557 protein-coding genes, 12 tRNA genes, 6 rRNA genes, 10 pseudogenes and 5 riboswitches (1 of these 590 only partly in view) are annotated in these 647,322 nt (G+C 64.8%); of the genes and pseudogenes, 214 read left to right on the top strand and 371 right to left on the bottom strand.

Annotated features, from left to right (window positions below):
- The 3 genes from G5S35_RS11905 to G5S35_RS11915 form a co-directional block, all read left to right on the top strand.
- Positions 1-216 carry the end of a nuclear transport factor 2 family protein gene (locus G5S35_RS11905; protein ID WP_065059308.1) on the top strand. 231 nt of this gene lie to the left of the window's left edge, so 216 of the gene's 447 nt are visible here — the last part of the coding sequence; the start codon falls outside the window, past its left edge; its stop codon occupies positions 214-216.
- Positions 217-418: 202 nt separating this feature from the next.
- A complete protein-coding gene (locus G5S35_RS11910) occupies positions 419-1,492 on the top strand; it encodes a hydrolase (protein WP_074986751.1) in 1,074 nt (357 codons plus the stop codon).
- Positions 1,485-2,117 carry a DUF2946 family protein gene (locus G5S35_RS11915; protein ID WP_124260724.1) on the top strand — a complete coding sequence of 211 codons (633 nt, stop codon included), beginning with the start codon at positions 1,485-1,487 and terminating at the stop codon, positions 2,115-2,117. The genes G5S35_RS11910 and G5S35_RS11915 overlap by 8 nt, the downstream gene beginning before the upstream one ends.
- A 10-nt stretch (positions 2,118-2,127) precedes the next feature.
- Here the strand turns inward: G5S35_RS11915 and G5S35_RS11920 are convergent, their stop codons facing one another.
- Positions 2,128-4,008 (bottom strand): M48 family metalloprotease, encoded by a 1,881-nt coding sequence (locus G5S35_RS11920; protein WP_183038323.1) that lies wholly within the window; start codon positions 4,006-4,008, stop codon positions 2,128-2,130.
- Between the two features lie 298 nt (positions 4,009-4,306).
- Here G5S35_RS11920 and moaC point away from each other — a divergent pair.
- Positions 4,307-4,794, top strand: a pseudogene (moaC, locus tag G5S35_RS11925) (cyclic pyranopterin monophosphate synthase MoaC).
- Between the two features lie 64 nt (positions 4,795-4,858).
- On the opposite strand, the gene G5S35_RS11930 reads toward moaC, so the two are convergent.
- The 8 genes from G5S35_RS11930 to recA form a co-directional block, all read right to left on the bottom strand.
- Complete coding sequence (locus G5S35_RS11930) at positions 4,859-6,661, bottom strand: PglL family O-oligosaccharyltransferase (RefSeq protein WP_183038324.1); 1,803 nt, start codon at positions 6,659-6,661, stop codon at positions 4,859-4,861.
- A gap of 216 nt (positions 6,662-6,877) precedes the next feature.
- Positions 6,878-7,459: a pilin gene (locus G5S35_RS11935; protein ID WP_420874524.1), complete on the bottom strand. Its 582-nt coding sequence runs from the start codon at positions 7,457-7,459 to the stop codon at positions 6,878-6,880.
- Positions 7,460-7,740: 281 nt separating this feature from the next.
- Positions 7,741-8,451, bottom strand: coding sequence for a TerC family protein (locus G5S35_RS11940; protein WP_065059313.1), 711 nt, complete (start codon positions 8,449-8,451; stop codon positions 7,741-7,743).
- A 179-nt stretch (positions 8,452-8,630) separates the two neighbouring features.
- Positions 8,631-9,512, bottom strand: a complete 882-nt coding sequence (gene sucD, locus G5S35_RS11945; RefSeq protein WP_065059314.1) for a succinate--CoA ligase subunit alpha — start codon at positions 9,510-9,512, stop codon at positions 8,631-8,633.
- A gap of 94 nt (positions 9,513-9,606) precedes the next feature.
- On the bottom strand, positions 9,607-10,773 hold the full coding sequence (sucC, locus tag G5S35_RS11950; protein WP_065059315.1) for an ADP-forming succinate--CoA ligase subunit beta: 1,167 nt from the start codon (positions 10,771-10,773) through the stop codon (positions 9,607-9,609).
- Between the two features lie 51 nt (positions 10,774-10,824).
- Complete coding sequence (locus tag G5S35_RS11955; RefSeq protein ID WP_065059316.1) at positions 10,825-11,517, bottom strand: DUF2889 domain-containing protein; 693 nt, start codon at positions 11,515-11,517, stop codon at positions 10,825-10,827.
- 130 nt (positions 11,518-11,647) lie between these two features.
- Positions 11,648-12,511: a recombination regulator RecX gene (gene recX, locus G5S35_RS11960; protein ID WP_237181291.1), complete on the bottom strand. Its 864-nt coding sequence runs from the start codon at positions 12,509-12,511 to the stop codon at positions 11,648-11,650.
- Between the two features lie 310 nt (positions 12,512-12,821).
- Positions 12,822-13,898: a recombinase RecA gene (recA, locus tag G5S35_RS11965; protein WP_065059317.1), complete on the bottom strand. Its 1,077-nt coding sequence runs from the start codon at positions 13,896-13,898 to the stop codon at positions 12,822-12,824.
- A gap of 237 nt (positions 13,899-14,135) precedes the next feature.
- On the opposite strand from recA, the gene G5S35_RS11970 reads away from it, so the two are divergent.
- The 4 genes from G5S35_RS11970 (at position 14,136) to G5S35_RS11985 (ending at position 18,712) form a co-directional block, all read left to right on the top strand.
- Positions 14,136-14,897: a response regulator transcription factor gene (locus G5S35_RS11970; protein WP_074986755.1), complete on the top strand. Its 762-nt coding sequence runs from the start codon at positions 14,136-14,138 to the stop codon at positions 14,895-14,897.
- A 12-nt stretch (positions 14,898-14,909) separates the two neighbouring features.
- A complete protein-coding gene (locus G5S35_RS11975; protein ID WP_183038326.1) occupies positions 14,910-16,562 on the top strand; it encodes a sensor histidine kinase in 1,653 nt (550 codons plus the stop codon).
- 310 nt (positions 16,563-16,872) lie between these two features.
- A complete protein-coding gene (locus G5S35_RS11980) occupies positions 16,873-18,531 on the top strand; it encodes an MFS transporter (RefSeq protein WP_065059320.1) in 1,659 nt (552 codons plus the stop codon).
- A gap of 104 nt (positions 18,532-18,635) precedes the next feature.
- A tRNA-Met gene (locus tag G5S35_RS11985) sits at positions 18,636-18,712 on the top strand.
- Positions 18,713-18,813: 101 nt separating this feature from the next.
- Here the strand turns inward: G5S35_RS11985 and G5S35_RS11990 are convergent.
- Positions 18,814-19,824 carry a sensor domain-containing diguanylate cyclase gene (locus G5S35_RS11990; protein ID WP_237181292.1) on the bottom strand — a complete coding sequence of 337 codons (1,011 nt, stop codon included), beginning with the start codon at positions 19,822-19,824 and terminating at the stop codon, positions 18,814-18,816.
- A gap of 137 nt (positions 19,825-19,961) precedes the next feature.
- A complete protein-coding gene (locus G5S35_RS11995; RefSeq protein WP_420874525.1) occupies positions 19,962-20,675 on the bottom strand; it encodes a FadR/GntR family transcriptional regulator in 714 nt (237 codons plus the stop codon).
- A gap of 131 nt (positions 20,676-20,806) precedes the next feature.
- On the opposite strand from G5S35_RS11995, the gene dgoD reads away from it, so the two are divergent.
- Both dgoD and G5S35_RS12005 read left to right on the top strand, forming a co-directional pair.
- A complete protein-coding gene (gene dgoD, locus G5S35_RS12000; protein ID WP_065059323.1) occupies positions 20,807-21,955 on the top strand; it encodes a galactonate dehydratase in 1,149 nt (382 codons plus the stop codon).
- Between the two features lie 398 nt (positions 21,956-22,353).
- A complete protein-coding gene (locus G5S35_RS12005; protein ID WP_065059324.1) occupies positions 22,354-22,653 on the top strand; it encodes a hypothetical protein in 300 nt (99 codons plus the stop codon).
- A gap of 43 nt (positions 22,654-22,696) precedes the next feature.
- On the opposite strand, the gene G5S35_RS12010 is transcribed toward G5S35_RS12005, so the two are convergent.
- Positions 22,697-23,623: a CopD family protein gene (locus G5S35_RS12010; RefSeq protein ID WP_065059325.1), complete on the bottom strand. Its 927-nt coding sequence runs from the start codon at positions 23,621-23,623 to the stop codon at positions 22,697-22,699.
- A gap of 643 nt (positions 23,624-24,266) precedes the next feature.
- On the opposite strand from G5S35_RS12010, the gene G5S35_RS12015 reads away from it, so the two are divergent.
- The 4 genes and pseudogenes from G5S35_RS12015 (at position 24,267) to G5S35_RS12030 (ending at position 28,979) form a co-directional block, all read left to right on the top strand.
- Entirely contained in the window at positions 24,267-25,022 is a 756-nt protein-coding gene (locus G5S35_RS12015) for a c-type cytochrome (RefSeq protein ID WP_065059326.1), read from the top strand.
- 19 nt (positions 25,023-25,041) lie between these two features.
- The gene (locus tag G5S35_RS12020; protein WP_074986759.1) at positions 25,042-26,337 is read left to right on the top strand and encodes a c-type cytochrome; all 1,296 of its coding nucleotides are present in this window, start codon (positions 25,042-25,044) and stop codon (positions 26,335-26,337) included.
- Between the two features lie 200 nt (positions 26,338-26,537).
- A pseudogene (gene trhA, locus G5S35_RS12025) lies at positions 26,538-27,157 on the top strand (PAQR family membrane homeostasis protein TrhA).
- Positions 27,158-27,383: 226 nt separating this feature from the next.
- The gene (locus G5S35_RS12030; protein ID WP_065059328.1) at positions 27,384-28,979 is read left to right on the top strand and encodes a DEAD/DEAH box helicase; all 1,596 of its coding nucleotides are present in this window, start codon (positions 27,384-27,386) and stop codon (positions 28,977-28,979) included.
- Between the two features lie 107 nt (positions 28,980-29,086).
- On the opposite strand, the gene G5S35_RS12035 is transcribed toward G5S35_RS12030, so the two are convergent.
- Complete coding sequence (locus G5S35_RS12035; protein WP_065059329.1) at positions 29,087-29,920, bottom strand: ferritin-like domain-containing protein; 834 nt, start codon at positions 29,918-29,920, stop codon at positions 29,087-29,089.
- Between the two features lie 910 nt (positions 29,921-30,830).
- Here G5S35_RS12035 and G5S35_RS12040 point away from each other — a divergent pair.
- A complete protein-coding gene (locus G5S35_RS12040; RefSeq protein ID WP_065059386.1) occupies positions 30,831-31,028 on the top strand; it encodes a hypothetical protein in 198 nt (65 codons plus the stop codon).
- Between the two features lie 375 nt (positions 31,029-31,403).
- Here G5S35_RS12040 and G5S35_RS12045 read toward each other — a convergent pair whose 3' ends face one another.
- Entirely contained in the window at positions 31,404-31,781 is a 378-nt protein-coding gene (locus G5S35_RS12045; protein ID WP_065059330.1) for a hypothetical protein, read from the bottom strand.
- Positions 31,782-32,084: 303 nt separating this feature from the next.
- On the opposite strand from G5S35_RS12045, the gene G5S35_RS12050 reads away from it, so the two are divergent.
- Entirely contained in the window at positions 32,085-32,771 is a 687-nt protein-coding gene (locus G5S35_RS12050; protein ID WP_074986761.1) for an HAD family hydrolase, read from the top strand.
- 132 nt (positions 32,772-32,903) lie between these two features.
- Here the strand turns inward: G5S35_RS12050 and ribB are convergent, their stop codons facing one another.
- From ribB to G5S35_RS12070, 4 genes are all read right to left on the bottom strand, one after another.
- Positions 32,904-33,620, bottom strand: coding sequence for a 3,4-dihydroxy-2-butanone-4-phosphate synthase (ribB, locus tag G5S35_RS12055; RefSeq protein ID WP_065059332.1), 717 nt, complete (start codon positions 33,618-33,620; stop codon positions 32,904-32,906).
- Between the two features lie 174 nt (positions 33,621-33,794).
- A riboswitch (FMN riboswitch) is annotated at positions 33,795-33,980 on the bottom strand.
- Positions 33,981-34,084: 104 nt separating this feature from the next.
- Entirely contained in the window at positions 34,085-34,909 is an 825-nt protein-coding gene (locus G5S35_RS12060) for a helix-turn-helix domain-containing protein (RefSeq protein ID WP_080180646.1), read from the bottom strand.
- Positions 34,910-35,085: 176 nt separating this feature from the next.
- Positions 35,086-36,276: an MFS transporter gene (locus G5S35_RS12065; protein ID WP_065059333.1), complete on the bottom strand. Its 1,191-nt coding sequence runs from the start codon at positions 36,274-36,276 to the stop codon at positions 35,086-35,088.
- A gap of 82 nt (positions 36,277-36,358) precedes the next feature.
- Entirely contained in the window at positions 36,359-36,754 is a 396-nt protein-coding gene (locus G5S35_RS12070) for a VOC family protein (RefSeq protein ID WP_183038328.1), read from the bottom strand.
- Between the two features lie 136 nt (positions 36,755-36,890).
- Here G5S35_RS12070 and G5S35_RS12075 point away from each other — a divergent pair, with 136 nt between their 5' ends.
- The 22 genes and pseudogenes from G5S35_RS12075 to G5S35_RS12180 all read left to right on the top strand — a co-directional run bounded on the left by G5S35_RS12075 (position 36,891) and on the right by G5S35_RS12180 (position 63,532).
- Entirely contained in the window at positions 36,891-37,943 is a 1,053-nt protein-coding gene (locus G5S35_RS12075) for a LysR family transcriptional regulator (RefSeq protein ID WP_080180645.1), read from the top strand.
- A gap of 249 nt (positions 37,944-38,192) precedes the next feature.
- On the top strand, positions 38,193-39,566 hold the full coding sequence (gene miaB / locus G5S35_RS12080) for a tRNA (N6-isopentenyl adenosine(37)-C2)-methylthiotransferase MiaB (protein WP_074986763.1): 1,374 nt from the start codon (positions 38,193-38,195) through the stop codon (positions 39,564-39,566).
- Positions 39,567-39,623: 57 nt separating this feature from the next.
- Positions 39,624-40,727, top strand: a complete 1,104-nt coding sequence (locus G5S35_RS12085) for a PhoH family protein (protein ID WP_065059336.1) — start codon at positions 39,624-39,626, stop codon at positions 40,725-40,727.
- A gap of 29 nt (positions 40,728-40,756) precedes the next feature.
- The gene (ybeY, locus tag G5S35_RS12090) at positions 40,757-41,218 is read left to right on the top strand and encodes an rRNA maturation RNase YbeY (protein ID WP_065059337.1); all 462 of its coding nucleotides are present in this window, start codon (positions 40,757-40,759) and stop codon (positions 41,216-41,218) included.
- A 36-nt stretch (positions 41,219-41,254) separates the two neighbouring features.
- Positions 41,255-41,959, top strand: a complete 705-nt coding sequence (locus G5S35_RS12095) for a gamma-glutamylcyclotransferase (RefSeq protein WP_080180644.1) — start codon at positions 41,255-41,257, stop codon at positions 41,957-41,959.
- A 165-nt stretch (positions 41,960-42,124) separates the two neighbouring features.
- Complete coding sequence (locus G5S35_RS12100) at positions 42,125-43,015, top strand: HlyC/CorC family transporter (protein ID WP_065059338.1); 891 nt, start codon at positions 42,125-42,127, stop codon at positions 43,013-43,015.
- Positions 43,016-43,271: 256 nt separating this feature from the next.
- A complete protein-coding gene (gene lnt / locus G5S35_RS12105) occupies positions 43,272-45,002 on the top strand; it encodes an apolipoprotein N-acyltransferase (protein ID WP_183038329.1) in 1,731 nt (576 codons plus the stop codon).
- A 243-nt stretch (positions 45,003-45,245) separates the two neighbouring features.
- Complete coding sequence (gene glyQ / locus G5S35_RS12110) at positions 45,246-46,253, top strand: glycine--tRNA ligase subunit alpha (RefSeq protein WP_074986765.1); 1,008 nt, start codon at positions 45,246-45,248, stop codon at positions 46,251-46,253.
- Positions 46,254-46,269: 16 nt separating this feature from the next.
- Positions 46,270-48,369 carry a glycine--tRNA ligase subunit beta gene (gene glyS, locus G5S35_RS12115; RefSeq protein ID WP_183038330.1) on the top strand — a complete coding sequence of 700 codons (2,100 nt, stop codon included), beginning with the start codon at positions 46,270-46,272 and terminating at the stop codon, positions 48,367-48,369.
- Between the two features lie 43 nt (positions 48,370-48,412).
- Entirely contained in the window at positions 48,413-48,976 is a 564-nt protein-coding gene (gmhB, locus tag G5S35_RS12120) for a D-glycero-beta-D-manno-heptose 1,7-bisphosphate 7-phosphatase (protein WP_183038331.1), read from the top strand.
- Between the two features lie 147 nt (positions 48,977-49,123).
- Positions 49,124-49,885: a lysophospholipid acyltransferase family protein gene (locus G5S35_RS12125; protein ID WP_065059342.1), complete on the top strand. Its 762-nt coding sequence runs from the start codon at positions 49,124-49,126 to the stop codon at positions 49,883-49,885.
- Positions 49,886-50,111: 226 nt separating this feature from the next.
- A complete protein-coding gene (locus tag G5S35_RS12130; RefSeq protein ID WP_183038332.1) occupies positions 50,112-51,008 on the top strand; it encodes a YgjP-like metallopeptidase domain-containing protein in 897 nt (298 codons plus the stop codon).
- A 792-nt stretch (positions 51,009-51,800) separates the two neighbouring features.
- Complete coding sequence (locus G5S35_RS12135; RefSeq protein WP_074986767.1) at positions 51,801-52,868, top strand: sugar transferase; 1,068 nt, start codon at positions 51,801-51,803, stop codon at positions 52,866-52,868.
- Positions 52,869-53,281: 413 nt separating this feature from the next.
- Complete coding sequence (locus G5S35_RS12140; protein WP_390969101.1) at positions 53,282-54,178, top strand: polysaccharide biosynthesis/export family protein; 897 nt, start codon at positions 53,282-53,284, stop codon at positions 54,176-54,178.
- Positions 54,175-54,603, top strand: coding sequence for a low molecular weight protein-tyrosine-phosphatase (locus tag G5S35_RS12145; RefSeq protein ID WP_074986769.1), 429 nt, complete (start codon positions 54,175-54,177; stop codon positions 54,601-54,603). Before G5S35_RS12140 ends, G5S35_RS12145 begins: the two co-directional genes overlap by 4 nt.
- Positions 54,604-54,661: 58 nt before the next feature.
- Positions 54,662-56,889 (top strand): annotated as a pseudogene (locus G5S35_RS12150) (polysaccharide biosynthesis tyrosine autokinase).
- Between the two features lie 30 nt (positions 56,890-56,919).
- A complete protein-coding gene (locus G5S35_RS12155) occupies positions 56,920-58,173 on the top strand; it encodes a lipopolysaccharide biosynthesis protein (RefSeq protein ID WP_183038333.1) in 1,254 nt (417 codons plus the stop codon).
- Positions 58,170-59,369 carry a capsular polysaccharide export protein, LipB/KpsS family gene (locus G5S35_RS12160; RefSeq protein ID WP_074986771.1) on the top strand — a complete coding sequence of 400 codons (1,200 nt, stop codon included), beginning with the start codon at positions 58,170-58,172 and terminating at the stop codon, positions 59,367-59,369. Before G5S35_RS12155 ends, G5S35_RS12160 begins: the two co-directional genes overlap by 4 nt.
- Positions 59,370-59,428: 59 nt before the next feature.
- A complete protein-coding gene (locus G5S35_RS12165) occupies positions 59,429-60,394 on the top strand; it encodes a glycosyltransferase family protein (protein WP_074986772.1) in 966 nt (321 codons plus the stop codon).
- A 113-nt stretch (positions 60,395-60,507) separates the two neighbouring features.
- Positions 60,508-61,662, top strand: a complete 1,155-nt coding sequence (locus G5S35_RS12170) for a glycosyltransferase (RefSeq protein WP_124260711.1) — start codon at positions 60,508-60,510, stop codon at positions 61,660-61,662.
- A gap of 59 nt (positions 61,663-61,721) precedes the next feature.
- Positions 61,722-62,567: a 3-deoxy-8-phosphooctulonate synthase gene (kdsA, locus tag G5S35_RS12175; protein WP_124260710.1), complete on the top strand. Its 846-nt coding sequence runs from the start codon at positions 61,722-61,724 to the stop codon at positions 62,565-62,567.
- Positions 62,568-62,596: 29 nt separating this feature from the next.
- Positions 62,597-63,532, top strand: a complete 936-nt coding sequence (locus tag G5S35_RS12180) for a KpsF/GutQ family sugar-phosphate isomerase (RefSeq protein ID WP_074986774.1) — start codon at positions 62,597-62,599, stop codon at positions 63,530-63,532.
- A 100-nt stretch (positions 63,533-63,632) separates the two neighbouring features.
- Here G5S35_RS12180 and G5S35_RS12185 read toward each other — a convergent pair whose 3' ends face one another.
- From G5S35_RS12185 to gloA, 4 genes are all read right to left on the bottom strand, one after another.
- Positions 63,633-64,823 carry a sialidase family protein gene (locus G5S35_RS12185; RefSeq protein WP_124263252.1) on the bottom strand — a complete coding sequence of 397 codons (1,191 nt, stop codon included), beginning with the start codon at positions 64,821-64,823 and terminating at the stop codon, positions 63,633-63,635.
- Complete coding sequence (locus G5S35_RS12190) at positions 64,798-65,541, bottom strand: EpsG family protein (protein ID WP_477644651.1); 744 nt, start codon at positions 65,539-65,541, stop codon at positions 64,798-64,800. Before G5S35_RS12190 ends, G5S35_RS12185 begins: the two co-directional genes overlap by 26 nt.
- Complete coding sequence (locus G5S35_RS12195) at positions 65,439-65,894, bottom strand: hypothetical protein (RefSeq protein ID WP_183038335.1); 456 nt, start codon at positions 65,892-65,894, stop codon at positions 65,439-65,441. Before G5S35_RS12195 ends, G5S35_RS12190 begins: the two co-directional genes overlap by 103 nt.
- 467 nt (positions 65,895-66,361) lie before the next feature.
- The gene (gene gloA, locus G5S35_RS12200) at positions 66,362-66,745 is read right to left on the bottom strand and encodes a lactoylglutathione lyase (RefSeq protein ID WP_027817916.1); all 384 of its coding nucleotides are present in this window, start codon (positions 66,743-66,745) and stop codon (positions 66,362-66,364) included.
- Positions 66,746-66,958: 213 nt separating this feature from the next.
- On the opposite strand from gloA, the gene panE reads away from it, so the two are divergent.
- Positions 66,959-67,909 (top strand): 2-dehydropantoate 2-reductase, encoded by a 951-nt coding sequence (panE, locus tag G5S35_RS12205; RefSeq protein ID WP_074986776.1) that lies wholly within the window; start codon positions 66,959-66,961, stop codon positions 67,907-67,909.
- Between the two features lie 119 nt (positions 67,910-68,028).
- Here panE and rsmA read toward each other — a convergent pair whose 3' ends face one another.
- The 4 genes from rsmA to G5S35_RS12225 form a co-directional block, all read right to left on the bottom strand.
- On the bottom strand, positions 68,029-68,853 hold the full coding sequence (gene rsmA / locus G5S35_RS12210) for a 16S rRNA (adenine(1518)-N(6)/adenine(1519)-N(6))-dimethyltransferase RsmA (RefSeq protein WP_065059350.1): 825 nt from the start codon (positions 68,851-68,853) through the stop codon (positions 68,029-68,031).
- A 23-nt stretch (positions 68,854-68,876) separates the two neighbouring features.
- Positions 68,877-69,899: a 4-hydroxythreonine-4-phosphate dehydrogenase PdxA gene (pdxA, locus tag G5S35_RS12215; RefSeq protein ID WP_065059351.1), complete on the bottom strand. Its 1,023-nt coding sequence runs from the start codon at positions 69,897-69,899 to the stop codon at positions 68,877-68,879.
- A gap of 20 nt (positions 69,900-69,919) precedes the next feature.
- Positions 69,920-71,290 (bottom strand): peptidylprolyl isomerase, encoded by a 1,371-nt coding sequence (locus G5S35_RS12220; protein WP_065059352.1) that lies wholly within the window; start codon positions 71,288-71,290, stop codon positions 69,920-69,922.
- Between the two features lie 85 nt (positions 71,291-71,375).
- Complete coding sequence (locus tag G5S35_RS12225; protein WP_065059353.1) at positions 71,376-73,763, bottom strand: LPS-assembly protein LptD; 2,388 nt, start codon at positions 73,761-73,763, stop codon at positions 71,376-71,378.
- A 273-nt stretch (positions 73,764-74,036) separates the two neighbouring features.
- Between G5S35_RS12225 and G5S35_RS12230 the strand changes: the two genes are divergently transcribed.
- Together G5S35_RS12230 and murU are read left to right on the top strand one after the other, a co-directional pair.
- Positions 74,037-75,098 (top strand): aminoglycoside phosphotransferase family protein, encoded by a 1,062-nt coding sequence (locus G5S35_RS12230; protein ID WP_183038336.1) that lies wholly within the window; start codon positions 74,037-74,039, stop codon positions 75,096-75,098.
- A 72-nt stretch (positions 75,099-75,170) separates the two neighbouring features.
- On the top strand, positions 75,171-75,872 hold the full coding sequence (murU, locus tag G5S35_RS12235; protein WP_183038846.1) for an N-acetylmuramate alpha-1-phosphate uridylyltransferase MurU: 702 nt from the start codon (positions 75,171-75,173) through the stop codon (positions 75,870-75,872).
- A gap of 73 nt (positions 75,873-75,945) precedes the next feature.
- On the opposite strand, the gene G5S35_RS12240 is transcribed toward murU, so the two are convergent.
- Positions 75,946-77,859 carry an ABCB family ABC transporter ATP-binding protein/permease gene (locus G5S35_RS12240; protein ID WP_074986780.1) on the bottom strand — a complete coding sequence of 638 codons (1,914 nt, stop codon included), beginning with the start codon at positions 77,857-77,859 and terminating at the stop codon, positions 75,946-75,948.
- 304 nt (positions 77,860-78,163) lie between these two features.
- Between G5S35_RS12240 and G5S35_RS12245 the strand changes: the two genes are divergently transcribed.
- Positions 78,164-78,568: an acyl-CoA thioesterase gene (locus G5S35_RS12245; protein WP_065059357.1), complete on the top strand. Its 405-nt coding sequence runs from the start codon at positions 78,164-78,166 to the stop codon at positions 78,566-78,568.
- Between the two features lie 63 nt (positions 78,569-78,631).
- On the opposite strand, the gene G5S35_RS12250 is transcribed toward G5S35_RS12245, so the two are convergent.
- Together G5S35_RS12250 and G5S35_RS12255 are read right to left on the bottom strand one after the other, a co-directional pair.
- The gene (locus G5S35_RS12250; RefSeq protein WP_080180657.1) at positions 78,632-81,721 is read right to left on the bottom strand and encodes a sensor domain-containing protein; all 3,090 of its coding nucleotides are present in this window, start codon (positions 81,719-81,721) and stop codon (positions 78,632-78,634) included.
- A gap of 1,009 nt (positions 81,722-82,730) precedes the next feature.
- Positions 82,731-83,225: a nitrate reductase associated protein gene (locus G5S35_RS12255; RefSeq protein WP_065059358.1), complete on the bottom strand. Its 495-nt coding sequence runs from the start codon at positions 83,223-83,225 to the stop codon at positions 82,731-82,733.
- A 370-nt stretch (positions 83,226-83,595) separates the two neighbouring features.
- Between G5S35_RS12255 and fdhD the strand changes: the two genes are divergently transcribed.
- On the top strand, positions 83,596-84,402 hold the full coding sequence (gene fdhD, locus G5S35_RS12260; RefSeq protein ID WP_074986803.1) for a formate dehydrogenase accessory sulfurtransferase FdhD: 807 nt from the start codon (positions 83,596-83,598) through the stop codon (positions 84,400-84,402).
- Positions 84,403-84,414: 12 nt separating this feature from the next.
- On the opposite strand, the gene G5S35_RS12265 is transcribed toward fdhD, so the two are convergent.
- The 18 genes from G5S35_RS12265 to G5S35_RS12350 form a co-directional block, all read right to left on the bottom strand.
- Positions 84,415-85,185 carry an enoyl-CoA hydratase gene (locus G5S35_RS12265; protein ID WP_124262495.1) on the bottom strand — a complete coding sequence of 257 codons (771 nt, stop codon included), beginning with the start codon at positions 85,183-85,185 and terminating at the stop codon, positions 84,415-84,417.
- A gap of 128 nt (positions 85,186-85,313) precedes the next feature.
- Complete coding sequence (locus G5S35_RS12270) at positions 85,314-86,513, bottom strand: acetyl-CoA C-acyltransferase (RefSeq protein ID WP_065059360.1); 1,200 nt, start codon at positions 86,511-86,513, stop codon at positions 85,314-85,316.
- A gap of 38 nt (positions 86,514-86,551) precedes the next feature.
- Entirely contained in the window at positions 86,552-88,993 is a 2,442-nt protein-coding gene (locus G5S35_RS12275; protein ID WP_065059361.1) for a 3-hydroxyacyl-CoA dehydrogenase/enoyl-CoA hydratase family protein, read from the bottom strand.
- A gap of 165 nt (positions 88,994-89,158) precedes the next feature.
- The gene (locus G5S35_RS12280) at positions 89,159-90,946 is read right to left on the bottom strand and encodes an acyl-CoA dehydrogenase C-terminal domain-containing protein (protein WP_074986783.1); all 1,788 of its coding nucleotides are present in this window, start codon (positions 90,944-90,946) and stop codon (positions 89,159-89,161) included.
- Between the two features lie 72 nt (positions 90,947-91,018).
- Complete coding sequence (locus G5S35_RS12285) at positions 91,019-91,618, bottom strand: TetR/AcrR family transcriptional regulator (protein WP_065059363.1); 600 nt, start codon at positions 91,616-91,618, stop codon at positions 91,019-91,021.
- Positions 91,619-91,889: 271 nt separating this feature from the next.
- Positions 91,890-93,257 (bottom strand): phospholipase D-like domain-containing protein, encoded by a 1,368-nt coding sequence (locus tag G5S35_RS12290; RefSeq protein ID WP_183038847.1) that lies wholly within the window; start codon positions 93,255-93,257, stop codon positions 91,890-91,892.
- A gap of 101 nt (positions 93,258-93,358) precedes the next feature.
- A complete protein-coding gene (gene nudB, locus G5S35_RS12295; RefSeq protein ID WP_065059364.1) occupies positions 93,359-93,835 on the bottom strand; it encodes a dihydroneopterin triphosphate diphosphatase in 477 nt (158 codons plus the stop codon).
- Positions 93,836-94,023: 188 nt separating this feature from the next.
- Positions 94,024-95,829, bottom strand: coding sequence for an aspartate--tRNA ligase (gene aspS, locus G5S35_RS12300; protein WP_124262494.1), 1,806 nt, complete (start codon positions 95,827-95,829; stop codon positions 94,024-94,026).
- 74 nt (positions 95,830-95,903) lie between these two features.
- Complete coding sequence (locus G5S35_RS12305; protein WP_065059393.1) at positions 95,904-96,545, bottom strand: DUF502 domain-containing protein; 642 nt, start codon at positions 96,543-96,545, stop codon at positions 95,904-95,906.
- Positions 96,546-96,628: 83 nt separating this feature from the next.
- The gene (locus tag G5S35_RS12310) at positions 96,629-96,994 is read right to left on the bottom strand and encodes an FmdB family zinc ribbon protein (RefSeq protein WP_124262493.1); all 366 of its coding nucleotides are present in this window, start codon (positions 96,992-96,994) and stop codon (positions 96,629-96,631) included.
- Between the two features lie 230 nt (positions 96,995-97,224).
- Positions 97,225-97,908 (bottom strand): methyltransferase domain-containing protein, encoded by a 684-nt coding sequence (locus G5S35_RS12315; RefSeq protein WP_183038338.1) that lies wholly within the window; start codon positions 97,906-97,908, stop codon positions 97,225-97,227.
- Between the two features lie 26 nt (positions 97,909-97,934).
- The gene (gene ubiB / locus G5S35_RS12320) at positions 97,935-99,512 is read right to left on the bottom strand and encodes a ubiquinone biosynthesis regulatory protein kinase UbiB (RefSeq protein WP_183038339.1); all 1,578 of its coding nucleotides are present in this window, start codon (positions 99,510-99,512) and stop codon (positions 97,935-97,937) included.
- Positions 99,513-99,515: 3 nt separating this feature from the next.
- Positions 99,516-100,187 carry a ubiquinone biosynthesis accessory factor UbiJ gene (locus G5S35_RS12325; protein ID WP_065059368.1) on the bottom strand — a complete coding sequence of 224 codons (672 nt, stop codon included), beginning with the start codon at positions 100,185-100,187 and terminating at the stop codon, positions 99,516-99,518.
- A 172-nt stretch (positions 100,188-100,359) separates the two neighbouring features.
- Positions 100,360-101,373 carry a Tim44 domain-containing protein gene (locus G5S35_RS12330; RefSeq protein WP_065059369.1) on the bottom strand — a complete coding sequence of 338 codons (1,014 nt, stop codon included), beginning with the start codon at positions 101,371-101,373 and terminating at the stop codon, positions 100,360-100,362.
- Between the two features lie 36 nt (positions 101,374-101,409).
- The gene (ubiE, locus tag G5S35_RS12335) at positions 101,410-102,141 is read right to left on the bottom strand and encodes a bifunctional demethylmenaquinone methyltransferase/2-methoxy-6-polyprenyl-1,4-benzoquinol methylase UbiE (protein WP_065059370.1); all 732 of its coding nucleotides are present in this window, start codon (positions 102,139-102,141) and stop codon (positions 101,410-101,412) included.
- Between the two features lie 98 nt (positions 102,142-102,239).
- Positions 102,240-102,653, bottom strand: a complete 414-nt coding sequence (locus tag G5S35_RS12340) for a gamma-butyrobetaine hydroxylase family protein (protein WP_065059371.1) — start codon at positions 102,651-102,653, stop codon at positions 102,240-102,242.
- 52 nt (positions 102,654-102,705) lie between these two features.
- Positions 102,706-103,137, bottom strand: a complete 432-nt coding sequence (locus G5S35_RS12345; RefSeq protein WP_065059372.1) for an HIT family protein — start codon at positions 103,135-103,137, stop codon at positions 102,706-102,708.
- Positions 103,138-103,178: 41 nt separating this feature from the next.
- Positions 103,179-107,225, bottom strand: a complete 4,047-nt coding sequence (locus G5S35_RS12350; protein WP_183038340.1) for a DUF3683 domain-containing protein — start codon at positions 107,223-107,225, stop codon at positions 103,179-103,181.
- A 660-nt stretch (positions 107,226-107,885) separates the two neighbouring features.
- On the opposite strand from G5S35_RS12350, the gene ilvA reads away from it, so the two are divergent.
- The 3 genes from ilvA to queF are packed head-to-tail and all read left to right on the top strand — an operon-like array spanning position 107,886 to position 111,214.
- A complete protein-coding gene (gene ilvA, locus G5S35_RS12355; protein ID WP_183038341.1) occupies positions 107,886-109,412 on the top strand; it encodes a threonine ammonia-lyase, biosynthetic in 1,527 nt (508 codons plus the stop codon).
- A gap of 12 nt (positions 109,413-109,424) precedes the next feature.
- Positions 109,425-110,393, top strand: coding sequence for a 5'-nucleotidase (locus G5S35_RS12360; protein WP_183038342.1), 969 nt, complete (start codon positions 109,425-109,427; stop codon positions 110,391-110,393).
- Complete coding sequence (gene queF, locus G5S35_RS12365; protein ID WP_065060382.1) at positions 110,390-111,214, top strand: NADPH-dependent 7-cyano-7-deazaguanine reductase QueF; 825 nt, start codon at positions 110,390-110,392, stop codon at positions 111,212-111,214. Before G5S35_RS12360 ends, queF begins: the two co-directional genes overlap by 4 nt.
- Positions 111,215-111,324: 110 nt before the next feature.
- Here the strand turns inward: queF and mtgA are convergent, their stop codons facing one another.
- The 5 genes from mtgA to mpl all read right to left on the bottom strand — a co-directional run bounded on the left by mtgA (position 111,325) and on the right by mpl (position 117,254).
- Positions 111,325-112,077, bottom strand: coding sequence for a monofunctional biosynthetic peptidoglycan transglycosylase (mtgA, locus tag G5S35_RS12370; protein ID WP_065060383.1), 753 nt, complete (start codon positions 112,075-112,077; stop codon positions 111,325-111,327).
- A gap of 33 nt (positions 112,078-112,110) precedes the next feature.
- Positions 112,111-113,034, bottom strand: coding sequence for a shikimate dehydrogenase (aroE, locus tag G5S35_RS12375; RefSeq protein ID WP_183038343.1), 924 nt, complete (start codon positions 113,032-113,034; stop codon positions 112,111-112,113).
- Positions 113,031-115,178, bottom strand: a complete 2,148-nt coding sequence (locus G5S35_RS12380; RefSeq protein WP_183038344.1) for a ribonuclease catalytic domain-containing protein — start codon at positions 115,176-115,178, stop codon at positions 113,031-113,033. The genes aroE and G5S35_RS12380 overlap by 4 nt, the downstream gene beginning before the upstream one ends.
- A gap of 103 nt (positions 115,179-115,281) precedes the next feature.
- Positions 115,282-115,857, bottom strand: coding sequence for a YqiA/YcfP family alpha/beta fold hydrolase (locus G5S35_RS12385; RefSeq protein WP_074987383.1), 576 nt, complete (start codon positions 115,855-115,857; stop codon positions 115,282-115,284).
- Positions 115,854-117,254, bottom strand: a complete 1,401-nt coding sequence (gene mpl, locus G5S35_RS12390; protein WP_065060386.1) for a UDP-N-acetylmuramate:L-alanyl-gamma-D-glutamyl-meso-diaminopimelate ligase — start codon at positions 117,252-117,254, stop codon at positions 115,854-115,856. Before mpl ends, G5S35_RS12385 begins: the two co-directional genes overlap by 4 nt.
- Positions 117,255-117,511: 257 nt before the next feature.
- Between mpl and G5S35_RS12395 the strand changes: the two genes are divergently transcribed.
- From G5S35_RS12395 to G5S35_RS12440, 10 genes are all read left to right on the top strand, one after another.
- The gene (locus G5S35_RS12395) at positions 117,512-118,153 is read left to right on the top strand and encodes a UDP-N-acetylmuramate--alanine ligase (RefSeq protein WP_065060387.1); all 642 of its coding nucleotides are present in this window, start codon (positions 117,512-117,514) and stop codon (positions 118,151-118,153) included.
- 24 nt (positions 118,154-118,177) lie between these two features.
- A complete protein-coding gene (locus G5S35_RS12400) occupies positions 118,178-118,729 on the top strand; it encodes a TlpA family protein disulfide reductase (protein ID WP_065060388.1) in 552 nt (183 codons plus the stop codon).
- A 194-nt stretch (positions 118,730-118,923) separates the two neighbouring features.
- Positions 118,924-119,376 (top strand): type II 3-dehydroquinate dehydratase, encoded by a 453-nt coding sequence (aroQ, locus tag G5S35_RS12405; protein WP_065060389.1) that lies wholly within the window; start codon positions 118,924-118,926, stop codon positions 119,374-119,376.
- 103 nt (positions 119,377-119,479) lie between these two features.
- Entirely contained in the window at positions 119,480-119,944 is a 465-nt protein-coding gene (gene accB, locus G5S35_RS12410) for an acetyl-CoA carboxylase biotin carboxyl carrier protein (RefSeq protein ID WP_065060390.1), read from the top strand.
- 215 nt (positions 119,945-120,159) lie between these two features.
- Positions 120,160-121,527 (top strand): acetyl-CoA carboxylase biotin carboxylase subunit, encoded by a 1,368-nt coding sequence (accC, locus tag G5S35_RS12415; RefSeq protein WP_065060391.1) that lies wholly within the window; start codon positions 120,160-120,162, stop codon positions 121,525-121,527.
- A 3-nt stretch (positions 121,528-121,530) separates the two neighbouring features.
- On the top strand, positions 121,531-122,427 hold the full coding sequence (prmA, locus tag G5S35_RS12420; RefSeq protein WP_065060392.1) for a 50S ribosomal protein L11 methyltransferase: 897 nt from the start codon (positions 121,531-121,533) through the stop codon (positions 122,425-122,427).
- Between the two features lie 130 nt (positions 122,428-122,557).
- On the top strand, positions 122,558-124,003 hold the full coding sequence (locus G5S35_RS12425; RefSeq protein ID WP_183038345.1) for a DUF3426 domain-containing protein: 1,446 nt from the start codon (positions 122,558-122,560) through the stop codon (positions 124,001-124,003).
- A 102-nt stretch (positions 124,004-124,105) separates the two neighbouring features.
- Positions 124,106-124,606 (top strand): thiol peroxidase, encoded by a 501-nt coding sequence (tpx, locus tag G5S35_RS12430; protein WP_065060394.1) that lies wholly within the window; start codon positions 124,106-124,108, stop codon positions 124,604-124,606.
- 224 nt (positions 124,607-124,830) lie between these two features.
- Positions 124,831-125,772 (top strand): carbohydrate kinase family protein, encoded by a 942-nt coding sequence (locus tag G5S35_RS12435; protein ID WP_110329531.1) that lies wholly within the window; start codon positions 124,831-124,833, stop codon positions 125,770-125,772.
- 42 nt (positions 125,773-125,814) lie between these two features.
- Entirely contained in the window at positions 125,815-126,291 is a 477-nt protein-coding gene (locus G5S35_RS12440; RefSeq protein ID WP_065060396.1) for an outer membrane lipoprotein, read from the top strand.
- A gap of 343 nt (positions 126,292-126,634) precedes the next feature.
- On the opposite strand, the gene G5S35_RS12445 is transcribed toward G5S35_RS12440, so the two are convergent.
- The 7 genes and pseudogenes from G5S35_RS12445 to G5S35_RS12470 all read right to left on the bottom strand — a co-directional run bounded on the left by G5S35_RS12445 (position 126,635) and on the right by G5S35_RS12470 (position 135,206).
- Complete coding sequence (locus tag G5S35_RS12445; protein WP_183038346.1) at positions 126,635-127,285, bottom strand: histone H1-like DNA-binding protein; 651 nt, start codon at positions 127,283-127,285, stop codon at positions 126,635-126,637.
- Positions 127,286-127,313: 28 nt separating this feature from the next.
- Positions 127,314-127,630 (bottom strand): annotated as a pseudogene (locus tag G5S35_RS40175) (hypothetical protein).
- Between the two features lie 92 nt (positions 127,631-127,722).
- Positions 127,723-128,946 (bottom strand): ribonucleotide-diphosphate reductase subunit beta, encoded by a 1,224-nt coding sequence (locus G5S35_RS12450; protein WP_065060441.1) that lies wholly within the window; start codon positions 128,944-128,946, stop codon positions 127,723-127,725.
- Positions 128,947-129,602: 656 nt separating this feature from the next.
- Positions 129,603-132,599 (bottom strand): ribonucleoside-diphosphate reductase subunit alpha, encoded by a 2,997-nt coding sequence (locus G5S35_RS12455; protein ID WP_110329529.1) that lies wholly within the window; start codon positions 132,597-132,599, stop codon positions 129,603-129,605.
- 575 nt (positions 132,600-133,174) lie between these two features.
- Positions 133,175-133,789 carry a 1,6-anhydro-N-acetylmuramyl-L-alanine amidase AmpD gene (gene ampD, locus G5S35_RS12460; protein ID WP_065060399.1) on the bottom strand — a complete coding sequence of 205 codons (615 nt, stop codon included), beginning with the start codon at positions 133,787-133,789 and terminating at the stop codon, positions 133,175-133,177.
- Positions 133,786-134,148 (bottom strand): PP0621 family protein, encoded by a 363-nt coding sequence (locus G5S35_RS12465; RefSeq protein WP_183038347.1) that lies wholly within the window; start codon positions 134,146-134,148, stop codon positions 133,786-133,788. The genes ampD and G5S35_RS12465 overlap by 4 nt, the downstream gene beginning before the upstream one ends.
- 119 nt (positions 134,149-134,267) lie before the next feature.
- Entirely contained in the window at positions 134,268-135,206 is a 939-nt protein-coding gene (locus G5S35_RS12470; RefSeq protein WP_183038348.1) for a cytochrome C assembly family protein, read from the bottom strand.
- Positions 135,207-135,332: 126 nt separating this feature from the next.
- Between G5S35_RS12470 and ffh the strand changes: the two genes are divergently transcribed.
- Together ffh and G5S35_RS12480 are read left to right on the top strand one after the other, a co-directional pair.
- Entirely contained in the window at positions 135,333-136,700 is a 1,368-nt protein-coding gene (ffh, locus tag G5S35_RS12475; protein ID WP_065060402.1) for a signal recognition particle protein, read from the top strand.
- A 157-nt stretch (positions 136,701-136,857) separates the two neighbouring features.
- Complete coding sequence (locus G5S35_RS12480; protein WP_065060403.1) at positions 136,858-137,409, top strand: hypoxanthine-guanine phosphoribosyltransferase; 552 nt, start codon at positions 136,858-136,860, stop codon at positions 137,407-137,409.
- Positions 137,410-137,485: 76 nt separating this feature from the next.
- On the opposite strand, the gene G5S35_RS12485 is transcribed toward G5S35_RS12480, so the two are convergent.
- Complete coding sequence (locus G5S35_RS12485) at positions 137,486-138,085, bottom strand: MarC family protein (RefSeq protein ID WP_065060404.1); 600 nt, start codon at positions 138,083-138,085, stop codon at positions 137,486-137,488.
- A 41-nt stretch (positions 138,086-138,126) separates the two neighbouring features.
- Positions 138,127-139,872, bottom strand: coding sequence for a proline--tRNA ligase (locus tag G5S35_RS12490; protein ID WP_065060405.1), 1,746 nt, complete (start codon positions 139,870-139,872; stop codon positions 138,127-138,129).
- A 250-nt stretch (positions 139,873-140,122) separates the two neighbouring features.
- Here G5S35_RS12490 and G5S35_RS12495 point away from each other — a divergent pair, with 250 nt between their 5' ends.
- Positions 140,123-140,806, top strand: coding sequence for an RNA pyrophosphohydrolase (locus G5S35_RS12495; protein WP_065060406.1), 684 nt, complete (start codon positions 140,123-140,125; stop codon positions 140,804-140,806).
- A gap of 159 nt (positions 140,807-140,965) precedes the next feature.
- The gene (locus tag G5S35_RS12500; RefSeq protein ID WP_065060407.1) at positions 140,966-141,529 is read left to right on the top strand and encodes a CNP1-like family protein; all 564 of its coding nucleotides are present in this window, start codon (positions 140,966-140,968) and stop codon (positions 141,527-141,529) included.
- A gap of 90 nt (positions 141,530-141,619) precedes the next feature.
- On the opposite strand, the gene proB is transcribed toward G5S35_RS12500, so the two are convergent.
- The 4 genes from proB to rplU all read right to left on the bottom strand — a co-directional run bounded on the left by proB (position 141,620) and on the right by rplU (position 144,794).
- A complete protein-coding gene (gene proB, locus G5S35_RS12505) occupies positions 141,620-142,738 on the bottom strand; it encodes a glutamate 5-kinase (protein WP_065060408.1) in 1,119 nt (372 codons plus the stop codon).
- 111 nt (positions 142,739-142,849) lie between these two features.
- Complete coding sequence (gene cgtA, locus G5S35_RS12510) at positions 142,850-143,959, bottom strand: Obg family GTPase CgtA (protein WP_065060409.1); 1,110 nt, start codon at positions 143,957-143,959, stop codon at positions 142,850-142,852.
- A 233-nt stretch (positions 143,960-144,192) separates the two neighbouring features.
- A complete protein-coding gene (gene rpmA / locus G5S35_RS12515) occupies positions 144,193-144,456 on the bottom strand; it encodes a 50S ribosomal protein L27 (protein WP_065060410.1) in 264 nt (87 codons plus the stop codon).
- Between the two features lie 26 nt (positions 144,457-144,482).
- Positions 144,483-144,794 carry a 50S ribosomal protein L21 gene (rplU, locus tag G5S35_RS12520; RefSeq protein ID WP_065060411.1) on the bottom strand — a complete coding sequence of 104 codons (312 nt, stop codon included), beginning with the start codon at positions 144,792-144,794 and terminating at the stop codon, positions 144,483-144,485.
- Between the two features lie 317 nt (positions 144,795-145,111).
- Here rplU and G5S35_RS12525 point away from each other — a divergent pair, with 317 nt between their 5' ends.
- The 9 genes from G5S35_RS12525 (at position 145,112) to G5S35_RS12565 (ending at position 153,319) form a co-directional block, all read left to right on the top strand.
- A complete protein-coding gene (locus tag G5S35_RS12525) occupies positions 145,112-146,104 on the top strand; it encodes a polyprenyl synthetase family protein (RefSeq protein ID WP_065060412.1) in 993 nt (330 codons plus the stop codon).
- A 40-nt stretch (positions 146,105-146,144) separates the two neighbouring features.
- A tRNA-Pro gene (locus tag G5S35_RS12530) sits at positions 146,145-146,221 on the top strand.
- Positions 146,222-146,427: 206 nt separating this feature from the next.
- Positions 146,428-147,756: an HlyC/CorC family transporter gene (locus G5S35_RS12535; protein ID WP_065060413.1), complete on the top strand. Its 1,329-nt coding sequence runs from the start codon at positions 146,428-146,430 to the stop codon at positions 147,754-147,756.
- An 88-nt stretch (positions 147,757-147,844) separates the two neighbouring features.
- A complete protein-coding gene (locus tag G5S35_RS12540) occupies positions 147,845-149,170 on the top strand; it encodes a GspE/PulE family protein (RefSeq protein WP_110329525.1) in 1,326 nt (441 codons plus the stop codon).
- Positions 149,167-150,387, top strand: coding sequence for a type II secretion system F family protein (locus tag G5S35_RS12545; RefSeq protein WP_183038349.1), 1,221 nt, complete (start codon positions 149,167-149,169; stop codon positions 150,385-150,387). Before G5S35_RS12540 ends, G5S35_RS12545 begins: the two co-directional genes overlap by 4 nt.
- A 29-nt stretch (positions 150,388-150,416) precedes the next feature.
- On the top strand, positions 150,417-151,349 hold the full coding sequence (locus tag G5S35_RS12550; RefSeq protein ID WP_183038350.1) for a prepilin peptidase: 933 nt from the start codon (positions 150,417-150,419) through the stop codon (positions 151,347-151,349).
- Positions 151,350-151,370: 21 nt separating this feature from the next.
- A complete protein-coding gene (coaE, locus tag G5S35_RS12555; protein ID WP_124262243.1) occupies positions 151,371-152,036 on the top strand; it encodes a dephospho-CoA kinase in 666 nt (221 codons plus the stop codon).
- A gap of 256 nt (positions 152,037-152,292) precedes the next feature.
- Positions 152,293-153,048 (top strand): cell division protein ZapD, encoded by a 756-nt coding sequence (gene zapD / locus G5S35_RS12560; RefSeq protein ID WP_027817983.1) that lies wholly within the window; start codon positions 152,293-152,295, stop codon positions 153,046-153,048.
- A 73-nt stretch (positions 153,049-153,121) separates the two neighbouring features.
- Positions 153,122-153,319 (top strand): DNA gyrase inhibitor YacG, encoded by a 198-nt coding sequence (locus G5S35_RS12565; protein ID WP_027817984.1) that lies wholly within the window; start codon positions 153,122-153,124, stop codon positions 153,317-153,319.
- A gap of 87 nt (positions 153,320-153,406) precedes the next feature.
- Here the strand turns inward: G5S35_RS12565 and G5S35_RS12570 are convergent, their stop codons facing one another.
- From G5S35_RS12570 to secA, 4 genes are all read right to left on the bottom strand, one after another.
- Positions 153,407-153,835, bottom strand: coding sequence for an NUDIX domain-containing protein (locus G5S35_RS12570; protein ID WP_065060417.1), 429 nt, complete (start codon positions 153,833-153,835; stop codon positions 153,407-153,409).
- Positions 153,832-154,704: an ATP-binding protein gene (locus G5S35_RS12575; protein WP_074987367.1), complete on the bottom strand. Its 873-nt coding sequence runs from the start codon at positions 154,702-154,704 to the stop codon at positions 153,832-153,834. Before G5S35_RS12575 ends, G5S35_RS12570 begins: the two co-directional genes overlap by 4 nt.
- A gap of 32 nt (positions 154,705-154,736) precedes the next feature.
- The gene (gene argJ / locus G5S35_RS12580) at positions 154,737-155,978 is read right to left on the bottom strand and encodes a bifunctional glutamate N-acetyltransferase/amino-acid acetyltransferase ArgJ (protein WP_074987366.1); all 1,242 of its coding nucleotides are present in this window, start codon (positions 155,976-155,978) and stop codon (positions 154,737-154,739) included.
- A gap of 179 nt (positions 155,979-156,157) precedes the next feature.
- Positions 156,158-158,959, bottom strand: coding sequence for a preprotein translocase subunit SecA (secA, locus tag G5S35_RS12585; protein ID WP_065060443.1), 2,802 nt, complete (start codon positions 158,957-158,959; stop codon positions 156,158-156,160).
- Between the two features lie 341 nt (positions 158,960-159,300).
- On the opposite strand from secA, the gene G5S35_RS12590 reads away from it, so the two are divergent.
- On the top strand, positions 159,301-159,828 hold the full coding sequence (locus tag G5S35_RS12590) for a DciA family protein (protein ID WP_065060420.1): 528 nt from the start codon (positions 159,301-159,303) through the stop codon (positions 159,826-159,828).
- A 123-nt stretch (positions 159,829-159,951) separates the two neighbouring features.
- Here the strand turns inward: G5S35_RS12590 and lpxC are convergent, their stop codons facing one another.
- The 19 genes and pseudogenes from lpxC to G5S35_RS40265 form a co-directional block, all read right to left on the bottom strand.
- Positions 159,952-160,869 carry a UDP-3-O-acyl-N-acetylglucosamine deacetylase gene (gene lpxC / locus G5S35_RS12595; RefSeq protein ID WP_065060421.1) on the bottom strand — a complete coding sequence of 306 codons (918 nt, stop codon included), beginning with the start codon at positions 160,867-160,869 and terminating at the stop codon, positions 159,952-159,954.
- 265 nt (positions 160,870-161,134) lie between these two features.
- Positions 161,135-161,644: a peroxiredoxin gene (locus G5S35_RS12600; protein WP_065060422.1), complete on the bottom strand. Its 510-nt coding sequence runs from the start codon at positions 161,642-161,644 to the stop codon at positions 161,135-161,137.
- Positions 161,645-161,980: 336 nt separating this feature from the next.
- Complete coding sequence (gene ftsZ, locus G5S35_RS12605; protein ID WP_065060423.1) at positions 161,981-163,174, bottom strand: cell division protein FtsZ; 1,194 nt, start codon at positions 163,172-163,174, stop codon at positions 161,981-161,983.
- A 154-nt stretch (positions 163,175-163,328) separates the two neighbouring features.
- Positions 163,329-164,561, bottom strand: a complete 1,233-nt coding sequence (ftsA, locus tag G5S35_RS12610; protein ID WP_065060424.1) for a cell division protein FtsA — start codon at positions 164,559-164,561, stop codon at positions 163,329-163,331.
- Between the two features lie 27 nt (positions 164,562-164,588).
- The gene (locus tag G5S35_RS12615) at positions 164,589-165,344 is read right to left on the bottom strand and encodes a cell division protein FtsQ/DivIB (protein WP_065060425.1); all 756 of its coding nucleotides are present in this window, start codon (positions 165,342-165,344) and stop codon (positions 164,589-164,591) included.
- 60 nt (positions 165,345-165,404) lie between these two features.
- Positions 165,405-166,367, bottom strand: a complete 963-nt coding sequence (locus G5S35_RS12620) for a D-alanine--D-alanine ligase (protein WP_065060444.1) — start codon at positions 166,365-166,367, stop codon at positions 165,405-165,407.
- Positions 166,368-166,372: 5 nt separating this feature from the next.
- The gene (gene murC / locus G5S35_RS12625) at positions 166,373-167,767 is read right to left on the bottom strand and encodes a UDP-N-acetylmuramate--L-alanine ligase (RefSeq protein WP_065060426.1); all 1,395 of its coding nucleotides are present in this window, start codon (positions 167,765-167,767) and stop codon (positions 166,373-166,375) included.
- A complete protein-coding gene (gene murG / locus G5S35_RS12630) occupies positions 167,764-168,867 on the bottom strand; it encodes an undecaprenyldiphospho-muramoylpentapeptide beta-N-acetylglucosaminyltransferase (RefSeq protein WP_065060427.1) in 1,104 nt (367 codons plus the stop codon). Before murG ends, murC begins: the two co-directional genes overlap by 4 nt.
- Positions 168,864-170,147, bottom strand: a complete 1,284-nt coding sequence (ftsW, locus tag G5S35_RS12635; protein WP_074987363.1) for a putative lipid II flippase FtsW — start codon at positions 170,145-170,147, stop codon at positions 168,864-168,866. Before ftsW ends, murG begins: the two co-directional genes overlap by 4 nt.
- Positions 170,144-171,673, bottom strand: coding sequence for a UDP-N-acetylmuramoyl-L-alanine--D-glutamate ligase (murD, locus tag G5S35_RS12640; RefSeq protein ID WP_183038351.1), 1,530 nt, complete (start codon positions 171,671-171,673; stop codon positions 170,144-170,146). Before murD ends, ftsW begins: the two co-directional genes overlap by 4 nt.
- A gap of 82 nt (positions 171,674-171,755) precedes the next feature.
- On the bottom strand, positions 171,756-172,925 hold the full coding sequence (gene mraY, locus G5S35_RS12645) for a phospho-N-acetylmuramoyl-pentapeptide-transferase (RefSeq protein ID WP_065060430.1): 1,170 nt from the start codon (positions 172,923-172,925) through the stop codon (positions 171,756-171,758).
- Between the two features lie 20 nt (positions 172,926-172,945).
- Complete coding sequence (locus G5S35_RS12650) at positions 172,946-174,361, bottom strand: UDP-N-acetylmuramoyl-tripeptide--D-alanyl-D-alanine ligase (protein ID WP_065060431.1); 1,416 nt, start codon at positions 174,359-174,361, stop codon at positions 172,946-172,948.
- Positions 174,358-175,923, bottom strand: a complete 1,566-nt coding sequence (locus G5S35_RS12655) for a UDP-N-acetylmuramoyl-L-alanyl-D-glutamate--2,6-diaminopimelate ligase (RefSeq protein ID WP_183038352.1) — start codon at positions 175,921-175,923, stop codon at positions 174,358-174,360. Before G5S35_RS12655 ends, G5S35_RS12650 begins: the two co-directional genes overlap by 4 nt.
- Complete coding sequence (locus G5S35_RS12660; RefSeq protein ID WP_065060433.1) at positions 175,920-177,809, bottom strand: peptidoglycan D,D-transpeptidase FtsI family protein; 1,890 nt, start codon at positions 177,807-177,809, stop codon at positions 175,920-175,922. Before G5S35_RS12660 ends, G5S35_RS12655 begins: the two co-directional genes overlap by 4 nt.
- Positions 177,806-178,159, bottom strand: coding sequence for a cell division protein FtsL (ftsL, locus tag G5S35_RS12665; protein WP_065060434.1), 354 nt, complete (start codon positions 178,157-178,159; stop codon positions 177,806-177,808). The genes G5S35_RS12660 and ftsL overlap by 4 nt, the downstream gene beginning before the upstream one ends.
- Positions 178,156-179,109 (bottom strand): 16S rRNA (cytosine(1402)-N(4))-methyltransferase RsmH, encoded by a 954-nt coding sequence (gene rsmH, locus G5S35_RS12670; RefSeq protein WP_065060435.1) that lies wholly within the window; start codon positions 179,107-179,109, stop codon positions 178,156-178,158. The genes ftsL and rsmH overlap by 4 nt, the downstream gene beginning before the upstream one ends.
- A gap of 17 nt (positions 179,110-179,126) precedes the next feature.
- The gene (gene mraZ / locus G5S35_RS12675; RefSeq protein ID WP_027818006.1) at positions 179,127-179,555 is read right to left on the bottom strand and encodes a division/cell wall cluster transcriptional repressor MraZ; all 429 of its coding nucleotides are present in this window, start codon (positions 179,553-179,555) and stop codon (positions 179,127-179,129) included.
- Between the two features lie 389 nt (positions 179,556-179,944).
- Positions 179,945-180,472: pseudogene (coq7, locus tag G5S35_RS12680) on the bottom strand (2-polyprenyl-3-methyl-6-methoxy-1,4-benzoquinone monooxygenase); the annotation flags it as partial.
- Between the two features lie 102 nt (positions 180,473-180,574).
- Positions 180,575-180,658: pseudogene (locus tag G5S35_RS40265) on the bottom strand (2-polyprenyl-3-methyl-6-methoxy-1,4-benzoquinone monooxygenase); the annotation flags it as partial.
- Between the two features lie 395 nt (positions 180,659-181,053).
- Between G5S35_RS40265 and G5S35_RS12685 the strand changes: the two are divergent.
- Positions 181,054-182,256, top strand: coding sequence for a porin (locus tag G5S35_RS12685; protein ID WP_065060437.1), 1,203 nt, complete (start codon positions 181,054-181,056; stop codon positions 182,254-182,256).
- A 121-nt stretch (positions 182,257-182,377) separates the two neighbouring features.
- Here the strand turns inward: G5S35_RS12685 and G5S35_RS12690 are convergent, their stop codons facing one another.
- Together G5S35_RS12690 and G5S35_RS12695 are read right to left on the bottom strand one after the other, a co-directional pair.
- On the bottom strand, positions 182,378-184,057 hold the full coding sequence (locus G5S35_RS12690) for a long-chain fatty acid--CoA ligase (RefSeq protein ID WP_074987359.1): 1,680 nt from the start codon (positions 184,055-184,057) through the stop codon (positions 182,378-182,380).
- Between the two features lie 124 nt (positions 184,058-184,181).
- On the bottom strand, positions 184,182-186,260 hold the full coding sequence (locus G5S35_RS12695; protein ID WP_183038353.1) for a molybdopterin-containing oxidoreductase family protein: 2,079 nt from the start codon (positions 186,258-186,260) through the stop codon (positions 184,182-184,184).
- A gap of 169 nt (positions 186,261-186,429) precedes the next feature.
- Between G5S35_RS12695 and G5S35_RS12700 the strand changes: the two genes are divergently transcribed.
- Positions 186,430-187,623 (top strand): M20 aminoacylase family protein, encoded by a 1,194-nt coding sequence (locus G5S35_RS12700; RefSeq protein WP_183038354.1) that lies wholly within the window; start codon positions 186,430-186,432, stop codon positions 187,621-187,623.
- Positions 187,624-187,779: 156 nt separating this feature from the next.
- On the opposite strand, the gene rrf (G5S35_RS12705) is transcribed toward G5S35_RS12700, so the two are convergent.
- From rrf (G5S35_RS12705) to G5S35_RS12730, 6 genes are all read right to left on the bottom strand, one after another.
- Positions 187,780-187,893 (bottom strand): 5S ribosomal RNA (gene rrf / locus G5S35_RS12705).
- Positions 187,894-188,089: 196 nt separating this feature from the next.
- Positions 188,090-190,969 (bottom strand): 23S ribosomal RNA (locus G5S35_RS12710).
- Positions 190,970-191,275: 306 nt separating this feature from the next.
- Positions 191,276-191,351 (bottom strand) — tRNA-Ala (locus G5S35_RS12715).
- Positions 191,352-191,389: 38 nt separating this feature from the next.
- Positions 191,390-191,466, bottom strand: a tRNA-Ile gene (locus tag G5S35_RS12720).
- A gap of 65 nt (positions 191,467-191,531) precedes the next feature.
- A 16S ribosomal RNA gene (locus G5S35_RS12725) occupies positions 191,532-193,064 on the bottom strand.
- The 16S, 23S and 5S rRNA genes sit together here with 2 tRNA genes alongside, the layout of an rRNA operon.
- Before the next feature lie 537 nt (positions 193,065-193,601).
- Positions 193,602-194,378 carry an enoyl-CoA hydratase gene (locus tag G5S35_RS12730; RefSeq protein ID WP_065062593.1) on the bottom strand — a complete coding sequence of 259 codons (777 nt, stop codon included), beginning with the start codon at positions 194,376-194,378 and terminating at the stop codon, positions 193,602-193,604.
- A gap of 138 nt (positions 194,379-194,516) precedes the next feature.
- Here G5S35_RS12730 and paaN point away from each other — a divergent pair, with 138 nt between their 5' ends.
- The 5 genes from paaN (at position 194,517) to paaK (ending at position 200,247) form a co-directional block, all read left to right on the top strand.
- Positions 194,517-196,217: a phenylacetic acid degradation protein PaaN gene (gene paaN, locus G5S35_RS12735; RefSeq protein ID WP_183038355.1), complete on the top strand. Its 1,701-nt coding sequence runs from the start codon at positions 194,517-194,519 to the stop codon at positions 196,215-196,217.
- Between the two features lie 96 nt (positions 196,218-196,313).
- Positions 196,314-197,516, top strand: coding sequence for a 3-oxoadipyl-CoA thiolase (gene pcaF, locus G5S35_RS12740; protein WP_074987701.1), 1,203 nt, complete (start codon positions 196,314-196,316; stop codon positions 197,514-197,516).
- Positions 197,517-197,631: 115 nt separating this feature from the next.
- On the top strand, positions 197,632-198,423 hold the full coding sequence (paaG, locus tag G5S35_RS12745; protein ID WP_074987702.1) for a 2-(1,2-epoxy-1,2-dihydrophenyl)acetyl-CoA isomerase PaaG: 792 nt from the start codon (positions 197,632-197,634) through the stop codon (positions 198,421-198,423).
- A 1-nt stretch (position 198,424) separates the two neighbouring features.
- Positions 198,425-198,892: a hydroxyphenylacetyl-CoA thioesterase PaaI gene (gene paaI / locus G5S35_RS12750; protein ID WP_231957678.1), complete on the top strand. Its 468-nt coding sequence runs from the start codon at positions 198,425-198,427 to the stop codon at positions 198,890-198,892.
- A gap of 56 nt (positions 198,893-198,948) precedes the next feature.
- Positions 198,949-200,247 (top strand): phenylacetate--CoA ligase PaaK, encoded by a 1,299-nt coding sequence (paaK, locus tag G5S35_RS12755; protein WP_065062806.1) that lies wholly within the window; start codon positions 198,949-198,951, stop codon positions 200,245-200,247.
- A 111-nt stretch (positions 200,248-200,358) separates the two neighbouring features.
- Here paaK and mltA read toward each other — a convergent pair whose 3' ends face one another.
- Both mltA and apaG read right to left on the bottom strand, forming a co-directional pair.
- Positions 200,359-201,648 carry a murein transglycosylase A gene (mltA, locus tag G5S35_RS12760; RefSeq protein WP_074987704.1) on the bottom strand — a complete coding sequence of 430 codons (1,290 nt, stop codon included), beginning with the start codon at positions 201,646-201,648 and terminating at the stop codon, positions 200,359-200,361.
- 110 nt (positions 201,649-201,758) lie between these two features.
- Positions 201,759-202,133, bottom strand: coding sequence for a Co2+/Mg2+ efflux protein ApaG (gene apaG / locus G5S35_RS12765; RefSeq protein WP_065062601.1), 375 nt, complete (start codon positions 202,131-202,133; stop codon positions 201,759-201,761).
- A gap of 259 nt (positions 202,134-202,392) precedes the next feature.
- Here apaG and rpe point away from each other — a divergent pair, with 259 nt between their 5' ends.
- From rpe to G5S35_RS12805, 8 genes are all read left to right on the top strand, one after another.
- Positions 202,393-203,085: a ribulose-phosphate 3-epimerase gene (gene rpe, locus G5S35_RS12770; protein WP_074987705.1), complete on the top strand. Its 693-nt coding sequence runs from the start codon at positions 202,393-202,395 to the stop codon at positions 203,083-203,085.
- On the top strand, positions 203,082-203,798 hold the full coding sequence (locus G5S35_RS12775) for a phosphoglycolate phosphatase (RefSeq protein WP_065062605.1): 717 nt from the start codon (positions 203,082-203,084) through the stop codon (positions 203,796-203,798). Before rpe ends, G5S35_RS12775 begins: the two co-directional genes overlap by 4 nt.
- A 483-nt stretch (positions 203,799-204,281) precedes the next feature.
- A complete protein-coding gene (trpE, locus tag G5S35_RS12780; protein ID WP_065062607.1) occupies positions 204,282-205,775 on the top strand; it encodes an anthranilate synthase component I in 1,494 nt (497 codons plus the stop codon).
- A gap of 13 nt (positions 205,776-205,788) precedes the next feature.
- On the top strand, positions 205,789-206,364 hold the full coding sequence (locus G5S35_RS12785) for an aminodeoxychorismate/anthranilate synthase component II (protein WP_065062609.1): 576 nt from the start codon (positions 205,789-205,791) through the stop codon (positions 206,362-206,364).
- Between the two features lie 16 nt (positions 206,365-206,380).
- Complete coding sequence (gene trpD / locus G5S35_RS12790; RefSeq protein ID WP_074987707.1) at positions 206,381-207,415, top strand: anthranilate phosphoribosyltransferase; 1,035 nt, start codon at positions 206,381-206,383, stop codon at positions 207,413-207,415.
- Positions 207,416-207,472: 57 nt separating this feature from the next.
- Positions 207,473-208,258 (top strand): indole-3-glycerol phosphate synthase TrpC, encoded by a 786-nt coding sequence (gene trpC / locus G5S35_RS12795; protein WP_183038356.1) that lies wholly within the window; start codon positions 207,473-207,475, stop codon positions 208,256-208,258.
- Positions 208,259-208,270: 12 nt separating this feature from the next.
- The gene (locus G5S35_RS12800) at positions 208,271-208,906 is read left to right on the top strand and encodes a CYTH domain-containing protein (protein ID WP_065062615.1); all 636 of its coding nucleotides are present in this window, start codon (positions 208,271-208,273) and stop codon (positions 208,904-208,906) included.
- 242 nt (positions 208,907-209,148) lie between these two features.
- Positions 209,149-210,171 (top strand): uracil-DNA glycosylase, encoded by a 1,023-nt coding sequence (locus G5S35_RS12805; protein ID WP_183038357.1) that lies wholly within the window; start codon positions 209,149-209,151, stop codon positions 210,169-210,171.
- A gap of 143 nt (positions 210,172-210,314) precedes the next feature.
- Here G5S35_RS12805 and G5S35_RS12810 read toward each other — a convergent pair whose 3' ends face one another.
- From G5S35_RS12810 to G5S35_RS12825, 4 genes are all read right to left on the bottom strand, one after another.
- Positions 210,315-210,911, bottom strand: coding sequence for an FMN-dependent NADH-azoreductase (locus G5S35_RS12810; protein ID WP_065062619.1), 597 nt, complete (start codon positions 210,909-210,911; stop codon positions 210,315-210,317).
- 222 nt (positions 210,912-211,133) lie between these two features.
- Positions 211,134-212,924 carry a M61 family metallopeptidase gene (locus G5S35_RS12815; RefSeq protein WP_124261828.1) on the bottom strand — a complete coding sequence of 597 codons (1,791 nt, stop codon included), beginning with the start codon at positions 212,922-212,924 and terminating at the stop codon, positions 211,134-211,136.
- 125 nt (positions 212,925-213,049) lie between these two features.
- Entirely contained in the window at positions 213,050-213,781 is a 732-nt protein-coding gene (locus tag G5S35_RS12820; RefSeq protein WP_065062810.1) for a DsbC family protein, read from the bottom strand.
- 257 nt (positions 213,782-214,038) lie between these two features.
- On the bottom strand, positions 214,039-215,211 hold the full coding sequence (locus G5S35_RS12825; RefSeq protein WP_065062623.1) for a UbiH/UbiF family hydroxylase: 1,173 nt from the start codon (positions 215,209-215,211) through the stop codon (positions 214,039-214,041).
- A 340-nt stretch (positions 215,212-215,551) separates the two neighbouring features.
- Between G5S35_RS12825 and ychF the strand changes: the two genes are divergently transcribed.
- The 3 genes from ychF to G5S35_RS12840 all read left to right on the top strand — a co-directional run bounded on the left by ychF (position 215,552) and on the right by G5S35_RS12840 (position 219,936).
- A complete protein-coding gene (gene ychF / locus G5S35_RS12830; protein WP_065062625.1) occupies positions 215,552-216,646 on the top strand; it encodes a redox-regulated ATPase YchF in 1,095 nt (364 codons plus the stop codon).
- Between the two features lie 215 nt (positions 216,647-216,861).
- Positions 216,862-218,526 carry an energy-dependent translational throttle protein EttA gene (ettA, locus tag G5S35_RS12835; protein WP_065062627.1) on the top strand — a complete coding sequence of 555 codons (1,665 nt, stop codon included), beginning with the start codon at positions 216,862-216,864 and terminating at the stop codon, positions 218,524-218,526.
- Positions 218,527-218,745: 219 nt separating this feature from the next.
- Positions 218,746-219,936 carry a DUF748 domain-containing protein gene (locus G5S35_RS12840; RefSeq protein WP_074987126.1) on the top strand — a complete coding sequence of 397 codons (1,191 nt, stop codon included), beginning with the start codon at positions 218,746-218,748 and terminating at the stop codon, positions 219,934-219,936.
- A gap of 39 nt (positions 219,937-219,975) precedes the next feature.
- Here the strand turns inward: G5S35_RS12840 and G5S35_RS12845 are convergent, their stop codons facing one another.
- From G5S35_RS12845 to G5S35_RS12855, 3 genes are all read right to left on the bottom strand, one after another.
- Positions 219,976-220,599 (bottom strand): HAD family hydrolase, encoded by a 624-nt coding sequence (locus G5S35_RS12845; protein ID WP_074987127.1) that lies wholly within the window; start codon positions 220,597-220,599, stop codon positions 219,976-219,978.
- 57 nt (positions 220,600-220,656) lie between these two features.
- Positions 220,657-222,471, bottom strand: a complete 1,815-nt coding sequence (locus tag G5S35_RS12850; RefSeq protein ID WP_183038358.1) for an aminopeptidase P family protein — start codon at positions 222,469-222,471, stop codon at positions 220,657-220,659.
- A gap of 154 nt (positions 222,472-222,625) precedes the next feature.
- Positions 222,626-222,889, bottom strand: coding sequence for a hypothetical protein (locus G5S35_RS12855; protein ID WP_183038359.1), 264 nt, complete (start codon positions 222,887-222,889; stop codon positions 222,626-222,628).
- A 198-nt stretch (positions 222,890-223,087) separates the two neighbouring features.
- Here G5S35_RS12855 and G5S35_RS12860 point away from each other — a divergent pair, with 198 nt between their 5' ends.
- The 7 genes and pseudogenes from G5S35_RS12860 to G5S35_RS12890 all read left to right on the top strand — a co-directional run bounded on the left by G5S35_RS12860 (position 223,088) and on the right by G5S35_RS12890 (position 229,468).
- Positions 223,088-223,789 carry a response regulator transcription factor gene (locus G5S35_RS12860; protein ID WP_065062637.1) on the top strand — a complete coding sequence of 234 codons (702 nt, stop codon included), beginning with the start codon at positions 223,088-223,090 and terminating at the stop codon, positions 223,787-223,789.
- Between the two features lie 72 nt (positions 223,790-223,861).
- Positions 223,862-225,130, top strand: a pseudogene (gene hemA / locus G5S35_RS12865) (glutamyl-tRNA reductase); the annotation flags it as partial.
- A gap of 240 nt (positions 225,131-225,370) precedes the next feature.
- Entirely contained in the window at positions 225,371-226,453 is a 1,083-nt protein-coding gene (gene prfA, locus G5S35_RS12870; protein WP_065062639.1) for a peptide chain release factor 1, read from the top strand.
- Positions 226,454-226,496: 43 nt separating this feature from the next.
- Positions 226,497-227,351 carry a peptide chain release factor N(5)-glutamine methyltransferase gene (gene prmC, locus G5S35_RS12875; protein ID WP_124261830.1) on the top strand — a complete coding sequence of 285 codons (855 nt, stop codon included), beginning with the start codon at positions 226,497-226,499 and terminating at the stop codon, positions 227,349-227,351.
- A 94-nt stretch (positions 227,352-227,445) separates the two neighbouring features.
- Positions 227,446-227,757 carry a Grx4 family monothiol glutaredoxin gene (gene grxD / locus G5S35_RS12880; protein WP_028214777.1) on the top strand — a complete coding sequence of 104 codons (312 nt, stop codon included), beginning with the start codon at positions 227,446-227,448 and terminating at the stop codon, positions 227,755-227,757.
- Between the two features lie 153 nt (positions 227,758-227,910).
- Positions 227,911-228,519, top strand: coding sequence for a UbiX family flavin prenyltransferase (locus tag G5S35_RS12885; RefSeq protein ID WP_183038360.1), 609 nt, complete (start codon positions 227,911-227,913; stop codon positions 228,517-228,519).
- A gap of 151 nt (positions 228,520-228,670) precedes the next feature.
- A complete protein-coding gene (locus tag G5S35_RS12890) occupies positions 228,671-229,468 on the top strand; it encodes a DODA-type extradiol aromatic ring-opening family dioxygenase (RefSeq protein WP_074987130.1) in 798 nt (265 codons plus the stop codon).
- Positions 229,469-229,574: 106 nt separating this feature from the next.
- Here the strand turns inward: G5S35_RS12890 and G5S35_RS12895 are convergent, their stop codons facing one another.
- Positions 229,575-231,170 carry an APC family permease gene (locus G5S35_RS12895; protein ID WP_074987131.1) on the bottom strand — a complete coding sequence of 532 codons (1,596 nt, stop codon included), beginning with the start codon at positions 231,168-231,170 and terminating at the stop codon, positions 229,575-229,577.
- 433 nt (positions 231,171-231,603) lie between these two features.
- Here G5S35_RS12895 and G5S35_RS12900 point away from each other — a divergent pair, with 433 nt between their 5' ends.
- A complete protein-coding gene (locus tag G5S35_RS12900; protein WP_027797379.1) occupies positions 231,604-231,807 on the top strand; it encodes a cold-shock protein in 204 nt (67 codons plus the stop codon).
- Positions 231,808-231,949: 142 nt separating this feature from the next.
- Here the strand turns inward: G5S35_RS12900 and G5S35_RS12905 are convergent, their stop codons facing one another.
- The 3 genes from G5S35_RS12905 to G5S35_RS12915 form a co-directional block, all read right to left on the bottom strand.
- Positions 231,950-233,260 (bottom strand): Hsp70 family protein, encoded by a 1,311-nt coding sequence (locus tag G5S35_RS12905; RefSeq protein ID WP_065062812.1) that lies wholly within the window; start codon positions 233,258-233,260, stop codon positions 231,950-231,952.
- A gap of 280 nt (positions 233,261-233,540) precedes the next feature.
- Positions 233,541-234,143: a nitroreductase family protein gene (locus G5S35_RS12910; protein ID WP_065062648.1), complete on the bottom strand. Its 603-nt coding sequence runs from the start codon at positions 234,141-234,143 to the stop codon at positions 233,541-233,543.
- Between the two features lie 145 nt (positions 234,144-234,288).
- The gene (locus G5S35_RS12915) at positions 234,289-235,572 is read right to left on the bottom strand and encodes an MFS transporter (protein ID WP_183038361.1); all 1,284 of its coding nucleotides are present in this window, start codon (positions 235,570-235,572) and stop codon (positions 234,289-234,291) included.
- A 153-nt stretch (positions 235,573-235,725) separates the two neighbouring features.
- Between G5S35_RS12915 and G5S35_RS12920 the strand changes: the two genes are divergently transcribed.
- Together G5S35_RS12920 and G5S35_RS12925 are read left to right on the top strand one after the other, a co-directional pair.
- Positions 235,726-236,391, top strand: coding sequence for a TetR/AcrR family transcriptional regulator (locus G5S35_RS12920; RefSeq protein WP_183038362.1), 666 nt, complete (start codon positions 235,726-235,728; stop codon positions 236,389-236,391).
- 72 nt (positions 236,392-236,463) lie between these two features.
- The gene (locus tag G5S35_RS12925; RefSeq protein WP_183038363.1) at positions 236,464-237,072 is read left to right on the top strand and encodes a DUF1415 domain-containing protein; all 609 of its coding nucleotides are present in this window, start codon (positions 236,464-236,466) and stop codon (positions 237,070-237,072) included.
- 112 nt (positions 237,073-237,184) lie between these two features.
- Here G5S35_RS12925 and G5S35_RS12930 read toward each other — a convergent pair whose 3' ends face one another.
- Positions 237,185-238,051, bottom strand: coding sequence for a class I SAM-dependent methyltransferase (locus tag G5S35_RS12930; protein WP_124261832.1), 867 nt, complete (start codon positions 238,049-238,051; stop codon positions 237,185-237,187).
- A 14-nt stretch (positions 238,052-238,065) separates the two neighbouring features.
- Here G5S35_RS12930 and G5S35_RS12935 point away from each other — a divergent pair, with 14 nt between their 5' ends.
- Together G5S35_RS12935 and G5S35_RS12940 are read left to right on the top strand one after the other, a co-directional pair.
- The gene (locus G5S35_RS12935; RefSeq protein ID WP_124261833.1) at positions 238,066-238,437 is read left to right on the top strand and encodes a hypothetical protein; all 372 of its coding nucleotides are present in this window, start codon (positions 238,066-238,068) and stop codon (positions 238,435-238,437) included.
- Positions 238,434-238,754: a DNA-binding protein gene (locus tag G5S35_RS12940; RefSeq protein ID WP_065062658.1), complete on the top strand. Its 321-nt coding sequence runs from the start codon at positions 238,434-238,436 to the stop codon at positions 238,752-238,754. Before G5S35_RS12935 ends, G5S35_RS12940 begins: the two co-directional genes overlap by 4 nt.
- A 250-nt stretch (positions 238,755-239,004) precedes the next feature.
- Here G5S35_RS12940 and G5S35_RS12945 read toward each other — a convergent pair whose 3' ends face one another.
- Positions 239,005-240,150, bottom strand: a complete 1,146-nt coding sequence (locus G5S35_RS12945; protein WP_065062662.1) for a methyltransferase — start codon at positions 240,148-240,150, stop codon at positions 239,005-239,007.
- 265 nt (positions 240,151-240,415) lie between these two features.
- On the opposite strand from G5S35_RS12945, the gene G5S35_RS12950 reads away from it, so the two are divergent.
- Positions 240,416-243,058: a type IIG restriction enzyme/methyltransferase gene (locus G5S35_RS12950; protein ID WP_183038364.1), complete on the top strand. Its 2,643-nt coding sequence runs from the start codon at positions 240,416-240,418 to the stop codon at positions 243,056-243,058.
- 51 nt (positions 243,059-243,109) lie between these two features.
- Here the strand turns inward: G5S35_RS12950 and G5S35_RS12955 are convergent.
- From G5S35_RS12955 to G5S35_RS12985, 7 genes are all read right to left on the bottom strand, one after another.
- Positions 243,110-243,185 (bottom strand) — tRNA-Thr (locus G5S35_RS12955).
- Between the two features lie 18 nt (positions 243,186-243,203).
- Positions 243,204-243,755, bottom strand: coding sequence for a ClpXP protease specificity-enhancing factor (locus G5S35_RS12960; protein WP_110328896.1), 552 nt, complete (start codon positions 243,753-243,755; stop codon positions 243,204-243,206).
- Positions 243,756-243,827: 72 nt separating this feature from the next.
- A complete protein-coding gene (locus G5S35_RS12965; RefSeq protein ID WP_027797364.1) occupies positions 243,828-244,439 on the bottom strand; it encodes a glutathione S-transferase N-terminal domain-containing protein in 612 nt (203 codons plus the stop codon).
- Between the two features lie 113 nt (positions 244,440-244,552).
- On the bottom strand, positions 244,553-245,287 hold the full coding sequence (locus G5S35_RS12970; protein ID WP_074987173.1) for a cytochrome c1: 735 nt from the start codon (positions 245,285-245,287) through the stop codon (positions 244,553-244,555).
- Between the two features lie 126 nt (positions 245,288-245,413).
- On the bottom strand, positions 245,414-246,802 hold the full coding sequence (locus G5S35_RS12975) for a cytochrome b (protein WP_183038365.1): 1,389 nt from the start codon (positions 246,800-246,802) through the stop codon (positions 245,414-245,416).
- Positions 246,802-247,422 (bottom strand): ubiquinol-cytochrome c reductase iron-sulfur subunit, encoded by a 621-nt coding sequence (gene petA, locus G5S35_RS12980; RefSeq protein ID WP_065062668.1) that lies wholly within the window; start codon positions 247,420-247,422, stop codon positions 246,802-246,804. The genes G5S35_RS12975 and petA overlap by 1 nt, the downstream gene beginning before the upstream one ends.
- 269 nt (positions 247,423-247,691) lie before the next feature.
- Entirely contained in the window at positions 247,692-248,438 is a 747-nt protein-coding gene (locus tag G5S35_RS12985) for a Nif3-like dinuclear metal center hexameric protein (protein WP_065062670.1), read from the bottom strand.
- Between the two features lie 19 nt (positions 248,439-248,457).
- On the opposite strand from G5S35_RS12985, the gene G5S35_RS12990 reads away from it, so the two are divergent.
- Positions 248,458-249,675 (top strand): Do family serine endopeptidase, encoded by a 1,218-nt coding sequence (locus G5S35_RS12990; RefSeq protein WP_065062672.1) that lies wholly within the window; start codon positions 248,458-248,460, stop codon positions 249,673-249,675.
- Positions 249,676-249,850: 175 nt separating this feature from the next.
- Here the strand turns inward: G5S35_RS12990 and tatC are convergent, their stop codons facing one another.
- From tatC to G5S35_RS13130, 28 genes are all read right to left on the bottom strand, one after another.
- Positions 249,851-250,633, bottom strand: coding sequence for a twin-arginine translocase subunit TatC (tatC, locus tag G5S35_RS12995; RefSeq protein WP_074987152.1), 783 nt, complete (start codon positions 250,631-250,633; stop codon positions 249,851-249,853).
- Positions 250,634-250,702: 69 nt separating this feature from the next.
- The gene (gene tatB / locus G5S35_RS13000; protein ID WP_065062676.1) at positions 250,703-251,275 is read right to left on the bottom strand and encodes a Sec-independent protein translocase protein TatB; all 573 of its coding nucleotides are present in this window, start codon (positions 251,273-251,275) and stop codon (positions 250,703-250,705) included.
- Positions 251,276-251,346: 71 nt separating this feature from the next.
- A complete protein-coding gene (gene tatA / locus G5S35_RS13005) occupies positions 251,347-251,583 on the bottom strand; it encodes a Sec-independent protein translocase subunit TatA (RefSeq protein WP_065062678.1) in 237 nt (78 codons plus the stop codon).
- A gap of 205 nt (positions 251,584-251,788) precedes the next feature.
- Positions 251,789-252,157 carry a histidine triad nucleotide-binding protein gene (locus G5S35_RS13010; protein WP_065062680.1) on the bottom strand — a complete coding sequence of 123 codons (369 nt, stop codon included), beginning with the start codon at positions 252,155-252,157 and terminating at the stop codon, positions 251,789-251,791.
- Positions 252,158-252,229: 72 nt separating this feature from the next.
- The gene (locus G5S35_RS13015; RefSeq protein ID WP_065062682.1) at positions 252,230-252,625 is read right to left on the bottom strand and encodes a DUF4870 family protein; all 396 of its coding nucleotides are present in this window, start codon (positions 252,623-252,625) and stop codon (positions 252,230-252,232) included.
- A gap of 107 nt (positions 252,626-252,732) precedes the next feature.
- Positions 252,733-253,101 (bottom strand): phosphoribosyl-ATP diphosphatase, encoded by a 369-nt coding sequence (locus G5S35_RS13020; RefSeq protein WP_065062687.1) that lies wholly within the window; start codon positions 253,099-253,101, stop codon positions 252,733-252,735.
- The gene (gene hisI, locus G5S35_RS13025; RefSeq protein ID WP_065062689.1) at positions 253,098-253,514 is read right to left on the bottom strand and encodes a phosphoribosyl-AMP cyclohydrolase; all 417 of its coding nucleotides are present in this window, start codon (positions 253,512-253,514) and stop codon (positions 253,098-253,100) included. Before hisI ends, G5S35_RS13020 begins: the two co-directional genes overlap by 4 nt.
- A 3-nt stretch (positions 253,515-253,517) precedes the next feature.
- Complete coding sequence (gene hisF, locus G5S35_RS13030; RefSeq protein WP_065062691.1) at positions 253,518-254,291, bottom strand: imidazole glycerol phosphate synthase subunit HisF; 774 nt, start codon at positions 254,289-254,291, stop codon at positions 253,518-253,520.
- Positions 254,292-254,456: 165 nt separating this feature from the next.
- Positions 254,457-255,209: a 1-(5-phosphoribosyl)-5-[(5-phosphoribosylamino)methylideneamino]imidazole-4-carboxamide isomerase gene (gene hisA, locus G5S35_RS13035; RefSeq protein ID WP_065062693.1), complete on the bottom strand. Its 753-nt coding sequence runs from the start codon at positions 255,207-255,209 to the stop codon at positions 254,457-254,459.
- 192 nt (positions 255,210-255,401) lie between these two features.
- Entirely contained in the window at positions 255,402-256,043 is a 642-nt protein-coding gene (hisH, locus tag G5S35_RS13040; protein WP_065062695.1) for an imidazole glycerol phosphate synthase subunit HisH, read from the bottom strand.
- A 183-nt stretch (positions 256,044-256,226) separates the two neighbouring features.
- Complete coding sequence (gene hisB / locus G5S35_RS13045) at positions 256,227-256,814, bottom strand: imidazoleglycerol-phosphate dehydratase HisB (RefSeq protein WP_065062696.1); 588 nt, start codon at positions 256,812-256,814, stop codon at positions 256,227-256,229.
- Positions 256,815-256,895: 81 nt separating this feature from the next.
- Positions 256,896-257,972, bottom strand: coding sequence for a histidinol-phosphate transaminase (gene hisC, locus G5S35_RS13050; RefSeq protein WP_183038366.1), 1,077 nt, complete (start codon positions 257,970-257,972; stop codon positions 256,896-256,898).
- 266 nt (positions 257,973-258,238) lie between these two features.
- The gene (gene hisD / locus G5S35_RS13055; RefSeq protein ID WP_065062819.1) at positions 258,239-259,558 is read right to left on the bottom strand and encodes a histidinol dehydrogenase; all 1,320 of its coding nucleotides are present in this window, start codon (positions 259,556-259,558) and stop codon (positions 258,239-258,241) included.
- A 66-nt stretch (positions 259,559-259,624) separates the two neighbouring features.
- The gene (gene hisG / locus G5S35_RS13060) at positions 259,625-260,323 is read right to left on the bottom strand and encodes an ATP phosphoribosyltransferase (RefSeq protein WP_065062697.1); all 699 of its coding nucleotides are present in this window, start codon (positions 260,321-260,323) and stop codon (positions 259,625-259,627) included.
- Complete coding sequence (murA, locus tag G5S35_RS13065) at positions 260,320-261,582, bottom strand: UDP-N-acetylglucosamine 1-carboxyvinyltransferase (protein WP_065062698.1); 1,263 nt, start codon at positions 261,580-261,582, stop codon at positions 260,320-260,322. Before murA ends, hisG begins: the two co-directional genes overlap by 4 nt.
- Before the next feature lie 108 nt (positions 261,583-261,690).
- On the bottom strand, positions 261,691-261,930 hold the full coding sequence (locus G5S35_RS13070) for a BolA family protein (RefSeq protein ID WP_065062699.1): 240 nt from the start codon (positions 261,928-261,930) through the stop codon (positions 261,691-261,693).
- 27 nt (positions 261,931-261,957) lie between these two features.
- A complete protein-coding gene (locus G5S35_RS13075; protein WP_065062700.1) occupies positions 261,958-262,713 on the bottom strand; it encodes an ABC transporter permease in 756 nt (251 codons plus the stop codon).
- A complete protein-coding gene (locus tag G5S35_RS13080; protein WP_065062701.1) occupies positions 262,710-263,645 on the bottom strand; it encodes an ABC transporter ATP-binding protein in 936 nt (311 codons plus the stop codon). Before G5S35_RS13080 ends, G5S35_RS13075 begins: the two co-directional genes overlap by 4 nt.
- Before the next feature lie 223 nt (positions 263,646-263,868).
- Positions 263,869-264,135, bottom strand: coding sequence for an STAS domain-containing protein (locus G5S35_RS13085; protein ID WP_183038367.1), 267 nt, complete (start codon positions 264,133-264,135; stop codon positions 263,869-263,871).
- Positions 264,132-264,764 carry an MlaC/ttg2D family ABC transporter substrate-binding protein gene (locus G5S35_RS13090; protein WP_110328893.1) on the bottom strand — a complete coding sequence of 211 codons (633 nt, stop codon included), beginning with the start codon at positions 264,762-264,764 and terminating at the stop codon, positions 264,132-264,134. Before G5S35_RS13090 ends, G5S35_RS13085 begins: the two co-directional genes overlap by 4 nt.
- A 215-nt stretch (positions 264,765-264,979) precedes the next feature.
- Positions 264,980-265,972 (bottom strand): MlaA family lipoprotein, encoded by a 993-nt coding sequence (locus G5S35_RS13095; protein ID WP_065062707.1) that lies wholly within the window; start codon positions 265,970-265,972, stop codon positions 264,980-264,982.
- 11 nt (positions 265,973-265,983) lie between these two features.
- Entirely contained in the window at positions 265,984-266,562 is a 579-nt protein-coding gene (gene mlaD / locus G5S35_RS13100) for an outer membrane lipid asymmetry maintenance protein MlaD (RefSeq protein WP_065062821.1), read from the bottom strand.
- A 124-nt stretch (positions 266,563-266,686) separates the two neighbouring features.
- A complete protein-coding gene (gene mlaE, locus G5S35_RS13105) occupies positions 266,687-267,463 on the bottom strand; it encodes a lipid asymmetry maintenance ABC transporter permease subunit MlaE (RefSeq protein WP_065062709.1) in 777 nt (258 codons plus the stop codon).
- Positions 267,460-268,281, bottom strand: a complete 822-nt coding sequence (locus G5S35_RS13110) for an ABC transporter ATP-binding protein (protein WP_065062711.1) — start codon at positions 268,279-268,281, stop codon at positions 267,460-267,462. The genes mlaE and G5S35_RS13110 overlap by 4 nt, the downstream gene beginning before the upstream one ends.
- 168 nt (positions 268,282-268,449) lie before the next feature.
- Positions 268,450-269,562, bottom strand: coding sequence for a thiamine phosphate synthase (gene thiE, locus G5S35_RS13115; RefSeq protein ID WP_082992120.1), 1,113 nt, complete (start codon positions 269,560-269,562; stop codon positions 268,450-268,452).
- Positions 269,562-270,377 (bottom strand): thiazole synthase, encoded by an 816-nt coding sequence (locus tag G5S35_RS13120; protein WP_065062713.1) that lies wholly within the window; start codon positions 270,375-270,377, stop codon positions 269,562-269,564. The genes thiE and G5S35_RS13120 overlap by 1 nt, the downstream gene beginning before the upstream one ends.
- Positions 270,378-270,429: 52 nt before the next feature.
- On the bottom strand, positions 270,430-270,627 hold the full coding sequence (gene thiS / locus G5S35_RS13125; protein ID WP_065062715.1) for a sulfur carrier protein ThiS: 198 nt from the start codon (positions 270,625-270,627) through the stop codon (positions 270,430-270,432).
- Positions 270,628-270,715: 88 nt separating this feature from the next.
- The gene (locus G5S35_RS13130) at positions 270,716-271,927 is read right to left on the bottom strand and encodes an FAD-dependent oxidoreductase (RefSeq protein WP_110328913.1); all 1,212 of its coding nucleotides are present in this window, start codon (positions 271,925-271,927) and stop codon (positions 270,716-270,718) included.
- Positions 271,928-272,097: 170 nt separating this feature from the next.
- A riboswitch (TPP riboswitch) is annotated at positions 272,098-272,210 on the bottom strand.
- 500 nt (positions 272,211-272,710) lie between these two features.
- Between G5S35_RS13130 and G5S35_RS13135 the strand changes: the two genes are divergently transcribed.
- From G5S35_RS13135 to G5S35_RS13150, 4 genes are all read left to right on the top strand, one after another.
- The gene (locus tag G5S35_RS13135; RefSeq protein ID WP_074987157.1) at positions 272,711-274,468 is read left to right on the top strand and encodes an ABC transporter ATP-binding protein/permease; all 1,758 of its coding nucleotides are present in this window, start codon (positions 272,711-272,713) and stop codon (positions 274,466-274,468) included.
- The gene (locus G5S35_RS13140; RefSeq protein WP_183038368.1) at positions 274,465-275,256 is read left to right on the top strand and encodes an SDR family NAD(P)-dependent oxidoreductase; all 792 of its coding nucleotides are present in this window, start codon (positions 274,465-274,467) and stop codon (positions 275,254-275,256) included. The genes G5S35_RS13135 and G5S35_RS13140 overlap by 4 nt, the downstream gene beginning before the upstream one ends.
- 387 nt (positions 275,257-275,643) lie before the next feature.
- Entirely contained in the window at positions 275,644-276,960 is a 1,317-nt protein-coding gene (locus tag G5S35_RS13145) for an MFS transporter (RefSeq protein ID WP_082992121.1), read from the top strand.
- Positions 276,961-277,006: 46 nt separating this feature from the next.
- Entirely contained in the window at positions 277,007-278,362 is a 1,356-nt protein-coding gene (locus G5S35_RS13150) for a D-amino acid dehydrogenase (RefSeq protein ID WP_065062725.1), read from the top strand.
- Positions 278,363-278,407: 45 nt separating this feature from the next.
- Here the strand turns inward: G5S35_RS13150 and thpR are convergent, their stop codons facing one another.
- The 4 genes and pseudogenes from thpR to G5S35_RS13170 all read right to left on the bottom strand — a co-directional run.
- Positions 278,408-278,977, bottom strand: coding sequence for an RNA 2',3'-cyclic phosphodiesterase (thpR, locus tag G5S35_RS13155; protein WP_065062727.1), 570 nt, complete (start codon positions 278,975-278,977; stop codon positions 278,408-278,410).
- Positions 278,978-279,328: 351 nt separating this feature from the next.
- Positions 279,329-280,795: a glutamate synthase subunit beta gene (locus G5S35_RS13160; protein WP_065062729.1), complete on the bottom strand. Its 1,467-nt coding sequence runs from the start codon at positions 280,793-280,795 to the stop codon at positions 279,329-279,331.
- Positions 280,796-280,897: 102 nt separating this feature from the next.
- Positions 280,898-285,598, bottom strand: a complete 4,701-nt coding sequence (locus G5S35_RS13165; RefSeq protein ID WP_065062732.1) for a glutamate synthase-related protein — start codon at positions 285,596-285,598, stop codon at positions 280,898-280,900.
- 667 nt (positions 285,599-286,265) lie between these two features.
- Positions 286,266-286,961, bottom strand: a pseudogene (locus G5S35_RS13170) (transposase); the annotation flags it as partial.
- Between the two features lie 185 nt (positions 286,962-287,146).
- Here G5S35_RS13170 and G5S35_RS13175 point away from each other — a divergent pair.
- Positions 287,147-287,860 carry an OmpW/AlkL family protein gene (locus G5S35_RS13175; RefSeq protein ID WP_065062734.1) on the top strand — a complete coding sequence of 238 codons (714 nt, stop codon included), beginning with the start codon at positions 287,147-287,149 and terminating at the stop codon, positions 287,858-287,860.
- 490 nt (positions 287,861-288,350) lie between these two features.
- Positions 288,351-288,728 carry an ElaB/YgaM/YqjD family protein gene (locus tag G5S35_RS13180; RefSeq protein WP_065062735.1) on the top strand — a complete coding sequence of 126 codons (378 nt, stop codon included), beginning with the start codon at positions 288,351-288,353 and terminating at the stop codon, positions 288,726-288,728.
- A 165-nt stretch (positions 288,729-288,893) separates the two neighbouring features.
- Here the strand turns inward: G5S35_RS13180 and ugpQ are convergent, their stop codons facing one another.
- The 8 genes from ugpQ to G5S35_RS13220 all read right to left on the bottom strand — a co-directional run bounded on the left by ugpQ (position 288,894) and on the right by G5S35_RS13220 (position 297,315).
- Entirely contained in the window at positions 288,894-289,658 is a 765-nt protein-coding gene (gene ugpQ / locus G5S35_RS13185) for a glycerophosphodiester phosphodiesterase (RefSeq protein WP_420874515.1), read from the bottom strand.
- 40 nt (positions 289,659-289,698) lie between these two features.
- A complete protein-coding gene (locus tag G5S35_RS13190) occupies positions 289,699-290,883 on the bottom strand; it encodes a deoxyguanosinetriphosphate triphosphohydrolase (protein WP_065062824.1) in 1,185 nt (394 codons plus the stop codon).
- A 112-nt stretch (positions 290,884-290,995) separates the two neighbouring features.
- Positions 290,996-292,078 carry a 3-dehydroquinate synthase gene (gene aroB, locus G5S35_RS13195; RefSeq protein ID WP_074987161.1) on the bottom strand — a complete coding sequence of 361 codons (1,083 nt, stop codon included), beginning with the start codon at positions 292,076-292,078 and terminating at the stop codon, positions 290,996-290,998.
- A 63-nt stretch (positions 292,079-292,141) separates the two neighbouring features.
- Positions 292,142-292,696 carry a shikimate kinase gene (locus G5S35_RS13200; RefSeq protein WP_065062741.1) on the bottom strand — a complete coding sequence of 185 codons (555 nt, stop codon included), beginning with the start codon at positions 292,694-292,696 and terminating at the stop codon, positions 292,142-292,144.
- A 341-nt stretch (positions 292,697-293,037) separates the two neighbouring features.
- Positions 293,038-294,657 (bottom strand): type IV pilus secretin PilQ, encoded by a 1,620-nt coding sequence (locus G5S35_RS13205; protein WP_074987162.1) that lies wholly within the window; start codon positions 294,655-294,657, stop codon positions 293,038-293,040.
- The gene (locus G5S35_RS13210) at positions 294,654-295,553 is read right to left on the bottom strand and encodes a hypothetical protein (RefSeq protein WP_183038369.1); all 900 of its coding nucleotides are present in this window, start codon (positions 295,551-295,553) and stop codon (positions 294,654-294,656) included. The genes G5S35_RS13205 and G5S35_RS13210 overlap by 4 nt, the downstream gene beginning before the upstream one ends.
- Entirely contained in the window at positions 295,550-296,140 is a 591-nt protein-coding gene (locus tag G5S35_RS13215; protein ID WP_143064452.1) for a PilN domain-containing protein, read from the bottom strand. Before G5S35_RS13215 ends, G5S35_RS13210 begins: the two co-directional genes overlap by 4 nt.
- A 74-nt stretch (positions 296,141-296,214) precedes the next feature.
- The gene (locus tag G5S35_RS13220; RefSeq protein ID WP_183038370.1) at positions 296,215-297,315 is read right to left on the bottom strand and encodes a type IV pilus biogenesis protein PilM; all 1,101 of its coding nucleotides are present in this window, start codon (positions 297,313-297,315) and stop codon (positions 296,215-296,217) included.
- 315 nt (positions 297,316-297,630) lie between these two features.
- Here G5S35_RS13220 and G5S35_RS13225 point away from each other — a divergent pair, with 315 nt between their 5' ends.
- Positions 297,631-300,069 carry a penicillin-binding protein 1A gene (locus G5S35_RS13225; RefSeq protein WP_176081418.1) on the top strand — a complete coding sequence of 813 codons (2,439 nt, stop codon included), beginning with the start codon at positions 297,631-297,633 and terminating at the stop codon, positions 300,067-300,069.
- Positions 300,070-300,145: 76 nt separating this feature from the next.
- On the opposite strand, the gene cyaY is transcribed toward G5S35_RS13225, so the two are convergent.
- Positions 300,146-300,463, bottom strand: coding sequence for an iron donor protein CyaY (cyaY, locus tag G5S35_RS13230; RefSeq protein WP_065062754.1), 318 nt, complete (start codon positions 300,461-300,463; stop codon positions 300,146-300,148).
- 53 nt (positions 300,464-300,516) lie between these two features.
- Between cyaY and lptM the strand changes: the two genes are divergently transcribed.
- Entirely contained in the window at positions 300,517-300,840 is a 324-nt protein-coding gene (lptM, locus tag G5S35_RS13235) for an LPS translocon maturation chaperone LptM (protein WP_065062757.1), read from the top strand.
- A 23-nt stretch (positions 300,841-300,863) separates the two neighbouring features.
- The gene (gene lysA / locus G5S35_RS13240) at positions 300,864-302,135 is read left to right on the top strand and encodes a diaminopimelate decarboxylase (protein WP_065062759.1); all 1,272 of its coding nucleotides are present in this window, start codon (positions 300,864-300,866) and stop codon (positions 302,133-302,135) included.
- A gap of 103 nt (positions 302,136-302,238) precedes the next feature.
- Here the strand turns inward: lysA and msrQ are convergent, their stop codons facing one another.
- The 5 genes from msrQ to G5S35_RS13265 all read right to left on the bottom strand — a co-directional run bounded on the left by msrQ (position 302,239) and on the right by G5S35_RS13265 (position 308,519).
- The gene (msrQ, locus tag G5S35_RS13245; protein WP_183038371.1) at positions 302,239-302,967 is read right to left on the bottom strand and encodes a protein-methionine-sulfoxide reductase heme-binding subunit MsrQ; all 729 of its coding nucleotides are present in this window, start codon (positions 302,965-302,967) and stop codon (positions 302,239-302,241) included.
- Between the two features lie 7 nt (positions 302,968-302,974).
- Positions 302,975-303,997 (bottom strand): protein-methionine-sulfoxide reductase catalytic subunit MsrP, encoded by a 1,023-nt coding sequence (gene msrP, locus G5S35_RS13250; RefSeq protein WP_183038372.1) that lies wholly within the window; start codon positions 303,995-303,997, stop codon positions 302,975-302,977.
- A 189-nt stretch (positions 303,998-304,186) separates the two neighbouring features.
- On the bottom strand, positions 304,187-305,407 hold the full coding sequence (gene ccsB / locus G5S35_RS13255) for a c-type cytochrome biogenesis protein CcsB (protein ID WP_065062765.1): 1,221 nt from the start codon (positions 305,405-305,407) through the stop codon (positions 304,187-304,189).
- A 74-nt stretch (positions 305,408-305,481) separates the two neighbouring features.
- On the bottom strand, positions 305,482-307,728 hold the full coding sequence (locus tag G5S35_RS13260; protein WP_183038373.1) for a cytochrome c biogenesis protein ResB: 2,247 nt from the start codon (positions 307,726-307,728) through the stop codon (positions 305,482-305,484).
- A 116-nt stretch (positions 307,729-307,844) separates the two neighbouring features.
- A complete protein-coding gene (locus G5S35_RS13265; RefSeq protein WP_065062769.1) occupies positions 307,845-308,519 on the bottom strand; it encodes a c-type cytochrome in 675 nt (224 codons plus the stop codon).
- 236 nt (positions 308,520-308,755) lie between these two features.
- Between G5S35_RS13265 and yihA the strand changes: the two genes are divergently transcribed.
- Positions 308,756-309,427, top strand: coding sequence for a ribosome biogenesis GTP-binding protein YihA/YsxC (yihA, locus tag G5S35_RS13270; protein ID WP_065062770.1), 672 nt, complete (start codon positions 308,756-308,758; stop codon positions 309,425-309,427).
- 448 nt (positions 309,428-309,875) lie between these two features.
- A complete protein-coding gene (gene hemB, locus G5S35_RS13275) occupies positions 309,876-310,874 on the top strand; it encodes a porphobilinogen synthase (protein ID WP_065062772.1) in 999 nt (332 codons plus the stop codon).
- 118 nt (positions 310,875-310,992) lie between these two features.
- On the opposite strand, the gene dsbD is transcribed toward hemB, so the two are convergent.
- The 56 genes and pseudogenes from dsbD to G5S35_RS13555 all read right to left on the bottom strand — a co-directional run bounded on the left by dsbD (position 310,993) and on the right by G5S35_RS13555 (position 357,600).
- The gene (dsbD, locus tag G5S35_RS13280; RefSeq protein ID WP_183038374.1) at positions 310,993-312,996 is read right to left on the bottom strand and encodes a protein-disulfide reductase DsbD; all 2,004 of its coding nucleotides are present in this window, start codon (positions 312,994-312,996) and stop codon (positions 310,993-310,995) included.
- Complete coding sequence (gene cutA / locus G5S35_RS13285; RefSeq protein WP_065062776.1) at positions 312,989-313,321, bottom strand: divalent-cation tolerance protein CutA; 333 nt, start codon at positions 313,319-313,321, stop codon at positions 312,989-312,991. The genes dsbD and cutA overlap by 8 nt, the downstream gene beginning before the upstream one ends.
- A gap of 269 nt (positions 313,322-313,590) precedes the next feature.
- On the bottom strand, positions 313,591-313,983 hold the full coding sequence (gene rplQ, locus G5S35_RS13290; protein WP_027819334.1) for a 50S ribosomal protein L17: 393 nt from the start codon (positions 313,981-313,983) through the stop codon (positions 313,591-313,593).
- A 129-nt stretch (positions 313,984-314,112) separates the two neighbouring features.
- Positions 314,113-315,090 carry a DNA-directed RNA polymerase subunit alpha gene (locus tag G5S35_RS13295; protein ID WP_027819335.1) on the bottom strand — a complete coding sequence of 326 codons (978 nt, stop codon included), beginning with the start codon at positions 315,088-315,090 and terminating at the stop codon, positions 314,113-314,115.
- A 124-nt stretch (positions 315,091-315,214) separates the two neighbouring features.
- On the bottom strand, positions 315,215-315,838 hold the full coding sequence (gene rpsD / locus G5S35_RS13300; RefSeq protein ID WP_065062778.1) for a 30S ribosomal protein S4: 624 nt from the start codon (positions 315,836-315,838) through the stop codon (positions 315,215-315,217).
- A 165-nt stretch (positions 315,839-316,003) separates the two neighbouring features.
- Entirely contained in the window at positions 316,004-316,408 is a 405-nt protein-coding gene (gene rpsK / locus G5S35_RS13305) for a 30S ribosomal protein S11 (RefSeq protein WP_006052224.1), read from the bottom strand.
- A gap of 28 nt (positions 316,409-316,436) precedes the next feature.
- Positions 316,437-316,802, bottom strand: coding sequence for a 30S ribosomal protein S13 (gene rpsM, locus G5S35_RS13310; protein WP_065062780.1), 366 nt, complete (start codon positions 316,800-316,802; stop codon positions 316,437-316,439).
- A gap of 42 nt (positions 316,803-316,844) precedes the next feature.
- Entirely contained in the window at positions 316,845-316,961 is a 117-nt protein-coding gene (gene rpmJ / locus G5S35_RS13315; RefSeq protein WP_027797300.1) for a 50S ribosomal protein L36, read from the bottom strand.
- A 20-nt stretch (positions 316,962-316,981) separates the two neighbouring features.
- Entirely contained in the window at positions 316,982-317,200 is a 219-nt protein-coding gene (gene infA / locus G5S35_RS13320) for a translation initiation factor IF-1 (RefSeq protein ID WP_004521905.1), read from the bottom strand.
- Between the two features lie 7 nt (positions 317,201-317,207).
- Positions 317,208-318,554, bottom strand: a complete 1,347-nt coding sequence (secY, locus tag G5S35_RS13325; protein ID WP_065062782.1) for a preprotein translocase subunit SecY — start codon at positions 318,552-318,554, stop codon at positions 317,208-317,210.
- Between the two features lie 59 nt (positions 318,555-318,613).
- On the bottom strand, positions 318,614-319,048 hold the full coding sequence (gene rplO / locus G5S35_RS13330) for a 50S ribosomal protein L15 (protein ID WP_183038375.1): 435 nt from the start codon (positions 319,046-319,048) through the stop codon (positions 318,614-318,616).
- A 29-nt stretch (positions 319,049-319,077) separates the two neighbouring features.
- Positions 319,078-319,260 (bottom strand): 50S ribosomal protein L30, encoded by a 183-nt coding sequence (rpmD, locus tag G5S35_RS13335; RefSeq protein WP_010106952.1) that lies wholly within the window; start codon positions 319,258-319,260, stop codon positions 319,078-319,080.
- Positions 319,261-319,271: 11 nt separating this feature from the next.
- Positions 319,272-319,790 (bottom strand): 30S ribosomal protein S5, encoded by a 519-nt coding sequence (gene rpsE, locus G5S35_RS13340; RefSeq protein WP_027819342.1) that lies wholly within the window; start codon positions 319,788-319,790, stop codon positions 319,272-319,274.
- A gap of 14 nt (positions 319,791-319,804) precedes the next feature.
- Positions 319,805-320,170 carry a 50S ribosomal protein L18 gene (gene rplR / locus G5S35_RS13345; protein WP_027819343.1) on the bottom strand — a complete coding sequence of 122 codons (366 nt, stop codon included), beginning with the start codon at positions 320,168-320,170 and terminating at the stop codon, positions 319,805-319,807.
- A 12-nt stretch (positions 320,171-320,182) separates the two neighbouring features.
- On the bottom strand, positions 320,183-320,713 hold the full coding sequence (gene rplF / locus G5S35_RS13350) for a 50S ribosomal protein L6 (protein ID WP_065062784.1): 531 nt from the start codon (positions 320,711-320,713) through the stop codon (positions 320,183-320,185).
- An 18-nt stretch (positions 320,714-320,731) separates the two neighbouring features.
- Positions 320,732-321,127, bottom strand: coding sequence for a 30S ribosomal protein S8 (gene rpsH / locus G5S35_RS13355; RefSeq protein ID WP_027819345.1), 396 nt, complete (start codon positions 321,125-321,127; stop codon positions 320,732-320,734).
- Positions 321,128-321,141: 14 nt separating this feature from the next.
- Positions 321,142-321,447, bottom strand: coding sequence for a 30S ribosomal protein S14 (gene rpsN / locus G5S35_RS13360; RefSeq protein ID WP_027819346.1), 306 nt, complete (start codon positions 321,445-321,447; stop codon positions 321,142-321,144).
- Positions 321,448-321,454: 7 nt separating this feature from the next.
- Positions 321,455-321,994, bottom strand: coding sequence for a 50S ribosomal protein L5 (rplE, locus tag G5S35_RS13365; RefSeq protein ID WP_065062786.1), 540 nt, complete (start codon positions 321,992-321,994; stop codon positions 321,455-321,457).
- A gap of 16 nt (positions 321,995-322,010) precedes the next feature.
- On the bottom strand, positions 322,011-322,319 hold the full coding sequence (rplX, locus tag G5S35_RS13370; RefSeq protein WP_065062788.1) for a 50S ribosomal protein L24: 309 nt from the start codon (positions 322,317-322,319) through the stop codon (positions 322,011-322,013).
- 9 nt (positions 322,320-322,328) lie between these two features.
- A complete protein-coding gene (gene rplN, locus G5S35_RS13375; RefSeq protein ID WP_006998478.1) occupies positions 322,329-322,697 on the bottom strand; it encodes a 50S ribosomal protein L14 in 369 nt (122 codons plus the stop codon).
- A 358-nt stretch (positions 322,698-323,055) separates the two neighbouring features.
- On the bottom strand, positions 323,056-323,328 hold the full coding sequence (rpsQ, locus tag G5S35_RS13380; RefSeq protein WP_065062790.1) for a 30S ribosomal protein S17: 273 nt from the start codon (positions 323,326-323,328) through the stop codon (positions 323,056-323,058).
- Entirely contained in the window at positions 323,325-323,519 is a 195-nt protein-coding gene (gene rpmC, locus G5S35_RS13385) for a 50S ribosomal protein L29 (RefSeq protein ID WP_027819350.1), read from the bottom strand. Before rpmC ends, rpsQ begins: the two co-directional genes overlap by 4 nt.
- A 10-nt stretch (positions 323,520-323,529) precedes the next feature.
- Positions 323,530-323,946 carry a 50S ribosomal protein L16 gene (gene rplP / locus G5S35_RS13390; protein ID WP_027797288.1) on the bottom strand — a complete coding sequence of 139 codons (417 nt, stop codon included), beginning with the start codon at positions 323,944-323,946 and terminating at the stop codon, positions 323,530-323,532.
- A gap of 2 nt (positions 323,947-323,948) precedes the next feature.
- Entirely contained in the window at positions 323,949-324,743 is a 795-nt protein-coding gene (gene rpsC / locus G5S35_RS13395) for a 30S ribosomal protein S3 (RefSeq protein WP_028213348.1), read from the bottom strand.
- A gap of 11 nt (positions 324,744-324,754) precedes the next feature.
- Positions 324,755-325,084, bottom strand: a complete 330-nt coding sequence (gene rplV, locus G5S35_RS13400; protein WP_004199272.1) for a 50S ribosomal protein L22 — start codon at positions 325,082-325,084, stop codon at positions 324,755-324,757.
- Positions 325,085-325,096: 12 nt separating this feature from the next.
- On the bottom strand, positions 325,097-325,372 hold the full coding sequence (rpsS, locus tag G5S35_RS13405) for a 30S ribosomal protein S19 (protein WP_027797286.1): 276 nt from the start codon (positions 325,370-325,372) through the stop codon (positions 325,097-325,099).
- 10 nt (positions 325,373-325,382) lie between these two features.
- Positions 325,383-326,210 (bottom strand): 50S ribosomal protein L2, encoded by an 828-nt coding sequence (gene rplB / locus G5S35_RS13410; protein ID WP_065062792.1) that lies wholly within the window; start codon positions 326,208-326,210, stop codon positions 325,383-325,385.
- Between the two features lie 2 nt (positions 326,211-326,212).
- Complete coding sequence (rplW, locus tag G5S35_RS13415; RefSeq protein ID WP_065062794.1) at positions 326,213-326,527, bottom strand: 50S ribosomal protein L23; 315 nt, start codon at positions 326,525-326,527, stop codon at positions 326,213-326,215.
- Complete coding sequence (rplD, locus tag G5S35_RS13420; protein WP_065062797.1) at positions 326,524-327,144, bottom strand: 50S ribosomal protein L4; 621 nt, start codon at positions 327,142-327,144, stop codon at positions 326,524-326,526. Before rplD ends, rplW begins: the two co-directional genes overlap by 4 nt.
- Entirely contained in the window at positions 327,144-327,803 is a 660-nt protein-coding gene (gene rplC, locus G5S35_RS13425; RefSeq protein ID WP_065062826.1) for a 50S ribosomal protein L3, read from the bottom strand. The genes rplD and rplC overlap by 1 nt, the downstream gene beginning before the upstream one ends.
- 199 nt (positions 327,804-328,002) lie before the next feature.
- On the bottom strand, positions 328,003-328,314 hold the full coding sequence (rpsJ, locus tag G5S35_RS13430; protein WP_017777154.1) for a 30S ribosomal protein S10: 312 nt from the start codon (positions 328,312-328,314) through the stop codon (positions 328,003-328,005).
- Positions 328,315-328,451: 137 nt separating this feature from the next.
- Positions 328,452-329,642: an elongation factor Tu gene (gene tuf / locus G5S35_RS13435; RefSeq protein ID WP_011350666.1), complete on the bottom strand. Its 1,191-nt coding sequence runs from the start codon at positions 329,640-329,642 to the stop codon at positions 328,452-328,454.
- Positions 329,643-329,737: 95 nt separating this feature from the next.
- Positions 329,738-331,840 (bottom strand): elongation factor G, encoded by a 2,103-nt coding sequence (gene fusA / locus G5S35_RS13440; protein WP_065062799.1) that lies wholly within the window; start codon positions 331,838-331,840, stop codon positions 329,738-329,740.
- A 150-nt stretch (positions 331,841-331,990) separates the two neighbouring features.
- Positions 331,991-332,461 carry a 30S ribosomal protein S7 gene (gene rpsG / locus G5S35_RS13445; protein WP_006053291.1) on the bottom strand — a complete coding sequence of 157 codons (471 nt, stop codon included), beginning with the start codon at positions 332,459-332,461 and terminating at the stop codon, positions 331,991-331,993.
- A gap of 184 nt (positions 332,462-332,645) precedes the next feature.
- On the bottom strand, positions 332,646-333,026 hold the full coding sequence (rpsL, locus tag G5S35_RS13450) for a 30S ribosomal protein S12 (RefSeq protein ID WP_027821136.1): 381 nt from the start codon (positions 333,024-333,026) through the stop codon (positions 332,646-332,648).
- A gap of 462 nt (positions 333,027-333,488) precedes the next feature.
- On the bottom strand, positions 333,489-335,336 hold the full coding sequence (gene recQ, locus G5S35_RS13455; protein ID WP_065062800.1) for a DNA helicase RecQ: 1,848 nt from the start codon (positions 335,334-335,336) through the stop codon (positions 333,489-333,491).
- A gap of 329 nt (positions 335,337-335,665) precedes the next feature.
- Positions 335,666-335,989 carry a hypothetical protein gene (locus G5S35_RS13460; RefSeq protein ID WP_074987828.1) on the bottom strand — a complete coding sequence of 108 codons (324 nt, stop codon included), beginning with the start codon at positions 335,987-335,989 and terminating at the stop codon, positions 335,666-335,668.
- A gap of 340 nt (positions 335,990-336,329) precedes the next feature.
- The gene (rpoC, locus tag G5S35_RS13465; protein WP_183038376.1) at positions 336,330-340,580 is read right to left on the bottom strand and encodes a DNA-directed RNA polymerase subunit beta'; all 4,251 of its coding nucleotides are present in this window, start codon (positions 340,578-340,580) and stop codon (positions 336,330-336,332) included.
- A gap of 21 nt (positions 340,581-340,601) precedes the next feature.
- Positions 340,602-344,708, bottom strand: a complete 4,107-nt coding sequence (rpoB, locus tag G5S35_RS13470; protein WP_074987830.1) for a DNA-directed RNA polymerase subunit beta — start codon at positions 344,706-344,708, stop codon at positions 340,602-340,604.
- Positions 344,709-345,089: 381 nt separating this feature from the next.
- Positions 345,090-345,464 (bottom strand): 50S ribosomal protein L7/L12, encoded by a 375-nt coding sequence (rplL, locus tag G5S35_RS13475; protein ID WP_027821097.1) that lies wholly within the window; start codon positions 345,462-345,464, stop codon positions 345,090-345,092.
- Between the two features lie 78 nt (positions 345,465-345,542).
- Positions 345,543-346,040: a 50S ribosomal protein L10 gene (gene rplJ / locus G5S35_RS13480; protein ID WP_035534644.1), complete on the bottom strand. Its 498-nt coding sequence runs from the start codon at positions 346,038-346,040 to the stop codon at positions 345,543-345,545.
- Between the two features lie 347 nt (positions 346,041-346,387).
- Positions 346,388-347,083, bottom strand: a complete 696-nt coding sequence (rplA, locus tag G5S35_RS13485; RefSeq protein WP_074987832.1) for a 50S ribosomal protein L1 — start codon at positions 347,081-347,083, stop codon at positions 346,388-346,390.
- A complete protein-coding gene (rplK, locus tag G5S35_RS13490) occupies positions 347,084-347,515 on the bottom strand; it encodes a 50S ribosomal protein L11 (RefSeq protein WP_074987833.1) in 432 nt (143 codons plus the stop codon).
- A gap of 182 nt (positions 347,516-347,697) precedes the next feature.
- Complete coding sequence (nusG, locus tag G5S35_RS13495; protein WP_027821101.1) at positions 347,698-348,255, bottom strand: transcription termination/antitermination protein NusG; 558 nt, start codon at positions 348,253-348,255, stop codon at positions 347,698-347,700.
- 1 nt (position 348,256) lies between these two features.
- A pseudogene (secE, locus tag G5S35_RS13500) lies at positions 348,257-348,636 on the bottom strand (preprotein translocase subunit SecE).
- A gap of 37 nt (positions 348,637-348,673) precedes the next feature.
- A tRNA-Trp gene (locus G5S35_RS13505) sits at positions 348,674-348,749 on the bottom strand.
- A gap of 68 nt (positions 348,750-348,817) precedes the next feature.
- The gene (tuf, locus tag G5S35_RS13510; RefSeq protein ID WP_011350666.1) at positions 348,818-350,008 is read right to left on the bottom strand and encodes an elongation factor Tu; all 1,191 of its coding nucleotides are present in this window, start codon (positions 350,006-350,008) and stop codon (positions 348,818-348,820) included.
- A gap of 110 nt (positions 350,009-350,118) precedes the next feature.
- Positions 350,119-350,193: transfer RNA gene (locus G5S35_RS13515), tRNA-Thr, on the bottom strand.
- A 32-nt stretch (positions 350,194-350,225) separates the two neighbouring features.
- Positions 350,226-350,299, bottom strand: a tRNA-Gly gene (locus G5S35_RS13520).
- A 51-nt stretch (positions 350,300-350,350) separates the two neighbouring features.
- Positions 350,351-350,436, bottom strand: a tRNA-Tyr gene (locus G5S35_RS13525).
- 141 nt (positions 350,437-350,577) lie between these two features.
- A 5S ribosomal RNA gene (gene rrf, locus G5S35_RS13530) occupies positions 350,578-350,691 on the bottom strand.
- Between the two features lie 196 nt (positions 350,692-350,887).
- Positions 350,888-353,766 (bottom strand): 23S ribosomal RNA (locus G5S35_RS13535).
- 306 nt (positions 353,767-354,072) lie between these two features.
- Positions 354,073-354,148, bottom strand: a tRNA-Ala gene (locus tag G5S35_RS13540).
- Between the two features lie 38 nt (positions 354,149-354,186).
- Positions 354,187-354,263, bottom strand: a tRNA-Ile gene (locus G5S35_RS13545).
- A gap of 65 nt (positions 354,264-354,328) precedes the next feature.
- Positions 354,329-355,861, bottom strand: a 16S ribosomal RNA gene (locus G5S35_RS13550).
- Between the two features lie 479 nt (positions 355,862-356,340).
- Positions 356,341-357,600, bottom strand: a complete 1,260-nt coding sequence (locus G5S35_RS13555) for an SGNH/GDSL hydrolase family protein (protein ID WP_183038377.1) — start codon at positions 357,598-357,600, stop codon at positions 356,341-356,343.
- A 272-nt stretch (positions 357,601-357,872) separates the two neighbouring features.
- Here G5S35_RS13555 and paaA point away from each other — a divergent pair, with 272 nt between their 5' ends.
- The 8 genes from paaA to G5S35_RS13595 all read left to right on the top strand — a co-directional run bounded on the left by paaA (position 357,873) and on the right by G5S35_RS13595 (position 364,327).
- Positions 357,873-358,874 (top strand): 1,2-phenylacetyl-CoA epoxidase subunit PaaA, encoded by a 1,002-nt coding sequence (paaA, locus tag G5S35_RS13560; protein ID WP_074982726.1) that lies wholly within the window; start codon positions 357,873-357,875, stop codon positions 358,872-358,874.
- 14 nt (positions 358,875-358,888) lie between these two features.
- Entirely contained in the window at positions 358,889-359,206 is a 318-nt protein-coding gene (gene paaB, locus G5S35_RS13565) for a 1,2-phenylacetyl-CoA epoxidase subunit PaaB (RefSeq protein WP_373681629.1), read from the top strand.
- A gap of 10 nt (positions 359,207-359,216) precedes the next feature.
- Positions 359,217-360,023, top strand: coding sequence for a 1,2-phenylacetyl-CoA epoxidase subunit PaaC (paaC, locus tag G5S35_RS13570; RefSeq protein WP_074982728.1), 807 nt, complete (start codon positions 359,217-359,219; stop codon positions 360,021-360,023).
- Positions 360,024-360,051: 28 nt separating this feature from the next.
- The gene (gene paaD, locus G5S35_RS13575) at positions 360,052-360,582 is read left to right on the top strand and encodes a 1,2-phenylacetyl-CoA epoxidase subunit PaaD (RefSeq protein WP_231957608.1); all 531 of its coding nucleotides are present in this window, start codon (positions 360,052-360,054) and stop codon (positions 360,580-360,582) included.
- Position 360,583: 1 nt separating this feature from the next.
- A complete protein-coding gene (gene paaE, locus G5S35_RS13580) occupies positions 360,584-361,672 on the top strand; it encodes a 1,2-phenylacetyl-CoA epoxidase subunit PaaE (protein WP_183038378.1) in 1,089 nt (362 codons plus the stop codon).
- A 244-nt stretch (positions 361,673-361,916) separates the two neighbouring features.
- Positions 361,917-362,735: a DUF1835 domain-containing protein gene (locus G5S35_RS13585; protein WP_065061096.1), complete on the top strand. Its 819-nt coding sequence runs from the start codon at positions 361,917-361,919 to the stop codon at positions 362,733-362,735.
- A gap of 70 nt (positions 362,736-362,805) precedes the next feature.
- Positions 362,806-363,408 (top strand): TetR/AcrR family transcriptional regulator, encoded by a 603-nt coding sequence (locus G5S35_RS13590; RefSeq protein ID WP_065061097.1) that lies wholly within the window; start codon positions 362,806-362,808, stop codon positions 363,406-363,408.
- Positions 363,409-363,661: 253 nt separating this feature from the next.
- The gene (locus G5S35_RS13595; RefSeq protein ID WP_065061098.1) at positions 363,662-364,327 is read left to right on the top strand and encodes a GNAT family N-acetyltransferase; all 666 of its coding nucleotides are present in this window, start codon (positions 363,662-363,664) and stop codon (positions 364,325-364,327) included.
- Between the two features lie 90 nt (positions 364,328-364,417).
- Here the strand turns inward: G5S35_RS13595 and G5S35_RS13600 are convergent, their stop codons facing one another.
- Positions 364,418-364,912, bottom strand: coding sequence for an Lrp/AsnC family transcriptional regulator (locus G5S35_RS13600; RefSeq protein ID WP_065061099.1), 495 nt, complete (start codon positions 364,910-364,912; stop codon positions 364,418-364,420).
- Positions 364,913-365,053: 141 nt separating this feature from the next.
- Here G5S35_RS13600 and hppD point away from each other — a divergent pair, with 141 nt between their 5' ends.
- Positions 365,054-366,151 (top strand): 4-hydroxyphenylpyruvate dioxygenase, encoded by a 1,098-nt coding sequence (gene hppD, locus G5S35_RS13605; protein ID WP_065061100.1) that lies wholly within the window; start codon positions 365,054-365,056, stop codon positions 366,149-366,151.
- 187 nt (positions 366,152-366,338) lie between these two features.
- On the opposite strand, the gene G5S35_RS13610 is transcribed toward hppD, so the two are convergent.
- On the bottom strand, positions 366,339-366,521 hold the full coding sequence (locus tag G5S35_RS13610) for a hypothetical protein (RefSeq protein ID WP_074982736.1): 183 nt from the start codon (positions 366,519-366,521) through the stop codon (positions 366,339-366,341).
- A gap of 420 nt (positions 366,522-366,941) precedes the next feature.
- Here G5S35_RS13610 and G5S35_RS13615 point away from each other — a divergent pair, with 420 nt between their 5' ends.
- Positions 366,942-370,544 (top strand): indolepyruvate ferredoxin oxidoreductase family protein, encoded by a 3,603-nt coding sequence (locus G5S35_RS13615; RefSeq protein WP_183038379.1) that lies wholly within the window; start codon positions 366,942-366,944, stop codon positions 370,542-370,544.
- A 121-nt stretch (positions 370,545-370,665) separates the two neighbouring features.
- Here the strand turns inward: G5S35_RS13615 and G5S35_RS13620 are convergent, their stop codons facing one another.
- Together G5S35_RS13620 and G5S35_RS13625 are read right to left on the bottom strand one after the other, a co-directional pair.
- A complete protein-coding gene (locus G5S35_RS13620) occupies positions 370,666-372,939 on the bottom strand; it encodes an NADP-dependent malic enzyme (RefSeq protein WP_074982740.1) in 2,274 nt (757 codons plus the stop codon).
- A gap of 550 nt (positions 372,940-373,489) precedes the next feature.
- Entirely contained in the window at positions 373,490-374,740 is a 1,251-nt protein-coding gene (locus G5S35_RS13625; protein ID WP_237181295.1) for an MFS transporter, read from the bottom strand.
- A gap of 551 nt (positions 374,741-375,291) precedes the next feature.
- Here G5S35_RS13625 and G5S35_RS13630 point away from each other — a divergent pair.
- A complete protein-coding gene (locus G5S35_RS13630; protein WP_035534075.1) occupies positions 375,292-375,978 on the top strand; it encodes an orotate phosphoribosyltransferase in 687 nt (228 codons plus the stop codon).
- A gap of 117 nt (positions 375,979-376,095) precedes the next feature.
- On the opposite strand, the gene G5S35_RS13635 is transcribed toward G5S35_RS13630, so the two are convergent.
- Entirely contained in the window at positions 376,096-376,797 is a 702-nt protein-coding gene (locus tag G5S35_RS13635; RefSeq protein ID WP_065061105.1) for a response regulator, read from the bottom strand.
- Positions 376,798-377,104: 307 nt separating this feature from the next.
- Here G5S35_RS13635 and G5S35_RS13640 point away from each other — a divergent pair, with 307 nt between their 5' ends.
- The 3 genes from G5S35_RS13640 to argC all read left to right on the top strand — a co-directional run bounded on the left by G5S35_RS13640 (position 377,105) and on the right by argC (position 379,776).
- Positions 377,105-377,719: a YbhB/YbcL family Raf kinase inhibitor-like protein gene (locus G5S35_RS13640; protein WP_375790404.1), complete on the top strand. Its 615-nt coding sequence runs from the start codon at positions 377,105-377,107 to the stop codon at positions 377,717-377,719.
- A gap of 264 nt (positions 377,720-377,983) precedes the next feature.
- Positions 377,984-378,565, top strand: a complete 582-nt coding sequence (locus G5S35_RS13645) for a flavodoxin family protein (protein ID WP_183038381.1) — start codon at positions 377,984-377,986, stop codon at positions 378,563-378,565.
- Positions 378,566-378,828: 263 nt separating this feature from the next.
- Entirely contained in the window at positions 378,829-379,776 is a 948-nt protein-coding gene (argC, locus tag G5S35_RS13650; protein ID WP_065061108.1) for an N-acetyl-gamma-glutamyl-phosphate reductase, read from the top strand.
- A gap of 348 nt (positions 379,777-380,124) precedes the next feature.
- Here argC and G5S35_RS13655 read toward each other — a convergent pair whose 3' ends face one another.
- Both G5S35_RS13655 and G5S35_RS13660 read right to left on the bottom strand, forming a co-directional pair.
- Positions 380,125-380,544 (bottom strand): response regulator, encoded by a 420-nt coding sequence (locus tag G5S35_RS13655; RefSeq protein WP_065061109.1) that lies wholly within the window; start codon positions 380,542-380,544, stop codon positions 380,125-380,127.
- 255 nt (positions 380,545-380,799) lie between these two features.
- A complete protein-coding gene (locus tag G5S35_RS13660; protein WP_183038382.1) occupies positions 380,800-381,675 on the bottom strand; it encodes an NAD(P)-dependent oxidoreductase in 876 nt (291 codons plus the stop codon).
- An 86-nt stretch (positions 381,676-381,761) separates the two neighbouring features.
- Between G5S35_RS13660 and G5S35_RS13665 the strand changes: the two genes are divergently transcribed.
- Both G5S35_RS13665 and G5S35_RS13670 read left to right on the top strand, forming a co-directional pair.
- Complete coding sequence (locus G5S35_RS13665) at positions 381,762-382,610, top strand: Mut7-C RNAse domain-containing protein (RefSeq protein ID WP_183038383.1); 849 nt, start codon at positions 381,762-381,764, stop codon at positions 382,608-382,610.
- An 86-nt stretch (positions 382,611-382,696) separates the two neighbouring features.
- Positions 382,697-382,972 (top strand): hypothetical protein, encoded by a 276-nt coding sequence (locus G5S35_RS13670; RefSeq protein WP_065061112.1) that lies wholly within the window; start codon positions 382,697-382,699, stop codon positions 382,970-382,972.
- Between the two features lie 101 nt (positions 382,973-383,073).
- Here G5S35_RS13670 and G5S35_RS13675 read toward each other — a convergent pair whose 3' ends face one another.
- Complete coding sequence (locus G5S35_RS13675) at positions 383,074-383,295, bottom strand: hypothetical protein (RefSeq protein ID WP_065061113.1); 222 nt, start codon at positions 383,293-383,295, stop codon at positions 383,074-383,076.
- Between the two features lie 273 nt (positions 383,296-383,568).
- On the opposite strand from G5S35_RS13675, the gene G5S35_RS13680 reads away from it, so the two are divergent.
- Positions 383,569-384,657, top strand: coding sequence for a DMT family transporter (locus tag G5S35_RS13680; RefSeq protein ID WP_420874516.1), 1,089 nt, complete (start codon positions 383,569-383,571; stop codon positions 384,655-384,657).
- Positions 384,658-384,780: 123 nt separating this feature from the next.
- On the top strand, positions 384,781-385,683 hold the full coding sequence (locus G5S35_RS13685; RefSeq protein WP_183038385.1) for an aspartyl/asparaginyl beta-hydroxylase domain-containing protein: 903 nt from the start codon (positions 384,781-384,783) through the stop codon (positions 385,681-385,683).
- Between the two features lie 412 nt (positions 385,684-386,095).
- Here G5S35_RS13685 and G5S35_RS13690 read toward each other — a convergent pair whose 3' ends face one another.
- Entirely contained in the window at positions 386,096-386,623 is a 528-nt protein-coding gene (locus tag G5S35_RS13690; RefSeq protein WP_183038386.1) for a CinA family protein, read from the bottom strand.
- Between the two features lie 84 nt (positions 386,624-386,707).
- A complete protein-coding gene (locus G5S35_RS13695; protein ID WP_156773795.1) occupies positions 386,708-387,451 on the bottom strand; it encodes an SIR2 family NAD-dependent protein deacylase in 744 nt (247 codons plus the stop codon).
- 162 nt (positions 387,452-387,613) lie between these two features.
- Between G5S35_RS13695 and G5S35_RS13700 the strand changes: the two genes are divergently transcribed.
- Complete coding sequence (locus G5S35_RS13700) at positions 387,614-387,907, top strand: hypothetical protein (protein ID WP_065061126.1); 294 nt, start codon at positions 387,614-387,616, stop codon at positions 387,905-387,907.
- A 33-nt stretch (positions 387,908-387,940) separates the two neighbouring features.
- Here G5S35_RS13700 and G5S35_RS13705 read toward each other — a convergent pair whose 3' ends face one another.
- The 7 genes from G5S35_RS13705 to G5S35_RS13735 all read right to left on the bottom strand — a co-directional run bounded on the left by G5S35_RS13705 (position 387,941) and on the right by G5S35_RS13735 (position 396,502).
- Entirely contained in the window at positions 387,941-388,570 is a 630-nt protein-coding gene (locus tag G5S35_RS13705; RefSeq protein ID WP_183038387.1) for a LemA family protein, read from the bottom strand.
- Between the two features lie 90 nt (positions 388,571-388,660).
- A complete protein-coding gene (locus G5S35_RS13710; protein ID WP_183038388.1) occupies positions 388,661-390,172 on the bottom strand; it encodes a TPM domain-containing protein in 1,512 nt (503 codons plus the stop codon).
- Between the two features lie 214 nt (positions 390,173-390,386).
- Positions 390,387-392,216 (bottom strand): glutamine--fructose-6-phosphate transaminase (isomerizing), encoded by a 1,830-nt coding sequence (glmS, locus tag G5S35_RS13715; RefSeq protein ID WP_183038389.1) that lies wholly within the window; start codon positions 392,214-392,216, stop codon positions 390,387-390,389.
- A gap of 76 nt (positions 392,217-392,292) precedes the next feature.
- The gene (gene glmU / locus G5S35_RS13720; protein WP_065061119.1) at positions 392,293-393,654 is read right to left on the bottom strand and encodes a bifunctional UDP-N-acetylglucosamine diphosphorylase/glucosamine-1-phosphate N-acetyltransferase GlmU; all 1,362 of its coding nucleotides are present in this window, start codon (positions 393,652-393,654) and stop codon (positions 392,293-392,295) included.
- A gap of 261 nt (positions 393,655-393,915) precedes the next feature.
- Positions 393,916-394,965, bottom strand: coding sequence for a tRNA 2-thiocytidine(32) synthetase TtcA (gene ttcA / locus G5S35_RS13725; RefSeq protein WP_176079587.1), 1,050 nt, complete (start codon positions 394,963-394,965; stop codon positions 393,916-393,918).
- A 3-nt stretch (positions 394,966-394,968) separates the two neighbouring features.
- Positions 394,969-395,364 carry a dihydroneopterin aldolase gene (locus tag G5S35_RS13730; RefSeq protein ID WP_065061120.1) on the bottom strand — a complete coding sequence of 132 codons (396 nt, stop codon included), beginning with the start codon at positions 395,362-395,364 and terminating at the stop codon, positions 394,969-394,971.
- 274 nt (positions 395,365-395,638) lie between these two features.
- Complete coding sequence (locus G5S35_RS13735) at positions 395,639-396,502, bottom strand: SDR family oxidoreductase (protein ID WP_082992001.1); 864 nt, start codon at positions 396,500-396,502, stop codon at positions 395,639-395,641.
- Between G5S35_RS13735 and G5S35_RS13740 the strand changes: the two genes are divergently transcribed.
- A complete protein-coding gene (locus tag G5S35_RS13740) occupies positions 396,483-397,727 on the top strand; it encodes a class I SAM-dependent methyltransferase (protein WP_375790403.1) in 1,245 nt (414 codons plus the stop codon). The two genes, G5S35_RS13735 and G5S35_RS13740, sit on opposite strands and share 20 nt — an antisense overlap.
- A gap of 34 nt (positions 397,728-397,761) precedes the next feature.
- Positions 397,762-397,956 (top strand): DUF2905 domain-containing protein, encoded by a 195-nt coding sequence (locus tag G5S35_RS13745; protein WP_065061122.1) that lies wholly within the window; start codon positions 397,762-397,764, stop codon positions 397,954-397,956.
- 65 nt (positions 397,957-398,021) lie between these two features.
- On the opposite strand, the gene G5S35_RS13750 is transcribed toward G5S35_RS13745, so the two are convergent.
- The 4 genes from G5S35_RS13750 to G5S35_RS13765 all read right to left on the bottom strand — a co-directional run bounded on the left by G5S35_RS13750 (position 398,022) and on the right by G5S35_RS13765 (position 403,072).
- Complete coding sequence (locus G5S35_RS13750; RefSeq protein WP_065061123.1) at positions 398,022-399,293, bottom strand: multifunctional CCA addition/repair protein; 1,272 nt, start codon at positions 399,291-399,293, stop codon at positions 398,022-398,024.
- Complete coding sequence (locus G5S35_RS13755) at positions 399,290-399,946, bottom strand: glutathione S-transferase family protein (RefSeq protein WP_110327922.1); 657 nt, start codon at positions 399,944-399,946, stop codon at positions 399,290-399,292. Before G5S35_RS13755 ends, G5S35_RS13750 begins: the two co-directional genes overlap by 4 nt.
- Before the next feature lie 91 nt (positions 399,947-400,037).
- Positions 400,038-400,994: a complex I NDUFA9 subunit family protein gene (locus tag G5S35_RS13760; RefSeq protein WP_074982763.1), complete on the bottom strand. Its 957-nt coding sequence runs from the start codon at positions 400,992-400,994 to the stop codon at positions 400,038-400,040.
- Between the two features lie 104 nt (positions 400,995-401,098).
- The gene (locus G5S35_RS13765; protein ID WP_065061696.1) at positions 401,099-403,072 is read right to left on the bottom strand and encodes a lytic transglycosylase domain-containing protein; all 1,974 of its coding nucleotides are present in this window, start codon (positions 403,070-403,072) and stop codon (positions 401,099-401,101) included.
- Positions 403,073-403,092: 20 nt separating this feature from the next.
- Between G5S35_RS13765 and G5S35_RS13770 the strand changes: the two genes are divergently transcribed.
- Positions 403,093-403,701, top strand: coding sequence for a 5-formyltetrahydrofolate cyclo-ligase (locus G5S35_RS13770; RefSeq protein WP_124262556.1), 609 nt, complete (start codon positions 403,093-403,095; stop codon positions 403,699-403,701).
- 47 nt (positions 403,702-403,748) lie between these two features.
- On the opposite strand, the gene G5S35_RS13775 is transcribed toward G5S35_RS13770, so the two are convergent.
- Positions 403,749-404,261 (bottom strand): winged helix DNA-binding protein, encoded by a 513-nt coding sequence (locus tag G5S35_RS13775; protein ID WP_110327893.1) that lies wholly within the window; start codon positions 404,259-404,261, stop codon positions 403,749-403,751.
- Between the two features lie 214 nt (positions 404,262-404,475).
- On the opposite strand from G5S35_RS13775, the gene pxpB reads away from it, so the two are divergent.
- The 4 genes from pxpB to G5S35_RS13795 all read left to right on the top strand — a co-directional run bounded on the left by pxpB (position 404,476) and on the right by G5S35_RS13795 (position 409,242).
- Complete coding sequence (gene pxpB / locus G5S35_RS13780; RefSeq protein ID WP_124263376.1) at positions 404,476-405,144, top strand: 5-oxoprolinase subunit PxpB; 669 nt, start codon at positions 404,476-404,478, stop codon at positions 405,142-405,144.
- Entirely contained in the window at positions 405,141-406,211 is a 1,071-nt protein-coding gene (locus tag G5S35_RS13785; protein WP_110327892.1) for a 5-oxoprolinase subunit C family protein, read from the top strand. The genes pxpB and G5S35_RS13785 overlap by 4 nt, the downstream gene beginning before the upstream one ends.
- Before the next feature lie 148 nt (positions 406,212-406,359).
- Positions 406,360-407,112, top strand: a complete 753-nt coding sequence (gene pxpA / locus G5S35_RS13790; protein ID WP_065065656.1) for a 5-oxoprolinase subunit PxpA — start codon at positions 406,360-406,362, stop codon at positions 407,110-407,112.
- 234 nt (positions 407,113-407,346) lie between these two features.
- Positions 407,347-409,242, top strand: coding sequence for a tetratricopeptide repeat protein (locus G5S35_RS13795; protein WP_183038390.1), 1,896 nt, complete (start codon positions 407,347-407,349; stop codon positions 409,240-409,242).
- A 262-nt stretch (positions 409,243-409,504) separates the two neighbouring features.
- Here the strand turns inward: G5S35_RS13795 and G5S35_RS13800 are convergent, their stop codons facing one another.
- From G5S35_RS13800 to G5S35_RS13860, 13 genes are all read right to left on the bottom strand, one after another.
- Complete coding sequence (locus G5S35_RS13800) at positions 409,505-410,716, bottom strand: TraB/GumN family protein (protein ID WP_373681626.1); 1,212 nt, start codon at positions 410,714-410,716, stop codon at positions 409,505-409,507.
- A 52-nt stretch (positions 410,717-410,768) separates the two neighbouring features.
- Complete coding sequence (locus G5S35_RS13805) at positions 410,769-411,788, bottom strand: peptide ABC transporter ATP-binding protein (protein WP_065065654.1); 1,020 nt, start codon at positions 411,786-411,788, stop codon at positions 410,769-410,771.
- Entirely contained in the window at positions 411,785-412,804 is a 1,020-nt protein-coding gene (locus G5S35_RS13810) for an ABC transporter ATP-binding protein (RefSeq protein WP_074982775.1), read from the bottom strand. Before G5S35_RS13810 ends, G5S35_RS13805 begins: the two co-directional genes overlap by 4 nt.
- An 84-nt stretch (positions 412,805-412,888) precedes the next feature.
- Positions 412,889-413,806 (bottom strand): ABC transporter permease subunit, encoded by a 918-nt coding sequence (locus G5S35_RS13815; protein WP_074982776.1) that lies wholly within the window; start codon positions 413,804-413,806, stop codon positions 412,889-412,891.
- Positions 413,807-413,857: 51 nt separating this feature from the next.
- Positions 413,858-414,871, bottom strand: a complete 1,014-nt coding sequence (locus tag G5S35_RS13820; protein ID WP_065065651.1) for an ABC transporter permease subunit — start codon at positions 414,869-414,871, stop codon at positions 413,858-413,860.
- A gap of 146 nt (positions 414,872-415,017) precedes the next feature.
- Positions 415,018-416,652 (bottom strand): ABC transporter substrate-binding protein, encoded by a 1,635-nt coding sequence (locus G5S35_RS13825; RefSeq protein ID WP_074982778.1) that lies wholly within the window; start codon positions 416,650-416,652, stop codon positions 415,018-415,020.
- A gap of 299 nt (positions 416,653-416,951) precedes the next feature.
- A complete protein-coding gene (locus G5S35_RS13830; RefSeq protein WP_183038391.1) occupies positions 416,952-420,863 on the bottom strand; it encodes an O-linked N-acetylglucosamine transferase family protein in 3,912 nt (1,303 codons plus the stop codon).
- A 254-nt stretch (positions 420,864-421,117) separates the two neighbouring features.
- Complete coding sequence (gene metF, locus G5S35_RS13835) at positions 421,118-421,948, bottom strand: methylenetetrahydrofolate reductase [NAD(P)H] (RefSeq protein ID WP_065065648.1); 831 nt, start codon at positions 421,946-421,948, stop codon at positions 421,118-421,120.
- A 96-nt stretch (positions 421,949-422,044) separates the two neighbouring features.
- Positions 422,045-422,398 (bottom strand): phage holin family protein, encoded by a 354-nt coding sequence (locus G5S35_RS13840; protein ID WP_065065647.1) that lies wholly within the window; start codon positions 422,396-422,398, stop codon positions 422,045-422,047.
- Positions 422,399-422,580: 182 nt separating this feature from the next.
- Positions 422,581-423,999: an adenosylhomocysteinase gene (gene ahcY / locus G5S35_RS13845; RefSeq protein WP_183038392.1), complete on the bottom strand. Its 1,419-nt coding sequence runs from the start codon at positions 423,997-423,999 to the stop codon at positions 422,581-422,583.
- A 33-nt stretch (positions 424,000-424,032) separates the two neighbouring features.
- A riboswitch (S-adenosyl-L-homocysteine riboswitch) is annotated at positions 424,033-424,152 on the bottom strand.
- Positions 424,153-424,219: 67 nt separating this feature from the next.
- Positions 424,220-425,005, bottom strand: a complete 786-nt coding sequence (locus G5S35_RS13850) for a glycosyltransferase family 2 protein (RefSeq protein WP_183038393.1) — start codon at positions 425,003-425,005, stop codon at positions 424,220-424,222.
- Positions 425,006-425,168: 163 nt separating this feature from the next.
- Complete coding sequence (locus G5S35_RS13855; protein WP_065065645.1) at positions 425,169-425,891, bottom strand: LrgB family protein; 723 nt, start codon at positions 425,889-425,891, stop codon at positions 425,169-425,171.
- 58 nt (positions 425,892-425,949) lie between these two features.
- Entirely contained in the window at positions 425,950-426,411 is a 462-nt protein-coding gene (locus G5S35_RS13860; protein ID WP_065065644.1) for a CidA/LrgA family protein, read from the bottom strand.
- A 153-nt stretch (positions 426,412-426,564) separates the two neighbouring features.
- Between G5S35_RS13860 and G5S35_RS13865 the strand changes: the two genes are divergently transcribed.
- Positions 426,565-427,509: a LysR family transcriptional regulator gene (locus G5S35_RS13865; RefSeq protein ID WP_074982785.1), complete on the top strand. Its 945-nt coding sequence runs from the start codon at positions 426,565-426,567 to the stop codon at positions 427,507-427,509.
- A 92-nt stretch (positions 427,510-427,601) separates the two neighbouring features.
- Here G5S35_RS13865 and G5S35_RS13870 read toward each other — a convergent pair whose 3' ends face one another.
- Positions 427,602-429,317: an OmpA family protein gene (locus G5S35_RS13870; protein WP_183038394.1), complete on the bottom strand. Its 1,716-nt coding sequence runs from the start codon at positions 429,315-429,317 to the stop codon at positions 427,602-427,604.
- A gap of 263 nt (positions 429,318-429,580) precedes the next feature.
- On the bottom strand, positions 429,581-431,212 hold the full coding sequence (locus G5S35_RS13875; RefSeq protein ID WP_183038395.1) for a GMC family oxidoreductase: 1,632 nt from the start codon (positions 431,210-431,212) through the stop codon (positions 429,581-429,583).
- Positions 431,213-431,752: 540 nt separating this feature from the next.
- Here G5S35_RS13875 and G5S35_RS13880 point away from each other — a divergent pair.
- Together G5S35_RS13880 and G5S35_RS13885 are read left to right on the top strand one after the other, a co-directional pair.
- On the top strand, positions 431,753-433,528 hold the full coding sequence (locus G5S35_RS13880; RefSeq protein WP_183038396.1) for an isovaleryl-CoA dehydrogenase: 1,776 nt from the start codon (positions 431,753-431,755) through the stop codon (positions 433,526-433,528).
- Between the two features lie 55 nt (positions 433,529-433,583).
- The gene (locus tag G5S35_RS13885; protein ID WP_183038397.1) at positions 433,584-435,056 is read left to right on the top strand and encodes a coniferyl aldehyde dehydrogenase; all 1,473 of its coding nucleotides are present in this window, start codon (positions 433,584-433,586) and stop codon (positions 435,054-435,056) included.
- Positions 435,057-435,081: 25 nt separating this feature from the next.
- Here the strand turns inward: G5S35_RS13885 and G5S35_RS13890 are convergent, their stop codons facing one another.
- The 5 genes from G5S35_RS13890 to fliE all read right to left on the bottom strand — a co-directional run bounded on the left by G5S35_RS13890 (position 435,082) and on the right by fliE (position 438,424).
- Positions 435,082-435,486, bottom strand: coding sequence for an EscU/YscU/HrcU family type III secretion system export apparatus switch protein (locus G5S35_RS13890; protein WP_183038398.1), 405 nt, complete (start codon positions 435,484-435,486; stop codon positions 435,082-435,084).
- Positions 435,483-437,018, bottom strand: coding sequence for a flagellar hook-length control protein FliK (locus G5S35_RS13895; protein ID WP_183038399.1), 1,536 nt, complete (start codon positions 437,016-437,018; stop codon positions 435,483-435,485). The genes G5S35_RS13890 and G5S35_RS13895 overlap by 4 nt, the downstream gene beginning before the upstream one ends.
- Before the next feature lie 136 nt (positions 437,019-437,154).
- Entirely contained in the window at positions 437,155-437,487 is a 333-nt protein-coding gene (locus G5S35_RS13900) for a flagellar protein FliT (RefSeq protein ID WP_065065639.1), read from the bottom strand.
- Complete coding sequence (fliS, locus tag G5S35_RS13905; RefSeq protein ID WP_074982791.1) at positions 437,484-437,936, bottom strand: flagellar export chaperone FliS; 453 nt, start codon at positions 437,934-437,936, stop codon at positions 437,484-437,486. The genes G5S35_RS13900 and fliS overlap by 4 nt, the downstream gene beginning before the upstream one ends.
- 152 nt (positions 437,937-438,088) lie before the next feature.
- Positions 438,089-438,424 (bottom strand): flagellar hook-basal body complex protein FliE, encoded by a 336-nt coding sequence (fliE, locus tag G5S35_RS13910; protein ID WP_065065637.1) that lies wholly within the window; start codon positions 438,422-438,424, stop codon positions 438,089-438,091.
- A 281-nt stretch (positions 438,425-438,705) separates the two neighbouring features.
- On the opposite strand from fliE, the gene fliF reads away from it, so the two are divergent.
- From fliF to fliR, 13 genes are all read left to right on the top strand, one after another.
- Positions 438,706-440,499, top strand: a complete 1,794-nt coding sequence (gene fliF / locus G5S35_RS13915) for a flagellar basal-body MS-ring/collar protein FliF (RefSeq protein WP_074982792.1) — start codon at positions 438,706-438,708, stop codon at positions 440,497-440,499.
- The gene (gene fliG / locus G5S35_RS13920) at positions 440,489-441,484 is read left to right on the top strand and encodes a flagellar motor switch protein FliG (RefSeq protein ID WP_065065635.1); all 996 of its coding nucleotides are present in this window, start codon (positions 440,489-440,491) and stop codon (positions 441,482-441,484) included. Before fliF ends, fliG begins: the two co-directional genes overlap by 11 nt.
- Complete coding sequence (gene fliH / locus G5S35_RS13925) at positions 441,477-442,160, top strand: flagellar assembly protein FliH (RefSeq protein ID WP_065065634.1); 684 nt, start codon at positions 441,477-441,479, stop codon at positions 442,158-442,160. The genes fliG and fliH overlap by 8 nt, the downstream gene beginning before the upstream one ends.
- A complete protein-coding gene (gene fliI, locus G5S35_RS13930) occupies positions 442,154-443,869 on the top strand; it encodes a flagellar protein export ATPase FliI (protein ID WP_065065633.1) in 1,716 nt (571 codons plus the stop codon). The genes fliH and fliI overlap by 7 nt, the downstream gene beginning before the upstream one ends.
- The gene (gene fliJ, locus G5S35_RS13935) at positions 443,869-444,324 is read left to right on the top strand and encodes a flagellar export protein FliJ (protein WP_065065665.1); all 456 of its coding nucleotides are present in this window, start codon (positions 443,869-443,871) and stop codon (positions 444,322-444,324) included. Before fliI ends, fliJ begins: the two co-directional genes overlap by 1 nt.
- A gap of 100 nt (positions 444,325-444,424) precedes the next feature.
- Positions 444,425-445,927: a flagellar hook-length control protein FliK gene (locus G5S35_RS13940; RefSeq protein WP_183038400.1), complete on the top strand. Its 1,503-nt coding sequence runs from the start codon at positions 444,425-444,427 to the stop codon at positions 445,925-445,927.
- Positions 445,928-446,347: 420 nt separating this feature from the next.
- On the top strand, positions 446,348-446,848 hold the full coding sequence (fliL, locus tag G5S35_RS13945) for a flagellar basal body-associated protein FliL (RefSeq protein WP_065065631.1): 501 nt from the start codon (positions 446,348-446,350) through the stop codon (positions 446,846-446,848).
- 45 nt (positions 446,849-446,893) lie between these two features.
- Positions 446,894-447,895: a flagellar motor switch protein FliM gene (gene fliM / locus G5S35_RS13950; protein ID WP_065065630.1), complete on the top strand. Its 1,002-nt coding sequence runs from the start codon at positions 446,894-446,896 to the stop codon at positions 447,893-447,895.
- The gene (fliN, locus tag G5S35_RS13955) at positions 447,888-448,358 is read left to right on the top strand and encodes a flagellar motor switch protein FliN (RefSeq protein ID WP_065065629.1); all 471 of its coding nucleotides are present in this window, start codon (positions 447,888-447,890) and stop codon (positions 448,356-448,358) included. The genes fliM and fliN overlap by 8 nt, the downstream gene beginning before the upstream one ends.
- Positions 448,355-448,966: a flagellar biosynthetic protein FliO gene (gene fliO, locus G5S35_RS13960; protein ID WP_080180614.1), complete on the top strand. Its 612-nt coding sequence runs from the start codon at positions 448,355-448,357 to the stop codon at positions 448,964-448,966. The genes fliN and fliO overlap by 4 nt, the downstream gene beginning before the upstream one ends.
- On the top strand, positions 448,967-449,821 hold the full coding sequence (fliP, locus tag G5S35_RS13965; RefSeq protein WP_065065628.1) for a flagellar type III secretion system pore protein FliP: 855 nt from the start codon (positions 448,967-448,969) through the stop codon (positions 449,819-449,821).
- A 10-nt stretch (positions 449,822-449,831) separates the two neighbouring features.
- Positions 449,832-450,101 carry a flagellar biosynthesis protein FliQ gene (fliQ, locus tag G5S35_RS13970; protein WP_065065627.1) on the top strand — a complete coding sequence of 90 codons (270 nt, stop codon included), beginning with the start codon at positions 449,832-449,834 and terminating at the stop codon, positions 450,099-450,101.
- 37 nt (positions 450,102-450,138) lie between these two features.
- Positions 450,139-450,930, top strand: a complete 792-nt coding sequence (gene fliR / locus G5S35_RS13975) for a flagellar biosynthetic protein FliR (protein WP_065065626.1) — start codon at positions 450,139-450,141, stop codon at positions 450,928-450,930.
- A 98-nt stretch (positions 450,931-451,028) separates the two neighbouring features.
- Here fliR and flgL read toward each other — a convergent pair whose 3' ends face one another.
- The 12 genes from flgL to G5S35_RS14035 form a co-directional block, all read right to left on the bottom strand.
- Entirely contained in the window at positions 451,029-452,270 is a 1,242-nt protein-coding gene (gene flgL, locus G5S35_RS13980; RefSeq protein WP_065065625.1) for a flagellar hook-associated protein FlgL, read from the bottom strand.
- Between the two features lie 11 nt (positions 452,271-452,281).
- Positions 452,282-454,279 (bottom strand): flagellar hook-associated protein FlgK, encoded by a 1,998-nt coding sequence (gene flgK, locus G5S35_RS13985; RefSeq protein ID WP_074982798.1) that lies wholly within the window; start codon positions 454,277-454,279, stop codon positions 452,282-452,284.
- Positions 454,280-454,702: 423 nt separating this feature from the next.
- Positions 454,703-455,458, bottom strand: a complete 756-nt coding sequence (locus G5S35_RS13990) for a flagellar brake protein (RefSeq protein ID WP_065065622.1) — start codon at positions 455,456-455,458, stop codon at positions 454,703-454,705.
- Positions 455,459-455,880: 422 nt separating this feature from the next.
- On the bottom strand, positions 455,881-456,897 hold the full coding sequence (gene flgJ, locus G5S35_RS13995) for a flagellar assembly peptidoglycan hydrolase FlgJ (protein ID WP_065065621.1): 1,017 nt from the start codon (positions 456,895-456,897) through the stop codon (positions 455,881-455,883).
- Between the two features lie 11 nt (positions 456,898-456,908).
- Entirely contained in the window at positions 456,909-458,108 is a 1,200-nt protein-coding gene (locus G5S35_RS14000) for a flagellar basal body P-ring protein FlgI (RefSeq protein ID WP_065065620.1), read from the bottom strand.
- Positions 458,102-458,815, bottom strand: coding sequence for a flagellar basal body L-ring protein FlgH (flgH, locus tag G5S35_RS14005; protein ID WP_080180613.1), 714 nt, complete (start codon positions 458,813-458,815; stop codon positions 458,102-458,104). The genes G5S35_RS14000 and flgH overlap by 7 nt, the downstream gene beginning before the upstream one ends.
- Before the next feature lie 65 nt (positions 458,816-458,880).
- Positions 458,881-459,669 carry a flagellar basal-body rod protein FlgG gene (gene flgG / locus G5S35_RS14010; RefSeq protein ID WP_065065619.1) on the bottom strand — a complete coding sequence of 263 codons (789 nt, stop codon included), beginning with the start codon at positions 459,667-459,669 and terminating at the stop codon, positions 458,881-458,883.
- A gap of 54 nt (positions 459,670-459,723) precedes the next feature.
- Complete coding sequence (flgF, locus tag G5S35_RS14015; RefSeq protein ID WP_065065618.1) at positions 459,724-460,482, bottom strand: flagellar basal-body rod protein FlgF; 759 nt, start codon at positions 460,480-460,482, stop codon at positions 459,724-459,726.
- Positions 460,483-460,514: 32 nt separating this feature from the next.
- Positions 460,515-461,750, bottom strand: coding sequence for a flagellar hook protein FlgE (gene flgE / locus G5S35_RS14020; protein WP_065065617.1), 1,236 nt, complete (start codon positions 461,748-461,750; stop codon positions 460,515-460,517).
- 23 nt (positions 461,751-461,773) lie between these two features.
- Positions 461,774-462,430, bottom strand: coding sequence for a flagellar hook assembly protein FlgD (locus G5S35_RS14025; RefSeq protein WP_080180625.1), 657 nt, complete (start codon positions 462,428-462,430; stop codon positions 461,774-461,776).
- A 196-nt stretch (positions 462,431-462,626) separates the two neighbouring features.
- Positions 462,627-463,052 carry a flagellar basal body rod protein FlgC gene (flgC, locus tag G5S35_RS14030; protein ID WP_065065615.1) on the bottom strand — a complete coding sequence of 142 codons (426 nt, stop codon included), beginning with the start codon at positions 463,050-463,052 and terminating at the stop codon, positions 462,627-462,629.
- Between the two features lie 59 nt (positions 463,053-463,111).
- A complete protein-coding gene (locus G5S35_RS14035; RefSeq protein WP_065065614.1) occupies positions 463,112-463,615 on the bottom strand; it encodes a flagellar basal body protein in 504 nt (167 codons plus the stop codon).
- Positions 463,616-463,842: 227 nt separating this feature from the next.
- On the opposite strand from G5S35_RS14035, the gene flgA reads away from it, so the two are divergent.
- From flgA to G5S35_RS14050, 3 genes are all read left to right on the top strand, one after another.
- The gene (gene flgA, locus G5S35_RS14040; protein WP_237181296.1) at positions 463,843-465,150 is read left to right on the top strand and encodes a flagellar basal body P-ring formation chaperone FlgA; all 1,308 of its coding nucleotides are present in this window, start codon (positions 463,843-463,845) and stop codon (positions 465,148-465,150) included.
- A gap of 148 nt (positions 465,151-465,298) precedes the next feature.
- A complete protein-coding gene (gene flgM, locus G5S35_RS14045; protein ID WP_065065612.1) occupies positions 465,299-465,658 on the top strand; it encodes a flagellar biosynthesis anti-sigma factor FlgM in 360 nt (119 codons plus the stop codon).
- 42 nt (positions 465,659-465,700) lie between these two features.
- Entirely contained in the window at positions 465,701-466,147 is a 447-nt protein-coding gene (locus tag G5S35_RS14050; RefSeq protein WP_065065611.1) for a flagella synthesis protein FlgN, read from the top strand.
- 232 nt (positions 466,148-466,379) lie between these two features.
- On the opposite strand, the gene G5S35_RS14055 is transcribed toward G5S35_RS14050, so the two are convergent.
- The 3 genes and pseudogenes from G5S35_RS14055 to flhF all read right to left on the bottom strand — a co-directional run bounded on the left by G5S35_RS14055 (position 466,380) and on the right by flhF (position 470,337).
- Complete coding sequence (locus G5S35_RS14055; RefSeq protein WP_065065662.1) at positions 466,380-467,111, bottom strand: RNA polymerase sigma factor FliA; 732 nt, start codon at positions 467,109-467,111, stop codon at positions 466,380-466,382.
- A gap of 390 nt (positions 467,112-467,501) precedes the next feature.
- Positions 467,502-468,284 (bottom strand): annotated as a pseudogene (locus tag G5S35_RS14060) (MinD/ParA family ATP-binding protein); the annotation flags it as partial.
- Positions 468,277-470,337: a flagellar biosynthesis GTPase FlhF gene (gene flhF, locus G5S35_RS14065; RefSeq protein WP_065065610.1), complete on the bottom strand. Its 2,061-nt coding sequence runs from the start codon at positions 470,335-470,337 to the stop codon at positions 468,277-468,279. The gene flhF and the pseudogene G5S35_RS14060, both read right to left, overlap by 8 nt.
- Positions 470,338-470,746: 409 nt before the next feature.
- Between flhF and G5S35_RS14070 the strand changes: the two genes are divergently transcribed.
- Both G5S35_RS14070 and G5S35_RS14075 read left to right on the top strand, forming a co-directional pair.
- A complete protein-coding gene (locus G5S35_RS14070) occupies positions 470,747-470,989 on the top strand; it encodes a type II toxin-antitoxin system Phd/YefM family antitoxin (RefSeq protein ID WP_074982803.1) in 243 nt (80 codons plus the stop codon).
- Positions 470,976-471,266 (top strand): type II toxin-antitoxin system RelE family toxin, encoded by a 291-nt coding sequence (locus G5S35_RS14075; protein WP_065065608.1) that lies wholly within the window; start codon positions 470,976-470,978, stop codon positions 471,264-471,266. Before G5S35_RS14070 ends, G5S35_RS14075 begins: the two co-directional genes overlap by 14 nt.
- A gap of 75 nt (positions 471,267-471,341) precedes the next feature.
- On the opposite strand, the gene flhA is transcribed toward G5S35_RS14075, so the two are convergent.
- The 17 genes from flhA to flhD all read right to left on the bottom strand — a co-directional run bounded on the left by flhA (position 471,342) and on the right by flhD (position 491,067).
- On the bottom strand, positions 471,342-473,441 hold the full coding sequence (flhA, locus tag G5S35_RS14080) for a flagellar biosynthesis protein FlhA (protein ID WP_065065607.1): 2,100 nt from the start codon (positions 473,439-473,441) through the stop codon (positions 471,342-471,344).
- Positions 473,438-474,724 (bottom strand): flagellar biosynthesis protein FlhB, encoded by a 1,287-nt coding sequence (gene flhB, locus G5S35_RS14085; RefSeq protein WP_065065661.1) that lies wholly within the window; start codon positions 474,722-474,724, stop codon positions 473,438-473,440. The genes flhA and flhB overlap by 4 nt, the downstream gene beginning before the upstream one ends.
- A 315-nt stretch (positions 474,725-475,039) precedes the next feature.
- A complete protein-coding gene (locus tag G5S35_RS14090) occupies positions 475,040-476,359 on the bottom strand; it encodes a DUF3443 domain-containing protein (protein WP_237181297.1) in 1,320 nt (439 codons plus the stop codon).
- Between the two features lie 17 nt (positions 476,360-476,376).
- Positions 476,377-476,895, bottom strand: coding sequence for a DUF2844 domain-containing protein (locus G5S35_RS14095; RefSeq protein ID WP_124262288.1), 519 nt, complete (start codon positions 476,893-476,895; stop codon positions 476,377-476,379).
- 573 nt (positions 476,896-477,468) lie between these two features.
- Positions 477,469-478,179, bottom strand: a complete 711-nt coding sequence (gene cheZ / locus G5S35_RS14100) for a protein phosphatase CheZ (RefSeq protein WP_065065605.1) — start codon at positions 478,177-478,179, stop codon at positions 477,469-477,471.
- Between the two features lies 1 nt (position 478,180).
- Positions 478,181-478,576 (bottom strand): chemotaxis response regulator CheY, encoded by a 396-nt coding sequence (gene cheY, locus G5S35_RS14105; RefSeq protein WP_065065604.1) that lies wholly within the window; start codon positions 478,574-478,576, stop codon positions 478,181-478,183.
- A gap of 148 nt (positions 478,577-478,724) precedes the next feature.
- Positions 478,725-479,843: a protein-glutamate methylesterase/protein-glutamine glutaminase gene (locus G5S35_RS14110; protein WP_183038852.1), complete on the bottom strand. Its 1,119-nt coding sequence runs from the start codon at positions 479,841-479,843 to the stop codon at positions 478,725-478,727.
- 5 nt (positions 479,844-479,848) lie between these two features.
- Entirely contained in the window at positions 479,849-480,652 is an 804-nt protein-coding gene (cheD, locus tag G5S35_RS14115) for a chemoreceptor glutamine deamidase CheD (RefSeq protein WP_065065603.1), read from the bottom strand.
- The gene (locus tag G5S35_RS14120; protein ID WP_074982805.1) at positions 480,649-481,671 is read right to left on the bottom strand and encodes a CheR family methyltransferase; all 1,023 of its coding nucleotides are present in this window, start codon (positions 481,669-481,671) and stop codon (positions 480,649-480,651) included. Before G5S35_RS14120 ends, cheD begins: the two co-directional genes overlap by 4 nt.
- 270 nt (positions 481,672-481,941) lie before the next feature.
- Positions 481,942-483,828 (bottom strand): methyl-accepting chemotaxis protein, encoded by a 1,887-nt coding sequence (locus G5S35_RS14125; RefSeq protein WP_183038401.1) that lies wholly within the window; start codon positions 483,826-483,828, stop codon positions 481,942-481,944.
- 269 nt (positions 483,829-484,097) lie between these two features.
- On the bottom strand, positions 484,098-484,637 hold the full coding sequence (locus G5S35_RS14130; RefSeq protein ID WP_176079568.1) for a chemotaxis protein CheW: 540 nt from the start codon (positions 484,635-484,637) through the stop codon (positions 484,098-484,100).
- Between the two features lie 75 nt (positions 484,638-484,712).
- Positions 484,713-487,058: a chemotaxis protein CheA gene (cheA, locus tag G5S35_RS14135; protein WP_074982809.1), complete on the bottom strand. Its 2,346-nt coding sequence runs from the start codon at positions 487,056-487,058 to the stop codon at positions 484,713-484,715.
- An 83-nt stretch (positions 487,059-487,141) separates the two neighbouring features.
- On the bottom strand, positions 487,142-487,516 hold the full coding sequence (locus G5S35_RS14140; RefSeq protein WP_065065597.1) for a response regulator: 375 nt from the start codon (positions 487,514-487,516) through the stop codon (positions 487,142-487,144).
- A 58-nt stretch (positions 487,517-487,574) separates the two neighbouring features.
- Positions 487,575-488,735 (bottom strand): flagellar motor protein MotB, encoded by a 1,161-nt coding sequence (motB, locus tag G5S35_RS14145; RefSeq protein WP_183038402.1) that lies wholly within the window; start codon positions 488,733-488,735, stop codon positions 487,575-487,577.
- 13 nt (positions 488,736-488,748) lie between these two features.
- Positions 488,749-489,609 carry a flagellar motor stator protein MotA gene (gene motA, locus G5S35_RS14150; protein WP_074982811.1) on the bottom strand — a complete coding sequence of 287 codons (861 nt, stop codon included), beginning with the start codon at positions 489,607-489,609 and terminating at the stop codon, positions 488,749-488,751.
- Positions 489,610-489,926: 317 nt separating this feature from the next.
- Positions 489,927-490,412, bottom strand: coding sequence for a flagellar transcriptional regulator FlhC (gene flhC / locus G5S35_RS14155; protein ID WP_065065301.1), 486 nt, complete (start codon positions 490,410-490,412; stop codon positions 489,927-489,929).
- Between the two features lie 337 nt (positions 490,413-490,749).
- Positions 490,750-491,067, bottom strand: coding sequence for a flagellar transcriptional regulator FlhD (gene flhD / locus G5S35_RS14160; protein WP_065065249.1), 318 nt, complete (start codon positions 491,065-491,067; stop codon positions 490,750-490,752).
- A gap of 597 nt (positions 491,068-491,664) precedes the next feature.
- Between flhD and G5S35_RS14165 the strand changes: the two genes are divergently transcribed.
- On the top strand, positions 491,665-492,732 hold the full coding sequence (locus G5S35_RS14165; RefSeq protein ID WP_183038403.1) for a glycosyltransferase family 4 protein: 1,068 nt from the start codon (positions 491,665-491,667) through the stop codon (positions 492,730-492,732).
- Positions 492,733-492,968: 236 nt separating this feature from the next.
- Here G5S35_RS14165 and G5S35_RS14170 read toward each other — a convergent pair whose 3' ends face one another.
- Entirely contained in the window at positions 492,969-493,265 is a 297-nt protein-coding gene (locus G5S35_RS14170) for an H-NS histone family protein (protein WP_065065251.1), read from the bottom strand.
- A 285-nt stretch (positions 493,266-493,550) separates the two neighbouring features.
- On the opposite strand from G5S35_RS14170, the gene aqpZ reads away from it, so the two are divergent.
- Together aqpZ and G5S35_RS14180 are read left to right on the top strand one after the other, a co-directional pair.
- The gene (gene aqpZ / locus G5S35_RS14175) at positions 493,551-494,267 is read left to right on the top strand and encodes an aquaporin Z (protein WP_074982813.1); all 717 of its coding nucleotides are present in this window, start codon (positions 493,551-493,553) and stop codon (positions 494,265-494,267) included.
- A 125-nt stretch (positions 494,268-494,392) separates the two neighbouring features.
- A complete protein-coding gene (locus G5S35_RS14180) occupies positions 494,393-495,067 on the top strand; it encodes a histidine phosphatase family protein (protein WP_234774505.1) in 675 nt (224 codons plus the stop codon).
- Positions 495,068-495,180: 113 nt separating this feature from the next.
- On the opposite strand, the gene G5S35_RS14185 is transcribed toward G5S35_RS14180, so the two are convergent.
- Positions 495,181-496,005, bottom strand: a complete 825-nt coding sequence (locus tag G5S35_RS14185; protein ID WP_065065253.1) for a Cof-type HAD-IIB family hydrolase — start codon at positions 496,003-496,005, stop codon at positions 495,181-495,183.
- A 153-nt stretch (positions 496,006-496,158) separates the two neighbouring features.
- Positions 496,159-497,043: a glucosamine kinase nucleotide-binding domain-containing protein gene (locus G5S35_RS14190; RefSeq protein ID WP_065065254.1), complete on the bottom strand. Its 885-nt coding sequence runs from the start codon at positions 497,041-497,043 to the stop codon at positions 496,159-496,161.
- 211 nt (positions 497,044-497,254) lie between these two features.
- Here G5S35_RS14190 and G5S35_RS14195 point away from each other — a divergent pair, with 211 nt between their 5' ends.
- On the top strand, positions 497,255-497,893 hold the full coding sequence (locus G5S35_RS14195) for a DNA-3-methyladenine glycosylase I (protein ID WP_065065255.1): 639 nt from the start codon (positions 497,255-497,257) through the stop codon (positions 497,891-497,893).
- Positions 497,894-498,042: 149 nt separating this feature from the next.
- Here G5S35_RS14195 and rpsU read toward each other — a convergent pair whose 3' ends face one another.
- From rpsU to G5S35_RS14230, 7 genes are all read right to left on the bottom strand, one after another.
- On the bottom strand, positions 498,043-498,255 hold the full coding sequence (gene rpsU, locus G5S35_RS14200) for a 30S ribosomal protein S21 (protein WP_006401410.1): 213 nt from the start codon (positions 498,253-498,255) through the stop codon (positions 498,043-498,045).
- A gap of 427 nt (positions 498,256-498,682) precedes the next feature.
- On the bottom strand, positions 498,683-499,624 hold the full coding sequence (locus G5S35_RS14205) for an aldo/keto reductase (protein WP_074982817.1): 942 nt from the start codon (positions 499,622-499,624) through the stop codon (positions 498,683-498,685).
- Positions 499,625-499,852: 228 nt separating this feature from the next.
- A complete protein-coding gene (gene glf, locus G5S35_RS14210) occupies positions 499,853-500,953 on the bottom strand; it encodes a UDP-galactopyranose mutase (RefSeq protein WP_110327870.1) in 1,101 nt (366 codons plus the stop codon).
- A 13-nt stretch (positions 500,954-500,966) separates the two neighbouring features.
- Complete coding sequence (locus G5S35_RS14215; protein ID WP_237181298.1) at positions 500,967-504,524, bottom strand: tetratricopeptide repeat protein; 3,558 nt, start codon at positions 504,522-504,524, stop codon at positions 500,967-500,969.
- 346 nt (positions 504,525-504,870) lie between these two features.
- A complete protein-coding gene (gene fliT / locus G5S35_RS14220; protein ID WP_065065259.1) occupies positions 504,871-505,170 on the bottom strand; it encodes a flagellar protein FliT in 300 nt (99 codons plus the stop codon).
- A gap of 20 nt (positions 505,171-505,190) precedes the next feature.
- Complete coding sequence (gene fliD, locus G5S35_RS14225; protein ID WP_065065260.1) at positions 505,191-506,777, bottom strand: flagellar filament capping protein FliD; 1,587 nt, start codon at positions 506,775-506,777, stop codon at positions 505,191-505,193.
- A gap of 157 nt (positions 506,778-506,934) precedes the next feature.
- Positions 506,935-508,164 carry a flagellin gene (locus G5S35_RS14230; protein WP_065065261.1) on the bottom strand — a complete coding sequence of 410 codons (1,230 nt, stop codon included), beginning with the start codon at positions 508,162-508,164 and terminating at the stop codon, positions 506,935-506,937.
- On the opposite strand from G5S35_RS14230, the gene G5S35_RS14235 reads away from it, so the two are divergent.
- Entirely contained in the window at positions 508,163-508,414 is a 252-nt protein-coding gene (locus G5S35_RS14235) for a hypothetical protein (RefSeq protein ID WP_124262279.1), read from the top strand. The genes G5S35_RS14230 and G5S35_RS14235 overlap by 2 nt on opposite strands.
- A 190-nt stretch (positions 508,415-508,604) precedes the next feature.
- Positions 508,605-510,743 (top strand): tetratricopeptide repeat protein, encoded by a 2,139-nt coding sequence (locus tag G5S35_RS14240; RefSeq protein WP_183038404.1) that lies wholly within the window; start codon positions 508,605-508,607, stop codon positions 510,741-510,743.
- 602 nt (positions 510,744-511,345) lie between these two features.
- On the opposite strand, the gene G5S35_RS14245 is transcribed toward G5S35_RS14240, so the two are convergent.
- A complete protein-coding gene (locus G5S35_RS14245) occupies positions 511,346-511,618 on the bottom strand; it encodes a helix-turn-helix domain-containing protein (RefSeq protein ID WP_183038405.1) in 273 nt (90 codons plus the stop codon).
- Between the two features lie 94 nt (positions 511,619-511,712).
- Between G5S35_RS14245 and G5S35_RS14250 the strand changes: the two genes are divergently transcribed.
- The 6 genes from G5S35_RS14250 to G5S35_RS14275 all read left to right on the top strand — a co-directional run bounded on the left by G5S35_RS14250 (position 511,713) and on the right by G5S35_RS14275 (position 520,096).
- A complete protein-coding gene (locus tag G5S35_RS14250) occupies positions 511,713-512,720 on the top strand; it encodes an AAA family ATPase (RefSeq protein ID WP_183038406.1) in 1,008 nt (335 codons plus the stop codon).
- Between the two features lie 60 nt (positions 512,721-512,780).
- Positions 512,781-515,333: a S8 family peptidase gene (locus G5S35_RS14255; protein WP_183038407.1), complete on the top strand. Its 2,553-nt coding sequence runs from the start codon at positions 512,781-512,783 to the stop codon at positions 515,331-515,333.
- Positions 515,334-515,501: 168 nt separating this feature from the next.
- Positions 515,502-516,002 carry a TIR domain-containing protein gene (locus G5S35_RS14260; protein ID WP_183038408.1) on the top strand — a complete coding sequence of 167 codons (501 nt, stop codon included), beginning with the start codon at positions 515,502-515,504 and terminating at the stop codon, positions 516,000-516,002.
- Between the two features lie 114 nt (positions 516,003-516,116).
- Positions 516,117-517,556: an SIR2 family protein gene (locus tag G5S35_RS14265; protein ID WP_183038409.1), complete on the top strand. Its 1,440-nt coding sequence runs from the start codon at positions 516,117-516,119 to the stop codon at positions 517,554-517,556.
- A gap of 80 nt (positions 517,557-517,636) precedes the next feature.
- Positions 517,637-518,410 carry a toll/interleukin-1 receptor domain-containing protein gene (locus G5S35_RS14270; RefSeq protein ID WP_183038410.1) on the top strand — a complete coding sequence of 258 codons (774 nt, stop codon included), beginning with the start codon at positions 517,637-517,639 and terminating at the stop codon, positions 518,408-518,410.
- Positions 518,411-518,893: 483 nt separating this feature from the next.
- Complete coding sequence (locus G5S35_RS14275) at positions 518,894-520,096, top strand: hypothetical protein (protein ID WP_183038411.1); 1,203 nt, start codon at positions 518,894-518,896, stop codon at positions 520,094-520,096.
- Positions 520,097-520,170: 74 nt separating this feature from the next.
- Here the strand turns inward: G5S35_RS14275 and G5S35_RS14280 are convergent, their stop codons facing one another.
- From G5S35_RS14280 to G5S35_RS14295, 4 genes are all read right to left on the bottom strand, one after another.
- Positions 520,171-520,794 carry an HAD domain-containing protein gene (locus G5S35_RS14280; RefSeq protein WP_183038412.1) on the bottom strand — a complete coding sequence of 208 codons (624 nt, stop codon included), beginning with the start codon at positions 520,792-520,794 and terminating at the stop codon, positions 520,171-520,173.
- Between the two features lie 30 nt (positions 520,795-520,824).
- A complete protein-coding gene (locus G5S35_RS14285) occupies positions 520,825-521,157 on the bottom strand; it encodes a hypothetical protein (RefSeq protein WP_183038413.1) in 333 nt (110 codons plus the stop codon).
- Positions 521,141-521,476, bottom strand: a complete 336-nt coding sequence (locus tag G5S35_RS14290) for a hypothetical protein (protein ID WP_183038414.1) — start codon at positions 521,474-521,476, stop codon at positions 521,141-521,143. The genes G5S35_RS14285 and G5S35_RS14290 overlap by 17 nt, the downstream gene beginning before the upstream one ends.
- Before the next feature lie 374 nt (positions 521,477-521,850).
- Positions 521,851-522,372 (bottom strand): DUF6471 domain-containing protein, encoded by a 522-nt coding sequence (locus G5S35_RS14295; protein ID WP_237181299.1) that lies wholly within the window; start codon positions 522,370-522,372, stop codon positions 521,851-521,853.
- Positions 522,373-523,188: 816 nt separating this feature from the next.
- On the opposite strand from G5S35_RS14295, the gene G5S35_RS14300 reads away from it, so the two are divergent.
- The 5 genes from G5S35_RS14300 to G5S35_RS14320 all read left to right on the top strand — a co-directional run bounded on the left by G5S35_RS14300 (position 523,189) and on the right by G5S35_RS14320 (position 530,819).
- Entirely contained in the window at positions 523,189-523,737 is a 549-nt protein-coding gene (locus G5S35_RS14300) for an HAD domain-containing protein (protein ID WP_183038416.1), read from the top strand.
- A gap of 837 nt (positions 523,738-524,574) precedes the next feature.
- Positions 524,575-525,393, top strand: a complete 819-nt coding sequence (locus tag G5S35_RS14305) for a hypothetical protein (RefSeq protein ID WP_183038417.1) — start codon at positions 524,575-524,577, stop codon at positions 525,391-525,393.
- A gap of 13 nt (positions 525,394-525,406) precedes the next feature.
- Positions 525,407-528,289: a DDE-type integrase/transposase/recombinase gene (locus G5S35_RS14310; protein ID WP_237181300.1), complete on the top strand. Its 2,883-nt coding sequence runs from the start codon at positions 525,407-525,409 to the stop codon at positions 528,287-528,289.
- A gap of 14 nt (positions 528,290-528,303) precedes the next feature.
- The gene (locus tag G5S35_RS14315; protein ID WP_183038419.1) at positions 528,304-529,398 is read left to right on the top strand and encodes an ATP-binding protein; all 1,095 of its coding nucleotides are present in this window, start codon (positions 528,304-528,306) and stop codon (positions 529,396-529,398) included.
- Positions 529,399-529,553: 155 nt separating this feature from the next.
- Positions 529,554-530,819 carry a TniQ family protein gene (locus G5S35_RS14320; RefSeq protein WP_237181301.1) on the top strand — a complete coding sequence of 422 codons (1,266 nt, stop codon included), beginning with the start codon at positions 529,554-529,556 and terminating at the stop codon, positions 530,817-530,819.
- 84 nt (positions 530,820-530,903) lie between these two features.
- Here the strand turns inward: G5S35_RS14320 and G5S35_RS14325 are convergent.
- Positions 530,904-530,979: transfer RNA gene (locus tag G5S35_RS14325), tRNA-Arg, on the bottom strand.
- A gap of 481 nt (positions 530,980-531,460) precedes the next feature.
- Between G5S35_RS14325 and G5S35_RS14330 the strand changes: the two genes are divergently transcribed.
- Complete coding sequence (locus G5S35_RS14330; protein ID WP_124262733.1) at positions 531,461-532,366, top strand: c-type cytochrome; 906 nt, start codon at positions 531,461-531,463, stop codon at positions 532,364-532,366.
- A gap of 99 nt (positions 532,367-532,465) precedes the next feature.
- Here the strand turns inward: G5S35_RS14330 and G5S35_RS14335 are convergent, their stop codons facing one another.
- Positions 532,466-534,556, bottom strand: a complete 2,091-nt coding sequence (locus G5S35_RS14335; protein WP_065061737.1) for a UvrD-helicase domain-containing protein — start codon at positions 534,554-534,556, stop codon at positions 532,466-532,468.
- Positions 534,557-534,917: 361 nt separating this feature from the next.
- Here G5S35_RS14335 and G5S35_RS14340 point away from each other — a divergent pair, with 361 nt between their 5' ends.
- From G5S35_RS14340 to G5S35_RS14375, 8 genes are all read left to right on the top strand, one after another.
- On the top strand, positions 534,918-535,979 hold the full coding sequence (locus tag G5S35_RS14340; RefSeq protein WP_183038421.1) for an oxidoreductase: 1,062 nt from the start codon (positions 534,918-534,920) through the stop codon (positions 535,977-535,979).
- 272 nt (positions 535,980-536,251) lie between these two features.
- Complete coding sequence (locus G5S35_RS14345; RefSeq protein ID WP_065061739.1) at positions 536,252-536,599, top strand: hypothetical protein; 348 nt, start codon at positions 536,252-536,254, stop codon at positions 536,597-536,599.
- A 247-nt stretch (positions 536,600-536,846) separates the two neighbouring features.
- Positions 536,847-536,957, top strand: a riboswitch (glycine riboswitch).
- 56 nt (positions 536,958-537,013) lie between these two features.
- A riboswitch (glycine riboswitch) is annotated at positions 537,014-537,139 on the top strand.
- Between the two features lie 124 nt (positions 537,140-537,263).
- Entirely contained in the window at positions 537,264-538,382 is a 1,119-nt protein-coding gene (gcvT, locus tag G5S35_RS14350) for a glycine cleavage system aminomethyltransferase GcvT (protein ID WP_183038422.1), read from the top strand.
- A gap of 70 nt (positions 538,383-538,452) precedes the next feature.
- On the top strand, positions 538,453-538,833 hold the full coding sequence (gene gcvH / locus G5S35_RS14355) for a glycine cleavage system protein GcvH (protein ID WP_065061741.1): 381 nt from the start codon (positions 538,453-538,455) through the stop codon (positions 538,831-538,833).
- A 97-nt stretch (positions 538,834-538,930) separates the two neighbouring features.
- Complete coding sequence (gcvP, locus tag G5S35_RS14360) at positions 538,931-541,909, top strand: aminomethyl-transferring glycine dehydrogenase (protein ID WP_074982829.1); 2,979 nt, start codon at positions 538,931-538,933, stop codon at positions 541,907-541,909.
- Between the two features lie 366 nt (positions 541,910-542,275).
- Entirely contained in the window at positions 542,276-543,277 is a 1,002-nt protein-coding gene (locus G5S35_RS14365; RefSeq protein WP_231957661.1) for an alginate lyase family protein, read from the top strand.
- A 101-nt stretch (positions 543,278-543,378) separates the two neighbouring features.
- Positions 543,379-544,767, top strand: a complete 1,389-nt coding sequence (locus tag G5S35_RS14370; protein WP_074982832.1) for an L-serine ammonia-lyase — start codon at positions 543,379-543,381, stop codon at positions 544,765-544,767.
- 88 nt (positions 544,768-544,855) lie between these two features.
- Complete coding sequence (locus G5S35_RS14375) at positions 544,856-546,586, top strand: thiamine pyrophosphate-binding protein (protein ID WP_183038423.1); 1,731 nt, start codon at positions 544,856-544,858, stop codon at positions 546,584-546,586.
- 141 nt (positions 546,587-546,727) lie between these two features.
- Here G5S35_RS14375 and G5S35_RS14380 read toward each other — a convergent pair whose 3' ends face one another.
- Together G5S35_RS14380 and putA are read right to left on the bottom strand one after the other, a co-directional pair.
- Entirely contained in the window at positions 546,728-547,876 is a 1,149-nt protein-coding gene (locus G5S35_RS14380; protein ID WP_065061745.1) for a branched-chain amino acid ABC transporter substrate-binding protein, read from the bottom strand.
- 92 nt (positions 547,877-547,968) lie between these two features.
- A complete protein-coding gene (gene putA, locus G5S35_RS14385) occupies positions 547,969-551,910 on the bottom strand; it encodes a trifunctional transcriptional regulator/proline dehydrogenase/L-glutamate gamma-semialdehyde dehydrogenase (protein ID WP_065062242.1) in 3,942 nt (1,313 codons plus the stop codon).
- 288 nt (positions 551,911-552,198) lie between these two features.
- Here putA and G5S35_RS14390 point away from each other — a divergent pair, with 288 nt between their 5' ends.
- Entirely contained in the window at positions 552,199-552,348 is a 150-nt protein-coding gene (locus G5S35_RS14390) for a hypothetical protein (protein WP_167371403.1), read from the top strand.
- A 46-nt stretch (positions 552,349-552,394) separates the two neighbouring features.
- Here the strand turns inward: G5S35_RS14390 and G5S35_RS14395 are convergent, their stop codons facing one another.
- On the bottom strand, positions 552,395-554,752 hold the full coding sequence (locus G5S35_RS14395; protein ID WP_124262025.1) for a primosomal protein N': 2,358 nt from the start codon (positions 554,750-554,752) through the stop codon (positions 552,395-552,397).
- Between the two features lie 438 nt (positions 554,753-555,190).
- Positions 555,191-556,282 (bottom strand): uroporphyrinogen decarboxylase, encoded by a 1,092-nt coding sequence (hemE, locus tag G5S35_RS14400; protein WP_065061747.1) that lies wholly within the window; start codon positions 556,280-556,282, stop codon positions 555,191-555,193.
- Between the two features lie 309 nt (positions 556,283-556,591).
- On the opposite strand from hemE, the gene G5S35_RS14405 reads away from it, so the two are divergent.
- Entirely contained in the window at positions 556,592-557,425 is an 834-nt protein-coding gene (locus G5S35_RS14405; RefSeq protein ID WP_110327861.1) for a transporter substrate-binding domain-containing protein, read from the top strand.
- A gap of 892 nt (positions 557,426-558,317) precedes the next feature.
- Here the strand turns inward: G5S35_RS14405 and G5S35_RS14410 are convergent.
- Positions 558,318-560,069 carry an AMP-binding protein gene (locus G5S35_RS14410; RefSeq protein ID WP_074982838.1) on the bottom strand — a complete coding sequence of 584 codons (1,752 nt, stop codon included), beginning with the start codon at positions 560,067-560,069 and terminating at the stop codon, positions 558,318-558,320.
- A gap of 465 nt (positions 560,070-560,534) precedes the next feature.
- Here G5S35_RS14410 and G5S35_RS14415 point away from each other — a divergent pair, with 465 nt between their 5' ends.
- Positions 560,535-562,451 carry a hypothetical protein gene (locus G5S35_RS14415; RefSeq protein WP_183038424.1) on the top strand — a complete coding sequence of 639 codons (1,917 nt, stop codon included), beginning with the start codon at positions 560,535-560,537 and terminating at the stop codon, positions 562,449-562,451.
- A 99-nt stretch (positions 562,452-562,550) separates the two neighbouring features.
- Here the strand turns inward: G5S35_RS14415 and G5S35_RS14420 are convergent, their stop codons facing one another.
- From G5S35_RS14420 to G5S35_RS14545, 26 genes are all read right to left on the bottom strand, one after another.
- A complete protein-coding gene (locus tag G5S35_RS14420) occupies positions 562,551-562,976 on the bottom strand; it encodes a F0F1 ATP synthase subunit epsilon (RefSeq protein WP_065061750.1) in 426 nt (141 codons plus the stop codon).
- Between the two features lie 101 nt (positions 562,977-563,077).
- Positions 563,078-564,472 (bottom strand): F0F1 ATP synthase subunit beta, encoded by a 1,395-nt coding sequence (gene atpD, locus G5S35_RS14425; RefSeq protein ID WP_065061751.1) that lies wholly within the window; start codon positions 564,470-564,472, stop codon positions 563,078-563,080.
- Between the two features lie 86 nt (positions 564,473-564,558).
- On the bottom strand, positions 564,559-565,443 hold the full coding sequence (gene atpG, locus G5S35_RS14430; RefSeq protein WP_065061752.1) for a F0F1 ATP synthase subunit gamma: 885 nt from the start codon (positions 565,441-565,443) through the stop codon (positions 564,559-564,561).
- 82 nt (positions 565,444-565,525) lie between these two features.
- The gene (gene atpA / locus G5S35_RS14435; RefSeq protein WP_065061753.1) at positions 565,526-567,067 is read right to left on the bottom strand and encodes a F0F1 ATP synthase subunit alpha; all 1,542 of its coding nucleotides are present in this window, start codon (positions 567,065-567,067) and stop codon (positions 565,526-565,528) included.
- A gap of 66 nt (positions 567,068-567,133) precedes the next feature.
- Positions 567,134-567,673, bottom strand: a complete 540-nt coding sequence (locus tag G5S35_RS14440; RefSeq protein ID WP_065061754.1) for a F0F1 ATP synthase subunit delta — start codon at positions 567,671-567,673, stop codon at positions 567,134-567,136.
- A gap of 2 nt (positions 567,674-567,675) precedes the next feature.
- Positions 567,676-568,146, bottom strand: coding sequence for a F0F1 ATP synthase subunit B (locus G5S35_RS14445; protein WP_065061755.1), 471 nt, complete (start codon positions 568,144-568,146; stop codon positions 567,676-567,678).
- 139 nt (positions 568,147-568,285) lie between these two features.
- Positions 568,286-568,555 carry a F0F1 ATP synthase subunit C gene (gene atpE, locus G5S35_RS14450; protein ID WP_028203308.1) on the bottom strand — a complete coding sequence of 90 codons (270 nt, stop codon included), beginning with the start codon at positions 568,553-568,555 and terminating at the stop codon, positions 568,286-568,288.
- 73 nt (positions 568,556-568,628) lie between these two features.
- Positions 568,629-569,480 (bottom strand): F0F1 ATP synthase subunit A, encoded by an 852-nt coding sequence (gene atpB / locus G5S35_RS14455; protein ID WP_065061756.1) that lies wholly within the window; start codon positions 569,478-569,480, stop codon positions 568,629-568,631.
- Between the two features lie 166 nt (positions 569,481-569,646).
- A complete protein-coding gene (locus tag G5S35_RS14460) occupies positions 569,647-570,255 on the bottom strand; it encodes an ATP synthase subunit I (RefSeq protein ID WP_080180607.1) in 609 nt (202 codons plus the stop codon).
- 296 nt (positions 570,256-570,551) lie between these two features.
- Positions 570,552-571,667: an SLC13 family permease gene (locus G5S35_RS14465; RefSeq protein ID WP_074983003.1), complete on the bottom strand. Its 1,116-nt coding sequence runs from the start codon at positions 571,665-571,667 to the stop codon at positions 570,552-570,554.
- Positions 571,668-571,718: 51 nt separating this feature from the next.
- Positions 571,719-572,606: a ParB/RepB/Spo0J family partition protein gene (locus G5S35_RS14470; RefSeq protein WP_065061757.1), complete on the bottom strand. Its 888-nt coding sequence runs from the start codon at positions 572,604-572,606 to the stop codon at positions 571,719-571,721.
- Positions 572,607-572,625: 19 nt separating this feature from the next.
- Positions 572,626-573,396 (bottom strand): ParA family protein, encoded by a 771-nt coding sequence (locus tag G5S35_RS14475; protein WP_065061758.1) that lies wholly within the window; start codon positions 573,394-573,396, stop codon positions 572,626-572,628.
- A gap of 106 nt (positions 573,397-573,502) precedes the next feature.
- On the bottom strand, positions 573,503-574,201 hold the full coding sequence (rsmG, locus tag G5S35_RS14480; RefSeq protein WP_074982845.1) for a 16S rRNA (guanine(527)-N(7))-methyltransferase RsmG: 699 nt from the start codon (positions 574,199-574,201) through the stop codon (positions 573,503-573,505).
- The gene (gene mnmG / locus G5S35_RS14485; RefSeq protein ID WP_074982847.1) at positions 574,198-576,156 is read right to left on the bottom strand and encodes a tRNA uridine-5-carboxymethylaminomethyl(34) synthesis enzyme MnmG; all 1,959 of its coding nucleotides are present in this window, start codon (positions 576,154-576,156) and stop codon (positions 574,198-574,200) included. Before mnmG ends, rsmG begins: the two co-directional genes overlap by 4 nt.
- A 182-nt stretch (positions 576,157-576,338) precedes the next feature.
- Positions 576,339-577,088, bottom strand: coding sequence for an ABC transporter ATP-binding protein (locus tag G5S35_RS14490; protein WP_124263246.1), 750 nt, complete (start codon positions 577,086-577,088; stop codon positions 576,339-576,341).
- Positions 577,085-578,872 carry a branched-chain amino acid ABC transporter ATP-binding protein/permease gene (locus G5S35_RS14495; RefSeq protein ID WP_176079536.1) on the bottom strand — a complete coding sequence of 596 codons (1,788 nt, stop codon included), beginning with the start codon at positions 578,870-578,872 and terminating at the stop codon, positions 577,085-577,087. Before G5S35_RS14495 ends, G5S35_RS14490 begins: the two co-directional genes overlap by 4 nt.
- Positions 578,873-578,876: 4 nt before the next feature.
- Positions 578,877-579,932: a branched-chain amino acid ABC transporter permease gene (locus tag G5S35_RS14500; protein ID WP_065061763.1), complete on the bottom strand. Its 1,056-nt coding sequence runs from the start codon at positions 579,930-579,932 to the stop codon at positions 578,877-578,879.
- 296 nt (positions 579,933-580,228) lie between these two features.
- Positions 580,229-581,392, bottom strand: coding sequence for an ABC transporter substrate-binding protein (locus G5S35_RS14505; protein WP_183038854.1), 1,164 nt, complete (start codon positions 581,390-581,392; stop codon positions 580,229-580,231).
- 321 nt (positions 581,393-581,713) lie between these two features.
- Complete coding sequence (locus G5S35_RS14510; RefSeq protein ID WP_183038425.1) at positions 581,714-582,880, bottom strand: ABC transporter substrate-binding protein; 1,167 nt, start codon at positions 582,878-582,880, stop codon at positions 581,714-581,716.
- Between the two features lie 777 nt (positions 582,881-583,657).
- On the bottom strand, positions 583,658-584,629 hold the full coding sequence (locus G5S35_RS14515) for a branched-chain amino acid ABC transporter permease (RefSeq protein WP_065062256.1): 972 nt from the start codon (positions 584,627-584,629) through the stop codon (positions 583,658-583,660).
- The gene (locus G5S35_RS14520; RefSeq protein WP_065062254.1) at positions 584,629-585,513 is read right to left on the bottom strand and encodes a branched-chain amino acid ABC transporter permease; all 885 of its coding nucleotides are present in this window, start codon (positions 585,511-585,513) and stop codon (positions 584,629-584,631) included. The genes G5S35_RS14515 and G5S35_RS14520 overlap by 1 nt, the downstream gene beginning before the upstream one ends.
- Before the next feature lie 106 nt (positions 585,514-585,619).
- Entirely contained in the window at positions 585,620-586,837 is a 1,218-nt protein-coding gene (locus tag G5S35_RS14525) for an ABC transporter substrate-binding protein (protein ID WP_065061764.1), read from the bottom strand.
- 113 nt (positions 586,838-586,950) lie between these two features.
- Positions 586,951-587,733, bottom strand: coding sequence for an ABC transporter ATP-binding protein (locus G5S35_RS14530; protein WP_074982855.1), 783 nt, complete (start codon positions 587,731-587,733; stop codon positions 586,951-586,953).
- Positions 587,730-588,509: an ABC transporter ATP-binding protein gene (locus tag G5S35_RS14535; RefSeq protein WP_065061766.1), complete on the bottom strand. Its 780-nt coding sequence runs from the start codon at positions 588,507-588,509 to the stop codon at positions 587,730-587,732. The genes G5S35_RS14530 and G5S35_RS14535 overlap by 4 nt, the downstream gene beginning before the upstream one ends.
- Before the next feature lie 426 nt (positions 588,510-588,935).
- Positions 588,936-590,651 carry a GMC family oxidoreductase gene (locus G5S35_RS14540; RefSeq protein WP_124262019.1) on the bottom strand — a complete coding sequence of 572 codons (1,716 nt, stop codon included), beginning with the start codon at positions 590,649-590,651 and terminating at the stop codon, positions 588,936-588,938.
- Between the two features lie 7 nt (positions 590,652-590,658).
- Positions 590,659-592,191 (bottom strand): CoA-acylating methylmalonate-semialdehyde dehydrogenase, encoded by a 1,533-nt coding sequence (locus G5S35_RS14545; protein ID WP_065061768.1) that lies wholly within the window; start codon positions 592,189-592,191, stop codon positions 590,659-590,661.
- Positions 592,192-592,343: 152 nt separating this feature from the next.
- On the opposite strand from G5S35_RS14545, the gene G5S35_RS14550 reads away from it, so the two are divergent.
- Together G5S35_RS14550 and G5S35_RS14555 are read left to right on the top strand one after the other, a co-directional pair.
- On the top strand, positions 592,344-593,255 hold the full coding sequence (locus G5S35_RS14550) for a LysR family transcriptional regulator (RefSeq protein ID WP_074982860.1): 912 nt from the start codon (positions 592,344-592,346) through the stop codon (positions 593,253-593,255).
- Between the two features lie 234 nt (positions 593,256-593,489).
- Entirely contained in the window at positions 593,490-594,017 is a 528-nt protein-coding gene (locus tag G5S35_RS14555; RefSeq protein ID WP_065061770.1) for a class IV adenylate cyclase, read from the top strand.
- A gap of 33 nt (positions 594,018-594,050) precedes the next feature.
- On the opposite strand, the gene G5S35_RS14560 is transcribed toward G5S35_RS14555, so the two are convergent.
- Complete coding sequence (locus tag G5S35_RS14560; RefSeq protein WP_065062258.1) at positions 594,051-594,542, bottom strand: Lrp/AsnC family transcriptional regulator; 492 nt, start codon at positions 594,540-594,542, stop codon at positions 594,051-594,053.
- A 141-nt stretch (positions 594,543-594,683) separates the two neighbouring features.
- On the opposite strand from G5S35_RS14560, the gene phhA reads away from it, so the two are divergent.
- On the top strand, positions 594,684-595,580 hold the full coding sequence (phhA, locus tag G5S35_RS14565) for a phenylalanine 4-monooxygenase (protein ID WP_183038426.1): 897 nt from the start codon (positions 594,684-594,686) through the stop codon (positions 595,578-595,580).
- Between the two features lie 161 nt (positions 595,581-595,741).
- Positions 595,742-596,047, top strand: coding sequence for a 4a-hydroxytetrahydrobiopterin dehydratase (locus G5S35_RS14570; RefSeq protein ID WP_065061772.1), 306 nt, complete (start codon positions 595,742-595,744; stop codon positions 596,045-596,047).
- 212 nt (positions 596,048-596,259) lie between these two features.
- Here the strand turns inward: G5S35_RS14570 and G5S35_RS14575 are convergent, their stop codons facing one another.
- A complete protein-coding gene (locus G5S35_RS14575) occupies positions 596,260-596,490 on the bottom strand; it encodes a DUF3717 domain-containing protein (protein ID WP_183038427.1) in 231 nt (76 codons plus the stop codon).
- A 119-nt stretch (positions 596,491-596,609) separates the two neighbouring features.
- Between G5S35_RS14575 and G5S35_RS14580 the strand changes: the two genes are divergently transcribed.
- Together G5S35_RS14580 and G5S35_RS14585 are read left to right on the top strand one after the other, a co-directional pair.
- Complete coding sequence (locus G5S35_RS14580; RefSeq protein ID WP_027815974.1) at positions 596,610-597,296, top strand: response regulator transcription factor; 687 nt, start codon at positions 596,610-596,612, stop codon at positions 597,294-597,296.
- Positions 597,297-597,586: 290 nt separating this feature from the next.
- The gene (locus G5S35_RS14585) at positions 597,587-599,158 is read left to right on the top strand and encodes a sensor histidine kinase (RefSeq protein ID WP_065061774.1); all 1,572 of its coding nucleotides are present in this window, start codon (positions 597,587-597,589) and stop codon (positions 599,156-599,158) included.
- Between the two features lie 124 nt (positions 599,159-599,282).
- On the opposite strand, the gene G5S35_RS14590 is transcribed toward G5S35_RS14585, so the two are convergent.
- The 7 genes from G5S35_RS14590 to mnmC form a co-directional block, all read right to left on the bottom strand.
- Complete coding sequence (locus G5S35_RS14590; protein ID WP_065061775.1) at positions 599,283-599,774, bottom strand: SET domain-containing protein; 492 nt, start codon at positions 599,772-599,774, stop codon at positions 599,283-599,285.
- Positions 599,775-600,055: 281 nt separating this feature from the next.
- Complete coding sequence (locus G5S35_RS14595; RefSeq protein WP_183038428.1) at positions 600,056-601,168, bottom strand: NADH:flavin oxidoreductase/NADH oxidase; 1,113 nt, start codon at positions 601,166-601,168, stop codon at positions 600,056-600,058.
- A 225-nt stretch (positions 601,169-601,393) separates the two neighbouring features.
- On the bottom strand, positions 601,394-602,122 hold the full coding sequence (locus G5S35_RS14600; protein ID WP_065061777.1) for a glutamine amidotransferase: 729 nt from the start codon (positions 602,120-602,122) through the stop codon (positions 601,394-601,396).
- Positions 602,123-602,390: 268 nt separating this feature from the next.
- Positions 602,391-603,029, bottom strand: coding sequence for a MarR family winged helix-turn-helix transcriptional regulator (locus G5S35_RS14605; RefSeq protein WP_065061778.1), 639 nt, complete (start codon positions 603,027-603,029; stop codon positions 602,391-602,393).
- A 780-nt stretch (positions 603,030-603,809) separates the two neighbouring features.
- Positions 603,810-604,925, bottom strand: a complete 1,116-nt coding sequence (locus tag G5S35_RS14610; protein WP_065061779.1) for a YbdK family carboxylate-amine ligase — start codon at positions 604,923-604,925, stop codon at positions 603,810-603,812.
- A gap of 147 nt (positions 604,926-605,072) precedes the next feature.
- Positions 605,073-606,278, bottom strand: coding sequence for a cation:proton antiporter (locus G5S35_RS14615; protein WP_065061780.1), 1,206 nt, complete (start codon positions 606,276-606,278; stop codon positions 605,073-605,075).
- A gap of 970 nt (positions 606,279-607,248) precedes the next feature.
- Complete coding sequence (gene mnmC, locus G5S35_RS14620) at positions 607,249-609,264, bottom strand: bifunctional tRNA (5-methylaminomethyl-2-thiouridine)(34)-methyltransferase MnmC2/FAD-dependent 5-carboxymethylaminomethyl-2-thiouridine(34) oxidoreductase MnmC1 (RefSeq protein WP_124262014.1); 2,016 nt, start codon at positions 609,262-609,264, stop codon at positions 607,249-607,251.
- A gap of 490 nt (positions 609,265-609,754) precedes the next feature.
- Between mnmC and G5S35_RS14625 the strand changes: the two genes are divergently transcribed.
- Positions 609,755-610,033: an HU family DNA-binding protein gene (locus G5S35_RS14625; protein ID WP_027815965.1), complete on the top strand. Its 279-nt coding sequence runs from the start codon at positions 609,755-609,757 to the stop codon at positions 610,031-610,033.
- Between the two features lie 142 nt (positions 610,034-610,175).
- Here G5S35_RS14625 and G5S35_RS14630 read toward each other — a convergent pair whose 3' ends face one another.
- Both G5S35_RS14630 and G5S35_RS14635 read right to left on the bottom strand, forming a co-directional pair.
- Positions 610,176-611,528: a GTP-binding protein gene (locus G5S35_RS14630; RefSeq protein WP_183038429.1), complete on the bottom strand. Its 1,353-nt coding sequence runs from the start codon at positions 611,526-611,528 to the stop codon at positions 610,176-610,178.
- A gap of 180 nt (positions 611,529-611,708) precedes the next feature.
- Positions 611,709-612,152: a lytic transglycosylase domain-containing protein gene (locus G5S35_RS14635; protein WP_065061783.1), complete on the bottom strand. Its 444-nt coding sequence runs from the start codon at positions 612,150-612,152 to the stop codon at positions 611,709-611,711.
- 531 nt (positions 612,153-612,683) lie between these two features.
- Between G5S35_RS14635 and gspD the strand changes: the two genes are divergently transcribed.
- The 3 genes from gspD to gspF are packed head-to-tail and all read left to right on the top strand — an operon-like array spanning position 612,684 to position 617,758.
- Positions 612,684-615,023: a type II secretion system secretin GspD gene (gspD, locus tag G5S35_RS14640; protein WP_183038431.1), complete on the top strand. Its 2,340-nt coding sequence runs from the start codon at positions 612,684-612,686 to the stop codon at positions 615,021-615,023.
- A gap of 2 nt (positions 615,024-615,025) precedes the next feature.
- Positions 615,026-616,522 (top strand): type II secretion system ATPase GspE, encoded by a 1,497-nt coding sequence (gene gspE / locus G5S35_RS14645; RefSeq protein WP_065061785.1) that lies wholly within the window; start codon positions 615,026-615,028, stop codon positions 616,520-616,522.
- An 18-nt stretch (positions 616,523-616,540) separates the two neighbouring features.
- Positions 616,541-617,758 (top strand): type II secretion system inner membrane protein GspF, encoded by a 1,218-nt coding sequence (gene gspF / locus G5S35_RS14650; protein WP_065061786.1) that lies wholly within the window; start codon positions 616,541-616,543, stop codon positions 617,756-617,758.
- Between the two features lie 67 nt (positions 617,759-617,825).
- Here gspF and G5S35_RS14655 read toward each other — a convergent pair whose 3' ends face one another.
- Positions 617,826-618,239 carry a general secretion pathway protein GspC gene (locus G5S35_RS14655; RefSeq protein ID WP_065062261.1) on the bottom strand — a complete coding sequence of 138 codons (414 nt, stop codon included), beginning with the start codon at positions 618,237-618,239 and terminating at the stop codon, positions 617,826-617,828.
- A 284-nt stretch (positions 618,240-618,523) separates the two neighbouring features.
- Between G5S35_RS14655 and gspG the strand changes: the two genes are divergently transcribed.
- The 8 genes from gspG (at position 618,524) to G5S35_RS14695 (ending at position 624,623) form a co-directional block, all read left to right on the top strand.
- Entirely contained in the window at positions 618,524-618,970 is a 447-nt protein-coding gene (gene gspG, locus G5S35_RS14660) for a type II secretion system major pseudopilin GspG (RefSeq protein ID WP_124262028.1), read from the top strand.
- Positions 618,971-619,143: 173 nt separating this feature from the next.
- Positions 619,144-619,626 (top strand): GspH/FimT family pseudopilin, encoded by a 483-nt coding sequence (locus G5S35_RS14665; RefSeq protein ID WP_390969565.1) that lies wholly within the window; start codon positions 619,144-619,146, stop codon positions 619,624-619,626.
- A gap of 1 nt (position 619,627) precedes the next feature.
- The gene (gspI, locus tag G5S35_RS14670; RefSeq protein WP_176079527.1) at positions 619,628-620,053 is read left to right on the top strand and encodes a type II secretion system minor pseudopilin GspI; all 426 of its coding nucleotides are present in this window, start codon (positions 619,628-619,630) and stop codon (positions 620,051-620,053) included.
- Positions 620,031-620,708, top strand: a complete 678-nt coding sequence (locus tag G5S35_RS14675) for a PulJ/GspJ family protein (protein WP_183038432.1) — start codon at positions 620,031-620,033, stop codon at positions 620,706-620,708. The genes gspI and G5S35_RS14675 overlap by 23 nt, the downstream gene beginning before the upstream one ends.
- On the top strand, positions 620,705-621,847 hold the full coding sequence (gene gspK, locus G5S35_RS14680; RefSeq protein WP_082992064.1) for a type II secretion system minor pseudopilin GspK: 1,143 nt from the start codon (positions 620,705-620,707) through the stop codon (positions 621,845-621,847). The genes G5S35_RS14675 and gspK overlap by 4 nt, the downstream gene beginning before the upstream one ends.
- 34 nt (positions 621,848-621,881) lie before the next feature.
- Positions 621,882-623,294, top strand: coding sequence for a type II secretion system protein GspL (gene gspL / locus G5S35_RS14685; protein ID WP_183038433.1), 1,413 nt, complete (start codon positions 621,882-621,884; stop codon positions 623,292-623,294).
- A gap of 32 nt (positions 623,295-623,326) precedes the next feature.
- Positions 623,327-623,821, top strand: coding sequence for a type II secretion system protein M (locus tag G5S35_RS14690; protein WP_065061793.1), 495 nt, complete (start codon positions 623,327-623,329; stop codon positions 623,819-623,821).
- A gap of 22 nt (positions 623,822-623,843) precedes the next feature.
- On the top strand, positions 623,844-624,623 hold the full coding sequence (locus G5S35_RS14695; RefSeq protein ID WP_065061794.1) for a type II secretion system protein N: 780 nt from the start codon (positions 623,844-623,846) through the stop codon (positions 624,621-624,623).
- 65 nt (positions 624,624-624,688) lie between these two features.
- Here the strand turns inward: G5S35_RS14695 and G5S35_RS14700 are convergent, their stop codons facing one another.
- Both G5S35_RS14700 and G5S35_RS14705 read right to left on the bottom strand, forming a co-directional pair.
- Complete coding sequence (locus tag G5S35_RS14700) at positions 624,689-626,341, bottom strand: efflux transporter outer membrane subunit (RefSeq protein WP_183038434.1); 1,653 nt, start codon at positions 626,339-626,341, stop codon at positions 624,689-624,691.
- 233 nt (positions 626,342-626,574) lie between these two features.
- On the bottom strand, positions 626,575-626,883 hold the full coding sequence (locus G5S35_RS14705) for a hypothetical protein (RefSeq protein ID WP_124262006.1): 309 nt from the start codon (positions 626,881-626,883) through the stop codon (positions 626,575-626,577).
- Positions 626,884-627,152: 269 nt separating this feature from the next.
- Here G5S35_RS14705 and G5S35_RS14710 point away from each other — a divergent pair, with 269 nt between their 5' ends.
- Positions 627,153-627,698 carry a MarR family winged helix-turn-helix transcriptional regulator gene (locus G5S35_RS14710; RefSeq protein WP_074982879.1) on the top strand — a complete coding sequence of 182 codons (546 nt, stop codon included), beginning with the start codon at positions 627,153-627,155 and terminating at the stop codon, positions 627,696-627,698.
- A gap of 201 nt (positions 627,699-627,899) precedes the next feature.
- Positions 627,900-629,465: a DHA2 family efflux MFS transporter permease subunit gene (locus G5S35_RS14715; RefSeq protein WP_074982881.1), complete on the top strand. Its 1,566-nt coding sequence runs from the start codon at positions 627,900-627,902 to the stop codon at positions 629,463-629,465.
- A gap of 33 nt (positions 629,466-629,498) precedes the next feature.
- Here G5S35_RS14715 and G5S35_RS14720 read toward each other — a convergent pair whose 3' ends face one another.
- From G5S35_RS14720 to ada, 5 genes are all read right to left on the bottom strand, one after another.
- Positions 629,499-630,224 carry an OmpA family protein gene (locus G5S35_RS14720; protein ID WP_080180602.1) on the bottom strand — a complete coding sequence of 242 codons (726 nt, stop codon included), beginning with the start codon at positions 630,222-630,224 and terminating at the stop codon, positions 629,499-629,501.
- 212 nt (positions 630,225-630,436) lie between these two features.
- Positions 630,437-630,925, bottom strand: a complete 489-nt coding sequence (locus G5S35_RS14725; RefSeq protein WP_183038435.1) for a hypothetical protein — start codon at positions 630,923-630,925, stop codon at positions 630,437-630,439.
- A 239-nt stretch (positions 630,926-631,164) separates the two neighbouring features.
- Entirely contained in the window at positions 631,165-632,787 is a 1,623-nt protein-coding gene (gshA, locus tag G5S35_RS14730) for a glutamate--cysteine ligase (protein ID WP_183038436.1), read from the bottom strand.
- 303 nt (positions 632,788-633,090) lie between these two features.
- Positions 633,091-634,038 carry a DNA-3-methyladenine glycosylase family protein gene (locus tag G5S35_RS14735; protein WP_183038855.1) on the bottom strand — a complete coding sequence of 316 codons (948 nt, stop codon included), beginning with the start codon at positions 634,036-634,038 and terminating at the stop codon, positions 633,091-633,093.
- Positions 634,039-634,097: 59 nt separating this feature from the next.
- Positions 634,098-635,291, bottom strand: a complete 1,194-nt coding sequence (gene ada / locus G5S35_RS14740; protein ID WP_183038437.1) for a bifunctional DNA-binding transcriptional regulator/O6-methylguanine-DNA methyltransferase Ada — start codon at positions 635,289-635,291, stop codon at positions 634,098-634,100.
- A gap of 453 nt (positions 635,292-635,744) precedes the next feature.
- On the opposite strand from ada, the gene G5S35_RS14745 reads away from it, so the two are divergent.
- On the top strand, positions 635,745-636,167 hold the full coding sequence (locus G5S35_RS14745; RefSeq protein ID WP_074982889.1) for a VOC family protein: 423 nt from the start codon (positions 635,745-635,747) through the stop codon (positions 636,165-636,167).
- A gap of 34 nt (positions 636,168-636,201) precedes the next feature.
- On the opposite strand, the gene G5S35_RS14750 is transcribed toward G5S35_RS14745, so the two are convergent.
- On the bottom strand, positions 636,202-636,756 hold the full coding sequence (locus G5S35_RS14750) for a YaeQ family protein (RefSeq protein WP_065061802.1): 555 nt from the start codon (positions 636,754-636,756) through the stop codon (positions 636,202-636,204).
- Positions 636,757-637,040: 284 nt separating this feature from the next.
- Positions 637,041-637,409 (bottom strand): surface attachment protein Sap1, encoded by a 369-nt coding sequence (sap1, locus tag G5S35_RS14755; RefSeq protein ID WP_065061803.1) that lies wholly within the window; start codon positions 637,407-637,409, stop codon positions 637,041-637,043.
- A gap of 370 nt (positions 637,410-637,779) precedes the next feature.
- Between sap1 and G5S35_RS14760 the strand changes: the two genes are divergently transcribed.
- From G5S35_RS14760 to G5S35_RS14770, 3 genes are all read left to right on the top strand, one after another.
- The gene (locus G5S35_RS14760) at positions 637,780-638,406 is read left to right on the top strand and encodes a LysE family translocator (RefSeq protein ID WP_065061804.1); all 627 of its coding nucleotides are present in this window, start codon (positions 637,780-637,782) and stop codon (positions 638,404-638,406) included.
- Positions 638,407-638,613: 207 nt separating this feature from the next.
- Positions 638,614-638,775 carry a hypothetical protein gene (locus G5S35_RS14765; RefSeq protein ID WP_167371405.1) on the top strand — a complete coding sequence of 54 codons (162 nt, stop codon included), beginning with the start codon at positions 638,614-638,616 and terminating at the stop codon, positions 638,773-638,775.
- Positions 638,776-639,006: 231 nt separating this feature from the next.
- Entirely contained in the window at positions 639,007-639,363 is a 357-nt protein-coding gene (locus G5S35_RS14770) for a hypothetical protein (protein ID WP_065061805.1), read from the top strand.
- Between the two features lie 104 nt (positions 639,364-639,467).
- Here the strand turns inward: G5S35_RS14770 and G5S35_RS14775 are convergent, their stop codons facing one another.
- From G5S35_RS14775 to mnmE, 4 genes are all read right to left on the bottom strand, one after another.
- On the bottom strand, positions 639,468-640,490 hold the full coding sequence (locus G5S35_RS14775; protein ID WP_065061806.1) for a S1C family serine protease: 1,023 nt from the start codon (positions 640,488-640,490) through the stop codon (positions 639,468-639,470).
- A gap of 459 nt (positions 640,491-640,949) precedes the next feature.
- On the bottom strand, positions 640,950-641,162 hold the full coding sequence (locus tag G5S35_RS14780) for a hypothetical protein (RefSeq protein ID WP_231957654.1): 213 nt from the start codon (positions 641,160-641,162) through the stop codon (positions 640,950-640,952).
- 261 nt (positions 641,163-641,423) lie between these two features.
- Entirely contained in the window at positions 641,424-641,624 is a 201-nt protein-coding gene (locus tag G5S35_RS14785; RefSeq protein WP_065062270.1) for a hypothetical protein, read from the bottom strand.
- Between the two features lie 187 nt (positions 641,625-641,811).
- Positions 641,812-643,212 (bottom strand): tRNA uridine-5-carboxymethylaminomethyl(34) synthesis GTPase MnmE, encoded by a 1,401-nt coding sequence (gene mnmE, locus G5S35_RS14790; protein ID WP_065061807.1) that lies wholly within the window; start codon positions 643,210-643,212, stop codon positions 641,812-641,814.
- 365 nt (positions 643,213-643,577) lie between these two features.
- Here mnmE and G5S35_RS14795 point away from each other — a divergent pair, with 365 nt between their 5' ends.
- Entirely contained in the window at positions 643,578-644,003 is a 426-nt protein-coding gene (locus tag G5S35_RS14795) for a transcriptional regulator (protein ID WP_065061808.1), read from the top strand.
- 139 nt (positions 644,004-644,142) lie between these two features.
- Here the strand turns inward: G5S35_RS14795 and yidC are convergent, their stop codons facing one another.
- The 4 genes from yidC to rpmH all read right to left on the bottom strand — a co-directional run bounded on the left by yidC (position 644,143) and on the right by rpmH (position 646,855).
- Positions 644,143-645,816, bottom strand: a complete 1,674-nt coding sequence (gene yidC / locus G5S35_RS14800) for a membrane protein insertase YidC (RefSeq protein WP_065061809.1) — start codon at positions 645,814-645,816, stop codon at positions 644,143-644,145.
- 29 nt (positions 645,817-645,845) lie between these two features.
- Positions 645,846-646,076 carry a membrane protein insertion efficiency factor YidD gene (gene yidD / locus G5S35_RS14805; protein ID WP_183038438.1) on the bottom strand — a complete coding sequence of 77 codons (231 nt, stop codon included), beginning with the start codon at positions 646,074-646,076 and terminating at the stop codon, positions 645,846-645,848.
- Between the two features lie 98 nt (positions 646,077-646,174).
- A complete protein-coding gene (gene rnpA, locus G5S35_RS14810) occupies positions 646,175-646,645 on the bottom strand; it encodes a ribonuclease P protein component (RefSeq protein ID WP_065061810.1) in 471 nt (156 codons plus the stop codon).
- 75 nt (positions 646,646-646,720) lie between these two features.
- Positions 646,721-646,855, bottom strand: a complete 135-nt coding sequence (rpmH, locus tag G5S35_RS14815) for a 50S ribosomal protein L34 (protein ID WP_004198824.1) — start codon at positions 646,853-646,855, stop codon at positions 646,721-646,723.
- Between the last annotated feature and the right edge of the window lie 467 nt (positions 646,856-647,322).

A 647,322-nucleotide genomic window follows, 5' to 3' on the forward strand; every position in this document is an offset into this window, starting at 1 on the left:
GTCTACGACAGCCTCGGCACCGTGGTCTACGCGATCGTGGAAGCGCATCGTCCGGTCGATCCGAACGCGATCCCGGCGATGGTGTTCACGACCTATGTGATGGTGCATGAACGCGGCGAGTGGCGCATCGCGCACATTCACGCGAGCCGGATGCCCGACGACGCCGCGAGCCAGTTCTCCGCGAAACTGCGCCACGGTCAGGGCGCACTGCACTGAGCCGATCCGGCGAGGCCGGGTCGCGCGGGTGCCGTGAAACGGGCGAGCAGCATGCAGTCTCGCGCGAGTTCGGGCGCGCTCGAACGACAACCGGCGTCGACCGGCATTGAGGCCAGACAAGCGGCCCCGATAAGCGAAAAAGAGCGAAAAAGAGCGGACAAAAGCGGCAAAAGAAAGCAGCAGTCGAAAGAAGGGGAAGGCCATGAGCACCACCGGCGATGAAGCGGCGAACTACGACGCGGCCAGCAATGCGGCCGTCACGGCCCTGAACGGCATGCTCCCCTCGAGTTACCGCGCGCCGTTCTGGCTTGCGGGCCCCCATATCGAAACCATCGTTCCCGCGCTGTTCTCGCGCCTGCCCACGCCGGCCTACCGGCGAGAGCGCTGGGATACGCCCGACGGCGACTTCATCGAACTCGACTGGGTCGATGCCCCCGCCAGCGCCGGCGCGCACGCCCCCCTTTTCGTCCTGTTCCACGGCCTCGAAGGCGGCTCCGGCTCGCACTACGCGCGCGCGCTCGCGGCCGAGGCACACGCGCACGGCTGGCACGCCGTGATTCCGCACTTTCGCAGCTGCAGCGGGCCGATGAACCTGCTGCCGCGCTTCTACCATCTCGCCGACGCCGCCGAAGTCGACTGGGTGCTGCGCCGCCTCGCCGCGCGCCACGCCGGACCGCTCGTCGCGGCGGGCGTCTCGCTCGGCGGCAACGTGCTGTTGCACTGGCTCGCGCAACAGCGCGAGGACGCGCGCATCGTCCGCGCGGCCGCCGCGATTTCCGCGCCGCTCGACGTGCATGCGGGCGGCAAGATGCTCGCGAGCGGCTTCGGCATGATCTACACGCGCAGCTTCCTCAAGACGCTCAAGGTGAAGGCGCTCCAGAAGCTCGACCAGTTTCCGGGCCTGTTCGACGCCGACGCCCTGCTCGCCTGCCGCAACATGTACGAATTCGACGGCGTGGTCACCGCGCCGCTGCACGGCTTTCGCGACGCGCACGACTACTGGACCCAGGCGACGGTGCGTCCGAAGCTCGGCGAAATCACCGTGCCGACGCTCCTGCTGAACGCGCGCAACGACCCGTTCCTGCCCGGCCACGTGCTGCCCGCGCGCCACGAAGTCAGCGACGCCGTCGAGCTCGACCAGCCCGAACGCGGCGGCCATGTCGGCTTCATGACGGGCCCGTTTCCGGGCCGCAGCCAGTGGCTCGCGCAACGCGTGACCGGTTATCTTTCACCGTATCTGCCGGCGTCGCGCGCGGCGTCCCACGCTCATGGATGACATCGTCAAACAGGCGCTCGCGCGCTGGCCCAACGTTCCCAGTTGCACCGGCTGGCTGCGCCTCGATGCGCGCGGCCACTGGCGCCTGCGCGACGAGGCCGACCAGGCCGCCGGCGCGCCCGGCACGCCGATCCGCCACGAAGCGCTGATTGCCTTCATCAACCGCAATTACGAGCGCGACGACCAGGGCCAGTGGTTCTTCCAGAACGGCCCGCAATGCGTCTACGTCGAGCTGGAATACGCGCCGTGGGTCGTGCGTCTCGCGAGCGTTCCCGACTCGGCCGTTCCCGATGCGAACGGCACGCTCGCGCTCACCGACCACACCGGTCACGCGTTCACGCCCGTGGCGGCGTTCATCGACGAAAACGGCAGCGTGCTGTTCGCCGATGCCGCCGATGCGAACCTCCACGGCGGCGTGGCACGCGTGGCGCTGCTACACGATCACGATCTCGGCCTGTTCGCCGAGCACGCCACGCTCGCCGACGACGGCCAGAGCGGCACCTTCCACTGGCGCGCCGACGCCGCGCTGCCGCTGCAAGCCATCGCGCGCGTAGACGTGCCGTCGCGTTTCGCCTTCGTCCCAAGTCCCGAGCACGCGGAACAAGCCGCCCGCGCCGCCCAATAGGCGCGCGCGTTCAGATCTTGCTGTCCTTCTCCTCCGCGCGCTCCTCCTTGTAGCGCGCCTCGAAGTCGTGCAGGCGCGCGTCGATCGTCGACAGATCGTAGAAGCCGACCGACTTCATGTCGCGCGCCTCCTTCAACTGCCGGATCGCCGACGGCCACGCGCCGTCCAGCGCGAACTTCTCGGCCAGCGCGCGCCGTTGAGTCAACGCGTCGCCGCTGCCCGCGCTCGCCTGCGCGAGGTACTGCCACCAGGCGGCCTGATGCGGCTCGCTCTGCGTCTCGGCGCGCGCGAGCGTCTGCGCGTCCTGGAAGCGCCGAGACGCGATCAGCGCCTGCAGCAAGCCGTCGGTCGCCGCGTGTGACGCGGGCCACGCCGCGTGCGCGGCCTGCGCGAGGCGGATGGCCTCGTCGGTGCGGCCCGCGCGGCGCGCGATCTCGGCGGCGAGCACGTCGAGACTCGGCGAGCTGCGCGGCTTGCCGCGATCGTTGCCCTCGGCGGCCTCGAAGCGCACGAACGCCGCGCGCGCCGTGGCAAGCGACTGCGCCGCATCGTCGTAACTTTCGAGCAGCGTCTGCGCGACGGCGATCCCGTACCAGTTCGCGGCCACGTTGAGCGCCGTGCGGTCGTCGATTTCGGCACGCAGACGCGCGATCTCATCGAGATATTCGTGACGCGAGCGGTCCTGCAACACCCGCACGCGCGCCCGCACGAAACCGTACTCGGGCGCCTGACGCGGCTGCCGGTAAGGCGCGCGGCGCGCGCGGTCCTCCATGTCGGCGATGCGCTCGCCAGTCAGCGGATGCGTACGCGCATAGGCGGGCACGCCCGCCTCGCTCATCGACGCGCGTTCGAGCCGCTCGAAGAACGCCACCATGCCCCACGTGTCGTAGCCCGCGCCGCCGAGCAACTGGAAGCCGACGCGGTCCGCCTCGTGCTCGGCTGCGCGCGAGAAGCGCAACTGGCTGTCGACGGCATAGGCTTCGCCGCCGAGCGCGATCGCGCTGCCGAGGTCGCCGCTATGCGCGAGCACGCCCGCGAGAATGCCGAGCAGCACGCCCGCGAGCGCCGCGTAACCGCTGTGCTCGCTCTGCGTGAGCATGCGCGCGATGTGCCGCTGCAGCACGTGGCCCATCTCGTGACCGAGCACCGAGGCCAGCTCGGATTCGGTCTGCGTCGCGATGATCAAGCCCGAGTTCACGCCGATGAAACCGCCCGGCAGTGAAAACGCGTTGATCTGGTAATCGCGCATCGCGAAGATCTCGAAGTCGGGCCGATAACCGCCGATGAATTGCGCCGACGCCGATGCCGCAAGCCGCTCCGCCACCGCGTTCAGATAATCGAGCACGAGCCAGTCGCCGATGTAGTCGGGATCGCGACGGATGTCGCGCATGACGCGCACGCCCACGCGCCGTTCGGCTTGCGGCGTGAGCGCGCCGCCCGAACCATCGCCGAGATCGGGCAGTTGCGGGACCCAGGCGGGCGGGCGCACACTCGAACTGCCGTAGACGCCGGGGCCCGACGGATGCGTCGAGCCGACTTCGCCGAAACGCGACTGCGCGCCGCCGTAGGTGCCGAAGACGCCCTGTGCAATCGAAGCGGGTAAGGCGACGTCGCCCGCGTCGTCGAGCGGGCCGCTGACGAGCGCCGGCGCGTTGGGCGCGAGCGTCAGGTTGGTCGTGGGGCGTGCGGCGGAGGTGGCGCTGGAAGCGGATGCGGATGCCGGCGCGGTGGTGGACACTGTGGAGCGCGCGATGTCGGCGGCGCGCAGATCGAGCACCGCGGCGGGCGGCGAGCCGCCTGTCGACGACGCTTGCGCGCCCGACGCCGACGCCTGCGGCGGAACCGCGAGCGAGACGCACAGCCAGACAGCCAGGAGCCGTTTCAGGGGCATCGATCTGAAGGTCGCAAAGCAGGGTCGCAAAGCAGGCGTGCAAAGCGGACGCTGGCGTGACAGTCAGCCAGCCACGCGCCGATTGTAGCCCGGCCCGGCACGCGATTCCGCCCTCGCGGCCGCGATGACGCGGGCACCTCCACGCGCATCAAAGCACGGCATGGCGCATCGTGCCGCGCCCGCGCTGCTAAGATAAGCGCCCTTCTTCATCGCACGTTTTGCGCGCCGGTCTTGCGCGCACGTTATTGGCCAGCCGCGCCGGCACGCGTCGCCGGCGTCATGCAGCCAGGAGCCCACCATGTCCGAACTCACGCATTTCGACGCCGCAGGCGACGCCCACATGGTCGACGTCGGCAGCAAAGCCGAGACCCAACGCATCGCCGTGGCGAGCGGCACGATCCGCATGCTGCCCGCGACGTTCGCGCTCGTGCGCGACGGCAACGCCAAAAAAGGCGACGTGATCGGCGTCGCGCGCATCGCCGCGATCCAGGGCGCGAAGCGCACCGCCGATCTGATCCCGCTGTGCCATCCGCTCGCGATCACGCGCGTCAAGGTCGACTTCGCGCTTGATGAATCGCTGCCTGGCGTGCACTGCACGGCGCAGGTCGAAACCTTCGGCCGCACCGGAGTCGAGATGGAAGCGCTGACCGCCGTGCAGGTCGGGCTGCTGACGGTTTATGACATGTGCAAGGCGGTCGACCGCGGCATGACGATCACCGATGTGCGCGTGCTCGAAAAGCATGGGGGAAGTCGGGGGATTGGGTCGCTCAGCCGCTCGCCCGCTGATCGACGAAAAAAAAGCGGCGAACCCAAGTCCGCCGCTTTTCTCTTCCACTACCGGACGAATCGCTTAATCGTCCGAATCGTCGTCGTCCTCTGTCGCGGACGCCGGCGGCTTGCCGTACTTCTTCAGCAGCGCCGCCTTGAAACCGTCGAGCGTGGGCTCGTTCTCGCAGAGACTGTAGAGCGCGGCCAGTTGCGTCGGCCAGTCGTGCAGTTCCTGCGCGAAAATCTTCAGCCGCTCCACCGTGTCGAACGCACCTTCCGTATTGCCGTCGAGCGCCTGCAACACCGCATAGCGGCGCAGCACCGTCTCGCCCGGCAGCAGCGCGATCGCACGCTGATGCGCCGCGAGCTTCGCGGGCAGATCGGCGGCGTTCATCGGCATGAGCGTGGCCATGCCGTAATCGCCCCACGCGCTGAACAGGTGCGACGGTTCATCGGCGTATTGCTTCGCCGGGTGCGAGCCGTAGTAAAGCACTTCGGAGCGGTTGTAATCGCGCATCACCGGCCACAGCGACGCAATGCCGCCGAACACGATCACCGAATACACACCCATCACGACCGGCGGCGGCACGGCACGCAGCCGCTTCGTTTCGAACAGACCGAACACGAACATCGCGGGCAGCAGGAAGAACATGTACTGCTGCGGATATTCGACGAGCGCATGCATGACGAGCGCGCCGATCAGCATGAAGCCGAAAATGCGCTCGGGCGTATGCGGCGCGAGCAGCGAGCGCACGAACCACGCCAGCAGCCCGATCACGACGATCCCGCAGCCGACCACGCCGGTCTTCGCAAGCAGGTCAATGAAGATGTCGTGCGAGTTATTGGCGATCTCGACGCCGCCCAGCGTGCGGGCGAGTTCGAACTGGTGGATCGGGAAATCGCCCCAGCCCACGCCCAGCAGCGGATGCGCCTTGAACATCGCGAGGCCGTAGTGCCACAGCGCGAGACGCGGCGCGATCTGGCTCGCGTCCTTCATGCGGTCGGCGGCCGACTGGTCGAGTTGCAGCTGATAGTGCACGTTGGCCCAGCGCACGAACGCGTTCATGCCGACGAAGATCACCGCCAGCACGACCGGCACGAGCCACGCGCGCGCGCCGCCCTTCAGGCTCGCCGAGCCGTCTTCGCCACGCACGCCGCGCGACGCCGACAGCGCCATCCAGAGCCCCGCCACCACGATCACCGCCATCTGCAGCCACGGTCCGCGCGACACGGTGAGCGCGAGACCGCCTGCGTAGATCGCCGAGAGCACGCCCCACAGCAGCACGTTCAGACGACGCGTCTGCACGAGATAGAGCGCCGCGGCCATCGCGAAGGAAATATAGGTGGCGAGGTGATTGGCCTGCGCCATGTTGCCGAACGGCCGACGCTGGAACTGCACGTTATAGGCGACGACAAGCGGCGTGACCTTGGTTTCCAGATGCAGCAACTGGATGACCTGGCAGAACACCGAGAACAGGCCGCCGATCACGAGCGCCCAGGAACCCCACACCACCGCCGTGCGCGCAAGGCCGACGCGCGTGATGCTGTAGCCCGCGAGCGTGGCCATGAAGGCCGCGAGCAGATAGCCGACGCCGAGCCAGTTCATCGACGGTTGCGCGAGGTGCAGCACCGCGGTCTGCACGGCGAGCAGCAAGCCGAAGCCGAGCGGCACCAGCGCCACCATGGGCACGGCGAAGTCGACGGCCGGCCGCGCGGAGCGCACCAGCAGCCAGACGCCCGCGCCTACCAGCAGGTAGAGCGCCAGCGCGGTGAATTCGGCATAGAACGTCGGGATCGGATAGGTGTGGTTGACGACCGCATAAGGCAGCGTCAACGCGAGAGCCAGCAAGACGAACGTAAGGTAGCGCGCAAATGGAGAAGGCATGGGGATCGGGGGCGTCAGCAACCGGCGCACTATACAAAACTTTTCCCTCCCTGTGCGGGCGGCGTCGAAGCAAATGCCGCCCGCGTGCGTGCGGGTTCGCACGCGGAGTCACAAGTAAAGTTGCAAGCAAAGTCGCAGGCAAGGTCGATTCATGCCCGCAGGCACGGTTGCCCGCTCACGTTTTTCGCTCGCACCGGCGCCTCACCGGCGCAAGTCTCATGCGCGGCATTCGGGCGGTGCGAGCTTGCCTGGCAGCGTGGCCGCTTCAGACGGCGCCGGCCCCGCGCCCGGCTCACCGAGCGACGAAACCGTCTTGCCGCCCGCGAAACATTCCCACGTGAGCGTGCCGCCCTGCACGGTGCCTTGCGCGAGCGCCACGCGCGCCGTGGGCGCTTCCGCGTTGTCGGGCACCGAAGGCACGAGCACGAGCGTGTTGCTGCCGTCGGGCGCGATGCGCGTGGTGAAGCTCACGGTGATCTGCCCGGTTGCGTCGTCCACCAGCACCGAAGTCACGTTGCGCGTGCCCGGCGGCGCCGTATAACCGGCGTCGAAGGCGTTGCCGCTCGCGGCGTTCTCCGCCACCGCGAGGCGCGCTGCGGCCGCGAGCGCGAGGCCCTCGCCCACGCGGCTGCGCGCGAGATAGTCCTGATAGGCGGGAATCGCATACGCCGCGATCACGCCGACGATCGCGAGCACGATCATCAGCTCGATGAGTGTGAAACCGCGCGCAGCGCAGGTGCGTACGAGGCGGATGAGGCGCGCGAGCCGCGTGATGGGCGTGATGGGCGTGATCGGCATGAATGGCGCGAATGGGCGGGTGGCCAGCGCGTTGCGCGCGAAGGCCGTCGAGGCAAGCAGGGAAACGATCATCGTCAGGGCTCCTGAAACGGGAAACGCCCGCCACCAGAGGGTGAACAGGCGTTTCGATCGTATCGGCGAGACCTCGCGCGGGGCAGTCGGCCAGATGGCTTAGGCGCGGCGCTGTCGGTGCGCGCTGTCAGCGAGTGATGTCAGCGCTGAATGTCAGCGGCGGTTGCCAGCATCAGCCGACGGACGCAGCGCACGCCTTCGCCCCATTCTCAATGCGAGCCCTGCGCGCGCCGCGCGTTGCGACGCCTGAGCACATGGCCGAGCACCACCACGAACACCGCGCCCGCCACGCACATGCCGTATTCGGCGAGCGGCGTATCGAGCAGCGGCCAGCGGTCGCCGGCCGGATCGTTGACGATCAGCCCGCCCGCGATCCAGCCGAGCAGCGCCGCGCCCAGCGTGACGATCACCGGATAGCGGTCGAGCAGTTTGAGCACGAGCTGGCTGCCCCAGACGATCAGCGGAATGCTGACCATCAGCCCGAACACCACTAGCGCGATGCGATGACGCGGATCGGCGGCTTCGGCCGCGCCCGCGATGGCCACGACGTTGTCGAGGCTCATCACCGCATCGGCGACGATGATGGTCTTGATCGCGCCGAGCAGCTTGTCGGAGGGCTTCACGTCGGCATGTTCGAGATGCGACGGCGCGAGCAGGCGCACGCCGATCCACAGCAGCAGCAGGCCGCCCGTAAACTTGAGCAGCGGCACGTTGAGCAGCACGACCGCGAAGGCGATCAGCACGACGCGCAGCGCGATCGCGCCGACGGTGCCCCAAAGAATGCCGCGCAGACGCTGCTGCGCGGGCAGATCGCGGCACGCCAGCGCGATCACGACGGCGTTGTCGCCACCGAGCAGAATGTCGATGACGATGATCTGGATGACAGCGCCCCAGTGGAGCGTCGTGAAGAACTCGAGCATGAATGCGGGAAGTTAAGCTGCGCGCGCCGCAAAGACGCACGCCAAATAAAAAAGCGAGGCAGCCATGACTGGCTCCCTCGCTTCTGTTCGGAAACCTCGTGAAAGGATTCCGCAAGCATAGCAAAAAACGCCAGCGCCCCGCGCATACGTGATGCGCCCGACGCCGCGTTATCTGCAAATTACAGCACCGACTTCAGCAGACGGCCCATTTCCGACGGGTTGCGCGTGACCTTGATGCCGCACGCGTCCATGATTTCCAGCTTCGCTTCGGCCGTATCCGCACCGCCCGAGATCAGCGCGCCGGCGTGGCCCATGCGCTTGCCCGGGGGCGCCGTGACGCCCGCGATGAAGCCGACGACCGGCTTCTTCATGTTGCCCTTGATCCACTCGGCTGCCGTGGCTTCGTCCGGACCGCCGATTTCGCCGATCATGATCACGGCGTCCGTATCCGGATCGTCGTTGAACATCTTCATGACGTCGATGTGCTTCAGACCGTTGATCGGGTCGCCGCCAATACCGACTGCCGACGACTGGCCGAGGCCGAGTGCCGTCAGCTGCGCAACCGCTTCGTACGTCAGCGTGCCCGAACGCGACACGACGCCGATGCGGCCCTTGCGGTGGATGTGACCCGGCATGATGCCGATCTTCAGCTCGTCCGGCGTGATCGTGCCGGGGCAGTTCGGGCCGAGGAGCAGCGTCTTGCGGCCTTCGCGGCGCATACGGTCCTTCACTTCGATCATGTCGCGCACGGGAATGCCTTCCGTGATGCAGATCGCGAGATCGAGGTCGGCCTCGACGGCTTCCCAGATCGCTGCGGCTGCGCCCGCGGGCGGCACGTAAATGACCGACACGGTCGCGCCCGTGGCTTCCTTCGCATCGCGCACGTTCGCGTAGATGGGAATGCCTTCGAAGTCTTCGCCGGCCTTCTTCGGGTTCACGCCCGCGACGAATGCTTCGCGGCCGTTGGCGTATTCACGGCAGGCACGGGTGTGGAACTGACCGGTCTTGCCGGTGATGCCCTGCGTGATGACCTTGGTGTCTTTGTTAATCAGAATCGACATGTATTGACCTCTGTTCGCTTGGCGCGATGCGTCGCGTCTTCCGCACGGATGCGGAATTCGCGCCGGCACGCACGCCATTCGTATCCGGTGAAAATTACTTGCCTTCGGCAGCCGCGACAACCTTCTGCGCGGCCTCTTCCATGCTGTCCGCCGAGATGATCGGCAGGCCCGAGTCGGCCAGCATCTTCTTGCCGAGGTCCTCGTTCGTGCCCTTCATGCGCACGACGAGCGGCACCTTCAGGTCAACGGCCTTCGATGCAGCGATCACGCCTTCCGCGATCACGTCGCAGCGCATGATGCCGCCGAAGATGTTCACGAGGATCGCCTTCAGGCCCGGATTCGTCAGCATGAGCTTGAACGCTTCCGTGACCTTCTCGGTCGTCGCGCCGCCGCCCACGTCGAGGAAGTTCGCCGGTTCGCCGCCGAACAGCTTGATCGTGTCCATCGTGGCCATCGCGAGGCCCGCGCCGTTCACCAGACAGCCGATGTTGCCGTCGAGCGAGATGTACGCGAGGTCGAACTTCGACGCTTCGATTTCAGCCGGATCTTCTTCGTCCAGGTCGCGGTAAGCGACGATTTCCGGATGACGGAAGAGCGCGTTCGAATCGAAGTTGAACTTGGCGTCGAGTGCGGTGACCGTGCCGTTGCTCGACACGTTCAGCGGGTTGATTTCGGCCAGCGACGCATCGGTTTCCCAGAATGCCTTGTACAGGCCTTGCAGGATCACGCGAGCTTGCGGAATCGACGCAGCCGGCACGCCGATCTTCGCGGCGAGGTCGTCGGCTTGTGCATCGAGCAGGCCCGTGTTCGGATCGACGATGACCTTGTGGATGAGCTCCGGATGCTTCTCGGCCACTTCCTCGATGTCCATGCCGCCTTCGCTCGAACCCATCAGCACGATCTTCTGCGAGACGCGATCGACGACGAGGCTGACATACAGTTCCTGCTTGATGTCGGCGCCTTCTTCGATCAGCAGACGGTTGACCTTCTGGCCTTCCGGACCGGTCTGGTGCGTGACCAGTTGCATGCCGAGGATCTGGCTCGCGTATTCGCGCACTTGATCCAGCGTCTTGGCAACCTTCACGCCGCCGCCCTTGCCGCGGCCGCCCGCGTGAATCTGGGCCTTGACGACCCACACCGGACCGCCCAGCTCTTCAGCGGCCTTGACCGCGTCATCCACCGAGAAAACCGGCGTGCCGCGCGGTACCGCGACGCCGAACTTCCGGAGGATTTCCTTACCCTGGTACTCGTGAATCTTCATGCGTGATTCCCTTCAGTCTGAGAGTTGGAGTGAACTTCGTTTCCGCTGTTGTTATTCATGCGCGACGGCGTCGGCCTTGCCCTCTCGGCCCGGGCCCAGGTCTTCGCGCACGCTGGCGACATCCGCGCCGCGCTCTTTCGAACGCGGCACGTGTCCATACCAGCGCGGATAAAACTGCTTGACCGCTTCACCGTCGAACCGCAGCGCGTGGCAGCGGCCGAGCTGGAAAGGCGGTTGTTCGCCGGCGGCTTCGCCGTCGGCGGTCTTGCCGAATTCCGGTCCGGACGCTTCGCCCGGAGAACCGTTAGAAGAATCCCACACTGCTCCGACAAACGCCTGGATAGCGGCCGTCGGCAACACGCCCAACATTTCGGTGAGATGCGTGCAGCCAGCCGTGCCGGCGAGGAGCCGGCCCGCTTCGCGGCGGAAGTTCTGGAGGAGATTGAGCCCGATAAGGGCCCGATAGGCGGGATTGGCGTTCTGGCACTGACCGTCGTAAGGCACCCAGTCGGACGACGCGTGAGCGTCGACGACATTGAGCTTGCGATCGATCGTGATGCGGAGCCAGAGTTCATGGATCGGCAAACCGTTGGGCCGGACACCGGATGCAAGCGGCACGTCGCGTGACTTATGATCCGTCAGACACGCGTCGATGTCCCACAGACCGTCCTCGCGCTCATAGGCGACCGCCCTGATCGCGCGCTGATGACGCAACTGACGGGGCGCTGGCGGGGGAAGCGGCATGCGTTGGTAAGACCGGATTGGAAAACTTCTCGAGTTTAGCATACCGGGTATTTGAGACAGCAGCGATCTCGCCCGCCCCATGCGCCCCGGATATCAAGCTATTTTTGAGCCAGGCGGTTCAATTTTCCGGCTAATCGCCGTCGAAGCCGTCCTCGAAGCTGTCTTCAATGCCTTTGAGAATTTTGCCGATGATCGACATCGAAAAACCGCGCGCGGCGAGAAAACGCGCCTGACGCGCGCGCTCGGCGGGCGTCTCGGGCAACTGGCCGTACTTCTTCTTCCAGACGGCGCGGGCGCGCACAAGTTCCGTCTCGCGCAACTGCGTGCTCACTTCCTCGATGAGTTCCTCGCCCACCGCATGACGTTTGAGTTCGCTGACGATGCGTCCCGCGCCGACCCGCGAGGCCCGGCGATAAACGACGCTTTCGGCGAAGCGCGCGTCGGAGAGCCAGCCGTCGCGTTCGAGCGTGTCGAGGAGTGCCTCTAGTTCATCGGCGTTGTCGGTGTACGCCATGAGCTTGCGCGAGAGTTCCGCCCGGCTGTACTCGCGACGCGAAAGGTAGCCGAGCGCGCGGCCCTTGAGCGAGCGCTCGGGACGCTGGCGACTGTTGGCGGCGGCGTTGGCCTTGCGTGCGGCGCGCATCGTGGACGTGCGCTCGTAGCCGTCACCGCTGTCTTCGAGCGCTTTTTCTACCGCGCGCGCCCTGTCGTGCGCGTCGAACGATTCGCGCTCGTCGACTTCGTCGCGGCGGACGGCGGGACGAGCGAACGACTGCCTGGCCGCGCGCGGCGCGCGGCGCGGTTCGGAATCCAATAGGGAGTCAGATGCGGATTCGGGTGCGGAGGCGCGGCGCACAGCGGTCGGTTCAGACGATGGCGACGAGGAAGCGTTAGCGCTGCCGGCATCGACGGGCGCATCGAAAAATGCCTCGAACGGCACTTCGAACACCGCGCCGCCTTCGTCGTCGAGATCGGGCGTGGAAGAATGGGACAAAAGCTGAGGCTCGGAATGCACAAAGCCGCGATCGCCCGAATGGGCGTCGCGGCTTTGCGAGGTAGTACCAGATGAAACGCGGGCGGACTCGCCGGAATGATCAGGGGCGGATCCGGACGCAGATCCAGAAGCAGACCCGGACGCGGAAAGGGAGCGCCGATTCGCGCCCCGCGCACCACCGCTGGCTTCACGCAGATGCTCCGCCTCGCTCGAAGTCGAGGACGAAGCCTTCGCGGCCTCAGACGGCGCCGAGGCGAACCCGCGCTTGCGCATCACAGTCGTGCCACCCTTCGCGGGCCCGATTCAGAACTTATTCTTCGTCTGCGATTTCGACTTCGCCGGTGTCGGCAACACCGTCCGGCATGGCGTTCACGCCAAGCGATTCGCGGATGCGGTTTTCGATCTCGCGAGCGATGTCTGCGTTTTCGCGCAGGAATTCGCGTGCGTTGTCCTTGCCCTGACCAATGCGTTCGCCGTTATAGCTGTACCACGCACCTGCCTTGTCGACGATCTTGGCCTGAACGCCCAGGTCGATGATTTCGCCCTGACGCGAGATGCCTTCGCCGTAGAGAATGTCGAACACGGCTTCGCGGAACGGCGGCGAGACCTTGTTCTTGACGACCTTCACGCGCGTTTCGCTGCCAATGACTTCGTCGTTCTTCTTGATCGAACCGATACGGCGAATGTCCAGACGCACCGACGAGTAGAACTTCAGCGCGTTACCACCGGTGGTGGTTTCCGGATTGCCGAACATCACGCCGATCTTCATACGAATCTGGTTAATGAAGATCACCATGCAGTTCGTCTTCTTGATCGTGCCGGTGAGCTTGCGCAGCGCCTGCGACATCAGACGTGCCTGCAGACCCGGCAGCGAGTCGCCCATTTCGCCTTCGATTTCAGCCTTCGGCACAAGTGCCGCGACCGAGTCGATGACGATCATGTCGATCGAGCCCGAGCGCACCAGCGCGTCGGTGATTTCGAGCGCCTGTTCGCCCGTGTCCGGCTGCGAGATGAGCAGTTCCGGCACGTTCACGCCGAGCTTCGCGGCGTACTGAACGTCGAGCGCGTGTTCCGCGTCGATGAACGCCGCCGTGCCGCCGAGCTTTTGCAGCTCTGCGATCACCTGCAGCGTGAGCGTGGTCTTACCCGACGATTCCGGACCGTAGATTTCGACCACACGGCCGCGCGGCAGGCCGCCGACGCCGAGCGCGATGTCGAGACCGAGCGAGCCGGTGGACACCACCTGAATGTTTTCGACCGCATCGCCGTCGCCGAGTCGCATGATCGACCCTTTGCCGAACTGCTTTTCGATCTGCGCGAGCGCGGCGGCCAGCGCCTTGCCCTTTTCAGCAGTCAGCCCAGCCGAGCCTTTCTTGCTATCTTCCATGAATCGTCCTTTGCTATGATGAACGGCGTCTCGTGACGATGCGGGCGTGCTTTTGCACACACACGCATGAACGCAGACACTGTATAAAAAAACAGTGGTTTTGGCAAGCGCGTTTTCGCACGCTTTTTCGTACGCGCCCGCCTGAACCGCAAATTGACCAGGAGACCGCCGCGCGCCGCCCGCCCCTCGTGCGAGATGGCACAGGCGCGGCGATGCCTGACTCGACGCAGGCGCATCATGCGAATTCTCATTGCCGAAGACGACAGCATACTCGCGGATGGTCTGGTCCGATCACTCCGCCAATCGGGCTATGCCGTCGATCACGTGCCGACCGGCGTGGACGCCGATACGGCCTTGTCGATGCAGTCGTTCGACCTGCTGATCCTCGACCTCGGCCTGCCCAGAATGACGGGCCTCGAAGTGCTGCGCCGTTTGCGCGCGCGCAATTCCAACCTCCCCGTCCTGATCCTCACGGCCGCCGACAGCGTCGATGAACGCGTCAAAGGACTCGACCTCGGCGCCGACGACTACATGGCCAAGCCCTTCGCGCTCAACGAGCTCGAAGCGCGCGTGCGCGCGCTCACGCGGCGCGGCGCGGGCGGCGGCCCGACCGTCGTGCGCCACGGCGCGCTCGCCTTCGATCAGGTCGGGCGCGTCGCGCGCATCAACGAGCAGGTGCTCGATCTGTCGGCGCGCGAACTCGGCGTGCTCGAAGTGCTGCTGCAACGGCTCGGGCGGCTCGTCTCGAAGGAACAGCTCGTCGATCACCTGTGCGAATGGGGCGAGGAAGTGAGCAACAACGCGATCGAGGTCTACGTGCACCGCCTGCGCAAGAAGCTCGAAGCGGGCGGCGTGCGCATAGTGACGGTGCGCGGCCTCGGCTACTGCCTCGAGAAAGAAGCGAACGGCGCGAAGGACGCGGGCGCGGCGAACGCAGCCAGTACGGCCGGCGCATCGACGGCGGCGCCCGCGATGCCCGCCAGCCACTACTACAAGTAAGCGGGCGCCATCATGGCCGGGCCCGCGCGCTCCGCGTCCACCGACGGCACGCCGCCGGACGCCTCGCCACGCTCGACGGCCGCCGCCAACGACGACACGCTCGACGACGCCGCGCGCGACGCCCGCTACGCCAATCCGTTCGCCCCGCCCGACGAAGCCGAAGCCGCCGACGCCGTCGACAAGCGTCCGCGCTCCCTGTTCGGCGAGATTCTCGACTGGATGCTCGCGCCGCTGCTGCTGCTCTGGCCGATGAGCATCGCGGTGACGTATCTGGTCGCGAAATCGATCGCCAACGGGCCGTTCGACCGCGCGCTCGAAACCGACGCCTACGTGCTTGCGCGCCAGATCCATCCGGTCAACGGCGTCGCCGAACTCTCGCTGCCCGACTCCACGCGCGACTTCCTGCGCGCCGATAACGTCGACAGCGTCTATTACCAGGTGCTCGGCACGCGCGGCGAACTCGTCGCCGGCGACCGCGAGATGCCGCTGCCGCACGACGACGACCGGCCGCCGCCCGGCCTCGTCGAGTTCCGCGACGACACGCTGCACGGCATCGACATCCGCGTCGCCTATACGACGGTCGAACCCGCGCATCTGAGCGGCGGGCAGCCCGTGCTGGTTCAGGTCGCCGAAACGCTCGACAAGCGCCGGGCGCTCGCCAACGACATCATCAAGGGCGTGATCCTGCCGCAGTTCGTGATTCTGCCGCTCGCGATCCTGCTGGTCTGGTTCGGGCTCTCGCGCGGCCTCGCGCCGCTGCACGCGCTGCAGTCGAACATGCGCACGCGCCGTCCCGACGATCTTTCGCCGCTCGAAGCACGCCGCGCGCCGCCCGAAATCGAGCCGCTCGTGACCTCGTTCAACGACCTGCTCACGCGCCTCGAACAGAACATGCAGCTGCAAAAGCGCTTTATCGCCGACGCCGCGCATCAGATGAAAACGCCGCTCGCGGGCCTGCGCACGCAAGCCGAACTCGCGCTGCGCCACGAGGCGCCCGCCGAGGTGCATCGCTCGCTCGAACAGATCGCGACGAGTTCGGAGCACGCCGCGCGGCTCGTCACGCAGCTGCTCGCGCTCGCGCGCGCCGAAAACCGCATGACGGGGCAGATTTTCCAGCCCGTCGATATCGCCGAGGCGGCGCGGCTCGCGGTGCGCGACTGGGTGCAGCCCGCGCTCGCCAAGCGCATGGATCTGGGCTACGAAGGCCCTGACAATCCCGGCGCGGATGAGCGCGAAACGGACCCCGGCACACAGGACAGCGAAGCGGACATCGCCGCGGATCAAGCACCCGTGCTCGTCGACGGCAATCCGGTGATGCTGCGCGAAATGCTCTCGAACCTGATCGACAACGCGATCCGCTACACGCCCGCGGGCGGGCGCATCACCGTGCGCGTGCGGCCCGAACCGGCGGCGCGCGCCGTGCATCTGGAGGTGGAGGACACCGGCATCGGCATTCCGGCGGCCGAGCGCGAGCGCGTACTCGAGCGCTTCTATCGCATCCTCGGGCGCGACGGCGACGGCAGCGGCCTCGGCCTCGCGATCGTGCGTGAAATCGTGACGATGCACGGCGGCGCGCTCACTATCGGCGACAACGTCTATCAGGACTCGCCGCGCCTCGCGGGGACGCTCGTGCGTGTGACGCTCGCGATGCGCGGCGCGGCCTGAACGTCGATTACGACGCCGAAACTGACGGCATCAGGTGAAATCCTGGGCGTCAGGCTGGCTGGGACTTTCCCTTAGCGGCACGCGGCGAGAGCACGCATGGAAAATCGATTTGACGAATTTAACGTTACGTTGAATCAAAATTGAACGATCTTGGGCGACGTTATCACACCACACCCACCAGATCAGCCCACTCGCGCAGCCCGCTCCCTCGTCAGAACCCCGTAAGTTTCCGTTCGAATAATGCATCGCAGGACCACCGCGCCCGCGTCTGCGGGGCGGCCCCACACGCATATCAATACTGGAGACATCTATGGCAACCGTTGGCGGACAAGTCTCGCACGCGCCGATGACCAAGGACGAAAAACGCGTGATCTTCGCGTCGTCCCTCGGCACCGTGTTCGAGTGGTACGACTTCTATCTGGCCGGCTCGCTCGCGGCCTTCATCAGCAAAAGCTTCTTCTCGGGCGTGAACCCCACGGCGGGCTTCATCTTCACGCTGCTCGGCTTCGCGGCGGGCTTCGCCGTGCGTCCGTTCGGCGCGATCGTCTTCGGGCGTCTGGGCGACCTCGTCGGCCGCAAGCACACGTTCCTCGTCACCATCGTCATCATGGGTCTGTCGACTTTCGTGGTCGGCTTCCTGCCAGGCTATGCGTCGATCGGCATTGCGGCGCCGGTGATCTTCATCCTCATGCGTCTGTTGCAGGGCCTCGCGCTCGGCGGCGAGTACGGCGGCGCGGCGACCTACGTCGCCGAACACGCGCCGCCCGGACGCCGCGGCTTCTACACTGCCTGGATCCAGACGACCGCCACGCTCGGCCTGTTCCTCTCGCTGCTCGTGATCCTCGGCGTGCGTACCGCCGTGGGCGAGGAAGCGTTCGGCGCCTGGGCCTGGCGCGTGCCGTTCGTCGCGTCGATCCTGCTGCTCGCGGTCTCGGTCTGGATCCGTCTGCAACTCGACGAATCGCCGGCGTTCAAGCGCATCAAGGCCGAAGGCAAGATCTCGAAGGCGCCGCTCTCGGAAGCGTTCGGCCAGTGGAAGAACCTCAAGGTCGTGATCCTCGCGCTGATCGGCGTGACGGCGGGCCAGGCCGTGGTCTGGTACACGGGCCAGTTCTACGCGCTGTTCTTCCTCACGCAGACGCTCAAGGTCGACGGCGCGAGCGCCAACATCCTGATCGCGCTGGCGCTGCTGATCGGCACGCCGTTCTTCCTGTTCTTCGGCTCGCTGTCGGACAAGATCGGCCGCAAGCCGATCATCATGGCCGGCTGCCTGATCGCCGCGCTGACCTATTTCCCGCTCTTCAAGGCGCTCACGCACTACGCGAACCCCGCGCTCGAAGCGGCCACGGCGCGCGCGCCGATCGTCGTGATCGCGAACCCCGACGAGTGCTCGTTCCAGTTCAACCCGGTCGGCACCTCGAAGTTCACGAGTTCGTGTGACATCGCCAAGAGCGCGCTCTCGAAGGCCGGCCTGAACTACTCGAACGTGGCCGCTCCGGCGGGCACGCTCGCGCAGATCAAGGTGGGCGACACGACCATCGACACTTTCGACGGCAAGGCGCCAGGCGCGAAGGAGGCCGGCGCGGCGTTCGACAAGACGCTCTCGGGCGCATTGAAGAGTGCGGGCTATCCGCTCAAGGCCGACCCGGCGCAACTCAACTGGCCGATGAGCGTGGTGATCCTGACCATCCTCGTGATCTTCGTGACGATGGTGTACGGGCCGATTGCGGCGATGCTGGTGGAGATGTTCCCGACGCGCATCCGCTATACGTCGATGTCGCTGCCCTATCACATCGGCAATGGCTGGTTCGGCGGCTTCCTGCCCGCAACGGCGTTCGCGATCGTGGCGGCGCGAGGCGATATCTACTCGGGCCTCTGGTATCCGATCATCATCGCGCTGGCGACCTTCGTGATCGGCATGCTGTTCGTGAAGGAGACGAAGGATTCGGATATCTACTCGCAGGATTGATTCTGTGTTGATCCGGTCGATTTAGCCCCGGCCCGGCGGTCTCGAAAAAAGTTGAAGATAGTGCTTGACAGACCTCAGGGCCGCCCGCATAATCTTTCTTCTTAGGCGAATTAGCTCAGCCGGTTAGAGCGACGGAATCATAATCCGCAGGTCCGGGGTTCGAATCCCTGATTCGCCACCAAATGCGAAAGCCGCTGACCCACAAGGTCAGCGGCTTTTTCTATTTGCGCGCCGCGTTTACAGACTTCGCGCCGCAACTTCCTCAGCGCGAAGCCCAGTCCCTCACTCCGCGCCCTTCCCCCGCTTCGCCACGTACATCGCCTGATCCGCACGATCGAGCAGCCGTGTCATTTCCACGCCGTCTTCCGGCAGCACCGCCACGCCCACGCTCACGCCCAGTTCGATCGTCTGCCCTTCGAATTCGAACGGCTCGCCGACCTTCTCGCGAATCCGCCGCGAATACACTTCCGCGTCGCTGCGGCCATCGATGCCCGGCAGGATCATCGCGAATTCGTCGCCGCCCACGCGCGCGGCCGTATCCACGCGGCGGCTGTTGCTCGCGATGCGCGCCGCCGTTTCCCTGATCGCCGCGTCGCCCGCGCGATGGCCGTAGCGGTCGTTGATCGGCTTGAGGCCGTCCATGTCGAGATTGAGCACGCCCAGTCCGCCCTCCGATCGCACCGCGAGATCGACCGACTGACGCAGACGGTCGTAGAACAGCGCGCGGTTCGGCAGGCCGGTGAGCGCGTCGTGCGTCGCACGCTGATAGAGTTCGCTCGTTTCGTGGCGCGCGGCGTGGAACATCGCGGCCGCGATCAGGCCGGACATCAGCGAGAGCGTTTCGATGTCGTCGTCGTCGAAGGCGCCGACTTCGGGCGCCACCACCTTCAGCACGCCCACGGTCGCATCGAGATGCTTGAGCGGCGTGACGATCATCGAGCGCAGGCCGACGCGGCGACACGCTTCGCGGTCCACGCGCGGATCGGCTTCGGAGTCGTCGCAGCGCAGGATTTCGCCGCTGCTCACGCACAGCCCGGAGAGGCTCGATTCGCGCGCGAGGCGCAAGCCGAGCATGCCGGCCACGCTGCCCGACGCCGCGCGATAGACCATCTCGCCGCCTTCGGCGAGTTCGACGGCCGCGCCCTGCGCGCCGGTCAGATGTTCGGTGCGTTCGGCGACGAAGGCCATCACGCCGCCGAGGTCGAGGCCGAGTCTCGCGATGTCGGATTGCGCGCGGATGATTTCGAGAAGCGTGGCGTTGTCGAGCCGAGGGCCGCCGAGGTCGTTTTTCATGGCGTCAAACGTTTGCGTAAGAGCCCTTTTCGCGCAGATCGGCGCGCCACGGGCGGGACGCGCAAGCATAGCAAACTCGCGTCCCTGCTTTCAGCGTTGTCTTTTTACACGCCGTTTCGGGCCCGACGCCGCGCGTCTCAACCCTCGATCCGCTCGCGCGTCACACGCAGCAGCGCGGCCATCGCTTCGCGCGCCGTGCTGGCGTCGCGCCGCGCGATCGCGTCGAACACTTTCGTGTGGTCCGGCAGCGCCGCGTTGAACACATCGGCGCGCTTGGCGTTCACGCGCAATTGCCCTTCGAGCGTGCGCTCGATCAGCGTGCCGAGCGGCACCAGCAGTTCGTTGCGGCAGGCGGCGAGCACGGCCAGGTGAAAGCGCAGATCGGCGCGCACCCATTCGTCGACGTTGCGCGCGCCGGTCATCGCGGCGTGGGCGTCGGCGAGATCGGCGAACGAGACGTCGTCGTGCGCGCCCGCCGCGAGCTGCGCGGCGTAAGGCTCGATCATCTCGCGCATTTCCTGCAGCTTGAGCGCGAACGCGAGCGGCGGCGCGACGCGTGCGTACCAGTCGAGCACGTCGGCGTCGAGCAGGTTCCACGCTTCGCGCGAGCGCACGCGCGTGCCAACCTTCGGCCGCGATTCCACGAGTCCTTTCGAGGTGAGCGTGCGCAGCGCTTCGCGCAGCACCGTGCGGCTCACGTCGAAGCGCTCCATCAGGTCCGCTTCGCGCGGCAGCGTCGTGCCGGGCGCGTAGTCGCCGCGCAGGATCGCGCTGCCGAGTTCGAAGGCGACGGTGCCGTGCAGATCGCGCTGAATGACGTTCTCCTTGTATTCGAGGGGATGATCGCCCAGATACTGGGAACCGATGCAAAATAATACTATTAATAGCACTTAAACGCGAATTTTGCAGTAGCATGTGCTCCGAGACGCGCCGGGCCCGCCGCTCGCGCCGTGCGCCCATCGAACCGCTCTGGAGACACCGCATGAAAATCACCAAGCTCGAAACCTTCGTCGTGCCGCCCCGCTGGCTCTTCCTCAAGATCGAAACGGACGAAGGCATCATCGGCTGGGGCGAGCCCGTCGTCGAAGGCCGCGCGCACACGGTTGCCGCCGCCGTCGAAGAACTGTCCGACTATCTGATCGGCAAGGACCCGCTGCTGATCGAAGACCACTGGCAGGTGATGTATCGCGCGGGCTTCTACCGCGGCGGCCCGATCACGATGAGCGCGATCGCGGGCGTCGACCAGGCGCTCTGGGACATCAAGGGCAAGCATCATGGCGTGCCGGTGCACGCGCTGCTCGGCGGCCAGGTGCGCGACAAGATCAAGGTCTATTCGTGGATCGGCGGCGACCGTCCGAGCGACGTCGCGAACAACGCGCGCGCCGTGGTCGATCGCGGCTTCAAGGCCGTGAAGATGAACGGCTCGGAAGAACTGCAGATCATCGACACCTTCGACAAGGTGCAAGGCGTGATCAACAACGTCGCGGCCGTGCGCGAGGCCGTAGGCCCGAACGTCGGCATCGGCGTGGACTTCCACGGCCGCGTGCACAAGCCGATGGCGAAGGTGCTCGCGAAGGAACTCGATCCGTTCAAGCTGATGTTCATCGAAGAGCCCGTGCTCTCGGAGAACGTCGAGGCGCTGCGCGACATCGTCAACCAGACGAGCACGCCGATCGCGCTCGGCGAGCGTCTCTACTCGCGCTGGGATTTCAAGCACATTCTCGCGGGCGGTTACGTCGACATCATTCAGCCCGACGCTTCGCACGCGGGCGGGATCACCGAATGCCGCAAGATCGCGTCGATGGCGGAAGCCTATGACGTGGCGCTCGCGCTGCACTGCCCGCTCGGTCCGATCGCGCTCGCCACCTGTCTGCAGATCGACGCGGTGAGCTACAACGCGTTCATCCAGGAACAGAGCCTCGGCATTCACTACAACCAGGGCAACGACCTGCTCGACTACATCAAGAATCCGGAAGTCTTCAAGTACGAAGACGGCTTCGTGTCGATTCCGCAAGGTCCGGGTCTGGGCATCGAAGTGAACGAGGAGAAGGTGCGCGAGATGGCGAAGGTCGGTCATCGCTGGCGCAATCCGGTGTGGCGTCACGAGGATGGCAGCGTCGCCGAGTGGTGATGTGTGCTGGCGCACAGATCGCGGCGCGATCATGTCGGCAATCGAGGCTGATCGTCGATGAGTGCGCGTATCGCGGAGCTTGCATCCGCGATACGCACAGCGCGCGTCACCTGCGTTACGTGACGTGTTTCGCGCACCACGTTTCAGCGCCGTAACGTTTCAGCCCGGTTTGGGCCCGCAACGCCGCGTCTCGCCTTCGGGCGGTCGCGGCGTTCGTCGTTTTCGCACATAGCGCGCGTGTTCGCGTATGTAGCTAAAGCCTTGGCGCGCAAGGCAAAAACATCGTATCGCCGGCATCGCGTTCGCGGCGCGCGGCGCACCAGGCGCAATACTGACTCGCATTGGCCTGCTCCTTGCTGAATCCCCTGTACGACAAATCGAACGATACGGGGATACACATGGACGCGATGCTGCCCGACTACCTGATCCGAGAGCAGGCCGCCGTAGGCGCGCTCGTCACTTTCGGCCTGACGCGCGTGATCGCCGCCGCCGTCGCCTGCACGCGCGGCTGGCGCATTCTCATGGTCGAGCAGAGCTTTATCGGGCTGGCGGTGCTCTGGTGCGCGCCGCAACTGTTCGATCTGATCGCGCATCCGTCATCGGTGCTCGCGCTCGCGGAACTCGAAGGCAAGGCAATCGGTTGCGCGATCGCCCTGTTCTTCTCGCCGATTCTCAGTCATCGGCTCGGTTACGAATAAGGGTTACGAATCAGCGCGATCACGCGCGCAAGCGCGGCGTGTTTCAGCCCTGCAACACGTAGCCCGGCACGCTATGACCGAGAACGGCCGCGATCACGAGGATGGCCATCATCACCAGCGCTTCGAGATGCAGCACATTGACGAAGCGGCGCGCCGCGCCCGTCGACGCCGCGCGGCGCAGTTCCGGCATCACCATCACGCGGTTGACGGCGCCGAGCGCGAGTGCGAGCGCGACCAGCGCGAGCTTGGCCAATAGCACGCGGCCCCACTCGCTGCCCGTGAGCGCATCGAGCGAGCCGCCGGTGCCGCGCAGCGTGTTGAACACGCCAGTCGCGAGCACGAGTCCCACCGCGAACAGCGCGACGTTCGAGAGCTGGCCCGCCGTGCGGATCAGCACGCCGCGCGCCGTCGACGCACCCAGCGCCGGCAACACCGCGAGACCGCCCGCCATCACGATGCCGCTCCATGCGCTCGCGCTCAGCACGTGCAGCGTGTTCAGGCCGAGCGCGGCCGAGGCGAAGCCCGCATCGGCCGCGTGACCGAGACCCGCGCGGCCCGCGGCGACGGCGATCAGCGCGAGCCACAGCACGCCGTCGCGCAGCGGGCTCGCGCCCGCGAACGCGGCGAGCAGCACGACGAGCGCGCCGCCGAACGCCACCGACCACGCATGGCCCACGTGCGTCTGCGAAAGCACCGTGGGCACCACGCCGAACGACGCGGGCAAGGTCGCGCCGCTGATCGACGCGCTCTCGTAGAGCAGCCACATGACGAGCGCGATCACGAGCACCAGCGAGCCCGCGCGCAACGAACGCTGCGCGCGCAGCCACGCGGGCCTTGCGGGCGCGATCGCGCTGCGGGCGTCCTTCTCCAGCCACGCGCCGTAGAGCGTCGAGCCGAGCGCGAAGGCGTAGGCGAGATTCACCAGGGCGGCCATCGCGACCTGCCCGATCCAGAGCCAGTCAGCTTTCATCGGCGCGCGCCCTCCAGACAGTCGGAAGTTCCGGCACGCGGGGACGGGGACGGCGGTTGCATCGGCGGGGTAAGTGCAATTGGAGTCATCGAGACGAGTGGCAAGGAAACAACAACAAAACGGCAGCAAAACAGCGACGAAACTACGAAGCCGCGGTGAGCGTTCGAAACAGGATTGAAACCGGCGGTGGCGACGTTTGCGCGCCCCGGACAAGCGCGCACGCGATGCGGCGCGACTTTCCGGAAAGGAGCCTGCTTCGATAGCCGCGACGCCGTTCGGTTCAATACCGGATCGTGCACGCGGCGCGCAGCCACTCCCTGCGCTTCGTCAAATCGCCATGCGGATGGCATGGAAGCGAGGTCAAGCAGGGTCAATCCCGAGTCACGAATCGGCTAACGGGTGCAGAATCATAACCGGCGACGCCGCGACCTTCGGCCGCAATCCTGGAGATCGGATACGGGCCGGGTCACTGTGCGTCTCCGGGCAAGCCCGCGTTGGCGGCCCGGAGCGCATGTGGCAAAAAGTCACTGTCGAGGCGATGCTAGAATCGGCTGCGTCGCCGCAGCGCGCACGGGTCGTCTGCTTTTATCGCGCGCAACCTGGAAGCCGGGTCGCTCGAAGCCTGGCAGGTCCACGATAAAGAATGGAGTCACGCGTGTCCCCAAGACGTCTCGTCCGACCGCTCATTCCGCTCGCCGCGCCGCTCCTGGCTGCATTGCTGTTCGGCACGTCCGGAATCTTCAGCGCCGCTTCCGCCCAGACCCCGCAACCCAAAGCCCCCGACACGATCGAATCGCGCGTGCAGGGCTGCACGGCGTGCCACGGCTCGCACGGTCAGGGCACCGACAACGACTACTTCCCGCGTCTCGCCGGCAAACCGGCCGAGTACCTCTACAACCAGTTGATGAATTTTCGCGAGGGTCGCCGCAAGTACCCTCCGATGAATTATCTGGTCACCTATCTCTCCGACGATTACCTGCACGAGATCGCCACGTACTTCTCGCAGCAGCGGCCGCCCTACCCGCCGCCCGCGAAAGCCACGGTCAGCGACAGCACGCTCGCGCGCGGCCAGGCGATCGTCCTGCGGGGCGACCCGGCGCGCCAGGTGCCCGCCTGCGCGGCCTGCCACGGTGCGAAGCTGACCGGCATGGAGCCGGCCATTCCCGGCCTCGTCGGGCTGCATGCGGACTACATCAGCGCGCAGATCGGCGCCTGGCGTTCGGGCTCGCGTCACGCCAAGGCGCCCGACTGCATGCACGAGATCGCCACGCGTCTCACCGACGACGACGTGAACGCCGTCGCGGCCTGGCTTGCCACGCAGAACGCGCCGCAAAATCCCGTGCCGGCCGCGGCTGGCTCGTTGAAGACGCCGCTCGCATGCGGCAGCGAACCGCAATAAGGCGCCGGGAGACAGCCCTATGAACCGCAAGTCCCTGTTCGCTCTGTCCGCAGTCATGCTCGCCGCCGTCGCGGCGCTGGTACCCGTGCTGTGGACCGGCAACACCTATCTGCACAGCGCTTCGGCGCAGGCGGCCACGCCCGCCGACCAGTCCGAGCTCATCAAGAAAGGCGAGTATCTGTCCCGCGCCGGCGACTGCGTCGCCTGTCACACGGTGCGCGGCGGCAAGACCTTCGCGGGCGGCCTGCCGATGGCCACGCCCTTCGGCACGCTCTACACACCGAACATCACGCCCGACGACCAGTACGGCATCGGCAAGTGGAGCAGCGACGACTTCTACCGCGCCATGCACACGGGCCGCTCGAAAGACGGCAGCCTGCTCTACCCGGCCTTCCCGTTCACGAGCTACACCAAGGTCACGCGCGCGGATTCGGACGCGATCTACGCCTATCTGCGCTCGGTGCCGCCGGTACACGTGCCGAGCCGTCCGCATGAGCTGAAATTCCCGTTCAACAACCGCAACCTGCTGATCGGCTGGCGCACGCTGTTCTTCCGCGAGGGCGAATACAAGCCCGATCCGACCAAATCGGTCGAATGGAATCGCGGCGCGTATCTGGTCGAAGGACTCGGCCACTGCGGCATGTGCCACACGTCGATCAACATGATGGGCGCGCCGGTCAATTCGTCGGCGTTCGCGGGCGGGCTGATTCCGCTGCAGAACTGGTACGCGCCCTCGCTCACGTCGAGCGAAGGCGGTCTCGGCGACTGGGAGATCAAGGACATCGCCAGTCTGCTGAAAACCGGCGTCTCGGAGCGCGGCGCCGTGTTCGGGCCGATGGCGGACGTGATCCACAACAGCCTGCAATACGTCTCCGACGACGACATCAAGGCGATGGCGACCTATCTGAAGACCATCCCGCAGCGCAAGGAAGCGCCCGAGACCATGCAGATGGAAACCTCCGAAGCGTTCGGCGGCGAACTCTTGCAGCAAGGTCAGAAGATCTACCATGACCAGTGTGCGAAGTGCCATGCGGAGAACGGCCTCGGCATGCCGCCGAACTTCCCGCCGCTCGCGAACAACCAGTCGATCCAGATGAAATCGGCGGTGAATCCGATCCGGATGGTGCTCAACGGCGGCTATCCGCCCAGCACGCAGGGCAATCCGCGCCCGTACGGCATGCCGCCGTTCGCCCAGGCGCTGTCCAACCAGGAAGTGGCGGCGGTCGTGACCTTCATCCGCATGTCGTGGGGGAACAAGGGCACGCCGGTCTCGCCGCAACAGGTGTCGGATCTGCGCTCCGCACCGCTCGACTGAGCCACGTTTGTTATAGTGGCGTTTGCCTGACAAGGGCGCAGCCGGCAAAACGCCGCCGGCTGCGCCCTTCGCTATTTGGCCGCGCGCCGCGCGTTGATTGCGGCGCGAGCCGCACGCTGTCGAATTCGCTGTCGAACTGATGGTTTTGAAGCTGGTTTTGAAGCAAACACGCAGGGCAAGAAGAACAAGGAGTGGTCGTCATGCACGCTGGTGAGCGTTTGAACAGCATTACTCACCTGGTGGGCGCGATGTTGTCGATTGCGGGGCTGGTATCGCTCGTAACGCTCGGGGCGCTCGATCACGACGCATACAAGGTCGTGAGTTTCGCCGTGTACGGCGCGATGTTGTGCGCGCTCTACACGATCTCCACGCTGTATCACGGCGTGCGCGGACCGCGCCTGAAAGCCGTGCTGCAAAAGTGCGACCACGCCGCGATCTATCTGCTGATCGCGGGCAGCTATACTCCGTTCACGCTTGTCACGCTGCGCGGGCCGTGGGGCTGGTCGCTCTTTGGCGTAAGCTGGGGGCTCGCCGCGTTCGGCATCGTGCAGGAGCTCACGCTCGGGCGCCGCACCCGCATGCTGTCGATGGTGCTGTACGTGGTGATGGGCTGGCTCGCGCTGGTCGCGGTCAAGCCGCTCCTCGGCGCGCTGCCCGCCGCGGGCACCGCCTGGCTGCTGGCCGGCGGCATCATCTACAGCGTCGGCATCTATTTTTCATCAACGACGAGCGCATCCGGCACGGACATGGAATCTGGCATCTGTTCGTGCTCGCCGGGAGCGTCTGTCAATTCGTGAGCGTCGCGGGCTACGTCGCCTGACGCATCCCACCGGGAATCTCCACGAAATCGTCGCGCGGCGGCCGCAGTGTCCGCTGCCGTGCGATGCAACTTTATGCCAGCCGACGGGTCTGCATGAACCGTCGACAAGCGGCGCGCGCACTGGCGTGCCGTCCGAATACACGCGAGCACCCGCGCTCAGCCTTGCGCGGCGCGCCGTCACCGGCAGCGCCCCTCCGCTCGCGATACTGCAATACAACAGGTATTTATGTCTTTCGATTCTCTCGGCTTGTCCGAACCGCTGGTCCGCGCTGTCAACGAACTGGGCTACACCACGCCCACGCCCATCCAGTCGCAAGCGATCCCCGCCGTGCTCGGCGGCGGCGACCTGCTCGCGGGTGCGCAGACCGGCACGGGCAAGACCGCCGGCTTCACGCTGCCGATCCTGCAACGCCTGACCGACATGCCGGCCGCCGCGGGCGGCAAGCGCGTCGTGCGCGCGCTGATCCTCACGCCCACGCGCGAACTCGCGGCGCAGGTGGAAGAAAGCGTGCGCGCCTACGGCAAGTATCTGAAGCTCAAGTCGACCGTGATGTTCGGCGGCGTGGGCATCAATCCGCAGATCGACGCGCTCAAGCGTGGCGTCGATATCGTGGTCGCGACGCCTGGCCGTCTGCTCGATCACATGCAGCAGAAGACCATCGACCTCTCGCAGCTCGAGATTCTCGTGCTCGACGAAGCCGACCGCATGCTCGACATGGGCTTCATCCACGACATCAAGCGCGTGCTCGCGAAGCTGCCGCCGAAGCGCCAGAACCTGCTCTTTTCGGCCACTTTCGCCGACGAAATCAAGGCGCTCGCGGACAGCCTGCTCGACTCGCCCGCGCTGATCGAAGTCGCGCGCCGCAACACCACGGCGGAAACGGTCGCGCAGAAGGTGTATCCGGTCGATCGCGACCGCAAGCGCGACCTGCTCACGCACCTGATCCGCCAGCACAACTGGTTCCAGGTGCTCGTGTTCACGCGCACCAAGCACGGCGCGAACCGCCTCGCGGAACAGCTCACGAAGGACGGCATCAGCGCGCTCGCGATCCACGGCAACAAGAGCCAGTCGGCCCGCACGCGCGCGCTCTCCGAATTCAAGGACGGCACGCTGCAGGTGCTCGTGGCCACCGACATCGCGGCGCGCGGCATCGACATCGATCAGCTGCCGCACGTGGTCAACTACGATCTGCCGAACGTGCCCGAGGATTACGTGCACCGTATCGGCCGCACGGGCCGCGCGGGCGCGACGGGCGAAGCGGTGTCGCTCGTCTGCGTCGACGAACACCAGCTGCTCAAGGACATCGAGAAGCTCATCAAGCGCGCGGTGCCGCAGGAAGTCATTCCGGGCTTCGAGCCGGATCCGAATGCCAAGCCCGAGCCGATCCAGCGCCGTGGCCAGCAGCAAGGCCGTGGCCAGCGTCAGGGGCAAGGTCAGAGCCAGCAAGGTCAGGGACGCGGTGCGTCGAACGGCGGTGCGCCGCGCGGCGGCCAGCGTGACGGCGGTAATCGCGGTGAAGGCCGCGGTGAAGGCCGTGCGAACGCTGGTGGAAACAACGGCGGCAACCGCGGCGAACAACGCCCGGCCAAGCCCGCGCAGAACGGCATCCGCACGGCCAAGCCGGTGAAGCAGCAAGCGGCGACGAATCACGGCGCACAAGGCGCGCGCGGCGAACATACGCGTCGCGAAAGCCAGCGCGGCGTGTCGCATGAAAGCGCGCTCGGCCGTACGCAGCGCAAGCCGCAATCGAATCCAGGCGCCCTGCTCGGCGGCCGTCCGGGTGGCAGCTCGCGTCGCGACGGCCAGCGCGGCGACCGCTAAGCCGGTCCGCCAGCCCGCGGCGCCTCGCCGCGCGGCGCGGCGCTACGCCATGAAAAAGGCCCGCTTTGCAGCGGGCCTTTTCTTTTGTGCGGCTCGACCGCCGGCGCTTAGCGGAAGAACACGTGCTGGGTGATCTTCGCGAGCGGATACAGCACGCTTGGCTGGATCTTCGCGGGAATGTCGAGCGGCTTGAGCAGCATCTTCACGCACATGTCGGCGGACAGATTGTGGCGCACGAGCTTGTTCACGCGCGCCGTGAGTTCACGGTTGTACGCCGAATCCTTCACGCGATCAGGATAGCGAATCGCGAACACGTGACGCAGCGCGATCTCCGAGTCCTCGTTCTTGATCTCCATCACGCGACGCATGAGCGCGCCGAGCACCGCGAGGCGGCCATGCCCCTCGACCTGGTTGTACTTCTTGAAGTAGCGGAAAAAGTGCTTGTAGTGGCGCACTTCGTCCGAACGGATGTTGTCGGTGATTTCCTTGAGCACGGGCTCGGTCGAACATTCGCCGATCGCGCGATACAAGGTGGCCGTGCCCGTTTCGACGACGCAGCGCGCGACCATTTCGAGCGCACGCGTCTTTTCGAATTCCTCGAACGAGCAGGTCTTCGAGTATTCCTCGAAGAAGTTGTTGAACGCCGTGTCCCAGTCGAATTCGGGCCAGACGTAATTGATGTAGGTCTTCAGCGCGCGGCCGTGCTGAAGCTCCTCGTGTTCCCATTCGTTGTTGAGCCACGCGGACACTTCCGGGTCGCCATTGAAAAACACGCTCAGATTGCTCGTGTAGAGGTCCGAGCCGCTCTCGATGAACGATGCCGCACACAGCAGCAGCAGCAGATCTTCGTTGGCAGCCGCGAGCTTGCGGTCGATCCGCGTGAGATCGATGTCTTCGATGCGCCAGGGCATCACGTGGCCAGGCTCACTGTCGTTACGCATTGTGTCGTACTCCGAAAGCGGTATCTGCTCGCGCGGCGCTTCGCGCCCGGTCCCGGCGCGACTGCACGCCGGTGCCCTGGATTGGCGCTTTCGCCGCGTGGTGAAAGGTACCAGCCATATCTAATTCATATTAGCCGTTGTTTCTGGAAGCTGCAGTCTGAGAGCACAGACCGGTCCCGCAAGCGCCAGTTCCGGGAAGAGTCGACTTGTAAGCCTGTCGTAGCGCAGATTTTGTTACGCAGCAATACTCCGTGCCGCCAGCCAAACGCCGGGCGCACGCTACGCACTGCGCTGCCTCGATAGCCCGAAGGCGCAAGCCACGGGCCTGACAGCGGTACGCGACAGGACCACAAATAATTGCAAGCTTCGCGAAGTGAAGGCTTACACGCGGCACCTGACGCAAACCGAAGAAATCCTCCAGGTCGTCACATTGACGGCGCGCAAGTCGTGCGTGAATGAGAAAGATGCGCAAGCGATGCGCGGTGAATCGGTGAACGGGCTCGAAGGTAAATCGACCCCGACTTGCCCTGTGAGTCACCACGCATTGCGCGACGCGCCATGAACTTCAAGTGATTTCGCGGATTCCCGGGCGCGGCTCGACCGCCGCCGCAGACAGCGAATGTCAAAGGGAATATTTTCGGCATGTGGTTTGTACAACGCAAAGGCGTTGACTACACTCCAGTTCCCCGGCGCCGCGTCCGGGCTGGATGCTGTTTGAGTTGCCTGGGCGACGTCTCCCGACGTTCGCGAACACTGTTTCCAGGCAGACGCGAACGGACCGCCAACCGTCCAGCCGATCACCGACCGCACCGCCGCAGGCTTTCGCTCACGCCCACCGCATGACTGTCGCCGCGCTGCCCAACGAGGGGCCGCGAACGTCGACCTCTGATGCGGCAACATGGAGAGAACGATGCTGAGTCCGCATGAATTCGCCACTCTGCTGCTAGTGAAGGACGCCCCCAACCAGCTCGATATGGAACGCGAAGAACTGGACGCCCTGCTCGAACGACAGCTCGTCCAGCTGGAACGCCTGGCCTCCGGCCTCCAGCGGTGGCGACTCACCGAAATCGGCGACTCGGCGTTACGCGCCATCAAACGGTTTTCGTGAACCAGAAGTTTTCGTGAACCGGACGCCGCGCGGCTTGCGCGCGGCAACGGCCTGACACGCCGGCGCGCGCAACCACGCTCTCAGACACGCGCCACACGACCACGACCGACCTTTTCTCGACCTGCGCGGACGCCGGGATCGTCCGCCAGAACGTGGTGTCGAGCCCATCCCCGATGCAGGCGCACGGCTGTAGACGTTCGCGCCTGCAGTGCATGGTCACGCGGACCCGCGCGCTTCATGCCCGCGTGACCATTTTTTTCGCGCTTCGCCTGGGCGCTTCGCCTTGGCGCTTCGCCTCGTCATTAGGCCTCGTCCCTACGCCTGGCCACTACGCTGCACCAGGCCCCACCCCGCCTACGGACGAACCGCGCGCGCTCAACCGCCGCGCAAAGTCGGGTCGGCCGAGGCGCGCCAGTTCAGCGCCTGTGCGCGCTGGTCGTTGAGATACGCCACCCACTGATTGCGCGACTGCATGTCGCCGCTTGCGCCATGCGCCGTGTACTGCTGCGCGAGCCCCGCCTGGAAGCTGCAGAAGCGCTCCTGCGGCAGCTTGCCGTGACGGTTGGCGACATAGGCGTCGTAGACCGCCGAATAGACGGCCTGGGTGTCCGCGCCGTAGTCGGGCGCCTGGCCGCCGCACATCTGCTGAAGCGTGGCGAAGGGCGGCGGACTGCTCCACGCGCCGACGAGGCCCGACGAATTGGCACATCCCGCGACGAGCATCGCCGCACCGATCATCGCAAGTCCACGCATTGCGTTCTCCCCGTGTTCGACTGAGTGTTCCAGCGCGCATTGTCGCATCGCGCGGCGCGCCTCACACCCTGGCCGTACGGCCAACGTCGCATCGACGCGTGAAAGCCGGCGCAGTCGGGACGGCATCGCAGCGGCAAGCGGCACGCGAAACCCCGGCCGCGCACGCAAAAGCACGTATCATGAGGCTTTCAACGTCCTGCCTTGCCGGTTTGCGCGCGTGGCGTCCGTCTTCCGCGCGACCGTGCGCCGCCCTGTGTTTTCGTCCGCCCATACAGCCTTCATGGCTGCTTTTTCGTCTTACGCATGATCGACCATCTCATCTGCGACTGCGACGGCGTGCTCGTCGACAGCGAAGTCATCGCCGACCACGTGCTCTTCGATACGCTCAGCCGCACCTTCCCCGGCGTGGATTTCCGCGCCGCCGTGGCCTCCGCCTTCGGCCAGCAGACCTCGCGCTTTCTCGCCGACGTCGCCGAGCGCTTCAACCTCACGCTGCCCGAGCATTTTCTCGAGACGATCGACCACAACTGCGAAGTCGCGATCGCCGATTCGGTGAGCCCGATCAACGGCGTGCGCGACGCGCTGCGCCAGATCGCGCTGCCCGCCGCCGTGGTGTCGAACAGCCGCCTCACGCGCGTGCACGCCTCGGTGCGCCGCGCCGGGCTCGCCACGATCTTCGGCGAGCGCATCTTCAGCGCCGAGATGGTCGCGCGGCCCAAGCCTTATCCGGATGTCTATCTGCATGCGGCCAAAACGCTCGGCGTGGAGCCGGCGCGCTGCCTCGTGGTCGAGGACAGCCTCTCGGGCCTGAACGCCGCGCGCGCGGCGGGCATGAAGACCATCGCGTTCGTGGGCGCGAGCCATATCCCGTCGGGCTATGCCGACGTGCTGCGCGAGCTGGGCATCACGCGCATCATGGAACACATGGACGAGTTGCCCGCGCTCGTGGCAGCGGGCGTGCGCGGCGAGTTCGGCGACGTGCAGTCGTAAGCCAACCTGGCGCACTGCCGCTCGCTTCGTCGATAAAAAAACGGCGCGTGAACCACAAGGCTCACGCGCCGTTTTTCATTGCGGGCCGCGCGGGAAAGGCGGCCTGCGGCACCTTCACGTTTCGAACGCGCCTTACACCAGTTCGGCGCTGCGTTCGCGCACCTCGGCGAGCGAGGCGCGGAATGCCGCCAGCTCGGCGATCGTCAGCATCGGCAAATTGTGCAGCTTCGCGAAGTCGTCGACCTGCTGGCCGCGCGCCATCGTGCCGTCCGGATTCATCAGTTCGCACAGCACGCCGGCGGGCTCCAGACCGGCGAGCGCCGCCAGGTCGACGGTGCCTTCGGTATGGCCGCGGCGCGCGAGCACGCCGCCCGGCTGCGCGCGCAGCGGGAACACGTGGCCGGGGCTCACGATGTCGGCGGGCTTCGCGCCGGCCGCGATGGCCGCGCGGATCGTCGTCACGCGGTCGGCGGCCGACACGCCCGTGCTCACGCCCTCGCGCGCCTCAATCGAGACGGTGAAGGCCGTGCGGTTGCGGCTCTCGTTGCGCGCGACCATCGGCGGCAGTTCGAGCGCGCGCACTTTCTCGTCGGAGAGGCACAGGCAGACGATGCCGCTGCATTCGCGGATGAACAGCGCCATCGTTTCGTTAGTCAGGTTCTCGGCGGCGCAGACGAGATCGGCTTCGTCCTCGCGGTCGTGATCGTCCTGAAGGACGACGGGACGGCCTTCGCGCATGGCCTGCAGCGCGGCGGCGATGCGCGGGGGCACCGGCTCGGTGTCGAGCAAGGGAAGATCGGCGATGGCGTCGAGCGGCTGCTCGACCGGGAGATTGCGGGTAAAGGACATGTGAAACGCTCCTCGCAAGAGTTGGGCGAAAAACGTTTCAGGGCATTGCAAACAGACAGGAATCCCCGGCACGCGGCATCTCGCGAGCGCCGCGCGCGGCACCCGGCTCAAGGCCGGACGACGCCACGCGCACGCAGACGCAACGCCGCGGCGGATGGGCAAACATGACCATCTGCACATCTTCTCTCATCCGGACTATGACCGTCGGCTCTGGCTTCGCACCAGATCTGCTGACCCTGCGCGCGAGACGAAAACAGCTTGCAGCGACTCACGCACAGGCGCTCGCGGGCTCACCGGCTGGCCTTTCGGCCCGGCCGGCATACCGCCGGTGGGGAATTGCACCCCGCCCTGAAGACGCACTGATTACCGGTTGAACCGGCGGAAGAAGCATACCGCGTCGCGCCCGATCGTGCAGCGCGGCAAAGACCCACTGGACAAATGCGCGCACCGGGCGCGCACCGATCTCAGAGCGTCTGCGGCGCGGCTTGCGGCACGTCCCAGCGCGGCGGCGTCTCGGCGTTGCGCGTCACGCGGAACACGCGCGCCTCGGTGTCGCCCGGATTGCGCAGGCTGTGCGGCTGGTCGGCGTCGAACACGATGGCGTCGCCGGTCGCGAGCAACTGGCGGCGATCGTGCACGCTCACTTCGAGCGTGCCTTCGCTGACCACGAGGTTGACGGTCGTGCCCGGCGCGCGGCGCGTGCCCGGCTCGGTGTGCAGCGGCGCGATGCGCAGTTCGTGAAACTCGGCGGCGGCGGGCTCGTCCTCGGGATAGAGCGCGCGAGCCGAATAACGGCCGTCGGCGCTTACGCGGCGCGGCGCGCGTTCGGCGGGCAGATGCTCGAAGCCGTTCACCGCATGACGGCGCAGGAACGCCGACACCGATACCTTAAGCGCCGCCGCGACCTTGCAGAGCACCTTGATCGACGGCACGCTGCGCGCCGACTCCACCTGGGCGAGCATCGCGCGCGACACGCCCGAGGCACGCGCCAGCGCATCGAGCGAGAGTTGACGCTCGGCGCGCAGCCGCGCGAGGTTCACGCCGACGAGATGTTCGAGTGCATCGAACGCGTTGGCGGCGCTGTCGTGCGCCTCGGTTTGTGCTGTCGCTTGTGCAAGCGGCGCAACGGCGAATGCAGAGCGTTCGTCGACGCCGCGAACAATCGCTTCGTGATCCGAAACAGTGTCGATGTCGACGGCGAGATCGTCGTCGCGGCGATGCGTCGTACCGCGATGTGCGGCCGGACGATCGGCCTGCGCGTGGCTCACGAGCGCGAGCGGTGAATGCATGGCAGCCTCCCAGACGCGCCGCGAACCGGCGCAATTGCTTGAATGGAGGCAAGACTAGCATCGCGTCCCGCCGCGCCCAACGAAGTTATCTTCACACTGATATCAGCATTGCAGAGCGCGTTTTCGGGAATGCTTGTGCGCGTATGCGATATGCCCGGACTGTGCGCCACGCGGGTTCAGCAGGCGTCCTGACTCACCGCCACGCGCGCCGCCGCGCCGCCGGTTTCGCGCGCGTCGAGCCGCGCCGCCAGCCAGGTCAGCGCGAGCGCCGCGATCGAGACGGCGGCGGCCACCCACGGCAGCGCATCGAGCGCGAGGCCACGCGTGATGACGAGACCGCCGAGCCACGCGCCCATCGCGTTGCCCACGTTGAACGCGCCGATGTTCAGCGTCGAGGCCAGATTCGGCGCGGCGGCGGCCTTCGCCACCACGCGCATTTGCAGCGGCGGCACGGTCGCGAACGCCGCGATGCCCCAGACGAACACCGTGATCGCCGCCGGAATCGCCGCGTGGCTCGTCTTCGTGAAGATCGCCATGACCACGGCGAGCGCGATCAGGATGCCCATCAGCGACGGCATCAGCGCACGGTCCGCGAGCTTGCCGCCGAGCATGTTGCCGAGCGTGAGCCCCACGCCGAACAGCACGAGCATCAGCGTCACGCCGCGCGGCGAGAAACCGCTCACCTGCTCCAGAATCGGCGCGATGTAGGTGAACACGACGAACACGCCGCCGAAGCCCAGCACCGTCATGCCGAGCGCGATCCACACCTGCGGATCGCGCAGCACGCGCACTTCGTGGCCGAGTCCGGCGGGCGCGTGATCGTGCAGATTCGGCACCAGCGCGGTCACGCCGAGCAGCGAAATCACGCCGAAGCCGCTGACGATCCAGAACGCCACGCGCCAGCCGAACTGCTGGCCGATCGCGGTGCCGAACGGCACGCCGAGCACGGTCGCGAGCGTGAGGCCCGTGAACATCATCGCGATGGCGCTGGCGCGCTTTTCCTGCGGCACGAGCGAGGCCGCGACCACGGCGCCGATGCCGAAGAACGAGCCGTGCGCGAACGAGGCCACGACGCGCGCGACCATCAGCAGCGAGTAGTTGCCGGCGACCGCGCACATCACGTTGCCGACGATGAACACGCCCATCAGCAATTGCAGCGCGAGCTTGCGCGGCATGCGGCTGGTGAGCACGGCGAGCAGCGGCGCGCCCACCGCGACGCCGAGCGCGTAGCCGGTGACGAGCAGGCCCGCGGCGGGAATCGTCACGCCGAGATCGCGCGCGACGTCGGGCAACAGGCCCATGATGAGGAACTCGGTGGTGCCGATGGCAAAAGCGCTGATCGCCAGCGCGAGCAAGGGAATAGGCATCGAAATCTCCAGAGGACAGCCAGGGTGTTGCGTTGTGTTGGTGCGCGTTTCAGGGCAGAGGTCGGAGTGCGAAGGTCGGCGATCAGGCCGCGTCGTCCGCCGACGTCACGAACTCGACCACCACGCCCGGCGCGAGCGCGACGAACGCCTGACGCTCGCCGCTCAGCGGCACGTCGGCGAGTTGGTACGGCACGCCATGCGAGCGCAGCCGCGCGAGCAGCGCGCGCCATTCGTCGCCGGGCGCGACGCGCAGCGCGAAATGATCGAGACGCGGCGCCGTGCGCGTAGCCGCCAACGCGCGCGTCGCAGGCACGGTCGCCTCGACGAGATGGATCACCGCGCGGCCTTGCGCATAGAGCCAGTGGCCGCCGACAGAAAACGGCGGACGCGGCCCGTCCTCCAGCCCCGCGATCTCGCAGAAAAAACGGCGCGTGCCGTCCAGATCGGGCGTGACGAGCGTGACGTGATCGAGTTGCATGGCGGCGTCCTTGCGTGGTTCCCTGCGTGGCGAATCCTGAAAACACGCGCATTGTCCAGCTTCGGCGCAGACTTGATAATTGGCGTAGCATTTGAAGGATTTTCAAACGCTGTCTAATAATCTTCCCGGTATCGACATGGACAATCTCGGCGACGTGCGCCTTTTCGTGGAAGCCGCGCGGCTCGGCAGCCTGTCGGCGGCGGGCCGCAAGCTGGGCCTCACGCCGGCGGCGGCCAGCGCCCGGCTCGCGCGGCTCGAAGCGGAGCTGCGTGCGCGCCTGTTCGACCGCACCACGCGTCAGTTGCGCCTGACCGACGAAGGCCGCGCCTATCTCAATTGCAGCGAAAGCGCGCTGCGCTCGCTCGACGACGCCAAGGCCGCGTTGCAGGAGGGCCAGAACGCAGTGCGCGGCAAGGTGCGCATCTCGGCGACGTCCGACTTCGGCCGCAATCTGCTGATGTCGTGGCTCGACGAATTCCGCTCGCACTATCCCGAAGTGCGTTTCGCGCTCACGCTGACCGATTCGATCTCGAATCTCGTGCTCGAGGACATCGATCTGGCGATCCGCTTCGGCACGCCGCAGGACAGTTCGCTGATCGCGCGGCGGCTCGCACCGAACCCGCGCGTGCTGTGCGCCGCGCCCGATTACATCGCCCGCCACGGCGAGCCGCACGAGCCCGCCGATCTCGCGCGCTTCGATTGCATCGTCATCGGCTCGCCGGCGGGCCCCGTCAACGAGTGGCGCTTCACGCGCGGGAACGCGTCGCAGACCTACGTCGTGCCGCTGGAGAACGCGCTCGAAAGCTCGGACGGCGAGGCCGTGCGCCAGTGGACGCTGTGCGGCTACGGTTTATCGGTGAAATCGATCTGGGACGTGGCCGACGACCTGCGCGCCGGGCGGCTGCGGATCGTCATGCCGGACTGGCGTTACGCCGAGCAGCCCGTGCACGCGCTCTACCATCGCAACCGCTATCTCGCGCCGCGCGTGCGCGTGCTGCTGGATTTCCTGTCCGAGCGTTTCGCCCAGGCGGCGCACGAGTTGAGCGCGCTTGTGCCCTGGGCGGAAGACCCGAAACACGCGAAACAGGCGGAACACGCGCAAGGCGCGAACGGCGTGGAAGTCGTGTCGGGCACGGCGGCCGGCGCCGCGCCGGCCCGCTCGCGGGGCCGCAAGGCCGTCAGCGCATAAGGCTATAATGTCGGATTAAGCTGAACGATGGTTCGCGTAGTCATCCGGCGGCATCAGAAGCCAATGCGCACGCAAAAAACGCGCGCCAGGGCACCAGACAAACCCGCCAGCGAACCGCCCCACTGTGCGCCACAGCCTTCGCAGGCCGGCCACCCGCTTCAGCCCCAATTTTCACCGTAGTCCCGACGTGCATTTCGTGCATCAACCGGACGACGCCCCCAGGTGAACCACTGCGAACGGCGAACCCCGATGACCAAGAAAGTTTATGTAAAGACGTTTGGCTGCCAGATGAACGAGTACGACTCCGACAAGATGGTCGACGTACTCGGCGCCGCTGAAGGCCTCGTGAAAACCGACACGCCCGAAGACGCGGACGTGATCCTGTTCAACACCTGCTCGGTGCGCGAAAAGGCCCAGGAAAAAGTCTTTTCCGACCTCGGCCGCGTGCGCGAACTGAAGGAAGCGAACCCGAATCTGTTGATCGGCGTGGGCGGTTGCGTGGCGAGCCAGGAAGGCGCGGCCATCGTCCAGCGCGCGCCGTATGTCGATCTGGTGTTCGGTCCGCAAACGCTGCACCGCCTGCCGCAGATGATCGACGCGCGCCGCGCCTCGGGCCGCGCGCAGGTCGACATCACCTTCCCCGAAATCGAGAAGTTCGACCATCTGCCGCCCGCGCGCGTGGAAGGCCCGAGCGCATTCGTCTCGATCATGGAAGGCTGCTCGAAATATTGCAGCTACTGCGTCGTGCCCTACACGCGCGGCGACGAAGTCTCGCGTCCGCTCGACGACGTGCTCACCGAAGTCGCCGGTCTCGCCGACCAGGGCGTGCGCGAAGTCACGCTGCTCGGCCAGAACGTCAACGCCTATCGCGGCCAGCTCACGCAAGGCGCGAGCGAAATCGCCGACTTCGCCACGCTGATCGAATACGTCGCCGACATCCCGGGCATCGAGCGCATTCGCTACACGACCTCGCATCCGAAGGAATTCACGCAGCGCCTGATCGACACCTACGCGAAGGTGCCGAAGCTCGTGAACCACCTGCATCTGCCCGTGCAGCACGGCTCCGACCGCGTGCTGATGGCGATGAAGCGCGGCTACACCGTGCTCGAATACAAGTCGGTGATCCGCAAGCTGCGCGCGATCCGCCCCGACCTCTCGCTCTCGACCGACATCATCGTCGGCTTCCCGGGCGAGACCGAGGAAGATTTCGAAAAGACCATGAAGCTCGTCGAAGAGATGAGCTACGACACGAGCTTCTCGTTCATCTACAGTCCGCGTCCGGGCACGCCCGCCGCGAACCTGGAAGACGACACGCCGCGCGAAGTGAAGCTCAAGCGTCTGCAACATCTGCAGGCGACGATCGAAGAAAACGTGCAGCGCATCAGCCAGTCGATGGTCGGACGCGTCGAGCGCATTCTGGTCGAAGGTCCGTCGCGCAAGGATCCGAGCGAACTGTCGGGCCGCACGGAAAACAACCGTGTGGTGAACTTCCCGGCGCCGCTCGCTTCGCACGCACGCCTGATCGGCCAGATGATCGACGTGAAGATCAACCACGCGTACCCGCACTCGCTGCGCGGCGAGCTGGTGCTCGCGCACGAGGGCAATTCGGCGCTGTCGCACTAAATCGCCATCCGGCACCTGCAGCGCGCCACTCACGGAACACGGGAGTTCAGAGACACCTTGAAGCCGAATCAGCAGCATCTGGAATTCACCGCGCCGCACGACGACAACGCGCGGCTCGCCAACCTCTGCGGCCCGCTCGACGAAAATCTGCGGCAGATCGAGCAGGCGCTCGACGTGACGCTCGCACGGCGCGGCCATCGGATTTCGATTCGCGGCCGCGGCGCGAAGCTCGCGCTCACCGCGCTCGAAAACTTCTACAACAAGGCACGCGATCCGCTTTCCGTCGACGACATCCAGCTCGCGCTGGTCGAGGCGCGCCATCTGGCGAGCCGCGCGAATGCGCGCGCGAACGGTAACGGCGGGAATGGCGGCAACGGCAAGTCCGACGACGGCGCGGAACTCGATCCGCGTTTTCGCGGCGATCCCGACCATCCGTTCGACGAACCGGCGCGCGACGATATCGACGTCGAAGAGCAAGGTCCGAAGCTCTACACGCGTCGCGCCGACCTGCGCGGCCGCACGCCAGCGCAGCGCGAGTACCTGAAGCAGATCATCTCGCACGACGTGACCTTCGGCATCGGGCCGGCGGGCACGGGCAAGACCTATCTCGCGGTGGCCTGCGCGGTCGACGCGCTCGAACGCGATCAGGTCAAGCGCATCGTGCTGACGCGCCCGGCCGTCGAAGCGGGCGAGCGCCTGGGCTTCCTGCCCGGCGATCTCGCGCAGAAGGTCGATCCGTATCTGCGCCCGCTCTACGACGCGCTCTACGATCTGCTCGGCTTCGACAAGACGGCGAAGATGTTCGAGCGCCAGATGATCGAAATCGCGCCGCTCGCGTACATGCGCGGCCGCACGCTCAATCACGCGTTCATCATCCTCGACGAGGCGCAGAACACCACGCCCGAGCAGATGAAGATGTTCCTCACGCGTATCGGCTTCGGCTCGAAGGCGGTCGTGACCGGCGACACCACCCAGGTGGACTTGCCGCGCGGCCACAAGAGCGGGCTGATCGAGGCGCAGCATGTGCTCGCGAACGTGCGCGGCATCGCCGTCACGCACTTCACGAGCGCGGACGTGGTGCGTCATCCGCTCGTCGCGCGTATCGTCGAGGCTTACGACGCGCATTCGAAGAAGGACGACAGCGGCGCCGACGCACGCTGATCAGTGCTGAATCCGATCGACAGCTCAACATGTCCCGCGCACCGAAACTCAAACTGAACCTTCAGTTCCCCGCCGCGAAGGCGTTTCCCGAGCACAAGGCCGCGCTGCCGCGCGCGACCGTGGCGGCCTGGGTGAAGGCGGCGCTGTTCGCCGACGCGGAGCTGACCGTGCGCTTCGTCGACGCCGAGGAAGGCCGCACGCTCAACCGCAGCTATCGCGGCAAGGACTACGCGACCAACGTCCTCACCTTCGCCTACGCGGAGAGCGAGGACGACCCGGTCACGGGCGACCTGATCCTCTGCTGCCCGGTGGTGGAAAAGGAAGCCGCCGAGCAGAACAAGCCGCTCGCCGCGCACTACGCGCATCTGCTGGTGCACGGCGCGCTGCATGCGCAAGGCTACGATCACGAGGACGACGCCGAAGCCGAAGAGATGGAAGGCATCGAGACCGAAGTCCTCAACTCGCTCGGTTTTCCCGATCCGTACAAATAAGGACCTCCACGCGCCGCGCACCGCGCGCCCTCCGCCATGAACGACAAGAGCACGCCCGCCTTCGACGCCCCCTCCGCGCAACCTCAGTCGGAGGGCGTCCCCGGCGCGCGTGATGCCGGCGTTGCGGCCTGCCCCGGCTATCCGCCCGCGCTCGGCGATCCGCGCCTGCTCACCGAAGACGATCTGCGCGCCTCGCTCGACTGCACGCTGCGCGACTGGGACCGCGAAAGCGACCTCTGGCTGTTCGGCTATGGCTCGCTGATCTGGAACCCCGGCCTGCCGACCGTCGAGAACGTGCGCTCGCGCGTGCATGGCTACCATCGCGGCCTGTATCTGTGGTCGCGCGTGAATCGCGGCACGCCCGAGCAGCCGGGCCTCGTGCTCGCGCTCGACCGCGGCGGTTCGTGCGCGGGTGTGGCGTTCCGCCTCGCGGCCGAAGGCGTGATGCCGCATCTGGAAGCGCTCTGGCGACGCGAAATGCCGATGGGCTCGTACCGGCCCGCGTGGCTGCCGTGCGCGCTCGAAGACGGTCGGCGCGTCACCGCGCTCTCGTTCGTGATGCGCCGCGACGTACCCACCTACACCGGCAAACTCGACGAAAACACCGTGCGCACCGTGTTCGGCTGCGCCACGGGCCGCTACGGCACGACGCTCGACTACGTGCGCCGCACCGTCGACGCCCTGCGCGAGACGGGCATGCCCGACCGCGCGCTGGAGCGGCTGCTCGCGCGCTGCGCGTGAGCCCCGTCCCCGAATCCTGAATTTCGTCCGACGCGCGATGGTGCCGCATCTGCGTTAGGATGGATGCGAAGGCGCGCCGCTTACACGGTGACGCCACGCGCATGTTGTATCCTTTCCCTTCCGCAACAGCGCGCCCGCCCTCCGAGGGCAGACGGGCGCACCACCATGAACGACTCTTATCCCAGTCGAAGACAAGCCGACAAACCGCAGGAAAAGCGCTCGCTCCTCGAGCGTCTGACCGACTTCATCTCGCCCGAGCCCGACTCGCGCAGCGAGCTTCTCGAAATTCTCCAGGACGCGCACGCGCGTAATCTGATCGACGCCGATTCGCTTTCGATGATCGAAGGCGTGTTCCAGGTGTCCGAGCTGTGCGCGCGCGACATCATGGTGCCGCGCGCCCAGATGGACGCGATCAACATCGCCGAGAGCCCGGACGAATTCATCCCGTACGTGCTGGACAAGGCGCACTCGCGCTATCCGGTCTACGAAGGCAATCGCGACAACGTGATCGGCGTGCTGCTCGCGAAGGATCTGCTGCGCTATTACGCCGAGGAGGAATTCGACGTGCGCGGCATGCTGCGCCCGGCCGTGTTCATCCCCGAGTCGAAGCGCCTGAACGTGCTGCTGCACGACTTCCGGCAGAACCGCAATCACATCGCCATCGTCGTGGACGAATACGGCGGCGTGGCCGGCCTGATCACGATCGAGGACGTGCTGGAGCAGATCGTCGGCGACATCGAGGACGAATACGACTTCGACGAGGAAAGCGGCAACATCATCGCTTCGCCCGACGGCCGCTTCCGCGTGCGCGCGCTCACCGAACTCGTGCAGTTCAACGAGGCGTTCGGCACCCATTTCCCCGATGAAGAAGTGGACACAATCGGCGGTTACGTGACGAATCATTTCGGCCACGTGCCGCATCGCGGCGAGAAGGTGCGTCTCGGCGACCTGATTTTCGAGGTGCTGCGCGCCGACGCCCGCCAGGTGCACATGCTGCTGGTGCGCCGCGACCCGCTCGCGGGCCAGCGCGAAGCCGCGCTGCAACCGCCGGCCTGAGCCAGCGGCGTCACGCCACACGCGTGACGCGCCGCGCCCGACCAGAACGCCGGCCTTCGCGCCGGCGTTTTGCTTGATCGTCGCCGAATTCGATCGCGCCCGAAATCCGGCGAAAGCTGCCGAAACCCGCGCACCCCGAAACCGACGCGCGAAAATGCTATCGTTGCGCACGCTGCACGCACGCCGTGCCAGCGAACGTTTCCGGAACCCGCGCCTCGCGCGCCGCCCCAGCCGCACGGCTGACTCCCGCATATTCATGGCTGAACCGATCGACTCCCGCTCGCGCAACGGCGCACCCGCCGCCGCCGCCGGCAAAGACAGCGCCGCACGCCGCGCGCTGCCCGCCTGGCACTACCTCGCCGCCGCCGCGCTGGGCGCGCTCAACACGCTGTCGTTCGCGCCGACGCCGCACGGCGGCTGGCTCGAAATCGCGATCTTCGCGGGCTTCTACTTCTGGCTCACGCGCACCACCGGCTGGAAAAGCGCGCTGTTCACGGGCTGGGCGTTCGGCTTCGGCAATTTCGTGACGGGCGTCTGGTGGCTCTACGTGAGCATGCATTTCTACGGCGGCATGCCCGCCGTGCTCGCGGGCGCGGCGCTCGTGCTGTTCTCGCTCTATCTGGGGCTGTATCCGGCGCTCGCGTCGCTCGTCTGGTCGTTCTGCGCCGGACATGCGCGCAATGGACGCAGCAGCGGACGCAGCGGCGATCTGCCGTTCTCGCCCACGTGGCACGGCGCCTTTGCGTTCGCCAGCGCGTGGGCGCTCGGCGAATGGGCGCGCGGCTACGTTTTCACGGGCTTCCCGTGGCTCTCCAGCGGCTACGCGCAGGTGGACGGCCCGCTCGCGGGCTTCGCACCGATCGTCGGCGTGTACGGCGTGGGCTGGGTGCTGGCGCTCGTCGCGGCGCTGGTCGTGCAGACGCTCGTGCGCGCGGTCGGGCGTCGGCAGGCGCCGAAGCATGATGTCGCGGATGCAAGCGGCAACGCGCATGCGGCATCGAAGTCAGCATCGACGTCGGCGTTCGCGGTGCCTGCGGTGGCCGCTGTCGCCGTCATCGTCGCGGGTCTGCTGCTGCCGCTCGTGCCATGGACGCATCCGGCCAACGCGCCGCTCAACGTGCGCCTGCTGCAAGGCAACGTGAAGCAGGAAATGAAGTTTTCCGAGTCCGGCATGATGGACGCGCTCAACGAGTTCCAGAAACTCATCACCGAAAAGCCCGCCGATCTCGTCGTCACGCCCGAAACGGCGGTGCCGCTGCTGGTGCAGCAGGTACCGGAGAAGTTCGGCCGCGACATCCGCGCGTTCGCGGACACGACCGGCACGGCGATCCTGTTCGGCGCCGTGGGCGCGACCATCACGCCCGACGGCCGCGTAACCGACTACACCAACAGCCTGTTCGGCATCACGCCGGGCCAGAACGGTCTGTACCGCTACGACAAGCATCACCTCGTGCCGTTCGGCGAGTTCGTGCCGTGGGGCTTCCGCTGGTTCGTCAACCTGATGAACATCCCGCTCGGCGACTTCGCGCGCGGCGCGCCCGTGCAGCCGCCGTTCCTCGTGCACAACCAGCCGGTCGCCGTCGATATCTGCTACGAGGATATTTTCGGCGAGGAAATCGCGCGCACCGTGCGCGAGAACCCGGTTTCGCCGGGCATTCTCATCAACTCGACGAATCTCGCGTGGTTCGGCGACACCATCGCGCTCGACCAGCATCTGCAGATCGCGCGCATGCGCTCGCTCGAAACCGGCCGCCCGATGCTGCGCGCGACCAATACCGGCGCGACCGCCGCGATCGACGCGCACGGCAAGGTGATCGCGCGCCTGCCCACCTTCACGGCGGGTTCGCTCGACGTGCGCGTGGAAGGCACGAGCGGTTTCACGCCCTACGTGACGAGCGGCAACAACACGGTGATCGCGCTTTCGCTGCTGTTGCTGGCGTTCGGATTCGCGTTCGGACCGGGACGGCCGGGGCGCAAGAAGGCGTGACGGCGCATCGCTGAACAGGCCCGATCGCCATGCCGAAGCGGGTCCAGGTCTCAACGCCCCGGCAATCCGGTAAAATTCAGCGTTTTAGCACCAGGTTTTAGCACAAGGCGCCTCCAGGCCGGGGCCGCAACCCGCGAAGGGCGAGCGGCGGCGCATGTCGCCGCGCACCGCCCGCCGCGGGCTCGCCAGGCCGCCAACCGCCGGAGCCCGCGCCTCCCGCCCTAAAAGACACTGCAGGCACACATGCTCACGTTTCAGCAAATCATCCTGACGCTCCAGTCTTACTGGGACAAGCAGGGCTGCGCGCTGCTCCAGCCGATCGACATGGAAGTCGGCGCCGGCACCTCGCACGTCCACACCTTCCTGCGCGCGATCGGCCCCGAGCCGTGGCGCGCGGCCTACGTGCAGCCGTCGCGCCGCCCGAAGGACGGCCGCTACGGCGAGAACCCGAACCGCCTGCAGCACTACTATCAGTATCAAGTGGTGCTCAAGCCCGCGCCGGAAAACATCCTCGACCTGTACCTCGGCTCGCTCGAAGCGCTCGGCTTCGACCTGAAGCAGAACGACGTGCGCTTCGTGGAAGACGACTGGGAGAACCCCACGCTCGGCGCCTGGGGACTCGGCTGGGAAGTCTGGCTCAACGGCATGGAAGTCACGCAGTTCACCTACTTCCAGCAGGTGGGCGGCATCGACTGCAAGCCGGTGCTCGGCGAAATCACCTACGGTCTCGAACGCCTCGCGATGTATCTGCAGAAGGTCGAGAACGTCTACGACCTCGTCTGGACCGAGTGGGAAGAACAAGGCCCGAACGGCCCCGAGATCCGCCGCCTCACGTATGGCGACGTCTATCACCAGAACGAGGTCGAGCAATCGACCTATAACTTCGAGCACGCGAACGTCGACCTGCTGTTCACGTTCTTCAACGCGTACGAAAGCGAAGCGAAGCGCATGATGGAACATCAGCTCGCGCTGCCCGCCTACGAACTCGTGCTCAAGGCCGGCCACACCTTCAACCTGCTCGACGCGCGCGGCGCGATCTCCGTGACGGAGCGCGCGGCGTACATCGGCCGCATTCGCGCGCTGTCGCGCAACGTGGCGCAGTCGTACTACGAATCGCGCGAAAAGCTCGGCTTCCCGATGCTCGGCAATCCGGTGCACGGCGTGCCCGGCCTGACCACCGACGAACAGGACGCCGCGATGCCCGCCTGGGCGCCGCCGCTGAAGGTCGAACGCAAGTTCGCCGAGGAATGACCGGATCTCCAGAACAATGACCCAAGCTCATCACGCCACTCTCCTCGTCGAACTGCTGACCGAGGAACTGCCGCCGAAGGCCCTCGCGCGTCTCGGCGACGCTTTCGCCGAAGGCATCGCGCAACGCCTCGCCGCGCGCGACCTGATCGAAGGCGATCTGTCGTTCGAACGCTTCGCCACGCCGCGCCGTCTCGCCGTGACGATCAAGAACGTGCGCAGCGTCGCGCCCGAAAAACAGGTGCGCGAGAAAGTGCTGCCGGTGTCGGTCGCACTCGACGCCAACGGCCAGCCCACCGCGCCGCTCGCGAAGAAACTCGCGGCGCTCGGCTTCCCCGACTTCCCGGTCAGCGACCTCGAACGCGCGAGCGACGGCAAGAACGAAGCGTTCTTCCTGCGCTACGCCGCGCCGGGCGTCACGCTCGCCGACGGCCTGCAGGCCGTGCTCGACGAAGCGCTCGCCAAGCTGCCGATTCCGAAGGTCATGAAGTACCAGCGCCCGGACGGCAGCGACGTGCAGTTCGTGCGCCCGGTGCATCGCCTCACGGTGCTGCACGCCGACCAGATCGTGCCGGTGAGCGCATTCGGCATCGACGCCGGCGACACCACGCGCGGCCATCGCTTCCTCTCGGAAGGCCCGATCGCCATCACCCAGGCCGACGACTACGCGCACACGCTCCAGCACAAGGGCCGCGTGATCGCGAGCTACAGCGAGCGCCGCGAATCGATCCGCGCGCAACTGGTCGAAACCGCCGGCGACGACAAGGTGGTCATGCCCGACTCGCTGCTCGACGAAGTGAATTCGCTCGTCGAATGGCCGGTCGTGTACGCGTGCCAGTTCGAGGAAGAATTCCTGCAGGTGCCGCAGGAATGCCTGATCCTCACGATGCAGACGAACCAGAAGTACTTCGCGCTGACCGACGACGAAGGCCGCCTGCGCTCGCGCTTCCTGATCGTCTCGAACATCGAGACGGCCACGCCGGTCGAGATCGTCGAAGGCAACGAGCGCGTCGTGCGCCCGCGTCTGGCCGACGCCAAGTTCTTCTTCGAGCAGGACAAGAAGAAGCCGCTGGCCGACCGCGTGCCGCTGCTCGCCAACGTGGTCTATCACAACAAGCTCGGCTCGACGCTGCAACGCGTGGAGCGCCTCGAAGCACTCGCGGGCGCCATCGCGCTGATGTGCGGCGCGAACATCGCGCTCGCCGAACGCGGCGCGCGTCTGGCCAAGGCCGACCTGCTGACCGACATGGTCGGCGAATTCCCCGAGCTGCAAGGCACGATGGGCACCTACTACGCGCGCCACGACGGCGAAGCGGAAGAAGTGGCGATCGCCTGCTCCGAGCACTATCAGCCGCGCTTCTCCGGCGACGAGCTGCCGACCACCGCCACGGGCACGATCGTCGCGCTCGCGGACAAGCTCGAAACGCTGGTCGGCATCTGGGGCATCGGCCTCGCGCCCACCGGCGAAAAGGATCCGTTCGCACTGCGCCGCCACGCGCTGGGCGTGCTGCGCATCCTGGTCGAGAAGCAACTGCCGCTCGACCTCGTTGAACTGCTGCGCACGACGTACTCGCAGTTCGCGGGCGTCGAAGCCGTCGCGGAATCGACCCAGGCGATCTACGAATTCTGCATGGACCGTCTGCGCGGCCAGCTGCGCGAACGCGGCTACGCGGCGCAGGAAGTGGATGCGGTGCTCGCGCTGAACCCCACGCGCTTCGACGACGTGATCGCGCGTCTGGACGCCGTGCGCGAATTCGCGGCGCTCAACGAAGCGGCCTCGCTCGCGGCGGCCAACAAGCGCATCTCGAACATCCTCAAGAAGTCCGAGGGCACCGAAGATGCGGGCGTGCAGATCGCGCTGTTCACGGAGAACGCCGAAAAGGCGCTCTACGCGCAGCTCGAACAGGTCGCGCCGCGCGTGGAATCGCAACTGGCCGCGCGCGATTACACGGGTGCGCTCACGGCGCTCGCGGCGCTGCGCGAAACCGTCGACACGTTCTTCAACGACGTGATGGTCAATGCCGAAGATCCGGCGCTGCGGGCCAACCGCCTCGCGCTGCTCAAGGCGCTGCATCGCCAGATGAACAGCGTGGCCGACATTTCGCGCCTCGCGGCGTGATCGCCGGCACGGACATCCGCCAGACCCAACCAGACGCGACGCCATGCCGACCAGCACCAGCCGCAAGATCGTGATCCTCGACCGCGACGGCGTGATCAACGTCGATTCCGACGCCTTCATCAAGTCGCCGGACGAATGGGTCGCGCTGCCCGGCAGCCTCGAAGCGATCGCTCGCCTGAATCAGGCGGGCTATCGCGTCGCCGTCGCGACGAACCAGTCCGGCATCGGACGCGGTTTGTTCGACACGACGGCGCTCAACGCCATGCACGCGAAGATGCACCGCCAGGCCACGGCCGTGGGCGCGCGCATCGACGCCGTGTTCTTCTGCCCGCACACCTCGCAGGACCACTGCGACTGCCGCAAGCCCAAGCCCGGCATGCTGAAGATGATCGCCGACCGCTTCGAGATCGATCCCGCCGATACGCCCGTGGTGGGCGATTCGCTGCGCGACCTCGAAGCCGGCGCGGCGCTCGGCTTCGCGATGCATCTCGTGCTCACGGGCAAAGGCAAGAAGACGCTGGCCGCGGGCGGTCTGCCCGAAGGCACGAAGGTGCACGACGACCTGCGTGCCTTCGCGCTCGACTTCCTCGCGAACGACAACGCCTGACCCCGGCGAGCGCACGCATGAACGGCGTACGCTCGACCGAATCCGCATCGCCCGGCGCAAGCCGGTGCCGATGCCTGCTCCCCACCGCGCGGCGGCGCGTCTGACGACGCCCGCCCTGCCGCGCACGCTTCACGAACGGTCCAACCGATGCGCTTCATCCGCTCCCTGCTGTTGTTCGTCTACCTGATCGTCTACACGATGCCGTACGCGACCGCGTGCTTCATCGCGTTTCCGTTCCTGAACGCCACGCGGCGTTACTGGATGGCGGTCGGCTGGTGCCGCTCGACGCTGTTCGTCGCGCGCTACCTCAACGGTATTCGCTACCGCATCGAGGGCATGGAGAACCTGCCCAACGGCCCCGCCGTGCTGCTCTCGAAGCATCAATCCGCGTGGGAGACGTTCGCGTTTCCCGCGCTGATGCCGCGCCCGCTGTGCTACGTCTTCAAGCGCGAACTGCTGTACGTGCCGTTCTTCGGCTGGGCGCTCGGCATGCTGAAGATGGTTCACATCAACCGCAAGGAAGGCAAGAACGCGTTCACCTCGGTGATCCGCCAGGGCAAGCAGCGCATGGCCGAAGGTGCATGGGTGATCATGTTCCCCGAAGGCACGCGCATTCCCGTGGGCAAGACCGGCAAGTACAAGACCGGCGGCCCGCGCTTCGCCATCGAAACGGGCGCGCCCGTGGTGCCCATCGCGCACAATGCGGGACACGTCTGGCCCCGAAACTCGTTTATTAAATATCCGGGTATAGTCACGGTGTCGATCGGCAAGCCGATCGAGACGACCGGGCTCTCGCCCGACGAAGTGAATACCCGCGTGGAAAACTGGATCGAAGCCGAAATGCGCCGGATCGATCCGGATGCGTATCGCGAAACGGATGGCGCCAAGGCAAACGCAGCGAAAGCCTGACGCGCGGCGCGAGCGCCGCAAGCGTCACGTTGCGCAGACAGCCATCGCGGCGGTGCTGCGTGCGCTGTCTGTCCTGTTCGCGGTGCTGCGGGCCGTATTGCGTGCGGTGTTTGTTCCGCACGATTCGCACGATTCGCATGTTCTGCCGCAGCGCGATTCGGCACGCGGTTCGCCGGCACGCACACGCGCTCCTCGCCGCACACGCAATCCCGCTCCAGGCCTGACGATGCAGAAGCCCCCTACGCAGCGCCCTTCCGCGGCGCTCGACAACCGGCAACTCGATCTGCCGCTCTTTGCCGAGCCGGCGCCTGCTGCCACACCGACGGCCGATTCACCTTCGCCGTCGGCCCAGTTTGCACCGCCCACTTCCAGCGCGCCGCCCAAGGCGCCGCTCGCGCCCGACGGCACGAAGCTGCGCACGCTCGTGCTCGGCTCGCGGACCCTGTATTACCGGCTCAAACGATCGTCGCGCAAGTCGATCGGCTTTGCCATCGACGGATCGGGGCTCACGATCACCGCGCCGCGCTGGGTCACGATCGCCGATATCGAAACCGCTATCGCCGAGAAGCAGCGCTGGATCTTTGCGAAGCTCACGGAGTGGCAGACGCGTGTGGAACAGCGCGCGCTGCCGCGCGTGGAATGGCGCGATGGCGCGGAGCTGCCGTATCTCGGGAAGCCGATGCGTGTGGCGCTCGGTGCGTCGATGCTGGCTTTCGATGAGGAAACGCGCGTGCTCGCGTTGCCGCTGCCGATGAACGCCGACGCGCAGCAGATCAAGGATCGCGTGACGGGCTGGTTGCAAAGCGAGGCTACGCGGATTTTTGGCGAGCGGCTGGCTGTGTATGCGGAGAAATTGGGGGTGGGCTTTCGCTCGTATGCGCTTTCGTCGGCGATGACGCGTTGGGGCAGTTGTTCAAGCGAAGAACGGATTCGGCTCAACTGGCGGTTGATTCATTTTCCGCTTTCCATCGTGGACTATGTGGTGGCGCATGAGCTCGCGCACTTGCGCGAGATGAATCATAGTCCGCGGTTCTGGCAGACGGTCGAGTCGATCTTTCCGGAGTTTCGCGAGGCGAGGAAGCAGTTGAAGCAGCATCCGCCGGAGATGGTGCCGGGGATTTGAGGGGGGCACAGAGCCGCAGACACCCCGATTGTTAGCGCAGCTAGCCCTCTTTGTGCGACCAGCAGCTAGCAGGTCAGTCTCTCCTTTCGACACTCCTCCAAACTGCCGGCGGCCCTCCCGCTGGGTAGCAAGCATCATGCAGAAAGTGCCGCACCGTGGTACCTCATTCGGCTCACGATTCGCGTAACGCGCATGCGCGCCCTCTCGGCCTTTTCGCAAACCGCTCGCAAACGAACGTGCGCGCCCCACACCGACCACTTAAGCAACGCGCCACCGCTTCAAACAGCAGGCGATTCATGCGACCCGATCTCTCCTACACAAAGCACAGAAAAATCCGTCATTAAAATAAAAACTGACATCAACAATAATTAACAACGACAAATATTTTATATATCAAAAAATACAAACAATAATTTAGGAAAAGTCCGATATCAGAATACTCCGATGACATCATAAAATTTGCTCCCTCGACAGGCTTCCGCGACATCTTTAAGCGATTTCTGATTCAGTTATCAGTGAAATAAATGGATGCTCAGGAATGGTGAACATGAATGAGTTGACTCCAAGATCGATAATCACGCTCAATGGCAGGATTTTCTGGCCTCTTTCGTGATCACGCAGCTCGCTTTCGCAATATACGTCGATCAAAGGTTTCCGACATCCGGAGAAACCTTTCGTCTTATTGCGCATCTCCAGCCAATGCGTCATTGACAACTGAAACTCAAGGCGCACGCATCAGATCAACACCACGGCATTAATGGATTTTCAGGCGCACTAATCGGGAGTTTTTCCATGTCAAGGATTTTACCGCGCACGATTGACGTAATGCTTGTCATCTTGGGCGCCCTATTACCGGTATGGATCAATACCTCGAACGGTAGTCGCCATGACACATTCGATGGATTGCTCGTCGCATTTGCCGCCGCATTTGCTCTCTCAGTCTTTCCAGCTTGCGGAATCTACCGTGCGCTCCAACGCAGTTCGGTCGTCCGCCTCATAGCCAAGACGTTGCTCGGCTGGATCCTGGTCCAGTGTGGCAGCCTCTTGCTATTGCAGTTGCTTCGTCGCCCCGACGTCCTTTCTGGCCAGTGGTTCTACCACTGGACCATCGCTAGCGCCTGTTGCCTCGTTGCGTGGCACACGCTCACCTTCGTTGCACTGCGCGTCACCGCCAAGAGACCCGTTACCGGCCCGCACGCTTCCGCAACGGGTCAGTCGGCGACCGGCGCGCTACCTGTATACGGGAACAACGTCGGCCGCAGCCTCAAGCGCGTGTTCGATATCGTCGTCGCCTCGCTTTTACTGTTCCTGCTCTCGCCCATCCTCGTCGTCCTTGCCGTGCTCGTCCGACGTGATGGCGCCCCCGCAATCTTCGGACACCTGCGAGTTGGATACGACGGCACGCCCTTCCGTTGCTTCAAATTTCGCTCCATGGTGCCCAACGCTGAAGCCGTCTTGCAGGAGCTTCTAGCCAACGATACCGAAGCGCGGATCGAATGGGACCGTGAGCACAAGCTCAAAAACGATGTACGAATCACCACGGTCGGAAAATTTCTGCGGCGTACGAGCCTCGACGAGCTTCCGCAATTGCTCAATGTCTTGCGCGGCGACATGAGCCTCGTTGGCCCTCGCCCAATCGTGGTTGCGGAACTCCCCCGCTATGGACGAGACGCCGAGTACTACCTGTCCGTGAAGCCCGGTATGACGGGCCTCTGGCAAGTCAGTGGACGCAACAACACGGACTACCCGACGCGCGTCCGCCTTGATGTTTCCTATATCCGAAACTGGTCGTTCTTCAGGGATTTGCACATTTTGCTGAAGACGTTCGATGTCGTCTTGCACGGCCGCGGCGCCTACTGACCGGCACCGGCCTTCTTTTGAATCTGCGCTCCTTGCTCCTGACGGAGCAAGGAGCGCGTACGAAGTTGAAGATGATGTTTTCAAAGACTGCCCCGATGGTATCGGTTCGCGCAGGACGGCAAGCTGCAGTACGTCCTGTCCAGTTGCGCATCCGCCATTTTTCTCCCCGTGCGACTGCTCGCGTAGCCGTGATGCTCGCGCTATGTACGACACTCAGTGCGTGCGCGATCGTGCCAGGGATGCGAATGGAGACTTCAGCGCATCGCGCCGGGGACGAAGTGAGCAGTGGCGCGGCGGCACAAGCAGATGCTTCTTCGGCTGCGTTACCTCCGATCCCCATCAGGGAGGTCACACCGGCACTCGTGCAGGAGCTAATCGCCTCGGAATCCGTCGGGTCGAGTAGGCCTACGCGCATGGAATCGGGACCACGCGCCTACACGCTTGGACCGGGTGATGTTCTGCAAATCACAGTCTGGGATCACCCTGAATTTGCGGCCGCGGCTGGACCACAAACTGGCGCTGTCGCCCGCCCGTCCGACGCACCTGCCGGCTTTGTCGTCGATCAGAACGGCAAATTGCAATTCCCGTACGTTGGGCAAATGCCTGTCGAAGGATTACGCCTGGATCAAGTGCAACTCCAGCTCACGCGCGCGCTAAGCAAGCTCTTTCAGTCTCCGCAGGTCACTGTCCGTGTCGCATCGTATCGTTCCAAGCAAATCTATATAGAAGGCGAAGTCCGCAACCCTGGCACGCAGCAGGTCAACGACGTCCCCATGACGCTTTATGAGGCTGTCAGCCGTGCCGGTGGCTTCCTGGATAGCGCGGATCAAAGCCGCGTCACGCTGGTGCGCGACGGAATTACCGAGTCGTTCAATCTGGCGGATTCACGGGCGCAGAATAGCCTCGGCGGCGGCATCATCCTCAAGTCGGGAGATCGCGTACACATAGGCGCGCGCGATGACAGCGCCGTATTTGTCATGGGTGAAGTCAACAAGCCGACAACGGCGCTCCCGCGACGCAACGGTACGCTCACCCTCAGCGAGGCACTCGCCCAGGCCGGCAGCATCAACAACGGCACTGCGGATGCAGCGCAGCTCTATGTGATCAGGGGTGCACGAGAAAGTGAGCCGGAGGTTTTCCATCTCGACGCGCGCTCGCCGGTCGCCATGTTGCTCGCCAACCAGTTCCCCCTGCGGGCGAATGACGTTGTCTACGTCGACGGCAATGGCCTTGTTCGCTTCAGCCGCGTGCTCAATCTGCTTCTTCCGGTCATTAACGCCAGTGTCGCTGCAGCAGTGGTGGCGAAATGATCGGTCAAATCCTCGTCGTCTGTGAAGGCAATATCTGCCGCAGTCCGATGGGCGAAGCGATGTTTCGCAAACACGGGTATCGCGCCGCGTCGGCAGGGCTCAGCGCCCTTGTCGGTCACGGCGCCGCCGAACACGCCTGTGACGTGATGAGCGCTCGTGGCATCGATATCAGCGCGCACCGCAGCCAGCAGATTACCGAAAAATTGTGCTCGGAATCCGACCTCATTCTGGTTATGGACCTCGCACAACGCCGGCGGCTCGAATCGCGCTACCCAACGGCGCGCGGCAAGGTTTTCCGCCTTGGCGAACATGTAAACGTCGACATCGTCGACCCATATCGGCTTCCCCGTCCGGCATTCGCCGAATGCGAAAGCGTCATCGCTTCTAGCGTGGATAGCTGGCTCGCCAAGCTCGCTGCGCTCTGAACGCCATTCACCTCGACAGAACACGTTTTACGCCGGAAACGGCGACATGAGCGATTCCATGCATTGGCCCACCGAAAATCCGAAAAGCAACGCCGAGTCCGCTAGCAACAACGACTTTGTCGCCACGCTCGACATGCTGTTCGACAGTCGTTGGCTCATCGCGATCACTGCAATGTGTTTCCTGTTGCTGGGCGGCGCCTATGCGTTTATTGCCCAGCCGATATACCGTGCCAATATTCTCGTTCAGGTGCAGGACTCGCCTGACTCAAACGCAACGCGAGGTTTGCTCGGCGACGTTTCCTCGCTGTTCAACGTCAAATCTTCCGCAGCCGCAGAAACACAGATCCTTGCGTCCAGGCTCGTCATTTCGCGCACGGTAGATAACCTCAACCTTCAGATAACCGCGGAACCGCACTGGCTTCCAGTGTTGGGGCAATGGATCTCGCGGCACAACCAGAAGCTATCATCCCCGGTCTCTTAGGCTTCGGCGGCTATACATGGGGTAACGAATCGATTGCGGTCTCCCGCTTCGACGTTCCGGTGAAATTCCAGGGCGACAAATTCTGGGTAACGATGCTGGGACCAAACCACTATCAGTTGTCCGGCGCAGACCTTGATCGAGCGTTCGAAGGCAAGACTGGCAGGCTCGAAACCTTCATGACCGCCGATGGTCCGATCCTGCTGTCCATCGATTCGCTCTTCGCTCGCAGCGGCGCAAAATTCAAGCTCATCCGTCAATCTCGCCTGGAAACGATCGAGGACATTCAGAAGGCACTCGATGTTCAGGAGCGCGTCAAACAATCCGACGTCATGGTCGCCAGCCTTGAAGACACTGACCCGCAACGTGTCGCAGACACGCTTAACGAAATTGGCAGCCAATATTTGCGGCAGAACGTCGAACGCAAGTCTGCGGAGGCCGCGCAATCCATTCGCTTCCTCAATGAGCAGATCCCCCATCTGCGCGATCAGCTCACGGCTGCGGAAGACAGCCTTACGTCTTTTAACATTGAACACGGTGCAGTCGATCTCACAGAACAAGCGAAACTGACACTCGCCAAATCGGCGGATGCAAGCGCACGCCTGCTCGAACTGCAGCAGAAACGTCAGGAACTGCTGAGCCGCTATACGGCTCAACATCCCGCTGTAGTTGCGCTTGACGAGCAGATCAGCACTCTCAACGCGTATAACGGCGAAGCAACCCGCGAGATCCGTGATCTGCCCCAGCTTCAGCAGGAATCCGTACGCAGAATGCTCGACGTAAAGGTCAATACCGACCTCTACACCGCGCTCCTGAATAATGTCGCGCAACTCCAGCTGATCCGCGCAGGAAAGGTCGGTGACGTCCGCCTCGTCGACCGCGCGGTAGTTCCAGAAAAGCGGGTTAAGCCGAAACGTCTGCTGATTTGCGTCGCTGCGCTCATGCTCGGCGTGCTGGCCGGATGTTGCCTCGCGATCATTCGCTCCATGCTCTTTCGCGGCATCACCGATCCGCACGAAGTCGAACAATTTCTCTCGATTCCTGTTTGCGCAACCGTACCGCGCAGTGTCGTGCTGAAAAATCTGATGAAAATGCGCGGCCCCGGTGTACTACTCGCGAGCGCAGTGCCCGACGATCCGGCCGTCGAGAGTCTGCGCAGCCTTCGAACCTCGATCCTCATTGGCATTCAGAGCGCAAAAAACAATGTGCTCCTCGTGACGGGACCGACGCCGGGTATCGGCAAATCGTTTATATCGGCCAACTTGGCCAACGTAATCGCACAGGCAGGTAAGCGCGTCATTCTCGTCGACGCGGACCTCCGCAAAGGCCATCTCCACAAAACACTCGGCATCGAACGAGGCGTCGGTCTGTCCGAGCTCGTACTGGGCAGCGCCAGCGAAGCTAGCGCGATTCATAGGCAGGTTTGCGACCGACTCGATTTCATCTCGACCGGCGCACGGCCATCCAACCCAGCAGAAATGCTCGCAAGCAAGCGCATTGCGCAACTGATTGCGCGACTGTCCAGCGAGTATGACATCGTGCTGATCGATTCGCCGCCTGTTCTCGCCGTATCCGATACGGAGGCACTCGCGATCAATGCCGGCACGACGTTAATCGTTGCCCACTCCGGCATCACTCGACTTGGCGAAATCGCGGAAACCGTCAAACGCCTGACGACAAGTGACATCCGTGTGAGCGGGATTGTTTTCAACGGTGTCAACCCGCGCTCGCCACTCTCGCTCTATGGCTCGAAGCATGGTGCTTACCGTTACGTCGCGTACAAGTACGACACGGATGGCGATGAATAACGCATCGCCATCAGCAGTTGGAACGGTCACATGATTCGCGCAAGGGACTCCATCGTCTCGCTAGCTGGCGTTCTGGGTGGTCAACTCGTCTTCTTTCTATGCGTGGCATTGATCGGACGAGAAGGTGGCCCGGACGTTCTCGGCAAATTCAATACATCGGTCGCTGTCGGCATGTTCGCCGGCACGCTGCTCGCGCTGCGCTTCGAACTCGCGTGCGTCGATGACGACCCAGTTCGCGCATTCGGCAGTTACCTCCATGTCCTCGCGCTCGGCTTCTCGATGTTTGTCGTACTCGAGGTGATGACGGTTCTGTGCGGTTACGCGACCTATCTGTCGCTCGGTTTCTTCGCGCTGGGCTACTTTATCCAGCAGGCATCGAATTTCTATCTCAACAGCCTGCGCCGCTATGGCTTGATCAGTCTCTACCGCATAGCGGTCAATCTGGCTTTTCTGCTCCTGCTGCTCGCACATTTCCAGCTTGGCTTCCTCAATGACACTTCACCGTTCACGATCTATACAGCGATTAATCTTGTCGCGGCAATCGCGACGGCTGCGATGATCGCCGCGCAAGGCAACCGGCAAAGCCGCTCGTTCGCCTTCTCACCCCTTTTCTTCGTTACGAATCGACGATTTGCGAAGTTCATTCTGCCGTCGACGCTATGCGGATCAGTGCTCACCTATTCACTCACGATCGTCTTCCCGCTCTGGTTTGGTGCAACCAATGCTGGATACTTTGCCGCTGCCTATCGCTTCGGCTTTTTTCCCGTCTCGCTCATCGGACAAAGCCTCGGCGGCGTATTCAGACGCGATTCGCTCAGTGCGGCCACGCACCGTGACGCCACCGCTTCGCTCAAAAGCGTGTACGTAACGTACGCGCGTGCGCTCGCTGCACTGTCGCTTATCTATGTTGCAGGCTCGTTACTGCTGTTCCCTTTCTTCGTCGACATTCTGTTCGGGCGCCAATGGTCAATAACGGCGACTTTCTTCCGTTGTCTCGTACCACTTTTTGCCCTGCAAATCCTCTACATCCCGCTATCCCAGATCTTCCTCGTGCTGAAAGTACAGCGCACGGATTTCCTCTTTCAACTCCTGACTGCGGTTGTCCTGCTGGTTGCGCTTGCTACAGCGAAGACTGCGGCACTTTCGGCTCAACAGAGCGTTCTCACATTCGCGCTCGCTGGAAGCGGCGTGATGTTGATCGGCATCGCACTCACAGTGCGCGCGGTCCGTAACCAGTCACCAGCAATCTCCCGAACCGGTCAACCAGATTTATCGCAAACATGATTGTTATTGTCATCGACTCGCTTGAGCGCGCGCGATTCTTTCTGCGCGTTGCTGCAGCGGCGCGAAATCGTGCCGCGTTGCTCTTCCTGACTAGCGAACCCCTTGCCTTTCTGATGACCAGAGCATCAGGCTATCAATCAATTTATCTACATCGACCGGCTCTGAGTTCGGAGCTCAACCACGAGGCGATCGACGCTTCGCTCTATGGGACAGCGATTGAAGTTCTCAACGGCGACCTGCCGATCGAACGCGCCCAACGCGACGCTTCGGCAATGCTAGCCCGCGTCACTTCTGAGTTTGCCCGCTTCGAGGTTGAGCGCTGTCTGATCTGGAATGGCCAACAATTGGTCGGACGCGTTGTCGCCAGCGTCTGCCGCTCGCACTCGATTCCCGTACGTTTTCTCGAAATCTCGAATCTGCCGGACAAGCTCTTCGTAGATCCACTCGGCGTGAACGCACAGTCGAGCATTGCAAATGACACGTCGATCATCGATCGCTTTCCCGCAGTAGATCGCGCGGAACACGATGCCTGGCTCGCGCATTACGAGTCCTACAAGGCTCGCCCCTTACCCCAAGCTCGCCGTCTGACAACGCATCGTATTGCATCGACCGTGAACTACGCCATCAAGTCGATCACATCCGGCGTCGTGCTTAGACAGCGTGTCTCGCGCGGCATGGGATTGGTGTCGGGATTCGCTGACGCACAGAGAATTGCGTTACAAGAATTGCTGACGCGCAATTACGTCTTTCTGCCACTACAAGTTTCGGGCGATACGCAAATACAACTGAACTCTGACGTCGACAATCTCCAGGCAATCGAGCTGGCACAGACAATCGCACGCCAGGAAAGCAGGGAACTGCTCGTCAAACTCCATCCTGCCGAACGCAATCGCCAAAGTATTGCCGATGTGATCGCCAAACGCGACGCACTCGGATTCCAACTCGTCGACAACCCAACGATCGAACTGCTCAAACATGCGGCGCGGGTGGTGACCATCAACTCGACTGTGGGTCTCGAAGCGCTCCTGTACAGCAAGCCAGTCACGTGCCTCGGACGAGCCGTCTATCGTGACTTTGACGAAGCACGTCTCCTCAAATACATCCACCGCTTTCTCGTGGACGGTATTGATTACTTTGGCCACGGTCCGATCCCGCCTGCTGCTGCCGTCGCGCTACTCGGATTACCTACCGATTAAGCCAATTTGTAACCGCGAAGGTATTTCCTTTCCGGACACCCAAGAAAGCACGAGGCTACATGAACGCCAAAGAACAATATCCGAATCCAATCTTCATCGTCCATCCGGGAAAGGCTAATTACCCTGAGCTCGCTGCGTACACGAGTTTCTTTTCTGCGCGAGGACACCAAGTCCTGACAGGAACGATCGAGCAATATTTGAAGCGCCCGCTCGGTGAGCGCCGTGAAACGATACTGTGGTGCATTATGGGCTTTTATTGGCGTAGTGCCGTGGCGCGCTGCGTCATTCACGACTATCGCTCACTATCGGTCGGCAAGCATGTCGTACTCAAGGACATCATCAAACGCCGGCTCCAGTCTCGCCCGGACATCTGCATTTACCAGACGCCGGAGATGATGGAGTTGATGCAACCAGGCGACGAGGACACACTGATCCTGCCAATGGGCGTTCCCGACTGGATCTTCTCGCTCAATGACGATCCAATTGACGAGAGCGTGCCTGCAGCGACTTATTGCTATATCGGTGAAATTACGCAGGAGCGCCGAATCGATCGCATGTTGTCGGATTTCTCCGCATCCCGTTTTGCAGACGAATCGATCGTTCTGGTGGGCGATGTCGAGAGAGATATTGCGAGTGCATTCGGTTCATCTCCCTGGATTACGTTCACAGGGAAACTCTCTCAACGCGAAGCATTGTCTTTTGTCAGGAGAAGCACATTCGCTGTCTCGACGATACCGTACTCACGGCCTTATAACGTTCAAGCGCCTACGAAGCTGCTCGAATACGCCGCACTCGGAAAACGCATCGTCTGTAACGACTCACCGTCGAACATCACGACCGCCCGCGCGCTTGGCATCTCATGCCATGTCACGGGTCCTTACGTTTTCCGCAATCTCGATCGCGACGCACTGAAGCGGCTTGCGCCCAACGACTCGCGCGTAATGGAGAGTTTTCGCTGGGATCGAATCATTGAGCGATCGGGAATTGAAGCACGAATTGTCGCCGCACTCGCCTGTGCACGCTAACGCGTCTCAGCGTAGAACTTATATATTTAGCGATATTGAATCTACATTTTTATGTTCTTTACTATTCGTTATGCTTATTTATTTTATTGAATTTTTCTCTCCCGATATCATCAATGGACCACCTACCGCGTGGATTGGTGGTCTCGGTGTTAGCTGGTAGCAGCATGGAAGTACGCCCGCTCAAGGTTGTGCACGTTGTCGAATCGACGGCAACCGGCACCCTGTCAATGGTGTGCCTTATCGCAAACCGGCTCGCTCGCGAAGGCCATGTCGTCCATATCATCTACTCAATTCGAGAAGACACGCCGAAGAACTTGCGAGAACTGTTTGATTCACGCATCACGTTGACGCGCATCCAGATGAACGGTTCCAGATCGTTCAAATCGATTATGGAGCTACGCGCGTACTTCTCCCGTCTCGATCCGGATATCGTGCATCTCCATTCGTCGTTTGCCGGATTCATTGGCAGGATGGCGCTACTTGGGATGCGCTCGCGTTCTACCTGTTTCTATAGTCCCCACTGCATCTCGTTCATGCGTCGCGACATTTCGCCCATGAAGAAGTTTGCCTACGTAATGCTGGAGCGCATCGGATGCCTGAAACGTGCAACGTATATCGCTTGCTCGGAAAGCGAACGTGACGAGATTTGGAGAAGCCTGCGTCAGCGAGCCACGGTCGTCGAAAACGCTGTCGATGTTGCGGCGCTCTCTCAACCGGAAGCCAAAGAGAATATTCAGGCAAATCGCCGCGTCGTCGTGACAGTTGGCGGCATTCGCACGCAGAAGAATCCACGCCTCTTTGCCGATATCGCGCGCAGACTGATTGGGCGCGGGTTGCAATTTCTGTGGATCGGCGAAGGTGACGCGATCTTCGAGAAAGAATTGCGTGAAGCTGGCGTGGAAGTCACCGGATGGATGAGCAGACAGAGCGTCTTTGAGCGCGTGCGCCGAAGTGGAATCTATCTGTCGACTTCGTCGTGGGAAGGCATGCCTGTATCGGTTATCGAAGCCATGGTCGTCGGGACGCCGCCAATCGTCTCAAGCTGCGCGGGCAATGTCGATGTCGTGCAGCACATGCACGACGGAGCCATCTATACCGACGCAAGTGAAGCAGCGATCCTCATTACGCGGATCCTCGACGACAGAAAACTCTACGCTGACATGGCCTCGCATGCCAGTTCAGTTGCGCGCAGGCGCTTTTCCGAGGACCGATTTTTCGCCGATCTTCTGACGACCTATGCCACGGCCTTTGCGCGCCGCCCTGTCTGAACGACGCGCAATCGCGCCGAAGCACACCATCCCCGTCGCCCAATAATTTAGGTGAAAACTTGAGAACACGCATTAACGCACATATCGAAGTAGCCAACGATCTTCCCTTCGTGCTCTTTGGCGGCTTAAACGTACTTGCCGATCGCGAACAGGCGTTCGAAGTATGTAGCCATTTTCAGGAGGTGACGCACGCACTCGGCATCCCTTATGTGTTCAAAGCATCGTTTGATAAAGCCAACCGCTCTTCGATGGACTCGTTTCGGGGTCTCGGTCTCGAAAAAGGCCTGCAGTTGCTGGCCGATATCAAGTCGCGATTCGACGTTCCGATCATTACGGACATTCACGAGCCGCTGCAGGCTGATGTGGTCTCGCAAGTTGCCGATGTGCTGCAAATTCCTGCTTTTCTTGCACGCCAGACCGACCTGGTTGTCGCTGCAGCGCGTACGGGAAGCGCAATCAATTTCAAGAAGCCGCAGTTCATGAGCCCGCCGCAGGTGAAACATCTTGTTGGCAAATGTCGTGAAGCCGGTAACGACCGAGTCATGATCTGCGAACGCGGTGCTTCGTTCGGCTACGACAATCTGGTCGTCGACATGCTGGGATTCCGGCAAATGGATGAGGTGACTGGCGGCGCGCCGGTGATTTTCGATGTGACACATAGTCTTCAATGCCGAAATCCGCTTGACGACGCGTCCGGTGGCCGGCGAAGGCAAATCGTCGAGTTAGCGCGTGCGGGTATGGCGGCTGGAATTGGTGGCCTTTTCCTGGAGGCGCACCCCGATCCCGACAACGCTTTGTGCGATGGTCCCAGCGCGCTTCCGCTGCACAACTTGCAGGCGTTCCTGGAGCAAATGAAGCAGATCGACGACGTGGTCAAGCGACTACCGAAAATCGACATCAAATGAATAAACAAGCAGCGGCAAGGACCTCAAGCATGTCAAAGCTCGACTACACATCAATTGCGCGGGAGGTGCTTTCACTCGAAGCAGAAGCAATCGAGGCGTTGCGCCAGAGACTCGGCACTGAATTTGAAGTCTCTGTTGACGCGATTCTTCGATCGTCTGGTCGCGTTATCGTGTGTGGAATGGGGAAATCCGGGATTATTGGACGCAAGATCGCAGCAACGCTTGCTAGCACAGGCACGCCTGCATTTTTCATGCATCCTGGCGAGGCTTACCATGGCGACCTGGGCATGGTAACGCCCACCGATATCTTTCTTGCGATATCGAATTCCGGAGAAACCAAAGAAGTTGTGAAGTTACTTGCCTTTCTCAGAAGCAACGGCAATTATCTGATCGCAATGACCGGGAATGCAGAGTCAACACTCGCTCGCGCCGCGCGCTCGCATCTGGATGTTGGCGTCGAACGTGAAGCTTGCCCTTTTCAGCTTGCGCCAACATCGTCGACAACAGCATCTCTCGCTTTGGGCGATGCTCTAGCAATCACGCTAATGCGAGCGCGAGACTTTCGACCCGAGCATTTCGCTCGCTTCCATCCGGGTGGATCGCTCGGTCGTCGCCTGCTCGCGACAGTCGATGACGAGATGGTCACGGAAAATCTTCCGTTCGTCGACGAGAACACAAAAGCGATCGAGGTCTTTCGCGCGATGACTCAAGGTCGGCTCGGGTTAGCGATTGTCAGACGCGGGAACAGTTGGGGAATCATCACCGACGGAGACATTCGCCGCGCCATTGAACGCTTCGGCGATCAGCTGTTTGCGCGTCGAGCTGCCGACATTATGTCCATCGATCCAGTAATGATTCCGCGCGGGACTCGTGTCGAAGACGCACTGGATCTGATGCAGAGACACAGTATCGGGGCGCTGCTGGTTTCTCAGGATGGAGGGATTGTTGGGGTGTTCAGGAAATAGTTCGAAGCATTGCAGGCGAAGACATCGGCGATGCCATAGATCACATTCGCTAGCTTCCTCCGCGCCCTGCCGAAATCCTCAGCCGGAGCACAACACGTTGTCACCGGCACGGTGCAGATCGAAACTCGGACACGCGCAAAAAGGTAATGTAGTTCGAATCATGCGACGAGTGTGCGCCCCCAGTGTCATCATCAAATGCGGTGCGAACGGCGGCGACGATATCGTCCCCGTCGACAACCCAATCGGCGTATTGAAATCCGTGTTTCTTTTCGTCGTCGCTATGCAGGACGATACGACAAACGGTCCACGCACGGAGGTCACGTGACGATACGAGCGCAAGCGTATTCCGCGCGCGTTCGAAGTTCGTTCCACTGTAACTTGAATCTGTTACCGCATTCGTTAGCGACCAATAGCTTCGAGAAGTGGCATCGTAGCGAACTGTGAACTTCTTCCCTCCTCCAGGCATATCTATAAAGCCGCCATCGGAATCAAATACCAGTGCCTTGCCGTTGCTATCGATTGAAATAATTGCAGCCTTTTCTGGAAGTGCATTGTAGTAAACCCGCAAGAGATCGATCAATTTGCCTGAAGGGTCTACGACAACGTTACCCTCCAGCCAGCCGTGAAAATCTCCACCCAGCCAGTTTGGATCTGGACCGAGTCCTTCGCTAAAAGTCCAACTGCTCGCCTTCATCAAATCACTATTTACACTCGCCGACATCACGCCTGCCCAAACACCGTTGGAACGGATCGTTTCCATTGGGTGCCAGATGCGATTGTTCGCGACTACAACCGGAACTGCAGCTGAGAAAAATTTGCCCCCACTTGCGAGAAGACCGTGGTCTGCGTCGACCGGATTCGACCACGTCCGTCCACCATCCATCGAGCGCCGAATCACGGGGACCCCTTCGTAACGGCTAAGCCCTACGATATAGGGGATACCGTGGCTCAAAAAAAGGGACGAATAATATTGATCGTGCAATTGCGCGACCTTACTCCAGCTCTTGCCTCTGTCTAGGGATTTATAAATCGCAACACCGTTACGCTCTGAAATGGGGCCAAAACTATCATGTGACACAAGATAATCCCCTTTCTCTAATACGAGAATTGCGGGCGTACCAAGATAAATCCCAGTACGAGCTTCGCTATGTGCAATAGGAACGCCGGGGAAATCGACTGGCACCAGAAATCGCTGAGCCGCACTTACGAACTCAGGAAAAATCCATAAAAAAATGATTAACAACTTAAACAAAGAAGATCTTGCTTCAAAAAACGAATTCATATATTTCAATCAAATTTCCGGTAACATATTTATCCGTCTGCCCGCCGTACAACAAGTCTTGAGCCAGAAGATTTTTTGATATTCCGAATGCCGAGTACGCGACGATTGCCAGACATGCCACGAATTTCCACATGTCGCTGCGAATTTTAGGGATCGCGACCGACAGATAAAATATAGAAATAACGAAGAAATATATATATACGCGCTCAACCACCTTTGACAGGCTCAACGTTGCAAATATCGGGAATAGGCAAAAATTAGAAAAACAAAGAAGTTGATAAACAAGCCCCCTCCCAATGCTTTCGTCATCAAATTTATGACTTCCTAAAACTCTCTTCCAAACTATATTATTAACCAAGGCAATCGCCAGGGTCATAATCACAACGCCGATGACGCTGAACGAATTCCAGTTAGTATATATTTCCGCTTTTTTTGACAGATAGCCGCCTCCGTCTCCTCCAAGTACGGACAATCCTTGCACAAAGAATTTTGAAAAAATAAATATGATTCCCGATAAAACCCCAATCGGCCATATCACCAAACGCCCGAAAAATCGGTACAGAACATATGGCATTGTGACCATCAGACTCGGTATATGTGCAATTGTCGCTAGGAACGCGAACATCAACATGTATTTCCTTTTTTCTCCTGAGCCAGAAGGAAAATAAATGGAAATGCCATCGCTTGACGAATTACGTTTCCGTAAGACGAGTAAAAAGCTGATGATGCCAGAGTAATTATAAGGAATAGTGGAACTGCACGATAATCGGCTCGCCATACTGCTAACAGCGCAAGCAAAAAAAACACCACGAACAGTAGAAAGAATGCCACATCCGTGGGCCCTGCTATTTTCCACGCCAAAAATATTGCAGAGAATGAAAGTAGCTCTGGCTGGACTTTCAAAAACTCCCGAACGCCAGACGCGCCCATTATATTCATGAAACTGAGATATTGAGCCTTGTCATTTCCCAATCTATCCAATGGCAATTTGGTCGCTATTAACGGCGCAAGAACAACAGCCGAAAGAAGACAAAAAGATAGATTCGCAACCCTGCCCGATTCATACTTGGCCGATAACAAGACCAATATCGATAAAATCAGGCAAAGCGTCAAGAATGGAAAAGTCAAAAAAACCGACAAGATGGATATCAAAAAACACCACCTTATAGATTGACGACTCCAAGCACAATCGATTAGTCGATAGTCCAACATCGCATTTTTAAAATTCTAATTTTGTTAAAAAAGATCACATCAACTTAGGCATCGCCAAGAGAGAAATTTTATTCAAGAAGCCACCTTGAAATTTGACTGGAAATTATAAACGCCGAACAAATCTCATAAAACACGTTAAGAATCGAGGAAAAATCGAGATACTGACGGTGGAACTCCGAAGACAACGCTTGCTCTCTACGCCAGACCTGACTTGCATAGCAGCCTTCTTGCGTACCGCACGCTTTAGCGGGAGGCAATCGACACAATCAATTTAATTAGGATCTCGAATCATATGGATCACAAAAAAGGAGGCAATCGCCTCCTCCCGAGCACCCTCATTTCTTCTGAATAAACTCGATCTTGTACCCATCCGGGTCGGTAACGAACGCGATGACCGTCGTGCCGTGCTTCATCGGGCCGGCTTCGCGCACCACGGTGCCGCCCTGCTCCTTGATCTTCGCGCACGCGGCATAGGCATCTTCGACTTCAACGGCCAGATGGCCGAAACCCGTGCCGAGGTCGTACGACGGCGTGTCCCAGTTGTGCGTCAGTTCGATGACGGTGCCGTCGCGCTCATCGGTGTAACCGACGAACGCCAGCGTGAACTTGCCATCGGGATAGTCTTCGCGGCGCAGCAGTTTCATGCCGAGCAATTCGGTGTAGAACTTGATCGAGCGGTCGAGGTCGCCGACCCGGATCATCGTGTGCAGCAGGCGCATTGTGGTGGACTCCGTTTTTTGCCAACGTCAGAACCCGGACTGTACCAAAATCCCGCCGCCCCTGCCGACGCCGCCCCACCCGCTCCCCCCGCTCCACCGCGCCAGGCAAGCCTGTCCGATTTGCTCTAGCATGTTCGCCATCCCGATTTCACCGGACGCCGCAGGAGTGCGGCGTCCGGTCTGGCTTGCGTTCAACGAGAGAAAGGAGTCGATATGCGGATTCTGGTGGTAGGTGCGGGGGCGACTGGGGGCTATTTCGGCGGGCGGCTCGCCGCGGCCGGGCGCGACGTGACGTTTCTCGTGCGCGACGCGCGCGCGGCGCAGATGCGCGAGCACGGTCTCGTGATCCGCAGCCCGCACGCGGGCGATCTCACGCTGCGCGACCCGAAGACGGTCACGCGCGAGGCGCTCGAAGCGCCCGGCACGCAGCCGTTCGACCTCGTGCTGCTCAGTTGCAAGGCCTACGATCTCGACAGCGCGATCGACTCGTTCGCCGCCGCCGTCGGTCCCGAGACCGCCATCCTGCCGCTGCTCAACGGCATGCGTCATCTCGACGTGCTGCAGGCGCGCTTCGGCACCCAGGCCGTGCTCGGCGGCGTCTGCCTGATCGCGTCCACGCTCAACGAGCAGCGCGAAATCGTGCATCTGAACGACTCGCAGGCGATCACGTTCGGCGAGCTGGGCGGCGGCATCTCGGCGCGTGCGCAGGCCATCGCCGATACCTTCGGCAACGCCGGCTTCATCATCAAGGCGAGCGAGCGCATCCTTCAGGAAATGTGGGAAAAGTGGGTATTTCTCGCGTCGCTCGCGGGCAGCACTTGCCTCTTTCGCGCGCCCATCGGCGCAATCGTCGCGACGCCCGACGGCGCGGCGACCATCGAGCGCATCTTCGCCGAGTGCCGCGCGATCGCGGCCGAGCACGGTCACGCGGTGCGCGACAGCTTCCTCGAACGCTCGCGCGGCATGCTGTTCGCCACCGGCTCGTCGCTCACGGCGTCGATGCTGCGCGACGTGCAGAACGGCTCACGCATCGAAGCCGATCACATCCTCGGCGACCTGATCCGCCGCGGCGGCGCGGCGCAGCGCGCGTCGAGCGAGCTGTCGGTGCTGCGCATCGTCTATAGCCAGCTCAAGGCCTACGAGGCGCTGCGCGGCGAAGGCTGAGCCTCGGCCCGCACTGCGCGCAAAAACGTCACACCAGGACTGCGTGGCAAAACGCGTGGCAAAACAAAAGGCGCGGTGGCCAGAGCCATCGCGCCTTTTTTATCGGGACCGCGGCTGGGTCAGGCTTGCGCGTTGCCGAGCGCCTGCGCCACGCGCACGTATTCGTCCACCGGCACGTCTTCGGCACGGCGTTGCAGGTCGAAACCGAGCGCGTCGAAATCCACGCGATCGCGATAGTCCGACAGCGTATTGCGCAACATCTTGCGACGCTGTGAGAAGGCGGCCGTCACCATTTCGCCGAGCAGCGCGGCGTCGACCTTCGGCAGTTCGTGCGGCGCGAACGGAATCATGCGCACGATCGCCGAGTCCACCTTCGGGGGCGGCTGGAACGACTCGGGCGGCACGTCGAGCATTTTGTCCATCACGTAGCGGTACTGCAGCATCACCGTGAGGCGGCTGAACGCCTTGGTGCCCGGCTCCGCGACCATGCGCTCGACCACCTCGTTCTGCAGCATGAAATGCTGGTCGATCACGCGCTCGGCGAACGTGGCGAGGTGAAACAGCAGCGGGCTCGAAATGTTGTACGGCAGATTGCCGACGATGCGCAGCGTCGGCTTCTCGCCCGGCGCGGCAAGCGAGCCGAAGTCGAAGGCGAGCGCGTCGCCCGCATGCAGTTCGAGCAGCGGCCCGAACTTCTTCGTGAGCCGTCCGATCAGGTCGCGGTCGAGTTCGACCGCGTGCAGCGGCGCTTCGGGCGTGGCGAGGCGTTCGATGAGCGGCGCGGTGAGCGCGCCGAGGCCCGGCCCGATCTCGACCATGCGTTCGCCACGCTGCGGGCGAATGACGTCGACGATCGAGTCGATCACGCCCGTGTCGACGAGGAAGTTCTGGCCGAAGCGCTTGCGCGCGAAGTGGCCCTGGTGCTTGCTGCTGCTATTGGACATCTTCGTGAAATCAGTGACGGCGGTCAGACGGTGCGCCGGTGGCGCGCCATCGAAACCGCCGTGTCGATGGCGGCGATCAGGCTGCCCGCGTCCGCGCGGCCCGTGCCGGCGAGGTCGAGCGCGGTGCCATGATCGACCGAAGTGCGCACGATCGGCAGGCCCAGCGTCACGTTGATGCCCTCCCCGAACGTCGCGTATTTCAGGACCGGCAGGCCCTGATCGTGGAACATCGCCAGCACGCAGTCGGCGTCTTTCAGATAGCGCGGCTGGAACAGCGTGTCGGCGGGATACGGACCGCGTGCATCGATACCCTCTGCCGCAGCCTTGGCCAGCGCGGGCGAAATGGTGTCGATTTCCTCGCGGCCCAGATAACCGTTCTCGCCCGCGTGCGGATTCAGCCCGGTGACGAGAATGCGCGGCGCGGGCACGCCGAAATGGTGGCGCAGGTCGTGGTCGATGATGCGCAGCGTTTCGACGAGACCGTCGATCGTCAGCGCCGCCGAGACGTCCTTGAGCGGCAGATGCGTGGTCGCGAGCGCCACGCGCAGCGGCCGCGCGCCGGTGCCCGCGAGCATCATCACCACGCGCGGCGTGTGCGTGCGTTCGGCGAGATATTCGGTGTGGCCGGTGAACGGCACGCCCGCGTCGTTGATCGTGCTCTTTTGCAGCGGCGCGGTGACGATGGCGTCGTAATTCTGTGCCACGGCGCCGTCGATGGCGCGGTCGAGCAAGGCGAGCACATAGGGACCGTTGGCGGCGTCGAGCTTGCCGGCCGGCGCGGGCGCGGCGAGCGCCACGTGTTCCACGCTGACCTTGCCGCCCGCCAGCACGGCTGCCCAGTCGACGCCCACCGCGGCGGCGCGCGCCGCCATGAGGGTTTGATCGCCCAGCACCACGAATTCGGCGCCGGGCCAGTGCGCCGAGGCGCCCGCGAGGGCGGCGGCGGTGAGTTCGGGACCGACGCCGGCGGGCTCGCCGGTCGTAATGGCGATGCGGAGCGGCCGCGGCCCCCGCGGAGCTGAAGTCGAAGAAGCGGGGGCGTTCACGGCGTGCGTCCTTGGATCGATCAGTGTTGCTGCGGCGGCGTCATGCCGCTGATCTTGTAGTCGACGTAGGCGCTGTCGCGCAGCTGGCGCAGCCAGTCGGCGTAGGCCTGTTCCGCCTTGCGCTGGCCAATGGCCTGACGCGCGAGGTCCATCTGCTGCGCAACCGAGCCTTCGGCTTCGCGGCGGCCCAGCACCTGGATCAGGTGATAACCGTATTCGGTGCGCACCGGCTCGCTGATCTGGCCGTCCTGCAGCGTGTTCATGGCGCGCTCGAATTCCGGCACGGTCTCGCCCGGGCTGATCCAGCCGAGGTCGCCGCCCTGCGAAGCCGAGCCATCCTGTGAGTAGGTCCGCGCGAACTTGGCGAAGTCGCCGCCCGCCGCCACTTCACGGCGGATTTCCAGCAGCTTCTGGCGCGCTTCCGGTTCCGACATGCCGTCGCCCACGCGCAGCAGGATGTGGCGCACGTGCGTCTGCACCAGTTGCGGCGCGGATGCGCTCGTGCCCTGGCCCTGACGGCGCTCGACGAGGCGAACGATTTCAAAGCCGTCGTTGGTGCGGATCACCGAAGGGTTGATCTCGCCCGGACGCAGCGTGGACGCCGCGGTCACGAATTCCTGCGGCAGCTTCGACGGTGCGAGGAAGCCCATGTCGCCGCCCTTGCTGGCGTCCGGCGCCTGCGAGTTCGACTTCGCGAGGCTCGAGAACTTGCTGCCCGACTGCGCTTCCTTCAGGAGCGCGTCTGCCTTCTTCTGCGCGGCTTCGATGTCGGTTTCCGACGCGTTCAGCGGCGCCTTGATGAAGATGTGCTCGAAGTGCAGGTCGCTTTGCTGGCCCGCGTTCGGTCCGCGCTGGCTGGCGATGTAGTTCGCGACTTCGGCGTCCGACACCGAGATCTTGCTGTCCACTTCCTTCTCGCGCAGCTTCGAGAGCGTGAGTTCGGTGCGCGCGTCGCGCGTGAACGTCGACCAGGGCACGCCGGCGGCTTCGATGCGCGCGCGATAGGTTGCGAGATCCATGCCGTTGGCCTGGGCAAGGCGCTCGAGCGTGCGGTTCACGGAGGCGTCGTCGATGGAAATGCCGTCTTCCTTCGCCTTTTGCAGCTGGATGCGTTCGAGCACCATCTGGTTCAGGACCTGCGCGCGCAGCTGGTCGGTGGGCGGCACCGGCGCGTTCTGCTGGGTCAGGCGGCGCGTGATGAGCGCGGCGCGCTCGTCGAGTTCGCGTTGCGTGATCACGCCATCGTTGACGATCGCGGCAATCGTGTCGACAGTCTGGCCGCCCGGGGCCGACAGTTGCTGTGCTTGCGCCGGCGCGGCCGGCAACAGTCCTGCGACGGCGAAGAGGCTCGCAGCGTACGCTGCCAGTCGAAGCTTTTTCATGATTCCCACAGATACTCCAAAGTTGGCGGGCAGCTTCGCCCGTCTCTAAGCAACCCACTGCGCGCCGTGCCGGTCCATCGGACCGGATGGCGCGTCATTGATAGTCCGTGAAGCGCGACGGCAACGGCGGCTGGCCAGGCAGCGCCGTGTAACCCGGCACGCTGGCCTTGAACGCCGCCACCAGCCCGTTGTCGACGTTCGACAGCCCCTTGAGCGTGAGCTGTGCGAGAAAACGCGTGGCCGAATTGTTGCCGCCCGTCGTGTTGACCCCGTTCGCGTAGCGCTGGATACCCACGCCCAGCGCCCAGCAATCTGCGTCGTACTGCAAACCCAGCAGACCGTCGACGATCTTGTGACCGTTCAGATCGTAGTTGAAGCGGCCCACCGCGTACACCCGGTGCGAAAACGGCCATTGGGCCGAGATCAGGATCTGGTTGATCGGCTGGTTGTCGAGCGTGGTGTTGTTCTCGCGCGTGTACCGATACGCAACGTTGAGCACGCGGCTCGGACCCGGGCTGTAGCCAAAACCGACGCTCGCCTTCTCCAGACGATTATCGTCGGCATTATATTGGAACGCAGTTTCCGACGCGAAACCGCCCCCGACCTTCAGCGACATACCTGCGATCAGGTCGGAATGCGCCGCGCCCGTGGTCGTCTGATCCTGCGTGAGCGTGACGCGCTGGTCGCTGAAATAGTACTGCTGCGCGAGCACGAAACGCGCGCGCTCGTCGCCCGTGGCCGGGTCGAGGAAACGCGTGGTGATCGCGGCCGTCAGGCGGTTCGCGTCGGCGATGCGGTCGTTGCCGACGAAGGTGTTCGGCGTGAAGATCTCCGCGAGCCCGAAGTCGGCCTCGGCGGTATCGAAAAGGGGCGCGAACTCCTGGTTGCGGTAAGGCGTGTACACATAGTACAGGCGCGGCTCGAGGGTCTGGATGTAGTCCTGGCCGAACAGATGCACCGAGCGGTCGAACACGAGACCCGTGTCGAAGCTGAAGGTGGGAACCGATTCGGTGAAGCTCTTGGGCGTGCCGACCGGCGAGCCGAACGTCGTGCCCGGCGTGCCGATGTTGCTCAGGTTGTACGACGCGAAGTGCCACTGCACCTTCGGCGTGACGAAGTAACCCGGCCCCATCAGCGAATACGACAGGTACGGATTGAAGACGACGCGGTCGCCTTCGGTCGCGTCGTCCTCGGTGATGCGGAAGCGCGAGTAGTCGGCTTCCATGCCGTAGTCGAAGCCGCCGACGTTGTACTTCGCGTACTTCACGTTCAGCTCGGGCTCGCGGCCATACGGCGCGACCGACGGATACAGCGTCTGCCAGTGCTGGTAGCGGCCGAGCACGGACCACGGTCCGTTGTTGTAGGTGACGCCGGCTTCCTGCTGGTACAGCAGCTGGGTGCCGTTCAGGAACTGGTTGGCCGGCGACGCCAGGTCTTCCGGATAAGTGTTGTCCGAGACCTTGTTGTAGTAGATGTAACCGCCGAACCCGTTGCCGAAGTTCTGGTTGTGCTGGATGAACAGCGCGTAGCGGTTGGTCTTCGTGATCGCGTCGTCGGGCAGGAACGTGCCGGTGATCGAGCCCGAGTAATTGGCCGACAGATACCGGTAGTTGCCCTGCAGGAACACGCCGCGCTTCGTGATGAGCTCGGGCGTGAACGTGAAGTCGCGGTTCGGCGCGATGTTGAAGTAGTACGGCAGCGCGATTTCATAGCCGTTCGTCGAACTGAGCGAGAACGTCGGCGGCAAGAGGCCGCTGCGGCGGTCGCCCGAGAGCGGGAACGAAATCCACGGGCTCGCGAAGATCGGCACGTTCTGGAAGAACAGCACGCTGTTATGCGCGACGCCTTCGTCGGCGCCCGTGTCGAAGTCGAACTCCGTGCCCTTGATGTACCAGGCGGGATTCGTCGAACACTGGCAGGCCGTGTAGGTGCCGTTCGTGAGCACCGAGCGCTCGTTGTCGAGCAGGTCGGCGCGCTCCGCGCTGCCGGAGCCGCCCGTCATCGAAAAATGGTACTTCGGCGTCGGCATGAAGCCTTCGCTCGCGCCGATCTGCAGATGCGCTTCAGGGCCGGTGAAGCTGGTGCCGTTCTCCACGACGGTGACATTGCCATATGCGTTGGCCATGTCGGTGTCGACGTCGTAATGCAGCGCGTCGCCCTTGACGATGTTGCCGCCCTGGCGCAGCTCGGCCGCGCCCTTGACGGCCGCGTCGGTGCCCGAGGTGCCAGTGGTCGAGTCGCCGAGGATGAACGTGGCGGGACGATGGCCGGGAACGGCCGGAACGTCCTCGAGCTGCGGCGCGAGGCGCAGACTCCACGCGCCGTCCAGCGGCACGGCCTGCGCGGCGTCGCCCGCGAGCTGGGCGTGCGCGAGCACAGGCACGAGACCCGGCATGGCCACGAGCGCCGCGATGAGCCGCCGCTTGCCCGGCACGCCGTCGTCACTGTTGGAGATCGTCTGGAAAAACTGTCTGGGCGGCATGTATGGTTTTGGCGTATCGGCCCGGCCGCCTGCCCGCTGTCCCGGCCGCCGCCTCTCGCGCCCCGGCGCCGCTCCGGGCGAGAAACCGGACCGGCGGCAAACGAGGCGTACAAGGCAACTGCACGCACCAATATTCACAATTCATCGGACGATGGACTGGGCATCAGTGCGGCGGGGGCGAACCGTCATGCGGGCTTTGGCGCAAGTCGCGTCAAAAAAGTCGTGGGGTATTATATGGCAAGACGTTGTTCCACTGATTTTGCTTCCGGTTACATGACCTTCCCTGCTCCGCCAAACGCCGCGCCGTTGTCCCCAGACGGCCGCCGCGACCTGCTCGCCGCCTGGCTGTCCGGCCATGCGCAACAGTACGCCCTCGACCTGTCCACGCTCGCGCCCGCCTCCGCCGACGCGAGCTTTCGCCGCTACTTCCGCCTCGCCAGCGCGGGTGCGCACGGCGCGACGCTGATCGCCGTCGACGCCCCGCCGCCCGAAAAATGCCGCGAATTCGTCCAGGTCGCGCAACTGCTCGAACAGGCCGGCGTGCACGTGCCGCGCGTGCTGGAGGTCGATTACGACGCCGGGCTGATGCTGGTGACCGATCTCGGCACCGCGTCCTATCTCGCCGCGCTGACCGAAGCCGGTCCCGGCCCGCGCTCGCGCGCGCTGATGCACGACGCGCTCGACGCGCTGATCCGCTTCCAGCTCGAAACCAAACCGGGCGTGCTGCCCGTCTTCGACGAAGCCTTCCTGCGCCGCGAGATGGAGCTGCTGCCGGAGTGGTTCCTGGAGCGCCATCTGGGCCGCAAGGTCGACGACGCCACGCGCGCCATGCTCGACCGCACCTTCGCGCTGCTGATCGCGAGCGCGCGCGCCCAGCCGCAGGTGTTCATGCTGCGCGATTTCATGCCGCGCAACCTGATGATCGCCACGCCGAACCCCGGCGTGCTCGACTTCCAGGACGCCGTGGAAGGGCCGATCACCTACGACGTCGCCTCGCTGCTGCGCGACGCGTTCCTGGGCTGGGACGAGGAGTTCGAACTCGACTGCTTCGCGCACTACTGGGAGCGCGCAAAAAAGGCCGGCCTGCCCGTCGATCCCGACTTCGGCGAGCTCTACCGCCAGCTCGAATGGATGGGCCTGCAACGCCACATCAAGGTGCTGGGTCTGTTCTGCCGCATCAACTATCGCGACGGCAAGCCGCATTACATGGCCGACCTGCCGCGCTTTCTCGATTACGCGAGCAAGGTCGCGCACCGCTACCGTCCGCTCGTGCCGTTCGCGCGCTTCATCGACGAGCTGCGCGGCACGGCGGTCGAAACCGGCTATACGTTCTGAGCCTGCCCCTCTTCATTGCAACTTCATGACAAGGCCGATTCCATGACGCGCGCCCGTTTCGAGCGTACGGCGATGATCTTCGCCGCCGGACGCGGCGAGCGCATGCGCCCGCTCACCGACACCTGTCCGAAACCGCTGCTCGCAGCCGGCGGCAAGCCGCTGATCGTGTGGCAGATCGAGCGCCTCGCGGCGGCGGGCTACACGCGCATCGTCATCAATCATGCGTGGCTCGGCGAGCGGCTCGAAGCGGCGCTCGGCGACGGCGCGCGCTTCGGCGTGCGTCTGCTCTACTCGCCCGAGCACCAGGCGCTGGAAACCGCGGGCGGTATCGCGCAGGCGCTGCCGCTGCTCGAAAACGGCGCCGAGCCGTGCGTGTTTCTGGGCGTGGCCGGCGATATCTACAGCGATTTCGATGTCGCGCGACTCGATGCGCCCGCCCAAACGCTCGCGGCGGCCGCGCAGCCCGGCATGCATCTGGTGATGGTGCCGAACCCGCCGTTCCACGCGAACGGCGATTTCGCACTGGGCGCCGACGGCGTGCTCGCGCTCGACGGCGCGCCGCGCTACACGTTCGGTAGCATCGGGCTTTACGACACGCGCATGTTCCGCGACCTGCCGCGCGGTGCGAAGCGCGCGCTCACGCCGTACTACCGCGAAACCATCGCGGCGCGGCGCGCGAGCGGCGAGCTGTTCGAAGGCCGCTGGGAAAACGTCGGCACGCCCGCGCAACTCGCGGCGCTCGACGAGGAATTGCGCGCAAGAACGCCGCGCTGATTCTTCATTGGCATCAACACGCGCGCGGGACGTGCCGAGGCACGAACGGCGCGCGCTGCCGCTTCATCCCGCTTCAATGCGCCCCGTTCGCGGGCGCCGCCACGCGTGGATCGACCTGATCAGCCTGATCGCCTTGCACAGGCTCGCTGGCCTTCTGCTGCTGCAACGCCCACATCTGCGCGTAATGCCCTTGCGTGCGCAACAGTTCGTCGTGCGTGCCGCGTTCGACGATACGTCCGTGATCCATCACGATGATCTGCTCGGCGTGCACGACGGTCGACAGGCGGTGCGCGATCACGAGCGTCGTGCGGTCGCGCGCGATCGAATCGAGTTCATGCTGAATCGCGCGCTCCGAACGCGAATCGAGCGCCGACGTCGCCTCGTCGAACAACAGGATCGGCGGATTCTTGAGCAGCGTGCGCGCGATCGCCACGCGCTGCTTCTCGCCGCCCGAAAGCTTCAGGCCGCGCTCGCCCACGGGCGTGTCATAGCCCTTCGGCAAGCTCTCGATGAACGCGTGAATATGCGCCGCGCGCGCCGCCGCGATCACCTCCTCGCGGCTCGCCGACGGCCGCCCGTAGGCGATGTTGTAGTAGATCGAATCGTTGAACAGCACGGTGTCCTGCGGCACGATGCCGATCGACGCGCGCAGCGAATCCTGCGTCACGTCGCGGATATCCTGGCCGTCGATCGTGATCGTGCCGCCCGCGGCGCGATCGAGATCGTAGAAGCGGAACAGCAGGCGCGCGAGCGTCGACTTGCCCGAGCCGCTGTGGCCCACCACCGCCGTCGTCGTGCCCGCGGCAATCGTGAAGCTCACGTCGTGCAGGATCTGGCGCGACGGCTCATAGGCGAAGTCCACGTGCGTGAAGCGCACCTCGCCGCCGCGCACCGCGAGCGCGGGCGCGTTGGGCACGTCGGGCACTTCGCGCGCGACCGTGAGCAGCGTGAACATGCGGTCCATGTCGGTGAGGCTCTGCTTCAGTTCGCGATACACCACGCCGAGAAAATTCAGCGGAATGTAGAGCTGCAGCATGAAGGTGTTGATGAGCACGAGGTCGCCGAGCGTGAGCTTGCCCGCCATCACGCCCTGGGTCGCGCGCCAGAGAATGAACACGAGCCCCGTGCCGATGATTGCCTGCTGCCCGAAGTTCAGCGCCGACAGCGAATGCTGCGACTTGATCGCCGCCGCGCGATAGCGGTGCAGGTTCTCGTCGTAACGCTTCGTCTCCCACTCTTCGTTGCCGAAGTATTTCACCGTCTCGTAGTTGATCAGCGAATCGATCGCACGCGAGTTCGCGCGCGAATCGAGTTCGTTCATCGTGCGGCGAAAATGCGTGCGCCACTCGGTCACCTTCACGGTGAAGACGATGTACGCGGCCAGCGCGCACAGCGTGACGATCGCGTAATACGCCTCGTATTTCACGGTGAAAAAGATCAGCACGAGGCCCACTTCCACGAGCGTCGGCAAGATGCTGTAGAGCGAATACGAAATGAGCTGCGTGATGCCGCGCGTGCCGCGTTCGATGTCGCGCGACATGCCGCCCGTCTGCCGCTCCAGATGAAAGCGCAACGAGAGCGCGTGCAGATGGCGGAACACCTTGAGCGCGAGCTGGCGCACGGCGCTCTCGGTGACCTTCGAGAAAAGGATTTCGCGCAGCTCGGTGAACAGCGAAGTCGACAGACGCACCGCCGCATACGCCACCACCAGCAGCCCGATGCCGCCCATCAGCACGATGCCCGGCGCGTGCTCGGCGCGGCCGAGCGCGGTCAGATGCTGCACGGGCGCGAGACCGTCGACGATATGCTTCATCACGACGGGCACGCCCAGATTGGCCACCTTCGCGCCGATCAGGCAGGTGAGCGCGAACGCCACGCGCCACTTGTAGGCGGTGAGATAGGGCAGCAGCGAGACGATGGTCTGCCAGTCGTTGCGCGGCCCGGTGGCGAGCGGCGCGGGTTCGTTGGAAGCGGAAAAACGGCGCATGGGCGAACGGCGATGAGCGTGCGGCGCGACGCAGGACAGCAGGTCGAGGCGCGGCGCACGGCGAGATTGGGGGACGCGTTTGATCGCGTGAACGACGGGTTCGGCATTGGCCTCCAGCGGGGCCGATTCGGGGCCGACGCGCCTTTCTGGCCGCCCGCCCCACCTGCTGCTTTCCCGTACAATTCCTGATCACCGTATTGTCGCAGAAGGCGGCACGCGCCGCTGAGGGCACCCGGTCTGCACGGGCCGTCGATCCATCGGCCACGCCGTTCCTTCCCCGCTTTTATTCTTTGACGGACACCCGATGACCGATTCCTTCCCGCTCCCCCAGAAGTCGCCCGCGCTGCGCGTCGTGCCGCAACCTTCGGACGCCAACGTGCATGGCGACGTGTTCGGCGGCTGGATCATGTCGCAGGTCGACATCGCCGGCTCGATCCCGGCAAGCCGCCGCGCCAACGGCCGCGTGGCAACCGTCGCCGTCAACTCGTTCGTATTCAAGCAGCCGGTGTTCGTCGGCGATCTGCTGAGTTTTTACGCGGATATCGTCAAGACCGGCAACACCTCGGTGACCGTCGAGGTCGAGGTGTACGCCCAGCGCATGCGGCTCGCGGAAGAAGTCGTCAAGGTGACCGAAGCGACGCTCACCTACGTGGCGACCGGCACCGATCGCCGTCCGCGCGCGCTGCCGCCCGTCGAACCCGCGGCCTGACGTCGCGCGCGCAAGCCTCGCACGACGCCGGGCTTGCGCTGCACCCGCTTCAAGAGCCCCGCGTTACTGCGTCCACGCGAGCGCCGCACCTTCCTCGTACGACGCGCTCGCACCCAGCAGCGCGGCCACTTCGGGTCCCGGCAACGGCGGCGCGAAGAAGAATCCCTGCAACTCGTCGCACGCGCGCTCGCGCAGGAACGCGAACTGTTGCGACGTCTCCACGCCTTCCGCGATCACCTGCAGCCGCAACTCGTGCGCGAGCGCGATGATGGCCGCCGTGATGGTCTCGTCGTCGCCGCTCGTGCCGATATCGGACACGAACGAGCGGTCGATCTTGAGCCGGTCCACCGGCAGGCGCTTCAGATAGCTCAGGCTCGAATAGCCGGTGCCGAAGTCGTCGATCGCAATCCCCACGCCCTGCTCGTGCAGCGCGTTGAGCATCGACACCGCCTCTTCCGCATTGCGCATCAGCGTGCTTTCCGTGAGTTCGAGTTCGAGCCAGCACGGTTCGAGCCCCGTCTCGTCGAGCACGCCCTTCACGAGTTCGGCGATGTCGCGCTGATGGAAGGTCTTCGCCGACAGATTCACCGACACTCGCACGTTCGGCAGCCCGGCGTCCTGCCACGCGCGATTCTGGCGGCACGCCTCGCGCAGCACCCAGTCGGACAGCGGACCGATCAGCCCGCTTTCCTCGGCGATCGGAATGAACTTCGCCGGCGAAATCAGCCCGGCTTCCGGATCGAGCCAGCGCACCAGCGCCTCCATGCCGACGATGCGCCCGCTGCCGATATCCACCTGCGGCTGATAGTGCAGCAGGAACTCGCCGTCACGCAGCGCGCGGCGCAGACGCCGTTCGAGATCCATCCGCGCGCCCGCGGCCGCGTTCATCTCCGGCTGATAGAACTGGAACGTGTTGCGGCCCAGTTCCTTGGCGCGGTACATGGCGACGTCGGCCTTCTTGAGCAGCGCCTCGGCGTCGTTGCCGTCCTGCGGGAACACGCTCGCGCCCAGGCTGCACCCGACGTAAAGCTCGGTGCCGTCGATCAGCACCGGCTCCGAGATCATCGAGCGCGCGCGCTCCATCCAGTTGATCAGCGATTTTTCGTCGATGGTGTCGGTCAGCACGATCACGAATTCGTCGCCGCCGTGGCGCGCGACCGTGTCGCTCGTACGCGTGCAGCGCGTGAGCCGTTCGGCGACCACGCCGAGCAGCCGGTCGCCGACGCTGTGGCCGAGACTGTCGTTGACGTTCTTGAAGCCGTCGAGGTCGATGAACACCACCGCCACGCCGCGCTCGTGCCGTTGCGCCGACACCAGCGCCTGCTGCAGGCGGTCGCGCAGCAGATTGCGGTTGGGCAGCAGCGTGAGGCTGTCGTAATTCGCCTGATATTCGAGCTGCTCCTGATAGCGGATCAGCTCGGTCACATCGTTGATGATGCCGATGTGATGCGTGATGCGCCCGTCGAGATCGGGCACCGGCGCGATCAGCAGCTGATTCCAGAACAGCGCGCCGTCCTTTCGGTAATTGCGCAGCACGGCGCTCACCTCGCGGTTCGACATCAGCGCCTGGCGGATCGCCACGAGGCCGTCCTGATCGCGGTCGTCGCGTTGCAGCAGACGGCTGTCCTGACCGACCACTTCGGCGGGATCGTAGCCCGTGATGCGGCGAAACGCCGGATTCGCGTACTCGATCAGATTGCTGCCGCCCGGCCCCGGCCCGGTGATCAGAATCGCGTTCACGCAGGCGTCGAGCGCGCGGCTTTGCAGACGCAGCGCAAGATCGGCGCGCTTGCTTTCGGTCGTATCGGAATAGGTGCCGAGCACGCCCATCACGCGGCCGTCGCCGTCGAGCAGCGGCAGCTTGCTCGTGATCGTCGTGCGATGCAGACCGTCGATCGTGAGGTCCTCTTCGAAGTTCAGGCGCGGCAGGCCCGCGACGATCACCTCGCGGTCCTGCGCGCGCATCGACTCGGCGTAGGCTCGCCACGGCAGTTCGTCGTCGGTCTTGCCGACGATCTGCTCGGGATACGCGAGGCCCGCGTCGCGCGCGAACGTCATGTTGCAACCCAGATAGCGCGACTCGGCGTCCTTCCAGAAGATGCGCTGCGGAATGTTGTCGATCACCGTCTCGAGCATCTGGTTCGAGCGCTGCGCCTCGACTTCGGCCTTGATCTGCTCGGTCACGTCGTCGGCGAGCACGAACACGGCCGCGCGGCCCTGAAACGTCAGCGAGTGATGCGAGATGTCGGCGCTGATGAGCGTGCCGTCGCGACGCACGTGATGCCAGATGCCGGCCATCGTGCGGATGTGCTGCGTGAGCGTGTCCGAGCGCGCGAGATGCTGTTCGAGCCGCGTGACGTCGTCTTGCGGACGGATGTCGCGAATCGTCATCGCGAGGAATTCCTCCTCGCTGAAACCGTACTGCTGGATCGCCGCCGTGTTGACGGCGAGAAAACGCAGCGTCTCGCGATCGAACACGTACATCGGCACCGGATGCGCGTCGAACAGGCCCTGAAAGCGCTCGTTGCGCTGACGCAGCCCGGCAAGCGCGCGCAGCTTTTCGCGCGCCGCGTTCTCGCGCACGCCGAACGTGTAGATGAGCAGCGTCGCGCCCGCGAGCATCGTCACGATCAGCAGGATCGAGGCGCGGCTGCCCGCGCGCGCGGATTCCGCCAGCGTGCCCGCCAGCGCGAGATCCTGCTCGCCCTGCAGCGCGGACAGCTTCGCGTCGATGCGGTCGGCGCGGCCGTCGAGGCGGATGTACTCGCTCGCGATCCACGCAGCCGTGGACGCGAAAGCCGGCGTGGCGGCGAGCGGCTGCGCGACGACCTGCGCTGAATTGGGCGCGGCGGCGAGTTGTGTGGCGGAGGCGCTGGTTTGTGTGCTTGTTGACGCGTTCGTTGCCGCGTTCGTTGCCGCGGCATAAGGCTCGGCAAGATTCGACGGACGGGGCGACGACGCAGCCGCATACGGTTCGGCCAGGCTCGCGGCGCGCGCGGAAGACGCGCCCGCTGCGGCATACGGCGACGTCAGCGTGCGCGCCGGCGTAATCGTGCCCGACGTCGCATACGGCGCGGCGAGGTTCGCGGCGCCCGCCACCTCGCCGGACGCGTAAGGCGAAGCAAGACTCTGCGCAGACGCGGCGACGCGCATCGCGACGACGCCTGGCGTCGACACGAACGCCGAGGCCGGATCGTCCTCGCTCAACGTCGCGGCAATCGGGCGGATGTGGCCCGAACCCGGCGCGCGGGCGTGCGGCTTGTTCGCATTCGTAGCACGTCGATGAACGTTGGCCGCAGCCGGAGCACGCGGCGTGTGCGCCACGACCGGTGCCGGAGTCGGCGCGGCGGCAAGCAGCGCCGCGCTGGCCGCAGCCGCAGAAGCCGCAGAAGCCGCGACGGCCACCGCAGAACCGGCAATCGCCGCCGCCGCCCCACCGCCGTCTTGCGGCTCCAGCGCCGCCGCGCTCACCTGCACGCGCGCATCGGCGAGACGCTGTTCGGCGCGCGCGAGGGTTTCGTCGATTTCGCGGGCGAGCGCTGCCGCGTCGGTCGAGAGCGCGTCGAAACGGCTCGCGAGCGGCGCATTGTCGGCCAGTTCGGCGCGCAGCGAGCGGGCGGTATCGTCGAGTTCGTCGGCGCGGGCGTCGCGTGCGGCGGGCGATTCGACCACACCATCGGTCTGCAGACGGCCGAGCGCCACGAGACCGCCGCCGAGCGCGCTCCGATAGCGATCCAGATCGTGGCGCACGCGCGCGGCCTGCGCGGCCCGCTGGTCGATTTCACGCTGCGCGCCGATCTGCGTCCAGGCCACGAAAGCGTTTGCGCCCACGGCTGCCGCGACGACCGCCAGATTGATGAGGTGCCGCTTCGAAAAATGAAGATTCATTGAAAGCCGAACGTCGTTCGTCCCCGCGCGGAGGCACGGGCTGTCCGATTACGACCTGCGCGCGACAGGCTGGCGCGCGAAGCGCCATTCCGGATAACGGCAGACGTCGGCAAGGCTTGAGGGGCAATCGCGCGTGAATTCGCTCGAATCGGCGCAAACCGAGGAAACGCTCAAAAGCCGCGTCCCGCCTGGGGTTGCGCGCAAACGTTTCACTCGCCAAAGGGCGGAAAAATCGCCCGGAAAACCCAAAAACGCGGCGCGGAGAACCGTGCGCTCAGCGCGCCGCGTTGCGCGGCACCGCGAGACCGAATTCGCGCATCGCCGGAACGAAATCGTGATTCGCCTCGGGCTTGCGCGCGAGCTTGGCGAGCACGTAGCGCTGGAACGGCGCGAGTTGCGCCCAGTCTTCGATATCGGGCGTGCGCAGATCGGCGAGCCCCGCCTGGTTGGCGACGCCGCCCGGCACCGCGCTGACGTTGCGCCACGCGGGCGCTTCTTCGGGCGCGAACCATTCGGGTTCGACGTTCGCGTGCGTGCGCAGCATTTCGAAGAGCGCGTGATCGAAGTTCGGCTCGATCTCGGTGTCGTCGTCCACGGGAAAGCGCGCGAGCAGGCGGCGATCCTCGTAAGGCAGCAGTTGCCACTGCGCGAGCGAAATACGCAGCCCGAAACGATCCAGATTGAAACGCACGCACATGGGGATGAAGGTGAGGTCCTCCGACGATACGACCTCGAATTCAAACAGCAGCGGAGTTTCAGTCAATGCCATGGCGTTATCCTCGCGAAACGGACGGCGGCAAACGGCGCCCGCTTGAGGTATTTTAGAACCTTATGTGCGCCGCGCAGCGCGTCCGCGTGTCTGCCGCGCGTGCGCCGATACTGAATATCGGCGCGCGGCGCGGACCGCCGCCAACGCACCGGCGCGGATAATGGCCGTTGCGGCGTGTGTCGATTGTGTCGATTGCGTCGTTCCGCCCCCGATACCGCGCGCCTCTGCCTCGTTGATGGAGTCCCTTCGTTTGAATCCCGCGTCCCCTTTGCATCCCGTCGCTGTCGCCGATACCGCCCAGCCCGCCCAGCCCGCCCATCCCGCCGAGCCCCACGCGCACGACACCGGCGAGCAGCCCGGCGCCGTCGAATTGCGCGTGCACCGCCATCGCGGCGAGAGCGTGGAAACGCGCACCGATCACGTCGGTCAGGAATGGCCCGTCGCGCTGGTCTTCAACGGCATCTCCCACGCGGTCATGATGTGCACGCCGCGCGACCTCGAAGCATTCGCGGTGGGCTTTGCGATTTCGGAAGGCATCGTCGGGCGCAACGCCGACATTCAGGACATCGAGGTCCACTGGCACGCCGAGGCCGAGATGCCGCACGCCGAAGTGCATCTCACGGTCGTGCAGCAGGCGTTCGTCGAGCTGAAGGAAAAGCGCCGCGCGCTCGCGGGTCGCAGCGGCTGCGGCGTGTGCGGCATCGAGAGCATCGACCTGCTCGATCTCGAACCGGAAATCGTGCCCGATACCGGCTTTCTCGCGCGTCTCGCGCCCGACGCGATCGCGCGCGCCGCCCGCGAATTGCCGCAGCACCAGGCGCTCACGAAACTCACGGGCGGTCTGCATGCAGCCGCGTGGTGCGATGCCGACGGCCAGATCCTGCGCGCCTTCGAGGACGTGGGCCGTCACAACGCGCTCGACAAACTGATCGGCCAACTGGTGCTCGATCGCGCCGACACGCAGCAAGGCTTCGTGTTCCTCTCCAGCCGCGCGAGCTACGAGCTGGTGCGCAAGGCCGCGCGCGTCGGCATGCCGATGGTCGCGACGATCTCGGCGCCCTCCTCGCTCGCGATCACCATCGCGAAGCGCGCCGGACTGCGGCTCGTGAGCTTCTGCCGCGAGACCGGCTACGTCGATTACGACACGGCGGCGAGTACGACGACAAACGCAGCCTGAACGCGCTAGCGCTCAGTCGAACTGCCGGAAGTCCGGCTTGCGCTTTTGCAGGAAGGCCGTGAACGCCTCGCGCGCTTCAGGCGCGAGCAGCATCTTGCCGAAATGCACCGACTCCTCGCTCATCTGCGTCTTGATCTCGTGTTCGCTCGCGCGCTTCATGAGCGTCTTGGTCGCGCGCAGCGACGACGCGGGCAGCGCGACCAGCTTCGCAAGTTGCGCGCTCACGAAGGCATCGAGTTCGGCGGCGGGCAGCACGCGGTTCACGAAGCCGATGCGATGCGCCTCGGCGGCGTCGAAGGTCTCGCCGAGCAGCAGCTTTTCGGCCGCGCCCTGATAACCGGCCACGCGCGGCAGCAGCAGCGACGAAGCCGCTTCCGGGCACAGACCGAGCTGCGCGAACGGCATCGCGAACCGCGCCGTATCGGCGGCATACACCATGTCGCAATGCAGCAGCATGGTCGTGCCGACGCCGATTGCCGCGCCCTGCACCGCCGCGACAAGCGGCTTCTCGAAGGTCGCGATCGTGGCGAGAAAGCGCATCACGGGCGAATCGCCGCCGGTGGGCGGATTCTTCAGGAAGTCCTCGATGTCGTTGCCCGCGGTGAAAATCTCGGCATGGCCGCGCAGCAGCACGGCGCGCACCGCCTTGTCGTCCTGCGCCGCTGCCAGCGCGTCGCTCATCGCCTGATACATCGCGGGCGTGAGCGCGTTCTTGCGCTCGAGCCGGTTGATGGTGATCGTCAGCACGCCGTTCTCGCGTGCGGTCAGAATGTCGTTGCTCACTGTACTGTCTCCTCAGTGCGAGGCCGGCGCGCCTCGTTCACCTGCCGAATAGTAAAAACGGTTCGCAGACCGCGAAGTCTGCGAACCGTGTCGATCACGCATGGCATCTGCGTGCGCCAAAGAAGCGCTTACAGGCGCTCGATGATGCCCGCCGCGCCCATGCCGGTGCCGACGCACATCGTCACCATGCCGTACTTCAGGTTGCGGCGGCGCAGACCGTGCACGACCGTCGAGGCGCGGATCGCGCCCGTTGCGCCGAGCGGATGGCCCAGCGCGATCGCGCCGCCGAGCGGGTTGATCTTCGACGGATCGAGACCGAGATCCTGAATCACCGCCAGCGACTGCGCGGCGAACGCCTCGTTCAGCTCGATCCAGTCGAGGTCGTCCTGCTTGAGACCGGCGGCCTTGAGCGCGGCCGGAATCGCTTCCTTCGGACCGATGCCCATGATTTCCGGCGGCACGCCACGCACCGCGAAGCTCACGAAACGCGCGAGCGGCGTGAGGTTGAACTGCTTGAGCATCTTCTCGGAGACGACGATCAGCGCGCCCGCGCCGTCCGACGTCTGCGAGCTGTTGCCCGCCGTCACCGAACCCTTGTTCGCGAACACCGCGCGCAGTTTCGCGAGGCCTTCGAGCGTGGTGTCGGCGCGCGGGCCTTCGTCCAGCTCGATCAGACGTTCCTTCACCTTCACTTCGCCGCTGGCGAGATCGGGGAAACGCTCGACAATCGTGTACGGCGCGATTTCGTCCTTGAACTCGCCCGACTGCTGCGCGGCCAGCGCGCGGCGATGCGACTCGACCGAGAACGCGTCCTGCGCCTCGCGGCTCACCTTCCAGCGTTCCGCGACCTTCTCCGCCGTCAGGCCCATGCCGTACGCGATGCCCACGTCTTCATTGCGATCGAAGATGTGCGGCGAGAGCGACGGCTTGTTGCCCATCATCGGCACCATGCTCATCGATTCGCAGCCGCCCGCGATCATCGCGTCGGCTTCGCCGACACGGATGCGGTCCGCCGCCATCGCCAGCGCCGTGAGGCCCGAGGCGCAGAAGCGGTTGACGGTCACGCCGCCGACGCTTTGCGGCAGACCCGCGAGCAGCGCGCCGATACGCGCCACGTTCAGGCCCTGCTCGGCCTCGGGAATCGCGCAGCCGATGATGGCGTCTTCGATCACGCTCGGGTCGAGGCCGGGCACCTGCGCCACGGCCGACTTGATCGCGTGAACGAGCAGCTCGTCGGGGCGGGTGTTCTTGAACACGCCGCGCGGCGCCTTGCCGATGGGCGTGCGGCTCGCGGCGACGATGTATGCGTCCTGCAACTGTTTGCTCATCTGTAACTCCAGTCCGTTATGTGCGTACGCCGTGCCGCTTAGTTGCGCACCGGCTTGCCGGTTTGCAGCATGCCCATGATGCGTTCCTGCGTCTTCTGCGTGCCGAGCAGATCGACGAACGCGCGGCGTTCGAGCGTGAGCAGCCATTCTTCGTCGACGAGGCTGCCCGCTTCGACGTCGCCGCCGCAGACGGCTTCCGCGATACGTCCCGCGATCAGGTAATCGTGATCGCTGATGAAGCGGCCGTCGCGCATGTTGACGAGCGATGCCTTGATGGTCGAGATCGCCGAGCGGCCCGCGACCGGAATCTGCTTCGCGCGCAGCGGCGGACGGTAGCCCGACGCGCTCAGCGCGCGCGCTTCCTTCTTCGCCGTGTCGAGCAGCTCGAACACGTTGAAGACGATCGTGTCCGTCGGCTTCAGATAACCCATCGTGCGCGCTTCGAGCGCCGAGCCGGAGACCTTCGCCATCGCCGCGTTCTCGAACGACTTCTGCAGGAAGCGCAGCAGATCGCTCGGCACGGCGCCGATCGCCGCCGCGCCTTCGGCCGCGCGAATCGCCGCTTCCTTCAGGCCGCCGCCCGCGGGCACGAGACCCACGCCCACCTCAACGAGACCGACATAGCTCTCGATATGCGCGACGCGCTTCGCGCTGTGCAGCATGATTTCGCAGCCGCCGCCGAGCGCGATGCCCGACACCGCCGCCACGACCGGCACGTTCGCGTACTTCACGCGCAGCATCGTGTCCTGGAACTTCTTCACGAACGGCTCGATGCCCTTCGCGCCGCCCATCATGAAAGCGGGCATGGCTTCTTCGAGGTTCGCGCCCGCCGAGAACGGGCCGCCCGGCGCGCCGAGTTTCAGCGACGTCGGTTGCCAGATCACGACGCCCTTGTAGCCGTCTTCGGCGATCTCGATGGCCTTCACGAGCGAGTCGAGCACGCCCGGGCCCATCGTGTTCATCTTGCTCTTGTACGAGACGATCACGACATCATCTTCGCCCGCGCGATCGTCGACCCACGCACGCAGATGCTCGTTCTCGAACAGCGTCTTGCCGAAACTCTTCGGATCGCGTGCGTTCGACTCGCCGAACAGCGCCGCGCGGAACACCTGGCGCTCGTAGACCGGCAGATCCGGACGCGGCACGAAGCGCGACTCAGCCGGCGACCACGAACCGTCCGCGCCATGCACGCCGCCGTTGTTCGCGACCGCGCCCTCGAACACCCAGGCGGGCAGCGGCGCGTTCGACAGCGTCTTGCCCGCGTCGATGTCTTCCTTCACCCATTCGGCGACCTGCTTCCAGCCCGCGGCCTGCCAGCCTTCGAACGGACCTTCGTTCCAGCCGAAGCCCCAGCGGATCGCGAGGTCGACATCGCGCGCGTTGTCGGCGATCGATTGCAGATGCACGCCGATGTAATGGAACACGTCGCGGAAGATCGACCACAGGAACTGCGCCTGCGGATGCTCCGATTCGCGCAGCAGCTTCAGACGCTCGGCGGGCGGGCGCTTGAGGATGCGGCCCACCAGTTCGTCGGCCTTCGCGCCGCCGTCCACGTACTCGCCGGTGTTGCCGTCGAGCACCTTGATCGCCTTGCCTTCCTTGCGATAGAAACCGCCGCCGGTCTTCTGGCCGAGCGCGCCCTTCGCGACCAGACCCGCCAGCACGGCCGGCGTCTCGTAGACCGGGAAGAACGGATCGTCCTTGAGGTTGTCCTGCATCGTCTTGATGACGTGCGCCATCGTGTCCAGACCCACCACGTCGGCGGTGCGGAACGTGGCCGACTTCGCGCGGCCCAGACGGCTGCCCGTGAGATCGTCGACTTCGTCGAAACGCAGGCCGAACTTCTTCGCTTCGGCGATCACCGCGAGAATCGAGAAGATGCCGACGCGGTTCGCGATGAAGTTCGGCGTATCCTTCGCGCGCACCACGCCCTTGCCCACGACGCTCGTGAGGAACGATTCGAGCTGGTCGAGAATTTCCGGCTGCGTGTGCACGGTCGGGATCAGCTCGACCAGGTGCATGTAGCGCGGCGGATTGAAGAAGTGCACGCCGCAGAAGCGCGCCTTGAGGTTGTCGTCAAAACCTTGCGACAGTTCCGTGATCGACAGACCCGAGGTGTTCGTCGCGAAGATGGCCTTCGGGCCGATGTGCGGCGCGACCTTCTTGTAGAGGTCGTGCTTCCAGTCCATGCGCTCGGCAATCGCTTCGATCACCACGTCGCATTCCGCGAGCTTCGCGATGTCGTCTTCGTAGTTCGCGGGCGTGATGTACTGCGCGTCGTCCTTCACGCCGAACGGCGCGGGCGAGAGCTTCTTCAGCGTCTCGATGGCTTTCAGCGCGATGGCGTTCTTCGGACCTTCTTTCGCGGGCAGATCGAACAGCAGCACGGGCACGCGGGCGTTGATCAGGTGCGCGGCGATCTGCGCGCCCATCACGCCGGCGCCGAGCACGGCCACCTTGCGAATATTAAGATTGCTCACGTTGTTCCTCCAGCGGATATGCAATGTCGAGCGGATAGGAGATGTCTCGCGGCGCGCACCGGTGTGTCGTCGGGGTGGCGTTATTCTGGCCGGTGCGCCGCTTGAAGATTGTGTTGATGCAGTGGCGATGCGCTCGCGTCAGCACGCGGCGCATCGCGCAAGCGCTTAGAACAGCGCTTCGTCGACTTCCATCAGCGTCTTCGAACCCGCGCGCGCCTGGCGGATCGAGGTCGCCGTTTCGGGCAGCAGCTTGGCGAAGTAGAAACGCGCCGTGGCCAGCTTCGACTTGTAGAACGGATCGCCCGAGCTTTCCTTGTCGAGCGCGATGCGCGCCATGCGCGCCCAGAAGTACGCGAACACCAGATGGCCCGCCGTGCGCAGATACGGCACCGCGGCCGCGCCCACTTCGTCCGGGTTCTGCATGGCCTTCATGCCGATTTCCATCGTGAGCTTCTGCATCTTGTCGCCGATGTCGGCGAGCGGATTCACGAACTCCTGCATCTCCGTCTTGATGCCTTCGGCTTCGACGAATTCCGTCACGAGCTTGCCGAACTTCTTGAGCTTCGCGCCCATGTCGCCGAGCACCTTGCGGCCCAGCAGATCGAGCGATTGAATGGTGTTCGTGCCTTCGTAGATCTGGTTGATCCGCGCGTCGCGCACGTACTGCTCCATGCCCCACTCGGAGATGAAGCCGTGGCCGCCGTACACCTGCATGCCGAGGTTGGTGCTCTCGAATGCGTTGTCGGTCAGGAAGGCCTTGATGATCGGCGTGAGGAGCGCGACGAGGTCGGCGGCTTCCTTGCGCTCGGTTTCGTCGCCGTGCGAGAGTTCCTTGTCGATCTGCAGCGCCGACCAGTACGTGAAGGCGCGCGCGCCTTCGGCCCAGGCCTTCTGCGTGAGCAGCATGCGGCGCACGTCCGGATGCACGATGATCGGATCGGCGGCCTTTTCCGGCGCCTTCGGGCCCGTGAGCGAGCGCATCTGGAGGCGCTCCTTCGCGTACACGAGCGAGTTCTGGTACGCGACTTCCGTGAGACCCAGACCTTGCATGCCGACGCCGAGGCGCGCCGCGTTCATCATCACGAACATGGCGTTCAAGCCCTTGTTCGGTTCGCCGACGAGCCAGCCCGTCGCGCCGTCGAGATTCATGACGCAGGTGGCGTTGCCGTGGATGCCCATCTTGTGTTCGATCGAGCCGCACTTGATGCCGTTGCGCTCGCCCACGTCGCCCGAGGCCGTGGGGATGAACTTCGGCACGACGAAGAGCGAGATGCCCTTGGTGCCTTGCGGTGCGTCCGGCAGGCGCGCGAGCACGAGGTGGATGATGTTCTCCGCCATGTCGTGCTCACCGCTCGAGATGAAGATCTTCGTGCCGGTGATCGCGTAGGAGCCGTCGCTGTTCGGTTCGGCCCTGGTGCGCAGGATGCCGAGGTCGGTGCCGCAGTGCGGCTCGGTCAGACACATCGTGCCGGTCCACACGCCTTCGACGAGCTTCGGCAGATAGGCCTGCTGGAGTTCGGGCGTGCCGTGCGCGTGCAGACATTCGTAGGCGCCGTGCGACAGACCCGGATACATGGTCCACGCCTGGTTCGCCGAGTTGAGCATTTCGTAGAGCGCGTTGTTCACGAACGCGGGCAGGCCCTGGCCGCCGTATTCGGGATCGCAGCCCAGCGCGGGCCAGCCGGCCTCCACGTATTGCCTGTACGCTTCCTTGAAGCCAGTGGGCGTGGTGACGACGCCGTCGCCGGCATACGTGCAGCCTTCGCGGTCGCCGACCTGGTTCAGCGGAAACAGCACCTCCGAGCAGAACTTGCCCGCTTCTTCGAGCACCTGGTTGATGGTGTCGGCATCGAGGTCGGCGTGCTTCGGCATCTGCTTGACTTCGCCTTCCACGTTCAGCAGCTCGTGCAGCACGAATTGCATGTCACGCAGCGGCGCGGTGTACTGTCCCATGTTTTTCTCCCTTGATAGAGCCTTAGAGTGTCGGGCCTTCGCGTACCGCCGCGGCGCTGTGCGCGGCGTGGGCTACTGGCTCACGCTCTGATACGAAACAATCAGTTTTTCGAACGCGGCCCACGTATGGTCGACTGCGTCCGGCAAGTGCAGGAAACGGCCGTCATGATGCAGACCCAACGTTACGCTATACAGTTCGAACAACATCAGCGCGGGATCGGTGTCCCCTCGCAGATGCCCTTCCTCGATCGCCTGCGAAATGGCGCGCAGCAAGGCCGCCCGCCACATCGTCACGCTCGCCACCAGCTGCTCGCGCACCTGGCTGTCCGCGCGGTCGTCGTACTCCACCGCACCGCTGATGTAAATGCAGCCGGTCGTGACCTCGTGGATGCGCTTCTCGAACCATCGTGACAGCATCGCACGCAGACGGGGCAAACCACGCGGTTCGCGCAAGCTCGGAAAGAAGACTTCTTCCTCGAATCTGCGGTGGTACTCGCGCACGACTTCGACCTGGAGATCTTCGCGCGAACCGAAGTGCGCGAAAACACCGCTCTTGCTCATCTGCATGCGCTCGGCCAGCAAGCCGATCGTCAGCCCTTCCAGGCCGTCGCGGCTCGCGAGGTCGAGTGCTGCATCCAGAATGGCGGCGCGGGTCTGTTCGCCTTTTCGCATAGCTTTATTTACCGTAACGATGTGGCCGCGATGTTGGCTTTAACTGCTGGCATCTGGGCCTGAATGAAATCGAACGGCCGTACTATTGTTGAGGACAGCCGTTCGCGAAACAAGGACTTTATTAGAAACCGATTTCTAACCGGTACTCTAATTTTCAGCCTTGGCGCGTCGCGCACAAGGGAACATTTCTCGATTGCACGCGAGGCGATTCGTGTGGCAGGCAAACGCCGTGCGCAGCGGCGTTGCGCGCGCCCGGAAGCGGCTGCGGCGCCTAGTCATAGCCGCCCACGGTGAGCATCTTCATGACCACGCGATATGAGTTCCACGCGAGCCAGTTCACCGCGCGCACGTGCCACGGACGCGCCTCGTAGCGCGCCCGATCGATCATCGGCGACTCGTCGAAGGCGCTCAGGATCGCGCCGCGCAGCTCGCCGATCTGCGGATGCAGCACCAGCAGCACGTTCGCCTCGTTGTTGAGCACGAGGCTCAGCGCGTCGAGATTCGACGACCCCACCGTGCCCCAGCTCAAATCGACCACGGCCACCTTGCCGTGCAGCATGGTCTTTTCGTATTCGGCGATCTGCACGCCCGCGCTCAGCAACTGGTGATAGAGAAACGGCGTGCCGTAATCGAGCACCTTGAACTCTTTTCGTCCGATCAACAGCTTGACCGTCACGCCGCGCGTGGCGGCTTCCAGGAGCGCACGGCGCAGCCGCCGCCCCGGCATGAAATACGGATTGGCGAGCAGCACTTCCTTGCGCGCCTCGCCGATGGCGTCGAGATAGGCCTTTTCGATCGCGCGCCGGTTCACGACGTTGTCGCGCGCGACGAAGGCCACGCACGGCACGCGCGCCGTGCGCGGATCGGGCACGCCCGCGCGCAGACGCTCGCGCAGCCGCGCGATGATGCGCTGCGCGCGACTCGTGCGCACCACGGGCGCGAGTTCGCGCAGCACCTCGTTGACCGCCTTGGCGGGCTGCATGACCGTGTGGCCGGTGGGATGCGGCGCCATGAAACCGGCGCTCGCGGGCACGCCCGGCGACAGCGGCAGTGGTCCGCCCGGCAGCGCCGGCGCGCCGAGCGGTGGACGATGGCCGAGCCGGATGCGCCGCCATTGCATCTCGATGGCCTCGCGCACGTCCACGACCACGGGACCGGCCAGCTCGACCGCGAAATCCCAACGCGCGAACGGCAGCGGCTTGCCGTCGTTTTCCATGTCGTCGACGATATTGATGCCGCCGCAAAACGCGTAGCGGTCGTCGATCACCGCGAGCTTGCGGTGCGTGCGCGAAAAGCCGAAGCGTCCAAAGATATGCGGGTTGTAGACGCGATGCTCGATGCCCGCCGCGGGCCACGCGTCGAACAGCGCCAGATGCGGCGAGCCGATGCCGTCGGTGATCACGCGCACGCGCACGCCGCGGCGCGCCGCGCGCATCAGCGCCTCGGACACCGCCTGACCGGTGCCGTCGCTGCAAAAAATATAGGTTTCGAGCGCGACGTCGCGCTGAGCCGCGTCGATGCGCTCGATCATCGCGCCGAACAGGCCTTCGCCCGAATGGAACAGGCGCACGTCGTTGCCGCTCGTGAAGCGGTAGCGAGAGCGATAACGCTTGCCGAGCAGCGCCTCGCGCAGCCGCATGACGCGGCGCGGTTCGATCCCCGAATCCAGCTCGGCCGGATCAGCGCCGGGATGTTCGCCGGGTTGATCGCGGTGGCCGGGGTCGGCGCGTCGGGTGTCGCTCACGGTTGCGCTCCGGCCAGACGCGCGGGCAATTGCAGAATGGCCTCGCGATTCGACGACGAAAAGCACTTCGCCGCCGCCTCTTCATACGGCAGCCACAGATACGCCGTGTGCTCGCGCGGCGACAGCGTGACCGGCGTGCCGTCGGGCACCTGAAGGCTGAACCAGTGCTCGGTGTTGCGCGTCACGCCCTCGGCGTAACGGTGGCGCCAGACCGGATAGATTTCGTACTCGATCCGATGCCGCCAGTCGAGCAGCGCCGCCGCCGACACGCCGTCCGCGCCCACGATGATGCCGGTTTCCTCGCCCACCTCGCGCACGGCGGTTTCGGCGAGCGGCTCGTCGAGACGGTCCTTCGAGCCGGTCACCGACTGCCAGAAGCCGGGCCGGTCGGCGCGCTCGATGATCAGCACGTCGAGCCGGGGCGTATGGATGACGACCAGGACGGATTCGGGAATCTTCGGCGGCTTCTGCATGATGGGGAACGCGAGTCGTGGTGCGCGGCCTGCGGCACTGCCATTACCGCTGAGCAGTGTGCGGCGCTCTTGTGAAGGAATTTAACGCAAAAAGCAAAAAAGGCGCACGATGCGCCTTTTTTGTTGCGTTGCAGGACGACGCGCCGGGGCGCGCCGTCTGCACGATGCTGCTCGATACCGACTGCCGCTTACTGCGCCGGCTTCTGCTCGGGCTGACGCAGACGGATGTGCAGTTCCTTGAGCTGACGCTCGTCGACCGGGCTCGGCGCCTGCGTGAGCAGACACTGCGCGCGTTGCGTCTTCGGGAACGCGATCACGTCGCGGATCGAGTCGGCGCCGGCCATCATCGTGACGATGCGGTCCAGACCGAACGCGATACCGCCGTGCGGCGGCGCGCCGTACTGCAGCGCGTCCAGCAGGAAGCCGAACTTCGCACGCGCTTCTTCCGCACCGATCTTCAGCGCGCGGAACACCTTGCTCTGCACGTCTTCCTGATAGATACGGACCGAACCGCCGCCGATTTCCCAGCCATTCAGCACCATGTCGTAAGCCTTCGCGAGGCAGCGGCCCGGGTCCGTTTCCAGATATTCCAGGTGCTCGTCCTTCGGGCTCGTGAACGGGTGATGCGCGGCCACGTAGCGGTTTTCTTCCTCGTCGTACTCGAACATCGGGAAGTCGATCACCCACAGCGGCTTCCAGCCCTTCTCGACCAGACCGTTGGCCTTGCCGAATTCCGAATGGCCGACCTTCAGACGCAGCGCGCCCAGGCTGTCGTTCACGACCTTCGCGCGGTCTGCTGCGAAGAAGATGATGTCGCCGTCTTGTGCGCCGGTGCGCTCCAGGATGGCGGCGATCGACGCGTCGTGCAGGTTCTTGACGATCGGGCTTTGCAGACCGTCACGGCCCTTCGCGACTTCGTTGACCTTGATCCAGGCCAGACCCTTCGCGCCGTAGATGCGCACGAATTCCGTGTAGCCGTCGATGTCGCCACGCGAAAGTTCAGCGCCCTTCGGCACGCGCAGTGCGGCCACGCGGCCGTCCTTGCTGTTGGCCGGCGTGCTGAACACCTTGAAGTCCACGTCCTTCATGGCGTCCGTCAGTTCCGTGAATTCGAGCTTCACGCGCAGGTCGGGCTTGTCCGAACCGAAGCGGCTCATGGCTTCCGAGTACGGCATGATCGGGAACTTCGCGTCGAGTTCGACGCCGATCGTTTCCTTGAACACGTGACGCGCCATATCTTCGAACAGGTCACGGATTTCCTGCTCGCCGAGGAACGACGTTTCGCAGTCGATCTGCGTGAATTCCGGCTGACGGTCTGCGCGCAGATCTTCGTCGCGGAAGCACTTGACGATCTGGTAGTAGCGATCGAAGTTCGCGACCATCAGCATCTGCTTGAAGAGCTGCGGCGACTGCGGCAGCGCGAAGAACTGACCCGCGTTCACGCGCGACGGCACGAGGTAGTCGCGCGCGCCTTCCGGCGTGCTCTTCGTGAGCATCGGCGTTTCGATGTCGATGAAGCCGAGCGCGTCGAGATACTTGCGCACGGCCATCGTCACGCGGTAACGCAGGCGCAGGTTGTGCTGCATCTGCGGACGGCGCAGGTCGAGCACGCGATGCGTGAGGCGCGTGGTTTCCGAGAGGTTGTCGTCGTCGAGCTGGAACGGCGGCGTGACCGACGGGTTCAGCACCACGATTTCGTGGCACAGCACTTCGATCTTGCCGCTCGTGAGGTTGGCGTTGACCGTGCCTTCCGGACGATTGCGGACCAGACCCCTGACCTGCACGCAGAACTCGTTGCGCACGCCTTCGGCGATCTTGAACATCTCTGCGCGATCCGGGTCGCAGACGACCTGAACGAGGCCTTCGCGGTCGCGCAGGTCGATGAAGATAACGCCGCCGTGGTCGCGGCGGCGCTGCACCCATCCGCACAGCGAAACAGTTTGGCCCAGCAGCTGTTCGGTCACCAGACCGCAGTATTCAGATCTCATCGACATGATGTTCGTCTTTCGTTATGCGTGAATTAAACGGGAAGCGCGCGCACGGTTGCGGCCGAAGCGGCGTCCGGTATTTAAAGCGGGGGATCGATGGGGCGGCGTGCATTCGCGGCCGGCGCGACGACGCCCATCGAAACAATATACTTGAGCGCGGCATCGACCGTCATGTCGAGTTCGATGACTTCGCTCTTCGGCACCATCAGGAAAAAGCCCGATGTGGGATTGGGCGTGGTCGGCACATACACGCTCACGTGATCTTCCTGAAGATGGTTGACCACGTCGCCGCCGGGAATGCCGGTCAGGAACGCGATCGTCCACGAGCCCTTGCGCGGATATTCGATCAGGAGTGCCTTGCGAAAGGCATTGCCGTTGCTCGAAAGCAGTGTATCGGAAACCTGCTGGATGCTGCTGTACAGCGGCCCCACGATCGGAATGCGGCGCACCAGCGCGTTCCACCACTCCACCAGTTTCTGGCCGATGAAGTTGTGCGTGAGCACGCCCACGACAAAGATGAACGCCAGCGTGAGCACCGCGCCCAGACCCGGCAGGCGCATGTGGAACAGGCGCTCGGGCCGCCACGATTCGGGCAGCAGCAACAGCGTCTGATCCATCGTGCCGATGACGAGATTCAGCACCCACAGCGTGATGGCCAGCGGCACCAGCACCAGAAGGCCGGTCAGGAACACCGATTTGAAGGTCGCTTTCTTGATCTTCATGTACACGCCATCCAGGCCGCGCGCGGGCGCGGCGCTTGCGCGGCCCGGCTTCACTCAGGAGGTCTGCCGGACCACAGGGTTTGTCAGGTCGAGCCCGAAGTGCCCGACGCCGCAGGCGCCGCGCTGGTCGTTGCCGCGGCGGCCGGTGAGGCCGGGCTTGCGCTCTCGGACTTGCCGCCTTCCGACGACGACGCAGCGTCGCCGCTCTTTGCGTCCTTCGCGCCCGTGGCGGCAGCGCTCGTGCCGCTGTTATTGCCATTACTGTTGCCGCCACGGAAGTCCGTGACGTACCAGCCCGAGCCTTTCAGCTGGAAGCCGGCTGCGGTGACCTGTTTGCGATACGCGTCCGCGCCGCAGCTCGGGCACTGCGTCAGGGGCGCATCGCTGATCTTTTGCAGCACGTCTTTGGCGAAGCCGCACGATTCGCAGCGATAAGCGTAGATCGGCATGATCTCTTTCCTGATGAAACGGATGAAATTCCGGTAAATGCTTGCAAAGCCTTGAATTATAGCCGCAAACGCTCCCCTGGCCTGGTAATTGCCAGGCCGGGTCGTGTGACCGGGGCTACGCAGCAGTTTGGGGCGGATTGCGCGCGATCAAGGGCGTGATCGGCGAGACCGTGCGCGCGCGCGGGTTGAGCGCGTATCAGGCGGCTGTCAAACGCCTGTCGCGCGCCGATTCAGGCCGGCGCCGACGCGTTGCGACGCCAAGTGAGCCAGCGCTCGCGGCCCGCGAAAACCGGCAGCGATGCGCTCACCTCGTGCTCGTCGAGCAGCGTGAAATACGGCGTGAGCAGCACGTCCAACTCGGCGCGTTCGATGCCGAACGGCGGCCCCTTGGGCGTGTCGGCGAAGAAGAAAAAGCCCGCCAGCAGCGCGCCCGGCGCGAGCAATTCGGCCATGCGGCGCGCGTAGGCGCGCCGCTGCGCCTTGGGCAGCGCGCACAGGAATGCACGCTCGAAGATCCAGTCCGGCGCGAACGGCGGACGGTAGGCGTAAAAGTCGGCTTCCTCGACGACATCGGCGTAATGGCCCAGCGCGGTGCGCGCGTGGGCGACGGCAGCAGGCGAAAAGTCGATCGCCCGCACGGTGCGGCCGTGCTCGGCGAGCCAGCGCGCTTCCCATGCGTTGCCGCAGCCCGGAATCAGCACGCTGGCTGCGGCGTGCGCCGTGGCGAAGGCTTCGAAGTCCGGCTGCACGCCCGCCTGATCCCACGGGGTGAAGCCGCGCTCGAATCGCTCGTCCCAGAATGCGGGCGCCGAGGGGTCGCGCGTGGCGAAGTCCGCGGCCGCGCCAGTTTCCGGCGATGGCGTGGATGGTGCGGCTTGATCCGGTTGATCCGCTTGATCCGGTTTTGTCGTCATGTCTCGCTCCTTGTCTGCCGCCCCGCTCAGCCGCCGTAGGCGAACGCCAGCCACATGCGCGCGGCGAGCATGCCGACGCCCACCGCCACGCCGAACACCACGAGCCCCTGCAACAGGCGGTTGGTGCGGCGCTGCTCGGCGAGAATCTGACGCAGCGCGTCGTCGCTGCCGAGGTGAGTGGGATCCTGGCGATGCAGCAGCGCCTGATGCACGAGGCGCGGCAATTGCGGCAGCGTCTTGCTCCATTGCGGCGCCTCGATCTTGAGGCGCTCGAACCAGCCGCGCAAGCCGATCTGCTCGGTCATCCAGCGTTCGAGATACGGCTTCGCGGTCTTCCAGAGATCGAGTTCCGGGTCGAGCGAGCGCCCGAGCCCTTCCACGTTCAGCATGGTCTTTTGCAGCAGCACGAGTTGCGGCTGGATTTCCACGTTGAAGCGGCGCGAGGTCTGGAACAGGCGCAGCAGCACCTGACCGAGCGAAATATCCTTGAGCGCGCGGTCGAAATACGGCTCGCACACCGCGCGGATCGCGCTTTCGAGTTCCTCGACGCGCGTCGTGGGCGGCACCCAGCCCGACTCGATGTGCAGCGTCGCCACGCGATGATAGTCGCGCTTGAAGAACGCGAGAAAGTTCTGCGCGAGGTAGTTTTTATCGAAGTCCGACAGCGCGCCGACGATACCGAAATCGAGCGCGATATAACGCCCGAAATGCGCCGGATCGAGGCTCACCTGGATGTTGCCGGGGTGCATGTCGGCGTGGAAAAAGCCGTCGCGGAACACCTGCGTGAAGAAGATCTCCACGCCTTCGCGCGCGAGCTTCGGAATGTCCACGCCCGCCGCGCGCAGCTTGTCGACCTGGCTGATCGGCACGCCGACCATGCGCTCCATCACCAGCACGTTGGGCGTGCTGAATTCCCAGTACATCTCGGGCACGAGCAGCAGGTCGAGGCCCGCGAAATTGCGGCGCAGCTGGCTGCCGTTGGCGGCCTCGCGCATCAGATCGAGTTCGTCGTGCAGGTATTTGTCGAATTCGGCCACGACCTCGCGCGGCTTCAGGCGCTTGCCGTCGGCCCACAGCCGCTCGGCCCACACGGCGATGTCGCGCAGCAACAGCAGATCGGAATCGATCACGGGCCGCATGTTCGGGCGCAGCACCTTCACCGCCACGGCCTTGCCCGCGTGCTGCCCCGACCTCACCTTCGCGAAGTGCACCTGCGCGATCGAGGCGCTCGCCACCGGCACGCGCTCGAAGTCGTCGAACAGTTCGTCGACGGGCGCGCCCAGCGACTTCTCGATGATGTCGATGGCCACCTTCGAATCGAACGGCGGCACCTGATCCTGTAGCTTGGCGAGTTCGTTGGCGATGTCGTGCGGCAGCAGATCGCGGCGCGTGGAGAGCACCTGGCCGAACTTCACGAAGATCGGGCCGAGGCTTTCGAGCGCGAGACGCAGCCGCACGCCGGGCGGTTGATCGAACTTGCGTCCGATCGTGGTGATGCGCAGCAACAGCCTGACGCGCCGGTCATTGATCCGGCTCAACATCATTTCGTCGAGACCGAAGCGGATGACCGTAAAGAAAATCTTCAGGAAACGCAGAAAACGCATGTCTTAGTTGCCTTGTAGCGGGCCGGTTGTCTGGCTCGGCGCGCGCGGCGCCGCGCTCGAAGGCGTCGATCCCGCGCTGCGCGCTTGTGATTTTTGTTCAAGGCGCTCGATGCGCTTTTCCACGCGCGCAAGTGCATCGCGCGCGCGTGACAGCTCCGTGTTGAAGCCGTCCAGCTCGGCGTGCCGCACGAGTTGCGGATTTTCGTCGAGCAGATATTCGGTGACGGAGCCGAGCACATTGCGCCCGGTGCGAAGGGCCTGCTGGTGCGCGGCGCGCGCGAATGCGGCGACGCGAAACGCACTGGCGTCACCGATCAGCTTCGCGAGATCCTCTTCGGGCTCCCAGCGCAGATGTTCGGCGAGCTTGCCGATGATCTGCGCAAACTCGGCGTCGCCCTCGATCTTCACGTGCTTCATGACGGCCGACTGACCGCCCTGCACGTACGAGGAGAGCGCGCCCGCAGGCACGGAAAGCGCGACGTCGGCATGTTGCGCCTCGTGCTCTTCGACGGCGGCGATATAGCCGTCGGGCTGCACGAGCAGCGTGAGCACGACAGGCGGACACGACAGACGGGCCGTCTTGCCGGCGTAAGGAGCGAGGCGGTCGCGGGCCCACGATTCGCGGGCGAGCAGGTGATTGACAGCGGCGGCGAAGGGCTTGGCGGCGAGAGTCATCGGCGTGGAATCAAAAAAACCCGCGCGGGCATCGAGCTCGCGCGGGTTCCTATTGTAGCGTTCGCGCCGCCGGATCGCCCCGCGCCGCGGCTGGCCGGCAGGCCAGATTCGCCTGCACGCGCGCAGCATCAACCACGCGCGCGTTTTGCTCAGCGCGGCGCGATGCCGCGCATCAGTGCGATTCGACCTGCTGGATACCGGCCAGCAGCCAGCCCTCGCCCGAGCTGCGCGACTTCGAGAGATTCCAGATCTCGACGAACGGCGCGGCCGCCGCGCCCGCTTCCTCGCGGATCAGGCCGGAGAAACGCACGCTCGCGAGGTACTCGTTGCCGCGCTCTTCCACGGCGAGCAGGTCGGCGTTGAGCTGCACGACGTCGGTCTGGTTCGGCTGCGCGCCGCGGCCCGCGAGGTCCACGCGGATCTCGGCGAACATCTCGGGCGTGGTGAATTCGCGGATGTCGTCGATATTGCCCGCATCCCAGGCCGCTTGCAGGCGCACGAAGTAGACCTTGGCGTTGCGCAGGAACGCTTCGCTGTCGAAACCCGCCGGAATGGCGGGCGGCGTGTCGATCTGCGGCGTGCTCAGCGCATTCGCTTCGGGCGCGAGGTACTGGCCCGTGGGCGGCGCCGTGTAGCGCGGCTCCTGCGGGTTGTAGCCGCCCATCTGGCTCAGGTTAGTGTTCAGATTCGCACCGCCCGTTTGATACGCGGGCTCAGCCGGACGGCGGCGGTTCATGAACTTGCGGATCAGCCAGATCGCCACGAACGCGATCAGCGCGATCACGATCATGTTGGCCATGGCGCCCGCGAACGCCTCACCGAGGCCGAAGTGCGAGAGCAGCGCCGCGATGCCCAGACCGGCCGCGAGACCGGCGATAGGACCGAGCCAGCGATTGCGCGCCGGAGCGGCGGCGGGCGTGGGCGCCGGCGAGCCAGGTGCGCGCTGCGCGCCGGCCTGCTGGGCGGGATTCGTGGGGCTGGGCTGCGCGGGCGGCGGCGTGGTGCTGCGCTGCGACGCGACCGAGGACTGCTTGCCGAAGCTGCGGCCGCCACCCATGCGACGGGCTTCAGCGTCGAACGATGCGAAGCTGCCCGCCACCAGCGCGCCGATCACTGCCAAGGTGCCAATCCGCCTCGCCCAAGACATTGAAAGCTTACTGGAAGCATTGTTACGGGTCTCAGGCATGGCGGTATTTCCTTTAAAGACAGATAGTTAGGAACACTAGTACTTTGTCCCGACGTGTAAGGCTACCACGCCAGCTGACAAATTGTAATATTTGACGGCATCGAGGCCGATTTGTTCCATCATCGTCTTCAGGGTTTCCTGGTCCGGATGCATGCGGATCGACTCCGCCAGGTACTGGTAACTGTCCGCATCCTGGGCGAAACGCTTGCCGAGCCACGGCAGCACCTTGAAGGAGTACACGTCGTACGCCTTCTTGAGCGGCTCCCAGACCTTCGAGAATTCGAGCACCATCACGCGGCCGCCCGGCTTGATCACCCGGCGCATTTCCGCGAGCGCGGCGTCCTTGTGCGTCATGTTGCGCAGCCCGAAAGCCACGGTCACGAGGTCGAAGTAGTTGTCCGGAAAGGGAATTTTCTCGGCGTCGCAGAGCAGCGCGGGCGTGATCACGCCTTTGTCGATCAGACGGTCGCGGCCCACGCGCAGCATCGACTCGTTGATGTCGGTGTGCCAGACCTCGCCCGTCGGACCGGCCTTCTTCGCGAACGCCATCGACAGATCGCCGGTGCCGCCCGCGATGTCGAGCACCTTCGCGCCCGGACGGATATTGGCCTGGGCGATCGTGAACGCCTTCCACGCGCGGTGCAGCCCGCCCGACATCAGGTCGTTCATCAGGTCGTAGTTCGAGGCGACCGAGTGGAACACGCCGGCCACCTTCTTCGCCTTGTCCTGTTCGTCGACTGTCTGATAGCCGAAGTGGGTTTTGCTCATCGCGCTCGTCCTTTCGCGGTCTTGTCCGGCTCGCAGCCGGACTTTTTGAATGAAATTCGCCGCGTCGTGGCGCGGCGGCAGGATCGTAACAGGAAGCGTCAGTGGCAGTGGCCGTGCGCGGCAGCGGGCGGCGCCATCGGCGCGTCGCGCTCGACGCCCGCGGCCTTGAGCTTCGCGAAATAGTCGGCCCAGAGCGTGTCCTGCTGCGTGGCCAGTTCGTAGAGCTGGTCCCACGAATAGATGCCGGTATTGTGGCCGTCGGAGAAGGTGGGCTGCAGCGCGTAGTTGCCGACGCCTTCGAGCGCCGTGATGGTCACTTCGCGCTTGCCGGTCTGCAGCGTTTCCTGGCCGGGCCCGTGGCCGCGCACTTCCGCCGAGGGCGAATAAACGCGCATCAGCTCGAACGGGATGCGATAGCTCTGTCCGTTCGCATACTGCAGTTCAAGCACGCGCGACAGCGCATGCACCACGACGCCGGTCGGCACCGGCGTATCGGATTTGAGTCCGCTCATGTTCTTTCCTGTTCGCCCGTCAAGTCCGGCAAGGCTGCCCCGCCGGTCCGGCTCACGCCAGCGCCTGTTCCATTTCCTGCCGCACCGCCTCGCGCAGCAGCGTGGCCTGGGCGCGGCGTTGACCGAGCATCGCTTCCGACACCGTGCGCTGCCGCGGCGCCCACACGGGCAGCGGGAAATGCGCGTCGTTGCTGAAGCGCGGGATCACGTGCCAGTGCACGTGCGGCACCTGGTTGCCGAGACTCGCGAGATTCACCTTCGACGGCTGCATGACGCGGCGCTGCGCCCGCTCGACCGCATACACCGCGCGCATCAGATGTTCCCGGTCGGCGTGCTCGAGATCCGAGAACTCGGCGACGTGCGTATTCCAGATCACCCGGCAAAAGCCCGGATAGTCGATTTCAGCGCTCGCGAGCACGACGCGCAGACGCTCGTCCTCCCACAGCACCTCGCCGCCTTCCTCATTGCAGAATACGCATGCCATCGTCGTCCTCGAACCGTATTACGGAAAAATTAGCCGTGCCATTAAACCAGCACGCGCTCGATTCCGCCATTGTTCGCCTTCTGCACGTAGTCCGCCATCCAGTTCTCGCCGAGCACGTGACGGGCGATCTCCACCACGATGTAGTCGGCTTCGATGTTGGCGTCCTCGTTGTAGCGCGACAGGCCCTGCAGGCACGACGGGCAGCTCGTCAGAATCTTGACGTCCTGCGTCGTGCCCTGCCCGCCCGCTTCCTGCTGCGTGGCCGGCTGCACGCCGTTCGCGCCGTTGCCGACGACCGGAATGTCGCGCAGCTTCGCCGCGCCCTTGCGGATTTCCTCTTCCTTGCGGAAGCGCACCTGCGTCGAAACGTCCGGACGCGTGACCGCGAGCGTGCCCGATTCGCCGCAGCAACGATCGTTCTTCTCGATCTTGTAGCCGTCCTTTTCCGAACCCATGAGTTCGTTGACGAGCTTGACCGGGTCGATCGTCTTGATCGGCGTGTGGCACGGGTCGTGATACATGTAGCGCGTGCCGCTCACGCCATCGAGCTTGATGCCCTTCTCGAGCAGGAACTCGTGAATGTCGATGATGCGGCAACCCGGGAAGATCTTGTCGAATTCATAACCGGCGAGCTGGTCGTAACACGTGCCGCACGACACCACGACGGTCTTGATGTCGAGGTAGTTGAGCGTGTTCGCGACGCGGTGGAACAGCACGCGGTTGTCGGTGACGATCTGCTCGGCCTTGTCGAACTGGCCCGAGCCGCGCTGCGGATAGCCGCAGCACAGATAGCCCGGCGGCAGCACGGTCTGCACGCCGGCTTCCCACAACATCGCCTGGGTGGCAAGCCCGACCTGCGAGAACAGACGCTCCGAGCCGCAGCCCGGGAAGTAGAACACCGCTTCCGAATCGACGCTCGTCGCCTTCGGATTGCGGATGATCGGCACGATCTTGTTGTCTTCGATGTCGAGCAGCGCGCGCGCCGTCTTCTTCGGCAGGTTGCCCGGCATCTTCTTGTTGACGAAGTGGATCACCTGCTCGACCACCGGCGATTTGCCCGTGGATGCGGGCGGATGCGCCGTCTGCTTCTTGACGAACTTCTTCAGCACGTCGTTGCCGAGGCGCTGCGCCTTGTAGCCCACGCCCATCATCGCGGTACGCGCGAGGTTGATGGTCTGCGGATTGGTGGCGTTGAGGAAGAACATGCCCGCCGCGTTGCCCGCGTTGAACTTCTTCTTGCCCATCTTGCGCAGCAGGTTGCGCATGTTCATCGTCACGTCGCCGAAGTCGATCTTGACCGGGCACGGCGTCACGCACTTGTGGCAGACCGTGCAGTGGTCGGCCACGTCGTTGAACTCGTCCCAGTGCTTGATCGACACACCGCGGCGCGTCTGCTCTTCGTACAGGAAGGCCTCGACCAGCAGCGAGGTCGCGAGAATCTTGTTGCGCGGGCTGTACAGCAGGTTCGCGCGCGGCACGTGCGTGGCGCACACCGGCTTGCACTTGCCGCAGCGCAGGCAGTCCTTGACCGACTCGGCGATCGCGCCGATGTCGGATTGCTGCATGATCAGCGACTCGTAGCCCATCAGGCCGAACGACGGCGTGTAGGCGTTGCGCAGGTCGGCGCCTTCGAGCAGCTTGCCCGCGTTGAAGCGGCCATGCGGATCGACGCGCTGCTTGTAGGCGCGGAAGTCGGCGATCTCGTCCTCGGTGAGGAATTCGAGCTTGGTGATGCCGATGCCGTGCTCGCCCGAGATCACGCCGTCGAGCGAACGCGCGAGCTTCATGATGCGCGCGACCGCGACGTGCGCGTCCTGCAGCATCTCGTAGTTGTCCGAGTTCACCGGCAGGTTGGTGTGCACGTTGCCGTCGCCGGCGTGCATGTGCAGCGCCACGAACACGCGGCCGCGCAGCACCTTCTTGTGGATCGCCTGGGCTTCGTCGAGAATCGGCTTGAATTCGCCGCCGTTGAAGATCTTGCGCAGTTCGGCGCGGATCTCCTGCTTCCACGAGATGCGCACCGTGCGGTCCTGCGTCACATGGAAAACGTTGACGTCGGGCTGCGTGTCGCAGCGGTCGGCGAACTTCTCCGCCAGCGCTTCGTAGCCCAGTTGCACGAGATAGTGCTGCGCCTCGCGCAGCGGCATGTCGAGCTTGTCGCCGACGAAGGTCCAGCGCTCGCGCACGCGCTTGAGCAGATCGAGCGCCTGCTGCACGCGGTCTTCGAGCAGTTCCGCGCTGGGGATTTCGTTGGCGTCGTCGCTCTTGCCGAGCGGCAGCTTGCCGCCCTTGAAGAACGCTTCGAGCGCGTCGACCAGTTGCAGCTTGTTCTTGATCGACAGTTCGATGTTGATGCGCTCGATGCCGTCCGTGTACTCGCCCATGCGGTTGAGCGGAATCACGACGTCTTCGTTGATCTTGAACGCGTTGGTGTGCCTGGCGATCGCGGCCGTGCGGCTGCGGTCGAGCCAGAAGCGCTTGCGGGCCTCGGCGGAGACGGCCACGAAGCCTTCGCCGCTCTTGCCGTTGGCCATGCGGATCACTTCCGAGGTGGCGGCGGCCACGGCATCGGCGTCGTCGCCGACGATGTCGCCGATCAGCACCATCTTCGGAAACGCGTTGCGCTTGCTCTTGGTCGCGTAGCCCACGGCGCGCAGATAGCGCTCGTCCAGATGCTCCAGACCCGCGAGAATCGCACCGCCCTGCTTCGACGTTTCGAACAGGTAATCCTTGATTTCGACGATGCTCGGGATCGCCTCGCGCGCCTGGCCGAAGAACTCCAGACAGACCGTGCGCGTGTGCGCGGGCATCTTGTGCAGCACCCAGCGCGCCGACGTGATGAGACCGTCGCAACCTTCCTTCTGGATGCCTGGCAGGCCCGCGAGGAATTTATCGGTCACGTCCTTGCCGAGACCTTCCTTGCGGAACACGCGGCCCGCGATGTCGAGCGACTCCGTGCGCAGCAGCTTTTCGCCCGGCGCGTACTCGCCGTCGAACCACTTCAATTCGAAGCGCGCGACTTCGATGTCGTGGATCTTGCCCATGTTGTGGTCGAGGCGCGTGACTTCGAGCCAGTTGCCCTCGGGGTCGACCATGCGCCACCAGGCGAGGTTGTCGAGCGCCGTGCCCCACAGCACGGCCTTCTTGCCGCCCGCGTTCATGGCGACGTTGCCGCCGATGCACGACGCGTCGAGCGAGGTCGGATCGACCGCGAACACGAAGCCCGCCGCGTCCGCCGCTTCGGTCACGCGGCGCGTGACCACGCCCGCGCCCGAGAAAATCGTCGCGACCTTGCGGTTCACGCCCGGCAGATCGGTCATTTCGACCGGTCCGAGCTGTTCGAGCTTTTCGGTGTTGATGACGGCCGAGAACGGCGTGAGCGGCACCGCGCCGCCTGTGTAGCCCGTGCCGCCTCCGCGCGGGATCACCGTGAGGCCCAGTTCGAAGCAGGCCTTGATAAGGCCCGCGATCTCGGCTTCGGTGTCCGGCGTGAGGACCACGAACGGATATTCCACGCGCCAGTCGGTTGCGTCGGTCACGTGCGAGACGCGCGCAATGCCGTCGAAGCGGATGTTGTCCTTCTGCGTGCGCTTGCCGAGCACCTTGGTGGCGCGGCGGCGCAGATCGGCCATCTTGTCGAATTCGGCGGCGAAGTCCTCGATCGCGCGGCGAGCCGCGCCGATCAGCGTTTCCACGCGCGCGGCGCGCACGACGCCGTCCTGATCGCTATGTTCGACGAGGTCGGCGCGGCGGCGCTTCTCGATTTCGGCGATACGGTGATTCAGCGCATCGATCAGCATCGCGCGACGCTTCGGGTTGTCGAGCAGATCGTCCTGCAGATACGGATTGCGGCGCACGACCCAGATGTCGCCGAGCACTTCGTACAGCATGCGCGCCGAGCGGCCCGTGCGGCGTTCGCCGCGCAGTTCGGCGAGCGCGTTCCACGCCTCTTCGCCGAGCAGGCGAATGACGATTTCGCGGTCCGAAAAGGACGTGTAGTTGTACGGAATCTCGCGCAGGCGCGGTTCGATGTCGGCGGCCACGGCTGCGGCGGCGCCGTGAGGATCGAAAACTTGAGGTGCGTTCATGGTTGGACGACTCTTTGAGCCAGATCCGCGCGCGGCTTACGGAGCCGATCGGACGGATGCTGACGGGGCGCGTGGGGCGCTATTCTGAAATCGTGTCCGCCGGGGGCACGCTCGTGGCGCGGATGGCTGGGCGGACGAAGGGGTGGGGAAGCATGGCGGCAGCGCTCACGCCGATGGTTCCCCGGCGCTCGGACTTAGCGACACGATCGTGCGTGGCGGGCGTGCCGCTGCGCCGCGGGGCGGGTTTCGCGCCGTGCGGGCATCAAATGGGCTGTCCGAGGTTGCCAGTGCATCTTCCGATCCTTGTTTCAAAAAGCGATTTTAACGCATGATCCGCGCGTGCGCTGACCCTCGGTGGGAAGCCCGCTGACGCGTAAGGTTGAATTTCACCCGCCGGCGGGCACGCCTGCGCTCTGCCCTGTGACAGGGCGTCGCGGCGCGGATTAACCGTCCGGGTAGTCGGGAAATGGCGCCGATCAACCTTACCGCTCCTTCGTCGCTTCTGCGTCGCTTCTGCGTCGCCTCTGCGTCACTTCTGCGTCGCCGCTTCGCCACGCCTTCGTCACCCGTTCGCCGCCCTGCCCGGCCCGCCAGCGCTGGAGCGGTTGGCGCTATCATCTACGTTTTCCCGTCCCGACCCGCGCCCCGCGCGCTCCCCGCATGGCTTCCCACGACGATTACCTGAAGAAAGTCCTCACCGCGCGCGTGTACGACGTCGCCCGCGAAACCGAGCTCGAACCCGCGCCGAACCTCTCCGCGCGCATCGGCAACACGGTGCTGCTCAAGCGCGAGGACAACCAGCCGGTCTTCTCGTTCAAGCTGCGCGGCGCGTACAACAAGATGGCGCATCTTTCGCCCGAGCAGCGCGAGCGCGGTGTGATTACCGCGTCGGCGGGCAATCACGCGCAGGGCGTGGCGCTGTCGGCGGCGCGGCTCGGCGTGAAGGCGGTGATCTGCGTGCCGGAAACCACGCCGCAGGTGAAAGTCGACGCCGTGCGCGCGCACGGCGGGCAGACCGTCGAAGTCGTGCAGGCGGGCGAATCCTACAGCGACGCCTACGCCCACGCCGTGCGTCTGCAGGAAGAGCGCGGCCTGACCTTCGTGCATCCCTTCGACGATCCGCACGTGATCGCCGGCCAGGGCACCGTCGCGATGGAAGTGCTCAGCAAGCATCAGGCCCCGATTCACGCGATCTTCGTGCCGATCGGCGGCGGCGGTCTGGCCGCAGGCGTGGCCGCGTACGTGAAGGCCGTGCGCCCGGAGATCCGCGTGATCGGCGTGCAGACCGACGACTCGTGCGCGATGGCGCAGTCGCTGAAGGCAGGCAAACGCGTCGAGTTGAGCGAAGTCGGCCTGTTCGCGGACGGCACGGCCGTGAAACTCGTCGGCGAGGAAACCTTCCGGCTGTGCCAGCAGTATCTCGATGAAGTCGTGACCGTCGATACGGACGCGCTCTGCGCCGCGATCAAGGACGTGTTCCAGGACACGCGCAGCGTGCTCGAACCGGCGGGCGCGCTGGCCGTGGCGGGCGCGAAGAAGTACGCCGAGCGCGAAGGCATCGCGGGCCAGACGCTGATCGCGATCACGTCGGGCGCAAACATCAACTTCGACCGCATGCGTTTCGTGGCCGAGCGCGCCGAAGTGGGCGAGGCGCGCGAAGCCGTGTTTGCCGTGACGATCCCCGAAGAACGCGGCAGTTTCAAGCGTTTTTGCGAACTCGTCGGCACGCGCAGCGTGACCGAATTCAACTACCGTATCGACGACGCCGAGCGCGCGCATATCTTCGTTGGCGTGCAGATCCGCAATCGCGGCGAATCGCGGCAGATCGCGCAGACCTTCGTCGAGCACGGTTTTCCGTGCGTCGATCTCACCGGCGACGAACTCTCGAAGCAGCACATCCGCTACATGGTCGGCGGACGTTCGCCGCTCGCGCACGACGAGCGGCTGTTCCGCTTCGAGTTTCCGGAGCGTCCGGGCGCGCTGATGCGCTTCCTCTCGTCGATGGCGCCGAACTGGAACATCAGCCTGTTCCACTACCGCAATCAGGGCGCGGATTACAGCTCGATTCTGGTCGGGATTCAGGTGCCGGCGGCGGAAGACGCGGAGTTCCGCCGCTTCCTCGCCACGCTCGGCTATCCGCATTACGAAGAGACGCAGAATCCGGCGTATCGGTTGTTTCTCTCGTAAAGGCCGACGATCATGGCCGTTTCGCTCACTGACAAGCTGGTCGTCGCGATCTCGTCACGCGCATTGTTCGATTTCGAGGAAGAGAACGGCGTGTACGAAGCCGGCGACCTGCATGCCTACGAGACGCTGCAGCGCGAGCGCCTGCACGTGCCCGCGCGGCCCGGCGTGGCGTTCGCGCTGATCCGCAAGCTGCTCGCGCTGAACAACGGCGCGCATCACGTGGAAGTCGTGATCCTCTCGCGCAGCGATCCAATCAGCGGGCTGCGCACCTTCAACTCGTGCCGCGAGCACGGCCTCGACATTCAGCGCGGCGTGTTCACGCGCGGCCGCGAGCCCTGGCATTACCTCAAGCCGCTGAACGCGTCGCTGTTTCTCTCCGCGAATCCCGACGACGTGCGCGGCGCGCTCGACGCGGGCTTTCCGGCCGCGCGCGTGTTCCCACCGACCGGCGCAAATTCGGCGACAATGGCGGAACGCAACGCGCAGGAAATACGCGTCGCGTTCGACGGCGATGCGGTGCTGTTTTCCGACGAAGCCGAGCGGATCTTCCAGCGCGACGGCCTGGGCGCGTTCGTGAGCCACGAACGGGACAATCGCGAGCTGCCGCTTGCGCAAGGTCCGCTCAAGCCGCTGCTCGAAGCGCTGCACCGGCTGCAGAATCTCGCCGACGCGAACGCGAAAATGCGCATCCGCACCGCGCTCGTCACGGCGCGATCGGCGCCCGCGCACGAACGCGCGATCCGCACACTGATGGCCTGGAACATCGAAATCGACGAAGCGATGTTCCTCGGCGGACTCGACAAAGGCCCGTTCCTGCGCGAGTTCGAACCTGATTTTTTCTTCGACGACCAGATCCGCCATTGCGAATCGGCCCGTTCGGTCACGGCGACCGGACATGTGGCGAGCGGCGTGGCGAATCCCGCCGGCGCGGCGTCCCTCAAGGGCGCGCCCGGCGTCATTACCGAAACCAGCGCATCATGACTCCCGAACAATCGCCGCTCGGCAAGGCTTCCAGCTACACCGAGCAATACGACGCCAAGCTGCTGTTCCCGATCCCGCGTGTGGGCGCGCGTGAACAGATCGGCATCGGCGCGCAACTGCCCTTCTTCGGCACCGATATCTGGAACGCGTACGAGCTGTCGTGGCTCAATGCGCGCGGCAAGCCGCAGATCGCGATCGCCACCTTCTTCATTCCGGCCGATTCGCCGAACATCGTCGAATCGAAGTCGTTCAAGCTCTATCTGGGCTCGTTCGCGCAGACCAAATTCGAATCCGCCGACGACGTGCGCGACGTGCTCAAGCGCGACGTATCGGCGGCGTGCGGCGCATCGGTGTCGGTGAAGCTCGATCAGCCGGGCGCGTTCGGCAAGATTCCGTTCGAGGAATTCGACGGTCTCTCGATCGACCGCCTCGACCTGGACGCCGAGATCTATCACCCGGACGCCACCCTGCTGAAGGCCGCGCTCGACGAGTCGCCGGTTGAGGAAACGCTGGTCTCCAATCTGCTGAAGTCGAACTGCCCGGTGACCGGCCAGCCCGACTGGGGCAGCGTGCAGATTCACTACGTCGGGCCGCAGATCGATCAGGCCGGGCTGCTGCGCTACATCATCTCGTTCCGCAATCACACGGGCTTCCACGAGCAATGCGCCGAGCGCATCTTCATGGACATCCTGCGCGAGTGCAAACCGGATCGTCTCGCGGTCTACGCGCGCTACACGCGACGCGGCGGACTCGACATCAATCCGTTTCGCACCAACTTCAACATGCCGATGCCGGACAACGCGCGACTGGCGCGTCAATAAATGCGGTTTGCGCGCAGTTCGCACGCAGTTAGCACGTCATGGAAAGCACAAAGCGCCGGCAAGACCGGCGCTTTGTTTTTATCCGCGAGGATCGGTGAACGAAGCGATCGCTATTGCTGCGACGGCGGCAACTCCGCCGCGCCCATGCGCCGCGCGATCACGCCCGCGCGCTGCGAAAGATAAGCCGAATTGCGATGTTCGTCGAAATACTTGGGACGCGGCAGCATGACCGCGAGCCGCGCCGACTGCCACGGCGTGAGCTTCGCCGCCGTCGTGCGGTAGTAGTAGCGCGCCGCCGCCTGCGCGCCGTAGACGCCGTTGCCCCACTCCACCGAATTCAGATAGATCTCGAAGATGCGCTCCTTGTCGAGCAGCGTCTCCAGCATCCACGTGATGATGAGTTCCTGGCCCTTGCGGATATAACTTTTCTCGCGCGACAGAAAGAGGTTGCGCGCGAGTTGCTGCGTGATTGTCGATCCGCCGCGCACGATGTGGCCGCGCTTCTTGTTGCGCTCCCACGCCTGCAGGATGGCGTCGGTTTCGTAGCCGTTGTTATTGACGAAGTTGGCGTCCTCGGACGCGATGATCGCGCGCTTGAGGTTGCGCGAGATCTGATCGTACGGCACCCACTGATGCTGGATATCGAGGTTCGGACGATCGGCGGCGAGGCCGGCCGCATCGGTGCGCATGAACGCCGTCGACTGCGGATCGACGACATTCCACGCGGCGATCTGCGCGAAATAGTAGAACTGCAGCGCGATCCACGCGACGCCGAACACCAGCGCCGCATAGACGATCCAGCGCAGCGCGCCGACTCGGTCTGGCGCGCGCTGCACCCGCCGGTTTGCCGCCGCTGTGCGCATGGATCGCGTCTCCCGTGACCGCTGCCGCGGGTGTCAGGCCTGCGCGGCCTGAGCCGCTTGTGCCGCTTGTGCCACTTGCGCCGCGATCTGCGCACGCAGTGCGGCGAGCACCGGCGCGCCCGTGGGACGCACGCCGCGCCACACGAAGAACGATTCGGCGGCCTGTTCGACCAGCATGCCCAGACCGTCCGAGGCACGCGCGCCGAGCGATTCGGCGTGACGCATGAAGACCGTCGGCTGGGCGCCGTACATCATGTCGTACGCGAGCGTCGCCGTGCCGAACGCACGATCGTCGCATTCGGGCAGCGCGGCGTCGAGACTGCCCGCCGTCGCGTTCACGATTACGTCGTAGGGTTTCGGATCGACCGCATGCGGACCGCCGCCGTTGATCAGGCAGCCGAACGTCTGCGCCGAGCCCGCGAACTGCTCGATCAGCGCATGCGCCTTGTGCGCCGTGCGATTGACGATGGTGATCTCGCGCGGCAGGCATTCGAGCATCGGCAGCACGACGCCGCGCGCCGCGCCGCCCGCGCCGAGCAGCAGCACGCGCGCGCCCTTGAGCGACACGCCCAGATTCACCTCGATGTCGCGAACGAGACCGAAACCATCGGTGTTGTCGCCGAAAATGCCGTCTTCGTCGAAGCGCAGCGTATTCACCGCGCCCGCCGCCGCCGCACGCGGCGACAGACGATGCGCGAGCGCGTGCGCTTCGAGCTTGAACGGCACGGTCACATTCAGACCGCGCCCGCCCGCTGCGCGAAACGCCTGCACATGCTCGACGAAACCGTCGAGCGGCGCGAGCAGCCGGTCGTAGTCGACGGCTTCACCGGTCTCCTGCGCGAATTGCGCGTGGATCGCGGGCGATTTGCTGTGCGCCACCGGATTGCCGACGACCGCATAGCGGTCGCGATGCTGCGTCGGCGTTTGCGATTGCGATTGCGTCTGATCGGCGCTCATGCGCGCGGCTCCGTCTCGTGCTGTTCTGCCTGCTGTTCTGCTTGCTGCTCGCCCGCGTCTTCCTGCGCATCGGTTGCGGCGTCGCTCGCGCCTTCCTCTGCGTCGGACTCGGCGAGCGCTTCCGCTTCGCTCTGCGCGGAATCGTCGGCGGCTTCGATCAGCTCTTCGTCGTCGCCCGACTCTTCCTCGGGCTGCTCGCCGCTCGTCACGACCGGTGCGTCGAGCACGCGCAGCATGCGCACGGACGCCTCGATGGTCAGCTCGTCGATCGACATCACTTCCATCATCAGACGCGTGCCGCGCGCGTGCACGCCGAGCGCGGGCACGTGCATCAGCAGCGGCACTTCCTCGAAGCGCACGAGGTCGTCCTTGACGACCGTCGCCGGGAATTCGCGACGCGGCTCGACGCCGCCGTCACCGCGCATTTCCTGCTGGAGCCAGCGCAGGCACCAGAAGTACTCCATGCGGCGCTGGTGATCGGCATAGGCCGTGTAGGTTTCGTCGAAGCCCTGCACGACGGCGAACAGGTCGGCGTCCTTGGGCTTGAACGGCGCGACCAGCTTGGCGGCCACGCCGTGCTCCACGCACGCGAGCAACTGCCACTGGTTCACGAGGTCGACGTAACGGCGCAGCGGCGACGTGCTCCACGCGTACTGTGCGACGCCGAGGCCTTCGTGCGGCGCGGCGTTGGTCTGCATGCGCGTGCGCTTCGGCCCCGTGGGCGCGCCGAACGCGCGCTGCGTGCGGTAGATGCCCGGCACGCCGTGATCGTTGAGGAACGCGCCCCACGTGGAGTTGGCGAGAATCGCCAGTTCCGCGACGATCATGTCGAGCGGCGAGCCGCGGCGGCGCGGCGTAATGTTGACGTGCTCGCCTTCCACGTAGAAGTTGTAGTCGGTGTTGCGCTGCACTTCGCGGCGCAGGCCGTAACCGGCGCGCGCGGCCTGGCGCTTCTCGAACAGCGCCTGCGCGAACGGCCACAGCACGGCGATGTCGTCCTTGTGCGGATATTCGCCCGTGCCCGCCGCGAGCGTTTCTTCCGTCACCACTTCGTCGAGCGTGTTGTGACGCAGGTTGCTCTTCACGAACACGCGCTCGGCGCGCGTTTCGGTCGCCACGATTTCCTGCGTCTCGCGGTTCACGAGGCAGTAGAGCGACAGCGCCGGGCGCATGCCGCCTTCCTTGAGCGTGAAGGCGTCGACGAAATCGTCGGGCAGCATGGTGATCTTGTCGCCGGGCATGTAGACCGTCGACAGACGCGTGCGCGCGATGGCGTCCGCCGTGTCGCCACGCGCGATGCCGAGCGCCGGCGCCGCGATGTGTATACCGATGCGCACGCGGCCGTCGGCCAGATGCTCGATGGAGAACGCGTCGTCGATTTCGGTCGTGGTGACGTCGTCGATCGAGAAGGCCTGCACCTGCTCGACCGCGTCCGGCAGCCAGTCGGGCAGCGCGCCGACCGCGACCGGCGGGAAACCGGTGCCGTGCGGGAAGAATTCAGCGAGGAAACGCGCTTCGTGCAGCGCACGCGGCGAGGCGATGCCGCCGCATTCGAGCATCAGGCGCGGCATGGAAATGCCACGCGCGGCGGCCGCCGCTTCGAGCGCCTTGTACTCGATGGTGTTCTTGTCGGGCTTCGTGAGCAGGCCGAGCGCCTTGTCCTTGAGCGCCTCGGGCAGACGGCCCGCCTTCAGTTCGTCTTCGTAGCCGGCCTGCACGAGCGCCTGCTGACGCTTGCGTTCGAGCGACGCGAGCGCCATTTTGAGCTGCTCCTCGGGCGCGCGCTGATACTGGCCGCGGCCCTTGCGGCGGAAGTACACGGGCGAGCCGTGCAGACGCAGCACGAGCGCAGCGCGCTCGACCGGGCCGTAGGTTTCGCCGAAGTACTCGCTCGCGAGCGTGGTGTAGGTGAATTCCTCGGCCGGCGCGCATTCCCACAGGAAATCGAGGTCGATTTCCTGCGCGGCGGCGTCCGCCTGCTCCAACAGATCCGCGGCTGCGGGCTTCTCGAACTCGATCAGCACGTCCTTGGCGCGCACCTTCGCGCGGCGTCCGCCCGGCAACTCGACCTGAAACGCATCGCCCTGCTTCGACAGCACGCTGCCGGCCTTGAAACTGCCCGATTCCTCAAAGAAAACGTTCACTCAACACTCTCGTCTGACTTGCTTCGACCGCGGGCGCGGCGCGCCCAGACGGTGCTGTATACATATAGGCGTTCGCGCGCGCGGCGCGAACGAAAGACGACGCTCAAGGCGCGTCGCAGAAACGGATCACTTCGTCGACGTAATCGGCGAATTCGCTGATCCCGTGATCGCTGCCCTCGATCAGATGCGTCTGCACACCCGGATAGTGCGCGAGCATCTCGCGGTAATCGAGCACTTCGTCGCCGGTCGCGGCGATCAGATAGTAACGCTCGGGCCGGGTGATGTGCGCAACCGCCAGGGCGCGCAGTTCCTGCAGATGGCGCGGCTCGACGACGATGCTGCCGCCGCCGTGCCACAACGGCTGTTCGCCGAGATACTTCGACAGATCGCGATCCGGCACCACGGCCGGATTCAGCAGCACGGCGCGCCAGCCGTGCTTTTCGGCAAGCTGCGTGGCGAAAAAACCGCCCAGCGAGCTGCCGAGCAGCGTGATGCGCTCGCCCGGCCGGGCGTTCTGCGCGATCTCGCGTTCAACCAGTTCGATCGTTTCGTCCGGCGAGACCGGCAGCGTCGGGCACAGCCATTCGTCCGCGCGGCCCAGTTCGGCGAGACGCGCCGCCAGCAGGCGCGCCTTGAACGATTGCGGCGACGAGCGAAAGCCGTGCAGATAGACGATCACGCCGCGCTCCGGCCGGCTTTCGCCGAAAGCGCGTCGAGCAGCTTTTGATGCACGCCGCCGAAGCCGCCGTTGCTCATCACCAATACCTGGTCGCCGGGGCGCGCCGCCGCCACGACCGCCTTCACCAGCGCGTCGAGGTCGTGGAACGCTTGCGCCTTCTCGCCGAGCGGCGCGAGCGCGCCCGCGAGATCCCAGCCGAGCGCGTCCTTGCCGGCGGGCGCGCCGTAACCGAACACGAGGTCGGCGTCGGCGAGACTGCCCGGCAATTGCGCCTTCATCACGCCGAGCTTCATGGTGTTCGAGCGCGGCTCGAGCACCGCGAGGATGCGCGTGTTGTCGCGGCCCACGCGCGTGCGCAGACCGGCGACGGTCGTTTCGATCGCCGTGGGATGGTGCGCGAAGTCGTCATAGACGGTCACGCCGTCGACGCTGCCGCGCACTTCCATGCGGCGCTTCACGTTGCGGAACGACGACAGCGACTGGGCGGCCTGCGCGGGCGGCACGCCGACGCTGCGCGCGGCGGCGATCGCCGCAAGTGCGTTCTGGCGATTGTGCTCGCCCTGGATCTGCCAGTCGACCACGCCCACGCGTTCGCTGTGGTGATAGACGGCGAAGCGCTCGTCGACCGTCACGCCTTCTTCGGCCGGCAGCGCCTGCCAGCCGCCGTCGACGCCGAAACGCTCCACGTCGCTCCAGACGCCGCGCGCGAGCACGCGGTCTAGCGCCTCGCTGCGGCCGTTCGAGACCACGCGGCCCACGCCCGGAATCGTGCGCACGAGATGGTGGAACTGCGTCTCGATGGCGGCGAGATCGGGGAAGATATCGGCGTGATCGAATTCGAGATTGTTCAGCACCGCGGTGCGCGGGCGGTAATGGACGAACTTCGAGCGCTTGTCGAAGAAGGCCGTGTCGTATTCGTCGGCTTCGATCACGAAGAAGCTCGAATCGGTCAGACGCGCCGAGATGCCGAAATTCAGCGGCACGCCGCCGATCAGGAAGCCGGGATTCAGGCCCGAGTCTTCGAGCAGCCACGCGAGCATCGAACTCGTGGTGGTCTTGCCGTGCGTGCCCGCCACCGCGAGCACCCACTTGTCGCGCAGCACGTGCTCGCCGAGCCACTGCGGGCCGGACGTGTACGGCAGGCCGCGATTGAGGATCTCCTCCATCAGCGGATTGCCGCGCGAGACTACGTTGCCGATCACGTACAGGTCGGGATTGAGCTCGGTCTGGCTCGCGTCATAACCCTCGATCAGGCGGATACCCTGCGCTTCGAGCTGCGTGCTCATCGGCGGGTACACACCCGCGTCGCAGCCGGTGACCGTATGACCCGCGCTGCGCGCGAGCACGGCGAGACCGCCCATGAACGTGCCGCAGATGCCGAGGATATGGATGTGCATAAGCCTGTCGCGCCGCGTGGGCGTCGTGAAAGGGTTACAGGGATGGGGAAAGCAGGACGGCGGCGCCTGGCCGCCGGAGCAAAGAACGCTATTGTACCCGAGCGCCTGCGGCTTTTTCGCCGGGGCGGGCGTACCGGCGCGGGCTTACCGGCGCGGCTGTACCGGCATGTGCATAGCGGCGCCGGGTCCTGCTGCACCGCCGCATCGCCGCGCGGCCGCCGCCGGGAGCGCGCGACGTTCTCTAGTATGATGGGCGCATGGTTCGCAGATCACATTTCGATCCCCAGCGCGTGCGCGAGGAAATCGCCATCGCGGCAGCACGGATGATCGCCGAAGATGGCCTCGATTACGCCACCGCCAAGCGCAAGGCCGCTCGGCAGGTGGCGGGGGACGCGCGCATCGAAGGCGCCTGGCTTCCCGACAACGATCAGATCGAGGAAGAAATCCGCGAATATCAGGCCCTTTTCATGGGAGAAAGCCAGCCGGCGGTGCTGCGGCGGCTGCGCGAGATCGCGCTCGACTGGATGCTGCGGCTCGCGCGCTTCAATCCATTCCTGACCGGCGCGGTGCTGAACGGCACGGCGGGCGAGCACTCCGACATCCATTTGCAGATCTTTTGCGACAACGCGAAAGATGTCGCGATCTGGCTCCTGAACGCGAACGTGCAATACGACGTTTCGGAAACGCGCCACTTCGCCGCACGCGGCTATGTGGAGACGCTGAGCTTCCTCTGGAAGCCATCGCGCGATGAGGAACCGGTCGGCATTCATCTCGCGCTCTACAATACCGACGACCTGCGTGGCGCCGTGCGCGCCGATCCGCGCGGGCGTCTGCCGCGCGCGGACGCGCGGGCACTCCAGGCGCTGATCGACGAGAGCGGCGCGACCTCCACCACCTGATTCATAGTGAGCTTGAGCGCAGCAATGAACACGAAACGGATTCTGGCCGGCGTCGCAGTCGCGGCGGTGGCAGCCGGGGGCGGCATTCTGGCGGGGCATTATGCGAGCGGCGGCAACGCCGGAGTCGCCGACGCGGCGTCGATCACGGGCAAGCAGAACGCGGTCGACCAGCTCTGGTCGGCGGCCGTGACCACGCCCGACGGCAAGCCGCAGTCGCTCTCCATCTATAAGGGCCACCCGATCGTGGTCAACTTCTGGGCGTCGTGGTGCGGTCCGTGCGTCGAGGAGATGCCGGAGCTGTCGGCGCTGCACCGCGAGTACGCGAAGAAGGGCATTCAGTTCGTCGGCCTCGGCGTCGATTCGGCGGCGAACATCAAGACTTTCCTCAAGAAAGTGCCGGTGGCCTACCCGATTTACATCGCCGGATTCGGCGGCGCGGACGTGGCGCGCGCGTTCGGCAACAACGCCGGCGGCCTTCCTTACACGGTGGTAATCGACGCCAACGGCGCCGTTCGTGCGACAAAATTAGGCCAAATCAAACCGGACGAACTTCGGCGCACGCTCGACGCACTTTGACGCGCGCGAAGAATTGACCTGAGCTTAACGGCCGTACGGCACAATTTGCCGGGAAAATTGGCGTATTTAGCCGAAGTTCAACCCTCACGCCGGCAATTCAGCGAACAGAGGGGCATATCAGCCGTTTGGAAAACTAGACAAATTTCTCTAATCGGCGCTAAAGTTCGCGCAATTCCACGGAAAAAGAAGCGACCATGACGCGACTGCTGGTTCTGCACGGCCCCAACCTCAATCTTCTCGGCACCCGGGAACCGGAGGTCTATGGGCGCGTGACGCTGCCACAGATCGATCAGGCGCTCGCCGACCGTGCCGCCGACGCCGGCGTGGAGCTGGCCACGTTCCAGAGCAACCACGAAGGCGCGCTGGTGGACCGCATTCAGGCCGCCCGCACGGAACAAACGGATTTCATCCTGATCAACCCGGCTGCGTACACGCACACCAGCGTGGCCATCCGGGATGCGCTGGCAGGCGTCGCCATCCCGTTCGTCGAGATTCATCTGTCGAACGTGCATCGCCGCGAAGCCTTCCGGCATCACTCGTATTTTTCCGACCAGGCCGAAGGCGTGATCTGCGGCCTCGGCTGGAAGGGTTATCTCTACGCGCTCGAGTACGCGCTGGACCGGCTCGCTGCCAGGCCCGCGGCCTGATTCCTGCGCCGGATGACCGACGCACTCTGAAAGACAACACCAATCCCGTGCCGGGACGCTTGCGCCCCGGCACCTCACGTATTCAAAGCAAAGGGGCTGCACCATGGATCTACGTAAGCTGAAGACTCTGATCGACCTCGTCTCCGAATCGGGCATCTCGGAGCTCGAAGTGACCGAGGGCGAAGGCAAGGTGCGCATCGTCAAGAACGCGCCGCCGGTTTACGTGCAGCCGACCGCGCAATTCGCAGCGCCGGCCATGGGCGCGCCCGCCGCGCCGGCCCACGTCGGTGAAGCCGCTGCGCCCGCCGCCGCTGCCGCGCCGGTCGTGCCGCAAGGCCACGTGGTGACGTCGCCGATGGTCGGCACGTTCTACCGCGCGCCGTCGCCGGGCGCCGATCCGTTCGTGCAGGTTGGCGACACGGTCAAGGAAGGCCAGACGCTGTGCATCATCGAAGCGATGAAGCTGCTCAACGAGATCGAGTCGGACGTCGCCGGCGTGGTCAAGGAAATCCTCGTCGAGAACGGCCAGGCAGTCGAATACGGCCAGCCGCTCTTCGTGGTCGCATAAGCGCGTCCAACGCAAGAACGGCCGGCGCGCCGCGCGGCATCGGGTCGACAAAGACCACATCCGCCGCGCGAGCGCCCTTCCGCCAGCGCCGCCGCCGCGCGTTCGCTGCCAGGCAGGCAGACAGAACGCCGCCACGCGGCGCCAGCGCGACCGATACTCGAAGGCAGCCCGCTCGCTTCGTCCTGCGGCGCCCATTGATGAGTCGAATACCCACCATGTTTGAAAAAATCCTCATTGCCAATCGTGGCGAAATCGCGCTCCGCATCCAGCGCGCGTGCCGCGAACTCGGCGTCAAGACGGTCGTCGTCTATTCGGAAGCCGACAAGGAAGCCAAGTACGTGAAGCTCGCCGACGAGGCGGTCTGCATCGGCCCGGCGCCTTCGAACCTGAGCTATCTGAACATGCCGGCGCTCATCAGCGCGGCCGAAGTCACCGACGCCGAAGCGATCCACCCCGGCTACGGCTTCCTCTCGGAAAACGCCGACTTCGCCGAGCGCGTCGAGCAATCGGGCTTCACCTTCATCGGTCCGCGTCCGGAAACCATCCGCATGATGGGCGACAAGGTCACGGCGAAGCAGACCATGATCAAGACTGGCGTGCCGTGCGTGCCGGGCTCGGAAGGCGCGCTGCCGGACGATCCGAAAGAAATCGTGAAGATCGCGCGCACGATCGGCTACCCGGTCATCATCAAGGCTTCGGGCGGCGGCGGCGGTCGCGGCATGCGCGTCGTGCACACGGAAGCGGCGCTCGTGAACGCGGTCAACATGACGCGCGAAGAAGCGGGCCGCGCCTTCGGCAACCCGCAGGTCTACATGGAGAAGTACCTCGAGAATCCGCGTCACATCGAGATTCAGGTGCTCTCCGATTCGTTCAAGAACGCCGTGTGGCTCGGCGAGCGCGACTGCTCGATGCAGCGCCGCCACCAGAAGGTGATCGAGGAAGCGCCGGCGCCGGGCATCGCGCGCCGCCTGCTCGACCGCATCGGCGACCGTTGCGCCGACGCCTGCAAGAAGATGGGCTACCTCGGCGCGGGCACGTTCGAATTCCTGTACGAAAACGGCGAGTTCTACTTCATCGAAATGAACACGCGCGTGCAGGTCGAGCACCCGGTCACCGAGCAGATCACCGGCATCGACATCGTGCAGGAACAGATCCGCATCGCCGCCGGAGAGAAGCTCGCGTTCCGCCAGCGCGACATCCAGTTGAAGGGCCACTCGATCGAGTGCCGTATCAACGCGGAAGATCCGTTCAAGTTCACGCCGTCGCCGGGCCGTCTGACCTCGTGGCACATGCCGGGCGGACCTGGCGTGCGCGTCGATTCGCATGCCTACAATGGCTATTTCGTGCCGCCGAACTATGATTCGATGATCGGCAAGCTGATCACCTACGGCGCGACGCGCGAGCAGGCGATCCAGCGTATGCGTATCGCGCTGTCGGAAATGGTCGTGGAAGGCATCTCGACCAACATTCCGCTGCACCGCGAGCTGATGCTCGACGCCAAGTTCGTCGAAGGCGGCACGAGCATTCACTACCTCGAAAGCCGCCTGGCCGAGCGTCAGTCGGTGAAGAAGGACGAAGCGTAATTCATGAGCTACCGGGAACTGATCGTCGAGCTTGAGCGCGACCGCGCGGAGGAACTCTCCGACGCGCTGCTCGAGCTTGGCGCCCTCTCGGTGTCGGTGGAAGACGCCGACGCCGACACGCCCGACGAGCAGCCGCTCTTCGGCGAGCCGGGTCTCACGCCCGAGCGCACCGCGTGGCAGCATTCGCGCGTGATCGCGCTGATCGGCGACGATCAGGATCCCGCGGTGCTGCTCGCGGCCGCGTCGAACGAGCTGGGTCTGGCCGCGCTGCCGAAGTTCGCGCTGCGCGAAGTCGAGGAACAGGATTGGGTGCGGCTCACGCAGTCGCAGTTCGATCCGATCCAGATCGGCCAGCGCATCTGGGTCGTGCCGTCGTGGCACGACGCGCCCGATCCGGACGCGCTCGTGCTCGAACTCGATCCGGGCCTCGCGTTCGGCACCGGCAGCCACCCCACCACGCGTCTGTGCATGGAGTGGCTGGAGCAGCACGTGCAGCCGGGCAACTCGCTGCTCGATTACGGCTGCGGCTCGGGCATTCTCGCAATCCTCGCGCAGAAGTGCGGCGCGAATCCGGTGATCGGCATCGACATCGATCCGCAAGCGGTCGAGTCGGCGCGCCATAACAGCGAACGCAATCGCGCGGACGTGACCTATGGCCTGCCCGACGACCTGAAGGCGGGCGAGTTCGACATCGTCGTGGCCAACATCCTTTCGAATCCGCTCAAGCTGATGGCGTCGATGCTCTCGTCGCGCGTGAAGCCGGGCGGCCGTCTCGCGCTCTCGGGCATCCTCGCGCGTCAAGCCGAGGAAGTCGCGCAGGTGTACGAGCGCTGGATCGACATCTCGGTCTGGCGCGAGCACGAAGGCTGGGTGTGTCTCGCCGGCACGCGCCGCGCATGACGCACCGATCGGGGCGGGTCCGGGCGCATCGCGCCTGATCGTGCCCCAGGCGCATCGCCAGGAGTCGTAGGGCTCCGTGGATTGCCAGTAGAATGGCGGGTATCGCCAACCTTCCGGTTCCACGGCACTCATGCTCCTGGCAACGCGCTGTCCCTTCTGCGAAACCGTCTTCCGAATCCAGCCCGCACACCTCGCCGCGCGTCGCGGCCTCGTGCGCTGCGGCCATTGCCAGGAAGCGTTCGACGCATCGGGCAGCCTTTACGAGGTGCCTGAAAACGGCGATTTCTCGCAGGCCGTTCCCGTTGCCGCCGATATCGCCGCGAGTCTGGCTTCGCCGGGTTCGGCGCAGGCTGCGGCTGCGGTTGCTGCGGCGGGTTCGCAAACCGCTTCACAGCCGACCTCACCGGCCGCCTCGCAATCCGCTCATCAAGCCCCAGCGCCCGTGAGCGAACCGGCGCCGCACGTTCAGCACGATCAACCGCATCCGCAGGAATGGACGCAAACAGACGCGTCTGCCGCGAACTTCGCCGCGCGAGACGCCGCTGCGCAGCCCGCGCCCGACTTCGCCAATCCGGGCTGGAATCCGTGGGCGCCGCGCCCCGATAGCCGCATCGATCCGAATCTTCAGTACACCGCGCAGAATCTGCCGCGTCCCGGCATTGCGCCCGGCGCGACGCTCGGCGTCACGCCCGGTGTCGAACTGAAGCACGCGAGCGAAAGCAGCGAGCCGTCTCTGGCGCGCGAGTTCGCGCCCGAGCAACCGGCTCAGCCTGCTTCAACTTCTGCTCCTACGCCCGCTCCCACGCCGGACACTGCCGAACCGTTCCCGCCAGCCACGCGCTGGACGCGCGTCGAACCCGGACTGGCCGCGTCCGCTCCGGCCGCAGCGGCGGCGACAGGCGAGCCTGTCGAGCCTTCGCTTGCATCCCGCACCCCGGCAGCCGCCGCGCCGTTCGCCGCCGATCCCGAACCGTCGCTGTCCGCGCGCGCCGAACCGGCCGGCGCCGCTGCCGCGCCCGCCTTCTCCGCGCTCGAACCGCGCGACGGCAGCGAGCCGTTCGCCGTCACGCGCGAAGCGCCCGCGCATCCGCCGCGCCGCATCGGCTGGCGCATCGTCGGCGCACTGGTCGCGCTCCTGCTGCTCGTCGGGCTCGCCGCGCAATTGCTCTGGTGGCAGCGCGAAAGCGTGATGGTGTACTTCCCCGCTTCGCAGCCGCTCTATCAGCAGGCCTGTGCGCAGCTCGGCTGCCGCATCAGCCCGCCGCGCGACATCGACGGCCTCGAAGTGCAGCAGTCCGATCTGCGTCAGGTGGACGACCCGCATCATCTCGAACTGAAGGTTCCGCTGCGCAACCGCTTCGGGATTGCGCTCGCCTACCCCGCGCTCGAACTCACGCTGCTCGATCGCCAGAACAACGTCGTCTTGCGGCGCGTGCTGTGGCCGCAGGATTATGCCGCGCCGGGTACGCGCATCGAAGCCGGTCTGCCCGCGCACAGCACGCAGACCATGATCGTGCGGCTCGATACCGGCAATGTCGTCGCATCGAATTTCCGCATCGAAATTTTCTACCCGTAATTCACGCGTCAGCGCCTGCCCTTCGCGCGGGCGCGCGCACCTTGCGTCCGGTCCAGCCGGACGCGCCACTCACCACTACAGTCAAAATCCGGAGAGCACATCATGAGTCAAGTCACGCTAGGCGGTAACCCGATCGACGTCGCCGGCACGTTCCCGGCGCCCGGCCAGAAGGCCCCGGCGTTCTCGCTCGTCGGCAAGGATCTGAAGCCCGTCTCGCTCGCCGACTTCGCCGGCAAGCGCAAGGTGCTGAACATCGTCCCGAGCCTCGACACGCCGACCTGCGCCACCTCCACGCGCAAGTTCAACGAAGCCGCCGCGAAGCTCGACAACACCGCAGTGCTCGTGATCTCGGGCGACCTGCCGTTCGCCGCCACGCGCTTCTGCACGACCGAAGGCATCGAAAACGTCGTCACGGCGTCGACGTTCCGCGGCCACGAATTCGCGCAAGCCTACGGCGTGGACGTCACGAGCGGCCCGCTGACCGGCCTCACGGCGCGCGCCGTGGTCGTGCTCGACGCGAACGACAATGTCGTCTACGCCGAGCGCGTCAGCGAAATCAAGAACGAGCCGAACTACGACGCCGCGCTCGCCGCACTGAAGTAACCCCGGCGGCGGCGCGCCCGTGACGGGCCTGCCGCGAGCCTGAGCGCGCCGTGCGCGCAGCGCGATCCCGATGTGTCGGGACGCTGCGCGCGCCGGCCGCGAAGTCCGGGCCGCGGCGCGACGTCAGGCAAGCACGCGCCTTAACGTGCGATGACGTCCGATGACGTGCAATCACCTGCAAGCGCGCCGCCCCTTCCACACCACGCACTACAGGAATTCCCGCCTTGGCTACGCTGATCTGCGGCTCGCTCGCCTACGACAACATCATGACCTTCGAAGGTCGCTTCCGGGAGCACATCCTGCCCGAGCAGGTGCATATCCTGAACGTGAGCTTCCTCGTGCCGACGATGCGGCGCGAATTCGGCGGCTGCGCGGGCAACATCGCCTACTCGCTGCACCTGCTGGGCGGCGACGCGCGCATCATGGCGACGCTCGGCGGCGCCGACGCGCAACCGTATATCGACCGCCTCGACACGCTCGGCCTGAACAAGGCGCACGTGCGCGTGCTGCCCGACACGTGGTCGGCGCAGGCGATGATCACCACCGACCTCGAGAACAACCAGATCACCGCGTTCCACCCGGGCGCGATGATGCAATCGCATTTGAACCGCGCCGACGAGGCGCCGGGCGTCAAGCTCGGCATCGTCGCGCCGGACGGCTTCGACGGCATGGTCCAGCACGTCGAGCAATTCGCACAGGCTGGCATCCCGTTTGTCTTTGATCCGGGCCAGGGCCTGCCGCTGTTCGATGGTGCGTCGCTGCGTCGCGCGATTGAACTTGCAACCTATGTTGCGGTCAACGACTACGAAGCCAACCTTGTGAGTCATCGCACCGGCTGGTCGTTCGAAGAGATCGCCAGCAAGGTCGACGCGCTGATCGTCACGCGCGGCGAACACGGCTCGCAGATCTACCACGGCGGCAGCATCGAAGAAATTCCTCCGGTGCAGGCGCAGCAGGTACTCGATCCGACCGGTTGCGGCGACGCGTTCCGCGGCGGCCTCCTCTACGGCATCGAGAACAAGCTCGGCTGGGCGACCACCGGACGTCTCGCGAGCCTGATGGGCGCGCTCAAGATCGAACACCAGGGGCCGCAGAACTACGCGCCCACGCGGGCGCAGATCAACGAACGTTTCAAGGCAGCATTCGGCTACGAACTGCCGCAATGAAGTCGGGCGCCGCGAGGGCGGCGCTCATTGGAGCTACGGGAAATGAGAACAACAAGTCGTCTGATTGTGGCCGCCATGGTCGCGGGTTCGCTCGCCATGACGGGTTGTGCGTATAACAGCAGTTCCGCCGACGTCTACACTGCCTCGCAGGCGCAGCGCGAATCCACGGTGCGCATGGCCACGGTGGAAAGCGTACGCGCCGTGAAGATCAGCTCGAACAATGGCCAGCCCAGCGGTCTGGGCGCAGTCGGCGGCGGCGCGCTTGGCGCCGTGGCCGGCAGCGCGATCGGCGGCGGTCGTGGCTCGATCGTCACGGGCATCATTGGCGGCATCGCGGGCGCGGTGGCCGGCAATGCGGTCGAAAACGGCGTGGCCATGCACAATGGCCTCGAGATCACCGTCCGTCTGGATAACGGCGACTATCGCGCCATCACGCAGTCGGCCACGGGCGAGATCTTCCAGGCCGGCGACCGTGTGCGCCTGCTCTCGAGCGGCGGCGTGACGCGCGTGACGCACTAAGGCTTCAGTTGTTCGGCGCGCACCGCGCGCCAGTCCGAACACGGACTGATTGACCGGTTTCCCCTGTACCGCACGATGCCTTGTGCTCGTTGCGGAACCTCAGGCGCATGTGCTCCCCTGTGCATGCGCCTTTTTTCATGCGCGTGCGAAACGCAGCACCGCGACGCCATCCGCAAAAAACGCGGACGAAAAAAATCCCGTCGCGAATGTTCCGTCGACGGGATCGGGATCGAGTCTTGCTCGCCGCCGGCGATCGTGCAAAACGCACGAACTACACGGCGGCGCTCGATCAACGAAGCGCGCGTTCTTGCTGACCCGCGCGCGCTTCGACTCGTACTACTGCTTACGGACGGCTGCCCGTCGGGAACGGCCAGGCCGCTGCCGGGTTCAGTGCCGTCTTCACGGTTGCAGCGGGCGCAGCCGGTTGCGCAGCAGGCGCAGCAGCGGCAGCCTTCGCAGGCGCCTTCTTGGCAGCCTTCTTCGCGGCAGCCTTCTTCGCAGGCGCAGCCTTCTTGGCAGCAGCCTTCTTCGCAGGCGCAGCCTTCTTGGCAGCGGCCTTCTTCGCCGGCGCCTTCTTGGCAACAGCCTTCTTCGCTGCGACCTTCTTCACCGCGACTTTCTTGGCTGCAACCTTCTTCGCTGCGGCCTTCTTCGCCGGTGCTGCCTTCTTCGCAGCAACCTTCTTCACGGCGACTTTCTTGGCTGCAACCTTCTTCGTTGCGACCTTCTTCGCTGCGGCCTTCTTCGCCGGCGCTGCCTTCTTCGCAGCAACCTTCTTCACAGCGACCTTCTTGGCTGCAACCTTCTTCGCTGCGGCCTTCTTCGCCGGTGCTGCCTTCTTCGCAGCAACCTTCTTCACGGCGACTTTCTTGGCTGCAACCTTCTTGACCGCAACCTTCTTCACTGCGGCCTTCTTCGCCGGTGCTGCCTTCTTGGCTGCAACCTTCTTCACTGCGGCTTTCTTGGCCGCCGGCTTCTTCTTGGCAGTTGCCATTTTTTTCTCCTTCAGGTTCAGATGAGAGTCAGTTCAAACTACACCCTTCGTCAAAACCCGCTTCCCGCGAACGCTTCTCAGGGCGCACGCTTCGAAGCGGGCTATTCATCGGCGTACGCTGATCCCGCGCGCTTACGCTAATGAATGCGGTAAGGCGCACCGTGCTGAAAAACACAGTGCGCCAAGTCTTTCCGGCGTCGGCTACCGACACCGGGCAACGTTCGTTGAAGGCGCCGGCCACATGGCCCACGCCGTTTTCCGGGGGAAGTTTGCCCATCCCTCTGAAGGGTTCGCAAAGTGCCTTGCACGTAGTTGAGCCGCCAGGGCTCCGGGCACGCTTTGCATCAGGCGTTCCTGCTCCTAATCATCATGCCGGTCGAGGCCTCGCACGAGGCCTCCGGCCACCCCAATAGACTGACTGCCGCAGTGCGCCCGGATTACTCCCAGGACAACGCACCACCCGTCTGATATTCGATCACGCGCGTCTCGAAGAAGTTGCGTTCCTTCTTCAAATCGATCATTTCGCTCATCCACGGGAACGGGTTCTCTTCGTTCGGGAAAAGCGCGTCCAGACCGATCTGCTGGCAACGGCGATTGCAGATGAAGCGCAGATAGCTCTTGAACATGGATGCGTTCAGGCCCAGCACGCCGCGCGGCATGGTGTCTTCTGCGTAGCGGTATTCGAGTTCGACTGCCTGCTTGAACAGTTCAGTGATCTCCGCGCGGAACGCCGGCGTCCACAGCTGCGGGTTCTCGAGCTTGATCTGGTTGATCAGGTCGATGCCGAAGTTGCAGTGCATCGACTCGTCGCGCAGGATGTACTGATATTGCTCGGCGGCGCCGGTCATCTTGTTCTGACGGCCGAGCGCGAGAATCTGCGTGAAGCCCACATAGAAGAACAGACCTTCCATGATGCAGGCGAACACGATCAGCGACTTGAGCAGCGTCTGGTCGGATTCGAGCGTACCCGTCGTGAACGCGGGATCCGTCAGCGTGGTGATGAACGGGATCAGGAACTCGTCCTTGTCGCGGATCGACTTGACCTCGTGGTACGCATTGAAGATCTCGCCTTCGTCCAGACCGAGCGATTCGACGATGTACTGGTACGCGTGCGTGTGGATTGCCTCTTCGAACGCCTGGCGCAGCAGGAACTGGCGGCATTCGGGCGCCGTGATGTGCCGGTAGGTACCGAGCACGATGTTGTTGGCGGCGAGGGAGTCGGCAGTCACGAAGAAGCCGAGGTTGCGCTTCACGATGCGGCGCTCGTCCTCGGTCAGACCATTCGGGTCTTTCCACAGGGCGATGTCGCGCGACATGTTCACTTCCTGCGGCATCCAGTGATTCGCACAACCGGCCAGGTACTTTTCCCAAGCCCACTTGTACTTGAACGGGACCAACTGATTCACGTCGGTCTGACCGTTGATGATGCGCTTGTCGGCGACATTCACGCGGGCTTCGGTCGAGACCGGCGCCTGCGGCGGCGGTGCGACTGCGAAGTCGGCGGAGAAGATGTTGGTCGCCGAAGAAGACTGAGGAGTGAAGTGCAGTGCGGACTGCGCTTCAGGAACAGAGACAGCCAGGCCAGCGGGGTTGCGCATTGCGTTCTGCTGCGCACCGCTCGACGGAGTTACGGCCGTGTTCTCGTCATCCCAGTTGAGCATAAATGTCACCATCAATTTAGAACGGTTTGTACCATCTTTTCATGCGCGATAAAAGGGTTCGCACACGAAAAATCCTGTTTTCGATTCGCGTTGCGACCTCGATACAACACTTTGTCATCGCATCGTGTCGATCGCGGCGTGTGAGCGGTGCGGATGCATCGCGTATTCGTCGCTCGAACATCGCACGCGCGATTGGCTTCGAGGGTCTTCGCGACATCGAGAGCGTGTGTGAAAACGTGGTTCGCCGCGCGCGCTTCGCATCGTGTTCACGATGCTTTCGACTGCGTGCTGCGAACGTGCTTCACGACTCGCTCGCTGCTGCTTCGACAGACCTGCAACTGCGCTGCGGGCATCGCTGCCTGCGTGGATCTGTCGTTCGCTGCGCCGCGCGCTGCGTTCTGGCTCGCGCGACCTGTTTCGCGTTCAGGCGAAACCCCAGGGAATCCTGAAGCCTTTTTTCCACCGCCTGAACCTGGCGACGCGCATTGCGCGCGCCGCGTCTGCATCTTCTATCTGTATCGACTTGCATCGACGACGGCATCGACTACTGTTTACTGTCTGTACTCGCTGCACGCCGCCGACTCATTCCGTCGATGCACTGCGTGTGACGCGTGACGCGTGGCAGCACCGTTGCGCTGCCGCCACGCACATCGCGATTACTGGCAAGCCTCGCACTCTTCGAAGCCCGCATCGCCCGGACGCATCATGCACACCGGACCTTCTGCTTCGGGCGCCGCTTCGACAGCGGCTTCAGGCGCTGCCGCCTGCATCACCGTCGAACCGCCGTTGCCGCCGGCCGCGCCGAAACCCGCACCGCCGTTCGCGCCGCCTGCTGCACCGCCGCCGTTCGAACCGCCCGTCGGCACTGCGTTCAGCGCGCCGTGCGCAACCGTCGACTTCTCGACGTGCGTCGCCGCCATCGTGCGCAGGTAGTACGTCGTCTTCAGGCCGCGCACCCATGCGAGCTTGTAGATCTCGTCGAGCTTCTTGCCCGATGCGCCCGCCATGAAGATGTTCAGCGACTGCGCCTGGTCGATCCACTTCTGACGACGCGACGCCGCTTCGACGAGCCACGTCGGATCGACTTCGAACGCCGTCGCGTAGACCGCGCGCAGGTCGGCCGGCACACGGTCGATGCGCGAGAGCATGCCGTCGAAGTACTTCAGGTCGGCGACCATGACTTCGTCCCACAGGCCGCGCGACTTCAGGTCACGCACGAGGTAGTCGTTCACCACCGTGAATTCGCCCGAGAGGTTCGACTTCACGTAGAGGTTCTGGAACGTCGGCTCGATACACGGCGACACGCCGATGATGTTCGAGATCGTCGCGGTCGGCGCGATCGCGATGCAGTTCGAATTGCGCATGCCGTGCGTCGCGATGCGCTCGCGCAGCGACGTCCAGTCCATCGATTCGCTCGTGTCGACTTCGACGTAACCGCCGCGTGCTTCCTCGAGCAGCTTGAGCGTGTCTTGCGGGAGGATGCCGCGATCCCACAGCGAGCCGCGGTAGGTCGAGTAGCGGCCGCGCTCGGCTGCCAGCTCCGTCGACGCCCAGTACGCGTAGTAGCAGACGGCTTCCATCGAGCGGTCGGCGAACTCCACGGCTTCCTGGGAAGCAAACGGCGTGCGCAGAACGTGCAGGCAGTCCTGGAAGCCCATGATGCCCATGCCCACCGGACGGTGCTTCAGGTTCGAGTTGCGCGCCTTCGACACCGCGTAGTAGTTGATGTCGATGACGTTGTCGAGCATGCGCATTGCGACGCTGATGGTGCGCTTGAGCTTCTCGTGGTCGAGCGCGAACGTGCCGTCGGCCTGTTCGATCATGTGCGCGACGAGGTTCACCGAGCCCAGGTTACAGACGGCGATTTCGCTGTCGCTGGTGTTCAGCGTGATTTCCGTGCACAGGTTCGACGAGTGGACGACGCCCACGTGCTGCTGCGGCGAGCGGACGTTGCACGGATCCTTGAACGTGATCCACGGGTGGCCCGTTTCAAACAGCATGCCCAGCATCTTGCGCCACAGTTGCGCAGCCGGCAGCTTCTTGAACAGCTTGATCTCGCCGCGTGCGGCCTTCTCTTCGTAAGCGACGTAAGCCTTTTCGAATTCCGCGCCGAACAGGTCGTGCAGATCCGGGCAGGTCGACGGCGAGAACAGCGTCCAGTCACCGCCTTCCATCACGCGCTTCATGAACAGATCGGGAATCCAGTTCGCCGTGTTCATGTCGTGGGTGCGGCGGCGATCGTCGCCGGTGTTCTTGCGCAGCTCGAGGAATTCTTCGATGTCCAGGTGCCACGATTCCAGGTACGCGCAGACCGCGCCCTTGCGCTTGCCGCCCTGGTTCACCGCGACGGCCGTGTCGTTCACGACCTTCAGGAACGGGACCACGCCTTGCGACTTGCCGTTCGTGCCCTTGATGTGCGAGCCGAGTGCACGCACGCGCGTCCAGTCGTTGCCCAGACCGCCCGCGAACTTCGAGAGCAGCGCGTTGTCCTTCAGCGCTTCGTAGATGCCGTCGAGGTCGTCGGCGACCGTCGTCAGGTAGCACGACGAGAGCTGCGAGCGGTGCGTGCCCGAGTTGAACAGCGTCGGCGTCGACGACATGAAGTCGAACGACGAGAGCACGTTGTAGAACTCGATCGCGCGCGCTTCACGGTCGATCTCGTTGAGCGACAGGCCCATCGCGACGCGCATGAAGAATGCCTGCGGCATTTCGATGCGCGTGCCGTGCACGTGCAGGAAGTAGCGGTCGTACAGCGTCTGCAGGCCGAGGTAGCCGAACTGCAGATCGCGGTTCGCGTTCAGCGCGTTGCCCAGACGCTTGAGGTCGAACTGCTGGAGCTTGTCGTCGAGCAGGCCGGCTTCGACGCCGCGCTTGATGAACTGCGGGAAGTAGTCGGCGTAACGCACGGCCATTTCGGCTTGCGTGACTTCTTCTTCCAGAATTTCGCGACGGATCGTGTGCAGCAGAATGCGCGACGTGACCTGGCTGTACGCCGGGTCCTTTTCGATCATCGTGCGTGCGGCCAGGATGGCGGAGTCGTAGACCTGCGTCATCGGCACGCCGTCGTACAGGTTCTTCACCGTTTCCGCGACGATCGGGTCGGCGTTCACGGCGTCGCCCAGACCTTCGCAGGACGAGACGATCAGCGCGCGCAGTGCGTGCATGTCGAGCGGACGCGTCACGCCGTTGTCGGTGACGTTGATGCCAGGCGCTGCGGGCGCTGCCGTTTCCGGCGCGTGCGCGCGTTCCTGGTTGCGCTTCTCGCGATACAGCACGTAGGCGCGCGCGACGTTGTGCTCGCCGCCGCGCATCAGCGCGAGTTCGACCTGATCCTGAATGTCTTCGATGTGGAACGTGCCGCCGTTCGGGCGGCTGCGCACCAGCGCGCGCACCACGTTCTGCGTGAGCTGTTCGACGAGTTCGCGAACGCGCGCCGACGCCGCGCCCTGCCCGCCATTGACGGCCAGGAACGCCTTGGTCATCGCGATGGCGATCTTCGACGGCTCGAAGCCCACGACACTGCCGTTACGGCGAATGATCTTGTGGTCGGCGAACTGCGTCGCGCTGACCTGGCCGTCCTGCGGCTGACCACCCAGCGTGTGCGCGGCGGGCGCGCCTTCATACCGGGTCGAGACGTTATCGGTCGTTTGCATGTGCAAAGCTCCTGGTCCTGGAAATATGCGAAGGATTTCGCGAATTAATACGGGCGCCGCGCCCCCGTGTGCGCGGACGAATGGGCGGAGACAAAAAGCCAGCCTGGCGAGGCTGCCGGATGCGGCAATGCTGATGAACCACACAGCGTGACGGTCTTCATCGTGGATGCCGCGATCATTGGCTGTACCTTTTCTCTCGATTACAGCCGGTGCGCCGGTTCTCGCCCGACTGCACCGCACAAAGTTCTTTTCCTATGCCGCTAATGCGTGCGGCGCCGTGCTCGGAGAGCGGGGCGCCGCGGAACAACACAACATATGGTGTAAAGCCGTGCTTCGGGTACGAAGTATAGTGGAACTTGCCGGACGTGCAACGGCTAAATTTCACGGCGGGTGTATTGACAAAGGAGGCTCTGGCGCGAAGCCCAGACGGCGCGGGCATTCGGGCCAAACGCAAGTTTCTCCGCGCCAGAAAGTCCGTACGCGACGCAGCGGTTAGCGCATCGCCGGCACTTCCTGGTTAGTTGCGCTTTGGTGCGTCAAGACGACGCTGCGATGCCCGTGACGCCGGTAACACGTCAGGTCCGCGCGTGCAGATAGGGAAAGAACGCGTCGCCCAGTTGCGTCTCGCGCTGCAAACGCGCCCAGTCGAAATGCGGACCGGGGTCGGTCTTGCGGCCCGGCGCGATGTCCGAGTGCCCGGCGAGCGCGTCGATCGGATAGCGCGCCGCGATCGCGCGCACGAGCGGCGCGAGCGTGGCGTATTGCGCGGGTTCGAACGGCTGCGTATCGCTGCCTTCGAGTTCGATGCCGATCGAGAAGTCGTTGCAACGCTCGCGGCCGAAGAAGCTGGAGAGGCCCGCGTGCCACGCGCGCTCGTCGCACGAAACGAATTGCTCGAGCGTGCCGTTACGATGAATCACGAAATGCGCCGAGACCCGCACGCCGCGCAGATACGTATCGAAGTACGGATGCGCATCGCAATCGAGGCGATTGAGGAACAGGTCGGCGATCTCGGGGCCACCGAACGTGTCGGGCGGCAGACTGATGTTGTGCACGACGATGAGCGTCGGCGTCGCGCCGTCCGGACGCGCTTCGAAATTCGGCGACGCCAGGCGCTGCGCGCCATCGGCCCAACCTTGCGCATCGATCGAGAACACAGACGAAGCCGCAGACTGCGCGTGACGACTCATCGCGCCGCGCGGTCCTGGCCGGACTTGCGCGCGTCGTAGACACGCGCGTGTTCGGCGCTGCAGAACGACTGCGCGCCGACGTTCACCGACTCGCTGCGCGGCGCGTGCACGCCGCACTCGGCGCAACGCACCATCGGCTCGGGCAACGCACCCTGGCCGTTCGCACGCCTGGCACCCGCGGCGCCAGCGGCACCGTTCGAACCTTGCGCGCCGTTCGTGCCTTGCGTGCCGAACGGACCCGCCTGACGCGGATCGGCGCCCGTGCGTGACTGCGGCGATTGCGTCTGCGCACGGCGCAGCGCCTTGACGAACCACTGCCCGACGACGAACAGCAGAATCAGAAGAAAAATCTGTCTCATGGAATCAGTCTGGTTTCAGTGCGCCGCTCCGTGCACGACTCGCGTGCAAATCGCGTGCAATAACGGACAGGCGCGGCAACGAAAACACAACGGAACACATCGAAGCGCAGCGCTCGCGATCAAACGACCGGCCGATGCAGCAGCACCTCGAACACAAAACGGCTGCCCACATACGCGAGCAACAGCGCGACGAACGACGCGATCACCCAGCGCAGCGCCGAGCGTCCGCGCCAGCCGGAAATCTTGCGCGCGGTGAGCAGCGCGCCGAACATCAGCCACGACAGGAACGCGAACACCGTCTTGTGATCGAGCGACAGCGGACGGTCGATCAACTGCTCGCTGAACACGATGCCCGAAACGAGCGTGGCCGTGAGCAGCACGAAGCCCGCGCCGATCAGACGGAACAGCAGCTTCTCCATTGTGAGCAGCGGCGGCAGCGTCTCGATCCAGTTCGACAGCCAGCCGCCGCCTTTGTTGCCGGCGTTGCGCTGGAAGCCCGCGCCCTTGAGCGCGTGCAGACGACGCTCGACGGCGAGCATCAGCACGGCGTGCAGCGCGGCGATCGCGAACAGCCCGTAAGCGACGTTGGCGATGACGAAATGCAGCTTGAACATCGGCGCCGCGGCGTAAGGCAGCACGCGCACGCCGCCGAACACGAGCGGCAGGATGGCGGCGACGGCCGCGAGCGGCAGCAGCAACAGACGCAGGCCGTCGAGCGCGAAGAAAAAGCTCTCGATCCAGTAGATCACCGCGCCGAGCCAGAACATCGCCGACAACGCGAACGCGAAGCCGAAGATCATCTCGTGGGCGGGGAAGATCGTCATGTGCAGCAGCACGCCGTGCGCCGCGAGCGCGACGAACAGCAGCGAGCGCGACAGCGCGCCGAAGCTGCGCGGGCGCGAGCCCGGTTCGCCGGCGTCGCGTGGGCCGAGCGCGACCGGAACCGGCGGCACGCTGCCGAGGAGCGGCGGCGCGCCGGCGCGCCGCAGTGCATGCCAGTCGGCGGCACACAATCCGCCGTACAGGAGCACGGTGAGGGCATACAGTACAATATCCATGTTCGAAGTTTACTATAGGCCCCCTTTCCACGACGCAGCGTAACAAAGCGGCGACGGAACCCGGCAATTTGCCGCATTCCCGTGCCACGCGCGACGTTCGGGAGCCGCACTGCTCACCGCCTCCCCATGCTCGACAATCTTACTCAACGGATGGCGCGCGTCGTCAAGACGCTGCGCGGCGAAGCCCGGCTGACCGAAGCCAATACGCAGGACATGCTGCGCGAGGTGCGTCTCGCGCTGCTGGAAGCGGACGTGGCGCTGCCCGTCGTGCGCGAATTCATCGCCAAGGTGAAGGAAAAGGCGCTCGGCGAGGAAGTGATCAGCAGCCTGTCGCCGGGCCAGGCGCTCGTCGGCGTGGTGCAGCGCGAGCTGACCGCCGTGATCGGCGGCGACTACGAAGGCAAGGCCGCCGAGCTGAACCTGAACGTCACGCCGCCCGCCGTCATCCTCATGGCCGGCTTGCAGGGCGCGGGTAAAACCACCACGACCGGCAAGCTCGCCAAGCTGCTGCGCGAGAAGTACAAAAAGAAGGTCCTGACCGTTTCGTGCGACGTTTACCGCCCCGCTGCTATCGCGCAGCTGAAGACGGTGACGGAACAGGTCGGCGCCGACTTCTTCCCCTCGCAGCCGGATCAGAAGCCCGTCGAGATCGCTGCTGCCGCGGTCGACTGGGCCAAGCGCCATTATCACGACGTGCTGCTCGTCGACACGGCCGGCCGCCTCGGTATCGACGAGGCGATGATGAACGAGATCAGCGCGCTGCACAGCTCGCTCAAGCCCGCTGAAACGCTGTTCGTCGTCGACGCCATGCTCGGTCAGGACGCGGTCAACACCGCGAAGGCGTTCAACGACGCCCTGCCGCTCACCGGCGTCGTGCTCACCAAGCTCGACGGCGACTCGCGCGGCGGCGCGGCGCTTTCCGTGCGCCACATCACCGGCAAGCCGATCAAGTTCGTCGGCGTCGCGGAAAAGCTCGACGGTCTGGAAGTGTTCCACCCCGACCGCATGGCCAACCGTATTCTCGGCATGGGCGACATTCTCGCCCTCGTCGAGGAAGCGCAGCGCGGCGTGGACGTGCAAGCCGCGCAGAAGCTCGCCGACAAGGTCAAGAAGGGCGGCGACTTCGACCTGAACGATTTCCGTGCGCAGCTCTCGCAGATGAAGAAGATGGGCGGCCTGTCGTCGCTCATGGACAAGCTGCCCGCGCAATTCCAGCAGGCCGCGTCGGGCGCCGACATGGGCGTCGCCGAAAAGCAGATGCGCCGCATGGAAGGCATCATCAATTCGATGACCGCGCAGGAACGCGCCAAGCCGGATCTGATCAAGGCCACGCGCAAGCGCCGCATCGCTGCGGGCGCGGGCGTGCAGGTTCAGGAAGTCAATCGCCTGCTGAACCAGTACGACCAGATGCGCACCATGATGAAGAAGTTGAAGGGCGGCAATCTGCAGAAGATGATGCGCGGCATGAAGGGCATGATGCCCGGCATGCGCTGATCGAATCGACCTGATTGGCGGGCCGCGCGGCGCATTGCGCGTGCGGCCCAACACGACGCGGCGCGCGAGCTGGACATGGTAGCGCGGGTTTTTGCTGTAGCGCGCGCCGTCGTTATTTTCCACACTGAATAGCTACAGCCACTGCCCCGCCAGAGTCATGAATCGCGAAGAAGCCCTCCATATTTTCCGCCACTCCGAAGAGATCGTTTCGGAGAGCGATGTCAATGCGTCGATCGGCCGGATGGCCGAAGCCATTCGCGCCGATATCAGCGAGGACTTCCCGCTCGTGCTGTCGGTGATGGGCGGCGCGGCCGTGTTCACCGGCATGCTGCTGCCGCACCTCGACTTCCCGCTCGAATTCGACTACATCCACCTCACGCGCTACCGCAACGCCATCAAGGGCAGCGCGGAAATGCAGTGGCGCGTGGCGCCGCGCGAGTCGGTGAAGGACCGCGTCGTGATCGTGCTCGACGACATCCTCGATGAAGGCGAGACCATGGCCGCGATCCGCGACCGCATCATGGACATGGGCGCGAAGCGTTTCCTCTCGGCCGTGCTGTGCGAGAAGATCATTCCGAAGGCCAAGCCGCTGCATCCGGACTACTGCGGCTTTTCGGTGCCGGACCGCTACGTGTTCGGCTGCGGCATGGACGCCAAGGGTTACTGGCGCAATCTGCCGACGATTCGCGCGCTGACCGAAGGCGCGTAAGTCAGGCACGAGCCGATAAAAAAAGCCGCTTCGAACGAAGCGGCTTTTTTGTTTGCGTCGACGCCTGCGCGCGGCGTCAGAGGTGATGCACGAACGCGGCGATGCCCGCGAGGATCATCTCCACCGAAATCGCCACGAGCACGAGGCCCATCAGGCGCTCGAAGGCCGTCACCACGCGCTCGCCGAGCAGTTGCTGGATGCGCTCGGCGAGCACCAGCACGATCGCGCAGATCGCCATCGTCACGATCAGCGCGCCGATCCACTCGAACAGTTTGCCCGGCGCCTGCGACGTGAGCAGCATGACCGTGGCGAGCGCCGACGGTCCCGCGAGCGCGGGAATCGCAAGCGGCACGATGAGCGGCTCGCCGCCCTTGTCGCCCGCGCCGAACGGACCGCCCGGATGCGGAAAGATCATGCGCAGCGCGATCAGGAACAGCACGATGCCGCCGCCGATGCGCAGCGACGTGTCCGTGAGCCCCATCATGCGCAGGAAGCCGTTGCCGGCCACCATGAACACAAGCAGGATCACGAACGCGATCGCGACTTCGCGCAGGATCACGATCGCCCGGCGCTCCCGCGCCACACCGCGCAGACAGCCGATGAAGAGCGGAATGTTGCCGAGCGGATCGGTGATCAGCAGCAGCAGGACCGTCGCGGACAGGAAACTGTATTCCACGCTCGCGGCGCTCCTTTAGCCGAGACGAGAAACGGCGCGCATCACACTGCCAGCGCGGCGGCGATCTTCTGCGCCACCGTCTGCGCGGCTTCTTCGGCCGGCAGCAGCGTCGCTTCGGTGTCGCGGCGGCCTTGATACTCGATCTTGCCGTCCTTCAGACCACGATCGCCGATCACGAGACGATGCGGCACGCCGATCAGTTCCCAGTCGGCGAACATCACGCCCGGACGCTCGCCGCGGTCGTCGAGAATCACGTCCACGCCAGCCGCGACCAGCTCGTTGTAGACGCGCTCGGCGTGCTCGCGCACGAGTTCGCTGCGGTCCAGGCCCATCGGGCACACGACCACCTGGAACGGAGCGATCGATTCCGGCCAGATGATGCCCTTGTCGTCGAAGTTCTGCTCGATCGCGGCGCCCAGGATACGCGTGATGCCGATGCCGTAGCAGCCCATCTGCATCGGCGCGGGCTTGCCGTTTTCGGCAAGGTATGTGGCGCTCATCGCTTCCGAATACTTGGTGCCGAGCTGGAACACGTGGCCCACTTCGATGCCGCGGCAGATGTCGAGCACGCCCTTGCCGTCCGGCGACGGATCGCCCTTCTGCACATTGCGGATGTCGGCGACGACCGGCTCCGGCAGATCGCGGCCCCAGTTCACGCCCGTGGTGTGGAAGTCCACTTCGTTCGAACCCACGACGAAGTCGCTCATGTTCGCGACCGTCGAATCGGCGACCACCTTCACGGGCTTCTTCGTGTTGAGCGGACCGAGGTAGCCCGGCGGCGTGCCGAACCACTCGACGATCTCGGCTTCGGTCGCGAAGCGGAAACCCTTCAGGCCTTCGAGCTTGCCGACCTTGATCTCGTTGAGCGAGTGGTCGCCGCGCAGCATCAGCAGCCAGATGGTGGGTTCGGTGGGTTCGGCGCCTTCGTTGTCCGTGGCCAGCACGATCGACTTGATGGTGCGTTCGAGCGGGATGCCGAGCAGTTCGGCCACGGCCTCGCACTTCGCCGCGCCGGGCGTCGAGGTCTTCGTGAGCGCTTCGCTTGCCGCGCCGCGCGTGGCGATCAGCGGCAGCGCGTCGGTGGCTTCGACGTTCGCGGCGAATTCCGAGCTCGGGCAGTAGGCGATGTCGTCTTCGCCGGTTTCCGCGATCACGTGGAATTCGTGCGAGCCGCTGCCGCCGATCGAGCCGTTGTCGGCCACGACCGCGCGGAAATCGAGACCGAGGCGCGTGAAGATGCGCACGTAGGCGTCGTACATCTTCTGGTACGAGAGCTTCAGGCCGTCGACGTCCTTATCGAACGAGTACGCGTCCTTCATGATGAATTCGCGGCCGCGCATCACGCCGAAACGGGGACGGATTTCGTCGCGGAACTTCGTCTGCACCTGGTAGAAGTTCACCGGCAGCTGACGATAGCTCTTGATCTGATTGCGCGCGATGTCGGTGACGACTTCCTCGTGCGTCGGCCCCATCACGAAATCGCTCTGCTTGCGATCCTTGAAGCGCAGCAGTTCTGGCCCGTATTGTTCCCAGCGACCCGATTCCTGCCACAGCTCGGCCGGCTGCACCGCCGGCATCAGCAGTTCGATGGCGCCCGCGCGGTTCATTTCCTCGCGCACGATCTGCTCGACCTTGCGGATCGAGCGCAGACCGATCGGCAGATAGTTGTAGATGCCGCCCGCGACGCGACGGATCATGCCCGCGCGGACCATCAACTTGTGGCTGACGATTTCGGCGTCAGCCGGCGCTTCCTTCAGGGTGCCGATAAAGAAACGGGAGGCTTTCATTCAGATTTTCCAAAAGCGGCGGCCAGTGCGGACCGCCCGAAGAGAGACCAACGGTGGAGTTCAGGAAACCGCCATTATGACAACACGCCGTGCGCCGCACCGATGACGCCCGCCAGGTCCGGCGCCGATCGCGCCGCCGGGCGCTTTTGCGCATACGCGGCAAATCGGTCCGATATTCTGGCCGTCGGGTGCGTGAGGACCGTTATCTGTTTATAATCAAAGCAATTTTAAAGGATTCGAAGGTGGTTGTATGCTGGATCGTGAGGGGTTTCGCCCGAACGTCGGCATCATCCTCTTGAACGCGCGAAACGAGGTGTTTTGGGGCAAGCGGGTTCGCGAACATTCCTGGCAGTTTCCGCAAGGGGGCATCAAGTATGGTGAAACCCCCATGCAGGCAATGTTTCGGGAGTTGCACGAAGAAACCGGTTTGCATCCGGAGCACGTCAAGATCGTCGGTCGCACGCGCGACTGGTTGCGTTATGAGGTGCCGGACAAGTTCATCAAGCGCGAAGTGCGCGGCCATTATCGCGGTCAGAAACAGATCTGGTTTCTGCTGCGCATGGTCGGGCGCGACTGCGATATCTGCCTGCGGGCAACGGAGCATCCCGAGTTCGATGCGTGGCGCTGGAACGAGTACTGGGTGCCGCTCGAAGCGGTCATCGAGTTCAAGCGCGACGTCTATCAACTGGCGCTGACCGAGCTTTCGCGTTTTCTGCGGCGGCCTGCGGCGCCGCGTGTGGAACGCAGCGCCGGCTCGCACGGGCATGGGCACGAGGTGCGCTATCCGCGCATCGTGACGTCGGCGCACGCCCAGGCGGTGCAGATCGAACCCGCGTTCATCGAGGGCGAGGTGGTCGAAGTGCGCACGGTGCTGGAAAGCGACTGCGGTACGGCGGGGAGTATGATCGAGCCTGCGCCGGACGAGCACGAGTAACACGAGTCAGCCAGGTTACGTCTCGTGGCGGCGCACTGAACGCCCGGAGCGGCCTCGTCCGCGCTGCGTATGCGAATACGCGGCGCGACCTCGGCCGGTCCGCATTCGCGGCGCCGCGCATTCGTGCGCCCAGCGCCGGAGCATCGAAGGAAAACCAATTTGAAACGAATTGCTCTTGCCGCAGCGTGCGCTGCGGCCGCAAGTAGCGTCCTGCTGGCCGGTTGCGGCAGTTCCGCCCCCACCAACAAGGACGACAGCGCGTTCACGTATCTGCTCGACCGCAAAGGCACCTGGCAGGAGAACAAGGTCGAAAGCCTGCCGGCGCTGCCGCAGGCAGGCACGCAGTTGCTGCCGTTCGACGTGTCGAACAACACGCAGCTCAAATTCGCCGTCGATCCGGCCTCGCTCAGCGTGGGCAGCGACGGCGTGGTGCGCTACGCCATCGTCATCACGAGCCCGGGCGGCGCGCGCAACATCAACTACGAAGGCATTCGCTGCGACACTTACGAGTGGCGCCTCTACGCGAGCCTGAACGCCGACCACAACGGCTGGGATCAGACCGTTGCGAACGACTGGTCGCGCATCGAGAATGGCACGCTCAACGCGTATCACTCGGCGCTATATCAGGACTACTTCTGCGCGAACAAGATGCCGATCGGCAAGGCCTCGACCATCATCGAGAACATCCGCTTCGGCCGCACGCAGTCGACGCTCGTGCGCTGATCGCGCGCCTCGTCAAACGGCGGCACAAAGAAAAAGCCGCAACGGTCGACGACCGCTGCGGCTTTTTTGCGTCCTGACGTAGCCCGGCGCTCAGACCAGCACGAGATTGTCGCGATGGATCAGTTCGGGTTCGAGCATGTAGCCCAGCACGCTTTCGATCTCGGTGCTCGCATGGCGCTGGATGAGCTTGGTCTCAGCGCTGCTGTAGTTCGTGAGCCCGCGTGCGACCTCGCGGCCTTCGCCGTTCAGACACGCGATGACCTCGCCGCGCGCGAACGCACCTTGCACATCGGTCACGCCGATGGGCAGCAGGCTCTTGCCGTCGGCAGTGAGCTTCTGCGTCGCGCCGTCGTCGATCACCACATGGCCGCGCACCTGCAGGTGGTCGGCCATCCATTGCTTGCGTGCGGCCATGCGCGCAGTACGTGCGATGAGTTGCGTGCCGATCGCCTCGCCCGCGGCGAGCCGCACCAGCACCTGTTCCTCGCGACCGCTCGCGATCACCGTGTTCGCGCCGCTGTGCGCCGCGCGCTTGGCCGCCAGGATCTTGGTGAGCATGCCGCCTCGGCCGATGCTCGACCCCGCGCCGCCCGCCATCGCTTCGAGTTCGGGCTTGCCTGCGTCGGCTTCCTGCACGAGCGTGGCAGTCGGGTCCTTGCGCGGATCGGCCGTATAGAGACCGCTCTGATCGGTGAGGATGACGAGGGCGTCGCCTTCGATCAGGTTCGCCACGAGCGCGCCCAGCGTGTCGTTGTCGCCGAACTTGATTTCGTCGGTGACCACGGTGTCGTTCTCGTTGATGATCGGCACCACGCCCAGACGCAGCAGCGTGAGCAGCGTGGAACGCGCGTTCAGATAGCGCTCGCGGTCGGCGAGGTCGGCGTGCGTGAGCAGGATCTGCGCCGTGCGGATGTCGTGTTCGGAGAAACGGCTTTCGTAGACCTGCGCGAGCCCCATCTGCCCGACCGCCGCCGCTGCCTGCAGTTCGTCGATCTCACGCGGTCGCTTGCTCCAGCCGAGGCGTTGCATGCCCTCGGCAATCGCGCCCGAACTGACGAGCACGACTTCCTTGCCCTGCGCGCGCAGGGCCGCGATCTGCGCGGCCCAACGGCCGATGGCCGCATGATCGAGCCCACGGCCGTCGTTGGTGACGAGGCTCGAACCGACTTTCACTACCAGACGCCGGGAATCGGCGATGACGGAACGCATGCTGCGCGGTCTCCCAATTGACTTGATGACGCGTGAAGCAGCCGGCACGGGTTGCGCGCCGGCGTGAACTGCGATGCTGCTGATACTGCAAATATTGCGAACGACCGCGAATTACTCCTGCGGCTGCCCGGCTTCGGGCGCTCCGCCCTCGCCGCCGCGGAAGCGCACGTCGGAGGCGAGATCTTCCGCTTCCTCGGCGCGACGCGCATCCGAATGCTCGGAGACGTAGTCGTAGATCGCGTAGCAAAGATTCTCGCAGCCCTGACCCGTGAGTGCCGAAATCTCGTACACCGGGCCCTTCCACTCGAAACGCTCCACGAAGTCGGCGATGCGCGCGGCGCGCTCGTCTTCCGGCACCATGTCGAGCTTGTTGAGCACGAGCCAGCGCGGCTTGTCGTACAGCGTTTCGTCGTACTTGCGCAGTTCCTCGACGATGGCCTTCGCTTCCGCGACCGGGTCGACGCTCTCGTCGAACGGCGCCATGTCGACAAGATGCAGCAGCAGGTTCGTGCGCTGCAGATGGCGCAGGAACTGGTGACCGAGGCCCGCGCCTTCCGCCGCGCCTTCGATCAGGCCCGGAATGTCGGCAATCACGAAGCTCTTGCTCGGACCCACGCGCACCACGCCGAGGTTCGGCGCGAGCGTGGTGAAGGGGTAGTCGGCGATCTTCGGCTTCGCATTCGAGACCGAGGAAATGAACGTGGACTTGCCCGCGTTCGGCATGCCGAGCAGGCCGACGTCGGCCAGCACCTTCAGCTCGAGCTTGAGCATGCGGCGCTCGCCGGGCTTGCCGTCGGTCTTCTGACGCGGCGCGCGGTTCGTGGACGACTTGAAATGCAGGTTGCCGAGGCCGCCCGCGCCGCCCTTCGCGACCATGACGCGCTGGTCGTGCTCGGTGAGGTCGGCGATCAGCTCGCCCGTGTCCATGTCGCTGATCACCGTCCCGACCGGCATGCGCAGCGTGATGTCGTCGCCGCCCTTGCCGTAGCAGTCGGCGCCGCGGCCGTTTTCGCCGTTGCGCGCGAGGTGCTTCTTCGTATAGCGGTAGTCGATCAGCGTATTGATATTGCGGTCGCCGACGGCGTAGACGCTGCCGCCTCGCCCGCCGTCGCCGCCGTCCGGCCCGCCGAACGGGACGAACTTCTCGCGCCGCATCGACGCGCTGCCATCGCCCCCATCGCCGGCGATGACTTCGATCTTCGCTTCGTCAATGAACTTCATGCGTTACTCCGTCCCGTACTCGGTGAGTGTCGTTATTTTGCCAACGTATTGTGCGCGCCGTCGCCGTACTTGCCCACCTGGCCGAATGGCCAGTGCAAACCGACAGGCGCCGGTCACGTCCGCCATGGGCGGATTGGCGATCTGGATCGGAACCCAGATAAATCAACAGATAAACAAAAGGCCCCGCAAACTTCGCGGGGCCTTCCTTGCGTCGATTGCGAGCGGACTAGAACTTAGGCCGCTGCCGGAACGACGTTGACCGTGTGCTTGTTCGCAGCGCCCTTGGTCGTGAACGCGACGTGGCCGTCGACCAGCGCGAAGAGCGTGTGGTCCTTGCCAATGCCGACGTTCAGGCCCGGGTGCATACGCGTACCGCGCTGGCGAACGATGATGCCGCCTGCGAGGATAGCCTGGCCGCCGAACACCTTAACACCAAGTCGTTTCGACTCTGAGTCGCGGCCGTTACGTGACGACCCGCCTGCCTTTTTGTGTGCCATTTATTTGCTCCTTAACCGTCGTGCGCTTACGCGTTGATCGCGTCGATGCGCAGTTCGGTGTAGTTCTGGCGGTGGCCGCCATGCTTCTGGTAGTGCTTACGGCGACGCATCTTGAAGATGGTCACTTTTGCGTGACGACCTTGCGACACGACGGTGGCCTTGACGACAGCCCCACTGACCAGCGGCGTACCGAACTTAATCGATTCGCCTTCGCCCACTGCGAGAACCTGGTCGAGCGTGATTTCTGCGTCAATGTCAGCCGGTATCTGTTCTACTTTAAGTTTTTCGCCAACAGCAACCTTGTACTGCTTGCCGCCGGTTTTTATGACCGCGTACATTGAGAACCTCACTCTAAAATATCTTTTCAGACGCACTGCGCGCCCGAAACCCTAGATTATACATAGAGTTAGCTGCACGGTCAAAAGGTTTGACGCACGCATTGACAGGCCGCCGGAAACCCGCGTGAGCCGCTCCAGCCTTGTCTGAGCGCCGTTTGCGACAGCCGCCGGCCTGGCCCGGGCGTGCCGCCGCGCGCGGACCGAATAGAGGGAAGCATCGACGAAAGCGCGGTCAAATCCCTGGCCGGACGGCAGGGGAGCGTCCGGCATCTTGCCGATTCGCCTTATAATCCGCGGCACTACCCCTATTTGCCATCATGTCGTCCACTGCCACCCCCTCCCCCAGCGCAGCCACCCTGCTTGCCCCCATTGCCAGCGACATGGAGCAGGTAAACCGTGTCATCCGGCAGAGTCTGGCGTCCGAGGTGATGCTGATCAACCAGATCTCCGAGTACATCATCAGTGCGGGCGGCAAGCGGCTGCGTCCGGCGCTGCTGCTGCTCGTGGCCGGCGCGCTCGGCGACCGCGGTCCGCAGCGGCATACGCTCGCGGCAGTGGTCGAGTTCATCCACACGGCCACGCTGCTGCACGACGATGTAGTCGACGAATCGGACCTGCGACGCGGCCGCCAGACGGCCAATGCGCTGTTCGGCAACGCGGCGAGCGTGCTGGTTGGCGACTATCTGTATTCGCGCTCGTTCGAGATGATGGTGGGCGTGGGCAAGATGCGCGTGATGGAAATCCTCTCGCAGGCCACCACGATCATTTCCGAAGGGGAAGTACTGCAACTCCTGAACATGCATGATGCCGACGTGGACACCACGCGCTACATGCAGGTGATCCGCTACAAGACGGCGAAGCTGTTCGAAGCGGCGGCGCAACTGGGCGCGGTGCTCTCGGGCGCCGACGCGCGCACGGAAGAAGCGGCAGCGGAATATGGTCGGCGCATCGGCACGGCCTTCCAGATCATGGACGACTGGCTCGACTACACGGGCACGCCCGAATCGATGGGCAAGAACGCCGGCGACGACTTGCGCGAAGGCAAACCCACCCTGCCGCTGATCTGGCTGATCGAACACGGCACCGCGGCGGAAGCGGCACTCGCGCGCGAAGCCATCGAGCAAGGCGGCACCACGCGCTTCGACGAAATCTTCGCGGCCATCACGCGCTCGGGCGCGCTCGACCACACGCTGCAATGCGCGAAAGCAGAGGCTCAAGCAGCCGCAGATGCAATTTCGTCATTTCCCTCTTCCAATTACAAAGATAGCCTGCTAGAATTATGTTCTTACTCGACGACGCGCCAGTCTTGAACAAGACAAAGCAGCTCAGAGAGTTCTGGCAGTAAAAATTCGGGGTGTAGCTTAGCCTGGTAGAGCGCTACGTTCGGGACGTAGAGGCCGGAGGTTCGAATCCTCTCACCCCGACCAGAATTTCAAAAAAACCGCACACAACGTTGTGCGGTTTTTTTTCGTCCATACATCGTGCATGGTCGCATCGCGCCTGACTGCCGCGTCCAGCGCGGGCCGTCTTATCCCGATGGCCAACGTGGCATCCAGCGCCCGCCCCGTGCGAATTTGGCGCGCGCACCCTCTGTTATAGTTTCCCTCATCCGCTCCCCTCACTGTCTCCAAGCGTGGACCACCTTCCCTTATGGGCGCAGATTTGCGCCGTTTTCGTCCTGCTCATCTGCTCCAGCTTCTTCTCCATCTCCGAAACGGCGATGATGGCGCTCAACCGCCATCGGCTCAAATACCTCGCGAACCACGGCGCACTCGGCGCGAAGACCACCCAGAAGCTGCTCGCGCGCACTGACCTGCTGCTCTCGGTCATCCTGATCGGCAACAATCTGTTCAACACGATCATTCCGGTGCTCACCACCTCGATCGCGCTGCACACGTTCGGCCACGACAATCTGGTGCTCTCGGTGGCGACCGGCATGGTCGCGTTTCTCATCATCGTGTTCGCGGAAATCACGCCGAAGATCGTCGGCGCCACCTTTCCCGAGAAGATCGCGCTGCCCGCGAGCCTGCTGATTGCACCGCTCATGCGCGTGACCAAGCCGCTGATCTGGTTCGTGAACGGCTTCGCGAACACCATCCTGCGCGTGCTGCACATCAACACGCACAAAGCGCGCGACCAGCGTCTCTCGACCGAGGAACTGCGCACCATCGTGCTCGAGTCAGGCAGTTTCATGCCGACCAAACACCGCAGCATCCTGCTGAATCTGTTCGATCTCGAAAACATCACCGTCGACGACGTGATGATTCCGCGCCGGCGCATCGAAGCGCTCGACTACGACGCGCCGCTCGAAGACATCCTGCATCAGCTCGAAACCTGCTATCACAACAAGCTGATCGTCTATCAAGGCGACATCGATCGCGTGCTCGGCGTGCTGCACGTGCGCAAGACGCTCGCCGCGCTACATAACCAGGATTTCGAGCGCGAGACGCTGCGCGAACTGCTCACCGAACCGTACTTCGTGCCCACCGGCACCGCCGTGTTCCAGCAACTTCAGTACTTCCAGGAAAGCCGTCATCGCATCGCGCTAGTCGTAAACGAGTACGGCGAACTCGAAGGACTCGTCACGCCGGAAGACATCATCGAGGAGCTGATCGGCGAGTTCACCACGACCATGCCGCGCAGCGGCACCGGACGCGGCGGCTGGAACGACGAAGGCGAGTGCATCGTGCCGGGCAGCATGCCGCTGCGCGAACTCAACCGCTGGCTGCAGATCAAGCTGCCGACGGACGGCCCGAAGACGCTCAACGGCCTGATCCTCGAAATGCTCGAGGAGATTCCCGACGGCGACGTGTGCCTGCAGATCGGCGACATCAAACTCGAAGTGCTGCGCAGCGACGACCAGTCGGTGCGCACCGTCAAGCTCTTCAAGCCCGGCGCCAAATCCGGCAAGGGCCTCGCGAGCACGCTCGGCAAGGCGAAGAAGCTCCTGCCCGGCCACTAGACGTTAGCCGTTTGGCCGAGTGGCGCGCGCAGCCGCGCCAGCCGATCATGAAGCCGTCACGCTCACGGCGGCTTCGGGCCGGCTCTCGATGTTTTCCATTCCTCATCGTTCGCGCAGTTCTAACGGTTCGCACGCACTGGCCGCCGAGGGCCTATCCAACGGCGGCGGTGGCAGCGGCAACGCGCGCGCGTCGCTGAACACGCCGTCGCCGGCCGCCTCGCTCGACGACGCCCCAGCCGTACGTCTGCTCGCCGACACGCTGCGCGAAGCCGCGCGGCGCAACGCCTCCGACCTGCATGTCGAGCCGCTCGAACAGGGCTGGCGCATTCGCGTACGCATCGACGGCGTGCTGCACGAGATCGCCAGACCGCCCGTGCATCTGCGCGACGCGTTCGTCACGCGGGTGAAAGTGCTCGCGCGCATGGACATCGCCGAGCGGCGCATTCCCCAGGATGGCAGGCTGCGGCTCGCTCCGCTTGCGCAACACGCGTCGGCCGAAGACTATCGCGTGAATTCGCTGCCCACGCTGCACGGTGAAAAACTCGTGCTGCGGCGGCTCGAAGCGCTGCCCGCCGATCTCTCGCTCGCCGCGCTCGGCCTCGACGACACACAGCAGCACACGCTCGGCGCGGCCATCGCCGCACCGCACGGGCTCGTGCTGGTCACGGGTCCCACAGGCAGCGGGAAAACGCTGTCGCTCTACTGCTTCCTGCAACGGCTGAACGACGCTTCGCGCAATCTCTGCTCGGTGGAAGATCCCGCCGAAATTCAGCTCGCGGGCATCAATCAGGTCAACGTGCGCGAGAAAGCCGGGCTCACGTTCGCACTCGCGTTGCGCGCGTTGCTGCGTCAGGACCCGGACGTCATCATGATCGGCGAGATTCGCGACGAGGAGACCGCCAGCGTCGCCGTGAAAGCAGCACAAACCGGCCACCTCGTGCTGTCCACGCTGCACACGAACGACGCGCCCGCCGCGGTCGCACGACTGATCGACATCGGCGTGGAACCGTACAACCTCGCCGCCGCGCTGCGCCTCGTCACCGCGCAGCGACTCGTGCGGCGGCTGTGTCCGCAATGCCGCGTGCCGTCGAACGAGTCCGAGGCGGTGTTGCGCGCGGCCGGTCTCGAAGTCGATGCGCGCGCATCGAGTTTGTCATCGCCTTCATCCGTATTCGCGGCGCGCGGTTGCGAGGCGTGCCACGGCATCGGTTATCGCGGGCGAGTGGGCATACACGAAGTCATGCCGGTGAGCGCGTCCATGCGCGAGATGATTGTGGGGAAGCGCAGCGCGCACGAGATCGCCCATCAGGCGCGCGCAGAAAGCGTCGCCACCTTGCGCGACGCCGCGCTCGCACGCGTGCGCGACGGCACCACGAGTCTCGCCGAAGCGCTGGCCGCCACGGATACGCCATGAACGCCCGCCACGCCGTGTCGTCAGCAACGGATTCGCGCTTCGCCTGGCGCGGACTCGATGCAAACGGATCGCCCCGGCGCGGCGCGTTGATCGCGTTCGACGCACCCGCCGTGCGTCTCAAGCTCAAGCACGACCGCATCACCGCGACCGCCATTGTGCGGCGCGGCCCCGCGCCGCAGCCGCGCGCGAATCATGCCGACGTCACGCGCTTCACGCGTCAGCTCGCGAGTCTGCTGCGCGCGGGCTTGCCGCTCGCGGGCGCGCTCGACTTGCTCGCCCAATCACCGGGGCCGCACGGCATGCCGCGCATCGCCGCCGCGCTCGCGCGCGACATTCTCGCGGGCACGCGTTTCGCCGATTCGCTTGCGCGGCATCCGGCGCGTTTCGGCCAACTGTATTGCCAGCTCGTCGCCGTGGGCGAAGCGTCGGGAGCGCTCGCGGCCGTGCTCGCGCGCATCGCCGACGACCGCGAACGCGGCGCGGCGCAACGCGCGAAAGTGCGCGCGGCGCTCACCTATCCCGTCGCCGTGCTGCTGTTCGCCATCGCCATCACCGCCGCGCTGCTGATCTGGGTCGTGCCGACGTTCAAGCAGATCTTCGACGGTTTCGGCGCCGCGCTGCCCGCACCCACGCAGTTCGTGCTGATGCTTTCGGCCGCCGCCGCGCGCTGGAGCTTACCGGCTGCGGCGTGTGCCTGCGCAGGCGTATTCGGCGCACATGTGCTGCTGCGGCGCTCCGAAGCCGCGCGTCTCGCGTTCGGTCGCGTCGCGCTCGCGGTGCCGTTCGTCGGCGCGCTGCTCACTACGTTGTGCGCGGCGCGCTGGAGCCGCGCGCTCGGCACCCTGCTCGCCGCCGGCACGCCGCTCGCCGACGCCTTCGACTCCCTCACGCACGCAAGCGGCAATGCCTTCTTCGACCACGCGAGCGCCGGCATCAGCGCGCGGCTGCGTCAAGGCGAACGGCTCGCCGCCGCGATGCGCGCGGCGGGCTGCTTTCCGCTCGACGTGATCCAGCCGGTCGCGGTCGCCGAAGAGTCGGGCGCGCTCGACGCCATGCTGCTCGACGTCGCCGCGCTCGCCGACCGTCAGGTGGACGAAAGAATCGCGCTCGTCGCGAGCCTGTGCGAACCGCTCGTGATCGTCGTGCTCGGCGCGCTGGTCGGCGGCCTCGTCGTCGCGATGTATCTTCCCATCATTCAACTGGGCAACGTGGTGTAGCATCGCTGCCAGATTACGATTCCCCGCTCATGCCCGTTTCCCTTGCTTCCGCCGATGCAGCGTCGTCCGCGCTGCCCTTCACCGCCGCCCTCGCGCTATTGCCGCCAGGCGTGCTGATGGGCTTCGCAATCGTCATCGGCCTCGTTGTCGGCAGTTTCCTGAATGTCGTGATCCACCGTTTGCCGATCATGCTCGAGCGCGCCTGGCGCGCCGACGCGGCCGACGCACTCGGCCATGCCGAAACCTCGGGCGAGCTGTTCGCCGACGACGGCCTGCCCGCGCGCTACAACCTCTGGCTGCCGCGCAGCGCGTGCCCGCATTGCGGCCACGTCCTGCGCGCATGGGAAAACATTCCGCTCGTCAGTTGGCTCGCGTTGCGTGGGCGCTGTTCGCATTGTCACGCGCGTGTGAGCGCTCGCTATCCGGCCATCGAGATCGCCAGCGCCGCGTGTGCCGCCGCGGCGCTGCTCGCCTTCGGGCCCTCGGGCAAGGCGCTTGCGGCGTTCGTGCTGTGCGCGTCGCTGATCGCCATGAGCGCCATCGACCTGGAACATCAGTTGCTGCCCGACGCGCTCACGCTGCCGCTCGTCTGGGCCGGACTGCTCGTCAATCTCGCGGAGACCTTCACCGATCTGCACGCCGCCGTGATCGGCGCGGTCGCCGGTTATCTCGCGCTCTGGTGCGTCTACTGGCTGTTCCGGCTGCTGCGCGGCGTCGAAGGCATGGGGCACGGCGACTTTAAACTGCTCGCGGCGCTCGGCGCATGGCTCGGCTGGAGCGCGCTGCCGCAGATCGTCGTGATCGCGGCGGTGGCCGGCGCGATCGTCGGCCTCGTCGCCACGGCGAGCGGGCGTATGCGTTTCGAGGAACCGCTGCCGTTCGGCCCTTATCTCGCGGCGGGCGCGCTCGTCACGTTGTTCGCGGGCACGCCGCTGTACGCCGCTTTCGCCTGGGGGATCTGATCGATGACCATAACGGGCGCAATGACTGGCACAACATCGGGCGCAACGCGCGAGCCTTTCACGCTCGGACTGACGGGCGGCATCGGCAGCGGCAAGTCCACGGTCGCCGACCTGTTTGCGGCGCGCGGCGTGCCGCTCGTCGATACCGACGTGATCGCGCATCGCATCACCGCGCCGGGCGGTCTCGCCATGGCGCCGATCGCCGCGCAATTCGGCCCCGAATTCGTCGCCGCCGATGGCTCGATGGATCGCGCACGCATGCGCGCTCTCGTATTCAGCGACGAAACCGCGCGCAAGCGCCTCGAAGCCATCACGCATCCGCTGATCCGCGCGGAAACGGAGCGCGAGACGCGCGAGGCGAACGGACCGTATGTGATCGTGGTCGTGCCGCTCCTCGTCGAATCGGGCGCGTGGAAATCGCGCGTCGCGCGCGTGCTCGTCGTGGATTGCAGCGTGGAAACGCAAATCGGGCGCGTGATGCGCCGCAACGGCTTCAGCCGCGAACAGGTGCAGGCGATCATCGCGCGCCAGGCCACGCGCGAAGCGCGCCTCGCGGCCGCCGACGATGTGATCGTCAACGACGGCGCCAAGCTCGAGGCGCTCGCGCAGGATGTCGAAATACTGCATCAGCGCTATCTCGCGCTTGCGCGTGCGAAAACGCCGCGCGATAGCAGACACGCCGATTAAAAGCGCGCCGCAACAAAGCGCAAGAGTGCTTCTGGCGCGCTCGAATGCGCTCGAATGCGTTTAAATGCGTTTGAGCGTGCGTGAATAGCGGCTCGAATACAGTTCAAGCGCAGTTCAAACACCGCGCGACACATCCCTGGCACGCAGCCGGAATAGCGTGTGAAGCAATCGCGGGCCGCATGCGATTGCGACAGCAGTCCCACGGCATTAGAATGTCCTGCAAATCCTTCACCGACCACGCCCGAGGCGAGCGCGCTTGATTCTTTACGAGTATCCCTTCAACGAGCGAATCCGGACGCTGCTGCGCCTTGAGGACCTGTTCGAGCGCTTCACGTTTTTCCTGACGCAGGAAGACCCGAGGGAACATCACGTCGCGCTCACGACGCTGTTCGAAATCGCGGAAGTCGCAGGCCGCGCCGACCTCAAATCGGACCTGATGAAGGAACTCGAGCGACAGCGTCAAACGCTCGCTCCGTTCCGCGGCAATCCCGGCATCGAACAGAACGCGCTCGAATCCGTCCTCGGCGAAATCGAGCAGACGCTCGCGGGCCTCACGCAGATGCAGGGCAAGACCGGCCAGCATCTCGCGGACAACGAATGGCTCACGAGCATTCGCAGCCGCGCGATCATTCCGGGCGGCACCTGCAAATTCGACCTGCCGTCGTACTACGCGTGGCAACAACTGCACGCCGACCAGCGCCGCCAGGACATCGCCAAATGGGTCACGCCGCTGCTGCCGCTGCGCGACGCGGCGAGCATCGTGCTGCGTCTCGCGCGCGAATCGGGCCAGGCGTCGAAGGTCATGGCCATGCAGGGCAGCTATCAGCAGATGCTCTCGGGCCGCACGTATCAACTGATGCAGGTGCGCGTGGCGCCGGATTTGCGCGTGATCCCCGAAGCGAGCGCCAACAAATATATGCTGTGGGTGCGCTTCACGGTGCAGGACGGCGATCTGCGTCCGCGCGCCGTCGATCAGGACGTGCCGTTCCAGCTCACGCTCTGCAGCCTGTAAAGCGCGGCCAGGGCCAGCCACTTGCCAACCGCGCCGCCCGACGGCGGCGCACAGCTACTGAACGTTCGACCGAATGACCACTGTCGTGAAATGTCCGACCTGCGGCAAAGATGTCCGCTGGGTGCCGGAAAACCGCTTCCGCCCTTTCTGCTCCGAACGCTGCAAGCAGATGGATCTGGGCGCGTGGGCCGCCGAAAAGTACCGGATCGGCGGCAATGAAGAAGACACGCCGCCGGACGACGAAGCGCCGCCCACGGATACGCGTCAATAAGCGCGCCCCGTCCGGTCCCGCCCGAATGAAAAAAAGCCGCAGTGCTCGTCGCACAGCGGCTTTTGTCTTTACGGCGTCGCGCTCAGCTTACTCCGCCGCGAGCCACTCCAGCACCGGAATGGTGGCGGGCAGCAGCGGCTCGACGCTGGCCGGCAGCGACTGCCAGACGAACGCCTGACCTTCGCGGCCATGCGGCTCGCCGGTCCACTCGGTGACCTTGCAGAAGTAGAGCCGCACGTAGGCATGCGGATAATCGTGTTCGAGCGTATGCCAGCGATGGCACGCCTTCACGTCGATACCCAGTTCCTCGTGCAGTTCGCGCGCCAGCGCGGCTTCGACCGACTCGCCCTTTTCCAGCTTGCCGCCCGGGAATTCCCAGTAGCCCGCATAAGGCTTGCCCTCGGGACGCTGCGCCAGCAGATAGCGCCCGTCCGGCTGCACCAGCACGCCCACGGCCACCTCGGTGACAGGGCGCGCCGGCGGATTCTGCGCGCCGTCCTTGCCTTGCTCGCTCATGCCTCTTGCGCCTTCTTGCCCGACCAGTCGCGCGCGAATTGCCACGCCACGCGGCCCGAGCGCGAACCGCGCTCCAGCGCCCAGACGAGCGCGTCGCCGCGCGCCGATTCCACTTCTGCATCGCTGCATTCGAAGTGACGCAGCCAGTGGCCGACGATCGTCAGATAGTCGTCCTGCTTGAACGGATAGAAGCTGACCCACAGCCCGAAACGCTCCGACAGCGAAATTTTCTCCTCCACCACTTCACCCGGATGAATCTCACCGTCGGGCATGTGCTTGTAGGTCTCGTTGTCGCTCATGTACTCGGGCAGCAGATGGCGGCGGTTCGAGGTCGCGTAGATCAGCACGTTGTCCGACTGCGCGGCGACCGAACCGTCGAGCGCCACCTTGAGCGCCTTGTAGCCCGATTCGCCGTCTTCGAACGAGAGATCGTCGCAGAACACGATGAAGCGCTCGGGACGCGTCGAGATCAGATCGACGATATCGCCGAGGTCGTGCAGGTCGTCCTTGTCGACTTCGATCAGGCGCAGGCCGTCCTGCGCGTAGGCGTTCAGGCAGGCCTTGATCAGCGACGACTTGCCGGTGCCGCGCGCGCCCGTCAGCAGCACGTTGTTCGCGGGTTTCTTCTGCACGAACTGGCGCGTGTTGCGGTCGATGAGGTCCTTCTGGCGGTCGATGTTCTGCAGGTCGTCGAGCGCGATCGTCGAGATCGCCGGCACGGGCTGCAGAAAGCCGCGGCCCTGGCGCTTGCGCCAGCGGAACGCCACCGCCGAGTTCCAGTCGACTTCGGGCGTCGCCGGCGGCAGCACGGCTTCGAGGCGGCCGAGCAGCGCTTCGGCGCGGGTCAGAAACTGTTCGAGCTTGTCCATTGCGTGGTGCGTAAAGTGATCGGAAACGGTGATCAGGAACGGTAGTCGGCGTTGATGCTCACGTAGTCGTGCGAGAGGTCGCAGGTCCAGACCGTGGCTTCGGCGTTACCGCGGCCGAGCACCACGCGGATCAGAATTTCGCTCTTCTTCATGACGCGCTGGCCGTCTTCTTCCTGGTAGTCCGGATTGCGGCCGCCCGCCTTCGCGACGAGCACGTCGTCGAGATAGAGGTCGATCTTGCCGACGTCGAGATCCGTCACGCCCGCGTAGCCGATCGCGGCCAGGATGCGGCCGAGGTTGGGGTCCGAGGCGTAGAACGCCGTCTTCACGAGCGGCGAGTGGCCGATTGCGTAGGCGATCTGGCGGCATTCGGCGACGTCCTTGCCGCCTTCCACCTGGATCGTCATGAACTTGGTCGCGCCTTCGCCGTCGCGCACGATCAGTTGCGAGAGCGTCTGCGAGACTTCCGTGACGGCGTCGCGCAGCGCGGCGTACGCGGGCGAATCCGTCGACGTGATCGCAGGCAGGCTCGATTGGCCCGAGGCGATCAGGATGAACGAGTCGTTGGTCGAGGTGTCGCCGTCGATCGTGACGCAGTTGAACGAGCGGTCGGCCACGTACTTCACGAGTTCGTCGAGCACCGGCTGCGCGACGTTCGCGTCGAACGCGAGGAAGCCGAGCATGGTCGCCATGTTCGGCTTGATCATGCCCGCGCCCTTGCTGATGCCCGTGAAGGTGATCGTGTGGCCGTCGACGTCGATCTGGCGCGACACGGCCTTCGGCAGCGTGTCGGTCGTCATGATCGCCTGGGCGGCGTCGTACCAGTTGTCGGCCTTGCGGTTCGCGAGCGCGGCGGGCAGACCGGCCACGAGGCGGTCGATCGGCAGCGGTTCGAGAATCACACCGGTCGAGAACGGCAGCACTTGCGACGGTTCGATGCCCGCCAGCTTCGCGAGCGCGTCGCAGGTTGCGCGCGTGTTCGCCATGCCCGGCTCGCCCGTGCCCGCGTTCGCGTTGCCCGTGTTGATCACGAGCGCGCGGATCCCCTTGCCGCCCGCGCGCACGTTCGCGAGATGCTCGCGGCACACCGTGACCGGCGCGGCGCAGAAGCGGTTGAGCGTGAACACGCCCGACACGCTCGCGCTTTCATCGACGGAAATCACCAGCAAGTCCTTGCGGTTGGGCTTGCGGATATGCGCTTCGGCCCAGCCGAGCGTCACGCCGGCGACCGGATGAAGTTGGGCAGGATCGATCGAGGGGAAATTGACAGCCATGAGGGCGACCTGTCGAAAAGGCAATGCCGGCCGCGGCGCCTGAAGGCCGGGCCGGCATCGGGAATTCATAACGCAAGGCCCGCCTTGGCGAGCGGGCCACCGGAATCAACGCGCAAGCACGTCATGAAGCAGGCGGCGCGCCCGTCGTGCAACTCGCGCGACGGGTGCGCCACGCCGCATCACGCGATCTTGCCGTGGCACTGCTTGTACTTCTTGCCGCTGCCGCACGGGCACGGGTCGTTGCGGCCGACCTTCGGCACGCCGTCCGCGCCGAGTAGCGCTTCGTGGCTCATGGCCGCGCCGACCATCGCCGCGGCGGCGTCCGCCGCGACCGGAGCGGCTGCCGGCACGCCTTCGCCCGCTTCCGCGAATTCGGCATGACGGAACTCGACGTTCTCCAGATGGCCGCCCTGCTCTTCCATCTGCTCGGCGGCGTCTTCGAGTTGCTCCTGCGACTGGATCTGCACGTTCATCACGATGCGCGTGACTTCCGTCTTCACGGCGTCGAGCATCGCGGCGAACAGTTCGAACGCTTCGCGCTTGTATTCCTGCTTCGGGTTCTTCTGCGCATAGCCGCGCAGATGGATGCCCTGACGCAGATGGTCGAGCGCCGCGAGGTGCTCGCGCCAGCTGCGGTCGAGCGTCTGCAGCATGACCGAGCGCTCGAACCCGCTGAACGATTCACGGCCCACGAGCGCGACCTTCTGCTCGTACGCCTCGTCGGCGGCAGCGAGCACGGCTTCGAGAATCTCGTCCGCATCGATCGACGACGACTCGTTGATCATTTCCTGGATCGCGAGGTCGAGCTGCCATTCGTTGCGCAGCACTTCCTCGAGCTCGGGCACGTCCCACTGCTCTTCGATGCTGCCCGCCGGCACGAACTGACGCACGATCTCGGTGATCACGCCATGTCGCATCGCGCCGATGGTTTCGGTGATGTCGTGCGCTTCGAGCAGTTCGTTGCGCTGCTGGTAGATCACCTTGCGCTGGTCGTTCGAGACGTCGTCGTATTCGAGCAGCTGCTTGCGGATGTCGAAGTTGCGCGCTTCGACCTTGCGCTGCGCCGACTCGATCGAGCGCGTGACGATGCCTGCCTCAATCGCCTCGCCTTCCGGCATCTTCAGGCGGTCCATGATCGCGCGCACGCGGTCGCCCGCGAAAATGCGCAGCAGCGGATCTTCGAGCGAGAGATAGAAGCGCGACGAACCCGGATCGCCCTGACGGCCCGCACGGCCGCGCAGCTGGTTGTCGATACGGCGCGACTCGTGACGCTCGGTGCCGATGATGTGCAGACCGCCCGCGGCCTTCACCTGATCGTGCAGCGTCTGCCATTCGTCGTGCAGCTGCTGGATGCGGCGCGCCTTTTCGTCGGCCGGAATCGCCTCGTCGGCCTCGATGAACGCTGCCTGCTTCTCGGCATTGCCGCCCAGCACGATGTCGGTGCCGCGGCCTGCCATGTTGGTGGCGATGGTGATGCGCTTCGGACGGCCGGCTTCGGCGACGATCGCGGCTTCACGGCCGTGCTGCTTGGCGTTGAGCACGTCGTGCGGCAGACCCGCCTGCGTGAGCAGATGCGAGAGCAGTTCCGAGTTTTCGATCGAGGTCGTGCCGACCAGCACCGGCTGGCCACGCTCGTAGCATTCGCGGATGTCGCGAATCACGGCGTCGTAGCGCTCCTTGGCCGTCTTGTAGATCTGATCCTGCTTGTCGATCCGCTTCGGCACGCGGTTGGTCGGCACCACGACCGTTTCGAGACCGTAGATCTCGTTGAATTCGTACGCTTCGGTGTCCGCCGTACCCGTCATGCCCGAGAGCTTGGCGTACATGCGGAAGTAGTTCTGGAACGTGATCGACGCGAGCGTCTGGTTCTCGCTCTGGATCTTGACGTGTTCCTTCGCTTCGACGGCCTGATGCAGCCCGTCCGACCAGCGGCGGCCGGCCATCAGACGGCCCGTGAATTCGTCGACGATCACGACTTCGCCGTTCTGCACGACGTAGTGCTGATCCTTGAAGAACAGCGTGTGCGCGCGCAGCGCGGCGTACACGTGGTGCATCAGCGTGATGTTCTGCGGCGCATAGAGGCTTTCGCCCTCGCCGATCAGGCCCCACTCGGCGAGCATGCGCTCGGCCTTTTCGTGGCCCGATTCCGTGAGGAACACCTGGCGCGCCTTTTCGTCGAGCGTGTAGTCGCCCGGCTTTTCGACGCCCGTGCCGTCGGCCTTCTCTTCGCCGATCTGGCGTTCGAGCAGCGGCGGCAGCGCGTTCATGCGCACGTAGAGTTCGGTGTGATCTTCGGCCTGACCCGAGATGATCAGTGGCGTACGCGCTTCGTCGATCAGGATCGAGTCCACTTCGTCGACCACGGCGAAATTCAGCGCACGCTGCACGCGCGCTTCGGTCTCGTAGACCATGTTGTCGCGCAGGTAGTCGAAACCGAACTCGTTGTTCGTACCGTAGGTGATGTCGGCGTTATAGGCTTCCTGCTTCATGCCGTGATCCATCTGCGACAGGTTGATGCCGACAGAAAGACCGAGGAAGTTATAGAGACGCGCCATCCACTCGGCGTCGCGCTGCGCGAGGTAGTCGTTCACCGTGACGACGTGCACGCCGCGGCCCGAGAGCGCATTGAGGTACACCGGCAGCGTGGCGACGAGCGTCTTGCCCTCGCCCGTGCGCATTTCGGCGATCTTGCCGTAGTGCAGTACCATGCCGCCGATCAGCTGCACGTCGAAGTGACGCATCTTCAGCACGCGCTTGCTGGCCTCACGGCAGACGGCGAACGCTTCGGGCAGGAGTTCGTCGAGCGACGTGCCCTTGGCGACGCGCTCCCGGAATTCGGTGGTCTTGGCGCGCAGTTGCTCGTCGGTGTACTGCTCGATCGTCGGTTCGAGCGCGTTGATCGCCGCGACCGTCTTCTGATATTGCTTGATCAGGCGCTGATTGCGGCTGCCAAAGATTTTCTGTAAGAAACCGGTGGTCATCGGATCGGTGTCTGCGTCGCGGCTTCGGCCGGGATTCCTGCGCGGCTCGTGTGCGCCCGGATTGCGCCAGGTTTGCATACGACTCGCGCCACGCACCCGGATCGGAAAGACCTCGGCGGCTTAAGCCCAAATTGGTGGATTCGAATCGGGCATTTTAGCACGCACCCTTGACACCGCCTGTGTCGGCTCAGTGACCGGTGCAGCCGCCCTGCCCGCGCTGACGCGCCCCCGCAGCGGCGCGCGACGCGTGGCGGCCACTCCACGAGACGCGTGGAGGGAAAGCGCGCAAGCTACAATCACGACATTGCCGCGCAACCCGCGCGCGCTCCCATTCCTGCCACATGAGCCGTTTCTCGCCGATTTCAAGGCCTGGCGCCCCGCGCGCGACCGGCGCTGCACGCAGCCCCGGCGGATCGCGCAAGTCCGGCGCGCCGCGTGCGCCGCAGCTGCTCACCGAAGTGCTGAGCCGCACCGACGCGTTCGCGCCGCTGCGTGCGGGCGTCGAGCAGATCGCGGCGATCCAGCGCGATCTGGGCGCGCTGCTGCCCGATTACCTCGCGACGAGCATCGAACCCGGCTTTATCAAGGACGGCAAGCTCGCGCTGTTCGCCGCGCATAACGCGCTCGCGGCGCGCCTGCGCCATCTGGAGCCGCGACTCGTCGCCGACCTGCAGGCGCGCGGCTGGCCGATCGACGGCGTGCGCATCCGCGTGCGTCCGCAAGCGGTGAAGGAGCCGCCGCAGCCGAAGCAGGCGCGCATGACGCCGGTCGGCGCCGCCGCGCTCGCCACGCTCAGCGAGACGCTGCCGCCCTCGCCGCTGCAGGAAGCGCTCGCGAAGATGGCGGCGCGGCATCTCCGGCGGCGCTAGACGCCAGGCGCTCCGCGACGCGTCGCCGCAGGCACGCAATATCGGCGTGAAAAACAAAAAGGGTGGCATATCGCCACCCTTTTTCATATCTGCACAGTCTGCGCCGAATATCAGCGCCGAAATTCAGGCAAACGCCGTCTGCGCCTCGTAACCGAAGCCGCGCGGCGCCTTCTGCGTGTCGTCGAACGTGACGATCTCGTAGGCGTCTTCGTGTGCCAGCAGTTCGCGCAGCAGCGCGTTGTTCAGGCCGTGACCCGACTTGTACGCGTCGTACGCCGCCAGCAGCGGATGACCGACCACGTACAGATCGCCGATCGCGTCGAGCATCTTGTGCTTCACGAATTCGTCGTCGTAGCGCAGGCCGTCGTTGTTCAGGATGCGGTATTCGTCGAGCACGATCGCATTGTCCATGCTGCCGCCGCGCGCGAGGCCCAGCTCACGCATCATTTCGACTTCGTGCGCGAAGCCGAACGTGCGTGCACGCGCGATTTCACGCACGTACGAAGTGTTCGCGAAGTCGACTTCGAGCGCCTGACCGGTCTTGTCGACGGCCGGGTGGCGGAAGTCGATGGTGAACTTGAGCTTGAAGCCGAAGAACGGGTCGAGACGCGCGAACTTGTCGCCGTCGCGCACTTCCACGGTCTTCTTCACCTTGATGAACTTCTTCGGTGCGTTCTGCTCTTCGATGCCCGCCGACTGGATCAGGAACACGAACGACGAAGCGCTGCCGTCCATGATCGGAATCTCTTCAGCCGTGACGTCGACGTAGAGATTGTCGATCCCAAGACCCGCGCAGGCCGACATCAGATGCTCGACCGTCGAAACGCGCGCGCCGTCTTTCTGCAGCACGGAGGCAAGGCGCGTGTCGCCGATCGACATCGCCGAAGCGGGGATGTCCACGGGGGTCGGCAAATCCACGCGCGAAAACACGATGCCCGTGTCCGGCGCCGCCGGGCGGAGCGTCAGGTCGACCTTGCGGCCCGAATGAAGGCCGATGCCGACCGTCTTCACGATCGATTTGATGGTTCGCTGCTTCAACATAGTGTTCTACTCATTGAAAATCCCAATCGGGATTTTTTAACTCATAGCCCGAATTATACTCCAAGTATGCAGAACCCGTCGTCGTCCCGGGCGTGACAATCTGTTTCCCGTTGTTACTCTGACGGGAGCTGTCGGGATGGACGACGGGCCGATGACCGGAACGGAGGCGTTCCCGGCCATCGGCCCGCACGGCTTGAGGTAATCGCCCGTCACATTTACGGTGCCGGCCCGTTGCGCAAGGGCAACGCTGGGACGGCGAACGCGTTCATGCGGGGCTCAGCGCAGCCAGGATGCTTGCGGCATCGCTGACTTCGAATTTGCCGGGCGCTTCGACGTTCAGCGTCTTGACCACGCCGTCGTCGATCACCATGGCGTAGCGCTGGGACCGAATGCCCATGCCACGCGCCGACAAATCCTGCTCCAGACCGAGCGCACGGGTGAACGCCGCGCTGCCGTCGGCCATCATGCGTACCTTGCCCGAGGTCCGCTGATCGCGCCCCCACGCGCCCATCACGAACGCGTCGTTGACGGACACACACCAGATTTCGTCGACGCCCGCCGCGCGCAGCGCGTCGAACTGTTCGACATAACCCGGTACGTGCTTCGCCGAGCAGGTGGGCGTGAAAGCGCCGGGCAATCCGAAGATCACCACGCGCTTGCCCGCCGTCTGCTCGCGCACGCCGAAGCTGTTAGGCCCCAGCGTGCAGCCCGCGCGCTCGTCTTCGATGAACTCGAAGAGGGTCGCATCGGGCAGCGTTTCACCCTGTTTGATCATGACTCGTCCTTCACATCGATGCGCAAGGCACGTCGGCACGCTGCATCGGGCCATCATACGCCCGGTCGCGATGGACCGAAAAAACCGCCGGCGCCCGCTTCGCGCATGTGAAATGCGTGCTGGCGACGCGCCTGGCAACGTCGGCCGGAATCCGGGCAACTTCGCACGGTGCGTCCAAACGCAGCGGGCAAGCGTCCCAGCCGGGCATCCACAGGGATGCGGCGTTGCGCGTTCTTTCCCGTCTTCTCACGACATGCAGCCTGCCTGACCGTCCGCGGGCGGGGCGCAACCCAATGCGCCACGCCGCAGCCGGATCTGAGCAGTGCGCAGTCCGCCTTAGTCCGCCTGCTTGCGCAGGAACGCCGGGATGTCGTACGTGTCGACGCCCTTTTCCTGCAGCGCCTGCACGTGCGAAGCCGCGGTGTCGCGCGACGTGCGCCACACAGCCGGCGTGTCGAGCGCGCCGTAGTCGGCGGTGTTGGGCGGCGGTGCGTACGAATGCGGCGCGGCGGCAACCGGATGGTTGTCCGTGCCCGTGCGCAGCAGCGTCATCGGTGCGGCTTGCTGCTTCGATGCGGCAGCGCGGCCGAGGCCCGTTGCCACCACCGTCACGCGCAGCGCGTCGCCCATCGCGTCGTCGTACACGGCACCGAAGATCACCGTGGCGTCTTCCGCCGCGTAGCTCTTGATGGTGTTCATGACTTCACGCGTTTCCGACAGACGCAGCGAACGGCTCGACGTGATGTTGACCAGCACGCCACGCGCGCCCGACAGATCGACGCCTTCGAGCAGCGGGCTTGCGACCGCCTGTTCCGCGGCCAGACGCGCGCGATCGACGCCGGCCACCGTGGCCGTGCCCATCATCGCCTTGCCCTGCTCGCCCATCACCGTCTTCACGTCTTCAAAGTCGACGTTCACCAGACCGTCGACGTTGATGATTTCGGCGATGCCTGCGACTGCGTTGTTCAGAACGTCGTCCGCGCACTGGAAGCACTTGTCCATCTCGGCGTCATCGCCCATCACGTCGAACAGCTTGTCGTTCAGGACGACGATCAGCGAGTCGACGTGATCCTCCAGTTGCTGCGAGCCGGCTTCCGCCACGCGCATGCGCTTGCCACCTTCGAATTCAAACGGCTTGCTCACGACACCGACCGTGAGAATGCCCATTTCCTTGGCGATCTGCGCGACCACGGGCGCTGCACCCGTACCCGTGCCGCCGCCCATGCCGGCGGTGATGAACACCATGTGCGCGCCGCGCAGTGCGTCGGCGATGCGCTCGCGTGCTTCTTCAGCGGCGGCGCGGCCCATTTCCGGCTTCGCACCCGCGCCCAGACCCGTGCTGCCCAGCTGGATCACGGCCGGCGCGCGCGAACGCGAGAGCGCCTGGGCGTCCGTGTTCATCACGATGAAATCGACGCCTTGCACGCCGCGGTTGATCATGTGCTGAACGGCATTGCCGCCAGCGCCACCGACGCCCACCACCTTGATGATGGTGCCGTTGGTTTCCGTTTCCAGCATCTGGAATTCCATGTTGCCTCCGTCAAGAAAAAGATTCCGCTCCTCGGCAGTTATTCAGGGAGAGTCGGGCAACCCTCCACTGCGCGCCAGCCGCCGTCACCAGCGCTATCGGTCTCTGCTTTAACCCTTGTTGCTGCGTTAGCTGCTTCAACCTGTCGGCGCGGTATCAGAAGTTGCCGAGGAACCAGTCCTTCATACGCGTGAAGACCTGGCCCATCGATCCCGACTGCACCGCTACCTTGCGGCCGCGCATACGCTGCGCGCGGCCTTCCGCCAGCAGTCCCATCGCCGTCGAATAGCGCGGATTGCGCACGACGTCGGCGAGACCGCCCGCGTACTCCGGCACGCCAATGCGCACCGGCTTCAAAAAGATGTCTTCGCCCAGCTCGACCATGCCCGGCATCATCGCCGCGCCGCCCGTGAGGACGACGCCCGAGCTCAGCAGTTCTTCGTAACCCGACTCGCGCACGACCTGCTGCACGAGCGAGAACAGTTCTTCGACGCGCGGCTCGATCACGGCCGCCAGCGCCTGGCGCGACAGCGTGCGCGGACCGCGCTCGCCCAGACCCGGCACTTCGATCATCTCGTCCGGATCGGCGAGCGCCTGCTTCGCGATGCCGTAGCTCACCTTGATGTCTTCCGCATCCGGCGTGGGTGTGCGCAGCGCCATCGCGATGTCGCTCGTCACCTGGTCGCCGGCGATCGGAATCACCGCCGTGTGACGGATCGCGCCTTCGCTGAAGATCGCGATGTCCGTCGTGCCGCCGCCCACGTCCACCAGCACCACGCCGAGTTCCTTCTCGTCGTCGGTGAGCACCGCCAGCGACGACGCCAGCGGCTGCAGGATCAGGTCGTTCACTTCGAGGCCGCAGCGGCGCACGCACTTCACGATGTTCTGCGCCGCGCTCACCGCGCCCGTGACGATATGCACCTTCACTTCGAGGCGGATGCCGCTCATGCCGATCGGCTCGCGCACATCTTCCTGACCGTCGATGATGAATTCCTGCGTGAGGATATGCAGCACCTGCTGATCGGTCGGGATGTTGATCGCCTTCGCGGTTTCGATCACGCGCGCCACATCGGTCTGCGTGACTTCCTTCTCCTTGATGGCGACCATGCCGCTCGAGTTGAAGCTGCGGATATGGCTGCCTGCGATGCCGGTGAACACATTAGTGATCTTGCAGTCGGCCATGAGTTCCGCTTCTTCGAGCGCACGCTGGATAGACTGCACCGTGGCCTCGATGTTCACCACCACGCCCTTCTTGAGACCTTTCGATTCGCTCTGGCCGAGGCCGATCACCTCGTAGTGGCCTTCGCCCTTCAATTCGGCGACGACGGCCACCACCTTCGACGTCCCGATGTCGAGGCTGACCAGCAGATCCTTATAGTCTTTACTCATATCGTGCTCGTTGCGTGTGATGTGCTGTTACTTCTTGCCGGGGCCCGGCGTGTCGTTGATGAACCGCATGCCGGCGGCCCGAATCGCGAAACCGTTCGGATAGCGCAAGTCCGCATACTCGATGTCTTTCCCCCAGCGTTGCGTGACCGCCGACCACGCGGCGATGAGGCGATGCGCGCGCTCGCCGAGCGTGTCGGCGTTGCGCTCGCGGCCCAGCTCCACTTCCATGCCGTTCGACAGCTTCACTGTCCACGCGTAGCGCGACGACAGCGTGACTTCGTCGGGCTCGATGCCAAGCGGCGCGAACCACTTCTGCAGATCGCGATAGCGCGCGACCACTTCGGGCGCGGTGCCGTCGGGACCGTCGAACGCGGGCAGATCTTCGTCGAGCTCGCCCTGGTTCGCGGTGAACAGTTCGCCGTCGGTGCTCACGAGCTGATCGCTGCCCCACGTGCCGAGCGGCTTGTACTCCTCGAGCGACACCGCCAGCGCATTCGGCCAGACGCGGCGCACGCTCGCATGGCGCACCCACGGCATCTGCTCGAACGCGGCGCGCGCGGTATCGAGATCGACGGTGAAGAAGTTGCCCTTGAGCCGGCCGACCACGCTCGCGCGCACCGTCGGCGCGTTGATGTGCTCGGTGTCGCCCTCGATGCGGATCTCGCGCAGCGCGAAGTTCGGACGCTGCACGAGCCAGTAGCAGCCAGCCGCCAGAAGCGCGAGCGCGAGCAGCGCGTGCAACGCGTTGGCGGCAAGGTTGAGCTGGCGTACGTTATTCCACATGTCGAGATTGTCGATTCAATGCACGGACTGCAATTCGTCGGTCAGAGATTAATTAAGGGTTCAATCTTTCAGCGTGAGTGCCAGCACGCGCACCACGAGCTCCGGATACTCGATGCCCACCGAACGCGCGGCCTTCGGCGGCAGCGAGTGATCGGTCATGCCGGGCGCCGTGTTCACTTCGAGGAAATACGGGTTGCCTGCGCGGTCCATCATGAAGTCGGCGCGGCCCCAGTCGGTGCAGCCGAGCACGTCGAACGCGCGGCGCGCGAGCTTCTTCAGTTCCGCTTCCTTCTCCGGCGCGACGCCGCACGGGATCAGATACTGCGTCGTGTCGAGGATGTACTTCGCGTCGTAGTCGTAGAACTCGCCGGCCGGCACGATCTTGATGATCGGCAGATCGAGGTCGCCCGCGATGCACGCGGTGTACTCGCCGCCGCCTTCGATGCTCTTTTCCACCAGCACGATCTTGTCGTGCTTCGCGGCTTCCTCGAGCGCCGGCACGAGTTCGGCGGCCTGCTTCACCTTGATGACGGCCACGCTCGACCCTTCGCTCGCGGGCTTCACGAACAGCGGCAGACCGAGCTTCGCGACGATCTGCGGCGCGCGCGCCGCGAAGTCGTCGCCGCGCAGCACGGCTTCGAACGCCGGCGTGGGAATGCCCAGTTGCTGCCACACGAGCTTGCTGCGGAATTTGTCGAGACCGAGCGCCGAACCGAGCACGCCCGTGCCCGTATAACGAATGCCGTAGAAGTCGAGCGCGCCCTGGATCTGGCCGTTCTCGCCGTAGCCGCCATGCAGCGCGTTGAACGCGCGCACGAAGCCTTCTTCCTTGAGTGCCGACAGCGGACGCTCGGACGGATCGAACGCATGCGCGTCGATGCCGGCGCTTTGCAGCGCCTGCAGCACGAGCGAGCCCGACTTGAGCGACACCTCGCGCTCGGCGGACACGCCGCCGAGCAGCACGGCCACCTTGCCAAACTGCTTCGGGTCGATCTTCTCGTATTGGGTATCGATACTGCTCATGTCGCTCACGCCTTTTGTTCCTGTTGCGCGATCCGGCCCGGCACGCCGCCGATCGAACCCGCGCCCATCGTAATCACCACATCGCCGTCGCGGACCACTGCGGCCAGCGCGTCCGGCATCTCATCCACCGTTTCGATAAACACCGGCTCGACCTTGCCCGCCACGCGGATCGCGCGCGCGAGCGCCCGGCCGTCGGCCGCGACGATCGGCGCTTCGCCGGCCGCGTAGACGTCGGTGAGCACGAGCGCGTCGGTCGTCGACAGCACGCGCACGAAGTCTTCGAAGCAATCGCGCGTACGCGTGTAGCGGTGCGGCTGGAACGCCAGCACGAGACGGCGGCCCGGAAACGCGCCGCGCGCGGCCGCAATTGTCGCCGCCATTTCGACCGGATGGTGGCCGTAGTCGTCGATCAACGTGTAAGTACCGCCGCCGTTGACCGGAATTTCGCCGTAGCGCTGAAAACGACGGCCCACGCCGTTGAATTCGGCCAGCGCGCTCTGGATGTACTCATCCTTCACTTCGAGCTCGGTCGCGATCGCAATGGCCGCGAGCGCGTTTTGCACGTTGTGATCGCCCGGCAGGTTCAGCACGATGTCGAGCGACGGCGCATCTTCGCGCATCGCCGTGAAATACATCTTGCCGTCGCGCGGCACCACGTTCACCGCGCGCACCTGGGCGTCCGGCGCGAAGCCGTAACGGATGATCGGCTTCGAGACGAACGGCAGAATTTCCTTCACGCTCGGGTCGTCGACGCACAGCACCGCGATGCCGTAGAACGGCAGGCGATGCGTGAATTCGATGAACGCCTGCTTCAGGCGCGCGAAGTCGTGCCCGTAGGTGTCCATGTGATCGGCGTCGATGTTCGTGATGACTTCGATCACCGGGAAGAGATTCAGGAACGAGGCGTCCGACTCGTCGGCTTCCGCGACGATGAAGTCGCCCGTGCCCAGACGCGCATTCGCGCCCGCGCTGTTCAGACGGCCGCCGATCACGAAGGTCGGGTCGAGCCCGCCCGCCGCCAGCACGCTCGCGACGAGCGAGGTGGTCGTGGTCTTGCCGTGCGTGCCCGCGATCGCGATGCCCTGCTTGAGGCGCATGAGTTCCGCGAGCATCACGGCGCGCGGCACGATGGGAATGCGGCGATGGCGCGCGGCCAGCACTTCGGGGTTGTCGCTGCGCACGGCCGTGGAGACGACCACGGCGTTGGCGCCTTCGATGTTCTCTGCGTCGTGGCCGATCGCGATGCGCGCGCCGAGCGCGGCGAGGCGGTCGGTGACCGCGTTCTTCGCGAGGTCCGAGCCGCTCACGTGATAGCCGAGGTTGACGAGCACTTCGGCGATGCCGCTCATGCCCGCGCCGCCGATGCCGACGAAATGGATGTGTTTGACGATGTGTTTCATTGCTTTCCTCCCGCGCTTACGCCCGCCACGGCCGCGCAGATGCGCGCGACCTGATCGGCGGCGTCGGGTTTCGCGAGCGCGCGAGCGCGCTCTGCCATTTCCGCCAGCGATTCTCTGGTTTGTTGCTTGAGCCAATCCGCGAGCGCCTCTGCCGAGAGCTCGCGCTGCTGCACCACGCGCGCCGCGCCCTGCTCCGCGAGGAACGCCGCGTTGGTGGTCTGGTGGTCGTCGACCGCGTAGGGGAACGGCACGAACAGCGCCGCCACGCCCACCGCCGCGATCTCGGCCACGGTCATCGCGCCCGAACGGCAGATCACGAGATCCGCGCGCTCATAGGCGCTGGCCATGTCGTCGATGAACGGCACGAGTTGCGCCGCTTCGCCCGGCTCGATACCGGCGTCGAGATAGTTCTGGCGCAGCGCGTCGATATGCTTCGCGCCCGCCTGATGCACGACCTGCGGACGCTCGCCCGGCGCGAGCATCGACAGCGCGCGCGGCACGACTTCGTTGAGCGCCGCCGCGCCGAGACTGCCGCCCACGACGAGCACGCGCAGCGGACCGCTGCGCTGCGCGTAACGGTCCTTCGGCTGCACGACGTGTTCGAGTTCCTCGCGGATCGGATTGCCGGTCCACTCGGCGTGCGGCAGCGCGCCGGGGAACGCCACGAGCACGCGCTTCGCGAGTTTCGCGAGCACCTTGTTCGCGAGGCCCGCGATGGAGTTCTGTTCGTGCAGCACGAGCGGACGGCCCGAGAGCGCGCTCATCACGCCCGCCGGGAACGTGATGTAGCCGCCCATGCCGAGCACGACGTCGGGCTTCACACGGCGCAGCGCCGCGAGACTTTGCGTGCAGGCGCGCAGCAGGTTCAGCGGCAGCATCAGCTTGGTCTTGATGCCCTTGCCGCGCACGCCGCCGAAACGCACGTATTCCATCGTGATGCCGTGCTTCGGCACGAGCGTCGCTTCCATGCCCGCGGGGTTGCCGAGCCACACCACGCGCCAGCCCCACTGCTCCATGCGATGCGCGACGGCGAGCCCCGGGAACACGTGTCCCCCGGTGCCGCCGGCCATCACCATGAGCGTGCGCGTTGCTGCGGTCATACCTTGCCTCCGCGCATCAATACCCGGTTCTCGTAATCGACGCGCAGCAGCAGCGCCACCGCGATGCAGTTCAGCAAAATGCCCGAGCCGCCGTAGCTCACGAGCGGCAGCGTGAGACCCTTGGTCGGCAGCAAGCCGAGGTTCACGCCCATGTTGATGAAGGCCTGCGCGCCGAACCACACGCCGAGCCCCTTCGCGACCAGACCGGCGAAGGTGCGGTCGAGCGCGAGCGCCTGGCGGCCGATCTCGAACGAGCGCCGCACGATCCAGTAGAACAGCAGGATCACGACCAGCACGCCGACGAAACCGAGTTCCTCGCCGATCACGGCGAGAATGAAGTCGGTGTGCGCTTCGGGCAGATAGTTGAGCTTTTCGACGCTGCCGCCGAGGCCCACGCCGAACCATTCGCCGCGGCCGAACGCGATCAGCGAGTGCGTGAGCTGATACGCCTTGCCCTGCGCGTAACGGTCGTCCCACGGATCGAGGTACGCGAAGATCCGCTCGCGACGCCACGGCGACGCCCACACGAGCAGCGTGAAGGTGCCGACCGCCGTGGCCACGAGGCCGCCGAACAGCTTGCCGTTCACGCCGCCGAGGAACAGCACGCCCATCGCGATCGCCGCGATCACCATGAACGCGCCCATGTCCGGCTCGAGCAGCAGCAACGCGCCCACCACGCCCACGGCGAACGCCATCGGCAAGAAGCCCTTGGCGAAACTGTGCATGTATTCCTGCTTGCGCACCGTGTAGTTCGCGGCGTAGATCGTCACCGCGAGCTTCATGATTTCCGACGGCTGCATGTTGGTGATGCCGAGCGGAATCCAGCGGCGCGCGCCGTTCACGCCCTTGCCGATGTGCGGAATCAGCACCACGACGAGCATGCCCAGCGCGATCAGAAAGAGCTTGGGCGCGTAACGCTCCCAGACGGAAACCGGAATGCGGAACGCGATCAGCGCCGCGACCGTGGCGACCACGAGCGACACGATGTGACGCGCGAGAAACGCCCAGTCGCGGTACGACGCGTACTTCGGCGAATCAGGCATGGCGATCGAGGCCGAATAGACCATCACCACGCCGAGACCGAGCAGCGCGATCACGGCCCACAGCAGCGAGTGGTCGTAGTCGAGCATGCGCGAGCGCGCCGGACGCACGCCGTTGACGACGCTCGAAATGCCGCTCGTGCGCGCGCCGTTGGCGCCGCCTGCGCCGCGCGCGCCGTCCGTTGCACCGCCGCTCGCTTCGCGCGACAGCCGCCCGCCGAATCGTTCGGACCAGCTCATATCATCGTCCCCCGTTCAGCGGCAATGGCTTCCACGGTGTCGTGGAACACGGCCGCGCGATGCGCGTAGCCCTTGAACATGTCGAAGCTCGCGCACGCCGGCGACAGCAGCACGACGTCGCCCGGTTCGGCGAGCGTCGTGGCCGCGCGCGTGGCCTCTTCGAGCGTGGCGTGGTCGCTGAGCGCGACGCCGGTGTTTTCCAGCGCGGCGCGAATCTTGGGCGCGTCGCGGCCGATCAGCATGACCGCGCGGCACCAGCGCTCCACGGGCGCGGCCAGCGGGTCGAAGTCCTGGCCCTTGCCGTCGCCGCCCGCGATCAGCACCGCGCGTTGCGCGAGGCCGTCGAGCGCCGCGACCGTCGCGCCGACGTTGGTGCCCTTGCTGTCGTCGACGAAATCGATGCCGTCGATCGAGGCGATCAGTTCGACGCGATGCGGCTCGCCGCGATATTCACGCAGGCCGTGCAGCAGACGCGCGGGCGCGAGGTCGATCGCACGGGCAAGCGCGAAGGCCGCGAGCGCATTCGCCGCGTTGTGCAGACCGCGGATGCGCAGCGCGTCGGCGGGCATCAGGCGCTTCATCGCGAGATTCACGGGCGCCGCTTCCTGCTGCTTGCGGCGGCGCGGCGAAACCGGTTCGTCGCTCGCGTCGAGATCGTGCGCCTGGACGAGCCAGAGCATGCCGTTCTCGCGCTGCACGCCGAGGTCGCCCGCGCGTTGCGGTTCGTTCACGCCGAAGGTCACGACCTTCGCTTCGCCGACCTGCTCCGCGTTCGCGAGCGACATCACGCGCGCGTCCTCGCGGTTCAGCACGCGCGTGGTCTGCGCGCCGAAGATGCGGCCCTTCGCAGCCGCGTAGGCGTCGAGCCCGCCGTGCCAGTCGAGGTGGTCCTGCGTGATGTTGAGGATCGCGGCCGCGTCGGGCGCAAACGTATGCGCCGTTTCCAGCTGGAAGCTCGAAAGTTCGAGCACCCACACATCCGGCAGCGCGGTGTTGTCGATTGCCTCGGTGAGCTTGTCGAGCATCGCCGGGCTGATGTTGCCCGCCACCGCGACCGTCTTGCCCGCGCGTTCGCACAGCAGGCCGGTGAGGCTCGTGGTGGTGGTCTTGCCGTTCGTGCCGGTGATCGCCAGCACCTTCGGGTGATAGCCGCTTTCGCCGAGATGGCGCAGCGCCTGCGCGAACAGTTCGAGTTCGCCCCACACATCGATACCGCGTTCGCGCGCGGCGGCGATCAGCGGCACGAGGTCTTCCGCCAGCGGCGACAGGCCCGGGCTGATGGCGACCAGCTCCACGCCGTCGAGCAGCGCGGGCGTGAACGGTCCGCCGACGAAGTCGGTCTCGAGATTGCGCGCGGCGAGTTCGGGCGCGAGCGTGGCGAGTCCCGGCGGCGTTTCACGCGTGTCGGCAAGACGCAGGCGGCAACCATGCCGCACGCACCAGCGCGCCATCGCGAGACCCGATTCGCCAAGTCCCAGCACGAGCACCATCGGCTTTTGCCGATCCCGAAACTTCTCGCCAAACATTGCTTGCTTTCCTAAGTGACCTAAAGGACCAACCCGAGGACCAACCCGATGACCAAAGACTGTTGCTTCGCGCGGCTGCGGATCAGCGCAGCTTGAGCGTCGACAGACCGATCAGACACAGCATCAGCGTAATGACCCAGAAGCGCACGACCACTTGCGTCTCTTTCCAGCCGGACAGCTCGAAATGGTGATGCAGCGGCGCCATCTTGAAGATGCGGCGGCCTTCGCCATAACGCTTCTTCGTGTACTTGAACCAGGTGACCTGCAACATCACGGAGAGCGTTTCCGCGACGAAAATGCCGCCCATGATGAAGAGCACGATTTCCTGACGCACGATCACCGCCACCGTGCCGAGCGCGCCGCCGAGCGCGAGCGCGCCCACATCGCCCATGAACACCTGCGCGGGATACGTGTTGAACCAGAGGAACGCGAGCCCTGCCCCGCCCATCGCCGAGCAGAAGATCAGCAGTTCGCCCGCGCCCGCGATGTGCGGGAACAGCAGGTATTTCGAGTAGACCGAGCTGCCCATCACGTAGGCGAACACGCCGAGCGACGCGCCCACGAGCACGACCGGCATGATCACGAGGCCGTCGAGGCCGTCGGTCAGATTCACGGCGTTGCTCGCGCCGACGATCACGAAATACGTGAGTGCGATGAAGCCCCACACGCCGAGCGGATAGCTGATCGACTTGAGGAACGGCAGCAACAGGTCGGCGCGCGCGGGCAAGCCCATGGAGAGGCCGCTGCGCACCCACGCCATGAAGAGGTCGAACACGCGCACGTTGCTCGCTTCGGACACGCTGAACGCGAGATACACCGCCGCGAACAGGCCGATCACCGACTGCCAGAAATACTTCTCGCGCGAGGACATGCCGCGCGGATCCTTGTAGACGACCTTGCGATAGTCGTCGACCCAGCCGATCGCGCCGAAGCCGAACGTCACCAGCATCACGATCCAGATGAAGCGGTTCGTGAGATCGCCCCACAGCAGCGTGGACACCGCAATGCCGATGAGAATCAGCACGCCGCCCATCGTGGGCGTGCCCGACTTCACGAGGTGAGTCTGCGGGCCGTCCTTGCGCACCGCCTGACCGACCTTCATGGCCGTGAGCTTGCGGATCACGTACGGTCCGAAGAACAAACCAATACCCATTGCGGTGATGGTCGCCATCACCGCACGGAACGTCAGATAACTGAACACGCGCAAGAAGCTTGCGTCATTCTGCAGCCATTGCGCCAGCGCCAGTAGCATGCCTTGTATTCCTTCGTATTTCAGTGCGCGCCGGACGCTGCGTCCGGTGCAGGGGTTTGCGGATTCGTGAGTGCGGCCACCACGCGCTCCATCTGCATGAAGCGCGAGCCTTTCACGAGGATCGTGGCGCCCGGGCCGTAGCCCGCGCCAGCGAGTGCGCTCACGAGCGCGTTCGCGTCGGCGGCGTGCAGCGCGCCTGCGCCGAATGCCGCCGTGATGTCGCGCGCCGCGTCGCCGAGCGTATAAAGCGCATCGATGCCGCGCTCTTTCGCGTAAGCGCCCACCTCGCGGTGGAACGCCGGGCCGTCGTCGCCGACTTCGCCCATGTCGCCGAGCACGAGCACGCGCGGCGCGGCCTGCGCCGCCAGTACGTCGATGGCCGCGCGCACGGAATCGGGATTCGCGTTGTAGGTGTCGTCGATCACGACGGCGCCCGCGAGTTCGCCGAGCGCCGCGCGCTTGACCTGCAGACGGCCCTTCACAGGCTCGAACGCTTCGAGGCCGCGCTGAATCGCGTCGAACGACACGCCCGCCGCGAGCGCCGCCGCCGTAGCGGCGAGTGCGTTGTGCGCGTTGTGCGTGCCGAGCACCTGCAATTCCACTTCGAGATGGCCGTCGGGCGTCGCGATCGCGAGCCGCGACGCATTCACCAGCTTGCCTGTGACCGCGGCATCGACCGCGCGTTCATCGGTATGCAGCGCGAAATCGAGAATTTTCGAGCCGGTGGCCGCCACGCGCCAGATGCCTGCGTAAGCGTCGTCGGCGGGAAACACGGCCGTGCCTTCGGGCTTGAGCGCGTGAATCACGCTCGCGTGCTCGAGCGCGACGGCTTCCACCGTCGCCATGAACTCCTGATGCTCGCGCTGCGCGTTGTTCACCACGGCGACGGTCGGCTCCGCGAATTTCGCGAGCAGCTCGGTTTCGCCCGGATGATTCATGCCCAGCTCGACTACCGCCAGCTTGTGCGAGGCGTTCAGACGCAGCAGCGTGAGCGGCACGCCGATGTCGTTGTTCAGATTGCCCGCGGTCGCGAGACGCGCTTCGGCGCCGACGGCCGCCGCGAAGATCGACGCGATCATTTCCTTGACCGTCGTCTTGCCGTTGCTGCCCGTGACCGCGACGAGCGGCAGCGTGAAGCGACGCCGCCAGCCGAGTGCGAGCGCGCCCAGCGCCGTGCGCGTATCGTCCACGCGCAGCGCCGGAATGCGCCAGTCGCCGGGGCTGCGCGACACGAGCGCCGCGCTCACGTGACGGCCAGCCACTTCGGGCAGGAAGTCGTGCGCGTCGAAGCGGTCGCCCTTGAGTGCGACGAAAAGATCGCCGGGACCGGTCGTGCGGCTGTCGGTCGAGATGCGCGCAAACGTGGCGTTCTCGTCGCCGAGAACACTCGCACCGGGAATCAGCGCTGCCGCTTCGCGCAGGGAAAGCATTGTCATTCACCGCCTCCGCGCCCATGCCGATCGGAAGTCGGTCGGGCTGCGAGCGCAAGGCGCGCGTGGTCCTGGTCGGAGAACGCGCGCTTCTTGCCCATGATTTCCTGAGTTGCCTCGTGCCCCTTGCCGGCCAGCACGATGACGTCTTCCTTCGCCGCGCCGCGCACCGCCTGCAGGATCGCGCTCGCGCGGTCCTCGATGCGGCGCGCCTTCGCGGCCTCGCGCATGCCACCGACGATCTGGTCGATGATCGCCGTGGGCGATTCGCTGCGCGGGTTGTCGCTCGTCACCACGACCTGATCGGCGAGACGCTCGGCGATCGCGCCCATCAGCGGACGCTTGGTGGCGTCGCGGTCGCCGCCGCAGCCGAACATGCAGATCAGCTGGCCGCCGCGCGCCGCGGCGATCGGGCGCAGCGCGTCGAGCGTCTTTTCGAGCGCGTCGGGCGTGTGCGCGTAGTCGATCACCACGAGCGGCTCGTCGTGATCGGTGCGGCCGCCGAGACGCTCCATGCGGCCGTTCACCGGCTGCAGCTTCGCGATTTCGTTGAGCGCCGCGAGAAGCGGCACGTTCGCCGCCAGCAGCGCGCCGAGCACGCCGAGCAGATTGCTGACGTTGAAGAGACCGAGCGTCTGCACTTCGACGTTCGCTTCGCCCCAGTCCGACGTTTCCAGATGGAACGCGGTGCCCGTGGCGGTCGCGCGCACGTTCGTGGCGCGCAGCCATGCGTCGGCGGCCGGCGCATCGGCGGCGGGCGTTTCCACGCCGTACGCGATCGTGCGCGCCGTGCCGCGCGTGGCGGCGATCAGGCGGCGGCCCGCTGCGTCGTCGGCGTTGATGACCGCCGCGCGCAGACCAGGCCACGCGAACAGACGCGCCTTCGCGGCTTCATACGCCTCGAAGGTGCGGTGATAGTCGAGATGATCCTGCGTCAGATTCGTGAACACGGCGATGTCGAAGGACGTGCCGTTCACGCGCCCCTGATGCAACGCGTGCGACGACACTTCCATCGCGACCGCCTTCGCACCCGATTGCTGCAATTGCGCGAGCGAGCGCTGCAGTTGCGGCGCGTCGGGCGTCGTGAAACCGGTGTGCACGAGCTGGCCGACAAAGCCGCTGCCGAGCGTGCCGACGATCGCGCACTTCTGGCCGATGGCCGTGAGCGCCGAAGCGATCCACTGGCTGCACGAAGTCTTGCCGTTCGTGCCGGTCACGCCGACCACGAGCATCGCGTCACTCGGATCGCCATACCAGCCGCTCGCGATCTCGCCCGCGACCACGTCGAGCTGCGGCACGGCGAGCGCGTTTTGCGCCTGCGAGAAGTCGAACGTGCCTGCATAGCCTTCCGGCTGATAGACGACCGCCGCCGCGCCGCGCGCAAGCGCGCTTTCGATGTGCGGACGGTTGTCCGCGCCTTCGACGGCGTAAGCGAGGAACACGTCGCCCGGCTGGAGCGAACGCGTGTCGGCGTGCAGATTGGCGGCGGGCGCGATGCGCGCGCGCAGCCAGGCGAGCGCGTCCGCGATCTGCCGGTGCGCGGGATGCTGATTGCGCGTGGCGCTCATCGGACGACTCCGGGACGGTTTTTCGCGTTGTCGGCGACGGTCATGTGATGCGCGCCGACAGGGGTTTTCAGGACAGGCGCCGCACTCGCGACGCGCTTCGTGGGACCGGCGGGCGCGTTCGCGGCGGCCGGCGCGGAGGCGCTATCATCCGAGACCACGAGCTGCTTGACCGGCATATCCGGCGGGACGTTGAGCGAGCGCAAGGTGTCGCCGACGATGCCCGAGAACACCGGCCCCGACACCGCGCCGCCGAAGTGGCTGCCCGCCGTCGGCTCGTCGACCGTCACCGCCACCACGATGCGCGGGTTCGGCATCGGCGCCATGCCGACGAACGACGCGCGGTACTTCGAATGGTCGTAGCCGTGCGGGCCGTGCTTGTACGCCGTGCCGGACTTTCCGCCCACGCGATAGCCAGGCACCGCCGCGTCGGGCGAGGTGCCGTCCTTCGACACCACGCTTTCGAGCATCGTGCGCACTTCGCGCGCGGTGGTGGGCGCGAACACCTGCGTGCCGACCACGGGCTGGTCGTCGCCGGGATGACGGAAGATCGACACCGGCAGAATCTGGCCGTCGTGCGCGATGGCCGTGTACGCGCGCGCAAGCTGGAACAGCGACACCGAGAGGCCATAACCGTACGACATGGTGGCCTGCTCGATGCGGCGCCAGCTTTTCCACGGACGCAGCCGGCCCGGCGCCGCGCCGGGGAACCCGACCTTCGGCGCTTGCCCGAGACCGATGCTGGTGTACATGTTCCACATTTCTTCGGGCCGGAGCGTCATCGCGATCTTGGTCGCGCCGATGTTCGACGACTTCTGGATCACGCCGCCCACCGTCAGCACGCCGAACCCGGCGTCGTCGGTGATGGTCGCGCCGTCGAGCGTGAAGTGGCCCGCACCCGTATCCACCAGTGTAGTCGGCGAGACGCGGTGCAGATCGAGGGCCAGCGACACCGTGAACGGCTTCATGATCGAGCCCGGCTCGAACACGTCGGTGAGAATGCGGTTGCGCAGCTGCTCGCCCGTGAGGTGCGAGCGGTCGTTCGGGTTGTACGTGGGGTAATTGACGAGCGCGAGCACTTCGCCCGTGCGCACGTCCACCACCATCGCCGCGCCGGCCTTGGCCTTGAACTTCTCCACCGCCGCCTTCAGGTTCGAATAGGCGATGTATTGAATCTTGCTGTCGATCGACAGTTCGACGTCCGTACCATCGTGGGGCACGACCGTTTCGTCGACGTCTTCGACGATGTGGCCCATCCGGTCCTTGATGACGTGACGAATGCCGGGCATGCCGGCAAGAATTTTCTGATCGGACAGCTCGACGCCTTCCTGCCCTTCGTCTTCCACATTGGTGAAGCCGATCAGGTGGGCCGTGACGTCGCCTTCCGGATAAAAACGTTTGTATTCGTTGCGCTGATAAATGCCGGGGATGTCGAGCGCCGTAATCTGCTGCGCGATGTCGAGCGGCACCTGGCGCTTCACATAGACGAAGGTCTTGTCTTCGGAAAGCTTCTTGCGCAGTTCCTGCTGCGTCATGCCGAGCAGTTTGCCGAGCTGCGCGAGCTTGTCGGCGCCGAGGTCGTCGGGCACGGCTTCGGGAATCGCCCAGATCGCGCGCACGGGCAGACTCGTGGCGAGCACGAGGCCGTTGCGGTCGAGAATCTTGCCGCGCGTGGCGGGCAGTTCGATGGTGCGCTGATAGCGGCTTTCGCCCTGCTTCTGATAGAAGGCGTTGCCCGGTCCCTGGATCCAGAACGCGCGCGCGGCGAGCGCGACGAACGCCATGAACAGCATGAAGACGACGAGCTTCGAGCGCCACATCGGCAGGCGCACGGAGAGAATGGGATTCGCGGTGAAGGCGACGCTCTTGCGGCTGTTGCCCTTTTTCATCGCGCGCCTCCGCGACGGTTGGCCGCCGCCGCGCCCTGCGCCGGCGCGGACGTGGGCACGGGCGCGTCCACAGCGGTGGCCGCGCCCGGTGCGAGCGTCAGGTATTGCGTGCGTCCGGTCGTCACGGGCTGCATCTTGAGCGAATCGGTAGCGATCTGTTCGACGCGCGACGTTCTGGACAGCGCGCTCTGCTGATACTGAAGTTGCGCGTAGTCCTGCTGGAGCTGACGCTCCTGCGACTGCGCGCGTTGCAACTGAATGAAGATCTGACGCTGCTGATTGGTGGCGTTGACGACCGACAACGCGCAACCCATGACGACGATCAGCAGGAAGATGTTCAGGCGGTTCATGGCGTGACGCGCTCCGCGATGCGCATCACAGCCGAGCGGGCGCGCGGATTCGCGGCGACTTCCTCGTCGCTCGCGAACACGCGGCCGAGCAGCTTCAACGGCGGGCTGGGCAGGTCGACGGCGCGGATCGGCAAGCGGCGATCGATCGCGGGCGCGGTGGCGTGCGCCTGCATGAACCGCTTCACGATTCGGTCTTCCAGCGAATGGAAGCTGATGACCACGAGCCGCCCTCCCTGCTCCAGCAACGCCAGCGCTGCTTCTAGAACGACCTGCAGCTCCGCAAGCTCTTGATTGACGTGAATCCGTATAGCTTGAAAGGTGCGGGTTGCCGGGTCCTTACCCTTCTCACGGGTTTTGACGGCGTTAGCCACGATTTGGGCAAGCTCGCCCGTGCTGTCGAGAGGCCCGAGACGGTCGGACTCTGCCCGGCGAGCAACAAGCGCCTTTGCAATCTGAAAAGCAAACCGTTCTTCCCCATAATCTCGAATCACCTCCGTCAGTTCCTGCAACGTGGCCCGCGCGAGCCAGTCAGCGGCGGACTCGCCGCGCGTCGGGTCCATCCGCATGTCGAGCGGACCATTGGCGCGGAAACTGAAACCGCGCTCCGGGTCGTCGATTTGCGGCGACGACACGCCCAGGTCCAGCAAAATCCCCGACACACGCCCTACCCCGCGCTCCGCCATCGCGTCGCGCAGTGAAGCAAAACTCTCGTGCACGATCGAGAACCGCGCGTCGCCGACCTGTTCGGCCGTGGCGATCGCCAGCGGGTCCTTGTCGAACGCGATCAGGCGCCCGGCTTCGGAAAGCCGGCCGAGAACCGCGCGACTGTGCCCGCCGCGACCGAACGTGCCGTCCACATAGACGCCGTCCGCGCGCGTCACGAGCGCATCGACCGCTTCATCGAGCAGCACCGTGCGATGCTGCAATCCTTGTCCCATCGCAGATGCCATAGCGTTTTAAACCGCGATCAGAACGTGAAATTCTTCAAGGCGTCGGGCATGCCTTGGGCCATCGCCGCCTGTTCCTTCGCGGCGTAGGTTTGCGCATCCCACAACTCAAAATGACTACCCATGCCGAGCAGCATGACTTCCTTTTCCATACCAGCTGCGAGACGTAATTCGGGAGAGACGAGCACGCGACCCGCGCTGTCGAGGTCGACGTCGGACGCATTACCGAGAAAAATGCGGCGCCACCAGTGGGCGTCCATCGGCAATGCGGCGACTTTCGCGCGGAAGACTTCCCATTCAGGGCGCGGAAATAGCAACAGGCAGCCGTCCGGGTGCTTGGTGATCGTCACCCGGCCTTCTGCCTGTTGTTGCAGCGCGTCCCGATAGCGAGACGGAATCGACATCCGTCCTTTCGCATCGAGTGTCAGCGCCGACGCCCCCTGGAACAATTTGCTCCCCCTCACGCGGCGCCGATCGCCGCCCGTCTAAATCTCAGGAAATTTACCCGAATACGTATCTGGAATCACACAAAAATACACTTTCTCACACTGTCTCCCACTTTAGAGGAAGGCCCAACGAGGGTCAAGGTGGCTGGCGCGTTTTTTGACGAAATTTATCCGCTAGAACAAGGACTTAGCGGCACTTGTTCAAGTCAGACGCAAAGCCAAAAACCGTTATGAATGAATGAGCTAACGCAGGTTGTGAAGGTGATACGTGAAATAGGCGGTGAAAATCGCGGTGGTGCGGGGCGTTGGCGGGGATTAAAGCGAAAGGCTAAATGCGCTAAAGGGGCGGTAATCGCGCGGGCGGGCGTCTCCCACCTGCCCGCGCAAAATCACTAGATGTAGTAGGCCGTGCGCGTCATGACTTTCGACGCGGCGCGCATGAGCGAGCGCATCGGCAGCGGCAATTCGATGCCGCCGAGGTCGGTGGCCGAGCGCGCGTGGGCGATCTCGTCGGTGCGCATCTGTTCGACGATGGCGCGCGATTCGAGGTCGGCGGGCGGCAAGGCGTCGAGGTGGCTGTCCAGGTGATGTTCGACCTGGCGTTCGGTTTCGGCCATGAAGCCGAGACTGACCCGGTCGCCCAGACGGCCCGCCGCGAAGCCGATCGCGAGCGCGCCCGCGTACCAGAGCGGATTGAGCAGGCTCGGACGCGAATCGAGCGCTTCCAGACGGCGCGCGGTCCAGGCGAGGTGATCCTCCTCTTCCTGCGCGGCGTGCTCGAAGGCAGCCTTCAGCGACGGCGAGCGCGTGGCGATCTTCTGCGCCTGATAAAGCGCCTGCGCGCAAACTTCGCCCACGTGATTCACGCGCATGAGGCCCGCCGCGTGCGAACGCTCGGCGGCCGTGAGCTCGCCGGGCGCGGTGCCGACCGCCGCCACGCCAGCGACTTCGGATTCGTCGCCGGCCGCGAGTGCGACGTCTTGCGCGCGCGTGCGCGCCGCGGCCGATTCGAGGGAAGGCTGAGGGATGGGCCGCGACATGCGCGACACACCAGTGATCGAGCGCAGGCCCCGATCGAATTCGGTAATCAACTCGTCAAGCGTCATCCAACCTCCCTCCTCGCGCACTGCAAACAGCACGGCAAAAGCACAGCCAAAACACGACCCCGAGCGCCGACGACCTGGCGCGAAATGCGTCTGATAAGCATCTCGCATTCGCCGACCGACCGGCCGTTAAAAAAGCACTACAGGAACTCTCGCCGCGCCGTCAATCAGGGGCAGCGCCGATACCCGGCGCATATTCTAGACCATGTTGTGTAAACGAAACAGGTACTTAGGAGCGTCCTGCCTTTTCCTTTGTCACCCCTAACCCTTTTGTTACATTACGTGCAACTTCTCGCGAAGTTAGACACGCAAGGCCACAGCACGACACATCGCACTACATAAGAATCGGCCTTGTAAAAAGACGCATAAAAGATTCGCAAAATACTGGAGATCATTCAATGAAGAAGTCGCTTCTCGCGCTTGCTGCGCTGGGCGCGTTCGCGGGCGTTGCTCACGCACAGAGCAGTGTCACGCTGTACGGCATCATCGACGAAGGTTTCAACATCAACACGAACTCGGGCGGCAAGCACCTGTACAACCTCTCGAGCGGCGTGCTGCAGGGCAGCCGTTTCGGCCTGCGCGGCGCTGAGGATCTGGGCGGCGGTCTGAAGGCGGTCTTCGTGCTCGAAAACGGTTTCGACGTGAACAACGGCAAGCTCGGTCAAGGCGGCCTGATGTTCGGTCGTCAAGCCTACGTCGGCCTGAGCAACACGCAGATCGGCACGGTCACGCTGGGTCGTCAGTACGACTCCGTCGTCGACTACGTCGGTCCGCTCGAAGCGGGCGACCAGTGGGGCGGCTACATCGCGGCTCACCCGGGCGACATCGACAACTTCAACAACGCGTACCGCACCAACAACACGATCAAGTTCACCAGCGCGAACTACGCTGGCCTGACGTTTGGCGGCACGTACAGCTTCGGCGGCACGGCGGGCGACTTCACCCACAACCAGATCTGGTCGCTGGGCGCAGGCTACAACAACGGCCCGCTGGCCCTCGGCCTCGCCTATTTGAACGCGCGCACGCCGGCAGCCTCGGGCGGCCTGTTCAACAACGGCGGCACGATCGCTGCGAACACGGGCGTCGCGGCTTCGGGCTACGCCGTGAGCTCGCCGGTCTACGCGGGCTTCGCTTCGGCCAACACGTACCAGGTGATCGGTGCGGGCGGCGCGTACACGTTCGGCGCAGCAACGTTCGGCCTGACGTATTCGAACATCCGCTTCGCGAACCTCGGCTCGTCGTACTCGAACGCAGCGATCGCCGGTTACCGCGGCCAGTCGGCGACGTTCAACAACGCCGAAGTGAACTTCAAGTACCAGCTCACGCCGGCTCTGCTGGTTGGCGCGGCGTACGACTACACGCGCGGCGCGTCGATCAACGGCGCTTCGCGTGCCCAGTACCACCAGGGCGCAGTCGGCGTCGACTATTTCCTGTCGAAGCGCACCGACGTCTACGTGATCGGCGTGTACCAGCATGCGCTGGGCGAAACGCTGAACTACGCAGGTCAGGTGGTCGACGCGACGGCTGGCATCAACGGCCTGTCGGGTTCGTCGAACCAGAACCAGTTCACGGCCCGCGTCGGCATCCGTCACAAGTTCTAAGAAGAACAGCCGTAGTAGTCTCGAAGGCGCCCGCGGGCGCCTTTTTTCTTTGATGCGGCGCATAAAAAAAGCCCGCCCTTTCGGGCAGGCTTTTTTCACGAACGCTGCGAGCGCCGCGCTGTTACGACACGCGCGTGTCCCGCAATTCGCGACGCAGGATCTTGCCGACGTTGCTCTTCGGCAGATCGTTGCGGAACTCGATGAGCTTCGGACGCTTGTAGCCCGTGAGCTGCGTCTTGCAGTAGTCGAACACGTCCTTGTCGGTGAGCGCCGGATCCTTCTTGACGATATAGAGCTTCACCGCTTCGCCCGAATGCTGATCGGGCACGCCCACGGCCGCCACTTCGAACACGCCCGGCAGCTTCGCGACCACGTCCTCGACTTCGTTCGGATAAACGTTGAAGCCCGACACCAGAATCATGTCCTTCTTGCGGTCGACGAGCTTGATATAGCCGCGCGTATTCATCACGCCGACGTCGCCCGACTTGAAGTAGCCGTCGGCGGTCATGACCTTCGCCGTTTCTTCCGGACGCTGCCAGTAACCCGCCATCACCTGCGGTCCGCGAATGCAGATCTCGCCCGCTTCGCCGATCGGCAGTTCGTTGCCGTCGTCGTCGCGAATCGAGATTTCGGTGGACGGCAGCGGCAGCCCGATCGTGCCCGTGTACTCGGTGGCCGTGGTCGGGTTGCAGGTCACGCTCGGCGATGTTTCGGACAACCCATAACCTTCGACAATCGGCGTTTGCGTGCGCTCGTACCAGCGCTTCGCAACCGCTTCCTGCACCGCCATGCCGCCGCCGTTCGCGACCAGCAGATGCGAGAAGTCGAGCTTGTCGAAATCGGGATGATTGAGAATCGCGTTATAGAGCGTGTTGACCGCCGGGAACGTCGTAATCGAATAGCCGTGCAGTTCCTTGATCATGCCCGCGATGTCGCGCGGATTCGGAATCAGGATCGCGAGGCCGCCCGTGCGCATCGTCAGCAAGCCGCAGACGGTGAGCGCGAACACGTGATAGAGCGGCAGCGCCGCGACCGTGACCGGCTGCACGCCGGCCGGCAGACGCGCGAGCGCGGGCTCGGTCCACGCCGCCGACTGCAGGACGTTGGCGATCAGATTGCGGTGCAGCAGCGTCGCGCCCTTCGATACGCCGGTCGTGCCGCCCGTGTACTGAAGGAACGCGACGTCGTCGGGCTTCTGCTCGACGGGCTTGAAGCTCTGGCGCGCGCCGGCCGCGAGCGCGGCCTTGAACGGCACGTGACCGGGCAGACTCCACGCGGGCACCATCTTCTTCACGCGGCGCACGACGAAATTGACGATGAAGCCCTTCGCCGCGCCGAGCAGATCGCCCATCGACGCGACCACGACGTGCTTCACGCGCGTTTGCGCGATCACGGCCTGGAGCGTGTTGGCGAAGTTCTCGAGGATGATGATCGCTTCGGCGCCGCTGTCCTTGAGCTGATGCTCGAGCTCGCGCGGCGTGTAAAGCGGATTGACGTTCACGACCACGTAGCCCGCGCGCAGGATCGCGGCGAGCGCGACCGGATATTGCAGCACGTTGGGCATCATGATGGCGATGCGCGCGCCGGGCGCGATGCCGCGCGACTGGAACCAGGCGGCGAGCCGCTTCGACAGCTCGTCGAGCTGTCCGTAGGTGATGGCCTTGCCCATGCAGGCGAACGCGGGCTTCGCGCGATTCGCGTTGAAACTCTCCGTGAGCAGCGCCGTGATGGACGCGTATTGGCTCGCGTCGATCTCGGCGGGCACGCCCGGCGGGTACGATTTCAGCCAGACCTTTTCCATGCGGCGTCTCCTCCTCTATATTTTCGAATGGTCGTGCTAAAAAATGGATCGTAGCACGGCGACCGTGTTTTTCTTACGGGAATCAGCGAGTTAGAAAGCGCCCTCCAACCCTTTCGGCCAGGGTTTACGCGCGTTCGACTTCGACGAGGCAGTCGTAGAACGTCGCCGAATTGCCGAGGTCGGTAAGCGCCTGGCTCGTCACCTCGTTGGCGTTGCGGCCGTCGGGCGCGAGCTTCTTCCACCAGATCGACAAGCCGACCACGAGACCTTCGCGCGCGCGTTCGGACACGCGTGCGCGCGCACGCATCGAGCCGCGATCGTTGAAGACGCGAACCTGATTGCCGTCGACGATATTGCGCAGGGCGGCGTCGGCGGGATTGAGATCGATGTGCGGTTCGCCTTCGGTGGCGCGCAGGCTCTCGACGTTCACGAAGGTGCTGTTGAGGAAGTTGCGCGCGGGCGGCGAGATCATCGCCAGCGGATAACGCGCCGCGAGTTCGGGCGCGCCGTCGGCCGACTCGTGCGGCGGCAGATAGTCGGGCAGCGGGTCGAGGCCCGCTTGCGCGAGCGCTTCGCTGTAGAACTCGCACTTGCCGGTCGGCGTGCGGAAGCCGCCGTGCGCGAACGGCGCTTCGGCAATATTCAGCTTGATCCACGCGTTCTGCTTGAGCGTGTCCCAGTTCGCGCCATCGAAGGCCGGATCGCGCCAGTCGAATGCACGCGACGCCACCTCTTCGTCACTCTCGAACAGCGCGGGCTCGGTCAGGCCCATCGCGCGCGCAATCGAGCGGAAAATTTCCGTGTTCGGACGCGCCTCGCCCACCGGCGCGATCGCGGGCAGATTCGCCATCACGTGCGTGTGGCCGTAGGACTTATGCACGTCGAGGTGTTCGAGCTGCGTGGTCGCGGGCAGCAACAGATCGGCGTAATCGGCGGTATCGGTCTGGAACTGTTCGAGCACGATCGTGAACAGGTCGTCGCGCGCGAAGCCGGCCGCCACCTTCGCGGAGTCCGGCGCGACGGCAACGGGATTCGAGTTGTAAACCACGACCGCTTCGATCTTCGGACCGAACGCGGTGTCGCCCGCATGCGTGAGCGCGTCGCCGATCTGGTTCATGTTGACGATGCGCGGCTGATGCTTCGGCCAACCCGGGATCAGGTCGGGACGCTGCAGCGCGTGAGCATCGACCGGTGCCCAACCCGACGACGACAGCAGCACGCCGCCGGAACGCTCGCGCCACGCACCGGTGAGCGCGGGCAGACAGGCGATCGCACGCACCGCGTTGCCGCCGCCGCGTACGCGTTGCAGACCGTAGTTCATGCGGATCGCGACCTTGCGCGTCGACGCATAAAGGCGCGCGAGATCGACGATGGTCTGTTCCTCGATGCCGCAAATCTGCGCGACGCGGGCGGGCGTGTAAGTCAGCGCGCGCGCTTTCAGGGGCTCGTAGCCGTGCGTGTACGCGGCGATGTAGTCGTGATCGAGCCGGTCTTCGGTGATCAACACGTGCATCATGCCGAGCGCGAGTGCGCCGTCGGTGCCGGGCTTCAGCGCGATGTGCTGATGACACTTCTCGGCGGTCAGCGAGCGATACGGGTCGATCGCGATCAGCTTCGCGCCGTTGCGCTTCGCTTCCTGCGCGCGGGTCCAGAAGTGCAGATTCGACGCGATCGGATTCGCGCCCCAGATCAGGATGACTTCGCTTTCCGCGAAGTGCTCGGTGAGCATGCCGAGGCTCGAGCCATACGTGTAGCGCAGGCCCGCCGCGCCGGCCGCCGCGCAGATCGCGCGATCGAGCCGCGACGCACCGAGCTTGTGGAAGAAGCGTTGCGCGATGCTGTCGCCTTGCACGAGCCCCATCGTGCCCGCATAGCTGTACGGCAGGATCGCCTCAGGCGCGCGCTGCGCGATCTCGCCGAGCCGCTCGGCCGCGATGGCGCAGGCCTCGTCCCAGGTAATCGGCTCGAAACGCCCCTCTCCCTTGGCGCCGACGCGCTTCATTGGCTGCGTCAGACGCTTCGGATGGTGCACGCGTTCGGCGTAGCGCGTGACCTTCGTGCAGAGCACGCCTTGCGTCGGCGCGTGATCGGGGTCGCCGCTCACCTTGATCGCCTTGCCGTTCTCGACGGTCACGCGCATCGCGCAGGTGTCGGGGCAGTCGTGGGGACAGACTGCGCGGGCAAAGTCGGCTCGGGCGTTCATGAGAGATTCCGTGGGTGCGGCAAGGTGTCAGTACTGCGATTTTATTATGCGCAGCGCACCCAACCGCCATGCGCCGGGGGCTGGAGCGCGAAAAAAAAGCTTCGGCGTAGAATGGTTCGTCTAGACCCGGCCTGATCGCCGGGCGCCCACTTTTCGAGCACTGCCCGCCATGAAACTGATCCCGGAAATCCAGGCCGCCCAAGGCGAAATCCAGGGCTTACGACGAACGATCCATGCCCATCCGGAACTGCGCTACGAAGAAAGCCAGACCGCCGATCTCGTGGCGTCGAAACTGGCCGAATGGGGTATCGAGGTGCATCGCGGTCTGGGCAAGATGGGCGTGGTCGGCGTGCTCAAACGCGGCAACGGCGCACGCTCGATCGGCCTGCGCGCCGATATGGATGCGCTGCCGATTCAGGAACTGAACACCTTCGATCATCGCTCGCGCAACGACGGCAAGATGCACGCGTGCGGCCACGACGGACATACGGCCATGCTGCTGGGCGCCGCGCAATATCTCGCCCGGCATGGCACATTCGACGGCACCATTGTCTTCATCTTTCAGCCCGCCGAGGAAGGCGGCGCGGGCGCGAAGGCGATGATCGACGATGGTCTTTTCACGCGCTTTCCCGTCGATGCCGTATTCGGCATTCATAACTGGCCTGGCATGCCCGCTGGTGTCTTCGGCGTGACCGAAGGGCCGATCATGGCGTCGAGCAACGAATTCCGAATCGAAATCAAAGGCGTGGGCTCGCATGCCGCCCTGCCGCACAACGGGCGCGATCCGGTGTTCACCGCAGTGCAGATCGCCAACGGGCTGCAAAGCATCATCACGCGCAACAAGAAGCCGCTGGATACCGCGGTGCTGTCGATCACGCAGATTCATGCGGGCGATGCCGTGAACGTGGTGCCGAATACGGCGTGGATTGCGGGCACGGTGCGCACCTTCACGACGGAAACGCTTGATCTGATCGAGTCGAGACTGCGCAAGATCGCCGAGAGCACGGCCGATGCGTACGACTGCTCGGTCGAGATCACATTCCATCGCAATTATCCGCCCACCGTGAACAGCAGCGCGGAAACGCAATTTGCCGCCGAGGTGATGCGCGAAGTGGTGGGCGCGGCTCGCGTCGACGCGAGCGTGGAGCCGACGATGGGCGCCGAAGACTTCTCGTTCATGCTGCTGGAAAAGCCGGGCTGCTATGCGTTTCTCGGTAACGGCGACGGCGGACATCGCGAGTCTGGACACGGCGCAGGTCCGTGCATGCTGCACAACGCGAGCTACGATTTCAACGACCAGTTGTTGCCGGTCGGCTCGTCGTATTGGGTGCAATTGGCGACGAAATTTCTCGCGCAGAAGTAGTTCTTCTGCGTAGTTTGCTGTGTCGTGTGGAAACAAAAAAGCCGCCCTTGAGGCGGCTTTTTTTCTGCCCAAGGCACGCGTATTCCCCACGCCCAAACGCCAGAACCCCGGCTCTCTTTCTGGAGAAGCCGGGGTTCTGGACGTACTGCATAAGAAGCCTGACGATTACCTACTTTCACACGGGCAATCCGCACTATCATCGGCGTAGAGTCGTTTCACGGTCCTGTTCGGGATGGGAAGGGGTGGGACCGACTCGCTATGGTCATCAGGCATGACGGGTTGCTGCGTCGCCTTTGGGGGCGCCACAGCCAATCTGGAAGAAGCGTAAAGAGTTTTTACTGAATTCGGGTTGTGTTGTTTATATCGGCACAACACTGATCTCTCAACCGTGCGCTTTGCCCCCTGCGGGGGTGGGATGCCCGTAAGTGCTGAAGCACTAACGATCATCGCAAAACACACCTGTTATAGGATCAAGCCTTACGGGCAATTAGTATCAGTTAGCTTAACGCATTACTGCGCTTCCACACCTGACCTATCAACGTCCTGGTCTTGAACGACCCTTCAAGGGGCTCGAAGCCCCGGGGATATCTCATCTCAAGGCGAGTTTCCCGCTTAGATGCTTTCAGCGGTTATCTCTTCCGAACATAGCTACCCGGCGATGCCACTGGCGTGACAACCGGTACACCAGAGGTTCGTCCACTCCGGTCCTCTCGTACTAGGAGCAGGTCCCTTCAAATATCCAGCGCCCACGGCAGATAGGGACCAAACTGTCTCACGACGTTTTAAACCCAGCTCACGTACCTCTTTAAATGGCGAACAGCCATACCCTTGGGACCGGCTACAGCCCCAGGATGAGATGAGCCGACATCGAGGTGCCAAACACCGCCGTCGATATGAACTCTTGGGCGGTATCAGCCTGTTATCCCCAGAGTACCTTTTATCCGTTGAGCGATGGCCCTTCCATACAGAACCACCGGATCACTATGACCTGCTTTCGCACCTGCTCGACTTGTCAGTCTCGCAGTCAAGCACGCTTATGCCATTGCACTATCAGCACGATTTCCGACCGTACCTAGCGTACCTTCGTACTCCTCCGTTACCCTTTGGGAGGAGACCGCCCCAGTCAAACTGCCTACCATGCACTGTCCCCGATCCGGATTACGGACCAAGGTTAGAACCTCAAACAGATCAGGGTGGTATTTCAAGGACGGCTCCATGCAGACTAGCGTCCACACTTCACAGCCTCCCACCTATCCTACACAAACCGGTTCAAAGTCCAATGCAAAGCTACAGTAAAGGTTCATGGGGTCTTTCCGTCTAGCCGCGGGGAGATTGCATCATCACAAACACTTCAACTTCGCTGAGTCTCGGGAGGAGACAGTGTGGCCATCGTTACGCCATTCGTGCAGGTCGGAACTTACCCGACAAGGAATTTCGCTACCTTAGGACCGTTATAGTTACGGCCGCCGTTTACCGGGACTTCAATCAAGAGCTTGCACCCCATCATTTAATCTTCCGGCACCGGGCAGGCGTCACACCCTATACGTCCACTTTCGTGTTTGCAGAGTGCTGTGTTTTTATTAAACAGTCGCAGCCACCAGTTTATTGCAACCCCTTCACCCTCCTGGCGCAGGCCAGTCAAGCTACAAGGGCGTACCTTATCCCGAAGTTACGGTACCAATTTGCCGAGTTCCTTCTCCCGAGTTCTCTCAAGCGCCTTAGAATACTCATCTCGCCCACCTGTGTCGGTTTGCGGTACGGTCACTGTTGAACTGAAGCTTAGAGGCTTTTCTTGGAACCACTTCCAGTTGCTTCTGCTCCGAAGAGCATGGCCTCGCACCCTTGAATTCCGCGCCCGGATTTGCCAAAGCGCCTTCTCCAATGCAAGGACCGGGACTTCCAACACCCGGACAACCTTCCGCGATCCGTCCCCCCATCGCATTCAACAATGGTGCAGGAATATTGACCTGCTTCCCATCAGCTACGCATTTCTGCCTCGCCTTAGGGGCCGACTCACCCTACGCCGATGAACGTTGCGTAGGAAACCTTGGGCTTACGGCGAGGGGGCCTTTCACCCCCTTTATCGCTACTCATGTCAGCATTCGCACTTCTGATACCTCCAGCACGCTTTTCAACGCACCTTCGCAGGCTTACAGAACGCTCTCCTACCATGCACATAAATGTGCATCCGCAGCTTCGGTATATGGCTTAGCCCCGTTACATCTTCCGCGCAGGACGACTCGATCAGTGAGCTATTACGCTTTCTTTAAAGGGTGGCTGCTTCTAAGCCAACCTCCTGACTGTTTTAGCCTTCCCACTTCGTTTCCCACTTAGCCATATTTGGGGACCTTAGCTGGCGGTCTGGGTTGTTTCCCTCTTGACACCGGACGTTAGCACCCGATGTCTGTCTCCCGTGATTGCACTCTTCGGTATTCGGAGTTTGCTATGGCGACGTAATCCGCAATGGACCCATCAACCATGACAGTGCTCTACCCCCGAAGGTGATACACGAGGCACTACCTAAATAGTTTTCGGAGAGAACCAGCTATTTCCAGGTTTGTTTAGCCTTTCACCCCTATCCACAGCTCATCCCCTAACTTTTCAACGTTAGTGGGTTCGGTCCTCCAGCACGTGTTACCGTGCCTTCAACCTGGCCATGGATAGATCACCTGGTTTCGGGTCTACACCCAGCGACTGAACGCCCTGTTCGGACTCGCTTTCGCTACGCCTGCCCTATTCGGTTAAGCTTGCCACTGAATGTAAGTCGCTGACCCATTATACAAAAGGTACGCCGTCACCCCTTGCGAGGCTCCGACTGTTTGTATGCATGCGGTTTCAGGATCTATTTCACTCCCCTCCCGGGGTTCTTTTCGCCTTTCCCTCACGGTACTGGTTCACTATCGGTCGATCACGAGTATTTAGCCTTGGAGGATGGTCCCCCCATCTTCAGACAGGATTTCACGTGTCCCGCCCTACTTGTCGTACACCTAGTTCTTCCTCGCTGTTTTCGCCTACGGGGCTATCACCCACTATGGCCGCACTTTCCAGAGCGTTTGGCTAACAACGAAGATAAAGAGTACAGGCTGATCCCATTTCGCTCGCCACTACTTTGGGAATCTCGGTTGATTTCTTTTCCTGCGGCTACTTAGATGTTTCAGTTCGCCGCGTTCGCTTCGCATGACCTATGTATTCAGTCATGGATACTCCATACGGAGTGGGTTTCCCCATTCGGATATCGGTGGATCAAAGCTTGTTTGCCAGCTCCCCACCGCTTTTCGCAGGCTACCGCGTCCTTCATCGCCTGTGATCGCCAAGGCATCCACCACATGCACTTGTTCGCTTGACCCTATAACGGGTGTGTCTCATGATCCCCGGAGGAACCACTCAATCCACTCGCTACAGGTTGAGTATTCGTGTTGCGCCGTATTTCAAGGCAATCTTTCGATCACTTAAAAATACATTGATACAATCACAACCCTGATTCACCTACTCGCACCCATCTCTAAGTGCTTTCAGATGAATCTCTTTACTACTTCTTCCTGATTGTTAAAGAACGACAGCCGACATGGTTTTACTCACATCGCTCTGACTGGCTCAATCGCCAATGCGTAATACCCGGTTTGTGTTTCACCGGACACTAGGCATTGAGGATTGGTGGAGGATGACGGGATCGAACCGACGACCCCCTGCTTGCAAAGCAGGTGCTCTCCCAGCTGAGCTAATCCCCCAGTCATGCATACTTCAGGGAACTGCCCGTCAGACCAGTTGGTGGGTCTGGATGGATTCGAACCATCGACCCCCGCCTTATCAAGACGGTGCTCTAACCGACTGAGCTACAGACCCCTGAGTCTGTCTTTATTACAGCCGACAAGTGTGAGCGCTTTGATACGCGAGTGCGTGAGCTCTGGAAAGGAGGTGATCCAGCCGCACCTTCCGATACGGCTACCTTGTTACGACTTCACCCCAGTCATGAATCCTGCCGTGGTGACCGTCCTCCTTGCGGTTAGACTAGCCACTTCTGGCAAAACCCACTCCCATGGTGTGACGGGCGGTGTGTACAAGACCCGGGAACGTATTCACCGCGGCATGCTGATCCGCGATTACTAGCGATTCCAGCTTCACGCAGTCGAGTTGCAGACTGCGATCCGGACTACGATCGGTTTTCTGGGATTGGCTCCACCTCGCGGCTTGGCAACCCTCTGTTCCGACCATTGTATGACGTGTGAAGCCCTACCCATAAGGGCCATGAGGACTTGACGTCATCCCCACCTTCCTCCGGTTTGTCACCGGCAGTCTCCCTGGAGTGCTCTTGCGTAGCAACTAGGGACAAGGGTTGCGCTCGTTGCGGGACTTAACCCAACATCTCACGACACGAGCTGACGACAGCCATGCAGCACCTGTGTTACGGCTCCCTTTCGGGCACTTCCACCTCTCAGCGGAATTCCGTACATGTCAAGGGTAGGTAAGGTTTTTCGCGTTGCATCGAATTAATCCACATCATCCACCGCTTGTGCGGGTCCCCGTCAATTCCTTTGAGTTTTAATCTTGCGACCGTACTCCCCAGGCGGTCAACTTCACGCGTTAGCTACGTTACCAAGTCAATGAAGACCCGACAACCAGTTGACATCGTTTAGGGCGTGGACTACCAGGGTATCTAATCCTGTTTGCTCCCCACGCTTTCGTGCATGAGCGTCAGTATTGACCCAGGGGGCTGCCTTCGCCATCGGTATTCCTCCACATCTCTACGCATTTCACTGCTACACGTGGAATTCTACCCCCCTCTGCCATACTCAAGCGATGCAGTCACCAATGCAGTTCCCAGGTTGAGCCCGGGGATTTCACATCGGTCTTACATCACCGCCTGCGCACGCTTTACGCCCAGTAATTCCGATTAACGCTTGCACCCTACGTATTACCGCGGCTGCTGGCACGTAGTTAGCCGGTGCTTATTCTTCCGGTACCGTCATCCCCCGGCCATATTAGGACCAGGGATTTCTTTCCGGACAAAAGTGCTTTACAACCCGAAGGCCTTCTTCACACACGCGGCATTGCTGGATCAGGCTTTCGCCCATTGTCCAAAATTCCCCACTGCTGCCTCCCGTAGGAGTCTGGGCCGTGTCTCAGTCCCAGTGTGGCTGGTCGTCCTCTCAGACCAGCTACGGATCGTCGCCTTGGTGAGCCTTTACCTCACCAACTAGCTAATCCGCCATCGGCCGCCCCTATAGCGCGAGGTCCGAAGATCCCCCGCTTTCATCCGTAGATCGTATGCGGTATTAATCCGGCTTTCGCCGGGCTATCCCCCACTACAGGACACGTTCCGATGTATTACTCACCCGTTCGCCACTCGCCACCAGGTGCAAGCACCCGTGCTGCCGTTCGACTTGCATGTGTAAGGCATGCCGCCAGCGTTCAATCTGAGCCAGGATCAAACTCTTCAGTTTAAACCTGTTACTGTTTTCGGTTCTCTCGAACCGGTCGCTCACTCAAAGCTGACAGGTATCTGAATTACTTCAAAAACCTGACTTACTTTAGTGTGAGACTCTTGATACTTTTGCTTCTCCTGACGTGCTCCGAAGAACCCGCCAGGTCGCATCACCTATCAAGCGCCCACACTTATCGGCTGTAAATTTTTAAAGATCGCGTCGCGCAAACTGCCCGGTTCGACTGCCGCACCGTAGTGCGCTGTTACTACCCGGCGTTTGCTGCGTTGCTGCGTCAGCAGCAGAGAAACGAGATTATGAAGTCTCTTTTTCGTTTCGTCAACATCTTTTTTTACGTCGCCGCTTAAAAGCTTGCTGATCCTGCGAACCCGCTGGTTTCGTCGCGGGCTTCGCTGCGGCGTATTGCTTGTTGCGTGCAGCGAAGGGGGCGAATCTTAGCGCCCCCTGAGGCCAGGCGCAAGGGGTGGCGGAAAATAATTCCGCCACCGGACCCAATCGGGCGCCAAACTGGGGCGCCAAACTGCTTGCCACCCACCCTTACTTGTTCTTGAACGCGGGTTTGCGCTTCTCCACGAACGCTGCCATCCCCTCCTTCTGATCTTCCGTCGCAAACAGCGAATGGAAAAGCCGACGCTCGAAGTGCACGCCTTCGGCCAACGTCGTCTCGTAAGCGCGGTTCACCGCCTCCTTGGCCATCATCACCGCGGGTAGCGAGTATTCGCAGATCGTCGTCGCAGCCGCAATCGCTTCGTTGAGCAGATCGGCCGCCGCAATCACGCGCGACACGAGTCCCGCACGCTCCGCTTCCGCCGCATCCATCATGCGCGCCGTCAGACACAGATCCATCGCTTTCGCCTTCGATACCGCGCGCGGTAGACGCTGCGTCCCGCCCGCGCCCGGAATCACGCCTAGCTTGATCTCCGGCTGACCGAACTTCGCCGTATCGGCGGCGAAAATCATGTCGCACATCATCGCCAGCTCGCAGCCGCCGCCCAGCGCGAAACCCGCCACCGCCGCAATGATCGGCTTGCGGATCGAGCGGATCGTCTCCCAGTTGCGCGTGATGTAGTCGCCCTTATAGACATCCATGAAGCTATAGGTCGCCATCATGCCGATGTCCGCGCCCGCCGCGAACGCCTTCTCGCTCCCCGTAATAACGATCGCGCCGATGTTCTCGTCCGCGTCGAACGCTTTGAGCGCCGTGCCCAGTTCGTCCATCAAGGCGTCGTTGAGCGCGTTCAGCGCTTTCGGCCGGTTCAACGTGACGAGACCGACTTTGCCGCGCGTCTCGACCAGGATGTTTTCGTACCCCATACCGCCTCCTTCTGTCATAGAAAAGTCCTCAAAAATTTCTTTTACGCCGAAGTTTGACTAATGCTAACATTTGCCAACCAACCGGTCGGTCAATTAATTGGCGCGGGCCTTATCCAACCCCTCAATTCAAGTCGAGCCATGACACATCCGTTTTTCGACAAGCACGAAGGCCTGCTGCAGAAGGCGTTGGCCGCCATCGAGACGCGCGGCTACTGGAGCCCGTTCGCCGAAATGCCGAGCCCCAAAGTGTACGGGGAAACCGCCAGCGCAGATGGCGAAGCCGCGTTCAAGGCGCACCTGAATCAGACGTTCGAACTCGACCAGCCCGCCAGCGCCGAAACCGTCGGCAACGAGGCTTCGCCGTTCGGTTTCGCCTTGGGCGCGCGCTATCCGAAGTCGACGCCCGACCAGTTGATCGACGCTGCACAGCACGCCCAGCGCGACTGGCGCGCCGCCGGCCCGAAAGCGTGGGTGGGCGTGAGCCTCGAAATTCTCGAACGCCTGAACCGCGCGAGTTTCGAGATTGCCTACGGCGTGATGCACACGACGGGTCAGGCGTTCATGATGGCGTTCCAGGCGGGCGGCCCGCATGCGCAGGACCGCGCACTCGAAGCGGTGACTTACGCGTGGGACCAGCTGCGCCGCATTCCCACCGATGCGCACTGGGAAAAGCCGCAGGGCAAGAACCCGCCGCTCGCGATGCAAAAGCGCTTCACGGTGGTGCCGCGCGGCACGGGCCTCGTGCTCGGCTGCTGCACGTTCCCGACCTGGAACGGCTATCCGGGCCTGTTCGCCGATCTGGCGACGGGCAACACGGTGATCGTCAAGCCGCATCCGGGTGCGATCCTGCCGCTCGCAATCACGGTGCGCATTGCGCGCGAAGTCCTGCGTGAAGCCGGCTTCGATCCGAATGTCGTCACGCTGCTCGCCACCGATCCCAACGACGGCGCACTCGTCCAGCAACTCGCCGTGCGCCCCGAAATCAAACTGATCGACTTCACCGGCAGCACGCAGAACGGCGACTGGCTCGAACAGCACGCGCATCAAGCCCAGGTCTACACCGAGAAGGCCGGCGTGAACCAGATCGTGATCGACTCGGTGAGCGATCTGAAGGCCGCCGCGCGCAACATCGCCTTCTCGCTCTCGCTCTACTCGGGCCAGATGTGCACGGCCCCGCAGAACATCTACGTGCCGCGCGACGGCATCGAGACCGCCGAAGGCCACATGAGCTTCGATCAGGTCGCGCAGGTGATCGCGGGCGCGGTCACGAAATTCGTGGCCGATCCGGCGCGTGCCGTCGAAGTGCTCGGCGCGATCCAGAACAACGGCGTGACCGCTCGCGTCGACGAAGCCCGCAAGCTGGGCACCGTGCTCGCCGACAGCCAGACGCTCGATCACCCGCAGTTCCCCGGCGCACGCGTGCGCACGCCGCTCGTGCTCGCACTCGATGCGGGCCGCGACGCCGCCACGATCACGCGCGAATGGTTCGGCCCGATCTCGTTCGTGATTGCGACCGACTCCACCGGCCAGTCGCTCGAACTCGCCGGCATGACCGCGCGCGATCACGGCGCGCTGACGCTCTCCGTCTACAGCACGAGCGACGCGGTGATCGAAGCCGCCCACGACGCGGCGATCACCGGTGGCGTGGCGCTGTCGATCAATCTGACCGGCGGCGTGTTCGTCAATCAGTCGGCGGCGTTCTCGGACTTCCACGGCACCGGCGCGAATCCTGCCGCGAATGCCTCGCTGGCCGACGCCGCGTTCGTGGCGAACCGCTTCCGCGTGGTTCAGAGCCGCGTTCATGTTAAACCGAAAGCGGCGCCCGTTGCAGTCGGCTGAACGGCCTAGGCCATCTGGCCGAATAGCGCACAACTGTCCGACCCTCTAGCATGCAAGGCATGGGCGCATTCCGCACCCGTGCCGCCGGAACCTGAGATGACCGAAGCCTATATCTGCGACGCGATTCGCACCCCGTTTGGCCGCTACGGCGGCGCCCTGAAGGACGTGCGCGCCGACGACCTCGCCGCCGTGCCCATCCGCGCGCTCGTCGAGCGCAATCCCGGCGTGGACTGGCGCGCGCTCGACGACATCCTGTACGGCTGCGCCAACCAGGCCGGCGAAGACAACCGCAACGTCGCGCGCATGGCCGCGCTGCTCGCGGGTCTGCCCACCGAAGCACCCGGCGGCACGCTCAACCGCCTGTGCGGCTCGGGCCTCGACGCCGTCGGCAGCGCCGCTCGCGCGATCAAGGCCGGCGAAGCGCGCCTCATGATCGCGGGCGGCGTGGAAAGCATGACGCGCGCCCCCTTCGTCATGGGCAAAGCCGCGTCCGCGTTCGCGCGCGAGGCGAACATTTACGACACCACCATCGGCTGGCGTTTCGTCAACAAGCTGATGAAGCAGCAATATGGTGTCGATTCGATGCCCGAGACGGCGGAAAACGTCGCCGAGGAATTCAGCATCAGCCGCGCCGATCAGGACGCTTTCGCGCTACGCAGCCAGCAAAAGGCCGCGCGCGCGCAGAAGGACGGCACGCTCGCGCAGGAAATCGTCGCGGTCGAAATTGCGCAGAAGAAAGGTGATCCGGTGCGCGTCGCGCTCGACGAGCATCCGCGCGAGACCTCGCTCGAATCGCTCGGCAAGCTCAAGGGCGTGGTGAAGCCGGACGGCACGGTCACCGCGGGCAACGCTTCGGGCGTCAACGACGGCGCCTGCGCGCTGCTGCTGGCCAATGAGGAAGCGGCCAACCAGTATGGTCTGCGCCGCCGCGCGCGCGTGCTCGGCATGGCAACCGCCGGCGTCGCGCCGCGCATCATGGGCATCGGCCCCGCGCCCGCCACGCAGAAACTGCTGGCGCAGCTCGGCATGACGATCGACCAGTTCGATGTGATCGAGCTCAACGAAGCGTTCGCGTCGCAAGGCCTCGCCGTGCTGCGCGCACTCGGCATCGCCGACGACGATCCGCGCGTGAACCCGAACGGCGGCGCGATCGCGCTCGGTCACCCGCTCGGCGCATCGGGCGCGCGGCTCGTGACCACGGCGCTGCATCAACTCGAACGTACGCAGGGTCGCTACGCGCTGTGCACAATGTGTATCGGCGTCGGCCAGGGCATCGCGCTGGCCATCGAGCGCGTCTGACAGCGCTCGTCATCGCCACAGCAACAGCACAGCAGTAGCGGCACAGCAACCCGCCGGGCGACACCGCGCGGCGGGGCCCAAAAGCCCCGAAAAGCAGGCATGGAGGAGACGACCGATGCCCTTTGAAGCGATCCGCGTCGAGATCGACGCAACCACGCGCGTGGCCACCGTCACGCTGAACCGCCCGGACAAGCTCAACAGCTTCACGCGCGCCATGCACCGCGAGCTCGCAGCGGCACTCGACGAAGTCGAAAGCGCCGGCGCGCGCGCGCTCGTACTCACCGGCGCGGGCCGCGGCTTCTGCGCGGGCCAGGATCTCGCCGACCTCGACTTCACGCCCGGCGCGATGACCGACCTCGGCGCGCTCATCGACGAGTACTTCAATCCGCTGATCAAACGTATTCAGGCGCTGCCGATGCCCGTGATCGCCGCCGTCAACGGCACCGCGGCGGGCGCGGGCGCGAATCTCGCGCTCGCGTGCGACCTCGTACTGGCCGGGCGCTCCGCGAGCTTCATTCAGGCCTTCGTGAAGATCGGCCTCGTGCCCGATTCGGGCGGCACGTGGTTCCTGCCGCAGCGCGTGGGCATGGCGCGCGCACTCGGTCTCGCCATGACCGGCGACAAACTGAGCGCCGACAAGGCGGAAAGCTGGGGCCTCGTCTGGCAAGTCACCGACGACGCCGAACTCGCCGCCACCGCTGCCGCGCTCGCCGCGCAACTCGCGAAGCAGCCCACGCGCGCCATCGTCGCCACGCGCGAGGCGCTGCGTGCGTCGGTCACCAACACGCTCGATCAGCAACTCGATCTCGAACGCGATCTGCAACGCGAACTGGGCGCGTCCCACGACTACGCGGAAGGCGTGCAGGCCTTCATCGAGAAACGCGCACCGCGCTTCGAGGGCCGTTGATATGACCGCGTCGATCTCCACGCACACGCCCGGCGACATGACGCCCGACGAACTGGCCCGCGCCACCGCGCAGGCCATGTACGAGGCTGACGGTTGCAGCCGCGCCCTCGGCATGGAATTGCTCGAGGTACGCGCCGGCTACGCGCGTCTGCGCATGTCCGTGCGGCCCGAATTCCTCAACGGCCATCAGATCTGCCACGGCGGCCTGATCTTCACGCTGGCCGATTCGACCTTCGCGTTCGCCTGCAACTCGTACAACATCAACACGGTCGCCTCCGGCTGTTCGATCGAATTCCTGCGCCCCGTGCAGCCCGACGACCAGCTCACCGCCGAAGCCGTCGAACAGGTGATGTCCGGCCGCAACGGCATCTACGACATCCGCGTGACGAATCGCGCCGGCGAAACCGTCGCCATGTTCAGAGGCAAATCCGCGCAGATTCGCGGCAACGTGATTCCTGTCGAGGCGTGACGCATCTCGCCAACTCGCCCGCACCGCATTCATATCTAAAGCAACTGGAGACATCGATGACTAACCCGCTGCCGCTCGAGCCTATCGAAACGGCCAGCCGCGACGAACTCGCGGCGCTTCAGCTCGAACGGCTGAAATGGTCGCTGAACCACGCGTATGAGAACTCGCCGGTCTATCGCCGCAAGTTCGACGAAGCGGGTGTTCACCCCTCCGAACTCAAGTCGCTCGCCGATCTCGCGCGCTTTCCGTTCACGACCAAGAAGGATCTGCGCGACAGCTACCCGTTCGGGATGTTCGCGGTGCCGCAGGAGCAGGTCTCGCGCATTCATGCGTCGTCGGGGACAACCGGCAAGCCGACCGTGGTCGGTTACACCGCCAAGGACATCGACACCTGGGCGAATCTGGTCGCGCGTTCGGTGCGCGCGGCGGGCGCGCGGCGCGGCGACAAGGTGCACGTGAGTTACGGCTATGGCCTGTTCACGGGCGGTCTCGGCGCGCATTACGGCGCGGAGCGCGCGGGCCTCACGGTCATTCCGTTCGGCGGCGGCCAGACCGAAAAGCAGGTGCAACTGATTCAGGACTTCCGGCCCGACATCATCATGGTCACGCCGAGCTACATGCTCGCGATCGCCGACGAAATGGAGCGCCAGGGCATGGACCCGGCCAGCTCGTCGCTGCGCATCGGCATCTTTGGCGCGGAGCCGTGGACTAACGACATGCGCGCGGCCATCGAAAAGCGCATGGGCATCAAAGCCGTCGACATCTACGGTCTGTCCGAAGTGATGGGGCCGGGCGTCGCCTCCGAGTGCGCCGAAACGCAAGATGGCCCGACCATCTGGGAAGACCATTTCTACCCCGAGATCATCGACCCGGAAACCGGCGAAGTGCTGCCCGACGGCGAATTCGGCGAACTTGTCTTCACCTCGCTCACCAAGGAAGCGCTGCCGATCGTGCGTTATCGCACGCGCGACCTCACGCGGCTGCTGCCCGGCACGGCGCGCACGATGCGCCGCATGGAAAAGATCACCGGTCGCTCCGACGACATGCTGATCATCCGCGGCGTGAACGTGTTCCCCACGCAGATCGAGGAACTGCTGCTCAAGCAGCCCGCGCTCGCCCCGCACTATCAGATCATCCTCACAAAGGAAGGCCCGATGGATGTCATGACGCTCAACTGCGAGCCGTGCCCGGAAACGGCGCCCGACTATGGCGCGCTGGATGCCGCCGCCAAGGCACTCGCGTACGACATCAAATCGCTGATCGGCGTGACGGCGAAGATCAACGTGCTCGACGTGAACGGCATCGAGCGTTCGGTCGGCAAAGCGAAGCGCGTGATCGACAAGCGGCCCAAGTGAGCGCAAATTAGCGCGAACGAGCACAGGTGAGTGCGCAAAACGATGCGCTCAGCCAATAAAAAAGCCGGCTGATTCAGCCGGCTTTTTTCATGCACTCAAGCACCGCGCCGCTTACGAGTTCGGGAACAGCAGCCACATGCGGCCGCCCTGTTTCATCTTGCCCGCGAGATCGCCGGCATCGTCGCCGAGACCCCAGAAATAGTCGGCGCGCACGCCGCCCTTGATCGCCGACCCGGTGTCCTGCGCGAACACAAGCCGGTTCAGCGGCGTATTGGTGAGCGGACGCGTGGTCGTCAGGAACACCGGCGTCCCGAGCGGGATCGACGACGGATCGACCGCGATCGAGCGCTCCGGCGTGAGCGGCACGCCGAGCGCACCGATCGGGCCGTCGGCGCCGCCCTGCGGCGAGCTTTCCCCCGACGGCATCTCGCGGAAGAACACGAAGCGCGGATTGGTGTCGAGCAGCGCGTCGACGCGCGTCGGATTCGCGCGAGCCCATGCCTTGATGCCCTGCATCGTGGCCTGCGCGGGCGTGAGTTCGCCGCGATCGAGCAACCAGCGGCCGATCGACTTGTATGGTTGATTGTTGGTGCCGCCGAAGCCCACGCGCATCACGCTGCCGTCTTCCATGACGATGCGGCCCGAGCCCTGCACCTGCAGGAAGAACGCCTCGATCGGGTCGTCGACCCAGACGAGTTCGTTGCCGTTCAGCACACCCGCGCGTTCGAGTTGCGCGCGCGGCGGCAGCGCGGCGCCCGCGCGATAGCCGGATGGCCAGCGGTACAACGCAGTCTGATAGATGCCGTGACGCGTGCGCGAGCCACGCAGCAGCGGCTCGTAGTAGCCGGTGACGAGGCCGTCGAGCGTGCCGTCGTTATTGGCGAACTGGTAGGGCGTGAAGTACGACTCGAAGAACGCGCGCGCGCCGGATGCGTCGAGGTCGTCGAGTTGCGAAGCCGCCGCGCAGGCGCGCTGCCAGCGCGGTTCGCGGGCAAGGCGCGTGCAGTTCGCGCGCAGTGCGGCCGTCGCTCCGATCAGCGAATCGTCCTGCCAGCCGGGCACCTGCTGCCACGCAACCGGAGTGAGCCGCTGCGCCGCGAGCTGCGAAGGCAGCGTGGGCGAACCCTTGGGCGGCGTGGTGCGCACGTAGCTCGGCCCGCCGCACGCGGCCAGCAGCGCCGCCAGCGATGCGGCGCCGATCAGGCCGCCGATGCGCCCGAAACCGCGTCGCACACCGTCGCGCAGCGCCGTTAATCCCAGCATCAGCGCGGAAAAGCGCGCGGAAACACGCATACAATATTTGCTCTCGATGGATGCCGCCATGTCTGATCTGCTCGACGAATACCCGATGCTCATGTTTGGTCTGGAAGCGCTGCTCGCGCTGTTCCTGCTGATTTTCATCGTCGTGTGGACCGCGTCGGGCAGGAAAAAGCAGAAGCGTGCCCCGCACGTGTCTCACGACGAACGTCAGGACTAGCAGACCGCGAAATCGGGGAACGGTTCAACGGAAGTCAGTGCAGCGTGCGCGGCATGCGCAGCACGAACTCGGCAACCGGCGCTTCGAAGCGCTCGGCGTCTTCCGCCACGCAGAAGTATGCGCCGCGCATGGTACCGACGGGCGTGGCGATCATCGCCCAGCTCGTGTATTCGAATTGCTCGCCCGGCTTGAGCAGCGGCTGATGGCCGACCACGCCCAGCCCCTTCACTTCCTGAACCTTCTCGTCGCTGTCGGTAATGATCCAGTGGCGCGCGATCAGCTGCGCGCTCACCTGGCCGGTGTTGCGGATGGTCAACGTGTACGCAAACGCATATTGCCGGCGCTCGGGATCCGACTCTTCGGGCAGGTAGCGCACCTGCGACGTCACGCTAAATTCGTACTGACTCATCCTCTTTCCAATCCCTGTTCAGGCCCGCTGTTGTCGCACGCCCGGGGTCACAAATACTTACGCGGCGCAAGGTGTTCAAGCGCCGCCGGCGCGGCGGGCCGCATGAAATTGCATTCTGCTTGATGCGGCAGCCCCCCGCAACCGCCGCAAGCCGATGCCAGCGGGTCCTGGCCGGATGGCCAACGTGCGTCCGGCCGACGTCCGCCGCCGCGCGCTAACGCTAAAATACGGTTTTTCCGTCTAATTTCCGCTTACCGCCATGACGCAATTCCGAATTGCCCCCAGTATTCTGTCCGCCGACTTCTCGCGTCTTGGCGAAGAAGTCCGCAACGTCGTCGCCGCCGGCGCCGACTGGATCCACTTCGACGTGATGGACAACCATTACGTGCCGAACCTCACCATCGGCCCGCTGGTGTGCGAGGCGATCCGCCCGCACGTGGACGTGCCCATCGACGTGCATCTGATGGTGCGCCCGGTCGACCGCATCGTGCCCGACTTCGCCAAGGCCGGCGCGAACCTCATCAGCTTCCACCCGGAAGGCTCGGACCACATCGACCGCACCCTGTCGCTCATCCGCGACCACGGCTGCAAGGCCGGCCTCGTCTTCAACCCGGCCACGCCGCTGAACTATCTCGACCACGTGATGGACAAGGTCGACCTCGTGCTGATCATGTCGGTGAATCCGGGCTTCGGCGGCCAGTCGTTCATTCCCGAGGCGCTCAACAAGCTGCGCGAGGCGCGCGCGAAGATCGACGCCTACAACGAACGCACCGGTCGCGAGATCCACCTGGAAGTGGACGGCGGCGTGAAGGTCGACAACATCGCCGAAATCGCGGCAGCGGGCGCGGACGCCTTCGTCGCCGGCTCGGCCATCTTCGGCAAGCCCGACTACAAGGCCGTGATCGACCAGATGCGCGCGCAGCTCGCCACCGTGAAGGCCGGCGCGCAATGAGCGCCCCGTTCAAGGCCGTCAAATTCACCGCGCCGCGCATCGAGGCGGCGCTGATCGACCTCGACGGCACCATGGTCGACACCGCCGACGACTTCGCGGCAGGCCTGAACGGCATGCTCGCCCAGTTCGACGCCGAGGAAACCACGCGCGAAGAAGTCATGGGCTACGTGGGCAAAGGCTCGGAGCATCTGATCAAGAGCGTGCTCGCTCCGCGCTTTGCCGCGGACGACGCCCAGGCGCGTTTCGACGAAGCGCTTGCCCTCTACCAGGACGAGTACGCGAAGATCAACGGCCGCCACACGCATCTGTACCCGGACGTGGAAGTGGGCCTCGCCGCGCTGCGCGCTCAGGGCATCAAGCTCGCGTGCGTGACGAACAAGCCGCACCGCTTCGCCGTCGAGCTGCTCCAGCAATACGGCCTCTCGCCCTATTTCGAGGTCGTGCTGGGCGGCGACAGCCTGCCGAAGAAAAAGCCCGACCCGCTGCCCATGCTCACGGCGTGCGAGCGTCTCGGCGTGAATCCGGCGTCGGCCGTGGCGATCGGCGATTCGGAGAACGATGCGATCGCGGGCCGCGCGGCCGGCATGGCCACGCTCACGGTGCCCTATGGCTACAACCACGGTCAACCTGTACAAAAAATTGAGTCGGATGGTATAGTTGCCACGCTGCTCGACGCCGCCAAGGCGGTCGCAGCGCACAATGATCTGACTTAAGTTCTCTACTGAACGTCAACTATCCTCATGTTTCTGAATAAAAAACGGAGTCTGAGCAGCATCGACCGGGGAGCCTGGCCCTGGCGTCGCTGGTCGCGCTAACCTCACTCGAGGTTCGCTGAAGCGGCGCGCTTGTCTCAAGTTCGCTCTCCCTTCAGCTCCGTTTTTTACTTCGCTGCGCTCTCGCGCGTGTCTCGTCTCTAAACTGTTGCGGTCAACCGTCGGCTGGTCTTGCCGTGGGCTGTCGCGATCCTTGCATGTCGATTCGTCGCATGCCGGGCCGCCAGCGCCTACGTCACGCACCGCCCCGATCGTCCGCACGCCGGCCCGGCAAGCGCCTTGTGCGTCCGCGGGCCGCACGAGCGAGCGCCAGCGGCCAACCCGCACTCAAAACAGACGCCTTCGCGTTCACCGCGCGCCCCTATTTGAGCCGCACTGGGCCCGCACACACGCCGCGACCGGCAGCACGAACAGGATCGGAACATGACCGAACTCGAATTCCAGTCTCTCGCCAACGAGGGCTACAACCGCATCCCGCTGATCGCCGAAGCACTCGCCGATCTGGAAACGCCGCTTTCGCTGTATCTGAAGCTCGCGCAGCCCGAGCGCGGCGGCGCCAACTCCTTTCTGCTCGAATCCGTCGTCGGCGGCGAGCGGTTCGGGCGCTACTCGTTCATCGGCCTGCCGGCGCGCTCGCTGCTGCGGGTGAAGAACGGCATCTCGGAAGTCGTGCGCGACGGCCAGGTGATCGAAACGCACGACGGCGATCCGCTCGAATTCATCGCGCAATACCAGTCGCGCTTCAAGGTCGCGCAGCGTCCCGGCCTGCCGCGCTTCTGCGGCGGCCTCGCCGGCTACTTCGGCTACGACGCGGTGCGCTACATCGAGAAGAAGCTCGCCGACACCTGCCCGCCCGACGATCTCGGCCTGCCCGACATCCAGTTGCTGCTCGCCGAGGAAGTCGCGGTCATCGACAATCTCGCGGGCAAGCTCTACCTGATCGTCTACGCCGATCCGCAAACGCCCGAGGCGTACACGAAGGCGAAGCTGCGCCTGCGCGAACTCAAGCAGCGTCTGCGCGCGACGGTGCAGCCGCCGGTCACGAGCGCGAGCGTGCGCACCGAAACGTTCCGCGAGTTCAAGAAGGACGATTACCTCGCGGCCGTGCGCAAGGCCAAGGAATATATCGCCGCGGGCGAGCTGATGCAGGTGCAGGTGGGCCAGCGTCTGACCAAGCCGTATCGCGACAATCCGCTGTCGCTCTATCGCGCGCTGCGTTCGCTGAACCCGTCGCCGTACATGTACTACTACAACTTCGGCGAATTCCACGTGGTGGGCGCGTCGCCGGAAATCCTGGTGCGTCAGGAGCAGCGCGGCGAAGACCGCATCGTGACGATCCGTCCGCTCGCGGGCACGCGACCGCGCGGCAACACGCCCGAGCGCGACGCCGAACTCGCGACCGAACTGCTCAACGACCCGAAGGAAATCGCCGAGCACGTCATGCTGATCGACCTCGCGCGCAACGACGTGGGCCGCATCGCGGAAATTGGCTCGGTGGTCGTGACCGATCAGATGATCATCGAAAAATACTCGCACGTGCAGCACATCGTGAGTTCGGTGGAAGGCAAGCTCAAGCCGGGCGTGAGCAACTTCGACGTGCTGCGCGCGACCTTCCCGGCCGGCACGCTCTCGGGTGCGCCGAAGGTGCGCGCGATGGAACTCATCGACGAACTCGAACCGGTGAAGCGCGGCCTCTACGGCGGCGCGGTCGGCTACCTCTCGTTCAACGGCGAGATGGATCTGGCGATCACGATCCGCACGGGCGTGATCCACAACGGCAATCTGTACGTGCAGGCCGCGGCCGGCGTGGTTGCCGATTCGGTGCCCGAATCCGAATGGCAAGAAACGGAAAACAAGGCGCGCGCCGTGCTGCGCGCCGCCGAGCAGGTGCAGGACGGCCTCGACAGCGACTTCTGAGCGGAGATAGACCATGTTGCTCATGATCGACAACTACGATTCGTTTACCTACAACATCGTCCAGTACTTCGGCGAACTCGGCGAAGACGTCCGCACGTATCGGAACGACGAAATCAGCATCGACGAGATCAAGGCGCTCAATCCGAAGCGCATCTGCCTCTCGCCGGGACCGAGCAATCCACAGCACGCGGGCATCACGCTCGACGTGCTGCGCGAATTCGCCGGCAAGACGCCGATTCTCGGCGTGTGCCTCGGCCATCAGGCGATCGGCGAGGCGTTCGGCGGCCGCGTCGTGCGCGCAAAAACCATCATGCACGGCAAGGTCAGCCAGATCGAAACCGACTGCAAGGGCGTGTTCGCCGATCTGCCGAAGCACTTCAACGTCACGCGCTATCACTCGCTCGCGATCGAGCGCGAGTCGCTGCCCGATTGTCTCGAAGTGTCCGCATGGACCGAGGACGGCGAAATCATGGGCGTGCGCCACCGCGAACTCGCGGTCGAAGGCGTGCAGTTCCATCCGGAATCGATCCTCTCGGAACACGGCCACGCGCTGTTCGAGAATTTCCTGAAGCAGACTCAAAGCGCTTGATACGGAGGCGAGCATCATGTCCATTACCCCGCAGGAAGCGCTGCAACGCACGATCGAGCACCGCGAGATTTTTCACGACGAGATGCTGCATCTGATGCGCATGATCATGCGCGGCGAGCTCTCGCCCGTGCTCTCGGCGGCCATCATCACCGGTCTGCGCGTGAAGAAGGAAACCATCGGCGAGATCGCGGCGGCCGCGACCGTGATGCGCGAATTCGCGAATCACGTCGAGGTGAAAGACAACTCGAATTTCATCGACATCGTCGGCACCGGCGGCGACGGCTCGCACACCTTCAATATCTCCACGGCGTCGATGTTCGTCGTCGCGGCGGCGGGCGCGAAGGTCGCGAAGCACGGCAATCGCGGCGTGTCGAGCAAGTCGGGCAGTGCGGACGTGCTCGAAGCGCTCGGCGTGAACATCGACCTGCAGCCGGATCAGGTGGCCGCGTCGATCGCCGAAACGGGCATGGGTTTCATGTTCGCGCCCAACCATCATCCGGCGATGAAGAACATCGCCGCCGTGCGCCGCGAACTGGGCGTGCGCACCATCTTCAACATCCTCGGCCCGCTCACGAATCCGGCCGGCGCGCCCAATCAGCTGATGGGCGTGTTCCATCCGGATCTCGTCGGCATTCAGGTGCGCGTGATGCAGCGCCTCGGCGCAAAGCACGTGCTCGTGGTGTACGGCAAGGACGGCATGGACGAGGTCTCGCTCGGCGCGGCCACGCTGGTCGGCGAGTTGAAGGACGGCGCGATTCGCGAGTATGAAATCCATCCGGAAGACTTCGGTCTGCAGATGGTGTCGAACCGCTCGCTGAAGGTCGAGAACGCCGACGAATCGAAGGCGATGCTGCTCGGCGCGCTCGCGAACGAGCCCGGCACGGCGCGCGAGATCGTCACGTTGAACGCGGGCACCGCGCTCTACTCGGCCAACGTCGCGAACTCGATCGCCGACGGCATCGCGCTCGCGCGCGAAACGCTCGCCAGCGGCCGCGCGCGCGCCAAAGTCGACGAACTGGTACGCTTCACGCAACAGTTCAAGCGTGCGTGATTCGCGTCGATAAGGCGCTGATCCTGCACCGTTTTTAGCCCGATTTGTGTTGAAACCATGAGCGACATCCTCGAAAAAATCATCGCCGTGAAGCGCGAAGAAGTGCGCGCGGCGGAACAGAGCGTCCCGCTCGAAGAGCTGCGTCTCGCGGCGAGCACGCGCGATCTGCGCGACTTCGTCGGCGCGCTGCGCGCGAAACACGAGAACGGCCAGGCGGCCGTGATCGCCGAAGTGAAGAAGGCCAGCCCGTCGAAAGGCGTGCTGCGCGAACACTTCGACCCCGCCGAAATCGCGCGCTCGTACGCCGGTCACGGCGCAGCGTGCCTCTCCGTGCTCACCGACGTGCAGTTCTTCCAGGGCAGCGTCGCCTATCTGCAAGCCGCGCGCGCCGCGTGCGACCTGCCGGTGCTGCGCAAGGACTTCATCGTCGATCCGTACCAGATCGTCGAAGCGCGCGCGATGGGCGCCGACGCGATCCTGCTGATCGCCGCCGCGCTCGAACCGGCTCAGATGCGCGACCTCGAAGCGCTCGCGCATTCGCTCGGTCTCGCGGTGCTCGTCGAAGTGCACGACCGCGCGGAACTCGATCACGCGCTCACGCTGAAGACGCCGCTCATCGGCATCAACAACCGCAATCTGCGCACCTTCGAAACCACGCTGCAAACCACCATCGGCATGCTCGACGACGTGCCCGAGGACCGCATCGTGGTGACGGAATCGGGCATTCTGTCGCGCGCCGATGTCGAGAAGATGCGCGCGCTGTCCGTGCATACGTTCCTCGTCGGCGAAGCGTTCATGCGCGCGGAACAACCCGGCGCGGAACTCGCGCGCATGTTCTTCTGAGCGCGTAGCGACATGGGTATCGAACGCGAAATCAAGCTCGCGCTGCCGCAGGACCAGGTCGCGGCGGCGCTGCGTTTCTTCGAAACGCGCGCGGGCGCGCCGGGTCATCCGATCCGGCTCGAAAACATCTATTTCGACACGCCGCAGCTCGCGCTCGCGCGCGCGAAAAGCGCGCTGCGCCTGCGCCGCGCGCCCGAGGGCTGGTTGCAGACGTTCAAGACGGTGGGTGTGTCGGTGAACGGTCTGCACGCGCGTCACGAGTGGGAAATGCCGGTCGCGGGCGAGGCGCTCGAAATCGACCGTCTGCTGCACGAGTGCGACGAAGCGGGCGTGTCGACGGCGCTGTCCGGCGCGGCCGCGACGCTGATTCCGCTCTTTCGCACCGATTTCACGCGCACGCTGTGGACGCTCGACATCGACGGCGCGCAGGTGGAAGCGGCGGTCGATCAGGGCGAGATCACGGCGGACGTGAACGGCGAGGCGCGCAGCACGCCGATCTGCGAAATCGAACTCGAACTGAAAGCCGCGAAGGACGACGGCGAAGCCGCACTGCACGCGCTCGCGGCCGAACTCGCGCAGGCGCTGCCGGGTCTCGCGCCCGACGACATCAGCAAGGCGCAACGCGGCTACGCGCTGCGCGAAGGCTGAACGCGAAGACCGGGCACAAAGGCTAAACGCGAAGGCTGAACACGAAAACCCGAACGCGAGAGCGGCGCGCATGCGCACGTCGCCTTCGCCTTCACTTTCTCATTCGCCTTCTCGCTCGCGCTGACTGCGCAGGCCCCGCAACGACGCTGTTAGTTGCAAGACTCGCCGCGATGTTCCTGTCCGCCGCGCCGCGCGCCGCACTGCATTGAATCCCCGCGCGATTGCTGCGACACTTGCCGCCCATGACTCCCACAAAACGCACGACGCGCCTCGCGCAGCCGGTGCAGACTTCGCTGTTCGACGACGAAGCGCCCGACGCCGCGCAGGCCACGCTCGACGAACCGGCGCAGCCCGAGGTCGATCCGCGTCAGATTACGATTTTCTCGCTGTTCGACGCCGACGAATTCCCGGCGCCCGCCTTCGCGAACCCGACGCCGCCGCACGCGGCGCAACCCGCGCACGCGTCTGTCGCCGCGCCCGACGCCGCGCCTGAGCGCCACGCATCCGACACCCAGCTCGCTATCGCCATGTCCATGGTTTCCGACACCCCGCGCCTCGAAGATCAGTTCGCCGCCCTGCCCGCCGCCTGGCGTGATCTGCTCACGCCGTTCACCGCAAGCGACACCTACGCGCCGCTGTGCCGCTTCGTCGACGACGAGCGCGCCGCCGGCAAGACCGTCTATCCCGCCGATGTGTTCCGCGCGCTGCGCCTCACCTCGCCCGACGACGTGAAAGTGGTGATCCTCGGTCAGGATCCGTATCACGGCGACGACCGCGGCACGCCGCAGGCGCACGGCCTCGCGTTTTCAGTGCCGCCGGGCGTGCGTCCGCCGCCGTCGCTGCGCAACATGTTCAAGGAAATCGCGGCGAGCCTCGGCATCGACGCGCCCGCGCACGGTTGTCTCGACGCCTGGGCGCGCCAGGGCGTGCTGCTGCTCAATACCGTGCTGACGGTCGAGCGCGCGAACGCCGCGAGCCACGCCAAACGCGGCTGGGAGCGCTGCACCGACACGCTCATCCACGAACTCGCCACGCGCCACCAGCATCTCGTCTTCATGCTGTGGGGCGCCCACGCGCAGAACAAGCGCGCGCTGCTCGGCAACGGCGAGCATTGCGTGCTGGAAGCGCCGCATCCGTCGCCGCTGTCGGCGCATCGCGGCTTTCTGGGCTGCGGCCATTTCGCGCAGGCCAACGCGTATTTGCAGGCCCACGGCCGCGCGCCGATCGACTGGCGCTTGCCCGAGGTCGGCGAAGTGCTCGCCTGAGCGCCGGATCCGCAAGACGCGCATACATCACGCGAACATCGCGCACACATCGCGCACACATCGCGCGCAGGCAATAAAAAAACGCCACGAAATCGCTTTCGTGGCGTTTTTCTTTGCAGCGCAAGCGCGTGACCGCGCGTACCTTACGCAGCCGCGATGGCTTCGCGTGCGCTCGCCAGAGCGGCACTGGCTGCGTCCGCGCCCATGTTCAGGCCTTCGGCGTAGATGAAGCTCACGTCGGTCATGCCGAGGAAGCCGAGGAACGACTTCAGGTACGGCGTCTGGCTGTCGTGCGGGGTGCCTTGATACTTGCCGCCGCGTGCCGAGACCACGAACACCTTCTTGCCCTTGACGAGACCTTCGGGGCCATTCGCCGTGTACTGGAACGTGATGCCGGCGCGGGCGATCCAGTCGAAGTACGTCTTCAGTTGCGACGAGATGCCGAAGTTGTAAAGCGGTGCGCCGATCACGACGATGTCCGCGGCCTGGAGTTCGGCGATCAGCGCTTCGCTGCGCGCGGCGATCGCTTGCTGTTCCGGCGTGCGCTGATCGGCGGGCGTGAAGAACGCGCCGAGCACGGCGTCGTCGAGGTGCGGCAGCGGATCGGCTTGCAGGTTGCGCGTGACGACCTTCGCGCCGGCGTTCGATTGTTGCAGCTTCTCCGTCAATTCGTTGACGAGCAGCGTCGACTGGGCGCCTTGCGAGCGGGCGGCGGAATTGATTTGCAGGATCGTGGTCATGGTGGCTCCTTCGGGTCGGTTTGCGCAGTGTTGCGCGAGTGAAGGCATTGTGTTTTTTTGCCGCGCCGCGAAAAAGGCCCCCGCCGATGACGGATTGTTGCAACGGTAGAACAATCCCCGGCATAAAAAAACGGCCGGATCAGATCGATCCAGCCGTTTTGGGCCGCCCACGCTGCCGACCGGGCGTTTGGCGGTGCCTGTCCTGCCGCTGTCAGACCGCCGTTAAACCGCCAGCCAGCGCTCGCGCAAGGCACGCGGCGCGGGCCGCTTGTCGGTGACGCTAAGCTTGTAGCGCGCGATCTCCGGCTGATCGAGCGTCAGGCGCGCGACGCGCAATTCATCGCGACGGAACGCGTGAAGTTCGACCTTCGCGCCGGGCTGATAACGCGAAAGCAGGCTGTCGAGATTCGAGCCGGTCACGCGCAGGCCGTCGAGCGCCACCAGCGCGTCGCCGGCCGAGAGACCGGCTTTCTGCGCCGCGCCGCCTTCGTACACGACCGCCAGCGTGGCCTCCGCGCCGCCGCGCAGACGCGCGCCCAGCGACGGCTTCGCGCCGCGCTCCGGCTCGCCTTCGAGCTTCACGCCGAACGGTTCGAGCAGCGTGGCGAGCGGCAGATCGCGCGTACCGCGCACCGCGTCGCTAAAGAGCGCGCCGAGTTCCACGCCGGTTGCCTCGGCGATCAGCGCTTCGACGTCGTCCTCGCCCACGCCCACCGGCTTGCCGCGGTAGAAGTCGCGGCCGTAGCGCTGCCACAGCAGACGCATCACGTCGTCGAGCGACTTGCGGCCGCTGGTTTCGGCGCGGATCGTCAGATCGAACGCGAGCGCCACGAGCGAGCCCTTCGTGTAGTAGCTGACGATCGCGTTGGACGCGTTTTCGTCCTGGCGGTAGTACTTCACCCACGCGTCGAACGAGCTTTCCGCGACGCTCTGCTTCAGACGCCCCGCGCCGCGCAGCACGCCGGCGACCGTCTTGCCGACGAGGCCGAAGTAATCGTCGACGGAAATCAGGCCGCTGCGCACGAGGATCAGGTCGTCGTAATACGAGGTGAAGCCTTCGAACAGCCACAGCAGCGACGTGTAGTCCTCGCGCGTGAGGTCGTACGGCACGAACGCGGCGGGCTTGATGCGCTTCACGTTCCAGGTGTGGAAATACTCGTGGCTGCACAGGCCGAGATAGGTGCGGTAACCGTCCGACATCTCCGGCTTGCCCTTCACGGGCAGGTCGGTGCGATTGCAGATCAGCGCCGTCGAGGCGCGGTGTTCGAGGCCGCCGTAGCCGTCGCTGACCGCCTGCGTCATGAACACGTAGCGCTCCATCGGCGCGCGTTTCGTGCGCGGCTCGAACAGCGCGATCTGCGCCTCGCAGATCTTCTGCAGGTCGGCGGCGAGGCGCTCCATGTCGAGCCCCACCACGCGCCCGGCGATCACGATGTCGTGCGGCACGCCGTGCGCCTTGAAGCTCGCGAGCGTGAAGTCGCCGAGCGTGACCGGATGGTCGATCAGCTCGTCGTAGTTCATGGCCGCGTACTCGCCGAAGCCGTAGCGCTTGGTGCCGCGCGCCTCCGACAGCGCCGTGGCGACGCGCCAGTGACGGAACGCGTGCCCGTCCGGACGCTGGATATCGACAACGTGCTGCGCCTCTTCATGACCGAGCGCCGCGAGAAACACGCTCGTGCCGTTGAAGAAGCCGGCCGTGTCGTCCAGATGCGCGGCGCGCACCGAGAGATCCCACGCGTAGACCTCGTAGCGCAGCGTGAGCGCGCCCTTCACGGGCGCGGCCTGCCAGGTGTGCTTGTCGGTCTTGCTCACGCGCACCTTGCGGCCCGCGTCGTTGAAGGCGCGCAACGTGACGATGTTGCGCGCGAACTCGCGCACCATGTAACTGCCCGGAATCCACACGGGCAGCATGAAGCGCTGGCCGTCCGGCGCGGGATCGTCGACGGTGAGCGTCACTTCGAACAGATGCGCGGCGGGATTTTTCGGGACGATGGTGTATCGGATCGGCTTCATCGGCGGGATCGGTGATGTTCGGTTCGGCGGACGGCGGCGGGTGTGTCAGCCGACACCATGCCGCAAAAAAACGGCGGACAAAAAAAGCACCGGCCGCAAAGGCGGCCGGCGTGTCGGGTGTCGCGTCAGCGAGCGGCGCTCAAGGCGCTTTCGAGCCGGTCCGCGCTGACCGCGCCCGGCAGACGGGTGCCGTCGGCGAGGATCACGGTGGGCGTGCCGGTCACGTTCATCTTCGCGCCGAGCTGGAGGTTGCTGTCGATCGCGGCGGTGTTGCAGGTGCCGGCGGCCGTGGGCGCCTTGCGGTCCACCATCCACGATTCCCACGCCTTCGCGCGATCCGACGAGCACCAGATCTGCTTGGCCTTCTGCGTGGAATCCGGCGAGAGCACCGGATACAGGAAGGTGTAGACCGTGACGTTGTCGACCGACTTCAGCGTGCTTTCGAGCTGATGGCAGTACGGGCAGTTCGGGTCGGAGAACACGGCGATCTTGCGCTTGCCGTCGCCTTTCACGACCTTCACGGCGTTTTCGAGCGGCAGCTTCGAGAAGTCGACCTTGTTGATCTCGGCCAGACGCGACTCGGTGAGATTGCGGTGCGCCTTGGCGTCGATGAGGTCGCCGGTCAGCACGTAGTCGCCGTTGGCGTCGCTATAGACGATCTGCGAGCCGAGGTTCACTTCGTAGAGACCCGCGACCGGCGCCTTGGTGATGCCCTTGATGTCGCCGCTGTCGATGCCGAGGCGCGACTGCAGCGCGGTCTTGATCTTGTCCGTAGTCTGGTCGGCCTGGGCCGAGCAGCCGAGCACCGAGGCGACCGCCGCGAGGACGAGCGCGGCAATGCGAATACGCTTTTGCATGTGAAGCATTCCTGATTCGGGCGCGCGGCGCGATGCGATGCGCGCGAAACGTTGCGGATGGGTTCGGTCTGCGAACTGTGCTGCGGACCCTGCGCTGAACCCGGCGGCGCGGCGACGTCACGGGACATTGCCGTCGTGCGCCGCTGACTCAACCATCCATTCTAAGCTGCCGAGCGGCGGGGTACCGGAAATGTCACCGCGAGCGCGGTTTGTGCGCGGGCTGTGCGCGGTCTGTGCCGCTTGGGCCCGGCGCGCCCTCAGCCAAGCGCCGACGCCACGAGCCAGCGCTTGACAAGCGGCTGCGCGCCCACGAAGGCCATGCCCGTGTTGCGCACGGCGCGCGCGAGCGTGCCGGGCACCGAGAACAGCCGCTGCAGACCGTCGGTGGCCACGACGAGCTTTTGAATGTCTTCGCGGCGGCCGCGTTCGTAGCGGCGCAGCAGAACGGTGTCGCCGAGATCGCGGAAGGCTTCCTTCTGCGTGACGACGTCGACGAGCGCCGCCACGTCGCGCAGACCGAGATTGACGCCCTGCCCCGCGAGCGGGTGGATCAGATGCGCGGCGTCGCCGACCAGCGCGACGCGCGGCGCGATCAGCTTGTCGACGGTTTGCAGCGAGAGCGGGAAACCGCGCGCGGGCGTGACGCATTCGAGCGCGCCGTGCTGACGCTGCGTGACGCGCTCGACTTCGGCGGCCAGCTGCTCGGGTTCGAGCTTGAGCAGTTCGTCCGCGTGCGCCGTTTGCGCCGACCACACGAGCGAAACGTGCTGATCGGGCAGCGGCAGCAGCGCGATGATCTCGCCGTCGCGGAACCATTGATACGCGCATTCGCCGTGCGGCTTTTCCGCGCGGAAATTGGCGACCACGCCGGTCTGCCGATAGTCGCGGCGTTCGACCGTCGCGCCGATCTGCGCGCGCACCCACGAGTGCGCGCCGTCCGCGCCCACGGCCAGATCGGCTTCGATCGTGCGGCCGTTCGCGAGTCCGATCACGGCGGCGGAGGGATTCACGTCGAGCGTTTGCGCGCGCGAGTCGATCCACGTGAGGTTGGGCTGGAAATGCAGCGCGGAGTCCATCGCGCGCTCGATCAGCGACGATTCGGCGATCCACGCGAGCTGCGAAACCGACGCCTGATACGCCGAGAAGTGCAGTTCCGCGGCGGCGTCGCCGAACACGCGCATGTCGTAGACGGGCGTGAGCCGCGCGGGATCCGCCGCCTGCCAGACCCGCAGCCGCTCGAACAGCGCCTGCGAGCTGCGCGAAAAGGCGTAGACGCGCGCGTCGAACACGGCGCCCGGCGGCAGCGGCGCGCAAGGCTGCGCGAGCAGCGCCACGCGCAGGCCGTTCTGGGTCAGCGCCAGCGCCGCCGCCTTGCCGACGAGCCCGCCGCCGATCACGGCGACATCAAAGGTCTGGTTGCTTGCAGTCATCCGCGCATTATAGCCGTGGGGCCTTGTCTGACAGGGCCGGATGGGCGCGATGTTGCGGTGCGGCAAGCGCGTGCGGCCGGGGGCGGGCGGCGTGTGCCTGCGGTTCATCCACGCGTCGCCCGATAGCGCCCTTTTCCGCGCCCCGGCTTTGCGGCGCACCGCTCACCAAAGCCATGCGCGGACAAGGTTACAATTACGGTTTTCGTGACGTCGCGTCACGCCCCCGACGTGCATTCCGGGCCGTCCCCGGCTCGCCTCCCGGCGAGCGCCGGCACTGCCAGGCAGCGGACGCCCGAGCCCGGCGCGCCGCACGTCGCCACCCTGACATGCAGAGATTTCCATGAGCCTCAAATGCGGCATCGTCGGCTTGCCTAACGTCGGCAAGTCCACCCTCTTCAACGCGCTGACCAAAGCGGGCATCGCCGCCGAAAACTATCCGTTCTGCACGATCGAGCCGAACGTCGGCGTGGTCGAAGTGCCGGATCCGCGCCTGAAGGCGCTCTCGGAGATCGTCAAGCCCGAGCGCGTCGTGCCGGCCGTGGTCGAGTTCGTCGACATCGCGGGTCTGGTCGCGGGCGCGAGCAAGGGTGAAGGTCTGGGCAACCAGTTCCTCGCCAACATCCGCGAAACCGATGCGATCACGCACGTCGTGCGCTGCTTCGAAGACGAAAACGTGATTCACGTCGCGGGCAAGGTCGATCCGCTCGCCGACATCGAAGTCATCAACACCGAACTCGCGCTCGCCGACCTCGCCACCGTCGAAAAGTCGCTCACGCGCTACTCGAAGGCCGCCAAGTCGGGCAACGACAAGGAAGCGGCAAAGCTGGTCGCCGTGCTGGAGCGCGTGCGCGCCCAGCTCGACCAGGCCAAGCCGGTTCGCGCGCTCGACCTGAACGAAGACGAACAGGCGCTCCTCAAGCCGTTCTGCCTGATCACCGCGAAGAAGACGATGTACGTCGCGAACGTGAAGGACGACGGCTTCGAAAACAACCCGTACCTCGACGCCGTGCGCAAGCACGCCGAAGCCGAAGGTGCGCCGGTCGTGGCCGTGTGCGCTGCGATCGAAGCCGAAATCGCCGATCTCGACGACGAAGACAAGGCCGCGTTCCTCGCCGACATGGGCATGGAAGAGCCGGGCCTCGACCGCGTGATCCGCGCGGGCTTCCGTCTGCTCGGTCTGCAAACGTACTTCACGGCCGGCGTGAAGGAAGTGCGCGCGTGGACGATCCACGTGGGCGATACGGCTCCGCAGGCTGCCGGCGCGATCCACACGGACTTCGAGCGCGGCTTCATCCGCGCGCAGACCATCGCGTTCGACGACTACATCCAGTACAAGGGCGAAACCGGCGCGAAGGAAGCCGGCAAGATGCGCGCCGAAGGCAAGGAATACGTCGTGCACGACGGCGACGTGATGAACTTCCTGTTCAACGTTTAAGCGACGTCTTCGCAAGCGCCGAAAAAGCCCGCTCGTGAGCGGGCTTTTTTACGGATGACGATGCGCCGCGCCGCTCGCGGCCCCGCATCGCTCCCCCGCCGCCCGCGCCCCGTACAATAGCGGTTTGCGCATCCCGCCCGATGGCGAACATCGCGCGGTGCAAGACAGAATTCCGCCCTTTTTTCTCCCGTTTTTCAGACTCCAAAGACACTCTCATGGCCCAATACGTCTTCACCATGAACCGGGTCGGCAAGATCGTGCCGCCCAAGCGCCAGATCCTGAAGGACATTTCGCTGTCGTTCTTCCCGGGCGCGAAGATCGGTCTGCTCGGCCTGAACGGCTCGGGCAAGTCCACGCTCATCAAGATCATGGCCGGCGTCGACAAGGACATCGAAGGCGAAGCCACGCCGATGCCCAACCTGAACATCGGCTATCTGCCGCAGGAGCCGCAGCTCGATCCGGAAAAGACCGTGCGCGAAGCCGTCGAGGAAGGTCTGGGCGACGTGTTCAACGCACAGAAGAAGCTCGACGAAATCTACGCCGCCTACGCCGAGCCGGACGCCGACTTCGACGCGCTGGCCGCCGAACAGGCCAAGTACGAAGCGATCCTCGCCACGACCGACGGCAGCGCCGAACAGCAGATCGAAATCGCCGCCGACGCCCTGCGTCTGCCGGCGTGGGACGCAAAGATCGGCAATCTCTCGGGCGGTGAAAAGCGCCGCGTCGCGCTGTGCAAGCTGCTGCTCGAAAAGCCCGACATGCTGCTGCTCGACGAACCGACCAACCACCTGGACGCCGAATCGGTCGAGTGGCTCGAACAGTTCCTCACGCGCTTCCCGGGCACCGTCGTCGCCGTGACCCACGATCGCTACTTCCTCGACAACGCCGCCGAGTGGATTCTCGAACTCGACCGCGGCCACGGCATTCCCTGGAAGGGCAACTACTCCAGCTGGCTCGACCAGAAGGAAGAGCGCCTGAAGCAGGAAGAAGCCACGGAATCGGCGCGCCAGAAGGCCATCAAGAAGGAACTGGAGTGGGTGCGCCAGAACCCGAAGGGCCGTCAGGCGAAGTCGAAGGCGCGTATCGCGCGCTTCGAGGAACTGTCGAGCACGGATTACCAGAAGCGCAACGAAACGCAGGAAATCTTCATTCCGGCGGGCGAGCGTCTGGGCAACGAAGTCATCGAGTTCAAGAACGTCAGCAAGTCGTACGGCGACCGTTTGCTGATCGACGACCTCAGCTTCAAGATTCCGGCGGGCGCGATCGTCGGCATCATCGGGCCGAACGGCGCCGGCAAGTCGACGCTGTTCCGCATGCTCACGGGCAAGGAGCAGCCGGATTCGGGCGAAATCGTGCAAGGCCCGACGGTCAAGCTCGCTTACGTCGATCAAAGCCGCGACGCGCTGGCCGCCAACAAGACCGTGTTCGAGGAAATCTCGGGCGGCGCGGACGTGCTGACGGTGGGCAAGTACGAAACGCCGTCGCGCGCGTACATCGGCCGCTTCAACTTCAAGGGCGGCGACCAGCAGAAGGTCGTCGGCAACCTGTCGGGCGGTGAACGCGGCCGTCTGCATCTGGCCAAGACGCTGATTTCGGGCGGCAACGTCCTGCTGCTGGACGAACCGTCGAACGACCTCGACGTGGAAACGCTGCGCGCGCTCGAAGACGCCCTGCTCGAATTCGCGGGCTCGGTGATGGTGATCTCGCACGATCGCTGGTTCCTCGACCGTATCGCCACGCACATCCTGGCGTTCGAAGGCGACTCGCAAGTCACGTTCTTCGACGGCAACTATCAGGAATACGAGGCCGACAAGATCAAGCGTCTGGGCGAAGAAGCCGCGCGTCCGAAGCGTCTGCGCTACAAGCCGATCTCGCGCTGATCGCGTCGAACTCCCCCATCGCGCACCGCCACTGAGCGGCGCGGCGAACGACGGCGGCCTGCGGGCCGCCGTTTTTTTTGCGTCGGCTTTTGCGTCGGCTTTTGCGCGCGGCGTCACGCACGGCATGGCGGTTGCTGGGAACGCGCTACGCTACGGCCTTTGTCACACGCCGCGCAGTCGCCACGCCGTCGATCCTTTCTTTCACGCAAGGTGCCCCGCATGTCGTCGCCGAACCGTCCGCGCCCTGTTTCCCGCATCGTCCTGATCGCGGCGATCGTCGTCGCGGTGCTCGTGCTCGGCGCGCTCATCGGTCTCTACGCGTTGCAGCGCGACGCGAAGTCGCGCATCGAGGCGCTGCTCGCGCCGATCGGCACGGCCTCGCGCATCCATGTCTCGCTCACGCTCGATTCGATCGAACTCGACGACGTGCGCCTCAAGCCGCCGCCCGACTGGCCGACCGCCGACACGCTGCGCGCGCAGCGCATCACGATCGCGCCCGATCTGCGCGGGCTGCTCGCGCATCGCGTGCACATCCGCGACATCACGGTCAGCCATTTCACGATGACGGTCCTGCGCCGCCAGAACGGCTCGATCCAGATCCTGCCGAACCTGCGCGAGGAAATGGCCGCCGCCTCGCCGACTGAATCAGGTAGTGCGGCGGGCACGGCATCATCGGACAAAACCGAGCTGTCTTCGGACAAGCTGATCGATCACATCGGCTTCGACAACGGCACGTTCGACTTTTACGACCGTTCGGTGGGCACTCCGCCGTGGCGCGTGACGGTCAGCGAGGCGCAGGCGAGTGTCGATCACGTGCATCTGCCCGCGCTCGACGAGCCCACGCAAGTCGCGGTGAGCGGCGCGCTCAAGGGGCCGCAGCACACGGGGCATGTGAATTTCGGCGGCTGGATCCGCATCGCGACCAAAGATTCGCAGACGCGCACGACGCTGCGTGGCGTCGACATCACGATGCTCGATCCGTATCTGCTGAAAAAGGCCGGGCCGAAGGCGAACATCACGGGCGGCACGCTCGACCTCGACCTGAACGCGACGGTGAGCGCCTACCGCATCCACGCGCCCGGCACGATCACGCTGCATCAACTCCAACTCGCCGAAAGCAGCGACCCGCTCGACACGTTTCTGTCGATTCCCACGCGCGCCGCGGTGGCCGCGCTCAAGACGCACAAGGGCAATATCCGGCTGCGTTTCGTGCTCGACGGCAATCTGCACGATCCGAAATTCCGTCTCGACGAAAGCCTGATGACCGAGCTGCGCGCGGGCTTCGCGCAGGCGCTCGGCGTGAGCGCGCAAGGCGTGGCGCAGGGCGCGGGGCAAACCGCGAAGGGTATCGCCGACGCGCTGCGCAGCCTGCTGCAACCGGTCGCGCCCGCCTCGTCGACATCGAAATGAACGCGGATAAAGGGTGAAATCCGCGTAAAAAAACGCGCGTCAGACCGGCAGGCCGAGCGCGCGCAACTGCGCGTCGGTCTGCGCGTTGCTCGTGTGATGCACGCCGTGCCAGCCGAGCGCGGTGGCGGCTTGCGCGTTGTGCGCGTTGTCGTCGATGAACACGAGTTCGCCTGGACGCACGCCCGGCAACTGCGCTTCGATGCGGCGAAACATCTCGTGGAAAATCGCCGGATCGGGCTTCACGAGCTTCACGCGCCCCGACACCACCACGTCGCGGCAGCGGCGCAGGATGCCGAAGCGCTCCCACGCCCACGGAAAGGTTTCGGCGGACCAGTTCGTGAGGCCGAAGATCGGCACGTTGGCCGCCTCCAGCCGCTCGAACGTCGCCACGCCGCCTTCTAGCAGGCCGCCGATCATCTCGTGCCAGCGCTCGTAGAACGCGCGGATCAGCGCTTCGTGCTCCGGAAACTTCGCGACCAGCTCCTCGGTGCCGACGGCGATGAGCTCGCCGCCGTCCTGGCGGATCACCCAATCCATCGCGCAGACGTGCGTGAGGAACCAGCGGCGTTCCTCGTCGTCGGGAATCAGCTCGCGATAGAGATACTCGGGACTCCAGTCGACCAGCACGCCGCCGAAGTCGAACACGACTGCCTTGATCGTCATGCGCCTCTACTCCGTGTCGCTACTCCGTGAATGGCCTCGCCGTTCAGCGAGCGAAATTCAGATCGGCTGCGTGCGCTTTTCCAGCCAGGCGAGCGCATCGCCGCTCACGTGCGGCGCGACGCGCACGCGCACCGTCTGGTGATACGCATTGAGCCACGCGCGCTCGTCCTCGCGCAACAGCGTCAGGTCGATGCAGCGCGTGTCGATCGGGCACAGCGTCAGCGTCTCGAACTTGAGGAAATCGCCGAATTCGGTCTTTTCCGCGGCCTGGTTCAGCACCAGATTTTCGATGCGCACGCCCCACTTGCCCGGACGATAGATGCCCGGCTCGACCGACGTGATCATGCCTTCTTCCATCGCCGTCCACGCCTCGGCGGGCGCGTAGTGCGAGATGACCTGCGGGCCTTCGTGCACGTTCAGGAAGTAGCCCACGCCGTGACCGGTGCCGTGGCCGTAATCGGCGCCCGCTTCCCAGATCGGCGCACGCGCGAGCGCGTCGAGCATCGGCGAGCGGATGCCGCGCGGAAACTGCGCGCGCGAGAGCGCCATCATGCCCTTGAGCACGAGCGTGAAATCGCGCTTCTGTTCGGCGCTCGGCGTGCCCACCGGCACGACGCGCGTGATGTCGGTCGTGCCGTCGAGGTACTGGCCGCCCGAATCGATCAGCAGCAGGCCGTCGCCTTCGATCACCGCATGCGACTCGGCGCTCGCGCGGTAGTGCGGCATCGCGCCGTTCGCGTTGAAACCGGCGATCGTGCCGAACGAGAGCGACACGAAACCCGGACGGCGCTTGCGCGCGGCCGTGAGCTTTTCGTCGATGGTGAGTTCGGTGATGGCTTCGCGGCCCTGCGCCGCCTCGAACCACGCGAAGAATTCGGCGAGCGCGGCACCGTCCTGCTCCATGGTTGCGCGCACGTGGTCGGCTTCCGCCGCCGTCTTGCGCGACTTGAAGAAGGTGCTCGGATTGACCGATTCGACGAGCTTCACCGCCTTCGCGACGGCTTGCAGCAGCCCGTATGTCACGCGGCGCGGATCGACCAGCAGCGACGCGTCGGCGGGCAGCGCAGCGAGCGCCGTCGCGGCATCGGCGTAGGGCGCGACGCGCACGTTGTCACGCGCGAGCGATTGCGCGAGGTCGGCGTTCACCTTGCCGTCGGCGACGAACAGCGTGGCGTCGTCCGGGCCGATCAGCGCGTGCGCGACGAACACCGGGTTGTAGCTCACGTCGGCGCCACGCAGGTTGAAGAGCCACGCGAGATCGTCGAGCGTCGACACGAAATGCCACTGCGCGCCCTTCTCCGCCATCGCGCGGCGCACCTGCTCCAGCTTGCCCGCGCGCGGCAGGTCGGCGTGCGGCGCGGCGTGCTCGTAGACGGCCGCGAGCGGCAGCGTCGGGCGGCCGCTCCAGACGTCGTCGAGCAGATCGAGGTCGGTGCGCAGCGTCACGCCGCGCGCCGCCAGTGCGTCGGCCAGCGCGCGCGCCGAGGCCACGCCGAGCACCGCGCCGTCGACGGCCACCGTGCCGCCCGTGCGCACGTTCTGCGCGAGCCAGTCGACGTGCGGCGCGGTCTGCTGGCCGCCCATCATCTTCATCAGCTGGATGCCGGTGCCGGCCAGTTGCTGCTCGGCCTGCACCCAGTAGCGGCTGTCGACCCACACGCCCGCGAAATCCTGCGTCACGACCAGCGTGCCGACCGACCCCGTGAAGCCCGATAGCCACTCGCGCCCCTGCCAGCGGCCCGGCAGATATTCGGACAGATGCGGATCGGCGGACGGCACGAGAGCCGCATCGACGTGCGCGCTCGCCATCGCGGCGCGCAGCGCGGCGATGCGTTGGGGGATCGTGGACGTTTCGGGAAGTCGGGCGTTCATGGTTTCACCTGCGGATGTGGGACCGGCACCTCAAGTGTGCCGAAAGATGCGAGATCGGGTGCGCCGGCGTGTGGCCGGACCGCGCAGCGGGCGTAAGAGAAAGCGGAGGCGGACGTAGGAAGGCGCAAGTCAGCGTGCCGGAAAGCGGGAGAGGTCAGCGTCGCGCGCGCAGCGCGACTGCCACCGCGACACACACGAATGCGGCAGCCGTGCAGACCGGCCATTCGAGCAGTTCGCCGTCGTAGAAGAAGCCCGTGGCGCGCCCGGCGGCCTTGGCGATCGCCGCGCCGGCCAGCGCCGCCACGACGGCGAGCGCGAGGCCGCCCGATGCGGCGCCCGAGGCACGGCGACGCGGATGGAACAGCCAGCCCGCCAGACCCACCGCGACTCCCAGCACGACGATGCCGAGCCAGCCCATTAGCGACTTGTCCTAGGGATTTTCAGAAAAGTCCGATAGGACCGTCGCTGCGCGGCGAATAGCATTTCTTTTTGTCTCATTAACAACAGTGCTTTCACTGAAAAACGGTCGGCTCGGCGCTTTCCGCGTAGCGGTTGAGTGTAGGGGGCGGGATGGCGCAAGGCAAGCGCGCCCGGCCCGCCGCGGCTGGAAACTGCTATGCGAATCGCCCTTGTCGAACCTGACGCGCGTCATGCTGAACTCGTCGAACGCCTGCTCATCGCGGGCGGTCACGCGTGCCGGCATTTTGCGCACGCCGCGCCGCTCATGGCGGCGCTCGAAGACGATACCTTCGACCTGTTGATCGCCGCGCACTGGTGCGGCGATCAGAGCGGCGACGACCTCATCCCGCACGCGCGCCGTCTGCTGCCCGGCCTGCCCGCCATCGTGCTGATGGCCTCGCCGCACGAAAGCGAGATCGTCGGCAGTCTCCAGGCGGGCGCCGACGACTGCATCAGCAAGCCCGTGCGCGGCCCCGAAATGCTCGCCCGCATCGACGCGCTGCTGCGCCGCGCCGGCGTACGCCGTCCGCGCAACCGCGCGCGCCATGGTTTCGGCGACTATCTGTTCGATTCGGCGCGCTACCAGGTGTCGTTTCGGGGCCAGACCGTCACGCTGACACCGAAGGAATTCCGCTTCGCGCTGCTGCTGTTTACGAACGCCTCGCGCCCCGTTTCGCGCGCGCGCATTCTCGAAACGGTGTGGAATCTGAACCGCGACGTAAGGTCGCGTACGCTCGACACGCACGCCTCGCGGCTGCGCAGCAAATTGCAGCTCGGGCCCGAGCATGGCTGGCGTCTGACGACGCTGTACGGCTTTGGTTATCAGCTTGAGCGGCTGCCTATAAGCCCAGCGGAATAGCCCGACATTGCGGGCGACAATGTCAGATGCGCGGAAAAGTTATAATATCCGCCTAAATCTTCGCCCCATGGTATGCAGCTTCTAACGATCGGAATCAATCACCACACCGCGCCCGTCGCCTTGCGCGAACGCGTGGCGTTTCCGCTCGAACAGATCAAGCCGGCCCTCGCGCTCTTCAAGGAAGCGTGGTCCGGCGGGCGCCGCAGCCTCAGCGCGCCCGAAGCCGCCATCCTCTCCACCTGCAACCGCACCGAGCTCTATTGCGCCACCGACGCGCAAAGCTCGCGCGATTCCGCCGTGGAATGGCTCTCGCACTACCATGGCATCCGCGCCGAAGAACTCGCGCCGCACGTCTACACGCTGCCGCAGTCCGAAGCCGTGCGTCACGCGTTCCGCGTGGCCTCGGGGCTCGACTCGATGGTGCTCGGCGAAACCCAGATCGTCGGTCAGATGAAGACCGCGGTGCGCACGGCCACCGAGGCCGGCGCGCTCGGCACCTATCTGAACCAGTTGTTCCAGCGCACCTTCGCGGTCGCGAAGGAAGTGCGCAGCACCACGGAAATCGGGGCGCAATCGGTGTCGATGGCCGCCGCCGCCGTGCGTCTCGCGCAGCGCATCTTCGACAAGATCGCCAACCAGCGCGTGCTGTTCATCGGCGCGGGCGAAATGATCGAGCTGTGCGCCGCGCACTTCGCCGCCCAGCAGCCGCGCGAACTGGTGGTCGCGAACCGCACCGCCGAGCGCGGCCGCTATGTGGCCGAGCGTTTCGGCGGCAAGTCGATTCCGCTGTCCGAACTGCCCACGCGCATGCACGAGTTCGACATCATCGTGTCGTGCACGGCGTCCACGCTGCCGATCATCGGTCTCGGCGCGGTCGAGCGCGCGGTGAAGGCGCGCCGTCACCGCCCGATTTTCATGGTCGACCTTGCGGTGCCGCGCGACATCGAAGCCGAAGTCGGCCAGCTCGAAGACGTGTTCCTCTACACCGTCGACGACCTCGGCACGATCGTGCGCGAAGGCAACGCCTCGCGCCAGGCGGCGGTCGCGCAGGCCGAAACCATCATCGAAACGCGCGTCGCGAACTTCATGCAGTGGCTCGACACGCGCAGCATCGTGCCGGTCATCCGCCACATGCACACGCAGGCCGACACGCTGCGCCGCACCGAACTCGAACGCGCGCGCAAGATGCTCGCGCGCGGCGACGATCCGTCCGCCGTGCTCGAAGCGCTTTCGCAGTCGCTGACCAACAAGCTGATCCACGGTCCGACGCAGGCGCTCAACTCGTCGAGCGGCGACCAGCGCGACTCGCTCATCGAAATGATGAGCGGTTTCTACCGTCACGGTCAGCCGGCCAAGGTCGGCAAGACCGACGAAGCCGCGCCCGAAACCTCCACGCAGGCGTCGAATCTCGACGCGGCGTCCAACGCGTCCGGCTCTTCGGACCGTTAGCGGCATTCGCCGCAGCCCATGGCGCAGACTCTGCCATGACCCGCGCGCACGCTACGTGCGCACGCATTTCCGGGCGTTCCGCCCACCGCCCTTTCCCGCAGTCCTACCCGGAGCCCGCTCCGTACCGCCCCGATGAAAACGAGCATGCAATCGAAGCTCGACCAGCTGACTACGCGTCTGGCCGAGCTGAACGACCTGTTGAGCCGTCCCGACGTGACGTCCAACCGCGACCAGTACCGCAAACTCACACGCGAGCACGCGGAAATCGGGCCGGTGGTCGAGCACTATGCGCTGTGGCGTCAGGCGAAGGACGACGAAACGGCCGCGAAGGACCTGCTCAGCGACGCGTCGATGCGCGATTTCGCCGAAGAAGAGGTGAAAGCCTCGCGCGAACGCATGGCGCAGCTCCAGCAGGAATTGCAGATGATGCTGCTGCCGAAGGACCCCAACGACGACCGCAACGTGTTCCTCGAAATCCGCGCGGGCACGGGCGGCGACGAGTCGGCGCTGTTCGCGGGCGACCTGCTGCGCATGTATCTGCGCTACGCGGAACGCAATCGCTGGCAGATCGAAATGATGTCGGCGAGCGAGTCGGATCTGGGCGGCTACAAGGAAGTGATCGTGCGCATCGCGGGCGAGGCGGCGTATTCGAAGCTCAAATTCGAGTCGGGCGGCCATCGCGTGCAGCGCGTGCCCGCCACCGAAACGCAGGGGCGCATCCACACCTCCGCGTGCACGGTCGCCGTGATGCCGGAAGCCGACGAAATCGGCGAAGTGGAGATCAATCCCGCCGATCTGCGCATCGACACGTTCCGTGCGTCGGGCGCGGGCGGTCAGCACATCAACAAGACCGATTCGGCCGTGCGCGTGACGCACCTTCCGACCGGCATCGTCGTGGAATGTCAGGACGACCGCTCGCAGCACAAGAACAAGGATCGCGCGCTCAAGGTGCTGGCCGCGCGCATCAAGGACAAGCAGTATCAGGAGCAGCACGCGAAGGAAGCGGCCACGCGCAAGAGTCTCGTCGGCTCGGGCGACCGCTCGGAACGAATTCGCACCTACAACTTCCCGCAGGGACGTCTGACGGATCACCGGATCAATCTGACGCTGTATCGGCTGGAAGCGATCATGGACGGCGATCTCGAGGAACTGATCGGCGCACTGTTGTCCGAGCATCAGGCCGAACAGCTGGCTTCGCTCGGCGACTCGGACTAAACCTCGCCGAACATCATTCATCGACCTCGCATCTGAACGCATCATGAGCGAACTCACCGCCGACGCCCTGCTGCGCGCCTCGCCGCTGCCCGCGCTCGAAGCGCGCATTCTGCTGATGCACGTGCTCGGCTGGCGTCGCACCCAGCTCATCACGCGCGGCGACGAAGCGCTCGACGCCGCGCCGGTCGCGGCTTTCCGTGCGCTCGAAGCGCGCCGCGTGGCGGGCGAACCGATCGCGCAACTCGTCGGCGCGCGCGAATTCTTCGGCCTCGATTTCGACGTCACGCCCGACGTGCTGATCCCGCGCCCCGAAACCGAACTGCTGGTCGAAACCGCGCTGGCCGCGCTCGAAGGCATCGCGCAGCCGCGCGTGCTCGATCTCGGCACCGGCAGCGGCGCGATTGCGGTGGCGATCGCTTCGGCGCGGCCCGATGCGCACGTGTGGGCGGTCGACCGCTCGGACGCCGCGCTCGCCGTGGCCGCGCGCAACGCCGCGAAGCTGCTCGACGCGCGTCGCCCGGGCGGCGCGCTCAGCTTCGTCGCGGGCAGCTGGTACGACACGCTCGACGCCGCGCTGCGCTTCGAGGTCATCGTGAGCAATCCGCCCTATATCGCGAACGGCGATCCGCATCTGGACCAGGGCGACCTGCGCTTCGAACCGCGCGGCGCGCTCACCGACGAAGCCGACGGTCTCTCGTGCCTGCGCGCGATCGTAGACGGCGCGCCCGCGCGGCTCGTCGCGGGCGGCGTGCTCTGGATGGAGCACGGCTACGATCAGGCCGCCGCGGTGCGTGCGCTGCTCGACGCGCGCGGCTTCGACGAGGTGCGCTCGGAACAGGATCTCGCGGGCATCGAACGCATCAGCGGCGGGCGCTTCGGCACCCGGCGCCCCGGCTAGCCGCGCCGAGCGCGCCCGGCTCGCGCGGGCGAAATCCGCTATCATTTCACTCTGCAATCAACGTATTCCGCATCACTCAATCCCAAGGTCAGACATGGACACCCAACAGCGCATCAAGCAGATCGTCGACGAAAACGCCGTCGTCCTTTTCATGAAGGGCAACGCGCAGTTTCCGATGTGCGGCTTCTCGGGCCGCGCGGTGCAGATCCTGAAAGCCTGCGGCGTCGATCAGTTCAAGACCGTCAACGTGCTCGAGGACGACGAAGTCCGCCAGGGCATCAAGGAATTCTCGAACTGGCCCACGATTCCGCAGCTCTACGTGAAGGGCGAATTCATCGGCGGTTCGGACATCATGATGGAGATGTATCAGAACGGCGAACTGCAGCAGCTGTTCGCGGCGGCTTAAGCCGCCGTTCTGCCGTTTTGCTCCGGAACGGCGGCGCGCCCTGCGCCTGTCGTTCCGTGCCGGTTTGAAGCCTGATTTTTCAGCGTTTCGAACCGGCGCGCCTTCCCGCATTGATCCCGCACCTATCTTCCCCAAATTCCGCCGATCTCCCACGTGAACGCCACCTCGTCCCACGCTCCACGCCGCCGTCTGATCGTCGCGATCACGGGCGCCACGGGCGCGATTTACGGCGTGCGCATTCTGGAGACGCTGCGGCGTCTGGGCGGCGTGGAATCGCATCTGCTGATCTCGGCGGCGGGCTGGCTCAACATCCAGCACGAACTGCAGCTCAGCAAAGAGGACCTGCACGCACGCGCGGATGTCGTGCATTCGGTGCGCGACGTGGGCGCCACGATTGCCTCCGGCTCGTTCGCGACCGACGGCATGATCGTCGCGCCCTGCTCGATGAAGACGCTCGCGAGCGTCGCCCACGGCCTCTCGGACAACCTGATCGCGCGCGCCGCCGACGTCACGCTCAAGGAGCGCCGCCGCCTCGTGCTGCTGGTGCGCGAAACGCCGTTCAACCTCGCGCATCTGCGCAACATGACGGCCGTGACCGAAATGGGCGGCGTGATCTTCCCGCCGCTGCCGGCCTTCTACAACCAGCCCGCGTCGATCGACGAGATGGTCGATCACACGGTCGCGCGCGTGCTCGACCTGTTCGCGCTCGGACCGGCGCTCGCGCCCGCCTGGCCGGGACTGCGCGGCAGCAACGCCGACTGACTCCCCCACGATCCGCACCCGGTTCGCGCTCCGTCGATTATCAACATCGGCGATACAATCAATTCACTTGCCGCACATTTAATTCGCGAGAGTTGGGTCTTATATTGATCGCAACGCGAACTTTTCCGGCCGCCTCGCGCGGCTCACGATCATGACCACCCGTACCCCCACGCTTTTCCTGTCGCATGGCGCGCCCACCTTGCCGATCGACCCGTCGATGCCGCGCGAAGGCTTCGTCAAGCTGGCCGAACATCTGCCGCGCCCCGAATCGATCCTGATGCTCTCGGCGCACTGGTACACGCAGCGTCCGGCGGTGAGCATCGCGACGCAGCCCGAGACCATCCACGACTTCTACGGCTTTCCGCGTGCGCTCTACGAGATCCAGTATCCGGCGCCCGGCGCGCCCGAAACCGCGCAGCGCGCGGCGGCGCTGCTGCGCGCGCAGGGCGTCGAGGTCGACGAAGAAGCGCATGGCCTCGACCACGGCGCCTGGGTGCCGATGCTGCTGATGTTCCCGGACGCCGACGTGCCCGTCGCCCAGCTCTCGATCCAGCCACGCGCCGACGCCGCGTATCACTTCGCGCTCGGCCGCGCGCTGCGCGAACTGCGCGACGAAGGCGTGATGGTGGTCGGTTCGGGCCAGATCACGCACAACCTGCGTCAGGCCGACTTCTCGGCGCGTCGCGAGGACGCCGATCCGCGCGTGGCCGAGTTCACCGACTGGTTCGAAGCGCATCTCGCGGCGCGCGACATCGACGCGCTGCTCGACTATCGGACGAAGGCGCCGCATGCGGTGCTCATGCACCCGACCGACGAGCATCTGCTGCCGGTGTTCTCCGCGCTCGGCGCCGCCGACGACGACTACACGCTCGGCGTGCAGTCGCTCGGCACCTACCAGCGCGCGCTGGCGATGACGAACTACGTGTTCGGCTCCGCCACGGCGCAGTAAAACCTCCGGACGTGAAAAAGCCCGCCTGAATCGCTTCAGGCGGGCTTTTTTTGCTGCGTTTATTCCCGGTTCAGGCTGCCGCTGCGAGCAGCGGCCGGTGCGTCACTTAGTGCGCGCCGATGCCTTCGAGCACTTCGTCGTGTTCCTTGCGCTCTTCCAGATACGGCGTGCGGTAACCCGAATTCACGCCCCAGATGTAGAAGCCGAGCGAGATCACTGCGACGACCAGCATGTCCCAGCCGTAGGGAATCAGGTCGTGACCGCCGAACTGCTTCGAGCCGATCAGCGAGAGCACGGCCATCGTCGGCAGGTAGGCGCACAGCCACCATGCGGCCTTCAGATCCTGGCCCCAGCCGCCGAAGCCCTGCTTCGCCTGGAAGTAGAAGTACACCGGCAGCGCGACAACCATCAGCAGGATGATTTCGCCCGTCAGCGGCCACTTCGCCCAGTACAGGATCATCGATGCGCAGACGAACGCGAACGGCGCGATCACCTTCATGAACGGCACCGACAGCGGGCGTTCGATGTCCGACGCGGCGCGCTTGAGCGCCATCAGGCTGATCGGGCCCGTGAGGTACGAGATCACGGTCGCGACCGAGATCACCGCCGCCAGCGAGCTCCAGCCGCGGAAGAAGAACATGAAGATGAACGACACGGCCAGGTTGAACCACATCGCGGGGCGCGGCACGCCGTAGAACGGGTGCACGTTGCCGAAGATCGACGGCATCGTGTTGTTGCGCTCCATCGCGTAGATCATGCGCGAAGTCGTCGCCATGTAGGTCGTGCCGGTGCCGCTCGGGCTCACGAATGCGTCGACGTACAGCAGGATCGCCAGCCAGTTCAGGTTCAGCGCGATCGCGAGTTCGGCGAACGGCGACTTGAAGTTGAACAGGTTCCAGCCCTTGGCCACGTCAGCCGGATTCACCGCGCCGATGTACGCCACCTGCAGCAGCACGTAGATCACCAGTGCGCAGACGATCGAGCCGATCACCGCGAACGGGATGCTCTTCGACGGATTGCGCGCTTCGCCCGCGAGGTTGATCGGGCTCTGGAAGCCGTTGAACGCGAACACGATGCCGCTCGTCGCGACCGCCGTGAACACCGCCGACCAGCCGTACGGCGCGAACGTGCTCGCTTCGCCGAAGTTTTCGTGGTGGAAGCCCGTCGTCATCAGGCCGATGATCGTCAGGCCCGGGATGATGAACTTGAAGATCGTAATGGCGCTATTGGCGCGCGCGAACAGCTTCACGCCCCAGTAGTTGAGCATGAAGTACACGATCACGAGCAGCGCCGACAGGAACAACCCCGAGTGGGTTAATGATCCGTCGACGAACAGCGCGTGGGCCCAGTCGTAGGGCCAGGTGCTCATGTATTGAATGGAAGCTTCGGCTTCGATCGGAATCACCGAGACGATGGCGATCCAGTTCGCCCAGGCGCTGATGAAGCCCACGAGCGCGCCGTGCGAGTAGCGCGCGTAGCGCACCATGCCGCCCGATTCGGGGAACATCGCACCGAGTTCGGCGTAGGTGAGCGCGATGGCCAGAATGACCACGGCACCGATCACCCAGGCGCAGATGGCTGCGGGGCCGGCAATCTTCGCGGCCTTCCATGCGCCGAACAGCCAGCCCGAACCGATAATCGACCCGAGGCCGGTGAACATCAGCGCGAACGGGCCGATGTTCCGTTGAATAGAACTTTTCACGTCTTCTCCTGTATCAAGAGCAGTTCGACACCGCGTGCCCCGTCTGTTGTGCGGGCGGGGTTCCGGCGGCGGTCGCACCTGCGCGCGGTCGATTGCACCCGAAGGCGCAACTCTTGCGCGGCGCGTAGTTTAACGGTTGCACTGCCAAAAGGCGCTAAAAAAAGTGCGAGCACTACAAAAAAAACAGCAACTTAGCAAGCTTTGTAAGGGTTTGTTTCGACCCTGCCGCAAAATTCTATGGAGTTACCCTGGGTCCCGGTTGACCTGGCAGGGAATTAGCCGTATAAAGATCGAGCAGGATTTCAAGCGGCGAGTGTGAATAGGTCTTTCGTAGTTCGCCCATCAACGGTACTCCGGCTGGTCCCATACCCCTTCCTTGATTTTCGTGCACCTCTCTGTGGCTTCGGCCTTTATTCATTTTTAGGAAAGTAATATGGAAACCGGTACCGTCAAGTGGTTCAATGACGCTAAGGGCTTTGGCTTTATCACTCCGGACGGCGGCGGCGAAGACCTGTTCGCGCACTTCTCGGAAATCAAGGTTGACGGCTTCAAGACGCTGCAAGAGAACCAAAAGGTTCAATTCGAAGTGCGCACGGGCCCGAAGGGCAAGCAAGCTGCCAACATCAAGCCGGTCTAAATACCGTCTTCGACCTTCAGGACTCTAACCTCGGTCCTGACAGGCAAGGTTACAGAAAAACCCCACGCTTCCTCCTGAAGGTGGGGTTTTTTGTCGCCTGTCGTTTTTGACGAATTCGGGCGACTGCGCAGTGCGGATGACTTCAGGCGAAGAGGCGCTGCGCGTGAATGCCCAGGCCCGTCGCCACGCTGGCGAGGCGGTCGCCGAACACCGGTTGCGCGTGCGGGAATGCCTCGGCGAGCGCCTGGGTCAGGAACAGCAAACCCGTCGAACCGCCCGTGAAATACAGCGCGTTCACGGCGCCCGGCGCCACACCCGCCGCCTGCACGGTTTCGCGCGCGGCTTCCACGATGCGGCGCGTTTCCTCACGGCCGGCTTCCACCAGTTGGGCGTCGTCGAAGGCGAGCCGCAGGTCGGTTTCCACCTGCTCCAGATCGATCATCGTCTGACCGCCCGCCGACACGCCAATCTTCGCTTCCTCCGCATGCGCCGCCAGCGCATGCCCCAGACGCCAGTCGACCACGCGCATCAGTCGATCGTGATGCGCGGCGTCACTATATAGATGGCGCATGAGCTTGAGTTCGGCCGCGCGCTTGGGCGTGTAGACCGTGTTGATCAGATGCCAGGTCGCCAGATCGAAATAGACGCGGTTCGGCACTTCGCGGCCTTCCGGATCCAGCGACTGATAGCCGAGTTCGCGCAGGATCGTCGCCAGTTCGACGCGGCGGTCGAAGTCCGTGCCGGCCACGTGCACGCCGTGATGCGCGAGCACGTCGTCCTTGCGGGCGAGGCGCGACATGCGCTGCGGCCCCACGCGCACGAGCGAAAAGTCCGACGTACCGCCGCCGATGTCGGCCACCAGCACCAGCCCCTCTTCCGTCAGGCGCGACTCGTAATCGAACGCCGCCGCGATCGGCTCGTACTGGAATTCGATCTCCTTGAAGCCCACCGAGCGCGCCGCCGCTTCGAGCTGATCCTGCGCGAGCTTGTCGGCGCGCGGATCTTCGTCGACGAAAAACACCGGGCGGCCCAGCACCGCGCGCGTGAGACTCGCGCCCGCGCAGCGTTCGGCGCTGCGTTTGAGGTGATCGAGGAAGATCGCGATGATTTCCGTGTAGCGGATCGCGCTGCCGTCGCCAAGATCGGTCGTGCTCTCCGCGAGCGGCGAGCCGAGGATGCTCTTCATCGAGCGCATCAGACGCCCGTCGAAGCCGTCGATATAGGCTGCCAGCGCCGCGCGGCCGAATTCGCGCGTGTGCTCGTCGGTGTTGAAGAACACCGAGGTCGGCAGCGTGGTCTGCGCGCCTTCGACCGGCGCGAGGCGCATCGCGTCGCCAGGTGCCGCGCCCGGCAGCGCCACGGCCGAGTTGGAGGTGCCGAAGTCGATTGCGCAGAAGGGTTGCGCGGCAGCGTTCGACGCTGAATTCGAGGCGGGATGCGGGGAGGCAGTCAAGGCGGGGCTCATGGCGGGGGTCATGGCAACGCCGCGCGGCACGTCGCACGCGGCATTACGGAAGGCTGGGAGGACCGGCTTTGTATCACGAAAGCGCGGCGCGGAGCAACCGCAAGGACGGGGTTCGGCCCCGCAAATAAAACGCGCGGCCCGTGCCGCGCTGCGTGTCACTCCGGCCGCCCTGCGTCTGCTGCGGCTGAACGCCCCGAAGTCCTGCGAGTGCCGGGAAACCGGCCAGCTTGGCCGCGCTCAAGCGTGCTCAAGCATGGCTCAGGCGCGCTCAGCCCTTGAACGGCTGCTTCCAGGCGTTCGCGTAAGCGATATCGCCCACGCTCGCGCGCGTGCGCTCGGCCTTCTCGCGGTCGCGCAGGACCGGATCGAGCTTCTCGGCGTCGCCGTAATGGCCGATCGAGATGATCGCGAGCGGCTCCACGTCGTTCGGCAGACCGAATTCCTTGCGGAACGCGTTTACGTCGAAACCGCTCATCTGGTGCGCGGCGAGGCCGAGCGCGTGCGCCTGCAGCACCAGCGACATCGCCGCCGCGCCCGCATCGTACTGCGCCGTGCGGTTCACTTCGCCCTTGGCGTTGAGCGTTTGCGCCGTCACCGCCACCAGCACGGGCGCCGGTGCGTTCCACTGCTGATTGAAGGGCACGAGCGTCGCGAAGGCGCGTTTGAACGCCGGCTCATCGGCCGTGCGGTCGAACACGATGAAGCGCCACGGTTGCAGGTTGTAGCCCGACGGCGCCCAGCGCGCGGCCTCGATGACCGCGTGCAGATGCTCGCGCGAAACCGGCTCGTTCGAATAGGCGCGCGGGCTCCAGCGGCCGGCGATCAGTTCGTGGATGGGCACGGCTGTCGGTGCGGGTTTTTGCTTCGTCATGCCTGATGTGTCCTTGTTGGCGGGCGCTCGCCCGGGGCTCACAGCATACCCGCGCCGCGTGAAACGCGCTGAAACGGCGAAGGCGGCGCACGTGCAGCCGCCTTCGCGTGATCGACGCATTATCCGCAAGCCCCGCTGCGCGGACTCAGGCCGTCTGCGCGCCCGCCGTGCGCGGCGCGCGGTTGATGCGCAGCACGAGGAACGAGGCGATCAGGCACAAGCCGCCCGAGATCATCGACGCCACCGTGTAGGTGCCGAGGCTCGAGCGCAGCAGCCCCGCGCCGAACGCCGCGAACGCCGCGCCCAGTTGATGGCCCGCGACCACCCAGCCGAAGATGATCGGCGCGCGCTCCTTGCCGAACACGTCGGTGGCGAGGCGCACGGTCGGCGGCACGGTCGCAATCCAGTCGAGTCCGTAGAACACCGCGAAGATCGGCAGACCGAAGAAGTCGATGCCGAACGCGTGCGGTAGATAGATCAGCGAGAGCCCGCGCAGACCGTAGTACCAGAACAGCAGCACGCGGCTGTTGAAGCGGTCCGAGAGCCAACCCGAGAGCGTCGTGCCGAACAGGTCGAAAATGCCCATCGTCGCGAGCAGCGACGCGCCCTGCACTTCCGTCATGCCGTAGTCGCCGCACATGGCGATCAGGTGCGTGCCGACATAGCCGTTGGTGCTCGCGCCACAAATGAAGAAGCTGAAGAACAGCAGCCAGAAGTCGCGCGTGCGGCTCGCCGACGCGAGCGCGCCGAACGCCAGCTTGATCGGATTCTGCTGCGGCGCGGGCGGCGCGACCGGCGCGTCGGGCTCTTCGCCGAACGGACGCAGCTTCAGGCTGGCCGGGCGCTCGGGCAGCAGGAACGCGACCAGCGGCAGCACCACGGCGGCGGCCGCCGCGACGACCAGCACGACGAGCTGCCAGCCGTGCTTTTCGGCGATCGCCGCGAGGAACGGCAGGAACACGAGCTGGCCCGTGGCCGAACTCGCGGTGAGTATGCCCATCGCGAGGCCGCGATGCGTCGTGAACCAGCGCGTGACGACCGTCGCCGACAGCGACAACGCCGCCACGCCGGTCGAGCCACCGACCATCACGCCCCAGATCAGGATCATCTGCCACGGATGCGTCATCAGCGCTGACAGCGCCACGCCCGCGCCCATCGTGGCGAGCGCCGCCAGCAGCGTCGGCCGCACGCCGAAGCGCTGCATCGCCGCCGCCGCAAACGGCCCCATCAGCCCGTAAAGCGCGATGTTCACCGAAATCGCCAGCGAGATCGTCGCCCGGCTCCAGCCGAACTGATGCTCGAGCGGGACCATCATCACGCTCGGCGTTGCGCGCGTGCCGGCCGCCGCCAGCAGCACCAGAAACACCACCGCCACCACGAGCCATCCATAGTGGAAACGCCCGCCGACCCATCTCGCTGCCCAGTTCATCCGTGCTCCACGTTCGTTGTTTGGCTTGAATCGTCCGCTGATCTGCGTCTTGCCGATCGACCGGATTGTTACCGCTCGGTCACAAGTGTGTTGCGATAGTAGTGACCGCTCGGTAACATGTCAAGCATGTCCCTGACGACGAGATGTCCTGCCATGTCCACGCGCCACCCCAACCCGACCGATCCCGCCATCGCCGCGCCCGCCAAGGCCGCCGCGCGCGCGGGCCGCTCGCGCACCCAGACGGCCGGGCCGCGCGCCCAGGAGCACCTGCTTGCCGCCGCGGACGAATTGTTCTACCGCGAAGGCGTGCGCGCCGTGGGCGTCGAAGCCGTGGTCGAGCGCGCGGGCGTGAACAAGATGAGTCTGTACCGGCAATTTTCGTCGAAGGACGATCTGGTGGTCGCGTATCTGAAGCGCTGCGACGTGCGCTTTTTCGAGCGCTTCGACGCGAGCGCCGCGAAGCATCCGGGCGAACCGGCGAAGCAGTTGATGCAGGCGTTCGAGGATCTGGCGGCGCGCGCGTCGGCGCCCGACTATCGCGGCTGTCCGTTCGTGAACGTGGCGGCCGAGTTTCCCGATCCGGCGCATCCGGCGCGGCACAGCGTGGCCGATAACAAGACGCGGCTGATCGCGCGCCTCACCGAACTGGCGCAGGCGGCGGGCGCGACCGACGCGGCGTCGCTCGCGAACGAACTGGCGCTGCTGGTCGAGGGCGTCTACGCCGCGAGCCAGACCTACGGACCCGGCTGCGGCCCGATTCAGGCGGCGCCGCGCATGGCGAAACTGTTGATCGAAGCGGCGTGCGCGCCGGTCGCCTGATCTCGCGCCAGCCTTCAACCCGCGCGCCCTTCGCCGCAGCGGGCGCACGAACCGCACCGGTAAAATGCCGCGATGACCGATACATCCGATACACCCGATACCGCCAACACCACGCCTGACCCGGCGCACCCCGAGCGCGCCGCCATTCTCGACGCCACGCGCCACTGGCTCACGCGCGCGGTGATCGGGCTGAATCTCTGCCCGTTCGCGAAAAGCGTGCATGTAAAGGGCCAGATCAGATACGCGATCAGCGACGCGACCGATCTGGAAGGTGTGCTAACCGATCTCGAAACCGAACTGCGCACGCTCGCGGACAGCTGCGCGGAGGACATCGACACGACGCTGCTGATCCTGCCGCACGCGCTCGCCGATTTTCTCGACTACAACGACGCGCTCCATTTCGCCGATCTGCTGCTCGGCCAGTTGCGTCTCGACGGCGAACTGCAGATTGCGAGCTTTCATCCGCAATATCAGTTCGAGGGCACGCAGCCCGACGACATCGAGAACTACACGAACCGCGCGCCCTATCCGATCCTGCACCTGCTGCGCGAGGCGAGCATCGAGCGCGCCGCCGACGCCTTCCCGGACGCCGCCGACATCTACGAACGCAATCAGGAAACGATGCGCCGCCTCGGTCTCGAAGGCTGGCGCGCGTGGATGAGCCAGCGCGACGACCAGTAAGTCGTCCTGCCGATCAGGTGACGATCCCCACGATCACCTGAAATCGCGCAGATAGCGCGGATAACGCACATAACGCACAGCGGCCCGTCAGCACGGGCCGCGCGCGCCGCGCTTACGCTTCCTCGGTCGCCTGAGCGGGCGACGCCTCGCCGTCGTCGACGAAGAAACGCTCGCGCAGCTCGGCAATCCCGAACGTGTCGAGCAGTTCGTTGAGCCGCTCCGCCGGCCGGCGCCGCGGCAGATTCTTGTACTGCGCCACGATGAGCTCGTTCTTCATCGAGTGCTCCCAGCCCACCAGTTCCGTCACGCTCACCTGATAGCCGTGCGCCTCCAGTTGCAGGCAGCGCAGCACATTGGTGATCTGGCTGCCGAACTCACGCGTATGCAACGGGTGACGCCACACTTCCGTGAGCGCCTGGCCGAGCGACTTGCCCTTGTTGCGACGCAGCACGCCCGCCACTTCGGCCTGACAGCACGGCACCACGACGATATGGCGCGCGTGCTTCTTGAGCGCGAAGCGCAGCGCGTCGTCGGTGGCGGTATCGCAGGCGTGCAGCGCCGTGACGATATCGACCGTGGACGGCAGTTGCGTCGACGTGATCGAGTCGGCCACCGAGAGATTCAGAAACGACATCCCCTTGAAGCCGAGCCGCGCCGCCAGTTCCTCCGAGCGCTGCACGAGCTCGTCGCGCGTCTCGATACCAAAGATGCGCGAGTTGTCGCACAGACCCTTGAAGAACAGGTCGTACAGAATGAATCCCAAGTAGGACTTGCCCGCACCGTGATCGACGAGCGTGACGTCGCGGCCATCCTGCTTGAGGTCGTTGAGCAGCGGCTCGATGAACTGGAACAAGTGATAGACCTGCTTCAGCTTGCGGCGGCTGTCCTGGTTCATCTTGCCGTCGCGCGTCAGGATATGGAGCTCCTTCAGGAGCTCGATCGACTGATTCGGACGGATTTCGTAGGTCTTGCTGGACATCGGGACAAAAAAAGATGAGTAGCGTCATTTACCGCGAAACGTGCGGCAACCGACAGAGCGATGCAAATAGATCTGTCATTTTACGGAAAAAGCAGCACGAGGCCGCGAACCTGATAGCGGTCCATTCGTCATATGGTTGTAGCGTCCGGCACGCTGACCCACGTCCGGATGACAGGGAGGGGTTGATTAAAAAAGACACGGTGAGCCTCGCGCCGCCGATGTCCAGAAAGGACCATTTTTGGGGCGCGACCAACCGGCAAAGTACCGGTTATGCGCGCATGGGAGGTCGCTCCGGGTCCGCCGGCAGCGATAAATCAGGTATGACGCAGATCCCCGCTGCGCGAAAACGCACGGCGCTGCGCGACCTTGCATGGGGCATGCAATGAACACGATACCCGACGGTAACGCTGAGCAAAAATTCCAGGAACTGCTTGCCAGACTCGTTGAAGTGCCCGAGTGGACGGAAAAGCAGCAACTGGAGCTCGAAATGGCGCGTGACATCTCGGTCGAGATGCTGCGTCTGGCCGAGGAGATGCGCGACGGCGCGGCAGATCTCGAGAATTGCCTGATCCTGCTGAAGTACGCCAAAGTGCTCGATTTCGTGATGTCGGCGCTCGCTGCACGGCGCGACATCAAACCCCAGACTTTACGGGTGATCTTCAAACTCGCCGGCCTTGCCGTGGACGAGGCCTATCCAGGTTAGGTGCGACACGCGGCATCGCAGGCACGGAAAGCGGGCGAATTCGCCTGCTTTCCGCGGTCCGCCTTGAACGCGGGACCGGTGAATGATCCGTGCATGGCATCGGACGCCGCGCCGATGCGCCCGCCTGCCCTATCGAGCCGTTCGCGCCACGCGACGGCTCTTCACCCGCTTTTTGCGTCGCGCAGGCGCTTATCCACTCTTTCGCTCCTCTTTCGTCTTCGAACGAGCCGGCGAACACGCGCGCCGCACGTCAGTCCTTGCGCACCTTCAAGCGCCACAGCGACGTCATCTCAGCCGCACGCGCCCGATAGAGCGGATCGGTCGGATCGCTGGCTTTCGGGTGACGCGGACGAATATCCTCGCGCCCGGCCACTTCCAGCCCCGCCTCGACGATCATTTCCACAAGCGCCTCGCGCGTACGCAGACCGAGGTGTTCGGCGAAATCGGAGAGGATCAGCCAGCCTTCGCCGCCCGGCTCCAGATGGTCCTTGAGGCCGCCGAGAAAGCCACGCAGCATGCGGCTGTCCGGATCGAACACCGCGTACTCGATAGGCGACGCCGGGCGCGCGGGCACCCAGGGCGGATTGCAGACTACCAGCGGCGCGCGGCCCGCCGGGAACAGATCCGCCTCGACCACTTCCACGCGCTCGCCGTAGCCCAGACGATCCAGATTCTCGCGCGCGCAGGCCAGCGCGCGGGCGTCCTGATCGGTCGCGACCACCTGCTTCACGCCGCGCGCGGCGAGCACCGCCGCGATTACGCCGGTCCCCGTCCCGATGTCGAACGCCTTCTCTTGCGACGGCAGCGGCACGCGCGCGATCAGATCGAGATACTCGCCGCGCACCGGCGAAAACACGCCGTAGTACGGATGAACGTGCGCCCCGCCGAGCGCGGGAATCGGCACGCCCTTCTTGCGCCATTCGTGCGCACCGATCAGGCCGAGCAGTTCGCGCAGCGACACCGCCGACGGCTCGCCCGTGGACGGGCCCCAGGCTTCCTCGCAGGCGAGCTTCGCATCAGGCGCGCGGCGCAGGGCGATTTCGTAGTCGCCTTCGATCGGCAACAGCACCATGCCGAGCGTGCGCGCGCGCTGCGCCTGCGCCTGACGATGCTGATGAAACGCTTCGAGCGGCGTGGCCGGCGGCTTGGGCGCGCCCTTCTTCGGCTTGCGTTCGGCGCGGCGCGCCATGGCCTGCAGCAGTTGCCGCGCGTTCTGGAAGTCGCCGCGCCAAAGCAGCGCGGTGCCTTCGCAGGCGAGGCGGTAGGCGGCGTCGGCCGTGGTCGTGTCGTCGGCGATCACCACGCGCTTCGGCGCGGGCACGCCCGCCTCCGAACGCCAGCGGACGGTGCGCGGGCCGTCCGTGTCGGGCCAGCTCAAGGTGGGAAAGTCGGTCATAGGATTCGAATGCTCAAAGGCGCGCCGCAACGAGGCGGCGCAAGACGCGCGCCATCATATAGCAGAGCGAGCGGCCGCGTTCCGCGCGGCGTACCGGCCATGGCGTCATGGTGGGCACCGCGCAACATGGATGCATCATCGCGCAGCGCCACGCATCCGTCGACTCGGCCGAATGGCATAGGCCGAAAGGCAGGGGACGGCCCCGCGCCCCGCCAGTACAATGAGCGCCGATCCGCGCAACGGTGCCTCGCGCCGCAACGAGAACATGTCCGAGACCGCTCCACCGCGAAGCGCCGAAAGTGCACCAGACGCATCCAGCGTATCCCGCGCGCGACGCACGAAGAATCGCCACGCCAAGCCCGGCCTCGATGCGAACTTCTACGCCGAACTGCTGCACATCGCCGGCCTGCGCGAAAGCACAGCGGCGGGCAAGACCGTGGTCGCGCGGCGCGATGGCGCGCAACGCCAGCCGGGCGCGCTGATCGAACTGGCGGTCGCGGCCATGGCGGCCATCGAAGCGCGCGAGGCAAGCGGGACGCCCGAACAGGCCGTGCTGAGAACGGCGCTGCGTCTGTGCATCGCGTGGCTCGGCCGCCTCGTGTTCCTCAAGCTGCTCGAAGCGCGCCTGCTCGCGCTGCACGACGGCGAAAGCGCGTACGCGTTTCTGCGCAGCGCGCGCATCGGCACCTTCGCGCAACTCGACGCGCTCTGTCGCGACGTGTTCGGCGACGGCGCGGGCCACACGCACCTGCCGCGTTTCGATGGCGCGATGTTCGAGTCCGCTGATCTCGCGACGCTCGCCATCGGCTTCAGCACGTTGCCGGACGACGCGCCGCTCGCGCCGTTCGAAGCGACCGTGCTCACGCCCTCGCCCGCCGCGCCTGCGCGCAACACCGTCACCTATCTGCTCGATTTCCTCGACGCGTTCGAATTCGGCTTCGATACCGGCACGCCGACGAACGCGAGTGCGCCGCGTCGGCAACGCATCGACACCGCCACGCTCGGGCTCGTCTTCGAGAAACTCAACGGCTATCGCGACGGCGCGTGGTACACGCCGGGCCGCGTCGCCATGATGCTGGCGCGCGCAGCCGTCACGGGCGCGGCGCTCGGCCGGTTCAATCAGATCGAAGGCTGGCGCTGCACGACGCTCGATCAGCTATCCGAACGAATCGAACACGACACGCGCCACGAAGCCGCGCGCACGATGCTCGCCTCGCTGCGCGTGTGCGATCCGGCGGTCGGCACGGGCCATCTGCTCGTCTCGGCGCTCGACGAACTGATCGCGCTGAAAGCCCGTCTGCGGCTGTTCGACGACATCCCCGGTCACGCGCTCGCGGGCCTGCGTGTCGACGTCGCCGACGACCGGCTGAGCGTGACGCTCGCGCACGGCGTCGCGCCCAACCGCGAGCAGCAGCGCCGTATCGACGCCGCGCTGTATCGCGAGAAACGTGCGATCGTCGAGCAAAACCTCTTCGGCGTGGATATCGACGCGGACGCGCTCGGCATGGCGCGCCGGCGTCTCGCGTTCGAACTGCTCGCGCACGCCGCGTACGACGACGCGGGCCGCTTCGCGACGCTGCCGGATCTCGCCGCTAATCTGCGTCAAGGCAATGCGGTGCTGAGCCGCGTGATCGACAGCGACGACGCGCAGAGCCCCGCGCAAGACTTCGACTGGCGCGCCGAATTTCCCGCGCTGCGCGACGCGCACGGCGCATTCGCGGGCTTCGACGCCGTACTCGCGAACCCGCCCTACGTCGACTCCGAACGCATGATCAACGAAGGCCAGCGCGCGCTGCGCGAGCAACTGGCGCGACGCTGGCCGAGCGCGCGCGGCAACTGGGATCTCTACATCGTGTTCATGGAGTTGGGCCTCGCGCTCACGGCGCCCCACGGCACGATGGCGTTTCTCACGCCCGACAAGTGGCTCGCGAAGCCGTTCGGCGCGGCGTTTCGCGCGCGCCATCTCGATGCGATCGAGCGCGTCGTCGCGCTGGGCCGTGGCGTGTTCGAGCACGCGCTCGTCGATGCGATCGTCACGGTGTTCCGGCCCGCGGGTTGCGCCAGCATCGAAACCGCGCGCCTCGATCAGGACCTGCTGACGCCGCTCGCACACGCGCCCAAACGCGACCTCGACGCACCGTGGACGCTCGATGCGCTGCTCTCGCCGCATTACGCGTTCGTGCGCCGGCTCGCGCACGCGCACGGCACGCTCGGCGAGTTGATCGCGTGCGAAAACGCCTGCGCGACCTCGGATGCGTATGCGCTCGCGCCTTGCATCGACGAAGCGCGCGGCGCGTTCGATGCGCGCCGCCACTATCGCGTCGTGAATACCGGCACGCTCGGGCGCTACGTGTCGCGTTGGGGCGTGAAGCCAATGACCTATCTCGGGCAGCGCTACGCCGAACCGGTCGTCGAGCGCGAGCGCTTCGAAGCGGCGTTCGCGAATCGCTATCGCGCGAAGGCGGCGGCGAAGAAAGTGATCGTCAAAGGGCTCACGCATCTCGATGCGACGCTTGACCTCGCGGGCGACACGATCCCCGGCAAGACCACGCTGATCCTTCGCGCTGACGACGACGCGCTGCTCAAATTCGCGGCGGCCGTGCTGAACTGCCCGCTCGCGGCTTTCGTCACGCGCGCGCGTTTCGGCGCATCGAGCTACAACGGCGGCGTAGCCTTCACGAAGGCGATGATCGATGCGATTCCCGTGCCGCGCGACGAGAGTGCGCGCGCGGACGTGGTGAGGCGCGTGGATCGCTTGCTGGCAGCGCTCGGTTCCGTCGATGACGCGCCGCGCAGCGACGCGCTCGCGCGCGAGATCGACAGCGCGCTTTACGCGGCGTATGGGCTGGAGAAAAACGAGATCGCGCTGATCGAAGGCGATAGACGAGGCATGCGCCAGCGCGCCTGAAAAAGAAAAAGGGTTACAGCGTGTGCGCTGTAACCCTTTCTCGAACTGTTTTGGTGCCGGCTGCAGGACTCGAACCCGCCACCTGATGATTACAAATCAACTGCTCTACCAGATGAGCTAAGCCGGCGTAGCCCGTGATTCTACTTCATTTCACGATCTTGAGGTGACCCTTACCGCCTTTCGCGGCACCGTCGTCGCCGGTTTCACCCTTGCCGCTCTTCGTCGAGGCGGCAGATGCATCCGACTCGTCGGTCTCGCCCGGCACGGCAGCAGGCGCCACGCTCGGCACCGCCGTCGGTCCGGCTGCCGGCGCCGTCGCGGGCGCAACCGTTTCCTCGTGCTCGTCCTGTGCGGAAGGCAGCACGTCGTTCGCGTCGCCTGCCGGCGCTTCGACCGGGAACGCCATGCCCTGGCCGTTCTCGCGCGCGTAGATCGCCAGCACGTTCGACACCGGCACTTCGATCTTGTGCGACTTGCCGGAGAAACGCGCGTGAAACTCGATCATTTCATTGCCCATCTGCAACTGGCTCGTGGCCTCGAAGCTGATGTTCAGCACGATCTCGCCGTCGCGCACGAACTGGCGCGGCACCCGCGTGCGGTTGTCGACCCGCACCGCGATATGCGGCGTGAAGCCGTTGTCCGTGCACCACTCGTACAGTGCGCGCAGCAGATACGGCTTGGTGGAAATCTCTTGCATCAACAGTCCTCTGACGAGGCGGCCCGCCCGCGAGCAGCGCGCCACCTCCGGTTTGCAACGGCGGCGGCCGGCTTAGCGGCGCATCACCTTTTCCGACGGCGTCAGCGCTTCGATGTAGGCCGGACGGCTGAAGATACGCTCGGCGTACTTCATCAGCGGCGCGGCGTTCTTCGAGAGTTCGATGCCGTAGTGATCCAGACGCCACAGCAGCGGCGCGATCGCGACGTCGAGCATCGAGAACTCTTCGCCGAGCATGTACTTGTTCTTCAGGAAGATCGGCGCGAGCTGCGTGAGGCGGTCGCGGATCGCGAGGCGTGCCTTCTCGTGATTCTTCTCGGCGGCCTTGCCCTTCTCGTTTTCGAGCGTGCTGACGTGCACGAACAGTTCCTTCTCGAAATTGAGCAGGAACAGGCGCGCGCGCGCACGCTGGACCGGATCGGCCGGCATCAGCTGCGGATGCGGGAAGCGCTCGTCGATGTACTCGTTGATGATGTTCGACTCGTACAGAATCAGGTCGCGCTCGACCAGAATCGGCACCTGACCATACGGGTTCATCACGGCGATGTCTTCCGGTTTGTTGAACAGGTCGACGTCGCGGATTTCGAAGTCCATGCCCTTTTCGAACAACACCAGCCGGCAACGCTGGGAGAACGGGCAGGTAGTGCCGGAGTACAGAACCATCATGATTTACATTTCCTCAATAAACCCAAAAGGCCGGCGGGCAAAAACACCGCCTGAGGCTTAGCAGCCGTCAGACGGTGTTTCGTGACACCGGCCCCACGTCGGTCAGAACGTGCCTATTTGATATCTTTCCAGTACGCGGCGTTCAGTCGCCACGCGAAAAAGCTCAAGACGCCGAGGAACAGCAGCACCCAGACGCCGAGCTGCTTGCGGGTTTTCTGCTCCGGTTCGGACATCCAGCCGAGGTACGCCACCAGGTCGGCCACGGCAGAATCATAATCCACCGGCGAGAGCTTACCCCGCGTGACCTGTTGGTACCCCACAAAGCGGCGGACTTTTTCCCCGGATTCTTCGTCCACCGTGTCTTCGAACTTCGCGGTGCGCACGCCCTGCAATTCCCAGAGCACGTGCGGCATGCTCACGTTCTCGAACACCATGTTGTTCCAGCCGGTCGGACGCGTGTCGTCGCGGTAGAAGCTGCGCAGATACGTGTACAGCCAGTCGCGCCCCTTCGCGCGCGCTTCGACGGAGAGGTCCGGCGGCGCCACGCCGAACCACGCCTTGGCGTCGTCCGGACGCATGGCGATGGACATCGTGTTGCCGACCTTGTCCGTCGTGAACAAGAGATTATCTTCGATCTGCTTTTGCGGAATGCCGAGATCCTGCAACCGGCTGTAGCGCATCAGACTCGCACTGTGGCAGTTCAGGCAATAGTTTACAAACAATTGCGCGCCATGTTGCAGCGAAGCAAGATTTTCGCCGTTATCGGGTGCGCGGTCGAGCGGAATGTTTTCCTGCGCCGACACTGTTCCGACCCCCAAACCCGTTCCCACCATCGCGCCGCACGCCATCGCGAGCGCCGCGACGCCCCGCCGAACCCCGCGCGACAGGCCGAACGACCGGTTGCGCGACAAGCCGCCCGCCCGCGCGAGCGTCGAAAAGAGAGATGCCATCGTCATGTCTTCCTCGCTCGCAAGTTAATGGGGCTTGAACCGCACGCGCTCGGGCGGCTGCTTGAACGTGCCAAGCGGCGTCCAGAACGGCATGCCGAGGAAGAACGCGAAGTAGATCAGCGCGCACACCTGCGCGATCAGCGTGGCCGCTGGCGACGGCGGCCGGGTGCCGAGAAAGCCCAACGTAAGGAAGGCGGCCACGAACACGCCGAGGAACACCTTGTGGAAAAACGGCCGGTAGCGGATCGACTTCACCGGCGCACGGTCCAGCCACGGCAGGAAGAACAGCGAGATCACCGCCGTGCCCATCACCACCACGCCCCAGAATTTCGACTCGGTGAAGGCCATCGCCAGAATCACGAGCACCGCCAGCACCGGCAGACCCGCGCGCCATTTGCCGCGCGCGCGCACCAGCGCGAACAGGCCGAGCAGCCCGATCACGATCATCAGCACGATCTTGAACGGGTCGGTCGTGGCGCGCAGCATCGCGTAGAACGCCGTGAAGTACCAGACCGGCGCGATTTCGGGCGGCGTCTGCAGCGGATTGGCCGGGATGAAGTTATTCGCTTCGAGGAAGTAGCCGCCCATTTCCGGCGCGAAGAAAATGATCGCCGCGAAGATCATCAGGAAGATGCACACGCCCATGAAGTCGTGCACCGAGTAGTACGGATGGAACGGGATGCCGTCGAGCGGAATGCCGTTCGCGTCCTTCTTCTCCTTGATCTCGATGCCGTCCGGGTTGTTCGAGCCCACCTCATGCAGTGCGACGATATGCGCCACCACCAGCCCGAGCAGCACGAGCGGAATCGCGATCACATGGAACGCGAAGAAGCGGTTGAGCGTGACGTCCGACACCACGTAGTCGCCGCGAATCCACAGCGAGAGATCCGGGCCGATGAACGGAATCGCCGAGAACAGGTTCACGATCACCTGCGCGCCCCAGAACGACATCTGCCCCCACGGCAGCAGATAGCCGAAGAACGCCTCCGCCATCAGGCACAGGAAGATCGCGCAGCCGAAGATCCACACCAGTTCGCGCGGCTTGCGGTACGAACCGTACAACAGCCCGCGAAACATGTGGAGATACACGACCACGAAGAACATCGACGCGCCCGTGGAGTGCATGTAGCGGATCAGCCAGCCCCACGGCACCTCGCGCATGATGTACTCGACCGAGGCGAACGCGAGCGTCGAGTCGGGTTTGTAGTTCATCGTCAGGAAGATGCCCGTGACGATCTGGTTCACCAGCACGAGCAGCGCGAGCGAGCCGAAGAAGTACCAGAAGTTGAAGTTTTTCGGCGCGTAATACTCGGAGACGTGCGCTTTCCACGTCGCGGTCATCGGAAAACGCTTGTCGATCCAGCCCGCGAGGCCCGTCGTCTCCACCACCTGTTTTTCTTGTCCCGTGGCCATCACGCTTCTCCTTTTTCGTCCTTGCCGATCACGATCTGCGTCGGTGACGTGAACATGTAGCGGGGGATGTCGAGGTTCTGCGGCGCGGGCTTGTTCTTGAACACGCGGCCGGCGAGATCGTAGGTGGAGCCGTGACACGGGCACAGGAAACCGCCCGGCCAGCTGTCGGGCAGGTTCGGCTGCGGACCTTCCTGGAAGCGCGGCGTCGGCGTGCAGCCCAGATGCGTGCACACGGCGACGGCCACGAGAATGTGCTGATGCTCGGCGCGCGAGCGGTATTCGTTCTTGCAGTAGTCCGGCATCGGGATCGAAAACGGATGCTCGGAATCGGGATCGGCCAGTTCGGGATCGGCCTTCTTGCAGTCCGCCAGCATGCGGTCGGTGCGGTTGAGAATCCAGACCGGCTTGCCGCGCCAGGCGACCGTCATGAGCGAACCGGGTTGCAGACCGCTGATGTCGACTTCGACGGGCGCGCCGGCAGCGCGTGCTTTTTCGGATGGTGCAAACGAGCCTACGAAGGGTACGACAGTGGCGACGCCTCCTATGCCACCTGCTACGGACGTCGCAATCAGCCAGGTACGGCGGCTGCCATCGACGCGGTCATTTTCTTTGTCTCGCATCACATCGCCCCACTTCTGAGTTGGATTTATCCGTCATGCCGTTGCTTTCCCGCATGCTGCCGAACGCTAGTTTGCGCGAATGGAGTTGGCATTTACAAGGGGCGATCTCGAAAAAGCGCCCGAAGTCCTTGATAAATCGGGGTTTTCCCCCAGAAATCGGGATGCATTTCTTTTCGGTTTGTAAATGCCCGGTGAATAAATCCATGCGATCTGGGACAGGCGCGCGTGAACCGCGCCATTTGCGCGGTGCGCGCAAGACGGAGAAACACTCAAACCGGATTGTCGATGTCGATAAAGAGATGATCGATATCAAAGGTTTCAGCGAGATGCGCGCCGACTGCCTGCACGCCGAAGCGCTCGGTCGCGTGATGGCCGGCCGCGAGAAACGCCACGCCGCTCTCCGCCGACGTGTGAAAAGTGGGCTCGGAGATTTCGCCGGTAAGGAACACGTCGGCGCCCGCGTCGATGGCCGCGTCGAAGAGGCTCTGCGCCGCGCCCGTGCACCATGCCACGCGGCGCAACTGCCAGTCGGGATCGCCGAGCACGAGCGGCGTGCGCCCGAGCGTCTGCTCGACCTGCGCGGAGAAGTGCGCGAGCGTGATCGGCATGGGCAGCGTGGCCATCCAGCCGAGATCCTGCTCGCCGAACCGTTGCTCGCCGATCCAGCCGAGCTTGGCGCCGAGCTGCGCGTTATTGCCGAACTCCGGGTGGCAGTCGAGCGGCAGATGGTAGGCAAACAGGTTGAGGTCGTGCGCGAGCAATGTCTTCAGGCGACGATATTTGCGCCCCGTGATCTGCGGCGCCTCGTTCTTCCAGAAGTAGCCGTGATGGACCAGCACGGCGTCGGCGCCCCACTCGAGCGCGGCTTCCAGAAAGGCCAGCGAGGCGGTCACGCCGGTCGCGATCTTCTGCACGCGCCGCCGCCCTTCCACCTGCAGCCCATTCGGGCAGTAGTCCTTGAACCGCCCGGTTTCCAGAAGATTGTTCAGATACAATTCCAGTTCGATCCGATCCATATAATCCTCTAATCTTCAAATGCTTAGACGCTTTTGGCTGTTCTTCGCCCAGGCGGTGACGGTCCTGCTGGCGTTGATGTTCATCATCGCGACGCTCAAGCCGCAGTGGCTTCAGCACCAGGGGCAACTCGGAAAACAGCTGGCCGAACCCATCGTCGCGCTGCGCGAGGTGGCGCCGGGCATCGGCGGCGGCGGCGCCCAGGGGTCCTACGCGGACGCCGCCCAGAAGGCCATGCCCGCGGTCGTCAACGTATTCTCCAGCAAGGACGGCTCACTGCCGCCCGATCCGCGCCAGAACGACCCGCTATTCCGCTACTTCTTCGGCGATCGCAATCACAACCGCAAGCAGCAGGAACAGCCCGCCGCGAATCTCGGTTCGGGCGTCATTGTCAGTCCGGACGGTTACATTCTAACGAACCAGCACGTGATCGACGGCGCGGATCAGATCGAAATCGCGCTGTCCGATGGCCGCACCACCAACGCCAAGGTGATCGGCATCGATCCGGAAACCGATCTGGCCGTGCTCAAGATCAATCTGCCGAACCTGCCCACGATCACGCTCGGCCGGATGGATCAGGCCCGCGTGGGCGATGTCGTGCTAGCCATCGGCAATCCGTTCGGCGTGGGCCAGACGGTCACGATGGGCATCATCAGCGCGTTGGGCCGCAATCACCTCGGCATCAACACGTTTGAGAATTTCATTCAGACCGATGCGCCGATCAATCCCGGCAACTCGGGCGGCGCGCTCGTCGACGTGAGCGGCAATCTGCTCGGCATCAACACGGCCATTTACTCGCGCTCGGGCGGCTCGCTCGGCATCGGCTTCGCGATTCCCGTTTCCACGGCGCGCAGCGTGCTGGAGAGCATCATCACGACCGGCTCGGTCACGCGCGGCTGGATCGGCGTGGAGCCGCAGGACCTCACGCCCGAGATCGCCGAATCGTTCGGCATCAACGAGAAGGCCGGCGCGATCGTCGCCGGCGTGCTGCAAGGCGGTCCCGCCGACAAGGCCGGCATCAAGCCGGGCGACATCCTGCTCTCCGTGAACGGCGAGGCGATCACCGACACCACGCGTCTGCTGAACGTGATCGCGCAGATCAAGCCGGGCACCGACGCGAAGGTCCATCTCGTGCGCAAGAACAAGGACATGGATCTCGACGTCATGATCGGCAAGCGCCCGCCGCCGCCGAAACAGCCGGCCAACGAAGACGGCGAAGGCGACGACGACGGCGGTTGAGGTAGGGTGGAGGTCGGCAAGGCCGCACGCGCGGCCTCGTCTCTCACTTCAGACGAACCGCAACGAGCCACATAACGCGCACCAACCCGCACCAAACACAAAGGCCGCGAACGTCACCGTTCGCGGCCTTTTGTCTTTGCCGCGCCGCAGCGTGCTGCGGCATGATCGCGGGCGGTCAGCTTGTCGCTTCGCTCTCGTCAGTGGCCTTCTTCTCGCCCGTGCCGATAAAGACGCGCGCGGCGATGATGCCCGCTTCGTAGAGGATGATCAGCGGCAGCGCCAGAATGAGCTGCGAGAACACATCCGGCGGCGTCACGACCGCGGCCACGATGAACGCGCCAACGATCACGTACGGACGGATTTCCTTGAGCTTTTTCACCGTGAGCACGTTCATGCGCACGAGCAGCACGACGATGATCGGCACTTCGAAGGTCACGCCGAACGCAATGAACATCGTGAGCACGAAGCTCAGGTAATTGTCGATATCGGTCGTCATCTCCGCGCCGAGCGGCGCGTTGTAGTGCGCCATCACGCGGAAGATCGTCGGAAACACCACGAAGTACGCGAACGCCATGCCGCACAGGAACAGCGTGTAGCTGCTCGCCACGAGCGGCGCGACGAGCTTCTTCTCGTGCTGATAGAGCCCCGGCGCGACGAACGCCCAGATCTGGTAGAGCACGACGGGCAGCGCTATCACGAAGGCGACGAGCATCGTCACTTTCATCGGCACGAAGAACGAGCCGGTCACGTCGGTGACGATCATCTTGCCGTCGCGCGGCAGGTTTTGCATGAGCGGGCGCGCGAGCAGCCGGAAGATGTCCGGCGCCCAATACACGAGCCCGACGAACACGACGATGACGGCAATGCCCGCGCGGATAATGCGGTCGCGGAGTTCGACGAGGTGCGAGATGAAGGTCTCTTCAGTGCCCTCGCCCTGGTTTTGCTGGGGGTCGCTCACACCGGCCCTCGGGGGTTGGAGATGGGGAAATTCGAATGCGGCTGCGGCATCGCGATCGGTGAATGCGCGTCAGAAGAAACGCGTGGGCCGGCGCAGGCTGGCCGGCGTGTGCTGCGCGACGCGCGCCGCGCCCGACTGCACGCGCGTGCGCCGCAGCGTCGCGCGCTTGTACCACACGGGCGCCGCCGTCTGCTTCACGCGCCAGTTCTTGCGCTTTGCGGTGGACGGGCCGGCATCGCCGGAACGCCATGCCGCCGCGGAAGAACCGTCGGAAATTCCAGCCATGCCGGACACCGCGCTTTCCGCCGTGACGGCAGCCGGGTCCGCGCCGCCCGCGATGCTGGGCGACACGCTCGTGCCCTGGTTCCAGGCGTCGTTGAGCTCGGTTTCGTGCTTGCGCAGATTCTCGTGAACGTTCTTTTCGACGTTCTGCGCGGCCTGCTCGAACTCGCCCCTCATGCGGCGCAGTTCGTCGAGTTCGATCTCGCGCGTGACTTCGGCCTTGACGTCGTTGATGTAACGCTGCGCGCGCCCGAACAGCGCGCCTGCGGTGCGCGCGACGCGCGGCAGGCGCTCCGGTCCGAGAACGACCAGCGCGACGACGCCGATCAGCGCCATCTTCGTGAGACCCAGATCAAGCATGAATGGAGCTTTCCGTCAGCCTTGGAGCGGGAAAAAGCGGAACAGACACGGCAAGCAGACGACCGCCGCGCTTAGCGGAGGTCGTTGCTCGAAGTCTTGTCCTTGGCGTCGACGTCGACCGTGCCGCCGTTCTTCGGCAGTTCGCGCTTTGCCGCGTCGGGCGCTTCTTCGCCCTCGCGCATGCCTTCCTTGAAACCCTTGACCGCACCGCCGAGGTCGCTACCGATATTGCGCAGCTTCTTCGTGCCGAAGACGAGCGCCACGATCAACAACACGATCAGCCAATGCCAGATGCTCAACGAACCCATGATCAAAACTCTCCTTAACCCCGACGCCGCGCCAGGTGCGCAGCGAGAAAACGTTGGCGCGCCAAGGCGCGCTGCGTAAAAAACGGTCCGGTCATCCATCGTGCCTGCGAGGTGTGGCGTCTGCGTGGCATGCCATCCTCTTTATGCAGGCTTTGTTGCTTTATAGGCCCATGCGCCGCGTGCGTACAGATGACGCTGCACGCCTTCATCCCATGCGCTGCCACGGACGCGGTCCGGCCAGCAAATGCGCGTGCAGGTGATACACCTCCTGACCGCCGCCGGGCCCCGTGTTCACGACCGTGCGAAAACCGGTGTCGCCGCCGGTGTACGACACGCCGAGATCCCTCGCCAGCCGCGCCACCAGCACGAACATTCTACCAAGCAGCGGAGCGTCCTTTTCACCGCAATCGGCGAGCGTCGCGATATGTTCGCGCGGGATCACCAGCACGTGCGTCTGCGCCGCGGGCCGGATGTCCCGGAAAGCGACGAATTCGTCGTCTTCGTAGACGCGCGTGCTCGGAATCGCGCCGTCGGCGATCTTGCAGAACAGACAGGTGCTGCGATCGTGGCTCATGATGCTCCCGGAATGACCGGCCCGCTTACCCTGCTGGCCCTGCTGGCCCTGCTGGCCTGACGACCTGCGGCATCAAACCCACGCGCGCGGATCGCGCAGCGGCTTGTTGTCGTGCAGATACAGCCAGCCTTTGATGATACGGTACAACGTCCAGATCGCGACAGCCCACAAAATTGGAATGCCGATCAGCACGAAAAACAGCGCAATCCCGATCAGATGCCCGGCCAGCCCGAGCCAGAAGGTGCGGATCTGCCAGGTGAAATGCTGCTCGTAGGGCGTGCCCGCCGCTTCGTCGCGCTTGAGGTAATTGATGATGATCGCCACCAGCACGGTCACGCCGCCGGTGAGCCAGTAAAACGCATACAGACCGTAGAGCACGTGCGTGAGAGTGCGCAGACTGCGCAGGCGGTCCGCGTCGAGCGGATCGCGCACGGCTGGAGGCGGATAACCGCCGGGCGTCGTGGACATGTTGCGTCTCCCCTGGTGAGCGGCGCGCGCCGCGTGGGTGGGCAAGCGCCGCCGGAGTGCCCGGCGGCATGCGCCTGTCTGCGCTCGGACCCGCGCCGGGTCCGTCGTCAGTCGCCGTTCGCCTCGCGCTCCTGGCTCTTGCGCAGCGCCTTTTCTTCGAGACCCGAGAGGCCTTCGCGGCGCTCGAGTTCCGCCAGCACGTCGGCGGGGCTCAGGTCGAAATGCGAGAGCGTGACGAGGCAATGGAACCACAGATCGGCCATTTCGCCGACCAGCGCCTTCGGCGCGCCGCCCTGGCGCACGTCCTTGGCGGCCAGCACGACTTCCGTCGCTTCTTCGCCGACCTTCTTGAGGACCGCGTCGTCGCCCTTGTGGAACAGGCGCGCGACATACGATGCGTCCGGATCGCCGCCCTTGCGGCTGTCGATCACCGCCGCGAGGCGCAGCAGGGTGTCGTTGGTGTTCAGTTGCGTCATTTGTAGATGTGCTCGGGGTCTTTCAGCACGGGATCGACGGCGACCCAGCGGCCCTCGTCGACCGTGCCTTCGAATTGCTGGAAAAAGCACGAGTGGCGGCCCGTGTGGCAGGCGATGCCCGACACCTGCTCGATCTTGAGCAGCACGACGTCTTCGTCGCAGTCGAGGCGAATCTCGTGTACGTGCTGCACGTGGCCCGATTCCTCGCCCTTGAACCACAGGCGCTGGCGCGAACGCGAGAAGTACACCGCGCGGCGCAGCTCGACGGTCTTGGCGAGCGCCTCGCGGTTCATCCACGCGAACATCAGCACGTCGCCGGTCGTGGCTTCCTGGGCGATCACCGGCACGAGGCCGTTGGCGTCCCAGTTGATCTTGTCGAGCCAGCCTGCCTGTTCAATCGATCCGGTCGTCATGGCTTACATCCTCACCGAAATGCCCTGGTCGGCCATGAAGCGCTTCGCCTCGCCGACCGTGTGCTCGCCGTAGTGGAAGATGCTCGCCGCGAGCACCGCGTCGGCGTGACCCTTGACGATGCCGTCGGCCAGATCCTGCAGGCCGCCCACGCCGCCCGAGGCGATCACGGGCACCGGCACGGCGTCCGAGACGGCGCGCGTGAGATCGAGGTCGAAGCCGCTCTTGGTGCCGTCGCGGTCCATGCTCGTGAGCAGGATTTCGCCCGCGCCGAACTCGGCCATCTTGCGCGCCCATTCGACGGCGTCGATGCCCGTGGCCTTGCGGCCGCCGTGCGTGAACACTTCCCAGCGCGGCGCTTCGCCCGGCGCCGAGGCGCGCTTGGCGTCGATCGCCACGACGATGCACTGCGAGCCGTACTTGTCGGCCGCATCGCGCACCAGTTGCGGATTCGCGACCGCCGACGAGTTCATGCCGACCTTGTCCGCGCCCGCGTTGAGCAGGCGGCGCACGTCGGTGACGGCGCGCACGCCGCCGCCGACCGTCAGCGGAATGAAGACCTGCGAGGCCACCGCTTCGATGATCGGCAGAATCAGGTCGCGCCCGTCCGAGGTGGCGGTGATGTCGAGGAACGTCAGCTCGTCGGCGCCCTGATCGTCATAGCGGCGCGCGATTTCGACGGGGTCGCCCGCGTCGCGCAGTTCGACGAAGTTGACGCCCTTGACGACCCGTCCGGCCGTCACGTCGAGACAGGGGATGATGCGTTTGGGTAGAGCCATGATCTTGCCGGTGATGCCAGGTTAGTGTCGGGTCGGGCGCAAAAGCGGACGAAAGCGGACGCGGCGGCGCCGTGTGCCGTCGCTGCGGGTCGCTTCGAGCGGCTTTGGCCCGCGAGCGGCATAAAAGCAAAAGGCCTCCGCTCGCGGAGGCCATGGGGGCGACGCTTACGCGTCGTCCGATTCGCGCAGGCTGTCCGCGCGCGATTGCGCCGCCGCGAAGTCGAGATCGCCCGAGTAGATCGCGCGGCCGCAGATCACGCCTTCGACGCCCTCGTCTTCCACTTCGCAGAGCGCGTCGATGTCGGCGAGATTCGACAGGCCGCCGCTCGCGATCACCGGAATCTTCACCGCGCGCGCGAGGCGCACCGTGGCTTCGATGTTGATGCCTTGCAGCATCCCGTCGCGGCCGATGTCGGTGTAGATGATCGACTCCGCGCCGTAGTCCTCGAACTTGCGCGCGAGATCCACGACTTCGTGGCCCGTGAGCTTGCTCCAGCCGTCGGTGGCGACCTTGCCATCCTTCGCGTCCAGGCCGACGATGATATGGCCCCCGAACGCCGTGCACGCTTCCTGGAGGAAGCCCGGGTTCTTGACCGCGGCGGTGCCGATGATCACGTAGGAGAGGCCGTCGTCGAGATAGCGCTCGATGGTGTCGAGGTCGCGGATGCCGCCGCCGAGCTGCACGGGAATCGTGTCGCCCACTTCGCGGATGATTTCGCGAATGGCATCTTCGTTCTTCGGCTTGCCGGCGAATGCGCCGTTCAGATCGACGAGGTGCAGACGGCGCGCGCCACGCTCGACCCAATGTCGGGCCATCGCCGCCGGTTCCTCGGAAAAAATCGTCGCCTGGTCCATATCGCCTTGTTTCAGGCGTACGCAGTGACCGTCTTTGAGATCGATGGCCGGAATCAGCAGCATAGCAATCGGGGAATATCTGGGAATGAGGTTGAAATCAGCCGGCTTCGGTGGATAAAAGGCCCGATCCGACGCCGTTTCGCTAGTTTAGTACAACTCTTTCGACGGCCTTGCCATCGGAGATCGGTGCGGGGCGGCCTCGTTGGCCGGCCCCGGCGCCAGTCAGCCCGCAATCAGGCAGCGCCGCATTCGAAATCAGGGGTTCCAGTGGACGAAGTTGCGATACACGCGCAGGCCTGCCGCGGCGCTCTTTTCCGGGTGGAATTGGGTCGCGAAAATGTTATCCCGCGCCACCGCCGAGGTAAAGGCCGCACCGTAAGGCGTTTCGCCGACAGTGTGCGACGCGTCGTCCGGCACCACGTAGTAGCTGTGCACGAAGTAGAAGAAGCTTTCGTCAGGCACGCCGTCCCACAGCGCATGCGCGCGTGCCTGACGTACGCGGTTCCAGCCCATCTGCGGCACCTTGAAACGCGAGCCGTCGTCCTGCAGCCGGCCCGCGAGTTCGAAGCGCACGACCTTGCCCGGCAACAGGCCGAGGCCCTTCGTGTCGCCTTCCGCGCTCCAGTCGAACAGCATCTGCTCGCCCACGCACACGCCCATCAGCGGCTTGCTGCGCGCGGCTTCGAGCACGGCGTCCTGCAGGCCCGACTCGGCGAGACTGCGCATGCAGTCGGGCATCGCGCCCTGGCCCGGCAGCACGACGCGGTCGGCTGCGCGGATCGCTTCGGGACGCTCGACGATCTGTACGTCGGCTTCCGGCGCGGCCTGCTTCAGCGCCTGGGCGACCGAACGCAGGTTGCCCATCCCATAATCCACAATCGCAATTGAAGTTTTCATCTCGATTCAGGCCGCGTGGGCCATGTTGGGCCTTGCCCGGTTTGCTTCGTGCCCCGGCTTCGCGAGCAACTTCGGAGCGCCACCGCCCAGGCGCGCCGCCGATGCTGCTCAAACCCGTCAATCTACGCCTTGCGGCTCGCGCGCGCCCTTAACTGGCGCAGCGCGGAGCCCGCCAGCACCGCTTTACAGGCTGCCCTTGGTCGACGGAATCTTGCCGGCCTGGCGTTCGTCGAACTCGGCGGCCTGACGCAGCGCGCGGCCAAAGGCCTTGAACACGGTTTCCAGCTGATGGTGGGCATTGAGCCCGCGCAGATTGTCGATATGCAGCGTCACGCCCGCGTGATTGACGAAGCCGCGGAAGAATTCGATCGACAGGTCGACGTCGAAGGTGCCGATGCGCGCGCGCGTGAACGGCACGTGGAACTCCAGACCCGGACGGCCCGAGAAGTCGACCACGACGCGCGAGAGCGCCTCGTCGAGCGGCACGTAGGCATGGCCGTAGCGGCGGATGCCCTTCTTGTCGCCGATCGCCTGAGCGACCGCCTGGCCGAGCGTGATGCCGACGTCTTCCACCGTATGGTGGTCGTCGATCTGCGTGTCGCCATGCGCCTCGACTTCGAGATCGATCAGACCGTGTCGTGCGATCTGGTCGAGCATGTGGTCGAGAAACGGCACGCCGGTCGCGAGCTTCTGCTCGCCGGTGCCGTCCAGATTGATTTTGACGCGGATTTGCGTTTCGCTGGTGTTGCGAACGACTTGCGCGACGCGCATGGCAATTTCCTTCAAACAGCCCGTACAGGAGGGATTAGAGAACGAAGCGCGCTTCGGAATACGGTGAACAGTGGGGACGATTCACTTGAGCACAAGCTTCAGGGCGGCGACCAGTTGCGCGTTCTCGTCGGGGGTCCCGACGGTCAGGCGCACGCAATTCGCCAGCAATGGGTGCATTTTACTCACGTTTTTGATCAAAACCCGCGCGGTCAACAGGGTATCGAACACGGCGTGAGCATCCGGCACGCGCACCAGCAGGAAATTTCCCGCGCTCGGGAACACTTCGGCGCCCGGCAGTTTCGCCACTTCGGCGGCCAGTTGCGCCCGTCCGGCGCGCAGTTGCGCGGCCTGCGCGTCGAGCACGTCGAGGTGATCGAGCAGGAAAGCGGCCGCCGCCTGGGTGAGCACGTTCACGTTGTACGGCGGACGCACCTTGTCGAATTCGTCGAGCCACGCGGCGCGGCCCGCGAGATACCCCAGACGAATACCCGCGAGACCCAGCTTCGACATCGTGCGCATGACGACCACGTTCGGGAACGCGCCCGCGCGCGGCAGCCAGCTCGATTGCGCGAACGGCTGATACGCCTCGTCGATCACCACGAGCGAGCCCGCGGCGTCGGCGGCCGCGATCACGCGCTCGATGTCGGCGTCGTCGAACAGCGTGCCGGTCGGATTGTTCGGATACGCGAGCCAGATCACGGCCGGCTTGTGCTCGTCGATGGCGGCGAGCATGGCTTCGAGATCGAGCGTGAAATCGGCGTTGAGCGGCACGCCGACGAAGTCGAGCTGCGCGAATTTCGCCGACATCGCGTACATCACGAAGCCCGGCACCGGCGCGAGCACCTTCGCGCCCGGCTTCGCGCACGCCATCGTGATCATGCTGATGATTTCGTCCGAGCCGTTGCCGAGCAGCACGTCGCAGTCGGCCGGCACGCGCAGCGCGGTCTTGAGCTTCGCCAGCAGCGCCTCGGGACGCGGCGCCGGATAGCGGTTCAACGCAACGCCCGCGAGATGCTCGCCCAGCTTCGCCGCCAGATCGGCGGGCAGCGGGAACGGGTTTTCCATCGCGTCGAGCTTCACGAAGCCGGATGCGTCGGGCACCGGATAGCTCGTCATTGCGAGCACATCGGAGCGGATCAGATCTTGAGGTGTCGTCATGTCGGAAGGCTGGCGCGCGAGGCGGCAAGCCGGCAGGAACGGTCGGTTCGCAGCGCCCGGCTGCATGACCGTCCAGGTGATCGTTGGTCTCGGGTTGTTATCGGTGCCTTTGGCAAGGCATTCGCGGGACCCTGGCACATTGCTGACTGCCGTGGCCCGGCTGGTTACTTCGGATTTCCAGGCATCGGGCGCGGCCTTAGCGCCGGGCGGCGCCGCGAACCGGGCTCGACGACGCCGATCGGTGCTGCTCGACCGGCGCGGCCCGATCAGCTCTGCTTCATGCGGTATTCGGCGCTGCGCGCGTGGGCTTGCAGCCCTTCGCCGTAAGCCAGTTCCGCCGCGATCTCGCCCAGCGTCTGCGCGCCTTCCGCGCTGACTTCGATCAGGCTCGAACGCTTGATGAAATCATAGACGCCCAGCGGCGACGAGAAACGTGCGGTACGAGACGTAGGCAGCACGTGATTCGGGCCGGCGCAGTAGTCGCCGAGGCTTTCGCTCGTGTAGCGGCCGAGGAAGATCGCGCCCGCGTGGCGGATTTCCGCGCCCCACTTCTGCGGCTCCAGCGCCGAGATTTCCAGATGCTCCGGCGCGATGTCGTTGGCGATCGCGCAGGCTTCGGCCATGTCGCGCACCTTCACGAGCGCGCCGCGATTCGTGAGCGACGTGGCGATCACGTCCGCGCGCGGCATGGTCGGCAGCAGCTCGTCGATGGCGGCTTCCACGCGCTTGATGAAGCTTTCGTCCGGGCACAGCAGGATCGACTGCGCGAGTTCGTCGTGTTCGGCCTGCGAAAACAGGTCCATCGCGACCCAGCGCGGATCGGTCGTGCCGTCGCAAATCACGAGGATTTCCGACGGACCGGCGATCATGTCGATGCCGACGGTGCCGAACACGCGGCGCTTGGCCGAGGCCACATAGGCGTTGCCCGGGCCGCAGATCTTGTCGACAGGCGGAATGGTCTGCGTGCCGTAGGCGAGCGCGCCCACCGCCTGCGCGCCGCCGACCGTGAACACGCGGTCGACGCCGGAGATCAGCGCGGCCGCCAGCACGAGCGGGTTCTTCACGCCGTCCGGCGTAGGCACGACCATGACGATCTCGCGCACGCCCGCGACGCGCGCGGGAATCGCGTTCATCAGCACCGACGACGGATACGCCGCCTTGCCGCCCGGCACGTACAGGCCGACGCGGTCGAGCGGCGTGACCTTCTGGCCCAGCACGGTGCCGTCCGATTCGGTGTACTGCCAGCTATGCGAGCCGCACTCGATGCGCTGTTTCTCGTGGTAGCCGCGCACGCGCGCCGCCGCCGCTTCGAGCGCCGCGCGCTGCTTCGGTTCGAGACTTTCGAGCGCCGCTTCGAGTTCGCTGAACGGCAGTTCGAGCGCCGCGACGCTCGTGGCGTTCAGGCGGTCGAAGCGGTTCGTGTACTCGAGCACGGCGGCGTCGCCGCGCGCCTTCACGTCGGCGAGGATCTGCGCGACCGAGCGCTCGATGGCTTCGTCCTCGCTCGCCTCGAAAGCGAGCACCGCGTGCAGCGCCTTCTTGAAACCTTCGGCGCTGGAATCGAGTTTGCGCATCGTGATAGCCATGCTGGTATCCATCCGTATCGGTTGTGCGCGCGGCGCCTCACACGAGGCGCGCGGCGCGCGGACTACTTATGCGGCCTGCTCGCCGCGCGACGCGCGTTCGAACGCGTCGAGGAACGGCCGCAGCGCGGCGCGCTTGAGCTTGAGCGCCGCCTGATTGACGACGAGGCGCGACGAGATCGGCATGATCTCTTCGACTTCGGCCAGATTGTTGGCGCGCAGCGTGCCGCCGGTGCTCACCAGGTCGACGATCGCGTCGGCGAGGCCGACGAGCGGCGCCAGTTCCATCGAGCCGTACAGCTTGATGAGATCGACGTGCACGCCCTTGGCCGCGAAATGCTGACGCGCGGCTTCGGTGTACTTGGTCGCCACGCGCAGACGCGCGCCCTGGCGCACCGCGTTCGCGTAGTCGAAGCCCGCCTTCACGGCCACCGACAGACGGCAGCGCGCGATGTCGAGATCGACCGGCTGGTAGAGCCCGCCGCCGCCGTGCTCGTTGAGCACGTCCTTGCCCGCCACGCCGAAGTCGGCCGCGCCGTACTCGACATAGGTGGGCACGTCCGTCGCGCGCACGATGATCACGCGCAGGTTCGGATCGGTGGTCGGCAGGATCAGCTTGCGCGAAGTTTCCGGGTCTTCGGCCACGTGCACGCCCGCGGCGGCCAGCAACGGCATCGTCTCTTCGAAGATGCGGCCTTTCGAGAGCGCGAGCGTCAGCGGCGCGCTGGAGGCGGCGGCCGGCGTGGGCCGGGATTCGACCGTGCTCATGCTTCGCTCCCCTTGATGCGTTTCACGTTCGCGCCGAGCTTCGTGAGCTTCGCTTCCATGCGGTCGTAGCCACGGTCGAGGTGATAGATGCGGTCGATCAGCGTTTCGCCTTCGGCGCACATGGCGGCGATCACGAGGCTCGCCGACGCACGCAGATCGGTCGCCATGACCTTCGCGCCCGAGAGTTTTTCCACGCCCGCGATCAGCGCGGTCTTGCCGTCGATCGTGATGTGCGCGCCCAGGCGGTTCAGTTCCTGCACGTGCATGAAGCGGTTTTCGAAGATGTTTTCGACCACTTGCGAGGTGCCGTCGGCGATCGTGTTGAGCGCCATGAACTGCGCCTGCATGTCGGTCGGGAACGCCGGGTATTCCGAGGTGCGCAGGTTCACGGCGCGCGCGCGTTCGTGCATGCGCACGCGCATCCAGTCGTCGCCCTCTTCGATCGTCACGCCGGCTTCGCGCAGCTTGTCCGTGACCGCGTCGAGAATGTGCGGACGCACGTGGCGCAGTGTGACGTCGCCGCCCGCCGCCGCGACCGCGCACAGGAACGTGCCCGCTTCGATGCGGTCGGGGATGACCGTGTGCTGCGCGCCGTGGAGCTTGTCCACGCCCTGAATCACTAGGCGGTCGGTGCCGATGCCCTCGATCTTCGCGCCCATCGCCACCAGCAGGTGCGCGAGGTCGCCCACTTCCGGTTCGCGCGCGGCGTTTTCGATCACCGTCTCGCCGTCGGCGAGCACGGCGGCCATCAGCAGGTTTTCCGTGCCGGTGACCGTGATCATGTCGGTGACGATGCGCGCGCCCTTCAGGCGCTTGGCGCGTGCTTCGATGAAGCCGTGCTCGATGCTGATCTCGGCGCCCATCGCCTGCAGGCCCTTGATGTGCTGATCGACCGGACGCGCGCCGATCGCGCAGCCGCCCGGCAGCGACACCTTCGCCTCGCCGAAGCGCGCGACGAGCGGCCCGAGCACGAGGATCGAGGCGCGCATGGTCTTGACCAGTTCATACGGCGCGACGAGGTTGTTCACGTTCGAGGCGTCGAGCTGCACGCGCGCGCCGTCCTGGCTCGTGCGCACGCCCATCTGGTTGAGCAGCTTGAGCGTCGTGCGCACGTCCTGTAGGTCGGGCACGTTGTCGAGATGAACGGGTTCCGCGCTCAGCAGACCGGCGCAGAGAATGGGCAGCGCGGCGTTCTTCGCACCGGAAACGGTGACTTCCCCTGCGAGCTTCTGCCCGCCGACGATGACGAGTTTGTCCATGCCTGAGGTTTCCTGATCGGTGCGGCCGCTGTGCGGCGCTGCGTCGAGTTGAGCGGCGCCGCTGGCTGCGGCGCCTTTATCCTGGGTAATTCGCACTGAGATTCCAGATTATGCGTTCTGCCATTCGGCGGGCGTGAGCGTCTTCATGCTGAGCGCGTGGATTTCCGCGCGCATGCGGTCGCCGAGCGCCGCATAGACGAGCTGATGGCGCTGGATCAGACGCTTGCCTTCGAAAGCCGACGAAACGACGACCGCGGAGAAGTGCGTGCCGTCGTCGCCCTCGACCTCCAGATGCTCGCACGCGAGCCCGGCCAGGATGTACTGCTTGAGCTGTTCCGAAGACAACATGGTGAGAGGCTCCTGCCTGAATTTCACTTAGTGGCGCAGCTTGTAGCCGCTTGCGAGCAGACGCATCGCGAGCGCGGCCAGCACCACGAAAAAGACGAAAACGATCGCGAGGCTCACGAGCGGGTTAATGTCGGACAAGCCGAAGAAACCGTAGCGGAAGCCGTCGATCATGTAAAAGAACGGGTTGAGCCGCGACACTTCGCGCCACACCGGCGGCAGCGTATGCGTCGAATAGAACACGCCCGACAGGAACGTGAGCGGCATGATGAGAAAGTTCTGAAACGCCGCGAGCTGGTCGAACTTCTCGGCCCAGATCCCGGCGATCAGGCCGAGCGTGCCGAGAATCGCCGAGCCGAGCACCGCGAAAGCGATGATGTAAAGCGGCGCGGCAAAGCTCATCGGAATGAACCAGATCGTCACGACGAACACGCCCGCGCCCACGGCGAGGCCGCGCACGATCGAGGCGAGCACGTAGGCGCCAAACATCTCCCAGGCGGCCAGCGGCGGCAATAAGACGAATACGAGATTGCCCGTGATCTTCGACTGGATCAGCGACGACGACGAATTCGCGAACGCATTCTGCAACACGCTCATCATCACGAGACCCGGAATCAGGAAGCTCGTGTACTCGACGCCCGGATAGACCTCCACGTGGCCGCGCAGCGCGTGACCGAAGATCGTCAGATAGAGCAGCGCGGTGATGACCGGCGCGAGCACGGTCTGGAAGGCGACCTTCCAGAAACGCAGCACTTCTTTGTAAAACAGCGTACGGAAACCGCTCATGCGAGCCCCTCGATCACTTCCGGACCGTTCATCACCTGCACGAAGACGTCTTCGAGATCGGCCTTGCGCACTTCCATTTCCTCGAGCTTGCAGCCGTTCGCGCGGCACAGCGCGAGGATGCGCTCCACGTCGTCGTAGCTGTTCAGGCGCAGCAGATGTTGATTGCCGCCGCCGTTCGGCAGATTCGAGGTATCGACTTCGAGCGCGCGCAATTCGGTCGGCAGTGCGCCTTCCGAGAAGCGCAGGAACAGTTGCGTGCCCGCGAAGCGCTGCAGCAGCGTGCTCGTGCGTTCGAGCGCCACGACTTCGCCGCGGCGCAGCATGGCGATGCGGTCGCAGAGTTCTTCCGCTTCTTCCAGATAGTGCGTGGTGAGCACGATGGTGTGCCCTTCGCGGTTCAGGCGCGCGATGAACTTCCAGAGCGTCTGGCGCAGTTCGACGTCGACGCCGGCCGTGGGCTCGTCGAGCACGATCACGGGCGGACGATGCACCAGCGCCTGCGCGACCAGCACGCGGCGCTTCATGCCGCCCGACAGCGCGCGCATGTTGACGTCGGCTTTCTCGGTGAGGTCGAGATTGGCCATGACTTCGTCGATCCACGCGTCGTTATTGCGCAGACCAAAGTAGCCGGACTGGATGCGCAGCGTCTCGCGCACCGTGAAAAACGGATCGAACACCAGTTCCTGGGGCACGACGCCGAGATTGCGGCGCGCGTTGCGGTAATCGGTGACGACGTCGTGGCCGCGGACTTCGATCGTGCCTTCGTCGGCACGCGCGAGGCCGGCAAGCGCGCTGATGAGCGTCGTCTTGCCCGCGCCGTTCGGGCCGAGCAGCCCGAAGAACTCGCCCTCTTCGACCGTGAAGCTGACGCCTTTGAGCGCCTGAAGCTCTTTGTAGCGCTTCTTGACGTTGCGGATTTCTATGGCTGGCATGACTCGGACGCCGCCCGTGGTAAACGGTGCGGCCGGTAAGTGCATCAATGCTGCGGGGAAGACCGGAATTGGGGACGGCACAGGCCGTCTGCTGCGCTACCCGATCGAGCCGGGGCAACGCCCAAAAAACATTTGATTATAGGCCAAGTCGGAAGGCCCGGCCTGGGCCTGGCGTTGACTTGAAGGAGGACGCGGCGGCTCGGCGAGCCGCCGCGCGTCAATGTCACTCGTGGAGGAGCGAATCGACGCCATAGGCGCGCGCGAGGGACGCGAGCGCGGCGGGCAGATTGACGACGTTCAGGATGGCGCCGCGTTGGCTCGCGGCACGCTGCCAGGCGAGCAGCACGGCGAGCGCGGACGAATCGAACTGCGTGAGCGGCGCGCAGTCGACGGCGGTCGCGCCCGACGCGATCTGCGCGAGCCCCGCCGAGAGCGCGGCCTTCGCGCTCTCGTGGGTCAGCGTGGCGCCGGTGGCGAAGCGCTCGCTCACGAAGCGGCCTTGCCCGAAGCCAGCTGCTGGTTACGCTGCGTGAGGAAGCTGATCAGCCCTTGCACGCCGCCCTGCTGGATCTTTTCCTGGAACTGCTGCTGGTACGCCTGGATCAGCCACGCGCCGAGCACGTTGATGTCATACACGCGCCAGCCTTGCGCCGTCTTGTACAGGCGGTAGTCGAGTTCGATCGGCTGGCCGTTGTTCACAACGGTCGAACGGACCACGACGTCGGTGTCGTCCGGGTTCGCGCGGAACGGCTTGTAGTCGATCTGCTGGTCGCGCACCTGGGCGAGCGCGCCCGAGTACGTGCGGATCAGCAGCGTCTTGAACTGTTCGATGACCTGTTGCTGCTGGTCGGGCGTTGCCGCGCGCCAGTTGCGGCCCATCGCGAGCTGCGTGGTGCGGCGGAAGTCGGTGTACGGCAGGATCTTCTCGTTGACCAGTTGCGTGATCTTGCTGATGTCGCCGGACTGGATCGACTTGTCGCCCTTGATCTGGTCCATGACCTGCTGCGTGATCGTCTTGACCATCGCGTCGGGGTTGCTGGTGTCGACGGTCTGCGCGGATGCCGTGCCGGCGAACGCGAAGAACATGGCGAAAATCGGGAACAACAAGAATTTTTTCATAGTGAGTCCTGCAAGTTGGGGAGGCGCGATTGCGGGCGATGAGCCCCGAATCGCGCCTGTTATTCGAGCCAACGATAGCACGCGAGTTCTATCGCACTGAGTCAAAGAGTGCCAGGAAATTGCGACAAGCGTTTCAGCTTGTTACGTCGGACCTGAGCGCTCCGGACGCCGGCGAACCGGCGTTCCACCCCGCGCGAACCACCCGCCGCCGCCTCTCAACGCAGACGCAGGAGGCTCGGAAAGCCGATGCGCGCGGGCGGGACGACGTCGCCGCCCGGCACCGTGGTCTGCGAGGCGGCCGAAGCCGGCTCCGCCGCTGCGCCAGCCGGACCTTCCAGCGTGGCCGGTGCAGCAACCGTGGCCGACGCGCCTTCCGGCACGGCGGGCGCCATGCTGGCCGCCGTAGGCGTAGCAGCACGTGCCGCGCCCGATGCCGGCGCCGCTGCCGCCGCGCCCTGATCGGCGTCTTCGTAGTTCGGCGGCGGCGTGTCGCCGTAGTCCGGCAGGCTGCCATCCGACGACGCGTGGCCGTCCGACAGCAGATAGCGGCGGCGCTGCAGGTAGGTGTTGCGCACGAACGAGTACTTGTCGATCGCCGCGCCTTCCAGCAGGTCGCTCGCGCCCAGCAGATTCGCGCGCGTGCTCACCACGTTCAGGCCGTAGAGGCCCCACGAGAGCGCCGCCGGATCGACATAGGTGAGCGGGTTGATGAAGTAGTTGCCGACGAGGCCCACGCCGTCACGCACCGTGCTCGGCCCGAACAGCGGCAACACGAGGTAAGGACCGGCGGGCACGCCGTAGTGGCCGAGCGTCAGGCCGAAGTCCTGATTGTGCTTGGGCAGCTTGGCGAGCGTCGCCACGTCGAACAGGCCGCCGACACCGAAGACCGTGTTGATCACGATCCGCATGATGTCTTCGACGCCGTCGGTGATCTTCAGCTGCAGCAGGTTGTTGGCCGCGTTGTAGACGTCGCCGATATTCGCGAAGAAGTTCGTCACGCTGTCACGCACCGGCTGCGGCGTGATCTTCACGTAACCCTTCGCGACCGGCTTGAGCGCGTACTGGTCGACCTTGTCGTTGAAGGTGTAGACGGTGCGGTTGAAGCCTTCCCACGGATCGTCCTTCGACGGCGTCTGCACCGTCGAGCACGCCGTGAGGGCGAGCGCCGCGACGCCGATCGAAACGGCGCGCATGCGTGTGGTCATCATCGTTTTTCTCCTTATTGCGCCGCCGCGCCCGAACCGGCTGCTGCCGGCGCGGGTGCCTGGACCGGCGCGGCGCTATCCCCGCCTGCCGGACCATTTGCGGCCCCACTTCCACTGTTACCCGATTTCGACGCGCCCGAGTCGGCAGCCTTGCTGTAGAGGAACTGGCCGATCAGGTTTTCGAGCACGATGGCCGACTGCGTCATCGAGATGGTATCGCCGGCCTTGAGCATTTCCGTGTCGCCGCCCGGCTCCAGACCGATGTACTGCTCGCCGAGCAGACCCGAGGTCAGGATCTTCGCGGACGAATCCTTCGGAAACTGATACTGCTGGTCGAGATTGATCGTGACCAGCGCCTGGTACGTGTTCGAGTCGAAGCCGATCGACGCCACGCGACCCACGGTCACGCCCGCGCTCTTCACGGGCGCACGCGGCTTGAGGCCGCCGATATTGTCGAACTTGAGCTTCACGGGGTAAGTCGCCTGGAACGACAGCGAGCTCATGTTCCCGGCCTTCAGCGCGAGAAACAGCAGGGCAATGAAGCCCAGCACCACGAACAGGCCGACCCAGAAGTCGAGAGCAGTCTTTTTCATCGTCATCCCAATGAGAATCCGTTGCGGCGGCGCGCGGCCCGAAAGCCCGTTGCGCCTGCCGCGTCGCCCCGCCGTTCGCGTTCGACCCGGTCGAAACGCGAGACGCCGGAGCGCCTGGCTTTATTTAGCTGAACATCAGTGCGGTGAGCAGGAAGTCGAGGCCGAGCACCGCGAGCGACGCGTACACCACCGTCTTGGTGGTCGCGCGCGACACGCCTTCGGGCGTGGGCTTCGCCTCGTAACCCTGATACAGCGCGGTGAACGTGACGGCGAAACCGAACACGATGCTCTTGATCACGCCGTTGCCGACATCGGCCCAGACATCGACGCCGCCTTGCATCTGCGACCAGAACGCGCCCGAATCGACGCCGATCAGCAGCACGCCCACCACATAACCGCCCAGCACGCCGACCGCGCTGAAAATGGCCGCCAGAATGGGCATGGCGATCACGCCCGCCCACATGCGCGGCGCCACCACGATGCGCACCGGGTCCACCGCCATCATTTCCATCGCCGTGAGCTGCTCGCCCGCCTTCATCAGGCCGATTTCGGCCGTGAGCGAAGTGCCCGCGCGACCCGCGAACAGCAGCGCCGTGACCACCGGACCCAGCTCGCGCACGAGCGACAGCGCGACCAGCAGACCGAGCGCCTGCTCCGAACCATAGCGGTTGAGCGTGTAATAGCCTTGGAGACCGAGCACGAAGCCGACGAACAGGCCCGAGACCGCGATGATCAGCAGCGAATAATTACCGACGAAGTGGATCTGCTTCGTGACAAGACGCGGACGGCGCAGCAGCGGGAAAAATTCCAGCACGAGGCGCACGAAAAACCGCGTGGCATGGCCCGCGCGCGCGATGGCGTCGAGCACTGCGCGGCCGACTGAACTGATGGCGCCGGTCATGAGCGGCCTCCGCCAATGCCGAAGTCCGCGCCGAGCGGCACGTTCGTCGGGTAGTGGAAACGGAACGGGCCGTCCGGCGCGCCGTCGATGAACTGGCGCACGATCGGATCGGTCGAGGCGCGCAGTTCGTCGGGCGTGCCCTGCGCCTGCACCTTGCCGTTCGCGAGGAAATACACGTAGTCGGCAATCGCGAACGACTCGGGCACGTCGTGCGTGACGAGGATCGACGTCGCGCCGAGCGCGTCGTTGAGCGTGCGGATCAGATTCGCGGTAATGCCGAGAGAAATGGGGTCGAGCCCTGCAAAGGGCTCGTCGTACATCATGAGTTCGGGGTCGAGCGCGATTGCGCGCGCAAGCGCGACGCGGCGCGCCATGCCGCCCGAGATTTCCGACGGCGCGAGGTCGCGCGCGCCGCGCAGGCCCACGGCGTTGAGCTTCATGAGCACGAGGTCGCGGACCAGTTCTTCGGGCAGGTCGGTGTGCTCGCGCAGGGCGAACGCGACGTTGTCGAACACCGACATGTCGGTGAACAGCGCGCCGAACTGGAACAGCATGCCCATCTTGCGGCGCAGCGCGTAGAGGCCTTCGCGCGTTTGCGCGCCGACGTCCTGGCCGTGAAACAGCACCTGGCCGCGCTGCGCCCGCACCAGGCCGCCGATCAGGCGCAGCACCGTGGTTTTGCCGCCGCCGGAGCCGCCCATGACCGCAATGACCTGACCGCGCCCGAAGCGCATGTTCAGTCCGGACAGGACGAGCCGATCGCCGTAACCGAAGTCGACGTCGCGCAGCTCCAGAAGGGTCTCAGAGGTTGAGGGCACGTGGCTGACAGTCCATTTACACGAAGGCGGGATTATAGGGCCATCGTGGAATTGCTGCCGTGATGCGCCCATGCCGCTTGATGCAGTCGGAAAGGCCGTGAAAGGCCCCGCTGCTCGCTCCTCGCGCCGGTCACGCAACAGGGGCGCGACCGGCGACGAGGCGGACCATTATTGCGTAAACGCGTTGCGCAGCGCAGCAACGGCGGCAGCCGGATCGGCGGCTTCCGTGACGGCGCGCACGACGGCAGCGCACGGCGCGCCGGTGGCGAGGACGGCGGGCAAGGCGGCGGCGTCGATGCCGCCGATCGCGACCATCGGCACCACGCCGTCGAGCAGCTGCACGTAGCGTGCGAGACGCTTGAGACCTTGCGGCGCGGTCGGCATCTGCTTGGTGGTGGTGGCGAACACCGCGCCGCACGCGATATAGCTCGGACGGAAGTGCAGCGCCGTCAGCATCTCGAAATAGCCGTGCGTCGACAGACCGAGGCGCGTGCCCGACGCCGCGATCGCGTTCAGATCGGCTTCGCGCAGATCTTCCTGACCCAGATGGATGCCGTAAGCGCCCGCCGCCAGGGCGGCCTGCCAGTGATCGTTGATGAACAATTGCGCGTCGTGCTTGCGGCCCGCCGCGACGCAGCGCTCGATTTCACGCGTAAGTTCCGGCGATTCAGGCTGCTTGCTGCGCAACTGCACGGTCGTCGCGCCGTAGTCGAGCACGCGCTCGACCCAGTCGGCGCTCGGCAGCACGGGATACAGGCCGAGCCGCGCCGGGCAAGGCGCGAAGGGCTGCGCGGGCGCGTCGGGAAGACCGAGCACGCGCGGGAAGCGCGCGATGTCGACCGGCCAGGCGTCGGTTTGCTGTTCGTCGCCGTCGCGCCAGGCGAGTGCGAGCACGAGCGCGTCGTGCGGATCGAAACCGCAGTCGAGGAACGCCGCCAGCGCCGGGATCCAGTCCTCGGCCAGCGCGCCTTCGAGCGCGTAGCGCTCGCCGCCCAGATGCAGCGTGACGCGCGCCTCGCGCGGATCGTCGCCGGCAGCTTCGATCACGCCCGCGCCTTGCGTCATCCAGCGCGCGATGTTCGCGAGATGCGGCGCGGCGTCGGTCACGACGATCAGATCGCCGCCGTTGGGCGCGTCGGGCGGCGTCAGGCAGATGCGCCACGGCGCCTGCGTCGCCGCCCAGTCGCCCAGTCGAGCGCGGATGCGTTCCGCCGTGGCGGTCAGCGCGTCGGCGGGCGGCCAGAACAATTCACGGCCCTGAAAATGCAACGTTTCACTCATTACTTGCCTCCATCCTGGTGCCAGAACGGCATGCCGACGACCGGCGTGCTCGCCACAGCGGCTTCGCGCTCGGCCATCGGTCCGGCGAGAAACGCGCTGCGCCCCGCCTCCACGCCCAGCGCGAACGCGCGCGCCATCGCGTCGGGATGCGTCGCCTGCGCGACCGCCGTGTTCAGCAGCACGCCGTCGAAACCCCACTCCATCACTTGCGCCGCGTGCGACGGCAGACCGAGGCCCGCATCGACGATCAGCGGCACGTCGGGCAGCCGCTCGCGCAGCACGCGCAGACCGTACGGATTGATCACGCCCTTGCCGGTGCCGATCGGCGCGCCCCACGGCATCAGCGCCTCGCAACCCGCGTCGAGCAGACGACGGCCGATCACGAGGTCCTCGGTGCAGTACGGCAGCACCTTGAAGCCGTCCTTCACGAGCCGCGCGGCGGCTTCGATCAGGCCGACCGGATCGGGCTGGAGCGTGTAGTCGTCGCCGATCAGTTCGAGCTTGATCCAGTCGGTGTCGAACACCTCGCGCGCCATGTGGGCCGTGGTGACGGCTTCGTTGACGGTGAGGCAGCCCGCCGTGTTCGGCAGCAGCGGCACGCCGTGGCGCTTGAGCAGATCGAAGAAGCCGGCTTCGGCGCCGCCCTCGTTCATCTGGCGGCGCAGCGCGACGGTGATCATGCCGGGCCGCGCGGCCGCCATCGAATCGGACAGCGATTGCAGCGACGGATAGCGCGACGTGCCAAGCAGCACGCGGCTCTGGAAAGTTTCGCCGTAGAGCGTGAGCGCGTCGGCGGTCGGTTGAAGCGTGGTCATGGCGGAAATCCTGGTCGGGTGGCGTGGGCGCGCGGATCGGCTAGCGGCCGTATCAGCCGCCGGCCACCGGGCTCACGACGTCGAGGCGGTCGCCCGCCGACAATGCGCGCGCGCCATGCTGGGCGCGCGCCACGAAATCGCCATTCACGGCGACGGCGAACGGCGGACGCGCGCCGAACGCGACCAGCGCGTCGGCGACGGTCGCGCCCTCGGGGAGCGTGAGCGGCTTCTGATTGATCTGAATGTCCATAACGATTCGTCTGACTACGTGTGTTTCATGCGGCGCAAGCGGCGCGCCGTCGTGTCCATCGTGTTCCTGTTCGCGGATAGCGACGCGCTCAGGCCGGTTCGTGCGCACGCGGCGCGGCTTCGGCGCGGCGGTCGTGCAGCATCGCCGGCCAGCGCGATTCGGCGCGCAGCGCCTCGAATCCGTCGGCGTTCTGCATGCGTCCGGCCAGCAAGGCTTCGGCCACTCGCACCGCTTCGTCGGCGACGGCGGGCGCGATCATGAAACCGTGGCGATAGAGGCCGTTCACGCGCAACGTGTTGTCGCCGTCCCAGAAGAGCGCGGGGCGATGGTCGGGCAAGGTCGGGCGGCACTGCGAATTGAGTTCGAGAATGCGCGCCTCGCCGAACGCCGGATGCACGGCGAACGCCGCGCTCAGCAGTTCGAGCGCCGAGCGCACGCTCACCGGCGAGCGGTCCTCGCCTTCGATTTCGGTCGCGCCAATCACGTAGACATCGTTCTGCTTCGGCGCGATATAGAGCGGATAACGCGGATGCAGCAGGCGCACCGGACGCGTGAGCCCGATGCCCGGCGCGTGCACGCGCGCGACTTCGCCGCGGATGCCGCGCAGCGCGGGCAGCGCGGGTTTCGCGCCGAGTCCGCGGCAATCGATCGTCACGCGCGCGGGCGGCGGATTCGCGTCGTCGACCGTGGTGTTCCAGTGTGTTTGCACGCCGCGCTGCGCGAGGCCCGCGGCGAGCGCGGCCAGCGCCTGGCGGTTGTCGAGCTGACCTTCGCCGTCGAGCAGCCAGCCGCGCGCGAAACGCCCGGCGAGCGCCGGTTCGGCGGCGTCGAGCTGAGCGCCCTGGAGCGTCGTGAAATGCGCGTCGGCGAGCGCGCGCGGCGCGTTGGCGCGCACGCGGCGCTCGAACAGCGGCGCCTCGGTGCGGTCGGCGTGATGCCAGACCACGAGCGTGCCGTTGCGCTGGAAGAAGACGGGTTCGGGCAGCTCGGCGAGAATGCGCGGCCAGGTGTCGAGCGATTCGACGCCCAGTTCGGTGATCAGCAGTTCGGCGACGGCGGCTTCCGCGAGCGGTGCGAGCATGGCCGCCGCGACCCAGGCCGCGGCTTCACCGCCCTCGGGACCGCCGCGCTCGTAAAGCGCCACGCGATGCCCGGCGCCCGCGAGTCGCCACGCGACGAGGCGTCCGCACAGGCCGCCGCCGAGCACGGCGAAATCGGGCACGACAGAGGACGCCGAAGCATCCGGCGAGGCTTCCAGAATCGGGGAGCGAACTGATTGAGGTGAAGAAGGTGCGGTCATCGGATCCTTTCCGTACGGCAACAAGCATGCGTACCCAAGGACGAAACCGGCTGGCAAAGCCGGCCGTGCAAACGATGCGCGCGAAAACTAACTGCACTGCACGCGTTGCCCGGCGGGAATCTGGACGCCACGCCCGAACCGGAGGAACGGACTCGAAAAAGCGGCGCCAGCAAGACTTTCCGGAAACTTCCCGCGCCGGTATTACCCGGATCGGGTGCGAAGGGTCTCTCTCAGCCTCACGGCGGCATGCAGGCATACCGGTGAAGCACCCCTGTTTCGTCAGCAGTCATTAGACCACAAAAGGCGCGCGCGCCGCAAACCGCCCGGCAGGCCGGTTTATAGGCTGCCGATGCTGCATTGCGGGCGTTTTCGTGGGGTTTTGTGCGGGTTTTTCTGTGTTTTCTTCACGCGCTTTCCGCTGCTTTCCGGGCTGTGCCGCTCAGTGCGCCCGGCGGCCTTTTCGTCTCCACGCGCGGGCCGCGGCGGCCCCTCAAAATGGGGGGCGCAAGCGGCGCTCTGGCACAATGCCCCGAACCCCGTATGCCGCCCGGCCGCTTTCGGGCGGTGAGAGAATGGGGCGCGCGTGGCCCAACGTGGCCGAGCGTGGCCCAACGTGGCATTAAGACTCACTTAAGCGGCTCGCGACAGAATCGCTAGCAAGTCCGCCCACCGCGTGCCGTACGCGACTCGCGCCGCGTTCGCGAAAGACGCGGCAAAGGACGGCGCAAGGCGGCATACCGGACATACACGGCAACACCATCAGGGCACAACATCAGGACGCTCATGACCAACCACACTCCCCGCGCCACGCCGGATCAGAACGAGCATCACAAGATCACGGCCTGGAGCCTCATCAAGCCCTACTGGGTGTCCGAGGAACGCTGGATCGCATGGGGCCTGCTCGTCGCGATCATCGCGATGAATCTCGCCGTTGTGTGGATCAACGTGCGTCTGAACGGCTGGAACGCGGACTTCTACAACGCCCTGCAAACCAAGGACGTCAAACAGTTCCCGCATCTGCTGATGATCTTCACGGCGCTTGCGTTCGGCTTCATCATCCTGGCGGTGTACGGGCGGTATCTTCGCCAGATGCTCGGCTTCCGCTGGCGCCAGTGGCTCACCACGCACTATCTGAACGACTGGCTTCGGCAGGGCGCGTTCTACCGCATCGAGCGCGACCGTCTCGCCGACAACCCCGACCAGCGTATCAGCGACGACCTGCAATCGTTCGCCACCAGCACGCTCTCGCTGACGCTCGACCTGCTCTCGACGGTCGTCACGCTGATCTCGTTCATCACGATCCTGTGGACCATCGCGGGCGCGCTCACCTTCTCGCTGGGCGGCACGCCCATCACGATTCCGGGCTACATGGTCTGGGCCGCCGCGCTCTACGCCGTGTTCGGGTCGCTCGTGATCCAGAAGGTCGGCCACCCGCTCGTGTCGATCAACTATCAGCAACAAAAGGTGGAAGCGGACTTCCGCTTCGGCCTGATCCGCCTGCGTGAAAACGCCGAGCAGATCGCGCTCTACGACGGCATGCAAACCGAGCGCAGCAATGCGCAGGGCCTTTTCGAGCACATCCGCGAAAACTGGTGGCGCGTGATGAAGTACACGAAGCGCCTCACCTTCGTGCTGAGCTTCTACGGCCAGATCGCCATCATCTTCCCGCTCGTCGTGGCCGCGCCGCGCTACTTTGCGGGCGCCTTCACGTTCGGCGTGCTGATGCAGATCTCGCAGGCCTTCGGCACCGTGAGCGACTGCTTCTCGTGGTTCATCAACAGTTACGCGAGCCTCGTCGAGTGGCGCGCCACCGTGAACCGTCTGCGCGAATTCGTGCGCGTGGTTCACTCGCCGCGTCTGAAGGAAAGCGTCTCGCCGGCCACCGAGCATGGCGGCATCAATCTGCATTACGTCGACGCGGAGCAACTGAGCACCGAGCACCTCAAGCTCGCGCTGCCCAATGGCCAGCCGCTTTCGGAAGTGCGTGACATCGCCATCAAGCCGGGCTCGCGCTGGCTCGTGCGCGGCCCGTCGGGCGCGGGCAAGAGCACGCTGATGCGCGCGCTCGCGGGCCTCTGGCCGTTCGGCGAAGGCTCGATCGACGCGCCCGTGGATGCGCGCATGATGTTCATCCCGCAGCAGAGCTATCTGCCGATCGGCACGCTCAAGGCCGCGCTCACCTACCCCTCGCCCGCCGACGACTACAGCGACGAAGACTGCCGCGAAGCCCTGCGCGCCTGCCGTCTCGAAGGCTACGTCGATCGTCTGGACGAATCGGCGCACTGGACGCGCGTGCTCTCGCCGGGCGAACAGCAGCGTCTCGCGGGTGCGCGCGTGCTGCTGCACAAGCCCGACTATCTGTTCCTCGACGAAGCGACCAGCGCGCTCGATCCGGACAACGAAAGCCGTCTCTACAAGCTCTTCATGGAGCGTCTGCCGAAGGCGGCGATCGTGAGCGTGGCGCATCGCGAATCGCTCGAGGCGTATCACCACGACACGCTCGAAATCGCTCGCTCGCCTGAAGAGCGCGTGGCGGCGTGAGCGCCGAAAGCCGCGCGGCGTCCGGCGAACGCGTCGTCCTGATCACGGGCGCGGGCTCCGGCATCGGCGCGGCGCTCGCGCGCAGGCTCGCCGCGCCAGGGGTGGCGTTGATGCTGCACGCACGCGGCGCCGACGCGGCCTCGCGCACCCGTCTCGCCGATGTCGCGCAAACGTGCGAAGCGCGCGGCGCGGTCTGCGCGACGGCTTGCGCCGATCTTGCCGATCTCGCCAATGAACCCGCCGCGCATCTGATCGACGCCACGCTCGAACGCTTCGGCGCGCTCGATCAGCTCGTCGCCAACGCGGGCCACGCGCAGCGCCAGACGCTGGCCGCACTCGACACCGATGTGCTCGGCGCCGCGTTCGCCGCGATGCCCGCCGCGTTCGCGTCGCTCGTTCGCAGGGCGCAACCCGCGCTGATACGCTCGGCGCGCGGACGCGTGGTGGCGGTGAGTTCGTTCGTCGCGCATCGCTATCGCGCCGACGCGCCGTTCGCGGCCACGGCCGCCGCGAAGGCCGCGCTCGAATCGCTCGCGAAAACCGCCGCCGCCGAACTCGCTCCGCACGGCGTGAGCGTGAATTGCGTCGCGCCCGGCTACACGCGCAAGGACGCCGGTCCCACGCCGGAGAACGCCCCCGCGTGGGCGCGCGCCGCCGAAGTCACGCCGCTGGGCCGCGTGGCCGATCCCGCCGATATCGCCGAACTGATCGCCTTCCTGCTTTCCGACGCCGCGCGTCACATCACCGGCCAGACCATCCACATCGACGGCGGACTGACGCTGGGCTGATTCTCCCGCGCGCATCACGCATTGGTTCGCTCGCCGGCGAATCAAACGCCACGCGCGACACCTGCGCGACACCTGCGCCACATCGCGCTCCATCAGCAAACCGCGCACGCAGCGCAAACATCGCCCACGCAAATCGCACGTGAAGCGAACACGCGTGCACCATCGCGCAAAATCGCGAGCGAAAGCGCACACAATGCCCCGCATCCTGAGGGCTTCCCTGGCCGCGACAGCCTGTCGCACCGTAAAATAGCGCCGTTCGAGCATCGGCGGCCCGCCAGCAGCGCGCGCCTCGACGCATCGCCAGCGGCCCGCGCCACCGGACGCCGCTTTCGCCACCCGTCGCCACGCCGGTCGTGGCGCGCACAACAATCCTGGGGACGACGCGCGATGGCAGCATTTCAATGGTTCAAGGAACTGAACGCACGCGAGCGCCGCACGCTCTACGCGGGCTTCGGCGGCTACGCCGTCGATGCGTTCGACTTCATGATCTACTCGTTCCTGATCCCGACGCTCATCGCCACGTGGGGCATGACGAAAAGCGAGGCGGGCATGATCGCCACCAGCTCGCTGATCTCGTCGGCGATCGGCGGCTGGCTCGCGGGCATCCTCGCCGATCGCTACGGCCGCGTGCGCGTGCTGCAATGGACCATCGCCACGTTCGCGCTCTTCACCTGTCTCTCCGGTTTCACGCACTCGTTCTGGCAACTGCTCGCGACGCGCACGCTGCAAGGCGTCGGCTTCGGCGGCGAATGGTCGGTCGTCACGATCATGATGGCCGAGACGATCCGCTCGCCGCAGCATCGCGCCAAGGCCGTGGGCACCGTGCAGAGCAGCTGGTCGTTCGGCTGGGGCGCGGCGGCGATTCTCTACTGGGCCTTCTTCGCGCTGCTGCCCGAGGAATACGCGTGGCGCGCGTGCTTCTGGATCGGCATCCTGCCCGCGCTGTGGATTCTCTACGTGCGCCGCAACGTGAGCGACCCCGAGGTGTTCCTGCAGACGCGCCGCGCGCGCGAGGCCGGCGACGTGCAAGGCCACTTCCTGCAGATCTTCGCGCCCGCGCATCTGGCGACCACGCTGCTCGGCAGCGCGCTGTGCACCGGCATGCTCGGCGGCTACTACGCGATCACCACCTGGCTGCCCACCTATCTGAAGACGGTGCGCCATCTGTCCGTATTCAACACGAGCGGCTATCTGATCGTGCTGATCGTCGGGTCGTTCACGGGCTATATCGTCGGCGCGATTCTGTGCGACAAGATCGGCCGGCGCGCGTCGTTCATCCTGTTCGCGATCGGTTCGTTCGCGCTCGGCATGGCCTACACGATGCTGCCGATCACCGATGCCGCGATGCTCGCGCTCGGCTTTCCGCTCGGCATCGTCGTGCAGGGCATTTTCGCGGGCGTCGGCGCCTATCTTTCCGAGCTTTACCCGAACGCGATCCGCGGCTCGGGACAGGGCTTCTGCTACAACCTCGGACGCGGTCTCGGCTCGTTCTTTCCGATCCTCGTCGGCACGCTCGCGCAGACCACGACGCTCGTGAAAGCGATCGGTACGGTGGCGGGCGCGGGCTATCTGCTCGTGATCGTCTCGGCGCTGTGTCTGCCGGAAACGAAGGGCAAGGTGCTGGCCGATCATGGTGCGTCAGACGTTGCCGATCAGCAAGCTCAGAAGCAAGCCCGGCCGCCTGCGGACTCCGCTGCACGATGAGCCCGAACATGCTGCAATACCTTCCGTCCCTCTCACTACGACCGGCATGAAAACGATCGTCCTCGGCGCCGGTGTGATCGGCGTCGCTACTGCGTACTATCTGAGCGAACGAGGCTGCGACGTCACGGTCATCGAGCGCGAGCCGGGCGTCGCGCTCGGCACGAGCTTCGGCAACGCGGGCGTCATCGCGCCTGGCTACGTCACGCCGTGGGCCGCGCCGGGCATGCCGGCCAAACTCCTCAAATATCTCCTCAAACCCACTTCGCCGCTGATCTTCCGCCCCGCGCTGGACGCCGCGCAGTGGCGCTGGATCGCGCGCTGGCTGCGCGAATGCGACCTCGCGCGTTTTCGCGTGAACAAGCAGCGCATGCAGCGCATCGCTTACTACAGCCGCGAATGTCTGCACGCGTTTCGCGCGCAGCATGCGTTCGAGTACGGCCGCAGCCAGGGCTATCTGCAACTCTTTCGCAGCGACTACGACGTCGAGCTCGCGCAGCCCGCGCTGAACGTGCTGCGCGACGCGGGCATCGCGTATCGCGAACTCGACGCCGATGCCTGCGCGCAGATCGAACCGGGCCTCGCGTGGTCGCGCGTGAAGCCGGTCGCAGGCATCTATCTCCCCGACGACGAAGCGGGCGACTGCGCGCGCTTCACGCGCGAGCTGCGCGCCGTGTGCGAGGCGCGCGGCGTGAAGTTCGTCTTCGATACCGAAGTGCTCGCGCTCGAATCCGCGGGCGGCAAGGTGACGGGCGTGCGCGTGCGCGCGGTGCCGGGCCGCGAGGCGCGCAACCGTCGCGAACAGCGGCGCGCGCCCGCCGAAGTGCTGCGCCCCGCCGATCTCGCCGAACCCGCCGCCGACACCTCGCCGCACACGCTGGCCGCCGATGCCGTGGTGGTCGCGCTCGGCGTGGAAAGCGCGGCGCTCGTCGCGCCGCTGGGCGTGCGCGTGCCGCTCTATCCGGTGAAGGGTTACTCGGCCACGCTGCCGGTCGTCGACGAGCACAAGGCGCCGCGCGCCGCGCTCATGGACGAGTCGCTCAAGACCGCGATCACGCGTTTCGGGCCGTATCTGCGCGTGGCGGGCACGGCGGAGCTCGGCAACCATCGCACGACGCTGCGCGAGCAGGCGCTGCAAACGCTCATGAAAGTGCTCGACGACTGGTTTCCGCACGCGGCCACGCCGTCGTCGGCGCAATTCTGGGTCGGCAGGCGGCCGATGGTGCCGGACGGCGCGCCGCTGCTGGGCGCCTCGGGCGTCGACGGCTTGTGGATGAACGTCGGCCACGGCTCGACGGGCTGGGCGATGTCGATGGGATCGGGCCGCGTGGTCGCCGATCTCGTGACGCAGCACCGGCCGGACATCGATCTCGACGGGCTGACGCTGGCGCGCTACCGGCGCTGACGCTGAACGCGCGAGGCGGGAGACGCGAGGCGCGGGCGCTCCCGCTTACAGCGCCACGCTCGCCAGCGCCTCGTATTTCGCGCCCTGCTTCGCCAGCGTGCTCGAATAGAGCACGAGCGACGTGAAGCGCAGCGGCGGCAACGCTGCGGCGCTCGGCGGCGGCGGCGCGCCGTGCGCATCGCGGGTGAAGCGCGCGAGCGTCACATGCGGACGAAACGCGCGCGCATCGAGCGACAAACCCACCTCCCCCATCGATGAACGCACGCCCCAGTCGAGCGCCGTGAACGCATCGGACATCGCGACGACGGCCACCATCAGACGCGGTTGCGCGCCGCCCGGCCAGCATTCGATTTTCGTGACGCTCGCAGGCGGCACGGGCGTCGCGTGACTGGCGAGCCGCTGCGCGAGCGCCTCGCCCTGCGCGAAGGTCATCGCGCCGATGAACGCCACCGTCATGTGCAACTGCGCGTAGGGCACGCGGCGCGCGCCGGGTGGCACGTCGAGCGCGGCGAGCGCGTCGCGCGACGGCGTATCGGGCGCGAGCGCGACGAAGCAGCGCCGCCATTGATCGGCGTCCTTGCTGGCTGCGGCGTGGGCTTCCCGGGCTTCTGACATGATCGGCAGTCCTCGAACGGTCGGACAATCGACAATCGCCACATGGTAGCGCGCCCGCGCGACGCGGTGCGCCCGTGACAACCCGCAAACACACGCGCGCCGGACGCCTCCGGACGTAAAAAAACCGGGTCACCCCGAAGGGTGCCCGGCTTCCTGGCATCTGTCTCCTGCCGTCTCCCGCGCGTCCTGTCCTGGCGACGGACGCGCTGGATTTTGCACGACTTAATGAGGTTTAACGCGGCAGCTCCGTGCTGCCCATCAGGAACGCGTCGACGGAGCGTGCGCATTGACGGCCCTCACGTGTCGACCCAAGTTAGCGCTTCAGCGCTTACTTGGGTCCCAGATCCGCTCTTAACGCGGCAGCTCCGTGCTGCCCATCAGGAACGCGTCGACGGAGCGTGCGCATTGACGGCCCTCACGGATCGCCCACACCACCAGCGACTGGCCACGGCGCATGTCGCCCGCCGTGAACACCTTGTCGACCGACGTGTAGTACGCCTTGTCGCCTTCGGTCGAGGCGCGCACGTTGCCGCGCGCATCCTTGTCCACGCCGAACGCCTCGAGCACCGGCGAAACCGGCTGCGTGAAGCCCATCGCGAGCAGCACGAGGTCGGCCTTCATTTCGAATTCCGAGCCCGGCACTTCGACCATCTTGCCGTCCTTCCACTCGACGCGCGCGGCGATCAGCTTCTCGACCTTGCCGTTCTTGCCTTCGAGACGCTTGGTCGCGACAGCCCAGTCACGCGAGCAGCCTTCCTCGTGCGACGACGAGGTGCGCAGCTTGACCGGCCAGTACGGCCACACGAGCGGCTTGTTCTCGACTTCCGGCGGCTGCGGCAGCAGTTCGAACTGCGTGACGCTCTTCGCGCCATGACGATTCGACGTGCCCACGCAGTCCGAGCCCGTATCGCCGCCGCCGATCACGACGACGTGCTTGCCCTTCGCCACCAGCTGGTCCGCCAGCTTGTCGCCCGCGTTGACCTTGTTCTGCTGCGGCAGGAACTCCATCGCGTAGTACACGCCTTCGAGTTCGCGGCCCGGCACCGGCAGATCGCGCGGCGTTTCCGAACCGCCTGCGATCACCACGGCGTCGAACTGGTCCTTCAGCTCGTCCGGCGAAATGGTTTCCTTCGCCGTGTTGCCGATGTAAGCCGGCAGCTCGCCCTTGCCGATGAACACGCTGGTGCGGAACGTCACGCCTTCGGCTTCCATCTGGCGCATGCGGCGGTCGATCAGCCACTTTTCCAGCTTGAAGTCGGGGATGCCGTAGCGCAGCAGGCCGCCGACGCGGTCGTTCTTTTCGAACACGGTTACGTCGTGACCGGCGCGCGCCAGTTGCTGCGCCGTGGCCAGACCCGCGGGGCCCGAACCGACGACAGCGACCTTCTTGCCCGTCTTGTGCTTCGCGACTTGCGGCGCTACCCAGCCTTCGGCCCAGGCCTTGTCGATGATCGCGTGCTCGATCGACTTGATGCCGACCGGGTCGTTGTTGATGCCGAGCGTACACGCCGCTTCGCAGGGCGCCGGGCAGATGCGGCCCGTGAACTCGGGGAAGTTGTTGGTCGAGTGCAGGACGTCGATCGCGCTCTTCCAGTCCTGGCGGAACACGAGGTCGTTGAAGTCCGGAATGATGTTGTTGACCGGGCAGCCGTTGTTGCAGAACGGGATGCCGCAGTCCATGCAGCGAGCGCCCTGGACCTTCGCGTCGGCGTCCGTAAGCGCCGCGACGAATTCCTTGTAGTGCTTCACACGCGTGAGCGGTGCTTCGTACGCCTCATGCTGGCGCTCGAACTCGAGAAAACCGGTTGCCTTACCCATGTGGTTCTCGTCTATCTAATCTATTCAGTGAGGGGGACCGCGCCCGCCGCCGCATCAGGTGCGCGGCGGGCGAATCATCGTCTTGGAGTCGTCTTCGCGGGATTAAGCGGCCAGTTCTTCCTGGTTCGCCTTCTTCGCGCCGATTTCGCCCAGTGCGCGCTTGTATTCCGTCGGGAACACCTTCACGAACTGGCGGCGTGCCGCGTCCCAGTTTTCCAGCAGCGCCTTTGCACGCGGCGAGCCGGTGAACTGGAAGTGACGCTCGACGAGTCCCTTGAGCAGCGCTTCGTCGGTCTGGCCGGCGTGCCACAGTGCGCGGTCGACCGTGCGTTCCTGCTCGGCCTGTTGCAGCACCGGTTCGAGCGTGACCATCGCCTTGTTGCACTTGCCGGCGAACGTGCCTTCCGGATCGAACACGTAGGCGATACCGCCCGACATGCCCGCCGCGAAGTTACGGCCCGTTTCGCCGAGCACGACCACCGTGCCGCCCGTCATGTATTCGCAGCCGTGGTCGCCCGTGCCTTCGACGATCGCCGTCGCGCCCGAGTTACGCACCGCGAAACGCTCGCCCGCCACGCCACGCAGGAAGGCTTCGCCTTCGAGCGCGCCGTACATCACCGTGTTGCCGCAGATGATGTTTTCTTCGGACTTGCCGCGGAAGTCGTTGGTCGGACGGATGATGATGCGGCCGCCCGAGAGACCCTTGCCCACGTAGTCGTTGCCGTCGCCGACGAGATCCAGCGTGATGCCGCGTGCGAGGAACGCGCCGAAGCTCTGACCCGCCGTGCCCTTGAGCTGGATGTGGATCGAGTCTTCCGGCAGGCCGTCGTGGCCATACTGCTTCGCCACCACGCCCGAGAGCATCGCGCCGACCGTACGGTTGACGTTGCGCACCGGCTGGATGAACGAGACGTGCTCGCCCTTCTCGATCGCGGCCTTCGCCTTCTCGATCAGCGTGTGATCGAGCGCGCGGTCCAGACCGTGGTCCTGCGTGTCGACGTGCTTGCGTGCCACTTCGTCGCCGACTTGCGGCTGATAGAACACGCGCGAGAAGTCGAGACCCTTCGCCTTCCAGTGTTCCACGCCACGGCGCGTGTCGAGCAGATCCGCGCGGCCAACCAGATCGTCGAACTTGCGGATGCCGAGTTGCGCCATGATTTCGCGCACTTCTTCAGCGATGAAGAAGAAGAAGTTGACGACGTGCTCGGGCTGGCCCGAGAACTTCGCGCGCAGCACCGGATCTTGCGTCGCGACGCCGACCGGGCAGGTGTTCAGATGGCACTTGCGCATCATGATGCAGCCCTGCACGACGAGCGGCGCCGTCGCGAAGCCGAATTCGTCCGCGCCGAGCAGCGCGCCGATCACCACGTCGCGGCCCGTCTTCATCTGACCGTCGGCCTGCACGCGGATACGGCCGCGCAGCTGGTTCAGCACCAGAGTTTGCTGCGTTTCCGCGAGACCGAGTTCCCACGGCGTGCCGGCGTGCTTGAGCGACGACAGCGGCGAAGCGCCCGTGCCGCCGTCGTGGCCCGCGATCACGACGTGGTCGGCCTTGGCCTTCGCCACGCCTGCCGCCACCGTGCCCACGCCCACTTCCGACACCAGCTTCACCGAAATCGACGACACCGGGTTCACGTTCTTCAGATCGTGAATCAGCTGCGCCAGATCTTCGATCGAGTAGATGTCATGGTGCGGCGGCGGCGAGATGAGGCCCACGCCCGGCACCGAGTAACGCAGCTTGCCGATGTATTCCGACACCTTGTGGCCCGGCAGCTGACCGCCTTCGCCCGGCTTCGCGCCCTGCGCCATCTTGATCTGGATCTGGTCCGCCGACGACAGGTATTCCGCCGACACGCCGAAGCGGCCCGACGCGACCTGCTTGATCTTCGAACGCAGCGAGTCGCCATCCTTCAGCGGGATGTCCTTGACGACTTCCGGCCCGATGATCGACTGCATCGTGTCGCCGTTCTTGATCGGAATGCCGCGCAGTTCGTTGCGATAACGCTTCTCGTCTTCGCCGCCTTCACCCGTGTTCGACTTGCCGCCGATGCGGTTCATCGCGACCGCCAGCGTGGCGTGCGCTTCCGTCGAGATCGAGCCGAGCGACATCGCGCCCGTGGCGAAGCGCTTGACGATTTCCTTGGCCGGCTCGACGTCGTCGATCGAGATCGCGCGCGCCGGGTCGAGGCGGAATTCGAACAGACCGCGGAAGGTCATGTGGCGCTTGGTCTGATCGTTGATCAGGTGCGCGTATTCCTTGTACGTCTGATACGAGTTGCTGCGCGCCGAGTGCTGGAGCTTGGCGATCGCGTCCGGCGTCCACATGTGGTCTTCGCCGCGCACGCGGTACGCGTACTCGCCGCCCGCGTCGAGCATGTTCGCGAGGATCGGGTTGTCGCCGAACGCGTCGCGGTGCATGCGGATCGCTTCTTCCGCGACGTCGAACAGGCCGATGCCGCCGACCTTCGAGGCCGTGCCCTTGAAGTACTTGGCGATCAGTTCGTCGGCGAGGCCGACTGCTTCGAAGATCTGCGCGCCCGTGTACGACATGTACGTGGAGATGCCCATCTTCGACATCACCTTGAGCAGGCCCTTGCCCACTGCTTTGGTGAAGTTGTAGACCGCCTTGTCCGCCGACAGGTCGCCCTTCAGGCCCTGCGCCATCTGCGCGAGCGTTTCCATCGCGAGGTACGGGTGAACGGCTTCCGCGCCGAAGCCCGCGAGCAGCGCGAAGTGGTGCGTTTCACGCGCCGAACCCGTTTCCACGACGAGACCCGTGCTCGTGCGCAGACCGTGCTGCACGAGGTGCGAGTGGATCGCCGAGGTGGCGAGCAGCGCCGGAATAGCAACGTTGTCGCGGTCCGCGCGGCGGTCCGACACGATCAGGATGTTGTAGCCCGACTTGACTGCGTCGACGGCTTCCGCGCACAGCGACGCGAGGCGCGCCTCGATGCCTTCCTTGCCCCACGACACCGGATAGCAGATGTTCAGCTCGTAGCTGCTGAACTTGCCGCCCGTGTACTGCTCGATCGCGCGGATCTTCGCGATGTCCTTGAAGTCGAGCACCGGCTGCGACACTTCGAGACGCATCGGCGGGTTGATGTTGTTGGTGTCGAGCAGGTTCGGCTTCGGGCCGATGAACGACACGAGCGACATCACCATGTTTTCGCGGATCGGGTCGATCGGCGGGTTGGTGACCTGCGCGAACAGCTGCTTGAAGTAGTTGTAGAGCGTCTTGTTCTTGTTGGACATGACCGCCAGCGGCGAGTCGTTGCCCATCGAACCGACCGCTTCTTCACCCGACATCGCCATCGGCGCCATCAGGAACTTCAGGTCTTCCTGCGTGTAGCCGAACGCCTGCTGACGGTCGAGCAGCGCGGCGGCTTCGGCGCGCGCGGTCGCGACGTCTTCCGCCTTCGGCTCGATCTCGTCGAGCTTGATGCGCACGGCGTCGATCCAGCTCTTGTACGGCTTGGCGTTGGCGAGGTTGTCCTTCAGTTCCTTGTCGTCGATGATGCGGCCGTGTTCCATGTCGATCAGGAACATCTTGCCCGGCTGCAGACGCCACTTCTTGACGATCTTCGACTCGGGGATCGGCAGCGTGCCGGCTTCCGACGCCATGATGACCAGGTCGTCGTCGGTGACGATGTAGCGCGCCGGACGCAGACCGTTACGGTCGAGCGTCGCGCCGATCTGGCGGCCGTCGGTGAAGGCGATCGCGGCGGGGCCGTCCCACGGCTCCATCATCGCTGCGTGGTATTCGTAGAACGCCTTGCGGTTCTCGTCCATCAGCGTGTGCTGTTCCCAGGCTTCCGGGATCATCATCATCATCGCGTGGACGAGCGGGTAACCGGCCATCACCAGCAGTTCGAGGCAGTTGTCGAACGATGCCGTGTCCGACTGGCCCGGATAGATCAGCGGCCAGAGCTTGGGCAGGTCGTCGCCGAGGACGTGCGAGGCGATCGCGCCGGTACGGGCGTTCAGCCAGTTCACGTTGCCCTTCACGGTGTTGATTTCACCGTTGTGGGCAATCATGCGGTACGGGTGAGCCAGTTCCCACGCCGGGAACGTGTTGGTTGAGAAGCGCTGGTGCACGAGCGCCAGTGCCGACACCACGCGCTCGTCTTGCAGGTCGCGGTAGTACACGCCGACCTGACCGGCCAGCAGCAGGCCCTTGTAGACGACCGTGCGCGCCGAGCACGACGGCACGAAGTATTCCTTGCCGTGCTTGAGCTTGAGCGCCTGGATGCGGTGGCTCGCGGTCTTGCGGATGATGTACAGCTTGCGCTCGAGCGCGTCCGTGACCATCACGTCCTTGCCGCGGCCGATGAAGATCTGGCGGATCAGCGGCTCGCTGGCCTTGACCGTGGGCGAGATCGGCATGGCGTGATCGACCGGCACGTCGCGCCAGCCGAGCACCACCTGGCCTTCGGCGCGCACCGTGCGCTCGAGTTCCTGTTCGCAGGCGAGACGCGAAGCGTGTTCCTTCGGCAGGAAGATCATGCCGACGCCATATTCGCCAGCCGGCGGCAACGTCACGCCTTGCTTGGCCATTTCCTCGCGGTAGAACGCGTCCGGAATCTGGATCAGGATGCCCGCGCCGTCGCCCATCAGCGGATCGGCGCCGACGGCGCCCCGATGGTCGAGGTTTTCGAGAATCTTCAGCCCTTGCTGAATGATTTCGTGACTTTTCTTGCCCTTGATATGGGCGACGAAGCCGACGCCGCATGCGTCGTGTTCGTTTTGCGGGTCATAGAGACCTTGCGCGGCGGGCACCGCGGCGCGCTGCTGGTGATCGTTCATGGGGACACCGTCCTAGAGGGGCCAGGGGAATGGCCGTTGATTCCGTACTTTGTTTTCCCGCCGCTTGCGTGACCGCTGTACGGCGTTGCGCGGGCGATGCTGGCTTCCCGCGTTGTGCGTCCAGGAGAGCCGAAAGGCGAATATACGCGACGAATCAAGGGCATGCAAATAAAACCGTGTGATTAGACCCCAATTATCAAGTTGGTGCATTGCACCGTAATTTTATTGGTGCCATATCAAAATCCGACAAAAGAAAACGGCGCTCGCGGACGCCGTTTTCAGAAGTAAGTCGTTGATCCGTAATGGATCGATTGCGGGTTCAGTGCGTACCGGTGCCCGGTTTGCGCTCTTCGTGCGCCGACGACGGACTGGAGACGCTACCGCTGCCCGACGCCGTCGAGGTGCCGGAATGGCCGGCAGAACTACCCGGATTTGTACCTGGCGTTGCGCCGGAACCACTGCTTCCGTGCGTGCCGCCATGGCTGCCGGCGTGGGCGGAGCCCGTCGATCCTGAATTAGGGACCGATTGATGCTCGCCCGCAGCCGAAGCCGGACCGCCGGCCTGACCACTCGCGGCAGGCGCCGACGTGGCCGCGGCGGGTGCCGCCGTCCCGGCAGCGCCGAGCGCACCCGATGCACCCGATGCAGCGCCCGCAGGCGTCGCGCCCGGCGCTTCGCGCACCTTGCGCGGCCGACCGCGCGGCAACGGCGAAACGCGCCGGTTGGCCGTACGCCCCGCCCATTCGCGATAGGTGTCGCCGCCGAGCACCCAGCCCTTGAGCGTCGCCTGCATCAGCTGATTGGTTTCGCGCTCGTCGAGCGACTGCTCGCAGAGTTCGCGATACGCGCGCTGCCGCTCGAACGGCGTGTTGCCGAGCGCCCAGTACAGCGGATGGTCGGTGATCAGACTGTCGACGGTGAGCCCGATGTGATGCCGGTAGCTCGACCAGCGGTAATCCTCCGGCGCCGCGACAAGGTGATTGCGCACCGGCGCGAGTTCGACCACGCGGCTCGCGAGCAGGAAGAAACGCTCGCCCTCGATGACGGTCGCTCGGTAGCGCCCTTCCCACAACGTGCCGCGCCGCGCGTAACGCCGGTTGAAGTGCGCGACGTAACGCCGGCCGACCGCCTGCATCGCCTTGGGAAGGCTCGATTCGTCGGAGGGAGTGACGAGCAGCTGCACCGCGCCGGGCATCAAGACCCACGCATGCACCGCCAGGTGGTGATCGCGCGCCGCTGCCTTCAGGCAGTCGATGAACAGTTCGTAGTCCTGGTCGTCGACGAAAGCGGGCTGCTGATCCAGTCCGCGCAGAATCACATGCTGCGGCTGGTCAGGAACATAAAGACGTGCAAGCCGTGCCATGCTCGATTTTCCTGGTACGTTGGTGAATACCCGCATGCCCGCCAGGCCGCGCCGGCGCTCGCTCTCGCGGGCATGCGGCTCGGGCGGAAAGCGCGCGGCGCTTAGGGAGAAACTTCTAACGACTGCATATGGTTTGTTGCAAACGTTGTGTACATAATGTGCGGGCCTTTAATGGAGGAGCACATATGAAATTAAAACAGGCGCTGGCAGCGATTTTCGCGGTCGCCGGCATGTCGGGGGCATACGCGCAATCGGCCAACACGTTCTACGTAACAACGGGGTGGTTCCGTCTCATGCCGCAAGACTCGAGCGATCCGCTCAAGATCGACAGCGTGGGCGGCACGACGGTCAACCAGGCTTTCCCGGGCACCGGCGCTAGCGTCGGCTCCGCGGACACGCTGGGCTTCTCGCTCGGTTACTTCATCACCGACAGCCTCGCGACCGAAGCCGAGCTCGGCATTCCGCCGAAGTTCGACATCTCGGGTGGCGGCAGCCTCAACCAGTTCGGCAAGGTTGGCTCTGCACGCCAGTGGAGCCCGGCGCTGCTTCTTAAGTACTACTTCAACAAACCGGACGCCAAATTCCGTCCGTATCTCGGCCTCGGCGCGACCTACGTCTGGTTCTCCGACGCGAAGATCACCAACGCCGCGTTCGAACAAAGCGTACTTGGGGGTCCGACCAGCGTTTCGACGAATCGTTCCTGGGCGCCCGTATTTAACGTCGGCTTCAACTACAACTTCACAAAGCACTGGTTCGCCGGTTTCTCGCTGTCGTACATCCCCGTCAACGTGACGGCGACGTACACGAGCACCACCGAACTCGGCACCACGCGCAAGGCGGAATCGAAGATCCACCTGAATCCGCTCGTGACGTACCTGAAGGTCGGCTACATGTTCTGAGCGCCGTTCGGTGCGACAGGCAACACCAGCAAGATCGGCAAGACAGGCGACATCGGCAACAACGCCGGCATGCGTGGAAACATCCACGGAAAAGTCAGCGGAAACATCAGCAACGTTTGCAACGTATGCAGCAGCTCTCCGTCCCGCCGTTACGGCGTCCGACGGAGAGCGGCATGCTTCAGCCGTGTCTCGCCTCCCACGCATCTCCCCTCCTACGCCAGCACCAGATGTTCCTGACAATTCGATTGGCTTTTCTTGATTCTATGCCTCTCGGAAAAAGCGTGCTGTCCCCGTAATCATTTATCTGCACCCCGCCGCAACAGGATGCCGCCGAGCCCCGCCGGACGGGCCTGTGCGTCGATTCGACCGGACACGCTCGCGCGCCGGGCACCGGATTTGCGCAATACTTCGACTCCAGCCCTCGACCGCGCAGCCCTTTTTCGTGCACGCGGCGCGAGCCTCTTACCTGTTTTCCAAGACGGAGCCATTCATGAGCGCATTTCCGAACACGCGTGACGCCCTCGGAGAATCCTGGACGCGCACGGGCCGCCACGCGCGCCGCATCGCGCGACGCGGCCGCAGCGCGGCGTCCGATATCGCAGACGAGCTGCGTGACCTGCTCGCCGAACTGGAAACCACGCTAGGCGACGGCACCCAGGCCGACGCCGCGGCGTTGCGCGCGGACGTTCGCAAACGCCTCGACGCCGCGCGCGAGCGACTCGAAGTGGCGCGCGCCGCCACGCGCGAGCGCGCCGGCCAGGCGATGGATAACGCCGACGACTACGTGCACGCCAACCCGTGGCAAGCGATTGCGATCGTGGGCGGCGTGGCGCTGGTCGCGGGCGCGATTCTCGCGCGCTGCCGCTAGGCGGGCCGGGCCGCACGAACCTGAGAGCACGGCGCCACGTGCATGACCTGCAACGCGCGCCGCGACAGACTGCGCAACGACAGCGAAATAGCTGGAATAGTTGTCGGATAAGTGCGCAGTGAACACGCCCTGACGATGCTCGCCAGGCGCCCGGCGTTTCGGGCGTCAGTCGAGCGCGTGCGGGCCGATCAGATCGATGCGGTCCGTGCAAACGGTATCGACGCCCCAGCGCACTAGGCGCTGCGCGGTGTCGAGGTCGTTCACCGTATAGGCGAGGATAAACAGGCCCGCTTCCTTGATGCGGGCCACGAGCGCTTCGTCGAGATGACGATAGCTCGCGTGCAGCGAGACACAGCCGAGCGCGGCCGTCTGCTCGCGCCAGTCGTCGGGCACACGCTCGACCAGCAAGCCGCGCGGCACATCCGGCGCGGCCTCGCGCGCCGCTATCAGGGCTTCGACCGAGAACGACGACAGCAGCGGCGGCAACGCGCCCGCCGCCATCGGCTTCGCCCACAGACGCGCGGTTTCGGCGGCGACGAGACGACCCGTTTGCGCATCGCGCCCCGGACACGGCTTGATCTCCACATTCGCCGCGAGCCCTTCCTCGCGGCAGCACTGCGCGGCTTCCGCGAGCGTGGGCATGTGCTCGTCCTCGAAACGCGCGTCGAGCCAGCTGCCCGCATCGAACGCCGCGATCTGCCGATAACGCAGTTGCGCCGCCGCGCCCTGCCCGTTCGAGGTGCGATCGAGCGTGTCGTCGTGCAGCAGGAACGTGATGTCGTCGGCGGAAAGCTTAACGTCGAACTCCGCCATCGTATGCCCGAAGGCCGCGCCGATGCACAGCCCGGCGAGCGTGTTCTCCGGCGCAAGCGCGCCGCCGCCGCGATGCGCGGCCACGCGCGGATAAGGCCAGGTTTTCATCGGTTGCATGCGTGTGCTCGGTGCGGTTTGCGCGGGGCGCGGTCGTTCGTCAGACGTCGTCGGCGACGACAAACAAACGGCGGTATTCCTTCAGCGCGTAGCGATCGGTCATGCCCGCGATGTAATGCGCGATCTGACGCGGCTGCGTGGTCTCGTCGTGCATCTGATACGCGGGCGGCAGCAGGCGCGGATCGTCGGTGAACGCGTCGAAAAGTCCCTTCACGACGCGCCGCGCCTTGTTCGCCATGCGCATCACGCGATAGTGGCGATACAGATTGCGATAGAGAAAGCGCTTGAGCGCGGCCGCCTGCGCGGCGACGCGTTCGCTGTGCGCGACGAGCGGCGGCGCGGCGCGCACCTCGTCGAGCGAGCGCGGCGCGTGCTCGGCGAGATTGCGGCTCGTCTGCCCGATCAAATCGACGATCAGCGTATTGATGATGCGCCGCACCGTCTCGTGAATCAGCCGCCGCCCGTCGATCTGCGGATACTCGGCGCGCGCGGCCTCGTAGTGGGTCTGCCAGAGTTCGACTTCGGCGAGCTGCTCGATCGTCAGGAGACCGGAACGCAGCCCGTCGTCGACGTCGTGATTGTTGTAGGCGATTTCGTCGGCGATATTCGCGATTTGCGCCTCGATGGACGGCTGGCGTCCGAGCAGGAAGCGCTCGCCCAGTTCGCCCAGACGCCGCGCGTTCTCGCGCGAGCAATGCTTGAGAATGCCCTCGCGCGTCTCGAAACAGAGATTGAGGCCGTCGAACGCGCCGTAGTGCTCCTCCAGTTCGTCGACGACCGCGAGACTTTGCAGGTTGTGCTCGAAGCCGCCGTGCTCGCCCATGCACTCGTTGAGCGCGTCCTGGCCCGCATGGCCGAACGGCGTATGACCGAGGTCGTGCGCAAGCGAAATCGCCTCGACGAGATCCTCGTTCACGCGCAGTTGCCGCGCGACCGAACGCGCGATCTGCGCGACTTCGAGGCTGTGCGTCAGCCGCGTGCGGAACAGATCGCCTTCGTGATTCACGAAGACCTGGGTCTTGTATTCGAGCCGGCGAAACGCCGTGGAATGGACGATGCGGTCGCGGTCGCGCTGGAATTCGCTGCGCGCGGCGGGCGGCGCTTCGGCGTGACGGCGGCCGCGCGACTGCGAGGCGTGTGCCGCGTAAGGGGCAAGCCCCGCGTCGGGCGAGGCGCTCAGCGCGTCGGCGAAAGGCGCGCCAGGATTGCTGCGGGTGTCGCTCAACGGTTCCTCCGCAAGGATCGCGACGCGTGCGCCGGACGACACGTCAATCGAGTCGCCAGCCGCGTCGCAGGAAAAGCCGCCACGGCGGCGCGAGCCGCGCGCGGCGACGCGCTCAGCGCGCGACGGTGGCGGCCAGCGTGGCCTGCACGGCTTCGTCGGGCGCGCGGCCGATATGCGTTTCGCCGAAGCGCTTGAGCAGGATGAACTTGATCGCGCCGCCCTCGGCCTTCTTGTCGACCTGCATCAGATCGACGTAACGCTCAGCGCCGAGCGCCGGCGCGACGACCGGCAGATGCGCGGCTTCCACCACGCGCACGAGCCGCTCGCGCGAAGCCTCGTCGAGCATGCCGACGCGCACCGACAGATCGGCCGCCATCACCATGCCGCAGCCCACGGCCTCGCCGTGCAGCCACTCACCGTAACCGAGGCCCGCTTCAATCGCGTGACCGAAGGTGTGGCCGAAATTGAGGATCGCGCGCAGACCGCCTTCGCGTTCGTCGGCGGCGACCACCGACGCCTTGATCTCGCACGAGCGTTTGACCGCGTGCGCGAGCGCCTCGGGCTCGCAGCGGTTGAGCGCTTCGACGTTCGCTTCGATCCACTCGAAGAATTCGGCGTCGGCGATCGCGCCCGTCTTGATGACTTCGGCCACGCCCGCCGCCAGCTCGCGCGGCGGCAGCGTGCGCAGCGCGCCGATGTCGGCGATCACGGCTTGCGGCTGGTAGAACGCGCCGATCATGTTCTTGCCGAGCGGATGATTGATGCCAGTCTTGCCGCCGACCGACGAATCGACCTGCGAGAGCAGCGTCGTGGGCACCTGGATGAACGGCACGCCGCGCATGTAGCAGGCCGCCGCGAAACCGGTCATGTCGCCCGTCACGCCGCCGCCGAGTGCGATCAGCGTGGTCTTGCGGTCGGCGCGCGACGTGAGCAGCGCGTCGAAGATCTGATTGAGCGTTTCCCAGTTCTTGTGCGCCTCGCCGTCGGGCAGCACGACCGTGTTGACGTCCTTGCCGAGCGGCGCGAGCGCGGCGCGCAGCGTCTCGCCGTAAAGCGGATCGACGACGGTATTGGTGACGATCGTCACCGACTTGCCGGCGATGTGCGGCGCGAACAGCGCCGTCTGGCCGATGAGGTCGGAGCCGATGTGGATGGGGTAGGCGCGGTCGCCCAGTTCGACGTTGACGGTAATCATGCCAGGCAATAGTTCAGTGATGAGGCGCTGATGGGGAACGCGGGCGACTTGCGTGACGCGCTACTACTCGCGCGCCGGCGCGCGCAGCACGCCGGCCATGTCGAGCTGCATCAGCACCATGTTGACGAGCCCGTTGACCGAAGGCCGGCCGGTCTCGATCACGAAATCGGCGACCTCGCGGTAGAGCGGATCGCGTTGCTCGTAGAGCGCTTCGAGTCGCCCTTTCGGGTCTTCGGTCTGCAGCAGCGGGCGATTCTTGTCGCGCCGCGTGCGCAGCCACAGATCGTGCGGGTGGGCGCGCAGATACACGACGAAACCGCGCTCCTTGAGCGCCGCGCGGTTTTCCGGGCGCAGCACGGCGCCGCCGCCGGTCGCGAGCACGATGCCCTCGCGCGCGCTCAGCTCGTCGATCATCTGCGCTTCGCGGTCGCGAAAGCCCGCTTCACCTTCCATTTCGAAGATCACGGGGATGCGCGCGCCGGTGCGCGCTTCGACCTCGTGATCGGAATCGAAAAACGGACGCTCAAGCCGGCGCGCGACCGCCCGGCCCACGGTCGTCTTCCCGGCGCCCATGAGCCCTACGAAAAATACATTGGCGTTAGCGTCCCGCACTTGCAGCGTTTCCTACGAAAGGTTGGTGCCGCAGCTTACTGGCAAAGCAGCGGCGTTGTCGAGCCTGCGGGCCGCACGATCCGGCCCCGAAGCGGATAAACCCGCTTTTTCGCGCGAATTTCCGCCGATTTGGGGCCGGTTCGTGCGCGATCTGCGCACGCGACACGATCCGCGTGGGGCCGCCGCAAACCGGAGGAAGGCTCAGTGCGATCACCGCGCGATCACCGCGTAGTCACCCGCGTAGTCACCCGCGTAGTCACCCGCGTGGTCACCCGCGTGGTCACCCGCGTAGTCACCCGCGTAGTCACCAGCGTGGTCACCCGCGTGGTCACCCGCGTGGTCACCCGTTAATCGCCGGTGACCACGCGCGGCGTGATGAACACCACCAGTTCGCTGCGTTTGTCCCAATGCGCGCGATGCGAAAAAAGCGCGCCCAAAAGCGGTATTTTGCCCAGGAGCGGCACGCGCGTCACATCATCGCGGTCGTCGGTCGCATCGATCCCCCCGATCGAGACCGTCCCGCCATCCTCGATTTCGACGCGCGTCTGCACATGTTTCGTGTTGATCGCGGGCCCCGCGGCGGTCTGCTCGCCCACGCTGTCCTTCGCGACGTCGAGGTCGAGAATCACGCGGCCGTCCGGCGTGATCTGCGGCTCGACCTCCAGTTTCAGGCTTGCGCGCCGAAACTGCACGCCCGATACACCTTGCCCGACCTTGGCCTGATACGGCAGCTCGGTGCCCTGCTCGACCACAGCCTTGGTGCGATCCGCCGTCACCACGCGCGGACTCGACACCACGCGCCCGCGCCCCTGCGCCTCCAGCGCGCTCAATTCGATGTCGAGCAGCCGGGTCGCGCGGGCGGCGAGCAACGTCAGGCCGAGTTGCGCGGCCGCGAAACCGTTGATCGCTCCCGCCCCCAGATCATAGAGCGTGCCGTCGGCGGCGCTGCCGCGCACGCCGCGCGCCGTGCCTTCGACCGCGTTCGGCGTCACGCCGAGCCGCACGCCCAGTTCGCGCGACAAGCCCTCGTCGCCTTCGACGATACGCGCTTCGATCAGCACCTGTCGCGCGGGCGCGTCCAGCCGCCGGATCAGGTCGGCGATCTGATCGAGCCGCCCCGCCAGATCGGTGACGAACAGCAGGTTCGTGCGCGCGTCCGCGACTGCCGCGCCGCGTTTGGACAGCGCGCGCTGCGTGCCGGAACCGCTCAACAGCCGCCGCAGATCCTCGGCGCGCGCGTAGTGCAGCTCGAACGCACGGCTCGCGAGCGGTTCGAGCTCGGCGGCGCGCGCATGCGCCTCGAAACGCAGCCGCTCGCGCGCGGCGAGATCCGCGGCGGGCGCGACCCAAAGCACGCCGCCGTGCCGCTCCATCGCGAGGCCGTTCGACTCCAGCAGCAGATCGAAGGCCGCGCGCCACGGCACGCGGTCGAGGCGTAGCGTGATCTGGCCGCGCACGCGCTCACTCGCGACGATGTTCAGCCGCGTGAACTGCGCGAAGGCATGCAGCACGGCGGTAAGTTCCGCGCGCTGGAAGTTGAGCGAGATCGGACGGTCGGGCGGCAGGCCGTCGCTCCCGGAGGCTGTGTCGGCAAGACGCGACGGCGCGGGCAGCGGCACCGGCGGCCCTTCGAGCGGCTCGGGCGCGGCGGCTGGCACTGCGGTGGGCACTGCGTCCGCGCCATTCGTGGACGGCGGCGCGGCCGGCCGCTCGTCAGCAGGATCGGCAGGCGTGTCCTGCGTCGTCGAAAATGGGTTGGCGGTCCAGCCCGCGGGCGCGTCGGCCTGCTCGCCTTCGGGCAAGGGCGGCACTTCGTGGCGCGCGATCATCTGCGCCGCCGTACGCCACGCGGGCGTCGGCAACGGTGGCGGCGCCGGCGGCAACGCGGCGTGCGCGCCCAGCGCGAACGCGAGCATCGGCCACGCAAGCGAGCGGGATAGCGGCTGAATTGAGCGAACGCGTTTCATCGGTGCGCCTCCGCCCAGTTCAGCACCTGCGTCGCGCCCTCGACGGACAGGACGACCCGCTCTGGACCGATGCCCGTCACGCGTGCGCCCGCAAGCGAAGCGCCTGGCTGAACGGCGAGCGTGCCGTCGGCGGTTTCGATCAGCGCGAGCACGCGTCCACGCTCGCTCAGCGTGCCGACGAGCCGCAGCGCGCCATCGCCCTGCACGCCCGACGCAGCGCCGCCGCCCGCTGCGAGCGCAAACCGGCTCGCGAACGGATCGCGCGCGGCATCGGTCCGTTCTTCGATTGCGGCGACTTCGGCGACGTCGGCCGCTTCGATCGCGACGGCGGGCAAACCGCCGAAAACGTGCAGCGTGGCCGCGATGGCAAGCGCGCTGCCGTTGCGCCGAACGACGATGTCCGCAGGCACCGCGAGTTCGGGCCACTCGGCGAGGCCTGCGAGAAAGGCGCGAAGCTGGGCGAAACCGCCCCGTGCCGCAAGTTTGGTCGCGCGGAACGCCTGCGCTTTCGCGCCGCCCGGCGCGGCAGGTTCCAGCGCGATCAAGACAAGTCCGGCGTCTGCCGCCAGCCGGGAAACGCTGCGGATGTCGTCGGCGCTCGTGTTCGCTTGCTCCGATTCCGCCGATCCCGTCAGTCTTGCGTCGCGCGGCCAGCCTTCGGCTTCGCGGCGCAGCGCGGGCAATCGCGCGAGCGTCCGCCGGGCGTCCGCGAGCCGCGCCTCGCCTTGGGCCAGCGCGCTTCGGGCCGCCTGCGCGCCGCCGGCATCGGTGAGAAAACACGCGATACCGCTCAGCAACGCGGCAAGCATCGCGAGCGTCGCGGCGACCAGCGCGCGCCGTCTTCGCGTCCATGTGTGTAGCGGCCGCCAGCCGCGCAACGTCGACATGGCGTTCATTTCGCCTCCTTCGCCGGCGCAGTCGAGACCGAATCCGAAGCCGGTGCAGTCGCGCCTTTCCAGACGAGCCGCGCAGCCACGCGAATCGGCTCGACGCGATGCGGGACGCTCGCGCCTGATCCACCGCGCGAACGTGCGCCGCCCGCCTCCTGCGCGCGCTTCATCTCCTGCACGCTCACGGCCTCGACCTCGGGCAGCGCGCGCAGGCGTTCGAGCCACGCCGCCGCCGCGATCTCGTCGGCGGCGTTGGCCAGCAACTCGGTGGCGTCGCCGTGCTGGGCCAGTTGTTCGAGCGCGACGCCTTCGGTGCGCGCCCGCGCCAGGCCGTCGACGAGCGCGAACAACCGCTGGAAAGGGCGCGCCCGCTCGCGCGCTTCACTCGAGGCAAGCTGCCGCGCGCGTGTCTCCCGAGCGAGCCGTTGCGCCTCGGCGAGCGGCGCGCCCAGTTGCGCGAGTTGCCGCTCCAGCGCCGCGTGCCGCGTCGCCAGGCGTGTCTGCTCGACGTGCTGCCAGCCCGCGACCGCGCAGCCGCACACGCCACCTAAAACCGCCGCCGCGAGCCATTCGAGCGCGCGACGCCGACGCACGCGCCGCACCGCCCCCGGCCGCCACGGCAGTAGATTGAAACCCTCGCGCGCGCCAGCCATCTTCGCGCGCCGCCTCATTCGCTCACCCCACGCAGTGCGAGGCCGAAGGCGACCACGCACGACGGGTCGTGCAGCAGGCCGACGTCGAGCGGTTGTTCGGTGTCGGCATCGGCGAGCGGCGCGCATTCGAACGGCAGCACCGGACTGCCGAGCACGTCGCCGATATCCGCGAGCGAAAACTGCACGCCCGCCAGCATCGAGAGATCGCCCGACACCAGCGTGCAGCCGACCTGCGCGCCGCGCGCCAGATCGCGCAACGCCTCGACGAGATCGGCGTATTCGAGCGCGGGAAAACGCATGCGGCGGGTGACGGATTCGTCGGCGACGAGCCAGCCGTGTATGCCGTCGGCGCCGACCCAGAGCGCGGCCCAGGTCTCGTGCGGCGGCAACTCGAACGCCGCCGCGTGGCGCATCGCACGCAGCGCCGCGTGCGCTTCGTCGTCCAGCGCGCAGAGCGTGATGCCCGCCATCGCCGCACACTCGATGCGCGTTTCGAGATGCGCGCGCGCCGTGGCCGCGATCGTCACGCGCGCCTCGCGCAGCACAGCCGTGCCGAGGGCCGACGCACCCGACGCACCCGACGCACCCGACGCACCCGACGAGCCAGGCGAATCGGGCGAATCGCACGAGCCGAGCGAATAGATGGACCCGAACGGACCCACCTGCCAGTCGACCGCCAGCTCATGCCGCTCGATGCCCGCCACGCGCTCGGCCTCGGCCAGCACCAGCGGTTCGAGCTCCGTATAAAGCCCCGACACGTCCGCCCGCCACGCAGGCGACCCGGCCTCCGGCACGAGCCGCGCGAGCGGCACCGTGGCCAGCAGCGTCGCGCCCGTGGGCAAGGCCATCGCACAGCGCAGACCGGCCTGGGCGCACGCCCGAGGCAGCGCGCCGAACAGCGCGCGCAACGCCGCCGCCAGCGCCGTGCGGTCGGCGATCTCCGCGCCCGACAGCACCTCGCGCCCCAGCGGCGCACGCGCCAGCCACTCGATGCGCAGCGGACCGCCGCCGAACAGCGGCTCGCTGAGCACGACCAGCGTGATGCCGCGCGCGCTCACGTCCACGCCCGCGGCATGACGGCGAGCATTCAACAACAGCGGATTGAGCAGGCTCATCGCATTTCTCCCGTGTGCTTTGCGCCGCGAACCGTTCGTGGCGCGTTGCTGGGATTGTGCGAAGCGTCCGCTCGCGCGAACACTCGGCCGGATGGCCAATCTCGCAGCGAATCCGATCGGGATGCTTCTCCGCGCCATGAGACGCGGCTAGAGTGAGCACTCTGTCGTGCGTCATCTGTCCCGCTAGCGTCCGCCCTGCACCTGCGCCATACACCGGCCGAGACGCTGCACGACCCGCCTCAAGCCGTGCGTAAGCTTTCCGAAAGCACGCGAGGCGGGCGGCTATAATCGCGGGACTGTTTTTCCGGTAACCGTATGCAAGACGTCCAGCCTCCCTCGTCCGCTCCGTCCACCCCGCCGGAGCCGCCCGCCCCGACCCGGCGCAAGCGGCCCTGGTGGGTCAAGCTGCTGATCGGTTTTGTCGTGCTGATCGCGGGCGGCGCCGCGTGCGTCGCGCTCGTGCTCGGCTACGCGCTGATCGTCGCCACGCCGAATCTGCCGTCGCTCGAGGCGCTCACCGACTACCGGCCCAAGGTGCCGCTGCGCATCTACACGCGCGACCACGTGCTGATCGGCGAATTCGGCGAGGAGCGGCGCGACATCGTCCATTTCCAGGACGTGCCGGACAATCTGAAGAAAGCCATCCTCGCCATCGAAGACGCGCGCTTCTACGAGCACGGCGGCGTCGACCTGACCGGCATCGCGCGCGCGGGCATCGTCGCCCTGACGAACGGCCATGCGTCGCAGGGCGCGAGCACGATCACCATGCAGGTGGCGCGCAACTTCTTCCTGTCGAGCGAAAAGACCTACACGCGCAAGATCTACGAGATGCTGCTCGCCTACAAGATCGAGTCGAAGCTCTCGAAGGACCAGATCCTCGAGGTCTACATGAACCAGATCTATCTGGGGCAGCGCGCCTACGGCTTCGCGAGCGCCGCGCGCGTGTACTTCGGCAAGGATCTGAAGGACCTCACGCTCGCCGAATGCGCGATGCTCGCGGGGCTGCCGAAGGCGCCGTCGGCGTATAACCCGGTCGTCAATCCGAAGCGCGCGAAGGTGCGTCAGGAATACATCCTCGAACGCATGCTGGAGTTGCATTACATCACCCAGCAGCAGTACGACGACGCCGCGGCGCAACCGCTCGTCGTGAAGGGCCAGGGCAAGGAATTCAGCGTGCACGCGGAGTACGTGGCGGAAATGGTGCGTCAGATGATGTACGCGCAGTACCACGAAGAGGCCTACACGCGTGGTCTGAACGTGGTCACGACCATCGATTCCGCCGACCAGGACGTGGCCTACCGCGCGCTGCGCAAGGGGCTGATGGATTACGAGCGGCGTCACGGCTATCGCGGCCCGGAAGCTTTCATCGACCTGCCCGCCGACGCCGACGACCGCGAACAGGCCATCGACGACGCTTTGATCGAGCATCCGGACAACGGCGAACTCGTGGCGGCCGTGGTCACCTCGGCGAGCCCGAAGGAAGTGCAGGCCACCTTCATGGACGGCAACACGGCCAGCATCACCGGCGACGGCCTGCGCTTCGCGCAGTACAACCTCTCCGCGCGCGCGCAGCCGAGCCAGAAGATCCGCCCGGGCGCGATCATCCGCGTGGCGCGCAACAACGCGGGCGAATGGTCGATTACGCAGTTGCCGCAGATCGAGGGCGCGTTCGTCTCGGTGGTGCCGCAGGACGGCGCGATCCGCGCGCTGGTGGGCGGCTTCGACTTCAACAAGAACAAGTTCAACCACGTCACGCAGGCGTGGCGCCAGCCGGGTTCGAGCTTCAAGCCGTTCATCTATTCGGCGTCGCTCGACAAGGGGCTCGGGCCGGCCACGATCATCAACGACGCGCCGCTCTTCTTCAGCGCGGCGGAAACCGGCGGCCAGGCGTGGGAGCCGAAGAACTATGGCGGCGGCTTCGACGGCCCCATGACCATGCGCACGGCGCTCATGAAGTCGAAGAACCTCGTGTCGATCCGCATCCTCAACCACATCGGCACGAAGTACGCGCAGCAGTACATCACGCACTTCGGCTTCGACGCCGAGCGTCATCCGGCCTATCTGCCGATGGCGCTGGGCGCGGGCCTCGTCACGCCGCTCCAGATGGCGGGCGGTTACGCCGTGTTCGCGAACGGCGGCTATCGCGTGAATCCGTATCTGATCGCCGAAGTCACCGATCAGCGCGGCATGGTGGTCGCGCAGGCGCAGCCGCTCGTCGCGGAGCAGAACGCGCCGCGCGCGATCGATCCGCGCAACGCCTACATCATGAACAGCCTGCTGCAGAGCGTGGCGCAGCGCGGCACGGGCGCGAAGTCGAACGTCCTCAAGCGCACCGACCTCGGCGGCAAGACCGGTACGACCAACGATTCGCGCGACGCCTGGTTCGCGGGCTACCAGCACACGCTCGCGGCCATCGCGTGGATCGGCTACGACAATCCGCGCAGCCTCGGCGACCGCGAAACCGGCGGCGGCCTTTCGCTGCCCGTGTGGATCGACTACATGCAGAAGGCGCTCAACGGCGTGCCCGAGTACAAGATGCCGATGCCCGACGGCATCGTCACGCTCGGCGACGAGCTGTATTACGCCGACGCCACGCCGGGCCATGGTTTCGTCTCCACGGTGGGCATCAGCCAGGCGGCGCTCGACGCGGCGGCGAGCGGCGAACAGGGCGCGCAGGGTTCGTCCGAGAGCGAGCCCGCGCACGTCAACGCGCAGGAGAAGGAAGACATCATGAATCTGTTCCGCAAGCACTGATTCACCGATGCTGCAAACGCAAAACGGGCACCCGAGGGGTGCCCGTTTTTCATGCTGCGGCCGCGTTAGCGGGACTTCACGGCGTGAACGTCACGGTCTCGCCGGCCTGCTCCGTCGCGTACGCGGTGAGCGCCGAGAAGAACTCGGTGCCCGTGCGCGTGTCGAGCCATTGCTCGTCGATGAAGCGGTAATGGAAACCGCCCGCTTTCGCCGCGATCCAGATCTCCTTCATCGGCGGCTGCAGATTCACGATGATCTTCGAGCGGTTCTCGAATTCGAGTGTCAGAACGTTGCCGCTGCGCTCGAGCTCGATATCGGCTCCGCTCGCGTCGACACCGCGCTCGACGGCCGCCAGCACGGCCTCCGCGCGGCTCAGGTAGTCACTATCTGCCATGCTAAACTCCACCGGTTAATCATTCAGGGACAATTATGCGTGTCAATTCCAGGATGCGCGCACTGGCATCCCGCATCTCGGCGTCCGGCGCGATTCTAACGGCTTTCGCGATCGGCGCCGCGTCACTCGCGGGTTGCGGCCAGAAAGGGCCGCTCTACATGCCCACGGTGCCGCCGCTCCCGCAGAAACCGAATTTCGAAACGCAGCCCGACGACAACGCGCAAACCCTGCCGAACGCGGCCTCGGGCGCGCAGGCCGGCTCGGTGCCCGATACCACCGGCACGCCGCTGTCGCTGTCGACCGACCCTGAACTGAATTCCGCGCCCGCGGCCGCCAGCGGCGCGCAAGCGGCCTCGGCCGCCGCGCCCGCTCAATAGCACCGACTCAACCAGACGCTCGCATGACCCAGCCCGCTTTTCATCGTGTCGACGGCACGCTTTTCGTCGAAGGCGTGTCCGCCGCCGACCTCGCCGCGCAGTACGGCACCCCGCTCTACGTCTACTCGCGCGCCGCGCTCAGCAGCGCATGGCACGCCTACGCCGACGCCTGCGCGGGCCGCCGCGCGAGCGTGCACGTCGCCGTGAAGGCCAACAGCAATCTCGCCGTGCTGAACGTATTCGCGCGCGAAGGCGCGGGCTTCGACATCGTGTCGGGCGGCGAACTGGCGCGCGTGCTGGCCGCCGGCGGCAAGGCGCAGAACACGGTGTTCTCGGGCGTGGGCAAGCATGCCGACGAAATGCGCGTGGCGCTCGAAGCGGGCGTGAAGTGCTTCAACGTCGAATCGATTCCCGAACTCGACCGCCTGAACGCCGTCGCGGGCGAACTGGGCAAGAAGGCGCCGGTCTCGCTGCGCGTGAACCCGGACGTCGACGCAAAAACGCATCCGTACATTTCCACGGGCCTGAAGTCGAACAAGTTCGGCATCGCCTTCGAAGACGCGCGCGCCACCTATCGCGCGGCCGCGGCCATGCCGAATCTGCAGGTCGTGGGCATCGACTGCCATATCGGCTCGCAGATCACCGAAGTCGCGCCGTATCTCGACGCCATCGACAAGGTGCTCGAACTCGTCGACCAGATCGAGTCGGACGGCATCGCAATTCATCACATCGACGTGGGCGGCGGTCTCGGCATCCGCTACGACGATGAAACGCCGCCGGACATCGGCGCGTTCGTGCGCACCGTGCTCGACCGCATCGAGGCGCATGGCGCGAAGACCGGCAAGTCGCGCGAAGTCTGGTTCGAGCCGGGCCGCTCGCTGGTCGGCAATGCAGGCATCCTGCTGACGACCGTCGAATTCCTCAAGCCCGGCGCGGAAAAGAACTTCGCGATCGTCGACGCGGCCATGAACGATCTGGCACGCCCCGCGATGTACGAGGCGTATCACGCGATCGAGACGGTCGCAACGCCGGCGGGCGAAGCCAAAACGTGGGACATCGTCGGTCCGGTGTGCGAGAGCGGCGACTGGCTGGGCCGCGAACGCACGCTCGCGATCGAGCCGGGCGACGTGCTGGCGATCCGCTCGGCGGGCGCGTACGGCTTCGCGATGAGCTCGAACTACAACACGCGTCCGCGTGCCGCCGAAATCATGGTCGACGGTGCTCGCACGCACGTCGCGCGCGAGCGCGAAACGGTGCCGCAACTGTTCGCGGGCGAGCATCTGCTGCCGGATTGATTGGACTGACCTGATCGTCGGGCTGTGTTGCCGACCGCATGAAACGAAAAAGCGACGCCGCGTGCGTCGCTTTTTTATTGCGCGGGCGGAGAACCCACGGCGCTCAAGCCGCGCGCGTCGGCCCGCCCGCCTTGAAGCGCGCGACTAGCCACGCGCCGATCCGCCAGCCGAGCAGCACGAGCATGATCGCGCCGTAGAGCTTCGGCAGCGCGAGATCGTGCTTACCGGCCTTCATCCACCAGAAATGCAGAATCGCGAGCACGCCGATCGCATAGATCAGCCGGTGCAGCGTCTGCCAGCGGCGGCCGAGCTTGCGCGCCATCGCGCGCGTCGAGGTGACGGCGAGCGGAATCAGCAACACGAAGGCCGCGAAACCCACCGTGATGAAGGGCCGCTTGCCGACGTCCTTGAGCATCGCGGCCACGTCGAACCATTTGTCGAACCAGATGTAGGTCGTGAAGTGCAGCGCCGCGTAGAAAAACGCGTAGAGGCCGAGCATGCGCCGCAAGCGCACGAGCGCGGTCCAGCCCGTGAGACGGCGCAGCGGCGTGACGGCCAGCGTGATGCAGAGGAACACGAGCGTCCAGAGTCCCGTCGAGCGCGTGATGAATTCGATCGGATTCGCGCCCAGCCGGTCGGTGAAGCCGAACAGCACGATACGCGCGAGCGGATACAGCGAAGCGACGAACACCGCGCCCTTCAGCAATGGCAGCCAGCGCGGACCGCTCGCGGCGCGTGCTTTCGCCTGCGCGGACGGCGCGCCGCCGACACGTCGCCCGGTCGCGTCCGTCGCTTCGTTGGCCTCGCGGGTCGAATTCACATTGTGCTCCATCGCATGCTCAGAAGTTCTTGCGCAGATCCATGCCCTGATACATCGACGCCACCAGATCGCCGTAGCCGTTGTACATCAGCGTCTTGCGCTTGGGCGTGAAAAAGCCGTCCTCGCCGATCCGCCGCTCGGTCGCCTGGCTCCAGCGCGGGTGATCGACGTTCGGATTCACGTTCGAAAAGAAGCCGTACTCGTTGGACGCGTAGGTGTTCCAGCTCGTCGGCGGCTGCTTCTCGACGAAGCGGATCTTCACCAGCGACTTCGCGCTCTTGAAGCCGTACTTCCACGGAATCACCACGCGCACCGGCGCGCCGTTCTGGTTCGGCAGCACCTGCCCGTAGAGCCCGACGGTGAGCAGCGTGAGCGGATTCATCGCTTCGTCCATGCGCAGGCCTTCGGAATACGGCCAGTCGAGAATCGGCTCGGCGAGGCCCGGCATCTGCGAGCGGTCGGCGAGCGTGATGAATTGCACGTATTTCGCGTTGCCGGTCGGCTGCGCACGCTTGACCAGCTCGGACAGCGAAATGCCGATCCACGGAATCACCATCGACCAGCCTTCCACGCAGCGGTGGCGGTACACGCGCTCCTCAAGCGGCGCGATCTTGAGGATGTCGTCGATGTCCCAGACCTTCGCGTTCTTCACCTCGCCTTCCACGCTCACCTTCCACGGACGCGGACGCAGCGTGCTGGCGTTCTGCGCCGGATCGCCCTTGTCGGTGCCGAACTCGTAGAAGTTGTTGTAGGTCGTCACGTCCTTGTACGGCGTGGCCTTGTCGGGCGCGACGAACTTCGGGTTGGTCTTCGCGGCCAGCTTGATCGCTTTCGGGTCGCCCGGCGCGTATTCCGCGAACGCCTCGCGCGCGCCCCCCAACAAGCCGAACGCGCCGACACCGCCCGTCATGCCGCCGAGCGCCACCGCGCCGGCCGCCTTCATCACTCGCCGGCGCTGTTCGAACACCTTTTGCGGCGTGATCTCGCTTGCGGCGATGTCGTCGCCGGTGAGGATGATCCTGCTGCTGCGCTTCGTCCACATGATGTTGCCCTCGTCTGCTTTCCACCGCCTGCCTGGGTGTTTCCTGACTGTCGACCGGCTCCGCACACGATGGTTCGGAGCCCTGTAACACGGCAAACGCACGCGCCGCGCAATCCTTCCCATCCGACGAAAAAAAACCGCCGGAGCGCGTGGCGTCCGGCGGTGAGTTCGTTGTGCGGCGCAGACCGGTTACAGCTTGCCGTAACTATGCAGCCCCGAGAGGAACATGTTCACGCCGAGGAACGCGAAGGTCGTGACCAGCAGGCCCGTGAGTGCCCACCAGGCAGCCACGCCGCCGCGCAGGCCCTTCATGAGGCGCATGTGCAGCCAGGCAGCGTAGTTCAGCCAGACGATCAGCGCCCAGGTTTCCTTCGGGTCCCAGCTCCAGTAGCCGCCCCATGCCTGCGCGGCCCACAGCGCGCCGAGAATCGTGGCGATGGTGAAGAACGCGAAGCCGACGGCGATCGACTTGTACATGACGTCGTCGAGCACCTCCAGCGCGGGCAGGCGGTCCGCCAGCATGCCGCGCTCCTTCATGATGTAGGCCACGCCCACCATCGCCGACAACGCGAAGCTGCCGTAGCCGATGAAGTTCGCCGGCACGTGGATCTTCATCCACCAGCTTTGCAGCGCGGGCACGAGCGGCTGGATCTGCTGCGCGTCGCGCGAGATCGAGTACCACATCAGGAAGCCCACGGCCGCGCTGATCACGAGCAGCACGAAAGCGCCGAGCGCGCGCGTGTTGTAGTGCTTTTCGTAATACAGGTAGAACAGCGCCGTGATCAGGCTGAACAGCACGAACACTTCGTAGAGGTTCGAGATGGGAATATGGCCGACGTCCGCGCCGATCAGGTAGGACTCGTACCAGCGCACCATCAGGCCCGTGAAGCCCATCAACACGGCCGCCCAGGTCAGCTTCGAGCCGATCGAGCCGCCCGAGGGCGAGCGCGAGAGCAGGCCGATCCAGTAGAACAGCGTGGCGAGCACGAACAGCGCGCTCATCCACAGAATGGCCGACTGGCTGGAGAGGAAGTACTTGAGGAAGAACGCCTGGTCGGCGCGCGCGAGGTCGCCCTGATAGATCTGGATCGCGCCGATCGACATCACGGCGATGCCCGCCATCAGCAGACGCGCCGGTTTCCAGCGCCAGCCGAGCACGACGAGCGCCGGCACCGTGCCGCACATCACGAGCTTGTCGTAGTAGTTCATGTGCGCGTGGTAGCGCGACAGCGCGAAGCCCGCGCCCGCCACCAGCACCAGCGCGAACAGCCAGTCGACCAGCGTCAGGCGGCGCAGGAAGGGGCGTTCGTCGAAGAAGTCGTCGGCGGGCAAATCGTGCGCCGCGGTCTGCACCGCGGCGCGGTCTGCGCGGCGGGCCTTTGCGGATGAGGAAACCTGAGTCAAGTCCATGGGCTTACCGGTGTTGATCGTGAATGTCCGTGAAGCGCGCGCAAAACGTGAAAAGCGCGCAAGGATCGCGAGGATCAAGGTGCACGGTCCGTCCCGCCTTCGTTTGCGTTGCGGTCCGCCTTGGCGTGAGCGTCGGCGTCGGCATCGTCTTCGGCGGCCTGCGCTTTCGCGCCGAGCGCGCGCGCGACAGCTTCGCGGGTACGGGCAAATTCCTTCTCGAAGTCGAGTGTACGGCGCGCGGTTGACATCGCCATGATGACGTTCACGCCGCCGCCTGCTTCGCCATTCCGGTCCTTCAGCCAGAACCACAGACGCCGCTCGCGCACGTAGAACATCGAGAAGATGCCGAGCACGAGCAACAGGCTGCCAAGATACACGACTTTTTTGCCCGGTGCGCGCGTCAACTGAAATACCGAAGCTTGCACCTGCTTGAATGAATCGAGCTGTAGATAGACGGGCGATCCATACAGAAAGCTGTCGGATACCGCGTTGATCGCGTCCTGAACGAAGCGCGCCGAGTCGGCGTCCGGCTTCAGATCGGGCTCGCCGGCCTGCTCGCGCGCGAGCTGCCAGAGATCCCACGTCGCGCCTTCGAGCATGCGCAGCAAGAGGCCCGCGGCCTTCTCCTGCTGGTCTTTCGGCACCGACTTGTCGATGAACGCCGCCACCGCCTGGAAGCCGCCCTGCTGCGCTTTCGGCGCGGCCTGGGTCGAATCGTCGGCGCCCGCGAACAGGGTCAGCACGCGCAGCGCGCTGTCTTCGAGATGCTGCTGAAGCTCGCGATTCGCTTCGGGGACCGAACGCAGGGCGAAGCGGTGCGCCGCCTGGGCGCGCAGCGCCGGGTCCTCGTAGGCCGCGCGCAGCATCATCCATTCCTTCATGGTGCCGCCGCTGTCGGCCGGAATGCGCAGGTAACGGAACGGATCGTCGGGGTTCTCGCGCATGCCCGCGAGGAACATGCGCTCGCCGTTCACGTCGACGGGCAGCATATAGTTGTTGTACTCGCGCGCCTGGCCGTCCTTGTCGCGCACCTTGTATTGCACCGACGGCCCGACGTTATGCAGATCGAGCGGCTTCGAACTCTTCGCGCCCGAACCGAGGCGCTCGTCGAACGCTTCCTTGAGCGTCTGGTGCGCGACGCCGCGCGCGTCGGTCTGACCGCTGCCGTTCGAGATGTTCTCGACGTTGATGGCGCGGAAATCGGCGAACTCGATGGTCTGGCCGTCCACGCCCGGCACGCTCTGGCCCGCGAGCAGTTTGAGCGGCGCCGAGTTGCCGATCGTGCCGCCGAACGGGAAACTCTTCGCGCTCGCACCGTTCATCGGCCAGGCGGTCATCTGCATCTGCGAGCCGCCGTCCTGGAAGCTCGACTGGTAGATCGACACGCCGTCGTACGTGAACGGCTCGTTCACCTCGATGCGCGCCGGAATGCGCTTGCCGGTCTGGTGATCGATCACGACGATGTCGCTCGCGAACAGCTTGGGCATGCCGGTCGAGTAGTAGTCGACGATGAACTTGTTGAGCTGGATCGAGAACGGCAGGTCCTGAATCAGCGAGCCGTCGGGCTGGTTCAGGATGGCCGTGGAAACGAACTGGCCTTCGGGCACCCACGCGTAGCCGCGGAAGGTGGGGTTCGAGGCCGAGAGGCGATGTTCGGGCGAGATGTCGTTGATGACCGCGTTGCTGCGGATCGGCGATTTGTCGAACAGCCACATCTGGAATTTGATCGGCAGGTTGCTGTCGAGCAGGCCGCCGATGCAGATCACCACGATCGCGAGGTGGGCGAAGATATAGCCGATCTTCGTGAGCGCGCCGCGCTTGGCCGCGATCAGCGTGGCGCCGTCGGTCTCGCGCGTGACGAAGCGGTAGCCGAGGCGGCCCGCCAGCTTGCTGAGCGTGGCGGCGGTGTGCTCGCGCGTCGCGCCGTCGAGCGCGAACTCGCCCTTGTGGTGGAAGGCGCGCAGGCTGCCTTCGCGCACCTTGTCCTTCCAGCTTTTCATGTCGGCGATCATCTTCGGGCCGTTGCGGATCACGCACAGCGAGATCGACACGACGAGAAAGCCGAGGATCGTCATGAACCACCACGCGCTGTAGACCGTGTAGAGGCTCAGCGAGCGGAAGATGTCGGCCCAGAACGGGCCGAACTGATTCACATAGTTGGGATAGGGGTCGTCCTGCGTGAGCACCGTGCCGATGATGCTCGCGATGGCCAGCACGACCAGCAGCGCAATGGCAAAACGCATCGAACTGAGCAGCTCGATGGCGCTTCTCACCGCCTTCTGGCGGACATTCAACTGCAGACCCTGCGTGGTGACGCTCATTCAAACTCCGCTTCGAGTGCGCACGACGTGCGCGCTTACAGCAAAAAAGGGTGCAGGACCGCCGCATGCGCGCGGTGCCCACACCCTTTTCTTGTTCTTCGACTCCGGCGAAACGGTCAATGCAGACCGGCCGCGTAATCCGCCACCGCCTTGATTTCGTCGTCCGACAGACGGTGCGAGATCGTGTGCATCGGCTCGTTGTTGTTGCGCGTGCCCTGCTGGAAAGCGGTGAGCTGCGTAACGAGATACTCCGACCACTGGCCCGACAGTCGCGGATACTGGATCGGAATGCCCTGCCCGGTCGGGCCGTGGCAGGCAGCGCAGGCGGGCACGCCTTTGTCGGCGATACCGCCGCGCCAGATCTTCTGGCCGAGCGGCACGGTCTTCGCGTCGTGGGCGAAACCGGGCTTGGGCGTCTGCGACGCGAACCAGGCGGCGACGTTGATCATATCCTGATCGGACAGCGCCGATGCGAAGCCCGCCATAATCGCATTATTTCGCACGGGGGGCTTGCCGCCGGGTTGCGGCTTGAAATCCTTGAGCTGTTTGACGAGGTAGTCGGCGTGCTGGCCGGCGAGCTTCGGATAGGCGCCGCCCGCACTGTTGCCATCGGCCGCGTGACAGGCCGCGCACACCTGCGCCGCGATCGCCTGCCCCCGCGCAAGGTCTGGTTTCGCCGGGGTTGCCGGGTCCGCCGCCATCGCTATCATCGACACCCCTGCTGCAAGACCTGCCGTTATCGTAACAATCGCAAAATTGAGTACTTTCAGGGACTTGCACAGTCGATTCATTCGCGCACCTTGTTTCGTCTTGTGGGAATCAGGTTCTGCAATGTACGACAGCGACCGATCTCGCTCGAAAGGCCCGCGCCGGCCTCACGGGTATTCAGTAAACCGTCGCATTGTACAATAGCGCGCAAGGCGCAACCGCGCCAATCGGGCCTCTCCCCGATATCTCAATATCGTTCCCGGGCGCCTCCGGGCGAGGCAGGCCAGCCGCCTCGTTATTTCATAATGTGGTCCTACAGATGGCCTTCCTGCTGCATCAAGCCCGTTTCTTCACGACGGTGAATCACCTGCGCGACCTGCCCGCCACGGCGCGGCCGGAAGTGGCGTTCGCCGGCCGCTCGAACGCGGGCAAATCGACCGCGATCAATCTGCTGTGCAACCAGAAGCGCCTCGCCTTCGCGTCGAAGACGCCTGGCCGCACGCAGCACATCAACTATTTCTCGGTGGGTCCGGCCGACGAACCGTCCGGCTATCTGGTCGACCTGCCCGGCTACGGCTATGCGGAAGTGCCGGAAGCGGCGAAGCAGCACTGGCAGCATCTGCTGTCGGTCTATCTGCAAACGCGCGCGCAACTGAGCGGTCTCGTGCTGATGATGGACGCGCGCCGCCCACTGACCGAACTGGACCGCCGCATGATCGAGTGGTTTGCGCCCACCGGTAAGCCGATTCACGCACTCCTGACGAAATGCGACAAATTGACGCGTCAGGAGAGCGTGCTCGCGCTGCGTTCGACGAACAAGGCGTTCGACGAATACCGGCAACAGGGCTATCAGGGCAAGCTGAGCGCGCAGCTCTTTTCGGCGCTCAAGCGTGTGGGGCTCGATGAGGCCCATGCCGTCATCGAAAGCTGGATCGTGCCCCCGGACAACGCGGCCGAGGCCGGCGAAACCGCCCCCAAAGCCGGCGCGTAAGCGCGTATCGGTCACTTCGTCGTTCCGGCGCAAGCCCCGCGCATCAATGCCGCGGGGCGCGCCGCCGCCATCCGGCGGCACCCTCCCGAACTTTCTTCGTGCCAACGTGCGGCAGCCCACACAAGGTCTGCCCGCAACCGCATGCGCGACGTCGAAAATATGCGCAATGCACGATTCTGGCTGCGCATAAAAAAACCCGCCGTAATTGCCGGCGGGCTAAACAGCCTTATCGAAAAACGACAGGCACCCGCTCAGGGAGGAGAAGCGGGGAGTCTGGCGCAAGGCGCCTCGCTCGATCGGTATGATATACCATTGTCCTGAAAAGTTTCCTGCGCCCAGAGGCGTGGTTCCATTTCAAGCAATTGCAGACGCTTGACCCAGGCGTTGCCACCGCGCGAGCCGCGCAATTGCCGCAGCTTTGCAGCCCCGATTCGAGATATCCGCCGACATGAGCTTCTATCCGCATCACCGTCCGCGCCGCATGCGCCGTGACGACTTCTCGCGCCGCCTGATGCGCGAAAACCTCCTCACCACCAACGATCTGATCTACCCGGTGTTCGTCATCGCGGGCGAGAACGTGCGCGAAGCCGTGCCGTCGATGCCCGGCGTCGAGCGCGTGTCGATCGATCTGCTGATGGGCGTGGCCGAGCAATGCGTCGAGCTGGGCATTCCGGTGCTTTCGCTCTTCCCCGTGGTCGACCCGTCGCTCAAGACGCCCGACGGCATCGAAGCGACCAATCCCGACGGCGTGATTCCGCGCGCCGTGCGCGAACTCAAGAAACGCTTCCCCGATCTGGGCGTGCTCTGCGACGTCGCGCTCGATCCGTACACGAGCCACGGCCAGGACGGCGTGCTCGACGAGAACGGCTACGTCATCAACGACCAGACCATCGAGATCCTCGTCGCGCAGGCGCGCGCGCAGGCCGAAGCGGGCGTCGATATCGTCGCGCCGTCGGACATGATGGACGGCCGCATCGGCGCGATCCGCGAGATGCTCGAGAGCGAGAACCACGTCCACACGAAGATCATGGCCTACTCGGCCAAGTACGCGTCGGCGTTCTACGGCCCGTTCCGCGACGCGGTGGGTTCGGCGTCGAATCTGGGCAAGAGCAACAAGATGACCTACCAGATGGACCCGTCGAACTCGGACGAAGCGCTGCGCGAAGTGCGTCTCGACATCGAGGAAGGCGCGGACATGGTGATGGTCAAGCCCGGCATGCCGTACCTCGACATCGTGCGCCGCGTGAAGGACGAGTTCCGTTTCCCGACCTACGTCTATCAGGTGAGCGGCGAATACGCGATGCTCAAGGCCGCCGCGCAAAACGGCTGGCTCGATCACGACAAGGTGATGATGGAATCGCTGCTCGCGTTCAAGCGCGCGGGCGCGGACGGCATCCTGACGTACTTCGCGCTCGACGCCGCGCGACTGTTGCGCGCGCAGAAGTAAGCGACAGAAATAAGCGACGCTCGCGCAGCGTTCAGATGCGAAAAAGCCCCGGAAAACCGGGGCTTTTTTCATATGCGCGGCGCGGTGAGCGTTGTCGATTCGACCGCTTCGAGCACGCTTAGGTACTCGCCGCCGGCACGACGCGATCGAGGCGCGCGAGGAATTTATCGGCGTTCTCGTAGCCGACCACGCGCAATACTTCGTTACCCTGAGCATCGAAGAAGATGATGCCGGGCGGCCCGAACAGACCGAAGCGCTTGAGCAGCGCCTGATCGTCGGGACTATTCGCGGTCACGTCGGCGCGCAGGAGGCCGAGTTGCGCGAGGCGTGCCTGCACGCGCGCGTCGCTGAACGTGAACTTCTCCATCTCCTTGCAGCTCACGCACCAGTCCGCGTAGAAGTCGAGCATCGCAGGCTTGCCCGCCGACTTGAGCGCCGCGTCGAGTTGCGCCGACGAACGCACGGGCGCGAACACCAGCGCATCCGCGCCGTTCGCGGGCGCGCCCGATGCCGCACCGGCGACCGCGTCACTTGCACCACCCGCGCCGCCCGTGCGCGCGGCGAGCACGGCGAGCGGACGCAGCGGATCGGCCGAGCCCGCCGCCAGACCGACCATCAAGGTCGCGGCCCAGATCGCGAACGCCGCGCCGAGACCACGGCCAAGGCGTCGCCACACGTTGGTTGCGCCCGCATTCGGGGTGAACAGGCCGAGCGCGGCCGCGGCGAGCAGCAGCCAGAGCGCGGCGAGCAGCATCTGCGCCGTCGCGCCCAGCACCGGCCAGACGATCCACAACGCGGCGGCCAGCAGCACGACGCCGAAAAACACCTTCACGCCGTCCATCCACGTGCCCGCGCGCGGCAGCAGCGTGCCCGCGCCGAGGCCGAGAATCATCAGCGGCACGCCGAGACCGATCCCCATCGCGAACAGCGCCGCGCCGCCGAGCACCGCGTTGCCCGTGTGCGCGATGAACGCGAGCACGGCGAACAGCGGCGCGGTCATGCACGCGCCCACCACGAGCGCGGACAGCGCGCCCATCACGGCGACGGCCGCGAACTTGCCGCCCGAGCGGCCCTGCGACGCGCGCGAGGCGCCGTCCTGCCAGCGCTGCGGCAGCGCGATGTCGTAGCCTGCGATCAGCATTACGGCAAAGGCGGTGAGCAGCACGGCGAACACGCCGAGCACCCACGGGTTCTGCAGCCACGCGCCCAGACTCTGGCCGACCAGCGCCGCCGCGATGCCGAGCACCGTATAGACGAGCGCCATGCCGAGCACGTAGACGAACGAAAGCGCGAAGCCGCGCGAGCGCGTCACCTGCGCGCCCTCGCCGACGATGATCGCCGAGAGGATCGGGATCATCGGATACGAACAGGGCAGCAGGCTCAGTACCATGCCCGCGACGAAGTACAAACCGATCACCGCGAAGAAGCCGCCGCCTTGCAGCAGCGACTGCGCGTAGTCGGCGCTCGTGGCGCGTTCGTACCAGGGTTCTTCGGCGCTGCCGGTGTTGGTGGATGCCACAGCGGCTGCGTTGGCGTTGGCGTTGGCGTTGGCGTTGGCGTTGGCGTTGGCGTTGGCGTTGGCGTTGGCGTTTGCAGCGGCGGTGGTCGACGCAACCGCCGTCTGCGCGGGCGCGGCATTCGCCGCTTGCAGCGCCGCACCGCTCACGTGATAGACGTGCTGCGCGGGCGGATAGCAGATGCCCGCATCGGCGCAACCCTGCGACGTCACCGTGAGATCGAACGGGCCGCTCGCCTGCTTCACCGGCACGCGGATCGTCAGTTCCTTGCGATAGGTCTCGACGTTCTTGTTGAACGTCGGATCGAATTTCACGTGGCCGGGCGGAATCTGCGCATCGCCGAGCGTGGCGCCGTTCTGCGCGTCGAACGCGAAGCGCTCGCGGTACATGTAGTAGCCGTCGGCGATCTTGAAGTGGACGTCGACCATGCCCGGCTCTTCGCTCGCACTGAACGTGAAGGCCTGATCGGGCGGCAGGAAGTCGTCGTCGGCATGCGCGGGCGCGGCGCCGAACAGCAGCGGCAGCACGCAGACCACGAACGCGAAAAAGGCCAGCAGCGAAGCGTACGGCGCGGCGCGCAGACGCCGATCGAAGCGGTTAGACATGGAGGGGACGCTGGGTTTCGGTGTTGACCCACTGCCCGTAAGCGGTCGACGCCATCGCCTGCCAGGCGAGGATTTCGGGCGTCTCGTAGGGATGTTGGGTCTGGATGAACTGTTCGAGTTCGGCCGTGCGGGCGAGACTCGTCTTGAAAAGCAGCTGGATTTCGCTGCCGGACTCGATCTTGCCCTGCCAGTGAAAGTCCGAATGCACGGCGCCGAGCCGCGTCACGCAGGCGGCCAGCCGCGCCGCGAGGACGGCGGAAGCGAGCTTGTCGGCGGTGTCCTCGTCGGGCACCGTGGTCAGCATCAGGGTCACATTGAGTGTCACGGCGAACTCCGGCTGGGTGTCCCGCACGCACCACCGCCTGCATGCGCAGGCGAAAGGTCGGGGACTCGAGGCAGGACGTTATCGTACCACCGCCGCCGTCGGCCTTCGTCCGTGCGCCCTGCGGCAACGACGCCCCACCGCAGCCGCGAGGGCGCGTTCAGGGAGCAAACGTCACGCCACGCCGTTTATTCCGCGCTCAAAACAAAAAAGCCAGGCTAGGCCTGGCTTTTTCGCGTGCCGCTCGATCCGGGGATCTCGCGACTGAAAGCTTATTCCGCTTCCTGGATGTTCTCTTCCGTGACTTCCGGACGGTCGAGCAGTTCGACCAGTGCCATCGGTGCGTTGTCGCCAACACGGAAACCGAACTTCAGGATACGCAGGTAGCCGCCCGGACGGTTCGCGAAACGCGGACCGAGCACGTCGAACAGCTTCGTGACCGAGTCACGATCGCGCAGGCGGTTGAACGCCAGACGACGGTTTGCCAGCGACGGCTTCTTGCCCAGCGTGATGAGGGGCTCGACAACCTTACGGAGTTCCTTCGCCTTCGGCAGCGTCGTCTTGATGACTTCGTGCTCGATGAGCGAGTTGGACATGTTACGGAGCATTGCCAGACGGTGGCTGCTCGTGCGGTTCAGTTTCCGCAGACCATGACGGTGACGCATTTCAATTTCCTTGAAACAAAGTTTTGGTCCAGCTCTTCTATCGCCTCACAACAACGTGAAGCACGGGCCGGTACGTGAAAAAGGCAAGACGCGGATTTTAAAGGAAAATCCGCGTCCGTGCCAGACTTCTTACTTGTCGAGACCAGCCGGCGGCCAGTTTTCGAGCTTCATGCCGAGCGTGAGACCGCGCGAAGCGAGCACTTCCTTGATCTCGTTGAGCGACTTGCGACCCAGATTCGGGGTCTTGAGCAGCTCGTTCTCGGTACGCTGGATGAGGTCGCCGATGTAGTAGATGTTCTCGGCCTTCAGGCAGTTCGCCGAGCGAACCGTGAGTTCGAGATCGTCCACCGGACGCAGCAGGATCGGATCGATCTGCGGTGCGCGCGACGGGGCTTCCGCCGCCGTTTCCGTGCCTTCCAGTGCAGCGAACACCGACAGCTGATCCACGAGGATGCGCGCCGACTGGCGGATCGCTTCCTCAGGCGAGATCACGCCGTTGGTTTCGATGTTCATCACGAGCTTGTCGAGGTCGGTACGCTGTTCGACACGCGCGCTTTCCACTGCGTAGCTCACGCGGCGAACCGGCGAGAACGAAGCGTCCAGCACGATGCGGCCGATGATCTTTGCCGACTCGTCGCCGTAACGGCGCACGTTGCCCGGCACGTAGCCGCGGCCCTTCTCGATCTTGATCTGGACGTCGAGCTTGCCGCCCTTCGTCAGATGCGCAACGACGTGTTCCGGGTTGATGACTTCGCAGTCGTGCGAGAGTTCGATGTCGCCAGCGGTGACAACGCCCTCGCCTTCCTTGCGCAGCGTAACCGTCACTTCGTCACGGTTATGCAGCTTGAAGACCACGCCCTTGAGGTTCAACAGCAGGTTGACCACATCCTCTTGCACACCATCGAGCGTCGAGTATTCGTGCACGACGCCTGCGATCGTCACTTCGGTCGGCGCGTAGCCCACCATCGACGACAGCAGCACGCGCCGAAGCGCGTTACCCAAGGTATGGCCATAACCGCGTTCGAACGGCTCCATGACCACTTTCGCGTGGTTGTCGCCGAGCGATTCCACAGCGATGATCTTGGGTTTCAACAAACTGGTTTGCATAGGTTTTCCTTTTCAATACCCTCGGCTCGTTACACCGATAAGGCTGAGATGGCCACAACCTGAAAAAAACAGCCGAGGCTTCCTCCTGCGCGAAGCACAGAGGTTACCCCGGCCGTCAATTCGATTAACGCGAATACAATTCGACGATCAGGCTTTCGTTGATGTCGCCAGCGATGTCGCTGCGCTCCGGCACGCCCTTGAACGTACCTTCGAACTTCTTCGCGTCGACTGCGACCCAACCTGCGATGCCGCCTTGCTCTGCCAGCGAGAGGGCTTCAGCGATACGCGCCTGCTTCTTCGCCTTTTCGCGAATTGCGACGACGTCGCCTGCCTTCACTTGCATCGACGGGATGTTCGCGACGACGCCGTTCAGCGTGAGAGCCTTGTGGCTCACGAGCTGACGCGCTTCAGCGCGGGTCGATGCGAAGCCCATGCGGTACACGACGTTGTCGAGACGCGATTCGAGCAGTTGCAGCAGGTTTTCGCCGGTGTTGCCCTTGATACGATCAGCTTCCGCGAAGTAGCGGCGGAACTGACGCTCGAGCACGCCGTAGATACGCTTCACTTTTTGCTTCTCGCGCAGCTGCGTGCCGTAGTCGGACGTGCGCGCACCCGAGGTGCGGCCGTGCTGACCCGGCTTGCTGTCGAGCTTGCACTTGTCGGCGAGCGAGCGGCGTGCGCTCTTCAGGAAGAGGTCGGTGCCTTCACGGCGGGACAGCTTGGCCTTCGGGCCGATATAACGTGCCACGTTGCTTTCCTTCGATAATTGATCACGCGAAGCCTGAAACGGGGAGACCCCGCGACTCGCGCTAGTCCGGCCCTTTGGACCGAACGGTGGGCTTAGTCAATTCAATAGCGCCGAGAGCCTGGGACGCCGTTACCGGCGGCTCAGGCAGTCGGCAAGCGCGACGCCTTAAATACGACGGCGCTTCGGCGGACGGCAGCCGTTGTGCGGGACCGGCGTCACGTCGGAGATCGCGGTGATCTTGATGCCAAGACCATGCAGCGCGCGCACCGCCGATTCGCGACCCGGGCCGGGGCCCTTGATACGCACTTCGAGGTTCTTGACGCCGTATTCCATTGCAACACGGCCAGCCGATTCAGCTGCGACCTGAGCTGCGAAGGGCGTCGACTTACGCGAACCCTTGAAGCCCTGACCGCCCGACGTTGCCCAGGCGAGTGCATTGCCTTGACGGTCGGTGATCGTGATGATCGTGTTGTTGAACGACGCGTGAACGTGAACCACGCCCTCGGCGACGTTCTTCTTAACCTTCTTGCGAACGCGTTGCGCCGCGGAGTTGTTCGAAGCCTTAGCCATTACGTTTTCCTGTAACTGTCAGAACCGCTTACTTCTTCAGCGACTGTGCTGCGCGGCGCGGACCCTTGCGCGTACGTGCGTTGGTGCGCGTACGCTGGCCACGCAGGGGCAGGCCCTTGCGATGGCGCACGCCGCGGTAGCAGCCGAGATCCATCAGGCGCTTGATGTTCATCGTCGTTTCACGGCGAAGATCGCCTTCGACGACAAACTTGCCCACTTCATCACGCAGCTTTTCCAGATCCGCGTCGTTCAGGTCCTTGACCTTCTTGTCAAACGGGACACCAGCAGCGACGCAGATGTTGCGCGAACGCGTGCGGCCGATACCGAAGATCGCCGTCAGGCCGATTTCCGTGTGCTGGTGGTTCGGGATGTTAACCCCTGCGATACGAGCCATTGTTTTTCCTCAAACAAAAAGCGCAAGCAAAAAGCGCGCTGATCAGCCTTGACGCTGCTTGTGGCGCGGGTCCGTGCTGCAGATCACGCGAACGACGCCGTTGCGCTTGATGATTTTGCAGTTACGGCACATGCGCTTTACCGATGCCATCACTTTCATGATATTACCCTTTTTCTAAATCACTTCGCCCGGAACACGATCCGCGCACGCGACAGATCGTAAGGCGTCAACTCAACTGTCACCTTGTCGCCAGGAAGAATACGGATGTAGTGCATCCGCATCTTCCCGGAAATATGCCCAAGGACCACATGGCCGTTTTCCAGTTTTACCCGGAAGGTGGCGTTAGGGAGGTTTTCTATGACCTCACCTTGCATCTGGATCACATCGTCTTTGGCCATATGTCCTTCAGCGCATCGGGACTCCGCCACCCTTGAAGTTCGCCTTCTTGAGCAGCGATTCGTATTGTTGCGACATGACGTACGACTGCACCTGCGCCATGAAGTCCATTGTGACGACGACAATGATCAGCAGCGACGTGCCACCAAAATAAAACGGCACATTCCAGCGCAGCACCAGAAACTCCGGCAGCAGACAGACAAACACGATATAGATCGCACCGGCCAGCGTCAGACGCGTGAGGATGCGGTCGATATAGCGAGCCGTCTGATCGCCCGGGCGGATGCCAGGAACGAACGCGCCACTCTTCTTCAGGTTGTCGGCCGTTTCCCTGCTGTTGAACACCAGTGCGGTGTAGAAGAAGCAGAAGAAGACGATCGCCAACGCATACAGCAACACGTACACCGGTTGGCCAGGCTTGAGAGCTTCAGCCACGTTGTGCAGCGTGTCTGCGAACCAGTTGGATCGCGAACCCGAGCTGAACCAATTCAGAATCGTTGCCGGGAACAGGATGATCGACGATGCGAAGATCGGCGGAATCACGCCCGACATGTTCAGCTTGAGCGGCAGGTGGGACGACTGCCCGCCGTAAATCTTGTTACCGACCTGACGCTTCGCATAGTTCACGAGGATCTTGCGCTGGCCGCGTTCGATGAACACCACCAGGTACGTCACAGCCGCGATCAGTGCCACGATGATGATCGCCGAGACGGGGCCCATCGAGCCGGTGCGAACCAGTTCAAACAGACCGCCGATTGCATTCGGGAAACCCGCTGCAATCCCGCCGAAGATGATGATCGAAATGCCGTTACCGAGACCGCGTTCCGTGATCTGCTCACCAAGCCACATCAGGAACATCGTGCCCGTCACGAGCGTTACGACCGTCGTCAGGCGAAACACCATGCCCGGATCGATCACGAGGCCAGGCTGGTTTTCCAGCGCGACCGCGATGCCGAACGCCTGAAACGTCGCCAGCACCACCGTGAAGATCCGCGTGTACTGCGTGATCTTGCGTTGCCCGGCTTGCCCTTCCTTCTTCAACGCTTCCAGCTGCGGCGAGACGATCGCCATCAGCTGCAGGATGATCGACGCCGAAATATACGGCATCACACCCAGCGCGAAGATCGTGAAGCGAGACAGCGCGCCACCCGAGAACATGTTGAACATGCCAAGGATGCCGCCCGACTGGCTTTGAAAGAGCTTCGCCAGCTGGTCAGGGTCGATACCCGGAACCGGAATGTGCGCACCGATACGATAAACGACCAGCGCCAGCAGCAAGAACATTGCACGCCGACGCAGGTCGCCGAACTTCGGAGCGCTGCGACCGGTTTTTGCGAGACTCGGGCTAGTAGCCAAGTAGCTTCTCCGATGCAGATGCTAGTGACGGCGGGCGAACCCGCACGCCCCACTCACAATCACTCGGCAAAAGAACCGCCTGCTGCTTCAATCGCAGCACGCGCGTTCTTCGTCGCACCCAGACCCTTCACGACGACCTTACGCTTGATCTCGCCAGTAGCGATGATCTTTGCGCTGCGGGTCAGTTCGCCAATGAGGCCTGCCTGCTTGAGAGCCAGCAGATCGATTTCGTCGACCGGCAGCTTCTCGATGTCGGCGAGGCGCACTTCACCGACGAATTCCTTCGTCAGCGAGGTGAAGCCACGCTTCGGCAGACGACGCTGCAGCGGCATTTGACCGCCTTCGAAGCCAACCTTGTGGAAGCCGCCCGAACGCGATTTCTGACCCTTGTGACCACGGCCAGCGGTCTTGCCGAGGCCGGAGCCGATGCCGCGACCGACGCGACGCTTTGCGTGCTTCGCGCCTTCTGCCGGCTTCAGGTTATTCAATTCCATTTTCAACTCCTGGAGTCTTGGTCGACCGCTTAGCCGATGACCTTAACGAGGTACGAGACCTTGTTGATCATGCCGCGCACAGCCGGCGTGTCCTGAAGCTCGGAGACCGAGTTCAGGCGGCGCAGGCCGAGACCGCGCACGGTGGCACGGTGCGTTTCGCGGGTCCCAATCAGGCTCTTGACGAGCTGAACCTTGACAGTTTTTTCAGACATGGTGCCCACCCTTAGCCCAGAATTTCTTCGACGGACTTGCCGCGCTTCGCCGCGATGTCGGCCGGGGTCGACTGCTTGCGCAGACCGTCCAGCGTTGCACGAACGAGGTTGTACGGGTTCGTCGAACCGTGGCTCTTGGCCACGACGTTCTGCACGCCCATCACGTCGAACACTGCGCGCATCGGGCCGCCGGCGATCACGCCCGTACCAGCCTTCGCCGGAGCGAGGAGGACGACCGATGCGCCATGCTTGCCGTGCACTTCGTGTTGCAGGGTGCCGTTCTTCAGGGGCACCTTGAACATGTTGCGACGAGCTTGTTCCATCGCCTTCTGGACAGCGACGGGCACTTCTTTCGACTTGCCCTTGCCCATACCGACGCGGCCATCACCATCGCCAACCACGGTCAGTGCGGCGAAGCCGAGAATACGGCCACCCTTCACGACCTTGGTCACGCGATTGACCGAAATCATTTTTTCACGAAGGCCGTCGTCGCGTTCGTCAGCCTGAACTTTCGCTTGCATCTTTGCCATGACGAATTCCTTCCTTAGAACTTGAGCCCGGCTTCGCGCGCAGCATCAGCCAGCGCCTTGACGCGGCCGTGATAGCGGAAACCCGAGCGGTCAAAGGCGACGGATTCGATGCCGGCGGCCTTAGCCTTTTCTGCGATACGCTTGCCGATCAGCGAGGCAGCGGCGACATTGCCACCCTTGCCCGACTGGTCAGCCAGTTGCGCACGCACTTCGGCTTCAAGCGTCGACGCGCTGGCCAGCACCTTGGTGCCGCAGGGCGAGAACACTTGCGCATAAATGTGCGTGTTCGTGCGATGCACGGCCAGGCGCGCGACTTGCAGCTCAGCGATCTTGAGACGCGTCTGACGAGCGCGGCGCAGGCGAGATTGAGTCTTATCCATGATTGCGCACCCTTACTTCTTCTTCGTTTCTTTGAGGATCACAACCTCGTCGGCGTAACGCACACCCTTGCCCTTGTAGGGCTCAGGCGGGCGATAACCGCGCACTTCGGCTGCGGTTTGGCCGACTTTTTGCTTGTCGATCCCCTTGATCACGATTTCCGTTTGCGACGGGGTTTCGGCCTTCACGCCTTCCGGCATCTGGTGCACCACCGGGTGCGAGAAACCCAGCGACAGGTTCAGCTTGTCGCCTTGCGCTTGAGCACGGTAACCGACGCCAACCAGCGTCAGCTTGCGCTCAAAACCCTTCGTCACGCCTTGCACCATGTTCGCGACGATCGCGCGCATCGTGCCAGACATCGCGTTTGCTTCGCGGCTGTCGTCGGCCGGCTCGAACTTGAGCGTGCCGTTGTCGTTCACCACCTTCACGAGGCGGTTCGCAGCTTGCGAAATCGTACCCAGCGCGCCCTTGACGGTAATCTTCTCGTCGCTGAGCGTCGCTTCTGCGCCTTGCAGCGCGACCGGGCTCTTACCTACTCGAGACATGTTTCTTCTCCTTAGGCCTTAAGCGACGTAGCAGATAACTTCGCCGCCGACGCCAGTAGCGCGCGCCTTGCGGTCCGTCATCACACCCTTGGGCGTCGACACGATCGCAACGCCGAGGCCATTCATGACCTGCGGGATGTCGTTGCGGCCGCGGTACACGCGCAGACCCGGCTTCGAGACGCGTTCGATGCGCTCGATAACGGGACGGCCAGCGTAGTACTTCAACGCGATGTTCAATTCCGACTTCGCACCTTCGGTTTTCACCGCGAAGTCATCGATATAACCTTCGTCCTTCAGAACCTGCGCAATCGCAATCTTCACTTTCGACGAGGGCATAGCAACCGAAACTTTCTCGACCATCTGCGCATTGCGGATGCGAGTCAGCATATCGGCGATAGGATCACTCATGCTCATTTATGTTTCTCCTATTACCAGCTCGCCTTGGTGATGCCAGGGATCTCACCACGGAACGCGATTTCACGAATCTTGTTACGTGCGAGACCGAATTTGCGGAACGTGCCACGCGGACGGCCCGTGATCGCGCAGCGGTTACGCTTGCGAGTCGGGTTCGAGTTGCGGGGCAGTTGTTGCAGTTCCAGGCGAGCTGCGTAGCGCTCTTCTTCCGACTTGCTTTGGTCGTCGATGATCGCCTTCAGCTCTGCGCGCTTCGGCGCAAATTTCGCTGCCAGACGAGCGCGCTTCTTTTCACGTTCGATCAGTGCCAGTTTAGCCACGGTAACCTCAGTTTCTGAACGGGAACTTGAAGCTGGCGAGCAGTGCCTTTGCTTCTTCGTCGGTCTTCGCGGTCGTCGTGATGCTGATGTTCAGCCCACGCAGCGCGTCGATCTTGTCGTAGTCAATTTCGGGGAAAATGATCTGCTCTTTCACACCGATGTTGTAGTTACCACGGCCATCGAACGCCTTGCCCGACACGCCACGGAAGTCGCGCACGCGGGGGAGCGCAACCGTCACGAAACGGTCCAGGAATTCGTACATTGCCTGGCCACGCAGCGTGACCATCGTGCCGATCGGGTAGCCTTCACGGATCTTGAAACCGGCGATTGCCTTGCGCGACTTCGTCACGACAGGCTTTTGACCGGCGATCTTCGTGAGGTCGCCCACGGCGTGCTCAAGCACTTTCTTGTCAGCAACGGCTTCACCGACACCCATGTTCAGGGTGATCTTGGTGAGGCGCGGCACTTCCATGATCGACTTGTAACCGAACTTCTCGATCAGGCCGGGAACGACCTTCTCTTTATAAAATTCTTGCAAACGTGCCATTTTTTACTCCGCAGCGTCAGGCGCTCAGAACAGCACCGGTCGTCTTAAGGAAACGAACCTTCTTGTCCCCTTCGACCTTGATGCCCACGCGCGACGGCTTGCCGTTCGCGTCGACCAATGCGACGTTCGAGATAGCCAGCGGCATTGCCTTGGCTTCAACGCCACCCGTCGTACCCTTCATGGGGTTCGGCTTAACATGCTTCTTCGCGATGTTGATGCCTTCGACGGTCACGCGGTCTGCGCCGATACCTACCACGACGCCGCGCTTGCCCTTGTCTTTGCCAGTGACGACGATAACTTCGTCACCCTTGCGAATCTTGTTCATCGCGACTCCTTACAGCACTTCCGGCGCCAGCGAAACGATCTTCATGAATCGTTCGCTACGCAGCTCACGCGTAACCGGCCCGAAAATACGGGTGCCGATCGGCTCAAGCTTGGTGTTCAAAAGCACGGCGGCGTTGCCATCGAACTTGATCAGCGAGCCGTCTTGACGGCGCACGCCCTTCGCGGTGCGAACCACAACAGCGTTGTAGATTTCGCCCTTTTTCACGCGCCCACGCGGCGTTGCTTCCTTGACGGTCACCTTGATGATGTCGCCAATGCTGGCATAACGACGCTTCGAGCCGCCGAGCACCTTGATGCACATGACTTCACGCGCACCCGTGTTGTCGGCTACTTCAAGCCGAGTTTCGGTCTGGATCATGGTTTATCTATCCCAACTTAATCCGGTCGCGCCACCATGGCACATCCGGTCAGTCTTGGTCCCGTCAGCCGCGCCGCCACTAGAACGACCGCTCAGCTGCTTGGGTATGAACAGCAGCGACGGCAAACGAAACCGGCCATCGCATTCCGGTGAATCTTGCTAACCCGGACTGGCGCCCGGATTTTGCTTCCCCTTTTACGTTTACTCGCTGCTTTGCCAACAGCGAACCCATAAAGAGGGAAGACCAAGACTATAACTCGATAATCTTGGCCTAGCAAGCGAAATCTTCTGCGATTTCAACTACTTCTACATCCCGGGGAGAGATCCCCGGGATGTTTCATCATCTGAAACGGGCGTTTTAGATGACGCGTGCTGCTTCTACAAGCTTCGACACGGTCCAGGCCTTCGTCTTCGACAGCGGACGGGTCTCCTGGATTTCAACGAGGTCACCCTCGTTGTACGTGTTCGATTCGTCGTGAGCGTGGTACTTCTTCGACTGCACGACGTACTTGCCGTAGATCGGGTGCTTGACGCGGCGCTCGACCAGGACGGTGACCGTCTTGTCCATCTTGTTGCTGACGACCTTGCCGACCAGCGTCCGCTTAAGCGAGGTTTTCACGCTTTCGTTCATTTCTGGTTCGCCTTCTGAGTCAGGACGGTCCGCACACGTGCGATGTCGCGACGAACCTTCTTCAGCTGGCTCGTGTTCGTGAGCTGCTGGGTCGCGAGTTGCATGCGCAGGCCGAATTGCGCCTTCAAGAGGTCCGACAGCTCTTGATCGAGCGCGGCCTTGTCTTTCTGAAGAAGTTCAGATGCCTTCATCATTAACTCCTTAGGCGCCGAGCTGGCGAACCATGAAGACCGTCTTCAGCGGCAGCTTCGCTGCAGCCAGACGGAACGCTTCACGAGCCAGTTCTTCGGACACACCATCCATTTCGTACAGCATCTTGCCCGGTTGAATCTCTGCGACGTAGTACTCAGGGTTACCCTTACCGTTACCCATACGCACTTCCGCCGGCTTTTGCGAGATCGGCTTGTCCGGGAAGATACGGATCCAGATGCGGCCGCCACGCTTGATGTGACGCGTCATTGCACGACGCGCCGCTTCAATCTGACGTGCGGTCAGGCGACCACGACCGATAGCCTTCAGACCGTATTCACCGAACGAAACTGCGTTGCCGCGCGTTGCGACGCCGGTGTTACGACCCTTCTGCTCTTTGCGATACTTCCTGCGTTTCGGTTGCAGCATCGTTATTCTCCACTCTTGCCGTCACCGCCGGCAGCGCCACGGCGCGGTGCGCCACGGCGTGCGCCCGGTGCACCTTCGCCATCACGGCGCGGACGACGATCGCCCGGGCGCGCGTTGCGGCGCGGACGCTTTTCTTCGGCGACTTCTTCCACCACCGGTGCGTCGTTGCGGCCGAGCGTGTCGCCCTTGTAGACCCAAACCTTCACGCCGATGATGCCGTACGTCGTCTTCGCTTCCGAGGTTGCGTAGTCGATGTCAGCACGCAGCGTGTGAAGCGGCACTCGACCTTCGCGGTACCACTCGGTACGTGCGATTTCGATACCGTTCAGACGGCCGGCGCTCATGATCTTGATGCCCTGGGCACCCAGACGCATCGCGTTCTGCATCGCGCGCTTCATTGCGCGACGGAACATGATGCGGCGCTCGAGCTGCTGCGTGATCGAGTCGGCGATCAGCTGCGCGTCGGTTTCCGGCTTGCGGATTTCTTCGATGTTCACATGAACCGGAACGCCCATGCGCTTCTGGAGTTCGGCCTTGAGGAGTTCGATGTCCTCGCCCTTCTTGCCGATCACCACACCCGGGCGCGAGCTGTAAATCGTGATGCGAGCGTTCTTAGCCGGACGCTCGATCACAACACGGCCCACCGAAGCGTTCTTCAGCTTCTTCTTCAGGTATTCACGAACACCGATGTCTTCCTTCAACATCGCCGCGAAATTGTTGTTGTTCGCGTACCAACGCGAAGCCCAATTGCGGCTGACGGCCAAACGGAAGCCAGTCGGATGAATTTTCTGTCCCATCGTATGGCTCCTTAATTCCCGACCGTCACAGTGATGTGACAGGATTGCTTCTCGATGCGGTTGCCGCGGCCCTTGGCGCGCGCGGTGAAACGCTTCAGCGAAGCCGCCTTGTCGACGTAGATGCTCTTGATCTTGAGCTCGTCGATGTCCGCGCCTTCGTTGTGTTCCGCGTTTGCGATCGCCGAGAGCACAACCTTTTTCACGATGCCAGCCGCTTTCTTCGGCGAGAACGTCAGAACGTTCAGTGCCTTGTCAACCGGCAGACCGCGGATCTGGTCAGCCACAAGACGCGTCTTCTGCGCCGAGATGCGGGCACCGCGATGAATTGCCTTCACTTCCATCTTGATTGCCCCTTATTTCTTGGCCTTCTTGTCGGCCGCGTGACCCTTGAACGTACGGGTCAGTGCGAACTCGCCAAGCTTGTGGCCGACCATGTTTTCCGTGACATACACCGGAACGTGTTGACGGCCGTTATGCACGGCGATCGTCAGGCCGATGAAGTCCGGCAGGATCGTCGAACGACGCGACCAGGTCTTGATCGGTTTCTTGTCGCGCGTAGCTGCAGCCGCCTCAACCTTCTTCAGCAAATGGGCGTCGCAGAACGGACCTTTCTTAATAGAACGTGCCATTGCCTACTCCTTAGCGCTTGTGACGGCGCTGGACGATCATGCTCGTCGTGCGCTTGTTGCTGCGGGTGCGGTAGCCCTTAGCCGGCGTGCCCCACGGGCTAACCGGATCGCGACCAGCAGCAGTCTTGCCTTCACCACCACCGTGCGGGTGGTCAACCGGGTTCATTGCAACGCCGCGGACCGTCGGGCGGATGCCGCGCCAGCGGTTCGCACCAGCCTTACCGATTTGACGGAGGCTGTGTTCTTCGTTGCCCACTTCACCGATCGTTGCGCGGCACTCAACGTGGACGCGGCGGATTTCGCCCGAACGCAGACGAACCTGCGCGTAGACGCCTTCGCGTGCCAGCAGCATTGCCGACGTACCAGCCGAACGCGCGATCTGCGCGCCCTTGCCCGGCAGCATTTCGATGCAGTGGATCGTCGTACCGACCGGGATGTTGCGGATCGGCAGAGCGTTACCCGACTTGATCGGCGCTTCCGAACCCGACATCAGCGGCTGGCCAACCACCGCGCCCTTCGGGGCGATGATGTAGCGACGCTCACCGTCTGCGTACAGAACCAGCGCGATGTTCGCGCTACGGTTCGGGTCGTATTCCAGGCGTTCGATCTTTGCCGGAATGCCGTCCTTCGTACGACGGAAGTCGATCACACGGTAGTGCTGCTTGTGACCACCACCCTTGTGACGGGTCGTGATACGACCATTGTTGTTACGGCCAGCCGTCTTGGATTGCGTGTCGAGCAGCGCCGCGAACGGCTTGCCCGTGTGCAGATCCTTGTTGACGATCTTGACCATCGCGCGGCGACCCGGCGAAGTCGGCTTAACTTTCACGATTGCCATGATTACTTGGCCTCCGCTTCAAAGTTGATTTCCTGGCCGGGCTTCAGGCAGACGTACGCCTTCTTCACGTCCTTGCGCTTGCCGTTGAAGCGGCCAAAGCGCTTGGCTTTACCCTTCTGGACCAGCACGTTGACGGAGTCGACTTCCACCTTGAACATCAGCTCGACAGCAGCCTTGACTTCCTGCTTCGTCGCATCCGGGGCGACTTCGAAGACGACTTGTTCGTTCTTCTCCGCCACCAGCGTCGCCTTTTCGGAGATCACCGGCGCGAGCAGGACCTGCATCAAACGATGATCGTTCTTGCGAATCTCGCTCATGACAGCAACTCCTCGATCTGGGCGACCGCTGCCTTCGTGATCAGGATCTTCTTGAAGTAGATCAGCGAGAGGGGGTCGGCAAAACGCGGCTCAACGACTGCCACGTGGGGCAGGTTGCGCGACGCGAGAAACAGGTTCTCGTCGACCGTGTCGGTAATGACCAGCACGGATTCGAGACCCATGGCCTTGAACTTTTCGGCCAGCAGCTTCGTCTTCGGCGCTTCGAGCGACAGCTCTTCGACGACCGAGATGCGGCCTTCACGGGCCAGCTGCGAGAAGATCGAGCAGAGGCCTGCGCGATGCATCTTCTTGTTGACCTTGTGAGCGAAGTTTTCTTCCGGCGAATTCGGGAAGATGCGACCACCGCCACGCCACAACGGGCTCGACGACATACCGGCACGAGCGCGGCCCGTACCCTTCTGACGCCACGGCTTCTTGGTGGTGTGCTTGACCTGCTCACGGTCCTTCTGCGCGCGGTTACCGCTGCGCGCGTTCGCCTGATAGGCGACAACGATCTGATGGATCAGCGCTTCGTTGTAGTCACGGCCGAACACGACGTCCGACGCGTTAACTGCTGCGCCTTCCTGACCATTAGCGTTCAGGAGCTTCAGTTCCATTATTGCGCTCCTTTCTTGACGCGTGCCTTGACAGCCGGCGTCACGAAAACCTTGCCGCCCTTTGCACCAGGAACGGCACCCTTGACCAACAGCAGGCTACGCTCTGCGTCGATACGGGCGATTTCGAGGTTTTGCACCGTCACGGTTTCGTCACCCATGTGACCGGTCATGCGCTTACCCGGGAAAACACGACCCGGATCCTGCGCCATACCGATCGAGCCCGGCACATTGTGCGAGCGCGAGTTACCGTGCGAAGCACGACCCGAAGCAAAGTTGTAACGCTTGATGGTACCGGCGTAGCCCTTACCGATCGAGGTGCCTTGCACGTCGACCTTCTGGCCTTCCGAGAAGAGATCCACACCGATCACGGCGCCATTCGACAGCTCGGCAGCCTTGGCGGCGTCGATCTGGAATTCCTTGAGGATTTCACCGGCTTGAACACCGGCTTTGGCGAGATGACCTGCGATCGGCTTCGTCACGCGCGAAGCGCGGCGCGTACCGAACGCAACCTGCACGGCCGTGTAGCCGTCGGTTTCAACAGTCTTGATCTGCGTCACGCGGTTGTCGGACACGTCCAGCACGGTCACGGGAATCGAATCCCCTTCGGCCGTGAAGATACGGGTCATGCCAACCTTGCGACCTACGAGTCCAAGGCTCATCGTTTTCTCCATTCCCGACTGCGATTGGTCGGGGCTAATTTACAAAGTACCGGCACGTTTCCGGGGTAAAGGCCCGCAAGACACACCGATTTTTTTGCGCGAATGCGCGAAAAGACGTCAAGTATAACGTCCTCTCACGATTTCCGCAAGCAATCAAAGACTTAGCGCGATCAGGTCATCCTGGCCGCGCTCGAGACTCTTACTGCAGCTTGATTTCGACGTCCACACCAGCCGGGAGGTCCAGCTTCATCAGCGCGTCGACGGTCTTGTCCGTCGGGTCGACGATGTCCATCAGGCGCAGGTGGGTACGGATTTCGAGCTGGTCGCGCGACGTCTTGTTGACGTGCGGCGAACGCAGGATGTCGAAACGCTGGATACGCGTCGGCAGCGGCACCGGACCGCGGACGATTGCGCCCGTGCGCTTCGCCGTATCGACGATTTCAGCAGCCGACTGGTCGATCAGGCGATAGTCGAATGCTTTCAGGCGGATACGGATTTTTTGGTTCTGCATGACAATTCCTTAAAAAGAGCGAGGCGGACTTGCGCCGCCAGACAATATAAAGAGCGTAGGTCCGCCCCGCGACAAGACGCCGCGGGACGGACCCAGGGTGCATCAACTACTCAAGCAAGCCGAGTATTGTACTCGAATTACTCGATGATCTTTGCGACGACGCCAGCGCCGACGGTACGGCCACCTTCGCGGATTGCGAAGCGCAGACCTTCTTCCATCGCGATCGGAGCGATCAGCTTCACCGTGATCGACACGTTGTCGCCCGGCATGACCATTTCCTTGTCCTTCGGCAGCTCGATCGAGCCCGTCACGTCCGTCGTACGGAAGTAGAACTGCGGACGGTAGTTGTTGAAGAACGGCGTGTGACGGCCGCCTTCGTCCTTGCTCAGCACGTACACTTCAGCCGTGAAGTGCGTGTGCGGCGTGATCGAACCCGGCTTGGCCAGAACCTGGCCGCGCTCGACGTCTTCACGCTTCGTGCCGCGCAGCAGGATACCGACGTTGTCGCCTGCCTGACCTTGATCGAGCAGCTTGCGGAACATTTCCACGCCCGTGCAGGTCGTCTTCACCGTCGGCTTGATACCGACGATTTCGATTTCTTCGCCGACCTTGACGATGCCGCGCTCAACGCGACCCGTCACCACCGTGCCACGACCCGAGATCGAGAACACGTCTTCCACCGGCATCAGGAACGCGCCGTCAACTGCACGCTCCGGCGTCGGGATGTACGTGTCCAGCGCGTCGGCCAGGCTCATGATCGCCACTTCACCCAGCTCGCCCGTGTCGCCTTCCAGCGCCAGCTTGGCCGAACCCTTGACGATCGGCGTGTCGTCGCCCGGGAAGTCGTACTTCGACAGAAGTTCGCGCACTTCCATTTCGACCAGCTCGAGCAGCTCGGCGTCGTCGACCATGTCGCACTTGTTCAGGAAGACGATGATGTACGGAACGCCAACCTGACGTGCCAGCAGGATGTGCTCACGCGTTTGCGGCATCGGGCCGTCAGCAGCCGAGCAAACCAGGATCGCGCCGTCCATCTGTGCCGCGCCCGTGATCATGTTCTTCACATAGTCAGCGTGGCCCGGGCAGTCGACGTGTGCGTAGTGGCGGTTAGCCGTTTCGTACTCGACGTGCGCGGTGTTGATGGTAATACCACGTGCCTTTTCTTCCGGTGCCGCGTCGATCTGGTCGTACGCCTTGGCTTCGCCACCGAACTTCTTGGTCAGAACCGTCGTGATAGCTGCCGTCAGCGTGGTCTTGCCGTGGTCAACGTGACCGATCGTGCCCACGTTCACGTGCGGCTTGGTCCGTTCGAATTTACCTTTTGCCATGTTTCTCTTCTTTCAAAAAAGTGGTGAATCGGTGACTGCGCGATGCGAACCGGACCCATGTCCGGTTCGCCGCATGGTCAACTGAATGCCGATGCTTACTTCGCCTTCGCGCTGATGATCGCGTCGGCCACGTTACGCGGTGCTTCTGCGTAGTGCTTGAATTCCATCGTGTACGTTGCGCGACCTTGCGACAGCGAGCGCAGCGACGTCGAATAGCCGAACATTTCCGACAGCGGCACTTCGGCGCGAACGATCTTGCCGCCGCCAACCATGTCTTCCATGCCCTGGACGATACCGCGACGGCCCGACAGGTCGCCCATCACGTTGCCCATGTAGTCTTCCGGCGTTTCGACTTCGACAGCCATCATCGGTTCGAGGATGACCGGCTGAGCCTTGCGCATTGCTTCCTTGAACGCCATCGAACCGGCCATGCGGAATGCATTTTCGTTCGAGTCAACGTCGTGGTACGAACCGAACGTCAGGTGAACCTTGACGTCGACGACCGGGAAGCCCGCCAGCACGCCGGCCTTGAGCGTTTCCTGGATACCCTTGTCGACCGCGGGGATGAATTCACGCGGAATCACACCACCCTTGATCTCGTCCAGGAACTCGTAGCCCTTGCCCTGCTCGTTCGGCTCAAGCGTAATGACAGCGTGACCGAACTGGCCGCGACCGCCCGACTGCTTGACGAACTTGCCTTCGACGTCCTTCGCCGTTGCGCGGATCGTTTCGCGGTATGCAACCTGCGGCTTGCCGACGGTCGCTTCCACGTTGAATTCACGCTTCATACGGTCGACCAGAATTTCGAGGTGGAGCTCGCCCATACCCGAAATGATGGTCTGGCCCGATTCCTCGTCCGTCTGGACGCGGAACGACGGGTCTTCCTGTGCCAGGCGGTTCAGGGCGAGGCCCATCTTTTCCTGGTCAGCCTTGGTCTTCGGCTCGACGGCCTGCGAAATCACCGGTTCCGGGAAAATCATGCGTTCCAGGATGATCGGGTTCGCCGGGTCGCACAGCGTGTCGCCCGTCGTTGCTTCCTTCAGGCCCACGGCTGCGGCGATGTCGCCTGCACGAACTTCCTTGATTTCTTCGCGGTTGTTCGCGTGCATCTGCAGAATACGGCCGAGGCGTTCCTTCTTGCCCTTGGTCGAGTTCAGCACCGTGTCGCCCGAGTTGACGACGCCCGAGTACGCGCGGAAGAAGATCAGCTGGCCGACGAACGGGTCGGTCATGATCTTGAACGCGAGTGCCGAGAACTTTTCGTCGTCGGCTGCACGGCGCTCTGCCTTCTCACCGTTTTCGAGTTCGCCCGTGACCGGGGGAATGTCCACCGGCGACGGCAGGAAGTCGATCACGGCGTCGAGCATACGCTGCACGCCCTTGTTCTTGAACGCGGTGCCGCACAGCATCGGCTGGATTTCGCAAGCGATGGTACGGTCGCGGATGGCCTTGACGACTTCCGCTTCGGTCAGCTCTTCGCCGCCGAGGTACTTTTCCATCAGCTCTTCGCTGGCTTCAGCAGCCGACTCGATCATCTTTTCGCGCCATTCGTTGCACGAGTCAACGAGTTCAGCGGGGATGTCGACGTAGTCGAACTTCGTGCCTTGCGACGCTTCGTCCCAAATGATCGCCTTCATCTTGATCAGGTCGACCACGCCCTGGAACGTGTCTTCTGCACCGATCGGCACCACGACCGGAACCGGGTTCGCCTTCAGACGCGTCTTCAGCTGGTCGTAGACCTTGAAGAAGTTCGCGCCCGTACGGTCCATCTTGTTGACGAACGCGAGACGGGGAACCTTGTACTTGTTCGCCTGGCGCCACACGGTTTCCGACTGGGGCTGAACGCCGCCCACTGCGCAGTAAACCATGCATGCACCGTCGAGCACGCGCATCGAGCGTTCAACTTCAATCGTGAAGTCGACGTGGCCCGGGGTGTCGATGATGTTGATGCGGTGCTCGGGGTAGTTACCGCCCATGCCCTTCCAGAACGCGGTCGTAGCAGCGGAGGTAATCGTGATGCCACGCTCCTGCTCCTGCTCCATCCAGTCCATGGTGGCAGCGCCGTCGTGAACTTCACCAATCTTGTGGTTCACGCCGGTGTAGAACAGAATGCGCTCGGTCGTCGTCGTCTTGCCGGCGTCGATGTGAGCGCTAATACCGATGTTGCGGTAGCGCTCGATAGGAGTCTTGCGAGCCACTTTGATCCTCTATAAGGAGGTGCGCGCCGAATTCGATCCCGACCGGGTCGATCCCAACGCGCCTGAACACAAACGGGCGAGGCGCTAGATAAGCGCACCCGCCCGGAATTTTTTTCCGCTCTTTGAGCAAACCCCGGTAGGGGCTTTCTCTTAGAAGCGGAAGTGCGAGAACGCCTTGTTCGCTTCTGCCATCCGGTGAACTTCGTCGCGCTTCTTCATCGCGCCGCCACGGCCTTCGGCCGCTTCGGAGAGCTCACCTGCCAGACGCAGGGCCATCGACTTCTCGCTGCGCTTCTTCGCGGCTTCACGCAGCCAACGCATCGCCAATGCCATACGACGCGAGGGGCGCACTTCGACCGGAACCTGATAGTTCGCACCACCAACGCGGCGGCTCTTCACTTCCACCACCGGCTTCACGTTGTTGAGCGCGACAGTGAACACTTCCAGCGGGTCCTTGCCACCCTTGGTCTGGATCTGTTCGAAAGCGCCGTACACGATACGCTCGGCAACCGACTTCTTGCCGGAGAGCATCAGCACGTTCATGAACTTGGCTACATCAACGTTGCCGAACTTCGGATCCGGCAACACTTCCCGCTTGGGGACTTCGCGACGACGCGGCATGTTTCTTCCTTTAACTTTTCAGTTGAAGCGTGGATGGAACCCTACGCTCCGCGGCCACCAACTAACCCGATTCATCTCACGACTTACCAGCCTGGTCGGGTGACCACTTACTCGACAGCACCGGCCAATCCGGCACCTGTCGCTTTTATCGCCAGCGCTCTGGAGCGCAGACGACACTTGACTCTTACTTCGCAGCCTTCGCGCGCTTCGCGCCGTACTTCGAGCGAGCCTGCTTACGATCCTTGACGCCCTGGGTATCCAGCGAGCCGCGAACCATGTGGTAACGCACACCCGGCAAGTCCTTCACACGGCCGCCGCGGATCAGCACAACCGAGTGTTCCTGCAGGTTGTGGCCTTCACCACCGATGTACGAAATGACTTCGAAGCCGTTCGTCAGACGAACCTTGGCAACTTTACGAAGTGCCGAGTTCGGCTTCTTCGGCGTCGTCGTGTACACACGCGTGCACACGCCGCGACGCTGAGGGCAGTCCTGCAGGGCCGGCGACTTGCTCTTCGTGACTTCCGAAGTGCGGCCTTTGCGAACCAGTTGATTGATGGTTGGCATTGTTTATTCCTGAAATTGAACAAAATCGATGCGTTTATTTCCGGGCAAAGCGGAAAACCACGCATCTAAACTCCTACGAGAATTCCGGCCCTGAAAACCGCCGCCTGCGACGCACGCACCTGGAGCGCACTCCACCGTGCTTCCACGCCGAATTAGTCAACGAATTAGTCAAACTAACTGACGTGCGCAGACAACCCAAGAACCGGAACCCAGCATGATATTCCGAAAACACCAAGCAAGTCAACGGCTTGCGGTATTTCGGAGCACGGAAGAAGTGTGTGGCGTGTTGCGGTGCGGCGAGAATAAAACGCGTGCTCACCGGTAAATTGCAGCGCTGGAGGAAGCGGAAAGGACGCATTGCCAATTACGGCGCGGCTCGGACGGCGCAGAACGTAAATACGACCGGTGCGCTCACAGTGCAAAGGCTTCGCACCAGTCGTGAGCCCGGCGCCAGCGAGCCGCTTATTCGTCGCCGACGACCTCGACGAGTTCCTCGCCAAAGCGTTCGAGTTTGCGCGCGCCGATGCCCGGAATATCACGCAGATCGTCGACCGATTCGGGACCGTTGCGGGCGATTTCCGCCAGCGTGGCGTCGTGGAAGATCACGTAGGCGGGCACGCCTTCGCTCTTGGCCGTGTCGGTGCGCCACAGGCGCAGACGCTCCCAGCGCGCACGCTGACGCGGGCTCATGCCCACGGTCGGATCGGCGCGCTCGCTGGTGCGGCTCGACGACGTACGTGTGCGCGTGGGCTTCACATAGCGGCGCATCGTGACGTGCTGCTCGCCCTTGAGCACCGCCTTGCTCGCCTCCGTCAGCACGAGCGCGCCGAAGCCCTCGTGATCGACGGTCAGATAGCCGAACGCCACCAGCTGACGGAAGATGCCGCGCCACTCGGCCTCGGACAGCGCCGCGCCAATGCCGAAGGTCGAGATCTTCTCGTGGCCGCGCTGCATGATCTTCTCGTTGCGGTTGCCGCGCAGAATGTCGATCAGGTGACCCGCGCCGAAATTGAAGCCGCTCGCGCGCTGGGCGCGGAACACACACGAAAGCGCCATTTGCGCCTCGCGCGTGGCGTCCCAGGTGGCGGGCGGCTCGATGCAGGTGTCACAGTTGCCGCAGGGCTTGCTCTCCTCGCCGAAGTAAGCGAGCAGACGCACGCGCCGGCAGGTGGCCGTTTCGCACAGGCCGAGCAGCGCGTCGAGCTTGCCCGTCTGCACGCGCTTGTGCTGCTCGTCGGCGTCGGACTCGTCGATCATCTTGCGCTGCTGCACGACGTCGCCAAGGCCATAAGCCATCCAGGCATTGGCCGCCAGCCCGTCGCGGCCCGCGCGGCCGGTTTCCTGGTAATAGCCTTCCACGCTCTTGGGCAAGTCCAGATGCGCGACGAAGCGCACGTCCGGCTTGTCGATGCCCATGCCGAACGCGATGGTCGCGCACATCACCACACCCTCTTCGCGCTGGAACAGCTCCTGATGCTTCTGGCGCACCTCGAATTCCATGCCGGCGTGATACGGCAGCGCGCGCACGCCCTGCCCCTTCAGCCACTCCGCGGTTTCCTCGACCTTGCGGCGCGACAGGCAATAGACCACGCCCGCGTCGGTCGTACCGTCGGCGCGCGTGTGCTCCGCGCGGATGAAATCGAGCAGTTGCGTGCGCGCGTTGTCCTTTTCGACGATGCGGTAGCGGATGTTCGGCCGGTCGAAGCTCGACACGAACACGCGCGCGTCGTCGAGCGCGAGGCGGTGCATGATCTCGTCGCGCGTGATCGCGTCGGCGGTGGCCGTGAGCGCGATGCGCGGCACGTTCGGGAAGCGCTCGTGCAGGACCGAAAGCTGGATGTACTCGGGGCGGAAATCGTGCCCCCATTGCGACACGCAGTGCGCCTCGTCGATCGCGAACAGGCCGATGCGCGTGCGCTCGAGCAGTTCGAGAAAGCGCGACGTCATCAGACGCTCGGGCGCCACGTAGAGCAGATCGAGGTCGCCTTCGCGCAGCGCGCGCTCGGTGGCGGCCGCCTCGGCGCCGGTGAGCGTCGAATTCAGATACGCCGCGCGCACGCCGACTTCGGTCAGCGCGGCCACCTGGTCCTGCATCAGCGCGATCAGCGGCGAGACCACGATGCCGGCGCCGAGCCCGGCCTCGTGGCGCACCAGCGCCGGAATCTGATAGCAGAGCGACTTGCCGCCGCCCGTGGGCATGAGCACCAGCGAATCGCCGCCGCCCGCGACATGCTCGACGATCTCGGCTTGTTGCCCTCTAAAGACGGGATAACCGAAGACTTCGTTGAGAATTTCGAGCGAACGGGACATGAAGGCGGCGACGTAAGGAGGAGGCGTGAAGCGGAGGCGGTGGACCGGATTTTACCAACCCGGACGCGCCTTGACCGCCGCAACCGTGAAGATTGGCCATCAGGCCAGGAATCCGTCACGAATCCAGCGGCAAAAAGCGGAGGGAAAACGGGGAAGAACTGCGCAGAACCGCGCGAAGACAACGCGAGCAATAGACGACAAATACGCGACTGAAACGCGCGTGCGCGCGGTGCGCACGCTGTCTGCGAATCAGCGAATCAACGAATCAATGAATCAGCGACGCGGCGAGCGCGGAGAACCCGCGCCCGCGGCAAGCGAAGCGCGCGGACTCAGGCGCGCTTCTGCGCGACGCGCAGCGCGCCGACGATCGTCACGATGGCCGCGACCACCGACAGCATCACGAGCGCGCCAAAGGGCAGTTGCACGAAACTGCCGACCACGAGCAGCAGCGAGCCGAGCACGAGCAGCACCGCGCCCATTTTCACCTTGCGCGCCAGCTGCATGATGTAACCGATGATCAGGAATGCCCACATCACGAGGAAAGTCGCGAAGAACATGGCGGCCTCCTGGTTTCCGACGTGATGCAGCAGATGCGAAAAGTCGGCGATGCACGCCACCAGATTCAGGATGAGACCGACACCAACGACCCACATGATTACCGCCTCCAGATTCAGAAAATTGCTGCCGGCGCGCCGCGAAAGTTCGTACGCCGACAGACTTGGCGCGCTACGTTAGCACGCGCCGCAGACACGCGCAGCGACCGCGCCAACGGTGCGGCGCGGGGTCGCACATGCGGCGGCCCGGCAATGCCTCGCCGCGTCGCGCGCAAGCCGTGCACGCAACCCGCGCATGCAATACCAGGCACTACGAACCGCTGCGCCCGCCAGCCCGAGAAAGGCCCATAAAAAAAGCCGTCTGGCGTGAACCAGACGGCTTTTTGAGGTGCGCATGGCGCACGAGCGGAGCATCAGGCGGCTTGCGCCGCCCTTCTGCTTACTCGTCCGTCGTATGCGGCTGTTCCGGCACTTCGGCAGCCGGGGTTTCCGGTGCGCCGAAGTCGAACGCTTCTTCCGCTGCGATCTGGTCGAAACGCTCGCGATCCGACGATTCCTTCGCACGGCGCGCCTTGTGGAACGCGAGACCCGTACCGGCCGGAATCAGACGGCCGACGATCACGTTTTCCTTCAGGCCACGCAGATCGTCGCGCTTGCCCATGATCGCCGCTTCGGTCAGCACGCGGGTCGTTTCCTGGAACGATGCCGCCGAGATGAACGAGTCGGTCGAGAGCGATGCCTTCGTGATACCGAGCAGCACGTTCTCGTACGTCGCCGGACGCTTGTCTTCCGCGATCATCTTGTCGTTCTCGTCGAGCATGTCCGAACGCTCGACTTGTTCGCCAGGGATGAAACGCGTATCGCCGTTGTCGGTGATCTGAACACGACGGAGCATCTGACGCACGATCACTTCGATGTGCTTGTCGTTGATCTTCACGCCCTGCAGACGGTACACGTCCTGCACTTCGTCCACGATGTAACGCGACAGCGCTTCGATACCCTGCAGACGCAGGATGTCGTGCGGATCGGCCGGGCCGTCCACGATCATTTCGCCCTTGTTGACGACCTGTGCATCGTGAACCAGAACCTGCTTTTCCTTCGCGATCAGGAACTCGTGCTGATTGCCTTCGAGGTCCGTGATAACGAGACGCTGCTTGCCCTTCGTGTCCTTACCGAACGACGTCGTACCCGTGACTTCCGCCAGGATACCTGCGTCCTTCGGCGAACGTGCTTCGAACAGTTCCGCCACACGCGGCAGACCACCGGTAATGTCACGCGTCTTCTGCGCTTCAGTCGGGATACGTGCGAGCACTTCACCGACCTGCACTTGCTGACCGTCCTTCACCGTGATCAGAGCGCCGACCTGGAAGCCGATCTGCACCGAATGCTCGGTGTTCGGGATCTTGACTTCGTCGCCGTTCGCGTCGAGCAGCTTGACCTGCGGACGCACGCTCTTCGAAGCCTGCGAACCGCGGCGCTTCACGTCGATCACGACGAGGGTCGACAGACCCGTCACATCGTCGATCTGCTTGGCAACCGTCACGCCTTCTTCGACGTTTTCGAACTTCACCGTACCACCGTACTCGGTGATGATCGGGCGCGTCAGCGGATCCCACGTGGCGAGCTGCGTGCCGGCCTTGATCGCGTCACCGTCGAGTTGCAGCAGCGTCGCGCCGTACGGCACCTTGTGACGCTCGCGCTCGCGGCCGTGATCGTCGGCGATGATGGCTTCGCCCGAGCGCGAAATGACGATCTGCTCGCCCTTCGCGTTCGTGACGTAACGCATCGTCGCCGTGAAGCGGACCGTACCGTTCGACTTGGCTTCAACCGACGAGGCCACTGCTGCACGCGATGCCGCACCACCGATGTGGAACGTACGCATCGTGAGCTGCGTGCCCGGTTCGCCGATCGACTGTGCTGCGATCACGCCGACGGCTTCGCCGACGTTCACGCGCGAGCCACGACCCAGGTCGCGGCCGTAGCACGAAGCGCACAGACCGTAACGCGTTTCGCAGGTCAGCGGCGTGCGCACGCGCACTTCGTCGATGCCGAGGCTTTCGATCGTTTCGACTGCGTCTTCGTCGAGCAGGTCGCCCGAAGCGTAGATCGTTTCCTGGGTTTCAGGATTGACGACGTCCGCCACCGCAACGCGGCCGAGAATACGGTCGCGCAGCGCTTCGACGACTTCACCGCCTTCCACGAGTGCCTTCATCGCCACGCCGTTCGACGTGCCGCAATCTTCCTCGACGACCACGAGATCCTGCGTCACGTCGACGAGACGACGCGTCAGGTAACCCGAGTTCGCGGTCTTCAGTGCCGTATCAGCCAGACCCTTACGTGCACCGTGGGTCGAGATGAAGTACTGCAACACGTTCAGACCTTCGCGGAAGTTCGCGGTAATCGGCGTTTCGATAATCGAGCCGTCCGGCTTCGCCATCAGGCCGCGCATACCCGCCAGCTGGCGAATCTGGGTTGCGGAACCCCGCGCGCCCGAGTCGGCCATCATGTAGATCGAGTTGAACGATTCCTGACGCGTTTCCTTGCCGTCACGGTCGACCACCGGTTCCGTCGCGAGCTGCTCCATCATCGCCTTGCCGACCGCTTCCGACGTGTTCGACCAGATGTCGACCACGTTGTTGTAGCGTTCCTGCGCGGTGACGAGACCCGACATGTACTGACGGTCGTATTCCTTCACCTTCTTCGCGGCTTCGCCGACGATGGTTTCCTTCTGCGGCGGCACGAGCATGTCGTCCACGCAGATCGAAATACCGGCGCGCGTTGCCAGGCGGAAACCCGACTGCATCAGCTGGTCGGCGAAGATCACCGTTTCACGCAGACCGCACTTGCGGAACGCGGTGTTGATCAGACGCGAGATTTCCTTCTTCTTCAGCGGCTTGTTCAGCACCGAGAACGGCAGACTCGGCGGCAGGATTTCCGACAGGATCGAACGGCCAACCGTCGTCGCGTACAGCGAGATCTTCGGCACGAATGCCGGTGCGCCTTCCGACTTGTCCTCGTTGTGGACCATTTCGGTAATACGCACGTTCACGCGCGACGCCAGCTCGACTTCCTTGTTCTCGTACGCGCGGAGGACTTCCGACACGCCCGTGAACGTCATGCCTTCGCCCTTGCCGTTGATCGCTTCACGCGTGGCGTAGTACAGGCCCAGCACGATATCCTGCGACGGCACGATCGACGGATCGCCGTTGGCCGGGAACAGGACGTTGTTCGACGCCAGCATCAGCGTGCGCGCTTCCATCTGCGCTTCGAGCGACAGCGGCACGTGAACAGCCATCTGGTCACCGTCGAAGTCGGCGTTGAACGCCGCGCAAACGAGCGGGTGCAGCTGGATTGCCTTACCTTCGATCAGCACCGGCTCGAAAGCCTGAATGCCAAGACGGTGAAGCGTCGGTGCACGGTTCAGCATGACCGGATGTTCGCGGATCACCTCTTCGAGGATGTCCCATACCACCGGCGTCTGGTTCTCGACTTCCTTCTTCGCAGCCTTGATGGTCGTCGCGACGCCCATCGTTTCCAGCTTGTTGAAGATGAACGGCTTGAACAGTTCGAGCGCCATCAGCTTCGGCAGACCGCACTGGTGAAGCTTGAGCGTCGGACCCACCACGATGACCGAACGGCCCGAGTAGTCGACGCGCTTACCCAGCAGGTTCTGACGGAAGCGACCGCCCTTACCCTTGATCATGTCGGCGAGCGACTTCAGCGGACGCTTGTTCGCGCCCGTCATCGCCTTGCCGCGACGGCCGTTATCGAGCAGCGAGTCAACCGCTTCCTGGAGCATCCGCTTTTCGTTGCGGACGATGATCTCCGGCGCCTTCAGCTCGAGCAGACGCTTCAGACGGTTGTTACGGTTGATGACGCGGCGATACAGGTCGTTCAGGTCCGAAGTGGCGAAGCGGCCACCGTCCAGCGGCACCAGCGGACGCAGTTCGGGCGGCAGCACCGGCAGCACTTCGAGCACCATCCATTCGGGCTTGATGCCCGAACGCTGGAAGGCCTCGAGCACCTTCAGGCGCTTCGCGTACTTCTTGATCTTCGCTTCCGAGCCGGTGTTCTTCAGCTCGGTGCGCAGCGTTTCGACCTGTTCGTCGATGTTGATCGCACGCAGCAGTTCGCGCACGCCTTCCGCACCCATCTCGGCGCGGAATTCGTCACCGTACTCTTCGACCTTATTGTAGTAATCCTCTTCGGTCATGATCTGACGCGCCTTCAGCGGCGTCATGCCCGGTTCGATCACCACATATGCTTCGAAGTACAGCACGCGTTCGATGTCGCGCAGCGTCATGTCGAGCACCATGCCCAGACGCGACGGCAGCGACTTCAGGAACCAGATGTGCGCGACCGGCGAGGCCAGTTCGATATGGCCCATGCGTTCGCGACGCACCTTCGCCAGCGTGACTTCAACGCCGCACTTCTCGCAGATCACGCCACGGTGCTTCAGGCGCTTGTACTTGCCGCACAGGCACTCGTAGTCCTTGATCGGCCCGAAGATCTTCGCGCAGAACAGACCATCGCGTTCCGGCTTGAACGTACGGTAATTGATGGTCTCCGGCTTCTTCACTTCACCGAACGACCACGAGCGGATCTTGTCCGGCGAGGCCAGACCGATCTTGATCGCGTCAAAAACTTCTTCTTGTTGGACTTGCTTGAATAGATCGAGCAGAGCTTTCATTGCCTTCTCTCCGTAGTCCGATTAGTTGCGGTCGAGGTCGATGTCGATACCGAGCGAACGGATTTCCTTCACCAGCACATTGAAGGATTCCGGCATGCCTGCATCGATCACGTGGTCGCCCTTGACGAGGTTTTCGTACACCTTCGTCCGGCCGTTCACGTCGTCCGACTTCACCGTCAACATTTCTTGCAGCACGTACGAAGCGCCATACGCTTCGAGCGCCCACACTTCCATTTCACCGAAGCGCTGGCCACCGAACTGCGCCTTACCACCCAGCGGCTGCTGCGTGACGAGCGAGTACGGACCCGTCGAACGCGCGTGCATCTTGTCGTCGACAAGGTGGTGCAGCTTCAGGTAGTGCATGTAACCCACGGTCACGGTGCGCTCGAACATCTCGCCCGTGCGGCCGTCGTACAGACGCACCTGGTTCTTCGACGGCGTCATGCCGAGGTTCGCGGCGATGTCGTCCGGGTAAGCCAGATCGAGCATCTTGCCCATTTCCTCTTCGGTCGCACCGTCGAACACCGGCGTTGCGAACGGCACGCCTTCGCGCAGGTTCTTCGCGAGTTCGAAGATTTCGTCGTCGCTGAAGCTGTCGAGGTCTTCCTTGTGGCCCGATTCGTTGTAGATCTTCGTGAGGAACTCACGCAGCTCTGCAATCTTGGTCTGACGCGCAAGCATTTCGCCAATACGCCAGCCCAGACCCTTCGCGGCCCAACCGAGGTGCACTTCGAGAACCTGACCCACGTTCATCCGCGACGGAACGCCCAGCGGGTTCAGCACGACGTCGGCCGGACGGCCATCGGCCATGTACGGCATGTCTTCGATCGGCACGATCTTCGACACGACACCCTTGTTACCGTGGCGGCCTGCCATCTTGTCGCCAGGCTGCAGACGACGCTTGACGGCGAGGTACACCTTGACCATCTTCAGCACGCCCGGCGGCAGTTCGTCGCCTTGCGTGAGCTTCTTGCGCTTCTCTTCGAACGCCAGATCGAACTGGTGACGCTTTTCTTCGATCGAGTTCTTGATCGCTTCGAGCTGCGCCGCTGCTTCTTCGTCCGCGAGGCGGATGTCGAACCAGTGGTAGTGGTCGAGGTCGCTCAGGTAAGCCTGATCGATCTTCGTACCCTTCGCGAGCTTCTTCGGACCGCCGTTCGCGACCTTGCCCTCGAGCATGCGCGCGAGACGCTGGAACGCGTCGCCTTCCACGATACGCAGCTGGTCGTTCAGGTCGAGGCGATAACGCTTCAGTTCATCGTCGATGATCTGTTGCGCGCGCTTGTCGCGCGTGATGCCTTCGCGCGTGAACACCTGCACGTCGATGACCGTGCCGCTCATGCCCGACGGCACGCGCAGCGACGTGTCCTTCACGTCCGAAGCCTTCTCGCCGAAGATCGCGCGCAGCAGCTTTTCTTCCGGCGTGAGCTGGGTTTCGCCCTTCGGCGTGACCTTGCCCACGAGCACGTCGCCCGCTTCGACTTCCGCGCCGATGTACACGATGCCCGACTCGTCGAGACGGCCAAGCTGCACTTCCGCGAGGTTCGAAATGTCGCGCGTGATTTCTTCCGGTCCGAGCTTCGTGTCGCGTGCAACGACATTCAGTTCTTCGATGTGGATCGACGTGTAACGGTCGTCCGCAACCACCTTCTCCGAGATCAGAATCGAGTCTTCGAAGTTGTAGCCGTTCCACGGCATGAACGCGATCAGCATGTTCTGACCGAGCGCGAGCTCGCCCAGATCGGTCGACGCGCCGTCAGCCAGCACGTCGCCACGCGACACCCAGTCGCCCATCTTCACGATCGGACGCTGGTTGATGTTCGTGTTCTGGTTCGAACGCGTGTACTTGATCAGGTTGTAAATGTCCACGCCGACTTCACCGGCGACGGCTTCATCGTCGTTCACGCGAATCACGATACGGCCCGCGTCGACGTAATCCACCACGCCGCCACGCAGCGCCTGAACCGTCGTACCCGAGTCGACCGCAACCGTACGCTCGATACCCGTACCGACGACCGGCTTTTCCGGACGCAGGCAAGGCACGGCCTGACGCTGCATGTTCGAACCCATCAGTGCGCGGTTCGCGTCGTCGTGCTCGAGGAACGGAATCAGCGAAGCAGCCACCGAGACGATCTGCGACGGCGCCACGTCCATGTACTGGATGCGGTCCGGCGTGACCATCAGCGTTTCGCCCGCTTCACGCGACGAGACGAGTTCGTCGGTCAGCGTGCCGTCGTCGGCCACTGCCGCGTTCGCCTGAGCGATCACGTAACGGCCTTCTTCGATTGCCGACAGGTAGTCGATCTGGTCGGTCACCTTGCTGTCCACGACCTTGCGATACGGCGTTTCGAGGAAGCCGTATTCGTTCAGGTGCGCATACAGAGCGAGCGAGTTGATCAGACCAATGTTCGGACCTTCCGGCGTCTCAATCGGACACACGCGGCCGTAGTGGGTCGGGTGCACGTCGCGGACTTCAAAGCCAGCGCGCTCGCGCGTCAGACCGCCCGGGCCAAGTGCCGACACGCGGCGCTTGTGGGTGATTTCCGACAGCGGGTTGGTCTGGTCCATGAACTGCGACAGCTGCGACGAACCGAAGAACTCGCGAATCGCCGACGAAATCGGCTTCGAGTTGATCAGGTCGTGCGGCATCAGGTTTTCGCTTTCGGCCTGGCCGAGGCGTTCCTTGACTGCACGTTCGACACGCACGAGACCGGCGCGGAACTGGTTTTCGGCCAGTTCGCCGACGCAACGCACGCGACGGTTGCCCAAGTGGTCGATGTCGTCCACTTCGCCCTTGCCGTTGCGCAGCTCGACGAGGATCTTGATCGTCGCGAGGATGTCGTCGTCCTGCAGCGTCATCGGGCCGACGATTTCGTCACGGCCCACGCGGCGGTTGAACTTCATACGACCCACCTTCGAGAGGTCGTACGCTTCTTCGCTGTAGAACAGGCGGTTGAACAGGGCCTCGACCGCTTCTTCGGTCGGCGGCTCGCCCGGACGCATCATGCGGTAGATCGCGATACGCGCGGCCGTCTTGTCGGCGGTTTCGTCGATACGCAGCGTCGACGAGATGTACGGACCCTGATCCAGATCGTTCGTGTAGAGCGTCTGGATGTCCTTGATCTTCGCTTCGCGCAGCTTGTCGAGCACACCTTCGGTGATTTCGTCGTTCGCGTTCGCGATCACTTCGCCCGTGTCGCCGTCGACGACGTTCTTCGCCAGAACGCGGCCGAGCAGATAGTCTTCGGGGACCGAAATGTAGGTGGTCTTGGCGCTTTCGAGGTCGCGAATGTGCTTCGCGTTGATGCGCTTGTCCTTCTGGACGATGACCTTGCCTTCGCGATCCGAAATGTCGAAGCGCGCGACTTCACCACGCAGACGCTCCGGCACGAACTCCATCTGCGCGCCTTCCGGCATCAGCGTGAAGTTGTCGAACACGAAGAAGTTCGCGAGGATCTGTTCCGGCGTGAGGCCGATGGCCTTCAGCAGGATCGTGACCGGCATCTTGCGGCGGCGGTCGACACGGAAGTACAGCACGTCCTTCGGGTCGAACTCGAAATCGAGCCACGAACCACGGTAAGGAATGATACGAGCGGAGAACAGCAGTTTGCCCGAGCTGTGCGTCTTGCCCTTGTCGTGTTCGAAGAACACGCCAGGCGAACGGTGCAGCTGCGAGACGATCACACGCTCGGTGCCGTTGATGACGAACGAACCGGTCGGCGTCATGAGCGGAATTTCGCCCATGTACACTTCCTGCTCCTTCACTTCCTTGACGACCGGCTTGCTCGGCGATTCCTTGTCGAGCAGAACGAGACGTACCTTGGCGCGCAGCGCCGAGCAGTACGTCAGACCGCGCTGCTGGCATTCCTTGATGTTGAATGCCGGCGGCGACAGCATGTAGCTGACGAACTCTAGACGAGCAAAGCCGTTATGGGAAACAATAGGAAAAACAGACGAAAACGCTGCTTGCAGACCTTCCGACTTGCGCTGTGCGCTCGCCGTTTCTGCTTGCAGGAACGTGCTGAATGATTCAAGCTGGGTAGCCAGCAGGAAAGGAACTTGGTGAACGATGGGGCGTTTCGCGAAACTCTTGCGAATACGCTTCTTCTCGGTGAAGGAATATTGCATACGATCTCCGAATCACGGCGGGTAGGACGACCCGAGTGTTCACCGACTGAGACCCGATGGCTTCGCGAGCCTTGGAAGCTTGGTGGTTGGCCTCTACCAACCGCTGGCTGACGGCAGCGGATTTGGGCTTGTCATAACTTACCCGCTGCCCGACCAAACTTGCCTTCTGCAGTCGCTTCAGAAGACAAAGAGAAGCGTCGTGCGTCTGGATGTCCTTCATGCCGTTCTGGCACTCACCCTGAACAAGACGTTTTTCTTTGGCTTCTGGGTCCCGCATCCCGCCTCCGACTCCTGAAAATCGAACACAAAAACGCAGTCCCCACAAAGCACAAAAAGGCCGGCGGTGTAAAAACCGCCAGCCTTCGCACAGCGCGCTGAAACTTACTTGATTTCAGCCTTCGCGCCGGCTTCTTCCAGCTTCTTCTTCGCTTCTTCAGCAGCAGCCTTGGGCACCGCTTCCTTCACGGGCTTCGGTGCACCGTCGACCAGGTCCTTCGCTTCCTTCAGGCCGAGACCCGTCAGTTCACGAACGGCCTTAATGACCGAAACCTTGTTCGCGCCTGCTTCGAGCAGGTTGACCGTGAATTCGGTCTGCTCTTCAGCAGCAGCAGCTGCGCCGCCGCCTGCCGGGCCAGCGACTGCCACAGCAGCTGCCGACACGCCAAACTTTTCTTCGAATGCCTTGACCAGTTCGTTCAGTTCGAGAACCGACATCGAGCCAACGGCTTCGAGGATGTCTTCTTTTGCGATTGCCATTTGAAATTACTCCAGATTTGAATTCGGAAACAGCTAGCGATCTTCGCTCGCTCTTGCTTGTTCGTCTGCTGCTTGAACTTAAGCAGCTTCTGCTTGCTTCTTCTCTGCCAGCGCGGCGAGTGCACGCGCGAAGCCGGAGACAGGAGCTTGCATAACGAACAGCAGCTTCGAGAGCAGTTCTTCGCGGCTCGGGATGTTGGCCAGCGCTTGCACGCCTGCCACGTCCATCACCTTGCCTTCGTAGGAACCAGCCTTGATGACCAACTTGTCATTGCTCTTTGCGAAGTCGTTCACGACCTTCGCTGCAGCAATGGCATCTTCCGAGATGCCGTAGATCAGGGGGCCAGTCATCTGCTCTGCCAGCGGAGCAAACGGGGTACCTTCGACAGCGCGACGCGCCAGCGTGTTCTTCAACACGCGCAGGTACACCTGCTGCTCACGCGCTTTCGCGCGCAGCTTGGTCAGATCGCCAACCGCGATTCCACGATACTCGGCCAGCACCATGGTCTGAGCCTTCGCGACTTGCGCGGAGACTTCAGCCACGACGGCCTGCTTACCTTCTTTGTTCAGTGGCACGGTTAACCTCCAGATTCGACACCCAACGCGATTGCGCCAGATGCCGCGTTCAACAACGGCGACCGACCAGTCCGGAGTAAATCAGTTTGCATCTTCAGGCGTTTCCACCTGGTTCAGCTCACATCAGCACTTCAAAACTTTTTCGGGTTCGCCATCTGCGTTGGCTTTGCATTAAGGAAGCACCCAACGACTGCACTTCCGCCAACGGTCTTTGACAACCGGTTGTGCCGCGCAGACTGCCGCCGCACAACCGCCCAAAGCCCTTTAAATCCGCACTGCGATCTGGGTAGCAAGCTACGTTCCAGACTTCAGCGCGGCAAAACTTGTTGCGACGCTTACCGCGGCAATCAGGCTGCCAGCGACGACTGGTCGACGCGAACGCCAACACCCATCGTGCTCGAAACAGCGATCTTGCGCAGGTACACGCCCTTGCTCGTTGCCGGCTTGGCCTTCGTCAGCGCTTCGAGGAGCGCGTCGAGGTTGCTGCGCAGCGCGGTCGGCTCGAACGAAGCACGGCCGATGGTTGCGTGGATGATACCGGCCTTGTCGACACGGAATTGCACCTGACCAGCCTTCGCGTTCTTGACCGCGGTGGCGACGTCCGGCGTAACCGTACCGACCTTCGGGTTCGGCATCAGGCCGCGCGGGCCGAGGATCTGACCCAGCGTACCGACGATACGCATCGTGTCCGGCGAAGCGATCACGATGTCGAAGTTCAGGTTGCCGCCCTTGATCTGCTCGGCGAGGTCTTCCATGCCGACGATTTCCGCGCCAGCTGCCTTAGCCTGCTCAGCCTTCTCACCTTGCGCGAACACAGCAACGCGAACCGACTTGCCGGTACCTGCGGGCAGAACGACCGAACCACGAACGACCTGGTCCGACTTCTTCGCATCGATGCCGAGCTGGACTGCGACGTCGATCGACTCGTCGAACTTCGCCGTTGCGCATTCCTTCACGAGCGACAGTGCGTCGACGATTGCGTATTGCTTCTGGCGATCGATCTTGGCGGCCAGAGCCTTTTGACGCTTCGAAATCTTAGCCATTTACACGCCCTCCACGACGATGCCCATCGAGCGGGCGCTACCAGCGATCGTGCGGACCGCTGCATCCATATCGGCTGCCGTGAGGTCCGGCATCTTGGTCTTGGCGATTTCTTCGGCTTGTGCGCGCGTGATCGTAGCGACCTTGTCGGTGTGCGGCTTGGCCGAACCCTTGTCGACCTTCGCTGCCTTCTTGATCAGAACCGTAGCCGGCGGCGTCTTCAGGACGAACGTAAAGCTCTTGTCCGCGAACGCGGTGATCACGACCGGAATCGGCAGACCCGGTTCCAGAGCTTGAGTCTGCGCGTTGAACGCCTTGCAGAACTCCATGATGTTCAGGCCGCGCTGGCCCAGTGCCGGACCGACCGGCGGCGACGGGTTGGCTTTACCTGCAGGAATCTGCAGCTTGATAAAGCCGATGATTTTCTTTGCCATGTTGAAAACCTCTTTGGAACGCGTGAGCGTTCGGGTGAGTGGTAGCGCGCTGTCACCCAATCTTCGCTGTACCAAACATCTTCTACAGCCGACTGGACTACTGGCGCTCCTCTACGGCCATGACGCGGACCGTAAGCGCGGAAAAACGGACCGCACCAAAGATGCGATCCGTCGTATTCGATTTACAGCTTTTCGACCTGGCCGAATTCGAGTTCGACTGGTGTGGCGCGGCCAAAAATGGTGACGGAGACCCGGACGCGCGATTTTTCGTAGTTGACTTCTTCGACGCTGCCGTTGAAGTCCGTGAACGGACCTTCCTTCACGCGGACCATCTCGCCGACTTCGAACAGGGTCTTGGGGCGCGGCTTCTCAACGCCTTCCTGCATCTGCGACATGATCTTTTCGACTTCGCGCGGCGAAATCGGACTCGGGCGATTACGCGCCCCGCCGACAAAACCCGTCACCTTTGCCGTGTTCTTCACGAGGTGCCACGTTTCGTCCGTCATTTCCATTTCGACCAGGACGTAGCCCGGGAAGAAACGACGTTCGGTCACTGATTTGTGACCACCCTTCACCTCGACGACTTCTTCAGTCGGGACGAGGATCTGGCCAAACTTGTCTTGCATGCCGGCACGATCGATGCGCTCTTGAAGCGCACGTTGCACGCTCTTCTCCATGCCGGAGTAGGCGTGCACCACATACCAACGTTTTCCGCTCGGGGATGCCGGTGTATCGCTCATATCATTTCCAACCCAGAATCGCCGAGAAAATCACCCATTCGATGGATTTGTCGCAAACCCACAGAAAGATGGCCATTACCAGCACAAAACCGAAGACCACCAACGTCGTTTGCGTGGCCTCTTTACGAGTCGGCCAGACGACCTTGCGAACTTCTTTGTACGAGTCTTTGGCAAACGCGATGAAGCTCTTGCCGGGCGCCGAGAGAAGACCGACTACCCCCCCGCGATCACGCCAACTGCAAGCGCTGCACCGCGGACATACCACTCCTGGCTACCGAGCCAGTAGAACCCTACGAACCCGGCCACAACCAACAATACACCTGCTGCAAGCATCAGCTTGTCGCTGGAAGTATTTACAGTTTCGACGGAAGGATTCGCCATAACACCTTAAAGAACAACGCGCCGTAGCGCGTAAAGTTGGCAGGGGCAGAGGGAATCGAACCCCCAACCTTCGGTTTTGGAGACCGACGCTCTGCCAGTTGAGCTATACCCCTAAACCATTTGGGGTGATGGTAACCACCACCCCGAAACCACTTAGTCGATCACCGAGACTGGCAAAAACTTACTCGATGATCTTTGCGACGACGCCAGCGCCGACGGTACGGCCACCTTCGCGGATTGCGAAGCGCAGACCTTCTTCCATCGCGATCGGAGCGATCAGCTTCACCGTGATCGACACGTTGTCGCCCGGCATGACCATTTCCTTGTCCTTCGGCAGCTCGATCGAGCCCGTCACGTCCGTCGTACGGAAGTAGAACTGCGGACGGTAGTTGTTGAAGAACGGCGTGTGACGGCCGCCTTCGTCCTTGCTCAGCACGTACACTTCAGCCGTGAAGTGCGTGTGCGGCGTGATCGAACCCGGCTTGGCCAGAACCTGGCCGCGCTCGACGTCTTCACGCTTCGTGCCGCGCAGCAGGATACCGACGTTGTCGCCTGCCTGACCTTGATCGAGCAGCTTGCGGAACATTTCCACGCCCGTGCAGGTCGTCTTCACCGTCGGCTTGATACCGACGATTTCGATTTCTTCGCCGACCTTGACGATGCCGCGCTCAACGCGACCCGTCACCACCGTGCCACGACCCGAGATCGAGAACACGTCTTCCACCGGCATCAGGAACGCGCCGTCAACTGCACGCTCCGGCGTCGGGATGTACGTGTCCAGCGCGTCGGCCAGGCTCATGATCGCCACTTCACCCAGCTCGCCCGTGTCGCCTTCCAGCGCCAGCTTGGCCGAACCCTTGACGATCGGCGTGTCGTCGCCCGGGAAGTCGTACTTCGACAGAAGTTCGCGCACTTCCATTTCGACCAGCTCGAGCAGCTCGGCGTCGTCGACCATGTCGCACTTGTTCAGGAAGACGATGATGTACGGAACGCCAACCTGACGTGCCAGCAGGATGTGCTCACGCGTTTGCGGCATCGGGCCGTCAGCAGCCGAGCAAACCAGGATCGCGCCGTCCATCTGTGCCGCGCCCGTGATCATGTTCTTCACATAGTCAGCGTGGCCCGGGCAGTCGACGTGTGCGTAGTGGCGGTTAGCCGTTTCGTACTCGACGTGCGCGGTGTTGATGGTAATACCACGTGCCTTTTCTTCCGGTGCCGCGTCGATCTGGTCGTACGCCTTGGCTTCGCCACCGAACTTCTTGGTCAGAACCGTCGTGATAGCTGCCGTCAGCGTGGTCTTGCCGTGGTCAACGTGACCGATCGTGCCCACGTTCACGTGCGGCTTGGTCCGCTCAAACTTACCCTTGGCCATTTTCGACTCCTAAGAGGATTTTTCCGTACGTTGCGCGGGGCGCGCAAACAATCACTGGGTTGCTGCTGCCTGCTCGATGCGAGGCCTCTGGAGGCCTGCTAGATACCGGCTGGTGCCCATGGGCAGGATCGAACTGCCGACCTCTCCCTTACCAAGGGAGTGCTCTACCACTGAGCCACATGGGCAAAAACTGCTCTGAACTGCTTTATTGCGTCGCTGGAGCGGGTGAAGGGAATCGAACCCTCGTCGTAAGCTTGGAAGGCTTCTGCTCTACCATTGAGCTACACCCGCGAAGTTTTTCCGACTACTGCCGATTCCCGACACTTAACTTCAGCTGAATTCTGGTGGAGGAGGTTGGATTCGAACCAACGTAGGCGTAAGCCAACAGATTTACAGTCTGCCCCCTTTAACCACTCGGGCACCCCTCCGTAGAGAACTGATGATTATGGGGTAAGTTCCGAATCGTGTCAAGCACTTTGTTCGGCGCCAAACCCACAACGCTCTCACTTATAGGGAGAGCGGAAAAGCAAAAACCCCGGCTTTTTAGGGCCGGGGTTTCGCAATAAGAAGCCTGACGATTACCTACTTTCACACGGGCAATCCGCACTATCATCGGCGTAGAGTCGTTTCACGGTCCTGTTCGGGATGGGAAGGGGTGGGACCGACTCGCTATGGTCATCAGGCATGACGGGTTGCTGCGTCGCCTTTGGGGGCGCCACAGCCAATCTGGAAGAAGCGTAAAGAGTTTTTACTGAATTCGGGTTGTGTTGTTTATATCGGCACAACACTGATCTCTCAACCGTGCGCTTTGCCCCCTGCGGGGGTGGGATGCCCGTAAGTGCTGAAGCACTAACGATCATCGCAAAACACACCTGTTATAGGATCAAGCCTTACGGGCAATTAGTATCAGTTAGCTTAACGCATTACTGCGCTTCCACACCTGACCTATCAACGTCCTGGTCTTGAACGACCCTTCAAGGGGCTCGAAGCCCCGGGGATATCTCATCTCAAGGCGAGTTTCCCGCTTAGATGCTTTCAGCGGTTATCTCTTCCGAACATAGCTACCCGGCGATGCCACTGGCGTGACAACCGGTACACCAGAGGTTCGTCCACTCCGGTCCTCTCGTACTAGGAGCAGGTCCCTTCAAATATCCAGCGCCCACGGCAGATAGGGACCAAACTGTCTCACGACGTTTTAAACCCAGCTCACGTACCTCTTTAAATGGCGAACAGCCATACCCTTGGGACCGGCTACAGCCCCAGGATGAGATGAGCCGACATCGAGGTGCCAAACACCGCCGTCGATATGAACTCTTGGGCGGTATCAGCCTGTTATCCCCAGAGTACCTTTTATCCGTTGAGCGATGGCCCTTCCATACAGAACCACCGGATCACTATGACCTGCTTTCGCACCTGCTCGACTTGTCAGTCTCGCAGTCAAGCACGCTTATGCCATTGCACTATCAGCACGATTTCCGACCGTACCTAGCGTACCTTCGTACTCCTCCGTTACCCTTTGGGAGGAGACCGCCCCAGTCAAACTGCCTACCATGCACTGTCCCCGATCCGGATTACGGACCAAGGTTAGAACCTCAAACAGATCAGGGTGGTATTTCAAGGACGGCTCCATGCAGACTAGCGTCCACACTTCACAGCCTCCCACCTATCCTACACAAACCGGTTCAAAGTCCAATGCAAAGCTACAGTAAAGGTTCATGGGGTCTTTCCGTCTAGCCGCGGGGAGATTGCATCATCACAAACACTTCAACTTCGCTGAGTCTCGGGAGGAGACAGTGTGGCCATCGTTACGCCATTCGTGCAGGTCGGAACTTACCCGACAAGGAATTTCGCTACCTTAGGACCGTTATAGTTACGGCCGCCGTTTACCGGGACTTCAATCAAGAGCTTGCACCCCATCATTTAATCTTCCGGCACCGGGCAGGCGTCACACCCTATACGTCCACTTTCGTGTTTGCAGAGTGCTGTGTTTTTATTAAACAGTCGCAGCCACCAGTTTATTGCAACCCCTTCACCCTCCTGGCGCAGGCCAGTCAAGCTACAAGGGCGTACCTTATCCCGAAGTTACGGTACCAATTTGCCGAGTTCCTTCTCCCGAGTTCTCTCAAGCGCCTTAGAATACTCATCTCGCCCACCTGTGTCGGTTTGCGGTACGGTCACTGTTGAACTGAAGCTTAGAGGCTTTTCTTGGAACCACTTCCAGTTGCTTCTGCTCCGAAGAGCATGGCCTCGCACCCTTGAATTCCGCGCCCGGATTTGCCAAAGCGCCTTCTCCAATGCAAGGACCGGGACTTCCAACACCCGGACAACCTTCCGCGATCCGTCCCCCCATCGCATTCAACAATGGTGCAGGAATATTGACCTGCTTCCCATCAGCTACGCATTTCTGCCTCGCCTTAGGGGCCGACTCACCCTACGCCGATGAACGTTGCGTAGGAAACCTTGGGCTTACGGCGAGGGGGCCTTTCACCCCCTTTATCGCTACTCATGTCAGCATTCGCACTTCTGATACCTCCAGCACGCTTTTCAACGCACCTTCGCAGGCTTACAGAACGCTCTCCTACCATGCACATAAATGTGCATCCGCAGCTTCGGTATATGGCTTAGCCCCGTTACATCTTCCGCGCAGGACGACTCGATCAGTGAGCTATTACGCTTTCTTTAAAGGGTGGCTGCTTCTAAGCCAACCTCCTGACTGTTTTAGCCTTCCCACTTCGTTTCCCACTTAGCCATATTTGGGGACCTTAGCTGGCGGTCTGGGTTGTTTCCCTCTTGACACCGGACGTTAGCACCCGATGTCTGTCTCCCGTGATTGCACTCTTCGGTATTCGGAGTTTGCTATGGCGACGTAATCCGCAATGGACCCATCAACCATGACAGTGCTCTACCCCGAAGGTGATACACGAGGCACTACCTAAATAGTTTTCGGAGAGAACCAGCTATTTCCAGGTTTGTTTAGCCTTTCACCCCTATCCACAGCTCATCCCCTAACTTTTCAACGTTAGTGGGTTCGGTCCTCCAGCACGTGTTACCGTGCCTTCAACCTGGCCATGGATAGATCACCTGGTTTCGGGTCTACACCCAGCGACTGAACGCCCTGTTCGGACTCGCTTTCGCTACGCCTGCCCTATTCGGTTAAGCTTGCCACTGAATGTAAGTCGCTGACCCATTATACAAAAGGTACGCCGTCACCCCTTGCGAGGCTCCGACTGTTTGTATGCATGCGGTTTCAGGATCTATTTCACTCCCCTCCCGGGGTTCTTTTCGCCTTTCCCTCACGGTACTGGTTCACTATCGGTCGATCACGAGTATTTAGCCTTGGAGGATGGTCCCCCCATCTTCAGACAGGATTTCACGTGTCCCGCCCTACTTGTCGTACACCTAGTTCTTCCTCGCTGTTTTCGCCTACGGGGCTATCACCCACTATGGCCGCACTTTCCAGAGCGTTTGGCTAACAACGAAGATAAAGAGTACAGGCTGATCCCATTTCGCTCGCCACTACTTTGGGAATCTCGGTTGATTTCTTTTCCTGCGGCTACTTAGATGTTTCAGTTCGCCGCGTTCGCTTCGCATGACCTATGTATTCAGTCATGGATACTCCATACGGAGTGGGTTTCCCCATTCGGATATCGGTGGATCAAAGCTTGTTTGCCAGCTCCCCACCGCTTTTCGCAGGCTACCGCGTCCTTCATCGCCTGTGATCGCCAAGGCATCCACCACATGCACTTGTTCGCTTGACCCTATAACGGGTGTGTCTCATGATCCCCGGAGGAACCACTCAATCCACTCGCTACAGGTTGAGTATTCGTGTTGCGCCGTATTTCAAGGCAATCTTTCGATCACTTAAAAATACATTGATACAATCACAACCCTGATTCACCTACTCGCACCCATCTCTAAGTGCTTTCAGATGAATCTCTTTACTACTTCTTCCTGATTGTTAAAGAACGACAGCCGACATGGTTTTACTCACATCGCTCTGACTGGCTCAATCGCCAATGCGTAATACCCGGTTTGTGTTTCACCGGACACTAGGCATTGAGGATTGGTGGAGGATGACGGGATCGAACCGACGACCCCCTGCTTGCAAAGCAGGTGCTCTCCCAGCTGAGCTAATCCCCCAGTCATGCATACTTCAGGGAACTGCCCGTCAGACCAGTTGGTGGGTCTGGATGGATTCGAACCATCGACCCCCGCCTTATCAAGACGGTGCTCTAACCGACTGAGCTACAGACCCCTGAGTCTGTCTTTATTACAGCCGACAAGTGTGAGCGCTTTGATACGCGAGTGCGTGAGCTCTGGAAAGGAGGTGATCCAGCCGCACCTTCCGATACGGCTACCTTGTTACGACTTCACCCCAGTCATGAATCCTGCCGTGGTGACCGTCCTCCTTGCGGTTAGACTAGCCACTTCTGGCAAAACCCACTCCCATGGTGTGACGGGCGGTGTGTACAAGACCCGGGAACGTATTCACCGCGGCATGCTGATCCGCGATTACTAGCGATTCCAGCTTCACGCAGTCGAGTTGCAGACTGCGATCCGGACTACGATCGGTTTTCTGGGATTGGCTCCACCTCGCGGCTTGGCAACCCTCTGTTCCGACCATTGTATGACGTGTGAAGCCCTACCCATAAGGGCCATGAGGACTTGACGTCATCCCCACCTTCCTCCGGTTTGTCACCGGCAGTCTCCCTGGAGTGCTCTTGCGTAGCAACTAGGGACAAGGGTTGCGCTCGTTGCGGGACTTAACCCAACATCTCACGACACGAGCTGACGACAGCCATGCAGCACCTGTGTTACGGCTCCCTTTCGGGCACTTCCACCTCTCAGCGGAATTCCGTACATGTCAAGGGTAGGTAAGGTTTTTCGCGTTGCATCGAATTAATCCACATCATCCACCGCTTGTGCGGGTCCCCGTCAATTCCTTTGAGTTTTAATCTTGCGACCGTACTCCCCAGGCGGTCAACTTCACGCGTTAGCTACGTTACCAAGTCAATGAAGACCCGACAACCAGTTGACATCGTTTAGGGCGTGGACTACCAGGGTATCTAATCCTGTTTGCTCCCCACGCTTTCGTGCATGAGCGTCAGTATTGACCCAGGGGGCTGCCTTCGCCATCGGTATTCCTCCACATCTCTACGCATTTCACTGCTACACGTGGAATTCTACCCCCCTCTGCCATACTCAAGCGATGCAGTCACCAATGCAGTTCCCAGGTTGAGCCCGGGGATTTCACATCGGTCTTACATCACCGCCTGCGCACGCTTTACGCCCAGTAATTCCGATTAACGCTTGCACCCTACGTATTACCGCGGCTGCTGGCACGTAGTTAGCCGGTGCTTATTCTTCCGGTACCGTCATCCCCCGGCCATATTAGGACCAGGGATTTCTTTCCGGACAAAAGTGCTTTACAACCCGAAGGCCTTCTTCACACACGCGGCATTGCTGGATCAGGCTTTCGCCCATTGTCCAAAATTCCCCACTGCTGCCTCCCGTAGGAGTCTGGGCCGTGTCTCAGTCCCAGTGTGGCTGGTCGTCCTCTCAGACCAGCTACGGATCGTCGCCTTGGTGAGCCTTTACCTCACCAACTAGCTAATCCGCCATCGGCCGCCCCTATAGCGCGAGGTCCGAAGATCCCCCGCTTTCATCCGTAGATCGTATGCGGTATTAATCCGGCTTTCGCCGGGCTATCCCCCACTACAGGACACGTTCCGATGTATTACTCACCCGTTCGCCACTCGCCACCAGGTGCAAGCACCCGTGCTGCCGTTCGACTTGCATGTGTAAGGCATGCCGCCAGCGTTCAATCTGAGCCAGGATCAAACTCTTCAGTTTAAACCTGTTACTGTTTTCGGTTCTTTCGAACCGGTCGCTCACTCAAAGCTGACAGGTATCTGAATTGCTTCAAAAACCTGACTTACTTTAGTGTGAGACTCTTGATACTTTTGCTTCTCCTGACCGGCTCCGAAGAACCCGCCAGGTCGCATCACCTATCAAGCGCCCACACTTATCGGCTGTAAATTTTTAAAGATCGCGTCGCGCAAACTGCCCGGTTCGACTGCCGCACCGTAGTGCGCTGTTACTACCCGGCGTTTGCTGCGTTGCTGCGTCAGCAGCAGAGAAACGAGATTATGAAGTCTCTTTTTCGTTTCGTCAACATCTTTTTTTACGTTACCGTTTAAAAGCTTGTTGATCCTGCGAACCCGCTGGTTTCGTCGCGGGCTTCGCTGCGGCGTGTTGCTTGTTGCGTGCAGCGAAGGGGGCGAATCTTAGCGCCCCCTGAGGTAAGGCGCAAGGGGTGGCGGAAAATTTCCTTACTTTCCTGCCAACGCGGCCAGCGGCACGGCATTGGCCATCACCGCGTAGCCCGCGTCGCTCGGGTGGATATGGTCGCCGCTGTCGTATTCGCGGCGCAGACGCAGCGGATCAGCCGGGTCGCGCAGCGCCGCGTCGAAGTCCACCACGCCGTCGAATGCGCCACTCGTGCGAATCCACTGATTCGCCCTGGCGCGAATCGCCTCGCGCTCCGGCGGCAGCGCCGCCGGCGTGAGCGTCGCGCCGAGAATGCGTACGCCGCGCGCATGCGCCATTGCGATCACACGCTTGTAGCCCGCGATCAGATCGTCGGCGTTCACGCGCGTGTGCGGGAAATCGCAGTCGAGACCCGAGCGCGGCGGCATCGCCTGAAAGTTGATGTCGTTAATGCCGATCAGCAAAACCGCCGTGCGCACACCCGGGCGCAGCGCATCGCGTTCGAAGCGGCGCTCGAGCGCCTCACCGTAGCAGGGCGAATCGCTCAGCAGACGATTACCGCTGATACCCATATCGATGACAGCGAGATTGCCGCGCGACTCGCGCGCGAGACGGCGCGCCAGCGCATCCGGCCAGCGACGGTTTTCGTTGAGCGACGAGCGCATGCCGTCGGTGATCGAATCGCCGATCGCCGCAACCGTCGACGCCCCCGGCGCCTCGACCGCCAGCCCCGTCACCCACAGATACTGCGTGAAACGCTGGTTGAATGCGCCGATCGACGGGTCCGTCACGTGGTTGCCCGGCCGCGAGACATAGTTCACCTGGCTCGCCACGCGGTGCCATGCAACCACGGTTTGCTGCGGCCCCATATACGAGCTGATCGCATACGGCGCGCCGCTCTTCAGCGCGATATGCGCCGGATCGCTGTCGAGCTCCCCGCCCGGTGGCACCGATACGCTCTCGCGCCCGCCGAACGTCACCCGCGCCGTTTGCGCTTCGCTGGTCGCCGATCCGCCCGCAGACGGTGCGATCGCCATCGCGCCGATCATCAGCGGCGTCGCGCCATAGAGATTGCTGATGTGGACACGCGCCACCTCGCCGCCGAGCGTCGGATACACGATCTGCCGCACGGTGCGCCCCGCCACGTCCGGTGCGCGATACAGCGGCGGCAACGCGTTACGTTGGGGAATCGACTGCAGCGTGGTCGCCCAGCTTGTCACCCAATGGCCGCTGGCCGGCTGTTCGGCAAAGGCGGGCGCCGCGGCGCCGAGCGCGACGAGAAACGCGGCGCGGGCCGCAAAGTGTGCGAGGGAAATCTTCATCCGGGGAGCGAGTGCGCTGGCAAAGCGCCCATTGTGCCGCATGCTCCGCGGCGCAACCTTCCATCCGCCTGACAAAACCGGCGGACGAAACACCGCCCATCCCGCCGCGCACCGCACGCCGATCCCGCCTGCAACTCAAGCAGCGCGACGTCGCGTCCCTCTGCTCGATCCACGCAACTTCGCGCCCTTTTATCCAGGCTCAAAATATTCATTTACCGACCGGTCGGTTGGTTTATACTGCGCACCATACCCAATACAGCGAGAGCGTCTCCATGTACACGCAATCCCTCGACATTCCCGGCAATGTCGCCCCGCTCGACGCGGGCGCCGACTCGCCCGAGCAAGTCCGGTTCGACGCCATCATGGCCGCCGACGGCAAGATCGAGCCGCAGGACTGGATGCCCGATGCCTACCGCAAGACGCTGGTGCGCCAGATCTCGCAGCACGCGCACTCGGAAGTCGTGGGCATGCTGCCGGAAGGCAACTGGATTTCGCGCGCGCCGAGTCTGAAGCGCAAGGCGATCCTGCTCGCCAAGGTGCAGGACGAGGCGGGCCACGGCCTCTATCTCTATAGCGCGGCGGAAACGCTCGGCGTCTCGCGCGACCAGCTGATCGACGCCCTGCACGCGGGCAAGGCCAAGTATTCGAGCATCTTCAACTACCCGACGCCCACCTGGGCGGACGTCGGCGTGATCGGCTGGCTGGTCGACGGCGCGGCGATCATGAACCAGATCCCGCTGTGCCGCTGCACCTACGGCCCGTATGCGCGCGCCATGATCCGCATCTGCAAGGAAGAGTCGTTTCATCAGCGCCAGGGTTTCGACGCCCTGCTCGCGATGATGCAAGGCACCGAGGCGCAGCGCGAACTCGTGCAGCAGGCCGTGAACCGCTGGTGGTGGCCGGTGCTGATGATGTTCGGCCCGAGCGACGCCGACTCGGTCCACAGCAACCAGTCGGCCAAATGGGGCATCAAGCGCATCACGAACGACGATCTGCGCCAGAAGTTCGTCGACGCCACGGTCGAGCAGGCCAAAGTGCTCGGCGTGACGTTGCCCGACGCCGACCTGAAATGGAACGAGGCGCGCGGCCACTACGACTACGGCACGATCGACTGGGAAGAATTCTGGCGCGTCGTCAACGGCGACGGCCCGTGCAACCGCGAGCGCCTCGGCACGCGCGTGAAGGCGCACAACGAAGGCGCGTGGGTGCGCGAAGCCGCCCTCGCCCATGCCGAAAAGCAGCGTCAGCGCGCCGAAAGCCGCGCCGCGGCCTGACCCGAACCCGGCGAATGAGCCAACAGAGACTCGAAGGAGACAGCAAGATGAACAAGGAATGGCCGATCTGGGAAGTGTTCGTGCGCAGCAAGCAGGGGCTCGATCACAAGCATTGCGGCAGCCTGCACGCCGCCGACGCCTCGATGGCGCTGCGCATGGCGCGCGACGTCTACACGCGCCGGCAGGAAGGCGTGAGCATCTGGGTGGTGCCGTCCGCGGCGATCACGGCGTCGGACCCGAGTGAAAAGGCCGAGCTGTTCGAACCGGCCGGCGACAAGATCTATCGCCATCCGACGTTCTACACGCTGCCCGACGAAGTCAACCACATGTAAGAGCGAGACCATGACGACGCCCACGCAAGAACACCTCGCGTACGTGCTGCGCCTCGCCGACACCGCGCTGATCCTCGGTCAGCGCAACACGGAATGGTGCGGCCACGGCCCGATCCTCGAAGAAGACATCGCGCTCGCCAACATGAGCCTCGACCTGATCGGCCAGGCGCGCCTGCTCTACACGCACGCCGCCACGCTCGACAAGGCGCTCACCGGCCGCGAGCGCACCGAGGACGACTACGCCTATTTCCGCGCCGAGCGCGAGTTCGCCAACTACACGCTCGCCGAGCTGCCGCACTTCGGGCCGCTCGCCGGCACGACGCATTCGGCCAACGACTACGCCGTGACGATCGTGCGCAACTTCCTTTATGCGTCGCTGATGGCGCATCTGTGGACCGCGCTGCTGCGTTCCGCCGATCCGCAACTGGCCGCCATCGCCGAGCGTTCGATCAAGGAAACGCGCTATCACGTGCATCACGCGCGCGAATGGCTGATCCGTTTCGGCGACGGCACCGAGGAATCGCACCGCCGCGCCCAGGCCGCGCTCGACTGGCTGATGCCGTACACGCGCGAGTTCTTCAGCACGGATGCGGTGGAAACCGCCGTGGCCGAAGCCGGCATCGCGCCGCTCACCGCGCAGTTCGAATCCGCGTGGCGCGCCGACGTGCAAGCAGCGCTCGACGAAGCCACGCTCGTCGCGCCCGCGCCGGTCAAGCACGTGAGCACCGGCAAGCTCGGCGAACACTCGGAGCACATGGGTTTCGTGCTCGCCGAGATGCAGAGCCTCGCGCGCCAGCATCCGGACGCGCGCTGGTAAGCCGCGCCCCGCTTCCAGGGAGATGACGATGCAAGCCACGGCAGACCGCGCGCTCGAACGCGCCTGGGCCGCGCTCGAAGCGGTGCCCGATCCGGAGATCCCGGTGGTGTCGATCCGCGAACTCGGCATTCTGCGCGACGTGCGACGCGCCGACGACGGCCAGCTCGAAGTGGTCATCACGCCGACCTATTCGGGCTGTCCGGCCATGTCGCAGATCGCCGAGGACGTCGCGCACGCGCTCGACGCGGCGCAGATCGCGCCGTACCGCATCGCCACGACGCTGACGCCCGCCTGGACCACCGACTGGATCACCGACGAAGCGCGCGAGAAGCTGCGCGCCTACGGCATCGCGCCGCCCACGGGCAACTGCGGCGGCGGCGCGGCGTCAGGTCCGGACGAAAAGCCGATCACTTTCATGCCGAAACTGCCCGCGCCCGTCTGCCCGCGCTGCGGCTCGAAGCACACCGAGCGCCTCGCGCAATTCGGCTCGACCGCGTGCAAGGCGCTGTACCGCTGCCTCGATTGCCGCGAACCCTTCGACTACTTCAAACCGTACTGATATGGCCACCCCGCAATTCCATTCGCTGCGCATCCGCGAAGTACGTCCCGAAACCGCGGACGCGGTCTCCGTTGCATTCGAAGTGCCGCCCGAGCTGCGCGACGCCTACCGTTTCACGCAAGGACAGTTCGTCACGCTCAAGACCCATATCGGAGGCGAGGAAACGCGCCGCTCGTACTCGATCTGCGTCGGCGTGACCGACTACGACCGCGACGGCGAACTGCGCATCGGCATCAAGCGCGTGCGCGGCGGGCGTTTCTCGAACTTCGCCTTCGATCAGCTCGCGCCGGGCCACGAAATCGATGTGATGACGCCCGACGGCCGCTTCTTCACGCACCTGAACGCCGATCACGGCAAGCATTACGTGGCGTTCTCGGGTGGCTCGGGCATCACGCCGGTGCTCGCGATCGTCAAGACGACGCTCGAAACGGAGCCGCGCAGCGCGTTCACGCTGGTCTACGGCAACCGCAGCGTCGACCAGATCATGTTCGCGGAGGAGCTTGAGGACCTGAAGAACCGCTTCATGGACCGCTTCCGCCTCTACCACGTGCTGTCGGACGATCTGCAGGACGTCGAGCTGTTCAACGGCGTGCTCGATCAGGCCAAGTGCGCGGCGTTCCTCGACACGCTGCTGCCGCCGGGCGAGATCGACGAAGCCTTCATCTGCGGCCCCGCGCCGATGATGGACGCCGCCGAAGCCGCGCTCTCGGTCGCGGGCGTGCCCAAGCCGAATGTCCACGTCGAACGTTTCGGCTCGCCGCTGCCGCAAGCGGGCGTGACGCCGGTCGAAATCACCGCGGATACGCCGGCCGCCGAGCTGGAAATCGTTATCGACGGCAAGAAGCGCAAGCTGCGTCTGCCCTATGAGGGCGTGAGCCTGCTCGACGTCGGCCTGAAAGCCGGGCTTGCGCTGCCGTATGCATGCAAGGGCGGCGTGTGCTGCACCTGCCGCGCCCGCGTGCTCGAAGGCGAAGTGAAGATGGACAAGAACTACACGCTCGAAGAGCAGGAAGTGAAGGACGGCTTCGTGCTCACCTGCCAATGCCATCCTGTCAGCGAGCGCGTGGTGGTGAGCTTCGACGAGCGTTGAACGCCGCAGTCCCGACGCACACGCCACATGAACGTGAAATTAAGGGCCCGAATGCGCAGAAACGGAAATTCGCGGTGACATATCCGCTCTAGAGCAACAGCACGCTTTCGGCCCTCAGGCGATCCGCTTACACTAGGGGCCGCCCGCGCCAGGCGCACTTCGCTGCGCCGCGCGGGCGGTCCCTTTTGTCTCTAGCGCGCTTGCTGGCGTTTATGGCGTTCATGGCGAGCGCAACGAGTTGTCGATGACCACGATCCACCTCATTCATGGCGAGCCGGCGGCGGCCGCACTGCGACAGGCTCTCGACGCGGCGGACCCGGCCGGGCGCGTGATCGCACTGAACGACGACCTCACGGTCGGCCCGCTGCGCGACATCGACGCGAGCGGCAATCCCGGCGCGGCACAACGCGCGGCGTTCTGGCAGCGCCTCGGCGACATGCCGGACGCGCTCGCGCAGCACGACTGCGCGGCGCTCGCCGCCGTCGAAGCCGACGACGCCCACGTGGTGATCTGGCACACGCACGACGCCGCCGATCAGCTCACGCTGCGCCGCGTCTGCTACCGGCTGCGCTGCGCACCGCAACGCCTGAACGAAGTGCGCCTCGCCGCCGACGACCTCGCCGGTACGCCGGAACACGCCGCCGAACGCCTGCGCGCGCGCCTGCCCGACGCGGCGCCGATCTCGGTGCTGCGCATCACGCGCCTCGCGCTCGAATGGCAGGAAGCGAAGTTCGCGAACGGCGAAACGCGCCGCTGGCGCGACAACACGTTCACCAGCGGCGCCTGGGCCGATCTCGACGCGCTGATCCTCGACACCCTGAACGCGCAGTGTCCGTCGAGCGCACCGTGGCTCGCCTGCGATACGCTCGGCGCGGCGCTCACGCGCGGCGCGGGCTTCGCGGTGGCCGAACCGATCGTGCTATGGCGTCTGCGCGAGCTGGCCGGCGCGGGCGAACTGCATCTGCGCGACGACCGCTGCGCCGCGCCCGCCGAAGGCGCCAACGCGCGCTCGACGCGCCCGGTGCTGCCGCACACCGCCGCGCACCTGTCGCTTTCTCGCTGAATCCGCCGATCTCTCGCCCCCCGCCCTCTCCAACTCCGCCGATCCTCGCCGATCTCCGCCGATCCCCAACATGGCACGCACCCGAGCGCCCGACCACGAAACCCAGCGCGACCAGATTCTCGAACTCGCCGCGGCCAAATTCGCGCAGACGAGCTATCCGAGCACGTCGATGTCCGATCTCGCGGCCGCCAGCGGCACGTCCAAAGCCCGCCTCTATCACTACTACGAGAGCAAGGAAGCGATCCTCTTCGATCTGCTCGACCGCTACACGAAGCGGCTGATGCTGATCATCGCCGAGGTGGAAGGCGCGAGCCAGCGCCGCAACCTCGACGAGCGCGAGAGCTTCGCCGAGTTGATCCGCGCGTTTCTCGTGGAGTACGAGACCTCGCACAGCCGCCATGTGGCGCTGCTCAACGACGTCAAATATCTGGTGGACGCGCAGCGCGAGATCATCCTGAACCGCCAGCGCGACGTGGTCGCCGCCTTCACGCGCCAGCTCGCGCGCGCCTATCCGGGCCGCGTGACAGCCGACAACCAGACCGCGCTCACCATGATGGTGTTCGGCATGATCAACTGGACTTTCACCTGGTTGAAGCCCGGCGGCCGCATGGGCTACCGAGATTTCGCCGAGCAGGTGATCGCCGTGGTCGATCACGGACTGCAGTCGGCCTGACCCTTAAAACGAAGCGGATAATCGGCAATATTGCTGCTGCGCAACATGATGTGTAGTCACAACAGTTGACGCGTCAACGTATTCGCCGCACATATCCCATAAAAATCAATGAGTTGGAGCGTCTATTTTCTTAATTAGGCGCAACACTCAAATCTGTAATCCGGGTTTTCCCTAGCCCCACCCCAGGGTTTCCGCTAGAATCCGTTTTGCGCCGCATCATGCGCCCGCAGTCCGATTCTAAGGAGAACCCACCATGAACAAGCTTTCGACCCAAGCCCACGCGCCGATCCTGCCGACCGGCCGCACGCTGTCGTCCGGTCATTCGCCTGTCATGGTGCGCGTGCTCACCTCGGCCGACCGCGACCGCCTGCTGAGCCACTTTCTCGCGCTCGGCACCGACGACCGCCTGCTGCGCTTCGGCCAGGCCGCGCCGGACCATGTGATCGAGAACTATGTGCGCGGTCTGGACTTCACGCGCGACACCGTGTTCGGCGTGTTCGACCATCAGCTGCAACTCGTCGGCGCGGGCCATCTGGCCTATCTGCCCGCCGACGGCAACGGCCGCACCGCCGAATTCGGCGTGTCGGTCAGCGAAAGCGCGCGCGGCCAGGGCATCGGCTCGAAGCTGTTCGAGCGCGCCGCCATCCGCAGCCGCAACACGCACGTCACCACGCTGTACATGCACTGCCTGTCGCGCAACTCCACGATGATGCACATCGCGAAGAAGTCGGGTATGAAGATCGAATACGCCTACGGCGAAGCCGACGCGTATCTCTCGCTCGAACCGGCCGACCAGAGCAGCATCATCGCGGAAATGCTCCAGGAACAGGCCGCCGTGTTCGACTACGCGCTCAAGCGCCAGGCGCGTCAGGCCTCACGTCTGATCGAAACGATCCTCCCGCAGGCCGTGGCAGCGTGACTCCTGCCCGGCTGGGTTGAATGAGCACGAAATAAAAAAGCGGCTTCGGCCGCTTTTTTTACGTCTATCGCCGCGCGCCCGATAAGGCGTTCATAGAATTGGCAGCGCGGTCGTTTCCTTGAAGGTCTGCAGGGAAAAGCTCGACTTCACGTCGATCACCGACGGATGGTGCAGCAACTGGTCCTGCACGAAGCGCGAGAAGTGCGCCATGTCCTCCACCTGCACGCGTAGCAGAAAATCCATGTCGCCCGTCATGGCGTGACACGCCACCACCTCGGGCCACGTCTGCACGGCCGCGCGAAACAGCTCGGCGTGCGTCACGCCCTCGCGCCCCGACGCCGTCGGCCCGCGCTTCTCCAGCCGCACATTCACGTAGGCCAGCAGGTCGAGCCCCAGCTTTTGCGCGTCGAGCAGCGCCACATACCCGCGGATCACCCCGCTCTCTTCGAGCCGCCGGATGCGTCGCAGACACGGACTCGGCGAGAGATTCACCCGCTCCGCGATCTCCTGATTCGAGAGCCGGCCATTATCCTGAAGAATCGCGAGAATGCGACGGTCGATTGCGTCCAATTCGATGTCAGCCATTTTCTGCCACTCGGTGAAGTATAGAAAGCATTTTATAGCCCAGATTGTGAAAACTACGACCAAGATCGCAAGTTTTCTCCCATATTGGACAGCTAGACTGCCTGCACCAATCAATGATCTTGATCAACGCAGGAGACAACCATGCAGGTCCCCACCTGGGAAAATCCCGTCGGCACCGACGGCTTCGAGTTCATCGAATACACCGCCCCCGATCCCAAGGCGCTCGGCAAGCTGTTCGAGCGCATGGGCTTCACTGCCGTCGCGCGCCACCGCCACAAGGACGTGACGCTTTATCGCCAGGGTGAGATCAACTTCATCGTCAACGGCGAGCCCGATTCGTTCGCGCAGCGCTTCGCCCGCCTGCACGGCCCGTCGATCTGCGCAATCGCGTTTCGTGTGCAGGACGCCGCCAAGGCCTACCAGCGTGCGCTCGAACTGGGCGCATGGGGCTTCGACAACAAGACCGGCCCGATGGAGCTGAACATTCCGGCCATCAAGGGCATCGGCGACTCGCTGATCTATTTCGTCGACCGCTGGCGCGGCAAGAACGGCGCGCAGCCGGGCAGCATTGGCGACATCGGCATCTATGACGTCGACTTCGTGCCGATCGAGGGCGCCGAACAGAATCCGGTCGGCCACGGCCTCACCTACATCGACCATCTCACGCACAACGTGCATCGCGGCCGCATGGCCGAGTGGGCCGAGTTCTACGAACGCCTCTTCAACTTCCGCGAAATCCGCTACTTCGACATCGAAGGCAAGGTGACGGGCGTGAAGTCGAAGGCGATGACCTCGCCGTGCGGCAAGATTCGTATTCCGATCAACGAGGAAGGCGGCGAGACGGCCGGTCAGATCCAGGAATATCTGGACGCGTATCACGGCGAAGGCATTCAGCACATCGCGCTCGGCACGAGCGACATCTACCGCACGGTGGATGGCCTGCGCGCCTCGAATATCGCGCTGCTCGACACCGTCGACACGTATTACGAACTGGTGAACCGCCGCATTCCGGGCCACACCGAGCCGCTCGACGAGCTGAAAAAGCGCAAGATCCTGATCGACGGCGCGCCCGAGGACCTGCTGCTGCAAATCTTCACGGAGAACCAGATCGGCCCGATCTTCTTCGAGATCATCCAGCGCAAGGGCAATCAGGGCTTCGGCGAAGGCAACTTCAAGGCGCTGTTCGAATCGATCGAACTCGACCAGATCCGCCGCGGCGTCGTGCAGGACAAGGCGTAAGCGTCGTCGGAATATCAAGCGGAAGAAAAGCAAAAAGGGCGGAGATCACACGATCTTCGCCCTTTTTAGCTGGTGAATCAGTCGATGAGTCCGCCGCCGCACACCCGGCCACGGTCTCGCATGAGTGGAATGCTGCGCGGATCAACGCGGCATTGCGCGCCGCTTCATGAGCGGCTGGTTGAGCGACTTAGCGCTCGGCCTTAACAGCCGGTGCGACGTTCGTGTCGACCTTCGCGCACAGCGAATACTGCGCGCACGACGTGGACGCATTCGCGCCGCCGCGGGTGCTGGCGTTCGAATGCAGCGGCGCGCTCATGGCGAAGAACGCTGCCGAGACCGTCAGGAAGGTCTGGATATGTCGATTATTCATGTGGTACTCCTTTTTTCAGACTGCCTGCCACTGCGCAAAAAAACGATCGCGCCCTGAATGTTTCGGGGCGCGGCGCGGATCGCACAGGTGAGGGAGTTAGACAGGATATTCAAGACCGGTTCCGTACAAGTGCAACTTTTACACGTTGTTACTTCACACGAAACTCGGATACATCCTTTGTTACACAGGCCTGACGAGTGCTAAGCACCATCTGATAATTTTGACAGACGGCCTAAGAACAGATGCTGCGATGCATCAGAAAACTCCGACATTCTGACGAGGAGCGGCGGGTTTATCCGAGTGCTACTATCGAAAAAAAGGAGCCAATATGGCGACCCCGGCCAACGCATTCACAAGATGCCGAGGCCCTGAAGTTCTGGCGATCCCACAACGGATTGGTTGGATGGAGGAAGACACATAATGAATGCCCCGCTAGACGCAGGTCAGCGCGCTTCGCTCGAAGCCGCACTCGCTTCCGTCACGCTCGACGATAAATACACCCTCGAACGCGGCCGCGCGTACATGAGCGGCATCCAGGCGCTGGTCCGTCTGCCGATGCTGCAACAGGAACGCGACAAGGCCGCCGGTCTCAATACCGCGGGGTTCATCTCAGGCTATCGCGGCTCGCCTCTGGGCGGTCTCGACCAGTCGCTCTGGAAGGCGAAGCAGCATCTCGCCGCACACGGCATCGTTTTTCAGCCCGGCGTCAACGAAGACCTCGCCGCGACCGCAGTCTGGGGTTCGCAGCAGGTGAACCTGTATCCGTCCGCGAAACACGACGGCGTGTTTTCGATGTGGTACGGCAAAGGCCCCGGCGTCGACCGCTGCGGCGACGTTTTCAAGCACGGCAACTCGGCCGGTTCGTCGGCGCACGGCGGCGTGCTGGTGCTCGCCGGCGACGACCACGCCGCCAAGTCCTCGACGCTCGCGCACCAGTCGGAGCACATCTTCAAGGCCTGCGGCCTGCCGGTGCTGTTCCCTTCGAACGTGCAGGAATATCTCGACTTCGGCCTGCACGGCTGGGCGATGAGCCGCTACTCCGGCCTCTGGGTCGCGATGAAATGCGTGACCGACGTGGTGGAATCGTCGGCGTCGGTGGAAATCGATCCGCACCGCACCCGCATCGTGCTGCCCGAGGATTTTCTGATGCCCGAGGGCGGCCTGAACATCCGCTGGCCCGATCCGCCGCTCGTGCAGGAAGCGCGTCTGCTCGACTACAAGTGGTACGCCGGGCTCGCCTACGTGCGCGCCAACAAGCTCGACCGCATCGAGATCGATTCGCCGCACGCGCGCTTCGGCATCATGACGGGCGGCAAGGCGTATCTCGACGTGCGCCAGGCGCTCACCGACCTCGGTCTCGACGACGAAACCTGCGCGCGCATCGGCCTGCGGCTCTACAAGGTCGGCTGCGTGTGGCCGCTCGAAGCGCAAGGCGCGCAAGCCTTCGCGCGCGGGCTCGAAGAAATTCTCGTGGTCGAGGAAAAGCGCCAGATTCTCGAATACGCGATCAAGGAAGAGCTGTACAACTGGCCCGATGCGCAGCGTCCGCGCGTCTACGGCAAGTTCGACGAGAAGGACGGCGCAGGGGGCGAATGGTCGGTGCCGATGGGCAACTGGCTGCTGCCCGCGCACTACGAACTCTCGCCCGCGATCATCGCCAAGGCCATCGCCACGCGTCTCGACAAGTTCGAGATGCCGTCCGACGTGCGCGCGCGCATCGCCGCACGCGTGGCCGTGATCGAAGCGAAGGAACGCGCGCTCGCCAAACCGCGCGTGCAGGCCGAACGCAAGCCGTGGTTCTGCTCGGGCTGCCCGCACAACACCTCGACGAACGTACCCGAAGGCTCGCGCGCGATGGCGGGCATCGGCTGCCACTACATGACCGTGTGGATGGACCGCAGCACCAGCACCTTCAGCCAGATGGGCGGCGAAGGCGTGGCGTGGGTCGGTCAGGCGCCGTTCACGAACGACAAGCACGTGTTCGCCAATCTCGGCGACGGCACCTACTTCCACTCGGGTCTGCTCGCGATCCGCGCGGCGATCGCCTCGAAGGCGAACATCACCTACAAGATTCTCTATAACGACGCGGTCGCGATGACGGGCGGCCAGCCCGTCGACGGCGTGCTCACGGTGCCGCAGATCACGCATCAGCTCGCGTCCGAAGGCGCGAAGCAGATCGTGATCGTCACCGACGATCCGCAGAAGTACGAAGGCGACATCGCCGCGAAACTCGCGCCGGGCGTGACGATCCATCACCGCGATCAGCTCGACGCGGTGCAGCGCGAATTGCGCGAGGTCTCGGGCACGACGATCCTGATCTACGACCAGACCTGCGCGACGGAAAAGCGCCGCCGCCGCAAGCGCGGCACGTATCCCGATCCGGCGAAGCGCGTGGTGATCAACGAGGCCGTCTGCGAAGGTTGCGGCGATTGCTCGGTGCAGTCGAACTGCCTCTCGGTCGAACCGCTCGACACCGAATACGGCACGAAGCGCCAGATCAACCAGTCGAGCTGCAACAAGGACTTCTCGTGCCTCAAGGGCTTCTGCCCGAGCTTCGTGACGGTCGAAGGCGGCCAGTTGCGCAAGCCGAAGGCGAGCAGCGTCGCGAACGACACGATGCCCGCCGTGCCGACGCCCGACGTGCCCGCCATCGCGCGCCCCTACGGCGTGCTCGTGACGGGCGTGGGCGGCACCGGCGTGGTGACGATCGGCGCGCTGCTCGGCATGGCCGCGCACCTCGAAGCCAAGGGCGTGACCGTGCTCGACGTGACCGGCCTCGCGCAGAAAGGCGGCGCGGTGATGAGCCACGTGCAGATCGCCAATCGTCCGGACGACATCCACGCGACGCGCATCGCGATGGGCGACGCGAAACTCGTGATCGGCTGCGATGCCATCGTGACCGCCAGCGACGACTGCGTCTCGCGCATGCACGAAGGCGACACGCATGTCGTGCTCAACAGCACGCCCACGCCGACGGCCGAGTTCATCAAGAATCCGCAGTGGCAGTTTCCGGGTTCGAACACCGAGACCGACGTGCGCAACGCGGCGGGCGCGGACAATGTGGCCACCGTCGACGCCAATCGCTACGCGCTCGCGCTGCTCGGCGACGCGATCTACACGAATCCGTTCGTGCTCGGCTACGCGTGGCAAAAGGGCTGGCTGCCGCTCACGCACGAATCGCTCACGCGCGCGATCGAGCTGAACGCCGTGCAGGTCGAGAAGAATCTCGCGGCCTTCGAATGGGGGCGGCGCGTCGCGCACGACCGCGCGGCTGTCGATCAGCTGATCCGGAAGCCGCTCGCGGAACAAGGCGTCAGCGACGCGGGCGCGAAGATCGTCTCGCTGCACACGCCCAAGGCGCTCGACACGCTGATCGAGAAGCGCGCGCAGTATCTGGCCGCGTATCAGAACGAGGCGTACGCGCAGCGTTATCGCGCGTTCGTCGATGCGGTGCGCCGCGCCGAAGCCCAGCTCGAACACGTCGACGGCCAGCAGCCGCTCACCGAAGCCGTCGCGCGCAATCTGCACAAGCTGATGGCGTACAAGGACGAGTACGAAGTCGCACGCCTCTACGCCGATCCGGCCTTCGTCGAGAAGATCAAGGCGAGCTTCGAAGGCGACTGGAAGCTCAACTTCCATCTTGCGCCGCCGTCGTTCGCGAAGCACGACGACAAGGGTCATCTGCTGAAGAAGCAGTATGGCCCGCGCATGCTGTCGGCGATGCGCGTGCTCGCGAAGCTCAAGTTCCTGCGCGGCACGGCGCTCGATCCGTTTGGCCGCACCGAGGAACGCCGCCACGAACGCGCGCTGATCGGCGAATACGAGGCGCTGATGCGCGAAGTGAGCGGCGGCCTGCGCGACGCGAATCTGCCGCTCGCGCTCGAACTCGCGAACCTGCCCGACGCGATTCGCGGCTACGGCCACGTGAAGGAGAACAACCTCAAGGCCACGCGCGCGAAGTGGGCGACGCTGCTCGCGAAGTGGCGCTCGCCGGAAAACGGCGCGGCGCGGCACGCGGCTTGATGCGTTTTTGAGGCGGTTCTGAGGCGGTTCTGAGGCGGTAAAAAACAAAGGGCGCTCCGTGTAAAACGGAGCGCCCTTTTCACATCATCATGAGGCGGTCAAGACGAAGACCGCCGCGACCTTACTTCGCCACTTTGGCGTTCGCCGAAGCGACAGCCGTCATGTTGATGATGCGTCGCACCGTCGCCGCCGGCGTGAGGATGTGCACCGGCTTCGACGCGCCCAGCAGGAACGGGCCGACCGTCACGCCTTCGCCGCCGATCATCTTCAGCAGGTTGTACGTGATGTTCGCCGCTTCCACGTTCGGCATGATCAGCAGGTTCGCTTCGCCCGCGAGCGTGGTGCCCGGGAACGACTGCTTGCGGATCATTTCCGAAAGCGCGGCGTCGCCGTGCATTTCACCGTCCACTTCGAGCTGCGGCGCGCGTTCCGAAATCAGCTGACGCGCGGCCTGCATGCGCGCCGACGTCGACGAACGCACGCTGCCGAAATTCGACGACGACAGCAGCGCGACCTTCGGCGTGATGCCGAACTTCTCGATTTCGCGCGCGGCGAGAATCGTCATGTCGGCGAGCTGCTCGGCGCTCGGCACTTCGTTCACGTAGGTGTCGCTGATGAACAGGTTGCGGCCAGGCAGCATCAGCAGGTTCATCGCCGCGTAGTTCTCGGCTTCCTGCGCCTTGCCGAACACCTGCTCGACGAACTTCAGGTGATAGTCGAAGCTGTTGAGCAGGCCGCAGATCATGCCGTCGGCGTCGCCCAGATGCACGAGGATCGCGCCGATCAGCGTGTTGAACTTGCGCATCGACGCCTTCGCCACGTCGGGCGTGACGCCCTGGCGCGCGCCCAGTTCGTGATACGCCTGCCAGCTCTTCTGGAAGCGCGGATCGTCTTCCGGATCGACGATCTCGAAGTCGGTGCCCGCGCGCAGCTTCGAGCCCATCTTCTTCAGGCGCATTTCCACGACAGCCGGGCGGCCGACGATGATCGGCCTGGCGATCTTCTCGGTCAGCACGAATTGCGCGGCGCGCAGCACGCGCTCGTCTTCACCTTCGGCGAACACGATGCGCGCGTTGCTGGCCTTCGCGGCCGCGAACACCGGACGCATCACCATGCCCGTGCGGTACACGGTTGCGCCCAGTTCTTCGCGGTACGCGTCCATGTCCTTGATCGGACGCGTGGCCACGCCCGAATCCATCGCGGCCTGCGCGACGGCCGGCGCGATCTTGATGATCAGGCGCGGATCGAACGGCTTCGGAATCAGATATTCCGGGCCGAATTCGAGCGTGTGGCCTTCATAGGCCTTCGCCACTTCGTCGCCCTGATCGGTTTCTTCCGCGAGTTCGGCGATCGCGCGCACGCACGCGAGCTTCATCTCTTCCGTGATGGTCGTCGCGCCGACGTCAAGCGCGCCGCGGAAGATGAACGGGAAGCACAGCACGTTGTTGACCTGGTTCGGATAGTCCGAACGGCCCGTGGCGATGATCGCGTCCGGGCGCACGCGCCTGGCCTCTTCCGGGCGGATTTCCGGCTCCGGATTGGCGAGCGCGAGGATCAGCGGCGTGGTGCCCATTTCCACGACCATTTCGGCCTTGAGCACGCCGGCGCTCGAGCAGCCGAGGAACACGTCCGCGCCCTTGATGGCGTCGGCGAGCGTGCGCGCGTCGGTGTTCGCCGCGTAGCGCGCCTTCGACGGATCGAGATTGCCGCGGCCTTCGTAGATCACGCCCTTCGAGTCGGTGACGAGGATGTTTTCCTTCTTCGCACCGAGCTTGACCAGCAGATCCAGACAGGCGATGGCCGCCGCGCCCGCACCCGAGCACACCAGCTTGATGCTGCCCAGATCCTTGCCCACGACCTTCAGGCCGTTGAGGATGGCCGCCGAAGCGATGATCGCCGTGCCGTGCTGGTCGTCGTGGAAGACGGGAATCTTCATGCGCTCGCGCAGCTTCTGCTCGATGTAGAAGCACTCGGGCGCCTTGATGTCTTCGAGGTTGATGCCGCCGAGCGTCGGCTCGAGCATCGCGATCGCTTCGACGAGCTTGTCCGGGTCGCTTTCGTCGAGTTCGATGTCGAATACGTCGATGCCCGCGAACTTCTTGAACAGGCAACCCTTGCCTTCCATCACCGGCTTGGCCGCGAGCGGGCCGATGTTGCCGAGGCCGAGCACGGCGGTGCCGTTGGTCACGACGCCGACGAGGTTGCCGCGCGAGGTGTACTTCTGCGCGTCGAGCGGATCGGCGTGGATCGCTTCGCACGCAGCCGCCACGCCCGGCGAATACGCGAGCGAAAGGTCGAGCTGGTTCGACAGCGGCTTGGTCGGCGTAACGGAAATCTTGCCGGGCTTCGGATTCTGGTGATAAGCGAGCGCGCTTTGCTTCAGTTGTTCATCCATTTTCAGGCCTGCCAGGACGTGAGAGACGAAAGGAGTTTTATGGTCGTATGCCGCCGGTCCGCGCGTAGGGATACGTCGGCGTCGAAAGCAGCATCGGCTGACGAAACCACCTGTGAAACAGGCACGCGAGAAATAGCGGGCGATTAGTGTACACCCCGCATCGTTTCAGGCGACTTGGGTCAAAGACTGATACCGGGAATTTGCATAACGCCTGTTAAGCGGCATTTTTGTGGCGGCGGCGCGGCGCGCGCGCGGCGATTGCAGTGCAGCAATCGGCGAATCAAAGACCGATCGGCGGCGAACGGCGACGTTGGCGAACGCGGGGCGCAAAAAGCGTGCGATTGGCGCAGGCCCGCCCCACGCGCAGGCGCCGCGTGTGGCGCAATTGTTGCGGCCACGCGGACGTTTTATTTCGCGACGCGCGGCGCAGCGCGCCTGTTCCGTGCAAACGCGTGCGGCGTTGCGCCGCAGTTTTTGCGCGCCGCGCTTGATGCACGCGCGCTCGATCTGCGCTGTGTTCGCGCGTTCGGTCAGCGTTTGGCGCCCGCGCTCAGTCGAGCGCCGCGCCTCGCCGTTCAGGAATCAGAAAGAGCGTGGCGAGGATGTCGAGCACGTAGATCGACGCGAGCATGGCGAGTGCCGTCGAGAACGAATAGCGCGCGGCCACGGCGCCCACCGCGAGCGGCCCGAAGCCGCCCACCGCGCGGCCGATGTTGAACAGCACGTTCTGCGCGGTGGCACGTGCGGCGGTCGGATACAGCTCGGAGATCAGTGCGCCGTAGCCGCCGATCATGCCGTTCACGAACACGCCCATTGCCGCGCCGCCGATCAGGAGCGCGAACGGCGTGGAAAGCTGCGCGTAGACGAACACCATCGCGACCGCGCCCGCCTGGTAGAACAGGAACGCCGGACGGCGGCCGAAGCGGTCGGCGGCCACGCCGAACAGCCAGATGCCGAGCGCCATGCCCGCGACGGTCGCCGCGGTCCAGAGCCCCGATTTCGTCAGCGAATAGCCGAATGACTTCGCGAGATACGCGGGCAGCCAGATCATCAGCCCGTAGTAGCCGAAGTTCTGCACCGAGCAGAGCACCGCCACGCCGAGACTCGCGCGCGCCGTGCGGGCGTCGGCGACCAGCAGGCACAGCGCACGCGGCTTGTGCTGCGGCGCGGCCTGCGCCACGCGCTCGCGGTGCGCGACGAACAGTTCCGGTTCCTCGACGCGTCGGCGCACGAAGAACGACGCCACCGCCGGCAGCAGCCCGACCGCGAACATGCCGCGCCAGCCGATCACGGGCAGCAGCCACGGCGTGAGCAGCGCCGCGGCCAGCACGCCGGCCTGCCAGCCGAGCCCGACATACGACGACGCCCGCGCACGCAGCCGCGCCGGCCACGCTTCGGCAACCAGCGCCATGCCGATGCCGAATTCGCCGCCGAGGCCGATGCCCGCGATGGTCCGGTAGACCAGCAGATCGGCGTAACCGCGCGAGAGCGCGCACAGGCCGGTGAAGACGGCGAACAGCAGGATCGTCCAGGTCAGCACGCGCACGCGGCCGAAGCGGTCGGACAGCAGCCCGAACACGATGCCGCCGACCACCGCGCCCACCAGCGTCCACGTGACGAGCGAGCCCGCCTGGGCGCCCGTCAGATGCAGGTCGGCGCTGATGGCGGGCAGCATGAAGCCGAGCATCAGCAGGTCGAAGCCGTCCATCGCGTAGCCCGCCACCGAGGCGATCAGCGCCCGCACGGCGTGGCCGCGCGGGGCTGTGTTCGCCGGGTCGCCCGACGGGTCGGGCGCGTTCACATGCGTGCTCGCGGCGGGCGCAAAGGCGACGTCGGCGGGGGTGGCGTCCGAGTCTTGGGGGGCTTGGGGGTTTGGGGAGACGGAAGCAGAACGTGGATCGGGCTGTGACCCGGAAGGCGAAGCAGGCGACATGGCGGACGAAATCCTGTGCTGGACGGGCGCGGGCGCGCGCGACGCGGCCCCGGCGAAAACCGGCGTGAGTTTACTGGCGTGGGTGCGCGGTCACAACTGCGATCAAAAGCCAGCGCGGTTTGCGCATCCGCACCGACGCGCACCCCGATCGCGCCCCACAAACCGATCGATCACTGTCAGACGCTGTCAGATCGACTCGGTCATACCGACTCGTCGGCGCCCGTCAAGTCGGGTAAAATACCGGCCTACGCGCGCAAGAGAAGCCGTCCGGAGCGAGCGGGCCGTCTGAAGCCAAACCTCAGACGATCGACGCCCTCCAGACCGCGCACCGCAGGTTCCGTGCACACGAACCCGCCGTGCCAGCGCCACCGGGCCGAGCGCCCACCCTCCTCCGCACTCTCACATCCAAGGATTCGCCCATGACAGGCAACGATCGCCAGACGATCTCGGACGCAACCGCGAAAATGCTGCTCGAAGTGAAGGCCGTTCACTTCAACGCGGAAAAGCCCTTCATCTTCACTTCCGGCTGGGCGAGCCCGGTCTACATCGACTGCCGCAAGCTGATCTCGTACCCGCGCGTGCGCCGCGGCCTGATGGAAATGGCCGAAGCGACGATCCTGCGCGACGTCGGCTACGAGCAGATCGACGCCGTCGCCGGTGGCGAAACCGCGGGCATCCCGTTCGCGGCCTGGCTGTCGGACCGCCTGATGGTGCCGATGCAGTACGTGCGCAAGAAGCCGAAGGGTTTCGGCCGTAACGCGCAGATCGAAGGTCTGCTGACCGAAGGCCAGCGCGTGCTGCTGGTCGAAGACCTGACCACGGACAGCCGCAGCAAGATCAACTTCATCAACGCGCTGCGTACCGCGGGCGCGCAAGTGAACCACTGCTTCGTGCTGTTCCACTACAACATCTTCAAGGAAAGCGTCTCGGTCCTGAAGGACATCGACGTCGATCTGCACGCACTTGCCACGTGGTGGGACGTGCTGCGCGTCGCCAAGGAATCGGGCTACTTCGAAACGAAGACGCTCGACGAAGTCGAGAAGTTCCTGCACGCACCGGCCGAATGGTCGGCGGCGCACGGCGGCGCGACGTCGGCACCGCAGTAAATCGCTGCAATAAATCGCTGGATCAGCGCTGATCGCTTCGCGCGATCAGACTAAAAAGGCCATCCGCTTCACGGCGGATGGCCTTTTTCATGTGCGTCCGATGAGCGGATAACGCGCTCAGGTCGCCCCGCCGCCCGGCACGCTCTCGTCCGGCACGTGCGCCGACAGATTGAGCAGCCCGTTGCTCTGTGCGTACTGAAAGAGTTCGGAGTCGCGGTCGAGTCCGAGCTTGCGCATGGCCGTGTTCTTCTGCGTGCTGATGGTCTTGATGCTGCGATTGAGCTTTTCCGAGATTTCCTTGATCGTCATGCCCGACACGAACAGCCGCACCACCTCGAGCTCGCGCTTGGAGAGGATCACCTCCTCGCTCTTGCCGCCGCTGTTCATCCGCAGCGAATCGAGCGCGATCTTCACTTGCGGGCTCATATATTCGAGATTGCGGTGAACGTGCTGCACGGCGAGGCCGATATGACTGAGGTCGTCGGACTTGTGCACGACGGCGATCACGCCGAGTTCGCCCAGACGCTTGAGCAGCGCGGCGTTCTCGAGCATGGTCAGGACGACGATGGGAATCTGGGGATAGTTGCGGCGCAGATAGCCGATGAGCGGCAGGCCGTCACCGTACTGGCCGCCTGGCATCGCGAGATCGGTCACGAGAACGTCGCAGGGCGTGGTCTGCAGCGCCTTGACCAGTTCGGTGGACTGACGGGCGCGCGCGACGACCTGAATACCGGGAAACTTGAGCAGCGCATGCTCTGCGCCGAACAAGATCACCGGATGATCGTCCGCGACTACAACCCTGATTGGCTGCTGCTGCATCACCCCTCCTGTAGGCAGTCCTGCTTTGTGCTTGACTTCTGATTGCCTGCGCGCCTACGGAACTCCCCGTTCCCGACACTCTCCGACATCCATATCGACTCTTTCCTACAGCCTTGCATTGCGTTGCAGGCCACGCAGAAAAGCTCGCGACTATAGCCGATTTCCTCCTGCGCGAAGTGCTCGCGCAAGCGAAAGACATCGCAGGAATACCGTTATATTGAACGAAATTCGATCTGGCGCACAATTCAAATGCGCACTGTCGGAAATATCTGAGATGCACGCGTTCAACATACAGGAGAACCGGCTCATGCGTAATCGGCGTGTGACTGCTGCGCCCGCATTGACTGCAATCGCGCGCGCTTCCGTGATGGCCGTCAAGGCTGCGCGCGTGGGCGTCGCGCTGCTCTTGATCTGCGCGGGCGCTCGCGTGCAGGCCGCCGAGCACTTCGCCGTGAGCAGTGCGAACTGGCACGACGGCGCTCAGGTGGCCAGCGCGCAAATCTTCAACGAAAGCGGCTGCGAAGGCCGCAACCATTCGCCGCAACTGAGCTGGCGCAATGCGCCTGCCGGCACGCGCAGCTTCGCGGTCACCGTGTTCGATCCCGATGCGCCCGGGCGCGGCTGGTGGCACTGGGCCGTCGCCAACATACCCGCTCGCGTCGCCTCGCTACCCGAGGACGCGAGCGCGTCGGGTGCGCTGAAGAAACTCGGCGCGATCGAGGCGCGCAACGATTTCGGCGGCGACGGCTACGGCGGCCCCTGCCCGCCGCCTGGCAAACCGCATCGCTATGTCGTGACCGTCTACGCACTGCGCGTCGACAGACTCGCGCTCGCCCCGGGCCGCCCCGGCACGATGTTCGAGCACGAGATCGAAGGCGCGGCGCTCGGCAGCGCAACGATCACCGTCACGTACGGCCGCTGAGGACAGCGAACCTTTGCAAACGTTCGTTGCGCGACGCCGCGCATAACGCGCATAACCCGCATTTCGCACGTTTCAGACACGCCGGTCATGACGCGACGCATGACACGCCGATTACGTCGCACGCCGAAAAACTCTCCTACCGCCCGCTACGCGCCGCGGCGCGCGACAGCGCCGCGGAACTGGTTACCATGATGCGACGCCGCACGCGCGTGCGGCCCGTCCTGATCTGCCGTTCTCCGTCGTTCAACTTCACTGGAGCCAGTCATGTCCCGGATCGTCATTGCGTATCACAGCGGCTACGGCCACACGAAGAAACTCGCCGAAGCCGTGCACGCGGGCGTGCAAGGCGCGGGCGCGCACGCGACGCTCATTGCCGTCGCCGACATCGACGATGCGGGCTGGGCCGAGCTCGACGCCGCCGACGCCATCATCTTCGGCGCGCCGACCTACATGGGCGGACCGTCCGCCGACTTCAAGAAGTTCGCCGACGCCAGCTCGAAAGCCTGGTTCACGCAGAAGTGGAAGGACAAGGTCGCGGCGGGTTTCACCAACTCGGCGACGATGAACGGCGACAAGTTCTCGACCATTCAGTACTTCGTAACGCTGTCGATGCAGCACGGCATGATCTGGACCGGCACCGGCATGCTGCCCGCCAACACGAAAGCGGCCACGCGCGACGATCTGAATTTCGTCGGCGGCTTCACGGGCCTGCTCGCGCAATCGCCCGCCGACGCCTCGCCCAACGAAGCGCCGCCTTCGGGCGATCTCGAAACCGCGAAAGCCTTCGGCACGCGCGTCGCCGCGGTAACGGAGCGCTGGCTCGCGGGGCGCGCGGCGTCAGCCTGAAGTCCCCTCCGCGCCCGATCCCGTCGCGATTGGCGGCGGTTCGGCATGCGAACGTCTGACAGACGTTCGCGCCCCCTGACCGCGAATTGCCCTACTCGCTAAGCCAGATCCTCGGGTAAAGCCTGATTTTTTTCGGCCCCGCGTCACACGTGCGGCGGCATACGGTCTTAAAATACCGTTCCCGCGCCCCATCGGTGAGCGCGCAGCGACTCGCGCTGCGCGGCAGGCGGCGCCCGCAATCCCCGCGTTTCAGAGAGAGCGAGATGAGCACGAAAGTTTTTGTCGACGGACAGGAAGGCACGACCGGCCTGAAGATTTTCGAATACCTGTCGCAGCGCGCCGACGTCGAGATCCTGCGGATCGACGAGGCCAAGCGGAAGGACGTCGAGGAACGCCGTCGTCTCATCAACGCATCGGATGTGACCTTCCTGTGCCTGCCGGACGTAGCCTCGCGCGAATCGGCTTCGCTGGTCGAGAACGACCGCACGGTGCTGATCGACGCGAGCACGGCCTTCCGCACCCACGCCGACTGGGCTTACGGCCTGCCTGAACTGACCCGCGCGCAGCGCGAGAAAGTGCGCGCGTCGAAGCGCATCGCGGTCCCCGGCTGCCACGCTTCGGCATTCGTGCTGGCGATGCGCCCGCTCGTCGAGGCCGGTCTGGTCGCGCCCGGTTTCGCGGCGCACAGCTACTCGCTGACCGGCTACAGCGGCGGCGGCAAGAAGATGATTGCGGAGTACGAAGCAGGCGGCAATCCGAAGCTGATGAGCCCGCGCCCGTACGCGCTCGGCCTTACGCACAAGCATCTGCCGGAAATGGCGTTCCACGGCGGCCTCGAGCAGCCGCCCGTGTTCACGCCGATCGTCGGCCCGTTCTACAAGGGCCTCGCGGTCACGACCTATTTTTCGCCGAAGCAGCTCACGCGCCGCGCCGCGCCGCAAGACGTGCTCGCGCTGTACAGCGAGTACTACGCGGGCGAGCGCTTCGTGCGCGTGATGCCGTTCAACGCCGATGAGAATCTCGACAGCGGCATGTTCGACGTGCAGGCGAACAACGACAGCAATCGCGTCGACCTGTTCGTGTTCGGCAACGACGAGCAGTTCGTCACGGTCGCGCGCCTCGACAATCTGGGCAAGGGCGCCTCGGGCGCGGCGATCCAGTGTATGAACCTCGCGATCGGCGCGGCCGAAGACAGCGGCCTGAACGCATAAGGCCCCGGCAGCGCGGTTTTCGCGTCGCCAACAAAAAACCGGCTTCTCGGAGCCGGTTTTTTTACGTCCGCGCTTGGTCGACGCTTGAGTCCGCGAGTCGTGCGCAAGGCCGTATGCAAAGTGCACAGGCGAAAAAAAGCCCGCCATGTTTGGCGGGCTGAATCCATATCAGAGGAGACATGGAGGAGACAAAGCGAAGTATATCGAACTACTTGGTGCGACGCAACATGTAAAGTAGTGTGGACCCTGAACGTTGCAATTTAGCAACAGAATACGCGTCCTGAATTACCCGCAGATGATCTGGATATCGGGGCAAATCGATGGATGAGTGCGTGCGCCAACGCCGGCTTATCCGCCGATCATCGAGAGGATGAAAGTGAGCTGATCGAGCCCGACCGGACGCACGAGGTGGACATCGAAACCGGCCGCGAGCGCCTCGTCGCGATGCTGAGACTCGCCCCAGCCGCTCAGCGCGATCAGCAGCGGCAAGCGCGCTGGCGCCGCTTGTGCGCCGGGCGCGCCAGGCATGGCGGGCGCGACGCGAGTGACGCACGCCTCGCGCAGCCGCTGCACCAGCACGGCGAAATCGTCGCCATCGGCCAGCGACAGCGCGACGATCGCCACGTCGGGCGCGAAACGCGACGCTGCCTCGGCCGCGTCGTCGAGCGTGCGGGCCAGCGCGGTCGCGTACTGGAGGTCGGCCAGCAAGGTGCCGAGTCCTGCCAGCGACTTTTCGTCGTTATCGGCGATCAGAATGCGCGCTTCCATCCACCCTCTCCCGCGCCATTTCTCTCGCCTTCTCCCGGACCGCTCGTTTGCATCGACCTCGCCCCGATGGTGTGGTGAGCGCGGCGCGCAATCGCAAGTGCACGGAATGCACCGGATGCCGCCGCGTTCTGTCCCACATTCTGCATATGCGTCCGGATGGGCTTTGTGCGTCAGCGCGCGGTCGTCTGATGATTTTGACCTGCGCGGCGCGTCGTCGGCTCCCGTGCTTGCGCCCCGAATGGTGCTGCGTGGCGCTCAGTCGCCCCGCCCCGCGCGCCGCGCCGACACCTTGCCGAGCACGGCGAAATCGCGCTCGCCGTCGCCGTGCGCGATCGCTTCGAGCAGACTGTCGCGCACCACGCTCGCAACCGGCAGCGGCGTCGATACCGCGTCGGCGGCCGCGAGCGCGAGGCGCACATCCTTGAGCCCGAGGCGCGCCTTGAAGAGCGCGGGCTCGTAGCGGCCCTCGGCAATCATGCCGCCGTAGCCCGCGTAGACCGGTCCCGGAAACGGCCCGCTCGTGACGACGTCGAGAAAATCGCGCATCGCGACGCCGTGTCCGCCCAGCAGCGCCGCCGCCTCGCCGAGTGTTTCCACGGCCGCGGCCAGCATGAAGTTCGCCGCCAGTTTCATCACGTTCGCCTGCGGCGCCAGCGCGCCGATGCGCCACGTTTTCTGGCCGATGGCGGCGAACAGCGGCTGCGCGCGGTCGATGGCCTCGGCCGCGCCCGCCGCGATGATCGTGAGCTTCGCCGCCGCAGCCGCGTCGGGCCGCCCGAGCACCGGCGCCGCCACGTAGTACAGACCGCGCTCGGCGTGTTCGCGCGCGAGCGTTTCGGCGAGCGCGACCGAAATCGTCGCCATGTTCACGTGCACGAGGCCGCGCGCGGCGCCGGCAAGCAGCGCGGCGTCGATCACTTCGCGCGTGGCCGCGTCGTCGGCGAGCATCGAGAGCACGGCGTCGCCCGCGAAAGCCTCGGCCGGCGTGGCGACCACGCGCGCGCCCGCCGCGGCCAGCGCGTCGGCCTTCGCCGCCGTGCGGTTCCAGACCCGCACCGTGTGTCCCGCCTTCAGCAGGTTGGCGACCATTGCGCCGCCCATTTCGCCGAGGCCGATAAAGCCGATGTCCATCTCATGCTCCTTGTAGTGGGAACCGGCAGTAGAGCACAGCGCGACGGCATCTGCAGCGCGCCGGGAGCAGTGCCATACTGGCCGGCATGACCACCGCCGTCACCGCCACCTTCCGCTTTTACGAGGAGCTGAACGACTTCCTCGCGAAACCGCTGCGCCGGCGCGACTTCCGCTGCGCGTGCGCGCGCGACGCCACGGCCAAGCACATGATCGAAGCGCTAGGCGTGCCGCATACGGAAGTCGAACTGATCCTCGTGAACGGCGAATCGGTGGGTTTCGAGCATCCGCTCGCGGACGGCGACCGCGTGGCCGTCTATCCGAAATTCGAGGCGCTCGACATCCGGCCGCTGCTGCGGGTGCGGGCGGAACCGCTGCGCGAGCCGCGCTTCATCGCCGATGCGCATCTGGGCGGCCTCGCGCAACTGCTGCGGCTCGCGGGCTTCGACACGCTCTACGACAACCATTTCGCCGACAACGCCATCGAACAACTGGCCGGCGCCGAGCATCGCATCGTCCTCACGCGCGACCGCGAACTGCTCAAGCGGCGCGGCATCACGCACGGCTGCTACGTGCGCGCGCTCAAGCCGCGTGCGCAACTCGACGAGATCGTCGAGCGCCTCGATCTGGCCGCGAGCGCGCGGCCGTTTCGCCTGTGCCTGATGTGCAACGCGCCGCTGCGGCGCATCGCGCGCGACGAAGTGAGTGCGCGCGTGCCGCCGGGCGTGTTCGAGCGCCACACGCGTTTCGTGACCTGCGACGTCTGCGAGCGCGTATTCTGGGAAGGTTCGCACTGGCGCCGCATGCGCACGCTGATCGACGATGTGACGGGCCGGCCGCCCGCGAAACCGGCCGCGCCACCGCCCTCGCCCACGGACGCCGCCGCCACGCAAGCGCCGCTCACCGATGCCGACGGCGACATCGCCTCGCCTGGCTGAGTTGGCGCCCCGCCCGATCACCGCGATGGACGCGCGCCCGGGTTTGCGTACAATGCGCGCCACCGCCCAACTCCGGAGCCGCACACATGGCCATGAAGAAGTTCGACCTTGAGAAAAACAAGGCGCTGAAATTGATGCAAAGCACCCACAAGGCCAGCCCCGACCGCTTCGGCAAGGGCTCGTCCGACGCCCCGCTCGATCGCCGCGAGCAGCGCAAGCTCGATCAGGCTGCGGGCCTCGTGCCGTTCGCCTGCAAGCTGAACGCCGATCTCGTCGCGAAGCTCAAAACGCGCGCCGAGACGCATCCCGAAGGCATGACCGGTCTGCTGACCGAACTGCTCGAAGCCGCGCTCGCGAAGTAAGCACCGCCAGGCGCAAAAAAGGGACAAAAAAAGCCAGAGCATTGCTCTGGCTTTTTTCTTTGCAGCAAGGACTGCGTCACGCGGACGAGCCGCGCAGCCGCTTAGTTCTGCGTGCCCTTGTCGCTCGTGCCGGCAGCCGAAGCCGCTTCCTCGACCTTGGCGCGCTTGCCGTGGTGCTTGAGCTTCTTGTGCTGCTTCTTGGCCTTGGCCGGTGCGCTGGCTGCCGGAGCGGCCGCGGCGGGCGCCGAAGCTTCCTGGGCGATTGCCTGAACCGAAATCAGTGCGACGGATGCTGCGATAAGCGAGGCGAGAATCTTTTTCATCTGATGTTCCCCAAACCTGACAAATATGACCGGCACGTTGTAAATGGGTACGGCATGAAGGCGATTCGCTCCGCTGGCCGATCTGGGCGGGCGTTTCGCGCGAAGCAGTATTACGCAGCGTAGGCGGTTTGTCATCCGCAAACGGGGCGGTGTATTTTCGGGGAGACAACTCGCTTTCAATTCGGATACGATCGGGATTTCGCACGTCCGTTTCATTGTGCTTTCCCGGGTTTTCCTGGCCGCGCCTACCTGCGCGCGTGCTGTCGCCTGGGCATGCCTCGCCGTGCCTCGCATCGCCCGAACCGAGATTTCCGCTTGAACTCCGCCTCCCGCCAACACCTGCGCGCCAATCTGCTGATGCTGGCCGCCGCCATGATCTGGGGCTCCGCCTTCGTCGCCCAGCGACTGAGCCTCGACGCCATCGGTCCGTTTCTTTTCACCGGCATCCGCTTTTTGCTCGGTGCGCTGGTCGTCTCCGTGTTTGTGTTCGCGCTGCGGCGCGGGCGGCGTTCCGGCAGCGATCACAACGATCAGCGCGGCGATGCCAGCGCCGCGGCTTTCATCGCTCGACGCCCGCTCTTCGACGCCGCCTTGCTGCGCGACGGCGCGATCCTCGGCCTCGTGCTCGCCGTGGCGATCTCCCTGCAGCAGATCGGCCTGCGCTACACGAAGATCGCCAACGCGGGTTTCATCAGCTCGCTTTACGTCGTGATCGTGCCGATGCTCGGCGTCCTGCTGCGCCATCACACCGGTCCGGGCACGTGGATCGGTGCGGCGCTCGCCGCCGTCGGGCTCTATCTGCTCAGCATCAACGAGCATTTCTCGATCATGTATGGGGACTGGTATCAGCTCGGCTGCGCGCTCGTGATCAGCATTCAGGTGATGCTCGTGAGCCATTACGCGCCGCGTCACGATCCGCTCGCGCTCTCGATTGCCCAGTTCGTGGCGTGCGGGCTCGTGTGCCTCGCGATCGGTCTCGCCGTCGAACCGCTGCGCCTCGCCGATCTCCTGCGCGCCGCGCCCGCGATTCTGTATGGCGGCGCGCTGTCCGTGGGCGTGGGCTACACCATCCAGGTGGTCGCGCAACGCGACGCCACGCCCGCGCACGCAGCCGTGATCTTCAGCATGGAAGGCGTGTTCGCCGCGCTCGCCGGCTGGGCCGCGCTCGGAGAAACGCTCAGCACGCGCGCGCTCATGGGCTGCGCGCTGATGCTCGCCGGTCTGCTCGCCTGCCAGTTATTACCTGCTGCGCGTAAAAACACTTTATCGGCTGCGGCAATAAAAGACGCGAATAGGCCAGTCGATAATCCCATCGATATTCCCGCTCATACACGGGACACGCGCCACGCAGAATCGGCCTGAATACGCGGCACGCATTACGCCGCGTTAGCGACACGCTTTCAAGCGCCTTGCCCGCTTGCCAGCGTATTTTAGTAACAACTCGTAAAATTATTTAAGCGTAATTTTAACTACGGGTTGATTGCAATGCGTTGGGCTGTTCTCTTTCTGTTTCTGCTGTGCGCCATCTATACGCACTGGCGCGGCAAGGCGCGCCACGGCAGTTTCTTTCGCCAGCTCGGCGACCATTCCACGTTCATGGCGCCGCTCAATGGTTTCGCGTACTTTTTCTCGAAAGTGCCGAATACGCCTTATATCGAGCCGACGCATTTTCCCGAACTTGCGTTGCTCAAATCGGAATGGCGGACGTTTCGCGCCGAAGCGCTCGCGCTTCAGGAAGCAAGCCGCATTTCCGCTTCGGACAAATACAACGACATTGGCTTTAATTCGTTTTTCCGCACCGGCTGGAAACGCTTTTATCTGAAGTGGTATGACCGGCCGCATCCGTCGGCGGCGCAATTATGTCCGCGCACGATCGAGATCCTGCAGCGGATTCCGTCCGTGAGGGCCGCGATGTTCGCGATGCTGCCCGCCAATGGCTCGCTCAATCCGCATCGCGATCCGTTTGCCGGGTCGCTGCGTTATCACCTCGGTCTGATCACGCCGAACGACGACCGTTGCGCGATCGTCGTCGACGGCATGCCTTATTCCTGGCGCGACGGCCAGGACGTGGTGTTCGACGAGACCTATCTGCATCACGCGCACAACACGACGCAGCACGACCGCATCATTCTGTTCTGCGATATCGAGCGGCCGATGAAGTATCGCTGGGCGCAATCGTTGATGAGCACCGTGGGCGGCGTTCTGATGCGCGCCGCCGCTTCGCCGAATGAAACCGGCGATCGCACCGGCGGACTCAATCGCGCATTCCGCTACGTGTATTCGGTGCGGCTTGCGGGCAAGCGCCTCAAGGCATGGAATCGCACCGTGTATTACGTGGTGAAGTGGGCGCTCTTTGGCGGCATCGCGCTGGCGATTTTCTGGCACTGAACGCACGCGCTCGAACACATGGCGCTGCCTGCGGGCAGCGCTTTTTTTATCCACGCGATTCACGCGGGGTTTCACATGGCTATCCACAACGCGTTCACGCCGGCGCAGAGTTATCCACGCCAGGCTCTGGACAAACTGGGGACGACCTGGCGAATCGTCTGTGGATCGATTCTTGATAACTTCGCTTGAGCGATCCAGGCTGAAAAAGTTATCCGCACGGTTCGGCAGGCGTCCATCGATTGTCCGCATAGCTGTCCGTCTTGCATCGGATTGAACGCAAAAAGAAATACCGCGTTATCCACAGGAAATGCCAGGGCTTGTTAACTGTTACTACGTATACATATATTTATTGATATCCCTAAGAGGATAAAGCGCCGCCAGGCCGCGAATCGCGCGACGCACGCTTGCCGCTTCAACGCGCAAGGTTCAGCGAATCGACAAAACGCGGGAGCCCGAGCAACGCGCGTCGCGCAATCGAGCGCTTGACCTCCGCACCGCGTCCCGCGAACAACACCGTCTCGCTCGCGCTCGACACACCGTCGCGATGCCTGCACGCCCACGCCAAACCGTGCGCCGCCGCCGCGCGCCCGTCCTGATCCGCGCTGAGCCAGCCCACGCTCGCGAACGCGACGCTCGCAACGCCCTCCACACCGCCCGCCCGCGCACCGAGCAGCGCTTCGGCCAACGCACGCGCGAGCGCCGCGTTCTGCGCCGTATCGCCCGGTTGCGCTTCTGCCTGGCTTACCGAGACCGCTGCGATGCCCGGCAACCGCGCCAGCGCGGCACGCGTGTGCGCGACGAGCGTGACGTCGAGACACGTCTCGGCGCCGGGCTGATCGGCAAGCATCGTCGCGATATGACCGGCCGTGCAGGTTTCGAGACTCGCGAGCACGAGTCCGCGCGACTTCAGATAGCCGACGATCTGCTTCGAAATGTTCATGATCCGATTCCGCAATAAAAAAGGCGTGCGGCCAGAAAGCCCGCACGCCCGATGGCGTATGACACGCGACGCAACGTGCGTGCGTCAGCCGCCGTTCATCATGCGCGCGACGGTGTCGTCGAGATTGCGCAGGCCCACGGTCGCAGGCTCGCTTTCGACGACGCCGAAAAACTCCGTGCGCCGCGGCGAAGGATCGACGAGAAAATTGCGCGCGTGCTGACCGTAGCGCGCAGGCGGCAGCAGACGCTCGGGCGGAATCACCTCGAACGCGGTGCCGATGGCGATGAACAGATCGTCGTCGTTCATCGACTGCTGGATGCGCCACAGCGTTTCGTACTCGGGCGCGGCTTCGTTGAAGAACACCACGCCGGGCTTCACGCCTTCGACTTCGCCGCACGACGGGCACGCCGCGCCCGCGTCGAGGCTCGCGCCGCGCGCCGGGAAGCGATAGTCGCAGTCGGTGCAGAGCAGCGAGATCATGTCGCCGTGCAGATGCGTGACGTGGCGTGCGCCCGCCTGCTCGAGCAGCCCGTCGATGTTCTGCGTGACGAGATGGACGCGCTCGGTGCCCCACGTCTGCTGCCACTGCGCGAGCAGCGTGTGCGCCTCGTTGGGACGCGCGTCCGCGCATTCGGCGATGCGCTGGTTGTAGAAGCGGAACACCGCCGCGCGATTGCGCCGCCACGTGAGGTAGTTGCAGACTTCGTCGATGCTGTGGCGCGTCCAGATGCCGTCGCCGGTGCGGAAGGTGGAGATGCCGCTTTCCGCCGACAGTCCCGCGCCGGAAAACACGAACAGGCGCGGCAGGGATGATTGCAATTCGGGCACGTACGCCTCCTTGACTCGATGGCCGCCATTATGGCGCACGCTTTACAGACAGTTACAGCAGAGACCGCCGCGTTTCACCCTTGAATGATTTCACTTTCTAGTATCGCGCCATCACGGACGCATTGCGCGTCCGATTCCTACTAGACGATGGACAAATACACCATGAAACGCGCACTGATTCTGACCGCATTGGGGTTGAGCCTCGCCGCCGCATCGGGCGCGGCGGCGGCGCATACCGATTTCAACGTGATGCTGGGCGTGCCGGTCGCGCCGGTCTACGTCGCGCCGCCGCCTCCGCCGCCGGTGGTCTACCAGGAAGCGCCCGTTGCGTACGCGGCGCCCGCGTATGGCTATGGTTATCGCGACGACGGTTGGGATCACGACGACGATCGCCGCTGGCACGATCACGGCCGTCATCGCGGCTGGGACAAGCACCACCGCGACGACGACGAGTAATGCGCGATTGACAGGCGATGGCTACGCCGCGGCTTATTGCGCGGCGCTTTGTGACGCCGCCCGGAGCGCGCCGGGCGACGAGAAATCGAGTTTCGGCGCGCTGGAAATCGCGGCCTCGTTCGCCACGCCGAAGTTCGGCCGCGGCTGATAGCCGAGCGTGCGCGCCACGATCACGCCGGGAAACTGGCGAATCTGCACGTTGTACTGCTGCACCGCGTGGATATAGCGTCCGCGCGCCACGGTAATGCGGTTCTCCGTGCCTTCCAGCTGCACCTGCAGATCCTGGAACAGCTTGTCCGCCTTGAGTTGCGGATAGTTCTCCGACACGACCATCAAGCGGCTCAGCGCATTGGTCAGGTCGCCCTGACGCGCATCGAACGCCGCGAGCGCATTCGGGTCCTTCGCCATCTCCGGCGTCATTTGCACGCTGCCGACGCTCGCGCGCGCCTGCGCGACCTGCGTCAGCACAGCCTGTTCGTGTGCGGCGTAGCCCTTCACGGCGGCGGCGAGGTTCGGCACCAGATCGGCGCGGCGCTGATACTGGTTCAAGACTTCCGACCAGGCCGCGTTGACGTCTTCGTCCGACGACTGGATCGCGTTATAGCCGCAGCCCGCGAGCGGTGCGAGGATCATACAAGCCAGCAGAATGCGCAGCCACTTCATGAGTTCGATTCCTGTCGAGAGCCCGTTGCGGGCGAGTTGAGAAAAATTCGCTTGTGCGTGTGCGTGTGCGTGTGCGTGTGAGCGCGCGTTTCACCAGTTGCCCGATGCGCCGCCGCCGCCGCTCGAACCGCCGCCACCGCCCCAGCCGGAATCGTCGTCCGAGGAGCGGGAGCTTCTGCTGAACCACGAGCCCGACGATGACGACGACGAGTTCGACGACAGATCGATGCCCATGATCTTCGCGACGATCCAGCCGATCACGACAAACCCCGCCAGCACGACGAACGCCGCGATGCCGAGCGCATCGGCGAATCCGACACCGGTGGCGCACACGAAGCCCGTCACCAGCGCGTAGATGCCCCCGCCGATCGCCGTCCATTTGCGCACGCCTGCCCAGCTGTACAGTGCCATACCGAGCGCACACGGCAGGAAGCCGACGAATGCGCCGCCAATCAGCACCGTGACGAGATCGTCGGGGCCGGGCGGCAGCCAGACGATCAGCAGCAGTATCGTGGCGACCACTCCGGTGACGAGCGGCCAGACTGGGAAGCCGAGGTCGAACTCGCGCCGCGGTCGGCGTGGCGGCTTGCTGTTGCCTGTCTCGTTAGCTATGTTGTTAGTTGCGTTTTTATCGGATTGATCGTTGCCCGCGCGCTCGGATGCCGTTGCATCGGCTTCGGCCTTCGCCCGCGCTCGCCGGTTGGTGTCGATGCGACTGCCGATCACGCCCAGCAGCAGATTCACGAAAGCCAGTCCGAGCCAGAGAAGCGGCCCGTCATAGCGGGTAGGCGGAGCGAGCATGGGCGGCGTGCGCATCGATGCGGCGGAGGCGGAATCGGCGGTATTGGCGGTATTGGCGGTATTGGCGGTATTGGCGGTATTGGCGGTATTGGCGGTATTGGCGGTATTGGCGGTATTGGCGTCCGGACTCGCCGCGCTTTCATCCGCCGTCGCATCGGGCGTGGACGCGCCTGTCTGTTCGGGGTCCGTCAAGCGTTGCGTCAGCGAATTGACGGCCGCGCTGATGCCCGCTTCGATGTTGTTCTCGCGGAACGCCGGCACGATGCGTTCGCGAATGATGCGCCCCGCGATCACGTCGGGGATCGTGCCTTCGAGCCCGTAGCCCACCTCGATGCGCACATGGTGATCGTGCAGCGCGGCCACGAGCAGGATGCCGTTGTCGGTCTTCTTCTGGCCGAGCTTCCATTGCTCGAAGATTTGCGTCGCGTACTGTTCGATGCTCACGTCGCCGGTGCTGGGCACGAGGAGCACGGCGAGCTGGTCGCCGGTCTGCTGTTCGAGCGCGGCGAGGCGGCGCGTCAGATCGGCTTTGCAAACGCTTGAGAGCGCGCCAGTGAGGTCGGTGACGCGTCCCTTGGGGTGCGGGAGCGAATCGGCGCTGAGGACCGTAGCGGCGAGCGGCGCCGTGTCGGCTTGCGTGCAGGCGTCAGCGTTTGCCTCGCTGTTCGCGACGACGCTTGCGGCGTCGCCGGATGCCGCACCGTTGTCGACGGCACTGCCCGCTCCATTGACGCCATCATTGCCGCCCGCATGCGCCGCCACGCAGATCAGCAGCGCCGCCAGCCATCCCAGTCGAATCATTCCGCCTCGTCCTCGCAATCGCGCGCTTCCCTATCTGTCAGAGGAAAGCGATTTGGCGCCAGTCTGCACCAAACCGGGCCCGCTGCAAACGATCTATGCCGATTGCATCAACGAGGCCTTTTCGCGCTGCACGAAGCGAAAAACCAATAAAAAAGCGCCGGATTTTCATCCGGCGCTTCTCAGACAGCAGAGCGCGGCCGCAGCCGCTCCCGCGTTACTCCACCGTCACCGACTTCGCGAGATTGCGCGGCTTGTCCACGTCGGTGCCGCGCGCACAGGCCGTGTGATACGCGAGCAATTGCAGCGGCACCACGTGCAGGATCGGCGAAAGCAGACCGTAGTGCTCCGGCATGCGGATCACGTGGATGCCCTCTTCGCTCGTGATGTGCGTGTCGGCGTCGGCGAACACGTAAAGCTGGCCGCCGCGCGCGCGCACTTCCTGCATGTTCGACTTGAGCTTTTCCAGCAGCGCGTCGTTCGGCGCGACCGTGACCACCGGCATCGCTTCCGTCACGAGCGCGAGCGGGCCGTGCTTGAGCTCGCCCGCCGGATACGCTTCCGCGTGGATGTACGAGATTTCCTTGAGCTTGAGCGCGCCTTCGAGCGCGATCGGGTAATGCAGCCCACGGCCGAGGAACAGCGCGTTTTCCTTGCGCGCGAACTCCTCCGACCACGCGATGATCTGCGGCTCCAGCGCGAGCACGCCATTGAGCGCGGCAGGCAGATGGCGCAGCAGCTTCAGATACGCGGCTTCCTGCTCCGCGCTCACGTGGCCGCGCAGCTTGCCGAGCGTGACCGCGAGGATGAACAGGCCGACCAGCTGCGTGGTGAACGCCTTGGTCGACGCCACGCCGATCTCGCGGCCCGCGTGCGTGAGGAACTTGAGTTCGGTGAGGCGCACCATCGCGCTCGTCGCCACGTTGCAGACGGCCAGCGTGTGCTCCATGCCGAGCGATTGCGCGTGCTTGAGCGCCGCGAGCGTGTCGGCGGTTTCGCCCGACTGCGAAATGGTGACGACCAGCGCGCGCGGATTCGGCACCGACTCGCGGTAGCGGTACTCGCTGGCGATTTCGACATCGGTGCGGATCTTCGCGACCGATTCGAGCCAGTACTTCGCCGTGAGGCCCGCGTAGTAGCTCGTGCCGCACGCGAGAATCAGGATGCTGTCGATGCCCTTGAACACCTCGGCGGCGTTCTCGCCGAACAGGTCGGCGTCGAAGGCGTCGGCGGCCGGGATCGTGTCGGAAATCGCGCGCGGCTGCTCGAAGATTTCCTTCTGCATGTAATGGCGATACGGCCCGAGTTCGACCTCGCCGCCATAGCCGCCGTAAGCCTGCACGTCGCGCGTTTCGCGCGTGACGATGTTGCCCTGACGATCGGCGATACGCACGCCTTCGAGCGTGATTTCGCAGACGTCGCCTTCTTCGAGGTAGCTCACGCGCTCGGCGCTGCCTGCGATGGCGAGCGCGTCGGAAGCGATGAAGTTTTCGCCCTTGTTGCCGTAGCCGACCACGAGCGGCGAACCCGCGCGCGCGCCCACGACCGTATGCGGCTGATCCTTGTGCACGACGCCGATCGCATACGCGCCCGCGAGCTGCTGCACGGCTTCGCGCACGGCGGCGAACAGATCGCCTTGATAGAGGCTGTGAATCAGGTGCGCGATGACTTCGGTATCGGTCTGCGAGACGAACTCGTAGCCCTTGGCCTTCAGCATCTCGCGCAGCGCTTCGTAGTTTTCGATGATGCCGTTGTGCACGATCGCCAGCGCGTTGCGCGAGAAGATCGGATGCGCGTTGTTGACGGTCGGCGCGCCGTGCGTGGCCCAGCGCGTGTGCGCGATGCCGGTGACGCCTTCGAAGTGCGCCTCGCGCACCTGTTCGTCGAGCTCGGCCACGCGCGCGACGCTGCGCACGCGCTGCGGGCCTTCGGCCGTCACGATGGCGACGCCGCACGAGTCGTAGCCGCGATATTCGAGCCGCCGCAGTCCTTCGATGAGAACGGGGACGATGTTACGTTGCGCTACTGCGCCGACGATGCCGCACATGGAATTCGATCCTTTGCAATGAGAGGCGGGGCGCTGCGCGCGCGTTCGCTGCGCGGCGCCCGAAGTGTCCTGCCGTTCAGCTTTTTTTCTTCACCGGACGAACGTAGCCGGTTTTCGCGATCTGGGTTTTCTCGTTGAGCGCCAGCGTGTCCGCCGGCACGTCCTTCCAGACCGTGGTGCCCGCCGCGATGGTCACGCCGCGGCCCACGCGCACGGGCGCGACGAGCTGCGTATCCGAGCCCACGAAGACGTGATCTTCGATGACGGTGCGATGCTTGTTCGCGCCGTCGTAGTTGCAGGTGATGGTGCCCGCGCCGATGTTCACGCCCGCGCCCACGTCGGCGTCGCCCACGTAGCTCAGGTGATTCGCCTTCGAGCCGAGCCCGATGTTCGCGTTCTTCACTTCGACGAAGTTGCCCACGTGCACTTCGTCGGCGAGCTTCGCGCCCGGACGCAGACGCGCGTAAGGACCGAGCACGGCCTTCGCGCCCACGCTGGCGCTTTCGATATGCGTGTAGGCGTCCACGCGCGTGCCCGCGCCGATTTCGGCGTCGCGGATCACGCAGTTCGGACCGATGTGCACGTTGTCGCCGATGGTGACCGTGCCTTCGAACACGCAGTTCACGTCGATGAACACGTCGCGGCCGCACGAGATCGAGCCGCGCAGATCGAAGCGCGCCGGATCGGCGAGCGTGACGCCGCCCGCGAGCAGCGTGTCGGCGGCATTGCGCTGATAGACGCGTTCGAGCACGGCCAGTTGCTGCTTGCTGTTCACGCCGAGCGTTTCCCATTCGGCGTCGGGCTGCGCGGTCACGACCGCGTGACCCGCGGCGATCGCGGATTCCACCACGTCGGTCAGGTAATACTCGCCCTGGGCGTTGTCGTTCTTGAGCGCGTCGAGCCAGCCCGCGAGCGGCGCCGTGGGCGTGACGACGATGCCCGTGTTGATCTCGTCGATCAGGCGTTCGTCGTCGTCGGCATCTTTCTGCTCGACGATGCGCACGACCTCGCCGGTCGCGCCGCGCACGATGCGGCCATAGCCGGTCGGGTCGTCGAGCGTGACGGTGAGAATGCCGTAAGCGTTTTCGCCCGCGGCGTCGGTCAGGCGCCTGAGCGTGGACGCGCGCGTGAGCGGCACGTCGCCGTAGAGCACGAGCGTCGGCACGGACGGATCGAGCAGCGGCAGCGCCTGCGCGAGCGCGTGGCCGGTGCCGAGCTGCTGTTCCTGTAGCGCGAACTGCACGTCGGGGGCGCCGACCGCGGCACGCACGGCGTCGCCGCCATGGCCGATCACCACGACGAGGCGCGTGGGCGACAGCGTGCGGGCGGTATCGATGACGTGCGAGAGAAGCGGCTTGCCAGCCAGCGGATGCAGCACTTTGGGCAGCGCGGAGTGCATGCGTTTGCCCATGCCTGCCGCGAGGATCACGATGTTCATTGCATCGGTGACTTGAGAGGGAAAGAAGCGATCGATTCTAGCATGGGGGGTATCCCCAAGACGCCTTGCGGGCAAGCCTTTGCCGCCGATTCCCCGTGTTTCGCACACACTTTTACAAGCGTGTTGCGCGCAGGCCGCATCGCATGAAAAAACGGCCCGCGTGAGAGCACGCCGGGCCGTTCGGGGTCGGAAGCGGATTGCGCAAGCCGCAGGTGCCGCGTTGTGTTGCGTTCTATCGCTTGGCACTGCGCCGTGCTGCGATCAGAGATCGTCGAACGGCGTGAACTTGAGCGTCGCGCCGTCGGTCGACGCGGGCGTGTCGGTCGAGCACGGTTCCTCGTCGAAGGCGATGTCGCCGTTCGGGTCTTCGACGCCCGTCGCGCGCAGATCCTTGAAGCCGAATAGCGAGGCGTCCATCAGATGCGAGGGCACGACGTTGCCGAGCGCGTTGAACATGTTCTCGATGCGGCCCGGGAAACGCTTGTCCCAGTCGCGGATCAGCGCCTTCATTTCCGCGCGCTTGAGGTTCGGCTGGCTGCCGCACAGATTGCACGGAATGATCGGAAATTCGCGCAGTTCCGCGTACTTTTCCAGATCGACTTCCTTCACGTAGGCGAGCGGGCGGATCACGATGTTCTTGCCGTCGTCCGACTGCAGCTTGGGCGGCATGCCCTTGAGCTTGCCGCCGTAGAACATGTTCAGCAGCAGCGTTTGCAGAATGTCGTCGCGATGGTGGCCGAGCGCGATCTTGGTCGCGCCCAGCTCGCCCGCCACGCGATACAGAATGCCGCGGCGCAGACGCGAGCACAGCGAACACGTGGTCTTGCCCTCGGGCACGAGGCGCTTGACGATGCTGTAGGTGTCCTGGTTCTCGATGTGATACGGCACGCCGATCTTGTCGAGATACGCGGGCAGGATGTGCTCCGGAAAGCCCGGCTGCTTCTGGTCGAGATTGACCGCGACGATCTCGAAGTCGATCGGCGCGCGCTCGCGCAGGCGCATCAGCACGTCGAGCATGGCGTAGCTGTCCTTGCCGCCGGACAGGCAGACCATCACCTTGTCGCCCTGCTCGATCATGTTGTAGTCGCCGATCGCCTGGCCGACCTGTCGCACGATGCGCTTGTAGAGCTTGTTGTTCTCGTAGGCTTCTTTCTGCTCGCGGCGCGTGAGCGCGCGGCGGCCGCCTTCCTCGCCGTTGTCGGCACCATCGGCACCGTCGGCGTTATCGGCTTGTTCCGGGCTTGCGATGTGCTCGGCGGCGAGCGTGGCTTCGGCGGCCTCGGCCGTGGCCAGCGTATCGGGGGCGTTCATGAATCAGTCCTCTTTGATGCGAAAGACTTCGACGCCCACCGCGTCGCAGTCCGGATAGACGTCGGGCTTTTCGGTCGAGACGCGCACGGCACGCACCTGCTCGTGCGCGAGCAGCGCGGCGGCGAGGTCGTCGACGAGCGTTTCCTGCAGATGGATATGCCCCTGGCCGATGCGGGCCGCGACCGTCGCGCGCATGTAGTCGTAATCGACGACTTCGCGCAGCTTGTCTTCGCGCGGCGTGGTCGATGCGAGCGGCACGTACAGATCGACGTTGATCACGACGCGCTGTTCGCCGCGTTTTTCGAAGTCATGCACGCCGATGTTGATGTTGACTTCGTAGTTGCGCAGAAAAAGCCGGCGGCAGTCGGCGAGCCGGGGATGCAGGAGTACGGCGGACATGTTCGTTCCAGTCGATAAAAGCGTGCGGTTCAGGCACCTGCGCAGGCGCGCTGCGCCATGCGGGTCATTCAGGGTCGCGCGGTCGTTCTGCCAGACTGCCAGGGCGCTCGGGCGAGCGGCGCGACGAGGTGGGAAGGACCGCGATAAAACGTTTCGGTCGCGCGGAATTGTCTTGCAGTTAGTTGCAATTCAATGCCGGGCAGTCATGCTGCGCCCGCGACCGGTTTTTCGCGAACGCCGGCGGGCGCGCGGAGCCTCAGACTTCTCTGGCCGCTCAAGCGCCCGTCAAAAACATCACGTCGCGCGGCAGCGGCACGAGATGCTGGCCGCCGTCGACGACGAGCGTCGTGCCGGTCACGCCGCGCGCCTGCGCGAGATACAGCGCGGCGTCGATCAGATCTTCGGGCCGCGACGCCCGGCCCAGCGGCGTCACCTTGTGCGCGGCCTCGAAGCCTTCCGGCGACTGATCGCCGGATTGCAGCGTGAGGCCGGGCGCGAGACCCGCCACGCGCACCTTCGGCGCGAGCGCCTGGGCCAGCGCGACGGTGGCGTTCGCGAGCGCCGCCTTCGTCAGCGTATACGACAGATAGTCCGGATTCATGTTGTACAGCTTCTGGTCGAGCACGTTGATGACGCACGCGCGCAGCGCTTCGTCGTCGATCGCCGCGTCGGGCGTGGCCTCCCAGAGCGTGCGCGCCAGCACGAGCGGCGCGCCCACGTTGATCGCCATGAGCTGCAGCAACTTCTCGTAGCCGACGTCGCGCGCCGTGTCCTCGCTGAAACGCGACGCGTTGTTCAGCACGCAGGACGGCCTGCCGAGCGCCGCCGTGCAATCGGGCACGAGTTGCGCCACCTGCGCCTCGCTCGCCAGATCGGCGTGCAGTGCGATCGCGCGACGGCCGAGCGCGCGGATTTCGGCGACGACCTCGTCGGCTTCCTCGCGCGAGTCGCCGTAATGCACCGCCACGTCCCAGCCGTGCGCCGCGAAACCCAGCGAGAACGCCCGGCCGATGCGCCGCGCGCCGCCCGTCACCAGCACCACGCGCGCGGACGCAGCGGGTCTGACGGGGTCGGATGCAAAATGATCCGCCTGCGCTGCGTCGCGTTCAGGCGCGCCGATGCCGGAAGTTGCGCTCATTTACAATGCCGGGATGAATCCGAAAGCTCACGAACCCGCTAGTTTACCTGTTCCCGAGCCGATCGCGCTCGCGCAGTCCGAGGCGCTCGCCGCGACCTTGCGCGCCGAACTCGCCGCAGCGGGCGGCTGGCTGCCATTCGACCGCTACATGGAGCGCGCGCTCTATGCGCCGGGCCTCGGCTATTACAGCGGCGGCGCGCGCAAATTCGGCTTGTTCGCCGACGACGGCAGCGACTTCGTAACCGCGCCCGAGATGTCGCCGCTGTTCTCGGCCACGCTCGCGCGCGCCGTCGCCGAAGCGCTGGAAAAAAGCGGCACGCGCAAGCTGATGGAGTTCGGCGCGGGCACGGGCCGGCTCGCGGCGGGCGTGATGCTCGCGCTCGAGGCGCTGAACGTGAGCTTCGATTCCTGGGATATCGTCGATCTGTCGGGCGAGCTGCGCGAGCGTCAGCGCGAGACCATCGCGAAGCTCGCGCCGCATCTGGCCGAGCGCGTGCGCTGGCTCGACGCGCTGCCCGAAACGTTCGAAGGCGTGGTAATCGGCAACGAAGTGCTCGATGCCATGCCGGTGCGCCTCTTCGCCCGCAAGGACGCCGTGTGGCACGAGCGCGGCGTGGCCGTGAACGATGCGGGCGCCTTCGTGTTTTCCGACCGCCCCGCGCACAGCGGCGAAGCGAACTGGGCGCAGAGCGAGCCGGGCAACGTACTCGCGCAGATCGAGGGCAGCGAGGATTACGTCGCGGAAACGCACGAAGCCGCGCTCGCCTTCACGCGCACGGTCTGCACCATGCTCACGCGCGGCGCGGCGTTCTTCATCGACTATGGCTTTCCGGCCGGCGAGTACTACCACCCGCAGCGCGTGCAAGGCACGCTGATGTGCCACTATCGGCACCGCGCGCACGGCGATCCGTTCCTCTACCCCGGCTTGCAGGACATCACGGCGCACGTCGAATTCAGCGGCATCGCGCAGGCGGGCGTGGAAACCGGCGCCGATCTGCTCGGCTATACCTCGCAGGCGCGCTTCCTGATGAACGCGGGCATCACCGAGGTGCTCGGCGAAATCGATCCGGGCGACGTCGTGCGTTTCATGCCCGCGGCGAACGCGGTGCAAAAGCTCGTCTCCGAAGCGGAGATGGGCGAGCTGTTCAAGGTGATCGCGTTCTCGCGCGGCATCGACTCGACCCTCGCCGCGTTCGCGCGCGGCGACCGCAGCCACACGCTCTGACCACGCTCACTTCCCCCTCTTTCACGGCCTCGACATGATCCGCTGGTTTCTGACCACCTTCATCGCCGTCGCGATTCTGTCGGGCGCGCAGCCCTGGTTGCGCAAGCTCGGCATCGGCCGTCTGCCCGGCGACGTCACGCTGCGCCTGTTCGGCCGCGAGTATCCGCTGCCGTTCATGTCGACGCTGGTGCTGTCGATGGCCTTGTCGTTTCTCGTGCGCGCGCTTTGAGTCGATGAAATAAAAAACGGCGCACACGTGCACCGTTTTCCGCTCCCACGAACATCGATCAGGTCTCAAGCCGCCGCGAGCGCGCCCTCGACCGCATCGACGCGCGCGCGATGCACGGCGTCCTTGATTTTCTCCGCCACCGACGTGCCGCTCTTGCCGTTCGCCTGACCCGCCGCCGTCACTTCGCCGGCGATCTTGCCCGCATCCACGCCGCGCGCCGCCACCAGCGCCACGCGCAGGCGCTCGGCCTGCGGATACGGCGCATTCTCCCAGTTCAGCCGTCCGCGCAGATCGGACTCGCAGGCCTGCAACGCCTCGGCGAAACGCGCGGGCTTGCGCAACGCGTCGCTGCGCTCGAACAGCCGCACGAGCGCCGCCGCGCCCATATCCATCACGCGATGCACGTTGCCATGTTCGCGCGCGACCAGCACCGCGAGATCGCGGCAATCGTTGGGCACGCGCAGACGCTCGCACAGCGGCTTGAGCAGATCGACGCTGCGTCCTTCATGGCCGATGTGACGCGGCAGCACGTCCTCGGGCGTGGTCGCCTTGCCGAGATCGTGCGTGAGCGCCGCGAAACGCACCGGCAGCGCGTAGCCCTGCGCGGCCGCGTGGTCGATCACCATCATCACGTGCACGCCGGTGTCGACTTCGGGGTGATAGTCGGCGCGCTGCGGCACGCCCCAGAGCGCATCCACTTCCGGCAGCACGCGCGCGAGCGCGCCGCATTCGCGCAGCACCTCGAACATGCGCGACGGCTTCGCTTCCATCAGTCCGCGCGAGACTTCCTGCCAGACGCGTTCGGGCACGAGCGCGTCGGCCTCGCCCGAACTCACCATCGCGCGCATCAGCGCCAGGGTTTCGGGCGCGACGGTGAAATCGGCGAAACGCGCCGCGAAGCGCGCCACGCGCAGGATGCGCACGGGATCTTCGAGGAACGCATCGCTGACATGACGGAACACGCGCGCGCGCAAATCGTTCGCGCCGCCGTACGGATCGACGATCGGACCGGTCAGCACGCCGCCCGGCTGCACCTCGCGCGCCATCGCGTTGATGGTGAGGTCGCGCCGCGCGAGATCCTCTTCGAGCGTGACGTCGGGCGCGTAGAAGAACTGGAAGCCGTGATAGCCCGCCGCCGTCTTGCGCTCGGTGCGCGCGAGCGCGTACTCCTCCTGGGTCTGCGGATGCAGAAACACCGGAAAGTCCTTGCCGACCGGACGATAACCCTGCGCGGCCATCTGCTCCGGCGTCGCGCCGACCACGACGTAATCGCGGTCGCGCACCGGCAGGCCGAGCATCTCGTCGCGGATCGCGCCGCCTACGACATAAATCTTCATGCTGCGGAATCGTCGAGTTCGTCGTGGCCGATGCGATGCGTCTCGCGGCGGGCGGCGTCGATCCACGCGGCCACGGCGGGCAGCGCCGTGACGCGTTGCGCGTAGGCGGCGGCCTGCGCGGACAGCGGCGGCTGATAGCTGTTGAAGCGCATCACCACGGGCGCGAACATCGCGTCGGCGATGCTGAATTCGCCGAACAGGAACGGGCCGCCGCTCGCGTCGAGACAGGCGCACCAGAGCGCGTCGATGCGCGCGACGTCGGCGAGCGCACCGGGCGTCGCGCCCGCGCCCGGCTTGATCGTGCGGATCGCCATCGGCATGTGCGTGCGCAGTTCGCCGAAGCCCGAATGCATTTCGGCGCTCACGCTGCGCGCCTGCGCGCGCACGTTGGCGTCGCGCGGCCACATCGCGTGTTGCGGAAAACGCTCGGCGAGCGTTTCGGCAATCGCGAGCGAATCCCACACCGCCACGGCTTCGTCGGTCACGAGGCACGGCACCTTGCCCGACGACGAGAACGCGAGAATCGCGTCCTTCGTGCCCGGCTGATCGAGTTCGATCAGCACCTCTTCGAACGGCAGGCCGAAATGCGTCATCAGCACCCAGGGGCGCATCGACCACGACGAGTAGTTTTTGTCTCCGATAACGAGCTTCATGATGACCATCGCAAAAATGTAAGGGGACGCCGCGCCGGCCAGCCTGCCTGCTTGTTGCCCGGCGGCCCTGCGCCGCGTCCGGCGCGCCGGTCTATCGTCCCGCGCTGGCGCGGAAGATGTTCAGGCGCGAGCGCAGCGAGGCGTCGGCGAGATAAAGCGGCGCGATCGTTTCGATGCTCGCGGGCTCCACGCCCAGCTCGGGCGCGAGCGGGCCGCTCAGCACGCTGTCGACTTTCATCGAATCGAGATTGTCGCGCGTGAGCACGGGTTCTCCCGGCGCCAGTTCGAACGAGAACGCCTGCAGCCGCGCGAATGCGTCGGGCAGCCGCACGATGCGCGCGTGCCGGCCGATCGCCTCGCCGCAATACTTCACGAGCTGCTCGAGCGTGTAGACGGTCGGGCCGCCGAGTTCGTAAGTGTGCCCGCTCGCGGCGTCGAGATCGAGCACATTCACGATCGCCTTCGACACGTCGCCCACATAGACCGGTTGAAATTTCGCATCCGGCATGCCCAGCGGGATCACCGGAAAGAGTTTCTGCAGCACCGCGAAACGGTTGAGAAAGTTGTCTTCGGGACCGAACACGACCGACGGACGGAAGATCGTGGTGGCCAGCGACGTGGATGCGTGCACGGCCTTCTCGCCGTCGCCCTTCGAGCGCAGATACATGCTCGGGCCGCGCGAATCGGCGCCCAGCGCGCTCAGGTGGATGAGCCGGTGCACGCCCTTGCCTTCGCAGGCCGCGACGATTTTGGTCGGCAGATCGACATGGAGCTTCGTGAAGCCCGGGCCGTAGGGCGTGCCGTGGCCGCCGTTGAGCGTGCCGACGAGATTGATGACGGCGTCCGCGCCTTCGAGAAAGCTCGCGAGCGCGACGGGATCGGTCACGTCGGTTTCGAAAACGTCGATGGGCAGCAGGGTGAGATGGCGGGCGTTCGCGCGGCGGCGGGCCGCCACGCGCACGGTCTTGCCGGCCTCGACGAGCGCATTGACGAGGTGGCTTCCGATGAATCCCGAACCGCCGATGACCGCGATGGCTTGATGTCTCATCTTCGACCTCCTCGTGCCCACGGCGGCGAGGCGTGGAGAGGTCCGCGGATGACGGCTGGCGAGGCGGCGCGGCCCGCGTGGGAGCGGAACGCGCCGCGCGGCGCTTACGGCGAAATGTAGCCGAGACGCGCCTTCAGCGATTGCGGACGGCCCTCGAACAGCGCCGCGTAGTAGACGGTGTTGGACAACACGTTTTTCACGTAATCGCGGGTTTCCTGAAACGGAATGGATTCCGCGAAGATGGCGCCTTCGACGCCGCCCTGCAAGGTGGAACGCCACTGACGCGGGCGCCCCGGTCCCGCGTTGTAGCCCGCGGTGGCGAGCACGGCGGAACCGTCGAACTGATTGTAAATCATCGACAAATAGTTCGTTCCGAGCAGGATATTGGTGTCGAGGTCGTTGAGCTGATCGCGCGACAGCGGGCCGAGGCCGATCTTCTTCGCGACCATTTGCGCCGTTGCCGGCATGATCTGCATCAGACCGCTCGCGCCCACGCCCGACTTCGCGTTGAGAATGAAGCGCGATTCCTGACGGATCAAGCCGTAGGCCCATTCGACGTCGAGCCCGTTGGTCTGCGCGTCGCGCTCCACCACGTCGCGGAACGGCGCGAGATAGCGCAGCGAGAAGTCGTGTTCGCTTTGCGTGCGGTCGGCCGTGTTCACCGTGCGGTCGAGCAATTGAATGCGCTTCGCGTATTCGGCCGCGGCGAGCAGTTGACGGTCGCTCATGCCGCGCAACGGCCAGTTCCATTCGCGATTGCCTTCGAGACGCAGGTTCAGCGCGTAGAAACGCTGCGCGAGCGCAAAGCCTGGCGTTTGACCGGCTTGCGTGACTTCGGCGTCGCTGACCGTGGTCTTGGGCGGAATCGTGATCTTCTGGCCGAGTTCTTCGGTGGCGAGCTGGCCGTAGAAGTTGTAGCCCTGCGAGATCGAGGCGAATTCCTGGCTCGCCTGGCCGGTGTCGCCCGCCTGCTTGAGCGCGCGTGCGTGCCAGTAGACCCACGACGGCTGCGCGCGCAGCGCGGCCGGCATCTGCTCGATCGACCAGCGCACCATGGTCCAGTCGCCGCCGAGCAGCGCGGCGCGCGTGCGCCATTCGTAAGCCGGGCTCGACAGCGGCGCGTTGGCCGAGAGGCGATACCAGTCGAGCGCGCCCGGCATGCGCTTGAGCGCCGCCTGATAGCCGATCGTGCCCCAGCCGATCGCCCGCTCGGGCGAGGTGAGCGAGGGCGCGACGGCCGCATAGGTGGCCGCGGTCATGGCCGGATCGTTGCGTGCCATCACCGTGACCGCGAGCAGCGCGAGCTGATGCGATTGCGGGTCGGCGCCGACGCCGCGCGCGAGCATGAGCGGCGGCGTGCTGACGGCCTGGCTGAACGCCGTGGGGTCGGGACGCTGTGCGAGCGCGTCGAGCAGCTTCGAGCCGGTGGTGGTCTGGTTCTGTTCGTAAGCGAGACGGATCTGCTGCCAGACGTCGTCGCTCGAGAACTGGCCTTTGATGGCGAGCGCCGTAATGAGGTCGACGCAACCGTCGCCGTAATAACGCGGTTCGGTGAGCAGCGCGCGTGCGTCGTCGGCGACGTTATCGCCGCGTGCCGCGCGCGACTCCAGCGCGTAGCACTTCACCTGCGTGTCGTCGTTGAGCACGAAGCGCGGATACTGCTTGTCGAAATTCGCCCAGTCGTGACGCGCGCCCAGCACGAGCAGATAGTCGTTGCGCATGCGGTCGCCGATCGCCTCGCCGTCGTGGCGCTGCAGGAACGACAGCACGGGCGCGTCGGGCGCATCCACGCGTGCGTGGCCCTGCGAGTCGAACAACTGCGGCTTGAGCTGGAAGTATTCGAGATACGACGGCGCCGGATAGTCGGGAATCATCGCCGCGAGTTGCGCGGCGCGCGCCGGGTCGTTGTTGCGCGCGGCTTCGCGAAGCTGGATGAAAGTCTGGTCGTCGGGCGTGAGGGTCGCCCCCACGGGCAGGGCGACGGGCCGCACGGCGTCGGCCGTGCTGCACGCGACGAGTGCAGCGGCGGTCAGTGCGAGACCGACCACGCGATATACTCGAACAAGGCGTTTGGACATCGTTATTTCTGGAGCGCGAGGTGAACCCAAGCATAGCACGCAACCCCCTTGCGGAATCCAAAAAGGACTGGCGTATCAAGCTGCGCGAGGCACGCCTGGCGGCGTCTTCGGACGCTGCTGTAAGCGCCGCTCTGACGGTTCATCTCGATGCGCTGATCGCGCGTGTCGCTCCGCTTTCGATTGGCTTTTATTGGCCGCTGCCTGGCGAGTTCGACGCGCGCGCGTGGATCGCTGCGTGGCTCGCCGCCGCCCCCTCGCGCCGCGCCGCGCTGCCCGCGATTCCCGAGCGTCATACGCCGCTGCATTTCTACGCGTGGACACCGGATGCGCCGATGCGCGAAGGCCATCACGGCATCCTCGAACCGGCGCAGCCGCTCGCCGTGGTGCCCGATCTGCTGCTCGTGCCGTGCGTGGGCTTCGACCGCGCGGGATACCGGCTCGGCTACGGCGGCGGCTATTACGACCGCACGCTCGCCGCGTGGCCCGGCGCGCAGCCGCCGTACACCGTGGGCATCGCTTACGAAACGTGTCGTATCGACGACGGCGTGCTCGAACCGGAAGCGCACGATCTGCCGCTCGACGCGATCGTCACCGAGACGGGAGCGCATCTCGCGCATCGCGGCGCGTAAGGAATTCGCAAACGCGCGTCCCGCGTCGCCGCCGTTTTTCGATCACTTCACAACGAAGCCGCCGCGCGCGCCGCCGTGTCATACAGTCCGGACGCGTTGCGCATCAGTTGCGCGGCATCGCCGATCTGCGCGTTGGACAAGCCGCTCTCCTTGAGCGTGGCGATCAGGCAGCTTTCGCGCACGTCGCGATATCGCAGACACAACTCGCGCCCCGCGGGCGTCACCGCGAAAAACGCCTCCTTGCCGTGCTTCTCGCTCGTCACATAGCCGCGCGCGACAAGCTTCTTCAGCGCGTAGGTGGCGACGTGCGTATCCTCGATATTGAGCACGAAACAGATATCGGCGAGCTTCTTGCGCCGGTCGCGATGACCGACGTGATGCAGCAGCGATACCTCGATCGCCGTCATGTCCTTGGCCCCGGCCGCCGACATGCAGCGCACCATCCAGCGATCGAACGCATTGCTGGCCATGATGAGCGCGTACTCGAGTTCGGAGAGTTCGGCGCTCGTCTCGGAAACGAGATGTTCGGACGATACGATCCTGGTCGGCTGGCGCGGCATGACGAAAGTCCCGGCGTGACAGTGGTGGCGCCAGTGTAGAGGCGGCCTGCTTGCGGCGCGCCTGGCACAAACGCTTGTTGAGAATTTGTCGATAATTTGTCGAGAATGTACGCTGACAGAAACGGGCTTGCCTGCAACCCGCCTGCAATCCGCTTGCGACCTGTTCGCGGCCTGTTCGCGGCCCGTTTTCCCTCCATTTCCGGACACCATGCGCATACCCGTTCCACGCATCTACTTTCTCGGCGACGAGGCGCTCGTCTGCGAAGCGCCGCCGCCCGCCACGCTGGAAGTCCAGCGCCGCATCTGGGCCGTGGCCGCGCAGGCGCGCGGTTGGGACGCCGTGCGCGAGGTCGTGCCCGGCATGAACAATCTGACGATTGCCTTCGATGCGCTCGACGCCGATGCCGCCGCGCTGGCCGCCGCGCTCGAAGCCGCGTGGCACGCCGGTGAAAGCAACGACGCAAGCCACGCGCCGCCCGAAGGCCGCGACATCGAGATTCCGGTGAGCTACGGCGGCGCGGCGGGCCCGGATCTCGCCGACGTCGCGCGCCATACGGGCCTCGCGCCCGAGGACGTGGTGCGGCGTCACGCGGCGGGCGTCTACACGGTGTTCTTCCTCGGCTTCCAGCCCGGCTTCGCGTATCTCGGCGGCCTCGACGCGTCGCTGCACACGCCGCGCCGCGCCGAGCCGCGTCTGGCCGTGCCCGCCGGTTCGGTCGGCATCGGCGGAGAGCAGACGGGCATCTATCCGGCCGCCTCGCCCGGCGGCTGGCAACTGATCGGCCGCACCGCGCTCGCGCTGTTCGATCCCGCGCGCCAGCCGCCCACGCTGCTGCTGCCGGGCGACCGCGTGCGTTTCACCATTGCGGAGATCCACGCATGATCGAAGTCCTGCGCGCGGGCCTCCTCACCACGGTCCAGGATCTGGGCCGCCCCGGCTATCGGCATCTGGGCGTCGCGACGGGCGGCGCGCTCGACACGCTCGCGCTCGAAGTGGGCAACCGGCTGGTCGGCAACCGCCCCGACGCCGCGGGGCTCGAAATCACCTTCGGCCCGGTCGCGCTGCGTTTCGCGCGCGCGACGCGCGTGGCCATCACCGGCACCGACTTCGGCGCGACGCTCGGCGACCAGCCCGTGTGGTCGTGGTGGAGCCTGCCGGTCGCGGCCGGCGAGACGCTCGTGCTGAACGGCGCGAAGCGCGGCATGCGCGCGTACGTGTGCGTCGCGGGCGGTATCGACGTGCTGCCGATGCTCGGCTCGCGCAGCACCGACCTCGCCGCCGGTTTCGGCGGGCTCGCGGGCCGCGCGCTCAAGGACGGCGACCGGCTCGCCACGGGCGCGTCGTTCGCGCCGGGCGGCGAACGCGCCTCGCTCGGTCCCGAGGCGCCGCCGTTCGGCGTGAAGGCGCCGACGCTGTGCAACTTCGTCCACGTCGACGAGCCGTATCACCGGCGCGGGCGGCATCCCGACGGCATGCTCTGGGCGCTGCCCGTGCGCGTGCTGCGCGGACCGGAATACGAGCGCTTCACGCCCGAGGCGCAGCGCGCGTTCTGGTCCGACGAATGGCAGGTGACGCCCAACAGCAACCGCATGGGCTACCGGCTCGACGGCACGCCGCTCGCGCGTGTCGCGCAGGAGACGGGCGGCGCGCTGCTCTCGCACGCCGTGCTGCCCGGCACGATTCAGGTGCCGCCGAACGGCCAGCCCATCGTGCTGATGAGCGATGCGCAGACCACCGGCGGCTATCCGAAGATCGGCGTCGTGATCCGCGCCGATTTGTGGAAGCTCGCGCAGGTGCGGCTTACGGCCGGCGTGCGCTTCGTCGAGGCGACGCCCGCCGTGGCGCGCCACGCGCTCGAAGAGGAGCGCGCGTATCTGCGCCAGATCGACGCCGCCATCGGCATGCAGGAGGAACGCTACGCGAGCCGCAAGCGCAACGCCGCAGCTTGAGGAAGCACGCGCGCCACGACGCAGCGGACAGCGACACGCGACAACACACATCGACACGCATCGACAGGCAAGGCAAAGCAGCACCCCGCACCAGGCAACGACACGCCCGCGCGCGACGCGGACGTGAGGCAACACGGAGAGAATCACCATGACGACCATCGATCTGAACGCCGATCTCGGCGAAGGCTGCGGTTCCGACGAGGCGCTGCTCGACCTCGTGAGCTCGGCCAACATCGCGTGCGGCTGGCACGCGGGCGGCGCCAACGCCATGCGCGAATGCGTGCGCTGGGCCGTGGAGAAAGGCGTGTCGATCGGCGCGCACCCGAGTTTCAACGATCCCGAGAACTTCGGCCGCAAGGAAATGGATCTGCCCGCCGGGGACATCTACGCGGGCGTGCTGTATCAGCTGGGCGCGCTGTCGGCGATCGCGCAGGCCGAAGGCGGACGCATCGCGCACGTCAAGCCGCACGGCGCGCTCTACAACCAGGCCGCGCGCGACGCGAAGATCGCCGACGCGATCGTGTCCGCCGTGCACGACTTCGATCCCTCGGTGACGGTGTTCGCGCTCGCGGGCAGCGGGCTCGTGGCGGCCGCGCGCGAAGCGGGCCTCGTGGCCGTGGAGGAAGTGTTCGCGGACCGCGGCTATCGCGCCGACGGCTCGCTCGTGCCGCGCAGCGAGCCGGGCGCGCTGCTCGACGACGAAAGCACCGTGCTCGCCCGCACGCTCGCGATGATCCGTGAGCAGCGCGTGCAGGCCGTCGACGGCGCGTGGGTGCCGCTCAACGCCCAGACTATCTGCCTGCACGGCGACGGGCCGCACGCGCTCGAATTCGCGCGGCGCATCCGCGCAGCGCTCGACGAAGCGGGCATCGGCGTGCGCGCGGCGGGTGCACAGGCCTGAGGCGCGACGACAAAGCGCGGATGGCGGCGCGGGCGTGGCGCTGCGTGGCGCGGGCATCGTCCGGGCAGGAGAAAACGAACCGTGACCCGTCACGCTTCTTGACGATTCGCCGCGCTGCTTTGGGAGTTTTCTGATCGTCGCGCAGGGCACGGGCCGCTAACTTTCACGGTTCCTCCCTTCACGATCACGGTGGGTTCACGGATTCGCGCCGCGGCCCCGCCCCCGCCCCCTTCCATGTCCCCGACGCCCCCGCCCGATCCCGACGCCCGGCAGCCCGCCAACGTCCCCGATGCTTCGCCGCCGCAGATAACCGATCCCGCCGCCAGCTTCGCCGCCGCACTCGACGCCCACCGCGCCGGCCATCTGGACGCCGCACAGTCGCGCTACATGGCGCTCGTCGCCGCAGATGCCACGCATGCGGCGGCGCTGCATTACTGGGGCGTCGCGCGCCATCAGCTCGGCGACCATCGCGGCGCGCTGCTGCTGATGGACCGCGCGCTCGCCCACGCCGGCGGCGACGCGATCTGCTGGAGCAACCGCGCGCTCGCGGCGCACGCGCTGGGCGACAGCGCCGAGGCGCTGCGCAGCCTGCGCGAGGCGCTGCGGCTCGATCCGTCGCTCGCCGAAGCGCACAGCCATCTCGCGCTCGTCCTGCGCGATCGGGGCGATCAGCGGGATCTCGCGGCCGCCGTCGAGCACGGACGCGCGGCGCTGGCGCTCGCGCCGGATTATGTCGACGCGCACGTGAATCTCGGCAGCGCGCTCGCCGCGCTCGGCCGTCACGGCGAGGCCGTCGCGAGCTATCGCGCGGCGCTCGCGCTCACGCCAGGCGACGCGGGCATCCACTTCAATCTGGCCAACGCGCTGAATGCGCTGGGCGACGAGCCCGCCGCCATCGCCGGCTATCTGCGCGCGCTCGAACTGCATCCGGCTTACGCGGCGGCGTGGGTGAACCTCGGCACGCTGCTCGGCGGCACGGGCGACTACCGCAGCGCCGAAAAGTGTTACCGCCATGCGGTGGCGCTGGAGCCGAATCCGGCCAATCTCGTCTGCCTCGGCGCCGCGCTGGGCGCGCAGGGCCGCAACGACGAAGAGGAGCCGTACTATCTGCGCGCGCTGGCGCTCGATCCCGAGCATGCCAACGCGCAACAGAACCTCGTCTGGCTCAAGCTCAAGCGCGGCCAGTATCGCGAAGGCTGGGCGGCCTATGCGCGACGCTGGCGCGCCGCCGACTACGCGCCCTTCGACGTCGACGGCATGCCCGAATGGCGCGGCGAACCCTTGGCGGGCAAGCGCGTGCTGCTGGTGCACGAACAGGGTTTCGGCGACCAGATCCAGTTCGTGCGCTACGCCGCCGAGATCGCCGCGCGCGGCGCGAGCGTGGACGTCTGCGTGCCGCGCGCGCTGCTGTGGCTCGCGCAATCGGCGCCGGGCGTGCATCGCGCGTGGAGCGGCACGCCGTCGGGCGGCTACGACTACTGGATCTACATGATGAGCGTGCCGCCCGTGGTCGGCACGACGCTCGACACGATTCCGGCCACGGTGCCGTATCTGTTCGCGCGCAAGACGGAAGTCGCGGCGTGGCGTGCGCGTGTGCAGGCGGCCATGCAGGCCGATCTTGCGCGGCGCGCGGGCAAGAGCTTGTCCACGGCTAAGGCCGGGCAGGCGGCGACAGCGCGCAAACCCGCAGGGCATCGCTGCGTCGGACTCGTGTGGGCGGGCAATCCGGGCTTCTACAACGACCGCAACCGCTCGCTGCCGCTCGCGGCGCTGCGCGACTGGTTCGCGCTCGCGCACGTCAGCTGGTTCTCGCTGCAAAAGGGCGAGGCGGCGCGCGCCCAGTTGAGCGCGCTCGCCGATCCCGCCAATGCCGCCGATTCCGCCTCGAACACCGTGATCCACGATTTCAGCGACGATCTGCACGATTTCGCCGATACCGCCGCGCTCATCATGAATCTCGATCTCGTGATCGCCGTGGATACGTCGGTCGCCCATCTGGCAGGCGCGCTCGGCAAGCCGGTCTGGGTGCTGGTGCCCGCGAACGGCGAGTGGCGCTGGCTGGAGCATCGCGCCGATTCGCCGTGGTATCCGACGGCGCGTCTGTTCCGTCAGCGCGAGGTGGGCGACTGACGCGAGGCCATCGACGAGGTCCGCGAAGCGCTCGCCGCCGCGCCGACGCGGGTACGCGCGAAGTCGCGGCCGGTCGCGCGGAAGCTGGAGACAGCGGAGAAGGAAAGCGCCGTCACGCCGCAGCCGCAGGCAGAGCGCAAGCCGGGACACAAGCCGGCACGAAAGCGGGCGCGCGTCCGCGCCGTCGCCGGTGAAAGCACCGCCAACACCGCAAGCGGCGATCTCGTCGATCAGATGGACAACCCCGCCGTACCGCCCACGCTCACCCCGGATCCACCGTAAACCCGCGCTGACGCAGCAACTGCAACACGCCCTTGCGCCCGCCCAGATGCAGCGCGCCGATCGCCACGAACAGCGGCTTGTTCGGCGCGGCGTACTGCTGCATCCGCGAGACGAAGCGCCGGTTGCGCTCGTAGACGATGCGGTTGTCCACCGAAGCCGCCACGCGCCAGTCGCGCGACAGCTTTTCGGTGCGCGCCGCATCCCACGCGGCGATGGCGTCGGCGTCGCCCACGCGCCAGAGGCGCAGCAGCGTCTGCACGTCGGCGACGTTCTGCGCGGGCGTCTGCGCGAGATCCTGCGCCAGCATCTCGCGCTGCTGCGCGAGGTTCAGGTTCGTGAACGCGCGCATCTGCTCCGACAGCGTCTCCAGCCCGACGATGCGCCGCCCCTTCAGACGCAAAAACACGTTCTGCAATTGCGCCTCGGTGCCGTATTCGGTTTGCAGCCCGGCGCTCAGCGAATCGTAGGTTTCGACCAGCAGCGAGGCGAGCCACGGTTTCATCTTGCGGATTTCCGCCAGCGCCTCGGGATTGCCGCGCATGCGCGCCGCGAGTTTCAGCCACAGCGGGTCGGGCAGCAACTGTTCGAGACAGGGCTTGCGGCAGACGCCGTACTTCGAGACGTCGTCCTGCGAGACGAGCAGATCGTCGGGGGAGAGTTCCAGCGCGAGCGTGGGCGAGGCGTTGAGCGCCGCGAGAATCGGCGCGCGAAACGGCTGGCCGGGCGGATAGTCGACCGGATCGCCCACATGGAGCGTGCCGAGCAGATAGATGGTGGTGCTGCCGCGCGTGGCGACATAGAACGGCATGCGCGCGGGCCGCGTGCGCACCGGGCCGCCGGCGGTCGTGCCCGACGCGTAGCTCGGCACGGCGGGCGGCGAATGGAAGCCGGGCAGGCCGCCGCCCGACGGCAGGCGGGAGCCGGAAATGGGCGGACGCACGTTGGGCGCGCCGGCAGTATTGGCGGCGGCGCCCGCCGCGAGCGCATCGCCCGCATACGAGCCGAGCACGACCGCCAGCGCCAGCGCCGCGCCCATTGCCGCACGCGCGAGACCCCGCCACGATGCGCGCCGCCCGTCCATCGGACCCGCACACCACCACACCGAGCGAAAAACCATCCGCAAACCCGCGCGAGCCCTCCTCGCCAGCCACTGCGCGCGCGCTTGCCGGCGCGCGCGCGTCGTCATCGACATGGCGGAGCAGCCGCCTGAAAGCGCGCGCGCCAGACGGCGCGCCACCGCTGTATCAGGCCGAACTGCTGCTCCCATCCATTTCCCCCACCTCTTCCGCACGATGGCAGGATACCTGACGCCCATCAACTTCGCGAAGTTGCGGCACTTCCTGACGGCACCGCTCGATCGCGTAAGGGCAGCGCTGATGGAACGTGCAGCCCGACGGCGGATTGAGCGGCGAAGGCAGTTCGCCCTCCAGCTTGATCTTCACGCGGCGGTCCGCCTCGAAGATCGCGGGCGTCGCCGAGAGCAGCGAGCGCGTGTACGGATGGCGCGGCCGGCCGATCACCGTGGCCTTGTCGCCGAGTTCCGCCACGCCGCCGAGGTACATCACCATCACGTCGTCGGCGATATGCTCGACCACCGCCAGATTGTGCGAGATGAACACGTAGCTGGTGCGGAACTGCTCCTGCAAATCCATGAACAGATTGAGAATCTGCGCCTGGATCGAGACGTCGAGCGCCGACACCGGCTCGTCGGCGACCACGATCTGCGGATCGAGAATCATCGCGCGCGCGATCGCGACACGCTGGCGCTGCCCGCCCGAAAACATATGCGGATAACGCTTGGCGTGCTCGGGCCGCAAGCCGACGATGCGCATCATGTGCGCGATGCGGTCCGCGCGCTCGCTGGCGGTGAGTTTCGTGTTGATCGCGAGCGGTTCGCCGAGCGTCTGCTCGACGGTCTTGCGCGGATTGAGCGAGGCGAACGGGTTCTGGAACACCATCTGCACGCGGCGGCGCAGCGCGGCGATCTTCTCGCTGTTCGCACTGGCCACGTCCTCGCCGTCGATCGTGAGCTTGCCCGAGGTGGGCGGCTCGATCATCGTGAGCTGGCGCGCGAGCGTGGACTTGCCGCAGCCCGACTCGCCCACCACCGCGAGCGTACGCCCGCGCGAGAGCGAGAACGACACGCCGTTGAGCGCCTTCACGGTGCCCGTGCCGAACATGCCGCGCTTGACGCTGTAATGCTTCTTGAGATCCTCGGCGACGAGCACCTTGTCGTCGGGCGCGGGTTTCTGGACTGCGTTCATCGCGCGCCTCCGTTCGTGTGGTTCATCGCCTGAGCGGCCGTCACGCCCTGCACGTTCAGCGGTTTGATGCAGCGCACGCGCGCGCAGCCGCTTTCATCGGCGACCTCGGCGAGCGCGGGGCGCGCCTTGTTGCAGTCGTCGATCACGTACTTGCAGCGCGGCGCGAACAGGCACCCGCTCGGGCGGTCGTCACGGCCCGGCACCATGCCCGGCAGCGCGGCCAGACGCGCCGCGCCCTGGTTGTGCTCGGGAATCGCGGCGAGCAACGCCTCCGTGTACGGATGATGCGCACGCGCGAAGATATCCGGCACGCGGTTCGTCTCGATGATCTCGCCCGCATACATCACGGCCACGCGCTGCGCGACTTCGGAGACCACGGCCAGATCGTGCGAGATCAGCACGAGCGCCATGCCCCGCTCTTTCTGCAGACGCACGAGCAGTTCCATGATCTGCGCCTGAATCGTCACGTCCAGCGCCGTGGTGGGTTCGTCGGCGATCAGCAGCTTCGGATTGCAGGCCACCGCCATCGCGATCATCACGCGCTGGTTCATGCCGCCCGACATCTGGTGCGGGAAGTTGTCGATGCGGTTCTTCGCGTCGGGAATGCCCACCTGGTCGAGCAGTTCGAGCGCACGCGCATGCAGCGCCGAGCCGCGCAGACCTTCGTGCAGCTTGAGCACTTCCTTGATCTGATAGCCGACCGTGTAGCTCGGATTCAGGCTCGTGAGCGCATCCTGGAACACCATCGCGATGTCCTTGCCGACGATGCGGCGGCGCTCCTTGCCGGTCGCGTTGAGCAGATCGCGGCCGTCGAAGGTGATCGAATCGGCCGTGACCTTGCCGGGCGCGTCGATCAGGCCCATCAGCGCCATCATCGTCACGCTTTTGCCCGAACCCGATTCGCCGACGATGCCAAGCACTTCGCCCGGCGCCACGGACAGATTCACGCGGTCGACGGCGGGCAGGCCGTTGAAATTCACGGCCAGATTGCGGATGGTAAGAAGTTCTTGGGTCATGTCAGGCCTCGCCGGGCCGCCCCAAGAGGACTGACGCCCCCTCGGGGGGCAACGACCGAAGGGAGTGTGGGGGTCGTTTTCATGTCAGGCCATCCGCTTCAGCTTGGGATCGAGTGCGTCGCGCAGCCCGTCGCCGAGCAGGTTGATTGCGAGCACCGAGATCAGAATCGAGAGGCCGGGCATCGTGACGATCCACCATGCGCTGTCGATGTAGTCGCGCGCCGAGGCGAGCATCGCGCCCCACTCCGCGGCGGGCGGCTGCACGCCGAGGCCGAGAAAGCCGAGCGCGGCCGCGTCGAGAATCGCCGAGCTGAAACCGAGCGTGGCCTGCACGATCAGCGGCGCGGTGCAGTTGGGCAGCACCTGCGAGAACATCAGCCGCAGCGTGCCCGCCCCCGCCACGCGCGAGGCGGTTACGTATTCCTTGTGCAGTTCGCCGAGCGCCGAGCCGCGCGTGAGCCGCACGTAGCCGGGCAGCGCCACGATCGCGATCGCGAGCATGGTGTTGGTGAGGCCCGGACCGATGATCGCCACCACGGCCACCGCGAGCAGCAGCGAAGGCAGCGCGAGCAGCACGTCCATGAGGCGCATGATCGGCGTGTCGGCCCATTTCTCGAAGAACGCGGCGACGAGCCCGAGCACGATGCCCGGAATCAGCGCGAGCACGACCGACACGCAGCCGATCCACAGCGACAGGCGCGCGCCGAACATCAGGCGCGAGAGAATGTCGCGGCCCGCTTCGTCGGTGCCGAGAACGAACTTCCAGTTGCCGCCGTCGAGCCAGGCGGGCGGAATCTTCACGTAGTCGCGGTATTGCTCGATCGGGCTGTGCGGCGCGATCAGCGGCGCGAAGATCGCCACGAAAACCAGCAGCAGGACGATCACGCCCGCGCCGACGGCGCCCTTGTTGCGCGAGAAGTTCGCCCAGAATTCGCGCAGCACGAGCGCGCGTCCCGAAGGCGGCGTGACCGCGCGCGGCGCGGTGTTCTGAATGTCAGCCATCACGCCTCCTCGTTTCGATTGTGTTGTGGGGTGGTCTTGTTCATGTGCGGCTTACCTCGTATGGCGAATGCGCGGATTCAGCACGCCGTACAGCAGATCGACGACCAGATTCACGAGGATCACGAGCGTCGCGATCATGAGAATGCCGCCCTGCACCACCGGATAATCGCGGCGGCTGATCGCGTCGATCAGCCATTTGCCGATTCCGGGCCAGGAGAACAGCGTTTCGGTGAGCACCGCGCCCGCGAGCAGCGTGCCGACCTGCAGGCCGATCACGGTCACGACGGGAATCAGCGCGTTGCGCAGCGCGTGCACGACGATCACGCGCATGGGCGACAGCCCCTTGGCGCGCGCGGTGCGGATGTAGTCCTCGCGCAGCACTTCGAGCATCGACGAACGCGTCATGCGCGCGACCACCGCGAGCGGAATCGTGCCGAGCACGATCGCGGGCAGGATCAGATGCGAGAGCGCGGACTTGAACGAGCCTTCGTCGGTGCCCGGCAAAAGCGAGTCGATCAGCATGAAGCCGGTCACGTGCGGAATGTCGAATTCCACCGCGATGCGCCCGGAAACCGGCGTCCAGCCGAGCTTCGACGAGAACACCATGATGAGGATGAGGCCCCACCAGAAGATCGGCATGGAGTAGCCGGTGAGCGCCGTGCCCATCACGCCGTGATCGACCACGGTGCCGCGCTTGAGCGCCGCGAACACGCCCGCCGGCAGCCCGATCACGAGCGCGAAGATCAGCGCGCAGATCGACAGTTCGACGGTGGCCGGAAAGCGCGCCAGAAACTCGCCCATCACGCTCGTGTTGGTGATGATCGAGGTGCCGAGATTGCCTTGCAGCGCGTGGCCGACGTAGTGCAGATACTGCATCGGCAGAGGCTCGTCGAGCCCGAGGCGGTGCATCGCGTCGGCGTGCATTTGAGGATCGACGCCGCGCTCGCCCATCATCACTTCGATGGGGTCGCCCGGAATCAGGTGAATGAGCGCGAACGCCAGAATCGTGATGCCGATGAAGGTCGGAATCACCATGCCGATGCGGCGCAATACGAAGCGGAACATGTGGTGTTCCCCCTAAAACTTCAATGAGCCTGAAATGAAACGCAACCGGCGACAGGGGCTCGTGACCCCGGTCGCCGGACCATTTTCCGCCTGTTTTCCCGGTGTGCGGGCGAAACGAGGAAACGGAAAGTCTTACCCGATGATCTTTACTGCATGCCCACGCCGTCGAAACGCGCGTAGCCCAGCGGCTCGATGCGCATATCGATTACCTTCTTGCTGACCGGCTGATAGACGGTCGAGTGGGCGATCGGCGAGAACGGCAGTTGCTGCGCGAAGATCTGCTGCGCCTGCGTGTAGATCTTCGTGCGCTCGGCCTGATCTGACGTCTGACGGCCCTTCTGGACCAGGTCGTCGAACGGCTTGTAGCACCACTTGCCGAAGTTATTGCCGTTCACGGCTTCGCATCCGAGCAGCGTGCCGAGCCAGTTGTCCGGATCGCCATTGTCGCCGGTCCAGCCGATCAGCATCGAATCGTCCTCGCCCGCGTGCGCGCGCTTGATGTACTCGCCCCACTCGTACGTGACGATCTTCGCCTTCACGCCGATCTTCGCCCAGTCGGCCTGGATCATTTCGGCCATCAGACGCGCGTTCGGGTTATACGGGCGCTGCACCGGCATCGCCCACAGCGTCATCTCGAAACCGTTCGGGAAACCGGCCTTCGCGAGCAGCGCCTTGGCCTTCGCCGGATCGTACGGCTGCGCCTTGAGCGACTTGTCGTAGGACCATTGCGTCGGCGGCATCGGATTGGTCGCCGCCTGGCCCGCGCCCTGATACACCGACTCGATGATCGCCTTCTTGTTGATCGCCATGTCGAGCGCCTGACGCACTTCGAGCTTGTCCATCGGCTTGCGCGTCACGGTGTACGACAGGTAGCCGAGGTTGAAGCCCGGCTGCGACGGCATGGCGATGTTCGGCTCGGCCTTCAGCGGCGCGATGTCGGCGGGACGCGGATAGCTCATCACCTGACATTCGTCGCGCTTGAGCTTCTGCACGCGCACGCTGGCGTCCGGCGTGATCGAGAAGATCAGCTTCGAGATCTTCACCGCGCCCGGCTTCCAGTAATCCGGATTGCCGTCGAAGCGGATCGTGGCGTCCTTCGTGTAGCTCTTGAAGATGAACGGGCCCGTGCCGACCGGGAACTGGTTCATGTCGGCGGCCTTGCCGGCCTTGAGCAACTGGTCGGCGTATTCGGCCGAGAGAATCGACGCGAATTCCATCGCCATGTTCTGGATGAACGGCGCGTTCGGCTCGTTCAGCGTGAACTTCACGGTGTACGGATCGACCTTTTCGACCTTGGCGATCAGCTTGTCGAGGCCCATGTCGGTGAAATACGGGAACGACACCGGGTACGCCTTGCGGAACGGCTGGTTCGGGTCGAGCATGCGCTGGAACGTGAACACGACGTCGTCGGCGTTGAACTCGCGCGTGGGCTTGAAGAACGACGTGGTCTGGAATTTCACGCCATGGCGCAGATGGAACGTGTAGGTCTTGCCGTCAGGGGAAACATCCCACGATTGCGCGAGGCCCGGTTCGACCTTGGTGCCGCCGCGTTCGAATTCGACGAGACGGTTGTAGACGGTGAACGTGTTCGCGGTGAAGTCGACGCCGGTCGTGTACTGCGCCGGGTCGAAACCGGCGGGGCTGCCTTCCGAGCAGTAGACGAGCGTCTTGTTCGGGATGCTGCCCGCGGCGTGCGCGAACGGGGCGCCTGCAATCGATGCCGCTGCGAGCGCGACGAGAGACGTCAATCGTGCAGCACGCAACAGTTTGTTTTCTTTCATGTTTCCTCCAGTTCAATGCCGGCCGGGGCCAGCGTAGCGCGATCTTACCTGCCCTTTCTACGCCGTCACAAGCGAGCCAAAAAGTCCCACGGCTCGTGGAAAACGCTCGCTTGACAGGCGCGCGCCGAAGCGCCTCGCTTAGCCTCGGGGTGGCGACGGCTCAAGCATTCCGGGCGATTTCTTGCACGCTTTTGGTCGTTTTATCATCATTCGTGGGGCTTTTTTAGTTGTTTTGCGCATTTCACGCCGCGGCTTAATGCAGACTCAACGTGAGCGAAAGACGCGTTGCGCGACCGCGATCACGGTGATGTGGACGCATCCGCTGACGGAATCGCCGCCGGGACGGCGTCGCTCGCGCACCAGTCTCGCCACATCTCGCGCCACGCGGCTTCCATGCCGCGAGCAAATCGCGCGCCGTCCATCAGCGGCGAGGCCTGCATGCGCGCACGCAGACCGGCGCGCAGCGCGGAAAGGCGCGGCAGATCGCGCGCCAGCGACACGACGATCTCCGCATATTCCGCGTCGCTATGCGCGGCCAGATCCGGCAGCCCCAGATTGCTCAGCAGCGATAACCCGGCGCGCGCATGCGCCGTGCGACCGACGCGCGTGGGCACGGGCACGCCCATCCAGAACGCATCGAGGCTCGTCGTGTGGCCGTTGTACGGGAAGGTGTCGAGCGCGATGTCGATCTGCGACCACGTGCGCAGATAGTCGATGCGCGCTTGATAGCCGACAAAGCGCACGCACGCCGGATCGATGCCCGCCGCCGCCAGCCGCGCCGCGAGACGCCGCAGCAACGAGCCTTCGCCCGCCAGCAGCACGAGGCGCGGCGGCGTCTCGCCCGCCTCGCGCAGCGCCGCGAACACGCGGCCCCAGAGCGCGAGCGTGGCGTCGGTGAGCTTGCACGGATTGTTGAGGCAGCCGAACGTGAGCGCTCCGCCGGCGAGCGCGGGCAACGGCCCGCAGGCGAGTTCGCGCGCGGCGGCGTCGAGCGGCGCGTAGCACCAGAAGGTGTCGGGCAGACGCAGCGTGCGTTCGGTGTAGCGGGCGTCGATATGCGTGTCTATATGCGCGGCGATTTGCGGCACGTCGCGCGGATCGAGCCACGGATCGCTGAGCCGCCAGTCCATCGCCGCGCTGCCCGTCGTGCCCGGATAGGCGAGCCACGCCGCCTGCACCGGCGCGGGCCGCCGCGCGAACACAAGACGCCGCGCGTGCGCCATGTGCATCGTCAGATCGACGAGGATATCGACGCCGTCGTCGCGGATGGCTTGCGCAAGTTGCGCGTCGCCGAGCGCGCGCACGTCGCGCCAATGGTCGGCGAGCGCGGCGATGCGCTGCGTGACGGCGTCGGGCTCGCGCACATCGGCGTAGCAGAAGGTTTCGACTTCGGCGCGATTCAGATGCTCGAACAACGGCAGCGTGAACAGCGACTGGCAATGATCGCGAAAATCCGGCGAGAGGAAGCCGATGCGCAAGCGCCGCGTCGCGTCGCGCGCGTTCGCGAACGGCACCGATGCCACCGCCGATGCCGCCAGATATTGCGCTTCGTGACGCGCGCCGAACGCCTCCGTCTGCGTGCGGATGACCTGCGGATCGTCGCGGCAAAAAAGCTGCGCATAGACGTAATCGCTGTGCGTGCCGAGATCGTCCGGACAGGCCGTCACGGCGCGCTCGAACGCGGCCAGCGCCGCGGCGGTTTCACCCGCCTGCAGCAGCGCGCCTGCATGCAGCGCGTGCATGTCGGCGACCGCGGGCGCGTCGGGCGGCGCGAGCGCCACCGCGCGGTCGAACGCGTCGAGCGCCTCGTCTCCGCGCCGGGTTTGCAGCATCAGATTGCCGAGATTGCGCCACGCGCCCGCGAACGCCGGATCGAGCGCGAGCGCCGTCTCGAACGCCGCCTGCGCTTCGTCGAAGCGGCCCGCCGCCGCCAGCAGCGCGCCGAGGTTGCCGTGCGCGACGGCCTCGCCGGGCGCGGCGTCGATTTCGAGGCGCAGCGCGCGCTCGCACCAGTCGCGCCAGATTTCGTGGAACGCCGCTTCCATACCGCGCGCGAATCGCGCGCCGTCCATCAGCGGCGACGCCTCCATGCGCGCGCGCAGACCGGCGCGCAACGCGGCGAGGCGCGGTAGATCGCGCGCCAGCGACACGACGATCTCCGCATATTCCGCGTTGCTCTGCGCGGCCAGTTCCGGCAGGCCCAGATTGCTCAGCAGCGACAACCCCGCGCGCGCATGCGCCGTGCGGCCCACGCGCGTGGGCACGGGCACGCCCATCCAGAATGCGTCGAGGCTCGTGGTGTGGCCGTTGTACGGAAAGGTGTCGAGCGCGATATCGATCTGCGACCACGTGCGCAGATAGTCGTCGCGCGACTGGAAGCCCACGTAGTTCACCTGCGCCGGGTCGATGCCGTGCGCCGCGAGGCGCGCGTTCAGGCGTTCGCGCGCGCTGCCCGGCGGCGCCATCAGCACGAGACGCGTGCGTTGCCCCGCCTCGCGCAGCGCGGCGAACACGCCCGACCAGAGCGCGAAGGTGGCGTCGGTGAGCTTGCACGGATTGTTGAGACAGCCAAACGTGATGAGCGACGCCGAGAGTGCTGGCAGCGCGCTCACCGCGATGCCGGGCGCCTGCGCGTCGTAGCACCAGAACGTGTCGGGCAGACGCAGCGTGCGTTCCGTGTACTGCGCGTCGAGATTCGGTACGTCGCGCGGATCGAGCCACGGATCGCTGAACCGCCAGTCCATCGCCGGACTGCCGGTCGTGCCCGGATACGCGAGCCACGCCACCTGCACCGGCGCGGGCCGCCGCGCGAACACGAGGCGGCGCGCGCCGTCCATGTGCATCGTCAGGTCGACGAGGATGTCGATCTGGTCGGCACGAATCTGCTGCGCGAGGCTTTCGTCGTCGAGCTGGCTGACGTCGCGCCAGTGATCGGCGTAACGGGCGAGGCGCGCAGTGACCTCGTCGGCCTGCGGAACGAGCGAATAGCAGACGATCTCGAACGCCGCGTGGTCGTGATGCGCGAGCAGCGGCTGCATGAACAGCGCCTGGCAATGGTTGCGGAAATCGGGCGAAACATAGCCGATACGCAGCCGCCGCGCCGGCTCCGGCGTGTTCGCATAGGCGTGCGGCTTGAGTTGCATCAGCGGCGCAGGCTGCCACGCGCGCTCGTGCGCGGCGGCAAAGCGCTCGGTTTCCGCGCGGATCGCAGGACCGTCGTCGCTCGCGAAGGTCAGCGCGTAGACCAGATTGCTGTGCGCGCCCAGACTGCCCGGTTCGCAGCGGAGCGCGTGGCGGTAGGCGGCGATGGCGTCCTCGATGCGGCCCATGCTCTTGAACACGTTGCCGAGATTGCTGTGCGCATTCGCGAAGCGCGTGTCGATGTTGATGGCGCGCAGGAAGTGCGCGAGCGCGTCGTCGAGATGCGCGAGATCGACGTGCACATTGCCGAGATTGTTCCAGGCGGCCGCATTGCCGGGATCAAGTTCGAGCGCACGCGCGAGTGCGTTGCGCGCCTCGCCGTAGCGGCCGATCGTGCGCAGCTGGCAGCCGAGATTTGTGAGCACGTCGGGCGAATCGGGCGCGAGCGTGCGCGCGTGCTCCAGCAGAGTCAGCGCGTCGCCCGTGCGACGCAACGCGATCAGCACATTGGCGAGGTTGTTCCACGCGTTCACGCTGCCCGGATCGATGGCCACCGCGCGGCGCAGCGGCGCCTCCGCACGCGCGGCCTCGCCGCTCCCCAGCAGCAGGCTGCCGTAGTTGTAGTGCGCGGCCGCGTAATCTGGAGCGAGCGTCAGCACGCGTTCGAACAGGGCCAGCGCGCGCGCCGTGTCGCCCTGCTGGGCGCACAGATTGGCGAGATTGTTCAGCGCGATCGCGAGGTCGGGCTGAAGCGCGAGCGCGCGTTCAAGCGCGGCGATCGCGTCGGCCGTCTGCGTCGCCGGATCGTAGGTGAGCGCGAGGCTCACGAGGAAATGCGGATCGTGGCGCACAGCGAGCGCGCGCTCGATCAGCGCGCGCGCCGCCAGCCGGTCGCCCGGCGTGGCGACGATGCCCGCCAGATGCAGCGCGTCGGCGTCCTGCGCGTTGGCCGCGATCAGGCGCTTGCAGCGCGCGTGGGCGTCGTCGAGCGCGCCTGCGCGCCAGGCCGCGACGGCGTCGGCGAAGGTGCCGGCGGCGGAAGCGGGATCGGTGAGATCGACGGGGTTCATGATGGACGGGCTGCCGCCGCCGGCATCAGCCGGGGCGCGCGATCTGACGGATAGGCAGAAGGTGAAGAAGGCGCGTGAAAAAGCGAATCGGCAATTATCGGCACCGTCTCGATTCAGACCACTTGACCCACATCAGCATCCCGGATTGCGCGCCCATGAAAAAACCGCGCGGCGCCTTCGAAAAGAACGCCGCGCGGTTCGCGGATACAGCTTGAATCACCGCCTGTGCGCCGCCCGGCGCGCGGTTCGGACGCTCAGACGCCCAGACGTTCGCAGATCGCCTTGCTCGCGTTGGCCGCGTTGAGCGTGTAGAAGTGCAGGCCCGGCGCACCGCCGTCGACGAGGCGGCGGCACAGGTCCGTCACCACGTCGAGGCCGAAGGCGCGGATCGCTTCGCGGTCGTCGCCGAAGCTTTCCAGACGCTTCGCGACCCAGCGCGGCACTTCCGCGCCGCACATTTCCGAGAAGCGCATGAGCTGCGAGTAGTTCGTGATCGGCATGATGCCGGGCACGATCGGCACGTCCACGCCCAGCTTGCGCGCGTCGTCGACGAAACGGAAATACGCGTCGGCGTTGAAGAAGTACTGCGTGATCGCCGAATCGGCGCCCGCTTTCACCTTTTGCGCGAACGCTTCGAGGTCGTGACGCGGCGAGCGCGCCTGCGGGTGATATTCGGGATACGCGGCCACTTCGATGTGGAACGCGTCGCCGGTTTCGGCGCGGATGAACGCGACGAGATCCGACGCATAGCGCAGCTCGCCCATCTCGCCCATGCCCGAAGGCAGATCGCCGCGCAGCGCCACAATGTGACGGATGCCGTGCGAGCGGTACTGCGCGAGGATGTCGCGCAGGCTGTCGCGCGTCGCGCCGATGCACGAGAGGTGCGGCGCCGCGTCCACGCCTTGTTTGGCGATGTCCGCGACGGTGTCGAGCGTGCCCTGTTGCGTCGAGCCGCCCGCGCCGAAGGTCACCGAAACGAACCGCGGCTTGAACGCGAGCAGCTGTTCGCGCGTGGCGCGCAGCTTCTCGACGCCGTCCGGGGTCTTCGGCGGGAAGAATTCGAATGAGAGTTCGATCGGTTTCATGATGAGTGGGCCGAGGCGGCGAGCCCCGGCCTGGTCGTCAACTACATGTCAACTCGTCGTCAACTGGGCGCCAACTACGCGCCAACTGCGCGTCGATCAGCCGAGGCTGCGGTTGCCGAAGATCAGCGCCGACAGCAGCCACGACACGATGCTGTACAGGATCGAGCCGAAGAACGCCGACCAGAAGCCCGACACCTCGAAGCCCTTGAGCAGCGACGCGGCGAGCCAGAAGCACAGCGCGTTCACCACGAGGATGAACAGGCCGAGCGTGAGGATCGTCACGGGCAGCGTGAGGACGATGAGCAGCGGGCGCAGCACGGCGTTGATCAGGCCGAGCACCAGCGCCACGATGAGCGCGGTGCCGAAGCTGCGCACGTGGATCGACGGAACCAGCCAGGTGATGATCAACAGCGCGAGCGCGTTGATCAGCCAGGTCAGCAACACGGTCATGGTGAGTCCTCTTGCGTCGTGGTTATGTGGTGCGCCCGCGCGCATCGATGAGCGCGCGCGGGCGTAGTCACAGCATCGGGCTGGTCGCTTAAAGACGTCTTAAAAATAAGGGCCGTCTCGCTGCGGTTTTGTATCGACCCGTAACAGTCAAAGCAGACAACGTCGAGTCGACGCGAATCGACTTAATAGCGATAGTGGTTCGGCTTGAACGGACCGTTCTTGTCGACGCCGATGTACGAAGCCTGGTCGTCCGACAGCACCGACAGGTTCGCGCCGATGCGCGCAAGGTGCAGACGCGCGACCTTTTCGTCGAGATGCTTCGGCAGCACGTAGACCTTGTTCTCGTACTTCTGGCCTTCGCAGAACAGTTCGATCTGCGCGAGCGTCTGGTTCGTGAACGAGTTCGACATCACGAACGACGGGTGGCCCGTGGCGCAGCCGAGGTTCACGAGGCGGCCTTCGGCCAGCAGGATCACGCGCTTGCCGTCCGGGAAAATGATGTGGTCGACTTGCGGCTTGATGTTTTCCCACGTGTACTGGCGCGTCGAGGCAACGTCGATTTCCGAGTCGAAGTGACCGATGTTGCAGACGATCGCGTTGTGGCGCATCGCCTTCATGTGGTCATGGCCGATCACGTGGAAGTTGCCGGTGGCCGTCACGAAGATGTCGGCCTTGTCGGCGGCGTATTCCATCGTCACGACGCGGTAGCCTTCCATCGCGGCTTGCAGCGCGCAGATCGGATCGATTTCCGTGACCCACACCGTGGCGCCCAGACCGCGCAGCGATTGCGCGCAGCCCTTGCCCACGTCGCCGTAACCGGCCACGACCGCGATCTTGCCCGCGATCATCACGTCGGTCGCGCGCTTGATGCCGTCGACGAGCGACTCGCGGCAGCCGTACAGGTTGTCGAACTTCGACTTCGTGACCGAGTCGTTGACGTTGATGGCCGGGAACGGCAGACGGCCTTCCTTTTCCATCTGGTACAGACGGTGCACGCCCGTGGTGGTTTCTTCCGTCACGCCCTTGATGTGCGCGAGGCGCGTCGAGTACCACGCCGGATCGATCGCGAGGTGCTTTTCGATCGACTTGTACAGCGCGACTTCTTCTTCGTTCGTCGGCTTGGCGATGACCGAGCGGTCCTTTTCAGCCTTCGAGCCGAGGATCAGCAGCAACGTGGCGTCGCCGCCGTCGTCGAGGATCATGTTGGCGAATTCGCCGTTCGGCCATTCGAAGATGCGGTGCGAGAACTCCCAGTATTCGTCGAGCGACTCGCCCTTGAATGCGAACACCGGCGTGCCGCCCGCGGCGATCGCGGCGGCGGCGTGGTCCTGCGTCGAGAAGATGTTGCACGAGGCCCAGCGCACGTCGGCGCCGAGTGCCGTCAGCGTTTCGATCAGCACGCCCGTCTGGATCGTCATGTGCAGCGAACCGGCGATGCGCGCGCCCTTCAGCGGCTGCTGCGCCTTGTATTCTTCGCGCGTTTGCACGAGGCCGGGCATTTCGGTTTCGGCGATGTCGAGTTCCTTGCGGCCCCAGGCGGCAAGCGACATGTCGGCAACGATGAAATCCTTGGCTTGATCTTGCGGAATTGCGGCGTTCATCACGCCCTCCTTTCTAAAAGTGACTAGAAATTAAAGACGTGAGCGCCGTTTTTCAGTGCGGTGCGTTCGTGGCATGAAAACCATGAGCTGGCCGTATTGAGCGCCTCCGAGCCTGGCGGATGGGTGACATCCGTCGCAACGCTCCTCGAAGACGAGGCGTGATTGTAGCAAATCGAGATGACTGCGGCGCATCGGAAAGACAGGGACGCATCCGAGCGGCTCAGCGCGTGGGCGTATCCGGTGCATCCGGCGCGATCTGCAGCGCGCGCAACTGCTGCACGCTGGCGCGCGCGTTGTCGAGCCAGGCGCGCGAGGCGCGCAACGTGGCTTCGTTGGCGACCGGATCGGCTTCGGTGAAACCCATCTGGATGTTCAAGAAGCGCTCCGCGTGGATGCCCGGGTGCCAGTGCATGCGCACGCGTTTGGCGTCGATCAGACGACGCTGGCCAAAGATTTCGCGCAGCGACCACGACAGCGCGCCGTCCTCGCCGCCGTAGCGGCGGAACAGCTCATCGGTGGGAAAACCGCCGAGCGCGAGCAGCACGTTGCGGCGGATCACGAGGCTGCTCGGCACCGTGTTGCTGAGCACGGCCGCAAATTCCGCGAATTGGGGATGCCGCGTGAGGCGCGCGGGAAAGCCCGCGTAATCGACGTCGAGCCGGATCACCGCTTCGTGCGGATGCGCGTCGAGATGCGCGCCAGCGGCGGCGAGCGCGCCGGGCAGGTATTCGTCGTCGGCGTCGAGAAAGGCGAGCAGCGGCGCGACGGTGTTCAGCGCCGCCCAGTTGCGCGCGCGGGCCGGACCGGCGTTGCCGGGCATCTGCAGCAGCCGCACGCGCGCGTCGCGCAGCGCGTAGACGCGCACGATGGACGCGGAGGCGTCGGTGGACGCATCGTCGACGACGAGAATCCGGGTGGCTTCAGGCTGCGCGAGGCAACTGTCGAGCGCGCGCGCCAGCGTGGCGGCGCCGTTGAAACAGGGAATGATGACGGAGATTTCAGACATGGAACGCAGCGCGTACTGGCCGCGGAAAACGCGGGGAATCGTGCGATGGTAGCCCCGTCTCAGAATCGCGGATCGCCGCGCGCTTGCGTCGCGGCGGTGCGGATCGTCGCAGATCAAATGCCGGTCGAAAAGGCGGTGTCGCGCGACGCCGTCGCTCCGGATCTCAGATCGGCAGAAAGCCCAGCGCGGGTGCGAGCAGCACCATCACCACGCCCGCGATCATCATCGTCAGGCTCGCGACCACGCCTTCTTCGCTGCCCAGTTCGCGCGCCTTCGCGGTGCCCACGCCATGCGCCGCCGCGCCGAACAGCGCGCCGCGCGCGAGACGCGTGCGCAGCGGCACGAGCCCGAGCACCAGCTCGCCGAACAGCATGCCGCAGAGGCCGGTGGCGATCACGAACAGCGCGGTGAGATCGCGCGGCGCGTGGATCTTGTCGGAGACCGCGAGCGCGAACGGCGTGGAGACCGAGCGCGTCATCAGGCTGCGTTGCAGTTCGGGCGAAAGATGCAGCAGCTTCGCAAGCGCGAGCGAGCCGCCCACCGCCACCATGATGCCGACCGTCACGCCCACCGCGAGCGAAATCCAGTGGCGCTTGAGCAGTGCGCGGTATTCGTAGATCGGCACCGCGAACGCCACCGTGGCGGGCCCGAGCAGCCACATCAGCCAGCGCGTGTCCTGAAAGTAGACCGGATACGGAATATGCAGCAGCAGCACGATCGCGCCCAGCACGACCGGCACCGCCAGCAGCGGCGTGAGCCACGGCGAGCGCACGCGCGCGTAGAGCGCCTTCGAGGCGAAATAGAGCGCGACGGTGAGGATGAAACAGCCCGCGGCGATCAGCCGGGAGGCGTCGTCGGCGAACAGCGAAGCGTAGAACGTGTTCATGACGGAATCATCCTTGGGAGACGGGCGGAATCAGCGAAAACGGAATGGCGGGCGGCGCTCAGGCGCGCGCCAGATGACGCGCATCGCGCACGTGGCGCACGCGGCGCAGCGCGAGACGGCGTTCGAGGCGCGCGGCCTGTTCGACGGCGAACGCCACGGCCACCATCACCATCAGCGTGCCGCCGACCACGACCAGCGCGAGGCGCCAGCCGTCGGCGCGGAACAGTCCGCCGTACTGCACGGCCGCCACGGCGGCCGGGATGAAGAACAGCAGCATGTCGGAGAGCAGCCAGTCGGCGCCTGCCTTGACCCAGCGCGGCGCCACGCCGCCGCAGAACAGCAGCACCAGCAGCAGCACGAGGCCGACCACGCCGCCCGGCACCGGCAGGTGCACGGCGCGCGCGAGTTGATCGGCAATAAACCAGACGCCGGCGAGCAGCGAGGACTGCGCCGCGATCCGGCCAACGCGGGCGAAACCGCCGGATTGCGGGGCGCGTGCGGAAGTGGTCGAGGCAGTCATGGCAAACCCTAAGTGACATCGGAATGGAAGTCAGTATAGGGTGCAGCGCAGCATAAATATAATGACTTACGATTATCCGCTGCATTCGAATTTGGAATGCACCGGATGTGTGCGCACATGCGGCGCACTTGCAGCGTATAAGGAGGCAGAACCGTGGAATTGCGCGCCCTGCGGTATTTCATCGAAGTGGTGCGGCAGCAGAGCTTCACCGCCGCCGCCGAGCAGATGCACGTCACGCAGCCGACCATCAGCAAGATGGTGAAAGCGCTCGAAGACGAAACCGGCACCCAGCTGCTGCTGCGCGACGCGCGCCAGATGGTGCTCACCGACGCCGGTCGCATCGTCTATCAGCGCGGCCAGGACGTGCTCGCGGCGCACGCGCAGTTGCAGGCCGAACTCGCCGATCTCGGTACGCTCGGGCGCGGCGAACTCACCATCGGCATTCCGCCGATGGGCGGGTCGCTGTTCACGCCCGCGATCGCGGCGTTCCGTCAACGCTATCCGAAGATCGAACTGAAGCTGTTCGAGCAGGGTTCGCGCGCGATCGAGGCGGCGCTGATTTCAGGCGAACTCGAACTGGGCGGCGTGCTGCTGCCCGTCGATCCCGAGCAGATCGATCTCCTGCCGATCTCGCACGAGGTGCTGTGGCTGGTCGCGCAGCGCGGCTCGCGCTGGGACAACAAGCTCAGCGTGCCGCTTGGCGAACTCGCCAACGAGCCGTTCGTGTTCTACGGCGAGAGTCTCGCGCTCAACGACGTCGTGCTGAGCGCCTGCCGCACGGCCGGTTTCGCGCCGCAGATCGTCGGCCGCAGCGGCCACTGGGATCTGATGGCGGCGCTCGTGCTCGCGGGCGTGGGCATCGCGCTGCTGCCCGCGCCTTATGTGCGGCGGCTCGACGCCGCGCGCTTCACCTGCCTGCCGGTGACCGAGCCGACCATCACCTGGGACATGGCGATCGGCTGGAAGCGCAACGGCTATCTCTCGCACGCGGCACGCGCGTGGCTCGCGGTGGCGCGCGAGGAGTACGGCAAGCCGTCTAATTTCCTCGACGATTTCGTCGGCCCGCCCGGCCTGGAGCAACCGGCCGCTCAAGGGTGAGACGCAACGGACGAAGCATGAAAAAAGCCGCCCGGCTCACGCCGGACGGCTTTTTGCGCTGTTGCCGATGACGCTGACCGACGCGTCGCGGCTTACTTCGCCACGAACTCGATACGGCGATTACGGAAGCGGCCGCTTTCGGTATCGTTCGCGGCGACCGGATTGGCGTCGCCGTAACCTTCGGCCTTGAGCGTGCTGCCCGCCACGCCCTGCGCGACCAGGAAGGTGCGCACGGCTTGCGCGCGCTGCTTCGAGAGCGCGAGGTTGGTCGCCGCCACGCCGACGTTATCCGAATAGCCCGCCACTTCGAGCTGCACCGGCTTGCCCTGCTTCGCGCACGCCTTCAGCGCCTTGGCCGAGTCGCGCAGATCCTGCGCGGCCGAGGCCGGAATCACCGAGCTTGCGGTCTTGAAGTTGATGACCTGCAGGTTGAGCACCTTCGCCACGTCGCTGCCCGCGCACGAGCTGTCGCTGACGAACAGGCCCTTCACCGCGTCGCGGAACGACTGCGTGGCGTCGGCCACGGCCTTCTGCACGTTGAACACGCCGATGTCGAAGCCCGAGCCGAACAGCGCCTTGAGCTTGTCGAGCCAGCCGAGCTTGGCGTCGGCGGCAGTCCCGCTCAGTTCGACGTGCGAGCCGTCGATCTTCACTTCCGCGCCGGGCAGCGCCATCAGCGGCAGCAGGCCGTCGAGGTGCGCGAGCCAGTCGGCGGGCTTCGTGGCGGCGTCGACCGTCACGTTGGCGTTGAACTTGCCGTCGCCGAACCGCTTCGTGAGCGCGTCGACGAGCTGCGCCTTCTCGGCTTCGGTGCCGACCGTGGCCGTGATCGTCGGCACGCCGTTTTTGTCGACCGCGAACGAGAGATGCGAATCCTGCGTGGGCGCGGGCGCAACAACAGCGCTGGCCGCCGATGCCGCCGACGCATCAGACGCCGCCGAGGTGATCGCGGGCGCCGACGCATTGTCGGCCGCGCTGGCTTCCGAAGCCGCGACCGCCGCGGGCGCCGAGGCCGCCTGATCGTCCTGCACCGGTTCCTCGCGATGGCACGAGCGCAGCGCGAAGAACGCCACGATCAGTGCGAGCGCGGCGAGCAGCCACCAGAGCCACGAATGCCCGCGCTTTTCGACGACGATCGGCGGCGTGCTGTCGCCGATCGTCTGCGGCGGCAGCGACGCCGACACCGGACGAGCCGGCGGCTGCGGATGATCGAGATGCGCCGACACGTCCTTCAGGCGCATGAGCACCGAGCCCGCGAACGCGCCCGCGCTGCCGAGGCCGACCGCGCTCGCGAGGCGGTCGGTGAGGCTCGCGTTGACCGACGAGAGTTGATGGCCGAGCAACGTTGGCAACTGGCCGACGAAACCCTGGGACGACGTGAAGTGCTGCTTGAGAATGCCCATCAGCGCCGCGCCGACCACGCCGGTCAGCGAGAACGCCGTGGATTGCGCCGCGCCCGTTTGCGCCGCGACTGCGTCGGCGAGTGCGCCGACGTTCACGCCCGCCGCCTTCTGCACCAGGTCGCGGCCCAGCGTTTCGAGCTGGCTCAGGCCCGCGGTGCTCGACAGCAGTTCGGGCAACTGCTTGCCGATGCTCGCGTTCACGTCGGGCGACATGATGGTGGAGAACAGGCTGCGCGCGCCGTCGGCGGTGCTGCCGCGATGCATGATCGCCGCGACGAGCGCCGGCGCGACCGCGCCGGTGACCTTGCGCGTGAGATCGGGCGAGAGGCCGAAGCGGCCGGACAGGTTGCGGACGACGTCGTCGCTCAGGACCGTTTCCAGCAGGTGAAATACGTTGATGCTCATCGAGGCGGTTCCTCCCAGTTCGCGGACGCGCCAACTGACACGCCCAAGGTGCCGCGCGATTATAGGGACTCCGAAATCTCGAAATTGCGGATACCGCGAAGTTCACACAATCTTTAACGAAAAAGACGCTTTTTAAGCAATTTTCGTCAATTGAAAAAGCCAGCGAGACGTCGAGCGTCTCGCTGGCTTCGCGTGTCTTCCGAGTGCTTTGAGATTCGTCCGAGCGAGCGCACCACCGCTCGCTTGCGAAAAGAATGCGCGTGTCAGGCCGTCATTTGCGCGCTGTGCGTGGACGCGCTTTCGCGTCGGGCCGCGACGATCAGATCCGCCGCGCGCTCGCCGATCATCACGGTCGGCGCATTGGTGTTGCCGCCGATGAGCGTCGGCATCACCGAGGCGTCGGCGATACGCAGATGCGTCGCGCCGCGCACGCGCAACTGCGGGTCGACGACCGATTGCGCGTCGCTGCCCATGCGGCAGGTCGCGACCGGGTGATAGATCGTATCGGCGTGCGTGGCGATGGTCGCGCGCAGCTCGGCGTCGCTCTGCCCCGCCTGCGTGTAGATCTCGCGCCCGCCCATGCGCAGCAGCGCGGGCGCGTCGAGAATGCGCCGCGCGATGCGCGTGCCTTCGACGAGCAGATCGAGGTCGCGCGCATCGGACAGAAAGCGTGGATCGATCACCGGCGCTTCGCGCGCATCGGCGCTCGCGAGCGTGACGGTGCCGCGGCTCGCCGGGCGCAGCACGCAGACGTGCAGCGAATAGCCGTGCCCCCAGTGCAGGCGGCGGCTGTGATCGTCGACGAGCGCGGTGCAGAAGTGCAGTTGCAGATCGGGCCGCTCCAGCTCCGGACGGCTTTTCAGAAACCCGCCCGCCTCCGCCACGTTGGTCGTGAACATGCCGCGTCGCCCGCGCAAATAACGCACGAGGCCCGGCACCATCCTGGCCGCGCCGCGCAGCGAATAACCGACGGTCTCGCTCGAATGCACGCGCTTGTTATAAGTGAAGTCGATGTGGTCGATCAGATTGCGGCCGACATCCGGCGCGTCGTGCTGCACGGCAATGCCATGTTCTCGCAGATGCGCGGCCGGCCCGATGCCCGAGCACATCAACAGTTGCGGCGTGTTGAACGCGCCTGCCGCGAGGATCACCTCGGCGCGCGCCTCGATGCGCTCGCTGCGGCCCGCGCGCACGACGTCGACGCCGGTCGCGCGCACGCCGTCGAAGCTCACGCGCAGCACGGTGGCATCGGCGATCAGATGCAGATTCGGGCGCGGCTTCCCATAGAGATACGCGCGCGCCACCGTGCAGCGCTCGCCGCCGCGCTGCGTGACCTGATAGAAGCCGACGCCTTCCTGGTGCGCGCCGTTGAAGTCGTCGTTGGCGGGGAAACCCGCTTCGAGCGCGGCCTGCACGAAGCGCTCCGCGACCGCGTTGCGCTCGCGCAGATCGGACACGCCGAGCGGGCCGCCCGCGCCGTGCCACGCATTCGCGCCGCGCGCGTTGTCCTCGGCGCGCAGGAAGTACGGCAGCACGTCGTCCCACGCCCAGCCCGTGCAGCCGAGCCGCGCCCATTCTTCGTAGTCGAGCGGATGGCCGCGCGTGTAGATCATCGCGTTGATGGCGCTGGAGCCGCCGAAGCCGCGGCCGCGCGGCTGGTAGCCGCGTCGTCCGTTCAGGCCCGGCTGCGGCACCGTCTGATAGGCGTAGTTGTTTTTGTTGCGAAACGGCACGAGCGCCGCCACGCCCATCGGCATGTTGACGAAGAGATTGCGCTCGGTGTGCGGACCGGCTTCGATCAGTGCGATGCTCGCGTCGGGACAGCGTTCGGCGAGGCGTCCCGCCAGCGATGCGCCGCCCGAACCGCCACCTACGATCACGTAGTCGTATTGCATGTCTCCTCCTGTTGGCCCGGCCCGGCGCTCGCGCGCGTGCCTTCAGCCCATGCAGCGGACGCTGCCTCTCAGTCTCGTGGATGTCTCGTGGATGTCGCGCGGACGTCGCGTTATCTCGCGTTGCAGCCGGGCGGCGCTTGAGGCACCCTAGTTGCACGCTCGTTCGATTTCACGTTTGTGGCCGATTGTAGGAAGTGTCAGGCACCGGGGTCAGCTTTTATCTCAGAGCGTTCCCTCTAATCCTGCCATTACACGATGTCTCATTGGCGACTAACATGAAGGACCGTCCGGCGCCCGGCGTCGGCGGTTACAAAAACGATTCCAGCAAGCAGCACAGGGAGCGCTGGAGCGCCCAGTAACCGGCCCGCCGCATGGGTCCAGACTGCGCATATAGTCTGGACGCGTGCGGCGCGGGCCGCCATCGGTGCGCATCACGAACGAGCATGACGGCCTCGCGCGCACGCCGCGCGTGGGCTTTTCGTCAGATCAGTCACGATGACACCGCGCGCCCGACGCGCGCCGCCGATGGAGACCGCCTCGATGAACCCAATCGCCCCGACGCACCCGGCCAGCGCACGCGACGCGACCGACGCCGCGTCGCGCCAGCATCGCCCCGGCACCACGCACGAAGTCACGAATCAGGCGCCGCCGCTCGCCGATTACAACCTTTTTTCCACCGATGCCGCGCTCGGCGAAGCGCTCGCGCGCGCCGGCGCGCAGTGGCATCGCGATGCGCTCGCGCGTCATGGCGCCAAGCTCGGCGAAGCCGAGGTGCTGGCGCTCGCCGATCTCGCCAACCGCCACGCGCCCGAACTGCACACGCACAGCGCGCGCGGCGAGCGCATCGACGCCATCGAATTTCATCCTGCGTGGCACGCGTTGCTCGCGCTGCTGCGCGCCGAAGGCCTGCACGCGCTGCCGTTCTCCGAGCCGCGTCCCGGCGCGATGGCCGCGCGCTGCGCGGGCTATTTTCTGCACGCGCAGCTCGAATCGGGCTCGCTCTGCCCGCTCACCATGACGTTCGCCAGCATTCCGGTTCTACAGCGCGAGGCGGCGCTGTTCGAGACGCTGCGCGACAAGCTCTACACGCGCGAGCACGATCCGCGCGACGTGCCGCTCGCCCACAAGCGCTCGATGATGATCGGCATGGGCATGACCGAAAAGCAGGGCGGCTCCGACGTGCGCAGCAACCGCACCGAAGCGCGTCCGGCGGGCGCGCAGAGCGGACGCGGCGCGCGCTATCTGCTGACCGGCCACAAGTGGTTCTTTTCCGCGCCGCAATGCGACGCGCACCTCGTGCTCGCGCGCACGACCGAACACGACGGCCTCTCGTGCTTCTTCGTGCCGCGCTTCCTGCCGGACGGCACGAAGAACGCCGTCAACGTGCAGCGTCTGAAAGAGAAGCTCGGCAACCGCTCGAACGCGAGCAGCGAAGTCGAATTCTTCGACGCCGAGGGCGTGATGATCGGCGACGAAGGCCGCGGTGTGCCGACCATCATCGAAATGGCGAATTTCACGCGGCTTGACTGCGTGATCGGCAGCGCGGCGCTGATGCGCGCGGCGCTCGTGCAGGCGATCCATCACGCGCGCCATCGCAACGCGTTCGGCCGTCCGCTCGCGCAGCAGCCGCTGATGCAGAACGTGCTCGCCGACCTCGCGCTCGAATCCGAAGCCGCGACGGTGCTGTTCATGCGCCTCGCGCACGCATTCGAGCAGAGCGCGCAGGCGGCGCAGCCCGGCGAGGAAAGCGCCGAAGCGCTCGAAGCGCGCGCGTGGCGGCGCATCGTCACGCCCGCCGCGAAGTTCTGGGTCTGCAAGCGCACGCTCGCGTTCACCGGCGAGGCGATGGAAGTCTGGGGCGGCAACGGCTACGTCGAGGAAGGGCCGATGGCGCGCTTCTACCGCGAGGCGCCCGTCAACTCGATCTGGGAAGGGTCGGGCAACGTGATGTGTCTCGACGTGCTGCGCGCGCTCGAACGCGAGGCCGACGCCGCCCAGGCGCTCTTTCTTGCGTGGCGTCGCGAAGCGGCCGATCATCTCGTGCTCACAGCCGCGCTCGACCGGCTCGCGGCGCTGCTCAACGGCGCGCCGGGATCGCGCGAGGCGAGCGCGCGGCGCATCGCGCAGCAGATCGTGCTGATCGCGCAGGCGATGCTGTTGCGCGCCGGACCGCCCGAGGTCGCCGACGCGTTCATCGCCACGCGGCTCGACGAACATGCCGCCGACTGCGACCGCGTGTTCGGCACGCTGCCCGCGCGCTTCGACCACGCCGCGCTGATCGAACGCGCGCTGCCCGCCGACTATCTGGTGCGATGAGCAGCGATAACAACAACACGAGCGCCCGCGCACCTCACTCCATCAAGGACCGACCATGAAGCAGGATCTGCCCGAAACGCTTGCTCCGCAGCCCGCTCCCGGCGCAAGTGCCGCGAGCACAACCGGCGAGCACACGCCGGACACGCTCGCCGCGCTGCTCGCCACGCAGCGCGAAGCCTTCCTGCGCGAGCCGTTTCCGGCGTGGAGCACGCGCGCGCGTCATCTGCGCACGCTGCGCGACGTGCTGTTCGCGAATCAGGACGCGCTCGCCGACGCGATGAACGCGGATTTCGGCCAGCGCTCGAAAGCCGAGGTCGCGCTCGCGGAATTCGTGGTGCTCAAGCAGGAAATCGACGCCGCGCTCAAGCACGGCGAGCGCTGGATGCGTCCGCAGCGCCGCCGCACGGGCAAGTGGCTCGCGCCGGGCCGCGCGAAAGTCGTGCCGCAGCCGCTCGGCGTGGCGGGTATCGTCGTGCCGTGGAACTATCCGCTGCTGCTGGGCGCGAGTCCGCTCGTCTGCGCGCTCGCGGCGGGCAACCGAGCGCTGATCAAGATGTCGGAGCTGACGCCGCGCACGTCCGCGCTGTTCGCCGATCTGATCGCGCAGGCCTTCGCGCCCGACCACGTGGCGGTCGTGAACGGCGACGCGGCCGTGGGCGCGGCCTTCAGCGCGCTGCCGTTCGACCATCTGCTGTTCACGGGCTCGACGCGCATCGGCCACGAAGTGATGCGCGCGGCGGCCAACCATCTCACGCCGGTCACGCTCGAACTGGGCGGCAAGTCGCCCGCGCTGATCGGCACGCAGGCGCGCTTCGACTACGCCGTCGACAGCCTGCTGCTCGGCAAGACGCTCAACGCCGGGCAGACCTGCATCGCGCCCGATTACGTGCTGCTGCCGCGCGGCAGCGAAGCGGCGTTCATCGCCCGCGCGCGCACGCGCTTCGAGACGCTGTATCCGCAATTCGCGACCAACCGCGATTACACCTCGATCATCTCGCCGCGCCATTTCGAGCGCCTCGAACGGCTCGCCGACGAAGCCCAGGCCGCGGGCGCGCAACTGCATCCGCTCGGTCCGCGCGACGCCGCGACGCGCCAGTTCGCGCCCGTGATCGTGACGAACGCGCCCGACTCGACGCGATTGATGCAGGAGGAAATTTTCGGGCCGCTGCTGCCGATCGTGCCCTACGACACGCTCGACGAGGCGCTGCGCTACGTGAACGCGCGTCCGCGCCCGCTCGCGCTCTATCTCTACGCCGACGACGCGCGCACGGTCGATCGCGTGACGCACGAGACCGTGGCGGGCGGCATGTCGGTGAACGAAACGCTGATGCATATCGCCGCGGAGGGGCTGCCGTTCGGCGGCGTGGGCGCGAGCGGCATGGGCGCATATCACGGCTACGAGGGATTTCAGACCTTCTCGAAGATCAAACCCGTGTTCACCCAGGCGCGCCTGAACGCGCGCGGGCTGATCGCGCCACCTTACGGCAAGCTGTTCAACACGCTGATTCGCGTGATGTTGCGGTTCTGAAGCCAGCGGCCTGGCGTCGCGTGCCTCACTCCGGCAAGGCCGGAAAGCGGAACGGATTGATCGACAGCGATTTCGGATCGGGCGTGTTGCGGCCTGCGCCCGCCGCGCCTGCGGCTGATTGCTGGCCATTCGCGGCGGCAGCGGCGGCGGCTTGCGCGTTGCCCGCGACTTCGAGCCCGTGCAGCCAGGCGAGCAGTTCCGCCACCGCCTGATAAAGCTGCGGCGGCACCTGCGAATCCAGATCGACCTGCATCAGCAGCGACACCATTTCCGGCGCCTCGTGCACATAGAGGCCGGCTTCCTTCGCGCGCTGCACGATCATCTCGGCGACAAGGCCGTAGCCCTTCGCGACCACGCGCGGCGCGGCGTCGGGCGAAGCCGCGTCGTCGTAGGCGAGCGCCGCGGCGCTCTTGCGGTTCGTGCGGCTCATCCCAGTTCCCAGTCGGTTGACGACGCCGGATGCGCATCCGACGCCGCATCGGCGGACGCGTCCGCGTAGGCGTGCGTCGCCGCAGCGGCTGCCGCCTGTTCGGCCTGCGCCGCATGGTGCGCGTAAGCGTCGGCGGCGCGCGCGGCCTGACCCGCTCCGCCTGCTCCACCTGCACCACCGGCGATGCCACCGCCGATTTCGCGGATCGACAATCCGGCCAGCGCGAGTCCGAGCGCCGCGATGCGTCCGCGCAGCACCTCGCTGTGCGCCGTCAGTTGCTGCGCGCCGCCGGGGCTGGCCTGCACGCGCACGGCGAGCGCCGATCCGGTGAGCGTGAGTTCCGCGTCGACGGTGCCGAGCGACGGCAGCGCGAGCGTCAGGCGCGTGCGCCACGGCGTGTCGTCGTCGGCGCTGCGGCGCGGGCCGCGCTGGTTGTGGACCTCGTGGGCGTCGTAGTCTTCCTGCTGGATGCTCCAGTCGAGACGCACGCCGGGCCACGCCTCGCCGGTCCAGCGGAATTCGCCGGTCGCGAGCAGATCGAGTTGCTGACGCACGATCGGCAGCAGCGCCTGATGGACGCCCGCCGCCGTGCCCGCCTGGGTGTGCAGCGCGGGCAGCAGCGTGTCGCCGAGCAAGGTGTTCGCGCGCGCGGCGTTCTGCGAGGCGGCGTTGCCCGCGTCGGCGCCCGTCGTGCCGGCGGTGTTGCGCGGCTGGGCGGACGCCGCATCGGCGGCGGCGCGCGCGGCCGTCTGCGAGGCGGACGGCACGTCGGTCCAGAACACGTCGTCGATGTCGTCGGCGGCGCTGCTCCAGTCGAGCGGCAATTGCGTGCCCGCGAGCCGGTTCTGCGGTTCGTCGGCGAGTTCGGCGGGCGAGCGCTGGCCTTGCAGCCATTGCGCGAGATGCGATTCGTAGAACAGGCCGCTCGACGCGACCGTCTGCGCGAGCGCCGCCGTCAGCGCGGCCACGGGGCCGGATTGGGCCGCGAGCGCGGCGCCCTGCGTGCCTTGTGCGTTGCCGGTGGCCTGCGCGGCGTTGCCTGGTGTGGCTTGATTCGCGGCATCGGCGGCGTTGGCCGCGCCGGTCGTTCCGGTTGCCCCAGCCGCCTCGTTCACGCCATTCGCGCCCGCTTGCGCCGTCGCCGCGAGATCCGCGAGCAAGGCGCTTTCGAGCGCGGCTTCGGCCTGCGCGAGTCCCGGCAGCGGCAAATTGGCGTTGGTGGCGGTATTGGCGGCCGCGCCCGGATCGGCGCCCGGATTGGCCCAGACGGGCGCGCTGCCGACCACGGCGGGCGTGGCGTCGCCGCCCGAGCGGATGATCGCGTCGAGCGCGAGCGCGACGGCCGACAGCTCGGTTTGCGCCGACGCCTGCGGCGAATTGACGGCCTGCGCCTCGGGCAGCGCGGTGACGCCGCCCGCCAGCGCGGACACGCCCGCCTGCGCGGTGCCGGCGCTGCCTTGCGCGCCGGTCGGGCCCAGCGCGCCTACGCGGCTCGCGATCAGCGCGGCGGCGCTCGTGTCGATTCCGTTCATGCGGAGCGTGGGGCCAGTTCAGTGGCCGGGTTCGGCTCCCGGTCCGGGGCGCCGACGTCGTCAGCCGGTTTCAGGGGACGTTCCAGAATGGGCGGTGCCCGGCGCGCTGCGCCGGCAGGTCCGCCGCGGCCTGCGGCTAGCGCGCGCCGTACAGCTCCTGCAGGACCCGCGCGGGCTGCGCCGTGCCTTGAAAGAGCGCCGACAGGCGCGCCATGCACGGACTCGCGAGGTCGCGGATCGCTGCGTCGTCGGCGAGGATCTGCCGGATCAGCTCGTACTTGCGCGCGCGCTCGGTGGTGCTGAGCCGGACGCCGAGATCGGCGTCCTTGAGCGCTTCGACGAGGTGGCGGTATTCCTCCTGGAGGCCGATCAGATCGTTCCAGTGTGCGCCGCGCGCCGCGCTGAGCATCTGCCCAGACACTGCCGCGATCGCTTCATAGTGGGCGAAGTAGTCTGCTTTCGAACTCATCTCGTCAATGAGCCGGACGAAGGCCCGGATGCCCGCTGCTGCTGGGCCATCTGTTCCACCTCCGGCGCAATCCCCAACCAGGCTTCCTCGAGCGTTGCCAGCAGGCCATCGACTTCGACCAGCATGGACTCGCTCTGTTGAATATTCGCTTCGAGCAAACGTCGCGTCATGTAGCTGTAGAGTGCATTCAGGCGCTGCGCGATTTCCCCGCCCGCCTCGACGTTCAACGCCAGCTGAAGCCCGCTTTCGACGATCCGGATGGCCTTGCCGATCGCCTCGCCACGCGGCCCCACGTTGCCCATCTGCAGATGCAGGCGGGCTTGCGCAATCGCCTTGCGCGCGCCTTCGTACAGGAGCGCGATCAGCTTGTGCGGACTGGCGCCCATAATCCCCGTTTCGACACCGACGCGTGCATAGGCGTTGGCTCCAGATTGGGCAGGGGAAAACATCGGCGCTTCTCCTTCGAACGTGCGGCTGTGGAATCGGTGCTTCCGGATCCGCGCCGCCCGTGGGCGCGCGAACCGGTTCTAGCCGTGTTATCGGAAAGTATGAGGAGAAGCTTTAATGGGCTGACAGTCGGAAGGGGTTCGCGCGTCCCGGCTTACACCTGAATCTGCATGATGTCGGTGTAGGCCGCGACGAGCTTGTTGCGCACCTGCAGGCCGAACTGGAAGCCGATATTGGCCTTCTGCATGTCGACCATGACATCGTTGAGCGAAACGTTGCTGGCCCCCAATTCGAACGCCTGCGACTCGCCGACGGCCTTCTGCTGATCGTCGCTGATCTTGTCGAGCGACGCCTTGAGCGCCGCGGCGAACTCGCCGCCGCTCGCCGCACCCGAGCCGGATTCAGCCGCCGTGGCGCTGCCCGCGGCCTGGGCGGCCATGGCCTGCATCTGCGCTAGCGCCGACGTGAGTGGGTTGACTGGCACCGTCATGTTTGCTCCACGATAAAGAGAGTTGCGCGGCGGCGGCGGCCCGCGCAACCCCGGTCCGGGTGCGCGGGGGGCGACGCCCCCGGACCCGGTCCGCGTACGCAGGGTGCCGAGTCTGCGAGAAATATAGCAGTCGGACATTTTGAGCAGCCCCGAAACTAGGGGGAAAACCCGGCTCTATTCGCGCAATCGGCTTGCCACGGCTCTCGGATAATCCCTGTCGTGAAAGTCTCTGCCGCGCGCGCGCCGCAGGGACGTGCAAGTCTCCCGGAGAAACCCGTCGCATGGATTCGTCTGCCAACTCTTTGATCAACCCCGACGCCCGCATGGGCCTCGCCACCAGCGGCGCCGCCACAGGCGCCGGTGGCGCGGCATCCGGCGCCGCGGACGACCTGGGCGGCGGCTTCGCGCAGCGCCTCGGTTCGCTCTCGTCGCTGCGCAGCGTGCGCGGCAACCCGCGTGCGCCGCTGATCGTCGCTGTCGCCGTGCTCGTCGCGGTGGTCGCGGGCCTCGTGCTGTGGTCGCGCGCGCCGGACTACAAGGTGCTCTACAGCAACCTGTCCGACCGTGACGGCGGCTCCATCATCACGGCGCTGCAAGCCGCCAACGTGCCCTACAAGCTGTCCGACGGCGGCGGCGCCATTCTGGTGCCGTCCGAGCAGGTCAACGAAATGCGCCTGCGCCTCGCCCAGCAAGGCCTGCCGAAGAACGGTTCGGTCGGCTTCGAACTGATGGACAACCAGAAGTTCGGCATCAGCCAGTTCGCCGAGCAGGTCAATTACCAGCGCGCCCTCGAAGGCGAACTCGAACAGACCATCCAGTCGATCCAGAGCGTCAAGTCGGCGCGCGTGCATCTGGCCATTCCGAAGCCCTCGGTGTTCGTGCGCGAGCGCGAAGCGCCTTCGGCGTCGGTGCTCGTCAATCTGTATCCGGGCCGCGTGCTCGACGAAGGCCAGGTGGCCGCGGTCACGCACATGATTTCGTCGGCCGTGCCCGATCTGCCGGTGCGCAACGTCACCGTGGTCGACCAGGACGGCAATCTGCTCACGCAAAGCGCCGCCAGCGCGGGCCTCGACGCCTCGCAGCTCAAGTACGTGCGCCAGATCGAGCACGACACCCAGTCGCGCATCGACGCGATCCTCGCGCCGCTGTTCGGCTCGGGCAACGCGCGCTCGCAGGTCAGCGCCGACGTGGACTTCTCGAAGCTCGAACAGACCTCGGAGAACTACGGCCCGAACGCCAATCCGCAGCAGGCCTCGATCCGCAGCCAGCAGCAGAACATCGCCACCGACATGCAGCAGTCGGGCGCGGGCGGCGTGCCGGGCGCGCTCTCGAACCAGCCGCCGCAGCCGGCCTCGGCGCCGATCAACGCGCCCGCGGGCGCGAGCGGCGCGGCCGCCTCGACGCCGATTTCGGATCACCGCGACACCACCACGAACTACGAGCTGGACAAGACGGTGCGTCACTTCCAGCAGTCGCCGGGCGACATCAAGCGCCTCTCGGTGGCCGTGATCGTGAACTATCAGCAGAAGGTGGACGCCAAGGGCCACGCCACGATGCAGCCGCTCGACGCGCAGAAGCTCGCGCAGGTCGAACAGCTCGTGAAGGACGCGATGGGCTACGACATCAAGCGCGGCGACTCGGTGAACGTGGTCAACGCCGCGTTCCAGACCGACGTCGATCCGAACGCCAACCTGCCGTGGTGGCGCCAGCCGGACATGATCGCGCTGGCCAAGCAGATCGCGACCTGGCTCGGCATCGGCGCGGTGGCCCTGTTCCTGTACTTCGTGATGGTGAAGCCGGCGCTGCGCCGCGCCTTCCCGCCGCCGGAGCCGGTTGCCGCCGCCGCCGGCCCGGCGCTCGGGGGCGACGCCGAGCCGCTCCTGCTGGACGGCCTGCCGCAAGTCGAGAAGATCGAAGGCACGGGCGGCGTGGTCGAGGGCGACAGCGATCTGCTGGCCCTCGAAAACGAGAAACAGAAGTTCGAACGCAACCTGGAATTCGCGCGCAACATCGCGCGCCAGGATCCGAAGATTGTCGCAACCGTTGTCAAGAGCTGGGTGAACGATGAGCGCTGAAGGAGCTGTCAAGAGCGCACTGCTGCTCATGTCGATCGGCGAGGAAGAGGCCTCTCAGGTCTTCAAGTTCCTCGGGCCGCGCGAAGTGCAGAAGATCGGCGCGGCGATGGCCGCGCTGAAGAACGTCAAGCGCGAAGAGATCGACGCGGTGCTGCACGAGTTCGTCAAGGAAGCCGAGCAGCACACGGCGCTGTCGCTCGACTCGAACGACTACATCCGCAGCGTGCTGACCAAGGCGCTCGGCGAGGACAAGGCCGGTGCGGTGATCGACCGCATTCTGCAAGGCGGCGACACGAGCGGTATCGAAGGCCTGAAGTGGATGGACTCGGGCTCGGTCGCGGAACTCATCAAGAACGAGCACCCGCAGATCATCGCCACGATCCTGGTTCACCTCGACCGCGATCAGGCGTCCGAAATCGCCTCGTGCTTCACGGAGCGTCTGCGTAACGACGTGCTGCTGCGTATCGCCACGCTCGACGGCATCCAGCCGCAGGCGCTGCGCGAACTCGACGACGTGCTCATGGGCCTGCTGTCGGGCAGCGACAACCTCAAGCGCAGCCCGATGGGCGGCATCCGCACGGCCGCCGAAATCCTGAACTTCATGACGAGCCAGCACGAGGAAGGCGTGATCGAAACGGTCCGCCAGTACGACGCCGAGCTTGCCCAGAAGATCATCGACCAGATGTTCGTGTTCGAGAACCTGCTGGATCTCGAAGACCGCGCGATTCAGCTGCTGCTCAAGGAAGTCGAGTCCGAATCGCTCATCATCTCGCTCAAGGGCGCCCCGCCCGCGCTGCGCCAGAAGTTCCTCGCGAACATGTCGCAGCGCGCCGCGGAACTGCTCGCCGAAGACCTGGACGCGCGCGGCCCCGTGCGCGTTTCGGAAGTCGAAGCGCAGCAGCGGCGTATCCTGCAGATCGTGCGCAACCTCGCCGAAAGCGGCCAGATCGTGATCGGCGGCAAGGCAGAAGACGCTTATGTCTGACGAAGCCTCACAACCGTTGCACCGTCAACTCTCGGCGTATCAGCGCTGGGAGATGGCGTGCTTCGATCCGCCTCCGCCTCCCCCGCCGCCGCCCACGCCGGACGAAACGGCGGCGTTCGAGGCGGAACTGCAGCGTATTCGCGACAACGCCCACCAGGCCGGCCTGACGTCCGGCCACGTGGCGGGCCAGGCGCTCGGCTACCAGGCCGGCTACGACCAGGGCCAGAAGCAGGGTTTCGAACAGGGACTCGGCGAGGCGCGCGCCGTGGCGGCGCAGTTGTCGGCGATCGCGCAACGTTTTTCCGATGCGCTGACGACCGCCGAAGCGGGCGTGGCCGAAACGCTCGTCGAGCTGGCGCTCGACATCGCCCAGCAGGTGGTCCGCCAGCATGTACAGCACGACCCGACGGCGCTGCTCGCCGCGGCGCGTGAAGTGCTCGCGCACGAGCCGCAGTTGTCCGGCTCGCCGCAACTGGTGGTGAGCCCGGCCGATCTGCCGGTGGTCGAGGCCTATCTCCTCGAAGATTTGCAGGCGCGCGGCTGGACCGTGCGCACCGACGCCTCGCTGGAACGCGGCGGCTGCCGTGCGCAGGCGGCGACCGGCGAGACGGACGCGGGCATCGGCACGCGCTGGGAGCGCGTCGCCGCAGCGCTCGGGAAGGCGCGGCCATGGTGAATTCGGCGCTGCATCAGACCGTGCATCAGGCGATCCACACGGGCGGCCTCACGCCGCTCGAACAGGAACTGGCGCTCGCCTCGTTCGGCCCCGGCGTGCACGACGCGGCCCAGACCGACGGCATGCTGGTCGACGGCGACTCCGAATTCGTGCTGCCCGACCTGCCGCACTTTCCCGCACCGAATTTTTCCGCCGACATGGGCGCGGCGGCCGAGCGTCTCGCCGGCCTGCCCGCCGCGCCGGACAGCCCGGCACCAGGCCTCGCGCCCGAACCCGTGCTTGCGCCCGCGCCGGCTCCGTACACGCCGCCCGCGAATTTCGACCCGGACAATCCGCATCACGCGAGCTGGAAGGCGCGCCTGAACAGCGTGCGCGAGCGCAACGCCCTCGCGCTGCCGCTGCGCGGCTGCGGCCGCCTCACGCGCGCCGCCGGTCTCGTGCTCGAAGCCGTGGGCCTGCGCCTCGCCGTGGGCGCGGAAGTCGTGATCGAACTCCCGCCGGGCAGCTCGCTGCCGATGGCCGAAGCCGAAGTGGTGGGCTTTTCCGGCGACAAGCTGTTCCTGATGCCGACCACCGAAGTCGCGGGCCTGCTGCCGGGCGCGCGCGTGTGGCCGCTCGAAAGCGCGCCGATCGCCGATCCGATGGCGGGCGCCAAGCGCCTGCCGGTCGGCTGGGGCATGCTGGGCCGCGTGGTCGACGCCTCGGGCAAGCCGCTCGACGGCTTCGGCCCGATCAACACGGAAGCCGACGCGCCGCTCACCGCGCCCGTCATCAACCCGCTGAACCGCGAGCCGATCCACAAGGTGCTCGACGTGGGCGTGCGCGCGATCAACGCGCTGCTCACGGTCGGGCGCGGCCAGCGCATGGGCCTGTTCGCGGGCTCGGGCGTCGGTAAATCGGTGCTGCTCGGCACGATGGCCCGCGCCACCAGCGCCGAAGTCATCGTGATCGGCCTGATCGGCGAGCGGGGCCGCGAAGTGAAGGAATTCATCGAGCAGATCCTCGGCGAGGAAGGGCTCGCGCGCTCGGTGGTGGTGGCCGCGCCGGCCGACGTCTCGCCGCTGCTGCGCATGCAGGCCGCCGCGTACACCACCTCGCTGGCCGAATATTTCCGCGATCAGGGCAAGCACGTGCTGCTGCTGATGGATTCGCTCACGCGTTACGCGATGGCGCAGCGCGAGATCGCGCTGGCGATCGGCGAGCCGCCCGCGACCAAGGGCTATCCGCCCTCGGTGTTCGCGAAGCTGCCCGCGCTCGTCGAGCGCACCGGCAACGGCCCCGAAGGCGGCGGCTCGATCACGGCGTTCTACACCGTGCTCACCGAAGGCGACGACCAGCAGGACCCGATCGCCGACTCGGCGCGCGCGATTCTGGACGGCCACATCGTGCTGTCGCGCGCGCTCGCCGAAGCCGGTCACTATCCGGCCATCGACATCGAAGCGTCGATCAGCCGCGCGATGACGGCGCTGATCGACGATCAGCATCTGAACCAGACGCGCGCGTTCAAGCAGATGCTCTCGCGCTACCAGCGCAACCGCGATCTCATCAACGTCGGCGCGTACGTGAGCGGGCGCGACGCCGTGCTCGACCGCGCCATTGCACTTTATCCGCGCATCGAGGCCTTTCTTCAGCAGGGCTTTCGCGAAAGCGCGAACTACGATCAGAGCGTCGATATGCTCGGCGCGCTCATTGGACAGGGGAATAGATGATGACCCGGCAGACCGCATTGCAGACCCTGATCGGCCTCGCGCAGGACGACGTCGACGCCGCCACGCAGAAGCTCGGCCGCGTGCAGCGCGAACGCGCGGAGATCGAGAAGCAGCTGAAGTCGCTGATCGACTACCGCGACGAGTACCATACGCGCTTCACCGAGTCGGCCCGCAAGGGCATGGCCGCGGGCAACGTGCGCAACTTCCAGGCGTTCATCGACACGCTCGACGCCGCCATCGAGCAGCAGCGCCGCTTGCTCGAGCAGGCGACGCAGCGCGTCGAGGCCACGAAGCCCGAGTGGCTGCGCACCAAGCAGAAGCTCGGCTCGTACGAGGTGCTGCAGTCGCGCCAGGACGCCGTGCAGGCGCGCGTGGAAGCCAAACGCGAGCAGCGCGATTCCGACGAATTCGCCGCCCGCGCGCTGCGCATGCGCGCGTCGCAGCATCATTCGTGAAGCAGGCCATCGAAGCCGTTAGCCGTATCCAGCCGTACCCATAACTCGCACAAAGATCCACCACGCGATCCACACCGTTACGTTATCCGGGGCAGACACCATGTCGCTTCTTTCCGCAGTCAGTTCGCTCTTCGGAGCCGTCGACCCCGCCTCCAGCGGCGCCGCCTCCGCGGGCAGCCAGGCTGATCAGGCGAGCCAGGGCTTCGCTCAGACGCTCCAGCAGAGCATCGCCGCGCAGACCGCGCTGAGCCAGCCGACGCCGCAGCAATACGCGCAGTCCAGCGCCTCGCAGGCGTACAACAACGCCAACGCGTCGAACAACGCGAACGCGTCGCAGAACGCGTCGTCCTCGCAGTCGTCGCAAGCGTCGCAATCGAGCCAGTCGTCGTCGCAATCGACTTCGGGCAGCAGCTCGTCGAGCGGCACGCACAGCACCTCGAAGACCGACCATCGCGGCGACGACGCCCGCACCAACCAGCAGCAGGCCGATGCCGCGGGCGCCCAGGCCGCCGCGCAGGCCCAGCAGGCGCAACAAGCCCAGCAGGCCGCGCAGCAGTCGGGCCAGCAGGCTCAGGACGACGGCAGCGGCGACGGCACGACGCCCGCCACCGACGCCACGCTCGCGGGTCTCGCCGCCGCCGCGGCTGGCACGGCCGCGACGGCCGCGGACGGCACCACCGCCACCGCGACCACCGATTCGAAGTCGGTCGGCGACGCGCTCACCGCCGCGCTGCAAAAGCTGCGCAGCGGCGCGGCCACGCTGTCGGCGCACGGCGGCGCGACCACGCAGGACGCGGCCACGACGGGCCAGGCGATCGCCAACGGCTTCGCGGCGCATCTGGGCGCGCAGGCGAAGGCCAAAGGCCTGAGCACCGCACTCGACGACAAGACCACCGGCGCGACCGGCGACGCCAAGGCAGCCACGGCCGTCACCGCGGACGCCGCTTCGCAGACCGCGGCCACCGCACTCACGGCGGCCGTGGCGCAGCAGGCCACGCCGGTCCAGCAAGCCGCCGCGAACGCGGCCACCGACGCGCTCGCGGCCACCCAGGCGGCCGCAGCCGCCGCGGCTCAGGCCCAGGCCACCCAGGCGGCGGCGGCGACCACCAATCCGGCGGCGTCGGCGGCGGCGTCGGCCGCGCTCGCGCCGCAGGTGGGCACGAGCGACTGGGAAGACGCGCTCAGCCAGAAGGTCGTGTTCCTCTCGAACGCGCACCAGAGCTCGGCGGAACTCACGCTCAATCCGAAGGATCTCGGCCCGCTGCAAGTCGTGCTGCAGGTCTCCGAGAACCACGCCCACGCGCTCTTCGTCTCGCAGCATCAGCAGGTGCGCGAGGCCGTCGAAGCGGCCCTGCCGAAACTGCGCGAGCAGATGCAGGAAAACGGCATCGGTCTGGGCAGCGCGAGCGTCAGCGACGGCTTCTCGCGCCAGATGAACCAGCAGGCGCAACAGGACAGCGGCAGCGGCTCGGGCAGCGGTTCGCGCTCGTCGCGTTCGGGCGGCAGCAGCCTCGCCTCCGGCAGCGGCGTCGACGACGCCATCGGCAGCACCACCACGGCGCCGACCACGCGCACCGTCGGCCTGATCGACACCTTCGCCTGATGGCAATCGCCGCCAGGAACGTCTGACGACGCCTGGCAATGGCGGGCGGCGCGCGCATCGCGCCGCCCGACCGGTCGCTCTTGCACCGCGCGCCGTCGATCGACTCAGATCGCCCCTGATCGGACCCCATCGCGCGCCCTTCTTCGGGCATCGCTCTCCAACATGACGGCAGCGCGCCGCAACGCCCGGGATGCCGCGCGCATCGGCGCTTTCCGGCGTGCGCGCCGCACCTGCAACAAAACCACGAGATAGCCGGAAATCCCCCGTCTATTCCTCCCTTCGCTGTAAGGCAAAAGCCGGAACAATGCAGGCTGCCGGGATTGATGTCGCACGCGGCGCGCAACTTGCGCGACCGGCGGGCGTTTTCCCGACGGCCCCACACTCGGCCCCAACACCGCACCACCCAGGCTTACGACCGACATGGCGACCACGACCGCAAAAGATCAAGCTGCGCCCCAGGGCGCGAAACCCGGACCGCTCAAGCGGATCCTTCTCATCGTGATCATCGCGATCCTTGCCGCGGGCGCCGCCGGCGCGGGCGTGTGGTTCTTCATGTCGCGTCATCCGGCCGCCGCCACGGCGAGCGCACCGCCGCCGCCGCCCGTGCCGGTCTACTACGCGCTCGAACCGATGACGGTGAACCTGCAGTCCGACGACGGCGACACGCACTATCTGCGCATCGGCCTCACGCTCAAGCTCGACAGCCAGGCGACCCAGGACGCGCTCGTCGCGCACATGCCGGAGATCCGCAGCCGCGTGCTGCTGGCGCTCTCGAACAAGCATCCGTCCGATCTCGCGCCGCTCGACGGCAAGCGCGCGCTCGCCACCGAGCTGGCCGCGCTGATCTCGCAGCCCTCCGACCCGCGCGGCCAGCCCGCCAAGGTCGAAGACGTGCTGTTCACCGAATTCGTCGTGCAGTAACGCCATGCACAGCGCGAAGATATCCGGGAGCCTCGCATCATGAGCATGGGTGGTCACGACGAGTTCATGTCGCAGGAGGAGGTCGATGCCCTCCTCAAGGGCGTCACCGGCGAAGTCGACAGCGACTCCAGCTCGTCCGAAAAGCAGGGCGTGCGGCCCTACAACATCGCGACGCAGGAACGCATCGTGCGCGGCCGGATGCCCGGCCTCGAAATCATCAACGAGCGTTTTGCGCGTCTGTTGCGCGTGGGCATTTTCAACTTCATGCGCCGCACGGCCGAAATTTCGGTCGGTCCCGTGCGCGTGCAGAAGTACAGCGAATTCACGCGCAACCTGCCGATTCCGACGAACCTGAACCTCGTCCACGTGAAGCCGCTGCGCGGCACCTCGCTGTTCGTGTTCGATCCGAACCTCGTGTTCTTCGTGGTCGACAACCTGTTCGGCGGCGACGGCCGCTTCCACACGCGTGTGGAAGGGCGCGACTTCACGCAGACCGAGCAGCGCATCATCGCGCGCCTGCTGAACCTCGTCTTCGAGCACTACACGACGGCGTGGAAGAGCGTGCGCCCGCTGACGTTCGAATACGTGCGCTCGGAAATGCACACGCAGTTCGCCAACGTCGCGACGCCCAACGAGATCGTGATCGTCACGCAGTTCTCGATCGAATTCGGCCCGACGGGCGGCACGCTGCACATCTGCATGCCGTACTCGATGATCGAGCCGATCCGCGACGTGCTCGCCTCGCCGCTGCAGGGCGAAGTGCTCGACGTGGACCGCCGCTGGGTGCGCGTGCTGTCCCAGCAGGTGCAGGCCGCCGAAGTGGAGCTCACCGCGGATCTCGCGCAGGTGCCCATCACGTTCGAGCAGATCCTGAACATGAAGAAGGGCGACGTCCTGCCGGTCAACATTCCCGAGCACATCGTCGCGAAGGTCGACGGCGTGCCGGTGATGGAATGCGGCTACGGAATTTTCAATGGTCAATACGCGTTGCGGGTCCAGAAGATGATCAGCGCAGCCGACACGATGAAGGAAGGTGGATATGAGTGACGTGAACAGCCCGCAAGGCGAAGAGCCCGTGCTCGAAGCGGGTCAGGAAGCCGCGGCCGAGGTGCCGGGTTCGGGCGCCGATGAGGCGTCGCTGGACGACTGGGCAGCGGCGATGGCCGAGCAGAACAGCAACGACGCGCCCGCTGCGGCGCCCGCAGCCGTGTTCCAGCCGCTCTCGAAGGTCGACCAGAACTCGACGCGCAACGACATCGACATGATTCTGGACATTCCCGTCCAGATGACCGTCGAACTCGGCCGCACCAAGATCGCCATCCGCAACCTGCTGCAACTCGCGCAAGGTTCGGTGGTGGAGCTCGACGGCCTCGCCGGCGAGCCGATGGACGTGCTCGTGAACGGCTGCCTGATCGCCCAGGGCGAAGTGGTGGTCGTGAACGACAAGTTCGGTATCCGTCTGACCGACATCATCACGCCGTCCGAACGGATCCGGAAGCTGAATCGATGACTCGCGCAGCCGGGCCCGTCACGCGTTTCGCTCACGTCGCGCTCGTCACTCACGCGCGCCAGACGCTCCAGTTCGCGCTCGCGCTGGCCCTGTCGGGCGCAGCGGGCGCGGCAGTCGCGGCGAACGCCGCCGACCTCCAGGCCGTGAACAAGGCGGCGCAGTCCGCTTCGAACGCGTCGGCGGTCGTGGCGGGCAGCGCGGTGCCGGCGCTCGGTTTCGGCGCGGTGCTGCAAACGGTGTTCGGGCTCGCGCTGGTGATCGCGGTGGTGTTCGGCTGCGCGTGGCTCGCGCGGCGTCTCGGTCTGCAGCACGGCCCGAAAAATGCGCTCGTCAAAACCGTGGGCGGCGCTTCGCTCGGCGGCAAGGAGCGCGTGGCGGTCGTCGAGATCGGCGATACCTGGCTCGTGCTCGGCGCGGCGCCCGGCAGCGTGCGCCTGCTGCACACGATGCCCGCGGGCGAACTGCCCGCCGCCGGTGTGGCCAATGCGGCCGGTGTGACGGCGAGCGGCGACCCCGCCCTGCAAGGCAGCTTCGGACAGCGCTTTCGTGACGCGCTGAAACACGAAGCCGGCAAACGTTTCAAGCGTCACGACGGCGGAGCGCAGTAAATGCACGGCAGTTCCCTTCACGACGCGCACGCGGGCGACGCAAGCCGCGCAAGCGCGTCTTCCCTCCCGACTTCGGTGAAATTCTCGCGCGCGGCGCTGCCCGTCGCGCTCGCCTTTGGCGCGGGCGCCCTGGCGCTGCTGCTGCCGCATCTGGCGCACGCGCAGGCCGCCACCGGCCCGCAAGGCCTGCCGGCCTTCACCACGAGCCCCGGCCCCGCCGGAGGAACGACCTATTCGCTGAGCGTGCAGACGATGCTGCTGCTCACGATGCTGACGTTCCTGCCCGCGATGGTGCTGATGATGACGAGCTTCACGCGCATCATCATCGTGCTCTCGCTGCTGCGTCAGGCGCTCGGCACGACCACCACGCCGCCCAACCAGGTGCTGGTGGGACTCGCGCTGTTTCTCACGCTGTTCGTGATGTCGCCCGTGATCGACAAGGCGTACAACGACGGCTACAAGCCCTTCTCCGCCGGCACGCTGCCGATGGAGGAAGCGGTCTCGCGCGGCGTCGCGCCGTTCAAGACCTTCATGCTGCGCCAGACCCGCGAGACCGATCTCGCGCTGTTCGCGCGCATCTCGCACGCGCCGCCCATGCAGGGCCCCGAAGACGTGCCGCTCACGCTGCTGGTGCCCGCATTCGTCACGAGCGAGCTGAAAACCGGCTTCCAGATCGGCTTCACGGTCTTCATTCCGTTCCTCATCATCGACATGGTGGTGGCGAGCGTGCTGATGTCGATGGGTATGATGATGGTCTCGCCCGCGACGATCTCGCTGCCCTTCAAGCTCATGCTGTTCGTGCTCGTGGACGGCTGGCAACTGTTGATCGGCTCGCTCGCGCAGAGCTTCACCTGAGGACCCCACGATGACGCCCGAAATGGTCATGACGCTCTCGCATCAGGCGATGTACGTCGCCCTGCTGCTGGCCGCGCCGCTCTTGCTCGTCTCGCTCGCCGTGGGTCTCATCGTGAGCCTGTTCCAGGCCGCCACGCAGATCAACGAAAGCACGCTCTCGTTCATTCCGAAGCTCATCGCGATCGCGGTCACGCTGGTGATCGCCGGTCCGTGGATGCTGACCACCATGCTCGACTACATGCATCAGATGTTCACGAGCATTCCGTCGCTCGCGGGCTGAGGCGCGCCCAGCCGGGCGCCGCCGCGCATTCCTCACGATGTTCACCGTCACCTACGCGCAGCTCAATGGCTGGCTCACCGCGTTTCTCTGGCCGTTCACGCGCATTCTCGCGCTGATCGCGGTCGCGCCGATCGTCGGCCACCGCTCGGTGCCGATGCGCGTGAAGATCGGCCTCGGCGCGTTCATCACGCTGATCGTCGCGCCCACGCTCGGCGCGATGCCGCAGACCACGGTGTTTTCGGCCGAAGGCGTGTGGATTCTCGTCAATCAGTTCATGATCGGCATCGCGCTCGGCTTCGTCATGCAGATGGTGTTCGCCGTCGTGACGGCTGCCGGCGACCTGATGGGTCTCGGCATGGGCCTCGGCTTCGCCTCGTTCTTCGATCCGCAGGCCAACAGCAGCACGCCCGCGCTGTCGTCGTGGCTCAACATGATGGCGATGCTCGCGTTTCTCGCCTTCGACGGCCATCTGCAGATGATCGCCGCGCTCATGCAGACCTTCACCAGCGTGCCGATCTCGGCCAACGTGCTTTCCGCGAACGGCTACCGGCTGCTCGCGAACTGGGGCGCGACGGTGTTCAACGCGGGCTTGCTGCTCTCGCTGCCCGTGGTGGTGGCGCTGCTCATCACCAATCTGTCGCTCGGCATTCTCAACCGCGCCGCGCCGCAGATCGGTATCTTCCAGATCGGCTTCGCGATCACCATGCTCGTCGGCATGCTGCTGATCATGGCGATGACGCCGAACATGATTCCTTATTTCGCGCGCCTGATCGACGGCGGGCTGGAGCAGATGGGCCGCGTGGCGGCCGCGCTCAAGCCGGTGCCGTAGCTTTCGTCGCGGCGCTTTTCCGCTGATATCGGGCATGAAAAAACGGCGGTGCGCTTCTCGCGCACCGCCGTTTTTTTGCATCGAACAACCCGAAGGTGTTACGGGTTGATGTACTGGAACAGCGAGAGATTCTGCGTGGCCGCGAAGCTCTTCTGCGAAGCCGACAGCGCGTTCGAAATCTGCTCGTACTGCGAGATCGCCGCGGTCATGTCGGTGCTCGTCAGGTCGCTGAGGTTCGACGTCGTTTGCAGCGAGTTCGTCGACGTGACGGCTTGGAGCGCCTTCACTTCCTGCTCGCGGCCGCCCACCGAAGCCTGCGTCGTGATGACGTTCGACAGCGAGTTGCCGACCGAGGTCAGCGCGGTCGTCAGCGCATTCGTGAGCGTGGCCTTCGCGGCGAGGTCGCCCGTGACCGGCGTTTGCAGCGCGGCGATGGCGGCGTCGATGCTCGCGAACATGTCGCTGTTCTGCGAGTCCGTGGCGGGCGTGATCGAGAAGTTGTCGCCGCTCGCGGGCGTGCCCGTGATCGTCACGTTCATGCCGGTGCCGAGGCTGATCGCCTGGCCGTCCGTGTAAGCCTGATTCGACGACAGCGTCGTGGCGGGCGACGTCGAATTGTCGAGCACCGAATAGGTGAGCGAGCCGCTCGCGTCGCTGAACTCGATCGACAGATCGTGGTTGTTGGTCGCCTGCGTGGTGTCCGTCACCGTCACGCCGCCGATCACGCCCGTGCCGGTGTTCGCCGGGTTGCCGCGCGGCACGGCCGACGAGCCGACCGCCGAGACGCTCTGGAACACCGACGAGCCCGTGTCGCTGATCGCGATCGTGCGCGAACCGGCCACCTGGATCGTGCGCTGGCCGCTGTCGCCGTTGTAGACCACGCCGCCGCCGCTCTTGTTCGCGAACACGGCCGTGGTGCTCTGGAAGCCCGAGAACAGGTAGTTGCCCTGACCGTCCGTGGTGTTGGCGAGCGTGAGCAACTGGTTGCGTTCGCCTTGCAGCTGCTGCGCGAGCGCCTGGCGGTCGGAGTCGTTGAGACCGCCGTTCACCGCCGACTGCAGTTGCTGGTTGATGCTTTGCAGCGTGGTCGTCACGCTCGACAGCGTGGAGTCTTCGAGCTGCAGCGACGAGAGCGCGGCGGTCTGGTTCGACGCGTACTGCGTGAGCGTCGCGCCGGTCGCCGAGAGCTGCACGGCCTGCGCCGCGCCGAGCGGATTGTCGGCCGGGTTCGCAATGGCGACGCCGGTCGAAATCTGCTGCTGCACGTTGAGCAACTGGGACTGCTGGTTCTCCATCGTCGCCACGCTGGAGCTGTAGATCTGGGAAGTCGCGATACGCATGGTTCAGCGCCTCACTGGAAAATGCCGATCAGGGTCTGGAACAGCGACGCCGCCGTCTGGATCACCTTGCTGTTGGCCTGATAGAGCTGCTGGTATTGCAGCAGGTTCGCCGCTTCTTCGTCGAGGTTCACGCCCTGCACCGACTGCTGCTGCGAGGTGAGCTGCGTGACGAGCGAGGTCTGCGAGGTGCTCGACGCCTTCAACTGGCTCGCCGTATTGCCGATCGAGTTCACGTAGTTCGAGTACGCGTTGGTGAGCGTCTGCGAATTGCTGAACGCCGTGCCCGAGGTCAGGTTCGCCATCGCCAGCGCGTTGCGGCCGTCCTGCGCCGCGCCGGAATTCTGCGCGATGGTGAAGGTGTCGCCGTTCGCGGGCGCGCCGGTGAGCGTGAAGCTCACGTTGTTCATGTCGCCCGTCGTCGCCGACGAGATCGCGATGGTCGCGCCCGTCGTCGAGTCGTACGGAATCGTGGTCGTGCCGGTCGCGTCGATCGTGTAGGTCGTCGGCGTGCTGGAGCCCGGCACCGTCACGGTGACCGTCGAGTTCGGCGAGAAGCCCGAGAGCGTGCCCAGCGTCGAATCGTAGGTGAGCGTGGTCGGCGTCGAAGCGATCGTGTAGCCCGAGGTCACCGCGCCCTGCGTCACCACGGCCGTGCCGGTGTTGGTGGTCGGCGCCGACACCAGCACGGGCGAAGCCGCTGCGATCGCCGAGGGATCGCTCGTCGCCACCGAGAAGGTGTCGAGCGCGCCCGCCGTCGGCTGGATCGAGAACGAATCGCCGTCGGCCATCGTGCCCGTGGTCGTGACCGACAGGCCGCCGCCCGTGAGCGGGCTCGTCGTGCTCGGCTGCGTGGTCGACGAACCGACGACCGTGTTGGTCGTGGTGTCGGTCAGCGTCCAGGTGCCGCTCGAATACGAGACCGCGAAGTTGTCGGTCGGCGGGCTCACGGCGTTCGTGAGCGAGGCCGCCACCGTGGCGTTGCCCGTGTTGTTCAGATTGCCCGTGACGACCGGCGCGCCGACCGTGAACAGGTCGCCGCCCGCCGTGCCGCCTTGCGTGAGGCCCAGCGCGTTCTGCGCGTTGACCTGCGCGGCGAAGCTGGTCGCGATCGCGCCAAGCTGCGCTTCGGCCGGATCGAGCGTGCCCTGCACGAACGACACGAGGCCGCCCACCGTGCCGCCTTGCAGCGCCGCGCTGGTGAGCGGCTGCGCGGCGGTGGTCGAGCCCGGCAGACCTTGCCAGGCCACCGTCATTTCGGTCGGATTGGTGCTCGACGGCTGCGTCGTCAGGTTGTAGTTCTGGCCGCTGACCACGAGCGGCTGGCCGTTGCCGAGGAACAGGCTGTAGCCGCTGCTGTTCTGTACGACCTGCACGCCCACGAGCTGCGACAGATTCGACACCGCGAGGTCGCGCTGGTCGAGGAGCTGGTTCGGCTGCTGGCCCGACGCGCTCGCCGTGGCGATCTGCGTGTTGAGCTGCGCGATCTGCTGCGTGTAGGTGTTGATCTGCGAAACGGCGTTCGAAAGCTGCGTGTTCACGCTCTGGCGCAGCGAGTCGTACTGCTGGCCGGCCGCGTTGATCTGGTCGGCGAGCGACTGCGCGTCGGACAGCGCGGTCTGGCGCGTCGCCGTGCTGGCCGGCGAATTCGACACGTCCTGCAGACCCGAGAAGAAACCCGTGATCGACGATGCGATGCCCGACGTCGGGCTGCCCACGAGGTTCGAGAGCTGGGTCGCGAGCGTGTACGACGCCGTCAGCGCGCTGTTGGTCGACTGCGCGTTGTTCAGCGACGTCGTGATGTACTGGCTATAGGCGCGCTGCACCGTGGCCGTGTTGACGCCGGCGCCGATGTAGCCGCTGCCCGAATTTTGCCCGTTCGCCTCGGTAAACACCGCGTTTTCCACGTTGTAACCCGCGGTAGACGAATTGCTGATGTTCTCGCCAGCAGTGGCGATACCGATCTGGGCCGCCTGCAAGCCGCTCAGGCCGATCGAGAAAATGTTGGACATGCATGATCCTCGTGAACGGCCGTCGAGACGTTGATCGCTCGGGCCGCGTGGGTGAACCCCTTTTATAACGGCAGCGCGAGGCGAAAATTAAGCGTAAGGATCGGGAATTTCGCGGAGAAAACGTTTGCCCGGAATAGCGGCGAAACGCGCGCGGGCAGGACGATGCGCGAGGCATGCGCAGCGGCGATCGCGGCATGCGGCAACGTGATGCAAGAAGCGGTAACGCGCAACAACGTCCGGCAGTCCGAAACGACTGGCGCGAAGCGGCTTGCCGTGGCTCGCCACGTCTTGCACTGGCGCTTTTCAGGCGCGCTTTCAGGCCTGTTCGCGGCCCGTTTCAACGGTGTATTCCGATACGGCTGCCGCAACGCTGCGGCGAGACGGACACGGCGCGCGCGAAAGCTCCGGCGCGCCGTGGACGCATCAGGCGCGCTGGAACGCGCGCCGCTTCATTTCGAGCTGCGTGATATAGCGCTGCAGGCTGTTTTCCGACGCACCGGGCAGCGCGTCGAAGCGGAAGCCCAGGTGATAGCGGCGGTCGCCGTTCGGCAGATCGATGAAGCGCAGCACGGCCAGCGCCAGATCGACGCGCAGCGTGCCGTGCGAGCGCAGATCGAGCTCCACGTCGCGGATCGTCAAGCCCATTTCGAATTCGGCCGCGCGCGGATCGGTCGTGCGCAGACCGATGCCGCCGAGCGACAGATCGTGCACTTCGAACTGGAAACGCAGGCCGTCCGCGGGCAGCGCGCCGCGGCACAGGCACGGCTCGAGCACCGGCGTATCGACGCGGAAATACTCGCGCCGCTGCACGTAGAACAGCACGTCGGGGAAACCGGCGACGAACGCCGGCCGCCCTTCGAACGTGGTCTCGCGCGGTGCGCCCGTGGAAAACTCCACGCGCACGCCGTCGGGCGAAGCGTGGAACTGACATTCCTGCGCCGCCAGCACTTCGGCGTTCTGCTCGGGCAACGCGCCCCAGTCGAACGTGAAGGTACGCTCGCGCGTGTCGACGTCGAGAATGCGCGTGACCAGTTGGCCGCCGCGATATTGCAAGGTGAGGAAATCGCCCCGGTTGGCGAGGTTGCGCAACTGCACCCCGACTTCCAGCGGATTGCGCCGGCCAAAGTCGGTGACTTCGCCCTCGGAGGCTTCCTGTTGATTCGACTGAACGGTATTCATCGGCCTGCCGGAATTTCGTGGAGATGCCGGCGCACGTCGGAGAGCCCGTCGTGCGCCGTCCGGGCGGTTCTGCCGCCCCTGAATCTTTTCGATCTCGCCTGCATTAGCGGCAGACGAACGAGGAAATTTAGGGGGCGCCCACAAAAAAACTGTGTTGCGGCGCACAGTTCGGCGCAATTGGCGCGCGGATCGTCGCTCAACGTGCGCGCATTGTGCGGTTATCGTCGGCGAGGGAACGTTTGCATGACGCTAACGCGCGTTATGCGATCGCAGCCGGACGAATGTGCGAAAAAACCGTGAAATCCGATGAAAACGGCCGCGAGAAGTGCACGGGAAACGCACAGGAAACGCGGCCGGTCAAGACAGTGCGGGCCGGTGACGCCGCCCGCGCGCGTGAGAATCGCCAGACCGTTTGCCGCCGATCAGACCATCTGCTGCATGATCGACAGCAGCTTCTTCGCGTAGTGCGGATCGGTCGCATAACCGGCGCGCTGCATGCCGTGCGCGAAGCTCTCGGCGCTGTGCGAGCCGTTGATCACCGAGGCGTAGCGCGGATTGTTCTTGAGCATGCTCGCGTAGTCGGTCATCGCCTCTTCGTACGAGTCGTAGGCGCGGAACTTCTCCGCCACGCGCTGCGGCTTGCCGTGCACGTATTCGGTCGTCATGGTCGTGACGGTCTTGCCGGTCCAGTCCTTGGTCGCCTTGATGCCGAACACGTTGTGGCTCGTGCTGCCGTCCGCCTTCATGATCTCGCGCTTGCCCCAGCCCGACTCCAGCGCCGCCTGGCCGACGATGAAGCGCGCCGGAATGCCGGTCGTCGCGCTCGCCTGCTGCGCGCCGGTGGCGAGCTTGTTGACGAAGGCGTCGACCTTGTCGTCGCCGTTGCCGCGCACGGCTGGCGTGAGCGCGCTGTTCGCGTCCCAGCCCTGGCCCTTGCCGAGCGCGCCGTTGGCGGCCGCGTTGCCGTAGGCGCGGCCGAGCGCGTTGAGCATCGCGAGGTTGCCTTCGCTGCCGCTGCCGCCCGAACCCGAAAGGCCCTGCATCGCGCTGGCGATGCCGCCCGCGCCGCTCGAACCGCTCGCGCCATCCATGCCGCCCTGGCCGCCCATGCTGCGCATGAGCTGCTTGATCATCGCGTTCGCGACGCCGACGCCCTTGTTCGACATCTGCTGCGCGAGCTGCTGATCCATCATCGACGTGAACTGCGCGCCGTCCTTGGAGTCGAGCGGACCGTCGTCGGGCGTCGCATCGCGCATGCTCTTGAGCATCATCTGCGTGAAGACGGCGTCGAACTGCTTCGCGGCGGCCTTCACGCCCTGCTGCGGCGAGGCGTTGGCGGCGGCGCGCATGGCGTCGAAGCCCTGCACGTCCAGCGCGAAGCGATTGGTCAGGTCGAGGCCGCTGTTACCGCTGCTGCCGCCGATATTCGAGTTATCCATTCTTCACGTCCTTAGATAATTTCGAGGTCGGCACGCAAAGCGCCCGCCGCCTTCATCGCCTGGAGGATCGACATCAGATCCGCCGGCGTTGCGCCAAGCGCGTTGAGCGCCTTCACGACTTCCGCGAGATTCGCGCCCGCCGTGACCAGTTTGAGCGAGCCATTATCCTGCTTGAGCTGGATCTGCGACTGCCGCGCCGCTACGGTCTGCCCGTTCGAGAGCGCACCCGGCTGGCTCACGGCCGTCTGCGTGTTGACGACCACCGAGAGATTGCCGTGCGCGACCGCGCAGCTTTCGAGCGTGACCATCTGGTTCATCACGATCGAGCCGGTCCGCGCGTTGAGAATCACCTTCGCCGCCGGTTGCGCGGGGCGCACATCGAGATTCTGGATCTGCGCGATGAAACCCACCTGCGAGGCCGGATCGCTCGGGCCGCGCACCTGGATCGTGCGGCCGTCGACGGCCGCCGCCGTACCGTCGCCGAACAGGTTGTTGACGGCCGCCACGATGCGCTGCGTCGTGTCGTAGTCCATGTCGTTGACTTCCATCTGCAGGATGCCGCCCTGCTGCGCGACCGGCGAGGGCACGGCGCGCTCGACCGTCGCGCCCGCCGAGATGCGGCCGGCCGCGAGCTGGTTCACCTGCACGCGGCTGCCGTTGGCCGACGCGCCCGCGCCGCCCACCGCCACGTTGCCCTGCGCGAGCGCGTAGACCTGGCCGTCCGCGCCCTTGAGCGGCGTGAGCAGCAGCGTGCCGCCGCGAATGCTCTTGGCGTTCGCGAGCGACGACACCGTCACGTCGATCTGCTCGCCGGGACGCGCGAACGGCGGCAGCGTCGCCGTGACGATCACCGCCGCGACGTTCTTGAGCTGCATGTTGTTCAGCGTCTGCGAGGAGCCCGACGAACTCGACGTGTTGTTGATCGAGATGCCGAGGTTCGCGAGCATGTTCGCGAGCGTCTGCGTCGTGAACGGCGCCTGCGTCGTCTGGTCGCCCGTGCCGTCGAGACCCACCACGAGGCCATAGCCGATCAGCGGGTTGTCGCGCACGCCGGCGAAGGTCACGAGGTCCTTCACGCGTTCGGCGCGCGCGGGCGTGGCGTACGCGAGCAGCGCACCGCACGCGAACACGAAACCGGCCGCGACGCCGAAGGCGGCCAGCAGGTCTTTCACGCGCGAGCGGCGCGTGCGCTGGAAACGGATCTTCACCATGGTGCGAGATTCAGGAAAAAGCGTTGCAGCCAGCCCATCGTCTCGGCTTCGTCGATCACGCCCTTCGCGGAGTATTCGATCTTCGCGTCGGCGACGTCGGTCGAGAGCACGGAGTTGTCTCCGGCAACAGTGTTCGGATTCACGACGCCCGAGAAGCGCACGTACTCGTTGCCCTGGTTGATGAGCATCTGCTTTTCGCCCGACACCACCAGGTTGCCGTTGGGCAGCACGTTCGTCACCGTCACGGTGATCACGCCCGTGAACGTGTTGGACGCGTTCGCGCCGCCCGTCGCGTCGAACTGGTTCGCGCCCGTGGCCGAGAGGTTCGCGCGCGAGAAGAAGCCCGGCGCGAAGCCCGCGGTCGGCACGTTGAAGGCCGTGCTGCCGCCGCGCTTGGTGTTGGCGCCCGAGGACTTCGTCGCGTTGATGTTTTCGGAAATGACGATGGTGAGGATGTCGCCGGTGTTGCGCGGACGCTGATCCTCGAACAACGGACGGCCCACGTAGCCCGGGTTGTAGATCGAGCCCGGCGAGCTGTTGACGGGCGGCGCCGGCGGCAATGCCGTCATCGGCTGCTGCACGATCGGCTGCCGGTTGGGGATATAGGCGCAGCCCGCCAGCGCAGCGAGCGCGGCCGCCGCCACGGCGACACGCATCGCCTGACGCCGCGCGCAGGCGCGAGAGTTGAATTGAACGGACTGGCCCATGCTCCTCACCACTTCGATTCCGAATTACTGTTGCTACCGGTTTCCTGAACGCTGTGCCGCGGTCATCAGACCTGCATCTGGCTCAGCGTCTGCAGCATCTGGTCGGACGTCGTGACCGCCTTGCTGTTGATTTCGTATGCGCGCTGCGTCTCGATCATGTTCACGAGTTCCTGCACCACGTTCACGTTCGACGATTCCACGTAGCCCTGATTGAGCGAGCCCGAGCCGTTCAGGCCCGGCGTGGTGACCGTGGGCGCGCCCGACGAAGCCGTTTCCGACGCGAGATTCTGGCCGTTCGACTGCAGGCCGGTCGGGTTGATGAACATGGCGAGTTGCAGCGAGCCGATGGTCGTCGCGTTCGCCGAGCCCGGCGTCGTGATCGTCACCACGCCGTCGCTGCCGATGGTCAGCGAGGTGGCGTTGGCCGGCACCGTGATCGCCGGGATCACCTGGTAGCCGCTCGACGTCACGAGCTGGCCCTGCGAGTTGGTCTGGAACGAACCGTCGCGCGTGTACTGCGTCGTGCCGTCGGGCATCTGCACCTGGAAGAAGCCCGCGCCGTTGATCGCCACGTCCTTCGAATTGCCGGTCTGCTGCAGGTTGCCCTGCGTGTAGAGGCGCTCGGTCGCGACCTGCTGCACGCCGGTGCCGACCTGGCTGCCCGAGGGCAGTTCGGTGGTCTGCGTGGAGTTCGCGCCCGGTTGACGCAGCGTCTGGTACATGAGGTCCTCGAACACCGCGCGCGAGCCCTTGAAGCCATTGGTGCTCACGTTCGCGAGGTTATTCGAGATCACGTCCATCTGCGCCTGCTGGGCGTTCATGCCGGTGGCGGCGATGTAGAGCGATCGGTTCACGGTGTATTTCTCCCGGCGCGGCGTCTGCGGTAGAGCCTGCGGCCTTTAAATGTCTTAGCTGAAGTTGAGCAGCTGGTTCGCCGACTGCTCGTTCTGGTCGGCGTTCTGCAAGAGCTTCGTCTGCATCTGGAACTGCCGGGCGTTGGTGATCATCGAGACCATCGCGGCCACCGGATTGACGTTGCTGCCTTCGAGCGATTCCGTCGCGACCTGGACCGACTGGTCCGCGTCGGCCGGATTGCCGTCGCCGGTGTGAAACAGGCCGTCGTCGCCGCGCGTGAGCGCGCCGGCGGGCGGGTTCACGAACTTGATCTGGTCGATCATGGCGATGGCGCTCGCCGGGCTGCCCGGGGCGATTGCCGATACCGTGCCGTCCGAGCCGATCGTGACCGCCGAACCGGGCGGCACCGCGATCGGGCCGCCGCCGCCGATCACCTGCAGGTTGTTGGCCGTGACGAGCTGGCCGTTTTCGTCGACGTGCAGGTTGCCGGCTCGCGTGTACGCCTCATTGCCGTCGGCGGTCTGCACGGCGATGAAGCCGTTGCCCTGCACCGCGATATCGAGCGGATTGCCGGTGCGCGAGATTGCACCGGGCGTCATGTCGGAGCCAGGCGTCGCCGAGAGCACGAAGGTGCGCGTGGTCGAGTCGTTGACGGTCGAGCCGTCGCCGAACGACATCGGCACGGAGCGGAAATTCGCGAGCTGCGCGCGAAAGCCCGTGGTCGAGACGTTCGCCAGGTTGTTCGCGACGACGGCTTGCTGCTCGAGCGCCTGGCTCGCGCCCGTCATCGCGGTATAGATCAGTCGGTCCATGATGTGCCCGGTGCGTTAATGGCGTGGCGCGCTTACATCTGCAGCAGCGTCTGGTCGACGGTCTGCTGCGTCTTGATGGTCTGTGCGTTCGCCTGATAGTTGCGCTGCGCCGTGATCAGGTCGACGAGCTGGTTCGTCAGGTCGACGTTCGACGACTCCACCGCGCCGCCCGTGAGCGTGCCGTGGTTGGTGCTGCCCGGCACGGAAACCTGCGCGACGCCCGACGCCGAGGTCGCGGCGAACTGGTTGCCGCCGAGGTTCTGCAGGCCGTTCGGGTTGTTGAAGTTGGCGAGCACGATCTGGCCGAGCGTCATTGTCTGGCCGTTCGAGTAGTTGCCCGTGATGGTGCCGTCGGCGCCGATCGAGAAGTTCGACAGCGTGCCGCTCGGGTAACCGTCCTGGTCCAGGTTGTTCACGCCGTTGGCGCTGCCGTACTGCGTCGAGCCGGTGACGTCGAGCGTGATCTTCTGGTTGGTCGCCGAGCCGTCGGTCGGGTTGATCGTGAGCGAGAGCTGGCCCAGCGTGGTCGCGACGCCCGCGGCGTCGGTCGTGCCCGTCAGGTTGCCCGACGAGTCGTAGGTCATCGTGCCGATTTCCGTGGCGTTGCCCGTGGTGCCCGCGTAGACGTCCCACTGGCCGCTCGTCGCGTCCTTCACGAAGTACATGTTGACCTGCTGCTTGCCGCCGAGCGAGTCGTACGCCGTGACCGAGGTCGAGTAGTTGTACGTGTTCGAGTCGGTTTCCGAGAACGGCGTCGCGGTCGGCGTGGTCGATTGCGCGTTCAGGTTGACCTGCGCCGTGATGTTGCTGGTCGTGACCGGCGCGATGTTGGTCGTCGGCACCTGGATCGGCACCGTTTGCGCGGTGTTCACGACGCCGGTGCTGTCGGCGGCGTAGCCCATCAGGTCGTTGCCGGCCGCGTCGGTGATGTAGCCGCTCTTGTTGAGCTGGAACACGCCGTTACGCGAGTACGTGACGGTGCCGTTGTTCGACATCTGGAAGAAGCCGTTGCCGTTGATGGCGACGTCGAGCGCCTGGCCGGTCGTGGTGATCGTGCCCTGCGAGAAGTTCTGCTGCACTTCGGAGAGCGCCGCGCCCAGACCGATCTGCGTGTTGACCGAGGTCGCGATGGTGTTCGCGTAGACGTCGGCGAACTGCGCCGTGCTCTGCTTGAAGCCGACGGTATTGGCGTTGGCGATGTTGTTGCCGATCACGTCGAGATCGTTCGACGAAGCGGCGAGGCCGCTCAAACCTTGCTGGTAGCCCATGAGTTTCTACTCCGCGATGTCGTTTAGAGAATGCCGGCCACGCTCGAGAGCGCGACCGTCTTGCCATTGGCGAGCGACAGGCTCGCGGTGCCATCCGTCTGCTGGATGACGGCCTGCACCTTGCTCGCGACGAGCGCGGTGGCGGTGGCCGCCTGACCGTTGATGGTGGCGCTGGCGCTGACCGTGTAATCGCCGTCCGCGACCGTGGCGCCCGAGGCGTCCGTGCCGTTCCAGGTGATCGGCACGGTGCCGGCCGACTGCGCGCCGAGGTCGAGCGTGTTGACGACCTTGCCCGCGGAGTTCGTGATCGTGAGCTTGACGTCGGACGCCGCCGACGTGAGCTGCACGCCGAGCTGCGGCGCCGAGCCGCTCGACACCGTCGCGGTCGTGCCCGAGGCCAGCACCGTCGAGCCGATCAGCAGCGCGGCCTGGGCGTTCTGGCCCGCCGACAGCTGCGTCGACAGCGACGTCAGCGAGGTGTTCAGGTTCGCGATGCCCGAGACGGTGTTGATCTGGGCGAGCTGCGAAGTCATCTGCGAGCTGTCCATCGGATCGGTCGGATCCTGGTTCTTGAGCTGCGCGACGAGCAGTTGCAGGAAAGTGTTTTGCAGATCGCTGCCGCTGGTGCCGCTCGTGCCGCTCGACGAGGACGTCGACGAGCTCGACGACGTGCCGTTCATGGTGTCGAGCAGGCTTTGCGACACGGTGGCGGAGCTGCCGCCGATGGTGGTGCTGCTGGAAGTCAACGCGTTCTCCTCGGATACGCCCGGCTAAACTGGGTAGCGTGTGGTGTGTGGTGTAGTCTCGCGCCGCTTTCGCCGCGGCGTCGGACGCCTGTTTCAGGGGTCTTCCTGCGTGCCTTTGCTGTGCGCTTCGTTACGTACCGATCGTGAGCGTCTTGAGCATCAGCGTCTTCGCGGTGTTCAGCGTCTCGATGTTCGCCTGATACGAGCGCGACGCCGAGATCATGTTCACCATCTCCTGAACCGGGTCCACGTTCGGCATGGTCACGTAGCCGTCCGCGTTGGCGGAGGGGTTGTCCGGGTCGTAGGTCTGCTTCATCGGCGTCGGGTCGTCGATCACGCCCGTCACCTTCACGCCGCCCACCTGCTGACCGGACGCGCTGCGCGCGCCGCCGAGCGGATCGACCGCGAACACAACCTGCTTGGCCTTGTAGGGCTGGCCGTCCGGGCCGGTCGTGCTGTCCGCGTTGGCGAGGTTGGACGCCGTCACGTTCAGGCGCTGCGATTCCGCCGACATGGCGGACCCGGCAACGCTGAAGATATTCATCAGGGATGGCATGGTTTCGGTGACCTCACAAAATGCTGCGGTGTGTTCTTGCGTAGCGTGCGGCGGTCGGCTTACGAGCCAGACTGGATCGCCGAGAGCATCGTCTTGATCTGGCTCGAGAGCACGGTCATGCCCGACTCGAAGTGCAGCGCGTTGTCCGCGAACTGCACGCGTTCGGTGTCGAGGTCGACCGTGTTGCCGTCGAGCGCGGGCTGCGTCGGGTTGCGGTACATCACCGGGCTCGAATACGCCTCGGTCGGGCCGCCCGTCGCGACGAGCTTCGCGTTGCCGGGCATGTGGCCGGCTTCCGTCGAGGCCATCGACATGCCGCTCGTCACGCCCGCGGGCTGCGCCATCACGAGCGGCTGGAAGTTGCCTGCCGCGCCGCCGGCCGACGAACCCGCTCCAGCGTGGCGCAGCGCGCCGGCGAGCGAGGACGAGAAGTCGACGTCGCGCGCCTGGTAGCCAGGCGTGTCGGCGTTCGCGATGTTCGACGAGATCAGCGCCTGGCGCGTCGCGCGCACATCGAGCGCTTCGCGTCCAAAGGCGAATTCGGCATCGAGTTTGTCCAGCATCGGGCGTTCTCCGTTACACGAAATGAAAGGCTGCGTTGGCGCATGCAGTGCGCATCCAACCGGTGGATCGGCCGCGCAGGCCTTTTCGCATGGAGAGGAATAGTAGGCGGGCGACGCAAGAACCAATCGGACGAATAGCCGGTAAAGCCCCCCTCTATTCGACGTTAGCGAGCGGGGGCCGACGCCTAGAATGCGATGCGTGTCAATGCAATAGAGGGAGAACGACGATGCCGCAGACTGCCAACCCGAACGCGCGACGCGCGACGGCGCACCGGCTCGCGGCCGTCACGGCGGCATGGTTCGGCGTGCTGGGCTTCGTTTCGGCGGCGCAGGCGCAAAGCGATGCGTCCGGCGCGTCCAGCCAGCAGATCTACATCGCGGGCCCCGGCGACCGCGCCGGTTCGGACGCCGCGAAAATGACCGCGATGCTCGCGCAGCCCGCGAAGGCCGCCGATCCCGCCGCCAACGCGAAGGCGTACGCCGATCGCGCGGCGCTGCTCACGCACAACAACGCAGAATCGCGCGCCGAAGCCGAAGCGCAACAGGCCGGCATGATCACGATCCCCGGCGCGGGCGAGCGCGGCAACGCCGCCGCCCAGAACGACGCGCCCAGCATCGTGACCATCGGCGCGCCCGGCGCCGCGAGCACGCCGCAACGCGCGATCGCGCCGGTGGTGGTGCAGGCCGCGCCGCGTGTCGTGCAGCCGAATGTGCCGGCGGTGGTCAATGCCGCCCGGATCAACGCCACGAATGCCAGCGCGAACGCAAACGCGAACGGCGCGATCATGCGCGCGAGCTACGCGCCGCGCGCCGCCGTCAACGCGAATGTGAGCGTGAATGCCAATGCCGCCAACGCCGCATCGATGAACGCCGCCGCGCAGGCGCAGGCCCAGGCCGCCGCGGTGCCGCCGGGTCAGGAGGACGGCGAACGCATCCGCGCCACCGCCCTCGCCTTCCTCCAGCAGCAGTCGGCGGGCTTGCCGGGCAAGGTCAGCATCACGGTCGCGCAGGTCTTCCCGCGCGGCCTCGCGGCCTGCGCCGCGCTCGAACCGTTCATGCCGCCGGGCGCGCGCATGTGGGGCCGCACGACCGTGGGCGTGCGCTGCGTGGGCGCGAAGCCGTGGACGCTCTACGTGATCGGCCGCATCGCGATCAACGTGACCTACTACGTGGCCGCGCGTCAGATCAACGCAGGCGAGGCGCTCTCCGCCGCCGACTACCTGCCGCGCGACGGCGACCTCGCGAGCCTGCCGCAGACCATCATCACCGATCCGCAACAGGCCAACGGCGCGGTCGCGCTCATGCGCATCACGCAAGGCCTGCCGCTGCGCTCCGACATGCTGCGCAGCGCTTCGTCGGTGGTCATCGGCCAGACGGTCAAGGTGGTCGCCGTGGGCCCGAATTTCACGATTTCCTCCGAAGGCAGCGTGCTCAACAATGCCGCGCCCGGACAGATGGTGCGCGTGCGCACGCCCAACGGGCAGATCATCAGCGGCGTCGTGAAGGACGCCTCGACGGTGGAGATCCAGATTTAGGGTCGAAATAACGGCCGGGACGGCGCAAAACGGGGCTGCGCGCCATGTGCGCCAGCACACGTAACAGCATGTAACGCCGGGACTTTTTCCGCTAAAGTTCGCGCCGCGCCCGCCGTTATCAAGGGCATACGGATCAGGAAGCCCCATCGTGAACATCGACACCTCCAATCGCAACGAAGCGCGCCCGCTGCAAGACAGCCTGGCGCGTACCGGCCAAGGCGATACCGCGAGCGCCATCGGCGCCGGCAGCACGGCGTCTCCCGCCGCGTCCGCCAGCACCGCGTCGACGGGCAGCACTCCCGGAGACGCCAACGTGAGCCTTTCCTCGCTTTCCTCGACGCTGCGTTCCGCGCCGTCGAGCGATAGCGCCGACATCGACATGGATCACGTCCAGTCGATCAAGGACGCTATCAAGAACGGCACGCTGCAGATCGACACCGGCAAGATCGCCGATGGGATCCTCGACACGGCGCGCGGTCTGATCAAGCAGCCGGCAACGGGCAACTGATCGCCTTCGCCGGCCCGCAATCCGCTTTGACTGGTGGTACCGATGAAAGACGACCTGCTCGCCACACTGATCGACGAACACGCCGCTGTTGAGGCTTTCGCGTCGCTGCTCGCCTTCGAAGAGAAGGCGCTCACCTCGGCCGACGGCATGGATTCGCTGCCGCAGATCGTCGAGCAGAAGTCGACGCTCACGCAGCGCCTGGCCGGGCTCGAAAAGGTGCGCGACGCGCAGCTGGCCGGTCTCGGTCTGCCGGGCGGCCGCAAGGGCATCGAACTGGCCTGCGACGGCGACACGCGTCTCACGGGTCAATGGGCGCTGCTCAAGGGTTCGACCGAGCGTGCGCGACGCCAGAACCTCACCATCGGCATGATGATCCGCACGCGCATGGAACATAACCGCCGTGCGCTGGCGATCCTGCGCGGCGAGACCAATACCGGCGCGACGATGCTGTACGGTCCCGACGGCCGTTTGCCCGCGTTCGGGTTGTAAAACGGGTTGTGAAACGGGCTGTGAGCCGGGATTAAAGCGCGCGGCACAACGCCGCGCAGCGACAAAAAAAGCCGAAGCGGATTGCTTCGGCTTTTTTGTTTTGGCGCGTGCTCCGTGCGCTTTTGTGCATCGCTTCGTGCGCGTCGCGAACGCCATCGGCGCAGTCGAGCGCCCATAAAAAAACCGGAGCGCTTGCACACTCCGGCTCTTCTCGCCCCGAACCCGCCGCCGCTTAATTCTCGGTGCCGGCCCAGGACATCTCGCGCAGACGCGTACGCAGACGCGCCACCGCCTGGCTGTGCAACTGGCACACGCGCGACTCGCTCACTTCCATCACCGCGCCGATCTCGCGCAGGTTCATGCCGCGCTCGTAGTAGAGCGACATGAGCAGCTTCTCGCGCTCGGGCAGGCGTTCGATCGCTTCGACGAGCGCGCCGCGCAGGCTGTCGTCGAGCAGCGCCGAGAGCGGATCCGAGTGATCGACGCAATAGCGGTCGAGGAACGGCTCGTCCTCGGCGGAACGGTCGAAGTCTTCGTAGTAGATCAGCTGGCTGCCATGCAGGTCCTGCAGCATCGACTGATACTCGTCGAGCGGCATGCTCAGATGGTCGGCGATCTCGGTTTCGCTCGCCGAGCGTCCGAGCCGCTGCTCCACCTGATGCACGGCGCTCTCCACCTCGCGCGAGGTGCGGCGCAGGCTGCGCGGCAGCCAGTCGTTGCTGCGCAACTCGTCGAGCATCGCCCCGCGGATGCGCTGGCTCGCGTAGGTCTCGAACTGCGCGCCCTGGTCTTCCTTGTAGCGGTTGGCCGCATCCATCAGACCGATCATGCCGGCCTGGATGAGGTCGTCCAGATCCACGCTCGCAGGCATTTTCGCCACGAGCTGCAGACCCAGACGCCTGACCAGCGGCGCGTATTTCGCGAGGACATCGGCCTGCGAAATTTTTCCTTGAGCGTTATACATCATGCTCTCCTGCTTCTCTTTTCCCTTGCTGCGCCTGTCGTCCGCCGCACGTCATGCGTGCTGCGGCGCGGGGCGCTGCACGGGCGGGTCCGCCCGCCATCCGGCGTGGGCCGGCGCGGGCGCGGATGGGACGCCTGTGACGGTCGAAACGAATGATTCGGTTTGTGCTGCATGTGCCGCGTGCGCCGAGACGGCGGCGGCGGCCACGCCGGCAGGCGCGGTCTCGACGATCGGCGCGCGCGGCACGTTGGCGTGGCTCGCGGCCGCGGCGTTCATCTGCCCGGCCGAAGCCGCTGCGGCCGCGCTCGCGCGCGCCGCCTTGACTTCGGCATCCGACGACGCCACCGCTTCGGCGAAATCCGCCGCATTGGACGAGCGCGCGGACAGCGCCGGGCGCATCGGCCAATGCGGCAGTTCGGCGGCCACATGGCGGAAATCCCGCGCGGCGGCCGTCGAAGGGAAGGCGTCGACGATGCAGCGCGACAGTTGCACCGCACGCGGCATGTGCGGGTCGGCGGCCACGCACCCGGCGTTCTCGAGCGAGACCGTCAGGTAGCGGCTGGCGACGCCCGCGAGGTTGTCGAACGCGGCGTGCGCGTCGGTCGCGCTCGCCACGTGGTTCGCGAGCACGCGGAACTGGCCAATCGCGTGCGCGAAGTGCAGCCGTTTCATGCACGCGTAGGCGTCGGTGATCGCCTGCGCGGCGACGCGCATGACGATCAGCACGTCGTGCGCGTGCATCGCGAGCGGCGACAGTGCGCCGTCGGCGTCGAGCTGGGCGTCGATGAGGACGATGTCAGCCGGGCCGGTCAGCACCTTGTTCAGTTGCGCGCTGGTGTACTGCGAGCGATGCTCGCGCGAGACGGCCAGCACGCGAAAGCCGAGCGCGTGACGCCCCGCGGCTTCGTCGAGCCCCATCTCGCCGCGCATCACCGCCGCGAAGTTGCCCGCGCCGCGAATGCCGCCGAGCAGCGCGCTCACCGAGCGCGGCCCGAGACATTCGTCGATGACGAGCACGTCCTTGCCATGGCCGGTCAGCGCCGCCGCCAGATTGATCACGGCGGTCGTGCGTCCCGGCGCGCCGGGGCCGCCTGTCACCGCGATCACGCGCGAGCCTTCTCGCGCAAGCAGACGCCGCAGGCCTTCGGCCTGATCGATCACGAACTTATCCAAACCGGACCTCGGGTGCTTGCGCGTTCGAACGATTCGACAGCGCGGAGAGCAATGCAGGAATGTCGTCCTCGTGCGGCACGAACGGCGAGCGGTCGCGCGGCACGCAGAACGCGCTGCGAATCAGGAAGCGGCGCGTGGCCACGTACAGGTTCTCGGGCACCTTCTGGCCGGTCGAGACGTAGTGCACCGGCAGCTTGTAGCGCAGGACCGTGTCGAGCGTGCTGCCGAGGTTGGTCGCCTCGTCGAGCTTGGTGAGGATGCAGCCGGTGAGCGGCGAGTTGTCCGGACCGCTCTGGTAGGCCTGCACGACTTCGTTGAGCGTGTCGCCGTGGTTGGTCGCCGAGAGCAGCAGAAGGCGCCGCACCGGACGGCCCGCGCCGCAGAGCATGGCGATCTGGTCGGCCACGGCGCGGTCGCGCTGGCTCATGCCGATCGTGTCGATCAGCACGATGTGCTTGTTCTTGAGTTCGGTGAGCGCGAGTTGCAGATCCGCGCCGTCGCGCACCGCGTGCACGGACACACCGAGGATCTTGCCGAAGATGCGCAGTTGCTCGTGGCCGCCGATCCGGTAGCTGTCGGTCGTGAGCAGCGCAACCTTGCTCGCGCCGAAGCGCATCACGCAGCGCGCGGCGAGCTTGGCCGTGGTCGTGGTCTTGCCGACGCCCGTCGGGCCCATCAGCGCGAACACGCCGCCGCGCTCCATCAGCGCTTCTTCGTCTTCCAGCACGGGAAGATTCGATTCGAGCACCGACTGGAGCCATTCCATGCCGGCTTCCTCGGTCTCCACGTCCGGCAGGCGCTCGATCATCATCTTGACGAGCTGCGCCGAAAAACCGGCCGCGAAAAGCTGTTTGGTGAGCGCGCCCTGCACCGGGCTGCGGCGCTGGCGCTCGCCCCACAGCAGACCGGCGAACTGCTCTTCCATCATGCCGCGCATGGAGGCCAGTTCGTTCATCACCGTTTCGTTGACCACCTGCTCGATGCGCGCGCGAATCGCTTCGCTGACGGTCGCCGCCGTGGCGGACGACTTCGCGCCGTCTTCGTCGGGCGCGGGACCGGCGGCGTCGGCGCTCTGGCCGATGCTGCGGGCCGCGCGGCGAGCCGCGACGTGGGCGGCCTTGAGCGCCCAGTCGGGCTGCGTGGCGTCGACGTCGGCGGGATGCACGGGATCGGCGGTCGTGCCGAAGCCGCGCGCCATCGCGGCGGCGGGCGTGAGGCCCGGCGTGCGCGTGTCCTGGCCGTTCTGCTGGCTGGCGATGCGACGCGCGTGGTCGATCAGCCAGGGATTCGTTTCGGCCATCGTGCGCGGCGCGCCCGACTCCTGGAACGACTGCGGGAACGACTGCGACACCGCCTGTTCGAGCAGCGACGCGGCGTCGCGCGCCGACGTCTGGCTCGCAGCGGGCGCGGCCTTCAGCGTGCCGAAGGGCTGCGTGGCCTGCTGCGACTGCATGGCTTGCGCGGTCGGCGGCATCGTCGATTGCTGGGCGTGCTGGCCGGCGGCCGCCCGCGACGCGGCGAACGGCTGCGCCGGGACTTCGGGCGCGTCGTTCGGAGCGGTCCTGGCTTGGATCGATTGCGCGAGCGAGACGCCTGCGTCGTCGCCGTTATCGGCGTCGGCGTGCTCGTCGGCGGCGGCTGCGGCAGCGGGGTCCGCGCCGACTTCCGGGCTCGCGCCGAACACCGACGAGAACACGTCCGGCACGCCGCTCGCGTAGGGATTGCCCGACACAGGCGTCGACGACGCAGCCGCAGGCAGCGCGAGACGCGCCGGCTTCTGCGCGAACGCGCCGCCGTTCTGCGACGGCGCACCGCCTTGCGACGACGAACCACCAAAGGGCAAACCGCCGAACGCCGCACCGAGGGCCGCTGCACCCGCCGCACCTTCCGCAGGCGCGATCGCCGCGAGGTCGCTGTCGGCGAGCGCGACGATCTCGACGCTGCCGTCGTCGAGCGTGCGGTTCGACAGCACGACGGCGTCCGCACCCAGCGCCTCGCGCACGAGGCGCAAAGCGTCGCGGCTATTGCCACCGATGAATTTGCGAATGTTCAAGCTATGCCCCTGATTGAGGTGAGCGGCCTGGCGCCGCCGGTCGATTGCACTGGATCACTGCGAGCCGCGCGTCGCGCATGCCCTTCTCCGATGTTGGAATTATTTCGAAGGTGAGCCTTCTACGATCGGTGGATCAGGACGGGGAAATGTGGGCAATTCGGGGGATGGGCCGCGGGCGCGGCGCACGGCGGGGTGCGCGGTGCATCGGACGACGGCGGTCGAGGGGGCGAGCGCGGCGTCGAGCGCGCGCCGAACGTGGCGAGAAGCTTGCCGACTCGCAGCGGGGGCGTCGCCGCACGGATGGATCGACCAAATAAGCGACTAACCATTTGACCTATAATCTGGTCGATTGATCGGCGTCACTAGGCGCCGGGAGCATTTTATTCGCCGCGCTTCAGGAGTCCGTACGATGGAAAGCATTCTGGCAAGAGCCTCGATAGGTATCAGCGAACTGAAGATGAATCCCATGGCTGCAATCGAGAAAGCCGACGGCCCCGTCGCCATCCTCAACCGCAACAAGCCGGTGGCCTACCTGATCCCCGCGAGCGAGTGGGAAGCCATCTGCGACCGGCTCGAAGACATCGAGCTGGCCGAACTCGTCCGCTCACGCAGCGGCGACGAAATCGTGAGCGTCAAGCTTGACGATCTATGACCTGAAGTTCTTCAAGTCCGCGCTCAAGGAATGGCAGCATCTCGACGCCACCGTGCGCGAGCAGTTCCGCAAGAAACTGGCGGAGCGTCTGCGCGCGCCGCACGTTGAATCGGCGCGTCTCGCCGGGCTGCCGGATTGCTACAAGATCAAGCTCGTGGCCTCGGGCTACCGGCTCGTGTATCGCGTGATAGAGGGCGAACTCGTCGTGCTCGTGATTGCCGTCGGCAGGCGTGAAGCGCGCGAGGCGTACCGCAAGGCGCATACGCGTCTGCGCTGAACCGCAGCCATGACGCAAAAAAGCCCGCCAGAAACCTCCCGGCGGGCTTTCCAGAAATTCACTGCAAACTCACCCTCAGTTCGTCCCCACCACGTTCACCACGCGCACGTTGCGCGTATCGGGCACCTCGGCATACGAGAGCACCTTGAGCTGCGGCAAGCTGCGGCGCAGGAAGCGCGAGAGCATCGGACGCAGCGCATGCTGCACCAGCAGCACCGGCGACAAGCCCATCGCCTGCTGACGCTGCATCGCCGCTTCGGTCTGCGTAAGCAGCGTGTGCGCGAGGCCCGGTTCCAGGCCCGGATTCGGGCCCGAGGTCAGCGTCTGCGAGAGCACGCGCTCCAGATTCGCATCGAGCCCCATCACCTGCATGTCGCCGCTGCCCGGGAACCACTGCTGTGTGATCGCGCGGCCCAGCGAGATGCGCACCGCCGCCGTGAGATCGTGCGCGTCGGTCAAGCGCGGCGTGTGCTCGGAAAGCGATTCCATGATCGTGCGCATGTCGCGGATTGGCACGCCTTCTTCCAGCAGGTTCTGCAGCACTTTCTGCAGCGTCGTGATCGACAGCACCTTCGGCACGAGGTCGTCCACGAGCGACGGCGTGTCCTTCTGCACGCGTTCGAGCAGCGACTGCACTTCGCGGCGGCCGAGCAGTTCGGCGGCATGCGTCACCACGAGGTGGTTCAGGTGAGTCGCCACCACGGTGCTCGAATCGACCACCGTGTAGCCGAACACCTGCGCCTGTTCGCGCATGTTCGAATCGATCCAGATGGCGGGCAGCCCGAACGCCGGATCGGTGGTCGGCATGCCCGGCAGCACCGCGCTCACCTGACCCGGATTGATCGCGAGCCACTGGCCCGGGAACGCCTCGCCGGTGCCCACTTCCACGCCCTTGAGCGCGATGCGGTAAGCGTTCGGACGCAGTTCCAGGTTGTCGCGAATATGAATGACCGGCGGCAGGAAACCGATTTCCTGCGCGAACTTCTTGCGGATGCTCTTGATGCGCTTGAGCAGTTCGCCGTCGGTGTTCTTGTCGACGAGCGGAATGATGCGATAGCCCACTTCGAGACCGAGCGTATCGATGAGCGTGACGTCGTCCCAGCTCGCCTCGGTGTTCTCGACCGGCGCGACGGCGGCCGGCGCGATATCCGCGAGCACGCTGCTCGCCTTCTTCGCCTCGGCGGCCTTCTTCATCACGCGGCCAAGCTGGATCGCGCCGCCGCCCAGCAGCAAGAACGCGAAGTGCGGCATGCCCGGAATCAGGCCCATCATCAGGATGATCGAACCCGTGATCAACAGCACGCGCGGATTCGTGAAGAGCTGGCCGGTCAGCTGCGTGCCGATGTCTTCGTTGGTCGCCACGCGCGAGACGATCACGCCGGCGGCCGTCGAGATCACGAGCGACGGGATCTGCGCGACGAGACCGTCACCGATCGTCAGCAGCGTGTAGGTCTCGCCCGCCGCCGCGAACGGCATGCCGTGCTGCACCACGCCGACGATCAGGCCGCCGATGATGTTGATCGCCATGATCAGCAGACCGGCGATCGCATCGCCGCGCACGAACTTGCTCGCACCGTCCATCGAGCCGTAGAACTCGGCTTCCTGGGCGATTTCCGTACGGCGCTTGCGGGCGGCTTCTTCGTTGATGAGACCGGCGTTCAGATCGGCGTCGATCGCCATCTGCTTGCCGGGCATCGCGTCGAGCGTGAAGCGCGCCGACACTTCCGCGATACGGCCCGCGCCCTTCGTGATCACCATGAAGTTGATCACCATCAGGATCACGAACACCACGATACCCACGGCGAAGTTGCCGCCGACGAGGAAGTGGCCGAACGACTCGATCACCTGACCGGCCGCGCCGGGGCCGGTGTGGCCTTCGAGCAGCACGACGCGCGTGGACGCCACGTTCAGCGACAGGCGCAGCAGCGTGGAGAACAGCAGCACGCTCGGGAACGCCGCGAAATCGAGCGGCTTCATGGTGTACATGCTGACGAGCAGCACCATCACCGAAAGCGCGATATTGAAGGTGAACAGCAGATCCAGCAGGAACGGCGGCAACGGCAGGATCATCATGCCGAGGATCATGCAGATCAGGATCGGCCCTGCCAGCGCGCGCAGATTCGTGCTTTGCAGCACCTCCGGGCGCCGCGACAGGAAACCGGTGCGGGCGTTCATTCTGTTGCTCCTTCATTGCCGCCGCGCGCGGTGTCGGCGCGGCCTGCGGGGTTCGATGCGGTGGTGTTGGCGTTGCGCGCGGCGTCGGCGGCTGCGCGATCCTCGGGCGAGAGCGCGTCGTCGGCCTCTTCGGCGGCGTCGTCGTCGCTCACGGCGCCCTTGTCGAGGTCGGCCGGCACGTCGAGATCGGTCGGCGCCATCGGCACGTCGCCGCCGTGTTCGCGGAAGCGTTTGAGCTGATAGACCCACGCGAGCACCTGCGCGACCGCGCCGTAGAGCGGGCCGGGAATCTCGCGGTTCAGATCGACGTTGTAATAGAGCGCGCGCGCCAGCGGCGGCGCTTCGAGCAGCGGCACATTGTGCTCGGTGGCCAGGTCGCGGATGCGCGCGGCCACGAGGTTAACGCCCTTGGCGATGACCTTCGGGGCGCGCATTTCGCCGTCGGTGTACTGGATCGCGACCGCGAAGTGCGTCGGGTTGGTCACCACCACGTCGGCCTTCGGAATCTGCGCCATCATGCGGCGGCGCGCCATCGCGCGCTGCTGCTGGCGAATGCGGCCCTTCACGTGCGGATCGCCTTCGTTCTCGCGATGCTCGCGCTTCACTTCTTCCTTCGTCATGCGCAGCTTGCGGTGATACGACCAGAGCTGATACGGCACGTCGAGGGCGGCCACCACGAACATACCCGCGACGGTCGTGCCGCAGCACACGGCGATCAGGTGAAACGCATCGGCGAACGCGCGCGGCGCGGGCTGCATCGCGAGGCCGAGAATCTCGTCGCGGCGATTCCAGACGGCCGAGCCGCCGATCGCGCCGACCATGATCGTCTTCACCATCGACATGCCGAGCTGGATCGGACCGTTGATCGAGAAGATGCGGCCGAGACCCGAAATCGGGTTCAGCCGGTCGAACTTCAATTCGAGCGACTTGGTGGAAAAGAGCCAGCCGCCGAGCGCCATCGGCGCGAGCAGCGCGGCCGCGCCCGTGAGCGCGAGCACCGGGAACAGCGCCATCAAGCCCTCGCGCGAGGCCACGCCGGCGCCCGTGAGCATGCGTTTGGTTTCGAAAGCGCTGTCGTGGTTGAACGTCAGCGCGCCGCGCAGCATCGCCTGCAAATGCTCGCCGATCGTGCCCGACAGCAGCCAGATGCCGAAGAATCCCGCCGACAGCAACGCGAACGTGGAAAGCTCCCGCGAACGCGCAACCTGCCCCTCCTCACGCGCCTTTTCGAGGCGCTTGGGAGTGGCTGATTCGGTTTTTTCGAGGTCGCTGTCCTCTGCCACGGATGCTCCGGTCGGCGCCGCGCGCGGTCCGCCACCCCAACGGTGACGGCGCACAGCCTTTTTCAGTGAGAGCGATTATTGCCGCGCGGAGCAAGCGGCGATTGGCGGAGTAAGGCGGTGAAACCGGGGTATTTCGCCGGATGGGCGGCCGGAACCGGCGCGGGAAGGCGCGCGGGCGGGTTTAGCGCGGGTTTGACGCGGGCGTGGTGGGTCGTCGCAATAATGAGGGAATGAACGAAAACGCCTCACGCCGCGTGGGGGCGGCGCGAGGCATTCGGGCATTCGGGCATTCGGGCATTCGGGCATTCAGGGCGCTCAGAACGCGAAGTAAGGCGTCTGCGTGCCGCCGGTGGCGGTCTGGTCGTATCCGTAATAGACGTAGCGGCCGTAGAAGAACGGCAGACCGAGGTCGAGGTTCGCGTTCGAGCCGAACTCGCCCGCGAGATCGTTCGCGACGAAATTGCTGCCGCTGCCGAGCAGGACCTGGGCGCTCACCACGTTGAAGTTCACGGTCGCCGACTTGTTGTTGAGATCGGTCAGCGTCGCCGAGAGCGCGAGCGGCGTGGACGGGCAATAGAAGGTGCCGAGATTGCCGCCGCACTGCGCGATCGAGCTGTCGTTGAAGAACAGGCCGTTCGAACCCGAATCGAGGAACGCCGCGAGCGAGCGCCCCTTGTAGTTGCCGACGACATCGCCCCACTGGTCGGTCGCGAAGCTCTGGCTGGCGCTCATCGTGTTGTTCGACTGCGTGCCGATGCCGAACACCAGCGTGCCGGTCGCGCTGGCCTGGCCCGTCTGCGACACGGGGGCCATCTGCAGGATCACGCCGTTGTTGTCGGTCGCGAAGTGCGCGACGGGATTGGCGACCTGCGCGCTGGTCGCGACCGCGACGGTGCTGCAATTGGTGCCGCCCGGGCAACTGTAGTAGCTGCTGCTGTTGCTGATGTTGGTCGCGCAGCGCGAGCCGCAATCCCACGGCGCCACGCCGATGCCGATCAGCCCGTTCGCGCCCAGATCCTGCGTCGAGTTCTGCGAACTGCCGTAGCTCGCGCAGGCTTGCGGCACGCTGCTCGTGCTGAGGTCGCCGATCACCTGGATCGCAATGTTGCTGGCTTTTTCGCCGCCGATCGTCACGTCGGCGTTGCGCACCGTGCCCCACGTGTAGCCGTCGGCGAACGCCGTGCACTCGGCGAGCGTGCCGCCCGAGGACGCGGTCGTGAGCGGCAGCGCGCTCGTCATCGTGTTGTTGAGCGCGGAAGCGGCGATGCGCAGCCCGTACGACGCCGTATCGACCTGAACGTTGTTGATGGTCTGGCAGGTGCTCGTGCCGGCCGCGCACACCGTCACGCTGATGGTGGGAATGTTCGGCATGTTGCCGGTGATGCCGGCATTGACCGTGACGCCCACGGTATTGGCGGCGCCGACGGCGATGGGCTGCTGCGTGGGGCCGGCGGGCAGTTGCGAGGTGTTGCCGGCGCTGCTGCTGCTCGAGTTGCTGTCCGATCCGCCGCCGCCGCCGCAGGCCGCGAGGTCCGCCGCGAGCGCGAAACACGCGGCCAGCAACGCGCCGCGGACGATGACGGGACTTTCGCGCAGGGCGCGTCCGACTGCCTTGGAGATGCCGATGGTGTACACGCGTCGTCTCCCGTTCGTCATTGAATGTCGGAGGCGCTGACGCCCGACGGCAGCGCCTGCGGCAGCCACGCCTCGCCCGAGAACGCGCCCATGTGGCCGCCCGAATGGACCACGAGCGCGCTGCTGTCGACCGCGCCCGGCCCGCGCACGCCCGCCGCGCGATTGGCCTTCACGCCGGCGACATATTGCGGAAAGTAGCTGCCGAGCAGCGAGGCGAGGTCGGGCGGCTGCGGCCCGTTCCACGCGACGCCGAACACCGTGCCCGCCGACGAAAGATACTCGCGCACGACGGTGCCGTTGGCGAGCGTGGTTTCGCGCACCGTGTAGGCCGACGTACCGGAAGTCGTCGAGGTGGTGGACGCCGCCGCGGCGCTCGCCAGCACAGCCTGCCGCTTCACGGCGGACACGGCCGTATTCGCGGCGCTGGGCGCGCCGACGGTCGCGCCGGCCGGCGTGGCCATGGGCGCGCCGCCGAGCGCGGCGCTGGCCGGCTGGGCAACACACAGCACACCCGCCGCGCAGACGAGCGCTGCCATGGCGTGTTGCAGTGTGCCAAAAACCGTTAATGCGGAATGGGAATGCGAAGCGGAAGCCGAATTCGCGGTCGGCTTGAACCCGGACTTAAGCCCGCGTTGAAAAACCGAAGAACAAACAGACAGACGCGAGCCGGACGAACCGGCACGGCGGGTCGCGGCGGATGCGACGGACGAGGCTTGCGGATACAAGGCGGCCCTCCCTTTCTCTCGGTGGCACGCTCCCGCCTGTGGCGCGACGTCCCGGCCGAAAAGTCGAGCAGTCGAACCGGGGCGACGGCAAAACGGGAAGCGGCTGGCTGCGCTGTCTGACTCCACCGCGACACGCGCCGCGGCGGGACAACAGCGTTCGTTGTCTAGTATGCCTGTCGAAGATTACACACGACAGATGGCTGTTTGGCCAGACGCAGCCATGTTGCGGCGCAGCGCGCCGACATGGTCTCGTGCATGGCGGCGGGCGTTCCCCACCTCACCGCCGCGTCCGGCTGCCTGTGTATTCCGTTCTGTTGCGCCAGCCCTGCTTTCCCGCTTGTTCCGATTTGTTCAGCCTGTACTGCCTGTCCTTCCTGCCCCGGCTTAGAAACCGAGGCTTGCGAGCAGATCGTCGACCTGCGCCTGGTCCTGCACGACGTCGGTCTTGCCTTCCGGATTGATCTGCGGGCCGTTGAGCAGGCCTTCCGGGCTGCCCGTGCTGCTAGCCTGCGCCTCCGCCAGCAGCGCGGCCGTGGCCGCGAACTGCTCGCGCCGCTCGGGCGCGATGTTCTCGACCAGCACCGTCAGCAGTTGCTGCTCGATCACATAGACCACGTCCATGATCTTCTTGATCACCTGGCCGGTCAGATCCTGGAAATCCTGCGCGAGCATGATTTCGAGCAGTTGCTGATTCGTCGCCGTGGTGACTTGCGGCACGCCGTCGAGGAACTGGCGCGTGTCGTCCATCAGCGAGCGGACTTCCTCGCGGCCGATCGGCGCGTCGTACCAGGTCGCCCAGCGCGACGACAGCACCTTGGCGTCGGCTTCGACCTGTTCCTGCATCGGTTTGGCGACCTCGATGGCCGACAACACGCGCTCGGCGGCCTGCTCCGTCATGTTGGCGACGTAGCGCAGCCGGTCCCGCGCGTCGGGCACCGCTTCGGCGGCGCGCTCCACGTGCTTGTCGAGACCGAGCTCGCGCATCGAATCGCGCAACGTGCGCGTCAGCTGGCCGATGCGCGCGAGGATGCGGTCCGTCGCGAGATCGCCCGACTCCGCAGCGCCGTCGTGCGCCGCATCAATGGGCTCGTTCACGTCAGCTCCCGGTCTTCGCCATCTTTTCGAGAATCTTGTTGAGCTTCTCGTCGAGCGTCGCAGCCGTGAACGGCTTGACGACGTAGCCGCTCGCGCCAGCCTGGGCCGCGGCGATGATGTTTTCCTTCTTCGACTCGGCCGTCACCATCAGCACCGGCAGGTGCGACAGCGAAGCGTCGGCGCGGATTTCCTTGAGCATCGCGAGGCCGTCGAGGTTCGGCATGTTCCAGTCGGAAATCACGAACTCGTAGTTGCCGCCGCGCAGGCGCGCGAGGCCCGCTGCGCCGTCTTCGGCTTCGTCGACGTTCGCATAGCCCAGTTCCTTGAGCAGGTTGCGGACGATCCGGCGCATCGTCGGAAAGTCGTCCACCACCAGAATCTTCATTCCCTTGTCCATCTCGGTTCCATTCCTCCAGGCTAAAACCTGGGCAATTATCCAGACAAGCGCGACGCCTATCCAGATAAATTAATCGTGATCGATCGTGTAAGCCTTATAAAGCCACACGATCTCTCGTAAAAGTACGCGCCCGGTGCGGGCGGGCATATTACACGCGCTGGACGCGATCGCCCATCGAAGCGAGACGCGTCATCACGCGGCGGCTCATGTCGGCGAGCGAAGCGACCTCGTCGGCGGCCCCGAGTGCGATGGCTTCGCGCGGCATGCCGAACACGATGCAGCTCGCCTCGTCCTGCGCGAGCGTGAACGCGCCGGCCTTGCGCATTTCCAGCAGACCGGCCGCGCCGTCGCGGCCCATGCCGGTCAGAATCACGCCGATCGCGTTCTTGCCCGCGTGCTGCGCGGCCGAGCGGAACAGCACGTCCACCGACGGACGATGCCGGTTCACCGGCGGGTCGTCGGACAGATGCGCGATGTAGTTCGCACCGCTACGCGCGAGCAGCAGATGCGCGTGACCCGGCGCGATGTAGGCGTGGCCGGGCAGCACGCGTTCGCCGTGCTCCGCTTCCTTCACGGTGATGCGGCACAGCCCGTTCAGGCGCTGCGCGAACGACTTCGTGAAACCGGGCGGCATGTGCTGCGCGATCAGCACCGCGGGCGCGTCGGGCGGCAGCGGTTGCAGCACTTCGCGGATCGCCTCGGTACCGCCCGTCGACGCGCCGACGATGATCAGCTTTTCGGTCGACACGAGCGGATTGTTGATCATCGGCGCGGCGGCGGCCGGGGCGTGCGCGGCGCCATGCGCGGCGACCGGATGACCGGCGGCCGGCGCGGCGTGGACACGTGCGGGCGCGGCCGGACGCACGCGGGCGCGGGCGGCGGCGCGCACCTTGTCGGCGAGCTTTTCGGCGTAGTCGAGCATGCCGTCGCGGATACCGACCTTCGGCTTGGTCACGAAATCGACCGCGCCCAGTTCCAGCGCGCGCAGCGTGATTTCATTGCCGCGCTCGGTCAGCGACGAGACCATCACGACCGGCATCGGGCGCAGGCGCATGAGCTTCTCGAGGAAGTCGAGACCATCCATGCGCGGCATTTCCACGTCGAGCGTGAGCACGTCGGGGTTGTGCTGCTTGATCAGCTCGCGCGCCACGAGCGGGTCGGGCGCGGTCGCGACGACGGTCATATCCGGCTGACTGTTGATGATCTCCGTCATCAGGCTGCGGATCAGCGCCGAATCGTCGACGCAGAGAACCTTGATTTTTTGCACAGCGTTCACGCCTCCTCTACTGTCCGGGCGTTGTCATGACCGGGAAGCCGCGTGGCCGGGGTCGAGCCCGCGCCGAACAGCTCGACGCGCGGCCGCGCCGGCTGCGGCGTGGATGTTGAAAAGTGGTTGCCGGCAGCGCCGCCCGCCGCGCCAGGCGCGCCCGGGCGCGCCGCGCCATTGAGTCCGAACAGCTCGACGCGGGCGCGCGCGCGTGCAAGACGCTCGGCGCGCGCTTCGGCCGTCTGCTGGGCGAGCGCCTGTTCGCGCTCGGCCACGCCCGTGTCCTGCGACAGACGCAGCTTCTTGACCATCACCTGACCCGTGCGCGGCAAAAACGCGACCTTGCGCGGATGCGAGCCCTGCAGATCCTCGGCGACGATGCGGATGCTTTCCGTCGCCAGATAACGGCGCACGAACGCGGCGTTGCGGTCGCCGATATTCATCGTCGTCATGCCCGCCAGCACGGCCGCGCCGCCGAACACCTTGGCTTCGAAGCGCTCGCGGCGGCCGCCTGCCTTGATCAGTTCGTTGATCAGCACTTCCATCGCGTAGGCGCCGTAGCGCATCGCGTCGGAGCCCACGGGCGCGGTGCCCGCGTCGGCGCCGTCGTCGGGGAGCATGAAGTGATTCATGCCGCCGATGCCCGCGGTGCGGTCCTGGATGCAGGCCGCCACGCACGAACCGAGCACGGTGACGAGCACCATGTCTTCGTTCGTGGTGAAGAATTCGTTCGGCAGCAGCTTCACGCCGGGGCGCTGGAAGTGCGCGTCGAAGTAGCGATTGGTCGCGATCGGCAGGCGTGTGCTCATACGCTCGCTCCTGCTTCGGACTTCGCGGGCGCTTTCGCGCTGCCGGTCGCGCTGCTTGCCGTGCTACCCGTCGCGCTTGCGGCGGACGTCGCCGCGCCGCGTCCACGCGTGAGTTCGTAGACGGTCTGGCCGCGCAGGCGGAAGGCCTGCGTCACGTAGGTGAAGTTCTCCGAATGCCCCGCGAACAGCAGGCCGTCCGGCTTCATCAGCGGCTCGAAGCGCGTGAGCACCTGCGCCTGGGTCGGCTTGTCGAAGTAGATCATCACGTTGCGGCAGAAGATCGCGTCGAAGTTCTGGCGCAGGCCGTAGTCCGCGTCGGTGAGATTGAGCTGCTCGAACTTGATCATCTGACGCAGTTCCGGGCGCACCTTCACGAGGCCCGCATGCGAGCCCGTGCCCTTCAGGAAGAAGCGCTTCAGACGTTCGGGCGTGAGGTGCTTGACCTGGTCGTAGGCGTAGACGCCCGCGTCCGCTTTCGCGAGCACCTGGGTGTCCAGATCGGTGGCCAGCACGCGCGCCTCGCGGGCGGCGCGGTCGCCGAGCGCCTCGATCAGCGTCATCGCGATCGAGTACGGTTCCTCGCCCGTCGACGCCGCCGAGCACCACACCGAAACCGGCTGCGGGCGGCGCTTCACGAAATCCGCGAGGATCGGGAAGTGATGCGCCTCGCGGAAGAACGCCGTGAGGTTGGTCGTGAGCGCGTTGGTGAACGCTTCCCACTCGCCCGCGTCGTTGCGCTTTTCGAGTTCGTCGAGATACTCGCGGAAGCTGTCGAGACCGAGCGCGCGCAGACGCCGCGCGAGTCGGCTGTAGGCCATGTCGCGCTTGTGGTCCGAGAGCGAAATGCCCGCGCGGCGATGGATCAACGAGCGGATGCGCTCGAAGTCCGCCGTCGTGAAGTCGAAGTCGCGCGCGGCGCCTTCGCCCGATGCGCCGGACGCGAGACGCGTTGCGTCGCCACGCTCGCCGCGATCGGCCTGGGTAGTGCTTCCGGTGCGGGAAAACCGCAGCGACTTCATGATCTTGCCCCTACGCGCGCTGCGCGCATTGCCGCGAGTGTCTGCGCACTTCCGAGCGCCTGCAATGCGTGCGCAAGCGCGGCGCGCGGCGCGAGCGCTGCCTTGCGGGCAGCGGCGCGGGGCGATTCTTGCCGTGATGATGCGCTCAGTTGCATTGCCGTTCTCGTCTGCGTGTGTCTACTTCTTGGTTGTTGCGTGGATGATTGCCGTGATGCGTTTTTGCTGCTCTGCTGCTTTAACCGTTGCCTCTGCCGCCGACCCTGCTCACGCTCAGAACGTTTCCCAGTCGGAATCGTCCTTCGCGGAAGCCGCCACCCTGACCGGCGCCGCCTGCGGCTCGGCGCGTACCGCCGCCTTCGCGGCCGGTGCCGCCTTCGCACCCGTCGCCGTGGCAGCGGCTGCGGGTTTGGCGGCGGCGGACGCCGTCGGCGTCACACGCTTCGCGGGCGCCGCTGCAAACTGCGCATCCGTCTTTGCAGCAACGGCAGGCGCGGCGGAAACTGAAGGCTTTGTTACGTTATGTGCGCGCGAGACGCCGTTCGACGCGCCGCGATCCGCACGATCCGCACGATCCGCACGATCCGCACGATCGCCACGATCGGCCCCGTTCGTGCGCCACGTCCCCAGCACGCCTTGCAGATTGCGCGTCTGCTCTTCGAGCGAAGCTGCTGCCGCCGCCGCTTGCTCGACCAGCGCCGCGTTCTGCTGCGTGACCGTATCCATCTGCGTGACGGCGCGATTGACCTGCTCGATGCCGCTCGACTGCTCCTCGGACGCCGCGCTGATCTCACCCATGATGTCGGTCACGCGACGCACGGCCTGAAGGATGTCGTCCATCGTCGTGCCCGCGCGGCCCACCAGTTGCGAGCCGCTCTGCACCTTCTGGGCGGAATCGTTGATGAGTTCCTTGATTTCCTTGGCCGCGCCCGCGCTGCGCTGCGCGAGCGTGCGCACTTCGCCGGCCACGACCGCGAAACCGCGGCCCTGCTCGCCCGCGCGCGCCGCTTCCACGGCCGCGTTGAGCGCCAGAATATTGGTCTGGAACGCAATGCCCTCGATCACGCTGATGATGTCGACGACCTTCGCCGAACTCGCGGCGATGTCCTGCATCGTGTGCACCACTTCGCCGACCACCTCGCCGCCGCGCGTCGCGATATCGGACGCGTTCACGGCCAGCTGGCTCGCCTGGCGCGCGTTCTCGGCGTTCTGGCGCACGGTGCCGGTGAGCTGCTCCATACTCGACGCCGTCTCCTGCAGCGATGCGGCCTGCTGCTCGGTGCGCTGCGAGAGATCGGTGTTGCCCATCGCGATTTCGCGCGCGCCCACGTCGATCGAACCCGCGCCGTTATGCACGGCGGAGACGAGCGAAACGAGGCTGTCCTGCATGCGCTTGACGCCCGCGAACAGACGGCCGATCTCGTTGTTGCTGTAGACCTCGATGCGTTCGGTGAGATCGCCCTGCGCGATGCGCTCGAAGCTCTTCACCGCGTCTTCGAGCGGCTGCACGATCAGGCCGCGCATCGCGAAGCGGATCGCCACCACGAGCACCAGCGCGACCAGAATCACCGCGCCGATCAGCGTGCGCATCAGCGAAATCTGCGAGCGCGCGCTTTCTTCGCGCGCCTGCGCGCCGTCTTGCAACTGCTGCGCGATCGGCGCCGCCGAGTTGTCGTAATCGACGAACATCGGGCTGATCTTCGTGTCGGCGATCGCGTGATACGCCGCCAGATCGTTGGCCCGCAGCGCCGTGAATTCGGGCTGCACGCCGTCGCTGAGGAGCGACGCGCGTTTGGTGTTGAGCGTGTCGAGCGTGGCGGCGTCGATGCCGGCCTTCGGCGCGGACTGGAAGACCTTCCACGCGTCGTTCGACTTGCCGAGCAGCACGTCGGCGCGGTCGATGACCTTCTTCGCCTCGTCGTTCTGCCCCGCCGCGTAGAGCGAATTCGCGCGGTCGAGCGACACGCGCGAGCGCAGCAGATACGACGACGCGTCGTTGAGCGAATGCATCGCGACGAGATCGCCGCGCGCAATCGTCGCGAGCGAATCGCCCGCGTTGCCGAGCGCGACGAGTCCGAGCGCGCCGACCAGCACGGTCAGCGCCAGGAGAATGACCCCGACGCCCGTGAGCGTCGTGCGGATCGACCATCTGTGCAACATCGTTTGCTCCTGTCCTGTGCGACGTTGGCGGGCCGTTTCGCCGTGGTGCCGCGGGCGCGTCGAAGGTCATGGCGGTGCGCCGCTCTGACCGGTCTGATGCCGGCGGCTTTCCGCTCTTCCTCTAACGCGGGCCTTGCGGCCTCACCCCCGAAGCTACCTCGCCTTGTTGCCCTGTCGTACCTGTCCGTGCCTGTATCAACCGTGCCCGCTTGCGACTGCCTGCGACTGCCTGCGACTGCCTGCGACTGCCTGCGATCGCTCGCGACCGCTTAAGCGCTGAGCGCCTCGATGAGTTCCATCTCGCGGCTCGTCATGAGCTTCTCGATGTCCATCAGGATCAGCATGCGGCCGTCCACGGTGCCGAGACCCGTGAGGTACTCGGTCGTCAGCGTCGCGCCGAACTCCGGCGCGGGCATGATCTGGTCGGCCTGCAGCGTGAGCACGTCGGACACGCCGTCCACCACCATGCCCACCACGCGATGCGCGACGTTCAGGATGATCACGACGGTCTGGTGGTCGTACTCGACACGGCCCAGGTGAAACTTGATGCGCATGTCCACGATCGGCACGATGATGCCGCGCAGATTGATCACGCCCTTGATGAAATCGGGCGCGTTGGCGATGCGCGTGACGCTCTCGTAGCCGCGGATTTCCTGGACCTTGAGAATGTCGATGCCGTACTCTTCCGCGCCCAGCGTGAAGACGAGGAACTCCTGACCGCCTGCGTCGGCCTGTTGCGCGTCGCGGCGGTGCGCGCCAGCGACTGCGCCCTGTGCGCCGCCGCCCTGGATGGAATGGACTTCTGCCACGTTAGCCCCTGAACGGTTGGGAAATGGTTGGTTGATGCGTTGTGTTTCGATCAGCTATCAATCGCACGCACGCTCTCAGGCGAATTCCTGGAACGAACCCGCGTTGGCGCCGCCCTTCATGCCCGCGCCCACGCCGTGCGACGCACGCGTTTCGCGGTTCAGCGCGGCCACGTCGACAATCAGCGCGACGCTGCCGTCGCCCAGAATGGTCGCCGCCGAAATGCCGTGCACCTTGCGGTAGTTCGTTTCGAGGTTCTTCACCACGACCTGCTGCTGGCCGACGAGTTCGTCGATCAGCATCGCGAAGCGGCGGCCTTCCGTCTCCATGATGGTGACGATGCCCTGCGTCGGATCCGTGCGCGCGCCATCGACGTTGAAGCACTGGTGCAGCGCGACGAGCGGCAGATATTCGCCGCGCACGCGCACCACGCGGTCGCCGTTGGTGACGGTGTAGATGTCTTCGTGGCGCGGTTGCAGCGACTCCATCACGAAGTTCAGCGGCAGGATGAAGATCTCGTTGCCGACCTTCACGGACATGCCGTCGAGAATCGCCAGCGTGAGCGGCAGGACGATGCGCGTCGTGCTGCCCTTGCCCGCGTGCGAGCTGATCTCCACGTGGCCGCCCATCGCCTGGATGTTTCGCTTGACCACGTCCATGCCCACGCCGCGGCCCGAGACGTCGGTGACCTGTTCGGCCGTCGAGAAGCCCGGCAGGAAGATCAGGTTCCAGACTTCCTCGTCGGTCATCGTGTCGCTGACCGTCATGCCCTGCTTGACCGCCTTGGCGAGAATCTTGTCGCGACGCAGACCCGCGCCGTCGTCGCTCACTTCGATGACGATGTTGCCGCCGTGGTGCGCGGCGGACAGCACCAGCTGGCCGGTCGCGTCCTTGCCTGCCGCGCGGCGCGCTTCCACGGTTTCGATGCCGTGGTCGAGCGAGTTGCGCACGAGGTGGGTCAGCGGATCGATGATGCGCTCGATCAGGCTCTTGTCGAGTTCGGTCGCCTGGCCGAACGTGACCAGTTCCACTTCCTTGCCCAGTTTCGCGGCGAGGTCGCGCACGAGACGCGGGAAGCGGCTGAACACGTAATCCATCGGCATCATGCGGATCGACATCACCGCTTCCTGCAGATCGCGCGCGTTGCGCTCGAGCTGCGCCATACCGTTGAAGAGGCGGTCGTGCAGCGCCGGATCGAAGGCGCTGCTGGTTTCCGCCAGCATCGCCTGGGTGATCACGAGCTCGCCGACGAGGTTGATCAACTGGTCGACCTTCTCCACGCCGACGCGGATCGAGCTGCCTTCCGCCGATGCGGCGGCGGCCGGACGCGCCTTGCGTTCGTGGTCGGCGTGCGCGGCGGCGGCCGGTGCCGCCGGAGCGGGCGCGGCGACAGGCGCAGCCGGTGCGGCCACGGGCGCAGCCGCGACTGCCGGAGCCGCCGGCGCGGCTGCGACGGGGGCGACAGGTGCGGGCGCGGCCGGCATGGCGGGCGCCGGGGGAATCTGGGCGAGCGGCGCCGGTTCGGCGGGCGCGTCGTCCTGCGGCGCGGAACCCCGGCCGATCGAGATCTGGCTTTCGTCGATCACGAAGCAGCAGACCGCGACGATGTCGTCGGACGGCACGTCGGTTTCGAGCCAGAGCGTGATGTCGTCGCCGGTCTTGAGCTGACCGACGATGCGGCCCAGGTTGCCCAGTTCTTCGGCGAGCAGTTCCTGATCCTTCGCGTCGACCTTGCGCAGCGTGATGCGCAGATGCGGGCCTTCGGCGCCGGCAGCGGCCGGTGCCGCAGGCGCTGCGGGTGCCGCGGGCGCGGTCGGCGTCGCCTGCATCGCCTCGTCGACGACGTGCTCGGGCGCGCCGCCGGCCGCGACAGCCGCGGCCGGCGCGGCGGCAGCCAGCGCCGACGGCAGGTTCGCTTCAAACGCCGCGTCGAGATCTTCTTCGCTGTCCATCGCCGGTGCGGGCGGCGGCGCGATCGGCGCGGGCGCGGCCACCACGGGCGCCGGCGCCGCCTCGGCGGCGGGCAGACCGCGGCTTTCCGCGTAGAGACGCTCGAGCTTCGCGCACACGGCCGCTGCGGCCGCCGCGTCGGGCTCGGCGCTCGCGCGGTACGCGGCGAGCTGGTCGGAAAGCACGTCCTTGGTTTCAAGGAACGTGTCGATCATGTCCTTGCGCAGGACGAGTTCGTTGTTGCGCGCGCGATCGAGCAGCGACTCCAGGATGTGGGTCGTCTCGGTGAGCGCCGTGAAGCCGAACGTCGCCGCGCCACCCTTGATCGAGTGCGCCGCGCGGAAGATCGCCGCCAGATCTTCGGGATCGGGGCGGCCGACGTTCAGGTTCAGGAGAAGCTGCTCCATCTGCGCGAGCAGCTCGTCCGCCTCGTCGAAAAACGTCTGATAGAACTGAGTGATGTCGAGAGTCATTGCTCTTTCACCGCGATTAATGCGTGGGTGGCCGCTGCGTCTGCCGTTGGCAGTGCAAACCGACCGCCGCAGCGCGCCTCATGTCATGTGTTCGGTTCGCCGAGCGCGCTCGCCAGATCGACGAGCAGCTCCGGATCCACCGGTTTTTCGATCCAGCCGGTCGCGCCTGCCTCGCGAACGGCCGCCTTGAAGCCTTCATCCGACTCCGTGGTCAAGACGAGGATCGGCGTTTCCTGGTACGACGGGTTGTCGCGCAAGCGCTTGATCAGGTCGAGCCCGCCCATGCGCGGCATGTACAGGTCGGTGAGCACGAGGTCGAAACGCTGCGCGAGCGCATGCTCGAGACCGTCCTCGCCGTCGTTGGCCACCGTGACCTCGTAACCCGCCGAGCCGAACGCCGCACGCAGGATCTCCCGCATGGACGCCGAATCGTCGATCGCCAGAATATTTCGGATCATCCGTTCCTCGTTCGCGCTTGCCACGCCGCCGTTGTCCCGTTGCTGTCGTTCCCCGGCCTCACGGCGCCTCCGACCTGGCGGGCAACGCAGGCGCCAGCTCGGGTGCGACCGCCGGTGCTACATTCGGCGCGGGCGGTGCGACGGCCGCCGCCGGCGCGAGCTTCGCCGGCGCGGCCGACAGCAGCGGCGGCAGCTTCTGCATCGCCGGCGCGCTGCTGTTTGCCGAACCGGCCGCGCCGCCAGCCGGGCCGCCCGACATCAGCGCGCCCGCAGACAGCGCCTTGCCGGAGCCCGCCGCGTCGTCGGACAGCGTGGTCGTGGTCGAGTCGTCGTGCATCAACGCCTCTTCCGACTTCTTGTTCAACACGATGATGCTGATGCGCCGGTTCTCGGGATCGAGCGGATCGGCCTTGTTCAGGTTCTGCGTCGACGCAAGACCCAGCACGCGCAGCACCTTCGCCTCGTCCATGCCGCCCGCGATCAGCTCGCGGCGCGACGCGTTCGCGCGGTCCGCCGACAGTTCCCAGTTGCTATAGCCCTTCTCGCCGCCCGCGTACGGCACGGCGTCGGTGTGGCCTTGCACGACGATGCGGTTGGGCACGTCGTTGAGCGTCTTGCCGATCGCCTGCAGGATGTCGCGCATGTACGGCTCGACCACGTCGCGCGCCGTCGCGAACATCGGCCGCTTCTGCGAGTCGACGATCTCGATGCGCAGGCCCTGCAGCGTCGAATCGATGCGGATCTGCTGCTTGAACTGGCGCAGCACCGGATTCGCCTCGATCGCCGCCATCAGCTTCACTTGCAGATCGTGCAGGCGCACCTGTTCCTGGCGCTCGAGCGAGCCTTGCTGCGTCTTCGAAGCTTCGTCGTCGTTGTGCTTGACCGTGCTGCGGTCGGTGCGCGCGGTCATGCCGTCGCTGCGGCGCGTGACGCCGTCGTCCTGCGAGGAGATGTCGCGCCCGCCGCCCTTCACGATCGACGAGTCTTCCGCGCTGCGATCGCCGCCCCACAGCGTGACCTTGAGCGGCTGGTTGAAGTAGTCGGCAATGCCCTTCAACTGCACCGTCGAGGCCGAGCTGAGCAGCCACATCAGCAGGAAGAACGCCATCATCGCGGTCATGAAGTCCGCGTAGGCCAGCTTCCATGCACCGCCGTGGTGGCCGCCCTTTTTCGGGGCGACGCGCTTCACGACAATGGCGCGGTCCTTGTTGTTGCTCATCGGGCCGCCCGCCTTATTTCGCCTTGACGCGGCGCACGTGTTCTTCCAGTTCGGAGAACGACGGGCGCTCGGTCGAGAACAGCACCTTGCGGCCGAATTCCACGGCGATCGCCGGCGCGTAGCCGTTCAGGCTCGCGAGAATCGTCACCTTGATGCACTGGAACATCTTGGTCGACTCGGTCACGCGCTGCTCGGCGAGCGAGGCGAGCGGGCCGATCAGACCGTACGAAAGCAGAATGCCGAGGAAGGTGCCGACGAGCGCCTGGGCGATCATCTCGCCGAGCACCGCGGGCGGCTTGTCGGCCGACGCCATCGTGTGCACCACGCCCATCACCGCCGCCACGATACCGAACGCCGGCATCGCGTCGCCCACCTTCGAGAGCGCGTGCGCGGGCGCTTCGCCTTCGGCGTGATGCGTTTCGATTTCCTCGTCCATGAGGCTTTCGATCTCGAAAGCATTCATGTTGCCGCCGACCATCAGACGCAGGTAATCGCTCAGGAATTCGACGATGTGCTTGTCGGCCAGGATCTTCGGGTACTGCGTGAAGATCGGGCTCTTTTGCGGATCGTCGATATCCGCTTCGAGCGTGAGCGTCCCTTCCTTGCGCGCCTTCGCGAGCAGGACATAGAGCAGCGCGAGCAGCTCCATGTAGACGTCCTTGTTGTACTTCGCGCCCTTGAAGAGCGTCGGAAGGACGCCGAGCGTGGCCTTGATGGTCTTGATGCCGTTGCCGAGAATGAACGCGCCGACGCCCGCACCGGCGATCATCAGCACTTCCACGGGCTGCATGAGCGCGCCGAGATGGCCGCCCTCCATCGCATAGCCGCCGAAGACCGACAACAACGTCACGAGTGTTCCCACGATAATCAGCACTGCCGGACCCTCACTGGAAGAATGCGCCGCGGACCGTCATTGGCCCGCGCCCTTAGTTGGGTTTACGGCACCAGTGCGAAAAACTTTGGGATTGGATCCGCACGCGACCCTCGCAGACGCAAACGTTGGAGGGCCGGATCGCCGGAGCGCGCCGCGCGGCGCGGGCGGCGAGGGGCAATCCGGCGCAAGGCGGCGGGGTGAAAGGCGCGGTGAAAAGCAGGACGCAAACCGCGACGATGCCGGACGTGGCGTACAGCGGCAATCTGTCGCCCTTTCTGGATGCGCGGGATCGGGCCGAAGCACGCGCGCACCCGCACTCAGGAAGCGTGAACCGCTTCGGCGTTGCGGCGCGTGCGCCCTGCGCGCGAAGGCGGCTGGCACAGTCCGCAGACGAAGCCGCGTTGCGGATCGTGGGCGTGCGCGACGAAACGGCCGCCGCAGCGCGAGCACGACGTCAGCTGCAACAGGCCGGAGGCGAAGTAGCGCACCAGCGTCCAGGCGCGCGTCAGGCTCAGCGCGGGCTCTTCGTCGTGCAGACGCATGTGTTCGAGATAGAGCCGGTAGCTCTTCACGATCGCGCGCACGGTGTCGCAGCGTCCCTGTCCGCTCATGAACAGAAACGTGTTGTAGAACAGCGAGGAATGCACGTTGGGCTGCCACGTCATGAACCAGTCGGTCGAGAACGGCAGCATGCCCTTGGGCGGCGATTCGCCCTTCACTTCCTTGTAAAGACGGATCAGGCGGTCGCGCGACAGCGAGGTTTCCGCTTCGAGCATCTGCAGGCGTGCACCGAGTTCGATCATTTCGATCGCCAGTGCGATTTCCTTGACCTCGAGCACGACACTGCGCGGCGCGCCGCGGCTTGCGCCCTTAGTGGTGCCCTTCGCTGCGCCCTTCGTCGCGGGTTGGGTGGACGGCTTCGCCGCGGGTGTGCCGCTGTCCTGCAGGGTGTCGCCGGTGCTGATGTTCGTATCCGCGGAACCGGCCGCGGAATCCAGCAGTGCGCAGGGCGCAGCCTGAGAGACCGCGCCTGCCGCGGCATGCGTCGCCGTTAGTGTCGCCATAGACCCCCGAATGGATCACGCGTGGATCCTGGATGGGCGCGGCGCCAGCGGGCCGCGAGGTAAGCCGGGCGGCAGGTCAGTTGACCTGCTCGACGCCCTGGCCGGCCATGAGGATGGCGGAATGCGTTTGCGCGGCTTTGCCCTTGTCGGCGAGTGCGCCAAGGATGGCGTGATCGTCGAAGCGGAAGCGGCACAGCAGTTGATTCGATGCGGCGAGGCGCACCGTCTGCGCGAAGGTGAGATTGGCCAGCACGTCGGCCAGCTGCTCCGAGATGCCCATACGGAACATGCCCGTCGGCCGGTCTTCGCGCAACAGACGTTGCGCGAGCAACAGGTACGACAGATTCACTTCCTTGATCTCGCTGAGCATGTCGCTTTGCGTCGTCGCGCTCATGGATACCCCCGAATTCGAAACGTAGCGGCTGGTCAGGCCTGGTGCGGAAACGTTTGCTCGTTCGACGCAGCGCGGACAGCGCAATGCGAGGCGAACGGCCCGTTTAGTGGTCGTCCCCGCATTGTGGCTAGGGTGGCCCCAAATGAAAATCGGAAGGATGCCGCGACGCGATGCAAGAAAAACACCGCTTAATGTGTAGGTGTTTTTCTGACAAAGAAGCAAAAGGGGCGAGAGGAAGGGCAACTAACGATGTTATTGGCATAACCGCCGCATTCCTCTGGAGATTATAAAAGCGAATTCATTGACGCGTAACAGAGATGTGCACGGTCATTCGCCTTTATTTCAGAGGGCCGGAACCTATTGATTTTTCGGGAATGCGGTTTGCTCATTCGCTGCGCCTCGCGCGTCACGCTTTGCAACGCGTCCTTACAGCCGGTGTTTCCCGCTGTAACAACATTAAGGGATTGCAAAACAACTCGTCACGCGTTCTCAAATCTTCATAATCGGACTCAGGGATAACCCCAAACCGCATGACCACCGCAGTGACCGCGTTCATCAAACGCCTTCCACGCGGTCTTTGCCAAGGAGATCAGACCTATGCGAATCGCCCAAATTGCGCCACTTTACGAAGCCGTTCCGCCGAAGCTCTACGGCGGCACCGAGCGCGTCGTGTCCTATCTGACCGAAGCGCTCGTCGACCTCGGCCACGACGTGACGCTGTTCGCCAGCGGCGATTCGGTCACCTCGGCAAAGCTGGAGGCCGCCTGGCCGCGCGCGCTGCGCCTCGACCCGACCGTGCGCGACGCGCTCGCGCCGCACATCGTGCTGCTCGAACGCGTGCGCCGCATGGCCCACGAGTTCGACGTGCTGCACTTCCACCTCGACTACCTGCCGTTCCCGCTGTTCTCGACGCTCGACACGCCGTTCGTCACCACGCTGCACGGCCGTCTCGACCTGCCCGAATTGCAGCCGGTGTTCGACTCGTTCCCGCAAGCGCCGGTGATTTCGATCTCGGACTCGCAGCGCCAGCCGCTGCACCAGGCGAACTGGCTGAACACGATCTATCACGGCCTGCCGAAGGATCTGCTCACGCCGCGCACCGACAAGAAGCCCGAGTACCTCGCGTTTCTCGGCCGCATCTGCCCGGAAAAGCGCGTGGACACGGCTATCAAGATCGCCGCGCTCTCCGGCCTGCCGCTGAAGATCGCCGCGAAGGTGGACAAGGTCGACCAGGACTACTTCAAGACGGAAATCGAGCCGCTGCTTTCGCAGGCGCACGTGGAGTTCGTCGGCGAAATCAACGAAGCGCAGAAGCCCGAGTTCCTGTCCGGCGCCAAGGCGCTGCTGTTCCCGATCGACTGGTCGGAGCCGTTCGGTCTGGTGATGATCGAAGCAATGGCGTGCGGCACGCCGGTGATCGCGTTCAACCGCGGCTCGGTGCCCGAGGTGATCGAGCCGGGCGTGACCGGTTTTATCTGCGAAGACGCGCAGGGTGCCGTGGCCGCGCTGCAAAACATCGACTCGCTCTCGCGCGAAACCATTCGCGCGGAATTCGAACGTCGTTTCACTTCGCACACCATGGCCAGTAATTATCTCGAAAGCTATTCGACGCTGATCGAAGCGGCTCGCCGTCCGATGTTGCGCCGTGTCGCCGCGGGAGGCTAATCAGGCTGCATGCCCCTTTCTGAGATAAATGCCCGGAAAGGGGAAGAAACCGCAAAGTGAATCGTTTGCGCGCAGCGTAATTGCGATTTGCATCAACGATTGCCAACGAGCATTAGCATTGCTTTGCCGTCAGTCGAAAAAAGAGCCGCATGAATCATGCGGCTCTTTTTATTGGATAAGCAAATACGCGATGCGACGAAAACGACGCGCGCGCGGGCGACCGGACGCCCTCGCGATCAAGCGATCAGATATCGCTCGCGGTTCTTGCCCGCGATCCATTTCGGCGGCTTGCCGCGCCCGCTCCAGGTGGCGCCGGACTTCGGGTCCTGATAGCGCGGCGGCAGCGGCGCCTTCTTGGGCGGGCGTCCGCGCCGGGCGGCCACGGCGAAGCCGAGGTCCTGCGCGGACAGGCCGTACTCCGCGATCTTCTCCCGGATCATGGTGATGACGTCCGAGATTTCGGTGCGCCGCGCCTCGTCTGCCTGCTCCTGCAGACGTGCGATCTGGGCTTTGAGTTCTGAATATTGCGACATTTTTCCCTCCCCCCTTCTTTGTCAATGTAACCGACTCGAACGGAGATTAGACGCAATGCGGCGAATTAGCAATCGCTATTAATACTGTTTTATAGCGATATTCGATAAATAGCCATTTGGCACTGTCGATGAAATTCGGAACGCATCTGTCGCAATAATGAGAACAATTACATCAGAATTGACAATCCTTGACACCCACACTTTACGCGACTGCCTAGAATCTGGCATTTCCTGGAGCCGGTGCAATAAGCGGCCCCATCAAATGACTTATTGAGGCGTCACACAATGCACTTATCCAAACGGCTTTTCGCCGAGATGTTCGGCACGTTCTGGCTCGTACTCGGCGGCTGCGGCAGCGCGGTGCTCGCCGCCAGCTTCGCCGGCCCGGTTCACGGTCTCGGCATCGGCTTCGTGGGCGTCGCACTCGCGTTCGGCCTCACGGTGCTCACAATGGCATTCGCCATCGGTCATATCTCGGGCTGCCACCTGAACCCGGCCGTCAGCGTCGGCCTCACGGTTGCGGGCCGCTTTCCGGTACGCGACCTCGTGCCGTACATCGTCGCACAGGTCATCGGCGCGACCATCGGTGCGGCGGTCATCGCGTGCATCGCCTCCGGCAAGCCGGGCTTCGACCTCGTCGCCAGCGGTTTCGCCACCAACGGTTACGGCGATCACTCGCCGGGTCATTACTCGCTCACCGCTGCCTTCGTCTGCGAAGTCGTGATGACCGCGTTTTTCCTGTTCGTGATTCTCGGCGCGACCGACAAGCGCGCGCCCGCCGGCTTCGCACCGATCGCGATCGGCCTGTGCCTCACGCTCATCCACCTGATTTCGATTCCCGTCACGAATACCTCGGTGAATCCGGCGCGCTCGACCGGCCCGGCGCTCTTCGTGGGCGGCGAAGCCATCTCGCAACTCTGGCTGTTCTGGATCGCACCGATCATCGGCGCGGTGATCGCGGGCGTGGTGTATCCGCTGATCGCGGGTCGCCGCGACGCCTGATCGAACGCTGTCACGCTACGTGCGAGCCTACGCCCGCACGCGACAATCACGGGCGCTGCGGCGCCCGTTTTCGTTGGCTCGGCTAGAATCGGACGACCCGATCACCCCGAAATCAAGGCGCCAGCATGACGCATTTACGATATTCGACGCTGGCGCACCGTGCGAAAAACTGCGCGATCGTCGCGGCCCTGGCTGTGACCGCGCTCTCGGGCGCGAGCAGCGCCGCGGCAAAAACCGGCCAGGACGTCGAGACGCTGATTTTCGTGCGTCACGGCGAGAAGCCCGACGCGGGGCTCGGCCAGCTCAATTGCAAAGGATTGAATCGGGCGCTCGCGCTGCCCGCGGTGATCGCCGCGAAATACGGCAAGCCCGACGCCGTGTTCGCGCCCGATCCGGGCGAGCAGAAAGACGATCGCGGCCACGCTTATTACTACGTGCGCCCGCTCGCGACCGTCGAGCCAACCGCCATCCAGTTCGGCTTGCCGATTCAAACGCCCTACGGCCATTCGCACACCGACGCGCTCGAAAAGACGCTGCTCGATCCGGCATGGAACAAACGCACCGTGCTGATCGGCTGGGAACATCGCGAGATCGAATCGCTCGTGCGCAAGATCGTGGCGGAGCACGGCGGCGAGGCGGCCGACGTGCCGAAATGGAAGAGCGCCGATTTCGACAGCATCTACGTCGTGCGTATCGACTGGAGCGGTGAGCAGCCGCGAGCGAGTTTCTCGCACGACCGCGAAGGTCTCGATGGACGCGCCGACGACTGTCCCTGCGCGATGCTGCCCGCGTCGCAATAACGGCTGTAAAGGCGCCGCATTCTTCAACGCCGCGCCTTTACCTCGGCAATGCCGACACCCGCGGAAATCGCGTAAAAAATAACGCGGAATGAACGCTGAAATGCGCGCCGGAATCAGCGCGCGATTTCGTCTTCGATTGCGAACAGCTTGCGCAGATGATGCGCCACGCCCGCTTCGAAGTTATTGCCGATGCGCGGCACCTGCGGCAGGCGCGTGATCAGATCGGGATTCGCGTTGTTCATCATGAACGGATGACCCGCCGTTTCGAGCATGTCGATGTCGTTCATGTTGTCGCCGAACGCCACACAACGCGCGGCCTGCTCATTGAGACGCTCGAGCACCACGCGCAGCGCACGGCCCTTCGACACGCCGGCCACCATCACTTCGAGACAGTCGGGCAGCGAGTAGGTGATGTAGAGCGCGTCGCCGAACTCGCGCTCGAGGCGGCTGCGCACATGCGCGAGATCGGCCGGCTCGCCGATATACAAGGCCTTCGCGATGCCCGCGCTGCCGAGCGTGGCCAGGTCGTCCGTCACGCGGTACGTGAAACCCGAGTCCTGATGGAATGCGAGCAGCTCGCGCGCGTCGCGGTCGATGAACCATTCCTTGTCGGTGTAGAGGCTCACGATCACGCGGCCATGCGCGCCGACGGTGTCCGGCGCAACGAGGCGGCGGATCATCGGTTCCGGCAGATTGCTTGCGTGAATCAGCGCGTCGTCGGGAGCGTGCACGCGCGCGCCGTTCGAGGTGATCAGGTACGCGGGCACGCCCAGCACGCCGCGAATGGCCGCGACATCGCAATAATGGCGGCCGGTCGCGATGATGAACCGGATGCCCTGGGCGTCGAGCGTTTGCAGCGTGGCAACCGTGAACGGATCGACCTGATGGTCGGCGTTGAGCAGCGTTCCGTCGAGATCGGTTGCGATGACCTTGTACATGGCGATTCTGGCGGTGAGCGGGGAAACCCTGAATGCTAGCACCTTGTGCCTGGCGGCGTGGCAGCGGCCCGGCGAGGACCGGCACGCTGCACGCGCCGCGCGCTGAACCCGGATCGAGCGGATTCGACCCGATTCAGGCGCATTCCGGCGCATTCAGGCACGCCCGAGCCGAACCGCTTCGCGCTGCGCAAGCCGCAACGCGCCGCTCGCGGAATCGGCCAGCGGCGCACGCAGACGCTCGCGCACGGCTTGCGGCACCCATTCGCGCAACGGCTGACCGAGACCGCCCGCAAGCGCGGCGGGCAGCGACGCGGCAGGATCGAGCGCACCGATCAGGCGCGCGATGGCTTCGCCGGCTTCAGCGAGCAGTTTGCGCACGAAAGGATGCTCGCGATGCGCGAGCACGACGGGCGCGAGACTCGCGTAGGCGGTCTGGTTGGCCGCGCACTGCCAGACGATCAGACTCTCGCGGTCGCGCGATTGCGTCTGCGCGAGCAGCGCCTGCGACAGCGCGTCGGGCTCGACGCGTCCGTCGAGCGACTGCTGCGCCCAGACGATCGCGCGCAGACCGAACCACGCGCCGCTCGCCTCGTCGCCCGAAGGAAAGCCGAAGCCGCCCGCGATACGGCAATCGCCGCGCGCGTCGAGCGCCGCCGCGATGCTGCCGGTGCCGAGCGCGACCACCACGCCCGGCTCGCCGCCGTGTGCGCCGAGCAGCGTGGTGTAGGCGTCGCTCTCGACAGCGAGGCCCGCAACCGGCGGCGCCGAGCCGAGAAACGCGGCGAGCCAGTCGGGATTGTTCACGCCCGCGAGGCCACAACCGAGCACGCAATGCGACCAGTCGAATGCGGCACCGGCCTGCGCAAACGCGCCGCGCGCGCCTTCCTCGATCGACTCCCACGCGCGCGCGATGCCGAGGCCCAGTCCCGACGGTCCCGCCGATGCACGCGCGACCTCCACGCCTTGTGCGTTGCCGAGCGCGACGCGCGTGCCGGTGCCGCCGCCGTCCACGCCGATCAACCAGGTATCTGTCTGCATAGTGTTTGACGCGCCGCGCGCGCCGTTGAATGTCGAATCAAGGGTGAAGCGATGGACCGCGTCGCCGCAAAATCCCGCCGTGCCGCAGAGACTAACGGCTTGGCGCGGTTCGCACAATTAGCCGGACGGCCAGGTGGCGCGGCGAGCGCGATCCGCTATGCTTGGCGCGATCGGATATCACCGCACGCGCCACCGGCCAGGAGAATTCACCGTGACACACCGCTGCAACTGGGTGACGAGCGACGCACTCGCGCAATACCACGACGAAGAGTGGGGCGTGCCCTCGCGCGACGACCAGCACCTCTACGAAATGCTCATCCTCGAAGGCGCGCAAGCCGGGCTGTCGTGGTCCACGATCCTCAACAAGCGCGAGGGCTATCGCCGTGCGTTCGCCGGATTCGATGTCGACAAGGTTGCGCGCTTCACGCCGAAGCACGTCGAAACGCTCATGCAGGACGCCTCGATCGTGCGCAATCGCGCCAAGATCGAGTCGGCCATCCTCAACGCGCGCGCCGTGCAGCAGATTCGCGCGGAGCACGGTTCGCTCGCGCAGTTCATCTGGTCATTCGTCGACGACACACCCATTCAGAACGATCTCGCGTCGTATCGCGACGCGCCCACGTCCACGGATGTTTCGGACGCGCTCAGCAAGGCGCTCAAGAAGTACGGCTGCAAGTTCATCGGCACGACCATCTGCTATGCGTTCATGCAGGCAGTGGGCATGGTAAACGACCACGAACGCGATTGCAGTTGTCGGGACGCCTGCACCGCGCTTGGCGGCGTAAAGAGCAAAGCGAAGGCCAAGAGCAAGGCCACACCCGCGAAATCGCGCGCGCAAGCCGCCACCTGAGCGAATTCCGGGCGTGACGGTACTAGCGGGGCAGATAAAGCGGCGGCGTGACAGCGCGAGAAAAACCGCGCAGAAATGCAAACGGCGGCGCAGCTTCTTGCGAAGCATGCGCCGCCGTCTGGCGGAACGCCGAAGCGTTGAAAAAGCTCTTAGTGGAGCTTCTTCGGCAGCATCTGGCTGCGCAGGCGCTTGTGCAGGCGCTTGACTGCAGCTGCCTTCTTGCGCTTACGCACGGCCGTCGGCTTTTCGTACGATTGGCGCTCACGCAGTTCAGCGATCAGGCCGTTCTTTTCGATTGCGCGGCGGAAGCGGCGGATCGCCACTTCAAACGGCTCGTTTTCCTTCAGAAGAATCGTCGTCATGTATTTCCTAACTCAAAACACTTGATATGTTCAAAGGCGCGAATGTCGAATGACGTTTCGCGCGCCGGCCCTCCGGTCGTTCGCCACGCTGGGGCGGAACGAGAGGCAAGGCGGCCACGGAGGCCGGAAAAGAGAAGTAGGGGGTTCACAGCGGAACGCGATCAGGTTGACCTTGCTGCAACACACCTGACCGCCGGTTTGCGGCCGCCAACAGTAACGAACACGGCAACAAAACAGGCAAAGATCTCAATTCACTCTCAATGATATCAGGAAAATATCCAGCAGACCACACTTTCTTGATTCTACTCAGTGACTTGCGTGGCGGGCGGCCTCGGGCGCGCCCGCCATGTCCGTTAGGACACCTGGATTAACCGGCCGGCGCGGCCGGCGCGGCGGGCGCGGCTTTCGGCTCGGCACTGGACGGCCGTCAGGCGCTCGCTTCGTTGAGCGCCTGGATATCCGCCGGATCCAGCTTCAGGCGCACGGCGGCCACGAGGCTCTCCAGTTGCTCGAGCGACGTCGCGCTGGCGATCGGCGCCGTAATGCTCGGGCGCGCGATCAGCCACGCAAGCGCCACGGCCGCGAGCGTGCTGCCGTGGCGTTCCGCCACGAAATCGAGCGCCGCGAGAATGCGGATGCCGCGATGATCCAGATACTTCTCCACGCGCGAGCCGCGCGCGCTTTTCGACAGATCCTCGCGCGACCGGTACTTGCCCGACAGAAAGCCGCTTGCGAGGCTGTAATAGGGCACGACCGCAACCTGCTGGGCCAGCGCAACGGGCTCCAGATCGGCCTCATAGGCGGCGCGGTCGTACAGGTTGTACTCCGGCTGCATGATCTGATACTTGGGCAGATTGTGTTTCTGCGCGATGGCGAGGGCTTCCTCGATGCGCGCGCCCGTGTAGTTCGACGCGCCCGCCACCCGAATCTTGCCGGCCTCGATCAGCCGCTGATACGCGCCCAGCGTTTCTTCGAGCGGCACCTTCTGGTCGTCTTCGTGCGAGAAATACACGTCGATGTAATCGGTCTGAAGGCGACGCAGCGAATCTTCAACGGCGGCTTCGATATTCGCGGCCGACAGCCCCGGATGGCGCGGCCACTTGGCAACCTTGGTGGCGATCACGACCTTGTCGCGCTTGCCGCTGCGCGCGAGCCATTTGCCGATGATCGTCTCCGACTCGCCGCCCTCGTTGCCCGGCACCCAGGCGGAGTAGACGTCGGCGGTATCGATGAAATTCAGGCCCGCGTCGGTGAACGCGTCGAGAATCGAGAACGAGGTGGCTTCGTCGGCGGTCCAGCCGAACACGTTGCCGCCGAACATGAGCGGTGCGACCTGCAAGGCGGAAGTGCCGATCCTGCGTTGTTCCATGGTGGCTCCAGATTGAGGTGGGCAAACGGCTGCGGGCCAGCCGCGCGGGCGGACCCGAGACGGCTGAGCATACGCCGCCTTGTGTCGGCTTGCAGCGAGCCGTCGCACAACGCCTGGCACCGTCGCGCGGAGGCCATGACCGTCCGCGCCCGCGTCGATGCGCGCCGCCCGTGCGCTAGCCGCGCCTTGCGTCCTCACACCTCAACACGCGCACCGCCGCGCGTCCCATCAAGCCGAAACCCGGCTGCAAAACGCCAGCGCGGCCCCGACGATCTGGTGCATGTCGTAGTAGCGATACTCCGCGAGTCGTCCGCCGAAATGGACCTTGTGACCCAGCGCGTCCGCCAGCGCACGATAGCGTTGGTAGAGCCCATCGTTCGTGTCGTTGTTCACGGGGTAGTACTCGATCTGGCCGCGCTCCCAGGCCGCAGGATATTCGCGCGTCACCAGCGTCTTGTCGGCCTTCAGGCTCAGATCGAAATGCTTGTGTTCGATGACACGCGTCCACGGCACGGACTGCTCCGTGTAGTTGATGACAGCGTTGCCCTGAAAGTCGCGCACAGGGAGAATCTCGCGCTCGAAACGCAACGAGCGATACTCGAGCGTGCCCAATCGATAGTCGAAGAACGCATCGAGTGCGCCGGTGTAGATGACCAGGTCATACGCGCGCATCCACGCGTCGCGATCGGCGTTGAAGTCGACGCCGGTTTCCACCTCGGCACGTTCGAGCATCTTTTCGATGATGGCCGTATAGCCGCCGACAGGAATGCCCTGATACCGGTCATTGAAGTAGTTGTCGTCGAACGTGAAGCGCACCGGAAGCCGCTTCACCGCGGCGGCCGGCATGTCGCGCGGATGCCGCCCCCACTGCTTTGCCGTGTAGCCTTCGATGAACAGCGTGTAGAGCGTCGGCCCGATCGCGGAAAGACAGAACTCCTCCATATTCGCAGGGTTGTCGTTCGCCACGAGCTCGGCCGCGAGGCGCTCGCGCGCCGCTTCCGGCGTACGCGTGCCGAACACCTGGTACAGCGTCAGCAGATTGATCGGAAAGCTGTACAGCGCGTCGCCATGCGCAACCTTGACGCGATTGACGTAATGATTGAAGTCCGCGAACTGACGCACGTAATTCCAGATCTTCTCGGAATTGGTGTGAAAGATGTGCGCGCCATAAACGTGCTCATGGCAATCGGCGGCTTCTTCGTATCGCGTGAAGACATTGCCGCCAATGTGCTCGCGCTTCTCGATCACCTTGCACGTATGGCCTTGCCGACCCAGCTCATACGCGCAAATCGATCCATACAGGCCGGCGCCAACGATAAGAATATTCATCTGACGAGGTGCTTCAGGTGCGTGACTGTTTTTCGAAGAAGGCCGTCTTGACCTGCAGTGCGAACTCGTCCACTTCCAGCAGGACGCGCTGTCGATACAGCCGCTGCTTCGCGAAATGCTCGGCATGGCGGGCCAGCACCGTGGTGATCTTCGCGTGCAGCAGCCCGCTTTCGATGTCCTGTTCGCGGAACAGATAGAACGAATCGAGCGGATGATCCGCATAGCAGCTCGCGGCGCCGCGTTCGTGCAGGAACACCACCGCACCTGAAACGGCCGCTTCGCGCGGCACGCGATCCTTGCCCGGATGGTGGCCGAAGTCGATATAAACGGCGCACTGCGCGAGCGTCGCGCGGACCTGCTCGCGCGACATGTTCTGGATCAGCGCAAACGGCAGATCGGGATGCTTGCCGACGAACCGCGATGCCAGCGCGCCGCCTTTGCGCGGAAAGAGCCCGATAAGTTTTCGCGGGGGCGCCGACGCGCTCAGGTCCGCGTCCAGATAGTCGCGATTGATGAAGTCGAACAGCGGAAGAATTTCGCGTGCGCCGTGGCGTTCGAGGAAGCGGCGCGCGTAATCCGACTGGTAAAGGTGGAGGATGCCCGGCTCGCTCAGCAGCTCCGCGGCATAGGCCGGGTCGGCCAGTTCAGGTATCGAGCCGATCGCGTTATCCACCGACAGCCACCAGACGGCACGCTTCGCGCCGGGGAACTTGCGCGCGCGCGCGGCCTGGACCTCGGGGAAGATGATCAGCGTGCTGGGCGTCAGCGGCGCCTGTTTCAGCGGAGTCGGCGCATAGCGCGCGTAAGCGGCCTCGAATTCGGCGTTGGGCGCATAGGCCGCGCGCAAGACGCTGCCGTCCTCGATCAGGCTCGAGCCCTGACCGTAGTACGCCATCTCCGCGTTGCCGCCGTTGGCGTTGATGACATGGGCCAACTGGTGCAGCGCTTCCGGGCCGCCCGTGGTCACGACGGGGCACAGCACCACGACCTGCTCGTAGCACGGTCGCAGCGCCGCTGGCTGGCTGGCCGGAACGGCGCCCGCCTGAGCGATGGCCGACGTCGCGGCAATCGCTTCGGCGACGGCAGCGGCCTGCACGCCCTCGGTGGACGTCGGACGCGCTTCGCGCGCGGGTGCGGGGACGGCCGTCGGCGCCGGGGCCAGTTCGGCCGGCACCGCCTCGACCACCATCGCAGCCGATGTCCGGTCGACTTGCGCCTCCACCTCGAAGTGCTCCGGCGCGAGGCCATCGCACCAGCGCTGCCACATGATGCGGAACGCCCGCGACGCGGCATGGGCGATCGCCTCCGCGTCGATCAGCACGGACTGGCGGCAATATTCGCGCAGCTCGCTGCGCACGATCGCGAGCGCGGTCGGGTCCGCGGCCAGCGCGGCGCACTTGCGCACGAAGTCGTCCTTGTCCTGCGCGACGAACGCCGCATCGAGACCGAGCAGCGACAGCCAGCCGGTGCTGCTGCGGCTCGCCATCGAGTCGCCAGGCAGCGTCATGGTAGGCACGCCCATCCACAGCGCCTGCATGGTCGTGGTCGAATTGCCGAACGGGAACGTGTCGAGACTGACGTCGATCAGATTGTGCTGCTGCAGATAGGTCGTGACACCCGCGCGCTTCAGGAAGCTGATGCGGCTCACCTCGATGCCTTCGTCGGCGAACATCTGCGTCAGTTTGATCATCTGATCCTTGGCCGCCACCGCGCCGATGATCATGCGCGAATCCGGCACTTCGCGCAGCACGCGCGCCCAGAGCGCCACGACGTCATTGCTGATCTTGACGATCCGGCTGAAGCTGCCGAACGTGATGTAGCCGTTTTTCAGGGCCGGCAGTTCATTGACGTCCGGCGCGTCAGGGTGCGGCTTGAACGGCGCGAGCGCCGGCAGGAACACGAGCTTTTCCGAGAAACAACGCTCGAACGACTCGAACGGCGTGACGAAGCGGTCCGACAGATAGTAGTCGACGGAATCCAGACCCGTCGTCGACGGATTGCCGATCCAGCTTGCCTGCACCGGTGCCGGCTTGTGCGCGAAGGCGACCAGCCGGTTGCGTCCGGTATGGCCGGACAGATCGATCAGGATATCGATGCGATCGTCGCGGATTTTTTGCGCCACTGCCTGATCGTTCATGCCGAACACTTCGGTCCACGTCTGCGCGTGGCGGCGAATCCGGTCCGTAAACGCATCCGTCATCAGGTAATTCGAGTAGATGTGCAGCGACAGGCTCGAATCGCGCGCCAGATGCTCCAGCACCGACAGGAAAAAATACGCAACGGGGTGGTTGATCAGGTCGCCCGACACGAAGCCGATCCGGAGTTGCCGCGCCGGATCGCGATCGTTGGCGTGCGGGACGCGCTTGCCGAGCAGCGGCGCTTCGTGACGCGCGGCGAATTCGCGGAACTCCGCAAACAGGCTGGCCGCGTCGAAGTCGGGCTTGTGCATCAGATAGAACAGCAGGTTGCTGTGCGTCGACGCCTGCATCGGCGCCAGTTCGAGCGCGCGGCGATAGGTGGCTTCCGCTTCGTCGAACAAGCCGTGCTTGCCCAGCGCGGTCGCGAGCGCGTCGATTTCGATGGCATTGTTCGGCGCAAGCTCGACGGCGCGCCGCAGTTCGGCGAAGCCTTCGTCGATCCGGCCCAGTTCCAGCAACGCGGAACCCAGGTTGCGATGCAGCGCCGCGTTCTCGGGATGCTTTTCGAGCACCCGCTCACAGTGCGCCGCGGCGCGGCCGTACTGACGCGCCACCACCAGCCGGTCGGCCAGCACCAGCTGCGCGGCGAGGTGATTCGGCAGCAGGCGGGCGGCGTGTTCGGCCGCCTCGACGGCCTCGCCATAGTGGCCCGTGCTCTGCAGAATGCGCCCCAGTTCGATCCAGCAATCGCCGTGCGACGGGTATTGCTGCGTCAGGCGACGTCCGGCCTTCAGCGCCGCGTCGAGCTTGCCGCTGCTGACGAGTTGCTGGAACTGGCGAATTTCCTTGGCGCTCGCGCGGCGAACGTCGAGTTTCACGCGCTTGTCCGCTTCGTCGGACTCAGGCGCGGCTTCTTCGGATGCGCTTTCGGCCACCGCCTCGGGCGCGCCCTCATCGTCGGCGCTCGCCTCGGCCTCGACGGCGGTATCCGGCGCAGGCGCAGCCGCGACCGGCGCTTCGTCTTCCCCTTCGATGCGCGCGCGCAGCGTCTGCACGGCCGGCTCGGGCAAACCGTGCTGCCGCGCGAGTTCGAGCGCCATGCGCGCCGCCTCGGTCTGCTCGCTGGCCACCAGGGCGTTGATGTAATAGACCCAGATTTGACCGTTCTTCGGCACCTGGCCGAGCGCCGCCTCGAAATGCGGCACAGCATCGGCGGGGCGCCCCGTTTGCATGAGCAGCACGCCGAGGTGATAGTGCGCGTCGGCGTAATCGCCCGCGATTTGCAGCACGGAGCGATAGAGCGCGGCGGCCGCGTCGTACTGCTGCTGGCGATGATGTTCGATCGCGCTCTGCATGGCGAGCGCCACGTCGCGATTGTGCTGCGCTTCGGCCGCAGGCGAGGCCGGGCGATCCGGAGTAAGGAAGGCGGTCATGACAAAAGGCGCACGTGCGTCGGAAAGTCGGAACCGTCAAATTATGAGGCGGGGGTTCGCGCGTCGATGGGCCGAGCTAGCGCCAAAACGGGCGCTAATTTGCCCTCCAGGCGCGTTTCGCGCGAGAAATCCGGCGAAAACACGCGGAGACCGAAGAGAATTGGGGAACGCCAGATGGCGGGCAGTCGCGACCCGCTTTTCTGCCGCGCCGGGCGCGCGTGCGGGCGGCTCCCGGACGGCACGAAAAACCCGCCCATTCACGACGGACGCAAAAAAGCCCGCGCAAGGCGGGCTCGATGACGATGCGTGCGCCGCGCAGGGCGCAGCGGGCAGCGCTTCAGTAATGTCAGTAGCGCGCCATGCTCAGATAACGCCCCGCATTGCGGCTTGCCTGCATGCTCGCCTGGTACTCGCTGCCGAGCGCGACCTGCGCGGAACGCGCGGCTTCGACGATGCGTGCGTCGATCTCGTGGATCATCCGCAGACGCGCCATGAATTCCTGCGGCGGCTGCGCACCGAGCGACATCAGCAACGGGGAGCGTTCCATCGCAAGCTGCGTTGCACGTTCCCACTCGCCGACGGCGGCCGCCTGCTCGAGGTCTTTCGTCATCGCCCAGATGCGCTCGATCGTGCTTGCGTTCTGCATGGTTCGCTCCCTGCCGGGCGTTAGCTCTTGTTGGTGGCCAGCGCACCTGCGCTGTTGGTGCCGCCGAACAATTGCGTGAGGTACTGCGAGTTGTTGTTCATCGTCGCCATCAGCGTGTCGAGCGCGGAGAACTTCTCCGTGTACATGCTGGTGAGCTGGGCCTGCCACGAGGTGAGCTGCGTCTGCTGGTTCGTGAGGCTCGTCAGATCGGAGTTGATGGCGTCCGTCCGGTTCTGGATGATACCGCCGGCCGAGGTGTAGTTCGTGATGCTGTCGTCGAGCTGCGCGGCGATGCCGGTCGTCGGATTGAACAGCGACGCCACGACCGACTGGTTGTTCTGCAGCGCGTCGCTGAGCGTCGTGTCGTCGACCGACAGCGTGCCGTCCGCCTGCAGCGTGATGCCGATCGCGGCCAGCGTCGACTTCGCCGTGCCGGTGCCCACGCCGCTGCCCACGATCTTCGCGAGCTGATTCTGGATCATGTTGACCGTCGAATCGCCGAGCAGCACGCCCTGCGAAGTCGAGGTCGACGAGTACGCCGTCAGCGAGTTCACCGTCGTGACGAGCGTGTTGTAGAGCGTGACGAAATTGTCGATCGCCGCGGATTCCGCGCTGGTGTCCTGCGCGATCGTCAGCGTCTGCGTCGTGCCGACCGCCGCCGACGTGAGATTCACCGTCACGCCGGTCAGGGCGGACTTCACGGCATTGGTGTCGCTGGTCACGCCCACGCCGCCCAGCGTGAAGTACGCGCTCTGGGCGGCCTGCGTCTGGGTCCAGCCCGAACCGGAAATGGTCGACTGGCTGGGGTTGTACGTCTTGCCGCTGCCGTCCGTCGCGGTGAGGTCGCTGGCGCTCGAAATCGTTCCGCCGGCGGTCGTCGTCACGGCGAGGTTGTTCAGCGCGTCGGCGTTGCCGCTCGAATCGGTATTGGTGTCGTTGACCTTGATGCTGATGCCGTTCGACGCGCCGGTCGAGGACGATTGCAGCACCAGGTGGGCGCCGTCCGAGCCGGTCACCACGGTGGCGATCACGCCAGGATTGTCGCTGGCCGAATTGATCGCCGACGCGATGCCCGCGATCGTGCTGTTCGAGCTGGTCAGGTTGATCGTGCTCGACTTGCCGTTGACGGAGAGCGTCATCGTCGCCGGGCCGGATGCGAGGCTCGTGGTCGCGGTGTAGCCCGCCGAGGTGAGCACCTGGGTCGTGGCGACCTGCGAAACGTTGAGCGAGTACGAACCCGCGATGGCGCCGGTGGTCGCCGAGGCGGTCACGCCGGTGCCGCTCAGCGTGGTGGAGAACGTGCCGAGCGTCGCGCCGTCGCTGAGCGGTTCGACGGCTGCCTGCAACGCGGAAAGTGCCGCGGAGAGCGTGCCGTAGGCCGAGATCAGCGTGTTGTCCTGCGTCTGCGTGGCGGCGATGGTCGCAGCCTGCCCCGCAGTCTTCGCATTGACGAGCGCGGTCACGAGCGAATTGGTGTCCATCGACGAATTGGTCGAGCCGCTGATGATCGACTGGGCGGCTGACTGCACCGTTGCGTTGGCGGCGGCTGTCGTGGTAGCGACGGCACTCGCGATCGCGCTGGTGGTGGATCCGGTTACGGTGGACATGAAAAGGCTCCGTGCGTCGGCAAGGCGGGTTAGCGCGGTTTAACGTGCGGTTTGAAAACGGTAATGCTGGAAACGACAATCGGGAGGCGAGCCTCCCGACGGGTGCACGGCCGGCGCGCATCAAACCGCGCGCCGGGTGCCTGCAGCCGGAAGCGCCTTACTGGAGGAGCTTCAGGATCTGCTGCGGCTGCGAGTTCGCTTGTGCCAGCACCGAGATACCAGCTTGTTGCAGAACCTGTGCCTTGCTCAGGTTGGCGGTTTCCTGCGCGAAGTCCGCATCCTGGATCGACGACTGTGCGCTTGCCAGGTCGGTCGACTGAGCTTGCTGCGTCGAGCCGATCGCGCTGAAGCGGTTTTGTGCCGCGCCGAGCGTTGCCTGCAGGTTGTTCAGCGTGGTCAGCGCGTTGTCGATCGATTCCATCGCCATGCTTGCGCCGCTAGCGGTGCTGATGTTGATGTCCGAAACCTTCGACGTCGTGTTGAGGTAGTCGATCTGTGCGCCGACTGCGTCGTCAGCTGCCGACGTGAAGCCGACGCTGGTGCTCGCACCCGACATGGCGGTGTCGATAGCCGAAGCGAACGTCGAACCTGCTGCACCTGCCGAAGCCGCGCTCGAATCGATGACGGCGTTGCCGTTCGCATCCGACGTGACGCCTGCGCCCGAGAACGCAGCCGAGACGTCCGCGTAGCTGACAGCCTGGTTGTTCTGGTCCGTCAGGGTGAAGCCGCCGCTGCCGTCCGACAGAACGTTGATCGTCGTGATCGTTGCCGGGCCAGCCGTCGTTGCGCCGCCAGCGTCCGAGCTCAGCGCGCCGGTCGAGTCGAGCGACAGGTTCGTGAACGAACCCAGCGTGTTGCCAGCTTGCGGAACGCCCGTGCCGAGGTTGGCCGACGACATGTCTTGCGACAGGTTCAGCGTGATCGACTGACCGACGTTTGCGCCAACCTGGAACGTGACCGTGCCCATCGAGCCGTCGAGCAGGTTCATGCCGTTGTACGTCGTTTGCGACGCAATACGGTTCACTTCCGAGATCTGCTGCGTCACTTCCTTCTGGAGTGCCGCGCGATCGTCGTCCGTCATCGAACCGTTCGCTGCTTGCGTAGCGAGCTGGCGGATACGTTGCAGGCTGCTCGTCAGCGAAGCCAGACCGCTCGATGCGGTTTGGACCATCGACGTACCGTCGTTCGAGTTCGACACGCCTTGATTCAGACCGTTGATCTGGGTCTGCATGATGTTCGAGATCGCCAGACCTGCTGCATCGTCCGCTGCGCTGTTGATGCGCTTGCCCGACGAGAGGCGCGTGATCGCCTGCGAAAGTGCGCTACCCGAGCCCGTCAGATTCTGCTGCGAGACGAGCGAGTTGATGTTGGTATTGATTCCAAGCATGGATATTCTCCAGATGGGGCCAGTCAGCCCTGGTAACGGCAGCGGTGCGATGGCCGGCCGCCTTGTTTGTGATAACGACCCTGGCCGGAAAATCTTTAGCACCTTCCTGAATCTTGCTTGCAGGGGAGCCGCGCCATCCCCGCCGATGCGCCGCGTGGCGGGCTTTCCCGGCGATCGCACCGTGCTCGACGAAGATGCGCGCCGATGGCTTCCTGATACGGTTTTATATGCGGCAATGCGAATTGCGTAATTGAAACGCCATTGCTCCGGCATTGCTCCGGCATTGCTCCGGCATTGCGACGGCATTCACCTTACAGCCTGAAAAGTGATTAATGCGCCCGCGCGATTGCCGGAATTGGGCGGTGCTCCGCGCTCAATTCCGGCCGCCGCGGCACGCGCGCTTCGCTTAATCTGGGCGTCCTGCTCCTGCCTCGACCACCGTGACCGCAACACGCACGCCCCTCCGCTCGCACGACGCCATCCTGCGCGACGCCACGACGCTCTGCGCCGGCCAGCAATTCGCCGATGCCCTGGCCCTGCTCGCCCCGATCGTCGGCGAAACGGCAAGCGCCAATGACGCCGCGCTCGCGCTCGCGCTCGCGCTCCAGCTCGCCGCCACCTGCGCGTCGGGCGCGGGCGAGCCCGAACGGGCGAAAGCGTTCTGGGTGCGTTGTAGTGAAGCGGCGCCGGATTTCGCCGAGGGCTATCGCGGGCTGGGCGCGACGCTGGCGCAACTCGGCCGGCTTGCCGAAGCGGAAGCCGCCTATGGACGCCTGACCGAGCTGCGCCCCGACGACATCGACGCTCACCATCATCGCGGCCTCGTGCTGCAGCGTCTTGGCCGCTACGCCTCGGCGGAGGCCTCGCAACGCGCGGCGCTCGCACTGGAACCGGGACACGTCGGCGCGCGCTACCACCTCGGCGCGGTGCTGCACGACCAGCGCCGGCTCGACGAGGCCGAAGCGGCGTATCGCGAAGCGCTCGCCGCCGATCCACAGTGCGCGATGGCGAGCAACAGCCTCGGCAATCTGCTGTGCGAGCGCGGGCGGTTCGACGAGGCCGAAGAAGCGTATCGTCAGGCGCTGCTCGCGCAACCACAGTTCCCCGAGGCGCTGAACAATCTGGCCGCGCTGTTCAAGGCGCGCGGCCGTCTGCCCGAAGCCGAACTGGCCTGCCGCCTCGCATTGCAGATGCGCCCCGACTTCGCCGATGCACTCAACAATCTCGGCTGCGTGCTCACCGCGCTCAAGCGTCTGCCCGAAGCGGAAACCGCCTTCCGGCAAACGCTCGCGCTGCGCCCCGACTTCGCCGACGCGCACTACAACCTCGGTTGCGTGCTGCACACGACCGAGCGCGTGGCCGAAGCGGAATCGGCCTATCGAGAAGCGCTGTGGCTCGCGCCGAACCGCGTCGAAGCGGCCAACAATCTCGGCTGCACGCTGCTCGCGCTCGGACGTCTGCATGACGCGCTCGCCGCGTTTCATCACGCGCTCACGCTGCGCGCCGACATGGCCGAAACGCACTTCAACATCGGCAGCATCATGAAGGAGCTGGGCGAGCTCGATCACGCCGAAAGCGCCTATCGCCGCGCGCTCGTGCTGCGCCCCGATTACGGCGATGCGATGTTCCGGCTCGCCACGCTGCTCATCAGCGTGGGGCGTTTCGAGGAAGGCTTTCTGCTCTACGAATGTCGCTATGGCATGCCCGGCTTCGCGCCGCACGCCACGCAGTCGATGCTGCCGTGCCCGCGCTGGCAAGGCGAGCCGCTGACCGGCAAGACGCTGCTGGTCTGGCAGGAAGACGGACTCGGCGACATGTTGCAGTTCGGCCGATATCTGCACGCGCTGAAGGCACGCGGCGCGGCGCGCGTGGCCTTTGCGTGCGTTGCGCCGCTGCATCGCCTGTTCGCGGAAGTCGAAGGCGTCGACGTCGTGCTCAGCCACGAAGCCGCGCTCGCGCGCGCGAACGAATTCGATTGCTGGATCAGTCCGCTGAGCGCGCCGCTGCGACTCGGCACCACACTCGACACGATTCCGCCGCCGCTGCGCATCGCGCAGTGTCCGTCACGCGTCGAACATTGGCGCGCGCGCCTCGCCGATCTCGGCACTGGACATCGCATCGGTCTCGTCTGGAAAGGCAATCCGAAACATCACAACGACGCGCACCGCTCGTTGCCGATGCTCAACGCACTCGCGCCGCTCTGGGGGCTGTCGGGCGTCAAGTTCGTGAGTCTGCAAAAAGGCGCGGGAGAGGACGAAGCACTGTCGTTGCCCGCCTGCTTTCCGATCCTGCCGCTCGGCGCCGATCTCGACGATTTCACCGACACGGCCGCGCTCATTTCGCAACTCGATCTCGTGATCTGCGTGGATACGTCGACGGCTCATCTCGCGGCCTCGCTCGGCAAACCGTGCTGGGTGCTGCTGCCGTCGTACGACGTCGACTGGCGCTGGATGCATGGCCGCGACGACTCGCCGTGGTATCCCGAGACGGTGCGGCTGTTCAGACGAGGACGCGAGGAGCCGTGGCCCGCGGTGGTGGAGCGCATGCGCGCGGCGTGTGCGCAGTGGCTGGGTGTGTGAGGGGAGCGCAAAAAACAAAGGCCCCAGGCTTGCGCCATAGGGCCTTGCTTGATGCGGGTCGGTGCGGCTTTGTGCAGTTTGATCTTGTGCTTTTACCCTACTGATGTCGCGAATTGCACCCAACAGCTGTCGCATTGCTCCTAGAGACGTCCCAAAAACGTCGTAAACCGGGCGTCAGGTCCTAGCTATCAGCAGCGTTTTCCCGTCTGCGAGACTCGAATTACCCACAGCTGTCGCTTTTTGCGCCCAGAGTATCTACGGGTGTCGCCCTCCCGTATGAGCCGCCGCCGGCGGGTTTCCAGGCTTCCCCGCTGGCCCAACTCAGCCCGCGCCTCCTAATTTCGGACTTCCGCCATCTACGCGCGCCCCCTGACCTACCAGGCCAAACGCGCAAGCTCACACGGACTTCGCCTGTATACATATATCGGCCCGACGATAAGTCCACTTTGGGCCTCCCGCCCTCGGCCAGCCTGATGGCAAAACCCGCCGGATGCCGCCCCCTTAACTAGCGCACAGCCCGAGCCTTTGTCTCGTTACGCGATTGCAGGTACGCCTCGCTGGCAAAAGCCAAGGATACTGTATATACATACAGCAGTCGACCGTCAACGTCCCGTGAGCCCTTCGAGGAGGAATACCGTCCGCTTCGCGTTCTCCAAAGCGCCCTCGAGAGCGGTCTCGGCACCGACCTGTTCGTTCAGCGCTTCCGCCAGTCTGGCCAAGCAGTAGTTGATGAGCGGCATCGGCGCGCCCAGTTGCTCTCTCTCATATCGGGAGAGGGCCGATTTGCTGACACCGGTCGTCGCGGCAAAGTCGGCCTGCGTATTCGTACCGCGGGCCCAGCGGAGGAGTTCGCCCTGACTTCGAGGTGGAAACATACGTAAAAATGCTGTAGTAGCAACAGGGTTGCTATAATAGCAATTTCTAGCCGGCTCGAAGTCTATACTTCGTTTCAAGACTTTTGAGGTTCAAATGGCCCGTTCAGACCAACTAAAAGCCCTATTGCGCGCCTATGCCGGTGACAACCACGAGCATTTCTACGCGGTGGCTATGCAGATGGCGGCGGACGAAGCGCATCGCGGGCACACGAAATTGGCGGCGGAACTGCGCGACCTCGTCGATGCAGCCAAGGCTGGCAAGCCTGCTCTCAAAATAGGGGCGCGCGGGAAAGCATCTGCGCGCCCTATTCCCCTCGCGCAGCCGAAAGGCGAGCTGTCCGAGTTGCTCGCGGTTCAATATCCCGATGAGCACCTGCAGCACATGGTGCTGTCCGATGGGGTGCTTCTGAAGCTCGACCGCGTTTTGCGTGAGCAACGGCATCATGAGCAGCTTCGGGCCCACGGGCTGAGCCCGCGGCGAAAGCTTCTTCTCGTGGGGCCACCCGGAACTGGCAAAACGATGACTGCGGCAGCACTGGCGGGCGAACTTCGACTACCGTTGTTCACTGCACGGTTCGACAGCCTCATAACGAAGTTCATGGGCGAAAGCGCGTCCAAGCTGCGTCTCGTGTTTGAAGCGCTAAAGTCGACTCGTGGCGTCTATTTTTTCGACGAATTCGACTCTTTAGGCTTACAGCGCGGTAGCCAGCATGACGTTGCAGAGATGCGCCGCACCCTGAACATGTTCCTGCAACTGATTGAGCAGGACACGTCCGACAGTTTGTTGATTGCGGCAACCAATCACGGGAAGGACCTTGACACGGCACTGTTCCGTCGGTTCGACGACGTCATCAAGTACGAAGCGCCAGATGTACGTCAAATTGAAGCGTTGCTGAAGAATAGTCTCGGCACGTTCGCAACGCCCGATATTGACTTTACTCAACTCGCCAGCGTTGGCCAAGGCGAATCGCATGCTGACATTGTGAAGGCGTGCGTTGATACGCTCAAGGAAGCGGTCATGGAAGGGCAGAAATTTGTCAGCTATGAAAGCGTCGCCCTGCATCTTCACGAGCGCTCGCAGGGGAATGAGTTAACCCGGTAATTTCTGGTAATTCTGCGGTAGACTCGCAAGCAATAAATACCAAATTTAGAGCTTGAGAGTATGGCAGACAAACAGTTAGGCCATCTGTTTATTGCTGGGCACGCGAAGGGAATCCCGTTCAAACCGCCTCTCGCAGTTCCCAAAAAGCATATTTACAACCGGAATGTCAGTGAACATGGCCGCCGACTTCTTAGTCAACTCGACAATCTGACTGCGGACCTCGAGGGACTAGAGCAAGTGCGCAAGGCGCTCGCTCTCCCGCTGCAGCGAGGCATGTCCATCGCGGTTGAATTCACGCCGAAAGGCAAATTCGATTGCAGCAAAGTCGAATGGTCGCGGGACGGAATTGAGCTTCTTACTGTCCAAGCTCATACAAACTCCGATATTGCTGTACTTCATATCCCCGACGGGAAGCTTGCAGCGCTCGTGCGTCGAATCCGCGATTACGTGGAAAGCGAAGGCGAGCCGCAAATTAAGCAGGCGGCGCTTGTCGACGCAATTGAAAACATAAGGCGTGCCGCCTTCGGCGAGATGTGGATGGGTCCAGGAGACCCGCCAACGGATGGCGCAGCCCACTGGTTTCAAGTCTGGCTGCGCCATACACAGGGCCAAGCAGCCGACATTGTCTCGATTTTTGACAAGCTCGCGACGAGGATGAGCATCAACATCGAGCCCGGCTACCTCACGTTCCCGGGTCGGATTGTCGTCGCAGCTTTTGGCACCAAGGCGGCGTTTGAAGACGCTGTCGAACTCCTTGACCTGATTGCCGAGATACGGTCCGTTCAACCGAACGCGGAGTTCTTTCTTAGCAAGCTTAGCCAAGCGGAACAGGCCGAATGGACGAAAAATCTGCTTGCAAGAACGACCTTCCCTGACGGCTCAGCACCGCATCTATGCTTGATGGATACCGGCGTAAATCACGGGCATCCACTTCTTGCGCCCGCGCTCGACGACACGGATATGCATACATACGACCCGGCGTGGCAAAAGGCCGACCATGCGGGTCACGGTAGTGAGATGGCGGGTATCGCAGTTTGGGGCGACCTCACCAAGCCGCTGGCATCCGACGACGAAATTGAGGTCCCTCATAGGCTCGAATCGGTAAAAATCCTTCCTCCTGTTGGGCAGACTGCGCCCAAGCTTTGGGGCAAGGTGACGGCAGAGTCGGTCTATCGTGTCGAGGTCACAGCGGCCAGTCGTTCACGAGTGTTTACAATGATGACTACCTCTGTCGGACACCTCATCGGGATGCCGTCAGAATGGTCAGCCACCATCGACCAGCTTGCTTTTGGGCGGCCAGCAATTGATGTCGCTAACATTACTATTACAAAGCAGCATGCCGTCCGTGTACCACGCTTGTTCGTGCTCTCCGCCGGAAATGTGCCTTGGGACAACTGGGACGACTACCCGGTCAGCAACCACAAGAGCCCTATTCAAAATCCTGCTCAGGCATGGAACGCGTTGACGGTCGGTGCGTCGACATCGCTGACCGACATTGATGCGAAAACGTTTCCTGGGCTCAAGCCACTCGCCGCTGCTGGTGACCTCTCCCCTTCTTCGACGACCTCGCTACTTTGGGCAAACACCCAGTGGCCATTGAAGCCCGACGTCGTTGCGGAAGGCGGAAATGCATCTCGTGACAAATACTCGGTGACCATCGGGCCTGAGGCCCTGCGAGTGCTCACCACGTCCGACACTCCGACAGCAGCCCTGTTCTCAGCAACGGGGGACACAAGCGCGGCGGCGGCGGAAGTAGGACGGCTCTGCGCCCATCTACGCGCGGAATATCCCGACTATTGGCCGGAGACGATTCGCGCGCTTGTTGTCCATGGTGCGGACCATACACCTACGATGCGAGCGTCGTTTCCCAAAGTTCTTCGACAAGACGAAAAGGACCGTATGTTGCGAACATTCGGTTACGGCCTCGTCAACCACAGCACAGCGCAGTTCTCAACGGCGCATCGCCCCACGCTTGTCGTTCAGCGCTCGTTCAATCCTTACCAACGCCAAGCAGGTGGATACATAGGCTCGGGGCCAATGCAGCTTCATGACTTGCCATGGCCGGCGGACGAACTGAAGAGGCTCAGCGAGAAGCAGGTGGAAATGCGGGTAACGCTTTCCTACTTCGTCGAACCCAATCCCAGTGCGCGCGGTTGGTTGAGCAAATTCCGCTACCAATCCTTCGCCCTGCGGTTCCTCGTCAAGGGAGCCTCCGAAGACGACAAACAGTTCTTGCTACGTGTGAATCGGCAGTTTCGCGAAGAGCTCACCGACGAGGAACTGGAAAACGAATACAACGACCCGGACGTCAAGAACTGGCGATTTGGGCCAAGGATACGCTCACGCGGGTCCATTCATTCGGATGTGTGGACTGGCACGGCGGAACAACTTTCCGTCAAGAATCAGATTGCGGTTGTACCCGTCGGCGGCTGGTGGAAATACTGGAAGACCGCAAAGCAATACGGCATGGAAGCACGCTATGCAATGGTCGTTTCACTGCGTGTCGCCGAAGACATTGCCGCAGACCTCTACACGCCGATTGCTACGACTATCAAACCGCCCGTAACGATTGACGTCAAGGCGGACGCGCCGCACCACGATGCAGACCAATAGCCGAGTAGGTCACCACCGATTGAAAGAGACGCTTCTGAAGCGCCGCCATGCCACCCTCTCAAAATCGGTTAGAGATACGGCAACGGTCGCTTGGTTCAAATAACTCAGCGTCAGAACAGCACCCACAGGGCCTAAGGCGCTGCCACGGCTTACAACAAGGAGAAACAAATGGCTCGAAAATGCTTTTTCAGTTTTCACTATAAACCGGATAGCGTTCGTGCAGCGCGAGTTCGAAACATCGGGGTAATCGAAGGCAATGAACCTGCCAAGGACAATGACTGGGAAAAGGTTGTTGGCGGCGGAGACAAGGCAATCGAGAACTGGATTAGCGACCAGATGGAGGGCAAGACGTGCCTGGTGCTGCTCGTTGGCGAGAAAACGGCGAACCGAAAGTGGATTAACCACGAGATTATCAAAGCGTGGAACGATGGTCTCGGGGTAGTCGCAATTCGCATCCATGGGCTGGTGAATTTCGACGGCGACACTGCCTTGCAGGGCGCCAATCCCCTCGAATTCATCACCCTCGCGAACGGGACGAAGAAGCTATCCGAGGTCGCCAAGTGCTACAACCCGTCGGGAGCCGATAGCAAGGCGCGATATAACTGGATTGCGGACCACATAGGGGCAATGGTGGAGGAGGCCATCACCATTCGCAAGAACTATAAGTAGTCGAGCATTTCGTCACGCCGAATCCACCGCATACGTTGGACGAGTGCGAGACTCAATGCATCGAGCCCGCACTCGGATTCCTGGAAGTCTGAGCAAAAACAAGAGATACAGTCAATGTCGACAAACGATTTGGATGCTTTCATAAATGAATATGTGAAGGAGCTTCACGAGGAAACAGCAGCGGTATTCCTCGGTGCAGGAATGTCGGCGACCGCAGGTTTTGTTGATTGGGTGAAGTTGCTGGAGCCGCTAGCGAAGCAGCTCGGTCTGGACGCCAAGATGGAAGCCGACCATTTGGTCGCCCTTGCTCAGTACCATGTCAACGACAATGGGCAGAACCGGAATGGGCTGTCTCGTAGACTCATTGAAGAGTTTCCGACACACATAAGTCCGCCGGAGAATCACAAACTGCTCGCCAGACTACCAATATCGACTTATTGGACGACGAACTACGACAGACTCATTGAGAAGGCTCTGGAGGGTGCCGGTAAGATTGTCGACGTCAAATTTCGCGTTCCGCAACTTGCCAATACGAAGCCTCGCCGGGATGCCGTCGTGTACAAGATGCATGGCGACGTTGACCATGCTGATGAGGCCGTGCTCACTAAAGATGACTACGAGCGCTATTCTCTCGACCGCGGTGCATTCGTCAATACACTGACCGGCGAGCTGGTTTCTAAGACCTTTTTGTTCTTGGGGTTTAGTTTCAAGGACCCAAATCTGGACTACATCCTTTCCAGAATCCGCATCACCTTCAGGCAGCACGGCCGTCAGCACTACTGCATCTTCAAAAAGGTAACTCCCGAGCTAGGCGACTCACAGGCAGACATTGAGTACAAGCAGCATAAGCAGCGTCACCTCATTGAAGACTTGAAACGCTTCAATGTTCGGACACTGCTTGTGGACGATTACCCGGACATCACGAACATACTGAGACGAATCGACAGAGCTTATCGACGTAAGACTATCTTCATATCTGGCAGCGCCGATGAAATCAATGGTTGGAGCGCACAAGATGTGAGTGAGTTCTTGTTTAGCCTCGGCAAGATTGTCGTGCAGAAGGGGTACCGCTTGGTCTCTGGCTTCGGCTGGGGTATCAGCAACGAGCTGCTCTCCGGCGCAATCGAACAAATCTATGCTCAACGCCTGGGCCATATTCAGGACCACCTGGTCGTACGCCCATTTCCGCGCGCAATAGCTGACCAAGGCAAGCGTGACGCTCTTTGGCATGAGTACAGAACCGACCTAATTTCACAGGCCGGAATTGCCCTCTTTCTTTTCGGAAACAAGCGGGTGGACGGCAAAATCGTCCCTGCGGATGGGGTGGAGAAGGAGTTCCGAATCGCCCAATCACTGGATTTGGTCACGTTGCCGGTGGGAGCCACCGGGTATTCCGCCAAGTCCCTGGCGGAGGAAATTGGCCCGGGCGTCGAAAGCGGCATGGAAAGAGTTGAATTTAAAGAAGCCTTCCGTCGACTGCAGGAGGATGTGGCAAAGCCTCAGGAGCTGCTCGACAAAATTTCTAACGCGCTCGATGTTCTAAGCAAACACTAAAGCCCGATGTCGGGGATGACGACAATACCGAGGCGCAAGAACGCTTCTCTCCGAAAACACAAAGAAGAAAAGACTTACTCATGTACAAAGGATTCAACCTAAAGTTCAGTGAGACGTCGGGCTTGAGCGGTCGCCTGCTGACACAGTATGGTGCTCTCTCTGAACAATTTCGAACCAGGAAGCGCAACGCGAGGAGCAGCATTTCGGGTTATCTTAAAAATGGTGCAGTTGATGCGAGACGGCTTCAGCAGGATTGGTTTGAGGCCGTGAAAGCCGATGTCTTCATCTCGCATTCCCATGCCGACGAGCCGTTGGCTATGGCAATCGGTGCAGCACTTGAACACAAGCTCGGTCTGCGATGCTTTATCGACTCTTGTGTCTGGGGAAACGCCGACGAGTTGTTAAAGGAAATCGACAACGAGTTTTGCTTGCGCCCCTCGGGAGACGTGTATGACTATGACAAGAGGAATCGGTCCACGAGTCACGTGCACATGATGCTGCAGGGTGCCCTGACGAAAATGATTGACCGTACCGAATGCGTGATTTTTCTCAATACGCCGCAATCGATGGTCACGGGCACGGCACTAACGCAAGAGTCGCAAACGGCGTCTCCCTGGATTTATGCTGAAGTGTTGGCGACCAAGGTCATCCGTCAACAAAAGCTCGAACGAAAGATTGAGGTGCGCCGCAAAGCGGTGGTGGAGAGCGAGGCAATGGTCTTTGATAGCATGCCTGCCTTCTACCATGACTTGGACCTCGAGCACCTCACACGCCTGCTCCCTCACGAGGTCGAACAGTGGTTAGCGATTGGAAAGCGTGGAGTGGAGGCGCTAGACTACTTGTATATGATGTAAGCGTCACGAGAGAGCTCAACGGGGCCACTTGATGGTCGCCCAAAACGGCCCCGTTTCAAATCATCTGTATTCCCCTCGGCGCGTCCGCGGGTGTGGGCCTCTGTTTACGCCGGGTCCGAAAAAGCCACGCGTCCGCGTACGGCAACAGGTCGGTGTACGCCGCGTCCGGTTTAAAAAGCGCGCCGCGACCTGTCCGTCAAGTGTTTCCGAGCCGCAAAAGTTGCTCGCAAAAACTGTTCAAGCTCGCGGAGTTACATCGGCGCAAATCTAAGTTATAGCTTGATTTGAGCAAGTCTTCTCGTAAATCACTAGGCATTTGGCGAAGCCGCATGTCACCGGAGAGAAAGAATCACAACTATTGACAAATACGACCACCGGGCCGGCAAAAAAGAAAAGCAAACCGCCGTCAGTTCATCAAAGACTATCCACGATGCGATGCCATCTCCCGCGCGAGAGCGGTCGGAATTGCCATTACAGACGGCCATGTCCGTCTTCAACGGTCTGCTAGACCTTGTACTCAAGATGTCAGCACTTCTGCTGGTGCTCCCGGCGCTGGCAATTCTGACATACCTTAGGACCATTCACCGCACCGACCTGTTTCTGCCTGCCGTCACCTCGGCTCCCGGCCTGTTCGCACTGCTCGAAGCGACTCTCATCCTGTGCGCCGCTATTCTCGCGAGCTTTGCCGGTCCCTCTTTGTTGGCCGCACAGATAGCCAATACCTACGGCAAGGACGAGCGCCCGAAGCTAGGGGCCGCGAGCTTCGTGTTGTTGACCGGTTCCATGTCGGGAGCATTTTTTCTCCTTCTCTGTTACCTGCTCGACAGCGCAATGCCACTTTGGCTGAAATGGACGACCGGAATCGCATGCGGGCTCCTCATTCCGGTGCTGCTATTTGTGCTCGCCTGGCGAAGCCCTCGCGGCTTCCAGATGCTGACCAGCGCCGAACGAGTGGACAGGAAGCTGCGCACCTCGCAAAGTGTCAAACGTACGCTCTGGGGATGCGCAAGCGCTATCGTCACTCTGAGCACCTTCGTCACATTCTCCTATCTCTTTCAGATGTACGGCTTATCAGGAGATGGTTGGCAAACTTGGCTGGTCGGCTTGCTTGTTTTCCCGGCAAGCCTGGTACCCGGCACCATGTATCTCGCGAGGCGCAGTTGGGGAGATTCGCGGTTCGCGGCACTCGGTGCGTCAGCGATAATGGTTGCGCTGATGATTTTTGTCCTCTTGATGACTGGAGTCTCGCCAGAGCCACTTGCACTGCTGACCATGCGCGCCATGAGCATCGCTGAGAAGGAACCCCGCACATTTGAACTGATGACTCACGATGAGCGCTCGGCCTGGCAGGCCCTTGGATTTCGGTTTATAAAGGACAGCTACTTCCTTGCAGCGACCATCCGTTTCCAGTTTGGCGACGTGAGACTGTTGTGCGTTGACTCATATGATGTTGCTAGCCCCTATCCTGGCGCACTTGGACCACTCAGTGGAAAGCCGGGGAAATCTGCCGTGCCACTGACCGGCTGCATCACCCCGCTCAAGGAAGAGGTGCGGGTTGTCGAGCCACCAACCACAGGCTTTCTCCTTTCGAAAGGCGCGCGGGAGCCTCAGCCAGCTTCATCAGATTCAGGGACACTTGCTGAAATAGACCGGTCGAAAGCAGTGCCTACCGCAAAGCACAATTGACACGCGGACAAACTGCGATAGCTGGTAATCGGCGCGCTGGCACATCAACATGATATCTGGTGTGCCGGCTAGCGCTACTCATCCTGTCGAAGCTGACTGAGCCATCGCTTCACACGCTGCTGAGCCACGGCGGCGCCCAAGCCTTGAGACGAATCGAGCAGCACGAAGTGATGTGCCAACTCACCCCGCTCGCGCCCAAACCCTTCCGCTCCGTAGACGGAGTCGTCGATAGCGAGCCATTTTGTCAGGCTCGCGCCGTATGCATAACTCGTGATGACATATGTGCGTGCCGTTCCGTTGAGCAGGTAGCTAAGCCGAGGTCTGATATCCCGCGTTGTACCCACGACTCGTCGCGCTAGCCCGCACGGAAGGAGCGCCGTCACTTCCTTCTCATCAAGTGTCATCAGCCAAGACGTTGTCAGCACGAGCGCTACCTCAGGATAGGGCTCGAGCAAGTCAGCAAGCAATGGAGCAAACTCAAACAGAGGCCTGCCCGTGTCAAGCGCAATCTCGCCACACGCGTTCATAGCGGCATGTCCAACATGAAGCGTACCGTCGAAGTCCACGAAGAGCGTCGGTGCGTAAGCTGCGGTCGCGGCAGGCGACGCGGCCGCAAGCAATTGTCGATACGTTTCCATGTGTACGATAGACGCATCCAAACAAGTACCAGAAGTAACGTTTATAGCCCTTTCAATCATGGCGTCACCTCGTCCAAGCATTTGCGCAGCTCACCATCGGAGCCGCATTCGAAGATGTCTGATAAGCCACTCGAGTTCGTCGGACGCGACCCAGTTCTTTGCCTTCACCGCTCGGCCAACGCGTTCGAGTACCTGCAGCGATGTCAGTTCTGGATGCGCAACCAAGTCCTTTCTCGCTACGTCCACGAGTTGCTCCGCTAGGTCTGCGCATAGGGCCCAGCGCTCGTAGAGCTCCTCCTCCGTCGGGTCGGCGCGATATACCTCTCCCGAGAGTCGCGCGCAGACCTTTGGACCGTGACCAGAAACGACAGCGGAAAAAGCCCCGCGCGGGAAGTCGTCCGGTATGTCATCCTGCTCGGTCATCGCCAGCACCTCCGAGAAGTTGCTTCGTCACGTCCGAGAACGAAGTCACTTCGTTGACGCGGCACCACTGCTGCCAGACATAGTCGGCGTTGTCCGCTTGCCCCGGATTACCGACAAGCCGGTAGACGCGGCCCGATTGAGTGCGACCACACAGCCGCGCGTGGTCGAACGCGACGATTGCGGAACTAACGCGACCGGTTAAGTCCAGCTCGTCTAGTCCGACGAAGTGACGGGTACCTGCGTTGATTTCGATGACTTTCCATCTTGCGATGGAAACCTCCGGCTCAGATTCGACCGGGCCGATGCTCCAAATAGCCATGATTGCCTCCATTGGGGAAGGCCAGGACGCTGACTGCGACACACCTTGCACCAGTCCGAAAGCGTTCCGTCGACTCGCACGTCTAGGTTGTCCTCGGAACTGCATGACGCCCGTAACCCTCGCGTACAGACAGGCAATCGGGAACGGCTTCCGGAGGCGGTAGCTCGTTTGACGGCAACGTCCCAGCGCGCGAGCGCGGCGTCGCCGACTATCGACTACGCCCAAAGGTGCTTTCAGGCAGATGTGCCGAGTTGAGCTTTAGCGAAGGCTTCAGGTCTTTTACTTGTTTGCTTCGCTCTCGCGTGTGTTTCCACACACGATGTCAGTGTAGATTGCCAGCGCAAATTAGCAAGAAAAATAGCTCGATGACAGGGTCACAAATCCTGACTGGCCATCAATGCGGCGTGATTCAGCGAAGAAATGTCGAGAAATCGCTTGATGCCGTCGAAACGGCAGACGGTCCCGCACTGAAGAAACAGCGAAGTCGGGAATGTCCCGCTTTCGACTTGTAGCCTCAAGACGTCGGCTGGGATTTCCGCGCCGATTTCCAGCAGTCGGCTGGAGAGCATCGTCCAGCTTAGCCATGGCTGACCAGCCATCTCCGTCAGGAAAACCATGGCCGCGCGGGCCTCCCATGAATCAGATGATGACCGCGCTTCTCCCCATTGATGCGGCCATTCCGCCTGGCAAGCGGCGAGCGCCTGCAGGAAGAACGTAAAGCGAAAAGTCCCCCGGATTACCTTAGCCTCGACCGCCCTAGGCGAGTCAGCGACGCCGAGCTTTGCAAGTTCGTCGGACAAGCCGGCGTAGCTCATGTCTTGGCGAGCGAGAATGACCCGAATCGCGCGAGAAGCCAGTCGGGTCCAGGCACCGTCCACGGGAGGGAGCGATTTCACTTGCAAACCGTAGCAATTGAACTATGTTTTCTGTGTGGAAACACACAAGGCTCTTTCATAAAAGTAAAAATTAGCAGTTCTCGAAGAGCTACTCCAACTCTCGTGCCATAAGGCTCACAGGATGCAGCCAGCACCCTTCAGCCGCAAACGGCCCCCTGAGAGACTCGACCATGGTCCAGATACTGTATTTGGGAGTCGAGGGCGTCCTCTTCGAATGCCGGTACGCCAACGCGCGACATCACCGCTGGCAGCATCAAACGCCACCCACGACACCACTGCCCCTTCTCGAGGCCATTTCCCGCCTGGTTGCAGGTCAACAAGAACTTGCAGTCGTGCTGAATTCAAGAATGGTCTCCGACTACGGCTACCGCACTATCGTCGACCTGCTTCCGGACTCGATAGCCGCACTCACCATCGGAGCGACCTCGCCCGGCAATCGCCTGCACAGGCACGGCGCAATACTGTCCCGTGTCGACCTGTTACGCGCTGACATCAGACGGCGTTGCCCTGCCCACCTGGTTATAGTCGACGCTTCGTCGTTTGCCATACCGTATGAGTATCTGGATGTGGCCGTCCACGTCGCCCCCATTCAAGCCAAGGCCCCAGCAGCTGTCGCCGACCAGATACTGCACTTGCTAATGCCCGATGCGGGAACTGAGAGCGATGGAATCGGTGCCCCGCATCGCGCGCATCTCCGCACTTAGTTTAACTTCGACGGTACCGTCCTCTCAACCGGGCGCTGCCTCGGAGGCTCATCGGCCACCCACGCGCGCAGGCACCGGCTACCGGGAACGGTCGTGGCTCAAGGAACCAACCGTGAACATCTATCTCAACTTCGATGGTGTCCTACACCCAGACCAGGTCTTCTACGAGAACGGGTGCATACCTTCGTTACTAACACCGGGCCACAGCGCTCTCGAATATGCGAAATTTCTGGCGAGCGCGCTGGACGACTACGACGACATCGCCATAGTGCTCAACACGTGGTGGACCTTCTACCTCGGCCTCGATGCCTGCAAGGACCTCCTTCCGGCGACACTCGCTTCTCGGGTTATCGGCAGCACCATTCAGCACATTGACAACTACGAGACCATGCCCTGCCGTCACGAAGCAGCCGAATGTCACATTGCCCGGAGCAGCTCGCAAGCCAGGATGATTCTTGACCACAATCACTCGCGCTATCGTCGTGACCTCCACCCCAATCTTTTACTCCTGGACCCCTCCGAAGGTCTCGGAAGTCGAGCCGCACGAAGAAGTATTGAGAGGCGATTACGCCACCTCAAATCGACCGGAAACTCAGCTTCAATAATTCAGGACTTCGAATCATATAGGAGAGAAAAAACTCTTTACGAGACCATCGCCTAGCGTTGAGAAACACGCTAATACTATGCTTGCGTTTTGCGCAAATATCCCTATACGAAAGCACTTTTCTTGTTTTTCGTTATACGTTCGAGTGGTGACGCGCGGGCTGGATTGAGTCGTGCTAACGTGCGCACAGTTCACTATGAATCCGCAAAAAATCCCTTCTCTTGCAACAGGCATCGACATACAATTTTATGTCACCCAGCAGAAGCCAAGGAGGTTCTCGACGCGAACATTGCCTAGCGAAAAATTGCCCGATGGGCGATGCGGACCGTCTTGCTTCTTTTCTGTCGCACAAAAAAGAAGAGGCCGCAAAGCCCAAGCGAACTTGAACCGCGGCCCCGGTGCACTCCCGAAGGAGTCCACGCCTTGCACTCGTGATGCTCTCACGGGGGTTACCGGGTGTCAAGGCTCCCTCACGTCTATAACATACGTGGAATCGACAGCAAATGACCCCCAACGTCAAGCATCTCCAGTCAAATCCGCCAAACTACCGCAGGCCGCAATCTTCAACGTCTTGCCGGCAGCCGCTTCGGAAGAGACTGAAATCCCGCCCCAATTCTCCGCAACCGCTTCCGCGCTGTTCTCGCAATCCCCTCCCCCCTCCGTTTGGCCCCTTCCGCACCCCTCCCTTACCACTCAATGCGCCTGGCAGACCCAGCTATCAGACCGTCTGGAGCTTTGCCGACCGCGGCCTCTAGGTAGCGCGCAATAAGCCGCACCGATTCAGACCGCCGACATCGTTTGCCGGCGAGTGCAGACGCACGTCTATCGCCACCAGCTCACAGACTGTGGCGAGGGGCCCGGCCGCTTTTTCACCTTTAACTGCTGAGGAAGGTCATGAAGATGCAAGTCAGCACATCCAGCTTCGAGCGTGACCTGTCAGCCCTCATCGCGGGGCTCGACAGCTTCCCAAAAGGCACAGCGCCGCTTTGCGACGAGACTTCACATGAGCCTCAAGCCGACACCGCCGAACGGTCACGAATCGAGAAGGCATCAGAGAGCGTTCCTGACGACAGTATTGGGGCGTGGCCGGAGCATTGCCCGCACAGTATTCGTCGGCTGTGCTCTCCGGGGCTGAACAAACCCCATACGCGGTCGATTGCGACTTCGCGTTTCGTCTCTGCGACCAAAGACTCTACCCGACGGGCACAAGCGCAGTTGTTGGTCGTGCGCGACGAAACCGTGTACGAACTGAATATAGTCGGCGTTGACGTTGTGAATCAACCCGACTGGAAACAGGATGGCGACCTTGTTGCGACTTGGGACAAAGTTTTTAAGCCTAACAGCAAATTTCGACTCGTCTCATCTCAGCAGCAATTTCAACGGATTCGGCGCCTTCTATCCTCTATGCCCCGTCGTGAGGTAAAGGAGGCCATCAACGCGTGGTTTGTGTGGTCGCTTGCGACGCTGAAAATCAGTCGACACACCGCGATGCAGATAAAGCTAGTCACCGCAATACCGGGCGACTGGCAGCAGTTGCGCGTGCATCTTCGTCCATATCAAGCCGAGGCGACTACTGACCGGTCGCCGCATGACGAACGCTTTACTCGCAATCAGGAAGCCGAAATCCGCAACACGCAGAGCTACCGAGACGCTCGAAACAAGCTGCAACAGCTCTGGTTCCCGACGCCCCCTTCATTCAGCGAGCTTGTTTAGGCAGGAGCTAACCATGCCTCTCAATATCCCCGCCACTGTCCCCATCGACTCTGAATGGAAGCGCATGGAGAGCCGCTGGGCTCTCGATAGCCCCATCGGAACGGCGCTACCGCCATATACGGACGCAGAGCTTCGGCAGGAGTTTACGCGATGGGGAACGCCTATAGAAGGACAGGCGTACATCTGGAACGCCCGCGCGAACTCTCCGTCTCGAAAGGTACAGTCCCGCGTTGGGAACGTCGTCTCGCGTTACAGCTCGCGAAAGATGCAGAGACGTTTGGCGACAGAAAGCCGTAAGCCCGAATACGGCGCCGTCGTACGCTATGACTTCGACGGGACGACCCGAGAATTTTACTGTCAGCCGCCCCAAGTTAGGTTGAGCGTCGAAACCGAGAGGAAACAGAGCGACGGCACTTTCACCGTCTATCAGGCCCCGACACCCTATACGCCCGACATTCTGCGGATAACCCCTTACGGGGCCTACGTTGACGAGTGGAAGAACGAAAAAGACCTCGAAAAGCTTGCCGAGAAGTATCCGCGGCGATTCTTCAAAGACGATGACGGAACATGGCGATGCCCCGAGCGCGAAAAATATTTCGGCAAGATGGGGCTCACGTTTTGCCTGCGGTCAGCAAGCGAGAACGGCGCCGTCTTCGTGAGCAATCTTGAATTTCTCGACGACTTCCTGAGCGACAAGTGCGCGCCGTTGAGCGATAGCGCATGGCAGTCAATTGACCGGGTCACCAACGCGTCCTGCCCCATGACCCTGGGCCTGCTTCTGACACATGCGTATCCGGAGCGGACGCCTTGGAACGAAGCGCTCCTTGTAGAGACTCCGCCGAGCGCCTTTCTCGTGGACGACGTGTACAAGGCGATTGCAGAACAGCGTCTGTTTGTCGACCTTGAATACGACGACCTCGGCGAGCCACAGGATGTCGTGCTGTGCAAGTCCCGAGCCCAACTCGACGCACTTCAGTTCAATCGGCCCGCTCCGAAAGCCGTCAGCGACAAGATTGCGTTCGATGTCGAAATAGGAACGGAGTTCATGCTCAACGGCCGCCCAGAAGTCTATGAGGTGTCGCTGGTGAGCATGAACTCCGTACATTATTTCGACCAGCAGTCGCACAACGCAGGCCTCATGCCGGTCGCGGAGTTTGAGCGCGCGACGTTCCAACGCGAAATCATCCTGCTTTCCTCGCAGGCCTCGACCGACGAACGTCTGACGCAGATTGACGGGCTGACCGACTATCAAATCATCGAGGGAAAGAACCGCTTCCTGATGGTTCGGGACCTTGAGGCTGGCAAGCAGGTGCGATGCAATCTCTCGACCAGGCAAATTCAGCGGATACGCAAGAAAGTGCGCGCGGCCGGGGAATCATTGCCCGCTCAACGAAGAGCGGCGACGCCGGAACGTCGAACGGGTGGGCGGTGCCAAGTGTCGCTGGCCCAGATAGACCTGATACGAGCAGCGACCGAATGGGGAAACAATCGGACAAATCCTGGTGGACGCGCGTCATATCGGCAATACCGGGAGCTGAGCCTCGACGCCAAGGTGGACCTTGTCTCGCGAAAAACGTTCTATGAGCGAAGAAGAAAATACATCGACACGAAGGCGCGCGAAGGTGGGAGAGTTGCATACAACCAGGAACCAGCGACTTGGTATCTCCATCTCGAGGACAAGGTAAACGGTGGCCGCCCGTTTCACCGCGTGCACATCGACCACACAAAGCTCGACGTATTCGTCGCTATTCGAGGCAAAGGCGGAAGAATTTTCCGAAAGCGGCCATGGCTCACTCTAATCATGGACGCAGAAACCCGCGCGGTACTCGGTTTTTATCTGTCGATTCATGCGCCGAGCACGGTCAGCTGCATGATGGCGATTCGCGCTATGGTGAAGATGTTCCGGCGCACCCCGTCGGTCATCGTCGTCGACAATGGAAAGGAATTTCACTCCGTCGCGTTCGACAAACTTTGCGACCTGCTGTACATCACCCTGCAATTCCGCCCGGCGCACCAGTCGAGGTTCGGTGGTGTCATGGAACGACTCTTCGGCACCACTAATACCGAACTCATCCATAACTTGGTCGGCAATACGAAGGCCCTTCGGAACGTCAGAATGGTGACACGGTCTGTTGACCCGCTTCGCGCAGAGCTACTGAGCTTCGCTGAATTGCATGCGCTGCTGGAGGAATATTTCTATCGCGATTACAACCTCCGAATTCATCCGGCGCACGACCACTCACCTGTCGAATACATGAACCTTCGCTTCGCGCTCACCGGGCGTCGTTTGGCCCGATTGACTGCCTTCGACGACTACTTTTACATCCTGACATGCATTCCGCCGTCCAAAGGCTCAACACGCATGCTGAACAAGAACATGGGGGTATGTATCTCGGGCGTGTGGTATTGGGCCGATGAGTTTGCCAGCAGAGATGTACGGCCACAAAAGCTCGAGATTCTCATCGACATGTGGGACGTCAGCATCGTGTACGCGCTCCTCGATGGCAAGTGGGTCCGGTGTCAGTCGAAGTTGCTTATGAAGTACCGCAAGCTCACGTCCGTTGAATGGGCGTATGTCATATATGAGGTGCGGCTGCGGATGCATGGTGAACCCGATGAGAACCTCGAGAGAGTGCTCTACGCGGTCATCAGTGACCACATCCTTCCTGACGCAGCGTCGCTTACCGCCGCAACTCGCCAGGTCTATGGCTCAGCGCAGCTCATCTCGGATGATTCGGCCGCTCAGCACGACGCGAGCATCGAATTGCCCATCACCACCCCCGCTGAAGCCGGACCGCCAGATGACGACAGCGTCATGCGCCTCCCCGTGTCGAAGCCCGCGCATGGACACCTCAGCATGAATTACGACTGCCTTCCCACGTCCCGTCCCGTTTAGTCCAGGAACTAGCCATGAACTCAATCAGCTTTGAGCAGGCGTTGCACGGAAGTGCCGAGGACAAAGGTTCGTACCTGAAAAGCTTGCGCTTCATGCATCGGAATCTGAAGAACGTGATAGATGAGATTAAGCGACTCATGCTCCCTTGTGCGGGCCTGTCACTCACAATCGTAGCGGGGCCATCTGGCGTAGGTAAATCCACGTTCGCTGCTTTGCAGGCTGAGGCATTGCTCAAACTCTACGAGGTCGAGATTCGCGAGAATCCAGGCGTGATTCCAGTTGTCCTGAGCGAGGTCGACGCCGCGGATGGCAAAGAGTTCAACTGGCAGTTGTTCTATCACCACCTGTCCGAAGACCTTCAGTTGCTGAGCCCGGACCGTCAGGGCGACGGCCCACACAATGCCAACGCATACAAGGTTCGGAATCTGCGGGTGCGGTTCGAGAAGGGGTTGAGCTGCCGGGGCGTCCGCCACCTGATTTTGGACGAGGCCGTGCATTTCACCGACTCCAAAACCGAGCCGCTTCAATACGGGAACCTTCTCAAGAGTCTTGCAAATCGCAGCGGGATGAACGTGCTACTGGTGGGCGCCTACGGCTCAGAAAAGCTTATTCACGCCAGCGGCCAAATCGCACGACGCAACGGCGTGGTTCACTTTCAGAGGTACCGCGACAACCAGGACGACTTCGACGCGTTCACCCAGTTCATCAAAGAGTTCGAAAAGCATATCCCCCTACCGTTCCCGGTTGACCTCAAGAAGTATGTAATGCAACTTTTCTATGCCCACCTCGGTATGCCGGGTTATGCGGCCGGCGCATTGATTGAGGCAGTCACACACTGCGCCTATGACGGCAGTCACTCGTGGAAAGATGAGTACGTCTGGAATGCTCTGCCGAGCGAAGCTGAGTACGAAACCATCGCGGCCGAAACTCTGGCCGGCGAGGACAATATCCAGCCATATTTATCAACGTCGGAGCCTATGGCTTATCCGACCGAGGCAGAAATCCGCGCCCGCCTGGGCGCCAAGAAGGTCAGCGAAAAGGCAAAATTGCGCCGCGCGGGCATGGGCAGACGCCAAACCAACCATGGCAATAATCAGGGAGCGCTATAGCGATGACATCTCCATTCCGGAGCAGATTGCCTGGCGGCTGGCCAGAGGATGCACCTTCTCGGTCGATACTTTATAGCCTTGCACCCTATGGGTGTTCAGGCGAAGACCGCGAGAGCCTCGGGAGCTACCTTACTCGTCTGTGCGAGGCTTATGAGATGACACGCTGGACGCTCACCAACACAATCGTCGGCCCGGCAGCAGAAGAACTGCTTCACGTGAGCGGTGACAGGATGAGTCGGGACGTTGGTCGCGCGGCATACCGCCTCAATGTGTCCGGCCTGACTGAACAAGTGAGTCACTGGGCTTATACCCTGAACCATTTGACCGGTCGCGACAATCTGCAGCTCTGTACCTTGTTGCCGCTGAGAAGCCTAGTGTCCGATTTTGTGCTGCAGGTTGAACGGGAGCGCTTTTGCCCTGAGTGCTTCGAAGAGGACGTGAGGCGAAAACGCGATTGCTACGGCCGTTTGCTATGGACCATTGATGCGGTAAAGGCGTGCCCGTTGCATCAGCTACAACTTGTCGGCCAACCTCAGGCGAAACAGCGGCGCGGCGTCTTCAGAAGCGAGACCGGATGCACCTCCCAGAGGTCGACGACACAGCACAAAATCGGCGAATCGCCCATCCAGCAACCCGCATCAGACTTTGACGTTGAGACGTCTCGCCTCATAGCTGAACTTCTTGACGACGTTGTCATTTTTTCCCAAGCGGGCTATTCGGCTTCAGCTCAAACCGTCTTTCTGACACATGCGATTAATCACCTATTCGAAGGCTCCCCGGCGCGCTTTTCAGCTCATCTGGGCATCAATAAGTCCCAAACTCATGGATGGGTGAAAGGTACCGTACAGATGAGCTTTACGCGGCTAGTGCAGACCGCATTTTGCTGCGGCTGTGCTATCGCTGACATTCTGCTCGGAAACAGGGTGGTGCTTTCGCTTCGTCCCATGCCGGACGAGCAACGTCGCCGTCTGACGAATCGCAGAGTGAGCGGTGCTCGGCGCGCGAACGACGTCGTGCGCGCCGAGCTTGAGGAGTTGATTCGCAGCGGAGACGCAACGAACGCAACTGGAGCTGCAACCGCAGTAGGGATTTCGTTGAAATTTTTGCGGGCAAACTTCCCCGAGCAGCACGAGCGGTTGGTCAGACTTGGTCGGGAGAGAGCTGAGTCCGTTCGCAGAGAGGCAACCGAGGCATTCAACGAGATGTATTTGAGCGAGGCAAACGCGCTTCGCGCAGCAGGCGTTTATCCGTCACGGAGGCTCGTGCTAGGGCGATTGGAAGGGAAAGTGATGGTCGGAAGATTTCGACGCATCCAGAACGCCCACCGCAACGCGTTGGCTGCTACTGGAATGAGTAACTCGGGTGGAGAACGGCGACCCGTCGCGATTTGGAACCAAAAAACCGAGCAATCTAAATTTTGACGCAGCGTGGTAGCTACAGGTGTCGTTTACGACATCTGTAGCGAAAATTCACAGATCTGCTACTCCGACGTGATACGCAAATTCTGGCGCGCCCGGCTGGGATCGAACCAGCAACCCCTGCCTTCGGAGGGCAGTACTCTATCCATTGAGCTACGGGCGCGTGACTCGCGCGAACTGGCGTGGAGGAGAAACACCCAGGCTCATTCGTGCGAAAGCGCTGCCAGCCAGACCGCAAAATACGGGGATAGCAGCGCCGTAGAGACCGAGAGGATACCCGGTTTCGATGACAACGTCCACCGCGCGCGGGCCGCCGGGACCGGGCCGGCAGCGGTGTACGCGCACCCCCAGGCAAACGCACCCACACGCGCAAACCCATGCGACGACACCCGCGCCCGATGCGCTATGATCCGACGCTTTTTAAGCAGCAGCCGCGTACCAAGGCCAACGCCCCACCGCGCCCCCCCCCGGTAAAGCAGGCAAGACAAGCGCATCGATGCGGGTAAACGCCCGCTTAAGCGCCCCCGCGCACCGCCACCGGGCGCGAAACCTTGCGTCTATAATCGTTCCTGTTTGATCATTCGCAAGGCCGTTGCCGTCCTGCTGTACCGCTCACCACAATACCAACGGGAGTCGAGACAAGCATGAGCGAAGCACCCCACGGAGCCCCGATCAAAACGCCCGGCCAGTTGATCGCCGCTGTCATCGCCGGGTTTGCCGTCCCTATCGTCATCATCGTTCTGCTCGCCTATTACGTCGACAACACGACGCGCACCGGCGCGGGCACCGACGAACTCTCCGCCCAGCAAGTCGCCTCGCGCATCGCGCCGATCGCCCAGGTGTCGATCCGCGACGCCAACGCGCCGCGCGTCTACAAGACCGGCGAGCAGGTCTACCAGGCCGTCTGTTCCGCCTGCCACGCGAGCGGCGCGGCCGGCGCGCCGAAGTTCGGCAACGCGGGCGACTGGGCGCCGCGCATCGCCCAGGGCTACGACACGCTCTGGCACACCGCGCTCTCCGGCAAGGGCGCGATGCCGCCGCGCGGCGGCACCAGCCCCGACGACTACAGCGACTACGAAATCGGCCTCGCCGTGGCCTACATGGCCAATCACGGCGGCGCGAACTTCCAGGATCCGCCCAAGCCCGCGCCGGGCGCGGCGAACGCGGCGTCGGGCGCAGCAGCGGCAGCGCCGGCCGCATCGGGCGCCGATGCGAACGCCGCCCAGGCCGCCGCGGCCGCCATCGCCGCGATCCCGCAGGCCGCTTCGGGCAACCCTGCGGCAGGCGGCGCGACGCAAAGCGCCGACGCCTCGCAGGCCGGCAAGGCGCTCTACACGCAGGTTTGCCAGGCGTGTCACGCGGCGGGCGTGCTGGGCGCGCCGAAGTTCGGCAACAAGGACGACTGGGCGCCGCGCCTCAAGGACCCGATGGACACGGTCTACAACTACGCGCTGCACGGCAAGGGCGCGATGCCGCCCAAGGGCGGCTCGAACGCTTCGGACGCCGACGTGAAGGCCGCCGTCGATTACATGGTGAGCGCCGCGAAGTAAGCCGCGCGCCGCAAACTGCGTAACAAAAACAAAGGGCCGCATCGACACTCGATGCGGCCCTTTCCCTTTCAGCCGGACGCGTGCGCGCGGGCGATCAGATCAGCCCTTCTGCAACAGCGCCTTCAAACTCGCGAGCCGGTCTTTCGGCGACATCGGCGCTTCCTCGGCGGTCGGCGGCGGCGCTTCGTCGAGTCCCATTTCGGGGATGAAGCGCGACGGCTCGCACACCACCGTCTCGCGCGCCCGCTTGCGCTTCTTGCACCAGTTCAGATGCAGGCTGCGCTGCGCGCGCGTGATCGCCACATACATCAGGCGGCGTTCTTCCTCGATGCGCGAATCGTCGACGATGTCGTCTTCCGAGCCGCCGCGATGCGGCATGATGCCTTCCTCGACGCCCACCAGGAACACGTGCGGATACTCCAGCCCCTTCGACGCGTGCACGGTCGACAGGCGCACCGCGTCCGGGTCCTCTTCCTTGCCTTCAAGCATCGACATCAGCGCGACGGTCTGGATCAGGCCCATCAGATTCTTGCCGGTGTCGGCGAGACCGTCGGTGTTGTCGTAACCCGTCGCCTCGCTGTCTTCGCCGATCTCCTGCTCGGGCTTGGTGCCCTTGCGCTTGAGCCACTCGAGGAATTCGAGCACGTTCTGCCACTTCGACTGCGCCTGGCGCTCGTCGAAGGCGTCGTAGAGATACGCCTCGTAGTGAATCGCGTCCATCAGCTCGTCGAGCACGACGGTCGCCGGATCCTTCACGGCTCGCTCGGCCAGGCGCTGCATGAAGTCGCAGAACACGCGCATCGGCTCGACCTGGCGCGCGGACAGCCGCGCCTCGATGCCGCCCATGTACACCGCTTCGAACAGCGACACCTTCGCCTGCCCCGCGAACGAGCCGAGCGCTTCGAGCGTGGTGTTGCCCACGCCGCGGCGCGGCGTCGTGATCGCGCGGATGAACGCGGGATCGTCGTCGTGATTGGCGATCAGACGCAGATACGCGCAGATGTCCTTGATTTCGGCCTTGTCGAAGAACGACTGCCCGCCCGACAGCACGTACGGAATGCGCTCGCGGCGCAGCACCTGCTCGAAGATGCGCGCCTGGAAATTGCCGCGATAAAGAATGGCGTAGTCGCGGAACTGCGCGCGGCGCTCGAACTTGTGCGCCGAGAGACGGAACACGACCGATTCGGCTTCGTGCTCCTCGTCGTTGCAGGGCGTGACGGTGATCGTGTCGCCCATGCCGTGCTCGGACCAGAGCTTCTTCTCGAACAGCTTCGGGTTATTGGCGATCACGTTGTTCGCCGCCGTGAGAATGCGCACGGTCGAGCGATAGTTCTGCTCCAGCTTGACCACGTGCAGCTTCGGATAATCCTTGCCGAGCTGCGCGAGATTTTCGATGGTCGCGCCGCGCCAGCCGTAGATCGCCTGGTCGTCGTCGCCCACGGCCGTGAACGCCGCGCGCGGGCCCGCCAGCAGCTTGAGCAGCTCGTACTGGCAAGTGTTGGTGTCCTGGTATTCGTCGACCAGCAGATAGCGCAGCTTGTTCTGCCAGCGCTCGCGCACCGGCTCGTTCTTCGCGAACAGCTCGGCGGGCAGGCGGATCAGATCGTCGAAATCGACGGCCTGATAGGCGTGCAGCGTCGCCATGTAGTTGCGGTAGACGATGGCCGCCTGATGCTCGTCCTCGTTCGACGCCGTCGCGAGCGCCTGCTCGGGCATGACGAGACCGTTCTTCCAGAGCGAGATGATCGACTGGATCTTGCGGATGAAACCCTTGTCGGTCGAGCCCACCTGCTCCTGGATCATGGCGAAGCAGTCGTCCGAATCCATGATCGAGAACTGGGGCTTGAGTCCCAGATGCTCGGCTTCCTGGCGCAGGATCTGCACGCCCAGCGAGTGGAACGTACAGACGGTCAACTGGTTCGCCGGCACCTTGCGGCCTTCCTTGCCGGGCGTCGTGAGCGTCTTGCCTTCGAGCAGTTTGCCCACGCGCTCGCGCATTTCGGCGGCGGCCTTGTTGGTGAAGGTGACGGCGGCGATATGGCGCGGCTCGAAGCCTTTCGCTTCGATCAGATGGGCGATCTTCTGCGTAATGACGCGCGTCTTGCCGCTGCCCGCGCCGGCGAGCACGAGACAGGGACCGTCGAGATAGCGCACCGCTTCGTTCTGGGCGGGATTCAGGCCTGCGGACATCGTTGCTGGATTGGAAAAACGGGTGGTACTGCCGGGTAGCGTGCGGCGCAAGACCTGCGCATGATGCAGACGATGCTCATGGCGCGGCGGCCCTTCACGCGAGAGCCGCGATGTTAACACGATGCGGTGTCGCGCCGATGCCGCCCCGCTAACGGCGCGACGCCGCATCCCGCGCGCATCAGGTCACAGCGTCGTGTCACAACGACACGCCGCGTCGACCAGCCGATCCAGCCGCACGCCGATCCGTCCCCGCAGCGCCCCGCCACGCGCGCCGTCGTGCGTGCCACAATAACGGGCTCCCGCCACCCGCGGCATCGCTACCCGCCGTGCCGCTCCCACGCTGGAAAGAGGACGCGCTTACATGACAGCACCGCTGCAAATCGGCCTGATGGGCTATGGCTTCGCCGGCCAGACCTTCCATGCACCCGTGATCGCCCATAGCGGCATGGCGAATCTGCCCGTCACGCTTGCCGCCATCGCCACGAGCCAGGCCGAGCGTGCGCAGGCCGACTATCCGGACGCCGCAATCGTCCCCGATCTCGACGCGCTGCTCTCGCTCGACGCGATCGAATGCGTCGTGATCGCCACGCCCAACGACACGCACTACGAACTCGCGCGCCGCACGCTGGAGCGCGGCAAGCACGTGCTCGTCGACAAACCGGTCACGCTCACCGCCGAGGAAGCGCGCACGCTCGCGGCCATCGCGAAGCAGCGCGGCCTCGTGTTCGCGCCGTTCCACAACCGTCGCTGGGACGGCGACTTCCTCACCGTCAAGCAGCTGATCGCGAACGGCGAGCTGGGCCGCGTCACGCATTACGAATCGCACTTCGACCGCTTCCGTCCGCAGGTGCGCCAGCGCTGGCGCGAGGACGCGACGCGCGGCGGCGGCCTGCTCTACGACCTCGGGCCGCATCTGATCGACCAGACGCTCGCGCTGTTCGGCGCGCCCGAGTCGGTCACGGCCTTCGTGCACACGCGCCGCGACCACGCCAGCGCGCCCGACTACGCGCACCTCGTGCTGCGCTACGACGGCCTCGACGCCGTGCTGCACGCGAGCGCGCTGGCCGCGTACGCGCCGCGTTTCGCGATTCACGGCACGCGCGGCAGCTACCTGAAAAACGGGCTCGATACCCAGGAGGACCAGCTGAAGGCGGGCCTGCGCCCCGGCCAGCCCGGTTTCGGCGACGGCAACGAAGCGGGCCGACTGCACGTCATGGCCGACGACGGCCAGGAGTCCGACCGCGACGTGCCCAACGCCGCGGGCAATTACGCCGACCTGTACCGCGCGCTCGCCGCCGCGATCCGCGAGGGCACGCCGTTCCCGGTGAGTCCGCAGGACGCCGTCGACGTGATGACGATCGTCGAGCTGGCGATGCGCAGCGCCGAGGAAGGCCGCACGATCGCCTTCACGCGCGCTCAGTGAGCGCGCGCTGAGCGCGCGAACCTCGCGCGAACCGACTGCCCGGCGAGGCCGCGCGGCTTGCAAACCGCCGACGCGTCTGAAAGGTCCATACAAACGGTTACAAGTCTGCGCCGCCGTGCGGTCATCGCACGGCGCGCGCGACGCGTTTGCGACGAACAACGCCAGAAACAGAGCGATAACGTTCTGCATCTTCCGGGGTGCAGGGTTCGTGGCGCGCGCCAGCCCGCCCCGGACCGACAACAAGGAGAGTCTCAATGACCCGATTGAATTGTATGAACCGTGCCATCCGCCTGAGCTGCGCCGCCGCGCTGATCTCGACGCTCGCCGCATGCGTCGTCACCCCGCCCGCGCAGCATTCCGGCTCGAATCCGCATGAACTGGCCGTCGACCGCCTGCATCAGGTCGACGCCCGCATCGACACCTTGGGCCGCCGCATCGACGCGCGCGTGAACCAGGGCTACTATCCGCCGCCGCAGGGCGCCGCGCTGCATCACCGCCTCGACACGATCCGCGGCGAGGCGCACGACATGGCTGCGCAGCACGGCGGCGGCATCTCCGGCGACGAGCAGCACGTGCTCAACCAGGAGCTCGATACGGCGGCGCGCGCCATCGGCGAATAAGCCCGCGCAAAACCACCGCGATCACATGGGCCGCCTCGCGCGGCCCGTTTCTTTTTTTGGCGCGCATGCGCGGTCGCGCGCGAGCGGTTCTTTCGGGGCCGCATGCGCGCAAGCCTTGCCGGGCGGCGTTCGGCGCATGGCCCGCCAGCACGCGCGGCCGGCTGGCGCAGGTTCCACTCCCGTTCCGCCGCCACGGTGCGCCTAATTTTTCCGCATTGACACAGCCCGCCGGCGTCCAGCACAATCGCTGCGCGCGCCGGGAGAGCGCGACGTTCGCGAGTCGAGTCAATTTCGAATCGCAACGCCGCCGCCGAAGGGGCAACCCACAAACTCTCAGGCAAAAGGACCGTGCGCGCCGGACCGCTGCTTCGCCTGTTTCGCACCCGCGTGCGAGACGCGCGAGACGGCACTCAGGTCCGCAACTCTGGAGAGCGGCAGTAGAACGGCGGAGGGATCGTAACCCTGGCGTTCAGGCTGCCCACCGAAGGGGCGCGCGTCGTTCGACGCAATCTCTCAGGTACCGAGGACAGAGGGGCCATGCAAGAACCGACCACGGGCATCGTGCCTGCGGCGAGTCCTGCATGGCCTTTTTCGTTTTCGCTCGAATTCCGGCGGGACATTCCCCCGGAGTCGCACGAAAACCCTCGCGACCGCCTGAGGCCTCATGACCGAACTCAAACGCACTCCGCTGAACGACACGCACCGCGCGCTGAACGCCCGCATGGTCGATTTCGGCGGCTGGGACATGCCCGTCAACTACGGCTCGCAGATCGACGAACATCGCGCCGTGCGCACCGACGCCGGCATGTTCGATGTCTCGCACATGTGCGTCGTCGACTTCTCGGGCGCGAAGGCGCGCGAATTCTTCGCCCGCGCGCTCGCCAACAACGTCGCCAAGCTGACGACGCCCGGCAAGGCGCTCTATTCCTGCATGCTCAACCCCGAAGGCGGCGTGATCGACGACCTGATCGTCTATTACTTCGCCGACGACGCGTTCCGCACCGTCGTCAACGCGGGCACCGCCGACAAAGACATCGCCTGGTTCGAGAAGCTCAACGCCGAAGGCGGCTTCGGCCTCACCATCACACCGCGCCGCGATCTCGCGATCGTCGCCGTGCAAGGCCCGAACGCGCGCGAGAAAGTCTGGGCCGTCGCGCCCTCCTCGCGCAGCGCCACCGAAATCCTCAAGCCCTTCAACGCCGCGAAGATCGACGCCACGCCGTTCGGCGAGCTGATGATCGCGCGTACCGGCTACACCGGTGAAGACGGCTTCGAAATCGTGCTGCCCGCCGCCGCCGTCTGCGAGTTCTGGGACGCGCTGCAACGCCAGGGCGTGAAGCCCTGCGGCCTCGGCGCGCGCGACACGCTGCGCCTCGAAGCGGGCATGAACCTCTACGGCCAGGACATGGACGAAGCGGTCTCGCCGCTCGACGCGGGCCTCGCCTGGACCGTCGACCTGAAGACGCCGCGCGAGTTCGTCGGTCGCGCCGCGCTCGAAGCGAACGGCACGCGCTCGACCTTCGTCGGCTTGATCCTGCAGAAGGAAAACGGCAAGGCCGGCGGCGTGCTGCGCGCTCACCAGAAAGTGCTGACGCCGCACGGCGACGGCGAGATCACGAGCGGCACCTTCTCGCCGACGATGCAGGAATCCATCGCCTTCGCGCGCGTGCCCGAGGGCGTGCAGCCGGGCGACGTCGTGCAGGTGCAGATCCGCGACAAAGCCCTTCCCGCAAGCGTGGTAAAACTGCCGTTCGTGCGCAACGGCAAGGTGCTGGTCGCCTGATCCGCAAGGATTCCGGCGCGCACGCCCACCCTCTTTTCAAGTCATAAACGAACCACGCACTGGAGCAACCATGAGCATCCCGGCCGATCTGAAATACACCGAATCGCACGAGTGGATCCGCACCGAAGCCGACGGCACGCTGACCGTCGGCATCACCGATCACGCGCAGGAAGCGCTCGGTGACATCGTCTTCCTCGAACTGCCCGAAGCCGGCCGCGCCGTCACGGCGGGCGACGCCATCGCCGTGATCGAATCGGTCAAGGCCGCCTCGGACATCTACGCGCCGGTCTCGGGCGAGATCGTCGAATCGAACTCGGCGCTCGTCGACGCCCCCGAAGGCGTGAACGGCGCGCCCTACGAGTCGTGGCTCTTCAAGATCAAGCCGGCCGCCGACGCCAAGCTCGACGCGCTGATCGACGCCGCCGCCTACGAGAAGGCCATCGGCGCCTAAACCCCGGGACGGCTTTCGCAGAAGGCCCGTCCCAACGCACAGGCGCGGCGGCATCGCGGCACTACGCGACGCGCCGCCCGCGCCGGCAGGAAACCTCATGAAGCTCGAACACCCGGATCGTCTGATGAACACCTCGCCCACGGCTCTCTCGCTCGCGGCGCTCGAAGCGCACGACGCCTTCGCCGCCCGCCACATCGGCCCCGACACGGCCGACCAGCAAGCGATGCTCGACGCGCTCGGCTTCGCGTCGCGCGCGGCGCTGATCGACGCGGTGATTCCGGCGAAGATCCGCCGCACCGAGACGCTGCCGCTCGGGCCGTTCTCGCAGCCGCGCTCGGAAGCCGAGGCGCTGGCCGCGCTGCGCGCGCTCGCGGACAAGAACCAGGTGTTCCGCTCGTACATCGGGCAGGGCTATTTCGACACGCACACGCCGGCCGTCATCCTGCGCAACGTGCTCGAAAATCCGGCGTGGTACACGGCCTACACGCCGTACCAGCCGGAAATCTCGCAAGGCCGTCTGGAGGCGCTGCTGAACTATCAGCAGATGATCGTCGACCTGACGGGCCTCGCCATTTCCAACGCATCGCTGCTCGACGAAGGCACCGCCGCCGCCGAAGCGATGACGCTCGTGCAGCGCGTGGGCAAGTCGAAGTCGAACGTGTTCTTCGTCGCCGACGACGTGCTGCCGCAAACGCTCGAAGTCGTGCAGACGCGCGCCAAACCGATCGGCATCGAAGTGAAGGTCGGCCCCGCCGCCGAGGCCGCGCAGGCGAACGCCTTCGGCGTGCTGCTGCAATATCCGGGCGTGAACGGCGACGTGCGCGACTACCGCGAACTCGCCCAGGCCGTGCACGCCGCGGGCGGCGCGGTGATCGCCGCCGCCGACCTGCTCGCGCTCACGCTGCTCACGCCGCCCGGCGAATGGGGCGCGGACGTGGCCGTGGGCAACTCGCAGCGCTTCGGCGTGCCGATGGGCTTCGGCGGCCCGCACGCCGCCTACCTCGCGGTGAAGGACGACTTCAAGCGCCAGATGCCGGGCCGTCTCGTCGGCGTGACCGTCGACGCGCAGGGCAACCCGGCGCTGCGCCTCGCGCTGCAAACGCGCGAACAGCATATCCGCCGCGAGAAGGCCACCTCGAACGTCTGCACGGCGCAGGCGCTGCTCGCGATCATGGCCAGCATGTACGCGGTCTATCACGGTCCGCAGGGTCTGAAGCGCATCGCGCAGCGCGTGAACCGCGTGGCCGCCATTCTGGCCGCGGGCGCGCAGAAGCTCGGCTACACGCTCGTCAACGCGTCGTTCTTCGACACCATCACGTTCGAAGCGGGCGCGCGCACCCAGGCGCTGCATGACGCGGCGCTCGCGCGCGGCATGAACCTGCGCCGCGTGAGCGAAACGCGCGTGGGCGTCTCCGTCGACGAAACCACCACGCGCGGCGATCTGGCCGATCTGCTCGCCGTGTTCGCGCAAGCCGCGTTCGCGGGCGAGACGCCGTCGGTCGACGCGCTCGACGCCGAACTCGCCGCCGCCAACGCCGCCACCTTCCCGGCCGCGCTCGCGCGCGAAAGCGCTTACCTCACGCATCCGGTCTTCAACCGTCACCATTCGGAAACGGAAATGCTGCGCTATCTGCGCAGCCTCTCGGACAAGGACCTGGCGCTCGACCGTTCGATGATTCCGCTCGGTTCGTGCACGATGAAGCTCAACGCCACCTCGGAAATGCTGCCGGTGACGTGGCCCGAGTTCGGCCAGATTCACCCGTTCGCGCCCGCCGAGCAAACCGTCGGCTACCGCGAAATGGTCGATCAGCTCGAACAGATGCTCGTGGCCGCGACCGGCTACGCCGCCGTCTCGCTGCAACCGAACGCCGGCTCGCAGGGCGAGTACGCCGGTCTGCTGATCATTCAGGCGTATCACGCCTCGCGCGGCGACGCGCACCGCAACGTCTGCCTGATTCCCGCTTCGGCGCACGGCACGAACCCGGCTTCCGCGCAGATGGCGGGCATGCAGGTCGTGGTGGTCGCGTGCGACGCGCAAGGCAACATCGATCTCGCCGACCTCAAGGCCAAGGCCGAACAGCACGCGGCGAAGCTCGCGGCGATCATGATCACCTACCCGTCCACGCACGGCGTGTTCGAGGAAAACGTGCGCGAAGTCTGCGAAATCGTGCACGCGGCAGGCGGCCAGGTCTACGTGGACGGCGCCAACATGAACGCGATGGTCGGTCTCGCGGCGCCGGGCCAGTTCGGCGGCGACGTCTCGCACCTGAACCTGCACAAGACCTTCTGCATTCCGCACGGCGGCGGCGGCCCGGGCGTCGGTCCGGTCGCGGTCGGCGCGCACCTCGCGCAGTTCCTGCCGAACCAGCTTTCGTCGGGCTACAAGCGCTCGACCGATCAGGGCCACGGCATCGGCGCGGTCAGCGCGGCGCCGTACGGCTCGGCCTCGATCCTGCCGATTTCGTGGATGTACATCGCGATGATGGGCGCGGCGAACCTCACCGCCGCGACCGAAACCGCGATCCTCAACGCGAATTACGTGGCGAACAAGCTCGCGCCGCACTTCCCGGTGCTGTACAGCGGCCCCGGCGGCCTCGTGGCGCACGAGTGCATTCTCGACCTGCGCCCCATCAAGGATGCGAGTGGCATCACCGTCGACGACGTGGCCAAGCGCCTGATGGACTACGGCTTCCACGCGCCGACCATGAGCTTCCCGGTGCCGGGCACGCTGATGGTCGAGCCGACCGAGTCGGAGTCGAAGGAGGAGCTGGACCGCTTTATCGACGCCATGATCGCGATCCGCGAGGAAATCCGCGCCGTGGAAGACGGTCGCGCCGACGCCGAGGACAACCCGCTGCGTCACGCGCCGCACACGGCCGCCGTGGTGGTCGCCGACGGCTGGGCGCACGCCTACTCGCGCGAGCAGGCGGCGTATCCGCTCGCGTCGCTGGTCGCGCGCAAGTACTGGCCGCCGGTCGGCCGCGCCGACAACGTCTACGGCGACCGCAATCTGTTCTGCTCGTGCGTGCCGATCGACGCTTACGACGATCAGGCCGACGGGACCGCCGGCGAATGAGCGTAACCGTCGGGTAACCGGCCATGACCGCCGCCATGCCGCCGCACGACCTCCGGTCGACGCGGCGGCGCCGTGCGGCCGGCCCGGCGACCCGGCGTGCGCCCCGCCCTGCGACGTTACTTTCGTTACATTTGCCGCCGCGAAACTTCGCCAAAGCTCGCCAAACCGTTAACATCACACACCTGTCAGCCTTGAACCAGGGAGTCGCGCATGGCGCGGAAGGTGGGAACGGCCTTGGCCGGAAATCCGGCGATCACGCAGGCCAAGGGCCGCTTGGCGCGCGGCGGCGCGCGCACGCTCGCGGCGGCCTGTTTCGTGAGTGCGGGCCTCGCGGCCCTGAGCGCGGCGCAACCGGCGCGCGCGGCGATGAACTTCTGCGCGGCACCGGCCCTGCAGACCAGCGAACGCACCAATTCGGACCCCGGCGTGAAAGCGCTGGTGGCCGAAGTGCAGGCGCACGTGAACGACGTGCCGCATCCGCTCGCGCGGCTGCACACGGAAGGCACGCTGCCGCACGAGGGCATCTACGACCAGAGCGTGGAGGCCGAGAAGGAACTCGACCTGATGCGCAACGCGGCGCTCGCCTGGCGCGCCACGAGCGACGACCGCTTCCTGAAGCTCGTCGACCGCTTTCTGTACGCGTGGGTCACGACCTATCAACCGAGCTTCAATCCGATCGACGAAACGCGCTTCGAAGCGCTGATCCTCGCGTACGACATGACCGCGAGCGCGCTGCCGGTGAAAACGCGCAACGCGACCATGCTGTTTCTGAACAAGTTCGCGAACGGCTACATCCAGCAGGTGGACGCGCAGCCGCGCCCGCTCAAGGGCACGTTCGCGAACAACTGGCAGAGCCATCGGGTCAAGCTCATTGCGATGACGGCGTTCACGCTCGACAACCGCAAGATGATCGCGACGGCGCAGCGTCTGTTCGTCGAGCATATCGGCGACAACGTCGCGCCCGACGGCTCCACGCTCGATTTCACCGAGCGCGACGCGCTGCACTACGTGACCTACGATCTGCAGCCGCTCGTGACGGCCGCGCTCGCCGCGCGCCGCCACAACCGCAACTGGCTGCCCGAACGCGCGGCCAACGGCGCCACGCTGGCGAGCGCGCTCGACTGGCTCACGCCGTACGCGCTCGGCGAGAAGACGCACGAGGAATTCGTGCATTCGAGCGTGCCGTTCGACGCCAAGCGCCGCGAGGCCGGTTTGCCCGGCTACACCGGCGCATGGGATCCGAAGAACGCCGCCGAACTGTTTCACCTGGCCGCGCGGCTCGATGGCCGCTATGCGCCGATCGCCCTGAAACTGGCACCCACGCCGCCCGCGTGGCTTGCCGTCTGCCTGCCGTTGCCGGCGCGCTGATCGCGCGTGACGGGTTGCAGCGGTGGCGCATGAATTCGATGTCGCGCACCACACCGCGCAGCATCCCCTGAAACCGACACGATCAAGCAGGAGCAGTACCCATGGCAGTCAGCGTTTTCGACCTTTTCAAAATCGGCATCGGGCCGTCCAGTTCGCATACGGTCGGACCGATGCGCGCGGCCCTGATGTTCGCCGAAGGACTCGAGCGCGACGGGCTGCTCGCGCCCACCGCCTCCGTGAAGGTCGAACTGTACGGCTCGCTCGGCGCGACCGGCAAAGGCCACGGCACCGACCGCGGCGTGATGCTCGGCCTGATGGGCGACGCGCCCGACACGGTCGATCCCGAGACCATCAACGCGCGTCTCGAAGCCGTGCGCGCCTCGCGCCTGCTCGCGCTGCTCGGCCATCACACGATTCCGTTCGTGATGAAGGAGCACATCGCCTTTTATCGCCAGGCGCTGCCCGAGCATCCGAACGGCATGAAGCTGCGCGCGCTCGACGCCAACGGCGAGACGCTGCGCGAAAGCACTTATCTCTCGGTCGGCGGCGGTTTCGTCGTGACGGCGGGCGCGCCGAACACCAAGGTGCTGGCCGCCGCGCAGCAGATGCCGCATGCGTTCACCTCGGGCGCCGAACTGCTCGCGCTGTGCGCCTCGACCGGCAAAAGCATCGCGCAACTGATGCTCGAAAACGAGCGCATCTGGCATAGCGACGAGGAAATCCGCACCGGCCTTCTGCGTATCTGGGACGTGATGCAGGCGTGCGTGTCGCGCGGCTGCGGCATCAACAATCCCGATGCCGACGGCACGCTGCCCGGCCCATTCCAGGTCAAGCGCCGCGCGCCGCAGCTTTATCGCGCACTGACCGCGCATCCCGAACGCGCGCTGCAAGACCCGCTCTCGATGATCGACTGGATCAACCTCTACGCGATCGCCGTGAACGAGGAAAACGCGGCGGGCGGCCGCGTCGTCACTGCGCCGACCAACGGCGCGGCCGGCATCATTCCCGCCGTGCTGCACTACTACGTGCGCTTCACGCCGGGCGCGAACGAGCAAGGCGTGATCGATTTCCTGCTCACGGCCGCCGCGATCGGCATTCTCTACAAGCTCAACGCGTCGATCTCGGGCGCGGAAGTCGGCTGCCAGGGCGAAGTGGGCGTGGCCTGCTCGATGGCGGCGGGCGCGCTCGCCGCCGTGCTCGGCGGCACGCCGCTGCAAGTGGAAAACGCCGCCGAAATCGGCATGGAACACAACCTCGGCCTCACCTGCGATCCGGTCGGCGGCATGGTGCAGATTCCCTGCATCGAGCGCAACGCGATGGCCTCGGTGAAAGCCGTGAACGCCGCGCGCATGGCGCTGCGCGGCGACGGCGCGCACTACGTCTCGCTCGATTCGGTCATCAAGACGATGCGCGAAACCGGCGCCGACATGAAGACCAAATACAAGGAAACGTCGCGCGGCGGACTCGCGGTCAACATCGTCGAATGCTGATGTGAGCGTGCGCGGCTGCTGACGTCACCCGAAGCGACTCGAAACGATCCACCTGATTCACGAAAAGAACGAAGGAGAGGGCATCGCCATGCAGCAGCCGAACGAAACGACCCGCAGCGATCACGACAACCCGGCGAGCGTGACCGGCGCGCGCCTCGTCGTCGATGCGCTCGTCGCCAATGGCGTCGAGCGCGTGTTTTGCGTGCCCGGCGAGAGCTATCTTGCCGTGCTCGACGCGCTCGCCGACGAAACCGCGCGCATCGACACGCTCGTGTGCCGTCACGAAGCCGCCGCCGCCAACATGGCCGAAGCGGTCGGCAAGCTCACGGGCAAACCGGGCGTCGCGCTCGTCACGCGCGGTCCGGGCGCGACGCATGCCTCGATCGGCGTGCACACCGCGTTTCAGGATTCGTCGCCGATGATCCTGCTGATCGGCCAGGTCGCGCGCGAGCAGATGGACCGCGAGGCGTTTCAGGAAATCGACTATCGGCGCATGTTCGGCCAGATGGCGAAGTGGGTCGCGCAGATCGACGACGCGCGGCGCGTGCCCGAATACCTGAGTCACGCCTTTCATGTGGCGATGTCGGGGCGTCCCGGTCCGGTCGTGCTCGCGCTGCCCGAGGACATGTTGAGCGACGCGATTCCCGCCGCCACGGCGCAGCCCACCGCGCCCGCCGCGCAGCGCGTGCAGGCGTCGCCCTCGCAGGCGCAGATCGAGCGCGTGCGCGAGCTGCTCGCGAACGCGAAGCAGCCGTTCGTGATCGCGGGTGGTCACGGCTGGACGCCGCAGGCGTGCGCCGATCTGCAACGCTTCGTCGAAAACTGGCAGTTGCCGGTCGGGCTCGCGTTCCGCTTTCAGGACACGCTCGACAACGATCATCCGAACTACGCGGGCGACGTGGGGCTCGGCGCGAATCCGGCGCTGAGCGCGCGCATCCGCGAAGCCGACGTGCTGCTCGCGCTCGGGCCGCGTCTGGGCGAAGCCACCACGGCGGGCTACGCGCTGCTCGACATTCCGAAGACGAAGCAGACGCTGATTCACGTGCATCAGGGCGCGGAAGAACTCGGCCGCGTCTATGCCGCCGATCTGCCGATCGTCTCCGGTCTCGCGGAATTCACCGCGCAACTGGCCGCGTTGCCCGCGCCGGATTCGGTGGCCTGGACCGGCAGCGCGACGCAGGCGCACGAGGCGTATCTCGCGTGGCGCACGCCGCGCCCGATGCCTGGCGACGTGCAGCTCGGCGAAGTGATGCAGCAACTACGCGCGCGCCTGCCCGACGACGCCATCGTCACCAATGGCGCGGGCAATTACGCGACGTGGCTGCATCGGCATTTCGCGTATCGGCATTTCCGCTCGCAGCTTGCGCCCACCAGCGGCGCGATGGGTTACGGCGTGCCCGCGGCCATCGCGGCGAAGTCGCTTTATCCGCAACGCGCCGTGGTCGCGCTCGCGGGCGACGGCTGCTTCATGATGGCGTCGTCCGAACTCGCGACCGCCATGCAATACGGGCTCAACGTGGTGTTCATCGTCGTGAACAACAGCCACTACGGCACGATCCGCATGCATCAGGAGCGCAATTATCCGAACCGCGTCCACGGCACGCAGCTCACCAATCCAGATTTCGCGGCCTTCGCGCAGTCGTTCGGCGCGCACGGCGAAACGGTCACGAGCACGGCGCAGTTCGCGGGCGCGCTCGATCGCGCGCTGAATGCGGGCAAGCCGGCGCTGATCGAGATTCGCGTGACGAAGGAAGCGAGCACGCCCGCCGCCACGCTCGAACAGGTTCGCGAACAGGGACGCAAGGCGCGTGCGCAGTAACACGCCGGGATATCGTTAGCGATCCTGAATAGCCTCACCTTTCGCGCGACGCGATTCAAATGCAAAGAAAAAGCCCCGCAGGTTTAAAGCCTGCGGGGCTTTTTTTACAGCGTCGAACCGCGCGAAGCGGTCAGGCAGCGATTACTTGCCGCCCACGCTTTGCAGCGTCGTCCACTTGCCGTCGACGACCTTGTACAGCGTGATGCCGCCGTTCTTCAGGTCGCCCTTCGCGTCGTACGCGAGGTCGGCCGAGGTCACAGCAGGCATGCTGGTCTTCGCGAGGAACGGCAGGTACTTCGCCGGATCCGTCGAGTTGGCCTTCTTCATGGCTGCGAACATGGCCATCGCGCCGTCGTAAGCGTACGGCGAGTACGTCTGGACGTCTTCACCGAAGCGCTTCTTGTACTTCTCGACGTAGTCCTTGCCGCCAGGCATTTCCTCGAGCGGCAGGCCCGCCAGCGAGGCCACGGTGCCGTTGGCTGCGTCGCCCGCGATCTTCAGGAACGTCGGCGTGTGGACCATTTCGCCGCCCATCAGCGGCGCCTTGATGCCCAGCGACTTCATCTGCTTGACCATCGGCGCGGCTTGCGAATCGGCGCCGCCGAAGTAGACGAGGTCGGGGTTCATCGCCTTGGCCTTCGTCAGGACCGACTTGAAGTCGACGGCCTTGTCGTTGGTGTATTCACGGTCGATGATGTTGCCGCCCGCCGCCTTCGCAGCCTTCGCGAATTCGTCGGCGAGACCCTGGCCGTAAGCCGTGCGGTCGTCGATCACGACGATCTTCTTCAGGCCCAGGTTCTTCACCGCGAACGCGCCGGCCACCGAGCCTTGCTGCGTGTCCGAGGTCATCATGCGGAACGTGGTCTTGAAGCCTTGCTGCGTGTACTCGGGCGCGGTCGCCATGGCGATCTGCGGGATGCCTGCGTTCGCGTAGATGCGCGAAGCCGGGATCGTCGTGCCCGAGTTGAAGTGGCCGAGCATGCCCTTGATGCCGTCGTCGACGAGCTTTTGCGCGACCGTCGTGCCCGTGCGCGGGTCGGCCTGGTCATCGGCCGAATCCAGCACGAAGTGAACCGGCTTGCCGCCGATCACCGGCTTGGTCGCATTCATTTCCTCGACGGCGAGCGTGATGCCGTTCTGGAAGTCCTTGCCGTAGTGCGCCTGCGCACCCGTCATCGGACCTGCGAAACCAATCTTGACGTCCTCCGCCTGCTGCGCCTGCGCGGTCCCCGCCAGCGACAGGGCCGCAACCAGCGCTGCGCCTGCCAGCTGCTTCATCGTGTGTTGCATAGCTTCTCCTTGGTACCAGGTATCAAATGAGCGGCTTCGGCGCGAGCCTTGCCGCTTCCTTGTCTTGAGACGACCGACAGTATGGACTGTGCTTAGCCGATCGTCATCAGATTTGCATTACCGCCTGCCGCTGCGGTATTCACGCTCACCGAGCGCTCCGTGAGCAGTCGTTCGAGCGCGTAATCTTCGTCGCCGTTGGCGAGCGCATGCGCCGCCACGCCCTGCACCGAGACGATCGGACCGCCGCGCTTCGCCACTTCCTTCACGAGGCCGAGCAGTTCGTCGCTGTCACCTTCGAACAGCACGGCGTCGAATTCGGCATCGGCCGTCTTCTTGATCGCAACGTGCGCCTTCAGCGACGCGGGCAGCGCGTTCACCAGCGCTTCACCGGCCGCGCCCTGGAACAGCGCGCGGTTGCCCGTCGCCAGCACGACCGCGAGTTGCGCGCGCGCGCCGGTCGGCGTCGAGGCCACGCACAGCACCGTGCCGCGCGCGGACAACGTGTACGTATTGCGCTCGCCCGTCGGGCCCGGCAGCACCGCCGTGGCGCCTGCGAGCACGTATTCCAGATAGCCTTCGCAACGCGCCGCGAGCGCCGGTTGACGTTCGGCGATCAGCCAATCGCGCAGCACCGCGAGATTGCCTTGCGCCGACTGCGGACGCTCGCCGTTCTCGCCTTGCGGCATGTCGACCACCAGCGCCTTCGTGAGCGATTGCGGCAGACCCGCCGGACGCTTGGCCAGCAGACGCGACAGATACAGCGCGCCACCCGCCTTCGGACCCGTGCCCGACAGACCTTCGCCGCCGAACGGCTGCACGCCGACCACCGCGCCGATCACGTTGCGGTTCACATAAATGTTGCCGACATGCGCGCGGCCCACGACGTGCGCGATCGTTTCATCGATACGCGTGTGGATGCCGAGCGTGAGGCCGTAACCGGTCGCGCGGATCTGTTCGAGCAGCTTGTCGAGCTGGCTGCGGCGATAGCGGATCACGTGCAGCACCGGGCCGAACACTTCGCGCTTGAGTTCGTCGAGGCTGTCGATTTCGATCAGCGTCGGCGGCACGAAGGTGCCCGCGCCGCAGCTGTCGGCCATCGGCATCTGCGTAACCTTGCGGCCCTTCTCGCGCATCGTCGCGACGTGCGTGTCGATGCCGCGCTTGGCTTCCACGTCGATCACCGGACCGACGTCGGCGGACAGACGATCAGGATTGCCAATCGCCAGTTCCTTCATCGCGCCCGTGAGCATTTCGAGCGTGCGCTCGGCCACGTCGTCCTGCAGACACAGCACGCGCAGCGCCGAGCAGCGCTGGCCCGCCGAGTCGAACGCGCTTTGCAGCACGTCGGCGACGACCTGTTCCGCGAGCGCCGACGAATCGACGATCATCGCGTTCTGGCCGCCCGTTTCGGCGATCAGCGGAATCGGACGGCCCTCCGAATCCAGACGCTGCGAAAGCTGCTTGTTGATGAGGCGCGCGACTTCGGTCGAGCCCGTGAACATGACGGCGCGCGTGCGGTGATCGGCGACCAGCGCCGCGCCCACGGTTTCGCCGTCGCCCGGCAGCAGTTGCACCGCGCCGGCGGGCACGCCCGCTTCGCGCAGGATGCGCACGGCTTGCGCGGCGATCAGCGGCGTTTGTTCCGCGGGCTTCGCGAGCACCGTGTTGCCGGCGGCGAGCGCGGCGGCGACCTGGCCCATGAAGATCGCCAGCGGGAAATTCCACGGGCTGATACACACGACCGGACCGAGCGGACGATGCGTGTCGTTCGAGAATTCCTCGCGGATCTGCGTCGAGTAATACCGCAGGAAATCGATCGCTTCGCGGATTTCCGCCACCGCGTTCGGCAGCGACTTGCCCGCTTCGCGCACGATCAGGCCCATCAGCGTGTGCATCTGCGCTTCGAGCAGATCGGCGGCGCGCGCGAGGCAGTCGGCGCGCGCATCGACGGGCGTCGCCTGCCAGATCGGCGCGGCGGCCACGGCGTGCGAGAGCGCGGCGCTCACGTGCTCGCTCGTCGCTTCCACCACGGTGCCGACCAGATCGCGATGATCGGCCGGATTGCGTACATCACGTGCGGTGCCTTCGGCGAGGTCGATATCGGCGAGCATCGGCGCGGCGCGCCACGGATGATGCGCGCTCGCCAGCAGCGCCGACGACAGCGACGCGAGGCGATGTTCGTTCGACAGATCGAGGCCCATCGAATTCAGACGCTCGCTGCCGAACAGTTCGCGCGGCAGCGGAATCTTCGTGTGCGGCGCGCCCGGCGGCACGACCTTCGCGGCATCGTCGACGGGGTTCGTCACGAGTTCGGCGACCGGCACGGTTTCATCGGCGATACGGTTCACGAACGAGGTGTTCGCGCCGTTTTCGAGCAGACGGCGCACGAGGTACGCGAGCAGCGTTTCGTGCGTGCCGACCGGCGCGTAGACGCGGCACGGACGGTTCAGCTTGCCTTGCGCCAGCGGGCCGGTGACTTCTTCGTACAGCGGCTCGCCCATGCCGTGCAGGCACTGGAATTCGTACTGGCCAGGATAGTAATTGTTGCCCGCGAGGTGATAGATCGCGGCCAGCGTGTACGCGTTGTGCGTGGCGAACTGCGGGTACACCGCGTCGGGCGCGCCGAGCAGCTTCTTCGCGCACGCGAGGTACGACACGTCGGTGTAGATCTTGCGCGTGTAGACCGGATAGCCTTCGAGGCCGTCCACCTGCGCGCGCTTGATTTCCGTGTCCCAGTACGCGCCCTTCACGAGGCGCACCATGATGCGGTGACGGCTGCGGCGCGCGAGATCGACGATGTAGTCGATCACGAACGGGCAGCGCTTCTGGTAAGCCTGCACCACGAAACCGATGCCGTTCCAGCCCGCGAGTTCCGAGTCGAAACAGAGCGCTTCGAGCAGGTCGAGCGAGAGTTCGAGGCGGTCGGCTTCTTCGGCGTCGATATTGAGGCCGATGTCGTAGCGGCGCGCGAGCACGGCGAGTGCACGCACGCGCGGCAGCAGCTCGTTCATCGTGCGTTCCTGCTGCGCGCGCGAGTAGCGCGGATGCAGCGCGGAGAGCTTGATCGAAATGCCGGGGCCTTCGTAGATGCCGCGTCCGCCCGCTGCCTTGCCGATTGCGTGGATCGCCTGTTCGTACGAGGCGTAGTAGCGCTGCGCGTCGGCTTCGGTCGTCGCCGCTTCGCCGAGCATGTCGTACGAATAGCGGAAGCCGCGTGCTTCGAACTTGCGGCTGTTCGCGAGCGCTTCCGAGATGTTCTCGCCGGTGACGAACTGCTCGCCCATCAGGCGCATCGCCATGTCGACGCCCTTGCGGATCAGCGGCTCGCCGCCCTTGCCGATCATGCGCGTGAGCGCCGACGACAGACCCGTTTCGCTATTCGTCGTCACCAGCTTGCCGGTGATCATGAGGCCCCAGGTCGCGGCGTTCACGAACAGCGACGGCGCGTGGCCGACGTGCGATTTCCAGTCGCCCTTGCTGATCTTGTCGCGGATCAGCGCGTCGCGCGTGGCGCGGTCGGGAATACGCAGCAGCGCTTCGGCGAGACACATCAGCGCCACGCCTTCCTGGCTCGACAGCGAAAACTCGTGGATCAGGCCTTCGACGCCGCCGCCCGTGCGCTTGGCGCGCAGCGTTTCGACGAGCTTCGTGGCGAGCTTGGTGACGTCGCCGGTGAGATTGGCGGGCAGACGCGCCTCGCCGATCAGGAACGGCACGCACTCCGGCTCCGGACGACGGTACGCCGCCGTGATCGCCGCGCGCAGCACCGACTGCGGTTGCACGTTCTGGGCGAACTCGAGGAACGGATGTGAGGCGTACTCGTCGGGGCCGTCGGTGGAACCGTCGCCCAGATCGGTAGCGCCGACGTGGCCATTCAGCTCCGGCGGCAGCTGGCCGTGCTCGATTTTTTCGAGGTAAGCGAAGATGGCCTGCTTGATGAGCCAGTGCGGGGTGCGCTCGAGGCGCGTGGCGGCATCTTTGAGCCGCGAGCGGAGGAGGTCGTCGACCTTGACGCCAAGGGTGGTGCTAGCCATGTTTCCTTCGTATGCCGGCTGACCCGCACCGGCCAAGACTAAAAAAGTTGGCGAATCGTACCCCTCCAATTAAAAAGGTGCAACCATTCAAAATGCCTGGTTGCACCCCGCGAGAAGGCCCGTGGGGCCTGGGTTTGCGCCAGATGCCCGCCAGCCGTGGCGGCGCGTCTGCACTCGGTATTTTCCCTGGCCCACACTTTCTGGGTAACCCTAATCGTTTCTGTCGCCGTGCCGTTATACAAAGAACAACGGGGAGCCGGACGTTCGAACCGGCGCGAGGACCAAAAAATGGAAAAGTGGCTGGTGGTGGCAGGTGTCTGGAGCATGTGCGCGCTGTGCGCCGTGCTGTTCATCCGTGGCGCGACGGCGCCGGAAACGCGCAAGCTGCGCGTCGTGCGCGCCAGTCAGGGCGACGCGGCGGGCGGAACGCAGCGATAAGACTTCGCGGCGTATCGACATCGCGATCGGGCGGCGGGGGTTGCCCTCAAATATCGAGCGGATCGACTTCGAGATTCCAGCGCAGCACGCCGCGTAGCGCGCGCAGCGCGGGTTGCCACGCGTGCAGCGTGGCCTGCAGGGCCGCGCGCGACTGGCTCTCGATGAGCAACTGCGCGCGGTGCACGTTCATGACCTTCACGATCGTCAGCGGCACGGCGTCGTAGGCCATCACGCGCGAGGCGGCCGGAATGGCCGTGAGCGCCGCGGCCGCTTCGGCGAGAAACGCCAGCGCCGCTTCGAGCGTGCGCCCCTCGGCGCGCAGCAAGGCCTGATAGACGAACGGCGGAAGATGCGCGTCGCGACGCTCCTTGACCTGCGAATTCGCGAAACCCACGTAATCGTGGCGCGCGAGCGCGTGATAAATCGCGTGGCGCGGATAACGCGTCTGCACCAGCACCTCGCCGGGCAGCCCGGCGCGGCCGGCGCGGCCGCTCACCTGCATCAGTTGCGCGAACAGGCGCTCGCTCGCGCGAAAATCGTGCGAGAACAGCGCGTTGTCGGCGTTCAGCACGCCCACCAGCGAGACGCGCTGGAAGTCGTGGCCCTTCGCGACCATCTGCGTGCCCACGAGGATGTCGACTTCGCCCGCGTGCACATCGGAGAAAAGCGCCTGCGCGCTGCCTTTGCGACGCGTGCTGTCGGCGTCGATGCGCAGCACGCGCGCGCCCGGCACCGCGCTCGCGAGCGCTTCCTCGATCCGCTGCGTGCCGCGTCCCATCGGCGCGATATCGACGTTGCCGCACTCCGGACACGAATGCGGAATGCGCGATTCCCAGCCGCAGTGGTGGCAGCGCAGCGCGCGTTCGGGCTTGTGCAGCACGACGTAGGCGCTGCAGCGCGGACAGCCGGCAACCCAGCCGCAGGCGTCGCAGGCGAGCGTCGGCGCATAGCCGCGCCGGTTCAGAAAAATCAGGCTCTGCTCGCCGCGCTCCAGGCGCGCCTTCATGGCCGCGATCAGCGGGCCGGACAAGCCCTCGAACGACGCGCGCCCGCGCCGCCGCTCCTCTTCCAGATCGATCAGCTTGACCGTCGGCAGCACGGCGTCGGCCATCGCGCGGCGTGACAGCGTGAGGCGCGTATAGCGGCCCTGATCGGCCTGCCACCAGCTTTCCAGCGACGGCGTGGCCGAACCCAGCACGACCGGAATCGCGAGCTGTTTGGCGCGCCACACGGCCAGATCGCGCGCCGAGTAGCGCAGCCCTTCCTGCTGCTTGTAAGCGGGATCGTGCTCCTCGTCGACGACGATCATCGCCAGATGCGGCAGCGACGCCATCACGGCCAGCCGCGTGCCCAGCACGATGCGCGCGCGGCCCGTGTGCGCGGCGAGCCAGTGGCGCGCGCGTTCGCCCTCGGCGAGACCGCTGTGCATCGTGACAATGGCGCCGTCGGGCAGCACGCCCGCGAAGCGCGTGCGGAACGCCGCCTCGAACTGCGGCGTGAGATTGATTTCGGGGACGAGCACCAGCGCCTGCGTCTCGGGCTCGCGTTCGAGCCGCGCGGCCAGCGCGCGCAGATAGACCTCGGTCTTGCCGCTGCCCGTCACGCCATGCAGCAGGAACGGCGCGAAGCCGCTCGATTCGACAATCGCCTCGACGGCCGTTTGCTGCTCGTCGCTCAGGCGGTGCAGCGCGACCGGTTCTTTCGCTCCGTTCGCGCCGTTAGCCCCGTTCGTTGCGCGGGCATCGACGTTTCCATTCGTGCCGACGGACAAATCGGCACTGTCGGCGTCGTCGGTATTTTTTACGGTCGGGATTTGCCCGGATGCGCGCGGCGCGGCGCCGAACTCGACGCACTCGTACTCGACCCAACCCGCATCGCGCCACGATTCGAGCGTCGCGGCAGCCTTCGGATGCAGCGCGCGCGCATCGGCGAGATCGAGCTCACCGGCGGCCACGAGCGCCTCGGCCAGACGGCGCAGCGCCGCCGCGCGGGCGGGCAGGGCTTCGGGCAGCGCTTCGCGGCCCGCGGGCAGCAAGCGGTAACGCTCCTCGGGCGCCAGCAAACGCGGCCAGCGCGGCGGGTCGCGCAACGCTTGCGGCAAGGCCGGCAACGCGACTTCGCCCAATCCGCGCTGGTAGTAATCGGCGGCGAACTCCACCAGCGCGAGCCATTTTTCCGACAGCGGCGGGCACGACGCGCAGACCTCGATGACGTCGCGCAGCTTGTTCGCTGGCACCTCGCTGTGAGCACTCACTTCCACGATGAGGCCCACGGACTCGCGTCGTCCGAATGGCACGCGCACCAGCATGCCCGGACGCGGCTCGGGCCAGCCGTCCGGGTAGCGGTAGTCGTAGAGCGCGTCCAGCGGGTGATCGAGCGCGACACGCGCGAAACGCGTGCTCATGCAGCGCCCCCGCTCGCGGCGGCAGCGCTACGTGTGCTGGCGCACCGACGCCCGAACTTAAAGTAAAACTTCACTTTGCGCGCTAAGTTTTGGATTCCGCAGAACAATCGCGCTCCCCGCCGTCTCGCCTGTGGATAACTTTGTTGAGAACTCGATGTCGACGCGCCGCGCCAGCCATTTTGGCGCGCCTATGTGGGAAACCGCACAAAACGCCATGGAGCGGCGAAAGCCTTATCTGTCAAGGGTCTGATTGATTCTTTCGAGACCGTTCTCGCTCGCTGCGGCAATTTTTCCCTCTTGCGCGCCGCAACGAGACAAGTGTGCATAAGTCAACGCTTGACAGACCCCGAAGGGCGTCTGGCTGGCCTCTTTAGCCCGGTCTTACCCTGATGCCCGGAGCCCAGGCCCCGCCCTGCGCGTTGCGTTGCAACAAAAACGTCACGCGGACGCGGCGTGCAGCGCGCGGCTATGACGATGCACTTCGTCGACGAGTTCGGCGACGCTTTCAGGCGGCGTGAACTGCGAAATGCCGTGGCCGAGATTGAAGACGTGACCCGGATGCGCGCCGAAACTGTCGAGCACCGCGCGCGCCTGTTCGCGGATCGCCGCCGGCGACGCGAACAGCACGGTCGGGTCCAGATTGCCTTGCAGCGCCACGCGATCGCCCACGCGCTCGCGCGCGCGGCCGAGGTTCACGGTCCAGTCGAGACCGACCGCGTCGACGCCCGTATTGGCGATCTCGTCGAGCCACAGCCCGCCGCCCTTTGTGAAGGTGATCACCGGCACGCGTTCGCCGTCGTGCTCGCGCTTGAGCTGGTCGACCACGCGCTGGATATAGGCCAGCGAGAAACGCTGATAGATGCCGTCGGCGAGCGCGCCGCCCCAGGTGTCGAAGATCATCACGGCCTGCGCGCCCGCTTCGATCTGCGCGTTCAGATACGCGGCCACGGCCTGCGCGTTGATCTCGAGAATGCGCTCCATGAGGTCCGGGCGCGCGTACAGCATCGACTTCACGGTGCGGAAATCGTCCGAGCCGCCGCCTTCGACCATATAGCACGCGAGCGTCCACGGGCTACCCGAGAAGCCGATCAGCGGCACGCGCTGACGACCCTCGCCGTCGGTGAGCGCGCGGCGGATCTCGCGCACGGCGTCGGTCACGTAGCCGAGCGTCGCGCCGATGTCGGGCACGGCGAGCTTCGCCACGTCTTCCTCGGTGCGCACCGGATGCGCGAATTTCGGACCCTCGCCCGCCTGGAACGACAGGCCGAGACCCATCGCGTCCGGAATCGTGAGGATGTCCGAAAAGAGGATCGCGGCGTCGAGCGGATAGCGCTCGAGCGGCTGCAGCGTGACTTCGGTCGCGTAATCGGGATTCTTCGCCAGGCCGAGGAAACTGCCCGCGCGGCTGCGCGTCGCGTTGTATTCCGGCAGATAACGGCCCGCCTGGCGCATCAGCCAGATCGGCGTGTACTCGGTCGGCTGACGCAGCAATGCGCGCAGGAAGGTGTCGTTCAGAAGGGTGTGGGCCACGTGCGGAGGCGCTTGCGCGCGAGATTCGGAAGCAGACCGCTATTTTACCGGACCGACGCGTACGGCATGGCGCCGATGGTCGGCATAAGTGCGACGCGAGGACTCAGGGGCGGCATCAGGGGCGGCATCGGCACCATGTTCAGCGCGACGCGGCATGCGCGCATCGGGCCGCCGCTCGCGGTTTGCCGCGCGCGATGCGGCGCGCTACCAGGTCTGTCCATGCTTAACGCGTGATGGCGAGCGGGCTATGATCGACCGGCTTTCCGGATCATGACATCGCATCCATCAAAGGACGAGGAGACACGCAGCATGAAGAACAACAAGGCGCTCGCCGCCGCCGGCGCACTCGTCGCCGCCTTGCTCGCCGCGCTCGCGGGCACGCCCTGCGCATTCGCACAATCGAACGCGAATCCGAATGTGAATCCGAACACGGCCGCCGCGCCCTCGCGTCTCGACGAGGTGCTCGCGCGCGGCACGCTGCGCGCCTGCACGACCGGCGACTACAAGCCCTATTCGTTCTACAAACCGGACGGCACCTTCGAAGGCATCGACATCGACATGACCGAGTCGCTCGCGAAGTCGCTCGGCGTGAAAGCGGAGTTCGTGAAGACCACGTGGTCCAATCTGATGACCGACTTCCTCGCGAAGTGCGACGTGGCCGTGGGCGGTGTCTCGACCACGCTCGAACGTCAGAAGCGCGCGTTCTTCACCGAGGCCTATCAGGTCGACGGCAAGACGCCCATCGTGCGTTGCGACGATGTGAACAAGTATCAGACCGTCGCGCAGATCGATCAGCCATCCACGCGTGTGATCGTGAATCCGGGCGGCACGAACGAGCGCTTCGCGAAGCAGTTCTTCCCGCACGCGAACCTCACCGTCTATCCCGACAACGTGACGATCTTCAAGCAGATCCTCGCGGGCAAGGCCGACGTGATGGTCACCGATGCTTCCGAAACGCTCCTGCAACAGAAGCTCAATCCGGGCCTGTGCTCGGTGCATCCGGACAAGCCGTTTCAATACGGCGAGAAAGCCTGGATGGTCCCGCGCGGCGACGTGGTGTTTCAACAGTACGTCGATCAATGGCTGCATCTTGCGCGTGCAAGCGGCGAGTATCAGTCGATCTCGGACAAGTGGCTGAAGTGAAACGCAAGTGATGCGCAGGTCACACGCAGATCGCGTCGCGCGCGCACGATGGATCGATGCAGCTTGCGTGATTTGCTGCATCCGCATCATTCGATGCCGCGCGCGCCGCGCGAACATTCGTTAAACGATATGACGAGTTGCAACGACACGTTGCATTTCAACATGTTCCGTCCGTGAACCGCGCATACACGGCCCTGTGCGGATGCTGCATGCATTCACGTGGCCGCGCGCGGCATTCATGTGACGAAAACGGCGTATCGCCCGCATGGCGGGACTTTCTTCATGCGATAAGAATTTTGCTTCACGCTAACGTTTGCGCGCGCGCTGACAGCACAGGAAAATGCCGGTAAAAATGACGGTCGAAAACCGCTCCGGATGGCAAAAAATCCCTCGGAGCCTTATCTGGCGGGCGTTACAACCTGAAACACTTTGTTACCGCCAAGGTTCATTAATTCGCCCACAATGCCTTCAACGGTTTCAACACGGATGTGGCTTGGTGCCAGTGTGAGCGGACACGATACACCAGCCGGTCGGCTTTATGCCGAAGCCCTCCTTAGGGGCATCCTTGCTGGAGCCGTGACCGGCGTCTCGTACGTTTCATCAGCCGGCTCCTCCTTTGGTCTCCTCGCGCTAACCCCGTAGCGTGTGGTTTTTAGCGGGCTCCAGGCCCGCTTTTTTTTCGTCCGCGTTTTTCCTTCCTCGCGTTTTTCTTCCGGTTTTCCTCGCGCTTTTTCCTGATTTTTCGCTGATCGTTCGACTATTTGCGTCGCCGCACGCGCATCGTCCGGGTTCAATTACTTCGGTATCCGGATGATTCAATCGCCCGCGGCCATGCGCCTGGCGCGCGACGGCGCGACTCGCCCTGTCGCGCACGCCCGCACGTCTTGCAGGTTCAGGCCGTCTTCTGTTCGTCGATCTTCAACTCGTCGATCATCTGCGCGCGCATCACGAACTTCTGCACCTTGCCCGTCACCGTCATCGGCAGTTCGTCGACGAAACGGATGTACTTCGGGATCTTGTAGTGCGCTATCTGCCCCTGACAGAAGGTCTGGATCTCCTCGGCCGTCGCACCTTCGCCCGGACGCAGCACGATCCACGCGCACACCTCCTCGCCATATTTCGCGTCCGGCACGCCGAACACCTGCACGGTCTGCACCTTCGGATGGCGGAACAGAAACTCCTCGATCTCGCGCGGGTAAATGTTTTCGCCGCCGCGTATCAGCATGTCCTTCAGGCGGCCCACGATGTTGCAGTAGCCTTCGGCGTCGAGCGTCGCGAGGTCGCCCGTATGCATCCAGCCGTCGATGATCGACTCCGCCGTCTTCGCTTCGTCGCCCCAGTAGCCGCACATCACCGAATAGCCGCGCGTGCACAGCTCACCCGTCTCGCCCACTGGCACGACGTTGCCGAGCGGATCGACGATCTTCACTTCGAGATGCGGCTGGATGCGGCCCACCGTGGTCGTGCGCTTGTCGAGCGGATCGGTGGTCGCGCTCTGGAACGAGACCGGACTCGTTTCCGTCATGCCGTACGCGATGGTGATCTCGGCCAGATGCATCTTCGAGACCACGCGCTTCATCGTTTCGATCGGACACGGCGAGCCCGCCATGATGCCCGTGCGCAATCGCGAGAGATCGAAGCTCGCGAAATCAGGATGATCGAGCTCGGCGATGAACATCGTCGGCACGCCATGCAGCGCCGTGCAGCCTTCCTCGGACACGGCTTCGAGCGTCGCGCGCGGATCGAAGGCCTCGCCCGGAAACACCATGTTCGCGCCGACCGACACGCACGCCAGCACCGCGAGCACCATGCCGAAGCAGTGATACAGCGGCACCGGGATGCAGAGCGAATCGTCCTCGCTCAAACGCATGGCCATCGCGATGAAGCGCCCGTTGTTGACGACGTTGCGATGCGTGAGCGTCGCGCCCTTCGGATTGCCGGTCGTGCCACTCGTGAACTGGATATTGATCGGATCGTCGGGCGAGAGCGTCGCGCCGAGCGCGTCGAGCCAGGCCGAACCGTCGCGCGCGAGCCGAACGCGGCCCATCTCGATCAGCTCGCTGAAGTTGAGCATGCCGGGCGTCGCGGTATCGCACATGCGGATCACCGTGCGCAACGCAGGCAGGCGCGCCGCATGCAGATCGCCGGGCTGCGCGCTCGCGAGTTCGGGCGCGAGCGTTTGCAGCATCTCCAGATACTGCGAGGTCTTGAAGCGCTCCGCCGCCACGATCGCCTTGCAGCCGACCTTGTTCAGTGCGTATTCGAGCTCCGCGAGCCGGTAAGCCGGATTGATGTTGACCAGCACCGCGCCGATGCGCGCCGTCGCGAACTGCGTGAGCAGCCATTCGACGCGATTGGGCGACCAGATGCCCACGCGGTCGCCCTTCTCGATGCCCAGTTCCGCGAGACCGGCCGCCATCACGTCGACTTCGGCCGCGAACTCGCGCCAGTTCCAGCGTATGCCCTGCTCGCGGAACACGACGGCGGGCCGCTCCGGAAAGCGGCTGACGGTCTCGTGCAGGAATTCACCGATGGTGGCGTCGGAGAGCGGCGTGGCGGCTGTCCCGCGCACGTAGGAAAGACCGTCCTGCGGCGCGATGAGCGCTTCGCGCGCGGCCGCCGCGCCTGCTGCGTCGATTGCCATGGTGGCTGTCTCCTGCGGGAGCCGCGCTCCCGGCTGAAATGATTTTGAAATCTATTCTCCACCGCGATGCGCAGCGGCGGCATCAAGTTTTACCCGCAGCGCACGCGGGCAGGACCGCTCGCGCCGCTCGGGGCGGCACGCTCGAAGGCATGATTTCGCATTACCTTTCCGTAAACGTCAAGTAGTTTGAACCCAGGCTTGTTTCAGACGCGAAAGGCAGCCAGACGCCGTATCGGGCCGCACCTGCCCGCGGCGGCGGCTTTATTCGCGCGCAAGGTTTGGCGCTTTTCCCGCGCCGCATCGCGACATCGCGTCGCGCACTCTCAAGCGTCTGATGGACTTCGCTGCCGATTCGTAATGCAATCGCCGCTGCCTTACCGCCGTCTAACGAAGTTTTGACTTCCGCTGATTGATTCGCAGTTCTTATTAACTTGTCGCGTAGGAAATCCCACACCCGGAGTCTCAATGAACCCCACCGCTACCTGCCGTCTGAAACTCTCGAAAAAAATCTGGGCCGGCGTGCCCGGATCCGATGCCAACGGCTATTCCGATCCCGCCGATACAATCCAGTACGCGTTCGGCGTCGTGCCCGAAGGCACGCATTTCCGCGATTTCGCCCGTGCGGACGGCTCGGTCGACACGCATCGGCTGACCGGCGGCATCCTCATGGTGACGGGCGACAACACGACCGACGTTGCGCTCGCACCGGGGCGCTACTGGCTGTACGAGTTCGTGATCGGGCGCGATGCGGATGGCGTCACGCCGCGCTATTACCAGCGCACCGGCTGGGATTTCACCGCCGTGGTGGACGGCGAACGGCGTTCGCCCGTCGACGACAACGACGGCGCCGTGCTCTTCGAAGTCGGCGCACAAACGCGCGAGATGAGCATCGTCGCCATCAACAAGGCCGTGTGCGTCGAACTCGACAAGCGCTTGAGCAGCGGCACCGGGCGCACGAACGGCGTGCTGTTCTTCGGCACGAGTGCCTATCTCGGCCTCACGCAACTGGGCTCCGCGAATTTCGACGGTAACGCGGTGGTCCGCGTCGGCATCACCGGCATGGATGGCAAGGTGCGCCTCGACGGCTTCACGTCGGGCAACAACGTCTTCATCCACGAAGTCGTGCCCAAGGCGAGCTACGACGCGGGCGTGCGGCCACAGAAGATGGACGTGTACCGGCTCGACGGAACGCTCTGGTATAGCGCCGGATTCCCCGACGCGCACGAAGTCACGCAGGACGAACTCGACGCGCTGCTGCGCAATCCCAAGTTCACCGAAGCGGGACGCGCGCTGATCCACACGAATCTGCGCGTGGGCGACTGGCTGTTCACGAACCAGAACTACTTCTACGAGCGCCAGGGACTGATGCGTGTCGAGGTGACGAACAACACCGGCAAGAAGGGCAAGCTGCGTCTGTCGAAGAAGATCTGGGCGGGCGTGCCGGGCGCCGATGCCAACGGCTATTCGAATCCCGACGACACGATTCAGTACGCGTTCGGCGTCGTGCCGGCGGGCACGCATTACGGCGACTTCGCGCTGGCCGACGGTGCGGTCGATACGAGCAAACTGATCGGCGGCGTGTTGACGGTGGTCGGCGCGAACGTCGTCGAACTGATGCTGGAGCCCGGCCAATACTGGCTCTACGAGTTCGTGATTGGCCGCAATGCCGATGGCGTCTCGCTGCGCTATTTCCAGCGCACCGGCTGGGACTTCACCGCCTTGATCGACGGCGAGCGACGCGCCCCCGTGGACGACATCGACGGCGCGGTGGCCTTCGAGATCGGCGCGCAAACGGCGCAGGTCGAGATCGTCGGCATCAACAAATCGGTGAGCGTGCAGATCGACAAGCGCTTCACGCCGGGCGCGCAGGACAAGGAGAAGGCAGGCGTGCTGTTCCTCGCCACCAGTTCGTATCTCGGCGTCTTGCCGATCGTGAGAGACGCCATCGGCGCGAGCAATAGCACGGCGATCTTGCGCCTCGGCGTGACGGGTCCGAACGGCTCGGTGCGGCTCGACGGCTTCACGTCGGGCAATAACGTCTTCATCCACGAAATCGTGCCGCAGGATGCCTACGACGCGGGCATCATGCCCGTCAGCATGAGCGTCTACGGACTCGACGGCACGCGCGTCTTCACGTCCGAATTCAAGCTTCAGGGCGCGCTGCGCGAGGGCGAGAACTGGCGCGACGACGAGCATCAGCGCCGCCTCACCCCGGCGGATCTCGACGCCCTGCTCGCCGAACCCAAGCTCACGCGTGCGGGCCGCGCACTGATCCTCGAACACGTCCGCGCCGGCGACTACCTGTTCTCGAACGTGAATTACTTCTCGGAGCGTCAGGGCGTGCTGCGCGTCGAAGTGCTGAACGACAGCGGCCGCGGCTAAGCTGCCCGCTCGCGTCGGCCCATAAAAAAAGCTCCCCGGCGCGATCGCCGGGGAGCTTTTTCGATTCGGTCACACGCGCCGCGAAGGCGCGTGCGGGAATCAATGCTGGTGTTGCTTGCGCAGACGCTGGATCGCCGCGAGTTGCGCAACGGCGTAGGCCAGTTCGGCCTGCGCGGTGGCGTACTCGAGGTTCGAGCCGGCGTTCTGCAGCGCCTCTTCGGCGCGCTTGCGCGCTTCGGCGGCCTTCGCTTCGTCGAGATCCTTGCCGCGGATCGCGGTGTCGGCGAGCACCGTCACGGCGCCCGGCTGCACTTCGAGAATGCCGCCTGCGACGAACACGAACTCTTCATTGCCGTCCGCGCCCACGATACGCACCGCACCCGGACGAATCCGCGTGATGAGCGGCGTGTGGCCCGGCAGAATGCCCAACTCGCCCGCCTCGCCCGGAAGCGCGACGAACTTCGCCTGGCCGTCATAGATGCTCTCTTCGGCGCTGACGACGTCTACCTTGATGGTTGCTGCCATATGTGTCGAACTCCTGGGGTCAAGGGGTTGCGGCGGCGAGATCCGTCAATGCCGATAAAACCAGCGCGACACATCTCGCCTCGTTGCCTGCAACGCGACCCTTACTGGATCTTCTTGGCCTTTTCGAAGGCTTCGTCGATCGTGCCGACCATGTAGAACGCCTGCTCCGGCAGGTGATCGCACTCACCTTCCACGATCATCTTGAAGCCGCGGATGGTTTCCTTCAGCGGCACGTACTTGCCCGGCGAGCCCGTGAAGACTTCCGCGACGTGGAACGGCTGCGACAGGAAACGCTGGATCTTACGTGCGCGAGCGACCGACAGCTTGTCGTCCGGCGACAGTTCGTCCATGCCCAGAATTGCGATGATGTCACGCAGTTCCTTGTAGCGCTGGAGCGTCTGTTGCACGCGGCGCGTGATCGAGTAGTGCTCTTCACCGATCACGTTCGGGTCGATCTGGCGCGAGGTCGAGTCGAGCGGGTCGACTGCCGGGTAGATACCCAGCGAGGCGATGTCACGCGACAGCACGACGGTTGCGTCCAGGTGGCCGAAGGTCGTAGCCGGCGACGGGTCGGTCAAGTCGTCCGCAGGGACGTACACGGCCTGAACCGACGTAATCGAGCCCTTCTTGGTCGACGTGATGCGCTCTTGCAGCTTGCCCATTTCTTCAGCCAGCGTCGGCTGATAGCCCACTGCCGACGGCATACGGCCGAGCAGTGCCGACACTTCCGTGCCAGCCAGCGTGAAACGGTAGATGTTGTCGACGAAGAACAGCACGTCGAGACCTTCGTCACGGAAGTGCTCGGCCATCGTCAGACCGGTCAGCGCGACGCGCAGACGGTTGCCCGGCGGCTCGTTCATCTGGCCGTAGACCAGCGCGACCTTGTCGAGAACGTTCGAGTCCTTCATTTCGTGATAGAAGTCGTTCCCTTCGCGGGTACGCTCGCCAACACCGGCGAACACGGAGAAACCACCGTGTTCCTTAGCGATGTTGTTGATCAGTTCCATCATGTTGACGGTCTTGCCCACACCGGCGCCACCGAACAGACCGACCTTGCCGCCCTTTGCGAACGGGCAGATCAGGTCGATGACCTTGATGCCGGTCTCGAGCAGTTCCGCCGACGGCGACAGCTCGTCGAACGCCGGAGCCTTCTGGTGGATCGCGCGCGTCGTTTCGCTGACGATCGGGCCGGCTTCGTCGATCGGACGGCCGAGCACGTCCATGATACGGCCGAGCGTCGGCTTGCCGACCGGCACGCTGATGGGCTTGCCCGTGTTCTTCACCACGGTGCCGCGGCGCAGGCCGTCCGACGCACCCAGACAGATGGTGCGCACGACGCCGTCACCGAGCTGCTGCTGCACTTCGAGGGTCAGTTCCGACCCGTCGAGAATGAGCGCGTCGTAGATCTTCGGCATGCTCTCGCGCGGGAATTCCACGTCGATCACCGCGCCGATGCACTGTACGATCTTGCCTTCCGGCAAAGCAGTTGTACTCATCGATTTTCCTTTAGATACCTGAATTCTTCACTCGCCTGGCGGCACACACCGGGTACGCCGGCGCGGATTCGCGTTCGCTATTCGGGTCAGACGGCTGCTGCGCCGCCCACGATTTCCGACAGTTCCTTCGTAATCGCGGCCTGGCGGCTCTTGTTGTACGAGAGCTGCAGTTCGTTGATGACCGTCTTCGCGTTGTCCGACGCCGCCTTCATCGCGACCATACGTGCCGATTGCTCCGACGCCATGTTTTCCGCGACGGCCTGATAGACCAGCGCTTCGACATAGCGGACCAGCAACTCGTCCACGACGGTTTGCGCGTCCGGCTCGTAGATGTAGTCCCACTGCGACTTCGGCGTCGCGCCATCGTCCTGACCGCCTTCGAGGCGCTCGTTCGACAGCGGCAGCAGCTGCTCGATGACCGGCTCCTGCTTCATCGTATTGACGAAGCGCGTGTATGCGAGATACACGGCCGAGAGCTTGCCTTCCGAGTACTGGTCGAGCTGCACCTTGATGGCGCCGATCAGCTTTTCCAGATGCGGCGTGTCGCCGAGTTGCACGACATTCGACACGACTTTCGCGCGCAGACGGTTCAGGAAACCGAGGCCCTTGCTGCCGATCGCCGTAGCTTCGACCGACGTGCCGGACGCTTCCAGATCCTTGAACTTCTGCAGCGTCGCGCGCAGCACGTTGGTGTTCATCCCGCCGCACAGACCCTTGTCGGTCGTGACGAGAATCACGCCGGCGACCTTCGCATCGTTGTTCTCCGTCATGAACGGATGACGATACTCGGGGTTCGCACGGCTCATGTGCGCAGCGATGTCGCGGACCTTATCGGCGTACGGGCGGGCGGCGCGCATGCGCTCCTGGGCACGGCGCATTTTCGACGCCGCAACCATTTCCATCGCCTTGGTGATCTTGCGCGTGTTTTGCACGCTCTTGATCTTGCCGCGAATTTCCTTCATTCCAGCCATTGCTTGCTCCTTTGTCGATCCGGGTCGGCGCTCGCGCCAACCCGGATCCCAGTCCGTTTATCTAGATTGATTCCCGGACGGATCAATATGCGCCGGACTTTTTGAAGTCCTTGAGAGCCGCGTGGAGCGCGTTCTCGTCGTCCTTCGACAGGTCCTTCTTGTCCTCGATGCGCGCGACGAGGTCAGCGTGCTTCGACTTCAGGTATTCGCGCAGGCCCTTTTCGAACGGCAGGACTTCGGCGACATCGATGTCGTCGAGGTAGCCGTTGTTGGCCGAGAACAGCGCCACAGCCAGTTCCCAGACTTGCAGCGGCTGGTACTGGGGCTGCTTGAGCAGTTCCGTCACGCGGCGGCCGCGCTCGAGCTGCTTGCGGGTCGCTTCGTCGAGGTCCGAGGCGAACTGGGCGAATGCCGCCAGTTCACGGTACTGCGCGAGGTCGGTACGGATACCGCCCGACAGCTTCTTCACGACCTTCGTCTGAGCCGCACCGCCAACACGCGACACCGACACGCCGGCGTTGATTGCCGGGCGGATGCCTGCGTTGAACAGGTCGGTTTCCAGGAAGATCTGGCCGTCGGTAATCGAGATCACGTTCGTCGGAACGAATGCCGTGACGTCGCCTGCCTGCGTTTCGATGATCGGCAGTGCCGTCAGCGAACCCGTCTTGCCCTTGACTTCGCCGTTCGTGAACTTCTCGACGTAGTCGGCCGACACGCGTGCAGCGCGCTCGAGCAGACGCGAGTGGAGATAGAACACGTCGCCGGGGTAAGCTTCGCGGCCCGGCGGGCGGCGCAGCAGCAGCGAGATCTGGCGGTATGCCCAAGCTTGCTTGGTCAGATCGTCATAAATGATCAGGGCGTCCTGGCCGCGGTCGCGGAAGTATTCGCCCATCGTGCAGCCGGCGTACGGTGCGAGGTACTGCAGCGCAGCCGATTCCGAAGCCGAAGCGGCCACGACGATCGTGTAGTCGATCGCGCCGGTTTCTTCGAGCTTGCGCAGCACGTTCTGGATCGACGACGCCTTCTGGCCGATGGCGACGTAGATACAGATCAGGTCCTTGCCCTTCTGGTTGATGATCGTGTCGACGGCCACCGCGGTCTTGCCGCACTGACGGTCGCCGATGATCAGCTCACGCTGGCCACGGCCGATCGGCACCATTGCGTCGATCGACTTCAGACCGGTTTGCACCGGCTGCGAGACGCCTTCACGCCAGATCACGCCCGGAGCGATCTTTTCGATCGCGTCGGTCATCTTGGCGTTGACCGGGCCCTTGCCGTCGATCGGGTTGCCGAGCGGATCGACCACGCGGCCGATCAGTTCCGGACCCACCGGCACTTCCAGAATGCGGCCCGTCGTCTTGACGACGTCGCCTTCCGAAATGTGTTCGTATTCACCCAGAATCACGGCGCCGACCGAGTCACGCTCGAGGTTCAGCGCGAGACCGAAGGTGTTGCCCGGGAATTCGAGCATTTCGCCCTGCATCACGTCCGACAGGCCGTGGATGCGCACGATGCCGTCGGTCACGGAGATCACGGTGCCCTGGTTGCGAACGTCTGCGCTCGCTTCAAGGCCCTGGATCCGGCTCTTGATCAGCTCGCTGATCTCAGAGGGATTGAGTTGCATTATTCGCTCCTGATGTTCAATTCTGTTGCGTGCCAGCCGCTGCGTTCGGTGCGTTCACCGGGACGCTCAAGCGGTCAGTGCCACCTGCATGCTGGCGAGCCGCGCGCGGACCGAGGTATCGAGCACTTCGTCGCCGACCGTGACACGCACGCCGCCGATCAGCGACTTGTCGATTTCAACGGTGGGCTTCAGCTTGCATTTGAACTTGCGTTCGAGGCTGGCGACGAGGTCGTTCAACTGGGTGCCTTCGAGCGGGAACGCGCTGACGATCAGCGCATCGGCCGCACCGGCCTTCGCGTTCTTGAGCGCTTCGAACTGTGCGTGGATTTCCGGCAGCAGTTCCAGGCGGTGATTCGCGACCAGCATCTGCACGAGGTTCTTGGCCTCAGCCGAATCCTTGAGCGGGGACTTCACCGCCGACAGCAGCAGCTCGACGACCTGGGCATGGCTCACTTTCGGGCTCGACGCGACCGACAGCACGTCGGGCATGGCCGCAACCTGTGCCAGCTCCGTAACGAGCGTGGACCAGGCGGCGGTGTCACCAGCTTCGGCCACGCCAAACAGGGCTTCTGCGTACGGGCGGGCGATGGTTGCAAGTTCGGCCATGATCAGAGCTCGGCTTTCAGTTGATTCAGCAGATCGGCATGCGCCGACTGATCGACTTCGCGCTTCAGGATCTGCTCGGCGCCTTGCACGGCGAGCGCGGCGACTTCGGCGCGCAGGACTTCGCGTGCCTTGACGACTTGCTGGTCCGCGTCAGCCTTGGCTTGCGCGATGATGCGCGCTGCTTCGGCGTGGGCCTGGGCCTTGATTTCTTCAGCGACTGCGAGAGCGCGCTTTTCCGCATCGGCGATACGGTTTTGGCCCTCGTTACGGGCCGTAGCGAGTTCCTCGCCCACGCGCTTGTGCGCGGCTTCGAGTTCCGCTTTGCCCTTTTCCGCAGCGGCGAGGCCGTCCGCGATCTTCTTCGAGCGCTCGTCGAGGGCGTTGATCAACGGCGGCCACACGAACTTCATCGTGAACCACGCGAGGATCAGGAACACGACCATTTGCGCAAACAGGGTTGCGTTGAGATTCACGGTGTTTCCTTAAACGTTGCTATTCCGGGGAATTGAAACGGCAAGGCGCTCATCGGTTGTGAAACTCGATCAGCGCCTCGTCTCCCGTTCCGCCATGCGCCCTTAACCGTTATAGGTCAGGCGCAACCTTCCAGGGAACTTAGCCCGCGAGCTTCGAGAGCAGCGGGTTAGCGAACGCGAACAGCATTGCAACACCCACGCCAATCAGGAACGCTGCATCGATCAGACCAGCCAGCAGGAACATCTTCGTCTGCAGCGGGTTCATCAGTTCAGGCTGACGTGCGCAGGCTTCGATGTACTTGCCGCCCATCAGGCCGATACCGATACAGGCGCCGATTGCACCCAGGCCGATGATGATGCCGATACCGATGGCCGTGAAACCCTGGATGTTGGCGATGAAAGCTTGCATGATCACTCCTTTGTGAGATTTTCTGGAACTGGGGATTTAAAACTTAAAACTGCAATTCTGGTCCGACCGCCGTTTAGTGGCTGTCGTGTGCCTGGCCGATGTACACCAGCGTCAGCATCATGAAAATGAACGCTTGCAGCAGAACGATCAGGATGTGGAAGATCGCCCAGACGCTGCCTGCAATCACGTGGCCGATGAAGCCAAGCACCGTCGAATCCGCGCCGAAGGTCCACAGACTGCCCAGCAGGGCGATCAGCAGGAACAGCAGTTCGCCTGCATACATGTTGCCGAACAACCGCAGGGCGAGCGAAACCGTCTTGGCGACGAACTCGATGATGTTGAGTGCAAGGTTCGGGATCCACAGCAGCGGATGCGAGCCGAACGGCGCCGACAGCAGCTCGTGGGCGAAGCCGCCGGGGCCCTTGATCTTGAGGTTGTAATAGATCATCAGCACGAACACGCCGAGCGCGATGCCGAACGTGCCGTTGAGGTCGGCGGTCGGGACGATGCGCTGATGCGGGAGTGCTTCGGACAGACCCAGCCAGCCGATCACGCGGCCCGGCAGGTCGACGGGGATGAAGTCGAGGGAGTTCATCAGCGCCACCCAGACGAACACCGTCAGGGCCAGCGGAGCGATGAATTTACGGTTGCCGTGAATGATGGACTTCGACTGGTCTTCGACCATTTCGACCAGCATTTCGATGGCGCACTGGAAGCGGCCCGGCACGCCCGACGTGGCCTTGCGTGCGGCGACGAACAGCAGCAGGATGGTGACGACACCACACAGGATCGACCAGAACAGCGTGTCGATGTTCCAGACGTGGAAATCGACGATCGACGTCTGATGCGAGGTGGAAAAATTCTGCAAGTGGTGCGCAATGTACTCGGACGGATCCAGAGCGCGCGTTCCTTCGCTGGCTGCCATATCGTTAAAACCACCCAAATTGTCGAAAATCGTTTCCGGCCGTTCCCGCGCCAACCAGATTGCGGGAACGCACCGCCGCGGATCGTGTCTTATTTGCTCCGCATGGGCCAGCTGATCTTCGCCTCCATCGCCTCTACGCCCGAAGGCGGCGCGATGTTGGCGGGATTCAGCGCCACGCGAGCGCGATCCAGTATGTCTTCAGTGCGATCAGGTACGTGATGAGCAGGGGAATCCACTGCACGTCGCGATACCAGAACGCGATGGCGACGAACATCGCAATCGTCGCCCCCATCTTGAATGCTTCACCGAGCATCCAGTTCATTACGGTGCCGGCGCCGCTCAACTGCTTGAGCCGCGCGGCGAACAACGCGCCGGGCACCCAGCAGATCGCTCCTCCCAGCAGCGCCGAGATCGGCACACTGCTCGGCGCAGCCGCACCCGGTGGCGTATAAAACAGCCACCACAACAGCGTAGCAACCAGGGACAAAACCACTTGCGCCGCCACGACACGAAACGGCGTGACGCGCGATGGGCGACTCACCTGCGCACCGAACAGCTGCTCGGCTTCAGTCCGGGTGAGCGGAACGATGTCGTTGTTATCTTGCTGATCGGCGTCCAGCTGGTCCCAGCGATCGTTGTGATCGACACGCGAACCCGCGGCTCCTGCTTTCTCCGTTCCCGCATCCTGCCCCCGGCGGGATGCTTCGATCGCGCTACGCGGACCATCGGGCCCTTCATGCGCCTGCGGCGCTTCGTCTGGCCTGTGACCCACCATCGCGTTATTCCGGATATTTGCCTTTCGCGCGCTTTATTACAACGTGCTTACGGCATCGCCAACCAAATAAATCCGGGCGATTGTAAGCGATAGTTGCAGCCAATTCAAGACTTTAGCCCGCTCAATAACCCCCGTGAAATGCTACTTCATCATGCGGAAAACGCACCATTACCCGAGGGGTAACGGAAAATGTAAGGGAGCGTTCGCCGCACGTTCTGCACTCAGGAGAGCCAGGCAAAACGGGGCGCGATTTTACCTTGTAACCACGTTTATGTCGCTGACCTGTCTCATTTCTGTCAGGAAAAATACAACACGAGACCGCCGCATATTGTCGCAGCCACCCAGAACGGGATCGCGATGAGGTGGAACTGCAGCCAGACGCCCCGCTCGCCCGACAGACGCACGGCGATCAGATTCGCCAGTGAGCCGATCGCGAGGCCGAAGCCGCCGACGCTCACACCGTACGCCAGCGCGCGCCAGTCGTGCGTGAAACCCGCGAGCACGATGGCCGCCGGCACGTTGCTGATGGCCTGAGAGAGCACGGCGCCCGCCAGATAGGCGCGTACCGGTGTCTGCAGCGCGAGGCCCTCCAGCGCGTGATGAATCCACGGCAGCGCCGCCGCGCTGCGCAGGACGATGAACATCAGCACGAAAATCAGCAGCAACAGCCAGTCGATCTTCAGCACGATGCGCGCGCGCCAGATCAGGAACCCGGCAGCCACGCCCGCGAGCGCAAGGCCGGCGCGGTGCGCATCGGCGAGCAGCACGAACGCGACAAACAGCACGGCGGCCACGCCCGCGAGCGTGCGATCGACGCCATGCGCCTCTGCGTCGCGGCTCAGATCGAGCGCGGTCGGCCGGAAAAGCAGCGCTGCGAGCGCAAACAGCATCGCCATCAGCAGCGCGCAGAGCGGCGCCAGTGCGACAACGAAGCGACCAAATGCCGCACCACTCAACTGCCAGAGAAACAGGTTTTGCGGATTGCCGAGCGGCGTCAGGATGGAACCGGCGTTCACGGCCAGCGCGATGAAAATCACGAGGCGCTTGAGCGGCAACGGCGTGAGCTTGTGCAGCGACAACACCAGCGGCACGACGACGAATAGCGCAACGTCGTTCGTCACGACCGTCGACAAGGCCGCCGCCAGACCGATCAGCAGAAACGCCAACGCGCGCTCGGAGCGAATTCGATGGACCAGCTTGTGCGCGACCCAGGTCAGGAATCCTGAATATTCGATCGCCTTCGTGAGGATGAGCAGGCCGGCCAGCGTCATCACCGTTTGCCAGTCGACGAGCCCGGGCAGCGTGCTCCACGCGCGCGGCGCGAAGATCTGCAGCAGCACGAGCGCGGCGACGAGTATCGTCAGCACCGGCTCGCCCGCCGCAAACGCGCCGATCCGGCGCAGCAGACTCAGGGGGCCGCGTTGCGCGGCATCAGATTCCTGCACCGTGTACGGAAACGTGCGTTAAACCGCAGCTTCGCCGCGCAAACGCAGCAAAATGCCGTCAAGTGCATCGAGATCACCGAAATCGACGGTGAGTTGGCCGCGGCCGCGTCGGCCGAGCTTGATCTTCACCGTCGCGGACAGCAGATCCGACAACTCTTCTTCGAGGCGGCGCGTGTCGCGCCCGCCATCGTGCGCAGCCTTCGCCTTCACCGCCGGTGCGGCCTTGGTCGTCGCCGAAACGAGCTTTTCGGTTTCACGCACCGACATACGCTTGTTGACCACCTGGTTCGCGAGCGTGATCTGCGTGGCGGCGTCAACGGCGAGCAGCGCGCGCGCGTGGCCCATATCGAGATCGCCCGCGAGCAGCATGGTCTGCACCGGCGCGGCCAGGTTCAGCAGACGCAGCAGATTCGACACCGCGCTGCGCGAGCGCCCCACCGACTCCGCCGCCTGCTCATGCGTGAAACTGAACTCGTCGAGCAGCCGCTGGATGCCCTGCGCCTCTTCGAGCGGATTCAGGTCTTCGCGCTGGATGTTCTCGATCAGCGCCATCGCGGCGGCGGCCTGATCGGGCACATCCTTCACGAGCACCGGAACCTCGGTCAGGCCGGCAATGTGCGCCGCGCGAAAACGTCGCTCGCCCGCGATGATTTCGTAGCGATTCGCGCTGACCGGACGCACGAGAATCGGCTGCATCAAACCCTGCGCGCGAATGCTCGCCGCCAGTTCCTGCAGCGCGCCTTCGTCCATGCGCGTGCGTGGCTGATACTTGCCCGCCTGCATCTGCGTGAGCGGCAGCGTGTTGGGCGCGCCCTCGATCTTCACTGCTTCGGTGATGTCCGCGCTACCGCCGAGCAGTGCTTCCAGTCCTCGACCCAGCCCCTTTTTTCGTGCTACTGCGTTCATCGTGCTTCTCCAGTCTGCGTCAGAGTGCGCGTACGCGCTCGATCATTTCCGCGCCGAATTGCACATAGGCCTGCGCGCCGCGCGAGGCGCGATCGAACACCACGCCCGGCAAACCGTAGCTGGGCGCTTCCGCAAGCCGCACATTGCGCGGGATCACGGCGTCGAACACCTTGTCGCCAAAGTGCTCCTTGAGTTGCTCCGAAACCTGCTGCTGCAACGTGATGCGCGGATCGAACATCACGCGCAGAAGGCCGATCACTTTCAGGTCGCGATTCATGTTCGCGTGCACCTGCTTGATGGTGTTCACGAGGTCTGACAGACCTTCGAGCGCGAAGTACTCGCACTGCATCGGAATCACCACGCCATGCGCCGCGCACAGGCCATTGAGCGTGAGCAGCGAGAGCGCGGGCGGGCAGTCGATCAGCACGAAGTCGTATTCATCGTCCACTTGCGCCAGTGCGTTCTTCAGACGGCGCTCGCGCTGTTCCACGGAGACCAGCTCCACTTCGGCGCCGGCGAGTTCGCGATTGGCCGGCAGCACGTCGTAGCCCACCTGCTCCGGGCTCGTACGCGCCTGCGGCACGGTAATACCGTCGACCAGCACTTCATAGACGGTGTATTCACACGCCGCCTTGTCGATGCCGCTGCCCATCGTGGCATTGCCTTGCGGGTCGAGGTCGATGAGAAGGACACGCTGTCCCTGCGATGCGAGGCTCGCGGCGAGATTGACCGTTGTCGTCGTCTTGCCGACGCCGCCCTTCTGGTTCGCAACGCAGAAGATTTTTGCCATCTTTTATGTGTCCCTTTACTGCCTTAAAAAGTTTGCATACGTTATAGCGCGAGCAACGCAGCCGCGCTATTCGACCGATCGGCCAACGATCCTGTGTGCGGCCAACTCAGGCCGCGGCAACCGGTTCGACCGTGACTTCCGTCAGGTGACGTTCCGCATCGAGCATCGGCACGGTGAGGCGAATCGTCTGGATTGCCTTCGCGCCTTCCGGCAAACGCTCGATCTCGCCTTCGGGGCGCACGCCCTTCATCGCCCAGATCGCGCCGCCGTCCGCAACGAGGTGACGGGCCAGTGTAACGAAATCGGACAGTTCCGCGAATGCCCGCGAGACGATCAAATCGAATTTTTTAGGGACTTCGACACCAGGTCGCAGCGATTCGACTCGTCCGGTCACGACCGAGAGATTCGCGAGGCCGAGTTCGGCCTTCGCTTGCGACTGAAACGCCGACTTCTTGTGCACGATGTCGTTCAGCGTGACTTGCCAGTCGGGACGCACGATCGCGAGAACGATGCCCGGCAAACCACCGCCCGACCCCACGTCGAGCACCGCCGTGTTTTCACGTGAAGGCAGATGCGGCAGGATCGAAAGCGAATCGAGGATGTGCTGGATCAGCATCTGGCGCGGATCGCGAATGGCCGTCAGGTTGTAGACGGCGTTCCACTTCGCGAGCAATGCGACGTAGTCCAGCAGTTGTTCGTGTTGACGCTCGCTCAATTCGACGGAGAGCGCCTGAGCGCCCTCCTTCAGCATCTGCGAAAGTGCGCCGCGATCGGCGATACCGGGTTGACGTGCGCGGCCGCTCATTGAGCCACCGGCGTCGTGTCGTTACCCGCGTCGGCGGGCTTCTGGCGGCGACGGCCGAGGCCGCGCTTCAGATGCACCATCAGCAGCGAGATCGCGGCGGGCGTGATGCCCGAAATGCGCGAGGCCTGACCAATGGTTTCCGGACGGAACTGATTGAGCTTCTGGCGCGCCTCGAACGACAGACCACGCACTTCCGCGTAATCGATGCCCTCGGGCAAACGCGTGTTCTCGTGCGTGCCATTGCGCTCGATCTCGTCCGCTTGACGATCGATATAGCCCTGATATTTAACACCGATCTCGATCTGCTCCTTGATCTGCGCGAGCAGGACTTCGTCGTCGGCCAGCGGCGCTTCAGGACCGCATGTACCGCCGCGCAGACCGCACACACCGTCGTAGCTGACACCCGGACGTCGCAGCAAGTCTGCGAGATTGTATTCGTGGTCGATGGGCTTGCCGAGCAGCGCAGTCGCTTCTTCCGCGCCCAATGTCTTCGGATTCACCCATGTCGACTTCAGGCGTTCGGTTTCACGTGAAACAGCGTCGCGTTTGCGGCTGAATGCATCCCAACGCACGTCATCGACAACACCGAGTTCGCGGCCGATTTCAGTCAGGCGCATATCGGCATTGTCTTCACGCAGACTCAGACGATACTCCGCACGGCTCGTGAACATACGATACGGCTCCGACACGCCGCGCGTCACCAGATCGTCGACCAGCACGCCGAGATAAGCCTGATCGCGGCGCGGGCACCATGCATCCTTGCCCTGCACTTGCAGACCGGCGTTGATACCGGCGAGCAGGCCTTGCGCAGCCGCTTCTTCATAGCCCGTGGTGCCGTTGATCTGGCCCGCAAAAAACAGCCCGTTGATGACCTTCGTTTCCAGCGACGCCTTCAGGCCGCGCGGGTCGAAATAATCGTATTCGATCGCATAGCCGGGGCGCAGGATGTGCGCGTGCTCGAGGCCGCGCATCGAGTGCACCAGTTCCAACTGCACGTCGAACGGCAGGCTCGTCGAGATTCCATTCGGGTAGAACTCGTTCGTCGTCAGGCCTTCCGGCTCCAGATAGATCTGGTGCGATTCCTTCGACGCGAAGCGATGAATCTTGTCTTCGATCGACGGGCAATAGCGCGGCCCCACCCCTTCGATCACGCCCGTGTACATCGGCGAACGGTCGAGACCGCCGCGAATGATGTCGTGCGTGCGCTCGTTGGTATGCGTGACCCAGCACGGAATCTGCCGCGGATGCTGCTCCGCGCGGCCAAGGAACGAGAACACCGGTACCGGATCGAGGTCGCCCGGCTGCTCTTCGAGCACCGAAAAATCGATCGTGCGGCCGTCGATACGCGGCGGCGTGCCCGTTTTGAGGCGGCCTTGCGGCAGCTTCAGTTCCTTCAGGCGCGCCGACAACGTCACTGCGGCGGGGTCGCCTGCGCGACCGCCCGTGTAGTTATTGAGGCCCACGTGGATCTTGCCGTCGAGGAACGTACCGGCCGTGAGCACCACCGCGCGTGCGCGGAAGCGCAGGCCGACCTGCGTCACGGCGCCGACCACGCGGTCGCCTTCGACCATCAGATCTTCCACGGCCTGCTGGAACAGCCACAGATTCGGCTGATTCTCCAGGCGATGGCGGATCGCGGCCTTGTACAGAATACGGTCAGCCTGGGCGCGCGTCGCACGCACAGCGGGGCCCTTCGACGAGTTGAGGATGCGGAACTGAATGCCGCCCTCGTCCGTCGCAGCGGCCATTGCGCCGCCGAGCGCATCGACCTCCTTAACCAGATGGCCTTTGCCAATACCGCCAATCGACGGATTGCAGCTCATCTGACCAAGCGTCTCGATGTTGTGCGTGAGCAGGAGCGTCTTCACGCCCATGCGGGCAGCGGCAAGCGCGGCCTCGGTGCCGGCGTGACCGCCGCCGACGACAATTACGTCAAACTCTGTTGGGAAAAGCATGGCGGGACCTCACGCACGGACAATTTGACCGCGTGAGCCTTCTCAGAAAAAGTGGTATGCGCGAATTATAACGGTTTCAGGTTTTGGGCCGTTCACGCCCGAATTTCGTTCCACGCTTTGTCGAAAAAAAACGGCGTGTTTCACGTGAAACACGCCGCCGAGTTCTGCAGAAACTGACGAGATCAGACGGGCTTCTTGGCCAAACCCAAATACGTTTCGATCACGCGCGGATTCTCCGCCAGCTCGCTCGCCGGCCCTTCGAGCGCGAGATCGCCAGTTTCCAGCACGTAGCCGTAATCCGAAATTTGCAGTGCCGCCCGCGCGTTCTGCTCGATCAGCAGCGTCGCAACGCCCGTCTGGCGCAGCGCGCTGATGATGTGAAAGATTTCCTTCACGATCAGCGGTGCGAGGCCCAAGCTAGGTTCGTCGAGCATCAACAGATCGGGTTTGCCCATCAGCGCCCGACCGACGGCCAGCATCTGCCGCTCGCCGCCCGACAACGTACCGGCCGCCTGCGCACGCCTTTCCTTGAGGCGCGGAAACAGCTGAAAGACATGATCGAGCTGATCGAGGAAGTTGCGCTCCCCTGCCCGCTTGCGCCGATACGCACCGAGCACGAGGTTGTCCTCAACCGTCATCGACGCGAACAACTCGCGCTTCTCCGGCACGAGACACATGCCGCGCGCGACACGGCGCTCGATAGGCAACACGCCAATTTCCTCGCCGAGGTAGGCAATGCGGCCGCTCGCGTGCCCGGTCTGCGGCAATGCACCCATGATGGCGTTCAGCAACGTCGACTTCCCGGCGCCGTTCGGGCCGATCACCGAGACGATCTGCCCCGCGCCCACCTCGATGGCGGCCTGATGCAGCGCCTCGATCTTGCCGTAGCGCACCGCGAGATTGGAGACTTCAAGTACGGGCGACGTCATCATTCCACCCCGCCCAGGTAGGCTTCGAGCACGGCCGGATCTTTCTGCACTTCTTCCGGCAAACCCTCGGCAATGCGCGTGCCGAACTCCATCACGACCAGCCGGTCGGTGAGATTCATCACGAAATCCATGTCGTGTTCGACCAGCAGCACGCTCATCCCCTCTTCTCTCAACTTGCGCAGCAAAGCGGCCAACTGCTGCTTCTCCTGATAACGCAGGCCCGCCGCCGGCTCGTCGAGCAGCAACAAGGTCGGATCGCAGCACAGCGCTCGCGCGATTTCCAGGATCCGCTGCTGGCCAAGCGCGAGACTGCCCGCCTCGTCGTACATGTGCTGCTCGAGGCCCACGCGGCGCAGTTGCTTCGCCGCCTCGCTCATCAGCCGACCTTCCTCCGACGCATTGAGCTTCACCACGCTGCGCAGCACGCCCGAGTGACCGCGCAGATGCGCGCCGATCGCGACGTTCTCCAGTACCGTCATCGTCGGCAAGAGTTTGACGTGCTGGAAAGTGCGACCGATGCCGCGCGCGACGATTTCACGTGAAGTGAGCCGGTCGATGCGCTCGCCGCGGAACGTGATCGCGCCGCTTGTCGGCTGAAGCACGCCCGTCACGAGGTTGAAGGTGGTCGATTTCCCCGCACCGTTCGGGCCGATCAAACCGATGATCTGCCCCGCTTTCACCTCGAAACTCACGTCGTTGACGGCGACCAGACCGCCGAACTGCTTGCGCGCCTTGTCGACCGTCAGCAGCATCTCGCCCGCCTCGGGCTTGCTGCGCTGCGGCAAAGGCTCGGCATGCTCAGGCACATGCGCCTGCGGCCCGCGCGGGAAAAAGCGCGCCACGAACGGCCAGACGCCACGCCGCGCGTATTGCAGCAGCAGCACCATCAGAATCCCGAACACGATGATTTCGAAATTGCCGTTCTCGCCGAGCAGCTTCGGCAACAGCGTCTGCAGCCAGTCCTGCAGCACCGTGAGAATCGCCGCGCCCAGCACCGCGCCCCAGACGTGCGCCACGCCGCCCACGACGGCCATGAACAGATACTCGATGCCGTGATTCAGGCCGAACGGCGTCGGGTTCACCGCACGCTGCAAATGGGCGTACAAGAAGCCCGAGACGGCCGCCAGAACCGCGGCATAGACGAAGATCACCACGCGCATCCAGGCCGTGTTGACGCCCATCGCCTCGGCCATCAAGCCGCCGCCGCGCAGCGCGCGTATCGCTCGCCCGGTGCGGCTGTTGAGCAGGTTCTGCACCGAGACGACCGACGCCAGCACCACCGCCCAGATCAGGTAATAGATATGTCGCCCCGACTCCAGCTCGACGCCGAACACATTGAGTACCGGAATGCCGTTGATGCCGTCGTACTTGCCGAGCATGTCGAGATTGCCGAACAGGAAGAACAGCGCGAGACCCCAGGCGATCGTCCCAAGCGGCAGGAAGTGGCCCGACAGACGCATGGTCACGAGGCCCAGCGCGAGCGCCACGAGCGCCGTGATCAGCACGCCGACGATCAAGGCGAGCCACGGCGAGACGCCGTACTGCGTCGTCAGATACGCGGTCGCATAGGCGCCGAGCCCGACGAACGCCGCCTGCCCGAAGCTCGTCATCCCGCCGATACCGGTGAGCAGCACGAGCCCGATCGCGACGATCGAATAGAGGCCGATGTAGTTGAGCAGCGTGATCCAGTATTCGGGCACGCGCACCATGCCCGGCAGCACCGGCAGCGCGAACATCACCACGAGGAACAGCCAGAAGAAGCGGTTATGCAGAACGAGTCGTTTCATCGCGTCACTCCTCTTCCTCTTCGGCGTGCGGCGTGGAAAGACTGCGCCACAGCAGCACGGGGATGATCAGCGTGAACACGATCACTTCCTTGTACGCACTCGCCCAGAACGACGAATACGACTCCAGCAGGCCCACGAGCACGGAGCCCGCAGCAGCCAGCGGATAGCTCACCAGACCGCCGATAATCGCGCCGACGAAGCCCTTGAGGCCGATCAGGAAGCCCGAGTCGTAATAGATCGTCGTGAGCGGCGCGACGAGCACGCCGCACAGCGCACCGAGCCCAGCGGCCAGCGTGAACGCGAGCCGCCCGGCCTGCGTCGTGCCGATGCCGACGAGGCGCGCGCCCAGCCGGTTCACCGACGTCGCGCGCAGCGCCTTGCCCGAGATCGTGCGGTCGAAATAGAAGTACAGCGCGACGATCAGCACCGCCGCCGTGCCGACCACCCAGAGGCTCTGCCCCGAGATCGACAGCGCGCCGAGGTTGAACGTGGCGTCGGAGAACGCGGTCGTGCGCGAGCCTTCGGCGCCGAACATCACGAGTCCGAGGCCGACCATCGCGAAGTGCACGGCCACGGCCACGATCAGCAGCAGCAGCGTGGTGGCTTCGGCGATCGGCTCATAGGCGAGACGGTAGACGAACGGCCCCATCGGCACGACGATCGCCAGCGTCAGCGCGATCTGCGCGAGCATCGGCAAGGGCTGCCCTGCCACGCCGCGCGTGAGCGCGTAGAGCGCGAGCGGAAACAGCAGATACTTGCCCGCGAGCGTGACCAGCGTGCGCGGCGCGTGCTTGCGACGCTCGGCGTGCCGCACGAGCCCCGCCGTCTCCACGACGAAGCAGGCCGCGCCCAGCGCGACCAGCAGCCAGCACGTCGCCGGAAATTTCTGCGATTGCAGCGCGGCGAGCGTGAGAGCGCCGTAGGAAACGAATTCGCCCTGCGGAATGAAGATCACGCGCGTGACGGAGAACACCAGCACCAGCGCGAGCGCGAGCAGCGCATAGATCGCCCCGGTGGTGATGCCGTCCTGCGCGAGGATTGCGGCAATCGATAAATCCATACCCTTCCAACCTCTCTTTCTGGAACGCGTGAAACTCGGAACGTCTGCGGTGGTGTCGGAAAAACGGCGATGCGGGATCGTGCGGGGCAAGCACGCGGCGCGGCCGCGAAGGCCACGCCGCGTCGAATCGGCGTGCCCGATCGACGAGAGGACGTGAGTCGGGCACGCAAGGCGAGCGACCAGCGGACATTGTCGGTGGCCGAAATGAAGCCGCGGCGGCGACACGCAACGCAACGGAACGCCCACAGCGTTTCACGTGACACCGCGCGCAGCGCGGCGTCACGCGTCGGGCGCGCTTAGTCGCCTTGCAGCTTCCACTTGCCGTTGACGACCTCCACGATCACACGTGCGCGGTCGTCGAGACCGTTGTGATCGGTGGGCGTCGTGTTCATGATGCCGTGCGAGACCGGCAGATCCTTGATGTTCTCGAGCGCGGCGCGCAGCGAAACACGGAACGCCTCGGTGCCGGGCTGTGCCGACTTGAGCGCGACCGGAATGGCGCGCTGAAGCATCTGGCCCGCGTCCCAGGCGTGACCGCCGAAGGTCGCGACCGAACCCGCGCCGTAGGCTTTCTCGTAAGCGGCCTTGTAGGCGAGCGCCGACTTCTTGACCGGATTCGAATCGGGCAATTGATCGGCGACGAGAATCGGCCCGGCGGGCAGCAACTCGCCTTCGCAGTCCTTGCCGCAGACGCGCAGGAAGTCGTTATTCGCGACACCGTGCGTCTGATAAATCTTGCCCTTGTAGCCGCGATCCTTCAGCGTGGTCGCCGGCAGTGCCGACGGCGTGCCCGAACCGGCGATCAGCACCGCGTCCGGGTTCGCCGACATCAGCTTGAGCGCCTGCCCCGTCACCGACGAATCCGTGCGGTTATAACGCTCGCTCGCGACGATCTTGACGTTGTGCTTCGCCGCCGCCGCGCTGAACTCCTTGAACCAGCTGTCGCCGTAGGCATCCGTGAAACCGATGAAGCCCACCGTTTTCACGCCGTGCTTCTCCATGTAGCCCGCGATCGCGTCAGCCATCAGGCTGTCGTTCTGCGGCGGCTTGAAGGCCCACTTGCGCTTGTCGTCCACGGGCTGCACGATCGCCGCCGATGCCGCGAGCGAAATCATCGGCGTCTTGCCCTGCGCGACGACGTCGAGCATCGCGAGCGAGTTCGGCGTGACCGACGAACCGATGATCGCGTCGACGTGATCCTCGTCGATCAGCTTGTGCGTGTTCTGCACGGCCTTGCTCGTGTCCGACGCGTCGTCGAGCACGATGTACTGCACGCTCTTGCCGCCGATCTCCTTGGGCAGCAGCGCGATCGTGTTCTTCTCGGGAATGCCGAGCGAGGCCGCCGGCCCCGTCGCCGAGAGCGTCACGCCGATCTTCACCTGCGCGACGGCCACACCCGCCACGCCCATCCATGCCGCTGCGAGTCCGGCATGGAGGGCTCTCGTGGACCACTTCTTCATCGCCAACTTCGTTTTCATTGCGCGTCTCCAAACGCTTTGTCTGCGTGTCGATTTATATTCCGGCGCCGCGCCGTGTATTCGGTTCGCTACGCCGGCCTTCGAGTGTAGTAATCGGGATCGCGCGTGTGATGCATGGTTTTCCCTTGCCCGCGCGTCCGCTTTATCCGCTGCCTGCTTCACTGCTCCCTGCCCTGCCCGGCACCACGCGCCTCTCCCACGCAACGACGCTGCGAAGCCGTTGCACCGGCAACAAAAAAGGCACGTCGATTGAACGTGCCTTGTTATGTCGATGAGCCGATATCGCGTGATTTCCCGTGGAACTCAGTCGCCGGCCAGCTTCCACTTGCCGCCGACGATCTGCACCATCACACGCGCCCGCTGATCGAGGCCCGCGTGATCGGCTGCGCTCATGTTGAAGATGCCGTGCGCGCCCGCGACGTCGTGCGAGTCTTCGAGCGCCTTGCGCAACGCGTCGCGGAACGCCTTCGTACCCGGTTGACCGGCCTTCAGCGCGACGGGAATCGCGTGTTGCAGCAACAAACCGGCGTCCCACGCGTGGCCGCCGAACGTCGAGATCGAGCCCGCGCCATAGGCCTTTTCGTACGCGCTCTTGTACGCGAGCGCCGACTGCTTGACGGGATTCGAATCGGGCAATTGATCGGCGACCAGCAACGGCCCGGCGGGCAGCCAGGTGCCGTCGCAATCCTTGCCGCAGACGCGCAGGAAGTCATTGTTGGCGACGCCATGCGTCTGGTAGTACTTGCCCGCGTAACCGCGCTCCTTGAGCGTCTTCTGCGGCAGCGCGGCCGGCGTGCCCGCGCCGGCGATCAGCACGGCGTCCGGGTGCTGCGAGATCATCTTGAGCACCTGCCCGGTAACGGACGCGTCGTTGCGCGCAAAGCGCTCGTTCGCGACGATCTTGATGCCCTGCTTCGCCGCCGCAGCGCCGAACTCCTTGTACCAGCTCTCGCCATACGCATCCGAGAAGCCGATGAAGGCGACGGTTTTCACGCCATGCGCGGCCATGTGCTGCGCGATCGCGCCGGCCATCAGCTGATCGTTCTGCGGCGTCTTGAAGACCCACGCGCGCTTCGCATCCATCGGCTCGACGATCGAGGCCGCGGCGGCCATCGAGATCATCGGCGTGCTGCTTTCCGCGGCGACGTCGATCATCGCGAGCGAGTTGGGCACGACCGTAGAACCGATCAGCGCATCGACGTGATCCTCGCTCGTGAGCTTGCGCGCGTTCTTTACGGCTTGCGTGGAATCGGTCGCGTCGTCGAGCACGAGATAGTCGACTTTCTGGCCCCCAATCTCCTTGGGCAGCAGCGCGATGGTGTTCTTTTCGGGAATGCCGAGCGAAGCCGCCGGGCCCGTGGCCGAGAGCGTCACGCCGATCTTCACATCCGCGTGCGCGACGCCGGCCGTGGCGGCGAGCACTCCGGTCGCGACGCACGCCGCGTTCATCCAACGCCAAACCAACTGCATCTCCACTCCTTCGATCATCGTTTTCTTTATTGCTCCGGATTTTCAGGCGTTTTCCGGATTCGAATGCGGTAGTGCTGCCGCCGGACCACACATAATCGGCGCTGGCCCCACGCAGGCTGCATCGGCGATTAATGCTGACCGCATGGTCGGCGAATGGCGAGTGTAACGGAGTGCCGTTTGGCGCGGCAAGCGCTTTCCATCGGCTTACAACGTCGACGCAACACGCGCAGAAATGGCCAGAAAATGCGTAACGCGCGCAGCCTTGTGGCGCGGGCTTCCGACGCATTTCGGGCGTTATTTGCGTAATTCAGTGAGGGGTGAAACAGACTTGCGCACGCCGATTAACACGCGACGCAGCACACAAAGGAGGGGGATAAAACGCGCAATGCGATGCAGGATGCAAACGCATTAACGGTGATTGATGAAAACCGAAAGTACAAATAAAAAGCGCTGTTGGATTCCCATCCAACAGCGCTTTCTTGTCCGGGCACTTTGTGCCTCAGTTGTCTCCTCGTTCTCCACCTGCAAATTCGGTGCATCAGAACTAAGTGAAACTTTAAACTTCGGCCCCCTGGCTGCCAACTAGCATTTACCCTAGTGGTGCAGTGCGGCACCGATTTGGGGCGCACTATCACAGCTTTGTCGCACGATACGCGCGTTTCAAGCGGCTTCCGGAAGCTCGGTTTCAGCATCTGAGCAAGGCTTGCAGCATACCATCGCGGCGACGCCTCGCCTACTGCATTTGACGCGTTCTTCATGCAGGATTGGCGCCGCAATTTACGCCCTGAGCGGCCGCACACGCGCCACGATCTCGCCGACGATACCGCGCCGGAACGCCAGCACGCAGGCGATGAAAATGAGCCCCGTGACGATCGTTGCGGACTCACCTAACGAGCGGAACCAGTCGACGCCCGTGACCTGCGCGAGCGCCGTGCCGATATCGCCCAGACGATCCTCGAGCGCGACGATCAGCGCAGCGCCCAGCAGCGGCCCGAACAGCGTGCCCATGCCGCCCACGAGCGTCATCAGGATCACCAGGCCGGACATGGTCCAGTAGGCGTCGCCGAGCGTCTCGAAACCGAGCACGAGCACCTTGAGCGAGCCGGCCAACCCCGCGAGTCCCGCCGAGAGCACGAACGCGAGCAGCTTGAAACGGTCGGTGTCGTAGCCGAGCGAAATCGCGCGCGGCTCGTTCTCCTTGATCGCCACCAGCACCTGGCCGAACGGCGAATGCACGATGCGCACGATCAGCGCGAACGCCAGCACCATCACCACGAGCACGACGTAGTAGAGCGTGAGGTCGGAATCGAGCGACAGCACGCCGAACAGCTTGCCGCGCGGCACGCCTTGCAGGCCGTCCTCGCCGTGCGTGAACGGCGCCTGCAGAAACACGAAGTAGACCATCTGCGCGAGCGCGAGCGTGACCATCGCGAAGTAGATGCCCTGGCGCCGGATCGCGAAGATGCCGACGATCACGCCTAGCAGCGTGGCCACCGCCGTGCCCGCCGCTACGCCGAGTTCGGGCGTGAAGCCGAGCGACTGGATCGCGTAACCGGTGGTGTAGCCCGCGCTCGCGAGGAACATCGCGTGGCCGAACGACAGCAGCCCCGTATAACCGATCAGCAGATTGAACGCGGCGGCGAACAGCGCGAAGCACAGCACCTTCATCACGAAGAGCGGATACGCGCCCGCGAACGGCGCAACGATCAACCCGATCAGCAACAGCAAATAGAGCGCTTTTCTTTGCATCATCGTTCCTTGCCGAAGAGGCCTGCGGGGCGGATCAGCAGCACAATCGCCATGATGACGAACACCACGGTCGCGGAGGCTTCCGGCCAGAACACGCGCGTGAGGCCCTCGATCACGCCAAGCAGCAGGCCCGTGAGGATCGAACCCATGATCGAGCCCATGCCGCCGATCACGACCACGGCGAACACGGTGATGATCATCGGCTGCCCCATGAGCGGCGACACCTGAATGACCGGCGCGGCCAGCACGCCCGCGAACGCCGCGAGCGCCACGCCGAAGCCATAAGTGAGCGTGATCATCAGCGGCACATTGATGCCGAACGCTTCGACGAGTTTCGGGTTTTCCGTGCCCGCACGCAGATACGCGCCCAGCCGCGTTTTCTCGATCACGAACCACGTGGCGAAGCACACCGCGAGCGACGCCACCACGACCCACGCGCGATAGTTCGGCAAATACATGAAGCCGAGATTGGTCGCGCCAGAAAGCAGATCGGGCACGTCGTAAGGCTGACCCGACGCGCCATAGATCGAGCGGAACACGCCTTCGACCACCAGCGTCAGGCCAAAAGTCAGCAGGAGTCCGTACAAATGATCGAGCCGATACAACCAGCGCAGCATCGAACGTTCGATCACCATGCCGAATAGACCCACCACGATGGGCGCAATCACGATCATCGCCCAGTACGGCAGGTTGAAATACGCGAGGCCCATCCACGTGAGCATCGCGCCCAGCATGAACAACGCGCCATGCGCGAAGTTGATCACGTTGAGCATGCCGAAAATCACCGCGAGGCCGAGACTCAGGATCGCGTAGAACGATCCGTTCACGAGTCCGAGCAGCAACTGGCTCAGCATGGCCGGCAGCGGAATGCCAAAGATCGTCATGAAAGCCGCCATCTCCTCAAGATCGCATTCATACGGCGCGCGGCGCGGCGGCCCTCACCCATCGGGGCCACCGCGCCGCCTGCCGCTCAAGCGTCGCCGCACTGACTCACTTCCAGAGCGCGCAGCGGCTTTCCTGCTTCGTCGTGTAAGCCTGTTCGCCCGGAATCGTCTGCACGATCTTGTAGTAATCCCACGGCTTCTTCGACTCGGACGGCTTCTTCACCTCGACGAGATACATGTCGTGAATCAGCACGCCGTCCTGGCGGATATAACCGCCCTTCGTGTAGAAGTCGTCGATCTTGGTCTTCTTGAGCTGCGCCATGACCTTGTCGGCATCCGTCGACCCAACCGCCTGCACCGCCTTCAGGTAGTTCGTGACGGCCGAGTAATCGGCGGCCTGAAGCTCGGACGGCATCTTCTTCGTCTGGTCGAAATAGCGCTGCGCCCACTTGCGCGTCGCGTCGTTCTGATCCCAGTACCAGCCCGTCGTGAGCACGAGGCCTTGCGTGGTGTCGAGCCCGAGGCTGTGCACGTCGGGCAGGAACATCAGCAGCGCCGCGATCTTCATCGTCTTGGTGATGCCGAATTCCTTCGATGCCTTGATCGCGTTGACCGTGTCGCCGCCCGCGTTCGCGAGACCGAGGATCTGCGCCTTCGACGCTTGCGCCTGCAACAGGAACGACGAGAAGTCCGAGGCCGAGAGCGGATGGCGCACCTCGCCGAGCACCTGGCCGCCGTTCGCCTTCACGACGTCGGCGGTGTTCTTTTCCAGCGACTTGCCGAACGCGTAGTCGGCGGTCAGGAAGAACCACGTCTTGCCGCCCTGCTTGAGCACCGCGAGGCCGGTGCCCTTGGCGAGCGCGACCGTGTCGTAGCCGTAGTGCACCGTGTACGGCGTGCACTGCTCGTTGGTGAGCGCATCGGTGCCCGCGCCGGTGTTGAAGTAGACGCGCTTCTTCTCCAGCGCGACCTGATTCATCGACAGCGCCGTGGCCGAGTTCGTGCCGCCGAGCAGCATGTCGAGCCCGTCACGGTCCATCCATTCGCGCGCCTTCGAGGCGGCGATGTCGGCCTTGTTCTGGTGATCCGCGTACATGATCTGGATCGGCTTGCCGTTGACCTTGCCGCCGAAGTCGGCGATCGCCATCTTGATCGCCGTGAGGCCGCCCTGGCCGTCATCGTCCGCATAGAGGCCCGACATGTCGGTGATGAAGCCGATCTTCACCGCGTCGTCGGCAGCGTGCGCGCTGCCTGCGCCAAGCACCGCTGCGGCCGCCGTGGCGGCAAAGAGCGCCGCGAGCCGCGCGAACGGGGTCTTCTTCATTGCAGTCTCCTTCCTGGGTTGCGTTGTTATTCAGCGCTGCGGATCAAACAAGGGACAAGGCAAACGCACCGCACGGCGCGTTCGACACGCGCGCGCGAGGCGGATTGAAACGGTCAGACTCCCAACAGGTCGTGCAGCACGGGCATCTTGCCTTCGAGCTCGGCAACGCCGAAGCGCTCGACGATGCGTCCGTGCTCCATCACGTAGAAGCGGTCCGCGAGCGGCGCCGCGAAACGGAAGTTCTGCTCCACCATCACGATGGTGTAGCCGCGCGATTTCAGCGTGACGATCATGCGCGCGAGCGTCTGCACGATCACGGGCGCGAGACCTTCGGAGATCTCGTCGAGCAACAGCAGATTCGCGCCGGTGCGCAGGATGCGCGCGACCGCGAGCATCTGCTGCTCGCCGCCCGAGAGCCGCGTGCCCTGGCTGTGACGACGTTCCGCGAGATTGGGAAACATCGTGTAGATCTCGTCGAGCGACATGCCCTGCGCGTCACTCTTTGATGAGCCGCTTTTTGCACCGATGGCGGGCGGCAACAGCAGGTTTTCCTCGCACGAAAGGCTCGCGAAGATGCCGCGTTCCTCGGGGCAATAACCGACGCCGCAATGCGCGATGCGATACGTCGGCATGTTGATGGTCTCGCGTCCGCCGATGCGAATGGAGCCCGTGCGCCGCCCCGTGAGGCCCATGATCGCGCGCAGCGTGGTCGTGCGCCCCGCGCCGTTGCGCCCGAGCAGCGTGACGACTTCGCCGCGCGCCACGTTGAGATCGACGCCATGCAGGATGTGCGATTCGCCGTACCACGTCTGCAGGCCCGCGATGTCCAGCGCGCTCTCGCCCGCCGGCGCGGCGAGGCTGGCGTCCTGGCCGCGTTGTTCGGTCACCGTGCTCATGCGTGCGCTCCCGCGAGCGCGGCATCGGCGCTGCCCATATAGGCTTCGGCAACGAGCGGATTTTTCGACACTTCCGCGTAGCTGCCCTCGGCCAGCACCTCGCCGCGCTGAAGCACGGTGATGGTGTCCGAGATGCCCGCGATCACGTTCATGTTGTGCTCGACCATCAGGATCGTGCGGCCCGCCGAGACCTTCTTGATGAGCGCCGTCACGCGGTCCACGTCTTCGTGACCCATGCCTTGCGTGGGCTCGTCGAGCAGCATCAGTTCGGGTTCCATCGCGAGCGTGGTCGCGATTTCGAGCGCGCGCTTGCGGCCGTACGCGAGTTCGACGGTGGGCACGTCGGCGAAATCGGTCAGGCCCACCTGCGTGAGCAGATCCATCGCGCGGTCGTTGAGTTCGGCGAGCGTGCGCTCGCTTTTCCAGAAGTGATACGCGCTGCCGAGCGAACGCTGCAAGCCGATGCGCACGTTCTGCAAGGCCGTCAAATGCGGAAACACCGCCGAAATCTGGAACGAACGGATGATGCCGCGCCGCGCGATCTGCGCGGGCCGCTCGTGCGTGATGTCGATGCCGTTGAAGACGATGCGCCCCGCGCTCGGCACGAGGAATTTGGTGAGCAGATTGAAGCAGGTGGTCTTGCCCGCGCCGTTCGGTCCGATCAGCGCGTGGATGGAGCCGCGGCACACGCGCAGGTTCACGCCGTTCACGGCCGTGAAGCCTTTGAACTGTTTCGTGAGGCCGCGCGTTTCCAGAATCGTGTCGCCGAGAATCATGTCCCCTTCCACGTGAAGTAAGGCGTAACACTTCAGATTGCGAGGCCCCGCACGACGTCCCGCGCGACTCGTTTTTCGCGCGCCATGTTGCGGCGCGCGCGTCGCCTGCTGTCGTTGCCCGCTGTAGTCAGTGAGCGCCATTGTCTCGCCAATGATGCAGCGCAATCATTGGGATTTGCACTTACGGGGGAATGACGATGTGCACCGATCGGACATGCGCCATTTAGCAGCCGATACGCGGCCGTTGACAGCACGATACGCGCACGTTGCGCGCACGACGCGCGTGCGCCGGACGTGCAAAAACACGCACGCCGCGAATGCGGCGCACGTCCTGGATAGTGATCCGAAACACTTTCTCATGACGTTGCGCGACACAATTAAGCACGCACTGAAGTCGGTGTTTCGAACCTTTTTACGCTAACGCTTTCACGCTGCCGCGACCGGCGCATGCACCTCCGTTCGCACCGACGAGCGCGCGCCCGCGCGACGATCCTCGCGCACCATTTCGGCGGCGCGCTCCGCGATCATCAGCGTCGGCGAATTCGTGTTGCCCGAGGTGATGAACGGCATCACCGATGCGTCGGCCACGCGCAGACCTTCGACGCCACGCACGCGCAAACGCGCGTCGACGACGGCGTCGTCATCGTCGGCGCGGCCCATTCGGCAAGTGCCCACCGGATGAAAGATCGTCGTGCCGATATTGCCCGCCGCTTCACGCAATTCGCTTTCACTCTGAAACGCGAGCCCCGGCAAGATCTCGTGCGGCTGATAGTGCGCGAGCGCCGGCGACGCCGCGATGCGCCGCGTGAGCCGCAACGCGTTCGCCGCCACGCGCAGGTCGTGTTCCGTCGAGAGATAGTTCGGCGCGATCACGGGCGCAACCGTCGGGTCCGCCGACGCCGCGTGAATGCTGCCGCGCGACGTGGGCCGCAGATTGCACACGGAAGCCGTGAACGCATTGAAGCGATGCAGCGGCTCGCCGAAGCGATCGAGCGACAAAGGTTGCACGTGATACTGCAGATCGGGCCGCGTGATGCCAGGATCGCCGGTGTCCGACTTCGCGAACACGCCGAGTTGCGAGGGCGCCATCGACATCGGCCCGCTTTGCATCAGCGCATATTCCACGCCGATCATCAGCTTGCCCCACCAGTGCGCCGATGCGGTGTTGAGCGTGCGCACGCCGTTCACGCGATACGCCATGCGCAGTTGCAGATGGTCCTGGAGATTCTCACCGACGCCGCGCAGATCCTGCACCACGTCCACGCCCAGTTGCGCGAGCCGCGCCGCCTGACCGATGCCCGAACGTTCGAGCAATTGCGGCGAATTCACCGCGCCCGAACACAGAATCACCTCGCAGCGCGCCCGCGCGCGATACGGCACGTCGCCGCGATACTCCACGCCTACGCAACGCTTGCCCTCGAAGATCACGCGCTCGGTCAGCGCGCCCGTGACCACCGTGAGGTTGGGCCGCTTCATCGCCGCACGCAGGAACGCTTTCGACGCATTCCAGCGCACGCCGCGCTTCTGGTTCACATCGAAATAACCGACGCCTTCGTTGTTGCCGCGATTGAAATCGCTCGTCGCCGGAATGCCCTGCTCTTGCGCCGCCTGCGCGAAGGTTTCGAGAATCTTCCATTTGAGGCGCTGTTTCTCGACGCGCCATTCGCCGCCCGCGCCGTGAAATGCGTTCGCGCCGCCGTGGTAATCCTCGCTGCGTTTGAAGACGGGCAGCACGGCGTCCCACGACCAGCCCGAGTCGCCGGTTTCGCGCGCCCAGCCGTCGTAATCCTCGCGCTGGCCGCGCATGTAGATCATGCCGTTGATCGACGACGATCCGCCGAGCACGCGCCCGCGCGGATACGACAGCGCGCGCCCGTTGAGCCCTTTTTCCTCGACGGTTTTGTAGAGCCAATCCGTGCGCGGATTGCCGATGCAATGCAGATAGCCGACCGGAATGTGTATCCAGTGATAGTCGTCCTTGCCGCCCGCCTCGATCAGCAACACCGAGACGTCCGCGTCCTGCGAGAGCCGGTTGGCGAGCACGCAGCCCGCCGTGCCCGCGCCGACGATCACGTAATCGAACTCGCCTTCGAGCCGGCGCGCAGTCGATGTTGCGCCCGGCGTGTCGCTCAATGCCGCCATGACCGCCTCACTTCGCCACGGGCATGGTGAATTCCGCGCCCTTCGCGATGCTGTCCGGCCAGCGCTGCATGATGCTCTTGTAGCGCGTGTAGAAGCGCACGCCCTCTTCGCCATAGGCGTGATGATCGCCGAACAGCGAACGCTTCCAGCCGCCGAACGAATGCCACGCCATCGGCACCGGAATCGGCACGTTGATGCCGACCATGCCCACCTTGATCTGCCGCGAGAACGCGCGCGCCACGCCGCCGTCCGAGGTGAAGCACGACACGCCGTTCGCGAACTCGTGCGCGTTGATCAGTTCGACCGCGCTCGCGAAATCGGGCACGCGCACCACGCTCAGCACCGGCCCGAAAATCTCCTCGCGATAGATCGACATATCGGTTTTCACGTCGTCGAACAGCGTGCCGCCGAGGAAGAAACCGCGCTCGCGCTGCTGCACGTCGTGACCGCGTCCGTCCACCACGAGCTTCGCGCCCGCGGCCACGCCCGCATCGATATAGCCCTGCACTTTCGCGCGATGCGCGGCGGTCACGAGCGGCCCCATTTCCGAGGCCTCGTTCATGCCGTCGCCGATCTTGAGCGCCTTCACGCGCGGCGTGAGACGCTCGATCAGTTCGTCGGCGATATGACCCACGGCCACCGCCACCGAAATCGCCATGCAGCGCTCGCCCGCCGAACCGTAGGCCGCGCCGATCAGCGCATCGACGGCCTGATCGAGATCGGCGTCGGGCATCACGACGAGATGATTCTTCGCGCCCCCGAGCGCCTGCACGCGCTTGCCGTGTTTCGTGCCTTCCGTGTAGATGTATTCCGCGATCGGCGTGGAGCCGACGAACGACAGCGCGGCGATGTCCGGATGCGCGAGCAGCGCGTCGACGGCCACCTTGTCGCCGTGCACGACGTTGAACACGCCCTCGGGCAAGCCCGCTTCGTGCAGCAGTTCGGCGAGCCGCAGCGACGCCGACGGATCGCGCTCCGAAGGCTTCAACACGAAGGTGTTGCCGCACGCGAGCGCGATCGGAAACATCCAGCACGGCACCATCATCGGAAAGTTGAACGGCGTGACGCCCGCGACCACGCCGAGCGGCTGGCGCAGATTCCAGTTGTCGATGCCGCCGCCGATCTGGTCGGTGAAATCGGTCTTCAGCAGGTTCGGAATGCCGCACGCGAATTCGACGATCTCGATGCCGCGCATCACCTCGCCTTTCGCATCGGAGAACACCTTGCCGTGCTCGCGCGTGATGAGTGCGGCCAGTTCGTCGTGATGCTGGTCGAGCAGATCCTTGAACTTGAAGAGAATGCGCGCGCGCTTGATGGGCGCCATCTCGCTCCACGCGGGAAACGCGGCGTGCGCGGCGGCCACGGCCGCATCGACTTCGGCCACGCTCGCAAGCGGCACGCGCGCGGCGACCTCGCCGGTGGCCGGATTGAACACGTCCGCATAACGCCCGCTGGTGGCGTCGAGCGGCTTGCCGTTCACGTAGTGCGTCAAGGTGGCGGGCGTGCTGACGCCGGCCTCGCTTCGATGTGTCTCGCCCATGTTTGCCTCTTCGGTGGAGGTTGTTGTCTGCGCGCCGTGTCGGTGTTTCGCGCACGGCGGCTGGAATGCCGGCATTTAGCGTAATCGCGCGAGGCCGCGCCGATCCAATGATTAATCCTCAACAGCGATATAAGGCGAGTTAATATCAGTGGATGGACCTGACCTTGTTGCGGGCATTCGTGACGGTCGCGCGCGAGGGCAACCTCACGCGCGCGGCCACGCATCTGCATCTCACGCAGCCCGCGGTGAGCTTGCAGATCAAGCATCTGCAGGAGACGCTCGGCGTCACGCTGTTCACGCGCACCTCGCACGGCCTCGCGCTCACGCGCGACGGTCAGGCGCTGCTGCCGCACGCGGAACGCGCGCTCAACGCGGCCGGCGACGTGCAGCGCGCCGCTGCTGCATTGCGGCATGAAGTGCGCGGGCGCTTGCGCATCGGCACCATTCTCGATCCCGCGTTCCTGCGTCTGGGCGGCTTTCTGCGGCAACTCGTGGAAACCTGGCCGCAGATCGAAACGGCGCTGCGGCATGGCATGTCGGGCTGGGTGCTCGATCAGGTGCGCGCGCGCGAACTCGACGTGGGCTATTACATCGGCCAGCCCACGCCGCAATCCACGTCGCAAGCCGGCGCCGATTCCGACACCTTCCACACGCTCACGCTGACGCATTTTCAGTATCGCGTGCTCGCGCCGGCGGGCTGGAAAGAGCGCGTGAAGGATGCGCGCGACTGGCGCGCGCTCGCCGCGTTGCCGTGGATCTGGACGCCGCCCGCATCGGCGCATAACCGGCTGCTCTCGGGCCTGTTCGAAGCCGCGCAGGCAAAGCCGGTCAAGGTCGCGGAAGTGGATCAGGAGCCGTCGATGCTCGATCTCGTGAAGTCGGGCGTGGGTCTCACGCTCGCGCGCGACGCGACCGCCATCGCCGAAGCGCACGCGCACGGGCTGACCATCGTCGAAGGCGTGACGGTGCCGACCGAACTCACCTTCATCACGCTCGCGGCGCGCCGCGACGAGCCGGTCATCGCGGCGGCGCTCAAGTCGATCGAAACGCAGTGGGGTGTGTAAGCGTGCACGACGCACGCCGCAATGCGATATGAGCCGCGCTCATGACGAGCGAGGTTTCACACAGCCGGTTCATCCGACGAATCGATCGAAGACGCATCGACGCACGCCGACTTGAGCGGATGTAACAGCGCGGTCACGCAAGTTTTGCTAGATTCGACCTTCGCCCCGCGTTTTTGCACTCGACGCGAGGCGTTCGAGCCTCGCCCATCGTTCCCTCGTTCCACAGGAGCTTGCATGGCCCGCAACATCGAAATCAAAGCCCGCGCCCGTCAGTTCGACGCCCTGCGCGAGCGCGCCGCCCAGCTCGCCACCGATGCGCCGCTGATCTTTCGCCAGCAGGACTTCTTCTACGACGTGCCGCGCGGCCGCCTGAAGCTGCGCCAGTTCGACGACGGCACGCCGCCCGAGCTGATCTTCTACCAGCGCGACGACCGCGACGGCCCCAAGGCCTCGTACTACACGCGCAGCCCCGTGACGAACGCCGAAGCCATGCACTCGCTGCTGGCCACGGCGCTGACCACGCGCGGCATCGTGTCGAAGGAGCGCCACGTCTATCTCGCGGGGCGCACGCGCATTCATCTGGACCGCGTGGACGGTCTCGGCGACTTCGTCGAGCTGGAAGTGGTGCTCGCGCCCGACGACGACGAGCAAGGCGGCGAAGCCGAAGCGCACGCCGTGTTCAAGCAACTGGGCGTGGACGAGAGCGACCTCGTGGCCGTGGCCTACGTCGATCTGCTCAATACGCCTGCGCAGGCGGCCTGACGCGCGTCGATGCACGCCGCGCGCGGACGCCCATCAAGGCGCCGCCGCACCCGGCTCCAGATGCCCGAGCGGCAACGGGCCATTGCGCTTGAACGTCGTGAGCACGATGTTCGAGCGCACGCTGTCCACACCGGGCACGCGCATCAGCTTCTTCATCACGAACGACGACAGCGCGTTCAGATCCGGCGCCACGATCCGCAGCAGATAATCGGCGTCGCCCACCACCGCGTGACATTCGAGCACTTCCGGCAGCACGTCGATCTGCTGCTGGAACTGCTCGATGATCGAATCGCCGTGGTGCTTGAGCTTCAGGCTCGTGAACGCCGTCACGCCCAGCCCGAGCTTCTCGGGCCGCAGCACGACCCGATAGCCGTCGATCACGCCCGACGCCTCCAGCCGCTGCAGACGCCGGCCGATCTGCGACGGCGACAACGGCACCTGCTCGCCCAGTTGCTGATGCGTGGCGCGGCCGAAGCGCTGCAAGACGTCGAGTAGCGCGAGATCGAAGTGATCGAGTTCCAGCATGAATGAATCCTGCATTGATTGACTGATTGATGCAGAATTATTGCATATCAAAGCGAAACAACACTGATTTTGCGCGCATGCCGCGTGTGCTTCGCTTTACACTGGTGCGTCAGCAAGCGCATTGAAAGGAGCATCACGCAGATGGCCGCCGCCGCAACCGCGAAACTGCAGGAGCAGTTCGACGCGGGCCTGGAAACCCGCCCCGATTTCACCATCGACCAGCCGCTCGAACGCTACGGCTCGGTCGATCACGCGGTGTGGGACCAGCTTTATCGGCGGCAAATGGCGCTGCTCGAGGGCCGCGCCGCCGACGCCTTCATCGAGGGCGCGCGGCGTATCGGCCTGAACGTGGCACACGTGCCGTCGTTCGCGGCCGTCAGCGAGCGCCTGATGGCGACCACGGGCTGGCGCATCGTCGCCGTGCCGGGTCTGGTGCCGGATCGCATTTTCTTCGAACATCTCGCGAACCGACGCTTTCCGGTGACGTGGTGGATGCGCCGCCCCGATCAGCTCGACTATCTGCAGGAACCGGACTGCTTTCACGATCTGTTCGGCCACGTGCCGCTGCTCACCGACCCGGTTTTCGCCGATGCGATCGAGGCCTACGGACGCGCCGCGCTCGCCGTCGACGAACGCGCGCTGCCGCTGCTCGCGCGCCTCTACTGGTACACGGTCGAATTCGGCCTGATGCGCGACGCGAGCGCGCCGCACGGCGTGAAGATCTACGGCGCGGGCATCGTCTCCAGCAAGGGCGAATCGCTCTACAGCGTGGAAAGCGTGGCGCCCAACCGGCTCGGCTTCGATCTCGACCGGGTGCTGCGCACGCGCTATCGCATCGACACGTTCCAGAAGACCTACTTCGTGATCGATTCGTTCGCGCAGTTGTTCGACGCGCTGGGCGCCGGCATTGCGGCGCGTCTGGCCGACCCGGCCGCGCTGATCGCTACCGTTCCTCACGCGGCCGGCGACGTGCTGCACAGCGACACGATCTACACGCGCGGCACACGCGAAGGCTGGCTCGACGACGGCGACGTCTGAGTGTGCGGCGCCGCATGACGCGCGGCGCGCACCGCCCCACGCTTTCTTGTCCCGGCATCCGCGCGCGCTCGCACGCTGCCGGGCTCGCTCGCACGCGCCGCGCATCCGTGGAAAAATGGATTGGCGCATTTCCGCACAACACAGCTCAAACAGGTGCCACGATGATCAACCGACTCACATCCGAAGAGCGCGCCACGCAACTCGCCGGACTGCATGGCTGGCAGGCCGTCGCGGGCCGCGACGCCATCCAGCGCCAATTTCGTTTCGCCGACTTCAACGAGGCTTTCGGCTTCATGACGCGCGTCGCGATCAAGGCGCAGGAGATGGATCACCATCCCGAATGGTTCAACGTCTATAACCGCGTGGAAATCACGCTCTCGACGCACGAGGCCGACGGCCTCACCGAACGCGACATTGCGCTCGCGCGCTTCATCGATTCGATCGCGCCGGGGCCGCTGTCGGCGTGAAGCCCGCGCGTTCGGCGCGCGCCGCTTAAGCGCGTTCGCCACCTTCGCAACGTTCGCTGCGCGCAGCGTGTGTAATCGTCCAGGGAAAGTCCCGGATACGAATCAGGTAAACGCATTGTGCGTATCGCGCGTTAGTAAGAGGTGAGCACGACGCGCACCAGGCAAAACCACTGCAATGAAAGCATAATGCAGGGTATCAGGCGTCCAAACCTTCAGCTTTGAAGGCCATTCTTGAGGGACACGTAAGACTCCCAGGTAGCACGCGCGATGGGGTCCAAACGTTCCGGTGAGAAGACGTTCTGACGCTGTACAATCAGCAGCGCATACGGCCTGGAGAGCGCGCTTGCCTCCTTGCACAACGCGAGTTCGTCGCCGCTCGAAGGCGAACGGTTGCGCCAGAAGTTGATTGCGGCTTCGAGTTCGGTGATCGAAATATCGGACATGGAGTCGTGACCGTGCAATCGTCGCACGCGGTGCCGCTCAATCGCTGTGCTTTTGAACCAAGCGGCGCTTTGCGAACTGCGTGCCTGAACGCTAAACCCATTGTACTTGAGCGAAATCCATGCGACTCCTTCTGATCGAAGACGACCGCCCCATCGCACGCGGCATCCAGTCCAGCCTCGAACAAGCCGGCTTCACGGTCGACATGGTCCACGACGGCATCTTCGCCGAACAGGCACTCACGCAGAATCGCCATGAGCTCGTGATCCTCGATCTGGGCTTGCCCGGCATCGACGGCATGACGCTGCTCTCGCGCTTCCGTCAAAGCAACCGTCACACGCCGGTGATCGTCCTCACCGCGCGCGACGAGCTGAACGACCGCGTGCAAGGCCTCAATTCGGGCGCCGACGACTACATGCTCAAGCCGTTCGAGCCCGCCGAACTCGAAGCGCGCATTCGCGCCGTGATGCGTCGCAGCGGCCCGCACGGCGACGTGCCGCGTCCTGAAGTGTCGCTCGGCGGCGTGCGCCTCTCGGGCGTCGACCGCCGCATCTTCAACGACGACAAGCCGCTCGAACTCTCGCCGCGCGAATTCGCCGTGCTCGAAATGCTGCTGCTGCGTCATGGCCGCGTCGTGAGCAAGGCGCAACTGCAGGATCACCTCACGCACTTCGGCGGCGATCTCGGCGATACCGCGATCGAAGTCTACGTGCACCGCGTGCGCAAGAAGCTCGAAAACTGCCGTGTCGAAATCGTCACGGTGCGCGGTTTCGGCTATCTGCTGCAGGAAATCCGCCAGGCCGCCTGAGGCCAGCCCCCGAAAAACGCGGCGCCGCACATCCTTGCGCACCGCGTTTTTTTACGGCCGGAATCGGCAGGTCTCCTGATTGTTTCGGTCTGCGCACCGGCCGGCGCCGCGCCTTGTGAACCTGGTGCGCCGCGACTCGCGCACGTCCCGTCAGTGCCCGCCGCATGCCCGGTAATTGGGCGCGCCGGCCCGACTCTGCCGCTTGCCGCCGCACCCGCGTAAAATGGTCCGGGTCTGCCCGGCGCGCCCCACGCGCCGCGCCTGTGAGACCCCTTTCGCCCGAACCGATCATGTCCCTTCCGGCCGCAACGAGCCTGCGGCGTACGCTGCTGCGGCGCCTCGCCGCCCCACTTTCGCTGCTCGCGTTGATGAGCGGCCTGATCGCCTATTGGCTCGCGTGGCAGTACACGCAGCACGTGGTCGACCGCTCGCTCGCCGACCTGGCCACTGCGATCTCCAAACAGATCCAGATCGCCGGTCCCGAAGCGCCCGTCACGGTGCCGCCGCTCGCGCAGGCCATGTTCTCCGATCCGGTCGAGCATCTCGTCTACCGCATCAGCAACGGCGAAACCGAAATCGCCGGCGACCACGATCTGCCGCTGCAAGGCACCAACGTGCGCCGCATGCACTACGCGTACGTGTTCGAGACCATTTATCACGGCGTGAGCGTGCGCGTCGCGCAGGTGCGCGTGCCGCAGCCCACCGGCAACCCCATCGTGGTCGAAGTCGGCCAGCCCGTGCATCATCGCTTCCGCATCGCCGCCGAGTTCCTCGTCGCGATCATGATGCCGCTGCTGCTTCTGCTGCTCGCGGGCTGGGTGATCGTGTGGCGCGTGGTGAACCAGCAGCTCAATCCGCTGACCGATCTCGCCGATTCGCTCAACCGCCAGACGCACACCTCGCTCGAACCCGTCGACGAGACCTTCGTGCCCGTCGAGATCCGTCCGCTCACGGGCGCGCTGAACGCCCTGCTCGGCCGCCTGAAAACCGCGCTCGAAGGTCAGCGCAAATTCATCGCCGACGCCGCGCATCAGTTGCGCACGCCGCTGACCGCCGTGAAGCTGCACGCCGAACAGGCCGTCAACGCACGCGAGCCGCAAAAGGTCAGCGACGCCGTGCGCGAGCTGCGCGCCGCCGCCGACCGCGCGGTGCGGCTCTCGAATCAGCTGCTCTCGCTCGCGCGCGCGGAGCCGGGCGAACAGGCGGCGCGTTTCGTCGATATCGACATGGCTGCGCTCGCGTTCGAAACGGGCGCCGAGTGGGTGCCGCGCGCGCTCGCGAGCCACGTCGACCTGGGCTTCCAGCGTCTCGACGATCCGGAGAACGACACGCCGCTGATGGTGCGCGGCAATCCCGTGCTGCTGCACGAAGTGATCGCCAATCTGCTCGACAACGCGCTCAAGTATCTGCCGCCCGCGCGCCCCGACGGCGGCCGCATCACGGTCACCGTTTCGCAGACGCTCGCCGAGGGTTTGCCGATGGCGGAAATCATCGTCGAGGACAATGGCCGCGGCGTGCCGCACGCGCAGCAAGCCGATCTGTTCAAGCGCTTCTTCCGCGGCGACGGTCAGAGCGAGAGCGGCGTCGATAGCGGCGCGGGCCTCGGCCTCGCGATCGTGCACGACATCATGGCGCTGCATCGCGGCAGCGTGCATTACGAAGATGCGCCCGAAGGCGGCGCGCGGTTCATCGTGCGCGTGCCGCTCGTGAATCGCCGCATCGTGAGTGGCGACCCCGCGCAGCGCCTGAATGCGCCGCAGCCGTCCGCACTCGCCGACGACCGCGCCGCGAACGACATCGCGAACGAGACCACGCCGACGCCCGCGAACAAACCCGCGCACGACGCGCCGGTCGATCTGTAGACGGCGGCGCAAGCGGAGCACCGCGCACATCGCGCATCGAAAATAACAAGGGCCGCATAAGCGGCCCTTGTTCATTGCGTCGTGTCGCGAAGATGCGTTGCGCGCGGCTACGCTGAATTCACGCTCACTTCTTTTTCTTGCCCTTCGACTTCTTGCCGCCCTTCTCTTCTTCGGGCGGCGCGAGCATCGTGCCGCGACATTTGCGCGCGCCGCAGCGGCATTCGTATTCGCGCTTGAGCTTCTTGGTCTGCTTCGCGTCGATCACGAGACCATAGTCGTAGAACAGCTCTTCGCCGCCGTCGATTTCGCGCAGCGCGTGAATGTACACGTGCCCGTCGATTTCCTCGGCTTCGCAGTTCGGCGCGCACGAATGATTGATCCAGCGCGCGCTGTTGCCGTTCACCTTGCCGTCGATCACGTCGCCGTCATCGAGCGCGAAATAGAAGGTGTGATTCGGCTCGTCGGGATTGTGCGGATGACGGCGCAGCGCCTCTTTCCACGAAATGCGCTCGCCCTTGTATTCGATCAGACGTTCGCCAGCCGCGATCGGACCAACCGCAAATACGCCCTTGCCGTGTACGCCCGACTGGCGCACGACGATCCTGCGTACACTCATTGATAAATCCTTGTGAAGTACTGGGGAGACGTTTCCCGCTCGCGGCATTCGCTGCCCGGCGCGTGCGTCCTGCGTTGAAGCGCGCGTGCGATTCAAGGCAATCGACATGCAACGCCAGGCAAAGCAATGTGCGCTTCAACGTGAATGCGGCGCCTTGTCGGCGCCGCGCTCGTGAACACGCTGCGTGGATCTCGAACCTCGATCCGGGTCGCCTGGCGCGTCACATCTGGAATCGTACACGTTCGCGGCGCCTTCGTTCAACCCGTACGCCGCATAGAGACTCAACGTTGACCGAGCGTCGTCTCGCCGAACAGGTGTTTCTGGTCGCGCGGCTGCGAGCGCCAGTACTGCGGCGGCGCGCTCACCGTTGCGCCGAGTTGCGCGGCGGCGTGCCACGGCCAGCGCGGATCGTAAAGCATCGCGCGCGCCATCGCGATCATGTCGGCTTCGCCATCTTCGACGATCTGGTTCGCCTGCAACGGATCGGTGATGAGACCCACGGCAATCGTATTCATGCCGGTCTCCTGCTTCACCTTGCGCGCAAACGGCACCTGATAACCGGGCTCGAGCGGGATCTTCTGCAACGGCGACACGCCGCCCGTCGACACGTCGATCCAGTCGCAGCCGCGCGCCTTGAGCGCCTGTGCGAACACGACCGTTTCTTCCGGCGTCCAGCCGCCTTCGACCCAATCGGTCGCCGACACGCGCACGCCCACCGGACGATCCTCCGGAAACACCGCGCGCACCGCGTCGAAGACTTCAAGCGGAAAGCGCATGCGGTTTTCGAGCGAGCCGCCGTATTCGTCGTTGCGCTGATTCGCGATCGGCGAGAGGAATTGATGCAGCAAATAGCCGTGCGCCGCGTGCACTTCGAGCGCGTCGATACCCAGTCGCGCGGCACGGCGCGCCGTCGCCACGAAGGCTTCCTTTACGCGCAGCAGGCCCGCGACGTCGAGCGCGAGCGGCGGCGTTTCATCGGCCTTGTGCGGCAGCGCCGAGGGCGCATGCGGCAACCATCCGCCATCGGCGACCGAAATCAGCTGGCCGCCTTCCCAGGGCACATGACTCGACGCCTTGCGGCCCGCGTGCGAGATCTGCATGGCGATGCGAATCGGCGAATGACGACGGATGGCGGCGATCACCGGTTCGAGTGCGGCTTCGGTGGCATCGTCCCAGAGTCCGAGATCGCCGGGCGTGATGCGCCCGACCGGTTCGACGGCGGTGGCTTCGATGCACAGCATGCCCGCGCCCGAGAGCGCGAGATGGCCAAGATGAATCATGTGCCAGTCGGTGGCTTCGCCGCGCTCGGCGGAGTACTGACACATCGGCGACACGACGATGCGGTTCGCGAGCGTCATGCCACGCAGCGCGAACGGTGTAAAGAGCTTGCTCATGGGGATGGCGCGCAGGAGGATGAGGAGCGATCGAGAATAGCACGCGTGTTTTTTCGGCGCTGGCTACTGCAAAACGCTTGCGCGGGGCGAACCGCTTGTCCTGCCGAAACGGATGCGCGAGCAAAAAGCGGGCGCGGCAAGCCACCGGACGCGGCGGCGCGTCAGTCAGCCCGTGCGAATCCCGCGGCCGTGACGGCCTGGATGGCGTGAATCAAGTCTTGCGGATCAGGGCTGCTTCGCGGCGGCCAGTTTGTCGACGGCGTCGAGCCACTCGTGCAGCATGCGGCTCGCTTGCGTTTCGAGCGTCGGCGCGTGCTGCGCCGTTTGCGCGCGCAGCGCATTGACGTCGACGCCCGCCGAAGCGATCTCGGCGGCATGACCGATCAACCAGGGCTCGAAGCGGTCGGCGCGCACTTCGGGGTGACATTGCAAACCCAGCACGTGATCGCCCCACGCGAACGCCTGGTTCTCGCACAGCGGCGTGGAGGCGAGACGCGTAGCGCCTTGCGGCAGGTCGAACGTGTCGCCGTGCCAGTGCAGCATCGAGGTCGCCGCGCCGTCCAGATGACGCAGCGGCGAAGCGCGGCCGGCGTCGGTCAGCGTGAGCGGCGTCCAGCCGATTTCCTGCTGACCCGAAGCGTAGACGCGCGCGCCGAGCACGCGCGCAATCAGTTGCGCGCCGAGGCAGATGCCGAGCGTCGGCAAACCGGCGGCAATGCGCCTTTCGATCAGCGCGGCAAGAGGAGCGAGGGTGGGATAGCGTGCGTCGTCGCACGCGTTGATCGGGCCGCCGAGTATCACCATCAGCGACGGCGAAACGGGATTGAGCGCGGCCACGCGGGCGAAGCCGACATCGACGTAACGCACGGGACGCCCGCGGTCGCCGAACACGCGCTCGAAGCTGCCGAGGTCTTCGAAATAGACGTGACGTACGGCCAAAACCTCGCGATTCATCGACAAATCCCTGGGTCAGCTACACAATCCGGTGCGCGGCGCGCGGCGTCTCCGCAGCGCGAACGCCGGGACACGCCAGCACCACACGCATGAACGCACAAGCGTACACACGCGGCGTGACAAGGTGAAGGGGGACAGGCAGAAAAACGCGAGGCCGAAGGCCCGGCGCCGATCGCGGACGCGCCGTGCGGCCGCCGCAATCGAGGCGGCCGGTACGGTCGAGCCCGCACCCGCCACGGGCCGCCCTCGCTCGGGCGGCCATCCGGCATCAAGCCGCGAAGATCTTCCAGTTTTTCTTCTGGGTCGTCGCGTCCGCCTGTTCGTACACCGAGCAATCGAGACGCAGATCCGTGTCCGACATGTCGATGTTCAGTGCCGTGCAGTGATGCGGCGTCTTCTTCGGGTTCTTGCTCGGCTCGAAGTGCGAGCACGAGAGGCACATGCGGTGCTGCGGCATGGTGTCCTGGGCTTCGAGCACATAGACCGTCTTCAGCAGCGTGCGGTAGAGCGCCGACTGCTCTTCGGCCTTGAGGCCGCCGACTGCCTTCGAGAGGAAATCAGGCCATTGCGCGGCCTTCTTCGCAGCCGTACGGCCACGCGAGGTCAAGCGCACTGCGAGTGCACGGCCGTCGTCGAGCGCACGGCGCTTTTCGACGAGACCCTTGGTTTCGAGCGTGCTCACCGCATCGCTGGTGGTCGCTGCGGTCAGCGCCGTTTCACGGGCGATCTCGCCGAGGCGCATCGGCCCTTTACGCTGCATCAGCAGCACGAGAATTTCGCCCTGGGTCGGCGTGAGTCCTGCCCCTTCGGCCCAGTCCCACGCCTGGCTCCGCATAGCCGTGCTAAGTCGCAGCAGGCTATGGGTCACCCGCCCGGCTGCCTGCTCTCCGTATACGCCTTCGCTCATAGTCTTTCGCTGGTTATAGGCAGCTTGCGCTGCATCGTCAGCCGTCGATCATGCCGACGGCCTTGTGGGAACTTTGCGTTCGATCCCGAGGAATCGAGCACACCATCTCAAAAATTTCCTGCTTCGCATGCGCTGGAATCAGACCAAGCCACATCGCACACAGTCATTCGTTCTCACCAATCGCTCTCCCAGGCATCCTTCGTATCCCCGGTCCAGCGCGGCAAACCGACATTCTATGCGAGAGTGGCGAATCGCACAGCTAACTTATCCAACGCGAATTGTGGATAACCCGTTGGTAACTGCGCCAATACTATGTGGGTGAATTCTTGATAACGCGCAATACCTCTGAATTCAAGGCTTGGTTCACCTGAATTTAGCGGCTGCGCGCCAGCGGAATTCGTCGCTCCCGGTCAGGTTTTCCCCGACTTTTCCCCGACTTTTCCCCGACTTTTCCTTTCCGCAGGCCGTTGAGTTTTCAGGCATTTTTCACGTTACCCACAGGCCGCACCCTCACACGTCAACTACTATCGGCCATTCAGCGGCAAAGATCAAAAAAAGTAAGAACCCCCTGGTATCTTGCAACGAGCAAAAAAATTTTTTACGGCGTCTAACGCCATGCCGATTGAGCGTTCCGAACGGTAGAAGCCGCCGCCTGCGCATTCGCCCTATATCGGCGCAATCACGCCATGTCTGACCAGAAAGCAAAAAGGGCAGCCCGTGGGCTGCCCTTTTTTTACGCTGAACACGCGGCTTACACGTCTCGCGCGAGTGCGGCGTCGCTTACGCTCGCCAGCGCAGACACTGCTGCCGCACCGCTTCGTGCAGGGACTTCTCTTCGGCGACCACACCGCGCAGCCAGGTCGCGTCGTTGGTCTGCGCCCGCGCGATGGTGCCGATTTCGGTCAGCGCGCGCATCGAGCCCAGTGCCTCGCCGTGCGGCGCGATGGTCTCCAGCGTCGCGAGGATGTCCTCGGAGATGGTGCGGCGCTCGCCCGTCTGCGGATCGACGCAGGTGCCGCCCAGACCGAAACGGCATGCCTGGAAACGGTTGAACGTGTAGACGAGGTAATCGTCCTCGAGCGGCTGGATCGGCCGGTCGGTCAGCAGATGGCGCGCGAGCGTCTGGATGTAGCAGGCAATCGCGGCCGCGCGCTCGACCGACAGCGGCGTGTCCATCACGCGCACCTCGATCGTGCCGAAACCGGGCTTCGGGCGGATGTCCCAGTAGAAGTCTTTCATGCTGTTGACGACGCCCGTGTGCACCATCTTCGAGAAGTACTCCTTGAACTCCTCCCAGCTCAGCACGAACGGCGCGCGGCCCGACAGCGGAAACGCGAACACGGAATTCAGGCGTGCCGAGTGAAATCCGGTATCGACGCCCTGCACGTACGGCGACGAAGCCGACAGCGCAATGAAATGCGGGATATAGCGCGACAGCGAATGCAGCAGGAACAGCGCGCTGTCCGCGTCCGGGCAGCCGATGTGCACGTGCTGGCCGAACACCGTGAACTGCTTCGCCAGATATCCGTAGAGCTCCGAAAGGTATTGAAAGCGCGGCGTATCGACGATGCGGCGATCGCTCCATTGCTGGAACGCGTGCGTGCCGCCGCCGCACAGGCCGACGTTCAGCCGGTCGGCGGCCGTGACGAGCACGTCGCGGATGCGGCGCAGATCGGCGACCGCCTGCTCGTGCGACGTGCAGATGCCGGTCGACAGCTCGATCATGCTTTCGGTGATTTCGGGCGTGATATTGCCCGGAATCTCCTGATCCTTGATGAGGCGCATGAGATCGCTGCCCGCCTTGGTCAGATCGTAATCGTGCGTGTTGACGATCTGCATTTCGAGTTCGATGCCGAAAGTGAACGGCTTCGAATCGACAAAAGTTTCCAGTGACATGACGTCCCCTCTTTCGGCCACGCCGCGCTGCGCGTCTCGACTGGCGAGGCGCGCGCGGCGGGCGGTGTTACGGTGCGGCGGCGAGCCGGCGCTCCGGATCGTTCAGACGTTTGAAATCCGGCGCGCGCGGCGGCCACGCCGCTCGAATCATTCTTCGCCGCGTTCGCCGACGAGCGCGAGCGCGCGATAGACGAGCCACGGCCCGACCAGTTGCAGCACGACGATTGCGCACATCATGATCGCGCGCAGACGCGGATCGAACGACGGATACAGATCGTAGGTGTCCTCGACCAGCAACAGCGCGAGCGCCGACATCGGCGTCAGCGCCACGCCGAGCGCCACCCCCTGCTTCCATTCGAGTCCGCTCGGCCGCGCAAAGATCAGCACACCGATCATTTTGCCGACGAAGCGCGCGACGATCAGCCCGGCCGCGGCCGCGCCGCCCACGAGAATGTCGTGCCACTCGAAGGTGGTCATCGTCAGCACGAACAGAATCACGGTGAGCAGCCATCCGGCCGTGCCGAAATGCTGCGGCCACAATTGCGGCCGCACTTCGAGATTCTTCACGATGATGCCGGCGGCCAGCAGGCTCAGGATCGTCGAGAGCTTGAGCAGATGCGCGACCGCGATCGCGAGCAGCACGAGGCCGAACAGCGCGACGAACGAATGCTCGTCCTGCGGACTCAGGCGTCGATAGAACAACGTGCAGGCGCGCGCGAGCACATACGCGACCACGATCGAGCCGATCAGCAGATACAGCGGCTGGATGATCGTGGCGAACACGTTGCCGTAGATCTCCTGATGCAGCCAGCTCGACGCGAGCTTTTCGACCACCACGGCGTACATGCTGTTGAGCGCAGTGAGCGTGAGCAGACGCTGCGTGACCTGGCCTTCGGCGCGCAGTTCGGTTTTCAGCTGGATCACCATTGCGGGCGACGTCGCCATGGCGATCGACGCCACCACGATCGCCACCATCGCCGGCACCGAAAGAAACAGCAGCACGACGAGCACGAGCACGAACGTGAGCGAGGCTTCGGCGAGACTCGACAGAATGATCCAGGGATTGCGGCGGATCCAGCGCAGGTCGAGACGGCTGCCGAGTTCGAACAGCAGCAGACCGAGCGCGACATCGAGCAGCGGCCGCGCGGCCATGGCCGTATCGACGTCGATGACGCCAAAACCCGCCGCGCCCGCGATCAGGCCAATGATCGCGTAGCCCGAAATGCGCGGGAGCCGCCAGGCGCGATAGCAGAGTTCGCCGAACAGCCCGGCAGCGAGCAGCGCGAGGCCTGCCCAGAAAATGCCGTCTGGCTGCAAGGGCCAGTCGGGAAAGAACGAAAACGCCGACTTCATCGTGGAGGCTTCTCCTTTGGCAGAAGACAAACCGGCTGTCCGACGTCGAGATGCATCAACGCATCCGCTCGATGCTGCACAGGGCGCGACTGCGACTGGCGCGTGCGGCCAGGCAGACAGGCAAGCCGCGTGCCGCACCTCGCATGGCCCGGCGGCAGCCATGCGCGACGCATTGCGGGCGAGCGCCGCGCCCACGCCATCATGCCCGGCGGCACCGACTCCTGCACGGGGCGCGCAGGCGCGCAACCAGACGAGGCAGCGGCCAGGGACAACGAACGGCGACGGGAAACTCAGCACCGGTGCCGCTTGCGCGGCGAACAGCCGGTACGGGCGCATTCGTGTGGAAGTCAGCGCCCGCGTTGGATGGACCGGACGCTGCGGGCCTGCCTGAACTCAGATTCAGGCGGGGCGGCATCCGTTCCGTGGAAAGCGTCGGCCGTCTTGCGCGGCGTGTAACGCGGAAATGAACGGCGATTGTGCCATAGCTTTTTTGCAATTGTCCCCGCCTGGCGGCAAAGGATCACGAAGGCGGTAATTGCGTCCGTAATCGCCGAGCTTTCACGACGATAAGGAAAAAATGACCGTCGCGGCCGGAACGGCCCAGACGGCGCGTAAGCGCCGCAGGCGTCCGGCTCGTCCGATGGCGATGGAGCTAGCCTCGGGTTTACGGTTTACCGTATGTATACGTAGTAGAAGTTAACAAAGGGGGCATTTTCCTGTGGATAACCCCTGTATACCTATGTGAATCATTGGCTTGGCGTCCGCACAACCGGATGCACAGCTTGTGCGGTGACGACCGGCAACAAAGAACAACTTTTTGGGGTCGCGAAAAAGTCGCCGAGTTACCCCGTTTACGTCCACATCGTGTCCCTGCGGAACTTACCCACAATCCGCGCGCTTATCCACAGGCTGGCGTGAATAACTGTATTGGTCGCCTAAGCAGTGAGCACGCGCGCTGTGTTGGCGTCGATCAGAGCGCGCGCTGACGCAAGGCGCGCTGAAGAAAGCGTGCCGGATCGAGGTGCTCGGCCAGTTCGCGCTCGATCGGCCAGGGTTCGCCTTCGATCTGCGACGCGATCAGTTCCGCACCGAGCGCCGCCCAGACGAGTCCGCGCGAACCGAACGCGAAGGCGCCGTAAAGCCCAGGCGTGCGCGGCAGATCGAGCGGCCAGGCGCCCGAGAGACGTTGGGCGTCGTGGCGGGCGGCGTATTCGTCGCCGAGCTGGCCGATCATCGGCAGGCGGTCGCTGGTCACGCAGCGCAGCGCGACGCGGCCGCGCCAGGCTCGATCATCCGATGCCGACGTGCCGGGTTTCGTGGCCTCGGCGGCGCGCAAGGCGTCGAGCGCGGGCAGCATCTGCGCGACGCGCTCGATGTTTTCCGTGTGGCCGTCCGCGCGCAGCGCCGTATCGGTATCGTCGACTTCGTAGGTGGCGCCGATGAGCGTCACGTCGTCGGGCAGCGGCACGGCATAACCGTCGCCGATCACGGGCACGCGCAGGGACGCGAGCGGGCTGGCGTCGAGCAGCGTGAGCTGGCCGCGCACTGGGCGCGTCGGTGCGAAGTCGAGCGCGGTGGCGCGCGAGGCGTCGTGCGCATTGGCGAACACGACGACGCCTGCCTGCGTAACGAGCGCATCGGCATCGTCGTAGATGCGCCAGAGACCCGCGTCGTTATCCCGCTCGATGCGCCCGACGGACACGCCATAACGCACGTCGATCTGCGCGCCCGGCAGCGCGCGCGCGGCGGCGATCTGCGCGCGGCACAGCGAAGCCGGATCGATTGCGCCGCCCAGCGGATAAAACCAGCCGCCCTGCGCGAGCGGCGTGCCGGCGATCGCTTCGGCTTCGGCTTGCGAAACGCCGCGCACGAATTGATCGGGATAACCAAACGATTCGAGCGCCGCGGCCACGGCTTGCGCTTCGTCGTCGGTGGCCAGATGCAGCAAGCCGGTGTGCGAGCGCGTCGGCGCATGACCCGCGGCGTCGAGCGCGGCCCAGCGTTGCAGCGCGTAGAAAAAGCCCGCGCGCGTGATGCGCGAGGCGCTGCTGTCGTCGCGCGAAATGAGCGGATGGAACACGCCGGCGGGATTGCCCGACGCCTCGCGCGCAGGTTCGGCATGCCGCTCGATCAGCGTGACGCGCCAGCCGCGCGCGGCGAGCCGTTCGACGAGCGCGCTGCCCGCGAGGCCCGCGCCGATCACCACCGCATGACGTTCGCCGACCGTGACGGGCAGCGGCGGTTCGTGTCGACGCACGCGCCAGCGCGGCGCGAAGCGGCCCGTCAGCATCGTCCATTTGCCCGCGAATCCCGCTTCCCGGCGGTATTCGAAACCGCTTTGCTCCAGCGCGCGTTTGACGTCGCCCGCGCTGCTCCAGGTGGCGATCGTGCAGTCTTCGCCCGCCACGCGCGCGAGCGCCTTGAAGATGGGCAGCGACCACAGTTCGGGATTTTTCGCGGGCGCGAAACCGTCGAGATAGATCGCGTCGGCGCGTAACCACAGTTTGGGCAGCGTTTCGAGCGCATCGCCGAACGCGAGCGTGAGCGTCACGCGGCCGCCTTCGAATTCGAGCCGATGCGTGCCGGGCATGAGCATCGGCCAGGCGTCGGTGAGTTGCCGGGCGAGCGCCGCGAGGTCCGCGCGTGCCGTGCGCTCCATCACGACGGCCAGTGCGGCGCGCAGATCGTCGCGCGAAAACGGGTGCATCTCCGTCGAAACGAAATGCAGGCGCTCGCAACGTGTGGGATCGGCGCGCCAGGCGGCCCAGGTCGCGAGGAAGTTCACGCCGAGTCCGAAGCCCGTTTCCAGTACGGTGAACACGCGCTGGCTTTGCCAGCGTTCGGGCAGCCGGTTGCCGCGTAAAAACACGTATTCGGATTGTTCGAGCGCGCCTTGCGGGCTGTGATAGACGTCGTCGAAACGCGGCGAGAACGGCGTGCCGTCGTCGCGAAAGGCGAGCGTGGCGGGAATCAGGGTGGCGGTCATGACTTACGCGAAGGCTGGCTGCGAGGGCAATCGTAACGATCGGGAGGTGTCGGCCGGGCGGCGTGGCGTATGAAGGCGCGCGACGTTGCTTGTGTCGTTGCTTTTGAAGCGGGGCAAACGCCCGCCCACGCTGGGTTTGCGGGCAAAAACCGTTGGCTCGGCGCAACGCGGTGTGCAGCAAAAACGCGTTCGCGCGGGGTGTTCGCCGTGCTGCGCGCATCAAAAGCGCACGGCGATGCGAAAAAACCCGGGCTTACCCCTCGAAATCTACGAAACCCTTGTCGTTATTGGGTTTGCGCTGCGCTATCATAGCAAGCGCCGCCCAGGGAAGCGGCAGCACGGACGTCGCGGGTCGAGCCATACGCTTGCCACCGCACGCAAATCCCCGGGGTGCTCCGGGTCCGTCGCTGCTCGACGGCGCGGCACGCGACCGTATAATCGGCGCGTTCGCGCTGTTCGTGTCAACCTAAACACAGAAAGGAACTTCTCAATGAATAAACAGGAACTGATCGACGCCGTCGCAGCACAGACGGGCGCTAGCAAGGCACAAACCGGCGAAACGCTGGACACGCTCCTCGAAGTGGTCAAGAAGGCTGTGTCGAAAGGCGACGCAGTTCAACTGATCGGCTTCGGCAGCTTCGGCTCGGGCAAGCGCGCTGCGCGCACCGGTCGTAACCCGAAGACGGGCGAAACCATCAAGATTCCGGCTGCCAAGACCGTCAAGTTCACGGCTGGCAAGGCGTTCAAGGACGCCGTCAACAAGCGCTAAGGCATTACCGCTTTAAGTTGACACCCGCCCCTGGCGGGTTTTTTTTCGCCTGAAAAAGACAACGGCGCCGCGTCGAATGGATATCGACGCGGCGCCGTTTTTTCGTCATCGACGCGGTGAATCGAGCGCTTTTACAGCGCGCTCAATGGCGATGAACGATCTCGTCTTCGTGGTCGTGATCGTGTTCGTCGTCGTCGAAATCCCATTCCGGGAACGGGTCGTCGAAGGCTTGCCAGGCGTTCGGGCCGCCCGCGTATTCCTCGTCGGTCAGCAGGCAGGCGTCGAGCTTCGTCTGCCACGTGGCGTGGTCGAGATTCACGCCGATCAGCACCAGTTCCTGGCGACGGTCGCCGATGGTCGCGTCGTTGGCGTCGCCGTACCAGTCGGCGGCGATTTCCGCTTCGAGGCCGGCGTCTTCCGGCCATTCGTCGCGCGGCAGCGCTGCCCACCACGTGCCCGCCGGGCCGTGTCGGCACACGCCGCCCGCCTGCGAAAGCGAGCCGGTGATGTCATTGCGCGTGGCGAGCCAGAAGAAGCCCTTCGAGCGCAGCACGCCCGGCCATTCCTGATTCAGCAGCGCCCACAGCCGCGCCGGATGAAACGGCCGGCGGGCGCGATACACGAAGCTGCCGATGCCGTAAGCGCCGCTCTGCTCGTGGTGCGCGTGCTGGCAGTCGGGGTCGCCGCATGCGCCGTGATCGTGGTCGTGGTCGTGAGCATGATCGTGGTCGTGCGCGTGGCGATGCTCGCGCAACGACGCCTGCCAGCCCGGCGCGCTCGCCGCGTCGTCGAAATCGAAGCGCCCCGTGTTCAGCACGATGTCGAGCGGCACGTCGCCGAAGCGGCTCACCACCTGCACGGCGCGCGGATTGATCTCCTTGAGAATCTGCTGCAGATGCGCGAGATCTTCGGCGCTCACGAGATCGGCCTTGTTCAGCACCAGCACGTCGCAGAACTCCACCTGCTCGATCAGCAGTTCGACGATCGTGCGGTCGTCGCCCTCGCCCACCGTCAGGCCGCGCTCGGCGAGCGGGTCGGCGCTCGCGTAGTCGCGCAGGAAATTGAAGGCGTCGACGACCGTGACGAGCGTGTCGAGGCGCGCGAAATCGGCCAGCGCGTGGCCTTCTTCGTCGGCGAACGCGAAGCTTTCCGCGACCGGCTGCGGTTCGGCCACGCCCGTCGATTCGATCAGGATGGCGTCGAAGCGCTGGCCCGCGCGCGCCGGATCGGCGAGACGGCGGACTTCGGTGAGCAGGTCGTCGCGCAGCGTGCAGCAGATGCAGCCGTTCGACAGCTCGACGAGCCGTTCCTCGACGTGTGCGAGCGCGGAAGCGTCGCGCACCAGTGCGGCGTCGATGTTGACGGCGGCCAGATCGTTGACGATCACGGCTACGCGCAGTCCGGCGCGGTTGGCGAGGACGTGGTTGAGCAGCGTGGTTTTGCCCGCGCCCAGAAACCCGGAGAGCACGGTGACGGGCAGTGGCGGCTGGTTCATCGCAGTGAGCAGTAAGAGAAGACGGGAAGAAGCGGGCCGCGCGCGGCGGCGCGGCGCAAGGCTCAATTGTGCACCATGCGCGCGAGGGGCGCTGCAGGCGTGGGCGCGGAGTTGAATACGGCAACGGAAGCGATGACGGGGCCGGATGAGCCGCTCAGTCCACGCCCGAACGGCGTTCCGTTACTGCATCAGCTTCCACTTGCGCAGGATGGCGGCGATCTGCTGCGCATACTGGTCGCGCAGCGTGGGCGTTTCCGAGTGGTACGCGCCCACGGCGGCCCAGGTATTGCCGTACTTGTTCATCTTCTGGCGCAGATGCCAGGCCGCGATGTAGACGTTCTTGCACGGCTCCATCAGCGTGCTCTGCGAAATGCCGTATTGCGCGAGCGCCGGCAGATGGATCGAGTTGATCTGCATGACGCCGTAATCGACCGATCCGTTCGCATTCCTGTGCAGTGCTTCGGGTGTGTTGTGCGATTCCTGCCACGCGATCGCGCGCAGGATCAGCGGATTCACCTTCTGGTAGCGCGCCGCCTCGTCGAAACAATCGGCGCGCGCGCCCGTGCTGGCGCAGGCCAGCGCGAGCGCAAGAGCGGAGATCGTAGCGGACGCAACCTTTTTCAATCTGATGCTGAGCGAGGGCCGGAGACGGCATGCTAGCCGAAGTTTCCTCGGTGGCGAGGAAAAAATCGCAGGCGAATCTGGGGAAAACCCGTGTCTTTGGCTCATTTTCGAGCTTGCGGACCGCCCGTATCATACCGGCAGTCGATGACGCGTCAAGCCAGCCGGACGGGCTATGCGTCCCGGCTCAACACGATTTGTCGACCGTGCGATTGCCCGATCCTTACAAAATCCTTCAAATCGCTGCTTCTTTAGAAGAAATCCCCGGACCGCCTTTCTTTGTGACAAATTCGACACGAAAAGCTGCTACTGTTTCTCCTTTTGGTGTGCATCGGTTGCCGGGGGGAGGAGCGTCGGCAGTTCGAGGCGGGTCGATCGAAGGGGTCTGCGGCTTTCGCGTATACGGCAAACGCCACGCGCGGGCCGGTCGCGGGCCGACCGTACGGGCACGATGCACACGTTGAGCACGATAAGCACGACTAGCCGGCGGCGTCCGCTGCCGGCTTCGATATGACATCCATGAGAAGAAATCGTATGGCTTTGCGTCGCCTCGCCACGGCGCTGCTCGTGAGCGGGCTCATTTCGGCGCAGCTCGCGCATGCCCAGGTCACGCTCAACTTCGTCAATGCCGACATCGACCAGGTCGCCAAGGCGATCGGGGCGGCCACGGGCAAAACGATCATCGTCGATCCCCGCGTGAAGGGGCAGCTCAATCTCGTGTCCGAGAACGCCGTTCCCGAGGATCAGGCGCTCAAGACGCTGCAATCGGCGCTGCGCATGCAGGGCTTCGCGCTCGTGCAGGATCATGGCGTGCTGAAGGTCGTGCCCGAAGCCGACGCCAAGCTGCAAGGCGTGCCCACCTTCGTGGGCAACACGCCCGGCGCGCGCGGCGACCAGGTCATCACGCAGGTTTTCCAGCTCCGCAACGAGTCGGCGAACAACCTGCTGCCGGTGCTGCGTCCGCTCATTTCGCCGAACAACACCATCGCGGCCTATCCGGGCAACAACGCGCTCGTCGTGACCGATTACGCGGACAACGTGCGCCGCATCGCTGCGATCATCGCCGGTGTGGACACCGCCGCCGGTCAGCAGGTGCAGGTGGTGCCGCTGCGCAACGCCAACGCCATCGACATCGCGCCCACGCTGCAAAAGATGCTCGATCCGGGCGCGATCGGCGGTTCCGATCCCACGCTCAAGGTCACGGTGCTCGCCGACGCGCGCACCAATTCGATCATGCTGCGCGCCTCGAATGCGCAGCGCCTCGCCGCGGCGAAGCAGCTCGCGCAGCAACTCGACGCGCCCACGAGCATGCCGGGCAACATGCACGTCGTCTCGCTGCGCAACGCCGACGCGGTGACGCTCGCGAAGACGCTGCGCGGCATGCTGGGCAAGGGCGGCAACGATTCGTCGTCGTCGGGCAGCGGTGCGAATTCGTTCAACCAGAACGGCAACAGCGGCGGCTCGGGCAGCAATGGCAGCGGCTCGACCGGCATGTCGGGCACGCCGCCGCTGCCGAGTTCGCTGGGCGGCGGCAACAGCGCGTCGAGCAATCCGATGTCGGGCGGTTCGTCGTCGGGCAATAACAACGACTTCCTCGGCGACAACAGCAAGGACAAGGGCGACGACAATTCGGGCGGCGGCATGATCCAGGCCGACGCCGCGACCAACTCGCTCATCATCACGGCGCCGGACGCGGTGTATCGCAACCTGCGCTCCGTGATCGACCAGCTCGACGCCCGCCGCGCGCAGGTCTATATCGAAGCGCTGATCGTCGAGCTGAACTCGAACACCAACGCCAACCTGGGCATCCAGTGGCAGATCGGCAGCGGCAACGTGCTGGCCGGCACCAATCTGGCCGCCGGCAGCACCAGCAACAGCATCATCAACCTCACGGCGGACGCCGTGACGGGCGGCGGCCTCGTGAGCTCGCTGGGTGCGCTCCAGCAAGGTCTGAACGTGGGCTGGGTGCACAACCTGTTCGGCGTGCAGGGTCTGGGCGCGCTGCTGCAGGCGCTTTCCCAGACGAGCGACGCGAACGTGCTCTCCACGCCGAATCTCATCACGCTCGACAACCAGGAAGCGAAGATCGTGGTCGGCACCAACGTGCCGATCCAGACGGGTTCGTATTCGAACCTCACGAGCGGCTCGACGAGTTCGGCGTTCAATACCTACGATCGCGTCGACGTGGGTCTCACGCTGCACATCAAGCCGCAGATCACCGAAGGCGGCATCCTGAAGCTGCAGCTTTACACGGAAGATTCGGCGATCGTGAACGGCACGACCAACGCCTCGACGAATCCGGCCGGTCCGGAATTCACGAAGCGTTCGATCCAGTCGACCGTGCTGGCCGACAACGGCGAGATCATCGTGCTCGGCGGCCTGATGCAGGACAACTACCAGGTCAGCAACAGCAAGGTGCCGCTGCTCGGCGACATTCCGTGGATCGGCCAGCTGTTCCGTTCGGAAAACAAGACGCGCGCGAAGACCAATCTGATGGTGTTCCTGCGTCCGGTGATCATCAGCGATCGCAATACGGCGCAGGCGGTCACGTCGAATCGCTACGACTACATCCAGGGCGTGACGGGCGCGTACAAGTCCGACAACAACCTGATCAAGGATAACGACGATCCGGTCGTGCCGCCGATGCCGGTGGGCCCGGCCGAAGGCGGTTCGGCGCTCAATCTGTTCGATCTCGACAAGATGCGTCGCGAACAGGCAGTGCGCACGATCCAGGGCGCGCAGCCCACGAGCGCCACGCAGATGCAGCCCGCCGTGCCGGTCCAGACGATCCCGGTTCAAACGGTGCCGGTGCAGACCGCGCCGGTGCAGCAGCAGCAACAGCCGCTCACCAGCCCGCAGCAGGTGCAGCCTTGAGCATGCCGGATACGCCTCAACCGGCTTCGGCGACCACGGCCGCGCGCGAGGCGCCCTCGCCGCTCGCCGCGCGTCTCGTGCCGTACAGCTTTGCCAGGAGCGGGCAACTGCTCGTTGCGCAGCAACGCGCGGACGGCCTCGAAGTGTGGATCAGCGAGCGCACGTCGGGCGCGGCGATCGCCGAAGTCGCGCGTAACTTCGGCGCGTTTTCGCTGGTCCGCTTGCCGGCCGACGAACTCGCGCTGGCGATCAATCAGGCGTATGCGCGCCAGGACGGCAGCGCCGCGCAGGTTGTGGGCGAAGTCGAAGGCGAAGTCGATCTTTCGCGTCTCATGCAGGACATTCCCGAAGTGGAAGACCTGCTCGAATCCGAAGACGACGCGCCGATCATCCGCATGATCAACGCGCTGCTCACCCAGGCGGCGCGCGAGCAGGCGTCCGATATTCACATCGAGCCGTTCGAAAATGCCTCGGTGGTGCGCTTTCGCGTCGACGGCACGCTGCGCGACGTCGTGCGTCCGAAAAAGGCCCTGCACGGTGCGCTGATCTCGCGTATCAAGATCATGGCGCAGCTCGACATCGCCGAAAAACGTCTGCCGCAGGACGGCCGCATCACGCTGCGCGTGGGCGGGCGTCCGGTCGACGTGCGCGTGTCGACCTTGCCCACCGGTCACGGCGAACGCGCCGTGCTGCGTCTGCTCGAAAAAGACGCGCAGCGCCTGAATCTCGAAGCGCTCGGCATGGCCGCGGACACGCTCGGCAAGTTCGACCAGTTGATCGCGAAACCGCACGGCATCGTGCTGGTCACGGGGCCGACAGGCTCCGGTAAAACGACCACGCTTTATGCGTCGATGTCGCGGCTCGAAACGGCCACGACCAACATCATGACGGTGGAAGACCCGATCGAGTACGACCTCTCGGGCATCGGTCAGACGCAGGTGAACGAGCGTATCGGCATGACGTTCGCGCGCGCGTTGCGCTCGATTCTGCGTCAGGATCCGGACATCATCATGATCGGTGAAATCCGCGATCTGGAGACCGCGCAAATTGCCGTGCAGGCTTCGCTCACGGGCCACCTCGTGCTCGCGACGCTGCACACCAACGACGCGGCATCGGCCGTGACGCGTCTGACCGACATGGGCGTCGAGCCGTATCTGCTCGCTTCGTCGCTGCTCGGCGTGCTGGCGCAGCGGCTCGTGCGTCAGCTTTGCCCGCACTGCAAGGAAGAGCGCGTCGAGGACGACGGCCGCAAGCGCTGGCATCCGGTCGGCTGCGAGCGCTGCGGACAATCGGGCTATTCCGGCCGACGCGGCGTCTACGAACTGCTGCTGATCGACGAACCGATCCGCAACCTGATTCACCGCAACGCCGCCGACGCAGAGATCTTCAGCGCGGGCCGCGAACAGGGCATGCGCACGTTGCGCGAGGACGGCGAACGCTGGCTCGATGCGGGCCGCACGTCGCTCGAAGAAGTGCTGCGCGTGACCGGCGGCGCTTAAGCGGAGGCGATCAGCAACATGCCAGCATTTCGCTTTGAAGCGATCGACGCCGCGGGCAAGGCGCAAAAAGGCGTACTCGATGCCGACAGCGCCCGCAGTGCGCGTGCGCAATTGCGCGGCCAGGGACTCACGCCGCTCGTCGTCGAACCGGCGGCCACGCGTACGCGCGGCGCGCGCCAGCAGCGTCTCGCGCTCGGACGCAAGCTCTCGCAGCGCGAGCAGGCCATTCTCACGCGGCAGCTCGCGAGCCTGCTGATTGCCGGTCTGCCGCTCGGCGAAGCGCTTGCGGTGCTCACGGAACAGGCCGAACGCGATTACATCCGCGAACTGATGGCCGCGATCCGTGCCGAAGTCCTCGGCGGCCATTCGCTCGCGAACGCGCTCACGCAGCATCCGCGCGACTTTCCGGATATCTATCGCGCGCTCGTGGCGGCGGGCGAGCACACCGGCAAACTCGGCATCGTGCTCTCGCGTCTGGCCGACTACATCGAGCAGCGCAACGCGCTCAAACAGAAGATCGTGCTGGCGTTCACGTACCCGACGATCGTGACGATCATCGCGTTCGGCATCGTCACGTTTCTGTTGAGTTATGTGGTGCCGCAAGTCGTGAACGTGTTCGCGAGCACGAAGCAGCAACTGCCGTTTCTGACCATCGTGATGATGGCGCTGTCGGGTTTCGTGCGTCAGTGGTGGTGGGCGGTGCTGATCGCGGTGCTGATCGTCGCGTGGATCGTGCGCGCCACGCTCAGGCGTCCCGGTCCGCGTCTCGCCTTCGACCGCTGGATGCTGACGGCGCCGCTCGCCGGCAAGCTCGTGCGCGGCTATAACACCGTGCGCTTCGCGAGCACGCTGGGGATTCTGAGCGCGGCGGGCGTGCCGATCCTGCGCGCGTTGCAGGCGGCGGGCGAAACGCTCTCGAACAAGGCGATGCGCAACAACATCGACGAAGCCATCGTGCGCGTGCGCGAAGGCACGTCGCTGTCACGCGCGCTCGGCAATACGAAGACGTTTCCGCCGGTGCTGGTGCATCTGATCCGCTCGGGCGAAGCGACCGGCGACGTCACGACGATGCTCGACCGCGCGGCCGAAGGCGAAGCGCGCGAACTCGAACGCCGCACGATGTTCCTGACGAGTCTGCTGGAGCCGCTGCTGATTCTGGCGATGGGCGGCGTGGTGCTGGTGATCGTGCTCGCGGTGATGCTGCCGATCATCGAGTTGAATAATCTGGTGCAGTAGCGGGCGAGACGAACGCGCGCCACATAACGAAGGCGCGACGCCGCGGCGTCCGCCTTCGGGATGCGCCTCAGCGCACGTAGATGGTGGGACCGGCGGCGTTGGCGGGCAGCGCGACTTCCGAGCGCACGCCGTGGCGGTCGATGATGATCGAGCGCGCGCGCACTTCGGCGAGCTTCGTGTCCTGGCCGATCGGACCGCCGAGCGAGACGGCCTTGGCCGGTTCGCCGCCGATGCTCAGGATGGCCGCCGCGCCCTGTTGCAGCGCGAGGATGCCGAACAGGTGAATGTCCTGCACGGCGCTGCGGTCGAGCTTGCCGCCGAACAGCGTGCCGGCCTGATCGAGCGACACCGGCGCCTGCGCCGCCGCGGCCTGCACCGGCGTGGCGCGCGTGGTGGCGATTTCGAGCGTCCACCACGCAGCCGTGGCGCAAAAAGCCGCGAAGGCGGCGAGTGACAGGAGGCGGATTTGCAGTGGGTTCATGCGCACCATTGTACGGAGTATTGTGGGCGTTTTGATGGCACCGCGAGGGCCGTCCCCGCAACCTGAGGCGCTCCTCGGTCACGCCGGGCAAGCGCGGCGCGAAAGGTGCCGAAAGGGACGCCGGAATCAGGTCGCGAAGGCGTCATCGTGTGACATTACAATGACCCGTCACAGTGGCGCGAACGTCGTGTTCGCGCGCAGGACGGAATGTGGCGCACGCTGTGCGCCGCGACGATTTTTAGCGAGGAGGGAAAGAAGTCATGTCCATGTGGGCCCAAAAACGGATGCAGCTCGGCCGTGCACAACTCGAGGGGCGCCGCCAGCGCGGTTTCACGCTGATCGAAATCATGGTCGTGATCGCGATCCTCGGCATTCTGGCCGCGCTGATCGTGCCGAAGATCATGAGCCGTCCCGACGAAGCGCGCCGTGTGGCGGCGAAGCAGGACATCGGCACGATCATGCAGGCGATGAAGCTCTATCGCCTCGACAACGGCCGCTATCCGACGCAGGACCAGGGTTTGCAATCGCTGATCCAGAAGCCCACCACCGACCCGGTGCCGAACAACTGGAAGGACGGCGGCTACCTCGAGCGCCTGCCCAACGATCCGTGGGGCAATCCGTACCAGTACCTGAATCCGGGCGTGCACGGCGAAATCGACGTGTTCAGTTACGGTGCCGACGGCAAGCCCGGCGGCGAAGGTAACGACGCCGACGTCGGCTCCTGGCAGTAAGCGTCGCCGCGCCACGCGCCCTTTTTTCAGGCATGCGTGGCGCGTCGGCGGCTCCTTCGACTACGCGAATCCTGTCTCATCCAGCCCGCTTTTTCCAGCCCGTTTTCTCCAGCCCCATGAGCTCAAGCCCTTCCCGCCGCTGTGTCCGCGCGCCGCTTCGTGCGTCGTCCGGCATGCCGTCGCGCATGTCGCCGCGTGCGCGCGCGGCGGGCTTCACGCTGCTGGAAATGCTCGTCGTGCTGATGATCGCGGGCTTGCTGATCTCGCTCGCGTCGATTTCGCTCACGCGCAATCCGCGCACCGATCTCAACGAGGAAGCGCAACGCGTCGCGCTGCTGCTCGAATCGGCGGGCGACGAGGCGCAGGTGCGCGCGCAGCCCATCGCGTGGCAGCCGCTCTCGGGCGGTTTTCGCTTCGACGTGCGCACCGAGGACGGCTGGCGTCCGCTGCGTGACGATCTGCTCGGTCCGCGCCGCTGGGAAGGCGGCGTGACGGGCGTGGCGATCAACTATCCGGGCGCCGACGACGACTCGCAGGCGAGCCGTCTCGTGTTCGGCACCGAAGCCGTCGATCAACCCGTGCAGATCACGCTGTTTTCGGCCGTGGGCCGCGCGACCATCGTCGGCACGGGCACCGGCCGCTTCGAGGTGCGCTGAGATGCGCCGCCCCACTCACTCCGGCTGTTCCTCGCCGCGCTCGCGTGCGTCGCGCGCCGCGCGCGGCTTCACGATGATCGAAGTGCTGGTCGCGCTCGCGATCGTCGCCATTGCGCTCGCGGCGTCGTTGCGCGCGGTCGGCAGCCTCGCCGCCAGCGAAGCCGATCTGCACGATCGCCTGCTGGCCGGCTGGAGCGCCGACAACGCGCTCGCGCAGCTGCATCTCGCGCATGTCTGGCCCGATGTCGGCCAGCGCAGTTTCGACTGCTCGCAGGGCAATCTGACGCTCATGTGCACGCAGCGCGTGGCGTCCACGCCCAATCCCGTATTCCGCCGCGTGGAGGTGTCGGTGACGACGCCGGGCCGCGCCGGCAATCTCGCGCAACTCGTCACGGTGATCGGCAATGAAACGAACCGGTCGCTGTGATCGCGCGCCGCGCCGCGCCGGCGGCTTCACGCTGATCGAACTGCTGGTCGCCATCGCGATCCTCGCCGTGGTCGCGATCCTCGCGTGGCGCGGGCTCGACCAGATCGTGCGCGGGCGCAACATCATCAGCCAGTCGATGGCCGAGGAGCGCGTGTTCGCGCAGACCTTCGACCAGATGCGCATCGACGTGCGCATGGCCGCCAGCGACGACGAAGCGGGCGGTCCGGCCGTCTCGGTCGACGGCGGCGCCCTGCAGATCGTGCGCGCCTTCGCGGTGCCGCCCGGCGCGGCGCCGCGTTTGCAGGTCGTGCGCTATCGCGTGTCGAACGGCCGCGTGGTGCGCTATGCGTCGCCGCCGCTGGCGACCGTGGGCGCGCTGCGGCGCGCGCAGCGCGGCGGCGAATCGGACGCGTGGAGCGCCCTGCCGATGATGCAGGGCGTCGGGTCGATCGACGCGCGCCTCTACGTGCCGAAGGTCGGCTGGACGACGAACATGGGCGACGTGCGCGGCCAGCTCAACGCGAACAACAACAACGTGAAGGTGCCGCAGCTCGGCAACGCACCCGTGCCGCGCGCGGTCACGGGGCTGCAGGTGAGCATCGGCTCGCGCTCCCTCGCGCGGCCGGTGACGCGCGTTTTCGTGATCGGAGAATGAACGTGCGCCGCTTTCGTTCTCTTCGTTCTCCTCGTTCTTCGCCTGCGTTGTCTTCGTTATCTTCGTTGCGGCTTCGCCGCAAACAGCGCGGCGCGGCGATCATCAGCGCGCTGCTCGTGGTGGCGCTGTCGGCGATCCTCGTCTCGGGCATGCTGTGGCGCCAGCAGGTGCAACTGCGGCGCATCGAGAACCAGCGGCTGCTTGCGCAGGCGCAGTGGATCTCGCGCGGCGCGCTCGACTGGACGCGCCTCGTGCTGCGCTCCGAAGCCGATACCTCGGCGGGCGTGACCTATCTCGGCGGCGCGTGGGGCATGCCGGTCGCGAAGACGCGGCTCTCCGACTTCCTCGGCCAGATCGGCGACGTGCGCTCCGAACAGGGCCAGGACACGTGGGTGTCGGGCTCGATCGAAGATGCGCAGGCGCGCTTCAATCTGCGCAACCTCGTGTCGTCGCCGGCGCCGGGCGCGCTGCAGCTCAATCTCACGCAGATTCAGGTGTTCGCGCGGCTGCTGCAACTGCTCGGCATCGACGGCCAGCTCGCCAAGAACGCCGCCGTCTATCTGCGCTCGGGCCTGAACTATTCGGTCACGCGCTTTCAGACCAGTTCGACGCCGGGCAGCACCACGTCCACGCAGCAAGTGGGTGGCGGTGGCGGCGGCAGCAATTTCACCAACAATCCCGGCCTCTCGGAATCGGACGGCAACAGCGGCAACGCGCCGATCGTGATGACGAGCGTCGACGCGCTGCAGGACGTGCCGGGCTTCACGCCCGACATCGTCGCGCGGCTGCGTCCGTTCGTGACGATCCTGCCGACCACCACGCCCGTGAACATGAACACCGCGCCCGCCGAAGTCGTGGCCGCGACTGTTCAAGGCATGAGCCTGTCGAGCGCGCAGGCCTTCGTGGCGCGCCGGCAGACCGTGTTTTTCCGCAATCTCAGCGACGTGCAGCTCGCGCTGGAGGGCTCCGGTGTCCCGCAAACAGGCATCGATACCTCGCTCTGCGACGTCAATTCGAGCTATTTTCTGGTTCATGGGCGCGTGCAGCACGAACGCGCCGTGGTGGACCGGACCACGCTCGTCTGGCGCGATACGCTGACCCATACGACGCGCATCGTGCGCGTGCGCGACGAACCATGAAACCGTACCAGTCCAACATCGAAAAGAGGTGCGTTTGAGCACGCTGATCGTCCTGATGCCGCCGCGCGATCCGGCGGTTCACTCGCAGGAATGGCAGTTGCCGGAACTGCCGTTCCTGCTGCTCGACAAGGCGGGCAACACGCAGCGCGCGGGCCGCTCGGCGCTCGGTCTGTTGCCGAAAGCGACGGCCACCGTGCTGCTGATCGCCGCGCGCGACCTGCTGACCGTCTCCGCCACCTTGCCGCCGCTCAAGGGGCCGCGGCTGCGCCAGGCGTTGCCGAACGTCGTCGAGGATCATCTGATCCAGGACGCGCAGACCTGCCATCTGGCGCTCGATCCCGCGCGTCAGCCCGACGGCCGGCAGACTGTGGCCGCGATCGATCGCGGCTGGTTCCGCTTCCTCGTCGAAGGCTTCACGGGCGCGGGCCATCGCAACGTGCGTGCGGTGCCGGTGGCGCGCTGCCTGCCCGTGGCGCAGAGCGTCGTGGCGGAAGTCGCGACGGCCGAGGCGGCTGAGACTGCTGAAAGCGTCAAGGAAGCAGCCGCTTCAGCCGCTCCCGCTCCCGCTGCCACTGCCGCTGCCGCTGCCGCGCCCGAGATCGTCCCGGTGACGGCCTGCGTATTCGGCCCGGTGATGTCCACCGCGCCTACGCTGCTGCCCGATGCGGCGCTGCCGGTGTCCGCGGCCATGGGCGCGAGCGGCCTGCTCGAACTCGCGATCGTGCGCGGCGCGGCGGCCGAGGGCTTCGCGGTGCCGGCTGGGAGCCTCGCGGCCACCGTTTCGGCGCTGGCCGGCGACGCGCCCGTGACGCGCTATGTGCTGACCGGTTTGCCCGGCGAGCCCGCGAGCGCGGCCAGCAAGGCCGCGGCGCTGGCTGTTTTCCCCGGCGCGCAGCCGCTCGCCTTCGAGACACTCGCCAAGCGCGCGCTCGCCTGCAAGTTCGATCTGTGCCAGTTCGAGTTCGCCGCGCAGCCGTGGCGTCTCGACCGCGCGACGCTGCGCCGTCTGCGCGTGCCGATCGCGCTGGCGGCGGCGGCGCTGGTGGTGGCGATCGTCGGTGCGAATGTGCAGTGGCTGATGCTCTCGCGCCAGCAGGACGCCATGAACGCGCAGATGACCGAGCTGCTGCTCAACGCGTTTCCCAAGACGACCGTGGTGCTGGACCCGGCGGGCCAGATGGCGCGTCAGCTCTCGCAACTGCGCGTGGCGGCGGGTGAGCCGTCGCCCGACGATTTCCTCGCGCTCGCCGACGGCCTCGCGCGTTCGCTCGGCCCCGTGCCGGTCAACGGCATCGCGGCGCTCGACTATCACGACCGGCGTCTCGACGTGACCTTCAAACCCGGCGTGAACATCGACGCCGATCTGAACAAACGCCTCGCGCGCAACGGTCTCTCGGGCACGCAGGACAGCAGCAGCGGCAAGTGGACCATCAGGAGCGCATCGTGAAGACATCGGCTGTGGGCGGCGCTTGGGCCGACATGCTGCAGGAGCAGTGGAGCAATTTCTGGGACGCGCGCACGGTGCGCGAGAAGACCATGCTCACATGGGGCGGCGCACTGCTGGCCGTGGCGATCGGCTATTCGGTGCTGTGGGCGCCGGCCGCCGACGGCCGCGCGAGGCTGCGCGCCAACCTGCCCGCGATGCAGCGTCAGCTTGCGCTGATGACCGCGCAGGCTGACGAAGCGCGCTCGCTCGCGGGCGCGGCGGCGAGCGTCGCGCCGGGCGGACAGGCGCTCAAGGACGCGCTGACCGCGTCGCTGTCCGATCACGGCATGCCGGGCGCGCAGGTGCAGATCATCGGTTCGTCGGTGCAGGTGCAGTTGAAGAACGCGTCGTTTCCCGCGTGGTCGGCCTGGCTCGACGACGTGCGCAAACAGTTCAAGGTGCAGGTGGTCGAGGCGCACATCACGGCGCTCAAGACCGACGGCCAGGTCGATCTGACCGCGTCGCTGCAAAGCGCGAATGCACACTGAGCACGGCCGGGAGAACCGCTTCATGTCTTACTGGATGCGACGCGCGCGCGCCGCGCTGCCCTGGCTGTTCGTCGCCCTCGTTTCGGTGGCCGTCGTGCTGCTCGTGCGCCTGCCCGCGGCGTGGATCGCGCCGCAGTTCGCGCGCGCGACTCAGGGCCATGTCAATCTCGTCGATCCGCAAGGTTCGCTGTGGCACGGTTCCGCCACGCTGATGCTCGCGGCCGGCCACGACGTGCAGGGCGCGACGCTGCTGCCCGGCCGGATCGAATGGCGCGCCTCGTTCTGGGCGCTGCTCACGGGCCGCGTGCGTCTGCAGATGCGTCAGACGGAGGCGATGCCCGACCCCGTCGACGTGGAAGCGACGCTGCGCGGCGCGAACATCACCGCGGGCGCGATCGCGGTGCCGGCGTCGCTGCTCGCCGGTCTCGGCGCGCCGTTCAACACGCTCGATCTCGACGGCAACGTGCGGCTCGCCTGGACGCCGTGGCGCGTGTTCGGCACCGACGCCTTCGGGCGGCTCACGGTCACGCTCGGCGACATGAGTTCGCGCGTCTCGCTGGTCAAGCCGCTGGGGTCGTATGAGGCGGTGTTGCAGGCGCAGGGCGCGTCGTCGACGCTCGATCTGAAGACGCAGAAAGGGCCGCTGCTGCTCGACGGCCACGGCACCTTCTCGCGCAACGCGTCGATGTTCAACGGCACCGCGAGCGCGACGCCCGATCAGCGCGAGAATCTCGCCGGTCTGCTGAATCTGCTGGGACGGCCGGTCGGGCCCGGCACGGTGGCGCTGAACTTCATGCGCTAAACCTCGCGCACAAGAAAAAACGGCGGCTCAGGCCGCCGTTTCTCGTTGTAGCGCGCTTGATGACGTTACTGCGCCCGCGTGCTCGCGGCGCCCTGCGTGGCCGCTTCGGTGGCGGTTTGCTGCGGTGAGGCGGAAGCGGAGGCAGAAGCCGCCGCCGCCGCGCCCGACGCCGGCACCGCTGCGGGCGCGCTGACGCTGCCGGTCTCGCGATCCATCTGCGTGGCGTCCCAGCCGCCGCCGAGCGCCTTCACGAGTCCCACCGACGACACCATGCGCTGCCCCGCGAGGCTCGCGAGCTTCTGCTGCGCGGTGAACGCCGTGGTCTGCGCGGTCAGCACGTTGACGTAATCGACCGTGCCCGCCTTGTACTCGTTCGTGACGATGGCCTGCGCATGCACCGCCGAATCCACCGCCTGCTGCTGCACGACGATTTCCTGCGCGAGGATGCGCTGCGAAGCGAGGTTGTCCTCGACGTCCTGGAACGCGGCCAGCACAGTTTGCCGGTAGGTGGCCACCTGCTGGTCGTAGGCGGCGCGCGCCGCTTCGGTCTGCGCGCGGCGCAGGCCGGCGTCGAACACCGTGGCCGCGAGCGACGGTCCGAGCGTCCAGAAGCGCGACGGCATTTGCAGCAGTTGCGAGAACACCGAGCTTTCGAAGCCGCCGCTCGCCGAAAGCGTGAGCGTCGGGAAAAACGCCGCGATCGCCACGCCGATCTGCTCGTTGGCCGACGCCGCCTTGCGCTCGGCCGAGGCGATGTCGGGACGCCGCTCCAGCAGCGCCGACGGCATGGTGACCGGCACGACCGGCGGCGTGGCCGTGAGCGGCGATACCGGAATCGAGAACGACGAGGCCGGCTGGCCAACCAGCACGGCGATCGCGTGCTCGTCCTGCGCGCGCGCCACGCCGTTGTCGATGGCCGACGCCTGCGCGGATTGCAGCTGCGTCTGCGCCTGGATCACGTCGGCGCGCCCCGCTACGCCCTGCGCGTACTGGTTCTGCGTGAGCTTCAGCGACTTCTCGTACGCCGCGACGGTATCGTCGAGCAGCTTTTGCTGCGCGTCGAGCGCGCGCAGCGTGAAGTACGTCTGCGCGAGCGTGGCCTGCGCGGACAGGCGTGCGTTCGCGAGGTCGGCGGCCGCGCCCTGTTGGCTCGCCTCTTCCGAGCTGACCGTGCGGCTCACCTTGCCCCAGAGGTCGGGTTCCCAGGTGGCGTCGAGGCCCAGATTGACGTTGTTCGTGATGGTGCCGCTCGGGAAGCTGCCGCTCGCGTTCGAGACGCGCGTGGGCGTGCGCGAACGCGTGCCCGCGAACGAGGCGCTCACGACTGGAAAGTATGCGGCGCGCGCCTCGCCGACCAGCGCCCGCGCCTGGCGATATGCGGCGGCGTACTGCGCGACGGTCTGGTTGTTCGCGTTGAGCTGATCCATCAGGCCGTTGAGCTGCGCGTCATCGTAGATCAGCCACCACGGGCCGCGGTCGGCGGCGTCGGCGGGTTGCGCGACCTTCCAGCCCTCCGGCGCTTCCTTGTAGGCCGCGGGCACGGCGCTGTCCGGCCGGTGATAGTCAGGCCCGACCGCGCAGCCGCTCAGGGCAAACGCGAGCGCCGCCGCCGCGCCCAGCCGCGCGAGCTTTGGCGTGCGGCGCGCACTGTGCAGATGAGCCGCGAACGTGGCGTCGCGGGCGGCATGAGAGGCGTGACGATCGATACGGCGGGACATGCAAGGAATTCCTGTCGATGCGGCTGGCGTGCAGGCGCGCGCGGCGATGAACGGTGTAATCGTTATGGCGACGTGGCCGCAGCGCGGTGGATCAGGCGGAACGGGCGCAGGCACACGGCGCGCGCGACGTTCGAGCGGTGCGGCCATGGTAGCGCACAGGCCGCGCGTCGCGCGCAATCTGTAAGGTTAAGCCGGGAACAGGGACGGATGTGTTACGGCGTGTGAGGTGCAGATTACGCGTCGTTACGGCAGCCTGCCGCGCAGAGCAGACGGCCGGTCGCCGAAGCCGGTGCGGCCTCGCTTTTCGCGCTGGCTGCGGCGGCCTTTGAAGCAGGCTTTGAAGCAGCGCCGCTGCGTGCGCGACGACGGTCGGCCCACAGCATCAGCACGACCGCGACCGAGCCGCCGGGCAGCAGGAACATGCCTGCGTAGAGCGCCGCCTTGCGCCATCGCGCCGCGCCGCCGGCCTGCGCAAAGGCAATCCGGGCAGTGCTGCTCACCGAGCGGCCGATGCCGCCGAGCGCGTGTTTGAGGTACAGCATGGCGCGACCTACGTCGAAAAAAGTGAAGTGCGTGGAGTGTAAGTGGTTGCCTGTAATAATATTGACTATGCAATCAAATCACAACATACTTTGCGGCGCATCAATCCCGTTGTTGTTTTTACGCTGCGATAGCGACGAATCAATGACGAATGCTGCGACGCACTGACCGAATTTCCTGCGTATTTCCTGCCCAGGCAGAAAATTCTCAGGCTAGAATTCACCCTGTTTTGCCCGTGTTTCGATTTGCCAGCGATGAGAGTGCTTTTCCCATGAACGACGGCTCCAACGTGTCCAGCAAGGTCGGCGTCGTGCCGAGTCTCGGCTACTTTCTGTCGACCGCCCGTAACGTGCTGGCCGCGCGCATGGACCGCGCCGTCGCGCCGCTCGGGCTGACCTCGTCGCAGATCGGCGTGATTCTGCTGCTCTGGTACGAACGCGCGCGCACGCCCAACGAAATGTCGCGCGTGCTCTCGTACGACACCGGCTCCATGACGCGTATGCTCGACCGCCTCGAGCGCAAGGGTTTCCTGTTGCGCCAGCGCAGTCAGGCGGATCGCCGCGTCGTCGAACTGGTGCTCACGCCGCTGGGGCGCGACGCAGCGCAGCAATTGCCCGCTGCGATTGCCGCGGTGATGGACGACCAGTTGCGCGGCTTCAGCGCCGAGGAAGTGACGACGCTCGTGCATCTGCTGCAGCGCTTTATCGCCAACGATGCCGAAACCGGGGCGGTTTGCACCGGCGGCGAATGCCCGGGCGGCGCGGCGGACGGCTCGTCGGGCAAGGACAGTAACGACAGCAACACTGGCAACGACTAAGGGCGAATCGACCCGGCGGCTGCCTTTCGGGCAGGCCGACCGCGCGAACTCAAGCCCGCCCTACAACCAAATACCTGTCTGGGCAGAGAATGCCGCGACACGAAATCCCCAGCCGCACGCTCCGCCAGGCTGCTTGCACGCGGCAACGGTCTGCCTAACCGAAAGCACAGAAGCACCGAAAGCACCGCAAGGACACTGAAGATGGACGCCTCCACCGCAGCGCCCGCAGCACCCGCCGACGCGCCGCCCAAACCGCTCTCGGGCGGCACGCTCGCATTGCTCACCGTGGGCCTCGCCCTCGGCACCTTCATGGAGGTGCTGGACACCTCGATCGCCAACGTCGCCGTGCCGACGATCTCGGGCAACCTCGGTGTGGCCAACAGCGAGGGTACGTGGGTCATTTCCTCGTACTCGGTGGCGTCTGCCATCGCCGTGCCGCTCACGGGCTGGCTCGCGCGCCGCGTGGGCGAAGTGCGCCTCTTCACGCTCTCGGTGCTGCTGTTCACGATCGCGTCGGCGGCCTGCGGCTTCGCTTCGAACTTCGAGACGCTGATCGCCTTCCGGCTCGTGCAGGGGCTCGTCTCCGGCCCGATGGTGCCGCTCTCGCAGACTATTCTCATGCGCTCCTATCCGCCCGAGAAACGTGGGCTCGCGCTCGGTCTCTGGGCGATGACGGTGATCGTCGCGCCGATCTTCGGCCCCGTGATGGGCGGCTATATCACCGACAACTACACGTGGCCGTGGATCTTCTACATCAACGTGCCGATCGGGATATTTTCCGGCGTGTGCGCGTTCCTGCTGCTGCGCGGCCGCGAAACGAAGACCACGAAACAGCGCATCGACGCCGTGGGTCTCGCGCTGCTGGTGATCGGCGTGTCGTGCCTGCAGATGATGCTGGACCTCGGCAAGGACCGCGACTGGTTCAGCTCGAAGTTCATCGTCGCGCTCGCGATCATTGCGGTGGTGTCGATCGCGTTCATGCTCGTGTGGGAGGCGACGGAAAAAGACCCGGTGGTCGATCTCTCGCTGTTCCGCGACCGCAACTTCGCACTCGGCGCGACCATCATCTCGTTCGGCTTCATGGCGTTTTTCGGCTCGGTCGTGATCTTCCCGCTCTGGCTGCAGACGGTGATGGGCTACACGGCCGGCATTGCCGGGCTGGCGACGGCGCCCGTCGGGCTGCTCGCGCTCGTGTTGTCGCCGCTGATCGGCCGCAACATGCACAAGCTCGATTTGCGTATGGTCGCGAGTTTTGCGTTCGTCGTGTTCGCGCTGGTGTCGATCTGGAATTCGACTTTCACGCTCGACGTGCCCTTCAATCACGTGATTTTGCCGCGCCTCGTGCAGGGGATCGGCGTGGCCTGTTTCTTCGTGCCGATGACGACGATCACGCTATCGAGTGTTTCCGACGAGCGGCTCGCGAGCGCGTCCGGTCTCTCGAACTTCCTGCGCACGCTCTCGGGCGCGATCGGCACGGCGGTGAGCACGACATTCTGGGAGGACGACGCGATCTATCACCACGCGGTGCTGTCGGAGTCGGTGAATCCGTATGCGGCGAACACGATTGCGTATCAGGACGCGCTGAAGTCGCTGGGCTACGCAGGCCAGAGCGTGACCGCGAAATTGAACGACGTGGTGACGTCGCAGGGCTACATGATGGCGACCAACGACTTCTTCCGCATTTCGTGCGCGGTGTTCGTGGTGCTGGCGCTGCTGGTGTGGGCGACGAAGCCGAGAAAAGGCGCGGGCGCGTCGATGGGCCATTGAGGTCCGGCCCCGCGCCTCGCGCGTGATGAACGGTCAGCGCGCCGTGATGCCGCTCGTTTCGATTTCGACGCGGCGGTTCTTCGCGCGGCCTTCTGCCGTGGCGTTCGACGCGACCGGCTTCGAGAAGCCATAGCCCTTCACGTCGTACTGGCCGGCGTGCAGGCCGTGCGACTGCAGATAGTTGCGCACCGCTTGCGCGCGGCGCATCGAGAGGCGGTCGTTGTAGGTTTTCGAGCCCTTCGAGTCGGTATGGCCGCTGATCACGATGGTGCCGATGTTCACGCCGTCGCTCTGCTGGATGAACTGGTCGAGCGCCTGCTTGCCGGCGGGCAGCAGGTCGGACTTGTCGAACGCGAAGTTGGCGTCGGCGTTCAGCGTGATGGTTTGCGGCTGCGTGTTGACGACCGGGGGCGGCGGAGGCGGCGGCGGAGCGGGCTGCGCGGCCGGTTGCGGCGTCTGGCAGATGAACAGGATTTCGCGCGGGTCGTTTTCGGGCAGGAAACCCGAGGCTGCACGGTCCACCGACGAGACGCGCAGCGGCTGCTTGTCGCCGCAGATCTCGTTGACCTTCTTCATACAGACCTTCGAGCTTTCGAGCAGGCCCAGACATTGGACGCGATAGGCTTGCGTGCCGTTGGCGAGCGTGACGATGTCGAGATTGTGCAGGGGCCCCGATGCCGTGGTGCAGCCGGCGGCCGCGACGAAGAGAGCGGCCAGCGGGACGGCCAGCGCACTAGCAGGCAGAAGTCGCATTTTCATTGTCGATTCGAGTGATGGAAGAGGAGTGAACTGCCCGGCGCGTGCCGAAGCAGCGCCAAGATACGAGTCCTTGGCGCTGCTGCTCCATCAGAAAGTGCTGAAATGCGTACTCGGAATGACGAGAATCGCGACAATCGATTCGGACTGCGTTCGATCTCGCGGCCTGACGGCGGGTCGATCGAACGTGGGGGCGTGAAATGTCGGCGGCGGCCTTATTGCGCCGCTGCTGCGGGCGCAGAAGCTGGCGAGGTCGCGGTGGTCTTGCCGGAGTCGTCCGTGCCGGCCGAGTCGCCGGCCTGATCGCGGACCGGCTGCTCGACGCCGGTGCGCACGTACTGCTTGAAGGCCGCGCCCGCGGCCCACGGATCGGGCTTGCAGCCGATCGAACTGTCGCAGTGTGCCGCGAAACCGATCGTGGCCGTGCCGTCGGCGTTCTTCGTCTTCGTAATCTCGTAGGCGAGCGCGCGCTTGCCGCCGCCGGGACCGGCGGTCTGGATCAGCGTGTCGGTCGCCGTCTGCACTTCATACTTCGAATGGCCGCGCACCCAGTCCTGGGCGCGTTGCCACCATGCGTCGCACTCGCTCTGATCGCCACAGGTGAGCGGCGCGGTGGCGATCTGCATCACGTCGGGATTGACCTGACCGCGCGGCGCGCAGGCCGCCGCCGTCACGCAGAGCAGGATCGGCAGGATTCGTTTCATCGCGTGGGTTCCTCGCAGAATGGGCGCGCGCCGTGCGCGCTCCGGTCGTTGTCGTTGGTGTCAGGTTCGTGTGGCAGGGCGGCGCGCTTCGATGCGAGACGAGGCGCGCGCGGCGCCAATATGACATTGGACTGCGTGTGCGCGCCAGTGTTTCGAGCAAATGCAATACCCGGCGTCTCGGGCGCCGGTACGCGGACGGCGGAGCGTCCGCGTACCGGCCGCAGCCGTCATCCGGGCGATCAAACGCTGTAGCGATTGAGCGTGTAGGCGCGATAAGCGGCGACGAAGGCGTCGAACGAGCCGATTTCCTCGCGTTCGAGCTTCGCCTGCTGGTCGAGCGACTCGCGCGCGAGCGCTTCGAACTGCGCCGTGACTTGCGCGTCGAGCGGACGCGAGAGGAAGTGCGCCGCGTGGCGCTCGCTCTGCGCAAGCGCAAATTGCAGGAAGGATTGCTGCTGCTCGCGCATCGTCTGCAACACGCGCGCGGACGGCGTGAGCGACGCATCGGCAAACTTCGCGCGCTGTGCGGCGAGCGAGCGCCCATGTTCGTCGCCACCCTTCGCCGCGTCGAGCAGCGCGGCCGCCTGCTCGATCTTCGCGAACAGTTCGGCGGCCCAGTCTTGCATCGCGACGCGCTGGCCGTCACGCGTGAGTTCGAGCCCGGGCTTGCGCCCTTCCTTCGTGATGATGCCGAAGTTCTCGTTCGCTTCCGCGTAATCGGCTTCCGGCAGCTTTGCGCTTTCGTCGAGCGCGCAGGCGAGCAGATAAGCGTCGAGAAAACGCGCCGCTTCGAGCGAGATGCCGGTCGGCTCGAACGGATCGATGTCCATGCAGCGCACCTCGACGTACTGCACGCCGCGTGCGGCGAGCGCATGCAGCGGGCGCTCGCCCGGATACGTCACGCGCTTCGGGCGGATCGTCGAGTAGAACTCGTTTTCGATCTGCAGCACGTTGGTGTTGATCTGCACCCACTCGCCATCGCGATGCGTGCCGATCGCCTCGTAGGGCGGATACGGCTGGCTCACCGCCTGCGCGAGCGCTTCGAGATAACCGGGCAGCGTGTCGTAATCGGCGTGCAGCGCGGATTGACCCGTGGTGTTCGAATAGCCGAGATCGCTCATGCGCAGGCTGGTCGCGTACGGCAGATAGAGCGTGTCAGCGTCGAAGCTGTCGAGCGTGTGCGCGCGGCCGCGCAGGAAGCGCGCGTCGAGCGCGGGCGACGCGCCGAACAGATACATCAGCAGCCAGCTCGTGCGGCGGAAGTTGCGGATCAGCGCGAGATAACGCTCCGACTGATAGTCGGTCTGCGAGGCCGTGGACTGATCGTGCGCGTGCAGCGCGCGCCACACGTCTTCGCTCAGCGAATAGTTGTAGTGGATCCCCGCGATGCACTGCATCGTGCGCCCGTAACGCAGCGCGAGACCCATCCGGTAGACGTATTTCAGACGGCCGATGTTCGAGTTGCCGTAACGCGCGATGGGAATGCCTTCGTCGCTTGCGGGCAGCAGGCCCGGCATCGATTCGTTCCACAGCATTTCGCCGTCGCGCGCGAGCACGGCGTAGACGAAGCGATGCAGTTCGTCGAGCTTGTCGAGCGTGATGGAGGCGTCGTGCTCGGCGGGCGTGATGATCTCGATCAACGCTTCCGAATAATCGGTCGTGAGCGACGGATGCGTGAGCGCAGAACCGAGCGCCGCGGCATGCGGCGTCGTGGCCAGATGGCCGTCGCGCGTCACCCGCAGGCTTTCCTTCTCGATGCCGCGCAGACCGCGCGTGAGCGCGTCGCGTTGCGGTCCGGCGCTCAGCACGGAAAGGCGCTGCGCGAGAACGTCGTTCGTGCGTGTGGAGGTCGTGTCTGGCATTGAAGGCAGGTCGGGCTCTGGCCGGCGAGACGGTGCTGCGCGCGCCGCCGACAGGGATATTTTCGGTAGCGGGCACTTTAACATCTCGCCGGAAGACCTGCTTGAGGCCGCCTCGGGCGGGGTTTTGCGGCCTGTGAGGCGGTTTCGGCGGCTGCGCCGCAGTGTGCGCTTCGGTACTGACGTAGCGCGGTTTCGATGGTGTATCGACGTCGAATTGCCGTAATCACGGCGGTTTTTATGCGGTTGCAGAGATGCGTTTGCGAGGCGTTTCGCCGCGCGTTCGATCAGGCGTTGAACGACGCTTCAACCACCGCGCGCCCCACCCGCCCGATCGGCGATTTCGTTCCACAGATGCATCGCCGCATACGCGCGCCACGGGCGCCAGGTGTCGGTGCGCGCGCGCTGTTGCGTCGCACGCTCGAGCGACGGATCGCGTGCGGCGATCGCCTGCATCAGCACGAGATCGGTCGCGGGCCAGGCGTTCGGATCGCGCCATGCGCGCATCGCCACGTATTCGACCGTCCACGGGCCGATGCCAGGCAGCGCGAGCAGCGCGGCGCGCATGGCGTCGAGTTCCGCGACGTCGCCCGCCTGGGCCGCGCCCGGCAGATCGCTGCGTTCGATCGCGACTTCGCCGCTCGCCACCGCGCGCGCGAAGCCTTGCAGCGCCGCGACGCGCTTGCCCGGCATGCCGATACCGGCGAGATCGGCGGCGCCGAGCGCGGCGGGCGTCGGAAAACGCCACGCGGTGTGGGCGTGCGGATGCCCATCGATACGCTCGCCCACGCGTTGCACCAGTCGCCCGATGATGGTCGTCGCCGCCTTCACGCTCACCTGTTGCCCGACGATCGCGCGCACCACGAGTTCGAATCCCGACCACGCGCCGGGCACGCGCAGACCCGGCACGGCTTCGACCAGCGGCGCGAGCCAGGGATCTTGCGCGAGATGCGCGCCGATCGCCGCCGTATCGGCCTGAAGATCGAACATGCGCGAGAGCGGCGCGGCGAGCGTCTGCGCGTGCGCGCTCACCGGCCCGTCGATCTGCACGACGAGGCAGCGCTTGCGCGCGTGACGGCGCACGGCGAGCGTGCCGCTCGCGCCCTGGAAGTCGATGGCGCGCAGCCACGCGCCGTCCTCGACGGCTTCGACGCCCGGCGTCGCGCGGCCGCCGAAAAAGCGCAGCACGCGCGGCCAGTCGTAGGGCGCGCGAAACGGCAGTTCGAGCGTGGCGGTTTGCGTGGCGGATTCGATGCCGGCCGCCGTTTTGGGCGGCGTCGGCGGGGCTTTTTTCGAGGTCGACTGGACGGCGCTCAAGCAGCGGTCTCCGGCGTGGCGGGGGCGCGTTTCGCGCGGGGCTTTCGATCGGCCTTTTCGGGCGATTTCGCGCTCGATTGTGCCGGATCGGCGCGCACTTCGCCCGCGCGCGCTTCCGCATCGAGCAGCGCGGCCTTGCGCGTGATCCCCCAGCGATAACCCGCGAGCGAGCCGCCCTTCTGCACGACGCGATGACACGGAATCGCCAGCGCCACCGGGTTCGACGCGCAGGCGCTCGCCACGGCACGCACCGCGCGCGGCGCGCCCAGCGCTTCGGCGATCTGCGTGTAGCTGCGCGTTTCGCCGTAGGGAATGTGCTGGAGCGCATCCCAGACGCGCTGCTGGAACGCCGTCGGCGCGACGTCGAGCGGCAGCTCGAAGCGCTCGCGTCGGCCGTGCAGATAGGCGTCGATCTGCGCGACGAAGGGCGCGAGCGCGGCGACGTCTTCCACGCAGCGTGCGTTTTCGAAGTCGGCGCGCAGGCTGGCCGTGAGCGCGTCGCCGTCGTCGCCGAATGCGATGCGGCAGATGCCTTTTTCGGTGGCCGCGATCAGCACGCGGCCGAGCGGCGTGGCCGCGTTCGCGAAGCGGATCGTCAGGCCCGCGCCCTTGCGCCGGAACGCCGACGGCTTCATGCCCAGCTCGCCCGCCACGCTCTCGTACAGCCGCGACGACGAGTTGAAGCCCGCATCGGCGCTGGCGCGTGTGACGTCGGCGCCCTGGGCCAGCGCGTCGCGCAGCACGGCGCCGCGGCGCGCGGCCTGATACTGGCGCGGCGACACGCCGAGCACGCGCTTGAACAGGCGCTGCAGGTGGAACGGGCTCAGATGCACGGCCTCGCTGAGCTGGGCGAGCGTGAGGCGCGATTGCGGATCGGCGTCGAGCGCGTCGCAGGCGCGGCGCACGATGTCCAGCTCGCGCGGCAGGCCGCCGGGACGGCAGCGCTTGCATTCGCGGTAGCCGGCGGCGCGCGCGGCGTCCGCATCGGCGAAAAATTCGACGTTCTCGCGGCGCGGCAGCCGCGACGCGCAGGACGGACGGCAGAACACGCCGGTCGTGCGCACGGCGTAGAAGAACTGGCCGTCGGCGCTCGCGTCGCGTGCTGCGACGGCGGCCCAGCGTCCGGCGTCGGCGTTCGTGTCGACAGGATCCGACGAGGCTTGGCGGTCGGCGTTCGGAATGGCGTTCATATGAGGACTCCCGCAGGGTGCGCGTGCTTGACTCGATGGCCTCACTGTAAAGGCCGCGCCGCGGTACGGCGTGCCGGATCTTGCGCTGTCGTTCGGGCCCGTGGAATCGCCCGGAACGACGGCCACGCGAGCCTGCTGCGAGCACCATTCATGCGCGCCGATGCCCTGTCAATGTGCGACTGCGACAAAATGGCACCATTGCGGGTTTTCCCTTAAAAACTTGTTGCGTCGCGTCAGACCGCTGTGTATAGTGATTCCTGTCTCCTCCATGTCTCCTCCTGATATGGATTAAGCCCGCTCACAGCAGCGGGCTTTTTTTCGTCCAGCGTTTTGGGGGCGCATTTCCGCGTCCCGGCCGCACGCCTCGCGAGATGACAAGACGTCATTCTCCGCCCAACTTCCCTCCTACACTGCAATGACTTTGTTCGCACACGCCAATCGGCGGGGACCGTCATGCAGATCCAGATTCGCGAAATCGATCATGTCGTCATTCGCGCCGCCCATCCCGCCGCGATGACGCGCTTTTACTGCGACGTGCTCGGCTGCCGCGTCGAACGCGAGGAAACGCAGCTCGGACTCGTGCAACTGCGCGCGGGCCGTTCGCTGATCGATCTGGTGTCGATGGGCGGTCCGCTCGATCGCGAGAAACCGGGCAACGGCGGCGCGACGCCGACGGGCGCGGGCCGCAACATGGATCATCTGTGTCTGCGCGTGGAGCCGTTCGACGGCGCGGCGCTCAAGGCGCATCTCGCCGCGCTGGGCGCGCGTCCCGGCGACGTGGTCGAGCGCTACGGCGCGGAAGGCTTCGGGCCGTCGCTGTATCTGTTCGATCCCGAGGGGAACATGGTGGAACTGAAAGGGCCGCCGAATGGCTAGCCCTGGGCGCGTTCAGAAAGTGCCGAACCGGCGCTCAGACGTTCTCGGGCGCCTTGAGCACGGTCCATTCGACCGCGACCGGCTCGCTCGTCGTGCTGCCGATCCACGCCGCGCCGTCCTGCACCGTGCATTGCAGGCGCATCGTCCGTTCGGCCAGCTTGCCGAGCGCCGCAGCCACGTCTTCGCCGAGCGACCAGACAGTGACGTTGCGCAGCCGTTCGACCTTGCCGCGCACGCCTTGCCACCAGATATCCGAGGTGCGGCCGCCGTAGGCGATCACGATTACCTCGTCCGCGCGCCCCGCCGCCTTGGCGATGCGGCGCTCGTCGGGCTGGCCGACTTCGATCCACGTCTGGATTGCGCCCGTGTAGTCCTTGCTCCACAGATCGGGCTCGTCGGTGTCCGACAGGCCCTTGCAGAATTCGAGACGCTCGCCCGCGAACAACGCGAAGGCGGCGATGCGCACCATCATCCGCTCATTGGTTTCCGACGGATGGCAGGCGATCGTCAGCGCATGGTCGGCATAGTAGTGCCGGTCCATGTCCGCGATCTGAAGCTCTGCCTTGAAGATGGTCGATTTAAGTGCCATGCCGATTTCCGCCCCTCGATACCCGCCGCTGTCAGTTGTGCTGTCAGTCGTGCAACGTGCTGCGTCGCGGCGTAAAAGCCGCACATGATAGCGAGTTTCCAGCACGGGCTGTGCCGGTTTCATCAGACGGCGACGCAAGTCGAGCGCCGGTCATGTCGATGATCGGAAGCGAAAATGACGACGCGATGAAGGGGGCAAAACAGGAAGCTCAAGCCGACAATCGTGACGCGCAAGCGTACGCACACACCGCGCGCCGGCGGTGAGCGCGCGTCTTGCGGCTGGGCTTATTGCTTGATGGAGCGGTCGCTGGTCCAGAGGCCCTGGTCGTCGGCGTTCGCGGCGTTCACGAACTCGACGTCGTGGCCCACCACGCGCACCACGCGATACGACTGGTTCTCGGGCGTCGAGAGGCAGCGGAAATCGGCGAAATATTCCTGCATCTGCTGATGCTCGCCCGCCTGCTCGTGCTGGGAGACGGCGTCGAGCTTGTCCCTGGAGAGGCAGCCGTAGGAGCCGGGTTTGAGCTGCACGGTCTGTTGCGGCTTGACCGAGACCGCTTGCGCCTCTTGTGCCTCCTGCGCCGATGCCACGCCAACGAGACTCGCCGAGCAGACGGCAAGAACGGCCACGGCGGTTGCGGATAGCCTTCGCATGGTTCTGCCTCCTCGGCGGGTGGGTTGTCTTCGGTTAGCTATGTATTTAACGGCCACGATCGACCCGCATTTTTCAATGTAGAAGAGCGCGAATAGAGTGCAAGAACAACTTGTGTGCGGGCGCAACAGGCGTTGTCACCGGCCTGGTCGCACGATGCTTGCGCAAGCGCCGATGCGGCGTGCGAGCATGATGCCGCGCCGCACATAAGGAAGCGTCGCGCCGCCTTCATCGCGCGCCCGACAATTCGCAGGCCGCAGAATAAAAACGATGCCAGGCATGCCGTCGCCGCCCTTTTCCAGACCGCATCAAACCGACTTGCGCGCACGCCGTCTTCGTGGATAAATCGGGCATCCCTTTTGGAGAAATTCCATGACTCTCGCTCACTGGCTGCCGTTCGCGATCGCCTCGGCCATCCTCGTCGCCATTCCCGGGCCGACCGTGCTGCTCGTCGTTTCCTACGCGCTCGGTCACGGCCGCCGCTATGCGCTGGCCACCACCGCGGGCGTCGCGCTCGGCGACTTCACGGCGATGACGGCGTCCATGCTCGGCCTCGGCGTGATTCTGGCGGCTTCCGCCACGCTGTTTTCGGCGCTCAAGTGGGTCGGCGCCGCGTACCTGATCTATCTGGGCATCAAGCTCTGGCGCGCGCCCATCGCGAACCCCGAAGCGCCCGACACCAGCGAAACCCGCACCGGGCGCATCTTCGCGCACGCGTTTGCCGTCACCGCGCTGAACCCCAAGAGCATCATTTTTTTCGTCGCGTTCGTGCCGCAGTTCATCGATCCGCATATGCGCGCGCTGCCGCAGATCGTCGTTTTCGAGGCGACGTTCCTCGTGCTCGCCACGCTCAATGCCTTCGGTTACGCGCTGCTGGCCGCCGCGGCGCGCAAGGCCGTGCGCAGCCCGCGCGTGCAGCGGGCGGTCAATCGCACGGGTGGGTCGCTGTTGATCGGCGCGGGTCTGTTCGCCGCCGTCTGGAAGAGGTCGGCGGCTTGATTAGTGGCGGATTCGGCAGCGGAATCGGCGTGCGCGCGGTCGATTTCGCTCGGTGTTTTCCCGGCTTGCGAGGGCGGGCACGCGCGCTGCTCAAGCGCTTGCGTACGGCGGATCACGTTTGTTTCTGAATAAGTAGTCGTCCGGCGTGCAAACTGTAGCGTTCCAGCTACAATGCAATTGCAACCGCTTGACAGCCAGGAGGTAATCGTGATCGAGCACGTAATACTGGGCGCGTTTCTGGTCATCCCCCTCGTCATTGTCGTTTTCCTCTTCTCGGACGAGATTCTCGAGGAGCACCGGCAGCGAGTCCTCGCCGGGGATCATCACATCGACTGGCGTCATCCGTTACGCAGCATTCTTCATCATTGACGAAGCACGCTGCCGTTCCGCCCGGGCCAAGGGTCCGGGCTTCGCGCATCCGTCTGCTGGCGGGCGCGCCGTCTCTTGCGCGGGCTCCTGCGCAGTCTCCCGGTGAGCGCGGTCACTGATCGCGTTAATTCATCATCCGCGTAATTAGTCGTTACCCTTTGCTGCACCTGTATCCGCGTATCAGGGCCACAATCGCTCGCATGTTTTCATACAGTTCTCGAGGAGAACGACATGCGTAAGATTGCTGCTGTATTGGTGCTGGCGGGTTGCGTGGTGGCGGCAGGTCCGGCCAGCGCCCATGATCGAGGTGGCGACGTGGTAGGCGCGCTCGTGGGCGGCGCGCTGATCGGCGCCGTGGTGGGTGCGGCTGTCAGCGGTCCGGCTGTCTATCAGGCGCCGCCTGTTTATGCCGAGCCGGCGCCGGTGGCCGCGCCCGTGTATGCCGAGCCCGCACCGGTTTATGCCGCCGCACCCGCGCCGGGCGGGTGCTACGACCAGTATTCGGGCCGCTACGTGCCCTGCGGCCCGCCGCAACCGGCGCCGCCCCCGCCGCCGTATGGCGCGTATGAGCAGCAGCCGGGCTGGTAAGCACGGTTTAAGCACGGTTCTGTCGATCGAAGCGGCCGCGCTCCGGTTTCCCGGAGGCGGCCGTTAGTCTTATGGGCGCGCGCTTTTGTGCGCCGCGACCACTTTCAGGACGTCTGCTCCACGGGCGTGATCTGCAGATTCAACTTCTGCGTCAAACGGATCACCGTGAATTCGACGACGCGATCGATACGCGAGGCGTCCAGCAGCCGTTGCAGCGCGTCGATGCTGTCCACGGGCAGGCCGTCGATCGCCACGATGGTGTCGTCCGCGCGCAGACCGCCTTGCGCCGCCGGACTGCCCTTCGCGCTCTCCATCACGCGCACGCCGGTCGTCGTCGCCAGTTCGAAATAACGCTGCACCTTGCGCGCGATCGGCACATTGGTCCCGGCGATGCCGACGTAGGCGCGGCGCACGCGTCCGTGCATGAACAGTTGCGTGATGACCCACTTCGCCGTATCGATCGCCGTCGAAAAACAGATCGCCTGCGCGCCCGGAATGATCGCGGTGTTCACGCCGATCACCTGGCCCGCCGAATTGACGAGCGGGCCGCCCGAGTTGCCCGGATTGAGCGCCGCGTCGGTCTGGATGACGTCGTAGATCATGCGTCCGGAGGCCGAGCGCAGCGAACGTCCGAGCGCCGACACCACGCCCGTCGTAACCGTCTGCGCGAGTCCGAGCGGACTGCCGACGGCAATCGCGATCTGTCCGACGCGCAGTTTCGCCGATTCGCCGAGCGTGGCGTGCGGCAAGGCCTCGGACGCGCCGATACGCAGCACGGCGAGGTCGGTGCTCGGGTCGTCGCCGATCAGGTCGGCGTCGTGCGTCGAACCGTCGGCGAGCGTGACGCGCAGCGCGTTCGCGCCGTGCACGACGTGGCTGTTGGTGAGCAGATAACCGTCGGGCGTGAACAGAAAGCCCGAGCCGGTGCCGCCGCGCGCGGCAGCCTGGCCGCTCGGGCGATGCTCGACGGCAATATGGGCGACGGCGTGCTGCACGCGTTCGAGCGCCCCGATGACAGTGTGCGAATAGGCGTCGAGAATCGCGTCGTCGCCGGGCGCGCGCACGTGAGCGCCGTCGGGCGAGAGATCCCGGGCCAGATCGTCGATGAAGGCAGGTCGGCTTCCCACGATCGGTGTTCTCCGATGAAAGTGGGCCCTACATGCAGGGAGGCCGGCGAGATTTCAAGATGGTTTCGTCAGCGAGGAACGCGCTGGATAAAGGGACATACCGCACGGCGGGAACGCGGAATCCGTGGATGGTTAACGATTGTCAGATCGGCCTGGCGGCCATTGAAGCGGCCGGAATCAGCCGTGACAATGGTTCGGCGGCGACGTCCCCTCGGCGCCGTGTTGTCAGTAGTGGCAAGCTCTTCGCCGCGGCCCCTGCCGCGGCTTTTTTTGTCCGCGCGAATTGAAGCGTGCATTCAAAGGCCGTCGCGCACGGCGTCCGCACGATGCTGCGGAATCCTTAGAAAGAAAGAAGCCCGCGCGAAGGCGGGCTAATCCATGCTCGGGTTACATGGCGAGGTAAATCGGCGGGACGTGCCGCTTGTCCGAATGCGGCATCGACCGGGACGACCGGACCGTTCAGGCGGCAGCGTGCGCTTGCAGGCGCTCGAGTTGCGTCATGAGCGAGTCGATCGTACGAAACTGGGCGTGGGAGAGTTGTGCCGTATCGAGCAGATTCGAGAGGCGCTTATGCCAGTACTCGAATGTGAGAATGGGTATCGCGCCCTCAGTCAGCAGCGACGGCACCATAACGCGCATGATGTGCGCAATTTCCTGATCGATGAACTTCACGTTTCTGCCCCCGGAAATCGTCGAAATCTCATTAACTGGATCTCGTGTAAGCACTGTAATTCGCCACTAAGAGGTGTATAGCTATCACATCTGATAGGGCGCTGGGAGGACGTGGCCGGTCCCGACGCGAAGCCTTGTCAGGCGGGCGTTTCAGCCATCCTGCCGTTCGGTTGACAGGCGCGGATCGGGGGATATCCTGGTGTTGCGTGCACGCTGTACACGCGCATTTCGCGGGATTTTCACGCGGTTCTACGGGAGTGCTTAATGTCGCCAGCCGCGCCCGTAATAGCCGCCGAAGCCGACGCCGACATCGACCGTAGGCGCCGCGTAATAGCCCGGCGCGTAGCCGTAACCGTAAGCCGGTGCGGGCGCGTAGGCATACGGCGGCGCCACGACACAACCCGTGAGGCTCGCCAACCCGGCGGCCAGTGCAATCGCGCAAAAGAGTTTGATCGTCTTCATCGTTTTCTCCTGATGCACGTATTGTCGGCGTGCATTTCGTTTGAAAACGAAACGATGTGTGACGATGGATTACCGCGCACAGGCGGCGCGGCGTCGGCGCGCGGGACGTGTTGCGAATCCTTACGATTATGCGGAATTCGCAATCGTGGTCGGGCGATGAAAGCGCGCAGGCGCGCTATTTCACGCCTTATTTGCCGATGCAGAACCGGCTGAAAATCACGCCGAGCAGGTCGTCGGACGTGAACTCGCCCGTAATTGAATTAAGCGATTCCTGCGCGAGCCGCAATTCTTCGGCGAACAGATCGAGCGCCTGCGCGTTTTGATCGGCGTGCGCCGCGGCGTTCGCGAGTTGCTCGCGCGCCGCACGCAGCGCGATCAGGTGACGCTCGCGCGCGAGATAGACGCTTTGCGCGTCGGCCTGCCAGCCCGCGATACGCAGCAACTCGCCACGCAGCAGCGCCACGCCGTCGTTTTGTTTCGCCGAGAGCCGGACTTCGCAGACCTGCGTGCCGTTGTTCGCATCACGCGTGGCGACTTCGGGCGCCACGCCCGTGAGATCCGTCTTGTTGAGCACGCGCACGACCGGCACGCCCGCCGGAAAGCGCGCCGCGATGATCTCGTCTTCGGGCGTCATGCCCACGCGCGCGTCGAGCAGATGCAGCACCACATCGGCGCGGTCGATCTCGTTCCACGTACGCTCGATGCCGATCTTCTCGACTTCGTCCTCGGTGTCGCGCAGACCCGCCGTGTCGATCACATGCAGCGGAATGCCTTCGATCTGGATGGTTTGCGAAATCTTGTCGCGCGTGGTGCCCGCCACCGGCGTGACGATCGCGAGCTCCGCGCCCGCGAGCGCATTGAGCAGCGACGACTTGCCGACGTTCGGCTGCCCCGCGAGCACGACCGCGAGACCCTCGCGCAGCAGCGCGCCCTGACGCGCTTCGGCCAGCACGTGGTCGAGCTGGGCGCGAATGTGCGTGAGCTTGCCGCGCGCATCGGCGGCTTCGAGGAAATCGATTTCCTCTTCGGGGAAATCAAGCGTGGCTTCCACAAGCATGCGCAGCGTGACGACGTCGTCGACGAGCGCGTGGATGTCGCGCGAGAACGCGCCGTCGAGCGAGCGGCCCGCCGAACGCACCGCCGCCTCCGTGCTGGCTTCGATCAGGTCGGCGACGGCTTCGGCCTGCGCGAGGTCGAGCTTGTCGTTGAGGAACGCGCGACGCGTGAATTCGCCCGGCTCGGCAAGCCGCAGGCCGAACGCGCGCCCCGCCTCGATGCAGCGCTGCAAGACGAGTTGCAGCACGATCGGGCCGCCGTGCCCCTGCAGTTCGAGCACATGCTCGCCGGTGTACGAATGCGGCGCCGGGAAATACAGGGCGATGCCGCGGTCGAGCGCGGTGTGGGCGCCGTCGAGAAACGGCACGTAGCTCGCATGACGCGGCGCGAGCGCCTGGCCGGTGAGCGCCTGCATCAGCGCCTCGGCGGCCGGTGCACCCGCGCGCCCGAACGAGACCCGCACGACGCCGATCCCGCCGCGTCCGGGCGCAGTGGCAATGGCGACGATGGGATCGGAATCGGTGGCGAGCATGGCGGGATAACGGGACGTGGACTAAGCCGCAACGGGCAGGCCGGCGCCGCGACGGACGCCGGAAAGAAAGTGCGTGGATTGTAACGCGACGCGCACACGCGCCTCGGGCCTCCCCATTCTCGAGACTTATCTCAATTTATCTCGAATTAGCTAAGATTGATCTGATAGCCAGGTTGCGACATTCGGACAATGCGACCGAAAAACCTGGCCAAAACGCCGCATTAACAGGCCGCGGCGAATCGCGCCCCAATTCGCAACCGTTTTATTGCGCTACCTGCGGATTCGGGCGAAGTGTAGCTTCATTGCGCTAGATCTAGCTCAACTGGTTGTCAACTTCGACAAAAGCCGATTGCACAATCTGGCCCATGCCAACGCCCGAAGAAAAAGCCGCTTTCGCCGACCGCCTGCAACTGGCGATGCGGCGCTCGCCCGACAAACCGCGCGGCAGCACCGACCTGGCGAACAAGTTCAACCTGCGCCACCACGGCGAGCACCCGGTCTCGCCGCAAACCGCTCACAAATGGCTGAGCGGCCGCACCATTCCCACGCACGACAAACTGCAAACGCTGGCCAACTGGCTCGACGTGGATGTGCACTGGCTGCACTACGGACCCTCGCCGCATACGCCGCCGGCGGGCGCCACGCCGAAGCCGCGCAAACCCGACGAGCGCTACCCGCTTTCCGAGGAAACGCTCGAACTCGCTTCGAAGATCGAGTCGCTGAGCCCGCATCATCGGTATTTGCTGGAAGAACTCGTGACGCAGTTCTACGGCGGCCCCGAGAAACGCTGAGCGCCCAGTATCGCCTGAGCGCGCTTTGCGGCTGCAAGCGAAGAACGCGCCGACCTTGGCCACGGACAATAAAAAAGCCGCCCGGTTTGCACCGGGCGGCTTTTTTTCTGGTGATGGCCTGAGAGACCGGAACCCGCGCTTACGCGGCTTCCTTCTTCTTGCCCTTGCCCATCATGCGCGTGATGTAGTACTGCTGCGCGATCGACAGCACGTTGTTCACGACGTAGTACAGCACGAGACCCGCCGGGAAGAAGAAGAACATGACCGAGAACGCGATCGGCATGAACATCATCATCTTGGCCTGGACGGGGTCCGGCGGCGTCGGGTTCAGCTTGGTCTGCACGAACATCGAGACGGCCATCAGCACCGGCAGGATGAAGAACGGGTCTTGCTGCGAGAGGTCGTGAATCCAGAGAATCCACGGCGCGCCGCGCATTTCCACCGACGACAGCAGCACCCAGTACAGCGAGATGAACACCGGAATCTGGATCACCACCGGCAGACAGCCGCCGAACGGATTCACCTTCTCGGTCTTGTAGAGCTCCATGAGCGCCGCGTTCATCTTCTGCGGGTCGCTCTTGAAGCGTTCGCGCAGCGCCTGCATGCGCGGCGTGATTTCCTTCATGCGCGCCATCGACTTGTAGCTCGCGGCGGACAGCGGGAAGAACACGGCCTTGATCAGCAGCGTGAGCAGCACGATCGCCCAGCCCCAGTTGCCCACGTAGCCGTGGATCTTCTCCAGCAGCCAGAACAGCGGCTTGGCGATGATCGTCACCCAGCCATAGTCCTTCACGAGCTCCAGACCCGGCGCGACGCCTTCGAGCATGCGCTCTTCTTCCGGACCCGCGAACAGGCGCGCCTGCACGTTGTCGGTCGCGCCCGGCGCGATCGTGCCGAGCGGCTGCTTCACGCCGACGCGGTAGAGGTTGTTGTCGAACTTCTCGACGTAGATGTCACGCTTGACGCCCTGCTGCGGAATCCACGCCGTGGCGAAGTAATGCTGCACCATCGCGACCCAGCCGTTGTCGGCCTGGTTCACGTAGTCCGCCTTGTTCTTGTCGATGTCGCCGAACGTGATCTTCTGGAAGTGATGCTCGTTCGAGTACACCGCCGGGCCGATGAAGGTGTGCGAGAAACGCGGCGTTTCGACCGGCTGGCTGTCGCGCACGAGCTCCATGTAGAGCGTGGGCGAGACCGGCGTGCTGCCGACGTTCTGCACCTTCGTGTCGACGCCGATCACATAGCTGCCCTTCGTGAACGTGTAGGTCTTGGTGACCTTCACGCCGCCTTTTTCGGGCGACTCGAGCGAGATCTGGAACGACGTGGCGTCGCCGCTCAGGTCGCGCGGACCCGTACCGTTGGCGACCGTGAAGACGTCGGTGTGATTCGGGAAGTCGCCACCCAGCAGACCCGTACGCGCGAGGTACGTGTGGTCGTTGGTGTGGTCGAACAGCGTGATGAACTGGTCAGGCTGCTTGCCGTCGCCTTCCTTCACGAGCGAGAGCTTCGTGAGCGTGCCGCCGCGCGTGTCGATCACGCCGTCGTAGACATCGGTGCGGAAGTGCACGAGCTGCGCGGCGGCTTCGGCGGGCTGGGCCGTGCCGGTGGGCGCCGTGCCTGCGGCCGTGGCCGGCAGATCGGAGGCGGCATTAGCCGCGCTCGCGGGCGTCGCGCCGCTTGCGGCGTTCTGCTGCGTTTGCGTCGCGCTCGGGAAGAACATCGACTGACGTCCGTGGTCGCGCTGCCAGTTGTCGTACAGCATGACCGCTGACATGAAGAAGATGACCCATAGGACGGTGCGTTTGATATCCATGCGTTGTCTCAGTGTCGATGGAAGGCGCGTCAGCGCTTTTTCGGAGATGCAGGCGGGACCAGGTCGACGCCGCCCGCCGAAAACGGGTGGCAGCGGCAAAGCCGCCGCGCGGCGAGGTAACTCCCGCGCGCGGCGCCATGATACTGGATTGCCTCGCGCGCGTAATCCGAACAGGAAGGGTAAAAACGGCAGCGGTTGCCGAGCAGGGGACTCACGGCAAGCTTGTAGAAGCGCAGTAAAGCGATCAGTACCGTTTGCATGGCGTGGCGACCGGACAGCGCCGCTAGGAAAGACGAACGTCGTGCCCGGCCAGCGGGCGCGGCCTGCACAGCAATCGCGACGGACCGGCGCGCGGCCCTCACGAGGCAGCGCCGCCCGTCTCGGGCGCGGCGCGCCGCCTGGCGACTTCGCGCGCGGCCTTGTCGAGCAACATCTCGATTTCGGTGCGACAAAGTGTCTTCAGCGGCGGCGACGAAGCGCACGGCATGGCCTTTCGGTCGAATTTCGTGTGCAGGCGCAGCAGCAGGTCGAAGCCTTCGAACTGCGCGCGGCGCACGCGAAACGCCTCGCGGGCGATGCGGCGCACCAGGTTGCGCGTGACCGCGCGCGGCGCGTACTTCTTGCCGATCACGAGCCCGAGCCGCGCCTCGTTGCCGGTGGCGCGGCCGTACACGACGAAGTGCGCGGCGCGGCGCCAGGGGCGCAAACGAAAAACGGATGAGAACTCATCCGTTTTCAGTAGCCTTGCGGCTTTCGGGAAAGCGGCCTGCGTTCGCGACGTGCCGTGAGGCACCTCGTTCGCGTTGTCCGCTTCGTCCGACAGTTTCACGTCTGGCCCGCTATCGTCGATCGTGGTCGATTGTGCTGATAGCGGTGCTATCGACAAAACTGGTAAGCGGCGCGCTTAGATGGCGAGACGCTTGCGACCCTTCGCACGGCGTGCGTTGATCACTTTGCGACCACCGGCGGTCTTCATGCGCACGCGAAAGCCATGGGTACGCTTGCGACGGGTAACGGAAGGTTGGTAAGTACGTTTCATGTTGCTCTCACTTATTGAGAAATGACCGCGGCGAGCATCGCGGAAAAAAGCAATGGCCGGTGGTACAAGGGATTGGTTTTCGCGGAACCCGCTATTTAATCCGGTTTTTCGTTGGCCGTCAATAGGTTAGGGCGTCGAAGCGCGCGCAAAGTGTGCTCGAAGGCAGCAAACCGTTCCGTCCCGCATTCGTGCGGAGCCTTGTTGCGCCACGCTCATCCACAGTATGAGAGAAGATACGGCACCTTGATCCGTCCCTGTGGATAACTTCCTGGCCAGGCCTTTTCGGCGTTAGAATCTCGCCTATCCCAAGAATCCTGCTTGCCGCTCCGGCCCGCCTGCTTGCCGCAACTCCTTGCCGCGCGGGCGTCCGGAGCATTTGTTTTCGCCCCGCCAGGGCCTTGTTGCATTTGTGCGACACGCGCGGCGCGAACGCATTTGCACGCAAACAAAACGACCACAGCATCTCG

The organism is Paraburkholderia tropica (genome assembly GCF_014171495.1).
Classification (GTDB): domain Bacteria; phylum Pseudomonadota; class Gammaproteobacteria; order Burkholderiales; family Burkholderiaceae; genus Paraburkholderia; species Paraburkholderia tropica.

What these genes read in the sequence shown, in the direction of transcription:
- rpmH (WP_004198824.1), bottom strand. Translation starts at nt 646,855, where the DNA reads ATGAAACGTACTTACCAACCTTCCGTTACCCGTCGCAAGCGTACCCAT.
- G5S35_RS12480 (WP_065060403.1), top strand. Translation starts at nt 136,858, where the DNA reads ATGAATCGCGAAGAAGCCCTCCATATTTTCCGCCACTCCGAAGAGATC.
- G5S35_RS12005 (WP_065059324.1), top strand. Translation starts at nt 22,354, where the DNA reads ATGGACGCGATGCTGCCCGACTACCTGATCCGAGAGCAGGCCGCCGTA.
- secA (WP_065060443.1), bottom strand. Translation starts at nt 158,959, where the DNA reads ATGACCACCGGTTTCTTACAGAAAATCTTTGGCAGCCGCAATCAGCGC.
- G5S35_RS13810 (WP_074982775.1), bottom strand. Translation starts at nt 412,804, where the DNA reads ATGACCCAAGAACTTCTTACCATCCGCAATCTGGCCGTGAATTTCAAC.
- aqpZ (WP_074982813.1), top strand. Translation starts at nt 493,551, where the DNA reads ATGCACTTATCCAAACGGCTTTTCGCCGAGATGTTCGGCACGTTCTGG.
- lysA (WP_065062759.1), top strand. Translation starts at nt 300,864, where the DNA reads ATGACCCAGCCCGCTTTTCATCGTGTCGACGGCACGCTTTTCGTCGAA.
- ccsB (WP_065062765.1), bottom strand. Translation starts at nt 305,407, where the DNA reads ATGGACTTGACTCAGGTTTCCTCATCCGCAAAGGCCCGCCGCGCAGAC.
- G5S35_RS13015 (WP_065062682.1), bottom strand. Translation starts at nt 252,625, where the DNA reads ATGTCCACGACGCCCGGCGGTTATCCGCCTCCAGCCGTGCGCGATCCG.
- miaB (WP_074986763.1), top strand. Translation starts at nt 38,193, where the DNA reads ATGACCAAGAAAGTTTATGTAAAGACGTTTGGCTGCCAGATGAACGAG.
- G5S35_RS14125 (WP_183038401.1), bottom strand. Translation starts at nt 483,828, where the DNA reads ATGTTGCACAGATGGTCGATCCGCACGACGCTCACGGGCGTCGGGGTC.
- G5S35_RS13685 (WP_183038385.1), top strand. Translation starts at nt 384,781, where the DNA reads ATGCGTTGGGCTGTTCTCTTTCTGTTTCTGCTGTGCGCCATCTATACG.
- G5S35_RS12575 (WP_074987367.1), bottom strand. Translation starts at nt 154,704, where the DNA reads ATGGACAAGCTCGAACAGTTTCTGACCCGCGCCGAAGCGCTGCTCGGC.
- fliH (WP_065065634.1), top strand. Translation starts at nt 441,477, where the DNA reads ATGTCTGACGAAGCCTCACAACCGTTGCACCGTCAACTCTCGGCGTAT.
- rplK (WP_074987833.1), bottom strand. Translation starts at nt 347,515, where the DNA reads ATGGCAAAGAAAATCATCGGCTTTATCAAGCTGCAGATTCCTGCAGGT.
- G5S35_RS14625 (WP_027815965.1), top strand. Translation starts at nt 609,755, where the DNA reads ATGAATAAACAGGAACTGATCGACGCCGTCGCAGCACAGACGGGCGCT.
- G5S35_RS13690 (WP_183038386.1), bottom strand. Translation starts at nt 386,623, where the DNA reads ATGAACATTTCGAAGCAGATCGTCGGCTATCTGAAGTCGCGCGGACTC.
- G5S35_RS14745 (WP_074982889.1), top strand. Translation starts at nt 635,745, where the DNA reads ATGCAGATCCAGATTCGCGAAATCGATCATGTCGTCATTCGCGCCGCC.
- aroE (WP_183038343.1), bottom strand. Translation starts at nt 113,034, where the DNA reads ATGAGCGCCGATCAGACGCAATCGCAATCGCAAACGCCGACGCAGCAT.
- G5S35_RS12270 (WP_065059360.1), bottom strand. Translation starts at nt 86,513, where the DNA reads ATGAGCAAACAGTTGCAGGACGCATACATCGTCGCCGCGAGCCGCACG.
- rsmG (WP_074982845.1), bottom strand. Translation starts at nt 574,201, where the DNA reads ATGAGCGGCCGCGCACGTCAACCCGGTATCGCCGATCGCGGCGCACTT.
- rpmA (WP_065060410.1), bottom strand. Translation starts at nt 144,456, where the DNA reads ATGGCACACAAAAAGGCAGGCGGGTCGTCACGTAACGGCCGCGACTCA.
- G5S35_RS14720 (WP_080180602.1), bottom strand. Translation starts at nt 630,224, where the DNA reads ATGAAAATGCGACTTCTGCCTGCTAGTGCGCTGGCCGTCCCGCTGGCC.
- G5S35_RS13940 (WP_183038400.1), top strand. Translation starts at nt 444,425, where the DNA reads ATGTCGCTTCTTTCCGCAGTCAGTTCGCTCTTCGGAGCCGTCGACCCC.
- rpoB (WP_074987830.1), bottom strand. Translation starts at nt 344,708, where the DNA reads ATGCAATATTCCTTCACCGAGAAGAAGCGTATTCGCAAGAGTTTCGCG.
- atpD (WP_065061751.1), bottom strand. Translation starts at nt 564,472, where the DNA reads ATGAGTACAACTGCTTTGCCGGAAGGCAAGATCGTACAGTGCATCGGC.
- mnmE (WP_065061807.1), bottom strand. Translation starts at nt 643,212, where the DNA reads ATGCTCGCCACCGATTCCGATCCCATCGTCGCCATTGCCACTGCGCCC.
- murU (WP_183038846.1), top strand. Translation starts at nt 75,171, where the DNA reads ATGATCTTCGCCGCCGGACGCGGCGAGCGCATGCGCCCGCTCACCGAC.
- G5S35_RS12250 (WP_080180657.1), bottom strand. Translation starts at nt 81,721, where the DNA reads ATGCGCGTCGCCGCGTCTGCGCAGAGTCTTGCTTCGCCTTACGCGTCC.
- G5S35_RS14035 (WP_065065614.1), bottom strand. Translation starts at nt 463,615, where the DNA reads ATGCTGGACAAACTCGATGCCGAATTCGCCTTTGGACGCGAAGCGCTC.
- ettA (WP_065062627.1), top strand. Translation starts at nt 216,862, where the DNA reads ATGGCCCAATACGTCTTCACCATGAACCGGGTCGGCAAGATCGTGCCG.
- hemB (WP_065062772.1), top strand. Translation starts at nt 309,876, where the DNA reads ATGAGCTTCTATCCGCATCACCGTCCGCGCCGCATGCGCCGTGACGAC.
- G5S35_RS12920 (WP_183038362.1), top strand. Translation starts at nt 235,726, where the DNA reads ATGTCCACGCGCCACCCCAACCCGACCGATCCCGCCATCGCCGCGCCC.
- ftsW (WP_074987363.1), bottom strand. Translation starts at nt 170,147, where the DNA reads ATGAGCTGGTCCGAACGATTCGGCGGGCGGCTGTCGCGCGAAGCGAGC.
- rplR (WP_027819343.1), bottom strand. Translation starts at nt 320,170, where the DNA reads ATGGATAAGACTCAATCTCGCCTGCGCCGCGCTCGTCAGACGCGTCTC.
- G5S35_RS12590 (WP_065060420.1), top strand. Translation starts at nt 159,301, where the DNA reads ATGAGCCGTTTCTCGCCGATTTCAAGGCCTGGCGCCCCGCGCGCGACC.
- ftsZ (WP_065060423.1), bottom strand. Translation starts at nt 163,174, where the DNA reads ATGGAATTCCAGATGCTGGAAACGGAAACCAACGGCACCATCATCAAG.
- G5S35_RS14380 (WP_065061745.1), bottom strand. Translation starts at nt 547,876, where the DNA reads ATGCAACACACGATGAAGCAGCTGGCAGGCGCAGCGCTGGTTGCGGCC.
- mtgA (WP_065060383.1), bottom strand. Translation starts at nt 112,077, where the DNA reads ATGCGCACAGCGGCGGCAAACCGGCGGGTGCAGCGCGCGCCAGACCGA.
- rsmA (WP_065059350.1), bottom strand. Translation starts at nt 68,853, where the DNA reads ATGTCCAATAGCAGCAGCAAGCACCAGGGCCACTTCGCGCGCAAGCGC.
- G5S35_RS12700 (WP_183038354.1), top strand. Translation starts at nt 186,430, where the DNA reads ATGAAACTGATCCCGGAAATCCAGGCCGCCCAAGGCGAAATCCAGGGC.
- G5S35_RS14215 (WP_237181298.1), bottom strand. Translation starts at nt 504,524, where the DNA reads ATGACCGCCTTCCTTACTCCGGATCGCCCGGCCTCGCCTGCGGCCGAA.
- lnt (WP_183038329.1), top strand. Translation starts at nt 43,272, where the DNA reads ATGGCTGAACCGATCGACTCCCGCTCGCGCAACGGCGCACCCGCCGCC.
- thpR (WP_065062727.1), bottom strand. Translation starts at nt 278,977, where the DNA reads ATGTCAGAAGCCCGGGAAGCCCACGCCGCAGCCAGCAAGGACGCCGAT.
- G5S35_RS12525 (WP_065060412.1), top strand. Translation starts at nt 145,112, where the DNA reads ATGTCGTCCACTGCCACCCCCTCCCCCAGCGCAGCCACCCTGCTTGCC.
- tuf (WP_011350666.1), bottom strand. Translation starts at nt 350,008, where the DNA reads ATGGCCAAGGGTAAGTTTGAGCGGACCAAGCCGCACGTGAACGTGGGC.
- G5S35_RS14270 (WP_183038410.1), top strand. Translation starts at nt 517,637, where the DNA reads ATGTACAAAGGATTCAACCTAAAGTTCAGTGAGACGTCGGGCTTGAGC.
- G5S35_RS14560 (WP_065062258.1), bottom strand. Translation starts at nt 594,542, where the DNA reads ATGCTGGAACTCGATCACTTCGATCTCGCGCTACTCGACGTCTTGCAG.
- G5S35_RS14510 (WP_183038425.1), bottom strand. Translation starts at nt 582,880, where the DNA reads ATGCAGTTGGTTTGGCGTTGGATGAACGCGGCGTGCGTCGCGACCGGA.
- G5S35_RS13665 (WP_183038383.1), top strand. Translation starts at nt 381,762, where the DNA reads ATGACCACCGCCGTCACCGCCACCTTCCGCTTTTACGAGGAGCTGAAC.
- rplU (WP_065060411.1), bottom strand. Translation starts at nt 144,794, where the DNA reads ATGTACGCGGTCATAAAAACCGGCGGCAAGCAGTACAAGGTTGCTGTT.
- metF (WP_065065648.1), bottom strand. Translation starts at nt 421,948, where the DNA reads ATGAAACCGATCGAACTCTCATTCGAATTCTTCCCGCCGAAGACCCCG.
- G5S35_RS14070 (WP_074982803.1), top strand. Translation starts at nt 470,747, where the DNA reads ATGGAAAGCATTCTGGCAAGAGCCTCGATAGGTATCAGCGAACTGAAG.
- hisC (WP_183038366.1), bottom strand. Translation starts at nt 257,972, where the DNA reads ATGACGACACCTCAAGATCTGATCCGCTCCGATGTGCTCGCAATGACG.
- rpsJ (WP_017777154.1), bottom strand. Translation starts at nt 328,314, where the DNA reads ATGCAGAACCAAAAAATCCGTATCCGCCTGAAAGCATTCGACTATCGC.
- rplC (WP_065062826.1), bottom strand. Translation starts at nt 327,803, where the DNA reads ATGAGCCTTGGACTCGTAGGTCGCAAGGTTGGCATGACCCGTATCTTC.
- G5S35_RS12805 (WP_183038357.1), top strand. Translation starts at nt 209,149, where the DNA reads ATGACTCCCACAAAACGCACGACGCGCCTCGCGCAGCCGGTGCAGACT.
- G5S35_RS11935 (WP_420874524.1), bottom strand. Translation starts at nt 7,459, where the DNA reads ATGCCGATCACGCCCATCACGCCCATCACGCGGCTCGCGCGCCTCATC.
- G5S35_RS14180 (WP_234774505.1), top strand. Translation starts at nt 494,393, where the DNA reads ATGACGCATTTACGATATTCGACGCTGGCGCACCGTGCGAAAAACTGC.
- argC (WP_065061108.1), top strand. Translation starts at nt 378,829, where the DNA reads ATGAGCACGAAAGTTTTTGTCGACGGACAGGAAGGCACGACCGGCCTG.
- G5S35_RS13020 (WP_065062687.1), bottom strand. Translation starts at nt 253,101, where the DNA reads ATGACGCAACTGAACACCAACGACACCCTGCTGCGCCTCGCGGCGGTG.
- G5S35_RS12850 (WP_183038358.1), bottom strand. Translation starts at nt 222,471, where the DNA reads ATGAACGCCCGACTTCCCGAAACGTCCACGATCCCCCAACGCATCGCC.
- G5S35_RS13815 (WP_074982776.1), bottom strand. Translation starts at nt 413,806, where the DNA reads ATGGCTGACATTCAGAACACCGCGCCGCGCGCGGTCACGCCGCCTTCG.
- rpsL (WP_027821136.1), bottom strand. Translation starts at nt 333,026, where the DNA reads ATGCCAACCATCAATCAACTGGTTCGCAAAGGCCGCACTTCGGAAGTC.
- prmC (WP_124261830.1), top strand. Translation starts at nt 226,497, where the DNA reads ATGAGCGAACTCACCGCCGACGCCCTGCTGCGCGCCTCGCCGCTGCCC.
- G5S35_RS13640 (WP_375790404.1), top strand. Translation starts at nt 377,105, where the DNA reads ATGCGTAATCGGCGTGTGACTGCTGCGCCCGCATTGACTGCAATCGCG.
- G5S35_RS12155 (WP_183038333.1), top strand. Translation starts at nt 56,920, where the DNA reads ATGATTCGCGCAAGGGACTCCATCGTCTCGCTAGCTGGCGTTCTGGGT.
- rplF (WP_065062784.1), bottom strand. Translation starts at nt 320,713, where the DNA reads ATGTCTCGAGTAGGTAAGAGCCCGGTCGCGCTGCAAGGCGCAGAAGCG.
- G5S35_RS13620 (WP_074982740.1), bottom strand. Translation starts at nt 372,939, where the DNA reads ATGGATGAACAACTGAAGCAAAGCGCGCTCGCTTATCACCAGAATCCG.
- G5S35_RS14580 (WP_027815974.1), top strand. Translation starts at nt 596,610, where the DNA reads ATGCGACTCCTTCTGATCGAAGACGACCGCCCCATCGCACGCGGCATC.
- G5S35_RS12165 (WP_074986772.1), top strand. Translation starts at nt 59,429, where the DNA reads ATGAACGCCAAAGAACAATATCCGAATCCAATCTTCATCGTCCATCCG.
- atpG (WP_065061752.1), bottom strand. Translation starts at nt 565,443, where the DNA reads ATGGCTGGAATGAAGGAAATTCGCGGCAAGATCAAGAGCGTGCAAAAC.
- G5S35_RS12225 (WP_065059353.1), bottom strand. Translation starts at nt 73,763, where the DNA reads ATGCCGCCCAGACAGTTTTTCCAGACGATCTCCAACAGTGACGACGGC.
- G5S35_RS14700 (WP_183038434.1), bottom strand. Translation starts at nt 626,341, where the DNA reads ATGTCCCGCCGTATCGATCGTCACGCCTCTCATGCCGCCCGCGACGCC.
- G5S35_RS14515 (WP_065062256.1), bottom strand. Translation starts at nt 584,629, where the DNA reads ATGCAAAGAAAAGCGCTCTATTTGCTGTTGCTGATCGGGTTGATCGTT.
- G5S35_RS14185 (WP_065065253.1), bottom strand. Translation starts at nt 496,005, where the DNA reads ATGTACAAGGTCATCGCAACCGATCTCGACGGAACGCTGCTCAACGCC.
- glmS (WP_183038389.1), bottom strand. Translation starts at nt 392,216, where the DNA reads ATGTGCGGCATCGTCGGCGCAGTAGCGCAACGTAACATCGTCCCCGTT.
- gspF (WP_065061786.1), top strand. Translation starts at nt 616,541, where the DNA reads ATGCCAGCATTTCGCTTTGAAGCGATCGACGCCGCGGGCAAGGCGCAA.
- fliJ (WP_065065665.1), top strand. Translation starts at nt 443,869, where the DNA reads ATGACCCGGCAGACCGCATTGCAGACCCTGATCGGCCTCGCGCAGGAC.
- G5S35_RS14725 (WP_183038435.1), bottom strand. Translation starts at nt 630,925, where the DNA reads ATGAAACGAATCCTGCCGATCCTGCTCTGCGTGACGGCGGCGGCCTGC.
- tpx (WP_065060394.1), top strand. Translation starts at nt 124,106, where the DNA reads ATGAGTCAAGTCACGCTAGGCGGTAACCCGATCGACGTCGCCGGCACG.
- G5S35_RS14260 (WP_183038408.1), top strand. Translation starts at nt 515,502, where the DNA reads ATGGCTCGAAAATGCTTTTTCAGTTTTCACTATAAACCGGATAGCGTT.
- G5S35_RS14585 (WP_065061774.1), top strand. Translation starts at nt 597,587, where the DNA reads ATGTCCCTTCCGGCCGCAACGAGCCTGCGGCGTACGCTGCTGCGGCGC.
- G5S35_RS12945 (WP_065062662.1), bottom strand. Translation starts at nt 240,150, where the DNA reads ATGACCGACTTTCCCACCTTGAGCTGGCCCGACACGGACGGCCCGCGC.
- G5S35_RS13630 (WP_035534075.1), top strand. Translation starts at nt 375,292, where the DNA reads ATGACAGGCAACGATCGCCAGACGATCTCGGACGCAACCGCGAAAATG.
- hisA (WP_065062693.1), bottom strand. Translation starts at nt 255,209, where the DNA reads ATGCTGCTGATTCCGGCCATCGATCTCAAAGACGGTCACTGCGTACGC.
- G5S35_RS12685 (WP_065060437.1), top strand. Translation starts at nt 181,054, where the DNA reads ATGAAGAAGTCGCTTCTCGCGCTTGCTGCGCTGGGCGCGTTCGCGGGC.
- G5S35_RS12280 (WP_074986783.1), bottom strand. Translation starts at nt 90,946, where the DNA reads ATGGGACAGTACACCGCGCCGCTGCGTGACATGCAATTCGTGCTGCAC.
- G5S35_RS13895 (WP_183038399.1), bottom strand. Translation starts at nt 437,018, where the DNA reads ATGAACGGAATCGACACGAGCGCCGCCGCGCTGATCGCGAGCCGCGTA.
- gspI (WP_176079527.1), top strand. Translation starts at nt 619,628, where the DNA reads ATGCGCCGCCCCACTCACTCCGGCTGTTCCTCGCCGCGCTCGCGTGCG.
- recA (WP_065059317.1), bottom strand. Translation starts at nt 13,898, where the DNA reads ATGGAAGATAGCAAGAAAGGCTCGGCTGGGCTGACTGCTGAAAAGGGC.
- G5S35_RS12465 (WP_183038347.1), bottom strand. Translation starts at nt 134,148, where the DNA reads ATGAGACAGATTTTTCTTCTGATTCTGCTGTTCGTCGTCGGGCAGTGG.
- G5S35_RS12070 (WP_183038328.1), bottom strand. Translation starts at nt 36,754, where the DNA reads ATGCAACTCGATCACGTCACGCTCGTCACGCCCGATCTGGACGGCACG.
- G5S35_RS13750 (WP_065061123.1), bottom strand. Translation starts at nt 399,293, where the DNA reads ATGAAGATTTATGTCGTAGGCGGCGCGATCCGCGACGAGATGCTCGGC.
- G5S35_RS13795 (WP_183038390.1), top strand. Translation starts at nt 407,347, where the DNA reads ATGTCCCCGACGCCCCCGCCCGATCCCGACGCCCGGCAGCCCGCCAAC.
- fliF (WP_074982792.1), top strand. Translation starts at nt 438,706, where the DNA reads ATGGATTCGTCTGCCAACTCTTTGATCAACCCCGACGCCCGCATGGGC.
- G5S35_RS14205 (WP_074982817.1), bottom strand. Translation starts at nt 499,624, where the DNA reads ATGGAACAACGCAGGATCGGCACTTCCGCCTTGCAGGTCGCACCGCTC.
- G5S35_RS12970 (WP_074987173.1), bottom strand. Translation starts at nt 245,287, where the DNA reads ATGGCGTGCGGCGCGATGGTGGGAACGGGTTTGGGGGTCGGAACAGTG.
- G5S35_RS13850 (WP_183038393.1), bottom strand. Translation starts at nt 425,005, where the DNA reads ATGTCTGAAATCTCCGTCATCATTCCCTGTTTCAACGGCGCCGCCACG.
- fliQ (WP_065065627.1), top strand. Translation starts at nt 449,832, where the DNA reads ATGACGCCCGAAATGGTCATGACGCTCTCGCATCAGGCGATGTACGTC.
- G5S35_RS12890 (WP_074987130.1), top strand. Translation starts at nt 228,671, where the DNA reads ATGACCACCCGTACCCCCACGCTTTTCCTGTCGCATGGCGCGCCCACC.
- G5S35_RS13180 (WP_065062735.1), top strand. Translation starts at nt 288,351, where the DNA reads ATGAGCGCATTTCCGAACACGCGTGACGCCCTCGGAGAATCCTGGACG.
- G5S35_RS14675 (WP_183038432.1), top strand. Translation starts at nt 620,031, where the DNA reads ATGAAACGAACCGGTCGCTGTGATCGCGCGCCGCGCCGCGCCGGCGGC.
- cheD (WP_065065603.1), bottom strand. Translation starts at nt 480,652, where the DNA reads ATGAGCACACGCCTGCCGATCGCGACCAATCGCTACTTCGACGCGCAC.
- fliL (WP_065065631.1), top strand. Translation starts at nt 446,348, where the DNA reads ATGGCGACCACGACCGCAAAAGATCAAGCTGCGCCCCAGGGCGCGAAA.
- motB (WP_183038402.1), bottom strand. Translation starts at nt 488,735, where the DNA reads ATGAGCAACAACAAGGACCGCGCCATTGTCGTGAAGCGCGTCGCCCCG.
- G5S35_RS12690 (WP_074987359.1), bottom strand. Translation starts at nt 184,057, where the DNA reads ATGGAAAAGGTCTGGCTGAAATCGTACCCGCCGGGCGTGCCCGCCGAG.
- G5S35_RS13660 (WP_183038382.1), bottom strand. Translation starts at nt 381,675, where the DNA reads ATGGACATCGGCTTTATCGGCCTCGGCGAAATGGGCGGCGCAATGGTC.
- G5S35_RS12570 (WP_065060417.1), bottom strand. Translation starts at nt 153,835, where the DNA reads ATGAGCGAGCAAGGCAAGGACGGCGCGCAGAATCCGCCGGCGCGCCCT.
- flgH (WP_080180613.1), bottom strand. Translation starts at nt 458,815, where the DNA reads ATGGGCCAGTCCGTTCAATTCAACTCTCGCGCCTGCGCGCGGCGTCAG.
- G5S35_RS12615 (WP_065060425.1), bottom strand. Translation starts at nt 165,344, where the DNA reads ATGTGGAATAACGTACGCCAGCTCAACCTTGCCGCCAACGCGTTGCAC.
- G5S35_RS12350 (WP_183038340.1), bottom strand. Translation starts at nt 107,225, where the DNA reads ATGAACGCACCTCAAGTTTTCGATCCTCACGGCGCCGCCGCAGCCGTG.
- ychF (WP_065062625.1), top strand. Translation starts at nt 215,552, where the DNA reads ATGAGCCTCAAATGCGGCATCGTCGGCTTGCCTAACGTCGGCAAGTCC.
- mltA (WP_074987704.1), bottom strand. Translation starts at nt 201,648, where the DNA reads ATGAAAATCAGCAGGAACAGCGCGAGCAGCGCTTCCAGACCAAACATG.
- accC (WP_065060391.1), top strand. Translation starts at nt 120,160, where the DNA reads ATGTTTGAAAAAATCCTCATTGCCAATCGTGGCGAAATCGCGCTCCGC.
- ugpQ (WP_420874515.1), bottom strand. Translation starts at nt 289,658, where the DNA reads ATGCAACCGATGAAAACCTGGCCTTATCCGCGCGTGGCCGCGCATCGC.
- G5S35_RS12245 (WP_065059357.1), top strand. Translation starts at nt 78,164, where the DNA reads ATGACCGATTCCTTCCCGCTCCCCCAGAAGTCGCCCGCGCTGCGCGTC.
- G5S35_RS14230 (WP_065065261.1), bottom strand. Translation starts at nt 508,164, where the DNA reads ATGCTTGGAATCAATACCAACATCAACTCGCTCGTCTCGCAGCAGAAT.
- G5S35_RS12395 (WP_065060387.1), top strand. Translation starts at nt 117,512, where the DNA reads ATGGTTCGCAGATCACATTTCGATCCCCAGCGCGTGCGCGAGGAAATC.
- G5S35_RS14705 (WP_124262006.1), bottom strand. Translation starts at nt 626,883, where the DNA reads ATGCTGTACCTCAAACACGCGCTCGGCGGCATCGGCCGCTCGGTGAGC.
- rpmD (WP_010106952.1), bottom strand. Translation starts at nt 319,260, where the DNA reads ATGTCTGAAAAAACTGTCAAGGTTCAGCTCGTCAAGAGCCTGATTGGG.
- G5S35_RS11910 (WP_074986751.1), top strand. Translation starts at nt 419, where the DNA reads ATGAGCACCACCGGCGATGAAGCGGCGAACTACGACGCGGCCAGCAAT.
- G5S35_RS12600 (WP_065060422.1), bottom strand. Translation starts at nt 161,644, where the DNA reads ATGATCAAACAGGGTGAAACGCTGCCCGATGCGACCCTCTTCGAGTTC.
- G5S35_RS14505 (WP_183038854.1), bottom strand. Translation starts at nt 581,392, where the DNA reads ATGAAGAAGTGGTCCACGAGAGCCCTCCATGCCGGACTCGCAGCGGCA.
- rplX (WP_065062788.1), bottom strand. Translation starts at nt 322,319, where the DNA reads ATGAACAAGATTCGCAAGGGTGACGAAGTTATCGTCGTCACTGGCAAA.
- G5S35_RS13880 (WP_183038396.1), top strand. Translation starts at nt 431,753, where the DNA reads ATGAACCCAATCGCCCCGACGCACCCGGCCAGCGCACGCGACGCGACC.
- G5S35_RS12130 (WP_183038332.1), top strand. Translation starts at nt 50,112, where the DNA reads ATGCAGAAGCCCCCTACGCAGCGCCCTTCCGCGGCGCTCGACAACCGG.
- G5S35_RS12345 (WP_065059372.1), bottom strand. Translation starts at nt 103,137, where the DNA reads ATGGCATGCGTATTCTGCAATGAGGAAGGCGGCGAGGTGCTGTGGGAG.
- G5S35_RS14140 (WP_065065597.1), bottom strand. Translation starts at nt 487,516, where the DNA reads ATGATCCGAAATATTCTGGCGATCGACGATTCGGCGTCCATGCGGGAG.
- mraY (WP_065060430.1), bottom strand. Translation starts at nt 172,925, where the DNA reads ATGCTACTGGCGCTGGCGCAATGGCTGCAGAATGACGCAAGCTTCTTG.
- G5S35_RS13075 (WP_065062700.1), bottom strand. Translation starts at nt 262,713, where the DNA reads ATGAGCGGTTTCCGTACGCTGTTTTACAAAGAAGTGCTGCGTTTCTGG.
- msrQ (WP_183038371.1), bottom strand. Translation starts at nt 302,967, where the DNA reads ATGGAGCACAATGTGAATTCGACCCGCGAGGCCAACGAAGCGACGGAC.
- G5S35_RS13805 (WP_065065654.1), bottom strand. Translation starts at nt 411,788, where the DNA reads ATGAACGCAGTCCAGAAACCCGCGCCCGACGACAAGGTGCTCGTCGCC.
- G5S35_RS14600 (WP_065061777.1), bottom strand. Translation starts at nt 602,122, where the DNA reads ATGAATCGCGAGGTTTTGGCCGTACGTCACGTCTATTTCGAAGACCTC.
- nudB (WP_065059364.1), bottom strand. Translation starts at nt 93,835, where the DNA reads ATGCAGAAGCCGCCGAAGATTCCCGAATCCGTCCTGGTCGTCATCCAT.
- G5S35_RS13700 (WP_065061126.1), top strand. Translation starts at nt 387,614, where the DNA reads ATGAAACGCGCACTGATTCTGACCGCATTGGGGTTGAGCCTCGCCGCC.
- G5S35_RS12915 (WP_183038361.1), bottom strand. Translation starts at nt 235,572, where the DNA reads ATGAACTGGGCAGCGAGATGGGTCGGCGGGCGTTTCCACTATGGATGG.
- G5S35_RS14545 (WP_065061768.1), bottom strand. Translation starts at nt 592,191, where the DNA reads ATGGGCGAGACACATCGAAGCGAGGCCGGCGTCAGCACGCCCGCCACC.
- trpE (WP_065062607.1), top strand. Translation starts at nt 204,282, where the DNA reads ATGACCGAACTCGAATTCCAGTCTCTCGCCAACGAGGGCTACAACCGC.
- G5S35_RS12325 (WP_065059368.1), bottom strand. Translation starts at nt 100,187, where the DNA reads ATGACTCTCGCCGCCAAGCCCTTCGCCGCCGCTGTCAATCACCTGCTC.
- G5S35_RS12965 (WP_027797364.1), bottom strand. Translation starts at nt 244,439, where the DNA reads ATGATGGTTCTGTACTCCGGCACTACCTGCCCGTTCTCCCAGCGTTGC.
- rpmJ (WP_027797300.1), bottom strand. Translation starts at nt 316,961, where the DNA reads ATGAAAGTGATGGCATCGGTAAAGCGCATGTGCCGTAACTGCAAAATC.
- gcvP (WP_074982829.1), top strand. Translation starts at nt 538,931, where the DNA reads ATGAAGCTCGAACACCCGGATCGTCTGATGAACACCTCGCCCACGGCT.
- G5S35_RS13800 (WP_373681626.1), bottom strand. Translation starts at nt 410,716, where the DNA reads ATGTCGATGACGACGCGCGCGCGCCGGCAAGCGCGCGCGCAGTGGCTG.
- G5S35_RS12840 (WP_074987126.1), top strand. Translation starts at nt 218,746, where the DNA reads ATGTCGTCGCCGAACCGTCCGCGCCCTGTTTCCCGCATCGTCCTGATC.
- G5S35_RS12860 (WP_065062637.1), top strand. Translation starts at nt 223,088, where the DNA reads ATGCGAATCGCCCTTGTCGAACCTGACGCGCGTCATGCTGAACTCGTC.
- ampD (WP_065060399.1), bottom strand. Translation starts at nt 133,789, where the DNA reads ATGAGTCGTCACGCGCAGTCTGCGGCTTCGTCTGTGTTCTCGATCGAT.
- G5S35_RS14655 (WP_065062261.1), bottom strand. Translation starts at nt 618,239, where the DNA reads ATGAACCCACTGCAAATCCGCCTCCTGTCACTCGCCGCCTTCGCGGCT.
- rpsU (WP_006401410.1), bottom strand. Translation starts at nt 498,255, where the DNA reads ATGACGACGATTCTTCTGAAGGAAAACGAGCCGTTTGAAGTGGCGATC.
- G5S35_RS14235 (WP_124262279.1), top strand. Translation starts at nt 508,163, where the DNA reads ATGGATATTCTCCAGATGGGGCCAGTCAGCCCTGGTAACGGCAGCGGT.
- G5S35_RS13595 (WP_065061098.1), top strand. Translation starts at nt 363,662, where the DNA reads ATGAACAAGCTTTCGACCCAAGCCCACGCGCCGATCCTGCCGACCGGC.
- lpxC (WP_065060421.1), bottom strand. Translation starts at nt 160,869, where the DNA reads ATGTTGAAGCAGCGAACCATCAAATCGATCGTGAAGACGGTCGGCATC.
- ada (WP_183038437.1), bottom strand. Translation starts at nt 635,291, where the DNA reads ATGAACGCCATTCCGAACGCCGACCGCCAAGCCTCGTCGGATCCTGTC.
- thiE (WP_082992120.1), bottom strand. Translation starts at nt 269,562, where the DNA reads ATGAGTGAAACGTTGCATTTTCAGGGCCGTGAATTGTTCTGGCCGCCC.
- G5S35_RS14245 (WP_183038405.1), bottom strand. Translation starts at nt 511,618, where the DNA reads ATGTTTCCACCTCGAAGTCAGGGCGAACTCCTCCGCTGGGCCCGCGGT.
- G5S35_RS12775 (WP_065062605.1), top strand. Translation starts at nt 203,082, where the DNA reads ATGAGCGCCCCGTTCAAGGCCGTCAAATTCACCGCGCCGCGCATCGAG.
- G5S35_RS13585 (WP_065061096.1), top strand. Translation starts at nt 361,917, where the DNA reads ATGACCACGATCCACCTCATTCATGGCGAGCCGGCGGCGGCCGCACTG.
- thiS (WP_065062715.1), bottom strand. Translation starts at nt 270,627, where the DNA reads ATGGACATTCAGATCAATCAGAAGCCGCTCACGCTCCCCGAGGGCGCG.
- yihA (WP_065062770.1), top strand. Translation starts at nt 308,756, where the DNA reads ATGGCCTTCCTGCTGCATCAAGCCCGTTTCTTCACGACGGTGAATCAC.
- G5S35_RS14280 (WP_183038412.1), bottom strand. Translation starts at nt 520,794, where the DNA reads ATGATTGAAAGGGCTATAAACGTTACTTCTGGTACTTGTTTGGATGCG.
- paaA (WP_074982726.1), top strand. Translation starts at nt 357,873, where the DNA reads ATGTACACGCAATCCCTCGACATTCCCGGCAATGTCGCCCCGCTCGAC.
- sucC (WP_065059315.1), bottom strand. Translation starts at nt 10,773, where the DNA reads ATGAAGATTCACGAGTACCAGGGTAAGGAAATCCTCCGGAAGTTCGGC.
- paaI (WP_231957678.1), top strand. Translation starts at nt 198,425, where the DNA reads ATGACCGCGTCGATCTCCACGCACACGCCCGGCGACATGACGCCCGAC.
- G5S35_RS13145 (WP_082992121.1), top strand. Translation starts at nt 275,644, where the DNA reads ATGGCAGCATTTCAATGGTTCAAGGAACTGAACGCACGCGAGCGCCGC.
- G5S35_RS12140 (WP_390969101.1), top strand. Translation starts at nt 53,282, where the DNA reads ATGGAATCGGGACCACGCGCCTACACGCTTGGACCGGGTGATGTTCTG.
- G5S35_RS12935 (WP_124261833.1), top strand. Translation starts at nt 238,066, where the DNA reads ATGAGTAGCGTCATTTACCGCGAAACGTGCGGCAACCGACAGAGCGAT.
- paaD (WP_231957608.1), top strand. Translation starts at nt 360,052, where the DNA reads ATGCAAGCCACGGCAGACCGCGCGCTCGAACGCGCCTGGGCCGCGCTC.
- fliO (WP_080180614.1), top strand. Translation starts at nt 448,355, where the DNA reads ATGACTCGCGCAGCCGGGCCCGTCACGCGTTTCGCTCACGTCGCGCTC.
- G5S35_RS14250 (WP_183038406.1), top strand. Translation starts at nt 511,713, where the DNA reads ATGGCCCGTTCAGACCAACTAAAAGCCCTATTGCGCGCCTATGCCGGT.
- hisH (WP_065062695.1), bottom strand. Translation starts at nt 256,043, where the DNA reads ATGAAAACTTCAATTGCGATTGTGGATTATGGGATGGGCAACCTGCGT.
- rplL (WP_027821097.1), bottom strand. Translation starts at nt 345,464, where the DNA reads ATGGCAATCGCAAAAGAAGACATCCTCGAAGCCGTTGGCTCGATGTCG.
- G5S35_RS14550 (WP_074982860.1), top strand. Translation starts at nt 592,344, where the DNA reads ATGGACCTGACCTTGTTGCGGGCATTCGTGACGGTCGCGCGCGAGGGC.
- G5S35_RS12010 (WP_065059325.1), bottom strand. Translation starts at nt 23,623, where the DNA reads ATGAAAGCTGACTGGCTCTGGATCGGGCAGGTCGCGATGGCCGCCCTG.
- G5S35_RS12730 (WP_065062593.1), bottom strand. Translation starts at nt 194,378, where the DNA reads ATGGGGTACGAAAACATCCTGGTCGAGACGCGCGGCAAAGTCGGTCTC.
- G5S35_RS14460 (WP_080180607.1), bottom strand. Translation starts at nt 570,255, where the DNA reads ATGGTGGGTCACAGGCCAGACGAAGCGCCGCAGGCGCATGAAGGGCCC.
- G5S35_RS14490 (WP_124263246.1), bottom strand. Translation starts at nt 577,088, where the DNA reads ATGATGACGTCGCCCGTACTTGAAGTCTCCAATCTCGCGGTGCGCTAC.
- G5S35_RS14370 (WP_074982832.1), top strand. Translation starts at nt 543,379, where the DNA reads ATGGCAGTCAGCGTTTTCGACCTTTTCAAAATCGGCATCGGGCCGTCC.
- G5S35_RS14525 (WP_065061764.1), bottom strand. Translation starts at nt 586,837, where the DNA reads ATGAAGAAGACCCCGTTCGCGCGGCTCGCGGCGCTCTTTGCCGCCACG.
- fliS (WP_074982791.1), bottom strand. Translation starts at nt 437,936, where the DNA reads ATGTTTTCCCCTGCCCAATCTGGAGCCAACGCCTATGCACGCGTCGGT.
- rpsC (WP_028213348.1), bottom strand. Translation starts at nt 324,743, where the DNA reads ATGGGACAGAAAATTCATCCGACTGGCTTCCGTTTGGCCGTCAGCCGC.
- tatA (WP_065062678.1), bottom strand. Translation starts at nt 251,583, where the DNA reads ATGGGTTCGTTGAGCATCTGGCATTGGCTGATCGTGTTGTTGATCGTG.
- pcaF (WP_074987701.1), top strand. Translation starts at nt 196,314, where the DNA reads ATGACCGAAGCCTATATCTGCGACGCGATTCGCACCCCGTTTGGCCGC.
- mnmC (WP_124262014.1), bottom strand. Translation starts at nt 609,264, where the DNA reads ATGACCGCCACCCTGATTCCCGCCACGCTCGCCTTTCGCGACGACGGC.
- aroQ (WP_065060389.1), top strand. Translation starts at nt 118,924, where the DNA reads ATGACGCGACTGCTGGTTCTGCACGGCCCCAACCTCAATCTTCTCGGC.
- G5S35_RS14330 (WP_124262733.1), top strand. Translation starts at nt 531,461, where the DNA reads ATGAGCGAAGCACCCCACGGAGCCCCGATCAAAACGCCCGGCCAGTTG.
- G5S35_RS14665 (WP_390969565.1), top strand. Translation starts at nt 619,144, where the DNA reads ATGCCGTCGCGCATGTCGCCGCGTGCGCGCGCGGCGGGCTTCACGCTG.
- paaG (WP_074987702.1), top strand. Translation starts at nt 197,632, where the DNA reads ATGCCCTTTGAAGCGATCCGCGTCGAGATCGACGCAACCACGCGCGTG.
- G5S35_RS14265 (WP_183038409.1), top strand. Translation starts at nt 516,117, where the DNA reads ATGTCGACAAACGATTTGGATGCTTTCATAAATGAATATGTGAAGGAG.
- G5S35_RS11990 (WP_237181292.1), bottom strand. Translation starts at nt 19,824, where the DNA reads ATGAAAAACGACCTCGGCGGCCCTCGGCTCGACAACGCCACGCTTCTC.
- G5S35_RS14500 (WP_065061763.1), bottom strand. Translation starts at nt 579,932, where the DNA reads ATGGATTTATCGATTGCCGCAATCCTCGCGCAGGACGGCATCACCACC.
- prfA (WP_065062639.1), top strand. Translation starts at nt 225,371, where the DNA reads ATGAAAACGAGCATGCAATCGAAGCTCGACCAGCTGACTACGCGTCTG.
- G5S35_RS12230 (WP_183038336.1), top strand. Translation starts at nt 74,037, where the DNA reads ATGACCTTCCCTGCTCCGCCAAACGCCGCGCCGTTGTCCCCAGACGGC.
- G5S35_RS11970 (WP_074986755.1), top strand. Translation starts at nt 14,136, where the DNA reads ATGCGAATTCTCATTGCCGAAGACGACAGCATACTCGCGGATGGTCTG.
- G5S35_RS12075 (WP_080180645.1), top strand. Translation starts at nt 36,891, where the DNA reads ATGGACAATCTCGGCGACGTGCGCCTTTTCGTGGAAGCCGCGCGGCTC.
- G5S35_RS12960 (WP_110328896.1), bottom strand. Translation starts at nt 243,755, where the DNA reads ATGCAAGAGATTTCCACCAAGCCGTATCTGCTGCGCGCACTGTACGAG.
- G5S35_RS14520 (WP_065062254.1), bottom strand. Translation starts at nt 585,513, where the DNA reads ATGACGATCTTTGGCATTCCGCTGCCGGCCATGCTGAGCCAGTTGCTG.
- sap1 (WP_065061803.1), bottom strand. Translation starts at nt 637,409, where the DNA reads ATGCGAAGGCTATCCGCAACCGCCGTGGCCGTTCTTGCCGTCTGCTCG.
- grxD (WP_028214777.1), top strand. Translation starts at nt 227,446, where the DNA reads ATGGACACCCAACAGCGCATCAAGCAGATCGTCGACGAAAACGCCGTC.
- G5S35_RS13080 (WP_065062701.1), bottom strand. Translation starts at nt 263,645, where the DNA reads ATGCCAGCCATAGAAATCCGCAACGTCAAGAAGCGCTACAAAGAGCTT.
- flgE (WP_065065617.1), bottom strand. Translation starts at nt 461,750, where the DNA reads ATGGGCTACCAGCAAGGTTTGAGCGGCCTCGCCGCTTCGTCGAACGAT.
- gcvH (WP_065061741.1), top strand. Translation starts at nt 538,453, where the DNA reads ATGAGCATCCCGGCCGATCTGAAATACACCGAATCGCACGAGTGGATC.
- fliI (WP_065065633.1), top strand. Translation starts at nt 442,154, where the DNA reads ATGGTGAATTCGGCGCTGCATCAGACCGTGCATCAGGCGATCCACACG.
- flhA (WP_065065607.1), bottom strand. Translation starts at nt 473,441, where the DNA reads ATGAACGCCCGCACCGGTTTCCTGTCGCGGCGCCCGGAGGTGCTGCAA.
- G5S35_RS13875 (WP_183038395.1), bottom strand. Translation starts at nt 431,212, where the DNA reads ATGCAATACGACTACGTGATCGTAGGTGGCGGTTCGGGCGGCGCATCG.
- hisB (WP_065062696.1), bottom strand. Translation starts at nt 256,814, where the DNA reads ATGCGCGTCGCGCAAGTCGTTCGCAACACCAGCGAAACGCAAATCCGC.
- G5S35_RS14095 (WP_124262288.1), bottom strand. Translation starts at nt 476,895, where the DNA reads ATGGCAGCGCTCGTCTGCGCGGCGGGTGTGCTGTGTGTTGCCCAGCCG.
- G5S35_RS12145 (WP_074986769.1), top strand. Translation starts at nt 54,175, where the DNA reads ATGATCGGTCAAATCCTCGTCGTCTGTGAAGGCAATATCTGCCGCAGT.
- G5S35_RS11930 (WP_183038324.1), bottom strand. Translation starts at nt 6,661, where the DNA reads ATGCCTTCTCCATTTGCGCGCTACCTTACGTTCGTCTTGCTGGCTCTC.
- G5S35_RS12820 (WP_065062810.1), bottom strand. Translation starts at nt 213,781, where the DNA reads ATGCAAAAGCGTATTCGCATTGCCGCGCTCGTCCTCGCGGCGGTCGCC.
- hisF (WP_065062691.1), bottom strand. Translation starts at nt 254,291, where the DNA reads ATGGCTCTACCCAAACGCATCATCCCCTGTCTCGACGTGACGGCCGGA.
- G5S35_RS14290 (WP_183038414.1), bottom strand. Translation starts at nt 521,476, where the DNA reads ATGGCTATTTGGAGCATCGGCCCGGTCGAATCTGAGCCGGAGGTTTCC.
- G5S35_RS13635 (WP_065061105.1), bottom strand. Translation starts at nt 376,797, where the DNA reads ATGCAGCAGCAGCCAATCAGGGTTGTAGTCGCGGACGATCATCCGGTG.
- G5S35_RS14540 (WP_124262019.1), bottom strand. Translation starts at nt 590,651, where the DNA reads ATGGCGGCATTGAGCGACACGCCGGGCGCAACATCGACTGCGCGCCGG.
- G5S35_RS13460 (WP_074987828.1), bottom strand. Translation starts at nt 335,989, where the DNA reads ATGTGGGTCGTTGGTGTCGGTCTCATCCTGAATCTGGTGGCGTGCATC.
- G5S35_RS12825 (WP_065062623.1), bottom strand. Translation starts at nt 215,211, where the DNA reads ATGACTGCAAGCAACCAGACCTTTGATGTCGCCGTGATCGGCGGCGGG.
- G5S35_RS12240 (WP_074986780.1), bottom strand. Translation starts at nt 77,859, where the DNA reads ATGCGCCGTTTTTCCGCTTCCAACGAACCCGCGCCGCTCGCCACCGGG.
- G5S35_RS13675 (WP_065061113.1), bottom strand. Translation starts at nt 383,295, where the DNA reads ATGAAAAAGATTCTCGCCTCGCTTATCGCAGCATCCGTCGCACTGATT.
- G5S35_RS14605 (WP_065061778.1), bottom strand. Translation starts at nt 603,029, where the DNA reads ATGAGCGAAGGCGTATACGGAGAGCAGGCAGCCGGGCGGGTGACCCAT.
- G5S35_RS14595 (WP_183038428.1), bottom strand. Translation starts at nt 601,168, where the DNA reads ATGAGCAAGCTCTTTACACCGTTCGCGCTGCGTGGCATGACGCTCGCG.
- G5S35_RS13900 (WP_065065639.1), bottom strand. Translation starts at nt 437,487, where the DNA reads ATGAGTTCGAAAGCAGACTACTTCGCCCACTATGAAGCGATCGCGGCA.
- G5S35_RS12290 (WP_183038847.1), bottom strand. Translation starts at nt 93,257, where the DNA reads ATGCGGCTGCGCGAGGCGCTGCTCGGCAAGCGTTATCGCTCTCGCTAC.
- G5S35_RS12045 (WP_065059330.1), bottom strand. Translation starts at nt 31,781, where the DNA reads ATGCGTGGACTTGCGATGATCGGTGCGGCGATGCTCGTCGCGGGATGT.
- cheY (WP_065065604.1), bottom strand. Translation starts at nt 478,576, where the DNA reads ATGGACAAGGGAATGAAGATTCTGGTGGTGGACGACTTTCCGACGATG.
- G5S35_RS12180 (WP_074986774.1), top strand. Translation starts at nt 62,597, where the DNA reads ATGTCAAAGCTCGACTACACATCAATTGCGCGGGAGGTGCTTTCACTC.
- rplA (WP_074987832.1), bottom strand. Translation starts at nt 347,083, where the DNA reads ATGGCTAAGATTTCGAAGCGTCAAAAGGCTCTGGCCGCCAAGATCGAT.
- G5S35_RS13225 (WP_176081418.1), top strand. Translation starts at nt 297,631, where the DNA reads ATGCAAGACGTCCAGCCTCCCTCGTCCGCTCCGTCCACCCCGCCGGAG.
- G5S35_RS14190 (WP_065065254.1), bottom strand. Translation starts at nt 497,043, where the DNA reads ATGCAGACAGATACCTGGTTGATCGGCGTGGACGGCGGCGGCACCGGC.
- G5S35_RS12815 (WP_124261828.1), bottom strand. Translation starts at nt 212,924, where the DNA reads ATGAAGCCGATCCGATACACCATCGTCCCGAAAAATCCCGCCGCGCAT.
- ybeY (WP_065059337.1), top strand. Translation starts at nt 40,757, where the DNA reads ATGTCCCGCGCACCGAAACTCAAACTGAACCTTCAGTTCCCCGCCGCG.
- flhD (WP_065065249.1), bottom strand. Translation starts at nt 491,067, where the DNA reads ATGAGCGCGACGACGCAAAGCGACATGCTCAGCGAGATCAAGGAAGTG.
- G5S35_RS13760 (WP_074982763.1), bottom strand. Translation starts at nt 400,994, where the DNA reads ATGAGACATCAAGCCATCGCGGTCATCGGCGGTTCGGGATTCATCGGA.
- G5S35_RS14760 (WP_065061804.1), top strand. Translation starts at nt 637,780, where the DNA reads ATGACTCTCGCTCACTGGCTGCCGTTCGCGATCGCCTCGGCCATCCTC.
- G5S35_RS12650 (WP_065060431.1), bottom strand. Translation starts at nt 174,361, where the DNA reads ATGACAATGCTTTCCCTGCGCGAAGCGGCAGCGCTGATTCCCGGTGCG.
- G5S35_RS12975 (WP_183038365.1), bottom strand. Translation starts at nt 246,802, where the DNA reads ATGGCCACGGGACAAGAAAAACAGGTGGTGGAGACGACGGGCCTCGCG.
- G5S35_RS12330 (WP_065059369.1), bottom strand. Translation starts at nt 101,373, where the DNA reads ATGCCTGAGACCCGTAACAATGCTTCCAGTAAGCTTTCAATGTCTTGG.
- hisG (WP_065062697.1), bottom strand. Translation starts at nt 260,323, where the DNA reads ATGAGCACGGTCGAATCCCGGCCCACGCCGGCCGCCGCCTCCAGCGCG.
- nusG (WP_027821101.1), bottom strand. Translation starts at nt 348,255, where the DNA reads ATGAGCGATACACCGGCATCCCCGAGCGGAAAACGTTGGTATGTGGTG.
- G5S35_RS13070 (WP_065062699.1), bottom strand. Translation starts at nt 261,930, where the DNA reads ATGTTGTCTTCGGAACAGCTCAAGCAGTACATCCTGGCCGGGCTCGCG.
- gmhB (WP_183038331.1), top strand. Translation starts at nt 48,413, where the DNA reads ATGCCGACCAGCACCAGCCGCAAGATCGTGATCCTCGACCGCGACGGC.
- petA (WP_065062668.1), bottom strand. Translation starts at nt 247,422, where the DNA reads ATGCGAGACAAAGAAAATGACCGCGTCGATGGCAGCCGCCGTACCTGG.
- rpmC (WP_027819350.1), bottom strand. Translation starts at nt 323,519, where the DNA reads ATGAAGGCATCTGAACTTCTTCAGAAAGACAAGGCCGCGCTCGATCAA.
- trpD (WP_074987707.1), top strand. Translation starts at nt 206,381, where the DNA reads ATGTCCATTACCCCGCAGGAAGCGCTGCAACGCACGATCGAGCACCGC.
- rpsM (WP_065062780.1), bottom strand. Translation starts at nt 316,802, where the DNA reads ATGGCTCGTATCGCAGGGGTTAACATCCCGAACCACCAGCACACGGAA.
- panE (WP_074986776.1), top strand. Translation starts at nt 66,959, where the DNA reads ATGCGGATTCTGGTGGTAGGTGCGGGGGCGACTGGGGGCTATTTCGGC.
- G5S35_RS13260 (WP_183038373.1), bottom strand. Translation starts at nt 307,728, where the DNA reads ATGAGCGTCACCACGCAGGGTCTGCAGTTGAATGTCCGCCAGAAGGCG.
- fliP (WP_065065628.1), top strand. Translation starts at nt 448,967, where the DNA reads ATGCACGGCAGTTCCCTTCACGACGCGCACGCGGGCGACGCAAGCCGC.
- G5S35_RS12440 (WP_065060396.1), top strand. Translation starts at nt 125,815, where the DNA reads ATGAGAACAACAAGTCGTCTGATTGTGGCCGCCATGGTCGCGGGTTCG.
- G5S35_RS12540 (WP_110329525.1), top strand. Translation starts at nt 147,845, where the DNA reads ATGTTTTCCATTCCTCATCGTTCGCGCAGTTCTAACGGTTCGCACGCA.
- G5S35_RS14690 (WP_065061793.1), top strand. Translation starts at nt 623,327, where the DNA reads ATGCTGCAGGAGCAGTGGAGCAATTTCTGGGACGCGCGCACGGTGCGC.
- G5S35_RS14310 (WP_237181300.1), top strand. Translation starts at nt 525,407, where the DNA reads ATGCCTCTCAATATCCCCGCCACTGTCCCCATCGACTCTGAATGGAAG.
- rplW (WP_065062794.1), bottom strand. Translation starts at nt 326,527, where the DNA reads ATGAGCGAGATTCGCAAGAACGATCATCGTTTGATGCAGGTCCTGCTC.
- flgC (WP_065065615.1), bottom strand. Translation starts at nt 463,052, where the DNA reads ATGCCATCCCTGATGAATATCTTCAGCGTTGCCGGGTCCGCCATGTCG.
- rplE (WP_065062786.1), bottom strand. Translation starts at nt 321,994, where the DNA reads ATGGCACGTTTGCAAGAATTTTATAAAGAGAAGGTCGTTCCCGGCCTG.
- gspE (WP_065061785.1), top strand. Translation starts at nt 615,026, where the DNA reads ATGCCGGATACGCCTCAACCGGCTTCGGCGACCACGGCCGCGCGCGAG.
- G5S35_RS14470 (WP_065061757.1), bottom strand. Translation starts at nt 572,606, where the DNA reads ATGAACGCAGTAGCACGAAAAAAGGGGCTGGGTCGAGGACTGGAAGCA.
- G5S35_RS12035 (WP_065059329.1), bottom strand. Translation starts at nt 29,920, where the DNA reads ATGCGTAACGACAGTGAGCCTGGCCACGTGATGCCCTGGCGCATCGAA.
- ilvA (WP_183038341.1), top strand. Translation starts at nt 107,886, where the DNA reads ATGGCTTCCCACGACGATTACCTGAAGAAAGTCCTCACCGCGCGCGTG.
- fliE (WP_065065637.1), bottom strand. Translation starts at nt 438,424, where the DNA reads ATGACGGTGCCAGTCAACCCACTCACGTCGGCGCTAGCGCAGATGCAG.
- yidC (WP_065061809.1), bottom strand. Translation starts at nt 645,816, where the DNA reads ATGGATATCAAACGCACCGTCCTATGGGTCATCTTCTTCATGTCAGCG.
- gspK (WP_082992064.1), top strand. Translation starts at nt 620,705, where the DNA reads ATGAACGTGCGCCGCTTTCGTTCTCTTCGTTCTCCTCGTTCTTCGCCT.
- mlaD (WP_065062821.1), bottom strand. Translation starts at nt 266,562, where the DNA reads ATGAAAAAGACTGCTCTCGACTTCTGGGTCGGCCTGTTCGTGGTGCTG.
- mlaE (WP_065062709.1), bottom strand. Translation starts at nt 267,463, where the DNA reads ATGACCGGCGCCATCAGTTCAGTCGGCCGCGCAGTGCTCGACGCCATC.
- G5S35_RS13645 (WP_183038381.1), top strand. Translation starts at nt 377,984, where the DNA reads ATGTCCCGGATCGTCATTGCGTATCACAGCGGCTACGGCCACACGAAG.
- rplD (WP_065062797.1), bottom strand. Translation starts at nt 327,144, where the DNA reads ATGGAACTGAAGCTCCTGAACGCTAATGGTCAGGAAGGCGCAGCAGTT.
- G5S35_RS12925 (WP_183038363.1), top strand. Translation starts at nt 236,464, where the DNA reads ATGACCGATACATCCGATACACCCGATACCGCCAACACCACGCCTGAC.
- G5S35_RS14275 (WP_183038411.1), top strand. Translation starts at nt 518,894, where the DNA reads ATGTCCGTCTTCAACGGTCTGCTAGACCTTGTACTCAAGATGTCAGCA.
- G5S35_RS12565 (WP_027817984.1), top strand. Translation starts at nt 153,122, where the DNA reads ATGACCACTGTCGTGAAATGTCCGACCTGCGGCAAAGATGTCCGCTGG.
- G5S35_RS14025 (WP_080180625.1), bottom strand. Translation starts at nt 462,430, where the DNA reads ATGAACGGCACGTCGTCGAGCTCGTCGACGTCCTCGTCGAGCGGCACG.
- flgJ (WP_065065621.1), bottom strand. Translation starts at nt 456,897, where the DNA reads ATGGATAACTCGAATATCGGCGGCAGCAGCGGTAACAGCGGCCTCGAC.
- G5S35_RS14285 (WP_183038413.1), bottom strand. Translation starts at nt 521,157, where the DNA reads ATGACCGAGCAGGATGACATACCGGACGACTTCCCGCGCGGGGCTTTT.
- G5S35_RS13755 (WP_110327922.1), bottom strand. Translation starts at nt 399,946, where the DNA reads ATGAAGCTCGTTATCGGAGACAAAAACTACTCGTCGTGGTCGATGCGC.
- atpB (WP_065061756.1), bottom strand. Translation starts at nt 569,480, where the DNA reads ATGGCAGCCAGCGAAGGAACGCGCGCTCTGGATCCGTCCGAGTACATT.
- putA (WP_065062242.1), bottom strand. Translation starts at nt 551,910, where the DNA reads ATGGCTAGCACCACCCTTGGCGTCAAGGTCGACGACCTCCTCCGCTCG.
- rplN (WP_006998478.1), bottom strand. Translation starts at nt 322,697, where the DNA reads ATGATCCAGACCGAAACTCGGCTTGAAGTAGCCGACAACACGGGTGCG.
- G5S35_RS12445 (WP_183038346.1), bottom strand. Translation starts at nt 127,285, where the DNA reads ATGGCAACTGCCAAGAAGAAGCCGGCGGCCAAGAAAGCCGCAGTGAAG.
- G5S35_RS14570 (WP_065061772.1), top strand. Translation starts at nt 595,742, where the DNA reads ATGATCAACCGACTCACATCCGAAGAGCGCGCCACGCAACTCGCCGGA.
- G5S35_RS13615 (WP_183038379.1), top strand. Translation starts at nt 366,942, where the DNA reads ATGAATGCCCCGCTAGACGCAGGTCAGCGCGCTTCGCTCGAAGCCGCA.
- G5S35_RS14575 (WP_183038427.1), bottom strand. Translation starts at nt 596,490, where the DNA reads ATGTCCGATATTTCGATCACCGAACTCGAAGCCGCAATCAACTTCTGG.
- G5S35_RS11955 (WP_065059316.1), bottom strand. Translation starts at nt 11,517, where the DNA reads ATGCCGCTTCCCCCGCCAGCGCCCCGTCAGTTGCGTCATCAGCGCGCG.
- fliG (WP_065065635.1), top strand. Translation starts at nt 440,489, where the DNA reads ATGAGCGCTGAAGGAGCTGTCAAGAGCGCACTGCTGCTCATGTCGATC.
- G5S35_RS13820 (WP_065065651.1), bottom strand. Translation starts at nt 414,871, where the DNA reads ATGTTCCGCTTCGTATTGCGCCGCATCGGCATGGTGATTCCGACCTTC.
- rpe (WP_074987705.1), top strand. Translation starts at nt 202,393, where the DNA reads ATGACGCAATTCCGAATTGCCCCCAGTATTCTGTCCGCCGACTTCTCG.
- G5S35_RS14630 (WP_183038429.1), bottom strand. Translation starts at nt 611,528, where the DNA reads ATGAACCAGCCGCCACTGCCCGTCACCGTGCTCTCCGGGTTTCTGGGC.
- G5S35_RS12490 (WP_065060405.1), bottom strand. Translation starts at nt 139,872, where the DNA reads ATGAAAGCCTCCCGTTTCTTTATCGGCACCCTGAAGGAAGCGCCGGCT.
- paaB (WP_373681629.1), top strand. Translation starts at nt 358,889, where the DNA reads ATGAGCCAACAGAGACTCGAAGGAGACAGCAAGATGAACAAGGAATGG.
- G5S35_RS12020 (WP_074986759.1), top strand. Translation starts at nt 25,042, where the DNA reads ATGAACCGCAAGTCCCTGTTCGCTCTGTCCGCAGTCATGCTCGCCGCC.
- ffh (WP_065060402.1), top strand. Translation starts at nt 135,333, where the DNA reads ATGCTCGACAATCTTACTCAACGGATGGCGCGCGTCGTCAAGACGCTG.
- G5S35_RS12695 (WP_183038353.1), bottom strand. Translation starts at nt 186,260, where the DNA reads ATGAACGCCCGAGCCGACTTTGCCCGCGCAGTCTGTCCCCACGACTGC.
- flgK (WP_074982798.1), bottom strand. Translation starts at nt 454,279, where the DNA reads ATGTCCAACATTTTCTCGATCGGCCTGAGCGGCTTGCAGGCGGCCCAG.
- gloA (WP_027817916.1), bottom strand. Translation starts at nt 66,745, where the DNA reads ATGCGCCTGCTGCACACGATGATCCGGGTCGGCGACCTCGACCGCTCG.
- aspS (WP_124262494.1), bottom strand. Translation starts at nt 95,829, where the DNA reads ATGTCGATGAGATCTGAATACTGCGGTCTGGTGACCGAACAGCTGCTG.
- G5S35_RS11915 (WP_124260724.1), top strand. Translation starts at nt 1,485, where the DNA reads ATGGATGACATCGTCAAACAGGCGCTCGCGCGCTGGCCCAACGTTCCC.
- atpA (WP_065061753.1), bottom strand. Translation starts at nt 567,067, where the DNA reads ATGCAACTCAATCCCTCTGAGATCAGCGAGCTGATCAAGAGCCGGATC.
- G5S35_RS14615 (WP_065061780.1), bottom strand. Translation starts at nt 606,278, where the DNA reads ATGAAGTCGGCGTTTTCGTTCTTTCCCGACTGGCCCTTGCAGCCAGAC.
- G5S35_RS12015 (WP_065059326.1), top strand. Translation starts at nt 24,267, where the DNA reads ATGGAGTCACGCGTGTCCCCAAGACGTCTCGTCCGACCGCTCATTCCG.
- G5S35_RS12470 (WP_183038348.1), bottom strand. Translation starts at nt 135,206, where the DNA reads ATGGATATTGTACTGTATGCCCTCACCGTGCTCCTGTACGGCGGATTG.
- G5S35_RS13860 (WP_065065644.1), bottom strand. Translation starts at nt 426,411, where the DNA reads ATGACTGCCTCGACCACTTCCGCACGCGCCCCGCAATCCGGCGGTTTC.
- hppD (WP_065061100.1), top strand. Translation starts at nt 365,054, where the DNA reads ATGCAGGTCCCCACCTGGGAAAATCCCGTCGGCACCGACGGCTTCGAG.
- G5S35_RS13870 (WP_183038394.1), bottom strand. Translation starts at nt 429,317, where the DNA reads ATGAGCATCAACGTATTTCACCTGCTGGAAACGGTCCTGAGCGACGAC.
- rplV (WP_004199272.1), bottom strand. Translation starts at nt 325,084, where the DNA reads ATGGAAGTGAAGGCAATTCATCGCGGTGCCCGCATCTCGGCGCAGAAG.
- glf (WP_110327870.1), bottom strand. Translation starts at nt 500,953, where the DNA reads ATGAATATTCTTATCGTTGGCGCCGGCCTGTATGGATCGATTTGCGCG.
- rpsS (WP_027797286.1), bottom strand. Translation starts at nt 325,372, where the DNA reads ATGGCACGTTCTATTAAGAAAGGTCCGTTCTGCGACGCCCATTTGCTG.
- queF (WP_065060382.1), top strand. Translation starts at nt 110,390, where the DNA reads ATGACTCCCGAACAATCGCCGCTCGGCAAGGCTTCCAGCTACACCGAG.
- G5S35_RS12060 (WP_080180646.1), bottom strand. Translation starts at nt 34,909, where the DNA reads ATGCATTCACCGCTCGCGCTCGTGAGCCACGCGCAGGCCGATCGTCCG.
- G5S35_RS13740 (WP_375790403.1), top strand. Translation starts at nt 396,483, where the DNA reads ATGCCGGAAGTTGCGCTCATTTACAATGCCGGGATGAATCCGAAAGCT.
- dsbD (WP_183038374.1), bottom strand. Translation starts at nt 312,996, where the DNA reads ATGTCTAACCGCTTCGATCGGCGTCTGCGCGCCGCGCCGTACGCTTCG.
- G5S35_RS12930 (WP_124261832.1), bottom strand. Translation starts at nt 238,051, where the DNA reads ATGTCCAGCAAGACCTACGAAATCCGTCCGAATCAGTCGATCGAGCTC.
- fliT (WP_065065259.1), bottom strand. Translation starts at nt 505,170, where the DNA reads ATGCAGAACGCAAGCACGATCGAGCGCATCTGGGCGATGACGAAAGAC.
- G5S35_RS12050 (WP_074986761.1), top strand. Translation starts at nt 32,085, where the DNA reads ATGATCGACCATCTCATCTGCGACTGCGACGGCGTGCTCGTCGACAGC.
- gshA (WP_183038436.1), bottom strand. Translation starts at nt 632,787, where the DNA reads ATGCCAGACACGACCTCCACACGCACGAACGACGTTCTCGCGCAGCGC.
- G5S35_RS13670 (WP_065061112.1), top strand. Translation starts at nt 382,697, where the DNA reads ATGGCCATGAAGAAGTTCGACCTTGAGAAAAACAAGGCGCTGAAATTG.
- G5S35_RS13555 (WP_183038377.1), bottom strand. Translation starts at nt 357,600, where the DNA reads ATGAAGATTTCCCTCGCACACTTTGCGGCCCGCGCCGCGTTTCTCGTC.
- G5S35_RS13610 (WP_074982736.1), bottom strand. Translation starts at nt 366,521, where the DNA reads ATGAATAATCGACATATCCAGACCTTCCTGACGGTCTCGGCAGCGTTC.
- murG (WP_065060427.1), bottom strand. Translation starts at nt 168,867, where the DNA reads ATGACCGCAGCAACGCGCACGCTCATGGTGATGGCCGGCGGCACCGGG.
- gspD (WP_183038431.1), top strand. Translation starts at nt 612,684, where the DNA reads ATGGCTTTGCGTCGCCTCGCCACGGCGCTGCTCGTGAGCGGGCTCATT.
- G5S35_RS12455 (WP_110329529.1), bottom strand. Translation starts at nt 132,599, where the DNA reads ATGCAAACGACCGATAACGTCTCGACCCGGTATGAAGGCGCGCCCGCC.
- rpsG (WP_006053291.1), bottom strand. Translation starts at nt 332,461, where the DNA reads ATGCCGCGTCGTCGCGAAGTCCCCAAGCGGGAAGTGTTGCCGGATCCG.
- ftsA (WP_065060424.1), bottom strand. Translation starts at nt 164,561, where the DNA reads ATGAGTAAAGACTATAAGGATCTGCTGGTCAGCCTCGACATCGGGACG.
- flgL (WP_065065625.1), bottom strand. Translation starts at nt 452,270, where the DNA reads ATGCGTATCGCGACTTCCCAGATCTACAGCTCCAGCGTGGCGACGATG.
- paaN (WP_183038355.1), top strand. Translation starts at nt 194,517, where the DNA reads ATGACACATCCGTTTTTCGACAAGCACGAAGGCCTGCTGCAGAAGGCG.
- G5S35_RS14535 (WP_065061766.1), bottom strand. Translation starts at nt 588,509, where the DNA reads ATGATTCTCGGCGACACGATTCTGGAAACGCGCGGCCTCACGAAACAG.
- ftsL (WP_065060434.1), bottom strand. Translation starts at nt 178,159, where the DNA reads ATGAACCGCCTGAACATCTTCCTGCTGATCGTCGTCATGGGTTGCGCG.
- G5S35_RS12900 (WP_027797379.1), top strand. Translation starts at nt 231,604, where the DNA reads ATGGAAACCGGTACCGTCAAGTGGTTCAATGACGCTAAGGGCTTTGGC.
- G5S35_RS14590 (WP_065061775.1), bottom strand. Translation starts at nt 599,774, where the DNA reads ATGAGTGTACGCAGGATCGTCGTGCGCCAGTCGGGCGTACACGGCAAG.
- glmU (WP_065061119.1), bottom strand. Translation starts at nt 393,654, where the DNA reads ATGAACATCGTGATCCTCGCGGCAGGCATGGGCAAACGCATGCACTCC.
- G5S35_RS14315 (WP_183038419.1), top strand. Translation starts at nt 528,304, where the DNA reads ATGAACTCAATCAGCTTTGAGCAGGCGTTGCACGGAAGTGCCGAGGAC.
- G5S35_RS13765 (WP_065061696.1), bottom strand. Translation starts at nt 403,072, where the DNA reads ATGTCCAAACGCCTTGTTCGAGTATATCGCGTGGTCGGTCTCGCACTG.
- msrP (WP_183038372.1), bottom strand. Translation starts at nt 303,997, where the DNA reads ATGTGGACGAAGCGCAGCAGCAGGATCATCCTCACCGGCGACGACATC.
- hisI (WP_065062689.1), bottom strand. Translation starts at nt 253,514, where the DNA reads ATGACGACCGGATCGATTGAACAGGCAGGCTGGCTCGACAAGATCAAC.
- cgtA (WP_065060409.1), bottom strand. Translation starts at nt 143,959, where the DNA reads ATGAAGTTCATTGACGAAGCGAAGATCGAAGTCATCGCCGGCGATGGG.
- apaG (WP_065062601.1), bottom strand. Translation starts at nt 202,133, where the DNA reads ATGAGTCAGTACGAATTTAGCGTGACGTCGCAGGTGCGCTACCTGCCC.
- G5S35_RS12100 (WP_065059338.1), top strand. Translation starts at nt 42,125, where the DNA reads ATGAACGACTCTTATCCCAGTCGAAGACAAGCCGACAAACCGCAGGAA.
- G5S35_RS14440 (WP_065061754.1), bottom strand. Translation starts at nt 567,673, where the DNA reads ATGGCCGAACTTGCAACCATCGCCCGCCCGTACGCAGAAGCCCTGTTT.
- G5S35_RS13265 (WP_065062769.1), bottom strand. Translation starts at nt 308,519, where the DNA reads ATGAATCGACTGTGCAAGTCCCTGAAAGTACTCAATTTTGCGATTGTT.
- G5S35_RS13120 (WP_065062713.1), bottom strand. Translation starts at nt 270,377, where the DNA reads ATGACCACGCTTCAACCGACCGCCGACGCGCTCACGCTCTACGGCGAA.
- G5S35_RS12400 (WP_065060388.1), top strand. Translation starts at nt 118,178, where the DNA reads ATGAACACGAAACGGATTCTGGCCGGCGTCGCAGTCGCGGCGGTGGCA.
- ttcA (WP_176079587.1), bottom strand. Translation starts at nt 394,965, where the DNA reads ATGAACGCCCCCGATACGCTGGCCACGGCCGAGGCCGCCGAAGCCACG.
- G5S35_RS14000 (WP_065065620.1), bottom strand. Translation starts at nt 458,108, where the DNA reads ATGGTGAAGATCCGTTTCCAGCGCACGCGCCGCTCGCGCGTGAAAGAC.
- G5S35_RS14165 (WP_183038403.1), top strand. Translation starts at nt 491,665, where the DNA reads ATGCGAATCGCCCAAATTGCGCCACTTTACGAAGCCGTTCCGCCGAAG.
- G5S35_RS12985 (WP_065062670.1), bottom strand. Translation starts at nt 248,438, where the DNA reads ATGGATCGGATCGAACTGGAATTGTATCTGAACAATCTTCTGGAAACC.
- G5S35_RS12095 (WP_080180644.1), top strand. Translation starts at nt 41,255, where the DNA reads ATGAACGACAAGAGCACGCCCGCCTTCGACGCCCCCTCCGCGCAACCT.
- G5S35_RS13745 (WP_065061122.1), top strand. Translation starts at nt 397,762, where the DNA reads ATGATCCGCTGGTTTCTGACCACCTTCATCGCCGTCGCGATTCTGTCG.
- G5S35_RS11980 (WP_065059320.1), top strand. Translation starts at nt 16,873, where the DNA reads ATGGCAACCGTTGGCGGACAAGTCTCGCACGCGCCGATGACCAAGGAC.
- rplP (WP_027797288.1), bottom strand. Translation starts at nt 323,946, where the DNA reads ATGCTGCAACCGAAACGCAGGAAGTATCGCAAAGAGCAGAAGGGTCGT.
- G5S35_RS13825 (WP_074982778.1), bottom strand. Translation starts at nt 416,652, where the DNA reads ATGAAAGAAAACAAACTGTTGCGTGCTGCACGATTGACGTCTCTCGTC.
- G5S35_RS14475 (WP_065061758.1), bottom strand. Translation starts at nt 573,396, where the DNA reads ATGGCAAAAATCTTCTGCGTTGCGAACCAGAAGGGCGGCGTCGGCAAG.
- G5S35_RS14530 (WP_074982855.1), bottom strand. Translation starts at nt 587,733, where the DNA reads ATGAGCACGGTGACCGAACAACGCGGCCAGGACGCCAGCCTCGCCGCG.
- glyQ (WP_074986765.1), top strand. Translation starts at nt 45,246, where the DNA reads ATGCTCACGTTTCAGCAAATCATCCTGACGCTCCAGTCTTACTGGGAC.
- G5S35_RS12655 (WP_183038352.1), bottom strand. Translation starts at nt 175,923, where the DNA reads ATGAGCGCCACGCGCAATCAGCATCCCGCGCACCGGCAGATCGCGGAC.
- G5S35_RS13785 (WP_110327892.1), top strand. Translation starts at nt 405,141, where the DNA reads ATGATCGAAGTCCTGCGCGCGGGCCTCCTCACCACGGTCCAGGATCTG.
- G5S35_RS14375 (WP_183038423.1), top strand. Translation starts at nt 544,856, where the DNA reads ATGCAGCAGCCGAACGAAACGACCCGCAGCGATCACGACAACCCGGCG.
- G5S35_RS12255 (WP_065059358.1), bottom strand. Translation starts at nt 83,225, where the DNA reads ATGGCATTGACTGAAACTCCGCTGCTGTTTGAATTCGAGGTCGTATCG.
- G5S35_RS14795 (WP_065061808.1), top strand. Translation starts at nt 643,578, where the DNA reads ATGCCAACGCCCGAAGAAAAAGCCGCTTTCGCCGACCGCCTGCAACTG.
- G5S35_RS14345 (WP_065061739.1), top strand. Translation starts at nt 536,252, where the DNA reads ATGAACCGTGCCATCCGCCTGAGCTGCGCCGCCGCGCTGATCTCGACG.
- G5S35_RS13730 (WP_065061120.1), bottom strand. Translation starts at nt 395,364, where the DNA reads ATGTCCGCCGTACTCCTGCATCCCCGGCTCGCCGACTGCCGCCGGCTT.
- murD (WP_183038351.1), bottom strand. Translation starts at nt 171,673, where the DNA reads ATGTTTGGCGAGAAGTTTCGGGATCGGCAAAAGCCGATGGTGCTCGTG.
- G5S35_RS14050 (WP_065065611.1), top strand. Translation starts at nt 465,701, where the DNA reads ATGAAAGACGACCTGCTCGCCACACTGATCGACGAACACGCCGCTGTT.
- G5S35_RS11920 (WP_183038323.1), bottom strand. Translation starts at nt 4,008, where the DNA reads ATGCCCCTGAAACGGCTCCTGGCTGTCTGGCTGTGCGTCTCGCTCGCG.
- flgF (WP_065065618.1), bottom strand. Translation starts at nt 460,482, where the DNA reads ATGGACCGACTGATCTATACCGCGATGACGGGCGCGAGCCAGGCGCTC.
- G5S35_RS13165 (WP_065062732.1), bottom strand. Translation starts at nt 285,598, where the DNA reads ATGAACGATCACCAGCAGCGCGCCGCGGTGCCCGCCGCGCAAGGTCTC.
- G5S35_RS14495 (WP_176079536.1), bottom strand. Translation starts at nt 578,872, where the DNA reads ATGAAACGACTCGTTCTGCATAACCGCTTCTTCTGGCTGTTCCTCGTG.
- atpE (WP_028203308.1), bottom strand. Translation starts at nt 568,555, where the DNA reads ATGCAAGCTTTCATCGCCAACATCCAGGGTTTCACGGCCATCGGTATC.
- G5S35_RS13855 (WP_065065645.1), bottom strand. Translation starts at nt 425,891, where the DNA reads ATGAACACGTTCTACGCTTCGCTGTTCGCCGACGACGCCTCCCGGCTG.
- G5S35_RS12810 (WP_065062619.1), bottom strand. Translation starts at nt 210,911, where the DNA reads ATGACCACGATCCTGCAAATCAATTCCGCCGCCCGCTCGCAAGGCGCC.
- paaK (WP_065062806.1), top strand. Translation starts at nt 198,949, where the DNA reads ATGACTAACCCGCTGCCGCTCGAGCCTATCGAAACGGCCAGCCGCGAC.
- ribB (WP_065059332.1), bottom strand. Translation starts at nt 33,620, where the DNA reads ATGTCCTTTACCCGCAATCTCCCGGTCGAGCAGCCGCTCGACGCCATC.
- G5S35_RS11975 (WP_183038326.1), top strand. Translation starts at nt 14,910, where the DNA reads ATGGCCGGGCCCGCGCGCTCCGCGTCCACCGACGGCACGCCGCCGGAC.
- tuf (WP_011350666.1), bottom strand. Translation starts at nt 329,642, where the DNA reads ATGGCAAAAGGTAAATTCGAACGGACCAAGCCGCACGTGAACGTGGGC.
- G5S35_RS12950 (WP_183038364.1), top strand. Translation starts at nt 240,416, where the DNA reads ATGTCCGAGACCGCTCCACCGCGAAGCGCCGAAAGTGCACCAGACGCA.
- G5S35_RS14055 (WP_065065662.1), bottom strand. Translation starts at nt 467,111, where the DNA reads ATGTATAACGCTCAAGGAAAAATTTCGCAGGCCGATGTCCTCGCGAAA.
- G5S35_RS12425 (WP_183038345.1), top strand. Translation starts at nt 122,558, where the DNA reads ATGCTCCTGGCAACGCGCTGTCCCTTCTGCGAAACCGTCTTCCGAATC.
- G5S35_RS14770 (WP_065061805.1), top strand. Translation starts at nt 639,007, where the DNA reads ATGCGTAAGATTGCTGCTGTATTGGTGCTGGCGGGTTGCGTGGTGGCG.
- G5S35_RS12620 (WP_065060444.1), bottom strand. Translation starts at nt 166,367, where the DNA reads ATGAGCAGTATCGATACCCAATACGAGAAGATCGACCCGAAGCAGTTT.
- rplO (WP_183038375.1), bottom strand. Translation starts at nt 319,048, where the DNA reads ATGGAATTGAATAACCTGAAGCCGGCAGAAGGCGCGAAGCACGCAAAG.
- G5S35_RS13990 (WP_065065622.1), bottom strand. Translation starts at nt 455,458, where the DNA reads ATGAATACCGTTCAGTCGAATCAACAGGAAGCCTCCGAGGGCGAAGTC.
- trpC (WP_183038356.1), top strand. Translation starts at nt 207,473, where the DNA reads ATGAGCGACATCCTCGAAAAAATCATCGCCGTGAAGCGCGAAGAAGTG.
- G5S35_RS13655 (WP_065061109.1), bottom strand. Translation starts at nt 380,544, where the DNA reads ATGGAAGCGCGCATTCTGATCGCCGATAACGACGAAAAGTCGCTGGCA.
- G5S35_RS14170 (WP_065065251.1), bottom strand. Translation starts at nt 493,265, where the DNA reads ATGTCGCAATATTCAGAACTCAAAGCCCAGATCGCACGTCTGCAGGAG.
- rplQ (WP_027819334.1), bottom strand. Translation starts at nt 313,983, where the DNA reads ATGCGTCACCGTCATGGTCTGCGGAAACTGAACCGCACGAGCAGCCAC.
- G5S35_RS14405 (WP_110327861.1), top strand. Translation starts at nt 556,592, where the DNA reads ATGAAGAACAACAAGGCGCTCGCCGCCGCCGGCGCACTCGTCGCCGCC.
- G5S35_RS13175 (WP_065062734.1), top strand. Translation starts at nt 287,147, where the DNA reads ATGAAATTAAAACAGGCGCTGGCAGCGATTTTCGCGGTCGCCGGCATG.
- G5S35_RS12660 (WP_065060433.1), bottom strand. Translation starts at nt 177,809, where the DNA reads ATGAAAAAGGGCAACAGCCGCAAGAGCGTCGCCTTCACCGCGAATCCC.
- G5S35_RS14340 (WP_183038421.1), top strand. Translation starts at nt 534,918, where the DNA reads ATGACAGCACCGCTGCAAATCGGCCTGATGGGCTATGGCTTCGCCGGC.
- G5S35_RS14255 (WP_183038407.1), top strand. Translation starts at nt 512,781, where the DNA reads ATGGCAGACAAACAGTTAGGCCATCTGTTTATTGCTGGGCACGCGAAG.
- G5S35_RS12315 (WP_183038338.1), bottom strand. Translation starts at nt 97,908, where the DNA reads ATGACGACAAAACCGGATCAAGCGGATCAACCGGATCAAGCCGCACCA.
- rsmH (WP_065060435.1), bottom strand. Translation starts at nt 179,109, where the DNA reads ATGGCATCTGCGATGGGACAAGGATTGCAGCATCGCACGGTGCTGCTC.
- G5S35_RS12940 (WP_065062658.1), top strand. Translation starts at nt 238,434, where the DNA reads ATGAACACGATACCCGACGGTAACGCTGAGCAAAAATTCCAGGAACTG.
- G5S35_RS13090 (WP_110328893.1), bottom strand. Translation starts at nt 264,764, where the DNA reads ATGAAAAAATTCTTGTTGTTCCCGATTTTCGCCATGTTCTTCGCGTTC.
- G5S35_RS14410 (WP_074982838.1), bottom strand. Translation starts at nt 560,069, where the DNA reads ATGGCAATCGACGCAGCAGGCGCGGCGGCCGCGCGCGAAGCGCTCATC.
- flhC (WP_065065301.1), bottom strand. Translation starts at nt 490,412, where the DNA reads ATGATCGAACTCGGTGCACGCCTGCAGATGCTCGAAGCGGAAACCTCG.
- G5S35_RS12990 (WP_065062672.1), top strand. Translation starts at nt 248,458, where the DNA reads ATGCTTAGACGCTTTTGGCTGTTCTTCGCCCAGGCGGTGACGGTCCTG.
- G5S35_RS14415 (WP_183038424.1), top strand. Translation starts at nt 560,535, where the DNA reads ATGAACCCCACCGCTACCTGCCGTCTGAAACTCTCGAAAAAAATCTGG.
- G5S35_RS13150 (WP_065062725.1), top strand. Translation starts at nt 277,007, where the DNA reads ATGAAAACGATCGTCCTCGGCGCCGGTGTGATCGGCGTCGCTACTGCG.
- G5S35_RS12785 (WP_065062609.1), top strand. Translation starts at nt 205,789, where the DNA reads ATGTTGCTCATGATCGACAACTACGATTCGTTTACCTACAACATCGTC.
- G5S35_RS13095 (WP_065062707.1), bottom strand. Translation starts at nt 265,972, where the DNA reads ATGATGACCACACGCATGCGCGCCGTTTCGATCGGCGTCGCGGCGCTC.
- G5S35_RS13010 (WP_065062680.1), bottom strand. Translation starts at nt 252,157, where the DNA reads ATGAGCCACGATCGCAGCACCTGTCTGTTCTGCAAGATCGCCGACGGC.
- G5S35_RS12285 (WP_065059363.1), bottom strand. Translation starts at nt 91,618, where the DNA reads ATGCGAAAAGGCGAACAGACCCGCGCCGCCATTCTGGATGCAGCACTC.
- G5S35_RS12845 (WP_074987127.1), bottom strand. Translation starts at nt 220,599, where the DNA reads ATGACGATCAAGGCAGTCGTGTTCGACTTCGGCGGCGTGCTGGTCGAC.
- flgA (WP_237181296.1), top strand. Translation starts at nt 463,843, where the DNA reads ATGCCGCAGACTGCCAACCCGAACGCGCGACGCGCGACGGCGCACCGG.
- cyaY (WP_065062754.1), bottom strand. Translation starts at nt 300,463, where the DNA reads ATGGCAGATAGTGACTACCTGAGCCGCGCGGAGGCCGTGCTGGCGGCC.
- G5S35_RS13205 (WP_074987162.1), bottom strand. Translation starts at nt 294,657, where the DNA reads ATGAAACGCGTTCGCTCAATTCAGCCGCTATCCCGCTCGCTTGCGTGG.
- G5S35_RS13600 (WP_065061099.1), bottom strand. Translation starts at nt 364,912, where the DNA reads ATGGCTGACATCGAATTGGACGCAATCGACCGTCGCATTCTCGCGATT.
- G5S35_RS12125 (WP_065059342.1), top strand. Translation starts at nt 49,124, where the DNA reads ATGCGCTTCATCCGCTCCCTGCTGTTGTTCGTCTACCTGATCGTCTAC.
- glyS (WP_183038330.1), top strand. Translation starts at nt 46,270, where the DNA reads ATGACCCAAGCTCATCACGCCACTCTCCTCGTCGAACTGCTGACCGAG.
- G5S35_RS13885 (WP_183038397.1), top strand. Translation starts at nt 433,584, where the DNA reads ATGAAGCAGGATCTGCCCGAAACGCTTGCTCCGCAGCCCGCTCCCGGC.
- murA (WP_065062698.1), bottom strand. Translation starts at nt 261,582, where the DNA reads ATGGACAAACTCGTCATCGTCGGCGGGCAGAAGCTCGCAGGGGAAGTC.
- coaE (WP_124262243.1), top strand. Translation starts at nt 151,371, where the DNA reads ATGACTGGCACAACATCGGGCGCAACGCGCGAGCCTTTCACGCTCGGA.
- G5S35_RS14365 (WP_231957661.1), top strand. Translation starts at nt 542,276, where the DNA reads ATGAACTTCTGCGCGGCACCGGCCCTGCAGACCAGCGAACGCACCAAT.
- G5S35_RS12800 (WP_065062615.1), top strand. Translation starts at nt 208,271, where the DNA reads ATGGGTATCGAACGCGAAATCAAGCTCGCGCTGCCGCAGGACCAGGTC.
- G5S35_RS13220 (WP_183038370.1), bottom strand. Translation starts at nt 297,315, where the DNA reads ATGAGCCTGCTCAATCCGCTGTTGTTGAATGCTCGCCGTCATGCCGCG.
- ubiE (WP_065059370.1), bottom strand. Translation starts at nt 102,141, where the DNA reads ATGAGCAAAACCCACTTCGGCTATCAGACAGTCGACGAACAGGACAAG.
- G5S35_RS13210 (WP_183038369.1), bottom strand. Translation starts at nt 295,553, where the DNA reads ATGAACGCCATGTCGACGTTGCGCGGCTGGCGGCCGCTACACACATGG.
- aroB (WP_074987161.1), bottom strand. Translation starts at nt 292,078, where the DNA reads ATGATTACCGTCAACGTCGAACTGGGCGACCGCGCCTACCCCATCCAC.
- G5S35_RS14610 (WP_065061779.1), bottom strand. Translation starts at nt 604,925, where the DNA reads ATGTCACTGGAAACTTTTGTCGATTCGAAGCCGTTCACTTTCGGCATC.
- fliR (WP_065065626.1), top strand. Translation starts at nt 450,139, where the DNA reads ATGTTCACCGTCACCTACGCGCAGCTCAATGGCTGGCTCACCGCGTTT.
- rpsE (WP_027819342.1), bottom strand. Translation starts at nt 319,790, where the DNA reads ATGGCAAAGATGCAAGCGAAAGTTCAGGCTGACGAACGCGACGACGGC.
- paaC (WP_074982728.1), top strand. Translation starts at nt 359,217, where the DNA reads ATGACGACGCCCACGCAAGAACACCTCGCGTACGTGCTGCGCCTCGCC.
- argJ (WP_074987366.1), bottom strand. Translation starts at nt 155,978, where the DNA reads ATGGCTGTCAATTTCCCCTCGATCGATCCTGCCCAACTTCATCCGGTC.
- proB (WP_065060408.1), bottom strand. Translation starts at nt 142,738, where the DNA reads ATGCGTTCCGTCATCGCCGATTCCCGGCGTCTGGTAGTGAAAGTCGGT.
- G5S35_RS13735 (WP_082992001.1), bottom strand. Translation starts at nt 396,502, where the DNA reads ATGAGCGCAACTTCCGGCATCGGCGCGCCTGAACGCGACGCAGCGCAG.
- G5S35_RS14695 (WP_065061794.1), top strand. Translation starts at nt 623,844, where the DNA reads ATGTCTTACTGGATGCGACGCGCGCGCGCCGCGCTGCCCTGGCTGTTC.
- sucD (WP_065059314.1), bottom strand. Translation starts at nt 9,512, where the DNA reads ATGTCGATTCTGATTAACAAAGACACCAAGGTCATCACGCAGGGCATC.
- G5S35_RS13775 (WP_110327893.1), bottom strand. Translation starts at nt 404,261, where the DNA reads ATGCCGCGCCAGCCGACCAGGATCGTATCGTCCGAACATCTCGTTTCC.
- rplB (WP_065062792.1), bottom strand. Translation starts at nt 326,210, where the DNA reads ATGGCAATCGTGAAAGTTAAGCCGACTTCGCCGGGTCGCCGCGCGATG.
- G5S35_RS14420 (WP_065061750.1), bottom strand. Translation starts at nt 562,976, where the DNA reads ATGGCAGCAACCATCAAGGTAGACGTCGTCAGCGCCGAAGAGAGCATC.
- recQ (WP_065062800.1), bottom strand. Translation starts at nt 335,336, where the DNA reads ATGTCCCGTTCGCTCGAAATTCTCAACGAAGTCTTCGGTTATCCCGTC.
- fliM (WP_065065630.1), top strand. Translation starts at nt 446,894, where the DNA reads ATGGGTGGTCACGACGAGTTCATGTCGCAGGAGGAGGTCGATGCCCTC.
- G5S35_RS12305 (WP_065059393.1), bottom strand. Translation starts at nt 96,545, where the DNA reads ATGAAGATCAAGAAAGCGACCTTCAAATCGGTGTTCCTGACCGGCCTT.
- G5S35_RS13705 (WP_183038387.1), bottom strand. Translation starts at nt 388,570, where the DNA reads ATGAAGTGGCTGCGCATTCTGCTGGCTTGTATGATCCTCGCACCGCTC.
- G5S35_RS12065 (WP_065059333.1), bottom strand. Translation starts at nt 36,276, where the DNA reads ATGCCTATTCCCTTGCTCGCGCTGGCGATCAGCGCTTTTGCCATCGGC.
- G5S35_RS14395 (WP_124262025.1), bottom strand. Translation starts at nt 554,752, where the DNA reads ATGAGCACGCGTTTCGCGCGTGTCGCGCTCGATCACCCGCTGGACGCG.
- rpsH (WP_027819345.1), bottom strand. Translation starts at nt 321,127, where the DNA reads ATGAGCATGAGTGATCCTATCGCCGATATGCTGACTCGCATCCGCAAT.
- G5S35_RS12040 (WP_065059386.1), top strand. Translation starts at nt 30,831, where the DNA reads ATGCTGAGTCCGCATGAATTCGCCACTCTGCTGCTAGTGAAGGACGCC.
- cheA (WP_074982809.1), bottom strand. Translation starts at nt 487,058, where the DNA reads ATGACTCTCGACATCACTCAGTTCTATCAGACGTTTTTCGACGAGGCG.
- G5S35_RS14120 (WP_074982805.1), bottom strand. Translation starts at nt 481,671, where the DNA reads ATGAAGTCGCTGCGGTTTTCCCGCACCGGAAGCACTACCCAGGCCGAT.
- G5S35_RS13160 (WP_065062729.1), bottom strand. Translation starts at nt 280,795, where the DNA reads ATGGGTAAGGCAACCGGTTTTCTCGAGTTCGAGCGCCAGCATGAGGCG.
- G5S35_RS12310 (WP_124262493.1), bottom strand. Translation starts at nt 96,994, where the DNA reads ATGCCGATCTACGCTTATCGCTGCGAATCGTGCGGCTTCGCCAAAGAC.
- gspG (WP_124262028.1), top strand. Translation starts at nt 618,524, where the DNA reads ATGCAGCTCGGCCGTGCACAACTCGAGGGGCGCCGCCAGCGCGGTTTC.
- rpsQ (WP_065062790.1), bottom strand. Translation starts at nt 323,328, where the DNA reads ATGAACGAAAGCGTGAAAACCTCGCTTAAGCGGACGCTGGTCGGCAAG.
- G5S35_RS14710 (WP_074982879.1), top strand. Translation starts at nt 627,153, where the DNA reads ATGAACGACGGCTCCAACGTGTCCAGCAAGGTCGGCGTCGTGCCGAGT.
- G5S35_RS14715 (WP_074982881.1), top strand. Translation starts at nt 627,900, where the DNA reads ATGGACGCCTCCACCGCAGCGCCCGCAGCACCCGCCGACGCGCCGCCC.
- murC (WP_065060426.1), bottom strand. Translation starts at nt 167,767, where the DNA reads ATGAAACACATCGTCAAACACATCCATTTCGTCGGCATCGGCGGCGCG.
- mpl (WP_065060386.1), bottom strand. Translation starts at nt 117,254, where the DNA reads ATGCACATCCATATCCTCGGCATCTGCGGCACGTTCATGGGCGGTCTC.
- G5S35_RS14305 (WP_183038417.1), top strand. Translation starts at nt 524,575, where the DNA reads ATGAAGATGCAAGTCAGCACATCCAGCTTCGAGCGTGACCTGTCAGCC.
- hisD (WP_065062819.1), bottom strand. Translation starts at nt 259,558, where the DNA reads ATGGCTATCACGATGCGCAAACTCGATTCCAGCGCCGAAGGTTTCAAG.
- G5S35_RS12550 (WP_183038350.1), top strand. Translation starts at nt 150,417, where the DNA reads ATGCCCGTTTCCCTTGCTTCCGCCGATGCAGCGTCGTCCGCGCTGCCC.
- G5S35_RS14555 (WP_065061770.1), top strand. Translation starts at nt 593,490, where the DNA reads ATGGCCCGCAACATCGAAATCAAAGCCCGCGCCCGTCAGTTCGACGCC.
- G5S35_RS12910 (WP_065062648.1), bottom strand. Translation starts at nt 234,143, where the DNA reads ATGACGAAGCAAAAACCCGCACCGACAGCCGTGCCCATCCACGAACTG.
- G5S35_RS13840 (WP_065065647.1), bottom strand. Translation starts at nt 422,398, where the DNA reads ATGACCGTGTTGCTGACCTGGCTGATCAACGCGCTCGCGCTGTTGATC.
- G5S35_RS14785 (WP_065062270.1), bottom strand. Translation starts at nt 641,624, where the DNA reads ATGAAGACGATCAAACTCTTTTGCGCGATTGCACTGGCCGCCGGGTTG.
- G5S35_RS12135 (WP_074986767.1), top strand. Translation starts at nt 51,801, where the DNA reads ATGTCAAGGATTTTACCGCGCACGATTGACGTAATGCTTGTCATCTTG.
- G5S35_RS13710 (WP_183038388.1), bottom strand. Translation starts at nt 390,172, where the DNA reads ATGATTCGACTGGGATGGCTGGCGGCGCTGCTGATCTGCGTGGCGGCG.
- G5S35_RS12360 (WP_183038342.1), top strand. Translation starts at nt 109,425, where the DNA reads ATGGCCGTTTCGCTCACTGACAAGCTGGTCGTCGCGATCTCGTCACGC.
- G5S35_RS12340 (WP_065059371.1), bottom strand. Translation starts at nt 102,653, where the DNA reads ATGAGCGGACTCAAATCCGATACGCCGGTGCCGACCGGCGTCGTGGTG.
- G5S35_RS12030 (WP_065059328.1), top strand. Translation starts at nt 27,384, where the DNA reads ATGTCTTTCGATTCTCTCGGCTTGTCCGAACCGCTGGTCCGCGCTGTC.
- gcvT (WP_183038422.1), top strand. Translation starts at nt 537,264, where the DNA reads ATGACCGAACTCAAACGCACTCCGCTGAACGACACGCACCGCGCGCTG.
- G5S35_RS13590 (WP_065061097.1), top strand. Translation starts at nt 362,806, where the DNA reads ATGGCACGCACCCGAGCGCCCGACCACGAAACCCAGCGCGACCAGATT.
- G5S35_RS12495 (WP_065060406.1), top strand. Translation starts at nt 140,123, where the DNA reads ATGCTGGATCGTGAGGGGTTTCGCCCGAACGTCGGCATCATCCTCTTG.
- G5S35_RS13830 (WP_183038391.1), bottom strand. Translation starts at nt 420,863, where the DNA reads ATGAACCCCGTCGATCTCACCGATCCCGCTTCCGCCGCCGGCACCTTC.
- G5S35_RS13135 (WP_074987157.1), top strand. Translation starts at nt 272,711, where the DNA reads ATGACCAACCACACTCCCCGCGCCACGCCGGATCAGAACGAGCATCAC.
- G5S35_RS13890 (WP_183038398.1), bottom strand. Translation starts at nt 435,486, where the DNA reads ATGAGCCGCACGAACCGCAAGAGCGCCGCGGCGCTCGCCTACGACGAC.
- G5S35_RS13680 (WP_420874516.1), top strand. Translation starts at nt 383,569, where the DNA reads ATGCCTCGCCGTGCCTCGCATCGCCCGAACCGAGATTTCCGCTTGAAC.
- G5S35_RS12160 (WP_074986771.1), top strand. Translation starts at nt 58,170, where the DNA reads ATGATTGTTATTGTCATCGACTCGCTTGAGCGCGCGCGATTCTTTCTG.
- rpoC (WP_183038376.1), bottom strand. Translation starts at nt 340,580, where the DNA reads ATGAAAGCTCTGCTCGATCTATTCAAGCAAGTCCAACAAGAAGAAGTT.
- tatB (WP_065062676.1), bottom strand. Translation starts at nt 251,275, where the DNA reads ATGCTTGATCTGGGTCTCACGAAGATGGCGCTGATCGGCGTCGTCGCG.
- G5S35_RS14750 (WP_065061802.1), bottom strand. Translation starts at nt 636,756, where the DNA reads ATGGCACTTAAATCGACCATCTTCAAGGCAGAGCTTCAGATCGCGGAC.
- G5S35_RS12450 (WP_065060441.1), bottom strand. Translation starts at nt 128,946, where the DNA reads ATGCTCAACTGGGATGACGAGAACACGGCCGTAACTCCGTCGAGCGGT.
- G5S35_RS14390 (WP_167371403.1), top strand. Translation starts at nt 552,199, where the DNA reads ATGGAAAAGTGGCTGGTGGTGGCAGGTGTCTGGAGCATGTGCGCGCTG.
- ahcY (WP_183038392.1), bottom strand. Translation starts at nt 423,999, where the DNA reads ATGAACGCCGCAATTCCGCAAGATCAAGCCAAGGATTTCATCGTTGCC.
- G5S35_RS12170 (WP_124260711.1), top strand. Translation starts at nt 60,508, where the DNA reads ATGGACCACCTACCGCGTGGATTGGTGGTCTCGGTGTTAGCTGGTAGC.
- accB (WP_065060390.1), top strand. Translation starts at nt 119,480, where the DNA reads ATGGATCTACGTAAGCTGAAGACTCTGATCGACCTCGTCTCCGAATCG.
- rpsK (WP_006052224.1), bottom strand. Translation starts at nt 316,408, where the DNA reads ATGGCTAAGGCTTCGAACAACTCCGCGGCGCAACGCGTTCGCAAGAAG.
- yidD (WP_183038438.1), bottom strand. Translation starts at nt 646,076, where the DNA reads ATGCAAACGGTACTGATCGCTTTACTGCGCTTCTACAAGCTTGCCGTG.
- prmA (WP_065060392.1), top strand. Translation starts at nt 121,531, where the DNA reads ATGAGCTACCGGGAACTGATCGTCGAGCTTGAGCGCGACCGCGCGGAG.
- mnmG (WP_074982847.1), bottom strand. Translation starts at nt 576,156, where the DNA reads ATGCTTTTCCCAACAGAGTTTGACGTAATTGTCGTCGGCGGCGGTCAC.
- G5S35_RS12855 (WP_183038359.1), bottom strand. Translation starts at nt 222,889, where the DNA reads ATGGGCTGGCTCGGCATCGTCGTGCTGGGAGTCGCGGTGGGTCTGGCG.
- G5S35_RS14320 (WP_237181301.1), top strand. Translation starts at nt 529,554, where the DNA reads ATGACACGCTGGACGCTCACCAACACAATCGTCGGCCCGGCAGCAGAA.
- fliN (WP_065065629.1), top strand. Translation starts at nt 447,888, where the DNA reads ATGAGTGACGTGAACAGCCCGCAAGGCGAAGAGCCCGTGCTCGAAGCG.
- paaE (WP_183038378.1), top strand. Translation starts at nt 360,584, where the DNA reads ATGGCCACCCCGCAATTCCATTCGCTGCGCATCCGCGAAGTACGTCCC.
- G5S35_RS11940 (WP_065059313.1), bottom strand. Translation starts at nt 8,451, where the DNA reads ATGCTCGAGTTCTTCACGACGCTCCACTGGGGCGCTGTCATCCAGATC.
- ubiB (WP_183038339.1), bottom strand. Translation starts at nt 99,512, where the DNA reads ATGCGTTTTCTGCGTTTCCTGAAGATTTTCTTTACGGTCATCCGCTTC.
- G5S35_RS13130 (WP_110328913.1), bottom strand. Translation starts at nt 271,927, where the DNA reads ATGACCGCACCTTCTTCACCTCAATCAGTTCGCTCCCCGATTCTGGAA.
- lptM (WP_065062757.1), top strand. Translation starts at nt 300,517, where the DNA reads ATGCGCGCACTGGCATCCCGCATCTCGGCGTCCGGCGCGATTCTAACG.
- phhA (WP_183038426.1), top strand. Translation starts at nt 594,684, where the DNA reads ATGGCCGCCGCCGCAACCGCGAAACTGCAGGAGCAGTTCGACGCGGGC.
- G5S35_RS13295 (WP_027819335.1), bottom strand. Translation starts at nt 315,090, where the DNA reads ATGCAAACCAGTTTGTTGAAACCCAAGATCATCGCTGTGGAATCGCTC.
- G5S35_RS14335 (WP_065061737.1), bottom strand. Translation starts at nt 534,556, where the DNA reads ATGTCCGCAGGCCTGAATCCCGCCCAGAACGAAGCGGTGCGCTATCTC.
- dgoD (WP_065059323.1), top strand. Translation starts at nt 20,807, where the DNA reads ATGAAAATCACCAAGCTCGAAACCTTCGTCGTGCCGCCCCGCTGGCTC.
- G5S35_RS12545 (WP_183038349.1), top strand. Translation starts at nt 149,167, where the DNA reads ATGAACGCCCGCCACGCCGTGTCGTCAGCAACGGATTCGCGCTTCGCC.
- infA (WP_004521905.1), bottom strand. Translation starts at nt 317,200, where the DNA reads ATGGCCAAAGACGATGTGATCCAGATGCAAGGTGAGGTCATAGAAAAC.
- pxpA (WP_065065656.1), top strand. Translation starts at nt 406,360, where the DNA reads ATGACGACCATCGATCTGAACGCCGATCTCGGCGAAGGCTGCGGTTCC.
- fliD (WP_065065260.1), bottom strand. Translation starts at nt 506,777, where the DNA reads ATGTCCACCGTAACCGGATCCACCACCAGCGCGATCGCGAGTGCCGTC.